Source organism: Bradyrhizobium sp. YCK136 (assembly GCF_044570075.1).
Taxonomy (GTDB): Bacteria; Pseudomonadota; Alphaproteobacteria; order Rhizobiales; family Xanthobacteraceae; genus Bradyrhizobium; species Bradyrhizobium diazoefficiens.
This window is the reverse complement of record NZ_CP172424.1, coordinates 1037501-1957531: the sequence shown is the minus strand read 5'-3', so window position 1 is coordinate 1957531 and position 920031 is coordinate 1037501. Positions and strand designations below refer to the sequence as shown.

General features: G+C 62.0%; 758 protein-coding genes, 7 tRNA genes, 88 pseudogenes and 2 riboswitches (2 of these 855 only partly in view). Of the genes and pseudogenes, 413 read left to right on the top strand and 440 right to left on the bottom strand.

Going from position 1 to position 920031, the window contains the following annotated elements; genetic code table 11:
• Positions 1-233, top strand: partial view of a hypothetical protein gene (locus ACFLEY_RS09225; protein WP_060908788.1) — the final stretch only. The gene continues 271 nt to the left of window position 1, outside the view; 233 of the gene's 504 nt are visible here — the last part of the coding sequence; the start codon falls outside the window, past its left edge; it ends in the stop codon at positions 231-233.
• Between the two features lie 78 nt (positions 234-311).
• Here ACFLEY_RS09225 and ACFLEY_RS09220 read toward each other — a convergent pair.
• The 3 genes from ACFLEY_RS09220 to ACFLEY_RS09210 form a co-directional block, all read right to left on the bottom strand.
• A protein-coding gene (locus tag ACFLEY_RS09220) for an IS3-like element ISRj2 family transposase (RefSeq protein WP_129557324.1) occupies positions 312-1441 on the bottom strand; the annotation gives its coding sequence in 2 pieces (ribosomal slippage) (positions 312-1189 and positions 1189-1441; 1131 coding nt in all).
• A 268-nt stretch (positions 1442-1709) separates the two neighbouring features.
• The gene (locus ACFLEY_RS09215; RefSeq protein ID WP_060908789.1) at positions 1710-2723 is read right to left on the bottom strand and encodes a methyltransferase; all 1014 of its coding nucleotides are present in this window, start codon (positions 2721-2723) and stop codon (positions 1710-1712) included.
• A 198-nt stretch (positions 2724-2921) separates the two neighbouring features.
• Positions 2922-3182 carry a hypothetical protein gene (locus ACFLEY_RS09210; RefSeq protein ID WP_129557367.1) on the bottom strand — a complete coding sequence of 87 codons (261 nt, stop codon included), beginning with the start codon at positions 3180-3182 and terminating at the stop codon, positions 2922-2924.
• A 400-nt stretch (positions 3183-3582) separates the two neighbouring features.
• Between ACFLEY_RS09210 and ACFLEY_RS09205 the strand changes: the two genes are divergently transcribed.
• Positions 3583-6510 carry a hypothetical protein gene (locus ACFLEY_RS09205; protein WP_129557368.1) on the top strand — a complete coding sequence of 976 codons (2928 nt, stop codon included), beginning with the start codon at positions 3583-3585 and terminating at the stop codon, positions 6508-6510.
• Between the two features lie 16 nt (positions 6511-6526).
• Here the strand turns inward: ACFLEY_RS09205 and ACFLEY_RS09200 are convergent, their stop codons facing one another.
• Positions 6527-7873, bottom strand: a complete 1347-nt coding sequence (locus tag ACFLEY_RS09200; RefSeq protein WP_202633143.1) for a hypothetical protein — start codon at positions 7871-7873, stop codon at positions 6527-6529.
• A gap of 250 nt (positions 7874-8123) precedes the next feature.
• Complete coding sequence (locus tag ACFLEY_RS09195; protein WP_060908795.1) at positions 8124-9899, bottom strand: adenylate/guanylate cyclase domain-containing protein; 1776 nt, start codon at positions 9897-9899, stop codon at positions 8124-8126.
• 129 nt (positions 9900-10028) lie between these two features.
• On the opposite strand from ACFLEY_RS09195, the gene ACFLEY_RS09190 reads away from it, so the two are divergent.
• Positions 10029-11093: an IS630-like element ISRj1 family transposase gene (locus tag ACFLEY_RS09190; protein ID WP_026192128.1), complete on the top strand. Its 1065-nt coding sequence runs from the start codon at positions 10029-10031 to the stop codon at positions 11091-11093.
• A gap of 921 nt (positions 11094-12014) precedes the next feature.
• On the opposite strand, the pseudogene ACFLEY_RS09185 reads toward ACFLEY_RS09190, so the two are convergent.
• The 4 genes and pseudogenes from ACFLEY_RS09185 to ACFLEY_RS09170 form a co-directional block, all read right to left on the bottom strand.
• Positions 12015-13268 (bottom strand): annotated as a pseudogene (locus ACFLEY_RS09185) (IS1182 family transposase); the annotation flags it as partial.
• Between the two features lie 29 nt (positions 13269-13297).
• The gene (locus tag ACFLEY_RS09180) at positions 13298-14566 is read right to left on the bottom strand and encodes an IS256 family transposase (RefSeq protein WP_038952271.1); all 1269 of its coding nucleotides are present in this window, start codon (positions 14564-14566) and stop codon (positions 13298-13300) included.
• Positions 14567-14661: 95 nt separating this feature from the next.
• Positions 14662-14862: pseudogene (locus ACFLEY_RS09175) on the bottom strand (IS5/IS1182 family transposase); the annotation flags it as partial.
• A 120-nt stretch (positions 14863-14982) separates the two neighbouring features.
• Positions 14983-16047 (bottom strand): IS630-like element ISRj1 family transposase, encoded by a 1065-nt coding sequence (locus ACFLEY_RS09170; protein ID WP_082756082.1) that lies wholly within the window; start codon positions 16045-16047, stop codon positions 14983-14985.
• A 93-nt stretch (positions 16048-16140) separates the two neighbouring features.
• On the opposite strand from ACFLEY_RS09170, the gene ACFLEY_RS09165 reads away from it, so the two are divergent.
• Both ACFLEY_RS09165 and ACFLEY_RS09160 read left to right on the top strand, forming a co-directional pair.
• A complete protein-coding gene (locus ACFLEY_RS09165; RefSeq protein WP_060908796.1) occupies positions 16141-17421 on the top strand; it encodes an IS110 family transposase in 1281 nt (426 codons plus the stop codon).
• A gap of 236 nt (positions 17422-17657) precedes the next feature.
• The gene (locus ACFLEY_RS09160) at positions 17658-17822 is read left to right on the top strand and encodes a DUF3309 family protein (RefSeq protein ID WP_082755440.1); all 165 of its coding nucleotides are present in this window, start codon (positions 17658-17660) and stop codon (positions 17820-17822) included.
• A 610-nt stretch (positions 17823-18432) separates the two neighbouring features.
• On the opposite strand, the pseudogene ACFLEY_RS09155 reads toward ACFLEY_RS09160, so the two are convergent.
• Positions 18433-19122: pseudogene (locus ACFLEY_RS09155) on the bottom strand (TCP-1/cpn60 chaperonin family protein); the annotation flags it as partial.
• Positions 19123-19376: 254 nt separating this feature from the next.
• A pseudogene (gene ltrA / locus ACFLEY_RS09150) lies at positions 19377-20851 on the bottom strand (group II intron reverse transcriptase/maturase).
• A gap of 234 nt (positions 20852-21085) precedes the next feature.
• Between ltrA (ACFLEY_RS09150) and ACFLEY_RS09145 the strand changes: the two are divergent.
• The 4 genes from ACFLEY_RS09145 (at position 21086) to ACFLEY_RS09130 (ending at position 24449) form a co-directional block, all read left to right on the top strand.
• Positions 21086-21223 (top strand): hypothetical protein, encoded by a 138-nt coding sequence (locus ACFLEY_RS09145; RefSeq protein WP_171901125.1) that lies wholly within the window; start codon positions 21086-21088, stop codon positions 21221-21223.
• A 477-nt stretch (positions 21224-21700) separates the two neighbouring features.
• Entirely contained in the window at positions 21701-21949 is a 249-nt protein-coding gene (locus tag ACFLEY_RS09140) for a hypothetical protein (RefSeq protein WP_060908798.1), read from the top strand.
• 307 nt (positions 21950-22256) lie between these two features.
• The gene (locus ACFLEY_RS09135) at positions 22257-23621 is read left to right on the top strand and encodes a trehalose-6-phosphate synthase (RefSeq protein WP_060908799.1); all 1365 of its coding nucleotides are present in this window, start codon (positions 22257-22259) and stop codon (positions 23619-23621) included.
• Between the two features lie 297 nt (positions 23622-23918).
• Positions 23919-24449, top strand: a complete 531-nt coding sequence (locus tag ACFLEY_RS09130; RefSeq protein ID WP_060908801.1) for a DUF1003 domain-containing protein — start codon at positions 23919-23921, stop codon at positions 24447-24449.
• Between the two features lie 977 nt (positions 24450-25426).
• Here ACFLEY_RS09130 and ACFLEY_RS09125 read toward each other — a convergent pair.
• The 8 genes and pseudogenes from ACFLEY_RS09125 to ACFLEY_RS09090 form a co-directional block, all read right to left on the bottom strand.
• Positions 25427-25798, bottom strand: coding sequence for a hypothetical protein (locus ACFLEY_RS09125; RefSeq protein WP_060908802.1), 372 nt, complete (start codon positions 25796-25798; stop codon positions 25427-25429).
• A gap of 123 nt (positions 25799-25921) precedes the next feature.
• On the bottom strand, positions 25922-26329 hold the full coding sequence (locus ACFLEY_RS09120) for a hypothetical protein (protein WP_246740527.1): 408 nt from the start codon (positions 26327-26329) through the stop codon (positions 25922-25924).
• Positions 26330-28219: 1890 nt separating this feature from the next.
• A pseudogene (locus ACFLEY_RS09115) lies at positions 28220-30159 on the bottom strand (glycosyltransferase).
• The gene (locus ACFLEY_RS09110; protein ID WP_211434293.1) at positions 30156-31538 is read right to left on the bottom strand and encodes an HlyD family efflux transporter periplasmic adaptor subunit; all 1383 of its coding nucleotides are present in this window, start codon (positions 31536-31538) and stop codon (positions 30156-30158) included. The pseudogene ACFLEY_RS09115 and the gene ACFLEY_RS09110 overlap by 4 nt, the downstream one beginning before the upstream one ends.
• Positions 31539-31702: 164 nt before the next feature.
• A complete protein-coding gene (locus ACFLEY_RS09105; protein ID WP_246740526.1) occupies positions 31703-32092 on the bottom strand; it encodes an EAL domain-containing protein in 390 nt (129 codons plus the stop codon).
• A 908-nt stretch (positions 32093-33000) separates the two neighbouring features.
• Positions 33001-33297: a transglutaminase family protein gene (locus tag ACFLEY_RS09100; protein WP_246740525.1), complete on the bottom strand. Its 297-nt coding sequence runs from the start codon at positions 33295-33297 to the stop codon at positions 33001-33003.
• Positions 33248-33826, bottom strand: coding sequence for a transglutaminase N-terminal domain-containing protein (locus tag ACFLEY_RS09095; protein WP_246740524.1), 579 nt, complete (start codon positions 33824-33826; stop codon positions 33248-33250). Before ACFLEY_RS09095 ends, ACFLEY_RS09100 begins: the two co-directional genes overlap by 50 nt.
• Before the next feature lie 207 nt (positions 33827-34033).
• Positions 34034-35187 (bottom strand): annotated as a pseudogene (locus ACFLEY_RS09090) (AI-2E family transporter).
• A 235-nt stretch (positions 35188-35422) separates the two neighbouring features.
• On the opposite strand from ACFLEY_RS09090, the gene ACFLEY_RS09085 reads away from it, so the two are divergent.
• The gene (locus tag ACFLEY_RS09085; protein WP_129557372.1) at positions 35423-35665 is read left to right on the top strand and encodes a hypothetical protein; all 243 of its coding nucleotides are present in this window, start codon (positions 35423-35425) and stop codon (positions 35663-35665) included.
• 665 nt (positions 35666-36330) lie between these two features.
• On the opposite strand, the gene ACFLEY_RS09080 is transcribed toward ACFLEY_RS09085, so the two are convergent.
• From ACFLEY_RS09080 to ACFLEY_RS09055, 6 genes and pseudogenes are all read right to left on the bottom strand, one after another.
• Entirely contained in the window at positions 36331-37074 is a 744-nt protein-coding gene (locus ACFLEY_RS09080) for a DUF1236 domain-containing protein (protein ID WP_202633196.1), read from the bottom strand.
• A 568-nt stretch (positions 37075-37642) separates the two neighbouring features.
• Positions 37643-37822 (bottom strand): hypothetical protein, encoded by a 180-nt coding sequence (locus ACFLEY_RS09075; protein ID WP_060912692.1) that lies wholly within the window; start codon positions 37820-37822, stop codon positions 37643-37645.
• A 286-nt stretch (positions 37823-38108) separates the two neighbouring features.
• Positions 38109-38336 (bottom strand): exopolysaccharide biosynthesis protein, encoded by a 228-nt coding sequence (locus ACFLEY_RS09070; protein WP_161533471.1) that lies wholly within the window; start codon positions 38334-38336, stop codon positions 38109-38111.
• A 91-nt stretch (positions 38337-38427) separates the two neighbouring features.
• Positions 38428-38514, bottom strand: a pseudogene (locus ACFLEY_RS09065) (hypothetical protein); the annotation flags it as partial.
• A gap of 280 nt (positions 38515-38794) precedes the next feature.
• The gene (locus tag ACFLEY_RS09060) at positions 38795-39040 is read right to left on the bottom strand and encodes a hypothetical protein (RefSeq protein ID WP_041955327.1); all 246 of its coding nucleotides are present in this window, start codon (positions 39038-39040) and stop codon (positions 38795-38797) included.
• A gap of 125 nt (positions 39041-39165) precedes the next feature.
• Positions 39166-39516 carry a phasin family protein gene (locus ACFLEY_RS09055; protein WP_060908807.1) on the bottom strand — a complete coding sequence of 117 codons (351 nt, stop codon included), beginning with the start codon at positions 39514-39516 and terminating at the stop codon, positions 39166-39168.
• 429 nt (positions 39517-39945) lie between these two features.
• Here ACFLEY_RS09055 and ACFLEY_RS09050 point away from each other — a divergent pair, with 429 nt between their 5' ends.
• The 3 genes and pseudogenes from ACFLEY_RS09050 to ACFLEY_RS09040 form a co-directional block, all read left to right on the top strand.
• Entirely contained in the window at positions 39946-40152 is a 207-nt protein-coding gene (locus ACFLEY_RS09050; RefSeq protein WP_396604616.1) for a hypothetical protein, read from the top strand.
• Positions 40153-40206: 54 nt separating this feature from the next.
• A protein-coding gene (locus tag ACFLEY_RS09045) for an IS3-like element ISRj2 family transposase (protein WP_129557324.1) occupies positions 40207-41336 on the top strand; the annotation gives its coding sequence in 2 pieces (ribosomal slippage) (positions 40207-40459 and positions 40459-41336; 1131 coding nt in all).
• A gap of 294 nt (positions 41337-41630) precedes the next feature.
• Positions 41631-41987: pseudogene (locus tag ACFLEY_RS09040) on the top strand (transposase); the annotation flags it as partial.
• 823 nt (positions 41988-42810) lie between these two features.
• Here ACFLEY_RS09040 and ACFLEY_RS09035 read toward each other — a convergent pair.
• From ACFLEY_RS09035 to ACFLEY_RS09010, 6 genes and pseudogenes are all read right to left on the bottom strand, one after another.
• Positions 42811-43224 (bottom strand): hypothetical protein, encoded by a 414-nt coding sequence (locus ACFLEY_RS09035; RefSeq protein ID WP_161533448.1) that lies wholly within the window; start codon positions 43222-43224, stop codon positions 42811-42813.
• Positions 43225-43255: 31 nt separating this feature from the next.
• Positions 43256-44758: pseudogene (gene actP, locus ACFLEY_RS09030) on the bottom strand (cation/acetate symporter ActP); the annotation flags it as partial.
• A 9-nt stretch (positions 44759-44767) separates the two neighbouring features.
• The gene (locus ACFLEY_RS09025; RefSeq protein ID WP_026192128.1) at positions 44768-45832 is read right to left on the bottom strand and encodes an IS630-like element ISRj1 family transposase; all 1065 of its coding nucleotides are present in this window, start codon (positions 45830-45832) and stop codon (positions 44768-44770) included.
• A gap of 19 nt (positions 45833-45851) precedes the next feature.
• Positions 45852-46034, bottom strand: coding sequence for a hypothetical protein (locus tag ACFLEY_RS09020; RefSeq protein ID WP_211434345.1), 183 nt, complete (start codon positions 46032-46034; stop codon positions 45852-45854).
• The gene (locus ACFLEY_RS09015) at positions 46031-46372 is read right to left on the bottom strand and encodes a DUF485 domain-containing protein (RefSeq protein ID WP_246740521.1); all 342 of its coding nucleotides are present in this window, start codon (positions 46370-46372) and stop codon (positions 46031-46033) included. Before ACFLEY_RS09015 ends, ACFLEY_RS09020 begins: the two co-directional genes overlap by 4 nt.
• Positions 46369-47619 carry an FAD binding domain-containing protein gene (locus ACFLEY_RS09010; RefSeq protein WP_211434346.1) on the bottom strand — a complete coding sequence of 417 codons (1251 nt, stop codon included), beginning with the start codon at positions 47617-47619 and terminating at the stop codon, positions 46369-46371. The genes ACFLEY_RS09015 and ACFLEY_RS09010 overlap by 4 nt, the downstream gene beginning before the upstream one ends.
• Positions 47620-47777: 158 nt before the next feature.
• Here ACFLEY_RS09010 and ACFLEY_RS09005 point away from each other — a divergent pair, with 158 nt between their 5' ends.
• On the top strand, positions 47778-48482 hold the full coding sequence (locus tag ACFLEY_RS09005; RefSeq protein ID WP_249163486.1) for a TetR/AcrR family transcriptional regulator: 705 nt from the start codon (positions 47778-47780) through the stop codon (positions 48480-48482).
• A gap of 181 nt (positions 48483-48663) precedes the next feature.
• Here ACFLEY_RS09005 and ACFLEY_RS09000 read toward each other — a convergent pair whose 3' ends face one another.
• From ACFLEY_RS09000 to ACFLEY_RS08990, 3 genes are read right to left on the bottom strand one after another with little or no spacing between them, the layout of a single operon-like run.
• Complete coding sequence (locus tag ACFLEY_RS09000; protein ID WP_161533446.1) at positions 48664-50886, bottom strand: molybdopterin cofactor-binding domain-containing protein; 2223 nt, start codon at positions 50884-50886, stop codon at positions 48664-48666.
• A complete protein-coding gene (locus ACFLEY_RS08995; RefSeq protein ID WP_202633138.1) occupies positions 50883-51374 on the bottom strand; it encodes a (2Fe-2S)-binding protein in 492 nt (163 codons plus the stop codon). The genes ACFLEY_RS09000 and ACFLEY_RS08995 overlap by 4 nt, the downstream gene beginning before the upstream one ends.
• A 40-nt stretch (positions 51375-51414) precedes the next feature.
• Positions 51415-52719, bottom strand: a complete 1305-nt coding sequence (locus ACFLEY_RS08990) for a cytochrome c (RefSeq protein WP_161533444.1) — start codon at positions 52717-52719, stop codon at positions 51415-51417.
• 372 nt (positions 52720-53091) lie between these two features.
• Between ACFLEY_RS08990 and ACFLEY_RS08985 the strand changes: the two genes are divergently transcribed.
• Positions 53092-54291, top strand: a complete 1200-nt coding sequence (locus tag ACFLEY_RS08985; protein ID WP_211434347.1) for an MFS transporter — start codon at positions 53092-53094, stop codon at positions 54289-54291.
• Positions 54292-54586: 295 nt separating this feature from the next.
• Here ACFLEY_RS08985 and ACFLEY_RS08980 read toward each other — a convergent pair.
• Positions 54587-55620 (bottom strand): annotated as a pseudogene (locus ACFLEY_RS08980) (IS110 family transposase).
• Between the two features lie 175 nt (positions 55621-55795).
• On the opposite strand from ACFLEY_RS08980, the gene ACFLEY_RS08975 reads away from it, so the two are divergent.
• Together ACFLEY_RS08975 and ACFLEY_RS08970 are read left to right on the top strand one after the other, a co-directional pair.
• Positions 55796-57352 (top strand): ISL3 family transposase, encoded by a 1557-nt coding sequence (locus ACFLEY_RS08975; RefSeq protein ID WP_211434348.1) that lies wholly within the window; start codon positions 55796-55798, stop codon positions 57350-57352.
• Positions 57353-57500: 148 nt separating this feature from the next.
• Positions 57501-59186, top strand: coding sequence for a transposase (locus ACFLEY_RS08970; RefSeq protein ID WP_396604615.1), 1686 nt, complete (start codon positions 57501-57503; stop codon positions 59184-59186).
• 1039 nt (positions 59187-60225) lie between these two features.
• Here ACFLEY_RS08970 and ACFLEY_RS08965 read toward each other — a convergent pair.
• Both ACFLEY_RS08965 and ACFLEY_RS08960 read right to left on the bottom strand, forming a co-directional pair.
• The gene (locus ACFLEY_RS08965; protein WP_082755444.1) at positions 60226-60831 is read right to left on the bottom strand and encodes an RNA ligase family protein; all 606 of its coding nucleotides are present in this window, start codon (positions 60829-60831) and stop codon (positions 60226-60228) included.
• A 42-nt stretch (positions 60832-60873) separates the two neighbouring features.
• Entirely contained in the window at positions 60874-61113 is a 240-nt protein-coding gene (locus ACFLEY_RS08960; RefSeq protein ID WP_038967817.1) for a hypothetical protein, read from the bottom strand.
• 379 nt (positions 61114-61492) lie between these two features.
• Between ACFLEY_RS08960 and ACFLEY_RS08955 the strand changes: the two genes are divergently transcribed.
• From ACFLEY_RS08955 to ACFLEY_RS08945, 3 genes are all read left to right on the top strand, one after another.
• Complete coding sequence (locus ACFLEY_RS08955; protein WP_028176062.1) at positions 61493-61756, top strand: hypothetical protein; 264 nt, start codon at positions 61493-61495, stop codon at positions 61754-61756.
• Positions 61757-63122: 1366 nt separating this feature from the next.
• Positions 63123-63218, top strand: a complete 96-nt coding sequence (locus ACFLEY_RS08950; protein WP_396604614.1) for a DUF6894 family protein — start codon at positions 63123-63125, stop codon at positions 63216-63218.
• Positions 63219-63324: 106 nt separating this feature from the next.
• Complete coding sequence (locus ACFLEY_RS08945) at positions 63325-63525, top strand: hypothetical protein (RefSeq protein WP_074076794.1); 201 nt, start codon at positions 63325-63327, stop codon at positions 63523-63525.
• A 480-nt stretch (positions 63526-64005) separates the two neighbouring features.
• On the opposite strand, the gene ACFLEY_RS08940 is transcribed toward ACFLEY_RS08945, so the two are convergent.
• Positions 64006-65016 carry a PAS domain S-box protein gene (locus ACFLEY_RS08940; protein WP_236845253.1) on the bottom strand — a complete coding sequence of 337 codons (1011 nt, stop codon included), beginning with the start codon at positions 65014-65016 and terminating at the stop codon, positions 64006-64008.
• A gap of 261 nt (positions 65017-65277) precedes the next feature.
• On the opposite strand from ACFLEY_RS08940, the gene ACFLEY_RS08935 reads away from it, so the two are divergent.
• Positions 65278-66387, top strand: coding sequence for an IS630 family transposase (locus tag ACFLEY_RS08935; RefSeq protein WP_060908300.1), 1110 nt, complete (start codon positions 65278-65280; stop codon positions 66385-66387).
• A gap of 23 nt (positions 66388-66410) precedes the next feature.
• Here the strand turns inward: ACFLEY_RS08935 and ACFLEY_RS08930 are convergent.
• From ACFLEY_RS08930 to ACFLEY_RS08920, 3 genes and pseudogenes are all read right to left on the bottom strand, one after another.
• A pseudogene (locus tag ACFLEY_RS08930) lies at positions 66411-66854 on the bottom strand (IS630 family transposase); the annotation flags it as partial.
• A 31-nt stretch (positions 66855-66885) separates the two neighbouring features.
• Positions 66886-68154 carry an IS256 family transposase gene (locus tag ACFLEY_RS08925; RefSeq protein WP_038952271.1) on the bottom strand — a complete coding sequence of 423 codons (1269 nt, stop codon included), beginning with the start codon at positions 68152-68154 and terminating at the stop codon, positions 66886-66888.
• A gap of 93 nt (positions 68155-68247) precedes the next feature.
• Positions 68248-68883 (bottom strand): annotated as a pseudogene (locus tag ACFLEY_RS08920) (IS630-like element ISRj1 family transposase); the annotation flags it as partial.
• Positions 68884-68992: 109 nt separating this feature from the next.
• Here ACFLEY_RS08920 and ACFLEY_RS08915 point away from each other — a divergent pair.
• The 4 genes from ACFLEY_RS08915 to ACFLEY_RS08900 all read left to right on the top strand — a co-directional run bounded on the left by ACFLEY_RS08915 (position 68993) and on the right by ACFLEY_RS08900 (position 71300).
• Positions 68993-70102, top strand: a complete 1110-nt coding sequence (locus ACFLEY_RS08915) for an IS630 family transposase (RefSeq protein WP_060908300.1) — start codon at positions 68993-68995, stop codon at positions 70100-70102.
• A 376-nt stretch (positions 70103-70478) separates the two neighbouring features.
• Positions 70479-70697 carry a hypothetical protein gene (locus tag ACFLEY_RS08910; RefSeq protein WP_060908809.1) on the top strand — a complete coding sequence of 73 codons (219 nt, stop codon included), beginning with the start codon at positions 70479-70481 and terminating at the stop codon, positions 70695-70697.
• On the top strand, positions 70694-70942 hold the full coding sequence (locus ACFLEY_RS08905) for a hypothetical protein (RefSeq protein ID WP_038967815.1): 249 nt from the start codon (positions 70694-70696) through the stop codon (positions 70940-70942). Before ACFLEY_RS08910 ends, ACFLEY_RS08905 begins: the two co-directional genes overlap by 4 nt.
• 163 nt (positions 70943-71105) lie before the next feature.
• Positions 71106-71300 (top strand): hypothetical protein, encoded by a 195-nt coding sequence (locus ACFLEY_RS08900; RefSeq protein WP_074076792.1) that lies wholly within the window; start codon positions 71106-71108, stop codon positions 71298-71300.
• Here the strand turns inward: ACFLEY_RS08900 and ACFLEY_RS08895 are convergent.
• Positions 71222-71767 (bottom strand): cysteine hydrolase, encoded by a 546-nt coding sequence (locus ACFLEY_RS08895; RefSeq protein ID WP_060908810.1) that lies wholly within the window; start codon positions 71765-71767, stop codon positions 71222-71224. The two genes, ACFLEY_RS08900 and ACFLEY_RS08895, sit on opposite strands and share 79 nt — an antisense overlap.
• Before the next feature lie 2 nt (positions 71768-71769).
• On the bottom strand, positions 71770-72312 hold the full coding sequence (locus ACFLEY_RS08890; RefSeq protein ID WP_396604613.1) for a phosphatase PAP2 family protein: 543 nt from the start codon (positions 72310-72312) through the stop codon (positions 71770-71772).
• 370 nt (positions 72313-72682) lie between these two features.
• On the opposite strand from ACFLEY_RS08890, the pseudogene ACFLEY_RS08885 reads away from it, so the two are divergent.
• The 3 genes and pseudogenes from ACFLEY_RS08885 to ACFLEY_RS08875 form a co-directional block, all read left to right on the top strand.
• Positions 72683-73045, top strand: a pseudogene (locus ACFLEY_RS08885) (divalent metal cation transporter); the annotation flags it as partial.
• A gap of 20 nt (positions 73046-73065) precedes the next feature.
• Positions 73066-73407, top strand: coding sequence for a DUF3147 family protein (locus tag ACFLEY_RS08880; RefSeq protein WP_038967813.1), 342 nt, complete (start codon positions 73066-73068; stop codon positions 73405-73407).
• Positions 73408-73412: 5 nt separating this feature from the next.
• Positions 73413-73847 (top strand): DUF3147 family protein, encoded by a 435-nt coding sequence (locus tag ACFLEY_RS08875; protein WP_011090440.1) that lies wholly within the window; start codon positions 73413-73415, stop codon positions 73845-73847.
• Here the strand turns inward: ACFLEY_RS08875 and ACFLEY_RS08870 are convergent.
• Positions 73844-74026, bottom strand: coding sequence for a carbohydrate porin (locus ACFLEY_RS08870; protein ID WP_082901065.1), 183 nt, complete (start codon positions 74024-74026; stop codon positions 73844-73846). The genes ACFLEY_RS08875 and ACFLEY_RS08870 overlap by 4 nt on opposite strands.
• Before the next feature lie 19 nt (positions 74027-74045).
• On the opposite strand from ACFLEY_RS08870, the pseudogene ACFLEY_RS08865 reads away from it, so the two are divergent.
• The 4 genes and pseudogenes from ACFLEY_RS08865 to ACFLEY_RS08850 all read left to right on the top strand — a co-directional run.
• A pseudogene (locus ACFLEY_RS08865) lies at positions 74046-74228 on the top strand (PAS domain S-box protein); the annotation flags it as partial.
• Between the two features lie 74 nt (positions 74229-74302).
• On the top strand, positions 74303-74656 hold the full coding sequence (locus ACFLEY_RS08860; protein WP_396604612.1) for a hypothetical protein: 354 nt from the start codon (positions 74303-74305) through the stop codon (positions 74654-74656).
• A gap of 72 nt (positions 74657-74728) precedes the next feature.
• The gene (locus ACFLEY_RS08855) at positions 74729-75793 is read left to right on the top strand and encodes an IS110-like element ISBj4 family transposase (protein WP_060908811.1); all 1065 of its coding nucleotides are present in this window, start codon (positions 74729-74731) and stop codon (positions 75791-75793) included.
• A gap of 661 nt (positions 75794-76454) precedes the next feature.
• The gene (locus tag ACFLEY_RS08850; protein ID WP_060908812.1) at positions 76455-76817 is read left to right on the top strand and encodes a hypothetical protein; all 363 of its coding nucleotides are present in this window, start codon (positions 76455-76457) and stop codon (positions 76815-76817) included.
• A 156-nt stretch (positions 76818-76973) separates the two neighbouring features.
• Here ACFLEY_RS08850 and ACFLEY_RS08845 read toward each other — a convergent pair whose 3' ends face one another.
• Both ACFLEY_RS08845 and ACFLEY_RS08840 read right to left on the bottom strand, forming a co-directional pair.
• The gene (locus tag ACFLEY_RS08845; protein ID WP_249163518.1) at positions 76974-80132 is read right to left on the bottom strand and encodes a response regulator transcription factor; all 3159 of its coding nucleotides are present in this window, start codon (positions 80130-80132) and stop codon (positions 76974-76976) included.
• A 182-nt stretch (positions 80133-80314) separates the two neighbouring features.
• The gene (locus ACFLEY_RS08840; RefSeq protein WP_171901126.1) at positions 80315-80470 is read right to left on the bottom strand and encodes a hypothetical protein; all 156 of its coding nucleotides are present in this window, start codon (positions 80468-80470) and stop codon (positions 80315-80317) included.
• Positions 80471-80798: 328 nt separating this feature from the next.
• Here ACFLEY_RS08840 and ACFLEY_RS08835 point away from each other — a divergent pair.
• Positions 80799-81005: pseudogene (locus ACFLEY_RS08835) on the top strand (DNA ligase); the annotation flags it as partial.
• A 593-nt stretch (positions 81006-81598) separates the two neighbouring features.
• Here ACFLEY_RS08835 and ACFLEY_RS08830 read toward each other — a convergent pair.
• A pseudogene (locus ACFLEY_RS08830) lies at positions 81599-82225 on the bottom strand (TerC family protein).
• 238 nt (positions 82226-82463) lie between these two features.
• On the opposite strand from ACFLEY_RS08830, the gene ACFLEY_RS08825 reads away from it, so the two are divergent.
• On the top strand, positions 82464-83807 hold the full coding sequence (locus tag ACFLEY_RS08825) for an IS1380-like element ISBdi2 family transposase (RefSeq protein ID WP_060907971.1): 1344 nt from the start codon (positions 82464-82466) through the stop codon (positions 83805-83807).
• A 150-nt stretch (positions 83808-83957) separates the two neighbouring features.
• Here the strand turns inward: ACFLEY_RS08825 and ACFLEY_RS08820 are convergent, their stop codons facing one another.
• Complete coding sequence (locus ACFLEY_RS08820) at positions 83958-84233, bottom strand: hypothetical protein (RefSeq protein WP_396604611.1); 276 nt, start codon at positions 84231-84233, stop codon at positions 83958-83960.
• A gap of 332 nt (positions 84234-84565) precedes the next feature.
• On the opposite strand from ACFLEY_RS08820, the gene ACFLEY_RS08815 reads away from it, so the two are divergent.
• Positions 84566-84724, top strand: a complete 159-nt coding sequence (locus ACFLEY_RS08815) for a hypothetical protein (protein WP_171901127.1) — start codon at positions 84566-84568, stop codon at positions 84722-84724.
• 561 nt (positions 84725-85285) lie between these two features.
• Here ACFLEY_RS08815 and ACFLEY_RS08810 read toward each other — a convergent pair.
• From ACFLEY_RS08810 to ACFLEY_RS08800, 3 genes and pseudogenes are all read right to left on the bottom strand, one after another.
• On the bottom strand, positions 85286-85447 hold the full coding sequence (locus ACFLEY_RS08810) for a DUF2934 domain-containing protein (RefSeq protein WP_074077757.1): 162 nt from the start codon (positions 85445-85447) through the stop codon (positions 85286-85288).
• 220 nt (positions 85448-85667) lie between these two features.
• Entirely contained in the window at positions 85668-85883 is a 216-nt protein-coding gene (locus tag ACFLEY_RS08805; protein WP_074077371.1) for a hypothetical protein, read from the bottom strand.
• 536 nt (positions 85884-86419) lie between these two features.
• A pseudogene (locus tag ACFLEY_RS08800) lies at positions 86420-86637 on the bottom strand (hypothetical protein).
• 277 nt (positions 86638-86914) lie between these two features.
• On the opposite strand from ACFLEY_RS08800, the gene ACFLEY_RS08795 reads away from it, so the two are divergent.
• The 4 genes from ACFLEY_RS08795 to ACFLEY_RS08780 all read left to right on the top strand — a co-directional run bounded on the left by ACFLEY_RS08795 (position 86915) and on the right by ACFLEY_RS08780 (position 91145).
• Positions 86915-87805: a transglutaminase family protein gene (locus ACFLEY_RS08795; protein ID WP_028173125.1), complete on the top strand. Its 891-nt coding sequence runs from the start codon at positions 86915-86917 to the stop codon at positions 87803-87805.
• A 426-nt stretch (positions 87806-88231) separates the two neighbouring features.
• Positions 88232-88648, top strand: coding sequence for a hypothetical protein (locus tag ACFLEY_RS08790; protein WP_049832455.1), 417 nt, complete (start codon positions 88232-88234; stop codon positions 88646-88648).
• Positions 88649-88690: 42 nt separating this feature from the next.
• Positions 88691-89755, top strand: a complete 1065-nt coding sequence (locus tag ACFLEY_RS08785; RefSeq protein ID WP_026192128.1) for an IS630-like element ISRj1 family transposase — start codon at positions 88691-88693, stop codon at positions 89753-89755.
• A gap of 25 nt (positions 89756-89780) precedes the next feature.
• On the top strand, positions 89781-91145 hold the full coding sequence (locus tag ACFLEY_RS08780; protein ID WP_369527199.1) for an AAA family ATPase: 1365 nt from the start codon (positions 89781-89783) through the stop codon (positions 91143-91145).
• Between the two features lie 136 nt (positions 91146-91281).
• On the opposite strand, the gene ACFLEY_RS08775 is transcribed toward ACFLEY_RS08780, so the two are convergent.
• Complete coding sequence (locus ACFLEY_RS08775) at positions 91282-92343, bottom strand: IS630-like element ISRj1 family transposase (protein WP_396604610.1); 1062 nt, start codon at positions 92341-92343, stop codon at positions 91282-91284.
• 35 nt (positions 92344-92378) lie between these two features.
• Here ACFLEY_RS08775 and ACFLEY_RS08770 point away from each other — a divergent pair, with 35 nt between their 5' ends.
• Positions 92379-92564, top strand: a complete 186-nt coding sequence (locus ACFLEY_RS08770) for a helix-turn-helix domain-containing protein (protein ID WP_396604609.1) — start codon at positions 92379-92381, stop codon at positions 92562-92564.
• Positions 92565-93017: 453 nt separating this feature from the next.
• Here ACFLEY_RS08770 and ACFLEY_RS08765 read toward each other — a convergent pair.
• The 4 genes from ACFLEY_RS08765 to mnmA form a co-directional block, all read right to left on the bottom strand.
• A tRNA-Met gene (locus tag ACFLEY_RS08765) sits at positions 93018-93094 on the bottom strand.
• Positions 93095-93346: 252 nt separating this feature from the next.
• Entirely contained in the window at positions 93347-93709 is a 363-nt protein-coding gene (locus ACFLEY_RS08760) for a hypothetical protein (RefSeq protein ID WP_211434115.1), read from the bottom strand.
• Positions 93710-93753: 44 nt separating this feature from the next.
• Positions 93754-94392, bottom strand: a complete 639-nt coding sequence (locus ACFLEY_RS08755; protein WP_011089732.1) for a class I SAM-dependent methyltransferase — start codon at positions 94390-94392, stop codon at positions 93754-93756.
• Between the two features lie 21 nt (positions 94393-94413).
• Positions 94414-95595: a tRNA 2-thiouridine(34) synthase MnmA gene (gene mnmA, locus ACFLEY_RS08750; RefSeq protein WP_060908816.1), complete on the bottom strand. Its 1182-nt coding sequence runs from the start codon at positions 95593-95595 to the stop codon at positions 94414-94416.
• Positions 95596-95938: 343 nt separating this feature from the next.
• Here mnmA and ACFLEY_RS08745 point away from each other — a divergent pair, with 343 nt between their 5' ends.
• From ACFLEY_RS08745 to ACFLEY_RS08695, 11 genes are all read left to right on the top strand, one after another.
• Positions 95939-97588: a flagellar hook-length control protein FliK gene (locus ACFLEY_RS08745; protein WP_060908817.1), complete on the top strand. Its 1650-nt coding sequence runs from the start codon at positions 95939-95941 to the stop codon at positions 97586-97588.
• 13 nt (positions 97589-97601) lie between these two features.
• Positions 97602-98309 carry a flagellar hook assembly protein FlgD gene (locus tag ACFLEY_RS08740; RefSeq protein WP_011089735.1) on the top strand — a complete coding sequence of 236 codons (708 nt, stop codon included), beginning with the start codon at positions 97602-97604 and terminating at the stop codon, positions 98307-98309.
• 384 nt (positions 98310-98693) lie between these two features.
• Positions 98694-98969, top strand: coding sequence for a DUF1153 domain-containing protein (locus ACFLEY_RS08735; protein WP_002714638.1), 276 nt, complete (start codon positions 98694-98696; stop codon positions 98967-98969).
• A gap of 180 nt (positions 98970-99149) precedes the next feature.
• Positions 99150-100763: a flagellar basal-body MS-ring/collar protein FliF gene (gene fliF / locus ACFLEY_RS08730; protein ID WP_396604608.1), complete on the top strand. Its 1614-nt coding sequence runs from the start codon at positions 99150-99152 to the stop codon at positions 100761-100763.
• A 17-nt stretch (positions 100764-100780) separates the two neighbouring features.
• Positions 100781-101872, top strand: a complete 1092-nt coding sequence (gene fliG, locus ACFLEY_RS08725) for a flagellar motor switch protein FliG (RefSeq protein ID WP_011089737.1) — start codon at positions 100781-100783, stop codon at positions 101870-101872.
• Complete coding sequence (locus tag ACFLEY_RS08720) at positions 101872-102492, top strand: FliH/SctL family protein (protein WP_011089738.1); 621 nt, start codon at positions 101872-101874, stop codon at positions 102490-102492. The genes fliG and ACFLEY_RS08720 overlap by 1 nt, the downstream gene beginning before the upstream one ends.
• A 3-nt stretch (positions 102493-102495) precedes the next feature.
• A complete protein-coding gene (gene fliN / locus ACFLEY_RS08715) occupies positions 102496-102846 on the top strand; it encodes a flagellar motor switch protein FliN (protein WP_028173120.1) in 351 nt (116 codons plus the stop codon).
• A 59-nt stretch (positions 102847-102905) separates the two neighbouring features.
• Positions 102906-104291, top strand: a complete 1386-nt coding sequence (locus ACFLEY_RS08710; protein ID WP_060908819.1) for a sigma-54-dependent Fis family transcriptional regulator — start codon at positions 102906-102908, stop codon at positions 104289-104291.
• Between the two features lie 150 nt (positions 104292-104441).
• Positions 104442-105506 carry an IS630-like element ISRj1 family transposase gene (locus tag ACFLEY_RS08705; RefSeq protein ID WP_026192128.1) on the top strand — a complete coding sequence of 355 codons (1065 nt, stop codon included), beginning with the start codon at positions 104442-104444 and terminating at the stop codon, positions 105504-105506.
• Between the two features lie 183 nt (positions 105507-105689).
• Positions 105690-106850, top strand: coding sequence for a vanadium-dependent haloperoxidase (locus ACFLEY_RS08700; RefSeq protein ID WP_396604965.1), 1161 nt, complete (start codon positions 105690-105692; stop codon positions 106848-106850).
• Between the two features lie 269 nt (positions 106851-107119).
• Positions 107120-108268 carry a M20 family metallopeptidase gene (locus ACFLEY_RS08695; RefSeq protein WP_011089743.1) on the top strand — a complete coding sequence of 383 codons (1149 nt, stop codon included), beginning with the start codon at positions 107120-107122 and terminating at the stop codon, positions 108266-108268.
• A 113-nt stretch (positions 108269-108381) separates the two neighbouring features.
• On the opposite strand, the gene ACFLEY_RS08690 is transcribed toward ACFLEY_RS08695, so the two are convergent.
• From ACFLEY_RS08690 to ACFLEY_RS08660, 7 genes are all read right to left on the bottom strand, one after another.
• Positions 108382-108537, bottom strand: coding sequence for a hypothetical protein (locus ACFLEY_RS08690; RefSeq protein WP_171901128.1), 156 nt, complete (start codon positions 108535-108537; stop codon positions 108382-108384).
• Between the two features lie 96 nt (positions 108538-108633).
• The gene (locus ACFLEY_RS08685) at positions 108634-109215 is read right to left on the bottom strand and encodes a flavin reductase family protein (protein ID WP_060908821.1); all 582 of its coding nucleotides are present in this window, start codon (positions 109213-109215) and stop codon (positions 108634-108636) included.
• Between the two features lie 30 nt (positions 109216-109245).
• Positions 109246-110082 carry an ATP-binding cassette domain-containing protein gene (locus ACFLEY_RS08680; RefSeq protein ID WP_060908822.1) on the bottom strand — a complete coding sequence of 279 codons (837 nt, stop codon included), beginning with the start codon at positions 110080-110082 and terminating at the stop codon, positions 109246-109248.
• A gap of 20 nt (positions 110083-110102) precedes the next feature.
• Positions 110103-110909: an aliphatic sulfonate ABC transporter permease SsuC gene (ssuC, locus tag ACFLEY_RS08675; RefSeq protein ID WP_060908823.1), complete on the bottom strand. Its 807-nt coding sequence runs from the start codon at positions 110907-110909 to the stop codon at positions 110103-110105.
• A complete protein-coding gene (gene ssuD / locus ACFLEY_RS08670) occupies positions 110906-112069 on the bottom strand; it encodes an FMNH2-dependent alkanesulfonate monooxygenase (RefSeq protein ID WP_060908824.1) in 1164 nt (387 codons plus the stop codon). Before ssuD ends, ssuC begins: the two co-directional genes overlap by 4 nt.
• A gap of 16 nt (positions 112070-112085) precedes the next feature.
• The gene (locus ACFLEY_RS08665; RefSeq protein ID WP_257787562.1) at positions 112086-112208 is read right to left on the bottom strand and encodes a hypothetical protein; all 123 of its coding nucleotides are present in this window, start codon (positions 112206-112208) and stop codon (positions 112086-112088) included.
• A gap of 2 nt (positions 112209-112210) precedes the next feature.
• Positions 112211-113161, bottom strand: a complete 951-nt coding sequence (locus ACFLEY_RS08660) for a sulfonate ABC transporter substrate-binding protein (RefSeq protein WP_060908825.1) — start codon at positions 113159-113161, stop codon at positions 112211-112213.
• A 429-nt stretch (positions 113162-113590) separates the two neighbouring features.
• Between ACFLEY_RS08660 and ACFLEY_RS08655 the strand changes: the two genes are divergently transcribed.
• Positions 113591-114655: an IS630-like element ISRj1 family transposase gene (locus tag ACFLEY_RS08655; protein WP_026192128.1), complete on the top strand. Its 1065-nt coding sequence runs from the start codon at positions 113591-113593 to the stop codon at positions 114653-114655.
• 9 nt (positions 114656-114664) lie between these two features.
• Here the strand turns inward: ACFLEY_RS08655 and ACFLEY_RS08650 are convergent, their stop codons facing one another.
• Complete coding sequence (locus ACFLEY_RS08650) at positions 114665-115831, bottom strand: cytochrome P450 (protein WP_211434634.1); 1167 nt, start codon at positions 115829-115831, stop codon at positions 114665-114667.
• 74 nt (positions 115832-115905) lie between these two features.
• Here ACFLEY_RS08650 and ACFLEY_RS08645 point away from each other — a divergent pair, with 74 nt between their 5' ends.
• Both ACFLEY_RS08645 and ACFLEY_RS08640 read left to right on the top strand, forming a co-directional pair.
• Positions 115906-116970, top strand: coding sequence for an IS630-like element ISRj1 family transposase (locus ACFLEY_RS08645; RefSeq protein WP_026192128.1), 1065 nt, complete (start codon positions 115906-115908; stop codon positions 116968-116970).
• A 55-nt stretch (positions 116971-117025) separates the two neighbouring features.
• On the top strand, positions 117026-118090 hold the full coding sequence (locus tag ACFLEY_RS08640) for an IS630-like element ISRj1 family transposase (RefSeq protein ID WP_026192128.1): 1065 nt from the start codon (positions 117026-117028) through the stop codon (positions 118088-118090).
• Positions 118091-118274: 184 nt separating this feature from the next.
• Here the strand turns inward: ACFLEY_RS08640 and ACFLEY_RS08635 are convergent, their stop codons facing one another.
• Positions 118275-118526 carry a methyltransferase family protein gene (locus tag ACFLEY_RS08635; RefSeq protein WP_396604607.1) on the bottom strand — a complete coding sequence of 84 codons (252 nt, stop codon included), beginning with the start codon at positions 118524-118526 and terminating at the stop codon, positions 118275-118277.
• Between the two features lie 396 nt (positions 118527-118922).
• Here ACFLEY_RS08635 and ACFLEY_RS08630 point away from each other — a divergent pair, with 396 nt between their 5' ends.
• The 6 genes from ACFLEY_RS08630 to ACFLEY_RS08605 all read left to right on the top strand — a co-directional run bounded on the left by ACFLEY_RS08630 (position 118923) and on the right by ACFLEY_RS08605 (position 122619).
• The gene (locus ACFLEY_RS08630) at positions 118923-119870 is read left to right on the top strand and encodes a hypothetical protein (RefSeq protein WP_211434438.1); all 948 of its coding nucleotides are present in this window, start codon (positions 118923-118925) and stop codon (positions 119868-119870) included.
• 11 nt (positions 119871-119881) lie between these two features.
• Positions 119882-120361 (top strand): hypothetical protein, encoded by a 480-nt coding sequence (locus ACFLEY_RS08625; RefSeq protein WP_060908827.1) that lies wholly within the window; start codon positions 119882-119884, stop codon positions 120359-120361.
• Complete coding sequence (locus ACFLEY_RS08620; protein WP_249163494.1) at positions 120358-121329, top strand: hypothetical protein; 972 nt, start codon at positions 120358-120360, stop codon at positions 121327-121329. Before ACFLEY_RS08625 ends, ACFLEY_RS08620 begins: the two co-directional genes overlap by 4 nt.
• Complete coding sequence (locus ACFLEY_RS08615; protein ID WP_309142168.1) at positions 121283-121933, top strand: AAA family ATPase; 651 nt, start codon at positions 121283-121285, stop codon at positions 121931-121933. The genes ACFLEY_RS08620 and ACFLEY_RS08615 overlap by 47 nt, the downstream gene beginning before the upstream one ends.
• A gap of 140 nt (positions 121934-122073) precedes the next feature.
• Complete coding sequence (locus ACFLEY_RS08610; RefSeq protein ID WP_051000294.1) at positions 122074-122376, top strand: hypothetical protein; 303 nt, start codon at positions 122074-122076, stop codon at positions 122374-122376.
• A 3-nt stretch (positions 122377-122379) separates the two neighbouring features.
• Entirely contained in the window at positions 122380-122619 is a 240-nt protein-coding gene (locus ACFLEY_RS08605; protein ID WP_249163493.1) for a hypothetical protein, read from the top strand.
• On the opposite strand, the gene ACFLEY_RS08600 is transcribed toward ACFLEY_RS08605, so the two are convergent.
• A complete protein-coding gene (locus tag ACFLEY_RS08600) occupies positions 122576-123349 on the bottom strand; it encodes a hypothetical protein (RefSeq protein WP_171901129.1) in 774 nt (257 codons plus the stop codon). The two genes, ACFLEY_RS08605 and ACFLEY_RS08600, sit on opposite strands and share 44 nt — an antisense overlap.
• A 371-nt stretch (positions 123350-123720) precedes the next feature.
• Here ACFLEY_RS08600 and ACFLEY_RS08595 point away from each other — a divergent pair, with 371 nt between their 5' ends.
• The 4 genes from ACFLEY_RS08595 to ACFLEY_RS08580 all read left to right on the top strand — a co-directional run bounded on the left by ACFLEY_RS08595 (position 123721) and on the right by ACFLEY_RS08580 (position 126843).
• Complete coding sequence (locus ACFLEY_RS08595; protein WP_396604606.1) at positions 123721-123963, top strand: hypothetical protein; 243 nt, start codon at positions 123721-123723, stop codon at positions 123961-123963.
• Positions 123964-124356: 393 nt separating this feature from the next.
• Positions 124357-124848 carry a DUF5681 domain-containing protein gene (locus ACFLEY_RS08590; RefSeq protein ID WP_211434440.1) on the top strand — a complete coding sequence of 164 codons (492 nt, stop codon included), beginning with the start codon at positions 124357-124359 and terminating at the stop codon, positions 124846-124848.
• Positions 124845-125261 carry a DUF5681 domain-containing protein gene (locus tag ACFLEY_RS08585; RefSeq protein WP_211434441.1) on the top strand — a complete coding sequence of 139 codons (417 nt, stop codon included), beginning with the start codon at positions 124845-124847 and terminating at the stop codon, positions 125259-125261. Before ACFLEY_RS08590 ends, ACFLEY_RS08585 begins: the two co-directional genes overlap by 4 nt.
• Positions 125262-125511: 250 nt before the next feature.
• Positions 125512-126843, top strand: a complete 1332-nt coding sequence (locus ACFLEY_RS08580) for a site-specific DNA-methyltransferase (RefSeq protein WP_396604605.1) — start codon at positions 125512-125514, stop codon at positions 126841-126843.
• 1057 nt (positions 126844-127900) lie between these two features.
• Here the strand turns inward: ACFLEY_RS08580 and ACFLEY_RS08575 are convergent.
• The 4 genes from ACFLEY_RS08575 to ACFLEY_RS08560 form a co-directional block, all read right to left on the bottom strand.
• Positions 127901-128599: a YiiX/YebB-like N1pC/P60 family cysteine hydrolase gene (locus tag ACFLEY_RS08575; protein WP_211434411.1), complete on the bottom strand. Its 699-nt coding sequence runs from the start codon at positions 128597-128599 to the stop codon at positions 127901-127903.
• A 123-nt stretch (positions 128600-128722) separates the two neighbouring features.
• Positions 128723-129010 (bottom strand): hypothetical protein, encoded by a 288-nt coding sequence (locus ACFLEY_RS08570; RefSeq protein WP_210161824.1) that lies wholly within the window; start codon positions 129008-129010, stop codon positions 128723-128725.
• A gap of 34 nt (positions 129011-129044) precedes the next feature.
• Positions 129045-129749 carry a hypothetical protein gene (locus ACFLEY_RS08565; protein WP_211434409.1) on the bottom strand — a complete coding sequence of 235 codons (705 nt, stop codon included), beginning with the start codon at positions 129747-129749 and terminating at the stop codon, positions 129045-129047.
• A gap of 577 nt (positions 129750-130326) precedes the next feature.
• Positions 130327-131655, bottom strand: coding sequence for a trypsin-like serine protease (locus ACFLEY_RS08560; protein WP_211434408.1), 1329 nt, complete (start codon positions 131653-131655; stop codon positions 130327-130329).
• A 497-nt stretch (positions 131656-132152) separates the two neighbouring features.
• On the opposite strand from ACFLEY_RS08560, the gene ACFLEY_RS08555 reads away from it, so the two are divergent.
• Entirely contained in the window at positions 132153-132710 is a 558-nt protein-coding gene (locus ACFLEY_RS08555) for a phasin family protein (protein ID WP_249163480.1), read from the top strand.
• Positions 132711-133121: 411 nt separating this feature from the next.
• Here the strand turns inward: ACFLEY_RS08555 and ACFLEY_RS08550 are convergent, their stop codons facing one another.
• Positions 133122-133520 (bottom strand): hypothetical protein, encoded by a 399-nt coding sequence (locus tag ACFLEY_RS08550; RefSeq protein ID WP_211434406.1) that lies wholly within the window; start codon positions 133518-133520, stop codon positions 133122-133124.
• An 86-nt stretch (positions 133521-133606) separates the two neighbouring features.
• On the opposite strand from ACFLEY_RS08550, the gene ACFLEY_RS08545 reads away from it, so the two are divergent.
• The 6 genes from ACFLEY_RS08545 (at position 133607) to ACFLEY_RS08520 (ending at position 139225) form a co-directional block, all read left to right on the top strand.
• Positions 133607-134710 (top strand): recombinase family protein, encoded by a 1104-nt coding sequence (locus tag ACFLEY_RS08545; RefSeq protein WP_396604604.1) that lies wholly within the window; start codon positions 133607-133609, stop codon positions 134708-134710.
• Positions 134707-135174 carry a hypothetical protein gene (locus tag ACFLEY_RS08540; RefSeq protein ID WP_306421966.1) on the top strand — a complete coding sequence of 156 codons (468 nt, stop codon included), beginning with the start codon at positions 134707-134709 and terminating at the stop codon, positions 135172-135174. The genes ACFLEY_RS08545 and ACFLEY_RS08540 overlap by 4 nt, the downstream gene beginning before the upstream one ends.
• 187 nt (positions 135175-135361) lie before the next feature.
• Positions 135362-136705, top strand: coding sequence for an IS1380-like element ISBdi2 family transposase (locus tag ACFLEY_RS08535; RefSeq protein ID WP_060910091.1), 1344 nt, complete (start codon positions 135362-135364; stop codon positions 136703-136705).
• A 198-nt stretch (positions 136706-136903) separates the two neighbouring features.
• Entirely contained in the window at positions 136904-137707 is an 804-nt protein-coding gene (locus ACFLEY_RS08530; RefSeq protein ID WP_396604603.1) for a plasmid partitioning protein RepB C-terminal domain-containing protein, read from the top strand.
• Positions 137704-138624 (top strand): plasmid partitioning protein RepB C-terminal domain-containing protein, encoded by a 921-nt coding sequence (locus ACFLEY_RS08525; protein WP_211434539.1) that lies wholly within the window; start codon positions 137704-137706, stop codon positions 138622-138624. Before ACFLEY_RS08530 ends, ACFLEY_RS08525 begins: the two co-directional genes overlap by 4 nt.
• A 331-nt stretch (positions 138625-138955) precedes the next feature.
• Positions 138956-139225, top strand: coding sequence for a hypothetical protein (locus ACFLEY_RS08520; protein ID WP_211434542.1), 270 nt, complete (start codon positions 138956-138958; stop codon positions 139223-139225).
• A 179-nt stretch (positions 139226-139404) separates the two neighbouring features.
• Here ACFLEY_RS08520 and ACFLEY_RS08515 read toward each other — a convergent pair whose 3' ends face one another.
• Together ACFLEY_RS08515 and ACFLEY_RS08510 are read right to left on the bottom strand one after the other, a co-directional pair.
• Positions 139405-140469, bottom strand: a complete 1065-nt coding sequence (locus ACFLEY_RS08515; protein WP_211434540.1) for an ABC transporter permease — start codon at positions 140467-140469, stop codon at positions 139405-139407.
• Positions 140470-140685: 216 nt separating this feature from the next.
• Positions 140686-141815, bottom strand: a protein-coding gene (locus ACFLEY_RS08510) for an IS3-like element ISRj2 family transposase (protein WP_085967151.1) whose coding sequence is annotated in 2 segments (ribosomal slippage) — positions 140686-141563 and positions 141563-141815 — 1131 coding nt in all. Because the reading frame shifts where the segments join, the coding sequence is not laid out codon by codon here.
• A 268-nt stretch (positions 141816-142083) separates the two neighbouring features.
• Here ACFLEY_RS08510 and ACFLEY_RS08505 point away from each other — a divergent pair.
• The 4 genes and pseudogenes from ACFLEY_RS08505 (at position 142084) to ACFLEY_RS08490 (ending at position 149612) form a co-directional block, all read left to right on the top strand.
• Positions 142084-143426, top strand: a pseudogene (locus ACFLEY_RS08505) (IS1380 family transposase).
• Between the two features lie 853 nt (positions 143427-144279).
• Positions 144280-145623 (top strand): IS1380-like element ISBdi2 family transposase, encoded by a 1344-nt coding sequence (locus ACFLEY_RS08500; RefSeq protein WP_396604602.1) that lies wholly within the window; start codon positions 144280-144282, stop codon positions 145621-145623.
• A 272-nt stretch (positions 145624-145895) separates the two neighbouring features.
• Entirely contained in the window at positions 145896-146273 is a 378-nt protein-coding gene (locus ACFLEY_RS08495; protein ID WP_211434593.1) for a hypothetical protein, read from the top strand.
• Between the two features lie 1995 nt (positions 146274-148268).
• A complete protein-coding gene (locus tag ACFLEY_RS08490; RefSeq protein WP_396604601.1) occupies positions 148269-149612 on the top strand; it encodes an IS1380-like element ISBdi2 family transposase in 1344 nt (447 codons plus the stop codon).
• 151 nt (positions 149613-149763) lie between these two features.
• On the opposite strand, the gene ACFLEY_RS08485 is transcribed toward ACFLEY_RS08490, so the two are convergent.
• From ACFLEY_RS08485 to ACFLEY_RS08475, 3 genes are all read right to left on the bottom strand, one after another.
• Positions 149764-150168 (bottom strand): hypothetical protein, encoded by a 405-nt coding sequence (locus ACFLEY_RS08485; protein ID WP_211434646.1) that lies wholly within the window; start codon positions 150166-150168, stop codon positions 149764-149766.
• A 665-nt stretch (positions 150169-150833) separates the two neighbouring features.
• Positions 150834-152378 carry an IS66 family transposase gene (gene tnpC / locus ACFLEY_RS08480; RefSeq protein ID WP_224517700.1) on the bottom strand — a complete coding sequence of 515 codons (1545 nt, stop codon included), beginning with the start codon at positions 152376-152378 and terminating at the stop codon, positions 150834-150836.
• 391 nt (positions 152379-152769) lie between these two features.
• The gene (locus ACFLEY_RS08475; protein ID WP_396604600.1) at positions 152770-153807 is read right to left on the bottom strand and encodes an IS110 family transposase; all 1038 of its coding nucleotides are present in this window, start codon (positions 153805-153807) and stop codon (positions 152770-152772) included.
• Between the two features lie 573 nt (positions 153808-154380).
• Here ACFLEY_RS08475 and ACFLEY_RS08470 point away from each other — a divergent pair.
• The gene (locus ACFLEY_RS08470) at positions 154381-156468 is read left to right on the top strand and encodes a recombinase family protein (protein WP_049810452.1); all 2088 of its coding nucleotides are present in this window, start codon (positions 154381-154383) and stop codon (positions 156466-156468) included.
• On the opposite strand, the gene tnpB (ACFLEY_RS08465) is transcribed toward ACFLEY_RS08470, so the two are convergent.
• The 4 genes from tnpB (ACFLEY_RS08465) to ACFLEY_RS08450 form a co-directional block, all read right to left on the bottom strand.
• A complete protein-coding gene (gene tnpB, locus ACFLEY_RS08465) occupies positions 156456-156764 on the bottom strand; it encodes an IS66 family insertion sequence element accessory protein TnpB (protein WP_060907863.1) in 309 nt (102 codons plus the stop codon). The genes ACFLEY_RS08470 and tnpB (ACFLEY_RS08465) overlap by 13 nt on opposite strands.
• Entirely contained in the window at positions 156761-157159 is a 399-nt protein-coding gene (locus ACFLEY_RS08460; protein WP_026193420.1) for a transposase, read from the bottom strand. Before ACFLEY_RS08460 ends, tnpB (ACFLEY_RS08465) begins: the two co-directional genes overlap by 4 nt.
• Positions 157160-157462: 303 nt before the next feature.
• On the bottom strand, positions 157463-159103 hold the full coding sequence (locus tag ACFLEY_RS08455; protein WP_211434454.1) for a caspase family protein: 1641 nt from the start codon (positions 159101-159103) through the stop codon (positions 157463-157465).
• Between the two features lie 991 nt (positions 159104-160094).
• Complete coding sequence (locus tag ACFLEY_RS08450) at positions 160095-162080, bottom strand: DUF2075 domain-containing protein (RefSeq protein WP_249163505.1); 1986 nt, start codon at positions 162078-162080, stop codon at positions 160095-160097.
• Between the two features lie 38 nt (positions 162081-162118).
• Between ACFLEY_RS08450 and ACFLEY_RS08445 the strand changes: the two genes are divergently transcribed.
• Positions 162119-163015 carry a 3'-5' exonuclease gene (locus tag ACFLEY_RS08445; protein ID WP_211434455.1) on the top strand — a complete coding sequence of 299 codons (897 nt, stop codon included), beginning with the start codon at positions 162119-162121 and terminating at the stop codon, positions 163013-163015.
• 48 nt (positions 163016-163063) lie between these two features.
• Here ACFLEY_RS08445 and ACFLEY_RS08440 read toward each other — a convergent pair whose 3' ends face one another.
• On the bottom strand, positions 163064-163288 hold the full coding sequence (locus tag ACFLEY_RS08440; protein ID WP_396604599.1) for a hypothetical protein: 225 nt from the start codon (positions 163286-163288) through the stop codon (positions 163064-163066).
• Between the two features lie 284 nt (positions 163289-163572).
• Between ACFLEY_RS08440 and ACFLEY_RS08435 the strand changes: the two genes are divergently transcribed.
• Together ACFLEY_RS08435 and ACFLEY_RS08430 are read left to right on the top strand one after the other, a co-directional pair.
• On the top strand, positions 163573-164844 hold the full coding sequence (locus ACFLEY_RS08435) for a recombinase family protein (RefSeq protein ID WP_396604598.1): 1272 nt from the start codon (positions 163573-163575) through the stop codon (positions 164842-164844).
• On the top strand, positions 164841-165278 hold the full coding sequence (locus ACFLEY_RS08430; protein WP_211434403.1) for a hypothetical protein: 438 nt from the start codon (positions 164841-164843) through the stop codon (positions 165276-165278). Before ACFLEY_RS08435 ends, ACFLEY_RS08430 begins: the two co-directional genes overlap by 4 nt.
• A gap of 159 nt (positions 165279-165437) precedes the next feature.
• Here ACFLEY_RS08430 and ACFLEY_RS08425 read toward each other — a convergent pair whose 3' ends face one another.
• The 5 genes from ACFLEY_RS08425 to ACFLEY_RS08405 all read right to left on the bottom strand — a co-directional run bounded on the left by ACFLEY_RS08425 (position 165438) and on the right by ACFLEY_RS08405 (position 177433).
• Positions 165438-170441 carry an AAA domain-containing protein gene (locus tag ACFLEY_RS08425; protein ID WP_211434404.1) on the bottom strand — a complete coding sequence of 1668 codons (5004 nt, stop codon included), beginning with the start codon at positions 170439-170441 and terminating at the stop codon, positions 165438-165440.
• Between the two features lie 191 nt (positions 170442-170632).
• A complete protein-coding gene (locus tag ACFLEY_RS08420; RefSeq protein ID WP_249163477.1) occupies positions 170633-173308 on the bottom strand; it encodes an AAA family ATPase in 2676 nt (891 codons plus the stop codon).
• Entirely contained in the window at positions 173305-174471 is a 1167-nt protein-coding gene (locus ACFLEY_RS08415; protein WP_396604597.1) for an exonuclease SbcCD subunit D, read from the bottom strand. The genes ACFLEY_RS08420 and ACFLEY_RS08415 overlap by 4 nt, the downstream gene beginning before the upstream one ends.
• Before the next feature lie 153 nt (positions 174472-174624).
• A complete protein-coding gene (locus ACFLEY_RS08410) occupies positions 174625-174810 on the bottom strand; it encodes a hypothetical protein (RefSeq protein WP_396604596.1) in 186 nt (61 codons plus the stop codon).
• Positions 174811-174961: 151 nt separating this feature from the next.
• A complete protein-coding gene (locus ACFLEY_RS08405) occupies positions 174962-177433 on the bottom strand; it encodes a UvrD-helicase domain-containing protein (protein WP_396604595.1) in 2472 nt (823 codons plus the stop codon).
• Between the two features lie 348 nt (positions 177434-177781).
• On the opposite strand from ACFLEY_RS08405, the gene ACFLEY_RS08400 reads away from it, so the two are divergent.
• The 4 genes from ACFLEY_RS08400 (at position 177782) to ACFLEY_RS08385 (ending at position 180604) form a co-directional block, all read left to right on the top strand.
• Positions 177782-178006, top strand: a complete 225-nt coding sequence (locus ACFLEY_RS08400; protein ID WP_211434361.1) for a hypothetical protein — start codon at positions 177782-177784, stop codon at positions 178004-178006.
• A 107-nt stretch (positions 178007-178113) separates the two neighbouring features.
• Positions 178114-178473 (top strand): DUF3489 domain-containing protein, encoded by a 360-nt coding sequence (locus tag ACFLEY_RS08395; protein WP_211434362.1) that lies wholly within the window; start codon positions 178114-178116, stop codon positions 178471-178473.
• A 5-nt stretch (positions 178474-178478) separates the two neighbouring features.
• Positions 178479-178982, top strand: coding sequence for a DUF2924 domain-containing protein (locus ACFLEY_RS08390; protein WP_211434363.1), 504 nt, complete (start codon positions 178479-178481; stop codon positions 178980-178982).
• Positions 178979-180604 carry a recombinase family protein gene (locus ACFLEY_RS08385; protein ID WP_309142162.1) on the top strand — a complete coding sequence of 542 codons (1626 nt, stop codon included), beginning with the start codon at positions 178979-178981 and terminating at the stop codon, positions 180602-180604. Before ACFLEY_RS08390 ends, ACFLEY_RS08385 begins: the two co-directional genes overlap by 4 nt.
• Before the next feature lie 458 nt (positions 180605-181062).
• On the opposite strand, the gene ACFLEY_RS08380 is transcribed toward ACFLEY_RS08385, so the two are convergent.
• Both ACFLEY_RS08380 and cpdR read right to left on the bottom strand, forming a co-directional pair.
• Positions 181063-181137: transfer RNA gene (locus ACFLEY_RS08380), tRNA-Val, on the bottom strand.
• A 72-nt stretch (positions 181138-181209) separates the two neighbouring features.
• Complete coding sequence (cpdR, locus tag ACFLEY_RS08375) at positions 181210-181569, bottom strand: cell cycle two-component system response regulator CpdR (RefSeq protein WP_007597092.1); 360 nt, start codon at positions 181567-181569, stop codon at positions 181210-181212.
• A gap of 377 nt (positions 181570-181946) precedes the next feature.
• On the opposite strand from cpdR, the gene ACFLEY_RS08370 reads away from it, so the two are divergent.
• The 3 genes and pseudogenes from ACFLEY_RS08370 (at position 181947) to ACFLEY_RS08360 (ending at position 185153) form a co-directional block, all read left to right on the top strand.
• Positions 181947-182837: an N-formylglutamate amidohydrolase gene (locus ACFLEY_RS08370; RefSeq protein WP_011090455.1), complete on the top strand. Its 891-nt coding sequence runs from the start codon at positions 181947-181949 to the stop codon at positions 182835-182837.
• A 550-nt stretch (positions 182838-183387) separates the two neighbouring features.
• A complete protein-coding gene (hisN, locus tag ACFLEY_RS08365) occupies positions 183388-184170 on the top strand; it encodes a histidinol-phosphatase (protein WP_011090456.1) in 783 nt (260 codons plus the stop codon).
• An 18-nt stretch (positions 184171-184188) separates the two neighbouring features.
• Positions 184189-185153: pseudogene (locus ACFLEY_RS08360) on the top strand (Bug family tripartite tricarboxylate transporter substrate binding protein).
• A 370-nt stretch (positions 185154-185523) separates the two neighbouring features.
• Here ACFLEY_RS08360 and ACFLEY_RS08355 read toward each other — a convergent pair.
• The gene (locus ACFLEY_RS08355) at positions 185524-186414 is read right to left on the bottom strand and encodes a LysR substrate-binding domain-containing protein (protein WP_060908830.1); all 891 of its coding nucleotides are present in this window, start codon (positions 186412-186414) and stop codon (positions 185524-185526) included.
• A gap of 94 nt (positions 186415-186508) precedes the next feature.
• On the opposite strand from ACFLEY_RS08355, the gene ACFLEY_RS08350 reads away from it, so the two are divergent.
• Entirely contained in the window at positions 186509-187261 is a 753-nt protein-coding gene (locus ACFLEY_RS08350; RefSeq protein WP_060908831.1) for a sulfite exporter TauE/SafE family protein, read from the top strand.
• Positions 187262-187269: 8 nt separating this feature from the next.
• On the opposite strand, the gene ACFLEY_RS08345 is transcribed toward ACFLEY_RS08350, so the two are convergent.
• Together ACFLEY_RS08345 and ACFLEY_RS08340 are read right to left on the bottom strand one after the other, a co-directional pair.
• Entirely contained in the window at positions 187270-187680 is a 411-nt protein-coding gene (locus tag ACFLEY_RS08345) for a GFA family protein (protein WP_028173868.1), read from the bottom strand.
• A 67-nt stretch (positions 187681-187747) separates the two neighbouring features.
• Entirely contained in the window at positions 187748-188380 is a 633-nt protein-coding gene (locus tag ACFLEY_RS08340; protein ID WP_060908832.1) for a LysE family translocator, read from the bottom strand.
• Between the two features lie 224 nt (positions 188381-188604).
• Here ACFLEY_RS08340 and ACFLEY_RS08335 point away from each other — a divergent pair, with 224 nt between their 5' ends.
• A complete protein-coding gene (locus ACFLEY_RS08335) occupies positions 188605-190401 on the top strand; it encodes an adenylate/guanylate cyclase domain-containing protein (protein ID WP_028173866.1) in 1797 nt (598 codons plus the stop codon).
• Positions 190402-190587: 186 nt separating this feature from the next.
• Positions 190588-193386 (top strand): di-heme-cytochrome C peroxidase, encoded by a 2799-nt coding sequence (locus ACFLEY_RS08330; RefSeq protein ID WP_396604594.1) that lies wholly within the window; start codon positions 190588-190590, stop codon positions 193384-193386.
• Positions 193387-193473: 87 nt separating this feature from the next.
• Here the strand turns inward: ACFLEY_RS08330 and ACFLEY_RS08325 are convergent, their stop codons facing one another.
• Positions 193474-194421, bottom strand: a complete 948-nt coding sequence (locus tag ACFLEY_RS08325) for an alpha/beta fold hydrolase (RefSeq protein ID WP_011090464.1) — start codon at positions 194419-194421, stop codon at positions 193474-193476.
• 207 nt (positions 194422-194628) lie between these two features.
• Between ACFLEY_RS08325 and ACFLEY_RS08320 the strand changes: the two genes are divergently transcribed.
• Together ACFLEY_RS08320 and ACFLEY_RS08315 are read left to right on the top strand one after the other, a co-directional pair.
• A complete protein-coding gene (locus ACFLEY_RS08320; RefSeq protein WP_028173863.1) occupies positions 194629-195099 on the top strand; it encodes an Hsp20 family protein in 471 nt (156 codons plus the stop codon).
• Positions 195100-195252: 153 nt separating this feature from the next.
• On the top strand, positions 195253-196023 hold the full coding sequence (locus ACFLEY_RS08315) for an alpha/beta fold hydrolase (protein WP_060908834.1): 771 nt from the start codon (positions 195253-195255) through the stop codon (positions 196021-196023).
• A gap of 97 nt (positions 196024-196120) precedes the next feature.
• Here the strand turns inward: ACFLEY_RS08315 and ACFLEY_RS08310 are convergent, their stop codons facing one another.
• Entirely contained in the window at positions 196121-196903 is a 783-nt protein-coding gene (locus tag ACFLEY_RS08310; RefSeq protein ID WP_060908835.1) for a hypothetical protein, read from the bottom strand.
• 491 nt (positions 196904-197394) lie between these two features.
• Here ACFLEY_RS08310 and gltB point away from each other — a divergent pair, with 491 nt between their 5' ends.
• Positions 197395-202128, top strand: coding sequence for a glutamate synthase large subunit (gene gltB / locus ACFLEY_RS08305; RefSeq protein ID WP_060908836.1), 4734 nt, complete (start codon positions 197395-197397; stop codon positions 202126-202128).
• Positions 202129-202269: 141 nt separating this feature from the next.
• Positions 202270-203721 (top strand): glutamate synthase subunit beta, encoded by a 1452-nt coding sequence (locus tag ACFLEY_RS08300; RefSeq protein WP_060908837.1) that lies wholly within the window; start codon positions 202270-202272, stop codon positions 203719-203721.
• A gap of 177 nt (positions 203722-203898) precedes the next feature.
• Here the strand turns inward: ACFLEY_RS08300 and ACFLEY_RS08295 are convergent, their stop codons facing one another.
• Positions 203899-205641 (bottom strand): outer membrane beta-barrel protein, encoded by a 1743-nt coding sequence (locus ACFLEY_RS08295; protein ID WP_060908838.1) that lies wholly within the window; start codon positions 205639-205641, stop codon positions 203899-203901.
• 191 nt (positions 205642-205832) lie between these two features.
• Between ACFLEY_RS08295 and ACFLEY_RS08290 the strand changes: the two genes are divergently transcribed.
• Positions 205833-206840 carry an SIS domain-containing protein gene (locus ACFLEY_RS08290; RefSeq protein WP_060908839.1) on the top strand — a complete coding sequence of 336 codons (1008 nt, stop codon included), beginning with the start codon at positions 205833-205835 and terminating at the stop codon, positions 206838-206840.
• Positions 206841-206937: 97 nt separating this feature from the next.
• Here the strand turns inward: ACFLEY_RS08290 and ACFLEY_RS08285 are convergent, their stop codons facing one another.
• Positions 206938-207489, bottom strand: coding sequence for a carboxymuconolactone decarboxylase family protein (locus tag ACFLEY_RS08285; RefSeq protein ID WP_060908840.1), 552 nt, complete (start codon positions 207487-207489; stop codon positions 206938-206940).
• 72 nt (positions 207490-207561) lie between these two features.
• Between ACFLEY_RS08285 and ACFLEY_RS08280 the strand changes: the two genes are divergently transcribed.
• Entirely contained in the window at positions 207562-207936 is a 375-nt protein-coding gene (locus tag ACFLEY_RS08280; protein WP_060908841.1) for a helix-turn-helix domain-containing protein, read from the top strand.
• A 130-nt stretch (positions 207937-208066) separates the two neighbouring features.
• Here ACFLEY_RS08280 and ACFLEY_RS08275 read toward each other — a convergent pair whose 3' ends face one another.
• The 4 genes from ACFLEY_RS08275 to hemH form a co-directional block, all read right to left on the bottom strand.
• The gene (locus ACFLEY_RS08275) at positions 208067-208510 is read right to left on the bottom strand and encodes an NfeD family protein (RefSeq protein ID WP_011090474.1); all 444 of its coding nucleotides are present in this window, start codon (positions 208508-208510) and stop codon (positions 208067-208069) included.
• 60 nt (positions 208511-208570) lie between these two features.
• Entirely contained in the window at positions 208571-209575 is a 1005-nt protein-coding gene (locus ACFLEY_RS08270) for an SPFH domain-containing protein (RefSeq protein WP_011090475.1), read from the bottom strand.
• Positions 209576-209805: 230 nt separating this feature from the next.
• Positions 209806-210783, bottom strand: a complete 978-nt coding sequence (locus ACFLEY_RS08265; RefSeq protein WP_060912694.1) for an ABC transporter substrate-binding protein — start codon at positions 210781-210783, stop codon at positions 209806-209808.
• A 26-nt stretch (positions 210784-210809) separates the two neighbouring features.
• On the bottom strand, positions 210810-211847 hold the full coding sequence (gene hemH, locus ACFLEY_RS08260) for a ferrochelatase (RefSeq protein ID WP_060908842.1): 1038 nt from the start codon (positions 211845-211847) through the stop codon (positions 210810-210812).
• 82 nt (positions 211848-211929) lie between these two features.
• Between hemH and ACFLEY_RS08255 the strand changes: the two genes are divergently transcribed.
• A complete protein-coding gene (locus ACFLEY_RS08255; RefSeq protein ID WP_011090478.1) occupies positions 211930-212328 on the top strand; it encodes an MAPEG family protein in 399 nt (132 codons plus the stop codon).
• Between the two features lie 124 nt (positions 212329-212452).
• Here ACFLEY_RS08255 and ACFLEY_RS08250 read toward each other — a convergent pair whose 3' ends face one another.
• The 3 genes from ACFLEY_RS08250 to ACFLEY_RS08240 are packed head-to-tail and all read right to left on the bottom strand — an operon-like array spanning position 212453 to position 216281.
• Positions 212453-213571, bottom strand: coding sequence for a nickel/cobalt transporter (locus tag ACFLEY_RS08250; protein ID WP_060908843.1), 1119 nt, complete (start codon positions 213569-213571; stop codon positions 212453-212455).
• Positions 213562-214200 carry a DUF1007 family protein gene (locus ACFLEY_RS08245; protein ID WP_011090480.1) on the bottom strand — a complete coding sequence of 213 codons (639 nt, stop codon included), beginning with the start codon at positions 214198-214200 and terminating at the stop codon, positions 213562-213564. The genes ACFLEY_RS08250 and ACFLEY_RS08245 overlap by 10 nt, the downstream gene beginning before the upstream one ends.
• Positions 214200-216281 carry a M3 family metallopeptidase gene (locus ACFLEY_RS08240; protein WP_211433885.1) on the bottom strand — a complete coding sequence of 694 codons (2082 nt, stop codon included), beginning with the start codon at positions 216279-216281 and terminating at the stop codon, positions 214200-214202. Before ACFLEY_RS08240 ends, ACFLEY_RS08245 begins: the two co-directional genes overlap by 1 nt.
• A gap of 138 nt (positions 216282-216419) precedes the next feature.
• Here ACFLEY_RS08240 and ACFLEY_RS08235 point away from each other — a divergent pair, with 138 nt between their 5' ends.
• The 5 genes from ACFLEY_RS08235 (at position 216420) to ACFLEY_RS08215 (ending at position 221190) form a co-directional block, all read left to right on the top strand.
• Entirely contained in the window at positions 216420-216671 is a 252-nt protein-coding gene (locus ACFLEY_RS08235; protein ID WP_011090482.1) for a hypothetical protein, read from the top strand.
• Positions 216672-217346: 675 nt separating this feature from the next.
• Entirely contained in the window at positions 217347-218489 is a 1143-nt protein-coding gene (locus tag ACFLEY_RS08230) for a type III PLP-dependent enzyme (RefSeq protein WP_011090484.1), read from the top strand.
• A gap of 133 nt (positions 218490-218622) precedes the next feature.
• Positions 218623-219210, top strand: coding sequence for a GNAT family N-acetyltransferase (locus ACFLEY_RS08225; protein ID WP_211433884.1), 588 nt, complete (start codon positions 218623-218625; stop codon positions 219208-219210).
• Between the two features lie 99 nt (positions 219211-219309).
• Positions 219310-219699: a RidA family protein gene (locus ACFLEY_RS08220; protein ID WP_011090486.1), complete on the top strand. Its 390-nt coding sequence runs from the start codon at positions 219310-219312 to the stop codon at positions 219697-219699.
• Positions 219700-219747: 48 nt separating this feature from the next.
• A complete protein-coding gene (locus ACFLEY_RS08215) occupies positions 219748-221190 on the top strand; it encodes a homospermidine synthase (RefSeq protein WP_211433883.1) in 1443 nt (480 codons plus the stop codon).
• Between the two features lie 133 nt (positions 221191-221323).
• On the opposite strand, the gene ACFLEY_RS08210 is transcribed toward ACFLEY_RS08215, so the two are convergent.
• From ACFLEY_RS08210 to ACFLEY_RS08155, 12 genes are all read right to left on the bottom strand, one after another.
• Positions 221324-222064, bottom strand: a complete 741-nt coding sequence (locus ACFLEY_RS08210; RefSeq protein ID WP_028173848.1) for an acetoacetate decarboxylase — start codon at positions 222062-222064, stop codon at positions 221324-221326.
• Between the two features lie 115 nt (positions 222065-222179).
• Positions 222180-222512, bottom strand: coding sequence for a hypothetical protein (locus ACFLEY_RS08205; RefSeq protein ID WP_060912695.1), 333 nt, complete (start codon positions 222510-222512; stop codon positions 222180-222182).
• 101 nt (positions 222513-222613) lie between these two features.
• On the bottom strand, positions 222614-223330 hold the full coding sequence (locus tag ACFLEY_RS08200) for an MgtC/SapB family protein (protein WP_011090491.1): 717 nt from the start codon (positions 223328-223330) through the stop codon (positions 222614-222616).
• Between the two features lie 30 nt (positions 223331-223360).
• Positions 223361-224380: a WD40 repeat domain-containing protein gene (locus tag ACFLEY_RS08195; protein ID WP_211433882.1), complete on the bottom strand. Its 1020-nt coding sequence runs from the start codon at positions 224378-224380 to the stop codon at positions 223361-223363.
• Entirely contained in the window at positions 224380-225420 is a 1041-nt protein-coding gene (locus ACFLEY_RS08190; RefSeq protein ID WP_060908846.1) for a GTP-binding protein, read from the bottom strand. The genes ACFLEY_RS08195 and ACFLEY_RS08190 overlap by 1 nt, the downstream gene beginning before the upstream one ends.
• A gap of 54 nt (positions 225421-225474) precedes the next feature.
• Positions 225475-226338 carry a metal ABC transporter substrate-binding protein gene (locus ACFLEY_RS08185; protein WP_060908847.1) on the bottom strand — a complete coding sequence of 288 codons (864 nt, stop codon included), beginning with the start codon at positions 226336-226338 and terminating at the stop codon, positions 225475-225477.
• 5 nt (positions 226339-226343) lie between these two features.
• A complete protein-coding gene (locus ACFLEY_RS08180) occupies positions 226344-227213 on the bottom strand; it encodes a metal ABC transporter permease (RefSeq protein WP_060908848.1) in 870 nt (289 codons plus the stop codon).
• 6 nt (positions 227214-227219) lie between these two features.
• Positions 227220-227975 (bottom strand): metal ABC transporter ATP-binding protein, encoded by a 756-nt coding sequence (locus tag ACFLEY_RS08175; RefSeq protein WP_060908849.1) that lies wholly within the window; start codon positions 227973-227975, stop codon positions 227220-227222.
• Positions 227976-227977: 2 nt separating this feature from the next.
• Positions 227978-228214, bottom strand: a complete 237-nt coding sequence (locus ACFLEY_RS08170; protein WP_028173842.1) for a hypothetical protein — start codon at positions 228212-228214, stop codon at positions 227978-227980.
• 43 nt (positions 228215-228257) lie between these two features.
• Positions 228258-228758, bottom strand: a complete 501-nt coding sequence (locus ACFLEY_RS08165) for a hypothetical protein (protein ID WP_008138982.1) — start codon at positions 228756-228758, stop codon at positions 228258-228260.
• Positions 228755-229366 carry a permease gene (locus ACFLEY_RS08160; protein ID WP_060908850.1) on the bottom strand — a complete coding sequence of 204 codons (612 nt, stop codon included), beginning with the start codon at positions 229364-229366 and terminating at the stop codon, positions 228755-228757. Before ACFLEY_RS08160 ends, ACFLEY_RS08165 begins: the two co-directional genes overlap by 4 nt.
• Positions 229367-229611: 245 nt before the next feature.
• Entirely contained in the window at positions 229612-230208 is a 597-nt protein-coding gene (locus ACFLEY_RS08155; RefSeq protein ID WP_014491764.1) for a superoxide dismutase, read from the bottom strand.
• Between the two features lie 245 nt (positions 230209-230453).
• On the opposite strand from ACFLEY_RS08155, the gene ACFLEY_RS08150 reads away from it, so the two are divergent.
• The 3 genes from ACFLEY_RS08150 to ACFLEY_RS08140 all read left to right on the top strand — a co-directional run bounded on the left by ACFLEY_RS08150 (position 230454) and on the right by ACFLEY_RS08140 (position 232976).
• Positions 230454-230981 carry a GNAT family N-acetyltransferase gene (locus ACFLEY_RS08150; protein ID WP_060908851.1) on the top strand — a complete coding sequence of 176 codons (528 nt, stop codon included), beginning with the start codon at positions 230454-230456 and terminating at the stop codon, positions 230979-230981.
• A gap of 82 nt (positions 230982-231063) precedes the next feature.
• Positions 231064-232449, top strand: coding sequence for an MATE family efflux transporter (locus ACFLEY_RS08145; protein ID WP_060908852.1), 1386 nt, complete (start codon positions 231064-231066; stop codon positions 232447-232449).
• A 92-nt stretch (positions 232450-232541) separates the two neighbouring features.
• Positions 232542-232976, top strand: coding sequence for a DUF2147 domain-containing protein (locus tag ACFLEY_RS08140; protein ID WP_060908853.1), 435 nt, complete (start codon positions 232542-232544; stop codon positions 232974-232976).
• Positions 232977-232980: 4 nt separating this feature from the next.
• Here ACFLEY_RS08140 and ACFLEY_RS08135 read toward each other — a convergent pair whose 3' ends face one another.
• Complete coding sequence (locus tag ACFLEY_RS08135) at positions 232981-234126, bottom strand: DUF3095 domain-containing protein (protein WP_060908854.1); 1146 nt, start codon at positions 234124-234126, stop codon at positions 232981-232983.
• A gap of 216 nt (positions 234127-234342) precedes the next feature.
• Between ACFLEY_RS08135 and ACFLEY_RS08130 the strand changes: the two genes are divergently transcribed.
• Positions 234343-234729, top strand: a complete 387-nt coding sequence (locus ACFLEY_RS08130) for a hypothetical protein (protein ID WP_211433881.1) — start codon at positions 234343-234345, stop codon at positions 234727-234729.
• Positions 234730-234733: 4 nt separating this feature from the next.
• Here the strand turns inward: ACFLEY_RS08130 and ACFLEY_RS08125 are convergent, their stop codons facing one another.
• From ACFLEY_RS08125 to ACFLEY_RS08105, 5 genes are all read right to left on the bottom strand, one after another.
• The gene (locus ACFLEY_RS08125; protein ID WP_028173835.1) at positions 234734-234943 is read right to left on the bottom strand and encodes a hypothetical protein; all 210 of its coding nucleotides are present in this window, start codon (positions 234941-234943) and stop codon (positions 234734-234736) included.
• Positions 234944-235071: 128 nt separating this feature from the next.
• Positions 235072-235794, bottom strand: a complete 723-nt coding sequence (locus ACFLEY_RS08120) for an SDR family NAD(P)-dependent oxidoreductase (RefSeq protein WP_396604593.1) — start codon at positions 235792-235794, stop codon at positions 235072-235074.
• On the bottom strand, positions 235787-237169 hold the full coding sequence (locus ACFLEY_RS08115; protein WP_060908855.1) for a class I adenylate-forming enzyme family protein: 1383 nt from the start codon (positions 237167-237169) through the stop codon (positions 235787-235789). The genes ACFLEY_RS08120 and ACFLEY_RS08115 overlap by 8 nt, the downstream gene beginning before the upstream one ends.
• Positions 237156-237401 (bottom strand): acyl carrier protein, encoded by a 246-nt coding sequence (locus tag ACFLEY_RS08110; protein WP_007597226.1) that lies wholly within the window; start codon positions 237399-237401, stop codon positions 237156-237158. Before ACFLEY_RS08110 ends, ACFLEY_RS08115 begins: the two co-directional genes overlap by 14 nt.
• A gap of 152 nt (positions 237402-237553) precedes the next feature.
• The gene (locus tag ACFLEY_RS08105; protein WP_060908856.1) at positions 237554-239368 is read right to left on the bottom strand and encodes a long-chain-acyl-CoA synthetase; all 1815 of its coding nucleotides are present in this window, start codon (positions 239366-239368) and stop codon (positions 237554-237556) included.
• 230 nt (positions 239369-239598) lie between these two features.
• Here ACFLEY_RS08105 and ACFLEY_RS08100 point away from each other — a divergent pair, with 230 nt between their 5' ends.
• The gene (locus ACFLEY_RS08100; RefSeq protein WP_060908857.1) at positions 239599-240579 is read left to right on the top strand and encodes a tripartite tricarboxylate transporter substrate binding protein; all 981 of its coding nucleotides are present in this window, start codon (positions 239599-239601) and stop codon (positions 240577-240579) included.
• Positions 240580-240616: 37 nt separating this feature from the next.
• Here the strand turns inward: ACFLEY_RS08100 and ACFLEY_RS08095 are convergent, their stop codons facing one another.
• The 5 genes from ACFLEY_RS08095 to ACFLEY_RS08075 form a co-directional block, all read right to left on the bottom strand.
• Positions 240617-241108 (bottom strand): hypothetical protein, encoded by a 492-nt coding sequence (locus ACFLEY_RS08095; RefSeq protein WP_060908858.1) that lies wholly within the window; start codon positions 241106-241108, stop codon positions 240617-240619.
• A gap of 176 nt (positions 241109-241284) precedes the next feature.
• Positions 241285-241554, bottom strand: coding sequence for a DUF3551 domain-containing protein (locus ACFLEY_RS08090; protein WP_038966154.1), 270 nt, complete (start codon positions 241552-241554; stop codon positions 241285-241287).
• A gap of 33 nt (positions 241555-241587) precedes the next feature.
• Positions 241588-241869 (bottom strand): DUF3551 domain-containing protein, encoded by a 282-nt coding sequence (locus ACFLEY_RS08085; protein ID WP_028173828.1) that lies wholly within the window; start codon positions 241867-241869, stop codon positions 241588-241590.
• A gap of 126 nt (positions 241870-241995) precedes the next feature.
• On the bottom strand, positions 241996-243873 hold the full coding sequence (gene htpG, locus ACFLEY_RS08080; protein ID WP_211434418.1) for a molecular chaperone HtpG: 1878 nt from the start codon (positions 243871-243873) through the stop codon (positions 241996-241998).
• Between the two features lie 135 nt (positions 243874-244008).
• Entirely contained in the window at positions 244009-244419 is a 411-nt protein-coding gene (locus ACFLEY_RS08075) for a hypothetical protein (protein ID WP_028173826.1), read from the bottom strand.
• Between the two features lie 677 nt (positions 244420-245096).
• Between ACFLEY_RS08075 and ACFLEY_RS08070 the strand changes: the two are divergent.
• Positions 245097-246272: pseudogene (locus ACFLEY_RS08070) on the top strand (adenylate/guanylate cyclase domain-containing protein); the annotation flags it as partial.
• 8 nt (positions 246273-246280) lie between these two features.
• Here ACFLEY_RS08070 and ACFLEY_RS08065 read toward each other — a convergent pair.
• The 6 genes and pseudogenes from ACFLEY_RS08065 to ACFLEY_RS08040 all read right to left on the bottom strand — a co-directional run.
• Positions 246281-247345, bottom strand: a complete 1065-nt coding sequence (locus ACFLEY_RS08065) for an IS630-like element ISRj1 family transposase (protein ID WP_026192128.1) — start codon at positions 247343-247345, stop codon at positions 246281-246283.
• Between the two features lie 716 nt (positions 247346-248061).
• A protein-coding gene (locus ACFLEY_RS08060; RefSeq protein WP_129557324.1) for an IS3-like element ISRj2 family transposase occupies positions 248062-249191 on the bottom strand; the annotation gives its coding sequence in 2 pieces (ribosomal slippage) (positions 248062-248939 and positions 248939-249191; 1131 coding nt in all).
• 286 nt (positions 249192-249477) lie between these two features.
• The gene (locus tag ACFLEY_RS08055) at positions 249478-253107 is read right to left on the bottom strand and encodes a hypothetical protein (RefSeq protein WP_060908860.1); all 3630 of its coding nucleotides are present in this window, start codon (positions 253105-253107) and stop codon (positions 249478-249480) included.
• A gap of 525 nt (positions 253108-253632) precedes the next feature.
• Positions 253633-254129 (bottom strand): annotated as a pseudogene (locus tag ACFLEY_RS08050) (nuclear transport factor 2 family protein); the annotation flags it as partial.
• 286 nt (positions 254130-254415) lie between these two features.
• Positions 254416-255576, bottom strand: coding sequence for an IS110 family transposase (locus ACFLEY_RS08045; RefSeq protein WP_018273816.1), 1161 nt, complete (start codon positions 255574-255576; stop codon positions 254416-254418).
• Positions 255577-255645: 69 nt separating this feature from the next.
• A pseudogene (locus ACFLEY_RS08040) lies at positions 255646-255753 on the bottom strand (nuclear transport factor 2 family protein); the annotation flags it as partial.
• A 183-nt stretch (positions 255754-255936) separates the two neighbouring features.
• Here ACFLEY_RS08040 and ACFLEY_RS08035 point away from each other — a divergent pair.
• Positions 255937-256728: an energy transducer TonB gene (locus tag ACFLEY_RS08035; RefSeq protein WP_028173822.1), complete on the top strand. Its 792-nt coding sequence runs from the start codon at positions 255937-255939 to the stop codon at positions 256726-256728.
• Between the two features lie 69 nt (positions 256729-256797).
• On the opposite strand, the gene ACFLEY_RS08030 is transcribed toward ACFLEY_RS08035, so the two are convergent.
• Complete coding sequence (locus ACFLEY_RS08030; protein ID WP_060908861.1) at positions 256798-257604, bottom strand: response regulator; 807 nt, start codon at positions 257602-257604, stop codon at positions 256798-256800.
• Positions 257605-257832: 228 nt separating this feature from the next.
• On the opposite strand from ACFLEY_RS08030, the gene ACFLEY_RS08025 reads away from it, so the two are divergent.
• Together ACFLEY_RS08025 and ACFLEY_RS08020 are read left to right on the top strand one after the other, a co-directional pair.
• Positions 257833-258066, top strand: coding sequence for a NepR family anti-sigma factor (locus ACFLEY_RS08025; RefSeq protein WP_028173820.1), 234 nt, complete (start codon positions 257833-257835; stop codon positions 258064-258066).
• Positions 258066-258614: a sigma-70 family RNA polymerase sigma factor gene (locus ACFLEY_RS08020; RefSeq protein WP_011090521.1), complete on the top strand. Its 549-nt coding sequence runs from the start codon at positions 258066-258068 to the stop codon at positions 258612-258614. Before ACFLEY_RS08025 ends, ACFLEY_RS08020 begins: the two co-directional genes overlap by 1 nt.
• 95 nt (positions 258615-258709) lie before the next feature.
• Here the strand turns inward: ACFLEY_RS08020 and ACFLEY_RS08015 are convergent, their stop codons facing one another.
• The 8 genes from ACFLEY_RS08015 to ACFLEY_RS07980 all read right to left on the bottom strand — a co-directional run bounded on the left by ACFLEY_RS08015 (position 258710) and on the right by ACFLEY_RS07980 (position 267901).
• Entirely contained in the window at positions 258710-259408 is a 699-nt protein-coding gene (locus ACFLEY_RS08015; RefSeq protein ID WP_060908862.1) for a nitroreductase, read from the bottom strand.
• A gap of 124 nt (positions 259409-259532) precedes the next feature.
• Complete coding sequence (locus ACFLEY_RS08010; RefSeq protein ID WP_060908863.1) at positions 259533-260777, bottom strand: acyl-CoA dehydrogenase; 1245 nt, start codon at positions 260775-260777, stop codon at positions 259533-259535.
• Positions 260778-260915: 138 nt separating this feature from the next.
• Positions 260916-262163 (bottom strand): acyl-CoA dehydrogenase, encoded by a 1248-nt coding sequence (locus ACFLEY_RS08005; protein WP_060908864.1) that lies wholly within the window; start codon positions 262161-262163, stop codon positions 260916-260918.
• A 121-nt stretch (positions 262164-262284) separates the two neighbouring features.
• The gene (locus ACFLEY_RS08000) at positions 262285-263412 is read right to left on the bottom strand and encodes an acyl-CoA dehydrogenase family protein (protein WP_011090525.1); all 1128 of its coding nucleotides are present in this window, start codon (positions 263410-263412) and stop codon (positions 262285-262287) included.
• A gap of 155 nt (positions 263413-263567) precedes the next feature.
• Positions 263568-265439: an AMP-binding protein gene (locus tag ACFLEY_RS07995; protein WP_060908865.1), complete on the bottom strand. Its 1872-nt coding sequence runs from the start codon at positions 265437-265439 to the stop codon at positions 263568-263570.
• A gap of 43 nt (positions 265440-265482) precedes the next feature.
• Positions 265483-266289, bottom strand: coding sequence for an enoyl-CoA hydratase/isomerase family protein (locus tag ACFLEY_RS07990; protein WP_060908866.1), 807 nt, complete (start codon positions 266287-266289; stop codon positions 265483-265485).
• 196 nt (positions 266290-266485) lie between these two features.
• Positions 266486-267244 carry an SDR family NAD(P)-dependent oxidoreductase gene (locus ACFLEY_RS07985; protein WP_011090528.1) on the bottom strand — a complete coding sequence of 253 codons (759 nt, stop codon included), beginning with the start codon at positions 267242-267244 and terminating at the stop codon, positions 266486-266488.
• A 54-nt stretch (positions 267245-267298) separates the two neighbouring features.
• Entirely contained in the window at positions 267299-267901 is a 603-nt protein-coding gene (locus ACFLEY_RS07980; RefSeq protein ID WP_060908867.1) for a TetR family transcriptional regulator, read from the bottom strand.
• A gap of 214 nt (positions 267902-268115) precedes the next feature.
• Between ACFLEY_RS07980 and ACFLEY_RS07975 the strand changes: the two are divergent.
• A pseudogene (locus ACFLEY_RS07975) lies at positions 268116-269287 on the top strand (acetyl-CoA C-acetyltransferase).
• Positions 269288-269477: 190 nt separating this feature from the next.
• A pseudogene (locus tag ACFLEY_RS07970) lies at positions 269478-271018 on the top strand (acyl-CoA synthetase).
• Between the two features lie 43 nt (positions 271019-271061).
• Here ACFLEY_RS07970 and ACFLEY_RS07965 read toward each other — a convergent pair.
• Positions 271062-271603: pseudogene (locus ACFLEY_RS07965) on the bottom strand (methylated-DNA--[protein]-cysteine S-methyltransferase).
• Between the two features lie 103 nt (positions 271604-271706).
• Between ACFLEY_RS07965 and ACFLEY_RS07960 the strand changes: the two are divergent.
• The 3 genes from ACFLEY_RS07960 to ACFLEY_RS07950 all read left to right on the top strand — a co-directional run bounded on the left by ACFLEY_RS07960 (position 271707) and on the right by ACFLEY_RS07950 (position 274490).
• Positions 271707-272771 carry an IS630-like element ISRj1 family transposase gene (locus ACFLEY_RS07960; protein ID WP_026192128.1) on the top strand — a complete coding sequence of 355 codons (1065 nt, stop codon included), beginning with the start codon at positions 271707-271709 and terminating at the stop codon, positions 272769-272771.
• An 85-nt stretch (positions 272772-272856) separates the two neighbouring features.
• The gene (locus ACFLEY_RS07955; protein ID WP_060908869.1) at positions 272857-273675 is read left to right on the top strand and encodes an alpha/beta fold hydrolase; all 819 of its coding nucleotides are present in this window, start codon (positions 272857-272859) and stop codon (positions 273673-273675) included.
• A 2-nt stretch (positions 273676-273677) separates the two neighbouring features.
• Positions 273678-274490, top strand: a complete 813-nt coding sequence (locus tag ACFLEY_RS07950) for an alpha/beta fold hydrolase (RefSeq protein WP_060908870.1) — start codon at positions 273678-273680, stop codon at positions 274488-274490.
• 178 nt (positions 274491-274668) lie between these two features.
• Here the strand turns inward: ACFLEY_RS07950 and ACFLEY_RS07945 are convergent, their stop codons facing one another.
• Positions 274669-275079 (bottom strand): carboxymuconolactone decarboxylase family protein, encoded by a 411-nt coding sequence (locus ACFLEY_RS07945; protein WP_082757117.1) that lies wholly within the window; start codon positions 275077-275079, stop codon positions 274669-274671.
• Positions 275080-275222: 143 nt separating this feature from the next.
• On the opposite strand from ACFLEY_RS07945, the pseudogene ACFLEY_RS07940 reads away from it, so the two are divergent.
• The 5 genes and pseudogenes from ACFLEY_RS07940 (at position 275223) to ACFLEY_RS07920 (ending at position 280831) form a co-directional block, all read left to right on the top strand.
• A pseudogene (locus tag ACFLEY_RS07940) lies at positions 275223-276091 on the top strand (sigma-70 family RNA polymerase sigma factor).
• Positions 276092-276325: 234 nt separating this feature from the next.
• On the top strand, positions 276326-277003 hold the full coding sequence (locus ACFLEY_RS07935) for a GntR family transcriptional regulator (RefSeq protein ID WP_060908872.1): 678 nt from the start codon (positions 276326-276328) through the stop codon (positions 277001-277003).
• Positions 277004-277142: 139 nt separating this feature from the next.
• Positions 277143-277941 (top strand): annotated as a pseudogene (locus ACFLEY_RS07930) (phytanoyl-CoA dioxygenase family protein).
• Between the two features lie 188 nt (positions 277942-278129).
• Positions 278130-279443, top strand: a complete 1314-nt coding sequence (locus ACFLEY_RS07925) for an NAD(P)H-dependent oxidoreductase (protein WP_396604964.1) — start codon at positions 278130-278132, stop codon at positions 279441-279443.
• A 296-nt stretch (positions 279444-279739) separates the two neighbouring features.
• Positions 279740-280831, top strand: coding sequence for a TRAP transporter substrate-binding protein (locus tag ACFLEY_RS07920; RefSeq protein ID WP_060908874.1), 1092 nt, complete (start codon positions 279740-279742; stop codon positions 280829-280831).
• A gap of 318 nt (positions 280832-281149) precedes the next feature.
• Here the strand turns inward: ACFLEY_RS07920 and pimD are convergent, their stop codons facing one another.
• The 5 genes from pimD to ACFLEY_RS07895 all read right to left on the bottom strand — a co-directional run bounded on the left by pimD (position 281150) and on the right by ACFLEY_RS07895 (position 288865).
• Complete coding sequence (gene pimD, locus ACFLEY_RS07915) at positions 281150-282292, bottom strand: pimeloyl-CoA dehydrogenase small subunit (RefSeq protein ID WP_060908875.1); 1143 nt, start codon at positions 282290-282292, stop codon at positions 281150-281152.
• A 131-nt stretch (positions 282293-282423) separates the two neighbouring features.
• Positions 282424-283614, bottom strand: coding sequence for a pimeloyl-CoA dehydrogenase large subunit (pimC, locus tag ACFLEY_RS07910; protein WP_060908876.1), 1191 nt, complete (start codon positions 283612-283614; stop codon positions 282424-282426).
• A 142-nt stretch (positions 283615-283756) separates the two neighbouring features.
• Positions 283757-284944, bottom strand: coding sequence for an acetyl-CoA C-acyltransferase (locus tag ACFLEY_RS07905; RefSeq protein WP_060908877.1), 1188 nt, complete (start codon positions 284942-284944; stop codon positions 283757-283759).
• Positions 284941-286623 carry a dicarboxylate--CoA ligase PimA gene (gene pimA / locus ACFLEY_RS07900; RefSeq protein WP_396604592.1) on the bottom strand — a complete coding sequence of 561 codons (1683 nt, stop codon included), beginning with the start codon at positions 286621-286623 and terminating at the stop codon, positions 284941-284943. Before pimA ends, ACFLEY_RS07905 begins: the two co-directional genes overlap by 4 nt.
• 145 nt (positions 286624-286768) lie before the next feature.
• Positions 286769-288865 (bottom strand): 3-hydroxyacyl-CoA dehydrogenase NAD-binding domain-containing protein, encoded by a 2097-nt coding sequence (locus ACFLEY_RS07895; RefSeq protein WP_211434045.1) that lies wholly within the window; start codon positions 288863-288865, stop codon positions 286769-286771.
• A gap of 130 nt (positions 288866-288995) precedes the next feature.
• On the opposite strand from ACFLEY_RS07895, the gene ACFLEY_RS07890 reads away from it, so the two are divergent.
• The 9 genes and pseudogenes from ACFLEY_RS07890 to ACFLEY_RS07850 all read left to right on the top strand — a co-directional run bounded on the left by ACFLEY_RS07890 (position 288996) and on the right by ACFLEY_RS07850 (position 298902).
• Positions 288996-289862, top strand: a complete 867-nt coding sequence (locus ACFLEY_RS07890) for an IclR family transcriptional regulator (protein WP_028173799.1) — start codon at positions 288996-288998, stop codon at positions 289860-289862.
• Between the two features lie 66 nt (positions 289863-289928).
• Positions 289929-290726, top strand: a complete 798-nt coding sequence (locus tag ACFLEY_RS07885; protein WP_011090547.1) for an ABC transporter ATP-binding protein — start codon at positions 289929-289931, stop codon at positions 290724-290726.
• Positions 290723-291436: an ABC transporter ATP-binding protein gene (locus ACFLEY_RS07880; protein WP_011090548.1), complete on the top strand. Its 714-nt coding sequence runs from the start codon at positions 290723-290725 to the stop codon at positions 291434-291436. Before ACFLEY_RS07885 ends, ACFLEY_RS07880 begins: the two co-directional genes overlap by 4 nt.
• A 12-nt stretch (positions 291437-291448) precedes the next feature.
• Complete coding sequence (locus ACFLEY_RS07875; RefSeq protein ID WP_011090549.1) at positions 291449-292327, top strand: branched-chain amino acid ABC transporter permease; 879 nt, start codon at positions 291449-291451, stop codon at positions 292325-292327.
• A gap of 2 nt (positions 292328-292329) precedes the next feature.
• Positions 292330-293349 (top strand): branched-chain amino acid ABC transporter permease, encoded by a 1020-nt coding sequence (locus ACFLEY_RS07870; RefSeq protein ID WP_011090550.1) that lies wholly within the window; start codon positions 292330-292332, stop codon positions 293347-293349.
• A gap of 25 nt (positions 293350-293374) precedes the next feature.
• Positions 293375-294603 (top strand): annotated as a pseudogene (locus ACFLEY_RS07865) (ABC transporter substrate-binding protein).
• 121 nt (positions 294604-294724) lie between these two features.
• A complete protein-coding gene (locus tag ACFLEY_RS07860; RefSeq protein ID WP_060908879.1) occupies positions 294725-295951 on the top strand; it encodes an ABC transporter substrate-binding protein in 1227 nt (408 codons plus the stop codon).
• 240 nt (positions 295952-296191) lie between these two features.
• Positions 296192-297421 (top strand): ABC transporter substrate-binding protein, encoded by a 1230-nt coding sequence (locus ACFLEY_RS07855; RefSeq protein ID WP_011090553.1) that lies wholly within the window; start codon positions 296192-296194, stop codon positions 297419-297421.
• 197 nt (positions 297422-297618) lie between these two features.
• Positions 297619-298902 carry a glycerate kinase gene (locus ACFLEY_RS07850; RefSeq protein ID WP_396604591.1) on the top strand — a complete coding sequence of 428 codons (1284 nt, stop codon included), beginning with the start codon at positions 297619-297621 and terminating at the stop codon, positions 298900-298902.
• 354 nt (positions 298903-299256) lie between these two features.
• Here the strand turns inward: ACFLEY_RS07850 and ACFLEY_RS07845 are convergent, their stop codons facing one another.
• A complete protein-coding gene (locus ACFLEY_RS07845) occupies positions 299257-299790 on the bottom strand; it encodes a MarR family winged helix-turn-helix transcriptional regulator (protein WP_011090555.1) in 534 nt (177 codons plus the stop codon).
• Positions 299791-299967: 177 nt separating this feature from the next.
• On the opposite strand from ACFLEY_RS07845, the gene ACFLEY_RS07840 reads away from it, so the two are divergent.
• Genes ACFLEY_RS07840 through ACFLEY_RS07830 form a run of 3 tightly spaced genes read left to right on the top strand, consistent with a single transcriptional unit; the run spans position 299968 to position 303513 of the window.
• Positions 299968-301008 carry a branched-chain amino acid ABC transporter permease gene (locus ACFLEY_RS07840; protein ID WP_060908881.1) on the top strand — a complete coding sequence of 347 codons (1041 nt, stop codon included), beginning with the start codon at positions 299968-299970 and terminating at the stop codon, positions 301006-301008.
• Positions 301009-301015: 7 nt separating this feature from the next.
• Entirely contained in the window at positions 301016-302785 is a 1770-nt protein-coding gene (locus ACFLEY_RS07835) for an ATP-binding cassette domain-containing protein (RefSeq protein WP_060908882.1), read from the top strand.
• Positions 302782-303513 (top strand): ABC transporter ATP-binding protein, encoded by a 732-nt coding sequence (locus ACFLEY_RS07830; RefSeq protein ID WP_011090558.1) that lies wholly within the window; start codon positions 302782-302784, stop codon positions 303511-303513. Before ACFLEY_RS07835 ends, ACFLEY_RS07830 begins: the two co-directional genes overlap by 4 nt.
• Positions 303514-303666: 153 nt before the next feature.
• On the opposite strand, the gene ACFLEY_RS07825 is transcribed toward ACFLEY_RS07830, so the two are convergent.
• The gene (locus tag ACFLEY_RS07825) at positions 303667-304290 is read right to left on the bottom strand and encodes a pyridoxamine 5'-phosphate oxidase family protein (RefSeq protein ID WP_011090559.1); all 624 of its coding nucleotides are present in this window, start codon (positions 304288-304290) and stop codon (positions 303667-303669) included.
• 116 nt (positions 304291-304406) lie between these two features.
• Between ACFLEY_RS07825 and ACFLEY_RS07820 the strand changes: the two genes are divergently transcribed.
• Positions 304407-305294 (top strand): LysR family transcriptional regulator, encoded by an 888-nt coding sequence (locus tag ACFLEY_RS07820; RefSeq protein ID WP_082755464.1) that lies wholly within the window; start codon positions 304407-304409, stop codon positions 305292-305294.
• 106 nt (positions 305295-305400) lie between these two features.
• On the opposite strand, the pseudogene ACFLEY_RS07815 reads toward ACFLEY_RS07820, so the two are convergent.
• Both ACFLEY_RS07815 and pobA read right to left on the bottom strand, forming a co-directional pair.
• Positions 305401-305822 (bottom strand): annotated as a pseudogene (locus ACFLEY_RS07815) (PaaI family thioesterase).
• Between the two features lie 227 nt (positions 305823-306049).
• Positions 306050-307219: a 4-hydroxybenzoate 3-monooxygenase gene (gene pobA / locus ACFLEY_RS07810; protein ID WP_060908885.1), complete on the bottom strand. Its 1170-nt coding sequence runs from the start codon at positions 307217-307219 to the stop codon at positions 306050-306052.
• 157 nt (positions 307220-307376) lie between these two features.
• On the opposite strand from pobA, the gene ACFLEY_RS07805 reads away from it, so the two are divergent.
• From ACFLEY_RS07805 to ACFLEY_RS07755, 11 genes and pseudogenes are all read left to right on the top strand, one after another.
• A complete protein-coding gene (locus ACFLEY_RS07805; RefSeq protein WP_026192128.1) occupies positions 307377-308441 on the top strand; it encodes an IS630-like element ISRj1 family transposase in 1065 nt (354 codons plus the stop codon).
• Positions 308442-308604: 163 nt separating this feature from the next.
• Complete coding sequence (locus ACFLEY_RS07800; RefSeq protein ID WP_011090563.1) at positions 308605-309621, top strand: TRAP transporter substrate-binding protein; 1017 nt, start codon at positions 308605-308607, stop codon at positions 309619-309621.
• Positions 309622-309906: 285 nt separating this feature from the next.
• The gene (locus tag ACFLEY_RS07795; RefSeq protein ID WP_011090564.1) at positions 309907-310416 is read left to right on the top strand and encodes a TRAP transporter small permease; all 510 of its coding nucleotides are present in this window, start codon (positions 309907-309909) and stop codon (positions 310414-310416) included.
• 2 nt (positions 310417-310418) lie between these two features.
• Entirely contained in the window at positions 310419-311738 is a 1320-nt protein-coding gene (locus tag ACFLEY_RS07790; RefSeq protein WP_028173789.1) for a TRAP transporter large permease, read from the top strand.
• 229 nt (positions 311739-311967) lie between these two features.
• On the top strand, positions 311968-312426 hold the full coding sequence (locus ACFLEY_RS07785) for a DUF3237 domain-containing protein (RefSeq protein WP_028173788.1): 459 nt from the start codon (positions 311968-311970) through the stop codon (positions 312424-312426).
• Between the two features lie 79 nt (positions 312427-312505).
• Positions 312506-313092, top strand: a pseudogene (locus ACFLEY_RS07780) (DUF2270 domain-containing protein).
• 130 nt (positions 313093-313222) lie between these two features.
• Positions 313223-314032 carry a crotonase/enoyl-CoA hydratase family protein gene (locus ACFLEY_RS07775; RefSeq protein ID WP_011090568.1) on the top strand — a complete coding sequence of 270 codons (810 nt, stop codon included), beginning with the start codon at positions 313223-313225 and terminating at the stop codon, positions 314030-314032.
• Positions 314029-315912 (top strand): feruloyl-CoA synthase, encoded by a 1884-nt coding sequence (locus ACFLEY_RS07770; protein WP_060908886.1) that lies wholly within the window; start codon positions 314029-314031, stop codon positions 315910-315912. The genes ACFLEY_RS07775 and ACFLEY_RS07770 overlap by 4 nt, the downstream gene beginning before the upstream one ends.
• 25 nt (positions 315913-315937) lie before the next feature.
• Positions 315938-316699 carry a 3-hydroxyacyl-CoA dehydrogenase gene (locus ACFLEY_RS07765; protein WP_060908887.1) on the top strand — a complete coding sequence of 254 codons (762 nt, stop codon included), beginning with the start codon at positions 315938-315940 and terminating at the stop codon, positions 316697-316699.
• Positions 316700-316852: 153 nt separating this feature from the next.
• Positions 316853-317272, top strand: coding sequence for a thioesterase family protein (locus ACFLEY_RS07760; RefSeq protein ID WP_011090571.1), 420 nt, complete (start codon positions 316853-316855; stop codon positions 317270-317272).
• Positions 317273-317366: 94 nt separating this feature from the next.
• Positions 317367-318518, top strand: a complete 1152-nt coding sequence (locus tag ACFLEY_RS07755; protein ID WP_060908888.1) for an ABC transporter substrate-binding protein — start codon at positions 317367-317369, stop codon at positions 318516-318518.
• 313 nt (positions 318519-318831) lie between these two features.
• Here ACFLEY_RS07755 and ACFLEY_RS07750 read toward each other — a convergent pair whose 3' ends face one another.
• Positions 318832-319560 (bottom strand): glutathione S-transferase family protein, encoded by a 729-nt coding sequence (locus ACFLEY_RS07750; protein ID WP_011090573.1) that lies wholly within the window; start codon positions 319558-319560, stop codon positions 318832-318834.
• Between the two features lie 36 nt (positions 319561-319596).
• The gene (locus tag ACFLEY_RS07745) at positions 319597-319860 is read right to left on the bottom strand and encodes a hypothetical protein (protein ID WP_060908889.1); all 264 of its coding nucleotides are present in this window, start codon (positions 319858-319860) and stop codon (positions 319597-319599) included.
• A 124-nt stretch (positions 319861-319984) separates the two neighbouring features.
• Between ACFLEY_RS07745 and ACFLEY_RS07740 the strand changes: the two genes are divergently transcribed.
• Together ACFLEY_RS07740 and ACFLEY_RS07735 are read left to right on the top strand one after the other, a co-directional pair.
• The gene (locus tag ACFLEY_RS07740; RefSeq protein ID WP_060908890.1) at positions 319985-320683 is read left to right on the top strand and encodes a YafY family protein; all 699 of its coding nucleotides are present in this window, start codon (positions 319985-319987) and stop codon (positions 320681-320683) included.
• A 5-nt stretch (positions 320684-320688) separates the two neighbouring features.
• Positions 320689-321012: a YkgJ family cysteine cluster protein gene (locus ACFLEY_RS07735; RefSeq protein WP_060912696.1), complete on the top strand. Its 324-nt coding sequence runs from the start codon at positions 320689-320691 to the stop codon at positions 321010-321012.
• Here ACFLEY_RS07735 and ACFLEY_RS07730 read toward each other — a convergent pair.
• On the bottom strand, positions 321009-321407 hold the full coding sequence (locus tag ACFLEY_RS07730; protein WP_028173785.1) for a hypothetical protein: 399 nt from the start codon (positions 321405-321407) through the stop codon (positions 321009-321011). The two genes, ACFLEY_RS07735 and ACFLEY_RS07730, sit on opposite strands and share 4 nt — an antisense overlap.
• Positions 321408-321628: 221 nt before the next feature.
• Positions 321629-321976 carry a DUF3307 domain-containing protein gene (locus ACFLEY_RS07725; protein WP_060912697.1) on the bottom strand — a complete coding sequence of 116 codons (348 nt, stop codon included), beginning with the start codon at positions 321974-321976 and terminating at the stop codon, positions 321629-321631.
• 405 nt (positions 321977-322381) lie between these two features.
• Here ACFLEY_RS07725 and ACFLEY_RS07720 point away from each other — a divergent pair.
• The 4 genes and pseudogenes from ACFLEY_RS07720 (at position 322382) to ACFLEY_RS07705 (ending at position 326251) form a co-directional block, all read left to right on the top strand.
• Positions 322382-323826: pseudogene (locus ACFLEY_RS07720) on the top strand (TAXI family TRAP transporter solute-binding subunit).
• Positions 323827-323949: 123 nt separating this feature from the next.
• Positions 323950-324168 (top strand): hypothetical protein, encoded by a 219-nt coding sequence (locus tag ACFLEY_RS07715; protein WP_211433549.1) that lies wholly within the window; start codon positions 323950-323952, stop codon positions 324166-324168.
• 175 nt (positions 324169-324343) lie between these two features.
• Positions 324344-325453, top strand: coding sequence for a cyclic nucleotide-gated ion channel (locus tag ACFLEY_RS07710; RefSeq protein ID WP_396604590.1), 1110 nt, complete (start codon positions 324344-324346; stop codon positions 325451-325453).
• 12 nt (positions 325454-325465) lie between these two features.
• Positions 325466-326251: an enoyl-CoA hydratase/isomerase family protein gene (locus ACFLEY_RS07705; RefSeq protein ID WP_060908891.1), complete on the top strand. Its 786-nt coding sequence runs from the start codon at positions 325466-325468 to the stop codon at positions 326249-326251.
• Here the strand turns inward: ACFLEY_RS07705 and ACFLEY_RS07700 are convergent, their stop codons facing one another.
• Complete coding sequence (locus ACFLEY_RS07700; RefSeq protein WP_011090582.1) at positions 326252-326680, bottom strand: DUF6157 family protein; 429 nt, start codon at positions 326678-326680, stop codon at positions 326252-326254.
• Positions 326681-326697: 17 nt separating this feature from the next.
• Positions 326698-327342, bottom strand: a complete 645-nt coding sequence (locus ACFLEY_RS07695) for a glutathione S-transferase family protein (RefSeq protein WP_060908892.1) — start codon at positions 327340-327342, stop codon at positions 326698-326700.
• An 86-nt stretch (positions 327343-327428) separates the two neighbouring features.
• Here ACFLEY_RS07695 and ACFLEY_RS07690 point away from each other — a divergent pair, with 86 nt between their 5' ends.
• Together ACFLEY_RS07690 and ACFLEY_RS07685 are read left to right on the top strand one after the other, a co-directional pair.
• Entirely contained in the window at positions 327429-328409 is a 981-nt protein-coding gene (locus ACFLEY_RS07690; protein WP_028173778.1) for a YafY family protein, read from the top strand.
• Positions 328410-328545: 136 nt separating this feature from the next.
• Positions 328546-328779 (top strand): hypothetical protein, encoded by a 234-nt coding sequence (locus tag ACFLEY_RS07685; RefSeq protein ID WP_027543365.1) that lies wholly within the window; start codon positions 328546-328548, stop codon positions 328777-328779.
• 56 nt (positions 328780-328835) lie between these two features.
• Here the strand turns inward: ACFLEY_RS07685 and ACFLEY_RS07680 are convergent, their stop codons facing one another.
• From ACFLEY_RS07680 to ACFLEY_RS07665, 4 genes are all read right to left on the bottom strand, one after another.
• Positions 328836-329783, bottom strand: a complete 948-nt coding sequence (locus tag ACFLEY_RS07680; RefSeq protein WP_060908893.1) for a fatty acid desaturase — start codon at positions 329781-329783, stop codon at positions 328836-328838.
• 15 nt (positions 329784-329798) lie between these two features.
• Positions 329799-330815: an alpha/beta fold hydrolase gene (locus tag ACFLEY_RS07675; protein ID WP_060912698.1), complete on the bottom strand. Its 1017-nt coding sequence runs from the start codon at positions 330813-330815 to the stop codon at positions 329799-329801.
• 157 nt (positions 330816-330972) lie between these two features.
• Positions 330973-331776: a hypothetical protein gene (locus tag ACFLEY_RS07670; RefSeq protein ID WP_060908894.1), complete on the bottom strand. Its 804-nt coding sequence runs from the start codon at positions 331774-331776 to the stop codon at positions 330973-330975.
• Between the two features lie 87 nt (positions 331777-331863).
• Positions 331864-333477, bottom strand: a complete 1614-nt coding sequence (locus ACFLEY_RS07665; protein ID WP_060912699.1) for an acyl-CoA synthetase — start codon at positions 333475-333477, stop codon at positions 331864-331866.
• A 153-nt stretch (positions 333478-333630) separates the two neighbouring features.
• On the opposite strand from ACFLEY_RS07665, the gene ACFLEY_RS07660 reads away from it, so the two are divergent.
• The 11 genes and pseudogenes from ACFLEY_RS07660 (at position 333631) to ACFLEY_RS07610 (ending at position 347799) form a co-directional block, all read left to right on the top strand.
• A complete protein-coding gene (locus ACFLEY_RS07660) occupies positions 333631-334836 on the top strand; it encodes an ABC transporter substrate-binding protein (RefSeq protein ID WP_011090589.1) in 1206 nt (401 codons plus the stop codon).
• A gap of 216 nt (positions 334837-335052) precedes the next feature.
• Positions 335053-335805: a TetR/AcrR family transcriptional regulator gene (locus tag ACFLEY_RS07655; protein WP_011090590.1), complete on the top strand. Its 753-nt coding sequence runs from the start codon at positions 335053-335055 to the stop codon at positions 335803-335805.
• Between the two features lie 20 nt (positions 335806-335825).
• Positions 335826-336797 (top strand): ABC transporter permease, encoded by a 972-nt coding sequence (locus tag ACFLEY_RS07650; protein ID WP_011090591.1) that lies wholly within the window; start codon positions 335826-335828, stop codon positions 336795-336797.
• A gap of 43 nt (positions 336798-336840) precedes the next feature.
• Positions 336841-337857, top strand: coding sequence for a sugar ABC transporter substrate-binding protein (locus tag ACFLEY_RS07645; RefSeq protein ID WP_011090592.1), 1017 nt, complete (start codon positions 336841-336843; stop codon positions 337855-337857).
• A gap of 80 nt (positions 337858-337937) precedes the next feature.
• A complete protein-coding gene (locus ACFLEY_RS07640; RefSeq protein ID WP_011090593.1) occupies positions 337938-340061 on the top strand; it encodes an SMP-30/gluconolactonase/LRE family protein in 2124 nt (707 codons plus the stop codon).
• Positions 340058-341155: a hypothetical protein gene (locus ACFLEY_RS07635; protein ID WP_060908895.1), complete on the top strand. Its 1098-nt coding sequence runs from the start codon at positions 340058-340060 to the stop codon at positions 341153-341155. The genes ACFLEY_RS07640 and ACFLEY_RS07635 overlap by 4 nt, the downstream gene beginning before the upstream one ends.
• Positions 341152-341581, top strand: a pseudogene (locus ACFLEY_RS07630) (ATP-binding cassette domain-containing protein); the annotation flags it as partial. The gene ACFLEY_RS07635 and the pseudogene ACFLEY_RS07630, both read left to right, overlap by 4 nt.
• Positions 341576-342637, top strand: a complete 1062-nt coding sequence (locus tag ACFLEY_RS07625; protein ID WP_396604963.1) for a sugar ABC transporter ATP-binding protein — start codon at positions 341576-341578, stop codon at positions 342635-342637. The pseudogene ACFLEY_RS07630 and the gene ACFLEY_RS07625, both read left to right, overlap by 6 nt.
• Positions 342638-342845: 208 nt before the next feature.
• Positions 342846-343913: an HlyD family secretion protein gene (locus ACFLEY_RS07620; RefSeq protein ID WP_060908896.1), complete on the top strand. Its 1068-nt coding sequence runs from the start codon at positions 342846-342848 to the stop codon at positions 343911-343913.
• Positions 343910-346684, top strand: a complete 2775-nt coding sequence (rbbA, locus tag ACFLEY_RS07615) for a ribosome-associated ATPase/putative transporter RbbA (protein WP_060908897.1) — start codon at positions 343910-343912, stop codon at positions 346682-346684. The genes ACFLEY_RS07620 and rbbA overlap by 4 nt, the downstream gene beginning before the upstream one ends.
• A gap of 2 nt (positions 346685-346686) precedes the next feature.
• Entirely contained in the window at positions 346687-347799 is a 1113-nt protein-coding gene (locus ACFLEY_RS07610) for an ABC transporter permease (protein WP_060908898.1), read from the top strand.
• A 33-nt stretch (positions 347800-347832) separates the two neighbouring features.
• Here ACFLEY_RS07610 and ACFLEY_RS07605 read toward each other — a convergent pair whose 3' ends face one another.
• The 3 genes from ACFLEY_RS07605 to ACFLEY_RS07595 all read right to left on the bottom strand — a co-directional run bounded on the left by ACFLEY_RS07605 (position 347833) and on the right by ACFLEY_RS07595 (position 352964).
• Positions 347833-348321: a DUF2059 domain-containing protein gene (locus ACFLEY_RS07605; RefSeq protein WP_396604589.1), complete on the bottom strand. Its 489-nt coding sequence runs from the start codon at positions 348319-348321 to the stop codon at positions 347833-347835.
• Between the two features lie 40 nt (positions 348322-348361).
• The gene (locus ACFLEY_RS07600; protein WP_060908899.1) at positions 348362-349567 is read right to left on the bottom strand and encodes an OpgC domain-containing protein; all 1206 of its coding nucleotides are present in this window, start codon (positions 349565-349567) and stop codon (positions 348362-348364) included.
• A gap of 340 nt (positions 349568-349907) precedes the next feature.
• On the bottom strand, positions 349908-352964 hold the full coding sequence (locus ACFLEY_RS07595; RefSeq protein WP_060908900.1) for an AAA family ATPase: 3057 nt from the start codon (positions 352962-352964) through the stop codon (positions 349908-349910).
• 285 nt (positions 352965-353249) lie between these two features.
• Between ACFLEY_RS07595 and ACFLEY_RS07590 the strand changes: the two genes are divergently transcribed.
• Both ACFLEY_RS07590 and ACFLEY_RS07585 read left to right on the top strand, forming a co-directional pair.
• Positions 353250-353744 (top strand): hypothetical protein, encoded by a 495-nt coding sequence (locus ACFLEY_RS07590; RefSeq protein WP_028173761.1) that lies wholly within the window; start codon positions 353250-353252, stop codon positions 353742-353744.
• 235 nt (positions 353745-353979) lie between these two features.
• The gene (locus ACFLEY_RS07585) at positions 353980-355017 is read left to right on the top strand and encodes a thermonuclease family protein (RefSeq protein WP_060908901.1); all 1038 of its coding nucleotides are present in this window, start codon (positions 353980-353982) and stop codon (positions 355015-355017) included.
• Positions 355018-355076: 59 nt separating this feature from the next.
• Here the strand turns inward: ACFLEY_RS07585 and ACFLEY_RS07580 are convergent, their stop codons facing one another.
• From ACFLEY_RS07580 to ACFLEY_RS07570, 3 genes are all read right to left on the bottom strand, one after another.
• Positions 355077-356222: an aldo/keto reductase gene (locus tag ACFLEY_RS07580; protein ID WP_211433550.1), complete on the bottom strand. Its 1146-nt coding sequence runs from the start codon at positions 356220-356222 to the stop codon at positions 355077-355079.
• A 91-nt stretch (positions 356223-356313) separates the two neighbouring features.
• Positions 356314-357270 (bottom strand): aldo/keto reductase, encoded by a 957-nt coding sequence (locus tag ACFLEY_RS07575; protein WP_249162852.1) that lies wholly within the window; start codon positions 357268-357270, stop codon positions 356314-356316.
• A gap of 105 nt (positions 357271-357375) precedes the next feature.
• The gene (locus ACFLEY_RS07570; RefSeq protein WP_060908902.1) at positions 357376-357792 is read right to left on the bottom strand and encodes a cupin domain-containing protein; all 417 of its coding nucleotides are present in this window, start codon (positions 357790-357792) and stop codon (positions 357376-357378) included.
• Between the two features lie 93 nt (positions 357793-357885).
• Here ACFLEY_RS07570 and ACFLEY_RS07565 point away from each other — a divergent pair, with 93 nt between their 5' ends.
• Entirely contained in the window at positions 357886-358068 is a 183-nt protein-coding gene (locus tag ACFLEY_RS07565; RefSeq protein ID WP_129557378.1) for a hypothetical protein, read from the top strand.
• On the opposite strand, the gene ACFLEY_RS07560 is transcribed toward ACFLEY_RS07565, so the two are convergent.
• A complete protein-coding gene (locus ACFLEY_RS07560) occupies positions 358049-358801 on the bottom strand; it encodes a glucose 1-dehydrogenase (RefSeq protein ID WP_060912702.1) in 753 nt (250 codons plus the stop codon). The two genes, ACFLEY_RS07565 and ACFLEY_RS07560, sit on opposite strands and share 20 nt — an antisense overlap.
• A 94-nt stretch (positions 358802-358895) precedes the next feature.
• On the opposite strand from ACFLEY_RS07560, the gene ACFLEY_RS07555 reads away from it, so the two are divergent.
• Positions 358896-359207, top strand: a complete 312-nt coding sequence (locus ACFLEY_RS07555; protein WP_028173758.1) for a helix-turn-helix transcriptional regulator — start codon at positions 358896-358898, stop codon at positions 359205-359207.
• Positions 359208-359216: 9 nt separating this feature from the next.
• Here ACFLEY_RS07555 and ACFLEY_RS07550 read toward each other — a convergent pair whose 3' ends face one another.
• Complete coding sequence (locus ACFLEY_RS07550) at positions 359217-361889, bottom strand: autotransporter domain-containing protein (protein ID WP_396604588.1); 2673 nt, start codon at positions 361887-361889, stop codon at positions 359217-359219.
• A gap of 404 nt (positions 361890-362293) precedes the next feature.
• Between ACFLEY_RS07550 and ACFLEY_RS07545 the strand changes: the two genes are divergently transcribed.
• Positions 362294-362686 carry a hypothetical protein gene (locus tag ACFLEY_RS07545; protein ID WP_171901133.1) on the top strand — a complete coding sequence of 131 codons (393 nt, stop codon included), beginning with the start codon at positions 362294-362296 and terminating at the stop codon, positions 362684-362686.
• Positions 362687-362814: 128 nt separating this feature from the next.
• Here ACFLEY_RS07545 and ACFLEY_RS07540 read toward each other — a convergent pair.
• Positions 362815-362891 (bottom strand) — tRNA-Met (locus ACFLEY_RS07540).
• Positions 362892-363202: 311 nt separating this feature from the next.
• Between ACFLEY_RS07540 and ACFLEY_RS07535 the strand changes: the two genes are divergently transcribed.
• Together ACFLEY_RS07535 and ACFLEY_RS07530 are read left to right on the top strand one after the other, a co-directional pair.
• Entirely contained in the window at positions 363203-364672 is a 1470-nt protein-coding gene (locus tag ACFLEY_RS07535) for a coniferyl aldehyde dehydrogenase (RefSeq protein WP_060908905.1), read from the top strand.
• A gap of 96 nt (positions 364673-364768) precedes the next feature.
• Positions 364769-366367, top strand: a complete 1599-nt coding sequence (locus ACFLEY_RS07530) for a GMC family oxidoreductase (RefSeq protein ID WP_060908906.1) — start codon at positions 364769-364771, stop codon at positions 366365-366367.
• A 78-nt stretch (positions 366368-366445) separates the two neighbouring features.
• Here ACFLEY_RS07530 and ACFLEY_RS07525 read toward each other — a convergent pair whose 3' ends face one another.
• The gene (locus tag ACFLEY_RS07525; protein WP_060908907.1) at positions 366446-367207 is read right to left on the bottom strand and encodes an SDR family oxidoreductase; all 762 of its coding nucleotides are present in this window, start codon (positions 367205-367207) and stop codon (positions 366446-366448) included.
• 121 nt (positions 367208-367328) lie between these two features.
• On the opposite strand from ACFLEY_RS07525, the gene ACFLEY_RS07520 reads away from it, so the two are divergent.
• Positions 367329-367841: a CvpA family protein gene (locus tag ACFLEY_RS07520; RefSeq protein ID WP_060908908.1), complete on the top strand. Its 513-nt coding sequence runs from the start codon at positions 367329-367331 to the stop codon at positions 367839-367841.
• Between the two features lie 128 nt (positions 367842-367969).
• Entirely contained in the window at positions 367970-368752 is a 783-nt protein-coding gene (locus tag ACFLEY_RS07515; protein ID WP_060908909.1) for an SDR family oxidoreductase, read from the top strand.
• A 119-nt stretch (positions 368753-368871) separates the two neighbouring features.
• Here ACFLEY_RS07515 and ACFLEY_RS07510 read toward each other — a convergent pair whose 3' ends face one another.
• A complete protein-coding gene (locus tag ACFLEY_RS07510; protein WP_060908910.1) occupies positions 368872-369348 on the bottom strand; it encodes a DUF3775 domain-containing protein in 477 nt (158 codons plus the stop codon).
• Positions 369349-369603: 255 nt separating this feature from the next.
• Here ACFLEY_RS07510 and ACFLEY_RS07505 point away from each other — a divergent pair, with 255 nt between their 5' ends.
• The 8 genes and pseudogenes from ACFLEY_RS07505 (at position 369604) to ACFLEY_RS07470 (ending at position 377444) form a co-directional block, all read left to right on the top strand.
• Positions 369604-370452, top strand: a complete 849-nt coding sequence (locus ACFLEY_RS07505) for an MBL fold metallo-hydrolase (protein ID WP_060912703.1) — start codon at positions 369604-369606, stop codon at positions 370450-370452.
• A 201-nt stretch (positions 370453-370653) separates the two neighbouring features.
• The gene (locus tag ACFLEY_RS07500; protein ID WP_060908911.1) at positions 370654-371496 is read left to right on the top strand and encodes a fumarylacetoacetate hydrolase family protein; all 843 of its coding nucleotides are present in this window, start codon (positions 370654-370656) and stop codon (positions 371494-371496) included.
• 113 nt (positions 371497-371609) lie between these two features.
• The gene (locus tag ACFLEY_RS07495) at positions 371610-372221 is read left to right on the top strand and encodes a glutathione S-transferase family protein (RefSeq protein WP_060908912.1); all 612 of its coding nucleotides are present in this window, start codon (positions 371610-371612) and stop codon (positions 372219-372221) included.
• Between the two features lie 16 nt (positions 372222-372237).
• Complete coding sequence (locus ACFLEY_RS07490; protein ID WP_060908913.1) at positions 372238-373107, top strand: MBL fold metallo-hydrolase; 870 nt, start codon at positions 372238-372240, stop codon at positions 373105-373107.
• A gap of 114 nt (positions 373108-373221) precedes the next feature.
• Complete coding sequence (locus tag ACFLEY_RS07485) at positions 373222-374364, top strand: alpha/beta fold hydrolase (protein ID WP_396604587.1); 1143 nt, start codon at positions 373222-373224, stop codon at positions 374362-374364.
• Positions 374365-374451: 87 nt separating this feature from the next.
• Positions 374452-375423, top strand: a complete 972-nt coding sequence (gene mbfA / locus ACFLEY_RS07480; protein WP_011090619.1) for an iron exporter MbfA — start codon at positions 374452-374454, stop codon at positions 375421-375423.
• Positions 375424-375584: 161 nt separating this feature from the next.
• Positions 375585-377056 (top strand): annotated as a pseudogene (locus ACFLEY_RS07475) (amidase).
• Positions 377057-377090: 34 nt separating this feature from the next.
• The gene (locus ACFLEY_RS07470; RefSeq protein ID WP_060912704.1) at positions 377091-377444 is read left to right on the top strand and encodes a nuclear transport factor 2 family protein; all 354 of its coding nucleotides are present in this window, start codon (positions 377091-377093) and stop codon (positions 377442-377444) included.
• 249 nt (positions 377445-377693) lie between these two features.
• Here ACFLEY_RS07470 and ACFLEY_RS07465 read toward each other — a convergent pair whose 3' ends face one another.
• A complete protein-coding gene (locus ACFLEY_RS07465) occupies positions 377694-378782 on the bottom strand; it encodes a Zn-dependent alcohol dehydrogenase (RefSeq protein ID WP_011090622.1) in 1089 nt (362 codons plus the stop codon).
• Between the two features lie 44 nt (positions 378783-378826).
• Positions 378827-380611, bottom strand: a complete 1785-nt coding sequence (locus ACFLEY_RS07460; RefSeq protein ID WP_060908915.1) for an acyl-CoA dehydrogenase family protein — start codon at positions 380609-380611, stop codon at positions 378827-378829.
• Positions 380612-380845: 234 nt separating this feature from the next.
• Here ACFLEY_RS07460 and ACFLEY_RS07455 point away from each other — a divergent pair, with 234 nt between their 5' ends.
• A complete protein-coding gene (locus ACFLEY_RS07455; protein WP_060908916.1) occupies positions 380846-381547 on the top strand; it encodes an SDR family oxidoreductase in 702 nt (233 codons plus the stop codon).
• A 130-nt stretch (positions 381548-381677) separates the two neighbouring features.
• Entirely contained in the window at positions 381678-382508 is an 831-nt protein-coding gene (locus ACFLEY_RS07450; protein ID WP_060908917.1) for an enoyl-CoA hydratase, read from the top strand.
• A 234-nt stretch (positions 382509-382742) separates the two neighbouring features.
• On the opposite strand, the gene ACFLEY_RS07445 is transcribed toward ACFLEY_RS07450, so the two are convergent.
• Together ACFLEY_RS07445 and ACFLEY_RS07440 are read right to left on the bottom strand one after the other, a co-directional pair.
• Positions 382743-383366 (bottom strand): GNAT family N-acetyltransferase, encoded by a 624-nt coding sequence (locus ACFLEY_RS07445; RefSeq protein WP_060908918.1) that lies wholly within the window; start codon positions 383364-383366, stop codon positions 382743-382745.
• Between the two features lie 68 nt (positions 383367-383434).
• On the bottom strand, positions 383435-383638 hold the full coding sequence (locus ACFLEY_RS07440) for a DUF1127 domain-containing protein (protein ID WP_027543408.1): 204 nt from the start codon (positions 383636-383638) through the stop codon (positions 383435-383437).
• 110 nt (positions 383639-383748) lie between these two features.
• On the opposite strand from ACFLEY_RS07440, the gene ACFLEY_RS07435 reads away from it, so the two are divergent.
• Positions 383749-384648, top strand: coding sequence for a transcriptional regulator GcvA (locus ACFLEY_RS07435; RefSeq protein ID WP_396604586.1), 900 nt, complete (start codon positions 383749-383751; stop codon positions 384646-384648).
• 143 nt (positions 384649-384791) lie between these two features.
• The gene (locus ACFLEY_RS07430) at positions 384792-386120 is read left to right on the top strand and encodes an MFS transporter (RefSeq protein WP_060908919.1); all 1329 of its coding nucleotides are present in this window, start codon (positions 384792-384794) and stop codon (positions 386118-386120) included.
• Positions 386121-386235: 115 nt separating this feature from the next.
• On the opposite strand, the gene ACFLEY_RS07425 is transcribed toward ACFLEY_RS07430, so the two are convergent.
• From ACFLEY_RS07425 to ACFLEY_RS07415, 3 genes are read right to left on the bottom strand one after another with little or no spacing between them, the layout of a single operon-like run.
• Entirely contained in the window at positions 386236-386649 is a 414-nt protein-coding gene (locus ACFLEY_RS07425; RefSeq protein WP_011090630.1) for a Rieske (2Fe-2S) protein, read from the bottom strand.
• Complete coding sequence (locus ACFLEY_RS07420; protein ID WP_028173738.1) at positions 386649-387758, bottom strand: amidohydrolase family protein; 1110 nt, start codon at positions 387756-387758, stop codon at positions 386649-386651. Before ACFLEY_RS07420 ends, ACFLEY_RS07425 begins: the two co-directional genes overlap by 1 nt.
• 23 nt (positions 387759-387781) lie before the next feature.
• Positions 387782-388840: an amidohydrolase family protein gene (locus tag ACFLEY_RS07415; protein ID WP_060908920.1), complete on the bottom strand. Its 1059-nt coding sequence runs from the start codon at positions 388838-388840 to the stop codon at positions 387782-387784.
• A gap of 167 nt (positions 388841-389007) precedes the next feature.
• Here ACFLEY_RS07415 and ACFLEY_RS07410 point away from each other — a divergent pair, with 167 nt between their 5' ends.
• Positions 389008-389490 (top strand): CinA family protein, encoded by a 483-nt coding sequence (locus tag ACFLEY_RS07410; protein ID WP_028173736.1) that lies wholly within the window; start codon positions 389008-389010, stop codon positions 389488-389490.
• 186 nt (positions 389491-389676) lie between these two features.
• Here the strand turns inward: ACFLEY_RS07410 and ACFLEY_RS07405 are convergent, their stop codons facing one another.
• From ACFLEY_RS07405 to ACFLEY_RS07375, 7 genes and pseudogenes are all read right to left on the bottom strand, one after another.
• Entirely contained in the window at positions 389677-389952 is a 276-nt protein-coding gene (locus ACFLEY_RS07405) for a DUF1488 family protein (protein ID WP_028173735.1), read from the bottom strand.
• A gap of 135 nt (positions 389953-390087) precedes the next feature.
• Positions 390088-390705, bottom strand: a complete 618-nt coding sequence (locus ACFLEY_RS07400) for a M48 family metallopeptidase (RefSeq protein WP_060908921.1) — start codon at positions 390703-390705, stop codon at positions 390088-390090.
• 120 nt (positions 390706-390825) lie between these two features.
• On the bottom strand, positions 390826-392295 hold the full coding sequence (locus ACFLEY_RS07395; RefSeq protein WP_060908922.1) for an AMP nucleosidase: 1470 nt from the start codon (positions 392293-392295) through the stop codon (positions 390826-390828).
• A 105-nt stretch (positions 392296-392400) separates the two neighbouring features.
• Complete coding sequence (locus ACFLEY_RS07390; RefSeq protein WP_060908923.1) at positions 392401-393735, bottom strand: HlyD family type I secretion periplasmic adaptor subunit; 1335 nt, start codon at positions 393733-393735, stop codon at positions 392401-392403.
• Positions 393736-393745: 10 nt separating this feature from the next.
• On the bottom strand, positions 393746-395494 hold the full coding sequence (locus tag ACFLEY_RS07385; protein ID WP_060908924.1) for a type I secretion system permease/ATPase: 1749 nt from the start codon (positions 395492-395494) through the stop codon (positions 393746-393748).
• A gap of 253 nt (positions 395495-395747) precedes the next feature.
• Positions 395748-396018 (bottom strand): annotated as a pseudogene (locus tag ACFLEY_RS07380) (GlsB/YeaQ/YmgE family stress response membrane protein).
• Positions 396019-396498: 480 nt separating this feature from the next.
• Positions 396499-396780, bottom strand: a pseudogene (locus ACFLEY_RS07375) (oligopeptide/dipeptide ABC transporter ATP-binding protein); the annotation flags it as partial.
• Positions 396781-396905: 125 nt separating this feature from the next.
• On the opposite strand from ACFLEY_RS07375, the gene ACFLEY_RS07370 reads away from it, so the two are divergent.
• The gene (locus ACFLEY_RS07370) at positions 396906-398249 is read left to right on the top strand and encodes an IS1380-like element ISBdi2 family transposase (protein WP_039183842.1); all 1344 of its coding nucleotides are present in this window, start codon (positions 396906-396908) and stop codon (positions 398247-398249) included.
• Positions 398250-398409: 160 nt separating this feature from the next.
• On the opposite strand, the pseudogene ACFLEY_RS07365 reads toward ACFLEY_RS07370, so the two are convergent.
• The 6 genes and pseudogenes from ACFLEY_RS07365 to ACFLEY_RS07340 all read right to left on the bottom strand — a co-directional run.
• A pseudogene (locus ACFLEY_RS07365) lies at positions 398410-399099 on the bottom strand (ABC transporter ATP-binding protein); the annotation flags it as partial.
• Entirely contained in the window at positions 399096-400511 is a 1416-nt protein-coding gene (locus ACFLEY_RS07360) for an Asp-tRNA(Asn)/Glu-tRNA(Gln) amidotransferase GatCAB subunit A (RefSeq protein WP_060908925.1), read from the bottom strand. The gene ACFLEY_RS07360 and the pseudogene ACFLEY_RS07365, both read right to left, overlap by 4 nt.
• Positions 400508-400705 (bottom strand): hypothetical protein, encoded by a 198-nt coding sequence (locus ACFLEY_RS07355; RefSeq protein ID WP_028173728.1) that lies wholly within the window; start codon positions 400703-400705, stop codon positions 400508-400510. Before ACFLEY_RS07355 ends, ACFLEY_RS07360 begins: the two co-directional genes overlap by 4 nt.
• Positions 400702-401763: an ABC transporter ATP-binding protein gene (locus tag ACFLEY_RS07350; protein WP_211433554.1), complete on the bottom strand. Its 1062-nt coding sequence runs from the start codon at positions 401761-401763 to the stop codon at positions 400702-400704. The genes ACFLEY_RS07355 and ACFLEY_RS07350 overlap by 4 nt, the downstream gene beginning before the upstream one ends.
• Positions 401764-401766: 3 nt before the next feature.
• Entirely contained in the window at positions 401767-402669 is a 903-nt protein-coding gene (locus ACFLEY_RS07345) for an ABC transporter permease (RefSeq protein ID WP_060908927.1), read from the bottom strand.
• Positions 402670-402672: 3 nt separating this feature from the next.
• Complete coding sequence (locus ACFLEY_RS07340) at positions 402673-403626, bottom strand: ABC transporter permease (RefSeq protein ID WP_060908928.1); 954 nt, start codon at positions 403624-403626, stop codon at positions 402673-402675.
• A 215-nt stretch (positions 403627-403841) separates the two neighbouring features.
• Here ACFLEY_RS07340 and ACFLEY_RS07335 point away from each other — a divergent pair, with 215 nt between their 5' ends.
• The 8 genes and pseudogenes from ACFLEY_RS07335 (at position 403842) to ACFLEY_RS07300 (ending at position 410131) form a co-directional block, all read left to right on the top strand.
• Entirely contained in the window at positions 403842-404699 is an 858-nt protein-coding gene (locus ACFLEY_RS07335; protein ID WP_060910477.1) for a DUF3800 domain-containing protein, read from the top strand.
• Positions 404700-404862: 163 nt separating this feature from the next.
• Positions 404863-405828, top strand: coding sequence for a DUF262 domain-containing protein (locus ACFLEY_RS07330; protein WP_211433555.1), 966 nt, complete (start codon positions 404863-404865; stop codon positions 405826-405828).
• 307 nt (positions 405829-406135) lie between these two features.
• Complete coding sequence (locus ACFLEY_RS07325) at positions 406136-406744, top strand: hypothetical protein (RefSeq protein WP_060910480.1); 609 nt, start codon at positions 406136-406138, stop codon at positions 406742-406744.
• 461 nt (positions 406745-407205) lie between these two features.
• Positions 407206-407631 (top strand): annotated as a pseudogene (locus tag ACFLEY_RS07320) (IS630-like element ISRj1 family transposase); the annotation flags it as partial.
• 11 nt (positions 407632-407642) lie between these two features.
• Positions 407643-407837, top strand: a pseudogene (locus ACFLEY_RS07315) (SOS response-associated peptidase); the annotation flags it as partial.
• Between the two features lie 19 nt (positions 407838-407856).
• The gene (locus ACFLEY_RS07310; RefSeq protein WP_060910482.1) at positions 407857-408588 is read left to right on the top strand and encodes a hypothetical protein; all 732 of its coding nucleotides are present in this window, start codon (positions 407857-407859) and stop codon (positions 408586-408588) included.
• Between the two features lie 48 nt (positions 408589-408636).
• Positions 408637-408846 carry a hypothetical protein gene (locus ACFLEY_RS07305; RefSeq protein ID WP_211434616.1) on the top strand — a complete coding sequence of 70 codons (210 nt, stop codon included), beginning with the start codon at positions 408637-408639 and terminating at the stop codon, positions 408844-408846.
• Positions 408847-408917: 71 nt separating this feature from the next.
• Positions 408918-410131 (top strand): IS3 family transposase gene (locus ACFLEY_RS07300; RefSeq protein WP_244433177.1). Its coding sequence is split into 2 segments (ribosomal slippage): positions 408918-409194 and positions 409194-410131, totalling 1215 coding nucleotides; the frame shifts between segments, so codons are not numbered across the junction.
• Positions 410132-410282: 151 nt separating this feature from the next.
• Here ACFLEY_RS07300 and ACFLEY_RS07295 read toward each other — a convergent pair.
• Positions 410283-411412, bottom strand: a protein-coding gene (locus tag ACFLEY_RS07295) for an IS3-like element ISRj2 family transposase (RefSeq protein WP_129557324.1) whose coding sequence is annotated in 2 segments (ribosomal slippage) — positions 410283-411160 and positions 411160-411412 — 1131 coding nt in all. Because the reading frame shifts where the segments join, the coding sequence is not laid out codon by codon here.
• A 750-nt stretch (positions 411413-412162) separates the two neighbouring features.
• Between ACFLEY_RS07295 and ACFLEY_RS07290 the strand changes: the two genes are divergently transcribed.
• The gene (locus ACFLEY_RS07290) at positions 412163-412657 is read left to right on the top strand and encodes a toll/interleukin-1 receptor domain-containing protein (protein ID WP_396604585.1); all 495 of its coding nucleotides are present in this window, start codon (positions 412163-412165) and stop codon (positions 412655-412657) included.
• Positions 412658-412979: 322 nt separating this feature from the next.
• Here the strand turns inward: ACFLEY_RS07290 and ACFLEY_RS07285 are convergent, their stop codons facing one another.
• Together ACFLEY_RS07285 and ACFLEY_RS07280 are read right to left on the bottom strand one after the other, a co-directional pair.
• The gene (locus ACFLEY_RS07285; protein ID WP_396604584.1) at positions 412980-413840 is read right to left on the bottom strand and encodes a TIR domain-containing protein; all 861 of its coding nucleotides are present in this window, start codon (positions 413838-413840) and stop codon (positions 412980-412982) included.
• A 183-nt stretch (positions 413841-414023) separates the two neighbouring features.
• Positions 414024-414479, bottom strand: a complete 456-nt coding sequence (locus ACFLEY_RS07280; RefSeq protein ID WP_396604583.1) for a hypothetical protein — start codon at positions 414477-414479, stop codon at positions 414024-414026.
• A gap of 182 nt (positions 414480-414661) precedes the next feature.
• On the opposite strand from ACFLEY_RS07280, the gene ACFLEY_RS07275 reads away from it, so the two are divergent.
• Positions 414662-415819, top strand: a complete 1158-nt coding sequence (locus ACFLEY_RS07275; protein ID WP_396604582.1) for a pentapeptide repeat-containing protein — start codon at positions 414662-414664, stop codon at positions 415817-415819.
• A 64-nt stretch (positions 415820-415883) separates the two neighbouring features.
• On the opposite strand, the gene ACFLEY_RS07270 is transcribed toward ACFLEY_RS07275, so the two are convergent.
• Positions 415884-415951 (bottom strand) — tRNA-Phe (locus ACFLEY_RS07270).
• 431 nt (positions 415952-416382) lie between these two features.
• Between ACFLEY_RS07270 and ACFLEY_RS07265 the strand changes: the two genes are divergently transcribed.
• Positions 416383-416697 (top strand): hypothetical protein, encoded by a 315-nt coding sequence (locus ACFLEY_RS07265; protein WP_396604581.1) that lies wholly within the window; start codon positions 416383-416385, stop codon positions 416695-416697.
• A gap of 390 nt (positions 416698-417087) precedes the next feature.
• Here the strand turns inward: ACFLEY_RS07265 and ACFLEY_RS07260 are convergent, their stop codons facing one another.
• The 7 genes and pseudogenes from ACFLEY_RS07260 to ACFLEY_RS07230 all read right to left on the bottom strand — a co-directional run bounded on the left by ACFLEY_RS07260 (position 417088) and on the right by ACFLEY_RS07230 (position 428915).
• The gene (locus tag ACFLEY_RS07260; RefSeq protein ID WP_396604580.1) at positions 417088-417405 is read right to left on the bottom strand and encodes a hypothetical protein; all 318 of its coding nucleotides are present in this window, start codon (positions 417403-417405) and stop codon (positions 417088-417090) included.
• A gap of 329 nt (positions 417406-417734) precedes the next feature.
• Positions 417735-422648 carry a PDZ domain-containing protein gene (locus tag ACFLEY_RS07255; RefSeq protein WP_396604579.1) on the bottom strand — a complete coding sequence of 1638 codons (4914 nt, stop codon included), beginning with the start codon at positions 422646-422648 and terminating at the stop codon, positions 417735-417737.
• 139 nt (positions 422649-422787) lie between these two features.
• Positions 422788-423153, bottom strand: a complete 366-nt coding sequence (locus ACFLEY_RS07250; protein ID WP_396604578.1) for a hypothetical protein — start codon at positions 423151-423153, stop codon at positions 422788-422790.
• A gap of 418 nt (positions 423154-423571) precedes the next feature.
• Positions 423572-424076, bottom strand: a pseudogene (locus ACFLEY_RS07245) (helix-turn-helix domain-containing protein); the annotation flags it as partial.
• Between the two features lie 138 nt (positions 424077-424214).
• Positions 424215-427370: a tetratricopeptide repeat-containing protein gene (locus ACFLEY_RS07240; RefSeq protein ID WP_396604577.1), complete on the bottom strand. Its 3156-nt coding sequence runs from the start codon at positions 427368-427370 to the stop codon at positions 424215-424217.
• Between the two features lie 975 nt (positions 427371-428345).
• A complete protein-coding gene (locus ACFLEY_RS07235; protein WP_396604576.1) occupies positions 428346-428594 on the bottom strand; it encodes a hypothetical protein in 249 nt (82 codons plus the stop codon).
• A gap of 111 nt (positions 428595-428705) precedes the next feature.
• Positions 428706-428915 carry a hypothetical protein gene (locus ACFLEY_RS07230; RefSeq protein WP_396604575.1) on the bottom strand — a complete coding sequence of 70 codons (210 nt, stop codon included), beginning with the start codon at positions 428913-428915 and terminating at the stop codon, positions 428706-428708.
• Between the two features lie 516 nt (positions 428916-429431).
• On the opposite strand from ACFLEY_RS07230, the gene ACFLEY_RS07225 reads away from it, so the two are divergent.
• From ACFLEY_RS07225 to ACFLEY_RS07210, 4 genes are all read left to right on the top strand, one after another.
• Entirely contained in the window at positions 429432-434453 is a 5022-nt protein-coding gene (locus ACFLEY_RS07225) for a TIR domain-containing protein (RefSeq protein WP_396604574.1), read from the top strand.
• Between the two features lie 314 nt (positions 434454-434767).
• Positions 434768-435109, top strand: a complete 342-nt coding sequence (locus ACFLEY_RS07220; RefSeq protein WP_396604573.1) for a hypothetical protein — start codon at positions 434768-434770, stop codon at positions 435107-435109.
• 834 nt (positions 435110-435943) lie between these two features.
• Positions 435944-436912 (top strand): site-specific integrase, encoded by a 969-nt coding sequence (locus tag ACFLEY_RS07215; RefSeq protein WP_396604572.1) that lies wholly within the window; start codon positions 435944-435946, stop codon positions 436910-436912.
• A gap of 524 nt (positions 436913-437436) precedes the next feature.
• Positions 437437-437748 (top strand): hypothetical protein, encoded by a 312-nt coding sequence (locus tag ACFLEY_RS07210; RefSeq protein ID WP_396604571.1) that lies wholly within the window; start codon positions 437437-437439, stop codon positions 437746-437748.
• 198 nt (positions 437749-437946) lie between these two features.
• Here the strand turns inward: ACFLEY_RS07210 and ACFLEY_RS07205 are convergent, their stop codons facing one another.
• From ACFLEY_RS07205 to ACFLEY_RS07185, 5 genes are all read right to left on the bottom strand, one after another.
• Positions 437947-438450, bottom strand: coding sequence for a hypothetical protein (locus tag ACFLEY_RS07205; protein ID WP_396604570.1), 504 nt, complete (start codon positions 438448-438450; stop codon positions 437947-437949).
• 311 nt (positions 438451-438761) lie between these two features.
• On the bottom strand, positions 438762-440252 hold the full coding sequence (locus ACFLEY_RS07200) for an ATP-binding protein (protein ID WP_396604569.1): 1491 nt from the start codon (positions 440250-440252) through the stop codon (positions 438762-438764).
• A complete protein-coding gene (locus ACFLEY_RS07195; protein WP_396604568.1) occupies positions 440245-440928 on the bottom strand; it encodes a hypothetical protein in 684 nt (227 codons plus the stop codon). Before ACFLEY_RS07195 ends, ACFLEY_RS07200 begins: the two co-directional genes overlap by 8 nt.
• Before the next feature lie 727 nt (positions 440929-441655).
• A complete protein-coding gene (locus tag ACFLEY_RS07190; protein ID WP_060910107.1) occupies positions 441656-442999 on the bottom strand; it encodes an IS1380-like element ISBdi2 family transposase in 1344 nt (447 codons plus the stop codon).
• 105 nt (positions 443000-443104) lie between these two features.
• The gene (locus ACFLEY_RS07185) at positions 443105-443827 is read right to left on the bottom strand and encodes a metallophosphoesterase (protein ID WP_396604567.1); all 723 of its coding nucleotides are present in this window, start codon (positions 443825-443827) and stop codon (positions 443105-443107) included.
• An 868-nt stretch (positions 443828-444695) separates the two neighbouring features.
• Here ACFLEY_RS07185 and ACFLEY_RS07180 point away from each other — a divergent pair.
• The 5 genes from ACFLEY_RS07180 (at position 444696) to ACFLEY_RS07160 (ending at position 452532) form a co-directional block, all read left to right on the top strand.
• A protein-coding gene (locus ACFLEY_RS07180; RefSeq protein ID WP_085967151.1) for an IS3-like element ISRj2 family transposase occupies positions 444696-445825 on the top strand; the annotation gives its coding sequence in 2 pieces (ribosomal slippage) (positions 444696-444948 and positions 444948-445825; 1131 coding nt in all).
• Between the two features lie 210 nt (positions 445826-446035).
• Positions 446036-447250 (top strand): DNA methyltransferase, encoded by a 1215-nt coding sequence (locus ACFLEY_RS07175; RefSeq protein WP_396604566.1) that lies wholly within the window; start codon positions 446036-446038, stop codon positions 447248-447250.
• A gap of 427 nt (positions 447251-447677) precedes the next feature.
• Entirely contained in the window at positions 447678-449021 is a 1344-nt protein-coding gene (locus tag ACFLEY_RS07170) for an IS1380-like element ISBdi2 family transposase (RefSeq protein WP_060907906.1), read from the top strand.
• Between the two features lie 195 nt (positions 449022-449216).
• The gene (locus tag ACFLEY_RS07165) at positions 449217-449915 is read left to right on the top strand and encodes a DNA methyltransferase (protein ID WP_396604565.1); all 699 of its coding nucleotides are present in this window, start codon (positions 449217-449219) and stop codon (positions 449913-449915) included.
• A gap of 4 nt (positions 449916-449919) precedes the next feature.
• Complete coding sequence (locus ACFLEY_RS07160) at positions 449920-452532, top strand: DEAD/DEAH box helicase (RefSeq protein ID WP_396604564.1); 2613 nt, start codon at positions 449920-449922, stop codon at positions 452530-452532.
• A gap of 988 nt (positions 452533-453520) precedes the next feature.
• On the opposite strand, the gene ACFLEY_RS07155 is transcribed toward ACFLEY_RS07160, so the two are convergent.
• Positions 453521-453597, bottom strand: a tRNA-His gene (locus ACFLEY_RS07155).
• A 264-nt stretch (positions 453598-453861) separates the two neighbouring features.
• Positions 453862-454296 (bottom strand): phasin, encoded by a 435-nt coding sequence (locus tag ACFLEY_RS07150; protein ID WP_060910511.1) that lies wholly within the window; start codon positions 454294-454296, stop codon positions 453862-453864.
• Positions 454297-454996: 700 nt separating this feature from the next.
• Between ACFLEY_RS07150 and ACFLEY_RS07145 the strand changes: the two genes are divergently transcribed.
• Positions 454997-458488 carry a PAS domain S-box protein gene (locus ACFLEY_RS07145; protein ID WP_060910512.1) on the top strand — a complete coding sequence of 1164 codons (3492 nt, stop codon included), beginning with the start codon at positions 454997-454999 and terminating at the stop codon, positions 458486-458488.
• A 136-nt stretch (positions 458489-458624) separates the two neighbouring features.
• On the opposite strand, the pseudogene ACFLEY_RS07140 reads toward ACFLEY_RS07145, so the two are convergent.
• Positions 458625-460007: pseudogene (locus ACFLEY_RS07140) on the bottom strand (FAD-dependent monooxygenase); the annotation flags it as partial.
• 78 nt (positions 460008-460085) lie between these two features.
• On the opposite strand from ACFLEY_RS07140, the gene ACFLEY_RS07135 reads away from it, so the two are divergent.
• Positions 460086-460484 carry a transposase gene (locus ACFLEY_RS07135; protein WP_082757112.1) on the top strand — a complete coding sequence of 133 codons (399 nt, stop codon included), beginning with the start codon at positions 460086-460088 and terminating at the stop codon, positions 460482-460484.
• Positions 460481-460795, top strand: a complete 315-nt coding sequence (tnpB, locus tag ACFLEY_RS07130; RefSeq protein ID WP_060909080.1) for an IS66 family insertion sequence element accessory protein TnpB — start codon at positions 460481-460483, stop codon at positions 460793-460795. The genes ACFLEY_RS07135 and tnpB (ACFLEY_RS07130) overlap by 4 nt, the downstream gene beginning before the upstream one ends.
• Here tnpB (ACFLEY_RS07130) and ACFLEY_RS07125 read toward each other — a convergent pair.
• Positions 460767-462854, bottom strand: coding sequence for a recombinase family protein (locus ACFLEY_RS07125; RefSeq protein ID WP_049810452.1), 2088 nt, complete (start codon positions 462852-462854; stop codon positions 460767-460769). The two genes, tnpB (ACFLEY_RS07130) and ACFLEY_RS07125, sit on opposite strands and share 29 nt — an antisense overlap.
• A gap of 568 nt (positions 462855-463422) precedes the next feature.
• Between ACFLEY_RS07125 and tnpC (ACFLEY_RS07120) the strand changes: the two genes are divergently transcribed.
• Positions 463423-464967 (top strand): IS66 family transposase, encoded by a 1545-nt coding sequence (gene tnpC / locus ACFLEY_RS07120; RefSeq protein ID WP_224517700.1) that lies wholly within the window; start codon positions 463423-463425, stop codon positions 464965-464967.
• Positions 464968-465074: 107 nt separating this feature from the next.
• Here the strand turns inward: tnpC (ACFLEY_RS07120) and ACFLEY_RS07115 are convergent.
• The 13 genes and pseudogenes from ACFLEY_RS07115 to ACFLEY_RS07055 form a co-directional block, all read right to left on the bottom strand.
• Positions 465075-465278 (bottom strand): annotated as a pseudogene (locus tag ACFLEY_RS07115) (FAD-dependent oxidoreductase); the annotation flags it as partial.
• 274 nt (positions 465279-465552) lie between these two features.
• Entirely contained in the window at positions 465553-466725 is a 1173-nt protein-coding gene (locus tag ACFLEY_RS07110) for a thiolase family protein (protein WP_011090135.1), read from the bottom strand.
• A 248-nt stretch (positions 466726-466973) separates the two neighbouring features.
• Positions 466974-468569 carry a phosphoglycerate dehydrogenase gene (gene serA / locus ACFLEY_RS07105; protein WP_396604563.1) on the bottom strand — a complete coding sequence of 532 codons (1596 nt, stop codon included), beginning with the start codon at positions 468567-468569 and terminating at the stop codon, positions 466974-466976.
• A 204-nt stretch (positions 468570-468773) separates the two neighbouring features.
• Positions 468774-469946 (bottom strand): phosphoserine transaminase, encoded by a 1173-nt coding sequence (locus ACFLEY_RS07100; protein ID WP_011090137.1) that lies wholly within the window; start codon positions 469944-469946, stop codon positions 468774-468776.
• Between the two features lie 79 nt (positions 469947-470025).
• Entirely contained in the window at positions 470026-470217 is a 192-nt protein-coding gene (locus tag ACFLEY_RS07095) for a hypothetical protein (protein ID WP_236842134.1), read from the bottom strand.
• Between the two features lie 271 nt (positions 470218-470488).
• Positions 470489-470953, bottom strand: a complete 465-nt coding sequence (locus ACFLEY_RS07090) for a GNAT family N-acetyltransferase (RefSeq protein ID WP_028174705.1) — start codon at positions 470951-470953, stop codon at positions 470489-470491.
• 16 nt (positions 470954-470969) lie between these two features.
• Positions 470970-471560, bottom strand: a complete 591-nt coding sequence (locus tag ACFLEY_RS07085; protein WP_060910515.1) for a glutathione S-transferase family protein — start codon at positions 471558-471560, stop codon at positions 470970-470972.
• A gap of 75 nt (positions 471561-471635) precedes the next feature.
• Positions 471636-472469: an outer membrane protein gene (locus ACFLEY_RS07080; protein ID WP_396604562.1), complete on the bottom strand. Its 834-nt coding sequence runs from the start codon at positions 472467-472469 to the stop codon at positions 471636-471638.
• Between the two features lie 232 nt (positions 472470-472701).
• Positions 472702-473544 carry an outer membrane protein gene (locus ACFLEY_RS07075; protein WP_028174704.1) on the bottom strand — a complete coding sequence of 281 codons (843 nt, stop codon included), beginning with the start codon at positions 473542-473544 and terminating at the stop codon, positions 472702-472704.
• 228 nt (positions 473545-473772) lie between these two features.
• Entirely contained in the window at positions 473773-475023 is a 1251-nt protein-coding gene (locus tag ACFLEY_RS07070; RefSeq protein ID WP_060912912.1) for an MFS transporter, read from the bottom strand.
• 194 nt (positions 475024-475217) lie between these two features.
• Positions 475218-476282, bottom strand: coding sequence for an IS630-like element ISRj1 family transposase (locus tag ACFLEY_RS07065; RefSeq protein WP_026192128.1), 1065 nt, complete (start codon positions 476280-476282; stop codon positions 475218-475220).
• A gap of 120 nt (positions 476283-476402) precedes the next feature.
• Positions 476403-477746 carry a phosphoglucosamine mutase gene (glmM, locus tag ACFLEY_RS07060; RefSeq protein ID WP_028174702.1) on the bottom strand — a complete coding sequence of 448 codons (1344 nt, stop codon included), beginning with the start codon at positions 477744-477746 and terminating at the stop codon, positions 476403-476405.
• A gap of 221 nt (positions 477747-477967) precedes the next feature.
• Positions 477968-478135, bottom strand: a complete 168-nt coding sequence (locus ACFLEY_RS07055; protein ID WP_171901212.1) for a hypothetical protein — start codon at positions 478133-478135, stop codon at positions 477968-477970.
• Between the two features lie 57 nt (positions 478136-478192).
• Between ACFLEY_RS07055 and ACFLEY_RS07050 the strand changes: the two genes are divergently transcribed.
• Both ACFLEY_RS07050 and ACFLEY_RS07045 read left to right on the top strand, forming a co-directional pair.
• Positions 478193-479257, top strand: a complete 1065-nt coding sequence (locus tag ACFLEY_RS07050; protein ID WP_026192128.1) for an IS630-like element ISRj1 family transposase — start codon at positions 478193-478195, stop codon at positions 479255-479257.
• A gap of 74 nt (positions 479258-479331) precedes the next feature.
• The gene (locus ACFLEY_RS07045) at positions 479332-480468 is read left to right on the top strand and encodes an alpha-hydroxy acid oxidase (RefSeq protein ID WP_011090144.1); all 1137 of its coding nucleotides are present in this window, start codon (positions 479332-479334) and stop codon (positions 480466-480468) included.
• A 329-nt stretch (positions 480469-480797) separates the two neighbouring features.
• On the opposite strand, the gene ACFLEY_RS07040 is transcribed toward ACFLEY_RS07045, so the two are convergent.
• From ACFLEY_RS07040 to ACFLEY_RS07010, 7 genes and pseudogenes are all read right to left on the bottom strand, one after another.
• Entirely contained in the window at positions 480798-481403 is a 606-nt protein-coding gene (locus ACFLEY_RS07040; RefSeq protein WP_373565293.1) for a hypothetical protein, read from the bottom strand.
• A 97-nt stretch (positions 481404-481500) separates the two neighbouring features.
• Positions 481501-482127 (bottom strand): hypothetical protein, encoded by a 627-nt coding sequence (locus ACFLEY_RS07035; protein ID WP_060910475.1) that lies wholly within the window; start codon positions 482125-482127, stop codon positions 481501-481503.
• A gap of 56 nt (positions 482128-482183) precedes the next feature.
• A complete protein-coding gene (locus ACFLEY_RS07030; protein ID WP_060910474.1) occupies positions 482184-483023 on the bottom strand; it encodes a shikimate dehydrogenase in 840 nt (279 codons plus the stop codon).
• A 130-nt stretch (positions 483024-483153) separates the two neighbouring features.
• Positions 483154-483525 (bottom strand): annotated as a pseudogene (locus ACFLEY_RS07025) (sodium-independent anion transporter); the annotation flags it as partial.
• A gap of 153 nt (positions 483526-483678) precedes the next feature.
• Positions 483679-485727 carry an elongation factor G gene (locus ACFLEY_RS07020; RefSeq protein ID WP_011090149.1) on the bottom strand — a complete coding sequence of 683 codons (2049 nt, stop codon included), beginning with the start codon at positions 485725-485727 and terminating at the stop codon, positions 483679-483681.
• Between the two features lie 150 nt (positions 485728-485877).
• A complete protein-coding gene (locus ACFLEY_RS07015; protein ID WP_060910472.1) occupies positions 485878-486357 on the bottom strand; it encodes a DUF992 domain-containing protein in 480 nt (159 codons plus the stop codon).
• Positions 486358-486529: 172 nt separating this feature from the next.
• A complete protein-coding gene (locus ACFLEY_RS07010) occupies positions 486530-487732 on the bottom strand; it encodes a pyridoxal phosphate-dependent aminotransferase (protein WP_060912907.1) in 1203 nt (400 codons plus the stop codon).
• 619 nt (positions 487733-488351) lie between these two features.
• Here ACFLEY_RS07010 and ACFLEY_RS07005 point away from each other — a divergent pair.
• The 6 genes from ACFLEY_RS07005 to ACFLEY_RS06980 all read left to right on the top strand — a co-directional run bounded on the left by ACFLEY_RS07005 (position 488352) and on the right by ACFLEY_RS06980 (position 492218).
• The gene (locus ACFLEY_RS07005) at positions 488352-489002 is read left to right on the top strand and encodes a glutathione S-transferase family protein (protein WP_011090153.1); all 651 of its coding nucleotides are present in this window, start codon (positions 488352-488354) and stop codon (positions 489000-489002) included.
• A gap of 153 nt (positions 489003-489155) precedes the next feature.
• Complete coding sequence (locus tag ACFLEY_RS07000) at positions 489156-489332, top strand: hypothetical protein (protein ID WP_007596747.1); 177 nt, start codon at positions 489156-489158, stop codon at positions 489330-489332.
• A gap of 37 nt (positions 489333-489369) precedes the next feature.
• Positions 489370-489564 (top strand): hypothetical protein, encoded by a 195-nt coding sequence (locus ACFLEY_RS06995; protein WP_060910471.1) that lies wholly within the window; start codon positions 489370-489372, stop codon positions 489562-489564.
• 129 nt (positions 489565-489693) lie between these two features.
• A complete protein-coding gene (locus tag ACFLEY_RS06990; RefSeq protein ID WP_060910470.1) occupies positions 489694-490497 on the top strand; it encodes a PAS-domain containing protein in 804 nt (267 codons plus the stop codon).
• 72 nt (positions 490498-490569) lie between these two features.
• The gene (locus ACFLEY_RS06985; protein WP_027548413.1) at positions 490570-491025 is read left to right on the top strand and encodes a GNAT family N-acetyltransferase; all 456 of its coding nucleotides are present in this window, start codon (positions 490570-490572) and stop codon (positions 491023-491025) included.
• Positions 491026-491276: 251 nt separating this feature from the next.
• Positions 491277-492218 (top strand): aldo/keto reductase, encoded by a 942-nt coding sequence (locus ACFLEY_RS06980; protein WP_028174691.1) that lies wholly within the window; start codon positions 491277-491279, stop codon positions 492216-492218.
• A 17-nt stretch (positions 492219-492235) separates the two neighbouring features.
• Here the strand turns inward: ACFLEY_RS06980 and ACFLEY_RS06975 are convergent, their stop codons facing one another.
• From ACFLEY_RS06975 to ACFLEY_RS06965, 3 genes are all read right to left on the bottom strand, one after another.
• Positions 492236-492559, bottom strand: a complete 324-nt coding sequence (locus ACFLEY_RS06975) for an antibiotic biosynthesis monooxygenase (protein WP_008544592.1) — start codon at positions 492557-492559, stop codon at positions 492236-492238.
• A 146-nt stretch (positions 492560-492705) separates the two neighbouring features.
• Complete coding sequence (locus ACFLEY_RS06970) at positions 492706-493923, bottom strand: DUF1501 domain-containing protein (protein WP_060912905.1); 1218 nt, start codon at positions 493921-493923, stop codon at positions 492706-492708.
• 2 nt (positions 493924-493925) lie between these two features.
• Entirely contained in the window at positions 493926-495479 is a 1554-nt protein-coding gene (locus ACFLEY_RS06965; protein WP_060912906.1) for a DUF1800 domain-containing protein, read from the bottom strand.
• A gap of 114 nt (positions 495480-495593) precedes the next feature.
• On the opposite strand from ACFLEY_RS06965, the gene ACFLEY_RS06960 reads away from it, so the two are divergent.
• On the top strand, positions 495594-495803 hold the full coding sequence (locus ACFLEY_RS06960; RefSeq protein ID WP_082755958.1) for a cysteine-rich CWC family protein: 210 nt from the start codon (positions 495594-495596) through the stop codon (positions 495801-495803).
• A gap of 123 nt (positions 495804-495926) precedes the next feature.
• On the opposite strand, the gene ACFLEY_RS06955 is transcribed toward ACFLEY_RS06960, so the two are convergent.
• From ACFLEY_RS06955 to ACFLEY_RS06945, 3 genes are all read right to left on the bottom strand, one after another.
• The gene (locus ACFLEY_RS06955; RefSeq protein ID WP_028174688.1) at positions 495927-496625 is read right to left on the bottom strand and encodes a glutathione S-transferase family protein; all 699 of its coding nucleotides are present in this window, start codon (positions 496623-496625) and stop codon (positions 495927-495929) included.
• A 103-nt stretch (positions 496626-496728) separates the two neighbouring features.
• Positions 496729-496959 carry a hypothetical protein gene (locus ACFLEY_RS06950; protein WP_060910469.1) on the bottom strand — a complete coding sequence of 77 codons (231 nt, stop codon included), beginning with the start codon at positions 496957-496959 and terminating at the stop codon, positions 496729-496731.
• The gene (locus tag ACFLEY_RS06945) at positions 496956-497735 is read right to left on the bottom strand and encodes a sulfite exporter TauE/SafE family protein (protein WP_060910468.1); all 780 of its coding nucleotides are present in this window, start codon (positions 497733-497735) and stop codon (positions 496956-496958) included. Before ACFLEY_RS06945 ends, ACFLEY_RS06950 begins: the two co-directional genes overlap by 4 nt.
• A 280-nt stretch (positions 497736-498015) precedes the next feature.
• Here ACFLEY_RS06945 and ACFLEY_RS06940 point away from each other — a divergent pair, with 280 nt between their 5' ends.
• The 4 genes from ACFLEY_RS06940 to uvrB all read left to right on the top strand — a co-directional run bounded on the left by ACFLEY_RS06940 (position 498016) and on the right by uvrB (position 502598).
• Positions 498016-498933 (top strand): LysR substrate-binding domain-containing protein, encoded by a 918-nt coding sequence (locus tag ACFLEY_RS06940; protein WP_028174686.1) that lies wholly within the window; start codon positions 498016-498018, stop codon positions 498931-498933.
• Positions 498934-499070: 137 nt separating this feature from the next.
• On the top strand, positions 499071-499295 hold the full coding sequence (locus ACFLEY_RS06935) for a hypothetical protein (RefSeq protein ID WP_028174685.1): 225 nt from the start codon (positions 499071-499073) through the stop codon (positions 499293-499295).
• 30 nt (positions 499296-499325) lie between these two features.
• Positions 499326-499556, top strand: a complete 231-nt coding sequence (locus ACFLEY_RS06930; RefSeq protein WP_060910467.1) for a hypothetical protein — start codon at positions 499326-499328, stop codon at positions 499554-499556.
• 93 nt (positions 499557-499649) lie between these two features.
• Positions 499650-502598 carry an excinuclease ABC subunit UvrB gene (gene uvrB, locus ACFLEY_RS06925; protein WP_082755956.1) on the top strand — a complete coding sequence of 983 codons (2949 nt, stop codon included), beginning with the start codon at positions 499650-499652 and terminating at the stop codon, positions 502596-502598.
• Between the two features lie 11 nt (positions 502599-502609).
• On the opposite strand, the gene ACFLEY_RS06920 is transcribed toward uvrB, so the two are convergent.
• A complete protein-coding gene (locus ACFLEY_RS06920; RefSeq protein ID WP_249162963.1) occupies positions 502610-503104 on the bottom strand; it encodes a hypothetical protein in 495 nt (164 codons plus the stop codon).
• 77 nt (positions 503105-503181) lie between these two features.
• Positions 503182-503418, bottom strand: coding sequence for a hypothetical protein (locus ACFLEY_RS06915; RefSeq protein ID WP_060910466.1), 237 nt, complete (start codon positions 503416-503418; stop codon positions 503182-503184).
• 296 nt (positions 503419-503714) lie between these two features.
• Here ACFLEY_RS06915 and ACFLEY_RS06910 point away from each other — a divergent pair, with 296 nt between their 5' ends.
• The 5 genes from ACFLEY_RS06910 (at position 503715) to ACFLEY_RS06890 (ending at position 507422) form a co-directional block, all read left to right on the top strand.
• Positions 503715-504167 (top strand): nuclear transport factor 2 family protein, encoded by a 453-nt coding sequence (locus tag ACFLEY_RS06910; RefSeq protein ID WP_060910465.1) that lies wholly within the window; start codon positions 503715-503717, stop codon positions 504165-504167.
• 411 nt (positions 504168-504578) lie between these two features.
• Complete coding sequence (locus ACFLEY_RS06905; protein ID WP_011090168.1) at positions 504579-505019, top strand: nuclear transport factor 2 family protein; 441 nt, start codon at positions 504579-504581, stop codon at positions 505017-505019.
• Between the two features lie 329 nt (positions 505020-505348).
• On the top strand, positions 505349-506257 hold the full coding sequence (locus ACFLEY_RS06900; protein WP_060910464.1) for a hypothetical protein: 909 nt from the start codon (positions 505349-505351) through the stop codon (positions 506255-506257).
• A gap of 249 nt (positions 506258-506506) precedes the next feature.
• Positions 506507-506929 carry a hypothetical protein gene (locus ACFLEY_RS06895; protein WP_060910463.1) on the top strand — a complete coding sequence of 141 codons (423 nt, stop codon included), beginning with the start codon at positions 506507-506509 and terminating at the stop codon, positions 506927-506929.
• Positions 506930-507284: 355 nt separating this feature from the next.
• Positions 507285-507422, top strand: a complete 138-nt coding sequence (locus ACFLEY_RS06890; protein WP_165448177.1) for a hypothetical protein — start codon at positions 507285-507287, stop codon at positions 507420-507422.
• Between the two features lie 39 nt (positions 507423-507461).
• Here ACFLEY_RS06890 and ACFLEY_RS06885 read toward each other — a convergent pair whose 3' ends face one another.
• The 3 genes from ACFLEY_RS06885 to ACFLEY_RS06875 all read right to left on the bottom strand — a co-directional run bounded on the left by ACFLEY_RS06885 (position 507462) and on the right by ACFLEY_RS06875 (position 508735).
• Positions 507462-507608 (bottom strand): hypothetical protein, encoded by a 147-nt coding sequence (locus ACFLEY_RS06885; protein ID WP_027545961.1) that lies wholly within the window; start codon positions 507606-507608, stop codon positions 507462-507464.
• Positions 507609-507803: 195 nt separating this feature from the next.
• Entirely contained in the window at positions 507804-508283 is a 480-nt protein-coding gene (locus tag ACFLEY_RS06880) for a MaoC family dehydratase (RefSeq protein ID WP_060910462.1), read from the bottom strand.
• Complete coding sequence (locus ACFLEY_RS06875; protein ID WP_060910461.1) at positions 508283-508735, bottom strand: MaoC family dehydratase; 453 nt, start codon at positions 508733-508735, stop codon at positions 508283-508285. The genes ACFLEY_RS06880 and ACFLEY_RS06875 overlap by 1 nt, the downstream gene beginning before the upstream one ends.
• Before the next feature lie 169 nt (positions 508736-508904).
• On the opposite strand from ACFLEY_RS06875, the gene ACFLEY_RS06870 reads away from it, so the two are divergent.
• The gene (locus ACFLEY_RS06870) at positions 508905-509201 is read left to right on the top strand and encodes a DUF4282 domain-containing protein (protein WP_060910460.1); all 297 of its coding nucleotides are present in this window, start codon (positions 508905-508907) and stop codon (positions 509199-509201) included.
• Positions 509202-509317: 116 nt separating this feature from the next.
• Here the strand turns inward: ACFLEY_RS06870 and ychF are convergent, their stop codons facing one another.
• The 4 genes from ychF to ACFLEY_RS06850 all read right to left on the bottom strand — a co-directional run bounded on the left by ychF (position 509318) and on the right by ACFLEY_RS06850 (position 512313).
• A complete protein-coding gene (gene ychF, locus ACFLEY_RS06865) occupies positions 509318-510415 on the bottom strand; it encodes a redox-regulated ATPase YchF (RefSeq protein WP_011090173.1) in 1098 nt (365 codons plus the stop codon).
• A gap of 5 nt (positions 510416-510420) precedes the next feature.
• Positions 510421-511026 (bottom strand): aminoacyl-tRNA hydrolase, encoded by a 606-nt coding sequence (gene pth / locus ACFLEY_RS06860; RefSeq protein WP_060910459.1) that lies wholly within the window; start codon positions 511024-511026, stop codon positions 510421-510423.
• 63 nt (positions 511027-511089) lie between these two features.
• Positions 511090-511806 (bottom strand): 50S ribosomal protein L25/general stress protein Ctc, encoded by a 717-nt coding sequence (locus ACFLEY_RS06855; RefSeq protein ID WP_060910458.1) that lies wholly within the window; start codon positions 511804-511806, stop codon positions 511090-511092.
• Positions 511807-512061: 255 nt separating this feature from the next.
• A complete protein-coding gene (locus tag ACFLEY_RS06850) occupies positions 512062-512313 on the bottom strand; it encodes an accessory factor UbiK family protein (RefSeq protein ID WP_011090176.1) in 252 nt (83 codons plus the stop codon).
• A gap of 167 nt (positions 512314-512480) precedes the next feature.
• On the opposite strand from ACFLEY_RS06850, the gene ACFLEY_RS06845 reads away from it, so the two are divergent.
• The 8 genes and pseudogenes from ACFLEY_RS06845 to ACFLEY_RS06810 all read left to right on the top strand — a co-directional run bounded on the left by ACFLEY_RS06845 (position 512481) and on the right by ACFLEY_RS06810 (position 520494).
• Positions 512481-513212: a dienelactone hydrolase family protein gene (locus tag ACFLEY_RS06845; protein WP_161536703.1), complete on the top strand. Its 732-nt coding sequence runs from the start codon at positions 512481-512483 to the stop codon at positions 513210-513212.
• Between the two features lie 211 nt (positions 513213-513423).
• Positions 513424-514269 carry a prolipoprotein diacylglyceryl transferase gene (gene lgt, locus ACFLEY_RS06840; protein WP_038967285.1) on the top strand — a complete coding sequence of 282 codons (846 nt, stop codon included), beginning with the start codon at positions 513424-513426 and terminating at the stop codon, positions 514267-514269.
• Between the two features lie 20 nt (positions 514270-514289).
• A complete protein-coding gene (locus ACFLEY_RS06835) occupies positions 514290-515405 on the top strand; it encodes a class I SAM-dependent methyltransferase (protein ID WP_011090179.1) in 1116 nt (371 codons plus the stop codon).
• Positions 515405-516172, top strand: coding sequence for a peptidoglycan editing factor PgeF (pgeF, locus tag ACFLEY_RS06830; RefSeq protein ID WP_060910456.1), 768 nt, complete (start codon positions 515405-515407; stop codon positions 516170-516172). Before ACFLEY_RS06835 ends, pgeF begins: the two co-directional genes overlap by 1 nt.
• Positions 516173-516357: 185 nt before the next feature.
• Positions 516358-516979 (top strand): annotated as a pseudogene (locus ACFLEY_RS06825) (hypothetical protein).
• Positions 516980-517173: 194 nt separating this feature from the next.
• Positions 517174-518127: a ribose-phosphate pyrophosphokinase gene (locus ACFLEY_RS06820; protein ID WP_028174674.1), complete on the top strand. Its 954-nt coding sequence runs from the start codon at positions 517174-517176 to the stop codon at positions 518125-518127.
• 307 nt (positions 518128-518434) lie between these two features.
• Positions 518435-519463: a putative zinc-binding metallopeptidase gene (locus ACFLEY_RS06815; protein WP_028174673.1), complete on the top strand. Its 1029-nt coding sequence runs from the start codon at positions 518435-518437 to the stop codon at positions 519461-519463.
• A complete protein-coding gene (locus ACFLEY_RS06810) occupies positions 519460-520494 on the top strand; it encodes an ATP-grasp domain-containing protein (protein WP_028174672.1) in 1035 nt (344 codons plus the stop codon). Before ACFLEY_RS06815 ends, ACFLEY_RS06810 begins: the two co-directional genes overlap by 4 nt.
• Positions 520495-520585: 91 nt before the next feature.
• Here the strand turns inward: ACFLEY_RS06810 and ACFLEY_RS06805 are convergent, their stop codons facing one another.
• Positions 520586-521176 (bottom strand): 6,7-dimethyl-8-ribityllumazine synthase, encoded by a 591-nt coding sequence (locus ACFLEY_RS06805; RefSeq protein ID WP_060910455.1) that lies wholly within the window; start codon positions 521174-521176, stop codon positions 520586-520588.
• 76 nt (positions 521177-521252) lie between these two features.
• Positions 521253-521427, bottom strand: a riboswitch (FMN riboswitch).
• A gap of 465 nt (positions 521428-521892) precedes the next feature.
• On the opposite strand from ACFLEY_RS06805, the gene ACFLEY_RS06800 reads away from it, so the two are divergent.
• Together ACFLEY_RS06800 and proC are read left to right on the top strand one after the other, a co-directional pair.
• A complete protein-coding gene (locus tag ACFLEY_RS06800) occupies positions 521893-522393 on the top strand; it encodes a YbjN domain-containing protein (protein WP_028174670.1) in 501 nt (166 codons plus the stop codon).
• A 151-nt stretch (positions 522394-522544) separates the two neighbouring features.
• Positions 522545-523417: a pyrroline-5-carboxylate reductase gene (gene proC, locus ACFLEY_RS06795; RefSeq protein WP_171901325.1), complete on the top strand. Its 873-nt coding sequence runs from the start codon at positions 522545-522547 to the stop codon at positions 523415-523417.
• 95 nt (positions 523418-523512) lie between these two features.
• Here the strand turns inward: proC and ACFLEY_RS06790 are convergent, their stop codons facing one another.
• From ACFLEY_RS06790 to ACFLEY_RS06770, 5 genes and pseudogenes are all read right to left on the bottom strand, one after another.
• On the bottom strand, positions 523513-523917 hold the full coding sequence (locus tag ACFLEY_RS06790; protein ID WP_011090189.1) for a thioesterase family protein: 405 nt from the start codon (positions 523915-523917) through the stop codon (positions 523513-523515).
• Between the two features lie 113 nt (positions 523918-524030).
• Positions 524031-524234 (bottom strand): tautomerase family protein, encoded by a 204-nt coding sequence (locus ACFLEY_RS06785; protein WP_008144861.1) that lies wholly within the window; start codon positions 524232-524234, stop codon positions 524031-524033.
• 118 nt (positions 524235-524352) lie between these two features.
• Positions 524353-525873: a histidine--tRNA ligase gene (hisS, locus tag ACFLEY_RS06780; protein WP_060910454.1), complete on the bottom strand. Its 1521-nt coding sequence runs from the start codon at positions 525871-525873 to the stop codon at positions 524353-524355.
• Between the two features lie 189 nt (positions 525874-526062).
• A pseudogene (locus tag ACFLEY_RS06775) lies at positions 526063-526585 on the bottom strand (YegJ family protein).
• Positions 526586-526815: 230 nt separating this feature from the next.
• Positions 526816-527898, bottom strand: a complete 1083-nt coding sequence (locus tag ACFLEY_RS06770; protein ID WP_060910452.1) for a branched-chain amino acid aminotransferase — start codon at positions 527896-527898, stop codon at positions 526816-526818.
• A 335-nt stretch (positions 527899-528233) separates the two neighbouring features.
• Between ACFLEY_RS06770 and ACFLEY_RS06765 the strand changes: the two genes are divergently transcribed.
• From ACFLEY_RS06765 to ACFLEY_RS06755, 3 genes are read left to right on the top strand one after another with little or no spacing between them, the layout of a single operon-like run.
• A complete protein-coding gene (locus ACFLEY_RS06765; RefSeq protein ID WP_051000365.1) occupies positions 528234-528776 on the top strand; it encodes a MarR family winged helix-turn-helix transcriptional regulator in 543 nt (180 codons plus the stop codon).
• Complete coding sequence (locus ACFLEY_RS06760; RefSeq protein ID WP_028174665.1) at positions 528773-529504, top strand: response regulator; 732 nt, start codon at positions 528773-528775, stop codon at positions 529502-529504. The genes ACFLEY_RS06765 and ACFLEY_RS06760 overlap by 4 nt, the downstream gene beginning before the upstream one ends.
• A gap of 20 nt (positions 529505-529524) precedes the next feature.
• The gene (locus ACFLEY_RS06755; RefSeq protein ID WP_011090196.1) at positions 529525-530913 is read left to right on the top strand and encodes an ATP-binding protein; all 1389 of its coding nucleotides are present in this window, start codon (positions 529525-529527) and stop codon (positions 530911-530913) included.
• Positions 530914-530961: 48 nt separating this feature from the next.
• Here the strand turns inward: ACFLEY_RS06755 and ACFLEY_RS06750 are convergent, their stop codons facing one another.
• Both ACFLEY_RS06750 and ACFLEY_RS06745 read right to left on the bottom strand, forming a co-directional pair.
• Positions 530962-531492, bottom strand: a complete 531-nt coding sequence (locus ACFLEY_RS06750; RefSeq protein WP_060910451.1) for a DUF3617 family protein — start codon at positions 531490-531492, stop codon at positions 530962-530964.
• A gap of 43 nt (positions 531493-531535) precedes the next feature.
• Positions 531536-531829: a hypothetical protein gene (locus ACFLEY_RS06745; RefSeq protein WP_060910450.1), complete on the bottom strand. Its 294-nt coding sequence runs from the start codon at positions 531827-531829 to the stop codon at positions 531536-531538.
• Between the two features lie 181 nt (positions 531830-532010).
• On the opposite strand from ACFLEY_RS06745, the gene ACFLEY_RS06740 reads away from it, so the two are divergent.
• From ACFLEY_RS06740 to ACFLEY_RS06725, 4 genes are all read left to right on the top strand, one after another.
• Entirely contained in the window at positions 532011-532475 is a 465-nt protein-coding gene (locus ACFLEY_RS06740) for a hypothetical protein (RefSeq protein ID WP_060910449.1), read from the top strand.
• Positions 532476-532594: 119 nt separating this feature from the next.
• Positions 532595-533299 carry a ribonuclease T2 gene (locus ACFLEY_RS06735; protein WP_028174663.1) on the top strand — a complete coding sequence of 235 codons (705 nt, stop codon included), beginning with the start codon at positions 532595-532597 and terminating at the stop codon, positions 533297-533299.
• A 124-nt stretch (positions 533300-533423) separates the two neighbouring features.
• The gene (locus ACFLEY_RS06730) at positions 533424-534284 is read left to right on the top strand and encodes a 23S rRNA (adenine(2030)-N(6))-methyltransferase RlmJ (RefSeq protein WP_027546000.1); all 861 of its coding nucleotides are present in this window, start codon (positions 533424-533426) and stop codon (positions 534282-534284) included.
• Positions 534285-534534: 250 nt separating this feature from the next.
• Positions 534535-534750, top strand: a complete 216-nt coding sequence (locus ACFLEY_RS06725) for a cold-shock protein (protein ID WP_008544396.1) — start codon at positions 534535-534537, stop codon at positions 534748-534750.
• Between the two features lie 88 nt (positions 534751-534838).
• Here the strand turns inward: ACFLEY_RS06725 and ACFLEY_RS06720 are convergent, their stop codons facing one another.
• Positions 534839-535462 carry an outer membrane protein gene (locus tag ACFLEY_RS06720; protein ID WP_028174662.1) on the bottom strand — a complete coding sequence of 208 codons (624 nt, stop codon included), beginning with the start codon at positions 535460-535462 and terminating at the stop codon, positions 534839-534841.
• Between the two features lie 245 nt (positions 535463-535707).
• On the opposite strand from ACFLEY_RS06720, the gene uvrC reads away from it, so the two are divergent.
• The 9 genes from uvrC to ACFLEY_RS06675 all read left to right on the top strand — a co-directional run bounded on the left by uvrC (position 535708) and on the right by ACFLEY_RS06675 (position 544492).
• The gene (gene uvrC / locus ACFLEY_RS06715) at positions 535708-537768 is read left to right on the top strand and encodes an excinuclease ABC subunit UvrC (RefSeq protein WP_060910447.1); all 2061 of its coding nucleotides are present in this window, start codon (positions 535708-535710) and stop codon (positions 537766-537768) included.
• Between the two features lie 95 nt (positions 537769-537863).
• Positions 537864-538481, top strand: coding sequence for a CDP-diacylglycerol--glycerol-3-phosphate 3-phosphatidyltransferase (pgsA, locus tag ACFLEY_RS06710; RefSeq protein WP_011090204.1), 618 nt, complete (start codon positions 537864-537866; stop codon positions 538479-538481).
• Positions 538478-538729 (top strand): molybdopterin converting factor subunit 1, encoded by a 252-nt coding sequence (moaD, locus tag ACFLEY_RS06705; RefSeq protein WP_011090205.1) that lies wholly within the window; start codon positions 538478-538480, stop codon positions 538727-538729. The genes pgsA and moaD overlap by 4 nt, the downstream gene beginning before the upstream one ends.
• A gap of 4 nt (positions 538730-538733) precedes the next feature.
• The gene (locus ACFLEY_RS06700) at positions 538734-539216 is read left to right on the top strand and encodes a molybdenum cofactor biosynthesis protein MoaE (RefSeq protein WP_060910446.1); all 483 of its coding nucleotides are present in this window, start codon (positions 538734-538736) and stop codon (positions 539214-539216) included.
• Positions 539216-540175 carry a 50S ribosomal protein L3 N(5)-glutamine methyltransferase gene (gene prmB / locus ACFLEY_RS06695; RefSeq protein WP_060910445.1) on the top strand — a complete coding sequence of 320 codons (960 nt, stop codon included), beginning with the start codon at positions 539216-539218 and terminating at the stop codon, positions 540173-540175. Before ACFLEY_RS06700 ends, prmB begins: the two co-directional genes overlap by 1 nt.
• Positions 540176-540264: 89 nt before the next feature.
• Positions 540265-540852, top strand: coding sequence for a phage holin family protein (locus ACFLEY_RS06690; RefSeq protein WP_060910444.1), 588 nt, complete (start codon positions 540265-540267; stop codon positions 540850-540852).
• 1 nt (position 540853) lies between these two features.
• Positions 540854-541984 carry a YihY/virulence factor BrkB family protein gene (locus ACFLEY_RS06685; RefSeq protein ID WP_060910443.1) on the top strand — a complete coding sequence of 377 codons (1131 nt, stop codon included), beginning with the start codon at positions 540854-540856 and terminating at the stop codon, positions 541982-541984.
• Positions 541985-542131: 147 nt separating this feature from the next.
• A complete protein-coding gene (locus ACFLEY_RS06680; protein ID WP_060910442.1) occupies positions 542132-543622 on the top strand; it encodes an EAL domain-containing protein in 1491 nt (496 codons plus the stop codon).
• Between the two features lie 15 nt (positions 543623-543637).
• Positions 543638-544492 carry a TIGR01459 family HAD-type hydrolase gene (locus ACFLEY_RS06675; RefSeq protein ID WP_028174657.1) on the top strand — a complete coding sequence of 285 codons (855 nt, stop codon included), beginning with the start codon at positions 543638-543640 and terminating at the stop codon, positions 544490-544492.
• Between the two features lie 168 nt (positions 544493-544660).
• Here ACFLEY_RS06675 and ACFLEY_RS06670 read toward each other — a convergent pair whose 3' ends face one another.
• Positions 544661-545056, bottom strand: coding sequence for a response regulator (locus ACFLEY_RS06670; RefSeq protein WP_008567674.1), 396 nt, complete (start codon positions 545054-545056; stop codon positions 544661-544663).
• Positions 545057-545288: 232 nt separating this feature from the next.
• Between ACFLEY_RS06670 and ACFLEY_RS06665 the strand changes: the two genes are divergently transcribed.
• The 7 genes from ACFLEY_RS06665 to arfB all read left to right on the top strand — a co-directional run bounded on the left by ACFLEY_RS06665 (position 545289) and on the right by arfB (position 554452).
• Positions 545289-546260 carry a bifunctional riboflavin kinase/FAD synthetase gene (locus tag ACFLEY_RS06665; RefSeq protein ID WP_060910441.1) on the top strand — a complete coding sequence of 324 codons (972 nt, stop codon included), beginning with the start codon at positions 545289-545291 and terminating at the stop codon, positions 546258-546260.
• A gap of 205 nt (positions 546261-546465) precedes the next feature.
• Positions 546466-549474, top strand: a complete 3009-nt coding sequence (gene ileS / locus ACFLEY_RS06660) for an isoleucine--tRNA ligase (protein ID WP_060910440.1) — start codon at positions 546466-546468, stop codon at positions 549472-549474.
• A 161-nt stretch (positions 549475-549635) separates the two neighbouring features.
• Positions 549636-550130, top strand: a complete 495-nt coding sequence (lspA, locus tag ACFLEY_RS06655) for a signal peptidase II (protein ID WP_060910439.1) — start codon at positions 549636-549638, stop codon at positions 550128-550130.
• Positions 550131-550226: 96 nt separating this feature from the next.
• Positions 550227-550955 carry a hypothetical protein gene (locus ACFLEY_RS06650; RefSeq protein ID WP_028174653.1) on the top strand — a complete coding sequence of 243 codons (729 nt, stop codon included), beginning with the start codon at positions 550227-550229 and terminating at the stop codon, positions 550953-550955.
• A gap of 204 nt (positions 550956-551159) precedes the next feature.
• On the top strand, positions 551160-552551 hold the full coding sequence (locus tag ACFLEY_RS06645) for a pitrilysin family protein (RefSeq protein WP_060912902.1): 1392 nt from the start codon (positions 551160-551162) through the stop codon (positions 552549-552551).
• The gene (locus tag ACFLEY_RS06640) at positions 552548-553918 is read left to right on the top strand and encodes a pitrilysin family protein (protein ID WP_028174651.1); all 1371 of its coding nucleotides are present in this window, start codon (positions 552548-552550) and stop codon (positions 553916-553918) included. Before ACFLEY_RS06645 ends, ACFLEY_RS06640 begins: the two co-directional genes overlap by 4 nt.
• 117 nt (positions 553919-554035) lie before the next feature.
• Positions 554036-554452, top strand: coding sequence for an alternative ribosome rescue aminoacyl-tRNA hydrolase ArfB (arfB, locus tag ACFLEY_RS06635; protein ID WP_011090218.1), 417 nt, complete (start codon positions 554036-554038; stop codon positions 554450-554452).
• A 58-nt stretch (positions 554453-554510) separates the two neighbouring features.
• Here arfB and ACFLEY_RS06630 read toward each other — a convergent pair whose 3' ends face one another.
• The gene (locus tag ACFLEY_RS06630; protein WP_028174649.1) at positions 554511-554819 is read right to left on the bottom strand and encodes a hypothetical protein; all 309 of its coding nucleotides are present in this window, start codon (positions 554817-554819) and stop codon (positions 554511-554513) included.
• A gap of 300 nt (positions 554820-555119) precedes the next feature.
• Here ACFLEY_RS06630 and ACFLEY_RS06625 point away from each other — a divergent pair.
• The 5 genes and pseudogenes from ACFLEY_RS06625 (at position 555120) to ACFLEY_RS06605 (ending at position 559188) form a co-directional block, all read left to right on the top strand.
• Positions 555120-556156: pseudogene (locus ACFLEY_RS06625) on the top strand (IS630 family transposase).
• A 58-nt stretch (positions 556157-556214) separates the two neighbouring features.
• Positions 556215-556601, top strand: coding sequence for a cytochrome c family protein (locus ACFLEY_RS06620; RefSeq protein WP_171901324.1), 387 nt, complete (start codon positions 556215-556217; stop codon positions 556599-556601).
• Positions 556602-556997: a VOC family protein gene (locus ACFLEY_RS06615; RefSeq protein ID WP_028174647.1), complete on the top strand. Its 396-nt coding sequence runs from the start codon at positions 556602-556604 to the stop codon at positions 556995-556997.
• A 43-nt stretch (positions 556998-557040) separates the two neighbouring features.
• Positions 557041-557589, top strand: a complete 549-nt coding sequence (locus ACFLEY_RS06610; RefSeq protein WP_060910436.1) for a Twin-arginine translocation pathway signal — start codon at positions 557041-557043, stop codon at positions 557587-557589.
• A 30-nt stretch (positions 557590-557619) separates the two neighbouring features.
• On the top strand, positions 557620-559188 hold the full coding sequence (locus ACFLEY_RS06605) for a GMC family oxidoreductase (RefSeq protein ID WP_060910435.1): 1569 nt from the start codon (positions 557620-557622) through the stop codon (positions 559186-559188).
• Positions 559189-559437: 249 nt separating this feature from the next.
• On the opposite strand, the pseudogene ACFLEY_RS06600 reads toward ACFLEY_RS06605, so the two are convergent.
• Positions 559438-559754: pseudogene (locus ACFLEY_RS06600) on the bottom strand (ribbon-helix-helix domain-containing protein).
• Between the two features lie 239 nt (positions 559755-559993).
• Between ACFLEY_RS06600 and mutL the strand changes: the two are divergent.
• Entirely contained in the window at positions 559994-561805 is a 1812-nt protein-coding gene (gene mutL / locus ACFLEY_RS06595; RefSeq protein WP_060910433.1) for a DNA mismatch repair endonuclease MutL, read from the top strand.
• A 1-nt stretch (position 561806) separates the two neighbouring features.
• Here the strand turns inward: mutL and rsmD are convergent, their stop codons facing one another.
• Together rsmD and ACFLEY_RS06585 are read right to left on the bottom strand one after the other, a co-directional pair.
• On the bottom strand, positions 561807-562364 hold the full coding sequence (gene rsmD / locus ACFLEY_RS06590; protein ID WP_060910432.1) for a 16S rRNA (guanine(966)-N(2))-methyltransferase RsmD: 558 nt from the start codon (positions 562362-562364) through the stop codon (positions 561807-561809).
• Positions 562365-564443, bottom strand: coding sequence for a pseudouridine synthase (locus tag ACFLEY_RS06585; protein ID WP_060910431.1), 2079 nt, complete (start codon positions 564441-564443; stop codon positions 562365-562367).
• A gap of 119 nt (positions 564444-564562) precedes the next feature.
• Here ACFLEY_RS06585 and ACFLEY_RS06580 point away from each other — a divergent pair, with 119 nt between their 5' ends.
• The gene (locus tag ACFLEY_RS06580) at positions 564563-565021 is read left to right on the top strand and encodes a nucleoside deaminase (protein WP_011090228.1); all 459 of its coding nucleotides are present in this window, start codon (positions 564563-564565) and stop codon (positions 565019-565021) included.
• On the opposite strand, the gene ACFLEY_RS06575 is transcribed toward ACFLEY_RS06580, so the two are convergent.
• The 5 genes from ACFLEY_RS06575 to ACFLEY_RS06555 form a co-directional block, all read right to left on the bottom strand.
• A complete protein-coding gene (locus ACFLEY_RS06575) occupies positions 565018-565923 on the bottom strand; it encodes an alpha/beta fold hydrolase (protein ID WP_211434294.1) in 906 nt (301 codons plus the stop codon). The two genes, ACFLEY_RS06580 and ACFLEY_RS06575, sit on opposite strands and share 4 nt — an antisense overlap.
• Positions 565924-566112: 189 nt before the next feature.
• Positions 566113-567396 carry a phosphoribosylamine--glycine ligase gene (gene purD / locus ACFLEY_RS06570; RefSeq protein WP_060910429.1) on the bottom strand — a complete coding sequence of 428 codons (1284 nt, stop codon included), beginning with the start codon at positions 567394-567396 and terminating at the stop codon, positions 566113-566115.
• A gap of 218 nt (positions 567397-567614) precedes the next feature.
• Complete coding sequence (locus tag ACFLEY_RS06565) at positions 567615-567914, bottom strand: transcriptional regulator (protein ID WP_060910428.1); 300 nt, start codon at positions 567912-567914, stop codon at positions 567615-567617.
• On the bottom strand, positions 567914-568468 hold the full coding sequence (locus tag ACFLEY_RS06560) for a hypothetical protein (RefSeq protein WP_060910427.1): 555 nt from the start codon (positions 568466-568468) through the stop codon (positions 567914-567916). The genes ACFLEY_RS06565 and ACFLEY_RS06560 overlap by 1 nt, the downstream gene beginning before the upstream one ends.
• 244 nt (positions 568469-568712) lie before the next feature.
• Entirely contained in the window at positions 568713-569723 is a 1011-nt protein-coding gene (locus ACFLEY_RS06555; protein WP_060910426.1) for an alpha/beta hydrolase, read from the bottom strand.
• A 137-nt stretch (positions 569724-569860) separates the two neighbouring features.
• On the opposite strand from ACFLEY_RS06555, the gene xseA reads away from it, so the two are divergent.
• Positions 569861-571480: an exodeoxyribonuclease VII large subunit gene (gene xseA / locus ACFLEY_RS06550; protein ID WP_028174630.1), complete on the top strand. Its 1620-nt coding sequence runs from the start codon at positions 569861-569863 to the stop codon at positions 571478-571480.
• A gap of 314 nt (positions 571481-571794) precedes the next feature.
• Positions 571795-572022 (top strand): DUF2093 domain-containing protein, encoded by a 228-nt coding sequence (locus ACFLEY_RS06545; protein WP_011090242.1) that lies wholly within the window; start codon positions 571795-571797, stop codon positions 572020-572022.
• Positions 572023-572038: 16 nt separating this feature from the next.
• Here the strand turns inward: ACFLEY_RS06545 and ACFLEY_RS06540 are convergent, their stop codons facing one another.
• On the bottom strand, positions 572039-572344 hold the full coding sequence (locus tag ACFLEY_RS06540; protein WP_060910425.1) for a hypothetical protein: 306 nt from the start codon (positions 572342-572344) through the stop codon (positions 572039-572041).
• Positions 572345-572617: 273 nt separating this feature from the next.
• Between ACFLEY_RS06540 and ACFLEY_RS06535 the strand changes: the two genes are divergently transcribed.
• Positions 572618-573682 carry an IS630-like element ISRj1 family transposase gene (locus ACFLEY_RS06535; RefSeq protein ID WP_026192128.1) on the top strand — a complete coding sequence of 355 codons (1065 nt, stop codon included), beginning with the start codon at positions 572618-572620 and terminating at the stop codon, positions 573680-573682.
• A gap of 557 nt (positions 573683-574239) precedes the next feature.
• Positions 574240-574425, top strand: coding sequence for a hypothetical protein (locus ACFLEY_RS06530; RefSeq protein ID WP_028174626.1), 186 nt, complete (start codon positions 574240-574242; stop codon positions 574423-574425).
• A gap of 385 nt (positions 574426-574810) precedes the next feature.
• Here the strand turns inward: ACFLEY_RS06530 and ACFLEY_RS06525 are convergent, their stop codons facing one another.
• From ACFLEY_RS06525 to ACFLEY_RS06495, 7 genes are all read right to left on the bottom strand, one after another.
• Positions 574811-575146, bottom strand: a complete 336-nt coding sequence (locus ACFLEY_RS06525) for a GYD domain-containing protein (RefSeq protein WP_060910422.1) — start codon at positions 575144-575146, stop codon at positions 574811-574813.
• Between the two features lie 236 nt (positions 575147-575382).
• Positions 575383-576399, bottom strand: a complete 1017-nt coding sequence (lpxK, locus tag ACFLEY_RS06520) for a tetraacyldisaccharide 4'-kinase (RefSeq protein WP_060910421.1) — start codon at positions 576397-576399, stop codon at positions 575383-575385.
• On the bottom strand, positions 576392-577738 hold the full coding sequence (locus ACFLEY_RS06515) for a 3-deoxy-D-manno-octulosonic acid transferase (protein WP_082755944.1): 1347 nt from the start codon (positions 577736-577738) through the stop codon (positions 576392-576394). The genes lpxK and ACFLEY_RS06515 overlap by 8 nt, the downstream gene beginning before the upstream one ends.
• Positions 577701-578414, bottom strand: a complete 714-nt coding sequence (locus ACFLEY_RS06510; RefSeq protein ID WP_028174623.1) for a lysophospholipid acyltransferase family protein — start codon at positions 578412-578414, stop codon at positions 577701-577703. The genes ACFLEY_RS06515 and ACFLEY_RS06510 overlap by 38 nt, the downstream gene beginning before the upstream one ends.
• A complete protein-coding gene (locus ACFLEY_RS06505) occupies positions 578411-578656 on the bottom strand; it encodes a DUF4170 domain-containing protein (protein WP_011090249.1) in 246 nt (81 codons plus the stop codon). Before ACFLEY_RS06505 ends, ACFLEY_RS06510 begins: the two co-directional genes overlap by 4 nt.
• Before the next feature lie 60 nt (positions 578657-578716).
• Positions 578717-579535 carry a 3'(2'),5'-bisphosphate nucleotidase CysQ gene (locus tag ACFLEY_RS06500; RefSeq protein WP_028174622.1) on the bottom strand — a complete coding sequence of 273 codons (819 nt, stop codon included), beginning with the start codon at positions 579533-579535 and terminating at the stop codon, positions 578717-578719.
• Positions 579522-580913, bottom strand: coding sequence for a TldD/PmbA family protein (locus tag ACFLEY_RS06495; RefSeq protein ID WP_060910420.1), 1392 nt, complete (start codon positions 580911-580913; stop codon positions 579522-579524). Before ACFLEY_RS06495 ends, ACFLEY_RS06500 begins: the two co-directional genes overlap by 14 nt.
• Before the next feature lie 264 nt (positions 580914-581177).
• On the opposite strand from ACFLEY_RS06495, the gene ACFLEY_RS06490 reads away from it, so the two are divergent.
• A complete protein-coding gene (locus tag ACFLEY_RS06490; protein WP_060910419.1) occupies positions 581178-581696 on the top strand; it encodes a DUF6101 family protein in 519 nt (172 codons plus the stop codon).
• Positions 581697-581806: 110 nt separating this feature from the next.
• Here the strand turns inward: ACFLEY_RS06490 and ubiA are convergent, their stop codons facing one another.
• Complete coding sequence (gene ubiA, locus ACFLEY_RS06485; RefSeq protein WP_028174620.1) at positions 581807-582739, bottom strand: 4-hydroxybenzoate octaprenyltransferase; 933 nt, start codon at positions 582737-582739, stop codon at positions 581807-581809.
• Positions 582736-583395 (bottom strand): hypothetical protein, encoded by a 660-nt coding sequence (locus tag ACFLEY_RS06480; RefSeq protein WP_011090254.1) that lies wholly within the window; start codon positions 583393-583395, stop codon positions 582736-582738. Before ACFLEY_RS06480 ends, ubiA begins: the two co-directional genes overlap by 4 nt.
• A gap of 208 nt (positions 583396-583603) precedes the next feature.
• On the opposite strand from ACFLEY_RS06480, the gene ACFLEY_RS06475 reads away from it, so the two are divergent.
• The 6 genes from ACFLEY_RS06475 to ACFLEY_RS06450 all read left to right on the top strand — a co-directional run bounded on the left by ACFLEY_RS06475 (position 583604) and on the right by ACFLEY_RS06450 (position 589576).
• The gene (locus tag ACFLEY_RS06475) at positions 583604-584359 is read left to right on the top strand and encodes a 16S rRNA (uracil(1498)-N(3))-methyltransferase (protein WP_060912899.1); all 756 of its coding nucleotides are present in this window, start codon (positions 583604-583606) and stop codon (positions 584357-584359) included.
• A 145-nt stretch (positions 584360-584504) separates the two neighbouring features.
• Positions 584505-585656 carry an ATP phosphoribosyltransferase regulatory subunit gene (locus ACFLEY_RS06470; protein WP_060910418.1) on the top strand — a complete coding sequence of 384 codons (1152 nt, stop codon included), beginning with the start codon at positions 584505-584507 and terminating at the stop codon, positions 585654-585656.
• Between the two features lie 3 nt (positions 585657-585659).
• A complete protein-coding gene (gene hisG, locus ACFLEY_RS06465; protein ID WP_060910417.1) occupies positions 585660-586637 on the top strand; it encodes an ATP phosphoribosyltransferase in 978 nt (325 codons plus the stop codon).
• Between the two features lie 87 nt (positions 586638-586724).
• Positions 586725-587771 (top strand): glycosyltransferase family 2 protein, encoded by a 1047-nt coding sequence (locus tag ACFLEY_RS06460; protein WP_011090258.1) that lies wholly within the window; start codon positions 586725-586727, stop codon positions 587769-587771.
• A complete protein-coding gene (locus tag ACFLEY_RS06455) occupies positions 587768-588613 on the top strand; it encodes a ChbG/HpnK family deacetylase (protein WP_161536747.1) in 846 nt (281 codons plus the stop codon). Before ACFLEY_RS06460 ends, ACFLEY_RS06455 begins: the two co-directional genes overlap by 4 nt.
• Positions 588614-588739: 126 nt before the next feature.
• Positions 588740-589576: a DUF2076 domain-containing protein gene (locus ACFLEY_RS06450; protein WP_060910416.1), complete on the top strand. Its 837-nt coding sequence runs from the start codon at positions 588740-588742 to the stop codon at positions 589574-589576.
• 70 nt (positions 589577-589646) lie between these two features.
• Here ACFLEY_RS06450 and ACFLEY_RS06445 read toward each other — a convergent pair whose 3' ends face one another.
• Complete coding sequence (locus tag ACFLEY_RS06445) at positions 589647-590456, bottom strand: L,D-transpeptidase (RefSeq protein WP_060910415.1); 810 nt, start codon at positions 590454-590456, stop codon at positions 589647-589649.
• A gap of 314 nt (positions 590457-590770) precedes the next feature.
• Between ACFLEY_RS06445 and ACFLEY_RS06440 the strand changes: the two genes are divergently transcribed.
• Complete coding sequence (locus ACFLEY_RS06440) at positions 590771-591553, top strand: protein phosphatase CheZ (protein ID WP_028174613.1); 783 nt, start codon at positions 590771-590773, stop codon at positions 591551-591553.
• 189 nt (positions 591554-591742) lie between these two features.
• Here ACFLEY_RS06440 and ACFLEY_RS06435 read toward each other — a convergent pair whose 3' ends face one another.
• Positions 591743-592264 carry a hypothetical protein gene (locus tag ACFLEY_RS06435; protein ID WP_060910414.1) on the bottom strand — a complete coding sequence of 174 codons (522 nt, stop codon included), beginning with the start codon at positions 592262-592264 and terminating at the stop codon, positions 591743-591745.
• Positions 592265-592579: 315 nt separating this feature from the next.
• Here ACFLEY_RS06435 and groES point away from each other — a divergent pair, with 315 nt between their 5' ends.
• The 3 genes from groES (at position 592580) to ACFLEY_RS06420 (ending at position 596127) form a co-directional block, all read left to right on the top strand.
• Entirely contained in the window at positions 592580-592876 is a 297-nt protein-coding gene (gene groES, locus ACFLEY_RS06430; protein ID WP_060910413.1) for a co-chaperone GroES, read from the top strand.
• A 165-nt stretch (positions 592877-593041) separates the two neighbouring features.
• Positions 593042-594673 carry a chaperonin GroEL gene (groL, locus tag ACFLEY_RS06425; RefSeq protein ID WP_011090265.1) on the top strand — a complete coding sequence of 544 codons (1632 nt, stop codon included), beginning with the start codon at positions 593042-593044 and terminating at the stop codon, positions 594671-594673.
• Positions 594674-594915: 242 nt separating this feature from the next.
• Positions 594916-596127, top strand: a complete 1212-nt coding sequence (locus ACFLEY_RS06420) for a hypothetical protein (RefSeq protein ID WP_060912898.1) — start codon at positions 594916-594918, stop codon at positions 596125-596127.
• Between the two features lie 67 nt (positions 596128-596194).
• On the opposite strand, the gene ACFLEY_RS06415 is transcribed toward ACFLEY_RS06420, so the two are convergent.
• Together ACFLEY_RS06415 and ACFLEY_RS06410 are read right to left on the bottom strand one after the other, a co-directional pair.
• Entirely contained in the window at positions 596195-596593 is a 399-nt protein-coding gene (locus ACFLEY_RS06415; protein ID WP_060910412.1) for an META domain-containing protein, read from the bottom strand.
• Positions 596594-596725: 132 nt separating this feature from the next.
• Entirely contained in the window at positions 596726-598390 is a 1665-nt protein-coding gene (locus ACFLEY_RS06410) for an L-lactate permease (protein WP_011090268.1), read from the bottom strand.
• A gap of 314 nt (positions 598391-598704) precedes the next feature.
• Between ACFLEY_RS06410 and ACFLEY_RS06405 the strand changes: the two genes are divergently transcribed.
• Positions 598705-600468: an ABC transporter ATP-binding protein/permease gene (locus ACFLEY_RS06405; protein ID WP_060910411.1), complete on the top strand. Its 1764-nt coding sequence runs from the start codon at positions 598705-598707 to the stop codon at positions 600466-600468.
• Between the two features lie 292 nt (positions 600469-600760).
• Here ACFLEY_RS06405 and ACFLEY_RS06400 read toward each other — a convergent pair whose 3' ends face one another.
• The 4 genes from ACFLEY_RS06400 to ACFLEY_RS06385 all read right to left on the bottom strand — a co-directional run bounded on the left by ACFLEY_RS06400 (position 600761) and on the right by ACFLEY_RS06385 (position 605198).
• A complete protein-coding gene (locus ACFLEY_RS06400; protein WP_028174608.1) occupies positions 600761-601768 on the bottom strand; it encodes a TorF family putative porin in 1008 nt (335 codons plus the stop codon).
• Between the two features lie 439 nt (positions 601769-602207).
• A complete protein-coding gene (locus ACFLEY_RS06395) occupies positions 602208-602570 on the bottom strand; it encodes a hypothetical protein (protein ID WP_049832533.1) in 363 nt (120 codons plus the stop codon).
• A 70-nt stretch (positions 602571-602640) separates the two neighbouring features.
• Complete coding sequence (gene glcF / locus ACFLEY_RS06390; protein ID WP_060910410.1) at positions 602641-603963, bottom strand: glycolate oxidase subunit GlcF; 1323 nt, start codon at positions 603961-603963, stop codon at positions 602641-602643.
• Complete coding sequence (locus tag ACFLEY_RS06385) at positions 603960-605198, bottom strand: FAD-binding protein (RefSeq protein WP_060910409.1); 1239 nt, start codon at positions 605196-605198, stop codon at positions 603960-603962. The genes glcF and ACFLEY_RS06385 overlap by 4 nt, the downstream gene beginning before the upstream one ends.
• A gap of 252 nt (positions 605199-605450) precedes the next feature.
• On the opposite strand from ACFLEY_RS06385, the gene ACFLEY_RS06380 reads away from it, so the two are divergent.
• Positions 605451-605936, top strand: coding sequence for a putative quinol monooxygenase (locus ACFLEY_RS06380; protein ID WP_082755937.1), 486 nt, complete (start codon positions 605451-605453; stop codon positions 605934-605936).
• 67 nt (positions 605937-606003) lie between these two features.
• On the opposite strand, the gene ACFLEY_RS06375 is transcribed toward ACFLEY_RS06380, so the two are convergent.
• Together ACFLEY_RS06375 and ACFLEY_RS06370 are read right to left on the bottom strand one after the other, a co-directional pair.
• Positions 606004-607068 (bottom strand): IS630-like element ISRj1 family transposase, encoded by a 1065-nt coding sequence (locus ACFLEY_RS06375; RefSeq protein ID WP_026192128.1) that lies wholly within the window; start codon positions 607066-607068, stop codon positions 606004-606006.
• Between the two features lie 42 nt (positions 607069-607110).
• The gene (locus ACFLEY_RS06370) at positions 607111-608604 is read right to left on the bottom strand and encodes an FAD-linked oxidase C-terminal domain-containing protein (protein WP_396604561.1); all 1494 of its coding nucleotides are present in this window, start codon (positions 608602-608604) and stop codon (positions 607111-607113) included.
• A gap of 229 nt (positions 608605-608833) precedes the next feature.
• Between ACFLEY_RS06370 and cycA the strand changes: the two genes are divergently transcribed.
• The gene (gene cycA, locus ACFLEY_RS06365) at positions 608834-609244 is read left to right on the top strand and encodes a cytochrome c-550 CycA (RefSeq protein ID WP_060910407.1); all 411 of its coding nucleotides are present in this window, start codon (positions 608834-608836) and stop codon (positions 609242-609244) included.
• A 118-nt stretch (positions 609245-609362) separates the two neighbouring features.
• Here cycA and ACFLEY_RS06360 read toward each other — a convergent pair whose 3' ends face one another.
• Complete coding sequence (locus ACFLEY_RS06360; protein ID WP_211434239.1) at positions 609363-610319, bottom strand: alpha/beta fold hydrolase; 957 nt, start codon at positions 610317-610319, stop codon at positions 609363-609365.
• A gap of 328 nt (positions 610320-610647) precedes the next feature.
• Here ACFLEY_RS06360 and ACFLEY_RS06355 point away from each other — a divergent pair, with 328 nt between their 5' ends.
• Entirely contained in the window at positions 610648-610830 is a 183-nt protein-coding gene (locus ACFLEY_RS06355; RefSeq protein ID WP_038967318.1) for a hypothetical protein, read from the top strand.
• Positions 610831-610844: 14 nt separating this feature from the next.
• Here ACFLEY_RS06355 and ACFLEY_RS06350 read toward each other — a convergent pair whose 3' ends face one another.
• The 4 genes from ACFLEY_RS06350 to ykgO form a co-directional block, all read right to left on the bottom strand.
• Positions 610845-611105 (bottom strand): hypothetical protein, encoded by a 261-nt coding sequence (locus ACFLEY_RS06350; protein ID WP_060912896.1) that lies wholly within the window; start codon positions 611103-611105, stop codon positions 610845-610847.
• Between the two features lie 174 nt (positions 611106-611279).
• Positions 611280-612344 (bottom strand): IS630-like element ISRj1 family transposase, encoded by a 1065-nt coding sequence (locus tag ACFLEY_RS06345; protein ID WP_026192128.1) that lies wholly within the window; start codon positions 612342-612344, stop codon positions 611280-611282.
• 42 nt (positions 612345-612386) lie between these two features.
• Positions 612387-613043 carry a tetratricopeptide repeat protein gene (locus tag ACFLEY_RS06340; protein WP_082755935.1) on the bottom strand — a complete coding sequence of 219 codons (657 nt, stop codon included), beginning with the start codon at positions 613041-613043 and terminating at the stop codon, positions 612387-612389.
• Between the two features lie 105 nt (positions 613044-613148).
• Complete coding sequence (gene ykgO / locus ACFLEY_RS06335; protein ID WP_006611362.1) at positions 613149-613274, bottom strand: type B 50S ribosomal protein L36; 126 nt, start codon at positions 613272-613274, stop codon at positions 613149-613151.
• 341 nt (positions 613275-613615) lie between these two features.
• Here ykgO and ACFLEY_RS06330 point away from each other — a divergent pair, with 341 nt between their 5' ends.
• Positions 613616-614500 (top strand): 4-hydroxyphenyl-beta-ketoacyl-CoA hydrolase, encoded by an 885-nt coding sequence (locus ACFLEY_RS06330; protein WP_011090280.1) that lies wholly within the window; start codon positions 613616-613618, stop codon positions 614498-614500.
• A 101-nt stretch (positions 614501-614601) separates the two neighbouring features.
• Here the strand turns inward: ACFLEY_RS06330 and ACFLEY_RS06325 are convergent, their stop codons facing one another.
• Both ACFLEY_RS06325 and ACFLEY_RS06320 read right to left on the bottom strand, forming a co-directional pair.
• The gene (locus ACFLEY_RS06325) at positions 614602-615201 is read right to left on the bottom strand and encodes a hypothetical protein (protein WP_060910405.1); all 600 of its coding nucleotides are present in this window, start codon (positions 615199-615201) and stop codon (positions 614602-614604) included.
• 79 nt (positions 615202-615280) lie between these two features.
• Positions 615281-615457 carry a hypothetical protein gene (locus ACFLEY_RS06320; RefSeq protein ID WP_171901091.1) on the bottom strand — a complete coding sequence of 59 codons (177 nt, stop codon included), beginning with the start codon at positions 615455-615457 and terminating at the stop codon, positions 615281-615283.
• A 344-nt stretch (positions 615458-615801) separates the two neighbouring features.
• On the opposite strand from ACFLEY_RS06320, the gene ACFLEY_RS06315 reads away from it, so the two are divergent.
• Entirely contained in the window at positions 615802-616395 is a 594-nt protein-coding gene (locus ACFLEY_RS06315) for a hypothetical protein (protein WP_028174598.1), read from the top strand.
• Positions 616396-616749: 354 nt separating this feature from the next.
• On the opposite strand, the gene ACFLEY_RS06310 is transcribed toward ACFLEY_RS06315, so the two are convergent.
• Positions 616750-617193 (bottom strand): cytochrome c, encoded by a 444-nt coding sequence (locus tag ACFLEY_RS06310; protein ID WP_011090283.1) that lies wholly within the window; start codon positions 617191-617193, stop codon positions 616750-616752.
• A gap of 345 nt (positions 617194-617538) precedes the next feature.
• Between ACFLEY_RS06310 and ACFLEY_RS06305 the strand changes: the two genes are divergently transcribed.
• Entirely contained in the window at positions 617539-618984 is a 1446-nt protein-coding gene (locus ACFLEY_RS06305) for an IS1182 family transposase (protein WP_082755932.1), read from the top strand.
• Positions 618985-619633: 649 nt separating this feature from the next.
• Complete coding sequence (gene ltrA, locus ACFLEY_RS06300; protein WP_060909086.1) at positions 619634-621109, top strand: group II intron reverse transcriptase/maturase; 1476 nt, start codon at positions 619634-619636, stop codon at positions 621107-621109.
• 151 nt (positions 621110-621260) lie between these two features.
• Here the strand turns inward: ltrA (ACFLEY_RS06300) and ACFLEY_RS06295 are convergent.
• The 7 genes and pseudogenes from ACFLEY_RS06295 to ltrA (ACFLEY_RS06265) all read right to left on the bottom strand — a co-directional run bounded on the left by ACFLEY_RS06295 (position 621261) and on the right by ltrA (ACFLEY_RS06265) (position 628101).
• Positions 621261-622390, bottom strand: a protein-coding gene (locus tag ACFLEY_RS06295; protein ID WP_085967151.1) for an IS3-like element ISRj2 family transposase whose coding sequence is annotated in 2 segments (ribosomal slippage) — positions 621261-622138 and positions 622138-622390 — 1131 coding nt in all. Because the reading frame shifts where the segments join, the coding sequence is not laid out codon by codon here.
• A 125-nt stretch (positions 622391-622515) separates the two neighbouring features.
• Positions 622516-622863: pseudogene (locus tag ACFLEY_RS06290) on the bottom strand (transposase); the annotation flags it as partial.
• A 111-nt stretch (positions 622864-622974) separates the two neighbouring features.
• Positions 622975-624519, bottom strand: coding sequence for an IS66 family transposase (gene tnpC / locus ACFLEY_RS06285; protein WP_224517700.1), 1545 nt, complete (start codon positions 624517-624519; stop codon positions 622975-622977).
• 134 nt (positions 624520-624653) lie between these two features.
• A complete protein-coding gene (tnpB, locus tag ACFLEY_RS06280; RefSeq protein ID WP_396604560.1) occupies positions 624654-624998 on the bottom strand; it encodes an IS66 family insertion sequence element accessory protein TnpB in 345 nt (114 codons plus the stop codon).
• Positions 624995-625393 carry a transposase gene (locus ACFLEY_RS06275; protein WP_060912919.1) on the bottom strand — a complete coding sequence of 133 codons (399 nt, stop codon included), beginning with the start codon at positions 625391-625393 and terminating at the stop codon, positions 624995-624997. Before ACFLEY_RS06275 ends, tnpB (ACFLEY_RS06280) begins: the two co-directional genes overlap by 4 nt.
• 98 nt (positions 625394-625491) lie before the next feature.
• A pseudogene (locus tag ACFLEY_RS06270) lies at positions 625492-626502 on the bottom strand (IS701 family transposase); the annotation flags it as partial.
• Positions 626503-626625: 123 nt separating this feature from the next.
• A complete protein-coding gene (ltrA, locus tag ACFLEY_RS06265) occupies positions 626626-628101 on the bottom strand; it encodes a group II intron reverse transcriptase/maturase (RefSeq protein ID WP_060909086.1) in 1476 nt (491 codons plus the stop codon).
• A gap of 199 nt (positions 628102-628300) precedes the next feature.
• Here ltrA (ACFLEY_RS06265) and ACFLEY_RS06260 point away from each other — a divergent pair, with 199 nt between their 5' ends.
• From ACFLEY_RS06260 to ACFLEY_RS06245, 4 genes and pseudogenes are all read left to right on the top strand, one after another.
• Positions 628301-629569, top strand: a complete 1269-nt coding sequence (locus tag ACFLEY_RS06260; protein ID WP_038952271.1) for an IS256 family transposase — start codon at positions 628301-628303, stop codon at positions 629567-629569.
• A gap of 174 nt (positions 629570-629743) precedes the next feature.
• Complete coding sequence (locus ACFLEY_RS06255) at positions 629744-629881, top strand: hypothetical protein (RefSeq protein WP_171901125.1); 138 nt, start codon at positions 629744-629746, stop codon at positions 629879-629881.
• A gap of 69 nt (positions 629882-629950) precedes the next feature.
• Positions 629951-630061, top strand: a pseudogene (locus ACFLEY_RS06250) (IS630 family transposase); the annotation flags it as partial.
• A gap of 5 nt (positions 630062-630066) precedes the next feature.
• Positions 630067-630140, top strand: a tRNA-Ile gene (locus tag ACFLEY_RS06245).
• Positions 630141-630345: 205 nt separating this feature from the next.
• Here the strand turns inward: ACFLEY_RS06245 and ACFLEY_RS06240 are convergent.
• Positions 630346-630549 (bottom strand): cold-shock protein, encoded by a 204-nt coding sequence (locus tag ACFLEY_RS06240; protein WP_060910403.1) that lies wholly within the window; start codon positions 630547-630549, stop codon positions 630346-630348.
• 751 nt (positions 630550-631300) lie between these two features.
• Between ACFLEY_RS06240 and ACFLEY_RS06235 the strand changes: the two genes are divergently transcribed.
• Complete coding sequence (locus ACFLEY_RS06235) at positions 631301-631660, top strand: DUF2188 domain-containing protein (protein WP_396604559.1); 360 nt, start codon at positions 631301-631303, stop codon at positions 631658-631660.
• A 255-nt stretch (positions 631661-631915) separates the two neighbouring features.
• On the opposite strand, the gene ACFLEY_RS06230 is transcribed toward ACFLEY_RS06235, so the two are convergent.
• Both ACFLEY_RS06230 and ACFLEY_RS06225 read right to left on the bottom strand, forming a co-directional pair.
• Complete coding sequence (locus ACFLEY_RS06230) at positions 631916-632980, bottom strand: IS630-like element ISRj1 family transposase (protein ID WP_026192128.1); 1065 nt, start codon at positions 632978-632980, stop codon at positions 631916-631918.
• A gap of 151 nt (positions 632981-633131) precedes the next feature.
• Positions 633132-633344: a hypothetical protein gene (locus ACFLEY_RS06225; protein ID WP_060910402.1), complete on the bottom strand. Its 213-nt coding sequence runs from the start codon at positions 633342-633344 to the stop codon at positions 633132-633134.
• Positions 633345-633363: 19 nt separating this feature from the next.
• Here ACFLEY_RS06225 and ACFLEY_RS06220 point away from each other — a divergent pair, with 19 nt between their 5' ends.
• Positions 633364-633639 carry a hypothetical protein gene (locus ACFLEY_RS06220; protein ID WP_249166237.1) on the top strand — a complete coding sequence of 92 codons (276 nt, stop codon included), beginning with the start codon at positions 633364-633366 and terminating at the stop codon, positions 633637-633639.
• Positions 633640-633736: 97 nt separating this feature from the next.
• Positions 633737-634201, top strand: coding sequence for a hypothetical protein (locus tag ACFLEY_RS06215; protein ID WP_129557494.1), 465 nt, complete (start codon positions 633737-633739; stop codon positions 634199-634201).
• 492 nt (positions 634202-634693) lie between these two features.
• Here the strand turns inward: ACFLEY_RS06215 and ACFLEY_RS06210 are convergent, their stop codons facing one another.
• From ACFLEY_RS06210 to ACFLEY_RS06195, 4 genes and pseudogenes are all read right to left on the bottom strand, one after another.
• Positions 634694-635335, bottom strand: coding sequence for a hypothetical protein (locus tag ACFLEY_RS06210; protein WP_060910401.1), 642 nt, complete (start codon positions 635333-635335; stop codon positions 634694-634696).
• The gene (locus tag ACFLEY_RS06205) at positions 635335-635712 is read right to left on the bottom strand and encodes a hypothetical protein (protein WP_060910400.1); all 378 of its coding nucleotides are present in this window, start codon (positions 635710-635712) and stop codon (positions 635335-635337) included. The genes ACFLEY_RS06210 and ACFLEY_RS06205 overlap by 1 nt, the downstream gene beginning before the upstream one ends.
• 213 nt (positions 635713-635925) lie before the next feature.
• A pseudogene (locus ACFLEY_RS06200) lies at positions 635926-636185 on the bottom strand (transposase); the annotation flags it as partial.
• 786 nt (positions 636186-636971) lie between these two features.
• A complete protein-coding gene (locus tag ACFLEY_RS06195; protein WP_304567195.1) occupies positions 636972-637541 on the bottom strand; it encodes a YopT-type cysteine protease domain-containing protein in 570 nt (189 codons plus the stop codon).
• A gap of 965 nt (positions 637542-638506) precedes the next feature.
• Here ACFLEY_RS06195 and ACFLEY_RS06190 point away from each other — a divergent pair.
• Positions 638507-639366: pseudogene (locus tag ACFLEY_RS06190) on the top strand (IS256 family transposase); the annotation flags it as partial.
• Between the two features lie 71 nt (positions 639367-639437).
• Here ACFLEY_RS06190 and istB (ACFLEY_RS06185) read toward each other — a convergent pair.
• Together istB (ACFLEY_RS06185) and istA (ACFLEY_RS06180) are read right to left on the bottom strand one after the other, a co-directional pair.
• Complete coding sequence (gene istB / locus ACFLEY_RS06185; protein ID WP_060912419.1) at positions 639438-640205, bottom strand: IS21-like element IS1631 family helper ATPase IstB; 768 nt, start codon at positions 640203-640205, stop codon at positions 639438-639440.
• A 4-nt stretch (positions 640206-640209) separates the two neighbouring features.
• Positions 640210-641967 carry an IS21-like element IS1631 family transposase gene (gene istA, locus ACFLEY_RS06180; RefSeq protein WP_100214066.1) on the bottom strand — a complete coding sequence of 586 codons (1758 nt, stop codon included), beginning with the start codon at positions 641965-641967 and terminating at the stop codon, positions 640210-640212.
• A 123-nt stretch (positions 641968-642090) separates the two neighbouring features.
• On the opposite strand from istA (ACFLEY_RS06180), the pseudogene ACFLEY_RS06175 reads away from it, so the two are divergent.
• Positions 642091-642420 (top strand): annotated as a pseudogene (locus tag ACFLEY_RS06175) (transposase); the annotation flags it as partial.
• Positions 642421-642978: 558 nt separating this feature from the next.
• On the opposite strand, the gene ACFLEY_RS06170 reads toward ACFLEY_RS06175, so the two are convergent.
• Positions 642979-643212: a DUF6894 family protein gene (locus ACFLEY_RS06170; RefSeq protein ID WP_060910399.1), complete on the bottom strand. Its 234-nt coding sequence runs from the start codon at positions 643210-643212 to the stop codon at positions 642979-642981.
• Between the two features lie 1587 nt (positions 643213-644799).
• The gene (locus tag ACFLEY_RS06165; protein WP_050995255.1) at positions 644800-645183 is read right to left on the bottom strand and encodes a hypothetical protein; all 384 of its coding nucleotides are present in this window, start codon (positions 645181-645183) and stop codon (positions 644800-644802) included.
• A 179-nt stretch (positions 645184-645362) separates the two neighbouring features.
• Here ACFLEY_RS06165 and ACFLEY_RS06160 point away from each other — a divergent pair, with 179 nt between their 5' ends.
• Positions 645363-645647: a DUF3892 domain-containing protein gene (locus ACFLEY_RS06160; RefSeq protein WP_060912893.1), complete on the top strand. Its 285-nt coding sequence runs from the start codon at positions 645363-645365 to the stop codon at positions 645645-645647.
• Between the two features lie 747 nt (positions 645648-646394).
• Here ACFLEY_RS06160 and ACFLEY_RS06155 read toward each other — a convergent pair.
• On the bottom strand, positions 646395-646598 hold the full coding sequence (locus ACFLEY_RS06155) for a cold-shock protein (RefSeq protein ID WP_028182460.1): 204 nt from the start codon (positions 646596-646598) through the stop codon (positions 646395-646397).
• A 15-nt stretch (positions 646599-646613) separates the two neighbouring features.
• Positions 646614-647189: a tyrosine-type recombinase/integrase gene (locus tag ACFLEY_RS06150; protein ID WP_060910398.1), complete on the bottom strand. Its 576-nt coding sequence runs from the start codon at positions 647187-647189 to the stop codon at positions 646614-646616.
• Positions 647190-647324: 135 nt separating this feature from the next.
• On the opposite strand from ACFLEY_RS06150, the pseudogene ACFLEY_RS06145 reads away from it, so the two are divergent.
• Both ACFLEY_RS06145 and ACFLEY_RS06140 read left to right on the top strand, forming a co-directional pair.
• A pseudogene (locus ACFLEY_RS06145) lies at positions 647325-648667 on the top strand (IS1380 family transposase).
• Between the two features lie 208 nt (positions 648668-648875).
• A pseudogene (locus tag ACFLEY_RS06140) lies at positions 648876-650187 on the top strand (IS256 family transposase).
• A 1216-nt stretch (positions 650188-651403) separates the two neighbouring features.
• Here ACFLEY_RS06140 and ACFLEY_RS06135 read toward each other — a convergent pair.
• The 3 genes from ACFLEY_RS06135 to ACFLEY_RS06125 form a co-directional block, all read right to left on the bottom strand.
• A protein-coding gene (locus tag ACFLEY_RS06135; protein WP_085967151.1) for an IS3-like element ISRj2 family transposase occupies positions 651404-652533 on the bottom strand; the annotation gives its coding sequence in 2 pieces (ribosomal slippage) (positions 651404-652281 and positions 652281-652533; 1131 coding nt in all).
• 1202 nt (positions 652534-653735) lie between these two features.
• Positions 653736-653906 (bottom strand): hypothetical protein, encoded by a 171-nt coding sequence (locus tag ACFLEY_RS06130; RefSeq protein ID WP_249163462.1) that lies wholly within the window; start codon positions 653904-653906, stop codon positions 653736-653738.
• A 683-nt stretch (positions 653907-654589) separates the two neighbouring features.
• Positions 654590-654712, bottom strand: coding sequence for a hypothetical protein (locus ACFLEY_RS06125; RefSeq protein ID WP_256379475.1), 123 nt, complete (start codon positions 654710-654712; stop codon positions 654590-654592).
• Positions 654713-657209: 2497 nt separating this feature from the next.
• Between ACFLEY_RS06125 and ACFLEY_RS06120 the strand changes: the two genes are divergently transcribed.
• On the top strand, positions 657210-658553 hold the full coding sequence (locus tag ACFLEY_RS06120) for an IS1380-like element ISBdi2 family transposase (protein WP_039183842.1): 1344 nt from the start codon (positions 657210-657212) through the stop codon (positions 658551-658553).
• A 190-nt stretch (positions 658554-658743) separates the two neighbouring features.
• On the opposite strand, the gene metE is transcribed toward ACFLEY_RS06120, so the two are convergent.
• On the bottom strand, positions 658744-661089 hold the full coding sequence (gene metE / locus ACFLEY_RS06115; RefSeq protein WP_060910397.1) for a 5-methyltetrahydropteroyltriglutamate--homocysteine S-methyltransferase: 2346 nt from the start codon (positions 661087-661089) through the stop codon (positions 658744-658746).
• A gap of 100 nt (positions 661090-661189) precedes the next feature.
• Positions 661190-661392, bottom strand: a riboswitch (cobalamin riboswitch).
• A 1009-nt stretch (positions 661393-662401) separates the two neighbouring features.
• Here metE and ACFLEY_RS06110 point away from each other — a divergent pair.
• The gene (locus ACFLEY_RS06110; protein WP_249163461.1) at positions 662402-663127 is read left to right on the top strand and encodes a nodulate formation efficiency C protein; all 726 of its coding nucleotides are present in this window, start codon (positions 662402-662404) and stop codon (positions 663125-663127) included.
• Positions 663128-663378: 251 nt separating this feature from the next.
• On the opposite strand, the pseudogene ACFLEY_RS06105 reads toward ACFLEY_RS06110, so the two are convergent.
• Positions 663379-664721: pseudogene (locus ACFLEY_RS06105) on the bottom strand (IS1380-like element ISBdi2 family transposase).
• Positions 664722-665894: 1173 nt separating this feature from the next.
• Here ACFLEY_RS06105 and ACFLEY_RS06100 point away from each other — a divergent pair.
• Together ACFLEY_RS06100 and ACFLEY_RS06095 are read left to right on the top strand one after the other, a co-directional pair.
• Positions 665895-666455 carry a thermonuclease family protein gene (locus ACFLEY_RS06100; protein WP_304567152.1) on the top strand — a complete coding sequence of 187 codons (561 nt, stop codon included), beginning with the start codon at positions 665895-665897 and terminating at the stop codon, positions 666453-666455.
• Between the two features lie 163 nt (positions 666456-666618).
• Positions 666619-667362 (top strand): carbonic anhydrase, encoded by a 744-nt coding sequence (locus tag ACFLEY_RS06095; RefSeq protein ID WP_060909077.1) that lies wholly within the window; start codon positions 666619-666621, stop codon positions 667360-667362.
• Positions 667363-667667: 305 nt separating this feature from the next.
• On the opposite strand, the gene ACFLEY_RS06090 is transcribed toward ACFLEY_RS06095, so the two are convergent.
• Complete coding sequence (locus ACFLEY_RS06090; protein ID WP_038952271.1) at positions 667668-668936, bottom strand: IS256 family transposase; 1269 nt, start codon at positions 668934-668936, stop codon at positions 667668-667670.
• 1770 nt (positions 668937-670706) lie between these two features.
• Here ACFLEY_RS06090 and ACFLEY_RS06085 point away from each other — a divergent pair.
• Positions 670707-671873: a flavin-dependent monooxygenase gene (locus tag ACFLEY_RS06085; RefSeq protein ID WP_211434479.1), complete on the top strand. Its 1167-nt coding sequence runs from the start codon at positions 670707-670709 to the stop codon at positions 671871-671873.
• An 810-nt stretch (positions 671874-672683) separates the two neighbouring features.
• Here ACFLEY_RS06085 and tnpC (ACFLEY_RS06080) read toward each other — a convergent pair.
• The 3 genes from tnpC (ACFLEY_RS06080) to ACFLEY_RS06070 form a co-directional block, all read right to left on the bottom strand.
• Positions 672684-674228 carry an IS66 family transposase gene (gene tnpC / locus ACFLEY_RS06080; protein WP_224517700.1) on the bottom strand — a complete coding sequence of 515 codons (1545 nt, stop codon included), beginning with the start codon at positions 674226-674228 and terminating at the stop codon, positions 672684-672686.
• Positions 674229-674289: 61 nt separating this feature from the next.
• On the bottom strand, positions 674290-674706 hold the full coding sequence (tnpB, locus tag ACFLEY_RS06075) for an IS66 family insertion sequence element accessory protein TnpB (protein WP_396604558.1): 417 nt from the start codon (positions 674704-674706) through the stop codon (positions 674290-674292).
• Positions 674703-675101, bottom strand: a complete 399-nt coding sequence (locus ACFLEY_RS06070; RefSeq protein WP_026192391.1) for a transposase — start codon at positions 675099-675101, stop codon at positions 674703-674705. Before ACFLEY_RS06070 ends, tnpB (ACFLEY_RS06075) begins: the two co-directional genes overlap by 4 nt.
• A 124-nt stretch (positions 675102-675225) precedes the next feature.
• Here ACFLEY_RS06070 and ACFLEY_RS06065 point away from each other — a divergent pair, with 124 nt between their 5' ends.
• Both ACFLEY_RS06065 and ACFLEY_RS06060 read left to right on the top strand, forming a co-directional pair.
• Positions 675226-675486, top strand: a complete 261-nt coding sequence (locus ACFLEY_RS06065) for a hypothetical protein (protein ID WP_249163599.1) — start codon at positions 675226-675228, stop codon at positions 675484-675486.
• A gap of 593 nt (positions 675487-676079) precedes the next feature.
• Positions 676080-676274, top strand: a pseudogene (locus ACFLEY_RS06060) (IS5/IS1182 family transposase); the annotation flags it as partial.
• 392 nt (positions 676275-676666) lie between these two features.
• On the opposite strand, the gene ACFLEY_RS06055 reads toward ACFLEY_RS06060, so the two are convergent.
• Together ACFLEY_RS06055 and ACFLEY_RS06050 are read right to left on the bottom strand one after the other, a co-directional pair.
• Positions 676667-676873 carry a cold-shock protein gene (locus ACFLEY_RS06055; RefSeq protein WP_018645234.1) on the bottom strand — a complete coding sequence of 69 codons (207 nt, stop codon included), beginning with the start codon at positions 676871-676873 and terminating at the stop codon, positions 676667-676669.
• Between the two features lie 741 nt (positions 676874-677614).
• Entirely contained in the window at positions 677615-679345 is a 1731-nt protein-coding gene (locus tag ACFLEY_RS06050; RefSeq protein WP_396604557.1) for a prolyl oligopeptidase family protein, read from the bottom strand.
• Between the two features lie 137 nt (positions 679346-679482).
• On the opposite strand from ACFLEY_RS06050, the gene ACFLEY_RS06045 reads away from it, so the two are divergent.
• Positions 679483-680612, top strand: a protein-coding gene (locus ACFLEY_RS06045; RefSeq protein WP_129557324.1) for an IS3-like element ISRj2 family transposase whose coding sequence is annotated in 2 segments (ribosomal slippage) — positions 679483-679735 and positions 679735-680612 — 1131 coding nt in all. Because the reading frame shifts where the segments join, the coding sequence is not laid out codon by codon here.
• A 254-nt stretch (positions 680613-680866) separates the two neighbouring features.
• Here the strand turns inward: ACFLEY_RS06045 and ACFLEY_RS06040 are convergent.
• A pseudogene (locus tag ACFLEY_RS06040) lies at positions 680867-681579 on the bottom strand (IS5 family transposase).
• Positions 681580-681757: 178 nt separating this feature from the next.
• On the bottom strand, positions 681758-683233 hold the full coding sequence (gene ltrA / locus ACFLEY_RS06035; protein WP_060909086.1) for a group II intron reverse transcriptase/maturase: 1476 nt from the start codon (positions 683231-683233) through the stop codon (positions 681758-681760).
• A 234-nt stretch (positions 683234-683467) separates the two neighbouring features.
• Between ltrA (ACFLEY_RS06035) and ACFLEY_RS06030 the strand changes: the two genes are divergently transcribed.
• The 6 genes from ACFLEY_RS06030 to ACFLEY_RS06005 all read left to right on the top strand — a co-directional run bounded on the left by ACFLEY_RS06030 (position 683468) and on the right by ACFLEY_RS06005 (position 689025).
• Entirely contained in the window at positions 683468-683605 is a 138-nt protein-coding gene (locus ACFLEY_RS06030; RefSeq protein ID WP_171901125.1) for a hypothetical protein, read from the top strand.
• A gap of 885 nt (positions 683606-684490) precedes the next feature.
• Positions 684491-685519, top strand: coding sequence for an IS110 family transposase (locus ACFLEY_RS06025; protein ID WP_060908347.1), 1029 nt, complete (start codon positions 684491-684493; stop codon positions 685517-685519).
• 63 nt (positions 685520-685582) lie between these two features.
• Positions 685583-685807 (top strand): hypothetical protein, encoded by a 225-nt coding sequence (locus ACFLEY_RS06020; protein WP_396604556.1) that lies wholly within the window; start codon positions 685583-685585, stop codon positions 685805-685807.
• Positions 685808-686354: 547 nt separating this feature from the next.
• Positions 686355-687698: an IS1380-like element ISBdi2 family transposase gene (locus tag ACFLEY_RS06015; RefSeq protein WP_396604555.1), complete on the top strand. Its 1344-nt coding sequence runs from the start codon at positions 686355-686357 to the stop codon at positions 687696-687698.
• Positions 687699-687917: 219 nt separating this feature from the next.
• Positions 687918-688637, top strand: coding sequence for a hypothetical protein (locus tag ACFLEY_RS06010; protein ID WP_129557388.1), 720 nt, complete (start codon positions 687918-687920; stop codon positions 688635-688637).
• A 34-nt stretch (positions 688638-688671) separates the two neighbouring features.
• A complete protein-coding gene (locus ACFLEY_RS06005) occupies positions 688672-689025 on the top strand; it encodes a hypothetical protein (RefSeq protein WP_129557389.1) in 354 nt (117 codons plus the stop codon).
• A 639-nt stretch (positions 689026-689664) separates the two neighbouring features.
• On the opposite strand, the gene istB (ACFLEY_RS06000) is transcribed toward ACFLEY_RS06005, so the two are convergent.
• The 5 genes and pseudogenes from istB (ACFLEY_RS06000) to ACFLEY_RS05980 form a co-directional block, all read right to left on the bottom strand.
• Positions 689665-690432, bottom strand: coding sequence for an IS21-like element IS1631 family helper ATPase IstB (gene istB / locus ACFLEY_RS06000; protein ID WP_038952109.1), 768 nt, complete (start codon positions 690430-690432; stop codon positions 689665-689667).
• Positions 690433-690436: 4 nt separating this feature from the next.
• On the bottom strand, positions 690437-692194 hold the full coding sequence (istA, locus tag ACFLEY_RS05995; protein ID WP_100214066.1) for an IS21-like element IS1631 family transposase: 1758 nt from the start codon (positions 692192-692194) through the stop codon (positions 690437-690439).
• 376 nt (positions 692195-692570) lie between these two features.
• Positions 692571-693331 (bottom strand): IS5 family transposase gene (locus ACFLEY_RS05990; protein WP_110115998.1). Its coding sequence is split into 2 segments (ribosomal slippage): positions 692571-692992 and positions 692992-693331, totalling 762 coding nucleotides; the frame shifts between segments, so codons are not numbered across the junction.
• 89 nt (positions 693332-693420) lie between these two features.
• Positions 693421-693777 carry a hypothetical protein gene (locus ACFLEY_RS05985; protein WP_129557390.1) on the bottom strand — a complete coding sequence of 119 codons (357 nt, stop codon included), beginning with the start codon at positions 693775-693777 and terminating at the stop codon, positions 693421-693423.
• Positions 693778-693998: 221 nt separating this feature from the next.
• Positions 693999-695340: pseudogene (locus ACFLEY_RS05980) on the bottom strand (IS1380-like element ISBdi2 family transposase).
• 602 nt (positions 695341-695942) lie between these two features.
• Here ACFLEY_RS05980 and ACFLEY_RS05975 point away from each other — a divergent pair.
• The gene (locus ACFLEY_RS05975) at positions 695943-696488 is read left to right on the top strand and encodes a hypothetical protein (protein WP_011084665.1); all 546 of its coding nucleotides are present in this window, start codon (positions 695943-695945) and stop codon (positions 696486-696488) included.
• A gap of 151 nt (positions 696489-696639) precedes the next feature.
• Here ACFLEY_RS05975 and ACFLEY_RS05970 read toward each other — a convergent pair.
• The 4 genes and pseudogenes from ACFLEY_RS05970 to ACFLEY_RS05955 form a co-directional block, all read right to left on the bottom strand.
• Positions 696640-697436 (bottom strand): annotated as a pseudogene (locus ACFLEY_RS05970) (IS1380 family transposase); the annotation flags it as partial.
• Positions 697437-697627: 191 nt separating this feature from the next.
• Positions 697628-698167, bottom strand: a complete 540-nt coding sequence (locus ACFLEY_RS05965) for a GNAT family N-acetyltransferase (protein ID WP_014498653.1) — start codon at positions 698165-698167, stop codon at positions 697628-697630.
• A gap of 1152 nt (positions 698168-699319) precedes the next feature.
• Positions 699320-700666 carry a citrate-proton symporter gene (locus ACFLEY_RS05960; RefSeq protein ID WP_396604962.1) on the bottom strand — a complete coding sequence of 449 codons (1347 nt, stop codon included), beginning with the start codon at positions 700664-700666 and terminating at the stop codon, positions 699320-699322.
• Positions 700667-701773: 1107 nt separating this feature from the next.
• Positions 701774-703042 (bottom strand): IS256 family transposase, encoded by a 1269-nt coding sequence (locus tag ACFLEY_RS05955; protein WP_038952271.1) that lies wholly within the window; start codon positions 703040-703042, stop codon positions 701774-701776.
• Between the two features lie 651 nt (positions 703043-703693).
• Here ACFLEY_RS05955 and ACFLEY_RS05950 point away from each other — a divergent pair.
• A complete protein-coding gene (locus ACFLEY_RS05950) occupies positions 703694-704371 on the top strand; it encodes a hypothetical protein (RefSeq protein WP_396604554.1) in 678 nt (225 codons plus the stop codon).
• Between the two features lie 2343 nt (positions 704372-706714).
• On the opposite strand, the gene ACFLEY_RS05945 is transcribed toward ACFLEY_RS05950, so the two are convergent.
• The 4 genes from ACFLEY_RS05945 to ACFLEY_RS05930 form a co-directional block, all read right to left on the bottom strand.
• Entirely contained in the window at positions 706715-707017 is a 303-nt protein-coding gene (locus ACFLEY_RS05945; protein WP_396604961.1) for a hypothetical protein, read from the bottom strand.
• A gap of 1368 nt (positions 707018-708385) precedes the next feature.
• Positions 708386-709599, bottom strand: a protein-coding gene (locus ACFLEY_RS05940; protein ID WP_244433177.1) for an IS3 family transposase whose coding sequence is annotated in 2 segments (ribosomal slippage) — positions 708386-709323 and positions 709323-709599 — 1215 coding nt in all. Because the reading frame shifts where the segments join, the coding sequence is not laid out codon by codon here.
• A 15-nt stretch (positions 709600-709614) separates the two neighbouring features.
• Positions 709615-710079 carry an SET domain-containing protein gene (locus ACFLEY_RS05935; protein ID WP_211434462.1) on the bottom strand — a complete coding sequence of 155 codons (465 nt, stop codon included), beginning with the start codon at positions 710077-710079 and terminating at the stop codon, positions 709615-709617.
• 684 nt (positions 710080-710763) lie between these two features.
• On the bottom strand, positions 710764-712101 hold the full coding sequence (locus tag ACFLEY_RS05930) for a hypothetical protein (RefSeq protein WP_060909094.1): 1338 nt from the start codon (positions 712099-712101) through the stop codon (positions 710764-710766).
• Between the two features lie 1407 nt (positions 712102-713508).
• Here ACFLEY_RS05930 and ACFLEY_RS05925 point away from each other — a divergent pair.
• The 5 genes from ACFLEY_RS05925 to ACFLEY_RS05905 all read left to right on the top strand — a co-directional run bounded on the left by ACFLEY_RS05925 (position 713509) and on the right by ACFLEY_RS05905 (position 721782).
• Positions 713509-714123 carry a J domain-containing protein gene (locus tag ACFLEY_RS05925; protein ID WP_211434461.1) on the top strand — a complete coding sequence of 205 codons (615 nt, stop codon included), beginning with the start codon at positions 713509-713511 and terminating at the stop codon, positions 714121-714123.
• Between the two features lie 1102 nt (positions 714124-715225).
• A complete protein-coding gene (locus ACFLEY_RS05920; protein WP_018645272.1) occupies positions 715226-716011 on the top strand; it encodes a LuxR family transcriptional regulator in 786 nt (261 codons plus the stop codon).
• Positions 716012-718317: 2306 nt separating this feature from the next.
• Positions 718318-719772, top strand: coding sequence for an RNA polymerase factor sigma-54 (rpoN, locus tag ACFLEY_RS05915; RefSeq protein WP_060909097.1), 1455 nt, complete (start codon positions 718318-718320; stop codon positions 719770-719772).
• Positions 719773-720970: 1198 nt separating this feature from the next.
• Positions 720971-721234: an alkaline phosphatase family protein gene (locus ACFLEY_RS05910; protein ID WP_082755545.1), complete on the top strand. Its 264-nt coding sequence runs from the start codon at positions 720971-720973 to the stop codon at positions 721232-721234.
• A 26-nt stretch (positions 721235-721260) separates the two neighbouring features.
• Entirely contained in the window at positions 721261-721782 is a 522-nt protein-coding gene (locus tag ACFLEY_RS05905) for a UTRA domain-containing protein (RefSeq protein WP_060909098.1), read from the top strand.
• A gap of 251 nt (positions 721783-722033) precedes the next feature.
• On the opposite strand, the gene ACFLEY_RS05900 is transcribed toward ACFLEY_RS05905, so the two are convergent.
• Positions 722034-722825: a phosphocholine cytidylyltransferase family protein gene (locus ACFLEY_RS05900; RefSeq protein WP_060912728.1), complete on the bottom strand. Its 792-nt coding sequence runs from the start codon at positions 722823-722825 to the stop codon at positions 722034-722036.
• 363 nt (positions 722826-723188) lie between these two features.
• On the opposite strand from ACFLEY_RS05900, the gene ACFLEY_RS05895 reads away from it, so the two are divergent.
• The 3 genes from ACFLEY_RS05895 to ACFLEY_RS05885 are packed head-to-tail and all read left to right on the top strand — an operon-like array spanning position 723189 to position 725288.
• On the top strand, positions 723189-724400 hold the full coding sequence (locus tag ACFLEY_RS05895; RefSeq protein ID WP_129557391.1) for a hypothetical protein: 1212 nt from the start codon (positions 723189-723191) through the stop codon (positions 724398-724400).
• Positions 724401-724404: 4 nt separating this feature from the next.
• Positions 724405-724944: an NEL domain-containing protein gene (locus tag ACFLEY_RS05890; protein WP_249163416.1), complete on the top strand. Its 540-nt coding sequence runs from the start codon at positions 724405-724407 to the stop codon at positions 724942-724944.
• On the top strand, positions 724932-725288 hold the full coding sequence (locus ACFLEY_RS05885) for an NEL-type E3 ubiquitin ligase domain-containing protein (RefSeq protein ID WP_373565435.1): 357 nt from the start codon (positions 724932-724934) through the stop codon (positions 725286-725288). Before ACFLEY_RS05890 ends, ACFLEY_RS05885 begins: the two co-directional genes overlap by 13 nt.
• 496 nt (positions 725289-725784) lie before the next feature.
• Here the strand turns inward: ACFLEY_RS05885 and ACFLEY_RS05880 are convergent, their stop codons facing one another.
• From ACFLEY_RS05880 to ACFLEY_RS05865, 4 genes and pseudogenes are all read right to left on the bottom strand, one after another.
• Entirely contained in the window at positions 725785-728028 is a 2244-nt protein-coding gene (locus ACFLEY_RS05880; RefSeq protein WP_060909103.1) for a hypothetical protein, read from the bottom strand.
• 426 nt (positions 728029-728454) lie between these two features.
• The gene (locus ACFLEY_RS05875; RefSeq protein WP_011084659.1) at positions 728455-729696 is read right to left on the bottom strand and encodes a cytochrome P450; all 1242 of its coding nucleotides are present in this window, start codon (positions 729694-729696) and stop codon (positions 728455-728457) included.
• 536 nt (positions 729697-730232) lie between these two features.
• Entirely contained in the window at positions 730233-730910 is a 678-nt protein-coding gene (locus ACFLEY_RS05870) for a pantoate--beta-alanine ligase (RefSeq protein ID WP_249163415.1), read from the bottom strand.
• Between the two features lie 33 nt (positions 730911-730943).
• Positions 730944-731840, bottom strand: a pseudogene (locus ACFLEY_RS05865) (IS5 family transposase); the annotation flags it as partial.
• 47 nt (positions 731841-731887) lie between these two features.
• Between ACFLEY_RS05865 and ACFLEY_RS05860 the strand changes: the two are divergent.
• Positions 731888-733115 (top strand): annotated as a pseudogene (locus ACFLEY_RS05860) (IS256 family transposase).
• 63 nt (positions 733116-733178) lie between these two features.
• Here the strand turns inward: ACFLEY_RS05860 and ACFLEY_RS05855 are convergent.
• The 3 genes and pseudogenes from ACFLEY_RS05855 to ACFLEY_RS05845 all read right to left on the bottom strand — a co-directional run.
• Positions 733179-733651: pseudogene (locus tag ACFLEY_RS05855) on the bottom strand (transposase); the annotation flags it as partial.
• A gap of 249 nt (positions 733652-733900) precedes the next feature.
• Positions 733901-734521 (bottom strand): pentapeptide repeat-containing protein, encoded by a 621-nt coding sequence (locus ACFLEY_RS05850; RefSeq protein ID WP_249163588.1) that lies wholly within the window; start codon positions 734519-734521, stop codon positions 733901-733903.
• A 104-nt stretch (positions 734522-734625) separates the two neighbouring features.
• Entirely contained in the window at positions 734626-735387 is a 762-nt protein-coding gene (locus tag ACFLEY_RS05845) for a pentapeptide repeat-containing protein (RefSeq protein ID WP_249163589.1), read from the bottom strand.
• A gap of 526 nt (positions 735388-735913) precedes the next feature.
• Here ACFLEY_RS05845 and ACFLEY_RS05840 point away from each other — a divergent pair.
• Both ACFLEY_RS05840 and ACFLEY_RS05835 read left to right on the top strand, forming a co-directional pair.
• Positions 735914-737257 carry an IS1380-like element ISBdi2 family transposase gene (locus ACFLEY_RS05840; protein WP_060907971.1) on the top strand — a complete coding sequence of 448 codons (1344 nt, stop codon included), beginning with the start codon at positions 735914-735916 and terminating at the stop codon, positions 737255-737257.
• 1182 nt (positions 737258-738439) lie between these two features.
• Positions 738440-739348 carry a hypothetical protein gene (locus ACFLEY_RS05835; RefSeq protein WP_060909104.1) on the top strand — a complete coding sequence of 303 codons (909 nt, stop codon included), beginning with the start codon at positions 738440-738442 and terminating at the stop codon, positions 739346-739348.
• Between the two features lie 462 nt (positions 739349-739810).
• Here the strand turns inward: ACFLEY_RS05835 and ACFLEY_RS05830 are convergent, their stop codons facing one another.
• Positions 739811-740245: a VirK family protein gene (locus tag ACFLEY_RS05830; RefSeq protein ID WP_060912729.1), complete on the bottom strand. Its 435-nt coding sequence runs from the start codon at positions 740243-740245 to the stop codon at positions 739811-739813.
• Positions 740246-740930: 685 nt separating this feature from the next.
• On the opposite strand from ACFLEY_RS05830, the gene ACFLEY_RS05825 reads away from it, so the two are divergent.
• The 5 genes from ACFLEY_RS05825 to ACFLEY_RS05805 all read left to right on the top strand — a co-directional run bounded on the left by ACFLEY_RS05825 (position 740931) and on the right by ACFLEY_RS05805 (position 749805).
• The gene (locus ACFLEY_RS05825; protein ID WP_249163422.1) at positions 740931-741911 is read left to right on the top strand and encodes a hypothetical protein; all 981 of its coding nucleotides are present in this window, start codon (positions 740931-740933) and stop codon (positions 741909-741911) included.
• Positions 741912-743924: 2013 nt separating this feature from the next.
• Positions 743925-744614 (top strand): response regulator transcription factor, encoded by a 690-nt coding sequence (locus tag ACFLEY_RS05820; RefSeq protein ID WP_011084649.1) that lies wholly within the window; start codon positions 743925-743927, stop codon positions 744612-744614.
• A gap of 26 nt (positions 744615-744640) precedes the next feature.
• Positions 744641-746095 (top strand): type II and III secretion system protein family protein, encoded by a 1455-nt coding sequence (locus ACFLEY_RS05815; protein ID WP_060909106.1) that lies wholly within the window; start codon positions 744641-744643, stop codon positions 746093-746095.
• Positions 746096-746105: 10 nt separating this feature from the next.
• On the top strand, positions 746106-746768 hold the full coding sequence (locus ACFLEY_RS05810) for a CpaD family pilus assembly lipoprotein (RefSeq protein ID WP_082755549.1): 663 nt from the start codon (positions 746106-746108) through the stop codon (positions 746766-746768).
• Positions 746769-747489: 721 nt separating this feature from the next.
• Positions 747490-749805: a hypothetical protein gene (locus ACFLEY_RS05805; protein WP_011084646.1), complete on the top strand. Its 2316-nt coding sequence runs from the start codon at positions 747490-747492 to the stop codon at positions 749803-749805.
• A gap of 901 nt (positions 749806-750706) precedes the next feature.
• Here the strand turns inward: ACFLEY_RS05805 and istB (ACFLEY_RS05800) are convergent.
• Positions 750707-751243: pseudogene (gene istB / locus ACFLEY_RS05800) on the bottom strand (IS21-like element IS1631 family helper ATPase IstB); the annotation flags it as partial.
• Between the two features lie 85 nt (positions 751244-751328).
• Between istB (ACFLEY_RS05800) and tnpA (ACFLEY_RS05795) the strand changes: the two are divergent.
• The 3 genes from tnpA (ACFLEY_RS05795) to tnpC (ACFLEY_RS05785) all read left to right on the top strand — a co-directional run bounded on the left by tnpA (ACFLEY_RS05795) (position 751329) and on the right by tnpC (ACFLEY_RS05785) (position 753802).
• On the top strand, positions 751329-751769 hold the full coding sequence (gene tnpA / locus ACFLEY_RS05795) for an IS66-like element accessory protein TnpA (RefSeq protein ID WP_035693717.1): 441 nt from the start codon (positions 751329-751331) through the stop codon (positions 751767-751769).
• Positions 751750-752103 (top strand): IS66 family insertion sequence element accessory protein TnpB, encoded by a 354-nt coding sequence (tnpB, locus tag ACFLEY_RS05790; RefSeq protein WP_018270214.1) that lies wholly within the window; start codon positions 751750-751752, stop codon positions 752101-752103. Before tnpA (ACFLEY_RS05795) ends, tnpB (ACFLEY_RS05790) begins: the two co-directional genes overlap by 20 nt.
• Positions 752104-752203: 100 nt before the next feature.
• The gene (tnpC, locus tag ACFLEY_RS05785; protein ID WP_018270215.1) at positions 752204-753802 is read left to right on the top strand and encodes an IS66 family transposase; all 1599 of its coding nucleotides are present in this window, start codon (positions 752204-752206) and stop codon (positions 753800-753802) included.
• 112 nt (positions 753803-753914) lie between these two features.
• Here the strand turns inward: tnpC (ACFLEY_RS05785) and istB (ACFLEY_RS05780) are convergent.
• From istB (ACFLEY_RS05780) to ACFLEY_RS05765, 4 genes and pseudogenes are all read right to left on the bottom strand, one after another.
• Positions 753915-754151, bottom strand: a pseudogene (istB, locus tag ACFLEY_RS05780) (IS21-like element IS1631 family helper ATPase IstB); the annotation flags it as partial.
• 4 nt (positions 754152-754155) lie between these two features.
• Positions 754156-755913, bottom strand: coding sequence for an IS21-like element IS1631 family transposase (gene istA / locus ACFLEY_RS05775; protein ID WP_396604553.1), 1758 nt, complete (start codon positions 755911-755913; stop codon positions 754156-754158).
• Between the two features lie 19 nt (positions 755914-755932).
• Entirely contained in the window at positions 755933-756394 is a 462-nt protein-coding gene (locus tag ACFLEY_RS05770) for a reverse transcriptase domain-containing protein (protein WP_396604552.1), read from the bottom strand.
• A complete protein-coding gene (locus ACFLEY_RS05765) occupies positions 756361-756798 on the bottom strand; it encodes a hypothetical protein (protein WP_249163608.1) in 438 nt (145 codons plus the stop codon). The genes ACFLEY_RS05770 and ACFLEY_RS05765 overlap by 34 nt, the downstream gene beginning before the upstream one ends.
• 352 nt (positions 756799-757150) lie before the next feature.
• On the opposite strand from ACFLEY_RS05765, the pseudogene ACFLEY_RS05760 reads away from it, so the two are divergent.
• The 5 genes and pseudogenes from ACFLEY_RS05760 to ACFLEY_RS05740 all read left to right on the top strand — a co-directional run.
• A pseudogene (locus ACFLEY_RS05760) lies at positions 757151-758213 on the top strand (IS630-like element ISRj1 family transposase).
• Positions 758214-758268: 55 nt separating this feature from the next.
• Positions 758269-759333, top strand: coding sequence for an IS630-like element ISRj1 family transposase (locus tag ACFLEY_RS05755; protein WP_082755507.1), 1065 nt, complete (start codon positions 758269-758271; stop codon positions 759331-759333).
• 167 nt (positions 759334-759500) lie between these two features.
• Positions 759501-760565, top strand: a complete 1065-nt coding sequence (locus ACFLEY_RS05750) for an IS630-like element ISRj1 family transposase (protein ID WP_026192128.1) — start codon at positions 759501-759503, stop codon at positions 760563-760565.
• A gap of 13 nt (positions 760566-760578) precedes the next feature.
• Positions 760579-760968: pseudogene (locus ACFLEY_RS05745) on the top strand (transposase); the annotation flags it as partial.
• 1167 nt (positions 760969-762135) lie between these two features.
• Positions 762136-762957: pseudogene (locus ACFLEY_RS05740) on the top strand (IS5 family transposase); the annotation flags it as partial.
• A 255-nt stretch (positions 762958-763212) separates the two neighbouring features.
• Here the strand turns inward: ACFLEY_RS05740 and ACFLEY_RS05735 are convergent.
• Positions 763213-764232: pseudogene (locus ACFLEY_RS05735) on the bottom strand (IS110 family transposase).
• A 101-nt stretch (positions 764233-764333) separates the two neighbouring features.
• On the opposite strand from ACFLEY_RS05735, the pseudogene ACFLEY_RS05730 reads away from it, so the two are divergent.
• Positions 764334-764882, top strand: a pseudogene (locus ACFLEY_RS05730) (IS5-like element ISBj2_B family transposase); the annotation flags it as partial.
• Between the two features lie 75 nt (positions 764883-764957).
• On the opposite strand, the gene ACFLEY_RS05725 reads toward ACFLEY_RS05730, so the two are convergent.
• The 3 genes from ACFLEY_RS05725 to ACFLEY_RS05715 form a co-directional block, all read right to left on the bottom strand.
• Positions 764958-766022, bottom strand: coding sequence for an IS630-like element ISRj1 family transposase (locus ACFLEY_RS05725; protein WP_026192128.1), 1065 nt, complete (start codon positions 766020-766022; stop codon positions 764958-764960).
• Between the two features lie 55 nt (positions 766023-766077).
• Positions 766078-767121 carry an IS630 family transposase gene (locus ACFLEY_RS05720; protein ID WP_396604960.1) on the bottom strand — a complete coding sequence of 348 codons (1044 nt, stop codon included), beginning with the start codon at positions 767119-767121 and terminating at the stop codon, positions 766078-766080.
• A gap of 1070 nt (positions 767122-768191) precedes the next feature.
• Entirely contained in the window at positions 768192-768593 is a 402-nt protein-coding gene (locus tag ACFLEY_RS05715) for a hypothetical protein (protein ID WP_011084637.1), read from the bottom strand.
• Between the two features lie 791 nt (positions 768594-769384).
• On the opposite strand from ACFLEY_RS05715, the gene ACFLEY_RS05710 reads away from it, so the two are divergent.
• A protein-coding gene (locus ACFLEY_RS05710) for an IS5 family transposase (protein WP_110115998.1) occupies positions 769385-770145 on the top strand; the annotation gives its coding sequence in 2 pieces (ribosomal slippage) (positions 769385-769724 and positions 769724-770145; 762 coding nt in all).
• A gap of 704 nt (positions 770146-770849) precedes the next feature.
• Here the strand turns inward: ACFLEY_RS05710 and ACFLEY_RS05705 are convergent.
• The 3 genes and pseudogenes from ACFLEY_RS05705 to ACFLEY_RS05695 all read right to left on the bottom strand — a co-directional run bounded on the left by ACFLEY_RS05705 (position 770850) and on the right by ACFLEY_RS05695 (position 773746).
• Positions 770850-772193, bottom strand: coding sequence for an IS1380-like element ISBdi2 family transposase (locus ACFLEY_RS05705; RefSeq protein WP_039183842.1), 1344 nt, complete (start codon positions 772191-772193; stop codon positions 770850-770852).
• A 135-nt stretch (positions 772194-772328) separates the two neighbouring features.
• Positions 772329-772490 (bottom strand): annotated as a pseudogene (locus ACFLEY_RS05700) (IS630 family transposase); the annotation flags it as partial.
• Positions 772491-772721: 231 nt separating this feature from the next.
• Positions 772722-773746 (bottom strand): annotated as a pseudogene (locus ACFLEY_RS05695) (IS110 family transposase).
• A 349-nt stretch (positions 773747-774095) separates the two neighbouring features.
• On the opposite strand from ACFLEY_RS05695, the pseudogene ACFLEY_RS05690 reads away from it, so the two are divergent.
• Positions 774096-774401, top strand: a pseudogene (locus tag ACFLEY_RS05690) (transposase); the annotation flags it as partial.
• 254 nt (positions 774402-774655) lie between these two features.
• Here the strand turns inward: ACFLEY_RS05690 and ACFLEY_RS05685 are convergent.
• The 12 genes and pseudogenes from ACFLEY_RS05685 to ACFLEY_RS05630 all read right to left on the bottom strand — a co-directional run.
• A pseudogene (locus ACFLEY_RS05685) lies at positions 774656-775450 on the bottom strand (IS630 family transposase); the annotation flags it as partial.
• 63 nt (positions 775451-775513) lie between these two features.
• Positions 775514-776551 carry an EscU/YscU/HrcU family type III secretion system export apparatus switch protein gene (locus ACFLEY_RS05680; protein WP_011084630.1) on the bottom strand — a complete coding sequence of 346 codons (1038 nt, stop codon included), beginning with the start codon at positions 776549-776551 and terminating at the stop codon, positions 775514-775516.
• Positions 776548-777369, bottom strand: a complete 822-nt coding sequence (gene sctT, locus ACFLEY_RS05675) for a type III secretion system export apparatus subunit SctT (RefSeq protein ID WP_060909111.1) — start codon at positions 777367-777369, stop codon at positions 776548-776550. The genes ACFLEY_RS05680 and sctT overlap by 4 nt, the downstream gene beginning before the upstream one ends.
• A gap of 10 nt (positions 777370-777379) precedes the next feature.
• A complete protein-coding gene (locus ACFLEY_RS05670; protein ID WP_011084628.1) occupies positions 777380-777655 on the bottom strand; it encodes an EscS/YscS/HrcS family type III secretion system export apparatus protein in 276 nt (91 codons plus the stop codon).
• A gap of 2 nt (positions 777656-777657) precedes the next feature.
• A complete protein-coding gene (gene sctR / locus ACFLEY_RS05665; protein ID WP_011084627.1) occupies positions 777658-778323 on the bottom strand; it encodes a type III secretion system export apparatus subunit SctR in 666 nt (221 codons plus the stop codon).
• On the bottom strand, positions 778316-779437 hold the full coding sequence (sctQ, locus tag ACFLEY_RS05660; RefSeq protein ID WP_082755552.1) for a type III secretion system cytoplasmic ring protein SctQ: 1122 nt from the start codon (positions 779435-779437) through the stop codon (positions 778316-778318). Before sctQ ends, sctR begins: the two co-directional genes overlap by 8 nt.
• Positions 779434-779970 (bottom strand): hypothetical protein, encoded by a 537-nt coding sequence (locus tag ACFLEY_RS05655; RefSeq protein ID WP_011084625.1) that lies wholly within the window; start codon positions 779968-779970, stop codon positions 779434-779436. The genes sctQ and ACFLEY_RS05655 overlap by 4 nt, the downstream gene beginning before the upstream one ends.
• Positions 779946-781301 (bottom strand): type III secretion system ATPase SctN, encoded by a 1356-nt coding sequence (gene sctN / locus ACFLEY_RS05650; protein ID WP_011084624.1) that lies wholly within the window; start codon positions 781299-781301, stop codon positions 779946-779948. The genes ACFLEY_RS05655 and sctN overlap by 25 nt, the downstream gene beginning before the upstream one ends.
• The gene (gene sctL, locus ACFLEY_RS05645; RefSeq protein WP_028181536.1) at positions 781298-781918 is read right to left on the bottom strand and encodes a type III secretion system stator protein SctL; all 621 of its coding nucleotides are present in this window, start codon (positions 781916-781918) and stop codon (positions 781298-781300) included. Before sctL ends, sctN begins: the two co-directional genes overlap by 4 nt.
• On the bottom strand, positions 781915-782553 hold the full coding sequence (locus tag ACFLEY_RS05640; RefSeq protein WP_011084622.1) for a nodulation protein: 639 nt from the start codon (positions 782551-782553) through the stop codon (positions 781915-781917). The genes sctL and ACFLEY_RS05640 overlap by 4 nt, the downstream gene beginning before the upstream one ends.
• A gap of 11 nt (positions 782554-782564) precedes the next feature.
• Positions 782565-783428: a type III secretion system inner membrane ring lipoprotein SctJ gene (sctJ, locus tag ACFLEY_RS05635; protein WP_060909113.1), complete on the bottom strand. Its 864-nt coding sequence runs from the start codon at positions 783426-783428 to the stop codon at positions 782565-782567.
• Positions 783429-783436: 8 nt separating this feature from the next.
• Entirely contained in the window at positions 783437-783937 is a 501-nt protein-coding gene (locus tag ACFLEY_RS05630) for a nodulation protein NolB (protein ID WP_171901143.1), read from the bottom strand.
• Between the two features lie 182 nt (positions 783938-784119).
• Between ACFLEY_RS05630 and ACFLEY_RS05625 the strand changes: the two genes are divergently transcribed.
• Positions 784120-784812: a secretin N-terminal domain-containing protein gene (locus tag ACFLEY_RS05625; protein ID WP_020608155.1), complete on the top strand. Its 693-nt coding sequence runs from the start codon at positions 784120-784122 to the stop codon at positions 784810-784812.
• A 555-nt stretch (positions 784813-785367) separates the two neighbouring features.
• On the opposite strand, the gene ACFLEY_RS05620 is transcribed toward ACFLEY_RS05625, so the two are convergent.
• Positions 785368-785544, bottom strand: a complete 177-nt coding sequence (locus ACFLEY_RS05620) for a hypothetical protein (RefSeq protein ID WP_211434332.1) — start codon at positions 785542-785544, stop codon at positions 785368-785370.
• Between the two features lie 994 nt (positions 785545-786538).
• On the opposite strand from ACFLEY_RS05620, the gene ACFLEY_RS05615 reads away from it, so the two are divergent.
• Positions 786539-786742 (top strand): hypothetical protein, encoded by a 204-nt coding sequence (locus ACFLEY_RS05615; RefSeq protein WP_011084616.1) that lies wholly within the window; start codon positions 786539-786541, stop codon positions 786740-786742.
• A 570-nt stretch (positions 786743-787312) separates the two neighbouring features.
• Here the strand turns inward: ACFLEY_RS05615 and ACFLEY_RS05610 are convergent.
• The 3 genes and pseudogenes from ACFLEY_RS05610 to ACFLEY_RS05600 form a co-directional block, all read right to left on the bottom strand.
• Positions 787313-788377 (bottom strand): IS630-like element ISRj1 family transposase, encoded by a 1065-nt coding sequence (locus ACFLEY_RS05610; RefSeq protein ID WP_082755507.1) that lies wholly within the window; start codon positions 788375-788377, stop codon positions 787313-787315.
• Between the two features lie 146 nt (positions 788378-788523).
• Positions 788524-789093: a DUF1521 domain-containing protein gene (locus tag ACFLEY_RS05605; RefSeq protein WP_249163597.1), complete on the bottom strand. Its 570-nt coding sequence runs from the start codon at positions 789091-789093 to the stop codon at positions 788524-788526.
• A 146-nt stretch (positions 789094-789239) separates the two neighbouring features.
• Positions 789240-789716: pseudogene (locus ACFLEY_RS05600) on the bottom strand (DUF1521 domain-containing protein); the annotation flags it as partial.
• A 1173-nt stretch (positions 789717-790889) separates the two neighbouring features.
• Here ACFLEY_RS05600 and ACFLEY_RS05595 point away from each other — a divergent pair.
• From ACFLEY_RS05595 to ACFLEY_RS05560, 8 genes are all read left to right on the top strand, one after another.
• A complete protein-coding gene (locus ACFLEY_RS05595; RefSeq protein WP_060909114.1) occupies positions 790890-791198 on the top strand; it encodes a hypothetical protein in 309 nt (102 codons plus the stop codon).
• 42 nt (positions 791199-791240) lie between these two features.
• Entirely contained in the window at positions 791241-791432 is a 192-nt protein-coding gene (locus ACFLEY_RS05590; RefSeq protein WP_014497948.1) for a hypothetical protein, read from the top strand.
• Between the two features lie 116 nt (positions 791433-791548).
• Complete coding sequence (locus tag ACFLEY_RS05585) at positions 791549-792442, top strand: hypothetical protein (protein WP_060909115.1); 894 nt, start codon at positions 791549-791551, stop codon at positions 792440-792442.
• 33 nt (positions 792443-792475) lie between these two features.
• Entirely contained in the window at positions 792476-793012 is a 537-nt protein-coding gene (locus ACFLEY_RS05580) for a hypothetical protein (RefSeq protein WP_060909116.1), read from the top strand.
• Between the two features lie 2 nt (positions 793013-793014).
• A complete protein-coding gene (locus tag ACFLEY_RS05575) occupies positions 793015-793443 on the top strand; it encodes a M48 family metallopeptidase (protein ID WP_060909117.1) in 429 nt (142 codons plus the stop codon).
• A gap of 9 nt (positions 793444-793452) precedes the next feature.
• Positions 793453-795552: a type III secretion system export apparatus subunit SctV gene (gene sctV, locus ACFLEY_RS05570; RefSeq protein WP_060909118.1), complete on the top strand. Its 2100-nt coding sequence runs from the start codon at positions 793453-793455 to the stop codon at positions 795550-795552.
• A gap of 30 nt (positions 795553-795582) precedes the next feature.
• On the top strand, positions 795583-796173 hold the full coding sequence (locus ACFLEY_RS05565) for a tetratricopeptide repeat protein (RefSeq protein WP_082755554.1): 591 nt from the start codon (positions 795583-795585) through the stop codon (positions 796171-796173).
• Between the two features lie 185 nt (positions 796174-796358).
• Complete coding sequence (locus ACFLEY_RS05560) at positions 796359-797702, top strand: IS1380-like element ISBdi2 family transposase (RefSeq protein WP_039183842.1); 1344 nt, start codon at positions 796359-796361, stop codon at positions 797700-797702.
• A gap of 170 nt (positions 797703-797872) precedes the next feature.
• Here ACFLEY_RS05560 and ACFLEY_RS05555 read toward each other — a convergent pair.
• A pseudogene (locus ACFLEY_RS05555) lies at positions 797873-798654 on the bottom strand (IS5-like element ISBj2 family transposase).
• 545 nt (positions 798655-799199) lie between these two features.
• On the opposite strand from ACFLEY_RS05555, the gene ACFLEY_RS05550 reads away from it, so the two are divergent.
• The 5 genes and pseudogenes from ACFLEY_RS05550 to ACFLEY_RS05530 all read left to right on the top strand — a co-directional run bounded on the left by ACFLEY_RS05550 (position 799200) and on the right by ACFLEY_RS05530 (position 805161).
• On the top strand, positions 799200-799622 hold the full coding sequence (locus ACFLEY_RS05550) for a hypothetical protein (protein WP_011084606.1): 423 nt from the start codon (positions 799200-799202) through the stop codon (positions 799620-799622).
• Positions 799623-800736: 1114 nt separating this feature from the next.
• Positions 800737-801348: pseudogene (locus ACFLEY_RS05545) on the top strand (M16 family metallopeptidase); the annotation flags it as partial.
• Positions 801349-801468: 120 nt separating this feature from the next.
• Positions 801469-802812 carry an IS1380-like element ISBdi2 family transposase gene (locus ACFLEY_RS05540; protein WP_039183842.1) on the top strand — a complete coding sequence of 448 codons (1344 nt, stop codon included), beginning with the start codon at positions 801469-801471 and terminating at the stop codon, positions 802810-802812.
• A gap of 159 nt (positions 802813-802971) precedes the next feature.
• A pseudogene (locus tag ACFLEY_RS05535) lies at positions 802972-803709 on the top strand (M16 family metallopeptidase); the annotation flags it as partial.
• A gap of 53 nt (positions 803710-803762) precedes the next feature.
• Positions 803763-805161: pseudogene (locus ACFLEY_RS05530) on the top strand (M16 family metallopeptidase).
• 221 nt (positions 805162-805382) lie between these two features.
• On the opposite strand, the gene tnpC (ACFLEY_RS05525) reads toward ACFLEY_RS05530, so the two are convergent.
• From tnpC (ACFLEY_RS05525) to ACFLEY_RS05505, 5 genes and pseudogenes are all read right to left on the bottom strand, one after another.
• Entirely contained in the window at positions 805383-806981 is a 1599-nt protein-coding gene (gene tnpC, locus ACFLEY_RS05525) for an IS66 family transposase (RefSeq protein WP_018270215.1), read from the bottom strand.
• 100 nt (positions 806982-807081) lie between these two features.
• Positions 807082-807435 carry an IS66 family insertion sequence element accessory protein TnpB gene (tnpB, locus tag ACFLEY_RS05520; RefSeq protein WP_018270214.1) on the bottom strand — a complete coding sequence of 118 codons (354 nt, stop codon included), beginning with the start codon at positions 807433-807435 and terminating at the stop codon, positions 807082-807084.
• Complete coding sequence (tnpA, locus tag ACFLEY_RS05515) at positions 807416-807856, bottom strand: IS66-like element accessory protein TnpA (protein WP_035693717.1); 441 nt, start codon at positions 807854-807856, stop codon at positions 807416-807418. Before tnpA (ACFLEY_RS05515) ends, tnpB (ACFLEY_RS05520) begins: the two co-directional genes overlap by 20 nt.
• Before the next feature lie 139 nt (positions 807857-807995).
• A complete protein-coding gene (locus tag ACFLEY_RS05510) occupies positions 807996-809339 on the bottom strand; it encodes an IS1380-like element ISBdi2 family transposase (protein WP_060909120.1) in 1344 nt (447 codons plus the stop codon).
• A 331-nt stretch (positions 809340-809670) separates the two neighbouring features.
• Positions 809671-811013: pseudogene (locus tag ACFLEY_RS05505) on the bottom strand (IS1380-like element ISBdi2 family transposase).
• A gap of 954 nt (positions 811014-811967) precedes the next feature.
• On the opposite strand from ACFLEY_RS05505, the gene ACFLEY_RS05500 reads away from it, so the two are divergent.
• On the top strand, positions 811968-812717 hold the full coding sequence (locus tag ACFLEY_RS05500; protein ID WP_060909121.1) for a hypothetical protein: 750 nt from the start codon (positions 811968-811970) through the stop codon (positions 812715-812717).
• 54 nt (positions 812718-812771) lie between these two features.
• Positions 812772-813491 carry a hypothetical protein gene (locus ACFLEY_RS05495; protein WP_011084599.1) on the top strand — a complete coding sequence of 240 codons (720 nt, stop codon included), beginning with the start codon at positions 812772-812774 and terminating at the stop codon, positions 813489-813491.
• Between the two features lie 158 nt (positions 813492-813649).
• Here the strand turns inward: ACFLEY_RS05495 and ACFLEY_RS05490 are convergent, their stop codons facing one another.
• The 3 genes from ACFLEY_RS05490 to ACFLEY_RS05480 form a co-directional block, all read right to left on the bottom strand.
• The gene (locus ACFLEY_RS05490) at positions 813650-814477 is read right to left on the bottom strand and encodes an NEL domain-containing protein (protein WP_249163535.1); all 828 of its coding nucleotides are present in this window, start codon (positions 814475-814477) and stop codon (positions 813650-813652) included.
• 41 nt (positions 814478-814518) lie between these two features.
• Positions 814519-815037, bottom strand: a complete 519-nt coding sequence (locus ACFLEY_RS05485) for a hypothetical protein (RefSeq protein ID WP_060909122.1) — start codon at positions 815035-815037, stop codon at positions 814519-814521.
• A gap of 119 nt (positions 815038-815156) precedes the next feature.
• On the bottom strand, positions 815157-815546 hold the full coding sequence (locus ACFLEY_RS05480; RefSeq protein WP_060909123.1) for a hypothetical protein: 390 nt from the start codon (positions 815544-815546) through the stop codon (positions 815157-815159).
• 1498 nt (positions 815547-817044) lie between these two features.
• On the opposite strand from ACFLEY_RS05480, the pseudogene ACFLEY_RS05475 reads away from it, so the two are divergent.
• From ACFLEY_RS05475 to ACFLEY_RS05465, 3 genes and pseudogenes are all read left to right on the top strand, one after another.
• A pseudogene (locus ACFLEY_RS05475) lies at positions 817045-817916 on the top strand (IS630-like element ISRj1 family transposase); the annotation flags it as partial.
• A gap of 139 nt (positions 817917-818055) precedes the next feature.
• Positions 818056-819324 (top strand): IS256 family transposase, encoded by a 1269-nt coding sequence (locus ACFLEY_RS05470; RefSeq protein ID WP_038952271.1) that lies wholly within the window; start codon positions 818056-818058, stop codon positions 819322-819324.
• Between the two features lie 479 nt (positions 819325-819803).
• Positions 819804-820004 carry a hypothetical protein gene (locus tag ACFLEY_RS05465; RefSeq protein ID WP_060910180.1) on the top strand — a complete coding sequence of 67 codons (201 nt, stop codon included), beginning with the start codon at positions 819804-819806 and terminating at the stop codon, positions 820002-820004.
• 18 nt (positions 820005-820022) lie between these two features.
• On the opposite strand, the gene ACFLEY_RS05460 is transcribed toward ACFLEY_RS05465, so the two are convergent.
• Positions 820023-820166: a hypothetical protein gene (locus ACFLEY_RS05460; RefSeq protein ID WP_171901198.1), complete on the bottom strand. Its 144-nt coding sequence runs from the start codon at positions 820164-820166 to the stop codon at positions 820023-820025.
• A 163-nt stretch (positions 820167-820329) separates the two neighbouring features.
• Here ACFLEY_RS05460 and ACFLEY_RS05455 point away from each other — a divergent pair, with 163 nt between their 5' ends.
• Positions 820330-820488, top strand: coding sequence for a hypothetical protein (locus tag ACFLEY_RS05455; RefSeq protein WP_171901197.1), 159 nt, complete (start codon positions 820330-820332; stop codon positions 820486-820488).
• Positions 820489-820628: 140 nt separating this feature from the next.
• Entirely contained in the window at positions 820629-821039 is a 411-nt protein-coding gene (locus ACFLEY_RS05450; protein WP_060910179.1) for a hypothetical protein, read from the top strand.
• 91 nt (positions 821040-821130) lie between these two features.
• Here ACFLEY_RS05450 and ACFLEY_RS05445 read toward each other — a convergent pair whose 3' ends face one another.
• The 5 genes and pseudogenes from ACFLEY_RS05445 to ACFLEY_RS05425 all read right to left on the bottom strand — a co-directional run bounded on the left by ACFLEY_RS05445 (position 821131) and on the right by ACFLEY_RS05425 (position 824914).
• Positions 821131-821766, bottom strand: coding sequence for an isochorismatase family protein (locus ACFLEY_RS05445; protein ID WP_060912869.1), 636 nt, complete (start codon positions 821764-821766; stop codon positions 821131-821133).
• 294 nt (positions 821767-822060) lie between these two features.
• A pseudogene (locus tag ACFLEY_RS05440) lies at positions 822061-822330 on the bottom strand (patatin-like phospholipase family protein); the annotation flags it as partial.
• Positions 822331-822362: 32 nt separating this feature from the next.
• Positions 822363-823217, bottom strand: a complete 855-nt coding sequence (locus ACFLEY_RS05435) for an SDR family oxidoreductase (protein WP_060910177.1) — start codon at positions 823215-823217, stop codon at positions 822363-822365.
• 48 nt (positions 823218-823265) lie between these two features.
• Positions 823266-823940 carry a CoA pyrophosphatase gene (locus ACFLEY_RS05430; RefSeq protein ID WP_060910176.1) on the bottom strand — a complete coding sequence of 225 codons (675 nt, stop codon included), beginning with the start codon at positions 823938-823940 and terminating at the stop codon, positions 823266-823268.
• A complete protein-coding gene (locus ACFLEY_RS05425; protein WP_060910175.1) occupies positions 823940-824914 on the bottom strand; it encodes a glutathione S-transferase family protein in 975 nt (324 codons plus the stop codon). Before ACFLEY_RS05425 ends, ACFLEY_RS05430 begins: the two co-directional genes overlap by 1 nt.
• A gap of 154 nt (positions 824915-825068) precedes the next feature.
• Here ACFLEY_RS05425 and ACFLEY_RS05420 point away from each other — a divergent pair, with 154 nt between their 5' ends.
• Both ACFLEY_RS05420 and ACFLEY_RS05415 read left to right on the top strand, forming a co-directional pair.
• Positions 825069-825395, top strand: coding sequence for a DoxX family protein (locus ACFLEY_RS05420; RefSeq protein WP_060910174.1), 327 nt, complete (start codon positions 825069-825071; stop codon positions 825393-825395).
• Between the two features lie 47 nt (positions 825396-825442).
• Positions 825443-827035, top strand: coding sequence for a Na+/H+ antiporter (locus ACFLEY_RS05415; protein WP_396604551.1), 1593 nt, complete (start codon positions 825443-825445; stop codon positions 827033-827035).
• Positions 827036-827372: 337 nt separating this feature from the next.
• Here ACFLEY_RS05415 and ACFLEY_RS05410 read toward each other — a convergent pair whose 3' ends face one another.
• From ACFLEY_RS05410 to ACFLEY_RS05370, 9 genes are all read right to left on the bottom strand, one after another.
• Positions 827373-827726 carry a hypothetical protein gene (locus ACFLEY_RS05410; protein ID WP_129557474.1) on the bottom strand — a complete coding sequence of 118 codons (354 nt, stop codon included), beginning with the start codon at positions 827724-827726 and terminating at the stop codon, positions 827373-827375.
• 1465 nt (positions 827727-829191) lie between these two features.
• Positions 829192-829977: a bifunctional 2-polyprenyl-6-hydroxyphenol methylase/3-demethylubiquinol 3-O-methyltransferase UbiG gene (locus tag ACFLEY_RS05405; RefSeq protein WP_211434091.1), complete on the bottom strand. Its 786-nt coding sequence runs from the start codon at positions 829975-829977 to the stop codon at positions 829192-829194.
• Positions 829974-831425, bottom strand: a complete 1452-nt coding sequence (locus tag ACFLEY_RS05400) for an ABC transporter ATP-binding protein (protein WP_211434092.1) — start codon at positions 831423-831425, stop codon at positions 829974-829976. Before ACFLEY_RS05400 ends, ACFLEY_RS05405 begins: the two co-directional genes overlap by 4 nt.
• The gene (locus tag ACFLEY_RS05395) at positions 831415-832239 is read right to left on the bottom strand and encodes an ABC transporter permease (RefSeq protein WP_161534423.1); all 825 of its coding nucleotides are present in this window, start codon (positions 832237-832239) and stop codon (positions 831415-831417) included. Before ACFLEY_RS05395 ends, ACFLEY_RS05400 begins: the two co-directional genes overlap by 11 nt.
• 82 nt (positions 832240-832321) lie before the next feature.
• Complete coding sequence (locus tag ACFLEY_RS05390) at positions 832322-833503, bottom strand: TylF/MycF/NovP-related O-methyltransferase (protein WP_249163266.1); 1182 nt, start codon at positions 833501-833503, stop codon at positions 832322-832324.
• Positions 833504-833734: 231 nt separating this feature from the next.
• Positions 833735-835822 (bottom strand): glycosyltransferase, encoded by a 2088-nt coding sequence (locus tag ACFLEY_RS05385; RefSeq protein WP_211434093.1) that lies wholly within the window; start codon positions 835820-835822, stop codon positions 833735-833737.
• A 10-nt stretch (positions 835823-835832) separates the two neighbouring features.
• On the bottom strand, positions 835833-836444 hold the full coding sequence (locus ACFLEY_RS05380; protein ID WP_211434094.1) for a class I SAM-dependent methyltransferase: 612 nt from the start codon (positions 836442-836444) through the stop codon (positions 835833-835835).
• Positions 836445-836537: 93 nt separating this feature from the next.
• Positions 836538-837833, bottom strand: coding sequence for a glycosyltransferase (locus ACFLEY_RS05375; protein ID WP_211434095.1), 1296 nt, complete (start codon positions 837831-837833; stop codon positions 836538-836540).
• On the bottom strand, positions 837830-839044 hold the full coding sequence (locus tag ACFLEY_RS05370) for a hypothetical protein (protein ID WP_211434096.1): 1215 nt from the start codon (positions 839042-839044) through the stop codon (positions 837830-837832). The genes ACFLEY_RS05375 and ACFLEY_RS05370 overlap by 4 nt, the downstream gene beginning before the upstream one ends.
• 437 nt (positions 839045-839481) lie before the next feature.
• On the opposite strand from ACFLEY_RS05370, the gene ACFLEY_RS05365 reads away from it, so the two are divergent.
• The 9 genes from ACFLEY_RS05365 to ACFLEY_RS05325 all read left to right on the top strand — a co-directional run bounded on the left by ACFLEY_RS05365 (position 839482) and on the right by ACFLEY_RS05325 (position 850816).
• Positions 839482-840222, top strand: coding sequence for a class I SAM-dependent methyltransferase (locus ACFLEY_RS05365; RefSeq protein ID WP_211434097.1), 741 nt, complete (start codon positions 839482-839484; stop codon positions 840220-840222).
• A 47-nt stretch (positions 840223-840269) separates the two neighbouring features.
• On the top strand, positions 840270-841277 hold the full coding sequence (locus tag ACFLEY_RS05360; RefSeq protein WP_211434098.1) for a glycosyltransferase: 1008 nt from the start codon (positions 840270-840272) through the stop codon (positions 841275-841277).
• On the top strand, positions 841274-842530 hold the full coding sequence (locus ACFLEY_RS05355) for a glycosyltransferase family 4 protein (RefSeq protein WP_211434099.1): 1257 nt from the start codon (positions 841274-841276) through the stop codon (positions 842528-842530). Before ACFLEY_RS05360 ends, ACFLEY_RS05355 begins: the two co-directional genes overlap by 4 nt.
• Entirely contained in the window at positions 842527-843399 is an 873-nt protein-coding gene (locus ACFLEY_RS05350; protein ID WP_211434100.1) for an SDR family oxidoreductase, read from the top strand. Before ACFLEY_RS05355 ends, ACFLEY_RS05350 begins: the two co-directional genes overlap by 4 nt.
• A gap of 25 nt (positions 843400-843424) precedes the next feature.
• Entirely contained in the window at positions 843425-844435 is a 1011-nt protein-coding gene (locus ACFLEY_RS05345; protein ID WP_211434101.1) for a polysaccharide biosynthesis protein, read from the top strand.
• Positions 844428-845555 carry a non-hydrolyzing UDP-N-acetylglucosamine 2-epimerase gene (gene wecB / locus ACFLEY_RS05340; RefSeq protein WP_211434102.1) on the top strand — a complete coding sequence of 376 codons (1128 nt, stop codon included), beginning with the start codon at positions 844428-844430 and terminating at the stop codon, positions 845553-845555. The genes ACFLEY_RS05345 and wecB overlap by 8 nt, the downstream gene beginning before the upstream one ends.
• 44 nt (positions 845556-845599) lie before the next feature.
• The gene (locus tag ACFLEY_RS05335; protein WP_211434103.1) at positions 845600-846871 is read left to right on the top strand and encodes an O-antigen ligase; all 1272 of its coding nucleotides are present in this window, start codon (positions 845600-845602) and stop codon (positions 846869-846871) included.
• 1037 nt (positions 846872-847908) lie between these two features.
• On the top strand, positions 847909-849066 hold the full coding sequence (locus tag ACFLEY_RS05330; RefSeq protein ID WP_211434104.1) for a class I SAM-dependent methyltransferase: 1158 nt from the start codon (positions 847909-847911) through the stop codon (positions 849064-849066).
• A 16-nt stretch (positions 849067-849082) separates the two neighbouring features.
• On the top strand, positions 849083-850816 hold the full coding sequence (locus ACFLEY_RS05325; protein WP_396604550.1) for a hypothetical protein: 1734 nt from the start codon (positions 849083-849085) through the stop codon (positions 850814-850816).
• Positions 850817-851610: 794 nt separating this feature from the next.
• Here the strand turns inward: ACFLEY_RS05325 and ACFLEY_RS05320 are convergent.
• Complete coding sequence (locus tag ACFLEY_RS05320; protein ID WP_211434527.1) at positions 851611-852084, bottom strand: Phasin protein; 474 nt, start codon at positions 852082-852084, stop codon at positions 851611-851613.
• Positions 852085-852855: 771 nt separating this feature from the next.
• On the opposite strand from ACFLEY_RS05320, the gene ACFLEY_RS05315 reads away from it, so the two are divergent.
• Positions 852856-853386, top strand: coding sequence for a PRC-barrel domain-containing protein (locus tag ACFLEY_RS05315; RefSeq protein WP_211434528.1), 531 nt, complete (start codon positions 852856-852858; stop codon positions 853384-853386).
• Between the two features lie 988 nt (positions 853387-854374).
• Here the strand turns inward: ACFLEY_RS05315 and ACFLEY_RS05310 are convergent.
• The gene (locus ACFLEY_RS05310) at positions 854375-855403 is read right to left on the bottom strand and encodes an IS110 family transposase (RefSeq protein ID WP_060908347.1); all 1029 of its coding nucleotides are present in this window, start codon (positions 855401-855403) and stop codon (positions 854375-854377) included.
• 520 nt (positions 855404-855923) lie between these two features.
• On the opposite strand from ACFLEY_RS05310, the gene ACFLEY_RS05305 reads away from it, so the two are divergent.
• The 4 genes from ACFLEY_RS05305 to ACFLEY_RS05290 all read left to right on the top strand — a co-directional run bounded on the left by ACFLEY_RS05305 (position 855924) and on the right by ACFLEY_RS05290 (position 858958).
• Positions 855924-856154, top strand: a complete 231-nt coding sequence (locus tag ACFLEY_RS05305) for a hypothetical protein (RefSeq protein WP_249163615.1) — start codon at positions 855924-855926, stop codon at positions 856152-856154.
• A 182-nt stretch (positions 856155-856336) separates the two neighbouring features.
• Entirely contained in the window at positions 856337-856525 is a 189-nt protein-coding gene (locus tag ACFLEY_RS05300) for a hypothetical protein (RefSeq protein ID WP_396604549.1), read from the top strand.
• A gap of 1038 nt (positions 856526-857563) precedes the next feature.
• Positions 857564-858088: a hypothetical protein gene (locus ACFLEY_RS05295; RefSeq protein ID WP_211434582.1), complete on the top strand. Its 525-nt coding sequence runs from the start codon at positions 857564-857566 to the stop codon at positions 858086-858088.
• 228 nt (positions 858089-858316) lie between these two features.
• Entirely contained in the window at positions 858317-858958 is a 642-nt protein-coding gene (locus tag ACFLEY_RS05290; protein ID WP_396604548.1) for a hypothetical protein, read from the top strand.
• Between the two features lie 108 nt (positions 858959-859066).
• Here ACFLEY_RS05290 and tnpC (ACFLEY_RS05285) read toward each other — a convergent pair whose 3' ends face one another.
• The 3 genes from tnpC (ACFLEY_RS05285) to tnpA (ACFLEY_RS05275) all read right to left on the bottom strand — a co-directional run bounded on the left by tnpC (ACFLEY_RS05285) (position 859067) and on the right by tnpA (ACFLEY_RS05275) (position 861540).
• Positions 859067-860665 (bottom strand): IS66 family transposase, encoded by a 1599-nt coding sequence (gene tnpC / locus ACFLEY_RS05285; RefSeq protein WP_018270215.1) that lies wholly within the window; start codon positions 860663-860665, stop codon positions 859067-859069.
• Positions 860666-860765: 100 nt separating this feature from the next.
• Positions 860766-861119 (bottom strand): IS66 family insertion sequence element accessory protein TnpB, encoded by a 354-nt coding sequence (gene tnpB / locus ACFLEY_RS05280; protein ID WP_018270214.1) that lies wholly within the window; start codon positions 861117-861119, stop codon positions 860766-860768.
• Positions 861100-861540 (bottom strand): IS66-like element accessory protein TnpA, encoded by a 441-nt coding sequence (gene tnpA, locus ACFLEY_RS05275; protein WP_035693717.1) that lies wholly within the window; start codon positions 861538-861540, stop codon positions 861100-861102. Before tnpA (ACFLEY_RS05275) ends, tnpB (ACFLEY_RS05280) begins: the two co-directional genes overlap by 20 nt.
• 2 nt (positions 861541-861542) lie before the next feature.
• Here tnpA (ACFLEY_RS05275) and ACFLEY_RS05270 point away from each other — a divergent pair, with 2 nt between their 5' ends.
• Both ACFLEY_RS05270 and ACFLEY_RS05265 read left to right on the top strand, forming a co-directional pair.
• The gene (locus ACFLEY_RS05270) at positions 861543-862844 is read left to right on the top strand and encodes a hypothetical protein (protein WP_396604547.1); all 1302 of its coding nucleotides are present in this window, start codon (positions 861543-861545) and stop codon (positions 862842-862844) included.
• A 9-nt stretch (positions 862845-862853) separates the two neighbouring features.
• Positions 862854-863069, top strand: a complete 216-nt coding sequence (locus ACFLEY_RS05265; RefSeq protein WP_211433867.1) for a hypothetical protein — start codon at positions 862854-862856, stop codon at positions 863067-863069.
• A 233-nt stretch (positions 863070-863302) separates the two neighbouring features.
• Here the strand turns inward: ACFLEY_RS05265 and ACFLEY_RS05260 are convergent, their stop codons facing one another.
• The 6 genes from ACFLEY_RS05260 to ACFLEY_RS05235 all read right to left on the bottom strand — a co-directional run bounded on the left by ACFLEY_RS05260 (position 863303) and on the right by ACFLEY_RS05235 (position 870248).
• Complete coding sequence (locus tag ACFLEY_RS05260) at positions 863303-863644, bottom strand: hypothetical protein (RefSeq protein ID WP_211433866.1); 342 nt, start codon at positions 863642-863644, stop codon at positions 863303-863305.
• Between the two features lie 860 nt (positions 863645-864504).
• Positions 864505-865749, bottom strand: a complete 1245-nt coding sequence (locus tag ACFLEY_RS05255) for an AAA family ATPase (RefSeq protein WP_211433865.1) — start codon at positions 865747-865749, stop codon at positions 864505-864507.
• Entirely contained in the window at positions 865746-867029 is a 1284-nt protein-coding gene (locus tag ACFLEY_RS05250) for a bifunctional DNA primase/polymerase (RefSeq protein ID WP_211433864.1), read from the bottom strand. Before ACFLEY_RS05250 ends, ACFLEY_RS05255 begins: the two co-directional genes overlap by 4 nt.
• Before the next feature lie 336 nt (positions 867030-867365).
• Positions 867366-867689 (bottom strand): AlpA family transcriptional regulator, encoded by a 324-nt coding sequence (locus tag ACFLEY_RS05245; RefSeq protein WP_211433863.1) that lies wholly within the window; start codon positions 867687-867689, stop codon positions 867366-867368.
• 371 nt (positions 867690-868060) lie between these two features.
• Entirely contained in the window at positions 868061-869296 is a 1236-nt protein-coding gene (locus tag ACFLEY_RS05240) for a site-specific integrase (protein ID WP_211433862.1), read from the bottom strand.
• Positions 869297-869540: 244 nt separating this feature from the next.
• Positions 869541-870248 (bottom strand): TM0106 family RecB-like putative nuclease, encoded by a 708-nt coding sequence (locus ACFLEY_RS05235; protein ID WP_211433861.1) that lies wholly within the window; start codon positions 870246-870248, stop codon positions 869541-869543.
• Between the two features lie 43 nt (positions 870249-870291).
• Here ACFLEY_RS05235 and ACFLEY_RS05230 point away from each other — a divergent pair, with 43 nt between their 5' ends.
• From ACFLEY_RS05230 to ACFLEY_RS05210, 5 genes are all read left to right on the top strand, one after another.
• Positions 870292-870708: a hypothetical protein gene (locus ACFLEY_RS05230; RefSeq protein ID WP_211433860.1), complete on the top strand. Its 417-nt coding sequence runs from the start codon at positions 870292-870294 to the stop codon at positions 870706-870708.
• A gap of 120 nt (positions 870709-870828) precedes the next feature.
• Positions 870829-873165 carry a Mu transposase C-terminal domain-containing protein gene (locus tag ACFLEY_RS05225; protein ID WP_060910166.1) on the top strand — a complete coding sequence of 779 codons (2337 nt, stop codon included), beginning with the start codon at positions 870829-870831 and terminating at the stop codon, positions 873163-873165.
• 14 nt (positions 873166-873179) lie between these two features.
• Positions 873180-874400: an ATP-binding protein gene (locus ACFLEY_RS05220; RefSeq protein WP_060910165.1), complete on the top strand. Its 1221-nt coding sequence runs from the start codon at positions 873180-873182 to the stop codon at positions 874398-874400.
• Positions 874397-876997, top strand: a complete 2601-nt coding sequence (locus ACFLEY_RS05215) for a TniQ family protein (protein ID WP_211433859.1) — start codon at positions 874397-874399, stop codon at positions 876995-876997. Before ACFLEY_RS05220 ends, ACFLEY_RS05215 begins: the two co-directional genes overlap by 4 nt.
• A gap of 530 nt (positions 876998-877527) precedes the next feature.
• Positions 877528-878055: a hypothetical protein gene (locus ACFLEY_RS05210; RefSeq protein WP_211433858.1), complete on the top strand. Its 528-nt coding sequence runs from the start codon at positions 877528-877530 to the stop codon at positions 878053-878055.
• Positions 878056-878095: 40 nt separating this feature from the next.
• Here the strand turns inward: ACFLEY_RS05210 and ACFLEY_RS05205 are convergent, their stop codons facing one another.
• Positions 878096-878686, bottom strand: coding sequence for a hypothetical protein (locus ACFLEY_RS05205; protein WP_060910162.1), 591 nt, complete (start codon positions 878684-878686; stop codon positions 878096-878098).
• 267 nt (positions 878687-878953) lie between these two features.
• On the opposite strand from ACFLEY_RS05205, the gene ACFLEY_RS05200 reads away from it, so the two are divergent.
• The 4 genes from ACFLEY_RS05200 (at position 878954) to ACFLEY_RS05185 (ending at position 880560) form a co-directional block, all read left to right on the top strand.
• A complete protein-coding gene (locus tag ACFLEY_RS05200) occupies positions 878954-879172 on the top strand; it encodes a hypothetical protein (RefSeq protein WP_060910160.1) in 219 nt (72 codons plus the stop codon).
• A complete protein-coding gene (locus tag ACFLEY_RS05195; protein ID WP_060910159.1) occupies positions 879169-879396 on the top strand; it encodes a hypothetical protein in 228 nt (75 codons plus the stop codon). The genes ACFLEY_RS05200 and ACFLEY_RS05195 overlap by 4 nt, the downstream gene beginning before the upstream one ends.
• Positions 879389-879637: a hypothetical protein gene (locus tag ACFLEY_RS05190; protein ID WP_060910158.1), complete on the top strand. Its 249-nt coding sequence runs from the start codon at positions 879389-879391 to the stop codon at positions 879635-879637. Before ACFLEY_RS05195 ends, ACFLEY_RS05190 begins: the two co-directional genes overlap by 8 nt.
• A gap of 248 nt (positions 879638-879885) precedes the next feature.
• Positions 879886-880560 carry a hypothetical protein gene (locus ACFLEY_RS05185; protein WP_129557473.1) on the top strand — a complete coding sequence of 225 codons (675 nt, stop codon included), beginning with the start codon at positions 879886-879888 and terminating at the stop codon, positions 880558-880560.
• Between the two features lie 163 nt (positions 880561-880723).
• On the opposite strand, the gene ACFLEY_RS05180 is transcribed toward ACFLEY_RS05185, so the two are convergent.
• The 7 genes from ACFLEY_RS05180 to ACFLEY_RS05150 form a co-directional block, all read right to left on the bottom strand.
• The gene (locus ACFLEY_RS05180) at positions 880724-880999 is read right to left on the bottom strand and encodes a hypothetical protein (protein ID WP_129557472.1); all 276 of its coding nucleotides are present in this window, start codon (positions 880997-880999) and stop codon (positions 880724-880726) included.
• Between the two features lie 241 nt (positions 881000-881240).
• Positions 881241-882056 carry a hypothetical protein gene (locus ACFLEY_RS05175; protein WP_396604546.1) on the bottom strand — a complete coding sequence of 272 codons (816 nt, stop codon included), beginning with the start codon at positions 882054-882056 and terminating at the stop codon, positions 881241-881243.
• A 20-nt stretch (positions 882057-882076) separates the two neighbouring features.
• A complete protein-coding gene (locus ACFLEY_RS05170; protein WP_396604545.1) occupies positions 882077-882478 on the bottom strand; it encodes a hypothetical protein in 402 nt (133 codons plus the stop codon).
• A gap of 42 nt (positions 882479-882520) precedes the next feature.
• Positions 882521-883021, bottom strand: a complete 501-nt coding sequence (locus tag ACFLEY_RS05165; protein WP_211433856.1) for a hypothetical protein — start codon at positions 883019-883021, stop codon at positions 882521-882523.
• A 59-nt stretch (positions 883022-883080) separates the two neighbouring features.
• Entirely contained in the window at positions 883081-883377 is a 297-nt protein-coding gene (locus ACFLEY_RS05160) for a hypothetical protein (protein ID WP_060910153.1), read from the bottom strand.
• Between the two features lie 419 nt (positions 883378-883796).
• Positions 883797-885257 (bottom strand): GH1 family beta-glucosidase, encoded by a 1461-nt coding sequence (locus ACFLEY_RS05155; protein WP_060910152.1) that lies wholly within the window; start codon positions 885255-885257, stop codon positions 883797-883799.
• Positions 885258-885259: 2 nt separating this feature from the next.
• Positions 885260-886261: a family 16 glycosylhydrolase gene (locus ACFLEY_RS05150; RefSeq protein ID WP_028173556.1), complete on the bottom strand. Its 1002-nt coding sequence runs from the start codon at positions 886259-886261 to the stop codon at positions 885260-885262.
• Between the two features lie 453 nt (positions 886262-886714).
• On the opposite strand from ACFLEY_RS05150, the gene ACFLEY_RS05145 reads away from it, so the two are divergent.
• A complete protein-coding gene (locus ACFLEY_RS05145) occupies positions 886715-886936 on the top strand; it encodes a dodecin (protein WP_011084181.1) in 222 nt (73 codons plus the stop codon).
• Between the two features lie 179 nt (positions 886937-887115).
• Positions 887116-889020, top strand: a complete 1905-nt coding sequence (locus ACFLEY_RS05140) for a sensor domain-containing diguanylate cyclase (protein ID WP_060910151.1) — start codon at positions 887116-887118, stop codon at positions 889018-889020.
• 13 nt (positions 889021-889033) lie between these two features.
• Here ACFLEY_RS05140 and ACFLEY_RS05135 read toward each other — a convergent pair.
• Positions 889034-889228: pseudogene (locus ACFLEY_RS05135) on the bottom strand (autotransporter outer membrane beta-barrel domain-containing protein); the annotation flags it as partial.
• Between the two features lie 256 nt (positions 889229-889484).
• Positions 889485-889589, bottom strand: a pseudogene (locus tag ACFLEY_RS05130) (hypothetical protein); the annotation flags it as partial.
• A gap of 1842 nt (positions 889590-891431) precedes the next feature.
• Here ACFLEY_RS05130 and ACFLEY_RS05125 point away from each other — a divergent pair.
• Together ACFLEY_RS05125 and ACFLEY_RS05120 are read left to right on the top strand one after the other, a co-directional pair.
• On the top strand, positions 891432-892463 hold the full coding sequence (locus ACFLEY_RS05125; RefSeq protein WP_028173559.1) for a helix-turn-helix domain-containing protein: 1032 nt from the start codon (positions 891432-891434) through the stop codon (positions 892461-892463).
• A gap of 143 nt (positions 892464-892606) precedes the next feature.
• A complete protein-coding gene (locus tag ACFLEY_RS05120; RefSeq protein WP_049832497.1) occupies positions 892607-893197 on the top strand; it encodes an HAD family phosphatase in 591 nt (196 codons plus the stop codon).
• A 24-nt stretch (positions 893198-893221) separates the two neighbouring features.
• Here the strand turns inward: ACFLEY_RS05120 and ACFLEY_RS05115 are convergent, their stop codons facing one another.
• The 6 genes and pseudogenes from ACFLEY_RS05115 to ACFLEY_RS05090 form a co-directional block, all read right to left on the bottom strand.
• Positions 893222-894190, bottom strand: a complete 969-nt coding sequence (locus ACFLEY_RS05115) for an ABC transporter ATP-binding protein (protein WP_011084175.1) — start codon at positions 894188-894190, stop codon at positions 893222-893224.
• Positions 894187-895181: pseudogene (locus ACFLEY_RS05110) on the bottom strand (ABC transporter ATP-binding protein). Before ACFLEY_RS05110 ends, ACFLEY_RS05115 begins: the two are co-directional and overlap by 4 nt.
• Positions 895181-896098 (bottom strand): ABC transporter permease, encoded by a 918-nt coding sequence (locus ACFLEY_RS05105; protein WP_060910147.1) that lies wholly within the window; start codon positions 896096-896098, stop codon positions 895181-895183. Before ACFLEY_RS05105 ends, ACFLEY_RS05110 begins: the two are co-directional and overlap by 1 nt.
• Complete coding sequence (locus ACFLEY_RS05100; protein WP_060910146.1) at positions 896064-897023, bottom strand: ABC transporter permease; 960 nt, start codon at positions 897021-897023, stop codon at positions 896064-896066. Before ACFLEY_RS05100 ends, ACFLEY_RS05105 begins: the two co-directional genes overlap by 35 nt.
• Positions 897024-897052: 29 nt before the next feature.
• On the bottom strand, positions 897053-898843 hold the full coding sequence (locus ACFLEY_RS05095; RefSeq protein ID WP_060910145.1) for a peptide ABC transporter substrate-binding protein: 1791 nt from the start codon (positions 898841-898843) through the stop codon (positions 897053-897055).
• A gap of 261 nt (positions 898844-899104) precedes the next feature.
• Positions 899105-900515, bottom strand: a pseudogene (locus ACFLEY_RS05090) (M20 family metallopeptidase).
• A 293-nt stretch (positions 900516-900808) separates the two neighbouring features.
• On the opposite strand from ACFLEY_RS05090, the gene ACFLEY_RS05085 reads away from it, so the two are divergent.
• From ACFLEY_RS05085 to ACFLEY_RS05075, 3 genes are all read left to right on the top strand, one after another.
• A complete protein-coding gene (locus ACFLEY_RS05085; RefSeq protein ID WP_011084169.1) occupies positions 900809-901780 on the top strand; it encodes a S1C family serine protease in 972 nt (323 codons plus the stop codon).
• Positions 901781-901808: 28 nt separating this feature from the next.
• Positions 901809-902876 carry a phospholipase gene (locus ACFLEY_RS05080; protein ID WP_060910143.1) on the top strand — a complete coding sequence of 356 codons (1068 nt, stop codon included), beginning with the start codon at positions 901809-901811 and terminating at the stop codon, positions 902874-902876.
• Positions 902877-902961: 85 nt separating this feature from the next.
• A complete protein-coding gene (locus tag ACFLEY_RS05075; protein ID WP_027544339.1) occupies positions 902962-903168 on the top strand; it encodes a hypothetical protein in 207 nt (68 codons plus the stop codon).
• 81 nt (positions 903169-903249) lie between these two features.
• Here ACFLEY_RS05075 and ACFLEY_RS05070 read toward each other — a convergent pair whose 3' ends face one another.
• The 5 genes from ACFLEY_RS05070 to ACFLEY_RS05050 form a co-directional block, all read right to left on the bottom strand.
• Positions 903250-903909 carry a DsbA family protein gene (locus ACFLEY_RS05070; RefSeq protein WP_060910142.1) on the bottom strand — a complete coding sequence of 220 codons (660 nt, stop codon included), beginning with the start codon at positions 903907-903909 and terminating at the stop codon, positions 903250-903252.
• An 87-nt stretch (positions 903910-903996) separates the two neighbouring features.
• Complete coding sequence (locus ACFLEY_RS05065) at positions 903997-904719, bottom strand: LrgB family protein (RefSeq protein WP_011084166.1); 723 nt, start codon at positions 904717-904719, stop codon at positions 903997-903999.
• Entirely contained in the window at positions 904716-905099 is a 384-nt protein-coding gene (locus tag ACFLEY_RS05060; protein ID WP_060910141.1) for a CidA/LrgA family protein, read from the bottom strand. Before ACFLEY_RS05060 ends, ACFLEY_RS05065 begins: the two co-directional genes overlap by 4 nt.
• A gap of 44 nt (positions 905100-905143) precedes the next feature.
• A complete protein-coding gene (locus tag ACFLEY_RS05055; RefSeq protein WP_060910140.1) occupies positions 905144-905620 on the bottom strand; it encodes a PaaI family thioesterase in 477 nt (158 codons plus the stop codon).
• A gap of 3 nt (positions 905621-905623) precedes the next feature.
• Entirely contained in the window at positions 905624-906052 is a 429-nt protein-coding gene (locus ACFLEY_RS05050) for a thioesterase family protein (RefSeq protein ID WP_028173570.1), read from the bottom strand.
• A 111-nt stretch (positions 906053-906163) separates the two neighbouring features.
• Here ACFLEY_RS05050 and ACFLEY_RS05045 point away from each other — a divergent pair, with 111 nt between their 5' ends.
• Entirely contained in the window at positions 906164-906712 is a 549-nt protein-coding gene (locus tag ACFLEY_RS05045) for a TetR/AcrR family transcriptional regulator (RefSeq protein WP_060910139.1), read from the top strand.
• Positions 906713-906859: 147 nt separating this feature from the next.
• Here ACFLEY_RS05045 and ACFLEY_RS05040 read toward each other — a convergent pair whose 3' ends face one another.
• Positions 906860-907357 (bottom strand): hypothetical protein, encoded by a 498-nt coding sequence (locus ACFLEY_RS05040; protein WP_028173572.1) that lies wholly within the window; start codon positions 907355-907357, stop codon positions 906860-906862.
• Positions 907358-907558: 201 nt separating this feature from the next.
• On the opposite strand from ACFLEY_RS05040, the gene ACFLEY_RS05035 reads away from it, so the two are divergent.
• Positions 907559-907846 (top strand): PsiF family protein, encoded by a 288-nt coding sequence (locus ACFLEY_RS05035; RefSeq protein WP_028173573.1) that lies wholly within the window; start codon positions 907559-907561, stop codon positions 907844-907846.
• Between the two features lie 93 nt (positions 907847-907939).
• Complete coding sequence (locus ACFLEY_RS05030; protein ID WP_060910138.1) at positions 907940-909025, top strand: AbrB family transcriptional regulator; 1086 nt, start codon at positions 907940-907942, stop codon at positions 909023-909025.
• Between the two features lie 118 nt (positions 909026-909143).
• On the opposite strand, the gene ACFLEY_RS05025 is transcribed toward ACFLEY_RS05030, so the two are convergent.
• Complete coding sequence (locus tag ACFLEY_RS05025) at positions 909144-909686, bottom strand: disulfide bond formation protein B (protein WP_011084158.1); 543 nt, start codon at positions 909684-909686, stop codon at positions 909144-909146.
• A 156-nt stretch (positions 909687-909842) separates the two neighbouring features.
• On the opposite strand from ACFLEY_RS05025, the gene ACFLEY_RS05020 reads away from it, so the two are divergent.
• From ACFLEY_RS05020 to ACFLEY_RS04995, 6 genes are all read left to right on the top strand, one after another.
• Positions 909843-909927 (top strand) — tRNA-Leu (locus ACFLEY_RS05020).
• A 115-nt stretch (positions 909928-910042) separates the two neighbouring features.
• The gene (locus tag ACFLEY_RS05015; protein ID WP_396604544.1) at positions 910043-911329 is read left to right on the top strand and encodes a tyrosine-type recombinase/integrase; all 1287 of its coding nucleotides are present in this window, start codon (positions 910043-910045) and stop codon (positions 911327-911329) included.
• A 71-nt stretch (positions 911330-911400) separates the two neighbouring features.
• Positions 911401-912075, top strand: coding sequence for a hypothetical protein (locus ACFLEY_RS05010; protein WP_129557471.1), 675 nt, complete (start codon positions 911401-911403; stop codon positions 912073-912075).
• A gap of 150 nt (positions 912076-912225) precedes the next feature.
• Complete coding sequence (locus ACFLEY_RS05005) at positions 912226-912423, top strand: hypothetical protein (RefSeq protein ID WP_060910135.1); 198 nt, start codon at positions 912226-912228, stop codon at positions 912421-912423.
• Between the two features lie 499 nt (positions 912424-912922).
• Positions 912923-913339, top strand: coding sequence for a single-stranded DNA-binding protein (locus ACFLEY_RS05000; protein ID WP_060910134.1), 417 nt, complete (start codon positions 912923-912925; stop codon positions 913337-913339).
• Positions 913333-913923, top strand: a complete 591-nt coding sequence (locus tag ACFLEY_RS04995) for an AAA family ATPase (RefSeq protein ID WP_082755871.1) — start codon at positions 913333-913335, stop codon at positions 913921-913923. The genes ACFLEY_RS05000 and ACFLEY_RS04995 overlap by 7 nt, the downstream gene beginning before the upstream one ends.
• Here the strand turns inward: ACFLEY_RS04995 and tnpC (ACFLEY_RS04990) are convergent.
• From tnpC (ACFLEY_RS04990) to ACFLEY_RS04970, 5 genes and pseudogenes are all read right to left on the bottom strand, one after another.
• Positions 913866-915278, bottom strand: a pseudogene (gene tnpC / locus ACFLEY_RS04990) (IS66 family transposase); the annotation flags it as partial. The gene ACFLEY_RS04995 and the pseudogene tnpC (ACFLEY_RS04990) overlap by 58 nt on opposite strands.
• A 76-nt stretch (positions 915279-915354) precedes the next feature.
• On the bottom strand, positions 915355-916122 hold the full coding sequence (istB, locus tag ACFLEY_RS04985) for an IS21-like element IS1631 family helper ATPase IstB (RefSeq protein WP_038952109.1): 768 nt from the start codon (positions 916120-916122) through the stop codon (positions 915355-915357).
• Between the two features lie 4 nt (positions 916123-916126).
• Complete coding sequence (istA, locus tag ACFLEY_RS04980) at positions 916127-917884, bottom strand: IS21-like element IS1631 family transposase (RefSeq protein WP_100214066.1); 1758 nt, start codon at positions 917882-917884, stop codon at positions 916127-916129.
• 108 nt (positions 917885-917992) lie between these two features.
• Positions 917993-918445 (bottom strand): annotated as a pseudogene (locus ACFLEY_RS04975) (SDR family NAD(P)-dependent oxidoreductase); the annotation flags it as partial.
• Between the two features lie 126 nt (positions 918446-918571).
• A complete protein-coding gene (locus ACFLEY_RS04970) occupies positions 918572-919162 on the bottom strand; it encodes a hypothetical protein (RefSeq protein WP_011084225.1) in 591 nt (196 codons plus the stop codon).
• A 347-nt stretch (positions 919163-919509) separates the two neighbouring features.
• On the opposite strand from ACFLEY_RS04970, the pseudogene ACFLEY_RS04965 reads away from it, so the two are divergent.
• Positions 919510-920031: pseudogene (locus tag ACFLEY_RS04965) on the top strand (IS256 family transposase); its annotated part runs 245 nt beyond the window's last position; the annotation flags it as partial.

Genomic DNA, 920031 nt, shown 5'->3' with positions numbered 1-920031 from the left:
TCGGCCATGCACACTCCCATCTCGGGCAGTATGAGGGGGCGATTGATTGGTGCGGCCGCTCCATCGCGGTGCAGCCTCTTTGGATTGCCTACGCAGATCTCGCCGCCGCCCACGCACTAACGGGACATGAGCGTGAAGCTTACGCTGCAGTTGCCGAGCTTCGTCAGAGCTGGCCCCGGTTGTTTGGACAGCGCCCCGCTGGATTTACGTGGATTCCTGCCGGGTTATGCTGAACGCGGGGCTTTACGGTTTTGTCGTTGCGTCGGGAGGGCGTAGCCCGACCAGAGCGACGACAAAACCGTCGGCGACGGTCATGCGGCCATCACCATAGCTTGCGTGCCGAAGTAAGCCTCGTCGGGCGTGCGCCCGTCAAGGCTCGAGTGAGGGCGTCCCTGATTGTAGAAGGCCAGATACTTGGCAATTGACGCTCGCGCCTCGGACACGCTGTCGTAGGCGCGGAGATAAACTTCTTCGTATTTGACCGTGCGCCAGAGCCGCTCGACAAACACGTTGTCGCGCCAGGCGCCCTTGCCGTCCATGCTGATGGCGATCTTCGCGTCCAGCAGCACATCGGTGAACTCGAGGCTGGTGAACTGGCTGCCCTGATCCGTGTTGAAAATCTCGGGCCTGCCGTGCTTCGCCAACGCCTCCTGGACCGCTTCGACGCAGAAGGCCGCCTCCATTGTGATCGAGACGCGATGGGCCAGGACCCGTCGGCTGAACACATCGACGACCGCCGCGAGATAGACGAAGCCACGCCGCATCGGAATGTAGGTGATGTCCATTGCCCACGCATGGTCGGGCCGCTCGATCTTCAATCCGCGCAACAGGTACGGGTAGATCTTGTGACCCGGAGCCGGCTTGCTCGTGTTCGGGCGACGATAGACCGCCTCGATCCGCATGCGCTTCATCAGCGTCGCGATGTGGCGGCGACCGGCGTATACGCCCTCCCGCCGCAGCAACGATCGCAGCATACGCGCTCCCGCGAAGGGATAATCGAGATGCAGCTCATCGAGCCGACGCATCAAGGCAAGGTCCTCGGCCGAAACTGGCCGAGGTTCATAGTAGACCGTGCTGCGAGCCAGCTTCAGGACCTTCGCCTGGCGCACGATAGAAAGATCATGACCGCGGTCGATCATCGCTTTGCGCTCAGCAGGCCCGCCTTGGTGAGCGCGCCGGACAAAAAATCGTTTTCCAATGCCAGCTCGCCGATCTTGGCATGTAACGCCTTCAAATCGACCGGCGTCTCGGCCGATGTCTTGTCATGCCCAAACACGCCGGCGGCGCCTTCCAGGAGCTGGTTTTTCCAGATCGTGATCTGGTTCGGATGAACATCAAACAGTTGCGCCAGCTCCGCCAGTGTCTTGTCGCCTTTGACCGCAGCCAAAGCAACCTTCGCCTTGAATGCCGGAGAATGCGTCCGGCGGCTCTTCTTCGTCATCTTCGCTCCTGATTCGCAGCAAGAATCCTCGCCGCTGTCAGGCAGAAAATCCACTCAAGCTACTGTCCGAATTTGCGGGGCCAGCTCGGCCCGGAGCAAATGCTCCAATCAAAGGCCGGATACATTGATGCAAGACCACTCACCACCTGATCGACGAATCTCTTGCTACGCACGGCCGGACCATACATTGGGGTCATAACCAGACCTCAGGTTGTGAAAGCGCATCTGATGCAGACCCTGCGGCCGTGAAGAAAGGACCCGCACTGGTTCAGTCTGAGTGGGGAACTGCCTCGATGACCTGGTAGTGCGAGCCTGCGCGAGCTGTGCCGCGCATCTCAAATCCGGCCGTTCGACATAGCGCGGAATACTCCTCGTAGCTCCGTTCAAGCGCCCCGAGCATGACGAGCATATTTAGGTCACTGAATTTCGAGATCGGCCCCTCGTTCGGGGGCTCCACCACACGTTCTATGAGGAGTAATCTGGCATCAGCCGTCATAGCGCGGCGGCAGGTCTTCAGGATAGAAATCGCTTCCTTATCGTCCCAATCGTGGATAATCGCCCGCATCACATAGGCGTCAGCCCCCTCCGGGATGGTTTCAAAGAAACTGCCTCTGACGATTTCGCATCTGTCGGCGACACGATGTTGGTTCAGAACTTCGGCCGCCTTGGCAACCACGTGCGGCTGATCGAACAGCGTTCCGCGCAGGCCCTTGTTTGCGGCGAGAATTCCCGCCAGCAGCTGGCCTTCACCACCCCCGATATCCGCGACGTGACGAAAGCTGCTGAAATCGTAGGCGGCGATAATAGCTTCGATCGCTCCGCGAGAATTGGCCGTCATGGCTCGGTTGAAGATCGCGTTCTCATCTGGACGGGTGCTGCGATACTCCCATACGCTCTGACCATTGAGATGCCGAAAGGCACTCTCGCCGGTGCGAACGCTGTGTTCAAGATGGCCCCAGGCCTGCCAGGCATAGGGGCGGCCGACATAGGCGGCCCAGCCGTCGAGTGGAGTGGGCGAGTCGGAACGAAGACACTCGCCCATTGGGGTGAGCGAGAACGTTCTGTTCTCCGCCTCATGGAAAACACCGGCTGAAGCCAGTGCCCGCAACAGCCGATAGAGCGTCCTCGGATGCGATCCGCTGAGCCGAGCAAGTTCGTCGCTGCTGAGCGGCCCGCGACTGAGGTGGTCGGCGATGCCAAGCCGGGCCGCGACGTGAATGGCTTGCGAAATCTGATAACCGTTGATCAGCCGCGTAAGGTCCGAGAAGGCATTGGTCGCCATGGTCTCACCTCCTGCTGCTGCCCCGCACACAGTAAAGATGCATCGAGTACGAGACTTCCCGCAAACGGATGATATCTCAGAAATTGCGGTGCGCACGCTGTAAAGCTGGCACGAGGAGTCAAGGCCACCACGTTGAACGTGTAGCCCACTACTAAAACCGCGTGGACGGCCCGCCCGACCGATCGCGAAGACCGATTGCTATTGTCCCTCCGGGGCCGCGGCGTGCGATCCGGGACCAGCAATCTTTACGTGAAGCTCAACGAGTGGCGCATTTGGCAGACCAACCTTTGCTTCCACATCAATCAGGTCTATGCCCTTCGGGAAAAGTTCTATTTTCAGATAAGTCTGCTTTTTGAACATGATTTCGAGCATGCCTCCTATGGAGGTCTCAATCGCGGATCGTATCAATTCCACCTGCTCTTTAGTTGGCGCCGCCTGCCTGCTCGTAGCTGGACTCATTTGAAACTCCTCCATTGCTAAATGCCCTCAAGCCACAGCTGAAAGTAATCCACGCTGAGCATCGCCGCAATCTCCGGTAGAACGTAGAAATAAGTTTGCCCTCGTGTGAGGCAGTTCACAGACGTCCCTCTGCGCGATGGATGACGCCGCGCTCGGCCGGTCGCCGAACAGGAATGGGAAGGTTCTTCGCCCGGCCGTGCACGATGATGACGCTCGCGCAGCCGAGATATTGCCGCCACATTTTCGCTGCGTACCGCGGGAGCCGTGAAATCCGCGGTTTGATGCTTGCCTGGTCCCGGTACAGATGATTAATTCAAGCGGAGCGAAGGGGACGGTTAGAACGCCCCCGGGGTTGTTTGGATTGTGATATGGTAGCGGACGCCACCTGGAGGAGACTTCAATGGCAAAACGCAGCGCCGGCTCCAAAATCCGAAAGAAGAGAGCTGCCAAAAAAAAGGCGGCAAGGCCACGAGCCAAGCGCGTTGCAGGCAGCGCGGACGATCAATCAGGTTGGCCATACAGCAGATACTCGGTATGGAGCCAACGCTGGGGCAACCTGAACAACGACGATCAAACCTATCCAACCACCGTCTTGTTGCGTCATCCCACAAGACCTTTCGTGGGAACTGGAGATATCAGCCAGTTCGAAAGTGACATGAAAAAGGTCGCTCACGACTACCTCTTGGCGGCCAACCGCAATCCGCTGATTGACCCTCCGCTCGAAATTCCCGACGAGTGGATTAACGCGCTGGCGCCGGGCCAGTCGAGCCCTTTGTTCGGATGGTTGGCCTTTTCAGCGCCGAGCACGCAGCCAAGTCCGCTGGCCTCGTTTGTAGCTCTCCGAACAAATGCATCGGACAATTCTTCCGATCCAATCGTAGTGATGATGGCCTCCCAGCTACTGGCATCCCAACCTATCGGGACGGGGTTTGGCATCCGTGTGGTTGCGCACGTGCGAACGTCTGAATCGCAGTTCGAGGTTCGCATCTCGGGAATGTCGGCTTCGCTCCCGTTCGGGCAGTTTCGACCGACGGAGCGCCCACAACGATCGAGCCGCGCGGCCACGGCCCGCGCCCAGGCAACTGCACTCCCGACGGCAACCGCATTGGCTGAATTTCTGTTCTCGGCGCGATTCAGGAGCTTGATCGCATCAACACTCGGTTTGAATATGAGTACCGTTGCAATTCAGGGCATACGGTTGCCGGCGAAGGAATTCCCGGAATTCCCACTCCACGTTGAATTCTACGCGACCGGCCAAGCCAAAAAGAGCAATTCCGCCGTGGCCGGGCATGTCGACCTGGAGCCATACTATTCTTTCGTCTTCGCCACCGTCCTTACGCTGAGCGAAGAAGAATTTGAGGATGGTCCGTTCCTTGAGAACAGTCCGCTCGGGCTCGTCAGCAAGGTTGCACTCGTTGCCGATGCGCACCAAGGGAGGATTTTTCCCATCGACCCACCATCGCAGGCGGGCGCGGCAGCTGTTCGCGATCGACGGCCGACGCGACCCGAGGCCGTTCTCGACTACTACTATCGCAGGACGGTGCACAACATACCGCACCCGTTGGTCTATGCTCCCGATGGCTACGACGATGAGGTGGTGGTCGTTTGTCCGGGGTTTGTCCTCGAGGATCATGCTCACCTGCCGGGGACTCCGAAAGACGTTCCCTTGCCGGGTAGTGGGCCGCCGGTTAGATCAAATGATGCCTCCGCCGTCATGGCGTACTGGAACGTCAAGCAATTCTTCAACCGGCTTCGCGCCTACGGAATGAGTCCAAGCGCCTATTTCCGGATCGCGGGCCTGCCGCTCGAAGTCCATTATCGCTCCGGTGTAGGCCCCGGACAGGGCAAAGACGGCCAGACCGTCAATGCGCGCGTTCGCGTAAAGGGCTTCCCCGATAACTTCATAGGCACGATTCCGGGCGGCAATCCGCCGCCTCTCATCGAGATGCATCTGGCGTTGGCCAATCTGTCAACGCGCGCGCGTAAGCCTTGGAATGGCAAGGACCGTTCGCCCGCTGAACCGCTTGGCATCGCCGCCGATGCGCGCTGGATCTGGCACGAGATTGGGCACGTGCTTCTGACGGCCTCGGTCGGCGAACTAGAGTTCAGATTCGCTCACAGCCCCGGCGATGCCCTTGCTGCTATCGTCTCGGACCCGGAATCGAGCCTTGCGACAGACCCGAATCGGCGCGGCTCGACCTTCCCCTGGGTCTTTCTGCCGCGCCGCCACGATCGATGCGTGACGGATGGGTGGAGCTGGAGCGGAGGGTTACACTACGGTTTATCCCAGGTGCAGGATTTTGCTGGGCCTCGCCGCAAAAGCTATTGGAGCGAGCAAATTCTATCCTCGTCATTGTTCCGGTTATACCGCTGTATCGGAGGTGATACCACGGTCGTGCAGACGGGACCGCCGCCGCACCCTGTTGACACCTATGTCCGCCGCTCGGCATCACACTACTGCGTCTACCTCATCATGCGAGGGATTCAAATTCTCGGCAGTTCGTTGGTATCGCCCACGAATGAGCCCGATCAATTCGTCTCCGCGATGATTGACGCGGACATCAACACTGCGTCGAACACGCCTTCATGGCACGTCGTTTTTCGCGCGATGGGGATTGAATCTCCTGAGACGTACGAAAGGATCGGCGGCTGCGTGCACAAGGTCATCCGCTGGGCCTTCGAGGCGCAGGGACTCTACAGAAGTTTTACCAACACACCGGGCTATCCGCCGCCTGTGGACATTTTCATCGAGAGCCAGCGACCAACGACGGACCCTGTGAGCGGTACGCTGGACTTTGGCAAAGGCAGTTACGTCCCTGTTTCTCTCGAGTGGGACTTGCATCAAACAGAGAGCGACCCTCCGCCTGCCTGGCAAGCCTGGCGAGACCCAAGCAGCACCGGGCACGACGCAATCGAAGTATCTCCAACCGGCGAAATCTACGTGTGGGTCCAAAATCGCGGTACCTACGACGCTGCGGGGGTGACGGTAAGAGTGTGGTGGCACGATTGGCCAAACCCAGCCTCTCCACCCCCACCGTCGCCACCACCACTTTGGAATGACGGTTACTGGGAGGAGCTGGGCAGCACTGGTCAAGTTCAAACCGTGCCGCCGGGCGGCAAAGTCCGTTTCGGTCCGTACACCTATACAAACGCGCCCGCGGGCCGCCACATCGTGCTGGCCGAAGCGAATTGCGCCGACGACCTGGGCAACACGGATACCGCGTCGACCATATCTCTGCCCCCACTCCCCTGCAGCTATCGTCCTACGCCGCTGGTAGATCTCGTCGCCAACGACAATAACCTTGGACTACGTGTCCGGGGACCGTAACGCAACCCAAGCCAACTTATGCCGGCCATTCGGCCTCGGCTCGCTTTTTCACCGTCTCGAGCATAGGGCAGACGATTCGTTTCTGGGGATCCGCCTCATGAAAAAGCGAATAACAGATTGCGGCTGCAAGATGCCGGCTCCCGGTCGTGTCCGATGAATAGTGGACGCCGAGGCGCTCGCGGTTTTTGGCGATCCGCTGACTGAGCCACATCAGCGGGGAATTGAACGCGCCGCTGGCGGGCAGAGGATTTTGAGGAATGACATAGGTTTGCGTGGCGTCTGCGCTCGTGTCGACGGGCGGTCCGGCGATCCTCGTTGAAAATCGAAAGGATGTATTGGGCACAAGACCCGACGCCAACACGTAGTAGATCTGGCCTGGGTTAATCGCCGAGCTCAGTTGTTGCGGCAAATCAAAACAAACGGGGTCGTCGGCTCGTAGCGTGTTTCCAGGCCAACTCACGACAGCCGGGTTAGCCCGCGAAATAGCTACTGCGATAGGGCCGGCCACAAAAGGAACTGCCCCTCCGGGTGCGCCGGTATTTGGAGTTGGGAAAAAGCCATAGCGTGACTGTATTCCGGGAATCTCGAGAAGCAGCAATCCCATGAGATGGGCCAGAAACGAGTGACCGCTCGTGAAAGAGGGATGACCGGGCGGACCGAATGGAGGAGCCAGCCCTGGACACAGAAAAGAGGGACGAACGCGCTTGAACGCCGCCTTGTAAAACGAATATGCGATATTGCCGATCGAAAGCCCGCAGTTGATGAGCTCGATGGTCCAGGGATACCGTCCGGTGTGCGCACCAAGGAAGGCGACGATGTAGTCCGGTCCGTTGTCCGCTTGCAGGTCGATTTCTGCAAGGTATCGATCGCGATCGTCCTGCATCAGTTGTTGCAGTTCCGCGATCTCGGCTTGAATCGTGCTCCAGCCGCTGTTCTTCGCGGCAGTCCAGTCGTTACCGCCGGCCGCTCTCAATTCCGGATCGGGCTGCCACGCGAGATCTCGCGGCTCCAACCAGCCCTTGGCAAGCAGTTCTCTACGCCCGAACTGCCAAAGCTCGGGCTGACCGCCAAATTCCCGGCCCGCCATGATGTATGTGCGAGTCTCATCGACTGATTTAAGCCACTCGTTCAGCTGCGGATCGTACGGCAGCGTCCAGAAACGTAAAGCCGGGTCCCAGTCGTCGGCTGTCCACTCGAGGAAGTCATCGGTGTTATATGGATTTACGATTTCGGAAAACGGATATGGTGGGTTGCCGGCATCGTCCGGTGTAAAGTCGAGCGCCCAAGGCCTGAAGCGTAGGTCCCATGGTGTGGCGAAGTAGCTGCGGCCCGTGCCCGGGCCTGCTTCAGCACCGGTAGACACGCGTCCTCCCGCCCCTGCCCCGGCGCCCGCCCCTGCTCCGGCACCAGCGCCCGCTCCCGCGCCCGCTCCTGCGCCCGCACCGGCACCAGCGCCCGCACCGGCACCAGCACCGGCTCCTGCACCAGCACCGGCTCCCGCACCGGCACCGGCGCCTGCACCAGCGCCCGCACCGGCGCCAGCTCCCGTTGCACCACCTGCTCCAAACGAGGCCATGTTCAGTCCTCCCTAAACTTCACCGCTCATCGGTCGTTTAGTCCGGCAGGCCGGCCAATCGCAGTCCAGCCTCAAGGCGAGCCAGATCGCTTTTCCGTTGTAACGGATACCATAAGATAAAGGTTGACACGCGAAACGATGGTTCGATCGTCAGCAATTCTCTCGCGACTTCCTGCGCGTCATGCTCCCGTCCTGACAGAGCGAGCGACGCAGCCAGCATTCGCAAACAGGCAATAAACCGCGGATTTGCGCGCCTGCACTTTCGCAGCCATGCAATTGATTCTTCGTATCGTCCGGCAACGAACTCGGCGATCCCGGCGATGATCCAAAAATAGAAGCTCAAGGGATCGAACGGATTCAAGCGCCAGACGTTCTGAAGGTGCCCCACCGCTTCGTCGGGCCGACCGAGATATGCCAGCGTTAAGGCACTCAAACCCCAAGCGAACGCCGAGTTTTCGTTGAGCGCCAGGGCCTGATCGAAGAGATCAATCGCCTCAAGGGGTTTTTTCCCGAGAAAGGAAAGAATATGGCCGCCAACGGCGAGTGCAAACGGGTCCTCGCTGTCGAGCTCGATCGCGCGCTGCGAAACGGCGAGCGCGCGCGCTATATCGGCATCAGGGTTTGGGGACCACCCTTCGCCGATGCGGAAATTGAGCCACCACGCGAGATAGGCGTATGCCTGTGGATATGAAGGATCGAGCGCAATCGCGCGCTCAAGCAGTTCACCCGCCGACTGGTAGCTCTCCTCGGTGAATAGATAGAGCAGAGCCATCGCCTTCAGCACACAGTGGTATGCATCGAGACTCTCCGTGGGATGGTCACGGACGCGAGCCGCTTCAACTGCTCGCACGCGCGGCTCCAGCTTGCCGAGGATGCTTGCGGTGATACGGTCCTGAAACTCGAACAATTCGTCGGTCGATCCCTCGAACCGCTCTGCCCAGATCGGACGGTTGCTGCCTACGTCAATCAGCTCACTACTGATCCGCAGACGCTTCTTCTGCCTCTGAACGCTGCCATCCAGGATATAGCGAACATCGAGTTCGCTGGCGATTTGACGCAAGTCCTTGCCCCTGTCGCGATACCGAAGCGTTGAACTACGCGCAATGATGTACAATCCCCGGCTGCGCGACAAACCCGTGATGATTTCGTTGGTGATGCCGTCTGCGAAGTAATCCTCGTGTTCAGCTCCTCCGACGGTTCGGAACGGAAGCACTGCAATCGTCGGCCGTGACGACCATTGCAGATAGGGCTGCGCTAACAGGTCGCTTTTTCCGCCTTCGACCCACTCGACCGCAAACACGCGAACGGCTCGATTGATATTCTTCATCGGAGGCGTCCCCAAATCATGGAACACCACCGGCAGCCTATTCATCACATAATCGCGTACTGCTGCGGTCACAACGATCTGGCCAGGATCCGCTGCCTGATGAATGCGGGACGCGATGTTGACGCCGTCACCTTGCAGTATTCCGTCTTCGTCGATGACGTCTTCGACATTGATTCCAATGCGCAGATGCAGCGGATTCTTGCCTTGCGCACTGTGCTGAGTGCGCTGGACATCGGTCGCCCACCGCACAGCGTTCACGACACTCGCGAACTCCACCAACACCGCGTCTCCGGCGATCTCGGCAACCCGTCCGCCGTGCCGAAGCATGTGCGGCTGCAGAACGTCCGTCCGTACAGCTCTCCAGCGGCGTACCGTTTCGACATCATCAACAGCCATCAGACGGGAAAACCCCGCGACATCAGCAAAAGCGACTGCAGCGAGCCGTCTATTGATCGTGGACGGGGTGACCGCCGGTACCTGATTCATCGGACCCACTCAATCGCGGGAATGAAAGGGGCAACATATCAAAATTTCAGGTTGTGGCACAGAGAATGAGCCCTCGCGGCAAACTAGTACCCACTTTTCTTGGAACGTGAGTCGTGATTCAAGGTCGGGATGATACCCGAAGCAAGAGAAGTCCACCTTTCGAGGAAAGATCGCAAGGTGCTTGAGGCGTGCTGTCGCTCACCGGTGACGTTGCAGCGCGATTTGAAGCGGGCGCGGATAGTTCTGTTGGCGGCGGATGGGCGCAGCACCCGGTCGATCGCCAAGGAAGTTGGGGTCCAGCCGCGGATTGTCAGCCTTTGGCGGCATCGCTATGCCGACCATGGCCTTGAAGGGCTGCAAGACAAGCCGCGGCCTGGCAAGCAGCCGATCTATACGAAGACGACCGACAAGCGGATTCTGAAGCTGCTGGATAAGCCGCCACCGCAAGGGTTTGCGCGCTGGACCGGCCCCCTGCTGGCCGAGGCGCTGGGCGATGTCGATGTCCAATATGTCTGGCGGTTCCTGCGCAGCCACAAGATTGACCTGGTGGCTCGCAAGTCCTGGTGCGAGAGCAACGACCCGAACTTTACGGCCAAAGCCGCCGATGTTGTCGGCCTCTATGTCGCGCCGCCGGCGAAGGCCATTGTGCTGTGCGTGGACGAGAAGCCCTCGATCCAGGCTTTGGAGCGAGCGCAGGGTTATCTGAAGTTGCCCAATGGCCGCGCCTTGACCGGCCAAAGCCACGATTACAAGCGGCATGGCACCACAACATTGTTTGCGGCGCTCGAAGTCGCCACCGGAAAGATCATCGCGACCCATTCAAAACGCCGGCGCCGCGTCGAGTTTCTCGATTTCATGAACAGCGTCACCGCGGCTTTTCCGAACCGCAAGCTTCACGTCATCCTCGACAACCTCAACACCCATAAAAAGAACGAGGACTGGCTCAAGGCCCACCCCAACGTGCAATTTCATTTCACGCCGACAAGTGCGTCATGGCTCAATCAGGTCGAAGTATGGTTTTCCATCTTGCAGGGGCAGTCGCTCAGCGGCACCTCCTTCACGAGCCTCAAGCAGCTTCAGGAACACATCGATGCCTACGTCAACGCATACAACGACAGAGCCGAGCCCTTCGTCTGGACCAAGAAAAAGGTCCGTCAACGCCGTTTCAAAGGCCGCCGTATCACTCAGCTCTGATTCCGGGTACTAGCGCACAGATCCCTCAAGGACAAACCGCATGCCAAACTTGCGCCCGACTTGAGCGGCTTTCCGAGCGAGACCCGGTAGTCGGCGACGGACCACGAGCGGCCCCTGGCCTTCCAGGACTTGCGATAATGATCACCATGCTGACGCAGTTTGGGCACCGGACTTGTTAACCGGCTCACACTCTGCTCCAGCTGGCCGCACTTTCTTGCCTCAAACGACTGATCGGCGAGGTGACGCATGGATGCGCCCGATTTGTATGCAGCACCGGCAGGTATCGCCTGCGTGGCCGCCCTCATCCTGAGCGCCTGGATTCCGATTGGTGGCCGGTGAAATCGGCGCCACGCTCGGGCCTGCGGAGCACGAAGTCTACGAGATGGCGATGGCGTCAACTCGGATCGGCGGTCAAGCGCCCGTGACTCCGCCGGATGGCTGGACTGAAGGCTGCCAGTGCCCTTGCGTCTCGAGCACGTCATTGTCCTCGAGCGCGACAGCTTTCCCGCGCAACTCACCCACTGGGCGGGCACGCCGCAGGCGCGACACGTCCATGGACTGCTGCTCAGCGGCCGGCGGGCGCTGAGCGACGCGCTCCGGAGCCGTCCCGCTCAGGCAGGCCTCGATGTTCGCAGGGAACGCCCGGGTTACGATCCGTTCTCGCCACGCGACCTCTGCTGGTCGGGCTACGCGGCGTTACGCCCCGCGATCGAGCGCGCCCTGCGACGGCGGGTCGAGGGCCGAGCCAATATCACCGTGCGCCAGCGCTGCCGGGGCAGCGAAGTATTGGCATCGCCAGATGGTGCGATGGCCACCTGCGTGCGATGGGAGGACGACCGGAGTGACGTCTGCTTTGGGTCTTGGTCGTGTAAAGACGGTGCCTAAGGGTATCTGGCCCGGAAGGCAGGAGACACGCAGTTCTCAGGACGCGATCGCAGCGATCAGCGGCTTGATCCCGACGATGTTCATGACCCTTGTTAGATTGTACGCCAGAACCGAAAGAGCCATCTCGGCGGCTACTTTCGGATGCGTTTTGGTCAGGAAGTGTGTCGCGCCCATGCGGGCCTTCATTGTGCCGAACGGATGCTCGACGGTCTTGCGACGTTGACGCATAGCCATCGGGTTCGCATCAAGGCGCTGCTGCACAGCATCGAGCAGATGCTCATGCTCCCATCGGGGAATCCGCCGCTCCGGCCCTGTCGTGCACTGAGATTTGAGCGAACAATTTTGACAGGCTGTGGTCCAGTAGCGCCTTACCCGCTTGCCATCTTCCTCGCCAGTAAAGCGATATGGCAGTTGCTCCCCAGCCGGACAGCGATAGGCGTCTCTCTCCGGTAAATAGACAAAGTCCTGCTTGCCGAAGCGCCCTTCCGACTTGGCGCTAGAAGTCATCGGCTTGGGCAGCGTCACCGTGATGTCGGCCTCGTGGCAAGCGAGGATTTCGGAGCTGCTGAAGTAGCCGCGATCGGCAACGGCCTCGAGCGTCTCGGTCTTTCGAACAGCCTTCGCCTGCCTGGCCATATTGGCAAGCTGAGCCCGATCCGAGCCGCTGTTCGTTACCTCATGCGTGACAATCAGATGGTGCTCGGTATCCACGGCGACTTGCACGTTGTATCCGACAACGCCGGACCCGCGGCCGCTGGTTGCCATCGAGCGGCTATCGGGATCAGTCAGAGAGATTTGCTGGTCGGGCGAAGCCAGCATCTGCTTCTCGTAAGTAGCAAGCTTGGCCATTTCGTCCTTCAGTTTTGTGAGCTTCTCATTAAGCCTCGTCACCTTCGCGGCCAGCGCTTCGGTCGGCTCGTGTCGGTCAGCCGTGTCAAGCTGGCTCAGATACCGCGCGACGCTCTCCTCCAGCTGAGCACGACGCCGTTCGACTTTGGCCCGTGTGAAGTTCTTGTCCCGGTTGTTCACGGCTTTGAACTTGCTGCCATCGATCGCAACGCTCGCCGTCGCCAGTAAACCCATCTCTCGGCAGAGTTCAACGAAGCGCGCACATACCTTGCGGAGTGCCAGGCCGCTGTCCTTGCGGAAGTCGGCAATCGTCTTGTGATCGGGAGCGAGCCGACCCAGCAGCCACATCACCTCAACATTGCGACCGGCTTCTCGTTCGAGCCGTCGGCTCGATTGCACCCGGTTCAGATAGCCATAAATGTAGAGCTTCAGGGGAAGAGCTATGGCTGATTTTGGGTGACGCGGCCTGATCAGGCGGCGTGGCTTTCAGTGTTCGGAATGACTTCGATTCCGTCGATGAACTTTACACCGGCGATGACTTTCGGCAACTGGTTCGTGCTCTTCAATCGCCGCCAGGTCTTCGATGCGGCGTCGATGAGCTTGAACACCATCAGCTTCGCAGTTTGTTGCGACAGCGATCCCTTGGTCCGCACCGTTCGGTGGCGCACCGTGGCGAAGACGCTCTCGATCGGGTTCGAGCTGCGTAGGTGGATCCAGTGCTCAGCAGGGAAGTCGAAGAAGGCGAGCAGCGCATGGCGATCCTTGATCAGGCACTCCACCGCACGTCCGTATTTGACGTGGTATTTCTCGACGAAGACGTCGATCGCGGTTTCAGCTTCGGCCCGGTGTGGGGCCAGATAGATGTTCCGCAGGTCGTTCTTCATGGGGCCCTGCACGGATTTGGCGACCTTGTCGAGTACGTTGCTCACTTTATGGCACCAGCATCGTTGGTGCCGCGTGCCGGGAAAGGCCTCGTCCAGTGCCTTCCAGAAGCCGAGGGCGCCGTCGCCGATGGCGAGTTGCGGGGCAATCCGTAACCCGCGTTGCCGCAGGTCGATCAGGAGTTCGCGCCAGCTCTGCGCGCTCTCGCGCACGCCGACCTGGAAGCCGATCAGCTCCTTCTTGCCTTCCGGCGTGGTGCCAATCAGCACCAGCATGCATTCGCTGTGATCTTCCATGCGGGCCTGCAGGTACACGCCATCGGCCCAGATGTAGACATAGCGACGCGCCGACAGATCGCGTCTCTGCCAGCGTTCGTACTCGACCTGCCAATCGGCCTTCAGGCCGGCGATCACCGAAGGCGACAGGTTCGGCGCATCCTTGCCGAGCAGCGCCGAGAGCGCCTCCTGGAAGTCGCCGGTCGAGATGCCGCGCAAATAGAGGACCGGGATCAAGGCATCCAGGCTCTTCGTCCGCCGCGCCCATAGCGGCAGGATTGCCGAACTGAAGCGGAGGCGGTCGCCTGGCCCGCTCGCTCCGCGGTCGCGGACCTTGGGACGAGCGACCTCCACCGGACCGATGCCGGTCGCAATCTCGCGCACCGGACCGTGCCCATGTCGGACCAGGCGCGCTCGACCGTCGGGCAGCGTCAGATTGGCCGTGCTGGCCAGAAACGCGCCAACCTCGATCTCGATCGCCCTGGCAAGCAGGTCCCGCGCGCCGGCTCGAACGATATCGGTCAGTGGATCATCAACCGCGGACGGCTGACGGAAAGCAAGAACATTGGTAGTCTCGGTCATGGCGTATCGCTCTCCTCGAGAGGTTCTGGCAGGCTCGTCACCCGCCTCGATACGCCGCCTTCCTCACACCGTCATCACCCAGATTCCGCCATAGCTCTCAGGGGAACCGAGGGGTGATACGACGGCCGTCCCGTTGCGGCCGGCTCCGCTCCCTCAAAGCCCATCTCAGCCAAATCAAGCGCATCGACAAACACGTCGATCACTCGAACAGGGCTGCTCTCGTCAATGAAATCATCGAGGCATTCGGGCAATAATGTCCATTGCCCACGATCGGCCTGCTCAACGAAGCGCCTCATCAGCTTCCCCCGCAGAATCACCAGAGAATCATAGCAAAGCAGCAGCGTTTTCACACATGGGGTAATTCCGGGCTCGGAGCCATACTCAGGCTCTGGGAATCAGCTCTCTAGTACCCGGAATCAGAGCTGAGTGATACGGCGGCCTTTGAAACGGCGTTGACGGACCTTTTTCTTGGTCCAGACGAAGGGCTCGGCTCTGTCGTTGTATGCGTTGACGTAGGCATCGATGTGTTCCTGAAGCTGCTTGAGGCTCGTGAAGGAGGTGCCGCTGAGCGACTGCCCCTGCAAGATGGAAAACCATACTTCGACCTGATTGAGCCATGACGCACTTGTCGGCGTGAAATGAAATTGCACGTTGGGGTGGGCCTTGAGCCAGTCCTCGTTCTTTTTATGGGTGTTGAGGTTGTCGAGGATGACGTGAAGCTTGCGGTTCGGAAAAGCCGCGGTGACGCTGTTTATGAAATCGAGAAACTCGACGCGGCGCCGGCGTTTTGAATGGGTCGCGATGATCTTTCCGGTGGCGACTTCGAGCGCCGCAAACAATGTTGTGGTGCCATGCCGCTTGTAATCGTGGCTTTGGCCGGTCAAGGCGCGGCCATTGGGCAACTTCAGATAACCCTGCGCTCGCTCCAAAGCCTGGATCGAGGGCTTCTCGTCCACGCACAGCACAATGGCCTTCGCCGGCGGCGCGACATAGAGGCCGACAACATCGGCGGCTTTGGCCGTAAAGTTCGGGTCGTTGCTCTCGCACCAGGACTTGCGAGCCACCAGGTCAATCTTGTGGCTGCGCAGGAACCGCCAGACATATTGGACATCGACATCGCCCAGCGCCTCGGCCAGCAGGGGGCCGGTCCAGCGCGCAAACCCTTGCGGTGGCGGCTTATCCAGCAGCTTCAGAATCCGCTTGTCGGTCGTCTTCGTATAGATCGGCTGCTTGCCAGGCCGCGGCTTGTCTTGCAGCCCTTCAAGGCCATGGTCGGCATAGCGATGCCGCCAAAGGCTGACAATCCGCGGCTGGACCCCAACTTCCTTGGCGATCGACCGGGTGCTGCGCCCATCCGCCGCCAACAGAACTATCCGCGCCCGCTTCAAATCGCGCTGCAACGTCACCGGTGAGCGACAGCACGCCTCAAGCACCTTGCGATCTTTCCTCGAAAGGTGGACTTCTCTTGCTTCGGGTATCATCCCGACCTTGAATCACGACTCACGTTCCAAGAAAAGTGGGTACTAGGACTCGACGAGGCCTACCTCAGGGCCTTGCAATAAAGGAGAGACGCAATGGAGCGCTATGTGGGATTAGACGTGTCACTGAAACTGACTTCGATCTGCATCGTCGATCGGACAGGGAAGGTCGAGCGCGAAGGGGTGGTTACATCTGACCCGGAGGCGATTGCGACGTTTATCAAATTGCACGCGCCACAGGTCGTTCGGATCGGACGCGAGACCGGAGCAACGTCGACATGGTTGTGGACCGAGCTGAATAAGCTCGGGTTACCCGTTATCTGCATTGACGCCAGGCATGCGAAGGCGGTTCTGAAGATGCAGATCAACAAGAGCGACCGAAATGACGCTGCTGGTATAGCACGTATCATGCAATGTGGCTGGTATAAGGAGGTTTGTGTCAAGGATCTCGATAGTCATGCGACCAAAGCCCTTCTTGTCAGTCGAGCCCTGCTCGTCAAGATCAAGCGGGATATCGAAAATCAAATCCGGGGGCTCCTCAAGAACCTCGGGCGTGTCATCGGACGAGCAAAGATGAATATGTTTGCCGTGCGCGCCGCGCAGTTAGCCGAGGATCGGTCAGAGCTTTTTGCCGCGGTAGATCCATTGCTGAAGGCACGCGAGGCCGTCGAGCAACAGATTGTGGACCTTGACCGCAAGGTGCTGCGGCTGGCTCGCAACAATGCCCAGGTGCGACGGTTCATGACGGCTCCTGGCATCGGCCCGGTCACGGCCCTTTGCTTCCTCGCGACGATCGATGACCCCGCTCGCTTCAAGAGATCGCGAAGCGTCGGAGCCTATACAGGGCTAACGACCCGCCGATACGCATCCGGCGAGATTGACTGGACAGGCCGAATCTCGAAATGCGGCGATAAGATGCTGCGAAGTTACCTCTACGAGGCGGCCAATGTGCTGCTCACACGCGTAGCAACATGGTCAGCACTTAAAGCGTGGGGCACGCAACTCGACTTGCCGCTTGAGATGCTCCAAATTCGAGAGGATACGACCATGAACCAGCAGACAATGAAATACGCGATTGCGGTCGCACTCTTCGGTGCGGCGACGCTCGCCTCGGTGCTGCCTTCGGGGGCAGCTCCGATCTCGCCGAGCACGACTCTTCCGACACAAGCGGCTTCATCGTCCGCAGTGACAGAAGTCTACTACCGACGCCACTACCGCGGTCGCGGCTACTACGGCGCTCCGGGGGCCGCAATTGGTCTTGGCATCCTGGGTGCCGCGGCTGGAGCCGCCGCCTACGGAGCCTACGGGCCAGGCTACGCGCCAGATTACTACGGCGGCCCGTATCCCTATCGCCGCCAATACTACGCCCCGTATTGAGGGCACGAGCGACGCTGTTTGGGCGTGGCAACCTCTGTCACAGACCATTCCCACTCAACACGCGCTCGAGCGCGCACTGGATCGCGATGGCGCGGCTGCGCCCTTGTGATCCGGTCAACTGCATCGGCCCCTCCCATCCGGGGTCGCCTGCGGGCTCTTGCAGGAGGTCGACGAATCGCAAGACAGACAAAACTTGAGACCCAATATCCACAAGGTCCCACCAAAGGAGTCGGACAATGTCGATCGGACTTATCCTCATCATCCTCCTCATCATCTTCCTGCTTGGTGGCTTCAGCGGCCGCTTCGGCGGCTACGGCTACGGCTATGGCCACGGTGGGATGGGGGTCATCGGTACCATCCTGGTCGTCCTCGTCGTATTGCTACTTCTGGGTCGGCTCTGACCCTCGCAGGGTCGGCTGTGTCGACCGGGCGCCTCCCAAAATATCCTGTCCCCGGCGTACCGGGTCCCAACGAGCCCCGACCAGCTGAAGCCGACAATGCCCGCCGATGAAGGGGTGTTTGTGCCTGCCTCGGTCCTGCTGCAGCGGCTGCACGACGAGGCACCGGCAAGATCACTTTGCCCCTGGGCTGGCTGATGGGTCGCCTACACAAGCGCTCCTCCGGCCTTATCATGCTGCTGCTCGCTGTGGTCGCTATTGCACCGGGTGTCTCGATCGTAGCCGGCCTGCTACTCATGATCCCCGCGTCCCAGGTGATCGCGGTCTTCGGTCTCTGGTCATCACAGGGGCGACCAACCAGGGCGGAGCTATGCACTTCCCAAAATCCAGTAACGGTGAGGTGCGTCCTGACTGGTTTGGCAACAGTTCTCACCCGCCACCCGGCTGCAAAGTAGAGTGCTGATTTTGAGATATTGCACAAGGCGTCCTCACGGAAATCCGTGAAACGGCGAGAATTCATCACGCTTCTCGGCGACGGCTTTTTGCTGGTTCCTGCAAAAAGGGCCCATCTCTGCCGGGCCTTGGCTATTGTTGAGCTCTGAACGAGTAGGACTTAAAAATCCATACCATCCATGCCGCCACCTTGAGGCATGCCGCCACCGCCGGCATTCTTCTTTGGCAATTCGGCCACCATGGCTTCGGTAGTGATCAGGAGCGCCGCAACAGAAGCCGCGTTCTGAATCGCCACACGAACGACCTTGGTCGGGTCGATGATGCCCTTGGTGACCAGGTTGCCGTACTCGCCGGACTGGGAGTCAAAGCCGTAGCCATACTGATCCTTCTCCAGGATATTGCCGACGATCACCGAGCCGTCTTCACCGGCGTTGATCGCGATCTGGCGCGCCGGATAGGACAGCGCCTTGCGCACGATCTCGACGCCGGTCTTCTGGTCATCGTTCTTGGTGCGCAGCCCCTTGAGATGCTCGGAGGCACGCAGCAAGGCGACGCCGCCGCCCGGCAGGATGCCTTTCTCGACGGCAGCGCGGGTCGCATGCATCGCGTCATCAACGCGATCCTTGCGCTCCTTGACCTCGACCTCGGTCGCGCCGCCGACGCGGATCACCGCGACGCCGCCCGCGAGCTTGGCGAGACGCTCCTGCAGCTTTTCACGGTCATAGTCCGAGGAGGTCTCCTCGATCTGCGCCTTGATCTGCGTCACCCGCGCCTCTATGTCGGCCTTCTTGCCGGCGCCGCTGACGATGGTGGTGCTCTCCTTGTCGATCATCACCTTCTTGGCGCGACCGGGGGCGTACAAGACCGTCCCGAAACGACATTCTGCTCGAAGCATCACGAAATAACTGCCAAGGCCGCGGCGGCTAAGGATCCGGTCAAGGCCCTGTGGAGCGAAAGTCGTTGGACGCGGCGGCGGTTGGCTGCAACCGTCAAGGCGCGTCAGCGAAAAGCAACGGCGTGAACAAATCTAGTTCGCGGTAGGAACACCCATCACTGGGCGCCCCCCGCGCAGATCCCGGCGAGCCCAATTAAGGCACCGGGCTCCTACCTCGGGTGTTTGACGGCGAAGCGCAGCTTCGGCCATGGATGAAGGATGCGAGCCTTGGGGAGCCAGTCATCGGTGATCTGCGTTATGCGATCCCAGGTCAGACAGGTCCGCTGACTGCGCCGCCGAAGCGTCCGCCTCCAGAGATCGGTCAGATAGAACCGAAACGCATTGAGCGCTCGGCCATTCGTCGGGACAGCAAAGTACGCAAAGTGGCCGGTCAAGACCTGCCTCAGCCATTTCCCTTGTGCAGGGATCGGCCAGTGCATTCGGCGCCTTAGCTCCTCCTTGATTTCGCGGAGTTTGGTTCGCAAGCGGTCGCTACGGGTCTTCCGTTGAAGCTGGAAGCGCCCTTGGCGTGATTTGCCGCAGATAAACGTGAACCCCATGAACGCAAAGGTTTCCGGCTTTCGTCCGCGCTGCTTGCGTTGAGCCGCCGCATGGCGACCAAACTCAATCAGGCGGGTCTTGGCCGGGTGGAGCGTCAGCTCGAACTCCTCCAGTCTCGCGCGCATCGCGTCAAGGAAACGACGTGCGTCATCCTCGCGCTCAAAGCCGACTACTACATCGTCCGCGTAACGCACGATGATCATGCCGCCGGAGACCTCGCGCTGTCGCCAGCGTTTGGCCCACAGGTCGAGAGCGTAGTGCAGGTAGATGTTGCCCAGAAGCGGTGAAATCACCGAACCTTGACCCGTTCCCCTGTCATCAGCGGCTACGACGCCGTCTTCGAGAACACCCGCCTTCAGCCATTTCTGAATGAGGCGGATGATGCGCTTGTCGCCGATCCTATGTTCCAAGAAGCGAACCAGCCAAGGTTGACTGACTGCGCCAAAGAAGTTTTGGATGTCGGCGTCAATGATCCAGTTCACGTTCCGCGTCTCGATCGCTGTGCAGAGCGCGTCCAACGCATCATGTGGTCCTCTGCCGGGCCGAAACCCGTAGGAAAAGCCACAGAAGTCTCCTTCGTAGATGGCGTTGAGCACGATGACGGTGGCGCCCTGGACGATTTTGTCTTCGAGAGCCGCGATCGCTAACGGGCGCTGCTTGCCGTCTGCCTTTGGTATGTACGTCCGGCGAGACGGTTGCGGGCGATACGCTCCTCGTTGGACCCGTTTGTGCAGATCGGCGAGCCGGGGCTCGAGATCTTCCTCGTAGTCCTCCCACGTCATGCCATCCACTCCGGGAGCAGCCTTACGCCTGAGCGCAAAGAACGCCGCCCGCAGTGTATCGACATTGATGTGGTGAAAGAGCGCGGTGAACCGGTCCTTCTTCCTCAGCCTTGCGGCTGTCCGTACGCGGTCCAGCGACTGGGTCATGCGAGCCCGGCCCTGTGTCCGGTGCATGCGCTGCTGTTCCGCGTTTCCCTTGGTCCCCGGCCTTGGCTCCGCCCACTCCGCCGCCAGTAATCCGGCTTTGTTCGTTGGCTTCTCTCAGCTACTATGCCAGAGTCAGACTTCTCCGTGTCGTGCATCAGCGGCTACAGCTCCTCGCCTTCCCGCTGCGGACCATCTCCTCCGAGAAGGAAGATGGCCGACCCGGAGATATCCCGGTTCCCGTACAAGGAGCTTCCATACATGCCAGGGTCTACGACCACGCCGGGTTGGACGGGTGCTCGCGTTTGCGCACTCGCCCATATTGCCTTCCGCTCTTTGGACAGCGTCGGCTCCCGAGATAACACTGTTTCGCGGCTCAATGGCTGGCCTGCATGCTCCCCTACCGACGCTTCGCCGACACCCTCGCGGACGCCTGCGCACGGCTCGGGGCCGATGTGGTTCGCTACACCTTCATCGCAATGGACTTCCACCATCTATTCCTTGCCGGTCTCCCGGCGCACCCAAAGTAGTGTTAGCGCACACACGAAGCGTCCTTATGATCGTGCAGGAAACGGGCGATCCGCGTCTTCAACAGGGTGGCGTCGTGCGATTTGCCCGAGGCCGCCTGCTCGAAGAGCCTGCGCTGGACGTCAGTAGGTAAATCATTCCATTCGCTGACAAGGGCGCACCCAGACATTCCAGGACTCTGCGCTCCACGTCCCGCAAATCGCTGGCCTCATAGGGTAAAGGCCACGCCAGCTCCTGCGCTCCGCCTTCCTCGTCCCAACGGTCGAGAGCGGTTGCCATTGCTTCTCCCGACGTTGGCCTTCGACCTTTCTTTTTGACCATTCTATATGGTCGCACATATCGGCATTAAGCGCCATTAGCTCGATCGCGGGTCGATCCGACGCGGCAATCCTTCCAGTACCGAGAATGCCGCGTCCGCGGAACTCGGTAGTTCGCCCGTCGGTTATTACAACGCGCGGCGTACAGGCCCAAGGTTTACCATGGATGTGATCGTTACTCCGGCAGAGGGAGGCACGGTTTGGCGGCTGGCGGACCTGCTCGGCCGCTCGATGGGGCGCATCACGGCAAGCGCTCCCCGTCAGTTCATGATCCATCCGGAGGGCCGCGCATCGGAAACTGTGGCCGGCATACAGCAAGGGCCGCACGCCTCGCTCGACGCCGCACTGGCTGAGATCGAGAGGCACACCCGGGGCGTCTGCCGTCGAAATCCCGGCGAAGATCAGTTTTAGACGGCGCCCAACAACCCAGCTGGTCGGCAGAGTTCCTGTATTTACTGCGAGAAGATCTATATGTTTTACAGGTAACGCCTTGATCTTGCCGCTTAATATCCATGCGTCGCGCCCGACCTCAAGCGCCCAGATTGCGTGATGACGGGACCATCGGTTCCGGTAGATGGACTTGTGGATTTTCGCGGGAGGACCGAGGCGAATGTGGGCTCCGGCGGATGTCACCGCTCGATCATTTGCGTTGCCGTGTTCGCCGAGATCTTTTGGCAGCTCGGCTTGACGCAACCCTGACAGCGCGGAGGGGACCCGCTTGAGCCGCCTGGTCATCGTCTCAAACCGTGTCGCCTTGCCGGGAGAAGCTGCGCAGCGCAGCGGCGGGCTTGTGACCGGCCTCGTCGACGCTCTGCATCAGGCTGGAGGCCTATGGTTTGGGTGGAGTGGCAAGCTAGGAGAAACAACACCAGAGCCGAACGTTTTCGAAACCGAGGGAGTGACGTACGCCACCGTCGATCTTACCCGCGCGGACCACGACGGCTACTACAGCGGCTTCTCCAACGCGGCACTGTGGCCCTTATTTCACTATCGTCTCGATCTCATGAACTTCACCCGCCGCCACTTGGCCGCGTATCGACGGGTGAACGCCCTACTCGCCGACGCCCTCGCGCCCCTGCTCAGGCCGGGCGATCTCGTCTGGGTGCATGACTACCACCTGATCCCCATGGCCGAGGAACTTCGCCGCGCCGGGGCCACACAACGGATCGGGTTCTTCTTGCATACGCCGTTTCCGTCTTTGGGGGTGCTGGCGACCCTTCCTCACTACGGCGACCTGCTGAAATCACTGTGCGCTTACGATCTCGTCGGCTTCCAGACGGTGGAGGATTTGACCGCCTTCCAAGACGCCATCCTTCGCCGCGCAGGCGGCAAGATTTCGTCCGATGGCCACGTTCACGCTTTCGATCGGGTTCTGCGCGCCGGCACCTTCCCGATTGGCATCGATACTGAAGCGATCGCCGAAATGGCCAGTCGCGCTGTAAAATCCCGAACGGCACGCCGGCTGCAGGAGAGTCTCCGGGGGCGCCAGCTCATCATTGGGGTGGACCGGCTGGATTACAGTAAGGGTCTCGAGCACCGGTTCAAAGCGTTCGCCGGCTTTCTCGAGGGCTATCCCGCATACCGCAACCATGTCCGCTTGCTGCAGATCGCCACCGCGACGCGCAGCGACGTTCCTGAATACCGTGCGCTGCGGCAGAGGCTCGGTGCGCTGGCGGGCGACGTGGCCGGTCGCTTCGCGGAACTCGATTGGGCGCCGATCCAGTATTTGAACAGGAGCTTTTCCCAGCGATCGCTCGCTGGCTTCTTTCGGCTCAGTCGCGTCGCTCTTGTCACTCCGTTGCGCGACGGAATGAACCTGGTTGCCAAGGAGTATGTCGCTGCACAGAACCCCGATGACCCCGGCGTGCTCATTCTCTCGCCCTTTGCGGGCGCGGCCTATGAACTCGACGCTGCCGTGGTCGCCAACCCGTATGACCCCGACGCCGTCGCCGAAGCATTGCGGACAGCGCTGGGGATGCCACTTGAGGAGCGATGCGAGCGTTGGGGGGCCATGATCGCGGTGCTGCGCCGCAATAGCATTACGGCGTGGCGCGAGAATTTCCTCGGGGCACTCAGCCGCTAGCTTCGGATCATTCGGGACGTGGCATCGGTGCAGCAGGTCGCGATAATCTCGTTCGTCAACGAGGCCGCCCCAGTCCGCCGATAAGGTGTTACTTCGAAATCATCTCCCGGGCGGAAATGATCCACGAGTGACGGGACTACTTGCGTCCGCTTCATCGTCGCGCTGGACCAGATAGACAAAGGCAAGTCGCCCGCAGCGTTCTCCGTTTTCGCGTCAACGTAGTACACTTCTTCTGCGTCCCATCCCAAAGCGGCCTGTACCGGATCGTCATACCCCCCTTAACTGTGGATGCAACGAATGACCAACGAGCAAAGCCACAAAGTGCACCTAAGTCCCGAAGATCAGGAGCGGTTGCGAGAACTTCGGGCGCAAAAGCCTGCGCGCAACTTACCCAAGCTCGCACTGACGCCGGGCGCGATGCTTGCCGACCGGGTAGCTGAAACAGTTGGTTCTTGGCGCTTCATCGTCATCCAAAGCGTCCTACTCGGCATTTGGATCGTTCTAAACATGATAGCATTCATCAACCATTGGGACCCTTATCCCTTCATCTTGCTGAACTTGGTTCTTTCTTTCCAAGCAGCCTACGCAGCGCCCATCATTATGATGAGCCAGAACCGCCAATCCGAGATTGACCGCAGGCACGCAGAACACGACTACCGAATAAATGTTAAGGCTGAACTCGAGATCGAATTGCTGCACAACAAGATTGACGCCTTGCGTGAGCAAGAAATCTTGCAGCTACTCAACATCATTCAGCGTTTGTCCGCACACCTTGCGCCCGAGCTTGTCGCGGCTATCGAGGCCGAAGCGGTGCCGGGCAAGACCTAGGTGACCTTGCTAGTCGCTGAACCGTCAACTGAACTCTGCTAGTTGCCTACTATCCGGCGAATCGCTGCCTCTAATGCGAATTGTCACAAAGAAAAAGCCGCCAGACTGGCGGCTTCTTCTAGAACAAACGCCACTAGGCAGTCACGTTTCACCAACGGTGATGATGGCCCCACCCATAATGATGGCCTCGACCCCATCCGTAGTGATGACCTCGGCCCCCGTGATGGCCCCAACCGTGTACCTGGACGATTGAAGTGTCGGTGCCGACGAGTGCATTCGGATTTGCGCTCGGCATTGCCGACGCAGACAGAATTGGAACGAGCGCAAACGCGCAAGCTGCAACTCCGATCAATAGAATGCGTTTCATGATGTGTTATTCCTCAAATCGCGTTTGTCGCGATGATTGATAATGCGTCGGCACGCGCATTGTTCCCTCGGAAGGAACCAATATCGTTCAAGGCGACGCTCAAACGGCGGAGGGTTTTCCAGCCGAGGGTTCTTGTACTCCCGAATGAGCTACGTCGCCTTTAGCCGCGATCGCTTTCGGTGGGCGCTTTTGTCTCGGGTCGAGTATTGCGGACTGCCTCGGCCAGCATCTCGCGCAGCTGGATTTTAGTCTTTGCGGTTCACGCGTGAAGGTTTTTGTCCATGTTGTCATAGACAACATGTGGAGATGCCACAGGGAAAATTTAACCTCCGTTGGAGCGCCACCCGCATTCTCGGGCGCCGCGTCTCCGCCGGTGGCCGGAGCCGCCCTCTTCGGCGGCTCGACAATCAGTCCATACCTGCCACCGAGGAGGCGAACGTATTGGGAGTCAAAAACGTAGGTGTAGTGATCGTCCAACATCTTGGCGCCAAGATCGAGCTATGTGCGCCCGCGTCAATGTCATGCGGATTTTTTTGCGGGTCTACTTGACGCCGAGTGTAGGGCTACTGAACGCTGACGCTCCAGTCACGGCACTCCCGTGGTCCATATCTCAGGCCAGCCTATGAAATGCTGGCGGCAACGCCTCTCGCACGAGTTCACTTAGATCTAAAGCCTCTCCGCTTTCCGTAATGTCCGAGAATAGAACCTCGACAAAGGGATGTTGGCGGTTGAGCGCGGCGCCTCGCTGGTATTTCGTGCTCACGATCCGCTGAAGTGCGGCAAGGTTCAGCTTGCCGAGCGCGTTGTATTGATCGCGGAACAGACTTTGTCGTCCTCCACAGTGCTCGACAGACTCCGCCCAAACGTCCATCACCTTCCGGCCCATGAACGCCTCGACCCGTTCATTTTCATCCTGAGCAAAAAGCCGCAGCCCGTCAATGGTGTGTGGTCCGTCATCGACCCGAAACTGTGTAAGTGACATGGGAGTCCTCCTGTTATCGGCGTTTATTTACATCGGCAGACCGTCGCGGACTGCACCTCCCTCGTTATCCCATCGTGACAGAGCCAGAGTGACCGATCTCGCATCGCTAGGCGTGTCTTCTGTTCAGGGCAGTTTGCCGCGGCCGGCATCATCCTTGTGCTTGTGCAGAAATCGGGCGATTTGTCCGCGGAGCGCCGCCGTCTCCAATAACTTGCCGACCGACCCGGCGGTGTCGAAGATCTCCCGCCGCAGCGTCGTCGGCAGGGCGTTCCATTGCATGATGATGGCCGCGCCTAGACACCGCAAGACGAGCTCTTCTTCGGCCGCAAGGGCTGCGCCGCTCGATCCGTCCTGCTCCGCAACATGCACTGCATTGTCATAGTCGTCCGCCAGTCCCTGCTCATTCTCCGCGAGCGAGGCAAGTCGGTCCTGCGGTTCTTGAAATTTACGGATCTCAACCGGACCGATCGAACGCTTAATCAGTTCGCCGTACTCGGCTGCTTTTGCAGGATATTGCTGAGATTTAAACATGCCGGGCCCCTTTCGTTGAAAGTCTCGGCCCATTCCGACCACCTCGATGGCATGATCAGACATAAAGAGATATGGGGATCAAAGGTTTCGAATAACGAGCCCAGGGTACAAATAAACTGGCACGAAAGGACCGCGCTATTTGGCATTGTTTGGCTGCTAACAGTCGCGTCTCTCAAAGAGGCTTGCCCCTACAGCTGATTGCAATGATCCCGTCAATTTCTCGATAGTGAGCAATATTGACCAGTGGGCCGCGCTGCCGAGACGGCATGCTGCTGCGATTACCGCCCGGCCGTTGGCACCCATCGGTGAGAGAGAGTTCGATAGTGCCCCCACCCTATCCCACAGGGGGCAGGTTTGCACGATTCACAAACAAGGACCCTATCACCTCGCGCGGCGGCGCCAGCCTCGTTGTCCCAATTGTCAGTCGCGTACGGAGGTGCGAAACATTGCGGCGCCCCGCGCTGGGTTCGAGCACTTGCCCGTTCCCTACCGACAGCATCTGACTTCATCGGGTCGGCGGTGACCTGCGCCTCATAAATAAGGCCGCCCCCGATGCACCGCAGGAACACAGCCAGCTGCGAAGGCTACAGTGAGGACGATGACATGACAGAACTGCCACGCAACGATCTCGATAATCACGATTGGGCCGCCCGGGCGGCTGAGGCTCTGGCCCAGGCAAAAACGTTGCCGCCCGGATCGATACGATCCGAAGCCGTCAGAAAAGGCCGCACAAATTGGCTATGCCGCTGACATGAGGAAATGGTTGCTACCGAAAAGCCAAAAGGGCGCACCGAAAGTGACCGGCTGACGGCGATCCAAGACAATAGGACGCGTCCTCAACTCGGAATCGCAGATTGCCTTCCCGCGCCGATCTCTCGGTTGGGTAGACGCGCACGGGCAGACGGTTGATGGCAAGGACCCATCCCTCGTCCCATGAATCACTCCTCGCCAGCGAGCAACCACATTGTCCCAAGGATGCGTTTGGAGTGTGTTGCGCTGGGCCAGCCGGCTTCGACGTCCGCACATTTGAGTGCGCCAGGTGCGGTGACTGGGAGTATCGCGCTCCCGCCTGATCGAGGCCAGCCCCATGACCATTCAGCGACCGACGTGTCCCAAATGCCAGACAAGAATGATGCTGGCGCGCATTACGCCCGGCCCCGCCGGCTTTTGCATTCGTACCTTCGAATGTCCCGCTTGCGATCTCATCCACCAGCTCCGCGACGAGGCGGTCGCAACGATGAAATCAGCAAATACTTAGGCTTTGTTTCAGGGCGAACTGCGAGCGCCAACGTAGCACGCGCGCAACCGGAAGCGATCAAGCGCCGAAAGTATCGACATGAGCATTGCGGGCGCGAAGAGCCGAGTGCGACGCCCGGGTTGGCAAACGGCCGTGACCTGCTCAGTTCAGATCGGTTTCTACGAACTCAGCGCCCCCTTCGACATATCGAAAGAATGGTTTCCGAAAGGCGCACGACCAGCTCTTTCAGAGCTGTATTCTCTTTTTCGAGAGAGCGAAGGGCGAGCCTCATTCGCATCTCGTCGTCCAGATTCTGGGGCCAAAAGGTTGGCGGCTTTCGCTCGGCGATCATTCCTTCCTCCCAACAGCCCTACGTGCCCTCTCGCGCTCCTTAGCATGACATCCCCCAGGCTACATGCTCTTACAGGCGCTGATTCGCTGGTCAATGTTGCTCAGTTTCGGCGGCGAGCGCGTTGGATATCAAAAGGCCCTGATCTGCCGCGACGCTCTCCGTTGCGGCTCTCGGGCATCACGCTCCTTGCCGCCGATGAGCGCTGACATCATGCTAGGACAGCCATGTTGTCCAACCCTTTCCATGCTGCCACCCGAGTGGCCGCGAAGCCTTGGGCCAACGACGTCGCCAGCATACGCAGTCACCCGAAAATCCGCATCATGATTGCTTTGCCAAGGGGGGCGGCGCGTATGCCGGTGAATGCGGTGACGTAGTCACCGGAATAGAAAGCTCGAATGAGATCGACGCGCGTGTTGAGGGTCTCATCGAACCGGATCGCAAATCCGTCCGCGGTGCGCCGCACGACAAGAGCGGCGACATTTCTCTCTCGAAGAGTGCAATGAACGGCAATCCCGACAGGTGGGGGATTGTCGCTCACGAAGCGGGCACCCGTGATCGACATGTCTGCCAAACGGTAGACGCCCGGCCGCCCACCGATATTGAAAAGAACCGGCTCATCTCGCTCGAACCGCTCGGCCTTCCGCCGCCGCGGCTGCTCGATGGACACCAAGCAGACGATCGTCAAAATGATCGCATTGTATAAACTCCAGGCCAGCGCCAGGCCACCATAGGCGATAATGTCGCCTTGCGCATGAAGCACGAAGGCATAGGCGATTCCCGCGAGCGTAATCGCCAGTGCCGTGCCGTATACCCTGAGCAGCGGCCATTCGATGAAGCGTTGATCGCGATCCCCGCCCTTTGCGGTGACCTTGAATTTGTGCCCGTGCGGCTTGAGCAGCCCTGTCGCAACGGCTTTAAGAACTGCCGGCAGAGCAATATATTGGGCGACATCCGACATCCCCGCCATGGACCGTCCGCGGGAAATCCAGGCCATGGTGAGTGAATACCAGAGATAAAGCGGCAGGAAATATCCGAGGAGTTCGGAAAGATCCGCCTGGACGGCTTTGATGCCGAACAGAAGATAGAGGCTCGGGACAACGAGACCGAATACCTTGACGACATAGGTCGAGGTCCAACTCATGAATGCTTCGATGAGAGACAGCCTATCGATAACATCCAGCTGCGATCTTCGGGAAAGGGGACCACTGCGCCCCCGCAAGATTTGCATGAAGCCAAGACACCATCGGCCGCGCTGAGTGATGTATTCCTTGAGTCCTTCCGGGGCGAGCCCCAAGGTCAGACGCTCGTTCAGGTACACCGTGCGTGCGCCAATTTCCTTCAGCCGCAGCGTCAATAAGTAATCTTCCGTCACGGAATCGGTCGGAAAGCCGCCAATCTTCACGAGGGATGAAAATCTGATGACCGACGATGTGCCGCAACAAAATGCCACGCCCCAAGCGTCCTTGGACGGCATCAGAATATCGAAGAAGAAGCGCTGCTCGTCCGGCCAGACCTTAGTCGCAGCCAGGTTGGTTTGGATCGGGTCCGCATTGATGAAATGCTGAGGCGTTTGTACCACGCCTACGCCCTGATCGCGGAACAGGCACATCGCGCGGGCGAGGAATTCGGGCAACGGAACGAAATCGGCGTCGAGGATCGAAATGAAATCAGGGGGATCGGCGAGCCCGACCACGTGCCGCAGAGCGTGGTTGATGTTGCCGGCCTTGGCGTCCTTGTTGTCGGGCCGCGCCAGATAGCGGCAACCGAGCGTGCAAGCTTTTCGAGCCAGTGGCGCCGCCCGTCGTCTAGCACCCAGACACGATAGTTCGGATAGTTCATTCCAGTGGCGCCAATGATCGTGCGCTCCAGGATAGAAACTTCCTCGTTGTACGTGCAAATGAACACGTCGATCAGTGGAACGTCCCGTCCGGCAAGCCACCGCCTGTTGGCTTCGACTTGGGGCGTTCGATCGGTCGTACGGCTGAGAAACAGCAGCGACAGTGCACTCGCCGCGAGCGATGCAGCCTCGGCGATGAGGAACAGGGCTCCCACGACGAAATCGGCGGTCCAGCCGACGGGCGGGACCGTGGACCTAATGCGCCATCCAAAATAGCGGATCATGAGCAGCAACACGATTGCGATCATCAGCGAACGCGCCGCAGAGTTCTCATGCCGGAGCCAGGGCAGGATGGCAACGCAGAACCCGAGCGCAATAAGGCCCGGTGTCAGTGCGGGGATCATGGCTTTCTCGCATTATCTGCCGAGAAGATGACGCGTCCGGTTCGCCCGACCGGACAATCGTTGGAGCCATCGTTGAGGCCGGGGACCGAAATCGTGGCACGATACGGTTCCTTACTCAGCGCATCGGGGTTGATAGCGAGGTTCGCTGCGGCTCCTGCAGAGCCGGTGAGATTGACGACGGTGCCGGCCAATTCGGGCCCGTCGTCGCTCGGTCGGAAATGCGCGACCGAGCCCAGTTGCAGGCTGTTATACACTCTCTCCGTGACGTTCGCTGTCACCACGGCGCCGGAACAATCGAGTAAACGAATGAGCGGTTGGCCGGCCCGGACATCCTCTCCTGGCGCCGTCAGGATCTCCCAGATTCGGCCGGCAACGGGGAACTTGATCTCCGCCTCCGAGCGGCTGATGTAACGGGATCGCTCGGATTCAATCTCGCCGTTGAGCCACGAGATTTGCGCATCAGCGTGTGCTACGTCCGCGGTGAGCCCTTCGGCCCGCTGCCGCATTTCCTCCTCACGTTGCACCGAGCTCGGGCGATCGTTGTAGCTGTCGCCGAGGAACGTGCCGTCGCGCGCGGCGGTGAGCTCAACCTGGGTCGCGTCCAGGCGGCGTCGCGCGCCGATCTCGGTCTGCAGCGCGATGGTTTGATCCCGTGTCAAGCGCCCGAGCTCGACGGAGGAAACGCTGCCTGATTTGATAAGCGACGAAGCTCTTTCCACGGCGGCCGCCGCTTCTTCGCGACGCGCCGCGGCCGCTTCGATTGAGGTTTGGATTTCGGCGATGCGTGCTTCGAGCTGACGAATCCGCCCCTCCGTGAACAGGGCCGCCTGACGCGCCAGATCCTTCTGCGCCGCGCGGGCGGAAGCTATCTTCGAAACGAGGCTTGGCCTTTCGTTTTCCAGGCGAGATATTTGACTGCGCAGATCGTCGAGCCGCACGCGGTCGCCGCGCGGGTTGACGACACGAAGGATGAACGTGCCCCCGGCGACGATGCCTGGATCGCCCGACAGACCGGATCCGGATGAAATCTTGCCGTCGATCGGCGACCTCAATGTCACCAGTCTCGAGTTGACGACGGCTTCGACGCTAGACGTCTGGAAAAGCGCTCTCAGGGGCAGCCACCCGAATACTGCGACGATGGCGATGCCCGCGGCGGCCTTCACAAATCGCAGAGGTGTCCGGCTCGACTTGGATTGCGCCACATTCGCGGCCGGAGCGTCAGTTCCGGAGGCATCGGTCTTGCCGGGACTAAGATGCGCATCCAACTCGCGCTGCGGACCGTGCGCGCCGTTTGCTCCGTCAATCGATTCCGTGAGAGGTTTGGCGGACTCTGGGCCGCCGCCTTCGGGTGTCGAGTTGAAACGCGGTTGATTTTGCATGATAGGCCTGATCACCAATGCGCAACCTCGGCGAGAGATGCAGCCCCGCGGAAAAAAATGCGATGTTGGTGTGACACACGCTAACTGAAACATGAGAATTGTCCGCAATAGCGGACCGCCAAGAGCCGCATCGGCCCCATAGAGGCGCAGGTCCGTGTCACCGTTCAGCTGTTGCGTTGACGAGGTGCAGCTTGGTCACGGGCGAAGCCGGCGGCATTGTCTCCGCGAAGCCCGCCAAAATGCTGGCACCGAGCTCCGAGGCGGGGACCGGCCGGCCGAAGAAGACCCCCTGGACCTGGGCACCGTCGGCCGTGTCGAAAGAGCCAGCCTTCGACCCTCACTCGCATGTGCAACTCGCGTCCGAGCGCGATGATCGCTTTGACCATCAGCCCGACCCGGCGATGGGAACCGTCGAGGCCCTGCATGAAGGTTCGATCGATCTTGATCTTATCGAACGGAAAGCGCCACAGATAGCTGAAGCTCGAATAGCCGGCCCCGAAATCGTCCATCACGATGGCCACGCCCATCGCCTTGAGCGTCAGGAGCTGCACCATGATCGTTTCGGCAGACTGGTGCGGAGCTACTCTCGATGATCCTCGGCGGCGACTGTTCCCGGGTTCCATCCGACTTTCGACTATGGCGGACCTTCGGCGCGCGGACGTCGACAGGGTCGATTGGAGGCGTCGACGCCGTCTACGATTCTGAGGGGCGGAGGTTCGAATCGTTTCGGCCGCGCCACCGCCCAATATCTGCCCAACCCGCTCAGGGAAACGAGTCCGTTGCAGATCATTCTTTCCGGGCAAATCGCATCGATGCAGCCGAAATCGAAATCCCACCGCACGCCCCAAGACATAACTGCAGAATGTTGATTCGAGGGCCGGACAAAGATGTTCGTCTCGCTATTCCAGATACGGCGTCAGCACATCTTCGATCCATTTCATGAATGCGCGGACTCGGCGCGACAGATTGCTCCGGTGCGCTACGACGAGGGACACGGCGAGCGCTCGGCGACGAAAATCGGGTATGATCTCCACACCGCCCAACAATCGAAGTGGACTCCGGCGTGATGGAACGCGTGTGGTGTCGCACGGGCACCGCGGCAGCGAAGCCATTCCTTTATGAGGAACTAAAGTGGCTGAGCCGACCAGAACTCAAATCGACTTTGCAAAGGTGATGACCAAGAAAAAGCGCAGCGTCCTGAACTCACTTGTGATGTTTGATTGTTACATGAGCGCTAGCGAAATCGAAGACGAAGAACTGAGAGATATCGTTCGTCACCAACTTGCCCGTTACACTGTGAAACCCCGGTATCGATGGCCGCCTGTCTTGGGGTGCAACTGATGCCGGGCGGACCATCTCCCACATGATTCAAGCAGGAACAATCTAAGACGGGAGCGGGTCCCTCCGGGGACCCCGCCCCTACGGCACAAACGCGCCCCGAAATTCCGCCAGCCCGTTCGCGCTATTCTTGGGTTGACACGGTTGACAGGTTGACATGCAAACGCATCGCAGAGCCAACTTTTCGAAATAGATGCCGGAGCGGCGACCGCGCACGGGGGTTGTCGCGCGCCATGGAAAACTGCCCCCTCGGCGTCATGAGGAATTGCCCCCTCCTTGGATAGCCGGTGATAAAGCGCGCGGCGAAGCCCAAACTGCGCGCAGCTTCAATCATCAAAACGGCAAAGTCCCGACAGGTGCCTATCCTCAGTTCAAGTGTTGTGGAGAGAGTTTGAGTTCCTGGCGCCGTGCGGGCGGTCATACGCGAATCCATCCGAGATTGCTTCATTGAGAGTCATCAAGACCCGGCCCGTCGGGTGTCTCGGTCCGCGCGTGAGAAACGTGTCCAGCCATCGGCCGACATCGTCTTCCGGGTCGGAGAACCATCTCTGAACATACGGTGCCAGGTCAGGCGCCTCTTCTTCATGATACGCAAATGGATGGTCTTTCGCGTTATCTTCAATTCTGAAGTCCGGGGCGTTCTCCGGAGTGTGATCGACCTTGATGACACACTCGAATCGCAAGTAATCGCTCGCACAATCAAAATCGACGTGCGCAACGCAATTTCCGAAGACATCATGAAGCCATCTCACCTCCGAGGGCTTGGGCGTTACATCGAGCGAAAAATTGATCAGTCGTTGATCGAAACTGTCCCGCGGGCGCGCCATCAATTGATGCCGGCCGAGCCTTATCCTACGCCTGTACTGATATGTTGTAATATGCCGGACGATGAAGATCGCCATGATGTCGTTACAGGTGCTCGTCGACGAAGGGTTAAGGGTCACGATCACGGAACAATCGCATTCCGACGGGAATAGCATCTGAGCAAGCTAAAAAATGGGGGGTGCGAAACCTCGGAGATCGTGGTGCATGCGACGCCAGGACCTCGCGCGCCGCGGCTTTAGTCGCGAGGTCGAGATCAGGTGAGGTGACACCGTCGGCCGATTCGTCACACACGCTGCCGTTGCTACGGGTCATGCAAACCAGCGGTAATGCCGCTATTCCCCTTCGAGGAAGTGCCCCAGGGCCTTGAGCGGGCGCAACCTGTCACAGATGATCTTCAGAATCGCCAGCATCGGGACGGCCAGGATCGCGCCAAGCACGCCCCACATCCAGAACCAGAACACCAGCGACAGGATGATCAATACCGGATTCAGCGTGAAGCGCCGCGCCAGCAGCATCGGCGTCAGTGTTTCGCCCTCAACGAGGTGAATGCCAAGGTAGAGAGCCGGCGGCAGCAATGCCCACCATAAGCTTTCGAAGCTCAGCATTCCGACCAGCACGAAGATGCAGACTCCGAAGAGCGGACCCAAAATCGGGATGTAGTTGAGCAGGAAGGCTGCGGTGCCCCACAACAAAGGGTCTCCCAGGCCGCAAAGATACATCGCGGCCGCCGTCGCGACACCCACCGCGGCATTCATAGCCGTGATTGTTAGCAGATAGGCCGATATGTCCTCCTGGATCTGCTGAGATATGTCGACAGCTTGTCGCTTGTTGCCAAACGTCGGCAGGATTTCAACGATGCGTCGAAGGAATATGTTGCCCGCTACCAAAAGAAAATAGAGCACCAAGACCGTCGTAAACAAGCCATCGAGTACGGAGCGAGTGCCTGCGAAAAGTACGCCCGTTATGCCCAGATCGCGGCGAACCGAAACAATCGAACCCCGGCCAGGGGGGCATCAGCAGCCTGCTCGGCCTGTTGGATTACCTTTTGCAACGCTTGGATCGGCCCGCTTATGACCCGCAGGTGTGCTTCTAGGCGCGGTATGCCCTCGGGCAGCCGCTCAGCCCAGGTCGTGGCCGGTACCGATAACGCCGCCACCATACCTACAAGCGCTCCAATAACCAGGAAGACGGTCAGGAGCGCTCCGACAGCGCGGGGTAGATGCAAACGCCCCAAGACGCGGACAGCGGGTTGAAGCAGGAGATTTAGCACGAGGGCGAGCACGACGGGAAGGATGATCGAGCTTGCCACATAGAGTGCCGCCAAGACACCCAACGCGAACAAACCACCGAGAAAGAACGTCCGCGGATCGGACGGCAGCGGCATCTCCGTCTCGTCGGCGGCCTCCGTCGCCGCTGCATGTGGCTCCGACAGATCAACATCCAGCGGGAAGGAAGGACGCTGTGATGGCGGTATGCCGGCAACCATGGCTTTCCCTCTGAATGTGATCGCTTCCGGTGCCGATCATAGCCTTTCAGCGACCCGACTTCGTCCGGAAGGTGCGTGAGGTAAGCCTACAAAGGAACAAATTCGAGAACTGAGCAATATTGACCAGTAGTCACCGCCGCCGGGGTACAAACTACCTCATCACCGCCCTGTCAGTGGCAGCTTTCGGTGACTGAGAGTCCGGTAGCGCTCTCGCCTATGACGTCAGGGGAGCATCATGTCTTCTGTCCACCGGTTGCCAACCTTCGAGCAGCGTCACAGCATTGAGGAGTTCATCCAGATAAGGCGCGATATGTTGCGCTATGCCCGCTCATTCCCGCCGGGGGCCGAGCGCAATCAGCGGCGACAGATTGCCTTATCCCTTCGAGCCCTGTTCAAGAACAAGGAATGGCTGAACGCCCATACATGGGAAGGAGCAAAGCGGCTCACTGATCGTCCTTCGCCTTCCCCAGTGAAATAGGGACAGCTTCAATTTGAACTCTCCACAAGATCGTGCCGGCTGCATTGGATGCGGTTCGCCCTTGCGATGATCAAGCCGGCGAAACGGGTTGTATTCACTTCGGACCGAACTCCCCGCGGCAACATGCGATCAGTCGCAATCGCTTCCGCGGTTGCGGCATCACAATCCTGAATTCTAGCGATAGATCCTTGCTCCGCTCTGTAGGCGGCGCAATCAAGCGGGACATGAACCCAGTTAAATGGCAACGAGGACGGTTTCGTCGGCGCTGCACCTTGCGCAGTCAAAGGTGCGCAGATCAAAACCAGGTTTGTCCGGCTCGATGCAGACCAACCTCATCGGTGTGCGGCATGTTGAGCAGCGACGAATTCTGAAGTCTGAAACACCAAAACTTGGATTGGATTGACTCGACAGCATGATACTCCCCTTAAGACTCAGGCGGGAGCGCGACACTCTCAGTCACCGATTGTTGCCTATGATGGGGCGGTGATCTAATTAATATAGTGTTTTGGCTCCATCCACGCTGGTCAACATTGCTCGCTTTCGAAAGAAAGGCTCGAAGAGAACAAAATAGGACCTCCAGCGGCGGTTGGCTCAGAAAATAAGGGCGGCTCTTAAGCCGCCCTCTGGTTTCTCGTAACTGCCTGTCGTGCGCTCGGCGAGTTCGCTTAACCTTCGATGATGTAAACGATCTCGTGGGTGCGCGGGCGAAGGATGATGTACTTGCCGTGCACCAGGATGAAATCGTATCCACGCCATTCCGGATAGATTTCCACGATACGTGATGGCATCGGGTAATAGCGCACACCGGCCGGGACAGCCGTTCCGACTGAGAGATTAAAGTTCACATTTGTAGCTTCCTCGACCTTCTCTTGCTTGATGGCCGAGGTTATCTGGGTGCGCTTCTCAGCGGGAGGCGCTGCTGTCGCCGAGGTTGCAGCATTGCCTGTCGTCCTACTGTCGGGGGTCGAAGGCCTGGTCTCGGCAGTCGGAGTTTTCAACACCTTTGATGTGGCGGTCGACTCAGACGATTTCGTCTTGCTGTCGGCTTTCATCTCGCTCGCCGCCTTGCCGTCAGAAGGCGACTTCGTTTCGGCGGTCGGATTCTTCACGTCCTTCGAAGTGGTGGTCGGAGTGATCGACTCTGACGCCTTCGACTTGCCATCAGCTTTCATGTCGCCAGTCGTTTTTGCATCCGGCTTGCCCTGCGCATGTTGAGGCGCCACGTCTTTTGGCCCGGCGCCGGGGCTTGCTGTCTCGGCTCCCTTTGCCGCCGGTGCATTCATCGGCGCCGCAGTATCACCCTTAGGCGAAGCGGCAGCCGGAGATTCCTTCGCTGCTCCTTGATTGGCGCCTTGAGCTGTCGCAAGCCCGGTCGTGGCCAATAAGGCCGCAACGGCCACAGACACCATTAATGACTTTCTCATCTGATTTTTCCAATTCAAATTGAATCCATGCCGACGAAGGTCGGCCATAGAGTGGAACGGCCCCAACAGACTATAGTTCCGCTTCTATCTTGGGTTGGGAGATGTATTGGGAAGTAATGCGAGTGATCGCGTCGATCACTGGGCTGTCGCCAGAACCTTCAACCCCTGTGTGCGCTAAGTCATTTCTTGGGCTCGACCAGTCGCCAAGCAACGAGGAAACCTCTCTGCTCTCGCTCGGACCCACCCGGAAAGGCCGGAAAGGAATGGGCGTACTAGCAAAGAGCGATCTGGCCAAATATAGACCCGCATAAGCAACGCCATATCAGGAACGTTCAGGTTAAAACGAAAGGCTGATCTTGCCGTCGGTGCAAGCCTGCGTGAAGCGACAAGGAGAATCCGATACGGAGCGAACCTGCACGCACCTGGCGGTGGCTGCGTGTCATTTCAACAGAATTCTGTAGGGTACCAAACCCGGCGATCTGCGGGAGGGGGAGACACAACGGTTTTCGAACTGGCGATGAAGCGGCATGCTTCGACGCGACCACAAGCAAAATCAAGGCGACCATCTGTCCTGCTCTTTACGGCAATCGTCTTCGTTGAGACGGTCCGCGATATCCTCTGCGATGTCTGGCGTTTTCGCCTTGGCGATTGGCTTGCCGTCCGCAGTCATTAATTCGTCGCCCTCAACCTCAACCGGAAAGTCGTCGGGCTTGAGGGGCTTATCATTTGGCATTGCACCCTCCCACGTTAAAGGAAAAAGCCGCCCGGGCATTACGCCGAGCGGCTTTTCGAGCAACTGCCAGTCGCCCGGTTCTGTTGCTGGAATGACAACATCGATCCGAAGGAAAGGTTTCTCCCGCCAGCAAGGTTATTCTTTCCCGCTTCGGTTCCGTAGCTCCGCTGGTCGTGTGGTCGAGCGAAGCAGCGCTGATGCCTTTGTTTGCGGCTTCAAACGGTCCTCCGGACAGAAGCGACGCGAGTATTGTTGGCGCGGCCAACAAGCGGCATCGCACGGTTCGTTACCAGCGACAGGTCGCTACCAGAGATCGATGATCCATTTTGCGCCGACGACCGTCTGCCAAACTACCGCCGTCGCGACCGCACAAATGGCGGCGGCCAGCAAGGCGATCGAGAGACAGGACCCCATCCTCCTCGAGATAGGCAAGGGAGATCAAGGCAATCACCAAAGCGGGGACGACGTTGCTCAGGGGTATTGGAATGAAGACCAGAGTAGCGCTCAGTACCACGACGAGCCGACCAGGCGCTTGGTTGCCTCCAACGGGTGCGCCACCGTGGATGAACCACCTTCTCAAGATATCTGAGCACCGGTAAGGATCGCTGCACCACAGCAGCGAGGTGTTTCGTCGGCAAGGAACGAGTGGCGATGCGGCGTGGAGAGACCGGAGCGGGTTTGCCCGCGATCATCTGGAACGCGGGAATCGTGAGTAGCAGGCCAGCTACGATCGAGAGCCCGGTGCGAGCGCGACCAGCGCGAGCAGGATCATGATGATCCCGAAGGATCGCTTGCGAAGGCCGTGCATCAGCCAGCCCAAGGTGAAATGGTCCGCTGCAGCACGACGGAGGTAGTAACAAGCCCTATCGGGTCAGCTGGCGGTCTCGACATCAGAATAGCGTCTCCTGGCCTCTTGATTGGCAGGCCGATGTCTCCGTCTCGAAGCCGAAACCGGTCGCTCCGTTGGTTGTTTTAAGTGCCATGCTGCCGATAGTCCACCGGGGTCAATCCAAGGATAGCACGTTCACATAGTTTGTTGGCGTCCCGCTCGCCGCTGCCTGCAGCCTGCAAAATACCCCTGGCAATAATTTCGCGATCTACCTCCAACTGACCGATATTCTGAAGTGTTCGACATGCCAGGTCGTAGGCCTGATTCACGGCGGTTACCTGCTCTGGATCAAAGGACAACTCTTGGAAAAGCGGATTAGGATTGGACATAATGCTCCTCGTAGCAAACGCGAGCGCAAGCTCTCAGCTGCCAGGATTAGACGGATTAAGTGATGATCGGAAAAAACCTCGCGATGAGCAGGGTATTTGTGCTCTGACACACCGCGGGGAACGATTTATCGATTTGTCGAGGTCATCTTTGCAACAAGATCACCGAATGGCTTGTAGGACTGCTTGGCAAGATCGCTGTACAGTCCGCCAATCTTCTGTGACTCCGTAACGAACGTCTCGTAGGCCGTCTTGGCGAAGACGGTTTGAACTTCAATCGCCTTGTCGAGCGATTTCACGCCAGAGAGCTTCTCAACGAACAGTTTCGTGTCTTCAAACGACTTTTTCGTGTAGTCACCGTAAGCAGTGGCAATCGCCAGGAAGGCGTTAGATGACGCAGTCCCTGTATCGATTTGTTCGTTACTATTCTGCTGGTGCTCGAAATTTTGATTCGAATGAATCTGATTTGCGTTCGACATTTTTTTGAACTTTCCCTTGTTTGTTTAACAGTGGACCAATGCCGCGCGCCACCAATGGTTGCTTCGGAATCTCAGTTCTCGCTTTTAATTAGGCGGTGCTTGTATGTTCGTACGATGATCACCAGGCGCAGTTTGCCGGGTAGCGCCGAGCGATCGTAGTCGACTCCGCCGCAATGCCAACGAGCGAAACGCACCTTAAGGTGCAGAATGTGATTTGGGCAAACCGGCTGATTATCTGCCGCGCGGGTGTCGAGAAGGGCCGCAACTCACGCTACTCTCGCGCCGACGAGATGATCGAATGAGTAGCGCAATGTTTGAGCGCGGGTGTCCACCGCCTCTCTGAGACCTTGCGGGGAGATGATTTACTGTTCCGTCGCTGGAACCAAAGTCACACCGCGTTATTGTTCACCAAAACAATGGAGGAACATCATGATTTCCAAATGTCTTGCAATAGCATTCCTGGCTATCGCGTCGATGACCGGCGCGGCGGCGGCGCAAACAGCCACAAACCAAGCGGCTTCGACAACCAGTGCTACCACGCACAAGGAGGGTGAATGGCGCGCGTCCAAGCTCGCCGGCGTCGATGTGTACAATGAAGCAAAAGAGCTGGCCCCGCAAATTCGGACAGTAGCTTGAGTGGATTTTCTGCCTGACAGCGGCGAGGATTCTTGCTGCGAATCAGGAGCGAAGATGACGAAGAAGAGCCGCCGGACGCATTCTCCGGCATTCAAGGCGAAGGTTGCTTTGGCTGCGGTCAAAGGCGACAAGACACTGGCGGAGCTGGCGCAACTGTTTGATGTTCATCCGAACCAGATCACGATCTGGAAAAACCAGCTCCTGGAAGGCGCCGCCGGCGTGTTTGGGCATGACAAGACATCGGCCGAGACGCCGGTCGATTTGAAGGCGTTACATGCCAAGATCGGCGAGCTGGCGTTGGAAAACGATTTTTTGTCCGGCGCGCTCACCAAGGCGGGCCTGCTGAGCGCAAAGCGATGATCGACCGCGGTCATGATCTTTCTATCGTGCGCCAGGCGAAGGTCCTGAAGCTGGCTCGCAGCACGGTCTACTATGAACCTCGGCCAGTTTCGGCCGAGGACCTTGCCTTGATGCGTCGGCTCGATGAGCTGCATCTCGATTATCCCTTCGCGGGAGCGCGTATGCTGCGATCGTTGCTGCGGCGGGAGGGCGTATACGCCGGTCGCCGCCACATCGCGACGCTGATGAAGCGCATGCGGATCGAGGCGGTCTATCGTCGCCCGAACACGAGCAAGCCGGCTCCGGGTCACAAGATCTACCCGTACCTGTTGCGCGGATTGAAGATCGAGCGGCCCGACCATGCGTGGGCAATGGACATCACCTACATTCCGATGCGGCGTGGCTTCGTCTATCTCGCGGCGGTCGTCGATGTGTTCAGCCGACGGGTCCTGGCCCATCGCGTCTCGATCACAATGGAGGCGGCCTTCTGCGTCGAAGCGGTCCAGGAGGCGTTGGCGAAGCACGGCAGGCCCGAGATTTTCAACACGGATCAGGGCAGCCAGTTCACCAGCCTCGAGTTCACCGATGTGCTGCTGGACGCGAAGATCGCCATCAGCATGGACGGCAAGGGCGCCTGGCGCGACAACGTGTTTGTCGAGCGGCTCTGGCGCACGGTCAAATACGAAGAAGTTTATCTCCGCGCCTACGACAGCGTGTCCGAGGCGCGAGCGTCAATTGCCAAGTATCTGGCCTTCTACAATCAGGGACGCCCTCACTCGAGCCTTGACGGGCGCACGCCCGACGAGGCTTACTTCGGCACGCAAGCTATGGTGATGGCCGCATGACCGTCGCCGACGGTTTTGTCGTCGCTCTGGTCGGGCTACGCCCTCCCGACGCAACGACAAAACCGTAAAGCCCCGCGTTCAGCATAACCCGGCAGGAATCCACTTAAATCCAGCGGGGCGCTGTCCAAACAACCGGGGCCAGCTCTATCGCGAGAACTTGACCGTCTTGAATTGGTGATCGAGCAGATCAAAGTGATCGAGGCGGAGCGCGATAAGCTTCTGGCGTCCGAACGGAAAGAGGCAAATAGCGCCATTTCCATGCTCGAGAACGTGCGTTGTATCGGACCTGAGTTCGCATCTCTGCTCTGGACGGAAGGCTTTTACAGGCACTTTGACAATCGCCGACAAATCGCGGCTTACGCGGGATTAGCACCAACACCGTGGCAGAGCGGATCCGTTGATCGTGATCAAGGAGTGTCGAAAGCTGGCAACCCGCGGTTACGCACCACGATGATACAGCTGGCCTGGCTCTGGCTGCGCCATCAGCCTGATTCTGCGCTAACCCGCTGGTTCCGGCAGCGAGCAGCATCGAGTGGTTCTGCCCAGCGCAAGAAAATCGTTGTCGCACTCGCCCGCAAACTACTCGTTGCTTTGTGGAAATATGTGACGGTTGGCGTCGTGATTGACGGGGCGAAGCTGAAGAATGCGTAGAAACTGCTCCACATCGTCATCTACTGAAGCCTGATCAGCTTCAGCAGATCCAGGCGGGCGAACCGGAAGTCTTCTTTGGCTTAAACAGCCGAGTATGAGGATGGTAGCGCCTTCCTGAGCCCAGCCCATCGAATGCGGGAATGTGGTGCCGCTGCTTGGCGCAGCGACCGGATATAAGGTTGTCCCGGCTGTTTACCGGTCGAGGAAAGACCTGGGTTCACCTGGATACTGGAGGCCAAACTAATGGAGCAAAACAATGGAGAGCCGATGGCTTGACCAATCATCATATAAGGAGATTCAGGAGCTATTCGCACGGGCTCGCACCGTTTGCGGCAAGGGATGGAAGCATCACTCTGTCGTTGACCGACAGCAACAAGGTGGTCGACGACCTCGATCACGACGGTCGCCTTGTTGGCACCTACATAAACACCGTAACGCGTCTCCGGATTCGCTCCCTGGCGCCGTTAGGCTTGCGCGGGCCGAACTGGCGGACGTGTCCGTCGATCCAAAGCGATCCCCCGCCGACTGAGCGCGCAATGCTAAACCGACGGCTTGGTGCTGGACCCACTCCTGTACTCACATAGCGGAATGCGCCGCGGGCATGTGCTTTCGGCGCGTTAGTGAGGCCCGTACGCACTGTCGTCGGCAGAAACGACGCCTCGGACACCGGACGGCTCCAAGGCTGGGAAGAAGATACACCTTAAAGCTCGCCTGTCTTTCTAGACGCGGTTTATGTCGACGCACATGGCCAACGGCGCCGACAGTTTGGCAACCCGTAGCGGGCTTACGGACCGAACGCCTCTCGCTGCCGTCCGCTGTCATTTCACGAATTCTTCGTCCCGATTTCCAGCGGCACGTTCGCGCTGTCAAGAAATTCGACGGTGGTGAACCACAAGTCCGCATCTCCGACGTTCTTGAGGTCGTGGATCTTGTACTCGCCCTTTCCGTAGACGAAGTGACGCGTCTCACCGGCCGAGTAAACTGCTTCGACGATCGTTCCGTCCTCCGCATATGACCGCGCCCGCCCCGGCGTGACTGCAGTCCAGAAATAATCAAGCACATGACGGTGAAAGCCGATGCGTTCGCCCGGCGCAAGTCGTATTTCCCAGACACGCACGCGCTCGGTTTCCGATAGGAGGCGGGTCCCTACCCGCCCGTTGAACTGATTGGTGTCGAATTCCTTCTGAATCGCATCGGACCAAGCGACCCTGCCCGTTTTGGCCAAAGTGGTTTCCATTATCGCACCTCCGTTGTTTAGCGATGAACCGTCATTCGACGGCCAGGCCCGTCTGGGCCCGAACGTGCTGCGCTCCATACGATGCGCGGACCGATGCCGCAGCTGCGCTGCGGTCCAGCATCGACACGACCCAAGACACCACGAAGGCCAGCGGAACAGAAACGAGCGCCGGGTTGTCATAGGGGAACGGTGCGGCACCGAGCTTGAATGTGGCGGTCCACACGCCGGGGCTGAGAGCGACCAGCCCGACCGATGCCAACAGACCGGCGAGCGAACCGGTCACCGCTCCCCGTGTCGTGAGGTTTGGCCAGACGATCGAAAGAAGGATAACCGGGAAGTTGGCGCTCGCGGCGATCGCGAAGACCAGCCCCACCATGAACGCAATGTTCTGGTTCTCGAACAGGACGCCCAGTGCCATCGAAAGAACGCTGATAGCGACCGCGGCGGCCTTTGAGACGAGCACTTCCTCGCGCTCCTTCGCGCGCCCTCTGCGGATGACGCGTGCATAGAGATCATGGCTGACGGCTGAAGCGCCCGCGAGCGTCAATCCCGACACGACCGCTAGGATGGTCGCGAATGCCACTGCGGAGATGAACCCGAGCAGCAGCGACCCGCCGACGGCGTCCGCCAGATGGAGGGCCACCATGTTGACGCCACCCAACAAGCCACCCGACGGATCACGGAACTGCGGATCCGTCGAAACGATCGCGATGGCGCCGAAGCCGAGCACGAAAAGCAGACTGTAGAAGACGGAGATAAATCCGGTCGCAACTAGAACCGAAGTTCGAGCTTGACGGGCGTCGCTCACCGTGAAGAAGCGCATAAGGATATGCGGTAGACCGGCCGTGCCGAAGATCAGGGCCAATCCGAGGGAAATTGCAGACACCGGATCCTTGACGAGACCGCCAGGAGCCATGATCCCGCTGGCCTTTGGGTGCAGTGCTACGGCCTCCCGGAAGAGCGCCTCTAGGCTGAAACCAAAGTGACTGAGAATCAGAATTGACATCAATACCGATCCCGACATCAACAGGACAGCTTTGATGATCTGCACCCAGGTCGTCGCGAGCATTCCTCCGAAGGTCACGTAGACCATCATCAGTACGCCCACGATGCCGACTGCGTAGATGTAAGGGAGCCCGAACAGTAGCTGGATGAGCTTCCCGGCTCCGACCAACTGAGCGATCAGGTAGAAGACCACGATGACAAGGGTGTTGACGCCGGCGACCGCCCTCACCGGCACCTCGGAAAGGCGATACGCCGCGACGTCGGCGAACGTATAGCGGCCGAGGTTACGCAGCGGCTCCGCGATCAGGAACAAGATCATGGGAAAGCCGACGAGAAAGCCTATGGCGTAGATCATGCCGTCATAGCCCGACGTATAAACGAGCGCCGTAACACCCAGGAAGGTCGCCGCAGACGTGTAGTCGCCTGCGATCGCGAGTCCGTTATGGACCCCCTTCAGGCCGGCACCGGCGGCGTAGAAGTCCCTTGCGGTGTTCGTACCTCGTCTGGCGGCCCACCACGTGATGCCTAGTACCCGGAATCAGAGCTGAGTGATACGGCGGCCTTTGAAACGGCGTTGACGGACCTTTTTCTTGGTCCAGACGAAGGGCTCGGCTCTGTCGTTGTATGCGTTGACGTAGGCATCGATGTGTTCCTGAAGCTGCTTGAGGCTCGTGAAGGAGGTGCCGCTGAGCGACTGCCCCTGCAAGATGGAAAACCATACTTCGACCTGATTGAGCCATGACGCACTTGTCGGCGTGAAATGAAATTGCACGTTGGGGTGGGCCTTGAGCCAGTCCTCGTTCTTTTTATGGGTGTTGAGGTTGTCGAGGATGACGTGAAGCTTGCGGTTCGGAAAAGCCGCGGTGACGCTGTTCATGAAATCGAGAAACTCGACGCGGCGCCGGCGTTTTGAATGGGTCGCGATGATCTTTCCGGTGGCGACTTCGAGCGCCGCAAACAATGTTGTGGTGCCATGCCGCTTGTAATCGTGGCTTTGGCCGGTCAAGGCGCGGCCATTGGGCAACTTCAGATAACCCTGCGCTCGCTCCAAAGCCTGGATCGAGGGCTTCTCGTCCACGCACAGCACAATGGCCTTCGCCGGCGGCGCGACATAGAGGCCGACAACATCGGCGGCTTTGGCCGTAAAGTTCGGGTCGTTGCTCTCGCACCAGGACTTGCGAGCCACCAGGTCAATCTTGTGGCTGCGCAGGAACCGCCAGACATATTGGACATCGACATCGCCCAGCGCCTCGGCCAGCAGGGGGCCGGTCCAGCGCGCAAACCCTTGCGGTGGCGGCTTATCCAGCAGCTTCAGAATCCGCTTGTCGGTCGTCTTCGTATAGATCGGCTGCTTGCCAGGCCGCGGCTTGTCTTGCAGCCCTTCAAGGCCATGGTCGGCATAGCGATGCCGCCAAAGGCTGACAATCCGCGGCTGGACCCCAACTTCCTTGGCGATCGACCGGGTGCTGCGCCCATCCGCCGCCAACAGAACTATCCGCGCCCGCTTCAAATCGCGCTGCAACGTCACCGGTGAGCGACAGCACGCCTCAAGCACCTTGCGATCTTTCCTCGAAAGGTGGACTTCTCTTGCTTCGGGTATCATCCCGACCTTGAATCACGACTCACGTTCCAAGAAAAGTGGGTACTAGACTGACGGCGACGAAGCCGAGAAACATGGCGATCGCGGTCGCATTCAGCGATTGACGCGCGCCCGTCGTGGATGCCAGCGCATCGGCCGCGGCGGGACTTGAAATGACCACGGATGCGACAGCGACGAAAGCCGCGTAAACAGGGCGTACAATCATCGGATATTCTCCCGCAGAAGTTGATTGAGGCGATCAAAGCGGGAATTGGCCCGTCGGACGTAGAGGGCCGTGAGCAAGAAGCCCAAGGCGATCAGACCGACTCCGATCAGCACCCCCCAGGTGATGACAGTGCCGTTCCAGAGCGGATGGCCTAACAGGCCCGGCCGGAACGCTATGGTCAGGATGTAGGCGAAGTATGTGGCCGCCATGACGACCGACATACCGACGCCGAGGCGTGCCCGCTCGCTGGCGAGCTGTCGGAACGCCGGATTGTTCTGGATGGCTTGCAGATCCATTGGTTGGTCGTCCTCCCTTTCTGAATTCTTGAACTTTGTCACGCGGCGATTCCTGTGGTGACGGCGGTCTCAGCCATCACCGCCTCGGGACTGCGATGACGTTCCGCCATCCTCCGCTCTTCTGCGGTCGCGATCTGGGCCTGCATGTAGGCGCCGAGATCGCGCGCCCGACGAACGACCGCCGAGCCGAACGGGAGCCGCACCGATTCGAATTTCGCCAGCGCGGCTGAGAGATTTCCTGGATGGTCCCGCAGCGCGTCGACGAGGGCGGCTGCGTCTCCCGCAGCTTTCGTCACCCCCATTCCGACGTGCGGTCGGGCCACGAAGGCGGCATCGCCCAGGATCACCGTTCGGGGTCCGAGCGCCATTCGCGGCGTCTCGAGGTCCAGGATCGCCTGTATGAACGGCTGACGCGTGAGGCGAACGACCTCGGCGAATTGCGGCGCCAGCAATCGCTCGGCGTCTCGCCGCATCGAGGCGATCACCTCCGGACGAATCCGGGTCGGCGGAATGGATAGTTCGTGGCGAACGCCGTCGATGTCTGTCAGGAGATCGGCCAGTCCGAGATCAGCATCGGCCGGGCGGTACCAAACGAAGTTGTAGCGCCGCTCGCCGACGCCCATCTCTTCGTTCACCCCGGCTACGGGATAGCCGAGCATCTGCTCCCCCGGCGGGAGGCTGAAACCGAACCAGTCGCACAATTCCGCGCGGGTCCTCGGGGACAATTCCCGTTCATCGACCAGGCCTCGCCAGGCGATGTAGCCTGCGTATCCGGGGCGGACTTCCGCAGCGAGCTGGGACCTGACGGACGAAAAAATGCCGTCGGCGCCGATCAACAGATCCCCGGAAGCCTCGGAGCCGTCGGAGAAGCGCGCCGTTACCCGATCCCCCACTTCGGTCACTGCCACTAGGTTCCTGCCGTGATGGTAGTTCTCAGTCGGAAAGGCCGCCCTCAAAAGCCCGTAGAGATGACCCCACGACGTAAGTACCTGACGCAGCCCGAGTTCGCCCTCGATGCGTCCGCTGCGGTCGAGCACCCGCCGGCCCGGGACGGCTACTCCAACGGCGGCCGCTTCGGTGTCTATGCCGGTCCGTCCCAACACGTCGAACAATTCGCGGTGCGTAACGATCCCCGCGCCTCGGCCGGCGAGTTCGGCACCGATGCGTTCGTATATGTCGACACTCCAGCCTTCCCGTCGCAGGAGCAACGCCGCGAACAATCCAGCCATGGAGCCACCGATCACAAGCGCTCTCGGCTGCGCTTTGCTTGTGCTGCGATCGTTGGTCATAGGCGGCCTCCCTTCAATGCAATCGGACGGTCGTCAGATCGTTATTTATCGTTTGATCAATTATTGCGGCGGCATTGACGGGAGTCAACGATTATTTATCGTTTGATAAATATAAAGTGATCGGTTTTGGCGGCCCGGGCGAATTGGGAGTACGGTGTATGACTATGGAAAATGGCACTCCAGCCGAAGAAGCAAATGTGAAGAAATCCATCGGTGCTCGTCCCAAAACACCCGTCCGAGAGCAGCAGCGGCTAGACCCGTCCGAGCGCGAGGCGATCATCGCACGCGAGGCGGTCTCCTTCTTCGCCGAGCATGGGTTCGAGGGGCAGACCCGCGAGCTCGCCAAGCGACTGCGGATCACACAGCCCCTGCTCTACCGATACTTCCCCAGCAAGGAAGCCCTCATCGAACGAGTCTACCAGGAGGTCTTTGTCGGGCGCTGGAAGCCGTCATGGGAAAAGGTCATTGCCGACCGTTCCGTTCCCCTCAAGATGAGGCTGACCCGGTTTTACCGCGAGTATGCCGAAGTCATTCTCACGTACGAATGGATCCGCCTGTTCATGTTCGCGGGACTGAAGGATCTCGGATTGAACGCCCGCTACCTGAAGATGCTCCGCGAACGCGCATTCGAAAGGGTGATAGAGGAAATCCGGTTCGAATACGGACGTCCGTCCACCCGAGAGGTGCCGACCACCGTCCTCGAGATCGAGATGGTATGGGGACTTCATGCGGCGATCTTCTATCTTGGAGTGCGTCAGTTCATCTATTCCATGCCGCTGGAAGCCGACGTCAATTCGATCATTGACGCGAAGGTGACGACGTTCCTTGGCGGCATCCGCTCCGTTCTGCCGGCGAAATTGTGAACTCGACACTGCAAACTCGCAGTCGCTGGGCGTTCCAGATCTCCATAGCGCCGCCGTGAGATCGCGACGCGAAAGATGAATAGATCCTAGACATGGCCCGACCTGGCGCGCTTAATTCGGCCCGCGCGGCTGGTGCCAAGCGGGTCACCTCCGGTCGTGTCGAGCTGGCCTCGCGTTCCAATCACGCACCAATCGCTTTTCTTATCCGCGCCGACGTGATCGGAAGTTGAGAGAACCTGACGCCCGAAGCATCCCTGATGGCATTCGTCAGCGCAGCCCCCGTCGGACCTTGCGCGGCCTCGGCGACGCCGTAGAAGCCGTCGCCCGGGCGATCCACCAGATGGACTTCGACGCTCTCTGGGACGCTGTCGAATCGCATGATCGGATAGGACGACCAATCCACGGATGTGATACGGGTGCGATCGAATCTGACCTGCTCGAAGAGCGTCCAGCTTGTCGCCTGCAGGATGCCGCCTTCGATCTGATTGCGGACGCCGTCCGGATTCACGATCTGCCCGGTGTCCACGGCTGCCACGACCCGACGAACGCGAACCGCGCCGCTCGAGCGGATGAGTTCGACCTCGACCGCCACCGCGCACCAGGCTTCGAGATTCTTGTACCTGGCGAAGCCGAACCCGAATCCGGTGCTTCCGGAAAGTTTTTTCCGTCCGCTCCACCCGAAGCGCGAAGCTGCCGTTTCGATGACGGACCGTGCGCGCGGATCTTCCATGTGCCGGAGTCGAAACGCAACGGGATCCTGCCCCGAACGGACTGCCAATTCGTCGAGCACGCTCTCGATCGAGAACACATTCAGATAGCCGCCCAATGAACGCATCGACGAGCCGCGCAAGGGCATGTCGGGAAGAAAGTGGCTGATCACCTTGCAGTTCTCGATCGCGTAGAGCGGAATCGCGTTCCGGTCGCCGCCTCCCTCGGGCTGCGCGAGGGCGACAGGAGGCGCCGGCGGGAAGGCGTTTGCCTTCAGACGCGCAGCGATCAATGTCCCGGGCGGACCTGGCCGCATCATGTGCGACTGGCTCCAAACTTCGTGGTGCCAATCGGCGATCGCGCCGTCGGCTCCGACCGTGGCCTTGAGCTTGACCACCATGCCGGGCCCGAACGGATCCCACGCGTGCTCCTGCTCGCGCATCAGTTGGATCCTGACCGGTCGGCCTGGGACAGTGAGAGCAAGCATAGCGGCGTCGGCCGCGACGTCATCTGCGCCGTTCTGGCCGTAGCACCCCGCGCCTTCGGCGTGCACGCAGCGCACATCTTCGGTCCGCATTTTCAACATGCCGGCGATCGCATCGCGGAGGAAGAACACGCCTTGGGTATGGGTCCAAACCGTGAGCTTTCCCTCCTCGAACGTCGCAAGAGCGCACGCAGGTCCGATCGATCCGTGGGTGAGATAGGGCCTGCTGAAGGTGCCATCGACCGTGATGCCCGGCTTACCTGGATTTCCGCTGTCACGAATCGTCGTGTCGCGCGACGGGAGATTCATCAGCGCGGTCGGCAGATCTTTCTCGTCGGGCAGTTCCTGTTGCTCGATCCACGTCGTGGAGGCCGCCAAGTTTCGCATCGCCTGGACCGCGGTCCATTCGCTCTCCGCGACGACACCAAGGAAGTTTCCGTCTCGCACGACCTTGACGATCCCGCTCATCCGCTCGATACGCGCCACATCGCAGTCCCGGAGCGTTGCGCCATAGCTCGGCGGGCGAACGACGCGACCGTGCAGCATCCCCTCCGGGCGAAGATCCTGGACGTAGGCCGCTCCCCCCGTCACCTTGGCCGGAAGGTCGATTCGCGGAACCGGCCGGTTCATGACGGTGAAGTCTGAGGGAGGGGTCAGATGCGATATCTGACCGGCGTCGACAGCCAGCAGCTGATCGCGCACCAATTCGCCGAAGCCGAGGCGCCTACCGTCCTCGCCCGACACCTCGCCGCCATGCACCCGCAGCGAGGCGGCAGGTACATCGAGCCTTCGGGCCGCCTCTTCGCGGAGCAGTTCGCGCGCCTGGGCTGCCGCATGCCGGATCGCGGTGCCGGAATCCTGCATCGAGTGGCTGGCGGCCGTGTAGCCTTCGTTCGGCGTTCGCCCCGTGTCGGCCGTGATCAGAGAAAGCCTGCTCAACGGGAGCTTGAGTTCTTCGGCAGCGATCTGCAAGAGCGCCGTCTTGAGACCCTGGCCGAGTTCGGCCTTTCCGGTAAGAATCGTGGCCGCGCCTGAAGCGTCGATGCGGATCCAGGCGTCGATTCTCGGAGTATCGTCCAGGCTTCCCGGTAAACCAAGCTTCGAGGGACCTCCCCCCGTACCGGTTTCGGTCTGTGCATGCGACCGGGATATTTGGAAGGCGACGACGAGGGCGCCGGCCAGGACACTGCGACGCGAAACCGTTCTCGTCATCGCCTTGTCCTTACTTCGACAGTAGTTTTCGATCGCAATTCATCCGCGGCTCTTCGCACCGCTCGCAGAATGCGCATGTGCGTCCCGCATCGGCAGAGATGGGGCTGCAGTTCCGCCTTGATCGACTCGTCGGAGGCATGCGGATCGCGATCGAGTAGCGCTTGGGCTCGCATCATCATGCCCGGGATGCAGTAGCCGCATTGTGCGGCCTGTTCCTCGATGAAAACGCGTTGCATCGGACCAGGTGCGTCCTGGCTCCCGATCCCCTCAAGCGTTGTCACCTTACGTCCCTCCAGAACCATCACCGGCGTCACGCAAGAGAATATCGCCTTGCCGTCGACGATGACGGTGCAGGCACCGCACTGGCCTAATCCGCAACCGAACTTTGCGGCGTTAAGACCGAGTTCGTCCCTGAGGACGTAGAGCAGCGGCGTATCGGCGCTTGCTTTGATCGTTCTGCTCTCACCGTTGACTATCAGAGTTGTCATAATGTTGCGCCGAGCCTCCTTAATCCTTGACCGATAGCCCTCATTGTCCGCCTCTTGCTTCCGCGACCGCTTTTTCCAGCCCGTCCCACCGCTGCCTTCCCGCAAGTCGGGTGCGCAGATAATTCGCAAGATCCGAGATCTGTCGGTCGTCGAGAACTTCACCGAAACCGGGCATGATTGGGCGCGCGGAAGCGCCGGCGGCCGCCGGGATTCCCCGTATCACGAGGTTAACCAGGTTGGCTGGCGTCGCATCGGCGAGCGCGGTGGAGAGATCGAGTCTCAAGCCCCCCAACGGCACTGGTCTGTCGCCTTCGTGACACGAAGCGCAGACGGTGATGTAGATCGCGCCGCCAGCCTCGGGCGGGATGGCAGGTGTAGCCGCCTGCATGCCGGCCGCCTGCGGCAGGCGGCCCGGCCCGGAAGCAACCTTCTTGACGTCGTCCCGCCCCTTCCCCTTTCCGAGAGAGGCGAGATAATAGGCCATCGCTCCCACGTCCGACGGATCTACCTGGGACAGATTGTCGACCACGTTCGCCATGGGGCCCTGGGCGGTGCCATGTTGCGGATGGAAACCATGCGCGAGATAATCCACAAGGGCGGCTTCATCCCACGCGGCCGGTGCCGGCGAAGTTCCGCCAAGCGCATAGGCGCGCCAGCCTTCGGCCTCGCCTCCGGAAAAGCCGGAGGATGTCATCTCGGCTCCGAGGAGATTTCGAGGGGAATGGCAGGCTCCGCAATGGCCCAGTCCGTCAACCAGATATTTTCCCCTATTCCATTTCTCGTCCTTCGACGGGTCGGCGACGAGACGCGCTGGATGCAGAAAGAGAAGCTTCCAGCCGGCCAGAGTGAGACGGACGTTGAGAGGAAATGGAAGTTCGTTGGACGGCGCCGGCGACTTAACCGGATCGATCGACATGAAGAAGGCGTACAACGCCTTGGCATCATCGTCGGTCACGCGCGCGAAGTGCTCGTAGGGAAACGCCGGATAGAGATGGCGCCCTTCGCGATCAACGCCAGACCGTAGAGCGCGAATGAAAGCCTGCTCCGACCAGCTACCTATGCCCGTCTCCGGATCCGGCGTGATGTTCGTGGAGTAGATCGTTCCAAAGGGCGTCGGCATCGCGAGCCCTCCGGCGTATGGGAGTCCGCCCGCCGCGGTATGGCATGTGGCGCAGTCTCCGAGAAGAGCGAGACTTGCGCCACGACGAGCCAATGCGCGATCGGGCGTTACATGCGATCGAGGATCGATCGGAGCAATAGGCGATTCCCACGCATATAGAAGCGCCGCCGTTCCGCCCAACGCACTGATCGCAAGTAGCGCGAAGAAGACAAACCTGAACTTCATCACCGTTCCTTCATCGAGACCCAGGACATATCAGGGGACGCCGCGCGACTTCTTTTGAGTTTCATGCGCGGCTTGCACGATTTCCAGATCGCTGCTCGACGAGCCAGTCCAAACCACGCTCACGGAATCCAATACGACCGCTCGTTCACGGAGTAAGAGGCGTGGGTAAGGGCCTCGCTTCAGGACGAATGCGAGGCTGCGGATGACATCGCTCCGTAGGATCTTAGTGCTCACGTGCCCAAAACCATATGCAGATTGGAGTCGCCGCCACGCCTTGTTATTTATCAAGTGATAATTAACTGTCAATCCTGTTCGAGGTCATGAGCCGGCGCGGAAAAAAGAAGTTGCCGGCGCAAAGAGGATTTTGCCGCCATGTCGACTTCAACGGTCACGACGGACCGCCAGGCACCCAGCCTCACCCGCGCTCGCATCTTCGCGATGGCGGTTTGCGCCGGGATCGCAGTCGCAAATATCTACTACAACCAGCCCCTCCTCGGCCTGATCGAAGCGAGCTATCCGGACTCGACCGCAATCGGCCTCATTCCCACCGCCACGCAATTCGGTTACGCCGTCGGCCTTCTCTTTCTGGTGCCATTAGGCGACATTGTGGAGAGAAGGCGCCTAATCGCGGCGCAATTCCTCGTTCTGTCTGCTGCTCTCGCGTTTGCCGCAATCGCTCCGTCTACGCTTGCTCTGATCTCGGCGTCGCTAACACTGGGCGTGGCAGCGACCGTGGCCCAACAGATCGTCCCCTTCGCCGCGACGCTCGCCGACGACCGCAGCGCCGTAGGCACCGTGGTCAGCGGAATTCTGGGAGGCATTCTCCTCAGCCGTACGATCGCCGGCTTCGTCGGATCGCACTTCGGATGGCGCGAGATGTTCTGGCTGGGCGTTCCTTTGGCGCTTGGCGCTGCCGCGTTGGTCCGTTCGATCCTGCCTCAGCACCATGCGACGCAAGACATCGGATATCTCGCCGCGCTGCGCTCCCTCGTCCACTTGCTCGTCGAGGAGCCACAGCTTCGTCTCGCCGCCGCGACGCAAGCTATGCTGTTCGCCTCCTTCATTGCCTTCTGGACCATACTTTCGCTTCATCTCCAGGAACCCGCCTTCGGGCTTGGACCCGAGATCGCAGGTCTGTTCGGCGTCATCGGCGCGTCCGGCATCTTCGCCGCTCCTCTCGCAGGACGCGTCGCCGACAGACGTGGCCCACACGTGGTGGTCGCGATCGCAGCCGCCATCTCGCTTTCCTCATGGGCTGTTTTCGCGGGCTGGAACGCGATCGCGGGATTGGTCGTAGGAGTGGTGCTCCTCGATATCGGCGTGAACGCTGCGCTTGTATCAAACCAACATCTGATCTTCGCGCTTCGTCCGGAGGCCCGGAGCAGGTTGAATACCGTGTTCATGACGGCAATGTTCATCGGCGGCTCGCTCGGTTCCCTCGGGGCGAGCTGGGCGTACACGCACCTGTCCTGGCTCGGCGTCTGTGCCTATGGGGCCGCTCTTGCGGCAGTGGGTCTGCTCCTGCAACTGCCGACGCTTGCGAGCCGCGCCTGCCAGGCGTCGAACCACTAGGGCCACGTTGTCATTCGGCCTGCAATATTGGGTCTTCTCTATTCGGCCGGATTTAGTCAAGGGCTTGATTGGGTGCCTCCTTGGGTTCGGTACCGCTCGCGGGGCCGTGCTTCTCTTCGGGATCAGCCGTATGGCTCTCCCAGCATGGGATCAGTAGAACGAGACGGAACAATCTGACTCGCGTGCTGATCGCAAGGACGCGACCGTACAAGAGCCCAAAGCGAACTCATCTCGTCCATCGTCCCGCGAGGGACCTCCTCCCGCTAAACAACGGGTGCGTGGACCGCGCGTCGCACTATTGTGCCGCGGGCGTGGCCTCCCGTGTCCAGCGGAATTCCGTTCCGTCGCTCCACATGCGGTGCATGATGACGGCGAGCCGCCGCGCCAAAGCGACGATCGCCTTCTGCTGCCCGCGTCGTTTGGCGATCTGCATGGCCCACGCCTTGAGCCAGGACCATTTCTGCACCCGCGTCAGCATGACCTGTGCGGCCTCATAGAGTAGCGCTCGCATGGCTTCATCACCGCACAGCGAAATCCGGCCGATGCGGTGGCTTTCGCCGGACTGGTTGAGAACTGGCGTCAATCCAAGGGACGGCCCGACGGCTTTCGAACTCTTGAAGCGGGCGGGAACGTCGATCGTGCTGATAAAGGCCAGCGACGTGACGGGGCCGACACCAGGGATCGTCATCAACCGACGACAGACCTCGCTTTCCCGGGCAAGTAGAAGCACTTTGCGATGCAGTTGTGTGAACTGTTCGCGTAAAACGCGTCGGGCGACGAGAAGCGGTTCCATGAGTTCGGCCAGCTCCGGCTGACCGCCGACGAGTGGATACGTTGTTCAAAGCCGATCACCCCCACAATTCCGACCTTCAAGCCGAAGTTGCGTAACAGCCCACGAATGTCATTCTCGATGGCAATGGCCTTCTCCTGAAGCAGCTTGCGACCGGCAAGCAGGACCCGTCGCTTTTGGCTGATCAGGGTCTTGACGTGGACAGGCCGGAACAAGCCGACGCGCATCATCTGCGCAATGCCACGCGCATCATTGCGGTCGCTCTTGTTCACCTGCGCCTTGAGGAACGCCTTGGCATGTCGCGTCTCGATGCAGATTACCGGCAGGCCAGCCTCCGCCAGCCCGCTGAACAGCCATTGCGACAGCGGTCCAGCCTCGAGCCCAATCCGATCAAACCGCCAAATCGGATCGTTGAGTGCAGCAAGAAGATCGTCCGGGTGACTCACCAACTTCGCTTCCCGGCAAATGCGGCCCGTTTCGTCGACAATGCACAGGGACGTCTCTTTGACCGACACGTCCAGTCCAGCGTAATGTTTCATGCTGCGCTTCTCCGTCTGATGCTTGTGGCTGTTCGAAAACAGACCACGTTTATCATCAACCTGAAGCGCAGCACCCTGCTAACGCGGGGCTCAGCAACAGGCCGAATACCCCATCTGACTCATTTCTGATGAAGTTTGCCGGGCGACTGTGGTTCTCAAACGGAGAATCAGCGCCATGCGGACGGGCTTTCAAATCTCATCGCTAGTACCGAGTGGTTTGGTGTTTGATAGTGTAAGTGACTCAATGGATTCGCTTATTCTGTCTGTTAGGTCGGAAGCTGCGGAGGCTCGGTGCCCTTTGTGCGCGACAGCGTCGAGCCGCATCCATAGCCGCTACGTCCGGCACGTTGCCGATTTGCCATCAGCGGGCAGAAAGGTGCGCCTCCGATTACTCACGCGGCGCTTCACGTGCGAGGTGCCGCATTGCCGCCGGCGGATCTTCGCGGAGCGGTTCGGAGAAGACATCGTCCCGCTGCGACGGCGCCGGACAGCACGGCTGGAATACATCGTCCATCACTTGGGGTTGGCGCTCGGCGGCCGGCCGGCGGCAAGCTTCGCCAAGCGGCTCATGCTGCCTGTCAGCAACGATACCTTGCTACGGGTGGTACGTCGGCGGACGGCGATGCCGACAGATCCATTGCTTGTTGTGGGCATCGATGACTGGGCGTTCCGGAGAAACCATCGATACGGGACGATCGTGTGCGATTTGGAGCGTCGGCGGATCGTTACCCTGCTGCCCGACAGGGAGACTGCGACCGTTCGGGCGTGGCTATCGAAGCACCCAGCGATCAACATTGTGTCGCGAGATCGCGGTGGTGGATACGGCGAGGCAGCAGCTAAGGCGCTCCCGAACGCCATCCAGGTCGCCGACCGCTGGCATCTGATGGAAAATGCGAGCGCGGCCTTGCTTGATGCGGTGCGCCGCTCCATGAACAGAATCCGAACCGCAATCGGAGCGACAACGATCAACCCGGAATTGCTGACCTATGCGGAAAAGCTGCGCTATCAGGGCTATCTGCGGCGCCAGGACAGCCATGCCGCAATTGCGGATCTCGTCAGCGACGGTGTGCCGTTCAAGGAGATCGTCCGCCGCACAGGACATAGTCGCAATCTGGTTCGCCAAATTAGCCGCGGTGGCGGTACGGATATGTTCCGCACCCGTCAAAGCACCCTGGACGGGCATCTGCCGTTCCTGGACGCGCAATGGTCAGGCGGCTGTCGCAACGGTGCCGAACTCTGGCGCCGTTTGAAGGGACAAGGCTTTATGGGATCGCTGCGCGTGGTGGCGGAATGGGCGACGCGACGGCGGCGTGCCGAGACTATCAGCCATCAACAATTGCAGAAGGTCCCCGCCGCCAGGACGATAGCGCAGCTGATGACGACGAAGCGCGACCACCTGACCAGGGCCGAGACCGTCACGCTTGCCGTCATCGAACAAAACGTTCCTATGCTGGCCGATGCCCAAGCTCTCGTTGGCCGCTTCCACGCGATGATCCGAAAGAAGGCCGAGATGGAGCTCGAACCTTGGATTGAGGAATCCAAGCGGAGCCTCATTGCCTCGTTCGCGAATGGCATTGCCAACGATAAGGGCGCGGTGCACGCGGCTATCACGCAACCATGGTCCAATGGCCAAGTGGAAGCTCAGATCACCAAGCTCAAGCTGGTCAAACGGCAAATGTACGGGCGCGCTAAGCTCGATCTCCTTCAGGCTAGGCTGATTGGCGCGCCATAAAAACAAAGACGATCATCGAATATGCGTCAGAGCCAATTTTGGACGCCGATCCCCCGGCTTAGGGGGCGCATTGCCTCACCCAGAATGTTACTGGACAACTTCTCGCCGATGATTGGGTCGGTGCCATCGAATTGGTTCGGTGGCGTCTATGGCGGGAAAGATCAGCATGGGCGCGCGGCGCGAGGTGGTGTCGGTGGTAACGGAGCGTTACCGATCGGCCAAACGAGCGGAGAAGGGACGGATCCTCGACGAGCTGTGCGCGACGACTGGCTGGCATCGCAAGCATGCGGTGCGCGCGCTCAGGCGACGCGAGGCGGTTGGACCGGGCGAGGTCGAGGCAACAAGAAAGCGAAGACGCAGATATGGCGCGACGATCAAGGACGCGCTGACTGCGCTGTGGGAGGCGTCGGATCGGGTGTGCGGCAAGCGGCTCAAGGTGATGATCCCGACCTTGCTGCCTGCCCTTGAGCGACATGGCCGATTGCAGCTTGGCCAGTCGGACCGTGACCGTGTTCTGGCTATCAGCGCCGCCACCATCGATCGCCTGCTCGTCGATGTGAAGATCGCGGCGAGCGGCGGCAGGCGGCGCCGTGCCGGGTTCCATTCGGCAATCCGGCGCGAGGTCCCGATCCGCACCTTCAATGACTGGAACAGCCCGCCGCCGGGCTTCTGCGAGGTCGACATGGTAGCCCATGGCGGCACGTCGGTGGCTGGCTCGTTCATCCAGACCCTGACGATGGTCGATATCGCCACGGGCTGGACGGAGTGCCTGCCGTTGCTGACGCGGGATGGCTCGCTGGTTGCCGAGGCGATCAACCGCGCACAGAGCCTGTTCCCCTGGCTCTTGCGCGGCGTGGACTTCGACAACGACAGCGCCTTCATGAACGATGTCGTCGTGCCATGGTGCCGCCAACAGAAGCTCGAGGTGACGCGCTCGCGTGCCTATAAGAAGAACGATCAGGCGTTCGTCGAGCAGAAGAATGGTGCCGTCGTCCGCCACCTCATGGGCTATGGCCGCTTCGATGGCGTCGAGACGGCGCGTATGATGGGCCGCCTTTATGCTGCGGCACGGCTCTACGTCAACTTCTTCCAGCCGTCGTTCAAGCTGAAGGAGAAGCGTCGCGAAGGGGCTAAAGTGATCAAGCGTTATCATGCTCCGTTGACGCCCTATCAGCGCGCGCTGGCCCATCCCAAGGTGACCGCGGCTGTAAAGCGGCGGCTACGCGATCAGTATCGCTCGCTCGATCCGGTCGCGCTGTTGGCCGAGATTCGCGCAACCCAGGACGAACTCGGCAATCGCGTCGATCGTCGTGCCGGACAGGCGCGCTGCCTGCAACGCGCTTGCACGAGCACCGCGCCGGCGACCGCGGCGACGTTTGCGAAGACGCTCGGCAAGACGGTGACGGCCGGCGAGCCGCGTGCCACGCACCGGCGAAGCCGTCGGCCCTATAAGACCAGGGTTCGCATGCCGTCCAAGCTCGACCCGCATCTTGCTGCGATCGAAGCCTGGCTCGCAGAGCAGCCGCAGCTGACTGCACTCGCCATCGTCGGCCGGCTGAGCGAGAAACACCCCGAGGAGTTCGGGACGAGACAGCATTCGATCGTGCAGCGTCTGCTGAGGGCGCTTAGACGGAGGGCTGCCGAGCAGTTGGTCGCGGAGGAGTCGCTCGGCGACGCCACCACCGCTGCCCCATTGTCCGGGGTTGTGGACGGCTCGGGCTATGTAGGGCCCGACCCGCCCACAGCCCCTCCCACCGAGCAAGCTTGGAAAGCAACCTGGCGCGGCCAATCAGTCGACATCGCATCGACCGCTGCAACGGCGCCATCAGGGTAACATTCGCAGATGCGGCAATACGGGGGGTCAATATTGCAGGCCGAATGACACCCAAATGGCCCAATCGAGGCCTGTCCGCTAATGAGAACGCACGCGCGCTGATATCCATGATGGCCCGGAGAAAATGCTCCAATCAAAGGCCGGATACATTGATGCAAGACCACACCACCTGATCGACGAACCTCTTGCTACGCACGGCCGGACCATACACTGGGTCATTCGCGTTCATTTGGCCGCATCCCCACCACGTCTGCTCTGGCGTCGGCTGCTGACGAGCCGGGCGCGGTTGCAAGTTCGCCCTCGGGGGCGTTCTCCGTGGTCAGTTTCGTTCTGGCCGGCCACTGCCGCTGTCTCGGATCGCCCTGGGCAATATCACTTGGCCTTTGGTCGAGACGGTGGTGGTCAGTTTCTGTTTGGATCAGCAGGCACGGCGGACGTAACCGGCCTGATGATCGTGAAGGGCGACGACGTGCGACATCGTCGGGGCCTTTCTGCTTTGTGTCAGGGGAAACGGATCGGCCTCGCCACGGCCGCCTATCTATCGACGTTATCTCCGCGGGTTGCAAACCGCTCGTCCACGGGCGTTGGCTGCCGCCGGGGTTCGTAGCGCTGCACTAAATTCAAAAGGCGCTTTTTGATGAATGGGTCGGCTTGCTCTGCGAGTTCACGTAATATTTTCGCACGTTGCCTATTAAATTCGTCGTCCAACATAGTCGGCCCCATCATAAAATATGAGATCGCAATAGTATGAATGTAGCGGCTTAGGCTTCGCGAGAAAGCCCAAAATATTTTCCTGCGTGACTAATACGAACGGCCGCGCGTTACAGAAAGACCATCTACAGACGGTCTTTCTGTAGGCGCCGGATGCGCGTGGCTTCTTCCCCGCCGATCATAATATTACCAGCCAATTTTTAGCGCAGATTATCTACGCAGGTCAGGCTTATCGTGTGAAGCCGAAACCACGGTGCAAATCATGGAACAAGAGAAGAGTTGCTTGCGTGCAACATGCTAGTGCCTGCCAACTTGTTTGTTCGCGACCTCACAGCTCCCGCTCCATCGCGGGGTGACTGCGGTTTTTTACCTTTACCCAATGCTTGCTCCGGCCCGCCTGATCAGGCTGGTCGCGACGCTTCGATACCAATCCTTCAAGACCCATGTTGCACGCGGCGCGGAATAGGTCAGGTCCAAGCTGGCCACGCTCAAAGGGATTAACGAAAACGCCTTCAGGACGCCGCGCCAGCAGGCGCTCCAAGTTCGTCTTCCGCATCGACAACGAGAGCCTGCGGTGATCGTCGCCGCCTTCGGCGAGAATATCGAAGGCGCAGAACTGCACTTCGTGGTCGCGCTTGCGCGAGTGAAGTGCGTTGAAATCGGAGATGCCATCGACGCCGAGCACGACTGCTTCGCCATCGAGGACGAAATGCTTCTGGCGGACCTTGCGCGCGGCCTCGACGATCCAAGGATAGCGACTGGCCCAGTTGTACCCGCCGCGCGTGATCAGGCGTACCCGGTGGCCCTCGCGCTCAAGGCGAAGACGGTAGCCGTCATACTTTACTTCATGAAGCCAATTTACTTCATGAAGCCAATCCGGCCCGCTAGGGACCGCCACACCTCTGCTGGGAAGGCAAAACTCAAATGAACGCATTCAGGAAAAATAGGCATTCGATGCCTGATTACGAGATGGAGCTTAGGGCAACTCGGTCAAGCTGGCGTCCACATTTTTACGGCTTGGGCGGCAGATCAGGAGCGATGTCGCTGCCGTGCTCTCACCGATAGCCTGCTCTACTGCGGATGCGAGCACCGCAAGGTGTTCAGCCAGTTTGGCAAACAGTTCGCGCTTTTTGGGGTCCGTCGCCAAGTCGCGAATAAGGGCGCACTCAGCGGCGTCTCGCTGTAGCTTCTCCAGTTGGGCCTGCATGTCTTTCATCTGCGGCCTCGATGTTCCAGTGCGGGAACATTACAAATACCTGTTCCGGGTCACAAGTGAACAGAGCGATATCGCCGACTGGGACTAGCCTCCAATTGCGTGGCGCCTCCTCACGGCGCCAGCCCGTCGGACCGCTCGGCCCCGCAACTGTCCCCTCCGTACCGCCGCAAGTGGGCCGGGCTGGTCCGAGGGGCTTTGCGCAGCGTCAAAGCGATATCCTGCCATGTCGGACAGACTGGACGCGTAGCCGAACAACCTATTGTCAGGCTTCTGAGGTTATGAGGCCCTGGGCTCCTAGGCGCACCGGGCCTCGCCTTAACTGCCTATCCGCCCCTGACTGTGTGTTGATCTCGCAGGCGATGTGCGACAGGAGGCTAACGTGTCCGCCGAAAATTACGCCGATGATCTCCGCGCGACCGTGCGCTTTGCTCTAGAGACGACCCGTGCAATCGCGGTCTGCCCCTTCCATTCTCAAGTGACCATCCGCATAGGGGATGATGCGGCCGAGAGCCATGCTTTCGAGCGCGCGAAGAGAGTCGTCAAGAGTGACGGCACGAACTGGGACCCGCGGGCTCTTATGGGCGAGATTGGTCGGCAGCTAGGTGAAGCCGCTGACGGTGAATGTCCGCTTTGCGCGTCGTAGAGAGCCATCCGTCTGGCGCTCACCCGCGCATATTGTGCGAGCGCGGTTGCTGGCCGCTCGCAGGTGCTCGGCTGATGTTTGCGATCACCTGTTTCGCCGTTTTCGTATCCGCACAGTCAGCCAAGCCGCGGCCTGAAGACTGCGCACTTCCGCTGCAGGCTGATACCGACCTGCATTCGTCGAATTCGCAATCTTCTTCGCTGCATCTTCGCCACATCGCCTGCCGTTGAGATCGCCGGCGTCGCCAGTCCGTGTAACTACAGCTCCGGATGAATACTGTGAGAAAAGCTGACTTATCGAGCGATCTTTGTGTGGGTGCGCCCCAGCGGCAAAGAACGTGGCCGCGATATCGAGCGTACGAAAAGCCGTCCTCAGCCACATTCGCGTTTCGACAAGTCTTGAGGGAGCTGACCGCACGAGCGGCCTTCAAGCGCCCGAGGAACATCTCCGCGCGCGGTCGGTTGGCCGAGTGATTGCCGATGAAAGGACGGGGCGGCGGGAGGAGGCTGCGGTGGCAAGAACATCGATCTCGAAGACCGACTTGGAGCTTATGGCGCTTCAGCAGATTCGGAGCTTCCCGGGCGGCGAGCATGCGGTTTCTGTCGAGGTCGAATGCGTCGCTGGCGAGGCCCGAGACGTGACCTGGAGGCTTCATGTCACCGCAAAGGACGAAGCCGACTTCGGGCGTATCCATTATGCCGCAGAGACCACGACCGAAAGATTGAAGCGACGGTATTGCCTCAAACGGTGACCAGATGATCCATCACGTCTCGCTCGGCAGTAACGATGTCAACAGCGCAAGAGCTTTCTACGATCCGCTGATGTCCCTTCTCGGACTGCGGCTCCTCAAACACTCGGACCGTTCGCTCCACTACGGCGCCTCGGATATCATTTTCAGTATCGAAACCCCGATAGACGGGCTTCGGGCAACGGCAGGAAATGGCACTCACGTAGCTTTTCAAGCACCGGATCGCGAGACAGTGAGAGCTTCCGCGCGACCGCACTTGCGCTTGGAGGCGTTGACGAAGGGACTCCCGGCATCCGAGACAATTACAACGCGAATTATTTTGGTGCCTTCGTACGCGACCTCGATGGAAACAAGATTGAGGCGGTGACGTACACCGCAAGAGAAAGCTTTTAAGAAGGCCCTTGAAATTCGCCCCGGCTAGGAGGCTGTCGAGGCCGGTGTCCCGAGAAGCGCGTCCTGCAAAGCGAGAGGATTTGAACCTCCGACCCTAGTCTCCCAGGCGCGGGTAACATTTTGATCTTTCGATGTTATTTTCGAACTACCCTATTCAGCCCCCGCTGAATGAGCACGCTTTTCGGCCCGATTGGAACGTGAGCCTGACGTACCGCATTACCGCGCATGCCGAGATATTTCTTTCACATTACGCACGAGCGCACCGAGATCGACCGCGTGGGCGCGGACCTCCCGGACAAGCATGCCGCGTGGAAACGATAGCCCACCACCGTTGTTCCTCCAGATGGAACCAACTTGTCGGGATCCGCATCTTAGGAATCGGAAAACTCAAACCCTGCGGTTAGGACCCGTGAGACGAGGTGTTGTCATGCAGCGCCGCCGCCGTTTCAAACAAATACAGTCCCTTGAAGAACGTTTAGCCGAAATAGCAAAACGCCTCCGTGAAGAGGCCAAATCCCTCCCCCCAGGAATGGAGCGCCAAGAAAAGCTCCGCAAAGCCTGGCAAGCCGAAACCGGCTCGCACGTGAGCGAGTGGCTGAGATCGCCCGGATTGCCACTGCCTGAGTAATCCGCTCAGCGGTTTCAGGAACATTTGCCGGCATAGGCCGGTTGATCGCCATCACCGTTACAACATTTGGCCTTTGCCGGTGACTGCGAGTCGTTGTTCACGCCTCCCACCGTGGATGGCAAGCATGTGCGAACATTGCGTGGAGCTAGATAGACGGATCAACCACCTGAAAGGCTTGCTTGCGAAGGTGACTGATGCACAGACAGTCGCCGCAATCGGCGCGATGGTCGAGAAAATCGAAGCCGAGAAGATCGCCCTCCATCTCACCAAATAAAGGCCGCCTCAGTTGGCGGCTTCTCCTGTTCGAGGATCGAGCGGCTCAACGCGCGAAGGTTTATCGGGTGCTGTCCTAGGCCGTGTACCTATAAACCCGGCGGCGTCATGTGACTGGTGACTACGTCTGCTTTGCTCCTATAGCGACCAAGTTCTTGGGGCAGCGCAATATGTCGTGAGAGCAGCGAAGCCAAGCTCGATTGGGTTTTACGTCGGAACGGCGATTTCGCAAACTAGCCCTTCCGCGCGCCAGTCAAAATGCACCTTGCCGCCAAGTGGGGTGATCGTTCCTTCGATGAGGCGGCTACCAAAGCCCTTGCGTTCGGGCGCATTTACCCTCGGACCGCCCAATTCGGTCCAGCGGAGCATTAGCTGTCCATCCTCGGCTCGCGACCAATCCAATCCAATCCAGCCTTTCGCGTTAGACAGCGCTCCATACTTGGCAGCGTTGGTCGCTAGTTCATGCAAAACCACAGCAATCGCCTGTGCAGCGGTGGGTTCTAATACAATTTGCAGACCCTCCATCACAATCCGCTTGTCTTGGCCTTCTTGGAGATAAGGGGCGAGCTCTTGCTTGGCGATCGCCGAGACCTCGGCTCCTATCCACCGCGTTTCAACAAACAGCGAGTGAACATTTGCCATCGCTTGGATGCGCCCGCTGATCACTTCCTTGAGGCGCTCGGAGGTGTCGGACTGAGAAAGATTGATGATTGCCTGTACGTTCGCGAGGATGTTCTTGCTTCGGTGCTCCGCCTCGCGAGCCAGAATGCGAATCTGCTCCTGAGCTCGCTTGTGCTCGGTAATATCTCTAGCAATCTTAGATGCGCCAATGATGTTGCCGTGGGCATCTTTGACAGGAGAAACGGTCAGCGAAACGACGATTGAGCTACCATCCCTACGTCGGCGAACAGTCTCAAAATGGTCGAGGCGCTCACCTCGTCGGATGCGGGTTAAAATCTCGCGTTCTTCGCTTTGTCGGTCCTCCGGGATCACAAGTGTAATAGGCTGGCCGATCGCCTCGGCGGCCGAATAGCCGAAGATGCGCTCAGCCCCCTTATTCCAACTTGTAATAATGCCGTCCAGATTCTTGCTAACGATCACGTCGTCGCTAGATTCAACTATGGAGGCCAGCAGATTGGCCAACCGCTCGGCACGGTCCAGGGCCGGCTCGCTGACGAGAGCTTCGCGTTGAAGTCCCGGCTCTCCTTCAATCGCCAATAGGACCCCCAAACCCAGATGTTGCACTGCCGTTAGTGCCCAATCATAGCACCGAAAGCAAAGGCAAGAAGGTGTCCATTGGGACGGTTTCAGCGGAAATTGTCGGTCCCCTTCTACTCGGTAAGTGTCCAACCGGGGCCTGCCCGGAAGCGTTGCGTCTGGACAGGGCTGGCTGCGCGTTATGAGTCCGCGCCCTAGTCATCTGGAACGCAAGTTCGTCACATTAGTTGATAGCTCGAATCTCTACAGAGGAGAGAGCTCGTGGCTAATGCAGGTGAGCGAGGCCGGCCGATCGCGCCGTTGGTGCTTAGTCCGCAGGAGCGGGCGTACTTGGAGAGGCAAGTTCGTCGTCATCGCGTTGCCCGATCGCTATCTGAGCGATGCCGCGCGATCCTGCGATGCGCGGATGGATTGCCAAGCAAGTCTGTGGCTGCCGAACTCGGCCTGCACGAACACACCATTGGCAAGTGGCGTCGCCGATTTTTGAAGGACCGCTGTGATGGCCTGCTTGACGAGGCACGCCCTGGCCGCCCTCGAACCATCAACGACGATCAGGTTGCTGAGGTGATCGAGCGGACGTTGCGGACGACGCCAGCCGATGCCACGCATTGGTCGATCCGCTCGATGGCTGCGGAAACCGGCTTTTCCCACACCACGATCCGCCGAATGTGGGCGGCGTTCGGCTTGCAGCCGCACCGTGGCCAGACATTCAAGCTATCGAGCGATCCGCTGTTCGTCGACAAGGTACGCGACATCGTCGGCCTTTACCTGTCCCCACCGAACCGAGCCCTTGTCCTCAGTGTCGATGAGAAAAGCCAGATCCAGGCCCTGGATCGCGAGCAGCCGGTCCTTCCGATGATGCCGGGCGTACCGGAACGGCGCACGCACAGCTATGTGCGGCATGGTACGACCTCGCTGTTTGCCGCGCTCGATGTCGCCTCGGGATTCGTCATCGGCAAATGTTACAAACGCCACCGGGCAATCGAGTTCTTGAAGTTCCTCAAAGAGATCGACGCTCAAGTCCCTGAAGGGATCGATGTCCATATCGTCATGGACAACTACGCCACTCACAAAACACCCAAGATCAAAGCGTGGCTCGCCCGCCGGCCGCACTATCATGTCCATTTCACGCCGACTTCCGCGTCATGGATCAACCAGGTCGAGCGCTGGTTCGCTGAGCTCACCAGAAAGCAGATCCAGCGAGGTGTTCACACCTCCGTCAGGCAACTCGAGGCCGACATCCGTACCTTCATCGATTTGCACAACAGACACCCGAAGCCCTTCAAATGGACCAAGTCCGCAGACCAGATTTTGGCGTCCGTCAAACGCTTCTGCCACAAAGCCCAGCAGACATTATGTGGCGAACTTTAGATTCAGGTGACTAGTACCCGGAATCAGAGCTGAGTGATACGGCGGCCTTTGAAACGGCGTTGACGGACCTTTTTCTTGGTCCAGACGAAGGGCTCGGCTCTGTCGTTGTATGCGTTGACGTAGGCATCGATGTGTTCCTGAAGCTGCTTGAGGCTCGTGAAGGAGGTGCCGCTGAGCGACTGCCCCTGCAAGATGGAAAACCATACTTCGACCTGATTGAGCCATGACGCATTTGTCGGCGTGAAATGAAATTGCACGTTGGGGTGGGCCTTGAGCCAGTCCTCGTTCTTTTTATGGGTGTTGAGGTTGTCGAGGATGACGTGAAGCTTGCGGTTCGGAAAAGCCGCGGTGACGCTGTTCATGAAATCGAGAAACTCGACGCGGCGCCGGCGTTTTGAATGGGTCGCGATGATCTTTCCGGTGGCGACTTCGAGCGCCGCAAACAATGTTGTGGTGCCATGCCGCGAGCTATGGCTGATTTTGGGTGACGCGGCCTGATCAGGCGGCGTGGCTTTCAGTGTTCGGAATGACTTCGATTCCGTCGATGAACTTTACACCGGCGATGACTTTCGGCAACTGGTTCGTGCTCTTCAATCGCCGCCAGGTCTTCGATGCGGCGTCGATGAGCTTGAACACCATCAGCTTCGCAGTTTGTTGCGACAGCGATCCCTTGGTCCGCACCGTTCGGTGGCGCACCGTGGCGAAGACGCTCTCGATCGGGTTCGAGCTGCGTAGGTGGATCCAGTGCTCAGCAGGGAAGTCGAAGAAGGCGAGCAGCGCATGGCGATCCTTGATCAGGCACTCCACCGCACGTCCGTATTTGACGTGGTATTTCTCGACGAAGACGTCGATCGCGGTTTCAGCTTCGGCCCGGTGTGGGGCCAGATAGATGTTCCGCAGGTCGTTCTTCATGGGGCCCTGCACGGATTTGGCGACCTTGTCGAGTACGTTGCTCACTTTATGGCACCAGCATCGTTGGTGCCGCGTGCCGGGAAAGGCCTCGTCCAGTGCCTTCCAGAAGCCGAGGGCGCCGTCGCCGATGGCGAGTTGCGGGGCAATCCGTAACCCGCGTTGCCGCAGGTCGATCAGGAGTTCGCGCCAGCTCTGCGCGCTCTCGCGCACGCCGACCTGGAAGCCGATCAGCTCCTTCTTGCCTTCCGGCGTGGTGCCAATCAGCACCAGCATGCATTCGCTGTGATCTTCCATGCGGGCCTGCAGGTACACGCCATCGGCCCAGATGTAGACATAGCGACGCGCCGACAGATCGCGTCTCTGCCAGCGTTCGTACTCGACCTGCCAATCGGCCTTCAGGCCGGCGATCACCGAAGGCGACAGGTTCGGCGCATCCTTGCCGAGCAGCGCCGAGAGCGCCTCCTGGAAGTCGCCGGTCGAGATGCCGCGCAAATAGAGGACCGGGATCAAGGCATCCAGGCTCTTCGTCCGCCGCGCCCATAGCGGCAGGATTGCCGAACTGAAGCGGAGGCGGTCGCCTGGCCCGCTCGCTCCGCGGTCGCGGACCTTGGGACGAGCGACCTCCACCGGACCGATGCCGGTCGCAATCTCGCGCACCGGACCGTGCCCATGTCGGACCAGGCGCGCTCGACCGTCGGGCAGCGTCAGATTGGCCGTGCTGGCCAGAAACGCGCCAACCTCGATCTCGATCGCCCTGGCAAGCAGGTCCCGCGCGCCGGCTCGAACGATATCGGTCAGTGGATCATCAACCGCGGACGGCTGACGGAAAGCAAGAACATTGGTAGTCTCGGTCATGGCGTATCGCTCTCCTCGAGAGGTTCTGGCAGGCTCGTCACCCGCCTCGATACGCCGCCTTCCTCACACCGTCATCACCCAGATTCCGCCATAGCTCCCATGCCGCTTGTAATCGTGGCTTTGGCCGGTCAAGGCGCGGCCATCGGGCAACTTCAGATAACCCTGCGCTCGCTCCAAAGCCTGGATCGAGGGCTTCTCGTCCACGCACAGCACAATGGCCTTCGCCGGCGGCGCGACATAGAGGCCGACAACATCGGCGGCTTTGGCCGTAAAGTTCGGGTCGTTGCTCTCGCACCAGGACTTGCGAGCCACCAGGTCAATCTTGTGGCTGCGCAGGAACCGCCAGACATATTGGACATCGACATCGCCCAGCGCCTCGGCCAGCAGGGGGCCGGTCCAGCGCGCAAACCCTTGCGGTGGCGGCTTATCCAGCAGCTTCAGAATCCGCTTGTCGGTCGTCTTCGTATAGATCGGCTGCTTGCCAGGCCGCGGCTTGTCTTGCAGCCCTTCAAGGCCATGGTCGGCATAGCGATGCCGCCAAAGGCTGACAATCCGCGGCTGGACCCCAACTTCCTTGGCGATCGACCGGGTGCTGCGCCCATCCGCCGCCAACAGAACTATCCGCGCCCGCTTCAAATCGCGCTGCAACGTCACCGGTGAGCGACAGCACGCCTCAAGCACCTTGCGATCTTTCCTCGAAAGGTGGACTTCTCTTGCTTCGGGTATCATCCCGACCTTGAATCACGACTCACGTTCCAAGAAAAGTGGGTACTAGTCATCTGGAACGCAAGTTCGTCACATTAGTTGATAGCTCGAATCTCTACAGAGGAGAGAGCTCGTGGCTAATGCAGGTGAGCGAGGCCGGCCGATCGCGCCGTTGGTGCTTAGTCCGCAGGAGCGGGCGTACTTGGAGAGGCAAGTTCGTCGTCATCGCGTTGCCCGATCGCTATCTGAGCGATGCCGCGCGATCCTGCGATGCGCGGATGGATTGCCAAGCAAGTCTGTGGCTGCCGAACTCGGCCTGCACGAACACACCATTGGCAAGTGGCGTCGCCGATTTTTGAAGGACCGCTGTGATGGCCTGCTTGACGAGGCACGCCCTGGCCGCCCTCGAACCATCAACGACGATCAGGTTGCTGAGGTGATCGAGCGGACGTTGCGGACGACGCCAGCCGATGCCACGCATTGGTCGATCCGCTCGATGGCTGCGGAAACCGGCTTTTCCCACACCACGATCCGCCGAATGTGGGCGGCGTTCGGCTTGCAGCCGCACCGTGGCCAGACATTCAAGCTATCGAGCGATCCGCTGTTCGTCGACAAGGTACGCGACATCGTCGGCCTTTACCTGTCCCCACCGAACCGAGCCCTTGTCCTCAGTGTCGATGAGAAAAGCCAGATCCAGGCCCTGGATCGCGAGCAGCCGGTCCTTCCGATGATGCCGGGCGTACCGGAACGGCGCACGCACAGCTATGTGCGGCATGGTACGACCTCGCTGTTTGCCGCGCTCGATGTCGCCTCGGGATTCGTCATCGGCAAATGTTACAAACGCCACCGGGCAATCGAGTTCTTGAAGTTCCTCAAAGAGATCGACGCTCAAGTCCCTGAAGGGATCGATGTCCATATCGTCATGGACAACTACGCCACTCACAAAACACCCAAGATCAAAGCGTGGCTCGCCCGCCGGCCGCACTATCATGTCCATTTCACGCCGACTTCCGCGTCATGGATCAACCAGGTCGAGCGCTGGTTCGCTGAGCTCACCAGAAAGCAGATCCAGCGAGGTGTTCACACCTCCGTCAGGCAACTCGAGGCCGACATCCGTACCTTCATCGATTTGCACAACAGACACCCGAAGCCCTTCAAATGGACCAAGTCCGCAGACCAGATTTTGGCGTCCGTCAAACGCTTCTGCCACAAAGCCCAGCAGACATTATGTGGCGAACTTTAGATTCAGGTGACTAGTTAAGACACTCGCAGGGGCAGACAGGAGACACCCGCCTAATCTGCTGCGTCTGTGGCAGCGAAAAAATCAATTAGACGATTCACAAATGTGCTTGCGAGAATCTTGAGGATCGGGAAAAATCGGCAATCCGGGGCTGGCTAGACCATTTGATCTCGGAATTATTGAAACCCGGACGGGGCCGCTGATGGCGAGTCGGCGGCCCTTGTCTATGTGGCAGGGCGGCTGCCAAGTTTTCCTGGTGCCCCGCGACCCCGTTGGCGACGTGCTCTATGGTACCGAACTCCTAGACCTATGCTATTGGCGGTCCACCGCAAAGATTGATACGTGACAGCGCCCGTGCCGAGCTCCTATTAAAGCCCCCATGACCACGCCGATCACGATCAAGAAGCACGAACGCGTCCCCGACACCGGCAGCTATAAGGTCCGCTTCGCGGACGGCCGTCCGAACGTCTATTTCTACTGGGGCGACCTGCCCGGCCGGCGGCTTCGACCGGATCTGCTGACGCGCAACGAGGCCGAGGCCAAGGCCAAGGAACTGGCTCGCATCGAGCGCGACAAGCTCGCCGGCGCCAGCGCATGAAGCACGTCGAGACCCGCCACTTCGCAGATCCGCAAGTTGCCGCACGCAAGCTCCTCGAGCTCGCCGCCGGCGTCGAGCCCGTCAATGGGCGCATTCACATCGAGAAGATCAACGCGCCGTTCCTCTCCAGGAACGGCTGCAAGGCGACGGGCCCGGAGTTCGGCACCGGCATCCAGCATGCGGTCGAGAGAGGCTGGCTCGAGCTGCACGAGAGCGGAACCTTCGTGCGGCTTAATCAAGGCTGAGGTCCATAAAAACGGCCCCAGCATACCCCTATGCTGGGACCGTTGGAGGTGCTTGGCGGTAGTGGGTCGCTAAGCATCCCTAGCTTAGGAAAAACTGGCAATCAGGTCTGTGCGCTTTCGTACACAAGCGGTATGGTTCCGCTCGGGAACGGAACTGATCGCAATGAAAGGCATGCAGGCTCAATTGGAAAAGCTCCGCACAGATGCTGCCGAGTGCGCCCTCATCCGTGACCTGGCGACCGCCCCGAAGAAACGAGAGCTTTTTACGAGGTTGGCTGATCACCTGACGACGCTCCAGCGCGCAAGGATGCTGGCAACCGGCGCCACCTCGATCTGCAAGCTGAACCTCTTGGTGTAGAGATTGATGAGCGCATCGTGACTTTCATCAGACGAGCTGCAGAGCGCGTCCTCAGCGAGGATAACACGGTAGCCGATATCGACCGCAGCCAGCACCGTTGCGAGCACACAGACATCGGTCTCACCGCCAGACACGATCAGCGTGTCCACCTGATGCTCATCCAGAAAGGCTTGCAGGCGCCTATTGGTGAATGCGCAGTAAGTCTGGCGGTCGATGACTGTGGCAGGCGGCACAAAGCGTGTCAGGGCCGGCATCAGCTCAAGCAACCCCGGATCGGCCTTGTTACGGACCGGAATGAAGCGCGTGAAGACGGTACGTGGCGGCGCGTGCGCAATCAGCCTGACCGCCTCGGGTAGCGCACGCTCCAACCAGGGCGTTGCCCACGGGGCATACGGTGCGAACAACCTTTGCATGTCGATGCAGAGATGGACGGCGTGAGGACCGGGGGGTGCGAGCAGTTGCCCCATGACTAGCCCGATCTTCCCTGACGACCAAATCCCGTCAGCCGCCTTATGACGCGCTCCAGCGCGACTCCGATCGCCAGACCCGCAAGTACATCACTTGCCCAGTGAGCCAGCAGGAACACGCGCGTCGACACCAGAACGGCGCCGAGGCCCCACGCGAGATTGCGCTTGGCGGGCGACAGGACCGCGGCGGCGGATGCGAGGGCACCGACATGCACGGCATGCCCCGAGGGGAACGCATCCAGCGCGCGGCCGGAGAGTGGGATGCCATGCAGATGGCCGCGCACGGTGCGCCGGTCCGGCCGCACCTGGTCAAAATGCGTTTTTAGAAGGTGTGGCAACAGGACAGAGGCGAGCGTCGTCAGCAGCACATGATCGCTTGCGTGCCGCTGCGGCAGTGGTTTGGCGCGACACCAGAGCCACCATCCGACGGCTACCGCGGTCAGAATATGCTCATTCGCTCCCCAGGTCAGCGCGCCCGAAATCCGCTCCGGCAGCGGACGGGTGTGTCGCGCAATCGCACGCGCAAGTTCGATATCGGCGGACAAAGGATGTACTCGTATCGTCATCGACTGCCTTCTCTCGCAGATGTCCTTATGCCCTGCAGCAATCTCCGTAAAAGAGCGATTGGAAAGCAGAGCAAGTCGACCTGGTCTTTCAATCAACCGCCTCGAAAACCGTTCCCGGCGAGGAACTGTGCGCCGGACGGACGCGTTGGATGCGAGGGACAGATCACTGGAGGAGAGAGCCATGGGCTTTGGACGAGGCGCATTGTTGTGGTTGCTGGGCATACCGTTGCCGATCATTCTGCTGCTCGCGATCTTCTGGCACCATTAAACCAGCGGCACGGGTCAGGCGAGCCTGTCGGCCAAAGGACTGTCAAAGTGCCCTGAGCAGCCCTGATGTAATATTCATGCGATGCTGGCCGGCTCGACAGCCTATGCCATTGGCGAAGGCCGCAGATGCCCCGTTGGCCTCGCCCGCAAACCGCGGCAGGCCATGGCGTTTTATTCGGTGCTTGCCCTCTCGGTCGGCCTCGGTGTGGCGCTCAATTTCACGCCAATTGATCCGATCAAGACGCTTTACTGGAGTGCGGTCATTAACGGGGTGCTAGCAGCACCGGTAATGACCGTTTTAATGCTGCTTGTCAGACGGCGTGACGTGATGGGCAAGCTCGTGGTCGAAGGCTGGCTGTATTGGCTCGGCTGGGCGTCGACGGCGGCGATGGCTCTTTGCATCGTCGGCATGGCGGTCAGCATGCTGGTACCAAGATCGTCCTAGAAACGGCGATCAAGGAGGAAATGGTGGACTACGCGCTGCGCTTTCTGATTGGCGGCTTGGTCGTTTCCCTGTTTGCGGTCATAGGCGACGTGCTGCGGCCCAAGAGCTTCGCGGGATTGTTTGGCGCCGCGCCCTCCGTAGCTCTAGCAACGCTCGGCCTCGCCTTCTCAAAACATGGCGGCGACTATGTTGCGATCGAAGGCCGCTCGATGATGCTCGGTTCGATCGCGCTCGCGGCTTACAGCGTTGCTGTTTGTCAGTTGCTGATACGGGCCGAATGGTCGGCGCTCAAGGCCACCCTCGCCGCTTTCGCGATCTGGCTTGTGGCCGCGATAGGCCTCAAGCAATTTTTGATAGGCTGACCACTATGGTTGTCCACTTCAAGTTCTCCGCACTCAAGCAGGGACGACTTTACGAATATGTCGTGCGTTTTGCATTGGGCGGGTTGGCAACCGTGGTGGCTGGCCTTGTCGCGGACGGGGCAGGGCCGGAGGCCGGCGGGCTGATGCTGGCCTTTCCGGCGATCTTCTGTGCCAGTGCGACCTTGATCGAGAAGCATGAGCGTGAGCGCAAGGAGAAAAACGGCCTGCGCGGGCAGCGACGCGGAAAGGCTGCCGCCGCACTTGATGCCGCCGGGGCCGGATGGGGAAGTCTGGGCCTTGCCTGCTTCGCGCTCTTCATCTGGCACGGACGCGCTTTACAGCCCGCGCTCTGCCTCGCAGCGGGTTCGCTCGTCTGGTTCGCGGTCGCCGTCCTCATGTGGCGCCTACGGCGCGAACTACGTTTCGGAAGTCCCTCCTAAAATTTAAGAGTCGTCCGCAAGCCGAACACGGAAGCATTCTCGAGTGGCGTTCCGGCTAGAGGTCCTGAAGGGTTCGTTGCTCCTCCACCGGGGTGAATAATGTACTGAAAATTGGGCTGCAGCGTCCAGCCATCCCTGATCTGGTACTGATAGACGGCGGTTAGAAGGCCTTCGCTCACAGGTTATTCGGCGGCCCAACTGCTGGGCCTAACAATTTTCGAGGAGACGCATCCGGAAGATGTGTCGGAGGATCGCCGTCAATTCCAGCGCCAGCTCGCGGGCGAGTTCGAGCGCTGCAGCATCGAAAAGCGCATTGCCCGCAAGGATGGCGGCCATATCTGGGCCCAGGTGACGTCGTCGAGCGTCCGCGATGCTGACGGGCGCTTTCTTTATGCGGTTCGCGTTCAGCACGACATCACCAATCGCAAGCGAGCTGAGAGGCACTATCCCGTCGCATGGAAGAACACGCAGCGCTGTTTGCCTTTTCGGAGCGATTGCAGCATTGCACCTCGACCACCGATTGTTACGAGGCCGCCCTTAATGCAGTTCCGGGTCAAAGGTCAGGCCCTTGCGCTTTCCTGCCAAGGCGGCCCAATAATAAACGCGCATGGAGTGTTGAAACAGCCGGACTGATAGATCCGCAGATCGTCATCTTCTCGAACTCGCAGGCGGTGAGGAGGTACATGGAACATAATCCTTCGCGCCTGGAAGTTTTATCGGCTGGTTCCAAAGAAAGCCTTGCCGAGCAGATCGAAGTTTATCAATTGCGATATTGGCTCCGTAGACGCGATGCGCACGAAGTCCGCTAATGGGATGGACCGGCCGTGCTCCTGCCCCGCCAGCGATAAGCTGGCCAGGGGCGCCAAGACAAGGAGCACGCCATGTCCCAGACACCCAGTACCGCGATCGCCGTGATCGGCATCGATATCGGCAAAAACTCGTTCCACGTCGTGGGCCACGATACGCGCGGCACCGTCGTGCTACGGCAAAAGTGGTCGCGTGGCCAGGTCGAGGCGCGGCTCGCCAATATGCCGCCTTGCCTGATCGGCATGGAAGCCTGCGTCGGCGCACATCATTTGAGCCGCAAACTCGCATCGTTAGGTCACGATGCCAGGTTGATGCCGGCCAAATATGTCCGCCCTTATAGCAAAGGACCGAAGAACGACTTCAATGACGCCGAAGCGATTGCCGAAGCCGTGCAGCGCCCGACGATGAAGTTCGTGGCGACCAAGACCGCGGAGCAACTGGATCTGCAGGCGCTGCATCGGGTGCGCGAGCGGCTGGTGTCGCAACGCACCGGCATCATCAACCAGATTCGCGCCTTCATGCTCGAACGCGGGATCGCGGTGCGCCAGGGTATCGGCTTCCTGCGCACAGAATTGCCCACCATCCTTGCGACGCGCACCGATGCCCTGTCGCCACGCATGTTGTGTGTCATCGAGGAGTTGGCAGGCGACTGGCGTCGGCTGGATCAGCGCATCGATAGGCTCTCCGGCGAGATCGAAGCACTGGCCCGTCAAGATCAGGCATGTTCGCGCCTGATGACGGTGTCTGGCATCGGGCCGATCATTTCGAGCGCCATGGTGGCCGCGATCGGCACTGGAGACGTCTTCTCCAAAGGCCGTGACTTCGGCGCCTGGCTCGGGCTGGTGCCCAAGCAGATCTCGACGGGAGACCGCACGATCCTCGGCAAAATCTCAAGGCGCGGCAATCGCTACCTCCGCGTTCTGTTCGTCCAGGCGGCATGGGTTGTGCTGGTCAGGATCAAGAACTGGGAACGTTACGGACTCAGATCCTGGATCGAAGCCGCCAAGAAGCGATTGCACCACAACGTGCTGGCGATCGCACTCGCCAACAAGCTTGCCCGCATCGCCTGGGCGGTGCTGGCTAAAGGACGCGCCTTCGAGCTGACAAGGACCAACGATGCAGGCGTCCGACCCGCTTGATCGTCGCGCCGTGCTCGGCGCGGTCAAGGCGCGGCCTGGCAACGCCGGAGCCAGCCGCAAGCAAAGCGCAACGGCCGGCCTTGACCGCCCGTGCGCGCGACGCGACGCACGTCCTGCGGGCCGGGACGAAGGAACGGCCCCTGGCTCGAACACAGGAACTGCGAGGTAGGAGGAGCAAGCGATGACGTAACCCCATCAACAGGTTCCAGCCGAGGTCTGCGAGAGGATGAGACGAGATGGAGGTTCGGTCTTCCCGGCGCATGCGAACACTGGTGACCCAAATGGCCCAATCGAGGCCTGTCCGCTAATGAGAACGCACGCGCGCTGATATCCATGATGGCCCGGAGAAAATGCTCCAATCAAAGGCCGGATACATTGATGCAAGACCACACCACCTGATCGACGAACCTCTTGCTACGCACGGCCGGACCATACATTAGGGTCACAAGCCGCCGATCAGGCTCAAGATGGCAGACTTCCGCTTTGCGTTGGCAAGCCGACGTTTGTGAGTACACGCCCTAGCGCAGGAACCACGCGAGCGCGCGGTATTTGAATCGTCGCCGGCTCGCCCCCGAGCTGGCGGAGCGGCCCCGGCCCTCCCCGCCGGAAGCCCCTGAAGCCGGGGTCGTCTCTCCAATACCGTCCGTGTTGGAGTTTGCGTATGCGTGTCTCGCCATCGATCGTGCCAGCCGATCGTCTCGATCGCGACATCTATCTGGTCCTCGAGGACTTCGGCGTCCGCGCCGGCTGCGCCTGGCGCGAGACCGACGAAACCGACACCGACCTCGAGACTATCCTCAGAGATCTCCTGTCCGGCCAATACGCCTATCCGGTCCGGATTGTGTGCTTCAATCCGGGCGAAGGCTGGTCACGGGACGCCACGTCCGACGTCGCTGACGCGCTGGCGCAGCGCGCAACTGATACCGACGCAGAGGTCACGTCCGCGCTGCGGGACTTCATCGCCGCCAACGCAACCAGGCACTTCGACGCGCAGCTCGCGCTGCCGCTGCCAGGTGCCGCGTGATGCCAGCCGGAGAAAAGCCGCACGGCGACGCGGCCGTGAAGTGCGCGACCTGTGACGACGTCGGCTGGGTTTGCGAGAACCATCCGGACCGCCCATGGGATGGCCCACGCGCATGCACCTGCGGCGGTGCCGGCGCGCCTATGACGATGCAACGCTTCAAATCAGCAAGTCATGAGGCGCAAGTACGATGCCGTGATGCGGGCCATTATTGCCGTGGTTGGCCGCGTGTTCATCTGGTGCGTTGGGGACCATTTGGCCTAGCATATCGAGGAACTCTTTCTGACCAAGGGGAACGTGCGGATCGCGCGCATCATCTAGTTCCTTAAGCTCAACCACCGCGACGAGAGTGGAAGGAACTGTCTCGCTATCGAAGCGGAACACCGGTTCTTGATCTGCGCCGCCTGTTTCGGACGCAGCTTTGGCCGGCTGCGCGTCTTCAGAGGCGATTGCAGCAGATTGCGCAGCGTGCTGCGAGTTTCCGCGTTCGGCGTTGCCCCCGGTTGCAACGCCCGGATCGACGATTTCGACTGCTTCCGGTATGTTCATAGCGGTTGAGTGCAACGAGTTGCCGTGTTCCACGGCGGCCGGATTCGCCGTCTTCACTGCCGCTGACGCCCCGGCAGCGATCGAAACCGGCGCGTTATGCTCCGCGCCATTGCCGCCGTTGCCCGGCTTGGAGCCAGCTTCAGTCGATTCCGTAGCCGCCGCCTTTGCAGCCCCTGACTCCGAAGCGTGCTGCGAGTTGCCGCGTTCGGCGTTGCCTCCGGTTGCAACGCCCGGAACGATTTCGACTGCTTCCGGTATGTTCGTAGCGGTTGAGTGCAACGAGTTGCCGTGTTCCACGGCGGCCGGATCCGCTGTCTTCACTGCCGCTGACGCCCCGGCAGCGTTCGAAACCGGCGCGTTATGCCCCGCGCCATTGCCGACGCCGTTGCCCGGCTTGGAGCCAGCTTCAGTCGATTCCGTAGCCGCCGCCTTTGCAGCCCCTGACTCCGAAGCGCGCTGCGAGTTGCCGTGGTCCGCGTTGGCGGCCGTTGCGACGCTCGGTTGGACGATCGCGTTCAGCCCAGTCGACGAATCGCCGGTGTCCGCATTGGTCGGACCACTCGTCAATGTGAGATTTCCAACTGCCGCAGCCGTCGCGCTATGGGCAGGTTCGATCGATGATACGCGAACCGACTCGCCAGACGAACCATCGCCAGTGAAGGTTCTGAACCTGGTCGTTCCCCCCAAGTCAGTCCGGGTCGGCCCGAACTGGAACCTCAAGCCGTCGTCGAGCAGAATGGCCCAAGCTCCCGCCGTCCCGGGCGTGCTCTCGCTCGCCTCGATACTGGCCTGGACAATGTCCTTACTCAGAACAGTCTCATCGAGTGCGCTCGCCGATGTCAGCGCTTCTTCGAGCTTCTCCAAGGTGATGGTGACCGCTGCGCCTTCTCGATGGTCGAACAAATCCGGTTCCGCGACGGATACAATCCCCTGCAGATGGATTTCCAGCAGGCCGCGATCCCCGATATCAAGAACACGATCGGTCGGATTCACATAGACGACCGTTTCATTGCTTGCGACGTCGTAGATCCAGGCGAGGGTATGTGGCGGTATAGACTTGCTTGCTGCTGTCATATGCAGCCACGCAAGCGCTCCGAAAGCGGCAAGATTGATCCTGCTCGACCCAGATCCGAAGTCGAAGGCGGAGTGGCAAGACGTAGAATTGGGATCGGTCGGGGAACGATGAACAACGTTTCCATCAACGTTGCCGCCGCCCATCAGTTGATCGCGGCTATATACGCCAACACTGGCATCGTGACCGGCGTCGACCAAGCCAACAGGTTTTTGGAGTGTGTCACCCTCGGCGTCGTGACTCACTTGCCTCTGTGCGTCTTCTCCAGCGGCGTTCTCGTTTCCAGCGGTCGCATTTGCGGAAGACGGGCGGGAATCGTGCGAAGGGAGGCCCGGGGCCGGCTTGTGTACATGATTGGCGTCGGCATGAGTGATCGCGGTCAGTTTTGTGGCCGCGTTCTCTTCGGCGACGGCCACGAAGCTGTCGATCGACGCTTGACCCAGGTCATGCGACTGCACGGCGAGATGGGGGTCGTACAGTGCGTAGATCAACGCACCGGCGAGAGTGGCGAAGGTGCCATACCCACCCTGAATCGACATCGGATTGGAAGCAAGCCAGGGGAATTGATGTTCCGCGGTCAGGTCACCTTCAATCTGTGTTTGGCCGGTTCCTCGCAGTAGAGGCGCAGGAACATTGGGCGTGCTCGATCCAACAGGACCGTAGTTTTTCCACGGTTTTGAGCCTGCAGATTGCTCAGCCACGCGCAGCACTTCCATTGCCGCCGCCGTGTTCGGGACTTGGCCCAACTTGGCCAAAAAGTCTCTCTGGCTGAGCGGCGGCGTCTCGCCGGATCCCCAGATGATGAGGTGCTGGAGAATGGCTTTTTTCCAGGGCTCATACCCGGCCTGCTCTCCGGCGTGGCCGATGCTGTCATCATTCGGAAATATGTCGTTCGCTTGAGACGCCTTGAGTTCGTCCGCAATGTCGACCACCAGAAAGGCCAGCGCGAGTGTGCCGAAGCCGCAGGGATGTTTTAACAACGCGAGGCTAGCGAGCACAGTCCTGTTGGTGATCTCAAGCTTCTGAAATATATTGTGCAGGTGTACACTGACTGTCCCTGGTGAAACGTTTAGTTGGCGCGCGATCTCCTTGTTCGACATTCCTTCTGACACCAGTCGCGCGATTTGACGTTCCCGGTGCGTCAGTTTTTGCTCCAGACTCTCTTCAATTTTGCCGACGCCGTCAGCTTCCTTGCCGGCTGGCGAGAGACCGAAATGCGCGGGCGACATACTGCGCTTCGTCAAGAGCCGCAGTAGTCGCAGCATGCTGTCGGGGGACTCGTACTTCGAAATTGCGCTGCAGGCGCCGGCAGCAACCGCTGCGGTTAGATCGTGGTTGGATTCGGACTCGGTAAAGAACACCAGGCGCGTGGGAAGATTCTCAGCTTTCGCAATCGCCAGGATCTCGCTTACCGTCAGATCTGGCAGGGTGTCGGCAACAAGCGCGACATCGGGCGTCAAATTCCGAATGGCTTCGAGGCAGCTTGTCCCATCGCGGCATGATGCGACAACGTCGAAGTCCTGCTGTGCTCCGAGTATCGATCTCAGCCCCAGTAGAACGATCGGTTGTCGATCCACAATCACAAGCTGGTCGCGCTTGAAGATCCGCTTCGCAGACACGTCTGGCATGGACTCTGCCTCGGCCCAGCCATCTATGTACTTTGGCATATGGCGGCCGGGCGAGATATTAAAATGCAACTACTAATCGAACAAAGAAAGTGGCTTAGCGGGGCAAAACCGACATTGGAACCGCGAGCTTTGAAGGCATTTGGGTGAGAGAATATGTCATTTGACCTTTCGGCTCTCCGCGCGAGGTCAGCAACGGGCCAGATTCAGACATACGTCGCGACAGGCGGCTCTTGGCGCGCGCCAGCAACCAGTCAATATTTTAACAGCCTGAGCACGCTCTTGGCGAGGCGTCTCACGGGGGGCGGCATGCGCGTGATTAATAGTTTGGCGTGATCGATTGCCATCTTAACCGCGACAATGGTCCGGCCTTTGAGTGTTGTCGCTTCGTAATAGCCGAACAGCTTCATCTCAATGTCGCACCAGTCGAGCCTCGCGCTCAACGCCGGCAGGGAGAATTGCGGCCTGTTCCTTGAGCTTGGCTGCCTGCTCAGCCAACCTCTCTTCAAGAGAGCGAACTTGCTTCACCCTGCGCCGCTCAGCCCACGCTTTCACCATCTTGGAACTGCCAAGGGTAAACAGAGTTCCTGGCGGGACACCTCCTACAGCATCAGGCTCACTCGCGAGCGAGCAGCAGAGCGCAATTCCAAGATACGGCAATGCAATTGTCATCGGTCCCCTCACTGTGAAACGGGAGCGAGATTCGCATATTCGCGACCGCATGCCTATCTCGTTCGCATGTATCGCGCGTTCGAATTCTGCCTGCCCACCGCCGCCAAAGCCGTGCCTTCCGGCCCCGACTGGATCCACGAAATCAAATATGACGGCTACCGCTTGCGCGTCGAGCGCCAGGGCAAGGCCGTGCGGCTGTTGACGCGCAACGGTCACGACTGGACCAGCCGCTTTCCCTGGATCGTCGAGGCCGCGCTCAAGAACCGCGAGCCGCACCTGTGGCGGCGCCCGCGCGCCCTGTCCGGCCTGCAACGCAGCTGGCGAAGGTGAAGTGTCGCGCATGCCGGAAGGATTTCAGGTCGAGGTCGATAAGGACGGCTGGCGACACTGAGGTGCATTACGGATCTGAGCGGCCCCAAGCGCCTTCGGGGCTGGAGAGGAGGAAGACGCCGGGACCGCCACGACGCACCGGCTCAAGGCTGGGCGCCGGTGAATACTCTCCGCCCGCGGATTCTTCGCGCGCTCTAACAAATGTATAGTGTTCTAGATCAAGTTTGTGGGCATCCCCGTCGCCCCTGTGCAACGCCATCAGAGTTTCTTCGCGGAACAGCAGCGACGAAATATTCCTGAAGCAAACGCTTGTTTACATATCACTCAACCGGGCGCAGGTTTGTATCCCTGATTATTTTCATTCCCGGGGCTGGCTTTGCTCGAACCTATTTTTTCGACCGGCGTCGATAGACTTTGGACGGGGCTGCCCCACAAGGCGGCCCTTTCTTTGACGGCTTCACACCCTATCTGCGGCTTATGCGCACCGCGTTCGAAGTCTGCCTGCCGACTTGGGACACCTAGGATGAAACAGCTCCTCATATCGACGCAACCTTGATGACATCCAACGTCCCGCGAAAGACCATCTCGCCCGCCACATAAAGGATGACGGCCAGACCGACGTAAGCAATCCATCGATGAGTTTGCAGAAGGCGTGCAATGAAAGAAGCGGCCATGCCCATCATCGCGATGGAAAGCCCTAGGCCGAAAATCAAGATTATCGGATGCTCGCGTGCTGCCTGCCACGGCCAGAACGTTGTCGAGAGACATGGAAACGTCGGCCACGACAATCTGCCAACTCGCTTGAGCGAGTGTTTTGCGAGGTTTGCTGCCTGCAATTGCTCCATCGGCCCCCATCGCACCTTATGGCCCTGTGGAGGATGTGCGCAACTCTCGCCACATTTTCCAACACACCCACAACAACAGGATCCCGCCAGCAAGCAGGAGGCCGACGATCTGGAGGATTGCGTCGCCAACCCGGCGAGTAAGAGGCGCAGTATCGTCGCGGCAGCAATACCGATCAAAATCGCCTTGCCTCGCTGCGCCTCAGGAAGTCCGGCTGAAGCAAGACCGATGACGATGGCGTTATCGCCAGCAAGCACCAGGTCGATCAGAACGATCTGCAAGAATACGCTAAGGACATCTGTATCGAAATAATCGGGCACGGGTCATGGCCCCGCTGCAGGGGAGTGGGCAGCTGCAAGCGAGATCGCATACGATCGGTTGACCGATACCTGCCACCAAGAAACGGGGGTCCTAACGTCACCGGTGATCAGGGGCTAGCCCGTCTTATTCGTAAGAGTGCGCCTGAGGGCTGGCGAGCGTGGTGTAAAGCGCTGATGCGGCGTAGGATTCGGTTGCGAAGCCACCCCATCACCTTCAACCGCGAACGCCACGCCCGCCATGACCGATGATACGATTCTGCCCTTCTCGTTTCCAGCCATTCACGCCAAGAAAGTCACAGCTGCCTTCGATGGTGGGCGCCTAACCTCGAACGGGGGCGTGATGCTTCTGGCGATGGCCGAGCGGCGTCTCGGCTTGGCCGACAATCTGGCCCGGGTGTTCCCGGATCGGCGCGATCCGACGCGGGTCGTGCACAGCCTTGTCGATATGTTCCGCGCGCGCATGTTCGCGATCTGCTGCGGCTACGAGGACGCCGACGACCTCGATCATCTGCGGTCCGATCCCGCATTCAAGCTGGCCTGCGGACGGCTGCCGGACACGGGCCGCGATCTGTGTTCCCAACCGACGCTGTCGCGGCTGGAGAATGCTCCGCGCCTGCGCGACGTGATCCGACTGACCTACATTTTGGTCGACGCATGGATGGATAGCTACCCGCGCGAGCCGGCATCCGTCACGCTCGACATCGATGATACCTGCGATGTCGTCCACGGCCATCAGCAGCTCTCGCTGTTCAACGCTCATTATGACGAACGCTGCTTCCTGCCGATCCACGTCTACGACACGGAGAAGAGCCGTCCCGTGGCGGTCGTGCTGAGGCCCGGCAAGACGCCGGGCGGCGTCGAGGTGCGTGCCCTTCTGCGCCGCCTGGTACGGCATATCCGGACGCGGTGGCACAACACGCGAATTACGTTCCGTGGCGACGGGCACTATGCCCGGCCGGAGGCCATGGCGTGGTGCGAGACCAACGGCATCGACTACATCTTCGGTCTGTCCGGCACCAAGCCTCTCGCCAGAAAAGTCGACGAGGTCGCCGACGACATCCGCACCCGACGCGCCATCGAGAACCTGCCGGTTCTGCGTGGCTATACCGAGACGCGCCACAAGGCAAAGTCCTGGGATCGCGAACGGCGCACCGTCGCCCGTATTGAGGCGACGATGCTCGGCCTCGACATCCGTTTCGTCGTCACCAGCCTCGATGTCGGCTCGGCCGAGTGGATCTACGACAGCCTGTATTGCGCGCGCGGCCAAGCAGAGAATCTGATCAAGCTGCATAAGACACAGCTCGCCTCCGACCGCACCAGCTGCCGTTCGGCGCTCGCCAACCAGGTCCGTCTCGTGCTCCATACGGCCGCTTATTGGCTGATGCTGACCGTGCGCGAGGCCATTCCCAAAGTCCGGGAATTGGCCGCTGCCGAGTTCGCGACGCTGCGTCTTCGGCTCTTGAAGCTCGCCGCCCGTGTGGTCGAGACCTCGAGCCGCATTCGCCTTGCGTTTGCCGCGGCATGTCCCGAAGCCGACCTGATCTGCGGCTTGCCCGGCGCGCTGCTGCCGCTCGGTCCTTGACCGGCGGGGCGTCCGCCCCCGTTCGCCCAACCCATCCCTCAAGCGCGTTGCAAAGTACCGGTCGTCAGGCGGCGAAAAGCCGAAGGCAATCCTGTGCGCCTCGTCAGACAAGATGTGCGGCCGCATCAATCGGGCCCAAAAGCCGCACTCTCACGAATAGGACGGGCTAGCGCTATCGCCTAGAGCCGCATCCGAATGTTGTCCGACCGGTTGCTCGAAAAGCAGTGCCACTTGATCTGGTTCGCCAAAAATCGCTGCAGCACAACCAAACATGGTCAATGCCCCGGCAACATCCCATAACGTTACATTTTCTAATGTCGCAATTCCCGACTTTGCCCAGGCAAAGAGCGCAGTGATCATCGCGTCTGAGAAAAATAGAATACTGAGCGCTGGTAAGACGAGCTGGGAATCCAGCAGGAGTATCATCAAGAATGCAGGAGCTGTGACCAATATGCTCAACACCGCGCATGTGCAAAATGCTTCCCGCCAAGGAGCATTCCTGTTTGTCCAACTTGCACGAGAAAGGATCATTTTTGATCCTCCTGCATAGGAGCTTTCTAACGCCACTCACCAGCTGAACTACTCTGGTCTAGCTGACCGTTGTCCGACGCCTCCCCATCAATGTTTTGTCCTATGCCGCTGGCTCTCAATGAGCGTCACCGTACCACTTGTTCCATGTGCTGGCCTCTCGCGAGAGCGCACCCACGATCGATAAGATCTGCCTCCAAGAAGAACGAACTGGGCGATCAAAAAAAGCAATGCTACTCATCGTCGCGCGGTTTTTCACCGCGCGGCAAGGTGACTTATGCGGCACCGACACGCAGGTCGCGCGGGTGTTTGGCGCCCGGATATCGGGTGACGCTCCGGATCGAGTGAGCGTGCCGGATGATGTCCATCAGCGTGATGGTTTCTTCTAAAAGAGCGCTCTCAGCTGCTCCCACTTGGCCTCGATCCACCTCAATGCCATGAGAAGAGGCTTCTGTAGAACAGGGATGTCCTGTGCGATAAGAAGAAGGCCTAGAGGCAGCATCCAGAGTCCGAAGATAGGCAGAAAGCTGAAGACGCCTCCTAGGATGAGCAAACAGGCGACAACGACACGGACCAAAAACGAGGATGGTTCTTGTAGCCACAGAATGAAGGTCGACACCTTCGTGGGCACCCGTCGCCGGAACAATTCAAAGTATCTATCCAATTCCGCTTTGACGGAAGCCATCAATTCGACCTTCTCTGATACCAGGACGCGGCAACTCGCTCGAAATCCGCGACTAAATCAAAATATCTGTACGGAAAGCGTTCCAAACCCTTCGGCTTCTCAATGGAGATGACGGACGATCCGTCTGCGGACAGTCAGGGCCGAGACCTTGCCGGCACTGGACCAGTTCTCCATGGTGGCTTCGAAAGACCGCCTGCCAAATTTCCTCAGGGTTGCGCAGGGCAGATGATAGCCGGCAAGCGCGGGTATGACGGGTAGCCCTCGCCTAAAGCGTATCCGGTGTGCGTCGAGGTGAGCTTTGATCCTCGTTGAGCAATTCCTGCTCGGCCAAACGCCAAAAGTCTTCGTCTCGGCCCTCTGGCTTACCTGCCTGCTCCCACAACTCGTAGGCCCGGGCCGCAATGCTCTCGTCAATCCGATGGTTCATTTGTAGCCCCTTCTTGTTCGTGCTCAATTGAGTCGCTTGGGATCGGTGTCAATTTCTACAATGACCGCCTCGATGTCGGGTACGCCATCCACGTCGCTGTTGCAGACACACGGCATACCGGCGCCACACTGGCAGCCTCCCGCACCTTCGGTCCACGCCTTGTCCGGATGATTTTCGCAGACCCAACCGAGACCATGGCAAACTGGGCAATGGGAATTGGTCATGCTGCGATCACCCGTCGATGGCGTTGGTAGGCTTCGATGGCGCGGTTCGCGAGCATCAGCTTTCTATGTTCTCCCTTGAGGACCATCGCATCGACAGTCCTCAGGAGAAAGCGGCTGGCTTCTGAAGCATTCCCAATCTCGCCCGTACGCTCCAGATAATTCCAGGCGATCTTTATGGAAGACTCAATCAGCCAAGGGATAGGTTCGCTCATTAAAGCAGAACCCGCAGCACCGCCCGCCGTTCCTAGTGGACTGTCGACCGGTACTTCGCCTCGACGACCTCCACGTTGGCTCGCAGTCCTGCTTTGTGAAGTCTTAGGAGGCCTTGCGCCAACTGCCGCAGATCGTTTCGAGCGGGGCCGACCGGCGTCTTGCGAGCCCGCCCAAGCAGTAGAGCCGCGTGAACTATCAACGGAGATTTTTTCATTTTGGCGGCTGCAAGCCAGGGGACCTGAGCCAGTCATTCATGTGCGAAGCTGTTTCTGCCTGCTTCGCTTTGCGAAGAAGATGTTCGCGTTCGAGACCCGGCGGCATTGCCTGGACCTCCGCCCTCAACCTCTCGGCTTCCCTTGCAAGACGTTCATCCAAAGTTTCGGTTTGTTTGAAACGACGCCGTTTCTGCATGGCGCGCTCCTTTCGTTCGAGAAAGCTGGGAGCGCAATTGGCGTTCTCATCACCGATATAAGCACGATCCGCGCGGTGATAGAGTCATCGTACACCTCAAGTCGGAAACCAGACCTAACAAACGTCAAGACCTGGAGAATCCTTTTAGGGCACTGGCACGCAGCAGTCCTTCTGACGTGATATCGCGATACTCAATTTCTGCTGTAAAAACAGGCTCAACCCAGGTAGCTTTCGGTTCTTGAGTTGCTTACTCAGTTTACTCTTTGGACTAATCACGGTGTCGAGAGCCCGACGCATCTTGCCGGACGTAGTCGGGTCCCAGCCCGTTCCGACCTTGCCCATATAGACAAGCTTCTTACCTTCCTTTTTTCCTAAATATAGCGCGGCGACGCCGGATGGATCTTTGATGCATCCGACCACGGGAAATTGCCCTTCAGCCGTCTCCCTACCCGTCGCCGTTGACCGTGACAGACAAAGCGCGCCCAGCCCTGATTTGTTCCTCGCTCCACTTCGGCTATGCTGCTGAAATGAAGGACAGTTATGCGGGACGAACAAATCGATTTCCGCTTGCGGACTACGGGCAAGACCGGGTCTTATCTTGCGGTTCCGAGCGCATGCGATGACCATTTACACTGTCCACCACAGCACTGTTTATCGCTATCCCACGCCCGTAAAGCTTGGGCAGCATCAAATGCTCTTTCGTCCGCGAGATAGCTTTGATCAGCGGCTGCTCGACTGCCAACTTGTGGTAAAACCGGATCCCGTCGAAATTCGCTGGATACATGACGTCTTCGGCAATTGCCTCACGCTGGTTGACTTCAATACTTTGGCAGAGGTGCTGGAGTTTGAAACGACAATTCGTCTTGAGCATACTCCAGAGAACGCTCCAGACTTTCGGATCGAGGAATACGCCCGGGAGCATCCGTTCGCTTATGACGGCAACGAGCTGCCGGATTTAGACCCATACATCCGTCGCCATTATCCAAGCGATACAGCCGTCGACGAATGGCTTTCCAAGTTCATGGGGCCTGGCGTTAACCGACCCACCGGGCAGTTACTCATGACGCTCAACGAGGCGATCGCAGAGGGATTTTCCTACCGGCGCCGCACGATGCGAGGTACACAAACACCCGCGGAAACCATAGGCCTTCAACAGGGGACCTGCCGAGATTTCGCATTTCTAATGATGGAAGCCGCGCGCTCGCTCGGCTTCGCCGCCCGCTTCATCACCGGGTACGTCTATGTGCCCGATCGCGATGGACCGGTCCGGCTCGGAGGTGGCTCGACACACGCTTGGTGTTCAATCTACGTCCCGGGCTCGGGCTGGGTAGAGTTCGACCCAACCAATGGAATAGTCGGGAATCGGGACCTTATTAGGGTTGGCGTAGCTCGAACCCCGGCTCAGGCTATCCCACTTTCAGGCAGCTACTGGGGCGATGCCGGCGAGGATGTCAGCATGGAAGTCACCGTAAACGTGAAATCAGAGCCGATTGACGAATATCGCACCTGAAGCAGTGCTCTGATCTCATCGAAGATAATGAGACACGTCCTTAGCCCGCGACGCCAGCTCGCCCTCGACCTTGTCAATCTCGGCTTGGTTGCGCTCGATGAAGGCGGCGAGTTCGTCGCGAGACATCTCAGAGAGCGCCTTCTGTTGTGACGACGTGTCCTTGCGAGTAGGAGCAATGTGCCCTGCCCGGTCCAAAACCTTGATTGAGAGATCCGCCAGACGCGGGCGCTAACGCTTGCGTCCTGGAGAAGTGACTTCGCCACTCGATACGCCAGCGGTGCGCCGACCACCGCGAGATCGAGTTGGATCGACTCAGAAATTGCCGCCGCGACCGCTGGTAGCCGCATAGTCTTATAGACCGACTTCGGGGCACAGGAGCGCGCGCAGGCATCCGGGAACTTCGACCTCGCGAACAACCTGGGCCGATTGCGGAGTGCGATAAATCGCACCCTCGAGGACGCGCCCGGCTATGCGGAGGCCAATGCCAACTATCAGCGCTTCGCACAGCGTTTCCGTCCCAGCACTCTGCGTCACGCCGCCACGGCGCGGATCGACTTTCCAAGACTTGACGCCGCGACCATTGTTCGGGTGATAAGGCTCGTGACCGGCGGAGCCTGTCGGCAGGCGATCGACAGCAGGATTGTAGCGCAAACGACCTTAACAGACCTTGTCATTGCGGTTCGGTTCGATCGTACGCCCGCCCAATGCATTGCCGAACTCCAGCGCTTGAGCGATGCAAAAGACAAGCTCAAGGCGGCGCGTGATCTGACACTGTCGGATCTGCACGGGCTGGGCGAGGCCCGCGCCTGGGCCGAGGCGACAATCTCCGACATCAAATCCTAGTACCCACTTTTCTTGGAACGTGAGTCGTGATTCAAGGTCGGGATGATACCCGAAGCAAGAGAAGTCCACCTTTCGAGGAAAGATCGCAAGGTGCTTGAGGCGTGCTGTCGCTCACCGGTGACGTTGCAGCGCGATTTGAAGCGGGCGCGGATAGTTCTGTTGGCGGCGGATGGGCGCAGCACCCGGTCGATCGCCAAGGAAGTTGGGGTCCAGCCGCGGATTGTCAGCCTTTGGCGGCATCGCTATGCCGACCATGGCCTTGAAGGGCTGCAAGACAAGCCGCGGCCTGGCAAGCAGCCGATCTATACGAAGACGACCGACAAGCGGATTCTGAAGCTGCTGGATAAGCCGCCACCGCAAGGGTTTGCGCGCTGGACCGGCCCCCTGCTGGCCGAGGCGCTGGGCGATGTCGATGTCCAATATGTCTGGCGGTTCCTGCGCAGCCACAAGATTGACCTGGTGGCTCGCAAGTCCTGGTGCGAGAGCAACGACCCGAACTTTACGGCCAAAGCCGCCGATGTTGTCGGCCTCTATGTCGCGCCGCCGGCGAAGGCCATTGTGCTGTGCGTGGACGAGAAGCCCTCGATCCAGGCTTTGGAGCGAGCGCAGGGTTATCTGAAGTTGCCCAATGGCCGCGCCTTGACCGGCCAAAGCCACGATTACAAGCGGCATGGCACCACAACATTGTTTGCGGCGCTCGAAGTCGCCACCGGAAAGATCATCGCGACCCATTCAAAACGCCGGCGCCGCGTCGAGTTTCTCGATTTCATGAACAGCGTCACCGCGGCTTTTCCGAACCGCAAGCTTCACGTCATCCTCGACAACCTCAACACCCATAAAAAGAACGAGGACTGGCTCAAGGCCCACCCCAACGTGCAATTTCATTTCACGCCGACAAGTGCGTCATGGCTCAATCAGGTCGAAGTATGGTTTTCCATCTTGCAGGGGCAGTCGCTCAGCGGCACCTCCTTCACGAGCCTCAAGCAGCTTCAGGAACACATCGATGCCTACGTCAACGCATACAACGACAGAGCCGAGCCCTTCGTCTGGACCAAGAAAAAGGTCCGTCAACGCCGTTTCAAAGGCCGCCGTATCACTCAGCTCTGATTCCGGGTACTAGAAAGATGGACATATCTCGTGGTCTTCTGCAATCTCGTCAGGAATCGCACTCAACGGCCCGGCTGGCTGCGGCAAGACGACGTTCGCTGCCGTATTTTGCCGCGAAGCCGGCCTTCACATGATGAGTGCGTCGCTGGCCAAGTGGCAAGGGTCTGGCGAGGGCAACCTCGGCCATCTGCTGCGTTCCGTGCGGCAAGATTTCGAGGATGCACGCGCCAATGTTCCATCGTGCGTCTTTATCGACGAGATCGATTCGATCGCTGACCGCGCCAGCATTTCCCACGCATGGCGAGATTATGTTGTGGAAGTTGTGAACGCGGTGCTTGCCGAAATCGACGGCATCAAAGGGCGTGAGGGCGTTTTGGTCATCGGCGCGACCAACGCAATCAGTCGCTGCGAACCCGCCTTGCTGCGATCGGGTCGCCTGGAGAAGATCGTCAATATTGGTTTGCCGGACTCTGCCGAACTGGAGCGCATGTTCAGGGTGCGCTTGCGCGGCGACTTACAGCAAGAGGACCTGACCGCGATCGTCGAGTTGGCTATCGGCATGGTCGGTGCGGACGTCGAGCGCGTGGTCAAGGACGCGCGCCGCGCGGCGCGCAATGACGGAGGCCGACCTCTCGCTTTGCGCGACCTGCGCGGCGCACTGGTGACGAACGACGATCGGCCACTCGAGCTGCGATGGCGCAACTGCGTGCACGAAGCCGGCCACCTTGTGGCCGACGTGATCCATTTCGGTCCCGACAACGTGTTTGCGAATACGGCCCGGGTCGGCTCACGCGGCGGCAGGTTGGTGCGCACCACTGCTCCGGCTTGCGCAGGAACGCTTGAGGTCTATCGCCGGCGGCTCCAGGTGATTTTGGCCGGACGGGCTGCCGAGGAACTGCTGCTCGGTGCCGGCTCGCATGGTGCGGGCGGCGCACGGGAGTCGGACCTCGACCATGCGACCTCGCTGGCCGCCGCCATGGTCGGTTCGCTCGGAGTGATTGGCGCGGATTACATCACCTACTTCGGTCCACGTGATGATACGCGAACATTGTTATCATTTGCGGAGGTCCGAGAGGGAGTGGCTCGCGAGCTCGCTGACGCGGTCGCGGCCGCGCGGTCACTCCTCGAGGCAAACCGCGCGGTGGTCGAGGTTGTGGCGCAGCGGTTGATGGATCGTGGGCGCGTGGCGGGCGCGGAGGTTTCGGAGGTGTTGCGGCGGGGCCGCGTTCAGCAATCGAGCCCCAACGCTGCATCGGCGCGAGCCCAACTTGACGGGGTCTGCCGAGGGAGAAGCGGGAGTGCCCGATTTAACCAAGGATTCGAATGGCATTACCTTGGAAGCGAAGAACGGGGCGTCTGGCGAAAAGCGGTTGTGAAGGGGCCTGGGTGACAGGCGAAGTTCAGTTTGTTTCTTTGAAGGCAACGTTCCGAGGGTTTGTCCTCGGGCAGCACGGACGAATTATCCCGAACCACTGGAGGATCAACAATGGATACCGCAGCGACGCCAAGCCCCCTAGTACCCGGAATCAGAGCTGAGTGATACGGCGGCCTTTGAAACGGCGTTGACGGACCTTTTTCTTGGTCCAGACGAAGGGCTCGGCTCTGTCGTTGTATGCGTTGACGTAGGCATCGATGTGTTCCTGAAGCTGCTTGAGGCTCGTGAAGGAGGTGCCGCTCGACTGCCCCTGCAAGATGGAAAACCATACTTCGACCTGATTGAGCCATGACGCACTTGTCGGCGTGAAATGAAATTGCACGTTGGGGTGGGCCTTGAGCCAGTCCTCGTTCTTTTTATGGGTGTTGAGGTTGTCGAGGATGACGTGAAGCTTGCGGTTCGGAAAAGCCGCGGTGACGCTGTTCATGAAATCGAGAAACTCGACGCGGCGCCGGCGTTTTGAATGGGTCGCGATGATCTTTCCGGTGGCGACTTCGAGCGCCGCAAACAATGTTGTGGTGCCATGCCGCTTGTAATCGTGGCTTTGGCCGGTCAAGGCGCGGCCATTGGGCAACTTCAGATAACCCTGCGCTCGCTCCAAAGCCTGGATCGAGGGCTTCTCGTCCACGCACAGCACAATGGCCTTCGCCGGCGGCGCGACATAGAGGCCGACAACATCGGCGGCTTTGGCCGTAAAGTTCGGGTCGTTGCTCTCGCACCAGGACTTGCGAGCCACCAGGTCAATCTTGTGGCTGCGCAGGAACCGCCAGACATATTGGACATCGACATCGCCCAGCGCCTCGGCCAGCAGGGGGCCGGTCCAGCGCGCAAACCCTTGCGGTGGCGGCTTATCCAGCAGCTTCAGAATCCGCTTGTCGGTCGTCTTCGTATAGATCGGCTGCTTGCCAGGCCGCGGCTTGTCTTGCAGCCCTTCAAGGCCATGGTCGGCATAGCGATGCCGCCAAAGGCTGACAATCCGCGGCTGGACCCCAACTTCCTTGGCGATCGACCGGGTGCTGCGCCCATCCGCCGCCAACAGAACTATCCGCGCCCGCTTCAAATCGCGCTGCAACGTCACCGGTGAGCGACAGCACGCCTCAAGCACCTTGCGATCTTTCCTCGAAAGGTGGACTTCTCTTGCTTCGGGTATCATCCCGACCTTGAATCACGACTCACGTTCCAAGAAAAGTGGGAGTGTACACCATCGCTCAAGCCTGCAACCTCGCGTGCAGCGGTCGCTCATCACTTTATCAAGCGATCCGGTCGGGCGAGCTACGTGCCGTCAAGCGTGGACGGCGCACCCTTATTTTAGCGACGGATCTAGGTGACTGGGTCAGGCGCCTACCTGCCGTCACGGCCGCGCAAGCTGAATAGTCGCATCACCAAGGGTGAAACTATCCGGACAAACATTGCCCGGCGGAAGCTTCGCAAGAGGATTTCATCCACGATCCACGAAGCATGCACTGCTAGGGTTCGAGATGTGAGGTTGGCGACTGTGCGACGCTTGCAACAGCGCCCGCGCGGCTCCGCTCCCGCAGGTTTGAGACCGACCAATGACGCACCCTCGGAGTGCAATCCTCTCCGTTCTGGTCTGAGCTTGATGCAGTTTCTTTGGCAGGGCCCGAAAGCATTGCGGTACTCAGGGCCCGGGCCCGGGGAAAAACTGAAAAGATTGCTCAATTGAAGGATTCAGGCCGCCGAAGCCCTTCAAGGATTCGATTACGAATCGCGAGAAACTTGAGACGCTACCGATTTGCTACGGCACAGGTGTCTCAGATGCGGCGCTCGCGCCGAATCCGCATATCATATTGATTTCAAACGGCTTTATGGTAGCGGGGGAGGGACTCGAACCCCCGACCCCAGGATTATGATTCCCGTGCTCTAACCAGCTGAGCTACCCCGCCACAGGGTCGCGAACGGCGAAACCGCCGATCTCGCGAACGCGCGGCATATAAGGAAGGGGGCGGCGGGCTGTCAATCCGGGTTTGCGAAAGCTTTGACGGATATGGCGCTTGAGAGGGGAAAACCGGCCCCTTTTGGCGCTGGAGTCGCGATTTCGGGCACCAGACTCGCGGAGAGCCCCCCTCACCCGGATCGCATCTTCGATGCGCTCCGGCCTCTCCCCGCAGACGGGGAGAGGCGAAGGAAGAGCGAGCCTATTTCGGCCGGACCGTCGGGTCGCCGCCGGGGCTGCCGGGGGGCGGGATGACGGGGGTGTTGCCTCCGCTTTCGGGGGCGGGGGCGTGCATGTCGGGGTCTACGCCCGAGGGCGGGCAGAGCACGCCGTCGGATTTGGCCAGCCTGTCGCCGAGCGGTTCCCGGGACTGGCCGGTGGTGGTGCCGTCGGGCGCGGTAGCGCGGTTCGGGCGGTCCTGGGGCAGGCAATTGGCGGCGTGCTGCGCCGATGGCGGCGCGGTCGCTTGCGGCGGCGTCGCAGGTAGCGGCGGGGCCTGCGCCATCGCGGCGCCTGACGCCGCGATGACGAGGCCCGCAACGATGAGTTTTGATGTCGTGCGCATGGGAGGGAAACGCCGGGGTAAGGCCCGGTGTTCCCCCAACGCGATCACGATTTGCGGTAGCGGATCAGCGAAAAGTGGCCCATCGGCGGCATCGGGCGGCGCTCGGCCAACGTGATGCCGCCGTGCTTTGCGGCCCAGTCGACCAGGCGCTGCCACGGGAATTCCGGGCGCCAGCCGAGGCGGCGGGCGACGGGCGCGAAGGCCAGCTCGAACAGCTTGCGCGGACCGCTCTCGGCACCGATGTGGTTGACGAGGATCAGCTCGCCACCGGGCTTCAGCACGCGCACGAATTCGTCGAGCGTGCCCTCGGGATCTGGCACGGCGGTGATGACATATTGCGCGACCACCGCATCGAAGAAGTTTTCGGGGAAGGCGAGGTTTTTCGCGTCCATCACCGAGAGCACCTCGACATTGCTGAGCCGCAGCGCGCGCACGCGCGCCTGCGCCTTGCGCAGCATCGGCTCGGAGATGTCCACGCCGCAGATCTTCGTGGTGCGCGAATAGTCAGAGAGTGAGAGCCCGGTGCCGACGCCGACATCGAGGATGCGGCCGCCGATGCGGTCGGCCTCCGCGATGGTCGACTGCCTTCCGGCGTCGAACACCTTGCCGAACACGAGATCGTAGACCGGCGCCCAGCGGCCATAGGCCTTCTCGACCCCGGCCCGCGAGATGTCTGCTGCCATGCCCCCTGCCCCGGAAATTTTCTAGCCGCGCACCGCTTCCACCAGCGGCCTCGCAGCGTTGCTCGCAACCTTCGCCGCGGCGCTCTGGATGAAGCCGCCGCCGAGCACGCGCGCCTGCCCCGAGGGCGCATCGTAGAACACGCAGGCCTGGCCCGGCGAGACGCCCTCCTCGCCGGCGACGAGCTCGATCTCGTAATGGCCGCCAGCGCCGCGCAGCCACGCCGGCTGGGGGCTGCGCGTCGAGCGCACGCGCACGAACATCTCGAGGCCATTGCCGATGGCGCTATCGATATCACCGCCGCCGAGCCAGTTGACGTCGCGCAAGCTGATGCGGTGCATCTTCAGCGCCTCGCGCGGGCCGACGACGACCCGGCGATTGGCGGCCTCGAGCCGCACCACGAACAGCGGCGCGTGAGCGGCGATGCCGAGGCCGCGGCGCTGGCCGACGGTGAAATTGGCGATGCCGTTGTGCCTGCCGAGCACGCGGCCGTCGAGATCGACGATGTCGCCGGGGTCCATCGCGTTCGGCCGCAGGCGGGTGATGATGTCGGTGTAGCGCCCCGTCGGCACGAAGCAGATGTCCTGGCTGTCGTGCTTGTCGGCGACCGCAAGACCGAAGCGGCGCGCGAGTCCGCGCGTCTCCGGCTTGGTCATGTCGCCGAGCGGAAAGCGCAGATAGTCGAGCTGTTCCTGCGTGGTCGCGAACAGGAAGTAGCTCTGGTCGCGATCGGCATCGGCGGCGCAGACCAGCGCGCGCGAGCCGTCGTCGAGACGGCGCGAGGCGACGTAATGGCCGGTGGCGAGCGCCTGGGCCCCTAACTCGCGCGCGGTCTTGAGTAGGTCGCGAAACTTGACCGAGCGGTTGCACTCGATGCACGGCACCGGCGTTTCACCAAGAGCATAAGAGTCGGCGAAATTGTCGATGACGGACTCGCGAAAACGGTCCTCGTAGTCGAGCACGTAATGGGGAATGCCGAGCTTGGCGGCGACGTCGCGGGCGTCGTGGATGTCCTGGCCGGCGCAGCAGGCGCCCTTGCGATGGGTCGCCGCGCCATGGTCGTAGAGCTGCAGCGTGATGCCGACGACGTCGTAGCCCTCAGCCTTGAGCAGCGCAGCCGTCGTCGAGGAATCGACGCCGCCCGACATGGCGACGACGATCCTGGTGTCCTGCGGACGGCCTTCGAGATCCAGACTGTTGAGCATGGGTTCTTAAGGTGTGACGGCGGCGTTCGGCGATCCGCGATGTGCCTTTGGCCGGGACATCGGTGGTCCCGGGGAACTTCGGTTCCCGCAGGGCGCGACTGGCCCGGTCGAAAGCGGCTGAGAGCGATCTCTTTAATATAGGGGGCATTCCGGTGAAGCAATCACAGGGGAGGCCGGCTTAGGGCAATTCTTGCCGGGGCGGCAGAAATGGCGGGGTCGCGGAGGGCCCTGCGGCAGCAAGCTCGACGCATCAAGATATTGATTTTACTTCTAAATTTTCCACGCTCAGCGCTGGCCCGCTCCTTGCTACCCCTGTGCCGAAGATGTTTTCAAGAGGTCGCCTGTGGTCGGTCGGACGTCAGATGTAGCTGCCAACGTGCCGGTTCCTAGCGCGCAGCAAAAGACTGCACGCTCGCAAGGGCCGAAGGAAACGTCGACGAACGACGCCTTCGGCTCGCTGGTCGACGACAGTAGTACCCAGGCGATCAGCAACAACGCGGCCTCGCAGGCGCAGGACAGCGCGCCGCGGCGGACCGATTCGGCGTCATCTGCCGCAGACAAGAGCCCGCGCGACACCTCCTCGACCGACCAGTCCTCGCAGAGCAAGGCGAGCGACGACACTGACAATTCCGCGTCCGCCGGGAGCGAGACGACGGACGATCCGGCCAAAGCCACGGACACGGCGTCGGCCAAGAGCAAGGACAAGACCAAGGACAAGCCGGAGGCGTCCGACGCCAAATCGGCGGACAAGTCCGACGCGACCAAGGGCGACAAGTCCGACGGCACCGACGGGCTCGCCGCCGCCGTCGCAATCGATGCCGCCGCGGCCGCGCAAGTGGACGCGACCCAGGCCGCCGTGCCCGATCCGAACGCGATCGTGGTGGCCGCGCCGGTCGTGCCTCTCGATCCGAACGCTGCGGCGAACCAGGCCGGCGATGCCGCCGCCTCGCCGCTGACGATCGCCGCCGCCGGCCTCGCCGCCAGCGCCTCCACCGCGGCGCAGATCGCCGGCGCCAAGACCGATACCGCGACGGCTGGCGACAAGAGCGCCAAGGCCGCGGGCGCCAAGGTCGATGCCGAGACCTCGGCGACGCTCGCGGACGCCGCGACCGGCACCACCGACGGCACCGCGACCGACGCCAAGACCAATGGCGGACTGATCGCCGCCGCCGTTGACCAGGGCACGCCGAAGACCTCGTTCAAGGCCGCCGCCATCGCGCCAGGCGCGAGCGACGTCTCCAATATCGGCCAGGACGCGGGCAAGGCGAACGCCGCGACCGCGCAAACGCCGGCGACCGCGACCGGCGCCGCCGCGCATCCGCAAGCGGCCAAGCCGCAAGACGATGCCGGCGCGACCGACGCGAAGGCTGCTCCCGCCGACCGAGCCGCCGATGCAGCGCCTGGCGCAGCGGCCACGCACGCCCATGCGAATGCGCCGGCCAATGTAGCCGCGACCGACACCAGCGCACAGGCCGCCTCCGCCGTGCAGGCGCCGCTGACCACGACGACGTCGGCCGCGACGGCATCGACCGCAACGCTCACCGCGACCGCGGCAACTTCGACCGCCGTGCCGATCAACGCCGTGCCGATCGAGATCGCGGCCGCCGCGCGCGCCGGCAAGACCCGCTTCGACATCAGCCTCGATCCGGTCGATCTCGGCCGCATCGACGTCCGCATCAATGTCGACCGCAACGGCCAGGTCACCTCGCATCTCACCGTCGAGAAGCCGGAGACGCTGCAGATGCTGCGGCAGGACGCGCCGCAATTGCAGCGCGCGCTCGACGATGCCGGCTTCAAGACCGGCAGCAACGGACTCTCGTTCAGCCTGCGCGACCAGAATTCGTCGGGCCAGAACTCCGGCCAGAACAACGACAATGGCGGCAATGCCCGCCGGCTGATCATCAGCGAGGACGACACCGTTCCCGCAGCGCCCGTGGGACGCGGCTACGGCCGCATGCTCGGATCGAGCAGCGGCGTCGACATCAGAGTGTGAGGAGTATTCGCAAATGACCACCACGAATGCCGCCACCGCCCCTTCCGTCGTCTCCGGCACGACCGACGTCCCGAAATCGTCCTCGTCGAACTCGCTGAGCTCGAGCACGGGATCGACGCTCGCCGGCAACTTCCAGACCTTCCTGACGCTGCTGACGACGCAGCTGCAGAACCAGAACCCGCTCGATCCGCTCGACACCAACCAGTTCACCCAGCAGCTGGTGCAGTTCGCCGGCGTCGAGCAGCAGCTCAAGACCAACGATGCGCTGTCCCAGCTCGTCACCCTGCAGCAGACCACGCAGGCGACGCAGGCGCTGGGCTTCGTCGGCAAGACCGCGCTGGTCGACGGCTCGACCGCGACCATGAAGAACTCGTCGGCGACCTGGCATCTCAACGTGCCCAGCGACTCGACCGTCGACATCACCGTCGCCAATTCCAGCGGCCAGACCGTGTTCACCGGCAAATACACCGCCGCCGCCGGCACCGACATTCCCTTTACCTGGAACGGCCAGGGCAATGACGGCACGCAATGGCCCGACGGCAAGTACACGATCTCGGCCACAGGCAAGGACGTCGCGAACAACAATGTCGGCATCGCCGCGCAGGTGCAGGGCGTGGTGTCGTCGGTCGACCTGACCCAGTCGCCGCCGCTGCTCACCATCGACGGCGCCAGCTACACCCTGAGCCAGGTGAAGAGCATCATCGCGACGAGCAGCAATTAAAGGCCTGCGCGGCCGCCACACACGAGATGTCATCCCCGCGAAGGCGGGGATCCATAACCACAGAACGTCGTTTTCGCGTGAGACCGTAACCCCGAGTCGTCGTCAAACTGCTCCCTGGGGTTATGGGTCCCGGGCTCGCGCTCCGCGCGCCCCGGGACGACGGTTGAGAGCTTTGTAGCGTCGCGCTCGGGCCCGATTTGTTAGTAAAGTATTTACCTTCTGCCCGCCCGGCCGGCCGAGATTACGTCTCCCGCCCTCCGGGCCGGCCGTGTTCCCGCAAGTTTCAACGAGAATTGTATTGAAGCCTTAGGCTTAGCGGATTTTTAAGCCGCCGCGCGTAGGGTTACGGCGTGAGTTCAGTGGTTGAGAGTTTGTGAGTACGCCATGACAGAACCCCATCGCCCGAGGGTAAAATACGTCATCGGGCCGGACGGCAGTCCGCTGACGATCGCAGATCTGCCAGCACCCGGCACCAAACGCTGGGTCATCCGCCGCAAGGCTGAAGTCGTCGCCGCCGTCCGTGGCGGACTTCTCTCCCTTGAGGAGGCCTGCAGCCGTTATACGCTGACGGTCGACGAATTCCTCTCTTGGCAGTTTTCCATCGACCAGCACGGTCTGGCGGGTCTTCGCACCACCCGCATCCAGCAATATCGCCAGTAAGCGATCCGGAAATCTGCGGCTTTTGACGAAAATCGGCCTCGCCCTGCGAGGCCGATTTTTTTCATGACGCGACTTTTGTCCCAGCTCTTAACCTTCGTTAACCATATCGAAACCATCACCTAGGCAATAATTGCCCAGTCGACCGCTCTGGAATGCGGATCGAAGCTTCGGGGCGGTTGCTTGCAAGGTCTTGCGGCCTTTTTAAAAGGTATCGGCGCCGCCCGCTTCGGGGCGATGATCGCGGTCACCGCCGCGCTCGTCGGCTTCTTCGCGTTCGTCATCATGCGGGTCACCACGCCGCAGATGACGACGCTGTTCACCGACCTCTCGGTGGAAGATTCTTCCAGCATTATCAAGGACCTGGAACGCCAGGCCATCCAGTTCGAGCTGCGCAATGAGGGCACCATCATCATGGTGCCCAAGGACAAGGTGACGCGGCTGCGGATGAAGCTCGCCGAGGGCGGCCTGCCCAAGGGCGGCGGCGTCGGCTACGAGGTGTTCGACAAGTCGGACGCGCTCGGCACCACCTCTTTCGTCCAGAACATCAATCATCTGCGCGCGCTGGAAGGTGAGCTCGCCCGCACCATCCGTGCCATCGACCGCATCCAGGCCGCCCGCGTCCATCTGGTGCTGCCCGAGCGCCCGCTGTTCTCGCGCGAGGCGCCGGAGCCGTCCGCCTCGATCGTGGTGCGGGTCCGCGGCGCGCTGGAGGCGCAGCAGATCAGGGCCATCCGCCATCTCGTCGCCTCCGCCGTCAACGGACTGAAGCCGCAGCGGGTCTCGATCGTCGACGAGGCCGGCCAGCTGCTCGCCGACGGCGCCGCGACCGATCCGGAGCAGGCGCTCGGCGACGAGCGCCGCACCACCTTCGAGAAGCGGATGCGCAAGCAGGTCGAGGACATCGTCTCCTCGGTGGTCGGGTCGGGCCGTGCCCGCGTCCAGCTCTCCGCCGATTTCGACTTCAACAAGATCACCCAGACCTCGGACAAGTTCGACCCCGAGGGCCGCGTGCTGCGCTCTACCCAGACCCGCGAAGAAAGCAGCATGACCGCCGACAACAACGGCCAGGTCACCGTCAACAACGAGCTGCCGGGCAACCAGCAGAACAACGGCGTCGCGGCCAAGGACCAGAGCAAGAAGACCGAGGAGACCAACAATTACGAGATCTCCCGCACCACCAAGACCGAGGTGACCGAAGCCGGCCGGGTCAACCGCATCTCCGTCGCGGTGCTGGTCGACGGCATCTACAGCAAGAACGACAAGGGCGAGCTGGCCTATCAGGACCGCACCAAGGAGCAGCTCGACCGCATCGCGACCCTGGTGCGCTCGGCCATCGGCTTCGACCAGAAGCGCGGCGACCAGGTCGAGGTCGTCAATCTGCGCTTTGCCGATGCCCCTTCCACCGCCCCGATCGCCGAGCCGTCGGGCTTCCTCGGCATGCTCCAGTTCACCAAGGACGACGTCATGTACTTCGTCGAGCTCGGCGTGATGATGCTGCTCGGCCTGGTCGTGCTGTTCATGGTGATCCGCCCGCTGGTCAAGCGCATCCTGGCTTCCGACGAGGTCGCCGCCGCCATAAGTGGCGTGCTCTCCGGCCCGGCCGCCTCGGACGAGGCCGCGCCGGCCGCCGGCCAGGCGCTGCTGCCCGGCGGCGCAGCCAGCGCGATCGACGTCGCAACCATCCAGGGCCAGGTCCATGCCCAGTCAGTTCATCGTGTCGGCGAGCTCGCCGAACGCAACCCCAACGAAACCGTCGCCATCATCCGCCAATGGCTGACCGAACCCGCGAAATGATCGAGAAGTGAACTGACATGGCCGCCAACCTGCAAAACGCCAACTCCAACGACATCACCAGCGTGATCTCGACGCTCGGCGCCCGCCAGGGCAGCCGTGCGGGCGCCAAGACCGAGGCGGTGGCGGGACCCAAGCGCGCCGCGATCCTGATGCTGGCGCTGGGCGAGCAGTACGGCGGCAAGATCTGGTCGATGCTCGACGACGACGAGGTGCGCCAGCTTTCGCTGGAAATGTCGACGCTCGGCACCGTCGAGGTCGACACGGTCGAGGACATGCTGCTCGAGTTCGTCTCGCGGATGTCGGCCTCGGGCGCGCTGATGGGCAATTTCGACGCCACCGAACGGCTGCTCCAGCAATACCTGCCGCCGGAGCGCGTCAACGGCATCATGGACGAGATTCGCGGCCCCGCCGGGCGCAACATGTGGGAGAAGCTTTCCAACGTGCAGGAAGAGGTTCTCGCCAACTATCTCAAGAACGAATATCCGCAGACCATCGCGGTGGTGCTCTCGAAGCTGAAGCCGGAGCACGCCGCGCGCGTGCTCGGCATCTTCCCCGAGGACCTCGCGCTCGACGTCGTCAACCGCATGCTGAAGATGGAAGCGGTGCAGAAGGAGGTGATCGAGAGCGTGGAGAAGACGCTGCGCACCGAATTCATGTCCAACCTGTCGCAGACCCGCCGCCGCGACGCCCACGAGGTGATGGCCGAAATCTTCAACAATTTCGACCGCCAGACCGAAACCCGCTTCATCACCTCGCTGGAAGAGGACAACCGGGAATCGGCCGAGCGCATCAAGGCGCTGATGTTCACCTTCGACGACCTCGTGAAGCTGGATTCCGGCTCGGCCCAGACCCTGATGCGCAACGTCGACAAGGACAAGCTCGGCGTCGCGCTCAAGAGCGCCAACGAGGACGTCCGCAACTTCTTCTTCGGCAACATGTCCTCGCGCGCGGCCAAGATGCTCCAGGACGACATGGCGGCGATGGGCCCGGTCCGCCTGCGCGACGTCGACGAGGCGCAGGCGCTGCTGGTCAACCTCGCCAAGGATCTCGCCGCCAAGGGCGAGATCATGCTGACCAAGAACCGCGCCGACGACGAACTGGTGTATTGATGGCCGCTCCGGCAAAATTCCTGTTCGACACCGACTTCGCCGCGCCGGACCGGACGCGCGAGAAGGCCGCGACCGCGGCCGAGATCGCCCAGAAGGTCGCGGAAGCGGAGGCGCGCGCCTATCAGGACGGCTTTGCCGCCGGCCAGCGCGAGGCCAAGGCCGAGAGCGACCGCCGCGTCGCGCTCGCCATGGAAGAGATCAACATCGCGATCCGTGGCGTCGCCTCGGGCATGGGCAACATCGAGATCAAGATGGAGACCGAGGCGGTCGAGGTCGCGGTCGCGGTGGCGCGCAAGCTGTGCGCCGATCTGGTCGCCGCCGAGCCGCTCGGCGAGATCGTGGCGCTGGTCAAGGATTGCTTCTCGCATCTGGTCGCGACGCCGCATCTCGTCGTCCGCATCAACGACGCGCTCTACGACAGCGCCCGCGAGAAGATCGAGCGGCTCGCCAAGCAGAGCGGCTTCGAGGGCCGGCTGGTGATCCTGGCCGAGCCGGAGATTGCAACCGGCGACTGCCGGATCGAATGGGCCGATGGCGGCGTCGTGCTGGAGCGCGGCGCCATCGCGGCCAAGATCGACGAAATGGTCGGACGCTATATCGCGTCCCGCAGGGGGAGCTAAGCCATGAGCGACACCGACGGACAGGTCCCGCTGCCCGATCTCAACGGCCCGATGCCGCCAACCGGCACCGATGTCGGCTACAGCGAGGACGAATATGCGGCGCGCGCCGCCGCCGACCTCGAGGCCGTGTTCGACGTGCCGGTGCAGGTCTCGGCCGTGCTCGGCCGCTCCAAGATGGACGTTGGCGAGCTCCTGAAGCTCGGGCCCGGCACCGTGCTCGAGCTCGACCGGCGCGTCGGCGAGGCCATCGACATCTACGTCAACAACAAGCTGGTCGCCCGCGGCGAGGTCGTCCTGGTCGAGGACAAGCTCGGCGTGACCATGACCGAAATCATCAAGACCGAACGCACGTGATCATTTGCGATTGCAGGGAATGACGCGCGGCAGCGCGACCAGACGGACAGGAGACTGACATGCGGCTTCTCATCGTTGGCACATTGAAGGGCCAGCTCACCACCGCCACCAAGATCGCGATGGAGAACGGCGCCACCGTGACCCACGCCGAGGATCACGAGCAGGCGATGCGCGTGCTGCGCGGCGGCAAGGGCGCCGACCTCCTGCTGGTCGACGTCGCCCTCGACATCCGCGACCTCGTGATGCGGCTGGAGGCCGAGCACATCCACGCCCCGATCGTCGCCTGCGGCATCACCAACGACGCCCGCGCCGCGGTCGCCGCGATCCGCGCCGGCGCCAAGGAATACATCCCGCTGCCGCCGGATCCGGAGCTGATCGCCGCGGTGCTGGCCGCGGTCGCCAACGATTCCCGCGAGCTGGTCTATCGCGACGAGGCGATGGCCAAGGTGATCAAGCTCGCGCAGCAGATCGCAGGCTCGGATGCCTCGGTGATGATCACCGGCGAATCCGGCACCGGCAAGGAAGTGCTGGCCCGCTACGTCCACACCCGCTCGTCGCGCGCCAAGCGCCCGTTCATCTCGATCAACTGCGCCGCGATCCCCGAGCATCTCTTGGAGTCCGAGCTGTTCGGCCACGAGAAGGGCGCCTTCACCGGCGCGATCGCCCGCCGCATCGGCAAGTTCGAGGAAGCGACCGGCGGCACGCTGCTGCTCGACGAAATCTCGGAGATGGACGTCCGCCTGCAATCGAAGCTGCTGCGCGCCATCCAGGAGCGCGTGATCGACCGCGTCGGCGGCACCAAGCCGGTGCCGGTGGACATCCGCATCATCGCGACCTCGAACCGCAATTTGGCCGAGGCCGTGCGCGAAGGCACGTTCCGCGAGGACCTGCTGTTCCGCCTCAATGTGGTCAACCTGAAGATCCCGCCGCTGCGCGAGCGTCCCCTCGACATCCTCGAGCTCGCCCAGCACTTCGTAAAGAAGTACGCCGAAGCCAACGGCGTGCCGGTGCGCCCGGTCTCGGCGGAAGCGCGCCGCGTGCTCTCGACCAACCGCTGGCAGGGCAACGTCCGCGAGCTCGAAAACACCATGCACCGCTCCGTGCTGATGGCGCAGGGCGACGAGATCGGACCCGACGCGATCCTCACCCCGGACGGCGACCGCCTCGACCTCGCCAAGACGGTACCGGCCGTGGCGCATGCCACGATGGCCGCCGAGCAGGTGACGCGCGCGCTCGTCGGCCGCACCGTGGCCGATGTCGAACGCGACCTGATCCTGGAGACGCTGAAGCACTGCCTCGGTAACCGCACCCACGCCGCCAACATCCTGGGGATTTCGATCCGGACGCTGCGCAACAAGCTCAACGAATACGCCGACGGCGGCATCCCGATTACGCCAGCCGGGACGCCGGGTGAGTACCCGCGGATGCCGATGGTGGGGGCGTAAGGCTTCTGCGAATATCGAGAGGATGCGAATGCCCGGGCTCGGCCCGGGCATTTTCTTTTTGAGGAGAACGCAACCAGTCACCACACAATAAGTGTCGTCCCGGCCTAGTACCCACTTTTCTTGGAACGTGAGTCGTGATTCAAGGTCGGGATGATACCCGAAGCAAGAGAAGTCCACCTTTCGAGGAAAGATCGCAAGGTGCTTGAGGCGTGCTGTCGCTCACCGGTGACGTTGCAGCGCGATTTGAAGCGGGCGCGGATAGTTCTGTTGGCGGCGGATGGGCGCAGCACCCGGTCGATCGCCAAGGAAGTTGGGGTCCAGCCGCGGATTGTCAGCCTTTGGCGGCATCGCTATGCCGACCATGGCCTTGAAGGGCTGCAAGACAAGCCGCGGCCTGGCAAGCAGCCGATCTATACGAAGACGACCGACAAGCGGATTCTGAAGCTGCTGGATAAGCCGCCACCGCAAGGGTTTGCGCGCTGGACCGGCCCCCTGCTGGCCGAGGCGCTGGGCGATGTCGATGTCCAATATGTCTGGCGGTTCCTGCGCAGCCACAAGATTGACCTGGTGGCTCGCAAGTCCTGGTGCGAGAGCAACGACCCGAACTTTACGGCCAAAGCCGCCGATGTTGTCGGCCTCTATGTCGCGCCGCCGGCGAAGGCCATTGTGCTGTGCGTGGACGAGAAGCCCTCGATCCAGGCTTTGGAGCGAGCGCAGGGTTATCTGAAGTTGCCCAATGGCCGCGCCTTGACCGGCCAAAGCCACGATTACAAGCGGCATGGCACCACAACATTGTTTGCGGCGCTCGAAGTCGCCACCGGAAAGATCATCGCGACCCATTCAAAACGCCGGCGCCGCGTCGAGTTTCTCGATTTCATGAACAGCGTCACCGCGGCTTTTCCGAACCGCAAGCTTCACGTCATCCTCGACAACCTCAACACCCATAAAAAGAACGAGGACTGGCTCAAGGCCCACCCCAACGTGCAATTTCATTTCACGCCGACAAGTGCGTCATGGCTCAATCAGGTCGAAGTATGGTTTTCCATCTTGCAGGGGCAGTCGCTCAGCGGCACCTCCTTCACGAGCCTCAAGCAGCTTCAGGAACACATCGATGCCTACGTCAACGCATACAACGACAGAGCCGAGCCCTTCGTCTGGACCAAGAAAAAGGTCCGTCAACGCCGTTTCAAAGGCCGCCGTATCACTCAGCTCTGATTCCGGGTACTAGAGTCCGCGGGCAGCGCGACGCGACGTCGGCCAGAGCCGCATCGGCCGCGCGATACGTCCTTCAAATCGAAAGGGCACGCCATGAAATGCTCCTCGTGGACCATCTCCCGCCTTTCGCTGATTGTAACGCTGATCGCAGTCTCGGCATCGCTGGCACGCGCCGACGTGATCATGGACTGGAATGCAAAGGCCGACGCGATCGCTGCCGAGAAGCAAATTCTTCCAGCGCCCCACAGTCGCGTCTTGTCCATGATGCACGTCGCGATGTTCGAGGCGGTCAATGCGATCGACCGCCGGTACGCGCCCTACAAGCTCTCCTTGCCCGCGGATCGTTCGACGTCGCGGGAAGCTGCGGCGGCAGTTGCCGCCCACGACGTGCTGCTTTCGGTCTATCCGGACCTCAAGCCGGACCTGGATGCGACGCTGACGAATTCTCTGGCGCCGATTGCCGACGGCGAGTCCAAGATCGCCGGCATCAGCCTCGGGAAAGAGGCCGCAATGCAGATCATCGAGCTTCGTGCGAACGATGGCAGCGCCGCTCCGGAGACTTACCGCCCCCTGACGACACCGGGCGCGTACGTTCCGACCACCGTTCCGCTGTTCTCAACCACGGGCGCGACGACGCCCTGGGTCATGGTTTCCGGATCGCAGTTTCGCCCCGGCCCGCCGCCGGCGCTTGGTTCAGAGGTGTGGACCCGGGATGTCAACGAAATCCGCGAGGTCGGCAGCCGAAGCAGTACAACCCGGACGCCGGAGCAAACGACGATCGGCCGATTCTGGTTCTTTGTCGGTGCCCGCACCTACAATCCGATCGTGAGGCAAGCTGCAATGGCCAAGGGCATGGATCTCGTCGACTGCGCCCGGCTGTTCGCGCTGACGTCAATTGCCGGCAACGACGCCCTCGTTGCGGTGTTCGATGCAAAATACCATTACAATCTCTGGCGACCGATCACCGCCATACGCAACGCCGACCTGACGTCGAATCCGGCGACGCCACGCGACCCGTCCTGGCTGCCACTCGGCGAAACGCCGATGCATCCGGAATATCCCTGTGCTCACTGCATCACGTCGGCGGCGATTTCGACCGTGCTCCAGAGCGTCGTTGGAGATTTCGGCGAGTTTTCGCTGACCAGCTCCACGGCACCAGGTGTCACGCGCAAATGGTCGCGGCTCCAGGACTACAGCGACGAAGTCTCCAACGCCCGCATCTGGGCCGGCTTTCACTACCGGTTCTCGACCGAGGTCGGCAAGGACATGGGTCGGAAGATCGGCGCACTGACCGTCGCGACCCAGCTTCGCGGTGTGGAAGCGATGGCGGAGCCGAAGCGTTAAGGCTGGTGCCCACATCCGCAGTGTCGTCCTGGCGAAGGCCAGGACCCATTACCCCAGAGAGGAGTTTGACGAAGATTCGTCGTCCGGTACTCCTACCGCCCTCCATCGGTAGATTCCGCGGTATGGGTCCTGGCTTTCGCCAGGACGACGATGAGGAGACAGTGTGCGTCCAAACCCGCAGACGGCGGCATGGCCGCACCGCGTTCTCCGACTAGGTCGCGCCTGCGCAAGGCCGTATAACCCCGCGTGAGAACCACACGAGGGTAAACATGTCTGAAGCTCAAATCACGGACTGGCTGGCGTCGCAGCGGCAGGCGATGATCGATCTGTTGCGCGACGTCGTGAACATCGATTCCGGGTCCTATGACAAGGAGGGCGTCGATGCGGTCGGGGCGCGGTTCGAGCGGCACTTCGCCGAGCACGGCATCCCGTTCCGGCGCGAGAGCAACTCCACCTTCGGCGATGCGATTCATGCCGAGGTGACAAAGCCCGGCAGCAACGAGAAGCCGGTGCTGCTGATGGGCCATCGCGACACCGTGTTCGGCAAGGGCGAGGCCGGACGGCGTCCCTTCACGATCCGCGACAACCGCGCCTATGGCCCCGGCGTCGCCGACATGAAATCCGGCGTCGTGATGAACATCTTCGTGGCGACCGCCTTCCACAAGTTCGGCGGCAGCCCGCACCCGATCAAGGTGCTGATCACCTCCGACGAGGAGATCGGATCGCCCTCGTCGCGACCCGTGATCGAGCGCGAAGGTCGTGCCGCGCGTGCGGTGTTCAACTCCGAGCCGGGCCGCCCCACAGGCAACGTCGTCACCGGCCGCAAGGGTGGCATCTTCATGCATCTGGCCATCACCGGCAAAGCTGCGCATTCCGGCGCCAATTTCGCCGCCGGCGTCAGCGCGATCGGCGAGCTCGCGCACAAGATCGTCCAGGTCCACGCGTTGACCAATCTCGACAAGGGCATCACGCTCAATGTCGGCCTCGTCTCCGGCGGCCAGTCCGTCAATACGACGGCGCCCTATGCCGAGGGCCAGATCGATCTGCGCTATGTCGATCCCGCAGACCGCGCCACGGTGATGGCCGCGATCGAGACAATCGTCGCGACCTCCTATGTGCCGGGCACGAGCGCAACGCTGACGATCAAGGGCGAGTTCGTGCCGGTGGTGCAGAGCGAGGCCTCGAAGACGCTGTTCGAAGGTTATCAAGCTGCGGCAAGGCAGGTCGGCCTCACCACGCTCCAGGGCGAGTTCTCCGGCGGCTGCGCCGATTCCGGTTTCACCGCCGCGGTCGGCACGCCGACCATCTGCGGCCTCGGCCCGGTCGGCGGGCTCGCGCACACGCCGGAGGAATATCTCGAGATCGACAGCATCGTGCCGCGCGCACAGGCGCTGGCGCTGGCGATTCTGAGAGGGTGAATTCGTAACTTCCGTAGGGCGGGCAAAGCGAAGCGTGCCCACCATTTCGTTCGCAGCGAAGATGGTGGGCACGGCGCAAGTGCGCCTTTGCCCACCCTACGAGATCTCGGGCGTCACGAATAACTCGGTGCGTCGGGCTTGCGGAAAATGTGGATGGGGTCGCCGGGAATGATCGGCTGGCCGCTGAACATGGCATAGGCGTAGAGCGCGAGATAGGCGATCGCCAGCGCGCCGATGGTGTAGAAAGCCCAGGTCGCGACGCGCTTCATCGTTCCGCTCCGTTGCCGTCCCGAACGGGAGGCTCAGGGCGCTTCTAGAGCGATGAGGGAAAAAAGGCCAGCCTGCACGATGCCTCTTTGCGGCGATCAAACGCCGCGCCGGGTGCGCGCGGGAACGCTGACCTCGGCGAGCCTTGCCGCGTCTTCGTCCTGGTCGACCGCCACATACTGGCCGTGCCAATAGGCGAGCGCCGCAGTCCGCGTCGAACTCTTGACGTCCCTGACACGGCCGATGACGATGCCGTGCGAGTGCCGCTCGACGATCTCCTCGACCTCGCAATCGAAGGCCGACAATGCGCCGACCAGCAGCGGGACTCCCGAGACCGCCGTCACCCACCGGGCGCCGGCGAAGCGGTCTGCGCCCTTGAGCCCGCCCTTGCCGGCGAAGCGTTCGGCGACGTCGAGCTGGTCGGCGTTGAGGATGTTCACGCCGAAGGCGCCGTGACGCCGGATCAGCGGGAAGGACGAGGCATCGCGGTTGATGCTGACCAGCAGCGTTGGCGGTTCGACCGACAGCGAGGTGACCGAGGTCACCGTCATGCCGGAGATGTCCTTGCCCCGCCCGGCGGTGATGACGCTGACGCCGCCGGTGAGGTGGCGCATGGCGCCGCGGAAATCGGCGGGAGAGACGGGGATTTCAGTCATGAGATCGCGAGGCACTACATTCATGGCGTGTCCCCGAAGCGGGGTTCCCTCTATTTAGGTACGATCGTCCGCCGACAAAAGGTGGCTCAGGATCGAGCCTTCGAGGCCCGCAAGCTCGGCCGAGCCGCGCTCCCGCGGCCGGGCTGGGTTAACCACGACGTCATGGGCGATCCGGCCCTCCTCGATCACCAGCACCCGGTCCGCCAGCGCGACCGCCTCGGAAACGTCGTGGGTCACCAGGATCGCGGTAAAACCCTGGTCGCGCCAGACGTGCTCCAGAAGCCGCTGCATCGAGATGCGGGTCAGCGCATCCAGCGCACCGAGCGGCTCGTCGAAGGCCAGCACGCGCGGACGGGAGACCAGCGCGCGGCCGAGCGCGACGCGCTGCTTCTGGCCGCCCGACAGCACCGAGGGCCACTGGTCGCGCTTGTCGGCGAGGCCAACCTCGGTCAGCGCCTTCTCGGCGCGGGCATGCGCATCGGCGGACGAACGATCGCGGCCGAGACCGACCTCGACATTGGCGAGCACGCGAGCCCAGGGTAATAGCCGCGGCTCCTGGAACATCACGCGGATATCCTCGGGCTGGACGTCGCTGCCAAAGCTGATGCTGCCGGCATCGATCTCGTCCAGGCCGGCGATCAGGCGCAGCAGCGTGCTCTTGCCGCAGCCGCTCTTTCCGACGATGGCGACGAACTGGCCGGCCGGGATGTGCAGGTCGATGCCGCGCAGCACCTCATTGTCGCCGAAGGACTTTCGCAGCCCCCGGATGCTGAGCGGCAGGCCGCTGGCCTGCACCACCCGCTCCTCGCGCACCACGCGGGCGTGAGGCGCGAAATTGGCGCGGCTGGCGAACTCGGTTTCGGGAAGGGAGGTCCGAAGGGCTGTCTGCATGTGATTCCCAGTATTGCTGCTCAACGTTTCTGGAAGGCGGGGTGCCAGGAGAGCGTCGCCCGCTCCAGCACGCGGGAGGCGCTGTCGGCGAGCTTGCCGAGCAGGGCGTAGATCAGGATCGAGAGCACGACGACGTCGATCAGCATGAACTCGCGCGCCTGCATCGCCATGTAGCCGAGCCCTGAGGACGCCGCGATGGTCTCGGCCACGATCAGGGTCAGCCACATGATGCCGAGCGCGAAGCGGATGCCGACGAAGATCGAGGGCAGCGCGCCCGGAAAGATCACGCGGCGGAACAATTCGCCGTCGCTCATGCCGTAGATGCGGCCCATCTCGATCAGCTGGGGATCGACGGTGCGGATGCCGTGCAGTGTGTTGAGGTAGATCGGAAAGAACACCCCGAGCGCCACCAGGAACAGCTTTGCGCTCTCGTCGATGCCGAACCACAGGATGACCAGCGGGATCAGCGCCAGGTGCGGCACGTTGCGGACCATCTGGAGCGTGGTGTCGGTGAGCCTTGCCGAGAGCTGCGACAGGCCGTTGGCAAGCCCGAAGGCGAAGCCGATGCTGCCGCCGATCAGGAAACCGATCGAGGCGCGCCAGAACGAGACCCAGATGTTGCGCGCGAGCTCGCCGGAGAGCAGCAGCTTCCAGCCGGCGAGTGCGACGTCGCTCGGCGCCGGCAGCACGCGCGTCGGCACGAAGCCAGTGACGCAGGCAAGCTGCCAGATCGCGACGATGGCGAGCGGCACGATCCACTGCACCAGGCCGCCCGCACGCGGCAGGCGGACCCGGCGCGGAAGAGAAATACTGTCGATGAGGCTCATGATTGCGATGCCAGCCTGGAGGGACGGTAGTCGTTGCCGACGGTCTCGCCGAACGGACCGCTGTTGTGGTGCAGCCGCGTCACGTTGCTGCCGTGATCGAGCGAGAGCAGCGGGAACACCAGCTCGGCAAAGCGATAGGCTTCCTCCAGATGCGGATAGCCCGACATGATGAAGGTATCGATGCCGATATCCTGATACTCCTTGATGCGCGCCGCGACGGTCTGGGCGTCGCCGACCAGCGCCGTGCCGGCGCCGCCGCGCACCAGGCCGACGCCGGCCCACAGGTTCGGGCTAATCTCGAGCTTGTCGCGCTTGCCGCCATGGAGCTGCGCCATGCGCTGCTGGCCGACGGAGTCCATCCGGGCAAAGTTCTTCTGCGCCCGCGCGATGGTATCGTCGCTGACATGCTTGATCAGCTCGTTGGCCGCACGCCAGGCCTCTTCATTGGTCTCACGGACGATCACGTGCAGGCGAATGCCGAAGGACAGCTTTCGGCCCCGCGCGCTCGCGACCTCCCTCACCCTCGCGATCTTCTCGGCAACCTGGGCCGGCGGCTCACCCCAGGTGAGGTATTTGTCGACGGTATCGACCGCGACATCGATGCCGGCGTCCGACGAACCGCCAAAATAGAGCGGCGGCCGCGGCGACTGCACCGGGGGGAACAGCAGCTTGCCGTCCTCGATGCGGATGTGCTTGCCCTCGACATTGACGGCCCTGCCAGCGAGCAGATCACTATAGACGTTGAGGAACTCGCGCGTGACCTCGTAGCGCTCGTCGTGGCCAAGGAAGATGCCGTCGCCCTTGTTCTCAACGGGATCGCCGCCGGTGACGACGTTGATCAGGAGCCTGCCGTTGGTGACGCGATCGAGCGTCGCGGTCATGCGCGCGGCCACGCTTGGCGATTGCAGGCCGGGCCGGACTGCCACGAGATAGCGCAGCCGCTCGGTGAACGGCGCGACCGAGGAGGCGACGATCCAGGAATCCTCGCAAGACCGCCCCGTCGGCAGCAGCACGCCGAAATAGCCGAGCTGGTCGGCCGCCTGCGCGATCTGGCGCAGATAGTTGAAGTTGACCTCGCGGCCGCCGGTCGCGGTGCCCAAATAGCGGCCGTCACCGTGGGTCGGCAGGAACCAGAGGATGTTGCTTTTGGATGGGCTCATGGACGGGCTCCGATGACTAGCCGTAGGTCGTGCCGACGGCGGCCGCGACGATGCTGATCGACATGACGATGGCTGCGATCACGCGTTGAACGATGCGCCTCATGTCTAGACCTTTTGAAACGGGGAGATTGGTCGGCACGATCAGGCTGCCGGGTTGCGCCAGACGATGTCGCGGATCACGATCGGCTTGGGAATCAGGCCGAGCTTATGGAAGCGGTCGGCGACGCCCTGCTGGGTCGCGACGATGTCGTCGGTGACGGGACCGACCACGAAGGCCGAGCGGTTCGCCGCGATGGTCTGGATCTCCAGGGGAATGCCTGTCACCGCCGCCAGCGATCTGGCGACCTCGTCGCGGTGCTGCTCGGCCCATTTGGCCGTCGCGGTCGTCACGTCGACGATCTGTTGCAGGATGGCGCCGTGGTTCTTCGCGAAGTCGCGGTTGGCGATGTAGAAGGAATTGGTCTTGGTGACCTCGCGCGCGTTGATCAGGATGCGGCCGTTCTGCCTCGTCTCGCCGATCGCAAAGTACGGATCCCAGATCGCCCAGGCCTCGATGCTGCCGTTGGCGAAGGCGGGGCCGGCGTCAGGCGGCGTCAGATAGACCGGGGTGATGTCGGCATAGGTGAGGCCCGCCTTCTCCAGCGTCTGCACCACGATGTTGTGGGCGCTGGAGCCCTTGGTGAAACCGACGCGCTTGCCCTTCAGCTCGGCGATGGCGCGGATCGGCGAATCCTTCGGCACCAGAATGCCCTGGCCGTTGGTGATGGGCTGGCCGGCGGCATAGACGATCGCGGCGCCCGCGGCCTGCGCGAACACCGGCGGGGAATCGCCGACCGCGCCGTAGTCGACGCTGCCGACATTCATCGCCTGCATCATCGGCGGGCCGGAGGAGAACTCAACCCACTTCACCTCGATGCCTAAGGCTGCGAAATGTTTTTCCAGGGCGGCCTGCTGGCGCGTGATGACCAGCACGCCGTTCTTCTGATAGCCGATACGAATTTCCTTCACCGCGCCTTGCGCGCGGACGCGCGAGGCGACCGCAGCCGCGGCTGCCGTTCCAACGGAAAGTCTCAGAAAGTCACGACGCTGCATTCCACACTCCCGGCCGCATGCGGCCGTCATTCATTCACGCCAGGGGATGATGGTGCGGCTTGCCGGAGGTGTCGAGACACGCGGAAAAATAGCGATGCGAGCACTGCGCGCGTGGCAGGGCGCATGATTAATCTTTCAAGCGGCCGCGATGATGCAGGGAGAATTTTTCCGCACGCGAATGTGAGAGCCGCGGGGATTTGGTGCGACGATGCAGGGCCGGAACATAAAACGTCGAAAACAACCCCATGCACAGTAGCCGACCATAGTCGGATCAATAGCTTACGCGGCAGGCCGAGTCGTTTGACCCGTCGGGCAAGACAGGAGCATGATGGCATGATCGGCGAATGGGAGCTGTTGTGGCGCGAAGCTCCCTTCCAGCCGGCCTAGTACCCACTTTTCTTGGAACGTGAGTCGTGATTCAAGGTCGGGATGATACCCGAAGCAAGAGAGGTCCACCTTTCGAGGAAAGATCGCAAGGTGCTTGAGGCGTGCTGTCGCTCACCGGTGACGTTGCAGCGCGATTTGAAGCGGGCGCGGATAGTTCTGTTGGCGGCGGATGGGCGCAGCACCCGGTCGATCGCCAAGGAAGTTGGGGTCCAGCCGCGGATTGTCAGCCTTTGGCGGCATCGCTATGCCGACCATGGCCTTGAAGGGCTGCAAGACAAGCCGCGGCCTGGCAAGCAGCCGATCTATACGAAGACGACCGACAAGCGGATTCTGAAGCTGCTGGATAAGCCGCCACCGCAAGGGTTTGCGCGCTGGACCGGCCCCCTGCTGGCCGAGGCGCTGGGCGATGTCGATGTCCAATATGTCTGGCGGTTCCTGCGCAGCCACAAGATTGACCTGGTGGCTCGCAAGTCCTGGTGCGAGAGCAACGACCCGAACTTTACGGCCAAAGCCGCCGATGTTGTCGGCCTCTATGTCGCGCCGCCGGCGAAGGCCATTGTGCTGTGCGTGGACGAGAAGCCCTCGATCCAGGCTTTGGAGCGAGCGCAGGGTTATCTGAAGTTGCCCAATGGCCGCGCCTTGACCGGCCAAAGCCACGATTACAAGCGGCATGGCACCACAACATTGTTTGCGGCGCTCGAAGTCGCCACCGGAAAGATCATCGCGACCCATTCAAAACGCCGGCGCCGCGTCGAGTTTCTCGATTTCATGAACAGCGTCACCGCGGCTTTTCCGAACCGCAAGCTTCACGTCATCCTCGACAACCTCAACACCCATAAAAAGAACGAGGACTGGCTCAAGGCCCACCCCAACGTGCAATTTCATTTCACGCCGACAAGTGCGTCATGGCTCAATCAGGTCGAAGTATGGTTTTCCATCTTGCAGGGGCAGTCGCTCAGCGGCACCTCCTTCACGAGCCTCAAGCAGCTTCAGGAACACATCGATGCCTACGTCAACGCATACAACGACAGAGCCGAGCCCTTCGTCTGGACCAAGAAAAAGGTCCGTCAACGCCGTTTCAAAGGCCGCCGTATCACTCAGCTCTGATTCCGGGTACTAGTGTAGCCACCTCGCCGGCAAATTCTGCAAGCCGCGGAACGCCCAGCCGCCGATCCGCACCGGCTCGTCATCGGCAATCTCGATCCGGCCGGCACGCGCAAACAATGTCGGCAGCGCGACGTCGGCGATCATGGCGCGCGAGGCCCAGGCACCGGCGCAGAAATGCGGGCCGGCGCCGAAGGCGACGCTTTTGCTGGTGTCGCGCCGCACGTCGAACTGGTCGGCGCGCTCGAAATGCTTTTCGTCGCGGTTGGCGGAACCGAACATCAGGAACACGCGCTCATCGAGCTCGAACGCGACGTCGCGGATCGACCACGGCTTTGCGATGCGCCGCGGCGACATGCCGATCGGCGAGATCCAGCGGGCATATTCCTCGAAGGCCTGGAGCCAGGTGACTTCACCACGCCGGACGAGGTCGAGCTGCTCGGGATGGGTCAGCAGCGCCCACACCGTGCCGGCGATCGCCTTGCGCGGCTCGTTCTGGCCGCCCGATATCGCGAGCTTTACATTTGCGCGCACGCTTTCCATCGGCATGCCCGACGCGAGGAGCACACCGAGGATGCTTTGATCGGGATTTTTGCGCATGACCGGCAGCATGTCGTCGATCGCCGCATCGATGCCCGACGTCGCGGCATGGCAGCGCGCCTCAACGGCGGGATCGCCGACATAGTTGGCGATGCCCTCGATCATGCCTTGCGACCAGGCGTCCATCTCGGCAAAGCCGATATTGGTGAGGCCGGTGATCGACTTCAGGCATTCGCCGGAGAACGGCAGCGCGAAATCGCGCATGAAGTCGATCCGCCCCGGCTCGATCGCATCGATGATGCGGTCGGCATGGGCCTGGAACAGCGCGGTCCAATGCGCCTTGACCGTCTTCGGTGACACCGTCGGAAACATCGCACGGCGCTCGACCTGATGCGCCTCGCCGTCCTTGCGCATCATGTTGTGGCCCATCAGCCGGTTCATCAGGCCGGCGGGCTGGTGCGAGGAGAACACGTCGATCTGCTTCTCGGAGATCGAGATGTCGTCGCGGCTCGTCAGCAGCGTCGAGCCGAGCTGCGGCACGAAGGCGATCGGCGCCTCCTTGCGCATGTTCGCGAGCATCGGATAGGGGTCGGCCCAGAACGCGGCCGGGTCGATGTCGATGCGCGGCGCGGTGCTCAAAGCGGTCTCCCTGCTGTGTCCCGCCAGACTAGTACCCACTTTTCTTGGAACGTGAGTCGTGATTCAAGGTCGGGATGATACCCGAAGCAAGAGAAGTCCACCTTTCGAGGAAAGATCGCAAGGTGCTTGAGGCGTGCTGTCGCTCACCGGTGACGTTGCAGCGCGATTTGAAGCGGGCGCGGATAGTTCTGTTGGCGGCGGATGGGCGCAGCACCCGGTCGATCGCCAAGGAAGTTGGGGTCCAGCCGCGGATTGTCAGCCTTTGGCGGCATCGCTATGCCGACCATGGCCTTGAAGGGCTGCAAGACAAGCCGCGGCCTGGCAAGCAGCCGATCTATACGAAGACGACCGACAAGCGGATTCTGAAGCTGCTGGATAAGCCGCCACCGCAAGGGTTTGCGCGCTGGACCGGCCCCCTGCTGGCCGAGGCGCTGGGCGATGTCGATGTCCAATATGTCTGGCGGTTCCTGCGCAGCCACAAGATTGACCTGGTGGCTCGCAAGTCCTGGTGCGAGAGCAACGACCCGAACTTTACGGCCAAAGCCGCCGATGTTGTCGGCCTCTATGTCGCGCCGCCGGCGAAGGCCATTGTGCTGTGCGTGGACGAGAAGCCCTCGATCCAGGCTTTGGAGCGAGCGCAGGGTTATCTGAAGTTGCCCAATGGCCGCGCCTTGACCGGCCAAAGCCACGATTACAAGCGGCATGGCACCACAACATTGTTTGCGGCGCTCGAAGTCGCCACCGGAAAGATCATCGCGACCCATTCAAAACGCCGGCGCCGCGTCGAGTTTCTCGATTTCATGAACAGCGTCACCGCGGCTTTTCCGAACCGCAAGCTTCACGTCATCCTCGACAACCTCAACACCCATAAAAAGAACGAGGACTGGCTCAAGGCCCACCCCAACGTGCAATTTCATTTCACGCCGACAAGTGCGTCATGGCTCAATCAGGTCGAAGTATGGTTTTCCATCTTGCAGGGGCAGTCGCTCAGCGGCACCTCCTTCACGAGCCTCAAGCAGCTTCAGGAACACATCGATGCCTACGTCAACGCATACAACGACAGAGCCGAGCCCTTCGTCTGGACCAAGAAAAAGGTCCGTCAACGCCGTTTCAAAGGCCGCCGTATCACTCAGCTCTGATTCCGGGTACTAGTACCCACTTTTCTTGGAACGTGAGTCGTGATTCAAGGTCGGGATGATACCCGAAGCAAGAGAAGTCCACCTTTCGAGGAAAGATCGCAAGGTGCTTGAGGCGTGCTGTCGCTCACCGGTGACGTTGCAGCGCGATTTGAAGCGGGCGCGGATAGTTCTGTTGGCGGCGGATGGGCGCAGCACCCGGTCGATCGCCAAGGAAGTTGGGGTCCAGCCGCGGATTGTCAGCCTTTGGCGGCATCGCTATGCCGACCATGGCCTTGAAGGGCTGCAAGACAAGCCGCGGCCTGGCAAGCAGCCGATCTATACGAAGACGACCGACAAGCGGATTCTGAAGCTGCTGGATAAGCCGCCACCGCAAGGGTTTGCGCGCTGGACCGGCCCCCTGCTGGCCGAGGCGCTGGGCGATGTCGATGTCCAATATGTCTGGCGGTTCCTGCGCAGCCACAAGATTGACCTGGTGGCTCGCAAGTCCTGGTGCGAGAGCAACGACCCGAACTTTACGGCCAAAGCCGCCGATGTTGTCGGCCTCTATGTCGCGCCGCCGGCGAAGGCCATTGTGCTGTGCGTGGACGAGAAGCCCTCGATCCAGGCTTTGGAGCGAGCGCAGGGTTATCTGAAGTTGCCCAATGGCCGCGCCTTGACCGGCCAAAGCCACGATTACAAGCGGCATGGCACCACAACATTGTTTGCGGCGCTCGAAGTCGCCACCGGAAAGATCATCGCGACCCATTCAAAACGCCGGCGCCGCGTCGAGTTTCTCGATTTCATGAACAGCGTCACCGCGGCTTTTCCGAACCGCAAGCTTCACGTCATCCTCGACAACCTCAACACCCATAAAAAGAACGAGGACTGGCTCAAGGCCCACCCCAACGTGCAATTTCATTTCACGCCGACAAGTGCGTCATGGCTCAATCAGGTCGAAGTATGGTTTTCCATCTTGCAGGGGCAGTCGCTCAGCGGCACCTCCTTCACGAGCCTCAAGCAGCTTCAGGAACACATCGATGCCTACGTCAACGCATACAACGACAGAGCCGAGCCCTTCGTCTGGACCAAGAAAAAGGTCCGTCAACGCCGTTTCAAAGGCCGCCGTATCACTCAGCTCTGATTCCGGGTACTAGCGCGTTCAGGAGCCGCCGTCTGTCCCCAGCGGTTGGGACAACGTTCGTTAAGGCCATGAAGCGACAGAGGCGACATTCCAACCGAGCGCCAGACAGCGTGCCTGCTCGCGGCGCCGGTGAAACGTCCGAGACCGGTCGCGAGCAGCGGCTCGCACAACCGCGGGCCACCGATCATTTCAACCGCCATGGGGTCATCCGCGGTATCCAGCGCGGGACGGCGGCGCGGAACGCCTCGTACTCACTCCCAAACGTCCGCTCGAGCGTGGGTTCTTCGTACGCCACGACGAAGACGTGGAAGAAGAGCCAGAGCAGCGCGCCGTAGACGATGAGGCGCCAATCGCCCATCAGCACCGCTTGACCCAGGATGATGGCAACGACTGCGACGTATATTGGATTACGCACATAACGGTAGAGACCGGTCACCACGAGATTCCGGGTCGGCGCGATGGGCGCGGGGGTGCCGAGACCCTGCAGCGCGAAACGCGCAAATGCGTCAACGATACCTGCGGCCTGGGCCGCTACCTTCTGCCGTTGACAAGAGTGAACGCTTCCCGGACGGCGGCCTTGTGCCGGTGTTCGCGACGGTCTTCGAGAATTTCAACTCGTCGTTCACGGATTAGCGATCGTCAATTCGACGTCGCGCATCGCAAGGGGTGGCGAAAGGCCACCTCCTCGTTGGGACCGGCTGCTCTGCCTTCCATCCAAACGACCAACCTTTGCGATGCCTGGGTCTCCGTTGCTTCGGCTCACCTGGCGGCAACAACGATACTCAGTTCACGACGTCGGCCGGCGATCTCTCGCAACAGAGGGATTTCAGTCATGTCATTGTCATTCGACCTGCCATCGTCGCGGACCACCTGCACGTCCAAGATCTTCCGTCCCGGGGATGGCATCACCAGCCCTCGGCTGGTGCATCACGGCGCGAGCCGTGTTGGGGTCTGGGTCATCCCCCTCGCTGATCGCAACAGCACCGATCTGGCGCTGGCCGTCGGCCCCGCCGCCTACGTGCTGATGAACCGCGAGACGGCCTACTTCGGCGAGACCAAAAACATCAATATGCGTTTCTCGAAGCATCCTGCCGATCCGGCAAAGGCGTTTGCCCGCGTAGCCTACGTTGTCGTCGGATATCCCGAGCCCTGGTCCAACAAGGACCCAGCATTCTATCTTCAATATCACCTCTGGAGCATTGCTCAAGCAGCGCACCACGTCGTCATCACCAACGAGTGGACCCCGACAATTCCCAGGGTCCGCGCCGATGAACGCGCCGAAATGGAGCGCATCCTCGAGGACGCGCGTCAGCAACTGTTTGACGCGGGTTGTCTGGCACTGGATTCCTACTTCGATCGCGTTCCCGTAGTTAGTTCAACTGAACGAGACGACGATCCGATCGGGCCGAACGACATGGAGCCGATGCTGATCGACATCGTCGCCACACCTCCCGCCGGAGGTGAGCTTGAGCTGAATTATGTAGGCCTCTGGGCACGGGGCTATCCCACATCCGATCGCGGGTTCGTGGTCATGCCCGGCGCCGAATTCCGTTGGCCCATCAACGGTAGCGCCCAGGGGATCGTCGACACCCGCCGCAGCGAATTGGAAGCGAAGCACGCCCTGGCCACGATCCCCGGGGCTGCCGACCGAAAGCGCCTTCTGGTCGCCGTCTGGTTTCCATCCGCCGCTATCGCGGCGAAGGTCATCACGGGCGCCCATATTGGTTCGAGAGTGTGGGTCCCCCGCCGCTACCCGCAACCGATCATCATTGCGAACTGAGGGGGCCGCGAATGTCTGCTTCGAACAATCCCACGAGCGATATCTGGCCGCTCTCCACGGACGACGGCCCTCCGCTGGCGTGGTGGCGGATGCTCTCGGTGCATCAGTTCCGATACACCGAACAGTCAATCATCGGTACCATGTTGCAACGAATCGCCGTCCTTCATGGCGGCGACAAACTCCGGGCCGCCCTGAGTGGCGATCCGGCAGCTGCGATCGCTGCCGCCCTCTCCTTGATGCCGATCCGCGACATTTCGCTGACCGTCGACATCACGATGACCGCCCTGCTTCACTCGGCCCTCAGCGATGACCCCGCGGCCATGCTCGTGCTGTCGCACGTTCTTGGTCGCCTCGAGTTCGATCTTCCTTTTAAGGTCGAACTCGCCACCCTGTGGCTTACCCATCACATCCATTACGCTAAGGCTACCGGTCAGTCTGCCCGGACGGAGGCAATGGTCTCGCTGGCTCTTTGCGAGGAGGATCTCGCTTGAGCGCGAATGATGACGATGACAATTCCGATCATCTGGATCTACCGACAGCGGAGGACGCCGCCTCGACCGGCGCCGCTGCCGATTCGGCCGATTGGGACGAACGCCTCAAGGGCCTGCCCAGGCTTTTGCGCTATGCAATGCTGATTGTCGATGGCGCCGATCACGTTGAGGAGCGGCTCATCGCTGAAGTCGAAGAGCTCTGCCCGCAGTTGTCCCATAATCTCGCATGGGCCAAAGGCAGGTCGTTAGAGGGCGCAATGGCGCTGGCGGCTGAACTCGATCGCCGCGCGGTCGCTCATAGTGAGCCAGCTCTCAGGAGCCTTGCTGATAGTGTCCGGCTCGTGAGCTTGCCGACGCCACGTGATGACGAACACTTCCAGCAGCATCGCAGGGTCGCCAAGGCACTGGTCAAGGCCTTTCAGCTGAATTCGCTGATCGTCGAACAGAAGGTTCGCTGCGACCTTGAACGGTTCACCTATGGCTGGGCCGCGCTACAGGCCTGCACGCATTTTGTGCCAAAGAAGTTCTCTGCGGCAATGAACGCCTCCCTGGTCGGGCACCGCACGGCCGAGCATCGCATCTCCGCAGCCAAAGCGGCGTTGCGACTTCAGTTCAGGGAGGAGAATGACCGCCGAAGGCAACGGGAAGCCGACCGGACCGAAGCCGTCGAGCGACAAGCCGCCCCGATCCTCGAGGTCATTCCCGATCATCATCTCGTCGTTGCGCGTCTGTCCGAAAACGAGATGAAGAGCCCCAAGCTCAAGGAGATCATCGGGCCGCTGAAGGACGTCGTCAACGTCGCCTTACCGCTCGTTCAGGCACCGGCGTTGTACGAAGCGCGCAACACCCTGTCTGTTCGAGTTCCCGTACGCCAGCGAGGTCGTCGACTTCGCCTTGGCAGATCTCGTTGGACGCGAGACAGTGCATTTGCGCCCCCTCCTGATCGTTGGCGAGCCCGGCGGTGGTAAGAGCCGGTTCGCCCGCCGACTGGGCGAGGTCTTGGGTGTCGCCGTATGGCGGAGCGATGCAAGCCGCTCCGATAGTGCTTCCTTCGGGGGCACGGACCGGCGCTGGTACTCAGCCGAGCCGTGTCACGCCTTCCTCGCAATTGCGCAGGCACGCATTGCCAATCCGCTCGTGCTGGTCGACGAGATCGAGAAGGCTGCGACGCGAAGCGACAATGGCCGACTTTGGGACGTGCTGCTCGCATTTCTCGAAGCGGAGACGAGCTCGCGCTATCCCGATCCCGCGCTTCAGACAAATCTTGATCTGTCGCAGGTAAGTTACGTCGCTACCGCAAACCGTCTCGATCCCCTGCCCGGTCCGATCCGGGACCGGTTCCGGGTCGTGAGCTTTCCCAAACCGACCTCCAAGGATCTCGACGCCCTGCTGCCGGCCGTGTTGACCGATCTCGCGAGGGAGCGCGGCCTCGATCAGAGTTGGGTGACGCCGCTCGATGGCATTGAGCACGAGGCGGTCGCGAGAAACTGGGCCGGTGGCTCGGTGCGCCGCCTGCGTCGTGTTGTCGAAGCCGTCCTGCGCGAGCGCGACATCCACGCATCGAGGAACTGATCATGGAGGAGAACGGCTCAGGAAGACCACGGCCGCTATTGCCTCGGCCGCCGCATTTGCGCGGGATAACCCGTCCCCAGGGCTTAAGTGGCGCACGCCCACCCGATACTATCACGGTCAATTCTCAGAGGACCGATGCCGTGACCGATCCCCAGATCGTCTGCCCCAACTGCCACACCGAAATCAAGCTGACGGAATCGCTCGCCGCTCCCCTCATCGCAGAGACGCGCCGCAAGTTCGATCAACAGCTTACTGCAAAGGAGGAAGACTTTGGCCGGCGCGAAGCGCTACTCAAGCAGGCCAGAGAAGAAATCGCGAAAGCTCGCGAGGCCGTTGACGAGCAGGTGGCGGCCAAGCTGAAGGCGGAGCGGGCGAACATCGCCGAAGCTGAAGCCAAGAGAGCGCGTCTGGCGGTCGCCGACGAGCTCAGCACCCGCGACTAGCAATTGGCCGATTTGCAGCAGATGCTCACGAGCAATGGCGAAAAGCTGGCTGCAGCCCAAAAGATCCAGGCGGGCATGCTTCGCAAGGAGCGCGAGCTCGACGATGCCAGGCGGGAAGTCGAGCTCACGGTCGAGACGAAGGTACAGGTGGCGCTTGCTGCCGTACGCGACAAGGCCAAGCTTGATGTCGAGGACTCGTTCAAGGCGGAGGTCGCCGAGAGCAGTTGTCATCTACTAGGATGACACTCTTCCGGAGCACAGGACGCAACTGCTGCACTAACTTCTCAACCTCGTAATGCCAGGCCGCGGCGAATACGAACACAAAATCATAAAGGCTTGCGCCAACAAGGACGTTCCGCAGGAATCCCCGTCGCTGCATAGCAAACGACGTTCCGGATCCTTGCGACATCATCGCGTCCAAGATCAATGCGCGCCGCGCTTCGGGAAGGCGAACAATGAAGCTCCGCTTCATCGGTGTGGTCAAAAGCCATCCAAACTCGTCTTCATCAGCGCGCGCGAGCACGACCTCGCCTCGCTTGCAGATGTTGCGGATCTCGAGTTCCCGGGCGACACGGTCTAATGACGAAGTCGAGTGTGCTCCACCCGGCCGCTTGGCACTCTTCCTGCATTTTTTCAGGAGCTCCCGAAGCTCCATAATCGTCAGCTTGCCCTCGCTGACATCTTCGAGCAATTTTCGACGGCGCTCCGGTTGCCTTGCGGCAATTCGAGCGACCCGCTCGACAGCAGCCACTGGCATCCTGACATCAGGTGCCAGCTCGGTGATGCCTTCTGCCTCCAGGAATTGTGCCGCAGCGATAAAGCGGCGGAGCGTGTTGTCGCTGAGCCTCACTTTCTTCGACAGCTTGGCGATGTAGTCGCCGCGTTCGCCGTGCTCTAAAGCTTCAAAGGGACGCAGATGCGGCCTGATATAGGCAAGCCAATCGTTTGCGATACGTCCGGGGCGCGCAGCCATAAAAAATCGTCGATTCGCGAAGGTCGTTTATTATAAGCTAGAGCTGTGGCTTTCCAAGCGAATGATGATGTTGACGGCAGGACGACTTCAGCTGACACTAAAGCTGGCAGACGAGATAGGCTGTCGTGCAATAGGATGCGATGAACGTGATTGTTGTGGGCGAAAAGCTGGCTGAGAAAGGGGCCTGTCCTGCTCTGCGTTACATTCGGAGTAACGGGGGGGGAAGCCGACCTTTGCTTCGGCAGCGCGCATCAATCGAACGTCATCCGAGCTGACAGAGATCGGTCTCCAGGAATGAAGCTGGACGGCATGAATGTCGGGCAGGGGCGGGCCCCAGGTTGAGTAGCGCGCATCGCGCGGTCGCTAACCGAGTGGAAAGCAGCGGGGCATCCGGCATTGGACCGGACGGCATCAATGTCTGCGGTGAGGTTTCCAGCGCCACGGAGCGCCTTCGTGGAAATCTCGTGGAAATCATCTTTTCGCCGGCCAGCCGCAAGGCGGCTAAACCCTTGAAGAAGATGGTGGTGCAGGCAGTCTGCTGCGAACCGGTCTCGGGGAGAATTTCCCTGAAATCAGGGAATTTACTGGGAAAAATGCCGATTCGGAGCCCGTAAACGGCTGCCCCTGCCCCGATTCCTCCGGTGATTCAGTCATTTATCCAGGAATCGGGATGCTGACTTAGCAGGGAATTTTGGCAGCGTGTGCAGGGAAAGCTTCGCACCCAGTAGCGCGCGATCAGCGATGCAGCAGTTGAATTTCTCGGCCGATCACGCTAGATACCTATTGCCTGAGATGGGAGATCGAGCTGCGGCATGGGCCGTGATGTTCTCTTCCATTGTGACAGAGAGCCGGCATGGGCCGGAGCTGATCTTAGGGTACCTCGACGCTGCATGGGCAGATTGCGTGGTTTCGGTTGAACCGGGACCGCGTTTTTGCGCGCTTCCACCTTTTCACATTCATCGGCTGTGCCCTGCTGCTCACGCGGGAAGGCAGCCTGTGAGGCGGTCATGGATCACAAGCAGAAGGACTACTCGATCGGTTACAAGCGCCCACCTAAGCAAAGCCGGTTTAGGAAGGGTCAATCCGGCAACCCTGGCGGTCGCCGAAAAAAGTCGGGGACTGTTCACGTCGATCTCGAGAGTATTCTCAATGAGACGTTTCAGGTCAGTGTTGCCGGCCGTGTGCAGGCGATGTCGGCCAAGGAGGTTGAAATCCGGCAGATTCTTAAGCGCGCGCTGGAGAAAAAGGACTTCAAAGCGATCGCTCATCTGCTCGGCCTCTTCGAAAAGCATAACTGCTTTGCAACTGAGCGCGTTTGCGGTGTTGTCACCCTCCCGACCAACGGTATGACGTGGCGAATTGCGCGGCTGATCTTCGAGAAGTACGGCCTGCCAGAGAACTGGACTAAGGGCCATATCGCCTGGGGGCGCAAAATATATGAAGCGACGAAAACAGAGCTCGAGCAATTGTGCGAAGAAGCAGGAGTGACACCGCCATGAGTGACGATTCGAAAACCGGGCGCCGCCGCCCGCCGTCGACGCAATTTAGGCGCGGGCAAAAGCGTGCTGGCGGCCGCCCGAAAGGAGCGATAGGCGAGAAGGCGATCGTACAGAAAATCGCGGGCGAACGGCATCGGATTCAGCAGAGTGGCCGAGACGTTGAGCTCAATACCATCGAGCTTTTGCTGCTCTCGATGCGGAATCTGGCCATGAGCGGCCATCTGCAGGCCGCGAAATGGCTCGGCGAGTATCGCGAGCGGCAGCTGCCCCAGGACAAGAACGTCGGATTTTTGTTGGTACCTGAAGCTATGCCTGACGAGCAGTATATCGCGCAGCAGATGTTCTTGAACCGCTTTCGGACCAACCCTGAGCTGAAGGAGGACCCGCTGATTGCCGCCATGAAAGAACATTAAATGGTGGCAATGATCGCACCGATAAGATTGACGACGAAGTGTCCGGCGGTTATCTACAAAGTGCCAGAGATGAGTTGAAGGTTGCGCGGCATGGGTCGGGTCAACCTCCTCATTGCGAGCAGATAGCCGGCATGGGCCGGAACTGTTCTTAGGGTACCTCGACGCTGCATGGGCAGATTGCGTGGTTTCGGTTCAACCGGAGCTGCGCATATTTTTTGCCGGCTCCTTACCCCTCTTTGGAGCTTTCAACATGCAGACCTTATCAATCGAGTACCAGCCGCTCAGCGCACTCAAGCTGCGTCCGTCCTACCCGCGAACGCATTCGGAGAAGCAAATCGAGCAGATCGCAAATGCGATCGGGCGCTTCGGCTTCACAAATCCTATCCTGGTCGGAAAAGATAATGCTGTCGTCGCCGGCGTCGGCCGATACCGGGCGGCCGCCAAGCTCGGCCTGTCGCAGGTCCCGACCGTCCGCCTGGCGGATATGAGCGAAGCCGAGCTTCGTGCCTACGTCATTGCGGATAACAAGCTTGCGGAAAATGCCGGCTGGGACCGCAAGCTGCTCGCCCTTGAGCTGCAATATCTATCGGACCTTGGGCTTGAAGATCTTGACCTGACAATTACAGGCTTCGAACTGCCCGAGATCGACGTAATCATCGGCGAGCTCTCGGCGCCAGGGTCTCAGGACCGCGCCGACACTGTTACAGGGCCGTCGCAGGGACCTGCGATCACCCGGGCAGGAGACGTTTGGCAGCTCGGCGAGCATCGGCTCATATGCGGCGACTCGACATTTGCTGCGACTTATGCCGCGCTCATGGGCGACCAGCGGGCTCAGATGGTTTTCTCCGATCCGCCCTACAACGTTCGTATCGCTGGCCATGTAGGAGGGCTTGGCAAGATTCAGCATCGCGAGTTCGCGATGGCCTCCGGCGAAATGTCGGAAGCAGAATTCGTGGCGTTCCTGCAGTCCGTCTTTGTCCATTTGCCCGAGCATAGCGTGAACGGCGCTATTCACTTCCAGTGCATCGATTGGCGTCATGTCGGAGCAATGCTCGAGGCCGGCAAGGGCATTTATAGCGAATTGAAGAATATCTGCGTCTGGTCCAAGACCAACGCGGGTATGGGCTCGCTCTACCGCTCGCAGCACGAATTCGTGTGCGTGTTCAAGTCGGGCACAGCCCCGCACATTAATAACGTCGAACTTGGCAGGTACGGCCGATATCGGACCAACGTCTGGAACTATGCAGGCGTAAACGGCTTCGGTGGCGACCGCGCCGATCTTGAGCTTCATCCAACCGTGAAGCCGGTGGCGATGGTCGAGGACGCGATCCGCGATTGCTCGCGCCGGAAAGGCGTCATTCTCGATCCCTTTCTTGGATCGGGCACAACCATCATTGCAGCTGAGCGCGCCGGCCGGCGCGGCTTCGGCGTCGAGATCGATCCTGCGTACTGCGACGTTACCTTGCGGCGAGTCCAGGAGCTCTGTGGTCTAAATCCGACCTTGGAGGCAACTGGACAGACCTTCGCGCAGGTGACGCAGGAACGTGCAGGAGGCTCCGTGCCGGAACAGGACGCCGCTTGACGGCCTTCGATGGCCCGGCAATTCAGCTTGCCGGGCCATCAAACGTCCGATCCGAAAGCTAATCCAATAGACCAGGCCGAAGGGCTGCGTCCGCGACGTGCCGGGCGGGCCAAAGATGCACAGAAACTCTATGATCCCGTATCCTTTGTTCAGCTTAGCCTCAGATCCCTGGGGAGGTGGCAGCGAAGGAGCCGGGCGCAGAGCAACGCAACTAGGAGTGCAATCTATCGAGATTGAAAAGGCCGCCGGCATATGTCCAGCGGCCTCCGCGCTCTCCTGCTCGCCCGCAGCTCCATTCCCTGCCAGTTCAAACCTTGCCGTCAGATTAAGTCGAAAACTTCTACAAATCTTCATTCCGTCAGCCTGCACCTGCGCGAACTCCGGGTCCTTTGCCACGCAGGCGCTGACAACGTATCTCTCATGTTGCCCGACGTACGGACGCCTCCGGCACCACGCCCGGGAGCCGCTAAGCCGGTGAGGGTTGCTTCTTTTTCGCCTTCCACCGAAGGAAGCGCATTTCCCGCGCCTCTTTTTCTTCCCTGAGAGCCTTTCTTAGACGGTCCCGCCGGTCCTTCTTGGCTGCGGGACTTAGTTGCTAGCTTTTGTGGCCTTTTTCTTCGCGGCTCGTGGGAGGAAACCTCTCTTAGGCCCATAGTTGCGAGCGCCGAAAGTACGCTTGCTAAACATTCACCCCCATTTTATCAGCGGCCATGCTTGGGGCGCCGTCGATCAGCCATGGACGGGCCGCTCCTCAAGGTCTTGATCGGGAACTATTCTATCCCAACGTGGAACGTCAAAGTTCTGAAATCACCCGACTACGCTTCCAAAATCGCCTGCCCTGCTCTGCACTGCTGAACCTCGCACTTCGCGCGTGGGTATGGGCTGAAGTATGGGCCACGTGAAAAGCCGAACTCAGAAGCACTGGAATATAAAGGAGTTTTTCTTCAGTTTGGCGGAGGGAGAGAATCTATAAAAAAACTTGCTCGACTGCTGCGGCTCAGATCCTCTCGCTAGGGGAAGATATCTCTTGAGACGCCTTCTTCTGACGAGAATATGGCTATCGTGTCCCGTACGGCCCGGGATCGATCAAGCGCGTCACGCGGGCGCCGTAGAGAAATTGCTTGGGTGAAAACCAAAAGGCGCGCTTTGGGTTAAGATCGCCATCGACCGCGATGTTGAGCGACCGAAATGCCGACATCCAGGCAAGCTTGGTACAGTAGAATCCCGTATCGTCGTTGAGATTGAAATTCCAGAAGTCGTAGGGTTTCCCAACGTGCTTCCTGGCTTCTCCCGGAATTTTTGCACGATCCGCAGCGGAAAGTTTGGCAAGACGGCCGAGCCATACGACTTCGTCGGCGCGTTCGGTTGTCCAATCTGTGTAGGGTCGTCGGATGACGCCCCTGCCCCAGAGCGCCTCGATAATCCATGGAGCGCCCGCCTCGTCGATGTCAATGATTGCAACGTGACCAACGTAGATGGGACCACTGACTGAGTAAGTCCCGCCTCCGGGCTTGCGGGTGCCGGTGTATCGTTCGCGGAATTCCTCGTAAGTCAGTTTACGCATGCGCTCGGTTTGAGCCGGCGTGAAGTAAGGCGCCGTGTTCGCGACATTGGCGATGAAGCGGTCGCGCTCTTCGTACCATTTGACTTTGTCGGCATCGACTGGACGCGGCGACCCGGCGTCGTACGGCACAAAGACGCCTGGCTTCTTGGGCCAGAGGAAGTCGCCACTCTGAAATTGCTTCGCATCGGGCATCGGAGGCGGACCGGTGACTGCCCTGACCGGCTCTGATCGCGCCAACAACGACAGCGCAAATGCGCCTCCCATCAAGCGAAGATAGTCCCGTCGATCCTGCACCGGATTGCCCCTCACAGCGGGTTAATAACCTTCCTTAGGGTCGTCGATATTTACGTCGGTTGGGATCTCATAGATGTCACCCTTATTCAGTGGAAGATGGGGATTCTTGACGTCATATGTGCTCGCGCCAGTTTGCTGGTTGACGCACCATCCGCGGATTTTAACAGTCGCGACCTTCTGGAACCTGGCTTGCATCAAAAGGCCGTATTTCTTGCAAGCGTCCATCGACGCGAAATCGAGATGTTCTGTGTTGTGAAGGCTCCAGACCTGCTTTCCCGGCGCCGCCGGTGGCGAGACGAAGAACATCATAAAGAGAATGAATCCAGACATTGTACGGCCTGCCCTAGCGAGGAAGGTTGCGGATGGCGTTGATGATGCTTTGCTGGTTTGTCGTATTATCCAGCTTTTCTTGCGCATTCACGCGGCTGATGACAGTGACCCGATCGGGACCATCCTTGAAGTTGCCGCCAACCGGCAGGGTTTGGACGACGAGAGTGCCGCTGCTGGTAGTATCCGGACTGAGGGTTATGAGCAGCGTCTCGTCCATGTCATAGGAGCCGGACAATGCGCCGAAGGCGGCGCCGAATGGGAACGTATAGGTGAAACTCCCGTTGCCGCTGAATTTGACGAATATTTGCGAGCTGTAGGTTGGCGAGTCCAGCTTGGCGAGCGACCCCATAGCCGTATCCTTCGCTTCTACAAGGCGTACGAGCCATTCGCCGATTCCAAGGTGCTCGGTCAGAACATGCGCGCGCGGACTGTCGACCGGACAGATCAGCTGATTCCTGGGATTCGAAATGAGCTCTTTCGAGCTTGTCTTGAAAGTGATGGAGACGTCACGGGTACCTTTGGCATCGACGGCGCCGCCGGGAGCGCCGACCGATCCCAGCGCCCAGTTGTTAAAATATCTAGCCGCTGACAGTGTCGTGCTCTTGCCCGTCGAACCGACGCCGCCATTGATTTCCGAATCCGTCTTTGGCGATAGCTTGATGGCAACGAGCCATTTGTTGGCCTTGAAGGAGGCGTATTGCGGCTCGCTAAGCTTCACGAATGCGTAGCGAAGTTCGCAAGCTGTGTGTTGAAGGATCTCGCGAACCGGAAGGCTAGTGTCGTCGGGCGTGGGCGGAATAATGCTGCATCCGCCTATCCAGACACCGCTAGCGACAACGACCACGTAACTAACTATCCGCATACGGCACCGCCTTGCACAGAACAAAACAACCGATTTTCTGCAATTCCCAACGTTTAATGGCCGACGGCGGCGACCACTTGCGACTCTTGAGGACTTGCGCCAGTAACGCGAACGCTCCAGGTACCCATTGCGGGCGATTGTACGGTGCAGGTCGCAAAGGCGTCCGCCACCGATGAGGTACACGCTGGGCTGTTTGCGTTTGGTGCCGTTAATTCGAGCGTCAGCGATGCGAAGGTTGGCGTTGTGTTGACGCTGACCGTGAGAGAACCGCTTGAGTTGGTAATTGCGAAGGTCCCGCTCGAGTGTTCCGGGGTATTTATGAAAAGATGGTAGGGAGCACCGTAAGCCCGGCCCCCGGGGTTTTTGAAGAACGCGTTTGGATTGGCAGCGAAAGCCGGGTTGGTATTTGATCCGGCGACCGACGTGATCCAAGTTATGTTCTTGAAGACCTCGACATCATAGGACAGGTCCTTTCCTGCCCGGCAGTCGTCGGGCCCCCTGACGTGACGCCGACGAGCTTTAGGGCGCCGTCGATGGTCGCGAATGCCGGCCCGCCGGAATCTCCATGGCAAGTACTTCCAAGAATCTTGTTTTCATTGCGGAGCTTGAAGCTCCAGCAGAAATCTTCGCTAAAGCTGAGATCCTTGCAGGCCGCAGCTTGAATGGTCGCCCACAGTTTGATGCCTTCGGAGCCGTCGACAGGCGGTCCTGGCTGAGGTGCGCCGTTCGCTTTGAGCGGACTATGCACACCAAAGCCGACGATGGTTGCAAATTCCCCGGACTTTAGTGATCTCACCGTATTGAGCGGCGCGGGCATCACATCGGTGATCTCTTTGGTCAGCTTAAGGATCGCGAGGTCCTTTTTGGGGAATGCATAGTCCGGGTTGATAATGATCTGGTCGACGGCGACGACACCGCGATCATGGAAGAAGACTGAGACAAACCGTTTATCGTCGGGCTTCACATCCTCCTGACCGCGCTTGTAGGTCGCTGAGAGACAGGCTTTCGCCGACTTCGCATCGACCTGCTCGCAAAAACAATGCGCCGCCGTGAGCACGGCCGTCGAGGAGATCAGAGTACCTGTGCATAGGGCTGATGAGCCGTATCCATCCCAGGCGTAAGCGATCTCGACAACGGAGGGATAGTCGACGGTGGCGGCCGAGCCGGGACCGACAACGTACGGAGTGAGCGTCGCCGGCTTCAACCCGCCCAGACCTTGGAGATGGGGCGGCAGTGGAAGTGTGCGACCATCCGTGCCGAGCTGAAGAATTTCTTGCACATCTGTCGGGACGATGATCGCGTCGAACCGCTGTTTGGCTTCGGCTGGCGCAAGTGTCTGCAGGTCGGTTTGCGCCTGATGCAGTTTGTTCGAGAAATCCTGGAGCTGCGTCTGGTGATCTTGCAGGAAATCAAGCTTGCGAATGTTTGGTGCCGAATCCAATTGCTGGAAACGCAGCGTATTCTCGATCGTGCGTATGTTCGCAATCGCTCCCCTGCCAGCTATTTGGCTGAAGGCGTTGATATCCATGGTTTGGCTTTTGCCGCCGGCAATCTTGGTACTGGCGGCCTTATTGACGGTCTTGACGGTTTGGAGGTGATTGTCGACGAATGACGATAGATCCTTCAGCCTGCTCGAAGCAGCCCTGAATGGATCAGGAGCTTTCAGCTCGTCAGCCGAGCCGAAACTGGCGCTCCCAACGATAGTTAAACACGCGGCAAAATACGCCGATGCGCACGCGCGCAAGCTGACAAATGTCCCCATCTCCGGTATTCCCCAATTCCGGCGCTCTATTCAACCTATGATGGCACCAAAGAGAACAGCGAGCAAGACAGCAATCGCAAAAAAGAGAAGAGAGATTTCTTTCGCACGCGCCTTCGATCGACTCGCAGGATGATCAGCATGGCCGATTGGGTGGTCTACGGCGAATGTATCCTGACTTCATCGCTACCACCGTACGCGGCATCGAGGAGATCGGCGGATCGGTTCGACGACCCCGAAGGAATCATCTCGACCGCTTTGGCCTCCCCGATGATCTTGGGCAAGCGCTGGGTGCCCATCACCCGGAAAGTTGGAGCGCGTGGAAACCCGGCGGACGAGGCCCCGGCGGCGATGGGCGCGTCGTCAGGCCCGCCGCCGTTCCATTCAGAGTTCCAGTCACCACATCAACGCCACCTAAGGAACAAGGCAGAACCGCGATTCCATCGCAAAATGGCGCAGTATCTTGCGTCTGGCTTGAGTCGGAACAGCGGAGTTCAACAATGTCGACTACACACAAAGACAAACCGCGCAGTAAGCCCCGCCAGCGCAGCCGGAAGGCGGACCAGCGGGGCCAGAAACCTGATCAACAACAGAGTCCGAAGCTCGTCCAGCGAGATGAAGATCGAATCGGCGCAATGGTCGCGTCAACTGACACCCTGACGAACGGCGCAGCTGCGTCGGTGGAGTCCCCCTCAAGCGGGGCACCCGCCCCGGCGGATGTGCCCTTGATCGGCGAAGTCGCACCGGCGGATGCCCCTTCGATCAGCGCGGTCACGCCGGCGGACAACTGTCCAGTCAATATTCAAACTATCGCGAATGCCTACAGGGACTACAGCAACAAGTCGCTCCGGGAGACCGGGTCCTTTGTCGAGAAGCTCATGGTTGTGCGGTCGTTCGATAAGGCGGTTGAGGTTCAGACCGAATTCGCGAGGCAAGCTTATGCAAACTTTGTCGCTGAGTCGCAGAAGATTTGTGAACTCTACGGCGAACTTGCCAAGCAGATCATCTTCAGGCCTTGGGAAGGCTTCGCGGCGAAGGTGACCCAAACCGGGCGCTAGGATCACCGATCCGAGCAGTTTCTGAACGAACCGCACGGGGCGCGGTCAGAGCCGTCGTGCCAACCTCCTTATGTAAAAGACCACCTGCTCGGACGGGTTGATTGCAGTGTCGGTATGATCCCCAGACGCACGACACATTTTGTAAATGTATCTGATGCGCTGCTTCGACCGCGCGCCACCATCTTGTCCAGTGCCATCGGAGAATACGACGATATTCTTCGCCATAGCATAGCTCCGCTATCGCGTCAGTCCGAGGCGTTCGCAGGTTGCCGTGCGGTGCACTGCTCGCACGCAGAGAGCCACCAAGCGCCCTTGTCGATATCAAGGCGCAACCTTTCGGTGAGATCAACAGGAGCCAACTACCGTTCCGGCTAAGCTACCGCTCGACACGTGCCGGCCGACGGACGAAATTCAAAATGTATGAGATCTTGTCGATGAACGGCTTGGCTCGCCGAGGATAGCCGACAACTCGAATACCTTTCGCCTCAGGTCCTCTACCTTAGGGGCTAAGAGCAGATCCTGCCGATCCGCCATCGACAGAATGGCATTTAGCACCTGGTCTGAATGTTGAGCTAAAACCACGAGGTGCCTGCCGCAGGGCGCATATCGTCCTAAGATCCAATTTTTGACCGTGCGCTCATTCGCTCCCGTCCAGCCCGCCACTAATTTTGCACGCGAGTTTCGATCCCTGAGTTCCGACGTCAATGCCGATGCAATTTTCATCGCGAACGCATGATCGTCAACGCTGAAGTCGACACTGCCGTCTCTGCCCTTTTTTGGAAAGGACTTACCCTTTTTTGGAAACGACATTCCACCCTCCTATCCCGTACGATCAGGCGGCAATTCATGAATGCCTTGGGGGAGGCCGACAGAATCGCATTGGAATCGGGTGCTGATTGACAAGGCGCATCAAAAGCATCGGCAAGGGCGAAAATCGAAGAGAAGGTCCTTCTCTAGCCGCTGCCTATGTCCGGATGTCGACAGATCTACAGAAATACTCCACTGAAAATCAACTCAACACGATACGTCGCTATGCCGAGCAACGGGGCTTCACGATCGTGCGTGTTCTTGAAGATTCCGGCCGTAGCGGTTTAAGAATGGACGATCGTGACGGATTGCAATCTCTCATGCTGGAAGTGCAATCCGGCACCGCCGGCTTTCAAGCAATCTTAGTTTACGACGTCAGCCGCTGGGGACGATTTCAGGATGCGGACGAAGGTGCATACCACGAGCACGTTTGCTCTCGGGCAGGGATACGTGTCCATTATTGCGGCGAACAGTTTGATAATGACGGCAGTATCGGTTCGATCCTCCTCAAGAACGTCAAGCGGGTCATGGCTGGTGAATACAGCCGCGAGCTATCGGTCAAGGTTTTTGCTGGCCAATGCCGGCTCATCGAACACGGCTTTCGCCAGGGCGGTCCGGCTGGATTTGGCTTGCGGCGCCTCTTAATTGATGAGCGGCGAAATCCAAAGGGTGAACTCGGCCGCGGCGATCGAAAGAGCCTCCAAACCGACCGCGTCGTCCTTACTCCTGGTCCGCATGACGAAATCGAACGCGTTCACAGCATCTATTCGATGTTCGTCGAAGGTCAGTCGGAGCGCGAAATCGCATTGGTGCTAAATCAGCGGGGCATCATGAGCGACTTTGGTCGCCCATGGACTCGGGCATCAATCCATCAGATTCTGACGAACGAAAAATATATCGGCAACAACATCTTCAATCGCGTCTCTTACAAGTTGAAGCAGCGACGTGTGGTCAATCAGCGCGACACCTGGGTTCGAGCGGATGGTGTCCTTCCCTCGAAAGTCGACCGCGCTCTATTTGAGCGCGCCAGACTCATTATAGACCAACGTCACAATCATTATTCCGATGAGGAATTGCTCGCTCATCTTCAAGCCGTGCTTGCAGAGGAGGGCTCCCTGTCAGGCCTCATTATCGACGAGCGGGACGGTATGCCCTCATCAAGTCTCTACCGGCACCGTTTCGGCAGCCTTTGAGAGCTTACAGCCTTATAGGTTACACGCCCGACCGTGATTACAAGTTCATCGAAATCAACCGGCACATACGCGAGACCTTCCCTGGACTATTAGCCGAAATCGTAGCGGGCCTCGAAAACGCGGGCGGATCTGTCGCCTGCGACCCCATAACTCATCTCCTTCTGGTCAATCAGGAATTTACCGCATCAATCGTACTCGCGCGGTCCTTCGAGACCCAGACTGGTGCGCTTCGATGGCAAATTCGGTTTGACACGGGTCTTGCGCCGGACGTCACGGTTGCCGTTCGCTTGGATCGCTCGAACGAACAGCCTCTCGACTACTACATTCTTCCAAGTATCGACATGAATACCCGTCGGATTCGGATGGCGGAAGACAACGCGCTTTCGCTAGACGCTTATCGATTCGAATCGCTCGACTTTCTCTATTCGATGGCGGCCAAATCGTCATTTCTGGAGGCAGCATGAGTAAATCCAAGTCGAGAGGACCGAAACATGTAACGACCGTCCCGATTGACCAGATTCGCTTTCTAACCTGTCTTATTCGTAAGAGGCGCCCGAGAGGCTGGCGAGCGTGGTGTAAAGCGCTGATACGGCGTAGGATTCGGTTGTGAAGCCAACCCCATCACCTCCAACCGCGAACGCCACGCCCGCCATGACCGACGATACGATTCCGCCCTTCTCGTTTCCAGCCATTCACGCCAAGAAAGTCACAGCTGCCTTCGATGGTGGGCGCCTAACCTCGAACGGGGGCGTGATGCTTCTGGCGATGGCCGAGCGGCGTCTCGGCTTGGCCGACAATCTGGCCCGGGTGTTCCCGGATCGGCGCGATCCGACGCGGGTCGTGCACAGCCTGGTCGATATGTTCCGCGCGCGCATGTTCGCGATCTGCTGCGGCTACGAGGACGCCGACGACCTCGATCATCTGCGGTCCGATCCCGCATTCAAGCTGGCCTGCGGACGGCTGCCGGACACGGGCCGCGATCTGTGTTCCCAACCGACGCTGTCGCGGCTGGAGAATGCTCCGCGCCTGCGCGACGTGATCCGACTGACCTACATTTTGGTCGACGCATGGATGGATAGCTACCCGCGCGAGCCGGCATCCGTCACGCTCGACATCGATGATACCTGCGACGTCGTCCACGGCCATCAGCAGCTCTCGCTGTTCAACGCTCATTATGACGAACGCTGCTTCCTGCCGATCCACGTCTACGACACGGAGAAGAGCCGGCCCGTGGCGGTCGTGCTGCGGCCCGGCAAGACGCCGGGCGGCGTCGAGGTGCGTGCCCTTCTGCGCCGCCTGGTACGGCATATCCGGACGCGGTGGCACAACACGCGAATTACGTTCCGTGGCGACGGGCACTATGCCCGGCCGGAGGCCATGGCGTGGTGCGAGACCAACGGCATCGACTACATCTTCGGTCTGTCCGGCACCAAGCCTCTCGCCAGAAAAGTCGACGAGGTCGCCGACGACATCCGCACTCGACGCGCCATCGAGAACCTGCCGGTTCTGCGTGGCTATACCGAGACGCGCCACAAGGCAAAGTCCTGGGATCGCGAACGGCGCACCGTCGCCCGTATTGAGGCGACGATGCTCGGCCTCGACATCCGTTTCGTCGTCACCAGCCTCGATGTCGGCTCGGCCGAGTGGATCTACGACAGCCTGTATTGCGCGCGCGGCCAAGCCGAGAATCTGATCAAGCTGCATAAGACGCAGCTCGCCTCCGACCGCACCAGCTGCCGTTCGGCGCTCGCCAACCAGGTCCGTCTCGTGCTCCATACGGCCGCTTATTGGCTGATGCTGACCGTGCGCGAGGCCATTCCCAAAGTCCGGGAATTGGCCGCTGCCGAGTTCGCGACGCTGCGTCTTCGGCTCTTGAAGCTCGCCGCCCGTGTGGTCGAGACCTCGAGCCGCATTCGCCTTGCGTTTGCCGCGGCATGTCCCGAAGCCGACCTGATCCGCTGCTTGCCCGGCGCGCTGCTCCCGCTCGGTCCGTAACCGACCGGGCCTGCGCCCGCTCACCCGCCCCACTCCTCCATCGCCTACAAAACAGCTTGATGTAGAACCCGGTGAGAAAGGCCGGACGGTCACCCACGCCAGCCGCCAGCCCCCGTCAGACGTCAAGAACGACCGTGCTCTCGTGAATAGATCGGGCTAAATCCGAGAGTCCGCAATCGTCGCAATTTTCAGGAGATCGTGCAGAGCATCGCCAATGTCGGGCTTAAGCGTCCGGTCACGGTTAGCCCACGAAAGAGCGATGCAGACTCAGCAAGCTATGATCTTGTTTGTGGCCAGGGCCGGGTCGAAGCGTTCATTCAGCTCGGTCAGACAGAGATTCCGGCCATAGTCATCGAGGCCGAGGAAAGCGATTGCTTAGTTATGAGCCTGGTTGAAAATTGTGCCAGGCGGCAGCATCGAGCGATCGACCTGTTGCAGGATATCAGCACGTTGCGCGGCCGCGGCTATAGCGACCGCGAGATTGCACCAAGGATCGGTGTTAGCGTCGAATACATTCATATGATTGGCACCCTATTGGAAAAGGGTGAGGAACGGCTCGTCACGGCTGTCGAAGCAGGTATTCTTCCCCTGAATATGGCGATCGAGATTGCAAAATCGAGCGATGAGGACGTTCAGCAAGCTCTGACGCAGGCGCACACAGAAAAGAAATTACGCGGAAAGAAGCTGGTCGCAGTGCGCAGGATTATCGAGCAACGACGGCGCAGCGGCAAACACATTCATGATAGCCGGTCTGGACGGCGTAGCGCCGCCAAGCGACCAATTACCGGCGAATCAATCATTCGCGTCTATCGCCAAGAGGCGGACCGCCAAAGGCTGCTCGTCAAGAAGGCCGAGGTCACACAAAGCCGATTATTGTTCATCGTCGAGGCTATGCGAGAGCTCCGCGATGATGAGAACTTTGCAAATCTGCTCAAGGCCGAGCGTCTCGACACCATGCCTGCCTTTCTAGAACAGCGGATCGCCGATGGACTAGCGACATGAGCAAACCAGACGATACGAGTGCCTCAAACACGATCATCCAGGCTTTTTGCTCCGATTTCGTGGTGGTGCAAATCGCCTCGATCTTACCGGTCAAGTCGATCGAGAAGACTGCGAAATCTAGTCACAAATACCGCCAGATTGCAGCCTCTATTCGCGAGATTGGACTGGTCGAACCACCCGTCGTCATTCAAGACACAAGAGATCCCGGTTCCTACCTGTTGCTTGACGGCCATTTGCGGATCGAAGTGCTTCGCGACCTTGGGGAGAGTGAGGTTGAATGCCTGGTCTCGACCGATGACGAAGCATTTACTTACAACAAGCGCATTAGCCGCCTGTCTCCGATCCAGGAGCAGCGAATGATCGCCAAAGCGATCGAGCGCAACGTCCCTAAGGATAAGATAGCTCAGGCCCTGGACATCAATGTCCGCAGCATATCGCGTAAAGCGCAGCTGCTTGACGGGATATGCGAGGAGGTCGTCGGCCTATTAAAGGACAGGATGTGCCCCCTGGCTGTCTTCGATGTTCTTCGCAAGATGTGCCCCCTGCGTCAGATCGAGGCCGCCGAACTCCTTATCAATGCCAATAATTTTTCTGTCAGTTATGCGGCAGCCATATTGGCCGGCACTCCCCAGGCCCTGTTGGTCACGCCACAGACGCCTAAACGGTTGAAGGGCATGACGGCCGAAGCTATTGCCCGCATGGAACGCGAACTCTCACGATTGCAGGAAGCGATATCTTCGATCCAAGATTCGTACGGCCAGGATCACCTCCACCTCACGGTCGTAAAGGGCTATCTCCGCAAGCTGATCACCAACGACCGGGTGGCGCGTTACCTCGAGCGGTATCAGCCCGAGCTATTTATCGAGTTTCAGAAGATCGCCGAAATGACGTCGACGCTCCCAAGCGAGGCGGCATAACGAGCGAGGGGACCCGGACCTATAAAGCGCGGGGACCGCAGGAGAAGTCGCACGCTGGGGCGGATCAATTGCGGCGATGGGGATGGCGGCGAACCCGTCTGGAGCCCATCAGGCCGGTCGAGTTTTCACTGGCCGCATTGATGAGGTGGCGTGTCAACGCGCGGCACTGGCGCGCGGTGGCACGCTGCCGCGAGCAGTCCAGGTTGATATCGTCAACGATATTGCAGAGGCCTGGCACTGGCTCCCTCGCGATAGGCATCGCGAATTCATAAACCATCAACTCTGGTCAGCTTTGGTTTACCAGACCCCTTAAGCTTTCTCGTCCGCGAGCATGCAATGGTGGCTGCAGATCGGGGGCAAATCCCGGCAGGGAAGCGTCAGGGTCGGGCTGCATGGCGGCCTGGCCCGCCATCTCGGGAATGCAATGCCTACAAAAACAACGCCACAAAGGCCAAAACGCAAGAAATCAAAAGCGAACTCGTTGCCATCCTCCGCGGCATCGATGCTATCGGTGGCCACGCAAAACCTGATCAATATGGTCGCAGTATCCGCCGTCTCGGGCACGGTTCTGCTCGGGCTTCTGGCCGCCAAGCATTTTTGACGGGCAGCGTTCGCGTATGCGACGTTATGGAATTGCGGGCATCGTCCAGGCCAGGCAGGCCTTGCCCTGAGCTCGGTCGCTGTGGTGGCGCTGCTACAGCAGCAGCTGACAACCCGCAGTTCCTGGCAAGAAGCAACCCTCCTGGCGGCGGCTTTGCAGTGCACCACGGGAGCGCTGCGTCAAACCTGCTTCCTACGATACAAGACCGACGCAAACGCTAGTGTTGTTGCGAGCAACAAGAGCGCTGCCATAATCTGGATGCTGTTGCTGTTGAACGGCGGAACGACCCCGAAAAACATCCAATCAGACAGATTGTCCATCGCATAGCCCAACGGGACAACACGAGACAACCAATACAAAACGCGCTCACTGGCTTGAATCTTGGCAATCATCCCCGACAGAAGGACTAGCAGGATCAAATAGCCGGAAGCAATCAAGTAGATCCTCGACTCGGTCTTAGCCAGCAACGCGCAAGCAATCCCTAATAAAGCTGAGGTGATGAGACCCAGCGATTGAATCAGGGTTATTGTTATGAGCCCCTCCTTCAGATTGAAGCCTTCGGAGAGCGTTGCGAACAACAATAAAGTCAAAAAAGAGACCAGGCCGAAAAATGAAGCGACAGAGATCTTTGCGGTCATAACCGCCGTCCAATTTGAACGAGACGCCGTCAACAGAGACAATAGCATATTGTTGCCCGTATCTCTGATCATGCTGCGGCAAGCAAACACAAATGCAGCGAGAAAGCTTAAGAGCGCGACGGTCTTCGGCACAAACACGCGGGCGTGACGGCCAGGATCCGCGGTAGTTCCAGAAATCTGAACCTTGGTCGGCCATTTGGATTCCGAATCGTCACCCCCCGGGGATTGAAGAGCTTCGTAGGCAATCAACGGCCAGGGCCTTTGCTGACTCAAGGTGGCCCCGAGCACTTGAGCAGTTCGAACGAACCGGCTGTGCTCCAATCCAGACCGTGATCTGATCAGGAACCTCCAACCCTCATCTGTTCGTGCCACTGCGATATCAATATTATCGACAAGGGCTTGAGCCGCGACATCAGAGCCAATAACCTTCCAGGATCCCTCCATATTAATGCCCGACATCTCATGAAACAGTGTCTCTGCAACTCCCAAGGTCGCGAGCCTTTCATTGTCATCTGCAGCCGTCGCGTAGATACCGACGCGAACCCCTTCATCGTCCACCGCCATATGCCCTACGACGTGGATGAGAAATACGCCGAACGCGAGCATACCATCCACAGCACCGGCCTGGTCACGACATCGAAGAATTCGTGGCTAATGAGTCGTATCATCGGTCGCCAGAGCTGGCCCCGGTTGTTTGGACAGCGCCCCGCTGGATTTAAGTGGATTCCTGCCGGGTTATGCTGAACGCGGGGCTTTACGGTTTTGTCGTTGCGTCGGGAGGGCGTAGCCCGACCAGAGCGACGACAAAACCGTCGGCGACGGTCATGCGGCCATCACCATAGCTTGCGTGCCGAAGTAAGCCTCGTCGGGCGTGCGCCCGTCAAGGCTCGAGTGAGGGCGTCCCTGATTGTAGAAGGCCAGATACTTGGCAATTGACGCTCGCGCCTCGGACACGCTGTCGTAGGCGCGGAGATAAACTTCTTCGTATTTGACCGTGCGCCAGAGCCGCTCGACAAACACGTTGTCGCGCCAGGCGCCCTTGCCGTCCATGCTGATGGCGATCTTCGCGTCCAGCAGCACATCGGTGAACTCGAGGCTGGTGAACTGGCTGCCCTGATCCGTGTTGAAAATCTCGGGCCTGCCGTGCTTCGCCAACGCCTCCTGGACCGCTTCGACGCAGAAGGCCGCCTCCATTGTGATCGAGACGCGATGGGCCAGGACCCGTCGGCTGAACACATCGACGACCGCCGCGAGATAGACGAAGCCACGCCGCATCGGAATGTAGGTGATGTCCATTGCCCACGCATGGTCGGGCCGCTCGATCTTCAATCCGCGCAACAGGTACGGGTAGATCTTGTGACCCGGAGCCGGCTTGCTCGTGTTCGGGCGACGATAGACCGCCTCGATCCGCATGCGCTTCATCAGCGTCGCGATGTGGCGGCGACCGGCGTATACGCCCTCCCGCCGCAGCAACGATCGCAGCATACGCGCTCCCGCGAAGGGATAATCGAGATGCAGCTCATCGAGCCGACGCATCAAGGCAAGGTCCTCGGCCGAAACTGGCCGAGGTTCATAGTAGACCGTGCTGCGAGCCAGCTTCAGGACCTTCGCCTGGCGCACGATAGAAAGATCATGATCGCGGTCGATCATCGCTTTGCGCTCAGCAGGCCCGCCTTGGTGAGCGCGCCGGACAAAAAATCGTTTTCCAACGCCAGCTCGCCGATCTTGGCATGTAACGCCTTCAAATCGACCGGCGTCTCGGCCGATGTCTTGTCATGCCCAAACACGCCGGCGGCGCCTTCCAGGAGCTGGTTTTTCCAGATCGTGATCTGGTTCGGATGAACATCAAACAGTTGCGCCAGCTCCGCCAGTGTCTTGTCGCCTTTGACCGCAGCCAAAGCAACCTTCGCCTTGAATGCCGGAGAATGCGTCCGGCGGCTCTTCTTCGTCATCTTCGCTCCTGATTCGCAGCAAGAATCCTCGCCGCTGTCAGGCAGAAAATCCACTCAAGCTACTGTCCGAATTTGCGGGGCCAGCTCTAATTTCGTGGATCTGATCGCGTCGCATTCATAGGGCTTAAGAGCGGGTCCAGTAGTTAGCCCGTCTTATTCGTAAGAGTGCGCCTGAGGGCTGGCGAGCGTGGATGTAAAGCGCTGATGCGGCGTAGGATTCGGTTGCGAAGCCACCCCATCACCTTCAACCGCGAACGCCACGCCCGCCATGACCGATGATGCGATTCTGCCCTTCTCGTTTCCAGCCGTTCACGCCAAGAAAGTCACAGCTGCCTTCGATGGCGGTCGCCTGACCTCGAACGGGGGCGTGATGCTTCTGGCGATGGCCGAGCGGCGTCTCGGCTTGGCCGACAATCTGGCCCGGGTGTTCCCGGATCGGCGCGATCCGACGCGGGTCGTGCACAGCCTTGTCGATATGTTCCGCGCGCGCATGTTCGCGATCTGCTGCGGCTACGAGGACGCCGACGACCTCGATCATCTGCGGTCCGATCCCGCATTCAAGCTGGCCTGCGGACGGCTGCCGGACACGGGCCGCGATCTGTGTTCCCAACCGACGCTGTCGCGGCTGGAGAATGCTCCGCGCCTGCGCGACGTGATCCGACTGACCTACATTTTGGTCGACGCATGGATGGATAGCTACCCGCGCGAGCCGGCATCCGTCACGCTCGACATCGATGATACCTGCGACGTCGTCCACGGCCATCAGCAGCTCTCGCTGTTCAACGCTCATTATGACGAACGCTGCTTCCTGCCGATCCACATCTACGACACGGAGAAGAGCCGGCCCGTGGCGGTCGTGCTGCGGCCCGGCAAGACGCCGGGCGGCGTCGAGGTGCGTGCCCATCTGCGCCGCCTGGTACGGCATATCCGGACGCGGTGGCACAACACGCGAATTACGTTCCGTGGCGACGGGCACTATGCCCGGCCGGAGGCCATGGCGTGGTGCGAGACCAACGGCATCGACTACATCTTCGGTCTGTCCGGTACCAAGCCGCTCGCCAGAAAAGTCGACGAGGTCGCCGACGACATCCGCACGCGACGCGCCATCGAGAACCTGCCGGTTCTGCGTGGCTATACCGAGACGCGCCACAAGGCAAAGTCCTGGGATCGCGAACGGCGCACTGTCGCCCGTATTGAGGCGACGATGCTCGGCCTCGACATCCGCTTCGTCGTCACCAGCCTCGATGTCGGCTCGGCCGAGTGGATCTACGACAGCCTGTATTCGCGCGCGGCCAAGCCGAGAATCTGATCAAGCTGCATAAGACGCAGCTCGCCTCCGATCGCACCAGCTGCCGTTCGGCGCTCGCCAACCAGGTCCGTCTCGTGCTCCATACGGCCGCTTATTGGCTGATGCTGACCGTGCGCGACGCCATTCCCAAAGCCCGGGAATTGGCCGCTGCCGAGTTCGCGACGCTGCGTCTTCGGCTCTTGAAAATCGCCGCCCGTGTCGTCGAGACCACGAGCCGCATTCGCCTTGCGTTTGCCGCGGCATGTCCCGAAGCCGACCTGATCTGCGGCTTGCCCGGCGCGCTGCTGCCGCTCGGTCCTTGACCGGCGGGGCGTCCGCCCCCCGTTCGCCCAACCCATCCCTCAAGCGCGTTGCAAAGTACCGGTCGTCAGGCGGCGAAAAGCCGAAGGCAATCCTGTGCGCCTCGTCAGACAAGATGTGCGGCCGCATCAATCGGGCCCAAAAGCCGCACTCTCACGAATAGGACGGGTTAGCGACCATGCGCCAGATGAGCGGATGGAGCGCGACTGGCCAGCCGCCCGACTAAGCTTTATGAAGGAAACCAACTATTACCCGACTTGAGATCGCGGCGGACAAGCGGAGAGGCCTGCGCTGCCGGGAAACCTCGGTCGACGCGTTCGCAAATCCAATGTTATGGAAGAAATCGATCTGAGCGAGTGTCCTTAGCTGCTAAGAATAGCGCCTTTTTCGATAGCTACTCTCTGGGGGTAGCTACGACCTGGCAAGAGGCGCCGCCGCCACGGACCTTGCTACAAAACTGCTCGGCCTCCTCTGCGGATTTCAAGCCGCCAAGGCCTCCAACATAGGCGCCGCCGCTCTCCCTACGGATTACCAACGACTGATTCTCGAACAGAGATGGATATTTGGCCTTGATGAGGTCTAATGTCTCCGCAGCCTCAGAAAACGTTGCGACCTTAACCAGCTGGGCCATATACGAGAAGTCTCCAACTCTACTTGGGATAGCTAATCGGTGATCTATCGGCCCTTTGGGAACGCTACGCGGAACATTCTCCCGTTCAGCATTCAAACTGCTAGCCCGTCTTATTCGTAAGAGTGCGCCTGAGGGCTGGCGAGCGTGGTGTAAAGCGCTGATGCGGCGTAGGATTCGGTTGCGAAGCCACCCCATCACCTTCAACCGCGAACGCCACGCCCGCCATGACCGATGATACGATTCTGCCCTTCTCGTTTCCAGCCATTCACGCCAAGAAAGTCACAGCTGCCTTCGATGGTGGGCGCCTAACCTCGAACGGGGGCGTGATGCTTCTGGCGATGGCCGAGCGGCGTCTCGGCTTGGCCGACAATCTGGCCCGGGTGTTCCCGGATCGGCGCGATCCGACGCGGGTCGTGCACAGCCTGGTCGATATGTTCCGCGCGCGCATGTTCGCGATCTGCTGCGGCTACGAGGACGCCGACGACCTCGATCATCTGCGGTCCGATCCCGCATTCAAGCTGGCCTGCGGACGGCTGCCGGACACGGGCCGCGATCTGTGTTCCCAACCGACGCTGTCGCGGCTGGAGAATGCTCCGCGCCTGCGCGACGTGATCCGACTGACCTACATTTTGGTCGACGCATGGATGGATAGCTACCCGCGCGAGCCGGCATCCGTCACGCTCGACATCGATGATACCTGCGATGTCGTCCACGGCCATCAGCAGCTCTCGCTGTTCAACGCTCATTATGACGAACGCTGCTTCCTGCCGATCCACGTCTACGACACGGAGAAGAGCCGTCCCGTGGCGGTCGTGCTGAGGCCCGGCAAGACGCCGGGCGGCGTCGAGGTGCGTGCCCTTCTGCGCCGCCTGGTACGGCATATCCGGACGCGGTGGCACAACACGCGAATTACGTTCCGTGGCGACGGGCACTATGCCCGGCCGGAGGCCATGGCGTGGTGCGAGACCAACGGCATCGACTACATCTTCGGTCTGTCCGGCACCAAGCCTCTCGCCAGAAAAGTCGACGAGGTCGCCGACGACATCCGCACCCGACGCGCCATCGAGAACCTGCCGGTTCTGCGTGGCTATACCGAGACGCGCCACAAGGCAAAGTCCTGGGATCGCGAACGGCGCACCGTCGCCCGTATTGAGGCGACGATGCTCGGCCTCGACATCCGTTTCGTCGTCACCAGCCTCGATGTCGGCTCGGCCGAGTGGATCTACGACAGCCTGTATTGCGCGCGCGGCCAAGCAGAGAATCTGATCAAGCTGCATAAGACACAGCTCGCCTCCGACCGCACCAGCTGCCGTTCGGCGCTCGCCAACCAGGTCCGTCTCGTGCTCCATACGGCCGCTTATTGGCTGATGCTGACCGTGCGCGAGGCCATTCCCAAAGCCCGGGAATTGGCCGCTGCCGAGTTCGCGACGCTGCGTCTTCGGCTCTTGAAGCTCGCCGCCCGTGTGGTCGAGACCTCGAGCCGCATTCGCCTTGCGTTTGCCGCGGCATGTCCCGAAGCCGACCTGATCTGCGGCTTGCCCGGCGCGCTGCTGCCGCTCGGTCCTTGACCGGCGGGGCGTCCGCCCCCGTTCGCCCAACCCATCCCTCAAGCGCGTTGCAAAGTACCGGTCGTCAGGCGGCGAAAAGCCGAAGGCAATCCTGTGCGCCTCGTCAGACAAGATGTGCGGCCGCATCAATCGGGCCCAAAAGCCGCACTCTCACGAATAGGACGGGCTAGGGACTATATGCCCGATTTCTGTTGCGAACTTAGTTTCACGCTTGTCGTTCCAGAGCCAACTTTGGCGGCTCGGGCAATCATCATTCTCAATGGAGACAGCAGATGTGGCTTCTCAAGGGGCTTTTATGGCTCGTGCTTGCAACGGTCGGGATTGTCGTCCTAGCCGCGCTTTTTGACGACGAAAGATCAGGTCAATTGGAAGTCAGCATAAACAACAACCCATCATTGCTCGGCATTCCGGTTCCTACCCTCGTTGTCAAGAATGTTGGCAGAGAGACAATCACAATCCTGGATGCGACAATCAATAACCGCCCTGAATGCAAACCCTCTTTATCGCCCCAATCAGCCCGAAACGCGACCGCACCCTTCCCTCTCAAGGTCGGCGAATCCGCGTCCGATAGCCTGAGGTGCGAGACCGTCCGCGTCAAGATCAAGACCAACAAAGGGACATTTGAGTACACGTTCAGCGAACGAAATTGAACGGGAAGAAACCCGCAACAGAACTTTCAGTCGGGCAATTCCGTACTATTAGAGACGCCAGGCATTTCCACGACCACCTCTTTCCGCGATCGGATTGCGTTCGACGCCATGTCGAAGCCGGACGGCGCACCTTTGAACTAATGCACAACTTTATGCACGCGTCTGAAACTTGAATTTTAGATGCGTTACGTCAGATAATCGCTCGAAACTTCGCCTCAACCGACGCTTTGTTGCAAGCAAACGGCTTTTCTGCTTGTCTCGGTGGCATCTCCTAGCCGTCCGTATGTCTTTAGTTCGATGTCGTGCGGAGGAGCTATTTTGGCATCGATCTTCTTGCCGCGCTTTGCCGCAAGTAATTTCGCTGCCCCCGCCGTCCAGCCGCGCACAGGCGATTATGTCGCCTAAACATCGTCCGAACGGTCGATTTCCCCGGTGCCCACGCCTGCAACGACCTGCTTTCGCCCTTCGCTAATTTAGCTTGCTAGCGAAGGAGGCTGTCATGGCACACACAACAAGATCCGAGAAAGCAATCATTGCCCGGATCTGCAAAGTTCGAAGAACGTACGAAAAGACGACGAAGAGCAAGCGCAAATTCGCCAACTATAAGTACCTCAGGTCGGTTCTCAGAGCGCACAACTATTTCGAGGAGAATGGCTTACTGGAGCACCTCGCAGAAATCGCCCCAAGCGTACTGATGACACAGGTACGCTCAGGGCAACATTCGATCCGTACCATTATTGATGCCTCGTGCGACAACGTCGATCAGCGAAAAAGAAGCCGCTGGACTCGCGCGCTCCAATACGCTGTCAATAAAGACGTCTCACCGGCCGACCTGTTGCGTTTCTTCAGAGCTAATAACGGAATCGCAGGCTGCGCGGATCTTGCAAGCAAGATTCAGATAAGATCCGGATTACGCCCATCGAAGCACGGCAATCAGAGCACGCTTATTTCCAAACGATGCACTAGCCTAACGCGGTCATTGCTTCGATGACGGATCATTTGATAGACTCAGAGGAAGGTCAGAAATTACGACCTAGATCGAAACGCGATGGCGCCTTCCCCTTCCAGACGTGGCCAACCAACTTTTGACGAAGCCTCTTCCACCGCGTGTGCTGTAGCTGGGCTTTGGCACCGTTCATTCCGCCGTCAACGAAACGCAGCGCCAAAGTTCTTTTCGGGCAACTCGCTAATTGCGCGAGGCAGAACAAGCAAATCGTCCCATTCGCCGGATCTATTAATAGCCTTTAACGTGTATTGGACCATCGAACCGTGTTCGACTGGCGTTACATGTATGCGCTCTAGCCAGCTGTCGGATCGCACGTATGGCTCGTTATTCAGGTCGCGCTCGGGGTCGAGCAACCCTCTTCCGAAAGGCGACAGGATCAACAGACCATTATAATGAACCCCATCGTTAGCAATCACGAGTCGCCGATTTCGTTTATCCCGCTTGGGGACGGGCAAATCTGGACATCCGAAGAAGCGGGGCATCACACGCCTCGAATTCGTCGAGCGTGGCCTCCTGACCTCGCGTGTAACTAGCCCGTCTTATTCGCGAGAGGGCGCCTGAGAGGCTGGCGAGCGTGGTGTAAAGCGCTGATGCGGCGTAGGATTCGGTTGCGAAGCCACCCCATCACCTTCAACCGCGAACGCCACGCCCGCCATGACCGATGATACGATTTCAGACCACTATCGAGAAGCAAGAATTCAACACAAATAAAACCTCTGCCTCGCGCTCGATCTCTTCATGCTTGATAGTCTCGTTTCGGAGGCTGATCACCTACCGCGTCTAATAGGCCGCTCGCGCCGGTTTCTTTGGACGCGGCACGACCGCGACTCCACGCTTCGGCACAGAAATGATCGGGAGTCACTCAATCTTTCTTCAACTTAACCCGTCTTATTCGTAAGAGTGCGCCTGAGGGGTAAAGCGCTGATGCGGCGTAGGATTCGGTTGCGAAGCCAACCCCATCACCTCCAACCGCGAACGCCACGCCCGCCATGACCGACGATACGATTCCGCCCTTCTCGTTTCCAGCCGTTCACGCCAAGAAAGTCACAGCTGCCTTCGATGGTGGGCGCCTAACCTCGAACGGGGGCGTGATGCTTCTGGCGATGGCCGAGCGGCGTCTCGGTTTGGCCAACAATCTGGCCCGGGTGTTCCCGGATCGGCGCGATCCGACGCGGGTCGTGCACAGCCTGGTCGATATGTTCCGCGCTCGCATGTTCGCGATCTGCTGCGGCTACGAGGACGCCGACGACCTCGATCATCTGAGGTCCGATCCGGCATTCAAACTGGCCTGCGGTCGCCTACCGGACACGGGCCGGGATTTGTGTTCCCAGCCGACGCTGTCGCGGCTGGAGAATGCTCCGCGCCTGCGCGACGTGATCCGGCTGACCTACACTTTGGTCGACGCATGGATGGATAGCTACCCGCGCGAGCCGGCATCCGTCACGCTCGACATCGATGATACCTGCGACGTCGTCCACGGCCATCAGCAGCTCTCGCTGTTCAACGCTCATTATGACGAACGCTGCTTCCTGCCGATCCACGTCTACGACACGGAGAAGAGCCGGCCCGTGGCCGTCGTGCTGCGGCCCGGCAAGACGCCGGGCGGCGTCGAGGTGCGTGCCCATCTGCGCCGCCTGGTACGGCATATCCGGACGCGATGGCACAACACGCAAATTACGTTCCGTGGCGACGGGCACTATGCCCGGCCGGAGGCAATGGCGTGGTGCGAGACCAACGGCATCGACTACATCTTCGGTCTGTCCGGCACCAAGCCTCTCGCCAGAAAAGTCGACGAGGTCGCCGACGACATCCGCACGCGACGCGCCATCGAGAACCTGCCGGTTCTGCGTGGCTATACCGAGACGCGCCACAAGGCAAAGTCCTGGGATCGCGAACGGCGCACTGTCGCCCGTATTGAGGCGACGATGCTCGGCCTCGACATCCGCTTCGTCGTCACCAGCCTCGATGTCGGCTCGGCCGAGTGGATCTACGACAGCCTGTATTGCGCGCGCGGCCAAGCCGAGAATCTGATCAAGCTGCATAAGACGCAGCTCGCCTCCGATCGCACCAGCTGCCGTTCGGCGCTCGCCAACCAGGTCCGTCTCGTGCTCCATACGGCCGCTTATTGGCTGATGCTGACCGTGCGCGACGCCATTCCCAAAGCCCGGGAATTGGCCACTGCCGAGTTCGCGACGCTGCGTCTTCGTCTCTTGAAACTCGCTGCCCGTGTGGTCGAGACCACGAGCCGCATTCGCCTTGCGTTCGCCGCGGCATGTCCCGAAGCCGACCTGATCTGCGGCTTGCCCGGCGCGCTGCTGCCGCTCAGTCCTTGACCGGCGGGGCGTCCGCCCCCCGTTCGCCCAACCTATCCCTCAAGCGCGTTGCAAAGTACGGGTCGTCAGGCGGTGAAAAGCCGAAGGCAATCCTGTGCGCCTCGTCAGACAAGATGTGCGGCCGCATCAATCGGGCCCAAAAGCCGCACTCTCACGAATAGGACGGGCTAGAGTCCCCGTCCTGTGCTGCTCTCCAGAACGGAACGCTCAACGTCGCTCCAGCAACAACAACGGTTAGCGCAGCAAGAGCTGACCGCATCGGACGCGAAAACAACGAGCGTATCCGATAATGTATCGAATCCCATCGCAATACTGTCCATGTTGCCGATCCCAGACCTTCGGTTGATTCTGCCGGGATGTCTCTGCCATGGTCAGCCTTGTATTGATTCAGAATAGGACGCATGCGCCGGTCGAAATCGCGCGCGACCGAATTCTCGTCCCCGGTGAGCTCTTTCACCCTCTCGAGTACTTTGCCGTCTGAGACCGAAAGGAACGCATTGACTGCGTCATCAATGAGATGATCTAGCTGCACCTTCTGATTTCGTTCGGACATCATTCGCCTCTTCCGTCGCTTCGGCCCGATAGGCGCCAAGACCTTGCCCGTCGTTCAATTTTCTTGAGTGTGCTTTCGTATCGAGTTTTGGTGATACCAAGTGGCCGCCACGCATCTTCTCCTGAGTGGCCCTGTAAACGTCTCATCAGCAGATCTTGTGCGAGCTTGTCGTCATCGAAGAGCCGCAAGAACTGTTCAAATAATTCCAAGCTGTTTTCCGAGCTATTCCCTGAAGATTCTCTTATTTGATGAGCCTCAACCTCGGAATCATTCCATTCTTCTTCGACGTAATCCCTCCTGACAGTCCGCCAACTATCCGCGATGCTTTTCATCACACCACAAAGGAAGTGCAGGAAATTTTGCCCTCGCGGGCAAGGTCGCTTTCCTTCCAGAATTCGAGTGGCGGCCTCACTGAGGAGTTCTTCGTAATCATACCTCGATTGATTTCTTCTCGCGTAAACCCTAGCCGCTGTCAGCAATTTGGTCTTTTCGCCTGCCGTAAGCCGAACAATCGCGTCCCTCGCCTCCGATAAAGAGAGGTGAGCGGCTTCCTTTCGTAAGCGACGTTCGCGTCCCATTCGCAAAGGTTTGGCGTGGGGATTGCAGTCTGTTGATCAACGTGTTTGCAAATCGTTGGCGGGGGGTATGGAGGCGGCAACGACGGAGAATTACGAGGTGCGGCCGAACGACCAGGGCAGGAGCTCGTCGATCCGGGACTGCGGGTGACCGGTTGCGATCGCTTTGAGCGTCGCTTTCATCCAGACGTAGGGCTCCACGCTGTTGATTTTGCAGGTGGCGATGAGCGAAGCTATGCGCGCCCATGAACGACCACCTTCGTCGTGACCAGCAAATAAACTATTTTTACGCGTCAGAGTCAGCGGCCTGATTTGATTTTCGACGGGATTGGTGTCCATCTCAACGCAACCATCGTCGAGAAACAAGGTGAGGCCATCCCAATGGTTCAGGAGATAGGCGATCGCCTTGCCCATCTCGCTGCCCGGCGACAGGCGAGCGGCTTGCTCGCGCAGAAACCTCTCGAGTTCAGCGACGAGCGGCCGTGATCGCTCGTTACGGGTCGTTTGCCGAGCCGGGGCGTCGGCGCCACGGATCTCCTTCTCGATCGCATAGAGTGCGGCGATGCGCGCGAGAACGGCTTCGGCGATGGGTGAGCCGGCTTTCGGAGTCGCTGCGATGATCTTGCGCCTTGAGTGGGACCAACATGCGGCCAGCCGCAGCGGCACGCCGCCTTTGCGCTTGGGCCGTGCGAGCCGATGATAGCCCTGGTATCCGTCGACCTGAAGGATGCCGTCGAAGCCCTCGAGGATGCGCTCAGCATGGTCACCACCGCGTCCTGGCGCGTAGTGGTAGACCACGATTGGTGGATCAGCGCCGCCGTGGCCGCGATCGTCGCGCAGGACAGCCCACAGATAGCCGGTCTTCGTTCGGCCCCGGCCCGGATCGAGCACAGGCGCCCTGGTCTCGTCTATGAACAAGCGGCCCGATTGCTTCATCACGACGCTCATGCGCTCGACCAGCGGCGCGAGGTGGAAGGCGACCGTTCCCATCCAGTCTGCCAGAACGGCGCGATCGATGAAGATGCCATGCCGAGCCAGAACCTGCGACTGACGATAGAGTGGCATGTGCTCGCTGAACTTGGCGACCGCCACCTGCGCCAGCAGCGCCTCGGTGGGGATGCCACCCTCCACGAGATGGGCGGGCGCCGGCGCCTGAGCAACACCGGTGCAGCCCTTTGCGCAGGCGTAGCGCGGTCGCACCGTCTCGATCACACGATACTGGGCGGCCATGACATCGAGACGGCGGGAGCGATCCTCGCCGATCTGGACCATCCGGCCGCAGCCGCAGGGACACTCGAGGTTCTCGGGTTCGATCACCTGCTCGATGCGCGGCAGGTGCGCGGGAAAGGCACGGGCAGCGCGCCTGGTCCGGCGGCTGGACGGCGCCGTGCCGGCGCGGCGCGCACGATCGTCCTGGCGTTCCTGGACTTCGGCGATGGCAATCTCGATGTCCTCGAGAACCAGTTGCATCTGATCGGGATTGAACTTCTCCGAGCGTTTACCGAAACGTGCGCGCTCGTACTCCTTCACGAGCAGTTCGAGGCGTTCGACGCTCTCTTTGGACGCAGCCAGTTCACTCTCGACATGAAGGCGCGCCGAGCATTCATCGTCTGCGCGACGACGCTCGGCTTCAATCATCGCTTCCTGCGCGCGGAAGAGCGCGCGCAAATCGGCGGGCAGCGCTGCAAGACGGGCGGGATCAATGGGGGACGGCGGCACATCCGCAAGCTATCATCCCAAAGCCCCGCGCGAAACAGGTTGTCGGGTCTTCTCTATTCGGCCGGATTTAGTCAAGGGCTTGATTGGGTGCCTCCTTGGGTTCGGTACCGCTCGCGGGGCCGTGCTTCTCTTCGGGATCAGCCGTATGGCTCTCCCAACATGGGATCAGTAGAACGAGACGGAACAATCTGACTCGCGTGCTGATCGCAAGGACGCGACCGTACAAGAGCCCAAAGCGAACTCATCTCGTCCATCGTCCCGCGAGGGACCTCCTCCCGCTAAACAACGGGTGCGTGGACCGCGCGTCGCACTATTGTGCCGCGGGCGTGGCCTCCCGTGTCCAGCGGAATTCCGTTCCGTCGCTCCACATGCGGTGCATGATGACGGCGAGCCGCCGCGCCAAAGCGACGATCGCCTTCTGCTGCCCGCGTCGTTTGGCGATCTGCATGGCCCACGCCTTGAGCCAGGACCATTTCTGCACCCGCGTCAGCATGACCTGTGCGGCCTCATAGAGTAGCGCTCGCATGGCTTCATCACCGCACAGCGAAATCCGGCCGATGCGGTGGCTTTCGCCGGACTGGTTGAGAACTGGCGTCAATCCAAGGGACGGCCCGACGGCTTTCGAACTCTTGAAGCGGGCGGGAACGTCGATCGTGCTGATAAAGGCCAGCGACGTGACGGGGCCGACACCAGGGATCGTCATCAACCGACGACAGACCTCGCTTTCCCGGGCAAGTAGAAGCACTTTGCGATGCAGTTGTGTGAACTGTTCGCGTAAAACGCGTCGGGCGACGAGAAGCGGTTCCATGAGTTCGGCCAGCTCCGGCTGACCGCCGACGAGTTCGTGGATACGTTGTTCAAAGCCGATCACCCCCACAATTCCGACCTTCAAGCCGAAGTTGCGTAACAGCCGACGAATGTCATTCTCGATGGCAATGGCCTTCTCCTGAAGCAGCTTGCGACCGGCAAGCAGGACCCGTCGCTTTTGGCTGATCAGGGTCTTGACGTGGACAGGCCGGAACAAGCCGACGCGCATCATCTGCGCAATGCCACGCGCATCATTGCGGTCGCTCTTGTTCACCTGCGCCTTGAGGAACGCCTTGGCATGTCGCGTCTCGATGCAGATTACCGGCAGGCCAGCCTCCGCCAGCCCGCTGAACAGCCATTGCGACAGCGGTCCAGCCTCGAGCCCAATCCGATCAAACCGCCAAATCGGATCGTTGAGTGCAGCAAGAAGATCGTCCGGGTGACTCACCAACTTCGCTTCCCGGCAAATGCGGCCCGTTTCGTCGACAATGCACAGGGACGTCTCTTTGACCGACACGTCCAGTCCAGCGTAATGTTTCATGCTGCGCTTCTCCGTCTGATGCTTGTGGCTGTTCGAAAACAGACCACGTTTATCATCAACCTGAAGCGCAGCACCCTGCTAACGCGGGGCTCAGCAACAGGCCGAATACCCCATCTGAGTCAGTTCGCCGCAGCTGGCGTCGCGACAATCCGTTCGCCCACTCGCTTCCAGTTCAGCCCTTCAAACGAGGGGATTGAGGAATGTCCCTGATAGTGAGTCTGACGAATCATTTCCGGAGGTGGTCGAGGTTCGGGACCCCCACCATCCTTTGTGGGGGCGCTCATATCGAGTGATTAGGAAGATCGGTCAGCGAGGCCGAGGCATTCCCGCTTCGTATGAAGTTGAGTATCGCGCAGGAAGCAGTCTTCTGATTCAAGCAACCGCAATCGAATATTATGAGCAAGAGGCAAATCAGATTAAGCTGAGTATGGAGGCTCTACTCGAGCTTTTATCGACAGCGGATTGTCCCGACGCACATGAGCATGGATCCAGCCGATCTTTGGTCGACGCTGACGCCCGCGCTCCGACGCCAGATCGTCGAAGACGTCGCCGCAATTTTGGCGGAGATCCCTCATGAAGTCCGAGCTGGTCACACCAAGCCACTTGGCGCGCAAAGCCGTAGTCTACATCCGGCAGTCGACGCCCCATCAGGTCGTAAGCAATCAGGAGAGCCTGCGCCTTCAATACGCGCTTCGCCAGCGCGCCCGCGAACTCGGATGGCGTGAGGCGGCCATCGACGTGATTGATGCCGATCTCGGGTTGAGCGGCGCGTCTATAGCACAGCGTAACGGCTTCAAGGAACTCGTTGGCCGTGTTGGCCTGAGTGAAGTGGGACTCATCCTGTCGATCGACGTGACCCGCTTGGCGCGTAATTGTACCGACTGGTATCCGCTCCTGGATATCTGTGGTCTACGTGGCTGCCTGATCGCCGACCGCGATGGTGTCTATGATCCGGGCACTCCCAACGGACGGTTGCTTCTCGGGCTGAAGGGTTCGATCTCCGAGCTTGAGCTACATACGATCCGCAGCCGGCTGACCGCCGGCCTGCTGGCCAAAGCCGAACGCGGCGAACTTGCGGTTATGCTGCCAATCGGGCTGATGCGGGACCCGAGCGGTGTGGTCGTTAAGGATCCCGACATGGCCGTGCAAGGGCGGCTCGGTCTCGTCTTCCAGTTATTCCTGCAGCTGCGCAGCGTTGCCAAGGTCATGCGAGCGTTGAACGAGCGTGACCTGGAACTGCCGCGTCGTGATCGATATGGCGATTTGTGCTGGACGCGCGCGACGCTGGCTGCCGTCGCGGCGATCTTGAAGAACCCCGCATACGCGGGCGCCTTTGTCTATGGACGAACCCGCTTCCGGCCGCCGAAGCGGGAGGGGGCCCTGCCACAAAAGGCTCCGCGGCCGATGGAGGAGTGGCGGATCGTCGTTAAAGATCGATATCCAGCCTATATCGACTGGCCAATTTATGAAAAAATCCGATCCGTCATCAGAGATAACCGAGCCGAATACATGCGCATCAAAACCCGCGGCGCGCCTCGCAATGGCGAGCTCCTGCTCCACGGCATTGCCTGGTGCGCACGATGTGGCCATAAGATGTACGTCCGCTACAAGGGCGGCGGCGAATATGTATGCAATCACCTGCGTACCCAGGAAGGTCAGCCAACCTGCCAACACATCCGCGCCGCCCATATCGATGCAGCCGTTGGCGACGCATTCCTAACCGCACTAGCGCCGGCCGAACTCGATGCCTTGTCGCGCTCCCGCCGGGTGCAGCAGCAGACGAACAATGCGCTACGCTCCAGTGCAGAACGAGAGCTCGAGCGCAAGCGATACACGGCGGCGCTCGCCGAACGGCAGTTCAACCGAGCTGATCCAGATAATCGGTTGGTCGCCTCGGAACTCGAGCGTCGATGGGAAGCGGCGCTAAACGACGTGCGCGCCGCCGAAGAGGCGCTTGCCCGACAGACGCCGCCCAAAGCCATCACACAAGTGGCCATAAGCAAGGAGCTCAACGACAAGGTCATCAGCCTCACCGGCCGCCTCCCGCAGATATGGGGTGACGAGACTATCTCGGATGCGCATCGCAAGGCGTTGTTGCGATGTCTCATCGAAAAGGTCGTTCTCGACCGCGGTGAGCGCGACTTGGCCCTGGCTAGGATCGTCTGGCGGGGAGGCGCCGTGACGGAGCTCGAAGTGAAGATGAGCGTCAACTCCGTCACCAGATTGACGCGAGGCACAGAGATGCGGGAACGCCTTCTGACGCTCGCTCGCGACGGCGTCCCAGACGACAAGATCGCCACAATCCTTACTCGGGAAGGTCACCGCTCTCCCCGTTGCGCCGATAAGGTGCTGCCTATCACCGTTGGGCGGCTCCGTCGTGCCGCCGCCATCAAGGTAACTGCCCAGCGCAGCCGATGGGAGCATGACGACTCATACCTCAGCCCGCCCGAACTGGCCCGAAGGCTCGAGATTCCAGTAAACTGGCTCTATGTTCAGATCCGAACCAAGCGTTTGCTAATTGATCGCCAGCCCAGCGGCGCCTATCTCTTCCCGAATACACCATCCGTTCTTCACGCCATCGGAGACCTTCGAAACCACGTCATCGCGCAACTTGATCTAAGAATCTGTCAGCCTAACAAGGAGGGGCATCAACATGGGTGATCGAACAGCGCTTCGAACTGCACGCGCGTCAGATGCATGACGCCGTCGCTGATCTGCGGCCACTCGAAACGACCATCGCGGCCAAGGCGCTTGTAGACCAAAACGAGGCCCGTGCCGTCCCATAGCAAAATCTTCAGCCGGTCGGCGCGCTTCGAACGAAAAACCACGATCAGGCCCGAATGCGGATCGAGCCCAAGCGTGTTTTGCACAAGACCGGCCAGCGCGTCGTGCCCGCACCGGAAGTCAACAGGACGCACAGCAAGCACAATCCGCAGTCCCTGCGCCGGAATGATCATGCGCCGCGCTCGATCGCAGTCACGATCTCCGCGATCCGCACCGCCGACACGTCCGCATCCAGGCGGACCGAAACCTTGCCAATCGTAATCTCGACGGGCCCCTCGCTCTTGCCTGACGCCACTGGATCGCTCAGCTCGATCGACACGAAATCCGCCGCGTCGTCCGTGACCAATGCGAGCCGGCCAGCACGCGCCAATCTGCGCCACCTCGTCAACTGCTGGGCCTTCACACCATAACGCCGTGCGACATCACATACCCGGGCGTCGGGCTTCATGCTCTCGAAAACAGCGCGCCCCTTGATCTCCGCAGACCATAACCGGCCTCCAGAACGCGTCCGGCGCGTAAGCTTCCCCACAAAGCCATCAGCTTCGGCTTCCTCCCCCGATTGTTCCATCGCCTTCAGTCTCCTCTCGGCTCTCTGACAAGCCAAGGATCGCAGAGCGAAAGCCGAAGCGAAACCAGTCAATCAAATGGGAGAAAAGCTCCGCTTACTTCCTTTCCCCAAGACGCCAGCACGCTCTTCAGCATCTGTTGCGCTCGCACTTGGTCAAATCGGAGGTATCGCCTCTGATACCTTAAACATCTTCGCCGACAGTGCAGCCAGCTGCCTTATGGTGCGCGGCGCGATCGCTGATGCTCCTGCGTTGGCAACCAAAGCGAGATCTCTTTGCGTCGCGGTCGCCTCGACGCTTCTGAACTATTGTCGGGCAAACCCGCAGCCGTTGAACGCCTTTCCCGACCAACACCCCGTTTGCAAGCATTGCTGGTGTAACTGCACACATGTGGTCGAGGCGCAATCTGGACGACCCCCATTGCTCACACATCGCGTTCGACACCCTGAAAGCACTGCGCTGCAGCTCCCTGCTGGCGCCTGTCGCTTAGGATTCAGCTCGGGCTCGGCCTTAGCTCTTCTGTCGACAGTTGGGCCATGCTGTAGACGTTGCTTTTCCTTGCTGCCAGGTGAACCCGACTTTTCGCTGCCCGATGGTGTTGGAGATGAAGTCGTGCTGTTCGGAGCTGACGTCGTCTCTGAAGTGAATTTCGTCCACTCGGAACGGCAGGGGCGTGGGGTTTCGATGCGGATGCCCGCACCGCGAACGCCCTCGAGTTTCAGTGCAATCTTGTAATGGACTGCTGTTTCCGAAGGACGGTGGAGTGGATCATCGGCAGGCTTACCAGTTAGGCCCTTCACGTCAATTTCCGCGCTACCGTCGTTCTGAATCTTTCCATCAAAAGTCCAACCGTCGGCTTGACCCACCGCGCCATAATGGGTGTGGAACATGCCGTCCCTGATCGTGCCGGCAAACTGGTACGCATCGGCTGGCCAAACACCGCTTTTTTCACACACCTCTTTGACAATCCAGACACCGTCAAATCTATTCGGTGTTGAGCTTGGCTTGGACAGAGCGGCAATTTTGGATCTGGCGAGGTCCGCAAAAGAACAGGTTGAAAACCGCGCGATGTGATCCTCATAGGCCGCGATTCCAAGAAGTTCGGCGCTCTTCCAATGCTCCGCAGCGTGGGCGCATGGATCGGCAGGTGCCAAAGACGGTACAACCGGGGCGACGGTTTCGCCTCTTCCATTCAGATAATACTCACCGAAGAAGGACAGTGATAGTTCGGGAACTTGTGCTCCTCTGGTCTTCTCGTAGACATCTGCCCCAATGCGCTGGAATATAGTTGTAACGTTATCCTGTTCTACAATGCGGCGCAGAAAGGCCGAGGTGTAGGGACTGTTTCGACCCGAACCGTCGTCGGCGGTTCGACCGGATTGGGTCGCATAGGATATGATCGTCCCGTCAGGGCTCTCCAATTTCGAGAGACCGCGCCCAATTTCAAAGCTGCGGCTTCGACCGATCGAGCGCTTGAGTTCTTCTACAAACGGATTATCGCGACAAGCGTCGAGCACCAGTATGCGCAAGTTCTTTGCTTGCTGCAGGTCGGCGAGGATCTGATCCGCGCGTGACATGCGCCTCAAGTCCGCCTCATCCCGTAGAACCGCATCGACCGGCAACAAATAGTTGACGCCGGCAAACTGTAGTGCGTGACCGCTGAAGTAAAACAGCGCGACGTCCGCGCTGCGCGCTTGACGTGCAAATCGTATGGAAGCCTCTTGCATCCCAAGCTGGTCGAGATTTGTTTCGAAAATTACGTCGAAACCCGACTTCGCCAATGCGGCCGCCACATCGGATGCATCGTTCGTCGGGTTTGGCAATCTGGGAGCGTTTTTGTAAGCACCATTTCCAATGACTAACGCGACCCGCTTCTCCGCATAAGCGGCTGAGCACATCAGAAAGACGACGATCAGACCGATTGCAAAGCGAAACAGATGGCGCATGCCAACGCTCCTGATGCAACTAGCAGTATCGCCCGGCTTGTCCGAAATGCAAGCAATCGGCTCAGAGGGCGGGTCGCGACCAAAGGGCACGCCCGGTTCGTAAAGTGTTGCCTTTAGGGAAGTTTTGCTGACCAAAAAGGAACAACGACATAAAATCGTATGCGCGTCAGCCGACGCAAATCGGACGTTCGATCGTCAAAATATTTAGCACAACGCTATGTCCGAATGAATTAGCGCGAGCCGCATTCCCGGATAGGAGCCGGTGGGCTGAACACCGCCCAGCAAATCCGCCACAACCAGTGTCGGAATGCACATTCTCAGCACGGAGAAAATGCAATGCGCAAATCCATCCTAGCTGCTTTCGTAGCTGCTTCTATTCTGACAGTGGCCTCCACCGCGAACGCACAGGGACTTCTGTACGGCTGGCCGACGTATTGCCTGTATGGGTACTACTTCGACATTTTCGGCAGGCTCTGGTGCTACTGAAAAAGCTCGGCGGCTGGCCGGCCTCGAGCGCCAGCCGCCAATTTCATTCAACCGCAGGGCTATAAATTATGCGCAACTCAATCGTTGCCGCCACCATCGGCGCGTATTTCGTGATGGCGACTTCCCTAGCGCACGCTAGATGGAACGGTCAGGATGGGTCACGATCCCCACCAACGATTATCGAAGAGCAGAGCTATTTTCCATTGTGCAGTTTGCCCTTCGAGCGTCTGGTTACGATCAGCCCGAATGGCATCATCCTGATCAAGATTTGCACGTGATGGCGCCAAGCTCGGCTTTAATCCTCCCAGAGCGATGGGCAGAGCAAGCACAACGCCGCCGATCCCTGTTCTTTCCAACCTCAACGCTCTCCGCCGAGAGACGATGATCACGACGTGGGGCGACCCCCAATGATAGGCCGGCCAAGACTTGGGTGGATACTGCGGTCGCTGCGTTCGTATATGAGATGTTATGGAAGAAGTCAGCCGGTGACCGACCTTCGCCAGGCTCAGATTCTTCGGTCAAGCAGCGGCAACCCACACTCCGCTAAGAACGCCGCCGTTCCATCGTAGAAGGCTGGTGGACGGGTGGCGTCGATCGAGTCACCCCTCGGAATGTAAATCACCATCCCCTGTCGCGCGCGCGTCAGCAGCACACGGTAGGCGTTGGTCAGGTAGACCCTGCGGTTGTCATCATTGACGTTCTGCCATCGCGTGCCGGAGAACCGATAGAATTGCCACCTGCCGTCGACCGACCGAAAATCAGCGTCCCAGCAGACCCCTACCCAATCGAGCTCCAGGCCCTGAATATCGAATTCGGTTGCAGGATCTTCCATATAGTAGGACGAGCGAACATCACCTTTCCCATTCAAGAACCAAGTCGTCGCTTCGATCTTTTCGTGAACGTTGATCCCGTCTGGCTTCAAGCGCGATGCGCCCGACGAGGCCACCAGACCAATGCGTTCCGAACCCCGTCCGCGATCACGGAGCCACTGCCGCGCGTGACCTAGCTCTCGCGTCAGAACGATCGGATACGTCTCCTTGATAGCCTGATATAGCTCTTTAGCCTCTTTGGCCTCCCCTGCGACCAGCGCGCCTACAAATTCCGAGAGCTTCTCTGCACGGAACGATCGAACAGAGACCGCCAAATGAAGCGCCGGCAGAGATTGGCTATCGAGCCCTTCGAGAAAGGCCGGCAGGTCTTGTCCCCAATGGTAGTCGCGATGAGCTAGTTGTTCCGACGTATAGACTTTCCAATTTCGGAAGCTTCGCTTGAGCGCGGAAAACCATTCGGTCAGGCCCGCTTCACCCGCGTTGATCTCCTGCCCTCCGCCTATGAGGCAAATGATCGTGCACCAGCCGTCATGCCTGTCCATAACGCTTATCAGAAACTCAGGCTCAGACATCTGGAAGTTTGTCTGCCCCTTCTTCTGACTCATGAAGTTTGCCAGGTGCTTGGCGTCCCATGCGCGCTGCGCCTCGTCGAACACCGCGACCCGTTCGATCGGTGGCTCAGAGGTGACGAGGTTGCTGTCTCGGAAATGCATGATGTTCTGAACGAAGCTTTTGACTTTCCGGAGCGCGTCAGACTTTCTGCTCTTCTCGCCGCGCTCCTTTAATTGCGCGTGTTCGTCCCGTGCTAGTGCCTCGCGCAGCACCTCCACCAAGGGGCCATTGCCGGACAGGAAGACAGCATGCTCTTCCTCGTGGGCCTTAGTCCGAAGCGTCACGAGATTGAGGCCAGCCAACGTCTTTCCGGCACCTGGCACTCCCGTTACAAAGCAGATCGCCTTGCGCCGATGGGCCTTGGCATCCTCGATGATGTCAGCAAGGCAGGCCGCCGTCTGGCTTAGATTCTTGGCTCCGGCATCGGAGCGTGTGATGTCTTCGACCCGATGCCCCTGGTACAGCGCCTGCGCGGCCTCAATGATTGTGGGGGTCGGCTTGTAACCAGTCCGCGACCACTGGGCGCCGTCAAGTTCGGCCTGCTTCTCTGGTATCTCACGCACGATACGCCCGAGAATTTCCCGCAGATTGCCCCCATTCGATTTGACCGGACTTGAGATTCCGTCACTCTGCCATGCCAGATCGAAGGATGGGTTCGCTGCCATCGTCGCAACAACGATCGGCACTATTCGCCGATCATGGCTACCGGCATGAAAGTTCTTGAGGTCAAGGGCATAGTCGACAACTTGATCGAGGGCGGCCGCATCGAACTGATCCGAGCCGACCTTAAATTCGATGACGAAGACGATTCCCGCCGTAGTCACGACCACATCGGCACGCTTGCCCATGCGTGGGATTGCAAACTCAAATGCAATCCAACCATCGAGTCCACGAAATTGAGCCCGCGCGAGCTCGATCTGGCTCAGCCACGCGTTGCGCTGCAGCGCATCCAATGCAAAGGGATTCTGTTTGGCGAGATGCCCCAGAATAGATTCAGGGGTTTGATCGACAAGCTCTTGGATCGAGCCGGAAAAAAAGGCACCATTCATCGTGTTTGCGCGCTTCCGCCTGATTTTTGGTTGATTCTATGACGTCGAACGAGATCAATCTAACAGCAATGGCCGAAATGCTATCGAAGTCTCCGGACTATCGGGTCCTTCGTCGGCTCGTGCCCCGAACAGAATTCGCCTCATCCGATGGACAGGCAACAAAGACTGGCATTTTGCTTGATGTCGAAACCACCGGACTGAATACAGCGCAAGACGAAATCATCGAGCTGGCAATGGTGAAATTCGACTATCTGCCAAATGACAGAATTGCGCGAATCACGGACGTATTTTCATCATTCAATGAACCTCAGAATCCCATACCTGTTGAGATTACCGAGCTCACCGGCATTACGGACGAAATGGTTCTGGGGCACCAGATCGATCCGAACGCGGTTTCGGCCTTTGCCTCCGATGCTGTGATCATCGTTGCCCACAACGCGAACTTCGATCGGAAATTTGCCGAGCGCTATTGGCCACTCTTCGAACGGAAGTCCTGGGCATGTTCTGCGACGGAAATCGAATGGCGCCGTCACGGATTTGACGGATCGCGCCTAGGCTACCTGTTGGCCGGCATTGGTCTCTTTCACCAAGCCCATCGTGCAATCGACGATTGTCGGGCTCTGATTGAAGTCTTGGCTGCGGACGTACCAAGCCAGAATCGATCCGCCTTCAGGATTCTCCTCGAACGTGCTCGGCGCAAGACCGTCCGCGTATGGGCCGAGCAATCGCCCTTTGACCTAAAGGACATGTTGAAGAAAAGAGGCTACCGATGGAGCGACGGTGCAGATGGACGACCGAAATCCTGGTACATCGACGTTGACGAGGTTCATCAACTTGCAGAGATCGAGTTTTTGAGAAAGACCATCTATCTGCAAGACGTCGATCCAAGAATTCAAACAATGAGTGCGATGAACAGGTTTTCGAACCGCGTTTAGCTGATCTCGACATTTCGCAGTCCTGCAGCAGCAGACCACGCGTCAGATCTACGCCACCAAGTCTATTCGGCGGGCTTCTCGTTGCGCTTTAAGCGCGGCGATGAACACTTTGAGACCGGCGGCGGTCAAACCGTCCTGGCCGACGAGCCCAAGCTGCATGAGGTTGGCCATTTCGGCCGGATAATCGCCACGTGTCGAACCACCGCCGACCAGCTTGACTAGAATTCGCTGTTCCCGGCGCGGGAGCATATTCCAGAGCGTCAAGTCAGGCACCCCATGCCTCGCGCGAATCGCCACATTACCCGAAGGGATTAGCTGGTCGCACAAGGGCGGAATCGTGGCAAAGGCCGCAATGCTTGGAGGAGCGCCTGGGTTCTCAGCAGCCCCCCCGCGACGACAGTCATCGGTATTCGTTTGGCGCCCGCTTTTCGCCGGAAGTGTGAGAGGCGATCAACGGCAGCGTTGCCGCGGACGGACGGGGATATGAAACCTTCCGCAATGAGCGAGGCCCTGTCCTGACGTGGACGCAGACCCTATGGAATGCGTTTCTTTTGCCGATGAAGCGTCACTACGGCGAACCCTGGTTCCAGCCCGTTGCTCGGTACGGCACGATCGACAGTGAGGTCGATTTCCTTGAGCCGGATCCAGACCCCGGGGTGAAGGCGATTTCAGAAAACGTCACCCCCAGGGTCCCTGGTGAGCTGTTTTTCTACTTAAATGATGCCGTTGTCCCTGTACCTGATGTCAAAGCTGCGAAGATCGATGTGATCGTGGTCTACAAGATCGATCGTTTCTCTCGGTCCATGCTCGATTTCCTCAATCTCGTCGAGCTGTTTGAGTGCCAGGGCGTGACCTTCGTTTCCGTCACCCAGTCCTTCAACACCAAGGACGCCATGGGGCGGATGGCGCTGAACATTCTCGTGACCTTCGCGCAATTCGAGCGGGAGCTCATTGGCGAGCGTATCCGCGACAAGGTTGCGGCCTCGCGCAAGCGCGGCAAGTGGATGGGCGGCTGGACCCCGCTTGGTTATGAAGTCCGTGACCGCAAGCTGCTTATCGATGACGCTGATGCCGAACGCGTCAGAGCAATCTTTCGGCGGTTTGTTCAGCTCAAATCCGCAACCCTCTTGGCCCGCGAACTGGTCGCGGCCGGCGAGAGGAATCGTTACGGGCACCTATTGGACAAGGGCGTCCTGTATAAGATGCTCAACAACCGAGTCTACATCGGCGACGCTGTCCATAAAGGTACCGCGTATCCCGGCGAACACGAGCCGATCATCGATCGCAGCCTCTGGAATCAGGTCCACGCCATCTTAAAGGTGAGCCCGCGCAAACGCGCCGGCAATGCCCGCGCGCAGACCCCTGCACTCCTGAAAGGCCTTCTTTTCGGTCCCGACGGCGCAGCGATGTCCCCAACCCACACCCGAAAGTCAGGGCGGCTCTATCGCTACTACATCAGCCAGACCGCCATGAAGCATGGTCGATCGGACTGCCCGGTCAAGTTAGCACCGGCGGACGAACTCGAGCGGATCATCGTCGATCAGGTCCGGCGGCTTCTCCAAACGCCGGAAGTCATCGTTCAGACCTGGCGCGCTTTGCGCAGGCAGCGGATTGACATCAGCGAGGCCGAAGTCCGCAGCGCCCTCGTCGGATTTGACGAGCTCTGGAATGAGCTCTTTCCCGCGGAACAGGCCCGCATCGTCGAACTGCTGGTCGAGCGCATCGATCTCAGCGCAGAGCAGCTCGACATCACACTGAAAATCGACGGCCTGACCTCACTCTCAATAGATTTGCAGCCGCAACCCACCTTCCAGCAAGCCGCCGAATGAACCGCCCGACAACGATCACCCTTGGAACCGTTAGCCGGCCCAAACTGAGCCGCGACGGCCGAACCATGGTCATCAGCATTCCGATTTCATTTCGTCGCCAGGGCGGCCGCAAGCGGGTGGTGACCCCGGCGCACGCTCCGTCTTGGTCACCTCCACAAGCCCGGATCGATAATACGCTCATCAAGGCCGTGGTGCGCGCCCATCGCTGGCGCAACATGCTGGAGTCGAACCTGTTTGCCACTGTGCGTGATCTGGCCAAAGCAGAGAAGATCAACGAGTCCTATCTCTGCCGGGTGCTCAGGCTGACGCTGCTCTCACCGGCGCTGACCGAGGCCATCTTGAACGGCTTCCAGCCAGAGGCGCTCGATCTGGCGCAACTGCTGAAATCCATTCCGATCGAATGGGACAAGCAGGAAGCGATCTTTCGCAAGTAGCGTCACGCTTGCGCCAGCGGGGCGCGAATACCTTGAGCGGTAAGAAGAGAAAAGCGAGGCAGAACGGGCGCGACACTTTCCGCAACGAACCTAGCCATCTCGACCGGGAATTCATTGGGCCTCGTTTTAATGCGACAAGACCGACGCGAGAAATGTCCGCTAAGCTGCCTGAGCCGACACGGTTTCCAATGACACAAACAGAACATCGCGCTCCTTTTCGCCTGCCTGAAAAGTTAACTCATCTCCTGGCGAGCCCTGCGACAGCGCCTGTCCAAGTGGCGAGGACAACATCAGATAGCCATTGATCGGATCATCCGCGATGTCGCTTATTGTGAGAAATTCCGGCCGCGACGGTTCCACGTCGAGATACCGGATGACGACGCGGTCGCCAGGAGCTAATCGGTACTCCGGTTCAGCGTCATTCGATGTGGGATCGAGTTCAGCTCGAAAGGCTGCTACCGAGATCGTCCCGTTTACCTGCGTCGCTGCAAAATCGCCTGACGTTTCTGCAGCAGGCGAAATGACACGATGCTCGGAATAACTTCGATTGACCGGTTCGAGTCCGAACGGCTTAATCTGCATACGATCGAGCGTCTGAATTAGATCGTCCATAACGCCTTGCTGATCGATCTGGTAATTGGAACCGAAGCAGCGCCAAAAGCTCCAACCTACGCGCTCCAGGATGCGCTGCCGGCGCATGTCGTCCGCCCAACGCTCCGGGCCGTGATACCTGTCGCCGTCGCATTCGACGGCAAGGCGCCTTCCACCTTCTCCCTCAACCACCATATCGATGGAAAACCCAACAGATCCGACTTGCGGAATGACGCGGTATCCCCGCTCGATAAGTGCCATAAACACAGCCCGCTCGAATTCAGACTGGCAGAGATCAATGAAGTCCAAGCTGGGATTGACGACGTTCGGCATCGGCTCGCGGAAGTGTCCGATAACCTTCGATTTCAGGTCTTTTGGATTTAGCTCTTCCTCTTTCACGGACCGCACAAGCACCATCCGATCCCGTGCCCGCGACAATGCCACATTGAACCGCTGTTGATACTGAATGGATGTCTGCGACTGTTTGCGGGCACGATCGGCAATCATTGAAATGAAGACGATGTCGCGCTCGTCTCCCTGGAGGGATGCACTGTCGCCGCACACAACGCGATGGCGCATCATGGCGGTTTCGCCGATGCGCTCCATCAGAAGTTTCTGAACATGCAGAGCCTGATCGGCACCGACAAGGGATATCACCCCGATTGACCGCGCCGGACCTTCGATCCTCGACGCTTGCTCGACGATCTTGGCAATCTCCTCGACGATGACCTCTGCCTCGCGCGGGTTAACCTTGGACTTTCCTCGACGCTGCCCATCCTCAACGTAGATATCGACCAACGGCGGGTCCAACCGCTCGCTCGGCTTTGGAATACGAAGCGGCACCAAGTCTTGATTATAAAACTGCATCGAAAAACGTATGATGGGCTCCACGCATCGAAAATGCTCCTTAAGCATCACGAACTTCGCCGGAAACATCACGCGCGCAAGATCATAAATCGAAGCCCCTGGTTCAACTTCTGTGCGGAAAGGAAATTCGCCAAGGAAATTATGTCGCAAACGCGCGATGTTCGCGATCGACAAGAAAGCCGAGCTGGGACTGATCTGGCGGTCGTCACCGACAACAAGCACCTTTTTGCCGCGCAACAGCGCAGGCAACTCGCGCGCATCGGACTGCGATGCTTCATCCAAGATCACGAGATCAAAACTGGCAAGCGTGGCGGGCAGCTGCTCGGAGACGCGCCACGTAGGCATAATCCAGCACGGTACCGCCTCGTAGCAATTCTGCATGGCTAGACGTGCGTTCTGGCGATGCAGTATGGCTCTCTGCCCGGTCCCGGCACCCAGACGCCGGATGATGTTGGCAAAACCTTGAAGGGCGGATTTGGCGGAGCCCTTCATTGTGGCGGCAAGATTGAAGAAGGTTCTTTCCTTAACAAGCGCGGCAAACCCGTCGCGAAGACCTTTTTCTATCTCCAACCGCTCCTGGTGAAGCTGGGCGAGATGACTGGTGGCTCCAATCTTTTCGAGGTAGGTCAACCGCGCCGCCCACTCCCACGCCTCCCGCCAGTCGTTCGGCGCTGTTGGATCTGTTGCTTCACTGGCAGGTTCGTTTCTTAGACGCTCGGCCCATGCTGGCACTCCCGCCTTCGAGAGCTCGTCACAGGTGTTGGTGATGCGATCGAAAAAAGGCTCTAATGCACGAACCTGACCTAGTTTAGAAAGGATACCCTGCCACACGCGCGTCAGTCGTTCGATATCGGCGTTCGGCTTTCCGACCAGTTCGGTTAAGATTTGCCGCGCAAATCCCGCCAGATCGGTATTGTTGCCGTCGAATTGTGCCACGGCTTCTGCAACGTTCTTCGCGACGACGGCCAGCCTCACCGACGAAGCGTGACGTGATAGTGCTTGAGAGAAGGCGGCAGTCGTCGTGGGATGCCGCAAAATCGTGCTTGCCTCATCGCGATTACCGAGGGCCACCGACAATTGCTTCGACATTTCGGCTATTTGGCTTGGTACGCCGGTCAGGCAGGCATGGAGCGTGTCGGAGAGGGCATCGAGTAGCAATACCGATTCTACCGCAAACGAAAGATGGCTTGGCGCTGATAGCTCCACCTTGAGCGTCTCCCAACGCGCCGAAAGGCTTGTCACCGCACCGCAGAACTCAATAAATAGTTGGACGTGCTGCCAATCGTTCGGCGTATTAGGTCGCAGGCCTGCAACTTTCACCGCTTCAATAGCGGGTTGATGGCTCTTGGTGCCGAAGGCCATCAGTCCAAACGGGTTCTTTCCGACGCTGAGGGTTGCCAAAATTTGAGACAACTGCTTCGCAGGCGGCAATTCCTTCGGGAGATGGACTGGCCTTGCAATAAATGGCGCGCGCTGCGCCACTAAATCGCGCGCATCGGCTAAAAATGCATGGGCGAGAGGTTCGAGTCGACCGGCCATTGCCGTTTGCCCGAGGATCGCCTCGGTCAACGCCCATGCCCAGGTTTGGTCCTGGAGAAAGGATATGCTCGATGCGAGGCGCTGCAGCCGCTCGCCAAGTTCGGCAGCCTTGTCGATGCCAAGCGTCGCAATTGCGCGCCGGGTTAAAGGTTCGGAAGCAGCATTTTCGGCTGTAAGGTCTTGTGCCGCAATCAAATCGAGATGCCAGGCACGCAAGGTCTCGGGATCTGGTAAGTTGGCGGGGCTAGGAAATTGTTCTCCCAAGTATTTGAGATCGCCTTTGAGCGTTCTGCGCGCCGTGAAAAGCGCGTCGATCTCGGCCAGGGTCACACCCGTTTCCGAAAACGAGCGCACAGGCCGATCCGAGAACCATGTATAACGCGCCTTGTCCTCAATCACCCGTTTGGCGGCCTCAAATGGCAGTTCGGCAGAGCCAGGTATCGGCGAGAGATGTTGGGTCGCAATTTTTGTAAGTCGTACATCGATTTCGGTAAGGTGATTTCTATCCGCAACAATTTTGGCCTCAAGGTCTCGAATAATCTTCACCTGCCGCGAGCGGTTCATGTCGATCGTGTTGACTACCCCCAGCATAAGGCCGATCGCCTTCTCGACCTGCTTCATCCCCTCGCGTTCGGATGTTGTCACACTGATCGCAAGGTCGCGAACACCCTCGGGCAATTGATCTTGGATTACCCGTAGCGCCGTCTCCCCATGCGAAACGACAAGGACACGCCGCCCTGTCGCCAGCATGTGGCTAATGATGTTCGCGATGGTGTGCGTTTTTCCGGTGCCTGGCGGCCCCTGAACCACGAGCCCATCCGACTTCTCCAGGCGGCGAATGATTTCAACTTGCTCGTCGTTGAAAGGCTTGGGAAAGAACAGGTCGCCGTGATCCGGGTCAACCGGCCCCCCGTCCGCATCCAGTGGAACATCGCCAGCCGCACCCAAGCGGTCTCCCAACGGCTTGAACGTGTCGTCAATACCGTCGGTCGGACCCAGGACCAGCGTCCGAGTCGCACCTTCAATCTTAATCGGATTACCGCCCTCCGAAGACACTTCCTTTTTGAGACGTTCGATATCACGCAGAACCGAATTGTTCGACCGGCGACGCGCGTAGAGCACGTATCGGTCGCTCACCGTCAGATATTCTCCCTCGGGCTCCGGAACCGGCTCAGATGCCAGCAGCGGACGGTGATCGGGAAGAAACCGGCCTTCGGGGTCAAGCTGGCCACCGCAAATCTTGAGAATGGGCTCAAACGTTTCCGCGCGAAACGGAGAGATTCCTTCACTATCCGGCCCCTCCAAGGAACGAAGGCACCGCCGCGCCGCATCTTCCGCCAATACAAATCTTGCGCCGGCGAGCTTTTCGAACGGCCGGAGTTCGACACGCGTCACGCCGCTGCGCGGGCGAACGGTGATGTCGGCATTGCCGGTCTCGGCGATTTCAATTTCAACTCCGCATTCAATCATTGGAAGGTCGATGAGCTCGGAAAGGTGCTTCCATCGCGCCAGACCGATTCCCCACACCAACTCGATCGATTCACTGCCGCCAGACTGGAGTAATCTCTGTGCGATCTCGAAGAGCCGCTGATAAACGGCGATGGATCGCCTTCGCGGCTTCTCTACCTCGGACCAAAGCGACCAGGGGCCGGCACAGTATTGTTCAAGAGCGTCGCGAAGCGCGGGCCGATCTTCCAGACGCAACATAACATCGTAGAATTTCTGGTTGGGAGTATCTGATTTCTCCGTTTTTAGTGATGGGACGCAATCTTCCGGACGTGCTTCGCCGGTCGCTATTAGCCGCTGCTGTTCAGCCTCAGGCACGCGGACATGGATTGGATCATGTATAACCGGAACGCGAAGCGGATCGTTAGAGACGTCGATCCACTCCTTGCCGCCTTCGTCGAACGCCGGCGGCGTCGTGCGCTGCAGGCGTTGAACCCGCAACCAGATCGGGCCATCAGCGTCACTCGTATCGCACTGAATCGCGGGAAGCCCTGCGATTTCGTGTTGGTGAAGAGCGAACTGGGACCCATCGGCGAGTTTGTGCTGCGACAGTCGCATCGCAACGCGCTCATCCAACTTGACGAGCGCCTCGACGTAATCAAGCAAGCCCGTCAACCGCCGTGCGGCCAGTTCGTCTTCTACGTTTACTTGGGCGGGCACGGCGAGCGGGACCCCTAAAAGTTATGGACAGCTTTAGAGCGAATGGTTGCGGATTTTAAGCGCCCCTTCAACTGGTATAATCGTAGCACCACAACTCTCGCGAGGTCATTTTGCCCGCTAACCATCCACTTCCCGCATACCTCCCGCAAACAGCCGACGCCATTTAGTTGACACCGGGCACAGCCCAAACCTCACGCCGCCTCCCGAATTTCCAACGGGGCAGCACCGAGCCGGGTGAAAAGCCGCTTTCGGCAGGTCAGAACGATAATCTGCACTTTGTCGCCAGCGCGCATCAGGACATCGAACATGCTTTCAATGCGGTCGTCGTCTGAAAACGCGAGCGCGTCATCGAGGATGACCGTGGCCGGCCGGCCCTGCCCAAGCAGCAGCTCGGCGAACGCCAACCGCGTGAGGACGGCAAGCTGCTCCTTCGTACCGCCGCTCAGTACATCGAAATCCTCGCGTTGTCCCGCACGTTGAATCGCGGCGATACGCAAATCCTCGTCGAGAACAATATTGGCCCCTGGCAGGAGCATTTTCAGGTAGGGCTCTACACGGCTGATAACCGGCGTGAGATAGCGGGTCTTCGCCTCACCTTCGGCTGCTTCTAACGTCTCCGAAAGGAGCTTTAGGACAGCCGCCTCCTTCTCAAATTCGGCTACGGCGCTCGTGAGGCGATCACGTTCAGCCTCAGCGGCAAGAAGCATTTCTTCGACGCCAGCGCCTTCGTTAGCCTCGATCAGCGCGGTAAGGCGTGTCACCTCAATCCCGAGATTTGCGACCGACCGCTGGTGGTTGGCGGCGGCGCCTTCGAGCCGCTTAATTCGGGCGTCGATAGCCTCCACTGTTTCGCCCTGACCGCGCAGCTTCTCTGCCAACTGCTCATCCCTCGCAACGGCATCACGTTCAAGGCTCTCCGCGCTTGCTGTGAGCTGCTCGTCGCTGGCGCCGGCACGTCCAGCTGCTAGGTCCGCCTTCTTGGTCTCGATCGTGCCGTTCAACCCAGCAAGGCGTTCGCGCGCGCTCAGGAGTTTTTTGTCGGCCTGGGCGAGAGCGTCCTGAGGCCCTGCCAATTCAGCCTCAGCTGTCTCGATTTCGGCAGCAAACCGCGCGCCTTCTGTATGATTATTGGCAATGTCGCTTGTCAAATCATCTTCGCCGGGAATTTCCGCAAGTCCGCACTTTTCCATCTCAACTCTGAGCCGCCCGCGCAACTCGCCCAGATGGCCCTTGAGAGCCTCTAGCCCGGCCGCCAGCTTCTTGGTCCGATTTCCGGGAGCAAGATTTGCCAGCTCCTTGCCGACGTCTGCGGAACGCCGCAGATATTCCTTGCGCTGGGCCGCCGCCGTGCGCGCGGCGGCTAAATCCATGACGCCTGCAGTCTCCAAAGCGGCTTTGACTTCCTCATGGGCCGCGTCCCGGCGTGCGACCAAGGCGGCGCGATCTTTGATTTGAGGCTCTACCGTGATCGCCCCCACGTCTTGAATGGTGATTACTGTCTTGCCAAGGATTGGGAGCGATGTTGCGGATGCATCGAGCGCTTTGCCGTCTAAGGCAACACTCGGCAGCGCGCTTTCCTCCAGGGCGAATGAAACGGTGGTCGCAACCGCGTTCGCGGCTGCATCTGCGGCCGATAGCTCCGTAACGGCCTCCTCGATCCTCGTTACGGCGGCATCGGTCGTCGCAATGGCGCCGATCAATTCCGAAAGATTCCCCGCCTCGCACTCAAGCGAAGCAGCCTTATCGAGGGTCAGCTGGTGCTGGATGATTTCCGCATTCAGCGAGACAATGGCACGGATACGCTCTAGATTCCGCGCTCGTTCGGCGTTCCGGCTTGTTTTACTGCGAAGATCGGAGAGCTTGGCTTCGCCGGTATCGACGGAGGCCTGGGCGTCGGCCTTCGCGGCAACAGCGCCGGCGCTTGCCGTATTCAGATCGCTAAGTTGCAATTTGAGCGATTCCAGTTCTGCAACGGCTTTGGCACGATCATCAACCGATCTTCGGACTTGTGTTGCGCGTTCGCGCGCGAGCTTGGACGCGTCCGTTGCACTTCGAAGTTCGGCAGCGTGCGTCGCGGCAACCGTGCGCTTAGTCCGTTCTGCCTCGACCTCCCTGCGGTGCGCCGCGTCGTCCCAGCTATCCGTTTCCTGCTTAAGCTCGCGCTTATTTCGCGCAAGATCTTCCATCAACTGAAACACGGACTGCCGCTTCGCTTCAAGGTCGGCCGTCTCCTGCTTGCTCTCGGCAAGCCGATCCATTGCGTCTTTGAACTTCCCGCGCGGTCCTTTCGAACTCCGTAGTGTTTCAAGGGCGTCTTTGATGGCTTTCGGAATTTTCTGGCCTCGCGTTCCACCTGTCACAAGGCCTACCTGCGCTTCCAGGCAGCCTTGCATGGTGCGCTGGCCATGCTCGTCAAGCGCCGCATCGCCGAAGGATTGTCCCTGCTGAACCCAAAGCGTTCCCCAGATACCAGGCTCGCCGCCGCTGCGACTGCCAGCAAAGCCGAGAAGGCGCTGCAATTCCGCCTCCGCTGCGTCGTCCTCGAACAGCCGGCCATCCGAACAGGTCAAGGTTGACTTACCAGCTTGTCCCGCGAAGCGCTTGTGAATGGTCCAGCTCTTGCCGTCAATGTCGAAGGCGAGCTTCACTTCGGGCACGGTGCCGTTGACGAAGTGGCGAAACGCCTTGACGTGCGCAGCCGTCGACTTGGCCTTTTCGAAGATGGCGCCGTTGATGGCTTTCAGCAGGGTCGATTTGCCCAACTCGTTTCGCCCCACCAAGACATTGACGTTGTCGCCAATGTTGTCGACGCGGAAGGTTCCGACAAATTTGCAGAAGTTGGTAAGCTCAATCGATCGGATCTTCATGACCGTGTCCCCTGACGAAGGTGCTCGATGTAAAGACGCTTGAGAGCAAGGGCGGCAAGCGGCGCCTGGCCTTGATCGGACAAGACCGCCGCAATGGCCTTGAGGCGGTCTGCTGCCACACGTACAAAGCCGGCGTGATCGATCTCATCGAGATCCTGGTCGGTCGGATTGAGAACAAGGCCGGCCTCGTCAAAGCGCAGGCCACGAAGCGCAGCCCCGACGCTCTGGAGGATTTGTTCCTCAAATTTCTTACGGCCGGCGAGAGACACTGCACCCGTAACCCGGAGATCGACGACAATTTTGCTGAGGTCTGAATCGAGCGCACGAAGCTCGCTTTCGAGCAAATCCACTTGTGCATCTTCGGTCAGCACCTTCTCGACCTTGTGCCATTGGTAACGGCCTGTCGGGATCGGCGAGACCACCGGCAATGCATTTGAACCGTTGACCTCGACAAGAAGCGCCGAACCGCCGTTGCAGTGCGAGGATACGGGATTTGGCGGAAGCTTGAACTGGTCGGCCTCGGGCGTGCCGCTATACCAACAACGGTCGTTCACCCGCATCTGCCGATGCCAGTCACCCATTGCAAGGTAAGAGAGGCCCGCGCTGTCTGCGCGGCTTGGCGCCACGTAGTTGCTGGCTTCACCCTCAGATCCAAAGCCTTGAATGGAGCCGTGCGCCATGCCGATACGGATTGCGCCTTCCGGCGTGGCCTCCTTATCCATATAGGCCGTGAGATCGTCCGCGCTCGATGTGAAACGAAGGGGCGCAGGCAACACAAAGACAGGAGCGCCACCCTCGTCCGCGATCTGTACCGCACCCGCCTGCGTATGCACGGTCACATTCGAGGGGAGCTGCATGCGGAGAATCCGATCCCATAGTCCGTTGTCACGGAAGTGATCGTGGTTTCCTGGCATGAGATGCCATTGAACGCTTTTGAACGCGCGCATGTTCTCAATGGCCCGTGCCAGGGTCTGTTGAGACATCTGTTGCTTTTCGTAAATGTCGCCGGAAATGAGGACCGCCGTCGCGCCGGATTTAACCGCTGCCTCCCCAAGGGTCCGAACGACGGCCTGACGCGCATCCTGCAGGGCGCTCGCAACCTCCGGCTCGAAATAGCCAAAAACCTTGCCGATCTGGAGATCGGATGAATGGATGAATTTCATAGTAGACGCCCTTCCCCTTAATTCTCGCTAGAGTAGAGAGCAATGCGCTCCTCGTCTAGCGGGAAGCCCAGTTATGCCCATTTCGTTTTGGTCTTCTGCGAACCGGTTCTTCTCAGTGAAAGGGTGAACGCCCGCCGAAGCGGGCGTCCAGGCTTAGGCGTATTGGCTGAGCAACCAGGTGACGGCTTTGCCGTCGTAGGGTGGCATCCGGTTGCCCTTCGCGATGGGTGCGGTCGTGCTCGGGGAGCCGTCGACCTTCCAAACACCGCTCTCCGGGCATACTTCTCCGGTGCGGGCCTTCGTGCCAATCGGGGCACGTTTTGCTGTAGCAGTACTCATGTCTTACTTTCCTCATAGGTTGGCAGGTCGTCCCGGCTAGGCACGCCTTGACAGGCCCGGCGGCCACTAAATCCGCCGTAAGGCATGGCCCTGCGCCTGCCTTCAAAGGGTCAATCGATGGGAAGAAGGCCGACCGGTAAGTCCGGCGGAGCTACAAGGAAAAGTTTTTTTCGAGTACGCCGTCGGGCACGGGGCCACAGATGAAAAAAGCAGGGCACCGGGGACAGGTGCGCGCGGTTTCCTTCCGTGGAAGCAGCCCTGCGCGGATTTCAGCGATAAACTCCTCGGCGGTCGCACGCCGATTGTTTAAGACCCGGTCCGACATGGTTACCGCGCCAATCGTGCCGTCACCGAGATGGACGAACTCAACGGTACATCCCGGAAAGGCCTCGTACGCTGCGAGCGTAAAGACGCCCGCAGAAATGTTCTCAAAATCCTTGGAGCCGGCATGGCCGGTCCGGATCGCCCGAACATGCTTCCGGCCGTTCGGTGCCGTAAGCACCTCGTCGGGACGAACAATGACCTCACTGGCGCCAACGCGAAAGCGCATCTCGGTGGGTATGGCGCGGGCGTAGCCAGTGCGGGAAGATACAAAGAAATCAATCAATTGCTTGGCAATTCGGCGATAATCTTCTGAATAGCCATGGTCCGTGAGCCGCCGCGAATCCCATGCCTCAGTAAGGCGAGCATCAAGCTCAGCGGCGGACGGCGTGAGGGTTGGATCCGCGGTCAACCATTCGACGAGCGACCGAACGGCATTGTGCATCTGCATGAACGGGGTTTCGGTTCGCCTTCCACCGATCTCAAGAATATGCGTATAGAAGAAGCGGCGAGGACACCGCTGGAACAAGGCGAGCTGGTGATCCGTGAGTACAATCCCAGCTGGGAAACTGAGGTGAACGGGAGCGGCATCTGCATCTGCGGGAACTGCCTGGCGCGGGTGAACGTGCCCGCTGACGATTGTCGACCCGAGCCGAGCCAGAAACTCGGAAGGATCGCGCCGCCGCCCGTTCTTAGCCTTGGTCGGCGAATACAGAAGAAGGCGGTCTCTCGCCCGGGACATCGCAACAAAGAATAAGCACTCTTGTTCTTCGACGTGACCCTTCCTCAGAATATCGACGGCGGAGCCCGACAAACCTTCAATCATGCCATCCGGAGGTATGCACCCGCGCATCTGGTTGGGCGAACGCGGAATTGTATCAGCATTCATACCCGGAAGGTGGACAGCGCGAAACTCCAGGCCCTTGCTCCCGTGAATCGTCATTACACGGAGAGCATCGATGCTCTGTGCGGCCGCCGGCAGCTCCCGGAGATCCCGCTCATCAGCGAGCAAAACAAGTCGGCGTATCCTGTCGAGAAGACGCGAAATCGGAAGCCCGGCTGCCGCCGGCTGTGCCCGGACAAAATTCATGAATTGCCAGATCGCTACACCCCGCGCACGGACCGCGACATCGTCAGAATTCGCAATTGCAGCCGCAAACCGCGTGCGATCGAGGAGAATCGTCGATACCACATGCCAAGGGGGTGACGCATGGCCGAACCCGTTCAGAACATCTCGCAGCCGCGTCAACGCAGGGGTCGCATCTGCGGAGACGCTGCTCAACGGTGCACCTTCCCTCAGCCAAGAGAGCGGCTCACCCTCAAATTCCCTTAAGTGGGCGATAACCGCTGCGGTAGCCGCCAACGAAAGCCGGAATTCCGGTATTGTCCCCACACGCGCAAGGCCCATCGCGCGTCGGTCGATCAGCAGCGAGAGTAGAGAGAGCAGCTGTTGAATTTCGTCTCGCTCAAAGAGACTGCCAAGGAACAGCAACGGGATTCCCATACTCTCCAGCTCGGCCGCCATTCGTCCAAGGCGCTCATTACCTGTACAGAGCAGGGCTTGGTCTCGATAGGAAATCCCTGCAGCCCGCTGAGTTTCGATGGCTTCGGCAATGGCCGCGACTTCGTCCGGAGCCATGTCGACGGCGGAGTACTTCGGTTTCACACCGGACGGACCGCGCTCCGCCTTCAATTTCACGTCTGCGCCCGCCGCCGCCTTCATGCCATGCTCCGCAAACGCGACAAACGCGTTCACGATCTCTTCGGTCGACCGGTAGTTCACTTTGAGGCGGCCGGTTTGACCACCTGGGAAATCCTTAGTGGCAAACCGCGCAATATTGACAGACGACGCGCCCCGGAAGCGATAAATGGACTGCTTGGCATCGCCGACGACCCAGAGGTTTGTCCCGTCCCCGCACAGAGCTTTAAGAAGGCGCACACTGGCCCGATTCACGTCTTGGAATTCATCAACCAGAACATAGCGATGGCGAGCGCGGAGTTGCGCACGCACCTCCTCATCCGTTTCAATCAGTCCTACCGGCAGCGCGACGAGATCGCCGAAATCAAGGCACTGACGCTCAATTTTCAACGCTTCGTATGCTGCATAAACCTTGGCGACCTCCTGACATTTTTCAGCCGCCTCTCTCGTCTCACCCGGTGCTGCAGTTTCCCACATGGCATCGGCAAGCTCGGCGTAACGCTCCGGTGATGTTACCTCATCTTTCGCACGCGAAATCGCAGCGAGGATGTCGCTTAGCGCAAGCGACGGGTCCCATACATCGCGATAGTGTTTCAAATCCAAGCGCGGAAACTGATCGGCCAGCTCGTCGATGGCAAACTGCGGATAGGCTCATGGAAATAGGCCTTTAAATGGGCCTGAATTTCCGCCCGTTTCGCCAGAAAAGGCCTGCTGAGACAAATTCAAAAAAGGTGTGGAAATCGCCTTGCACCGCCCTCTCAATGGCGAGGTCGGCGATGCGAGTTCATGTTTAGGGCAACTGCTCGATTGTCCGATTAGTCTTCGGGGATAGGATCTATGAGCACTTTGTGCTCATAGCGGGCTGAGAAGAGCCACAAGATTGCTCGGTCTTCGCTGGACTTCGAGGCGAACTGGAGCGTCACTGTCTCCGTCATCCACGGAACAGAGGCGATGAACCGCATCACCGCAGAGACGTCGATCAAGGCCATCCTGGCCGAAATTAATCATCGGACGCAGAAGGCCGCGCGGATCGCAACGGCCGCGCAAGCGTGCGCCGACCTCGGCAGCGTCGACGAGGCGGTGACCATGTCGATGGAGATCGAGCAAATTTTATGCGAGGCCGGTCGGCTGCAGGATGCCGCCTCACTGCTCAATCGATTGTCCCGGTCATCTTAATCGTCCTCCGGGCGGTTGGCTTGGGATCTTGCCCCACGGCGGGAATAACCGCTTGTGGGGCTGGGGTGGTGCGGCGGACAGAGCCGCGCAAACCTCACGAGAGCCCGATGACCAAGCCCAAATCGAAGACCAAAATCTTCACCCGCTCGACTCCTCGCGCAACGCGCAAAGCAAAGTCTGGCACGCGTTCTGCTACAAAACCTTCGAAATCAGCAGTGCGGGCCGACACCAAACAGGCTCAGATTATTGCTCTGCTGCGAACACCTGCGGGCGCCACCATTGCATCCCTGGCTGCCGCCACACACTGGCAACAACATTCGGTGCGGGGCTTCCTTGCTGGCGTTATCCGCAAGAAGCTCGGACTGCATCTTGTCTCTGAAACGAGCGCGACGGGCCGCATCTATCGCCTCACGGAGGGCAAGGCCGTGGCGGCGCCGGTCAAGAGAAATGTCAGCGGGGCTGCGTGATGCAAATGAGCAGACGGCGCGACAGCCGCGGCGCGGCTACGGCTTCCATTGCGGAGGAGATCGCGCATTTGCGCGATCTCGACCTCAAGGGACTACGGGCGCGATGGCGGAGCGTCTTTCGCAAAGAAGCGCCCGCCCACCTGCCACGGCATCTCGCGTTTGCGATCCTAGCTTATCAACTCCAAGCCGACCGCCTAGGCGATCTCGATCCCGAGATCCGGAAAGTTCTGGATCGTACCGGGGCGTCGCAACCGGGCGCCTCAATCGCCACGCAGCTGGCAGGCCTGGACCAGAAGCGCACAGTGCTGACGCCTGGCACTGTCCTCGTGCGGGAGTGGGACCGCAGGCCGCAGCGGGTGATGGTGATGGCGGACGGGTTTACTTGGAACGGGCAGACTTATGACAGCCTGTCGAAGGTCGCGTTCGCCATCACCGGCACCAAATGGAACGGGCCGCGCTTCTTTGGCTTGCGGGACAAAACACCTTCGACGGTGGAGGCCCGGCCGTGAACGCGGGCTTACGCAAGGCGGTCCGCTGTGCGATCTATACGCGCGTCTCGACCGAGCATGGGCTCGACCAGGAGTTCAACTCCTTGGATGCCCAGCACGAGGCGGCATCCGCCTATATCAAGAGCCAGGCTCATGCCGGCTGGACGCAGATCCGATCACGCTACGACGACGGCGGCTACTCGGGTGGATCGACCGACCGTCCCAATCTGCAGAAATTGCTTGATGACGTCCGCGCGCACAAGATCGACGTCATCGTCGTTTACAAGGTCGATCGCCTGACGCGGTCGTTGGCCGACTTCGCCAAGCTTGTGGAATTGTTCGATGCCCACGCGGTGTCGTTTGTCTCGGTAACCCAGCAGTTCAACACCACGACCTCGATGGGCCGATTGACGCTCAACGTGCTGTTGTCCTTTGCCCAGTTCGAGCGCGAGGTCACCTCGGAGCGGATTCGAGACAAGATTGCCGCCTCCAAGCGGAAGGGGCTGTGGGTTGGCGGCCCGCTGCCGCTCGGCTACGAGATGAAGGACGGCAAGGTCATCGTCGTTGAGGAGGAAGCCGAACGGGTCAGGTTTATCTTCAAACGCTATCGCGAGCTCAGCGGCGTCAACGCGCTGGTTCGGGATCTCAGGCAGCGGGATATCCGGACCAAGACCAGGCCGCTCGCCACCGGTGCCACCAGGGGCGGCATTCCGCTTGGGCGCGGGACGCTGTTCTACCTCCTGAGGAACCGCTTCTACATCGGGGAAGTCAAATACAAGGGCGAGATCCTGCCGGGGGAGCAGCCGCCGATCATGGACCGCGTCACGTTCGATGCCGTCCAGCAGAAGCTGACCGATCAATGGTCGACCCGCTCGGCGATACGCAACGCTTCCGATCCTTTGCTGGCCGGCCTGTTATTCGACGATGCCGGCTACCGCATGGTGTCAACCCACGCGACCAAGGCTAGCATCCGCTATCGCTACTATGTCTCGTCGCCGCATCTTCATGGCGAATCCAAGTCGGCAACGCTCGGATCGGTCTCCCGCGTTCCAGCGGCCAATATTGAAGAGCTTGTGGTCAAATCGCTAAAGGAACATCGGTCCACAGAAAATGGGGCCTTCGCACCCGATGTTGCGCGCGCCTCTGATCGCCAAACAATTCTCGAATGGGTCGAGCGCATCGATGTCTACCGCGATCGACTGCTAGTGCGGCTCAAATCCGATCATCCAGCAGACCTTGCCGACGCCAGCTCCCGCGATGGGCATCATCTCTCGATCCCATGGCAGAAGCCGCCATCCAAAAGGCCGCGACAGATCCTGCTGCCGCACGGCGTCTCTCGCAATGCAGTGCGGCCGGAACGCGCCGAGCGCCGCGCCCGGCTTGTGGCCGCGATTGCGCGTGGCCGGCGCTGGCTCGCCGAAATTGTCTCCGGTTCAATCACCGGCGTCGACCAGATCGCGTCGCGTGAACGCTGCAGCGTCCGTCAGGTCAACATGACGATCTCGCTCGCCTTCCTCGCCCCGGATCTGGTCAAGGCCGCCGTCGAGGGTCGCATGCCCCGCGGCATCGGTGTGGAACGGCTGCGCGAGGCGCCCGCGGAGTGGCGCCGGCAGTTCGAAGTGCTCGGACTCAATCCGCAATAACCGCCGCGGAATCAGAAATCGGCATCCGAGTCCGACCGGCCGCCTCTATCCCACTCCAAACCCGCCGGGAACGGAATTTCTTGGTGCAGAGACCAGAGGCCGGATATCGCCCTGCGACGGGCGAGCTACGCGACAGAGACCGGAATTCCGGAACCTGTCCCTCGGAAAGCTAACAGAAACGCGCTTTTCGTCCGGTCAAAGACGTCCGCTTCGACGAAGATAGAATGGTTGAGACTATCTGGACCAAACTGCATGCTCCCCACGCAGTCATCGAACCAGTCTTTGAAACTCGGGCCAGGAACGGAATTTTTTGCTGCGGAGACAGGCTGGCGAAATGGGCTCATTCGGCTCGATTGCAGGAGCAGAGACTGTGCTAGCCAGAGATTTCGGCAGACATGTCTTTGAAATTGCGGCGCTACTGCGAGCGTCCCACTCTCTATACAACTACAGAGAGTGGGTGGTGGGCACGACAGGGATCGAACCTGTGACCCCTACCATGTCAAGGTAGTGCTCTCCCGCTGAGCTACGTGCCCTAGAGGTCATTTCATCGGTGGGGTCCCTATAACGGCTCAGGGGACCCGGCGCAAGGACGGAAGGAGGCCGATTTAGGCCGCCAGCATCTTGTTCACTTCGCTGACCAATTCGCGCAGATGCACGGGCTTGGACAGCACCTTGGCGTTCTTGGGGGCGTCCGAATCCGAGTTCAGGGCGACCGCGGCGAAGCCGGTGATGAACATGATCTTGATGTCGGGGTCGAGTTCCGAGGCCCGGCGGGCGAGCTCGATCCCGTCCATCTCCGGCATCACGATGTCGGTCAGCAGCATCTCGAACGGCTCTTCGCGGAGCCGCTGGTAGGCGGCCATGCCGTTGTCATGGGACGAGACCTGAAAACCGGCGTTTTCCAGCGCCTTGACCAGGAAACGGCGCATGTCGTTGTCGTCTTCGGCGAGCAGGATCTTTGGCATGGCAGGAAACGTCGAATCCCCAGAGGATATCAGCAGAGGTCACTAAGCCCGACAGAGGGTAAATTTGGGGTGAAAATCTTTACCCTGGACGGATCGCGCTGCCGGCTCCTTGTGAACCGGAATGCGGATCGAATCAATCGAAGCCGACCGGACGATCCCCGCCTCGCTGCCTGCACGGTTAAGACATGTTCCAGCGCAGATCACATCTTTTCGCTTGGCAGAATGGTTGCGATTCCGGACAATGACGACACATAAGAGCCGCTCGACCGGCCGAATCAATCCGTTCAAGCCTTTGCCGGGCCTTACAGGATCCCGCGGGGCCGGATCTTGTGGCGTGAAGGGACGAAGCCTGGGAATAAGGGACGAAGCCTGAGAAGATGACCCGGTTTGACGGCGAGATGTCGCCAGCATTCGAGATCGTCGAGCCCGCCGAATGGCGCGCGCCGGTTATCTTCAACTCGCCCCATTCCGGCTCGACCTATCCGGACGAATTCCTCAGCGCCTCCAGGATCGACCTGCCGACGCTGCGGCGGTCGGAAGATTCCTTCATGGACGAGCTGATCGGCCATCTCAGCGCCCGCGGCTTTCCGACCGTGCGGGTTAACTTTCCCCGCTCCTATGTCGACGTCAACCGCGAGCCCTACGAGCTCGACCCCCGCATGTTCACCGGCCGGCTGCCGAGCTTTGCCAATACCCGCTCGATGCGGGTCGCCGGCGGCCTCGGCACCATCCCGCGCGTGGTCGGCGATGGCCAGGAGATCTATCGCGACCGTATCCTGGTCGACGATGCGTTGGCGCGGATCGAGACGCTCTACAAGCCCTATCACCGCGCGCTGCGCCGGCTGATCAACAAGGTGCACCAGATGTTCGGCACGGTGGTGCTGGTCGACTGCCACTCGATGCCCTCGGTCGGCGTCAGCAGGGACGAGCCGCGCCGGCCCGACATCGTGATCGGCGACCGTTACGGTACGAGCTGCACGCCGCTCTTGCCCGACCGGGTCGAGGAGACCATGGGCGGGCTCGGCTATTCGATCGGCCGCAACAAGCCCTATGCCGGCGGCTTCATCACCGAGCATTACGGCAACCCGGCGAGCGGGCTTCACGCGGTGCAGCTCGAGCTCAACCGCGCGATCTACATGGACGAGCGTCGGCGCGAGCGCAGTCCGCGCTTTGCGCAAGTGGCAACCGACTTCGGCGTGCTCGCCGACGTGCTGGCGGCCACGATCCCGTTCGGCGATCTCGGACCGTTCCAGGCCGCGGCGGAATAGGCGGCAAGCCTGCGACGCGCGACCACGTCGCGGATCAGGGACCAGACACAGCTGCGAGCGTATCGGACGCCGGATCTTCACTTCGCGTTTTCGCACAGCCGAAGTGAAACAGGCGACCCAAAGAAAAAAGGGCCGCTCGCGAATGACGCAAGCGGCCCAAGTCTAGGGAGGAAACGCCCAAGGAGGGCAGCGGTAACGCAGAGCGCTACCGCACCGCAACAATATGCGGCCGCGCCGCACAAAGTGCAAGGGCTTTTGAGCCATTTCCCATGCAAAACACACATGGCTCTGTTGCTTCCAGAGAAACCCAGATTCAGTTCCTTTGATAAGGAAATTCAATGGGTTGATAGTCATTTGCATACGAACAAGGCATGTTCGGAACTAAGTTTTCAACCCAATGATCGATATTTGGCCAGGAGATGGCTCGGATGAGGCAACCGGCATCGGCATCCAAAATACCAGGGTGCAAATCAAGACAGCGCTGCACGCGAGAGGCGAATTGAGATAGGCAGATGCGAGCTTCACCCGACTTTCGTTTTGAGGATGCGCCGTGACGGTGATCGACTTCTCAGCCTTCATCGGAGGGCTCGCCACCGCCTCCGGCGAAACCATCCTGCCGTTCTTCCGCACCTCGCTGTCGATCGACGACAAGAGCAAGACCAAGGATTTCGATCCGGTGACCGAAGCCGACCGCGCCGCGGAGGCGGTGATGCGGCGGCTGATCAAGGCCAATTTCCCCCAGCACGGCATCGTCGGCGAGGAATTCGGCAATGAGCGCGAGGACGCCGACTATGTCTGGGTGCTCGATCCCATCGACGGCACGAAGTCCTTCATCGGCGGGTTCCCGATCTGGGGCACGCTGATCGCGCTGCTGCACAAGGGCGCGCCGGTGTTCGGCATGATGCACCAGCCCTTCATCGGCGAGCGTTTTTCCGGCGACAACGGCTCGGCCAACTATAAAGGCCCCTCCGGCGAGCGTCGGCTCCAGGTCCGCCGCTGCGCTTCGCTGTCGGAGGCGACGACCTACACCACGAGCCCGCTGCTCATGAACGAGCGCGACCGCGCCATTTTCGGCCGTATCGAGAAGGGCGCGCGGCTGTCGCGCTATGGCGGCGACTGCTACTCCTATTGCATGCTGGCGGCCGGCCACGTCGATCTCGTGGTCGAGACCGAGCTGAAGCCCTACGACATCGCGGCCCTGATCCCGATCGTGACCGGCGCCGGCGGCGTCGTCACCACCTGGGAAGGCAAGCCGGCCCAGGGCGGCGGCCGCATCATCGCGGCGGGCGATGCCAGGGTTCACGAAGAAGCAATGAAACTGCTCAACGGATAGCCGCCCCAAGAGGCTTGTATGAAAAACTGGCGTAAGCTCTTCCTCGCAAGCCTGCTTCTGTTTCCCGCCCTCGCCTCCGCCCAGAATTTTCCGGCCAAGCCGATCAAGCTGATCGTGCCGTTCCCGGCCGGCGGCCCCAACGACATCATCGCGCGCGTGATCGGCCAGCGCATGTCCGAGCTCTCGGGCCAGCCGGTGCTGATCGACAATCGCGGCGGCCAAGGCGGCGTGCTCGGCACCGACGCGGTCTCGAAGGCCGCGCCCGACGGCTACACCATCGCGATCTCCTCAGCCGGCGCGCTCGCGATCAGCCCGAGCATGGAGCGGGTCGCCTACGACGCATTGTCCGACCTCACGCCGGTGACGCTGGTTGCAACCGTGCCGGAAATGCTTGTCGTCGCCACCAACGTGCCCGCCAAGGACATCGGCGAATTGATCGCGCTGGCCAAGGCGCAGCCCGGAAAGCTCAACTTCGCCTCCTCCGGCCCCGGCAGCCTGCCGCACCTCGCCGGCGAATTGTTCAAGCTGACCGCGAAGATCGACATCGTGCACGTGCCCTATCGCGGCGCCGCACCCGCGGTGAAGACCTGCTGGGCCAGCAGGTGCAGATGACGTTCCTCGATCTTCCGGTGCTGCTGCCGCAGGTCAAGGCGGGCGCCTTACGGCCGATCGCGGTCGGTTCAGTCGAGCGTGCACCGACCGCGCCCGAGGTGCCGACGACGGCGGAAGCGGGCTTTCCTGATCTGCGCATCGAGAACTGGTACGGCATGGTCGCGCCCAAGGGCACGCCGAAGGAGATCGTCGCAGCGCTGCATGGCCTGGCGACGAAGGCGATGGCGGATCCGGCCGTGAAAGAAAAGCTCGCCGCGCAAGGCGCGACGCTGATCGGCGACGAGCCGGAGCATTTTCGCCAATTCATCGCGGACGAGACCAGGAAGTGGACGAAGGTGATCAAGGACGCCGGGGTGGAGACGGCGAAGTGAACAACGGTTTGAGTCGTGACGCCGCCACGAGGTAGGTGCGTTCCCTCCCCCCTTGCGGGGGAGGGCAATCGCATATGGATTTCACGAGGATTTTCCGCGGGCTTGCTCCGCCTCTCCCGCTTGCGGGAGAGGCCGACGCGCTCGCAGAGCGCGGCGGGTGAGGGCTCTCGCCACGCAGGGATGTCATCCGCAATCCCCAACAATCCCGACGCGGAGACACCCCCACCCCAACCCTCCCCCGCAAGCGGGAGAGGGAGCCCAGTGCCGATGCCGCCGCATCGTGCACACCATATGCGATAGCCCTGCCCGCAGGGGGGAGGGAGCGCAGTTGAGGTCGCGGCCGCGCCGCAGGCTCACATCACCGCCACCCTCACACCGCCTCGGCCCGCAAATGCTCCACCAGCATCTTGGCCGGGCGCGGCAGCGTCTTGAAGCTTCGCGCGCAGATCACGAGTTTGCGGTTGGCGAAGGCATCGCGCAGGCGGACCATGGCGAGCGGCATCAGCTTGGCGCAGCGGCGGGCAGCGGCTTCGGGCACCAGGGCGACGCCGACATCGGCGGCGACCATCTGGCAGATCGCATCGAAGTCGCGCAGGCGCGCGCGGTAATGCGGCCGCATGCCAAGCCGGGCCGCGTGTTTCGACATATGAACCTGGAGCGCGGTGGCGCTGGTGAGCCCGACGAACTCGCACGCGCCCGCCTCCTGAAAATCGATCTGGCGGCGGCCGGCGAACGGGCCGCGCCGTGACGTCACCAACGTCAGGTGATCCTCGCTGAAGACGAAGCGCTCGATATGGTCGGGCAGCGCGTGCTCCGCGGCGAAGCCGAGGTCGGCGGCACCGGCGGTGATCGCCGCCGCGATGTCGGTGCTCTCGCGCTCCTCGATGTCGATGGCGACGTCGCGATGCTCGCGCAGGAAGCCGGCCAGCGCCTTCGTCAGATGCTCCGACAGGCCGGAGGTGTTGGCGAGAAAATGCACGCTGGCGCGCACGCCGCTGGCAAAGCCGGCGAGATCGCCGCGCATGGCGTCGATCTGGTGAATGACGAGACGGGCATGATCGAGCAGGCTCTCGCCGGCCGCGGTCAACTCAACGCCGCGGCGGCCGCGCTTGAGCAGCGCGACGCCGAGCGCATCCTCCAGCCCCTTGATGCGCGCGCTGGCCGAGGCCAGCGCCAGATGCGACCGCTCCGCGCCGCGGGTGATGCTGCGCTGGTCGGCGACTGCGATGAACAGCTGGAGATCGACGAGATCGAAACGCATTTGGTCTCCTCCAAGCAAGCCTTCGTCCATAGCGAAGGCTGTCTCCGTAACCTCCAGATTGTGCCCGGGCGCGGCTTCGGTCAATGTGCAGGTCATGATCGACCCTTTCCTCATTGTCATCGCCGCCGTCTTCCTGGTCGCCGGATTCGTCAAGGGCGTGGTCGGGCTCGGCCTGCCGACCGTCTCCATGGGCCTGCTCGCGGTGAGCATGGCCCCGAGCCGCGCGATCGCCATCGTCATCGTGCCCGCCATCATCACCAACATTTGGCAGACTTTCGTCGGACCGTACTTGCGCGACATCCTCAGGCGGCTGTGGCCGCTGATGATCGGCACCGTGATCGGCTGCTGGCTCAATGCCGGCGCGCTGACCGGCCCGCATGCGCGCTACGGCACGATCGTGCTCGGCGCCCTGCTCGTGATCTACGCGGTGATAGGCCTGAACAAATTCCAGTTCCGCGTCGCGCCGCAGAACGAGAAATGGGTTGGTGGCGTGGTCGGCGTGGTCACCGGCGTGATCTCCGCCTCGACCGGCGTGCAGGTGATCCCCTCGATGCCGTTCATGCAGGCGATCGGCATGGAGAAGGACGAGCTGGTGCAGGCACTCGGCGTGTTCTTCACGACCGCGACGCTGGCGCTCGCCTTCAACCTCACCGCCGGCGGATTGCTGACGCCGGCCAATGCGGTGCCGGGCGCCGTGGGCCTCCCCATGGCCTTTGCCGGCATGCTCATCGGCCAGTCGGTGCGGGCGCGGATGCCGGCGGAGGCGTTTCGCCGCTGGTTCCTGATCGCGATGATCCTGCTCGGCCTTTATCTGGCTGGCAGCGCGCTTCTGAAGGAATTCGCCTGAGAAGAGGCTCACGCCTTCGGCGCGTAGCCCGGCACCCATTTATCGTATTGAGGCAGATCGTCCTGGATCGTCCACCACGGCGCGCGCGACGAGGTGAAGACGTGGAGGCGGGGCCTGACGTCAGGATCGTCATCGAGCAGGCCGGCGGGAATGCTGACGGTCGGCAAATAACTCGCCTTGCCCGGCGTCAGGCAGCCGCAGGTCTTGCAGCGATGGCGAAAACTGCCCGGCGCGGACTCGTAAGCCACCGTCATGTCCTCGCCCGCGACAAAGCGAAACTTGTCGGCTTCAACATGGGCATAGGTGGCGAATGCCGCGCCGGTCAGCTTGCGGCAATTGACGCAATGACAATGCGTCAGCGTGCGAACCTCGTCGATCTCGAAACGCACGGCGCCGCACAGACAGCTTCCACGAATCATCGAAACCTCCCGCGCGCGGCCTCTATCGGGCCGATTGCATGCCACACCAGTCATTCGTTCGAACGAGTTACCGCGTCTCCAGCATGGCGACGCGGACGCCGAGATAGATGAACAGGCCGCCGAGCGCGCGGTTGACCCAGGCGATCGCGCCCTCGGAGGCCCGCAGGCGGTGCGCGGCCTTTGCCGCGAACGCCGCCAGCACCAGGCACCACAGCGTTCCCGTGCAGATGAAAATCAGGCCGAGGGTCAGGAAGGCGAGCGGCTTGTGCGGTGAATCGGCTGCGACGAATTGCGGCAGGAAGGCCAGGAAGAACAGCGCGACCTTGGGATTGAGCGCGTTGGTGAAGACGCCCTGGAGGAACACCCGCCGCAGCGAGCTCCGCGCCGGCTCGTCGGTCGCCGATGCCAGCGACGGGCGCGACCACAGCATCTGAAGTCCGGTGACGACCAGATAGGCCGCGCCAACCAGCTTCAGGATCGAGAAGGCGGTGGATGAGGCCATCAGCAGGGCAGAAAGGCCGATTGCCGCGCCAGCGACGTGGAAAAAGCAGCCGCAACTGATGCCCAAGGCGGCGGCGGCCCCGCCCCGCCAGCCCATCTGCATGCTGCGGCCGATGACGTAGACGGAGTCCGGTCCCGGCGTGATGTTGAGCAGCACGCCTGACAGGATGAAGAGCCAGATTTCGTGAATGCCCAGCATGTGAGATGCCCCCAGCCGCCCCGTCCGTCTCAAGGGATCGGGCTTAGTCGGTTCGGCCGCCGCCGTCTACCGCCGGGACTGCGTAGGATTTACCTTGAATTTGCAATGCGGATCATACTTTCCCGCGGCCTTATCTGCTCTATAAAGGCAGGGTTCTTGAAATGCGGGATTCGAGGCGACTGCCACGCCGTGGCCAGTCCTCCATCCTTTGGAGCTCCGAGAATATGGAAAGACGTCTGGCTGCCATTGTTTGCGCCGATGTCGCCGGCTATTCGCGCATGATGGGCAGCGACGAGGCTGGCACCCATGCCGCCTTCAAGGCGCATCGCAGCGCGATTCACCCCATCATCCTCAATCACGGCGGCCGCGTCGTGAAGAACACCGGCGACGGCTTCCTGCTGGAGTTCCCCTCGATCGTCGGCGCCACCGAGGCCGCGATCGCGATGCAGACGCTGATGGCGGAGCGCAACCACCATCTGCCGGCGGACCGCGCCATGCAGTTCAGGCTCGGCATCCACATGGGCGACGTCATCGCCGACGAGGACGAGGTGTTCGGTGACGATGTCAACATTGCCGTCCGCCTGGAATCGGTGGCGAGCCCCGGCGGCTTCGCCATCTCGGCCAAGGCCTACAGCGAGGCGAACAAGCATCTCACCGTGCCGCTGGTCGATGGCGGCAACCATCGCTTCAAGAACATCAAGGATGCGGTCGGGGTCTGGACCTGGAAGCCCGAGGGCGCACGGGCGATCGCCCCCGAGCTGAGGGAGGCCTCCGCGCTCTCGCAGCAGTATCGCACCGCGATCGTCGGCGTGCTGCCCTTCGCCAATCTCAGCGACGCCCAGGACGAATACTTCTCCGACGGCCTGACCGAGGATCTGATCCACGCGCTGTCGCTGCAATCCTTCTATCGGGTGCTGAGCCGCAACTCGACCTTCGCCTTCAAGGGCAAGAACACGAGCACCCGGCTGATCGCGCGCGAGATCGACGCCACCTATCTGATCCAGGGCTCGGTGCGGCGCGCCGGAGCCAAGATCCGCGTCACCGCGGAGCTGATCGCGCCGGAGACCGGCGAGCAGCTCTGGACCGGGCGCTACGACCGCGACATCGGCGACTTCTTCGCGATGCAGGACGAGATCACCACCAACCTGTCCGCCGCCATCGCCACCGAGATCGTCCGCGCGGAGGCCTCGGCGCCCGCGCGGCTCTCGACCGACGTGACCGCGTGGGACCGTTTCCTCAAGGGGCTGTCGCATTACTACCGGCAGACCAAGGAGGACCTGGCCGCCGCCGTCGACCTGTTCCGGGAGGCCATCGCGGTCGATCCCAAGCTGTCGATCGCGCACGCCTACCTCGCCACGATCCAGATCCAGAGCATCCAGTTCGGCTGGGTCAAGGGCACGCGGGAGATGTGGGCCGAGGCGATGAACCTCGCCGAAACCAGCGTCCGGCTCGACCCGCGCTCCTCCTTCGCGTTCTCGATCCTGTCCTGGGCCCATGCGATGGAAGGGCATTACGAGGCCGCGATGGACGCCGCCAAGCGCGCGGTCGCACTCAACCCCTACGACAACGGCGCGCGCGGCGTGCTCGGCATCTGCCATTTCGTGATCGGCGAGCACCGCGAGGCGATCGAGCTGTTTTCGATGGCCGCGCAGCGCGACAACAGCGACCCGCGCTACCAATGGGCCGCACTGAACGCGTTCAGCCATTATCTGTTGGGGCAGTATGACGCGACCCTGTCGTGGGCCCGCGAGCAGCTCTACATCAACCCGAACCACATGCAGGCGCTGGCGATCCGAGCCGCAGCGCTGGCGCAATTGGGGCGGACCGGCGAGGCCGTCGAGGCGACCCGCGTGCTCATGGGCAACTACCCGACCCTGAATGTCGACCGCCATTTGCGCAATTTCCACTGGAAGCGGCCCGAGGACCTCGCTCATTACCGCGAGGGGCTTCTGAAGGCGGGCGTGCCGCTCGGCAAGCTGACGCTGGTCCAGAGCGACGTCAAACGCGCCGCCGAGTCCTGACAGGCGGACTGCGGCCGCGCGACGATCTCACGTCCGCTCTTGTTGACAGCACAGTGAATTCAGCCACACTTTGTCACACGCTGAAGTAGTATAGTCGGCGGCGGCCGCGCTGGCTGTTTGTTAGGACTTTCCGCGCTTGATCGGCGCGTCTGATTTTCACGATTCGCCGTTTTCAGGAATTGGGCCATGCATCACCCCGCCTCGAAGCCCCCCTTCGACCCCTCGATCGGGGTCTCGCCGAACAATCCCTGTCCATTCCTGCGCGGCCTCGTCGGCGAAGGCTTCGTCGACGGCGGGACCGTCCCGCTCAACACGCTGTCGCAGACCATCGCGAATGCGAGCGGCGAGACGGGGCTGATGAAGAGCTGGGCCCGGATCCAGGTCCGCGGCGTTGCGCTCATCGCCAACGGATTTAGCCACATCCTGAAAAGCATCCGGTCGGGCCCGCAGCTCGACGAACTGCGCGGTGGCCCTCTGGACAAGCGCGGCGCCGGCTCGCGCGTCCTCGGCGTCGACGGCAAGGTCAACGAGGACGAGATCGCGCGGCTCCAGAGCTTCGGCCGGACCTACACCGATCCGGACACCGGCAGCAGCGAGCCCGGCCTCAACGCTGCGGAAATCAAGACCTTCATGCGCGAGAACCTCAAGCGCGCAGGCAGCGCCGTGCGCTGGTACTACCCCGTGCTGATGCAGTTCGAATGGCCCGTCCTGCTGAAGATCATGGGCAAGGGCACGGGTAAGGAGGATCGCTATCTCAGCGTCGCCGACGTGCGCACGCTGCTGAACGCGCGCCAATTCCCCGACCGCATCAACCAGCGGATTTTATCGCAGTCGCTGCTGTCATCCTGCGCGCTCAGGTTTCGCTGGGCTCTCGGGATCATAGCGTTCCTGTTCGCGACGGCTCTTGTCGCGCTCGTGGCGGTCGCCGAATTCCCCGACCAGGTCCGCGCCATGCTGCCCCAGAAGGGAGTCCTCGCACAGCTGCTGCCGCCGCCCTTGCCAAAACTCCCGGAGACGACGGCGGCCTTCTGGCTCGAGCAGAACTGGTCGCTGGAGGACCGGCACTGGTTCCACCACACCAGCCAGGGCACCGCGACCTTTCCGGTTCCCTACACCTGGTTCATGGCGCTGGAGCAGCCGCGTCTTCGCCTGTTCTCACGCCCCGGCATGGTGAAGGACAGCGCCTATCTCGAGCGCTTCGGCTTCATCCAGAGCCCGCAATCCATCAAGACCGACGCAACCACGCTGCGGAGCTTCGGCTACGCCAATGTCTACGACACGACGCAGCCGAAGAGCCTGTCGACCGATTGGTCGCAGGTCGAGAATGTCGACGGCCTGCCGGTCGGCTTCGCGCGGATGACGGGCGTCGTCGATCCCGCGACCGGCCGCCGCGAGGAAGACAAGATCGGGCTGACCTGCGCCGCCTGCCACACCGGGCACGTGCGCTACAAGGGCGTGGACGTGCGCTTCGACGGCGGCCCGGCCATGACCGACCTGAAGAAGCTCGAGAGCGTGACCGGGCTCTCGATCGCCTACACGCTCTACGTGCCGTTCCGCTTCAAGCGGTTCGCCGACCGCGTACTCGGCCCCGATGCGAGCGACGCCGACCGCAATGCGCTCAAGCAGAGCCTCAAGGCGACCCTCACATTCCTGCTCGACTGGCAAAAGGGTTACGACAAGACGATCGCCGGCAAGAAGACCTGGGACGGCAAGCAGCAAAAGGACACGGAAGAAGGCTTCGGCCGTCTCGATGCGCTCAATCGCATCGGCAACCAGGTGTTCTCCCAGGATTTCGCGCTGAGCGGGGTCAAGGGATTCGAGAAGAACCTGCATGCCCAGGACGCGCCGGTCAGCTTCCCTCCGATCTGGACCGTGCCGTGGCTCAAATTCGCGCAGTACGATGCCTCGATCGAGCAGCCGCTGATCCGCAATGCCGGCGAGGCGCTCGGCGTGACGGCGCTGCTCAACCTGTCCGACGCCTATCCCAAGGACAGGCTCTACCGGTCCTCGGCCGATGTCACCAACCTGCACTGGATCGAGAGTCTGCTGGCGGGCCCCAATCCCTACGCGCAGAAGAAGCTCGGCGGACTGACCTCGCCGAGATGGCCTTCGCAGATTCTCGGCGACGACTGGAAGATCAATCCGGACCGCGTCAAGAGCGGCCGCAAGCTCTACGCAAAGATCTGCGTGGAGTGCCACCTCGGTCCCGTCAACGATCCCGAGTTCGACAAGGAGTTTCCGCAGGAGAGCGTGTGGTCGTCGTCGCGCTGGGAGCGCATCGGCGACGAGATGGTGCTCAACCCGATCCAGAAGAGCGTCACGGGCATGGGGACGGATTCCGCCCAGGCCAGAGTCCTGGAGAAGCGGACGGTCTCGGTGCCGGGCTTCCTCGATCTGAATCCGACACGCATCCTCGGCGACCAATGGAAATGCACCAACCTGCCGGAGACGACCTCGACCGAAATGCCCTATTCGGTTGGGCTGATGGCGATCGTCGACATCGTCAGCCGCAAGGCGATGAATGACGCTCAAATCCCGCCCGACGCGCAGAAGCGCTGGTGGGGCGCCCGCGCCAATTGTCCCAATCCCGGGCCGCAGCCGCCGGATCCCAAGGAGCCCGGTCCCTGGTATCGCGCGCGCCCGCTGAACGGGGTGTGGGCCACCGCGCCCTATCTCCACAACGGCTCAGTGCCCTCGCTGGACTGGATGCTGCGGCCTGCTGCCGAGCGACCCAAGAAATTCTGCATGGGCCAGCGCGCCTACGATCCGAAGCTGGTCGGCTTCGCCGTCGTCGAGGGCGAGCGCTGCAAGACCGGAGAAACGCAGTTCTCGACCACCTGGCCCGACGGTACCGAGATCAACGGCAACAGCAATCTCGGCCATTCGTTCGAGGGCAAGGGGCCGCCGCACAAGGACGGCGTCGTCGGCCGCCTGCTGGAAGAAGAAGAGCGCAAGGACCTGATCGAGTATCTGAAGACGCTGTAGCGCGGTCCTTTCACCTCTCCCCGCATCCGCCTTCGCTGAAGCTTCAGCGGGCAAGAGCGGGGCGAGGGAACGCACCGTCACTGCCGCTCACTTGAACAGCGGCGTGCCCGGCACGAAGGCGTCGAAGGCGGCCCAGAACTGGGAGCGGTAGCGGTCCTGCTCCTGGAGGATCTCGTGCTTCGAGCCGGCGATCACGAGATGGGAGCCGGCGCGCAAATGGTAGGCGAACTCCTCGATCGCGGCGGTCGAAACCACGGTGTCGCTGGAGGCCGCCAGCATCAGGATCGGCTGGCGGATCTCGGAGGGGTAGTTCATGCCCTTGAAGGTGTGCATGGCGCGGAAGGCGCTATCGGCCCAGGCGACCGTCGGTGACGCCAGCCCGAGCGTCGGATCCTCCTCCAGGATCGCGGCGTTGCGCGCATAACGCACGGGATCGCTGGTCAGGGGATTGTTGATGAAGGGATCGAGCCCGGTGATGCGGTCGCTGCCGCCGGGAACATAGCGGCCGCCCATCCCCATCAGGCGCATCGTCTTCAGAAGCGCCCGCGACGGAAACGAGGTGGTGCGGCCTGGCAGGTCGATCATCGGCGCCGACAGCACCATGCGGTCGAACCAGCGCTTGCCCGCATGCGCAACGCGCAGCAACACCGTACCGCCCATGGAGTGGGCGAGCGCGAAGAAGGGCGGCGGGCAATCCGGCAGCACCACCTGCTGCACGAAGGTCTCGACGTCGATTTCGAAATCGGCGAAGTCGCGCACATAGCCCTTGCGCGGATCGCGCAGGCGGCGCGAGGAGTGGCCCTGCCCGCGCCAGTCGATCATCGCCACCGCAAAGCCGCGGTCGCGCAGGTCGCGCACGGTCTCGAAATATTTCTCGATCTGCTCGCTGCGTCCGGTGAAGACGCAGACCGTGCCCTTGCGGTTCGCCGGCGGCGCCCAGCGCGCAAAGCGCAGCTCGGCGCCATCGGGTGTCTTGATGGTGCCGCTGACGACGTCTTCGGGAACGGGATTGGACGGAATCGAGATCAGCGTCATTGGGCGAGAAATGCTGAAAATCAAGGGCGGGAGCGCCGAAAAGGCGCAAGTTGCCGCCCTCTTGAACGCCGTTCCCTTGAACCCATATCACCATGGTGCAGGCCGCTACCAGTGTTTCGGAACCGGAACATCAGGCTGCACACAGACTAAAGCCCGGCCCGATTGGCGGGCGGGTTACCAAACAGTCGCTCAATGGAGGACTTGACCATGCGTACCTACGATCTCACCCCCTTCTATCGTTCCACCGTCGGCTTCGACCGTCTCTTCAACCTGCTCGACCAGGCCGGTTCGGACGGCAGCCCCGGTTATCCCCCCTACAACATCGAGCGCACCGGCGAGAACGCCTACCGCATCACCGTTGCGGTCTCGGGCTTTGCCAAGGATGAGCTCTCCATCGTCGCGAAGGAAAACACGCTGACGATCAAGGGCGAGAAAGTCGCAAACGAGAACTCGAAGTCCGAAGTGATTTACCGCGGCATCGCCGCGCGTGCCTTCGAGCGCGCCTTCCAGCTTGCCGATTTCGTGCAGGTGAAGGACGCCTCGCTCGAGAACGGGCTGCTTCACGTCGATCTCGTCCGCGAGATTCCCGAAGCCAAGAAGCCGCGCCAGATCGCGATCAACGCCGGCGCGCCCAAGGCGCAGGTGATCGAGAACTCGGCCGCGCAAGTCGCCGCGTAAAACACGCACGCCACTTCCAGGTTGCAAAAACGCCCCGGTGCCCCGGGGCGTTTTTTTCGTTTGCACCGCATCACAGACTGGTGAGCCTCGTAACAGCGCGGCCTCTCCCTCCGTCCTTTGGGCATCGAACCCAAAACAAGACGGAGAACGATCATGACACTTTGGCGCAGCCTTTTCGTCGCCGCGAGCCTGCTGGCGGCTCCCCTCAGCCTCGCTCACGCACAGAGCCCGCAAGCCGTGAAGGCCAAGAACGTCGTGCTGGTGCACGGCGCCTGGGCCGACGGATCGAGCTGGTCCGAGGTGATCCCGATCCTCCAGGCCGCCGGCCTTCACGTGACTGCCGTGCAGAATCCGCTGTCGTCGCTTGCGGACTCGGTCGAGGCGACCAAGCGCGCTCTGGCCGAGCAGGACGGGCCGACCGTGCTGGTCGCGCATTCCTGGGGCGGCACCGTGATCAGCCAGGTCGGCACCGACCCGAAGGTCACCGGCCTCGTCTATGTCGCCGCACGCGCGCCCGATGCGAACGAGGATTTCGTCGCGCTGTCGAAGCAATTCCCGACCGGCCCGGTGCGCGCCGGCATCATCGAGCGCGACGGCTACACAAAACTCTCGGAAGACGCCTTCCTGAAATATTTCGCCAATGGCGTGAAGCCGGAACGGGCCAAGGAGCTCTATGCCGTGCAGTGGCCGACCGCGGCCTCGATCTTCGCCGGCCGCACCACAGAAGCTGCATGGCACGCCAAGCCGAGCTGGTACGCGGTGTCGAAGAACGACGACACCATCAATCCGGATTTCGAGCGCTTCCTCGCCAAGCGCATGAACGCAACGACGGTCGAGCTCGATGCCGGCCACCTCTCGCTGGTGTCGCATCCGAAGGACGTGGCGAACCTGATCCTGGAAGCTGCGGGGTATCCGCGGAGCTGAGAGGCGATTGCCTGTGATGCAAAAGGCGCCTGAAATCTCAGGCGCCTTTTGTTTTGCTCCAATGTCGTGAGCGCCGTCGCGCCAAACGAACTGCGCGCTAATCCAGTCCCTGCGCGGCCGGCATGTCCTGTGTCGGCAGAATCGTCGCGGCGGGCTTCGCCTGACCCACTGTCGGCGCAGCGGCCTGCGGCGCGGCCTCGGCGGGCTTGGCCTGCACGGCGGCGGTCTGCTGCACGGGCTGTGCCTGCGGTGCTTGAGCTTGCGGCGCCTGGGCCTGCTGTTCCGCAGGCTCGGCTGGCTTCACGGCCGCGACCGGCGTCTCGCCGCGCTGCGGAGCCGCCTTGGGCAGCGGCACGGTGCGCCTCGCGACATGCGGGATCGAGGCCGGCGGGCGCGGCGGGCCGCTGCGGACCACGGTCGGCGGCGGCAGCGCGCTTTGCGGGCCGTAGGGCGCGACCGTGGGCTGCTCATAGGCCGGTGCCATGCCGTAGGCATCGGCGGCGGGCATGAAGCGGATGATCCGGCCGTCGCGGGCGTCGATCACGAGCCGGCCGTCGTCGCCGCGGCGGTCGATCACCGAGATGGTGTAGACGCTGCCGCGCAGCCGTGGGATGCCGAGCGGCGAGAAGCCGTTGTCGCGCAGCACCGCATAGACCTCGGTGGCCGGCAGCAGCGCCGCGCCGCGTTCCTCGTAGCCATAGCCATAGCCGTATCGCGGCGGCGGAGGCGGCGCGGCGTCCGGCGGCGCATAGGGCGCGTCGAAATCCGACACGGCGATCGTGGCCCCTCCCGCAATACCGTTCGCTGGAACTTGCGCTTGAGCCGTGCTTGCGGCCAGCGCCAGCGCGGCGGCGGCCACACATCCTGTGAAAAACTTCATGGTCGAGACGCTCCTGTCAGACCCCGGACGGGGCGCGCTCTTTCGCTTCTCGCGGCGTGGCGCGCCTTCCGAAGGGGCGATCCGAAGCTTCATTTGCGATTTCGGCGTCCACAGGGCCGGATCAGGGCGCGTTTGCTTTCAAAACCGGGGCTGCGCAACTTTCGGAAAGCGATTGATTGACAGATCGGGAATCGGGACTTTCGCGCGCTTGTGTGATAGACAAAAATTTGGCAAGGTGATGGTTAGGACAGGAAAGCTGTCTCAATTTTGCTTGCGGTTCCGGCATAGGGATTGCAACGAAAGTCGGTGCTTCCGAGCACCAAGAAGGCAACAGGCAAAGCCGTTCACGGGGACGTAGAACGCCTTGGCCTGAATTTAAGAAAATGCGGCTCGCAGCGGACGAGCGGTGACCCAGAGGCGGGTGCCGCGGAACGCCCAAGGTGCGCCGAAGATGGCGGTGAGACAGCTTGCCGCATGGAGAGGACGAAGACATGAACGGGTCGCAATTCGAGCGCGCAAACATCGTGGCAGAAGAACTGTCGGCGACGGTCGCCTCGAAAACGACCGATCCGATTCAGGAACACAATTCGCGCCCGCCCGCCGAAGGCCTCTACGATCCGAGCCTGGAAAAGGATTCCTGCGGCGTCGGCTTCATCGCCAACATCAAGGGCAAGAAGTCGCACAAGATCGTCTCGGACGCGCTGAGCATCCTCTGCAACCTCGAGCATCGCGGCGCTGTCGGCGCCGATCCGCGCGCCGGTGACGGTGCCGGCATCCTGGTGCAGATCCCGCACGCCTTCTTCAGCCGCAAGGCCAAGGAGCTCGGCTTCACGCTGCCGCAGCCCGGCGAATACGCCATCGGCGCGCTGTTCATGCCGCGCGACACCGCCTGGCGCAACGTCATCAAGAGCATCATCGCCGACCAGATCAAGGAAGAGGGCCTGACCCTGCTCGGCTGGCGCGACGTGCCGACCGACAACTCCTCGCTCGGCGTCACCGTGAAGCCGACCGAGCCCGCCTGCATGCAGGTGATCATCGGCCGCAACGGCACCGCCAAGACCGAGGACGATTTCGAGCGCCGGCTCTACATCCTGCGCAAGTCGATCTCGCAGGCGATCTACCAGCGCCGCGACCGCGGCCTTGCGGGCTACTACCCCTGCTCGATGTCCTGCCGCACGGTGATCTACAAGGGCATGTTCCTCGCCGACCAGCTCGGCAAGTACTATCCCGACCTGCACGAGGCGGACTTCGAGAGCGCGCTGGCGCTGGTGCATCAGCGCTTCTCGACCAACACCTTCCCGGCCTGGTCGCTGGCGCATCCCTACCGCATGATCGCGCATAACGGCGAGATCAACACGCTGCGCGGCAACACCAACTGGATGGCGGCGCGCCAGGCTTCGGTGAGCTCGGAGCTTTACGGCAAGGACATCAACCGGCTCTGGCCGATCTCCTACGAAGGCCAGTCCGACACCGCCTGCTTCGACAACGCGCTCGAATTCCTGGTGCAGGGCGGCTACTCGCTGCCGCACGCCGTCATGATGATGATCCCGGAGGCGTGGGCCGGCAATCCGCTGATGGATGAGAAGCGCCGCGCCTTCTACGAATATCACGCCGCGCTGATGGAGCCGTGGGACGGCCCCGCCGCGATCGCCTTCACCGACGGCCGCCAGATCGGCGCCACGCTGGACCGCAACGGGTTGCGGCCGGCGCGCTATCTCGTGACCAAGGACGACCGCATCGTGATGGCGTCCGAGATGGGCGTGCTGACGATCCCCGAGGACCAGATCATCACCAAGTGGCGGCTCCAGCCCGGCAAGATGCTGCTGGTCGACCTCGAGCAGGGCCGCCTGATCCCCGACGACGAGATCAAGGCCGAGCTCGCCAAGAGCCATCCCTACAAGGAGTGGCTGGAGCGGACCCAGATCGTGCTGGAAGAGCTGCCGAAGGTTCCGACCACCGGCGTGCGCTCCAACCTGTCGCTGCTCGATCGCCAGCAGGCGTTCGGCTACAGCCAGGAAGACATCACCATCCTGATGACGCCGATGGCGGCGACGGGCGAGGAAGCCGCGGGCTCGATGGGCAACGACACGCCGATCTCGGCGCTGTCGGACAAGGCCAAGCCGCTGTTCACCTACTTCAAGCAGAACTTCGCGCAGGTCACCAACCCGCCGATCGACCCGATCCGCGAAGAGCTGGTGATGAGCCTCGTCTCGATCATCGGACCGCGGCCGAACCTGTTCGACCTGCAGGGCATGGCCACCACCAAGCGCCTCGAAGTGCGCCAGCCGATCCTGACCGACGCGGATCTCGAGAAGATCCGCTCGATCACCGACGTGGCCGACACCCACTTCAAGTCGCGCACGCTGGACACCACCTTCCACGCCGGGCTCGGCGCAGCCGGCATGGACCAGGTGCTGGACGAGCTCTGCGCGCGCGCCGAAAGCGCGGTGCGCGAGGGCGTCAACATCATCATCCTGTCCGACCGCATGGTCGGCACCGACCGGGTCCCGATCCCGGCACTGCTGGCCTGCGCTGCCGTGCATCATCATCTGATCCGCGTCGGACTGCGCACCTCGGTCGGCCTTGTCGTCGAATCCGGTGAGCCGCGCGAAGTGCATCACTTCGCCTGCCTTGCCGGCTACGGCGCCGAAGCGATCAATCCCTACCTCGCGTTCGAGACCATCATCGCGATGAAGGACCGCCTGCCCGGCTCGCTCGACGACTACGAGATCGTCAAGCGCTACATCAAGTCGATCGGCAAGGGTCTTTTGAAGGTGATGTCCAAGATGGGCATCTCGACCTACCAGTCCTATTGCGGCGCGCAGATCTTCGACGCGGTCGGCCTCAAGGCGGACTTTGTCGGAAAGTTCTTCGCCGGCACGCATACCCGCGTCGAAGGCGTGGGTCTGGCCGAGATCGCGGAAGAAGCCGTGCGCCGCCATGCCGACGCGTTCGGCGAGGCGCTGGTCTACAAGACCTCGCTCGACGTCGGCGGCGAATATGCCTATCGCAGCCGCGGCGAGGACCATGCCTGGACCGCCGAGTCGGTCGGGCTACTTCAGCACGCCGCGCGCGGCAATTCGCTGGAGCGCTATCGCGCCTTCGCCAAGATCCTCAATGAACAGTCCGAGCGCCTGCTGACGCTGCGCGGCCTGTTCCGGATAAAGAGCGCGGAGGAAGAGAAGCGCAAGCCGGTGCCGCTCGACCAGGTCGAGCCGGCCAAGGACATCGTCAAGCGTTTTGCCACGGGTGCGATGAGCTTCGGCTCGATCTCGCGCGAGGCGCACACCACGCTCGCGATCGCCATGAACCGGATCGGCGGCAAGTCGAACACCGGTGAAGGCGGCGAGGAAGCCGACCGCTTCAAGCCGCTGCCGAACGGCGATTCCATGCGCTCGGCGATCAAGCAGGTTGCCTCGGGCCGCTTCGGCGTCACCACGGAGTATCTCGTCAACTCCGACATGATGCAGATCAAGATGGCGCAGGGTGCCAAGCCCGGCGAAGGCGGCCAGCTGCCCGGCCACAAGGTCGACGCGACCATCGCCAAGGTCCGGCACTCGACGCCGGGCGTCGGCCTGATCTCGCCGCCGCCGCATCACGACATCTACTCGATCGAGGATCTGGCGCAGCTCATCTACGACCTCAAGAACGTCAACCCGACGGGCGACGTCTCGGTCAAGCTCGTCTCCGAGATCGGCGTCGGCACGGTCGCCGCGGGCGTCGCCAAGGCGCGCGCCGACCATGTCACCATCGCGGGCTTCGAGGGCGGCACCGGTGCATCGCCCCTGACCTCGATCAAGCACGCCGGCTCACCGTGGGAGATCGGCCTTGCCGAAACCCACCAGACGCTGGTGCGCGAGCGGCTGCGCAGCCGCATCGTGGTCCAGGTCGATGGCGGCTTCCGCACCGGCCGTGACGTCGTGATCGGCGCGCTGCTCGGCGCCGACGAGTTCGGTTTCGCCACCGCGCCGCTGATCGCGGCCGGCTGCATCATGATGCGCAAGTGCCATCTCAACACCTGCCCGGTCGGCGTCGCGACCCAGGACCCCGTCCTGCGCAAGCGCTTCACCGGCCAGCCCGAGCACGTGATCAACTACTTCTTCTTCGTTGCGGAAGAGGTCCGCGAGATCATGGCGTCGCTCGGCTTCCGCACCTTCAACGAGATGATCGGCCAGGTTCAGCTGCTCGACCAGACCAAGCTGGTCGCGCACTGGAAGGCCAAGGGGCTCGACTTCTCCAAGCTGTTCGTCAAGCAGAAGGAAGAGAAGGGCCAGAAGATCTATCACTCCGAGCGCCAGAACCATCATCTGGAAGCTGTGCTCGACCGCACGCTGATCGAGCAGGCGACGCCCGCGCTCGATCGCGGCGCGCCGGTGAAGATCGACGCTACGATCAACAGCACCAATCGTTCCGCCGGCGCCATGCTGTCGGGCGCGGTCGCCAAGATCTACGGCCATGCCGGCCTGCCGCATGACACCATCCATGTCAGCCTCAAGGGCACTGCCGGCCAGGCCTTCGGCGCGTGGCTCGCCCATGGCGTCACCTTCGAGCTCGAGGGTGAAGGCAACGACTATGTCGGCAAGGGCCTCTCGGGCGGCAAGATCATCGTCAAGCCGCCGAAGAACTCCGCGATCGTGCCGGAAGAAAGCATCATCGTCGGCAACACCGTGATGTACGGCGCGATCCAGGGCGAGTGCTACTTCCGCGGCATCGCCGGCGAACGCTTCGCCGTGCGCAACTCGGGCGCGATCGCCGTGGTCGAGGGCGCGGGCGATCATTGCTGCGAATACATGACCGGCGGCATCGTGGTCGTGCTCGGCAAGACCGGGCGCAACTTCGCGGCCGGCATGTCGGGCGGCATCGCCTACGTGCTCGACGAGACCGGCGACTTCGACAAGCTGTGCAACCTCAGCATGGTCGAACTCGAACCGGTCCTGTCGGAGGAGCTGATCAACGCCGGCACCTACAATCACACCGGTGACCTCGAGGCGCATGGCCGGGTCGACGTGTTCAAGGGCCTACTCGACTCCGACGTCGAGCGGCTGCACGTCCTGATCACGCGCCATGCGAAAGCGACCGGCTCCAAGCGCGCCGCCGACATCCTTGCCAATTGGAAGGACTGGCTGCCAAAATTCCGCAAGGTGATGCCGGTCGAGTACCGGCGTGCGCTGCGCGAAATGGCGGCCAACGCGGACGCCGAGCCGAAGATCGCGATCGGGGCGTAATTCTCAACTCGCGTCATTCCGGGGCGCGCAAAGCGCGAACCCGGAATCTCGCAAAGCAACCTCCAGGTTCCGGGTCTGCGCGCGGCGCGCGCATCCCGGAACGACGGCAAACAAACCTAAGCGGCAGGGACTTCGGGTTTAATGGGCAAGATCACGGGTTTTCTGGAAATCGAACGGCACGACCGCAAGTACACCCCGGTCGCCGAGCGCGTGAAGCATTTTCACGAGTTCGTCGTTCCCTTGACCGAGAGGGAAACGCGCGACCAGGCCGCGCGCTGTATGAACTGCGGCATTCCCTATTGCCACGGCACAGGCTCGGTCGCGCCCGGCACGCCGGGCTGCCCGGTCAACAACCAGATCCCCGATTTCAACGACCTCGTCTATCAGGGCAACTGGGAAGAGGCCTCGCGCAACCTGCACTCGACCAACAATTTCCCGGAGTTCACCGGGCGCATCTGCCCCGCGCCGTGCGAAGCGTCCTGCACGCTCAACATCGACGACAACCCGGTCACCATCAAGACGATCGAATGCGCGATCGTCGACCGCGCCTGGGACAATGGCTGGCTGAAGCCGGAAGTCGCCTCCGTCAAGACCGGCAAGAAGGTCGCAGTGATCGGCTCTGGACCCGCCGGCATGGCCTGCGCGCAGCAGCTCGCGCGCGCCGGCCACGACGTGCACCTGTTCGAGAAGTTCGCCAAGGCCGGCGGCTTGCTCCGTTACGGCATCCCCGACTTCAAGATGGAGAAGGGCATCATCGACCGCCGCGTCAAGCAGATGGAAGGCGAAGGCGTCACCTTCCACTACAACAGCCATGTCGGCGCTGACGGCAATGTCGATCCGCGCGAGATGCTCAACGAGTATGACGCCGTGGCGCTGACCGGCGGCGCGGAAGCCCCGCGCGACCTGCCGATCCCCGGCCGCGATCTCCAAGGCATCCACTACGCCATGGACTTCCTGCCGCAGCAGAATCGCCGCGTCTCCGAGGAGCCGCTGAACGGCGTCACCGAGATTTTGGCCAGCGGCAAGCATGTCGTCGTCATCGGCGGCGGCGACACCGGAAGCGACTGCATCGGCACCTCGCTGCGCCAGGGCGCGCTGTCCGTGACCCAGCTCGAGATCATGCCCGCCCCGCCCGAGCGCGAGAACAAGGGCCTGACCTGGCCGAACTGGCCGCTGAAGATGCGCACCTCCTCTAGCCAGGCCGAAGGCGCGATCCGCGAATTCGCCGTGCTGACCCAGAAGTTTTCCGGCGAGAACGGCCAGGTCAAGAAGCTGCACTGCGTCCGCGTCGACGACAAGTTCAAGCCGATTGCCGGCACCGAGTTCGAGCTGGATGCCGAGCTCGTCCTGCTCGCCATGGGCTTCGTCCACCCCGTGCATGAGGGCCTGCTCAAGCTGCTCTCGGTCGAGCTCGACCCGCGCGGCAACGTCAAGGCCAACACGCTCGACTACCAGACCTCGCGCCCGAACGTGTTCACCGCCGGCGACATGCGGCGTGGGCAATCGCTGGTGGTCTGGGCGATCCGTGAGGGCCGGCTGTGTGCAAGGTCGATTGATACGTTCTTGATGGGGAAGACGGATCTGCCGCGGTAGGTTCGCCGCTCGCCGGTCATTCCGGGGCGCGCGAAGCGCGAGCCCGGAATCCATTTATCCACGCCCCCTGACGCCCGATGGATTCCGGGTTCGCGCCAAATGGCGCGCCCCGGAATGACGAGCGGAGAGAGCCGTGCTCTCGCGCCTCATCTCACTCCAGACGCGTGCTGACAGGCGTCAATTCTGCAGCCTCACCCCCAGCATCACCACAGTCGCCTGCGAGCTCGAGGTCGGCTGGTTCGAATCCAGGATGTCGTGGCGCAGCGTGCCCTTGATCCAGATGTTGCGGTTGAGCTTGTAAATCAAATTGCCTTCGAGCGAGTAGGTTTTGTCGTTACGACCCTGGTTCTGGTAGTCGTAGGTGCCGTAGGTGAACTTGCCGACGGCGGTGAGCCAGCGGCGGAAGTCGTGATCGACTTCGACCCCGTAGGTGTGCACCAGCACGCCGGAGGAGCCGGGGACCGTGGTCTCCGCGATCTGCGTGTCGGTGGCGAATTTCACCGTGGTCAGGCCGCTCGCGTTCCAGATCAGCGAGCCCGAGGTGAGGAAGCCCGAGAGCTGGCTGAGGCGCGGGTCGACATAGTTGCGCGCAGAATAGCCGACCGAGACCACGCCGGTGAGGATGCGCGAGAACTCGAAGGACGAGCCGACCTTGGCATAGCCGCCGTTTGAATCGCGGAAATAGCCGTTGCGGTCAGCGGCCTGGTCGTGGACGCGGGTGTCGCCCTGGATCTCGACGAACGGTTTTAGCCCAGGCTTCAGCTCGTAAGAGAAGCGGCCGACCCCGCCGTACTGATTAAAGTCGCGATCGTTGTTGCTGAAGGTCGAGCCGTCGGTGAGTTTTGAATCCGTATAGGCGGTGCGATCGACGGTGGCGCCGGCGGCGACCTGGAAGCGGTTGAAGGTCTGGTCGAAGCCGATGGTCGTGCCATAGGTCGCATAGACCGGATATTTCTGGAGGCCGGCCTGCACGTTCGGGCTGCCGGGATTGTCGGTGGCGAGCCGCAGGCGCAGCTGCGAGGTCAGCTTGAGATCGCGGTCGACGTCGATGCGGCCGTCGACATGACCGGTGAAATCGGGCCGGTCGATCTCGACCGGCGAGGGCGAGGCGAAGCCGTCGATCGTCGCCGGCATGTTGTTGGTGTAGCCCGAGAACGAGCCGCGCAAATCGGCGACCAGCGCGTGGCGCTCCCAGTCGGACGCCACGAGGAGGTCGGGCGCGACGACGTAGACCGGCGAGCCGACCGGCTTGTTCAGACGCGCCGGGTTGGTGTCATAGCCGGCGGAGAGCTCGAGCCCGCCCTTGATCAGGAAGCTGCCGGCATAATCGCCGACCGCGCCGAACGCGTCGTCATCGGCCTTGAGGCGACGGCGCAGCGGCTGGCCGGGCACGTTGCCGGCCATCGCCGGCGGCACCGGCACCTTGTGCGCGGTCTCCGACGGCGGCGGCGCGATGCGCGGCGGGCCGAGCGTCCTGTCCGGCGTTGCCGGCGGCACCGGCGAGCCGGGTCCGACCGGGCGCTTCGGCTTCGGCTGCCCGGGATAGAGCTTGGGCTGCTGCCGCTTGCGGTTGAGCGAGTCGTAACCCGAGCCGCTGGCGCCGTTGGCGGCCGGCAGGCCGTAGGTCGGCACCTGGCCGACGCGCGAGGTCGCCGGCGTCTGCTGGCGCTTGCGCGGGTCGGCATTGGGATCGGGCAGCGCCGGCAGCACGTCCGAGGGCGCCTGCGGCACGCCTGCCGTGCGGCGCGTCGGCAATGTCTCAGGCGCGGCGAAGCCGCCGCGGTTGGGATTGAACAGGTCGGGCGTGAGGCTCTGGGCGGCGACTGGACCGCTTTGCAGGGCCGTCAGCGCAAGACACGGCAAAGCCGCGCGCAGGAAATGCGCGCGTTTGCTCCGGCCCATGCCTGGAGACGACCCCACGATGGAATTACCCCAACGAAATCAAATACTTTCGCGATGGTTCCCGCCGGCTGGCAGAAACCATCGTTAATGGAGTTAAAACAATTATGGTTAATGACCCGTTGAGGGTCGGGGCGGCCGCGTCGCCTCATACGCCGAGGCGTGCTAAGCAGGCACCAACGGGCCATCGCCCCTCCTCCCTGGACCTGAACATGCCGAGTTCGAAACCGCTGATGACCCAATCATCCGGCCCCATTCCCACAAGCGTCGAATCCGCACTCCGCACCCTGGAGACGGAGAGCGGCGGCATCAACGCGCTCGCCGCCGCCCTGCGCGGCCCGCTGGGTGCGACCTTCGCCAAGGCGGTCGACATGATCCGGCAGGCCAAGGGTCGCGTCATCGTCACCGGGCTCGGCAAGTCAGGCCATATGGGGCGCAAGATCGCAGCGACGCTGGCCTCGACCGGCACGCCCGCCTTCTTCGTGCACACCGCTGAAGCCGCCCATGGCGACCTCGGCATGATCACCGCGGACGACGTCATCATGGCGCTGTCCTGGTCCGGCGAGCAGCCGGAGATGAAGACCCTCGTGAACTATTCGGCGCGCTTTGCGATCCCCATGATCGCGGTGACGTCGAAGGCGGCGTCCTCGCTGGGACAGGCCGCCGACCTCGTGATCGAGCTGCCGAAGGCGCGCGAGGCCTGCCCGCACAATCTGGCGCCGACCACCTCGACCCTGATGCAGGCCGCGATCGGCGATGCGCTCGCGATCGCGCTGCTCGAAGGCCGCGGCTTCACCGCGCTCGAGTTCGCGCATTTCCACCCCGGCGGCAAGCTCGGCGCGATGCTGAAATTCGTTCGCGACTACATGCGCACCGGCGCGGAGATCCCGGTCAAGCCTGAAGGCACCAAGATGTCGGAGGCCGTGGTCGAGATGTCGGCCAAGGGGTTGGGCTGCGTCTGCATCGTCAACGACGCGAATGAGGCCGTCGGCATCATCACCGACGGCGATCTGCGCCGCCACATGCGTCCTGATCTCCTGACGGTGTCGGTCGACGACATCATGACCAGGCAGCCCAAGACCGTGCCGCCCTCGATGCTCGCCACCGAGATGATCGAGGTGCTGAACACCCGCAAGATCACGACGCTGCTGGTGACCGAGGCGGGCAAGGTCGTGGGCATCGTGCATTTGCACGATCTGCTGCGCGCGGGCGTGGCGTAGCTTCAAGCACAGTCATTCCGGGGCGATGCGAAGCATCGAACCCGGAATCTCGAGATTCCGGGTTCACGCTTCGCGTGCCCCGGAATGACAGCGAGGGCTACGCCGGAAACTGCGCCGCCTTCTCCTCCAGCGGCAGCCGCAAGCCGTTCGCCAGATACGACACCGTGCGATAGAAGCCGCACAGCAGCATGATCTCCAGAATCTGCGCCTCGTCGTAATGCGCCGCGAGCGCGGCGAATTCCGCGTCGGTGAACGTCGCGCGGTGATGCAGCGCATCGACGGCGGCAATCAGCGCCTGCTCGTCCAGTGACCAGCAGGCTGATGTCGCATCGCCCTCTACGGTCGCGCGGACCTCCTCCTCCGTGAGGCGCGCCGGCCCGGCAAAGACCGCGACATGCACGCCCCATTCGTATTCGCATTTGCTCAGCGCGCAGGTGCGGTCGATCACGATCTCGCGCTGGCGCAGGGACAGCGGCCCGGGATCGAGCAGCCCGCCGGCGCGAAACTTGTCCCAGGCGCGGCCGTGGCCCGCCATCACCCGGAACAGCACCAGCGGCGGCGCGCCGCGCATGATGCGGTCGAACTGCGCCTGGATCTCCGGGGGATAAGGCGGCGCGAGCGGCGCAATGCGCGGTATGGCCCGGGACATCGGCCGTCTCCGTTGCTACAATTGTCGCAGCGATACGCTACACTATCTGTAGCGCGACGCAAGAGGACGACGATGGCGAAACAGGCCGGTTCGACAACACGCAACGTCCGCGGCTCGCGCACCGGACGGCCGATCATGGCGCTGCTCGACCTGCTCGGCCGGCGCTGGACCTTGCGTATCCTGTGGGAGTTGCGCGAGGAACCCCTCACCTCCCGCGCATTGCGCACGGCGTGCGACGAGGCTTCGCCCACGGTGCTGCAAGCGCGGCTGGACGATTTGCGCGAGGCGGGGTTCGTGGAGCTCGGCGAAGGCGGAGGCTATGGGCTGACGCCGCTCGGGCGGGACTTGTGCGAGACGTTCATGCCGCTGCACAGGTTCGCGGAGAGGTGGAAGGGCTCTTCCCCCTCTCCCCGCAAGCGGGGCCGCGACGAGCTTCGCTCGCGCTGAGAGCGTTGGGGTGAGGGGGAGCCTCCGCGCAAACGGTGAGAGACGGACTCGCGGAGAGTCCCCCCTCACCCGGATTGCATCTGCGATGCAATCCGGCCTCTCCCCGCAAGCGGGGAGAGGCGAAGAATCCTCACGCCACCGCCACCGTCAGATTCACGCCGTCCACCTGCACCACCTTCACGCGCGTCCCGGCCGGCGTATCGGGACCTGCGACGCGCCAGACCGTGTCGCCGATGCGCATGGTGCCGTTGCCGTCGACGATCGGCTTCTCCAGCGTGAACTCACGGCCGAGCAGCGCCTCGGTGCGCTTGTTGAGGAAGGGGCTTGCGCTTGCATCGGGCCTCGGCCGGGCGAGCCGGCGCCACACCGGAACGGCGGCGGCGGCGAAGATCGCGAACATCACGAGCTGAGTCTGCCAGGACAGATGAACGGCGAACGAGATCAGGCCCACCAGCAAAGCGGCGAGCCCGAGCCAGAACAGGAATACGCCCGGTGCGATCGTCTCCAGCGCCATCAGGATGAAGGCAAAGATCAGCCAGTTCCAGGTGCCGAGCGATACGAACGTGTCGGTCATGATACGCCTCTGAATATTGACGCATGCCGTTTTCAAAAGAACCGCGTCATACGCCGGTGACTATCCCTGCCGCGGCGGCACCGCCGGCGGCGTACTGCCGGTCGGAGGCACTGAGCCCGGACGGCGCGCGGCGGCGGCCGCGGACGCGGCGCTCTCGCCGAACGTGGCCTTGGCGATCTCGCCGATGCCGGCGAGCGAGCCTAGCATGCTGGTGGCTTCGATCGGCAGCATGATGATCTTCTGGTTCGGCGAGTCCGCGAACTGGCCGAACGCCTTGATATATTTGTCGGCGATAAAATAGTTCAACGCCGCGACGTCGCCCTTGGCGATGGCTTCACTGACCATCTGCGTCGCCTTGGCCTCGGCCTCCGCGGACCGCTCGCGGGCCTCGGCGTCGCGGAACGCGGCTTCCTTGCGGCCCTCGGCCTGGAGGATCTGGCCCTGCTTGGCGCCTTCCGCGCGCAGGATCTCCGACTGCCGCTGGCCTTCGGCGGCCAGAATGTCGGCGCGCTTGACGCGCTCCGCCTTCATCTGGCGGCCCATCGCCTCGACGAGATCGGCGGGCGGCACGATGTCCTTGATCTCGATGCGGTTGACCTTCAGGCCCCAGGGCGAGACCGCCGCATCGACGACGCGCAACAGGCGCTCGTTGATCTCGTCGCGATGCGACAGCACCTGGTCGAGATCCATCGCGCCCATCACCGAGCGGATGTTGGTCATGGTCAGGACCGTGATGGCCTGGGTCAGATTGGAGACCTCGTAGCTCGCCTTGGCGGCGTCGAACACCTGGTAGAAGGCGACGCCGTCCACCGTCACGGTGGCGTTGTCCTTGGTGATCACCTCCTGCTCGGGAATGTCGATCACCTGCTCCATCATGTTGATCTTGCGCCCGACGCGATCGAAATAGGGCACGATCAGGTTGAGCCCGGGGCTCAGCGTCTGGGTGTACTTGCCGAACCGCTCGATGGTCCAGTCATAGCCCTGCGGGACGGTCTTCACGCCGGCAATCAGCGTGACGATGACGAGCAAAACCAGAACAATCGCGAAAATGTCGAAACCGCTCATATTTCCTCCAAGGCGGGAAAAAGCCCTTTCCCGCGCTGTCATTGGTCGGGAACGCGACCTTACTGCTTCAGCGGTTACGATTCACGTCGGCATTCGGACGATTCTGCACAAGACGAACTCGGGCGGAAACGGTCACGATATGTATTTCCGAAAGGCTCTTGAAAGCGTCCGGGCGCAGACCTAGCGGCGAAAGTTAACGAATCCGGACATGTCGTCCGTCACGGACGACTTTATTCGATGACGTCGTTCGCGGTTGCGAGCAAGCCTGGGGGAATGGTGACGCCAAGCGCCTTGGCGGCCTTGAGGTTGACCGCGAGCTCGAACTTGGTGGGGTTCTGCACCGGCAGGTCGGCTGCCTGCGCGCCCTTCAGGATGCGATCGATGTAGCCCGCGGCACGGCGGAGCTGCTCGGCGCTGTCGGTGCTGTAGGACATCAGCCCGCCCTCGTCGACGAAGGTGCGGCTCCAGAACACCGCAGGCACGCGCGCCTCGGCGATCGCCGCGAGCAGATGCGCGCGGTTGGCCATGGTGAAGAAATCAGGCAGGATCAGCAGGCCGCCGTCTTTGCGGAAGGCCAGCGCCGCGATCGAGGCTGCGTCATGGACCGGCGCGGGCTCGACCGTCACGTGAAGCGTCAGTGCGGCGTCCTCGATCGTGCGCAGCATGAGGGCAGCGAACGGCGCGGTGGCGGGATTGTAGACGACGAAGACGCGGGACACTTTCGGCGTCACTTGCGTCAGCATCTCCAGCCATTTGCCGGCCAGCGGGCCGTCGTAATCGGTGAAGCCGGTGATGTTGCCGCCGGGATGGGCGAGGTTCTGGACGAAGCCCTGGCTGACGGGATCGGTCACCACGGCGAACACGATCGGGATCGTCGCGGTGCGCCGGCGCAGCTCTTCGACCGAGGGCGTGCCGACCGCGAGCAGGATGTCGGGCTTGAGCGCGATCAGCTCGTCGGCGAGCCCGGCGATCCGCGCCCGGTCGCCGGCGCCGCTGCGCCAGTCGATCCTGAGATTGCCGTGCTCTTTCCAGCCATGGGCGGCGAGCGCCTCGACCAGGATGGCGCTGCGCGTCTGCCCGATCGCATCGTCGGCGGCCGTGACCGAGAGCACGCCGAGCCGCCGCGTCGCATTCGCCTTCTGCGCCTGTGCCGAAGCCGGCAGCACGACGATCGTCCCAAGAAGCGCCAGACACGCGCGGCGGTTCACCGGGCGAACCATCAGATCCAGGCTCACTATATCCAGCCCTGGAGCTCGCGCAGCACCAGGGTGCGGATCACGTCCATGCCGGGTTCGCTGTCGTTGAGGCAGGGGATCGCGGAAAACTGCTCGCCGCCATTGTGCTTGAAGATCTCGGCATTCTCCTGCGCGATCTCCTCCAGCGTCTCCAGGCAGTCGGCGGCAAAACCCGGCGTCACCACCGCGATGCGGCGCACGCCCTCTTTCGCGAGCCGCTCCATCGTCTTGTCGGTGTAGGGCTGGAGCCACTCGTCATTGCCGAAGCGCGACTGGAAGGTCAGCAGCAATTTTGATGCGTTCACGCCGAGCCGGCGGCGCAGCGCCTCGGTCGTGGCGATGCAATGCTCCTGATAGGGATCGCCCTTGTCGACATAGGATTTCGGCATGCCGTGGAAGGAGGCGACGATCAGCTCCGGCTTGAACGGCAGGGTTGCCAGATGCGTCTCGATCGAGACGGCGAGCGCCTCGATATAGGCCTCGTCCTCGTAGTACGGCGGCGTCACCCGCAGCGTCGGCTGCGCACGCAGGCGGGCGAGCACGCGGAACACCTCGTCGCAGACGGTCGCCGAGGTCGAGGCGGAATATTGCGGATAAAGCGGGACCGCGAGGATGCGGTCGCATCCCGCCGCGATCAGCGCGTCGATGCCCGACTTGATCGAGGGATTGCCGTAGCGCATCGCCCAGTCCACCACGACATGATCGCGATCCGACAGCGCGGCGGCGAGCTTGTCGCTTTGCGACCGCGTGATGGTCTTCAGTGGCGACTCGTTCTTCTCGTTGTTCCAGATCTTCTGGTAGTCGAGCGCCTTGGTGCGGGGACGGCTGCGCAGGATGATCCCGTTCAGCACCACCTTCCAGACCAGGCCCTGGTCCTCGATGACCCGGGCGTCCGAGAGGAATTCCTTGAGATAGACCCGCACCCCCGGCGCATCGGCCGTATCGGGCGTGCCGAGATTGACCAGGAGCACGCCGACCCGCTTCTGGCCGGACTGGACGGTTGGCTGTGTGGTCTCGTTGGGAGCGGCGGTCGACATGATCAGTTGCGTCGCGCGTTGCACCGAACTTGTCAAGATGAGCCCGGTTTCGCTAGGGTCGCACCCAAGCGGGGGAGGGAAGATGACACTCGCGGAATGGTGCGTATTCGGAGCGCTGCTGCTCTACCTTGCGACGATCGCCTCGATCAAATGGATCCGGTTTCGCGGGTTCGACAATTCCCGGCCGCGCGATCCCGCCTTCTATGAGGACGCCATCGCGCAGCGCGCGCTCGGCGCCCACCAGAACGGCATCGAGACCTTTCCGTTCTTCGCCTTCGCGGTGCTGCTCGCCGAATTCAGGGACTCGCCGCAGCGGCTGATCGACGAGCTCGCGGTGCTGTTCCTGATCGTGCGGATCGCCTACGTGCTGACCTATCTCGGCAACCGCCCGACGCTGCGCTCGATCCTCTGGAGCATCGGCTTCGCGATCAATCTCGTGATCTTCTTCATGCCGATGCTGAAGCGGTTCTTGCCGGTGTGAGGGGCGCGCGCCCTTCAACCCGTCATCCTGAGGTGCGAGCCCCGCGGTGCGAAGCACCGTGGGGTGAGCCTCGAAGGACGACGGTGATAGTTGATCGTAGCCCGGATGGAGCGAAGTGCTCCGCTCAAAAACACGTCGTCCGTTCGGCGGCGATGTAGCCGAACAACAGGCCGACGCCGAACAGCAGCACGAGACCTGCGGCGCCGAATTCGATGCCGCGCATGAATAGTGCGCCGCCGCCGTCGCGCCCTGCGCTCAGGCGGGCGGCAATGTCCTTGGCGGAGACGGCGACGACGGCAATCGCCGCGACCGTGATCGCGGTGCCGAGCCCCATCAGGAAGGTCGCGGCGATGCCGGCCCAGAACAGGCCCTGGGCGAGCGCGAACACCAGCACCAGGATCGCGCCCGAGCAGGGGCGGATGCCGACGGTCAGGATCGCGGCAAAACCGCGCCGCCAGCCGCCGGGCCCGGCCAGCTCGCTCGGCGCCGGGCCGTGGGAATGGCCGCAATGCTCGTCGTGGACGTGGTCGTGCCCGTGATCGTGATGGGCGTGACCATGATCATGGTGATCGTGATCATGATGATCATGCGCCTCACGATGGTGGTGATGGCCGTGATCATGGTGCTGCGGCACGCCTGCGATCGCCGGCACCGGCTGGGTCGCCTGAAGCGCGCGGATGAAGGCGCCGCCTTTGACCCAGACCAGCCGCAGGCCGAACAGCGCGATCAGGCCGTAGCTCGCGATCTCGATCACGCCTTCGGCCTTGCACATGGTCTTGGCCGTCGCATTCAGGATCCAGGCCGAGATGCCGACGATCAGGACCGCGACCACCGACTGCATCAGGGCCGAGGCAAACGAGAGCGCGATGCCGCGCCGCGCGGTCTCGCGGTTGGCGACGAGATAGGAGGCGATCACCGCCTTGCCGTGGCCGGGGCCGGCGGCATGGAAGATGCCATAGGCAAACGAGATGAAGAGCAGCGTCCACACCGCCGAACCGTCGGACTTGGCGGCGCGGATGGTCGCCGACATCTGGCGATAGAATTCCGACTGTTTTGCCAATAGCCAGCCGATGAGGCCGCTGGCCTCGGGCTCGGCCGCCTGCGCGGGTTTCGGTGCGCCGAACGGATTTTGCGCGAGGAGATCGTGAAGCGCGGCATCGGCCACGCCGAGCACGACGACAACCGCAGCACAGGCGAGCAGCCCGCGGGCAAGCGGCGAATGCAGGCGACCGGTCAAGGGCAATCCACCGTGATCTTGTTGGCGAACATCATGCCGAAATTGCTGTTCTCGCCGTTCAGGAAGGTCTGCTCGTTGAGCTTCTGGGCGGTGGCCGAGCCGTCGTTCGGCCGGTCCAGCTTCATCTGGCAGCCGGCGGGCGCGCCGACCAGCTTGACCGGATTGTCCTTGGCCATCTGGAAGTCGATGAAGAAGGAACGGTCGAACACTTCGAGCACCAGTTGCTTGGGCTTGACCGGGTTCTTCAGCGGCAGCGTGAAGTGCAGGGTCAGCACCGTATCCTTGTAGTCGAGGAAGTAGTCGACCGGCTCTTGGAATCGCTCCTTCTTGCCGTCCGCTCGCGCGAAGGTGAAGTAGGCATATTCCTTCAGCGACTCGACATTGGTCTGCGCCAGCGGCCCGAGCTCCTCGCGCGTATAGGCGCCCTTGGTCTTGCTCTCGAGCCCCTGCACGGCATAGGCCGAGAACATATCGTCGAAGGTCCAGGCGTGGCGGACGCCGGTGATGCTGCCGTCCGCGGCGTAAAGCAGCTCGCTGGTCGCGGTGATCCAGACATGCGGATGCGCGCGCGCCGCACCCGCCGCGAGCGTGAGGACGGCGGCGAGCAACAGACCGAGCAGGGCGCGCATACCCATCAGGCCGCCTTGGCGTCGTCGAGCAGGCCGCGGCGGCGGAGCAGTGCGTCGGGCTCCGGCGGGCGGCCGCGGAAGGCCTCATAGGCGGCCTCCGGATCGACCGATCCGCCCGAGGAGTAGATGTCGTCATGCAGACGTTTTGCGACGGCTGGATCGAAGATGTCGCCGGCCTCCTCGAACGCGCCGAAGGCGTCGGCGTCCATCACCTCCGACCACATGTAGCTGTAATATCCGGCGGCATAGTGGTCGCCGGTGAAGATGTGACCGAATTGCGTCGGCCGATGACGCAGCGCGATCTCCTCGGGCATGCCGATCTTCTCCAGCTCCTTCTTCTCGAAGGCCCGTACATCGCTGGCCGCCGCGGCCGGCTGGGTGTGGAATTCGAGGTCCACCAGCGCCGAGGAGACGAACTCGACCGTGGCAAAGCCCTGGTTGAATTTTCGCGCAGCGAGGAAGCGCTGGAGCAGGTCGTCCGGCAGCGGCTCGCCGGTCTGGTAGTGGCGGGCGAATTGCTGGAGCACCTCGGGCCGTTCCTGCCAGTGCTCGTAGAGCTGCGACGGCAGCTCGACGAAGTCGGTGAACACGGAGGTGCCCGACAGCGACGGATAGGTCACGTTGGACAGCATGCCGTGCAGGCCGTGGCCGAACTCGTGGAACAGGGTGCGGGCGTCGTCAGGCGACAGCAGCGAGGGCTCGCCGCCGGCCCCCTTGGCAAAATTGCAGATATTGAGAACGAGCGGCGCGACGTCGCCGTCGAGCTTCTGCTGGTCGCGCAGCGAGGTCATCCAGGCGCCGGAGCGCTTCGACGGCCGGGCGAAGTAGTCGCCATAGAACAGCGCCTTGTGCTTGCCGTCCCGCCCCTTCACCTCCCAGACCCGGACGTCCGGGTGCCAGACCGGCACGTCCTTGCGCTCCTCGAAGGTGATGCCGAACAGGCGCGTGGCGCAGTCGAAGGCGGCGGCGATCATGTGGTCGAGCGCGAGATACGGCTTGATCGCAGCGTCGTCGAAATTGGCCCGCTGAAGGCGGAGCTTTTCGGCGTAGAAGCGCCAGTCCCACGGTGCGAGCTTGAAATTGCCGCCCTCTTCCGTGATCAGCGTCTGCATCTCGTCGCGATCGGCGAGCGCCCGGGCGCGCGCCGGCTTCCAGACCCGCTCGAGCAGCCCCCGCACCGCTTCCGGCGTCTTGGCCATGGAGTCCTCGAGCCGGTAGGCGGCGTAGGTCGGATAGCCCAGCAGGTTCGCGCTCTCCTCGCGCAGCTTCAGGATCTCGACGATGGTCGTATTGTTGTCGTTGGCGTTGCCGTTGTCGCCGCGCGCGGTGAAGGCCTTGTAGACCTTCTCGCGCAGGTCGCGTCGGCCTGCGCTCTTCAGGAACGATTCGACCGACGAGCGCGACAGCGTGACGATGGCCTTGCCGGCCATGCCGCGCTCTTCCGCCGCAGCCTTGGCGCTGGCAACGAAGCTCTCCGGCAGGCCCTGGCGGTCGGCCTCCCCTAGCTCCATGAACCATTCCTGCTCGTCGCCGAGCAGATGATGGCTGAAGCCGGTGCCGAGCTGGGCGAGCCTCTCGTTGATCTCGGCCATCCGCGTCTTGGCCTCCTCGGAGAGGCCGGCGCCGGCGCGGTGGAAGCGGGTATAGGTGCGCTCCAGCAGGCGGAGCTGTTCGGGCGAAAGACCCAGATTGGCGCGGTTCTCATGCAGCTGGGCGATGCGACCAAACAGCACGGCGTTCATCATGATCGGATTCCAGTGCCGCGCCATCCGCAAGGAAACCTCCTTGTCGATCTCCAGGATGGCCGGGTTGGAATGCGCCGAGACGAGGTCATAGAACACCGCCGCCACCTTGCTCAGCAGCTTGCCCGAGCGCTCCAGCGCCGTGATGGTGTTGGCGAAGTCGGGCGCGGCCGGGTCGTTGGTGATCGCCGCGATCTCGGCGGAATGGTCGGCGAAGGCCTGCTCGAAGGCCGGCAGGAAGTGCTCCGGCGTGATCTCGTCGAAGGGCGGGGTCGCGAACGGCGTCACCCAGGCCTTCAGCAGCGGGTTGGTCTCTGGGTCCGTAGTTTGGCGGGTTTCTGACATCGCAAGTCCCGGTTTTCGAGCTGGTTTGTTGCGGCCAGCTATAGCACGCGATCGGGCTTTTTTGGGCCATTTGGCCTTGCTCCCGCCCGCCTTTTCGGAGAGATTGCGGCCCTCGAAGACTAGGGATCCCTGAGCCCCATGAACGCGCCTTCCTCCTCCCGCCAGATCGTCTGGCCCAGCGTCATCACCGTCATCAGCGCCGCCATCCTGATCGGCGCGGAGGTGTTCGGCGCGGCCTTTGCCGGCGGCTGGGCGCTCGCGATCCTGTTCGGTTTAGGCGATCAGGGCGCGCACATCCTCCAGGCCGTGCTGTTCGCACTCGGCGTGCTGGTGATGACCGCGTTCGTCCGCGCAGCGCAGCGCGTCGAGCCCTTCACGAAGCGCGGCTGACGCTCGCTCGCGCGAGAGAGACACGCGCGCAAGCTTGAAAACTTAACGCGCGTTCATCTTCCGCGTCGCTCGCGCAACACTGCGCAAGCAGATGTTAGGCAAATCTGTTCTCAGCCTAAAAAAATTGTTGCGAAGCAGAGTCAAAACGCTTATGTGCGCTCTTGCCCAATTTCGCACGTGCCTGTGGTCGTGTGTCAGTCGGTAGGTATCCGGACAAGAGGCCGGACAGCCGCCAAGGGGTGAAGAAGCCGAGGGGCTCTTCGGAAGTGCGGAAGTCAAAAGACCGAAAGGTCGGACGACGAAGCAAACCCGGAGCGTCCAGCATCTCTCTCAAGAGATGCCATGTCGAAGGTGACTTCACTCTTTGCAACCGTGACTGGCAGCCGGAGGCGAACCGGCGCACCCCGCTCTCAACGGGGGACGCGACTTAAAGCAACGACGGATCGGGCTTTTTTGGTCTCTACCGGCAGTCCAACGCCGGCGCGGGCTACTGAAAAGGCTTGTCCTTCATTGCCAGGTGTGCGGGCGGGAAATTCCCAACCAATCCACGGCAGCACAGTCTGGTTTGAGTCTTTTGGCTTCGTTGCGCCTCCATCGCGCAATCCGGCCAGAGCGCTCTTATCCGACGTCATTTTTTGAACGGATCCCCGTCGCTGGGCCGTTTGGGAGAGTGCTATGACCGAACGTATTCAGGAATTCCTGCGCAACCGCCGCAGCGAGGGCCGGGACACCGAGCCGTGCCTCGTCGTCGACCTCGAGGTCGTGCGCGACAATTACCAGACCTTTTCCAAGGCGCTGCCCGACAGCCGCGTGTTCTATGCCGTCAAGGCGAATCCGGCGCCGGAAGTGCTGGCCCTGCTCGCCTCCATGGGCTCCTGCTTCGACACCGCGACCGTCGCCGAGATCGAGATGGCGCTGGCCGCCGGCGCTACGCCCGACCGCATCTCCTTCGGCAACACGATCAAGAAGGAGCGCGACATCGCACGCGCCTTCGCGCTCGGCATTCGGCTGTTCGCGGTCGATTGCGCCGCCGAGGTCGAGAAGATCGCCCGTGCCGCTCCCGGCGCGAAGGTGTTCTGCCGCATCCTCTATGACTGCGCCGGCGCCGAGTGGCCGCTGTCGCGCAAGTTCGGCTGCGACCCGGAGATGGCCGTCGACGTGCTGGACGTCGCCAAGCGCCTGGGCCTGGAGCCGTGCGGCATCTCCTTCCATGTCGGCTCGCAGCAGCGCAAGGTGAAGGCGTGGGACCGTGCGCTGGCGATGGCCTCGCAGGTGTTCCGCGACTGTGCCGAGCGCGGCATCAACCTCTCCATGGTCAACATGGGCGGCGGCTTCCCGACCAAGTACCTGAAGGACGTGCCGCCGGTGGTGACCTACGGCCGCTCGATCTTCCGCGCGCTGCGCAAGCACTTCGGCAACCAGATCCCGGAGACCATCATCGAGCCGGGCCGCGGCATGGTGGGCAACGCCGGCATCATCGAGTCCGAGGTCGTGCTCATCTCGAAGAAGAGCGACGAGGACGAGGTGCGCTGGGTCTATCTCGACATCGGCAAGTTCGGCGGCCTGGCCGAGACCATGGACGAGTCGATCCGCTACGCCATCCGCACCGCCCATGACGGCGCGGACATGACGCCGTGCGTGCTCGCGGGACCCACCTGCGACAGCGCCGACGTGCTGTACGAGAAGAACCCGTATCCGCTCCCGGTGACGCTCGAGATCGGCGACAAGGTGCTGATCGAAGGCACCGGGGCCTATACGTCGACCTACTCGTCGGTGGCGTTCAACGGTATCCCGCCGCTGAAGACCTACCACATCTGATCCGCCTCTCTGTCTGAGGCCTGACGAACCCGGGAGCCGGCTTGCCGGCTCCCCCCCTCACATTTCTGATTTCTGACGACGTCTTGAGCCGGCGTGCTGATCGCATGTCGGTTCAAGCGGGGACTGACGCGCCATGACTGCTTTTCGGAAGCCACAGATCGCCCTCACTTCGAAAGCCGCTCCGTTCGCGATCCGTGCGGAGCGTGCTGCCGACGTCGCCGCCCGTGAAGCGCTGCTCGATGCCAGCTTTGGCGAGAACCGCCATGGCCGCACCTGCCAGCGCCTGCGCGACGGAAGTGCACCTGCCGCAGGCCTTGCCCTGTCGGCTGTGCGCGAGGGGACGCTCGTGGGAACCGTGCGGCTGTGGCACGTCAGCGCCGGAGGCAGGCCCGCTCTGGTCCTCGGACCGCAGGCGGTGGACCCTGCCTGCCGCGAGCTCGGGATCGGCGCCGCGCTGATGCAACAAGCGCTGGCCGCCGCCCGGGCGCGCGGGCATGCCGCCGTGATCCTGCTTGGCGATGCCCCCTACTATGCGCGTTTCGGCTTCTCAGCCGAGAGGACCGGCGCGCTGATGCTGCCCGGCCCGTTCGAGCGAGACCGCCTGCTGGCGATCGAATTCCAGACCGGTGCGCTGGATCGCGCCGAGGGGATGATCGTCCCGACCGGCGCGGCCCTGGCCAAACGGAGGGTAGTTCGCCCCCTCCAGGCGCACGCGGCCTAAGGGATTGCCATGATGGCGACGACCGAAGCTGCAGTGAGCGCAGGCCCCGGAAACACCCTTTAACCCCGCGAAACACCTCTTTCAGTCGAGGCCGAACCCATGTCCCGTCGCCTGATCTCCACCGGCTCCCCGTTCGAGAAGACCGCCGGCTACAGCCGCGCCGTGGTCGACGGCGACTTCGCCTTCGTCGCGGGAACCACCGGCTATGACTACACCACGATGACGATGCCGGCCGATGTCACGAGCCAGTCACGCAACTGCTTCAAGACCATCGAAGCTGCCCTGAAGGAGGGCGGTTTCGAGATGGCCGACATCGTCCGCGTGACCTACTACCTCACCGACATCAAGGATGCAGACGCGCACTTTGCCGTTTGCGGCGAAGTCCTCGGCGACATCCGCCCGGCGGCAACGCTCCTCGTCGTCTCGGCGCTCTACAAGCCCGAGATGAAGGTCGAGATCGAAGCGACCGCCAAGCGCCGCAGCGCCTGATCCACCCCTCACCCTTTGTCCGTCAGCACGTTCCGGAGAAACCATCCCATGAGCCCCGCCTCGCAAATCTACGCGAAGATCACTGGTCCCATCGTCATGGTCGGCTTCGGCTCCATCGGCAAAGGCACGCTGCCGCTGATCGAGCGGCATCTCGACTACGACAAGTCGCGCGTCACCGTGATCGATCCCAAGGACGAGGGCCGCAAGGCACATTGCGAGAAGCACAATGTCCGCTTCATCCAGAAGGGCGTGACCAAGGACAATTATCGCGAGTTGCTGGCCCCGCTGCTCACCGAAGGCGGCGGCCAGGGCTTTTGCGTCAATCTCTCGGTCGATACCGGCTCGACGGACATCATGGAGCTCTGCAACGAACTCGGCGCTCTTTATATCGATACCGTCAACGAGCCCTGGCTCGGCTTCTATTTCGATTCGTCGAAGGGCCCGGAAGCGCGCTCCAACTACGCCCTGCGCGAAGTGACGCTGGCCGCCAAGAAGGCGCGCCCGGCGGGCTCGACCACGGCCGTCTCCTGCTGCGGCGCCAATCCCGGCATGGTGTCCTTCTTCGTCAAGCAGGCGCTGCTCAATGTCGCCGCCGACCTGAAGCTCAATGCCCCCAAGCCGAAGACCAAGGCCGAATGGGCGGACCTGATGCGGCAGGCCGGCATCAAGGGCATCCACATCGCCGAACGCGACACCCAGCGCTCCAAGAAGCCGAAAGAGCCTGACGTCTTCGTCAACACCTGGTCGGTGGAAGGCTTCCTGTCGGAAGGCGTGCAGCCGTCCGAGCTCGGCTGGGGCACCCATGAAAAATGGATGCCCGAGAATGCGCGGACCCACGAAGCCGGCTGCGGCGCCGCCATCTATCTGATGCAGCCCGGCGCCAACACGCGCGTGCGCACCTGGTGCCCGACCCGCGGCGCGCAGTACGGCTTCCTCGTCACCCACAACGAGTCGATCTCGATCGCCGATTACTTCACGGTGCGTGACGCCTCGGGCAAGGCGGTCTATCGGCCGACCTGCCACTACGCCTATCATCCGGCTGACGATGCCGTTCTGTCGCTGCATGAGATGTTCGGCCGCGCCGCGAAGATGCAGGAAAAGCACTACATCCTCGATGAGAACGAAATCGTCGACGGCATCGACGAGCTCGGCGTGCTGCTGTTCGGCCATGACAACAATGCCTACTGGTACGGCTCGCAGCTCTCCATCGAGGAGACCCGCAAACTGGCGCCCTATCAGAACGCCACCGGCCTGCAAGTGACCTCCGCCGTGCTCGGCGGCATGGTGTGGGCGCTGGAAAACCCGAACGAGGGCATCGTCGAAGCCGACGAGATGGATTTCGATCGCCTGCTGGAAATCCAGCTGCCCTATCTCGGTCCGGTGAAGGGTTTCTACACCGACTGGACGCCGCTGACGGACCGTCCAGGACTGTTTCCGGAAGATATCGATACCAGCGATCCCTGGCAGTTCCGGAATATTCTGGTGCGTTGACCCCGAAGGGGTCATCCCGGGATGCGCGCCAGGCGCGCAGACCCGGGATCTCGAAGTTCCTAGCAAGAGATTCTCAGGTGCGCGAGTGCGCACCATAATTCATCGCTGGCGCGATGCCCCGGAATGACGTTCGTTACTTGGCCATGTAATCGAACGCCACGCTGCCGAGCCCGAGCGTCAGGTCCGCTTTGAAATGCAGCGCCGAGATCACCTCGCGCACCGGCAGGCGGGCGACGTCGCAGAGTGCGTGGGGAAACAGGCCGAGTGCGGCAGGGCCAGTCCACGCTTCCTTCAGCACGACGTCATCGAGATGAAAGCGCACCAGCTCGCAGATCCGCGGGCTGCCGTCGACATGCGGGATGATCTTCAGGATGAAGTTCGGCGACGCCATCGACTTCAGCACCGTGTCGTGGTCGACCTTGCGGTGCTTGTAACCCATCGTGGCCGAAGCGCAGAGTACCGAGCCGTAATGCAGCGAGCCGACCAGGACGTCGCTCTCGACCTCGATCTTGGGCCTCGCGAGCTTCTTCGGAAAGCCCCACAACTCGCGGCCGCCGGCGATCGGGGCCTCGTCGTCCAGATACATCGCGTGGGTGTAGCCGCCCTCCTCGCCCTTGAAGCGGACCGGGATCACCTGCCCGGTTTCGGTGTAGTCGCCGAATCCGGTCGAGTCTGGCATGCGAATGAATTCGTATTTCACCAACGGCTCCGCCACCTCAAGCGGCTCGGGCACGATGGTGGCGAGGGCTTCGGGATCGGTCCTGTAGGTGATGATGAAATATTCGCGGTCGAAGAAGCGATATGGCCCCGGCGGAAATGCCGGATTGGTGAGCGGCATCGAATAAGCGGTGCGGCGGACGTCTTCGATCTTCATGGGAGGCCCCATCTGTCGTTGGCGTGACGGATTATGGATCGGGCCGCCTGCCGATGCGAGATCGTATAATTAGCATCGGTCGTCAAATGCGCGTCACAATATGCCGGCCGTCGGGCTACTTCTCCCTGATCGGCGGCGCGATCTTCTCCGCGGGCGCCGCCGGCAGTGCCGGCTTGGTGGCTGCGCCTTGCGTCTGCGGATCGGGGCGCGCGGGCTCGGGCGCCGGTGTGGTCGGCCGGTCTCCGCCGGGCTTTGATTCAGCCGGAGTCTTGCTCTGATCGTCGGACGGCGTGCCCTGGAGCGGCCCTGTCGCCTGCGCCGTCTGCATCCGGCTCTCGGCGCGGATTTGCGCCAGCGACAGGCCTGACACCACGACGCCGGCTGCAAACAGCGAGCAGGCGATCATCAGGTCGAATTTCAGTCTGCGCTTGTCATTTGGGCCGGGCATGTCGATCACCGCCTTTGTCCGTGGGATCAACGAAATGGCCCGACTGCGGTTCCGTGCCGGGCAAGGCTGGAACCGCACGCTTGCGCGCCAAAACGCCGCCCTCAGTCCGTTGTGCTGACTTCCCAGGTGGCGTGGCGCACGCCCGGCAGGTGCTGAAGATCGGTCGCCACCGCGTTCAGCTCGTTCGGATCGACCGCGGTCGCGACCAGCTTTGCGACGATCTCGATCAGATCGTCCCCGGTCTCGACCACGTCGATATCGGCCACCGGATATTTTGCGCCCTCGAGCTTCTCGACCAGCCGGTCGCGCATGTCGGGCAAGGCATCCGCCGCCACCGCGAGCTTGAAATAGTAGGTCGCCTCCGAAGTCTTCTCATTCAGCGGAATGCGGTTGATGGCGTTGACCAGCGGGCGCAGCATGGTGTTGCCGGCGATGACGAACACGGTCAGCGCGGCCGCCTGCGCGACCATGTCGGCGCCGGCGCAGGAGCCGACCGCGGCCGAGGCCCACAGCGTCGCCGCGGTGTTGAGCCCGCGCACGTCCATGCCCTGCTTCATGATAACGCCGGCGCCGAGGAAGCCGATGCCGGAGACGACGTAGGAGATCACGCGCACCGCGCCGTCGGCGCCGGTCAGGTGCATGGCGAGATCGACGAAGGCGGCCGCACCCACCGCGACCAGCACGTTGGTGCGCAGGCCCGCGGTGCGCTGGCGATACTGCCGCTCGGCGCCGATCAGCGTGCCCAGCACGAAGGCCGTGAACAGGCTGACCAGCGTGTCGGCGAAATCAGCAATCTGGAACGTCGTCAGAAACCGCATGAGCCCGTATACGGCCGGAACGATGACAGTTCAAAGCTCCAGCAGGCCGCCGTCCCCATTTTCATCCGCAAACGCCAGCAGCGTGCCCTTGGCGTTCCAGGCGAGCGCCGCCACCGGCGGTGTGCCATTGCGGCGGACCAGGATCTCGGCGCCGTCCTCCAGCCGCACCATCAGCACGGTGCCGTCGCTGTAACCGGCGGCGAGGATGTCGTTCTTGGGATGGCAGGCGACGACCGAGACGCGCGCCTGCAGCGGCGCGAGCATCGCGGGCTCCTTGCCCATCGGGCCGTCCTTGCTGCCGAACGGCCACAGGATGACGGTATCGGCGCCCGAGGTCGCAAGCGCCTTGCCGCCCGCGCTCCAGGACATCGAGCGAACGCGGCCGGGATAGCCGGTCATGCGCATGTGGCGGTTATCGGCCAGCCGCCAGCCGTACAGCGCCGGTTCGTGCATCGCGGTGACCAGGAATTTGTTGTCCGGGCTGAAGGTCACCGCGTGATGCGAGCCGGCCCAGGGCAGGAATTCGGCTGATGCCGCCATGTTCGGAAACCACAGCGTCGCGCCGTTGTAATGCGCAATCGCGAGCCGAAGGCCCTTCGGCGCGAACGCAAGCCCGCCGACGGTCGAGGGCACCTCGAGCGACTTCTCCTCGGTCTTGCCGCTCTTGACGGTCGCCGTCTTGCCGGCGGACCAGGCGAAGGCCCCGTCCGCGTGCAGCGCCACCGCGTCGATCCAGCGGCGCTTGGGGTCGGTGGCGAGCAACGTCACCTCGCCCTTGGCATCGAGCGACACGACCTTGCCGTCGTCGCCGCCCATGACGAGGCGCTTGCCGTCAGACGCGGTCGAGAGAATGCCGCCGCCGTGGACGGCGACGGTGGTGATCTCGCCCTGGCTATCGACGAACGCGACGTTCTCCTCGCCGCCGACGAAGGCGGCGCGGTCACCGAGGAAATGCACCGACGTCACGCCCATGCCGAGCGCGACCGGCTTGACGCGGTCGGTGACGGAGACGATCGAGGCGGAATCGGGGGCGGGCGTAAACTCTTTCATCACGAGACGATGCAGCTCTCAAAACCCTTGCGGATGGCCTCTTCCGGCAATTCGCGGCCGATGAAGACGAGACGGCTCTCGCGCGGCTCGCCGTCCTTCCATTTCCGCTGGTGGTTGCCCTCCAGCATCATGTGGACGCCCTGGAAGACGTAGCGGTCATCGTCGTCGTGGAATGCGAGGATGCCCTTGGAGCGCAGGATCTTGCCGCCCTCGACCTGCACCAGGTTCTGGAGCCAGGGCATGAACATGTTCGGGTCGAGCGGCTTGTCGGTCTTGAGCGACAGCGATTGCATGTCCTCGTCGTGATAGTGCTTCAGGCCGTGGCCGTGATGATGATGGTCGTGGCCGTGGTGGTGATGATCATGGTCGTGGTCATGATCGTCGGCCTCCAAAAAGTCCGGCTCGATGTCGAGGATGCGGTCGAGGTCGAACGCGCCGCGGTCGAGCACGTCGGCCAGCGCCACCGAGCAGCGCTCGGTGCGGTGGAGTTTCGCATAGGGGTTGATGGCGCGGATGCGGGCCTCGACCTCGGCGAGCTCACCCTTGGTGACGAGGTCGGTCTTGTTCAGCACGATGACGTCGGCAAAGGCGATCTGGTTCTTGGCCTCGGGCGCGTCCTTCAGACGGTCGGACAGCCATTTGGCGTCGGCGACCGTCACGACCGCGTCGAGGCGCGCGTTCTTCTGCACGTCCTCGTCGACGAAGAAGGTCTGGGCCACCGGCGCCGGATCGGCAAGGCCGGTGGTCTCGACGATGATGGCGTCGAACTTGCCCTTGCGCTTCATCAGCCCGTCCATGATGCGCACGAGGTCGCCGCGCACGGTGCAGCAGATGCAGCCATTGTTCATCTCGAACACTTCCTCATCGGCGCCGATGATGAGGTCGTTGTCGATGCCTATCTCGCCGAACTCGTTGACGATGACGGCGTATTTCTTGCCGTGGTTTTCCGAAAGGATGCGGTTCAAAAGCGTTGTCTTGCCGGCGCCGAGATAGCCGGTCAGGACGGTCACGGGAATTTTCTGGGAGGTCGCTTCAGACATAACTACTCCGGGGTCGGGCTCTTTCGCGCGACGCGAGGCGGGGTGGCCCCTGCCCTAGTGGTCAAGCGCGCTGGTCAGGGCCTTTATATTGTGCCTGACCATGTCAATGTAAGTGGGTGCGGACCCCTTTTCACCCGTCAAACCGTCCGAAATCAAGGTCCCGCCGACCTTTGCCCCGGTCTCGGCCGCGATCCGCCGGATCAGGCGGTCGTCGCTGATATTCTCCAAGAATACCGCCGGGATCTTCTGGCCTTTGATCTGGCCGATGATGGCGGCGATGTCCCGTGCGCTGGGCTCGGTTTCGGTGGAGACGCCGAGCGGCGCGATGAACTGGATACCGTATTCGGCGGCGAAATAGCCGAAGGCGTCATGGGTGGAGATCACCTTGCGCCGCTCGGGCGGAATTTTCGCAACGGCCTCGCGCACCTCGCGGTCGAGCGCTTCGAGCTTTTCCAGATAGGCCTTGGCCTGGGCGCGGAAGAACTCCGCGTCCTCGGGATCGGCCGCGGCCAGCGCGTTGGCGATATCCGTCACGTAAACCTTGGCGTTGGGGACGGACTGCCAGGCATGCGGATCGGCAGCCGAGCCAAGCTTCAGGGGCGTGATGCCGGCGCTGGCGGTGACGACCGTTGCCTTGCTGCCGGAGGATTGCACGAGGCGCGGCAGCCAGCCCTCGAGGCCGAGCCCATTGACGACAACGAACTTTGCGTCCGCGATCCGCTTCGCATCGCTTGGCGCCGGAGTGTAGACATGGACGTCGCTGTCGGGGCCGACCAGCGTGGTGACGCTGACCCGGTCGCCGCCGACGTTGCGGACGAAATCGCCGAGGATCGAGAAGCTCGTGACGACGTTGAGCCGTTCCGCGGCATGCAGCGGCGAGGCGGTCAGCAGCAAGGCAAGGAGCAGAAGGAAGCGCATTGCGGTCACGCTTCCAGATGCCGGCCGGGAAACAGCTGCCGGACGATACCGCCGACCCGGCCGAACAGCACCGAGACGATGTAGAGCACGGTCGCGACCAGAATGATCGCAGGCCCCGACGGCACGCGGGTCTGGAACGACAGCACGAGGCCGGCATAGCCCGAGACCGCGGCAGCGACGACCGCGATGCAGATCATGACAGTGAGATCGCGCGACCAGAACCGCGCGATGCCGGCCGGCAGGATCATCAGCCCCACCGCGAGCAGCGTGCCGAGCGCCTGAAAGCCGTTGACGAGGTTGATCACGACGAGCGCGAGGAAAGCGAGATGCGCAGGCCCCCCGGCCCGGCTGACAGTGCGCAGGAACAGCGGATCGACACTCTCGATCACCAGCGGGCGGTAGATCACGGCGAGCACCAGCAGCGTCACCGTGGCGTTGAAGGCGACCACCAGCAGCGTCTGGTCGTCCATCGCGAGGATGTTGCCGAACAGCACGTGCAGCAGGTCGATATTGGTGCCCTTGATCGAGACGATGGTCACCCCCAGCGCCAGCGAGGCCAGGTAGAAGGTCGCGAGCGACGCGTCCTCCTTCAGCCCGGTCGAGCGCGCGACCACACCGGCGAGGATCGCGACCGCAAAGCCCGCGAACAGGCCGCCGGCCGTCATTGCAAACAGATTGAGACCGGAGAGCAGGAAGCCGACCGCCGCGCCCGGCAGGATCGCATGCGCCATGGCATCGCCGACGAGGCTCATCCGTCGCAGCATCAGGAATACGCCGATCGGCGCGCCCGCGAGCGACAGCGCGATCACGGCGGCAAGCGCGCGCCGCATGAACTCAAATTCGGTGAACGGACCGATCAGCGCGTCATGGAGCATTTGCGGTCACGCCGCCCGCGAGCGGGCATCGTCGGCCGCGCAGGCCGCGGCGCTGTCGTCGAACGCCTCGCACATCCGCATCGCGACCATGAGGTTCTCCGGCGTCAGCACCTCCGCCGTCGGGCCCCATGCCACAGGGCCGCGCGCCAGCACCAGGGTCTCGGTGAAATGGCTGCGCACCATCTCCATGTCATGCAGCGCGGCGAGCACCGTGCGGCCCTCGCCGTGCCAGCGCTTCACCAGCGCGAGCAGGTCGGTCGTGGTCTTGCTGTCGATGGCGTTGAAGGGCTCGTCGAGCACGATCAGCCGCGCGTCCTGGAGCAACACGCGCGCGAACAGCACACGCTGCATCTGACCGCCGGAGAGCGTGCCGATCGGGCGGTTCTCGAAGCCATTCAGCCCAACGGCGCCGATCGCGCGGAGGATTTTTTCGCGCGCGGCTTTGCCGATTCCGCCGAACAGGCCGGTGCCGCGCCACAGGCCGGTGCCGACGAAGTCGAACACCGAGATGGGGAAGCTGCGGTCGATCTCCGCGCTCTGCGGCAGATAGGCGATATCGCGGGAGTCGAGCCCGCCGAGATGGATGCTGCCGTCGAGCGGCCTGAGGATGCCGACGATGCCGCGCAGCAGGGTCGACTTGCCGGCGCCGTTCGGGCCGATCACGGCGACCAGCGCACCCGGCGCAACCCCGCCGTTGAGATGGTGCACGGCCGGATGCCGGTCGTAGCCCAGCGTGACGTTGTGGAAATGCAGCGCCGCCATCGTCACCTCATTGCCAGAAAGACGATGCCCCAGAGCACGGCGCAGACGGCAACGGCGGCCGAGAGGCGGCCCGCCATGGTCATGCGCAGGATCGACCAGGGCGCCGCCTGGGCCGGATGCGGCGAGGTCGCGTCATGGACGTGGGCATGGGTGTGGTCGTGCCCGTGCGAATGCGCGTCGCCATGAGAATGGCCGTGGGCATGGTCGTGATGGTGGGCGTGGGACGCGGCGGGAACCATGTCTGGACGTTATATTATAACATTACGCCTGTCCACGCCGGGCTCAGGGCTTGCCGATCACCATCGCGATGGCGGCCGCCACGAACGGGAACGGCACCGAAACGGCGCAGCGGAACCAGACGAAACGGGCCGGCATGAACGGGATTTCCCACAAAATCACCCGCTGGAAGGCAAACAGCGCCCAGGCGACGACATAGGCGACCACTTGCGGCACCCCGCCGCCCGACTTCAGCGCCACGGTCCCGATGGAGAAGCCGATCACGGGGCCGCCGGGCGTGGCGGCACCGGCGACCACGGCGGTCGCGACCCCCAGCCAGCCGCTGTCCGGTCCGAGCCAGCCGGTGATCACCTCCTGGGGGATGATGGCGGCGATGTAGCCGGAGCCGATCACCCCCAACGCGATCCGCGGCACGATGTTGATGAAGTCCATCGAGCCTTCGCGCAGCGAAGCCTTGAACACCGGCGGGCCGCGACGGAAAGCGATCAGGCCGACGCCGAAGACCGAGCCCCACAGCAGGATGTCGATGAGGAGCGCCGCGCTCAACTCGCCTCCTCATCGCTGTCACGCTTCGGATAGAGCCGGACATAGACGAAGCGGCCGAGGCCGCCTGCGAGCACCGGCAGCGGCAGCGAGATGACGATCCGCCACAGCGTGAAATCGGTGTCCATGATCGGGATTTCCCAGGCGACCGCCCGGCCGTAGCCGATCAGGGTCCAGCTCACGGCCATGGCGATGGTGGCGCCGAAATCGGCGCCGACCGCCAGCAGCGCGCTCGCCACGGGATAGGCGGTGAAGGGACCGCCCGGCAGGATCGCGCCAAAGGCGGTGCCGATCAGAAGGCCCTTCAGGCCGGATTGCGGCCCGAGCGAGCGCGAGACTTTCTCGTGCGGCAGGATCTCGGAGATGAAGGCGCCGAGCAGGCATCCTGCCAGCACGCGCGGCAGGATGCCGCCGAACAGCGAGAGGTCGTGGGTGAGAATGTCCAGAACGCCGTCGGTGCCGTCACGCCGCCACACCAGCGCCGCGCTGACCGCCACCAGGACCGCGATGATGATCGTCGACCAGCCGATCGGCTTGCGCACACGGCCCGGCCGCGGCTCGGACTCCGCGTCCTCGGCAGGCGCCGGGTCTTTCGGGGAAGGGTCTGACAACGGGTGTGGGGCGGCTCGATGGTGATGCCCGTCCTGATTAAGGGCGCCGTCCATGCGATGCAAACGGTACGATCACAGACCGATGCGCGCATGGCGCAGGACTGGTTCAATCAATTCGGCACAGCAAAAAGGCGGCCGCGCATGCGACCGCCTTGTCTGTCATTCCGGGGCGGCGAAGCCGAACCCGGAATCTCGAGATTCCGGGTTCGATGCTACGCATCGCCCCCGAATGACGGAGGAAAGCCTTACGCCTTGTCGAACAGGGACTCGACGTATTCCCAGTTCACGAGGTTCTCGACGAACGCCTTGAGATAGTCCGGACGGCGGTTGCGATAGTCGATGTAGTAGGAGTGCTCCCAGACGTCGCAGCCGAGGATCGGGGTGGCGCCGTGCACCAGCGGATTCTCGCCGTTCGGGGTCTTGGAGATCTCGAGCTTGCCGTTCTTGACCTGGAGCCAGCACCAGCCGGAGCCGAACTGGCCGACGCCGGCCGCCTGGAAGTCGGTCTTGAACTTCTCGAAGCCGCCGAGGTCCTCGTTGATCTTCTTCTCGAGCTTGCCGGGCAGCTTGGTGCCGCCGCCATTGGGCTTCATCCAGCTCCAGAAGTGGATGTGGTTGTAGTGCTGGCCGGCATTGTTGAACACCGCGGGGTTCTTGCCGAACGAGCCCTTGACGATCTCCTCAAGGGACTTGCCTTCCCATTCGGTGCCCTTGAGCGCGTTGTTGCCGTTGGTGACGTAGGCCTGATGATGCTTGTCGTGGTGGAATTCGAGCGTCTCCTTCGACATGAACTGGCCGAGGGCGTCATAGGCGTAAGGGAGAGGGGGCAGCGTAAAGGTCATGGCTTCTTGTCCGCAACTGGGTGGGGAACGTGTTCTAACGGTCATCCCTTATAGAAGGTTCCGCGGCCGTTAAATACCTCAGAATTTGCGAAAACGCGTGATGGGTGCCGCTTGGCTGGATTGCATAAAATCGTCGCAGCACGCGCTGGTCATCAGCCGTGCGGTTCGCCATAAAATATCGTTGCCTTTGAAGCGCTTATGACAGAACGAATGCGCCACGAAGCGGAGCTGCGAAGGACGAAGCCATGACCATCGAGATCGACATCTTGAACGGCGACGCCTCGTGGCCGATCGCCGAGCCGCTGCATCAGGCGGTCTGGGGACCGCATATGGTCGCGGACAAGCCCTGGGCTCACGTCAAATGGGACAACGCCCATCTTCGCGTGCTGCTCGAGACGCCCGAGGACGGCCTCGTCTGCCACGTCGGCGTCTACTTTCGCACCGTCACCTGGAACGGGCAGAAGATTCACGCCGGCGGCATCGGCGGGGTCTGCACGCGCGAGGACCGGCGCGGTCGCGGCTACGCCACCATGGCTATCGACGCGGCGGTGCACACCATGCGCGCCAACGAGGCGGTCCGCTTCGCGCTGCTGTTCTGCGAGCCGCACAATTTTTCGTTCTACGAATCCCGCAGCTGGCTGCCCTTCAAGGGCGAGGTCTATTGCGAGCAGCCGGAGGGGCGGATCCGCTTCGACTACATGGCGCCCTATGTCTTCAACATCGTCCGCGCGCCGACGCTGGGCACCATCGACCTATGCGGCCTGCCGTGGTGAGCCCTGCGTGACCGGAGGGCTGGTGCCAGAGAGCCTCGCCCTGTAATATGTCGATCATCATCCAATATTTCGCACCGTGGACATGACGATCGACGCCCCCATAGACGCCGCCCCGCCGCGTGCACCGGTCGCCTCCCCCATCGCCAGCCTGCTGACGGCGCCGATCCTGCCGACGCTGCTGCGGCTCGCGATCCCCAACATGATCGCGATGGTCGGCAGCACGCTGGTTGCGATCGCCGAGACCTCCTACATCGGCCGACTCGGCACCATCCCGCTCGCGGAGATCGCGCTGGTGTTCCCGTTCGCGATGCTGACGCAGATGATGAGCGCGGGCGCGATGGGCGGCGGCGTCTCATCCGCGATCAGCCGCGCGCTCGGCGCCGGGGATCGCGACCGCGCCGCGACGCTGGCGCTGCATGCCGCCATCATCGGCCTCTGCGGCGGGCTGTTCTCCACGGTAACGATGCTGGTCTTCGGCCGCTCGTTCTTCACGCTGCTCGGCGGCCGCGAGCGCGTGCTCGAGGAAGCCAGCGGTTATTCGCAGGTGCTGTTCTCCGGCGCGGTCGCGATCTGGCTCGTCAACACGCTGGCCTCGGTGATCCGCGGCACCGGCGACATGCGCCTGCCCTCGATGACACTGATCGGGGCAGGCGTGCTCCAGATCGCGCTCGGCGGCACGCTGGGGCTCGGCCTGTTCGGCGTGAAGCAATTCGGCATGCCGGGCGTCGCCGCCGGCCAGTTGATCGCATTTACCTGCGCCGCGGTCTTCTTCCTCTGGTATCTCTTGTCCGGCCGCAGCCGGCTGCCGCTGGATTTCCGCGCGTTTTATTTTGAGCGCGCGATGTTCCTGGACATCCTCAAGGTGGGCGCGGTCGCCTGCCTCTCGCCGCTGCAGACCGTGCTCACCATTCTGATCTTCACCAGGATCCTGGCGACGTTCGGCACCGAGATGCTGGCCGGTTACGGCATCGGCTCGCGGCTGGAATTTCTGCTGATCCCGATCACCTTCGCCTTCGGCATCGCCTCGGTGCCGATGGTCGGCATGGCGATCGGCGCCGGACAAGTGAAGCGCGCACGGCGCGTGGCCTGGACCGCAGCCGCGGCGTCCGCCCTCACCGTCGGCCTGATCGGACTCGTCATCGCGCTCGATCCCGCGTTGTGGGCCTCGCTCTTCACCGCCGACCCCGGCGTCACCGCCGCCGCGCACAGCTATTTCCACTGGGCCGGCCCGGCCTTCGCGTTCTTCGGCATGGGCGTGTCGCTGTACTTCTCCTCGCAGGGCGCCGCGCGCGTCGGCGGACCGGTGCTGGCCTCCACCGCGCGGCTTCTGATCGTCGCGATCGGCGGCGGCGTCCTCATGATGGCGCAAGCGCCGGCCTGGACCTTGTTCGCGCTGGTCGGCGGCGCGATGGTGGTGTTCGGACTGTCGACCGCGGTCTCCATCGCTTTCGCGCGCTGGGGCAAATGAGCGCAGGCAAGTAAGCGCGGGAATGTGATTCCATCCAGCGTTGCACTATCCTGCTGGGCTGCTATGGAGGCGCTCCACTTCGGGGCCTCTCCATGATTTCCAGATTCGCTACTCTCGTCGTCCTTCTGGCTGCGCTGCTTGGCGCGACTGCCGCCCAGGCGCAGAGCGCCGACGGGACCTGGCTCACACAGGCCGGCGACGCCCGCGTCAAGATCAGCAAGTGCGGCGGCGGCCTCTGCGGCGTTATCATCTGGCTGCGCGAACCCATGGACACCGCGACCGGCCAGCCCGCCACCGACAGCAAGAATCCCAATCCCGCGCTGGCGAGACGGCCGATGATCGGCCTGCCGTTGTTCAGCGGCATGCAGCCGTCCGGCCCGAACAAATGGTCGGGCCAGATCTACAATGCCGACGACGGCAGCACCTATGCGAGCAGCGTCTCGGTCACGGGTGCAGACTCGCTGCGGGTCGAAGGCTGCGTCGGCGCGCTTTGCGGGGGCGAAACCTGGACGCGCGCGGGACGCTAGCGCTTCAAGCCATCATCGCCTTCAGCGCCGTCGCCGCCGAGGCGTAGCCGCCCCGCGCGCCGTCGATGAAGTGCACGTGGTCGCTGCGCAGCGCCGACGGCGTGAAGCAGGTCATCATCGCGGCGTCCTGCGGGTAGAGGCCGTAGCGCACGACGCCCTCGCGCGCGGCAGCCGCGAGACGATCGCTGAGGGCGCGTTCGAGCTCGGGTGTACAGTCGAGGATCATGCGCAGGCCGTCGTCATATTTCCTGAAGTCCGAGTTCTCGACCACCTGACGTTTGTAGAGGTTGGGCACGAAACCGCCGACCTTGATGTCGAAGCGCATGATCAGATAGGCGAACAGCGTGTAGGCCAGCACGCCGGCGCGGCGCGCGAGCAGCGGGCCGCCGCGCTTGGTGCGGGCTTCGTAGTCCAGCCCCTGCGGCGGCCATTTCAGCGGCGGCCCCTGTGGCGGCACCGGGCGGGCGCCGTCCGGGCTGCGTTCGACGAGGTGGATGATGTCCTCGATCACCTTGCGGAACGCCGGCGGGTCCGCGCCGCGTGCCGGCATCACCAGAACCGACAGGATCAGGCCGCGCGAGGCCGGAATCACCTCGAAGCGGCAGGACAGGCCGGACAGATCCGGCTGCGTGCCGGCCGGCGCCTCAGCGACGGCGAACTCGCCGCGCTTCATCGCGGCGTCGGCCCAGGCGAGCCCGCCGCCGGAGAACATCGCATAGGACAGGTTCGCCGACGGACCGAAGCGCGCGACGCGCACGTCGAGACCTTGCGCCCGGATCGCACTCACCGGCACCAGCGCAACACGCATCGTCAGATCGAGATCCTCCCGTACCCAGGTCGCGGTTGCAGCCAGCGCGTCCCGGGCGCGATCGAGATCGCCGGGCGCGACCGCAAAGCTCGCGCCGTCACCGCCGAACACGAAGGGGAATTCCCGTCCCTCAAGCGCATTGGTCACCGCCGCGATCACGGCAGCGCCGGCCATGTTGACCGCCTTGTAGCGCTGCGCCGCGATCGCCTTGGTGGAATCGACGATGTCGGCGACACCGATGCTCCAGTCATCCGGCAGCGACGCATAGAGCGCGGGGTCCATCAGGCTGGTGAAGCCGCGGAAGACGGGGATGCCGCCATAGAAGGATTCGCCTGATGTCATCGGATGATGCCGAATGGTTGGACGCGTCCAGGAGAAGTACGTGGCAGGACCGATCCGGGTTCGCCGGCGCCCCCTCGAAGTCCCGATCATTGGCCGAAATGGCGGCGGACAACAAGATCGCGCCGCCCCGCAATGCCGCAGCTTGTCATTGATCAGCATCAAACAGCCGGCCGAAAATGACGTTTACGGTTGAGCCATCTGAAATGGTTGCGCGGGATGATCGGGGTGTCTGATTTTGGTAGCAAGGACTCCACCTCGCCGGTACGCCGACGCACGGGGCTGGACGCGATCAGTGCGGTGAAAATGCCGGAGCTGCTGACCGCCACCGTCGATGCCTGGGCCGAGGCCCATCAACTGTCGCGCTCGGATGCGATCTGCAAGCTGGTCGAGTTCGGCCTGAGGATCGCGCCTCCCACACCGGCATCGGGGTCCACGGTCGTCTCGGACGCGACCAGGCTCGAGGAGCTCGCGGTGCATGAGATCGAGGGACTGCTCGATCCCGCATTGCCGGAGGACGAACGCGAGCGTCGCATCCGCCGCCTCACCGAAGGGCCGCCGGAATTCTCACACGAACGGACTGACCTGCCGAAGCCTCGGACGTGAGCGACTAGTGCAGCTTCTCATCCTCACGGTTGCGCAAGGCGTCGTGAGACGCGTCATGGCAGCCGACCAAGCGCACGAATTGCTGCGGGTACATCTCGTGACCGTGATCGCCGGAATTCTGATGCGTCATCGGCGGACAACGGACGTCGTCCGGCTTCGCGCGCGATTGCTCCGTCCGGCCCTGATTTGAAGCGGTCATGTTTCGCATGGTCATGCACTGCTCCCTGTCGATTGGGGCAGATCGATTGACGTAACCCAATCGATTGCGAGGGCATCTTACGACCAAATCCGGTCGAATGTCATTGCGACGAATCAATGCATTTGTGGCGGTGAAGTTCCGCTTTACGCCGTGTTCCCGGCGTCGACCGTGAACACGGTGCCCGTGACGTTGCGGCCGCCATCGCCGAGCAGATATTCCACCATCCGTGCGACGTCTTCCGTCTCCGGCAGCCGGCGCAATGCACTTCGGCCCGCGATGCGTTTGCGTCCTTCGTCGGAGAGATTGCGAGTCAGCTCGGTGTCGATGAAACCAGGCGCAATCGCGTTCACGGTGATGCCGAGCTTGCCGACTTCACGCGCGAGCGAGCGGGTAAAGCCGGTGGCGGCCGCCTTGGTCGCGCCATAGACGGACAGGCCGTTATAGCCGGTCGTCGCGATGATCGAGGAGATGTTGATGATGCGGCCGGCACCATCGGCCATCATCTGCCGTGCGACATATTTGGTGAGAATGATCGGCGACAGCACGTTGAGTTGCACCAGCGCCTCGATCTCGGAATTGTGCATGGTCGCGAGCAGGCCTTCGGTGCCGAGGCCGGCATTGTTGACGAGGCCGTAGATCGGGCCGAATTCGTCGCGCACGAGCTTTGCGAAAGCGGGAATCGCGTCGATCACCGCGAGATCGCAGGCTCGGAAATGCAGACGGCCCTCGGACTCGCCAATGGCGGCCCTGAGCTCGTCGCTCTCGCGCCGCGCCGCGGCAATCACGTTGTAGCCGGCGCCAGCCAGACGCTTGCCAATCGCAAGGCCGATACCGCGGCTGCCGCCGGTGACGAGGACATTATGCATCGGTGCGCGCCAGTTTGCCGGCCGGGGTGACGTCGAGCGTCTCGACGAAGCGGATCACCGCCGGCACCTTGTGGGAAGCGAGCTGCGCGCGGCATTGATCCAGGATCTGGTCGCGAATCTCCTTCGCGCGCGCCTGATCGGTGCCGTCGGCGAGGATCACGTCGGCGACCACGATGCCGCCGGTGATCGGACTCTTCCGCGACTTGGCCCGCGACATCCGGACGTCGGAATGGCGATTGATGACAGCCTCGATCTCCTCGGGGTGGACCTTCAGCCCACCGATATTGATGATGCCGCCGCGGCGGCCGACGAAATAATAGCGGTCGCCGCGCAGCTCGACAATATCGCCGCTGTCGACAAATCCGTCATTATCGGTAAGTGCGGCGGCGTCGCGGCCGATATAGGCATGTGCGGTGCGCATCGAGCGGATGCGCAGCGAGCCGTCCACGACCTTCATCTCGACGCCATTGCGGTTGCCGAGATAGTCGGCCGGAAAGCCTTCGAGCCCGTCATTCACGGCGAAGCCGACACCGGCCTCGGTCGAGGCGTAGGCATGGCCGACCGAGGAATTCGGGAATGCCGCCTTCAGGCCGTCGAGCACCGCCTGGTCGGCGATCTCGCCGGAAAGACGGACGTAAGCCGGCGCGAATTGCGCGGCCGAGCCGCTCATCAGAAGCTTGCGCCAGTGCGAGGGCGTGCCGGAGATGTGGGAGACCGCGCGCGCGTTCAGCCGCGCAACGTGATCGGCGAGGGCCTCATGCGGATCCGACAGCACCATGGAGCCGCCGGAGAGGATGGCGCGGAGGAAGATCTGGAGGCCGCCATAGCGGCGAATGTCGTAGAACGTCGCCCACACCGGTGCCGGTCCGCGCGCGGGGCCTTCGGCGACGATCGCGCCGGTCAGCGCTTCCAGCGTATGGCCGGCGATCTTCGGCACGCCTGACGTGCCCGAGGTCAGCATCAGCCATTCGGTGGCGCACTCGGTCTGCGCAGGCGCGGTGGCTTGAAGCGGCAATTGTGCGGTGACGACCAGCGGCACGCCGGTCTCAGCCCAGCGATCGGGCTCGTCGGTGACGACGGCATCGATCCCGGCATCCGCGATCAGCGCGTCCAGATACGCCGGATTGAGATCGGGCGGACACAGCAGCATGCGGCGGGCGATGCCGTCGAGCTCGATCATGGCAAGGCCCGACCGGAGCTGGTCGGACAATTTGAGCAGCACCGCGCGGCCGGACAGCTCGCGCAGGCGGCCGCCCAGGACCGTCTGCGACAGGATGTCGGTCAGCGACACGACATCGTGCGCATCCGACAGCGTACGGCCCTTCAGCTCCGCGCCGAGATGATCGCGAAGCGCAAAGATATCACGCGGGGACATTTTCGTAGGCCCGCACGAAATCGCCGACCGTGGCGGGGAACGCTGCGTCCTCGGAAATGGTGAACGGATCGACACCGGTCTCGTCCTCGAGCCGAGCGACAAGGATCGCGAAGGCGAGCGAGTCGAAACCCGTCTCGTGCAGGGACAGATCGTCCGAGAGCGCGGGAAGCGCGACGTGCTGTTCCTTGGCGATCTGCTGGATCGCCTCAATGACCTTGGACCTTACCGACATGGCTGGCTTGCCTCTTGCTTTGTTAATCGATCGTATGTCTTGCGGCGGCTCTTGATGACCGCCTCCCCATGGCCGTCTGTTTACCCGACAGAAGTAAATGGCTTCTTGGACAATTCAGATAAAATTGGACCTATCTCCTGATTTTGGTTGGGCTACAGCCGGATCGCGCCCTCCGAGATTGCCGCATACGCCTCCCCGTCCAGCGCCACATAGGCACCTGACTTCGGATCGAGCATGAACAGCGGACCGGAGATCGCGCCCGGGTCAAAGCCCTCGCGGGCGAGCTCACCCTTCTTCTGCTTGAAGGTCTCGGTGGCATCGAGCTCGCGCGAGATGCGGATGAAAACCGGGCGGGCGTAAGCTGGCAGGCGCTGCGCAAGGTGGGCAGACAGTGCGGTGACGTCAAAACCCTCGTTCACGACGATTGCGCTCATGCCGGCGCGGCCGTCGGTGCTGGGGATGCTGACGCCGTAAGTGGTGGCGTCGATGACGCCGGTAAAATCGCGCACGGCGTCGTTGACCTCCGAGGTCGCGACGTTCTCGCCCTTCCAGCGATAGGTGTCGCCGATGCGATCGACGAAATGGAAGAAGCCCTTGTCGTCGAGCCGCATCAGATCGCCGGTGCGGAACCAGGCATCGCCCCTGGCGAAGACGTCACGCAGGATCTTCTTCTCGGTCTCCCCGGCGTCCGTGTAGCCCTCGAAGCGGCCGCCGCCCTGGTCCGCCGTGCCGATGCGGCCGATGGCCTCGCCCGCCTCGCCACGGGCGGAGGCGATGCAAAGACCCTCTTCATTGCGCAACGGCGCGCCGCTATCTGGGTCGAGCTTGACGAGGCTCGCAGGGAAACGATGCGCGAGCAGCGGCGGGATGCGGCCGATCGCGCCGGGCTGGCCCTCGACGTTGAACAGCGAGAAATTGCCTTCGGTCGCCGCATAGAATTCGAGGATGCGGGGAATGGCGAAGCGGGTCTGAAAGTCCTCCCAGATGTCGCCGCGCAGGCCGTTGCCGCAGACGAGCCGCAGCCGATGGCGGTTCTCGTATTCCGACGGCGGCGCCTTGAGCAGATAGCGGCAGAGCTCGCCGATATACTGGAACAGCGTGCAGTCGTGCCGCACGATGTCGGGCCAGAAATTCGACGCCGAGAACTTGTCCGCGATCACCACCGAGCCGCCGGCGGCCAGCATGCTGCACGGCGCGACGATGCCGCCGACCGAGTGGAACAGTGGCAGACAATCGTAGAGCCGGTCCTGTGGGCCGGCGCCAGTGAGGCCGGCGAACCAAAAGCCCCAGTTGAGGATGCGGCGATGGCTGATGCTGGCGGCCTTGGGCAGGCCCGTCGTGCCGGACGTGTAGATCAGCAGCGCGCGATCATCGATGGTGACGTCGCCATGCTCTCCGGGACAAAGCGGGCCGTCGTCGAGCGCGGCAAGCGCGACGTCGATGGCCCGCTCGCTGCGGGCATCGCCATGGGTCCAGACCTCGGCCTCGGTCTTCAGATGTGGCTTCGCACTCTCCAGCGTCTCCACCAGGTCGTGCGCGACGATGATGTGCAGGGGCCTCGCGACATCGAGGCAATGCGCGAGCGATTGCCCGACAAGCTTTGTATTGATCAGCGCGACCACACCGCCGATCCGGCTGATGCCGAGCCAGGCGGCAACGTAGTCGAGGCCGTTCGGCATGATCAGACCGACAGTTTCGCCCTTGCTCACACCGACCGAGCGCGCCCAGCGCGCATAGCGGTTGATGCGTTTCGACAAACCTTCGTAGTCGAGCGCTGCGTCATCCGTGATCAGCGCGACGCGATCGGGCTGACGCTGCGCCCAATCGTCGACGACGTCGGCAAACAGCCGGCCCGGCAGCGTCTCGATCCGCGCGGTCAGCTCGATCGCCTTCAGCCAGATCTTTGACGCCGATGGCGCGCGCGCGGCCTTCGGTTGCTCGATGACGCCGGTGGTCATGCCGTTCATGCTTTCGGAACGTGTCTGCTGGTTCCCCAAGCTTAGCCCGCGCGCCCTGCCCAGGTGTTAAGAGACAAGGTAAAAGCCGGTTAGTGCGCGATTAACTCTAGTCATCCTTTACCAAGCCGGTGGGATCGGCGTGCGCCGCAGCGCAATTCTTGCGATACCAAAACCAGTCATTTGGGCGCGCTGCGCGTGTCCTCGCCTCGGCTGGGGGGATAGGGGAATTGGAGACGACCATGATCACCAAGCGACATTTCCTCCACACCGCCGCCTGTGCCGTCGCTGCGCTCGTTGCGCCGCGCGCCTTTGCGATCGGCAACCCCTCCTATCCATCGCGCAGCGTGAAATGGGTGGTGCCTTATGCCCCGGGCGGCGCCACCGACGTGCTGTCGCGGCTGCTCTGCCAGCGCCTGTCCGAACGGCTCGGCCAGACCTTCGTGGTCGAGAACAAGCCGGGCGCCGGCAGCAATATCGGGACGCAGGCGGTCATCACGTCCGCCCCTGACGGCTACACGCTGCTGCTAACCTCGACCGCGAACGCGATCAACGCCTCGTTCGATCCTTCGCTGCCGTATGATTTCGCCAAGAGCATCGCGCCGGTCGCGGGTGTCGCGCGGATTCCGCTGGTGCTGGTCGTCAACAACGACCTGCCGGTGAAAACCGTCGCCGACTTCATCGCCTACGCCAAAGCCAATCCCGGCAAGATGTCGATCGCTTCCTCCGGGATCGGCACCTCGCTGCATCTGTCCGGCGAGCTGTTCAAGTCGCTGGCCGGCGTGCGGTTCACCCACGTCCCCTATCGCGGCTCGGCGCCGGGCCTGACCGACGTGATGAGCGGCCAGATCCAGGGCATGTTCGACAACGTCACCTCGTCCTTCGAGCTGGTGCGCGCCGGAAAGCTGCGCGCGCTCGGCGTCACCACGCGCGAGCGTTCGGAGATCCTGCCGGACGCGCCGCCGATCGCGGAGACGCTGCCCGGCTACGAGACGAGCTCATTCTACGGCGTCGGCGCCCCGCACGACACGCCGCGCGAGATCGTCGATCTTCTCAATCGCGAGATCGACACCGCGCTCTCCGACGCCGAGATCAAGGTCCGCATCGCCGAACTCGGCGCGATCCCGCTGCACGGCAATGCCGGCGAGTTCGGCGGCATGCTGACGGCGGAGACCGAGCGCTGGCGCAAGGTGGTCGAGCTGTCGGGGATCAAGAAGGAATAGCGTTTCCCGAGGTACAAGCCACGCCTCCGCAGCGGCGTCAGTCTGCCGTGAATTCGAGGTTGAACCGGATTGGATTGACGGGAGTGGTGACGAACTTGACGCTTTTGCCGCTCAACCCGGCGAACGGACCCGAACCGAATTTGACGATCCCCTTGCCCGAGGACTCGACGCCAATGGGCTTGCCGTCCTTCATGACCGCCTGAGCGGAGCCTTCGATCAGTTGCGTGACGAGACGTCCACCGGGAATCCGGTGCACGCCACCACCGAATACGATGGTCGCTTTTGGGCCGTCCCATTCCACCGCATTGGAGGCGGAATAAACCGCGCCCTTCAGCAGGCCATCGACACCGACGCAGACGTAGTCCTGAGTCACCAAATTGTGGTCGGGGCGGTCGCCGATCGGCTCCTGGCTATAGAAACCGGCGGTGCTGCATTCGTAACGCGCGATCATGTCCGCGCGGGCCGGCTGGGAAACGGCGATCAAACCAAAGGCCGCGCCGATGAGCGTGATAACGGTGCGCTTGTTCATGCAGATGTCCTCGCCTCAAGCGCCCGATCTAACAGGCCGGCGTGATGCCGGGCTCCTGATGCCGAGCTTCGAGACAAGGGTGACGAGGATTGCAATTCCGCGCGTTGATCTGGGTCAACCGCAGGAGGCGCTGGCGACTGGTGAAAGCACAGGGATTGGTGGCCGCGTAGTCAGCGCTAGCCGCTTCGCCTGTGACGCTGGCGCGGCGACGGCACGCTGACCGGATAATACGGATTGAGATCGCAGGTCGCGGCGCGGCCCGCCGCCGTGGCGCGACACTGCGGCAGCGAGGTGAAGGAGCAGTCATACCACTCCCCGCCGCCGCCGCTCGAGCCGGAATAGACGTGCATGCAGACGGGATAGCGGGGATCGAAGGTTTGCGCATGCGACGGCGCGGCCGCGACCACCGCACCGATGCTTACGACCAGGCCGAACGAGAAACGCATGAGCAGTGCTCCAGCGTGCCGCATCGCGGATCGCTATTGTTGCACCTTCTTGTGACGCCGGCGCGGCGGCGGCGGAGGCTCGTCAAAAGCGTAATAGGGATTGAGGTCGCAGCTCGCTGAGCGGCCCGACGCCGTGGCGCGGCACTGCGGCAGCGAGGTGAAGGAGCAGTCGTAATAGTCGCCGCCGCCGCCCCAACCGCCGGGCGTGTAGACGTGCATGCACACCGGATAGCGCGGGTCATAGGTCTGGGCGCGCGCATCTGCCGCAGCAAACAGCGTGACAATCGCGGTGAGGGTCAGGATCGGCAAACGCATGGAGACATCCTCGAATCGGTAGCGTCGGCGGATCGGATGCCGACGGCCTGATATGGCATAACACCACGCCGGAGGCGACTGTTCCGAAGTACAGATGACGGCAAGGTGAGGCGGTGCGCCGCGGCGCTATCCGCCGAGCCCCTGCAACACGAGCCGGTTCAACCTCGCCGCAAACGCCGCCGGGTCCTCCGGCAACTCGCCGTCCAGGATCTGCGCCTGCTCGAGCAGGAGCAGGCTGAGATCGTCGACGGCCTTGGAGCCGGCCTGAGCCTTGGTGATCGCCCCCACCATCGGATGGCGCAGATTGATCTCGAGGACCGGCTTGGTGCGCATGCCGCGGTTCTGCTGCGACAGGATTCGCTCGAGCTCGCGGCTCGGCCCCTGGCTGTCGGCAATGAGGCAGGAGGCCGAGCTGGTGAGGCGCGTGGACGCCTTGACGTCGCTGACGCGCTCGCCGAGGGCGCCCTTGATCACCGCGATGGTGGCGGCCTCGTCCGCCTCCGGCTCGTCCTTCCTCGCCTCGTCCGTCTCGTCGACGCGCGGGATCAGGTCGAGATTGAGATCGCCCTGGCTCAGCGACTTCAGCGGCTTGCCCTCGAACTCCGTCGGCATCGAGGTCCAGAAGGCATCGACCGGATCGGACAGCAGCAGCACCTCGATGCCGCGCGCGGTCGCCGCCTCGAGCCGCGGGTTGGACTTCAGCCGTTCGATGCTGTCGCCGACGAGATAATAGATCTCGGTCTGGTTCGGCTTGAAATCGGCGACAACCTGCTTCAGCGAACGCTTCTCGCCCGTGGTGGTGGTGAAGCGCGACAGCGCCAGCAGCTTTTCGCGACGTTCGAAATCCTCGTAGATGCCCTCTTTCAGCACCGCGCCGAAAGCATCCCAGATCTTCGCGAAGTTCTCCGCGTCCTTCTCGGCGAGGCCCTCGAGCTCGGACACGACACGGGTCGCCACGGCCTTGCGGATCTGCGCGAGCTGCGGATTGTTCTGGAGCATCTCGCGCGAGATGTTGAGCGGAAGATCCTCGCTGTCGACGACGCCGCGAATGAAGCGCAGATAGCCCGGAAGCAGATCGGCATCATCGGTGATGAAGACGCGGCGGACATAGAGCCTGACGCGCCCCTTGCGCGAGGGCTCGAACAGGTCGAACGGCTTTGTCGACGGCGCAAACAGCAGCACGGCGTAGGAGTAGCGGCCCTCGGCGCGGTAGTGCAGCGTCATCGCAGGGTCGTCGAAGGCGGAGGCGATCTGCTGATAGGCCTTCTTGTAGTCCTCGGCTGAAAGCTCCGATTTCGATCGCTGCCACAGCGCGCTCGCCGAGTTGATCTGGCGCGGCTCGCCCTCTTCCGGCACCAGCTCGATGGGAAACAGGATGTTGTCGGAATAGGCACCGACGATGCGCTCGATCTCGTAGGTCTCGAGATATTTCTTGGCGTCGTCCTTCAGGTGCAGGACGATCTCGGTGCCGCGTGTCACGCGCGCCGCGTCTTCCTCGCTGGCCCGCGCGATCTCGAAGCCGGAGCCGCCGGAGGACGTCCAGCTCCAGACGTCGCTCTCGCCGGCGCGGCGGCTGACGACGACGATCTTGTCGGCGACCATGAAGGCGGAATAGAAGCCGACGCCGAACTGGCCGATCAGGCCGAGGCCGTCCTTGGCCTCCTTCAGCTTCGAGACGAACGCCTTGGTGCCGGAGCGGGCGATGGTACCAAGATGGTCGATCAGCTCCTGCCGCTCCATGCCGATGCCGTTATCGGCGATCGTGAGCGTTCCGGCCGTCTTGTTCGGGATGATGCGGATCTTGAGCGCGTCGCCCTCGCCCAGCAGCGCGGGACTTTCGATCGCCTCGTAGCGGAGCTTGTCACAGGCATCCGAGGCGTTGGAGACGAGCTCGCGCAGGAAGATGTCGGTCTCCGAATAGACGGAGTGCACCATGAGGTGCAGCAGCTCGGAAACCTCGGCCTGGAAGGGCTGCGTATGCACAGCTGTATCTGACGTCGTCATGCGTTTACCCGGTCAATCAAAAGGGGAAAACCGGGATATAACGCGATGGGACGGCGGATCAAGAGGACGTGAGCAGCCGTCCCTGCCCGCGGCAGAGGCAGCCTGTCCCTTGACCTGTCCCTTGGCCTGGGGCGATCAGGTCACGCAGCGGCCCGGCTGGAGCAGCTTGGCGACCTCGGTCAGGGAGCTGACCATCGGCTCGCAGGCGATGGTCGGCTTGTTGCGGCCCTGCTTCTGATTCTGGTTCTGGAGCGTCACCGGCGGCTTTGCATTGCCGGTCTCGATCACCGCGGGGACCCGCAGCAGCACCGAGGTATCGGCAAGGTCGTTCAGCCGCATCGACACGGTGCGGGTGGGAACCGCCGCCGACTTGATCTCGGCGAGCCGGTCGGCCTTGCCGGTCCGATTGACGTCGTGGCCGGGCTTATCGGCGACCGCCTGCCAGCGGTCGGCCAGATCATGGCCGGAGGCCAGTTGCACCTGCGCCGCGCCGAGCATCGCGGCAATCGCGGCGGCGCCCAAAAATACCTTTTGAATCTGTGACATGGCTGTCGACCCCTCGCCCCATGGCGATCGCGGGAACAACGCAGCCGGAGGAGCGGGGGTTCTCGGCAGTCACGATCACTTAACCGTGTGCGAAAAAGGTCGCGCCGCGAAAAATATTTCGGGAGCCCCGGAACGACTTCCGCGCCTGGGAGTCGTATCAGCAGCCGGCTATTCCCCCCTGCCCCATAAGCCGGCGACGTAGGGCGCGACTGTGGTGATGCCAGTCGCGCCTTACTTTTTTTCTTATTTGGGCGAGAGAATTTTGGCACCCTCTCGGCCGCCTCTGGCCCATGGCAGAAGCTCTTTCCAAGCCGAATTTTCCTCGTCCCTGAAGTCCGCGACGCGCGGTAGAGGTTTCCGGCCCGATCATCGCCTTGAGATTACTGCAGTTCGCGGCGGGCAAGGGGGCCTTCAATAGGCTCGACGTATTTGCCGAATTCGGGATCAACCTTCGCCGCGGCCGGCAGCTCGAGCGGATTGCGAGCGCGAAGGCGCGGAGAAAAGAGCAGGTCGGATTTCGGAAACGCCCGCTAGATCAGCCATAGCGGCTGAAAAATTGCGACTTGGACCCACTATCATTTTGACCCCCTGCCTCCGCGTGGGCATGATGGAAACGAGAACAGCGCGTTCGGCACTTCTCTGATCCGCCACCAGCGACAGTGGGTTGGAATATTGCCATGGAGCAGGAGCGGCCGGTTCGTCTTGAACGCAGGCTATCAGCGATAATGGCCGCTGACGTGGCGGGCTATTCGCGGCTAATGCACCATGACGAAGAAGCAACCCACTCCAAATTGACAAGTCTCCTTGCCGAAGGGGTCGCGCCTGCCATCTCCGAACACGGGGGCCGGATCGTGAAGAACACCGGCGATGGGTTCTTGGCAGAGTTTCCAAGCGCGGTCGAAGCGGTTCGCGCCGCAGTGCAGTTTCAGACTCGCATCAGGGAGCTTACCGCCGCCGATGCGGAAGAACGACGAATTGCCTTTCGCGTCGGCATCAATGTAGGCGATGTGATTGTCGAACCGCATGATGTTTTTGGTGACGGCGTCAATATCGCGGCACGGCTAGAGAGTATCGCCGACCCCGGCGGAATCTGCATTTCCTCGTCTGCCTACGATCACATCAGGGGCAAGGTCGGCATTGAGTTTGCAAATTGTGGAGAGCAGACTTTCAAAAATATTGATCTTCCGATCCAAACCTATGCCGCCCTCCTAGATGGCCTCTACCCCCAAAGACCCGTTGGCGCGAAGGTGCCCCGCTCACCGCCCCGCCTCTCCATTGTCGTGCTGCCTTTCGCCAATCTTAGCGGCGACCCCTTGCAGGATTATTTCGTCGATGGCGTGACCGAGAGCCTGACCACCGACCTGTCGCGCATCAGTGGATCGCTCGTGATCGGCCGCCACACTGCATATACCTACAAAGGCAAGCCGATCGACCTGAAGCAGATTGGCCGCGACCTTGACGTTCGCTACGTGCTCGAAGGGTCCGTACAGCGCAGCGGAGACCGCTTTCGAGTGAATGTCCAACTGGTCGACACTGAAACAGGAAGCCACCTCTGGGCGGACCGCTTTGACAAACCCCTAGCCGATCTCTTCGAGATGCAGGACGAAATTGTGTCGAGATTGGCCAACGCGCTTAATGCCCAACTCATCGCTGCGGAGGCACGGCGGGCGGAACGCTCATTGCAACCGAGCGCGTTGGACTTTTATTTCCAAGGAATGGCCCTTTGGAACAAGAGTTGGACTTCTCCTCACCTGAGGCAGGCTCGAAGCTTCTTTGAGCGGGCCTTGGGACTTGAGCCGGACAACGTTGAGGCATTGGTAGGGATCGCGCTGGTCGATGCGGCAATGGCTAGTACCCGGAATCAGAGCTGAGTGATACGGCGGCCTTTGAAACGGCGTTGACGGACCTTTTTCTTGGTCCAGACGAAGGGCTCGGCTCTGTCGTTGTATGCGTTGACGTAGGCATCGATGTGTTCCTGAAGCTGCTTGAGGCTCGTGAAGGAGGTGCCGCTGAGCGACTGCCCCTGCAAGATGGAAAACCATACTTCGACCTGATTGAGCCATGACGCACTTGTCGGCGTGAAATGAAATTGCACGTTGGGGTGGGCCTTGAGCCAGTCCTCGTTCTTTTTATGGGTGTTGAGGTTGTCGAGGATGACGTGAAGCTTGCGGTTCGGAAAAGCCGCGGTGACGCTGTTCATGAAATCGAGAAACTCGACGCGGCGCCGGCGTTTTGAATGGGTCGCGATGATCTTTCCGGTGGCGACTTCGAGCGCCGCAAACAATGTTGTGGTGCCATGCCGCTTGTAATCGTGGCTTTGGCCGGTCAAGGCGCGGCCATTGGGCAACTTCAGATAACCCTGCGCTCGCTCCAAAGCCTGGATCGAGGGCTTCTCGTCCACGCACAGCACAATGGCCTTCGCCGGCGGCGCGACATAGAGGCCGACAACATCGGCGGCTTTGGCCGTAAAGTTCGGGTCGTTGCTCTCGCACCAGGACTTGCGAGCCACCAGGTCAATCTTGTGGCTGCGCAGGAACCGCCAGACATATTGGACATCGACATCGCCCAGCGCCTCGGCCAGCAGGGGGCCGGTCCAGCGCGCAAACCCTTGCGGTGGCGGCTTATCCAGCAGCTTCAGAATCCGCTTGTCGGTCGTCTTCGTATAGATCGGCTGCTTGCCAGGCCGCGGCTTGTCTTGCAGCCCTTCAAGGCCATGGTCGGCATAGCGATGCCGCCAAAGGCTGACAATCCGCGGCTGGACCCCAACTTCCTTGGCGATCGACCGGGTGCTGCGCCCATCCGCCGCCAACAGAACTATCCGCGCCCGCTTCAAATCGCGCTGCAACGTCACCGGTGAGCGACAGCACGCCTCAAGCACCTTGCGATCTTTCCTCGAAAGGTGGACTTCTCTTGCTTCGGGTATCATCCCGACCTTGAATCACGACTCACGTTCCAAGAAAAGTGGGTACTAGCGTTGTTTTCGCTGATGACCCTTGCCGATATTTCGCGGCGTCAGAGGCGGCTTCAATGAAAGCGCTTTCGTTAGACCCGCAACACGCTCTCGCTCACATGGCTTTAGGCGTCGTGCAAGTATGTACGCAGCGCGCGGAGAAAGGAGTTGCCGAATGCGAGCGCGCACTGGCTCTGAACCGAAATTTGGCGGAGGCTCATGCTCTTTGGCGTCGCAAAAATGCTTCTCGGTCACCCAGAAGAAATGGAGGGATACGTACGAGATGCATTGCGCCTGTCCCCACGTGACGACGGCGCACATCGGTGGCTGTGCTGCGTTGGCTTAGCCAAATTGTGCCTCGGAGCCGAGGCCGAGGCGATTGAGTGGTTACGGCGAAGCATAAAGGCCAACCCAAACTACCCCGTTGCCCATTTTGTATCAGCAGCGGTTCTAGCCCTCATCGGAAAGATGGATGATGCGGTGGCAGCCAAGCGAGACGGACTTGCACTGGATCCCGCTTTCACCATTCGTCGCTTGAAGAATGTTAGAGCTGGCCCCGGTTGTTTGGACAGCGCCCCGCTGGATTTAAGTGGATTCCTGCCGGGTTATGCTGAACGCGGGGCTTTACGGTTTTGTCGTTGCGTCGGGAGGGCGTAGCCCGACCAGAGCGACGACAAAACCGTCGGCGACGGTCATGCGGCCATCACCATAGCTTGCGTGCCGAAGTAAGCCTCGTCGGGCGTGCGCCCGTCAAGGCTCGAGTGAGGGCGTCCCTGATTGTAGAAGGCCAGATACTTGGCAATTGACGCTCGCGCCTCGGACACGCTGTCGTAGGCGCGGAGATAAACTTCTTCGTATTTGACCGTGCGCCAGAGCCGCTCGACAAACACGTTGTCGCGCCAGGCGCCCTTGCCGTCCATGCTGATGGCGATCTTCGCGTCCAGCAGCACATCGGTGAACTCGAGGCTGGTGAACTGGCTGCCCTGATCCGTGTTGAAAATCTCGGGCCTGCCGTGCTTCGCCAACGCCTCCTGGACCGCTTCGACGCAGAAGGCCGCCTCCATTGTGATCGAGACGCGATGGGCCAGGACCCGTCGGCTGAACACATCGACGACCGCCGCGAGATAGACGAAGCCACGCCGCATCGGAATGTAGGTGATGTCCATTGCCCACGCATGGTCGGGCCGCTCGATCTTCAATCCGCGCAACAGGTACGGGTAGATCTTGTGACCCGGAGCCGGCTTGCTCGTGTTCGGGCGACGATAGACCGCCTCGATCCGCATGCGCTTCATCAGCGTCGCGATGTGGCGGCGACCGGCGTATACGCCCTCCCGCCGCAGCAACGATCGCAGCATACGCGCTCCCGCGAAGGGATAATCGAGATGCAGCTCATCGAGCCGACGCATCAAGGCAAGGTCCTCGGCCGAAACTGGCCGAGGTTCATAGTAGACCGTGCTGCGAGCCAGCTTCAGGACCTTCGCCTGGCGCACGATAGAAAGATCATGACCGCGGTCGATCATCGCTTTGCGCTCAGCAGGCCCGCCTTGGTGAGCGCGCCGGACAAAAAATCGTTTTCCAACGCCAGCTCGCCGATCTTGGCATGTAACGCCTTCAAATCGACCGGCGTCTCGGCCGATGTCTTGTCATGCCCAAACACGCCGGCGGCGCCTTCCAGGAGCTGGTTTTTCCAGATCGTGATCTGGTTCGGATGAACATCAAACAGCTGCGCCAGCTCCGCCAGTGTCTTGTCGCCTTTGACCGCAGCCAAAGCAACCTTCGCCTTGAATGCCGGAGAATGCGTCCGGCGGCTCTTCTTCGTCATCTTCGCTCCTGATTCGCAGCAAGAATCCTCGCCGCTGTCAGGCAGAAAATCCACTCAAGCTACTGTCCGAATTTGCGGGGCCAGCTCTGTTTGGCTTTCGGACGATCCTACATTCCGCGCCGGAAGCAGGCGCCTCGTAAAGGGCCTGCACATGGCTGGAGTTCCGGAATAGTTGTGATGCCAGTCGCGCCTCTCGAGCAGCCGAGGCCGCCGCGATCAGGGCAGGCCGAAAGGCCACACCAAGCAGATCAAGCTGGCATCAGCGGCGGGTGCGTATCCTGAGCCTCTACACGATCATGAAATTCGATGCGTGCAATTGGCTGATCGCGGTATCAACGAAGTCAATGGACCCTGCGTTAGAACCGCTCCCCAGCGCGAGCAGGGTCCCGCCGTGTCCATCGCTCCTAAGCGCGCTCATGATGTCGGCGACGGAGTGATAATCGCCCACACCGTTCGCAAGAGCGACGATTCCGAGCGTGTCATTGCCAAATCCGGAGATCGTATCGACCTGGCTGCTGGAATTGACGGAGACGGTCAGACCCGTGCCGTGATCGATGATGTCGGCATGGGCCGGGCCATTGATGATCGCCTGATTGCCAAACCCGGCAAAGTTAAACTGGTCTGACCCGCCATTGACCGTAATGACGTCCTGGCCGATTTGGTTTGTCACATTTGCCTGGGACCCGTTGAGCACCACGTGATTGCCAGCGCCACCAAGCATGATTGTATCGCGGCCCCCGCCAGCAACGACGTTGTCCGATCCGCTGCCGGCCATGATCGTGTTCGTTCCCGAGCCGACGGTGATCCGGTTTCCCATCCCGCCGAGATTCACGGTGCTGTTGCCGTCACCGAGAGTGATACTATTGGCGCCATCTCCACCCGCAACGACATCATTGCCATTCCCCAGCATGACCGTGTTGCCATATCCGGAGAGCGTCACCAGGTCGTTGCCGTTGCCGGCGGTCGTTTGGCTTGCACCGTCACCGGGATGGACAATATCGTTGCCGTTACCCAGCGTGATGACGTTCCCGTATCCGCTGGCGTCGATGATGTCATTGCCGTTGCCGAGTGCAATCGTCGTGGCGCCTGTCGATCCCGTCACCGTAACATTGCCGTTGCCGCCGGTGACGTGGTTGACGATCCCCTGCAGATAGACGGCGCTGTCGCCGCTCGGCACATCAACCGTACCGTATAATCCGGCGTAGATCGTGTCGCTGCCGCCATTGCCGTGGATGGTATTGAACATGCCATAGGCGTGGATGATGTCGTTGCCCGTCGTACCCTGAATGATCGCATAACCGGAGGCCGGGCCGTCGATCGTCGTGGTACCGGCTTGATGCGTGTCCGTGACAGAGGTGTTGGTGTCGCTGACGGTCAAGCCGACGCTGCTTGTGTCGCTCAGAGTGAACGTGGTCGTTACGCTGCCATCTCCGTGCGGCGAGGCTACAAACGTGAGGGCGTGCAACTCGGCGGTCAGGTTGGCGGCGCTGGTTGCCGCCAGCTCGTAGGTTCCGTTTCCAAGCGAGATCAGTCCTGACCCGGACAGGATGCCAGCCGCACCTGCGAGCGTGATGATTAGGCTGTCCGTTGCCGCTGCGTTTGGATCCGTGATCGTTACGGTCGCGAATGGATTGATAGCAGCTTGGTTGCTGGTCGCTTGTCCCGATACGGCTCCAGCGATGGCCGGCAAGGCCGCGGCTGTCAGCAGAATGCCGCCGGAGCTGTCTTTCGCGATGCCGAAGCGCGTGACCGAAGTATCCGCCAGTGTAAAGGTCTCGCTGGCCGCACCGTTGCTGACCGTGAGCTTCGAGCCGGATACAGTCACCGTTGCGCCGCTCGTATAGGACAGCCCGGACAGGTCGATCTGGTCACCGAGCGCAATGCCCTTGATCTGGCTTGCAAAGGCCGATGAGCCCGAAACCAGCTTCTGCTCGATCTTGAGCGTGCCTTGGCCGGAGAAGGTGATCGCGTCATCGGAAATCGCGCCGGCCTTGAGATCAAGCATGCCGCCGGCGATCGTGGTCGCGCCGGCAATGCCACCGGCTTCGACGAGTTCTGTGGCTCCACGAAGAACCGTCGAAGCGTTCGCGGTGCCCTGATCGAGCACATCAAGCGTGCCGCCGTTCAGGATAGTGGAGGTGACGATGCCGCCGTCCGAGACGGAGAGGCTTCCTGAGTTGAGGACTGTCCCGCTCGCCGCGCTGGCGTCGACCGCGGGCGCGCTCGGGTCGTTCGTAGGGTCTGCAACGGATCCCGAAACCGTCATCACACCACCATTGATGATGGCTTTCTTGGCGATCCCCGCCCCGAACAGGTGCAATTGGCCGCCGCTGCCGACAACGGCAAAATCGACTTCGCTTCTGAAGACGATGCCGTACGGCCCTCCGGGAGGATAATAGATCGTCTCTCCCGAAGCGCTGATGACACCGCCCGAGTTTACGATGGTGCCGCTGGCAAAGCCCCCATTGGTGAGATTCTGGACACCCCCGCCATTGACGGTGGTTGACGTCACGATGCCGGTATCGACGTCCTGCTCGGCGCCATAGTTGACAGTGGTGTGATCGGCCCGCCCTGGACCCGGCGCATCGTGCAGGTAAATGCCGGCGACACGTTGAATACCGCCCGTGTTGATCGTGGTGTAGCTCGCGGTGGATGCAAGCCCGACATCCTGCTCGCCGCCATTGATGACCGTGTTGCTGGCGGTGGCCCCTAAGTCGTAGTTGCCCAGGATCTGCTTACCGTCCGCTGATATCGTCGTGTTCGTGGCCGTACCGAACACCTTGAACAAGATGCCGTCCGATACGGTGAAGCCGTTTTCCGTGTAGCCATAGTCGGCAACAAACGTTGCGCCACTCTGGAAGGTCGTGTTGGACAGCGTCGCGCCAGCTTCAGCGATGAGCGTTGCGCCCGCGGAAATGACGCTGTTACTGAGCACGCCACCGTCCAGGACGGCCAGCGTCACGCTCTTCGGGACAGTGAATCCGTTTTCAATCGTGCCGTTGCCGATCTGCAATGTGCTGCCGGCGTTGAAGACCGTGCCCGAAAAATCGGCGTTACCAAGCACGACAAGCCCGCCGTACTGATTGACGGTCGTGTTGATCGCCGTCGCGCCCGCGGACAGCACCATCGTTCCGTAATTGATCGTCGTGCCCGTTGCCGTGCCACCTGCATCGACATTCAGCGTGCCGAAGTTCTGGAGTATCGTGCCCGACACCAACGCTCCGTCCCACACCGTTAGTGTTCCAAAACCTTCAACGATGGTGCCGATCGCCATGCTGGCGTCGACGGCCGGCTGGCCGGGGACATTGGCGAACGGATCCGGGATCGATCCCGAGACAGTCATGACGCCGCCGTTGACGATGGCGTTCACTGCGGTCCCGCCGCCAGTGACGTCGAGCTCGCCTTGGTAGTTGATGGTTGCAACGGTCGCCACGCTTCGGATCACCGGCTCCGGGTACACGGGCGCCGTTTCCACAGTTTCACCCGAAACCCTGAGAACACCGCCAGAATTGACGATGGTGCCGCTGGCGCTCCCGCCATTCGTCACGTTCTGAACGCCACCGGAATTGACGGTCGTCGTCGTTGCGATGCCCGTGTCGACGTCCTGCTCGCCGCCGCCATTGATCGTGGTGTGATCGACCTCGCCCGGGGTTGGACCTTCATGGATATATTCGCCCGTGACACGCTGGACGCCGCCAGCGTTGATGGTCGTGTAGCTGGCGACGCCGTCAAAGACGACGTCCTGTTCTCCGCCGTTGATGACAGTGTGGGTTGCCGTGCTCGTTGCGAAGGATCCGCCGACCGTCTGCAAGGCGCCGGCCAGGATCGTCGTGCTATCGACGGAGATGCCGCCACTGACATCCATCGTGTCGCCGTCATGGAGCGTCATTCCACTGGCGGGAGGAATAACCGTCATACGAATGCTCCGCGTTTGGTGCCTGGAAAATCAAACGGGCAAAGCAAAATCATGCGACGACCATTCAACCTAAAACTGCGCTAGCTGAGAATGCCTGTCAAGCAGACCCTATTTTTCAATGAAGAATTTGAACGGCGTCTTGCGCGTTTTCTGCTGACAATGCCGTGACGTGTGCGCGCGCGAGTATTGCCGGATGAATTTATCAGCAGCGTGACGAAAATTACGGCGACCACGCGCATTCAAGATTTACGCGAGGCATCCGCATGAGAAGCCGATCATAGCGCATCGAAAGTTCCGTTATCGTTCCGCGCTACGCTGGCCACTCTCGGAGCCTCTACGCAACGGCAACAGGCTATCATCGCGATGCGTGGCGGCATCTGCCGCAATGTTTCCCTCGCACCGGCTCTGCCGCAACGATGATCGGCGACCCAAGCTTCCTGGAGAGTTCATCGGCAAGGATGCGCAACAAGATATCGACGGGAGCCGCCCGGCACAAAGCCAGTCGCGCTTACTCTGGTCCGGGGCTTACTTCGCCTTCCCCGCCAGCCACTCCCGCCCCTCGCCGTAGAGCTTCTCGACCTCGGCACCGGTAGGCCCGGCATGTCGCGCTTCACCTTGTAGCCGATCAGCTCCTGCATGTAGGCGAGATGGCGGTAGCCTTCGGGCAGCGCGGCGAGCGCTTGCTGGTCGAGGCGGAGCGTCGCGGCGGGATCGACCGGGTCGATCCGGTCCTTCTCGTAGATCGGCTGGCGGCGGACGATGCCCCATTTTCCCTGCCGCTTCTCCAGGAAATCGTAGAAGCGTCCGGTGCAGACGACGTCGCAGAGCACGTCGTGCACGCCCGCGCGCTGCGAGATCGTCATCTTCGTCTGCGCAATGGCGCGCTCGCCGGACAAATCGATGCTGGTGCCGCCGAGGAAATGCAGGATGCGCACGCCCTTGGCGAATCCCTCCTGGCTGACGCGGATGAAATCCCGCGCCGGCCCCTGAAACCAGGTGGCGGACATCCAGCCTTCCTTATATGATGATTGGTCAAGCCATCGGCTCTCCATTGTTTTGCTCCATTAGTTTGGCCTCCAGTATCCAGGTGAACCCAGGTCTTTCCTCGACCGGTAAACAGCCGGGACAACCTTATATCCGGTCGCTGCGCCAAGCAGCGGCACCACATTCCCGCATTCGATGGGCTGGGCTCAGGAAGGCGCTACCATCCTCATACTCGGCTGTTTAAGCCAAAGAAGACTTCCGGTTCGCCCGCCTGGATCTGCTGAAGCTGATCAGGCTTCAGTAGATGACGATGTGGAGCAGTTTCTACGCATTCTTCAGCTTCGCCCCGTCAATCACGACGCCAACCGTCACATATTTCCACAAAGCAACGAGTAGTTTGCGGGCGAGTGCGACAACGATTTTCTTGCGCTGGGCAGAACCACTCGATGCTGCTCGCTGCCGGAACCAGCGGGTTAGCGCAGAATCAGGCTGATGGCGCAGCCAGAGCCAGGCCAGCTGTATCATCGTGGTGCGTAACCGCGGGTTGCCAGCTTTCGACACTCCTTGATCACGATCAACGGATCCGCTCTGCCACGGTGTTGGTGCTAATCCCGCGTAAGCCGCGATTTGTCGGCGATTGTCAAAGTGCCTGTAAAAGCCTTCCGTCCAGAGCAGAGATGCGAACTCAGGTCCGATACAACGCACGTTCTCGAGCATGGAAATGGCGCTATTTGCCTCTTTCCGTTCGGACGCCAGAAGCTTATCGCGCTCCGCCTCGATCACTTTGATCTGCTCGATCACCAATTCAAGACGGTCAAGTTCTCGCGATATCTGGGCTTTCAAGAAAGGTGCGAGCGGCCGACCATCGCCAGTGCGAAGCTCTTCGAGGCGAGATCGTCGATCGCGATTCAGTGGTCGGTAGCCCGAAATACCTTGTGCGAACAGAAGTCCCTCAATCCGGTTGACGTGCGTCAGTCGCTCGACAACCAGGGCTTTCCTTTCCCGGACGAGCCGACGCCGGTCTTCCTCGTCATGGGATGGAATCCGAACCATCGCACATGTTCGTGGCTCACCCCGTTTGAACGACATAAGTGCGCGGACGAGTGTTTCTCCGTCGATACGATCGGTTTTAGCTCGGCGTGCTTTTCTGGGCACCGCTATCGATGTCGCATCCACCACATGGCTCTCAACACCTTCGTCGGCCAAGACGCGATGGACCCAGAACCCATCAAGGCCTGCCTCCTGGATAACGATCACGGGGAGCCAAGAATCGGTCTTACGGTGCGCCCTGGCGCGGAGCTCGTTGAGCAAGCTGAGCAGCCGTCCGATCTGGCCGGCTGGGAGACCCTTCCGCGCCATCTTGGTATCGATGGCCGGCACGAATGAAGTCACCAGCCAAGTTGACTGGCTCAACTCCACCGAGACGTAAATTGCCTTGGCTACATCCATCCGGGTTTCCGCTGCTTGCTGAGACATCACTTTCATCTGTACTCGCTCCCCATGATTACGACTTGCCCAGCCTTTCGCCGGCCGGCGCCGACGTCAATCATGGGACTCGTGCCAGACGGTCGCAAACCGCTCCCAGTCGCCGGCATCCCGCCAGACCGCCCAATCCTCGATGAGGTCGCGGATGGCGAGACGATCGAGGAGTTGCGGGGCCATGGTACGTCTCTCCGGGCGGCTTGAGGCTGCGATGGATGTCATCGGCCCGACGTATCAACGGGGCAATTGGGTTGCCGTCAAGCGCCCGATGCTTCACCGCCGTTCGAATTGCCCACAGCGAGAGAAACGCGATACGAGCAACGAGCCTTGCAATCAACCTGGCCGCGACTAATATCCGCACCGATGCAGATGAAATTCCCTTTGTTGGCCGCGTTTCTCGGATTACTCGCGGTTTCCCCCACACACGCGCAAACAGATTTGCAGACCGAACGCGCGACGGCCTGGAAGGCAAGACTGTCGGCGCACATAGCCGGCTACCGTCAATTTCCGGCTGAAGCACTGGGGCAAACCGGCGAGGCCAGGGTCACATTCGTCATCGACCGGTCCGGCAGGTTGATCTCACAGGCTCTGGCCGTGAGCACCGGCTCTCGGCCACTCGACGTTGCCGCGCTGCAGATCGTCGCTCGTGCCCAACCGTTTCCGGCGCCGCCTTCGGAGCTCAAGGATGAGTCACTCACGTTGACAGTGCCGATTGTCTTCAATGGCCGTCAATTCCAGCTGCAACCTTCCGGGCTAGTGCTGAGCAGGCCCGGTCCTGTGCTCACGGAGGAGGATGCCATGGCCGCCTGGCGGAAGGTGGCCACCGAACATGTCTGGCGTCACAGGGTGTTTCCTTCGGAGGCGATGGGTCAGATAGGCAATGCTGGCGTCACATTCGTGATCGACCGCTCGGGCAAATTGATCTCGCACGCTTTGGTGGAAAGCACAGGCTCCCCGCCCCTGGATGCAGCAGCTCTCAAAATGGTGGAGCGAAGCGAACCATTTCCGAAGCCGCCTCCCGAGGCCAAGGACGACCTCCAGCGGATTACCATCTTCATGACTCTCGACGGCGTGCAACGCTTGGTCGAGCCCGGGCCGTGGGCGGACGAGGCCAAATTGAAGGCCAAGATCAACAGCGTCTGCCGAGGTTGTTGAACAGGGTATCGGCAAACAAAAAACGGCGCGCCTTGCGACGCGCCGTCTTCTTGTTCGATACAGGTCTTCTTACGCCGCCGGCGCCTTGGGCGTGCGGTTGCGCGAGTTGCGCTGGAAGAACAGCGCCTGGCTTGCCACCGCCGACACCATCGCCGGCTGGAACGGCTTCGAGATCAGGAACGCGGGCTCCGGGCGCTCGCCGGTGAGGAAGCGCTCCGGGTAGGCGGTGATGAACACCACCGGCACCTCGAAGGTGCGCAGCAATTCGTTAACCGCGTCGAGCCCCGACGAGCCGTCAGCGAGCTGGATGTCGGCGAGGATCAGGCCGGGCCGCCTGTTCTTGGCCAGCGCCACGGCATCGGCATGCGTGCGCGCGACGCCGACGACGTTGTGGCCGAGATTCTTCACCAGGCTCTCGAGGTCCATGGCGATGAAGGTCTCGTCCTCGATGATCAGCACGTCGGTGGCGATCTCCGCCGCCATCTCGCGCCCCGCTGCGTCCGCAAGCCGCCGCGTCTCGGCGACATCGGTGCCGAGGATGAAGGCGACCTCCTCTTCCGAGAATCCCTCGAGCGAAAGCAGCAGGAAGGCCTGCCGCGGCAGCGGCGTGATGTTCGACAGCCGCCGCTCCGGCGGCATCGGCAGGGTGGTCACCTCGGAGTCGTCGTTGACGGAGACGGAATTCCAGATCTGGGTGAACAGCCGGAACAGGCCCGCGCGCGGGCCATGGCTTTCGTCGAGCACGGCGGGATCACCGAGCATGGCTTCCAACATGGCTGCGACATAGGCGTCGCCGGAAGCCTGGCTGCCCGTCAGGGCGCGTGCATACCGGCGCAACAACGGCAAGTGTTCAGCGACAAGCTGTGAACGGGACATCCCCACTCCATTCATCTTCGGACCGACCTTAGAGAAGACTTTAGAGACATCACGAGGGGAGGCCCGGGTTCCCCTGCTGGGGCTGACTACGTCTCAGGGCAAGAAAAGTTCCGCAGCCGGCGGAACTTTTTCTCGAACCTGGAATTGTGCCTATCCAGGGAACGGCTCCGGTTGAGGAAACTTCTCGAATTTACAGTCACTTACACTCGGGGAAACGTGGAACAGGTCATGAAAGATCTCAAGTCTCAAGCCAGCAAAAGCACGACCCCCGGCAAGGGAGGGCTCACTCCGGAGATCCAATCCCGGATCGGGCATCAGCTCCGCGCCATGTACGACGACGTCGTACGGCAGGGGGTTCCAGATCGGTTCGCAGAACTGATCAAGAAGCTTGATGCGCCGGGAGCGACATCCCAAGTGGGAAATGAGGGCGGATCCAACGACAACAACAATGGGAGGGATTAATGCCTCTCACGGACTCCCTGCGTAACGACATCCTCGCGGCCGTGCCAAGTCTGCGCGCGTTCGCGATCTCGCTCAGCGGCAACGCCGACCGCGCCGACGATCTGGTGCAGGAAACGCTGTTGCGCGCGCTTGCCAACATCGACTCGTTCCAGCCCGGCTCCAACCTGCCGGCCTGGCTGTTCACGATCCTGCGCAATCTGTTCCGCTCCGACTATCGCAAGCGGCGGCGCGAGGTCGAGGACGCCGAGGGCAATTATGCGAAGACGCTGAAGACGCAGCCCTCGCAGAACGCGCATCTCGAGTTCGAGGAGTTTCGCACCGCGCTCGAGAAGCTTCCGCAGGACCAGCGCGAAGCGCTGATCCTGGTCGGCGCCTCCGGCTTCTCCTATGAGGACGCGGCCTCGATCTGCGGCTGCGCGGTCGGCACGATCAAGAGCCGGGTCAACCGGGCACGTTCGAAGCTCGCCGCGCTGCTCTATGTCGACGGCGCCGAGGATTTCGGGCCTGACGAGACGGTGCGCGCCGTGATCGGCGGCAGCGGCGGATAGCGGCCGGCGTCAACCGGACTGAGACGACAAGCATGAAGGCGGCCGTTTCCGCGACCGCCTTCATGCACGCGTTGAGAATCGGGCGCGCCGCCCGATCACTCGTCCACGAATGTCACGGTGTCAGCGACGCTCGCCCGCGAGGTGCGGTAGCTGTTGACCTTGTGGGCGTGGTCGGCATAGCCGAACGAGATGCCGCAGACGACGCGGCGGTCGTCGGGCAGATTGAAGTGACGACGGATCAGGCCGGAATGGCGCGCCAGCGCCGCCTGCGGAATGGTGCCGAGCCCGAGCGCCTGGGCGGCCAGCATGAAGTTGGAGACATAGGCCCCGCAATCGATCGCGCCGTAGATGCCGAGCGGCTCGTTGGTGTGGATCACAGCCACATGCGGCGCGCCGAAGAAATTGTAGTTCTCCAGCGCCTGCCTGGCGTAGCCGCTTCTGTCGCCGCGGCGAATCCCGAGCGTGTTGTAGAGCTGAAAGCCGCTCTCACGGCGGCGATCGAGATAGACGCCGACATATTCGCGCGGCGGGGTGAAATCGTAATCGTCGCCGAGTCCGCTGGAGGCTTCCTTGTAGATCAGCTGGCGAAAGCGCTCCTTGGCCTCGCCGCTGGCGATCATGACCTGCCAGGGCTGGCTGTTGCACCAGGACGCGGTGCGCTGCGCGGTGCTCAGCACGTGCTCGATGGTGGCGCGATCGACCTCTTTGGGAAGGAAAGCGCGGACGGAGTAGCGCTCGTTGAGCAGCTCTTCGAGCACGCCGATGCGGTTATTCTGATTCACTTTTGCGTCCATTGATCAGCTCGCATTGTTCTCTTCGTAGGGTGGGCAAAGGCGCCATAGCGCCGCGCCCACCAACAGACCTACCTCGGCGCACCTGCATATGGTGGGCACGCTTCGCTTTGCCCACCCTACGATACTAGCGTCCCTTGGTCGGGATCTTGTTATACGGCACGTCCTTGTCGACGCGGATGTCGCCCGGCAGGCCCAGCACGCGCTCCGCGATGATGTTGCGCAGGATCTCGTCAGTGCCGCCGGCAATACGCATCGAGGGCGAGGACAGCAGCATTTGCTGGAACTGGCCCTGCACCGTCTCCTCGTCGCTGCCCGTGAGAACGCCGGCCGCACCCTGGAGGTCCATGGCGTAGGTCGCGATGTCCTGGAGCATCATGCCCGAGACCAGCTTGCCGATCGAGTTCTCCGGACCCGGCTGCTCGCCTTTCGACAGCGCCGAGATCGCACGGTAGCTGGTATATTTCAGCCCGCTCGACTTCACCGCCCAGCTGGCAAGCTTCGAGCGCACCGCGGGATCGTCGATGGCAAGCCCGTCCTCCAGCATCAGGTTCGCGCAGAACTCGAACATCTCAGGCACGCCGGTCGCGAGCCGCGAGCCGATCGACATGCGCTCGTTCATCAGCGTGGTCAGCGACACGCTCCATCCCTCGCCGACGGCGCCGAGCCGCTGGCTGTCTGATATCACCACGTCGGTGAAATAGACCTCGTTGAACTCCTGCATGCCGTTGGCCTGCTTGATCGGCCGCACCTCGACGCCCGGGCTCTTCATGTCCAGGAAGAACATGGTGAGGCCCTTGTGCTTGGGTACGCTCGGATCGGTGCGCGCGATCAGAAGGCCGAAGTCGGAATAATGCGCACCCGAGGTCCAGATCTTCTGGCCGTTGACGATCCAATTGTCGCCCTTCTTCTCCGCACGCGTGCGCAGGCCCGCAACGTCAGAGCCGGCCGAGGGTTCAGAGAACAGCTGGCACCAGATCTCCTCGCCCGAGGCGAGCTTCGGCAGATGGCGACGCTTGGCGTCCTCGCTGCCCCAGGCCATCACGGTCGGCCCGCACATGCCTTCGCCGATCTGGAACGGCTGCGTCAGCTTGCCGTAGACGCCCTCCTCCTGCTGCCAGATCACGCGCTCGATCGGCGTGGCGCCGCGGCCGCCATATTCCTTCGGCCAGTGCAGGCAGGCCCAATTGCCCTCGAACTTCTTCTTCTGCCAGGCCTTGCCGACATCGACGATGTCGTGCTTCGCAAGCCGGATGCGACCGAGCGAGGATTTTGACAGCTCGGCATGCAGCTCCTTCGGCGCGTTGGCCTCGACCCATTGGCGCGCAGTCTCGCGGAATGCGGCTTCCTGCGGGGTATCGTCGAAATTCATGGCGGCTTCCTTTTCCTAGTCATTCCGGGGCGCGCAACGCGCGAACCCGGAATCCAGAGGTTACTTACGCATCTCGAGATTCTCAGATGTGCAATTGCACATCGTAGTTCGGCTCTTCGAGCCGCCCCGGAATGACGGCTAATTCCTTCCCTTGGTCGGGATCTTGTTGAACGGCACGTCCTTGTCGACCCGGATGTCGCCCGGCAGGCCCAGCACCCGCTCGGCGATGATGTTGCGCATGATCTCGTCGGTGCCACCTTCGACACGGGTGCCCGGCGCACGCAGCAGCATGGCCTGGAAACGGCCGGCGAGTTCGGCATCCTCGGGGCCGCTGACGACCCCGCTCGCGCCCTGCAAGTCCAGCGCATAGGCCGCGACGTCCTGGATCATCGAGCCCGCCACCAGCTTGCCGATCGAATTTTCCGGCCCTGGCCGCTCGCCCTTCGACAGCGCCGAGATCGCGCGCATGCTGGTGTAGCGCAGGCCGCTCGCCTTCACCGCCCAGTTCGCCAGCTTCGAGCGCACCGCGCGATCCTCGATCGCCGGACCGTTGTCCAGCATCAGGCCGGAGCAATAGTCGAACAACTCAGGGAAACCGGTCGAGACGCCCGCGCCGATCGACATGCGCTCGTTCATCAGCGTGGTCAGCGAGACGTTCCATCCGTCATTGACCTCGCCGAGGCGCTGATGGTCGGGAATCCGCACGTTGGTGAAATAGACCTCGTTGAAATCGGAGGCGCCGCTCGCCTGCTTGATCGGCCGCACCTCGACGCCCGGGCTCTTCATGTCCAGGAAGAACATGGTGAGACCCTTGTGCTTGGGCACGGTCGGATCGGTGCGGGTAAGCAGGATGCCGTAATCGGAATAATGCGCGCCTGATGTCCAGATCTTCTGGCCGTTGATGACCCATTCATCGCCGTCCTTCTCCGCCCGCGTGCGCAGGCCCGCGACGTCGGAGCCGCCGGCGGGCTCGGAGAACAGCTGGCACCAGACCTTTTCGCCGGAGGCGAGCGGCGGCAAATAGCTGCGCTTATGCTCCTCGCGCGCGAACGCCATCATGGTCGGCCCGCACATGCCGTGGCCGATGATGAACATATGGGAGAGTTTTCCGAACGGGCCCTCTTCCTGCTGCCAGATCACGCGCTCGATCGGCGAGGCGCCGCGGCCGCCATACTCCTTCGGCCAGTGCAGGCAGGCCCAGCCGGCATCGGCCTTCTTCTTCTGCCAGGCCTTCGCGACCTCGAGAATGTTGGCGTTCTTGAGCTGGGTGCGGCCGAGCGAGGATTTGCGCAGCTCTTCCTCGTACTGCCTGGGTGCGTTCGCACCGATCCAGGCGCGCGCCAGGCTGCGGAATTCGGCTTCCTGCGGGGTGTCGTCGAAGTTCATGATGTCTCTCTTTTTCCGTCATTCCGGGGCGCGCGCAGCGCGAACCCGGAATCTAGATGTTATTCACTCATCTCCGGATTCCGGGTTCGCCGCTGTGCGGCGCCCCGGAATGACGACAACATCAAGCCGCGTTCTTCTTGCGCATGCGGTCGATCAGCTGGTCTTCCCAATAGGACAGGCTGCCGAGGGCCAGCGCCATCGCGTTCGCCCGGCGGTAGTACATGTGGCAGTCGAACTCCCAGGTGAAACCCATGCCGCCGTGCACCTGGATGTTGTTCTTGGCGCAGTGCTGGAACGCCTGCGTGGCGCTGATGCGGGCGGCGGCGGCGGCTTCCGGCAATTCCGATGCATTGGTCGAAAGCGCCCAGGCGCCGTAATAGCTGTTGGAGCGCGCCAGCGTCGCCGAGACATACATATCGGCCAGCATGTGCTTGACCGCCTGGAACGAGCCGATCTGACGGCCGAAGGCAATGCGGTCGAGCGCGTAGTCGCGGCCCATCTCCAGCGCGCGGTCGGAGCCGCCAACCTGCTCGAAGGCGCACAGCACGGCGGCACGGTCGAGCACCTGGGTGAGGATGCTCCAGCCCTCGCCGGCAGCGCCCAGCGGCTCGGCCTTGCAGTCCTTGAAAGTGATCTCCGCCTGGCCACGAGTCGGATCGAGGTTGGTCAGGCCTTTCACCTCGACGCCGCCGCCCTTGAGATCGACCAGGAATAGCGAGATGTCGCTCTCACGCCCGCTCGAACCCGTGCGAGCTGCAACGACGGCGAAGTCGGCGATCGCGCCATCGGCCACAGGCTTCTTGACGCCGTTAAGCACGCCATTCGCAGCAGCGAGCTTGATGGCCTTCGGCGACGGATTGCCCTTGCCCTCGAACAGCGCCAGCGTCCCGATCGCCTCGCCCGAGGCAATTGCCGGCAGCCATTTTTTCTTCTGCGCGTCGCTGCCGGCGATCAGCAGTGCTTCGGCGGCGAGATAAACGGTCGAGGAGAACGGCACCGGCGCGTTGGCCCGGCCCATCTCTTCCGCGATCACGCAAAGCTCGAGATGGCCGGCGCCGGCACCGCCGAATTCCTCGGGGATTGCGACGCCGAGAAATCCCATCTCGGCAAGCCCCTTCCACAGCTCCTTGTCGTAGGGCGCCTTGCCGTCGAGCACGACGCGCACCGCCTTGGGCGGGCATTTTTCGGTGAGGAATTTGCGCGCCTGATCGCGAAGCTGCTTCTGGTCGTCGGAGAAGTCGAAGTTCATGGCGGGCTACCTTTGTTTATTCGTTGTCATTTATTGCCGTCATTCCGGGGCGCGCGGAGCGCGAGCCCGGAATCCATATCCCCCAGCCGGGGTTATGGATTCCGGGCCTGCGCCTCTCGGCGCATCCCGGAATGACGAATGGAGAGAGGAGTGTTTCATCGCAGCACGACCACATCCTGATCCGGCTTGTCCGCATAGAGCCGCTCCACCAGCGCGGCGCGGCGCTCGAGGCCCGCGCGCTGGTTGATGTAACCCTTGTCGGTGAGCTCATTGCCGTCGATCGAGGGCGGCTCGACCATCAGCATGGCGCGCGCGATGATGCGGCTGCTGGCGCCTTCGCACTCCTTGTTGTGCGTCTCCAGACCGCGCCTGAAGCAGGCGATCACCTCGGGATGCTTCACGGCATCCTCAAAGCTGAGATCGGGATTGCCGACGAGCTGGCGGCAGGCATGCAGGTTCGGCCAGGCGAGCAGGCCGATGAAGGCGCGATCCTGCCCCGCGACCAGCGCGTCATGCACGACAGGCGTCGTGGCTGCGATGGTGTCGGTGCGGAGCGAGCCGACATGGACGAACGTGCCGGTGGTGAGCTTGAAGTCTTCGATGACGCGCCCGGCAAAGATGATGCCCTTCACCGGATCGGCATCGTCGACAAAAATGCCGGCATCGCCGATGCAGTAGAAGCCTTCCTCGTCGAACATCTTCCTGGTCAGCTCGGGCTGGCCGAAATAGCCGGGCGTGACGTTGACACCGCGCAGACGCAGCTCGTATTTCGAGCCGCACGGCACCATCTTCAATTCGACGCCGGGGAAGGGCAGGCCGATCAGGCCAACGCGCTCGGTGTCCCAATAGGTGCCGGTCGAGGTCGGCGCAGTCTCGGTCGAGCCCCAGCCGGTGTAGAACACGATCCGTTCGCCGGTGGTCTTCACTGCGAGATCCTGCATGCGGTCGTAGAGATCATCAGGCAGTCGCGCGCCGCCATAGGCCATGATCGACAGGTTCTTGAAGAAGGAGCGGCAGAGCGCATCGTCCTTCTCCATGGCAGCGGCAAGCGCGGCGTAGCCGGCCGGCACGTTGGCGTAATAGGTCGGCGAGATCTCGCGCAGATTGCGCAGCGTCTCCTCGAACTGGCCCGGCATCGGCCGGCCGTCGTCGATATAGAGCGTGCCGCCGTCGACCAGGATGGGATGGAACGCCGCATTGCCGCCCATCGTGTGGTTCCACGGCATCCAGTCCAGCATGGTCGAGATCGGACCGCTTGGATCGCGCGGCCGCACCTGCATCATCATCGCCGCATTGGCGCACATCATCGCTTGCGTGTTGATGACGGCTTTTGGCATGCCGGTCGAACCTGACGTGAACAGCAGCTTGCCGACGGTGTCGGGCGTGATCCTGGCAATCGACTCCTCGACGGCGCCGGTCACCGGCGTTGCCGCAAGCTCGGCAAAGCTGACGCTCTTGATACCCTCGCAGGGCCGCAAGACGTGAACGACGGTGACGCCGGTGAGGTCGATCGCCCTCAGTGCCTTCTCGAAGGTCGGGCCGTCCTGCACCATCACCACGGCCGGCTTGATCAGGTCGAACAAATATTTCAGCTTGACGTGATCGTGGCTCATCAACGAGTAGGCCGGCGACACGGGAGCCGCCGGGACGCGCGCCTGCATCGCAGCCTGTGTCATCAGCGCATGCTCGATCGAGTTGCCGGACAGGATCGTGACCGGGCGGCCATCGAGACCGAGATCGAGCAGGCCTTGCGTCAGCGCATCCACGGTGCGCTTGGCTTCGCCGTAAGAGACCTTCCGCCATTCGCGATTCGGTCCGCCGCGCTGGGCGAGCCAGATGCGCTCGGGTGCTTGCGTCGCCCATTTCGCCAGCGAGGCCGGGATGTGCTTCTCGTAAGGTTGCAGCGGAATGCGCGACTTCAGCACCACCGTGCCGTCGCCGCGGCGCTCGACGTCGATGTCGCGTGCCAGCCACTCGACCTTGCGAAAGGCGGGCTTCGTCATCACCGCCGCCGCGCTGCCACTCATTTTGCGTCTCCCGGAATTACTGTCCTTTGCGGATCTTCGTCGTTCAGCGCCTGATATAGACAGGCTTTCGCTTCTCAAGGAAGGCCCTGATGCCTTCCGAAAATTCCTCGGAGCGGCTGCACAGGACCTGATTGCGGTCCTCCATCGCGATCGCGGCTTCCAGCGATCCGGCATCGACGCTCATGTTGAGACATTCTTTCGAGAGGCGAAGCCCCACGGGCGAGGCCGTGATCATCGCATCGATGTAAGGCTCGGCAGCGTCATCGAGCTTGTCTTCGTCGACGACCTCGGAGACGAGACCGACCGCGAGCGCCCGCTCGGCGCCGATGAAGCGTCCCGTGAGGATCAGCTCGGAGGCGACGGAGACACCGACGAGGCGCGGCAGGAAATAGCTGGTGCCGATGTCGCAGCCGCCAAGGCCGAGCTTGATGAAGGCGCAGTTCATCCGCGCCGATTTCGTCGCGATCCGGATGTCGGAGGCGAGCGCCAGCGCAAAGCCGCCGCCCGCCGCCGCGCCCTGCAGCAGCGCCAGGATCGGCTGCGGACAGCGCCGCATCAGCATCACGATGTCGGCAATGCGGCGCTGCGAGTCCAGCGACTCGGTGACGCCGGGCGGCTCCTGCTGCCCGGCACGGCGCGCCATCGCGGCCTTGAGATCGAGGCCCGCGCAAAAATTCTTGCCGGCGCCCTTCAGCACCACCACGCGCGTATCGCGATTGCGCTGCAGCCCCTGGAAGTAGGTGTTGAGCGCATCGATCAGCGCGGGATCGAGCGCGTTGAGGCTGTCAGGACGATTGAGCGTCACCCGGTCGACGCCGTCGTTGTGCTCGATCAGCAGCGGTTGGGACATGCGCGATCTTCTTCATCCGCAACGATGGTGCCGATTGCTGCGCCCTCTCCCCTTGTGGGAGAGGGCATGTACGTCGCTCGACGCGCATTCGCTCGGGTGAGGGGTCTGCCTCCACAGATGAGACCGCGGAGCGAACCCCTCATCCGTCGCGCTATGCGCGCCACCTTCTCCGACAAGGGGAGAAGGGAAGAGAGCTCTACCGCGGCGCCATGCGGATCGCGCCGTCGAGGCGGATGGTCTCGCCGTTCAGCATCGGGTTCTCGACGATGTGCACCGCGAGCATGCCGTATTCATTGGCGTCGCCGAGACGCGCGGGATGCGGCACCTGGGCGCCAAGGCTCTTGCGAGCCTCTTCGTTCAGGCCCATCAGCAGCGGCGTCAGGAACAGGCCGGGCGCGATGGTGTTGACGCGGATCTTCTGGCTGGCGAGGTCACGCGCGGCAGGCAGCGTGAGGCCGACGACGCCGCCCTTGGAGGCCGCATAGGCGATCTGGCCGATCTGGCCTTCATAGGCGGCAACAGAAGCGGTGTTGACGATGACGCCGCGCTCTTCGCCGATCGGCTCGGCGGTGACGAGGCGCTCGGCGAACAGCCGCAGGCAGTTGAAGGTGCCGATCAGGTTGACGTTGATGATGCGCGCGAACTTTTCCAAGGGATAAACGCCGTCGCGACCGACGATGCGCTGCGAGCCGCCGATACCGGCGCAGTTCATCAGCACGCGGGCGATGCCATGGGCGGCTTCCGCCTTCGCGATCGCCGCCTTGATCTGCTCCTCGCTGGTGACGTCGGCATGCAGCGCGACGCCCTTCACCTCGGCCGCGACCTTCTCGGCGTTTTCCTTGCTCTGGTCGATCACGCCGATCTTGGCGCCCTTGGCGGCCATGGCGCGGGCGGTCGCGGCACCCAGGCCCGAACCACCGCCGGTGATGAGAACGGCTACGTCTTTCAGCTGCATCGCAAATACCTTTCCTTGGGCGTTTCTTCTCTAGACTTGAAGAGTTCGGCCGGATCATCCGGCCGCGGCGGCGTCCCCGGCTTGCGTGAGGATGCCGCCGCAGATCAGCGATTCCATGTGCTTGATGTATTGCCGGCAGACTTCGTCGGTGACCGGGCCGACGCCGGTCGCGCGGGACATCGCGTGCCGGCCGAAGAACAGGTGATCGCAGGCGCCGATCAGGCTGGTGTAGAACAGCACCGGATCGGTCTGGCGGAATTCGCCGCTGCTGACGCCTTCGGCGAGCAGGCGACGATGAAAATCCAGCAGCGGCGCGACGAAGAATTTCGAGACTTCGTCGGCAGAGCCGGCAACGCTCTCGTGCAGGAGATAGTGGATCAGCCGATTCATGTAGGGGAACCGGTGATAGGCGCGGATGATGCCGCCGATATGCAGCTTCAGCTTCGCGGTCGGCGTGATCGGCTGCGCCAGCAGATATTCGAGATTGGACAGCTCCGTCCCCGCATCGCGCTCGAGCAGCGCCAGCAGCAGGCCGTCCTTGTTGCCGAAGTGATATTTGACCAGCGCGGCGTTGGCGCCCGACTTCTGGGCGATGTCGGAGAGCGAAATCTCGATTGAGGAACGTTCGATCATCAGCTCGCTTGCGGCCACGAGCAATTTCTCTGCCGTGGAATTCTTTCCGCTGGGGAGCTTGGTCGGTACGCTGGTAGCCACGGAGTTCCCTGTTCTCGCCGCTTGAAGCGGGGCGCAGATAAGCCCAAGCAGCGCCTCATCACAAGAGTTAATTGATCGATTGACTAAATGACGTTGCACCCTTTTAATCCGCCCCGACAACCCAACCCGATCCAGAAAAATCCAGGGAGAAACCGAAATGGCCGAGGCTTACATCGTCGCCGCTGCGCGCACCGCCGGCGGGCGCAAGGGGGGCCGCCTCGCCGGCTGGCATCCGGCCGATCTCGCCGCCAAAGTGCTGGACGAGCTGGTCGATCGCGCCAAGGTCGACCCGGCCTTGGTCGAGGACGTGATCATGGGCTGCGTGATGCAGGTCGGCGAACAGTCCAACAATGTCGCGCGCAATGCGATCATGGCCTCGAAGCTGCCGGAGAGCGTGCCGGGCACCTCGATCGACCGCCAGTGCGGCTCCTCGCAGCAGGCGTTGCACTTCGCAGCCCAAGCCGTGATGTCCGGCACGATGGACGTCGTGATCGCGGCCGGCGTGGAATCGATGACGCGCGTGCCGATGGGCCTGTCATCGCAGCTCCCGGCCAAGAACGGCTTTGGCAATTACAAGAGCCCGGGCATCGAGGCGAGGTATCCGAACATCGTGTTCAGCCAGTTCACCGGCGCCGAGATGATGGCCGAGAAGTACGGCTTGTCGAAGAATGAGCTCGACGAATACTCCTTCAACAGCCACCAGCGCGCGATCGCGGCGACGCAAGCCGGTCACTTCAAGAAGGAGATCGTGCCGCTCGAGATCACGCGCGCCGACGGCTCCAAGGATACCCACCACATCGACGAGGGCATCCGCTTCGACGCCACGCTCGAAGGCATCAAGGGCGTCAAGCTGATCGCCGAGAACGGCAAGCTTTCCGCGGCCAGCGCCAGCCAGATCTGCGACGGCGCTTCCGGCGTCATGGTGGTGAACGAGCGCGGCCTGAAGCAGCTCGGCGTCAAGCGCTCGCGCGCATCCATCACATGACCATGACCGGCGGCGATCCCGTGATCATGCTCGACGCGCCGCTACACGCCACCAAGCGCGCGCTGGAGAAGGCCGGCATGACGATCGGCGACATCGACCTGTTCGAGGTCAACGAGGCCTTCGCCTCGGTGCCGACCGCCTGGCTCAAGACCACCGGCGCCGATCCGGAGCGTCTCAACGTCAATGGCGGGGCCATCGCGCTCGGCCATCCGCTCGGCGGCTCCGGCACCAAGCTGATGACCACGCTGATCAACGCGCTGCACCAGCGCGGCAAGCGCTACGGCCTGCAGACCATGTGCGAAGGCGGCGGCATGGCCAATGTGACGATCGTGGAGCGGCTGTAAGCTGCTTCGACACAGACGGTGTCGTCCCGGACAAGCGCGCCTAAAGCGCGCGACGATCCGGGATCCATAGCCACAGAAGGCTGTGGTTATGCCGCGCTGGAGCTCCATCTCGTTTCAACAACCGAGGCCTGTGGTTATGGATCCCGGCCTTCGCCGGGATGACACCTTTCTTGTTGAGAGACCTACGCTCATGACCCACCCCTCCATCCACGCCCGCGCCACGCCGAACAAGATCGCTTACCAGATGGCGGGCACCGGCAAGGCGATCACCTATCGCGAACTCGACGGGCTCTCGAACCAGGGCGCACACCTGTTCCGCTCGCTCGGCCTGAAGGCCGGCGATCACATCGCACTGTTGATGGAGAACCGGCTTGCCTTCATGGAGCTCTGCTGGGCCGCGCAGCGCAGCGGGCTCTATTACACCGCGATCAGCCGCTATCTGAAGCAGGACGAGATCGACTACATCATCGCCGATTGCGGCGCCAAGGTCGTGATCACCACGCCGAAATGCGCCGACCAGATCAAGGCCCTGATCAAGGGCACGCCCGGCGAGCCGGTCTTCTACATGATGGAGGAACCGCTGCCCGGCTTCCGCTCCTACGACAAGGAAGCCGCCGCGCAGCCGACGACGCCGATCTCCGACGAGGTCGCCGGCTACGACATGCTGTATTCGTCCGGCACCACCGGCCGGCCCAAGGGAATCAAGAAGGCGTTCGAGGGCAACAAGATCGACGTGCCGAACGCCTTCCTGCGCGTGCTCTGCGCCGACATGTGCGGCATGAATGCGGCGAGCACGTACCTCTCGCCGGCGCCGCTCTATCACGCGGCGCCCCTGCGCTTCAACATGATGGCGATCGTGCTCGGCGGCACCTCCATCATCATGGAGCATTTCGACGCCGAAGAATTCTTGAAGCTGGTCGAAAAGTATGAGGTCACGCAGTCGCAGCTCGTGCCGACCATGTTCGTGCGGATGCTCAAGCTGCCGGACGAGGTGCGCTACCGGTACAACGTCTCGACGCTCAAGGGCGCAATCCACGCCGCAGCCCCCTGCCCGGTCGACGTCAAAGCCAAAATGATCGAATGGTGGGGACCGATCCTGATCGAGTATTACGCCGGCTCGGAAGGCAACGGCGTCACCGTCTGCAACTCGCAGCAATGGCTGGAGCATCGCGGCAGCGTCGGCCGCGCCGTGGTCGGCAAGATCAAGATTCTCGACGAAAACGACGAGGAGCAACCGACCGGCGAAATCGGCACGGTCTATTTCGCCGACGCGCCTGCTTTCGCCTATCACAACGACCCCGAGAAGACGAAGAAGGCCTACAACGCCAAGGGCTGGTCGACGCTCGGTGACGTCGGCTATCTCGACAAGGACGGCTTCCTGTTTCTCACCGACCGCAAGTCCTACATGATCATTTCCGGCGGGGTGAACATCTACCCGCAGGAGACCGAGGACGTGCTCATCACCCACCCCGATGTCGCCGACGTCGCCGTATTCGGCCGAACGAGGAGATGGGCGAGGAGGTGAAGGCGGTGGTGCAGCCGCACGACATGACGCGTGCGGGCAAGGCGCTGGAAGCCGACCTGATCGCGTTCTGCAAGGGTCGCCTCTCCGCGATCAAGTGCCCGCGTTCGATCGATTTCGAGGCGGAGCTGCCGCGCACGCCGACGGGCAAGCTGGTGAAGCGGCATTTGCGCGACAGGTATTGGCCGAAGACAACAGCGAAGATCTAGCGCTCTCTCTTACCCTCCCCCTCCCGGGAGGGTGGCGGCATCCTCAATCAAACAGGCTCGGCGTGTGGTTCACCAGCGCGCCTTCGATCTCGAGCATCTTCAGTTTGGTGACGACGCCGCCATTGGCCGAGAAGCCGCCGGGCTTGTTGCCGGCCGCCAGCACCCGATGGCAGGGCACGACGATCGGGCACGGGTTGCGGCCGAGCGCCTGGCCGACGTCGCGCGACAGCTGGACGCCACCGAGCTGCTTGGCAATGTCGCCATAGGTGACGGTCTTGCCGGGCGGGATGGTACGGGCGATCTCGTAGACGCCGCGGTTGAAATCGGGCACGCCGTCGAGATCGAGCGGGATGTCGGTGAGGTCATCCGGCTCGCCTGCGAGCGATTTGTGATGCGGTCGATCGCCTGCTGCACCTCGGCGGTCGGCTCGGCTTCGCTGGCATCAGCGTGGCGCTGACTGATGCGGGTGCGGATCTTCTGCTCGCCGCCCATCGGCAGCTGCGTGCCGTTGATGCCGCGCGGGCCCCAGGCGACGGCGCAAAGGCCGATCCTGGTATCGAACAGGGCAAAATGCTGGTCGGTCATGGCTCGGTTCCTGGCTGCGTCCTCATCGCATGCCCCCAATGTGATCTCAGGCCAAATCTAGTACCCACTTTTCTTGGAACGTGAGTCGTGATTCAAGGTCGGGATGATACCCGAAGCAAGAGAAGTCCACCTTTCGAGGAAAGATCGCAAGGTGCTTGAGGCGTGCTGTCGCTCACCGGTGACGTTGCAGCGCGATTTGAAGCGGGCGCGGATAGTTCTGTTGGCGGCGGATGGGCGCAGCACCCGGTCGATCGCCAAGGAAGTTGGGGTCCAGCCGCGGATTGTCAGCCTTTGGCGGCATCGCTATGCCGACCATGGCCTTGAAGGGCTGCAAGACAAGCCGCGGCCTGGCAAGCAGCCGATCTATACGAAGACGACCGACAAGCGGATTCTGAAGCTGCTGGATAAGCCGCCACCGCAAGGGTTTGCGCGCTGGACCGGCCCCCTGCTGGCCGAGGCGCTGGGCGATGTCGATGTCCAATATGTCTGGCGGTTCCTGCGCAGCCACAAGATTGACCTGGTGGCTCGCAAGTCCTGGTGCGAGAGCAACGACCCGAACTTTACGGCCAAAGCCGCCGATGTTGTCGGCCTCTATGTCGCGCCGCCGGCGAAGGCCATTGTGCTGTGCGTGGACGAGAAGCCCTCGATCCAGGCTTTGGAGCGAGCGCAGGGTTATCTGAAGTTGCCCAATGGCCGCGCCTTGACCGGCCAAAGCCACGATTACAAGCGGCATGGCACCACAACATTGTTTGCGGCGCTCGAAGTCGCCACCGGAAAGATCATCGCGACCCATTCAAAACGCCGGCGCCGCGTCGAGTTTCTCGATTTCATGAACAGCGTCACCGCGGCTTTTCCGAACCGCAAGCTTCACGTCATCCTCGACAACCTCAACACCCATAAAAAGAACGAGGACTGGCTCAAGGCCCACCCCAACGTGCAATTTCATTTCACGCCGACAAGTGCGTCATGGCTCAATCAGGTCGAAGTATGGTTTTCCATCTTGCAGGGGCAGTCGCTCAGCGGCACCTCCTTCACGAGCCTCAAGCAGCTTCAGGAACACATCGATGCCTACGTCAACGCATACAACGACAGAGCCGAGCCCTTCGTCTGGACCAAGAAAAAGGTCCGTCAACGCCGTTTCAAAGGCCGCCGTATCACTCAGCTCTGATTCCGGGTACTAGGCTTGGAAATAGTTGCGATCCACCCGGTTTCCGGGAATCTTGCACAGAGTTCCAATTTCTCGCGAGCCCAGAATGCAACGCTTCCACGTCAACGGATACGACATGGCCTATATAGACGTGGGTGAAGACCGAGGCCGACCCCCGTTGGTCTGCGTGCACGGCTCGCTCAATGATTTCCGCGTCTGGGGCTGCGTGCTCGGGCCGCTGACGCAGCGGCATCGGGTGATCGCCGTCAGCCTGCGCCATTTCTTCCCCGACCGCTGGGACGGCGTCGACGATACCTATTCGATCGCCCAGCATGTCCAGGACGTCATCGCCTTCATCGAGAAGCTCGACGTCGGCCCGGTCGATCTGATGGGCCATTCCCGCGGCGGACACATCTGCTTTCGCGTGGCGCAGGCGCGCCCCGATCTGTTGCGGCGGCTGATCCTGGCGGAGCCCGGCGGAGAGCTCGATGCGAGCCTCGATCCCGATTATGCCGGCGGTCCCTCGCCGCTCCTGGCGCGATTCACGGCCTCGGCGGAGAAGATCGCGGCGGGCGATGTCGACGGCGGCCTCGCCGTGTTCGTCGACACGCTGGAGGGCGCCGGCACCTGGCCGCGGCTGCCGGCGATGGTGAAGCAGAATCTGCGCGACAACGCCTATACGTTGATCGGCCAGGTCCGCGACAACCGCCCGCCCTTCTCGGAGGCGGATGCGGCATCGATTCTGATGCCGACGCTGTTCATCCTGGGCGCGCGGACCAAGGGCCTGCTGCCGAAGGTGCTGCATGCGCTCGCCGCGCATGTGCCCTATTCCAAGACGGCGATCATCCCGAACGCGACGCATCCGATGTTCGAGCAGGCGCCGCAGAAATACTCCGAAGTCGTTCTGGATTTCCTGGCGGGCTGACCATGCAGACTTTTCGCGTCAACGGTTACGACATGGCCTATCTCGAAGTCGGGGAAGGTCCGCCGCTGGTCTGCGTGCATGGCACACTCGGGGATTTCCGCACCTGGTATTCGGTGCTCGGCCCGCTGTCGAAGAGCCATCGGGTGATCTCGGTCAGCCTGCGGCATTTCTTTCCCGAGCATTGGGACGCCGGCGGCGACGACTACAGGATGGCGCAGCACGTCGCCGATATGATCGCCTTCATCGAGCAGGTCAAGCCCGCACCCGTCAATCTGATGGGACATTCGCGCGGCGGCCACATCGCGTTCCGCGTCGCACAGGCACGACCTGATCTGTTGCGCAAACTGGTGCTGGCCGAGCCCGGTGGCGATCTCGACGCCAGCCTGCCGGTGCCTGAAGGCACGCCCGCGCACCCGCCGCTCGCGGCACGCACGGCGCGCTCGGTCGAGATGATCCGCGCCGGCGACATCGAGGGCGCGCTGCAGAATTTCTACGAGGGCATCGAAGGCGACGGCTCCTGGCGCCGCGTGCCGGCGGCGGCGAGGCAGCAATTGCGCGACAATACGCTCACCTTCCTCGGCCAGATCAACGAGCAGCGCAGGCCCTATACGCTCGCGGATGCGCAGGCGATCAGGACGCCGACACTCCTGGTCGGCGGCGGCGCGACGACGGGAAGCCTGTCGGTGATGTGGCGCGTGCTGGCGGAGCACATCGCAGGAGCCAGGACGGCGGTGATCGCGAATGCCGGCCACTGGATGTTCGAGCAGGCGCCGCTGGAGTTCGGCGAGGTGGTGAACGCGTTCCTGGCGGAGTAGGTGGGTGTAAGGAACGCACCGTCGTTGATCCCCCTCGCCCCGCTTGCGGGGAGAGGATGGGGTGAGGGGGAGCCTACGCGCAGACGGTGAGAGTGAGACTCGCGGAAGCTCCCCCTCACCCGGAATTTGCTACGCAAATTCCGGCCTCTCCCCCGCACGCGGGGAGAGGCGAAGAGACTCACACCTTCCACACGCCGACCGGCATCTTGATCGTCGCGTTGAGGCGGTTCCAGACGTTGATGGTCGCGATCGAGAGGATCAGCGTTGCAAGCTCGCGCTCGTCGAAATGCTTGGCGGCCTCATTCCAGATCGTGTCGGACACCGGATCCTCGCGGTCGGCGAGACGGGTGACCGCCTCGGTCAGAGCCAGCGCGGCGCGCTCGGCTTCGCTGAAATAAGGCGCGTCGCGCCAGGCCGAGACGGCGAACAGGCGCTCGTCGGTCTCGCCGGCCTTGCGGGCGATCTTCGGGTGCATGTCGACGCAGACGCTGCAACCATTGATCTGGCTGGCGCGCAGGTGCACCAGTTCCAGGAGCTTTTCCGGCAGGCCCTGTTTGGTCAAGTTGCCGAGAGATTGCAGAACATTCATGGCCTCGGGCAGGACCATACGGGGTGATTCATGCGAGCGTGCATAATTGTCGTCTCCATCTGTCGATTTTCGAAGGTTCCGGTCACATTGGCCGAATTGGCTTCGTCATGGGCATGACGGATCGAGATCCAGGAATGTGACCGATGACCCAAAAAAACTCTGAAGAAAATTTTCTCAGCCAGCAGTTCGAGGCCAACAGGGATCATTTGCGCGCGGTCGCCTACCGGATGCTGGGTTCCCGCGGCGAGATCGACGATGCCGTGCAGGAGGCCTGGCTGCGGCTCAGCCGGAGCGATACGTCCGATGTCGCGAATCTGCGGGGCTGGCTGACCACCGTGGTCGCGCGCATTTGCCTCGACATGCTGCGCGCAAGAAAGTCGCGCCGGGAGGACCCGATGGGCCCGCATGTACCGGAGCCGGTCGACGAGACGCGGGAGCGCGAAGCGGAGATGGCCGATTCCGTCGGCGCGGCACTCCTGATCGTGCTGGAAACATTGCAGCCGGCCGAGCGGCTCGCCTTCGTGCTGCATGACATGTTCGCGGTGCCCTTCGAAGAGATCGCGCCGATCGTCGGGCGCTCCGTCGATGCCTCGCGCCACTTGCCAGCCGTGCGCGGCGGCGCGTGCAGGGCGCGCCGGTGCCCGAGACGGACCTGTCACGTCAACGCAAGATCGTCGATGCCTTCCTCGCAGCTTCGCGCGAAGGCAATTTCGAGGGACTGCTTGCCGTGCTCGATCCCGACGTCGTCTTTCGCGCCGACCAGGCCGCGGTGCGGCTCGGTACGCTGCCGGAGATCCGCGGCGCGGATGCGGTCGCGAAGCTCTACAAGGGCCGCGCCCAGGCCGCGCGCACGGCACTGGTCGATGGCGAGATCGGTGTTGCGGTCATCCTCGGCGGGCAATTGCGCATCGCGCTGCGCGTGACCTTCAGCGGCGACCGGATCGCGGCAATCGAGGCGGTCGCCGATGCAGACGCGATTGCGTCGCTTGAGGTGGAGGTGCTCGAACGCTAGGCCGGCCGGATGCTGATCGAGCAGGGCAAGAAGAAGTAGGCGCCCAGCCGGGTAAGGCCGTTATCGCGAAAACAACCCCATGCACAGTAGGTGGCCCTAATGATATCAATCGTTTAGCAGCCCCCACAACGGCGGCTGACGCCGCGTCGGGACGCGCTTGACGCCTTCCGCCCCCCGACGTACCTTCGAACACGGAATTCCGTATTCCATCTAAGTGCTGTTGGAGCCGCCGGCGTGATCCCTCTCGACCCGCTCCCGAACCTGATCGACCAGGTCTATGGCCGGATCCTGGAGGCGATCTCCGATCGCACGTTGCAGCCCGGCCAGCGCATCCGGCAGAACGAGCTCGCCGACAAGCTCGGCGTGTCGCGCCAGCCGGTGTCGCATGCGCTGCACCTGCTGCATCGGCAGGGCCTCGTCGCCGAAAGCGGCCGGCGCGGCTTTGAGGTCACCCAGCTCGATCCCGCGCGCATCCGCCAGCTCTACGAGGTGCGCGGCGCCATCGACGCACTCGCCGCCAGGCTCGCCGCGACGCGCGCCGCAAGCGACGCGGCAGGACGCGCGCGGCTCGAGGTGGCGCTCGCCGCCGGGCGCCGCATCGATCGCAAGACGCCGCTTGCCGAGCTCATCGTGCTCGACGTCGATTTTCATCGCGCGATCTATCAGCTCGCCGGCAATCCCGTGATCGAGGAGACCATCGCGCCGCAATGGCCGCATATGCGCCGCTCGATGGCGACCGTGCTGTCGGAGCTCGATTATCGCGACAGCGCCTGGGCCGAGCATGCCGACATCGCAGCTCACATTCTCGCAGGCGACGCGAAGGCCGCCGAACGCGCCGCGCTGGCGCATGCGCAGACGGCCGGACGGATGACCGAGGAGAGGTTGCGGGCGACGGACGAGGCGGCGGCGTAGCTAAACGCTGTCATTCCGGGGCACGCGAAGCGTGAACCCGGAATCCATTGGGCCACAGAGACTGCGGATCAATGGATTCCGGGTTCGATGCTGCGCATCGCCCCGGAATGACAAGAACAAAACAACGGGAGGACGACCCATGAGACTGTCTCAGGAGCAATTGGAGTTCTTCCACCGCGAGGGCTGGCTGTTCCTGCCCGAATTGTTCAGCCAGGAGGAGGTCGATCTGCTCGCGCGCGAGGCGGTCGGCATTTACGACGCCAACCGGCCGGAGGTCTGGCGCGAGAAGAGCGGCGCGCCGCGCACGGCGTTTGCCGCGCATCTCTACAACGAGGCCTTCCGCATTCTGGGCGCGCATCCGCGCATGATCGACCCGGTCGAGCAATTGTTCGGCGAGCCTGTCTACATGCACCAGTTCAAGATCAACGCGAAATCGGCCTTCACCGGCGACGTCTGGCAATGGCACCAGGATTACGGCACCTGGAAGCGACGACGGCATGCCGGAGCCGCGCGCGATGAACATCGCGATCTTCCTTGACCAGGTGATGCCGATCAACGGCCCCCTGATGCTGGTGCCGCGCAGCCAGAATGCCGGCGATCTCGAAGCCTCGCATGACCTTGCCACCACGTCCTACCCGCTGTGGACGCTGGACGAGGACACCGTGACGCGCCTCGTCAAGCAGGGCGGCATCGTGGCGCCCACGGGCAAGCCCGGCGGCATGCTGATGTTCCACGGCAATCTCGTGCACGGCTCGGCCGGCAACATCACGCCCTACCCGCGCAAGATCGTGTACCTGACGCTGAACGCGGTCTCGAATTATATCCGTACCCCCACGCGGCCCGAATACATCGCCCACCGCGATTTCGCGCCGATCAAGACGGTGGACGACGACGCCCTGCTGCGCCTTGCCCGTGCGCCGCGGCAGGCGGCGGAGTAAGCTGTCATTCCGGGGCGCGACGAAGTCGCGAGCCCGGAATCCATTTATCCGCGTCCTTTGCGGCCCGATGGATTCCGGGCTCGACGCTCCCGGGGCGCGCTTCGCGCGCTCCCGTCGCGTCGCCCCGGAATGACTGAACCTGATCGTTCGCGTCGTCCCGACCGCGATAGCACTCTTGGATGTTTCCCATAAACCTCTTCCGCCTCCTCCAGGCCCGCGCGTCCGCCGGCAAGCCTGTCCGTGTCGCGCTGATCGGCGCGGGCAAATTCGGCTCGATGTTTCTCGCGCAGGTGTCGCACACGCCGGGGCTGGAGGTGCCCATCATCGTCGACATCGACCGCGACCGCGCGCGCGAGGCCTGCCGCACAGTCGGCTGGGATGCGGCGCGGATCGCCGCGACCGTGTTCACCGATGACGGCGCACGCGCCATTGCCGGCGGCGCAATGGACGTGGTGGTGGAAGCGACCGGCAACCCGGCCGTCGGCATCAGGCACGCGCGCGCGGCGATCGCGGCGGGCAAGCATATCGTGATGGTCAATGTCGAGGCCGACGTGCTGGCGGGCCCGCTGCTCGCCGAGGAGGCGCGCAAGGCGGGCGTGGTCTATTCGCTCGCCTATGGCGACCAGCCGGCATTGACGGCGGAGATGGTCGACTGGGCCCGCGCCACCGGCTTTCGCGTCGTCGCCGCCGGCAAGGGTACGAAATATCTGCCGGCCTATCACGACGTGACGCCGGACGGCGTCTGGCAGCATTACGGCCTGACCGCCGGCGAAGCACAGTCGGCCGGCATGAACCCGCAGATGTTCAACTCCTTCCTCGACGGCACCAAGTCGGCGATCGAGATGGCCGCGATCGCCAATGCCTGTGGCCTCGACGTGCCGGCGGAGGGACTGCTGTTTCCGCCCTGCGGCGTCGACGATCTTCCGCACATCATGCGGCCACGTTCGCGTGGCGGCGTGCTGGAGCGCTCCGGCGTGGTGGAAGTCGTCTCCTCGCTCGAACGCGATGGACGGCCGGTGTTTCGCGACCTGCGCTGGGGTGTCTATGTCGTGCTGGAGGCTCCGAACGACTATGCCGCCGACTGCTTCAAGCAGTACGGCCTCAAGACCGATTCCAGCGGACGCTTTGCTGCGATGTACAAGCCCTATCACCTGATCGGGCTCGAGCTGAACATCTCGGTGCTGTCAGCCGCGTTGCGGGGCGAGCCGACCGGCCAGCCCCACGGCTTCCGCGGCGATGTCGCAGCGGTGGCCAAGCGGGCCTTGCGCGCCGGCGAAATGCTCGACGGCGAAGGCGGCTACACCGTGTGGGGCAAGCTGGTGCCGGCGGCCGCGAGCCTCAAGGCCGGCGCGCTGCCGATCGGGCTCGCCCATCGCGTGAAGCTGAAACATGACGTTGCGCATGGCACGGTGGTGCGCTGGGACGACGTCGAGTTCGACGCCGGCAACGAGACGATCAGGACGCGAAAGGCGATGGAAGCGGCGTTCGCGAAAGAGGGTTAAGGCGTGTTGGATTGAAGGACCTGCGCCGCTAGCTCCCTCACCTCTCCCGCTCGCGGGAGAGGCATAGGCCGCCTGCTTCGCCGGCGTTCGCACTTGCGAGGGCGGCACGAGGCTTGATTCTCGCGAGCCTCCCGGTCATCCTCGCTAGCGGAACCGCAACGCACGGGATCCACAAAGAGCCCTCAAGGGCCAGCGGAAACACCCACATCGTCACAACACCCCGTCGGTATCGGCGAAGCAAGGACGACAGAAGATCGTTCCCCTTGTCGAGGAATCGGCGCAATGGAGGGCTACGCATGAAACGTCGTGATTTCTTGAAAGTGACAGGCGCTGGGCTAGCGGCAAGCACGGCCGTTGCCGCACCGGCGATCGCTCAGTCGGCGCCGGAGGTGAAATGGCGGCTCGCCGCGAGCTGGCCCAAGGCGCTCGACACGCTCTATGGCGGCTGTGAATATTTCTGCAAGCGCGTCGCCGAAGTCACCGACAACAAATTCCAGATCCAACCGTTCGCAGCCGGCGAGATCGTCCCGGGCCTGCAGGTGCTCGACGCCGTGTCGAACGGCACCGTCGAGATGGGCAACACGGCGTTGTATTACTATTGGGGCAAGAATCCCGCCTTCACCTTCGGCACGTCGCTGCCGTTCGGGCTGAACACGCGCGCGCATATTTCCTGGCTGCTGTTCGGCGGCGGCACCGAGTTGCTCAACGGCCTCCTGAAGGAATACAACACGGTCGGCATTCCAACCGGCTCGACCGGCGCCCAGATGGGCGGATGGTTCCGGAAGGAGATCAAGTCGATGGAGGATTTCAAGGGATTGAAATTCCGCGTCGGCGGCTTCGCCGGCACGATCATCGCCAAGGTCGGCGGCGTGCCGCAACAGATCGCGGGCGGCGACATCTATCCGGCGCTGGAGAAGGGAACGATCGACGCGGCCGAATGGGTCGGGCCCTATGACGACGAGAAGCTCGGCTTCGTCAAGGTCGCGAAATTCTACTACTATCCGGGCTGGTGGGAAGGCACCGGCCAGTGCCACAACATCATGAATCTCGACAAGTGGAACGCGCTGCCCAAGCACTACCAGGCCGCGATCGAGATCGCCTCGCGCGATACCTTCACGTGGGTCACCGGGAAATACGACTACGTCAACCCGCCGGCGCTGAAGCGCCTGCTGGTGGCCGGCGCGATCCTGAAGCCGTTCCCGCAGGAGGTGCTGGAGGCCTGCTACAGCGCCGCGAACGAGATCTACGCGGATCTCTCCAAGACCAACCCGCACTTCGCCAAGATGTACACGAGCCTGTCCGCATTCCGGAACGAATCGCTCGCCTGGATGCAGGTCGCCGAGCTCAGCTACGACAGCTTCATGATGCGGATGCGCACGCGGACGTGAGGCGCCGAACGGCGAACGACGTCAGGATCGACGAAAGCCCCGGAGATGTCTCCGGGGCTTTCGCTTTGGTTTTTCCGCTTGCGCGGGGAGGCATGATAGCCGTCGTGCGGCTAGAGCGGAATGGCTTTAGGTTAAATCGATCGCTGCGGCTCGCTTACCTCTCCCGCTTGCGGGAGAGGTCGGCGCGAAGCGCCGGGTGAGGGCTTTCTCCTCTTGGGGATTGTCCCATTGCGGAAACACCCTCTCCCCCCCTCTCCCGCAAGCGGGAGAGGGAGTGCACCTCCGTCGTTGCAACAATCAAGCTTATCTCGTCGCGCGCTAGACCAACCCGCCCGCATCCGCGACGCGGCGCTGGTGATAGTCGGTATCGCCGAAGGTGTTCTCGATCATGGTGAGGCGCTTGAAATAGTGGCCAATCTTCGCCTCCATGGTCATGCCGATGCCGCCGTGGAGCTGGATCGACTGCTGGCCGACGAATTTCAGCGACTTGCCGATCTGCACCTTGGCCGCGGCGATCGCGTTGGAGCGCTCCTTGGCGTTCTCGAAGTCGTTCGCCATGGTTGCGAACATCGACATCGAGCGTGCCTGCTCGGCGGCGACGAACATGTCGGAGGCGCGGTGCTGGAGCGACTGGAACGAGCCGATCGCGACGCCGAACTGCTTGCGCGTCTTGATGTACTCGACCGTGGTCTTGAGCGACTCGTCCATCAGGCCGACCGCCTCGGCGCAAAGCGCGACGCGAGCTTCGTCAACGACGCGTTCGATCAGCGCGAGCGAATCCTCGGGATTGCCGATCGCGGCATCCGCGCCCACCTCGACACCAGTGAAGGTGATGTCGGCGGCGTGCAGGCCGTCCTGGGTCGGGTACGATTTCTTCGTCACGCCCTTGGCATTCGCCGGGACCAGGAACACGCCGATCCCGGTCTTGTCGCGGCGGTCACCCCTGGTGCGGGCGGTCACGAGAAGCGTGGCGGCGTTCTCGCCGTTGAGCACGACGAACTTTTCGCCGTCGATGATCCAGCCGTCGGCCTTCTTCTTCGCGGTCGTCGAGACGTCGAACAGATCGTAGCGCGAGTTCTTCTCGAGCTGGGCAAACGCAAGCGTCTTGCTGCCGTCGATGATCCCGGGCACATGCGCAGCCTTCTGCGCATCCGAGCCGGCGTGACGCAGGAAGCCGCCGCCGATCACGACGGTCGCGAGATAGGGCTCGAGCACCAGCGCCTTGCCGAGCGCTTCCATCACGATCATGGTCTCGACGCCGCCGCCGCCGAAGCCGCCATCGGCCTCCGCGAACGGCAGGCCGAGCAGGCCCTGCTCGGCGAGCTTGCCCCAGACGGCCTGACTCCAGCCGCCCTTCTCCTTCATGTACTTCTTGCGGCTCTCGAAATCGTAGGAATCGGTCAGCAGGCCGTCGATGCTTTCCTTGAGAAGCCGCTGCTCCTCGGACAGATCAAAATCCATTTCTTTGGTTCCTCGTACCCGGAATTTTTGCTTCGTCATTCCGGGACACGCGCGATAGCGCGGGGACCCGGAATCCAGAGATTGTGGCGCGAGATTCCGGGTTCGCGCTGGCGCGCGCCCCGGAATGACGTTTAGAGCCCCAGCACCGCCTTGGCGATGATGTTGCGCTGGATCTCGTTGGAGCCGCCGTAGATCGAGACCTTGCGGTTGTTGAAGTAGCTTGGCGCGATCTGGGCGGTCCACTCCATGGCTTCGTTGGAGCCGTCGTCGCCGTGCACGTCGTAGGGCGCGGCGAACGGACCGATCACTTCCATGAGCAGCTCGGTGGTGGTCTGCTGGATCTCGGAGCCCTTGATCTTCAGCACCGAGGAAGCCGGATTGGGCTTGCCCTTGCCGTGCTTGCCCTCGTCGGCGACGACGCGGAGCTGCGTCAGCTCGAGCGCCTTCAGCTCGATCTCGCAGGCCGCCAGCTTCTCGCGGAAGGCGGCGTCCTGGATGATCGGCTTGCCGCCGGATTCGACCTTGGAAGCGAGATCGCGGATGCGGCGCAGCCGCTCCTTGGAGACGCCGACGCGCGCGATGCCGGTGCGCTCATTGCCGAGCAGGAATTTCGCGTAATCCCAGCCCTTGTTCTCCTCGCCGATCAGGTTCTCGTAGGGCACCTCGACGTCGTCGAAGAACACCTCGTTGACCTCGACGCCGCCGTCGATGGTCTGGATCGGGCGCACGGTGACGCCCTTCGACTTCATCGAGAACACGATGAAGGAGATGCCCATCTGCTTCTTGGCGGTCGCGTCGGTGCGGCAGAGACAGAAGATCATGTCGGCGTGCTGGGCCAGCGTCGTCCAGGTCTTCTGGCCGTTGATGATCCACTTGTCGCCCTTGCGCTCGGCCTTCGTCTTCAGCGAGGCGAGATCAGAGCCGGAGCCGGGCTCGGAGAAGCCCTGGCACCACCAATCGTCAACGTTGGCGATGCGCGGCAGGTACTTCTTCTTCTGCTCCTCGTTGCCGAAGGTGTAGATGACGGGGCCGACCATGCTGACGCCGAAGGCGAGCGGCTGCGGCGCCGGATAGGACTGCAGCTCCTCGTTGAAGATGTAGTGCTGCACGGACGTCCAGCCCGTGCCGCCATATTGCTTCGGCCAGTGGCTGACGCCCCAGCCCTTCTTGTTGAGGATGCGCCACCACGTCACCATCTCGTCCTTCGAGAGGTGGCGGCCCTCGACCAGCTTGCGCCGCGTATCCGGCGGCACGTTGCCGCGGAAGAATGACCGCACTTCCTCGCGAAACGCCTGCTCTTCCTTCGTGAATGCGAGATCCATCGGATCCTCCTGTTTCCCCGTCGTCCTGGCGAAAGCCAGGACCCATTACCACCAGCCTTCGTTTTGCGAAGGCAACTGCTGTCTGTCCGCCAAACTCCTGCTGCGGAGTATGGGTCCTGGCTTTCGCCAGGACGACAGAAAATTACTGCAACACCTCGAACAACCCGGCCGCGCCCATGCCGCCGCCGACGCACATGGTGACGACCGCATACTTGGCCTTGCGGCGGCGGCCTTCGATCAGGGCGTGGCCGGTCAGGCGCGCGCCGGACATGCCGTAGGGATGGCCGACCGCGATCGCACCGCCATCGACGTTGATCTTCTCGGGGTCGATGCCGAGCTTGTCGCGGCAATACAGCACCTGCACCGCGAAGGCTTCGTTGAGCTCCCAGAGGCCGATGTCGTCGACGGTGAGGCCGTGGCGCTTCAGCAGGCGCGGTACGGCGAAGACCGGGCCGATGCCCATCTCGTCCGGCTCGCAGCCGGCCGAGACGAAGCCGCGGAAGATGCCGAGCGGCTTGAGGCCGCGCTTTGAGGCTTCCTTGTCGCTCATGATGACGGAGGCGCTGGCGCCATCCGAGAGCTGGCTGGCATTGCCGGCAGTGACGGAAAAGCCTTCGCCGCGCACGGGCTTGAGACCGGCAAGGCCTTCGGCCGTGGTCTCGGGGCGCGGGCCCTCGTCCTGCGACAGCGTCACCTCCTTCATCGACACGGCGCCGGTCGCCTTGTCGGTGACCGCCATCTGCGTGGTGATCGGCGCGAGCTCATCCTTGAACTTGCCGCCCTGCTGCGCGGCCGCGGTGCGGCGCTGGCTCTCCAGCGAATATTCGTCCTGCTTCTCGCGCGAGATGCCGTAGCGCTTGGCGACGATTTCGGCCGTGTCGATCATCGGCATGTAGACCTCGCCCTTGATCTTGAGCAGCGCCGGGTCCTGGGCGTGGAAGCCGTTCATCTTGTCGTTCTGCACCAGCGAGATCGACTCGCCGCCGCCGCCGACTGCGATCTCGACGCCGTCGAAGATCACCGAGCGCGCGGCGAGCGCGATGGCCTGGAGGCCCGAGGCGCACTGCCGGTCGATGGTGGTGCCGGCGACCGTGACGGGCAGGCCGGCGCGGAGCAGCGCCTTGCGTGCGATGTTGCCACCGGTCGCGCCCTGCTGGAGGGCGGCGCCCATCACCACGTCCTCGACCTCCTTCGGATCGACCTTGGCGCGGGCAACGGCTTCGCCGATGGCGTGGCCGAGCAGCGTGGCGCCCTCGGTGGCGTTGAGCATGCCGCGATAGGCCTTGCCGATCGGCGTGCGGGCGGTGGAAACGATGACGGCGTCGGTCAAGAACGACCTCCTGATGCGGTTTTAGTGGATTGTGACGGTTTCTGCTGCTGGCGCAATTCGTGACGCGACAGTTTTCCGACCGGCGTGCGCGGCAAATCGTCGACGAACTCGACCTCTACAGGCATTTCGTGCCTGCCGACCTTGCCGGCGAGCTGCGCCCGCAGTTCGTCGAGCGAGAACGGTTTTGCGTCGGGCTTCAGCTTGATGAAGGCTTTTGCGGCTTCGCCCCGGTACTGGTCGGGAATGCCGAGCACGATCACCTCGTGCACGCCCGGAAGGGTGTAGATCGCCTGCTCGATCATCTGCGGATAGACGTTGAAGCCGCCGGAGATGATCATGTCCTTCTTGCGGTCGACCAGGAAGAAATAGCCGTCGGTATCGACATAGCCGATGTCGCCGGTGAGGAAGCGGCCGTCAATGAAAGCCTCCGCGGATCCCTCGGGCTTGTTCCAATAGCCCCTGGTGACGTTCGGGCCCTTGATGCGGATCTCGCCGACCTCGCCCGGCGGCAGCACTTTTGTCGGATCCTCCAGCGACACGACGTCGAGCTCGATGCCAGGCAGCATCAGCCCGATCGAGCCGGGCTTGTCGGGGCCGGTGGGCGGATGGCCGGTGCCGGGCGAGCAGGTCTCGGTCATGCCCCAGCCGCTGCGCAGCTTCTTGCCGACCTTGCGCTCGAAAAAGTTCGCGATCTCAACCGGCAGCGGCGCGCCGCCGGAGCCGATCGTCGCAAGCGAGGAGAAATCGCGCTTGTCCAGATCAGGCAGCGCCGCGATCGCGATCCACATCGTCGGCACGCCCGGGAAATAGGTGGCGCGCTTGACCTCGATGTCGCGCATGACAGCTTCGACGTCGAAGCGCTGGTGGATCGAGATCAGATTGCCGCGGCGGAGCGAGGACAACAGCACGACGGTGAGCGCGTAGATGTGGAACAGCGGGAGCACGCAGATCACGCGCTCGACGATGTCGCCGCGGCTCGCGCGCGATGGCTTGCCCCAGACGTCGTAGATCGACACCGCCGACGTCAGATTGCCGTGCGTGAGCATCGCGCCCTTGGGCAGGCCGGTGGTGCCGCCGGTATATTGCAGCAGGGCGACGTCGTCGGCGGTGACTTGCGGCCATTCTGCCGGCGCGGTGGCGCCTTCGACGAAGGTCTTGAAGGTGACGATGCGGGGATCAGTGGGGATCGCGGCCTGGGGCGTGCCGATCTTGCCCCAATTGTCGTCTTCGCAGACGACGAGGCGATCGATCAGGCCCTTCTCCAAAAATTTCAGCGCCGTCGGCAGCAGCGCGGCGAGGTTGGAGGTGACGAGCAGGCGCGAGCCGGAGTCGGACACCTTGTGCGTCAGCGCGATCTCGCCGTCGAGCGGTGACAGATGCGCGACGCGGGCGCCGGCCTTCAGCGCGCCGAAGAAATTGACGGGGTGATCGGGCGTGTTGCCGAGGAACAGCGCGACGGAGGCGTTCTTGCCGCAGCCGGCGCGGAGGAACGCCGCCGCGGCACGCTCGGCCATCGCGGCAAGCTCGGTGTAGCTGATCGGACGTTCGCGGAATTCCAGCGCGGTGCGCGGGCCGTAATCGGCGGCGGCTTTCGACAGCAGGTCGGGGAGCGTGCCCTGGACGATGGTGTCGTCCCAACGCACGCCCTCGGGATAAAACTGTTCGCCGGGATGGGTCATTTACTACATCACACTCAGTGGTCATTCCGGGGCGCGACAAAGTCGCGAACCCGGAATCCATCGAGCAGCATACTCGAAGGCGAAATGGATTCCGGGTCTGGCCCTTCGGGCCATCCCGGAATGACGAGAGGATAGCCAGCGGCCATCACGCCGCCTTCGACGCCGCCGCCAGCGACGCGAAGGTCTTGCCCTCCGCCGCGAGCTTCTTCAGCAGCGGCGCGGGCTCGAGGCTGGGGTCGTTGGTCTCCTTGGCGTAGAACGCGAGGCGATCGGCGATGTGCTTGAGGCCGACGGTGTCGGCCCAGAACATCGGGCCGCCGCGGTAGATCGGCCAGCCATAGCCGTAGAGCCAGACCACGTCGATGTCGGAGGGGCGCGCCGCGATGCCTTCTTCGAGGATCTTCGCGCCCTCGTTGATCATCGGATACATCATGCGCTCGAGGATCTCCTCGTCGCTGACGGCGCGCTTCTTGCGGCCGAGACGCAGCAAGGTCTCGTCGATCAGCTTCTCGACCTCCGGATCGGGCAGCGGCGAACGCGAGCCGGCTTCGTACTTGTAATAGCCCTTGCCGGTCTTCTGGCCGAAGCGGCCGGCTTCGCAGAGCGCGTCCGCGATCTCGGACTTGATGCCGCGGTCCTTGCGCGAGCGCCAGCCGATGTCCAGGCCGGCGAGGTCGCCCATCGCGAACGGCCCCATCGGCATGCCGAACTTGGTGACGACCGCGTCGACCTGCTGCGGCAAGGCGCCTTCGAACAGCAGCTTCTCGGACTGCTTGCCGCGCTGCGCCAGCATGCGGTTGCCGACGAAGCCGTCGCAGACGCCGACCACGGCCGGCACCTTCGCGATCTTGCGCGCGATGGTGACGGCGGTCACCAGCGCATCCGGCGCGGTCTTGTCGGCGCGCACGATCTCGCACAGCTTCATGACGTTGGCCGGCGAGAAGAAGTGCATGCCGAGCACGTCCTGCGGACGCTTGGTCGACTTCGCGATCTCGTCGATGTTGAGATACGAGGTGTTGGAGGCGAGCACGGCGCCGGGCTTCGCAAACTGGTCGAGCTTGCCGAACACTTCCTTCTTGACCGCCATGGTCTCGAACACGGCCTCGATGACGAGGTCGGCATCGCCGACATTCTCGATGCCGACGACGCTGGTGATCAGCGCCATGCGCTTGGCGGGCGCGTCCGCCGGGATGCCGCCGCGCGCGGCGGTCGCTTCCCAGTTCTTCTGCATGATGCCGAGGCCGCGCTTGAGCTGCTCCTCGCCGGTCTCGATCAGGGTGACGGGAACCCCGGCATTGGCAAACGACATCGCGATGCCGCCGCCCATGGTGCCGGCGCCGAGAATGGCAACACGGTTGACGGGGCGAGACTTGGTGCCCTCCGGCACGCCGGCGATCTTGGCGGCCTCACGCTCGGCGAAGAAGGCGTAGCGCTGCGCCTTGGACTGGTCGCTGGCGACCAGCTTGAGGAAGCCCTCGCGCTCCTTCTTCAGGCCCTCGTCAAACGGAAAATCGATGGCGTAGCCGACCGCGTCGGCGGCCGCGAACGGCGCCTCCAGCCCGCGCGACTTCTTGGTCATGGCGGCGACCGCATTGGTGAAGATCGAGCGGTCGGCCTTGGCGGCCGCGAGCCTGGAATCGTCGTCGCGCAGGCGGCGCAGCGGACGCTTCTCGGCCAGCAATTTGCGGACGAAGGCTTCGCCGCCGAAGGCTGGACCCTCGACGATCTCCTCGATCAGGCCGTTCTTGAGCGCTTCCGCCGCACCGATCGGATCGCCGCCGACGATCATCTTGACCGCGAGCTGGGGGCCGACCGCGCGCGGCAGGCGCTGGGTGCCGCCGGCGCCCGGCAGCAGGCCGAGCTTCACCTCGGGCAGGCCGAGCTTGGCCTCCTTCACCGCAACGCGGAAATGACAGGCCAGCGCGACCTCGAGGCCGCCGCCGAGCGCGGTGCCGTGAATTGCGGCAACGACCGGCTTCGGCGAGTTCTCGATCTCGGACAGCACGTCGTTGAGGGCGGGCGCCTTCGGCGGCTTGCCGAATTCGGTGATATCGGCACCGGCGATGAAGGTGCGGCCGGCGCAGATCAGCACGATGCCCTTGATCGCGGGATCGGCGACCGCGGCCTTGATGCACTCCAAAATGCCACCGCGGACTGCGGCACTCAGCGCATTGACCGGAGGGCTGTTGACCGTGACGATCCCGACTTCGTCATGACGCTCAAGCTTGACCACTTCGCTCACGGTTTCCCTCCTTGGTGGGGATTTACTTTTGTTCGATTTCGCGGTGCGGAATTTAATTCCGCATCTTGACGGCAGGGTTATTTTGAAGCACGGACGTTGTCAACGACTCCGCGCAAGAAGCAGATCAGGGATGAAGCGTACAGGAAAGAAGACTGCGACCGATCGGAATTTCGTCGTCGCGCTTTCCCGCGGACTTGATGTATTGCGCGCATTCCAACCCAGCGACGGCCTTCTCGGCAATCAGGAGATCGCGGCCCGCACCAATCTGCCCAAGCCGACCGTTTCGCGCCTGACCTACACGTTGACGAAGCTCGGTTATCTGACGCCGGTTCCCCGTTTCGAGAAGTACCAGCTCGCGCCGGCCGCGATGGCGCTCGGCTATGCGGCGTTATCCAATCTCGGCGTTCGGCATTTGTCCGAACCGTTTCGCGAGGAAGTGATGCGCGCGACCGGCGGCGCGGTCGCGATCGGGGGCCGCGACCGTCACAGCATGATCTATTTCGGGCAGAGCCGCGGCAGCGAGACGGTCGGCGTTCAACTTGACGTCGGCTCCCGCGTGCCGATTGCAACCAGCGCCATGGGCCGCGCCTATTTCTGGGCGCTGGCTGACGAAGATCGCGCCGAGCTGTCGCGCGTCCTGCGCGAACATTACGGCAGCCGCTGGCCGAAGATGCGCGATGGCCTCGAACGTTCCGGCGAGACCGTCGCGAAATACGGCTTTGCGATTTCCGTCGGCGACTGGCACGACGACATCGGCGCCGCCGGCGTCGCGCTCAAGCTCAACGATGGAACCGGACCTTACGCATTCAATTGCGGTGCGCCCGCATTCCGCTTCACGGAAGAGCGTTTGATCAACGACATTGGACCGCGTCTCTTAGCGATGGTAAGGAACATCGAAGCGGCACTCGGGGGTCTGATGCCGCATTCCAAAAAAGAAGTCAGCAAAAAGCTGAAATCAGGAGGAAAAGTTGCGCGTGTGGCCGAGGGGTTCAGATAGCCTTTGTCATGATCGGGAGCGGTTCGCATCGCCCCGTCGCCCACTGAAATTTGTGGGCGAGACGAGATGACGCAGGCACAGCTCGCGCAGGGGACATCGCCCCTGCTCGCGGTTCGCGACGTCAGCGTCGTGTTCGGCGGCATCATCGCGCTCAACGGTGTGTCCTTCGACATGCACAAGGGCCAGATCCTCGGATTGATCGGCCCCAACGGCGCCGGCAAGACGACGCTCTTCAACTGCCTCTCGCGGCTCTACCAGCCGTCGTCCGGCGACATCCTGATGGAGGGCGCGAGCATCCTGTCGCGGCCGCCGCACCGGATCGCCGAGATCGGCATCGGCCGCACCTTCCAGAACGTGGCGCTGTTTCCGAACCTCTCGGTGATGGACAACGTCCGCGTCGGCGCCCATTCGAAGACCTCCAGCGACATCATCAGCGACTCCCTGAGACTGGCCTGGGTCCGGCGCAGCGAGAACGACGTGAACAAGAAGGTGTACGAGATCCTCGCCTATCTCGACCTCGAGGAGGTCGCGCACACCGTCGTGTCCGGCCTGCCCTTCGGCACGCAGAAGCGCGTCGAGCTGGCGCGCGCACTGGCGGCCGATCCGAAGATCCTGCTGCTCGACGAGCCGGCCGGCGGCCTCAATCACGAGGAAGTCTACGTGCTTGGCGACCTCATCCGCCGCATCCGCGACGACCGCCACATGACCGTGCTGCTGGTCGAGCACCACATGGGCCTCGTGATGTCGATCGCCGACCACGTCGTCGCGCTCAATTTCGGCAAGAAGCTCGCGGAAGGCACCCCCGCCCAGGTGCAGGCGGACCCCGACGTCATCAAGGCCTATCTCGGGAGCAAGGACCAATGACGACACTGCTCAACGTCAAGGACCTGCGCGCCTATTACGGCCAGGTCCAGGCGCTCCATGGCCTGTCCTTCTCGCTCAACGAGGGCTCGCTGACGACGCTGCTGGGCGCCAACGGCGCCGGCAAGACCACCACGCTGCGCGCGATCTGCAACATGGTGCGCTCGACCGGCGGAATCGAGTTCGACGGCAAGCCGCTCAACAACCGCTCCACCGAGAGCATCGTGCGGTTCGGCATCGCCCATGTGCCGCAGGGCCGCGGCACCTTCACCAACATGACGGTGGAGGAGAACCTCCAGCTGGGAGCGATCACCCGCAAGGACGGCGCCGGCATCGTCTCCGACATCGAGCGCATGTATGCGCATTTCCCGGTGCTCAAGCAGCGCCACACCCAGCAGGCCGGCACCCTCTCGGGCGGCGAGCAGCAGATGCTCGCGGTCGCCCGCGCCCTGATGCTGCGGCCGCGCCTGATGCTGCTGGACGAGCCGTCCTTCGGCCTCGCCCCTCTCGTCGTGCGCGACCTGTTCGGCATCCTCGGCAAGATCAACCGCGAGGACAAGGTGTCGATCCTGGTGGTCGAGCAGAACGCCCAGCTCGCGCTCGAGCTCGCCGACCAGGCCTACGTGATCGAGACCGGCCGCATCGTGATGTCGGGCAACGCCAAGGACATCGCGAACAACGAAGAAATCCGCAAATCCTATCTGGGTTACTGAGGAGCCGGCACGATGGAGCTTTTCACCAATCAAGTGCTGGCCGGCATCGCCACGGGCGCGATCTATGCCTGCATGGCGCTCGCCGTGGTCATGATCTACCAGGCCATCGACCATCTCAACTTCGCGCAGGGCGAGATGGCGATGTTCTCGACCTTCATCTCCTGGCAGCTGATGCAGTGGGGCATCCCCTACTGGGCCGCTTTCGTCATCACGCTGGCGCTCTCCTTCGTCGGCGGCATCGCGATCGAGCGCATCCTGTTCAAGCCGCTGGCGAAGGCGCCCGTGCTGACCAACGTCGCCGGCTTCATCGCGCTGTTCGCGATCATCAACTCCTCGGCCGGCCTGATCTGGGACTTCACCATCAAGCAATATCCGACCCCGTTCGGCTCTTCGCCGTTCCTCGGCAGCCAGCTGATCTCGACCCACCAGGCCGGCATGATCGGCGTCACCGTGCTGCTGCTGCTCGGCCTGTATTTCTTCTTCCAGTACACGCGGATCGGCCTTGCCATGCGCGCGGCCGCCTCGGTGCCTGAATCGGCGCGCCTCGTCGGCATCAACACGAGCTGGATGATCGCGCTCGGCTGGGGCATGGCGTCCGCGATCGGCTCGATCGCCGGCATGCTGATCGCGCCCGTGGTGTTCCTCGAGCCCAACATGATGGGCGGCGTGCTGATCTACGGCTTTGCCGCCGCGGTGCTGGGCGGACTGACCAGCCCGTTCGGCGCCGTGGTCGGCGGCTTCCTGGTCGGCATCTTCGAGAACCTCGCCGGCACCTACATCCCCGGCGTCGGCAACGAGCTGAAACTCCCGATCGCGCTCGCGCTGATCATCTCCGTCCTGGTCGTCAAACCCGCTGGTCTGTTCGGCCGGCACATCGTCAAGCGAGTTTGATCATGAGCGCAGCAGAAGAAGTCGTCGCCGAAGGCCATCAGGCGGTCGAGGCCGTTCCGAAGCGCGCCATGACGCTGGGCACCGGCACCTCGCTGGTGGTGCTGGCTGCGCTGCTGATCGCACCCGTCTTCGTCAAGAACTTCATCATCTTCCAGATGACGATGCTCCTGATCTACGGGCTCGCGGTGCTCGCGCTGAACATCCTGACCGGTGGCTCGGGCCAGTTCTCGCTCGGCCAGAGCGCCTTCTACGCCGTCGGCGCCTATACGACGGCGGTGCTGATGGAGCACTTCAACATCAACTATGCGCTGACGCTGCCGGTCGCCGGCGTGGTCTGCTTCGGCTTCGGCTTCCTGTTCGGACAGCCGGCGCTGCGGCTCTCCGGCGTCTATCTGGCGCTCGCGACCTTCGCGCTCGCCACCGCCATGCCGCAGCTTCTGAAGCTGAACTTCCTCGAGCACTGGACCGGCGGCGTGCAGGGCCTCGTCGTCACCAAGCCCGACGCGCCGTTCGGCCTGCCGATGTCGCAGGACATGTGGCTGTACTACTTCACGCTGGTCGTCGTGATCGCGATCTACATCTTCTCGGTGAACCTGCTGCGCTCCCGTTCGGGCCGCGCCTTCATGGCGATCCGCGACAACGAGATCGCGGCCTCCGCCATGGGCGTGGACGTCGCGCTGTACAAGACCCTGGCCTTCGGCGTCTCCGCGGCCATCACCGGTATCGCCGGCTCGCTCGGCGCCATCGCGGTGCAGTTCGTGGCGCCCGACAGCTACACCATCACGCTCGCGATCTCGCTGTTCCTCGGCATGGTCGTCGGCGGCGTCGGCTGGCTGCCCGGCTCGATCGTCGGCGCCGCTTTCATCATCTTCGTGCCGAACATCGCGGAAGGCATCTCGAAGGGCCTCTCCGGCGCCGTGTTCGGCGTGCTCCTGTTCGCCGTCATCTACCTCGTGCCGCATGGCGCAAGGCAAATCGCAATCCTGGGCCAGCAACTCGCCGGAAGGCTCAGAAAGAACTGAAACCCTCTTAAGGAAGGAGACCAAATTGTTTCTTGGAAGAATATTGCGAACCACCGCGCTCGTAACGGCGGTCGCGACCCTCAGCTCCGGCGCAGCACTTGCTCAGAAGAAATACGACACCGGCGCGTCCGATACCGAGATCAAGATCGGCAACATCATGCCGTACAGCGGTCCGGCGTCGGCCTATGGCATCATCGGCAAGACCGAAGAAGCCTATTTCAAGATGATCAACGACAAGGGCGGCATCAACGGCCGCAAGATCAACTTCGTCACCTATGACGACGGCTATTCGCCGCCGAAGGCCGTGGAGCAGGTCCGCAAGCTGGTCGAGAGCGACGAGGTGCTGGCCGTGTTCAACCCGCTCGGCACGCCCTCGAACAGCGCGATCCAGAAATACCTGAACGCCAAGAAGATCCCGCAGCTGTTCGTCGCCACCGGCGCCACCAAGTGGAACGACCCGAAGAACTTCCCCTGGACCATGGGCTGGCAGCCCTCCTACCAGAGCGAAGCGCAGATCTACGCGAAATGGCTGACGAAGGAAAAGCCCGACGCCAAGGTCGCGATCCTCTACCAGAACGACGATTTCGGCAAAGACTACCTCAAGGGCACCAAGGACGGGCTCGGCGCCAAGGCGGCGTCGACCATCATCATGGAGGAGAGCTACGAGGTATCCGAGCCGTCGATCGACGGTCACATCGTCAAGATCAAGGCCGCCAATCCCGACGTGCTGCTGATCTATGCGACCCCGAAGTTCGCGGCCCAGACCATCAAGAAGACCGCCGAGCTCAACTGGAAGCCGCTCCAGATCCTCACCAACGTGTCGATCTCGGTCGGCAGCGTGATGAAGCCGGCCGGCTTCGAGAACGCGCAGGGCGTGCTGTCGGCGGCCTATGCCAAGGACTCGACGGATCCGCAGTGGGCCAACGACCCCGGCATGAAGAAGTGGAACGAGTTCGTCGACAAGTACATGCCGGGTGCCGACAAGTCCGACACCAGCATGGTCTACGGCTATGGCGCCGCGTCGACCCTGGCCAAGGCGCTGGAAATGTGCGGTGACGATCTCACCCGCGCCAACCTCATGAAGCAGGCGGCGAGCATGAAGGATTTTGTACCGGACACGCTGCTGCCCGGCGTCAAGATCAACACCAGCGCCACCGACTTCGCCCCGATCGCGCAGCTCCAGATGCAGCGCTTCAAGGGCGAGAGGTGGGAACTGTTGGCGAGATCATCAGCGGCGACGTCGCCTCCGAGTGACACGCTGACGCAATAAGCCGACCGTAAAGAAGCCCCCGCGGGCGACCGCGGGGGCTTTTTGTTGACGGCGGGCGTCAATCTTGTTCAATGCGGCGCTGATCCAGCCCGGGGTAGGAGAACAATGACTGCGGTTCGTTTTCAGGTTGCGGCCCTCGCGGCCGCACTCGCGTTGTGCACTGCGATGACTGGCCCGGTGCTGGCGCAAAAGAAATACGACAGCGGCGCTTCCGATACCGAGATCAAGATCGGCAACATCATGCCCTATAGCGGGCCGGCCTCCGCCTATGCCGTGATCGGCAAGACCGAGGAAGCCTATTTCAACAAGATCAATGCCGAGGGCGGCATCAACGGCCGCAAGATCAAGTTCATCTCCTATGACGACGGCTATTCGCCGCCGAAGACGGTGGAGCAGGCGCGCAAGCTGGTCGAGAGCGACGGGGTGCTCCTGATCTTCGGCTCGCTCGGCACCTCGACCAACGGCGCGATCCGCAAATACATGAACGAGAAAAAGGTGCCGCAATTGTTCGTGGCGAGCGGCGCCTCGAAGTGGAACGATCCCAGGCAATATCCCTGGACCATGGGCTGGCAGCCGAGCTACGCGAGCGAGGCGCGCATCTATGCCAAATACGTCATGAAGGAGAAGCCGGACGCGAAGATCGCAGTGCTCTACCAGAACGACGATTTCGGCAAGGACTATCTGAAGGGGCTGAAGGGCGGCCTGGGGGCCAAGGCGTCGATGATCGTGCTGGAGGAGGCTTACGACACCTCGGAGCCGGCCGTCGACGAACACGTCGTGAAGCTGAAGTCCTCGGGTGCCGACGTCTTCATCAGCATCACCACACCGGCATTCGCAGCCCAGGCGATCAAGAAGGCGGCCGAGATCAACTGGCATCCGATGCAGATCATCTCCAACGTCTCGGCCTCGGTCGGCGGCGTGCTGGAGCCGGCGGGAATCGAGATCTCGCAAGGCATTCTCTCGGCCAGCTACACCAAGGACGGTTCGGACCCGCAATGGAACGCCGATGAGGGCATGAAGAAGTTCTATAACTTCCTCGCGCAATTCGATCCCAAGGCGAACAAGCTCGATGCCGGCGTGGTGTTCGGCTATGCCGCCGCCCAGACCATGGTGAAGGTGCTGCACATGTGCGGCGACGACCTCACCCGCGAGAACGTCATGAAGCAGGCCGCTTCCTTGAAGGATTTCGAGCCGGACACGCTGCTGCCCGGCATCAGGATCAACACCGCGCCGGACAATTTCGCCCCGATCGAACAGCTCCAGATGATGCGGTTCAAGGGCAAGAAATGGGAGCTGTTCGGCGACATCATCTCGAGCGATACGGGCCACTGAGCCAGATCAACTCAAAATCGCTTGGTACGCGTTAAGCAACTCAGAGCAGTCGCGCTGTCTCGCACTCGCACACGAAACCGCGCCCGTCCCTGACTACTAAAGAAGCAGCCCCTGCGACGCCGTCGCGGGGGCTTTCTGTTGAAGGCACAGGACAAATCGTATTGAATTGCGGCGGCGTCGCCAAAAACAATCAAGACAAGAAACGGGACGCACACACACCAAGAAAATAGGGAGATAGGAATGCCCGCTGTCACCGGCAAACTTGCGGCTGCGTCACTGGCGCTTGCGCTCGTTGCGGCCTCGGCCTCCACTGCATCGGCCCAGAAGAAATACGATACCGGCGCGACCGACACCGAGATCAAGATCGGCAACATCATGCCCTACAGCGGACCGGCCTCCGCCTACGGCATCATCGGGCGGACCGAAGCCGCCTATTTCAAGAAGATCAACGAAGAGGGCGGGATCAACGGCCGCAAGATCAACTACATCAGCTATGACGACGCCTATTCGCCGCCGAAGACGGTCGAGCAGGCGCGCAAGCTGGTCGAGAGCGACGAGGTGCTGTTCATCTTCAACTCGCTCGGCACGCCGCCCAACTCGGCGATCCAGAAGTACATGAATTCGAAGAAGGTGCCGCAGCTGTTCGTCGCCACCGGCGCCACCAAGTGGAACGATCCGCAGAACTTCCCCTGGACCATGGGCTGGCAGCCCAACTACCAGAGCGAGACGCAGATCTATGCGAAGTGGCTCTTGAAGAACAAGCCGGACGCCAAGATCGCCGTGCTCTACCAGAACGACGATTACGGCAAGGACTACCTCAAGGGCCTGAAGGACGGCCTCGGTGCCAAGGCTGCCTCGATGATCGTGATCGAGGAGAGCTACGAGACCTCCGAGCCGACCATCGACAACCACATCGTCAAGCTGAAATCGACCGGCGCCGACGTGTTCATGAACATCACGACGCCGAAATTCGCGGCGCAGGCGATCAAGAAGAATTCCGAGATCGGCTGGAAGCCGCTGCACTTCCTCAACAACGTCTCCGCCTCCGTCGGCAGCGTGATGAAGCCCGCCGGCTTCGAGAACGGCCAGGACATCATCTCGGCCGACTATCTCAAGGACGTGTCCGATCCGGCATGGAACAATGACGCGGGCATGAAGGAATTTCTCGCCTTCATGACCAAGTACTTCCCGGAAGGCGACAAGCTCGACAAGGGCACCATCGTCGGCTTCGCCGTGGCGCAGACGGTGGTTCAGGTCCTGAAGCAGTGCGGTGACAATCTCACGCGCGAGAACATCATGAAGGAAGCCGCCAACCTGAAGAACTTCCGCACCGAGGCGCTGCTGCCCGGCATCCAGATCAACACCGGGCCGAACGACTTCGCGCCGATCAGCCAGCTCCAGCTCGAAAAGTTCAAGGGCGAACGCTGGGAGCTGTTCGGCGACGTGATCAGCGCTGACGCCGGCGGCTAGCCGTCAAGCAACATTCAGCTGCGCGAAAGGCCCCCCGCGAGACCATCGCGGGGGGTCTCTTTGTCGCGCGGCGATTATGATCACGCGATTGCACAATCGAATGATGGTAAACCCTGCTTACGCTTTCGCGCATGATACGGTAGGCAGGTGAACGGCGAATTCGCCGCCATCGCTTCAGTCTGCTCAAGGCCATCGTCATGACCGACCGACGTCCCCTGCTCCGCGCGCTCTACGACGCCGCCGTTGCCGCCGCGCATCCGAGTACAATTCTGGCGCCGCATCTGCGGCCGGCCCCAAAAGGACGCGTGATCTGCCTCGCCGCCGGCAAGGGCGCCGGCGCGATGGCCGCGGCCGCCGAGCGGCATTATCTCGACACGCTGAAGCTCGCGCCGGAGCGGCTGGTTGGCATCGCCACCACGCGCCACGGCTACGGCGTGCCGACACGCCGCATCCGCGTGGTCGAAGCCGGCCATCCCGTGCCCGATGAAGCCGGCCTCAAGGGCGCGGCCGACACGCTCGCGCTCGCGGGCGAGGCCGGGCCCGACGACCTGCTTCTGGTCCTGCTCACCGGCGGCGGCTCGGCGAACTGGATCGCGCCGGTGGACGGCATCAGTTTCGCGCAGAAGCAGGCGGTCAACAAGGCGCTGCTGCGTTCGGGCGCGCCGATCGGCGAGATGAACGTCGTGCGCAAGCATCTCTCGCGCATCAAGGGCGGGCGGCTGGCGCGCGCCGGCAGGAACGCCGCCGAGATCGTCACGCTCGCGATCTCCGACGTGCCGCATGACGATCCCTCCGCGATTGCCTCCGGCCCCACCGTGCCCGATCCGACCACGCTGGCGGATGCGCGCGCGATCGTAGCCAGGTACAAGCTCGATATCGACGATGCCGTGCGCCGCGCGCTCGACAATCCCGATAACGAAAGCTGCAAGCCGGATGATGCCGCCTTTGCGCGCGCATCATTCGAATTGATCGCGCGGCCCAAGCAGTCGCTCGACGCCGCGGTGAAGCTCGCGAAAGAGGCCGGCTACGAGACGATCGATCTCGGCGCCGATCTCGAAGGCGAGGCGCGCGAGGTCGCGGCCCATCATGCCGGACTCGCGTTGCAGGCGCGTGCGCAGGGCAAGCGCATCGCGATCCTCTCCGGCGGCGAGCTCACGGTCACCGTGCGCAGCCAGGGACGCGGCGGTCCGAACCAGGAATACGCGCTGGCGCTCGCCGGCCTCTTGAAGGACACGGCCGGCATCTCCGCGCTCGCGGGCGACACCGACGGCGCCGACGGCGGCGCCGGCCACCCTACCGACCCCGCAGGCGCGCTGATCGACGCGGCCACGTTTGCGAAGATGAAGGCGCTGGCACTCCAGCCGCAGGCCTATCTCGACAACAACGACGCGACGACGTTCTTCGAGGCGACCGGCGATCTGCTGATGCCCGGCCCGACGCTGACCAACGTGAACGACATCCGGGTGATTTTGGTGGATTGAACGAGCGCTTCTCGCTCCGCTGCGTTCCCTCACCCCTTGCGGCAGGGCTATCGCATGTGGTGTGCATGATGCGGCGGCATCGGCACTCGGCTCCCTCTCCCGCTTGCGGGGGAGGGCTGGGGTGGGGGTGTCTCCGCGTCGGGATTGCCAGGGATTGCGGAGAACGTCCCTGCGTGGCGAGAGCCCTCACCCGCCGCGCTCGGGACGATGCTTCGCATCGCCTGGGGCGCGTCCGCCTCTCCCGCAAGCGGGAGAGGCGGAGCAAACCCCCGGACAATCCTCGTGAAATTCACATGCGATAGCCCTGCCCCGCAAGGGGGGAGGGAGCGGAGAGAGCGTGCGGTTAAGCCCAGCTCAAAACTCGTTGGCGATCTTCGAGAGCATCTCGATCAGGGCTTCGCGGTTGGCCTGGCCGAGCAGGTCGTTCAGCCGCGCTTCGTGCTTGGTGGCGACGAGCTTTTTCGCCCGCGTCAGCACAGCCTTGCCCTTGTCGGTCAGGACCAGGATATGCGAGCGGCGGTCGTTGGTGGAACGGATCCGCGCACAAAGGTCGCGGCTTTCGAGATTGTCGAGCATGGCCACGAAATTCGGGCGCAGGATGCCGAGGGTGGAGGCGATCTCGGTCTGGTTACGCCCCGGGTTCTTCTCGACCAGCAGCAGCACCGAGAACTGCGCGGGGGTGAGCTGGAGCGAGGCCATGCAGCGCAGGAAGTTCTCGAACACCTTGAGCTGCGCCCGCTTCAGCACATAGCCGAGCTGTTCGGAGAGCTCGCCGAGCTGGAGGGCATCGGTAGAGCCCTGGCCCTGGGCCTCGGCCGCGTCCTTGCGGCCCTTGGCCGAGTCAGCCGGTTTTTCTGAAGACTTTTCAGCGGTTTTGGAAACGGTCATCGCCTCGTGCTCGTAATCCCGCTAAATTCGGGGCGGGTCGCCCGCCACCCTTGAAGTTATATTTGATAATTGTTATGCACCATATCAAATATCGTCAGCGTATTTCAATGGCTGTGAGGGACCATCCACCGCGATTGCGGAGACCGGTCCTTAATCTTTGAGGGGGAGCGTCCGGTCTTGAACACCACTATCATGCTGTTCCTGGTGCAGGACGGCATCACCAATGGCGCGATCTATGCGCTGCTCGGCCTCGCGCTGGTGCTGGTGTTCGCCGTTACCCGCGTGATCCTCATTCCCCAGGGCGAGTTCGTCACCTATGGCGCGCTGACCTATGCCTCGCTGGCCGCGGGCCAGATGCCGGGCACGGCAAAGCTCGCGCTCGCCCTCGGCATCGGGGCCTTTGCCTTCGATCTGTTCGTGGCCCGCAAGGCGCTGCATGGCCGGCTGATCCTGCGCAGCGTCCTCACCAATATCGTGCTGCCGGCCATCGTGCTGGCGCTGACGATCTACTTCGCAGCCCAGAAGCCGCCGGTGGCGGTCTGCATCGCGCTGTCGCTGGTGATCGTGGCGATGATCGGCCTGTATCTCTACCGCATCGCGTTCCAGCCGCTGGCGCACACCTCGGTGCTGGTGCTGCTGATCGCCTCCGTGGGCGTCCACCTCGCACTGCAGGGACTGGGCCTGCTGTTCTTCGGCGCCGAGGGCCAGCGCGGACCTGCCGTGCTGTCCGGCTCTTTCACCGCCGGCGCCCTGCGCTTCACCGGCCAGAGCATCACCGTCTACGCCATCACCATCGCCTTCATCGTCGGGCTCTGGCTGTTCTTCGGCCTGACGCTCTACGGCAAGGCGCTGCGCGCGACCGCCGTAAACCGGCTAGGGGCGCGGCTCGCTGGCATCCGCACCACGCTGTCGGGGCAGATCGCCTTCCTGCTGGCGTCCGTCATCGGCGCGCTGTCGGGCATAATGATCGTGCCGATCACGACGCTCTATTACGACAGCGGCTTCCTGATCGGGCTGAAGGGTTTCGTTGCCGCGATCATCGGCGGCCTCGTCAGCTACCCCCTCACCGCCGTCGCCGCGCTGGTCGTCGGCATCGTCGAGGCGTTCTCGTCCTTCTACGCCTCCAACTACAAGGAAGTGATCGTCTTCATGCTGCTGATCCCCGTGCTGCTGCTGCGCTCGCTCGCCGCGCCCGCGGTCGAGGAAGAGAAGGACTGACGCTAAGATGCAGAGCCGGCTCCCCATCCTCGTCTTCGCGCTTGTCATGGCGGCGATCCCGTTTGTCCCGGGCATGCCGCCGTTCTGGATCGTGCTGCTCGACAATATCGGCCTTGCCGCCCTCGTCGCGATGGGCCTCGTGCTGCTGACGGGCGTCGGCGGCCTGACCTCGTTCGGACAAGCCGCCTTCGTCGGCTTTGGCGCCTACACCACCGCGGTGCTGTCGACGAGCTACGGCCTGTCGCCCTGGCTGACGCTGCCGTTGTCGCTCGTGGTCAGCGGATCGCTGGCGGTGCTGCTTGGCCTCGTCACCGTCCGCCTCTCCGGCCACTATCTGCCGCTCGGCACGCTGGCCTGGGGGCTCGGCCTGTTCTATCTCTTCAGCAAGCTGGAGTTTTTGGGCCGCAACGACGGCATCTCGGCGATCCCGCCGCTGTCGATCGGCGCGTTCAAGATGCTCTCGCCCGGCTCGATCTACTACGCGATCTGGGTCGCCGTGATCCTCTCGGCCCTGCTCACGATGAACCTGCTGGACTCCCGCACCGGCCGCGCCATCCGCGCACTCAGGCGCGGCCATGTCGCCGCCGAGGCGTTCGGCGTGCACACGCCGCGGGCAAAGCTGCTGGTGTTCATCCACGCCGCGGTGCTAGCCGGTCTCTCCGGCTGGCTCTATGCCCACCTTCAGCGCGCGGTGAACCCGACGCCGTTCGGCGCACAGGCCGGCATCGAATATCTCTTCATCGCGGTGGTCGGCGGCGCCGGCTATGTCTGGGGCGGCGTGCTGGGCGCGGCGATCGTCGTGGTCCTGAAAGAGGTGCTGCAAAGCTATCTGCCGCTGCTCCTGCCGGGTTCCGGCCAGGTCGAGACCATCGTGTTCGGCATCATGCTGGTGGCGCTGTTGCAACTCGCGCCCGGCGGCGTCTGGCCCTGGCTGATGTCGTTCCTGCCCGAGCCTACCCGCGGCAGGAAGCCGGACACCTCGCTGAAGCTGGAGCAGCGCACCCGCGCGCCCGGCGAGGCCAGCGTCCTGCTCCAGGTCGAGAAGGCACGCAAGCAATTCGGCGGCGTGATCGCGGTCAACAACGTTTCCTTCGAGGTCCAGGCCCGCGAGATCGTCGCGCTGATCGGGCCGAACGGCGCCGGCAAGAGCACGACGTTCAACCTGATCACCGGCGTGCTGTCGGCGACCTCAGGCTCGATCTCGGTGCTCGGCAAGAGGCTCGACAACGCGCCGCCGCAGGAGATCGTCAAGCTCGGCATCTCCCGCACCTTCCAGCACGTGAAGCTGGTCCCCGACATGACCGTGCTGGAGAACGTCGCTATTGGCGCGCATCTGCGCGGTCATTCGGGGCCGATCTCCTCCATGCTGCGGCTCGACCGCGCCGACGAGGCAAAGCTGCTCGCCGAGGCCGCACGCCAGATCGAGCGCGTCGGGCTTGCCGACCAGATGCACCAGCTCGCAGGTTCGCTCTCGCTCGGCCAGCAGCGCATCGTCGAGATCGCGCGCGCGCTGTGCGTCGATCCGATGGTGCTGCTGCTCGACGAGCCGGCCGCCGGCCTGCGCCACATGGAGAAGCAGCAGCTTGCCAGGCTGCTGCGCGAATTGCGCGACGGCGGCATGAGCGTGCTGCTGGTCGAGCACGACATGGGCTTTGTCATGAACCTCGCCGACCGCATCGTCGTGCTCGATTTCGGCACCAAGATCGCGGAGGGCACGCCCGCCACGATCAAGACCAATCCCGAAGTGATCAAGGCCTATCTCGGAGTGGCGGCATGAGCGCGCTGTTGTCCGTCACCGACGCGCATGTCGCCTACGGCAAGGTCGAGGCCGTGCGTTCGGTCTCGCTCGAGGTCGGGGCGAACCAGATCGTCACCATCGTCGGCGCCAACGGCGCCGGCAAGACTACGCTGCTGTCCGCCATCATGGGCATTCTGCCGCTGAAGGGCCGCGTCGCCTTCGCAGGCCAGGACCTCGCCCGGCTCGACATCGAGGACCGCGTCGCGATGGGCCTCGGCCTCGTCCCGGAGCACCGCGAATTGTTCGTGACCATGAATGTCGAGGACAATCTCGAGCTCGGGGCCTTCCGCATCGAGCGGAGCAAGTCGAAGGCCTCGATGGAGCGGGTCTACACGCTGTTCCCGCGGCTGAAGGAGCGGCGCAAGCAGCTCGCCGGCACGCTCTCCGGCGGCGAGCAGCAGATGCTCGCGATGGGCCGCGCGCTGATGGGCGAGCCGAAGCTCCTGATGCTGGACGAGCCGAGCCTCGGTCTCGCCCCGATCATCGTCGCCGACATCTTCCGCATCGTCACCGAGCTGCGCACCGCCGGCGTCTCGGTGCTGCTGGTCGAGCAGAACGCGCAGGCCGCGCTCAAGATCGCGGACCAAGCCTATGTGATGGAGCTCGGCGAGTTCGTGCTCAGCGGCAAGGCCAGCGACATCGCCGCGAACGAACGCGTTGCGGCGAGCTATCTCGGCTTCCAGCACGAAGGCGCGAGCGTTCTGTAGGTCCGAGGCGTCGCCACGAACTCAACTGTCATCGTCCGCGAAGGCGGACGATCCAGTACTCCGAGAAGACTGTGGTCGAATCGATAAGTCGCTGCGTACTGGATGCCCCGCCTTCGCGGGGCAAGACACCGAAGAATGCGACGAGATTCGCGCCTAGATGCTCGCCGCCTTCTCCTTCAACGCCGCCACCTCCGCTTCCAGCTCGGCGATCCGCTGATCCCTCGCCGCCAGCGCGGCCGCGACATCCGTCGCATCGAACTTCTGCGGAATGTGCTGCGGGCAGTTGGTGTCCCAGGCCGCGATCTTGAACAGGATCACCTGCTCCGGCCGCGCGCGATATCCCTTCGGCATCAGCGACGTCGTCAGCGCATCGTCGTCCTCCACCACGCGCGCCTCGCCCCAGATCTTCACCCGGCGGCGGTGGGCGTAGTCCATCACGAAGATGTAGGCCTTGGGATTTTCGGACAGGTTGCCTTGCGTGATGTACTGCCGGTTGCCGGCGTAGTCCGTGAAAGCCAACGTCTGCTTATCCAGCACCTTCAAAAACCCCTTCGGCCCGCCACGGTGCTGGATGTAGGGCTGGCCATCGGCAGAGGCGGTGGCGAAATAAAAGCTGTTGGCATCGGCCAGGAACGCCGCGAGGTTCTCATCGACCTCGGTGCGCCAGCCGCGCTGCTCGGCATGGGCATAGCCTTCGCGCGATCCCTTTCGGGTCTGGATCGATTTCACCGCCGGCGTGAACGCCACGTCGCTGGCGTAGGTGAGGGTTGCCGTCATCGGAACATCTCCTGGAATCCCGGCGCATTTCTGCGTCTTTCGGCGATTAAAGTGGACCTTTCGGCGTCTAAAACAATCCGCCGGCTTGACACTTCATCATTGCAATATATGCAATAATGCCAGACCGCCTGGAAGCCATGCACGTCTTCGTCACCGTCGCCGATCTGCGCGGCTTTGCGCCGGCGGCGCGCAAGCTGCACCTGTCGCCCTCGGCGGTGACGCGGCTGATCGCGGCGCTGGAAGAGCATCTCGGCGCCCGGCTGTTGCAGCGGACCACGCGGCAGGTGACGCTGACCGATGTCGGCACACGCTATCTGGAGCGCGCGCGGCGCATTCTCGCCGATGTCGAGGAGGCCGACGGCTCGGCGCGGGAAGAGCGTAACCGGCCGAGCGGACGTCTGGTGGTGTCGGCGCCAGTCGGCTTCGGCCGGCTGCATGTCGGGCCGGTCATGACCGCCTATCTCAAGCGCTATCCCGAGGTTGCCGGCGAATTGCGGCTGTCCGACCATCTCGTCAATCTCGTGGAAGACGCCGTCGATGTGGCGGTGCGGATCGGTCATCTCGCCGATTCGTCCCTCGTCGCGCGCCAGGTCGGCGAGATGCGGCGGATCGTGGTGGCCGCGCCCGGCTATCTGAAGCGCCATGGCGAGCCGAAGACGCCGGAAGCGCTCGCCTCGCACCAGACCATCCAGTTCGGACCATCCGCCAGCTGGCATTTCATGCAGGACGGCCGCGACATCGAGGTGACGACGAACCCGCGCTTCACCAGCAACAGCGCCGACGCCGCCCTGCAATATGCCGAGGCCGGCGGCGGCGTCACGCGGGTGCTGGCTTATCAGGCCGCCGAGGGTTTGAAGCGCGGGCGGCTGAAGGTCGTGCTGGCGAAATACGAGCAGCCGGCGCTGCCCATCCATGTCGTCTACCCGACCTCGCGCCTGCTCTCGGCCAAAGTGCGCGCGTTCGTCGATCTCGTGGTGGAGACGGCGGAGTGGAGGTTTGGGTGATGACCGTCATTCCGGGGCGGTCCGAAGGACCGAACCATGGTGCGCAATTGCGCACCAGAGAATCTCGAGATTCCGGGTTCTCGCTTCGCGAGCCCCGGAATGACAATTACCCCTTCTTCGGGACCACCCGAAACGTTCCGCTGGCGCGCGCGATCACGGTGGCGTCGGCCTTGACCAGGCACTGCGCGAAACAGATCGTGCTGCCGGTCTTGATCGCCTCGCCCTCGACCGCGAGCCATTGGCCGATTTCGGCGGCGCCGACAAAGTATCGACCGACAGCGAGATCGTGACGAAGGACGTCGTCCAGCCGGTCGCCTCTGCGCAGCTGTAACCCATGGCGGCATCGGCGAGCGCCGCGATCAGTCCGCCATGGATGAGCCCGCGCGCGTTGGTGTGCGGCTTGGCCAGGCGCAGGCCGATGATCACGGCCTTGTCGGCCTTCTTCGAGTAGAGCGGCTCCCAGGGATCGGTGAGCGGGGCTTTGCGGAAATGCGGCTCGAAGCCGGCGGGAATGTCGGTGGCGGTCATGGCTGTCTCGCGTTGCTGATTGCCAGCATTGAACGCGATGGGCGTGGCGGACGCATCACCTACAAAGTTTTAAACGGAATTTGCGCGGGTGTTTGAAACGGGCGGCGGCGTTGCGAGGAATGCAACGCCCGTAGGGTGGGCAAAGGCGCAACGCGCCGTGCCCACCATCTCTCCACAAACACAAAGCTGGTGGGCACGCTTCGCTTTGCCCACCCTACGGCACTTCTCTAAAACGGCAGCCCCACATAATTCTCCGACAGCGACCACATCGCGGCCTGCGACTGCGTGACGTAATCGAGTTCGGCGAGCTGGATGCGGGCGCCGATGGTGCCGGTGTCGGGGAATTTGTGCAGCATCGAGGTCATCCACCAGGAGAAGCGCACCGCCTTCCAGACGCGCGCCAGTGCCTTGGCGGAATAGGCGTCGATGCCGGCGCTGGACTTCTCGTCGTAGAATTCGCGCAGCGCGCTCGACAGATAATGCGCGTCGCTGGCCGCAAGGTTCAGTCCCTTGGCGCCGGTCGGCGGCACGATGTGGGCGGCGTCGCCGCACAGGAACATCCTGCCGAAGCGCATCGGCTCGGCGACGAAGCTGCGCAAGGGGGCGATGCTCTTCTCGATCGACGGTCCCGTGACGAGGCTGTCGGCGGCCTCCTGGTCGAGCCGACGCTTCAATTCGTCCCAGAAGCGGTCGTCGGGCCATTGGTCGACATGGTCGTCCAGCGAGCACTGCACATAGTAGCGGCTGCGCTTCATCGAGCGCATGGTGCAGAGCGCAAAGCCGAGGGCGTGGTTGGAGTAGATCAGCTCGTGGCTGACCGGCGGCGTCTCGGAGAGGATGCCGAGCCAGCCGAACGGATAGACCCGCTCGAACTCCTCGATCGCCGAGGCCGGAACGCTGGCGCGGCTGACGCCATGAAAACCGTCGCAGCCGGCGATGAAATCGCAATCGAGCGTGTGGGTGACGCCGTCCTTGACCCAGGTCACGCGCGGGTGACTGCCGTCGAAATCATGCGGTCGCACGTCCTTGGCCTCGTAGACCGTATCGAGGCCGGCCGCCTTGCGCGCGTTCATCAGGTCGAGCGTGACCTCGGTCTGGCCGTAGATCATGACCGTCTTGCCGGTCGCGGCCTTCATGTCGATGCGATGACGGCGGCCGGAAAAGGCCAGTTCGATGCCCTCATGCACCAGGCCTTCCGCGTGCGCCCGCGCGCCGGCGCCAACCTGGTCGAGCAGCGCGACCGTTCCCTCCTCCAGAAGACCGGCGCGGATGCGGCCGAGCACGTAGTCCGGGCTCTGCCGCTCCAGGATGAAATTGTCGATGCCGTAATCGTGCAGCAGTTGCCCAAGCAACAATCCAGCCGGCCCGGCCCCGATGATTGCGACTTTTGTCCGCAATACTTGTTCCTCCCGATCCTATAGGCTTTCGTCGCGGCTCGCTTGTCGCGATGATCCGCGCAAGTTAATTATATCATATAACGGTTGGGCAAAAGGGAAGTGCTGGTCGCGCTAGTACCCACTTTTCTTGGAACGTGAGTCGTGATTCAAGGTCGGGATGATACCCGAAGCAAGAGAAGTCCACCTTTCGAGGAAAGATCGCAAGGTGCTTGAGGCGTGCTGTCGCTCACCGGTGACGTTGCAGCGCGATTTGAAGCGGGCGCGGATAGTTCTGTTGGCGGCGGATGGGCGCAGCACCCGGTCGATCGCCAAGGAAGTTGGGGTCCAGCCGCGGATTGTCAGCCTTTGGCGGCATCGCTATGCCGACCATGGCCTTGAAGGGCTGCAAGACAAGCCGCGGCCTGGCAAGCAGCCGATCTATACGAAGACGACCGACAAGCGGATTCTGAAGCTGCTGGATAAGCCGCCACCGCAAGGGTTTGCGCGCTGGACCGGCCCCCTGCTGGCCGAGGCGCTGGGCGATGTCGATGTCCAATATGTCTGGCGGTTCCTGCGCAGCCACAAGATTGACCTGGTGGCTCGCAAGTCCTGGTGCGAGAGCAACGACCCGAACTTTACGGCCAAAGCCGCCGATGTTGTCGGCCTCTATGTCGCGCCGCCGGCGAAGGCCATTGTGCTGTGCGTGGACGAGAAGCCCTCGATCCAGGCTTTGGAGCGAGCGCAGGGTTATCTGAAGTTGCCCAATGGCCGCGCCTTGACCGGCCAAAGCCACGATTACAAGCGGCATGGCACCACAACATTGTTTGCGGCGCTCGAAGTCGCCACCGGAAAGATCATCGCGACCCATTCAAAACGCCGGCGCCGCGTCGAGTTTCTCGATTTCATGAACAGCGTCACCGCGGCTTTTCCGAACCGCAAGCTTCACGTCATCCTCGACAACCTCAACACCCATAAAAAGAACGAGGACTGGCTCAAGGCCCACCCCAACGTGCAATTTCATTTCACGCCGACAAGTGCGTCATGGCTCAATCAGGTCGAAGTATGGTTTTCCATCTTGCAGGGGCAGTCGCTCAGCGGCACCTCCTTCACGAGCCTCAAGCAGCTTCAGGAACACATCGATGCCTACGTCAACGCATACAACGACAGAGCCGAGCCCTTCGTCTGGACCAAGAAAAAGGTCCGTCAACGCCGTTTCAAAGGCCGCCGTATCACTCAGCTCTGATTCCGGGTACTAGCAGCGACAAATCCATGCAACATGGCTGACGTACAGGACGCGACAACGTGCGCGCCAATTCCGGCTTGAACGCGCCGGCCAATTAGATAACATGTTAAATAACGAGACCGGGCCATCGAAGCCCGCCGTCGAAAACAGGGAGAGACGTGTGATGAGGAAAGCCTGTCTGGCTTTATTGCTCGCAGCAAGCGTGACGCCGGCGTTGGCGCAGGACAAGACCTTCGACTTGAAGATCTCGCACTGGGTGCCGGCATCGCACCCGCTGCAAAAATCGCTGGAAGACTGGGTGGCCGCGGTGAACAAGGATTCCGGCGGCACCATTACGGGCAAGGTGTTTCCGGCCCAGCAGCTCGGCAAGGCGTTCGATCATTACGACATGGCGCGCGATGGCATCGCCGATGTCACCTATGTCAATCCCGGCTATCAGCCCGGCCGCTTCCCGATCGTCGGTGCCGGCGAATTGCCGTTCCTGATCTCGGATGCCAAGGGCGGCTCGATGGGGCTCGACGCCTGGTATCGCAAATATGCCGAGAAGGAGATGAAGGACGTCAAATACTGCCTCGCCTTCGTCCACTCGCCCTCCTCCTTCCACTCCAAGACCAAGAAGATCGTGATGCCGGAGGATGTGAAGGGCCTGAAGATCCGTCCCGCGCACGCCACCATGGCGAACTTCGTCACCTCGCTCGGCGGCACCAATGTGCAGTCCTCCGCGCCCGAAGTGCGCGACATCATCGAGCGCGGCGTCGCCGACGGCGTCACTTTCCCATGGGGTTCCCTCGTGCTGTTCGGCATCGACAAGGTGACCAAGTACGACATGGAGGCGCCGCTCTACACCACGACCTTCGTGTTCGTGATCAACAAGGACAAGTACAATGCGATGTCCGACAAGCAGAAGGCCGCAATCGACAAGAACTGCTCGGTCGAGATGGCCGGCGTGGTCGGCGAGCACTGGGGCAAGTTCGAGGACGCCGGCGTCGACAAGGTGAAGGCGGAAGAGGGGCACGAGGTCTACAAGCTGACACAAGAGCAGACCGCGGCCTGGAAGAAAGCCGCCGAGCCGCTGGTCAAGACCTGGGGCGACGGCGCCAAGAAAGCGGGCGCCGATCCGGACGCCGCGCTGGCCGATTTGAAGGCCTCGCTGAAGAAGTACAACGCGCTGGCGGAGTAGCGCTTCGTTGAAACAGATGCGGCGGCGAAAGACATCTCGCCGCCGTCATTCTGCAAGTGCGCTGTTAGGAGCGCACGACGCTTCCTCCCCCTCTCCCCGCCTGCGGGGAGAGGGTTGGGGTGAGGGGGAGTCTCCGCGGGGACGGTGAAAGTTGGACTCGCGGAGAGCCCCCCTCACCCGGAATCCGCGCTTGCGCGCGCATTCCGGCCTCTCCCCGCAAGCGGGGAGAGGCGAACGACCGCCTTCTGAGCCGAGAGCGAGAATGACATCACACAGGACACACCCATGAAGCGCGCCTGGATGGATCGCTTTATCGACACGATCGAATGGATCGCGGCCGGCTTCGTCGGCCTCGTGGCGCTCGACATCTTCGTGTCGGTTCTGCTGCGCAACACGCTGAACTATTCGATCCCCGACAGCTTCGACATCGGCCGCATGCTGCTCGGCATCCTGATCTTCTGGGGCATCGCTGCGACCTCCTATCGCGGCACCCACATCACGGTCGACCTGGTCTGGGGCAATGTCGAGCCGCGCTATCAGCGCTGGATCGACGTGTTCGCCACCCTGGTGCTGCTGTTCGTCGTCACGGTGCAGACCTGGACCCTGTTCGACAAGGTGCGCGGCACCTACAACGACAATGTCCAGACCTTCGACATGCACATGCCTACCTGGCCGTTCTTCGCGATCGCCTGGATCGGCGACGTCTCCGCCGTGCTGCTGATCGCGATCCGCACCTACCGGCTGATCTTCCATCCCGAAGAAATGCACGACCCCAAGCTGAAGGCGACGGAGTAATCATGAGCACCGATGCCGTCGCCGTAATCGGCTTCGTTTCCCTGTTTGCGTTGATGCTGCTGCGCGTGCCCGTCGGCATGGCCATGGGCCTCGTCGGCGTCTCCGGCTTCTCCTATCTGGTCGGCGCCACGCCGGCGCTGAAGCTGGTCGGCCAGACCTCGATGCGCACGGTCACCGACTACACGTTCGGCGTCATCCCGATGTTCCTGCTGATGGGCTCCTTCGTCAGCAATTCCGGCATGAGCCGCGAGCTGTTCCGCGCCGCCAACGGGTTCGTCGGACATTTGCGCGGCGGGCTCGGCATCGCCACCGTCGGGGCCTGCGGCGGCTTTGCCGCGATCTGCGGCTCCTCGGTTGCGACCGCCGCGACCTTCTCCGCGGTCGCATATCCCGAGATGCGCCGCTTCGGCTATCCGCAGTCATTCGCGACCGGCGTGATCGCGGCCGGCGGCACGCTCGGCGCGATGCTGCCGCCCTCCACCGTGCTGGCGGTCTACGGCATCATCACCGAGCAGGACATCGGAAAACTCTTCATCGCCGGCATCATTCCGGGCCTGCTGGCGATGACCATGTACATGATCACGATCGCCCTAATCGGATACTTCCGGCCGGACTTCCTGCCCAAGGGCAAGGTGCTGCCGTGGCGCGAGCGCTTTGCCGGCCTGAAGGAGATCTGGGCCCCGGTCCTGCTGTTCGTCTTCGTCATCGGCGGCCTTTACGGCTTGCCCTTCCTGCCGCGCTTCACGCCGACGGAAGCCGGCGGCGTCGGGGCCACCGGCGCCTTCATCATCGGCGTCGTCACCGGCCGGCTCGACCGCGAGAAGATCCTGGCCTCGCTGCTCCAGGCGACGCGCACCGCCGCCGCGGTGTTCACCGTGCTGATCGGCGCGCTGATCTTCGGCTATTTCCTCACGGTGACGCAGACGCCGCAGAAGGTGACGGAATTCCTGACCGGCCTCGGCCTCGGCCCCTACGGCGTGCTGGCACTGATCATGGTGATGTATCTCGTGCTCGGCTGCCTGATGGACGCCATGGCGATGATCATCCTCACCGTGCCGATCATCTTCCCCGTCATCATGCATCTCGGCTTCGACCCGATCTGGTTCGGCGTCATCATCGTGATGACCGTCGAGCTCGGCCTGATCCATCCGCCGGTCGGCATGAACGTCTTCGTCATAAAAAGCGTGGTGAAGGATGTCTCCTTCTCCACCATCTTCAAGGGCGTGATCCCGTTCGTGGCGACGGACCTGGTGCGGCTGGTGATCCTGATCGCCTTCCCGCTGCTGGCGACGTGGCTGCCGACGCGGATGATGGCGCACTGATGATGGATTGAATGCGGGCTCTCGCCGCAACGGCGGTGATCTCCCTCGCCCCGCTTGCGGGGAGAGGGCTGGGGTGAGGGGGAGCCTCCACGGGGACGGTGACAGTCGGACTCGCGGAGACTCCCCCTCACCCGGAATTCAAGCTGCGCTTGAACTCCGGCCTCTCCCCGCAAGCGGGGCGAGGCGAAGACACCGGCGCCTTCTGACCGTGTGACCGTTGGAGTGACCGATGACCCCCACCCTCGACACCAAATACGTCTTCACCATCACCGCCCGCATCGGCGACGTCGTCACCGCCGGCGAGACCGGCATCGGGGTCCGCCGCATCATTCCGATCATCGGCGGCGAGGTGACGGGCGCGGTCACCGGCAAGGTGCTGCCGTTCGGCGCCGACTTCCAGACCATCCGCCCCAACGAGCTGATCGACCTCGAAGCGAAATACGCCTTCGAGACCGCCGACGGCGCCATCGTCTATGTCGAGAACAAGGGCATCCGCTTCGGCCCGGTCGAGCTGCTGCAAAAGCTCAAGCGCGGCGAGCCGGTCGATCCGAAGCTGATCTATTTCCGGACCGTGCCGCGATTCGAGACCGGGCATGAAAAGTATCGCTGGCTGATGGAGCACATTTTTGTAGCTTCAGCCGCACGCCACGCGGACCGCGTCGTGATCGACGTCCATCAGGTGATGTGAGGAATCGGTCTTTGACCCAGGGCGAACCTGGTTCAGAATGTGATCTGCACCAAGTTGTGCAGACCACGGGAGTCCCACCATGTCTCTTATGGCTTCCAGCGAACCAGTCCCCCAACACACCTTCGACTCCGCCGAAATGGGCGCCATCGCTCATCTCTACCGCGGCGAGGTCTATCGATCGACGATCTGGCGAACGCGGCTCGACAACACGACCAATTGGGCGATCGTCACGATGGGCATCGGCGTTATCGCTATTTCAATGTCTGGCGTGCCCGGGCTCGTTGGCTGGAGAGGAATTTCTATGCGCCAATCTTCACCGGTGAAGCGCACGACGATAGCTGGAAGGCCGTTCTCGCGCGCGACTACACTGCGCCCCGCCATCACATTTCATTTGTCCGCGCTACCGGACGGCGGTTGCGTCGCAACTACGTCTGGATATTCGCCATCCAGGCGACAGCCTATTACGGCAAGATTGCAATCCATCCGACGCCTGCAATGACCTTGACGGAACTTATCGATCGCGCCGCCGTCGGACCGATTCCCGGCTGTGTCGTTCTGATCGTAGGCTTTGCCTACAATTTCGGGTGGCTGGCGTTTGCGCTCGGCACGATGTGGCTCGACCGACGCGAGCACGGGACCAAGGGCGACCGGGTGGCGATGGGCTGATGACATCGGCGGCTACCCGTTCCCCGGGGGGAGCCGAGACGAGCGTAGCTGCCCCGACGCCAGGGAGGGCCTCCCTTGTTGACTCCTTGTAAATTCGTTATACAACATAACTATTCTGATAAGGACGCAAATGACACAGGGAAACGCCGAGACCGCTGACGCGGGTGCCTCCGGGCTGTTGAGGATCGAGCGGGCGGACAGGGTTCTGACCGTGGGCCTGAACCGGCCGGCCAAGCGCAATGCGCTCAACGACGGCATCATCCTGGAAATCGGCGAGTGCTTTGCGTCCCTGCCCGAGGATATCGGCGCGGTCGTCATCCACGGCATCGGCGACCATTTCTCGTCCGGCCTCGACCTGTCCGAACTGACGGAGCACGACGCGACCGGCGGGCTGCTCCATTCGCAGATGTGGCACCGGGTGTTCGACCGCATCCAGTATAGCCGCGTGCCCGTGATCGCCGCACTCCGGGGTGCCGTGATCGGTGGCGGGCTGGAGCTCGCCTGCGCCGCCCATATTCGCGTCGCCGAGCCCTCCACCTATTTCGCGCTGCCGGAGGGGCAGCGCGGAATCTTCGTCGGCGGCGGCGGCTCGGTGCGGCTGCCGCGGCTGATCGGCGTTGCCAGGATGATGGACATGATGCTGACCGGCCGCGTCTATAGCGCGACCGAAGGCGCTTCCTACGGCTTTGCGCAATATCTGACCGAAGCCGGCAACGGGCTCGGCAAGGCGCTGGAGCTTGCGACCAAGATCGCCTCCAACGCGCCGCTGACGAATTTCGCCGTGCTCCAGGCGCTGCCAATGATCGCGGAAGCCAATCCGCAGACCGGCCTGTTGATGGAATCGCTGATGGCCACCGTCGCCCAGAGCGACAAGGAAGCAAAGCGCAGGATCCGCGAATTCCTCGAGCACAAGACCGCGAAGGTGAAGCCAAAGTCATGAGTGCACAGCCGTCCTCTTCCGGCACGGAGCGCGGCGCAAGCACTTTCCCGCTGCGGCCGATTTCGTTCGGCGATCCCGTCGTCAATATCGAACGGCGCGAGGACGGGACGATCTACCTGCGACCGAAGCAGCCGCTCGGCGACTATCCCGTCCGCATCACCGACCGCCTGCATCATTGGGCGACGACGACGCCGGACCGCGTCTTCATGGCGGAGCGCGAAGGCGGCCGCAGCTGGCGCAAGATCACCTATGCCGAGCTGCTCACCGCAAGCCGGCACATCGCCTCGGCGCTGATCCAGCGCGGCTTGTCGGCGGACCGGCCGGTGGTCATCCTCTCCGGCAATTCGATCGACCATGCGCTTTTGGCTTTCGGCGCGTTCTATGCCGGCGTTCCATTCTGCCCGGTATCGCCGGCCTATTCGCTGGTGTCGAAGGACTACGGCAAGCTCTCCTATCTGATGAAGCTCTTGACGCCCGGCCTCGTCTTCGCCGAGGACGCCGACAAGTTCTCAGATGCGCTCGCTGCCAATGTTTCGCTCGGCACCGAGATCGCCGCCTCCTACGGCCATGTGGCGGGCCGCGACGTCACGCTGCTCGCCGACCTCATGGCGACGCCGATCCGCGGCGATCTCGACGGCGTCCACGGCAAGATCGGCCCCGATACGATCGCAAAATTCCTGCTGACGTCGGGCTCGACCGGCAATCCCAAGGCCGTCATCAACACCCAGCGCATGATCTGCGCCAACCAGGTGATGCTGCGCGAGACCCTCGCCTTCCTCAAGGACGAGCCGCCCGTCATCATCGACTGGCTGCCCTGGAATCACACCTTTGGCGGCAACCACAATATCGGCCTGACGCTCTACAATGGCGGCTCGATGTATCTGGACGCCGGCAAGCCGATGCCCGGCGGCATCGAGGAGACCGTGCGCAATCTCCAGGAGATTTCGCCGACCGTCTATTTCAACGTGCCGAAGGGCTATGAGTCGCTGCTGCCCTATCTGCGCGACGACCAGGGCCTGCGCGCGAAATTCTTCGACCGGCTGCATGCGATGTTCTTCTCGGGCGCGGCGCTGTCGCCATTCGTCTGGGACAGCCTCGACGAGCTCGCGGTGAAGGAAAAAGGCTATCGCGTGCCGATGCTGACCGGCCTTGGCGCGACCGAGACCGCGCCGTTCTTCATGTCGGTCAATCCGCGCACCAGCCGCTCCGGCCATGTCGGCCTCCCCGTCTCCGGCAACGACGCCAAGCTGGTGCCGAACAACGGCAAGCTCGAGGTCCGCGCCAAGGGGCCGAACGTGATGCCCGGCTACTGGCGCCAGGCGGATATCACCGCAAAATCCTTCGACGAGGAAGGATTCTACAAGTTGGGCGACGCGCTCAAGCCTGCCGATCCCGATGATCTCAACGCCGGCTTCGATTTCGACGGCCGCGTCAGCGAGGACTTCAAGCTCGCGAGCGGTACCTGGGTCAGTGTCGGCCCCTTGCGCGCGCGCTTCGTTGCGGCCTGCGCACCGCTGGTGCGCGACGTCGTCATCGCCGGTATCAACCGCGACGAGGTCTCCGCGCTGGTCGTGCTCGACCTCGACGGCTGTAGGCTGGTCAACCCGACGCTGCCGGCCGACGACCTCGTCGTCGCGACGCGCGACCGGCTGGTGCGCGAGGCCTTTCGCGAGCGCCTGACCCGATTCCTCGGCTCGGCTACCGGTTCCTCGACGCGGATCACGCGCGCGATCCTGATGGATACGCCGCTCTCGATCGACAAGGGCGAGGTCACCGACAAGGGCTCGATCAACCAGCGCGCGGTGCTGGAGCATCGCGGCGCGCTGATCGACGAGCTCTACGCTGCCAATCCATCGGACCGTGTGATATCGGTCGGCTAAGAAACCATCGCTACAGGAGAACGCCATGTTGTTGAAGGATCAGCCAGCCATCGTCACCGGCGGCGCATCGGGGCTGGGCGCGGCGACCGCGCGAAGACTGGCGGCGCAGGGCGCCAAGGTCGCGGTGTGCGACCTCAATGCCAAGCTCGCCGAAACCGTCGCCGCCGAGATCAAGGGCGTGGCGGTGACCTGCGACGTCTCCGACGCCGCTTCCGCTGAAGCTGCGATCGCGCAGGCGACCAAGGCCCACGGCCCCGCGCGCGTGCTGGTCAACTGCGCCGGCATCGGCGTGGCAAAACGCGTTGTCGGCCGCGACGGCCCGATGGCGCTCGCCGATTTCGACAAGGTGATCAAGGTCAACCTGATCGGCACCTTCAACATGCTCCGCCTCGCCGCAACCGAGATGTCCAAGCTCGAGCCGCAGGCGACCGGCGAGCGCGGCGTCATCATCAACACCGCCTCCGTGGCCGCCTATGATGGCCAGATCGGCCAGTCGGCCTATTCGGCCTCGAAGGGCGGCATCGTCGGCATGACGCTGCCGATCGCGCGCGAGCTCGCACAGTTCGGCATCCGCGTGCTGACGATCGCGCCCGGCCTGTTCCTCACCCCGCTGCTCGCGAACCTGCCGCAGGAAGCCCAGGATTCGCTCGCGGCCGCGATCCCCTTCCCGCGCCGGCTCGGCAATGCCGACGAGTTCGCCGCGCTCGCGCTGCACATGGTCGAGAATTCGTACCTCAACGGCGAGGTGGTGCGCCTCGACGGCTCGCTGCGCATGGCGCCGAAGTAAATTCATGAGCGATATTGCAGCAGCGTCCTCCGCGCAGCGCCGGGTGAGGGGCTTTGCACTATCGAGAGACCGAAACCCCTCACCCGAATTGCTGCGCAATTCGACCTCTCCCTACGGGAGAGGTGAGAACCGGCCCCAACGAGTACCAACCACATGTTCGTGAACCGACGCGACGTACAGATCCAATGGGGCGATTGCGACCCCGCCAACATCGTCTATTACCCGCGCTATTTCAGCATGTTCGACGATTCGACCTCGGTCCTGTTCGAGAAGGCCGGCTTCTCGAAGCAGGACCTGGTCCACAAATACGGCCTGGTCGGTATCCCCATGGTCGACACGCGGGCCAAGTTCTACATCCCCTCGACCCATGGCGACTGGATCACCATCGAGACGAAGATCGAGAGCATCAAGCGCTCGAGCTTCGAGGTGAAGCACAATGTCTACAAGACCGCCGATCTCGCCATCGAGGCATTCGAGACCCGCGTCCTGGTCGGCCGCGACCCGGCCAATCCGGAGAAGCTGAAATCGGCGCCGTTTCCGGCGGAAATGGTGACCAAGTTCACGGGAAGTTAGATCGGGGAGCTAAATCGCCGCATCACCAAAAGAGGGGGCTGAATTACCCCCCGATTTCTGCTTTCAAAGAAACACGTCAAGGGAGGAACAATAGATGAAACGCTTTTACCTGACCGCCGCGATCGCCGCGGCGACGCTTGCCCTGCCGGCCCTGCCCGCGCTGGCGCAGACCAGCGAAATCACCATCGGCATCACCACCACCACGACCGGCCCGGGCGCCGCCCTCGGCATTCCCGAGCGCAATGCGCTGGAATTCGTGCCGAAGGAGATCGGCGGCGTGCCGCTGAAGGTGATCGTGCTCGACGACGGCGGCGATCCCACCACCGCGACCACCAACGCCCGCCGCTTCGTCACCGAATCCAAGGCCGACATCATCATGGGCTCGGCGCTGACGCCGCCGACCATCGCGGTCTCCAACGTCGCCAACGAAGCCGGCATTCCGCATTTCGGCCTCGCGCCGTTCCCGATCACGCCCGAGCGCATGAAGTGGTCGGTGGCGATGCCGCAGCCGATCCCGATCGTGGGCAAGGTGCTGTACGACCACATGAAGTCGAAGGGTGTGAAGACCCTCGGCTATATCGGCTACTCCGATTCCTACGGCGACCTCTGGTTCAACGACCTGAAGGCGCAGGCCGTGCCGATGGGCATGACCATCGTGGACGAGGAGCGCTTCGCCCGTCCCGATACGTCGGTGACCGGACAGGTGCTCAAGCTCGTCGCCGCCAATCCCGACGCGATCCTGGTCGGCGCCTCCGGCACCGCGGCCGCGCTGCCGCAGACCGAGCTGCGCGAGCGTGGCTATCAGGGCCTGATCTACCAGACCCATGGCGCCGCCAGCATGGACTTCATCCGCATCGCCGGCAAAGCGGCCGAAGGCGTGCTGATGGCCTCGGGCCCCGTCATGGACCCCGAGGACCAGCCGGACGAAGCCGCCACCAAGAAGCCGGGCCTCGCGCTCAACTCGGCCTATGAAGGCAAGTACGGCTCGAACAGCCGCAGCCAGTTCGCCGGCCATTCCTATGACGCCTTCGAGATCCTGAAGCGAGTCATCCCGACCGCGCTGAAGACGGCCAAGCCCGGCACGCCGGAATTCCGCGAAGCAATCCGCCAGGCGCTGCTGTCGGAGAAGGAATTGGCGGCGAGCCAGGGCGTCTACAACTTCACCGAAAAGGACCGCTACGGCCTCGACGAGCGCTCGCGCATCCTGCTCACGGTGAAGAACGGCAAGTACACGCTGGTGAAGTAAGCGCTGCGACAGTTTCGAGACGACGAGAGCCGGCCCGATGGGCCGGCTCTTTTCTTTTGGCTTTGAGATCAGCGAGTGTGAGGTCGAATCAAGTTCGGCCACCAACAGTGCTCTCTCCGTTCCCTCCCCCCTTGTGGGGGAGGGGCAGGGAGGGGGGTGCCACACGGGGATTCTTTCCGTCGCGCCCCGCCCTCGATGCATCGTCAACAACGGGTACCTTTTCCTGGGCTACCCCCCTCCCTAGCCCTCCCCCACAAGGGGGGAGGGAACGCACGTCCTTCGAGGTGCGAGAGGAGTCTCATCGCATCAGGCCTCAAGCCGCCTGCCGCAGCGGGGTCCAGGCGAACTCCGGATAGTAATTGTCCATCATGCGGTCGACATAGGCGGTGAGGTTCGGGAAGCCCTCGGCCCGCTGCCGCAAACCGGATTCGAAGAACGGCGTCAGGATTCCGGCGAGTGCGCCGAAGGCGGTGGCATCGACACCGCAGGGCTTGTTGCCCATCAGATAGGCCTTGTCGCCGAGCTGCACCGAAAGCGCGAACAGCGAGCGCACCGCGAGATCGACGTCGTCGTCCGGTGCGTGGCGGCCGAGCCCGGAGAGCAGATAGTTCTCGGCGACACGGAATTGCGCATCCTCGCGCAATTTTTCGCGATTGTGTTCCGGCGCGCCGTCGAAGAAATGCGACGGGCCCTTCGCGAAGTTGATCGGATCGACCCAGCGCGCGCCGACCAGCGCCCAATAGACGTGATGCTCGATCATGCGCTCGAACGCCCAGGCCTGTGCGCGCTCCTGCAACGAGAGCCCGGCGTCGAAATCGAAGCCGTAGCGGCGCTCGATATGGGCGCGGATGAAGGTGGAATCGGCCACCGCCTCGCCGCCGTCGTCGATGAACGGCAGCTGCCCCTTGGGGGAGGCGGGCGGCATCGCGCGCTCCTTCCGGTAGGGCAGTCCCGCCATCTTGAGCTGCACCTCCGTCTTGGTGACGAAGGGGCTGATTTCCGGCAGGCCGAAGCCGGTGCCAAAGCCGTAAAGCGTGATCATAAAGCTCTCCTGAACCACCGAAAGAGTTGACGGAACCTAACCGCGGGCTGCTGCCACCATGGTGGCAGCAGCCGTGATATCTTCTGCGAAACGGGCCCCTCGCCGGGCGCGGCCCATGATGTGGCGGACCAGCGCGTCCGCAGCCTGGATCAGCGAGCGTGTCACCATGGTCGCGAGCGCAACGCGGAGGTCGGCGACGGTGAGATCGAAAAACATGAGCCGGCTGAAGGCCAAAGCGTGCAGCACGGCCTGCGCCCGCCACAGCGGACCGGCCGGGCTGAAATGGGTTGGAATGATCATGGACAAATCCTCTTCAGTCGATGTGTTGTCCCGGTATAGACCCCCCCTGCTGCCAACATCCTGTCAGCATCCACGCGCCGGATTTTGAGCGGGCTGCGGTCAGGAATTTGGAAAGAGAATTGTCATGAGACGCGCCGACCGGCTGTTTCAGATCATCCAGGTGCTGAGGCGCACGCGTAAGCCGCTGACGGCGGATGCGATTGCGGCCGAGCTCGAGACCTCCAAGCGCACGATCTATCGCGACATCGCGACACTGATCGGCCAGCGCGTGCCGATCCGCGGCGAAGCCGGCATGGGCTACATCCTGGAAAAGGGTTTTGACCTGCCGCCCCTGATGCTGACGCCCGACGAGATCGAGGCGGCGGTGCTGGGCGCGCAATGGGTCGCGGGCCATGCCGATTCCACACTGGCGCGCGCGGCCGAAGATCTGATGGCGAAGATCGCCGACACCGTGCCTGAGCGCCTGCGCCCCTTCGTGCTGGAGCCCGCGAGCCGCGCGCGGCCAAGCTGGAACAGGGAGCCGGACCGCCTCGACATGGCGCGCACGCGCACCCAGATCCACGAAGGCAAGAAGGTCATGCTGCGCTATCGCGACGAGCAGGGCCGCCCCAGCGAGCGCATGATCTGGCCGATCTCGGTCGGCTATCTCGAAGCCGTGCGCCTGCTCGCGGCCTGGTGCGAGCTGCGCAGCGACTTCCGCAGCTTCCGCACCGACCGCGTCGTGGAGGCGACCTATCTCGACGAGAAATATCCGGAGCGGCGCGACGTGCTGCGCGCAAAATGGCGGCAGAGCCTGGTCTGGGGCCCGCCAAAGGACACGTGACGACGATGGAAGAGCCATCCCCCATCGACCAGTCGAGCTGCTGCCAGAGCTGCGGCGCCTGCTGCGGCTATTCGGAGAACTGGCCCCGCTTCTCGATCGAGAGCGACGAGGAGCTTGCGGCGATCCCGGAGGCGCTCGTCAATGCGCGACAGTCCGGCATGCGCTGCGAAGGCGATCGCTGCTCGGCGTTGCGTGGGGAGATCGGGAAAGAGACCGCCTGCGGCATCTACGCCGTGCGACCGGAAGTCTGTCGCACCTGCATGCCGGGCGACGCCGAATGCGCAATGGCGCGGCGGAAGTTCGGGCTGCCGATGATCGCGAACCCTTAGGCGGGGACAGCTTCGCTGATTTCGTCGTCGAGCTCGTCATCGAGCGGTGCAAGCACCGAGAGCGGCTTGGTCGACAGCGTGATCGGCTTGCGGCCACCCGACAGCGACGGTGAGGATTTGGCGACGCCTTCGCGCGACAGCGCGTAGAGCGTCGAGCCGACACGGCCGCCGTTCTCGATCAGGTCGCGCTCGCTGCAGCTGCCCGCGATCGCGACCGCCAGCGAATGCAAATGGCTGCGGCGATAGCAGAACAGCGCCAGCTTCGCGCGTGCGTCAGGGGAAACACTCTCAACCAACCTCGGCAGGCCACTCTCGCTGGCGCGATACATCTCGCCAAGGAGCTCGTCGCGAACCGGGCAGAAATCGCTTTCAAAGGCGTCGCGGCTTGAAAACATTGCAGTTCTCCCTCGTGTGGGGAAGATGCAGCGCAATTCTCTAACGGAAGGTTAACCACCCCTGACGGTAGTCACCCGGGGTTCCTTGTGCCCTCCCCGCGAATCGAAGGCGGCGGGAATTGCCACTTGCCGTCATTCCGGGGCTCGCGAAGCGAGAACCCGGAATCTCGAGATTCCGGGTTCGGTCCTGAGGACCGCCCCGGAATGACCGGTGCAAGCAATCAGTTCGCCGCCATGAAGATGGAGAGGCCGAAGCTGGTCAGGTGATGGAGCGCCTGGTCGACGCCGATCAGGGTCCAGAACCAGGGGTGCGCAAGGTCGACCCCGAAATTGGCGGAGACGAACCCCTTGGCGCGATCGATCGTGATGTGGATCACGAAATCGATGAAGGCCACGAACCAGAATTTCGGCGCGACGATCAGGATCAGCGGCAGCGCAACCGCAAGGTGAATCAGGCAATGCACCAGGAGCGGCAGGGCCCAGCCGTGCTTCTGGTCCTTGCCATGCGCCATCCAGGCGGTCTGCAGGACGAAATCAGCGATGATGTGCTTGAACGTGAGCAACAACATCCAGCCAATGAGCGCCTCAACCGGAACCGCCGATGACATGGGTGGAAACGACAAAGCTGACGCCCTCATTGAGGTGACAAGAAAAGATTGGAGCGTTCAGCGCAACTTCTTCTTGGACCGGTCAAATCGCCGGGACCTCTGATTTATGACACCTCCGGCACCGGAATGCAGCCGGGGGGAACCGGAAAATCGCCAACTGTGGCTAACTGGTGATAGGATGACCAATCGCCGCGTCGGCGTGGAGTAAGGTTACCTCCGGCTCGAAATTTGCATTCCGGTACCGGCAAGCTATCATTGACGATAGAGAATATCGTTCTTTTTTCAGGCGTTTAAGAATTGCAGGGGCGCACGCAGCGATCGGATCCGCGAGCCGCCCGCGACCCAGAATAAGGCCAGAGTGCTGCCATGAGTACTGAAGGCCCGACCACATCGTCGGTCGAACCGCCGCCCCGGCGCCCCAAGGTAATCAAGACCAATCAGCAGCAGGTCCTGCTGTACGTCGTGCTGACCCTGCTGCTGTCGCTTGCAACCGTCTGGGCCGGCCGCGCGCTGGTGCACAATTCGGAGACGCTGACCTTTGCCGTCGGCGCACCCAACAGCGACGAGGCGCTGTTCGCGGCCAAGCTCGCCGCACTCCTGAAGAACAACGCCTCGCGCTTCCGCATCAAGATCGTCAACAACCCTGACAATGCCAAGGCGCTTGCCCAGTTCGACCGCAAGCAGGCCGACCTCGCCGTGCTGCGCACCGACGCCAAGGTCCCGCTGCGGGCGCGCACGCTCGCGATCCTCGAGCACGATCTCGTGCTCCTGCTTGGACCCGGCAACAAGAAGATCAAGTCGCTTGCCGAGCTGAAGAAGAAGAAGGTCGCAGTCCTCGCCGAGAACGAGTCCTCGCTTGCCTTCGTCCGCGGCATCCTCGACATCCCCGACGGTCCGGACGCCGCCAGGATCCAGATGGCGCCGCAGGGCGCAACACTCGACAAGCTGCTTGCGCCGGGAAACGGCTTCGGTGCGGTGATCGCCATCGTCCACGCCTCGAAAGCGGTGCGGGACAAGGCCTATGAGCAGGTCGCCAGACGCGGCGGCTTCACGCTCAACGCAATCGACGAGACCAAGGCGCTGGCACGCAAATTCCCCGGCATTGCCGACGAGACGCTGACGGCAGGGACGCTGTCGGTCTCGCCTGAAATTCCCGAGGACGATCTCGAAACGATCGGGCTGGAATGGCTGCTGGTCGCGCAATCCAGGATGTCGGCGGCCACGGCGGGCGAACTCGCGCGCACCGTCTACGAGAACAAGTCGGCCCTCGGGCTCGACAGCGGCTTCGCCAGCAGGATCGAGCCGGCCTCGGTCGAGAAGGACGCCTATGTGATGGCGCATCAGGGCGCGGCCGATTACATCAACGACGACATCAAGTCGTTCATGGATAAATACAGCGACCTGATGTATCTCGGCGCCGCGGCGCTCAGCGTCATCGGCTCGATCTTCGCCGCCATCTACGCCAAGATCACCCGGATCGCACCGGAGAAGGCCAGCGAGCTCTCCACCGCCATCCTCGACATCGGCGAGCGCATCGAGCACGCCCACTCCCTGGATCAGCTCGAATGTCTCCAGGACGAGCTGGAAGGCATCCTGCGCGGCGCGGTCATCGGCCTCCGGGACGGCACGATCAGTACCGACGGGCTCGACACCTTGAGCTCGGCTACGAATTCGTCCGCGACGAGATCGGCATGCGTCGCGACTACCTGAAGCGCCATGCCGGCGAGATCGACGAGACCGCCCAGGATGCCGGCCCTCCCCAGCACGACGACAGCAACGTTGTGGTGGTCAAGACCGCGCAGAGCGCTTGACCCGCCCACCTGGCACTCTCGGGGCAGGCCGGGCGGACGTCTTCCGGGAGGATCAACCGCCGGAACTCGGGAACCCTCCCCATCCGCAACCATTGGTTTCCGGATACAACCGGAGAACGCGCCATGCGTACACTCCTCATGATCTTCCTCGTGGGAATGCTGGCAGCGGTTGGCTATTTCGCTTATTCCGCGATGGCGGTCGAAGGCGAGCCGATCCTGACGGAAGGCTATGTGGCTCTCGCGCTGGGGGCGGGATTTTCCGTCGTCGTGGGCATCGGCCTGATGGTCCTGCTGTTCTTCAGCAGCCGCCGCGGCTACGACGAGCCGCCGCATTTCAGGTAGCGGCGGGACCGGCTGCCGCCCCCCGCCTTCGTCTTCCCATTTGCCGCGGCCCGCGCCCGTCGTTGACGGCCTCGGCCCGGGCAGGCACTTTGACACCGAGGTCCCAGCCGGGACCGCAAAAGCCAAGACTGCTGAAGCGAAGACCGCTAAAGCCAAGACCGAGCCACCTTCCCGCATGTTCAAGCCGCTGATCTCCGCTCTGGCCCAGTTCGTGGCCGCCACGGCCGGCCGCAACATGACCAAGGCGGCCTATGTTGCGGTCGGCGTCGGCCTGCTCAGCATGGTGCTGCTGACGGTTGGCCCGGCCTATGAGACGGCGCCCCGCTGGGTCGATGCCCTGCTCTGGGCCTGCCTCGCCTATTTCGTGTTCGAATGGGTCGTCCGGCTGCGCCACATGAGGCGAACCGAGCGCCTTGCGCTCTACATGTCCTCCTCCGCCGGCATCGTCGATGCGATCGGAGCGCTGGCCGTGCCGGTCGCGCTGGTTCTCGGCGTCGAGCTTCGGACGGCCTGGCTGCTCAGCGTGCTCTGGGTGCTGAAGGTGGTGCCGGGCATTCCGGGCCTGCGCCAGCTCCGCCGTGTCCTGGTGCTGGAATCGGGGCCGCTGGTCAGCGTGCTCGTGATCTTCCTGATGGTGGTCGTCCTCGCCTCCGTCGCCGAATATTTCCTGGAGCGGGACGTGCAGCCTCAGACCTTCGGCAGCGTGCCGGCGGCGCTGTGGTGGGCGGTGGTGACCTTGACGACGACCGGCTATGGCGACGTCGTGCCGGTGACGCCTCTGGGGCGCATGGTGGCGGCGCTGGTGATGATCTCCGGCCTCGGCGTGTTCGGCCTCTGGACCGGTATCCTGGCAACCGGCTTTGCCGCGGAGACCCGGCGCGACAATTTCCTCAAGACCTGGGAATCCGTCAGCAAGGTGCCGTTCTTCGCGGCGCTTGGACCGGCGGCCATCGCCGACGTCACCCATATGCTGCGGACCATGGAGCTGCCGGCGCGCACCATGATCATCCGCAAGGGCACGCAGGGCGACTGCATGTATTTCATCGCTGCCGGCGCGGTCGAGGTCGACCTGCCCGGCAAGAAGGTTCAGCTCGGCGAAGGCGCCTTCTTCGGCGAGATGGCGCTGCTCGGCAACAACATGCGCGGCGCCAACGTCTCGACCACGAAGGTGTCGCGGCTCCTGGTGCTCGATCTCGTCGATTTCCGCGTGCTGATGGCGCGGCATCCCGACCTCGCCGAGACCATCGACGCCGAGGCGAAACGGCGCACGCTCGAAAACAGGTAAAGGGAGACAAGAATGTCGGATATAGCCGACGCAGCCTCTGGCCCCGTGCTCGAACGCGACGGCGCGCGGGCCACCATCCGCCTCAATCGTCCCAAGCATCTCAACCGGCTCCAGGCCGAAGATCTAGGCGAACTCGTCGAACTGTTCGACCGGATCGAGGCTGATCCCGCGATCCGCGTGCTGGTGCTGACCGGGACCGGGCGTGCCTTCTCGGCGGGCTATGATCTGAATTCGGTCGCCGAGCGCGCGGTGAGCGCAAGCGAGCAGCAGAGCGCGGGCTCGGCCTTCGAAGCGGTCGTCAACCGGCTGGAGGATCTCGGCGTGCCGACCATCTGCCGGCTCAATGGCGGCGTCTATGGCGGCTCGACCGACCTCGCGCTCGCTTGCGATTTCCGCATCGGCGTCGACACCGCCGAGATGTTCATGCCGGCGGCGCGGCTCGGGCTGCACTATTACCGGAGCGGCATCAAACGCTACGTGACGCGGCTCGGCGTCGACAATGCGAAAAGGCTGTTTTTGACCGCGCAAAAGATCAGCGCGCCGGAGATGCTGCGGATCGGCTATCTCACCGCCATGGTGGCGGTGGAATTCCTCGACGAGGAGGTCGACAAGCTTGCCGGCGTCCTCGCCGGCAACGCGCCACAGGCGATGCGCGGCATGAAGCGCGCCATCAACGAATTCGCCCGCGGCGAATTGGATGAACAAGCCGCCGACCAGCGCCACCGCGACAGCATGCGCGGCGACGAGATCAAGGAAGGCATCAAGGCGTTCGCGGAAAAGCGGCCGCCGAAATTCTGATCACGCCCGCTTCGACCGCATCGCGCGCACCTGCGTGAGCTTGGGATCGCGGACGAGCGCCTGGTAGCGTTTGCTGTCGACGGCGTAAATCGCGATCCGGCCCTCACTGTCGGCATGAACGCCCCAGCCAAAACGCTTGCCCAGGCTCGATGCCCTCATGCACGCCTGCCCCCGGGAGAAGAACGCTTCACGAGCCGCACGCTTCTCCGTCTTCGTCGCCTTCACATCGAGCTCGCGTCCCGGCGCAGACGTCGCGAAGATCACGTCGTCGGACGTGTGTTTGTAGGGTGCCTTGGCGATCATCTCGTATTGCAGGGACGCCACTGTCGGCTTTCCCGCGCGCAGCGGCGGCTCCTCGCCAGTATGCGCCGGACAGTCTTCAGCGACCCGGATGAAGGTGTTGAAGCAGTTGGTCGTGTGAATTGTCATCTGCAACCCTGGATCATTCAACCGCCAGCAGCCGCAGCATGCTGCGCCGCCATCTCGTCATCCGCCGCATTGATCCGCTGGAACGCAGGCCGTGACGTCATCCGCTCGGCATAGCGGACGAAGACGTCCTTTTTCGGCACGATGCCGAACATCATAGTCCAGCTGAACGCGACGCCCCATAGCACGTCTGCTGCTGTCATGCGCTCGCCGAGCAGATACGGCCCCTTCGACAATTGCGCCTCGAGCGCACCCAGCATGGTGTCGTAATCGGCATAGGGCGACTGCGTGATCGGTGCCGGCTCGCGCTGCATGAACTTGTCGATTAAGGCCGGCTCGAACGATGCGCCGTAATAGGCGATCCAGCGCAGATAGGGGCCGCGCAGCGGATCGTCCAGCGCGGGCGTCAATCCCGCCTGCGGAAACAGGTCGCCGAGATAAATGGTGATGGCGACCTGCTCGGTCACCAGCGCATCGCCGTGGCGGATCGCCGGCACCTTGCCGAGCGGGTTGATCGCGAGATAGGCGCCCTGCCGCTGCTCGCCCGCCTTCATGTTGAGGACATGGAGATCGTAGGGGGCGCCAAGCTCCTCCAGCAGCACCCGGGTGCCGGTGGCGCGCGTCTGCGGCGAATAATACAGAGTGATGCGGTTCGGATCGGTCATGGCAGGTCTCCATCTGGCCGTCTGGCGATGCGCGCCTTGTAGCGGACCATACCTGACATCCTGTGTCAGGTATGGTTTAAGGGGTCATGCGCGCGAGCCGGATGCTGTCGATCCTCACCACCCTCCAGGCCAGGGGGCAAGTCACCGCGCCCGAGCTCGCGCAAGCCTGCGAGGTGTCGGTGCGCACGATCTATCGCGACATCGACGCGCTCGCGGCATCGGGCGTCCCTGTTTATGCCGACCGCGGCGCGGAGGGCGGCTACCGCCTGCTCGACGGCTATCGCGTGCGGCTGAACGGCCTGTCGCAGAACGAGGCGGAAGCGCTGTTCCTGACCGGTTTGCCGGGGCCGGCGGCAGCACTCGGGCTGGATGCGGCGATGATCGCCGCGCAGAACAAGCTCATGGCGGCACTGCCCGCCAACCTGCGCGCGGACGCCGGGCGGATGCAGGAGCGTTTTCACCTGGACGCTCCCGGCTGGTTCGGCGAGGCGGAAGAACCAAAGCACCTGCGCACGATTGCCGGTGCGGCCCTGCGCGGGACGCTGATCAAGATCCGCTACCAGAGCTGGCGCGCCGAAAAGCAGCGCCGCGTGGCGCCGCTCGGGCTCGTGCTGAAGGGCGGCGGCTGGTATCTCGCAGGGCAGGTCGACGGCAGCGTGCGCACCTATCGTGTCGCGCGCGTGCTCGATTGCACGGCGCTCGACGAGCGCTTCGATCGTCCCGCCGATTTCGATCTCGCCGCCTATTGGCAGGCCGCCACGCTGCGCCTCGAGGCCGAGATGCATCCGAATGTCGCGATCGTGCGGCTGTCGCCGTTCGGCGTGAAACTGCTCGACGCGCTGAGCCAGCCTTACGTCCGGGCGCGCACTCAGATCGAGGACGCCGCCGACGCGGACGGCTGGCGCGTTGCCAGGGTGCCGACCGGCAAGACGTCATGGCACGCCGCGGCCGAATTGCTGCGGCTCGGTCCCGAGGCCGAGGTGCTGGAGCCCGCCGATCTCCGCGAGAAGATGGCCGAGCTGACGCAGGCCATGGCCGCGCGCTATCGCGCGGCGCGGAAAGCATGACGGCGGCGCAACTCGCCGCAGCCGACGAAACAATCCTGAAACACGATTCTCCCCTCGCCCCGTGAACACATTCGCGTTTCGACCCGACCGAGATGCAGGGACACAACAACGGCCTCGCGCCAACTGGAGAATGAAGATGTTTCGTAAGCTTGCACTCGGTCTGATCGCTGCCGGCTCGCTCGGTGTTGCCGCTCTCGCCCCCACCGCCGCTTCGGCCCACGGCTTCCACCATCACTGGGGTCCCGGCTGGGGCTTTGGCGGAATCTACGTCAACACCGGCGTCAACAACTGCTACCAGGAGCGCGTCGTCCAGACCCGCCACGGCCTGCGCGTCCGCGTCGTGAATGTCTGCGCCTACGGAATCTACTGATATCTCGCGCTGTCGACAAAGCCCCGATCGCTCCGCGATCGGGGTTTTGCATTTGCCTAGCCGGCCTGCCGCTGCCGGCGAAACCAGGCCCAGGTCTCGCGCGTCGTCGCGATATAGCCGCGGCCGCGATGGACGATCTCGCCGTCGACGATCTCGTTCAGCTTCGGCAGCGCGTGGAAGGGTATGGAGGGATAGGCGTGATGCTCGACGTGGTAAGGCATGTTCCACGCGAACCATTTGACGAGCGCGCCGGTGTAGGTGGTACGCGTGTTCTGGAAGGCGCTGCGGGTGCGGTCGCAGCCGGTGTGCTCGGCATAGAGATAGGGCCGCAGGAAGAACTGCCCGATGACAAGCGGCACGATCCAGACCCAGAGCAGCAGCGCCGAGGAGAACCACAGCGAGAGCGCGAGCAGGAGCGCATAGAGCGCAGCATAGGCGCGCGCCTCACGCACGATGGTGGCGCGCTTGTTTTCGGGAATCCAGGGCACCGTGACCTTGCCGGTCACGGCGTGGCCGAGCATCAGCCAGAGGCGGCCGGCGACCTGGAGCAGGCCGCTATAAGCGAGCGCCAGCTGCGTATCGGATTTCGGCTTCACGCCGACGATCAGCTCCGGGTCCTTCTCAGGATCCTGGGTGTAGCGGTGATGGTCCCAGTGAAACAGGCAGTAATATTCGTAAGGTTGTCCGATGATGAAGCCCGAAGGATAGCCGACCGCAAGGTTGAGGCCACGGCTCCTGAACGCGGTCTTGTGCGCGGTCTCGTGCAACGCCATGAACAGGAAGGCGACGAAATAGCCCTGCACCGCCATCAGCGGCAGGGCCCATAACACGCCCCAGGCCGAAGAGACCTTCCAGACCAGCGCGCCGACCAGCACGACCAGGCCGTAATGGCTGAGGCTTTTCGCGGCCCCCCTGAGATTGGAGCGCACCGACAATTCACGCAGCATCGCCGGCGTGAGCGGCTTCAGGCGGTGGCCCGGCTCTGAAACGGTTGCGTCAGTCATGATCGGATGCCTGTCTTACTTGCTGAGGAGCTGTGCGATCTCGGCCTTGATGAAGGCCTGGTCGGGTGGATTGTTGACGGGATTTCCGGCGCGATGGCCGTGCAGCGACGGGATCGGATGCAGCACCGCCGACTTTGCGTTGACCAGCCGACCGAGTTCGTCCTCGTTGTCGCGGACGTCGAAATAGCGGTCGGTGGCGCCCGGCATCAGCAGCATGTGCGCCTTGATCGCGGCGAGCGCCCGATCGAGATCGCCGCCGAATGCGGCGCAGCGGCTGATATCGCCGCTCTGCCAGATACCAATCTGCGCCAGCAGGTCGTTGGCATCGCGCCGCGCGAACGTCGCGTCCCACCCACGGACGAGATAGTCCTCAAGCGAGCTGAAACCGGCCTCGCGCCAGAGCTCGTCGCGATAGAAGCCGTGCGACATCGCCCAGCCGGCATAGACGCGCCCCATCGCGCGGTAGCCGACGGTGGGCTTCTCGACGAAACGGCCGTTACGGAAGGCGGGATCGCCGGTCAGCGCGGCCTTCACGCTTTCGAGGAAAACATGATTATAGGGCGCGCAGCGGGCGCTGCCGCACACCACCGCCGCGCGCTCCACCATGTCGGGATAGCGGGCCGCCCAGTGATAGGCCTGCATGCCGCCCATCGACCAGCCATAGACCAGCGCGAGCTTCGAGATGCCGAAGCGCCCGGTGAGAAAGCGGTGCTGGACCGCGATGGCGTCGTGGTAGGTCGGCTCAGGGAACGGGCCAGCCGTGTTCGAGGGCGAGGACGACAGGCCGTTGCCGAACAGATTCGGGATGACGATGAAGTAGCGTTCGGGATCGAGCACGCCGCCGGCCCCGATCAGCCATTCGGTGTCGTAATGCTGCGCGCTGAACGAGGTCGGGTAGAGGATGACGTTGTCTTTGGCCGGGCTCAGCGCGCCGTACGTCTTGTAGGCGAGCGTCATCGAGGGGAAGATTGCCCCGGACTGGAGCGTGACGTCGCCGGCCTCGAAGGTCTCATAGTCGCGCTGCGCCGTCATGCGTTCAACTCCGCTCACGCGGTCGCAGAACGCGCCGCTGAAATGGCGATGCATCGATCATGCCGGGCCGCTCACGCATCATTGCGTCACGCTTAATAACTGTACGAATAGTACATATATTAGCAGGTGGCAAGATGTATCTGGCCGGTTCGCTGGCTCAAGCGATGGCCGCCAGATAGCGCGCGACCGACGCCGCGAATGCGGCCTTGGCCCCCGCGGCGATGTTGCGCCCCCACCAGGCGCCGTAGATGCGATCGAAGGCGAGCGGCTCGACCGCGGCCGCGATCCGCCGCACCGCAGCGGCATTGAGCGGCATGTAGTTCGGATAGGAATACATGAAGCTGACGAAGCGGCGGTCCATCGTCACCTGCGCGATGTCGCCGGTGAGCAGCGCGCCCCTGCCGTCCGCGCCCTGCCGCCAGTGCAGCATGGTGGCGCCGGCGAAATGGCCGCCGCTGCGCAGCAGCACCACGTCGTCGGAGATGCGATGGCTGTCGCCGGTCCAGTGCACGATCGAGGCATGCGGCCGCGTCACCCATTGGCGGTCATCCGCGTGCAGATAGACCGGGATGCCGCCGAAAGCCTCGCTCCAGTCGGCGAGCGCGCCATAATAATGCGGATGTGAGATCGCGATTGCCTGCAGTCCACCGAGCGAGCGGACCTGCGCGATCGCCTCCGGCATTGCCAGCGGCACGCAGTCCCACATCACGCAGCCGTCTGCGAGCGGCACGAGCAAGGCGCGCTGGCCGATGGCGAAGCTCGGCTCGAGTGCAAGGCCGGTCAGGCCGAGATCGTCGCGACAGATCAGGCGATGGCTTTCCGCCAACGACTCGCGGGTGAGGAAGGTCTGCCCTTTCCAGTTCACGAATTGACGTTCGTCCTCGCAGATCGGACAGGACGCAGGAGGTCTTTCGCTGGCCGGGAATTGCGCGCCGCAGGTTTCGCAGGTCCAGAGGGACATGGCTCGTGATCCAGGATGTCACGCTTCAAATATGGACCGGAGATCGACGACGGCAAGAACCCCGCAAGCGGGAAAGGCGAAGCCCCCTCACGTCCCGAAATTCTTCTGGATCGCCTTGTCGAGGGTCTCGCCGCCGACGAAGCGCTGGCGCAGCTCGCGCTTGAGCAGCTTGCCGCTCGGATTCTTGGGCAGCGCGTCCACGAAGATGACCCGCTTGGGCACCTTGAAATGCGCCATCTGGCCGGCGCAGTGCTTGATGACGGATTCTTCGTCGAGCGTCTCGCCGCTCTTGACCACGACGATCGCGGTGACCGCCTCGATCCAGCGCGGATCGGGCAGCCCGACGATGGCAACCTCCGACACCGCCGGGATACGATACACCATCTCCTCGACCTCGCGGCTCGCGACGTTCTCGCCGCCGGTCTTGATCATGTCCTTGACGCGGTCGACCACGGTGATGTGACCCTCGCCATCGACGGTAGCGAGATCGCCGGAGTGAAACCAGCCGCCGGAGAACGCGGCCGCCGTCTTGGCGGGATCGTTGTAATAGCCGGACAACAGGTGCGGCGAGCGGTGCACGATCTCGCCGACCTCGCCGACCTTGACGTCCTCCATCGCCGTATTGACCACGCGCGTCTCGACGTTCAGCACCGGCTTGCCGGCCGAGCCGGCCTTGCGCAGCTGGTCCTCGGGCCGCAGCACGGTCGCGAGCGGCGCGATCTCGGTCTGGCCGTAGAAGTTCCAGAATTTAACGGCGGGCAGACGGCGCTGAAGCTCGAGCAAGACTTCCACCGGCATGATCGAGGCGCCGTAATAGCCCTTCTGCAAGGTCGACAGGTCGGTCTTGTCGAAATTGGGCGAGCGCAACATCGCGATCCAGATCGTTGGCGGCGCGAAGAACGACGTGATCCTGTGCGCCTGGATCAGCGCCAGGATGTTGTCGGCAGTCGGCTTGCCCGTGATCACGCCGGAGGCGCCGAGATAGACTTGCGGGCCAAGGAACACGTCGAGCTGGGCGCAATGATAGAGCGGCAGCGCGTGCAGGAATTTATCGTCCACACTCATGCCGCCGTCGATGATGCAGCTGACATACTGCCACATCACGGCTTCATGGGTCAGCATCGCCCCCTTGGGCAGCGATTCCGTGCCGCTGGTGTAGACGATCTGCGCGAGGTCGCGGCTGTCGACGGACGCCTCCAGGAACGAGCCGTCGGCATGAAGCAGATCGTCGAAGGTGGTTAGGCCGGCGGGCGCGGTGGCGGGATCCTCGCCCGGGAGCCAGATCATCTTCTCGACCGCAGAGTCCTTCGCACTTGCCGCGCGCGCGGGCTCGACGAAATCAGGCCCGGTCGCAAGCAGCTTTGCGCCGGAGCTCTTCAGGATGAAACTGATCTCATCCGGATTGAGCATGAAGTTGATCGGCACCAGCACCGCGCCGATCCGCGCCACTGCGAAGCGGAGCGCGGCAAAGGCATGGGAGTTGCGCGAGAGCACGGCGAGACGATCGCCCTTTTTGACGCCGAGGCCGAGCAGGCCGCGGCCGAGCCGGTTGCAGATCGCGTCCATCTCGGCGAACGTCCAGCTCACGCCGCCGCAGCTTATCGCGAGCTTACCCGGATCGCGGCCCGCCGAACGGCGCAGGAGATCGCCGATGGAATGCTCGCGCGCTTTCGAGATGGTGGCTGCGGTGTCGCTGGACATTTCCATTCCCCAAGATTTGCAATTTGCGCGAAGCGTAGTCGGCGCTGTCGACTGCGTCAAATTCCCTGCGCGCCGGCGTCATGACGCAAGAATTGCCCCTTCGCCGGGGCAATCTAATCTGGCGCGCCAACTACAAAGATCGGGGGAAATGTCATGTATCGGATCGCACGCGCCGCCCTTGCGGCCGGGCTGTTGTCTGCGCTTTTCATCAATCCGTCGCCCGCCCAGCAGACCCCGCTCAAGATCGGCGTGCTCTCCGACTTCTCCTCGGTCTATTCCGACATCGGCGGTATGGGGAACGTCGAGGCCACCAGGATGGCCATCGAGGATTTTGGCGGGCAGATGTTCGGCAAGCCGATCGATATGGTCTCGGCCGACGTGCTCAACAAGCCCGACGTCGCCTCCACCATCGCCCGCAAATGGTGGGAGACCGAGGGCGTCGACATGATCATCGACCTGCCGACCTCGGCCACGGCGCTCGCCGTGATGGAGCTGTCGAAGCAGTACGAGAAGATCATGATCGTGACGGATGCGGCGAGCTCCGACATCACCGGAAAATCCTGCTCGCCCTACACCGCGCACTGGACCTACGACACCTATGCCAACGCCCACACCGTCGGCAGCGCCATCGTCAAGAACGGCGGCGACACCTGGTTCTTCCTCACCGCCGACTACGTGTTCGGCCATTCGGTCGAGCGCGACACCGGCGACGTCGTGAAGGCCGCCGGCGGCAAGGTGCTCGGCAGCGTCAAGCATCCGCTCAACACCGCCGACTTCTCGTCCTTCCTGCTCCAGGCCCAGGCCTCCAAGGCCAAGATCATCGGGCTTGCCAATGGCGGCGGCGACACCATCAACGCGATCAAGCAGGCCGGCGAGTTCGGCATCGTCGCCGGCGGCCAGAACCTGGCGGCGATCGTGATGTTCATCTCCGACGTGCACAGCCTGGGGCTGAAGCTCGCGCAGGGGCTGATCATCACCGAGGCCTATTACTGGGACCTCAACGACAAGACCCGTGCCTTCGGCAAGCGCTTCCTGGAGCGCGTCAAGCGGATGCCGACGATGAACCAGGCCGCGACCTACAGCGCGACGCTGCATTACCTCAAGGCCGTGCAGGCCGCCGGCACCAGGGACACCAAGACCGTGATGGCCAAGATGCGCGAGCTGCCGGTGAGGGACGCCTTCACCGACAACGGCAGCTTGCGCGAGGACGGCCGCATGGTCCACAGCATGTACCTGTTCCAGGTGAAGAAGCCCGAGGAATCCAGGGGTCCGTGGGACTATTACAAGCTGCTCGCCGAAGTCCCGGCCGACCAGGCCTTCCGGCCGCTGAAGGACGGCGGCTGCCCGCTGCTGAAGTAGCGCTTTGCGCGCATCGGGGACCTGCCTTCCGTCGCGGGGCGGGTCCACGGCATTGCATTGCACGGAAAAAACGAGCGAGCGCTCTCTCAGAAAATTCTGGTCCGCCCCCTTTCCCGACGGCCACTCTCTGCGCTAGGAATGACGACAAGGGTGTAAAGCCCACGCCTGGATCAACAACAACGCCAAAAGACCCGGGAAGAAATTTGGGGAGGCAGCGTGAATCTCGCGCGCCGACGACCTTGGACGAACGCGTTCTCGACGGAAGCGCTGTGCACGCGCATTCTGGAACGTCACCGCGACTCAATCCGCGTCCAGAAGCCACGTCTTGCCGTCGCAAATCTCGCGCGTATCATCGGCGCAACCCTCACCCTCTCCAACAAGCAGGGCTTTCACGCCACGACGCTGCGCCAGCTCGCGGAGGCCTCCGGCCTCAGCATGGGCGGCCTCTATACGTATATCGACAGCAAGCCCAGGCTCCTGTCGATGATCCTCGGCGAGGTCGCGGCAACGGCGACCGAGGTTCTGACGGCGCCTCCCGACGACGTCAGGAATGACGCCCACAGGCACCTCGACTGGATCATCGCGACCCATATCCGCATGAGCGAGGCGATGCAGCCCTGGTTCGTCTTCGCCTTCATGGAGGCGAAGTCCTTTCCGCCGGCGGAACGTCAGCGCGCGATCGACATGGAAGCCATGACCGAGAAGATCATCGCCGACGTCCTCAGGCAGGGCGTCGCCAGCGGCGCCTTCACGATCGACCATGTCAGGCTCACGGCGTCGTTGATCAAGCCGCTGCTGCAGGACTGGTACGTCAAGCGCGCCAAGTACCGCAAACGCGGCACGTCGATCGACGGATACATCGATGGCGTCGGCAACTTCGTGAGCGCCGCCTTGTCGAGTGGCACCCGCGCCAACGGACGCTCGTCCGCCAGGGCACGCTCGCGGCCAAAGCAGATGGCGCACCCATAGTCCGCAGGAAGGGCCAGGCGATGAAGCGTTTCCGGTTCAATCAGCAAGAGATCGTCTTCGCCGTCTTCGCGCTGCTGTTCCTGGTATTCTCGATCTTCCTGCGCGGCTTTCTCACCCCGGAGAACATGCTGACGCTGCTCCAGAACGTCTCCGTGCTCGGCATCCTCGGCCTTGCCATGGCGATCGTCGTGATCGGACGCGGCATCGACATCTCGCTGATCGCCGCGCTCGCCGTGCCGCCGGGGCTGGTCTTGCAGATGGTGCAGAACGGCCACTCGCTGCCGGCCTCGCTCCTGACCGCCGTGCTGCTGACGATCGCCTTCGGACTCGTCAATGGCTGGCTGATCGCCTACGCCGAGGTTCCCTCGTTGTTCGCGACGCTCGCGACCGGCTTGCTCCTCGCCGGTCTCGGGCAGGCCGCATTGTTCCAGCTCGACGTCGTGCAGTGGAGCCCCGGCATGGACGGCTTCGAGCGGCTCGGACAGGGCACGATCCTCGGCATCCCGACGTCGATCATCATGTTCGCGATCGCCTGCATCGTGGTGGCTTTCCTGCTGCGCCAGACGCGCTGGGGCGCCTATATCTATGCGATCGGCGACAACCCTTTCGCCGCGCGCGTCACCGGCATTCCCTCCCGCCCGATCATCGTCCTGCAATATGTGATCGCCGCCCTGATCGGCTGCTTCGCCGGCCTCGTGTTGGCTGCATCCGTCAACTCGATGCCGACCCGCATCTTCAACTCCACGCTCATCTACGACGTCATTCTGGTCGTCGTGCTCGGCGGCATCGGGCTATCGGGCGGCCGCGGCGGCGTCCTGAACGTCGTGATCGGCACGCTCCTGATCGGCACGATGCTCAACGGCATGACCATCATGGACATCTCCTACGCCGGGCAGAATCTCATCAAGGGCGTGGTTCTGCTGCTCGCCGTCATCACCGATTCCTTCCTCAATCCGCGCAACGAGGAGACGGCGCAGCAGGGCGACATCTGACCGACCCAACGAGATAACGACAACCACAACCAAGGAGGAAGCAATGAAGCATCTCGGCAGCCCGACAAAGGCCATCGTTGCAGCACTGGGCCTTGCGGCCATGACCGCACCGGCTTTGGCCCAGCAGGGCCTGGACGAGCCGTTCCAGAAGCCGTTCAAGGAAGCGCTGGCCGGCAAGACCGTGGCCTATGTTCCGGTCGCGATGAACTTCGACCTCACCGAGGGCTGGTATGCCGGCCTGAAGAAGGAGCTCGAGCCGCTCGGCGTCAAGTTCGTGATCCGCGACGCCAACTGGAACACCAATGCCGGCGCGCAGGCCGTCACCTCGCTGATCTCGGAGAAGCCGGCGGTGATGGTGGTGCATAATCCGGACGTGCAGACCTATGCCAAATTGCTCCAGCGCGCCGAGAACGAAGGCATCTACGTCATCCAGATCAACATGGGCTCTGCCTATCGGAGCTCCGCCTTCGTCGGTGCCAACTGGGTCGAGATCGGCGAACGCCAGACCGAAGGCGTGGTCAAGGCCTGCGAAGGCAAATCGAACAAGATCGCGATCATCCAGGGCGCGCTGTCGGCGGCCGCCAGCGCCTATACGCTCAAAGGCGTCGAGAACGTGCTCGCCAAGCATCCCGAGATCAAGGTGGTGTCGAGCCAGGCCGCCGATTGGGACGCCGCCAAGGCCAAGGCGATCACGCAAACGGTGCTGAAGCAGAACCCCGATCTCTGCGGCATCGTCGGCTTCTGGGACGGCATGGATATCGGCACCGCGGCGGCCGTGAAGGAAGCCGGGCTCACCGGCAAGGTATTCCTGGCCACCTCGGGCGGCGGCGAACGCAAGGGCGCGTGCGAACTGGTGAAGTCGGGCGCGTTCGATCTCAACATGAGCTACGACGTGCCGACCCAGGCGGCACAGATGGCAGGCACGATCAAATGGCTGCTGTCGTCGGGCGTCAAGCCCGGCTCCGTCAAGGGCTCGGAATACACCACGCTGATTCCGATCACCAAGGAGAACGCCGACAGCCAGACCGCCTGCTGGAATCTCAGCGACCTCAAGAAATAGTTCGACGCTGACGCTCGAGGTCCCCTGGGCCGTTGCGGTCTCGGGGACCTCGCTCCCAACATCTTCCATGCCCCGCCGGAATGCCGATGCGCGACACCCTGACAAGCCTGCGTTACCGCTACTGGCCCGATCATCTGCTTGGCGAAATCCTGTCCAAGCGATGGACCGAGACGGCCATCCCGGTCATCCTGCTGCTGATCGTCGGCCTCGCGCTCAGCCGGTCCATCGACAACTTCCTGTCGCCGGCGAGCCTCGCCGACACCGCGCGCCAGGCCGGAGAGATCGGCTTCATCGCGCTCGGGCTGGCGCTGGTCGTGATCGTCGGCGGCATCGATCTGTCCGTCGGTTCGATCTTCGCGCTGACGGATTTCTGCGCGCTCTATCTGCTCGACGTGCTGGGCTGGCCGGTCCCGGCGGTGGTGGCCGCCACGCTGCTCTGCGGTGCGCTGCTCGGCGCCGTCAACGGCGTCCTGATCGGTTATCTGCGGCTGCGCGCCTTCATCACCACGCTGATCACCCTGATCATCTACCGCTCGGCCTACGACCTCCTGATCCAGCGCTACTCCAACGCCATCGCGTCGGCCTTCCCCGACATCCCGTCCTGGGACTTCATCGGCGGCGGCAGCATCTTCGGCATCCCGACCGTGGCGCTGGTCTATATCGTCATCGCCATCTTCGGCCATATCTTCATGACGCGGCTGCGGCCCGGCTGGCACATCACCGCGATCGGCGGCTCGCGCCGCTCGGCGTACAATTCCGGCATTCCCGTCCGTCGCACGATCGCGCTCTGCTACGTCGCAAGCGGCGTGCTGACCAGCATCGGCGCGCTGTTCTTCGCCTCCCGGCTCGGCACCGTCGGCGGCGACATCGGCGTCGGCCTCGAGGTGATCGTGCTGACCGCGACGGTGCTGGGCGGCATCACGCTCGGCGGCGGCAAGGGCTCGGTCGCCAAATCCGCGGTCGGGGTCCTGATCGTGCTCCTGATCACCAATGGTCTCACGACCATGAACGCGCGCGGCGGCGTCAACCGGATGGCGCTCGCCGGCATCCTGCTCGTCGCCGCGATGGTCGACATCCGCTGGCAGAAGAATCGGACGCGCATCATCAGCAAGGTCTACGTCGCCCCGACCTACCACGCGCTGCCGCCGCCTCCCCCGACCGAGATCGGGCAGGGCGGCCCGTTCGAGCAGAACGACAAGCTGCGCGATGTCGAATTGATCGGCCTTGGCCGCATCGAGGCGCCGGAGGACGTCATCCTCGATCGCCACGACAACCTCTATGCGGGCTCGCGCCACGGCGACATCATCCGCTTCCTCGCGCCCGACTATCAGAAGATGGAAGTATTCGCCCATATCGGCGGCCAGCCGCTCGGCATGGCCTTCGATCGCGAGGACAATCTCTACATCTGCATCGGCGGCATGGGGCTCTATCGCATCAAGCCCGATGGCACCGTGGAAAAGGCGACCGACGAGACCAACCGCAGCATGCGTTCGGTCAACGACGACAGCCGCCTTCGGCTCGCCGACGACCTCGACATTACCGACGACGGCCTCATCTTCTTCTCCGAGGCGACCGTGCGCTACGAGATGGACGAGTGGCCAATCGATGGCCTCGAGGCGCGGGGCAACGGCCGCATCATCTGTTACGACACCAGGACCGGCGCGACACGGACGGAATTGCGCGGCCTCAAATTTCCCAACGGCATCTGCGTGGCCAGCGACGGCCAGTCGATCCTGTTCGCCGAGACCTTTGGCTGCTCGATCAAGCGCTATTGGTTCGCAGGACCGAAGAAGGGCGCGGTCGAGGTGGTGATGGACAACCTCCCCGGCTACCCCGACAACATCAACCTCGCCTCCGACGGCAATTACTGGCTGGCGCTGGTCGGCATGCGCAGCCCTTCGCTCGACCTCGCCTGGAAGATGCCCGGCTTCCGGCGCCGCATGGCCAAGCGCGTGCCGGTCGACGAGTGGCTGTTCCCCAACATCAACACGGGCTGCGTGGTCAAGTTCAACGAGCAGGGCAAGATCCTCGAATCGTTCTGGGACCTGCGCGGCGAAAACCATCCGATGATCACCTCGATGCGCGAGCATCGCGGCTACCTCTATCTCGGCGGCATCGCCAACAACCGGATCGGCCGCTACAAGCTCGACAACGCCGATCCCGACTTCGTCCAGTATGACAAGCGGTGGGGGAAGCTGTCGTGATCGCAGCCGTCAGAGAATTCGCCAACCGCTTTCTCGGGCGCGGCGAAGCCACCATCACGGTGCCGTCCTTCGACGGTGCCTTGAAGCCCAACCAGAAGCTGGAAGCCGCCGGCACCTTGCTGACGTGCGAGGCGCCGGAGGACCTCGCCACCGATGGCCGCAACCTCTTCATTGCGGACGGTCCGCGACTGATGTGCCTGAATGGCGGCTCGCCCTCGGAGATCCGCACCTTCGATCGGCCGATCTCGGCGTTGTGTGTCCTTCCCGAAGGCGGCCTTGCCGTGGCGCTCGGGGGACGCGAGGTGCGTCTCTATGCAAGCCCTTCGGCCGAACAGCCAAGCGTGACGTTTACCGACGCCGCCTTCAATGCCGTCAACGCGCTCGCGCCAGCGGGCGACAACACGCTGATTGCGACGGACGGCTCGGCGACATGCGGCGTCGACGACTGGGCGCGCGACCTGATGGAGCTCAACCGGAGCGGCCGCGTGTTCAGGCTGGATCCCGGCAGCAAATCCGTGACGGCGCTGGCCCAGGGGCTCGGCCATGCCTTCGGCGCCTGCGCGCATGGCAACGGCGTGCTGGTCAGCGAGAGCTGGCGCCACCGCCTCGTTCTGGTGACGCCGGGCGCATCGCCCCGGATCGTGCTCGCCCACCTGCCCGTCTATCCGTCGCGACTGACAAGAGCCGCGGGCGGCGGCTACTGGCTCACCGCCTTCACCGCGCGCACCCAGCTCATCGAGTTCGTGCTGCGTGAGCCGGCCTATCGCCGCCGCATGATGACGGAGATCGATCCGGCGTATTGGGTTGCCCCGCGCCTGCGCTCCGGCCTCTCGTTCAAGGAGCCGATGCAGGGCGCGCACATCAAGACCATGGGCGTCATCAAGCCGTGGGCGCCGCCGCGATCCTACGGACTCGTCATCCGTCTCAACGCCGATGGCCAGCCGCTCTATTCGCTGCACAGCCGGGTTGACGGCGTCAATCACGGAATCGTTGCGGCCATCGAGATGGGCGACGACCTCGTCCTGATCGCCAAGGGACCTGGCCGTGTCCTGCGACTGCCACTGGCCGGCCTTGCCGAGGAGTTTTGCCAATGAGCGACATCATGCTCTCGCTGCGCAAGGCGACAAAACTCTACGCCGGCGTTCCCGCCATCGACGGGGTCGACTTCGACCTGCGCCGCGGCGAGATCCACGCGCTAGTCGGCGAGAACGGTGCCGGCAAGTCGACGCTCACCAAGGTCATGGCCGCTGACCTCGGGCGCCATGACGGTCGACGGCGCGGACGTCGCACCGAGGACGCCGCTGGAGGCACGCAATCTCGGCATCGCCATGGTGTTCCAGGAGAACAGCCTGGTGCCGACCATGACGGTGGCGCAGAATTTATTCCTCGGGCAGGAGAAGTTTTATAACCGCTTGCGCGGAATCTACATCGCCGCGCAGCAGTTTTTGCAGTCGCTCAATTTCGACGTCACGCCGACCGCCACGGTCAGCGGTCTCGGCGCCGCCAAGAAGCAGATGGTGGAAATCGCGCGCGCGGTCCTGCACCGCGCCAAGGTCATCATCTTCGACGAGCCGACCGCGTCGCTGACGCCGGAGGAGAAGAAGTACTTCTTCGACCTCGTCCGCGACCTCAGGAAGCGCGGCGTCTCGATCGTCTTCATCTCGCATGCCCTGGAAGAGGCCCTGCTGCTCGCCGACCGCATCACGGTCCTGCGCGACGGCAAGCATGTCGTGACCGACGACGCCGCCAGGTTCGACCGCGCCGCGATCGTACAGGCCATGGTCGGCCGCGACCTGTCGAACACGCTCTACGGCGCACGCAAGCGTAGCGTGCGGCCGGCCGGCGCGCGCGTGCTGACGGTGCAGAATTTGAAGATGGCGCCGATGGTGAAGAACAATTCGCTGTCGGTGTTCGCAGGGCAGATCACCGGCGTATTCGGCCTCGTCGGGGCCGGCCGCACCGAGACGTTCAAGATCGTCTCCGGCGTGCTGAAGCGCGACTTCTTCCACGGCGGCGAGATCCTGCTGCACGACAAGCCGGTGCGCTACCGGGTGCCGGCGCCGGCGGTCAAGGCCGGCATCGCCTATGTCACCGAGGATCGCAAGGTCGAGGGCTTCTTCGAGACGTCCTCGATCGCGCGCAACATCTATCTCGGGCTTCTGTCGAAGTTTCCCAAGGGCCGCATGATGCTGTCGCGGCGGGAAACCGCGACCATCGGCAAGACCTGGATCGAGAAGCTCAGGGTTCGCGCCATCGGCGACCACGGCAAGGTGGTCGAGCTGTCCGGCGGCAATCAGCAGAAGGTCGTGATCGCCAAATCGCTGGTGCAGGAGCCCGACCTGATCATCTTCGACGAGCCGACCCGCGGCGTCGACGTCGGCGCCATCGTCGAGATCCACGAGCTGATCAACCAGCTCGCCGACGAGGGCAAGGCCGTCGTGGTCATCTCGTCCTATTTGCCCGAGATCATGGCGCTCTCCGACCGCATCCTGGTCTCACGCCAGGGCAAGGTCGTGGAGGAATTCTCCGCGCTGGACGCGACGGAGGAAAGGATCATGTACGCGGCGATCCACTAGGCGTCGCCAGAGCGCTCAAGGCCAGCCGACTGCCTGAACCTTGGGCAGAGGCAACGGTCGCGCAATCTGATCTGCATCAAGTTGCGCTGCAAAAATCGCGGCAATGTTGGACCGGCTTCGGCTGCGCGGCTTCCACCTCGGAGATATCCGTAGCGACCGGACCTTTGTGTCTCAACATGTGGGCGCCGCGGCGCGGCGTTATGAACAGATGAACCTCACTCCGGGCCGCGTCATCGCCGCGATCGCCATCCTGCTTGCAGGCGGCGGCTATTACTACTGGCAGCACCGCGATTCCAACACGCTGCCGTCAGGTTTCGCCCGCGGCAACGGCCGCATCGAAGCGGTCGAGATCGACATTGCCACCAAGACGCCGGGCCGGATTCGCGAAATCCTGGTCAACGAAGGTGATTTCGTGAACGCCGGCCAGGTTCTGGCGCGGATGGACACCGAGCAATTGCAGGCGCAGCGCCGTCAGGCTGAAGCGCAGCTCCAGCGCGCATCCATCAATGTCGAGACCGCGAAGAGCCTGGTGAACCAGCGCGAGGCCGAACGCAGGGCTGCGGAGGCTGTGGTCGACCAGCGCATCGCCCAGCTCGACACCGCCAGCCGCAAGCTCGATCGCTCCGAGCAATTGATCAGGACGAATGCGGTGTCGCAGCAGGTGCTGGACGACGACCGCTCGGCCAACGCCACGGCGAAGGCAGCGCTTGCCGCCGCCCAGGCCCAGGTCGCGGCCTCCGAGGCCGCGATCAGCTCCGCCCGCGCCATGGTGATCGATGCCGGCGCCTCGGTCGACGCCGCCAAGGCCGCGATCGAAAGCATCAACGCCGACCTCAACGACAGTGTGCTGAAGGCGCCGCGCGAAGGCCGCGTCCAGTATCGCGTGTCGCAGCCGGGCGAGGTGCTCGCGGCCGGCGGCCGCGTCCTCAACATGGTCGATCTCGGCGACGTCTACATGACATTCTTCCTGCCGACCGCGGATGCCGGCCGCGTCGCGATCGGCTCCGAGGTCCGCCTCGTGCTCGACGCCATCCCGCAATACGTGATCCCGGCCAAGGCCACCTTCGTCGCCGACGTCGCGCAATTCACGCCCAAGACCGTCGAGACCGAGGAGGAACGCCAGAAGCTGATGTTCCGCATCAAGGCGCATATCGCGCCCGAGCTGCTGCGCCAGCACATCGAACATGTGAAGACCGGCCTGCCCGGCATGGCCTATGTGCAGCTCGATCCGGCCGCGCAATGGCCCGACAATCTCAAGATCAAAGTGACCCGATGAGCGCGACTGCCGCAGCCGACGCACCGGCCGGGCCCGGCAGCGTGGTGCATCTCGAAGGCGTAGGCCTGAGCTACGGCAAGACCCGCGCGCTGGATGGCATTACCCTCGACCTGCCGTCCGGCTGCATGATCGGATTGATCGGACCCGACGGCGTCGGCAAATCCAGCCTGCTCGCGCTGATCGCCGGCGCTCGCGAGATCCAAGAGGGACGCATCCATGTGCTTGGCGGCGACATGGCGAGCTCGCGCCATCGCCGTACGGTCTGCCCTGATATCGCCTATATGCCGCAGGGGCTGGGCAAGAATCTATATCCAACGTTGTCGGTGTTCGAGAACATCGACTTCTTCGGCCGCTTGTTCGGACACGACAAGGCGGAACGAAGCAGACGGATCGCTGGCCTTTTGCGCGACACCGGGCTCACCCCCTTCGCCGACCGCCCGGCCGCAAAGCTCTCCGGCGGCATGAAGCAGAAGGTGGGCCTGTGCTGCGCCCTGATCCACGATCCCGAGTTGCTGATCCTGGACGAGCCGACCACCGGCGTCGATCCCTTGTCGCGGCGCCAGTTCTGGGAGCTGATCGCCTCGATCCGGAGCAGCCGGCCCGGCATGAGCGTGATCGTCTCAACCGCCTATATGGAGGAGGCCGCGCAGTTCGACTTCCTGATCGCGATGAACGCCGGCCGCGTGCTGGCGACGGGAACGCCTGCCGCGCTCAAGCGTCAGACCGGCGCCGACACGCTCGACGACGCCTTCATCCGTCTCTTGCCGGAGGCCGATCGCGGCAATCACACCGGCGTCGTCATCCCGCCGCGCAGCGCGGACCATGACGAGATCGCGATCGAGGCGGACCACCTGACCCGGCGCTTCAATGACTTCGTCGCTGTCGACGATGTCAGCTTCCGCATCAGGAAGGGCGAGATCTTCGGCTTCCTCGGTTCGAACGGATGCGGGAAGACGACGACCATGAAGATGCTCACCGGCCTGTTGCCCGTGAGCGAGGGCAATGCGCGACTGTTCGGCAATGCGATCGATGCCGGCGATATGTCCGTGCGCCGCCGCATCGGCTACATGTCGCAGGGCTTCTCGCTCTATTCGGAGCTGACGGTCGCCCAGAATCTCGATCTGCATGCGCGGCTGTTCGGGCTGTCGGCGGAGACTATCGCCGCGCGCATCAGCGAGATGATCACCCGGTTCGATCTTGCGGAGGTGGCCGACGCCCTGCCCGACGCGCTGCCGCTCGGCCTGCGGCAGCGGCTGTCGCTGGCGGTCGCCATGATCCATGCGCCGGACATCCTCATTCTCGACGAGCCGACCTCCGGCGTCGATCCCGTCGCCCGCGACCGCTTCTGGCAGATTCTCGCCGAGCTCTCGCGCAAGGACAACGTCACCATCTTCGTCTCGACCCATTTCATGAACGAGGCCGAGCGCTGCGACCGGATCTCGCTGATGCACGCGGGCAAGGTGCTGACGTCGGACACGCCTGCCGCGATCGTGGCCGCGCGCGGCACCGCCACGCTGGAGCAGGCCTTCATCGCCTGCCTCGAAGAGGCGATCGCTGACACGACAGATGCAGCCGGCCCGCCTGCGGCCGCATCGCCCGCGCCGGCTGCGACCGCTACGCCGCCGCGCAAGCGCAGCAGCGCGACGTTCAATCCGATCCGCATGCTGGCCTATTCCCGGCGCGAGGCGCTCGAGCTGCGCCGCGACCCGATCCGCGCGACGCTCGCGATCCTCGGCAGTGTGCTGCTGCTGTTCGTGCTCGGCTACGGCATCAGCATGGACGTCGAGAACCTGACCTTCGCCGTGCTCGACCGCGACGACAGCGCCATCAGCCGCGACTACAGCCTGCAGATCGCGGGGTCGCGCTACTTCACCGAAAAGCCTCCGATCACGGATTACGCCGATCTCGACCGCCGCATGCGCGCGGGCGAGATTGGCCTCGCCATCGAGCTGCCGCCCGGCTTCGGCCGCGACGTCAGCCGCGGTCGCCATGTCGAGATCGGCGCCTGGGTCGACGGTGCCAACCCCACCCGCGCCGAAACGCTGCGCTCTTACGCCCACGCGATCCACGCCACCTGGCTCGCGCAGAAGGGCCGCGAGCTCTATGGCGAGGCGGCGATCGCCGGTTCCTACAAGCTCGAGCTCCGCTACCGCTACAATCCCGACGTCAGAAGCGTCGTCGCCATGGCGCCCGGAATCATTCCGCTGCTCCTGATCATGATTCCGGCGGTGCTCGCCGCGCTCGCGGTGGTGCGAGAGAAAGAGCTCGGCTCGATCGTCAATTTCTACGTGACGCCGGTGACGCGGCTGGAATTCCTGCTCGGCACGCAACTGCCCTATGTCGTGCTCGCATTCGGCAACTTCCTGCTCCTCGTCGGCTTCGCGCTCGCCGTCTTCGGCGTGCCCTTCACCGGCAGCTTTCCGACCTATGCGCTCGCCGCCCTGCTCTATGTCACCGCCACGACCGGCATGGGGCTGGTGATCTCGGCCTTCATGAACAGCCAGATCGCGGCGCTGTTCGGCACGGTGCTGATCACGCTGATCCCGGCCATCCAGTATTCCGGGCTGATCGATCCGGTTTCATCGCTCCAGGGCCTGGGCGCACTGGTCGGGCGGCTCTATCCCACCACCTATTTCGTCACGATCTCGCGCGGCACCTTCTCCAAGGGCCTCGGTTTCGAGACTCTCCACAACGATCTCCTGGCGCTCGCCGTCATGATCCCGGTGCTGGTGGCAGCCGGCACAATGCTGCTGAAGAAACAGGCCCGCTGACCATGCGCATCGACAACGTGCTTCAGCTCGGCATCAAGGAATTGCGCGGCCTCGTGCGCGACCCGATGCTGCTCGTGCTCATCGTCTACTCCTTCACGCTAGCGGTCTATGCAGGCGCCAGGGCACTGCCGGAAACGTTGAACCGCGCCGCGATCGCCATCGTCGACGAAGACCATTCGCCGATATCGACCCGCATCGAGATGGCGTTCACGCCACCCTACTTTTCCGAGCCGCGCCTGATCTCGCAATACGAGATGGACCGGCGGATGGACGCGGGTCTCGACACCTTCGCACTCGACATACCGCCGGACTTCCAGCGCGACCTGCTGGCGCGGAGATCGCCCGCGATCCAGCTCAACGTCGATGCGACGCGGATCTCGCAGGCCTTCAACGGCGGCGGCTATGTCGAACAGATCGTCAGCGCGGAGATCGCGGAATTTCTGGCGCACGCGCGCAATGCACAGGCCGCACCGATCGAGCTGGCGCTGCGGGCGCGGTTCAACCCGGAACTGAAGAAGTCCTGGTTCGGCGCCATCGACCACGTGATCACCTCGATCACCATGCTCTCGATCATCCTGACCGGCGCAGCGCTGATCCGCGAGCGCGAGCACGGCACGATCGAGCACCTGCTGGTGATGCCGGTCACGCCATTGGAAATCATGGTGAGCAAGATCTGGTCGATGGGAGCGGTGGTGCTGATCGCCTCCGCCTTGTCGATCGTCTTCGTGGTCAAGGGGTGGCTGGCGGTTACCATCGATGGCTCGGTGGCGCTGTTCCTCGTCGGCGCGGCGCTTCAGCTCTTCGCCACCACCAGCATGGGCATCTTCCTCGCCACCGTCGCCGGGTCGATGCCGCAGTTCGGGCTGCTGCTGATCATGATCCTGCTGCCGCTGCAAACCCTGTCGGGCAGCATGACGCCGCGGGAGAGCATGCCGCAATTCGTCCAGGACATCATGCTGGCGGCGCCCAACACGCATTTCGTGATGCTCGCGCAGGCGATCCTGTTCCGCGGCGCGGGCCTGGAGGCCGTCTGGCCGCAGCTCGTCGCGCTCACGCTGATCGGCGTCGTCTTCTTCCTGATCGCGCAGCGCCGGTTTCGCGCGTTTCTGGCCTAGGCACGACGCGCGGCCCGAGCGTATTGCCCGGCCTCAAAGCTTGTGCCCCTTCTGCCGCAGCGCCTCGATCAGGCGCTGGTTCAGCTCGTCGGCCGCCTTCTGACCGACGTCCTGGCCGATCTGCATGCTCGCCTGCGCCAGCGCATCCGACTTCTCCAGGAATTTTCGTCCCACGGGCTGGGCGTAGAACGCCTCGATCTGGCGCAGCTCATCGACGGTGAAGCTGGCGGCGTAGAGAGCCGCGATCTGATCGATCATCGAGGCGACGAACGGAGCATAGATCTCGGCGCCGGGCGCCGTCAGCGCATCATAGTCGCGCTCGATCTCCGGCCTGTCCTGGGCGACCACGGGCCTGAGCTTGAGCAGGAGCTGCGGCAGCAGCGCACGATACTGGTCCGCAATCTTCAGCGTGACGACGAGCTTGCGCGCCGCATTCATCGCCTCCGGCGGCGGCGCCTGCGCCGACGCGCCGCAGACCAGGAACAGGAGCGTGCCGGCGATCGTCAACAAACGTCTGGACATGAACCTCTCCGTGAGAAGGCGGGCTGGCGCCACGATGCTTTCAGCGGCTCGCGGGCGCCCCGGCCGCGGCCGGAGCGCTTTCGGGCTCGGGATCCTCGACCTCCGTCACCTTCACGAACAGGCTGGGCACGCGTTCGGCACGATCGAGCAGCCAGGCGGCGCCGATCATGATGACGATGCCGACGACGGAGACGGCGAGCTGCTCCCAGACGCCCTTGGTGTATTGCGTCAGGATCCAGTGCGCGGAGAACGACAGGAACACCCCGAGGCAGAAGATCGGCAGCGAATGCTGGCCGCAGAGGATGACCGGGCGCAGCCAGGGCGTGTGCAGCGACCGCCATTTGCGCGAGATGAAATGGGTGACCCAGATCGCCAGCGCCAGGAAATGCGTGAAGCGCAGCATGTCGAGATCGGTCTTGTCGATCGGGTAGATCGCCTTGATCATCCATTTCGGGATCAGGACCTCGAGCGCGGGAACGTGCCAGGTCATCACGATCAGGAGCGCGAAGGCGAGCCAGGCCGCCGCGAGCGTCATCGCCGCCTTCGACCACACCCATTTCGCGATCTTCCCGATCTGGCCGATGCCGCACCAGGCCGCGAACACGAACATCAGCTGCCAGCAGAACGGGTTGAAGTACCATTTCGTGCCGGGCGGATAGGAGGCGACGTTCCAGTCGAACCAGCGCGACAGCACATAGAGCACCACGGAGGCGGCGAGGGTCAGGTTCGGCCGCCGCACCAGGCACCAGACGATGAAGGGCGAGGCGAACACCAGCGCGATGTAGAGCGGCAGCACGTCGAGATTGACCGGCTTGTATTTCAGGACGATCGCCTGCCCGATCAGCTCGTCCGGATGCGACAGGAAGTTGAACACGTTGAACTCGTGCTCGTACATCGGATTGTCGAAGCGGCGCGCGGTGCGCGCGATCTGCGCCGTGAACAGCAGGAACAACATGATGTGGGCGACGTACATCTCGGCCGCGCGACGCCACAGCCGCTTGAGCGCGGCGAGAAACCAGCCGCCCGCGATGATCGGCCCGTAGATCCAGCCGACCAGATAGCCGGAGATGAAGACGAAGAACTCGGCGGCGTCGCTGAAGCCGTAATTGCGCAGCGTCAGCCAGGCCACGACGTCGTGCGGGATGTGGTCGAGGAAGATCATCCACAGGCCGATGCCGCGGAAGAGATCGAGCCGCAGGTCGCGCTCGACCGGCGCCAACAGTGCTGACTGGTCCCGTGTGATCATGGCCCCGCCTCTTCCGGTGGGCGTCGCGCCGTGGCGGCGCCGACAAAATGCAATGCTAAAAAATGCGAATCAAAAGATCACCTGGCCCTGCGGCTAGCTTCCCGCCAACGGTAGCCGACCCAGTTGCCCGCGCAAGGGACTTCGTCATCACGGGCGGCGGGGACCACCGCCGGGCCGCGCCGAACCGGCGGCCATCCCACTAAAACATCGAAAACAACCCCATGCACAGTAGGAGTGGCACGATAAGCCATTGTGATTACTACGAAATAAAAACGATATGTCGGGCAAGAAGGTCACCCCGGCGGTACGATCGCACGGCAGGCGGATTGAGAGGCAGGGGTCAGGCGAGCTCGTCGCCCCGGGCGAGCATCTCGGTCAGCATCGCCTCGGCCTTCTGCTTCAGCGGCAGCGCGCCGCTGTCGGAGGCGATCGCGATCGCCGCGCGCAGGGCGGCAAGGATCGCGGCCTTGTTCTCCTCGCTGGAGGGCGGCGTCACCACGGCTTCGCCGAACAGGGCTTCGGCCTCGAGGCCGGCAAACCCCTGCTGCCGCGCGGTGTTGCGCGCCTCGCGCAGCATGTTCTGCGCGGCCTGGACGTCGCCGAGCCGGCAGGTTGCCAGCGCCAGGTAGATCGAGCTGCGCAGCACCGCCGAGGTATAGCCGACCGCCTTCGCCTCCTCCCGCGCCTCGCCGAGCATGCCGCGCGCCCGGTCGAACAGACCCTGCTCGAGATAGGCGATGCCGAGGTGGCAGGCGAGCACCGGCACGAACAGCCGAATGCCATGCTTCTGCGCGAGGACGAAACCCTCTTCGAGGATGGCGGCGGCCGCCGCCGGATCGTTGCGGCCGAGCTTCAGCCACCCGCCGCTATAGGCCGCCGCGACGCGGTCATAGGGACGGCCGGTCTCCTCCGCAATCGCCGCGGCCTGCTGCTGGAGCTGTTCGGCGGCATCGAGCTCGCCCATCACGGTGTGGGTGAAGCTCTTCATCATGCAGCAGAGGAGGAGCGTGTATTTTGGGGGCGTACCGAAGGGCGCGCTTGCCTCCGGTCCCATGAGATTAGCGCGGCCTCGCGCCAACGTCTGCTCCGCTTCGCGATATCGACCGGCGAGAAAATAGGCCTGTCCCAGATTGTATTGTGCAAGGTTGCGCCAACCCGGGTTGCCTGACTTCTCGGCGAGGCCAACGACCTCCCGGCCGAGCGCAACCGCTTCAGTTGGCGTTCCGTAGAAATTCTGTCCACCCGCCATGACGGTCATGGCGGCGACCTTTCTTCCGATGTCGTCAATTCCACTGGCCCGGCGTTCGGCCTCTTTTCCGAGATCGATCCACTCGGCAACCTGACCGGACCAGATGAATGCCATTCGCGCCTCCATCCGGAGGTCAATTGCATCTGCCTCCCGCGAAGGAGTCATCGGTGTTTTGTCGAGCGAACTCATCGCGATCCCGAAATAGTCGACCGCATCGGCATATGCCGAGCGCACAAGACATTTCCGCGCGGCCCCCCTCCCGTACCCGAACGCTTTCAGCCAATCCTTCGCGCGCATTGCGTGGTAGCAAAGCGTGTCAGGACCGTCGCTCCATGTCTCGTCGCTTTCGAAGGCCGCAAGAATTCGCGCATGTATATTTTCGCGCACCTTTTCGACCATCGACTCGTAGGTCACTTGGCGGACCATCTCGTGCTGGAACTCGATCGAGTCCTCAAGTTCACTATCGATCCTGACGAGGAGCTCGGCTCGGTCGAGCGCTCCAAGGCAATCCTGGAAAACGTCTTCGGGCAGCGCCGCGACGTTCCGCAGCATCATCACGCTTGAGCGCGGCCCCAGCGCCGCCGCTATTTGGAGAACCGAGCGCTCCTGCCTTGAAATGCGATCGAGCCGCGCCGCAATCACGCCCTGAATGCTGGTGGGGATGCCGAGCTCATCAATGGGTCGAACGAGCGCAAGGTCACCCCACTGACCGCGAAGCGTGCCACTATCTTTCAGTCCGCGGCAGACTTCCTCGAGAAACAGGGGAACGTTGGCCGTATGAGAGATGATACGGTTCTTCAAATCGGTGTTCGTCGCCGACGGTCCGAGCATATCGGCCAACATGGCCAATCCCGAATCGTCATCCAGGGGGCGCATTGCAATCACTTCCGCGTGGCAGCGCGCGATCCACTCAGGCATGCCGTTCGGCCTGCTCGTGAGAAAAACCATCAGGTTGGGGCTCTGCAACGACGCGATTGCAGCAACAACCGCATCGCTGGCTCGGTCGATCCAGTGCAGGTCCTCGATGAGAAGAACGGTGCGCTGCTGGAAGGCCAAGCCTTGAACGATGGCGCAACTTGCATCGGAAATGGCACGCGCGCGCGCGTAAGGCTCCAACTCGCTCCAGCGAGGATCCTCGACCGGAATATCCAATATGGAATCGATCGCGAGTTGATGGATTGCCTGCAACTCCTGTCGGATGTCGACCAGACTATCCGAATCTCTGGCGGTAACTTCGGAGATCGAAAGTATAATGCGCTTGAGCGCGCTGAACGGCACGCCCTGAAGGTTCGGGCTGCACTCGGCGTCGATCAACCGCCAGCCATCGGCCTTGAGCTCCTGGGCGAACTCATGTGCGAGCCGCGATTTTCCGATGCCTGCATCGCCGATCAGAAGGACCGTCTGCCGGCTTGCACTGGACCTCTCGGCGGCGCGTCCCAACAGGGCCCGCTCGGTCGTTCGATCGACAAACCGCGAAACGCTCCGCGCACGTCGCACCCGCCAGCTTGAAAGGTCGCTCGCTCCGACGACACGGTAGACCGGCAGCGGCTCGTTGAAGCCGCGCAGCACCTTGAGGCCCAGGGATTCGAATCGGACATGTCCATCCGCGAGTATCTGGCAGGCTTCCGACACGTAGATCTGATTGGCCTCGGCCGCTGCCTCCAGCCGCGCGGCAAGATGCTGAGCGGCGCCTCCGATCTCGTAGACCTTGGAAAACTCGCTGGCGACCATATAGGCGACGACGTGCCCCGAATGGAGGCCGACCCGAACCTGAAGTCCGGGATCCCCAAGACGGCCAACGCGCCGGACAAGCTCGATGGCAGCATGGCAGGCCAGCGGCGCATGGTTGTCGTCGGCGATCGGGGCACCAAAGACCGCGGCCAAGCCGTCCCCCAACTCCTTGCTGACGATGCCGCCGAACTGGCGTACCGCGCCCCTCATGGCCGCCAGCGCAGGCTCCAGGCGTGAGACGGCCTCCTCCGGCTCCAGTTCGGCAACAAGCCCTGTGGAGTCGATGACGTCGGCTCGGAGAATTGTCACAAACCGCCGCTCGCTGTCGGGATCAGCACGCCGACGTACCGCCGCCCCACACTTGGAGCACCAGCTATCGTCGGGATCAATCGCCGACTGACACGCGAAGCAATGCATTCCTGCGCCTTCAAGGATCGCGGCGTCGCTGTCGTCCAGCGCCCGCGAGCAACTCGTGGTAAGAATACCTATCAAGAACCGCTTAGCAAATCGGACTTGCCCATCGCCGTTTAGCGGGGCGCGGTGCGGTTGGCGATCTGGACGAAACACAGTCCTGAGTGGTAGCGTACGCAAATCCCAGCAAAGATGGGGCATATATCGGCGAGGCCAGGTTGGCAAAACCAACCGGCGTCGTGGAGCTGTATGTATTTTCGCAAAGCCAAGGACATATTGAGGGAAAAGACGATGGGGTCGAGAACTTACACCGGGGCTTCATTCAAAGATTTGATGAACGACAATTATTTCCCTCTGGAAAACATGCAGAGGAGCGTGGACATCCTCAAGGCGTCGCCGGACATCCATCTGCCGACCCTGGAGTACGGCCAGTACCACCTGATCCTGACGCCGGCGGACAAATGGCCGGACGGGAGTGCGGCGTACTGGCACAAGGAGAAGGGCCGGGCTCGCGTCGACCTCACCACGCAGCTGAATACGGTCCCGCTGTCCAAGGACGAGCCCGGCGTGATCCCGCTGACGCGATGCGCGCTGCTCGATGCCTGCGTGCGGAAATGCTTCAATTCCGAGCCGCCGATCCCGATGAAGACGAATATCATCACCCACGCGGCGAGCGACGCCTATGCCGACCGGCACGAAATCCGGCTGGAGTGGGAGTACGACAATGGTGAGGACCAGGCGCCGACGTTGCTCCACCTGACGATGGTCTGTCCGTACCGACCCTGATTCCGAGCGGGAGCAGCGCGGAGGCTTCCGCACCAATCGAAGGTGGTCCGTCGTCGCCACAGCATACGTTGCACGACGGACCAATCATGCCCCGCCCGCTCGGCCCGAAGGCCGCGGCGCACTGTCTCGCTGCCGCCCCGTCATGGGCCTGTCGCACGAAAATGATCCGCTCCAGCTGTGCGCGTGTGAGTCGCCTGCTTGAGGCAACCGTCGCGTCCGTTGACAGGAGCGGCCGATGCCGGTGGGACTGCTGGAGGTCGAAGGCACGATCGAGGTCAGCCAGTTCTGGCCGGAGGGGAGGTCTGACGCCGACACCACCAAGGTCGTGGTGAACGTCGCGCCCGATGCGATCCGCTTCCGCAAGAACGACACCTCGCCGTTCCAGCCGACCCATGTCTTCGACAACGCCAAGGTCAAGGGCCGGACCAACACGGCACCGATCAAGAACGGCAAGCTGACCGTGCGCCTTCAGGGCATCGACGCGCCGGAGCTGCATTACCAGCCGTCGCCGCTGTCGCCCGCCGAGAAGAAGGGCCTGACGGATGCCAAGCGGCAGGCCTATCACGAGGTCACGCACCCCTACCGGCAATTCCTCGGCGCGACGTCGAGCAAGGCGCTGCATGACTTCCTCAGCCGTGCCGGCGGGGCGACGCTGGCCTGCCGGGTGTTCACCCGTGTCGATGCGCCGAACGAGGTGTTCGACACCTATGGACGGCTCGTCGGCGACATCGAGGTGACGGTCGCGAAGCAGACGGTCGACATCAACCACTGGCTGGTCGAGCAGGGCTTTGCCTATCCGACGTTCTACTCCTCGATGAACGACGACGAGATCAAGGCCTTCCTCGTGCTCGCCAAGGCCGCGCGGACGAAGAAGCTGCCGGTCTGGAAGCATCTCGCCAAAACCGTTCCGGCCTTCGACTTCGACCTGCGCGAGCCCAAGAAGAACGAGACCGACGTGCTCGCGACCGACAAGGGCCCGGTGATCCTGCCAAAACTCTACCGCCGCCAGACCAACTGGTCGGCGCGCAAGAAGGCGAAGGTGACCAGCCAGACCTTCCAGAAATTCCTGGGTGAAGGATCAGGCGGCAAGCCGGACACCTGCTACGAGATCGACGACTTCCTGACCAACGGCGTTCACTCGGCGACGCCGCGGAATTTTGCGGAGTTCGTCGAGGGCGGGAAGACCATCAAGTTTCAGCCGGAGGGGCTGGTGTTCGGCGAGGCGCCGTCGATGCTGGTGGGGGCGGACGGGAAGCCCATCGTCCATTTCTGACGTTTGTCGGTTAGCGAAACAAGAATGGCGCGCTCAATGCGGGCCATATGCGATGAAGTTCAGGTTTTTGGAGGAGCCTCAACTTCAGACAAGGCCTGAACGGCCGGCGGCAAACGCGCCCCGCTTATCTCGATTGACGAGATAGATTTGCGCAATTCGGCGATATCGCTCGACGTCAGCTGAACGGCAGTCGCCCCAATATTCTCGAGCATATGCGGCATCTGCGTTGTGCCTGGAATGGGAACGATCCACGGCTTCTGGGCCAGCAGCCAAGCCAAGGCGATCTGAGAAGGCCTTGCCTGCTTGCGTTCGGCCCAACTTTCGATCAGCGTGACGAGTTTCAGATTGTTGGGAAGATTCTCGGGCGAAAACCTTGTCTCAATCTTGCGAATGTCGCCGTCGGCAAACCGTGTCCTGGCATCGATGGCCCCGGTCAAGAAACCGACACCCAGCGGGCTCCATGGGACAAAACCGATGCCCAACTCCTCGCACAGAGGAAGTACGGCTTTCTCCGGCCCGCGCCAGAGCATTGAGTATTCGCTCTGCACGGCAGTGACAGGCAGCATCGCATGCGCGCGCCTCAGCGTTTTCAAACCCATCTCAGACAGGCCCCAATGCCGCACTTTACCCGCCGCAATCAGGCCTTTGACCGCACCAGCTACATCCTCGATCGGCACCTGCGGATCAACGCGGTGCTGATACAGCAAGTCTATCCGGTCCGTGCGCAGCCGCTTCAGCATACCTTCCACGGCGAGCTTGATGTGTTCAGGCCGGCTATTTAGACCCGGTCGCCGCTCACCCGTTTCGAGATCAATATCCCAGCCGAACTTCGAGGCAATGACGACTTTGTCACGAAACGGAGCCACTCCCTGGCCAAGGATTCGCTCTACCTCATGCGGCCCATAGGCTTCGGCCGCATCAAAAAACGTCACGCCGCGATCAAATGCGGCATGGATGATGTTGAGCATCTCTGCACGCGAGGGAATGGTCGTCTGATAAGTCCGGCTCATGTTCTGGACGCCGAGGCCGACGCTGGAAACCTCAAGTGACCCGAGCTTCCGACGTCCGATGGCCCTGACCTCTGAGGCGCCTGTCTGCGCTGATGCCCGCTGGCCAAATCCGCCAAGCAGCGGAATGGCAGCAAGGCCGCCCGCAGCTCCCAGGAAGGCCCGCCGCGCGATCCCCGATATGCGATCTGTAGCCATATCTCGTTGCCCCTTGATCAGTTGATGGCCGCTCTTGCAGGAGCATCGATCGGCTAGCGGCCTGCAATGGCTTGAGAGACGGATACAGGGATCACAGGCCCAGCTTGCGATTACCAAGCCATTTGACCATTTCAGGATCTCGATGGTCGAAGAAGCTGCTGGTTTTCTGGTCCAGCGTGGCAATCTGCGCCATCTCCCCTTCCCCCAGCTCGAAATCAAAGATCGCGATGTTTTCGGCCATTCGCTCTTTGCGGACCGACTTGGGAATGGCAATCACGCCGCGTTGAGTGAGCCAGCGCAAGATGACTTGGGCGATGCTCTTGCCATGCTTCCTGGCAATGCCCGCAAGGATTTCATTCTTGAAGATATCGTTCTTGCCCTCGGCAAACGGTCCCCAGGACTCGATTTGCACGTTCAGTTCCTGAAGGATCTTCTGGGCGTCAGCCTGCTGATGGAAAGGATGGGTTTCAATCTGGTTCACGGCTGGGGTGGTCTTGTTGTGAATGACGAAATCCGTAATCCGGTCGGGATAGAAATTGCTGACACCGATCGCGCGGATCTTGCCAGCAGCATACAGCTCTTCCATCGCACGCCAGGCGCCGTAGACATCACCGTAAGGCTGATGGATGAGATAGAGGTCGAGATAAGCAAGCTGGAGCTTGTTGAGCGACCGCTCGAAGGCTTTCTTGGCACCGTCATAGCTGGCGTCTTCCAGCCACAACTTGGTGGTGACGAACAACTCCTTGCGGTCGATACCATGCTCGACGATTGCCTTGCCGACGGCCTGTTCGTTTCCGTAAGAGGCAGCAGTATCAAGCAGACGATACCCTGAGTCGATCGCGTCCCGCACACTGCGCTCGCATTCAGCGAGGTCTGTAACCTGGAATACCCCAAAGCCCAGAATGGGCATTTCAACGCCATTGTTCAGAACAATGTTTTTCACGTCTTGATCCTTCCCATTGAGTGAGGTCATCTCGGGGTCACGCACCAATTTGCTGTCTGACCTTAGGGCGACAGCGATGAGGATGATGACCTCTTGATCGGCCAAGCTTCGCTCAGCCAGTCTTGACGCTCATCAGTAAGCGCATCGAAGAACCATAGATGGGCAGCGTGATGGCCCAACAATAGGCCATCTTGTTTTCCATCAGACATCTCAGTTCCTGGAAGCTGGCGCATGGGCCGAATACTGCTCATCGGTCACCTTTTCCATCCAGTCGACCGGGCTTCCATTTAGCTTCTCTGCGATGGCGATATGCGTCATCGCCGTACCGGATCTGGCGCCGTGCCAGTGCTTTTCGCCCGGCGCGAACCAGACGATGTCTCCCGGCCTGATTTCTTCGATCGGACCGCCCTCGCGCTGCGCCCAGCCTAGCCCTGACGTCACGATCAGCGTTTGACCGAGCGGGTGGGTGTGCCAGGCCGTACGTGCGCCCGGTTCAAACGTGACGATTGCACCACCGACGCGCGCGGGATCTTCGCCGGCAAACGGCGCTTCGATCCGCACGATCCCGGTAAAATATTCAGCAGGGCCCTTTGCCGAAGCCTGCGACCCGCTCCGTGCGATGCGCATGATCGACCTCCGTTGTTGCCCTGTAAAATAGGACGCGGACGATCATGCGATTAGATGCTGAAATCGGCATGCACCTATGAGATGAGCTAATAAATGGCCCGTATCGACGGACGAGATTTGCGCAGTCGCTGGCTCGCACGGACCGAGGGACTCGCCGTGGCGCCTGAGACGGCCGGCGGCCATATCCCCAAAACAAAAATGGCCCGCTTCAAGCGGGCCATTTTCAGCGGCGTCGCGCCGCCAGAGCGCCTGCTCGTTAGCGAAGGCCGCCGGTGACGTGAAGTGTCTCGCCGGTGACGTAGGACGCGTCGTCCGATGCGAAGAAGGCCACCGCGGCAGCGATCTCCTCGACCTTGCCGATGCGGCCAAGCGGGGTGGTGGATTCGATCCAGGTGCGCATGTCGCCCTCGTGCAGGCCGGCCGACACGACGCCTTCGGTGGCGATCATGCCTGGATTGACGGCGTTGACGCGAATCTTGCGCGACGCGAGCTCCTTCGACAGCACGGAGGAGATCGCATCCACCGAGGCTTTGGTCGCAGTGTAGACGGCGGTGTTCGCCGGCGCGATGGTCGATACCCCGGAGCTGATGTTGATGATGCTTCCGCCATTGGCGTTGAAGTGCTTCGCCGCTTCACCCGAGACCAGCAGCAGGCCAAGCACGTTGAGGTCGAAATGCTTGTGGAAATGCTCGGGCGTGATGGCCTCGAGCGAGGCGAACTCGTAGACGCCCGCGTTGTTGACGAGGATGTCGATCGCACCGAATGCCTTCACGGTCTCCGCGACGACGCTCTTCACGTCCTTGGCGTCGGCCAAATTGCCATGGACCGCAACGGCTTTGCCCCCCTTGGCGATGATGGCGGCGACCACGCGGTCGGCGGCCTGCTTGCTGGAGCTGTAATTGACGGCAACCGCCGCACCCTCAGCCGCAAGCCGGGCGGAGATTTCGGCACCAATGCCTTTGGATGCGCCGGTCACGAGCGCAACTTTGCCTTCGAGTCTCTTGGTCATCGCATGTCTTCCGTTGTTCGGCGGGATGCCGATATTCAATAGTTCAATACTAGTGAACTATTGAATGAGTTCAAGGGCATGCTATATTTTGGGCATGGTGCAGTTCGTTCACCCATCGCGGGACGAGATTACGCTGGCCGGAGTGCTCGGAGCCCTCGCGGATCCCATGCGGCTGCGGATCGTCAAAAGCCTGGTCGCGCAGAACGCTTGCATGTCGTGTACCGAGGCGGCGCCTTGCCCTGACATGGCGAAATCGACCCTGTCGAACCATTTTCGCATTCTGCGGGAGGCCGGCCTGATCCGGACGTCAAAGCAAGGTGTCCAGCACCGCAATGTCGTGCGCGAGGAGGACATCAATGCGCGATTTCCAAAACTGTTGAAAATGATCCTGAGCTTTCCGGACTGAGTGTCGCCACTACCAGGCATAGCGGATGATACCCTTGCCGGCGTAGCTGCTTGTGACGTTCGAAAACTCGCCCTCGAAGGTAGCGCCGAACGAGACGCCGCCGCGCCATTTCACCTCGGCCGAGGCCGCGACGAGCGCGGAGTCGCGCGCCTGCGCCGCGCCGTTGACCACGAATGATGCGCCCGGGAGCGCCTGGAAGGTGGCCGCGATAGCGCGATCGGGATCGAAGTCGTGCGCCCAGGCGGCGCGGCCGCGCAAGACCAGGACGGCATCGCTCAGCGCAAACGACCTGTCCGCGCGCAGACCGAGCTCGCTGCGCGTGTCGGTGACGCTCCGCGAACCGTAACTCAGGGCGAAGGCATTGCTGCCCGCGAGCACCTGTTCGGCATAGGCCGGCAGATCGAAGATGGTCGACTGGCCAGCGGCGTAAGGCGTGAGCCCGATCCACGGCGTCACGAAGCGATAGCCGGCCTCGACGCGGCCGGAATAGGCGTTGGCGTTGAAGCGGGCTCGCAACTGATCGCTGCCGGCGATGGTGACGGTGCGGGTGGTGGTAATGTCCTGCCAGCCATACGCCAGCGCGGCGGAGACGTAGGCCGCGCCGACGCCGTGGCGAAGGAAGGCGCCGGCCTGAAACAAATCCGACCGGCCGCTGCCGCCGTTGGCGACGCCAAAGCTCGTGCCGCCGCCGGCCAGCGCGAAGCCGGCGACGGTGTCGGGTGAAAAGCGATAATCGGCGCCGACCGCCGTGCCGGCGATGCGACTGGTCGCCGTGTTCGATCCCGTCGTGGCATTGCCGTCGGTGGTCTGCGAACCGCCATAGCCCGCGGCCCATACGCCCCAGCGTTGCATTACGATGTCGAACGCCGCCGGGGCCTTGCGGGAGAGCGCGGCATAGGCGTCGCGCTCCGCGGCGGAACGTCCGCGACCGGTGGAGGCGTAGGCACGGGAGCCATCCTCGTCGGCGAATTGCGACGCACCGGCCGGCGACGATCCGCCATCGCCCCGGCCGGCCATGAACGGATCGGTGAGGACGCCGATGAACTGCGTCATCGCGTCGAACGTGGTCTGCTGCGACCCGGTGGCGGTTTCGCCGGAGGCCTGCGTCAGGCCCGCTTGCGACAGCGTGCCGTACACGGCGGGAATGCCGCCGGTGAGGTTGAAGAAAGTCGACAACGCATTTCCAACATTCTGCTGATTGACGTTGAGCCCGCCGGGAATGGAAAAGTTCAGCGCCAGATCGAGATAGGCATTGTTGGCATCATAGCTCAGGCTGGTGTGAAAGGTGGCCGGCAGGTTGGTATCGACCAGCGCGCCGAACGTGCCGGTCACCCCGCCGCCGGCATTGACGATCGTGTATTGCTTCGCCACGTAGCTGCCCGCCGCGAACACGGCACTGACGGTGGCCCCGCCCAGGGTCGCGGTGCCGGTCACGTTGACGCGATCGGCATTGGCGGGCGAAACCTCGACCACGTAAGTCGACGGCGCCGTGAAGACGAGATTGCCGTTCACGGTCAAAAGGCCGATCGAATTGCCCGGCGCCAGCACGCCGCCATTGATCGTAGTGTTGCCGACCGTGCCGTTGCCGCCGAGCGTGCCGCCGCTGTTGACGGTGGTCAGCGACGCCGAGGCGAGCGAGCCGTTGACGGAGAGAATGCCGGCATCGACGCTGACCGCGCCTGTGAATGAACTCGATCCCGTCAGCGTCCAGTTGCTGCTGCCGGTCTTCACGAAGCTGCCGAAGCCGCGGTACTGGGCGGAGTCGCCGAGCGTCGACAGGTCGAACGAGCTGTTGGCGGCTCCGCCCAGCCGGAGCGTGTCAGCGGAGCTGAAGGCCATGACGTTGCCGGTGACGGTCGACCCGGCCTGAAGCTCCAGACTGTTGACGCCGCCGGAGAATGTGATGGCGTTGGCACGGGCCCCCGTGCCGGCATTTCCGAGCCCGCCGCTGATAATCCCCGCATTCTGCACGACGAGGCCGGCGCCGCTGATTCCCGCGCCGCCGGCGACGGGCGGAAAAAAGGTCGGATACCTGGGATCACCTTGGGGGCCACCGGTGCCTCCCGAAATCATGCCGGTATTGATGACGATGCCCTCGGCCGCGAGAACAAGACCATCGCCGCCGCCGCCGCCGCTTCCAGAACCGATTGCGCTTCCGCCGCCAGAACCGCCGCTTCCTCCCGTGATCGAACCGGCATTGGTCACGGTTGCAGTGGTGCCGACGACGACACCCTTTCCACCTCCACCGGCGCCGCCATTGCCATCGGCGGAAGTTGTGCCTGCATCGCCGCCCGAACCACCCCTGATGAAGACGCCGGCATTGACCTGCAGATCGCCGCCGGACAGGTACAAGCCATCGCCGCCGCCACCGCCCCCGCCGGCCGACCCGTTGTAGGGGCCAAGACCGCCTGCTCCGCCATTTCCGCCGGTCAGGTTGACCACCGCGGTGTAGTTGCCGCTGACGGTCGCGGCCCGGCCACCACCCCCGCCGCCGCCCCCGGCGTTGACGCCCCCCCCGGTGTCCACCCCCGCCTCCGCTGCCGCTGCCGCCGCCACCGCCGCCTGAATAACCCGCGCCCCCGGTTCCTCCGCCTGGCGCAACGCTGTTTCCGGCTGCGCCCCCGTACGGACCGCTTCCCGCAGTGTTCGGGCCACCGCCGCTTGCGCCATTCCCCGCTGCATTCCCGTCGCCCGCCAGACCACCGGCGCCGCCGGCTCCGGGGACACTGTCGGAGTAGGCGCCGCCAGTGCCGCCGTTGCCGCCGACCAGTTGCGCATGCGCCGGCATCATTTGCGCCGCAAGGCCGACAAGAACACCGACGCTCGCAAGCAGAGCCCTGCGCAACAGCCATCCAAGGCCGGCGCATCGCGAAGGCGCCGTCGTGCGCGGACCGGAGCGATGCCGGTCGCGCGACGGGTCGATCTCATCGGGAGAAAGCGGCAAGGACCTGTTGTTCATCATCATCTGCGACATCAAGGAGGAGGCCGCCCGCGATCAGTGCAGGCCGGCGGCGCGAAGATCCGTAACAGGTCGCCCGCCGCCGTGATGTGCCGTGTGTCTCACGCGCGGATTCCGACGGACGGTGATGCAGAGACGGCACAGTCGCGCGAACCGTCGATGCTCGCTTCAACGGGAAGCGGAAAGAATTGCCGACAGTCGGCAGAATGGTCCGGCGGTTGATCGGGCCTGCGGCCTCGCGAGCGACGAAGCGTCGGACTTGTCTCGATCCATCAATCAACAATCGCAGCGCGCAGGATTGGTACGGATCGTGCAATTCCTCGTCGTGCAGACGAACGAGGATCGGACAATGAATATCTCGGGCGCGAATGCCTACGCGTATTTGCAAGACGCTCCATCGGCAAAGCGAGCGAATGCCGGCACGACGTCATCCGCCGGCAGTGCGCCGGTCTCATCGAGCGGCTCCGGTCAGGCCAGCGACGGAAGCGTCCAGACCACCGAACGACTGGCGTCGATCTGACGGTCTGATCGTCCGCCGATCCGGATCAGCCGTCGTGGCCTTTCGGACGATTGAAGCGCCCATGGCAAAACAAAAATGGCCCGCGCGATGCGGGCCATTTTCGTATCGGAACCGGTGAAGTCCGAATTTGGTTGCGGGGATAGGATTTGAACCTATGACCTTCAGGTTATGAGCCTGACGAGCTACCGGGCTGCTCCACCCCGCGTTAAACCGTTGCGCGCCTTCGTTAAAATGCCGGGGACGGGGGATGAGGGCCGGCGCTGTTCGCGTGGCTTGCTTCTTCCGTCCCAAAGGCTTCCTTGGAAGGCAACCCCGGGGCAAAGCCCGTCGGGTGCGGGGGGTATGTACCAACCCGGGCTGCCTTTGGAAAGGGCTGCGAGGACGTTTTTTTCGACTTTATGACAGGTGGATGGACCGGATTCCGGCCCGCCAGCCGCGCTCTTGCCAGAAGTTCCGCAAAGGGCCAGCTTGCCGCAACAAAACCAGGGGCGAAACGCCAGTTTAGGGAGCAACGCCATGGACCATATCCGGGACCAGATCTTGGACAGATCTTTGGACCGATCCCTGACGAGCGCCCCGCTGCGGGCCCTCGACGACGCCTTCCACGCCATGGTCGCGCGGTCGCGGGCGGAGCCGGCCGCTGACCTGGCCGAGCGGCTCGACCGGCTGGCGCGGCTGCGCGCCGTCGTCGCCGACAATGAAGAGCGCTTCCGCCAGGCGATCTCGACCGATTTCGGCCACCGCTCGGCGGTCGAGACCACCATCGCCGAGACCATGATGGTCTACAGCGAGATACGCCATGCGACAAAACACCTGAAGAGCTGGATGGCGCCGCAGCGAATCGCCACCGCGCTGCAATTCCTGCCGGCGCGCAACCGGCTGATGCCACAGCCGCTCGGCGTCGTCGGCATCATCGCGCCCTGGAATTATCCGCTCCAGCTGACGCTGGCGCCCGCGATCGGCGCGATTGCCGCCGGCAACCTGGTCATCATCAAGCCGAGCGAGCTCGTCCCGCATTTCGCAGGCCTGCTGAAGGAGACGGTTGCCGCAAGGTTCGACGCGACCGAGCTGCTCGTCACCGGCGTCGAGGACGAGATCGCCAAGGCCTTCGCACACCTGCCGTTCGATCATCTGGTGTTCACCGGCTCGACCCGGGTCGGACGGCTGGTCGCGGAGGCCGCGGGGCGCAATCTGACGCCTGTGACGCTCGAACTCGGCGGCAAGTCGCCTGCTATCATCGACGCCTCCGCCGATCTCGATGAGGCGGCCGAGCGCATCGCCTACGGCAAGCTACTCAATGCCGGGCAGACCTGCATCGCGCCGGATTACGTGCTGGTGCCGGAGCGCTCGCTGCAGGCCTTCGCCGAGAAGCTGCGCACGCAGATGCGGCGCATGTTCGGCACCGATCCCGCGAACAAGGACTACACCTCCGTCATCTCCGACCGGCACTACGCGCGGCTCGAAGGTCTCGTCGCGGATGCCGTAGAGCGCGGCGCAAAAATCCTGCAACCGGCAAGGGCCGACGATCCCAACTGGAAGGCGCACCGCAAATTCCCGCCGACGCTAATCCTTGGCGCCACCGAAGACATGGCGGTGATGCAGGAGGAGATATTTGGGCCGGTGCTGCCGGTGCTGGGCTATCGCGAGCCGGCCGATGCCATCGCCTTCGTCAACCGCCGCGACCGGCCGCTTGCGCTCTACTGGTTCGGCAAGGACCGCGACGCGCGCGACGCGGTGCTGTCGCGCACCGTCTCCGGCGGCGTCACCGTCAACGACTGCCTGTTCCACTTCGCGCAGGTGAACCAGCCGATGGGCGGCGTCGGCGCATCCGGCACCGGCGCCTATCACGGCGAATGGGGTTTTCGCACGTTCAGCAAGCTGAAGCCGGTGTTCTACCGCTCGAAATTCAACCGCCTCGCCGATCTCTACCCGCCCTATGGCGGCAAGATCGCGCGGCTGGAGAAGATGATGCGGTTCATGTCGTAGGGGCAGTCGTTCCGGGGCGCGAAGCGAACCCGGAACCTCGAGATTCCGGGTTCGCGCTACGCGCGCCCCGGAATGACGATAAGGGGAGAAACAACATTGACTGACACATTCGATTTTGTCGTCGTGGGCGCGGGCTCCGGCGGCTGCGCGGTTGCGGGGCGGCTGTCGGAGGATGCGGCGACATCAGTGGCGCTGCTCGATGCGGGCGGGCGGAACGACAGTTGGCGGATCACCACGCCATTCGGGCTCGCTTTGCCATACCGCGCGGCCAACTGGGCGTTCGACACTGTGCCGCAGAAGGGATTGAACGGCCGCATCGGCTATCAACCGCGCGGCAAGGGCCTCGGCGGTTCCTCGGCGATCAACGCGATGGTCTATATCCGCGGCAACAAATGGGACTACGACCACTGGGCCGCGCTCGGCAACGCCGGCTGGTCGTATGCGGATGTGCTGCCCTACTTCAAGCGCTCGGAGAACAACGCCGATTTCGACGGCGAATATCATGGCAAGGGCGGCCCGCTGCATGTCAACAAGCTGCGCTCGGACAATCCGATCCATGACGTCTTCCATCAGGCTGCGCGCGAGGCGCAGTTCCGCATTCGCGAGGACTTCAATGAAGAGGACCATGAAGGGCTCGGCAGCTACCAGGTGACGCAGCACGGTGGCGAGCGCTGGAGCGCGGCGCGCGCCTATGTGGATCCCCACATGGGCAAGCGGGCGAATCTGCGCGTCGAGACGCAAGCGCATGCCACGCGCATCCTGTTCGAAGGTAGGCGCGCAGTGGGCGTCGAGTACCGGCAGGGCAAGGAGCTGAAGCAGCTCCGCGCCCGCCGCGAGGTGATCCTCGCCTCCGGCGCCTTCCAGTCGCCGCAGTTGCTGATGCTGTCGGGCGTCGGCGACGGCGATGCGCTTGCCGCGCACGGCATCGGCGTCGTGCATCATTTGCCGGGCGTCGGGCGCAATCTGCAGGACCATCCGGATTTCGTGTTCGTCTACGCCTCCGACTATCCGCACTTCGTTCACGCGTCACTCGGCCGGCTGCCATCCCTGCTGCGCGCGATCCAGCGGTACCGCCGCGAGCGACGCGGCCTGATGACCACCAATTTCGCCGAGTGTGGCGGCTTCCTGAAGACGCAGGCTCACCTCGACGTGCCGGACATTCAACTGCACTTCATCATCGCGATGCTCGACGACCACGGCCGCAAGAAGCACAAGGAAGCGGGCTTCTCGTGCCATGTCTGCCTGCTCAGACCGAAGAGCCGCGGCAGCGTCTGGCTGAAGAGCGCCGATCCGCTCGCAGCCCCCATGATCGATCCGAATTTTTTGGGCGAGGCGGAGGATCTCGAGACGATGGTCGCGGGCTTCAAGACCACGCGACGGCTGATGGAGACGCCTGCGATGCGCGCGTTGCAGAAGAAGGACATGTTCACGTCCGATGTGAAGACGGACGACGATATCCGCGCCATCCTGCGCAATCGCGTCGACACCGTCTATCACCCCGTCGGCACCTGCAAGATGGGCACGGACGCGATGGCCGTGGTCGATCCGCAATTGAAGGTGCACGGCGTCGAGGCCTTGCGCGTCGTCGATGCCTCGATCATGCCGACGCTGATCGGCGGCAACACCAACGCGCCGACGATCATGATCGGGGAGAAGGCGGCGGATATGATCCGGGGGGAGATGCGGGCGAATTAGCGACGCTGTCGCGTCACTCTCCACTGTCGTCCCGGCCTAGTGCGCAATTGCGCACGGGGGCCGGGACGACGGAAGCAATCAATTCAACAAGAACCCGCCGTCCACCGTCACCACGCTCCCCGTCATGTAGCGCGACGCCTTCGAGGCCAGCAGCAGGATCGCACCGTCGAGATCGGACTCGGCGCCGACGCGGCGCTGGGGGATGCGTTTTGCCAGGCGCTCGCCTGCCGGCGTCGACCAGAAGGCGTGGTTCATCTCGGTGTCGATATAGCCGGGCGCCAGCGCGTTGATGCGGATGTTCTGCCCCGCAAGCTCCAGCGCCATCGCCTTCGTCGCCTGGATGATGCCGGCCTTGGAGATCGCGTAGGGCGACACCGCTTTCAAGACGCCGGTGCCGAGCACCGAGGCGATGTTGACGATGTTGCCTTCCTGCTTGCGCGCGATCATGCGCCGCGCGACTTCCGTCGCGAGGAAATAGGCGCCCTTGAGATTGGCGCCGATCACCGCGTCCCAATCGGCCTCGGTCTGCTCGGTCGCCAGCTTCTCGATGGCGATGCCGGCATTGTTGATCAGCACCGTGACGGGACCGAGCGCGGCTTCCGTGGCATCGACGGCCTTCGCGATCGAGGCGATGTCGGTGACGTCGAGCGCGACGGCGGCGGCGCGGCCGCCGTTGCCGCGGATCTCCTGTTCCAGATTCTTCAACTTGTCCGTTTGCCGTGCCGCGAGCGCGACGGCCGCGCCATGCGCCGCCAGCAGCCGGGCAAACTGCCGCCCCAGCCCCTGGCTCGCGCCGGTGACGAGGATGGTTTCTTTACTGACGTCGAATAGGCCTGACATGACGATTTCCTTGGGCGTAACCCTTGAGCTTCCGGAGCCAAAAATACAGACGATTTTAGCGGTCTGAAACCAGAATGATCGGTTCGGCGTTCATTCGTTCCACCGAGGCAGGGCTCTGCTCATGAACAGTTTCGATCTCGCGGTCTATGCGGCGCTCGCCATCGCCATCGGCTTCGGATTCAGGACCGGCCTGCTGCGCAGCGCCATGACCATCCTCGCCTATCTGCTCGCCGCGCCCATCGCGGTCGCGCTGATGCCGCTGATCGTGCCGCAGATCGCAAGCAATCCGAACGCGCCGCTGCTCCAGAACTGGATCTGGTTCTTCGGCATTTTTCTCGTCGTCGGCATGTTGTTCGGACATATCGGCCGCCTCGCGGTGAACGACACGGTCCGTGAGGCCGGGATCGGCGACCGCCTTGGCGGCGCCACGCTCGGCGCCATCAGGGTCGGCCTCGTCGCCACCACGCTGGTGCTGGTGTTCGACCAGATCGTGCCGGCCAACCGCCAGCCGCCCTTCCTGGCCGGCTCGCATCTGCGGCCGCTGTTCTCGGCGGCCGGGCAGATGGGCTTCAAGTCGCTGCCGCCGGAAGCCGCTGCCGCGATCGACCGCCTCAAGCAGGAGCGGCACATCTGATCAGGCGCATTTGCATCGCCGCGCGGATGCGCATGCATTTTGGTGCGAGCCCGTCCCTTATCAGCGGCACCACGATTGGCTAGAGTGCCGCCCGTCCAAAACCTGCCTGACATTACGGGAGTGAAACAGTGGATCTTGGGATCAAAGGTCGCCGCGCCATCGTCTGCGCATCCAGCAAGGGCCTCGGCCGCGCCTGCGCCATCTCGCTGGCCGAAGCCGGCGTTCACGTCATGCTGACCGCGCGCGGCGCCGAGGCCCTGAAGAAAACCGCCGACGACATCCGCAAACTCTATCCGGCCGTCACGGTCACCGAGATCGTCGGCGACATCACGACGCCGGCGGGCCGCGAGGCCGTGCTGAAGGCCTGCCCCGAGCCGGACATCCTGATCAACAATGCCGGCGGCCCGCCGCCCGGCGATTTCCGCAACTGGACCCGCGATGACTGGATCAAGGCGATCGACGCCAACATGCTGACCCCGATCGAGCTGATCAAGGCGACCGTGGACGGCATGATGGCGCGCAAGTTCGGCCGCATCGTGAACATCACCTCGGCCGCGGTGAAGGCGCCGATCGACATCCTCGGCCTCTCCAACGGCGCGCGCGCCGGCCTCACCGGCTTCATCGCCGGCCTGTCGCGCAAGACCGTGATCAACAACGTCACCATCAACGGCCTCCTGCCGGGCCCGTTCGAGACCGACCGCCTGACCGGCACCGCCAAGGCCGAGGCCGACAAGCGCGGCACAACGCCGGAGCAGGTCCTGGCCGAGCGCGCCAAGCTCAACCCGGCGGGCCGCTTCGGCCAGCCGGACGAGTTCGGCTATGCCTGCGCTTTTCTCTGTGGCGCCAAGGCCGGCTTCATCACCGGGCAGAACATCCTGCTCGACGGTGGTGCGTTCCCGGGCACGCTGTGAGCCATCGCGCCTGAGACGGCGCAATCCACGAAAGACCATCATGCCCGGGCTTGCCCCGGGCATGATGATGTGGAGGCGTCAGAGCCCAATCATTTCCGGCTCACTGCGAGCTCGGCTACTCATCGCCGTTTCGTCGGCTCATCCTCGTCCCGTTCGCTGGGACCGGAGGAATCGGCAGTGAGGCGCTCATCGGTCCAGTCGATGCCGAGTTCGTCGAGACCGTCGGCCAACAGATCGCCCAGCATCGGCTCGCCCAGCAGATATTGCACAGCTTCGCGCCGGGGCGCCTTGTACTCGGCGCGGGCCTCGGCGGCGCGGGCGCGCAGGTCGTCCCACTCGTCGACGGAGCCGTCGCCGCGGCCAATCCACATCAGCGTCACGAGGTCGAGCTGCTCGTCCTCGTTCAGCGCCCCGATGAAGCCGATCAACTCGCTTGCGACCGGATCGGACGCCGTGTCCTCCAGAACGTCGATCCCGTCATCGTCGGAGGGGTTCGAGCCCGAGTCCGGATCGGATGCTGCTTCCTTGACGTCGAATTCGCGGGCCTTCTCGATGATGAAAGCGACCTTCTCGGCGGAAATTGCAAGCTCTGGCATCGTCTTCCCCTCTCGCTCTTCTCTGGTTTTTCCTGGGTTCCAGCGATAACGCGGCGCGCCACCAGATGATCCATTGCGCTTCATGGCGGAAACCCGCATGTTTCGGCGCCAAAGCGTTCTCTCTCGTCATTCCGGGGCGCGACGTCGTCGCGAACCCGGAATCTCACGCAACGATCTCGAGATTCCGGGTTCGATGCTTGCGCATCGCCCCGGAATGACAGCGAGGCGCAAAGCAAGAACATGGGGATGCGCCGGATGTCGTGGAAGGTGGGCAAGGTCAAGATCACGAAACTCGTCGAGATGGAGACAGTCGGCTCGACCCGCTTCATCCTGCCGGCCGCGACCAACGATGAAATCCAGAAGCTGCCCTGGCTGATCCCGCATTTCGCCACCGAAGAGGGCCGACTGAAAATGTCGATCCACTCGCTGGTGGTCGAGACGCCGACGCGCCGCATCGTGGTCGACACCGGTCTCGGCAACGACAAGCAGGGCCGCGGCGTCCCCGTCTGGAACAACCGCAGCACGCCGTTTCTGGAGACCATGGCGGCGGCGGGCTTTCCCCCTAACAGCATCGACACCGTGCTGTGCACACATCTTCATGTCGACCATGTCGGCTGGAATACGAAACTGGTCGACGGCAAATGGGTGCCGACCTTCCCGAAGGCGCGCTACCTGTTCGGCGAGACCGAATACGAGTATTGGCGCGATTATACGGCCGAGCCGGACAAGGTCGCGGTGTTCAACGATTCCGTGAAGCCGGTCGTCGATGCCGGCCGGGTCGAGCTGATCCCAGGCGATCACCGGCTCTGCGAGGAGATCAGCGTGATCCCGACCCCCGGCCACAGCCCCGGTCACATGAGCGTCCTGATCGAGTCCGGCGGTGAGCAGGGGCTGCTCACCGGCGACGTTGCCCATCATCCCTGCCAGATGTCGCATCTCGACTGGTGCTCGGTCATCGATACCGATCCCGCCCAATCGGCGGCAACGCGGCACAAGGTGTTCTCGCGCTTTGCCGACACCCCGACGCTGGTGATCGGCGGGCATTACTCGGCCGGACACATCAGGCGGGATGGGGACGCGTTCAGGTTCGTGGCGCTGGGATGAGACGCAATCGTAGGGTGGGCACAGCGCGGCGTGTCCACCCTCCCGGGCAAGGAAAAGATTTGGTGGGCACGGCGCTCCGCACCCTTGCCCACCCTACAAAGGAGGGGCTGCAATGCGCCCCGTTTTGAGCGGTTGAATTTCCCGCCGCCCTGTTCCATGAAGCTATTTAACCGATCGGTCCATCTCCAGGGAGAAACGAGAATGAAGCTTGTTCGTTACGGCGAAAAGAGTGCGGAAAAGCCCGGCCTGATCGACAAATCCGGCCAGTTGCGCGACCTGTCGGCGCATGTGAAGGACCTGACCGGCGAGGCCTATTCGCCGGAAAGCCTGAAGAAGCTCGCCGCGCTCGACCCCGCCTCGCTGCCCGCCGTTTCCGGCAAGCCGCGGTTCGGCGCGCCCGTCACCGGCATCTCGAAATTCGTCGCCATCGGCCTCAACTACAGCGACCACGCCAAGGAAACGGGAGCCGCGATCCCGACCGAGCCGATCATCTTCATGAAGGCGAACACCTCGCTGTCCGGCCCGAACGACGCGGTCGAGAAGCCGCGCGGCTCGACCAAGCTCGACTGGGAGGTCGAGATCGCCGCCATCATCGGCACCCGCGCCAAGTACGTCTCCGAAGCCGACGCGCTGAACTACGTCGCCGGCTATTGCGTCTGCAACGACGTCTCCGAGCGCAACTTCCAGACCGAGCGCCTCGGCCAGTGGACAAAGGGCAAGTCGCACGACACCTTCGGTCCGGTCGGCCCGTGGCTGGCCACCAAGGACGAGATCAAGGACGTGCAGAACCTGTCGATGTGGCTCGACGTCAACGGCCAGCGCCGCCAGACCGGCTCGACCAAGACCATGATATTCTCCATGGCCAAGTGCATCTCCTATGTCTCGCAGTTCATGACGCTGCTGCCGGGCGACATCATCACCACGGGCACCCCGCCCGGCGTCGGCCTCGGCATGAAGCCGCCGACCTTCCTCAATGTCGGCGACGTCGTGACGCTGGGCATCGAGGGTCTCGGCGAGCAGCGGCAGGAGATCGTGGCAGCGTAAGCGGCAATCACCTCCTTCGTCATTCCGGGATGGCGCGAGAGCGCCAGACCCGGAATCTCGAGATTCCGGGTTCGATGCTTCGCATCGCCCCGGAATGACAACAAGGATCCAAAATGAAGCTCACCTTCTCCGCCGCCTCGCCCTTCGCCCGCAAGGTGCGCATCGCCGCGATCGAGCTTGGGCTGATCGACAAGATCGAGTTCACGCCGGCAACCGTCGCCCCGGGGCAAGCCAATGAGGACTATTCGCGCATCACGCCGCTGAAGAAGCTGCCGGTGCTGATCACCAATGACGGCGACGTCATCCTCGATTCCTACGTCATCGTCGAATATCTCAACGAGATGGCCGGCGGCAGCCTGATCCCGGATTACGGTCCGCTGCGATGGAAGGCCAAGACCAATCACTCCCTGATCAACGGCATGCTCGATTCCATGCTGCTGTGCCGCTACGAGAGAATGGTGCGGCCGCAGGGCCTGCAATGGCAGGCGTGGTCGGACGACCACTGGAACAGGGCCTGGACCGGCATGGCGCGCTTCGAGAACATGCCCGAGGTGCTGAACGGACCGTTCGACATCTCGCAGATCGGCCTCGTCTGCGTGCTCGGCTATGCCGATTTCCGCTTCGCCGATTGCGGCTGGCGCAAGGCCTATCCGAAGCTCGACGCGTTCCATCAGAAGATGCTGGAGCGGCCCTCGGTCAAGATCTCGGTGCCGCCGGCGGCGTAACCCGCTAGGAGTGTCCATGAGCCTGAAATACTCGGTCGGCGATCTCACCATCCATCGCGTCATCGAGCAGGAAACCTCGTTCGTCCCGGCGCTGGAGATGCTGCCGGGACTGACACCCGAGGTGCTGGCCGAGAACCGGGCGTGGATGCGGCAGGCCAAGGCACTCGACGACAACGACGTGCTGCTCTTGTGCTTCCAGTCCTATGTGGTGAAGACGCCGCACCACACCATTTTGATCGACAGCTGCATCGGCAATGACAAGCCGCGCCCCAATCGGCCGAAATGGAACATGAAGACCGACGACACGTACTTGGGTGCACTTAGCGCCGCCGGATTCTCGCCTGGCGACATCGACTTCGTGATGTGCACGCATCTGCACGTCGACCACGTCGGCTGGAACACACGGCTCGAAAACGGCCGCTGGGTGCCGACCTTCCCCAAGGCGCGCTACGTCTTCGCCAGGCAGGAGTTCGACCATTGGTCGGCTCAGAACGCGAAGACGGAGATCCCGCCTTTCGTGGACAGCGTGCTGCCGGTGGTCGAGGCCAAGCGCCACGAGCTCGTCGGCAACGACCACCAGATCGGCGATCACGTCCGGATCCTGCCGACACCCGGCCACACGCCGGGCCATATCGCAATCACGGTGGGCCGCGGCAAGGACGACGCGGTGTTCTCCGGCGATCTCATGCATTCGCCGCTGCAGACGCTCTATCCGGAGCTGTCAATCAAGTTCGACGTCGACCCGGCGAAGGCGGCTACGACGCGCCGCAGCTTCCTGGAGCGCTATTGCGACACCGAGACGCTGTGCTGCACGGCGCACTTCCCTTCGCCGTCGGTGGGCAAGATCCGGCGCAAGGGCAACGCGTTCGTGTGTGCCGCGGTTTAGCGAGATGCCGTAGGGTGGGCAAAGGCGAGCGCTTCGCGCGCCGTGCCCACCACTCCTTATGGTGGGCACGCTCCGCTTTTCCCACCCTACGATTCCACCCGTGTGGAGAAAGCAATGACAGCACTCCCCGACATCCCCCTGCCCGCCGGAATCCGCTCGCGTTATGTCGACGGCATCAACGGCTTGCGCATGCATGTGCTGGAGGCCGGCTTCGAGTCAAAGGGCCGCTCCTGCATCCTGTTGCTGCACGGCTTTCCCGAGCTGGCCTTCTCCTGGCGCAAGGTGATGCCGGCGCTCGCCGCCGCCGGTTATCACGTGATCGCCCCCGACCAGCGCGGCTACGGGCGCACCACGGGATGGACTGCCGACTACGATGGCTATCTCGCGCCGTTCTCGCTCCTCAACCTGGTGCGCGATGCGCTCTCCCTGGTGTCGGCCTTCGGCTACAAGCAGGTCGATCTCGCCGGGCATGATTTCGGGAGCCCAGTCGCGGCATGGTGTGCGCTGATCCGGCCCGACGTGTTTCGTTCGGTGACGCTGATGAGCGCGCCATTCGGCGGAGCGCCGCCGCTGCCATTCAACACAGTTGACCGTCCCGCAAAGCCTGCGGTCGAAGACCCCGTTCATCGCGAGCTTGCCGCGCTGCCGCGTCCGCGCAAGCACTATCAATGGTACTACGCGACACGCGAAGCCAACGCGGACATGCAGCACGCGCCGCAGGGCGTGCACGATTTCCTGCGCGCCTATTATCATCACAAGAGCGCAGACTGGACCGACAACAAACCGTATCCGCTCAAGGCGTGGTCGGCAGACGTACTGGCGAAGCTGCCAACCTACTACGTGATGGACGCCGGCGAGACCATGGCCGAGACGGTCGCGAAGGAGATGCCCTCGCGCGCCGCGATCGCCGCGAACCAATGGCTGCCGGACAGCGACCTCGCCTATTACAGCGCCGAATACGGCCGCACCGGATTTCAGGGCGGGCTGCAATGGTATCGCTACGGTACGTCGGGCATGCTCAACGACGAGATGCAGCTGTTCTCCGGCCGCAGCATCGACGTGCCCTCCTGCTTCATCTCCGGCAGGCAGGATTGGGGCACCTATCAGCGCCCAGGCGTGTTCGAGGCGATGCAGAAAAGCGCGTGCACCATGATGCTCGGCTGCCATCTCGTCGACGGCGCCGGCCATTGGGTGCAGCAGGAGCAGCCGGCCGAGGTGAGCCGGTTGCTGCTCGACTTCCTGGCCAAGACTTCCTGACTAAGTCCCGCGCCGGCTGATTTGACCCAGGAACCACGGCGGCCTATATAATTTAGAATCGTTCTAAACTAGTGGGACAGGGCCGTCGTGAAGAATTTTGCCGATCTGACCGAGCGCGAGGTGCTTGCGGTCGCGATCTCCTCCGAGGAGGAGGACAGCCGCATCTACATGACCTTCGCCGAAGATCTGAGAGAGCGTTACCCGGACTCAGCCAAGATCTTCGAACAGATGGCCGAGGAAGAGCGCGGACATCGCCACATGCTGCTGGAGACGTACGAGCAGCGGTTCGGTCCGCACCTGCCTCCCATCCGCCGCGAGGACGTCAAGGGCTTCCTGCGTCGCCGCCCGGTCTGGCTCACCAAGAACCTGTCGCTCGACACCATCCGCAGGGAAGTCGAGACCATGGAACTGCAGGCCGAACGCTTTTACGTGAAGGCCGCCGAACAGGCGCAGGATGTCGGCGTGCGCCGTTTGCTCGGCGATCTCGCCGAAGCCGAGAAAGGCCACGAAGAGATGGCCGCAAAGCTCTCGGACCAGATCCTGAGCCCGGATGTGCGCGCGGAGGAAGATCGCACCAACCGCCGCATGTTCGTGCTGCAATATGTGCAGCCGGGACTTGCCGGCCTGATGGACGGATCGGTCTCGACGCTGGCACCGCTGTTTGCCGCCGCGTTCGCCACCCACCAGAACTGGCAGACGTTTCTTGTCGGCCTCGCCGCCTCGATCGGCGCCGGCATCAGCATGGGATTTGCGGAAGCGCTGTCCGACGACGGATCGCTCACGGGGCGCGGCTCGCCATGGCTGCGCGGTCTCACCTGCGGCTTGATGACGACGCTCGGCGGGCTCGGCCACACCGCGCCCTATCTGGTGCCCGACAGCTGGGCCAACGCGTTCTGGATCGCGACGGCGATCGCCGGAGTCGTCGTGTTCTTCGAGCTATGGGCAATCGCCTTCATCCGCTCGCGCTACATGGACACGCCGTTCCTCCAGGCCGTTTTCCAGATCGTGCTCGGCGGCGCCATCGTGCTGGCGGTGGGGATATTGATCGGGGCGGCGTAGTAGCCACAATCTCGGTGTCATCGCCCGCGAAAGCGGGCGATGACACCGACTTTTTGGCACTGCCCGACGAGCCTCATCCACATATCAATCGCGATCAAACAGCGGTTGCAGCGTTCGGCTAAACTGCTCAATCCGCAGACAACCAGAGCGGGAGAAGCGCCGTGGCCAAATCGGAATGGAGTTTCAAGAGCGCAGTCGAGCTGTCGGCCGCATTGAGCGCGAAGAAGGTCTCGGCGGTCGAGCTCACGCAGGACGCGATTGGCCGTATCGAGCGTCACGACGGCAAGATCAACGCGATCTGCGTGCGGGATTTCGATCGTGCGCTCGGCGCCGCGCGCGAGGCGGACGCTGCATTGGTCCGCGGCGAGCGCAAGCCGCTGCTCGGCCTGCCCCTGACGATCAAGGAATCCTTCAACATCGCCGGCCTGCCGACGACCTGGGGCTTCGTCCCGCAGAAGGATTTCAAGCCTGTCGAAGACGCGCTACCCGTGGTACGCATCAAGCAGGCCGGCGGTGTGATCCTCGGCAAGACCAACGTGCCCGTGGGTCTCAGCGACTGGCAGAGCTACAACGACATCTACGGCACCACAAACAACCCCTATATCTCGGCCGCACGCCGGGTGGATCATCCGGGGGATCTTCGGCAGCCCTCGCCGCAGGCTATTGCGCGCTCGCCACGGGCTCCGACATCGGCGGCTCCCTGCGTGTGCCGGCATTTCATTGCGGCATCTTCGCTCACAAGCCGACCATCAATCTCTGCGCAGCGCGCGGCGAGACTCCGCCGCCGTTTCCGGCCATTCCGCGCGAAGGCGACCTCGCCGTCATCGGTCCGATGGCGCGCACCGCTGCGGATCTCTCCTTGCTGCTCGACGTCATGGCCGGACCGGATCCGCTCGATGCCGGCGTCGCCTACAAACTCGATCTGCCTGTTGCGCGGCATCAGTCGCTGCGCGATTTTCGTGTCCTGGTGATCGAGAGCCATCCGCTGCTGCCGACTGACCGGGACGTGCGCGGCGCGATCGACAAGCTCGCCACCGACCTTGCGAAGGCCGGCGTGACGGTCGCGCGCGAGAGCCCGCTGCTTCCGGACTTCGCGGAGACGTCGCGGCTTTACATGCGCATGCTGCTGGGCTTCCTCGGCGCGTTCTTCCTGCCCGACGAGCTGGCGGATTCGCAGGCTCGGGCGAGCCAGTTGTCGCCGGAGGACCGAAGCCTCGAAGCGGAGCGGCTGCGCGGCACGATTGCAAGCCACCGCGCCTGGGTGCTCGACGCAGGTAGCCGCGCCGGCTTGCGGGCGCAATGGCGCGCGCTGTTCAAGAGCTTCGACGCGGTGATCTGCCCGATCATGCCGACGCCGGCCTTTCCGCACGATCATTCGCCCGAGCAGAGCCTGCGACGCATCAGCATCGACGGCAAGGATTATCCTTATTCCGACCAGCTCGCCTGGCCGGGCATCGCAACGCTTCCGGGCCTGCCTGCGACGGCCGTTCCGCTCGGCCTGTCGAAAGACGGCCTGCCCGTCGGCGTCCAGATCGTCGGCCCCTTCCTGGAGGACCGCACCCCCTTGAGGCTCGCCGAACTGATCGAGCGCGAGTTCGGCGGCTTCACACCGCCGCCATTGTTCGATGATTAGTCCTGTCGTCAACGACCACAAGGGAGAGAACGTCATGAGCCAGGACATGGAAGAGCTCACCGCGCTCAACCGCGACTACGTCGCCTCCGTGCAGAACTGCGACGTCAAGCGGTTCGACCAGATCCTGGCGCCGGAGTTTTACTGCTCCAATCCCGACAAGACGCTGGTCGACCGCGCCGCCTTCCTGGAGCAGACGGCACGGCCGATCGCGATCCGGAACCTCAGGGAGCACGACGTCATCATCCGCATCATGGGCGACTTCGCCATCATCCACGCGGCGACAAGCTACACCACGGGAGACGGTCAGCAGGCGACGGGCCGCTACACCGATTGCTGGGCGAAGAAGAACGGCAGATGGCTCGCGGTGTCGGCGCACGTGTCGCGGTGAGGACTTTACCTCTCCCCGCAATGCGGGGAGAGGTCGACGCCGAAGCGCAGCGCAGGCGGCGGGTGAGGGGCATGGCACACTGCCAGCCACGACTTTGATACTTGCCGACCATCAATCGAAGAGTCGGAGGGGCTGATCGTATAGAGCCGTCCTGCACGGCCCCTCACCCGGATCGCGCCGGACGATGCTGCGCATCGCCGGGGGGCGATCCGACCTCTCCCCGCAAAGAGCGGGGAGAGGTGAAGGCCATCAACTATCAAATACGATCACGCTCCGCAGCGTCTTGCCGGCCTTCATGTTGGCAAAGCCCTCGTTGATCTCCGACAGCTTCAACTTGGCCGAGATCCAGTCCTCCAGGTGCAGCCGCCCTCGCAGATAGAAGTCGACCAGGCGCGGCATGTCGACGCGGAAATGGTTGGAGCCCATGGAGGAGCCCTGGATCTTGCGTTCGCGCAGGAAGTCGAAGCCGTGCAGCTCGATCTTCTGGCCGAACGGGATCATGCCGACGATGGTGGCGGTGCCGCCGGAGGCGAGCATGGCAAAGGCCTGCTCGGCGGTCTCCTTGCGGCCGAGCACCTCGAAGGAGTGATGCACGCCGCCATTGGTGAGATCGCGGACCTGCTTCACCACGTCGCCGTCGGCGGGGTTGATGATGTCGGTGGCGCCCAGCTTGGTCGCGAGCTGGAGTTTTGCGGGATTGGTGTCGATGGCAATGATGCGGCCGGCGCCGGCGATCTGCGCGCCGTTGATCGCGGCCATGCCGACGCCGCCGCAGCCGATCACCGCGACGGTTTCGCCCGCCGTCACCTTCGCCGTGTTCACCACCGCGCCGTAGCCGGTGATGACGCCGCAGCCGATCAGCGCGGCGAGATCGAGCGGCATCTCCTTCCGGATTTTGACGATCGCGTTCTCGTGCACCAGCATCTGCTCGGCAAAGGACGAGAGGTTGAGGAACTGGTGCAGCTTTTCGGAGCGAGACCATTGCATGCGGTCGGAGACGCCCGGCAGCAGCTTCACCGTGGTGTCGGTGCAGAGCACGGTGCGGCCCGTGGTGCAGTTGTCGCAGGTGCCGCAGAACACGGACAGGCAGGTGACGACGTGATCGCCCGGCTTCACATAGGTGACGTCGGAGCCGACCTGCTCGACCACGCCGGCGGATTCATGCCCGAGCACCGCGGGCAGCGGATGCGGATACAGCCCTTCCATGAAGTGCAGGTCGGAGTGGCAGAGGCCGGCGACCGATGTGCGGATCAGGACCTCGCGCGGGCCCGGCTTCGGCAGGCTGACATCCTCGATGACCAGCGGCTTGTTGACTTCATAGAGGACGGCGGCCTTCATCGAGCACTCCCTGTCGTTTTTTTTGCTTTGAACGCGGGCGCAGCCTACGCTGCCAGAACCAGTTCGCCAACCTCGCTCATGCCGGCATCGCGCTCGCCGAGCAGCAGCGCGGCGATCTTCGCTTGCGTGGCATTTTCCGTCAGCCGGAACGGATCGCTTGGCGCCACGCGGTGATCGATCACGAGGCGCGACAGCAGCAGCCGGCGCGCCTCGCCGCGCATGGCGTGGATGCGGTGCGCTTCCCAGGCGAGCGCGACGGCGCTGGCGACATGATAGAGCAGGCTCGTCGCGCGGCGCGCGTCGGCCTCGTTCTCGGCCTTGCCCGCGACCTCGCGCGCGAAGCCGACCGCGCGATCGGTGAGCGTGTGCAAACGGTCGCGCCAGGCCTGCGGCACCGAGGCGCTGTCATCGAGCCGGGCGTGCAGATCCGCGGCCAGCGCGGATTCCGCGCCATGGCGACCGACCGCGCGCCTCAGCGCATCGATCGCGACGATATTGCCGGTGCCTTCCCAGACCGAGCCGAGATGGGCGTCGCGCAGCAGCCGTGCGGTGGCGAATTCCTCGATATAGCCGATGCCGCCGCGCATCTCGAGCGCATCGCCGCAGACTTTTCGTGCATCGCGCGTGGCGCGGAATTTCAATGTCGGGGTGAGGATGCGCAGCAGCGCCGCCGCGTCCTGGCTGCCGGCCTCGGCGCGATCGAGCGCATCGGCCGTGAGGAAGCTCATCGACAGCGCCTGCTCGACCGGCAGCATGATCTTCAGCATCTGCCGCCGGCCGAGCGGCAGGTCGATGATGCGGCTGCCGAACACCACGCGGTTCTTCGCGACCATCATGGCGTCATGGTAGGCGCGGCGCATCAGCGCGGTGGATTTCACGCCGTTGGAGAGCCGCGACGAGTTCACCATCTCGGCCATCTGCACGAAGCCGCGGTCGAGCTTGCCGACCGCGTAGGCGATCGCGCCTTCGAGCTTGATCTCGCCCGAGGCCATCGAGCGCGTGCCGAGCTTGTCCTTCAGACGCACGATCCGGTAGTGGTTCTGCGAGCCGTCGTCGAGGAAGCGCGGCATCAGGAACAGGCCGACGCCGCGGGTGCCGGGGCCGGCGCCTTCGGGGCGCGCCAGCAGCATCACGACTTTCGCATCGGCGTTCGAGCAGAACCATTTTTCGCCGTAAAGGCGCCAATGATCGCCCTCCTGCACGGCGCGCGTCGTGAGCGTGCCGACGTCGGAGCCGCCCTCCTTCTCGGTCATGAACTGGCCGCCCTGGGTCAGCTTGGTCATGTCGGTCTGGGTGAGACCATCGAGATATTTTGCCTTCAGCGCCTCGCTGCCGAAATTCGCCAGGAGTTTGGCGCAGCCGTCCGTGACGTTGATCGGGCAGCCCATGCCGAATTCGGTCTGGTTGAACAGGAAGGTGAAGGCGTGCTTGGCCACCACAGGATATTTGTCCGGCCAGCCCATGATGCCCTTGCGGATCGACAGCGCGTGGATGCCGAACTCGCCGAACGCCGCCTTCTCCAGCTCGCGATAGGCCGGGTGGTATTCGATCCACTGCACGTCGCGGCCGAACTTGTCGCGCTGGTGCAGCACCGGCGTGTGGCGGTCGGCCAGCCGCGCACATTCGTCGAGGGTGCCGCCGGCGAGCTCGCCGAGGCGATCGAGATGCGGCTCGATGTGACGGAACAGCGTCTCCGGCAGATGGATGCGCAAGAGATCCGTCAGCGCCTGATCGGCGCGGTAGAAATTCATGCCTGACGTATCGGGCGCCAGCAGGCCGGATGGTGCGGCCGCGGCATTTTTCGGCTGCGCTGTGACCGGCTTGTGCATGATCGTCCTCTTCGTTTCCGCCCGACGGCAATTCTTAGCGCTTGCCGCTTTGGATGATGTCGATCATGCTCCAGCCGCGGATGCGGATAAAGCCGCAAATTGTCAGGGAGGCATGATCGCCGTGAAGGAGCAATTCGCTCTGCGGAATTATGACCGACCGGGCCTGCACCCCGGCTGGTTGTCCGGGTGGCGGATGCATAGATCAGCGGCTTCCCGTCTCTGAGAGATCACGCCATGGAACATCCGAAATACAAGATCGCGCTCATCGTCGGCGCCGGCGAAGGCTTGAGCGCCTCGCTGGCGCGGCTGCTGTCCACACAAGGCATTCGCGTGGCGCTTGCCGCGCGGAAGATCGAGAAGCTGGGCGCGCTCTGCACCGAGACCGGCGCCAAAGCCTATGCCTGCAACGCCACCGAGCCGGATGAGGTCGAGCGCCTGTTCGGCCTCGTCGAGCGCGAGATCGGCACGCCCGACCTCGTCGTCTACAATGCCAGCGGCCGCACGCGCGGGCCGTTCGTCGATCTCGTTCCGGCCGATGTCGCGCAGGCGATCGCGATCAGCGCCTATGGCGGCTTCCTGGTGGCGCAGCAGGCGGCCAAGCGCATGCTGCCGAACAAGCACGGCGCGATCCTGTTCACCGGCGCCTCGGCCAGCGTCAAGGGCTATGCGCAGTCGGCCTCGTTCGCGATGGGCAAGTTCGCGCTGCGCGGGCTCGCCCAGAGCCTGGCACGGGAGCTCTCGCCGCAAGGCATCCATGTCGCGCATTTCGTGATCGATGGCGGCATCAGGAGCGCGGCGCGGACGGAGCCGGAAGACAAGCCGGACTCCATGCTCGATCCTGATGCGATCGCACAGAGCTACTGGAACGTGCTGCAGCAGCGGCGCAGCGCCTGGAGCTGGGAGCTGGAGCTGCGGCCGTGGGTGGAGAAGTTTTGAGTTGAGTTTGTCTTTCCGGGGCGGCTCGAAGAGCCGAACTATGGTGCGCATTTGCGCACCTGAGAATCTCGAGATTCCGGGTTCGATGCTTCGCATCGCCCCGGAATGACAACAATGAACGGGAAGCGACATGACCACGGACACCACCGTCGATACCGGCACTAGCGAACTCCTCTGCGTCATCCGCGACCGCGTCGCGGTGATCACGCTGAACCGGCCGGAGGCGCGCAATTCGCTGTCGGACAGCCTGACGCCGGCGCTGCGGACGATGATCCGCACCTGCGGCGAGAGCCCCGATGTCGGCGCGCTGCTGATCACCGGCGCGGGCGAAGCGTTCTGCGCCGGCGGCAACGTCAAGGGCATGGGCGCGCATCGCGATCCGAAGAAGCTGGAGATGTCGCTGGAAGATCGGGTCGCCGATCTCCAGGAGCGGCAGCGGCTGCTCACCGGCGCGCTGGTGTCGGTGCGCAAGCCGACGATCGCCGCGCTCCCCGGTCCCGCGGTCGGCGCGGGGCTTGCGATCGCCATGGCCTGCGACATCCGCATCGCCGCGCAATCCGCCTTCGTCGCCACCGGCTATGCCCGCATCGCGCTGAGCGGCGATTACGGCATCGCCTGGCTGCTCACCCGCCTCGTCGGCACCGCCCGGGCGCGCGAGCTGATGTTCACCGGCGACAGGGTCGATGCCGCGCGTTGTGAGGCCATCGGCCTCGTCAACTGCGTCGTGCCTGACGACAAGCTACAAGCCGAAGCCTTCGCGCAGGCAAAGTCGCTCGCCGAAGGCCCGCGCCTCGCGCTGCGCTACATGAAGGACAATCTCGACGAAGCCATTCAGTTCGATTTCGAGACCGCCCGCGACCACGAGGCCGAACGACTGATCCGCCTCACCGCGACCGCCGATCACAAGGAAGCGGTGCAGGCCTTCATCGAGAAGCGCAAGGCGGTGTTCACGGGGAAGTAACAGGCCCTTCACAGTCAGGAATCGAACCTGGATGGTGCAACGAGCCCTCATTCCGGGGCGATGCGCAGCATCGAGCCCGGAATCCATTGGGCCGCAAAACACGCAGTGGAATGGATTCCGGGTTCGCGCTACGCGCGCCCCGGAATGACGGCTTGGGAAGATCTACGCGACGACGACTGCTTAAGGCAAAAAAATGCCCGGCTCAGGTTGACCTGGGCCAGGCTTGCAGTGGTGTCAGGCCGAGGCTGAGGGGCTGTCGGCCTGACGGGAAAGGGCGGTGAGACGCCAGCTCGCGCAGGGAATGTCCTTCGGCGCGAGCGCGATCTCCTTGTCGAAGCGCACCAGCTTCCAGTCATCGGGGTGATTGACGAAGGCAAATCCGGATTTGCGGGCGAGCGAGATCATGGTCTCGTTGGAGCGCAGCGTATCGCCGAACATGTGCTCGGCGCCGAGCGCGGCGGCGCGGCACTCAAGATTTTTCATGAGCGCAGTGGCGATGCCGTGGCCCTGCCAGCGATCGTCGACCGACAGGCCGAACTCGAGCGTCGCGGTTTCCGCATGCAGCGCGTAGCGCGCCTCGGCGACGATGGTCTCGAAGCCGTCGACCATCTTGGTCGCGACGACGGTGAAGCGCTCGCGCTCGCCCACCTGGAGGAAGTCGTGTAGCAGGCCCTTCGGCAATTCGCTGATCGCGCCGAAGAAACGGTTGTAGCGGGAGCGGGTCGAGAGCGAACGGAAATAGTGCTGAAGCTCCTCGGTGTCGCGCGGCTCGACGAAGCGAACGTTGATCGCCTCGCCCTGCCGGGTGCGCAGGGCGTCCGAATATTGCTTCAGATCTTCCAGGCGAAGAGTGCTCATGACACATGCCCTGAGAAAGAGGGACCGCCGGCGCCCCTGTAATCAGGCGGCGCCGGCCTGGCGGCCAGTCAGGCCCGCCAGAAGGGTTTGTCGGCCTCATAGGCGATGTCGGACCAGGACAGGCCGACGTCGTGGAGGTCGCGGGCGGTCCAGTTGGTCAGCTCGCGGCGGGTCCGGTAGCGCTCGTGCCAGACATGAAGCGTCTCGCCGATCTGCTGGATCAGGCCGGGCGCATGATGATTTGTCATCGAATTCTGGGTCAAGGTAGACATTTTCAGCTCCTGGAGCTAAGTTGGGCGCTAATATCTGCGCTCGATCGCACTGCGACAAACGACAATTTGTACCTCTTCGCATGAAATAACGTCATGTATCCTGCTGCCAGATGACTGCCAGATTGCCCTCCCTGAACGGATTGCGGGCGTTCGAGGCGGCCGCGCGCCATCTCAGCTTCACGCTGGCGGCGAGCGAGCTGAACGTGACGCAGACCGCGATCAGCCATCAGATCCGGCGATTGGAGGAGGAGCTCGGCATCCGCCTGTTCATCCGGCAGAACCGCGCGCTGGCGCTGACGCCGGAAGCGCGCGACTATCTGCCGGGCGTCCGCGCCGCCTTCAACGACCTCCGCCTCGCCACCGACCGCCTGCTGCGCAGGGACGACGACAAGGTGCTGACGCTCTCGACGCTGGCCTCGCTTGCCGCAAAATGGCTGCTGCCGCGGCTGACGGATTTCCAGGAGCAGCATCCCGGCATCGACGTGCGGATCACCACGTCGACCAGCCTCGTCGACTTCCAGCGCGACGATGTCGATGCCGCAATCCGCTACGGCCGCGGCCAGTGGCCGGGCCTGCGTGCCGACTGGCTGATGGCGGACGAGCTGTTTCCGGTGTGCAGTCCGTCACTGCTGCGCGGCGACAAGCCGCTGCAGCGTCCGGAGGATCTGCGAAATCATCCGCCGCTGCACACCTCCAACGCCAACAGCGACGACTGGCGGCTGTGGCTGACGGCGGCAGGCCTGCCGGCCGATATCGCCAAGCAGCCCGGCATCACCTTCGACATGATCTTCATGACCATCCAGGCCGCGATCGACGGCATCGGCGTGGCGATGGGGCGGACGTCCTACGTACAGGACGACATCGCCAAGGGCCGGCTCGTCGTCCCCTTCAAGATCGCGCTGCCGGCCGATGCGGGCTTCTACCTGGTCGCGCCGGAGGGTCGCCGCGAGGCGCCAAAGCTCGCCGCGTTCCGTCAATGGATCGTCGCTGCAACGCAAAATAAAGCCTGAAAAATCATCAGCTTCCTCTGGAAAACCGATTGACTCGCCGCGCCCTGCGCGGGAAGGGGTAGGACAGATTGTCGCAGCAGCACAACCTGTCGCCTGCCGAGAAGTGAGTTCCGGTCCGGCCACACTTGAAGGGGAGTAACGTCATGGCTGGACCAGCCGCCTCAACCAATCCGCCCGAGATCAAGTCGCGCATCGGCGCGATCCTGCGCGCCACATCCGGCAATTTCCTCGAGCAGTTCGACTTCTTCCTGTTCGGCTTCTATGCCGCCGCCATCGGCAAGGCGTTCTTCCCCTCCACCAACGAGACGGCCTCGCTGCTCAACACTTTCGGCGTGTTCTGGCTCGGCGCCCTGATGCGGCCCGTCGGTGCGATCGTGCTCGGGGCCTACATCGACCGCATCGGCCGCCGCCAGGGCCTGATCGTCACGCTCGGCATCATGGCCATCGGCACCGTCGTGATCGCGTTCTGCCCGAGCTACGCGACCATCGGCATCGCAGCGCCCGTCATCGTGCTGATCGGCCGCCTGCTGCAGGGCTTCTCCGCCGGCGTCGAGCTCGGCGGCGTGTCGGTCTATCTCGCCGAGATCTCGACACCCGGCAACCGCGGCTTCTACACCTCGTTCCAGTCGTCGAGCCAGCAGGTCGCGATCTTCGTGGCCTCGATCCTCGGCTATCTTCTCTCCGAGGTGATGCCGGCCGACACGGTGGCCGCCTGGGGTTGGCGCATTCCCTTCTTCGTCGGCTGCCTGATCATTCCCCTGATCTTCTTCCTGCGGCGCACGCTCGAGGAAACGCCGGCCTTCCTCGCCATGAAGAAGCATCCGACGGCGAGCGAGGTGTTCGCCTCCGCGCTCGCCAACTGGCGCATTGTCATCCTCGGCATGATGATCGCGATCCTGACCACGACGACGTTCTACTTCGTCACCGTGTACACGCCGACGTTCGGCAAGACCGTGCTGAAGCTGTCGACGCAGGACGCGCTGCTCGTGACGCTGCTGGTCGCCGTAACCAACTTCTTCTGGAATCCGGTCGGTGGCGCGCTGTCCGACCGCATCGGCCGCAAGCCGGTGCTGATCACCATCGCCTGCCTGTCGCTCGTCACCGCCTACCCCGCGCTGCACTGGCTGGTGACGGCGCCGACCTTCGGCAAGCTGCTCGCGGTCGAGATGATGTTCTCGTTCTATTTCGGCGTCTACAGCGGCACCATGCTCGGCGCCCTCGTCGAGATCGTGCCGGCGCATGTCCGCACCACCTGCTTCTCGCTCGCCTTCGCGCTCGCAGCCGCGCTGTTCGGCACCTTCACGCCGTTCGCCTCGACCTGGCTGATCGAGCGGACCGGCGACAAGGCCTCGCCCGGCTTCTGGCTGATGTTCGCCGCCCTGCTCGGCATCATCGCGGCCTCGACCGTGTATCGCGGCGGCAAGGCGGTGCCGACATATGATGCGGTGGCGGGGCCGGTTGCGGGGCGTTGACGGTCATTCCGGGGCGCCTCGAAGAGGCGAGCCCGGAATCCATTTCTCCCAGCATTCCAGACGCACGATGGATTTCGGGTTCAGCCCTGCGGGCTGCCCCGGAATGACAGTGGGGCTACAGCTCCACCACCACGTAGTCGCTCTCGACCTTCACCGGGATCGTCTCGGCGACATACGGCCCCTTCACGACGCTCGCGCCAGGCGCGACATGGGCCGGATAGGCTTTCACGCGGAAGCGGCGGGGGTCGCAATAGGACTGGCCGGTGCGGATGTCGAACTCCCAGCCGTGCCAGGGACAGCGGATGATCTCGCCAAGCCTGGTGTATTCGATCTCGCCGGGGTCGCTCGATTGCGCGAGCCCGATCAGCGGCCCCTCGCACAGCGCCGCGCCCTGATGCGGGCAGCGGTTCATCAGGCCGAAATATTCGCCCTTGATGTTGAAGACCGCGATCGGCCGTCCCTCGATCTCCAGGAATTTTCGCGTGCCGGGTGGCAACTCATCGACCGGCGCAATCACGTGACGCGCCATCAATTGATTCCGTACAGCTTGCGCGCATTGCCGAGATAAAACGCCTCGCGGTTGGTATCGCTGACGCCCGCCGGCAAGACGCGCGACGGTTCGTCGTAGTCCCAGTGCGGATAATCGGTCGCGAACAGCAGGCGGTCCCAGCCGATCCACTTGATGACGTCGAACAGATCCTCGCGCCGCTCCGGATCCTCCATCGGCTGCGTCGTCCACCACACCTGCTCGCGGATATATTCCGACGGCGGACGCTTCACATGCGGCACTTCGCTCCTGAGCCGCTGCCAGGCCTTGTCCAATCGCCACGCAAGCGACGGCGCCCAGCCGAAGCCGGCCTCGATCATCACCATCTTGAGCTTCGGGAAGCGTTCGAACACGCCTTCAAGCACGAGGCTGGCCAGCGCCGATTGCTGGCACTGCGAATGTCCCACCATCTCCTCGATGTAATAGGAAGGCCAGCCCGACGGCGTGATCGGGTTGCCGCCGAAGCCGAAGGCGTGGACGCCGACGGGAAGGCCAGCCTCTTCCGCGGCCTGATAGATCGGCCAGTAGCGGCGCTGGCCGAGCGGCTCGACGTTGCGGCTGAGCAGCAGCACCTGAACGAAATTCTTGTCGCCGGCGCGCTCGCGGATTTCGGCGGCCGCCGACAGCCCGTCCTCATTGCCGACGACGATGGACGCTTTCAGCCGTTTGTCCTTGCTGGTCCATTTGTCGATCTGCCAGTCGTTGATCGCCGAGCACAAAGCGGCCGAGAGCTCGTGATTGCGGATGCCCTGCCCGGCATTGAGCGGATTGAGCACGCCCAGCTGCACATTGTTGGGGTCGAGCAGCTGCTTCTGCATGAAGGAGAGCGAGGAGCCCTGCGGCCCGCCTTCCGGCGGATAGGCGTCGCGGCGCGAGGCGTTGGGCTGGGCCTTCGGATAGGGCGGGCCTTCCATCATGCCCTGATAGGCGTGCACGCCGTAGACTTCGAGATGATGCTGCCAGCGTTTGGCGAGATAGGGATAGAGCTCGGTGCGGGTCGCGCGGGCCGGATGGATGTCACAATCCGCGATCGCGGTCTTGGTCGTCAGGGGGGAAGCGGCTTCGGTGCTCTCGCGGAATTGAATATTCATCGCCTTGCCTCCTTTTGCAGCGGCTAAGTCAGGCGGGGATAGGTCGCATGCGGATTGTCGATCATGATCTTGCGCACGAGATCGGGGGTGAGGCCCTGGGGGAGCGCGTCCTGGCCGTCGAACTGCCAGTGTGGATAGTCCGTGGAGAATAGGACCAATTCATCCGACTGCATATGATCAAACAGGCGAATTAATGTCTCGGGTTCCGGCGGCGCATCAAATGGCTGTAACGAGAAGCGGATGTTGCTGCGCACAAGTTCCAGCGGCGCGCGATCGACCCAGGGCGTCTCCATCCGCACCCCGCGCCAGAATTTGTGAAGCCGCCAGAGAAAGGGGGAGATCCAGGACACGCCGGACTCCAGCATCACCATTTTCAGCCGCGGATATTTGGCGAACACGCCCTCGACGATCACGCTGGTGAGCTGGGTCTGGAACGCCTGGGCCTGACCGACATAATCCTCGATGTGATAGGAACCCCAGCCCACCGCGGTCGGCGGATTGTGATAGGCGGAACCGGCATGAATGCCGACCGCGAGGTCCAGCCGCTCCGCGGCCTCGTAGATCGGCCACAGCGCGCGCTTGCCGAGCGGCACGTCGCCCATCACCAGCATCAACACCTGTACGAAACGGCGGTCGTGCGCGCAGCGTTCGATCTCGGCGACGGCCTTCTCGACGCTTTGCGTGGGGATCACGATCGAGCCGCGCAGCCGCTTGTCACGATCGAGCCATTCCTTCACCAGCCAGTCGTTCAGCGCACGGCAGAAGGCGGCCTGCATGTCCTCGGAAAACACCATCTGCACGGCGTAGAGCGGATTGCAGATGGCATGGCTGACCTGAAAAGGATCGAGCACATGGCGCTGCATGTCTTCCAGGCTCGCGCCCGGCTTGCCGCTCTCGGGACGCCAATCGGGGCGCGCCACGATCGGCGAGTTCTGCGGGTAGGATTGCGAAACGAGGTCCATCATGCCGCGCGTCGTCCCCTGATCGCGCCAATAGTCGTTCAGGTACGGCAGCAGGCTGGTCAGATGCGGCACGGCCGGATGCACGTCGCAATCCACCCCGCCGGCGATCAGGGACGCCATCACGTCTCCTTCACGTTTCCTCGTCACGTCTTCTCGCGGTCGGCTTGGCCGCTCCGCCTTGTGTGCGCCATTCAAGCAGGCCTGACCGTCGCCCGCAACTCGGCCAAGGCAGCCAGCTTATGCTAGGAAGGCTGAGCTCGGTTGCGAGGGAATGAGAGGTCAAAGGGATGAAAGAGCTCGTCGGCATTGCTGAACAGGTTGCGGCGAAACTGATCGCGCGCAAACAGACCATTGCGGTCGCGGAATCCTCGACCGGCGGCCTGATTTCGGCCGGCCTGCTCGCGGTGCCCGGTGCATCCGCCTATTTCCTCGGTGGCGCGGTGGTCTACACCCGCGATGCCAGGCGCGTGCTGATGGATATTTCGGACGAAGGAATGAAGGGCTTCCGCTCCTCGTCGGAGCCTTATGCAAAGCTGTTGGCCGAGCAGATGCGCAGCCGCTTCAATTGCGACTGGGGCCTGTCCGAGACCGGCGCCGCCGGCCCCACCGGCAACCGCTACGGCGATGCCGCCGGCCATAGCTGCATGGCGGTCGCAGGGCCGGCGGCGGAAGTGATCACGCTGGAGACGGGCGGCAATGACCGGCTTGCGAATATGCAAGTGTTTGCGGCGACAGCGCTGAAGCTGCTGCTGAGGAAGCTATCGGAATAGCCGCATCGTTGTTTGCGGACGAGACAGCGGCGCCGCCTTACATCTCGTGTCGTCCTGGCGAAAGCCAGGACCCATAACCCCGAAAGGCAATGTTGCGGTCGGCGGGGCCACAGCTTCTTCCAACAACATTCGATGGTGGTAATGGGTCCTGGCTTTCGCCAGGACGAAGTTGGGGAGGCACCGTGCCTACCGTCCCAAATGCCGCATGAAGATCCGCACCACATACCCCTTGAACCGCGGCGCTTCGTCGTAAAGGTCCGATGCGATGCGTTCGATGGTCTCGCGCAGGGACAGGAATTGCGCCTGCCGCGCGCTGCTCTCGGTGCCCTGCATGCCTGCAAGTTCGTCCATCGCGGCGTCGGAGATCTGGCAGTGCACGACCTCGCCATCGTTCAGCATGGTGAAGCGAAAGGCCAGACGTTCGAGGTCGTGGCCGATAATCCTGTCGCGCGTCAGCGGCATTCAACTGTCCCGTTCGCGCCCCCGAACCGGACAATGCTGAAAATCTGACGCGTTGTCACCACCCGCGCCGGGGTGCATGGCCGTCATACGACGCTCTTCAACAGCGCGCTCCCGTCAGTCGGCCACGCTCCGGCGTCAGTAGACGAGCGCCGTACCGGACGGCTTGTCCAGTGCCGCGGCCAGCGATCTGTACTCATCGCAATCCGTCCCGCAGATGGATGCGATCCGGCCGAGGTGATAGAGCGCCTGCTCGCGGTTGCCCCGCTCGAGCTGCCACAGTCCGTAATATTGCCACGTCAACACGTGGTTCGGATCTGCCCGCAAGGCGCGCTCGTACCAGACCTGCGACTGCTCGTAGTCGCCGAGCTTGCGGTAGGAGTAGCCGATGAGGTTGGCGACGTTCGGATGGTCGTCATGGCCGAGCGACTTCAACTGCGCGATCGCGGTCGCATAGTCGTTACGCTCGTAGATGGTGTCATAGGCCACGCGGTAACCGGCAGCGAAAGCGGGATCGCCTATGCTGGACTGGTTGCCTTGCTTCTTGCCCTTCTGGGTCGCCTTGGTGCCCGGCCGCTTCGGATAGGTTGGCTGCGGCTTCTGATCCGAATAGGCGCCGGCGTAGGGATCGGTAGAACTGATGCTGCCGCCGCCTCCACCACCGCCGCCGCCCCCGCCCGCGGCGAGCGCCGGCGAACTCAACAGGGCTGCAGCAAATGTGCCGAGTGTGACGAGCCTGATCATCCCAGTGAACATCTCCGTCTCCTGTCCTGCTTCAAGCGGCCCCGGACGAATTGATAACCCTGCCTAGGCAACGATATTCCGGGGGCTGTGTTCACGGAGACGTCAGCGTTCGTACGACAGTTCTGTTGTCCTTTACTGGAATGCCACTTCGGCAAAGCTTCTCAGCTTTCGCGAATGCAGGCGCTCCGACTCCTGCTGCTTGAGCCGCTCCAGCGCCTTCAGGCCGATCTCGAGATGCTGGCCGACGCGGCGGCGGTAGAATTCGCTGGCCATGCCCGCGAGCTTGATCTCGCCGTGCAGCGGCTTGTCGGACACGCAGAGCAGCGTGCCGTAGGGGACGCGGAAGCGATAGCCGTTGGCGGCGATCGCGGCCGATTCCATGTCGAGTGCGACCGCGCGCGATTGCGACAGGCGGCGGATCATCTCAGGGCCTGAGATCTCCCAGTTGCGGTTGTCGACGCTCGCGACCGTGCCGGTGCGCATCAGGCGCTTGAGCTCGAAGCCTTCGAGGCCCGTGACGTCCTCGACCGCCTCCTCGAGCGCGACCTGCATCTCGGCGAGCGCCGGGATCGGCACCCAGAGCGGCAGCTCGCGGTCGAGCACATGGTCCTCGCGCACGTAACCATGGGCGAGGACATAGTCGCCGAGCCGCTGCGTGTTGCGCAGGCCCGCGCAATGGCCGAGCATCAGCCAGGCGTGCGGGCGCAGCACCGCGACGTGGTCGGTGACGTTGCGCGCATTGGACGGGCCGGTGCCGATGTTGATCAGGCTGATGCCGCGATAGCCGGGCTCGACCAGATGGAAGGCCGGCATCTGCGGCATGCGTGTCGGCGCGTCCCCGCTCGTCGCGCCCCCGCTCCGCGTGATCACGTTGCCGGGCGCGACGAAGGCGTCGAGGCCGGCCTCGCCGGACTGAAGCCGCTGCTGGCAGAGCTGCGCGAAGGCATCGACATAGAACTGGTAGTTGGTGAAGATCACGAAATTCTGGAAGTGCTCGGGATCGGTGCCGGTGTAGTGATAGAGCCGGCGCAGCGAGTAGTCGACGCGGGCGGCCCGAAACAGGGACAGCGGCTCGGGCGCGCCGGGCTGGAGCTCGAAGGTGCCGTCCGCAATCGAATCGTCCATGGTGGCGAGATCGGGCACGTCGAACGCGTCGCGCAGCGATCGCGTCACAAGGGAATTCTCGCCGGTGGTGATGGCGGCTTCGATGTTGATGTCGCGACGATAGGCGAAGTGGATCGGGATCGGCTCGGCCGACTCGCCGATCTCGACCGGTACGCCGTGGTTCTGGATCAACAGGCCGATCTGCTCGGTGAGATAGCTGCGGAACAGATCCGGCCGCGTTACGCTGGTCTCGTGCACACCGGGGCCGGCGACGAAGCCATAGGAGAGACGCGAATCCAGCCGCGCATATGTCGCGGTGGAGAGGCGGACGAAGGGGTAGTAGGCCCGCGCCCGCGTCGTGATCGCTTCGCCGCCGACATAGGCCTCGAACCGGTCGCGCAGGAATTTCGTATTGCGTTCGTATATCTCTTCGAGCCGTGCGACGGCCGCGGACGCGTCGGAGAAGGATTCGGTGGCGATGGAGGGCGGGGATTGCATGGTTCGAACGCCGGGTTCGTGGGGCTTGAGTCGAACTATAGCAAGACGCAGCCAAGCCGTCATTGCGAGCGCAATGACGAGTTGGGGGTGACGCGCCGTCGCGCGTCACTTCTCCCGGAAGGCCCGCATCAACTGGTCGTGCAGCGGCTTCATCAGATAGGACAGCATGGTGCGGTCGCCGGTCTGGACGAAGGCTTCCACGGGCATGCCGGGGATCAGCTTGGAATCGCCGAGCCGGGCGACCTCTTCGACCGGCAGCGAGACGCGGATGGTGTAGTAGCTCTGGCCGGTACGCTGGTCGGTGGTGACGTCGGGCGAGACGCGGCTGACGACGCCGTTGAGCTCGGGCGTGGTGCGCTGGTTGAATGCGGACAGGCGCAGCAGCGTCTTCTGGCCGATCTGGAGCTTGTCGATATCGACCGGATTGACCTTGGCCTCGACCTGGAGATCGTCGGCCTGCGGCACGATCAGCATCAGCGCATCACCGGCGGTGACGACGCCGCCGACGGTATGCACGGTCGATTGCAGGACCATGCCGTCCTGCGGCGCGCGGATGTCGACGCGGCGAAGCTGGTCCTCGGCGGCGACCTTGCGCTCGATCAGCTCGCCGATCTTGTCGTTGGTCTCGCGCAAATCCTTGGAGACCTCGCTCACCATGTCCTTGTCGACCTGGATGATCTGAAGCTCGGTCTCGGTGATCTTGCCCTTGGCCTGCGCCCGCGAGGCGATGTACTGCGCCCGCTCGCCGTTGAGGCGAGCGCTGTCGCGCTCGAGCGTGGTCAGGCGCGAGATCTGCACGAGATGCTTCTCGTAGAGATCGCGCACGCCGGTGAGCTCCTGCTGCACCAGCGAGATTTCCTTGTCCTTGGCCCGCTCCTGCGCGGAGAGACCCTCGATCTCCTCGTTGAGCTGCTGGATGCGCTCGCGGAGCTGCGCCTTCTGGCCGGCACGGCCGTTGACGCGGACGTCGAACAGCTTGGTTTCGGCGGAGAGCAGCGTCTTGACGTCGTAATCGTTGCCGCGATCGAGCAGCGATTGCGGGAAGTCGATCCTGTCGATACCGCGCTGCTCGGCCTGGAGCCGTGCTGCACGCGCCAGCGCGGCGTCGAGATTCTTGGTGACGATGGCAAGGTTCGCCTTGGTGACGGTGTCGTCGAGCCGCACCACCACGTCGCCGGCCTTGACCACGTCGCCGTCGCGGGCGCGCAGCTCGCCAACCACGCCGCCGGTCGGGTGCTGCACCTTCTTGACGTTGGATTCGACCACGACCTGGCCCGGTGCGATCAGCGCCCCCGAGATCTGCACCGTGGCCGCCCAGCCGCCGAGGCCGACGACCAAGACCAGCACGATCCCGAGCCCGAGCATCAAGTGAAACTTGATGGAATCCCGCACGGTCTTCTTGGCGGCGGGCTTGCCGCCACCGATCGCCATCGTGCTCATGACTTTGTGCTCATGACTTGGCCACTCCGCCCTCACTGACGACCTTGATCGGTGCCGGCGGCGTCACGCGCGGCTGGAGCACCTGGGCGAGCACCTGCTCCTTCGGGCCGAAGGCCTGCATGCGGCCGTCGCGCAGCACCAGGATCTGGTCGACCGCCTCGACGCCGATCGGCCGATGCGCCACCACGACGACGATGGCGCCGCGCTCGCGGGCGGCGCGGATGGCGCGGGTCAACGCCTCGTCGCCTTCGGTGTCGAGATTGGAATTGGGCTCATCGAGCACGATCAGGAACGGATTGCCGTAGAGCGCGCGCGCCAGCGCGACGCGCTGCGCCTGGCCCGCGGACAGCGCGCCACCCTGCTCGCCGACCTGCGTGTTGTAGCCCTCGCGCATCTTGATGATCATCTCGTGCACGCCGGCCTCCTTGGCCGCGGCGATGATGCCGTCGGAGGTGGCCTCGGGGTCGAAGCGGCTGATGTTCTGCGCGATGGTGCCGCCGAACAGTTCCACGTCCTGCGGCAGATAGCCGATGTGCCGGCCGAGCATGTCGGATGACCATTGGTCGAGCGCCGCGCCGTCGAGCCGCACCTTGCCGCGCACCGGCTGCCAGACGCCGACCAGCGCGCGGATCAGCGAGGATTTGCCGGAGCCGCTCGGACCGATCACGCCGAGACCGTTGCCGGCGGCGAGCGCGAAGGTGACGTCCTGCACGATGAGGCGCTGATCGCCCGGCGGAACCATGGCGACGCCCTCGACCGAGAGCCGGCTGGTGGGCGCCTGCAACTGGGTCGGCATCGTCTGCGCCGGCATCTGCTCCAGCAGGCGGGTCAAGCGCTGCCAGCTCTGGCGGGCCGCGACGAAGGATTTCCAGTGCGCGATGGCAAGATCGACCGGCGCCAGCGCGCGGGCCGACAGGATCGAGCCCGCGATGATGATGCCGGCGGTCGCCTCCTGGTGGATGACGAGATAGGCGCCGACCGCGAGCACGGCGGATTGCAGCATCATGCGCAGCACCTTGGCGACCGCGCCGAGGCCGCCGGCGACGTCGCTCGCTCGCTGATTGCCGACGAGATATTTTTCGTTGGCCTCGCTCCAGCGCTGGTTCATCCGGCTGGTCATGCCCATCGACACCATCACTTCGGCATTGCGACGGCTGGAGGCGGCGAGATCGTTGCGCTGGGCCGCAAGCCCCATCGCATCCTTCGCCGGCTGGCGGGACATGAACTCGGTGACCACCGTCAGCCCGACCAGGATGATGGCGCCGACCAGCGCGGTCACGCCGATCATGACGTGGAAGGCGAAGCAGATGGCGAGATAGAGCGGCAGCCAGGGCAGATCGAAGAACGCGCTCGGTCCCATGCCGCCGAGGAAGGAGCGGACATTGTCGAGGTCGCGCAGCGGCTGGAGGCCCTCGTTGCGGCTGCCGATCAGCAGCGGCAGGCGCACGACGGTGTCGAACACGCGCTTGTTCAGGGCCTCGTCGAGCGCGGTGCCGATCCGCCCCAGGATCCGGTTGCGGATCATGTCGAGCACGCCCTGCGCCGCGTAGAGGAAGCTGGCGATGATGATCAGGCCGACCAGCGTCGGAATGCTGCGGCTCGGCAGCACCCGGTCGTAGACTTCCAGCATGAAGATCGACCCGGTCAGATAGAGCAGGTTGATCATGCAGCTCATCAGGCCAACGCCGACGAATGCCGTGCGACAAGCGCGCAGCGCGTCAGCAAGCTCTGAACGGCGAACGCCAGGGACGGCTGCCATCAGTCTGGTCTCTTTCGGGTAAGGGGCAAAGCCCCTGATTTCAAAGGCAATTTCAGGAGTAATTGACCCGGATTAACATCGCGTTTTCGCCCCTTGTCCAACGCGGCTGAATCAACCCGATCCCCTGTGGGGGCACATCACCCCCTGATGGCCTGGCGCGCAAGTCCGGAATCTCACAGTCTTGCGGCTTTTTCTTGCAGACATCTCACCTCTCCCCGGGCGGGGAGAGGTCGAAAGTTAGGTCAAGGCGCCGCTAGAACCGGCCGCCGCCGCGTACCAGCCGCACCACGAGCAGCAGGATGACCGCGCCGATGGCGGAATAGACGATTTCCGACACGAGCCCGGTGCCGATACGAATGCCGAGCTTCGGGAACAGGAAGCTGGCCACAAACGCGCCGGCGATGCCGATCACGATGTCGCCGATGATGCCGAAACCGGCGCCCCGCACCACCTTTGCCGGCCAGCCAGCCGGCGACCAGGCCGACGAACAGGATGACGAGCAGGCCTTCATTGGAAATGTACATAAGTGAGGTCCCTCTCCGTGAACGGGGCCATGGAACCGGAACCGGGATGAATGGGGTCTGAATGCTGGTCGGCTCGCCCTCGGTGGGGCGGCTAAACAAAAAACTCGAAAACAACCCCATGCACAGTAGAACGGACCTTGGCCGAGCGCGCTCGGTGAATTGTGACAAGCCGGTGTTGCCGTAGAGGAATTCTGAAGTAACGCGCGCTTTGGAGCGAGGCGCGCGCTGCGCTCTCATTTTGCGAAAGTGAGATGCGAGCGGCTCTCTCATTCCCTCCCCCTTGCGGGCGAGGAGCAGGGAGAGGGGTAGCCGCGGGCGCGGGCGGCTTTTCACCTCTGCCCGCTTGCGGGGAGAGGTCGGATCGCATCGCAAGATGCGATCCGGGTGAGGGGGTACGGGTCTCTCGACATGGTCATGCGCGGAGAGAGGCCCCTCACCCCAACCCTCTCCCCGCAAGCGCGGGGCGAGGGAGCGCACCGGCTATGTCGCGACCACCGGCTCCGCCAGCACGCACCTTGCCGCCCGGCCTGGTCCCACCTCCACATTCGCAGGCAGTTGCTCCAGGCAGCGCGGCTGGGCGGCGGCGCAGCGGGGGGCGAAGGAGCAATTGTGGGGCCTTTCGGCCAGCGACGGCGGGGTGCCGGGGATGGTTTCGAGGCGCTGCCCCCGCTTGGCGCCGTGGATGGTGGAGGCGAGCAGGCCCTTGGCATAGGGGTGCACCGGCGTGCGGACGATGTCGCGCAAGGTCCCCTGCTCCACGATCTAGCCTGTCTTATTCGTAAGAGGCGCCCGAGAGGCTGGCGAGCGTGGTGTAAAGCGCTGATACGGCGTAGGATTCGGTTGTGAAGCCAACCCCATCACCTCCAACCGCGAACGCCACGCCCGCCATGACCGACGATACGATTCCGCCCTTCTCGTTTCCAGCCATTCACGCCAAGAAAGTCACAGCTGCCTTCGATGGTGGGCGCCTAACCTCGAACGGGGGCGTGATGCTTCTGGCGATGGCCGAGCGGCGTCTCGGCTTGGCCGACAATCTGGCCCGGGTGTTCCCGGATCGGCGCGATCCGACGCGGGTCGTGCACAGCCTGGTCGATATGTTCCGCGCGCGCATGTTCGCGATCTGCTGCGGCTACGAGGACGCCGACGACCTCGATCATCTGCGGTCCGATCCGGCATTCAAGCTGGCCTGCGGTCGCCTACCGGACACGGGCCGGGATCTGTGTTCCCAGCCGACGCTGTCGCGGCTGGAGAATGCTCCGCGCCTGCGCGACGTGATCCGACTGACCTACATTTTGGTCGACGCATGGATGGATAGCTACCCCCACGAGCCGGCATCCGTCACGCTCGACATCGATGATACCTGCGACGTCGTCCACGGCCATCAGCAGCTCTCGCTGTTCAACGCTCATTATGACGAACGCTGCTTTCTGCCGATCCACGTCTACGACACGGAGAAGAGCCGGCCCGTGGCCGTCGTGCTGCGGCCCGGCAAGACGCCGGGCGGCGTCGAGGTGCGTGCCCATCTGCGCCGCCTGGTACGGCATATCCGCACGCGATGGCACAACACGCGAATTACGTTCCGTGGCGACGGGCACTATGCCCGGCCGGAGGCCATGGCGTGGTGCGAGACCAACGGCATCGACTACATCTTCGGTCTGTCCGGCACCAAGCCTCTCGCCAGAAAAGTCGACGAGGTCGCCGACGACATCCGCACCCGACGCGCCATCGAGAACCTGCCGGTTCTGCGTGGCTATACCGAGACCCGCCACAAGGCAAAGTCCTGGGATCGCGAACGGCGCACCGTCGCCCGTATTGAGGCGACGATGCTCGGCCTCGACATCCGTTTCGTCGTCACCAGCCTCGATGTCGGCTCGGCCGAGTGGATCTACGACAGCCTGTATTGCGCGCGCGGCCAAGCAGAGAATCTGATCAAGCTGCATAAGACACAGCTCGCCTCCGACCGCACCAGCTGCCGTTCGGCGCTCGCCAACCAGGTCCGTCTCGTGCTCCATACGGCCGCTTATTGGCTGATGCTGACCGTGCGCGACGCCATTCCCAAAGCCCGGGAATTGGCCACTGCCGAGTTCGCGACGCTGCGTCTTCGTCTCTTGAAACTCGCTGCCCGTGTGGTCGAGACCACGAGCCGCATTCGCCTTGCGTTTGCCGCGGCATGTCCCGAAGCCGACCTGATCCGCGGCTTGCCCGGCGCGCTGCTCCCGCTCGGTCCGTAACCGACCGGGCCTGCGCCCGCTCACCCGCCCCACTCCTCCATCGCCTACAAAACAGCTTGATGCAGAACCCGGTGAGAAAAGGCCGGACGGTCACCCACGCCAGCCGCCAGCCCCCGTCAGACGTCAAGAACGACCGTGCTCTCGTGAATAGATCGGGCTAGCCGGCATACATCACCGCGACGCGGTCGCAGATCTCGATGGCGACGCCGATGTCGTGGGTGACGAAGATGACGGACATGCCGAACTCGCGCTGCAGCTCGCGCAGCAGCAGCAGGATCTGGATCTGCACGGTGGCATCGAGCGCGGTGGTCGGCTCGTCCGCGAGCAGGATTTTTGGCCGGCAGGCGAGCGCCAGCGCGATCATCGCGCGCTGACGCATGCCGCCGGACATTTCGTGCGGATAGGCATCGAGCCGCCGTTTTGCGGAAGGGATGCGCACGACCTCGAGCATTTCGAGCGCGCGTGCCCTGCCCTCCGCATAAGACTTGCCTTCGTGGCGCACCACGCTTTCGGCGATCTGCGCGCCGATGGTGTAGACCGGATCGAGCGCGAGCGCCGGCTCCTGAAAGATCATCGAGACGGTCTGGCCGCGGAACGACGAGAGCTCCTCGTCATTCATCGCGAGCACGTCGCGACCCATGACGTTGACCTTACCGGAGATCAGCGTGCGCTTCTTCGGCAACAGCCGCATCAGCGCGCGCAGGGTCACGCTCTTGCCCGAGCCGGATTCGCCGAGCAGGCCCAGCACCTCGCCGTCTCCCAGCGAGAGGCTGAGATCGTTCACGGCATAGACCGTGCGCTCCCCGGTGAAGCGGATGTTGAGGCCTGAGATCTCGACGAGCTTTGTCATGACGGCAGTTTGGGTACCCGGTCGTGATAGTCGGTGACGCGCTGGAACGCCGCGCCGATGGTGAGCAGGGTCGCTTCATCGAAGGAGCGGCCGATCAACTGCATGCCAACAGGCAGCCCGCTTTTGGTGAAGCCGGACGGTACGGTCAGCGACGGCAGGCCGAGGAAATTCACCGGGCGGGTGAACAGCGTCAGCCGCTGCACCATGGCCGGCGCATTCGGGCCGCCGCCGACATCGCTCTCCTCGATGGTCGGCGCCGGCACCGGCGAGGCCGGCGCGATGATCGCGTCGACACCAGCGGTCGCGGCGTTGTGGGCGGCAAGCGCGGGACCGCGCCAGCGCATCGCTTCGAGATAGGTGATGGCGGGAACGGCGAGACCGTTCTGCAGCCGCATCAAGACCTGCGGTCCATAATCCTGCGGACGCTCGATCATCCAGCGCTTGTGAAAGGCGGCGGCTTCCGCCGCGAGCACGAGCTGGCTCGCCGAAGACAATTGCCGCTGGTCCGGCAGCTCGACCTTGACGATGTCGGCGCCCTCGCGCTTGAGCACCGCGATGGTCTCGTCCAGCACGCGCGCGACCTCGCCGTCGAGATCGTCGACGTAGAAGGACGCGGGCACGCCGATCTTGAGGCCTTTCAGCGAACCCTTGGTCGCGCCGACATAGTCGGACAGCGGCTCATGGCTCGCGGTCGAATCTTCGGGATCGGGACCGGCCATTAGCGCCAGCAGCAGCGCGCAGTCCTCGGCGGTGCGGGCGAGCGGCCCGACCGTGTCGAGCGATTGCGACAGCGGCATCGCGCCGGCGCGGCTGACGCGGCTCCAGGTGGTCTTGAGGCCGGTGACGCCGCAGAAATGTGCGGGCATGCGGATTGAACCGCCGGTATCGGAGCCCAGCGCCGCAAAGGTCAGCCGCGCGGCGACCGCCGAGCCGGAGCCCGACGACGAGCCGCCGGTGATATGCGCGACGTTCCAGGGATTGCGCACCGGACAGTAATGGGCGTTATGGCCGGTCGGGCCATAGGCGAATTCGGCGAGATGCAGCGTGCCGAGCCGGACCTGGCCCGCATCCTTCAGCCGCTGCAAGGCGGTGGAAGTCGTCGTCGCGACGAAATCGCGGCGGATCAGCGAGCCGCAGGTCGAGACCTTGCCGGCATCGTAATACATGTCCTTGTGCGCGAGCGGCACGCCATGCAGCGGACCGCGCACTTCGCCCTTGGCCAGCTCGGCATCGGCGGCCTCGGCTGCTTTCAGCGCCGCCTCCGCCTCGATCGACATGAAGGCGTTGAGATGCGGCTGCCACTGCGCGATGCGGTGCAGCAGCGCGCGCGTCACCTCATGCGAGGACACCTGCTTCATCGCGATCGCACGCGCGACCTCGGTGAGCGTCATCAATGCCGGTTCGGTGCTCATTTCGACACCTTCGCCGTCTGCGCGAGCACGTAAGAAGCCGGCTCGAGGTCGAATGGCAGCGTGCCGGCGATGGCGGCAAAGCCTTCGAAGGCCGGCCCGATGGAGTTGGAGATGCGTGTTGCGATCTCGTCATCCACGGCAACGCCGGCAACTAGCGCGATCGGCTTGATCTCTTTTGGTGTCGGTCTCGTCATGCGATTTCCCCTGCGGGCGCGCGGCTATGGCCTGACCCCGGAATGGCCATGTAGCACGCGGCCTCGTGGCCCATTGTATCGACCGCGGTGAGCTTTGGCGCTGCATTTGCGCAGAGCGGCTCCGCAAATGCGCAGCGCGTGTGGAAGCGGCAGCCCGACGGCGGATCGATCGGATTGGGCGGATCGCCGGTGATCGGCGGCTTTTCGGTACGCCTGTCAGGATCGGAGGACGGCATCGCCGCCAGCAGCGCGCGCGTATAGGGATGCGCCGGCTGGTCCCAGACCTGGTCGACCGGGCCGAGCTCGACGACCTCGCCGAGATACATCACCAGCACACGATCGCTGATGTAGCGCACGACGTTGAGATCGTGGCTGATGAAAAGATAGGTCAGGCCGAATTCGCGCTTGAGATCGGCCAAGAGATTGAGCACCTGCGCCTCGACGGATTTGTCGAGCGCGGAGACGGCTTCGTCCAAAATCACCAACCGCGGCGACAGCGCCAGCGCCCGCGCGATATTGACGCGCTGGCGCTGGCCGCCGGAAATCTCGTGCGGATAGCGGTTGGCGAAGTTTTCCGGGCGCAGGCCGACCTTGCCGAGCAACTCGCGCGCCAGCGCCCGCGCCGTGCCATCGGCCATGCCGTGGACTTTCGGGCCAAAGGCGATGGATTCCTCGATGGTGAGGCGCGGATTGAGCGAGGCATAAGAGTCCTGGAACACCATCTGCATGCCGCGGCGCAGCTCGCGCAGCGACAGCGCCTGACCGACGGTCATGCCGTCATAGATGATGTCGCCGGTATCGCGCGGCATCAGATGCATCAGGAGGCGCGCGGTGGTGGACTTGCCGCAGCCGGATTCACCGACGATGCCGACGGTCTCGCCCTTGGCGACAGAGAAGGAGACGTTGTCCACGGCGCGCACGGTGCGTCTCGCGGCGAACAACCCGCCGCGGACGGGGAAATGCTTGGTCAGGCCGTTGACCTGGAGCAGCGGCTGCGCGACGCCGCCAAGATCTTCGATCGGCTCTAGCATGGCGACGGAATCGTTGGTTTCGCTCATGGCCTAATTCCTGATGTCCATGGCGCTGCGCAGGCCGTCCGAGAGAAGGTTGAAGCAGATCGAGACCGCGAAGATCATCGCGCCGGGAAGCGCGGCGACCCAGGGATTGACGTAGATCGCGGTGCGCAGCGTATTCAGCATCAGCCCCCATTCCGGCTCCGGCGGCTTGGTGCCGAGGCCAAGGAAGGAGAGGCCGGCGGCCAGGATCATCGAGACCGAGATCAGGCTGGTGGCATAGACGAAGATCGCGCCCAGCACGTTGCCCAGGATATGCACGCGCATGATGGTGATGGCACCGGCACCGGAGGCGCGCGCGGCCTCGACGAAATCCATGTTGCGCACGCCGGTGGTGACACTCTCGGCAACGCGGGTGATCTGCGGCACGAACACGATGGTCAGCGCCACGATGGAGTTGAGGATGCCGGCGCCGAGCGCGCCGGAGATCGCGATCGCGAGCAGCACCGACGGGAAAGCGTAGAACACGTCCACGGTGCGCATGATCGCGGTGTTGAGCTTGCCGCCGACATAGCCGGCAATGATGCCAAGCGAGGTGCCGATGCAGAAGGCAAGGATCACGGGCAGGATGCCGATGACCAGCGACAGCCGCCCGCCATAGATCAGCCGTGCCAGCATGTCGCGGCCGAGCTCGTCGGTGCCGAGCGGGTAGCCGACCGTGCCGATATGCCGAAGGCGGCGGATCATCGAGCCCTTGTAGGGGTCTTCCAGGCCGAGCCATGGCGCCAGGATCGCGGACAGGAAGATCAGCAGCAGCACCAGCGCGCAGGCCATGCTGACCTTGTCGCGCACGATGCGGCGGCCGACGGTGGCCCAATAGCCGCGCGCCTTGGTGGCGGGCGCGGCCTGCAGCGCGGCGTCGGCAGTGGCGGACAACGGAAGCTCGCTCATCGGCTAGCCCCGCTTGATGCGCGGATCGATCGCGGCTTGCGCGATATCGACCAGCAGATTGAGGAAGACGAAGAACAGCGCGAGGATCAGGATCGTGCCCTGCAGCAGCGGCAGGTCGCGCTGGAAGATCGCCGAGTTGAGCAGGAAGCCCGAGCCCGGCCAGGAGAACACGGTCTCGATCAGGATCGAGCCGCCGAGCATGTAGCCGAGCTGAAGCCCCATCACCGCGAGCGCGGTGGGCGCGGCGTTCTTGATGACGTGACGGAACACGCCGGTTTCGTGCAGGCCTTTTGCGCGCAGGGCCTCGACGAAGTCCTGGCTGAGGATGTCGCCGGTCAGCGCGCGCACGGTGCGGGTGACGATGCCCATCGGAATCACCGACGTGGTGATCGCCGGCAGCACGAGATATTTCAGGTGCGCCCAGTCCCACGCCCAGGAGTTGGAGCCGTTCGGTCCGGCGCCGACCGCGGGCAGCCAGTTCAGCTGCACCGAGAAGATGATGACCAGCACCATGCCGAGCCAGTAATGCGGCACCGAGACGCCGGCGATGGCAAAGGAGGTCGCGACCTTGTCGATCCAGGTCTCGCGGAAATAGCCCGCGATCAGGCCGAGCAGGATGCCCATGGTGAAGCCGATGATGGCGGCGGCAATCGCGAGCGTGACGGTGTTGCCGACCGCGCGCATGACCTCGGCGAGCACGGGGCGCCCCGTCGCGATGGAATTGCCGAGATCGCCATGAAGGGCACGGAGCAGCCAAAGCCCGAACTGCACCGGCAGCGGCCGGTCGAAGCCGTAGGCGGCGCGCAGCTGCGCCGCGAGCTCCTGCGAAGCGTCGGCCGGCAGCACGGCGACGAGCGGATCGCCCGGCGTGATGTGCACGAGCAGAAAGCACACCAGCGCGACGCTGATGACGTTCGGGACGACATAGACGATGCGTCTGGCGGTATAGGCGAGCACGTCGGATTCTTTCTTCCCTTCTCCCCTTGTGGGAGAAGGGAGTGACTACTAATGAGACATTTTACACATCTAAATCAAACACTTACTAAAGAACGTTGATCCGGGCGTCCCTTTAGTGTCCCAAGCGCGCTTCGCGGCTTATCTGTTCATAGCTCCTGGAGCCCGGACCTACCCGGATTGATCCACCAGCTCCTGACACGTCATAGTTGCGCGCTATGGCGACTCAAATCCCAGAGCCCTACTATGTCGCATTCATTGACGAGGCGGGCGATCCAGGACTGAAAAATGTGCGCCCAATTGATCCTGTGGGCGCCACGGAGTGGCTATGTCTGGGCGCGGTGCTCATTACCGCAAAGCGTGAACCCGAAGTAGCTAATTGGGTTCGGACGATCTTGTCTAAATCTGGATCTAGCCGCACCGACCTCCATTACAGACACTTGTCGGCCGCTCAGAAGCGAATCGCCTTGGAAGAGATGGCCGAGCTTCCGTTGCGCGGCTTTGTTCTTGCATCGAACAAGAAGAACATGCGCCGCCATCGGAACGAACGAGCGGAGCGCGCCGGAGCCCAGCAGTGGTTCTACAATTACTGTCTACGTCTGCTTTTGGAACGAGTGACTGACTTCTGTTATCAGCATGCGATCAAGGATCGCGCAAAAGATCGCTTCCTCAAGATCCTCTATAGCGAGCGGAGCGTCCACTCCTACCCGCAAACGGCTGCCTATCACGAGCTACTTAAGATGCAGGCAAAAGCTGGGGCTCTAGTCCTTCCGAAGCGCCGGATCATGTGGGAAGTACTCGACTGGCGGCTTGCACAGCCAGTCTCGCATATCGACAGCCCCGGTGCGCAGCTTGCCGACCTTGTAACCAGCGCCTTCTACCAGGCGGTGGACACGCTTCCACCAACGAAGTGGAGCAACGAATTCGCAAAACTGCTGGAGCCGATCATGGCTAAGGAGAACGGGTCGTGTATGGACTATGGCTTGGCTCTTCAGCCGACGCCGACGTGGAAGGCGAAGCTGAATGACAAGCAGAGAGAAATCTTCGAGTTCTATGGTTACAAGTTCTGGCCCTGAGGGGTGACACGCAAAACTATCAACGGGCCCGACTGTGTTGTAAGTGGTCGCCATCGAAGGTAGCATCAAGTGCATCTTCCCTTTTCGCGAGCGTTCAGCTCTTCGAGAGCTGGCTGTTGTACTCGGGGCTGACGCAAGAGACAAATAATCGGGGGCTGAAAACGTGACTATCCAATTGGGGCTCATCGAAGCCCATGAGCAAACTATCGGCAAGATCTTTAGCGACTCGTACGCATTTGAAATTCCGCCTTATCAACGGCCGTATGCGTGGGAAAAGGAGCAGGCTGTCGAACTGCTGACCGACCTGCTAGAGGCGATGGATAATACCGAGGTCAGTGGCGGCGTTTACTTTCTCGGCAGCGTAGTTCTGATCAAGTCTCCAGCAGATCCAAAGTCGCTGGTCGTCGACGGACAGCAAAGACTAACTACTCTAACAATCCTGATTAGTGTCCTTCGAGACCTGACCTCCAACGAGGAGGTTCGCATCGGGCGACGGAGTTTCGTCTTTCAGAAAGCAAACCCGGATAGCGGAACGGTTGACAGATATCGGCTGCTACTTCGTCCCCAAGATCGCGCGTTCTTCTCAAAGTTCGTTCAGGTTCCGGGAGCCACAAGCGAGCTGCCTGATCCCGCCAACCTGCAGGGCAGCCAACAACGCATTGCAGAAAACGCAGCCTATTTCAGGCAACAACTTGCGGCAATGAACGAAGAACGTCGAAACAAGTTAGTAGCGTTCATAATACAGCGCTGCTACGTCGTCGCCGTCGCGGTCCCGACCCCCGAGTCTGCTCGGCGCATCTTTCGGGTATTGAACGCTAGGGGCCTTGATCTTACTCCCACTGACATACTGAAGGCGGATTTACTTGACCGGGCAGGTCAAGCGCGAGAGCTAGATCTCGCCAGCCGCTGGGAGGCAATTGAGCAGCGCCTTGGTCGCGACAAGATGGTCGAGCTGTTCGGCCATATCAGAATGATCTTCGAAAGAGATAAGAGGAGCTTGCCAGCTAACTATCAAGCCATAGTAAGAAAAATTCTGGAGGAGAATAGCGCCGACTCGGACGCGCACCGGAAACGCCATAGCTTGTTTCGCAATGCGGACAAGGGCAAGGGTTTATGGTCCCTGGCTTGATGCACCCGCGCGAGCTGCTACTGGGTATTTGTACGGCCTTACTACTGGGCAAGCCGCCATCATCACGATCTTCGGCGGGGCAGCTGAGTGTGCCTCCTCCGACTCCGTCAGTATCAACCCGACTAGATCGGCTGCTGCTCCAATGCCAAGGTGAGCCTCCCAGTGATGGGAGGGGCGCCAGCAGGCCGCGTTGTCGATAGCGTCTTTCCCTCCATCCGATGGGACGATGTGGTGAGCCTCCGCGTAATTTTACTCGGACAGATGTCTCGAAGGTCGATGCGCGCAAACTCATGGAGAACATCTTGAGATGAACGACAAACGCCCTGATCTACCCTACGAGAAGGCTGCGGAGGAGACCGCCAAGACCATCGGCAAAGGGCTCGACCTTGTAAATCGCGCCGCACCGGCCATCGGCGACGCATATGGCTTTCTGATTGGTGACCGCATCCAAGAACAGCGAGCACGCAACGCCGACAAAATGGCACGAGAGACAAAACGAATTCTCGACGATAGAAATCTGAAGGAGACCTGCGCTCTGCCTGAAGACCTAGCTGATCCGTTGTTGGAAGCCGTCCAGCGCGAACCGCGTGAAGAAATACTGAGGCTTTATGCCGCTCTAGCAGCTAATGCGATGGACCCGAACCACGATGACGTTAGGCCTGAGTTCGTGGAAACGGTGCGGAAGTGGCAACCGATTGATGTCCGAGTGATGAACTTTGCTGTGGATCGTCGCAGCACCAGCATTCCCTATTTTTCGCCGGGCGACATGCACCAACCCGGCGTAAGAGAAAGCGCTATCCAGCTATCAATAGATCACTTGGTGGAACTGAAGTGCATGCGGCACAATCCGACCAACGGATACGTAATCTCGGCCTACGGAAGTGAAATCATGCTGGCAGTGAGCGAACAAACATAGCTCATGTGCAACCGCTACAGCATCACCACCACCAAGCCGCCATCCGCGTGGTCAGCCGCTACGTCGGCGGCGATGCGCTGGGGCATCAGTCATCACCACGCGGTAGCTTGGCGACAGCGCGACGAAACATGATTTCGATACACCGGACGCATATCAATTCGCCGTCCCCGTCCGGTGGCCGAAGGACGGTTAGCTCTTCTGGCGCGAACTCATCTTGGCAGTGATCGCAGTGGGGAAATTCGAGCATCCGGACATTTGCCCACGTACTTGTGGCGGAATTCGGTAGGCGCGACCAAGGAATTCGAAGCATGCCACTACCAAGTCGAGAACAAACGTTCGCGTTTCAAGATTGTCGGGAAATGCTCGACAAACTGCATCGAGAACTGGATCGATACCGGGAAGTCGCTGGGCACGATGAGACTGAACTAGTCTTGGAACGTGAGTCGTGATTCAAGGTCGGGATGATACCCGAAGCAAGAGAAGTCCACCTTTCGAGGAAAGATCGCAAGGTGCTTGAGGCGTGCTGTCGCTCACCGGTGACGTTGCAGCGCGATTTGAAGCGGGCGCGGATAGTTCTGTTGGCGGCGGATGGGCGCAGCACCCGGTCGATCGCCAAGGAAGTTGGGGTCCAGCCGCGGATTGTCAGCCTTTGGCGGCATCGCTATGCCGACCATGGCCTTGAAGGGCTGCAAGACAAGCCGCGGCCTGGCAAGCAGCCGATCTATACGAAGACGACCGACAAGCGGATTCTGAAGCTGCTGGATAAGCCGCCACCGCAAGGGTTTGCGCGCTGGACCGGCCCCCTGCTGGCCGAGGCGCTGGGCGATGTCGATGTCCAATATGTCTGGCGGTTCCTGCGCAGCCACAAGATTGACCTGGTGGCGCGCCCCGCCCCCCGACGACTACGCCGAATGCAATCGCTGAGCCGATCCATCCGAAGGCGATGCCGGTGATCCTGACGGCCGACGAAGAGCGCGACTTGTAGACGCGCGCGTTGTGGGATGAGGCGAAGGCGTTGCAGCGGCCGTTGCCGGACGACGTGCTACGGATCGTCATGCGCGGGGTCGACAAAGAGGACAAGGCGGCAGCATGAACGACGACACAAGCCTGAAATGACCCGCGATATCATCCAGCAAAACCTCGCCAGTCTTCACGGCGCCGAGGAGCAGTTGCGCCAGAAAGCGCACGGCATGATCGCCGCCGATGATCGGCTGCAATTGCATCTCGCGGTGACCGAAGCCGCGATGGACTTGGCCGACACGCTGCGGCAATTCAATTCGAGCGACGAAGACTTGAAGGTTGCGGTGGTGCTCGGGATGCGCACGTTCAATGCGTTCGCCGCCAGCATCAAGCTGACGCTTTCCGGATACCATCAAAACAGCGTACTAATCCTCCGCGACGTGATGGAAACTGTCTTCCTACTGGACTTGTTCGCTGGCGACCAATCGCTCATCGAGCGCTGGCGGTTCGCCGACAAAAAGGTGCGTAGGAACGAGTTCTCTCCGGTGAAGGTGCGCGAGGCGCTTGACACCCGCGATGGCTTCACATCGAAAAGACGCTTCGAGATGTACGAGTTGTTCTCCGAACTCGCCGGTCACCCCAACATGAAGTCCTCTTGGATGATGCGACCGCAAAAGGACGGCGATGCTGTGATCGGCCCGTTCATGGAAGCAACGTCGCTGGAGGCCGTCATCTCGGAAATGGGACGGCTCGCCGTGCAGGTCGGTGAACAGCTCGATCGATTTTTCCCCTCAGATTGGGGCAACCCGTCGCGTGTCGCCTTCGCCCAGCTAAAACGAGATTGGTTGAACCGCTTCTATCCGAACGCAGCGAGCGAACCGTAGGTCATGGTCTCGCAGCGGCGGCGTGATGCAAGCCCGGAGAGATGGTCGATGACGCCACCTGAAAGCCCGTTCCTGATCGACATCGGCGCGTCACTGTCCCTGACCCTGCACGAGGCCGCGAGCCGTCAAGTTGATGCGGCTATCGATGCCTTGCAGGCCGGGGACTACGACGTGGCACTCACGCTGGCGGGAGCGGCGGAGGGAATGATCGAGCGCACGGGCCATCACATGTTCGGCTGGCTGAAGCAACACCCCTGAAATGGACCCCGGTTTTGGGACCAGAGGCTAAGTTGGAAAAGGGCCGCTCCGTTTGATAGACGGAGGGCATGATGACGAAGAAGACACGACGGAAGATCGACGCGGCGTTGAAGGCAAAGATCGCGCTGGAAGCGGTGCGGGAGCAGGCGACGGTGGCCGATCTGGCCCAGCGCTATGAGGTTCACCCGAACCAGATCTATGCCTGGAAGAAGCAGCTGCTGGACCAGGCGGCCCGGGCTTTTGACGCGGGTGTCGGGCGCGAGAGCGAGGAAACGCGCGAACGCGAGATCGAGAAGCTGCACGCCAAGATTGGACAACTGACAGTCGAGCGCGATTTTTTAGCGCGGAGGTCCGGAAGATGAGCACGCCGGACCGTCGAGGAATGCTCGATCGCGCCGACCAGGCGCTGTCGATCCGCCGGCAATGCATGTTGCTTGGCATCGCCCGTTCTGGGGTCTACCGGCCGCCACAGCCGGCCAACGACAACGACCTTGCCCTGATGCAGCGGATCGACGAGCTGTTCACCGCCTGGCCATTCCTGGGCTCGCGGCGAATGACCGCGATGCTGAAGGCTGAGGGGCTTCAGGTCAATCGCAAGCGCGTGCAGCGGTTGATGCGCAAGATGGGCATCGCGGCGCTGGGACCGAAGCCGAACACGACAAAGCCGGCGCCGGGCCACAAGATCTATCCCTATCTGCTGCGCAACATGACGATCGACCGGCCGAACCAGGTGTGGGCGGCCGACATCACGTATCTGCCCATCGGCCGCGGCTTTCTCTATCTCGTCGCCATCATCGACTGGGCGAGCCGTGCGGTTCTGGCGTGGCGGTTGTCGAATACGATGGACGTCTCGTTCTGCGTGGCGGCTCTGGAAGAGGCGCTGGCGACGTACGGCACGCCGGAGATTTTCAACACCGACCAGGGCAGCCAGTTCACCAGCGTGGCCTTCACCGGCGCGTTGGTGGGCGCAGGGATCAAGATCTCCATGGATGGCCGCGGTCGTTGGATGGACAATGTCTTCATCGAGCGGCTGTGGCGGTCGCTCAAGCATGAGGACATCTATCTCAAGGGCTATGCCGACGGCCGCGAGGCCAAGGCAGGGATCGCGAGCTGGATCGCCTTCTACAACGATCGTCGCCTTCATCAGTCCCTCGGCTATCGCACGCCGATGGCGGTCTGGCGCGAACGGATGCAGGCCGCGCAGGCTGTGGACATGGTGGACAACGCTGACGCGTTGACCACATGCCCACAGCAATTCCAGCAGACAGAGTCTCTGGCTGCGTGATAGAAAGAGCTGGCCCCGGTTGTTTGGACAGCGCCCCGCTGGATTTAAGTGGATTCCTGCCGGGTTATGCTGAACGCGGGGCTTTACGGTTTTGTCGTTGCGTCGGGAGGGCGTAGCCCGACCAGAGCGACGACAAAACCGTCGGCGACGGTCATGCGGCCATCACCATAGCTTGCGTGCCGAAGTAAGCCTCGTCGGGCGTGCGCCCGTCAAGGCTCGAGTGAGGGCGTCCCTGATTGTAGAAGGCCAGATACTTGGCAATTGACGCTCGCGCCTCGGACACGCTGTCGTAGGCGCGGAGATAAACTTCTTCGTATTTGACCGTGCGCCAGAGCCGCTCGACAAACACGTTGTCGCGCCAGGCGCCCTTGCCGTCCATGCTGATGGCGATCTTCGCGTCCAGCAGCACATCGGTGAACTCGAGGCTGGTGAACTGGCTGCCCTGATCCGTGTTGAAAATCTCGGGCCTGCCGTGCTTCGCCAACGCCTCCTGGACCGCTTCGACGCAGAAGGCCGCCTCCATTGTGATCGAGACGCGATGGGCCAGGACCCGTCGGCTGAACACATCGACGACCGCCGCGAGATAGACGAAGCCACGCCGCATCGGAATGTAGGTGATGTCCATTGCCCACGCATGGTCGGGCCGCTCGATCTTCAATCCGCGCAACAGGTACGGGTAGATCTTGTGACCCGGAGCCGGCTTGCTCGTGTTCGGGCGACGATAGACCGCCTCGATCCGCATGCGCTTCATCAGCGTCGCGATGTGGCGGCGACCGGCGTATACGCCCTCCCGCCGCAGCAACGATCGCAGCATACGCGCTCCCGCGAAGGGATAATCGAGATGCAGCTCATCGAGCCGACGCATCAAGGCAAGGTCCTCGGCCGAAACTGGCCGAGGTTCATAGTAGACCGTGCTGCGAGCCAGCTTCAGGACCTTCGCCTGGCGCACGATAGAAAGATCATGACCGCGGTCGATCATCGCTTTGCGCTCAGCAGGCCCGCCTTGGTGAGCGCGCCGGACAAAAAATCGTTTTCCAACGCCAGCTCGCCGATCTTGGCATGTAACGCCTTCAAATCGACCGGCGTCTCGGCCGATGTCTTGTCATGCCCAAACACGCCGGCGGCGCCTTCCAGGAGCTGGTTTTTCCAGATCGTGATCTGGTTCGGATGAACATCAAACAGTTGCGCCAGCTCCGCCAGTGTCTTGTCGCCTTTGACCGCAGCCAAAGCAACCTTCGCCTTGAATGCCGGAGAATGCGTCCGGCGGCTCTTCTTCGTCATCTTCGCTCCTGATTCGCAGCAAGAATCCTCGCCGCTGTCAGGCAGAAAATCCACTCAAGCTACTGTCCGAATTTGCGGGGCCAGCTCTGAGACAGCGACGAGGTGGGTCGTCAGCGACAACTAGGCTGCCAGAGCATGCCTCCATTTTCTGATTTATTGGCAAAGAATAGGAAGCTTTCAGCTTGGGCTGCGGCCTCGGCCCTGGTTCCGTTTCTTGGAGCGCTGAGCTCGTTAGCTCCACCCTCGCATCCGATGACGCTTGCTGGGGTTACGTCTGTGGTGCAACTAGTCGTTCTTATTCTGACGTACCAAATTCTAAGTCCCCCAAGGAAGCGGATCGTCAATTCGGTTATGGTGTCTAGCTGCGGACTTTTGGCATTCGCATTACTGGCTTATGGAACTCTATTTCAGCTGCTAACGGTGACACTCCTTAATAGCTCGGAGCGGGTTGTCAGAGGCTTCATTTGCACGGAAATTGCGTTACACCAATTTCGCGGCAAATGCCCGCTGCTGAGTGGGTTCGAGCTGAATGAAATTCGTAACAGGCCAGAAGAACTTTGGACAGGAACTTCACTGGGCATTTCCCATGTTGTGCTCTTTACTCTGTGGCTAGCTATCTTTGTTGCATTGGCCATCTTCATCGGAAGTTTCGTGGCTTATGCGGCTGTCCGCAATAGGCCCAAATCAGCACCGCTATCGGCAGGCAAGTCCGCATCCGAATGGGCCTCCTCGGTCTTGGAGGACGTTGCCGTGAATGACAAAGCCGCTCGCGCGGTGGCAGGATCACAAGTGGAGGCATCGGTACTCGCAGCACCGATTTTCATCAGCCATTCGTCGAAGGACCGAGCGCACGTGTTGAGAGTTTGCAAGGCTTTGGAAGCACGCGGCCTTGTTTGCTGGATGTCCTTCCGCGACGTCAGCCCCGGCGACAATTTCCAGCAGGCCATCGTCCGCGCGATACGGGCAGCAAAGGTGATGGTGCTGGTTTTCACGGACAATGCGAACAGTTCGCGCGAGATTCAGAAGGAGCTGGCCCTCGCGAGCCAACTTGGGGTCACTGTGATTCCGGCCCGGGTCGAGAATGTCGACCCTTCGGAGGCGGCTCTAGTCTATGAGCTGTCAACACGCCAATGGATTGATTTGTTCGAAAACTGGGATGAGGGAATCGAGCGGCTCGTATTGGCCACAAATATCGGCGTCGCGGTTTCCGTCTCACCTGTGCGGTCGTCCCCAGCCTCGAACTAATTACGTTAAGGCCAAATTACGTCGAGGGGGTCCGTTTCTGGCCCATCGCGACACTACGGTGCGGGGCCGAATTTGGTCGCGACCGGGGCATACCGGACGTCGATAACCGCACCCTCCTGCTGTAACCTCGGCGGCGGCGTTCACCTTTAAGTCGAGCAGTTTGAAATTGGGTTGGTCGGGGCATACGCGCAGGGGCCCGGTTGGCGACATGGGACCCGCAGATTTCTCGGTTTCCCATTGACGAAATCATCTGCTGAAAAGTCGCCCCATGTCCGCCTGAGCGCGCTCGGCAAACCTGCGGAGACGCGAGCTTACTTGACTTTCAACACCCCTTCTCGCTCAAGAAAACGCGACGAATTTCCTCGAACTTTGCAGTTAGGTTACTCTTGGGAAATCGGATTTGTCCGAGGCCGTGAATGTTGGAAAACTCTTCGCAACCTTCCTCCAGGAGAATGATGGCCTTTCGAAAGCCAAGTCTTCCCTGAAAGAGCCCGACTTCGTGCACGACGTTTTCGCGTGCGCGCAACCTACCATCCGGCTGCTCATCTTCGGCGGTCATCACCAAGAAGGCGAAGCCCGTGCGGTCCAACATTTCCTCCAAACGATCAACGGTAGGCAGACCAGCTGTCGAAACTGCGTTGAACTCCTCCACCTCAAGAGCAAGGCGATCCTTGACGAACTCTTTGAGTTCGCGCCAAACGGGCGACCTCCCGTGCCCTATCATTATGTTGGCCCCCACGGGTCTGTTTAGAGGGAGTGCTTCCGAGACACTCGGAGGGGCTGCGTCGTCGGACCGCAACTCAAGCTCGTTCCTAAGGAGCAATAGGGCCTCCTGCAGCAACTCAACCGACCGTTCCTTACTGCGCTGCAGGCCTTGTCGTATGGTGTGCTCTGTGTAATCCTGCCAATCGAAGCGAGCGGCGTCTTTGTACCGATTGAACTCTACGGTGTCGGGGCCGAATGTTTGTGTCAATGCTATCTTGATTGTCTCAGACAGCCTTTCGGCTTTGCTCGTAACGTTATGAACTCCTCCACTTGCCGCAACGCCTGCTCTAGGCGCTTGATGCCTTGACGCATCCGGTCGGGCGCGAAGTCCATGTGTGAAGGCTGTTTGCGATTTCGAGATGCCATCTTGTTTCCTGTTCGGCTCTCTGAAGATTGGCAAGCTAACCCATTTTGCCATTGAGTAAAACATCTCCACCCACGGGATCAGACACCGTTGAGTTTCGATGCCGCCTCATTAGCCATCAATCCCTGAGAGGGCTTTTCCGCCGCGCGATGGCAGAGGAGTTGCAACGGGAGATATCGAGCTTTCGGTTTAGACGGCATCTACGACGAGTGCGGTACGCCGATAGGGTACGGCGGGCTAGGATGCTGGCTTCTTTTTGCTTCGCGAATTTTCGAGCCACTCGATCATGAATTGAGACACCACTGCTTCAAAGGTCTGGGTGTCGTTAGTGAAGGTGCGGTTGATACCGCCCCACACAATGTCGTAGGCGCCCTTGATGTCGCCAGGGTGGGCGGTTGTGTACTGGCCTATCCGAAAGTAGTCGTGGTAGTACTGCGCCATCGCGGGACCGACAGGCTTTCCATCTACCGTGATTGCATCACCGGTCCCACCCACCCGTGACAGCACGCGCACCATGCGGGAGTAGGCGTCTTTGACCGCCGCACTATCTGCCGGGGTCGGGGTAGGGAGCGGCACCCAAACGAGATAAAGCAAGATGCAGGTGACAAGGACCACTATGAGGGTCGTTCCGATTTTAGGGATAAGCGGTAGATCCGACATCCACGGAACGAGTTTTTGAATATTTTCAAACATGTACAGGCCCCTTGCGTGCGTTGCCGAGAGCGTCTGCCGAGCAATACTACCACGAGCGGGCAGCGGGCGGTCGAAAGGAGCCCGGTTGTCATTGACGAAATCACATGTTGTTTTTTTGAGTGGGGGCAGCGCGCATTTAATGCGATGGAAGGCCCAGCGCGACCTTATTGGGAGGAGCTCTCATGGCGGACTCCGATCACATCGCTCTGCTGAAGAAGGGGGTGGATGCCTGGAACGCGTGGTGGCGTGAGGAGGAGAACGACTACCTCACGGCGGATCTCCACGGGGCGATCCTCAGTGGGGCGATCCTCAGCGGGGCAATCCTCCGCCGGGCGGACCTCGGCCGGACGAACCTCTTCGAGGCGGACCTCAGCGGGGCGGACCTCAACCAGGCGTACCTCAGCGGGGCGGACTTCGGCCGGGCGGACCTCCACGGGGCAGACCTCACCGGGGCGGACCTCACCGGTGCGATCCTCACCGGGGCGGACCTCACCGGCGCGATCCTCAGCGGGGCCCACCTCCGTGGGGCGATCCTCACCGGGGCGAAACTCCGCGAGGCGGACCTCAGCGGGGCGATCCTCACCGGGGCGAAACTCCGCAAGGCGGACCTCAGAGGGGCGGACCTCACCTTGGCGGACCTCCGCGGGGCGGACCTCAATGAGGCAACTCTTGTCGGAGCTGACCTCGAGGCTGCGCAGCTGGTAGACACCGACTTTACGGGCGCAGATCTCACCAGCTGCCGTATATTCGGCATATCGGCGTGGCGTCTAAAACTGGACGGGGCTAAGCAGCAGAACTTGGTCATCAAACCTGAGGACGAGCCTCAGATTACGGTCGATAACATCGAGGTCGCGCAGTTCATCTACCTCATGCTTCATAACCAGAAGCTTCGTGACGTGATCGACACCATTACTTCCAAGGCGGTGCTGATCCTCGGTCGCTTTACAGATGAGCGGAAGGCAGTCCTCAACGCGCTACGTGAGGAACTGCGCAAGCGAAACTACCTGCCGATCCTATTTGACTTTGAGAAGCCTCGGAGCCTCGGTACAGACGAGACGATCACGCTGCTTGCTCGGATGGCGAGGTTCATTATTGCCGATATCTCTGATGCCAAAAGCGTGCTGCAGGAGCTGCGTGCAATTGTGCCGGACCTTCCCTCGGTGCCCGTGCAACCAATTATCCGCGTGAACCAGGAGGAACCAGGCATGTTCGACTTCTACCGGAACAGGCCGTCGTTTTTGACGGTCCACCGCTACGCCGATCAGGAGCAATTGCTTGCTGACCTCGGTGACAAGGTGATTCGCCCCGCAGAACTAAAGGTTCTGGAGCTTCGAGGTTGAGCCGCATACGAGCGGTACTGTCGTTAGAACGTCTACTGCTATTGACCCGCTGCCGCTCGGCGAGTGCCGAGAGATGGGGCCACCGACGCGCGCGCTTTCAACGCGCCGCTCTACCGGCTGAGCTATCTCGGCGAATTGTCCTTGGACCCCGTGCGGGACGAGGATCTCCAGAGCATCCTGGCGCGGGTGCTCAACGAGCAATTCCGCCTGATAGCCTCCCGGAAGTTGGTCAGGATTGAACAAGGTCACATGTGCACAGGTTCAGCCTCACCCGCCTGCCGCTGGTAGGCGGCGGGAAGCTGCTCGACGGGACGGAAGTGGTTTGGATCATAAAGGAGGACTGAGCATGACAAAATTAATTTATGATGTGGAGGGCAGTTCCTACACGCCGGGAGTGAGACATGGATAAGGAACCTCCGGTAAATTTTCGTGGGATAGAGCTCCCGCCAACCGAGCCTACAAATCGCGCAGGCCATCGGCACCAGCGTAGGCGACACCACGGCCGAGATCAGGATGGTGACCCACCCGATAGACTAGGTCGTATTCTCGACCGCTGGGGGCAGTTGAAGGTGCTCGGGCTTAACCTTGCGCGGCTGACCCCGGACTTGCGCAGCAAGTACGGCATCGTGGACGCCGTCAACGGCGTCCTGATCACCGGCGTCAATGCCACCGCAGGCGTCCTGATCACCAAGCAGGATGGCACCGCAGCGACACTTTCGGCTGGCGACGTGATCACCGATGTCTGGTCGTACAGCTCTGGGCGGGTCCCGGTCTCCATCCCCGCCCACGTCCAGAGGCTCAAGGGCAAGGAACAGCTAATATTCAGGGTCTCCAACGCCGACGGCGAATGGCGAATTGTTGTGCTGATCGAGCAGTAAAGTACGCAACCCGACGCCGACCTGCCCACGCTGCTTTGGCCGTCAGAAGCCAACAGAAGCGCTGAGAAGGCTAATTCCGCTATTTGGTCAGGCTTGATGCGGTTTCTCGCATCTCTTCGCGAGATACTGCGCCGAATATCGCCCGTGCTTGAAAGCATTCTGGTTGCCCTTTGGTGCACCGCTTCAAATCGCAAGATAACATACGAGTGAACAGTTTCATCCGTACGCATCCGGCGTAGGCCGCAGCCTCATACCGATTGGTCGCCGAAGCGCGGAAAGATAAACCTATGAAACAGACGTCTTGCCGGCTCGTCTCCGCCGGGCTTTAAGCTTGCCAACATGGCGAGATATTCGTCGGCAAATTGTCCGACCCGGTGATTTGCGCCCCTTTCAACAGTTAGCGGTTTTGGCTCTGGAAGGGTTGTCACTCTCAAAATGTCCAACGGGTATTCGCATGCCACCAAGCAGCGGACGGATGTGGCATTCGATTCGACTGTTATCGCTGTCGAGTGTGGAAGATTTTTTATGATCCACCCCCTCGCGCAGATACTCGTCGCACAATTCGGCGATGGTCATCTCCGCGCGTTCCCTCGCCCGGTCTAAGGCGACATCGTGGCCAAGCTCTGCCTTCGCCAGGATTTTCGCTGCTTCTTGGCGCGCTTGTTCAACGGCCATCTCAAGGACGACCACCGAATGCGCCGCAACCATCTAAGGGCCGCAACGGCGACCGCATCAACGCCGTTCTCGCCGCCGCCCGGCTAGAACTTCAGCCTGCTCCGCCACTGGTTCGCGAAACTTTTACGCGTCCTGCTATGGATCCTCTGTCGCCGCCTATCGCAACCACAACGGTGCTCAGAAACGTTCTTCACGAACGACGAACTACTTCGAGATATTGAGGAGTTGGGTAGCAAAAATGGCAGCAGGTCAGTAACGGGTCCGTTCTCGCGCCGATCTCGTTGCCTGGATTGCTTCTCTTTAATTGAAGTTTCCTGGACGAGCTACGGAAGGGCTCTAACTCTCTAACAAAGTGTATGTATTCAATTCGGTGGCCCTGTTGGCGACTGCTGCTGGTTGTGCAATTCCCCGCGGGTGACCGTTACCTCCATGGGGTTATCGTGGCCGTTCCGGAGGATTGTAAGAACAACTTTGGAGCCGACAGGACCACTAAGCCTTCCGATTACTTCGTCTTGCTTCAGCCCACGAATTCCTACTTTGTCAACCCGGGCAATTTTATCATTAGTTTCGAGACCAGCCTTCTCGGCTGGCGAGCGAGCTAAGACCTGCACTATTCTAATTAACTCGTCATCAGCAGCAAAGGTAATTCCAATGCCGCTCGGCTCCTCAAGAAAAAACTGTTTTCGCTGCTCTGCCGTCAACTTGCGTGGCGTTATGGAGCGGGCATAGTCAACTAGCGGTTGTCCCAATGCAAAGACAGGCCATACGCGGATTTCACTTCCGCTCCCAGCCGCCAGCAAGGTCCCATCCGGTGAAAACGCTACATTTGATCCTCCAAAATGGTGCCCCTCTAGAGAGAATTCAGTCAGCTTCATCCAAAGTGTACTCCAAAGCGTCACTTTTCCTTTGGCGCTGGTCGCCGCAATTTTCGCTCCGTCCGGAGAGAAAGCGACGCCCCAGGCCTGGGTATCAGCCTGAAGCCCTGCAACCTTCCTGCCAGTCGCAACATCCCACACGCTGATATCGCCCCAAATATTGGAAAAAGCCCCAGCCAATAGCATGCCATCGGGTGAAAAATGGACGGAAGTTAAACTCGGCGATTCTTGCTCGAATATCAGCCTCCAGGCCTCTCGCTCATCATTCACATGCCAAACTCTAATCGCCTTCCTCTCTGCAGTTGCGACAAGGTTGCCATTCTTTGAGAACTCGGCGTCACGGATTGCTTCGTCGCCACGAAACAAGAGCAGTTGCTTTCCAGTTGGGCTGTCCCACAATCTCGCTGTGCCGTCGTCTGATATGGTCAGAACAACTCTGCCGTCCGGCGAGAAGAGCCCTTTATTGATTCCGCCCTCGTGCCCCTTCAACTCAAAACGTTGAACCCCGTTGGACGCGTCCAGCATCCTAGCCAGGTTTCCACAAGTAGCTAATATCGTCTTTCCATCCGGAGAGAACACAGCTGATAGAACTTCCTCATCTGGAAGTGGAAAAACGAATAGCTCAAATGCCGTATCAACGTTCCACAAACGGATCGCGGAATCTTCAGAGGTCAGAATGCGCGCGCCGTCCGGAGAAAAGACGGCAGAATTGAAATCATCCTTAGGAGCGTTGATCGAACGAACTGTTCCGCTGCGGCGGTCCCATACCGCAACATTCTTACCGGAGAACGTCAAAAGCTTAGTTCCATCCTTTGAAAATTCCGAATGCCCCCCACGCATTAGAACGCGGGATTCTGAAGGGTGAGCGAGGTCCCAAAGTCGAACGGTTTTGTCTAGAGAAGCAGTCGCGATTTGCGGGCTATTCGGGGAAGCATCGACTCGCGTGATCGAGGAGGAATGGCCAGCAAGCGTTGCAATCGCTTTTCCCGTTAACCCATTCCAAATATGTGCCCAACGATCGTGCGTGGTAATCAGGAGCCCGCTCGGCAAAAACGCCATCGGCCCGATCGCCATCGACCCGATCGCCTCTTCTTTGACCTTGACCTCAGCAAGCTTTTTCCACCCTTGTACATTCCAAATTATCGCTAAACCTCCTGAGTCTGCAGTGGCGAGACGACTTCCGTCCGAAGAAAAGGCAACTGACGAAATCGAACTCCACCTCTTGTGTCCCTTCAATTCTGCTACTTTAGACCCGGTGCGCCCGTCGAGAACTCGAAGTCCGTCGTCACTGGAAATCAAGAGAAAACGCCCGTCAGGCGAAAACGACCCGCCTGCGAATCGCGCGGATATTTTGGCAAGCTCTACACCGCTCTTGCGGTCATAGAGCCAAGCAGTATCTCCATAGGTTGTCACCGCGCGTGACCCATCCGGCGAAATCGCAACCGCTCCGCCACAGGATGAGTTTTTGCCCGGTAGCTGCGGCAACTCGCGATAGTTCTGCATGTCCCACACGCGAAACGTCTGATCGCAAGAAGAAGTAATTAAGACATTCCCGTCTGCTGAAAATGCCGCTCCTCTGATATTGTCAGTGTGGCCCCTCAGCGTTGCAAGACTGGCGCCGGTATTTAAGTCCCATACCACTATGTCAGGTGTGGCTGAAATTCCGAAGCGGCCGTCTGGAGAGACAGCACGGTAAATTGAGTCGCCAGCCGACCGCTCACCACGATCGACGGCAAAAGCCTTAACCAACTCCCCAGTTGCTACGTCGTACCATCGTGCCGACCCATCTGTTAGGACGATGAGAACGCGCTTGCCATCCCTTGAAAACGAGACAAGTGCGACATTGTGGGAGTATGGTCCAAATTCGCGCCTCTCCCGTAGGCTTCCGACGGCCGTGTACAGAGCCTGTTCGGCCTCTGGGACAAACGGCCTCTGCAAGTCGCTGTTTTTATCAGGCAGCGCTTCGAGTGCTAATGCTATTGCACTGCCATGATCGTTCGCCGCTTGCTGTTGTCGAGACAGATCAGCCAGAAACAGCGATCGCGTGCGTAGGGCTTTGTCTCGCTGTGCTTCCGCCTCTGCCTTTTGCGCTTCGGCTTCGGTCTTCGCCAGCTCAGCGTTTTTAGCCGAAGCGAGGGCAGCACGCTGGGCGACCTGGGCGGCAGATTGTGCATTTCTTGCCGCGTTCCACTGCGTCGCGGCGATTCCCGCAGCACCGAGCGCGAGGATGGCAACAATTGCCGCCGCGATCCCGAACCGACGAGTAAGCCGCTCGAATCGACGCTCCCGGGCAATGCGAGTAGCTTCGGCAGCTTTGCGCTGGGTATCGGCCTCAACTGAGGCGGCGATGTATTCGTAAAGGGGCTTGTCGAGATCGTCGCCGAAGGCAGATTGCAAGGCCATGGCTTCATCGAGTGGAAATCCACTTGGTATGAGTAGATCGGGTCGCTTACTATGTTCGCGCCAGTTGTGCTCGTCCTGCTCCAACGGCTTCAGCCGAGTGTAGTTGGCCCGATCTTCCTCAATTAGGCGAGTCGCCCGGCGCCAATCGGTGAAAAGGGCTTCGTGAGCTACACGTAGGCGTGCAACGCTGCCAATCGCAGTCGGCTTACTGCCAAGCGCTGCCGGAACTGCAGGACGCACTTCCTCCGCAACAAAGAGCCGCACCGCAACAAAAGTGTCTATCAACCTCCGTTCTGGTGTCCCGAAAGCAAACTGGTTGAGGAGCGCCGGTCGCGCGGAGATCTGTCCCTCGCCGCCCTCCCGCACTAGTCGGCGGAGAATTCGCCGCAGATGCTGTTCATCAAGCGCGCCGGTCCTCCCGAGCTCTCTGAAGGTTCGCTCGGCTTGGCGACCGATCGCTCCCTTGAGACCGCCAAGATCATCATAGACGGCAAGCCGCATCAGACCCTGTTCCTGGTCGCGAAGCTGAAATAGCCGATCGAGTGTAAACGAGAGAAGAGGCAGGGCTCCGGGCTGGTTCGCATCGCTCGCAAGTTCCTCAACGAGGTCGCGGCCGTTGCTGTCGCGCTCATATGCTAACCTCGCCAGCCGCGCTGGCTCCTCGATAATTTCGCTGATTTCGGTCTCCGACGGGGGCGCAAGGTCGTATGACGCACCGCTTTCCTTCAGTGCCCTCAGCGCCGGAATTGCTTGGGCTGCGGCATAGTAATCGCTGCGCATCGTCGCAAGAATGACTAGCCCCTCTGCTCGAGCCATTGCACTGAGAAGCGCGAATAATCGGTCGCGCTCCTCAGGTACCAAAATCGTAAAAGCCTCCTCGAGCTGATCGACGAAAAGAATAAACGCGGTACGTGGTGGTGTCGGCAGCCCTTGCTCATTGCCCAGCTTTTGAGCCCACCGCAGTTGCGCCTGCAAGAGCACTCGCGTGGCGACATCTGGTTGTCCGGCGAGGACGTTGGCGAGCACGTGTCCTTCACCAAAATCACCCTCCCGAAGTTCAGCGAGGGTCTCTTGGTGGCCATCAAGCAATAAACGCGCAAGACCATCGAACAGGCCGCCGGCAGATGAGCCCACAAAGGCACCAGGTCTGAGTGTGACCGCTCGGACAGCGTCTATGCCAACTAGTTCACCCGGACACAAAAGTCGGGGCAGAAGGCCAGCGCGCACCATCGAGGATTTGCCCGATCCGCTCGGCCCGAGTACGAGGAGGAATGCAGAGGCTCCCTTCGATAGCATTACCGATAGTCGGGCGTGGGCCTGCCGGATGGCCCGCTTGCGGCCGAAAAAAATATCCTGGTGACGTGCCTCGTAGGCGTCGAGGCCGCGGAAAGGCGAGCCCTTGGTCTCGACGTTCCATACCGCCGGCTCAAGGCGTTGGCGAAGCCAGCTGTTGATGTCCCGGCGAAAATCTCGGGCAAAAGCTGCGACCCCGTCGTAGCTCCGGTAAGCGGCGAGATAACGGCCCTCCTCGCTGTGGAACCAACGGTTGAAGAAGCCTTGGAGGCCACGGTACTGGCTTTTTTGGAAATCAAGCTCTGACGGATCAACGGCGGGCAGCTTACCTTGCCTACGATAGACAAGAATGTCTGGAACGTCTTCGTTCCGAGCTCGATCGAGCGCGATCTCGAACTCGTATTCGCTGCCTGTGCGCGGGCTGCCGTCGTCTCGGTTGAACGATTGCGGAAGCTCTAGGCCAAGCCGCGACCAAAAGATTGAGACAACAAGATCGGAATTCGCCGGGCTGTCGATTTGATCCTGAAAGGTCTTGGAAGCACTGTAATAGCGGTCCTCCCAACGGGTGACCGCAAATCGCACGCGGCCGTCATGCGCCGCTTCGATTTCTTCGAGAATGCGTTTCGCAGCAGCCCTCTCAGCGGCCACGTCCGACGGTGAGGAAACAAAAACTCGGATGGGCCTGTTGATATAGTTATCGCTCAATTTCTCCAACTGCTTAGGCCCTCCATTTTCCAGCTATGATAGCCCACGAACGAAAACAACGACCTGTAGATCTATCAACTGATGTAGCGCGTCTAAGGCTTGCCGTTGCTGGGGACTGCACTAGAACTAGAGGTTTTTGCTATAGTGCCCAGACTCGAACATTCTTCCCATCACCTGCAATCGCCCAAGTACCTGACCGGGAAATACCGACAGACAATTCGCGTGTGGCAGGCTGTCCAAAGAGCAAAGAAGAAATGGACTTTATCCCGGTGGGTGTGGCGCTTCGAGTTACAATGCGGCCCGACTCGTCGGCAATGAACGCAAAATGAGGCGAAACCGCTGTTTGACTTTTTTCGATGCCTAACCTCGATAAAATCGTGCCTGATGTGATGTCAAGCAACGCAATTCCGCCGTCGTACGCCAAGACTACAACATTTCCTCCAACATCTTGGATAATCGCCTCAGCGTTGTTTCTTCTCGAATGACTGATAAATAGCGTTCCCATGGATCTAATCAGTTTAGTTAAGCACATGACCTAGGTGCTTTGAGGAACCCTAAGACCTTTTCGATATCTGGAACTCCTTGCTCACCACCATATATACGCTCGTCGGCCTCCAAAAATTGCGAATTCTTTTGAGAAAATCTGAAGGTGCCTTCCACCCCATTTGAACCACCGCTAACCCCCGGTACCCCCTCCCTCATAGCGCCGGATGTCCGCTATCGATCTCGCCTGCGGCTCTAAAGGATGGCACGTCAAAGTCTCGGCAGTTTCTTCCGGCGTCCCTCCGAGACATGCCAGAGAAAGCCTTCTGGTGCCCAGAACAGGTCTGTAGTGGGGTGTCAGTTTCGCACGATGGGGGAAACTGGCCGTAGAACCGCCTGCCAGCGACTCGCTAAGGCCGCCAGAGAGCGCTGCAAAAAGCCAGCGCCTCCGGTCCACCGTCGCGATATCGATCATACAAGCGGTAAAACGTGGCACGGGGTATGCCAAGCTTGTCCAGCGTGCGTTTGGCCGGCAAATGCGATTGCTCGACCAGCCGGATGATCTCGGCCTTCTCGGATGCAGGGTATCTCATGCCTCGTCTTCCCCATCCCCGCTCATGCTTTTTTTAAGCAGGTTCTCCAGGGTGAGATCGGCCACGACCTCCTTCAAGGCGGAGGCCCTTCACCTCGCCGGACGTTGTGGCCCGCGCCGTGTCCCCCGCCAACCGACGCTTGCCGGCCTCCAGGAACTCCTTGGGCCAGCCCTAATACGTCGAGGCGGCGATGCCTTCCCGGCGGCAAAGCTCCGAGATGTTCTCCTCGCCACGCAGTCCTTCCAGCACAATGCGGATCTTCTCTTCCGCCGAGTTGCCGGCGGGTCTGACGCCGAATGTCCTTCACCACTCGTTCGGGCGGCGCTTTATCCGGCCCGGATTTCTGCTTCATCTTCGCTCCTTGCGGCTACGATGAACCAGAAATCCTCCCTCCATGAAGTCCCTCAGCTTGTCTCATAGGTGCTGACGGGGAACAATTTCCGTGTTCGAAGAGCGGCTTCAGCGCATTTCGATCGAACCTAACATGAGCTTACCGCAATCGATCCAATCGCCCCATCCAGAGGAACGCACGATCTACCAACAAGAGGTGGAACTGGGCCGGTACCCAGAGAACGAGGCCCAGGAGGCCAATCGAGATCCGGCTTACATGCTCACGAACCCAAGGGGAGGCTAGCGGGACGGCCAAAGCAATAGCAGCCAGAAGGGCCCAGCCATTCACGGTAACCATAAACTGTGACGGGTCACCGATGTTGAAGAGCCAAGCGCCGATCAGCGCGCCTCCGACGATGGTCAGCAGCAACGTCCCGAGGAGGACAACACGGGACTGCGACCAAATCCGGAACATCCGGCTGCCGGCACTCCGCAGTAACCGCACGAGACGCTTATAGCTGGCGTCCGTCGTATTGGCGTCTCGGAGCACGCGCTCGATAGCCAGGAAATTCCAATCGCCAGCTCTGTGCGCATCTGTCGGCAGAGCCTCGACCTTAGGCAGATAGTGCTCGGTCATACGGTAGCCGCTCGTCATCAGAGCGAACGCTTCAACGTCGGAGAAGCTGTCCAGGTCGGTACGGATGCCGGCGAGCAGTTCCTGCACCTCTTTGCGGATGCCGTACTCAGTGAGTGGCTCGTGTTCCTGCATTGAGGTGTCGGGCGGCTCCTCGCAACCGATCCAGTCGACCGGCACGACGTCAAGGTCCTGCTTGAGGTGGATGAACATCGCACCCTTGAGCAAGCCGCCCTGCTGCATCGCATTAAGGTGGGCATACTGTTCCTGCCGTACGCGTTGCATGAGGACGGAGTTGCTGCGCATCAAGGGCGCCACTGTGCCTCCGCCGGGATCCACAGCAAGTGCCGTCTGTCCTGAAGCATCGCTCACGAGAACAACACTGCAATCCTGTTCGATGAGGCCCGCGAGCCCTTGGTTGTCGTGCACGCCCCCGTCGACATGGCGCACAACGAGCGGCTCCGCCTTCTTGCCTTTCTCCTCGAGCTCGTAGAGGCCATCGAGCCTGACCGGCTCAAAAAGGCCGGGCACACAGGCGGAAGCGACCACCGCCTGCCCGAGCTGGATCGCACGGTGCGCTGGTGGTGCTTCGTCGTGGTACACCCTGCGGAGCCGGTTGGTGCCATCGGCATTGGGATCGATCGCCCAGGGCGACTCGCCCATGAAGCTCGCTGTGTATTGCCAGGCATGTCCCGTGTTGAGGGTCGTGGCGTTCAAGATCAACACCGGGACCTTAGCCTTCCGACGCCAGTTGTGGATTTTTGGATCGAAGTTCTCGCCGGCGTCCTTCGGTCGGATTCGCAAGTCCTTCAGGAGCAGCCGACTATCCGGCCTCCGCTCCTTTGTCGCATCCGCCCATACCTTCGTGAAGAGCTGGCTTTCGAGGAGCTCGCCAAGCCGGACTGTGCGCGTGTAGGTGCGGCTAACGGTCGAGCGCAGAAGCGGAAGCGGATCGGCGAACACGCGCATCCGTATGTTCGTCTGCACCCCCGCGAGAAAATCCCTGGCTACGCGCTGCACGACACCGATGAAGATCAGGCGTATCTCGTCCTCGCTCAGGCTCTCGACCTTCGTTGTCTCAAGTGTCTCGCGCAGCTGCAGGTAATAGTGGGCGCCGATGATCGAGCCGCCGGAGACACACGAGAGCACCTCGACCCGGCGCAGAACATCGAGCTCGGCCAACTTTGCAAGAACGCCTATATGGAAGAGCGAAGCGCGAAAGCCTCCACCCGAAAGAGCCAAGCCCACTTTGCCGATGAACGCGCTTTCCCGTGCGGCGGGCGAGTCGAGGAATGCATCGAGCACTTTGGCCGCTTTCGCCACCGCCGGGTCGTCAGGTGACGGCTTGCCACGGTGCTGGAGCTGATTGAGCGTTGCGAGCTGCGTGGCAGTGCTCCTCAATTCCCAGTCGGGGACATCAGGGACGGCTTTCGCGTCCAACAGCCAGCGCTCGGCCTCATCTTCCCGGCCAAGCCCGAACAGTGCTTCGGCGACCGTGACAAGGTACCACCAGTCTGTTTTGAGCTTCGGGTTCGTGTCCCGTAACAGCGTGAGCTGCTTGACGATCGCCTTGCGGATTTCCGTCGCCTCGGCCCGGCGCCTCTCGATCAAAGGCGCCCCGTCGGCCATTTCGATGTCGGCGAGTTGGTCTAGGACGAATGCAGCATTGATCGCCGTGTAGCCAGAATCCTTCTCCGGACCGACATCGTAGCCACGGCGGTAGTAATGGTATGAGCGTTCGAGCTGGTCCTTCTGGCCGGTAGCCTTCCAGCGGCGCTTGTGTATGGCACCAGCGATGCCGAGAGTCTCCTGATCAGTGGTGTTCGCGAGGTCCAAAGATGCATCGAGAATAGCGAGCGCCCGGTCGAGCGCCTGCAGGACGGGTAGATCCGGGTCCTTGTAGGTGCACACCGCGTGCTGCTGCGCGAACCAGGTGCGAAGTGCAGCAGTCGGGACGTCTGCCTTCCGGACTTTTGCCAAGACCCGCCGCGCCCAACCGAACCTGTCCTCGCTCTTAAGGCGCTTGACGAGGTCTTTGGCCGGTTCGGGCGTGAGCGCAGCACCCTTGAGGTAGTCCTTGGCTTCGCGAACGACAGAGCGGGTCAGGATGAACCGCCCCTCAAAGCCAGCATTCACAGCTAGTTCCCGGAATTGGGCGGTCGCATCGCTCCCCGGTCTCGCTGATCCCTCCCAGACGACCGCCGCGACAAGCCGATGCGGGGCGCCTGTCTGGGCGAGCGTCTGTGCCTCGTGGATGATGGCTTCATTCGCAGCGGCATACGCGGCCTCCTCGCTGCCGGCCTTTCCTGAAAGCACAACGAGGTCGCCGGCCTCCGCTGCAGCCGCAATGAGGCGGTCAAACAGCGGACCCCAGTCGCCTGGGCGGTCAGTGACCGAGCTATCCCGGAATCGATCTGGCGGGAATGGCAGAACAATCCGTCGCCGCAGACCGAGGCGCTCCGCCTCCTCGAGCGCGACGAGGTCAGCGCCGCAAGCGGCCGAACAGACGACCGCCACCGCGTGTTCCTTGTCGAGCAGGTCGGCGAGCCGTCGGCGCACAGTTGGCAAAGCCTGCAACGGGAAGCGTGACGGGTTGGCATCGGCCGCATCGACCCGTCGTCCGGCGAGGGCTACTACCGCACTGTCTCTGAGGCGACTGTGGTCCGGCATCGTCGACACCATGGTGTCACACGGTGGCAGCTTACTACAGCCCCGTCCCGTAAGTGGACCGCTTTTAGGGTGTTTCCTTTGGAACAGCGAGTCGAAGAATGAGACAGCGAAACACTTTGAACAAGTTCGCATTTACGAACAGCGACTTATCCGTTTCCGTTCCGGACCAAGTGTTTCTTTGCTTGGTCCCAGCATACTGCGGCATAACATCGTGACCAAGAGCCAGACCGTGCATGAGCCGCTTCAGGAACCATAATCGGGAAAATCCGGCACCCGGTAGTTGGATAGCGTGCGATGCGACGTGTCGATCGAGCTTAAAGAAGGAAGCCGATCTGCCGGAATGGCAAAGCCGCAATCGAGACGCTGAAGCGTGCTGAAGTCCTTGGCGAGGCGCTCGCGGCGGCTTAGGGCTCACATGGGTACAGCGAAGGTCGATCTCAAGTCCGAATAAATTGTCCCTGAGTGCCCCATCTATAGCCGCTGACTGCGATAGGCCTTCCTCCGCCATACGGAAGTCTGATGCTGCTCGTCGAGTACCAATACAGGGGGGCGATGTGGCATCAGCGCAATGGACGCGACTGGACACTCGAGGCCTTCCTTACTTCTGAGGGCCGGGGCACGCACCGGCAAGTCAACTGATCAGAGGCCCAAAGCAACTCTGCAAGTCAGGCGTGGTGCCAGCGCCGTCTGGGTCGCGTCTGACCGTCGGCGAGGATCATGCTGCTTTCCAGTCCCCTCAGTTTTGGCGCAGCTCGACGCAGGCCTCCATCGCCGGTGGCACGTAGTTCGGGTGCCAGGTTGTGGGATGTTGAAGTCGAAGGCCGGCCGCTCCTCGCGCTGCTGATTGCCATTTCCCGCGATCCACTTCTTGCGGCGACCGCGTCATCGATCAATCGTTTGAGTCGCCAACGTACTGTTGCACTTCGTCAAGTACGAGCAGCGTGCGGAGCCTGTTTGATGTCAACAATTTAGGTCGGTTCGCATTCCTCATACACTGACGCCGGGCTCTTCTTTATGCAAGTTTCGCTCTCTTTTCCGGGCGAGGAAGTCCTCAACGCTGGAGCTCGTCTCCGGAACAAGCAGCACACCGCCGGCCCCCTTGTGCTCGACCTCCTGGCGCTCCTTGTACTCGGCGTTCGTGCGGCGCAATTCCATCGCCAACAAATTGGTAGCATAGACAACTTCATGTGCAACAATCCGGTCCCTATGTTGCCCCCCAATGATGGGCTTCTTCACGCCATTCATAAGCCTGAAGGCGACCGCATGGATAACGTCCTGATACTGCCCTAGGGCAGACTGAAAGGCATCTTCGAATTCCGGATTGTTATCGCGATGTGTAAGAACGGTTTACAACGAGACTCCGGCTGCGAGCGCCGCTTCGGTTCTTCGACCGGCGAGCACATCCAGGTAGACCCCTTTCTGCTCATCATCGAATTTAATTTTGGATGCCTGCAGCTTCGTTCGCCAAGTCGCCATGTCCGCGCGTTTGCGACCACCAATCTCGTTAGCAGTCAGCTTATAGCTCTTGTAACCTGTGTCTTCCGCATTCTTACCCACGTGGGTATCGTTCCTGGTCGAACCATGCTTCACGAAGGGGCCACGCCTAACCGAAATTCAAAAGCCAATTTCAAAGGGTCCGCCCTAATGTGCAGCTTACCTGCTTACGTCGATTCTTGTGTCAGTTTCGAACGGAGACAGCGAGAAATGATGAAGGGGACCCCTCGCGCGCGTTAGGGCGCCAAATGATCCAGATGAAACGAGATCCCAAAAGTCGATGTAACTTTGGGGTAACCTTCAACATGCGAGCGAAGCGGCACCTGTTCGCGCTGCAGACCATCTCATTGCTCGGAATCTGAATTACGCTTGCTGTTGGTCTGAATGCATAAAGATTACCCACGTATCGCTTTCGGGGCGGAACGGACGAGGATAGGACTTCGCGTGCCGATCCGAAGCCGACCCACCGTTCGGGATACAGTCCCGTGCGAAGCGGGCGCAAGGAATCCGAGCATATCAGACCAATATCCCGGTCTAGCGGGCTATTTTAATCGGCACCGCGAAGGATAGACTGTCGAAATGAGCCGCGACGACAAGTTTGATGTCTTCCTGAGCTATGCTCGCAGCGACGGAGCCGCCGCGGCCGAGTTGAATAGTTGGCTTCGCGCCCGCGGCTTTCGCACGTTCTTTGACCGTATCGATTTAAGGCCGGGCCTTCCCTGGGTCCGAGCACTCGAAGATGCGATCGGCCGCTCTAACGCTGTTGCGATTCTTATTGGACGCGACGGGATGGGGAATACCCAGCAATATGAGCGCGAGCTTGCCCTGGTAAGGCAGACGCGAAATAAGAAATTTCCGGTCATTCCGGTTCTGCTGCCGGGTTGTGAGAGCCCCCCAACCGGTTTTCTGCAGATTCTGACATGGATCGATCTGCGCCGAGATGGCAGTGACCTTGGGCCGACGGACGGCCTGGAAGCCCTTTGCCGGGCGATTAGACGGCGGCCGGTCCCTCCTTCGGCCGTCCGCGCACAGATCTGCCCATATCGTGGTCTGGAGCCTTTCCGGGAGGAAGATCATGTCCTCTATTGTGGCCGGGACGACGCGATCCGCGACCTCGTCTCTAAGGTCCGGACCTACTCTTTTGTGGCTGTCGTCGGTTCATCAGGCAGCGGCAAGTCGTCGCTAGTCTTCGCGGGTTTGCTTCCTGCATTGCGTCAGCAGCGCCGGAGCAAGGTCTGGGACGTCGTATGGTTTCGTCCGGGAGCCTCACCGCTGCGCGCATTAGCAGATGCCTTCGGAACTGCGCCACAAGATGCAGGGCCAGCTTCGAAAGATAGCTACCTTGAGAAAGAGGCTGCCGCTTATCGCGAGGGCGATCCGGGTAAATTGCGTCGCGTCATCAACGACCGCCTCGATGCGGCGCCCGAGAAGCCCGACCGCGTGCTGATCTACGTGGATCAGTGGGAGGAGCTTTATGCCATGGCGCCGACCATCGATGACGCCGAGCGACGGCGTCAGCACTTCAGTGATGTCGAAAAAATGATCGCGCTGTTGGTTGCAGCATCATCCGGCGAAAAGTCCCGAACGTCCGTCGTGGTCACGGTACGGGCGGACTTCTATAACTTTCTGATCAGGAATACCTTCTTGTGTGAGATCTTGCCCCGGCAGCAGGTGAATATTCCTTTGATGGGGCGGAACGATCTGCGATCCGCGATCGAAACTCCGGCCCAGAAAACGGGACTTTCCTTCGTTCCACCGGCGCTTGTCGACCAGATTCTGGACGATGTCGGCACGGAGGACGGCCGGCTACCCTTGCTTCAGTTTGCGCTGAAGGAGACTTGGGAGAGACGAGACGGCGATCGGCTCTCCGCCGCAGCGTATACGGAGGTGGGCGGCGTTACCGGCGCAATCCAAAAGACGGCAGAAGGCGCCTACGCGGCCTTGACGCCGGCGCAGCAGAGCGCCGCTCGGCGTCTGTTTCTCCGCCTCGTAACGCCAGGGGAAGGGCGCGAGGATGTCCGTGCACGCAGCACCATTCCGGAAGATCCGCAGCAGCGCGACATCGTCGATCTCTTCTCGAATCCCAGGACACGGCTATTGGTGACCGGATATGACACGCCACAAGGTCCGGCGCCGCAGGAGGGACGCGACCCGCGCGCCACGGTAGAGGTCGCGCACGAGGCGTTAATTCGCCGCTGGCCGACTCTCCGGGCGTGGGTTGACGAGAGCCGTGAAATACTCCGGGCGCGAGCAGCCATCCTCCGAGCCAAGGCGGAGTGGGAGGAGAAGGGCAGCATCGACAAGTTCCTGCTGGATCCCGGTATTCAACTCGAGCGTGGCCGCTCCCTGCTCAATAGCCCCGGCGACGTCCCAGTGGACGACATTCGCGAATTCGTGGACCTTTCTATCCGGAAAGATAAACGGCGACTCGACGCCGAGCGCGAAACCGCCTTGGCGGCTCAAAAGCGAATCACCGCGGCGGAACGTCGGGCGAAGGAAGCCGCCGAGGACGCGGCCCGACAGTCGGAGGCCGCGCATGCGGCGGAACGTCAGGCGAAGGAAGCCGCCGAGGACGCGGCGCGACAGTCGGAGGCCGCGCGCGCGGCGGAACATCAGGCAAAGGAAGCCGCCGAGCATGCGGCTCATCTGTCAGATACCGCGCGCGCGGCAGCGGATGTCGCGCGCCGCAAGCTGCGCAACCGCTGGCGACTGGCGGTTTCTGCAGCGGTTATTGCGCTGCTCGCATTTGGCGGGGCGTTGCACCAATGGCGCGCGGCACAACATCAGCTAAATCGCGCCAATCAGGCACTGGCAGCTGGGATATTGGCCGATCTGGACCTGCGGTCTGGTTTTCTCGCGCGTCAGCGCAACGCGCTGTGGAAACTAGCCAGGGCGGATGAGGCAGTGCGCACTAACTTCATTTCCGCCCTGACGGCGAGTCCCGAAGACATGGCTCGAAGCGCCCCCGGATTCCATATGATTTCCCGATCCATGGGGCTGCAGTGGCCGTCGCCGGCCGACGCCACAAAATTGCTCACGACCGCAGCCATTGCAATTGCTGTAAACTCCAGTGCAACGACGACCGATCCCGCTGGGCTCCGCGCGCTGGTCGAGGCGTTCGAGACACTAGCGGAGAAGCTGACCGAGGCCGAGGCGCAGCAGGCGCTCGAGCCGCTGCTGAAGCTGATTGGCGAGACGACCGATCCTGATCGGCTCCAAGCGCTGGCCAAGGCGCTCCGCGCAATGCCGGCGAAGCTGACCGACGCCCAGGCGCAGCTGGCTATCGAGCCGCTGCTGAAACGGATCGGCGAGACGATCGATCACAATCGACTCCAAGCGCTGGTCAAGGCGTTCCGGGCATTGGCGGCGAAGCTCACCGATGTCCAGGGGCAGCGGGAGATCGAGCCGCTGCTGAAGCGGATCGGCCAAACGACCGATCCCGATCGGCTCCAGGCGTTGGCCGAGGCGCTCAAAGCACTGCCCGCGAAGCCGACCGAGGCCCAGGCTCAGCAGGCGCTCGAGCCGTTGCTGAAGCGGATTGGCGAGACGAATGATCTCCGCGCGCTCCTGGCGCTGGCCGAGGCGTTCCAGGCACTACCGGCGAAGCTGACCGACGCCCAGGCGAAGCAGGCGCTCGACCCGCTGCTGAAGCGGATTGGAGAGACGACCGATCCCCTCGCGCTCCAGGTGCTCCAAACACTGGCCGTGAAGCTGACTGACGTCCAGGCGCAGCAGGCGCTCGAGCCGTTGCTGAAGTGGATCGGCGAGACGACCGATCCCGATCGGCTCCAAGCGCTGGTCGGGGCGCTCCAGGCACTGCCGGCGAAGCTAACCGAGGCCCAGGCGCAGCAGGCGCTCGAGCCGCTGTTGAAACGGATCGGCGAGACGACCGATCCCGATCGGCTCCAAGCGCTGGTCGGGGCGCTCCAGGCACTGCCAGCGAAGCTCACCGATACCCAGGCGCAGCGCGCGCTCGAGCCGCTGCTGAAAGGGATCGACGACGAGATGACTGATCGTGGCGCGCTCCAGGCGTGGGCCGATGCGCTCCAGGCACTGGCGACGAAGCTGACCGACGCCCAGGCGCAGCAGGCGATCGAGCCGCTTCTGAAGCGGATCGGCAAGAAGACCGATCGCCGCGCGCTCCAGGTGCTCCAGGCACTGGCGACGAAGCTGACCGACGCCCAGGCGCAGCAGGCGATCGAGCCGCTTCTGAAGCGGATCGGCAAGACAACCAATCGGTTCGCGCTCCAGGCGTTGGTTGAGGCGTTCGTCGAGGCGCTCAACGCACTGCCGGCGAAGCTGACCGATGCCCAGGCGCAGCAGGCGCTCGAGCCGCTTCTGAAGCGGATCGGAGAGGGGACTGATTTAAATAGGGAAGAGGCGCTCAAGGCACTCGAGACACTCAAGGCACTGGCGGCGAAGTTGACCGATGCCCAGGCGCGGCAGGCGATCGAGCCGCTGCTGAAACGGATCGCTGAGACGCTTGATCCCGACGAGCTCCGGGCTCTGGTCGAAGCGTTTCAAGCGCTGCCGGCGAAGTTGACCGATGCCCAGGCGCGGCAGGCAATCGAGCCGCTGCTGAAACAGATCGGTGAGACGACTGATCCCGACCAGCTTCAGCCTCTCATCGAAGCGTTTCGGGCGCTGCGGGCGAAGCTGACCGACGCCCAGGCGCAGCAGGCGCTTGAGCCGCTGCTGAAGCGGATAAGCGAGACGACCGATCAGTTCGAGCTCCAGGTGTTGGTCGAGGCCCTCCAGGCACTGGCTGCGCAGCTGACCGACGCGCAGGCGCAACAGGCGCTCGACCCGCTTCTGAAGCGGATCGGCGAGACGACCGATTCCGATCGGCTCCAGCCGTTGGTCAAGGCACTCAAGGCACTGCCGGCGAAGCCGACCGAGACCCAAGCGCAGCAGGCGCTCGAGCCAATGCTGAAGCGGATCGGCGCGACGACCAATCAATTCGCGCTCCAGGCGTTGGTCGAAGCGCTCAAGACGTTGCCGGCGAAGCTGACCGACGCCCAGGCGCAGCAGGCGCTTCAGCCGCTGCTGAAGCGGATAAGCGAGACGACCGATCGGTTCGAGCTCGAGGTGTTGGTCGAGGCGCTCAAGGCATTGCCGGCGAAGCTGACCGACGCCCAGGCGCAGCAGGCGCTTGAGCCGCTGCTGAAGCGGATAAGCGAGACGATCGATTCCGATCGGCTCCAGGCGTTGGCCGAGGCGCTCCAGGCACTGGCGGCGAAGCTGACCGAGGCCCAGGCGCAGCAGGCGCTCGCTGTCGCCAATTCGTCACTGGCTTGGGCGGGCTCGGAATCCGAAGCGGTCGAGTGGGTGCGCGCGCTCGTGGCGCTATTGCCACGTGCCACAGATCAAGAACAAACTCGAATCCTTGTCGAAGCAATCGCCTACCCCTCTGCCGCGGGTCCAGCAACCGAGGTTCTGCTCGACGCGCTTCGCGCAAGGACGGACGCGCCTCCAAAGGAGGATGGAATCACGGCGAGCTTGGCATGGATAACAGCAAAATATCCTCGCCTGGCCCACCGTCCGGCGTGCCCGACGCCGCCCCAGCCAACTTCTTCGTTGTCAGGCTTGAAATGTCCTTAGAGCGAAGCTCCATCATCCGTCCCAGGCGCGGCAAAGGAAAATAAAGGGTTACAAAGAGGACGCCGGAGCCGTCAGTGTTCGCGAGTTGACAGGATGCATAACCGAGCCGACGCCTTACGCCCTTGGCCCGACTCGGATTTCCCGCAGTTCCAGCTTGTGCGTCGCTACTCCGGGTACTGCGGAGAGTACCTGATCCCTACCCGCGATTAACATGCCTAGACGACGACTATTGGTTCAACTGTCGTGACGGCTGTATGTGCAGTTTGCGTTGACCCCGGGCTTGGGAGCGGCGTCGCGAGTTTGGTGGCAACATTGTGCGTGCCTACACCGGCGTAGGCCGGGTAGACTGCGCTCTGGCGCGCAAGGCCGAGCGTGTGTTCGAGATCGTGCTCGGAGGCGAAGTGAATGAGCCTAAAGTTGCAGCGGCCTTGATCCGCCTCGCGCGACTGGAGGGTACTGCTGGGCCAGCCCGGCGCGTGGCTCGCAGGCGGGAGTTCACGGACCGGCGCTGGGCTTTTTTGCAGACGCTGGCGGATGTGAGGGGTAACCGGCTCGTTCTCATCCAGACCCGCCCAGGCACCAATCTGGTAGGCTCGGACGCTGGCGAGGAGACGGCTGAGATCGCACGAAGCACTGCTGACGCGCTGACGCGCTGACGCGCTGGCCTCGGCTGCATGCTTGGCTCAACGAGGCGACGGAAGACAAGCGCACGCTTGACCGATTAGCTGATCGTGCAGCTGAGTGGGCTGATGCCGCGACAAAAAAGGCCAAGGATCTCCTTCTCGCGCGTACCGACGCCGAGCGTGAGGCATTTGATACCTGATCCGCACGCGGCCACTCTGGATTTCCGATGAGGAGCAAGCTTTTGTTGAGGTCAGCTTTGCTGACCAAAGGGCTCTCGCACGCCGAGCTCGGTGGCTTCGGGACTTCGCATTGGCTGCGGCGACCATCTTCCTGGTCGCCGCGAGCTTGGCCACCTGGTTCTGGTTCGATGCGACGCGCCAAGCCAACCGACCGCGCGGTCATTAGGCATCCAAATCCCTCCATCGCTGCTCGCCCGTACCGACGAGGTGATCGAATAAGGCGCGACTTCCGTTGTTGGCACAAAACGCCCCAACGGCGCCGGCCTCGCGATGTCCGTTGACTGGGGTAGACCGGAAGATCTCATTCTCGGAAAGGCCCTGAGAGGCCGCTTGGGTCACCAGATCACGGTACGACGGCGAGACCGTTTCTCCATTTCCTTAATCCAACTCGCAGACCTCGGCGGGTATCTTCTCTTGTCAGACGCGTGCATCGTAGCTGCGAGCTTGCGCCAAAACGGTCCAGGTGATCCGCGCCAACTTATCAGCAAGGGCAGTAGCCAATACGTTGTGATGCAGGCGGTTTACCTGCTTGTGAGTGCATTCCGGAATCCGGTTATTTTCCTGGCACAACAATCATAGATTGTATATTTTCAATTCCGATAATTGTCCTTATCGGAAGTATTTTGCATGGCCCCTCTTCCCGCTATTCGAGACCCGTTCCCTACGATCCCTGGGTCGCTTGGCCAGGACCTAGAGGCGGCCATCAGCTATGCCAAGGCTGAGAAGGCTCCCGGTACCCGAAGGGCCTATGAAACTGACCACCGACTGTTTGTGGCCTGGTGTGAGGCTAAGGGAGTATCAGCCGCCCTGCCCGCGTCTGCCGAGACCCTGGCAGCCTTCCTGGCTGCCGAAGCCGAGGCCGGGAAAAGACCTTCAACACTAGGCAGGCGTCTGGCTGCGATCCGCTACTTTCATAAGCTGGCGGGCTTCCCCACTCCCACGGATACAGAGGCCGTCAAGGCGACTCTGCGGGGTATTCGCCGCTCGGTCGGGACGGCCAAAGTCCGAAAAGCTCCAGCGCTGGCGGAACACGTCAAGGCGATGATCGCAGTATCTCCAGATACCCTACGCGGAAAACGGGACAGAGCCTTAGTCCTTCTGGGCTTTGCTGGGGCTTTCCGCCGCTCTGAGCTGGTGGCTCTGGATGTTGCGGATATCGAGGAAGTTGAGTTGGGCCTACGCGTGATCGTTCGGCGATCGAAAACTGATCAGGAGGGCATGGGCTCGACGATTGCCGTTATGCGGGGCTCCGTAGCTTGCCCGGTGAGAGCGCTGCGCGAATGGTTGAGTGCCGCTGGAATTGAGAATGGCGCGCTATTTCGCCCAATCAGCAAGGCGAATAGGATCGGTCAAGATCGGCTAACCTCGCGGTCGGTCGCCGACATCATTAAGGCGATGGCGAGGAGAATTGGCTTGGACGCTAACACGTTCTCAGGCCATTCCTTACGATCGGGATTTCTGACATCCGCGGCATCGAATGGTGCTTCCATTTTCAAGATGATGGATGTGAGCCGTCATAGATCGATCGAAACGCTTCGTGGGTACGTGCGCGATAGCGAAATCTTCAAAGACCATGCCGGAGCGGGATTGCTTTAATAAGCCGCCAATGGGCAATTTGAAGAATGTCACGCTGCCCATGTTCAATCGGGCCCTTAGTTTTCCCGTCCCATAGGAGGCGGGTTATGAACTTACCCAGTCATGGCCGCGAGTAATGAACCCAAGCTCCGATAGACCCGCGCGCCACATAAAGGTTAGCTCCTGATTGTTAGAAAATGGAGCTAACACCTTGACTAAATTACCCCCCTCGCTGGGCGCGAAACGCAGAGCTTGCCCCTCATGAACGTATCCGCGATGTGCTCCTGGTGCGGGCAGCACGGCCGGTCACTACAGGAGGAAAGCTGATGCACCGGGATGAATGTTTGCAGGAGACACGGGCGATCGCGGGGCGCAGGGAAGTTCTCTACCACGGGACAAGATTCCTCCGCTCCGTGCTTCGGATGAACATACTCTTCTACTCATACCCGGGGAGCACTCAGGTAGCGTTCACCCGGTCTCCTGAGGTGGCCGCCTATGTCGCGTCAATCGAGAGGGATAACGACGAGGGCGAGGGAGCCATACTCGTGTTCAACCGCCGCGCGCTGCAAAATCGCTATCGATTGGATCCATGGCACGACTGCGACGAGACGGACGAGATGGAGGAGCGCGTTTGGAATAGAAACATTCATGAAGTCCAGCGCTATTTACTCGGCGTCGTTATGGTCGGGCGCAAGAAGAGAAACTCTCGGGAGAGGGAGCGAAACAACAGATTGTTCCAGATGACTCTCGCGCTGCGCGCCGAAGGGGTCGCGCCAGAACTGGCCTTCGAAATGTTACACGGGCCTGCTTCAAGCCTTGACGAATTGGAGGCAATGTTAGGCATGAAAGCTGTCTAACTAGATTATCGAAGGCTGGATGACACGACGGGCCCATGACCCATGACCTGACATCTCAGGCATAGTTCTGCGGTCGCAATCCAACGATCGCTATTCGCCAACTCGGACGATGAAGCCTGCGCGCGGCGCTCGAAGATGACCGCACCTTGGCGCTTGGCGATAACGGCAGCCCTTGCGAAGGCTGGAGGCGCATCTGCTTCACACCACAGACTGTAGCGCGTCGCTGAATTGCTGGTGAAACTTGGGCTGGTTTCCGTGACTAGGAAAGTAAATTTCTCGTCCTTGATTGGCGACCTTGAACCCCTCAGTCAAAAGCTTCGGTCCGAGCAGCCGACAAACATTTACTTTAATTAGTATTAGCGGGACGGTCTTGTCGGGCGACAGGCGAACAAGATCGTCGCAAAGCAAGGGAAAATCGCGAAGTATCGTCTCATCTCGTCCCTCCCTCTTATCGACCTGTTCGTAGGTTGCATCGACCAATAGCCAACCGCGCTGGCGCAACTGGACGAGTCCTTCCTCTTTGTTTGAGGGGGCGAACGCAATTTGTTGCATGAATGCTGCGAAGAGTGGCTCGCTGACCTTTCCGACCGGATCGTAGAAATATAAACCTGAAGCAGGCGGTGATTCCGCCACTATAACTAGCTTTAGCTGCTCTGGCTCGTACCTTCTGCGAAGAGAAAGGTAATAGTCGCGATCCTTCATTTTGCCGTCCATTGTTCGAAGAAAAGCCGAGATAAGTGCTCGTTACCTGAGCACGACATTTTGAATATCAGCCAGCATGGCTCTGTCCGCGTCGGGCTACAACAGCGAGCAAAGCACTTTCGCTGAAGGAGAACGCTTCACGCGAGGTGGCACACAAACGAAAAGCATTATAATTGGCGGTCTCTTCGGGTCCCTACTGGATGCCCGAAGTTAGCAGCTACATCCAGTAGCCGCTTGAGTCTCGCAGTCGCTGAAAGCGGGCTCACTTCATTGCATCGCGTCTTAACGACGACTATGATCGGCCGACGCAGCTACATCCAAATCGCCTGATGGACTACATCTCTGATGCGCTTGAGACTTGCTTTGCCAACCATGTTGATCGCCAAAATTGCGTTGTCATCCGCCTCAGCTACCGCCTTAATAGTCGCCAGGCCCGCGTTTTCTAGCCGCTCAAGCTTGTCATCTGTCAAACCGTACGGATAGGCTGGCGACTTTTTTAGGATAGAGATTGGCTTATTAAGAATTGCAAGGTCACGCTCCGCACCTGGAGCAGGGATATCAATTTTAGCCAACGCGCTGTTAGTATATCGGAGCTCATAGGGCTCTTCAGTCGCCCTTATCCATTGTGAAGCGAGATCACTCGTTAAACGACGGCCAGATGTCATCTCAAGTAGGTTGCAGAGGTTTACCGAATAGACCACACCACGACCTCCGGATTTCATAGCACGCGACGCCTCACGTTTCGAAAAAAAACCTGCATACTCGAGTATCTCAAAAATTTTGGACTGCTTTTGCATGATGTCTCTATGAACAAGGGCATACGTAGCGCCCTTGCGCGCGCAGGCAGTGAAAATAAGGTGCGCCACCTCCTGGGACGGCGGAACTAAAACCTCATAGCTTCCAAGTTTTGGTGCAACCTCATCTAGCAAAGGCCAAAAATAGTTTCCCGAAAGCTCAAGCAAGCATTTTGTCAGTTCCGGATAACCGATAGCAGCGTTTTCTTGCATCAAATTGCAGGCGAACACGAAGCTACGAAGATTTCCAGTAACCGCACGCCCCATAATTTTCCCGAATGATACCTCATCGAGACTGCGCGAGGCAGCGACCTTTTTTGCGATCTGCGGGAATCTCTTCTTTGTTACCTCGACGAAGATCTCATGGAAATCGTCTTTCCGTTCATCGCGCGAAATATCAATCACAGTCGCATCGTTGAAGACGTCGAATCTAACACCGAACTTTGTCACTCCAGGATAGATCGAAGCCTTACACGAGATGCGGCTCGTCGAAATAGTACGAAAAATATCGAAAAAATCCTCGAGCGGCCTCTCTCGTCCGATGTGAGCCGCGTCGTCGAAAAGAAGAACAATACGACGAGCAAGCAACCGGGCGTTTTCCTCCAATGCTTGCAGCAGAGCACCAACGTCCTTCGTGATCGGAAACGTACCAAGCTGATTGCGGCTCAGCTCCTTGTTTATCTCTGCCGACAGGATACGGCAAAAATGCGCCTCATACTCCGCGCCTTCCGACCTTAACAACGGCAGGTGACGAAGGCTTATGTACACCGGCAACACGGTGGACGCATGTTCCCGTTTCATCTGCAGAAAGGATTCGATCAGCAGCGCGCTCTTGCCACTTCCACGGCCACCGCGGAGAAGAACAGGACCATGTGCGATGATGCGTTGTATAATCGCTCGCTCATACTTTGCGAAGCTATGATACTTCTGAAAATCATCTCGTGGACACTCTTCTGCAGCAAGCAAGAGTCCGCTGTCATCCGCGGCATCCAAATGATCGTCAGCCATGAATGCCCTCTTTGGCCTGTAGGTAGTAATCGCATGCTCTTGCCGGCTCAAAATTGCCTACCGTCACACATGCGAACTGGCTCACGAACGCTAGCTCAAGAACGAGATCAACGGTGCGCTTCATCCGATCTGAGCATGTCACCTCATCTAGGGTATGCGCTCCAATTGCGAAGAATTCGCCATGGATGCCCTTCGACCAAAAGCTATAAAGTTGCCTTGCCTCACCACGAATACCCTGAATAACCATGTCTGGTTCCTTGGTCATCGCGGTAGGATGCGGCGTGGCTAAAGCATTTTGGTCGAGAAAATCGCGCGCTGCGAGGAACGCTGGCTGCCATATCACTTCGTCCGTGTACGGGGATAGTAGAGCACGCGACACTTGTTCCGGTTTCTGCTTTGGCTTCCAGATGTCTTGGCGGTCACTCGCATCCGCAACCAAATCTGCATTCCAATCAATCGAAATTTGATTCGGCCTATTGTGGTCGAATTCTGCATGCGTTTGAAACCGCATAAGGGTCAGCCCGCGAAAGGGGTCGAGTCTAAAAAGTAACGCTGTCAGACTCGATTCGAGTAGCCCCCTCCCAATGTAAGGGGAAATTGTTGCGGTGCTCGTTCCAGCTCTGCGCTTAATGATCTCGAGAGCCTGCTCTGCAAAGTAGCCGATGTGCGGCTTCATATTTGCGAGCGGCCCTTGAACCTCGCAAGAGGACCCGCAAAACGTCACCAAATCAGAGAACTGGCCATGCATTTGCACGAACCGCATTTCACAAAGTCCGAGAGCTATAACCACCCATCGCAGATCGCAGCCGCAGGATACGAAAGCTGCACCCCCAGCGTGTCAAAGGAGGGCCTTGTTCGAAGTAGTTGATTTTTCTAGAGGTGGCAAGGGTTTCGCGCTTGTTCGGCGTTCTGATGGTCAGCCGCGAGCGCGCCCCGGACGACTATCGCCGAGCTGATGAACTGACGCTTTTTTCAATTTGCCCCCCAGGGCCTTGCCTTCGAATACTGGTGTCTAGCGAACTTGATCAAGTGGCTGGCACATACACGATGTTATTCTGCAAAAGAACTTTCTCACCCGACCAGCGATAGGCGGTAAGAAAGCCGCCTTTTGCCACGCTGAAATCCAAGCACGCAGCATACTCGCTATCGAGTGTTGGCGTGCCTTGGAGCCAATAATGGCCGAAGAAGACTGGCTTCTTTTTTCTGTAGTGATACGCGGTTGGTATCGGCAGTTCAGGCAAACTAGCCCGATCTATTCACGAGAGCACGGTCGTTCTTGACGTCTGACGGGGGCTGGCGGCTGGCGTGGGTGACCGTCCGGCCTTTTCTCACCGGGTTCTACATCAAGCTGTTTTGTAGGCGATGGAGGAGTGGGGCGGGTGAGCGGGCGCAGGCCCGGTCGGTTACGGACCGAGCGGGAGCAGCGCGCCGGGCAAGCAGCGGATCAGGTCGGCTTCGGGACATGCCGCGGCAAACGCAAGGCGAATGCGGCTCGAGGTCTCGACCACACGGGCGGCGAGCTTCAAGAGCCGAAGACGCAGCGTCGCGAACTCGGCAGCGGCCAATTCCCGGACTTTGGGAATGGCGTCGCGCACGGTCAGCATCAGCCAATAAGCGGCCGTATGGAGCACGAGACGGACCTGGTTGGCGAGCGCCGAACGGCAGCTGGTGCGGTCGGAGGCGAGCTGCGTCTTATGCAGCTTGATCAGATTCTCGGCTTGGCCGCGCGCGCAATACAGGCTGTCGTAGATCCACTCGGCCGAGCCGACATCGAGGCTGGTGACGACGAAACGGATGTCGAGGCCGAGCATCGTCGCCTCAATACGGGCGACGGTGCGCCGTTCGCGATCCCAGGACTTTGCCTTGTGGCGCGTCTCGGTATAGCCACGCAGAACCGGCAGGTTCTCGATGGCGCGTCGGGTGCGGATGTCGTCGGCGACCTCGTCGACTTTTCTGGCGAGAGGCTTGGTGCCGGACAGACCGAAGATGTAGTCGATGCCGTTGGTCTCGCACCACGCCATGGCCTCCGGCCGGGCATAGTGCCCGTCGCCACGGAACGTAATTCGCGTGTTGTGCCACCGCGTCCGGATATGCCGTACCAGGCGGCGCAGAAGGGCACGCACCTCGACGCCGCCCGGCGTCTTGCCGGGCCTCAGCACGACCGCCACGGGACGGCTCTTCTCCGTGTCGTAGACGTGGATCGGCAGGAAGCAGCGTTCGTCATAATGAGCGTTGAACAGCGAGAGCTGCTGATGGCCGTGGACGACGTCGCAGGTATCATCGATGTCGAGCGTGACGGATGCCGGCTCGCGCGGGTAGCTATCCATCCATGCGTCGACCAAAATGTAGGTCAGCCGGATCACGTCGCGCAGGCGCGGAGCATTCTCCAGCCGCGACAGCGTCGGCTGGGAACACAAATCCCGGCCCGTGTCCGGTAGGCGACCGCAGGCCAGCTTGAATGCCGGATCGGACCGCAGATGATCGAGGTCGTCGGCGTCCTCGTAGCCGCAGCAGATCGCGAACATGCGCGCGCGGAACATATCGACCAGGCTGTGCACGACCCGCGTCGGATCGCGCCGATCCGGGAACACCCGGGCCAGATTGTCGGCCAAGCCGAGACGCCGCTCGGCCATCGCCAGAAGCATCACGCCCCCGTTCGAGGTTAGGCGCCCACCATCGAAGGCAGCTGTGACTTTCTTGGCGTGAATGGCTGGAAACGAGAAGGGCGGAATCGTATCGTCGGTCATGGCGGGCGTGGCGTTCGCGGTTGGAGGTGATGGGGTTGGCTTCACAACCGAATCCTACGCCGTATCAGCGCTTTACACCACGCTCGCCAGCCTCTCGGGCGCCTCTTACGAATAAGACAGGCTAGCCTCTTCACCGTCCATCCCAAGTGCTGCGTCCCGAAACGTTAGGGCCTTACGATCCCACCAGCGAATGCGAACTTCACGGCGCTCGTGGCCATCCTTGTCGAAGAACGAACGTCCATCCGGAAGAGGCAACTCTGGCCCCTTCAATAGAACCTCCGCAGCATTGTAGGCTGTCGAGCCGCGTCGGCTAGCTTCATGCAGCCCCTCCAGGGTAAACCGGTTGGCGGCGTCCAGACAACCAGACAGCTTTTCCTGGGCGGATTCGCTCCAACAGGCATGGACGACCCGTAATCCCGGGAGGTCGATCCATACCGGCAGGGTTCTGAACCACTCGAGCGCTTGCGCGTAAGCATCCGAGCCCTCTTCGATCTGTCTCAGGAATTCCTTGTGCTGGTGAGCGTTCTTTTCGGTGTGAGGCCGAAGAAAACTCCCATTCCCGTCTGGCGCGGCCCACCCCAGCGCATTGAATTCGTGGTTGCCCATGACCGCTAACGCCAAGCCAGCGTCGCACATGCGTTTTGCGATTTGGAGAGCCGCAATCTGCTCGGGCCCACGGTCGACAAAATCGCCGACGAAGATGACCCGACGCTCAGGATGGCGAAACAGGCCATCCCTCTCGTCATAGCCCATAGCGCACAAAAGCCGCCGCAGAGCGTCCGCATGGCCGTGGATATCGCCAATAATGTCGTACCCGTCCGTCGCCAAAGCCTCTCCCATGCGTCACCTAGCTGAATGCCCGCAGGTTAACCTCGTACAGGCTCGGTAGATTCGCAAATCGAATGTTATGGAATTTTGCCGGCTGATAAGCCTTAGGACCAAACCTTATCAACCTGCCAACCGACTCCATTCTGGTTTAGCTTGATCGGCAGAAGCTAGAGGCGCCGACAAGCATGTTCGCTTGGACCGACAGCAGACATCAGCACCCACGTTTTACTGCTCCTACCCACATGGGAACCGGTAGTTTCCTGCCGCGCCTGAACTGTCAGCCACATGGAGCGGAATGTCGGCGCGTTGCACCCGCGATCTGGCGGTGAGGCACAGTATCGACGCGTTCTGAATCAGGTCAGGCGAGAAATGGCGGCAGCCTGTCTCGCCAAGGCGGACGAGTGGAACGAACCACCGCTTGACGAATCGTGAGCGATGAGGACGAAACAAAGCGATCCGAGTGTGTCAAGTGTTGGTATTTGCCGGTCCTGCCGCATCGCGCCATGTCTGGTGAGGCGCCAAGCTGACTGTCGTTGGCAAAGACATTCTGAAACGCTATGTGGTAGGACCCGGATTAAGTGCCTTCCGACACGGCGGCTCGTCTTAATTGAAAGGCCTGAAGTTGTCTCGATTGACTGACCTCATAGCTCAGACCAAAGCAAAAGATTTAACGCTTGGGACGGAGTTGGAACGAGAGTTCAAAGTGCTTTCGTCTCGTCGGTCCTTCGGACTGAACTTCGAGCGGCATCGGCCTGAGAACGTAGAATTGCCCGGGCGGCCAGAGCTGGCCCCGCAAATTCGGACAGTAGCTTGAGTGGATTTTCTGCCTGACAGCGGCGAGGATTCTTGCTGCGAATCAGGAGCGAAGATGACGAAGAAGAGCCGCCGGACGCATTCTCCGGCATTCAAGGCGAAGGTTGCTTTGGCTGCGGTCAAAGGCGACAAGACACTGGCGGAGCTGGCGCAGCTGTTTGATGTTCATCCGAACCAGATCACGATCTGGAAAAACCAGCTCCTGGAAGGCGCCGCCGGCGTGTTTGGGCATGACAAGACATCGGCCGAGACGCCGGTCGATTTGAAGGCGTTACATGCCAAGATCGGCGAGCTGGCGTTGGAAAACGATTTTTTGTCCGGCGCGCTCACCAAGGCGGGCCTGCTGAGCGCAAAGCGATGATCGACCGCGATCATGATCTTTCTATCGTGCGCCAGGCGAAGGTCCTGAAGCTGGCTCGCAGCACGGTCTACTATGAACCTCGGCCAGTTTCGGCCGAGGACCTTGCCTTGATGCGTCGGCTCGATGAGCTGCATCTCGATTATCCCTTCGCGGGAGCGCGTATGCTGCGATCGTTGCTGCGGCGGGAGGGCGTATACGCCGGTCGCCGCCACATCGCGACGCTGATGAAGCGCATGCGGATCGAGGCGGTCTATCGTCGCCCGAACACGAGCAAGCCGGCTCCGGGTCACAAGATCTACCCGTACCTGTTGCGCGGATTGAAGATCGAGCGGCCCGACCATGCGTGGGCAATGGACATCACCTACATTCCGATGCGGCGTGGCTTCGTCTATCTCGCGGCGGTCGTCGATGTGTTCAGCCGACGGGTCCTGGCCCATCGCGTCTCGATCACAATGGAGGCGGCCTTCTGCGTCGAAGCGGTCCAGGAGGCGTTGGCGAAGCACGGCAGGCCCGAGATTTTCAACACGGATCAGGGCAGCCAGTTCACCAGCCTCGAGTTCACCGATGTGCTGCTGGACGCGAAGATCGCCATCAGCATGGACGGCAAGGGCGCCTGGCGCGACAACGTGTTTGTCGAGCGGCTCTGGCGCACGGTCAAATACGAAGAAGTTTATCTCCGCGCCTACGACAGCGTGTCCGAGGCGCGAGCGTCAATTGCCAAGTATCTGGCCTTCTACAATCAGGGACGCCCTCACTCGAGCCTTGACGGGCGCACGCCCGACGAGGCTTACTTCGGCACGCAAGCTATGGTGATGGCCGCATGACCGTCGCCGACGGTTTTGTCGTCGCTCTGGTCGGGCTACGCCCTCCCGACGCAACGACAAAACCGTAAAGCCCCGCGTTCAGCATAACCCGGCAGGAATCCACTTAAATCCAGCGGGGCGCTGTCCAAACAACCGGGGCCAGCTCTGCCCGTGCGCAAAGGTGACAGAGTGCACGTCCTACCCGCGCGCGGATCGACGACAAAGGGCGACTTGCGGCTTTGGAAGGTACTAGGATTCGAGAAGGCGGATGGCAAGAGGCTTGCCCAAATCGAGCTTCTGAACGCGGCCAAGCCGGAGAGGCAGACGGTTGCTATCGAAAATCTCGTCGCGGTTGCGGAATTCCACGATTACATCTACCCCGGCATGGTCAGCACGGGAAAGGTCGAGTGCGACGACAACAAGCCTTTTCATACAGTTATAAACGGCGAAAACTACCATGCCTTACAGGCACTGACCTTCACACACCGCGGCAAGATCGACGTGATTTATATCGATCCGCCATACAACACTGGGGCGAAGGATTGGAAATACAATAACGACTATGTTGGGGAAGAAGACCTGTATCGGCACAGCAAGTGGCTCGCTTTTATGGAGCGCCGACTACTTATTGCAAAGGACCTTCTAAACCCCAAAGATTCCGTCCTTATTGTCACTATCGACGAGAAAGAATACCTGCGGCTTGGTTTGCTATTGGAGCAATTGTTTCCTGAGGCCCGGATGCAAATGGTGTCCAGCGTTATCAACCCCAAGGGAGCAACAAGGTCTTCTGCCTTCGGCCGAACTGATGAGTATCTGTTTTTTGTCATGATGGGAGCTGCAGCGCCCATTCCAGTTTCGCTAAATAGCGAGTGGAAAGTTGCCCAAGATCGTAGAGCCGGAAGTCTAAGATGGGCGGAGCTATTGCGCGCTGGCTCGCATACTCGTCGTGTCGACAGCCCCAACCAATTTTATCCGGTATTCATTCGCAATGGAACGGACGGCCCTCGATTTGAATCTGTCGGCGATGCATACCTGGGCGAGAATTGGAGAGCCGTTAAGGCACCTCCCGGCTGTGTCGCAGTCTGGCCGATTCGGTCTGACGGATCTGAGGGCAATTGGCAGAATAGTGCGTCTAGTCTGCGTGAGTTGATAATTAAGGGTTACGCAAAATTGGGAAGATGGCGCGGGAAAGATACGGCAATTGCTTATTTGAAGAGAGGTGAGCAGGGAAAGGTTGAGGCAGGAATCTTTCCGATTGTCGGCCGAAAGCAGGACAACTCAATAGTTGTCGATGATTCTGAGTATCAGCCAGTGTTCCTCCCGGGTACTCAGTGGCGAATAGCGTCACATAATGCCGAGCAGGGAGGAACAAACTTGCAAAAGCTTCTGATTCCTGACCGCAAGTTTCCATTTCCTAACCCGTCTTATTCGCGAGAGGGCGCCTGAGAGGCTGGCGAGCGTGGTGTAAAGCGCTGATGCGGCGTAGGATTCGGTTGCGAAGCCACCCCATCACCTTCAACCGCGAACGCCACGCCCGCCATGACCGATGATACGATTTCAGACCACTATCGAGAAGCAAGAATTCAACACAAATAAAACCTCTGCCTCGCGCTCGATCTCTTCATGCTTGATAGTCTCGTTTCGGAGGCTGATCACCTACCGCGTCTAATAGGCCGCTCGCGCCGGTTTCTTTGGACGCGGCACGACCGCGACTCCACGTTTCGGCACAGAAATGATCGGGAGTCACTCAATCTTTCTTCAACTTAACCCGTCTTATTCGTAAGAGTGCGCCTGAGGGGTAAAGCGCTGATGCGGCGTAGGATTCGGTTGCGAAGCCACCCCATCACCTTCAACCGCGAACGCCACGCCCGCCATGACCGATGATACGATTCCGCCCTTCTCGTTTCCAGCCGTTCACGCCAAGAAAGTCACAGCTGCCTTCGATGGCGGTCGCCTGACCTCGAACGGGGGCGTGATGCTTCTGGCGATGGCCGAGCGGCGTCTCGGCTTGGCCGACAATCTGGCCCGGGTGTTCCCGGATCGGCGCGATCCGACGCGGGTCGTGCACAGCCTTGTCGATATGTTCCGCGCGCGCATGTTCGCGATCTGCTGCGGCTACGAGGACGCCGACGACCTCGATCATCTGAGGTCCGATCCGGCATTCAAACTGGCCTGCGGTCGCCTACCGGACACGGGCCGGGATTTGTGTTCCCAACCGACGCTGTCACGCCTGGAGAATGCGCCGCGCCTGCGCGACGTGATCCGGCTGACCTACACTTTGGTCGACGCATGGATGGATAGCTACCCGCGCGAGCCGGCATCCGTCACGCTCGACATCGATGATACCTGCGACGTCGTCCACGGCCATCAGCAGCTCTCGCTGTTCAACGCTCATTATGACGAACGCTGCTTCCTGCCGATCCACGTCTACGACACGGAGAAGAGCCGGCCCGTGGCCGTCGTGCTGCGGCCCGGCAAGACGCCGGGCGGCGTCGAGGTGCGTGCCCATCTGCGCCGCCTGGTACGGCATATCCGGACGCGATGGCACAACACGCAAATTACGTTCCGTGGCGACGGGCACTATGCCCGGCCGGAGGCCATGGCGTGGTGCGAGACCAACGGCATCGACTACATCTTCGGTCTGTCCGGCACCAAGCCTCTCGCCAGAAAAGTCGACGAGGTCGCCGACGACATCCGCACCCGACGCGCCATCGAGAACCTGCCGGTTCTGCGTGGCTATACCGAGACGCGCCACAAGGCAAAGTCCTGGGATCGCGAACGGCGCACTGTCGCCCGTATTGAGGCGACGATGCTCGGCCTCGACATCCGCTTCGTCGTCACCAGCCTCGATGTCGGCTCGGCCGAGTGGATCTACGACAGCCTGTATTGCGCGCGCGGCCAAGCCGAGAATCTGATCAAGCTGCATAAGACGCAGCTCGCCTCCGATCGCACCAGCTGCCGTTCGGCGCTCGCCAACCAGGTCCGTCTCGTGCTCCATACGGCCGCTTATTGGCTGATGCTGACCGTGCGCGACGCCATTCCCAAAGCCCGGGAATTGGCCGCTGCCGAGTTCGCGACGCTGCGTCTTCGGCTCTTGAAAATCGCCGCCCGTGTCGTCGAGACCACGAGCCGCATTCGCCTTGCGTTCGCCGCGGCATGTCCCGAAGCCGACCTGATCTGCGGCTTGCCCGGCGCGCTGCTGCCGCTCGGTCCTTGACCGGCGGGGCGTCCGCCCCCGTTCGCCCAACCCATCCCTCAAGCGCGTTGCAAAGTACCGGTCGTCAGGCGGCGAAAAGCCGAAGGCAATCCTGTGCGCCTCGTCAGACAAGATGTGCGGCCGCATCAATCGGGCCCAAAAGCCGCACTCTCACGAATAGGACGGGCTAAATCCTTATATGCAGTTGAGGATGCGTTGCGCTTCTTTGTTGTGAGAAAGCCGGAAGCAACAATCCTCGATTTCTTTTCCGGCTCTGGCACTACAGCTCATGCAGTCATGCGCCTGAACCGACAGGACGGCGGACGTCGCCAGTGTATCTCGGTAACAAACAACGAGGTCGCCGCGGACGAACAAGCCGCACTTCGGAAAGCTGGCTTCAGGCCGGGCGATGCGGATTGGGAGAAATGGGGCATTTGCGACTACATCACTAAGCCGCGCATTGCAGCGGCGATTACCGGTAAGACGCTCGAAGGAAAGAACATCGAGGGTGACTACAAGTTCACCGATGAATTTCCGATATCCGAAGGCTTCAAGGAAAACGCCGAGTTCTTCACGCTCACTTATGAAACGCCTGTTGCCGTCAGCCACAATCGTGCCTTCGCTCGCATCGCGCCCCTTCTTTGGATGCGGGCCGGGAGTCAAGGACGACGGATAAGCGAGCCTCCACCGCGGGGCTGGGACGTTGTCGATACCTACGGACTGCTCACCGATCTGGACAAAGCTGTAGCCTTCGCTAAGGCCGTCGAGGCGAAGGGATCAATCCGTATTGCATACATCGTGACGGACGACGATCGCCGCTTCCAATCCGTTGCCCGTCGTCTGCACCACTCGGTCGAACCGGTGCGGCTCTACGAGTCGTACCTGATGAATTTCCGTTTCTCGATGGGGCGGTAAGGGCATGAAATTTACGTTAAAAGACTATCAAGACGACGCCGTCGAAGAGGTTCTCGACCGGCTCAAGAAAGCCCGCAAGCGCTGGCACGAGGATCGTGACAAGCATGCCTTCTCGCTGACCGCCACCACCGGCGCGGGCAAGACTGTTATGGCCGCCGCTGTCTTTGAAGCGCTGTTTCACGGCAACGATGACTATGAATTTGAACCGGACCCTGGCGCAGTGATGATCTGGTTCAGTGACGACCCCTCATTGAACGAGCAATCCCGCTGGCGGTTGCAAGAGGCTTCGGACAAATTGACCGTCTCCGATCTCGTCACGGTCGACAACAGCTTCGGCCGCGAAAAATTCGAGGCGGGGAAGATATACTTTCTGAATACTCAGAAGCTGTCGAAGAACAGCCTTCTTGTGCGGGGACATGATCCAAACGATACCGCCATTGAAGATGATGACGGGCAGATGCGGATTATGCCTGATCTGCGGTCGCACACGATTTGGGATACGATTCAGAACACCATCGAAGATCCCGATTTGACGCTCTACCTGGTGCTGGACGAAGCCCATCGCGGGATGAAGGAAGGCGGCAAGTCGAACGGTGATGGCAAACCGACTATCGTCAAGCAGCTCATAAACGGATCAGGCTCCGTCCCTGGCATTCCGATCGTCTGGGGAATATCGGCCACCGTTCAGCGCTTCAACGATGCCATTGCGGGCATGCAGGGGCACGGGACACTACCCAATGTCATCGTAGACCCGAAGAAGGTGCAGGATTCGGGGCTTCTGAAGGACACAATCAATTTAGACATTCCGGACGAGGAAGGTGACTTCTCAACGGTCCTTTTGCGCCGAGGCACCGACAAACTGCGCGACATCTCTAAGGCTTGGACTGAGTACGCCAAGCAACAGGACGACGCCGATTCGGTCCTGCCGCTGATGGTGTTTCAGGTTCCCAATTCGCCAGATCACAAGGAGATCGGGAAATGGCTCGATACCATATTTGACCGCTGGCCGGAATTACCGCCTGACTGCATCGCCAACGTGTTCGGTGAACACAAGACCGAAACGTTTGGCAGCCGCACCGCTCAATATGTCGCTCCCGAACGAGTGCAGGAATCGGATTGGGTGCGCATCCTCGTTGCAAAGGACGCGATCAGCACCGGCTGGGACTGCCCCCGCGCCGAGGTCATGGTGTCCTTCCGCGCCGCATCGGACAAAACTCACATCACCCAACTTCTAGGCCGGATGGTTCGTACGCCACTAGCTCGGCGAATTCCCGGCAACGATCGGCTGAATGCCGTGGACTGCCTTCTTCCTCGCTTCAATAAGAAGTCGGTTGAGGATGTGGTAAAGGCGCTTATGACTGGTGCCGATAGCGGCGAGGAGCTGCCGGGTCGCCGCGTCCTCATCAATCCGCGCGAGATGAAGCCGAACCCGGCAATTCCCGAAGAGGTCTGGCAGAAATTACTCTCTCTGCCCTCCCAGACGCTGCCCAAACGGCAAGCTCGTCCTGTCAAGCGACTGACCGCCTTGGCGCATGAGCTTGCGGCCGACGCCCTGCTTTCCGACGCTGGCAAGAAGGCTCATGCCGAGATGCACAAAGTGCTCGACGGTGCACAGGTTCGGTACGCAGAGGAAATCAAGAAAGCCCGCGATGGGGTCTTGACCGTCGAAGGCAAAACGGAGAAGGCGGATGTTGAAACCAAGGCCATGTCGTTTAACGACTTCGTGGAGGCGGCCGACTACTCCGTCATCGAGGATGCTTACAAGAGAGCTGCGCGCGTGATTAGCCCCGATCTGGCAACCACCTATAGCGAGCATCTGGCACACGGGGGTTCCGAAGACAATGATACGGCAGACGCGCTGATCGAAGCTCACACAACCGTGGCGGCGATTGGTCTTGTACCGGACATCAAGGGTGACCTGGAGGCAGCAGCGGAGAAGCTTTCAAACCAGTGGCTCAGCCAATACCGGATTTCGATCAAAAGTCTGAGCGACGAGCGCCAAGAGGTCTATCGGCAGATCAGGGAAATGAGCGCGGACCCGCTCGACGTCGACTTGGCTCGCCCACATTCTTGGCTGCAGCCAACGAAGTCGAGGGAAGCGGACGGAACTGAAATCGAGCTTCCTCGCTTCGAACGGCACATGCTCTGCGATGACGACGGCCTGTATCCAGGAAACTTCGGGTCATCGTGGGAAAGCAAGGTCCTGTTGACCGAGTTAAAACGGGATGGGAGCGTCGGCTGGTATCGGAATCCGGGACGCCCCAGTCAGGATTCTCTTGGCGTGACTTATGAAGACGCAGACGAGATGAAGATTGTACGGCCCGATTTCATCTTCTTCGTCCGACTGGCGGATGGCAGTATTGCGGCTGACATCATTGATCCGCACGGCATCCATTTGGGCGATGCACTACCCAGACTGAGGGGGTTGGCTAGATATAGTGAGACCCATCAGACAGTATTTCGCCGCATCGAAATTATAGCGGAAATTGCCGGGACTTACCGTGTGTTGGACCTAAGCGAACCTTCAGCTCGCGAGGCAGTTCAAAAAGCTGAGTCTGCCAAAGCCCTATTTCAAAGTGGTGCAGCTACAAACTATCATCTAGGCGCAACATCATAGAAATGGCTTCACGACGACGGTCGGTAAACGTGAGCAGCCTGATTGAAACCGAGGATCCGAAAATCTTGGCATCCCGAGAATGCTAGTCCATGGCCAGTACGTGGACCGAATTCTCGCGGCTGAACAAGGGAGACGAGAACAGCGCCGCGGCTCGAAGTTTGCCAGTTTGAAGTACTTGGCCAAATGGAGGGCGTCGAGGAATACAATCCAATACTCCCCCCGAAATCGATCCTAAGGACGTAGTGGGAATTGCAGTGCGTTAATAATCAGTCGTTAACGTCATCCCGAAGCGATCTCGTGGATGAAAGATAACATGCTGGCGGAGGTTAAAGCGGTCGGAGCCTCGACTAGCGAGAACCGGTGGGAGCGCGAGCTTTGCGCAGCGCAACGACGACAGCCACGCACGGCGACAAGGTCGACGAACTCCGATAAGCGCGGCGCCCCCGTCGGAATGCAAGGACTGATCGACCCCGCAAATTCCGAAATCCATTGGCATAGAATGGGGAGTCCTAGCGAGAGAGATTCAAACCGCGACCCAAATAAGCCCTTGGTTTTCCGGGAAATCCCGTACCGGAGCGATTTTGCGTGTTCTAAGATTCGGAGAAAATTCGGTTCTCCAGACCTATCCGGCACTAGGTTGGGTGGGTGAACGGACTTCTCCGTCGGCAAAAGAGCAGGAAAACGGCCGCATTTCTGGCCTCTCTCCAGATCGAAGTACGAGATCATGTTGGTGGGATGGCGGAGCGAGAGAGATTCGAACCCGCGGTACAAACGAGGCGGGCTCAAGCTGTTCGGCGGCCGGCTCCCCGTAAACTACGCGCCTCTCGGTTGCGGCGCCGCCTACGTTGGAAATGGGTGCCGTCCAATCTAACCCTGGAACGCTCACTGTTGATGGTCTGGCCAGTTGCTCCAGCCCGTTTTGTTACCTCACCCGTTACTTTTAAGGTGGGATTCTCAAGCCTGGATTGAACTAAGTTATTGATATTGTTGGTACAGTTGGGTGGGCTCGAACCACCGACCTCCTGTTCCACAGACAGGCGCTCTAACCAACTGAGCTACAACTGCATCCTTGCGAGCCGCGCCTTGGGGCGCCCTGAGAGGGCCGGTACCGAGGGGGCTGGACGGGGCGGAAACTAGGTGCAACGGCCGTTTTTGGCAAGGCCGCAAACGGGCGGAATCCACCCTCAAACGACGTTATTTCCAAAGGAAAACCCGGGCGTGGGCCCGGGTTTCTTATTATTTGGGCATGATCCTATCGGAAGACCGCTGTGCACTTCGCGCGCGACCCTTCGGGTCCGGATCAGGCCCTGATCAAACCGGCCCCGTCGCTCAGGCGGCGGGCGGGTAGAGCTTCGAGGCGCTGGCCTTGATCGGCTCGGCGGCGGCGGTGGCGGCGCGCTGGGCGATCTCGGCGAGCTCCTTGGCCTGGGCCTGGAAGGTCTCGAGCTGCTTTTTGCCATGGCTGCTCCACAGCGCGAACGCATCCGACGGCGACTTCACGCCGAGCAGCTCCTGGGTGAAGTCCAGATGGGCGGTGGTGTTGGCCTTCATGAACTCCATCAGCTTGGCGGTGTACTCGTTCGCGCCCTTGCTGGCGGAGGAGAACACGGCCTCGATGGTGCCGTTATGGCTTTCGGCCGCGTCCTTGAACTTGGCGTAGCTCTCGCGGGCCTGCGAAACGCCCTTTTCGGCGAACGCACGCATCTGCTCGGGCACCTCGAACGGAATGATCGAGGCAGAAAACGGATCAGTCGCACCTGTCATTGTTGGTCCCTCACGGTCTTGGAAAATGGAGTGAGCCTTCTGGCGCGCCCGCCGGCCAACCGGGGCCCTCTGTGGCGGATACGAAGACTGGATACGCGTAACGAATGGCTCGTCCAACGCCCAGCAGTGTCACTGGGTAACATGTCAACATTGTGCAGCGCAACGCGATCCAGGGGGCGCAGAGAAAATTTAATCGCGGGGAGGATGAGGTTCCGGGGTATGGGAACCCGTGGTTGCGGTACCACGATGTTGAATTCCAAGACCGCGCGGTCGGGCTGCTTACCCTCCCCTGGAGGGTCCGAGACGAGCGTAGCTCGCTCGTGGGTCGATCGCGCGCAGCGCGGGCGGGGTGGGGTGATCTCTCCACTCGGGCAGTGCGAAATGCGGAGAGACTGTCACCCCACCTGGGTTCGCATGCCGCTTCGCGCCAAGCGAACCCATCCTCCCCCTCCAGGGGAGGATGGGCAGCTGTGATGCCGCGCTAGTCTACCGGGCCCGCGGCGCGCGAATCCTGCGGATGCAGCGGCCGCGCGGCTTGCGGGGGCGGCCGGATTAAGGTTATCGCGGCTTTAGGGCTTCCCCCATAGGCTGGGGCCGTGGACCTGCCCGCGCCCGCGCGCGATACTAACCCTTTCTTAAGGCTGTCATTCCCGGCAGCCCTAGGGCCAGAGGCGTGACAGCGAGACTTAAAGCCGGTTGGATGAGTCATTCGGATTTCCAGTTGCGAGGCGTGGGCGATCCCCGGCTGGCCGTGCATGCGACATCCCCGCTGCCCGCGTGGCTCTGGTCGGTCGACGGCACGCGCGTGCTGTGGGCCAATCCGGTCGGCGCAAAATTCTTCGGCGCGGCGCATGCCGCAGTGCTGGCGGAAAAGACGTTCGGCCCGGCCGACAGCCATCGCCGCCAGGTCGCCCGGCTCGCCCGGCAGCTGCCGGCGAGCGGCACGGTGCGGCTCGAACGGCTGCGCGGCTTCGGCGCCCGGCTCGGAACGCTGATGACCTGCGCCTGCACGCGGCTGACCTTCGCCGATGGCGGCCAGGCCGTGCTCGTCACCGCGATGGACCCTTCGGTGCGCACCATGCCGCTGGTCGAGCGCCTGCATCGCCTCGTCGCGGGCGCCAAAATGCCGATGGCGGCGTTCGCGCCCGACGGAATGTTCGTCGGCGCCAGCGAAGCCGCCCGCGCCCTGCTCGGCTTCCGCGATCTCGGCGAAGCCGGGCTCGAGCAGGCCCGCAGCGATGCGCTTCGCAGCGGCCGCGCCGAGACGCCGATCGGCATCGGCCAGATGGTGCTGCAACGGGTCGGCCTCGGTGCCGATATCGGCCTGGTCGCGCTGATCGAGCCGGCCGCCGCGCAGGCGGCAGCGGCGAGCGATGCCGCGCCGGCCGCGTCCGCGCCCGCGAGCACGCCTGACGTCACGCCCGCGGCGCCGGCTCAATCCACGCCGCAAGCCGCCGAGGCGCCGAACGAGGCGCCGCCGTCGAACGAGGCGCCGGCCGCTATCGCGCTGTTCGACGCCTTCGCCGAGCCGGCCGAAACGCCCGCGCCTACCGGGACGATCGCGTCCGAGCCGCCGGTGAGCGAGGCGGCGCCGGAGATCGCAACGGTCCAGGAGACTGTCGAAGAAGCCGTCGCCGAGACGGTTGAAGAGACGGCCCAGGAATCGGCTGAAGAGCCGGCTGACGCGCCGAAAACTCCGGTTGAAAACCATTCCTCAGCCATTGTGTCGCCGCAGGCCGCCCCGATCACTACCGGCATGGTCGAGCCGCCGTCGGGTCCCACGGAGACGCCCGCGCCGCATCAGCATCCGCTGCGCTTCCTCTGGCAGATGGATGCAGAGGGCCGCTTTGTGCTGGCGTCCTGCGAGTTTATCCGCCTGATGGGCGCGCACACGGCCGCCGGCTTCGGCCGCCCCTGGCGCGAGATCGCCGAGGAATTCTCGCTCGACCCGGAGGGGCGCGTGGCGCAGGCGCTGGCGAGCCACGACACCTGGGCCGGGATCACTGTGAACTGGCCGGCCGACGGCGGCGAGCATCTGCCGGTCGAGCTCGCAGGCCTGCCGGTCTACGACCACGCGCGCAATTTCGCCGGCTTCAAGGGCTTTGGCGTCTGCCGCGATCTCGACGGCCTCAATCGGCTCGATGCGCTCCGGCGCTTCGAGCTGCTCGCCGAACCGCCGGCGCAGCACGGCCTATCCGCCGACATCGCCGAGCCCGATCCGGAGCCCGAGCCCGTGGCAAAGGCGGCGCCTCCGCCGGCCGAGCCGCCCGCACCTGAGCCCGAGCCTACACCCGAACCTGAACTGCCCGACCCCGCCCTCGACGCGAATTCACATCCAACCGATCCGGAAACGCCAGTGGAAACGCCTCCCAACGTCGTGCCGTTCCGCCCGCCCGGCGATACCAGATCAACTGGTGATCAGAGATCGCCGACGCTGACGCCGATCGAGAACAGCGCGTTCAACGAGCTCGCTCGGCAATTGTCCGAACGCCTCGAGCGCGAGCGTGAGACGATCGCCGCCGGCGCGTCCGAACCGCCGGCGGAGAGCACGCCCGAACCGCCGATCGAGACGCCGCACGCGGCCGAATGGCTGACCGAGCCCGCGCCGCCGGCGCGCGGCCACAGCATGCGCGACCGCGCGCTGCTCGACCTCTTGCCGACGGGCATCCTGATCTATCGGCTCGACCGCCTGCTCTACGCCAACCCGGCGTTCCTCGCGCGCATGGGCCATGCCAGCGTGAGCGCGCTGGAGAATGCCGGCGGCCTCGATGCGCTCTATGTCGAGCCGGGCGTATCGCCCGCCAGCAGCACCTCGCAAGGCGGCACGCCGGTTACGATCAGCGCGACGCTTCCCAACGGCGAAGAGCCGCTTCCGACCACCGAGGCGCATCTGCACACGATCGACTGGGACGGCGAGAGCGCGCATGCGCTGGTCTGCGCGCTGCCGACTGCTGCGCCTATCGTTGCTGCGCCCGCCGTTGCCGAGCCTGTCGTTGCGCCGTCCGTTGTCGCCGAGCCAGTCGTCACCGAGCCACTTGTCGCGGAGTCCTTCCCCTACGCGTCCGAGCTCGAGTCCCAGGCCGGCGATGCCGACGCCGAGGATCTCGCCGCGATCCTCGACACCACGGCCGAGGGCATCGTGATGTTCGATGCCGAAGGCAACATCCTCGTCTGCAACCGCAGCGCCGAAGCGCTGTTCGGCTACGACGGCGAAGCGCTGCTCGAGCAGAACCTGGTGTCGCTGTTCGCGCCGGAGAGCCAGCAGATCGTCGCCGACTATCTCGAAAGCCTGAAGAGCCAGGACATTTCGAGCCTGCTCGACCACGGCCGCGAGGTGCTGGGGCGCGAGAAGAAGGGCGGCGTCATCCCGCTCGCCATGATCATGGGCCGCACAAGGCCCGACGGCCCGAACTTCTTCGCCGTGTTCCGCGACCTCTCCCAGAGCAAGAAGGGCGAGAGCGAGCTGACGCAGGCCCGCCGTCTCGTCGACGGCGCGGCCAATGCCAAGGCCGACATGCTGGCGCGGATCAGCCACGAGATCCGCACGCCGCTCAACGCCATCATCGGCTTTGCCGAGGTGATGATCTCCGAACGCTTCGGCACGCTCGGCAACGAGCGCTACGGCGAATACATGAAGGACATCCGCGCCTCCGGCGAGCGCGTCATCGCGATCATCGACGATTTGCTGGAGCTGTCGCGGATCGAGACCGGCAAGCTCGACCTCAACTTCGCCAACCTCAACCTCAACGACCTCGTCGAGGCCTGCGTCGTGGTGATGCAGCCGCAGGCCAACCGCGAGCGCATCATCATCCGCACCTCGCTCGGCCATGCGCTGCCGCAGGTGAGCGTGGACGCGCGCGCGATGCGGCAGATCACCATGAACCTGATCTCGAACTCGATCCGGCTCGCCAGCGCCGGCGGCCAGGTCATCGTCTCGACCGCGCTCAACGATCGCGGCGAGGTCGCGCTTCGCATCCGCGACACCGGCCACGGCCTTAGCGAGCGCGAGGTCGCGGCCGCGATGGAGCCGTTCCGCACCCCGCCGCCGGGAGATGCCGAGGACAACTCCGCGCTGAGCCTGTCGCTGACCAAGGCGCTGGTCGAAGCCAACCGCGCCCGGTTCAACATCAAGAGCGCAGGCCACGGCACGCTGATCGAAGTGGTGTTCGCGCCCGCGCTGGCAAGGGCGTGAGGCTCGGCGAAATCAAACCTGGTCGACTGGGCGAGAACCACCTCTCCCCAGCGGGGAGGTGGCGCGAGCCCGCGGTTCGACCGATCGAACCAAGCGCGAAGGCTCACGCCGCGCGCACGGTGGCGCTGCGCGGCACTCAGGGAAATCCTCGCGCCTCCATGGATTGGCCGAACCATCGCGACGCGGCCTGAGCAACCTCCTCATCGTCGGGCGTACCGTCGCAGGCCCACGCGACGAAGCCGTCGGGGCGCACCAACGCTGCACTCAGGCCCAGCCGGTCCTTCGCGTCATCGGCGACATATGTGATCCGGTCGCCCCAGCGGCTTGCAAGCATCCGAAGCGACGCACGGGAGCCGAAGTCCAGCAATATCCCTTTCGCCGTCCTGAGACGTTCTCCGACCGTCGTCCCGTCAGCTAATTCGAAATCGGGAGCACTCCGGCCGACAAGCGGATGGCTGCCACCGAGATCGTAGCGGAGCGAGATGCCGCGCACGCGCTCGGCGAAATAGGTCGTACCGTCCCGCGTCCCGATGAGATCGCGAATGATGGCTTGAAGCGCGCGGGTGCTCGGCGTCGGCCGCATGATCGCGACCTGCGCGCGCGACCAGTCGAGGATTTGCGCGCCCACAGGATGCCGCTCGCGCGAATAGCTGTCGAGGAGATCGGCCGGTGCTTGCCTGCGGATCGTGGCCGCCAGTTTCCAGCCCAGGTTCATCGCATCGCCGAGACCGAGATTGAGGCCCTGGCCGCCCAGCGGCGAATGGATGTGGGCAGCGTCGCCCGCCAGGAGCACCCGCCCTCTGCGATACGTGGTTGCCTGATGGGCTCGATCCGTCCAGGTGGCGGCGAGCCGAAGCGCCGTGACGGTGACGTCGGTGCAGGAGACGCGACGCAGGACGCCCTGCACATGCTCGCGCGTGATCGGCTCGGTCCGGTGGAAAGCTCCGCCGTCGAAATCGACCATCGCGATCGTCCCGGGCTGCGCATAGGTATACATACCGGCGGGCGTGTAGTTGCGGCCCTGGCGAAGCTTGTCCGGATCGGCCAGCTCGACGTCGATGGAATAGCCCGTGAACTCGGGGTCGGTGCCGACGAAGTCGAAGCCACCGATCTTGCGTACCGTGCTGCGGCCGCCGTCGCATCCGACAAGCCATCGTGCCCGGAAGGTCTCGCCGGCCGCCTGCACTGTCACGTCTTCGCTCGAGGCGACAATGGCATTCACGGCAAAACCGCGCCGGATCTCGACGCCCAGGCTGCGTGCCCGCGCAGCCTGAACGGATTCGAGCGTTTCCATATCGACGGCGAGGTTGGCGTCGGCCGACGTTGGCAGACGCCAGGACCACTTCGCGGCATCGATGTTGTCCTGATAGAACTGGATGCCGGCGAAATGACCCGCGGGCCGTCGCGTCTGCTGCATCCAGTGGGCTGCACGCTTGATCGCGCCTGAGGCAAGCTGCTGTGCGGCCACGATCACATCCAGCAGGCCACGCCGGTGAAAGGTAAGCGGAGCTTTTCTCCCATTTGATTGACTGGTTTCGCTTCGGCTTTCGCTCTGCGATCCTTGGCTTGTCAGAGAGCCGAGAGGAGACTGAAGGCGATGGAACAATCGGGGGAGGAAGCCGAAGCTGCTGGCTTTGTGGGGAAGCTTACGCGCCGGACGCGTTCTGGAGGCCGGTTATGGTCTGCGGAGATCAAGGGGCGCGCTGTTTTCGAGAGCATGAAGCCCGACGCCCGGGTATGTGATGTCGCACGGCGTTATGGTGTGAAGGCCCAGCAGTTGACGACGTGGCGCAGATTGGCGCGTGCTGGCCGGCTCGCATTGGTCACGGACGACGCGGCGGATTTCGTGTCGATCGAGCTGAGCGATCCAGTGGCGTCAGGCAAGAGCGAGGGGCCCGTCGAGATTACGATTGGCAAGGTTTCGGTCCGCCTGGATGCGGACGTGTCGGCGGTGCGGATCGCGGAGATCGTGACTGCGATCGAGCGCGGCGCATGATCATTCCGGCGCAGGGACTGCGGATTGTGCTTGCTGTGCGTCCTGTTGACTTCCGGTGCGGGCACGACGCGCTGGCCGGTCTTGTGCAAAACACGCTTGGGCTCGATCCGCATTCGGGCCTGATCGTGGTTTTTCGTTCGAAGCGCGCCGACCGGCTGAAGATTTTGCTATGGGACGGCACGGGCCTCGTTTTGGTCTACAAGCGCCTTGGCCGCGATGGTCGTTTCGAGTGGCCGCAGATCAGCGACGGCGTCATGCATCTGACGCGCGTGCAGTTCGAAGCTACCCATGTTGATGCCCCTCCTTGTTAGGCTGACAGATTCTTAGATCAAGTTGCGCGATGACGTGGTTTCGAAGGTCTCCGATGGCGTGAAGAACGGATGGTGTATTCGGGAAGAGATAGGCGCCGCTGGGCTGGCGATCAATTAGCAAACGCTTGGTTCGGATCTGAACATAGAGCCAGTTTACTGGAATCTCGAGCCTTCGGGCCAGTTCGGGCGGGCTGAGGTATGAGTCGTCATGCTCCCATCGGCTGCGCTGGGCAGTTACCTTGATGGCGGCGGCACGACGGAGCCGCCCAACGGTGATAGGCAGCACCTTATCGGCGCAACGGGGAGAGCGGTGACCTTCCCGAGTAAGGATTGTGGCGATCTTGTCGTCTGGGACGCCGTCGCGAGCGAGCGTCAGAAGGCGTTCCCGCATCTCTGTGCCTCGCGTCAATCTGGTGACGGAGTTGACGCTCATCTTCACTTCGAGCTCCGTCACGGCGCCTCCCCGCCAGACGATCCTAGCCAGGGCCAAGTCGCGCTCACCGCGGTCGAGAACGACCTTTTCGATGAGACATCGCAACAACGCCTTGCGATGCGCATCCGAGATAGTCTCGTCACCCCATATCTGCGGGAGGCGGCCGGTGAGGCTGATGACCTTGTCGTTGAGCTCCTTGCTTATGGCCACTTGTGTGATGGCTTTGGGCGGCGTCTGTCGGGCAAGCGCCTCTTCGGCGGCGCGCACGTCGTTTAGCGCCGCTTCCCATCGACGCTCGAGTTCCGAGGCGACCAACCGATTATCTGGATCAGCTCGGTTGAACTGCCGTTCGGCGAGCGCCGCCGTGTATCGCTTGCGCTCGAGCTCTCGTTCTGCACTGGAGCGTAGCGCATTGTTCGTCTGCTGCTGCACCCGGCGGGAGCGCGACAAGGCATCGAGTTCGGCCGGCGCTAGTGCGGTTAGGAATGCGTCGCCAACGGCTGCATCGATATGGGCGGCGCGGATGTGTTGGCAGGTTGGCTGACCTTCCTGGGTACGCAGGTGATTGCATACATATTCGCCGCCGCCCTTGTAGCGGACGTACATCTTATGGCCACATCGTGCGCACCAGGCAATGCCGTGGAGCAGGAGCTCGCCATTGCGAGGCGCGCCGCGGGTTTTGATGCGCATGTATTCGGCTCGGTTATCTCTGATGACGGATCGGATTTTTTCATAAATTGGCCAGTCGATATAGGCTGGATATCGATCTTTAACGACGATCCGCCACTCCTCCATCGGCCGCGGAGCCTTTTGTGGCAGGGCCCCCTCCCGCTTCGGCGGCCGGAAGCGGGTTCGTCCATAGACAAAGGCGCCCGCGTATGCGGGGTTCTTCAAGATCGCCGCGACGGCAGCCAGCGTCGCGCGCGTCCAGCACAAATCGCCATATCGATCACGACGCGGCAGTTCCAGGTCACGCTCGTTCAACGCTCGCATGACCTTGGCAACGCTGCGCAGCTGCAGGAATAACTGGAAGACGAGACCGAGCCGCCCTTGCACGGCCATGTCGGGATCCTTAACGACCACACCGCTCGGGTCCCGCATCAGCCCGATTGGCAGCATAACCGCAAGTTCGCCGCGTTCGGCTTTGGCCAGCAGGCCGGCGGTCAGCCGGCTGCGGATCGTATGTAGCTCAAGCTCGGAGATCGAACCCTTCAGCCCGAGAAGCAACCGTCCGTTGGGAGTGCCCGGATCATAGACACCATCGCGGTCGGCGATCAGGCAGCCACGTAGACCACAGATATCCAGGAGCGGATACCAGTCGGTACAATTACGCGCCAAGCGGGTCACGTCGATCGACAGGATGAGTCCCACTTCACTCAGGCCAACACGGCCAACGAGTTCCTTGAAGCCGTTACGCTGTGCTATAGACGCGCCGCTCAACCCGAGATCGGCATCAATCACGTCGATGGCCGCCTCACGCCATCCGAGTTCGCGGGCGCGCTGGCGAAGCGCGTATTGAAGGCGCAGGCTCTCCTGATTGCTTACGACCTGATGGGGCGTCGACTGCCGGATGTAGACTACGGCTTTGCGCGCCAAGTGGCTTGGTGTGACCAGCTCGGACTTCATGAGGGATCTCCGCCAAAATTGCGGCGACGTCTTCGACGATCTGGCGTCGGAGCGCGGGCGTCAGCGTCGACCAAAGATCGGCTGGATCCATGCTCATGTGCGTCGGGACAATCCGCTGTCGATAAAAGCTCGAGTAGAGCCTCCATACTCAGCTTAATCTGATTTGCCTCTTGCTCATAATATTCGATTGCGGTTGCTTGAATCAGAAGACTGCTTCCTGCGCGATACTCAACTTCATACGAAGCGGGAATGCCTCGGCCTCGCTGACCGATCTTCCTAATCACTCGATATGAGCGCCCCCACAAAGGATGGTGGGGGTCCCGAACCTCGACCACCTCCGGAAATGATTCGTCAGACTCACTATCAGGGACATTCCTCTGAACTGGAAGCGAGTGGGCGAACGGATTGTCGCGACGCCAGCTGCGGCGAACTGACTCAGACCCGACAACCTGTTTCGCGCGGGGCTTTGGGATGATAGCTTGCGGATGTGCCGCCGTCCCCCATTGATCCCGCCCGTCTTGCAGCGCTGCCCGCCGATTTGCGCGCGCTCTTCCGCGCGCAGGAAGCGATGATTGAAGCCGAGCGTCGTCGCGCAGACGATGAATGCTCGGCGCGCCTTCATGTCGAGAGTGAACTGGCTGCGTCCAAAGAGAGCGTCGAACGCCTCGAACTGCTCGTGAAGGAGTACGAGCGCGCACGTTTCGGTAAACGCTCGGAAAAGTTCAATCCCGATCAGATGCAACTGGTTCTCGAGGACATCGAGATTGCCATCGCCGAAGTCCAGGAACGCCAGGACGATCGTGCGCGCCGCGCCGGCACGGCGCCGTCCAGCCGCCGGACCAGGCGCGCTGCCCGTGCCTTTCCCGCGCACCTGCCGCGCATCGAGCAGGTGATCGAACCCGAGAACCTCGAGTGTCCCTGCGGCTGCGGCCGGATGGTCCAGATCGGCGAGGATCGCTCCCGCCGTCTCGATGTCATGGCCGCCCAGTATCGTGTGATCGAGACGGTGCGACCGCGCTACGCCTGCGCAAAGGGCTGCACCGGTGTTGCTCAGGCGCCGGCGCCCGCCCATCTCGTGGAGGGTGGCATCCCCACCGAGGCGCTGCTGGCGCAGGTGGCGGTCGCCAAGTTCAGCGAGCACATGCCACTCTATCGTCAGTCGCAGGTTCTGGCTCGGCATGGCATCTTCATCGATCGCGCCGTTCTGGCAGACTGGATGGGAACGGTCGCCTTCCACCTCGCGCCGCTGGTCGAGCGCATGAGCGTCGTGATGAAGCAATCGGGCCGCTTGTTCATAGACGAGACCAGGGCGCCTGTGCTCGATCCGGGCCGGGGCCGAACGAAGACCGGCTATCTGTGGGCTGTCCTGCGCGACGATCGCGGCCACGGCGGCGCTGATCCACCAATCGTGGTCTACCACTACGCGCCAGGACGCGGTGGTGACCATGCTGAGCGCATCCTCGAGGGCTTCGACGGCATCCTTCAGGTCGACGGATACCAGGGCTATCATCGGCTCGCACGGCCCAAGCGCAAAGGCGGCGTGCCGCTGCGGCTGGCCGCATGTTGGTCCCACTCAAGGCGCAAGATCATCGCAGCGACTCCGAAAGCCGGCTCACCCATCGCCGAAGCCGTTCTCGCGCGCATCGCCGCACTCTATGCGATCGAGAAGGAGATCCGTGGCGCCGACGCCCCGGCTCGGCAAACGACCCGTAACGAGCGATCACGGCCGCTCGTCGCTGAACTCGAGAGGTTTCTGCGCGAGCAAGCCGCTCGCCTGTCGCCGGGCAGCGAGATGGGCAAGGCGATCGCCTATCTCCTGAACCATTGGGATGGCCTCACCTTGTTTCTCGACGATGGTTGCGTTGAGATGGACACCAATCCCGTCGAAAATCAAATCAGGCCGCTGACTCTGACGCGTAAAAATAGTTTATTTGCTGGTCACGACGAAGGTGGTCGTTCATGGGCGCGCATAGCTTCGCTCATCGCCACCTGCAAAATCAACAGCGTGGAGCCCTACGTCTGGATGAAAGCGACGCTCAAAGCGATCGCAACCGGTCACCCGCAGTCCCGGATCGACGAGCTCCTGCCCTGGTCGTTCGGCCGCACCTCGTAATTCTCCGTCGTTGCCGCCTCCATACCCCCCGCCAACGATTTGCAAACACGTTGATCAACAGACTGCAATCCCCACGCCAAACCTTTGCGAATGGGACGCGAACGTCGCTTACGGTGAAAGGCCTCGAGTGTGGAGATCGAAAGACCGCGCAGGCCAAACGGGAGTTGCTTCAGGGCCGAATGCGAATCTTGCGATTGCTCCAGCACCAGAACCTGGAGACCGGCGAGCCGCAACTCGCACGCGAGAAACAGGCCGACGGGACCGGCACCGGCAATGACGACATCGTATGGAATCGAGGATTGATCGGGCATGAGACGCTCCTGTGGTCGATGTTCGACCGGAGCGTTCCCTGGGCTTGAGAATCACACGGACGAACGATTGGGCGCCTTGGTGGCGTCCGATGTTCGTCGCGGGGATCTCGTGCACAAGGCCAAAGACCAGAGCTTTCGTTACCGAAAGGACTTGGGCTTACCAGACCAAGTCTGCCTTTTCCGACAGAAGACGTATAGTTTCGTGACGATCGATCTGCAACGAAAAAGGCACGGCGCTTGCGGCGCCGTGCCTTTCACATTCGTGTGGCTTATCTCAGCTGTAGATCTCGAACAGGCCGGCGCCGCCCTGGCCGCCGCCGATGCACATCGTCACCACGCCCCACTTCGCCTTGCGGCGCGCGCCTTCCTGGAGCAGGTGGCCGGTGAGACGTGCGCCGGTCATGCCGAAGGGATGGCCGATCGCGATCGAGCCGCCATTGACGTTGTACTTGGCGGGATCGATGCCGAGCTGATCGCGGCAATACAGGCACTGACTGGCGAAGGCCTCGTTGAGCTCCCACAGATCGATGTCGTCGATCTTGAGGCCGGTGCGCTTGAGCAGCTTCGGGATCGCGAACACCGGACCGATGCCCATCTCGTCGGGCTCGCAGCCAGCGGTCGCCCAGGCGACGAAGCGGCCGAGCGGCTTGAGGCCGCGCTTCTCGGCGTCCTTGGCTTCCATCAGCACGACGGCGGCGGCGCCGTCCGAGAGCTGGCTGGCATTGCCGGCGGTGACGAACTTGCCGGGGCCCTTCACCGGCTCGAGCTTGGCAAGGCCCTCCAGCGTGGTCTCGGGCCGGTTGCACTCGTCACGGTCGACGACGTAGTCGACGATGCTCTCGGCCTTGGTCTGCTTGTCGACGACCTTCATCTTCGTCTTCATCGGGACGATCTCGTCCTTGAACTTGTTCGCCTGCTGGGCCGCGGCCATGCGGCGCTGCGATTCCAGCGAGAACTCGTCCTGGTATTCGCGGCTGAGCTTGTAGCGCTCGGCGACGATGTCGGCGGTGTCGATCATCGCCATGAAGATGTCGGGCGCGACCTTGAGCAGTTCCGGATCGATCGATTCCTTCGGCGTGCCACCGCCGGGCACCGAGATGCTCTCGACGCCGCCGGCGACGATGCAGTCGGCGCCGTCGGAGCGGATCGAGTTGGCGGCCATCGCGATGGTCTGGAGCCCTGAGGAGCAGAAGCGGTTCACCGAGACGCCGGCGGTGGTCTTCGGCAGGCCGGCGAGCAGAGCGGCCTGGCGGCCGATGTTCGGCGCGCCGTGGGCGCAATTGCCGAGGTAGCAGTCCTCGACATAGTCCTTGTCGACGCCGGCGCGATCGACCGCGTGGCGGATGGCGTGGGCCGCGAGCGACATCGGCGGCGTGATGTTGAACCCGCCGCGGCCGGATTTCGCAAGACCCGTGCGCGCATAGGAAACGATGACGGCTTCACGCATTGTTTTCTCCCTTGTCGAACGATTTTGAACGGAGCGTCCTGGTCGCCATTGGTACACAAAGTTGGAAGGCTGCGGGAGAAATAAAAACGCCGCCCCCGGTGAGGGAGGCGGCGTTGTTCCGCGGGTCGGAATATATGATACGCGTCATTCCGGGGCGGCTCGAAGAGCCGAACCCGGAATCTCGAGATTCTCAGGTGCGCAATTGCGCACCGGAGTTTACTCTTCGCGTGCCCCGGAATGACGGAGTGTCAGAACGTCAGCGCCTTGGCCTGCTTGACCTGCGGCAGCGCCTGCACCTTGGCGAGCACCTCGGCCGGCACCGCGCCGTCAACCTCGACCAGCGCGATGGCGTCGCCGCCCAGCTTGACGCGGCCGAGATGGAAGGTCGCGATGTTGAGCTTGGCGGCGCCAAGCAGGCTCGCGAACGCGCCGATGAAGCCGGGCTTGTCCTCGTTGGTCACGTAGATCATCGACTTGCCGAACTCGGCGTCGACGCGGATGCCCTTGACGTCGACGAGGCGCGGCTTGCCGTCATGATACACGGTGCCGGAGACCGAGCGCTCCTGGCGCTCCGTCGCCACCGTGACGGTGATCAGGCTCTCATAGTCGCTCTGGGCGGCGCGCACGATCTCGTCCACCACCATGCCACGCTCCTTGGCGACCACGGGCGCGGACACCACGTTGACCTCGCCCAGCATCGGCCGCAGCAGGCCCGACAGCACGGCGGAGGTGATCGCCTTGATCTTCATCTCGGCGACGTGGCCCTCATAGGTGATCTCGACCTTGAGGATGCCGCTCTCGGTGAGCTGGCCGGCGAATGAGCCGAGCTTCTCGGCGAGCGCGATGAACGGCTTCAGCTTCGGCGCTTCTTCCGCCGTGATCGAGGGAAAGTTGACCGCGTTCGAGATGGCGCCGGTGAGCAGATAGTCCGACATCTGCTCGGCGACCTGGAGCGCGACGTTCTCCTGCGCTTCGGTGGTGGAGGCGCCGAGATGCGGCGTGCAGATCACGTTGGGATGGCCGAACAGCACGTTGGTATTCGCGGGCTCTTCGACGAAGACGTCGAAGGCGGCGCCCGCGATGTGCTTGGAATTCAGCGCATCGACCACCGCCTGCTCGTCGACGAGACCGCCGCGGGCGCAGTTGATCAGGCGCACGCCCTTCTTCATCTTGGCGATCGCGGCAGCATCGATGATGTTCTTGGTCTTCTCGGTCAGCGGGGTGTGCAGCGTGATGAAGTCGGCGCGCTTGAGGAGGTCGTCGAGATCGACCTTCTCGACGCCGATGTCCTTGGCGCGCTCCGGCGACAGGAACGGATCGAACGCGACCACCTTCATGCGCAGGCCGAGCGCGCGGTCCGCGACGATCGAGCCGATATTGCCGCAGCCGACCACCCCTAACACCTTGCCGGTGATCTCGACGCCCATGAAGCGGTTCTTCTCCCACTTGCCGGCCTGGGTCGAGGCGTCGGCCTGCGGGATCTCGCGGGCGAGCGCGAGCATCAGGGTGATGGCGTGCTCGGCGGTCGTGATCGAATTGCCGAACGGCGTGTTCATCACGATGATGCCCTTGGCCGTGGCGGCGGGGATCTCGACGTTGTCGACGCCGATGCCGGCGCGGCCGATCACCTTGAGGTTGGTTGCCTTCTCGAGGATCTTGGCGGTCGCCTTGGTCGCGGAGCGGATCGCGAGGCCGTCGTAATTGCCGATGATCTCGGCGAGCTTGTCCTTGTCCTTGTCCTTGCCGAGATTGGGCTGGAAGTCGACCTCGATGCCGCGATCCTTGAAGATCTGCACGGCGGCGGGCGAGAGCGCGTCGGAAATGAGAACTTTGGGTTTGGTCATGGGAATGATCCTCTACCTTCCTCGCAAAGAGGGGCGGCCTTCGGGAGCAGGGTGATGCTGTTTCTTCTTCCTCTCCCCGTTCTTACGGGGAGAGGGTTGGGGTGAGGGGCAGCCCACAGGCGAAGGCGCTCGCGGAGAGAGCCCCTCACCCGGATTGCTGCGCAATCCGGCCTCTCCCCGTAAGGACGGGGAGAGGCTAAGAGCTCACGCCGCCTTGGCGAGCTGCGCCTTGGTCTCAGCGAAGGCCCAGTCGATCCACTGGGTCAGGAGCTCGACGTCCCTGGCCTCGACAGTGGCGCCGCACCAGATGCGCAAGCCGGCCGGTGCATCGCGATAGTAGGCGAAGTCGTAGCCGGCGCCTTCCTTCTCGACCAGCGCGACCAGCTTCTTGGAGAACTCGGCCTGCGCGTCGTCCGAGAGCGCGGTGAGCGCGGGATCGATGAACTTCAGGCACACCGAGGTGTTGGAGCGGATCGAAGCGTCCTTGGCCAGGAAGTCGATCCAGGGCGTCTTCGCCTTCCAGTCGGCCAGCACCTTGGTGTTGGCGTCGGCGCGCGCGATCAGCGCCTTGAGGCCGCCGATCGACTTGGCCCAGTTCAGCGCGTCGAGATAGTCCTCGACACAGAGCATCGACGGCGTGTTGATTGTCTCGCCGACGAAGATGCCTTCGTTGATCTTGCCGCCCTTGGTCATGCGGAAGATCTTCGGCAGCGGCCAGGCCGGCTTGTAGGTCTCGAGCCGCTCCACCGCGCGGGGCGACAGGATCAGCATGCCGTGCGCGGCCTCGCCGCCGAGCGCCTTCTGCCAGGAGAAGGTGACGACGTCGAGCTTGGCCCAGTCGAGGGCCTGCGCGAACGCCGCCGAGGTGGCGTCGCAAATGGTCAGGCCTTCGCGGGTCGCGCTGATCCAGTCGGCGTTCGGGACGCGCACGCCTGACGTGGTGCCGTTCCAGGTGAAGACGACGTCCGACTTCGGATCGACCTTGGAGAGATCGGGGATTTCACCATAGGCCGCATTGAGCTTGGTGACGTCCTTGAGCTTCAATTCCTTGACGATGTCGCTGACCCAGCCTTCGCCGAAGGATTCCCAGGCGAGCGTCGTGACGGGCCGCGCACCGAGCAGCGACCACAGCGCCATCTCGACCGCGCCGGTATCGGAGGCCGGCACGATGCCGATGCGATAATCGGCCGGCACTTCAAGCACTTCGCGCGTCAGATCGATCGCGAGCTTGAGCTTGGTCTTGCCGACCTTCGCGCGATGCGAACGGCCGAGCGCTGCGTCCTTGAGATTTTGGGCATTCCAGCCGGGGCGCTTGGCGCAGGGGCCGGAGGAGAAATGCGGCACGTTGGGCCGCGAAGCGGGCTTCGCTACAGTCATATTCTACCCTTCCAGATAGTAAGCCTCCCGTTGGGGGGAGGTGTCCCGCCGCGGCTGATACGGGAAACGGGAAGAGTCGTCAAGGAAGTTCCGGCACCTCACGCGCGAGTGATGGCGCTTCCGGCGCGATATCGGGGGATTCAACCCTGGCGAGCGCGTTCAGCAAGTCCGTGGCCTCGCTGATCAATTGCGCGGCTTTGCGTCGGCTGCCGACCTTCAAAATGCATTTGTCATTGGCCTGCACAACGTAGTCGTTGCCGACCTTGATCATCGAATAGCTTGTCATCGAAATCCCCGAACCGACCGAGCTCGGTGTCTGACGCTGCCGTAGCACCGTTCGTTCCCGGCTCAACGTGAACGACGGCTGGGTAGTTTACCGGCTCTTAACATGAACGAATGCGCGATCCGAATTCGCTGATTACGCAAGGCGCGCGACCGGAGCCCCATTCCGATACAATCGGAATGGGGCTCTTGATTTTTGTGTTGACGCGTTTTCTTTACGCGAACCGGTATCCACTTCGCTCGAAAACGCTCTTACTGCCTCAAAAGCGGACAGTCATGCCGACATGACTCGCCGTGAATCCGAGCCGCTTGTAGAAGCGCTGCGCGTCCACTCGCGTCTGATGCGTCAACAGCTCGACCAGGTTACAGCCACGCGCTTTCGCTTCCGCGATGGCCCATTGCACCAATTGCTCGCCGATGCCGCGGCTGCGACAATCGGCGGCAACGCGCACGTCTTCGAGCAGACCGCGGATGCCGCCTTGCGAGCTGATACCTGCCAGCACAGCAAGTTGCAGGCAGCCGACCACCCTGCCCTCGCTCTCGGCAACCACCAGCGCGAGATTTGGATCGCGCTCGACCCGCGCGAACGCCTCGTAATAGGCGGCAGGCAGCGGCTCCTCCACGCGCTCGCGGCCGCGCCCGAGATGATCGTCGGCGAGCATCGCCACGATCGCAGCGACGTCCTCGCGGCGCGCGCGACGAATGGAGACGGATTCGGCGTTCATACGGAAACTCCAGGACTCAGCGCGCCGGCGGCAGGCCGAGAAAGGTCTCGACTTCGCCGATCCAGCGGCGGACCGCCGCGTAACGACCAAGATCGAAGCCGCCCTCATGCGCGACGCGCGTATAGGCGAGCAGCGAGATATCGGCGAGCGAAACCGCTTCGCCGGCGAAGAAGCGGCTGCCGGAGAGATGCTGCTCCATGCGGTCGAGCGCCGCATAGCCGCGCTTGACCTTTTCGGGATCGAGCTCGGAGGCGTCCTTGCCGAGATAGACGAGCTGAAAGCGGCACACCGCGATATAGGGCTCGTGGCTGTACTGCTCCCAGAACAGCCATTCATCCATCTTGGCAGCAGTAAAGGCGTCGCGCGGGATCAGCGCGCTGTCGCGGGCGAGATAGCGGATGATGGCATTGGATTGCGCCAGCGTGCGGCCGTCGTCGAACGCAACGGTCGGCACCTGGCCGGCACCGTTCATCGCCAGAAATTGCGGCGTACGCGTCTCGCCCTTGCGGGTGTCGATGTCGATCCACTGGTAGGGCAATGCGAGCTTGTCGCACACCCACTTCACCTTGAGACAATTGCCGGAGTTGGTATCGCCGTAGATCTTCATCGCTGCCGCCCCGCTTCGGAGCGACAGAGCATCAGGACGGAGGGAATCTGTCAACCGCGTTGCGGCGATGCAGCGTCAGAACTTGTAGCCGAGTCCGACGCGCGCATTGTTCAGCGTCACCGAGGTGTTCATGACCGGCGAGAATTTCACGTATTCGTATTCCACGCGCGCGAACAAACCGTCCCAGATGCAGTATTCGACGCCGAGGCCGGCGGTCCAGCCCACCGCGAATGCGTTGGTTCGACGCTGAGTCTGCGACTGAGACTGAGCCGGAACGGCCTGCGGCGCTCCGAAGGTGGTCGTGGTCAACGTGGCGCCGCCGACGACAATCGTATTCGTCACATCCTGACGCAAATCCACAATGCTCGTCACCGAGCGGGACACGTCCATTCGGCCAACCGCAGCGCCCATGAAGGCATACGGCATGAAATCGCCGCCGTCCCAACCCACCCGGCCCCGGAGCGTGATCATGTCCTTGACTTTCGCCGCGGCAGTGCCGGTCAGCGTCACGTCATAATTGTCGGTGACGTTCGCAGCGTGTGCGTCGCCGGGCGGGTTGACGATCGTGAGCGAGTTGGTGCCCGACGTGAGCGTCGAGAGGTTGTTGAAGTAGCTGTAGGTGCCCTCAAGACCGAGAATGGCATCGTACCATTGCCAGTTGCGGCCGACGAAGGCGCCGAAATTTGTGCTCTGCGTGTTGGTCTTGTTCATCAGCGACCAATTCGCGGTCGGCTGCTGCAGCACGCTGTCGCGGAAAATGAAATTGGTCAGGCCGACGACGCTCTGGCTGAAGTCGGTCGCGTCGGCCGTGTAGCCGCCATTGACGCCGACATAGGCGCCATCCCAACGATGGGACGTCTTGGACAGACCGTCGGTGAAGCCGCCGCGCAGGACGGGCAGATCCGGCATGTCGGCCGCGTGTGCGGCGGATACAGATCCGAACACCGCCGCCACCAACCAAAGCCTACGCATTGCAACGCTCCAAATCGAACTCGAACTTTCGCCATGATCATGGCTCGTTAACCTTAACCAGTGGTTGCGCCGGAGCCCTTCGTCGCCGCGAGCAATGAAAAATACGCAAAGCAAAACGGCGCGGGATGATCCCGCGCCGTTAAGAAGTCCTAACCGATGAGGCTGACGATCAGCCCTTGGTGACGAGCGGCGGCGGCACGTAGGCCGGCGGGCTGTTGAGATCCCAGCGCACGCCGAGCTTGAGGTCGTGCGAGGTGAGCTCCTTGAGCTTGATCGAGGTCGGGCCCGAAGCGCTGTTGTCGAACAAGCGGAAGTTGCCGGGCGCCGCGTCGCCGAGGTTCATGTAGCTGTAGGCCAGTTCGACGGTGAACCCGGGATTGACCTTGTAGGCGAGACCGGCGTGGGCGGCCCAGGCGAAGTTCCACTTTCCGCTGTCGGCGAAGTAGGCAACGCTGGCGCTCGGGGTCGGGGTCAGTGCGGCGAGATAGGCAATGCCGTCGTCGCGGAAGCCGCTGATCTTGTTGTAGGAGCCGCCGACACCGGCGCCGATGAACGGGGTGATGCACCACCAGGTGCCGAGATCGACATAGGCGTTTGCCATGACGACCCACTCGGATTTGCTGCCGCTGTAGTTGTCGGAACCGACGAAGCCGGGCCCAATGACGTTGTCCGCACCATGCAGGTTGGCCTTGCCCCGGTACTGGCCGATCACGTCCGCACGAAACCAGTTGTTGAAGCGATAGCCGACGCCGAGGTCGAACAGCGGGGACGAGTCGAAGCCGAGTCCCTCCGTCGTCTTCGTAAACCCAGGCGCTACGGTGGCCTCGATGCTCTTGGCGCGCTGGTTGGTCATGCCGATGTCACCGCGCAGATACCAGCCGCCGAAGTCGGCGGGCGGAGCCGGCGGCGCGTACATGGGAGGGGGCGCCGCGATCGGCATATCGGCGGCGAATGCCATCGACGAGATCAGGGATGCCGCACCCGCGGCAAGGAGAGACTTAACGCTACGCATTGGCTTCGTCCTTATGGCCGGTGAGGCAAAATGCAGACGCCTCACGTTCTGGAAACTCACGGCCCGGACGATGGCAGCAAATGTTTAAGCGCCACTTAACCCTAATTTTTAAGGTTGATTTTTTCTGACTGTACACGCGGATGCGGCGGAAGCGTTGCAAAAATGCAGCGCCCTTCGCCCTCAATTGCTAACGAAGTATGAAGCCGCGTTGCGGCAAAAGAGGATCTGTTAACGCGCGTGCCGCGGCAGTCTCGGCAGGAACACGGCGAGCAGCCCGATCGCCGGGAGGTAAGCGCAGACCTGATAGACGAACTCGATCGAGGTGTGGTCGGCGAGCTTGCCGAGCACGGCCGCGCCGAGGCCCCCGATGCCGAAGGCGACGCCGAAGAACACGCCGGAGATCATGCCGAAGCGGTGCGGCACCAGTTCCTGCGCGAACACGATGATCGACGACGTCGTCGACGAGATGATCAGGCCGATGATGACGCTGAGCACCGCGCTGGCGTGGAGCCCGGCATAAGGCAGCGCCAGCGTGAACGGCAGCGCGCCCAGAATCGAGATCCAGATCACGATCTTGCGCCCGAAGCGATCCCCGAGCGGACCACCGAGAAACGCGCCGACCGCGTTCGCGGCAAGGAAGACGAAGAGATAGATCTGGGCGGCCTGCGTCGACACGCCGAAGCGGTCGATCAGATAGAAGATGTAGTAGCTCGACAGGCTCGAGACGTAGAGCTGCTTCGAGAACAGCAGCGCCACCAGCACGAGCAGCGCGACCGCGACGCGGCGCGAGCTCGGCGCGTCAGGATGGGCTTGAACCGCCGCCGTCTTCTTCGCCTTGATCTGCGGCGCGTACCAGCGGCCGATGCGCCAGAGAACGACGATGGCAAGGAACGCGATCGAGGAGAACCAGGCGATGCTGCCCTGCCCGAACGGCACCACGATCAGCGCCGCCAGCACCGGGCCCATCGACGTGCCGAAGCTGCCGCCGAGCTGGAACACCGATTGCGCGAAGCCGTAGCGGCCACCGGAGGCGAGCCGCGCGATGCGCGCGGATTCCGGATGAAACACCGCCGAGCCGAGACCGACCAGCGCAGCGGCGACAAGGATGACGAGATATTGGTGCGCGGCGCTGAGCAGCAAGAGACCGAAGAAGGTCGAAGCCATGCCGATCGCCAGCGAATAAGGCTGCGCCTTCTTGTCGGTGTAGTGCCCGACCACCGGCTGAAGCAGCGAGGCCGTGAACTGGAAGGCCAGCGTGATCATGCCGATCTGCGCGAAGTCGAGCGCGTAGGTGTCCTTCAGGATCGGGTACACCGAGGCGATCAGCGACTGCATGGTGTCGTTGAGGAAGTGCGAGAAGCTGATGCCGGCGAGCACGACATAGGCCGGCCCCGCAGCCCTGGCGGCAGCGGGCGCCACGTCGCTGACGACGACGGGCTCGGTCAGCGTTTCCGCAGGTACGACGACAGGCTTGTTCAACGGACCAATCCCGGCAGGCGCGGCGAACCGCCGCATCCGCTAGTTACGATGCAAGCGGCGGTGGAACCACCGCCAAACGTCGATGGCTGGGATGCGCTCGTCTGCCCCTCTCCCCTTGTGGGAGAGGGTGGATCGCCGCGCAGCGGCGAGACGGGTGAGGGGTCTGCCTCCGCGAGTCGATCTAGTACCCGGAATCAGAGCTGAGTGATACGGCGGCCTTTGAAACGGCGTTGACGGACCTTTTTCTTGGTCCAGACGAAGGGCTCGGCTCTGTCGTTGTATGCGTTGACGTAGGCATCGATGTGTTCCTGAAGCTGCTTGAGGCTCGTGAAGGAGGTGCCGCTGAGCGACTGCCCCTGCAAGATGGAAAACCATACTTCGACCTGATTGAGCCATGACGCACTTGTCGGCGTGAAATGAAATTGCACGTTGGGGTGGGCCTTGAGCCAGTCCTCGTTCTTTTTATGGGTGTTGAGGTTGTCGAGGATGACGTGAAGCTTGCGGTTCGGAAAAGCCGCGGTGACGCTGTTCATGAAATCGAGAAACTCGACGCGGCGCCGGCGTTTTGAATGGGTCGCGATGATCTTTCCGGTGGCGACTTCGAGCGCCGCAAACAATGTTGTGGTGCCATGCCGCTTGTAATCGTGGCTTTGGCCGGTCAAGGCGCGGCCATTGGGCAACTTCAGATAACCCTGCGCTCGCTCCAAAGCCTGGATCGAGGGCTTCTCGTCCACGCACAGCACAATGGCCTTCGCCGGCGGCGCGACATAGAGGCCGACAACATCGGCGGCTTTGGCCGTAAAGTTCGGGTCGTTGCTCTCGCACCAGGACTTGCGAGCCACCAGGTCAATCTTGTGGCTGCGCAGGAACCGCCAGACATATTGGACATCGACATCGCCCAGCGCCTCGGCCAGCAGGGGGCCGGTCCAGCGCGCAAACCCTTGCGGTGGCGGCTTATCCAGCAGCTTCAGAATCCGCTTGTCGGTCGTCTTCGTATAGATCGGCTGCTTGCCAGGCCGCGGCTTGTCTTGCAGCCCTTCAAGGCCATGGTCGGCATAGCGATGCCGCCAAAGGCTGACAATCCGCGGCTGGACCCCAACTTCCTTGGCGATCGACCGGGTGCTGCGCCCATCCGCCGCCAACAGAACTATCCGCGCCCGCTTCAAATCGCGCTGCAACGTCACCGGTGAGCGACAGCACGCCTCAAGCACCTTGCGATCTTTCCTCGAAAGGTGGACCTCTCTTGCTTCGGGTATCATCCCGACCTTGAATCACGACTCACGTTCCAAGAAAAGTGGGTACTAGCAGCTGTGGTCGGGGATAGAACCCCTCATCCGGCGCTTCGCGCCACCTTCTCCCACAAGGGGAGAAGGAAGAGCTCAGGCCGCCGCCTGTCCGAGCGCCGAGACGATGGTGTCGACGACGTCCTCGACCAGGATGCGGTCCTCGCCTTCGCCCATGACGCGGATCACGGGTTCGGTGCCGGAGGAGCGGATCAGCAGGCGGCCATGGCCGTTGAGGCGCTTCTCGCCGTCGGAGATCGCCGATTTGACGTCGGAATCGTCGAGCGGCTTGCCGCCCTTGTGCCGGACGTTCTTGAGGATCTGCGGCAGCGGATCGAAGCGGTGGCAGACTTCCGACACCGGCCGGCGCGACTTCTGCACCACGGCCAGCACCTGCAAGGCGGCAACGAAGCCGTCGCCGGTGGTGGCGTAGTCGGACAGGATGATGTGGCCGGACTGCTCGCCACCGAGATTGTAGCCGCCGCTCAGCATCTGCTCGAGCACGTAGCGGTCGCCGACCGGCGTGCGCACGAGATCGAGCCCCTGCCCTTTCAGGAAGCGCTCGAGCCCGAGATTGGACATCACGGTGGCGACGATACCCGGCCGCGACAGCCGGCCGTCTTCCTTCCAGCTCTGCGCGATCACCGCGAGCAGCTGGTCGCCGTCGACGACATGGCCGCGCTCGTCGACCAGGATGACGCGATCGGCGTCACCGTCCAGCGCAATGCCGATGTCGGCGCGCATCTCGCGCACCTTCTTCGACAGCGCTTCCGGCGAAGTCGAGCCGCAATCCTTGTTGATGTTGAAGCCATCGGGCTCGACGCCGATCGGCACCACGTCGGCGCCCAGCTCCCACAGCGCTTCCGGCACCACCTTGTAGGCGGCGCCGTTGGCGCAATCGACGACGACGCGCAGCCCGTCGAGCGACAGATCGCGCGGCAGCGTGCGCTTGGCGAATTCGATGTAGCGGTCATGCACGCCGTCGATACGGCGGGCGCGGCCGAGGCTCGCGCTCTGCGCCAGCCGCTTGTCGATGGGCTCGTCGAGCAGCTGCTCGATCTGCTTCTCGACGTCGTCGGAGAGCTTGAAGCCCTGCGGACCGAACAGCTTGATGCCGTTGTCCTCGAACAAATTGTGCGAGGCCGAGATCATCACGCCGAGATCGGCGCGCATCGACTTGGTCAGCATCGCAACCGCCGGCGTCGGCATCGGGCCGACCAGCAGCACGTCCATGCCGACCGAGGTGAAGCCGGCGACCATCGCATATTCGATCATGTAGCCGGACAGGCGGGTGTCCTTGCCGATCACGACCCGATGGCGGTGGTCACCGCGCTGAAACGCAAGGCCCGCGGCCTGGCCGACCTTGAGCGCGAGCTCCGGCGTGATCAGTCCGTTGGCGCGGCCCCTAATCCCGTCCGTCCCGAAATATTTGCGGCTCATATCGTCCCCCACGCAACAACCAGGGAATCCCCTCTACAACCACGGAGTGCCCGAACGGGCCCCGCATCCCTGATTTGCTGAGGTCTTATAAGGCCATCACGGCTAACTTGGCTTCAAAAAATGTGATTAATCATTACGGAATAGGGGCCGCCTTCGCCCCGCTAACTAATTGTTAACACTATATTTCCCGTTAGGGAACCGAAATGGGGCGGAACCCGCCCCTATTTGGAGCGCTTCACATGGCCGTCGCCGCGGCTCGGCGCCGGCTGGGTGACGTTGACGGGATCCGAGCCCGGGAAGGTCTCTTCGAGGCCCTCTTCCAGGGCGTCCTCGAGATCCTTTTTCTCCTTGATCTCTTCCGGTGTCGGTGGGGCGTGCGGTCTCGTCATGGCACCCTCCTCTCAAACGATTTGGCTGTGCATCCAACCATGCTAGACAAGGTCGGGATGATACCCGAAGCAAGAGAAGTCCACCTTTCGAGGAAAGATCGCAAGGTGCTTGAGGCGTGCTGTCGCTCACCGGTGACGTTGCAGCGCGATTTGAAGCGGGCGCGGATAGTTCTGTTGGCGGCGGATGGGCGCAGCACCCGGTCGATCGCCAAGGAAGTTGGGGTCCAGCCGCGGATTGTCAGCCTTTGGCGGCATCGCTATGCCGACCATGGCCTTGAAGGGCTGCAAGACAAGCCGCGGCCTGGCAAGCAGCCGATCTATACGAAGACGACCGACAAGCGGATTCTGAAGCTGCTGGATAAGCCGCCACCGCAAGGGTTTGCGCGCTGGACCGGCCCCCTGCTGGCCGAGGCGCTGGGCGATGTCGATGTCCAATATGTCTGGCGGTTCCTGCGCAGCCACAAGATTGACCTGGTGGCTCGCAAGTCCTGGTGCGAGAGCAACGACCCGAACTTTACGGCCAAAGCCGCCGATGTTGTCGGCCTCTATGTCGCGCCGCCGGCGAAGGCCATTGTGCTGTGCGTGGACGAGAAGCCCTCGATCCAGGCTTTGGAGCGAGCGCAGGGTTATCTGAAGTTGCCCAATGGCCGCGCCTTGACCGGCCAAAGCCACGATTACAAGCGGCATGGCACCACAACATTGTTTGCGGCGCTCGAAGTCGCCACCGGAAAGATCATCGCGACCCATTCAAAACGCCGGCGCCGCGTCGAGTTTCTCGATTTCATGAACAGCGTCACCGCGGCTTTTCCGAACCGCAAGCTTCACGTCATCCTCGACAACCTCAACACCCATAAAAAGAACGAGGACTGGCTCAAGGCCCACCCCAACGTGCAATTTCATTTCACGCCGACAAGTGCGTCATGGCTCAATCAGGTCGAAGTATGGTTTTCCATCTTGCAGGGGCAGTCGCTCAGCGGCACCTCCTTCACGAGCCTCAAGCAGCTTCAGGAACACATCGATGCCTACGTCAACGCATACAACGACAGAGCCGAGCCCTTCGTCTGGACCAAGAAAAAGGTCCGTCAACGCCGTTTCAAAGGCCGCCGTATCACTCAGCTCTGATTCCGGGTACTAGATGACCCCTCGATCTTCCGATGCAAGACTTTCGGATACGAGACGGGCCCGGGGACACGTTCATGAAGCACATCACCTGTATCGACGATCTTCGCGCGCTGCATAAGCGCCGCGTGCCGAAGGCGTTCTTCGATTATTGCGACCGCGGCTCCTATGCCGAGGAAACGCTGCGCGCCAACCGCGAGGACATGCAGGCGATCAAGTTCCGCCAGCGCATCCTGGTCGACGTCTCCAAGCGCGACACCTCGACCACGATCCTCGGCGAGACCTCGACCATGCCGCTGGTGCTCGCGCCCGTGGGCCTGCTGGGCATGCAGCATGGCGACGGCGAGATCCACGCCTGCCGCGCCGCACAGGCCGCCGGCATCCCGTTCACGCAGTCGACGATGTCGATCTGCTCGATCGAGGACATCGCCGCCAGTGTCGAGAAGCCGTTCTGGTTCCAGCTCTACGTGATGAAGGACCGCGGCTTCATCAAGGCGCTGATCGAACGCGCGATCGCGGCGAAATGCTCGGCGCTGGTGCTGACCGTCGATCTCCAGGTGATCGGCCAGCGCCACCAGGACATCAAGAACGGCATGACCGTGCCGCCGGAATGGTCGCTCTCGAAGCTGATCGATTTCGCCACCAAGCCGGCCTGGGTGTCGGGTGTGTTGCAGGGCAAGCGCCGCACCTTCGGCAATCTCGCCGGCCACCTGAAGGTCAGCGACGACATCACGTCGCTGTCGACCTGGATCAACTCGCAGTTCGACACCTCGCTGAACTGGAACGACATCGATTGGATCCGCAGCATCTGGCCGGGCAAGCTGGTCCTGAAGGGCATTCTCGATGTCGAGGACGCCGAACTCGCCGCGAAGACCGGCGCGCAGGCGATCGTGGTCTCCAACCATGGCGGCCGGCAGCTCGACGGCGCACCGTCCTCGATCGAGGTGCTGCCCGAGATCGTCGATGCCGTCGGTGACAGGATGGAGATCATGTTCGACGGCGGCATCCGCTCCGGCCAGGACGTGATGCGCGCGCTCGCGCTCGGCGCAAAGTCCTGCATGATCGGCCGCGCCTATGCCTATGGCTTAGGGGCCGGCGGCCAGGCCGGCGTCGCCAAGGCGATCGACATCATCCAGAAGGAACTGCTGACGACCATGGGCCTGTGCGGCGTCAACAGGATCGAGGAGATCGACGATCACATCATCGCGGTGTGACCGCAGCGTCCAGTGCCGTAGGGTGGGCAAAGCGAAAGCGTGCCCACCATCCTGCAGGTCTGCGGATCGATGGTGGGCACTGCGCAAGCACGCCTTTGCCCACCCTACGATTCCGAGGCGCTCGAAAGCCTCCACAATCTCGGCTGTCGTCCCGGCGCAGGCCGGGATCCATAACCACAGGCAGGCGCGGTTACGGGGACTCGGAGTGACCTGCTTCGCGCAACAACTTCATCTTGTGGTTATGGATCCCGGATCTGCGCGCGCCTAAGGGCGCGCTTGTCCGGGACGACGGAATTTGTGGCAGTAGTCGCGCCTCATATCTCGCACCCTCACATCGGCGGCGTGATCCCGTCCCTGCCGACGTTGACGCGGTTCGCTTCCAGCGAGCCGTCCTCCTTCTTCGCCGCGCCGAAGATGATCAGCTTGGCGCCCGGCTTGATCTCGGACCTGTCGCTGGCGACGAAGCTGACGATCGGGGTATCCGGCGGCACCACGACTTTCTTCTCGCCGTCCTTGTATTTCACCGTGATGTTCTGACCGTCGGTGCCCTTCACGGTCTGCGTCACGGTGGCATTGGTCATGGTCGAGTTGGCGCGCGCGTCCCAGGGCCGAAAACCTTCGGCCGCGCCGCGCTGGTTCTCCGGGAAGATATGCACCGCGATCGCCCTCTGGGTGCCGTCGGGCTCCGGCATGGCGGTGACGCCGATATAGGAGCCTTCCTTGATCTCCGACAGCTCCGTCTTCACCACGGCGAAGACCGCGACGTTGTCGGTCATGCGCACATTCACGTCGCTGCCTTCACGCGTCTTGATGTCGAGCATGTTGCCGTCGACGTTCGCGATGGTGCCGCGGATGCGCACCGTCGGCGCCGGCTGCGCCGAGACAGAGGAAACAGCGATAAAGGTCGCGAAGGCTGCCGCGACGGCGCGCGGCATCCAGGTGTTCAGCTTCGGCATGATTATCCCCTCCAGGGAGTTGCGACGGTCAAACACGGCAACCCCGTGTGACCGCCGCTATTCCCGGCCGTGACGATCACATCGGCGGCGTGAGGCCGTCGCGCCCGACGTTGACGCGGTTGGTCTCGAACGAGCCGTCCGGCAACTGCTTCATGAAGGCGATCACCTTGGCGCCGGCCTTCAGGTCGGTCTTGTCGCCGGGCACGAAGGTCACCACCGGCGTGTTGTCGGGGACGAACACCTTCTTCTCGCCGTCCTTGTACTTGACCAGCAGCGTATGGCCGTCACTGCCGACCACGCTCTCCGACACCGTGGCGTTGGTCATGCTCGAGTTGGGCTTGAGGTCATAGGGGCGCGAGCCTTCGCCGGTGCCGCGCATGCTCTCCGGAAACACATGCACCTCGACGGCGTTGTCGCCGCCGTCAGGTCCCGGCACGGTGGTGGCGCCGACGAAGGAGCCGGGCTTGATGTCGGCGAGTGAAATTTTGGTAATGCCGGACACGCGCACATCGGAGGCGATGTGGAGCTTGACGTCCTCGCCGCTGCGCGACTTGACCTGCAGGATGTCGCCGTTGACGCTCTCGATCGTGCCGCGCACCCGCGTCGGCACCGGCGACCTCTGCGCGAAGGCATAGAGGGTGGAAGCGGCCACCATCGCGACGGCGATGAGCGGACGTGTGAAAGTTGCACGTTGAACAGGCATGATGGTCTCCGGTTGTCCCCACGGATAGAGAACTCCGGAGACCGCGCGCTATTCTTTCAAGACTTTGTGAGATCGGCCTCGACCAATGCGCGCAGCTCGTCCGTGACCCGCGGCCGCCGGCCGAACCACAGCTCGAAGCCGCGCACGGCCTGGTGCAGCAGCATGCCGAGACCGTCGGCGGTCTTGAGGCCGCGTGCCTTTGCTGCGGCGAGCAGCGGCGTCACCAGGGGGACATAGACGAGATCGGCGACGACGGCCGCCTGCGGCAGGCGTGCAACATCAACATCGAGTGAAGGCTGACCGCGCATGCCGAGCGAGGTCGTGTTCACGAGAAGTTTTGCACGCGGCAGCACGTCGTCGATCCCGTCCCACGTAACGGGCTGCACGTTCGGCCCGAACTGCTTCGCCAGCGTCTCGGCCCGCGCGATGGTGCGATTGGCGAGATGGATGCGTTTGATGCCGCGCTCGCGCAGGCCGAACACGACCGCGCGCGCGGAGCCGCCGGCCCCGAGCACCAGCGCCTCCTCGGCCGTGTCCCAGCCGGGCGCGCTGGCATCGAGATTGTTGATGAAGCCCTCGACGTCGGTGTTGGTCGAGCGCAGCTCGCCGTCCTCGAACCACAGCGTGTTGGCGGCGCCGACGGCCTTGGCGCGCGCATCTGGCGTCGACAGCGCCAGCACGCCCTCCTTGTGCGGGATGGTGACGTTGGCGCCGACGAAACCGCGCAGCGACAGCCGCAGCACGAAATCGCGGAGATCCTCGGGCGGGACGGCCTCGATGACATAGCCGCCGGCGATACCGAGCGTGCGCAGCCAGTAATGATGGATCAGCGGCGAGCGCGAATGCGCGGCGGGCCATCCGATCAGACAGGCTGCGGGAGCCTTGGTCACGGTCATCTTCTCCCCGGATCGTATCGGAGGCGATCCATTTCGCGTCCCGCGGGCTCTGTCAAGCGCGCGGGCACGATTCCCGCACTGCGCTTCCGCAAGGCCGTGATGCGGCGCCGGCTTGAGAAGGTGCGCGCCGTCAGGTCGCGGCCATATCATCGGCCGCGGACAGAGCCGCGCCGCCCTTGATGTCGGCGACCGCGCGCGCGATGGCCACGCGATAGCGCGCACGGGGCGGGACGCCATGGGTGAGCAGCGCGCGGCGGACGGCGGGCGAGGCGCCGGTGATGAACAGCCGGATGCCCTGGCGGTGGGCCTTGGCGGCGACGCGGCCGAGCACGTTGGCCGCCGTCGAATCCAGGAACGGCACCGCGGCGAAATCGACCACCAAGCCCTTGCGCTTGTCGGCGATGCCGTCGAGCACGCTTCCGATCGCGGAGGCGGCGCCGAAGAGAAACGCGCCGGTGATGCGATAGACCAGCACGTCGCGATCGACCAGACAGTCTGGATTGCTTCGCTGCGCTCGCAATGACGGAGAGGAGGAGGCTGCGTGAGTCCAACTTTCGCCGTGCGCTCGGACGCAGCCCCTCACCCCACCCTCTCCCCGTAAGAACGGGGAGAGGGTGGGAGAGAGAGTGCTTCCCTCACTGCGCGAGAGACAGACTCACGCCGCGTGCTGATGCGCGGCGATGATCTGGTCGGCGGCGCGGCCCGTGACTTCGGCCATGTGGTCGAACGTACGGGTGAAGCTGCCGGCGCCGGCGGTGGCCGAGCGCAGCTCGACGATCAGCTCGCCGATCTCGGCTTCCGGCATCATGGCGCGGACGCAGTCCCAGCCGCTCCAGCCGTCGCGGGTGTCGAAGCCGAGGATCTGGCCGCGCCGCGCCGACAGGATCGCGTTGATCTTGGCGGTGGCATCCGTCGGGCAGACGATCTCGACCACGTGGATCGGCTCCAGCAATACCGGCTGGCATTGCGGCAGGCCTTCATTAAGTCCGACCCGCGCGGCGGTGCGGAAGGCGAGATCGGAGGAATCGACGCTGTGATAGGAGCCATCGGTCAGCGTCACCTGCACGTCGGTGACGGGGAAACCGAGCGGACCGCGCGTGAGCCCGTCGACGACACCTTCTTCCACCGCCGGGATGTAGTTGCGCGGCACCGCGCCGCCCACCACTTTCTCGGCGAATTTGAAGCCGTCGCCACGCGGCAGCGGCTTGATGTCGAGCACGACATCGCCGAACTGGCCGTGGCCGCCGGACTGCTTCTTGTGACGGCCGCGCTGGGTGATCGGCTTGCGGATTGTCTCCTGATAGCCGATCGCGGGCGGCTGCGAGGTGACCTTGACGCCGAAGCGATCGCGCAGGCGTTCGCTGGCGACGCGCAGATGCATCTCGCCCTGGCCCCACAGCACGGTGTCGTGGGTCTTTGCGTTCTGCACGACCATGAGCGAGGGATCCTCCTCATGCAGCCGCGTCAGCGCCTGGCCGAGCTTGACGTCGTCCTTGCGGTCGGTGGCCGCAACCGAGATCGCGAGCACAGCCGATGTCGGTTCTGCCGTGACCAGCGCCGCCGGCTGGGTCTTGCCGCTCGAGACCATGTCGCCGGTCTTGACCGGATCGAGCTTGGCGAGCGCGACCGTGTCGCCGGCTTCCGCCGCGGCGCGCTTGGTGTCGTAGGCACCGTTGACGGCGAGGATGCCGGAGATGCGCCCCGCGCCGCCGGAGGAGGATTGCAGCGTGGCACCGTCGTCGAGATGGCCGGCGAGCAGCCGCGTCAGCGACAGCTTTCCGCCATGCTGCGAATGCAGCGTCTTGAAGACGTAGCCAAGCGCGTCCTTGCTCTCCGGTGCGCCGAGACGCTTTGCAGTCTCCGCAACACCCGGCGCCTCGTGGCGCAGCGCCTTCATCAGGCGCAGCACGCCGTTTTCGCGCGCCGCGGCGCCGAGCAGCACCGGGCAGATCAGCCCTTCGCGCAATTCGCGGGCGAGATCGTCGAACACGGCATCGCGCGGCGGCTGGATGTCTTCGAGGAGTTGTTCCATCAGCGCATCGTCGTGGTCGGCGAGCTTCTCCAGCATCGAGAAGCGGGCCTCCTTCTCGCGGTCGCGATCGCCGCCTGCGAGCGCGATGACCTCGGAGGCCTTGTGCTCGCGATAGATGAAAGCGCGCTCCAGCGCGAGATCGACGAAGCCCTCGATCAACTCGTCCTTCCAGATCGGGATCTGGCGCAGCACCAGCGGCACGCGCGAGGCGGGCTGGAGGGTTGCGAGCGTCTCGCGGATGCGCTTGTTGGCGCGGTCGATCTTGTTGAGGAACAGGAAACGCGGAATCTTCAGCTCCTCCAGCTCGCGCAGGATGATCTGAAGCTGGGGCAGCTTCTTCTCGTCGGCTTCGCAGACCACGACCGCGGCATCGACCGCGGGCAACGCGGCGCGCATGTCGTGGGCGAATTCGACGGAACCGGGACAGTCGAGGAAGGTGTAGCTGTCGCCCATGAAACTCGTGGTGGCGGCAGTGAGGCCGACGGTCATCTTGTGATGACGGGCCTCGGGCGTGGCGTCGCCGACGGAAGTTCCGGCATCGACGCTGCCGGCACGCGGGATTGCGCCCGTTCGTGCCAATATCGCTTCAAGAAGTGTGGTTTTACCGCTTTGGAATGGGCCCACCAGCGCAATGCACCGTGGACCTCGGGGACTTCTGACGTCTTGTCCCATTCGCCGCCTCCTTGGTGTGGAGCTCGGCCCATGATTGGGTCGGCAAACGCGGATGCTCTGCCCGTCCCCGAGATTTGGCAAGCGTCAAACGTCGCTGCGGTGCGTCCTTGTGATCGCGCTGGTGGAACGGCGCGATCACACGCATAATTGTTAGCGGCCGGGGCGGAGTTCCAGGCTTTCGAGGCCGGCGGCGACGTTGAGTCCGACCTGGCCCTGCACGCTGAGCGGCTGGAGCGCGATCGAATTGTTGGAGCCGCCGACCAGCGCATTGCCACCGATACCGACGCCGACCGAAGCGCTACCCTGCGCGCCGGCATAATTGCCCGAGAGATCGCCGGGGCCGAGCCGGTCGACCGGCGCGAACACGCAGGCCAGCGTCGTCTCCTGGGTGATGCCGATGTCGAGACCGACTTTGCGGATGGTCGCGACATAGCGATCCTCCGGCAAACCGTCGGCACGCAGGACGCAGCCGAGATTGGTCACCGATCCCACGATGAAGCCAACGCTGGCACCGCCGCGGCATTCGAGCACGCCAACCCGGACCATCCGCTGCTGCTGAGCGTCGCTGTTTGCGACGGAGACAACGAGGCTGGCGGCAGTGAGCCCGGCGAAGATGAACGAACGGCGCATGAATGTCTCCGGCGATGAATGTGATGCGAGCAGAGAGTCGCGCCTGCAAGCGAGGCGCGACGTTCTATGCCACAAGAGTCGTAGTGGTGCCAGATCACGCGTGACGATAAGCGTGCAAACAATAAAAAGGCCCGCCAGAGGCGGGCCTTTTCGATAGGTATTTGCGACAGGCTCAGCGGAGATTGCCGCAGAAGCGCTGGATGCGCTTGCAGGCGTCTTCGAGGTCCGAGGTCTTGGTCGCGTAGGAGATGCGGAACGCCGGGCCGAGGCCGAAGGCCGAACCCTGCACTACGGCGACGCCTTCGGTCTCCAGCAGCTCGGTGACGAACTGCTCGTCGTTGGAGATCACGTTGCCCGACGGCGCTTTCTTGCCGATCGTGCCGGCGCAGGACGGATAGACGTAGAACGCACCCTCGGGGCGCGGGCACTCGATCCCGTTCGCCTGGTTGAGCATGGAGACGACGAGGTCGCGGCGCTCCTTGAACACCTTGTTGTTGGCGGGGATGAAGTCCTGCGGACCGTTCAGCGCCTCCACCGAAGCCCACTGCGCGATCGAGCACGGGTTCGAGGTCGACTGCGACTGGATGGTCGCCATCGCCTTGATGAGCTGGGCAGGGCCGCCGGCATAGCCGATGCGCCAGCCGGTCATGCAATAGGCCTTCGACACGCCGTTCACGGTGAGCGTGCGGTCGTAGAGGCTGGGCTCGACCTGCGCGACCGTGGTGAACTGGAAGTCGTCATAGACGAGGTGCTCGTACATGTCGTCGGTCATCACCCACACATGCGGGTGCTTGACCAGCACGTCGGTGAGCGCCTTCAGCTCGGCCCTGGTGTAGGCAGCGCCGGTCGGGTTCGACGGCGAGCACAGGATCACCCATTTGGTCTTCGGCGTGATCGCGCGCTCGAGCGCTTCGGCCCCGAGCTTGAAGCCGGTCGCCGCGGTGCAGACCACCGGCACCGGCTCGCCGCCGGCGAGCGCCACCATCTCGGGATAGCTGACCCAGTACGGCGCCGGGATGATCACCTCGTCGCCCGGATTGATGGTCGCCATCAGCGCGTTGTAGAGCACCTGCTTGCCGCCGGTGCCGACGATGACCTGGTTCGGCTTGTAGACGACGCCGTTCTCGCGCTGAAACTTCGCGATGATGGCTTCCTTCAGCTCGGGGATGCCGTCGACCGCGGTGTACTTGGTCTTGCCGGCTTCGATGGCGTGGATCGCCGCCAGCTTGATGTTGGCGGGCGTGTCGAAGTCGGGCTCGCCGGCACCTAAGCCGATGACGTTGCGGCCCGCCGCTTTCAGCGTGCGTGCTTTATCCGTGACCGCGATGGTCGCGGACGGCTTCACACGGTCGAGCGCAGCGGCAAGGAAGGACATCGTCATCTCCTGACAAGCGTCGTGACCCATGGGTCGTCACGACTCTGATTGTGGGAATGAAGCCACCCTAAAACGTGTGCCGCTGCGCCGCAAGAAACTACGGCCCGATCTCGAAAAAGTTTACGGATTCCGGCGTTTCGAGGCGGGATTTCCCGCAATATTCCGTAACTTTGCCGTCCGAATCCCTCATATCCGGCAAGGCCTGTCCTCGGAGCAATTTTGCGTGTTTGCGGTCGCCAAACCAGACCGTCGTCATGCCCAGGCTTAGCCGTCCGAAGGACGGCGTCGCTTTCGCTCGCCTATGTCCCGGGCATCCACGTTCTTTCTGCCGTGCGGCGAGGCGTGGATGGCCGGGACAAGCCCGGCCATCACGATGTGGAAGCATGGTGCCCTGATCCGATCGCCCTCTCGCGGAGCAACGCATCCGCACGTTGACGCAAGCGTGATCTGATTTGCATCGTCGCGTGGAAATGATCTTCCGTGGCGTTGCAGTGCGGTAGGGTTTTCGAGTTTTTCTATTGGCTGGCTCTTGCGGCGGATTCGCATCGGCATCATTGTTTAGCCGCGTTGCGGGGCAACAAGCGCCGCGCCTTCCCGTCCTCGGTTTAGAACTCCCAGAATGTACAAGCTCTATTCGATGCAACGCTCCGGCAACAGCTACAAGGTCCGCCTTGCGCTGGCTCTGTTGAACTTGCCTTACGAAGCGGTCGAGGTGGACATTCTGCGCGGCGAGAGCCGGACGCCGGACTTTCTGTCCAAGAACCCGTCAGGCCAGGTGCCGCTTCTCGAGGTCGACGGCAACCGTTATCTCGCCGAGTCCAACGCCATCCTGTGGTACGTCGCCGTCGGCACGCCGCTCGCGCCGGAGAACCGCATCGATCGCGCCGAGGCGCTGCAATGGATGTTCTTCGAGCAGCACGCGCTCGAGCCGAACATCGGCGCCGCCTATTTCTGGCTGTCGCTGGTCAAGGGCGGCCGCGACCTCCAGACCCATTCGCTGGAGGACTGGATGGAACGCGGCTATGGCGCGCTCCAGGTGATGGAGAACCATCTCAAGACCAACGCCTATTTTGCCGCGCGCCAGCTCACGGTCGCCGACATCGCGCTGTACGGCTACACCCATCTCGCCGACCGCTGCGATTTCGACCTTTCGACCTTCCCGGCGATCCGGGACTGGCTGAAGCGCGTCGAGGCCGCGCCTGGCTTCGTCGCGATGGACTGGCGGCCGGCCGACATCGACGACCCCGCCAGCATCGCCGCCAGCGCCTGATGGCGCGGGCCCGGGCGAATAGCGGGCATAAGGGTCGTCTTTGCCGCAATCCCGCCATTTTCGTTGCGGCAGCCGCCGCAATATTGCCGGTTGAAACTGGGAAATTCTGGAACGTCGCGGGTGATTCGCTCGCACGTTGAAGGATTTAGACCCATGATTCGGGCGTCCGGCACGGCAGGCTTTCAGGGCCAACCCGCTACCGTTTCGTCTTCCCGGCTGACCAACGCGGTCGCGGCCTCGCTCGCCGTCGCCGCGCTCTCGCTGTGCCTGATCGTCACCCTGACGGTGCTGTCGACCAAGGCGACCATGGCGATGGGCCTGCCGGTCTGATTCCCGTTTCATCCTGGACCAGCCTTCAGGGCGCCGCGTGACCCGCGCCGACCGGCATCGCGACAGGACGTCGATGAAGTCACCTGTGGTAGTCGTTGCAATCACCCTGACTGCGGCCATCCTGGTCGCGGCGTCGCTGTTGATTTTCACCGGCATGCGCAAGAGCTCGGGCACCTCGACGCTGAATGCGCCCGCGTCGCAGCAACGCGTCAGGCACGTGCACTTGGTCTAAAATCATCCGAAAGCTTTGCGCGCCGCCGCAAGCCGCCCTTAAGCACTTCGCACGAATTCGCACCGCACCGGTGCAACCATCAGTCACTGTTGCCGCCTTACCTCGTTCAGGGAGGAACGAGACAGGCCCATGCGATACGGATGGCGTGCGATCTGTGGTCCGGTGCTGACAGCGGCGACCCTGCTGCTGGCGATCCTTTTCGATCGCGCCATCCCCTCGCCCGCACCGCTGCTCGTCTGCATCGTGGCGCTTGCGGGCGCGCTGTCGGGTTTCGCCTCCGCCATCACCAGCGCAGCCTTCGCCGTGACCGGCACGGTGCTGCTCCTGTTCTTCCACCGAGCAATGCCCTTGGCGACCGCGGATCTGGTGCAGCTCGGCCTCCTCGCGGTGACGACCGCCGGCACTGCCGCGATCAGCGGCCTGATGCGCGAGCGGCTGCTCGGCACCTTTGCCGCCGAGCGCCAGAGCCACGCCACCGCCGCGCGGCTGTCGGCCGCGCTCGACCAGGTCGATATCGGCATCGTGCTGCTGGATGCCGAGACGCGCGCCGAATTCATCAACCGCGCGTTCCGCGATTATTTTGCGGTGCCGGACGACATCGCCGACGGCAAACCGCCCTTCGTCGCGCTGATGTATCACGGCCGCGACACCGGCGCGTTCGAGCTGCCGGAGGACGAGCTCGCCACCTTCATCGCGCAGCGCATGGAGATGGTGCGCATCGGCGATGCCACGCCGATCAACATCGCCTTGCGCAGTGGCGAGGTGCTGCGCTTCGTCTGCGCCGCGCTGCCCGACGGCGGGCGCATGCTGAGCTACACCCCGGTAACCGACCTCGTGCGCCACACCGATGCGCCCTCGCGCGCCGACTATTACCGCTCGCTGCGCGACCCGACCGGCCGCAGGCTGATCCGGTACCTGCGCGCCGCTGAATAGCGTCACAGCACGATTGATCGACGCGCCCTTCATCACGTATGAAGGTTGCTTCATCGATCGCGGAATTTCCAGATGTCGCTCACCGTTCGCTCCGTCACCAAGCAGGACTACGATCAATGGCTGCCGCTGTGGGACGGCTACAACGCCTTCTACGGCCGCTCGGGCCCGACCGCGCTCGCGCCCGAGATCACGCGGATGACGTGGCAGCGCTTCTTCGACGCCTATGAACCCGTGCATGCGCTGGTCGCCGAAAGCGACGGCCGGCTGCTCGGGCTGACGCACTACCTATTCCATCGCAGCACCACCGCGATCGAGCCGTCCTGCTATTTGCAGGATCTGTTCACGCTGGAGGCCGCGCGCGGCAAGGGCGTCGCCTCGGCGCTGATCCATGGCGTGTACGAGCGGGCGAAACTGGCGGGATCGCCGCGGGTCTACTGGCAGACGCACGAGACCAACGTCACGGCGCAGCGCCTGTACGACAAGGTCGCGGAGCGGTCCGGCTTCATCGTCTATCGCAAGCTGTTCTAATCCCGCGCGCAGCCTGTGGAAAACTCCCGCTGTCACCTACGCGTTACATAGCGGGACTAGGCTCCACCTGCGTCTGATCAGGCCCCCCGTCACCGATCAAGCGCCCCAAAGCGGTCCCCGTCAGTCGCCGCGTCTGACAGGGGCCGCATTTTTTTGTCCGCTCTGCCGGCATGGCAGCAGCGCGGCGAGCAGCTTGCTGGCGCGGTGCACCGCGGTCACAATGTGCTGCTGCTCGTCTCACAGGATCTCCCATGGAAATTCGCAATCTCGGCGCCTCCGGCCTTCGCGTGTCTGCGGTCGGGCTCGGCTGCAACAATTTCGGCCAGCGCACCGACCTGGAGACCTCGCGCAAGGTGATCCATCGCGCGCTCGATCTCGGCATCACGCTGTTCGACACCGCCGACATCTATTCGAACATGGGCGGATCGGAAAACGTGCTCGGCACTGTCCTGGGCGATCGCCGCAAGGACATCGTGCTGGCGACGAAATATTCCAAGCCGATGGCGGAGGACGGAACCAAGCAGGGCGCCTCGCGCCGCTACATCATGGCCGCCGTGGAAGCGAGCCTGAAGCGGCTGAAGACCGATTACATCGATCTCTACCAGCAGCACGACTATGACCCGCTGACGCCGATCGAGGAGAGCTTGCGCGCGCTCGACGATCTCGTCCGGCAGGGCAAGGTCCGCTACATCGGCAATTCGAACTTTCCGGCCTGGCGGATCGCCGAGGCCGAGTACGTCGCACGCGCGATGAATGTCAGCCGCTTCGTCTCCTGCCAGGACGAATATTCCCTGGTGGTGCGCGACATCGAGAAGGACTTGCTGCCGGCAGCAACGGAATACAAGCTCGGCCTGTTGCCGTTCTTCCCGCTCGCCAGCGGACTTCTGACCGGCAAGTACCGGAAGGGCGAGAGCGCGCCTGATGACACCCGCTTCGGCAAGGTGCCGCGGCTGCGCGACCGCTACGTCACGCCGCGCAACGAGGACATCGTCGAGAAGCTCCAGGCTTTCGCCAAGGCGCGCGGCCACAGCATGCTCGAGCTTGCCTTCTCCTGGCTCGCCGCGCGCCCGCAGGTGTCGAGCGTGATCGCCGGCGCCACCCGCGTCGAGCAGATCGAGGAAAACGTCAAGGCGATCGCGTGGAAGCTCAGCACTGATGATCTTGCCGGGATCGACAAGATCACATTGGGCTGATGTTTTGAAACGCGGCGCTATTTCGCGCCGCGCCCCACCGTCTGCATCACTTCGAAGCCTTCGAATTGCGGATGGCCGAGATAAAGCGGCTTGTTGTCGCCGGCCTTGTGATGCGCGGCCCGAAAAGCCTCCGACTTGGTCCACGCCTCGAACGCCGCGTGGTTCGCCCACACGGTGTGCGAGGCATACAGCGTGTGGTCCTCGAGCTCGGGCCCCCGCAGCAGATGGAATTCGACGAAGCCCGGCACCTTGTCCAGATGCGTGTCGCGCGAGAGCCAGACCTGCTCGAAGGCGGCCTCGGAGCCCTTGGCGACGCGGAAGCGGTTCATGGCGATGTACATGGGTGGTCTCTCCTGATGCTCAGGCGATTATCTCGTCATTCCGGGATGCGCCGCAAGGCGCAGGCCCGGAATCCATAACCCCGATCGGGAGTATGGATTCCGGGCTCGCGCCAAGAGGCGCGCCCCGGAATGACGGCGTTTGTGGATTAGGCCACCAAGCCCTTCATCGGCCTTGCGCTTGCGCTGTCCGGGAACACCGTCTCGGCCAGCACGCGATCGGACAGGCCAAACTGGCCTTGCAGCACGCCCTTGATCACGGAGCGCAAGTCCGTGGTGGGCTTGAGGTCGCGGGCCTCATAGAGGTTGGCGGGCTTGAGGCCCGGCCAGTCGGAGATGACGCGGCCGCCCTTCACCGCGCCGCCGGCGAGCAGCGCGATGGTGGCGGTGCCGTGATCGGTGCCGTCGGTGCCGTTGATGCGCGCGGTGCGGCCGAATTCGGTGGCGACGACGACGACGGTATCGCGCCAGCGCTCGCCGAGGCCGTTCTCGAATTCGGCGAGCGCGCCGTCGAGCCCGCCGAGCAGGAAGGCGAGACGCCCGACCGGGCCGCCTTCATTGGCGTGCGTATCCCAGCCGTCGAAGGCGAGCGCGGCGATGCGCGGGCCGTCGTCGGCCGCCATCAGCTTGGCGGCGCCGCGCGCGACCTGGCGCATCTGCGCGACCTGATTGCCGCCCTTCGGCTTCATGTCGTCGCCGCTTGCGGCCTTCTCCAACTGGAGGCCCTGCGAGAGGGCCATCGCCAACGCGGGATCGCGGTGACGGTAGAGATCGACGAGCCGCATCGCGGTGTCGTCGTCGGCCTGCGGCAGCGCCACCGGCGCCCAGCCGACGGTCGGCGCATTGCCGCGCAGCACCAGCGGCGTGGTCGGGCCGACGGCAAGGCCGCTCGAGACGCGCTCGCCGCGCGGCAGCGCTTCCAGCGCGCGGTTGAGCCAGCCGGACTGCACCCGGCCGGGGCCGGCATAGCCGCTTTCGAGCACGTCCTGGCCGTCGAAATGCGAACGGTCGCGGTAGGGCGTCGCCACCGCGTGGATCACCGCGGCATGCATGTCGCGATACATGCGCGCGAACTCCGGCATAGCCGGATGCAGCGCGAAGAAGGAATCGAGCATGATCGCGGGATGCGCGCCGTCCGACGCGAGCGCGATCGACCCGTGCAGGCCGGCATAATCGGGGTCGCCGACCGGCGCGACGGTCGAGAGCCCGTCGAGCGCACCGCGCAGGATCACCACGATCAGCCGGGGGTCGCGTCCGTCGGCCGCGCGCGCGAATTTCGGCAAATAGGCCCAGGCCGCGAAGGAGGCCCCGCCGAGCAGGAGGCCGCGGCGCGAGGTGAGGAGCCGGTTCTCGACGCAGTCGATCATCATCATCTCCTCTGCATTTCCGGCGACATCAGCAGCAGCGCCAGCGCCTGCTGGCGCGATTCCGCGCGCTCGATGGTCCGCCGCGTTTCGATCGACGCCGCGTCTGCCGCTGCGAATTCCAGCAGGTCGAGCGGGTCGATGTTGTTGCCGAGCCGCGCGCCCATCTGCGCGGCGATGTCGAGCCGCAGCTTCATGCCTTCGGGCGCGGCCCAGGCCGCAACGGTGTCCGGGAAACCGTTGGGACCGGACGGCGACCACAGCGGCTGGCCGAGCAGATTGAGACCGTTCAGATAGGCGCCGGGATCCTCCGGCACGCGCGCGAGCAGCCGGCCGCTCGCGACCAGGAAATCGTAAGGGCTGCGCATCTTGGTCAGCGGCGCCTTCCAGGCCTCGTCAGAATCGACCAACGCGGTCGCCATGGCCTTGAGATCACCGTCGGTCTTGACGAAGACGTCGCGCAGGCGCGCGACCAATGCCTGAGGCGGATCGTCGGCGACAAAATGACGGACGAGCTTGGTCGCGATGAAATTCGCGGTCGAAGGATGCCGGGCGATGTCGGCGAGCGCCGCCTCGCCCTGCGCCAGCCCCGTCGGCTCGTAGGTCTTGCCGAGCAGCACTTGCGGCCCGGGCTGGTGTGCATTGACGTTGAAGGCGAAGGAGCCGGGTGTGCCGAGCCCGCCTTGCCTTCCGGCAAAGGTCCAGCCCGTGATGATGCGCGCGAGCGAGGTGACGTCCTCCTGCGTGTAGCCGCCGCCGACGCCGAGCGTATGCAGCTCCATGATCTCGCGCGCGAGATTTTCGTTGAGCCCGCGCTTGCGGTTCTGCCCCGCCCGCGAGTCCGGCCCGAGCGATTGCTGGTTGTCGAGGAAGAACAGCATCGCCGGATGCTGCTCGACCGCCTTGAGCATGTCGGCGAAGCGTCCAAGCACGTGCGGCCGGATCGCCTCGCGCTCGAACGCGCCGGCCCAGATTCGCGCCAGCTCGCCCTTGCTCGCGGAGATGCAGAAATGATTGGACCAGAACACGACCAGCCGCTCGGTGAAGCCGCACTCGACCAGCGTCGCACGCTGCAAGCGCGCCAGCGCTTCGGCACGAAAGGTTTTCTGGATCACGTTGAGCGGCTGCGGTGCAGGTTTTGCGGCGGGCGGCGCGGCCATGTTCGGCTGCATGGTCTCGGGCTTCGCCGCAGCCTCCGCCGGCTTGGCTTCGGCCATCTGGCCGGCGATCTCGGTCGCAGCCGTATTCAGCGAGAGATTGCGGCGGGGCCCGGGCTTCTGATCAGCCGGCGCCTGCGCTTCGGGCGGCGCTCCGGCCTTGGCGGCGGCCTCGCGCGCCTGCTTGACCTCGTCCTGATAGGCGAACACGGCCTGGCCGAGTTGCGGCGTCGATAGCAGGCCGGGCGCCTCCAGCAGCACACCGTTGGGACGCGCCAGTTCCGCCTTCACGAAACCGCGCGGATCGGACGCCGCGTTGATCAGATCGCCGGATGCCCCGCCGCGGGCGCCGAAGCCGAAGCGGTTGAGCGCGACGAGGGCGGCTTGCGAATCGCGGGCCATCGATTTGTCCTTCGCGGATTGCCAACCGCTTTCCTGGTCTGTGCGCGGCGGATAATATACCGCAGCGGGAGATGAACCCGACATGAAAATGACGGCACAGTTTTTGCGCAAATCATGACAATTCCGAAAGAATCCTCAATGCAGGAACCGCGCCGGCTCACCTGCTCCCGCTGCGGCACCGTGTTCGGCTGCGACCTCTCGGGCACCTGCTGGTGCGCGGAGGAAACTGCGCGACTGCCGATGCCCGTCAAGGGCGAGGACTGTTTGTGCCGGGAGTGTCTGCGCAAGGCGGCGGCGCGTAGCCCGGATGGAGCGCAAGCGTAATCCGGGCTACGGCAGTATCGTAGGGTGGGCAAAGCGAAGCGTGCCCACCATTTTCATTGCGCGTGTGGGGAGATGGTGGGCACGGCGCTTTGCGCCTTTGCCCACCCTACGAAGCGACAAAACTTACACCGCATGCCCCGGCGAGGTCCGCGCCATGCCGTCGAACGCATCGAGCAGCTTCTCGCGCCAGGCGTAGACCGGATCATCCGCCTCCAGCAGCTTGAACGGGCTCGTCACGCGCGCCCACTGAAAACCGCCGAACACGATGTAGTCGGCATAGTTCGGCGCGCCGCCGCCGATGAAGGGCTGCTTCTTCAACGTTTGCCGCATCATCTCCAACGATTTGCGGAAGGCGACCACGCCGGCATCGCGGCTGGCCATGATCTCTTCCAGAGTCTTGCCGCCAAAGCGCGCTTCGCGCGATTGGCGGAAATAGGCGGCATCGACGTCGGCGAGATTCTTCGGGATGTCGGCGACGATCAGCGGAAAGATGCCGCCGACGATGGCGATGTCGCCGAAGGCGTTGATCATGCGCGCCATTGCGCGGCCGCCCTCGCCGCCGAACAGCGACGGGCGATCCGGAAACCTGTCTTCGAGATAGTTCGCGATCGTCCAGGAATCGACGACGGGCTTGTCATCATGCAGGAGCACCGGGACCTTCTCCGAGCCGTGCGGCGCGATCGCGCTCTTCTCGGTGAAGCGCCAGGGCAGTGATTCCGCCGCCAGCCCCTTGTGCGCCAGCGCCATCCGCGTGCGCCAGCAATACGGGCTGAAGGGACGCGAGGCGTCGGTGCCGACGAGTTCGAACAGTTTGAGCGACATGGCCGGTGCTCCGTGATTGCGAACGCAGCGAAGCAATCCAGACTGCCGCCGCGGAGACATTCTGGATTGCTTCGCTGGCGCTCGCAATGATGATGTGGAGACCTCACCGCCCGTGCGTGCGCAAGAACCTCTCGCCTTCCTCCGTGACCGCGATCACCAGCCCGAGGCCTGCAACCGTCTCGCGCGCGACGTAGCCGCGGTCGGCGGCGTCTTCCCAGATGGTGAGGCGCGGGCACGAGGTCTTCCAGGTCGAAATCACCTCGGCATAGGCGCGCGGCTCGCGCGCGACCCATTCGACGAAGTCCAGCACCAGCGGATCGGCAGTCTCGCTCATTGCAAACCTCCCTTGTCGAAGGCCGCCAGCACCGGGGTGCGAACCAGGAGCCAGCTGCCATAGGCGACGTAGTAGCAGGCGATGGTGGTGATCAGCTTGTTCGACCAGACGATGAATTGCTGGTCGGTCATGGCTTCGAGAATGCGGCGCGCGAGCGTGGTGCCGAGCATGGATGCTGCGATCGCGACGCCGGCGAGCACGGGATCGAGGCTCGCGGCCTGGTCGATGATGCCGCCGAAATAGATCAGCTTGGTGAAGTGGCTGACGAGCTGGCACATCGCCTTCGTCGCCACCTTCTCGCGCCGGCCGAAATCGCCGCCGAGGAAGAAGGTGTCGAGCAGCGGCCCCGACACGCCGGTCATCAGCATCAAGTCCATGCAGATCGTGCCATAGACGGTGCCCTGCCAGAGCCTATCAGGGTCCGGCTTGATGTTCGTCGGCAGCAGCCGCGCCATGAACGGGGTGATGCCGAGCAGCAGCAGCGCCATCGGCTTGTCAGGCACGTAGCGGGTGAGCGACCAGGCCGCGAGCGCGATGGTCGCGCCGACCATATAGTTCGCGACCGGACGCCAGCGGATATGCGCCCGCCACAGGAACGCACGCCAGCCGTTCGAGGCCATCTGCGTGATCGCATGCAGCACCATCGCGGTCGGCAGCGGCATCAGGGCCAGCAGCACGCCGATCAGGATCAGCCCGCCCGCCATGCCGAACAGCCCCGACAGGAACGCGGTGGCGACCATCAGCAATCCAAGGGCAGCGATCATCATGGGCGTCACGCGGGGTCTCCGTGGCAAGTGAGGGACGCAGACTCTGCGCTCTCCCTCGCCCCGCTTGCGGGGAGAGGGTGGGGTGAGGGGTGGACTCGCGGAGACTCCCCCTCACCCGGAATTTGCTGTCGCAAATTCCGGCCTCTCCCCGCAGGCGGGGAGAGGCGAAGAAGCAGCCTCCCGCTCAACAAAATCAGCATGGATTACGCTGATATTTCTGCCTCGCTTGCTCCCCTCGCGCAAACTGAGTTATCTTGCCCTGGCATCAGCTTTCCTGAGGGTCGGTCATTTGCGGCGGCTGCTCTTTCTCAACGGCATCAAGGCATTCGAGGCGGCGGCGCGGACCGGCAGCTTTGCTGCGGCGGGCGTCGAGCTCAACGTGTCGGCGGCCGCGGTCAGCCGCATGGTGCATCTGCTGGAGGAGCGGCTCGGCGTCGCGCTGTTCGAGCGCAAGGCCAACAGGCTGGTACTGACGCAGGCGGGACGCGCCTATCAGAGCGGGCTGACGCCGATCTTCGATGCGCTCGCCAGCCTGACCGCGCAGGTGACGGCGCCGTCCAGCGTCCGCGTGCTCACCATCGGCGTCGGCCACACCTTTGCGATGCGCTGGCTGATCCCGCGCCTGTCGGAGTTTCGCAACGAGGAGCCCGACATCGAGGTGCGCTTCACCACCGGCGGCGCGTCGGTGCCGTTCGGCGAGGACTGGAGCTGCGGCATCAAGCTCGGCACCGGCGACTGGCCCGGTCTCGTCGCCGAGCCGCTGTTCGCCGGCGACCTCACGCCGGTCTGCGTGCCCCGTCTCGCCGCGAGCCTGAAGCGCCCGGCCGATCTCAGGGGACCCAGCCTGATCCGCGTCGCACATTCAGCCGAGGACTGGCCGATCTGGCTGAAGGCCGCCAACCTCGCGCGCATCAATGCGCGCGGGCCGGAATTCCAGTTCTACGGCCAGGCGCTCCAGGCCGCCGCCGACGGGCTCGGCATCGCTATGGGCATCCGGCCCTACATCGACGACGATCTCGCCGCCGGGCGCCTGGTAGCGCCGTTCGACCTCTCGGTGCCCAAAGGCATGCGCTGGTATCTGGTCTATCGCAGCTTCCAGACCGAGCAGCGCGACTTTGCCGCGTTCCGCCGCTGGATCATGCGGGCGGCGTCGGAACCCGCCGCCCGTCCGGCGAGGCGCACCGGCCGCACCACCGCGCGGAACTGAAATTCAGCGGTTCCGCGGGCAAAAAACCCCGTCGCATGTGAACCGCTTCACATCCTGAAATCCGCAAACGTGGTCCCCTGACCCTCCAACAAGGCGCTCGAGCAACAGACTCGACCAAGACACTCCGGGGACTACCAATGACGACCATCTATGACGGCTTTGACATCGAATCCTTCGAAGCTGGCAAGGGGCTGTGGCACGCCCGCATCCGGCGCGCCGATTTCAGCCTGGTTGCCATCGACGGCGTGCTGTTTCCGGCCATGGAGGTCGGCTTCGCCTGGCCCGATCGCGACGCCGCGATTGCCGATGCCAAGCACCACATCGATCGCTTCCGCCGGCGGGCCGACAGCGACGACGAATAATCGGTCAGGGACGGCGAAGGGGAACCGGTCATGTCAATCACCGAATTCGACGACGGAGCGCGGCCTCGGATCTACAACCGCGCCGTCCTGTCGAATTGTCCCGAATGCGACGGCGATCTCACGGTGCTCCGCGTGATCGGCGGCCGCGCCGGGTGCGAGTACTGGACCATGCGCTGCACCGATTGCGGCGGGATCCACCTCGACATCCTCAAGCCGCATGGGACGGCCGAGGACAACGAGGGCCCGCTGCCGGCGGCGTGACGTTTCGGCCTGCTGCCAACCTGCTGTCAGCAGCCTGCGCACGGACGGGCATTCGCCCTTTCCTGAGGGGCGGACTCGTCCCATATTCGCCTCATGGCGAAGAAACCTGCATCCTCCGAAAAATCCGGCAAATCCCCCAAGTCCAAGGCCCCGAACTCGAAGGCGCACCGCCCTGACGTGCAGCCGATCGGGCCGGCGCTGGCCGAACTGCTCAATCCCGCGATCAACCGCGGCGATGCCGGGCTTGGATCGGGCACCGGCCTCCAGCCGCCGCCGGACAATTCGCGCGACCGCCGCGCCGGGGGCGAGGCCGCCGCGCATCGCGCGCGCGCCTCGACGCCGAAGGACTTTCCTCCCCCTCCCAACCCTCCCCCGCGTGCGGGGGAGGGAAAGGGTGGGGGCGGACTCGACGAGGCGCCGCAGGCCAATTACGGCACCGCGGCCACGATCCCGACGCTCGATCCGGAACTGGCGCGGCAGCTCGGCCTGCCCACCGAGGAGGACGATGCCGAGGCGCTGGCGCGTCCGCCGCGCAGCAAAATGGAGGCGCTCGGCGTCAAGGCGACCGCGGATGCGCTGGAGTCGCTGATCCGCGAGGGCCGGCCGGAGTTCCGCAAGGACGACGGCTCCACGAAGGTATGGACCCCGCATCGGCCGCCGCGCCCGGAAAAGTCCGAAGGTGGCGTGCGCTTCGAGATCAAGTCGCACTACGAACCGCGCGGCGACCAGCCGACCGCGATCGCCGAGCTCGTCGAGGGCATCGAGCGCAACGACCGCAGCCAAGTGCTGCTCGGCGTCACCGGAAGCGGCAAGACCTACACCATGGCCAAGGTAATCGAGGCGACGCAGCGCCCCGCCATCATCCTGGCGCCGAACAAGACGCTGGCCGCCCAGCTCTATGGCGAGTTCAAGAACTTCTTCCCCGACAACGCGGTCGAATATTTCGTCTCGTATTACGACTACTACCAGCCGGAAGCGTACGTCCCGCGCACCGACACCTATATCGAGAAGGACTCCTCGATCAACGAGCAGATCGACCGCATGCGCCACTCGGCGACGCGCGCGCTGCTCGAACGCGACGACGTCATCATCGTCGCCTCGGTGTCCTGCATCTACGGTATCGGCTCGGTCGAGACCTACACCGCGATGACCTTCGCGCTGAAGAAGGGCGAGCGCATCGACCAGCGCCAGCTGATCGCCGACCTCGTCGCGCTCCAGTACAAGCGCACCCAGGCCGATTTCACCCGCGGCACCTTCCGGGTCAGAGGCGACGTCATCGACATCTTCCCGGCGCACTATGAGGACCGCGCCTGGCGCGTGAACCTGTTCGGCGACACGATCGAGACCATCGAGGAGTTCGATCCGCTCACCGGCCACAAGCAGGACGAGCTCGAATTCATCAAGATGTACGCCAACTCGCACTATGTGACGCCGCGCCCGACGCTGGTGCAGGCGATCAAGTCGATCAAATCGGAATTGAAGCAGCGGCTCGATCAGCTGCACGACCAGGGCCGCCTTTTGGAAGCGCAGCGGCTGGAGCAGCGCACCACCTTCGACCTCGAGATGATGGAGGCGACCGGAAGCTGCGCCGGCATCGAGAACTATTCGCGCTATCTCACCGGACGCCTGCCCGGCGAGCCGCCGCCGACGCTGTTCGAATACGTGCCTGACAACGCGCTGGTGTTCGCCGACGAAAGCCACGTCACCGTCCCCCAGATCGGCGCCATGTTCAAAGGCGACTTCCGCCGCAAGGCGACGCTCGCCGAATACGGTTTCCGCCTGCCCTCCTGCATGGACAACCGCCCGCTCCGCTTCGAGGAATGGGACATGATGCGGCCGCAGACCATCGCGGTGTCGGCGACGCCGAGCGGCTGGGAGCTGAACGAGAGCGGCGGCGTGTTCGTCGAGCAGGTCATTCGCCCGACCGGGCTTATTGATCCTCCGGTCAACATTCGCCCCGCCCGCACCCAGGTCGACGATCTCGTCGGCGAAGTCCGCGCCACCGCGCAGGCCGGCTATCGCTCGCTGATCACGGTGCTGACCAAGCGCATGGCGGAGGATCTCACCGAATATCTGCACGAGCAGGGTATTCGCGTCCGCTACATGCACTCGGATATCGACACCATCGAGCGCATCGAGATCATCCGGGATCTCCGGCTCGGCGCGTTCGACGCGCTGGTCGGCATCAACCTCCTGCGCGAGGGCCTCGACATTCCCGAATGCGCGCTGGTCGCGATTCTCGACGCCGACAAGGAAGGCTTTTTGCGCAGCGAAACGTCCTTGATCCAGACCATCGGCCGCGCCGCGCGCAACGTCGACGGCAAGGTGATCCTCTATGCCGACCAGATGACCGGCTCGATGGAGCGCGCCATCGCCGAGACCAATCGGCGCCGGGAGAAGCAGGTCGAGTACAACACCGCCAACGGCATCACGCCGGAGAGCGTGAAGAAGCAGATCGGCGACATCCTCAATTCCGTCTACGAGCGCGACCACGTGCTGGTCGAGGTCGGCGGCCACGACATGACCGACGACGTCATCTCGATCGGACACAATTTCGAAGCCGTGCTCGCCGATCTCGAAACCCGCATGCGCGAGGCCGCGGCCGATTTGAACTTCGAGGAAGCCGCGCGCCTGCGCGACGAAGTCAAGCGCCTGCGCGCCACCGAGCTCGCGGTGGTCGACGACCCCACCGCCAAGCAGCGCACCGTCCAGGGCAAGGCCGGCGCCTATGCCGGCACCAAGAAGTACGGCGACGCGGCGAACCTGCCCGTCAGCGCGATGAAGAGGAAAACCGTGAGCTCCGCGCTGAAGGCCAGCGGCGGCGGCAGCGGCTCGAAGGTGCACAAGCCGCATCTCGACGAGATGCACGGCCCGGAATCGCTGCCCTACCGCGAGAAGCCGAGCCTGCCCGCAAAGCCGTTCGGCAGCACGAGCCGGATCATCCAGCCGACGGACTCGCGACAGTCAGGACCGGAGTTCGGCCCCACCCCGCGCTCCAGCGGCGGCGCGCCGGGGCATCGCGGCGGGTGGAAGAAGAGGTAGGGGGCGCGGGGTCATCCGCGTTGTTCGTGGTTATGGATTCCGGGCTCGCGACTTCGTCGCGCCCCGGAATGACGAGGGAGAGATATGCTCCCTCGCCCCACGCTCGCCGTCACCACGGCCATCCCCGACAGCAGCAGCACGATGGTAACGAGCTGAAGCGAGGCGACCGGCTGGGTGCGCCAGGCGGTGATCTTGTCGGATCGCGACAGATGGGCCTCGAAGAATTTCGGTTCGTAGACGGTCTTGAATAAGGCGGGGAAGCTCGGACCCACGGCCACCGCGAGCAGCGCGTGGGCGAGCGAGGCGATTGCGACGAAGATGGCGACGCCGGGGTCGCCGACGCGGTCGTGGTTGCCGAGCAGCTTGAGCAGCATCGCGGCGGTGGCGAAGGTCGGGAAGCTCTGGAGGGTCGCGGTCAGCGCGAGGCCTTCGAGCGCGTTGTGCAGGCGGGACTTTGGGGATGACGTTAGTCGCGATGCCGCACGGGTGATTGTGAGTTGGGTCACGCGCCTTTTTGGCGCCGGAACAAGGGGCGAGATGGATTCCGGGCTCGCGCCAAGTGGCGCGCCCCGGAAGGACTGGACTACAGCTTCCCCTGCCCGTTCACCTGGCCCTGCTGTTGCCGCTGCCTTTCCTGTTCCTTGGCGTGGTGCCGGCCGTAGAGGCAGCCGGCGGCGGCCCCGAGGACGCCATGGTGGCCGGCATAGTGGCCGGCGACGCCGCCGACGACGGCGCCCTTGATGCAGCCCTTGGCGTTGGCGGTGGAGGTTGCGCCGAGCACGAGAAGCGCGGCAGTGACGGCGAGAAGCGGGGATTTCATGGATCGGTGTCTCCGGATGTGTCGGCGTCTCAACGGGCGCGGGCGCATCGCGGTTCCACGCGCCTGCGCGGCCCCGGCATTGCGCATTGGTCCACGCGCCTCGCGCGCCGTGCAGCCCAATGCAGGGCAATTTCGTGCAGGCGTACGGGCTCTCAACCCATAATTGCAGCCATGAACCTGGCATTGCGCTTGCGCGTCATATCGACTGCAACACTCCTGTGGTTTCGCGGATTGCCGGTGCAAGAAACCGCGCGTTAGCGTTGCGCAACGCCATGCGGTCGATGAGGACGGGCGGAATGACAGTCGAGAAGCTCAATCGCCAGCGCGTCGTGCATCTGCTCGACGCCTTCGCGCGCGGCGACATCGAGGCCGCGCTGTCGTGCTGCACCGACGACGTCGACTTCCTCACCCACGCGCCGATCGACATCCTGCCGCACATGGTGCCGCGCCACGGCAAGGCCGAATTGCGCGCGCTCTGGCAGACGGTCTGGGTGCGCTATTCGGAGATCCGCTACAAGGCGCCGCATATCGTCGCCGAGGGCGACGAGGTCGCCACCTACATGCAGACCTATTTCAGGAAGCGCAGCAACGACCGCGTCGTGCAGTTCGACATGGCGGTGTTCTACACCTTCCGCAACGGACAGGTGGCGCAGATCCGCGAGATCATCGATTCCTACGATCTGGTGCAGCAGGTGCTGGAGCGCGAGATCGGACCGCTGATCGTGGGGGCGCGGGTGGACGGGGACTGAGGCAACCGCGACCTCACCTGCTTGCCGGCTTCTCGGTGTCGTCCTGGCGAGAGCCAGGACCCATACCCACCGACTTCTGCAATGGGCAGGCTGATGGTGGCAATGTGCCGTTACACTGGCAGTCGGGGTAATGGGTCCTGGCTTTCGCCAGGACGACGTTGAAGGCGCCTACGCTGCGGTTCGATCGCAATCGAACGGGAACCCGCGCCCGCCCGCACCCGGAAGATTACGGGGTTCTGTTGTAAATCTCACAAAACGCGATCAATTGTGCATTGCGAAAACGTGAATTGCGTTTTGGCCGAAATTCCGTATTTTATTCGCATACAAACGAGTTGAGCCGCCCCGAGGCACGTTTCCTGTGCATCGGGCTGCTTTCCGTTTTTTTGCAAGCCAGCTTCAGGACTGCCCAAAATGACAGAGCACAGCCTCTGGCGTTTCTCGCGCGCATTGCACCGCGCGATCAACGACCGGCATTTCGAGGATATCGAGGCCCTGATCGACGAGGACGTCGAGTGGGCGCTCTATGGCCCGATCGACATGTTTCCGTTCCTCGGCGCACGCCAGGGCAAGGACGCCGTGCTCGACGTCATCCGCCAGCTCGCCGACAATTTCCAGGTCCGCCGCTTCGATCGCGAGAGCATCATGCTCGGCGTCGATTCCGCCGCCTCGATGCTGCGCTATTCGCTGACGGCGCTGGATTCCAACAAGCCGATTTCCTTGCGGGTCGCGCAGTTCGCCCAGTTCAGGGCGGGCAAGCTCGTCAGCTTGCGCGTGCTGATCGACACCTTCGACCTGGTCGAGCAGGCACTCGGCCGTGCCATTCATCTGCCGAAGATGAGCAGCGTCGGCTGAGGGGGGACGCCAACGGGCCCCGCTCTTCGGGACCGATGACGATGCGTGGTGCGACGTCCTGGCCTCCAGCCCCGCCGGATGCCGTCGTGCCGGAAGCCCGTCGTCGGGCGCGCGCCTCTCGCGCGGCCCGTTGGTTCGCCATTCCAGTTGTTTGAGCATGTTTTTTTGGAAAACCGCTGCACACTTTGCCGGATCATGTTCTGGGCGAGGCGAGTCGCCATAATTTCGCAACGATAGATCGGCATCCTTTGCGCGGAATGGCGCATGCTCACTGCAGAAGGCCGATATATATTATCGGACAGCATGCGCCGGGGTTCGCGGGCAGGACGATGGAATTCTCGACAGGTTTTGGCTGGACCAGGCTGCCGGTGCTGGCGGCCGCGTTCATTTTGGGCTCGGTGCTGACGGTCTCGGCGCAGATCATCCAGCCCTTCTCCGCGGCCACGCCCGACGAGGACGCCGAGGCGGCCGAAGCCCCCGACGCCAACGACCCCGACGTGCTCAAAGGCATCGACGTCGACAAGCTCGACTGGGGCCAGCTCGCGATCGACGCCGGCACGCTAAACGACCTCATCGCCGCCAAGAAGCGCGCGCAGGCCGCCGCCAATGACGGGATGAACTGGTCGTCGAACGCCAATGCCAACGGCTCCTCGGCGGTGACGGTGAAGCAGTCGGTATCCTCGTTCTGGGACGCCCGCATCGGCGCCGACATGACGGTGACGAGCGAGCCGCGGACGATGTCCGAGCTCTTGGCGCAGAAGGCCGCCAATGGCGGCAACCTGCCGCAATCCTCCGGCAGCGCCTGGGCGGCGGCGACCGCGCCCGGCGCGGGCCCGATCTGGGACAAGACCGCGGTGGAAGCCCGTGTCGACCCCGGCGCCGAGCAGAGCAAGCTCGGCGCGTCGCTGACCAAATTGGTGCCGCTGTCGGGCGACACGTCGCTGACGCTGCAGAACGGCTACAGCGTCAACCAGCAGGGCACGACCGCGGTCCCCGGCATCGGCGGGCACATCACGCGCAATTACGAGACCGACCAGTCCGCCAAGGTCACCCTCACCGACACCGGCACCAGCATCACCGCCGGCCAGACGCTCTCGACCACCGACGACAAATGGCTGCGCAAGTTCGGCGCCGAGCAAAAGCTGTTCGACAACGTCACCGTCTCCGGCTCGGTCGGCGAGACCTCGCAGGGCGCGATCAACAAGAGCCTGACGGCGGGGTTCAAGAAGAGCTGGTGAGTGTGTTTTCGCCTCTCCCCGCTTGCGGGGAGAGGGAGTCAGACACCGGCCGTGCCGCGAAGGCGCTCCGCCACAGCCGCCGTTCAGACATTCCTAACCATACGCCACGGCAAAACCCCCGAATGGTCCGCCCTTGCCGCATCTCGGCCCAGTTACGGTCAAAATCCGACGCCCTGATGCGGATCGCCTTACAGACGTCGTCGTGCGGGGGACACTCGCGCTGCGCTCAACGCGAACAGGGGAACAACGATGAACGCCATTCGTCCGGAAAAGATCGAAGCCGCCGAGACCGAGACCGTCGACAGCAATCTGGCCGCGGTGACCGAGGTCGAAGCCGGCATCCGCGACTTCGTCCGCAACGACATCGCCTATCTGCGCCGGCCGGCGGCGACGAGCGCCGACGCACCGCCGCTCGATCCGAGCGCGGAGGCCACCGTCACCAACGTCAACTCGCTGATCCAGCGCGTCGCCGGCACCTCGCTCGCCGAGATCGAGAATCTGATCTCCGAGCTCGAGAGCCTGCGCGACCTGCTCCATGCCGAAGGCCAGCGCGTCCAGCGCGAGATCTCCGGCTACGCCCAGCTCAGCCAGGCCGCGATGAAGTCGACCCGCATGATCGCCGACAACGTCGCGCAGTGGAAGCGCGCCGCCGACGGCCTGCGCAACAGCTGATCGGTCAGCACCCGGCATCACCGGCCGCCGCGTTCCGAAAGGGGCGCGGCGGTTTTGATTCCGGGGCGGTGTGAATGCGCGTGTCCGCACGCTGTCTCCCCAATGCAGGCGTCATCGCCCGCCTTGTGCGCACTTGCGCACTGGAGCGGGCGATCCAGTATTCCAGAGACGGCGGTGATTGAGCGGAGACGCCGCGGCGTACTGGATGCCCCGGACAAGCCGGGGCATGACAGCGGAGGGCTTGGCAGGCGGCCACGCAAGTACGTCGGCCAGAGCCCCCCTTTGAACCCTCCACCCCTCCCCGGCGACCAATGCCAGGCGCCCGTCGGTTTACGCGGGCTCAGGGGGACATTTCATGGAAAGCATTCGGCCCGACACCACGGAGCCCATACCGCTGCGACCCGCGCCGAACCAGTTCGGCACGATCATGCTGCGCTTCGTTGGATTATTGGCGGTTGCGATCGCGGTGCTGGCGTTCGTCTATAGCCGCTGAGTGGAAGCCGGACACCGGCCCCGAAACGTTAACGAGCTCTTACCGGGCGGCTTCCACGGTCGAGGCTTCCAGGGTGTAGGCGCCATCGGCATAGCCCTTCACCACCATGCCGGCGACCAGCATCACGGCCAACGTCGCGGTCGCAAAGATAAATCCAACAAACTTGAGTGCGCCGCGGTCAGCCATGGTCCTCGTCCCCTGTCCTCTGCCTATTCGTTCAAATAGACAGCGACAGGTTCATAATTGGTTAGCAACTCGATGGTTCCCCCAACTGCTTCGCGGGCAACCATGTTGCGCAGGCTTATGGCAGCCGCCCGGAATCGCGTCCATAGCGCGCGGGCAACACTCGCGCTCTTTTCAGCCCTTCATCTTGGAACTGATCTAACCGCCCTTCCGCATCGGCACGAAGGCTGAGGCGGTGATGGCGTAGACCTCCTCGCCGCGCTGGTTGGTGCCGGTGGTGCGGGCCGTCAGGATGCCCCAACCGGGGCGCGAGGCGGAGCTGCGCTTGTCGATGACGACATTGGCGTAAGAGACGGTGTCGCCGGCGAGCACCGGCCTGATCCAGCGCAGGTCGCGAAAGCCCGGTGACGGGCCCCACACCGCGACCTCCTCGCCGCGCGCTGCGGCCTCTCGCGCCAGACGCTGGCCGTCCGCGACAAGCAGGCTCATGCAGGCCGAGCCGACATGCCAGCCCGAGGCCGCGAGCCCGCCGAACAGCGAGTTCTTGCCTTCCTCCTCGTCGAGGTGAAAGCGCTGCGGATCGAATTTTTGGGCGAATGTCTTGATCGACTCCGCGGTGAACGTATAGGCGCCGATCTCACGGCGATGGCCGATCTCGATCTCCTCGAAAAACGGCATCAGACCGCCCCCTCGCGCCGCTCGATCAGGATCGGCGAGGTCATCTCGCACAGCACTTGTCCCTTGGCGTTGCGCACGGTGCATTTGAACTTGACGATGCCGAGGTCGGGGCGGCTCTTCGAGGCGCGCGCCTCCATGACATCGACGTCCAGCATGAGGTCGTCGCCGGGCCTGAGCGGCGACAGCCAGCGCACCTCGTCAACGCCGGGGGAGCCGAGCGAGGCGGCGCGGGTGATGAAGCCGTCGGCCATCATCCGCATCATCAGCGAGCACAGGTGCCAGCCCGAGCCGGACAGGCCGCGCAGCATGCTCTTGCTGGCGGCGTCCTCGTCCAGGTGCATCGGTTGCGGATCGAACTCGCCGGCGAAGGCCAAGATCTCGTCGCGGGTGACATGGCGCGGGCCGAACGTTCCGAACCGGCCGGGCGGGAAGTCTTCAAAGGTCAGGGTCATCTTGGGATTGCTGGCGGAAATGACAGATTGTGGCCGCACTTTGCGGCAATCTCAACCCGCCGGCCCGCATGGCTCGTGCTACATTCGACGCGGCGATTCTGGCCGTGAGTCGGGTCAACCGAGGGCCGAAGCCCGATTTGACAAGGCCCGATTTGTCCGGGGGAGAGCGATGTTTTCATTCAGCGACCTGTTTCAGTGGGACCGCTTTATCACGCCGACGATCATCAAGACCTTCTACTGGCTGGTGACCGCGCTGATCTGCCTGTTCGGCCTCTCCGGCATCTTCTCCGGCCTAGCTGCGATGGCGATCAGCCCGTTCGGCGGCTTCCTGGTGCTGCTGTCGTCGATCGCGAGCGTCGTCGTCGGCATCGTGTTCTCGCGCATCGTCGCGGAACTGATCCTGATCGTCTTCCGCATCAACGAGCATCTCGGCGCGATCCGGGATCAGGGCGGCGGGATGCGGTAGCCCGTCATTCCGGGGCGCGCGCAGCGCGAACCCGGAATCCATCGGGCCTCAGAACAAGTGGATGAATGGATTCCGGGCTCGCGCCAAGAGGCGCGCCCCGGAATGACAACTCCGGCTTACGTATTGAACCGGAAATGCATCACGTCGCCGTCGGCGACGACGTATTCCTTGCCTTCGAGGCGGAGCTTGCCGGCATCGCGGGCGCCGGCTTCGCCGCCGAGCGCGACGTAGTCGTCAAACGCGATCGTCTCGGCGCGGATGAAGCCTTTCTCGAAATCGGTGTGGATCACGCCGGCCGCTCCCGGCGCCTTGGTGCCGCGATGGATGGTCCAGGCACGCGCTTCCTTCGGGCCCACCGTGAAATAGGTGATGAGGTCGAGCAGCGTGTAGCCGGCGCGGATCAGGCGGTCGAGGCCGGCCTCTTCGAGACCCAGCGTCTCCAGGAAGTCGGCGCGTTCTTCGCGCGAAATGGTGGCGATCTCGGATTCGATCTTGGCCGAGATGACGACGGCGACGGCGCCTTCCTTGGCGGCCTGCTCCTGCACCGCCTTGGAGAACGAATTTCCGGTCGCGGCCGAACCTTCCTCGACGTTGCAGACATAGAGCACGGGCTTGGACGACAGCAGGCCGAGCATCCCGAAGGCGCGCTCCTCCTCCGCCTTGCGCTCGACGAGGCGCGCGGGCTTGCCCTCGCGCAGCAGCACCAGGGTGCGGTTGACGAGGTCGAGCTGCTCCTTGGCGTCCTTGTCGTTGCCCTTGGCCTTCTTGGTGAGGTTGTCGACGCGCTTCTCGAGGCTGTCGAGGTCGGCGAGCATCAGCTCGGTCTCGATGGTCTCGATGTCGGCGAGCGGGGCGATCTTGCCCTCGACATGGGTGATGTCGGAGTCTTCAAAGCAGCGCACGACATGCGCGATGGCGTCGACCTCGCGGATGTTGGCGAGGAACTGGTTGCCGAGGCCTTCGCCCTTGGAGGCGCCGCGCACGAGGCCCGCGATGTCGACGAAGGTCAGCCGGGTCGGAATGATCTGGCCGGACTTGGCGATCGCCGCAAGCTTGTCGAGCCGCGGATCGGGCACGGCCACCTCGCCGACATTCGGCTCGATGGTGCAGAACGGATAGTTCGCAGCCTGCGCCGCGGCCGTCTCGGTCAGCGCATTGAACAAGGTCGACTTGCCGACATTGGGCAATCCGACGATCCCGCATTTGAATCCCACGAGCGTTATTCCTTGCCGTTGTCGTCCTTGGTCAAAAACCCCTTCGCCTGCATGGCAAGATGCACCCTGTTGGCGAAGGTCGCGTCCGTGCCCTTGGCGATCAGCGCGGCGTGCTCGGCGACCGCGTCGCAGAGTGTCGCCACCCAGTCGTTGTCGGCCTTGGCGAAGTCCGACAGCACGTGGCCGTGCACCAGTTCCTTGACGCCGGGATGACCGATGCCGAGCCTGACACGGCGGTAGTCGTTGCCGATATGCGCCGAGATCGAGCGCAGACCGTTGTGGCCGGCGATGCCGCCGCCGACCTTCACCCGCACCTTGCCCGGCGGCAGTTCGAGCTCGTCATGGAACACGGTGACGTCGCCAGGGGCGATCTTGAAGAAGCCTGCCGCCTCCTGAACGCTCCGGCCGGAATCGTTCATGTAGGTCGTCGGCTTGAGCAGGATCACGCGGTCAGTGCCGAGCGCGCCTTCCGAGGTCTCGCCCTGAAACCTGCGGCGCCATGGCGAGAAACCATGACGCCGCGCGATCTCGTCGACGGCCATGAAGCCGATATTGTGCCGGTTACGTGCGTATTTCGCGCCGGGATTGCCGAGCCCAACAAAGAGTCGCATGACGCGGCGCGCCCCTCGCTCGGCGCGCGGGTCACAGGACCGCGCGCCAGCTCTTTGAGAGAATTACTTCTTCTTGTCGCCGCCGGCGGGAGCCTTGGCAGCCGCTGCCGGAGCAGCAGCGGCCGGAGCAGCCGCACCAGCCGCAGGAGCTGCCGCAGCCGGAGCCGCGCCACCAGCAGCTGCCGCAGCAGCAGCCTTCTGCTCTTCGGCGTAGCCGGACGGCGGCACGATGGTGACGAGGGTCGCGTCCTCACGAGTCAGCGCCTTCACGCCGGGCGGCAGCTTGACGTCCGACAGATGCAGCGAGTGACCGATTTCGAGCGAGCCGACGTCGGCCTCGATGTACTGCGGGATGCTCTCGACGCCGCATTCGAGCTCGATCGCGTGGGCAACGATGTTGACGGTGCCGCCGCGCTTCACGCCCGGGGAGGCTTCCGACTTCACCACGTGCAAGGGAACGCTGATGCGGATGGTGGCGCCTTCGCCGAGCCGCATGAAGTCGACATGGATCGGGAAGTCCTTGACCGGATCGAGGTGATAGTCGCGCGGAATCACGCGGTGCTTCTTGCCCTCGAGGTCGATGTCGACCAGCGTGGTCAGGAACCGGCCGGCGAGGATGCGCTGGCGCAGTTCGCGATCTTCAATCGAGATCGTGACGGGGGGCTGGTTGTTGCCATAGATCACTCCGGGCACTCTGCCGGCGCGACGCTCAGCCCGGGCGGCCCCCTTGCCGCTCTTCGGACGTGCGGTCGCCTTCAATTCCTTGACGGTCGTCGCCATGTCGTTAAGTCCTTGTTTTTGCAAAAGTTAATGGGCCGCAGCGCGGCCCATGGCATCGTCCACAGCAAGCCTCCAGGGGTGCGGGGGCCGCGGACGTGGCGGGCTTTTACCCGGAAGATGCGGAAATGACAAGAAGAATGGGCTGGCGGGCCGCGCCGGACTAGCCGTCATTCCGGGGCGGTCGCGACAGCGACCGAATCCGGAATCTCGAGGTTCCGGGTTCGATGCTGCGCATCGCCCCGGAACGACAAATACCTATCCCCCCAGCTTCGCCTCCAGCGCCGTGATGCGCGCCTTCAGGGCCTCGTTCTCCTCACGCGCCAGGCGGGCCATGTCCTTGACCGCCTCGAACTCCTCGCGCTTGACGAGGTCCATGTCGCGCAGGAATTTTTCGGCCTGGGTCCGCATCACCGTGTCGAACTCGCGCTTGACGCCCTGAGCCGCACCGGCGGCGTCGTTCATCAGGCGGCCGATCTCGTCGAAAAACCGGTTGTTGGTCTGGGTCATGTCGGTCTCCTGGCGGCCTGCGATAAACTTTGCGCGAACTCTTGGGAAGACAATGGCAATCCGATCGGGCCGGATCAAGGGCCGATCGGCCGTATCCTTGTCATGCCCCGGTTTCCTTGCAATCGTATTCAACGTCCCGGCATAAGAAGAATCACAAGGCGCACGAGATGATCGACCAGCAGATCGCGATTCCTACCAAGGACGGCCACACCGCAACCTTCATCAGCCATCCCGAGCGTGGCGGGCCGTTTCCGGTCATCCTGTTCTACATGGATGCGCCGGCGATCCGCGAAGAGCTGCGCGACATGGCGCGCCGGCTCGCGACATCAGGGTATTACGTGATGCTGCCGAACCTCTATTACCGCTCCGGCGTGATGGAGCTGGGCGCGCTGCCGACCGACCCGAACGCACCGGAGCGCAAGCGCATGTTCGCGCTGATGAGCTCGCTCACCATTCCCATGATCATGGACGACACACGCGCGCTGCTCACTTACGCCGAGGGCCAGGCCGCCGCGAACACGAAGATTGTCGGCACCGTCGGCTACTGCATGAGCGGCCGCTACGCGGTCAACGCCGCCACGCATTTCCCCGATCGCGTCAAGGCCGCCGCCTCGATCTATGGGGTGCAGCTCGCAACCGACCAGGACGACAGCCCGCATCTCGCCCCAGCCAAGACCGGGGCCGAGCTCTACTTCGCCTGCGCCGAGACCGATGTCTACGCGCCGCCGGAGATTATCGAAAAGGTCAAAGAGGGCATGAAAGGTGCCAAGGCCGAGGTCGAGATCTATCCCGGCACGCATCACGGCTTCGCCTTCCCCAAGCGCCCGGTCTATGACCGCGACGCCGCCGAGCGGCACTGGGAGCGTCTGCTGGCGCTCTATCGCCGCAATCTCGTGTGAGCAGCAGTATGATCGGCCTATCCGCGAACTCGATGCACCTCTCCCGCTTGCGGGGGAGGTCGGCGCGAAGCGCCGGGTGGGGGTTCTCTCCACACGGAGATTATCTCGATTGCGGAGACACCCCCTCCCCAACCCTCCCCCGCAAGCGGGAGAGGGGGCGCAGCTCCGTCGGGGCCGCAGCTTGCCCATCAAACTCTAGAAACAAGGCGTGATGCCCTTTCTTCTCATCGACTTTCCCGCCTTCAAGCCGATCGCGATCGAGATCGGTCCGTTTGCGATCCGCTGGTACGCGCTGGCCTATATCTGCGGCATCGTGTTCGGCTGGCTCTATGCGCGCTCGCTCCTGAAGAACGAGCGCTTGTGGGGCGGGCCGGCGCCGATCTCGCTGGTGCAGGTCGACGACTTCATCCTGTGGGTCACGCTCGGCATCATCCTCGGCGGCCGTACCGGCTACGTGCTGTTCTACAATCTGCCCTTCTTCATCGAGCACCCCGCGGCGATCTTCCGACTGTGGGAGGGCGGCATGTCGTTCCACGGCGGGTTCCTCGGCTGCGTCGTCGCGGTGATGTGGTTCGCCTACCGCAACGGGATCCCGATCCTGTCGCTCGGCGACATCACCACCGCGGTCGCGCCGGTCGGGCTGCTGCTCGGGCGCATCGCCAATTTCATCAACGGCGAATTGTGGGGCCGTGCCACCGATGCGAGCCTGCCCTGGGCGATGGTCTTCCCCAACGATCCCACCCAGCTGCCGCGCCATCCGAGCCAGCTCTATGAGGCCGGCATGGAGGGCATCCTGCTGTTCACGGTGCTTGCGATCATGATCCGCCTCGGCGCCCTGAAGCGGCCCGGAATGATCCTCGGCGCCTTCATCCTGATCTATGGTCTGACCCGGATCGCCGGCGAGCATTTCCGCGAGCCGGACGTCCAGCTCGGCTTCCTCTGGGGCGGATTAACCATGGGCATGCTGTTGTCGATCCCGATGCTTATTGTAGGTCTCATACTTATTGTATTGGCTATCAGGCGCGGTGCGCCGAGGCCGATCGAGGCCATTCGTTAATTCCTTTCGAGAAGAAGGCCGTGACCGAACAGCCGCTACTCAACGAGATCAAGGCGCTGATCAAATCCTCAGGCCCCATGCCGGTCTGGCGGTACATGGAACTGTGCCTGATGCATCCGCGCTATGGCTATTATGTCTCGCGCGATCCGCTCGGGCGTGAGGGCGACTTCACCACCGCGCCCGAGGTCAGCCAGATGTTCGGCGAGCTGCTGGGCCTGTGGACCGCCTCGGTGTGGAAGCAGATGGGCTCGCCGCAATCTTTGCGGCTGATCGAGCTCGGCCCCGGCCGCGGCACCATGATGGCGGATGCGCTGCGTGCGCTCCGCGTGCTGCCGCCGCTCTACCAGGCCCTTCAGATCCACCTGGTCGAGGTCAATCCCGTCCTGCGCGAACGGCAGAGTGCGACGCTGTCGGGCGCACGCAACGTCGCCTGGCACGACAGCATCGACGACGTGCCCGAAGGCCCTAGCATCATCCTCGCCAACGAATATTTCGACGTGCTGCCGATCCACCAGATGGTGAAGCGCGAGAACGGCTGGCACGAGCGCGTGATCGAGATCGATCCCAACGGCAAGCTTCAGTTCGGCGCGGCCTCCGAGCCGACGCCGCGCTTCGACGTGCTGCTGCCGCCCCTGGTGCGCGCCGCGCCGGTCGGCGCCGTGTTCGAATGGCGTCCCGACGGCGAGGTCATGAAGCTCGCCACGCGCGTGCGCGATCAGGACGGCGCGGCGCTGATCATTGATTACGGCCATTTGCGCAGCGATGCCGGCGACACCTTCCAGGCGATCGCGCGCCACACCTTTACCGATCCCTTGAAGGCGCCGGGTCAGGCCGACGTCACCGCCCATGTCGATTTCCAGGCGCTGGCGCGTGCGGCCGAGGATGTCGGCGCCCGCGTGCACGGGCCGGTGACGCAGGGCGATTTCCTCAAGCGCGTCGGCATCGACACCCGCGCGGCCGCCTTGATGCAGAAGGCGACGCCCGAGGTCGCCACCGACATTTCGGTGGCGCTGAAGCGCCTGACCGACACCGGGCGCAGCGGCATGGGCTCGATGTTCAAGGTGCTCGGCATCTCCGAGCCGCGGCTAACTGGCCTTGCCGGCCTCAGCGATCTCGAACACGCCGGAGGGAACTGATGACCCTCGCTTCGTCACTGCTGTCGGCGGTGCCAGGCCTGCGCCATTCCTTCTTCACCCGTGAAGGCGGCGTCTCCGGCGGCATCTATTCGGCGCTGAACGGCGGGCTCGGCTCCAACGACGATCAGGCCCTCGTCGCCGAGAACCGCCGCCGCATGGCCGAGCATGTCGGCGTGGCGCCGGAACGTTTCCTCAGCCTGCACCAGATCCATTCGCCCGACGTGCTCATTGCCGAGACGCCGTGGCCGAGCGGGCCGCGGCCGAAGGGCGACGCGCTGGTTACCAAGACGCCCGGCATCGCGCTCGGCGTCTCCACTGCCGATTGCGGGCCGGTGCTGTTCGTCGATCCCAGTGCGCGCGTGATCGGCGGTGCCCATGCCGGCTGGAAGGGCGCGCTCACAGGCGTGCTGGAGTCCACGATTCTAGCGATGGAAAAGCTCGGCGCCACGCGCGGCGGCATCATCGCCGCGATCGGCCCGCTGATCCGGCAGGAGAGCTACGAGGTCGGCAACGAGTTCGTGGCACGCTTCATCGAGGCGGACGCGGACAACGCGATGTTCTTCATCCCGTCGGTGCGCGAGGGCCACGCGATGTTCGACCTCGCCGGCTTCATCCGGACGCGGCTGGAGGCCGCCGGCATCCTGATGATCGACGACCTCGGCCTCGACACCTATGCCGACGAGCGCTTCTTCAGCTATCGCCGCTCGGTGCATCGCAAGGAGCCGGATTACGGCCGCCACGTCCACGCGATCGCGCTCGAGGGGTGAACACACAGGCAACACGCCGTCATTCCGGGGCTCGCGAAGCGAGAACCCGGAATCATCGTGCAGCAATTTATGCGGAGAAATGGATTCCGGGTTCGCGCCAAGTGGGCGCGCCCCGGAATGACAGTGGAATGTGTCGCCCCTGCCCTAGACGTTAATGCGTTTTAACGATATCGCTGCCCTCCATAATGAGGGACGCGTCATTCATCCTGGGCCGCGCGGGTTCGCGCGTGCTGGCGGTCATGCTGCTGGCAGCGGCGACCGCGCTTGGCGGTTGCGCCGGCGGCGGCGGTGCCGCCAACTCCTATGCGATGGCGCCGAGCGCCGGCAGTGGAGCGACGGTGGCGTTCGAATCCATCGACGGGCCGCCGCCACAGGTGTTCGACCGCATGGTCGGCGTGCTCGACAGCGAATCCAAGCTGCGCAGCCTGTCCGTGGTCTCCCGCGAGGGGACGGCTGCCTATCGCGTGCGCAGCTACCTCTCCGCCCAGATCGTGCGCGGCAGGACCGTGATCGCCTGGGTCTACGTCTACGACGCCAACCAGCAGCGGGCGCTGCGCCTCTCCGGCGAGGAACCCACCTCGGCCAAGGGTGGCCGCGATGCGACGCGCGATCCTTGGAGCGCCGCCGACGACCTGGTGCTGCGGAAGATCGCCCAGGCCGGATTCAGCGGACTTTCCAACATGCAACGGCACGCCGGAGGCGCCGAGCGCTGCTCCGGGCCTGCGGGGACCTGCGGTGGCAAGCGTCACCCCGGAGACTCCGGCACCGGAGATGCCGGCCTCGGCGCTCGGCTACGCCGAGCGATAACCCCCGCTAAACCACGGCCTCAAGTTGCGGCCAAACCGTTGGCCCGACTCAGGATTTTCAAAGGGAAAACGTAGCATCCCGGGTTGCCATTGCAGCCCCCGGCCTGATATTTCCTCGCCCGTCGTAACCGTGCTTCGAGTGGGTATTCCCAGATGTTGAACGTCCTATCCAGCAAAGCGCGGGAGGAAGCGTCCATGTCGGCCAAGAACGGCTCCATCAAGCTTGTCGCCGGCAACTCCAATCCGGCTCTCGCCCAGGCCATCGCGCAAGGCCTCCACCTGCCGCTGACCAAGGCGGTGGTCCGGCGCTTCGCCGACATGGAGATCTTCGTCGAGATCCAGGAGAACGTCCGCGGCTCGGATGCCTTCATCATCCAGTCGACCTCGTTCCCGGCGAACGACCACCTGATGGAGCTCCTGATCATCACCGACGCGCTGCGCCGCTCCTCGGCGCGCCGCATCACCGCGGTGCTGCCCTATTTCGGCTACGCCCGGCAGGACCGCAAATCGGGCTCGCGCACGCCGATCTCGGCCAAGCTCGTCGCCAACCTGATCACGCAGGCCGGCGTCGACCGCGTCATGACGCTCGACCTGCATGCCGGCCAGATCCAGGGCTTCTTCGACATCCCGACCGACAATCTCTACGCGGCACCGCTGATGGTGCGCGACATCAAGGACAAGTTCGACCTGTCCAAGACAATGGTGATCTCGCCCGACGTCGGCGGCGTGGCCCGCGCGCGCGGCCTCGCCAAGCGCATCAACACCCCGCTCGCCATCGTCGACAAGCGCCGCGAGCGGCCGGGTGAATCCGAGGTCATGAACGTAATCGGCGACGTCGCCGGCTACACCTGTATCCTGGTCGACGACATCGTGGACTCCGGCGGCACGCTGGTGAACGCGGCCGACGCGCTGATCGCCAAGGGCGCCAAGGACGTCTACGCCTACATCACCCACGGCGTGCTCTCCGGCGGCGCGGCCGCCCGTATCACGAACTCCAAGCTGAAGGAGCTCGTGATCACCGACTCGATCCTGCCGACGGACGCGGTGAGCAAGGCGCCGAACATCCGCACGCTCCCGATCGCCAGCCTGATCTCGGACGCGATCGCGCGCACCGCCGCGGAAGAGTCGGTGTCGAGCCTGTTCGATTGATTTTTCTTCGCCTCTCCCCGCTTGCGGGGAGAGGCCGGAATTCGAAGCGCCGATTCCGGGTGAGGGGGACTCTCCGCAAGTCTTCACTCTCACCGTCCCTGTGGAGACTCCCCCTCACCCCACCCTCTCAGCGCGAGCGAAGCTCGTCGCGGCCCCGCATCCGCCTCGCCAAGGCTTCGGCGGGCAAGAGCGGGGCGAGGGAGCGCGCGACGCTTGCGTCCCTTACGACCTAGCCCCACGGGTTGTTGCCAACCGCGGCCCATGACATCATCCGGACGCCGAGTCATCTCTGCCCTCTGGATGCCTGATGCCACGCCGGAAATTTGCCTGGGAGAAGCTGTCGGACGACGAATTGCTCGAGCAACGTCTCAGCAGCCTGAGGGTTACGGTCGAAGGCACCTGGCTCGAGGATTGCGTCGCCACGCTCCACGAGGAGCTCGAAGAGCGGGGCATCCGGCTGCGGCCGCACACATGGATCTCGAGCGAATGGTTCAGTCCGGGCGATGTACCCGGCATCGCAATCCCCTTCTATCTCGCCCATCCCCGCCTGATGAAGCTCGAGAAGAAGATGATGTTCGACGTCGAGGGCGGAACCTGGCGCGAGTGTATGGCCATCCTCCGTCACGAGGCGGGCCATGCCATCCAGCACGGCTATCAGCTGCAGCGCCGCCGGCGCTGGCAGCAACTGTTCGGTCCGTCGTCGAAGCACTATCCGCGCTACTACCGGCCCAATCCGGCGAGCCGGCGCTATGTCCAGCATCTCCGGCTCTGGTACGCGCAGAGCCATCCGGATGAAGATTTCGCCGAAACTTTTGCGGTGTGGCTGCGGCCGCGTTCGAACTGGCGGACACGATATGCCGGCTGGCCGGCACTGAAGAAGCTCGAATATGTCGACGAGCTGATGGGCGAGATTGCGGGAAAGCGGCCGCTGATCACGACACGGGAGCGTGTCGACCCGTTGAGCAAGCTCGGCCAGACGCTCGAAGACCACTACAAGAAGAAGCAGGCGTTCTACGCCTTCACGCCGCCGAAGACCTACGACCGCGACCTCTCGAGGCTGTTTTCCGCCGATCCACGGCATCACCGCTCAAAACCGGCTTCGAGCCTGATCAGGCGGCACCGCGCCCAGATCAGGCAATTGGTCGCGCGGTGGACGGGCGAGAACCAGCTCACGCTCGATGCCGTGCTTGACGACATGATCTCCCGCTGCCGCGAGCTCGATCTGCGCGCGGTCGGCCCCGAACAGAAGCTCGTTCTCGATTTCACCGTCCTCGTGACCGCCAAGACGATGCACGCGCTGTTTGGCCCGTCTCGGCGCAAATGGATCGCGCTATGAGACGCTTGCGTATTCTGGTCCTGATGCATCCGGATTTCATGCCTCCGGATTCAAGCGACGGATACACCGCGCAGGAAATCAACGCATGGAAAACGGAATACGACGTGGTGAGCACCTTGCGCGCGGCCGGCCACGAGGTTCGCGCCCTCGGCGCGCAGGACGAAATCAAGCCGGTGCGCGAGGCGATCGAAGAGTTCAAGCCGCACGTGGTTTTCACGTTACTGGAGGAATTCCACAACAACGTCGCCTACGACCAGCACATCGCCAGCTATCTCGAGCTGATGAAAGTCCCTTATACCGGGTGCAATCCGCGCGGCCTGATCCTGGCGCGCGGCAAGGATTTGTCCAAGACGCTGGTGCATCACCGTCGGATCGCGGCGCCGGCCTTCGCCGTCTTCCCGATGCGCCGCAAGGTGAAACGCCCGACGCGCCTTGCGCTGCCGCTGATCGTCAAGAGCCTGAACATGGACGGGTCCTTCGGCATCTCGCAGGCATCGATCGTCGATACCGACGAGAAGCTCGCGGAACGGGTCGCCTTCATCCACGAGCGGGTCGAATCCGCCGCGATCGCCGAGCAGTTCATCGAGGGGCGCGAGCTTTACGTCGGCGTGCTCGGCAACAACCGGCTGCGCGTCCTGCCGATCTGGGAACTGAAATTCGGCAGCATGGGCGGGCGCAGGTCACGGCACATCGCCACGGAGAAAGCCAAGCACGACACCGACTATCAGGAGAAGGTCGGCATCGTCGACGGGCCGGCGAAGGACCTCGCGCCCGAAGTCACCGCGCGCATCCAGCGCGCCGCGAAACGCATCTACCGAGCGCTTGGCCTCGACGGCTACGCCCGTATCGATTTTCGTCTCGCCGCCGACGGCACGCCGTATTTCATCGAGGCCAATCCCAACCCCGAGATCGCCAAGAGCCAGGAGTTCGCCACGGCGGCTCAACATGCCGGGCTCAAATATCCGGATCTCCTGCAGCGCATCCTGGCTCTCGGAATAAGCCGGGCCAAGGCGGGGGTGTCGCTGGGGTGATGCAAGATGGCAGCGATCATAGAGTAACCCCTCATCCTTCGAGACGCGCTACGCGCTCCCTGGGATGAGGGGTGATGGTCGTTGCGTTGGGTTAGGCAATTCCCGCCGCGACCTGGCCGCGCAAACGCTCCAGGCCTAGCAGCGTGTTGGCGCAGGCTTCCGCGACCTCGACGCCCTTGATCGCAAAATGCCTGCGGAAGAAATCGTAGTGCACTTCGGTCTCGTGGAATTGCTGCGGCGTCAGCACCGCCGAGAACACCGGCACCTCAGTGCGCAGCTGCACGTCCATCAACGCCTTGATCACGGTGTCGGCGACGAACTCGTGGCGATAGATGCCACCGTCGACGACGAGGCCGGCCGCGACGATCGCGGTGTAGCGCCGCGTCTTGGCGAGGATCTGCACGTGCAGCGGGATCTCGAACGAGCCCGGCACCTCGAATACGTCGACATGGGTGAGGTGACGCGCCTCGGCCTCCTTCATGAAGGCGATGCGGGCCTCCTCGACCACGTCGCGGTGCCAGCAGGCCTGCACGAAGGCCACCCGCTGCGGCTTTGCAAAACGCGGATGCTCGATTGCCGGCGGGTCCACGGGAACCGGCGGCTGGGTCGTCTCGGCAGTTTCGGCTTTGGAAGTTTGGACTTGGGAAGTTTGGACTTGGGGATCTTGCAACATCTGATTCATGGCTTTCCTCAGTTAAGGACCAGAATCAGGGCACACGGAACGACAAACAGCCGCACCTTGCGATGCGTCTGCCACCGACCGTTCTCTTTCATCCGGACTTTAACCGTCGGCTTCGGAGTTGCACCGAATCTGCTGACCCTTCCCTCCGAGGGGTCCCCGAGGGCATCCCTATCAAGGAGAAGGCGCTCGCGGGCTTAGGCCTTTCGGCCCTTACCGCCGGTGGGGACTTTCACCCCGCCCTGAGAACTTATCCACCCGATATGGGTGGACTATTTCGAATTATGACGAACAGGGAGGCGGCCAGCAAGAACCTTCCTTATGGGTACTACGCATGTGCCTATGACGTCAGGGCTAAACTCTGCGAAAATCCTGCGGGGCAGAAGGTCGAACAGGGCGGGACCGATCCGGACCCGCAAGGAGGGCACCGGCACATGGAACGCAGCAGGCGCCGGCCGATCCGATTCCGGTTTGTTCTCCTCCGTTAAGAATTGTGGCGGAGATGAGCTGTGGACGAACGAGTCCTGACTTGTGGACGGACTCGGCAGCCAGTTGCGCAGATTCCGCAAATCACATCAGTTGATCCGCGACAAGCCCGCGCTGATCCCGGGATCGCGAGAGCGACGCCAAGGGGATCGCCTTAGCAATATTAAGGGAGCGCGCGCCGGACCAACCGCGTGCGTATCAAAGACAACAAGAAGGCAAGAGGTCGAGACGGCATGTCCCTGCTCGAAGGCGCTATCGATTCCAGAAATCACCCGCTCGCGGTGGTCGAGGATATCGCTGCCAGCAACAACTGGCCGTTCGAACGCTCCGGCGAAGACGAACTCACGATTGTCTCGAAGGGACAATGGACCGACTACCAGCTCTCCTTCACCTGGATGGGCGGGATCGAGGCGCTGCATCTGGCCTGCGCGTTCGACATGAAGATTCCGGTCGCACGGCGGAGCGAAGTGCAGCGGCTCGTCGCCGCCGTCAACGAGCAGTTGTGGGTCGGCCATTTCGACCTGTGGACCAACACCGGCATGGTCATGCACCGCCAGGCCCTGGTGCTGCCGGGCGGACTCACCGCCTCGACCGCGCAATGCGAAGCCATGCTCGCCGGCGCCATCCACGCCTGCGAGCGCTACTTCCCGGCGTTCCAGTTCGTGGTGTGGGCGGGCAAGACCACGACGGAAGCGATGGACGCGGCGATGTTCGACACGGTGGGAGAGGCGTAGGGCCTCTCGTGACGTAACGCCGCTCCCTCCCCACGTCATCCCGGACAAGCGCGCCCAAAGCGCGCGCAGATCCGGGATCCATACCGCGTGATTTCGTTTGTGGCACGCGGCTTGTTGCCAACAGCTGCATCCACTAGAAACATTCGTGGTTATGGGTCCCGGCCTTCGCCGGGACGACACCGAATTTGTGGTGACCACAGTGGCGAACAGCACTCTTCAAAACATCACCGGCACCATCCTTCTCGCCGGCGCCGGCAAGATGGGCGGCGCGATGCTGACCGGATGGCTGGCGGGCGGACTCGATCCGCGCCGTGTCGCGGTGGTCGACCCGCACATCGCGCCTGAGATCAGCGCGCTTGCCGCCAAGGGCGTGGCGCTCAATCCCGATGCGAAGGCGGCAGGTCAGGTCGAGACGATGGTCGTCGCGGTGAAGCCGCAGATGTTCCGCGAGGCCGGCGCGAAGCTGAAGCCCTTCGTCTCGGAGAAGACCTCCGTGGTCTCGATCATGGCGGGAACCACGATCGCCTCGCTTCAGGAGGTCTGCGGCGGCGCTGTCGTGCGCGCGATGCCGAACACGCCGGCCGCGATCGGCCGCGGCATCACGGTGGCGGTTGCGGCGAAGAATGTCAGCGACGGTCAGCGCGCGGTGGCCGATGCGCTGCTGCGCGCCACCGGCTCGGTCGAATGGGTCGAGGACGAGAGCCTGATGGATGCGGTGACCGCGGTGTCCGGCTCGGGACCGGCCTATGTGTTCCTGCTCGCCGAGGAACTTGCGCGCGCCGGTGTCGAGGCGGGATTGCCCGAGGCGCTGGCGACGAAACTCGCGCGCGAAACGGTGGCCGGCTCGGGCGAGCTGCTGCATCAATCCGAGCTTCCCTCCGGCACGCTGCGCCAGAACGTGACCTCGCCCGGCGGCACCACCGCCGCAGCGCTCGGCGTGCTGATGGGCGAGCCCGGCCTGCGCGACCTGATGATCCGCGCGATCGCAGCGGCGACGCAGCGGTCGAAGGAATTGGCGAAGTAGCAAGATGCCGTAGGGTGGGCAAAGCGAAGCGTGCCCACCACATCTGTCTCGCACGCTGAGCAATGGTGGGCACGGCGCTTCGCGCCTTTGACACCCTACGATTTCGAGCCTGCCCCGAGCCGCTTGTTGAACATCTCGACATTGACGAGCCCGCGCGCGTGGCGGCCCTCGCCGAGCTTGCGCGTGCCCTCGAACGCCTCGACCTCGAAACGGATGACGCGGCGCTCGACCGCGACCACCTTCGCGGTGGTCCGCACCGTCGCGCCGACCAGGGCGGCTGCGAGATGGCGGATGTCGACCTCGGTGCCGACCGTGACCCAGCCCGGCTGAAGCGCAGGGCGGATCGCATCGCCCGACGTCATCTCCATCTCGAGGATCATCATCGGCGTCGCATAGACAAAAGGCATGCCCGGCACGAAGTGCCCGACCGTGCGCTCCACTGGGACCACCAGCGTGCGCTCCGCGCTCATGCCTGTCGTGATGAAGTCGCGTGCGTCCATGGTGCTTGCTCGTCATTCCGGGGCGCGCGAAGCGCGAACCCGGAATCCAGAAGTTTACAGCTCGAGATTCCGGGTTCAGCCCTGACGGGCTGCCCCGGAATGACGCTAACGCGTCACTTCTTCGCAGCCGCCGCGCGCTCCACGAACGTCTTGCCGCCCTTCATCTTGTGGCGGAGCGGGGCCTCGTTGATCTGGATGACGACGGCATCGGCGTCGACGCCGAGATTCTTCACCAGTGCCTGCGTGATGTCACGCATCATGCCGGCCTTCTGTTCATCGGTGCGGCCTTCGGCCATGCTGACGGTGATCTCAGGCATCGTTTTCTCCCTGCTGCTGTCGTCATGATCGGGCTTGTCCCGATCATTCAAAGTCGTGTGCATCAAACAGGACGTGGATGCCCGGGACAAGCCCGGGCATCAGGCGATGCGCGAATAGCTAGCCCCAGCTCACGTCATGGCGCGCCAGCACCTCGCGCACCTTTGCGACGAGATCGGCTTCGCCGCACGAGAACTGCGCCGGGCGGCTCTCGCGCCATTCCTGGTTGGAAGCAATCGCAGCGGCCGCTTTCGCGCCTTCGATCAGGTCCTTGATCTGCAGCTCGCCGCGCGCCTTTTCGTCCGAGCCCTGGATGATGACGCAAGGGCTGTTGCGGCGGTCGGCATATTTGAGCTGGTTGCCCATGTTCTTGGGATTGCCGAGATAGAGCTCGGCGCGGATGCCGGCGGTGCGCAGGCTTGCCACCATCTTCTGGTAGTCGGCGACGCGGTCGCGGTCGAACACGGTGACGACGACGGGACCGAACTCGGGCCGCGTGTCGAGCTTGCCGAGCAGCGTCAGCGCAGCCTGGAGCCGCGAGACGCCGATCGAGAATCCGGTCGCCGGCACCGGCTCGCCGCGGAAGCGCGAGACGAGGCCGTCGTAGCGGCCACCGCCACCGACGGAGCCGAAGCGTACCGGGCGGCCCTTCTCGTCCTTGGTGTCGAGCAGGAGTTCGACCTCGTAGACGGGGCCGGTGTAGTATTCGAGGCCGCGCACAACGGAGGGGTCGATCTTGATGCGGTCCGCACCGTACCCCGACGCCATGACCAGCTTGGCGATCTCTTCCAGCTCGCTCACGCCGGCCTGACCAACTTCGCTCTTGGCGAGGTAAGCTTCCGCCGCGGCAATGGCTTCTTTCCAATCGTCGCGCGGTTTGGTGATGGCCAGAACAACGTCGGCCTCCGCCGCGCTCAAATTGGCGCCTTTCGTGAAGTCGCCCTTGCCCTCTTCGCCACCATCCCACCTGCCGGGACCGAGCAATTTGCGCACCTCGTCGGCGGGAAACTTGTCGAGCTTGTCGATTGCGCGCAGCACTGTCAGCCGACGTGCGGCATTCTCGTCGCCGGCAAGTCCAATGGCTTCCAGAACACCGTCGAGCACTTTTCGGTTGTTCACCTTCACCACGTACTGGCCGCGCTGAACGCCAAGCGCCTCCATCGTGTCCGCAGCCATCATGCAGATCTCGGCATCCGCCGCCGGCGTTGCCGAGCCGACCGTGTCGGCATCGAACTGCATGAACTGGCGGAAGCGGCCGGGGCCGGGCTTCTCGTTGCGGAAGACGTAGCCGACGCGGTAGCTGCGGTAGGGCAAGACCAGACCGTCCGTCCCGTAGCGCTCGCCGACATAGCGGGCGAGCGGCGCGGTCAGATCGTAACGCAAGCTGATCCACTGCTCGTCGTCGTCCTGGAACGAGAACACGCCCTCGTTCGGGCGGTCCTGGTCGGGCAGGAACTTGCCGAGCGCGTCGGTGTATTCCATCGCCGGCGTCTCCACCGGCTCGAAGCCGTAGAGCTCGTAGACGGCGCGGATCTTCTCGACCATCTCGCGCGTCGCCCGGATCGCGGCGCGATCGCGATCCTCGAGCCCGCGCGGCAGGCGCGCCTTCAGTTTCTGGGGTTTTTTGGGTTTTTCGGCCATGCGCGGCGTTTACCAGCCGACGCGCGAGGCGGCAACCGGGGCGGCAAGCCGGGGGGCCCAAGTCCGCCCGCCTCGGCGTCATTCCGGGGCGATGCGCAGCATCGAGCCCGGAATCTCGAGATTCCCCGGTGCGCAACTGCGCACCTGAGGTCTGGTCCTTCGGACCATCCCGAAATGACGACTGCTTCCCTATGGCTGCTCCATGCGCGCCCGGAGGGCTCGCATCCGCCTTCGGCAGCGACTTCAGCGTCGGCTTGATGGTTTCGCCGCCGACGATCTTGCCGTTGCGCATGAACATCCAGTCCGAGATGTCGGCTTCGCTGAATGTGACCTTGTCGCCTACCCGCTTGCCGAGCAGATCACGCGGTTCGTTGGCGAACACGCCCGAATAGGCCCCGTTCGGCAGTTTCTTCACCTCGGCGATCCAGATGTGCTCGCCGCCTTTGCGGGTGAAAAAGCGCACTTTCAGGGCGTGCCCGGTTTCCGACGGCTTGGGCGCCTCATAGGACGCCCAGAAGGTCGGGAGGGTGCCGCGGGCGCGTGCGATCGCGGTGTTCATCTCGGGGTCGGTGGTGCGCACATCGACAACGGGCGAGCGGTCTTCGGCTGCGACCTCCGGCTTGGGGCCGATGGTCAGGATGCCGAAGACGGTGATGCCGGTGATTGCGGCGAGGACGACCCATTTCAGGGGTTGGGAAAGCGTGGATGCCATGATCGCGATGTCCGAATGCCTCGATGTCTCGGGCTTTGTCGCGCGATCATGGCGGGGCGTTCATGATGTCCGCTCTTCGCCTCTCCCCGCTTGCGGGGAGAGGCCGGAATGCGCGCAGAACGCGCGGATTCCGGGTGAGGGGGACTCTCCGCGAGTCCAACTGCCAGCGTCCCCGTGGAGACTCCCCCTCACCCCGCCCCTCTCCCCGCAAGCGGGGAGAGGGAGAAAAATCAAAACACCTTGCGGATCCAGTTGTGGGGATCGTTGGTGCGGCCGTACTGGATGTCGACGAGCTGCTTGCGCAGGCCCATGGCGACCGGGCCGGCGACGCCGCCGCTGATCTCGAAATCGCCGCTCACCGAGCGCACCTTGCCGATCGGCGAGATCACCGCCGCGGTGCCGCAGGCGAACGCTTCCTTCAGCTTGCCGCTGGCCGCATCCTTGCGCCACTGGTCGAGCGAGTACGGCTCCTCGCGCACCGTCTTGCTGGCATCCTTCGCCAGCGCGATGATGGAGTCGCGGGTGATGCCGGGCAGGATCGTGCCGAGCGGTGGCGTCGACAACGAGCCGTCCTCGAACACGAAGAAGATGTTCATGCCGCCGAGCTCCTCGACGTAGCGGCGCTCGATCGCATCGAGGAAGACCACCTGATCGCAGCCGTGCTGAATGGCTTCCGCCTGCGCACGCAGACTCGCGGCGTAATTGCCACCGCACTTGACGGCGCCGGTGCCGCCGACCGCGGCGCGCGTGTAGTTCTCCGAGACCCAGATCGACACCGGCGCAGGTCCGCCCTTGAAATAGGAGCCGACCGGTGAGGCGATCACCGCGAAGATGTATTCGGACGACGGCTTGACGCCGAGGAAGGTCTCGCTCGCGATCATGAAGGGGCGCAGGTAAAGGCTGCCCTCGCCGCCCGGCATCCAGGCGCGATCGATGCGCACGACCTGCTCGACCGCCTCGATGAAGACGTCTTCGGGCAGCTGCGCCATCGCCATGCGATCGGCCGAGTCCCTGAAACGCCGCGCATTGGCGTCGGGGCGGAACAGGTTCACGCCGCCGTCGTCGCGCTTGTAGGCCTTGAGGCCCTCGAAAATTTCCTGGGCGTAGTGCAGGACGGCGCCGGCCGGATCGAGCTGGAAGTTGGCGCGCGCCTCGATGCGCGCCTCGTACCAGCCGCCCTTGGCCTGGTTGTAACGGACGATCGCCATGTGGTCCGTGAAGACCCGCCCGAAGCCGGGGTCCACCAGCTTGGCGACGCGGTCCTTTTCTGGAGTAGGATTGGATGCGGGCTGGATGTCGAATTTCATGCTCATGTCCTTGGCTCCCGCTGCCGGTAGCGGCGCTGTTCTGGCGCCCGCCTGCCCTGTTTCGGGTCCGGCTGGCTTGATTAGAGTTGTGGCCGGGGCCAGCCTTGTTACGGCCGGTTTCCGTGGCCAGCATGTCGCCGAGGACATGCTTTTGCGGAAGGCGGAAGTCCAGTATGGTTTGTCGAAATGCCGCTCGACAATCGCACGGTAGATCTGATCCGGCCGTCGCTGCCTGTCCGACTCTCTCCGGCCGCCTCAGCTTCGATGCCACCCGACGCGAAACGATCTAAAATTTCGTGCGGGCTGATCGTTTTGTAACATTGAACCCAAGATACGTCAATATGCCTGACATAAATTTCGCGACTCCCCCTCAAGACGCTGCCGAGCCCCGGCCGGCGGCAGGCGATGGAGGCAATTTGCGCTGGGATATCATCGAGCTGCTGTTCTTCGCCTATCGCGACTTCGTCGGCGATCCCGACCAGGAGCTGGAGGCGTTCGGCTTCGGCCGGGCCCATCACCGCGTCATGCACTTCGTCTACCGCTATCCCGGGCTCAAGGTCGCCGATCTCCTCGACGTCCTGCGCATTACAAAACAGTCGCTCGGCCGGGTGCTCAAGCAGCTCCTGGACGAGGGCTATATCGTGCAGAAGACCGGCGACAATGACCGCCGCCAGCGCCTGCTCTACGCAACGCCGAAGGGCGAGGCGCTGGTGCAGAAGCTCGCCGGGCTCCAGACCACGCGGATCACCAAGGCGCTCGCCGAGATGGCGCCGCAGGATGCGGAGACCGTCAAGCGCTTCCTGCGCGCGATGATCGACCGCGACGATCCGGACAAGGTGCTGGAGACGATCTTCGCCTCCGTCAATCAAGACGCAAAGGAGTGACCGTGCCACTCGCTGCCACGCTCGCCCGTCCGCCGGTGCAACCGGCCGACGACGCCCCGCATCTCCTGCTGGTCGACGACGACCGCCGCATCCGCGATCTGCTGTCGCGCTTCCTCGCCGGCGAAGGCTATCGCGTCTCGACCGCGGCGAGCGCCAGCGATGCGCGTTCGAAGCTCATGGGCCTGCATTTCGACCTCCTGATCCTCGACGTCATGATGCCTGGCGAGACCGGCTTCGACCTCGCCCGCTTCATCCGGACGTCCTCCTCGGTGCCGATCGTGATGCTGACGGCGCGCCACGAAGCGGAAGCCCGCATCGAAGGCCTTCAGATCGGCGCCGACGACTACGTGGCAAAGCCGTTCGAGCCACGCGAGCTCGCGCTGCGCATCAACAACATCCTCAAGCGCGCCGCCCCGCCGCCGCAGGCAGCGGTGGTGGAGAAGATCGCGTTCGGCCCCTACGTCTACCATCTCGATCGCGGCGAATTGCGCCAGGGCGAAGAGGTCATTCACCTCACCGACCGCGAGCGCGAGATGCTGCGGATTCTCTCTGAGACGCCGGGCGAGACCGTGCCGCGCAGCGCACTGACCGGCAATGGCAGCGTCAACGAGCGCGCCGTCGACGTGCAGATCAACCGCCTCAGGCGCAAGATCGAGACCGATCCCGCCAATCCGCTGTTCCTCCAGGCGGTGCGCGGCATCGGCTATCGCCTGGTGGCCTCGCCTTAAACCGCAGTGAAACGCGACCGATGAGCACGATCGATACCGGCCTGACGCTGCTGAAGAGCGCCGCCGGCCGCGTCTCCGCCGCCAATGGCTGGATGGGCAATGCGTTCAAGGGCTGGATGCCGACCGGCCTCTATGCCCGCGCGCTCCTCATCATGATCGTGCCGATGGTGATCCTGCAATCGGTCGTCGCCTTCGTGTTCATGGAGCGGCACTGGAACACGGTGACGCGCCGCCTGTCGGCCGCAGTGGTGCAGGACATCGCCGCGCTGATCGACATCTACAAGGGCTATCCGCAGGACAAGGATCGCGACCAGATCCGCCGCATCGCGCAGCAACGCCTCGGACTCGTGGTCGACTTCCTGCCCGCCGGCGACATGCCGCCGCCAGGACCAAAGCCGTTCTTCTCGCTGCTCGACCAGACGCTGTCGGTGCAGCTCGGCCGCCAGATCGGGCGCTCGTTCTGGATCGACACGGTCGGCCGCTCCAACCTCGTCGAGATCCGCATCCAGCTCGACGACGCCGTGATGCGCGTGTTCGCGCAGCGCAGTGCCGCTTACGCTTCGAACTCGGAGATCTTCCTGTTCTGGATGGTCGGCACGTCCTCGATCCTCTTGATCGTCGCAGTGCTGTTCCTGCGCAACCAGATCAAGCCGATCCTGCGCCTTGCCGATGCCGCCGAAAGCTTCGGCAAGGGCCGCGAGGCGCCGAACTTCAGGCCGCGCGGCGCGCGCGAAGTGCGGCGCGCGGCGGTCGCCTTCCTCGAGATGAAATCGCGCATCGAGCGCACGATGGAGCAGCGCACCGCGATGCTGGCCGGCGTCAGCCACGACCTGCGCACCATCCTGACCCGCTTCAAGCTCGAGCTGGCGCTGATCGGCGACAGCCCGGAGCTCGAAGGCATGCGCAAGGACGTCGACGAGATGTCGATGATGCTGGAGGACTACCTTGCGTTTGCCCGTGGCGATTCCGGCGAGCAGTCGCAGCCGACCGACATGGCGCAGGCGCTCGAGGAGCTGCGCAGCGATGCCGAACGCCACGGCCACGCTGCAACCGTCGCATTCAACGGATTGCCGGTGGTGACGGTGAAGCCGGCCTCGTTCAAGCGCTGCCTCGCCAACCTCGTCACCAATGCGGCGCGCTACGGCAAGAGCATCGCCATCACCGGCCAGCGCGATCACCGTTACCTGACCGTCACGGTCGACGACGATGGCCCCGGCATTCCCGCGCATCTGCGCGAAGAGGTGTTCAAGCCGTTCCTGCGGCTGGACAACGCCCGCAACCAGGACGAAGGCGGCACGGGCCTTGGCCTCGCCATCGCCCGCGACATCGCCCGCTCGCATGGCGGCGACATCACGCTGGGCGATAGCCCGATGGGCGGATTAAGGGCGAGCGTGCGGATACCGGTGTAACTGCCGTAGCCCGGATTTCGCTACGCTCCATCCGGGCCACAATCTCGCCTACTTCGGCAGCAGCGCCTTCAGCTTGTCCATGTCGCGCACGTTCATCTTGAAGCCGCCGGGCATCACGATGTCGCCGGGCTTCTGGTCCGGCTTGCAGGCGCCGAGCCATTTCGCTTCGAGCGTCATGGTGGTGTCGCGCCCCGCGGCACCGGCGGCGCCGCCTTGCGCGTGTGACGACGTCTTCACCGTGTAGGCCGAGTTGAAATCGCCGGTGATCTCGGCGTGCGAGGTGGTGCTGATGCCGGCGACGCTGCACTCGGAATCGCTGACATAACCGGTCGCGGTCTTCTTGATGTCCTGCTTGGCGCAGATCTGCTTGGCCATCGGGGAGACGTTGTTGTTCATCTCCTTGTCGACGGTCTCGTCGGTGCAGTGCTGCATGGTCATTTCCGGCATCTGCGAGCCGGTCCTGACCATCTTCAATTCCCACAGGCCGGCCTTGCGCACCGGCAGATCGTCGGCACTGGCGCCGCCTGCCGACACCACAAGGCAAAGGGCCGAGCCGAGCAAAGCAAGTTTGCGCGTCATGTGGAAGCTCCCGGCTGAGAGATCGCTGCGTTACGAAAACGCCTCAGTACAGCGTGCGGATCGGCTGGTTGGCGGCGCCATAGGGCACCCAGCGGCAGGAGAACGAGATGTAGCCGCCCTCATAGGCCTGCACGCCGAGGAATTTGACGACCTTGCCGTACTGCGCGCAATGATCGACCGCGACCTGCCGCGCATCGACCTGATTGGCCATCGAATAGGCGATGATGCCGCCGGTGTCGTTGCCCTTGAACGGGGGCACAGGAAGGATATCGGCGCGCGCCGACTGGCCCGCCATCATACCCAGGGCAAGAAGGCCCGCGGCCGCAATGATTCGCATTCCCGTTACTCCAATTGGTTGGCGCCAGTTTACGGTGCCGGGACGGAAGTGAAAAGAACTGAAGCCCTGTCGGATGCGACGTTCTGGTCAACTCCTGGCCAAGTGTTGCCGCGCTGCACTTGACCTCACCCGCCCTTCGCGGCACCGTCCGACCTCCGCAGATCATCTGTCTGGATTGCCCATGCGCGCCTCGACCTCCCTGAAATCGCTCCGCTTTGCCGCCGTGCTCGGCCTCATGTTCGGGGCGCTGTCGCTCGGTGAGGCCAGGGCCGCCAATCCGCTGGAGCTGAATTTCTGGCTGAGCGGACCGCGCTATGACGGCAATGTGGCCGATTGCGACAAGGCGCTGCCGACGATCGCCACCCAGTTCTGGGAGAAGGAAAGCGCCTTCTGGAATTCCTCGTTGAAGATCACCGGCTTCTCCGCCGTGCACGAGACCGCGTTCCGACCCTGGCAGTCCGACAATATTCCGCGCCGTTATTGCACCGGCGAGGCCATGCTGAACGACGGCAAGGTGCGCAAGGTGCATTTCTCGATCATCGAGGATGGCGGCTTCGCTGGTTACGGCAATGGTGTCGAATGGTGCGTGGGCGGACTCGACCGCAACTGGGCCTACAATCCGGCCTGTCGCGCCGCCAAGCAGTAATTCGACGGCCCTGATTCGGACCGGGCCAGCGGCCTGACGAGGGCCGCCCGAATTTTGTTCTTGAAATGTTCTTATCGCCTGCTAGGCTCGATTGCACAGTCTAGTTGAGGGGCGTCGCCATGTTTCATTCCAGATTGCATTCGTTCTCCCGCCTGATGATCTCGCTGACCCTGGCCTTGACCTTTGCCGCCGGGCTGGTCTTGCCGGCGGGCGTCGCGACAGCGCAGGACAGGCGGCAGAACGCGCCCGGCGAATTCGATTTCTATGTGCTGTCGCTCTCGTGGTCGCCCTCCTTCTGCGAGGAGGCGGCGGAGCGCGGCGGCCGCTCCCAGATCCAGTGCAGCGGCCGGCCCTATTCCTTCGTGGTGCACGGGCTGTGGCCGCAATATGAGAACGGCTTCCCGGAATATTGCCAGCGGCCGGCGCCGCGGCTGAACCGCAGCATCGTCTCCTCGATGCTCGACCTGATGCCGGCGCCGGGCCTGATCTTCAACGAGTGGGACAAGCACGGCACCTGCTCGGGGCTCGCCGACCGCAGCTATTTCGAGACGATCAGGAAAGCGCGCGCCGCGATCAAGATTCCGGCCGAATATCTCGAATTGTCGCAGGCCAAGACCGTGGCGCCTGCCGACGTCGAGGAGGCCTTCATCAAGGCCAATCCGGGCCTCGGCAGCGCCGCCGTCTCGGTCACCTGCAACCGGACGCGGCTGTCCGAGGTCCGCATCTGCCTCAGCAAGGACCTGCAATTCCGCGCCTGCGAGGAGATGGACCGCCGCGCCTGCCGCCGCGACCAGGTGACGATGCCGCCGATCAGGGGTGGGTAGCTGCTAAATCAGCTCCGTCATTCCGGGGCACGCGAAGCGTGAACTATGGTGCGCAGTTCGGTGCTACGTACCGCCCCGGAATGACGGGAGTTACTTTCATCGCGCGATGTCGTAACTCTCCGCCATGAACTACCGTCACGCCTTTCATGCCGGCAACTTTGCCGATGTCATCAAGCACATCGTGCTGGCGCGCATTCTCACTTATTTGCAGGACAAGCCGGGGGCGTTCCGCGTCATCGACACCCATGCCGGCGCCGGCCTCTACGATCTCGAAAGCGACGAGGCGCGGCGCGGTGGCGAATGGCTAACCGGCATCGCGCGACTGATGCAGGCGCGCCTGTCGAACGAGACCGCGGCGCTGACAAAGCCCTATCTCGACATCGTCCGCGCCTTCAATCCGAAGGGCGAGCTCAAGGCCTATCCGGGTTCGCCGCTGATCGCGCGCGGCCTGCTCAGGCCGCAGGACCGCCTCGTCGCCTGCGAACTCGAGCCGAAGGCACGCAAGGCGCTGATCGACGTGCTGCGCCGCGACGAGCAGGCACGCGTGGTCGATCTCGACGGCTGGGTGGCACTGCCGGCCTTCGTGCCGCCGAAGGAGCGGCGCGGGCTCGTGCTGATCGACCCGCCGTTCGAGGCAAAGAACGAGTTCGAACGGCTGGGCGAAGCCTTCTCGGAGGCTTTCGCAAAATGGCCGACCGGTATCTATGTAATCTGGTATCCCGCCAAGAGCCGTCGCGCCACCGATACGCTGGCACAGCTCGTGGCGCGGCTCGCAGCCGCAGCAAAGCCACCGGGCAAATGCCTGCGCCTCGAGTTCAGTGCCGCGCCGCAGCTTGACGGCGCAGCCCTCACCTCCACCGGACTGCTGATCGTCAATCCCCCTTACACGCTGCACGGCGAGCTCAAGACGATCCTGCCCGAGCTCGAAATGCCGCTCGGCCAGGGCGGCGCTGCCAGATTCCGATTAGAGGTGCCGAGGCCGTAACACTCCGGCATTCTTGGGAAAAATATGCAGGAGCGGTAGTCAATCTGCAAAGAACCGTATTATGCTATTTCCGTGACTGGCTTTACGTTCCGCTTCCGCGAATGGTTGCGGCGGAGTGAAGGCCTAAGAAAGATCCGGCCGGACCGAAAGGTCCGCCCAAGGATGGCCAGCTCCCGGGCTCCGTACGGCCCGGTCATGTCGTGACGTGAGTCTGCGTCACGACGGAGGAGCAATGAGGGGGAGTTTCCCGATGGCCATGACGGGAACGGTCAAGTTCTTCAACGGCGAGCGCGGCTACGGCTTCATCAAGCCGGATGACGGCGGTCGCGATGTCTTCGTTCACATCACTGCTGTGGAGCGAGCGGGACTGAAGGACCTTGCCGAAGGACAGCGTATTACTTTCGAAGTCGAACCGGACAAGAAGGGGAAGGGACCGAAGGCGGTCAATTTGGTCATCCTCTCCTAGCGGGCCTGACGCAAAAAAACCTGGCGCAAAAAAAGTCCCGGCCGCGAGCGGCCGGGAGGTTATTGTCCGGTATTTTCTTATTTGGCTATCAGAAGTGATAGTTGACGCCTGCGCGCACAACGCTGGCGGTATAGCCGTTTGACACGCCTGTAATTGCGAACTGACTCGTCGACAGATCGATGTAGAGATATTCGAGCTTGGCGCTCCAGTTCGGCGCGAGGCCGACTTCCGCACCGGCACCGATGGTCCAGCCGGCGCTGGTGTGCGACTCCGTCCAGCCGAAGGTCTGCGCGCGCAGTTCGCCGAAGGCGAGGCCGGCGGTGCCGTAGAACAGCACGTTGCTGAAGGCATAGCCGGCGCGGCCGCGCAGGGTGCCGAACCACGGATTGGAGAACTTCCAGGGCGCGAAGGTGTCGTCGGCGCCAGCGGCCTGGATGTCGCCCTCGACGCCAAACACCCACGGCCCGTTCTGGAAATTGTAGCCGGCCTGAATGCCGCCGACGAAGCCGGACGGCTTTGAGGGATTGTTGTCGACCGAGCCCCACTCATAGCCGATGTTGCCGCCGAGATACGGACCGGCCCAGCTATACGCGTTCAGCGGCTGGTTGACGGTATAGGGGGCACGCTGCCCGTAACTGAGATCGGCGGCCTCTGCCGAAGCTGTCCAGCCGGCGGCAACCAACGCGGCTGCGCCCACAACGAGCCTCTTCATCACACACTCCAACGCAACTGCCGCAACCGGTGCGATGCCGGCGCCGCCGCGCCATGTCGCATGGTTACGGAACCAAGACCTTTTCGCGTAAGATTTATCGAGAGTTTTAAGTTAAAGGGCTGTTAAGACCCGTTACCGCGCGCTTAACAGACTTAAGGAAGCGTTACCGGGAACTGCGCCGCCATCCTGTGCGTGCGGCATGGCCGGAACTTCAAATCGGTCCCCCCAGCGCCTAAATTCGTCCCATGGTTCACGATTCCACCGACGATCCGGACGACGCCCGCGCGCGCAAATCAAGGCGCGGCACGGCACCGGATGCCCCGCCCCAGGAGACGGCACCGCCGGACCTCGATCCCGCCACCACGGGCGGCGACGACGAGGACGACGCGCTTCTGCCTGACATCCTGGAAGAGAGCGGCGTAGTCGGCGAGGAGCCGCTGGCGAGCGGCCATGAGGCGATCGAGCGCGCGGTCCGGCTCGCGCCGACCTCGCCCGGCGTCTATCGCATGCTCAACGCGAATGCCGACGTGCTCTATGTCGGCAAGGCCAAGAACGTCAAAAAGCGCCTGTCCAACTACGCGCGCCAGAGTGCGCCGCAACCGGCGCGCATCCTGCGCATGATCGCCGCCACGGTGACCGTGGAGATCGTCTCGACCAACACCGAGACCGAAGCGCTGCTGCTGGAAGCCAACCTCATCAAGCAGCTCCGGCCGCGCTTCAACGTGCAGCTGCGCGACGACAAGTCGTTTCCCTATATCCTGATCACCGGCGACCACTGGGCGCCGCAAATCCTGAAGCACCGCGGAGCGCAGACCCGGCCCGGACGCTATTTCGGCCCGTTCGCCTCCGCAGGCGCCGTCAACCGCACCATCACGGCGCTGCAGCGCGCGTTCCTGATCCGCTCCTGCACCGATTCCTTCTTCGAGAGCCGCAGCAGGCCCTGCCTGCTCTACCAGATCCGCCGCTGCGCCGGTCCCTGCACCCGCGAGATTGATTTCCCCGGCTATACGACCCTGGTGCGCGAGGCGACCGACTTCCTCTCCGGCAAGAGCCATGCGGTGAAGCAGGAGCTCGCCGGCGAGATGGAGAAGGCGGCCAATGAGCTCGAATTCGAGACCGCCGCGCTCTATCGCGACCGCCTTGCCGCGCTGTCGGCGATCCAGTCGCAGCAGGGCATCAATCCGCGCACGGTGGAGGAGGCCGACGTGTTCGCCATCCACCAGGAGGGCGGCTTCTCCTGCGTCGAGGTGTTCTTCTTCCGCACCGGCCAGAACTGGGGCAACCGCGCCTATTTCCCGCGCGCGGAGAAGACCTTTACGCCCGAAGAAGTGCTCGGCTCCTTCCTCGCCCAGTTCTACGACGACAAGCCGCCGCCGAAGAACATCCTGCTTTCGCATGAGATCGAGGAGAGCGAGCTGCTTGCCAACGCGCTGTCGATCAAGGCCGGCCACAAGATCGAGGTCACCGCGCCGAAGCGCGGCGAGAAGAAGGAGCTCGTCGCCCATGCGCTGACCAATGCGCGCGAGGCGCTGGGCCGGAAGCTCGCGGACACCGCGACGCAGGGCCGCCTGCTCGACGCCATTTCGACGACGCTGAGCCTGCCGCATGCTCCCAAGCGCATCGAGGTCTACGACAACAGCCACATCCAGGGCACCAATGCGGTCGGCGCCATGATCGTCGCCGGCCCGGACGGCTTCGTGAAGAACCAGTACCGCAAGTTCAACATCAAGTCGGAAGGGGTCACGCCCGGCGACGACTACGGCATGATGCGCGAGGTGCTGGAGCGCCGCTTCAAGCGCCTCATCAATCCGCCCGAGGAGGGCGCCAAGGTCAAGGACGACGATTTTCCGCAATGGCCCGACCTTGTCATCATCGACGGCGGCCGCGGCCAGCTCAACGCCGTCCGGGAGATCTTTGCAAATCTCGGCCTGACCCAGGTGTCGCTGATGTCAGTCGCCAAGGGGCCGGACCGGGATGCCGGCCGCGAGACCCTGTTCATGCCGGAGCGCGAGGCGATCAAGCTCGAGCCGCGCGACCCCGTGCTCTATTTCATTCAGCGCCTGCGCGACGAGGCCCACCGCTTCGTCATCGGCTCGCACCGCAAGCTGCGCAAGAAGGACATCCGCGAGGCCGGTTTGCAGGAGATTCCGGGCATCGGCCCGTCACGCAAACGTGCCTTGCTGCATCATTTCGGAACCCTGAAGGAGATCGAACGGGCCTCGATCGCCGATCTCGGCAAGGTTCCGGGGGTGAGCGCCGAAAGCGCCCGCAGGATTTTCGAGTATTTCCATCCCCAGCCGGGGTGAACTAAGGGGTCCGCAGTCATATGGTCGTCGCATCCCGCACCCCATTTGGGAGCGGGACGGTTGACCTTCAGGCTTGAGCGGTATTGGTAGGACGGATGAACATCGCCACGACACGAGGGACGACCAGCCGCGCGATGTCCCTCCCGAACATCCTGACCTATGGCCGGATCGCCGCGATCCCGGTCGTGGTCGGGTGCATCTACGCGCAGTCGATTCTGGATCAGCCGTTGTGGCTGCGCTGGGTCGCGGTCGCCATTTTCATCGCGGCGGCAGTCACCGATTACCTCGACGGCTATTACGCGCGGATCTGGAATCAACAATCGGCGTTCGGCCGGATGCTCGATCCGATCGCCGACAAGCTGCTGGTCGCCTCCTGCCTACTGATGCTGGCCGCCGACGGTATCATCCATGGCTGGTCGCTGTGGGCCGCCATCGTGATCCTGTGCCGCGAGATCCTGGTCTCGGGCCTGCGCGAATATCTCGCCGCGCTGCGCGTCAGCGTGCCCGTCACCAAGCTTGCCAAGTGGAAGACCACGGTCCAGCTCGTCGCCATCGGCTTCCTGCTCGCGGGCGAGGCCGGCGACCAGGTCGTGCCCGTCGTAACCCAGATCGGCCTCTTGCTGCTGTGGGCCTCGGCGATCCTCACCATGTACACCGGCTACGATTATTTCCGCTCCGGCATCCATCACCTCATCAAGGAGGATGAGGTATGAAGGTGAAATATTTTGCCTGGGTGCGCGAACGCGTCGGCAAGGCCGAGGAAACCATCGAGCCGCCCGCGACCGTGCGCACCGTCGAGGAGCTGATCGCCTGGCTGTCCGGCCGGAGCGAGGCCTATGCCTATGCGTTCGAGAAGCCGAAGGTCATCCGCGCCGCGATCGACCATGCCCATGTCAAGTCGGACGCCGCAATCGCGGGCGCTCGCGAGATCGCGTTCTTCCCGCCGATGACCGGCGGCTAGGCCCATGACTTCCCCTGCGACCACCGGCCCCGTCACCATCCGTATTCAAGAGGACGATTTCGACATTGCGCGCGAGATCGCGCTCCTCACCAGGAGCCGGACCGACATCGGCGCGGTCGTGAGCTTCTCCGGCATCTGCCGCGACGACGAGGATAGCGCGAAGATCGCCGCGCTGACGCTCGAACATTATCCCGGTATGGCCGAGGAAGAGATCAAGCGTCATGTCGACGAGGCAACCACGCGCTGGCCGCTCAACGGCGTCACGGTCATCCATCGCGTCGGGCGGTTCATGCCCGGCCAGAACATCGTGCTGGTGCTGACCGCCTCGCAGCATCGTCAGGCCGCATTCCAGGCGGCCGAGTTCCTGATGGACTATCTCAAGACCAGCGCGCCGTTCTGGAAGAAGGAAGAGAGCGCCACCGGCACCGGCTGGGTCGAGGCCCACGCCCGTGATGACGAGGCCGCCGCACGCTGGACGAAATCCTGATGGCAAGAGCTTCGAAAAAGACCGCGCGCGGCCGCGCCGCGCCAAAACTTGCGAAGGTCGGCCGCGGCGAGCTTGTCACGCTCATCGACTACGTCCGCTATGCCGTGAGCCGCTTCAATGAAGCCAAGCTCGCCTTCGCGCACGGCACCACCGATCCGGTGGCGGAAGCGGCCTTCCTGGTCTGCGAGGCCCTGCATCTGCATCCCGACCAGTTCGAGGCCTTTGCCCACGCCCGCGTCACCGCCGCGGAAGGCAAGACCCTCCTCGACCTGATTCATCGGCGCGTGACCACGCGCAAACCGGCCGCCTATCTCGTCAACAAGATCTACATGCGCGGCCTGCCCTTCTATGTCGACGAGCGCGTCATCGTCCCGCGCTCCTACATCGGCGAACTGCTGGATTCGCATTTCGGCGGCGACGGCGAGGCCGGCTCGCTGATCGACGACCCCGCGGCCGTCGAGCGCGTGCTCGACCTCTGCACGGGTTCGGGATGCCTTGCCATCCTCGCCGCGTATCACTTCCCGAATGCAACGGTCGATGCCGTCGACATCTCCAAGAGCGCGCTCGAAGTCGCCGCGCGCAATGTCGGGGAGCACGGGCTCGATGAGCGGGTCACGCTCCATCGCGGCGACTTGTTCGCCCCGCTCGGCGATAACAGATACGACCTCATCATCACCAACCCGCCTTACGTTGATGCGGAAGGCATGGCGGCCTTGCCGCCGGAATGCCGAGCCGAGCCGAAGCTTGCCTTCGACGGCGGCGTCGACGGTCTCGACGTGGTGCGCCGGATCCTGCGCGACGCCCCTGAGCACCTGACGCCGGACGGCGGGTTGATCTGCGAGATTGGCCGCGGCCGCGAATTGGTCGACGAGGCCTTCCCGGAACTGCCGCTGCTCTGGCTGGACACCGAAGACTCCGAAGGCGAGGTGTTCTGGATCGCGGCCGCCGATCTCGGCTGATCGGCCGCCGCGGCGGTGCTCCGCGCGGAACAAGTCAAATCCCGTCACGTTCATCCCCGACGAATGTCTCGCTCTCGGAGGATGTCCGCATGCTCGCGCCATCGGGCGAATTGCTGCGCGTCGGCGTGGCGCTGAAACTCAACCATCTCAAGCGTGCCGCCCGGTCCTACTTGCGTGACCGCACCAGCCAGGCCACGGGACGGGCGACGTCCTATGCGGTCGCGGCCGGCCTGTTCGCAGTGGCCGGGCTGTTCCTGATCGCGGCCTTCTTTGTCGGGCTGGTCGCCCTGTACCGCTGGATCGCGATCACCTACGGACAGTTCTGGGGCTTCGGTGCCGTCGGCGCCGTGCTGTTGGTCCTGGCTGCGTGCTGTGCCGGTGCGGCTCTGGCTCAGATGAAGCGTCGGGACAAGCCGATCGTGCCGCTGGCCAGCCGCCTGCGCGTTGCGATCGCCACCCCGCGGATTCCGCGCGGAACGGTCAAGCAGGCGGTGAAGGAGGTCGCGACGACGATTCCCCTGGCGCCGCTCGCGCCCGGCGAACGCAGCCACGGCGGCAACACCCGGCCCCTGCGCGCCAACCGTCCCGTGCAGCTAGGTCTGATGCTCGCAGCCGTCGGGCTACTGGGCTTCACGGCCGCGCGTCGGAGACGGCACGGGCACGGACTGGACGCTTGAGATGCCCGCGCGGCGCTCAGGGCAGCTCGACTCCTGGCTGCTGGTCGCCGCCACCGCCGTCTTCGTGCTGACCGCAGAGCGCTACTTCCAGGACCCCGGCGTGGTCCGGCCGGGGCCTCCGCAAGACCGCCGCAACGGCGAGGCGAATTCACCGGAAACGAGCCCGGCGCGTGCGGCCGTGCAGCCCGGCCATGGCCGCCGTGCGAAGAGTCCCCTCGCTATCCCCTGGGCCGGCTGGAAGGATATCTTCTGGCGTACCTATCAGCGCATCGACCACGATCGCCTGCTCGCCACGGCGGGCGGTGTCGTGTTCTTCGGGCTGCTCGCGATCTTCCCCGCAGTCACCGCGCTGGTCTCATCGTACGGCCTGTTCGCCGATCCCTCGACGATCAGCGCCAATCTGCAAACGCTTGCGGCGATGCTGCCCGAGGGCTCGTTCCAGATCGTCGAGGACCAGGTCGCGCGTGTGGTGTCGAAGGGCAATACAACGCTTGGTGTCACCTTCCTGCTCGGCCTCCTGCTTGCGATCTGGAGCGCCAATGCCGGCGTCAAATCGATCTTCGACGCCCTCAATGTCGCCTATGAGGAGCGCGAGAAGCGCAGCTTCATCCGGCTGAACTTGGTGTCGCTGGCCTTCACGGCCGGCGGCATCGTGGCACTGCTGCTGATGGTGGGCGCCGTCGTCGCCTTCCCGCTCGCGCTCGATCATCTCGGCATGGCGCCCGAAAGCAAGCTGATCGTGGCGCTGGCACGATGGCCGCTCCTGTTCCTCATCCTGCTCGTGGCGCTTGCCATCCTCTACCGCTTCGCACCCAGCCGCGATGCGCCGCGCTGGCAATGGCTGAGCCTCGGCGCGGTGGCGGCCGCCCTGCTCTGGATTGCCGGCTCTGCCTTGCTGTCCTGGTATCTGTCCGAGTTCACCAATTACAACGCCACCTACGGCTCGCTCGGCGCGGCGATCGGCCTGATGATGTGGATGTGGATGTCCGCGATCGTCATCATGTTCGGCGCCGAGCTGAACTCGGAGATCGAACGGCAGACCCTGCGCGACACGACCACCGGGCAACCGAGGCCGCTCGGAAGCCGCGAGGCGGTCTCTGCGGATACGGTCGGCGCCGCCGCTCCGGCCTGAACCTCGCCGCGAACGGACCGCTATCCCCTCGAATCAACAATGATGTTAGGGTCACACGGCTTGGGGGAGCATGAGGCGTGACGGGTTCGCACAGTAACCCGTGTTTTCCCGGGTGAGGCAGTCAGCTCTTGAGGCGTAACGCGCGGCATGATTCGCATTTCGACGATCTTCATCGCCATCTGCATGGTTCTGGTCGCGGCCTCGCTCGGGCTGGCGCTCTACGCGGTCGCCGGCATCAGCGGAACCGAATCCGCGATCGTGGCGCTGACCGCGCTGACCTTCCTGATCCTCTACAACGCGGTGTCGATGCGGCTACGCGACCGCAGCGACGTCGGCGGCCAGATCGTCGACCTCTCGCGCGGCACCGCCGACCTCGCCCGCCAGGTGGCGGAATTCGGCCGCCGGTTGGCTGCGATCGAAGGGCGTATCGCCTCGTCCAATTCGACCAATTCCGACCGCATCCAGTCGGTGGTCGGCGAGATCAACGAGCTCGGCGGGCTGGTCAAGCAGCTCGCGTCCACCGTGTCGACCCATGAGGACCTGCTGGCCGGCGCGACGCCGCCCTCTCCCGCGCCGGTCGCAAGGGCGGAACCGGAAGCACCGATCGACCTGATCGCGCCGCTCGGGGAGCGGCCGGTGGCGCCGCCACCGCTTCCCGCGGCTCCCCCGCCTCCCGCAGCGCAGCCGCGGCCGGCACCGTCAGTTCAGGCCCAAGCCGCCCATCCGGTTCAGACTGCCAACGGACGCAACCAGACCCAATTGCTGGCGACGCTGCGCAGCGCGATCGACGAGAACCGCGTCGACATCTTCCTCCAGCCGATGGTGACGCTGCCGCAGCGCAAGGTGCGGTTCTACGAGGCGGTGACACGGGTCCGCGACGAGCGCGACCAGTTGATCGCCGCCGAGGAGTTCATCAGCATCGCGGAGGCCTCGGGCCTGATCGGGCGTGTCGACAACATGGTGATGCTGCGCTGTGTGCAGGTGCTGCGCCGCCTGATGGTCCGCAACAAGGACGTCGGCGTGTTCTGCAACGTCGCGGCCTCCACGCTCGGCAATTCCACCACCTTCGCGCAATGCCTCGACTTCCTCGAAGCCAACCGGGCGCTGGCGCCGTCGCTGGTGCTGGAGTTCAAGCAGTCGACCTTCCGCAATCTCGGCCCGGCCGAGTCCGAGAACCTCGCCGCGCTCGCCCAGCGCGGCTTCCGCTTCTCGATCGACCATGTCACGGATCTGCGCATCGAGCCGCGCGAGCTCGCCGACCGCGGCGTGCGCTTCATCAAGGTGCCGGCCACGCTGTTGCTCGATCCGAGGCAGGCCTCGACCTCCGACATCCACCCGTCCGACCTCTCCGACCTGCTCGGCCGCTTCGGTATCGACCTGATCGCCGAGCGGATCGAAGGCGAGCGCGCCGTGGTCGACCTGCTCGACTATGACGTGCGGTTCGGCCAGGGGTTCCTGTTCGCGCCGCCCCGGCCATTGCGGCCGGAGGGGGCATCTGCTACCGGCGGGGCCTCGCCGAACCAGGCGCAGGACATTCAGGGATCCAATGTCTCCGGCACACCCAGCCCAGGCGCGACGTCAGCCGCTCCTCCAGCACAACGCATCACCGGCAACGCGGCGCTCGCGCGCCGCATCTGATCGGCCGTGCGCATCATGACCACGCTGCATTTCGCCGAAAGCCTGCGCGAGCTCGTGGGCGATGTGGACGTCGTGCTCAGCGACATCTGGGGTGTGGTTCACAATGGCCTGGAATCTTTCCCCGAAGCCTGCGAAGCGCTGCACACCTATCGCAGCCGCGGCGGTACGGTGATCCTGATCACCAATGCACCGCGCCCCGCCGACTCCGTGCAGCGGCAATTGCGCAAGCTCGGCGTCGCCGACGAGACCTATGACGCGATCGTCTCGTCGGGCGATCTGACCCGGCTCTACGTCGCCGAGCATCCCGGCCGCAAGATGTTCTGGCTGGGCCCCGAGCGCGACAACTCGATCTATCGCGGCCTCGATGCAGTGACCGCACCGCTGGAAGAGGCCGACTACATCGTCTGCACCGGCCTCTATGACGACGAGACCGAGACGGCGGAAGACTATCGCGGCATGATGCTGAAGGCGCGCGAGCGCAAGCTGACGCTGGTCTGCGCCAACCCGGACATCGTGGTGGAACGCGGCGACCGGCTGATCTATTGCGCCGGCGCGATCGCCGAGCTCTATCGCGAGCTCGGCGGCGAGGTGATCTTCTACGGCAAGCCGCACCGGCCGATCTACGAGCGCGCGATGGCGCTCGCCGGCGAACGCCAGGGCCACCAGATCGACCGCAGGCGCGTGCTGGCGATCGGCGATTCCGTCCGCACCGACCTCACCGGCGCGCGCGAATTCGGCATCGACTGCCTGTTCGTCACCCGCGGCATCCATGCCGAGGAGTTCGAAGGTCTCGACCAGCTCGACCCGGCATCCGTGATGGAATTGTTCGGCCACCCGCCGAAGGCGCTGATGCGCGAATTGAAGTGGTGACGGCATAGCCGTCATCCCGGGATGGTCCGAAGGACCAGACCCGGGATCTCGAGATTCTCAGGGGCGCAATCGCGCACCATAGTTCGGTGCTGCGCACCGCCCCGGAATGACACTCGCAACGCAGAAGGCCCGGGACGAGCCCGGGCCTTGCGAATTGCCCAGGCGCGCTTACGCGCTCGCCATGTCCGGGAAGACCGCCTCGATCTTGGTCTTCAGCGTCGCCGCGTTGAACGGCTTGACGATGTAGTTGTTCACGCCGGCCTTCTTGGCCGCGATCACGTTCTCGGTCTTCGATTCCGCCGTGATCATGATGAAAGGCGTGGTGGCGAGGTTCGGATCCGCGCGCACTTCGCGCAGCAGGTCGTAACCCGTCATCGGCTCCATGTTCCAGTCGGAGATCACGAGGCCGTACTTCTTGCCGCGCATCTTGTTCAGCGCCGCCGAACCGTCGCTGGCATCGTCGATGTTCTCGAAGCCAAGCTGCTTCAGCAGATTCCTGATGATACGGATCATGGTGCTGTAGTCATCCACCACCAGAACCGGCATCGACAAATCAACCGCCATCTCGACTCCCCCAACGCAAACCCAGGAATATTACGATTGGAGCCGCCAGGCCGGAGGCCCGTGCAGTTCCACGTTTCAAGGACTAGCACCAAGGCGTTAAACAGCGCGTTAACTGCCGCCGCCCCCGAAGAATTGAAATCGCGTTCAATGCCGCCGCCTCCCCCCGCTTGACTTCGCCGGGCGGGTCACGCCACGGTCCCGGCCGGTCCCGCCGGCTCGAGAATTTCCCCTGATGGCCCCGCATTTTACCGTTATCCGCGACACCACGCCGGATTCCGCGATCCCCCGGGGCGCCGTGGTCGCCATGGGCAATTTCGACGGGGTTCATCTCGGTCATCGCGCCGTGATCGCAGCGGCCCTGGAGATGGGCCGGGCGCATGGCCGCCCTGCGCTGGCGTTGACCTTCGAGCCGCATCCACGGCGGTTTTTCAGCCCCAACACCCCGCAATTCCGCCTGACGGACGAGCGGGCCAAGCTGCGGCTTCTGGCCGGGACCGGGCTCTCCGGCGCCGTGGTCATGACCTTCGACAAGGCGAGAGCCGGCACCAGCGCGCAAGATTTCATTCACCATGACCTGATCGGACGTCTCGGCGTCAGCGCAATCGCGGTCGGCTACGACTTCCATTTCGGCAAGGGACGGGTCGGCTCGCCGAGCCTGCTGGTCAACGAGGCGCCCCGGCTCGGCATCGAGGTCGACGTGCAGCCGCATGTCGATTTCGACGAACGGCCGGTTTCCTCCAGCGCCATCCGGATTGCGCTCGCCGAGGGCCAGCTTGACGAAGCCACCACCATGCTCGGCGCCCCCTGGTTCATCACCGGCGAGGTGATCCATGGCGAAAAGCGCGGCCGCGACCTCGGCTACCCCACCGCCAATATCCGCCTCGACGCCAATTGCGGCCTCAAGCACGGCATCTATGCGGTGCGGGTCGGCCGCGGCGCCGAGCGCCTGGACGGCGTGGCGAGCTTCGGCCGCCGCCCGACCTTTGACAATGGCGCCCCGCTGCTGGAAATCTTCCTGTTCGACTTCAAGGGCGACCTCTATGGGCAGGCGCTCGACTGCGCCTTCGTCGGCTTCATACGCGAGGAGCTGAAATTCGACAGCCTGGAGGCCCTGATCCGCCAGATGGACGACGATTCTACCCGCGCCCGCGCCGTGCTGGCGGCCGCGCCGGACGCATTTCCGCGACTGGGCGTCATCGATTGAGGCCGAAACCGGCCTGCCGGACCTTTGCTCTTCCTCCGCCCGGCTGCTATGGAGAGCCCCATGTTTGCGCGGCGCATCATAGGGATTAGCGGCCCGGCTTCCGCCTGAGCCTGAAGGCTCGGCGCAAGACCGGGATTTCGTCGTTTCACCCCGCGATTCCGCATCGCCATCCGTTTTCCCGCGCCCTTCCGAGCCAGTCAGCCTCATGTCCGAAAAGCCGCAAAAGTCCCAAAAGTCCGAAGTCAAAGACTATTCGAAAACCCTGTTCCTGCCGCAGACCGAATTCCCGATGCGCGCCGGCCTGCCGCAGCGCGAGCCGGAGATCCTGAAATACTGGAACGACATCGGCCTCTACGACAGGCTGCGCCAGGAAGCCGAGGGCCGCACCAAATTCGTGCTGCATGACGGCCCGCCCTACGCCAACGGCAACATCCATATCGGCCACGCGCTGAACAAGATTCTCAAGGACGTCGTGACCAAGAGCCAGCAGATGCTCGGCTTCGACTCCAACTACGTGCCCGGCTGGGACTGCCACGGCCTGCCGATCGAATGGAAGATCGAGGAGGAGAACTACCGCAAGAAGGGCAAGCAGAAGCCCGACTTCCGCGACTCCGCCGCGATGGTCGCGTTTCGAAAAGAGTGCCGCGCCTACGCGACGCACTGGATCAACGTGCAGCGCGAGGAATTCAAGCGCCTCGGCATCATCGGCGACTGGGATCATCCCTATCAGACGATGAGCTATCCAGCCGAAGCGCAGATCGCGCGCGAGCTGATGAAGTTCGCCGCGAACGGCACGCTCTATCGCGGCTCCAAGCCGGTGATGTGGAGCGTGGTCGAGAAGACCGCGCTTGCGGAAGCCGAGGTCGAGTACGAGGACTACACCTCCGACATGGTCTGGGTGAAATTCCCGGTCACCTCGCCAGCGCACGGCGCGCTCGCCTCCGCCAGCGTGGTGATCTGGACCACCACGCCGTGGACGCTGCCCGGCAACCGCGCAATCTCGTTCTCACCGAAGATCGCCTACGGCCTCTACAAGGTGACGGATGCGCCTGCGGACAATTGGGCGAAGACCGGTGATCTCCTGATCCTGGCCGATGCGCTGGCCGCAGAAGTGTTCAAGCAGGCCCGTGTCACGACCTATGAGAAGGTGCGCGAGTTGCCGGCGGACACGCTTGACGCGGTGGAATGCGCACATCCGCTGAAGGGCTTTAGCGGCGGCTACGAATTCACGGTGCCGCTGCTGCCGGGCGATCACGTCACCGACGATACCGGCACCGGCTTCGTGCACACCGCGCCCGGCCACGGCCGCGAGGACTTTGACGTCTGGATGGCGAATGCGCGCGAACTGGAAGCGCGCGGCATCAACACCACGATCCCCTACACCGTCGATGAGAACGGCGCTTTCACCGACCACGCGCCGGGTTTTGTCGGCAAACGCGTCATCAACGACAAGGGCGAGAAGGGCGATGCCAACGAGGCCGTGATCAAGGCGCTGATCGACGCCGGCAAGCTGCTGGCCCGCGGCCGCCTCAAGCACCAATATCCGCATTCCTGGCGCTCGAAGAAGCCGGTGATCTTCCGCAACACGCCGCAATGGTTCATCGCGATGGACAAGGACATCAGCGCGAACGGCCATGCGAAGAAGGGCGACACGCTGCGCGCCCGCGCGCTGCACGCGATCTCGGTCACACAATGGGTGCCGCCGTCGGGCGAGAACCGCATCAACGGCATGATCGCCAACCGTCCGGACTGGGTGATCTCGCGCCAGCGCGCCTGGGGCGTGCCGATCGCCGTGTTCGTGCGCGAGAAGAGCGACGGCTCGGCCGAGATCCTGCAGGACGAGATCGTCAACCAGCGCATCGCCGAGGCCTTCATGGAGGAAGGCGCCGACGCCTGGTACATGGACGGCGCCCGCGAGCGCTTCCTCGGCTCCCGCGCGAGCGAGGACTGGAAGAAGGTCGACGACATCTGCGACGTCTGGTTCGATTCCGGCTCCACGCACGCCTTCGTGCTCGAGGATCGCCAGAACTTCCCGCAGCTCGGCAACATCGTCCGCAAGGTCGACGGCGGCAGCGACACCGTGATGTATCTCGAAGGCAGCGACCAGCATCGCGGCTGGTTTCATTCCTCGCTGCTGGAAAGCGCCGGCACGCGCGGTCGCGCGCCCTACGACATCGTGCTCACCCACGGCTTCACGCTCGACGAGAACGGCCGCAAGATGTCGAAGTCGCTCGGCAACACGGTCGAGCCGCAGAAGGTGATCAAGGATTCGGGCGCGGACATTCTGCGCCTGTGGGTCTGCGCGACCGACTATGCCGACGACCAGCGCATCGGCCCCGAGATCCTGAAGAACACCATCGAGACCTATCGCAAGCTGCGCAACTCGATCCGCTGGATGCTTGGAACGCTGCATCACTTCAAGCCGAGCGAGAAGGTCGCCTATGCCGAGATGCCCGAGCTCGAGCGGCTGATGCTGCACGAACTGGCCGGCCATGCCGAGACCGTTCGCAACGCCTATGCCGCCTTCGACTACAAGACCGTGGTCGGAAGCCTCGCGGCCTTCATGAACTCGGAGCTGTCGGCGTTCTATTTCGATATCCGCAAGGACACGCTCTATTGCGATCCGCCGTCCTCGCCGGCGCGCAAGGCCGCGCTTACCACGATCGACCTGTTGTGCGACGCCATCCTGAAATGGCTCGCGCCGATTCTGAGCTTCACGACCGACGAAGCCTGGCGGATGTTCCGCCCCAACGCGGAGCCCTCGGTCCATTTGACTCTGTTCCCCGCCGATATCGAAAAGCTCCGCGACGACAAGCTCGCCGCGAAGTGGGAGACGATCCGCAACGTCCGCCGCGTCGTCACCGGCGCGCTCGAACTCGAACGCGCCGCCAAGAACATCGGCTCGTCGCTGGAGGCCTCGCCCGTGATCTATGTCGCCGACCGCGACATGCTGGCGACGCTGTTCGACACCGACCTCGCCGAGGTCTGCATCACCTCGAACTACGAGGTGCGCGAGGGCGAGGCGCCGGCTTCGGCGTTCCGTCTCGATGCGGTGCCAGGCGTTGCCGTCGTGGTCGAGAAGGCGGTCGGCACCAAATGCGCCCGCTCCTGGAAGATCTCGCAGACGGTCGGCGAAGACCCTGAGTATCCCGACGTCACCCCGCGCGACGCCCAGGCGCTGCGCGAATGGAAGGCGCTGGGGGTGGGGGTCTGATAGTCGTCCCGGCGAAAGCCAGGGCCCATCACCACCGCCGTCAAAGGTGAACAGAGATCGATGACCCCGAGTCTTTCAAACGATTACCGCCTGGGGTTATGGGTCCTGGCATTCGCCAGGACGATGGCGGAGTATGCCGCGGCGGCGTTGGGTCACGCACGATGACCCCCCTCCGCGCCGGCATCCTCTCGGCCATCGCCACGGTCATCCTCGACCAGGCCTCGAAACTCTGGCTGCTGAACGGGTTCGACCTCGCCCATCGCGGCGCGGTGCGGGTGACGCCGTTCTTCGACCTGGTGCTGGCCTGGAACATCGGCATCAGCTTCGGCTGGCTCCAGAACGACAGCCAGGCGGCGCAGCTCGCGCTGATGGCGGTCAAGGCCATCGCGGTGGTCGCGCTGGCGATCTGGATGGCCCGCTCCCACACCCTGCTTGCGACCGTCGCGCTCGGGCTGATCATCGGGGGTGCCATCGGCAACGGCATCGACCGCCTGGCCTATGGCGCGGTGGTCGATTTTGCCCTGTTTCATCTCGATATCGGCGGAAATACCTATAATTGGTACGTGTTTAACCTCGCGGACGTAGCCATCGTTGCTGGGGTGGCGGGGCTATTGTATGATTCCTTCCTGGGGGTACCCGCCGCAAAAGCGCCCTGATCCCGGCCGATACGGACCGGCAGGTGGAACCCGGCCTTTTGCGAGGGTTGGCCGCGCGCGAGCGGCAATCTGCCACAATATGGAACAGGTACAGTGATGCGCAGCTCGAAGACCAGCGGTTCGATGGTTCGAGACCCCAAATGGGGGTTCATGCGGGCATTGAAATTGTCCGCTGTCGCGCTCGGCATCGGTCTCGTCATGTCGGCAGGCCCGGTCCGCGCCGGTGACGACGGCGACGATGATGACGACATGACCTTCGAAGAGAAGCTCATCGACAATCTGATGTCCGGTATCGGCGCCAAGAGCATGGAGAAGAAAGGCATCGAGTACCGCGAGCGGTCGCCGCTGGTGGTGCCGCCCAAGCTCGACCTGCCGCCGCCCGCCGGCACCGAAGCCAAGAACGCGCCGAACTGGCCGAAGGACCCCGACGAGAAGCGCCGCAAGGAGGCCATCGCTCAGAGGAAAAAGGCCGTCAAGGCGACGGAGAACTGGCAGGCGGCCCAGCCGCTGACGCCCGCCGAGATGAGAGCCGGCACGGCAGCTGCCCCGGAGCGCACCAGCAACGATCCGATTCAGCCGGGCACCAACGGCAACCCGTCGCTCAGCCCCGCCCAGCTCGGTTTCTCCGGTGGCCTGTGGAACATGATGAAGGGCGGCAACAGCTCCGAGGAAAAGCAATTCACGAGCGAACCCCCGCGCCAGTCGCTGGTCGAGCCCCCGCCGGGCTATCAGACGCCGTCGCCGAACTACGCCTATGGCGCCGGTCCGGACAAGTCGCGGCGGACCTATTTCGACATCATGTCGGGCAAGGACAAGGAGCAATAGCCCCCTCGCCCGCCGCGACGTCCTGACGGTAGCGAACCTGGCGCCGGCGGCTCATGCGCGCCGGACGCGGTCAATAAATTGCCTATCAGTAACTTGCCTACGCGTTGAGTTCTCTGCTTCGTGACGCGAAGCCTCAGCCGCACGGTGTAGCATGCCGTGCCTCCGAGCCGGACATCCGGGCTCGGCCTTTCACCAGGGATCATGATGTCCGCAAACCGATCGGTTGCCTGCCTTTTTACCGCGCTGCTTTCGACGAGTGTCCTGACAGCCAACGCCGCCCTCGCCCAGACCACGGTGACATCGGCCCCGCCCGCCAGCTTCACGCTCAGCAACGGCCTCCAGGTCGTGGTGATCCCGGACCACCGCACGCCCGTGGTCACGGAGATGATCTGGTACAAGGTCGGCTCGGCCGACGAGACGCCGGGCAAGTCCGGGCTCGCGCACTTCCTCGAGCACCTGATGTTCAAGGGCACCGAGAAGCATCCGGTCGGCGAATTCTCGCAGACCGTGCTCCGTGTCGGCGGCAACGAGAACGCCTCGACCTCGGTCGACTACACCAACTACTACCAGCGCGTGCCGAAAGAGCAGCTGCCGACCATGATGGAGTTCGAGGCCGATCGCATGACCGGCCTGATCCTCAAGGACGAGAACGTGCTGCCCGAACGCGACGTCGTGCTCGAAGAGTACAACATGCGCGTCGCCAACAATCCGGACGCGCGGCTCAACGAGCAGATCATGGCCGCGCTCTATCTCAACCATCCCTACGGCCGGCCGGTGATCGGCTGGCATCAGGAGATCGAGAAGCTCGATCGCGAGGATGCGCTGGCCTTCTACCGCCGCTTCTACGCGCCGAACAACGCGATCCTGGTGATCGCCGGCGACGTCGAGGCCGCCGACATCCGCCCGCTGGTCGAGCGCAATTTCGCCTCCATCCCGGCCCAGCCCGCGATCCCGGCACGCCGCGTCCGTCCGCAGGAGCCGGACCCGGCGGCGCCGCGCACCGTCACGCTGTCCGACCCGCGCGTCGAGCAACCGAGCCTGCGTCGCTATTATCTCGTGCCCTCCGCCACGACGGCCGCGGCCGGCGAGAGTGCGGCCCTCGACGTGATGGCCCAGCTGATGGGCAGCGGCAGCAATTCCTATCTCTACCGCGCGCTCGTCGTCGACAAGCCGCTCGCGGTCTCCGCCAGCGCCAGCTATTCGAGCGTCTCGCTCGACCCGACCCAATTCGCGATCTCGGCCGCGCCGAAACCGGGCGTCGGCTTCGCCGAGGTCGAGCAGGTGATCGACGGCGTCATCGCCGACATCGCGCAGAACCCGATCCGCGCCGAAGACCTCGAGCGCGTGAAGACCCAGCTCATCGCGGAAGCGATCTACGCCCAGGACAATCAGGCCGTGCTGGCGCGCTGGTATGGCGGCGCGCTGACCACAGGCCTGTCGATCGAGGACATCAGGAGCTGGCCCGACCGCATTCGCGCGGTCACCGCCGAACAGGTTCGCGCTGTTGCGCAGAAATGGCTCGAGAAGAAGCGTTCGGTGACGGGCTATCTGATCAAGGACACCACCGCCACCAAGCGCGAGGAGAAGCGTTCGTGACCTATCCCTTCCTTCGCACGCGTCGTTTCGCGCTTGCCTTCGTCACCGGCGCTGCGCTTGCGCTCGCCGCGGTCCAGCCGTCGCAGGCCGCTGCAAAGATCCAGCGCCTGGTCTCGCCCGGCGGCATCGAGGCCTGGTTCGTGCAGGACGCCACCGTGCCGCTGATCGCCATGGAATATTCCTTTGCCGGCGGCTCGGCCCAGGACCCCAAGGACAAGTCGGGCGTTGCCAATCTCGTCGGTGATCTCCTCGACGAAGGCTCCGGCGATCTCGACTCCAAGACCTTCCACGAGCGGCTCGACCGCCGCGCCATCGAGCTTTCCTTTAGCGCCACCCGCGACACCTTCCGCGGCAGCCTGCGCATGCTGCGCGACAACAAGGACGAAGCCTTCGACCTGCTCAGGATGGCATTGACCTCGCCGCATTTCGACACCGCCGACGTCGAGCGCATCCGCTCGCAGGTGATCTCGGGCCTGCGCCGCGAGACCACCAACCCGACGTCGCTCGCGAGCCGCAAATTCCTGGAGGTCGCCTTCGGCGATCATCCCTACGGCCGGCAGACCAACGGCACGCTGGACAGCGTGCCGACCGTCACGGTTGCCGACATGAAGGACTATGTCGGCCGCGTGCTCGCCAAGGACGGGCTGAAAGTCGCAGTGGTCGGCGACGTCGATCCGGCGACCCTCGGCAAGCTGCTCGACCACACCTTCGGCAGCCTGCCCGCCAAGGCCAATCTCGTGCCGGTGCCCGACGTCGAGGCAGCCAAGCCGCCGCAGCGCGCCTTCGTGCCGCTCGACGTGCCGCAGACTGTCATCACCTTCGGCGGCCCCGGCGTGAAGCGCAGCGACCCGACCTTCATGGCGGCCTATGTCGTCAACCACATCCTCGGCGGCGGCGGACTGTCCTCGCGGCTCTATCGCGAGGTTCGCGAGAAGCGCGGGCTCGCCTATTCGGTGTTCGAATCCTTGCTCTGGATGGAGCACTCGGCGGTCTTCATCGGCAATACCGGCACCCGCGCCGACCGTGCCGGCGACACCATCGACGCCATCGAGAAGGAGGTGCGCCGCATCGCCGAGGAGGGCCCGACGCAGAAGGAGCTGGACGAGGCCAAGTCCTACCTCAAGGGCTCGCAGATGCTGGCGCTGGATACGTCCTCCAAGCTCGCGCAGGCGCTGCTGCAATACCAGCAGGACAAGCTGCCGATCGACTATATCGAGAAGCGCAACGCGATCGTCGACGCGGTGACGCTGGATGACGCCAAGGCGGCCGCCAAGCGCCTCTGGGGCCAGGGCCTCCTGACCGTCGTCGTCGGCCGCGCCCCGCAGGCCGCCGCGCAGCCGGCGGCAGCAGCGCCCAAGTCGAACTGAGGTCTTCCGTACGTTTTCTGAAATGGCCGGGCTCGCCCGGCCATTTGCGTTTCCACGATGCGCCATTGCCGAACGTGAACGTCCGGGATATGTCCGGACATCACGAATGGTGCCATCATGCTGCGGATATCCCGCGATCTCGTCATCGACGAGGACGACATCGAGATCGGCTTCGTCCGCGCCTCCGGCCCCGGCGGGCAGAACGTCAACAAGGTCGCGACCTCGGCCCAGCTGCGCTTCGACACGCGCAAGCTGACCCTGCCGGAGGATGCGACGATCCGGCTCGCCCGCATCGCCGGCCAGCGCATGACCAAGGACGGCGTGATCGTGATCCACGCCCAGCGCTTCCGCACCCAGGAACGCAACCGCCAGGACGCGATCGACCGGCTCGTCGAGATCCTGAGCGAGGCGATGATACGGCCGAAGCCACGGCGCGCGACACGGCCGACCTTTGGCTCCAAGCAGCGCCGGCTCGAAGGCAAGAAGCGTCGCAGCGACGTCAAGGCCGGACGCGGCCGGAGTTTCGACGATTGAATGGGCAAAGACCTCCGGCCGCCGAGCGGCCGGAGGTTTGCAGGTTCACGTTCCGGCGTCAGTAACGCTTGCCGGTGGCGGGGCTGCCCGAAGCGGAATCGTCGACCGTCCCCTTGTGCGCTGCGCTTCCCGTTGTGCCGACCGTGCCCTTCGTCCCCTTGGTCGACTTCATGCCCGTCTTCTCACCCGCAGCTCCCGGCTGCGTAGCGAGATCCTCATCTTCGCCGACTGACGCGCCCCCCTGCATGGGTTTGCTTTGCACGGTGCCGCCAGGCTTGATGCCAGATGACGTGCCTTGCGCGAAAACGGGCGTCGCAATGAGGGCCGCAAGAGCGCATGCGATTGCAGAAGTCTTCACCAACTTCATCCATTTCTCCTGGATTTTTCGCGATGAACGGGTCGGCTGCGTCCTGCGCCGCCCGCCTGCACCGGACCGGTTCATCGCATAGAGAGTTCGAGCGGCGCGATCGCGATGCAATCCGCCTCGTGTGGTCATCGTTTAGGGATTTCGAGGCGGTTTCGCGGAATTGTGCTCCGCATATGCGGCAGCGCGGAACACGCTCCCCGCGAGCATCTCCGCTTGCAGCGAAACAGCCCGCTACTACCACCGCATGTTTGGCGGCGCCACCCACTTTTCTTGGAACGTGAGTCGTGATTCAAGGTCGGGATGATACCCGAAGCAAGAGAAGTCCACCTTTCGAGGAAAGATCGCAAGGTGCTTGAGGCGTGCTGTCGCTCACCGGTGACGTTGCAGCGCGATTTGAAGCGGGCGCGGATAGTTCTGTTGGCGGCGGATGGGCGCAGCACCCGGTCGATCGCCAAGGAAGTTGGGGTCCAGCCGCGGATTGTCATGGCCTTGAAGGGCTGCAAGACAAGCCGCGGCCTGGCAAGCAGCCGATCTATACGAAGACGACCGACAAGCGGATTCTGAAGCTGCTGGATAAGCCGCCACCGCAAGGGTTTGCGCGCTGGACCGGCCCCCTGCTGGCCGAGGCGCTGGGCGATGTCGATGTCCAATATGTCTGGCGGTTCCTGCGCAGCCACAAGATTGACCTGGTGGCTCGCAAGTCCTGGTGCGAGAGCAACGACCCGAACTTTACGGCCAAAGCCGCCGATGTTGTCGGCCTCTATGTCGCGCCGCCGGCGAAGGCCATTGTGCTGTGCGTGGACGAGAAGCCCTCGATCCAGGCTTTGGAGCGAGCGCAGGGTTATCTGAAGTTGCCCAATGGCCGCGCCTTGACCGGCCAAAGCCACGATTACAAGCGGCATGGCACCACAACATTGTTTGCGGCGCTCGAAGTCGCCACCGGAAAGATCATCGCGACCCATTCAAAACGCCGGCGCCGCGTCGAGTTTCTCGATTTCATGAACAGCGTCACCGCGGCTTTTCCGAACCGCAAGCTTCACGTCATCCTCGACAACCTCAACACCCATAAAAAGAACGAGGACTGGCTCAAGGCCCACCCCAACGTGCAATTTCATTTCACGCCGACAAGTGCGTCATGGCTCAATCAGGTCGAAGTATGGTTTTCCATCTTGCAGGGGCAGTCGCTCAGCGGCACCTCCTTCACGAGCCTCAAGCAGCTTCAGGAACACATCGATGCCTACGTCAACGCATACAACGACAGAGCCGAGCCCTTCGTCTGGACCAAGAAAAAGGTCCGTCAACGCCGTTTCAAAGGCCGCCGTATCACTCAGCTCTGATTCCGGGTACTAGAGTTTGCGCACGCTGAACTTTACGTGGATGGGCGAGCTCTTGGCAATGCGCGCAGTCGTGCTGGGATTGTGCACCGCAGTGGTGCTGGTGGTGCGGGTTGCCGACGCGCAGATGCCCTTGCCGGCCGCAAAGCCGCCGGACGGCGCGACACTGTTCAAGCAGCAATGCGCGGTGTGTCACACTTTGAGCCTGTCGGAACCGATGCGGCAAGGTCCGCCGCTGGTCAAGATCGTGGGCCGGACCGCCGGCAAGGTGGAAGGCTTCCGCTATTCGGACGGCCTCGCCAAAGCCGACTTCGCCTGGGACGAGACCCGGCTCGATGCGTGGCTGACCAATCCGCAAGCCGTCATTCCCGGCGTGGTCATGGCCTACCGGCAGGGTAAGCCGGAGACGCGCACCGCCATCATCACCTACCTCAAGGAGCTGAACTGAATGGCCAAGCCCGTCCATTCCATGATCCGCGTGCTGAATGAGGCGCGCTCGCTCGATTTCTACCAGCGCGCCTTCGGCCTCGAAGTCACCGACCACCTGAAGTTCTCGGACTTCGCCCTGATCTATCTGCGTCACCCCTCCTCACCCTTCGAGGTGGAGCTGACGGTGAATTTCGATCGCAAGGAGCCGTACGCGCTCGGCGACGGCTACGGCCATCTCGCCGTGGTAGTCGACGATCTCGATGCCGAGCATGCCCGCTTCGAGCGCGAGAAGCTCGCACCGGGCCCCTTGCGCGACTTCAAGCACGACGGCAGGACGCTGGCGCGCTTCTTCTTCGTCAGTGATCCCGATGGCTACAAGATCGAGGTGATCCAGCGGGGCGGACGTTTCAACTGATCAACTCACAAAGATCCAAATCACAAAAATACGGAGGAATGCCATGAGAGAAGTCGATCGTCGAAGCAAGCACAGCCGCCGCGTCTTTCTCAAGGGCGCGGCGACCGCCGTGCCGGTCGTCGCTGTCGCGACCAGCGTCGCCGTCAGCATCGAGGACGCATGGGCCGATGATTCCAGCGCGTTGTCCCCGGCGACGATGAAGACGCTGCTGAAGGTCGCGCGCGACATCTATCCGCACGATATTCTCGGCGACAGCTACTACATCACCGCGATCAAGCCATGGGACGGCAAGGCGGCCAAGGACCCTGCCGTCAAGTCGCTGATCAGCGACGGCATCGCGCGGCTCGATCAGAACGCGCGGGATCGCCACAAGGTGGCTTACGCCGAAGTCCCCTGGGAAGCCGACCGCGTGGTGCTGCTGAAGGAGATCGAGCAGAGCGACTTCTTCCAGAAGGTGCGCGGCGACCTCATCGTCTCGCTCTACAACCAGAAAGAGGTCTGGCCGCGGTTCGGCTACGAGGGCTCCTCCGCCGAGCACGGCGGCTACATCAACCGCGGCTTCGCCGACATCGACTGGCTGCCGAAGGCTTAAATCGCCACCCAACGGTTCAGGAGAACGCATATGGCAAAATTCGATCTGAACGACTCCAGCGTTGTGGTGATCGTCGGCTCCGGTGCCGGCGGCGGCACGCTGGGCAACGAGCTCGCGCAGAAGGGCGTCAAGGTGGTCATTCTCGAAGCAGGGCCCCGCATCGAGAACCAGGACTTCATCAACGACGAGTGGAAGAGCTTTTCCCAGCTCGCCTGGACTGACGCCCGCACCACATCGGGGACGTGGCGCGTCGCCAAGGACTTTTCGGGCCTCCCCGCCTGGATCGTCAAGGCGGTCGGCGGCTCGACCGTGCATTGGGCCGGCGCCTCGCTGCGCTTTGACGAGCACGAGTTCAGGGTGAAGACCGCCTACGGCAATATTCCCGGCGCCAATTTGCTCGACTGGCCGGTGACGCTGGCGGAGATGGAGCCGTGGTACGCCAAGGCCGAGAACAAGATGGGCGTAACCCGCACCAACGGCATTCCCGGACTTCCCGGCAACAATAACTTCAAGGTGCTGGAGGCCGGCGCGAAGAAGCTCGGCTACAAGACCGTGCACACCGGCAACATGGCGATCAACAGCCAGCCGCGCGATGGCCGCGGCTCCTGCCAGCAGATCGGCTTCTGCTTCCAGGGCTGCAAGTCCGGCGCGAAATGGTCGACGCTCTACACCGAGATCCCCAAGGGTGAGGCCACCGGCAATCTCGAGGTGCGGCCGAGCAGCATGGCGGTCAAGATCGAGCATGACGCCGGCGGCAAGGTCACCGGTGTCGTCTACGCCGACGAGGCAGGCGCAATGCAACGCCAGAAGGCGCGCATCGTCGCGGTCGCCGGCAATTCGATCGAGAGCCCGCGGCTGCTGCTCAACAGCGCCTCGACCATGTTCCCGGATGGCCTCGCCAATTCGTCGGGACAGGTCGGCCGCAACTACATGCGGCACATGACCGGCAGCGTCTACGCCGTGTTCGAGAAGTCGGTGCACATGTATCGCGGCACCACCATGGCCGGCATCATTCGCGACGAGGCCGCCAACAATCCGAAGCGCGGCTTCGTCGGCGGCTATGAGATGGAGACGCTGTCGATCGGCCTGCCGTTCATGGCGGCCTTCCTTAATCCCGGTGCCTGGGGCCGTCCGTTCACGTCAGCGCTCGACGGTTATCCCAGGATGGCCGGCATGTGGCTGGTCGGCGAGGACATGCCGCAGGAGACCAACCGCATCACGCTCGACCCGGTCGTGAAGGACAAGTTCGGCCAGCCGGTCGCGAGCGTGCATTTCGACGACCATCCCAACGACGTCGCGATGCGCGCACACGCCTACAAGCAGGGCGCCGCGGTCTACGACGCCGTCGGCGCCACCGTGACCTATCCCACGCCGCCCTATCCGAGCACGCACAATCTCGGGACCAACCGGATGAGCGAGAAGCCGCGGGACGGCGTGGTCAACAAGTTCGGGCAGAGCCACGACGTCAAGAACCTGTTCGTCTCCGACGGCAGCCAATTCACCAGCGGCGCGGCCTGCAACCCGACCCTGACAATCGTCGCGCTCGCGATCCGGCAGGCGGATTACATCGCCGGCGCGATGCAGAAGAAGGAGATCTGAGGTCAGATAGGCAACCGCTCTCTCCCCCGTCATTGCGAGCGGAGCGAAGCAGTCCAGACTGCCGACGCCGAAAGATTCTGGATTGCTTCGTCGCAAGCGCTCCTCGCAATGATGATGTGGAGGCAGTTGCGAAGCCCGGATGGAATCTCGTAGCCCGGATGGAGCGAAGCGTAATCCGGGGCGCGGACGGATGACCAGAACCCGGATTGCGCTGCGCTCCATCCGGGCTACGCACTTTTGTTGGGACAGCTATTCGGCCGCATCGAGGATCGGCGCCACCGTGGCCTTGAACTCCTGCACCGTCGCCATGTTCCTCGACCGGTAGATCAACATGAGCAGCGCAGCAGCGAGGCGAAATTGTTGACCTCGCCGTGATGGTCGAGCACCTCGTTGTAGAGCGTGGTCAGGAACTTCCCGAGGCTCATGTTCTCCCTGGCCGCGATCTCCTCCAACGTGTCCCAGAACGCCATTTCCAGCCGGATCGAGGTGCAGTGGCCATCGATCCGCAAGGAGCGGGTCTGGGATTCGTAGTCGCGTTGGGGCTGGTGCGCGAAGAGATGGCACATGGCGTCCTCCCGTCCTGTTGCCGTTTTTTCACGATGCTACACCGCGGCCCGGCACCCCACAATCAGGACTGCAGCCGGAGATCGGTCCGTCCCGCCTGCGCGATTTTCTCGAACGTCCAATGTCTTCAATGTGATAGACATCCCTCTTCCCCAGCCCGCCACGTTCCTGTTGCTCAACACATGCTTTTGACGCAACACGGCTTAAGATAACGCCGTTCGCGAATCCAAGACCCGAGCCCATGCCCGTCCGCCAATTGCCAGAGCAAGTCGTCAACCGCATCGCCGCCGGCGAGGTGGTCGAACGGCCCGCGAGCGTGGTCAAGGAACTGGTCGAGAACGCGATCGATGCCGGCGCGAGCCGGATCGACGTCTTCACCGACGGCGGCGGCCGGCGGCGGATCGGCATCACCGACGACGGCAGCGGGATGACGGCGAAGGACCTCGCGCTCGCGGTGGAGCGCCACGCCACCTCCAAGCTCGACGACGAGGACCTGCTCCAGATCCGCACGCTCGGGTTCCGCGGCGAGGCCCTGCCCTCGATTGGCTCGGTGGCGCGTCTGTCGATCACCACGCGCCATGCCGGCGAGCCGCACGCCTGGGCACTCACCGTCGAGGGCGGCGAGAAATCGGAAATCATGCCGGCGGCGCTGGCCCACGGCACGCGCGTCGAGGTCAACGACCTCTTCTACGCAACGCCGGCGCGGCTGAAGTTCTTGAAGACCGACCGCACCGAGGCCGAGGCGATCCGCGAGGTGGTGCGGCGGCTCGCAATGGCGCGACCGGACGTCGCCTTCACGCTTGCGGGCGAAGAGCGCGCGCCCGTGACCTGGGCCGCGGCGCTACCCGGCGCCGCCGGACGGCTGACGCGGCTCGGCGACATCCTCGGCGCGGAGTTTCGCAGCCACGCCATCGAGGTCCATGCCGAACGCGAGGGCATCGTCGTTTCCGGCTATGCCGCAGCCCCCGCGCTGACGAAAGCCAATGCGCTCGGGCAGTATCTCTTCGTCAACGGCCGCCCGGTGCGCGACAAGCTGATCCTCGGCGCCGTGCGCGCGGCCTATTCCGACTATCTGCCGCGTGACCGCCACCCCGTGCTGGCGCTGTTCGTCACGCTGGATCCGCGCGAGGTCGACGCCAACGTGCATCCGGCCAAGACCGAGGTCCGCTTCCGCAACGCAGGCCTCGTGCGCGCGCTGATCGTCCATGGATTGAAGGAGGCGCTCGCGCGCGAGGGCCGCCGCACCGCCGCCAACAGCGGCGAGAGCGCATTGTCCTCGTTCCGGCCCGCCTTCACGCAGCGCCCGGCGAGCTGGGACTGGCGGGCCTCGCCATCCGCGCCGGTCGCACCGATGCCGTCATTCGATGGCGCGGCCGCGCCCGCCTTCGCGGAGCGCGCGCAGGCGGCGTTCGACGTCGGCGCGCCCAGTGCAGACGTGCGGTTCGAGACGCAGCCCGTCAGCGACCTCGTCGACCGCCCGCTCGGCGCGGCGCGCACGCAGATCCACGAGACCTACATCGTCTCGCAGACCCGCGACGGCGTGATCATCGTCGATCAGCATGCCGCGCATGAGCGCATCGTCTATGAGCGGCTGAAGGCCTCGCTCGCCGCCAACGGCGTGCAGCGGCAGATCCTCCTGATCCCCGAGATCGTCGAGATGGACGAGGCTACGGTGGAGCGCCTGCTCGAGCGCAGCGACGAGCTGGCCTCGTTCGGGCTTGCGATCGACTCCTTTGGCCCGGGCGCGGTCGCCGTGCGCGAGACGCCGTCGCTGCTCGGCAAGACCAATGCGGGCGGGCTCTTGCGCGACCTCTCAGAGCATATGGCCGAATGGGACGAAGCGCTGCCGCTCGAGCGCCGCCTGATGCACGTCGCCGCCACCATGGCCTGCCACAGCTCGGTGCGCGCCGGCCGCAGGCTGCGGCCCGAGGAGATGAACGCCCTGCTGCGCGAGATGGAGGAGACGCCGAACTCCGGCCAGTGCAATCACGGCCGGCCGACCTATGTCGAGCTGAAGCTGAGCGACGTGGAGAAGCTGTTCGGGCGGAGGTAATTTAAGCGTTGCGCTTCAAAAACACGAACTCCGTGTCGTCATAGGCGCGCCGCTCCAGCTCCTCGAAACCTTCAGGCGCCGTAAACTGCGCGGCCTTGGCCTCTTCCACCACCAGCAGCGCGCCCGGTGTCAGCCAGCCGCCGTCGCGCAAGCTCACAAGCGCCTTCTCCGCAAGTCCCCTGCCATAGGGCGGATCGAGGAACACCAGCGAGAACGGCTCGACGGGATGCGCCGGGCCGAGATCGGTCGCATCGCGGCGATAGACTTTTGTCACCCCGCCGAGGCCGAGCGATTCTACATTGTTGCGCAACAACGCCCGCGCCTCCGCACCGTTGTCGACGAACAGCACGAACTTCGCGCCGCGCGAAGACGCCTCGATGCCGAGCGCGCCGGTGCCGGCGAAGAGATCGAGCACGCGCGCGTCCTCGATCGGATCCTCATAGGCGTGCACGAGGATGTTGAACACGGACTCGCGCAGGCGGTCCGCCGTTGGGCGGATGTCGCGCGAGGACGGTGAGGCGAGATTACGCCCCTTCAAGCGACCGCCGACGACGCGCAACTAGTCCTCCCGCGGCGTCAGATCGCGCTTGCCGTGATAGCCGCGCTTGGGACGGCGCGGCGGGCCGTAGCCGCTCGCCTCCGCCTCGTTGCGCTCGCGCGCCTCCTCGCTGCCGGTGCGCTGCACCAGTACGCGGCGGCCCTTGCGGTCGTTGATCACCGCGCGCTTGCTGGCGGGCTTCTTCTCGCGCGGCGCGCCGTCGTCGGTCGAAGCGGCCTTCTGCGGCACGTCGAACTGCGCACCCGACTTCTCGATCACCTTGTCGCCGAGCTGCTCGCGCAGCACGCGCGACTTGATCTCCTCGACCTGGCCTTCGGGAACCTCGCCGAGCTGGAACGGGCCGTAGGACACGCGGATCAGCCGGTTCACCTCGAGCCCGAGATGGGCGCAGACGTTGCGCACCTCGCGGTTCTTGCCTTCACGGATCGCGAACACCAGCCAGACATTGGCGCCCTGGTCGCGCTCGAGTGTCGCATCGATCGGGCCGTATTTGACGCCCTCGACCTCGATGCCAGCCTTGAGCTCGTCGAGCTGGGCCTGGGTGACGTCGCCATGGGCGCGGACGCGGTAGCGGCGCAGCCAGCCGGTGTCCGGCAGCTCGAGCGTGCGCGCGAGGCCGCCGTCATTGGTGAGCAACAACAGGCCTTCGGTGTTGAAGTCGAGCCGGCCGACGCTGATCAGGCGCGGCAGACCTTCGGGCAGATTGTCGAACACGGTCGGACGACCCTCGGGATCGTCATGCGTGGTCATGAGGCCGCGCGGCTTGTGATAGAGGAACAGCCGCGTGCGCTCGCGCGGCGGCAACGGCTTGCCGTCGACAGTGACGACGTCGTTCGGTGTGATGTCGAGCGCCGGCGAATTGATGACGCGGCCGTTGACGGCGACGCGGCCCTGCGTGACCATCTCCTCGGCGTCGCGGCGCGAGGCAAGCCCCGCGCGCGCCAGCGCCTTGGCGATGCGCTCGCCGGCCTTCTTCGGCTTCGGCGCTTCTTCGCGGCGCGGCCGCCCCTCGAAATCCCGATCGCGCTCGCGATAGGCGCCGCGGCCGCCGAAGGCCGGGCGCTTCTCGAAGATCCGGCTCTCGTCCTCGTTTTCGCGGCGCGGACGATCACCGAACCGGCCTTCGCTGCGCGGATGCTCGTGCCAGTCGGAGCGGCCTTCCGAGCGCTCGCGCGGGCGATTGAATTTCGGGCGGTCGCCGCCGCGCTCGCCATCGCCGTCACGACGGGGACGATCGAATTTTGGACGATCATCGCGCGGGCGATCGAACTTGGGACGATCAAACTTGGGACGGTCGAATTTGGGCCGCTCGCGGAACGGACGATCGCTCGACGGACGATCGTCGCGCGAACGCGAGAACCGGGGACGGTCGTCGCCGCCTTCGCGCTTCTGCCAGGGCTTGTCTTCGCTGCGATCGCGGCCGCCAAAATCCTTGCGCGGACCCTTGCTGAAATCCTTACGCGGCGGCCGGTCGCCGCGCGGACCCGCATCGCGCTTCTGCCACGGCTTTGAATCGCTGCGCTCGCCACGATCGCGCGGGCGGTCGCTGCGGTCGGGTGTGCCGCGCGAGAATTTCCGCTCGCCGTCGAACTTGCGCTCCGGACGGTCGCCACGCGGCGCGTAGGGTTTCTTGTCGCCGAACTTCCTGTCACCGGTCCGGCCGGCGGGGCGGGAGTCGTCGCGATCCCGGCTGCGCGGCGGACGGTCGTCACGGCCATAGGACGGGCGATCGCCGCGCGGCTTGAACGGCCGCTTCTCGCCGTCGCGCGCGCCGCGATCCGAAAACGGGCGGTCGCCACGCGGCTTGAAGCTGCGCTCACCGCGCTCCTCACCACCGCGGTCGTCGCGCTTGAAGCGCGGGCGGTCGCCGAAATCGCGGCGCGGGGCATCGCCCTCCTCGCGGCGGCGGAACGGACGGCCCTCCCGGTCGCCGCGGGGCGGGCGGCTGTCGCCCTTGCCCTCAAAGCCGCGCTTGGCGAACTTCTTCTCGGGGCCGCGCGCCTTGCCGGAACGGCCCTTGGCCGGGCCTCGATCACGCCGGCCGCGGGAATCGTTGTCTTTGTCGCTGTCGCGAGGCATGAATAATCTCACTCAGGGGGTGGCCAGAGGGCAGTGTGCGCGCTCGTTCCGAGCCGCATGCTCAGGCAAAACCGGTATTCACTCTTGCTGAAGGCGGAGCTACTAGCAGGTTTCTGGCGATGATACGAGGCTTGAAAGCCCCCTCTTTCATGGATTTGGCGCTCAAAACGGCCGAAAATGCCGGAAAGGCGGGCGAAGTTCCGATCGGGTGCGTGGTGGTCCGCAATTACGAGGTCATCGCCACGGCCGCCAACCGGACGCTGACCGATTACGACCCCACGGCCCATGCCGAGATCGTTGCGCTGCGCGAGGCCGCGAAAAAGATCGGCAGCGAGCGCCTGGTCGACTGCGACCTCTACGTGACGCTGGAGCCCTGCACCATGTGTGCGGGCGCGATCTCTTTTGCAAGGGTCAGGCGACTCTATTACGGCGCCGCCGACCCCAAGGGCGGCGCGGTGGAATCCGGCGTGCGCTTCTTTGCCTCGCCGACCTGCCATCACGCGCCGGACGTCTATTCCGGGGTCGGCGAGAGCGAAGCGGCGCGGCTGCTCAAGGAGTTCTTCCGGGAGCGGCGCTAGCTGCCTGCGAAGAACTCGCGCAGCGCCTTTGCGGTGACGTCGGGGTTCTCCTCGGTGAGGAAGTGCCCCGAGTCCACCGGCATGCCGTCGACGTTCGTGGCCCATTGCTTCCACGTATCCAGCGGTGTCGCTGCGGCCTGCGCCACGCCGGCGTTGCCCCACAGCGCCAGCATGGGAATGGTGATCTTCTTGCCGGCCTCGAAATCGGCCTTGTCGAGGTCGTAGTCGAAATAGGCGCCGGCGCGGTAGTCCTCGCACATCGCGTGCACGCGGGCGGGATCGCGGAACGGGGCGATGTAGTGTTCGAGCGCGCGCTCGTCGATGGCCTCTAACGTCTTCGACTTGGTCTGGCTCGCCATCTTGAAGCGCAGGAAGAACTCGCCATTGCCCGAGATCAGCGTCTCCGGCAGCGGGGCGGGCTGTGCCAGGAAGGTCCAGTGATAGATCTTCAGCGCGTAGGCGCGGTTCATCCGCTCCCAGTAATTATAGGTCGGCAGGATATCGAGCACGGCAAGCTTCGACAGCCGGCCGGGATGGTCGAGCGCGAGGCGGTAGGAGACGCGGCCGCCGCGGTCGTGGCCGCCGAGCGCGAAGTGCACGTGGCCGAGGCGCTCCATCGCCTCCACCATGGCCTTCGCCATCGCGCGCTTGCTGTAGGGCATGTGCAGCGCGTCGCTCTCGGGCATGTCGGACCAGCCATAGCCCGGCAGGTCGGCGATAATCAGTGTGAACTTGTCGGCGAGCTCAGGCGCCACGCGGTGCCACATCACATGCGTCTCGGAGAAGCCGTGCAGCAGCAGGAGCGGCGGGCCCTTGCCGCCGACGCGGGCAAAGATGCGGCAGAGGGAGGTGTTGATCCACTCGGAGGCGAAGCCGGGATAGAGGTCGGCGAGATCGGACATCTTTCTGCATCCTTGTCTGGTCAGTCCTGGAGCTGCGCCCAACAAAAATGTCGAAAACAACCCCATGCACAGTAGCACGCGTCCTCGGCGAAGGGCGCTAAGCCCAACAGCCGACTACGCATTTTTGAAATGTCGATATGGCGGCGCGATGGCGCAAGGTTTTTTGCGCGCGCAGCGGAAAAACCGCTGTCAGCCCCTGGCCTTCTCCGCTTCCACCGCCTGCCAGCCGATGTCGCGGCGGCAGAAGCCTTCCGGCCAGTTGATGCGGTCGACGGCCTGATAGGCGCGGCCTTGCGCCTCCGTCACGGTCGCACCGAGCGCGCAGACATTGAGCACACGGCCGCCATTGGCGAGGATCGCGCCGTCCTTTGCGACCGTGCCGGCGTGGAAGATCTCGACGGTGTCGACCTTGGCGGCCTCCTCCAGCCCCTGGATGCGCGTGCCCTTCTGATAGTCGCCGGGATAGCCCTTCGCCGCCATCACCACGGTGAGCGCGGATTCCGGATACCAGCGCAGATCGAAATGCTTCAACTCCCCGTCGCAGGCGGCAATGAACGCCGGCACGATGTCCGACATCATGCGCAGCATCAGCACCTGGCACTCGGGATCGCCGAAGCGGACGTTGAACTCGAACAGCTTTGGCCCCTGCGTCGTCAGCATGATCCCGGCATAGAGCACGCCGCGGAACGGCGTGCCGCGCTGCTTCATGCCGGCGACCGTCGGCAGGATGATCTTCGCCATGATCGCGTCATGGATCGCCGGCGTCACCAGCGGCGTCGGCGAATAGGCGCCCATGCCGCCGGTGTTCGGGCCGACGTCATGATCGAACACGCGCTTGTGGTCCTGCGCGGAGGCCAGCGGAATGGCGGTCTCGCCGTCGCACAGCGCGAAGAAGCTGATCTCGCGCCCCGGCAGGAATTCCTCGATCACCACTTCGGCGCCGGCTTCGCCAAAGGCGCCCTCGAACATCATGGCGATGGCGTCCTCGGCCTCGCGCACGGTCTTGGCGACGACGACGCCCTTGCCGGCGGCAAGACCGTCGGCCTTCACCACGATCGGCGCGCCCTGGCTGAGGACATAGTCGCGCGCGTCCTTGGCGTTGGTGAAGCGCTTGTAGGCGCCGGTCGGAATGCCGAATTCGGTGCACAGCGCTTTCGTAAAACCCTTGGAGCTTTCGAGCTGGGCGGCCGCCCCGCTCGGCCCGAACGCCTTGATGCCGGCGGCGGTGAGGTCATCGACGATGCCGGCCGCCAGCGGCGTCTCCGGCCCGACCACCACCAGCTCGACCGCGTTCGTCTTGCAGAAGTCGATCACGGCGGCATGGTCGGCGACATCGAGCGCCACGCACTCCGCCTCCCGCGCGATTCCGGCATTGCCGGGCGCGCACCAGAATTTGGTCACCAGGGGGGAGGCTGCGATTTTCCATGCGAGGGCATGTTCGCGGCCGCCGGAACCAAGCAGGAGAATGTGCATCGAGGGCTCAGAATAAGGGGTTTGCTGGGGGCGGAGGTCGCACGAATCGCGGCGGGTCTCAAGGGGAAACGCCTCGCACTCCCCGTCATTCCGGGGCGCGGCGAAGCCGCGAGCCCGGAATCCATAACCACCATCGTGAGTATGGATTCCGGGCTCGCGCCAAGAGGCGCGCCCCGGAATGACGGTGGAGAGAGGAACGCCTCGAAATGACGGTGGGGCTAAACCTGCTTCCCCGCAATGATCTCCTGCAACGTCGCCACATGCCGCGCGAAGGCGCCGCGGCCGGTAGCGGTGGCGGTGACCGTGGTCTGCGGCTTCTTGCCGACGAAGGCCTTCTCCACGGACACATATCCGGCCTTCGCCAGCGTCTCGATATGCGCGCCGAGATTGCCGTCGGTGGCGCCGGTGAGCTTTTTCAGCCGCGCGAATTCGAGGCCAGCGGACACAGGCAGCGCATTCAGCGCCGCCATGATCTTGAGCCGCAACGGCTGGTGGATGATGTCGTCGAGCTCGGCCATCAGATCCGCCGCATCCAGAGGCCGCCGAGGATCAGCCCGCCGCCGTTGACGAAAGCCATCCAGAGCGGGAATGCCTCGCCGATGAAGAAGAAGCCGATCAATGTCAGCGCGGAGATGCCGAGACCGATCGCCATGAAGGCATAGCCGAACCAGAGTCCGGCCAGCGTATAGAACAGCATGAAATAGAGCGGCCAGAACGCACCCAGCTGGCGCGGGCCGAAATGGCCGATGACGTTGGTGCAGAGATAGCCGAAGGCGAAGAACAGCACGAACACCAGCAGCAGCCTGATGTCGAAGTCGGCGCCATGAGGGTGATGCGGTGGATTGAGCAGGCGCAGCGCAACCAGACCGCCGACACCGAGAACATCGACCGCGACCCAGGCATAGACCGCGTAGATCGGCCAGAGCCAGGTCACGAGATTGCCTGCGAACACCAATATGCCCCACCAGACGGCTGCATAGCTCGCCAGCTCGTAGAGCTGCGATTGCTTCACGCGCTGGACGATGTCGTCGATGTCGGCCAGCGCTGCGGACGCCTCCTTGCTGTCGATCATGTCGTCCCTTTCAGTCCCAGGGCTATCTCGTATGACGCTCGGTGACACCTGAGCGCACGCCTCGTCCTTCGAGACGACCGCTTCGCGGTCTCCTCAGGATGAGGCTCGGCTGCACCAGTCCCCGTTGAAGCGACCGCCGCAAACTCCGCCCTCATCCTGAGGGTCCGCCGCAGGCGGGCGTCTCGAAGGATGGCCGCGGGGAAGCCGCTCCCATATGCGCTTGCCTTGCCATCAGCGGATCGCATCATGACTGCCCCGCCCCGCGCGTTGCCACGTCCTCGGCGATTGCCGAGATCGCCTTCGGGCTGGTGACGATGCCCATGTGGTTGATGCCGTCGATGATCTTGACGTCGACCGACGGTTTGATCGCCTGCACCGCCTCCGCATATTTATCCGAGATCATCATCTCGTCCTCAGCACCGCCGAAGATCGTGACGGGGCGTGTCGTCGCCGCGAGATCGAGACGATAGCCGCGCGTCGCGAAATTGCGCATCAGGCGGTCGGAATAGGTGGAAACGAGATACTTCGCCGAATTCGCAGGCACGGCCAGAGCAAGCACCGGAAGCTGCGAGCAGCAGTCGATGCCGAGCTTGCGGAGGGCCGTGAGGCCGAGGAGACGGGGAACGTCGGCATTGGCCCACCCGCCGGAATGCGGCTTGTTGGTCGGCGCGTCATAGCCGAGATAGGGCGCGAGCAGCACGGTGCGCACGAACATGTCCTGCATGATCGGCGTCGCGGCAACGCGCAGCGAGAAGCCGGCGCCGGCGGAATGGCCGATCAGGGTCAGCGGCAAATCGGGCGCAGCCTTGCGGACATGCGCGACGAAATCGACCAGATCGTCCTCGAGCTGACCGACATAGCCGATATCGCCGCGCGTGCCCGAGGCGCCGTGGCCGCGCATGTCGAGCGCCCAGGTCTCGACGCCGCGCGAGGCGATCGCATGGGTCAGCGCGTGGTTGACGGTGCCGCTGGAGCCGGAAGAGCCGTGGATGAAGATCGCGCCACGGCCGCTCGCGGGTCCGTTCGGGACATAGTGGCGAAAGCCGAGCCAGGTGCCGTCACGGGCCTGAAAACGCTCGAGCGGCGGCATGGTCGAGAAGTCGACAAGCTTCACCGACTCCGAGACCGACCGCATCTCGGGCGGCCGCTCCGGGGGCGTTGCGATCATCGCGACCAGGATCAGCGCCACGGCACCGACTGCGCACAGGGCCCATTTCAGTCCGTTCAACACGCCGCGCAGCAGCCGGATCGCCATGGCTCAACTCCATTGAACTCAAAATCAATAGAGAACTCTATAATACAGAGTACTCTCCAGATCAGTCCCCGGATTGGCGCCGCGCGGCGAAAATCCTTAACGTCGGGTCTGACCCCAAAATGCCGAATCGTTTGCCGATGCCGCCCGCGGAACCCCTGCTCAACGCCCCCGAATTCACCGTCTCCGAGCTTTCACAGTCCCTGAAGCGGACGGTGGAGGATGCCTTTGGCCATGTCCGGGTCCGCGGCGAGATCTCGGGCTTTCGCGGCGCCCATTCCTCCGGCCACTGCTATTTCGCGCTGAAGGACGAGAGCGCCAAGATCGAGGCGGTGATCTGGAAGGGCGTGCACGGCCGGATGCGCTTCAAGCCCCAGGAGGGGCTCGAGGTCATCGCCACCGGCAAGCTCACGACCTATCCGGGCTCCTCGAAATACCAGATCGTGATCGAGGCGCTGGAGCCGGCCGGTATCGGCGCGCTGATGGCGCTGATGGAGGAGCGCAAGAAGAAGCTCGCCGCCGAGGGCCTGTTCGACGAGGCGCGCAAGCAGCTGCTGCCCTGGCTGCCGGAGGTGATCGGCGTCGTGACCTCGCCGACCGGCGCCGTCATCCGCGACATCCTGCACCGGCTGGAGGACCGCTTCCCCCGCCATGTGCTGGTGTGGCCGGTCAAGGTGCAGGGCGAAGGCTCGGCCGAGCAGGTTGCGGCCGCGATCCGCGGCTTCAACGCGCTGCCGGAGGGCGGCAAGATTCCGCGCCCTGATGTGCTGATCGTCGCGCGCGGCGGCGGCTCGCTGGAGGATCTCTGGTCGTTCAACGAGGAGATCGTGGTGCGGGCCGCAGCCGAGAGCATGATCCCGCTGATCTCCGCCGTGGGCCACGAGACCGACATCACGCTGATCGATTTCGTCGCCGACAAGCGCGCGCCGACGCCGACGGCGGCGGCCGAGATGGCCGTCCCCGTGCGCAGCGATCTGTTCGTCGAAGTCGCCGATCTCGCACGGCGCACCCGCGCTTATTGGCAACGCGCCCACGAAAGCCGCCGCAGCGAATTGCGTGCGGCTGCGCGTGCGCTGCCGGCGGCCGGAGATCTGCTGGCGATCCCGCGGCAGCGGCTGGATTCGGCGGGCGCCGCCCTGCCCCGCGGTTTGAAAGCCAACACGCATGCGCATTTCCGCAGGTTTACTGCTGCGGGCGCAAAGCTGACGCTGCGCGTGCTGCACGGGCAGATCTCGCAGGCCGACCACCGGCTCACCGTGTGCGGCGAGCGGCTCGGCCTGTCCGCGCGCTCGCTGCTGCGGCAGCGGCGCGACCGCTTTGCCGGTCTCGAGGTGCGGCTGCGTGCCTCAAAACTCTCCAACGCGCAGGCGCAGCGCAATGCGATTGCCCGCCAGCGCGAGCGCACGCATCGCCTGGCCGAGCGTGCCAACCGTGCGCTGGTGACGCTGCTGCAACGGCTCGATGCGCGCGTCGAGGCCAGCGGCAAGCTGCTCTCGGCGCTGTCCTATCGCGGCGTGCTCGCGCGCGGCTTTGCGCTGGTGCGGGACGAGGCCGGCCATCCCCTGCATTCGGCCGACAGCGTCGGTCCCGGCGCACGCGTCGAGATCGAGTTCGCGGACGGACGTGTCGGCGCGACAACGGATGCGGATCGTCCGGCGCCTCCTGCCAAGCGCGCACAGCAACCGAAGCCGGCCGCGCAGGAGACCAAACCCGCGCCGAAGCGCGTCGGCAAGCCGGTGGATCAGGGCAGTTTGTTCTGAGTTGGCGGCTCACTCTCCGTGTCGTCCCGGCGAAAGCCAGGACCCAGCAGGCGCAGCGCGCGCGGCCGACATCAGCAGCATCAGGAACAGGGCGGTCAATCGAAGGCGCATCGGGTTCTGCCGTATCAGGTGCCGGCCGCTTGCGCCGGGACGATCCTTCGCCCGAAGCACTATCATGCGAAAACGGCGGCAAAACATCACAAACCGGTGGGTTTACCGGGCGGACAGGCCGCCCTATCTATGCTACATCCCGTCCAACACATCGTGCCCTCCAGGGTTTTTTACGGAGAGGCCTTCCACGGAGACTTTCGACCGTGCTGAACAAGTTCGGCTCTTCCGGCAATGGCGAAGCGCAGGTGCAATATCTCGATGGCGATTTCCGCGTGATCTCGCCGGGGACCTATGTGCGCTGCGCGATCACCGACACGCGGATCCCGCTCGACGAATTGAAGTACTGGAGCGTGGACCTTCAAGAAGCCTACGCCACGCCGGCCGCGGTGCTGCAGCGGCATTTCCCCGGCGCGCCGAAGCCGCAGCCGTGAGGCCGCGCCTGCGCTGCTATTGCTGCTCAGTGGCATCCCCGCCCACGCAGGTCTTGATGAAGGTCTTCCTGGGCTCGCCGACGACCTTCTGATCGATCGCCTGCTTGAGGCAATCGACCCGCGCCTGCGCCATGCAGAGTTGCATCTGGTCGCGCTTGTCCTGTCCCTTCAGGTTTTGCGTCGTGCCGAGACACGTCACGCGCTTGGTCGCGGGAACCGGCACCGTGCCGATCGAAGCGGCGGGCGGCGTCGTTTGTGCAAACACGGGCGCAATGATCAGACACACAAGGCTGGCGGCGACAGTCGCGGACGGCAATTTCATCGAATTCTCCCGATCGGTCCCGGACCGATAGGCGTTTTGCGATGAATGTCGCGTGAATGGCGGGCTGCCGTAGGGTGGGCAAAGCGAAAGCGTGCCCACCATCACTTCGTCGCGGGCGTGTGCTCAGGCTTGGTGAGATTGTGTTACGTTGGGGGCAGGACAGTTTGGGAGCTCGAATGGGACGCCCGAATGCATTCGACGGGATGATGCACGAATTCTGTGCGAACCTAGTACCCACTTTTCTTGGAACGTGAGTCGTGATTCAAGGTCGGGATGATACCCGAAGCAAGAGAAGTCCACCTTTCGAGGAAAGATCGCAAGGTGCTTGAGGCGTGCTGTCGCTCACCGGTGACGTTGCAGCGCGATTTGAAGCGGGCGCGGATAGTTCTGTTGGCGGCGGATGGGCGCAGCACCCGGTCGATCGCCAAGGAAGTTGGGGTCCAGCCGCGGATTGTCAGCCTTTGGCGGCATCGCTATGCCGACCATGGCCTTGAAGGGCTGCAAGACAAGCCGCGGCCTGGCAAGCAGCCGATCTATACGAAGACGACCGACAAGCGGATTCTGAAGCTGCTGGATAAGCCGCCACCGCAAGGGTTTGCGCGCTGGACCGGCCCCCTGCTGGCCGAGGCGCTGGGCGATGTCGATGTCCAATATGTCTGGCGGTTCCTGCGCAGCCACAAGATTGACCTGGTGGCTCGCAAGTCCTGGTGCGAGAGCAACGACCCGAACTTTACGGCCAAAGCCGCCGATGTTGTCGGCCTCTATGTCGCGCCGCCGGCGAAGGCCATTGTGCTGTGCGTGGACGAGAAGCCCTCGATCCAGGCTTTGGAGCGAGCGCAGGGTTATCTGAAGTTGCCCAATGGCCGCGCCTTGACCGGCCAAAGCCACGATTACAAGCGGCATGGCACCACAACATTGTTTGCGGCGCTCGAAGTCGCCACCGGAAAGATCATCGCGACCCATTCAAAACGCCGGCGCCGCGTCGAGTTTCTCGATTTCATGAACAGCGTCACCGCGGCTTTTCCGAACCGCAAGCTTCACGTCATCCTCGACAACCTCAACACCCATAAAAAGAACGAGGACTGGCTCAAGGCCCACCCCAACGTGCAATTTCATTTCACGCCGACAAGTGCGTCATGGCTCAATCAGGTCGAAGTATGGTTTTCCATCTTGCAGGGGCAGTCGCTCAGCGGCACCTCCTTCACGAGCCTCAAGCAGCTTCAGGAACACATCGATGCCTACGTCAACGCATACAACGACAGAGCCGAGCCCTTCGTCTGGACCAAGAAAAAGGTCCGTCAACGCCGTTTCAAAGGCCGCCGTATCACTCAGCTCTGATTCCGGGTACTAGGTTGGTGTGGCGGCGTCGAGGATCGCACGCCGCTGCACGTGCTTCCGAGCGCAGCCAACTGAAGACTGTCTCCGTGAAGCACATCGGAACGGACGTCGTCGATGCGAGCAAGCTTCGCTCCGGGCATCACGGCGTGTAAATTGCGCCGCGCTATTCCAGCCACCGCGGCAGGGGCAGCGCACCTCAACTGCGGGTCTCACAGCCAAAATGATCTCCGTCGTGCCGATCTGCGTTGCATCGAACAGTGCTTGCACTCCTTGGTGAGTCATTTCGCGCTGTGGTTGGATTCTTTGGTGCGACTTGGCGCCCTTAAGTTGTTTGACGAAGTCTTGGTGAAACAGAGGGCTGCTATAGTGCGTGTTAGGTAACTGGCCCTGCTCTTTTTATCGCGCAGACAATCAAGTCAACCAAACGGCCATCGAGCTTTGGAATTGGCGCAGTCTGTGAACGGGCTCATATCGAAGAGCCATCTGGCGGGTTACGATCACCTCGAAAATTTGCGGTGAAATATTTGTAAATCGAAAGTCAAACGATGGGGGGGATCATGCCCACCATACTGGACCTGCTCTATCGTGAATATTGCCGCGCCCGCCTCGCTGAAATGCGGAAACAGCTGCTGATCGCAGCTGAACGCTCTGAAGCTCTCGAAGCGCATTATCATCCTGCGGACCAGGGTGACGATGAGAGGACGGACGTACAACGCAAGACCGGTCGCGGCGTGCCGACTTGAAGCGGCACCAAGACCGGCGATCTCTCCCGCGTAGTAGTGACCAAGCAATTGGCAGCAGTTTGGGAGCAAGCAATGAATACACCCGAATGCTATACTGTCATGGTGGCCTGCGCCTCGTGCCTGACCATCATCGGAATGATAGCCGTTGGAGCCTGGTGAGGGGGCCTGACCGCTGAGCCGGGATTGCACGCCGTTAGCGGGCCCGCTGCCAAGCACGTTCAGTCGGACCTAGGACGCCGGACGCAGCACGCGCCGTCCCGCATCGTCCGTCAATGGACGCCGCAAGGCCTTCGCCGCGCCTCAGCGTGCAGACCTGCTTCTTGCTGTGAGGAAAGCGTTGCCGCCGCTTGATGCGATTGCGGCGGCATCGCTCGAGATCCGGATATCAGCCTCCGGGCGGAGTATACGAAGAACGCAGCTTCGCCGCGTTCTGGCGGACCTGCTTGATCTCGTCCTGCGTGAACAGCCGGGTCAGCTTCACGTTCTGCAGGGTGCCCGCCGTGACGGTCAGGCCGGAAATCGCCGGAGCCGCACTCGGATCAGGCACATCGAAAATCACCAGAACGCCTGGACCGTCGGCCGCAACGCTGTACATCGAAATCAGCTTGCCGCCGGCCGCTTCGATGAGCTTCCTCGCCGCCTCATGGCGATTGGTCGTGGGGTTTTCCAAAATGGCGTTGAGAGCGCGTGGTGTGTATTGTCCAGTGAGGCAAAAATGCATGGCATGTTCTCCTCTGAGCTTTTGGCAATAACTCTCCCGGCCGTTCCGAACTTATCGGTACGGTCTCGCATCTGAAATGATGAAGGTACGTTGCCCGCCGTGGGCATAAACGCCGCCGATAATTGCCGGGAGTTCGGCACGTCCCGGTGACGGCTCTCATCGAAGGCTACATCAACTCCCGAACCTGCGGAAGAGAATTCATCCGCCGCGACATGTCGCCCCGGTGTCGCACGCGATCAACGCCTGCCGAACCGCCGCTCGCGCGCCTTGTAGAGATGATCGCTGATCAATTGCCGCAACTTTGCCGGGTCATCGAATTCGAGCTGCACCGCGAACGGCACGATGCCGTTGGGCACGCCCTCGCTGCCGCGCAGGCGCGCGAGATCCTTTTCCGTAGTCACAAGCGTCAGCTGCTCGCGCTGTGCTTCCGCCGCGAGCGCGGCGATCTCCTCGGGCGAGAACATGTGGTGATCGTCGAAGCGACGCGTGCGCGCGACATCGATGCCGCTGGCGCGCAGGGTGCGGAAGAAGCGTTCGGGATCGCCAACGCCGGCGAACGCGAAAACCCGTTTGCCGAACAGCTGCGCGACCGAGGCTGCATCCGGCTTCAGGCGCGCGCGCAGCTCCGGCTTGTTGCGCTTGGCAAGCTCGGCGGCGACGTCGTTGGCGGCGCGGCCGTCGCCGATCAGCACCAGCGCGTCGGTACGCGCGAGCTGGGCCTTCAGCGGCGCGCGCAGGGGACCGGCCGGAAACACCTTGCCGTTGCCGATGCCGCGCTCGCCGTCGATCACGATCAGCGAGGCATCCTTGAGCAGACGCGGGTTCTGGAAGCCGTCGTCCATCAGGATCACGGTTGCGCCTTGTGATTTGGCGAGCGCGACGCCGTCGAGGCGGTCGCGCGCGACGACGACCGGGACGTCGCGCGCCATCATCAGCGGCTCGTCGCCGACATCGGCTGCGATGTGACGCGCGCCGTCGACCATCACCGGGCCCTGCAGGCGCCCGCCATAGCCGCGGCTGAGCACGACAGGCGTCTCGCCGAGCTCACGCAGGAGCTTCGTCAGCGCCAGCACGGTCGGCGTCTTGCCGGCGCCGCCGACATGGTAGTTGCCGACGCAGATCACGGGGATGCCGGCGTCGAATCCCTGGAGCGCCATGCGACGCGCCGTGATCGCGCCGTAGAGCGCGCCCAGGGGACGGAGGATTTGGGACTCTGGGGAACGCGGCCGGTACCAGAAGGCCGGCTCACGCATTGGCGGCTCCCATCTCGATCCGCAATTGCAGCAGATACGGCTCGAGCGCGGTCATGGTGCGCTCCAGCGCGCCGCCGAGCTGCTCGACCACGCTGCTGCCTGCGTGCTGTATCTTGTCGCGCACGGCGGGATCGGCCAGGAGCTGGCCGAGCTGCTTGACCAGGATCTCCTGCGTGTCGGCCTGGCGCGCGCCGCCGCTCGCATCGAGCGCTTCGTAGACGTCGGCGAAATTGAAGACGTGCGGACCATGGACGATCGCCGCACCGAGCTTGATCGCTTCGATCGGATTCTGGCCGCCATGGCGGATCAGCGACCCGCCCATGAACACGATCGGCGAGAGCCGGTAGAACAGGCCGAGCTCGCCCATGGTGTCGGCGACATAGACATCGGTCGCGGCCGTCGGCAGCTCCTCGCGCGAGCGCAGCGCCGGCTTCAGGCCCGACGCGGTGATCAGGCCAGCGATCGAGGAGCCGCGATCGGGATGCCGTGGCACGATCACGGTCAGAAGCTGCGGGAAGAAACCGACGAGGCTGCGATGCGCCGCCACCAGCATCTCGTCCTCGCCCGGATGGGTCGAGGCCGCGACGATGATCGGACGCCCGCGCGTCATCGCCATCAGCCGTTCGAGCTTGGCGGGATCGGCCGGCGGCGCCGGCACGTCGAGCTTGAGATTGCCGGTGGTGAGGACGTCGCGGCCGCCGAGCGCGGAGAAGCGTTCGGCGTCAAGCTTGGACTGCGCCAGGCAGATGTCGAACCGCGACAGCAGCGCCGAGATCGTACCGTACATGCGTCGCCAGCGCGGGAAGGAGCGCGGCGACATCCGACCGTTGATCAGCACCATCGGCACCCGCCGCGTTGCGCCCGCCAGGATCAGGTTCGGCCACAGATCGGATTCGATGAACAGCGCCAGCGACGGCTTCCAGTGGTCGAGGAAGCGCGCGACATAGCGCGGGGAATCATACGGCACGTATTGATGGATGACGTCGGGTGGAAAGCGTTTTGCGACGACGGCGGCCGAGGTGACGGTGCCTGATGTAAGCAGGATGCGCAAATTGAGATCGCGCAGCCGCCCGATCAGCGCCGCCGCGGCCAGAACCTCGCCGACGCTGGCGCCGTGGATCCAGACCAGCGGACCATGCGGCCGCACATCCCGGGACAGGCCGCGCCGCTCGCCGACACGCGCGGGGTCTTCCTTGCCCTGCTTCAGCCGCCGCTTGATCAGCGCAGGCGCGAGCGGCACCAGGCCGGAAGCCAGGCGCTGGTACATCCGCAGCGTCATCGGCAGCGCTCTGGGCAGCGAATTAGGCATCTTGCGGCCCCGGGCGGCCGAGCTGCGCATAGGCGCGCCGGGTCGCCTCGTTCAACGTCTCCTCCAGCTCCAGCCGCAACGCTTCCATCATGGCGGCGTCGGCGTCCGGCGGAACGTGGATTTCCTTGATGCCGACCAATGCACCCCGCCCGAACGGCAGGTTGATGGTGGTGCGGTCCCAGTTCTTGAGCCGGATGAAACGGCTGGTCGCCATCGCGAAAGGCATGATCGGCCGCCCCGATTCCCGTGCCAGCATGATGATGCCGAGCCCGGCCACGCGCGCGCGCTTGGGGACATCGGCGGTCAGCGCGACATTACAACCGTCCTGCAGCGTCCGCACCATCTCCTTGAAGGCGCCGACGCCACCTTTACGGTGGAAGGCACTGCCATGATCCCCGGAACCGCGGATGAGGCCGATGCCGAGCCGCTCCACCGCGATGGCGTTGAACTCGCCGTCGCGGTGCCGGGAGATCAGGACCTTGGCCCGGTAGGAGTCCTTGTTCTTGATGAACGGGGTGAGGAAATGCTGGCCGTGCCAGAAGGCGAAGATCGCCGGGATCTGCGGCTCGACGATGTCATAGACGTCGGGCGGATCGAACGTGAATTTGTTGGTCCGCCAGACCAGACGCAGATATTCGGCCGCCAGGACCCCGACGGCACGCTGAAACCAGCTGCTTCGCAGCGTATTGCGAAGCAGCTTTTTCAACGCGCCTTCGTTTCTTGATTCGGGTCGAGCAGCCGGTGGAGATGGACGATGAAGTAGCGCATCTGCGCATTGTCGACCGTGCTCTGCGCCTTGGCGCGCCAGGCGACGTGGGCGGACGCATAGTTCGGGTAGAGGCCGACGATCTCGACGTCGTCGAGGTTCTTGAAGGTGTTGTGCTCGAGATCGAGCAGTTCGCCTCCGATGACGAGATGAAGCAGTTGTTGCGGGGCACTATCTGGCATGGGTTCTCTTCCTAACGGGCTGCCCGGCAAAGCAGTGTTCGACAAGCACAGCGAAAGCGCTCAGGGCAAGGGACGATTTCGAAAATGCGCGACAATGCTCGCATGACGATCGCGACCCGCTGCCACCAGCACCCCGTGCGCCACTTCCCGGCGGTTATAGAGGATGGGATCTCCGGAGAGGTCGCTCATCCTACCATCCGCTTCCTGCACGATCAAATCGGCCGCCGCAAGATCCCAATCATGGCTGTTGCCGCCCGCAAAAGCCGCATCCAGCGCGCCATGGGCGACCCGGCAGAGCCGGAGCGCGAGCGAGCCGATTCGCGGGTGCAGCTTGATGTCGCCGCCGGCGGTATTGAGACGCTCGACCATCGGCTTGGGGCCGGCCATGCGGGAGAAATCGAGCGTGGACCCGGGCGTCGCCCGCACCGGCTTGTCGTTGAGCAGCGTACCCTGGCCGCGGGCCGCGAAGAAGAACTCGCCGCTGGCCGGCGCGAACACCGCGGCCAGCAGCGGCGCGGCGTCCTCTACCAACGCCACGCTGACGCACCATTCGTCGTGGCCGCCGAGATAGTTGCGCGTGCCGTCGATCGGATCGACCACCCAGACCAGCCGCCGCGACAGCCGCGTGGAATCGTCGGCGCTCTCCTCCGACAGCCAGCCATAGTCGGGCGTGGCACTGCGCAGGCGCGCTTCGAGCAGGTCGTTGACGGCGATGTCGGCTTCCGACACCGGCGAGGACGCGCCCTTGGTCCATGTCTTCAGCTCGGTGCGGAACATCGACTGCGCGAGCGCGCCCGCTTCCCGTACCGTGTCTTTCAGCAGCGCCGCGTCGCGCGTCAGGATCGTCGCGTCGAGCGAGTTCGCGTCAGCGTCCGCCAAGCGTCAAACCCTCGATGCGCACCGTCGGCGCATTGATGCCGTAGCGGAATTCGAGATTGTTGGCGGGCTGCATCGACTTGAAGATCTCGAACAGGTGGCCTGCGATCGTCACCTCGCTGACGGGATAGGTGATCTCGCCGTTCTCGATCCAGAAGCCGGAGGCGCCGCGGCTGTAATCGCCGGTGACGCCGTTGACGCCGGAGCCGATCAGGTCGGTGACGTAGAAACCCTGCTTGATGTCGGCGATCAGCTCGGCCGGCGTCGGCGTGCCGGCTTCGAGATGCAGATTGTACGGACCGGGCGAGGGCGAGGACGAGACGCCGCGATGGGCGTGGCCGGTGGTGGCAAGGCCGAGCTCCCGCGCGGTGGCGCAGTCGAGCAGCCAGGTCGTCAACACGCCCTCGTCGATCAGCGCGATCTTCTTCACCGCGACGCCCTCGGCATCGAAGGTCTGCGAGCGCAGGCCGCGCTTGCGCAGGGGATCGTCGATGATGCGGATGTTCTTGGCGAACAGCTGCTGGCCGAGCTTGTCCTTCAGGAAGCTGGTCTTGCGCGCGATCAAGGCGCCGTTGATGGCGCCGACGACATGGCCGACCAGCGAGCCCGCAACGCGCGGATCGAACACGACCGGCACCTTGCAGGTCTCGACCTTGCGCGGATTGTAGCGCGCTACGGTGCGCTCGCCGGCGGAGCGGCCGACGATCTCCGGCGACAGCAGGTCGGAGCCATGCGGCGCCGAGGTGAAGTCGTAGTCGCGCTCCATGCCGGTGCCTTCGCCGGCGATTGCGGTGGCCGAGATGCCCTGGCTCGAGCGCAGGTAAGAACCGTGGAAGCCGGTCGAGGTGACGAGCACCATGCCGCCCATGCCGGCGGAGGCCGAGGCGCCGCCGGACTTGGTCACGCCCTTCACCGCGAGCGCCGCGGCCTCGGCTTCGAGCGCGCGGCGCTCGAGCTCCGAGGTTGCCGGAATATTCGGATCGAGCAGATCGAGATCGGGGAAATCGCGCGCGAGCAGCGCGGGATCGGCGAGGCCGACATATTTGTCGTCGGGTGCGACCTTCGCCATTGCGACAGCGCGTTCGGCGAGCTTGGTCACGGCATCGCCGCTGACGTCGTTGGTCGAGACCACCGCCTGGCGCTGGCCGACCAGCACGCGCAGGCCGACATCGTCGCCCTCGGACCGCTCGGATTCCTCGACACGGCCGTCGCGCACCTCGACGCCTTGCGAGACGCCGCGCACTGCGACCGCATCGGCCGCATCCGCGCCGGCGCGCCTGGCCGCCTCGACCAGCCGCTGCGCGAGATCGGACAGCGCGGACTGATCGAACAGGTCGCGATTGGCTTTGGGCGAAAGCGTCGAGCTTGGTGAAGGGTTCACAAACGAAATCCTGTTGGGGCGGGGTTCGGGACCGGAACCCACAGATGTGCCCTGATAGCGCGGACTTCAAGCATTTTCAGTCCGCTAAAAGCTCAGATTCGCGACTTCGGCGCAACGTCTCGTCAATCATGCGCGCCAAGGTCTTGTCAATCATGAGCCGCGGTGACGCTGGGTTAACCAGCCTTTTTAAGCGGTTTCGGAAGCCGCCGCGCTAAGGTCCTCGCATCGACCGGGAACATAATCCTGGCGGGGAGAACTAAAGCCGTGAGGCGTCAAACAGCAACAAGCGGGATCGCTCCCGCCGGGTCGAGCCGCTCTCTGCGGCTCGACCCTCTTTCCCTTCCGGTCCGCTTCGATGCGCATGATCCGCGCGCCGACGGATACACAAGGCAGATCGAGCTTCATCGCGAACGTGTCGTGCTGCGCCGTGCCGTCCGCGGCATGCGGATGGCGATCAACGTGCGCGTGAGCGACTTCTCCGGCGTCGCGCTGCGCGGCAACGACGCGGCGCAGGCCCTCGTCCTCGTCCATCGCGATCCCTCGCTCTCCGTTCCGCTGCTGGTCGGCGCCGACGGCGACGAGCTCACCGAGGCCTGGGCGGTCTGGAGCGAGATCTTCGCGCTTCCGCAACTCGACGAAGGCGCGCGCAAGCCCGCACCGCGCCGCCGCCGCGCCAACGCGATCCGCGCCCGCCGTCCGAAATTCCTGATGCGCCGGCGCGCCGCCATGGCGCGCGAGCTGTCGGTTCATCACGGCGAGCGCGAGATCATCGCGAGGAACTAAAGGTGCCGTAGGGTGGGCAAAGCGAAAGCGTGCCCACCTATTTCCATCTCAATCTCGGCAAGATGGTGGGCACGGCGCAAGAGCGCCTTTGCCCACCCCACGCATTTGCGTCACGCCGCGCGCATCACCGCGTCCGCGAGCAATCCCGCAAACAACAGCAGGCCCGCATCCCGGTTCGACTTGAACAGGCGCAGGCAAAGCGCGGGATCGTCGATCCTCAAGCGCACGATCTGCGAGGCCAGATGCGCGGCGAAAGCGGCAAGCCCGAGCCAGGCGGGCCAGCGCACATCGCCTGACGCCAGCGCGACGCCGATCAGCACCACCGCAAGCCCATAGAACAGGATCAGCGCCTGGTGCGTGTGCGCGCCGAACAGGCGCGCGGTGGACTTGATGCCGATCAGCGCGTCGTCCTCGGCATCCTGATGCGCATAGATCGTGTCATAGCCGATCACCCAGGCGATCGATCCGCCATACAGCACGAGCGCGGTGACGTCGATGCGGCCGAAGGTGACGGCAAAACCCATCAAGGCGCCCCAGGAGAAGGCGAGGCCGAGCACGATCTGCGGCCACCAGGTGATGCGCTTCATGAAGGGGTAGATCGCGACGATCAGAAGCGAGGCGATGCCGGTCAGGACCGCGAAGCGATTGAATTGCAGGAGCACCACGAGACCGATCAGGGCCTGCGCGACCATGAAGGCCAGCGCCTGCTTCGTGGTCACCTGCCCCGACGGCAGCGGCCGCGAGCGGGTGCGCTCGACCTTGTCGTCGAGATCGCGGTCGGTGATGTCGTTCCAGGTGCAGCCTGCTCCGCGCATGACGAAGGCGCCGATGAAGAACAGGACGATGGTGAGCGGCAGTCGGCCGGAATCGTGCGCGATGCCGGCGGCGAGCGCCGCCGACCACCAGCATGGCATCAGGAGAAGCCAGGAGCCGATCGGACGATCGAAGCGGGACAATCGCAAATAGGGCCGCGCCCATGGCGGCGCGAGCGTATCGACCCAGTTGCCGGTGGAGTCGGCAACGCGGGCGGATGTGTCGCTCATCGCGTGAGGACGTTGCCGTTGAGCGTGTCGAAGGTGCTGCCGCCCTTCTTGCCGGCATTGGCTTCAGGTGCCGAGCCCGAACCCAGCACCTCGCTCAGCGACGGGCCGGCCGGACCGCGCGGCTGGTTCTGCATCTGCTGCGCGACGTTGCAGACCTTCGTGGTCATGGCCTCGGTGTTCTTGTGGCCGTCCTTCATCTGCGCGCCGACCTGCGGCGGGATTCCGCATTTTGCAGCGTTGGTCTCGACGTACTTGATCATCTTCATTTCAGCCTGGCCGAAATTGCGGATCAGCTTGCAGGCCTCGTCCGGCGGCGCGTGGCGGTCGCTCGCGGCCTTAATCGCCTTGCCGCGCTTCTCGGCCTCCTCGCGCAGGGGAATGAAGGCCTTCATGCAGTCCTCACCCGGGGCTTGCGTCGGCGGGGCCGCGCTGAAAGCGCCGGCGCCGCCGACCGGCGCGGCGCCGTTCACCGGAAACGAGGATTGCGGCGCCGTGCCGACGGAGGCTGTCGGCGCCGAGCCGTTCACGGGCGGAAACGCCGAGCTGCTCGCGGCCTGGTTTGGCAGCGGCGCCGGGAAGGCGCTTTGCGCATAGGCGCCCACGGCCCCCATGGTGATCATGGCGGCGGTGATCGGAACCATCAAATGACGGATCATCAAGGCAGTCTCTCCGGCAGGAGCTTACGGGGTTCGGCGTCTTCCCAATTGAAGCGCAACCAGCGTGTTCGCGTTTTTACGATTCCCGCCGGCCCTTAACAACCCGTCGAATAGGGCAAGAGCGCGGCGCGCCGACGCACCGGTTCGGCAATATTTCCCCCGAAATGGCGGCTTTCGGTTAATAACGGCGGCAAATCGGACCTGAATGATGCCTTCCCACGATTTCCGCGCCCCCCGCCTGTTCGTCGATGCCCCCCTGGCCCAGGATGCCAGGGTCCCGCTCGACCGCGACCAAAGCAATTATCTCGGCAATGTGCTGCGGCTTGCCGCGGGGGCCGAGGTCCTGGCCTTCAACGGCCGCGACGGCGAGTGGCAGGCCGCGATCGAAGGCCGCAAACGGCCGGACGGCCTCGTCATCCTCCAGCAGACCCGGCCGCAGGACCGGCTGGCCGACCTCACTTACGTCTTCGCCCCGCTCAAGCACGCCCGGCTCGATTACATGGTCCAGAAGGCCATCGAGATGGGTGCCGCCAGCCTGCAACCGGTCCTGACCCGGTTCACCCAGGCCTCCCGGGTCAACACCGAGCGGATGCGTGCCAACGTGGTCGAGGCCGCCGAGCAATGCGGCATCCTGAGCATCGCGACCGTGGCCGAGCCGGTGCCGCTGGAGCGCTTCCTCAGCCAGCGCGCCGCGGGTCGCCTGCTCATCTTCTGCGACGAGGCCGCGGAGGTCGAAAACCCCGTTCAGAGCCTGCAAGCCGCGCGCGAGGCGGGACAAGGTATCGACGTGCTGATCGGCCCCGAAGGCGGCTTTGCCGAGGAAGAGCGGGCGCTGCTGCTGCGACAGCCGAAGATCCTGCGGCTCGCCCTGGGTCCCCGGATCATGCGGGCCGACACCGCCGCGGTGGCTGCGCTGGCGCTGGTGCAGACGGTGCTGGGCGATTGGGGCGGCAAGACTCCCTGATGCTGCGCATTGGCCGGCCGTTAAGCGATTGATCCTTTGGAGGTCGAAACCGCTTTCCGGCCATGCTAAGGGCTGCGCCAACTGGCTTGCCTCCACTTGCCTCCCCTTGCCCTGCCCGGTTCCACCGGGACGATGGACCCCTGAGATGACCGCGACTGCCACCTCAAATGCTGCCGGCTCCGCCGCCTGGGCGGATACGCTGCTCTTGTCGTTCGCGCAGGCCGGCTATGCAAGGGCCGAGCCGGCGATCCTGCAACCGGCCGAGCCGTTCCTGGACCTTTCCGGCGAGGATATCCGCAAGAGCCTGTATCTGACCACGGACCTCACCGGCGAGGAGCTCTGCCTGCGCCCGGACCTGACCATACCGGTGGCGCGCGACTACCTCGCCTCCAGCCGCGCCGGCCAACCGGCCGGGTTCAGCTATCTCGGTCCGGTGTTCCGCTACCGCAGCGGCCAGGCCAGCGAGTTTCTTCAGGCCGGCATCGAATCGTTCGGCCGCCAGGACCGCGCCGCGGCCGATGCCGAGATGCTGGCGCTGGCGCTGGAGGCGACGGGCGCCTTCGCCGTCCGCGACGTCGAGATCCGCACCGGCGACGTGGCGCTGTTCAACGCGCTGCTCGACGCGCTCAACCTCTATCCGGTCTGGCGGCGCCGCCTGGTCAAGGACTTCAACCGCAAGATCAGCCTGGAGCAGGATCTGGAACGGCTGGCGGCCGCGACGACCGCCACCCGCAGCGAATATGAGGGCGTGCTGGCGGCGCTGGCCGGCTCCGACCGCAAGGCGGCGCTCGCCTTCGTCACCGATTTGATGTCGATCGCCGGGACCACCAATGTCGGCGGCCGCACCACCGCCGAGATCGCCGACCGCTTCCTCGAGCAATCGACGCTGAAGGGCGGCGCGCTGCCCCGCGAGGCGATCACCGTGCTCAAGCGCTTCCTGTCGATCGCAGGCAATCCCGACGACGCCGTCGCCGAGCTGCGTGCGCTCACCACCGACGCGAGGCTCGACCTCACGGCTGCGATCGATCAGTTCGAGAGCCGGGTCGGCTTCATGGCTGCGCGCGGCATCGACGTGAAGCAGACGCGCTTTTCGACCGCGTTCGGACGCGGGCTCGACTATTACACGGGCTTCGAATTCGAGCTGCATCACAGGGGTAATGGCGCCGAGCCGCTGGTCGCCGGCGGACGCTATGACGGGCTGATGACCCAGCTTGGTTCAGCCGAGCCGATCGCCGCTGTCGGTTTCTCGGTCTGGGTGGACGCGCTGACCCGGATCGGCCGCAAGGTGGGAGCCTAAGTCATGAGCGCGCCATTCGTTCTGGCCGTTCCCTCCAAGGGCCGCCTCCAGGAAAACACCGAAGCCTTTTTCGCCCGCGCGGGCCTCAAGCTGTCGAAGGCCGGCGGCGCACGCGACTATCGCGGCACCATCGCAGGGCTAGACAATGTCGAGGTCGCCTATCTGTCGGCGAGTGAGATCGCCGCGCAGCTGTCGCGCGGCTTCGCCCATCTCGGCGTCACCGGCGAGGACCTGGTGCGCGAGAACATCGCGGACGCGGACAAGCGCGTGTCCCTGATCGAAGGCCTCGGCTTCGGCTATGCCGACGTCGTCGTCGCGGTGCCGCAGGCCTGGATCGACGTCCGCACCATGGCCGACCTCGACGACGTCACCACCGGCTTCCGCGAGCAGCATCACATGCGGATGCGGGTCGCGACCAAGTTCGTCAATCTCACCCGCGCGTTCTTCCAGAACCACGGCATCACCGATTACCGCATCGTTGAAAGCGCAGGCGCGACCGAAGGCGCGCCGGCAGCCGGCAGCGCCGAGCTGATCGTCGACATCACGACGACCGGCGCGACCCTCGCCGCCAACGGCTTGCGGGTGCTCGACGACGGCATGATCCTGCGCAGCCAGGCCAATCTGGTCGCCTCCAGGGATGCCGACTGGTCGCCGCAGGCGCGGGAGACCGCGCGCGTCATCCTCGACCACATCGCGGCGCGGGCGCGGGCCAACAAATACCGCGAGGTCCGGACCCGATTCCGGCAGTGCGACGCCGCCCTGCTCGGCGAGGCCCACAGCCGGTTCGGCGTGGAGGCCCCGTTCGGCGGGCCGACCTCGTCGGGCATGCTGACGCTGCACTGCCCGCCGGGGCAGCTCTATGCGCTCGCGAGCTTCCTGCGCGAGCATGGCGCCGAGACCGTCTCGGTGGTTTCGCTCGACTACGTGTTCGACCGGGAGAACCCGCTGTTCGCCAAGCTCGAGGCGTTCCTGCGGCGGTGAGCCTCAGGTCCGTTCAGCGTAGCGACAGCAAACGGCAGCTACCATATGCTGTTGAGATGACCTTGAACGCCTCTGGAACCTTGATCGATGACGCTGGGCTCTGATGTTTCCGGCCTGACGACCACCGCGGCCAACGCCGCCGCGAAGGGACTGTCGATTGTCGTCCCCGTCTACAACGAGGCGGCGGGGCTTGCCGCCCTGCACCAGCGCATCTGCGATCTCGCAAAGACCCTGCGGCAGCGCCATCGCCTCGCTTGCGAGGTGGTCTATGTCGACGACGGCAGCGCGGACGCGACGCTGTCGATCGCGCGCAGCCTGCCGGCCGACGCGATCGACGTCCAGGTGGTCTCGCTGTCGCGCAATTTCGGCAAGGAGGCGGCGCTGATGGCCGGCCTCGACCATGCCCGCCTCGGCGCCGTGATGTTCATGGACGGCGACGGCCAGCATCCGCCGGCTCTCGTCGAGCAGCTCGTGGGACACTGGATCGATGACGGCTACGACGTCGTCTATACCGCCAAGGCGCATCGCGACAACGAAACCTTCCTGCGACGGCTCGCCGTGCATGGCTTCTACGCCCTGATCAACTGGGGCGCCCGCCAGAAGATTCCGGAAGACGCCGGCGATTTCCGCCTGCTTTCGCCGCGCGCGGTCACGGCGCTTCGGCAACTGCCGGAGCGCAACCGCTTCTTCAAGGGCCTGGCAAGCTGGATCGGCTTCCGCCAGATCCGCGTCGACTACGAGCCGTCGCCGCGCGCCCATGGCGTCACCACCTTCAACGCCGCGCGCCTGCTCGGCCTGTCGATCGAAGGCCTGACCTCGTTCTCGGTGGCACCACTGCGTTTCGCCAGCCTGCTCGGCGTCGTGCTCGCCGGCATCGCCTTCCTGTTCGGCCTCTCCATTCTCTGGGAGGTCTTCACCACCGGCAAGCAGGTCCCCGGCTATCCCTCGCTCGTGGTCGGCCTGATGACCATCGGCGGCGTGCAGCTCATCATGATCGGCATCGTCGGCGAATATATCGGCAAGATCCTCTCCGAGCTGAAGGCGCGCCCGATCTACTTCGTCGCCGAGCACAGCGAGAAGCATTTCGAGGCCGACAAGGCCGACGACGCCGCGAAGAGGACGGCGGCCGAATGAGCGCGGCGGCGGCGCCGCGGCGGATCTGGCTCTGCGCCGACGATTACGGCATCAGCCCTGGCGTCAATCGCGCCATCCGAGACCTGATCGAGCGCGGCCGCCTCAACGCCACCTCGGTGATGATGGTCGGCCCCGCGATCGCTCGCGGCGAGATCGAGGCGCTTGAGGCCGCGGCGAAGACGAGCCCGCGCTGCGCGATCGGATTGCACGTGACGCTGTCCGCGCCGTTCCGGCCGCTCACCATGCATTTCCGCCCGCTCGACGGCGACATGTTCATGCCGTTTCCGAAGCTCTTGCGCGCGGGTGTCTTGCGGCGGCTCGACCGCGAATTCTTTCGCAATGAGGTGAAGGCGCAGCTCGTGGCCTTCGCAGAGGCTTTCGGCCGCGCGCCAGACTTCGTCGACGGCCATCAGCATGTGCAGCTCTATCCGCAGGTGCGCGACGGCTTTATCGACGCGGTCAGCGAAACCGCGCCGAACGCCTGGGTGCGCCAGGGCGGCCGCGACCTGCCGCTGAAGCAGCGGCTGGCCTCGCCAAAAGCCATGGTGCTCGACATCCTCAGCGCGCAATTCCGCCGCCGCGCCGGCCGCGCCGGCCTCGGTTTCAATCCCGGCTTTGCCGGCGCCTATGATTTCACGCGCGCGGCCGATTTCGGCGCGCTGATGCGGCAATTCCTGGAAGGCCTCCCCGATGGCGGCCTCGTGATGTGCCATCCCGGCTTCGTCGACGACGTCCTTGCCGCGCTTGATCCGATGACCGACGTGCGCGAACGCGAGCATGCCTATCTTGGGGGCGATGAATTCGTACGGCTGCTGGAGCAGACCAACGCGACACTGGGGTGAATGGCGGCGAAAGCCGGCCGACGAGGCAGCTTGTCGCATACCGAAATTTAATATGGCCGGCACTGTTGGGGCCACAATGGAACCCTACATCTCCTGCGCGCTTGGTTTGCGCGAGGGAGATTGATCATGACGCCGCAGGAACGCCAGCTCGTCGACGAGCTTTTTGACCGGCTTTCAAAACTGGAAAATGCACCGCGCGATCCCGACGCGATCGCCGCGATCTCCGACGGCCTGCGCAAGGCGCCCGGCGCCGTCTACGCGCTGGTGCAGACCACCTTGTTGCAGGACGAAGCGCTCAAGCGCGCCCATAACCGCATCCAGGAACTGGAAGCGGCGCAGGCGCCCGAGCCGGCCCAGTCCGGCGGCTTCCTGGATACCATGCGCGACACGCTGTTCGGTGGAGGACCCTCGCGCGGCTCGGTTCCGAACGTGCCGCCGCGTGACGCACGGCCGGTGTGGAACAGCGGCCAGGCGATGCAACAGGCGCAACCGGGTTACGGCCAGCCGCCTTACGGGCAGGCTTACGGCCAAGGCCCAGGTCAAGGCCCCGGTCAGGGCTATGGCGCCCCGCCGGTCGGCGGTGGCGGCGGCTCGTTCCTCGGTACGGCCGCGGCGGCCGCGGCCGGCGTCGTCGGCGGCTCACTGCTGCTCTCCAGCATCCGCGGCATGATGGGCGGATCGCACCAGCAGGCCTTCGGCGACACCAACGCCCTGGGCGACCGCAGCGCTGGTGGAAGTCCCTGGGGCGGCAGCGATCAGTCCGGCGGCTCGCTCGCGCGCGATGCCGGCCTCGACGACATCGGATCGAACCGCGACCGTGGCGGCGATTCCCGCCAAGGCTTTGTCGACCAGGCTTCGAACGACGACCAGAATTACAACGACCAGAACGACAATGACGACAACGTAGACCTGGCCGACGACAGCGATTTCGGCGGCGACGATGGCGGCAGCGATTATGCGTAAGGCCGCTCGATAGCGCGCAAACAAAAACGGCCGCCGATGGGGCGGCCGTTTTCATTTCGGGGCTCGGACCTCACATCACCACGACCCTGGTGCCGACATTGACGCGGCCGTAGAGGTCGATGACATCCTCGTTGCGCATGCGGATGCAGCCGGACGAGACGTTGGTGCCGATGGTCCAGGGCTCGTTGGAGCCATGGATGCGGTAGAGCGTGGAGCCGAGATACATCGCGCGCGCGCCGAGCGGGTTTTCCGGACCGCCTTCCATGTGCCTGGGCAGGTCGGGGCGGCGCGCGATCATCTCCGCCGGCGGGGTCCAGTCCGGCCATTCGCGCTTGGCCGTGATCGCCTTGACGCCGGACCAGGTGAAGCCGGGACGGCCGACGCCGATGCCGTAGCGCATCGCCCGGCCGTTGCCCTCGACGAGATAGAGGAACTTGTTCGGCGTATCGACCACGATCGTGCCGGCACTTTCCTTGCCGCTATAGTCAACGAGTTGTTTCTCGAACTTCGGATCGAATTGACGCTGGCGCGGATCGACCGCCTCCTGCTGGAGACCTGCGCCTTGCTGATATCCACCCAGCATCTGCGGCTCGCCCATCGGCGGCAGGCGGCGCGGATCGTTGTAGCCCGGCTGCTGCTGATACACCGGCGGCGCGAAGGCCGGACCGCGGCCGGGCCCATCGCCGAACAGGAACTCGATGAAGCCGCCGCCCATGTTCGCGTTGGAGGCGACGCGCACTGGCGCCGGCGGCACTTGCGGCTGATAAAGCACCGCGGGCGGATCGTTCGGAACGGTATTGTCGAAGGCGCGGGCGCTGGTTGCGCCGGCAACGAGGGTGTAAGCGCTGCCGAGCAGCGCGACAGACATTTTCTTGAACATCGACGTACTCTGTACTGTTTCGTCTAGATCACATGCGTCGTGCAGAGCTGATGGCTGATCGGCGTCCGCGACGTGGTCAATAAAGAGCAAAAGGCGTTTCGTTTGGTAAACGGAAACGCCGTTTTGATTCACCACGTCGCGAGCGAGAGCCCAATTTGGCGATCAGCGTTTATTTTCGATGAACGCCTCATGCTCATGGTTAATCGCTTCTTCTCGCGTCGTCGCGCGCGGCCGCGCAACAGTTCCGGTCGTGAACCTCGTGTTAAATTGCTTCTGCCTACAAAGACGCGTGAGTGAGGTGGGGGGAGTTTCTGATGGCTATTCACCGCAAACGTTTTCGTGTCGAAGAGGCTATTGTCGGCGAGATGCCCAGCCCCGAAATGATTGAGGAGGCTGCGCCGATGCATAGCGAGATCATGGCGGAGCTGCGCGCGATCCGCGCACAGATGGCGAAGGGCACCGCTGCCCCGCTGTCCGCCAGCGCGGCGATGGCGGCGATCGACGCTTCCACGGCCCATGAGCTTGCCGAGACGCGCACCATGCTCGACACCTACCGGGCGCAGATCGAGCAGTGCGAGAAGCTGAAGGTCGAGCTCGACCTCATCCACGACGCCATCGACCGCACCAAGCGCGAAATTGCGACGCTGCACGGCAAGAGCTTCGACGGCGGCGAGATGGCCAAGGTCAATGGCGAACTCGGCGCGGTCGTCGGCGGCACCGAGCAGGCGACCCAGCAGATCCTGGAAGCCGCCGAGTCGATCGACCAGGCGGCCAGCGCGATGTCCAAGGTGCAATCGGCCGACCAGCAGAAGCGGCTCGCCGACGACATCCAGGAACGCGTCATCTCGATCTTCGAGGCCTGCAACTTCCAGGACCTGACCGGCCAGCGCATCAGCAAGGTCATGACCACGATGAAGTTCATCGAGCAGCACATCAACGCGATGATGGAGATCTGGGGCGGCGTCGACGCGATCAAGGCCCATGTGCCGGCGCCGGCCGACACCCGCAGCGAGGACGAAAAACTCCTCAACGGTCCGAAGCTCGCCGGCGACGTCGGCCACGCCTCGCAGGACGACATCGACGCGCTGTTCGACTGAACGGACGCGGCATAGAGAAGAAGCAAAACGCCGGCGCGAGCCGGCGTTTTTTGTTTTTTGGGGATTTATCTCACGCTGTCATTCCGGGGCGGTCCGCAGGACCGAACCCGGAATCTCGAGATTCTCAGGTGCGCAATTGCGCACCATAGTTCGATGCTTTCGCATCGCCCCGGAATGACGGGAAGAACATCACGCCCTCGGAGCGCAGCGGACGTAGACCATGTTGCCGTAGCGGGTGGCGGCGTCCTTGTCGATGAAGCGGGTGATCAGGACGCGACCGTCGAAGGACACGATCTCGCGGTCCTGCTCGCCGGGGGTCGGACCGGCCGGCCCGATATAGTTCTTGCCGCTGGGCGAGCCCTTCAGCCGCAATTCCTGCGGTGTCGCCTGGTCGGCCAGATGCATGACCACGCCGCCGGAGGTGCCGGCGCCGATCACGTAAGGATTCTTGCACTGGGACCGCGCGGCGGCCTCGGTGCGGGCGCGGTCGGCCGGGTTCTGGAACGAGGCGAGACCCCAGCGGCCGACGATCTCGTCGGCGCGGATGCTCGCCGGCATTTCCGGGCCGGTACCGGGCTCTGCCTCGGGCGGCGGGGACGAAGACGAGAAGGACGGCAGGCTCATGCCGCCGCCGCAGGCGCCAAGCAGCAACGCCAGGCCAGATGCGGCTGCCAGATTGGCAACCTTGCGCGCGCGAACTGAACTGATCATGGCATTCCCCCGAACAAGACCATGGCCGCACCCCTCCTGCAGCCAAGCGCAAAACCGCCACCGGAGCAATGACGTCGTTTGATACGCCGGCGCCCCGAACACGTTTCCAATGCCACCATCCTATATCCGCCTCACCAATCGCTTAACCACCTTTGCTTGACAGGATCGCGGCCAAGCCATATTTCCGGGCGCACTATTAGCACTCGGAAAGCCCGATTGCTAAGCGCGCCGTTCGATCCTCGGGACGAGGGTGGACGGAAGCGCCGCCCCACCCACTTCCACTACTTCCGAAGCGAGCCTCCAAAGGGAAACGTCATGGCTAAATCCAAATTTCGTCCGCTGCATGACCGTGTCGTGGTCAAACGTATCGACGCCGAGGAAAAGACCAAGGGCGGCATCATCATTCCGGACACCGCCAAGGAAAAGCCCTCCCAGGGCGAGATCGTCGCCGTCGGACCCGGCGGCCGCGACGAGACCGGCAAGCTGATCCCGATCGACCTCAAGGTCGGCGACCGCGTGCTGTTCGGCAAGTGGTCGGGCACCGAGGTCAAGATCGACAACGAAGAGCTCCTGATCATGAAGGAGTCGGACATCATGGGCGTGATGGCCTAGGGCCGTCAGCCTGAACGGCCGCTGAATGTCATGCCCGGATCGCGTGATCCGGGCATCCATCCTTCCGCCGGGTTCGACCTGCGGATCCCGGAATCGATGCGGCCGGCAAAGCGGCAAGACGCAGCACGAAACAAGACACAGCACGAAACACGAGGGATTGCAGAAATGGCTGCCAAAGACGTCAAGTTTTCCGGAGACGCGCGCGAACGCATGCTGCGCGGCGTCGACATTCTCGCCAACGCCGTCAAAGTGACGCTCGGCCCGAAGGGCCGCAACGTCGTCATCGAGAAGAGCTTCGGCGCGCCCCGCATCACCAAGGACGGCGTCACCGTCGCCAAGGAGATCGAGCTCGAGGACAAGTTCGAGAACATGGGCGCCCAGATGGTGCGTGAGGTCGCCTCCAAGACCAACGACCTCGCCGGCGACGGCACCACCACCGCGACCGTGCTGGCCCAGGCCATCGTGCGCGAAGGCGCCAAGGCGGTTGCCGCCGGCATGAACCCGATGGACCTCAAGCGCGGCATCGACATCGCGGTTGCGGCCGTCATCAAGGACATCGAGAAGCGCGCCAAGCCGGTCGCTTCCTCCTCCGAGGTCGCCCAGGTCGGCACCATCTCGGCCAACGGCGATGCCGCCATCGGCAAGATGATCGCGCAGGCGATGCAGAAGGTCGGCAACGAGGGCGTCATCACCGTCGAGGAGAACAAGTCGCTCGACACCGAGGTCGACATCGTCGAGGGCATGAAGTTCGACCGCGGCTATCTCAGCCCCTACTTCGTCACCAACGCCGAGAAGATGACCGCCGAGCTCGAGGACGCCTACATCCTCCTGCACGAGAAGAAGCTCTCGGGCCTCCAGGCCATGCTGCCGGTGCTCGAAGCCGTGGTGCAGTCGGGCAAGCCGCTCGTGATCATCGCCGAGGACGTCGAGGGCGAGGCGCTGGCCACCCTGGTCGTCAACCGCCTGCGCGGCGGCCTCAAGGTCGCCGCCGTCAAGGCGCCGGGCTTCGGTGACCGCCGCAAGGCCATGCTCGAGGATCTCGCGATCCTCACCGGCGGCCAGCTCATCTCCGAAGAGCTCGGCATCAAGCTCGAGAACGTCACGGTGAAGATGCTCGGCCGCGCCAAGAAGGTGGTGATCGACAAGGAGAACACCACGATCGTCAACGGTGCCGGCAAGAAGCCCGACATCGAGGCCCGCGTCGGCCAGATCAAGGCGCAAATCGAGGAGACCACCTCGGACTACGACCGCGAGAAGCTCCAGGAGCGCCTCGCCAAGCTCGCCGGCGGCGTCGCGGTGATCCGCGTCGGCGGCGCGACCGAGATCGAGGTCAAGGAGAAGAAGGACCGCGTCGAGGACGCCCTCAACGCCACCCGTGCCGCGGTGCAGGAAGGCATCGTCCCCGGCGGCGGCGTCGCGCTGCTCCGCGCCAAGAAGGCGGTGGGCCGTCTCACCAACGCCAATGACGACGTCCAGGCCGGCATCAACATCGTGCTGAAGGCGCTGGAAGCCCCGATCCGCCAGATCTCCGAGAACGCGGGCGTGGAAGGCTCGATCGTCGTCGGCAAGATCCTGGAGAACAAGTCCGAGACCTTCGGCTTCGACGCCCAGAACGAGGACTATGTCGACATGGTCGAGAAGGGCATCATCGACCCCGCCAAGGTGGTGCGCACCGCGCTCCAGGACGCCTCCTCCGTGGCCGGCCTGCTGGTGACCACCGAAGCCATGGTCGCCGAGGCGCCGAAGAAGGACGCTCCGCCCGCGATGCCGGCCGGCGGCGGCATGGGCGGCTTCTGAGCCCACCGTTCCCCGACAATGTTGCGAAGGCCGCCTCCGGGCGGCCTTCTTTTTTGCCGACCATGGCTCACGCTTTCCGATTCAACCGACGGCCAAAACCCATTACGGTGGCGCCGATTCTAAAGCGCGATGAGGTCGGAACGAGTCGTCGTCGCGCTTTAGGTTGTTGTTTGAGCATGATCTTTTCGGAAAACCGCATCACGCTTTTCCGGATCATGCCCCCTTGCTCGAGGATTTTATCGATGCGCGCGCTTCTGGTTTGCTCCACGGCCCTTGTGGCGGCTCTGCTTGCTGTTTCGCCGGAGGTCGCATCCGCCCAGATGAAGCTGTCGCCAAAGGCGACGGTGCCGGGCGGACCCGAGACGCGCTATTTCACCTCGATCGACGGGCTGATGGACGGCAATGCCGACGTGATCCTGAAGGAGACGCGCCAGGGCAAGACGGTCACGGCCGCCGTCCTCGACGTCTGTTATCCGGTCGCGAAAAATTCCGACCGCAAGGATCGCTTCGTCGTCAATCTCCAGGTCGCCGGCCAGACGCTGACCGGCACGACGCAGAGCCTCGGCGCGAAGGCGCCCGTCACCGTCAAGCTGCTGCGCAAGCCGACCGGAGACACTTTCGAATTCCGCGGCCAGATTGGAATCGGCCAGGCCGTGACCGAGGTCACCTCGCCCGACAATTCCGATCTCAGCGAGAAGGAGTTTCTGGACAACCAGACCTCCGACGACGGCATCACGCCGCAGCCGAAGGACTTCACCGACGTCTCGCCGGAGGCGATCGCGGTCAAGGTCAAGCTGGATGCGGCGACCGAGTTCCTGAAGAGCCTGAAGGGCCAGGAGGTCGAGGTGACGCTGGCGAGCCTCACCGTCGGCTGCGACGCGTTGCGCGCCGGCGAGCAGACCATCAACATGTCGGTCGACCCGGAGCGCGCCGGCGCGCTGCTGGCAAAATTCAAGGCGATGCCCGGCGTCACCGCCGCGGGCTGGACCGCGGGCATGACCGAGATGGACCGCACCATCCGCTTCGCCGCGGCCGACTGGCGCGACGGCGACAAGATCAACCGCGACAAGCTCGCAGCCGCCGTGGCGGGCGTGCTGGGCCGGACGCTCGCGGCAAAGCCGGTCTCGCAAAGCTTCAACCCGGCCACCGGCAAGCTCAAGCTGGTCTTCAAGCGGCCGAACCAGGATTTCCCGACGCTCGATCTGACCGACACGATCGAGGTCGCAGGGCTCATCTCGCCGGACAAGCCCGGCACGACCGACAAGCTCATGCTCTGGATCGGCAGCCCCGCCACCACGACCGCCGACGAGAGCAGCGGCGCCAAGCTCAATCTCTCGGACGAAGCTTCGGCCGACGAGGAGGGCGACCAGCCCGACGACAACGGCTCGGTCGAGGCGCTCGCAAAGGAATTGAAGGGCCAGCGCTGGGACGCCGACAAGTCGGTGTGGAAGTAGACGGAGACACCACCTCAACCCCGGCGAAGCCTTGGCGTAGCCGGGGTCGCGGGGTATGACAGCGAGGCTAATTGCCGTTCGCGCGGAAGCGCAGCGGCTTGGGGCCGAGAAGCGTCAGCACATCGCCCTGGCGCTTCCAGGTCTCGACGCTGCCGAGCGCTGCGACGAGATCGTCGTCGGCCTGGGCCTTTGCCGGCGGGCAGGACCGGTCCTGGATCTGGCCGGGGACGAAGATCACGGTGTTGCCGGCGACCGAGAACTGGCCCTTGCCGCCCTTGCACCAGAGCTCCAGCACGACCTCGCCATTGTCTCCAATCTCGATGTTCGGAATCCGCTTCGAGCCCGGCTGCGGCGACGCCTCCAGCGTCAGTTCGGTGCCGAAGGGAAAACCATCCTCCGCACGCGCGACAGTGGACATCGCAAGCACTGCAACCATCGCACACACCATACGCCTGAGCGAAACCATGAAACCTCTCGAGCGACCTGATTTGCCGCACCTTCTATAAGACGGCGGCGCCATTGAGAAGGTTCGCCCATGACGGACGCAAAATCCCCGCGGAGGTGAACCCCGCGGGGATTTGCGTCGAAGTGGGGCCTGTTACTTCAGCACCATCGCCGTGAACGGCCAGACATAGGCCTGCAACGTCACGAGCACACCGACGAGACAGGCCAGCACGATCGAGTGCCAGAACACGAAGCGCAGGATCGTGCCTTCATGGCCGTACCAGTTGGTGGCGGTGGAGGCGACGACGATCGATTGCGCGTCGATCATCTTGCCCATCACGCCGCCGGAGGAGTTCGCCGCGCCCATCAGGATCGGCGACAGGCCGAGCTGCTCGGAAGTGATCTTCTGTAAGTTTCCGAACAGCACGTTGGAGGCGGTGTCCGATCCCGTCAGCGCCACGCCGAGCCAGCCGAGCAGCGTGCCGAAGAAGGGATAGAGCACGCCGGTTGCGGCGAAGGCGAGACCGAGCGTCGCATCGACGCCGGACAGGCGCGTCAGCGTGCCGATCGCGAGCATCGCCGAGATCGTGATCAGCGAGATCGCGCACAGCCGGATGGTGCGGGCGTACTCGGTCACGAGCTTGCCGGGACCGACGCCCATCAGGAAGCCGGAGATGATCGCCGCGATCAGCATGCCCGTACCGGTGAAGGACAGGTAGGTGAAGCCGAACACCGCGCTCTCCTTGGTCGGCCCTGGCGCGACCGGCGGCATCTTGTTGATCATCTGGTGCAACTCGGGAACGGGATAGTTCCAGGTGAAGATCGAGTTCGCCCAGGTCTTGAAGCCGCCATTGCCCCAGACCAGCATCACGATGCAGACCATGATCCATGGCAGCAGCGCGCTGAAGAGTTCGCTTTGCGTCAGCGGTGTCTTGTCCAGCGGCTTTGCGGCGGCCATGGTGGAGGCCGATTCGTCGCGGCCGCGCAGCGCCGGCGACAGCCAGAGCTGCCTGGGCTGCCACACCTTCAGGAACAGGATCAGCGCGCCCATCGAGATCAGCGAGGCGCCGATGTCGACGATCCACGGATTGATGAAGTTCGAGATCACGAATTGCGGGACCGCGAACGACACGCCGGTGACGAGGATCGCCGGCCAGACGTCCTTCATGCCCTTCCAGCCCGCGAACGCCCACACCACCCAGAACGGCACGATCAGCGAGAAGAACGGCAACTGCCGTCCGACCATCGCGCCGAGGATGTAGGGATCGAGCCCGGTGACCGAGGCAAGGCCCTGGATCGGCGTGCCCAGCGCGCCATAGGCGACCGGCGCGGTGTTGGCGATCAGCGACAGGCCGGAAGCGGCGAGCGGCGAGAAGCCGAGGCCGATCAGCACCGCGCCGGTGATCGCAACCGGCGTGCCGAAGCCGGAGGCGCCCTCGAAGAAGGCGCCGAACGAGAACGCGATCAGCAGCAATTGCAGCCGCCGGTCCTCGGTGACGCCCCCGACCGCGCGCTTGAGCAATTCGAAGCGTCCGGTGGTCACCGTCACCTGGTAGAGGAAGATGACGTTGAGAACGATCCAGCCGATCGGGAAGAAGCCGGTCACGACGCCGAGGATCGAGGCGCGGATCGACATGTTCACCGGCATGGTGAAGACGAAGATCGTGATCAGGTTGGCCACGATCACGGCGATGATGGCCGCGATATGCGCCTGGACGCGGCCGCTCGCGATCAGGACCAGCAGCGTGACGACGGGTACCGCCGCGGCGATCGTCGACAGCACAGGGTTGTGCAGCGGATCATAGATTTGATTCCACATGGTCTTCCTCCCCCACGCATGTGTGCCGCAGGCGGCCCGCGTGGACAGCCGAACCTGCTTGACGCTGGATGCGATAACCCCCGAGCTGGACGCGAATTCCTCGCGAATGCGGCGGTTCCCGTCCGCTCACAAGCTCGCGAAGTCCCGAAGGCCCCCACCCCGCGCCGTTAAACCCCATGCTAGGGTTGCAAGCGCCGACAAGCCAACGCAAATTGCAGAACTTGCGACTTTAGTCTAAGCGCGGCCATTTCGGCCATTGCCACAAGCCTTTGGCTCCAGGCATTTGTGCACATCCCCTCAGGAGACAGAGCTCTGTGAAGAACATCAGCGCCACGCTCGCGATCGTCTGGCGAATCGCCGTCCCCTATTTCCGATCCGAGGACAAATGGGTCGGCCGCGGCCTGCTCGCCGCCGTGATCGCGATGGAGCTGGCGCTGGTCGCGATCGACGTGCTCGTGAACCAGTGGCAGAACCGGTTCTACAGCGCACTGCAGGCGAGCGACTGGGACGCGTTCGTCACGCAGATCTGGATTTTCGTCGCCCTCGCCTCGATGTTTATCGCGCTGGCGGTCTACAAGCTGTACTTGAACCAATGGCTCCAGATCCGCTGGCGGCAATGGCTGACCCGGCACTATCTGGGCGAATGGCTGCAAGGCGCCACGCATTACCGCATGCAGCTCAAGGGCGATGCGGCTGACAACCCGGACCAGCGCATCACCGAGGACGTCAAGAACTTCGTCGAGCAGACCCTGACGATCGGGCTCGGCCTGCTCTCGTCGATCGTGACGCTGTTCTCCTTCGTGATCATCCTCTGGGGTCTCTCCAACGCCGCGCCGCTGCACCTGTTCGGCACCGACCTCATGATCCCGGGCTATCTTTGCTGGGGCGCGCTGGTCTACGCGATCTTCGGCACCGCGCTGACGCACTGGATCGGCGCTCCGCTGGTCAACCTCAATTTCGAGCAGCAGCGCTATGAGGCCGACTTCCGCTTCCACCTCGTTCGCGTCCGCGAGAATTCCGAGCAGATCGCGCTGCTCAAGGGTGAAGGGGCCGAACGCGGCCGGCTCCTGGGTCGCTTCGGCCTTGTGATCGGCAACTGGTACGCCATCATGAGCCGGACCAAGCGCCTCACCGCGTTCACCGCGAGCTATCAGCAGGCCGCCGTGATCTTTCCCTATGTGCTGGTGGCGCCGGCCTTCTTCGCCAAGAAGATCCAGCTCGGCGACATGATGCAGACCGCATCGGCCTTTTCCAGCGTACAAGGCGCGTTGTCGTTCTTCGTCACGGCTTACCGATCGCTCGCGGAATGGCGCTCGATCGTCGCGCGTCTCGATGGCTTCGAGATGTCGGTCGATTCAGCCGCGAACCTGCCGGCACATGAGCCGGCGATCGCCCTCGAGGCCGCCGGCGGCGACCGCAATATCGGCCTCGAGCAGCTCTGCGTGAACCTGCCCAACGGCACGCCGCTGGTCGCCGCCGGCGCCTTCGCCATCCAGGTGCCGGAGCGCGTGCTGGTGACGGGGCCGTCCGGCTCCGGCAAGTCGACCCTGTTCCGGGCCATCGCCGGCATCTGGCCGTTCGGCACCGGCACCATCGTCGTCCCTGAAAGGGCGAAGCTGATGATGCTGCCGCAGCGCCCCTATTTCCCCGTCGGGGTTCTGCGCGATGCCGTGGTCTATCCCGCAGCGCCTGGTACATTCGACGCCGCGCGCGTCCGGGACGCGCTGATCGCGGTCGGATTGCCCGACCTCGCCGAGCGGCTCGACGAGGACGGGCACTGGAACCGGATGCTGTCGCTCGGCGAGCAGCAGCGTCTGGGTCTCGCCCGCGCGCTGCTGCATGCGCCGGACTATCTGTTCCTGGACGAGGCCACCGCCTCGCTGGACGAGCCGTCCGAGGCCCGGCTGTACCGGCTGCTGACGGAGAGGCTGCCGCAAGCCGCCATCGTCTCGATCGGCCATCGCTCGACCCTCGATGCTTTCCATACTCGCAAGGTGACGATGGTGAAGGACGGCCAGATCCACGTCCTCGGCAAGAGCGGGGAGCCCGTCCAGGCGGAATCGACCGTGGCGCGCTGAGGCGCAAGACGATCGCTATCGTAGTCGAAGGACCTCGATAAGGGCCTTTCCTTGCGGCCCATCCTTCGAGACGCCCGCCTTTGGCGGGCCCTCAGAATGAGGTCGGACTTCGCGGCAAAATCCCAGATCCTCATGGTGAGGAGCGCCGCCCTTGCGGCGCGCCTCCCGGACGATGCTTCGCATCGCCTAGAAAACCATGAAGGCCCGGCACGATCGCAGCGCTCCAGGCCGCAAAAAGCAAAAGGGCGGCAGATTGCTCTGCCGCCCTCAGCAAGTCGTTTCGGGAAGAAACTTACTTCAGGTTGGTCATCGCCGTCAGGTCGAACGACAGCTTGGCGATGCCGGCCGCGCCGCACCAGTTGGAGCCAGCGCCGCTCGGGTTGATCGGGGTGACGTTGGTGGTGCCGGTGGCATTGAAGGCGCTGGTGAAGGCGTTGCAATCACCCTTGTTCAGGTCGGTGTCGGAGTAACGCAGATCCAGCGTGAACACCTTGTAGGTGAAGCCGATGCCGACGTTCCAGGTGTTGTAGTCCTTGTAGGGAATACCGTTGGCGAAAACGGTGCCGGCGCCGGTGCCGTAGAAGGCGTCCGAGGTGCCGAACCACTGGCGGCCGAACTCACCCGACACATACATGCCGACGCCCGAGGGACCGAAGACGGTGCTGGGCGCGGTGTACTTGGCAGTCACCGACGCGTAGTTGCCCCAGGCACCCGAGTTCAGGAAGTTCGGCGAGTAGTACTCGTTCACGCCGACGGCCCAGTTGTCGTTGATGGTGTAGTTCAGCTTGGCATAGCCTTCGAAGAAGCTGACGTTCTTCTTCATGACGTTGCCGTCGGCGAGGAAGATCGTGGTGGTGCTGACGGCGCAGACGTTGCCGCCGGGAACGCCGCCGGTGAGCACGTTGTCGGCGCAGCTTCCGCCCGGATACAGGTAGCCCCAGATACCGAAGTCGAAGGCGAAGGCGCCGAAGGTCGGGCGGATACCGCCGTAGACGTCGACTTCAGCCGCAGCGCGGTTGGCGAAGGAGATGCTCTCCGCGGACACACCGGCGTAAAGCTGGAGGTCCTTGGTGACGTTGTAGCGCGGCTCGAAATAAGCGGCGACCGACGGCTGGTGGTTCGACTGGGTCACGCCGCGGAAGATGTAATCGCTGACGAGCGCACCGCCGAAGGCGATGTCCCAGGGGTCGAAGGCAGCGACCGGCGGGGCCTTCTTGGCCTTCACCGCCATATCCGCCGCGAAAGCCGAACCCGTCGTCACCATTGCCAGCGCCGTTGCCAACAAAGCCACTTTTTTCATTTCGATCCCCATCACCAGTTCTCACCCAGTCGGTTTCCCGGAAGCCCCCCGGGGCGTACGACCCAACATCAAAAATTCATGACTGCGGCAATCTGGATCGGAGGATGTGAACCGTGAAGCAAAAAACGCGGGCATCTGCTGACTTTTTAGGCGTTCTGACGATTTCACGAAAGGTTGTCTGCCTGTGTGGCTTCTCGATCACATTATTTGCCCTCCAAAGGGCACTGGAGGACGGGGGTTAGTACGGAGACCTGCAGTACCGTGCTCCGCGCGCTACGAATCGGGCTGACGCCGGGGAATGGCGGCCTCCGGCAGCCACAGCCGCGATGCAGAAAGGCCGCAGCGTCGCCGCCGCGGCCCTCCTGCTGTCGATCGTGGTCGTTGGGTTGAAGCCAGCCCTGGCCCAGCCCCTGGCCTGACCGCGGGCCTGACCTTAGGCCTAACCCTGCCCCTCGGCCGGCGTCGGTTCCGCAGAAGACGAAGGCATCGCCCAGCTTGTCTCGGCGACAGGCTCGGGAGCCGGAGCTGCCACCGGCGCTGACGGCTTCGGCGCGGGAGCTGCCTTCGCCTTCTTCGGTGCCGCTTTCTTCGCAACCTTCTTGGCGGCCTTCTTCGGTGCAGCCTTCTTTGCAGCCTTCTTGGCCGACTTCTTCGGTGCGGCCTTCTTAGCGGCCTTCTTGGCAGATTTCTTCGCTGACTTCTTGGCTGCCTTCTTCGTCGCCTTCTTCGCGGTCTTCTTCGCCGCTACAGCCTTCTTGGCCTTTTTTGCCTTCTTGCTTTTTTTCTTTTTCGCTTTCGCCATCGTGGTCCTCCTGTTGCCGCCGAACAATGGTCGATCGGACGTCTTTCCGCCGTCACCTCCGGACGAAAGCTCAGCTCGACGCGTTCAATGCCGGCCGCGACCCGCCCGTAGCCCAATCGAGAAGCTCAATCGTGTGTACGACCGGAACTGACGTGCCACTGGCAATCTGCACCATGCAGCCGATATTGCCCGCGGCAATCATGTCCGGCTTGACGCTCGCGATGTTGGCGACCTTGCGATCACGCAACCGGCCCGCAAGCTCGGGTTGGAGAATGTTGTAGGTCCCCGCCGAACCGCAACACAAATGGCTCTCGGGCACATCTTTCACCACGAATCCATTCTTGGAAAGCAATTCTTTCGGAAGGCCCGTGATTTTCTGCCCGTGCTGCAACGAACAGGCGGAGTGATAGGCGACGACGATGTTGTCGCCTATCGCAGTGGTCGCGAGATCGAGGCCGGCAACATATTCGGTGATGTCCTTGGCAAGCGCGGACACCTTCGCCGCATCGGCCGCGAACGCAGCGTCCTCGCGCAGCAGATAGCCGTAGTCCTTGATCACGGTGCCGCAGCCGGACGCCGTCACCAGGATGGCGTCGAGCCCCTCGCCGCCCGCTTCCGCCCGCCATGCCGCGATATTGGCGCGAGCCCGCGCCAGCGCATCGTGGTCGTTGCCAAGGTGATGGGTCAGCGCGCCGCAGCATTGCTCGTCCCTGACCAGGACGACCTCGATGCCGTGGCGGGTGAGAAGACTGATGGCAGACTGGTTGATGCGCGGCGCCAGCACCTGCTGCGCGCAGCCCTGGAGCAGCGCGACCCGGCCGCGCTTCTTGCCGAGCGCCGCAAACACGCTGCCCGGGAGGGGGCCGGGCGACGGCAGCCGGTTCGGGGCCAGCGCCAGCATCGCCTTGAGGCGCTGGACCAGGCCCGGTGTCGCCGAGGGCCGCGGCGTCGGCAGGAATACGGCGAGCGGACGGGCCAGCCGCGCCAGCCACATGCTGACGCGGAAGCGCTGCGGATCCGGCAGGACGAAGGCCAGCATCTGGCGCAGCAGCCGCTCGGTGAGTGGCCGCTGATAGCGTTGCTCGATCCTGACCCGGGCCTGGTCGACGAGGTGCATGTAGTTCACCCCGGAGGGGCAGGTCGTCATGCAGGCCAGGCACGACAGGCAGCGGTCGACATGCTTGACCACCTCGGCCGTCGGCGTCTGGTCCTTCTCCAGCATCTCCTTGATCAGATAGATGCGGCCGCGCGGGCTATCGAGCTCGTCGCCGAGCAGCACATAGGTCGGACAGGTTGCAGTGCAGAAGCCGCAATGGACGCAGGCGCGCAGGATCTTGTCGGCCTCCGCGATATCGGGATCGGCAAGCTGCGCGAGTGAGAATTCGGTCTTCATGCCGCAGCGCCCCGCGTCAGCCGTCCCCGGTTGAGAATGGACTTCGGATCGAAACCGGCCCGTACCCGCTCGCTCAGGGCGGCGATGCCTGGCGCTTGCGGATGGAACACATCGACGTCGCGCCTGACATCCTCTGCCGCCCGGATCAGCATGGCATGCCCGCCGACCGCATTCGCACGCGCGCGCACGGCCGGTTCATGCGCGTCGCCCTTCGGCGGCAGTGCGGCCCAGATCAATCCGCCGCCCCAGTCGTAAATCACGTCGCCGCCGGTCTCGCGCGCCAGCTGGGTCCCGAGCGCCGCACCTGACGCCGGCGGACAGACGATCCGCCACACCGGCCGGGCGCCCAGCGCGCCGCCGGCCGCGAACGGCAGGACGTCGCGGACGGTCGCCCACAGTGCCGCCGACGATGCGTCCTCGACCAGGGCCGCGGTTCCGAACGGCGCCAGCAATTCGCGCAGCGAACCGGCGCGGTGGGCGGCTGAAGCGGTAATGCCTTCGAGCCGCAGCACGGTCAGCGCTTCGCCCTGGCCCGCGATGTCGCCGAGCCCGTCGATCTTCGCCCGGAACGCGGATTTCGGCAGGTGGGCGGCGCCGGACACGTCGAAGGGCGAGCCGAGCGCCGCGGTCATCGCCTTGTTGGCGGCGGCATCGTCGAGCCCGCGCAGCAGCAGCGTCCGCTCGGCCTCCGGCTTCGGCATCACCTTCAGCGTGACCTCGGTCATCACCGACAGCGTGCCCCAGGAACCGGCCAGAAGCTTGCAGAGGTCGTAGCCGGTGACGTTCTTCACCACCTTGCCGCCGGTCTTGAAGCTGTCGCCGAAACCGGAGACGGCGTGCGCCCCGAGCAGGTGGTCGCGCGCCCCGCCCGCCCTGATGCGCCGCGGGCCGGCGAGGCCCGCCGCGATCATGCCGCCGATGGTGCCTGATACGGGCGTGCCGAGCAGCGGCGCGGTGTTCATCGGCTCAAAGGCGAATTGCTGGTTCTTGGCATCGATCAGCGACAGCACGTCGGCCAGTGGCGCACCGGCCTCAAGCGTCACGATCAGCTCGTTGGGCTCGTAGGAGGTGACGGCATTGAGCGCGGAGACGTCGAGCGCGGCGTTGGTCGCCATCGCGTGGCCAATGCTGCGCTTGCTGCCATGACCGATGATCTCGAGCGGCTGCTCGTTGGCAATCGCCGCGCGCACCACCTCTTCGACGTCTTTGGCGTCTCTGACCTTGAGCGTATCCACGGGAAAAGGCGGTAGCGAAATTCGCCGCCAAAATCAAATGCAGCGTGACGCGGCGACCACCCAGCCGTGCAATGCCAGTGCGGCGTGCGACGAAACTCCATCAGGCCGGCTCCGCGACATCCGACGACAACGGTTCGATAAAGATCGAAGCGTTCACGACATCGACACTTCGATCACCGGCGAACCAAAGCCGACAGGCCATCGCTACAAGCTTGCGCCGATCGCGATCGAGCCCAACCGACGGAGACACACATGGAGCGATCGACATATGCGCGGCCGGCGCCGCGCGTCCACGAAACATTCAGCCGCAGGTCGGTGATCACCGCCTTCGGTGCCGTCATGGCGATCTATCTCTCGCCGTGGACGTCGTCATCTCAAGCCCAGCAGCAAGGAGGAACGACCATGAACCACTATGCCACGCAGAAATCCCTCAGCGACGCCGTCGACGGCGGCGGCCTGCTCGTCGTCGCGCAATGGGAGGCCAAGCCCGGCGAGGCCGACAAGGTCGCCGCGATCCTCGACCGCTTCCTGCCCGAGGCGCAGCGCGAGGACGGCGTCAAGCTGTTCCTGATCTCGCGCGCCAGGGAGAATCCGGCCCAGTTCCTGTTCTACGAGCTGTTCCGCGACGAGGCCGCTTTCAAGGCGCACCAGGAGAGCGCGCACTTCAAGACGTACATCGCCGGCGAAGCCCTGCCGCTACTGGCGAAGCGCGAGCGGGCGCAATACGGGCTGCTGTAAGCGTTTCGGAGGGAAGAGGTTTGCATCGCAAGCCCCTTCCCTCCGCGCGAGCGCCTAGTACCCGGAATCAGAGCTGAGTGATACGGCGGCCTTTGAAACGGCGTTGACGGACCTTTTTCTTGGTCCAGACGAAGGGCTCGGCTCTGTCGTTGTATGCGTTGACGTAGGCATCGATGTGTTCCTGAAGCTGCTTGAGGCTCGTGAAGGAGGTGCCGCTGAGCGACTGCCCCTGCAAGATGGAAAACCATACTTCGACCTGATTGAGCCATGACGCACTTGTCGGCGTGAAATGAAATTGCACGTTGGGGTGGGCCTTGAGCCAGTCCTCGTTCTTTTTATGGGTGTTGAGGTTGTCGAGGATGACGTGAAGCTTGCGGTTCGGAAAAGCCGCGGTGACGCTGTTCATGAAATCGAGAAACTCGACGCGGCGCCGGCGTTTTGAATGGGTCGCGATGATCTTTCCGGTGGCGACTTCGAGCGCCGCAAACAATGTTGTGGTGCCATGCCGCTTGTAATCGTGGCTTTGGCCGGTCAAGGCGCGGCCATTGGGCAACTTCAGATAACCCTGCGCTCGCTCCAAAGCCTGGATCGAGGGCTTCTCGTCCACGCACAGCACAATGGCCTTCGCCGGCGGCGCGACATAGAGGCCGACAACATCGGCGGCTTTGGCCGTAAAGTTCGGGTCGTTGCTCTCGCACCAGGACTTGCGAGCCACCAGGTCAATCTTGTGGCTGCGCAGGAACCGCCAGACATATTGGACATCGACATCGCCCAGCGCCTCGGCCAGCAGGGGGCCGGTCCAGCGCGCAAACCCTTGCGGTGGCGGCTTATCCAGCAGCTTCAGAATCCGCTTGTCGGTCGTCTTCGTATAGATCGGCTGCTTGCCAGGCCGCGGCTTGTCTTGCAGCCCTTCAAGGCCATGGTCGGCATAGCGATGCCGCCAAAGGCTGACAATCCGCGGCTGGACCCCAACTTCCTTGGCGATCGACCGGGTGCTGCGCCCATCCGCCGCCAACAGAACTATCCGCGCCCGCTTCAAATCGCGCTGCAACGTCACCGGTGAGCGACAGCACGCCTCAAGCACCTTGCGATCTTTCCTCGAAAGGTGGACTTCTCTTGCTTCGGGTATCATCCCGACCTTGAATCACGACTCACGTTCCAAGAAAAGTGGGTACTAGAACCGCGGAATGTCCGGAAACGCCAGCTTGCCCGCGTGCACGTGCATGCGGCCGAGCTCCGCGCAGCGGTGCAGGGTCGGAAACACTTTTCCGGGGTTGAGCAGGCCCTGCGCGTCGAAAGCGCATTTCAGCCGCTGCTGCTGGTTGAGGTCGATCTCGCTGAACATCTCCGGCATCAGATCGCGCTTCTCGATGCCGACGCCGTGCTCGCCGGTGAGCACCCCGCCGAACTCGACACAGGCGCGCAGGATGTCGGCTCCGAAGGCCTCGGCCCGCTCGATCTCGCCGGGCTTGTTGGCATCGTAGAGGATCAGCGGGTGCAAATTGCCGTCGCCGGCGTGGAACACATTGGCGCAGCCGAGTTGGTATTTTTCCGATAGCTCGCGGATGCGCGCCAGCGCCTTCGGCAGCGCACCGCGGGGAATGGTGCCGTCCATGCAGAGATAGTCGGGCGAGAAGCGGCCGACGGCCGGAAACGCGGCTTTCCGGCCCGCCCAGAACAGGTTGCGCTCGGCCTCCGAGGTCGAGATCTGGCAGGTGGTCGAGCCGCAGGCATTGGCGATGGTCTCGACGCGCGTGATCAGCTCGTCGACCTCGATCTTGGGACCGTCGAGCTCGATGATGAGCAGCGCCTCGACGTCGAGCGGATAGCCGGCATGGACGAAGGCTTCCGCGGCGTGGATCGCGGGCTTGTCCATCATCTCCATGCCGCCGGGAATGATGCCGGCGCCGATGATGCGTGCCACGCATTCGCCGGCCGCTTCGACCTCCGCGAAGCCGACCATCAGCGCGCGCGCCGTCTCCGTCTTTTGCAGGATGCGCACCGTGATCTCGGTGATGACGCCGAGCAGACCTTCGGAGCCGGTGATGACGCCCATCAGGTCGTAGCCGGCGTTCTCGCACCCCTTGCCGCCGATCCGCAGGATCTCGCCGCTCATCAGCACGATCTCGCAACCCAGCACGTTGTTGGTGGTCATGCCGTATTTGAGGCAGTGCACGCCGCCGGAATTCTCCGCGACATTGCCGCCGATCGAGCAGGCGATCTGCGAGGACGGATCGGGCGCGTAATAGAAGCCGGCATGCGCGACCGCCTGGCTGATGGCCAGATTGGTGACACCGGGCTCGGTGACGACGACGCGGTTGTCGAAATCGATCTCGCGGATGCGCTTGAACTTGCCGAGCCCGAGCAGCACGCCGTCTTCGAGCGGCAGCGCGCCGCCGGACAGCGAGGTGCCGGAGCCGCGCGGCACCACCTTGATGCCCTGCCCGGCACAATATTTCAGGACGAGCGAGACCTGCTCGGTCGTATCGGGCAGCACCACGACCATCGGCGGCTGGCGATAGGCGGTCAGCCCGTCGGATTCATAGGCCCGCATCTCGGCGGCGCTGTCGATCACGCCTTCGCCTGATACGATTGCGCGCAAGGCGGCGACGATCTCGCTGCGACGCGCCAGCACTGCCTGGTCGCTTGCGGGCATCATGATGGCCATATTACGAAGCCTTCGTCCGACGGAGGGAATTGTCCCGGCAAATCAATCATGTCTTGCCGTCTTTGGGTAGGTCCTCCGAAGGTCGCATTGCATTGTTGCAGCGCAAGTTCTCTCTGGGGCAAGCCTGCTATCAGGAAACCTGTCAAGGATTCGCGGCTTGTCCACTTGCCCTGGACCTGCCAAAACCACGACCCTCCATCTGACCCGGGAAGAGACGAAGAGCACCCTTATGACAAAACTGACTTTCGGCGCGCTAGTTGCCCTCGCCATGACTGCCGCAGCGTCCACCGCCATATCTTCCAAAGCGATGGCGCAGGACGCCGCCGCGGGCAAGACGTCGTTCAACAAGTGCCTGGCCTGCCACGCGATCGGCGAAGGCGCCAAGAACAAGGTCGGCCCCGAGCTCAACGGCCTCAACGGCCGCAAGTCGGGAACTGCGCCGGACTACAGCTATTCGGATGCGAACAAGAATTCCGGCATCACCTGGGACGAAGCCACGTTCAAGGAGTACATCAAGGACCCCAAGGCCAAGATCCCCGGCACCAAGATGGCGTTCGCCGGCATCAAGAACGAGACCGAGATCAACAATCTCTGGACCTTTGTCTCGCAGTTCGACAAGGACGGGAAGATCAAGCAGTAAGCGCGCGAGAGGCGGTCGCCTGAGCTTCGGTTCTGATTGAAGCAGAGCCGAAGCTCAGGCTTCTTGTTTTGACGCGTTTTCTTCACGCGAACCGGTATCCGCTTCGCTCGAAAACGCTTCAGTCGGTGGCCGCCTGCGCCGGCACGATTTTCCCGATCATCGTCTCGATCTCCGTCTTCACCAGATCCGGCACGGCGTTCTGCACCATGTGGCCGAGATCGGGCAGCACGATCAGCTTTGCATTCGGCACCATCGCCGCGAACGGGCGCGCGTGGATGTTGGTCTTCACCGTCTTGTCGGGTTCGCCGGCGATGATCGTGACCGGGGCCGATATTTCGCCATAGCGCGTGGCTTGCCCGGCCACCGATGCCTTCAACGTCACCAGATCATAGGCATTGGCGATGAACTCGCGCGGCCGCAGCAGCAGCGGCGTCGCGGAGTGCTGCACGAAACCATCGGGCATGGTCTGCGGCAGGAACACATTGCGCGCGCCGGACTCGGCGACGAAATACCCGAGCGGCAGCGTGATGGTGTAGGCGAGCAGCGGGCCGATCACGGGCGTTGCGATGAGCTCGTTGTAGCGGCCGACGCCGCCGCGCCAGGGATGCGTGACGGGCGCCAGCATCACGAGGCCGGCGACGCGGCCGGGATGATCGAGCGCGAGGCGCGCGCCGAGCGCCCCGCTCCAGGAATGCACGACGAACACCGCACGATCGATTCCGAGCTTACGAAGCGCCTCGTCGATCATCCGCGCCTGGATCTGCGGCGTCGAATCCTGCCGCCGCGCGCGCGTGCTCCAGCCATGGCCGGGACGGTCGATCAGGATGACGCGATGGTCTTTTGCCAGGAGATCGCCGAGCGGGCGTCGCATCGCTTCGAGATTGGAGCTCGCGCCGTGCAACATCACGACCGGCGGGCGTGAATCGCGCGGGCCGATGTCGACGACGTGAAGCGTCGCGCCATCGACCTCGATCATCCGGCCCTGCGGCGGAAAGGCGCATTGCACGGCGACGATTCCGGCCTGCGTGACCAGCGCCAGCAGAACCAGCGCCGTCACGACTGTCATCACGATCATTGAGAGAATCCGGACGTAATAAGGCACCTGGCAATTACGGGGCGTGGCACGCGGCAGTTTCGCCCCAGGGGCTTCAGCACTTCCACCGGAAATGAGGGGCTGTGGATATGTGCATAATCGAGGGCCAGAAAAACTCAATAGAATCAATCTAATTCCTGATTGCGCGCGAGCTTCGGACCAGCTTCATGCGGTCGTCATAGCGGTTTCCATATAATCGCCATGGTCGGTTCCGCCATTTAGGCGCGGGTGGGCGCCGATCCTCCTCGCGACCTCAGGGGATGCGGGACAGGCCGGCAGGATTTGTCCTGATTTGAACCGGAGAATTTCGATGAGCTTCAGATCGAACGACACTGCAATCGACGAGATTGTCGCAAGCTGCAACGGTGACCTGCGCGGTGCCGTGCGGGCGCTGCTCCTGATCAACGAGCATCTCGAGGCGGAGCTCGCCAGGGCTTACGCCGCAGCGGCCGATCGCGGCCTCGCCGAGCGCGGCGGCAGCGCCCTGCATTAGGTTGCGGGCCGGACCTAGTCCGTCTTGTCCGCGTCCTTTTCGTCGTCGGGACTGACCGCGGGACAGGCGCGGATGGTCGAGCGGGCGAGCTTGGCGTCGGCCCTGGACTTGTAGGGACCATCGCCGAACCAGATGTCGCCGATGATGACCGGATTGCTGGTCACGATGTTGCATTTGCCGGTGGCGCGGTTGCCGACCACCCAGAACAGTCCGTCGGCGAGACTCACCGTTCCCGACGCGAGCAACAAGCTACCCGCAAAAATCAAACGCTTCATGGCTTTGCTCCTGCCATGCAGGTAGGCCTGCGGCCGCATTGGCGATACCCCAGCTCATGCGACGCGTGTGATCGTGGTTAATCCGCGTGCGCCGCAATCGCTCGGGAAATGATCAAACTATCCCTTTGCGCTGGCGCGGCCCTTCGGGTCCGGATCGTGCTCTAGTACCCGGAATCAGAGCTGAGTGATACGGCGGCCTTTGAAACGGCGTTGACGGACCTTTTTCTTGGTCCAGACGAAGGGCTCGGCTCTGTCGTTGTATGCGTTGACGTAGGCATCGATGTGTTCCTGAAGCTGCTTGAGGCTCGTGAAGGAGGTGCCGCTGAGCGACTGCCCCTGCAAGATGGAAAACCATACTTCGACCTGATTGAGCCATGACGCACTTGTCGGCGTGAAATGAAATTGCACGTTGGGGTGGGCCTTGAGCCAGTCCTCGTTCTTTTTATGGGTGTTGAGGTTGTCGAGGATGACGTGAAGCTTGCGGTTCGGAAAAGCCGCGGTGACGCTGTTCATGAAATCGAGAAACTCGACGCGGCGCCGGCGTTTTGAATGGGTCGCGATGATCTTTCCGGTGGCGACTTCGAGCGCCGCAAACAATGTTGTGGTGCCATGCCGCTTGTAATCGTGGCTTTGGCCGGTCAAGGCGCGGCCATTGGGCAACTTCAGATAACCCTGCGCTCGCTCCAAAGCCTGGATCGAGGGCTTCTCGTCCACGCACAGCACAATGGCCTTCGCCGGCGGCGCGACATAGAGGCCGACAACATCGGCGGCTTTGGCCGTAAAGTTCGGGTCGTTGCTCTCGCACCAGGACTTGCGAGCCACCAGGTCAATCTTGTGGCTGCGCAGGAACCGCCAGACATATTGGACATCGACATCGCCCAGCGCCTCGGCCAGCAGGGGGCCGGTCCAGCGCGCAAACCCTTGCGGTGGCGGCTTATCCAGCAGCTTCAGAATCCGCTTGTCGGTCGTCTTCGTATAGATCGGCTGCTTGCCAGGCCGCGGCTTGTCTTGCAGCCCTTCAAGGCCATGGTCGGCATAGCGATGCCGCCAAAGGCTGACAATCCGCGGCTGGACCCCAACTTCCTTGGCGATCGACCGGGTGCTGCGCCCATCCGCCGCCAACAGAACTATCCGCGCCCGCTTCAAATCGCGCTGCAACGTCACCGGTGAGCGACAGCACGCCTCAAGCACCTTGCGATCTTTCCTCGAAAGGTGGACTTCTCTTGCTTCGGGTATCATCCCGACCTTGAATCACGACTCACGTTCCAAGAAAAGTGGGTACTAGATGTCGCGGCCTTCGACCTTTTCGGTCAGCGCCTTGACCTGATCGGGGATCTTCTCGAGGTGCGGATTGACGGCGAGCGCCTTGCGGTAGGCCTCGAGCGCGCGCTTCTCGTCGCCGACCTCCTGCATGATCATGCCGAGCCCCGCGAGCGCGCCGAAATGGCGGGGTTCGCGGATCAGCACTTGCTGGATGTCGGCGAGCGAGCGGCCGTAGTCGTTCTGCATGTAGTAGAGCGTGGCGCGCCGGTTCCAGGCCTCGATGTAGTCGGGCCTGAGCTTGATGACCGAATCCAACAGCTTGATCGCGACGTCGATCTTCTGCGCGTCGACCGCGGTCTTGGCCCGCGCCATCAGCAGCGAGGCGGTATCGCTCGGGGTCTGGAGCCAGATCGCCCAGATCCGCGCCTCGACATGCTTGGCGCTGACATCGTCGGGCGCCGCCTTCAGCGCGCCGAACAGGAAATCGAGATTTTTGGTGCGATCGACCTTGGGCAGCTTGGCCGGCGCTTCGGGAAGCTTCTTCTGCTTGCCGGGCGGGGACGGCGGCTCAACCTGCTGCGCCGCGGCCGGAGCAAGGCCGGCGGTTCCCAGGGCAAGGGCCAGACACAGGGTGCGTGCGAAAGGGAATCTCACTGCCAGGACTCTCAATGCCATGACCGAAGTCTAGACGCGCAAAGCCGCCCTTGCAAAGCAAAGGCGGCGTCAAACTCGTGTGAGACCGTGGTCTTGCGGGGCGCGCGGGGCGTCCGGCAGGGCTAATCAGCCCTGGCGAGCCTTGAAGCGGCGCTGCACCTTGTTGATCACATAGACCCGGCCCTTGCGGCGAACCAGGCGGTTGGCGCGATGGCGACCGCGCAGCGATTTCAGCGAGTTACGGACCTTCATGGCAGAATCCTGAACGTTCGAAAGGCCGTGTTCGGCACTACCGTTTCGGCACGCGCGAATGTGGCAAAATGAGATTTTTCCCGCTGGCGGACGACCGCCCGGGACGGGGCGGTTCTTAAGGCATGGCGGGAGGTCATGTCAATGTTAACTGCCCGGTTCCGAACCGGCAAATTCGCGAAAACAACCCCATGCACAGTAGAAGCGGCCGGATCGGCCCGATCTGCCGCGTCAGAGGCCAGGCACGGCAATGACTTTTGCGGGCTGCGGTTTTGCTTCCAGCGACGCCTTGCCAAATTCGTTATATCATATAATCAATTTGGCAACCCGTCGGGAGGAAACCAATGCCGAAGCTGAAGCTGCCCAACATCGACGATGTCGTCGCCATCGACATCCACACCCACGCCGAAGAGCCCTGCGGCTGCCACGCTGACGACGGCTATGACGACTTCCAGGCGCAGATGGCGGAGTACTTCAAGTCGCCGAACAAGCATCCGCCGACCGTGCCGGAGACCGCCGCCTACTATCGCTCCAAGAACATCGCCGCGGTGATCTTCCCGGTCGACGCCGAGCGCGAGACCGGTTTCCGCCGCTACAACAATTACGAGATGCTGGAGGTCGCCTCCGATCATCTCGACGTCCTCATCCCGTTCGTCTCGATCGACCCGCACAAGGGCAAGCTCGGGGCGCGCGAGGCGCGCAAGCTGATCGAGGAATACGGCGTGCGCGGCTTCAAATTCCATCCGACCATGCAGGGCTTCTACGCCAACGACCGCATGGCCTATCCGCTCTACGAAGAGATCAACAATGGCGGCGCCATCGCGCTGTTCCACACCGGCCAGACCGGCGTCGGCTCCGGCATGCCCGGCGGCATGGGGATGCGGCTGAAATATTCCAACCCGATGTACATGGACGACGTCGCGGCGGATTTTCCCGACCTCAAGATCATCCTCGCCCACCCCTCCTTCCCCTGGCAGGAAGAGGCGCTGTCGGTCGCGACCCACAAGCCGAACGTCTACATCGACCTGTCGGGCTGGTCGCCAAAGTACTTCCCGCCGATCCTGGTGCGCTACATCAACTCGATTCTCCAGGACAAGATGCTGTTCGGCTCGGACTGGCCGGTGATCACGCCGGACCGCTGGCTGTCGGACTTCGCCAAGATCGACATCCGCGACGAGATCCGGCCGAAGGTGCTGAAGGCGAACGCGCGCAAGCTTTTGGGCATCTAGCGCGGACGCTGAGAAGGCCGCTGGCGTGTCAGGGCAACGCTCGAGCTGCCGACGGCAAGGAGACCGCCTGACGGCGGTCTCCGGAAGTTCACCGCGTCTGATCAGGCAGCTCGCTTGAAAGCCTCCCGCGCCGCCTCGTTGGCACGATCAAAGGCAAGGCGGGTCTCCGCCAGGGCCGCCATGAGTGCGGACCATGAGTGGGTCCCCGCCTCTCTGAGCTTCTCCAGTTTTTTCTCCGCCTCGATTGCATCGGCATTCATGCGCTTCAGGGCTGCGTCGATGTCGCCGCGGCGCTCGGACGCAAAGTTCTTGGCATCGCTGCCGAGCTTGTCGGCGGCTTCGCGCCACGCCTTGAGCTGCGCTTCGGCCTGAAGCTTGAACGTCGCCTGTTGCTGCTCGATCTGCTTGCCGAAGCTTTCGACGTATTTTCCGGCCTCGGTCTCGAACACGCGCCAATCGGCTTCCATTCTTGATTTTGCCTGGCTCCAGGCGGCCTCGCCGACCTCCGACTGCTTCTTCACGGTGTCGCGGAATTCGTCGCGCTGCTTGCAGAGATCCGCCAGAACCTTCGTGGCCTTCTCACGCGCTTCCGACTGCACCTCGGAAGCCCTGGCTTCGAGCGAGGTCACCGTTGCTTCCATTTCGTCGAGACGCTCCTTGGCCCAGTTGGTGAAGAAATTGATGTTGTTTTGCGTGACCATTGCTTCGTGTCCATGGTTCGAATGGTACCGCCCCAGTTTCCCGACTAACACGCTGCGCCACGCGCGTTCTTGACGTGAGTCAAGCAACGTCGCCGAGCTGATGAGGGCTTCGATGCCGAGGACAGAAACCCTCACTTGCCAGATCAAGCGCCAGCCCGGGACTCAAGGATTTGTAGGTCGCGAGCGGCGCCTGCGCCATTGCCGGGTGCGCGAGCATCAACAGGACGGTGGCCGCAAGCAGGGTGCGAGCGAGCATGGTTTCTCCGACGTGAGCTGGTCGACGTCGACTTTAATCTAGGGCGTGTACTCTTAACGCGCAGAAGTCCGGTCTTGAAGGCTTAGCGGAAATGTTCCGCTCGGTCAGCGCATTGCCGCTGATGACCCGATTGAGACATCCTCTTGACAGTCGGGCGATGAAGAACGCGGTCTGTCGGCTGAGCCATCAAAGGCCCATGTACGCCCAAGAGGGAGTACCACCATTTTTCTATCGCGATTGGCGGCCATGAGGTTGTTATCGTCTTGTCGGAAATGGCAAAAACCCTCACCCTTGGTTCGGCCAGTTCATTCCGACATTGCTTTGATGAAAAGCCAGGAGGGAACATGCGCAAATATGTCCGTGGTACCTTCGTCGCCGCGCTAGGTCTTGCTTTTATCGGTGCGGCCCTCAGACCAATTGCAGCAGAAGAGCCTTACAAGGCTCAGCTCGACGCGTTGCGCAAATCGCTGGAGAAATATCAGGACTACAAGGTAGCCGTGCGCGACCTCTACCTGTCGACGGTGGGCTGCGTGCACTATTCTGGCGAGAAAGTTCCGCACCACATGGAGTATGCCAAAGGCGCTATGGGAGTGCACTTTGCCAATGTCACAGTGCAGGGCGCTCCCGATCCGATGAAGCCCAACGTATTGATCTACGAACCTGTGGGCAAGGAATTGAAGCTCGTGGCTGTTGAGTGGTTGGTGCCTCTAACGGCAGATACCAAGCAGCGCCCCTCTCTCTTCGACCAACCCTTCATGGGCCCGATGGAAGGACACTGGCCGCTCATTCCAAAGGAGTTTGTGCATTATGATCTGCATGCCTGGTTGTTCAAGGACAACCCGCTCGGCATGTTTGCGCCCACCAACCCGAATGTTAGCTGCGAGGGCTACGACTTTTCCCTGCTGGAAGAGCCGACCATGATGGTGCCGGGCCCATAAGCCAATCGCGAGGTCGGCTTCTGGCCCATCAGCGAAGTAGTAGCACGCCTCATTGAGGTCCGTTCAATGGGGCATAGCGGACTGAGCTTGCTCACGTTGAGTTTTTCGCGTTTTGACCCCACAGAAGGCACGGCATCGGGCCGGGCAGATGTCGGCCTCGACCCGCTTCGGACATCGCGGTTTGGCAAACAGGGCAGTAAGACTCCCGGGCGCATCACGAGGCAATATGAGGCGGCGGGAGTTCATCGGGCTGGTTGGTGGTGCAGCTGCTTCGTCGGTTGTGGCGCAAGCAAACTTTTTCCGCTTTAGCGGGCGCTAAGCGGGATGGGCAAGTAATCTTATGCTCGTCGGTTGCTACTTTTGCTGAACGCGGCTGAGATAATCGACAACAGCGAGGATGCGTTTTCGCACGACGACTTCGGGGCTTTGCTCCGGCCCGGCCATCTTCCAATAAGACGGATCAACATAGTGAGGCAAGTTGACAATGGGGTTGAATCGTTCCCCCCAAATTGGCATCTCACGAGTGCCGTGAGCAGGAATTGTTTTCGATCCATCTATGGTTTCATAGACAGCGTTCGTGGGAAAGACCCCGTTGTTGTTCTTGGCCAACACCGTCAAATCGGGAGGCGGGATCTTGAGCTGGTCGCTGACCGGTCCTTTGCCCTTTGCATCCGCGCCATGACAACTCGCGCACGAAGACTGAAATTCTGACTTGCCGATGTCGAGGTCTTCAGCCTGAGCCGCGGCAGCGAAAGCAGCGGTAAGGCCGGCAATTATCAACCAACCACACTTTACCATGTCGCGCTCCGACGCTGGCTAGAAAGGCTTTACCACTAGCCGCTTTGCGCTCCGACAGATTGACGCATATCAAGACTGGCTTCCGGCTTAGGCTTGTGAAGGCTCTGGGAGTGGCATGCTTTCGCCGGCTGATCGGACTTAAGAGCCCGCGCCCTAGAGTGCCGTGCTCGCCGATCTCGCGCTGCTCTGCTACCACCCCCATGGTCTGGGCGCGTCCGCCGTTCGGTCGCTATCGGGGATAGATCGGACATGGAGCGGATAACCCATGTCGGTCGCAAATGACCCTGGCTGTGTAAAAAGCCACGAGTCGGCTACGATTCCTCCGTTTCCTGATGGGGGATACGGATGGGACGCTTCGTTGAAGGCGCGGACAGATCCCAGCTGACGCTCTTGCCGGAATGTCTGGAGGATTGGGTAAGCGAGGACAACGCGGTCCATGTGATCGATGTGTTCGTCGAGGCGCTCGACCTGCATGGAATGGGGTTTGTGCGTGCGATCGCCAAGGAGACGGGCCGGCCCTCCTATCATCCGGCAGTCCTTCTGAAGCTTTACATCTACGGTTATCTCAATCGGGTGCAGTCCAGTCGCCGCCTGGAACGTGAGGCGTGCCGCAATATCGAGGTGATGTGGCTGATCGGCCGCCTGGCTCCCGATCATAAGACGATCGCCGATTTCCGGAAGGACAATGGTGCGGCGATCCGGAAGGTTTGTGCGAAGTTCATTGCACTATGCCGGCAAATGGGCCTGTTGCAGACCCGAAGCGTCGCAATCGATGGTAGCAAGTTCAAGGCGGTGAACAACCGCGACCGCAACTTCACGCATGCCAAGATGGCGAGGCGGATGGCGCAGATCGAGGAAAGCGTCGGTCGATATCTGCGTCAACTCGATAGCGCCGATCGGCAGGAGCCATCGGAAGCGATCAGCATCAAGACGACGAGGATCAAGGAAAAGATCGCGCGGCTGAAGCAGGAGATGAGCCGCCTGGAGGTGCTCGATGCGCAGATGCGCAACACGCCGGATCAACAGATATCGCTCACCGATCCGGATGCCCGTTCGATGGCCACCAGCGGACGCGGATCGGGTGTCGTCGGCTACAATGTCCAGGTCGCGGTGGACACCGAACACCATCTGATTGTTACGCACGAGGTTATAAACGTCGGCAACGACCGTGGGCAGCTTGCCCGGATGTCGAAGCAAGCCAAAGAAGTGCTCGAAGTGGACAAGCTCGAGGCGGTCGCCGACCGTGGCTACTTCGACGGAGAGGAGATACTAGCCTGCGAAGAGGCTGGCATTGCCGTCACCTTGCCCAAGCCCATGACGTCGAACGCCAAGGCGGAGGGCCGGTTCGGCAAACAGGACTTCGCCTACCTGTCTGATGAGGACGTCTACCGCTGCCCATCCGGCCAGCTGCTGCCCTATCACTACACCAACATCGAGCATGGAATGACGCTGCGCCGTTACTGGTCGACAGCGGCGTGCCAAGGCTGCGCGATCAAGAGCCAATGTACGCCGTCCAAGGAGCGCCGCATCACGCGCTGGGAGCATGAGCACGTGGTCGAGGGGGTCCAGAGACGGCTCGATTCCAATCCTGACGCCATGCGGACGCGGCGCGAGACGGTCGAGCATCCCTTCGGCACGATCAAGGCCCGCATGGGCGCGACCCATTTCCTGATGAAGCGCCTACGGAACGTGGCCGCCGAGATGGCGTTGCATGTCCTCGCCTATAACCTCACCCGGGTGATGAACATCGTCGGCAGACCGAGCCTGATTGCAGCTATCCGCGCAACCTAAGGGACGGATAAGGGCGTCCAAAAGCGGCAAAGCACGGCGCTATAACGATCTTGGCCGCCTGTTAGACGATCCGACGGCAAAACATCGGCGGCCTGCACCTATTGCCAACTACGGTCGCTTCCGAATTATCCGTTTCCACACAACCAAGACCCGTAGCGGACTCGCTTGTTTTCTACCGGCAAATCGACGAGCCGACTTGTTGCAAGCTCTTTCGTAGGCAGAGAGTTGCCTGATACCATCCGCAACGCGTTGGGCTGTGTGGATGCGATAAGAAAACTCAGGGGTCGCCGCATGAAAGACGTCGAAATCGTTTCGGAAGACCAATGGCACGCTGATTGGCGGCAGGAACGCCGGTTGACGCTGCTGTTTGAACCGTCGATCAAGGAGGATGCCTGGTGTGGACCGCTCGTCGAAGAGTTCTGGTTGCCCCATTGGCAGAATCGGCTCGATTTCGTCACACAGGCCGCTGATTTCTGTGCTGACAAAGACGAGTATAGATTGAGGGACCTGGACAATATCGTAATCCAGCGACGTGGGGGAATGCCGAGTTGGAAGGCAGCGCCTTCGATCTCCGCGAGCTCAACGAGGCCCGAGAGCTTGGACTGCAGCACTATTCGAGCCATAGCCCGGTCTTCGCCGATAGCCGCTGATGCACGACACGGAGAAGTCTGACTCTGGCATAGTAGCTGAGAAGCCAACGAACAAAGCCGGATTACTGGCGGCGGAGTGGGCGGAGCCAAGGCCGGGGACCAAGGGAAACGCGGAACAGCAGCGCATGCACCGGACACAGGGCCGGGCTCGCATGACCCAGTCGCTGGACCGCGTACGGACAGCCGCAAGGCTGAGGAAGAAGGACCGGTTCACCGCGCTCTTTCACCACATCAATGTCGATACACTGCGGGCGGCGTTCTTTGCGCTCAGGCGTAAGGCTGCTCCCGGAGTGGATGGCATGACGTGGGAGGACTACGAGGAAGATCTCGAGCCCCGGCTCGCCGATCTGCACAAACGGGTCCAACGAGGAGCGTATCGCCCGCAACCGTCTCGCCGGACGTACATACCAAAGGCAGACGGCAAGCAGCGCCCGTTAGCGATCGCGGCTCTCGAAGACAAAATCGTCCAGGGCGCCACCGTCATCGTGCTCAACGCCATCTACGAAGGAGACTTCTGTGGCTTTTCCTACGGGTTTCGGCCCGGCAGAGGACCACATGATGCGTTGGACGCGCTCTGCACAGCGATCGAGACGCGGAACGTGAACTGGATCATTGACGCCGACATCCAAAACTTCTTTGGCGCAGTCAGTCAACCTTGGCTGGTTCGCTTCTTGGAACATAGGATCGGCGACAAGCGCATCATCCGCCTCATTCAGAAATGGCTGAAGGCGGGTGTTCTCGAAGACGGCGTCGTAGCCGCTGATGACAGGGGAACGGGTCAAGGTTCGGTGATTTCACCGCTTCTGGGCAACATCTACCTGCACTACGCTCTCGACCTGTGGGCCAAACGCTGGCGACAGCGCGAGGTCTCCGGCGGCATGATCATCGTGCGTTACGCGGACGATGTAGTAGTCGGCTTTGAGCGCGAGGATGACGCACGTCGTTTCCTTGACGCGATGCGCGCGAGACTGGAGGAGTTCGAGCTGACGCTCCACCCGGCCAAGACCCGCCTGATTGAGTTTGGTCGCCATGCGGCGGCTCAACGCAAGCAGCGCGGACTCGGAAAGCCGGAAACCTTTGCGTTCATGGGGTTCACGTTTATCTGCGGCAAATCACGCCAAGGGCGCTTCCAGCTTCAACGGAAGACCCGTAGCGACCGCTTGCGAACCAAACTCCGCGAAATCAAGGAGGAGCTAAGGCGCCGAATGCACTGGCCGATCCCTGCACAAGGGAAATGGCTGAGGCAGGTCTTGACCGGCCACTTTGCGTACTTTGCTGTCCCGACGAATGGCCGAGCGCTCAATGCGTTTCGGTTCTATCTGACCGATCTCTGGAGGCGGACGCTTCGGCGGCGCAGTCAGCGGACCTGTCTGACCTGGGATCGCATAACGCAGATCACCGATGACTGGCTCCCCAAGGCTCGCATCCTTCATCCATGGCCGAAGCTGCGCTTCGCCGTCAAACACCCGAGGTAGGAGCCAGAGCTGGCCCCGGTTGTTTGGACAGCGCCCCGCTGGATTTAAGTGGATTCCTGCCGGGTTATGCTGAACGCGGGGCTTTACGGTTTTGTCGTTGCGTCGGGAGGGCGTAGCCCGACCAGAGCGACGACAAAACCGTCGGCGACGGTCATGCGGCCATCACCATAGCTTGCGTGCCGAAGTAAGCCTCGTCGGGCGTGCGCCCGTCAAGGCTCGAGTGAGGGCGTCCCTGATTGTAGAAGGCCAGATACTTGGCAATTGACGCTCGCGCCTCGGACACGCTGTCGTAGGCGCGGAGATAAACTTCTTCGTATTTGACCGTGCGCCAGAGCCGCTCGACAAACACGTTGTCGCGCCAGGCGCCCTTGCCGTCCATGCTGATGGCGATCTTCGCGTCCAGCAGCACATCGGTGAACTCGAGGCTGGTGAACTGGCTGCCCTGATCCGTGTTGAAAATCTCGGGCCTGCCGTGCTTCGCCAACGCCTCCTGGACCGCTTCGACGCAGAAGGCCGCCTCCATTGTGATCGAGACGCGATGGGCCAGGACCCGTCGGCTGAACACATCGACGACCGCCGCGAGATAGACGAAGCCACGCCGCATCGGAATGTAGGTGATGTCCATTGCCCACGCATGGTCGGGCCGCTCGATCTTCAATCCGCGCAACAGGTACGGGTAGATCTTGTGACCCGGAGCCGGCTTGCTCGTGTTCGGGCGACGATAGACCGCCTCGATCCGCATGCGCTTCATCAGCGTCGCGATGTGGCGGCGACCGGCGTATACGCCCTCCCGCCGCAGCAACGATCGCAGCATACGCGCTCCCGCGAAGGGATAATCGAGATGCAGCTCATCGAGCCGACGCATCAAGGCAAGGTCCTCGGCCGAAACTGGCCGAGGTTCATAGTAGACCGTGCTGCGAGCCAGCTTCAGGACCTTCGCCTGGCGCACGATAGAAAGATCATGATCGCGGTCGATCATCGCTTTGCGCTCAGCAGGCCCGCCTTGGTGAGCGCGCCGGACAAAAAATCGTTTTCCAACGCCAGCTCGCCGATCTTGGCATGTAACGCCTTCAAATCGACCGGCGTCTCGGCCGATGTCTTGTCATGCCCAAACACGCCGGCGGCGCCTTCCAGGAGCTGGTTTTTCCAGATCGTGATCTGGTTCGGATGAACATCAAACAGCTGCGCCAGCTCCGCCAGTGTCTTGTCGCCTTTGACCGCAGCCAAAGCAACCTTCGCCTTGAATGCCGGAGAATGCGTCCGGCGGCTCTTCTTCGTCATCTTCGCTCCTGATTCGCAGCAAGAATCCTCGCCGCTGTCAGGCAGAAAATCCACTCAAGCTACTGTCCGAATTTGCGGGGCCAGCTCTCCCTACCGCGAACAGAATGTGTTTGCGCCACTGTTTTTCAAGGATTTTCTTTTGGCAATATGGGCACTGCTGAGACGGCGGCCGAAGAATGAGATCGACGATGGCGTGACGTACGGCGGGCATGGTTGGTTGAGGCGGAGGCCCATTGATTCTTTTTTTTCCGCCTCGCGTATGCGAGGCGACGATGTTGCAGGAAGGCGTAGGCAATCATTGTCATAAGGGCGTGGCGATGAAGACCTTGCCATGATCGCCCTTCGAAGTGATCAAGTCCAAGCTCCTCCTTCAACTGTTGATGCGCCTGCTCACAAATCCACCGAGCCTTGATGGTGGCGGCCAGCGTGCGCAGATCCGTTACCGCCGGAAGATTGGCGAGATAGTATTTCTGTAAGCGACGTTCGCGCCCCATTCGCAAAGGTTTGGCGTGGGGATTGCAGTCTGTTGATCAACGTGTTTGCAAATCGTTGGCGGGGGGTATGGAGGCGGCAACGACGGAGAATTACGAGGTGCGGCCGAACGACCAGGGCAGGAGCTCGTCGATCCGGGACTGCGGGTGACCGGTTGCGATCGCTTTGAGCGTCGCTTTCATCCAGACGTAGGGCTCCACGCTGTTGATTTTGCAGGTGGCGATGAGCGAAGCTATGCGCGCCCATGAACGACCACCTTCGTCGTGACCAGCAAATAAACTATTTTTACGCGTCAGAGTCAGCGGCCTGATTTGATTTTCGACGGGATTGGTGTCCATCTCAACGCAACCATCGTCGAGAAACAAGGTGAGGCCATCCCAATGGTTCAGGAGATAGGCGATCGCCTTGCCCATCTCGCTGCCCGGCGACAGGCGAGCGGCTTGCTCGCGCAGAAACCTCTCGAGTTCAGCGACGAGCGGCCGTGATCGCTCGTTACGGGTCGTTTGCCGAGCCGGGGCGTCGGCGCCACGGATCTCCTTCTCGATCGCATAGAGTGCGGCGATGCGCGCGAGAACGGCTTCGGCGATGGGTGAGCCGGCTTTCGGAGTCGCTGCGATGATCTTGCGCCTTGAGTGGGACCAACATGCGGCCAGCCGCAGCGGCACGCCGCCTTTGCGCTTGGGCCGTGCGAGCCGATGATAGCCCTGGTATCCGTCGACCTGAAGGATGCCGTCGAAGCCCTCGAGGATGCGCTCAGCATGGTCACCACCGCGTCCTGGCGCGTAGTGGTAGACCACGATTGGTGGATCAGCGCCGCCGTGGCCGCGATCGTCGCGCAGGACAGCCCACAGATAGCCGGTCTTCGTTCGGCCCCGGCCCGGATCGAGCACAGGCGCCCTGGTCTCGTCTATGAACAAGCGGCCCGATTGCTTCATCACGACGCTCATGCGCTCGACCAGCGGCGCGAGGTGGAAGGCGACCGTTCCCATCCAGTCTGCCAGAACGGCGCGATCGATGAAGATGCCATGCCGAGCCAGAACCTGCGACTGACGATAGAGTGGCATGTGCTCGCTGAACTTGGCGACCGCCACCTGCGCCAGCAGCGCCTCGGTGGGGATGCCACCCTCCACGAGATGGGCGGGCGCCGGCGCCTGAGCAACACCGGTGCAGCCCTTTGCGCAGGCGTAGCGCGGTCGCACCGTCTCGATCACACGATACTGGGCGGCCATGACATCGAGACGGCGGGAGCGATCCTCGCCGATCTGGACCATCCGGCCGCAGCCGCAGGGACACTCGAGGTTCTCGGGTTCGATCACCTGCTCGATGCGCGGCAGGTGCGCGGGAAAGGCACGGGCAGCGCGCCTGGTCCGGCGGCTGGACGGCGCCGTGCCGGCGCGGCGCGCACGATCGTCCTGGCGTTCCTGGACTTCGGCGATGGCAATCTCGATGTCCTCGAGAACCAGTTGCATCTGATCGGGATTGAACTTTTCCGAGCGTTTACCGAAACGTGCGCGCTCGTACTCCTTCACGAGCAGTTCGAGGCGTTCGACGCTCTCTTTGGACGCAGCCAGTTCACTCTCGACATGAAGGCGCGCCGAGCATTCATCGTCTGCGCGACGACGCTCGGCTTCAATCATCGCTTCCTGCGCGCGGAAGAGCGCGCGCAAATCGGCGGGCAGCGCTGCAAGACGGGCGGGATCAATGGGGGACGGCGGCACATCCGCAAGCTATCATCCCAAAGCCCCGCGCGAAACAGGTTGTCGGGTCTGAGTCAGTTCGCCGCAGCTGGCGTCGCGACAATCCGTTCGCCCACTCGCTTCCAGTTCAGCCCTTCGAACTGCACGCGCGTCAGATGCATGACGCCGTCGCTGATCTGCGGCCACTCGAAACGACCATCGCGGCCAAGGCGCTTGTAGACCAAAACGAGGCCCGTGCCGTCCCATAGCAAAATCTTCAGCCGGTCGGCGCGCTTCGAACGAAAAACCACGATCAGGCCCGAATGCGGATCGAGCCCAAGCGTGTTTTGCACAAGACCGGCCAGCGCGTCGTGCCCGCACCGGAAGTCAACAGGACGCACAGCAAGCACAATCCGCAGTCCCTGCGCCGGAATGATCATGCGCCGCGCTCGATCGCAGTCACGATCTCCGCGATCCGCACCGCCGACACGTCCGCATCCAGGCGGACCGAAACCTTGCCAATCGTAATCTCGACGGGCCCCTCGCTCTTGCCTGACGCCACTGGATCGCTCAGCTCGATCGACACGAAATCCGCCGCGTCGTCCGTGACCAATGCGAGCCGGCCAGCACGCGCCAATCTGCGCCACGTCGTCAACTGCTGGGCCTTCACACCGTAACGCCGTGCGACATCACATACCCGGGCGTCGGGCTTCATGCTCTCGAAAACAGCGCGCCCCTTGATCTCCGCAGACCATAACCGGCCTCCAGAACGCGTCCGGCGCGTAAGCTTCCCTAAAAAGCCATCAGCTTCGGCTTCCTCCCCCGATTGTTCCATCGCCTTCAGTCTCCTCTCGGCTCTCTGACAAGCCAAGGATCGCAGAGCGAAAGCCGAAGCGAAACCAGTCAATCAAATGGGAGAAAAGCTCCGCTTACGTATTTCTTCTCCCCGGAGGCACGTTGCTCGCCAATGAGCCAGGCCTCGTCGCCTGGGAGATGCTGCTGACCTTTATCCCATATCCGCTGCGGAGGGCCGTCGGCGGTGCGGACACGGAGAGCCGCAAATCGGGCTTTGAGCCGACCTTTCGTCCCGCTACGCCAACTCACAGTTTTCCATTTGGCGCGGGCCAGCATTTGTTCTGCCGCAATCGATAAGATATCGGGCACGTGGTGCTTTCGTGGTTTGCCGCGGACTTTGGTGATCGGCCAAATGAGCTTCACATCGACCGGATACACTTTCTGATGCCGAGGGATACCGACAGCCCAGGCCAGCCCGCGCTCTGTTAGCCCTTGTCGAAACGATGCGCTGAGGCCGTATCCTGCATCCGCCAGCACACACCCAAAGCGCATGTTGGCTGCTATAGCGCGGTCAATCTCGGCCAAAGCAATCTCCGGCTTGGACCGTGGCGTTCGGTGTTCGACTGGTACGCGAGCGTGCTTCAAACGAGACACGTCGCTTGTCCAACTGTCAGGCAGAAAGAGACGTAACGCGACCATCACTGGCACTTCGCCGCGCGCAAGCGTTAAAGACACCAGCGTTTGGCAATTTGCCGTTTTGCCGAGAGCCGATGCGTATTGAGGCGCAACACCAACCGATCGTTCGCCCTTCTTCGGCAGTGAGGTGTCATCAATAACCAGCACCGCATCCCTGCCGCCGACAAGTCGGTCCGCCTGGTTGAGCAGCTCTGTCTCTAGCGGCGTCGCGTTCCAGACGCCGTCCGCAATGAAATGGTGCAACTGGTCGTAGTTGCTCGTAGCAAGGCGTTCCGCCATCGGCTGAACGCTCTTGCGATCGCCAGGACCGATCAATCCCGCAACATATAGAGGACACATCCGCTGTCGGGTCTTATGACCCAGCCGGTCCAAGAACGGCATCAGCCAGCGTTCGAGTTCGTCTTCCCATCCCGGCATGGTCAGCCCTCCAAGAGCCGACCACCCATGAATCATTGAAAAATTGATTCGGGAATCCTATAAAACGCGGCAAAATCAACAATCTGTTCGCGGTAGGGACACCCATCACTGGGCGCCCCCCGCGCAGATCCCGGCGAGCCCAATTAAGGCACCGGGCTCCTACCTCGGGTGTTTGACGGCGAAGCGCAGCTTCGGCCATGGATGAAGGATGCGAGCCTTGGGGAGCCAGTCATCGGTGATCTGCGTTATGCGATCCCAGGTCAGACAGGTCCGCTGACTGCGCCGCCGAAGCGTCCGCCTCCAGAGATCGGTCAGATAGAACCGAAACGCATTGAGCGCTCGGCCATTCGTCGGGACAGCAAAGTACGCAAAGTGGCCGGTCAAGACCTGCCTCAGCCATTTCCCTTGTGCAGGGATCGGCCAGTGCATTCGGCGCCTTAGCTCCTCCTTGATTTCGCGGAGTTTGGTTCGCAAGCGGTCGCTACGGGTCTTCCGTTGAAGCTGGAAGCGCCCTTGGCGTGATTTGCCGCAGATAAACGTGAACCCCATGAACGCAAAGGTTTCCGGCTTTCCGAGTCCGCGCTGCTTGCGTTGAGCCGCCGCATGGCGACCAAACTCAATCAGGCGGGTCTTGGCCGGGTGGAGCGTCAGCTCGAACTCCTCCAGTCTCGCGCGCATCGCGTCAAGGAAACGACGTGCGTCATCCTCGCGCTCAAAGCCGACTACTACATCGTCCGCGTAACGCACGATGATCATGCCGCCGGAGACCTCGCGCTGTCGCCAGCGTTTGGCCCACAGGTCGAGAGCGTAGTGCAGGTAGATGTTGCCCAGAAGCGGTGAAATCACCGAACCTTGACCCGTTCCCCTGTCATCAGCGGCTACGACGCCGTCTTCGAGAACACCCGCCTTCAGCCATTTCTGAATGAGGCGGATGATGCGCTTGTCGCCGATCCTATGTTCCAAGAAGCGAACCAGCCAAGGTTGACTGACTGCGCCAAAGAAGTTTTGGATGTCGGCGTCAATGATCCAGTTCACGTTCCGCGTCTCGATCGCTGTGCAGAGCGCGTCCAACGCATCATGTGGTCCTCTGCCGGGCCGAAACCCGTAGGAAAAGCCACAGAAGTCTCCTTCGTAGATGGCGTTGAGCACGATGACGGTGGCGCCCTGGACGATTTTGTCTTCGAGAGCCGCGATCGCTAACGGGCGCTGCTTGCCGTCTGCCTTTGGTATGTACGTCCGGCGAGACGGTTGCGGGCGATACGCTCCTCGTTGGACCCGTTTGTGCAGATCGGCGAGCCGGGGCTCGAGATCTTCCTCGTAGTCCTCCCACGTCATGCCATCCACTCCGGGAGCAGCCTTACGCCTGAGCGCAAAGAACGCCGCCCGCAGTGTATCGACATTGATGTGGTGAAAGAGCGCGGTGAACCGGTCCTTCTTCCTCAGCCTTGCGGCTGTCCGTACGCGGTCCAGCGACTGGGTCATGCGAGCCCGGCCCTGTGTCCGGTGCATGCGCTGCTGTTCCGCGTTTCCCTTGGTCCCCGGCCTTGGCTCCGCCCACTCCGCCGCCAGTAATCCGGCTTTGTTCGTTGGCTTCTCAGCTACTATGCCAGAGTCAGACTTCTCCGTGTCGTGCATCAGCGGCTACAGCTCCTCGCCTTCCCGCTGCGGACCATCTCCTCCGAGAAGGAAGATGGCCGACCCGGAGATATCCCGGTTCCCGTACAAGGAGCTTCCATAGAGCTATGGCGGAATCTGGGTGATGACGGTGTGAGGAAGGCGGCGTATCGAGGCGGGTGACGAGCCTGCCAGAACCTCTCGAGGAGAGCGATACGCCATGACCGAGACTACCAATGTTCTTGCTTTCCGTCAGCCGTCCGCGGTTGATGATCCACTGACCGATATCGTTCGAGCCGGCGCGCGGGACCTGCTTGCCAGGGCGATCGAGATCGAGGTTGGCGCGTTTCTGGCCAGCACGGCCAATCTGACGCTGCCCGACGGTCGAGCGCGCCTGGTCCGACATGGGCACGGTCCGGTGCGCGAGATTGCGACCGGCATCGGTCCGGTGGAGGTCGCTCGTCCCAAGGTCCGCGACCGCGGAGCGAGCGGGCCAGGCGACCGCCTCCGCTTCAGTTCGGCAATCCTGCCGCTATGGGCGCGGCGGACGAAGAGCCTGGATGCCTTGATCCCGGTCCTCTATTTGCGCGGCATCTCGACCGGCGACTTCCAGGAGGCGCTCTCGGCGCTGCTCGGCAAGGATGCGCCGAACCTGTCGCCTTCGGTGATCGCCGGCCTGAAGGCCGATTGGCAGGTCGAGTACGAACGCTGGCAGAGACGCGATCTGTCGGCGCGTCGCTATGTCTACATCTGGGCCGATGGCGTGTACCTGCAGGCCCGCATGGAAGATCACAGCGAATGCATGCTGGTGCTGATTGGCACCACGCCGGAAGGCAAGAAGGAGCTGATCGGCTTCCAGGTCGGCGTGCGCGAGAGCGCGCAGAGCTGGCGCGAACTCCTGATCGACCTGCGGCAACGCGGGTTACGGATTGCCCCGCAACTCGCCATCGGCGACGGCGCCCTCGGCTTCTGGAAGGCACTGGACGAGGCCTTTCCCGGCACGCGGCACCAACGATGCTGGTGCCATAAAGTGAGCAACGTACTCGACAAGGTCGCCAAATCCGTGCAGGGCCCCATGAAGAACGACCTGCGGAACATCTATCTGGCCCCACACCGGGCCGAAGCTGAAACCGCGATCGACGTCTTCGTCGAGAAATACCACGTCAAATACGGACGTGCGGTGGAGTGCCTGATCAAGGATCGCCATGCGCTGCTCGCCTTCTTCGACTTCCCTGCTGAGCACTGGATCCACCTACGCAGCTCGAACCCGATCGAGAGCGTCTTCGCCACGGTGCGCCACCGAACGGTGCGGACCAAGGGATCGCTGTCGCAACAAACTGCGAAGCTGATGGTGTTCAAGCTCATCGACGCCGCATCGAAGACCTGGCGGCGATTGAAGAGCACGAACCAGTTGCCGAAAGTCATCGCCGGTGTAAAGTTCATCGACGGAATCGAAGTCATTCCGAACACTGAAAGCCACGCCGCCTGATCAGGCCGCGTCACCCAAAATCAGCCATAGCTCGCTTCCATACATGCCAGGGTCTACGACCACGCCGGGTTGGACGGGTGCTCGCGTTTGCGCACTCGCCCATATTGCCTTCCGCTCTTTGGACAGCGTCGGCTCCCGAGATAACACTGTTTCGCGGCTCAATGGCTGGCCTGCATGCTCCCCTACCGACGCTTCGCCGACACCCTCGCGGACGCCTGCGCACGGCTCGGGGCCGATGTGGTTCGCTACACCTTCATCGCAATGGACTTCCACCATCTATTCCTTGCCGGTCTCCCGGCGCACCCAAAGTAGTGCTAGTCATCTGGAACGCAAGTTCGTCACATTAGTTGATAGCTCGAATCTCTACAGGGGAGAGAGCTCGTGGCTAATGCAGGTGAGCGAGGCCGGCCGATCGCGCCGTTGGTGCTTAGTTCGCAGGAGCGGGCGTACTTGGAGAGGCAAGTTTGTCGTAATCGCGTTGCCCGATCGCTACAAATGCACTTTAGCTCAGGGGTAGAGCGCGCGCTTGATAAGCGTGAGGTCCGTGGTTCGAAGCCACGAAGGTGCACCATCATAGGAGCTGTCAGGCTTCGACTTAGACCTTTTGGTCATCAACTTGGAGCCTTCGACATGCCGAACAGTACCAAGAGGATTAGAGCGCACGCCCACGCGAACAATAGCGCCTTATCCATCGGCCAATTCCGATCGATCTCCTCGGCCGCCCGCAGCGGCGCACCACTGCGGCCTTTTCGTTGAGCAACACAATGGGTGATGCTTCACCCGACTCGTAGATTTTTCCCCGACTCTTTGCCGCGATTTGAAACGACGTCGAAGCTAACCTTAGCCCCCTCTGCGAGCGAGGTAAAACCAGCCTTCTCAACTGCCGAGATGTGCACAAAGACGTCTTTGTCGCCGTTGTCAGGTTGAATGAAACCGTACCCCTTCGTCGGGTTGAACCACTTCACTGTCCCCATTGCCATTTAACTTCTCCATTTTTCAAAAACGAAAACTAGTGCGCGAATTCCGACAAAAGAAAGGCTGGCGGTAACCCCTCGCTTAGGAGTCACACTCCAGACGATTAGGCCGTTTCTGTTCCGGTGATAACGACTCCGCGCCCCGACGCGATGACCTTCCTTGGTAGTAAGTTGCCGATGGCGACTCGCGACGGCGCTGCCTGCGATCCGAGACTGATTGCCAAGTCACCGCCCTATCCTGGTAGTTGCTCTAGGGCATTCGTCCGGAGGATACGTGGCCCGGTCAGCTTCTCCCTCCCTTGAGGCTGACCGGGCGAAGTTAGCGACGCGTGGTAGGGACAGCGCTCGGCCTCCGAACTGGGCGCCGAGCCACGTGGCCGCTAACTTCAACCGTGGGGTCCAAATGGACGGTGATCATCAGCGTGACAAACCTTCGCCCGCAGAGCTGAGACGTTCGGAGCGGATACTACGCGCCGACCAGATCGCCCCTCGGGGCCTCACTAAGGCCAACGCAGCCGCCTATTGTGGCTGCTCGAAGGACGCGTTCAACACGTGGGTTAAGAAGGGCTTGGTGCCGGAGGCTATCCCCGGCACTCAGCGGTGGGACCGCAAGGCAATCGACTGGTATCTTGACCGGGCTTCTGGTCTGCCTACCGGGGCGAGCGCATCGAGCGATCCGGATGCAGCACTGGCAGACTGGCGGGCTTCCAGACGTGCGGACCGGTGAGACACCCAGGCAACGAGATTGTCGACTTGAATGTCGTCCATCCCGCGCGTTAGCGACGCTGCGAGGCGGCCACCAACTCCGGTAGTTGAGACGACCGCGTCAGGTTTGCAAAGATCATCCGGACCATCGATCATAGAGGCGATGCCGGAGAGAGGCTTTATGGCTGGCGTTCAATACTTTGTCACGCGCTACAAGGGCCAATGGGCGGTTTCACTCAAGGATGCGTACTCAGGCCCCCATGCCACTGAGCAAGAGGCCATCGGTGTCGCAGTGGAAAGCGCCCACGAGCAGGGGCAGGCAGGAAACGACGCGCAGGTTCTGGTCCAAGGCCACGACAATAGATTCAGAAGCGAGTGGGTGTATGGGTGCGACCCGTACCCACCAGGTTAAACCGCGCGGGCCACCAGATGCACATATTCGAGCGGGACATCACCTCACTGCGGTCGCAAGCGCTTGCGGTGCTTGCAGCCAATCAGGCCCGCGCGGCCGATCAGTCTTTGAGCCAAGCAGATCGCCAAGTCGCGACGTTTAGTGCCGAGGAGGCTCAGGCAGTGCTAGGCATACTCGACAGATTGAAACCCAACCTCGGGCCGGAAGAGGCACGGAAGATCACTGCGCGCATACGAACGCTTCTAGTACCCGGAATCAGAGCTGAGTGATACGGCGGCCTTTGAAACGGCGTTGACGGACCTTTTTCTTGGTCCAGACGAAGGGCTCGGCTCTGTCGTTGTATGCGTTGACGTAGGCATCGATGTGTTCCTGAAGCTGCTTGAGGCTCGTGAAGGAGGTGCCGCTGAGCGACTGCCCCTGCAAGATGGAAAACCATACTTCGACCTGATTGAGCCATGACGCACTTGTCGGCGTGAAATGAAATTGCACGTTGGGGTGGGCCTTGAGCCAGTCCTCGTTCTTTTTATGGGTGTTGAGGTTGTCGAGGATGACGTGAAGCTTGCGGTTCGGAAAAGCCGCGGTGACGCTGTTCATGAAATCGAGAAACTCGACGCGGCGCCGGCGTTTTGAATGGGTCGCGATGATCTTTCCGGTGGCGACTTCGAGCGCCGCAAACAATGTTGTGGTGCCATGCCGCTTGTAATCGTGGCTTTGGCCGGTCAAGGCGCGGCCATTGGGCAACTTCAGATAACCCTGCGCTCGCTCCAAAGCCTGGATCGAGGGCTTCTCGTCCACGCACAGCACAATGGCCTTCGCCGGCGGCGCGACATAGAGGCCGACAACATCGGCGGCTTTGGCCGTAAAGTTCGGGTCGTTGCTCTCGCACCAGGACTTGCGAGCCACCAGGTCAATCTTGTGGCTGCGCAGGAACCGCCAGACATATTGGACATCGACATCGCCCAGCGCCTCGGCCAGCAGGGGGCCGGTCCAGCGCGCAAACCCTTGCGGTGGCGGCTTATCCAGCAGCTTCAGAATCCGCTTGTCGGTCGTCTTCGTATAGATCGGCTGCTTGCCAGGCCGCGGCTTGTCTTGCAGCCCTTCAAGGCCATGGTCGGCATAGCGATGCCGCCAAAGGCTGACAATCCGCGGCTGGACCCCAACTTCCTTGGCGATCGACCGGGTGCTGCGCCCATCCGCCGCCAACAGAACTATCCGCGCCCGCTTCAAATCGCGCTGCAACGTCACCGGTGAGCGACAGCACGCCTCAAGCACCTTGCGATCTTTCCTCGAAAGGTGGACTTCTCTTGCTTCGGGTATCATCCCGACCTTGAATCACGACTCACGTTCCAAGAAAAGTGGGTACTAGAGTGGGACGTGTGAGTGCCAACCGGTTCGGGTGGGATGCCTGTGAGACTTTCGCCAGCGCGGCGCGCCCGCCCTGCTTACGGCGTGCGGGCGCCGGGGTTTTTGGCTAGCCGTCTCGGCATCGAACGCCGAAGTTATCGCAGGTGCTCGCGAAGGCCTCTTTTGCTTTCGCATCTTCAAAGCAAAAGCGCGTGCCGACGTCAGTACGATCGATCCACCAGTCGACGTTATTGCCCTTCGCAATGCGGGAAGCTTCTCCGCGCAGTAGATCGAGCTGCCTTCCGGCTGCATGGACGATCAGGCAATTTCCCTTTGGCATAATCGCGAATCCTCAAACGATGAAAGTGCAATTTGATTCCGCGAAAATGAAAAACTTATGGCAGAGAGGGATTGCTGCCCCGGCCCGGACGTACGGCGAGACGCAGGCGGACCAGGTTGGAGAGCTATTTGGCGCTCCTGAACTGGCGGTCCAATACGGCGCCCGTGTCGCTCAGGATATCGCCAGCGATCCCGACTATGACCCTGGTGCGGGCACGGTTGTGATTGTGGCTGATGGCGCCGGTGCAGAGATCGCGCGGCGGGAGTTGAGGGGCGGGCGAAAGCCGTGGAGGTGAGGGGCCAGACGATTTACCATTCCGCCCAGTTGAGACTAAATCACTATTCCCTCGCGCCCCGACTGTTGTATGTATAAAAACGGGAGGGGCAAAAGCAATGCAAGCACAGGAAGCAGCGCGGATATTTCATGATTGGGCGTCAATCGAGGGAATGTTGCCCGAAGGACCGGTCACCTCCGTCCAAATAACCAACGCCGAGAAGGCACTCATTTCGCCCGTTACGGATCTCGGCAAGCAGGTGCTTCGAACAAAGCAGATTTTGAGCGTAGGCTTCAACGAGGCCGCCTCTGAGATCGTTGTCTTTACAAAGCGTGCAGCTCCGACGACCAAACCAAACGTCACAAAGCTTCCTTACCGCAGAAGATCGAAAATGTTTCGATCGTGTATCGACAAGGAGTGCAGAACCCTGTCGGCCCAGATTCGTTGCCATTTTCAGGACCAACCGCGACACGTCTGTTTAGTTGCAAAAAGAATATTCCCCATCAGATCGGCCGAAATTTTGTTGTCGGTGACGACCTGCCGCCGAAAGCTGACACAAGGTCGAGGGCTCGGCTCGGTGTAAGGAAAAATTGTAGCCTAAAAATTTTTTTCCCCCGCGAATTTTTAGTGGTGGTCCGCGAGGTCCACGCCACACTCCAATAGCTCCCATCGCTTCTGACGACAATACGAGCCAACGGGCTCGATGTGCCATCCACGCATGTAGCGAATGATCGGCGCGACATTGCCATCGACGATCCCATGCACGACTTCCGCGCCAGCGCAGAAATGAGGCGCACTGATCCGAAGCAAGCCGGGGGTACTCGATGAAGGGGCTGACATCGTCGGGTTCGCCGTAGTCAGGGTTATTTGCATTTTCTGCAAGGAAGTCCGCGTCGCTCTGCCGGTCGCTGTGCTGATCGTCGTCGATGGATCGAGTAAGGGATGGGCTTAAGATCGCGGAGATCGCGAGCGCGAGCAGAACCGTGCGTCGCCTACGTGCAAGGGGGGTGGGAGTCATTTCGCTCATGAACCTTCCCCGAGGAAGGTGGTGGGAGTCGATTCGCTCATGGACCCTCTATCGCGTCGCTGCATTGACGACAGCCCTGTAGAAGTGATGCGGGAAGCGCGCCTGGACGACGCCGGACACGGTGCCCAGGAAGTCCCAATGCTCATTGATCGTTGCGCTCCCTTGCAACACGGCGAGCGTTTGCAGCGGGAGACGCTTCTTCGTGCGACGACGCACAATCAGCACCTTGCCGTTGCTCACGATCTGGAACGTCTTGCGCTTCTGCCCGTCCACGCGCTTCAACTGGCGACGCACCACGGTATGGACCTGCGCGCTGCCAATCGATCCGTAGGGTTTGATCAGGATGCCGCCGGTTGCGAGACGGCCGCTGCTGTTGCGCTTCGAGTGGATCGAGAGCGCGTTGTCGGGCTGCTTCTCTTTGCCCGCACCGATGACATGGCGCTCCATGTACTTGTCGATGGAGCCGACCACGGACTTGAGATTTCCGCCGTTCGCCGGGCGGATGCGGATGCCGCTAACGACCCACGGCCGACGCAGCACAGAGATGCCTGGGATTTGGACACGCAACGCTTGCTGCGCATCTTGCGCGGTGAAGGTCAGCGCCTTGGCCGTCGCGGTGTTGATGCTGCGATCACGAAGCTGATCGAGCCGGTCGAGCATTCCCTTCGTGAGCTTGAGCGTGATCTGCACTACAGATAGCTCCGCACGATCCGCTCGACTTCATCGGCGAGCTCTTCGGGGGTGGGAGCCTTCGCCGTGATCACGGTGAAGCCGAGAGCCTGAAGCTTGGGGTGCCGCTCCTTCTGCGCCTTCGAGCGCGACCCCTTGGGCGTCTTCAGTTCGATGCTGAGCAGAGACCCGCCGGTGATATAAACACGAACGTCGGGCTCGCCCGCCGTGAGGCCCGTGACCTTTGCTTCCATGCGCTCGCGTCGCGAACGCTTGGCTCGGTTCATATCACCGGCACAGGTGATCGGAAGCCCGGCGTCTTCGAGCGCGTGAAGGCGAGAGATGACTTCCGCCTGATAGCGCCACTCGGAGATGTTATCGACGATGCGAGTTTCCATGCGCGAATACTCGCGCAGATCACCGCATCGAAAGAGACCGATCCGGTCGCCGTCATTGCATATTCCGGTTCAGCCCGGTAAGCGGAAGTGCTCGGCACGGACTGTAAGGTCCGCAGTGGGCCGGCCCCATGTGTGGACGTATATGGACCCCGCCCGATTGCAACGACCGGCTTGATCAGGATCGACGGCCACAACTGCTGACGTATATCCGTCTTCTTGATGCGGTCTGGCGCGCGGCTTGGTGGCGGACAGACCGAAGATGTAGTCGATGCCGTTGGTCTCGCACCACGCCATTGCCTCCGGCCGGGCATAGTGCCCGTCGCCACGGAACGTAATTCGCGTGTTGTGCCACCGCGTACGGATTGCCGTACCAGGCGGCGCAGAAGGGCACGCACCTCGACGCCGCCCGGCGTCTTGCCGGGCCGCAGCACGACCGCCACGGGCCGGCTCTTATCCGTGTCGTAGACGTGGATCGACCGCCATCGAAGGCAGCTGTGACTTTCTTGGCGTGAACGGCTGGAAACGAGGATGGCAGAATCGTATCATCGGTCATGGCGGGCGTGGTTTAAGGTGATGGGGTGGCTTCGCAACCGAATCCTACGCCGCATCAGCGCTTTACACCACGCTCGCCAGCCCTCAGGCGCACTCTTACGAATAAGACGGGTTAGCGTAGGGCGCATTGGATTAGCGACCAGCGCCGGGGTGCATTCTGCGGCGCCGCCCGCAGCGGCGCAATCGCTGGAGTCGCGCCCCTCAGGTCCTGCAGGGAGCACCCTGGCAATGTGGAAAACTCCGACGCTTTCACCGTTCGAAGATAAGGTGCCTTGTCAATCAAGACTTTGGCTTTTCAGGATGAAGCTGCTTGTAAGAGTCACAGCTGGACCAATATCGATGCGCCGGCTTTGCGTGCTTCAAACGAAAGTTGATGTCGTGGAAAGTCATATTCTGCGCACAGTCGGTCTGGATCAAGCGCGTGGTTCGATAGCGGACGGCATGGATTGTCGCCGCAGCAATTGTTTCTTGGCGACGTCAGTTGAGCAAACCGCAGGCGGCCATTGCGAAACAGAATTACAATTTGTGGCGACCGTCATGGATAGCGGGGTGCCGCCCCCCCGCTTTCGATGCCGGCACAATCGCAAGCCGGCACGCAGCCGCCTATCCGCTGCAGATTTGCCCCCCGCCGCGACCGAACGCAAGCGCCGGCCGACGCATCCGCGCCTTCACAGAAGGCGTCAATCACCGCGGCCTGAAGGCCCAACTCACTGCATCCTTTGCGTCGTGATTGTCGACAAATGCTGCCCGTTGGGATTCCTGTAACGATTGGCGAGGCTTTGTAACAATGAAGCCATCTGGTCAGGATCTGATCGAACAGTAAATTCTCCATAGTTAGGGTCGAAAAGCGTGGTCGTTCCATTCGAGGCCGACGTCGCCACTGTGTGGGCGCCGCCTTCAGCGAAATACAAGCTGAGTAAATGGTTCGATCCGTCTTCGTTGATTTCGTTCACCATGGACTTGACGTTCGAAGACTTGCCGAATGCGAATCTCTTCTCTTCTCCAGCCGGTTCCAAGCCTGCTTCCTCCAAAATGGTATTTTGTGCCTGAAGGTCGGCCTGAGAAGATCCTGCTCCCCTGCTTCGTAACTGATCCTTAAGACCTTGATATTGCTGCTGCCGTTCAGCCGCTGAGGCGTGCGTTTGCGATCCGGGTGTAAGCGCACTCATTCGGGTTGATGGGCTGTTGCTAAGATTGCGGAACCACTCCGCAGTCAGCCCGACGCAGATGCCATCCACATTCGCATCACGCAGGTCGGCCGTTCTGTATTCGAACAAGGAGGTGGCCGGACTCTCTGGAGAGGATGTACTGGGTTCGGAGGCGCTAGAGGTTTGAACGTTTGCATCCAAGGTATGTGGCTTGCTGCAGCAGGCCCCCATCTTGTCAGGCAACTCCCCCCATCGTGAGCTCCACTGGGGCGCGAGATCTGCAAGTGTTTCTGTAAAGCTGCCGCTATCCACCGACTGGCTCGGTTCGTCAGTTTGGCTAGTGCGTGTAGATGAGCCACCGATTCGATCATACATGACGATTCACCTCTCTGTGCTACCCTAGTCTCTTCGCATCAATTCGGGCTGCTTAGGCCCTGCGGCGAGGATACCCGGACAAGCTGATGGCGAGCTGACGGACAGCTGTTGTCCAGCTAAGAAAGCGTTCCTTTGTCGGACTTCTGACAACGTCGGATACGCCTCGGCGTAGTGCTGTGTCAGATCCTCAGATTCCGGAACGCCGCCGACAGGCTATCGCTGCGATGCTCGCGCGGCATCGAGCGCCCACGAACCCGAGATCCAGAGCAATGACAGGATGCTCGCGGATTGCCTCGAGCGGTTGTTGCTGCCGCAGCCTGGCGGATAGACTACTTCTTCCTGGCCCGCGCTTCGGTCCCAGCGATTTCTCGATAGAGCCAAAGCAAGCCATGGGGCACGACACGGCGGCAATAAGCTTCCGCCGGCGTTCCCTCCGCTTCGACGCCTATCAAGGCGGAGAGGGCGTCGCGCATCTTGACGATTGAGATGTCGGGCCGGCCTTGCGCAATAGGCGGCATGCGCGGTATCGGCGAGCAACCCGATCGCCATGGCTCGCGCCGATGGTAACCTGTCAAGCTTTGCCGCCTCGACCTGAGCACGTTCGAACCACTGCTTCGCCGCCGCCCAGTCGCCGAGCGTCGCAGCGTTTATGCCTGCCTCGCGAGCGATGAAGAGCTATGCGGGAAACTGGGTGATGACGGAAATGAGATAGGCGGCGTATCGAGGCGGGTGTCGAGCCTGCCAGAACCTCAAGGAGAGCGATACGCCATGAACGAGCATAGCAACATTGTCCCACTGCGTCAGCCCGATGAGATCGACGATCCACTGACGAATATTTTGCGATCTGGTGCTCGGCAGCTGCTTGCGCAGGCTGTCGAGATGGAAGCCGAGGCGTTTCTCGCCGCGATGAAGGGCTTGAAGCTTCCCGATGGCCGCGACCGCCTCGTGCGGCACGGCCATGGTCCAGTGCGGACGATCCAGACGGGGATCGGCGCCGTCGAAGTCGCCCGGGTAAAGATTCGCGATCGCGCGGTGACCAGCGATGGCGAGCGGATCCGCTTCACCTCGGCGATCCTGCCGTTGTGGGCACGGCGCACGAAGAGCTTGGATGCACTTTTGCCGGTTCTGTACCTGCGAGGCATCTCGACGGGCGACTTCCAGGAGGCGCTGGCGGCGCTCTTGGGCAAGGATGCGCCGAATCTTTCTCCGGCGGTGGTTTCCAGACTGACGACGGAGTGGCAGCTCGAGTACGAGCGTTGGCAGAAGCGCGATCTGTCGGCGCGCCGGTACGTATACGTGTGGGCGGACGGCGTCTTCCTGCAGGCTCGCATGGAAGACCACAGCGAATGCATGCTGGTGCTGATCGGCGCGACGCCGGAAGGCAAGAAGGAACCCATCGGCTTCCAGGTCGGCGTGCGCGAGAGCACGCAGAGCTGGCACGAACTGCTCGTCGAGGCGAAAACCCGTGGGCTGAAGATCGCCCCGGAAATCGCCGTCGGTGACGGCGCGCTCGGCTTCTGGAAGGCGCTCGACGAGGTCTTTCCCGCCACGCGACATCAGCGGTGCTGGGTGCACCCCCGCGGGTCACTTCAAATTCCTCCGGGTGTGGTCAGTCAAATTCCTCCACCCGCGAGGCAGGACAAGGGACTGTTAGTTTGAGTTTGTTTCCCGGGCAAGAGCTTCAGCGGCTTCTTTGAGCCGATAGCTGCGTCCGTCGAACTCAAGCAGATGGCAATGATGCATAAGGCGATCGAGGATCGTCGTGCTCATAGTGTTGTCCCCAAGGTATGCCCCCCAATCCTGCACGACGCGATTGGAGGTGACGATGACGCTGCGGCGCAGTTTGTAACGCTGATGGATCAGGGTCTGCAGCAAAGTGCCGGCGTCGTCGGGGATGGCGCGTGCGAGGAATAGATCGTCCAGCACGAGGAGATCGCAGTCGATGATGGTTCGCAGCCGGACCTCGCGTTGTGCCGGAGAGTTCAGGGCGTAGTGGTGAAAGAAGTCGTCGGTCTCAAGATACTGGACCTTGTGGCTTTGCAGGATCGCCTGATAGGCAATCGCCTTGGCGATGTGCGACTTCCCGGTGCCAGGTTTGCCAACAAGCAGAGCGTTCTCGCCAGCGGCAATGAACGCCAGGGTGTGGAGCTGGAAGCAGGTCTGACGTGGCAGTTTGGGATTGAAGGACCAGTCGAACTCGGCGAGCGTCAGCTTTTCGTCGAGCCCGGATTGCTGGTATCGCCGCTCGATAAGACGGGACTGACGACGGTCCAGTTCATCCTGCAGGATAAGGGAGAAGGTCTCGAGGAAGGGCTGGTTGGCGCCCTGCGCCTGGAGCACGCGCGTCTGCAGCGTGTCGCGGACACCCGACAGGCGCAGCTGTCGTAGGCAACGCTCAATTTCCGGCATGGTCATCATGTGGCTAGGTCTCCAGTTTAAGGTGAGAAGGTGCAGCGGGAGCGCTCGTGGCGCCGGAGTTGGCCGGGGTTGCGCAGGCGACACGAGCGCGGATTGCCGTGGCGTGATCGTCGTGAGCCTCGGCCTGCCGACCATTGTCGTCGGCGTCGCGCCGCACAGCGCGGCTGAAGAGGTCGCCGTATTCCGCGGGGGTACGGATCAGCGGATGATCCTGGGTGAGCGGCGATGCCGGCTGTGGCGTCACTCCAACCTGCTCGATCGCCTGTTCGAACAACCGCTCGACGGTCGCACGCACGTGCTTGTAGCGGTAGATGCGGTTGTCGATGGCGTGCGCGCAGGCCTGCTCGACCAGCCGCGCCGGATACTTCCGGCCCAGCCCGACAATGCCCCACATCGCGCGCTGTCCGGGGCGCCCTTCGGTGTCGAACACCTGCTGGCACAAGGCCCTGGTCTGCGGTCCGATGCGCTCGGCGCTCGCCAGCAGCACGGCGGTTTGCCGCGACGGGTTGAACGGCCGTTCGCTGGTCGGCAGGACGACAGAACCGGGGTGCGCCATCCGGGAATGAACACGCAGCAGCGCACGGGTGTGGCGATCACGGATCTCGATCGTGGTGGTGTAGATGCGCACGACGACCTGGCTGCCGATCGGCGCGGGCCGCGCGGCGTAATAGCTGTTGTCGACGCGTACGGTGGTGTCGTCGCAGACAGTCCGGACGACTTCGGTGAAGATGCGGAAGGGAGCGACAGGCAGCGGCCGCAGGTGCGGCTTCTCTTCCTGGAACATCGCCTCGACCTGACGGCGCGTGCTGCCGTGGATGCGTTTGGAAGCCCAGTTCTCCTCCCAGTGCCTCAAGAACTCGTTTTGCGCCTCCAGCGTCTCGAAGCGCCGTCCGGCCAGCGCAGTGCCCTGGGTATGTTGAATCGCATTCTCGACGCATCCTTTCCGATTTGGATCGGCCACGCGCGCGGGATCGGCGACCACGGCGTAATGAGCCAGCATCGCGCTGTAAATCGGGTTGAGCTGGGGCTCGTACAAATCCGGCTTGAGGACGCCTTCCTTCAGGTTGTCGAGCACGACATAGCTGGGGACCCCGCCAAAATACCGGAACGCCTCTTCGTGGAGCTGCGCCCAGACTTGTTGGCTGGACTTCCAGACTACCCGCCGGAAGCTGCGCCGCGAGTAGCGTAGCGTCATCACGAACAGGCGGGGACGACGGTACCGCCCGCTCTTCGGATCAACCGTCGGCGCGCCCTCGCCATAGTCGACCTGAGCTTCCTCGCCGGGGAGGAACTCAAGACGATCAAACTGCTCAGGATCAGCGTGCCGCAACCGGCGCACAAACCGCTTGACACTCTGGTAGCTGGACGGAAAGCCAAATTGATCAACCAGGTCCTGGTAAATCGCCTGCGCGTTCCGCTTCAGCCGGACCTGTTCTTCGATCCACGTCCGATGCGCTTCGCAAGCCGAACGGGCCAGGCTGCTGGTGACCGTCGCTTCCGATGTCCCAAAAGCCGGTGGTCGGGGTGGAGGAATTTGGCCGTCCGCGCTCACCGAGCCGGTGGTCACTTCCCCGGGGGAATTTGCCTCCGCACCGGCCCGCAGCGCCTGATAACGCCGGATCGTCTTGCGATCGACACCCGTCAGCCGGTGAATCTCGCGCTGGCTGGTGTTGCGATCAAGTAATGTAAGTACGGTGCTTTGCAGATGTCGCTTCAAGACGTTCAACTCCCCGGCCCCTTGCTGGCTAAAGGGGTCGAACATAAACGTCCTGCCTGACCGGCTACTGCTGTTCAGCGGCGCTGACGGCGATCATCAGGTGGGGGAGTTTCAAGTGACCATACCCGGGGGATTTTGACCGACCCACGGGGGGGTGCACAAAACCCGAATATCTTGAACAAAGTCGCAGTGTCGGTACAGGCCAGCATGAAGAAGGATCTGCGCGAGGTCTATTTGGCGTCCAACCGAGCTTCGGCCGAAGTGGCGATCGATGTCTTTGCCGAGAAATACGGAGCGAAGTACGACAAGGCGGTCGAGTGCCTGACGAAAGATCGCGACGCAATGCTTGCGTTCTACGAATTCCCCGCCGAGCATTGGGACCACTTGCGGACGACGAATCCCATCGAAAGCGTGTTCGCGACGGTCCGGCACAGAACGGTGCGCACGAAAGGTTCGTTATCGTCAACGACTGCCAAGTTGATGGTGTTCAAGCTGCTTTTCGGTATCATACCGGGTGCCGACATGCCGCACCTCCCCGATCAAGGCCTCCTCCATATACGACTTTGGAGGCACTATGACGAGGTCGCCACGGTGAATTTTTTCATAGTAGGTGCGGACCAGGCCTTCGAGCTGCGCCGCACTGTTACCTTCACCTTCCGGTGAATAGGTGCTCAGGTCCCGAGAGGGGCGATCATCTGACGGTTGGCCCCGCTTATACCATGCCCGAAACGCTCGCGATCGATTGACGCGTTGACGCAATTGCTGGTCATCAAGCGGGAGATCCGGCTCCAATTTGAGGCCAGGAAGCTCGAGGATTAAGCTGCTGTTCTCCCTGAAGTCACGATATAAACGGTAGCCTTTTCCCGGCCTGGCGACGTAGACGTTGTGTTCTTCACCAAGAACGCGCGCATTCAAATCAATTGTAATCATTCCCCCAGCACCCCGCGTCAGCGAGACACAACTAGGGGTTTCTATCCCGAAATCCGGGTTGATTCCAACGGGGGCCAGAGTGATAAATAGGTCCGTTTCGGACGCATGTCTCAAAAACCAATCCCCTCACCTCCTCCACTTCCACCGGCCCCTCACCTCCCGCCGCTCGATCTCTGCACCCGAGTCGTCGAGCACAATCACAACCGTGCCCGCACCAGGGTCATAGTCGGGATCGCTGGCGATATCCTGAGCGACATGGGCGCCGTATTGGACCGCCAGTTCAGCGGAGCCAAATAGCTCCCCAACCTCGTCCGCCTGTGTCTCGCCGTTGTGAAAGATCGGGAAGTAGAAGCGTTGCATAGCTTTGGCCCTCCGTCAGTGTGGTCATGCGCCAACATCAGGCCGGGGTGCACCTGTCTAAATTGACAGGGATCGCTGTGCACCCGCGCCATCGCCCGCCCCCCTCTGCGGAACGCCATGAGCCCGCATCATTATCTCTTCGGGATTGTCTCGACAGCTTCTCGTCAGCCCGCTCGGTCATACTTCAAATATCAGAAGCTGGCAGCGATATCTCGTTAGTAGGAATGCGAGCTAATTTGAGGCGAGCCCCTTTCTGAATTGCAACGCGCGACGCTCGCATTACAGGTTGCCCACCTGTTGACCCGGTGTCGCGCGTTGCTCTGATTGATTCACGGCCGCCAAGCGATGTCGCCGCGAAAGGGGGCGCTCGGCACCTACGAATTGGTGGGCCCGCATCATTCACTCGGAAAGCCCTTAACTGAACACGTTCTGTACGCCATAGGACATCACGGCTGAGGGGTTGCAGCAAATTGCGCCGTTTCATCATTCAAAAAGGAAGGCCGACTCCGAAGGCGCGGGGGCGAACCTTTCTTAAGCGGAAGAGGCTTACGCACCTTCTTGGAGCTACAATCGTACTCTGTTCGACGCGGCTCGCGCTCGCTGCGGACGCCCCCGGGCTGGAAACAGCGAACATTAGAGAATTCGCCTCGTACTTCAGCCCGAACGACTTCAAGATCGTTGATTTAGATGACCTTTATGCTGCCCCTGCAAAGTTCATCGGGCAGCCTATCGAGCTTCGAAACGTGAGGTGCCTCTACGCCATGGACGGCTACCACTGCATTGCACCTCAGCCCGGAATGGTTACGATTGTTTCTGCAAAGTCTGTCGCACCTGCGGCAGAACGGGAAGCCTTGAAGAACGACTGCGCGGAGATCCAGGCGATGGCTCACCTGCCCGCTTGCCGAAAGGATGTTCGAATTATCCCAGCTGGCTTGACCGAAAGCTCCCTCCCCAACTACGCTGCGAAGCGCGTCGTTATGACGGCCGAGAGAATTGAAATACATCCGGCGTCGCAACCGAAGCATTAACGCCGCCGAATGCCACGCGTTGCTGCTCCGTCATCGCTTTTCTGAGCCTCAAGAGAAGAAGCAGCGCGAGCGCGACTCGGCGTCGGGAATGCGAAACGACGCTGTCCCTACCACGCCCGCGCTGCCCCAGTGTTAGGGCGACATGACTCGGCGCTTCGCGATGGAGCGCCGTCCCTATCACGCTAACTTCGGTGGCCAGCCTTGCCAGGACAACGCCAACCCTCGCTTTCCCGGGAGGGTCGTCAAGCTCCACGGGCGCCAAGTTGTAGCGCCAAGATCGCTCGTGGGGCACCTACCTGGATTGGTTGGGCTGCCTGGGGGCAAGGCCGATGTCGAAGCTGCCCGCGTCGCGAATTCTATTTCTCCGACTGCGGTATGTAGTCCCGGTGAAGGACGGTTGGCCTTGCAGCACCGTCAAAGAGCACAGTGATGCCGGTAGTTCGCGGGCTGATTTCGACTACCGTCCCGGTTTTGTGCAGCAAGTCCGAGCACCGGACATTCCCAAGTCGGCTCATCTTGAAGCGACTGCCGACGGCAAGTCGGTGTGTCTTATGCGCGGTCATTCCTCGATTCGGGAATAGGTTTCCGTGACGTGCGCCACCGTAAGCTGGTAGCCCTGCGTCCTCGCCTCCGGAATATCCGCCAACCGACGATCAGAGGGTAGTGTGAGTCGAGAACTGATGTTGAAGTGAGGATACTTGCCCTTGATCCGGGGATGTAGTTCAGCCGCAACTTCCACGTCTGACGTCGCAATGTATCTGCCACCCCACATCTCGATGATGTTCTTTAAGGGGTAGGTTGGCTTTGCGAGTCTCTTTGTCGTACTTTGCGCATCAAACCACTCAAACGCGATCCTGATACAGTCGTCATGTTCGTGCACATTATTCGGTTGTTGATATCGGACGCGTTTTTTGGCCTCTGAGATTTGTTGAGCGGTGAGCATACTACAGGCTATCCCTGTCGCGTCCGATGAATTGATTGCGATCAAAAGCGGAGGCCGCGCGAGCGCAAATTGTATCGCTGGGAGCTCCCGCAAGGCACCTACCTGAATTGGTCGGCGGCATGGTCCGCCACTGAACGCTAACCTTGTTGCTCCTTTTGCATCCGAAAGAAGAGACTCCCGTGGCCAGACTCGCACGCGTTCGTTGCATCAGGAAGACCGACAGGACGAATCCACACGAGAGAATTAGCAGCATCGGCGGGGTATATTCGAACGGAAGTCACTGGAAGCAATCTGTCGTTCAGACGATCAGAGACATCGAAAGCGGCGCGTGGGAATTCTATGTCCAGGAAGGCGGGCTCACTGCTGGTTTGATCGTGGCCAAACACGAAGGGCACAAGTACATCAAGACGACGGCAGACGGCATTCAGCCAGACAATCTTCTTTCACTCGCTGAGTGTCCGTGATGCTTGTCGATCCCAGATCGCCGGTGGTGCGGGCGCAACTCGGCGCCGTTCGGCTGCGCGGCGCCAGGCGCTGTCCCCGCCACGCCCGCACTACCCTTTGAAGTTAGCGGCAACATGACTCGGCGCTTGAAAAGTTCCTCGCGTTTACCCTGAGGGAGCGCTGTCCCTGCCACGCACCGCTAACTGGGGCCAGCCAGCCTCAGGCAGGAAAGAAGCTGACCTGGATCTTATCGCTCGCAGAACGAGCATAACTACAATAACGGGGGCTTAGCCCGCGATGGAAGCAGCGCGGGCGCGCCTCGGCGTCGGAATGCGTAACCGCCGCTGTCCCTGCCACACCCGCGCCGCCGGTGAAGTTAGCGGCAACGTGACTCGGCGCCTTGACGTGAACCGAGGAGGCGCTGTCCCTATCACGTGCCGCTAACTTCGCGCTGGTCAGCTTCAAGCGGGCAGCAAGAAGCCGATGGGTGTGTATCTTTCAGCCAACGCCACAGCGCAACTACCAGAACCGGTCGTTCACCTGTCTTGGCAATCAGTCTCGGATTGCAGGCGGCGTTGGTGCGAGTCGCAATCGGCAACTCACTACCAAGGCAGGTACAGCGCGACTAACAGTACCAAGGCTGCAAGCCCGAACGCCCACGCGAACAATAGCGCCTTATCCATCGGCCGATTCCGATCGATCTCCTCGGCCGCCCGCAGCGGCGTACCACTGCGGCCTTTTTTCGTTGAACCGCACGTTGCGGTCCTTCACCCGATTCGTAGATTTTCCGCTGAGTCTTTTCCGCGATTGTTCACGACGTCGAAGCTAACCTTAGCTCCCTCTGCGAGTGAGGTGAAACCAGCCTTCTCAACCGCCGAGATGTGAACAAAGACGTCCTTCCCACCAGAATCCGGTTGAATAAACCCGTACCCCTTCGTCGGGTTGAACCACTTCACCGTCCCCATTGCCACTTGACTTCTCCATTTTTAAAAACCAAAGCTATTCCTGACTTTCGACAAAAGAAAGGCTGGCGGTAAGCCGTTGAGACAATTGAATTCAATCAGTCCTGCTGGGATCGCCATTTGGCTTTTGTCGTCAATGATTTCAATGATTTTCTTGCGCGCGGCTTCGCGACAATAGCGCTCGATTTCGCGGATATCGGTGTGGCCAGTGATGCTCATGATTTCGCGGGCGCTGCAGCCGGCCTCAGCAAGACGACGACACGCGGCCTTGCGAACTCCATGTGGCGAAGACTTCGGAGGAAGGCCAGCGTCGCACGCCGCTTCGCTAATCCACGTGGAGAACGCTTTCTCGCTGCGAGCGCGGCCGTACATGGTTGCGATGAAGGCCGGGCCGTCTTTGGGGCATTCGGCGATGTAGCGCGCCAGGCCGACTCCGAAGGCGCGGGGGCGAACCTTTCTTAAGCGGAAGAGGCTTACGCACCTTCTTGGAGCTACAATCGTACTCTGTTCGACGCGGCTCGCGCTCGCTGCGGACGCCCCCGGGCTGGAAACAGCGAACATTAGAGAATTCGCCTCGTACTTCAGCCCGAACGATTTCAAGATCGTTGAATTAGCCTGTCTTATTCGTAAGAGGCGCCCGAGAGGCTGGCGAGCGTGGTGTAAAGCGCTGATACGGCGTAGGATTCGGTTGTGAAGCCAACCCCATCACCTCCAACCGCGAACGCCACGCCCGCCATGACCGACGATACGATTCCGCCCTTCTCGTTTCCAGCCATTCACGCCAAGAAAGTCACAGCTGCCTTCGATGGTGGGCGCCTAACCTCGAACGGGGGCGTGATGCTTCTGGCGATGGCCGAGCGGCGTCTCGGCTTGGCCGACAATCTGGCCCGGGTGTTCCCGGATCGGCGCGATCCGACGCGGGTCGTGCACAGCCTTGTCGATATGTTCCGCGCGCGCATGTTCGCGATCTGCTGCGGCTACGAGGACGCCGACGACCTCGATCATCTGCGGTCCGATCCCGCATTCAAGCTGGCCTGCGGACGGCTGCCGGACACGGGCCGCGATCTGTGTTCCCAACCGACGCTGTCGCGGCTGGAGTTGCTCCGCGCCTGCGCGACGTGATCCGACTGACCTACATTTTGGTCGACGCATGGATGGATAGCTACCCGCGCGAGCCGGCATCCGTCACGCTCGACATCGATGATACCTGCGATGTCGTCCACGGCCATCAGCAGCTCTCGCTGTTCAACGCTCATTATGACGAACGCTGCTTCCTGCCGATCCACGTCTACGACACGGAGAAGAGCCGTCCCGTGGCGGTCGTGCTGAGGCCCGGCAAGACGCCGGGCGGCGTCGAGGTGCGTGCCCTTCTGCGCCGCCTGGTACGGCATATCCGGACGCGGTGGCACAACACGCAAATTACGTTCCGTGGCGACGGGCACTATGCCCGGCCGGAGGCCATGGCGTGGTGCGAGACCAACGGCATCGACTACATCTTGGGTCTGTCCGGCACCAAGCCTCTCGCCAGAAAAGTCGACGAGGTCGCCGACGACATCCGCACCCGACGCGCCATCGAGAACCTGCCGGTTCTGCGTGGCTATACCGAGACCCGCCACAAGGCAAAGTCCTGGGATCGCGAACGGCGCACCGTCGCCCGTATTGAGGCGACGATGCTCGGCCTCGACATCCGTTTCGTCGTCACCAGCCTCGATGTCGGCTCGGCCGAGTGGATCTACGACAGCCTGTATTGCGCGCGCGGCCAAGCCGAGAATCTGATCAAGCTGCATAAGACGCAGCTCGCCTCCGACCGCACCAGCTGCCGTTCGGCGCTCGCCAACCAGGTCCGTCTCCTGCTCCATACGGCCGCTTATTGGCTGATGCTGACCGTGCGCGACGCCATTCCCAAAGTCCGGGAATTGGCCGCTGCCGAGTTCGCGACGCTGCGTCTTCGGCTCTTGAAGCTCGCCGCCCGTGTGGTCGAGACCTCGAGCCGCATTCGCCTTGCGTTTGCCGCGGCATGTCCCGAAGCCGACCTGATCCGCTGCTTGCCCGGCGCGCTGCTCCCGCTCGGTCCGTAACCGACCGGGCCTGCGCCCGCTCACCCGCCCCACTCCTCCATCGCCTACAAAACAGCTTGATGTAGAACCCGGTGAGAAAAGGCCGGACGGTCACCCACGCCAGCCGCCAGCCCCCGTCAGACGTCAAGAACGACCGTGCTCTCGTGAATAGATCGGGTTAGAGAGCTATGCGGAAAACTGGGTGATGACGGAATGAGATAGGCGGCGTATCGAGGCGGGTGTCGAGCCTGCCAGAACCTCAAGGAGAGCGATACGCCATGAACGAGCATAGCAACATTGTCCCACTGCGTCAGCCCGATGAGATCGACGATCCACTGACGAATATTTTGCGATCTGGTGCTCGGCAGCTGCTTGCGCAGGCTGTCGAGATGGAAGCCGAGGCGTTTCTCGCCGCGATGAAGGGCTTGAAGCTTCCCGATGGCCGCGACCGCCTCGTGCGGCACGGCCATGGTCCAGTGCGGACGATCCAGACGGGGATCGGCGCCGTCGAAGTCGCCCGGGTAAAGATTCGCGATCGCGCGGTGACCAGCGATGGCGAGCGGATCCGCTTCACCTCGGCGATCCTGCCGTTGTGGGCACGGCGCACGAAGAGCTTGGATGCACTTTTGCCGGTTCTGTACCTGCGAGGCATCTCGACGGGCGACTTCCAGGAGGCGCTGGCGGCGCTCTTGGGCAAGGATGCGCCGAATCTTTCTCCGGCGGTGGTTTCCAGACTGACGACGGAGTGGCAGCTCGAGTACGAGCGTTGGCAGAAGCGCGATCTGTCGGCGCGCCGGTACGTATACGTGTGGGCGGACGGCGTCTTCCTGCAGGCTCGCATGGAAGACCACAGCGAATGCATGCTGGTGCTGATCGGCGCGACGCCGGAAGGCAAGAAGGAACCCATCGGCTTCCAGGTCGGCGTGCGCGAGAGCACGCAGAGCTGGCACGAACTGCTCGTCGAGGCGAAAACCCGTGGGCTGAAGATCGCCCCGGAAATCGCCGTCGGTGACGGCGCGCTCGGCTTCTGGAAGGCGCTCGACGAGGTCTTTCCCGCCACGCGACATCAGCGGTGCTGGGTCACAAAACCGCGAATATCTTGAACAAAGTCGCAGTGTCGGTACAGGCCAGCATGAAGAAGGATCTGCGCGAGGTCTATTTGGCGTCCAACCGAGCTTCGGCCGAAGTGGCGATCGATGTCTTTGCCGAGAAATACGGAGCGAAGTACGACGGTCGAGTGCCTGACGAAAGATCGCGACGCAATGCTTGCGTTCTACGAATTCCCCGCCGAGCATTGGGACCACTTGCGGACGACGAATCCCATCGAAAGCGTGTTCGCGACGGTCCGGCACAGAACGGTGCGCACGAAAGGTTCGTTATCGTCAACGACTGCCAAGTTGATGGTGTTCAAGCTGCTCTGCGCCGCATCAAAGACCTGGCGGCGGCTGAAAGGCACAAATCAGTTGACGAAGGTCAGCGCAGGTGTCAGATTCGAAAACGGCATCGAGGTCATCCAAGTGCCGGAAAACCACGCCGCCTGATCGCCTCGTCACCCAAAATCCCGCATAGCTCTATCCAAGATGCCACGGGATTACCCGATCAGCAAGCGCGCTTGGCCGCGTCCCTACTCACGAAGATGAGATTGTTCCGCCGTTCATGTGGAAGATCCTTGGTAGGGCTACGAGCAAAACAATGTGTTCAATGCCGATTATGAATCACGACCGGACATAACCTTTGAGACCAACACTTTCTAACAAAGCCCATCAATGAGGATGCTGGAGGCCCACCGCCACATTGAAACGCCATCCAAAAAACCCCCTCAGCGCGGATCGGCAAAGCCAATTTGCTACAGAACCTTCTATGGCACTGAGGGCGGCCTGCGAGCCGCCCTACCGTGCAAGTACCAGCGCGGCCCAAGCTATCGCTGATGTCCGAGTCCGATTCCAAGATTCAAGGCCTTCTGGCGAAGCGCACCGACACTGCGTTTGGTCATCTTTGCTATTTTTATCACGGGGGTCCTGGCCTTCGAGTGGACTTTGAGCTCCTTGATATCTGCCTTCGTCCATTCGCCGCTTAACGCGTTTCTTGGTTGCTTTCTTCACGATGAATGCTCCTTCTTAGAGGAGCGGCTTGTAACATAGTTTTTTCAGCGCGACGACCGTAAAAAAATAGACAAATATTATACGGAATCGCGCCAGGTATAATCTTGGGCATGTCTTCCGAAGCGAGGTGTCTGCACTGTTGAAGCTGCGCAATTGTAAACTTCATACGCACGTCGCGTTCTGATAGCGCTCCAATCGACGCCTTTATATGCGGAGCTAAACAACCAATACGCTCTCGAATAAGCGAGCCAAATCGCAATAGAGATTAACGGATCCCACTAAGGAGGAGCGGACAGAGAACGGAAAGATGTTGTGTTTCAGCCTCCGCGATATTGCTTAGAGAGAGGTGGCTGACGAGAATGATCACAAGGCCCGCTCAGCTTTGATCACGCGCTCTTTGTCAAGTTCGCTTCTTGACGTATTCAACTCGCGCAAAGAGCGCCGCCGCTTGATGGCCTCGACTGAAGTGGTAGGTTATTGGTGAAGTTCACGCGCGCCGACCTCACATCAGAGCTGGCCCCGGTTGTTTGGACAGCGCCCCGCTGGATTTAAGTGGATTCCTGCCGGGTTATGCTGAACGCGGGGCTTTACGGTTTTGTCGTTGCGTCGGGAGGGCGTAGCCCGACCAGAGCGACGACAAAACCGTCGGCGACGGTCATGCGGCCATCACCATAGCTTGCGTGCCGAAGTAAGCCTCGTCGGGCGTGCGCCCGTCAAGGCTCGAGTGAGGGCGTCCCTGATTGTAGAAGGCCAGATACTTGGCAATTGACGCTCGCGCCTCGGACACGCTGTCGTAGGCGCGGAGATAAACTTCTTCGTATTTGACCGTGCGCCAGAGCCGCTCGACAAACACGTTGTCGCGCCAGGCGCCCTTGCCGTCCATGCTGATGGCGATCTTCGCGTCCAGCAGCACATCGGTGAACTCGAGGCTGGTGAACTGGCTGCCCTGATCCGTGTTGAAAATCTCGGGCCTGCCGTGCTTCGCCAACGCCTCCTGGACCGCTTCGACGCAGAAGGCCGCCTCCATTGTGATCGAGACGCGATGGGCCAGGACCCGTCGGCTGAACACATCGACGACCGCCGCGAGATAGACGAAGCCACGCCGCATCGGAATGTAGGTGATGTCCATTGCCCACGCATGGTCGGGCCGCTCGATCTTCAATCCGCGCAACAGGTACGGGTAGATCTTGTGACCCGGAGCCGGCTTGCTCGTGTTCGGGCGACGATAGACCGCCTCGATCCGCATGCGCTTCATCAGCGTCGCGATGTGGCGGCGACCGGCGTATACGCCCTCCCGCCGCAGCAACGATCGCAGCATACGCGCTCCCGCGAAGGGATAATCGAGATGCAGCTCATCGAGCCGACGCATCAAGGCAAGGTCCTCGGCCGAAACTGGCCGAGGTTCATAGTAGACCGTGCTGCGAGCCAGCTTCAGGACCTTCGCCTGGCGCACGATAGAAAGATCATGATCGCGGTCGATCATCGCTTTGCGCTCAGCAGGCCCGCCTTGGTGAGCGCGCCGGACAAAAAATCGTTTTCCAACGCCAGCTCGCCGATCTTGGCATGTAACGCCTTCAAATCGACCGGCGTCTCGGCCGATGTCTTGTCATGCCCAAACACGCCGGCGGCGCCTTCCAGGAGCTGGTTTTTCCAGATCGTGATCTGGTTCGGATGAACATCAAACAGCTGCGCCAGCTCCGCCAGTGTCTTGTCGCCTTTGACCGCAGCCAAAGCAACCTTCGCCTTGAATGCCGGAGAATGCGTCCGGCGGCTCTTCTTCGTCATCTTCGCTCCTGATTCGCAGCAAGAATCCTCGCCGCTGTCAGGCAGAAAATCCACTCAAGCTACTGTCCGAATTTGCGGGGCCAGCTCTCATCCAAAATGCTCATATGTCGAGCTCGTTCTCCGCGTGCAGCCCACTGCCAGTGATGCCCTCAATTCCAGTGCAAGACCATCATGCCAACTTTTCGGGATAAGAAATTTGCTGAAAATCCAGCACGACTGGCGTCCACCGCCGATCAGGACACCACAGGCGGTAGAACGCTTAAAGACGGGCAGAGACCCTCGTCGGCTACCTTCGCCAACCAACACATGGGTTCCTGGCCCTGTTCCCGTATCTGACCCGGATGCCTTCCGGGAAATCAGTTTAGCCGACCGTCTCGACGACACTGATGTGCACGAAGAGGCCAAATCCTTCGTCCCTCAGGTCAATATCTTCGGTCGCGTTTAACGACTCCACAACACTGATTACAACATTACAACGACACTGTTTCTAGATTGAACTTCGCGATCCAGTCGAACTACATCACCACCAGCAAGGGTTTAAGCGGCTGTCCTCCACGTCGAAATCGGTTTACGTGGGCTCAACCGCATGCCGTGGGACGCTTTCTGCCCGCGTTCGCTTCCAGCCGAGAAAACAAAGGGAGCGGCACCTCAGCTTTCGGCTCTTGCGCGAACTCTCGCTCAACCTGCGCCTGCATAGTACCCCGATCTAAGTTTTCGAGCGCCTCAAGCTATTCTCTTCCCTCCTCGGTGATAATCCAGCACCCGGCCTTCCGCTCGATCAGCTTTTGGCCGAAAACATCGAGTTGGGGCGCGCGGCTCGCAGTCCGCTTCATACGACCCGTCCACTCCGGGCCGCTGCTACAATAGATAGCCAAATGCTGCTTAACGACTTCGATACTCGCCAGACCGTGCGGCTGGCCGGCAAGTCTCTTCAGTATCGACAACTGAAAACTCGCGCACGCCATCGACTTAAGGAAGCCCATATTACATATTTTGAGGTAAGCTCCAGAGCTGCGAGCCGCTTTTCAAAAGAGAGCTTCCTCCTAAAGCCGATTGCACGACACCCGCCTGCCGTCGCCGCGGTAAGCAACGCTTTCGACTGCATCCCGCCAAGAATCTTCCGAAGAACGGTTCAGCATTAGATAGCTGCGTTGACTAGGAGCGTGAGGTGGTCTTGACTGCCGACTTCGACCGACTTGAGATCAAACGACGTCGGTAGTAGCCCGCCGTTGTACATCCTGATGAATGACATCGCTCATCGAACGAACCGCCCGCTTCTTTCGTTTCCAATTCCCGCCCAATTCCGCGGGGATCGCAAAGCCTCTCGGCACGACCAAAAGATCGTTTCTTTGGTTCAAATAGATATCGAACATGTGGTGGCTCTTTTTTGCACAAGCGTAGATCGGCTGTCATCGAAGCAACAGTTGCCTTTAAGTCACTGGACGATCAAATGACATTCAAAAGCTCCCGTCCTGATACGGGAAGACGGTCACGTGCACAATGGTGCCGCCAGATGTGAGCGTGTGCACGTCCCGACTTACGGCGCACGGAGAGGGCACCCGACAATGTCCACTTCAAACGAGGCGGAGAGTCTATCTAGGTGGCCACTCCGAGCGGATCTTAAGATTGTCATAAAAGAATAGATCGAAAGAGAGTTCGCGATCGTGAGCCGCATAATTGGTGGCCGTACCCGCTACGACTTCCTTCAATTTCGACCACTCATCGTACGAATTCAAGGTCACGCTTACCTCCTAGCAGCGAGATCGTCTGTTCTCTACCCACTGGGATGATCCCGCTTTGGCCGGCTGGTCAGATGCGCTCTACACCATTGCCGGATAGGTACTCTACACCACGAATTCAACCTATCTGCCCTGAGGTTCGCCACGGCGGATAACGTATTTGCCGTCCCTTCGGGATTCCATATACGGCTGCCGGCGGCGTAGCGCAAATTGTACAATTGGAACGTTTGCCACAGTAAGGCTACCGCACGGAGTGGCAGCGGGCGGAAGTAAGGCTGATCCGGAGCACCGCTGCCAAGGTTCGAAGTGGACGCCGGTCACTGTAAAAGGGCAAAGTCTCGTCCGATCGAAACGCGGACGCCGGACACAATGTCGTAGGCATGCTCGACGAACACGTCGTCGCGCCCGACGCCATAGCCGCCCATGCAGATGAATGCCATGACTGGCGAGGACGCCGGTGAATGTCACGGGCGTGAACTGAGAGCATTGGCCGGTGTTGAAGACCTTAAACTTCCGTGGGGGAAAGTGCGACGCCCTTGCTAACTCAGGAGAGCTCGTCCTCACGGAATGCTCGAAAGGCGATGTGGACGGATTGGCTCATGCAGGCGGTGTTCGAAGCTCCAACACATCGGCGAAGATTGTCCAATCGCGGACTCGCCTTTGCCGGCAGAAATCGGTCTCCGCCTGCTGAGCTGCAGCACTCAGCGAGGCGGCATCGACCTTAAATGCTGCCTGGCACGCACGATGCTCGCCGCCGGCATCGTCGCAAACGATCTTCATAAACCGGACGCTAAATGAAGGCATGCCCCTCTCTTCGTGTGGTTTGCTTATCCACTATTCTGCCATTCGCGCGGGGAGTATTTGATTTGCCTCAAGGAGCATCCCAAGAGGTCTGTCCGATCCTCCGAAGATAGGCCGAAAGTCCGCCGTGAACTTTACGAGCTGTCCGCGATAGTCTTGTGAACGACTGCCGCAAGTGCAGGCTTATCGCGGGCTGATTTCTGCCATGCGCCGGCGGGCTACGCGCGCAAGCGATCGCTGGGCAATGACGCCGAGAACCCCGAACTTGCATCGGCGGTCCACCTGAAGACGCGATTGCAGAAGCCGATCATTACACTTGTCCTAGCCCACGTTTCGATAAGCCCGGTCCAGGACTTCAGCGCCAGAGCAAGGTCAGGATCAGCGCCGGCAAGGCTACCAAATGAAAGGCGAAGCATCAATGACCATCGGCGTGCACGGAGCAATGGCGAAAATGTTGTCTTAGCCATGGGCGTGAGTTGCGCCTCAAATCAAGGCGCTGGTCTGTTGCAGAGAACGCGAGGCGCTCGCTGAAGCGCGAGTTCGGAGCATGTCGACAGGCGTCTGCGGCTGGTAGCGGTCACGAGCCACCGATCCCGGACGCGCACAACTTTTTGACAAGCATCAATGCTGCAGCGGCTGCCTCTGATAGAAGTGGTCTTCTAGTAAGGTCAGACGCACGGCAGACAGAAATGCTTGACGCCCATGATGCTTTCATACCCGGGTACCCGCGGCCGTTCCTAGGACTGCTGCCAGACGCAGCCGCAGCCGCGCGGCGAGCCAATGACCGGCCACATGATAAATTGCGCCGACTTGCGATGGCATCTACTTTATCGGCCTGCGGGACGGCCCTGCTATGCGCTCAGAGCGAAGCTACGCCCATCTAAATGCGCGCGTGAGGAAGGCCACCCACACACAACCAACACGATGACGCCGGAGGACAAGGAGATGTGTCTCACCAACAAAGGACGTGACATGACAGACGGCCGGACCATTTACCCTGCCCGGGCCGGATTACTGGAGCTGCAGTCCAGTAAAACTGGTGCAGCACATCTACAAATATCAATGGCCGAGGCCTTGAGCTGATCCAAATCAATTCGACCAAAGCTCAGATGTCGTTTCCTGGCGCAGATCCAAATATTTCAGTTCGCGAGCGGATCATGTTCCGTCACAACAGCGCAAAGCCGATATCCCTCCGCCGCGGCTGACGCGATCGAGACGCGGGTCGTCCGAACGATATCGGCTTCGGCCTGTCCGCGCAGAACCCAAGCGATGTGCGCAGTGTTAACAAGGTATCTGAATTTGTCACCCCGCAGCTATGAACACCGGCCAGGATCTAATGATCTGACATGGGAGCAGCTTGGAAAGGCGCCGCCCTTCGATCAGGATCTGGAGATTGCCGTGATCGAGGGTAATTCAATTCACCGGGTGGTCTTTCCTTGCCGCCGGATCCTCGGCGGATGGATCAACGCGAATACCGGAGAGCAAATCGCGGTGCGGCCGACGCATTGGCGTATGTGGCCCGGATAGCGCCGTTATCCCAAATGGATTGGTGTGAGTTGGGGTACGGACTGCCTTCGCCGTCCTCTCTTCTGAAACTATCTCGTGGATCGAATGAGGGAGCCTGACGGCATCTCCGAGCGGACCGAATCCGCGCCGAGTGCCTTGCGGTGTCCGTCAAGCATTAGTTTTCTCATTGCTGTCGCGGCCGTTGCCAACGTGCCCATGAGCGACAAATCTCGGCGTAAATTTCCAAATCTCAACCTATACGGCCGCGTACCACGGCATGATTAGCTGCAATACACTTCTGCTTATATGGGTCGCAGATTTTCGGCGAATGTTGTCGCCGTGATCGAGCAGCCGGCAATTCTACCCCGACCAACGAAACTAGCGCAACGCGTCACCGTCTTTTCTCCGAGACCGTACCTTCCCCGGTCCACGAAGTGGACCGGGCATCATGTCGGCGGCAATGGTAGCCTCGATATTGTGGAAAGCGCAAATCACCACAACCGAATTAGCCTGTCTTATTCGTAAGAGGCGCCCGAGAGGCTGGCGAGCGTGGTGTAAAGCGCTGATACGGCGTAGGATTCGGTTGTGAAGCCAACCCCATCACCTCCAACCGCGAACGCCACGCCCGCCATGACCGACGATACGATTCCGCCCTTCTCGTTTCCAGCCATTCACGCCAAGAAAGTCACAGCTGCCTTCGATGGTGGGCGCCTAACCTCGAACGGGGGCGTGATGCTTCTGGCGATGGCCGAGCGGCGTCTCGGCTTGGCCGACAATCTGGCCCGGGTGTTCCCGGATCGGCGCGATCCGACGCGGGTCGTGCACAGCCTGGTCGATATGTTCCGCGCGCGCATGTTCGCGATCTGCTGCGGCTACGAGGACGCCGACGACCTCGATCATCTGCGGTCCGATCCGGCATTCAAGCTGGCCTGCGGTCGCCTACCGGACACGGGCCGGGATCTGTGTTCCCAGCCGACGCTGTCGCGGCTGGAGAATGCTCCGCGCCTGCGCGACGTGATCCGACTGACCTACATTTTGGTCGACGCATGGATGGATAGCTACCCCCACGAGCCGGCATCCGTCACGCTCGACATCGATGATACCTGCGACGTCGTCCACGGCCATCAGCAGCTCTCGCTGTTCAACGCTCATTATGACGAACGCTGCTTTCTGCCGATCCACGTCTACGACACGGAGAAGAGCCGGCCCGTGGCCGTCGTGCTGCGGCCCGGCAAGACGCCGGGCGGCGTCGAGGTGCGTGCCCATCTGCGCCGCCTGGTACGGCATATCCGCACGCGATGGCACAACACGCGAATTACGTTCCGTGGCGACGGGCACTATGCCCGGCCGGAGGCCATGGCGTGGTGCGAGACCAACGGCATCGACTACATCTTCGGTCTGTCCGGCACCAAGCCTCTCGCCAGAAAAGTCGACGAGGTCGCCGACGACATCCGCACCCGACGCGCCATCGAGAACCTGCCGGTTCTGCGTGGCTATACCGAGACCCGCCACAAGGCAAAGTCCTGGGATCGCGAACGGCGCACCGTCGCCCGTATTGAGGCGACGATGCTCGGCCTCGACATCCGTTTCGTCGTCACCAGCCTCGATGTCGGCTCGGCCGAGTGGATCTACGACAGCCTGTATTGCGCGCGCGGCCAAGCAGAGAATCTGATCAAGCTGCATAAGACACAGCTCGCCTCCGACCGCACCAGCTGCCGTTCGGCGCTCGCCAACCAGGTCCGTCTCGTGCTCCATACGGCCGCTTATTGGCTGATGCTGACCGTGCGCGACGCCATTCCCAAAGCCCGGGAATTGGCCACTGCCGAGTTCGCGACGCTGCGTCTTCGTCTCTTGAAACTCGCTGCCCGTGTGGTCGAGACCACGAGCCGCATTCGCCTTGCGTTTGCCGCGGCATGTCCCGAAGCCGACCTGATCCGCGGCTTGCCCGGCGCGCTGCTCCCGCTCGGTCCGTAACCGACCGGGCCTGCGCCCGCTCACCCGCCCCACTCCTCCATCGCCTACAAAACAGCTTGATGTAGAACCCGGTGAGAAAAGGCCGGACGGTCACCCACGCCAGCCGCCAGCCCCCGTCAGACGTCAAGAACGACCGTGCTCTCGTGAATAGATCGGGTTAGCTTTGTTGAGAACAGACCGGAGCTCGGGATCAACCGATTTGCGGATCGGATGCTGCGCGCAGTTCGCGCGCGGCAGCGACCATGTTGGTGAGCGCCGGCCGAACCTCCTCCCATTTGCGCGTTTTTAGGCCGCAGTCCGGATTGACCCAAAGCTGCGAATCCTGCAAACGCGTCCGAGCTAGCACCATCAGCTCCTTCATTTCGCCCGTCTCGGGGACGCGTGGAGAGTGAATGTCGTACACGCCCGGTCCGATTTGATTTGGATATTCGTACTTCCTGAACGCATCCAGTAGCTCCATTTTCGATCGCGACGTCTCGATTGAAATGACATCCGCATCCATTGCAGCGATCGCACCGATGATGTCGTTAAACTCTGAGTAGCACATATGTGTATGGATTTGCGTTTGATCGGTAACGCCCGATGAGCAGAGGCGGAAGCAATCTCCGGCCCAATCGAGATATGCCTTCCAGTCCGACCGGCGCAATGGCAATCCTTCGCGGAGTGCAGCTTCGTCGATCTGTATTATGGCTGCACCGGCATTCTCGAGATCGCGGACTTCATCGCGCATCGCGAGCGCAAGCTGACGGCAGACCTCGCTTCTAGGAATATCATCGCGAACAAACGACCAGTTCAGGATCGTCACCGGTCCGGTCAACATCGCCTTCATCGGCTTACCAGTTAGTGATTGCGCGTAGCGCCACCATTCCACGGTGATCGGCTTCGGCCGCACTACATCGCCAAACAGGATCGGGGGCCTAACGCAGCGCGAACCATAGGACTGAACCCATCCGTTCCTTGTAAATGCGAAGCCGGCGAGTTGCTCGCTGAAGTACTGCACCATGTCATTACGCTCGAATTCGCCATGCACGAGGACGTCAAGACCGATGTCCTCCTGCCAACGTACGGCGCGGGCTATCTCCTCTTTGAGGAACCTGTCGTATTGCTCCTCGCTCATCGCACCTCGCGCATGCGCCGCGCGAGCATTTCGCACCGCTGTGGTCTGCGGAAACGATCCTATCGTCGTGGTAGGAAAAGCCGGCAGTCCAAAGCGTTCCCTTTGGATCTCGGAACGACGGGCAAACGGGGTGGCGCGCTGGCGCATCGTCTGATCGATCGCCCTCATTCGGACAGCGACGTTGGCATTATGGATCTTCGGCGAGGTCCGGCGGGCAGTCGCGGCGCATTCCGACTCGGCAAGAGCTAGCCCAACATTCTGGTCGCCTGCGAGTACCCGCGCCAGGATCGCAAGCTCACGCATCTTCTGAACCGAGAAAGCAAGCCAGCTCTTGACGTCGGACGCGAGCCCGGTCTCGAGTTCAACATCGACCGGCACGTGAAGCAGCGAGCAGGACGGAGCGAGCTGTACACGGTGCCTGCCAAGCTTCGCAATCGAGGGCTTCAGCCGCTGACGGAGCGACGGCAAGTTCGACCGCCACACATTGCGGCCGTCGATGACACCGAGCGACATGACGAGATCACTTCGGCCGTCAGCAATGATCTGATCCAATAGTTCTGGCGCTCGAACCAAATCGACGTGCAGACCGGAAATTGGCAGGCTCAAGGCAGTATCCAGATTGTCGCCTAGGGCGCCGAAATAGCTCGCAAGCATGATCTTGATAGCGGGTCCCTCCTTTGCGAACCGGTTATAGGCGTGCAGCAACGATTGTCGCGCCGCCTCATCCAGATCAAGGACCAGGCAGGGCTCATCAAACTGAACCCAACTTGCCCCTCGTTTGGCTAATTCATGCAGAAGTTCGATATAGACAGGTATCAGATCATCGAGGAGAGAGAGGGGCTGGAACGCGCTATCGGTACTCTTGCCGAGCTTTAAAAATGTGACCGGCCCGATCAGGACAGGGCGGGTCTGAAAGCCAAGAGCCCTGGCTTCCTCATACTCTTCGACGGGTTTGCGAGAGCACAGTCTGAACGCCTGTCCCCGGTAAAACTCGGGAACCATGTAGTGGTAGTTGGTATCGAACCACTTGGTCATTTCCTGCGCGGGCACGCCAGATCCCCGCGTACTCTGGTCGCAACTCGCATCCTGATCGCCGCATTGCGATCCGCGGGCCATGGCGAAGTACGTCTGGAGCGAAACGGATTCTCCGTTCGAGGCGTAGATCTCCGGGATGGCGCCAACCATGACACTTGTATCAAGCACCTGATCATACAGCGAGAAGTCGTTTGACGGAATGATCGTGACGCCGAGCGATTTCTGACGAGCCCAATTCGCTGCGCGTAGGCCGGATGCGTCTTCGTGCAACTGCTGTTCACTAATCTTTCCAGACCAGTAGCTTTCTAGAGCGAGCTTGAGCTCACGCCTTGGGCCGATGCGTGGCGTTCCGAGCGTAGCAACTGGGAGAGAGAGAGGAGACATCGCGTTAACCCCTGTTGGGGACAAAGGCCATGGCGGACGCAGGCAGGAGAAGTCGCGCGTGCGACGGCTGCTTGGCGTACCACCGAGACACCCCGCCCGTGGACCAATATATTGTCGGGGCCGGTCTCCTGGCTTGCTGGTCATCGCTGCTGTCCGGCCTTCCCGAAGCCGTGCAGGCTTCAGTGACATCGTTGGACAGCGGCTCGCCACTTACAGTTGCGGGGGCAGCGCCGGCATTTGCACCGGCTTCCCTCTTAGCTCCGGATCAATGGGAACCGGAGAACCTCGACGACTTGGATTATCGGCACGAGAACTCTTCCGTCAACCTCTCAGATTATGTGCAAGCTAATCTGCGACATCTGCTAGCCGAATGACCGTGCATCTCTGTGACTTACCACCATCCAGAAACATTCTCTAATCAGAGATGTCATAATCAGACATATCCTTCTCAGATACCGGGATAGCATCCGGAGCTGCCTTGAGGCGGAGCCGCACGCCAGATCGATGAAAGGGACAGAAGCAGCCTTCCGGCGGGAGTACCGACGTTTCTATCAGAATGCTTTCGATGCGGCTTTGCGATTTCCAGAGGTTCGCCCAGCACCTCGGCTAGCCAGCTATTCTCTCAACTAAAGGATCTGCAGCGAATAGGCCAAGGCACGTGGCGGAATTTAGCAACATACGAGGCGAGGGGTTGATTTGCGTGCCACCCAGACTTCAAAGCCGGGATCAAGCCGGCTTGGTGCCGCTGGCAATCATGCAGCTCGAACGCCGGCGGCACGATAGCGAACCACACAGCTCAATAGCGGCAAACGCACTTCCGTCCATCAGGCATCCGGCATCGAGGCGTTCAACTCTTCTGCTAAATATCCGGTGCGGGACAAGGATGCACAAGCTGCGGCGGATACACTGAATAGGAACATCGAAAACGTGCAAAGGTCGGAAAGTCGACAAGAGCGACACAAACTCTGTGAAAATTTCCGCCTATTGCCTGGCACGAAGAATGCAGACCCTCGGCATGCCCAGTCTCCTCCTGCTGGGCAGGTCCAGCTCAGCCAATTGACGCAGTCGCTGTCGGGGAAGTTAGCTGCGCATGACATACAGGGAGCGCCTGATCGCGCGGGACAGCCAGCGGGTGCCACGTCGCATCCCCGTAAACTTCTTGCGATGGCTCATAGCAGGTTCGAGGTTGCCTGCTTTACAAGATGTTTGGATGAAACGCGATAGGCCGAGGGTTATGAAGAGAATGTCTGGAAGACCCGCGCTATGGCTTTGCTTGGTCGGATTCTTAATCTGCCTCGCCTGGCCGGCTGCCATGAGCAATAATATTCGGGCCAGCGACAGCCCCCTTGTCGAACGATTGAAGTCAACTTGGCGAGCGCAAGATGGTGAGACGATAGAACAAATTATCTCCAATGTCTCGAAGGTGGCACAGTTCGTGCCTCAAATGTGGGGCGTTGTTGAACTTGGCCAAAACGACTTTATTTTCGTTTCGTGGACCAGACACCGGGACAACAAATCGGACGAACAGTACGTTATCACTTGGAAGATCGCCCTCGACGGCACGTTTGAACTTGCGTCGACTTATGCGAAGCCGATGGAATTGGGCTGGCGCGCCCTGGCGCTCTCCCTGATCGCCAGTGAAGTCGCAGATGGCGAAAGGGACGCAAATCTTCGCTTTCTGCATGATCCGGCCAACTTCAACTTCGTGGCCACCCCGCAAGGCCGGCTCGGCGATCTTCTGCGGCAGGGCCGCTGCACTATCATTGAACCAGTTGGAGTGGACTACTTACCGAAGCGGAATGGCAAACCGGCCGAGACGGGTGACGTGTGGCGCGTTCAGCTCTTGGTGAATTGTAGTATCCAAGGACCACGTTATTTTGCACACAACGGGGTCATCACTTTCGAAAAGAGAGAAGGACAGGATTGGGAGCCACAATCCTCCTTTGCCAAGCGCATCGCGAAATTTGCCCCTGGCTCCTGGTTCCAACGCACCGAGCCAAATGAAGAGGAATACTTAGGAGAGCGAAGGCCCGAGTAAACTGCCGCAGAGCAACATCGCGCCGCAGTTCCTCCATGGCCCAGTGCCTCGGACCGACTGCAAGACATACGCGCTCGGCACTTGCTTTGTTTTAGCCCGATCTGTTCACGAGAGCACGGTCGTTCTTGACGTCTGACGGGGGCTGGCGGCTGGCGTGGGTGACCGTCCGGCCTTTTCTCACCGGGTTCTACATCAAGCTGTTTTGTAGGCGATGGAGGAGTGGGGCGAACGGGGGGCGGACGCCCCGCCGGTCAAGGACTGAGCGGCAGCAGCGCGCCGGGCAAGCCGCGGATCAGGTCGGCTTCGGGACATGCCGCGGCGAACGCAAGGCGAATGCGGCTCGTGGTCTCGACCACACGGGCAGCGATTTTCAGAAGACGAAGACGCAGCGTCGCGAACTCGGCAGTGGCCAATTCCCGGGCTTTGGGAATGGCGTCGCGCACGGTCAGCATCAGCCAATAAGCGGCCGTATGGAGCACGAGACGGACCTGGTTGGCGAGCGCCGAACGGCAGCTGGTGCGGTCGGAGGCGAGCTGTGTCTTATGCAGCTTGATCAGATTCTCGGCTTGGCCGCGCGCGCAATACAGGCTGTCGTAGATCCACTCGGCCGAGCCGACATCGAGGCTGGTGACGACGAAACGGATGTCGAGGCCGAGCATCGTCGCCTCAATACGGGCGACGGTGCGCCGTTCGCGATCCCAGGACTTTGCCTTGTGGCGGGTCTCGGTATAGCCACGCAGAACCGGCAGGTTCTCGATGGCGCGTCGGGTGCGGATGTCGTCGGCGACCTCGTCGACTTTTCTGGCGAGAGGCTTGGTGCCGGACAGACCGAAGATGTAGTCGATGCCGTTGGTCTCGCACCACGCCATGGCCTCCGGCCGGGCATAGTGCCCGTCGCCACGGAACGTAATTTGCGTGTTGTGCCACCGCGTCCGGATATGCCGTACCAGGCGGCGCAGATGGGCACGCACCTCGACGCCGCCCGGCGTCTTGCCGGGCCGCAGCACGACGGCCACGGGCCGGCTCTTCTCCGTGTCGTAGACGTGGATCGGCAGAAAGCAGCGTTCATCATAATGAGCGTTGAACAGCGAGAGCTGCTGATGGCCGTGGACGACGTCGCAGGTATCATCGATGTCGAGCGTGACGGATGCCGGCTCGTGGGGTAGCTATCCATCCATGCGTCGACCAAAATGTAGGTCAGCCGGATCACGTCGCGCAGGCGCGGAGCATTCTCCAGCCGCGACAGCGTCGGCTGGGAACACAGATCGCGGCCCGTGTCCGGCAGCCGTCCGCAGGCCAGCTTGAATGCCGGATCGGACCGCAGATGATCGAGGTCGTCGGCGTCCTCGTAGCCGCAGCAGATCGCGAACATGCGCGCGCGGAACATATCGACAAGGCTGTGCACGACCCGCGTCGGATCGCGCCGATCCGGGAACACCCGGGCCAGATTGTCGGCCAAGCCGAGACGCCGCTCGGCCATCGCCAGAAGCATCACGCCCCCGTTCGAGGTTAGGCGCCCACCATCGAAGGCAGCTGTGACTTTCTTGGCGTGAATGGCTGGAAACGAGAAGGGCGGAATCGTATCGTCGGTCATGGCGGGCGTGGCGTTCGCGGTTGGAGGTGATGGGGTTGGCTTCACAACCGAATCCTACGCCGTATCAGCGCTTTACACCACGCTCGCCAGCCTCTCGGGCGCCTCTTACGAATAAGACAGGTTAGCTTCCGCAACGGTCCGGGTGCCTTTCTCGCAGCAGTCCGGCCCGTCGCAAGAAGGTCGGCCGCGCGATTGCGTTTGTTCCGCCTAGTGTCAGCGGCGCGCACGAGCTTGCGAGATGTGGTTTTCCCGCCTTCACTCCAGCCGGTGTGAGGACACCACTGTGCGTGAGTATAGCAACGTCGAAGGCACCAGGAACTGGGTGTGAGACGAAACCGGCGAGGAAGTTACCGGGAGACGTTCACCGGTAGCGACCCGGCATACCGCTGAGCGCTTGCGCATTTCCGAGCGCGCAGGCCGGGAAGCTCAGGGGCCGTACGCAAGAAAACGTCGAGGACCAGACTGGCTCGACCCTAGCTTAGCTGGCACCCATTCGTCTGCATGTCATCGATCCAGATTTCGAAGCATGGAAAACGCCTGTTTAACTCTGCTCCACCTGCCCAGGTCGACATCAACGATCATCTTGCCGGGCGTAAGAAGGTTAAGTTATGTGCGGGCGTCTACCCTGAACTCCATTGCGTCTTCTTCTAAATTGGTCAGAGAAAGCCAGACCGATCTTTTTTCACATCTTTTCGTGTGAAGTGCGAAATTTCATTGCAGAACCGTCGGCAGCGGCCATTTTGCCGATGGAAACCGTCGCCAACCAGACCAAGGTTGATGCTCCACGCCTGACTCCAGCGCGAGCCAGCGCTTCATCGTCGGCCACTTTTTTTTGCAAAGACAACGTTCCGGGGTTCGGGTTTGTTCAGCATCGCCAGTTCGGCGCCGCCCGCGAGGATCTCCCCTCAGGTGGAGAGAGTAAAGCGCGGTCCTAGTGAGAGAGCCGCTGATGCTCGAAGAATAGCGCCGCACGCCCCAAAGAAATCACTTGATCCTTACGCAGCGTCAGGCCGTAGGTTCGCGTTCCGGCGAAGCCCTCATAAAGCGCGTCGGAAATGCCGGCGGAATAACGGACGTAACGCTGTCAAGCAGTCGAATGTATCGGCACCGTGTCGTGCGTGAAACGTGGATCAGGAGCGAAAGGTTGTTGTCGGGATGAAGAACCGCGGAATTATGTTCGCATTGCTCGCTCTCGTCACATCTCCGGTCTGCGCCGCGACGTTCAGCGGTGCTCCGCGCATCCTCGACGGCAATACGATCGAGATCGACAAAACCAACGTTCGGCTCTCAGGCATCGAAGCTCCTGAGACGGACCAGATTTGTCTCGACGCCAAGGGCCGGAAATGGGCCTGCGGCGTAGCTGCTCGCGACGAGCTTATCAAGCATTCAAATGGGCGAACCTGGGATTGTCATACCCAGAGAGTCGATGAGTACAGACGAGCCCTCGGTAACTGCTTCATCGAAGGCGAGAATGTGAACGTCTGGATGGTACGCTCGGGCTGGGCACTATCGGCTGCTCCATCTCACGCTGTCTATGAGTTGGCGGCAAGCACAGCCCATGCGGGACTGTGGTCGGGAGCGTTCATCGCTCCCTGGGACTGGCCTCGCCGCAATAAGGGCACGATTATCGTCGGCGCGTGGTCGGTTCCGATCGACGCGCAGGAAGTACTGCTCGGATCCGTCCTGCTGTCGGAACCGCCGTCCCCCGAGTGCCTGATACCCCCGAGTGCCTGATAAAAGGCACTATCGAGCGCAGCGGCGAGCGGATCTATCACCAGCCAGGGCAAGCCAGCTACGAACTAATCGACATGACGAAGAAGCGTAGCGAACGCTGGTTTTGTAGCGAAGCGGAAGCCGAAGCCACCGGGTGGCGTAAGGCCGTGCGATGAGGCGACACATGCATGCAGCCAATTCTCCAAATGTGTACCATTTAACCAGGACCGCGCGTTCGCGCCGTTCGCTGTTGTTGTTTGCTGCTTCGACAGTTTTCCTGCGATTCGGCAATAAGATCGCCGATGCGAAGGAAGCAAAAAGCACGCCCAAGCCAGATAACCTGCTGTCGCCAGATGCTGCCCTGAAGCGGCTGCTGATGGGAAACGATCGTTATGTCCAGGGTGCATCACGAGCCGACGATCTTAGGCGCGAGCGTTCGGCTTTGGTCGAAGGCCAAAATCCATATGCGGCGGTTCTGAGCTGCGCCGACTCTCGCGTGGCGCCCGAATTTGTGTTCGACAGCGGGCTAGGTGATCTGTTTGTCTGCCGCGTCGCCGGCAACTTCGCTAATGATGATACACTCGCCAGTATGGAATATGCGGTCGCAGTACTGAACACGCCGCTAATCCTCGTACTAGGCCACGATCATTGCGGCGCGATAGACGCTACGATCAAGTCGCTCCATCAAGATAAGCCGCCGCCAGGGCACATTTCAGCCCTGGTGACCGCACTTGCTCCCGCCGTGAACGCATCTCTAGGGCAGGCCGGCGACACATCCGCCCGCGCAACCCGAAACAATGTGATCGACAATGTCAACAAACTCAGATCGACGGGCCCTATTCTGAAGGCTGCAGTCGAGCAGAACCGGCTGAGAGTCGTCGGGGCCCTGTATCGGATCGACAACGGTAAGGTCGATATTGTCAGCTGACACCAGCACATTCACACCCGAGGCAAATCATCTGCCGTGCGATACGGCCCTTCCGCTCCGCTGTTTGGTCCATCGTCTGCGACAAATGCCCCGGATACCATCCGCTCCACAATAAATGATCAACTCGGGAAGTGCTTCGGTATGCGTGGCGTCTTGATTCTGCTCATGTTCTACGTACTCATGCTAGCAACACGCGGCGAGCATCAAAAAACGCACCTAACGCGTCCGACAGCGTTCATGCCTCCATATTGAGTTGCAAACCCAATAGCGTGGAGCTATGGCTGATTTTGGGTGACGCGGCCTGATCAGGCGGCGTGGCTTTCAGTGTTCGGAATGACTTCGATTCCGTCGATGAACTTTACACCGGCGATGACTTTCGGCAACTGGTTCGTGCTCTTCAATCGCCGCCAGGTCTTCGATGCGGCGTCGATGAGCTTGAACACCATCAGCTTCGCAGTTTGTTGCGACAGCGATCCCTTGGTCCGCACCGTTCGGTGGCGCACCGTGGCGAAGACGCTCTCGATCGGGTTCGAGCTGCGTAGGTGGATCCAGTGCTCAGCAGGGAAGTCGAAGAAGGCGAGCAGCGCATGGCGATCCTTGATCAGGCACTCCACCGCACGTCCGTATTTGACGTGGTATTTCTCGACGAAGACGTCGATCGCGGTTTCAGCTTCGGCCCGGTGTGGGGCCAGATAGATGTTCCGCAGGTCGTTCTTCATGGGGCCCTGCACGGATTTGGCGACCTTGTCGAGTACGTTGCTCACTTTATGGCACCAGCATCGTTGGTGCCGCGTGCCGGGAAAGGCCTCGTCCAGTGCCTTCCAGAAGCCGAGGGCGCCGTCGCCGATGGCGAGTTGCGGGGCAATCCGTAACCCGCGTTGCCGCAGGTCGATCAGGAGTTCGCGCCAGCTCTGCGCGCTCTCGCGCACGCCGACCTGGAAGCCGATCAGCTCCTTCTTGCCTTCCGGCGTGGTGCCAATCAGCACCAGCATGCATTCGCTGTGATCTTCCATGCGGGCCTGCAGGTACACGCCATCGGCCCAGATGTAGACATAGCGACGCGCCGACAGATCGCGTCTCTGCCAGCGTTCGTACTCGACCTGCCAATCGGCCTTCAGGCCGGCGATCACCGAAGGCGACAGGTTCGGCGCATCCTTGCCGAGCAGCGCCGAGAGCGCCTCCTGGAAGTCGCCGGTCGAGATGCCGCGCAAATAGAGGACCGGGATCAAGGCATCCAGGCTCTTCGTCCGCCGCGCCCATAGCGGCAGGATTGCCGAACTGAAGCGGAGGCGGTCGCCTGGCCCGCTCGCTCCGCGGTCGCGGACCTTGGGACGAGCGACCTCCACCGGACCGATGCCGGTCGCAATCTCGCGCACCGGACCGTGCCCATGTCGGACCAGGCGCGCTCGACCGTCGGGCAGCGTCAGATTGGCCGTGCTGGCCAGAAACGCGCCAACCTCGATCTCGATCGCCCTGGCAAGCAGGTCCCGCGCGCCGGCTCGAACGATATCGGTCAGTGGATCATCAACCGCGGACGGCTGACGGAAAGCAAGAACATTGGTAGTCTCGGTCATGGCGTATCGCTCTCCTCGAGAGGTTCTGGCAGGCTCGTCACCCGCCTCGATACGCCGCCTTCCTCACACCGTCATCACCCAGATTCCGCCATAGCTCAATAGCGTGGTTCCGGCAGCAGATCGCGATAAAGCGCATTGCCTGGCTGTGAACTCCAGAGCCGGCGACGATCCTGAGATCTTCTGGCTCCGATCGAGCACGCCATGAATGGTGTTGCTTTATCACCAAGCTCAGCCAGGGCTGCAGATCACATAGAACAACCAGCAGGACTGGCCGCCCGGTCTGTAAACGAACATGCCACCCGCGCCAGTAGGCCAGCCGCATCCATCATTCGTTAGATAGTCTCGTTCGCCGCCAAGGGACCCGGCCCGCAATGATGATGCCGTTGAAAGCATGGTTGTTTTCACCACGATCTCGCATGCACTGCCTGATATTGCGCACAATCGCACGACCCGCCCACTTGCACAATTTACTATCCGTCCTCCATAACGAGGTCGATACGACGAAACTGGCAGCTTGCAGATTGCATAGTGTGTACGCGAAGCCCATCAGGTTGTTAGTTGCTGCGGACACAGTAAGTTGTGCCAGATTTGTCAGCCCAGGCGAATACCAGAACAATGATTCAAGTGTTGCGCACCGTCTGCCAGCCAGAAATCATCTGGCAACCGATCGATTTGGCAAGCAAGCTCTTCAACCACGGCGTCGCTCAGTAGGAAACAGAAGACTAGCTTCAGAACGTGGATCCCTCATCAGTCGCAACGCTCGTAGTGCGGGCATGCTGCGCGAATTTGGCAAGCTCGGCCAAAATCGGAAGCATTGGAAAACCGCCGAAGATGGAGGCGGCTGCAAAAGGGGTCGACAGGTCAGAATTCTGCCCGAATTTCTTGCGTCCTGTAGGACAGAAGGTAGACAGCTCGTGTGCTGCAACGAGCCTCCTAAGCTCCCCGGGGCCTCTTCGAAGCGCCTTGTCTTTGCTTGCATGAGCCGGGTACTCTTGCAGTCACCTCGAACAGATTTGATCGCGTAATTCAGCGTCTTGAGCTCCGTGCGTTTGCTGAACACCAGCTGTCTGGAGGTCCGCTTCTAACCAGGCGCTCGCCCGCAGTCGCACGAACGGCTATTGGGCTGTTGGTGGCATCGGGAGATCGGAGCGGGTCCTAATTTTGGCATTAACGTTGAATCTGGCCGGTCGGCGATCGAGGTCCGCTTCTGTCGTTTTGCTTGCGGTTTGTTGAGTCAATGACATTGGCGGAAAGTATACGCGAAGTTCACGAGCATGTGCTGGCACCGCGCGGCGGAATGATCTCGCGAGATTCGGACAAGGCCGGCAGACATGCTTAATGGCACGCCGATTGCTGGAACGATGAAAACTAAGTCGCAGGCTTGAGCGCTCTCCCGAGCATAACTCAGGAACTCCACACTTGGTTCGACCCGGCTTGTCCGACGTGTGAGCACACGTCCATGGAGAGGACATGACATCGCATGCCCCGATCAACCGCCGGAGACCCAGCCCGGCAACGACGGCCGATATCGCGCCGCCGCCTACCGGCTGTTTTGCCGGCCAGCCTCCATGCAACGGCAACAGCTCCATCTCAGTCTGGCTTCCCGGCCCTTAAATTGGGAAGCTACCGTGCGCAATCACATGCAAGCGATATCAACTGCGACAACTCTGAGAATGTCCTCCCGCCGGTATGGTATCACCCAGTTTCGCCCCGTGCGCAGTCCATGAATGACGCGCGACCATGATCGGCACAAGACGCGGAGGACGATTTATGAACGCTTCACCCGAAAAGCAATGTCCCGAATCCCACACCGCGGCTGCGACCTGGGATAATCTGTCGCCGCTACTTGTCGAGATCCGTGCGCGTCGCAACGAGTTTGGCCCCGCGCAGGAAATTCCAAAAGAGATCATCGACGGCTTCAGGCGCATCGGCATCTATCGGGCTATGGTCGCGAAGCGATTCGGCGGCGAGGAGCGAACACCAGCCGAATTTTGCCGCCAGATCGAGCGCATCTCCGAGGCCGACGGATCCGCCGGTTGGGTCGCCAGCTTCGGGGATGGAGCTCGCTACCTCGCTGCTCTTCCGGACGACACGCTTCGAAAAGTGTACGCCAATGGACCTGACGTCGTATTGGCGGGTGCGCTCTTCCCGCTCCAGCCCGCCAGGCGATGCGCCGACGGATTTGTCGTGAACGGCGTGTGGCCATTCGCTAGCGGCTCGCCCGGGGCGGATTTGATAGGAGTTGGTATAACACTGGAAGACGATCCGGCCGGAGACCTCCCGCGTGTAGCGGTGTTTCCGGCAGAGAAGGTGACAATCCGGCCCAATTGGGACGTCATCGGACTGCGAGGCACCGGAAGCCACGACGTTGTCGTCAGCGACGTCATTGTGCCAGAGCAATGGACCTTGATCCGCGGCGGTCCGGCGACACTTGATGGGCCGATCTATCGTTATCCGTCCGTCGCTTTCGCTGCGCAAGCGCATGCGATCGTCGGCATCGGGATTGCGCGAGCCGCAATAGACGAGGTGATCGCCATGGCCGAAAGCCGCGCCTCGATCACTGGAGCGCCCGTGATGGCTCAGCGCGGCTATGTCCAACTTGAAATCGCCAAAGCCGAATCCATGCTACGTTCCGCTCGTTCCTTCTTTTACGAGGCCACGGAAGAGCTGTGGAAGCAAGCGCTCACGGGCGAGGTAAATCTGAGCACCACGATGCAAGTGCGGCTCGCCGCGACGAACGCCGCGCGGCAGGGCGCTGAGGTCTGCAGGATCTCGAGCGGTCTTGCTGGAACTGAGGCGCTCTATACCAGCAGCAATCTAGCACGCGCCATGTGCGACAGCTTCGTGGTTGCCCAGCACGCAGCTTTAAACGAGGGAACGCTTCAGAGTGCTGGCCTCGCCCTGCTCGGAACTGCAATACAGCCCGGCTTTCCATGAAGTAAAGGGATCAGGCGCGGGCAACAGGCCACGCGAATGGATTACCGGACCGGCGTCATGATGTGGTCTGCTGCTGAGGACGTGGCGACCTTGTTTCAATGTGAACAAAGACACTACTGGGCTCTCCCTCCTTCAAAACGAAACCTCATATCCTGGACCATTCGTTCGTCATCCAAACACGGCGATGTTTTTTGAGCCTCTACGCCCCTGCCCGATCATTGACGTGCCGAGCGGGATCTACCTGAATTTCTGCGCAACGGCTCGCGGTTCAACCGACGAACTTTCCAAATCACCGAGCGACGGGGCTCGACTCTCGCGGGCTGTGCGCCTGGGCGCACGGTGCAGCACTGCACGGCGCAATATCCTGGCACTCAACCTTGCCGCTTATCGATGCGGCACGCCGACACTGGCAGTACGACATTGATGTGAAGCGTACCGTGCACCTCCATCGGAATGATGGATCAATCTGGCTCTTGGCCGCTGCTGGCGGATCGGCATCGACGGCGCGGAAGAGACGCTGCGGCCGCATGAGATCGCGCATCGCCTAACCGGCCATCTTCCGGCTGAAGAGACCCATGTCAGCCCTCCAATACAGCCAGCCCTCTGCCGTTGGGATGGAGTGACATTAGCAAGCTAGACCCGGTTTGGGGCGCGCCGACGAGGCCGCGCGATGGATTGGCGTGATCGGCAGTAGATCCGTAAGCGACGTTCGCGTCCCATTCGCAAAGGTTTGGCGTGGGGATTGCAGTCTGTTGATCAACGTGTTTGCAAATCGTTGGCGGGGGGTATGGAGGCGGCAACGACGGAGAATTACGAGGTGCGGCCGAACGACCAGGGCAGGAGCTCGTCGATCCGGGACTGCGGGTGACCGGTTGCGATCGCTTTGAGCGTCGCTTTCATCCAGACGTAGGGCTCCACGCTGTTGATTTTGCAGGTGGCGATGAGCGAAGCTATGCGCGCCCATGAACGACCACCTTCGTCGTGACCAGCAAATAAACTATTTTTACGCGTCAGAGTCAGCGGCCTGATTTGATTTTCGACGGGATTGGTGTCCATCTCAACGCAACCATCGTCGAGAAACAAGGTGAGGCCATCCCAATGGTTCAGGAGATAGGCGATCGCCTTGCCCATCTCGCTGCCCGGCGACAGGCGAGCGGCTTGCTCGCGCAGAAACCTCTCGAGTTCAGCGACGAGCGGCCGTGATCGCTCGTTACGGGTCGTTTGCCGAGCCGGGGCGTCGGCGCCACGGATCTCCTTCTCGATCGCATAGAGTGCGGCGATGCGCGCGAGAACGGCTTCGGCGATGGGTGAGCCGGCTTTCGGAGTCGCTGCGATGATCTTGCGCCTTGAGTGGGACCAACATGCGGCCAGCCGCAGCGGCACGCCGCCTTTGCGCTTGGGCCGTGCGAGCCGATGATAGCCCTGGTATCCGTCGACCTGAAGGATGCCGTCGAAGCCCTCGAGGATGCGCTCAGCATGGTCACCACCGCGTCCTGGCGCGTAGTGGTAGACCACGATTGGTGGATCAGCGCCGCCGTGGCCGCGATCGTCGCGCAGGACAGCCCACAGATAGCCGGTCTTCGTTCGGCCCCGGCCCGGATCGAGCACAGGCGCCCTGGTCTCGTCTATGAACAAGCGGCCCGATTGCTTCATCACGACGCTCATGCGCTCGACCAGCGGCGCGAGGTGGAAGGCGACCGTTCCCATCCAGTCTGCCAGAACGGCGCGATCGATGAAGATGCCATGCCGAGCCAGAACCTGCGACTGACGATAGAGTGGCATGTGCTCGCTGAACTTGGCGACCGCCACCTGCGCCAGCAGCGCCTCGGTGGGGATGCCACCCTCCACGAGATGGGCGGGCGCCGGCGCCTGAGCAACACCGGTGCAGCCCTTTGCGCAGGCGTAGCGCGGTCGCACCGTCTCGATCACACGATACTGGGCGGCCATGACATCGAGACGGCGGGAGCGATCCTCGCCGATCTGGACCATCCGGCCGCAGCCGCAGGGACACTCGAGGTTCTCGGGTTCGATCACCTGCTCGATGCGCGGCAGGTGCGCGGGAAAGGCACGGGCAGCGCGCCTGGTCCGGCGGCTGGACGGCGCCGTGCCGGCGCGGCGCGCACGATCGTCCTGGCGTTCCTGGACTTCGGCGATGGCAATCTCGATGTCCTCGAGAACCAGTTGCATCTGATCGGGATTGAACTTTTCCGAGCGTTTACCGAAACGTGCGCGCTCGTACTCCTTCACGAGCAGTTCGAGGCGTTCGACGCTCTCTTTGGACGCAGCCAGTTCACTCTCGACATGAAGGCGCGCCGAGCATTCATCGTCTGCGCGACGACGCTCGGCTTCAATCATCGCTTCCTGCGCGCGGAAGAGCGCGCGCAAATCGGCGGGCAGCGCTGCAAGACGGGCGGGATCAAAGGGGGACGGCGGCACATCCGCAAGCTATCATCCCAAAGCCCCGCGCGAAACAGGTTGTCGGGTCTGAGTCAGTTCGCCGCAGCTGGCGTCGTCGCGACAATCCGTTCGCCCACTCGCTTCCAGTTCCTTCGAACTGCACGCGCGTCAGATGCATGACGCCGTCGCTGATCTGCGGCCACTCGAAACGACCATCGCGGCCAAGGCGCTTGTAGACCAAAACGAGGCCCGTGCCGTCCCATAGCAAAATCTTCAGCCGGTCGGCGCGCTTCGAACGAAAAACCACGATCAGGCCCGAATGCGGATCGAGCCCAAGCGTGTTTTGCACAAGACCGGCCAGCGCGTCGTGCCCGCACCGGAAGTCAACAGGACGCACAGCAAGCACAATCCGCAGTCCCTGCGCCGGAATGATCATGCGCCGCGCTCGATCGCAGTCACGATCTCCGCGATCCGCACCGCCGACACGTCCGCATCCAGGCGGACCGAAACCTTGCCAATCGTAATCTCGACGGGCCCCTCGCTCTTGCCTGACGCCACTGGATCGCTCAGCTCGATCGACACGAAATCCGCCGCGTCGTCCGTGACCAATGCGAGCCGGCCAGCACGCGCCAATCTGCGCCACGTCGTCAACTGCTGGGCCTTCACACCATAACGCCGTGCGACATCACATACCCGGGCGTCGGGCTTCATGCTCTCGAAAACAGCGCGCCCCTTGATCTCCGCAGACCATAACCGGCCTCCAGAACGCGTCCGGCGCGTAAGCTTCCCCACAAAGCCATCAGCTTCGGCTTCCTCCCCCGATTGTTCCATCGCCTTCAGTCTCCTCTCGGCTCTCTGACAAGCCAAGGATCGCAGAGCGAAAGCCGAAGCGAAACCAGTCAATCAAATGGGAGAAAAGCTCCGCTTACCCTTCTTTTGGGGTAACGTGAGCTACATGTATCTCGTCCCGATCCAGCACCGTCTTCTCGGTCTGGCCGGAAATAGGTCGAAGCTGGTACTGGCGATGAACAGCTCGACCACCTTCGCGGGGATCGCCATTGGCGCTTTTCTCGGCGGCATCCTTGTCGAGACTAGCGGCGTCCCGTCTCTGGCTGCGGCATCGATCCTGATTGGTCTCATCGGCATCGGGCTGGCTGTTGCCTTCATGCGTGACGCAGCACCTGCAGAAACCGCGACTGCAGCATGTCCGAGATGATATCGCTCAACGATCGAGTTATTGCAGTCCCACAATCAAGAACGAAGCCTCAAACGGCATTTCCGCAGCGTGCTATGCATTTGGATCGAAGCCGCACGCGTTCCGCCTCGTACGAAACAACTAAGGGGCCGCCCTGGCGCCTTCAAGGCGATGCTGGCTCGCTTGAACCAATTGGAGGCGGAGATGGACGCCTTGAAGGGACAACGGGTCTCGACCCGGCACATATGGCGGCGGGCGGCGCGTCCGTGTCGCTCGGCTACGAGGGTGGCGTACGGTGGCGCGCGGGTTCATCCGAGGATGAGGAGCCCCATTTCCAGCCACGAGAGGCCGAGCCGGAGGCGTCCAAGGGCGGGCTCGGCAGGGCCACGCAACAAGCTGGTGGAGCAACTGGCCGCGCAGCGGTGACTTTGGCGCTTACTCCAATCTGTCTATCGAAGTGGATGGTTTGACCAATCCCAATACAATTCACGAGCGTAACGTTCATCCTCGAAAGTCTTTGTGCGAGGTACGCCTCTAGCAGGCAGTTGAAAAACGTGCTCGCCGCCGACCAGCGACCGTGATTCATTGGCTCCGACGAGATTCGGAAATGATGCGTGCGCGGCGGCGACAATCGAACGGGCGAGCTGTTCAGCTACGTCGATCTCGAGGCTCGGGTGCGGCGTGACCATCCGCTGCGAGCGATCCGGACGATCGTGAACGAGGCGCTGTCGACGCTGGAGCGCGAGTTTGCCGCGCTCTATTCGCCGATTGGGCGGCCGTCGATCCCGCCGGAGAAGCTGCTGCGGGCGTGCTGTTGCCTCAGCGCAGCCGGCCAGTATGGTCCATAACGGACGAACCCGGTTGTGCGAGCACCTTCATGAGCTACATGCATCACGCCTGGACAGGGGAGCACCAGCCCGGCTGGCGTGCACTTCCCCGGCGCGTTGGTCACGAGCGTACGGTTCGGGGCGCAGGAATATCTTGCCACGCCCACACTGCGATCCGCTCGCAACTCTAGTAACTCTGACGGCAGTGATCGGTGGACGGCCTCGGGAGATCAACGCTGTCATGCGGTTTGCGAGACAGCTCATGACTGGAAGAGACCGTCGAAAAGCCAAACGCACGGCGCGCCCCGACAAGGCATCGCCGGACAGGTGCGAGAACACGCTTTGCAGAGAGCAGTTTCCGGAGGCGAGTCGGATCAGCCAACCCGAAGATCCTCAGCTGACATCTTGCCCGAACGCCCGGCCTTGAGCTGATAACTTACCCGAGCCCCCTCTTCGAGAGTGGTGTAACCGGCCCTTTCGACGGCACCGATGTGCACGAAGACATCGGGACCTCCGTCCTCAGGCCTGATGAACCCATAACCTTTGGTCGAGTTGAACCACTTCACAATACCCATTGCCACGGCGGCATCTCCATAGTGAACCGTTGTGATCTAGCGAAGAGTCTGCAGGCCATCAAGATGGTCGGCAAGACGCCAGCGTCGCTGCGCTGGTCACATGCTCGTTTTTTTATCGCATGGTCTATCTGCGGCCGCATTGTGCAAACGACAGAAAGCGCCGTGACGTCGACCACACTTCGATTCAAGGCTTCAGGATCCGGATGACGTTTTGACCTTCGCTTCACTCGTCGCGCGCTAGCGGCTTACAGAAGAGTTGCAGAGCCTCGAACACGCCGCGCTCATCCGGAGCCGAGCTAAAGCGAATGGGATTGATCGTCGTTGAACGACAGGGCGGCCGTGAACTCCTTCGCGCAGCCTGGGATCAGGATAATCAATCCGCGCCATGCCTGCATTGAGCTACGTGACATGCTTTCTCAAGCACGAAGACAGTCCCAGAGCTGCGCTTTAGCTGTTCGCGTTTAGATATTAGCCGCACGCCGGCCATGTCGGACGAACAGGGGTCTGCGAGACAATCCTCAAGGAAGCGCATCTGGCAACTTACCGCCCGCTCGTCATGTTGTGGTTGGACGCCAGGAAACCCGCTCGCCAGCGGTGGAGGCTGTTCAAACCGGTAACTTGCGCATCTGACGACCTTCATCGCGTCTGCCGGCAGCTCATCAGCTCTCTCGCCTTGGGTTCGATGAATTCAGCTGAGCACCGTGAATACGTTGAGATAACCAATGGTCTCAGCCCGCTGACCGAATTTTACTCAGAACAAAGCCGCCTCGATGCATAGGTGTATTCAAGGGCCAGTTGACGCGCATATTCCCTGAGGTTGGCGGCGGCGCTGTGCCCCCCGTCGATGTTCTCGTAATAGAAGTAAGGCTGGCCCAGCGCGGCGAGCTTCGCGGCAGCTTTGCGGCCGTGCGCTGGATGCACGCGGTCGTCTTTGGTGGAGGTAAGAATTAGGGGAGCGGGATAAGTCTTGCCCGCCATCAGCTTCTGGTAGGGCGAGTAGCCTTCGATCCACGCACGCTGCTCGGCAATGGCAGGGTCACCGTACTCGCCGATCCAGGAGGCGCCTGCGCCCAGTTTGGTGTATCGAAGCATGTCAAACAGTGGCACCTTGATGATGGCCGCGTTGAAGAGTTCGGGACGTTGGGTGATTGCGGCGCCAACGAGCAGGCCGCCCTGGCTGCCGCCAATGATTCCGAGCCGGCTCGGACTTGTGATCTTCCGGCGGATCAGGTCCTCGGCAACGGCAATGAAATCATCCCATGTCGTCTGCTTCGTTGCCGTCTGGGCCGCTTGATGCCATTGTGGGCCAAACTCGCCGCCCCCACGCAGGTTCGCCACGACATAGGCATTGCCCTGTTCGAGCCAGAGCCGTCCCACCGGTCCCAGATAAGAGGGCAGAAGCGAAGCCTGGAAACCGCCATAGCCATAAAGAAGTGTCGGGATCGTCCCGTCAAATCTTGCGTTCTTCGGCCGCACCAGAAAATAGGGAATTGACGTGCCATCACGCGAAGTGGCTTCGAGCTGCTCCACGATATGATTGGACGCATCGAAGGCAGCCGGTGTCGTCTTCAACTCCTCAAGGCTTTTGCTTTCGACATCAAAATACCAGACTGAGGTTGGTCTGAGATAGCTCGAGACCGCGAACATGGCTCGGTCCGTTTCATCGGAGGTGGCTAACAGGCTGACATTTGCATGTTCCGGCAGCGGGATGGGCGTCGCGGACCAAGCTCCGTGATCGTACTTATAAGCGAACGCTCTGCTCTGAACGTTCTCAAGGATCGTCAGGATCAACAAATTCTTTGTGGCGCCTAACCCGCTCAGGGCCTGGCGGGGCCCAGGTTGGAAGACGAGCGAGGCTTTGGCACGCATCGGATCCTGTTTCCATTCGGCCAGATCATACGAAATCAGCGATCCGGCGGCGAAGCTGATATCGCCTGGCGGCCTCCAATCTTCATCAAGCCTTACAAGCAGGTGACCACCCACTAGACCGATCATCGCGGCCTTCTTCGGCAGATTGAGCTTGACGGGCCCATTGGGGCGGAAGACCACATACTCGGACTCGAAAGAGCTGATTGCGCGGATCGCGCCGGTCTCATGAATGTTGCCCTCGCTGTCACGAAGCACGAAGGGGGACATCGAAACGTCGGTGGGCTCGCCACGAAAGATCTCGCGAGCCTCACTGAGCGGCTGAGCGCGTTTGAGCTCCTTCACCACAAAGGGGTAGCCGGCTTGCGTCAAAGTCCCCTCGCCCCAGTCACGTGCAACAAGGAGTGTGTCACGATCGACCCAGCTGACGAGCTGCTTGCCCTCTGGGAGATAAAAGCCATCCGCAACGAAGGTCTTGGCGTCGCAGTCGAATTCTCGTATGGACGCGGCATCCTTGCCGCCATCGGAAAGACTAATCAGGCAGAGGCGCTCTTCAGGCGGAAGGCAGCTGCTACCTTGAAAGATCCAATTCCTGTTCTCGGCGACCGCCAAGGCGTCCACGTCGAGAATGGTTTCCCACTGTGGGTCTTTGCTACGATAGAGAGCTGGCCCCGCAAATTCGGACAGTAGCTTGAGTGGATTTTCTGCCTGACAGCGGCGAGGATTCTTGCTGCGAATCAGGAGCGAAGATGACGAAGAAGAGCCGCCGGACGCATTCTCCGGCATTCAAGGCGAAGGTTGCTTTGGCTGCGGTCAAAGGCGACAAGACACTGGCGGAGCTGGCGCAACTGTTTGATGTTCATCCGAACCAGATCACGATCTGGAAAAACCAGCTCCTGGAAGGCGCCGCCGGCGTGTTTGGGCATGACAAGACATCGGCCGAGACGCCGGTCGATTTGAAGGCGTTACATGCCAAGATCGGCGAGCTGGCGTTGGAAAACGATTTTTTGTCCGGCGCGCTCACCAAGGCGGGCCTGCTGAGCGCAAAGCGATGATCGACCGCGGTCATGATCTTTCTATCGTGCGCCAGGCGAAGGTCCTGAAGCTGGCTCGCAGCACGGTCTACTATGAACCTCGGCCAGTTTCGGCCGAGGACCTTGCCTTGATGCGTCGGCTCGATGAGCTGCATCTCGATTATCCCTTCGCGGGAGCGCGTATGCTGCGATCGTTGCTGCGGCGGGAGGGCGTATACGCCGGTCGCCGCCACATCGCGACGCTGATGAAGCGCATGCGGATCGAGGCGGTCTATCGTCGCCCGAACACGAGCAAGCCGGCTCCGGGTCACAAGATCTACCCGTACCTGTTGCGCGGATTGAAGATCGAGCGGCCCGACCATGCGTGGGCAATGGACATCACCTACATTCCGATGCGGCGTGGCTTCGTCTATCTCGCGGCGGTCGTCGATGTGTTCAGCCGACGGGTCCTGGCCCATCGCGTCTCGATCACAATGGAGGCGGCCTTCTGCGTCGAAGCGGTCCAGGAGGCGTTGGCGAAGCACGGCAGGCCCGAGATTTTCAACACGGATCAGGGCAGCCAGTTCACCAGCCTCGAGTTCACCGATGTGCTGCTGGACGCGAAGATCGCCATCAGCATGGACGGCAAGGGCGCCTGGCGCGACAACGTGTTTGTCGAGCGGCTCTGGCGCACGGTCAAATACGAAGAAGTTTATCTCCGCGCCTACGACAGCGTGTCCGAGGCGCGAGCGTCAATTGCCAAGTATCTGGCCTTCTACAATCAGGGACGCCCTCACTCGAGCCTTGACGGGCGCACGCCCGACGAGGCTTACTTCGGCACGCAAGCTATGGTGATGGCCGCATGACCGTCGCCGACGGTTTTGTCGTCGCTCTGGTCGGGCTACGCCCTCCCGACGCAACGACAAAACCGTAAAGCCCCGCGTTCAGCATAACCCGGCAGGAATCCACTTAAATCCAGCGGGGCGCTGTCCAAACAACCGGGGCCAGCTCTGTGACGCAAGTGCGTTCGGGCTCATGTGTCGACACCATGTAACCGACTGTGGCCTGCCCTGGACCGTACCCGTCAGATTCAACAACACGCTCTAGGGTCTGTTTGGATTCATCTTGAATTTGTCACGGCGGCGGTGAGATTGATCATTGCTTCGAAGCTGAGGTCAGTTTTGTCGGCTCGCATAGCGATCCGCTTGAATTCCTTGAGCTTGCAGAAGAGGTTTTCGATCAGGTGCCGCCATTCGTACATTTCCTTGTCGATGGCGAGAGGATTTGCGCGCCGCGGGTGCTGGGAGATGACAACCTTGGCGCCGCGTGCGTCGAGGTCGGCGATGATTGCGTTACTGTCGAACGCCTTGTCTGCAATCCGCGCATCGAAGGCCAGCCCTTCGATCAGCGGCGGGACACCGACCGTGTCAAAGCGCTGCCCAAGCAGCAGCACGAAGCGCACGAGATTGCCGAGCGCGTCGGTCAGTGCCAGGATTTTGGTGGTCATTCCACCTTTCGAGCGGCCGATGGCCTGGTTTTGCGTCCCCCTTTTGCGCCCTGTCCGTGGCGGTGGACTTTGACGATGGTGGCATCGACCATGACATATTCCATGTCCGGCTCGTCTGAAACCGCATCAAACATGCGCTTCCAGACGCCCGCCTTCGCCCAGTCGCGAAAGCGCGTGTACGCAGTTATCCAGTTGCCGAAGGCGCGCGGAAGATCGCGCCACGGACTGCCCGTGCGGGCAATCCACAGCACGGCTTCGACAAACAGCCGGTTGTTATTGCCGCTCCGGCCGGGATCGCCCGGCTTGCCAAGACACAGCGGCTCCATCTTCGCCCATTGGGCGTCAGTCAAAACGAATCGGTCCATCCCAAGCTTGAATCACAACCAAGCCAGGATGAGAATCCTAATAAAAAGCCCAATTCTAACAATCTGTTCGCGGTAGGGACACCCATCACTGGGCGCCCCCCGCGCAGATCCCGGCGAGCCCAATTAAGGCACCGGGCTCCTACCTCGGGTGTTTGACGGCGAAGCGCAGCTTCGGCCATGGATGAAGGATGCGAGCCTTGGGGAGCCAGTCATCGGTGATCTGCGTTATGCGATCCCAGGTCAGACAGGTCCGCTGACTGCGCCGCCGAAGCGTCCGCCTCCAGAGATCGGTCAGATAGAACCGAAACGCATTGAGCGCTCGGCCATTCGTCGGGACAGCAAAGTACGCAAAGTGGCCGGTCAAGACCTGCCTCAGCCATTTCCCTTGTGCAGGGATCGGCCAGTGCATTCGGCGCCTTAGCTCCTCCTTGATTTCGCGGAGTTTGGTTCGCAAGCGGTCGCTACGGGTCTTCCGTTGAAGCTGGAAGCGCCCTTGGCGTGATTTGCCGCAGATAAACGTGAACCCCATGAACGCAAAGGTTTCCGGCTTTCCGAGTCCGCGCTGCTTGCGTTGAGCCGCCGCATGGCGACCAAACTCAATCAGGCGGGTCTTGGCCGGGTGGAGCGTCAGCTCGAACTCCTCCAGTCTCGCGCGCATCGCGTCAAGGAAACGACGTGCGTCATCCTCGCGCTCAAAGCCGACTACTACATCGTCCGCGTAACGCACGATGATCATGCCGCCGGAGACCTCGCGCTGTCGCCAGCGTTTGGCCCACAGGTCGAGAGCGTAGTGCAGGTAGATGTTGCCCAGAAGCGGTGAAATCACCGAACCTTGACCCGTTCCCCTGTCATCAGCGGCTACGACGCCGTCTTCGAGAACACCCGCCTTCAGCCATTTCTGAATGAGGCGGATGATGCGCTTGTCGCCGATCCTATGTTCCAAGAAGCGAACCAGCCAAGGTTGACTGACTGCGCCAAAGAAGTTTTGGATGTCGGCGTCAATGATCCAGTTCACGTTCCGCGTCTCGATCGCTGTGCAGAGCGCGTCCAACGCATCATGTGGTCCTCTGCCGGGCCGAAACCCGTAGGAAAAGCCACAGAAGTCTCCTTCGTAGATGGCGTTGAGCACGATGACGGTGGCGCCCTGGACGATTTTGTCTTCGAGAGCCGCGATCGCTAACGGGCGCTGCTTGCCGTCTGCCTTTGGTATGTACGTCCGGCGAGACGGTTGCGGGCGATACGCTCCTCGTTGGACCCGTTTGTGCAGATCGGCGAGCCGGGGCTCGAGATCTTCCTCGTAGTCCTCCCACGTCATGCCATCCACTCCGGGAGCAGCCTTACGCCTGAGCGCAAAGAACGCCGCCCGCAGTGTATCGACATTGATGTGGTGAAAGAGCGCGGTGAACCGGTCCTTCTTCCTCAGCCTTGCGGCTGTCCGTACGCGGTCCAGCGACTGGGTCATGCGAGCCCGGCCCTGTGTCCGGTGCATGCGCTGCTGTTCCGCGTTTCCCTTGGTCCCCGGCCTTGGCTCCGCCCACTCCGCCGCCAGTAATCCGGCTTTGTTCGTTGGCTTCTCAGCTACTATGCCAGAGTCAGACTTCTCCGTGTCGTGCATCAGCGGCTACAGCTCCTCGCCTTCCCGCTGCGGACCATCTCCTCCGAGAAGGAAGATGGCCGACCCGGAGATATCCCGGTTCCCGTACAAGGAGCTTCCATACATGCCAGGGTCTACGACCACGCCGGGTTGGACGGGTGCTCGCGTTTGCGCACTCGCCCATATTGCCTTCCGCTCTTTGGACAGCGTCGGCTCCCGAGATAACACTGTTTCGCGGCTCAATGGCTGGCCTGCATGCTCCCCTACCGACGCTTCGCCGACACCCTCGCGGACGCCTGCGCACGGCTCGGGGCCGATGTGGTTCGCTACACCTTCATCGCAATGGACTTCCACCATCTATTCCTTGCCGGTCTCCCGGCGCACCCAAAGTAGTGTTAGGGCGCGGATTCATTAAGGCGCAGCCATAGCCTGACTGACGCGAGTTGAACGAAGGCAAGGTAGTTGTCCTGACATCTGCTCCATTTTTTGATCTTCGCATCCAATGCCGGCGAGCCCGGGTGGATGGTCTCGTTGCTCGATGAGTTGGCCCGACACTTCTCGAGATTACCGCCTACGAAGAAAACGGCCAACGAAACCCTCCTCACCCAGGCAACCCGGAAAGATCCCGAGCCATTCTGATGGCGAGGACACAATGACGCTGGCGCCTGCCATAGGCAATCCGCTCCTCCCGCCCGGGCGGGAGTCGAAAACTCCGGCTGGAAGCCGGGGTTTTCTTTTGTGCTATTATAGGCACCAGCTCTCGTAAACCGCCGCCAGTACAGTGCACCTCACGGCTTGAGCCGAATTGGCTTGGGCTTCGTTCCGTCCAAGGCTCGATCGTAAGCCGCAGGTGTCGGTTGGTCTGCGCTCTGCTCCACCTCAAATGGATTGGTAGAGATCTCACGTCACATGAAGTCTCCATCCGAGTCGGGCTCTGATGAAGGTTCATCATCGCTCGACGCTTTGGAGAGATACATCGAAGAATTGGTTGCGCGCTGCCATTCACCATCCCTATATCTCCACTGTTTGGACTGGGTGGGATCAAGTACCATATCATCGGGATCCACATGAACGAAGCCCAGTTGTTCTGCACGGGCTCTCGCTTCGTCATTGGCTGGACGCCAGTTCACTAGCGGCCGTTCGCCGTCTCGCCCTAGTTGGTGCTCGAGCAGAATATCGCCGGCGTTACCGACGAGCGGATGTGCTGGTGTGGACGGCCTCTCATCCCCACGGTTCTATGGCGCTGTCAGCGTCACAACTAGATGAGAGGAAAGTCTGATGAATCTTCCTGTTCGCATCGGTATGGACACTTCCAAGTCGGTTTTCCAGCTTCATGGTGTTGATGAGAATGAGGTGGTGGTGGTCCGCCGCCAGTTCCGGCGAGCCGAGATGATCCGCTACTTCGAGCGGCTTCCACCGGTTCTCGTCGCCATCGAGTCCTGCGGCAGCTCGCATCATTGGGCGCGCCTGCTGCAGTCGTTCGGTCACGAGGTGAAGCTGATCCCCCCTCAGTACGTGAAGGCTTACGTGAAGCGCGGCAAGAACGACGCGGCCGATGCCGAAGCGCTGTGCGAGGCGGTCACCCGGCCGAGTATGCGGTTTGTACCGATCAAATCGAGGGAACGGCAGGCGGCCTGCATGTTAATGACTGTGCGGGAACGCCTGGTCAGCGTGAAGTCGCAGCTTTCCAATGCTTTCAGGAGCTATGCGGCTGAATTTGGCATCGTCGGCCCCGCCGGTCGGCAGAATGTCGCGCAACTTATCAAACGGGTACTCGAGGATGACAGCTTGCCGGAAATGGCAAAGGATCTCTTCCGACTCCAAGCAGAGGAATATGCCGCGGTCGAAGCCCGCCTGGCAAAGATCGAAGCCAAGCTGATGAGGTGGCACCGCGACGATGATGTCAGCAGGCGGATCGCGACGATTCCCGGCGTCGGTCCGATTGGGTCGTCCATGCTAAGCATGAAAGCGCCGCCGCCCGAGACCTTCAGATCGGGTCGCGACTTTGCGGCGTGGCTCGGGCTGACACCTAAGGATCATTCAACTGGCGGCCGGCAAAGGCTTGGCGGCATTACAAAGGCTGGAGATTCTATACTGCGATCGACGTTGATCGTCGGTGCGACCGCACTGCTGAGGCATATTCGAAAGGGCCGTCATAAGCCCACACCATGGCTCGCTTCGCTGCTCGAGCGAAAGCCGCCAAAGTTGGTCGCGGTGGCCTTGGCCAACAAGTTTGCCCGCATCGCTTGGCGCTTGATGATATCGGGCGGCGTGTACAAGCAGCCGGTAGCCGTCATGCCGACTTGATCTGAAATCGGCCCGCGAGCAGGTTGCTCGGCGGATTGCCCACGAACTTGCAGGACGCAGTAGATGGAAGGACCGATCGGTCGATACGCGCGAGCTTCCGAAGATTACACTGGCAACAAGAATGTCGCCCATGTGCTTGGAGCGCGCGTAGCGAACACCATCTCGGCCAGCGGGCTTTGTCCGCGCAAACAGGCCGGACATCTGATAGCAAGCGATCTGGCCAAAGTCTGCTACAATCCTGACAAGTGGGGGGCCGTCCACATCTGCAATCTGAAAATCCACGATTGACGTGACATCAGTCCGTCCGGGAAACAGTTCTCGCCACCGCTGGCTGGTGAAACCAGTCGCCATAGGAAATCCGGCTTCCGTTCTTTGGAGGCCGACGCTCGTATTTCCTAGTTGATAGCTGTAATATCGCGCGGCATCGGAATCCCTTCGGATCGCGAAACTTCTGGCGGTATCCGCGGTGCGACTAGCTCTTTCGGATACAAATTCTGAGTATTCCTGCGGATTTTTGGCGATACGATCGATTTCTTCACCATGAAAGCTCCTCACCCGTTCCCGGAATTCGGCCCGCTTGATCTCAATAACGGGAGGTCTTGAGTTGAGGTAATAACTCGGCTGCGAGGATGAGCTGGCACCCGAGTCCTGCAATCCCATTCTACGGAACGCGTCCGCAAAATCGTCGGCATTCCTGTGCTCCGGGGAGCTAACCTGTCTTATTCGTAAGAGGCGCCCGAGAGGCTGGCGAGCGTGGTGTAAAGCGCTGATACGGCGTAGGATTCGGTTGTGAAGCCAACCCCATCACCTCCAACCGCGAACGCCACGCCCCGCCATGACCGACGATACGATTCCGCCCTTCTCGTTTCCAGCCATTCACGCCAAGAAAGTCACAGCTGCCTTCGATGGTGGGCGCCTAACCTCGAACGGGGGCGTGATGCTTCTGGCGATGGCCGAGCGGCGTCTCGGCTTGGCCGACAATCTGGCCCGGGTGTTCCCGGATCGGCGCGATCCGACGCGGGTCGTGCACAGCCTTGTCGATATGTTCCGCGCGCGCATGTTCGCGATCTGCTGCGGCTACGAGGACGCCGACGACCTCGATCATCTGCGGTCCGATCCCGCATTCAAGCTGGCCTGCGGACGGCTGCCGGACACGGGCCGCGATCTGTGTTCCCAACCGACGCTGTCGCGGCTGGAGAATGCTCCGCGCCTGCGCGACGTGATCCGACTGACCTACATTTTGGTCGACGCATGGATGGATAGCTACCCGCGCGAGCCGGCATCCGTCACGCTCGACATCGATGATACCTGCGATGTCGTCCACGGCCATCAGCAGCTCTCGCTGTTCAACGCTCATTATGACGAACGCTGCTTCCTGCCGATCCACGTCTACGACACGGAGAAGAGCCGTCCCGTGGCGGTCGTGCTGAGGCCCGGCAAGACGCCGGGCGGCGTCGAGGTGCGTGCCCTTCTGCGCCGCCTGGTACGGCATATCCGGACGCGGTGGCACAACACGCGAATTACGTTCCGTGGCGACGGGCACTATGCCCGGCCGGAGGCCATGGCGTGGTGCGAGACCAACGGCATCGACTACATCTTCGGTCTGTCCGGCACCAAGCCTCTCGCCAGAAAAGTCGACGAGGTCGCCGACGACATCCGCACCCGACGCGCCATCGAGAACCTGCCGGTTCTGCGTGGCTATACCGAGACGCGCCACAAGGCAAAGTCCTGGGATCGCGAACGGCGCACCGTCGCCCGTATTGAGGCGACGATGCTCGGCCTCGACATCCGTTTCGTCGTCACCAGCCTCGATGTCGGCTCGGCCGAGTGGATCTACGACAGCCTGTATTGCGCGCGCGGCCAAGCCGAGAATCTGATCAAGCTGCATAAGACGCAGCTCGCCTCCGACCGCACCAGCTGCCGTTCGGCGCTCGCCAACCAGGTCCGTCTCCTGCTCCATACGGCCGCTTATTGGCTGATGCTGACCGTGCGCGAGGCCATTCCCAAAGTCCGGGAATTGGCCGCTGCCGAGTTCGCGACGCTGCGTCTTCGGCTCTTGAAGCTCGCCGCCCGTGTGGTCGAGACCTCGAGCCGCATTCGCCTTGCGTTTGCCGCGGCATGTCCCGAAGCCGACCTGATCCGCTGCTTGCCCGGCGCGCTGCTCCCGCTCGGTCCGTAACCGACCGGGCCTGCGCCCGCTCACCCGCCCCACTCCTCCATCGCCTACAAAACAGCTTGATGTAGAACCCGGTGAGAAAAGGCCGGACGGTCACCCACGCCAGCCGCCAGCCCCCGTCAGACGTCAAGAACGACCGTGCTCTCGTGAATAGATCGGGCTAAATCACTATTCCCTCGCGCCCCGACTGTTGTATGTATAAAAACGGGAGGGGCAAAAGCAATGCAAGCACAGGAAGCAGCGCGGATATTTCATGATTGGGCGTCAATCGAGGGAATGTTGCCCGAAGGACCGGTCACCTCCGTCCAAATAACCAACGCCGAGAAGGCACTCATTTCGCCCGTTACGGATCTCGGCAAGCAGGTGCTTCGAACAAAGCAGATTTTGAGCGTAGGCTTCAACGAGGCCGCCTCTGAGATCGTTGTCTTTACAAAGCGTGCAGCTCCGACGACCAAACGTCACAAAGCTTCCTTACCGCAGAAGATCGAAAATGTTTCGATCGTGTATCGACAAGGAGTGCAGAACCCTGTCGGCCCAGATTCGTTGCCATTTTCAGGACCAACGTACGCTGTTCGCAACGTCGGTGGTCAGAAGTTCTATACGTGCGGCAGTTCGATCTCTGTCGGAAACAACCGAGAGGCAGGAACGTTAGGCGCGATTGTTCGCGATTCATCTGCCAAACAGTACGGTCTGACCAACAATCACGTATCTGGAAGTTGTAGTTTTGCGCCGGTTGGATTGCCTATTTTGGCGCCGGGTATCGTCGATGTCGTGCCTGGCAATCTTTCTCCATTTACAATCGGTTTTCACTCTGTTGCGCTGAAGATGGCGCCGGGCTCGGCGGACAATGTGAGAGCTGGCCCCGTCCGAAAACCTCGATGGCGCGATTTTCGAATTATCCAGCCACGCGCGTGTTTCATCCTTTCAGGGATCGGTCTATGATACGCCTGCGCAGGCTGGCGCGCTGACAGCCAATATGAACGTCGAGAAGGTTGGGCGCACAACAGGTCATACGCACGGCAGAGTGCTGGGCCAAATGCATGGCCCGCATCCTATACAGTACAGCGCTGCGATATACGGCTTTAGTGGAATTGTGCGGTTTGACCCCGTGTTTGCTATTGTCGGGAATGGGCAGCTGTTTTCCGATAGTGGGGATTCTGGATCGCTGATAACCGCGATCGACGGCAACGGGGATCGAATCGGCGCGGGAATTGTTGTCGGGGGTATGAATGATGGCTCGGCGCCCGGCGGCAAAATAACGATTGCTTTACCGTTATTGCCCATCCTTCAAGCGTTTGGCGTATCTCTGGTATCGGGGTACAACACATGAAGATCGATGACGCGGCAAGAGAGCTGCAACGCAGCATACAGGCTCCATCCGGAGCCGTGAGCACATTGGCGTGTGACCGCGTCATCCGCCTATATATCGAACCCTCCTATTGGGGACGCATTTCAGTCCCGTCCACCTATGAGGGCTTTCGAGTGGTTGCCACCGAACGGTCGCCAACGCTCGCGTTCGCCAATTAGTCTCGACTATCGACTGATACGAACATCGCCGTATTCCCCCTCGATCGGCCGCTCACCATCAAAATCTGTGTGGGCGAGTAGGGCGCCGACCGTAGCATAGCGAGCCCCGCCACCGCGGGAAGGGTGCCAGGGGGTTGCCCGCGGGCATCCGTCGCCATTTCGCTTCGGGCTTGAGCGTTCAGACTGGGCCGGCCCTTCGCAAAGTGCTCGCAAACGCGCTCGTGTTGCTTGACCATCACGGCGGTCAGCATTTTTATGGCTGCTCGTTCCGCTTCGAAGCCACGTAACTTCGCAAAGGTGGAACGCAGTTGCTGCAACATCGAGGAATGGTCGCGAGCCCAAAGTCCTGTGAAGGCCTCATCCACGCCCCCGCGGGTCACTTCAAATTCCTCCGGGTGTGGTCAGTCAAATTCCTCCACCCGCGAGGCAGGACAAGGGACTGTTAGTTTGAGTTTGTTTCCCGGGCAAGAGCTTCAGCGGCTTCTTTGAGCCGATAGCTGCGTCCGTCGAACTCAAGCAGATGGCAATGATGCATAAGGCGATCGAGGATCGTCGTGCTCATAGTGTTGTCCCCAAGGTATGCCCCCCAATCCTGCACGACGCGATTGGAGGTGACGATGACGCTGCGGCGCAGTTTGTAACGCTGATGGATCAGGGTCTGCAGCAAAGTGCCGGCGTCGTCGGGGATGGCGCGTGCGAGGAATAGATCGTCCAGCACGAGGAGATCGCAGTCGATGATGGTTCGCAGCCGGACCTCGCGTTGTGCCGGAGAGTTCAGGGCGTAGCGGTGAAAGAAGTCGTCGGTCTCAAGATACTGGACCTTGTGGCTTTGCAGGATCGCCTGATAGGCAATCGCCTTGGCGATGTGCGACTTCCCGGTGCCAGGTTTGCCAACAAGCAGAGCGTTCTCGCCAGCGGCAATGAACGCCAGGGTGTGGAGCTGGAAGCAGGTCTGACGTGGCAGTTTGGGATTGAAGGACCAGTCGAACTCGGCGAGCGTCAGCTTTTCGTCGAGCCCGGATTGCTGGTATCGCCGCTCGATAAGACGGGACTGACGACGGTCCAGTTCATCCTGCAGGATAAGGGAGAAGGTCTCGAGGAAGGGCTGGTTGGCGCCCTGCGCCTGGAGCACGCGCGTCTGCAGCGTGTCGCGGACACCCGACAGGCGCAGCTGTCGTAGGCAACGCTCAATTTCCGGCATGGTCATCATGTGGCTAGGTCTCCAGTTTAAGGTGAGAAGGTGCAGCGGGAGCGCTCGTGGCGCCGGAGTTGGCCGGGGTTGCGCAGGCGACACGAGCGCGGATTGCCGTGGCGTGATCGTCGTGAGCCTCGGCCTGCCGACCATTGTCGTCGGCGTCGCGCCGCACAGCGCGGCTGAAGAGGTCGCCGTATTCCGCGGGGGTACGGATCAGCGGATGATCCTGGGTGAGCGGCGATGCCGGCTGTGGCGTCACTCCAACCTGCTCGATCGCCTGTTCGAACAACCGCTCGACGGTCGCACGCACGTGCTTGTAGCGGTAGATGCGGTTGTCGATGGCGTGCGCGCAGGCCTGCTCGACCAGCCGCGCCGGATACTTCCGGCCCAGCCCGACAATGCCCCACATCGCGCGCTGTCCGGGGCGCCCTTCGGTGTCGAACACCTGCTGGCACAAGGCCCTGGTCTGCGGTCCGATGCGCTCGGCGCTCGCCAGCAGCACGGCGGTTTGCCGCGACGGGTTGAACGGCCGTTCGCTGGTCGGCAGGACGACAGAACCGGGGTGCGCCATCCGGGAATGAACACGCAGCAGCGCACGGGTGTGGCGATCACGGATCTCGATCGTGGTGGTGTAGATGCGCACGACGACCTGGCTGCCGATCGGCGCGGGCCGCGCGGCGTAATAGCTGTTGTCGACGCGTACGGTGGTGTCGTCGCAGACAGTCCGGACGACTTCGGTGAAGATGCGGAAGGGAGCGACAGGCAGCGGCCGCAGGTGCGGCTTCTCTTCCTGGAACATCGCCTCGACCTGACGGCGCGTGCTGCCGTGGATGCGTTTGGAAGCCCAGTTCTCCTCCCAGTGCCTCAAGAACTCGTTTTGCGCCTCCAGCGTCTCGAAGCGCCGTCCGGCCAGCGCAGTGCCCTGGGTATGTTGAATCGCATTCTCGACGCATCCTTTCCGATTTGGATCGGCCACGCGCGCGGGATCGGCGACCACGGCGTAATGAGCCAGCATCGCGCTGTAAATCGGGTTGAGCTGGGGCTCGTACAAATCCGGCTTGAGGACGCCTTCCTTCAGGTTGTCGAGCACGACATAGCTGGGGACCCCGCCAAAATACCGGAACGCCTCTTCGTGGAGCTGCGCCCAGACTTGTTGGCTGGACTTCCAGACTACCCGCCGGAAGCTGCGCCGCGAGTAGCGTAGCGTCATCACGAACAGGCGGGGACGACGGTACCGCCCGCTCTTCGGATCAACCGTCGGCGCGCCCTCGCCATAGTCGACCTGAGCTTCCTCGCCGGGGAGGAACTCAAGACGATCAAACTGCTCAGGATCAGCGTGCCGCAACCGGCGCACAAACCGCTTGACACTCTGGTAGCTGGACGGAAAGCCAAATTGATCAACCAGGTCCTGGTAAATCGCCTGCGCGTTCCGCTTCAGCCGGACCTGTTCTTCGATCCACGTCCGATGCGCTTCGCAAGCCGAACGGGCCAGGCTGCTGGTGACCGTCGCTTCCGATGTCCCAAAAGCCGGTGGTCGGGGTGGAGGAATTTGGCCGTCCGCGCTCACCGAGCCGGTGGTCACTTCCCCGGGGGAATTTGCCTCCGCACCGGCCCGCAGCGCCTGATAACGCCGGATCGTCTTGCGATCGACACCCGTCAGCCGGTGAATCTCGCGCTGGCTGGTGTTGCGATCAAGTAATGTAAGTACGGTGCTTTGCAGATGTCGCTTCAAGACGTTCAACTCCCCGGCCCCTTGCTGGCTAAAGGGGTCGAACATAAACGTCCTGCCTGACCGGCTACTGCTGTTCAGCGGCGCTGACGGCGATCATCAGGTGGGGGAGTTTCAAGTGACCATACCCGGGGGATTTTGACCGACCCACGGGGTCCACGCTGAGCATCGGAACAACCACATGTTTCTCGTAGTCGTTCCGGGACATATTGCCGGCAATCTTGAACGCGACTGCACACGCCCTGGTTATTGATGAGAGCCGCTGAAACTGACGAGCAACGGCCACATGATTGTCGGCTGATATAGCACGTTCCATTAGTTTGAGGCTGCGCTCGAGTTCACGGCAGAGTACGAACAAGCCTTGATGACCAGTAATCCAGTTGGTGAGGGCTTCGCCGGCATGGGCCTTCCTTAGGGTCCAGACTCAATTGAGCCAATATGCGACGAGAGCGGCGAGATGAACAGCGGCCAAAAAATTACGGGCGAGCTTGTCATATCGCGTGGCGATGCGCCGGAAGTCCTTGAGCCTGCAAAAGCAGCGTTCGATGACATTTCGTCCTTTGTAGGCGCGTTTGTTGAAGCGATGGATGACGACACGGTTAGATTTATTGGGGATTACGGGCTTGGCGCCACGACGAATGATTTCGCCGCGAAGCTTGTCGCCATCATACCCTTTGTCGGCGAGGAGCACGCTCATGGGTGGCGCGAGCGCCAGGACATCGGGAGCCGCAGCGATATCGGCATCCTGGCCTGGAGTCAGATGCAGGACGACCGGCCGGCAGAGCGGATCGCTCAGCGCATGGATTTTTGTCGTGCGGCCTCCGCGCGAGCGGCCGATTGCTTGATTGTGCTCCCCCCTTTTCCGCCGGAGGCACACCGGTGAGCTTTAATCGAGGTCGAGTCGAGCGACAGTACGACGCCGTCTTCGCCAGGCTTGGCCAGCGCTTCGAAGATTGCGCACCATCGTCCTCGCTTGGCCCAGCGATTGAAGCGATTGTAGATCGTCGTGTAAGGGCCGTATTCACGTGGACAATCACGCCATCGTGCACCCGATTGCAGCATGTGAATGATGCCGCTGACGATGCGTCGGTCGTCGTCCCGATCCGGCCCCGTCAGTCCCCTCGGCAGATGCGGTTCGATACGCGCCCATTGCCTGTCGTTCAGCCAAAACAAACCAGCGCGCATTCTCTCGCCCCCGAATCAACACGTAGGCAAGAGAATCACGTGGCGCTATTTAGGTACAGACCCTAGTTCCTCGTACTTCATAGGGCCATTCATATTCGTTCTCCGTAGTTTTCTACAATCGATTGAACGGCCTCGCCCAGAATCGCTTCCTCTACATCTGTTATGACCTTCTTGGAGTTCACAAGCGCGGCGCATTCACCCATGTTTCGAAGAAGCGCCACTAATCCGGCCAGGTCTGAATCTTTTTGGATACGCTCGACCAAGAAGAACCAGTCGTAGCGATCCATTTTGGAGCCTGAACTCGGCACCTTGTCCTCAAGAGCGACTGCGTTCACATCGGCGCCGAGAATGAGCCTCAAAGATGTCATTTGGCCTATGAGAGATGGCGAGGAGTTTCTAATGGTCTCGACTACCGCCTGCGCGCGATCTGGCGACAGATGCCTCATCAGGTCCGCCGATACCTCGATTGGAAGCATTAGATGTGGCATGCCCATAACTTCGCCTTTCTAGCCCGATCTATTCACGAGAGCACGGTCGTTCTTGACGTCTGACGGGGGCTGGCGGCTGGCGTGGGTGACCGTCCGGCCTTTTCTCACCGGGTTCTACATCAAGCTGTTTTGTAGGCGATGGAGGAGTGGGGCGGGTGAGCGGGCGCAGGCCCGGTCGGTTACGGACCGAGCGGGAGCAGCGCGCCGGGCAAGCCGCGGATCAGGTCGGCTTCGGGACATGCCGCGGCAAACGCAAGGCGAATGCGGCTCGAGGTCTCGACCACACGGGCGGCGAGCTTCAAGAGCCGAAGACGCAGCGTCGCGAACTCGGCAGCGGCCAATTCCCGGACTTTGGGAATGGCCTCGCGCACGGTCAGCATCAGCCAATAAGCGGCCGTGTATGGAGCACGAGACGGACCTGGTTGGCGAGCGCCGAACGGCAGCTGGTGCGGTCGGAGGCGAGCTGCGTCTTATGCAGCTTGATCAGATTCTCGGCTTGGCCGCGCGCGCAATACAGGCTGTCGTAGATCCACTCGGCCGAGCCGACATCGAGGCTGGTGACGACGAAACGGATGTCGAGGCCGAGCATCGTCGCCTCAATACGGGCGACGGTGCGCCGTTCGCGATCCCAGGACTTTGCCTTGTGGCGCGTCTCGGTATAGCCACGCAGAACCGGCAGGTTCTCGATGGCGCGTCGGGTGCGGATGTCGTCGGCGACCTCGTCGACTTTTCTGGCGAGAGGCTTGGTGCCGGACAGACCGAAGATGTAGTCGATGCCGTTGGTCTCGCACCACGCCATGGCCTCCGGCCGGGCATAGTGCCCGTCGCCACGGAACGTAATTCGCGTGTTGTGCCACCGCGTCCGGATATGCCGTACCAGGCGGCGCAGAAGGGCACGCACCTCGACGCCGCCCGGCGTCTTGCCGGGCCTCAGCACGACCGCCACGGGACGGCTCTTCTCCGTGTCGTAGACGTGGATCGGCAGGAAGCAGCGTTCGTCATAATGAGCGTTGAACAGCGAGAGCTGCTGATGGCCGTGGACGACATCGCAGGTATCATCGATGTCGAGCGTGACGGATGCCGGCTCGCGCGGGTAGCTATCCATCCATGCGTCGACCAAAATGTAGGTCGGATCACGTCGCGCAGGCGCGGAGCATTCTCCAGCCGCGACAGCGTCGGCTGGGAACACAGATCGCGGCCCGTGTCCGGCAGCCGTCCGCAGGCCAGCTTGAATGCGGGATCGGACCGCAGATGATCGAGGTCGTCGGCGTCCTCGTAGCCGCAGCAGATCGCGAACATGCGCGCGCGGAACATATCGACAAGGCTGTGCACGACCCGCGTCGGATCGCGCCGATCCGGGAACACCCGGGCCAGATTGTCGGCCAAGCCGAGACGCCGCTCGGCCATCGCCAGAAGCATCACGCCCCCGTTCGAGGTTAGGCGCCCACCATCGAAGGCAGCTGTGACTTTCTTGGCGTGAATGGCTGGAAACGAGAAGGGCGGAATCGTATCGTCGGTCATGGCGGGCGTGGCGTTCGCGGTTGGAGGTGATGGGGTTGGCTTCACAACCGAATCCTACGCCGTATCAGCGCTTTACACCACGCTCGCCAGCCTCTCGGGCGCCTCTTACGAATAAGACAGGCTAGATCCTTCCGCGAGTTTCATCGAGCCCGCACAACTGCACTGGAGGCGATTCAAACAAACCACGGCCGCAGACCAAGAACTTGGTTCCTGTCGCAAGCTCTGATCAAGACCAGCCACAGCTCGGATCGGCAGGGAGACTGCGTGCCTTTGCGCGGTGCGACACCGCCTTACCGGCAGGAGCCTGGCAGATCAGCCGGGACGCTGAAGGTTGTATCAGCGCTTGAACGGAGTGCTTTTAATCTCATATAGCGGCTGCCTCATCCGCCAGATTTGTTCCCCCCCAACTGATAACGTGGTTGCCGTCTGCGCGAATGTCGTCGCTCGCGCGCTAGGCTCTCTGGCAGGCGAGACAGAAGCCGACGCCACGAGGTGGGTCGCTAGCCATCCCGCCGAGAGACTCCTAACGCGACGCCAACCGCACTCCAAACATCCGCCGTTGTTGCACCTTTACTCGCGTCGGATCATCCCCGAAACGACCCGTGATCGCACCTACCAGGCTTGGTGGGACGGCAAGGGTAATGGGCTGCTGCGGGCAGAACTGCTTGTGGTTGTCGCGTCTGCAATTGCCTGAGAAGAGCTTGGAGCCTGACGAGCTTGCAATGCGTTATGCCGAGAAGACCCCGTCCAATGCCAGGAAATGCCTGACGCACGTGCGAGGAAGAAGCAGCAGCACCGGGCGCGCCGAGGAAACCATGCACGAACTTCAGCCGCAGCTAAGAAAAGCGATTGGGCATGGCGGGCGACACCAAATCGGAACGGTGGGCGAGATCGAGCGGAAACCAGCACACCCATGGCATTCCCCATCCTTCATTCAAAGCTCCTGCATTCTTGAAGAAGCCAGCAATCCTGAGAGTGCGACGAATCTGTACGATATCGATCAATCGGAGAGCCTGCAGCGAAGTCCGTCCAAGATTTCACGGACGTCTCCTATGGTCACGTCTCCGCGCCTGGCCGTCGTTCGAGTCGGCGCGCATCATGTGCACATGCACAAACCTCCTAACAATGCTAGCCCGTCCTATTCGTGAGAGTGCGGCTTTGGGGCCCGATTGATGCGGCCGAACATCTTGTCTGACGAGGCGCACAGGATTGCCTTCGGCTTTTCACCGCCTGACGACCCGTACTTTGCAACGCGCTTGAGGTATAGGTTGGGCGAACGGGGGGCGGACGCCCCGCCGGTCAAGGACCGAGCGGCAGCAGCGCACCTGGCAAGCAGCGGATCAGGTCGGCTTCCGGACAGGCCGCGGCGAACGCAAGGCGAATGCGGCTCGTGGTCTCGACCACACGGGCAGCGATTTTCAAGAGCCGAAGACGCAGCGTCGCGAACTCGGCAGCGGCCAATTCCCGGACTTTGGGAATGGCCTCGCGCACGGTCAGCATCAGCCAATAAGCGGCCGTATGGAGCACGAGACGGACCTGGTTGGCGAGCGCCGAACGGCAGCTGGTGCGGTCGGAGGCGAGCTGTGTCTTATGCAGCTTGATCAGATTCTCGGCTTGGCCGCGCGCGCAATACAGGCTGTCGTAGATCCACTCGGCCGAGCCGACATCGAGGCTGGTGACGACGAAACGGATGTCGAGGCCGAGCATCGTCGCCTCAATACGGGCGACAGTGCGCCGTTCGCGATCCCAGGACTTTGCCTTGTGGCGGGTCTCGGTATAGCCACGCAGAACCGGCAGGTTCTCGATGGCGCGTCGGGTGCGGATGTCGTCGGCGACCTCGTCGACTTTTCTGGCGAGAGGCTGGTGCCGGACAGACCGAAGATGTAGTCGATGCCGTTGGTCTCGCACCACGCCATTGCCTCCGGCCGGGCATAGTGCCCGTCGCCACGGAACGTAATTTGCGTGTTGTGCCATCGCGTGCGGATATGCCGTACCAGGCGGCGCAGATGGGCACGCACCTCGACGCCGCCCGGCGTCTTGCCGGGCCTCAGCACGACGGCCACGGGCCGGCTCTTATCCGTGTCGTAGACGTGGATCGACCGCCATCGAAGGCAGCTGTGACTTTCTTGGCGTGAACGGCTGGAAACGAGGATGGCAGAATCGTATCATCGGTCATGGCGGGCGTGGTTTAAGGTGATGGGGTGGCTTCGCAACCGAATCCTACGCCGCATCAGCGCTTTACACCACGCTCGCCAGCCCTCAGGCGCACTCTTACGAATAAGACGGGCTAGCGCTCCATCTCGCCCATAAGAATTTCATCTGAGACGTATCGTGGATTGGAAATGACAGTCCGCATTTCCGCATTCTTGCCCTCGTCCGCAAACCGGAATCCCTTCTTGTAGAAAAATGCTGAAGCTCCTTCATCTTGAGAGAGAAGGGATAGCTTGGAAAGGCCCGCGGACTGCCTAGTATGATCGGCGACTTCAATCATAGCCGTCCCGACCCCTTTGTACCTCGACCGGCCGAGATTTTCTATGCTGAGAATTCGCAAACTGTTGCGCCCCGGCGCCACGGTCATCGCTCCCACCTTATTGCGTTCATTGGCATCAGTAAACAAAGAAACACTTTGGGCGTTGCCAATATTGCTACTTACTCTGTGTAGGCGGACTGACACACCTGTCCTCTTGTCAAAAGCGGAAGACGCTGGTCCAGCAGCTAAAGCGGCCGTAAAAGCAGCACCATCTGCGCCAGAAGTGCCGGCCAGCGCATCGCGCTGCTGGTCCACACTTTGCCCGTCGGAGGGCCAGTTGTTGTAATTGGTTCTCATCACAACGAGCTACTATTTGGACGAGCTGACAGAAAGCTGACAAAGCCGACGCATGAGCCGGTCCTTTACGAATAAGACGGGCTAGCGTAATGATACTCATCGTAGGATGGAACATGCGACATATTGTTAACTCGATCGTCCATGACGACCACACTCCTATGCCGGTTGCATTGTGTTTCAGGTCGTTAGACCTGACTCCGCAGATAAGCAGCTTAGCTGTCCGTAAGCTGACGCCGAGAAATTAACGGAAAACTAGGTGTTTGGCCCCGGCATTTCTGCAGCGGATTGAGTTTGAATCGTTCCGGCTGGGAAGTTCAATCCTGAATCCAAACAGACCCTAGTCGGGTGCTCCGAGAAATGCATCGACGGAGGTGCGACGAGCATCCGATCATAAGTAGGTCTACAGGTTCCGAGCGGGTAGACGGAGCGATGCGGTGATGGCCGAACTTATCCATTCGGTCGATAGATCTGATCAAGAAAATCAATTTTACCGATTGTAGCGTCGTCATATAGACCGTCACCACGGCTGGGGCTAACCTAGGGAAGCGATCTCTCAATGAAGAAGTCAGTTTTGGTGACGGCGAGCGCCCTCGCACTTGCGACCGCGGCGGTACCTCCATTTGCTGCAGAAGTTGCCGCGCAACCGCTCACCTCCAGCGTGCAGGTAGCCGATACATCGTATCCTCAGTGCGCCGATGACCCATTGAATGGTATCTGCGATCTGTTTTTTTGCTTGACCGATCCCGCGTGCGTGCTGCACTGACGACGGAAAACAATCAAGCAGAGAATGAGGATCGAGCCTCGTGCGGCCGCTGCTCCGTCAGCGGCCGCATCCTTATGCCGTTCGTTTACGCTGGCGGATGGTGCGAGCCGCGCCTTCTTGTTCTCTAAAGATGATCAGAGTCATTGCTCACTCCAGCCGGCGGGTGACGGCAGCCCGATCGCTCAACTGCAGCATCGGCGAACGTTGGGTAAACGGAGAAAGCCGTTTCAGACCGCGACGCTGCCGTTACGGCCGGAACTCCTTCACGATGTCAAGCTGCGCCAGTTTTCAGGATAGATTGCTGTTCGGGCTAGCCCCATACCGTGCTCCTGCTCGATGTTCGCATTTCGGACGTCACAGATGTCATCCTTACCTGTTCGGCTAAGCTACTAGGGCGGCGATCGTGCCGTTACAGATGTTCGTCTATGGTTTCGCTCGAAATTGAGTGGCGCCGTCTCCGGCATCATCACCATGGCAAGGAGCCCGGCCGCGCTCGCGAAAAGCATGTACCAGGCGGGCGCGAGTGCGCTCCCGGTCAAGTAGATCAGCCATGTGACGACCAGTTGAGCTGTGCCTCCGAAAATGCCTATGGCAAAAGCGTAAGTCGTCCCGAAGGCGCCACCACGAATGTTCCTGGGCAAACTCTCGGCCATGCTTACGTAGAAGGCGCTATACGGAACCGTTCCGATAAGGGTGAGCGTGCCGAGGCCTCCTAAAAGTGCGAAGGCGCTGCGGCTCTCTGCAATCCACAAGAATACCGGATAGATCATCAGCAACGCGGCTGCCTGCGGCCATATCATGATGCGCCGGCGGCCTGCGCGGTCGGCGAGCAGGCCGCCCAACAGCGCCGCAGCAATGCCTGCCATATTGCTGATGAGCGTGGCGCCGAAGGCGAGAGGCGCGGATACGTGGAGGGTGTTCAAGGCGTAGGTGGTCATATATCCCGTAACGTAAGTAGTGATCGTGCAGCTGGCCAAGATGACGAATCCCAAGCTCATGATGCGGCGAGCGGCGGGCGATCGCCTTACAGGCCGGGTGACCAGAACCGGCGCCTCCGGGCGGAGAAACGTTTCGGGTAGGACGCTCCGCAGCCAAAGTCCGAACGGCAAAGTAACGGCGCCGAGCAACAGCGCGATCCGCCATCCGTATGCATTGAGCGCCTCACTTGTCATGGTGAGCGAGAGTATTTCTCCAACCAACGCTCCAGCCGTCGCAGCGACCTGTTGGCTCGCGGGCTGAAAGGAGACAGCAAGACCGCGGGCTTTGGCTGGTGCCGCTTCCATCAAGTAGGCTGTCGTTGGACCGACTTCGCCTCCGAGAGCAAAGCCCTGCAGCAAGCGTGCGAAGATGGCTAGCAACGGAGCGGCAAATCCTATTGTCTCGTACGATGGCGTAATGGCCAATAATAGGACCGCGACGCTCATCATAGCAAAGCTGGCGGTCATGGCAGGCCGGCGGCCAACCCGATCCGAATAGGAGCCGAGCACGATGGCCCCGATTGGCCTGGTCACAAAACCCGCGCCGAAGGTTCCGAGTGACAGCATGAGGCTGGCGAACTGGTCGGTTGCCGGGAAGAACGCCTGACCGATCTGTATTGCGAAAAAGCTATAGGTGCCGAAGTCGTAGAATTCGAGCATATTGCCGATGGTGGCGCCCAACACCGCCCGGCGCGTTAAGCCTTCGTCTGCCGGACTGGGGACCGGCTCCAGCCTCTCTCGAGTTAATTGCCTCGCCATCCTCAACCTGATCTGGAGCGCGAACCCTGGCCCGAACATTTCCACCAGACACCGGTCGCGCAAAGTTGCAGTCCGCTTGCCCGAACTCGTCCTTCACGGCCATTGCGCCTGTCCACATGTAGCCTGAAGCGCGTCGCTACAAACCTCACGGTAACGTCTGCAATAAGAATGCCTGCCTTTCTGGGCCGATTTGACTTCTGGTCTGATCCCGGGCCTGGCCGGTAAGAGAAATATGAGAACCTGGTGCAGTTGTCGGGCGCCGCAGACATTACGTTGCTGTGGCGGGTTTGCGACAAGACAGGCTGGCGCCGAACATGATCGACGAGGACGCGAGCCACCTCAGCGTCACGCGTTGCGTCCGCTCCTTAAACAGCCAGTCGGGGCTGCGTCATCGCCTAGACGATGCTGCCAATCAACGCGCCCGAGGCGGTCTCTTGCGCGCGAGCAAGATCACCATTCACCAGTGCTCCACTTTCCGTCGCGGCCGGATCGCCAGCGGACGGGCAAACCGCTTTCCCCCGAGCCGCTTGCGTCTGGCGACCATCAGGACCGAGGCCGTCATGCGTTCCGCGCCGCTCGCTTGCATCTTGGCTATCGCCCGAGCGAGCGCGTCGTCCAGGACGTGAGAAGGCCCAGCTGTTCGGCCGCAACACCGACGAATGCCGATCTCAAGTCGTTAGGTGAGCGCGAGCTTCAGAGTCGCCCATCTTGGTCAACCATGTGGAGAGCTGCTAAGGCTAATCGATAGCGCCACACGCAGAAGCTAGCGTTTGTGTGCCCGGGCGGGCAAGCAAGAAACGGCTACGCTTCTTCGCCAGCGGACGCTTAGAGGAAGACGGCCATTTCAGCGGCGGCTTCGCCAACAATTACAACGATTTGTCTTAATCAGGACACGAGTGAATCCTCTTTTCCAACAACAAGGCGCGAGCGCCATCTGCATGACGCGTAGCATCAATAGCAGCCGGATAAAGTTGGCGGATCGTATTGCCTCATCTGACGATGAAAATCTCAGCTTGGCCGATGTAGCTCCGGCTGACGGCCTGTCCGACGTTGCATCATGGCGCGCAGGATCGGGAGCTATGGCTGATTTTGGGTGACGCGGCCTGATCAGGCGGCGTGGCTTTCAGTGTTCGGAATGACTTCGATTCCGTCGATGAACTTTACACCGGCGATGACTTTCGGCAACTGGTTCGTGCTCTTCAATCGCCGCCAGGTCTTCGATGCGGCGTCGATGAGCTTGAACACCATCAGCTTCGCAGTTTGTTGCGACAGCGATCCCTTGGTCCGCACCGTTCGGTGGCGCACCGTGGCGAAGACGCTCTCGATCGGGTTCGAGCTGCGTAGGTGGATCCAGTGCTCAGCAGGGAAGTCGAAGAAGGCGAGCAGCGCATGGCGATCCTTGATCAGGCACTCCACCGCACGTCCGTATTTGACGTGGTATTTCTCGACGAAGACGTCGATCGCGGTTTCAGCTTCGGCCCGGTGTGGGGCCAGATAGATGTTCCGCAGGTCGTTCTTCATGGGGCCCTGCACGGATTTGGCGACCTTGTCGAGTACGTTGCTCACTTTATGGCACCAGCATCGTTGGTGCCGCGTGCCGGGAAAGGCCTCGTCCAGTGCCTTCCAGAAGCCGAGGGCGCCGTCGCCGATGGCGAGTTGCGGGGCAATCCGTAACCCGCGTTGCCGCAGGTCGATCAGGAGTTCGCGCCAGCTCTGCGCGCTCTCGCGCACGCCGACCTGGAAGCCGATCAGCTCCTTCTTGCCTTCCGGCGTGGTGCCAATCAGCACCAGCATGCATTCGCTGTGATCTTCCATGCGGGCCTGCAGGTACACGCCATCGGCCCAGATGTAGACATAGCGACGCGCCGACAGATCGCGTCTCTGCCAGCGTTCGTACTCGACCTGCCAATCGGCCTTCAGGCCGGCGATCACCGAAGGCGACAGGTTCGGCGCATCCTTGCCGAGCAGCGCCGAGAGCGCCTCCTGGAAGTCGCCGGTCGAGATGCCGCGCAAATAGAGGACCGGGATCAAGGCATCCAGGCTCTTCGTCCGCCGCGCCCATAGCGGCAGGATTGCCGAACTGAAGCGGAGGCGGTCGCCTGGCCCGCTCGCTCCGCGGTCGCGGACCTTGGGACGAGCGACCTCCACCGGACCGATGCCGGTCGCAATCTCGCGCACCGGACCGTGCCCATGTCGGACCAGGCGCGCTCGACCGTCGGGCAGCGTCAGATTGGCCGTGCTGGCCAGAAACGCGCCAACCTCGATCTCGATCGCCCTGGCAAGCAGGTCCCGCGCGCCGGCTCGAACGATATCGGTCAGTGGATCATCAACCGCGGACGGCTGACGGAAAGCAAGAACATTGGTAGTCTCGGTCATGGCGTATCGCTCTCCTCGAGAGGTTCTGGCAGGCTCGTCACCCGCCTCGATACGCCGCCTTCCTCACACCGTCATCACCCAGATTCCGCCATAGCTCCAGGATCGGACGCACTGGGGACATCGCGGAGTGCGCATTAAACGCAGCGGCAGCCGCAGTCCCGAGATCATCGGCCAGCGCCGCACCTTTAGCCGTGCGCGGGATGATCGTCTGGGCTGCTTTGCGTCTGAGCGATTTCTTTCTTCATTTAATCAGGTGAACAGATCGCTCCGCTCTTGCCGGACTCTCAGATCGCGCTCTCGTCTGTTCTCGCGTTGGCCCGGCTATCGCGGTCATTCTGCTTATCGGACCAAGCATAGGCTCAAGTGCAGGCCAGAACAACTGGTCGCGGACAGAGATCGAAATGCACATGTTCGGTATGGGACTGGGGCTGGCTGCGGTCAGCGTCGCCTGACCTCCTAACGAGCTTTCCGTCAGATGAAACGATGCAGGACGCAGAGCTGCGCGCCGACCGCGAGTTGAGGTGGAATGAGTTCAGGATCGGAGATGATCGCATCAGACGTGGTAGATGCAGCCGCGAGTTTGTCTTTCTCCTTCGACCTTTGTCAGCTTCTCGAAAGCCAGCCTCTCTAACACTCGAACTTGGCCTCTTGATGACGAAGCTGCCCATGCCGGAATTCGTGACGAACTTCAGCTCATTCCCTCTGGGAGATCTTCTAGAGGCCTTTGGTCTCTTAACAAAAAGGAGGGCTTTATGGCTCCAAGCCCGATCGATAATGCCCGTTCACCAGAAATCACCGACAGCGCACGTCTGGACACAGGAAGATCATGATTTGTTCAGCGAGATCATGAATGAAGCTGGACCATCATCGTCTGCCGCACCTGAGGAAGCGGTAGATGTCTCCTTCGCCGCTCCCCAGAGATTTTCACACGGTTCGCAAATCGCCCCTGACTCGATGGTCGATAGGCTGTTCCACCGGGGTCTCTTGCCGGACTCGGACCAGCCGACAATGACCTATGAAATCCAGGGTCACCGCTACACGGCCGGTTTGGATGAGTGTAATCGCGTTCTTCTTGTTCATAACCCTGCGGAAGACCAAGTGCTTGGGGTCGGCCGGGCGGGGGTACCGGACTTCGGAGCCTTCTTCGCGGAGAACCGACGCTATGGAAGGCCGCTACCACAGCAATGGGCCACACCTGCCCTCATAGACAAGCTGCGCGAAGAAGGTTTCATGCCGACCGCCAATAGCCCCACGACCATCCATCTTAACGGACGGGCCTACAAAGCCGAACTAGCCGAAGGAGGATTCGTTAAGCTTACGCGGGTATGAGACCAACTTGACGGTGAGCCGATCGCGCTGGGTTTGAGTCGTGCGGTCACTTTGGTTGTCCTTACCTGGATAGACGGTTCATCGCTTAGCAGTGGATTGTTCGAGCCGCCAGCGGGTACGCATCATCGGGCCCGCTGGCAGCGCACGAGATGCACGGTCATCCTGGCCATTCGTCTGCGTGGTGCCGACCTGTCATCCGGCCGGCAATATTGTCGCCGTGTTGCCTCACTCGAGGATGTTGCTGGCGCTTGACCGATACAGCTCCGGCTGTGGGCCAGTCCGAGGTTGCACCATTGCGCGCGGGATCGGAAGAACCGGGGTGCGTCGCGGAGTGCCCAAGGCACGCCGCCGCGCCCCGGTCCCGGGATCACCGGCCAGCGCCGCACTGTTAGCCGTGCGCGGGATGATCGTCTTCTCGGCTGCTTTGCGTCTGAGGGATCCCCGTGAGCGCTGCACGACGGTGTGCTGCGGCCGAACTGCTCGGGGCGGTGCTTCGCGAGGTGACCGAGAATTACCAGGGCAAACGGGGCTCGGCCGCAAGCCAGCGCTCGATGTCGGCTGGGTTCGGCAAATTGGGCAGAAACCGGTGCCCGTTGAGCACTTGCTTGGAAACGGCGGAGGCCCTGCAAGGGCGAGGCTGGATTGTCTTGGCGGACGCGAAGGTATTCTCAAGGAGGTGGCAGCAAAGATCGCCTAGCCGCAAGGACCGTCGCAAGTGGCGCAGTCGCTTTGCGTAGCAGTGGGATTGCGTGAGCGTATTTGTCGAGGAAATCGTGTCAATTTAACACTACCAAATCTGGGCGTTCTGCAAGCAGTAGCTCCACCGTAGAGTCACGCAAGATCGCATGCACATAGGCGTGTGCAACCAGCTTCAAAAACCGGAAAAGAACGTCATGGCGAACATCAATCTCAGCTCCCAATCTATTGCAGGTGCACGCGCCGGACAGCGAGCCGCCACCGCCCGGAAAGTCATTGAATGGCGAGCGCCGGCCCCGAGACGCCGAGGCTTCCACATGATCCACGGAATGAAGCCCATGGCGCGGATGCTCGCAGCAATTAGGCGCGGGCTAGCCTTGTCCGATCTTGACCGGTGCTGCGCAATCTGGTGGCTCTATCGTCTCCATTTCGGGTTCACCGGCGACGTGATGTTGGGGCTCGCCGCGGTCAGGATTGCCCAGGAGAGATCCCGCTGCGGAATTTAGGAATCGTGGGGGCGCGCCTTCCATACGGGCTCGGCGCCCTGCCGCCGGTTACGTGTTTGGCTGGCGAGGAAAAGTGGCCGAATGCCGATTGCCTTTAGTCTCCCCCAGCCAATTGGGCCGCATTCACTTCTAGCGCCGAGGATCTGCCCGTGGGGGTGGCACCAAAGTGCAGGCAAATACGATGAGCAGATTGCAAAAACTGAACTTGCGCTCGCCCTTCACACGATCAGTAAGCTGAATTTGATGTCGGATGATGCTGCTCATGAAGGTCCCAGCAGGGTCAGACGACCGGGCCATAGCGGGGAGTGTAGGAATCAGGACGGTCTGGAATCCTTGGTCACGTCTGGTGATCGGGGGCAAGGACGCGCGGCTCGCATTCCATCTGGTGATCTTCTGCTGTTACATGAAAGGAAATGACCCGCCTGAGTTCGCGTGGCGATGCAAGGGCGGGTAGCTCGCCAAGCAATACTGCCCGAGTCGTTGCGCTGGATGGATCCTCGCGCAGAACCTCATCGACGCTGTGTACCCACGGCTTGAATTCCTCTGTGAGCGGCTCGTCCGTTGCAGACCGCCAGCCGTTCAACTCTCCCCTCGGTGAATAAGCCGTTGATCTTTCGCCAGGCACTTTGCGCCCGCCTCCGGCCGCCGCGCGATGAGACAACGGCCGCGGCTTCCCGGTCGGTCGGCGCCTTCGCAATGGTGCGCGGAATCGGCTTTGGAGCGAATTCCGGGTCAACGGATCGAGCTCTTATCACCAGAAACGAGCTCCGGTTCGCGAGCGGAGTTGCGCTCGCCTTGTCCATGCGGGCGGTTTGCAATCGAAGCAAGCCGGTGTACAGGCGTGATCGCGACATAGTCCTCGGCGGCGAATGGGCGCCGAGGACTGGGGCCATCAGCGAACTTCAGAACGGCCCCTAAGCATCTGCAGTTTGGAGCCTCGCAACAGTGAAGCCCTTAGTTGAGCTTGTAAGACGCCTGGAAGAACGTACCCCACCGTTCCATGCTGTAGTTCGCAAATCCTAGCGAGCCGCAGCCGTTTCCGCAGTCCGCGGAGTCCGCTTCCTTTTTCGTCCACATGGCCCAATAGCGGCCTCCAACGCCTAGGCTGATATTGTTGGTGACAAAGTAGGACAGAAGGCCTTCAACCTGGACGCCGCCGCCACCATTGCCGTGTTTGCTCACTAAAGGTGGTCTTTTTGCGCAAGAGATGATTATCGCGGCCCTTGAAGTCGGTCCAGGGCAGGTAAGCGATGTCCGCATTCAGGCGCCAGCGCTCGGTCAGCATAGTTTCGGCGCTCAAGCCGATTCGAGGCGCATTCCATTGAGTATCTTGGCTGCCAACGATCCTATCGTCGCTCGGCTTGATACGACAAAAGTCCTGCGGATTTGTGAGCGGAACGCAACCCCTCGAGTCTGAGCTCTGGCTGTAATAGGCCCAGCCTATAAATCCGCCGATCTTGTAGTTCGTACTGCGCAGGACATCGTAACCGGCGTCGCCATAGCTGTACCCGTTGTGGCGATCGCCATGGTCGCAGCCCCCAAAAAGAGAACTCTTGATCGCATAAAGATTGCCCTGAACTTTCCCGAGTTGTAGTCGCGCTCGCTAAGTATCGCCGCACGGCAAATCGTCGGAGCACCAGGCCCCCAATAACGAGCCGGGGCCGCTCCGAAGATCACCGCACGACGATTGGTGATGACGTCCTCAACGTAGCAAGCCGCGTGCCGGAGCAATTCCTTTGTTCTGCAGGAGCTTACTAAGAGCGTGCCGCGTCAACTTCCCTACATTGGGTGGAAGGCGGACGAACGAGTGTCGAGGTTCGCTGCATTGCGGAGCTAGCGTCCAAGGCACGTGCATGTGCCGGAACTTTGTGGTCTGCCCGGTGAGCACAAGCTGGTTCAGCTTGGATGAGCCGCGAGATTTCAAGCCTAGTGTTCTTTTCACTCCGCGAGCTGCCTGATGGCAACCAGCCGGCCGTTGCAAGTTCAGCTCGTACTAGTTTTTGGGAGCGTGAGTACGCCAGGAAGCTAGGAGTCGTGCTCGGACCGCTTTAGGATCGACGCGCCCATTGTCTTGCGGCTTTCGTCCCTCGCGGCATCCTTGAGCGCGTAATGATAGTTGATCGGCAAGATCGGATGGACCTCGGCCGACGAAATCGATCACACGATAGTCGCTGATCTCTTATCTAAACAGGTCCTGATATGGCAGTATGTAGGATCGTGACCAGATGGGACGGATGCTCTCTGCATTGCGCGAAGCTAAATCGGAGGCGCAAAGATCGAGCCGCGATAAGCCCTCATCAAGTGCGTTTGTAACAGCACATCTGCTACTCTGACATCAAGCGGCACAATCGGCCTATCCTAAAGGTAATATCAGGATCGGTGCCCGGGCCATCTCAGGAAATATCGAGGATCAAGACTCAAAAGTCAGTGCGAGAACGGGCACATCCGCGGAGATCCGGCGTTGGGTAAGCTCTAGAGATGCAATGAAGTCCGCCTCGAGGAGATACCTCATCGAAAGCGCTCCCGCGACGGTGCGCCAAGGAGCTCTGCGCGCCAAGGGATGTCTGTCGAACAAGGCTCCGCTCGCAAAATCTTCTTGCTCGGTAAGGCAGCTAGAAAATTGGCCGAGTCGGTCGATGGCCACAACGAGTTGCCGAAAGTCTTGCCGGCGTAATTCGCCAACGGATCAAGTCGTCAGACCGCGAACTTGAATCCACCGTCGCCTAGCCCGTTGGGGTGAAATGGACCCGCGGAGCGGGACCGGTTGAACCGGTTTGTTAGTTGGAAACGGATCGCTCCTGATCCCTTTCTATCACGCAGCCAGAGACTCTGTCTGCTGGAATTGCTGTGGGCATGTGGTCAACGCGTCAGCGTTGTCCACCATGTCCACAGCCTGCGCGGCCTGCATCCGTTCGCGCCAGACCGCCATCGGCGTGCGATAGCCGAGGGACTGATGAAGGCGACGATCGTTGTAGAAGGCGATCCAGCTCGCGATCCCTGCCTTGGCCTCGCGGCCGTCGGCATAGCCCTTGAGATAGATGTCCTCATGCTTGAGCGACCGCCACAGCCGCTCGATGAAGACATTGTCCATCCAACGACCGCGGCCATCCATGGAGATCTTGATCCCTGCGCCCACCAACGCGCCGGTGAAGGCCACGCTGGTGAACTGGCTGCCCTGGTCGGTGTTGAAAATCTCCGGCGTGCCGTACGTCGCCAGCGCCTCTTCCAGAGCCGCCACGCAGAACGAGACGTCCATCGTATTCGACAACCGCCACGCCAGAACCGCACGGCTCGCCCAGTCGATGATGGCGACGAGATAGAGAAAGCCGCGGCCGATGGGCAGATACGTGATGTCGGCCGCCCACACCTGGTTCGGCCGGTCGATCGTCATGTTGCGCAGCAGATAGGGATAGATCTTGTGGCCCGGCGCCGGCTTTGTCGTGTTCGGCTTCGGTCCCAGCGCCGCGATGCCCATCTTGCGCATCAACCGCTGCACGCGCTTGCGATTGACCTGAAGCCCCTCAGCCTTCAGCATCGCGGTCATTCGCCGCGAGCCCAGGAATGGCCAGGCGGTGAACAGCTCGTCGATCCGCTGCATCAGGGCAAGGTCGTTGTCGTTGGCCGGCTGTGGCGGCCGGTAGACCCCAGAACGGGCGATGCCAAGCAACATGCATTGCCGGCGGATCGACAGCGCCTGGTCGGCGCGATCGAGCATTCCTCGACGGTCCGGCGTGCTCATCTTCCGGACCTCCGCGCTAAAAAATCGCGCTCGACTGTCAGTTGTCCAATCTTGGCGTGCAGCTTCTCGATCTCGCGTTCGCGCGTTTCCTCGCTCTCGCGCCCGACACCCGCGTCAAAAGCCCGGGCCGCCTGGTCCAGCAGCTGCTTCTTCCAGGCATAGATCTGGTTCGGGTGAACCTCATAGCGCTGGGCCAGATCGGCCACCGTCGCCTGCTCCCGCACCGCTTCCAGCGCGATCTTTGCCTTCAACGCCGCGTCGATCTTCCGTCGTGTCTTCTTCGTCATCATGCCCTCCGTCTATCAAACGGAGCGGCCCTTTTCCAACTTAGCCTCTGGTCCCAAAACCGGGGTCCATTTCAGGGCATCAACATTCATGGATGGTTCTTCATTCCACGATACGTCACACCGTGGATCGAAAAATAAGTAATTGCAGGTCAGTTCTTCACCGGGTTGTACGTCACGGGCTGTGAAAACTCGGCGGTCGTCTTGGTATGTGTTTGGGCGGCTGCTGTGGTTCATGAAGCGGGCATTGTCAGCATTGTACTCGATAACACCATCGTAAGCCTTGTAGTCTCTTGGATAGGCATGCTTATCAAGTAGCGCTTGGAATGTTGGAGCTAGGGCTTCGTATTGTTCAGGCGTCACCGTGATGTCAACGATTGGGTTGTGAATCCAGATCAACGAACCTTTGGGCAAACGAGTCGCGGAGAAAAGTCCAATACCGCCAAACCTGTCTGGCTTCAAAATTGTGTCGACGATCAGCATTGAAGAAGTCTCCCGGAGTCACTACCCAGCAAACTAACTGACGTGAGCTGCGAAATCTGCTGCACGAATTGGTAGGCTCGTTTATCCGCGCCTCCATCACAATTTATGTCTTCTCCAGGCGTATTGGGCCGCCTGCTGCGGATCGCCTCCAGCGACAAGGCCGTGAGCTGGGAGGGCTGCAAGTCAGTCGCATTCCGAGCAAAGATCCGTGTCGATTATAGCGGCGAGCTCGTGTCGCACGATCATGACCTGTTACCAGCGCGACGGCGCGCTCGATGCTCTCGCGGCCCGGCAAGCCGCCGACAAGCCCTTCATCGCAGCTTCAAGAGCCGCCCGCGGGTGAATGCGTCAGTGCGTGCCCAGGCAACGGTGGATGTGGAGCAGATATTGCAGGCAAAGTGCGCGGGAGGCCGGCACTCGACTGCCGATTTCGCTGCACAACCGCCTCGAGGCAATCAACGTGATCACGCCGTAGTTAGCAAGAAAACGGAGGTAGAAGTTCGGCCCAACGAGGAGTTGCTAAGCGATGATGCTGGCAAGTCATCGACGCGAGCAGCGGACATCTGTGCTGCCCAGAACCGCGCCAAGCTCGCAGGAGCAGCCGGAGCAAGCTATGGTCCAATAACAAGTCCAATTCCGGAACTATCTGGACGGGCTCCATGCGTTTGAGATGTCCCTCGGCGTCTACATTCGTGGGTGATGGATGAGCCGAAGGTCATCGGAGCCTCCCGGTCCGAAAAGGGCGGTGTAGCGCTCACCATGAATGTCGTATTGTTTTGTCGGATGCGCTTCGTCCGGCAGAAGGCCCCACTGGCCGAGCTTCGCCCGCATCGTGTCCGGCGCGGGTTGGGTGCCGTGCAAAAAAGTCTCGGGAACGGAGAATGATGCAGCGTAAATCTCGCGGGCCGCGGGGTACGTCCTCTGAGCCCTGGAGGACGCCGGAGCGGCTTGCTCAATCGACCGTCCAAAAAGCGATCGGGCGGTTCGATCCGTTGGCTGCAGGCTGGGCGGCAGAACGTTTTCCGGTCGAGATCCGAATTGAATGGTTGAGCCTGGCGGATTGAGTGGGGTGCTTCGCCTCATCGCCGCCGCAGGCACGAACAGCGCCGTGTAACGGTCATTGTGAACGATAAAACTGGTAGGTCGGCTGTCCTGGCTCGGCGGGACGTTGCTGCGCTCGTGCGCAGCGGACGCGTGCTGGTCGCCGTGCTGCGCGTTGAACGGACCAACGGCCGCTTCTGAGTCCAGGGCTTGGTGATGACCCTCGTTTGGTTCGAGAGATGACGATGGGCGAGCGTTATCCACCATGGCCCACAGCAGATCCTGATCGTAGACTTCCTCAGGAAGGACGAACCGGCTGCTGGCCAGAAGCGGTGCGCCGGCGTCTTCAATTAACTCGCGACCGGTTGAATTGCCGGGCTCGGTGCGCTGGCGCGCAGTGGCATTTTCTTCCGCCAGGCTTAGTGTCCTCTGCCTCTTCGTAGGTTGGCCGGTGTAATCCTCACCCACAGCGACTTCGTGACCTGAGCTGGAAGCGACCGAGGCTAGCTCGTTTGCAGCCGGCCGGTAGGCGCCGCTCCAGCTGAAGTAACGAACGGCTTCTTCGGGATCCGGTGCCAGACCACCCGGGGCTGGCCGGTTGAGAGACGATGCTAGGATCGCTTCGCGTATCGGCTCTTGCCACGGATCCTGATCGTGACCTTGCGCAGTCAGTTCCTCCGGCCCACTTAAAGCGTCCTGCGGCGCGCGATGCTGCGCAGCGGCGTCCTCGCGTCTGGTGACTGCGTGTTCGGGATGAGGACGGTCCGTGCTCTGGTGCTCAAGTCCCAATGCCTGGGCCAGTCTAAGGCCTTCTTCAGACAGATGAGGGTAGTAGGGATCATGAAAAACGGGATTCTCTGCGATTGTCGAGGTATCAAGCTGGGGCACTTCATCCAAGTAAGGCTCAAACTCCGCTTGCTGCTGTTGCGGTGCCGCGGCGTGGTCACGGTCGAGTGGGTTGATGCGGTTAAAAGGGTCCATGTCGACTCTCCGGTGGTTTGAGTCGGCTTGCAATGCCGATCCAATCGTGTCACTGTCTCACTCTATTAGGATCAGCTGTCGACAAGCTGACGTGCTTAGAGACTAACCGGAGTGCGATCTCAGCTCAGTCATTTCGCCGCAACCGCGACTGGTGACGAAGCCGAGCAGGCGGCATCGTTTTTGCCTGTTTGGGACGGGCTCAAATACTGTCGGCACTCTGACGCCGCGATGATCTCGGCAACTGATTGTGGCTCTTCGGTCATCCCAACGTCTCACGCCTTGCTCAGCTTGCACAATCTAATACGGTTGGTGGCCGACAACGGTTCCTGGCTCGCATGTTCGTGTGCCGTACCGCGGCGGATGCTCTCGCTCGGATTGTGGTTCTCTGCTGGTGCTCGGCCGGCAAGACACAGAAAGCCAATAGGCTTTATATCGGCGATCCTTGTCCGGTAATCGCGGCCACGCACATATTTGGTGCGCTCGCAGTAAAGATGTCGAGTGCATGCTCCGCGACCGCGCCGGCTGGGCGCCGTTGAGACCCTCCATGGCCTTCTTCTTGCCGCTCAGAACCAGCTCGGGCTCTCTTTGATCGCCGGCGGACTTGTGCTGCGGCGCACGTATTTGCCCCGCGATCGATTGTTCAGGCCCCAAAAATCGCCAATAGCAAAAGATTCGCCGCATCCTTTCCAGCAGGGCCGATCGTGCCTCCTGAAATCGCGAGTCAACATACGGCCCGGCTAAACAGGGAATCAAAGCTCCTGGTCGCCGCGCTCGGCTGGCAAAATCAAGTACGTGAAGCGGATCCAACCGGCGAGAGTCGCGCGCCCGGTCCTCACCTTGGGCCCGGCCGCCTCGATTGCGCCGATAGCTTTTGCGGTGTTGCGCGGCCATCCTTGGCCGCTTCATCTCGCCGGCGTCTCTGGAACGATTCCGTCGCGGCACCGGGCGAGCAGAACACGCGCTCTGTTGCGCAGAATTTGTAGCACGCACGATCAACCGCAGGCGGCTGAGCGAAGGGCAGGATGTTGATAGTCTCATTCTGGCCATATCGCCTCGTCGAGAAGTTCTCGCAAATTCACCATCCGCGTTGCTCCGCTGCTTCCCTAAGCGCGTCATCAGCCAGATTCCTGCATAGCTCCCGCTTTGTTCGTATTCACCCGGTCCCGTTCAAGACCTCGATGTGCAGAGCCCGACAGCACATTGCAATTGAATCGATCTGAGATCGCAAAGAGATGATTGTCTGAACCAAGCGCGCGAGTCCTGGCATGTCGATTGCTGGGAAGTGCTTGCTACACCATGCACTGAACTAGACGCAAAGGCCGAGTCAGATCCAACTTGCCGTCGAAACCAATTCTCTAGCTTAGAAGCGGCGCTGCTAACTGCCGCTCCGCCCAACGGAGCCAAGTCATGCTGAGCGACACATCCAAATTCTTCGCCTCCATTCGCATCAACAAGCAGGAAGCGCAGGAGGAGCGCCGGACCGCGGTGCGATGCGAATGGCCTGATTGCCAGAACAAGGCAACCCATCCCGCGCCAAAGGGCCGCCACAATGCGCGCGAATATTGGCACTTCTGCATCGAGCATGCTCGCGAATACAATCAGTCCTACAATTTCTTCTCCGGGATGGACGCCGAAGCGATCGCGCGCTACCAGAATGACGCGCTGACGGGCCATCGTCCAACTTGGAAAATCGGCGAGCCCATCAGCGCCCGCAAGATGACCGGCAGCCCGGCCCATTCCGAGGACGACTGCGATGCTTTTTGCATGCTCGCTGAGCTGAAGGGACGCGCCCGCGCGGAGGCCAGGCCTGAGACGCGCAAGCTTCTCAATGCCAAGCGGAAAGCGTTGCAGGTGATGGGCCTGAATGTCGATGCGACGCTCGGAGATATCAAGGCGAGGTACAGGGCGATGGTCAAGAGGCACCACCCCGATGCCAATGGCGGCGACCGCTCTACGGAGCAGCGCCTGGTCGAGATCATCAAGGCCTACCATTACCTGAAGACCGTGGTGCGGGAGAGCTAACCCGGACATGACTTGAACGGCTTCACCTCACCCGCCATTCCATAGCCCTTCATCGTGTGAAGGCTGCACCCGAGCTGGCGTGTAACCCGCTTCAGACCCTAGGCCCGAGAGGCGCAACATTTCCGCCACGCCACAAGGAGTTCTATCAACCTGCTCCCGGACCGATCAACAACGAGCCTTTGTTTCTTTCCTCGTTCATTCGCTCTCTCCTCGGGTTTGCAAGGAGGGGGCAAGTCTTCACGACGCCGATGGGCAGTTCGCAAAGGCGAGCCACAGCGAAAGTTCGAAAGTGCCGGTCCTCGACTGCTCGAAAAGCAGAGCCACACTAAACTGCTGCTCCGCTGCCCGCAGGAAGGTTGGTACTGGACTTGCCTCGCGCGTTAAGATGGCACTCAGGGAGTGCCATTTGCGCCCCGTCAATGCAGGTGAGACGGCAGGCCTTTAATCACGCTCTTGATCTATATCAAATTCTGTGTCGCGCATGAGACGTTGTCGCATGTTCGACGTATGTCACATCCGCTCAACCAGAGGAGACCATCTTTCTGCGAGTGCCCCTATTATGGGGGCAAGTTCTCCGATCGGCGAGTGGTGCGAGAATTGCTGTGCGCATCGGTGGTTCTTGGAAAGTCCTGAGGATCGCATGCACGCTGTCGTCCTCGTCAAGCAGCCATTTGTTGATGTCCGCGGGTGGTGGCCCAAAATGCGCAAGCACCTGAGGGCGCTGGACCCGTCCGGGTGTGGTGTGCCGAGCTGCGAACAGTTCCATGCCGACCTCGCTCCTTTGCGGTGGCGCTCGAGATGCCGGCATGTTCTTACGAGAAGTGCTGACCGTGTCCGCCGCAATCGTTGCATGATTTGCCAGCCGTTCTTTCGAGAGACTGGGGCACTGGCACCTCGGAGAGCAGCCCGACCGGTCAGCAGCGAACAAAGTCAGCTTCGCTTTGGCTCGACCTGCCAGCGTGCGTCGAGTCGCTCCGATTATCTTCTCGGAGCGTGCTGGGACCGTGTGAAACAGTTCTGGGCCGGCGCTTTCCTTTCGCGCGCGAGCTTTCAGCTGCAAGAAGCAAAGCCAACATCTGTGTAAGCAAAACGGAAATAGAAAATGGATGACCAGTCGCACGGCAAAATGCCACTCGCTTCAAGCAGACGGGAAAGCCGCGGGCCCGACCTATTCAGCTTCATCGAGTGCGCTATACAGACAAGATCAATCGCAGCGCTGTTCGATCTTCTTGTGAATTTCGCGAGCAATGAAGGCTTTGATAAAGTCGCCTACGGAGCACTCTCCTGCTCCAATGAGCGTCGTTTGCCAGAGTATCTACCGCCCCCGCCAACTATAAACTTCCCGTCTGATTGGTGCCAACGCTATGCTGAACAAGAATATCAAGCGATCGACCCGGTGGTCCGGCGGACAGCAATGCTGCCAAGGCCCTTTCTTTGGGATGAACTAACCAGTCGATATGAACTGCAGCCCCGTGAGCTGCGCGTCTTACGCGAGGCCAAAGAAGCAGGCCTTAAGCATGGCATGAGCGTGCCATTGTTTGGATCGCAAGGCCGATCGGCTTTCGTATCGTTTGCATCTCCTTTCGATGATGCCGATCCACAGGATCGCATGGCTCATCTCACGACATTGGCGTCGGCGTTTCACAACGCTGTCGCGCAGATTACACCGCCGCTTGATGAGAGTTGCGAGACAGACATTCCGCTAACACCGCGAGAAACAGAGTGCCTATACTGGGTCGCAGAGGGGAAGTCAGCCTGGGTAATCGGGCAACTTGTTAACGTCACTGATAATACCGTCAATTTCCACATGAAGAACGTCATCAGAAAGCTAGGGGCGGCAAACCGGACAAATGCTGTAGCCAAAGCAACCCGGCGCGGCATCATTTAGCTCCGTACGCCTTCAAAGGAACGATCAAGGACCCTGCGTCGGCGGGCTCTTCCTTTGCGATTCATCTGCTGCGGTCGGGATAGCCGATCTCTAGTGGATTCAACGATGTACTTCAACGGAATTGGCTCAAACCAGATGACGGGGCAAGCGCATCCGGCGCGCGTGTCCGGTGTTTATCAGTGGCTGGCGTGGACCTAGGGGCGTCGGCGCTTCATGCAAGTCTCGCTGCGTCAGACTCGCCTGAGGCTGGATTTCCTAGTTCGGACAATGCAGGTCCTAGGCGGTAAATCGCATGCTTTGTCATACCGACCACGCGATCCCGGCGCTATTGATAGGAAGTTCCATCCGTTTCAGATCGAGGATGTCGATCTGTTTGCCAGGAATCGCGCTGTTATAGGTTTTTGCAAGTAAGTGTTGCTAACTAAACAGGCTGCTCAACGCAATGAACGGGTTGAAGCAACAATGACAACATCTTCATTCTCGCCACCAACCGTCTCGAGGCTCTCGAGGCTGCGCCAGCCGGCCGTCCCGGCCATATCAATCAGGCAACTGAGGTGCCGCTGCTCGATGCGACCGCCCGCGAAAGCTGGTTCGTCCCTATGGCAGGGGCTTGCCGCTGGACGAAGCCGTGATCGCTGAAGCCAGGCCCTTCACCTGAGCGGCAGCGCGGCCCTTATCGAGAAGTTGAGAAGTTGATGCTTCGCGTTGTGCAATCGAGGCTTGCCAGCTGCGGCAATGTCGGCGCGATTTCCACTAACATGAAGCTACCTGCCCGTGCGCAGCGAGTTCAATCGCGATGCGCATTGCATTGTGGCTATGGTGCGCGCCCCACAACTAGGCGCGTCCCAAGTTACCTATCGAAGGATTTGTGGTGAGGGGTCTCCAGCCGTCGACCTTGCGCATGTTGATCTGGCCGGGGGTGAGCAGGCCAGGACGACATTGCCGCGGCGGCCGCTGATGGCAAACGGTCTTGATCTTGATCCGTCGCTCGAACTCCTCACGCGGCCGCTCAATTGCGTCGGTAGCCGGAATAAGATGTCGCGGCGCCAACTTCCGCTGCGGTGTTCTACAGCGCGGTGTATGGTGCTACCATCGGCGCAGAGGCAGCGGGAGCGCGAATGGCAGGTACGACGACGCGGGCGATGAGCCGGGGTTCGGCTCGGGAGCTTGCCTCTGCGACCCGGTGAGTTGTACCAAGAGCGCGAATTCTTCTTGTCGTTTCGCCGCAGCTCAGATGCCACTGAGACGAGTGATTGGGGTCGGCATCCCACCGAAGCTTCGGAGAGGTGTTGTTTGGGGAGGCGGCAGGCTTCACCGGCAGCACCGATATGGCGAGGAGTGGGCCAACGCGCTGGCAAGACCCCGCTGGCCAGCGATGAAATGTTGCTCGAGGTCGTAGGAACATCATGGCGGTCTCGCGCGTGCGGACGCCTCTCGCGGAGCGAGTATGTCGGCCGGCCGCTGCAAGCAAGGCGACTGGCGCAGGGCTCTCGACCAAACCGACAAGATCGTCCCGCTCAGCGGCCAAGCGGAGGAAACTAACTGTCCCAGATTTGATGCGTCAGAGGCCCCAGATTCGTCATCCCGAATACGTTGGAACTTTCGGCAGGATAAGCCGAAGAGCAGGCCAATATATGCCCGCTATTCGAACTTCTGCCGATTTGCGTCAGCAACCCGGACAAGAGACTCTTTCTCGACGCACATGGGGCAGACGCTAGCGGCCAACAAGCGGCAGGCGTTGGGCAGCTGAATGGTGATCGCCTCGCAATCGCGTTTGACGCAATAGCGATCTTGCGGCCGGTTCAACCCGCTACCTCAACTATTTTCGACTGCCAGCTCTAGTGCCAATTCGTTTGGGCAACTTCCTTCCACGATCGGCTTCGAAGTTCGCGCTAATTCGAGCGTGCAGCAAGGCTCGACAGCGAGGGACTGTCTGAGTGGCGGCAGGCACTGATCCTGAGCCCCGCGCAGCTGTTGCCGGCGCTCCTGCGGGAGGGTGGAGGATCGCGGCTACGCGCAGAACTCACCGAAACTGCCGGGGACCGCAAGTCCTTGATAGGAGTATCGCCACGGGAAGCTGTCCTGTTTGTTGATGCCCTCGCGTCACAGTGCCGCATCCGAATTCCTAGTCCTCTCATCTCGCGCACAATGGGGATTGACGAGGGAGCTCCGACTGAGTGTCGGATTCCGTTGTTCGCTGCCTTCATCTCACCTCGCATCCGCTTTTGCGCGACATCAAAGCGCGTAGATCAGCTCCTGACTAGATGAGCAAAACGCAGACCAACTTCAGTAACGGTTCTTGCTTCATGGCGCTCACGCAAAGATTAGAGTTCCGGCAATCCCAGTCGCTGGTCATGTCGCCGCAGCTGATGCAGGCGATAAAGCTGCTGCAATTATCTAATCTCGACCTCATGACCTTCGTGGAGGAAGAGCTGGAGTGTAATCCGCTGCTCGAGCGTGCCAGTGACGATGCAGCTGGGGCCGAAGCCCCGACTGAGGTCGATCAGGTCAGCGGCGATCAGCTGGCCGAGGCCCAAGTGCGCGACGCCCGGGATGGCGCCATGACCACCCATACCGAATGGGGTGGCGGCGGCTCGGGTGACGAAGACTACAATCTCGAAGCGTTTGTCGCGTCCGAGACAACATTGTCCGACCACCTGGCCGAACAACTGTCGGTCGCATTCACCGCGCCGGCGCAGCGCATGATCGGGCAGTATCTGATCGATCTCGTCGACGAAGCCGGCTATCTGCCGCCGGATCTCGGCCAGGCCGCCGAGCGGCTCGGCGCAACGCAGGAGGATGTCGAGCACGTTCTTGCCGTCCTGCAGGAGTTCGATCCGCCCGGCGTCTGTGCGCGTAACTTGCGCGAGTGCCTGGCGATCCAGCTCCGCGAGCTCGATAGATACGATCCGGCGATGCAGGCCCTCGTCGAGCATCTCGATCTCCTCGCCAAGCGCGACATCGCGAGCTTGCGCAAGCTCTGCGGCGTCGACGACGAGGACATCGCCGACATGATCGACGAGCTCCGCCGGCTCAGTCCCAAGCCGGGCATGAAGTTCGGGTCGGCGCCGCTGCAGACGATGGTACCCGACGTCTATGTCCGTCCGGCTCCTGATGGCGGCTGGCATGTCAAGCTCAACAGCGACACCTTGCCGCGCGTGCTGGTCAACCAGACCTATTATTCCAAGCTGTCGAAGAAGATCGGCAAGGACGTCGATAAGTCCTACTTCAACGACGCGCTGCAGAACGCGACCTGGCTGGTGCGCGCGCTCGACCAGCGCGCCCGCACCATCCTGAAAGTTGCGACCGAGATCGTGCGTCAGCAGGACGGCTTCTTTACCCTTGGTGTTGCGCATTTGCGGCCGCTGAATCTAAAGGCCGTTGCCGAGGCCATCCAGATGCATGAATCCACGGTGTCGCGCGTCACCGCCAACAAATACATGGCAACAAATCGCGGCACATTCGAGTTGAAATATTTCTTCACGGCATCGATCCCTTCGGCGGATGGCGGTGAGGCGCATTCCGCTGAAGCGGTGCGTCACCGCATCAAGCAGCTGATCGAATCCGAAGAGCCGTCAGCGGTTCTGTCCGATGACGCGATCGTTGAGCGCCTGCGAGTCTCGGGCATTGATATTGCCCGCCGCACGGTCGCGAAGTACCGCGAAGCCATGCGCATTCGGTCCTCGGTGCAGCGCCGCCGCGACAATATGTGGTCAACGATGAACAGTAGAGCATCGGGCGGAACTGGCCTCGATAAATAAACCCCCAGCTGTCGATTTAATCCGGAAGCGTAGCTTTGGAGGTCTCTGAAAGCGGGCCTTTGGAGCGAGATTGTTGATGGTGATGGAAGGAAGCTTCTGGCGCGGCATTTGAGGAGAGGTAGTATAGGCCGACTGCCGTCTAAGAGGGGCGAGCGTTTTCAGAGGCTCCGTCGGCGCCAAGCTCTTATTCCTCCCAAGTCCTCGCCTTGGCTTATTGTCGGCCGATATACGGCCCCGATCGGTAGCAGCCGGCTGATCTCGCACGCCAATGATCGCCACCACCTCTTCCGCGATAACTTTCCGGTTCGTTGCTACGCTGCACAACAAGGTTGTAGGGCGAATTATTGGCTTAACCATAATAGCTCGGCGCTAAATGTTGTAAAAACTACACTTGGAGCGCCCAGATTTTGGAAAATGAACAGGTTTTCGAGTGCGCAACTGTAGCCGCGCCCAGCATCGCCAAGTGCGGTTGGGCGGGATCGTCAGGATTGCGCCAAGTCGGGGCTGCTTAGGACCGGCGAGCTCATGGCGGCTTCAAGACAATCGACGACGTCCCGGCAGGAGGGGCACATGACCTGGCTGAGCAGGGACAATCTGCCGAATGGCACGTGTTCTGACGAGGCGCATTCGAACTCGGCGGAAGCTAGCGACGCCGGCACACAAGTCGGCGTCGAACGCCATCGCTCATAGAGTCTTGAGATATTCGACAAGCGCTCGCCGTTCGGCGTCGGTCAACTCTGGTCCGATGATGCCGGGCGGCAGTTTCCTTAAGTCGGTTTCCTTACCCTCGAAAGAATGTCCGCGATTGCTGTTCCCAAGCAGCGACACATCGAAGTTCGTCAGACCGGCCGCACAGCTTTCGGACGACTGTGCTTTCGTCGCGAGCCCGACGTTGACCGGGTCAGCCCGCCGACTAATCTGAGAACCTCGCGTCGATTACAGGTATTCATCTCACGACCTTTAGTTGCATAAACTTTATCGCGTGCCGGGCTTCTGAACCATGCAAGCTTCGCGTGCTCACGTTCGGGCTGGGCGGACTCGCACACGTTTTTCTGAGGAGTGGTTCGAGTACTGCGAGATATAATTCGCACCATGTGACACCTTCATGACAGGCCTAGGTGCCTAGGTAGCTCTGGACAGTGGGTCCGTACCCTCGTAGGTTGAGGCTTCCTGAACCGGAGCTGAGAAAGGTGTTCGAGTGAAATTTGTAATCGTCGTGCTCGATGGCCTTCGACCCGACCAGCTAGATGAAGCCGTCACGCCGAATCTCGCCGAACTGTCCAAAATCGGCCTTCGACTTGCCCGCCATACCTCATCTTTTCCCAGTGAGACGCGCGTTTCATCGGCAGCGCTGTCCACGGGCGGACACAGCAGGAAGGACTGCTCCGCGTCGAGCAGGGCAGAGGCACTTTTGTTGTCGAACATCCAACACCTTATCTGCTCTCCCCTCAAACCCGGCTGACCGACAACCTCATCTCGCAAGGCCGCTTGGCACGTCGTAAGATCCTGTCTGCTGCAACCATACCAGCAGACGAGCGGCTCGCCGGCTACCTCGACTTGCAGGCTCGTGACGATGTGCTGCGCATCGACACACTGAGTTATCAGGACGAGATCCCAATCGTCATTGCGCATAGCTACTTTCCAGCGAAACGCACCCCTGGACTGCTGGATAAGTTCTCGGGCGCCAACTCGATCTCTACGGCGCTAAGGCGCATCGGAATTGACGACTACTCGCAGCAATGGGTGACGATAAGCGCACGTCTGCCCTCCGCCCAGGAGGCGCGCCTGCTTGCGATGTCCACTTCGGCGCCGGTCTTCGTCAAAGAGAGCCTTGACTGCTCCGGCCGTGTTCCAATCAAATTTGGCGAGAATGTACTTTGCGCACCAAGAATCAGCTTCAGATTTGACTTCGAAGAGATTGGTTCCGTGGCGCAGTCGCGTACAGGAAAACCTCAATCCGGCAAAGCGCAACCGAACAAATCCAAGTCCTCGGCCTCCCTCAAGGTCTAAGCACCGTCCCGTTCCTGCGGTCCAAGCGTCAAGGTGGGTAGGGCCAAACAACTGTTCGCTATCGCTTGAGAGAAGGTGTTTCAAGCTGCATGCCCGGGCGAACGTTCGCGTTCTGCTGAGGCAATGGCAGCCGCGTTGATTGCGGCTCCAATCAAGCTTGCGGTCTCAGGCGTTGTTACGCGGCCGGCGCCAAAGGCAGCCGCGAATGCTGAAGAGGCGCCGCGGCAAACCTTCCGTGACCGTCTTGACCTTCACCCGTGGGCGGTTGGATCAAGCGTGCCGGCTTTTGTGAAGATGCGCTCGGCGGTACGCAGATCTTCGACGTCATCGATCTCGTACCACCTGAGGTCATCGCATCTCACCGCAGCAAGCAGCAGGCCTCGTGTTTCCACGAGATAAGAAAGCAGCTCCTCGGTGTAGGCCTGGGTAGCTCCGGCCCGGATCATATCATCCAGGGCCGGTATGACCGCTGAGCGCAGAGTAGACGCGGATAGCCGTAACAGATTCATCGTCTTGTAAAGAGGTGGGCCATCCGCGATGAGATTTCGCGCTGTTTGTTTCAAGCGAAATTCTGAAATGAAGCCAAGATCGGACAATAGGACCGCCGTTCCCTGCATCAACTCATGGAAAGGAGCGACAGCTGCCGCGTTGGGCGCTTCGCTGACGATTAGCTGCCGCAATACATTTTCCTCAAAGAAGACGTCGCCCTCAAGAACAAGGGAGTCTCCGCAAAGGAGAGCGTCACGGGCCAGCCAGAGCGAATAGGCGCTTCCAGTGCGGTCGTAAACCGCCGATTCGACGTATTTGATTGCAACATTGCCAAAACGGCTGCCACAGGCTTCTTGGATCGCCTCTTTGCGATACCCGACAGCAATCGTTACCTGTTCCACGCCGAGGCGCCCAAGGTGATGTAGCGCGTTGTGCAGGATGGGAATGCCATGGATTCGGACGAGGGGTTTCGGACTTAGATCCGTTAGCGGCCGCAGACGAGAACCCACTCCAGCGGCGAGAATGAGAGCATGCTTGGGAGCATTCACAGGCATTTCATTCGCCTTCTTCATCCCGAGTGTCGCTCCGTAAGCATCGTGAACCCCTCTCTTCAGTGTTACGTGCCGCAGACTTGTCCGATCACGCCAGATATTGCTCACGCATAAGCAGCCGGATCCCCCCTCAAGATACCAAGCCTTTCGAGAATCAGATTTGTGCGATCATGTCGCCATCTTTGGTGCGCCAGATCAGCCCGTGTGTTCGGCCCTTTCCTAGTTGGGCCGCGCTCCATGACCGCCCGCTTCTTCTCGATGGATCGCCGTCACGATGAGAGACCGGCTTTGCGGAAGCGGCGCTCCAGCGCATTTGCTTCATTTTGTCATGGGAGGCGGCAACAATGAATACAGATCGAGCGCAGCTTGATGGTGATGACTTTTTCTCAATTTCCGGCTCCGAAGGGTCCCAAACCGAAGCCTCAGAACCCGGGCTCTCCCGTTGCTGCGCATTGGCACGAGGCTTTGACGGATGCGCGTCCGTCCGCCGCCACGGCGGCCGGGGCGCACGTCCACGTTGTGGAGGCGCGTGCGGCTGATGGGGGGCAGGGCGAAGACGAGAGCCGCCACACCGCCTTCATTCAAACGAGAGCTTTGCCGGAGAATGGTAGTGAGCAGCTAGATCTGTCCTCTCTCTCCCTGACCACATTGCGCCCTGCCCTCCCGCCCGAGATTGAGGTCTTTCGCGTGAGAGACAATCAATTGACGAGCTTGCCTGTACTTCCTGACGGGCTCCGGGTGTTCAATGCAGCGGGCAATCAGCTGACCAGCCTGCTGGCCGTGCTGCCATCCCGGCTCCGGTCCCTGATCATCGGCGAAAACTCACTGACAAGTCTGCCTGCCCTTCCGGCAACTCTTCGGGAACTCAGCGCTTACGGCAATAGCCTGACCAGCTTGCCTGCACTTCCCGACGGACTGCGGAGCCTGATCGTCGAGAGTAATCAATTGACCAGTCTGCCCGCTCTTCCAACAACCCTTGAGCAGCTCTACGCTGCAAGCAACCAGCTGACCCGATTGCCTGACCTTCCAGCCGGGCTGCGGAGCCTGGTCGTCGATAATAATCAATTGACCAGTCTGCCCGTTCTACCAACAGCGCTTGAGGAACTCCATGCCGCAAGCAACCAGCTGACCAACTTGCCTGACCTTCCAGGCGAGCTTCAGAACCTGGACGCCGGTGGCAATCAACTGGCCAGTCTGCCTGCGCTTCCTGCAAGGCTCCTGGATCTCGCAGCGCCAAGCAACCAGCTTACCAGCCTGCCTGATCATCGAAAGCTGGTTCTCGATTACAATCAGCTGACCGAACTGCCTGAGCCGCTCCCGCCGCGGATCGAATTGCTAACGGCCAGCGACAATCAGCTGGTCCGGCTGCCGGTACTCCCCGCTCACCTCGAAGTAATTGATGTTAGCAATAATCGGCTGAGGGACGTACCGACGAACCTGCTGCAGCTAGCCGGCGATGCGTCCATCGATTTGACGGACGGACAATCCGCTGCAAGAGCGGATTCAGAGCAATCTATTGAGAGCAACGCGTGCTGCGGAGTATGCCGGCCCGCAAATCCTCTTCTCGTTGAGCGATGACGCAATGGAGCCTACGCCCCGGCCGCTGCACGAGGTTGTCGCGGACTGGTTTCGGCAGGACCCTGCCGCGGTGGCAACATGGCAAAGCTTCGCCGATGAGCCTGGTGTGCAGGACTACGCTCGTTTCCTCGACCGGCTTGCCGGCACCGTGAACTACGGCAACAGCGAATTCCGGCAGGCCGTGGTCGAGGATCCGCGGCAGGCGGCGAGGCCTCGACTGCGCGAGCTGTTTTTCCAGATGGCCGCCGATGCATGCGCGAGCTGTCAGGATCGGATCACTTTGGCGTGGAACGGAATGCAGACCGCACGCCTGAACGCCGACATCGAGGACGGCCTGTACGACGCTCGACTCCACGAGTTGCTCCAGCATGCTCGCGTCATGTTCCGCTTGGAGGCGCTGGACGGGATAGCGCGCGAGACGGTCAATGTCCTTCGTCGCTCCAGACCTGTCGACGAGACCGAAGTCTATCTCGCCTACCAGACCAGACCCAATTACGCGATCCACTGGAGCTGCGACACGTCGCCCCCGACATGCGTTTTTTGACCATATCCGGCGTCACCCGCGACGAGGTTGAGAGGGTGCTGGCAACGGTGCGGCAGCAGGAAACGATAGGTTTTGCGGACTATCTAGCAACACGTTGGCAACCTTGGGAAACGGTGCTGAGGCGCATTGCCCCCGAAGAGCACGCAGCAATGGACGATCGGCTCGTCGATGCGTTGGGCGAGGAGTTTCAAATTCGGCTGGAACAGCGGCTCGCCGAAACGGGACTGGCGGGCGATGGCGACACGGAGCGGACGCTCGGACCTCAAATCGCCAACGGGATCGCCCGCGAGATCAAAAGCGAGGTGATGGACCGGGTGCTCAGGGTGCACGGAATCGAGCTGTAAGAGATCGGGCAGACCCGTCAAAGACATCTGTTGTGGGCTCGCGCATGACTCAAGGAACAGTCCTCGAAGCTAATCGCGCGGCGGAGCCTACTCTTCCGGCGATGCCACCGCTGCACGCTCCTGGCGGCGACGGAAAAAAGCAATGAGATGACCGACCATACGCCCGTGCACTGAAATTATCCCGGCGGCGCTCGGCGCCATTTGTCATTTGAAGTGAAGCAGCTTTGAGGTTTTCCGTCTTGCAACACTCAGCGGCCTACATTCTCATCCGAGCGCCGATGTTCGCCACACCCCGCAATGGCAAGCTTGCTTGCGCGCCGATTGGCGATCCTCCGGACTGCGGGCTGATAACCCTCCCGAAAGGAGTGTTCTCTCCAGGCTCCATGCTTTTGTAAGATAGAGCTTGATGGGGCTCGGCGCTGCTCAGGCAGTCCGCCAAGCCGATCTGGAGGCATGAGCGCTGTCACCGGATGGCTCACCGCCGCAAGACGATACCTCACCGGATCCCCAGTCGAGCCATCTGCGCTGAAGCGTGCTCCGGATCGGGGAGGGGCTGCCACGGCTGGCCAGCGGCGGTGCTTAACAAGGACTTGCAGAACACAGGAGTGAGCCTGCCGCGATGGATCACGACATTGTCGTGCCCCTCGGCGGCTCGAGCGCTCTGCCAGTGCCGATTGTAGCCGCGCTGTTCGTCGGACTTGACGTGGCAAGCGGCGAATTCGCGATCGCCCAGCGTTGCCAATTGCCAGGCATTTACCGGGCGCTTGGTATGGATGTGCACCCACATCGGCCTTGGCATCGCACCGCTGCGCAGCGCCCTGGGCTGCAGCTTGATTTCGAATAGCGTCCCCGGCTCTCCCTTCAAGGCGTGCGGTGGATCCACTGACGCCAGTTCTCCCGCTTCCCGCAACTGTTCTAGGTATTCTTGCGATGGAAACGCATAGGTCTTCGTGCAATCGCTTGTGATTGCTGCCTTTCGCGCGTTCAATGAGCTTGCCTGTCCCTGAACCTCGGACCACATCCTTGTCAGCCGGACTATTTTTTCGTGCACTTCAGGCACTTGCGCAGGCGTGAGCAGGCCCCGCCGGCGAGGCTCCTCCAGCGCGGCTACACAGGCCTCAATCTCGGAGGACTGCGTCTGCATGCGCTTGATGACGACATCCAACACGTGTTCGGCGTCCTCGGGCTTCATGTGGCGAGCTTGCGAGGCGGCGCTTTGCTGAGCCGGCAGATCGAACTGCAGCAGCTGGTCCAATCGCTCAAGTAATCCCGGCAGTGCTTTCCTGGATGGCGGAGCCATCCACATCTGGAGGTTATCGGCCGCAGCGGATGACGCGCGTGCCTGCTCCGGAGTGGCGAGTTTCTTTGTACCGAGATCCGAGAGCACGATGACCTTGCCCGCCGGGGCCGTCGCCGCATCGGGCCTAGCGAGTTGCGGCGTGGCGGGGCTGGCCGTCGAACTCCCCTCTCCTGCGGCTGCTGCGGGCCTTGCTTTGCCCGTTCTGCGCGCCGGACTGCCTCCGCCCGCTGGGCCAATATTATCCGGCAGCGCAGCCCAAGCCGGCGGTTCAATCGTGGCTTCCGTCTTTGGCTGCAATGCCAGCAGCCGCATGACTTCGTTCGCCGTCACCCACGCAGCTTCCACGATCTGGTCCAGCAACGGCAACGGAAGGTCAGTTTCCGTTGCAGTCCCCCTCAGGCTGTCAAGCATGCCGCTCAGCCCCGATGCAAATTCCGAAAGTCGTTCCATGACTCCTTCCAGAACGGCGCGATGCTCCGCTTCGAGCGCCGCTCCATCGCTGTACAGAACGGCTTGGGCCGTCGAGACGAACGCCGGAAAAACATCTCCGATGAAGGCCCCGAGCAGGCGCACCCTCCCGCTCTCATCCATGAGGGCGTCGCGCACGTCTGGTTCCAACGTGCTCGCTTGCGAGTTGACTAAAAGCTCCACGAGAGCGATCCGCGATTGCAGATACATGCACTTCGTAAAGAGCGCCCAGCCCGTATGATGCCTTAGTGCGGCATCTTCGGCCGTGCGCATGGCGGGCGTGCTGCCTGGAAGGTGGGCGGTAGCGGCACAGACTGACTGCATCCGCTCACAGCGCAGCACCTTCTTTCCCCACAACTCCATGCATGCTGCATAGTGGTTCGCAACGCTTGTAAACAGGCGGCTCAGCTGTGCAGGCGAGGCGATGTCTTTGAGGCTGTCGAGCACGCCTTGTGCTTTCTTTCTGCTCTCCTCCAGCTCGTAGATAATCTGGGTCGCCACTTCATTACATTCGTCAGCCTCCCTCACAGTGTCATCGCGGAGCCGGCGAGCCCGATCGTTTGGCAGAATTCGGCGCGCCAAATCGGGTGGCAGACTGGCGTAGTACGCCAGAACTGTTGCGCCTGCTTTGACGACCTGATCCATCAGATCTTGCCTCTCCGGCAAGTTCCGGGCATGCCCGGCCGCTCGGCGGCAAGCTTCAAGTTCCTCAAGCAGGCTGCTCAATTCTCGCTTTGCTGCCTTTATCTCGTCCCTCGTTGGCGCCGCTACGTCCGAAGTTGGCGGCGGGTTCGCAAGCGTCGCCGCTCTCACATCAGGCTCAGACCGTATCCGCCCTACGACGGCATCGAAGGACTGATCGCGTTCCCCAGGGAAGAGACCAGACTCCGGGCTCGAACGGCTCAATTCCCTAATGCTTTCGGCTCCCGCGGCCTCAAGCTCTGATGGACCAGCTCGGCCAATGCCTTTCATGCTTCATCTCCGGATAATTGAGGGTGCGCAGCCTGTCTGGATAGGCCGACTGGCTGACGACTAGCTGACCAAGAGCATTCATCCGGATGCGCAAGGAAGAAGATGCGGCCTTGTGTTCGACTTCTATCGCAGCTTCCGTGCTGCTGAAGTAACCGCGTCAGTTCCGGTGTCATCAGCTGAGACGCGAACAGGCCAGACGCCCCCTTATAGAAAACTGACAGCTATAGAAAAATGACAGTCGCGTGCACCAAGCATTCGCCTCACGTATCGTTCTTCACGGGCGATTCAACGTCTGCCCGGTTATAAATAGCTGCCGACAGAACCTTCGCTTCTATCCATTCATCTGCGCAGTTTGAAGAAGCCAAGATAGTTCACATCAATCCACACCCACCGCACACCGGCGGTCGAGACTGTCCCGATCATGGCCTAAGCTTCAATCCGCACGGGGAGAGCGGAATAGCCGTGCACGAAGTTAGATGCAATTCGCTCGGGTTCCCCGACGACCTTGATCTTCAATCCCCCATCCAAAATCTCTTCCCAGAGGACTCTCAACTGCAGTTCCGCAAGGTGTCGGCCAAGACAGCGATGGATTCCGAATCCGAACGAGAGGTGTTGCCGCACATTCTTGCGGTCGATCACGAAACTGTTGGCGTTCTCAATGACCTCTTCGTCTCTATTGCCGGAGATGTACCACATGACGACCTTGTCGCCTGTCCTGATCGGTTTTCCCCCAACGATGCTGTCTATAGCAGCAGTGCGGCGCATATGTGCGATCGGCGTCTGGTATCGAATGATCTCAGACACGGCGCTCGAGATCAACTTGGGATTGTCAGTTAGTTTCCGCAGTTCGGAGGGGTACTGGCTCATGAACAGGAGGCCGCCGGTAATCGAGTTGCGCGTGGTATCATTGCCGCCTACGATCAGTAGAATGAGGTTCCCAAGAAACTCAGTTGGCTCCATATGGCGTGTGACGGGTGAATGCGCCATCAAGGAAATCAGGTCGAGGCGTGGCTCGGCATTGATGCGCTCGTTCCAAAGCCGTGTGAAATAGTCCAGACACTCCGACAAGATGGTGCTTCGCTTGTCCCAGCTGTCGATGGCATAGCCTGCTTTAGGAGTTGTAACAGCTGCGTCCGACCAATAGGTCAGGAGTCGCCGATCCTCAAATGGGAAGTCGAACAGCGTGGCGAGCGTTTGCGTCGTCAACTCTATGGAGACCTTGGTTACCCAATTGAAGACTTCATTACGCGGCAAGCCATCGAGAATCATCCGGACCCGAGAGCGGATCAAGGTTTCGAGCCTCGTCAGGCTTTCCGGCCCGACGATCGGACTCACCGTGTTGCGCTGCTCGGCGTGCTGGGGAGGCCCCATCTTGATGAAACTTGGGGTCCAGTGCTTATCAGGCACCTCGACAATGGTGACACCTTGCTGTGACGAAAACGCGTGGTGGTTTGTGTCGACCGCTACGATATCCCGGTATTTCGTTATTGACCAATATGGACCATGAGCGCTATTTTGACAGTAGTGAACGGGATCTTCTCTTCGCAACCGCTCGAAGCAGCCCCATATGCTGTCGTCTTGAAAGCGCTTGCCCTCGCTTACATCCAGCTCGCTGAGCGGGATAATATATCCATCATCCGCTCTATGGATTTCCAATCGCCTGTTCATAACATCTCCGCAGATTTTGTTCGCGAGAGCTTACGATTCACCGGTTTGAGCTGTCGTGGCGTTTGGCTGTGACAAGCTACCCGAACAGACTATCTCAAAGTGCGGCTAGCCAGCCCTACCATGTCGGGCAGTAAGGATCGCATTGACTTTCCGGCTCCATCTACTCAATGGATCGCTGAGAGCTGTCACCACCGCTGGCCTCGCCGTTTCCGGGAACGGCATCGGCGTCAACATAGTGGCTGTCGTTGCCCTGACGGCGAAGGAGCTGGTCCGGCTGCCGCGGCTAGGTCCTGTTCTTCCCAGTGACACTGTTCTGCGCCGCCCTAACAGAGGCCGCCGACGAACGTCATCGCGCTGCCCGATCGCTATCTGAGCGCTACCGCGCGAGCCCAGCGCGAAACTTCGCCTTCATTGAGGGCTCCTACAACCGAACTTGGCTTCATTCCGCTCGCATATATCGCCCCAATCGACATGGAGCTAAGAGCCACCTAACCCCGTCTACTTTTTCGGGCGAAGATCTATGAGTAATCGACTCGCTACGACTGCTTAGGCAAATCGATCCAGATATCCTGAGCACCATTTAGGAGCGTATCCTGATCTGGAACATAGATGCTATCGGAAACCGTGAGGCCATGAGCCATTGCAGCCCCAATAATTAAGAATGGGAGCTTGACCTGCTCTAAATCTTTGAAATTATCAGCGTCGACAATCCGAACAAACTCGAGTCTAAACTGTCGAAACTCTATCCGAGATGTCGCCGACGCGACCAGATCCTTCACGCTTGACGCTCCTCGGGCGATCTCTTCTCTTGAACGGTTGAGTGCCGTGAAGAGACAGGACAGCTCATCAAGCTCGGAACGGTTAAATCGCCTCAAGCGCGACGAAATGGGCACTCCGTTCTTGTATCTCACGGTCGGCACAAACCTTATCTCGCAATCGAGAAGCAGGTCTGCGACGGCGCGCTTTACCAGGATCGCCTGACCTATATCTTTCAGGCCGAAGTAACTGCGAGTTGGCCTCGAATAGCAGATCCAGCGGATTGCACTTGCTCCAGTAACGGCTTCCTTCAAATAAGTTTCAGGCCCCCCTAAACGCAAATCACAGTCACCTTGCGATACATACGTTCGATAGCCGACCGGGAACATTTCGGTGTCGCTCGACGAAATCACGGCAGTTGCTCCTGAACGTAGGGCAAGTCCAATATCATCGTCCAAAGTCCTCCGTGAAGAACGCGGACGAGCGCTGATTTAAGCGATCTTTTGAGCCGGGACAGTTTCGGCGAAGGCGCGGATGATGGCACGCAAGAGTTCTGCGAGCCATCGCAGGAGCAGGCCGAAGTTGTAGCCGGCCGCGGCGAGGACGGCGTTGATGCGGTCACCGACGCTGCCTTTGAGATAGTTGCGGTCCATGCGGTGCTCGGCCTTGACGTGACCGATGACGGGTTCGACAGCCGCGCGAGGCTTCATCTCGCTCCGGATGGAAGCCGTGACGCGGCGAACCTGACCCGAGATCCAGACCCTGAACCGGTGCGGGTAGTTGTGGCCACGGTACCCTTTGTCGACGTGGATACGACGAGCCTCCACGCCGGTGAGCTTCTCCATGTCGGCGACCACGGGGCCGAGCGTGTGGCCGTCAAAGGGATTGCCGTGCAGCGCCTTGGTATGGAGCACGAACTGTCCACCCTTCGGGGACGTCACGGGGGTGGCGATACTGACCTTGCAGCCGAACTCGTAAGGCGCGCGGGCTTTGCCCTTGCCGATGCACTCGACCTCCGGCGCATGCAACGCATAGACCTTGGGGCCGCGCTGATGCTGATCCTGGCTGCGCACCCGCTGCGCCAGATCGAACAGCGGGCCGAAGCGCGCTTCCAGCGCCGCATCGCCATCAATCTTGCGGCGGATGTCGCGGATGATCCGGCCAAGCCGCGTCCGCAGGAACTTGAGTTGGCGCCGGGCGCGCTTGAACTGGTGAGCGTGGGTATAGCGGCCGACCATGATGGCGGCGCGCTTGGCCAGGCGCAGATAGCTCTGGCGCAGCGGCACACGGTTGCGCTTGGCAAGCCCGACGAGCTTGGTGATGGCCCGATGCATCAGCCGCGCGTCGGTCGGATGGGCAACGGCCTTGGGCTGGAGGGTGTCAGTAACTCGGTGTAAGATGGTTTCTGTGAGTTTACCTTTGACAGGAGACTCACATGGCTACGGATTTTTCACCTGAGATTTTGGACCAGCTTCTTGCCGGGGGCAGCCTCAAGCCAGAAGACTTAGCCGGCGAAGACGGGCTTTTCAGACGACTGAAGAAGGCGCTTCTGGAGCGCGCACTGGGTGCGGAGCTGACCCACCACCTTGGCTATGAGAAGGGCGACCCGGCGGGCCGCGGGTCGGGCAACAGCCGCAACGGCACAAGCAGCAAAGCGCTGTTGACGGACGACGGCGAGATCGAGATCGAGGTGCCGCGCGACCGCGCCGGCACGTTCGAACCGGTGATCGTCGCGAAGGGCCAGACCCGCTTCGACGGCTTCGACGAGAAGATCATCAGTCTCTACGGGCGGGGCATGACGGTACGGGAGATCCAGGGCCATCTGGCCGAGCTCTACGGCACCGAGTGTGTCCCCCGATCTGATCAGCAAGGTCACCGACGCGATTCTCGACGAGGTCCGCGAATGGCAGAGCCGGCCGCTGGAAGCGATCTATCCGGTGGTCTTCTTCGACGCGCTCAGGGTCAAGATTCGCGATGAGGGGATGGTCAAGAACAAGGCAGTCTACGTCGTGCTGGGCATCACTGCATCGGGCGAGAAAGACGTGCTCGGGCTTTGGATCGAGCAAACCGAAGGCGCCAAATTCTGGCTCAAGGTCATGAACGATCTGAGGAACCGCGGCGTCGCCGACATCCTGATCGCCGTCGTCGACGGTCTGAAGGGCTTTCCCGAGGCGATCAACAGCGTCTTTCCCAAGGCGATGGTCCAGACCTGCATCGTGCATTTGATCCGCAACAGCCTATCCTTCGTGTCCTGGAAGGATCGCAAGGCGATCCTTCCCTCGATCAAGGCGATCTATCATGCCGAGAATGCCGACGCCGCTCTGCTCAGGCTCGAGGACTTCGAAGCCGAGTGGGGCAAGCGCTATCCCGCGATCGGGGCGGCCTGGCGCCGGGCGTGGGAGCACGTCATTCCGTTCTTCGCCTTCGCGCCGGAGATACGCAAAATGATCTATACCACCAACGCGGTCGAGGCGCTGAACCGTTCGCTGCGCAAGATCATCAAAACACGCGGCAGCTTCCCCAACGACGAGGCGGCGATGAAGCTGCTTTACCTCGCCATCAGAAATGCCGGCATCCATTGGCGACGACCGGTTGCATGGACGGCCGCAATGGGCCAGTTTGCCATCCAGTTCGGCGAGCGCTTTGCAGGCTCAGCGGACTGACCCCATGGGGTCAGTCCGCTGACCCCGCAAACCCCTCACAGAGACGCTCTTACACAAAACTTCTGACACTCCCTTGGGCTGCACCGTGGTATCGACCACCACTCGCTCCAGGTCCTTGGGACCGATGGCGCCAGTCTTGTGTGCCACCGACAGACTTTCCTGGATCAACGCGACGAGCTGCTCCTCGCCGAGCCGCTGGCGCCAGCGCGTCATCGACGATCGATCGAACGGCAGCCGGTGGCAGAAGCTTAACTCGCCGCAGAAGTATTGGTAATAAGGGTTCTCGATCCAGCGGCCGCACAGCACCTCATCCGAGAGATTGTGTGCATGTGCTTCAGAATGAACAGGCCGGCGACAAGCCGCGTCGGTAGGCCAGGCTGCCCCGGCCCGGTTTGGCACACCGAACCAAAGCGGTCATCCAGAAACTTCCAGTCGATCAGCGCCGCCAACCGCACCAGCGGGTGGCCCATGTCGATGATTTGATCGAGCGCCGGAAGCAACAGGTCTTTCTGGCGATCATCCCGCGGTTTGCTCATCGCCGTCCCCAATGCCGATGACCCGTCCGTCAGGGAATCACGAATCGCTCGAAAGCAAAATCCCAAAACGCAAGAAACCGCGGCCCAACACCCGGCTTTCCTGCAAAATCGAATACTTTATCGAGACAACTTCTGCCTATCTCTCAGGCCGATCTGCATTCTTCACGGACGACTCCAAATTGAAATCGTAGCTCCCACCTGGTCTAAGCTGGATCTTGTGCGCGCACTGTTCTTGCAGCTCCGAAGCAGTCAGGTTGACCCTTCTCGACCCCGTCTGATCACCGATGAGAATTCAGCCAGATAGCTTGATGGTTCGCGCGGCTGCCGCCCCTCCAGAGCGACCTGCAGTCCCCGACAACGGTCGGCGAAAAATGGTGGCTCGAAAGTGGTTATCTTAGCGCCCGAAAAGTCCACCTTTACGAAACTGGCCTGGAACGGCGATATCCCACTCAGGTTCGCATCGCGCAGGGACGATTGGTTCATGCGAACGTATGCGGCTCGCGTTGCCTCCAGGTTACTTTCGGCCATATCCGCGGCGAGATATGCCTGAACGAGATTTGATCCCTCGAAATTTGCGTGATTCAATGCCATTGATTGCGGCGGATCATCGGTGATCATCGACCTGTAGAGGTAAGCTTGGGATAGGTCCGCATGCTCCAGATCGCAGTCGCGCACAAAGGCGCAGCGGCCGCGAAAACCGGTGAATTTGGCCGCTCGCATTGTGCTCTCTGTTATCGAAATGCTTTCACCTGATGCGCTAGATAGATCCGCCCCATTCAGCTGACAGGAGTGAATAGATGCACCGGTAAGCACGGCACCCACGAGGTTCGCGTCGGACAGGCCTACGGACAGAAGCCGCGCCTCGGTCAAGTCTGCCTGTTCCAGCTCCGCTCCCGCAAGATTTGATAGGTGAAGATCAGCGAATGGAGCGCTCAGGGCTCTCGCCCGAATCCGCCCGCTCACCTTTGAGAGTCTCAGCTCAGATACGGAAGATGAGCGCCCTCTAAGACGAGACCATCGATCGAGATGGGACGCACGATCGATAAACAGTCTCCCTTCGACTGAAAGAACGAGCAATCCGCCAGATGCGCCTTCGTGATCGTGACCTGGCTCAGCTTTGCGAAGCGGAAGGACGCTGAAGGGAGGAAGCATTCATTGATGGTTGAGCCCTGTAATTCCGCGCCGTCGAATACAGCATCACTCGCGTCGCACTGGTAAACGAGGAGCCCGCTGAGCATCGCGTTGTCAAAGCGTGTTCTTTTCATGCTGCAACCGTGAAAAAGGCTGCCGGTTGCATCGATTACATTGCGCAGACTGGCATCATCGAAGTTGCAGACCTGCGCTGCCATCGCATGCATATAGGCAAAATCGAGCTTGGCCCCCATGAAACTTGCCCGCTCTAGCCCCGGACAGATAAGGTTCGCCTCAGAAAGATCTGCTCGATCCAACTTTGTTCCGTAGAGCTGCGCGCGATTGAGGGTACAGCGTCGCAGCGGGAAATCTGATAGGTCATGACCGCTAAGGTTCTCGGAGGATAGCTGCAAGCCAATCCCGGTCCTTCTGATTGCCTCCTCGGTTCGCCTCCTAACAGCAGCAACCGCCAGCAGCCGGTCGGCAGCCTGGCTCCAGTACCGAACGAACTCGCCATCTGATGAAAGCTTGTCTTTCGGATCTGAGTAGTGCTCTGCCCCTTCATTCACGGTGCACTCGCTATCAGCGCCGATCCTTTGCGACATGTCGAGAGTTCCGTACTGCCAGGATTACGAGGGACCTGCTATCGACCTCTTTGTGCTTGGCATGGACGCAGGCTGCGGGCTTTGTGGCGAACTCGCCGGGGATTTGGTGACACGACGTGTCGACGAGACTCTTATCATGTCGCTGTCCGCGGCGGCCGACGCTTGACCACGTCAGCCGAATTCTTGTCATGCGTGTCCACTGCCAATCGGTGCAATTGTCTACCACACCCACCAACCCTGATCCGTTGTTTGGCAGCGCTGATATGTCCGAAAGTGTGTTTCTTTTCGCCAGCTCTTCGACACTCCACATCACTCTCCATTAACCCGAATGCGCAACATTCTAGGTCTTTCTTCTTGTTCGGAATGGACCCGCGGCTTGCGGGCGGAACAGTGATCGTTCACCTAGCCCGTCTTATTCGTAAGAGTGCGCCTGAGGGCTGGCGAGCGTGGTGTAAAGCGCTGATGCGGCGTAGGATTCGGTTGCGAAGCCACCCCATCACCTTCAACCGCGAACGCCACGCCCGCCATGACCGATGATACGATTCTGCCCTTCTCGTTTCCAGCCATTCACGCCAAGAAAGTCACAGCTGCCTTCGATGGTGGGCGCCTAACCTCGAACGGGGGCGTGATGCTTCTGGCGATGGCCGAGCGGCGTCTCGGCTTGGCCGACAATCTGGCCCGGGTGTTCCCGGATCGGCGCGATCCGACGCGGGTCGTGCACAGCCTTGTCGATATGTTCCGCGCGCGCATGTTCGCGATCTGCTGCGGCTACGAGGACGCCGACGACCTCGATCATCTGCGGTCCGATCCCGCATTCAAGCTGGCCTGCGGACGGCTGCCGGACACGGGCCGCGATCTGTGTTCCCAACCGACGCTGTCGCGGCTGGAGAATGCTCCGCGCCTGCGCGACGTGATCCGACTGACCTACATTTTGGTCGACGCATGGATGGATAGCTACCCGCGCGAGCCGGCATCCGTCACGCTCGACATCGATGATACCTGCGATGTCGTCCACGGCCATCAGCAGCTCTCGCTGTTCAACGCTCATTATGACGAACGCTGCTTCCTGCCGATCCACGTCTACGACACGGAGAAGAGCCGTCCCGTGGCGGTCGTGCTGAGGCCCGGCAAGACGCCGGGCGGCGTCGAGGTGCGTGCCCTTCTGCGCCGCCTGGTACGGCATATCCGGACGCGGTGGCACAACACGCGAATTACGTTCCGTGGCGACGGGCACTATGCCCGGCCGGAGGCCATGGCGTGGTGCGAGACCAACGGCATCGACTACATCTTCGGTCTGTCCGGCACCAAGCCTCTCGCCAGAAAAGTCGACGAGGTCGCCGACGACATCCGCACCCGACGCGCCATCGAGAACCTGCCGGTTCTGCGTGGCTATACCGAGACGCGCCACAAGGCAAAGTCCTGGGATCGCGAACGGCGCACCGTCGCCCGTATTGAGGCGACGATGCTCGGCCTCGACATCCGTTTCGTCGTCACCAGCCTCGATGTCGGCTCGGCCGAGTGGATCTACGACAGCCTGTATTGCGCGCGCGGCCAAGCAGAGAATCTGATCAAGCTGCATAAGACACAGCTCGCCTCCGACCGCACCAGCTGCCGTTCGGCGCTCGCCAACCAGGTCCGTCTCGTGCTCCATACGGCCGCTTATTGGCTGATGCTGACCGTGCGCGAGGCCATTCCCAAAGTCCGGGAATTGGCCGCTGCCGAGTTCGCGACGCTGCGTCTTCGGCTCTTGAAGCTCGCCGCCCGTGTGGTCGAGACCTCGAGCCGCATTCGCCTTGCGTTTGCCGCGGCATGTCCCGAAGCCGACCTGATCTGCGGCTTGCCCGGCGCGCTGCTGCCGCTCGGTCCTTGACCGGCGGGGCGTCCGCCCCCGTTCGCCCAACCCATCCCTCAAGCGCGTTGCAAAGTACCGGTCGTCAGGCGGCGAAAAGCCGAAGGCAATCCTGTGCGCCTCGTCAGACAAGATGTGCGGCCGCATCAATCGGGCCCAAAAGCCGCACTCTCACGAATAGGACGGGCTAGCTCTGCACTCAGCCTGGCCTTACCTCATCGGCAGCAACAACCGTGCCAGCCGCATCAGTCGGAATTGTCGAGCTAAATCGGCAGCGTAATTTCCACATGGGCGCAGAATGTTCTGATTCTGACAAACACGGTCCCGCTGACAGAAACCGCATTATGGTCGCTACGCCACCTTGAAAGCAAAAATTCCGACTTCGGTTGCAGGAGGGCAAGAGCCGCAGTCCTTACGGGCACGCAATCGATCAATTGCAATTCGACACTTGCGGATCGCCGGCCTCCTGGTTAGCCAAAGCTCGCGATCGGCTAGGCCTGCTCCGCGAGCCGACGGGTCCATCTATGGGAGAACGAGTTGGGCCGATCGAAGTCGCACCCCCGTGGCTTGTTTTGCGACTAACGCTCGGCGCGCCGACGCGATCCATCGCATCAGTATTCCCAACAATGGATCTTCATGCCACGCGGCCCGGTCAGAGCCCGATGGCCGCGGCATGACCCGGCGTTAGTATCCCCAGCAGCTTCTTGAAGAGCTTTTCAAAGTCCTTCACGGGGAGCCGATGCAAGCTAGTCCAGGCAGGCTGCCCCATGCGGCTCAAGCTTACGGTAAGCGGGCCTTCCCCCGGGCTGCTTCTCCATAACCTTTCATACGGTACTGCCATGAAGCGGAGAGCGACAATGGCCCATCTCGCCAAAACTCTGCTCCGCAATAAACAACAGGCTCGCCGGCACAGACGCAATGGCCACGGGCTTTCTTCAAGCAATTGGGTCTGGTCAGCTGTTCGACAGCTAGGCTTTCTAGCATAACAGCATCTTTATCCGGACTGGAGCCCGACTCGAACACAAATATCTGGACGAGAAGCATGAGCTGGATTGCCGGTCAGGGGCCAGCCGCACGCCTCAACACCGGACGTTCGAGAACCAGGCCGGTGCATCTTATACAAACTGCGCCCGTCTCAGTTCCTGCTCCAGATCTGATCAACTTTTGCATGACGATATTGAAGGCCGACAAAAGGAGACCGGAATGGCCCCATTTGACAACGTCAACCCATCCGAGGCTCGGATGCATAACCTCGATCCACAACAGGAAGAGACGGCGCAAGCAGACTTTGAGCATCGGCTTGGAGAGGCTCAGCCAATCCTCGCATCATTAGCTTCACCCGCGGCTGGATCGAACCCGACGGTAACGGACGGCAACAAGAAAGCGCAAGCTATCCCTGAGAACGAACGGTGCGCGGCTGCATCGTTCGTGAGAACGCGCGGTCAGCTTGCCGCAACGTTGACTTGCGCTAACCTTGCGGAACTCAGAAGAGACATCGAACTCGCTGCGCAAAGATCAGCACAATGGCCAAGAGCGACTGGATCGTCAGCCGATCGCGTCGACAGTGACCGCGTTTACGACGACGTGGTGGCATCGTCATACACGGAGCTGCAGCGCTTTCAAAACCACGCCAGCCACTGCAGGCCACATGTGTTGGACCGTCAAAGCGCGATGGCCCATTTGCGTTCCATGGCGGCTTTGCGTTACGAGCAAGCTCCCTGGAATATCTGGGGAGGCCAACGACTAGATCTGGGCCGCGCAGCGGCAGAGCACATGAGGGGCGATACCAATTCTTCGCCTTTTGTGTCACTGTCCGAGGACGCCTCACTACTGCTCGTTTCGCCGGACGACGACAAGGAGTTTGGCGCCAAAGTCATCGCGGAAAACGCGAATGAGTTGCACACCTACACGGTGCCGAGGGTCACAACTTGGACGGCGGAAGACATCGTCAGTATTCTCGAGGATGGAACCGAAAATGATGAACCCGATCTGGCATGGGTGAGTGCTACCCCAACCGAAGAGCGTGAGGTACTATTTCTGGGTGGGAATCTGGACGACTTTCGGACGGCCAGCGCATCGAATCCGTACAAAAAGTCAGGAGTAAAAGGCTGATGACGCAGGCTCCGGAAAGGGTGATTTGCCTTTTCCGATGCTTGGAAAAGTCGAAAACAGCGTTCATGCTATAATCCTCCGGTCCGTCTGCCCGGCGAGGGGGAGCGTCAACAACGCCGGCCCTGGCTGGATCCGCTTAAATATGATGTTCTCACGAGGGCCGCGGGCAGCGCGCGGACGTAGCGAGATCATCTGGACGTTCAACCGAGAGGTATTGGCTCAGCCCCATACGACGACTGCATGAGCCGCCGATCTTCCACCTCAAAGATCGAATGGAGATCGGCGACATTCATGAGTTAGCTGAGCAACAAGTTCAGGCAACTTGATCCTTCCCTGACGAAAAGACGGCTAGAAAGAGTCTGGCAGTCCTGACGATCGAAAAGATCCGTATCATGCCCGGCGAAGCTGTCCACACGATGGAGGATCAAGTCTACGAAGCGCCCGTCTGCTCTGTGCTCTTCGTTACCAGATGAACTTTGCGCCATCCGGCACTTCGCAGATGAATTCGCCTTGATTCGCGAGTTCGGTGGTCCCGACGACAAGTTTGGAGGCTCGCACCGTCAGCTTGCCTTCGCGGCTAAGGCTATGGCGGATGTACTCGGTCACGGCATGTCCGGAGCTGTCGACCGTTTGATGAGCATTGGCGAAGCTGATGCCGCTCTGGCTGGTCACCCTGAAGGCATTGATGACCAGACCGGCCTGCGTCGCCGACGCAGGTTTGCCACCCTCCGCGTTGGTACAGTGGGTCATATCGAGGATGAGCTTCACATTCTTCCCCGCTTGGAGGGCACTGAGTACTTCAGTGTATTTCGGCGAGGGGTCGTCGGCTCTTGCCGGCGCGCTCGCGGCCGAAAGCAAGGACAACAGGATCGTTAGTCCTCGGCCAGTAACCTTCATATGCTCTTCTCCCTCGATAAGTACCGCCGATTGCGGCTTCCAAGTCGTGATGCTCGCGATGCGTTTGGCTGATTCCAGACAACAAGCGCGCTCGTACAAAGCAGCCTGTCGCAACGACGCGCAAGACGTTGTAATGGCTATTCCGACATCACAACCTCGTATGTTAGGTTTGCGGAAGTGGCTTAGCTTCCCGCGCGTCGACTAGACCGGCTTGATCCAGCGTCGTCCGCTTGGAAACAGCAAACCAAACCGGTTGCGCTGGTCCGCCACAGGCCTCTCGAGCGAGAGAATGTAGTTCTCGCCTCTGCATAAGTAGACGATCTACGAACGCGCCTTTCGCCACCTCAAGCACCGGCTCGTCCATCTTGCTGTGCACGGGCTGTCTGCCTTAGATCACGCGTCCACAATGAAGTGGTGGGCGTGTCCTGGCGTGCCGATCCGAACAATCTCAGGCATCCAATAGCAGCCCAATCGAACACCAGTGCCAGGAGGCAAACGGCAGCACCGATTTTGATCCGACGCTTCGCGCGACTTCCTTCCGGCTGGCTGTTCGCCATGCTGACTGACTCAATTCGACTCCGTCAAGAGCTGAAACTAAATGGCGCCCTCTCTGGTCTGTCAGCTTCTCGAAAGCTGCGCCTGCAACAATCTAGGCTGGCATCCGGCACTTCGAAGGGAGAGAGATATGAACGTTGATCCACGAAATGCTGTGGACACTCCCTTTGAGGTTCACAACGTGGTACAGCAGGCGCGCCGCGTCCATGGACAACAGGATGAGCTTGGCGCCGAGAGCAGCGCAACGGCACACAATTCCGAAGATCAAGCAAGCTTCGAGCAGCAGCTGAATGACTTGGATCTAGACGACCTCGATTCGGTCTACCCGACGCCGCCTTCACTCTGCTTAGCGGCAAATTCCGCGACTGCCACGTCCTCGTCTGCGCCAGGCGAGGCCGCCTCGGAACCCGGTAGCTGCCCAGCCCCATCATTTGTCAGTGCCCGCGCTCAGCTTGCAGCAACACTGACAGGTGCCAATCTTGAAGTGCTTCGCAGTGAGATCGACCTTGCCGTGCAGCAGGCGGCGCGCTGGTCACCGGCGAGCGCACCTAGCATTGACCGAGACGGCGTACTTGACGACGTCGTGAGGTCGTCTTATGTCACACTGCGGCGTTTTCAGAATCAGAATAGTGACTGCAAGCCGCATACGGACGAAAACACAAGCGCCATATTGCATGTTCGCAACACGGCTCGGGATCATTCTTCCATTGGAGATCATCCAGAGCGGTATCCTATTGACCGGGCGCGCCAAGCTGGCTGGCATATGCGCGGCAAGACAACAACATCACCCTTCGTATCGTTGGTCGAAGATCCGGCGAAACTCGCCGTTTCTCGCGATCATTGGGCGAGGGCGATCGCCAACAATGCGAACGCACTGCACACCTACACCGTTCCGAAGCACAGTGTCTGGACGCCAGACGACGTGATGAGCAGCATTGCGCTCAGAATGAATGCTGAAGACTACGACAACATCGATGCGGACGTCGATTTGATGTGCTCACTTGGCAGAACGCCAACGAAAGAGACCGAGCGCCTGTTCTTGGGCGGAAACTTGGAAAGCTACCGCACCGGCAGAGAAGAAAATCCCTATAAGCGCGAGAGCAATGAGTAGATGGTCTCTCGGCCAAACCGTTGGGCTGGTTCGTTGGTTTTCAAGCACCCAAACTCCCAAAAGAAAGACCTTGAAGCGGTGTACCAACTCCGCACACGCAGAACAGCTTAAGCTTATGCGGCGACCGGCGGCCCGATCAACTCGCCGGTCGAGCGGCAGAGCGGTTCGGTCTCCGACAAGACGCACTTCCGGCGACGCGAGGATATCGAACAATCCTCCTCCTGTGCGCGCTCGTTGGAGCATCCCGGCGCCTTGGACATTGTGAGTTCGAACGACATACGAGCTCACGGCTGGCTGGCGGCTTTGGTGGAGTTACGCCGCTGAACGCGCTGCGTCCCTCTCTGTACTCGGTCTGAAATTGGCCGCGCGGTCAAGCAACAGGTGTTTCGGCCGCGATCGCATCGGGCATTCGCTCCCCGCGATAAGCCGCGCTGTTACAAGACAGCCGATCCGTCACCTGGATGCGTTCCATCAAAACAATCGATTTTGCGGAGCGCGCCTAAGAGGCTCATAGTCGATCGCAATATAAGGAGGCCGCATTCAAGATGACGTCTGGCAATCGATTCTCTCCTCAATCCCTTGCCGAACAACTTGGCTCGAGCGATCGACAGTCTTCACCTCGAACGTTGCTTCCTGTTCATCAAGTGGACGTTCACCTCTCGCCACGGTCTCCCCGCTAAATTGACACACATGAGGCGGATCGGATCGCCCCGCTCCTGGTGTCATGGCTTACCCCGCTTGCCAAGAGCGCCTGCCTCTTCTGCACTCAATAGCGCTTCTGCGAGACGTTTAATTGGACGGACGAATGCTCACGGCTTTGTACACAGCGAGACGGACCGCCGCGCGCAGTTCGACGGCATGGTCGAACTGTGTCGCCGTTGCCTCACAACGATTCCAAACTGAAGGCACCCCGACAAAGAGCATTCAATTACACTTGAATCTCACCTTGCGTCAGATTGTAGGATTTCCGACAGTCTCGCGACACAGTCCGCTCGTGTGAACTCTTCCTGACGGGTACCAACAATTGCGAACGTCTCAAAAACTCAATGCTCGGCCGATTCGGTTGATCACACTACCCAACTCCTCCTTTTTAGAGCTTGCATCGTTCATCTGCTCTGTGAGGGCTGGGCGAAGCGCCGTCTTCGCAGGCAGACCTGGATCCAGCGCGCGAGAACAACGCGGGCAGTCGTTGTTTCGCCTATGCCGACGAAAGGCAGAGTTCCTGAGCCGTGCACCCGATCCGACGACATGGAGCCGGCGTCGCCGCCTCAGACAAGGCACGACAGCAATGCCGCACGTAATTTGTCCTTCATTGGCAGCACTAGCTCAGTTGGGACGGAGAACGCCTCGGAAGCGACCGAGCATTGGAACGGTTGACATCTTACTTGGATAACGCCGGCAAACGAGAGGACGTCTGTCCCGAAGGACGCGTTGATCGTTTCGTCGCATCTCGGCCTTTTACGCCCCATTGGCCGGCACATAGCGCGCGAAGTGTCTTTAGCGCGGAACACTTGCAATGCCGCGACTTGACGGCACTACGGCCAACAGCCTCGCAAGACTGACCGCGGATCAAGACGAACTGGGAAGTTTTCAATGTCGGTTTCGCAAGCCTGTTCGACGACAAATACAGCTGATCTCGCCCGTGCCTTGCTTTCGCTGGGGCAGTCTCGCGCGATCACTACCGCTGGCATTCGCGCAGCGCATGCAGGCATTGCTATGTGCCGCCCACAGATGCATCAGTGCGCCGCCAGGGCTCTCAACCCCGTAAGTCATCGCAGAGCTCTTGCCAACATAACGGATATGTTGAGCTGCGCCGCCCGCCCAGGCGACCCGCCGCGAGCCGTCACATATCCGATGTCAATGGATGCGCATGCATCGGTCGCCTGCCAACAAGCTCTTGCGGGTCGTCTACGGCTTTTCGAATTCATGCCAGACCGGCAGCATCCAGTCGCCGGATCTCTTGGTCAACCCTAACACGCTCAAGTCTTGCCGAGGACGGACGAGAGGCGATGGATGCGAATTCTCCTGGTTGATCATCATGCGGACTTTGGCCGCGCTGTGAAGGCAACGCTCGTGAATTGCGGGTTCGCGGTGGACGTGACGCCCACGCTGGATGAGGCGTCAGCCGCGCTGGATTGCGCAAACTACCACCTCGTACTGCTGGAGTCCGTCTTGCCGGATGGGGATAGTTTGGACTGGTTGAAGCAGTTGCGGCGCGAAGGACGATCAATGCCGGCAATGATGATGAGCAGTCTCAATGATCTCAGCCGCCGGATCGCGACCTTCAATGCGGGAGCGGATGATTTCCTGCCCAAGCCTGTGTCGATCGACGAACTCATCGCTCGCATGCGGGCCATTTTGCGAAGGTCAACGCAAATGACGGCGCCGGTCGTGACATTCGGGAATCTGCATTTCGATCCGATCGCCAGACAAGTCTCGGTGGGTGGCCGGATCCTGAGGATTGCTCGGCGTGAGGTGTGCATTCTCGAGCATCTGCTCAATCGCGCCGGCCGCACTGTGCCGCGCGCTTCGCTGGAAGATAGCTTGTACGCGTTCGATGACGAGGTTTCGACCAATGCGCTGGAAGTCGGGATTTATCGCTTACGCGCGCATTTGAACCAGGCGGGTGCGACGCTCAGAATCAAGACCGCGCGCGGCGTCGGTTACACTCTTGAACTCGTTGGCACAGCATCGGCTGCCTAGCAGCGTCACTTAAAGGCAACAATCGCTTGAAGGTCCTTAATAATGCCGCCGGCGCTACCCAGCCGCCTGCGATCACCAACCCACAACGCTCTGCCGCTCTCAATCGTCTCTGCTACCTCCTATGCGGATTTGCTTTGCTGTTTCCGCTTGCGGCCTCAGCCGAGACCAAGCGGGACGGCAAAGGAGAGATGCCACGTGCGGCACCCGGCAGCACCACGGGCACGCTCAATATTACCTCGTCACAGGGAAAGACGGTGCATTTGAGCGCACCGGCGGCGACCATTTTTGTCGCCGACCCTGCAATTGCCGATTATCAAGCTCCGTCGAGCAGTACAATTTTCGTGTTCGGCAAAAAGTCCGGGCGGACGAGCCTGTTCGCCCTCAACGAAAACGGCGAGGCTCTTGCCGAGCTGCGTATTGTCGTAACCCAACCACTCGAGGATCTACGGGCCGCGCTCAAGGCCGAGGTCGGCGACTATCCAATTCAGGTCAGCTATACCCCGCGCGGGGCGATCCTTAGCGGTATAGCGCCCAATGCCGATGTCGTTGAGGCTGCGAGGAAGGTCACTGAGCAATTTGTTGGCGCGGGCGCCCCGGTCGTCAACAAGATCCAGGTCGCCGGCTCACTGCAGGTAAATCTCAGCGTGCGCGTAGCAGAAGTCTCCCGCAGCGCCGTCAAGGATCTCAACATCAACTTCACCGCCTCGGGCCCAAACGGCGCTTTCCTTGCCACCGGCAAACCGGGAGGGTCCGGCAGGGCTGGCGGCGGCGGCACGATTGGGATCGGGTTTAGCACCGGCAATATCAACCTCAGCGCTGTTCTCGACGCTCTCGCCAGTGAGCACCTCGCCTCAATCCTGGCTGAGCCGAACCTGACGGCAATGTCCGGCGAAGCCGCAAGCTTCCTCGCCGGCGGCGAGTTTCCGATCCCAGTCATGCAGGACAACAGGCAGGTTTCGGTCCAATTCCGGCAGTTCGGCGTGAGCTTGGAATTCGTCCCGACAGTGCTCAGCAACAACCAGATCATTGTCCGTGTGAAGCCCGAAGTCAGCGAACTATCGACCGAAGGCGAAGTCAAGATCAATGGTATGGCGGTTCCTGCCCTCTCGACGCGGCGGGCGAGCACCGTGGTCGAGCTCGCCAGCGGCCAGAGCTTTGCAATCGGCGGCCTCATCAGGCGCAACTTCAACACTGATATCGGCGAGTTTCCCTGGCTCGGCGACGTACCGATCCTTGGTGCGCTTTTTCGCTCTTCATCGTTTCAAAAACGCGAAACCGAGCTAGTTATCGTTGTTACACCTTACATCGTACGGCCGGGATCAAATCCAAGCCAGATAAGTATTCCGACCAACCGCATCGCACCGCCATCAGATGCAGGCCGCATCTTGACGAACACGGTGGCACGGCCGCCTCAAGGCCGCGATGCGCCGCGCGCGAGCGCACCGGGACTGACGGGCAACGCCGGCTTTATCATCGAATGAGGATCGACATATGAACATGCGATATTTGTCCCATTCGATTGTCCTTGCCGCAATATTGGGGGGCTGCGCAAATACTGCGTCGATCCATCCCAATCCTGCCGAACAAGGAGTCCAGGTCGAACAGAAAAAGCGTGTCTTGCTTCTGCAGAGCCTCCATGCCCTCGAAAAGCTTCAGCTGCGTAATTTTATCGCCGACGCAAGTGGTGGCCGGCGGGATGCGCTCCATGTGGATGTCAGCGGCTCCCATAAGCTCATTGCGCAGGTGGCGCACGAAGCACGCGCCATGGGGGTTGTTCCCTCTAACATCCGGCTGTCCGCTTCTCCCCTCAATTTATCGGGCCGTTCCGCCGTCAGGATCGAGGCGATTACGTTCGAAGCGCATCTTCCGAACTGTCCGTCGCTTTTGATCGCAGGACCAGCAGTGGACGACAATTCGTTCGAACCGACTCTTGGTTGCTCGACCAAAAACAACCTGGGAGTGATGGTGAACGATCCGCTCGACCTGATTGATAATCGGTCTGTCAGCACGGTAAATGGCGATCGCGCCGCCGCTCCTCTTGCTAGTCACTCTACTCTCGCAGCGCGCAACAAGGGCAACGGAGAAGATGGAGCAAGCACGACAGCGCCGGACGCAGCGGGACCAACAACACAGAATGTGCAGCCGCTCCGATAGGCGCTTTAAGCGCTTGTCGGAACCTACTGTGCAGCACCTGGCGCTCAAGCGCCGCCACCCGGCGCGACTTTGTGTGTCACGCCCAAGCTGTGAGGGTGCCGCAATGGTGAGATAGGTCAGCAACCGAACACAACCGATTGATAAGCTGCTCGAAATCTAATGCGTAACGCTGTCGAAGACCTGGTTGCGCATTATCCGCGCTCACGACTGGCACCATCGCCTGATGATAAATCCTCCAGAGATTGTTCGACGCAAAGCAGAGATTGCGAGCTTCATCGAAAACGCACGCGCGAATGCTGGTCAGGAACGCGCAAAAGTGCCCCCAATTCACGGATCTGGGGCCGGCGAAATAGTATTTCCTTGATTTCAAGGAGCGGGCGACACGTCGTCGCCTCACGGCGGAGTTCCGGCCAATCAAGACCTCCGAATGGGCCAGTCGTCGCGATCATAGCCGGATGATCGCCTCGATCGAGACCCGAAGGTCGAGAGGATCGCGATCGTCGGTGAAGCAGCACACCACCCATTGCAGCTCAACACTTAGTTGAAACGCTCATTTTCATCCGGCTTTCTTTAGGCGCACGAGCGATGCTGCAAGGCGCAGAGAAGGCAATTGCGAGCCATCATTTATCCTTTCATTCTACCTTTCCGCTTGGCGATGTCAGGTTTTGGAAAGCAAACGTGAGTAGCGAAATAGCGAGAGAGCGAGCCCTGCGGACTGAACATGGACCGATTCAACACGATCAACCCAGCCGATAAGGCGTCCGCTGCGTCAGATGCCGCCGTGGAACAGCCGGATCAAAAGCATGTGGCGTTTGAGCAGCACCTGGCAGGCGTGCGAGAGGCGGGCCCTGTATATCCGCACGCGGCGCTTCATGATGTCACTGAGGAAGACGATCACCTCATCCAGGCGGCATCGGCCGCTGCTCTCAATGGAGGGCCGCCGCCGAGTGAGACCACCGTCAAAATTTATGATCGTCGGCTTCGCAAATTCGCCGAGGGGCTGAAGAAGTCCGGCAAATCAATTGCTGGGCTCGATGACGATGCGTTACTCGCTAACGCTAGGAAGCTGCTGCCAAACGACAGGGTCATCGCGCCAGCATTGTTAATGATCAGTCGGTACCGCGAGCCCGACGCCAACGCTCGCCCCCTCTCAACACATTATCGTCCTTCCAGGGAAGATGAGGGTCTTATCAGGGATGCCGCCGAGGCAGGTTTTGGTCGACAGATCGGCAGGAAAACGGCCGAGAGCTATGCGAGCGGACTGCGGAAGTTGGCGGTAGCGCTCCGACCCTTGTCCATTGCCGACCTCAGTGATGATAAACTGCTCGGACACGCGGATAGGTTGTTTCCGAAGGACAAGATGCTCATCTCCGCCTTGAATGGCCTTCGGGACTATCGCGCCATTACCCTGCAGACCAATTTAGGCGGAGAAGGAGGCAGTTCGCGCCAGGTCATCCAGCCGTCCACCCCCTCAGCTATGCCGGCCGATGAGCAGCCGATTGGGGACGATGCAGATGAGCGCAGCTCACGGCCGCCGGGGTTCAATGCTCCGCAGGTCTGGCATGGAGTGGGGTTGGCCGTCCATTCGCCTACGGAAAGTGTCGCCCAGGACGTGCTTTTCGATGCTGCAGAAGCCGAGAGCTTCTTGCCGGCGACCATGCTTGGGCCAACGGTCAGTTCAATGGTTCACTCGCCGGTGCAAAGTGTCGATCAGGAGGCGCTTTTCGATGCCGCGGATCGTGCGAACCTTTTGTCGGCGGCGACCTCCAATGCGCCGGTACCTTGGCCAACGATGAGTCCAACCATTCCCTCGCCGGTGCAACGTGTCCCTCGGGACGCGCTTTTCCATGCCGAGGGTCGCGAGAACCTCTTTCGCGCGCTGACCTTCGATGCACTGGTGCCTGGTCCAATGATGAGTTCAATCATCCACTCGCCGGTGCAAAGTGTCCCTCAGGACGCGCTTTTCGATGCAGCGGACCGCGAGAACCTTTTGCCAACGCCGACCTTCGATGCGCTGATGCCTTGGCCAACGATGAGTCCAACCGTTCCCTCGCCAGCGCAGAGTGTTGCTCAAGAAGCGCCTTTCGATGCCCCTGCTTGGCATCCGAGCTTGCGGCAGCCCGATTTCGCCTCTGAAGACCACTCTGGACAGATGATGAACGAAGGCGCTGCGGCGCAGACCACCCTTGAGCAGACGATCGCAGCAGCCGGCGAAGCCTTTGATGCGTCTTTGAGCGTTCCCGAACATTTCTCCCACGGAACTCAGGCCGCGCCGAATATGATGCACAGGCTTCGCCGCTGGGGCCTCTTGCCGGATGCAGCACAGCGGGTAAAGGCCTACGACATTCGAGGTGAGCGCTATATGGCCGTCTTGGGACCGGGAGGGCTCAACGATGTTCAGCTCGTCCATCTGCTGTCGCCCGCTGTCGGCGATACGTTTGATGTTTCTTTCGCCGTTCCCAAGAATTTTTCCCATCGCACCCAGCCGGCCCCCGACGAGATGCTGTCCAAGTTAGGCGAGTGGGACTTCTTGCCTGTTGTGGAACATCCAATCATGAACTTTGAGATCGGCGGCGAACGCTACACGGCCATCTTGGGACCGGAAGGGCCCAAGGACGTTCAGCTCATTCATCACCCTCGGCCCGCTTTGCCGGGCGAAGCTAGGCCTGCGGCACTGAGGACTTCCTCAGATATCTACGGCGGTCTTGCGCCAGGGCTTGATTCGGCGGCTCCGTTCGAATGGAGTAGGGACGCTCCCTCGGCGCTGGCGCCGAACCTTCCTCTGCCGTCTGCCGCACCTGCATCAGGCCATCAGCCAGTCCCGCAAGTGCCTGAACTGGGAGAGTTCTTGGGCGACGGCTGGACGCACGCCTCCCAAGAGGCTTCGCCCGCCGTGATCGACATATTGCAGAATCTAGGCCTTCTGCCGAGCCGGGACGTCCCAATGACCGCTTTTTTTATCCACGGTCAGCTCTACACGGCAGAGAGCCTACCGGGAAGCCGCGTTCTTCTCTTCCATCAGCCACAATTTGGCTGAATGAGGGGCTCGTCGGCACCTCGGACAGCTGCTCAGGCGGACCTAAAACCACGTCTGCTCCTCCTTCCGGAGATCTTAGAAGCACGCTTCAACGATGCCGGGCGGTGAGCAAATCCGACCTTTCCAGTGCCACCATGATCTCAAGCAGCTATCGATCAAGTAAGCATTCGGCAGCACCGCACTCTGCAGAGCAAGAGAGGCGCGGTCGAGTAGCTCAGCCATTTGGCTTTCGCCCTCACAGATCCGGGCGGGCGGATTTCCCGCACCCGGCTCTTCCCGAGGGTAACCCGCGTCATATCCGCGCCTGCGCCCAAGTGCGAGTGATGCGTGGAACGGGCAGAGGGAAGCGTGCCGTCAGGGTGTCGAACTCCGACCAGCCCATGCGCCGACTTTTCTGGCTGCGTCGTCTCAGACAACGTAGCCAGATCCGACGCACTTCGCGGTAGAAGCCGTTGAGCGCTGGATAATTGTGCGGCCTGCCATAGTAGCCGTAGTGCCCGCGCAGTGCGGCGGCGAACCGCTCGTGCTGCGTGGCCAGTGGCGCGTGCATGAGCCGCCAGGCGTCCTGGCGCAACGCCGTCAGCTTGCGCGTCAGGCATCCCTTCCGTCTTGTGCTTCACGATGAACCGGCCATCTCGGGTCCGCCCGCAGTAGTGGGTGAAGCCGAGGAAGGCGAAGGTCTCTGGTCGCCGCTCGCCGCGCCGCTGACGCGAGACGGCCGCGAACCGGCCAAACTCGATCAGCCGCGTCTTGCCCTCATGAAGCATCAGGCCAAAGCTGGCCAGCCGCACCTTGAGGGCCAAGAGCATTTCCTGCGCATCTGCCTCCCCGCGGGTCACTTCAAATTCCTCCGGGTGTGGTCAGTCAAATTCCTCCACCCGCGAGGCAGGACAAGGGACTGTTAGTTTGAGTTTGTTTCCCGGGCAAGAGCTTCAGCGGCTTCTTTGAGCCGATAGCTGCGTCCGTCGAACTCAAGCAGATGGCAATGATGCATAAGGCGATCGAGGATCGTCGTGCTCATAGTGTTGTCCCCAAGGTATGCCCCCCAATCCTGCACGACGCGATTGGAGGTGACGATGACGCTGCGGCGCAGTTTGTAACGCTGATGGATCAGGGTCTGCAGCAAAGTGCCGGCGTCGTCGGGGATGGCGCGTGCGAGGAATAGATCGTCCAGCACGAGGAGATCGCAGTCGATGATGGTTCGCAGCCGGACCTCGCGTTGTGCCGGAGAGTTCAGGGCGTAGCGGTGAAAGAAGTCGTCGGTCTCAAGATACTGGACCTTGTGGCTTTGCAGGATCGCCTGATAGGCAATCGCCTTGGCGATGTGCGACTTCCCGGTGCCAGGTTTGCCAACAAGCAGAGCGTTCTCGCCAGCGGCAATGAACGCCAGGGTGTGGAGCTGGAAGCAGGTCTGACGTGGCAGTTTGGGATTGAAGGACCGTAAGCGCTCCTTTCTACGCACCTATGCAGTTGAGCGCGGGGATGGGATGAGGTGTCCACCATGAACGAGGTGGACACCATCGATGATCACTCCAGAAGAACTTTTGAGACTTGAGACGGTCGGCGTGTTGCGCAATGGGCGGCGTCGCTATGATCCGGCCAGCAAACAGCGGCTGGTCGAGGCCTGTCTGCAGCCTGGCGTGTCGCTGGCGGGGCTGGCGTTGCAACACGGCGTGAACGCGAACCTGCTGCGCAAATGGGTGGCCAAGCGACAACGTCAGAACGGGGATGGCCAGCCGGAGGCGCCGATTGCGCCAGCCTTTGTTCCGGTTCGCGCGCCGTCGCCGTCGCCAACTCGATCTGCTGGCGCGATCGCGGTTTGCGCGACGGAGCGATCCTGTGCAGGGCGGCTGACGGCATCGATGCCCAACGGCGTGACGCTTTCGCTGGAAGGCGGCGACGCGCAGTTGCTGTCGGCGGTGATTGAAGCGCTGGGGCGTTGCGATGTTCCGGCTGGCGTCTGATCTTCGGGTCTACCTTCACCGCGAACCGATTGACTTCCGGGCGGGCATCAACAGCCTGGCGATCGTGGTCGAGCAGTCGATGGGGCTGGATCCGTTCCAGCGCGCGGTGTTCGCGTTCTGCAATCGTCGCCGCGACCGGATCAAGCTGCTGATTTATGACCGGTCAGGATTTTGGATGCTGCTGAAGCGGCTGGAGGCCGACAGATTCCACTGGCCCCGAAGTCAGGAGGCGGTGCTGACGCTGACGACGGAGGAGCTGCACTGGCTGCTTGACGGCATCAACATCGCGGCGGTGCGTCGTCATCCGGTGCGGCAATATCACAGCGTGGGCTGAGCGTGTTCGATGCGGGCGGCGTCATCAGCGCTATCGGATGACGCCGGCCACCGCATGGAACTCGGTTGACGCGGCGGCATGACTTCGATTCAAGACTACGATGAGTCGCAGGCCCACGACGCACGAGCTGGAAGCCTTGATCGCGGCGCACGCGGCCGAGCTCGCGGCGCTGAAGGCGGAGAACGAGAAACTCGCGCAACGCGTCCTGCATCTTGAGGAGCAGTTGCGCCTGGAGCGCTTGCGCCGCTACGCGCCGAAGAGCGAAAAGCTCAAGGAGCGCATCTTCAACGAAGCCGAGCAGGCCGCCGCTGAAAGCCGGGACGACGACGATGTCGAGGCGGTCGCCGTGCCGGACACGGGATTGCCGGAGGCTCCAAAGCCGGCACCGAAGACACGCGGCCGCAAGCCGCTGCCTGACGATCTGCCGCGCCAACGCGTCGAACATGATCTGGGTGAGGATCAAAAGGACTGTCCGTGCTGCCGCAATCGGATGCATCGGATGGGCGAGACCGTCACCGAGCAGTTGCACGTCGAGGTGAAGGCGTCAGTGCTGCAACATGTGCGGTTCAAATATGCCTGCCGTCACTGCGAGCGCACCGCGCTGAACACCCCGATCGTGACCGCGCCGATGCCGGCGCAGCCGCTGCCGGGTAGCGTCGCCACGCCATCGACGCTGGCGCTGGTGCTCGCCAACAAATACGTCGACGGCACGCCGCTGTACCGTGTGGCGGACGCGCTGGGGCGCGCCGACGTCAGCATCAGCCGCGGGACGCTGGGCAACTGGGTGATCCGGGCGAGCGAGTTGCATCTGCATCGGGTCTATGACGCGCTACAGCAAAAGCTCAGGTCGCAGCCCCTGGTCCACGGCGACGAAACCTGGGTCCAGGTTCTGAAAGAGGACGGCCGGGATGCGCAGGCCAAATCCTTCATGTGGGCCTATCGCAGCGGCCAGGACTGCGCGCAGCCGGTCGTGCTGTTCGATTACCAGCCCGGTCGCGGCCAGGAACATCCTCAGGCCTTCCTGGCCGGCTATCGTGGCTTGTTGATGAGCGACGGCTATGACGCCTGGGGCACGCTGACAGGCGCGACCCATCTTGGCTGTATGGCGCATGCGCGCAGGAAATTTACCGATGCGCTCAAGGCCAGGAAGACGCCCGGCGGTCCGCCATTGCAGGCGCTCAAGTTCTTCGAGGCGTTGTATGAGGTCGAGAGGGTGGCGCGCCAGACGCCGCCCGACGACGAAACGCGCGCCGCATACACCTTGCGGCTGCGCCAGCAGCATAGCCTGCCGGTATTGGCCGCCTTCCGGACCTGGCTCGACGACCAGGCGCCGAAGGTCCTCCCCGAAAGCTTGACCGGCAAGGCGATCGCCTATGCGCGCAACCAATGGGATTATCTGACCCGTTACACCAGTGACGGTCTCGCCCCGATCGATAACAATGTTCTGGAGCGCGACATCAGGCCGTTTTGCACCGGACGAAAAAGTTGGCTGTTCAGCGACACCGTTGCCGGCGCCAAGGCAAGCGCCGTGATCTACAGTTTGGTGCTGACATGCCGGGCATGCGGCGTCGATCCCTATGCATGGCTACGTCACGCGCTCACCGAATTGCCCCAGCGCGCGCCAGACGCCGATATCGAAGATCTGTTGCCGTTCAACTGCACCGCTCAAAAAAACCTGCCAGCTGAGAATAGCGGCTGACGTTCGAACGCTCAGGTCAACCAAGCCGTTCCGATGACACTGCTGGGGCCCGGCGTCACGCGACGCCGCGGCCAGCCGCGCGCGTAGCCTGTGCGGTAAAATACGCGCTTACGAAGGACCAGTCGAACTCGGCGAGCGTCAGCTTTTCGTCGAGCCCGGATTGCTGGTATCGCCGCTCGATAAGACGGGACTGACGACGGTCCAGTTCATCCTGCAGGATAAGGGAGAAGGTCTCGAGGAAGGGCTGGTTGGCGCCCTGCGCCTGGAGCACGCGCGTCTGCAGCGTGTCGCGGACACCCGACAGGCGCAGCTGTCGTAGGCAACGCTCAATTTCCGGCATGGTCATCATGTGGCTAGGTCTCCAGTTTAAGGTGAGAAGGTGCAGCGGGAGCGCTCGTGGCGCCGGAGTTGGCCGGGGTTGCGCAGGCGACACGAGCGCGGATTGCCGTGGCGTGATCGTCGTGAGCCTCGGCCTGCCGACCATTGTCGTCGGCGTCGCGCCGCACAGCGCGGCTGAAGAGGTCGCCGTATTCCGCGGGGGTACGGATCAGCGGATGATCCTGGGTGAGCGGCGATGCCGGCTGTGGCGTCACTCCAACCTGCTCGATCGCCTGTTCGAACAACCGCTCGACGGTCGCACGCACGTGCTTGTAGCGGTAGATGCGGTTGTCGATGGCGTGCGCGCAGGCCTGCTCGACCAGCCGCGCCGGATACTTCCGGCCCAGCCCGACAATGCCCCACATCGCGCGCTGTCCGGGGCGCCCTTCGGTGTCGAACACCTGCTGGCACAAGGCCCTGGTCTGCGGTCCGATGCGCTCGGCGCTCGCCAGCAGCACGGCGGTTTGCCGCGACGGGTTGAACGGCCGTTCGCTGGTCGGCAGGACGACAGAACCGGGGTGCGCCATCCGGGAATGAACACGCAGCAGCGCACGGGTGTGGCGATCACGGATCTCGATCGTGGTGGTGTAGATGCGCACGACGACCTGGCTGCCGATCGGCGCGGGCCGCGCGGCGTAATAGCTGTTGTCGACGCGTACGGTGGTGTCGTCGCAGACAGTCCGGACGACTTCGGTGAAGATGCGGAAGGGAGCGACAGGCAGCGGCCGCAGGTGCGGCTTCTCTTCCTGGAACATCGCCTCGACCTGACGGCGCGTGCTGCCGTGGATGCGTTTGGAAGCCCAGTTCTCCTCCCAGTGCCTCAAGAACTCGTTTTGCGCCTCCAGCGTCTCGAAGCGCCGTCCGGCCAGCGCAGTGCCCTGGGTATGTTGAATCGCATTCTCGACGCATCCTTTCCGATTTGGATCGGCCACGCGCGCGGGATCGGCGACCACGGCGTAATGAGCCAGCATCGCGCTGTAAATCGGGTTGAGCTGGGGCTCGTACAAATCCGGCTTGAGGACGCCTTCCTTCAGGTTGTCGAGCACGACATAGCTGGGGACCCCGCCAAAATACCGGAACGCCTCTTCGTGGAGCTGCGCCCAGACTTGTTGGCTGGACTTCCAGACTACCCGCCGGAAGCTGCGCCGCGAGTAGCGTAGCGTCATCACGAACAGGCGGGGACGACGGTACCGCCCGTTCTTCGGATCAACCGTCGGCGCGCCCTCGCCATAGTCGACCTGAGCTTCCTCGCCGGGGAGAAACTCAAGACGATCAAACTGCTCAGGATCAGCGTGCCGCAACCGGCGCACAAACCGCTTGACACTCTGGTAGCTGGACGGAAAGCCAAATTGATCAACCAGGTCCTGGTAAATCGCCTGCGCGTTCCGCTTCAGCCGGACCTGTTCTTCGATCCACGTCCGATGCGCTTCGCAAGCCGAACGGGCCAGGCTGCTGGTGACCGTCGCTTCCGATGTCCCAAAAGCCGGTGGTCGGGGTGGAGGAATTTGGCCGTCCGCGCTCACCGAGCCGGTGGTCACTTCCCCGGGGGAATTTGCCTCCGCACCGGCCCGCAGCGCCTGATAACGCCGGATCGTCTTGCGATCGACACCCGTCAGCCGGTGAATCTCGCGCTGGCTGGTGTTGCGATCAAGTAATGTAAGTACGGTGCTTTGCAGATGTCGCTTCAAGACGTTCAACTCCCCGGCCCCTTGCTGGCTAAAGGGGTCGAACATAAACGTCCTGCCTGACCGGCTACTGCTGTTCAGCGGCGCTGACGGCGATCATCAGGTGGGGGAGTTTCAAGTGACCATACCCGGGGGATTTTGACCGACCCACGGGGGCCTTGCTCTCGAAGCCCATGACGAAGTCGTCCGCATAGCGCACGGTCACGACGCGACCGCGGGCATGACGACGACGCCATTGGTGGGCCCAGAGATCGAGGATGTAGTGCAGGAAGATGTTGGCAAGGAGCGGGCTGATGCCTGCCCCTTGCGGCGTGCCCCTGTCCGTCTCTCGCTTCTCGCCGCTCTCAAGAACACCGGCCCGCAGCCACAGCTCGAGGAGCCGTAGGATGCGAGGATCGGCGATCCTGTGCGCCACCATCCGCAACCGCCACTCGTGGTCGACCGAGTCGAAGAAGCTGCGTATGTCGGCATCGAGCACCCAGTTCACACGCTGGCTCATGATCGCCGTATGCAAGGCATCAAGCGCCATATGAGGATTCCGCCCGGCCGGAAGCCGTAGGAGAACCCAAGGAAGTCGGCCTCATAGACGGCGCTCAACACCTCGGCCACCGCGCTTTGGACGATCTTGTCCTCGAGCGCCGGCACACCGAGAGGCCGCTTACCGCCATCGGCTTTGGGGATGTAGACTCGCCGCACCGGCTGTGGCCGGTAGCGACCAGTGTGGACCCGTCCGCAGAGGTCGCGGATGTTATCCGTGAGCCCCTCTTCGTACTTCGCCACCGTTACCCCATCGACCCCCGCGCTGGCCTGCCGCTTTTGTCGTCGAAACGCCCGAAGCAGAGCGTCCTCGTCGATGTGGTGCAGCAAGGCCGTGAACCGGGTTTGGGCAGCCCGCTTGGCCGCCGCGTTCACCCGATCGAGGTTCGGCGGCAAGGCAACCCGGCTCTGTGTCCGGACCCTGGCCTTCTCGCGCGGGCTCCCCTCGGGCTGGCCCCTTCCCTCCATACGTCTCGTTTCCTTCGACGACTTCACAGGTACTATGGACCAGTCCGACTCCCGACCTCAGCTCGGACCGCGGCTCTGGCAGTGCCTCGCCGCTGTCCCCCACTGGAGACCAATCCAGTGGACCCGATCGGGCCTCTCATGTTCCGATGATTGCCTTCCATGCGTGATGCGGCCATCGACCCCGACGGAGCGGCATCGTCTCGCATAACGACGATGCTCATGCTGCCTTCGTGACTAGTACCCACTTTTCTTGGAACGTGAGTCGTGATTCAAGGTCGGGATGATACCCGAAGCAAGAGAAGTCCACCTTTCGAGGAAAGATCGCAAGGTGCTTGAGGCGTGCTGTCGCTCACCGGTGACGTTGCAGCGCGATTTGAAGCGGGCGCGGATAGTTCTGTTGGCGGCGGATGGGCGCAGCACCCGGTCGATCGCCAAGGAAGTTGGGGTCCAGCCGCGGATTGTCAGCCTTTGGCGGCATCGCTATGCCGACCATGGCCTTGAAGGGCTGCAAGACAAGCCGCGGCCTGGCAAGCAGCCGATCTATACGAAGACGACCGACAAGCGGATTCTGAAGCTGCTGGATAAGCCGCCACCGCAAGGGTTTGCGCGCTGGACCGGCCCCCTGCTGGCCGAGGCGCTGGGCGATGTCGATGTCCAATATGTCTGGCGGTTCCTGCGCAGCCACAAGATTGACCTGGTGGCTCGCAAGTCCTGGTGCGAGAGCAACGACCCGAACTTTACGGCCAAAGCCGCCGATGTTGTCGGCCTCTATGTCGCGCCGCCGGCGAACCATTGTGCTGTGCGTGGACGAGAAGCCCTCGATCCAGGCTTTGGAGCGAGCGCAGGGTTATCTGAAGTTGCCCAATGGCCGCGCCTTGACCGGCCAAAGCCACGATTACAAGCGGCATGGCACCACAACATTGTTTGCGGCGCTCGAAGTCGCCACCGGAAAGATCATCGCGACCCATTCAAAACGCCGGCGCCGCGTCGAGTTTCTCGATTTCATGAACAGCGTCACCGCGGCTTTTCCGAACCGCAAGCTTCACGTCATCCTCGACAACCTCAACACCCATAAAAAGAACGAGGACTGGCTCAAGGCCCACCCCAACGTGCAATTTCATTTCACGCCGACAAGTGCGTCATGGCTCAATCAGGTCGAAGTATGGTTTTCCATCTTGCAGGGGCAGTCGCTCAGCGGCACCTCCTTCACGAGCCTCAAGCAGCTTCAGGAACACATCGATGCCTACGTCAACGCATACAACGACAGAGCCGAGCCCTTCGTCTGGACCAAGAAAAAGGTCCGTCAACGCCGTTTCAAAGGCCGCCGTATCACTCAGCTCTGATTCCGGGTACTAGTACCCATTTTTCTTGGAACGTGAGTCGTGATTCAAGGTCGGGATGATACCCGAAGCAAGAGAAGTCCACCTTTCGAGGAAAGATCGCAAGGTGCTTGAGGCGTGCTGTCGCTCACCGGTGACGTTGCAGCGCGATTTGAAGCGGGCGCGGATAGTTCTGTTGGCGGCGGATGGGCGCAGCACCCGGTCGATCGCCAAGGAAGTTGGGGTCCAGCCGCGGATTGTCAGCCTTTGGCGGCATCGCTATGCCGACCATGGCCTTGAAGGGCTGCAAGACAAGCCGCGGCCTGGCAAGCAGCCGATCTATACGAAGACGACCGACAAGCGGATTCTGAAGCTGCTGGATAAGCCGCCACCGCAAGGGTTTGCGCGCTGGACCGGCCCCCTGCTGGCCGAGGCGCTGGGCGATGTCGATGTCCAATATGTCTGGCGGTTCCTGCGCAGCCACAAGATTGACCTGGTGGCTCGCAAGTCCTGGTGCGAGAGCAACGACCCGAACTTTACGGCCAAAGCCGCCGATGTTGTCGGCCTCTATGTCGCGCCGCCGGCGAAGGCCATTGTGCTGTGCGTGGACGAGAAGCCCTCGATCCAGGCTTTGGAGCGAGCGCAGGGTTATCTGAAGTTGCCCGATGGCCGCGCCTTGACCGGCCAAAGCCACGATTACAAGCGGCATGGCACCACAACATTGTTTGCGGCGCTCGAAGTCGCCACCGGAAAGATCATCGCGACCCATTCAAAACGCCGGCGCCGCGTCGAGTTTCTCGATTTCATGAACAGCGTCACCGCGGCTTTTCCGAACCGCAAGCTTCACGTCATCCTCGACAACCTCAACACCCATAAAAAGAACGAGGACTGGCTCAAGGCCCACCCCAACGTGCAATTTCATTTCACGCCGACAAGTGCGTCATGGCTCAATCAGGTCGAAGTATGGTTTTCCATCTTGCAGGGGCAGTCGCTCAGCGGCACCTCCTTCACGAGCCTCAAGCAGCTTCAGGAACACATCGATGCCTACGTCAACGCATACAACGACAGAGCCGAGCCCTTCGTCTGGACCAAGAAAAAGGTCCGTCAACGCCGTTTCAAAGGCCGCCGTATCACTCAGCTCTGATTCCGGGTACTAGGGAACACACTCGGCCTCCGGCTGATGGCGCTGGTGGTCGAAGGCATGACCGGCGCGGCATGTGCAGTGAGATCGGCGACAACGTGAAGGCCTTCCTCAACCGCCCGCTCTAGTACCCACTTTTCTTGGAACGTGAGTCGTGATTCAAGGTCGGGATGATACCCGAAGCAAGAGAAGTCCACCTTTCGAGGAAAGATCGCAAGGTGCTTGAGGCGTGCTGTCGCTCACCGGTGACGTTGCAGCGCGATTTGAAGCGGGCGCGGATAGTTCTGTTGGCGGCGGATGGGCGCAGCACCCGGTCGATCGCCAAGGAAGTTGGGGTCCAGCCGCGGATTGTCAGCCTTTGGCGGCATCGCTATGCCGACCATGGCCTTGAAGGGCTGCAAGACAAGCCGCGGCCTGGCAAGCAGCCGATCTATACGAAGACGACCGACAAGCGGATTCTGAAGCTGCTGGATAAGCCGCCACCGCAAGGGTTTGCGCGCTGGACCGGCCCCCTGCTGGCCGAGGCGCTGGGCGATGTCGATGTCCAATATGTCTGGCGGTTCCTGCGCAGCCACAAGATTGACCTGGTGGCTCGCAAGTCCTGGTGCGAGAGCAACGACCCGAACTTTACGGCCAAAGCCGCCGATGTTGTCGGCCTCTATGTCGCGCCGCCGGCGAAGGCCATTGTGCTGTGCGTGGACGAGAAGCCCTCGATCCAGGCTTTGGAGCGAGCGCAGGGTTATCTGAAGTTGCCCAATGGCCGCGCCTTGACCGGCCAAAGCCACGATTACAAGCGGCATGGCACCACAACATTGTTTGCGGCGCTCGAAGTCGCCACCGGAAAGATCATCGCGACCCATTCAAAACGCCGGCGCCGCGTCGAGTTTCTCGATTTCATGAACAGCGTCACCGCGGCTTTTCCGAACCGCAAGCTTCACGTCATCCTCGACAACCTCAACACCCATAAAAAGAACGAGGACTGGCTCAAGGCCCACCCCAACGTGCAATTTCATTTCACGCCGACAAGTGCGTCATGGCTCAATCAGGTCGAAGTATGGTTTTCCATCTTGCAGGGGCAGTCGCTCAGCGGCACCTCCTTCACGAGCCTCAAGCAGCTTCAGGAACACATCGATGCCTACGTCAACGCATACAACGACAGAGCCGAGCCCTTCGTCTGGACCAAGAAAAAGGTCCGTCAACGCCGTTTCAAAGGCCGCCGTATCACTCAGCTCTGATTCCGGGTACTAGGGCGATCGGCCCTATCTGTGGATCGGCCACGTACGTGAAGCTGCGTCAGCAGGGGCGCATCGTCTCGGTCGCGGTGACCATCGCGTCGAGTTAACAGCGACGGCCGGCGTGAGGCGCTCGGCATTGACGTCGGCCCATCCGAAGCCGAGACGTTCTGGGCCGCGCTCCTGCGCAAGCTCGTCCGCCGCGGCCTGCGGGGCTACGGGCTCGTCGTCTCCGATACTCATGAGGGATCACGGCCACGGTCGGCGAAGTTCTCAACGCCACTAGCGCTGCCGCGTCCACTTCATGCGCAATGCGCTGGCACGTGCCGGCAAGAGCGCACGGCGCCTCGTCTCCGCCTTCATCGCCACGGTGTGCGCCCAGGACGATGCCGAGGACGCGCGGGCGTAATGGCGCTGCGTCGCCGACCAGCTCCGCTCCCCTGCCAAAGCGCGGCGCCTTCCTTGCAGCGCCGGATCCGCTACTGACGGGCAATGCACGGCGGCGGGCAGGAACTCATCGTCCGTCAGACCTCCGGCTCTTGCGATTGATTTGATACGCAAGCGACTGACCGCTGGCGTTGTCACGTGACGATCTCCTTCATCCCGCTAATCCCGAATCTTTTTCGATTCGCCTGTGCGATGTAGTGCGCGGGCTTCTTCGCCATGTTTCTGAACTTGGCCACTCTAGAATCAGAAATGCCGTCAGTTGCGAGTTCCTTGCGTGCAATGAAAATTCAGATCGAAGCCCGTAGCACGAGTAAGTACGCGGCAACGGGCGGTGCTCCCGCCGCTCTTCGTAAATATGAATGTGCATCACGTCTTCGACCTCTGGACCCACGAGTGGAGAAGCAGCGGCAGCTATGCCGGCGGCAGTCTTATGGGCTTCGAAATAAAACCGAGGTCCTACGCCTTCTCGACGCCCTGCGTGAGCGAATAGCGGAGTTCGGTCTTTCGCTAAATGAGGAGAAGACCCGGATTCTGAAATTTGGACGGTACGCGGCCGAGCGCCTCTCGCGCCGGGGCAACGCCGCCCGAAGACGTTCGACTTCCTCGGGTTCACGCACATCTGCGCGGTGCACCCAACGAAATCCGCACTTCACAATCCGACGGGTGACAATCGACTCCCGCAATGCCAGGATGGCACGATACGACACGGCGTAACGAACCGCCGCCAGGCGTTCATCGTTGATACCGGCGCGTGGCTCCGCCGCGTGTTGCAGGGATACCTGAACTACGACACCATTCACGGGACTCTGATACGGGCTCGGGCCTTGGCCCGGTGCGATGCTTACGCGCTGGCCCGCCGAGCGACCACAGCGCGTTCTGCAGACCCTCGGCCAGGGCGACGAAGCTCTCGCCCCAGGACTGGTAGTCGCCTCACGTGTCTCGGCGATCAGCTTCGGATGTTGTCCGTGAACAAGCCTCCAAGCACTTGATTGAGAGTCTGTTTTCCGGTTGCGGCGGCATTTGAGATTGCAGGGGATTGGGGCTTCACAGCCCAAAAACCTGCAATTTCGATTTTGGATTTCCCTGCCGCTGCGAACCGTGATTCTGTGCTGCATCGGAGGTACCGATGCGACCAAAGAAGCACAGGACGACAGGCTCGAACGATCTGTTCCGGTCCCGGCTGGACCAGATCATCAACATGCGACACGAGCTGGTTCTGCTCGCCGGCAGGGTCGATTGGGACTGGATCGACGGCGAGATCGCGCCGCTCTACAGCGACAACGGCAGGCCGGGTATCGCGACCCGCTTCATGATCGGATTGCTGCTGCTCAAGCACATCTACGGCCTGTCCGATGAGGGGGTGTGCGAGCGCTGGGTCCACGATCCGTACTTCCAGTTCTTCACCGGCGAAGAGTTTTTCCAGCACGTTTTCCCGCATGAGCGCTCAGACCTGAGCCACTGGCGCAAGCGGCTCGGCGACAAGCTGGAGCGGTTGTTGGCCGAGAGCCTTCGCGTGGCGCACGCGAGCGGTGCGTTGCGCAGCCAGGACCTCAAGCGGGTCACGGTCGACACGACCGTCCAACCGAAGGCCATCAGCTTCCCGACCGACGCCAAGCTGCTGCATGCAGCGATCCGCGGGTTGAACCGCCTGGCGAGGAAGCACGGGGTCAGGCTCCGGCAATCCTATGTTCGCGTGGCCAAAAGCGCGGCGATGATGGCGGGCCGCTACGCTCATGCCAAACAATTCAACCGGCATCAGCGACAGCTGCGCATCCTGCGCAGCCGGCTGGGCCGGATCATCCGCGACATTCGCCGCAAGACCGAGGGCCAGGCCGCATTGGAGGGGGCATTCGCCCTGCCGCTGAGCCGAGCCACCCAGATCGGCTCGCAGCAGCAGCGCCAGCGCGGCTGGAAGTTGTATTCCTTCTGTGGTTGCCGTCCGCGATGCAAGAAGATTTTTTGACCCGCGAGCATGTGATCGAGTGCGCGCTTCTGTGAGGCCTTCATGTGCGGCGCCCTCAGATGCCGCCGGCCGGTATGGTGATCTGCGGATCAAGTCCAAATCTTCCATTCGAGCTCGAAGCTCCAGGAATACAGCTGGTTTCCCGATCCAGATCTTTCGATCATTTGCCCATGCAAGTCGTCGTCTTCCCACACTCCCCAACGTACCGGCGTTAGATTGAGGCCCGCTGCGGACTGATCGTCATGCAGAGGCCGCCAGCGCCGGATCTCGATAGTTCTCCTTCTTCGTCAGCATCGCCCAGATGGCGCGCGCCATCTTGTTCGCGAGTGCGACCGCCACGAGCAAACGGGGCTTCCTGACCAATATGCGGCCCAGCCAGGTTCTCTCGCCTATCGACTTGCGTCCCAACCAGCTCAGGCGGGACATCGCGCCAATGATCAGGAGTTTACGTATGTCCACTTGGCCGGCCTTCGACGCCCGGCCAAGCCGTTGCTTACCGCCCGATGAATGTTGCCGTGGCACAAGCCCCAGCCACGCGGCAAAATCCCGGCCCGATCTGAATGTCTCCATCGGCGGCGCGAAGGCCTCGATCGCCAGCGCGGTGATCGGGCCCACGCCGGGCATCGTCTGCAGGCGCTTTGCCGTCTCGGTCTCCGTGGCTAGCTCCTTGAGTTGCACCAGCATGGCCTGGATCCGAGCGGTCTTTTCGGCGATCTGCTGCAGCATATCGCGGCAGAGGTCGCGCACGAGCTTCGGCAAATCATCGCGCTCCTGGTCGAGTATGTCGTGAATTTGCTTTATGCCTGGGCTTCCTTGTGGAGCGATGTAGCCGTATTCATAGAGATGCGCGCGCAAGGCATTCGTCAATTCGGTGCGCTGATGGACCAACTGCTCCCGGTTTCGAAACAGGACCGCCCGGGTCTGCTGAGCCTCGGTCTTGATCTCGACAAAACGCATTTCCGGGCGCTGCGCCGCGTCAACGATCGCCTCAGCGTCGGCCGCGTCGTTCTTCTGGCGCTTCAAGAATGGCTTGACGTAGCGCGGCGAGATCAGCTTCACGTCATGCCCCAGCTTGATCATCTGCCGGGCCCAAAAGTAGGCCCCACCGCAAGCCTCCATCACCACCACGCTCGGCGCCTGTTCAGCCATGAATCTGTGGAATTGAGCCCGCGACAGCTTCTAGCGAAACTTCACGTGCCCCGTCATCGACGCGCCATGGAGTTGGAAAACATGTTTTGCCAGATCCACGCCGATCATCATATCCTTCGTCACGGTTGCCGTCCTTTCCGCTCAGTGGTTGTGAATCATCACCTTTTTGGCACATTGCGATGCCGTCAGGGATGGACGGCAACCATCCCATCTTCCATGCTCCGGAGGTCGAGTGCATCGGCAAGGGCAAGGCCGCCGCGCCCTATGAGTTCTGCGTGAAGGCCTCCATCGTCACCAACAACCAAAGAGCTCCGGGCGGCTTGTTCGTGCTCCACGCCTGCTCGCTGCCGGACAACCCCTACGACGGTCACACCCTTCGCAACGTCATCGAGCGCACCGAGAGCCTCACCGGCTGCCCGATCGAACGGGCCTATGTCGACAAGGGATATCGCGGCCACGACACACAAAATCCCCGCCGCGTCTTCATCTCGGGCCAGAAGCGCGGCGTCTTCGGCGTCATCAAGCGCGAGCTACGCCGCCGTTCCGCCATCGAGCCCATCATCGGACACATGAAGAACGAAGGTCACCTTGGCCGCTGCTATCTCAAAGGCCGCGCCGGAGATGCCGCTAACGTTCTCCTCTCGGCCGTTGGCCACAACCTCCGCCGTGTCCTGGCTTGGCTCAGAGACCTTTTGTCCCTCTTCCTGCTCTCACTCTGGCCAACGCTCAACTGTCCAGTTCAGCCCAATTCGGCTTATTAACGATCGACTCGGATCGCAGGCAGCGCGGGCGACTCGCCGCCTTGGCTGACTTCAATCGGGAGCTAGTACCCGGAATCAGAGCTGAGTGATACGGCGGCCTTTGAAACGGCGTTGACGGACCTTTTTCTTGGTCCAGACGAAGGGCTCGGCTCTGTCGTTGTATGCGTTGACGTAGGCATCGATGTGTTCCTGAAGCTGCTTGAGGCTCGTGAAGGAGGTGCCGCTGAGCGACTGCCCCTGCAAGATGGAAAACCATACTTCGACCTGATTGAGCCATGACGCACTTGTCGGCGTGAAATGAAATTGCACGTTGGGGTGGGCCTTGAGCCAGTCCTCGTTCTTTTTATGGGTGTTGAGGTTGTCGAGGATGACGTGAAGCTTGCGGTTCGGAAAAGCCGCGGTGACGCTGTTCATGAAATCGAGAAACTCGACGCGGCGCCGGCGTTTTGAATGGGTCGCGATGATCTTTCCGGTGGCGACTTCGAGCGCCGCAAACAATGTTGTGGTGCCATGCCGCTTGTAATCGTGGCTTTGGCCGGTCAAGGCGCGGCCATTGGGCAACTTCAGATAACCCTGCGCTCGCTCCAAAGCCTGGATCGAGGGCTTCTCGTCCACGCACAGCACAATGGCCTTCGCCGGCGGCGCGACATAGAGGCCGACAACATCGGCGGCTTTGGCCGTAAAGTTCGGGTCGTTGCTCTCGCACCAGGACTTGCGAGCCACCAGGTCAATCTTGTGGCTGCGCAGGAACCGCCAGACATATTGGACATCGACATCGCCCAGCGCCTCGGCCAGCAGGGGGCCGGTCCAGCGCGCAAACCCTTGCGGTGGCGGCTTATCCAGCAGCTTCAGAATCCGCTTGTCGGTCGTCTTCGTATAGATCGGCTGCTTGCCAGGCCGCGGCTTGTCTTGCAGCCCTTCAAGGCCATGGTCGGCATAGCGATGCCGCCAAAGGCTGACAATCCGCGGCTGGACCCCAACTTCCTTGGCGATCGACCGGGTGCTGCGCCCATCCGCCGCCAACAGAACTATCCGCGCCCGCTTCAAATCGCGCTGCAACGTCACCGGTGAGCGACAGCACGCCTCAAGCACCTTGCGATCTTTCCTCGAAAGGTGGACTTCTCTTGCTTCGGGTATCATCCCGACCTTGAATCACGACTCACGTTCCAAGAAAAGTGGGTACTAGTACCCGGAATCAGAGCTGAGTGATACGGCGGCCTTTGAAACGGCGTTGACGGACCTTTTTCTTGGTCCAGACGAAGGGCTCGGCTCTGTCGTTGTATGCGTTGACGTAGGCATCGATGTGTTCCTGAAGCTGCTTGAGGCTCGTGAAGGAGGTGCCGCTGAGCGACTGCCCCTGCAAGATGGAAAACCATACTTCGACCTGATTGAGCCATGACGCACTTGTCGGCGTGAAATGAAATTGCACGTTGGGGTGGGCCTTGAGCCAGTCCTCGTTCTTTTTATGGGTGTTGAGGTTGTCGAGGATGACGTGAAGCTTGCGGTTCGGAAAAGCCGCGGTGACGCTGTTCATGAAATCGAGAAACTCGACGCGGCGCCGGCGTTTTGAATGGGTCGCGATGATCTTTCCGGTGGCGACTTCGAGCGCCGCAAACAATGTTGTGGTGCCATGCCGCTTGTAATCGTGGCTTTGGCCGGTCAAGGCGCGGCCATTGGGCAACTTCAGATAACCCTGCGCTCGCTCCAAAGCCTGGATCGAGGGCTTCTCGTCCACGCACAGCACAATGGCCTTCGCCGGCGGCGCGACATAGAGGCCGACAACATCGGCGGCTTTGGCCGTAAAGTTCGGGTCGTTGCTCTCGCACCAGGACTTGCGAGCCACCAGGTCAATCTTGTGGCTGCGCAGGAACCGCCAGACATATTGGACATCGACATCGCCCAGCGCCTCGGCCAGCAGGGGGCCGGTCCAGCGCGCAAACCCTTGCGGTGGCGGCTTATCCAGCAGCTTCAGAATCCGCTTGTCGGTCGTCTTCGTATAGATCGGCTGCTTGCCAGGCCGCGGCTTGTCTTGCAGCCCTTCAAGGCCATGGTCGGCATAGCGATGCCGCCAAAGGCTGACAATCCGCGGCTGGACCCCAACTTCCTTGGCGATCGACCGGGTGCTGCGCCCATCCGCCGCCAACAGAACTATCCGCGCCCGCTTCAAATCGCGCTGCAACGTCACCGGTGAGCGATTTCTGCGGAGAAAAATCTCGTGTTCCGAGCCTGGCGGCCCGATACCGGCTGTTTAGTTCACGTCCCCGAGAGTAAGACTTTTATTTGGCTCAGATCCGGATGGCAGAAGCTTGTGCAAACCCATTCGCAACTTGAGGTCTTCCGGCGCCCACGGATCTCCCTGCTGCCAGCTCGGGGGCACATAAAGAGACAAACTTGGCAGCGGCTGGTTGCGCCGCACTTGCGGCGCATAAGGCGAGGATGTTGAGTTGAAGCCGTCCATGTTCCACCCCCCTGAACGCTTAAAGCCGACTACAGAAGGTCAGCGACAGGAAACAGCGCGGGCGCGGCCTGGCGCCTACCGACCTGGGGGGGCTGGATAAAGGCACTATCCCTGCCGCTCCGCGCTGCCGTTGAGTTTAGCGGAAAGCGTGACTCGGCGCTGACCGTTCTGGATAGATAGCGCTGTCCCTGCCACGTCCCGTTAACCACAACGGCTCTGTATCCGGGCTGGCTTACTGAAAGCTGACGAGACCCGGCAATTCCCAACCCGGCAATTCCCAAAACGAAAGCGGCCCGTGTGGGCAAGTTGCAGTCAAGCGTGAGAACGACGTTCCGGCGGCACGCTTGGTACCACGTCAGCCTGAGCATTCGCCAGCTAGCAGCTCCGGTGTCCAGCGCCCGGCCTGCCGGAGGGCCGCAGGCGGTGGCCACCAGAAGGGCCTCTTCCTTGTCGTTGAGTTCGCGCTCTGCCCGGTAGGCGGCTCTTCGCTCTGGTTCTCCGCCAGGTTGCCTTCGACAAAAACGTCGAAGGGTGGGAGACCGCCAAGTGGCCGACGCCCAGGCTTGTGGCGATCACGTCATCACTCATCCCGGCATCGGCCGCCAACCGGATCTGCGCCCCCTTGAGCGGACAGCGGTTGCCTGCCTCCGCCTAAGAAAAGCTCTATTCGACAAAAAGAGAGGTATCTATGGCAAACGAATCTTAGATAACTCGCGGCATCTTGAGTTCAGAGCAATCGTGGGATTTGGCGGGTGAGCTGAAGCCACTGAAGCGACCCACACCCTCGTCAGTGGGCGACATATGCCCTCGGCTCTGGAGGAAGTAGCTGCGATCGGGCTCTTATCGCAAGCTCAGTGAAGCGCCTGCCTTCCCGCGGGTGATGGCTGTGGCTTGAGATGATCCAATATCTTCGAGCCGGCGCTGAACGACCTCGACCAGAATTTCTCCAGAAAATCCAGGTGACACCGCAACAGCTCCGAGGAAGTTTTGGAGTCCGCGATATCCTTCAGAAAGGTGGCCTGATCGTGCAGGGAGGAAGCCGCCAAACCTAGTCCGTCCTTCAGGGCCGCAGCGAACAGGTTGCTTGTCGCTTCAATCGAGCTCTGCCATTCCCGAAAAGTAAATGGAATAGGCGATGCGGCTGTCGTAGATTTCCCAGCGCCATCGGCGGAAGCGCCAGATATCAGAGCCGGGTCGTGCCCGACATGTGGCCGCCGCTCGCGTTTCTCGTCTTCGCTTGCATTCGGTGCCATTCGAGATCTCCTAGCTTGAAGGGCTTATAACGTACTAAGTTGTTCGCCGCTCATTTCGATCATCCCCTACAAGGTACCACAATTGCCAACACGCGATACCTACCTCATTTGGTAACGTGGCAGCAAAGGAGGCAGTGAACGCGATACGGCCAGAGCCCATAGGCTGTAAAGCGCGCGTCCGTGTGCTGTCGCTTTGCCCACCGGTGCCGGCCCAGAGGCTGAGAACTGGGGCGATCGGATGGAGGATGGTGCCGGCTGCGCGTAGATGGCTGGCGGCGGCAAAGTCGGTGAGCGCACGTACATGGAGCAGCAATCAACATTCAATAATTGTTTAAGATTCTCCAAGCCGCTGGAACGGGCGATCGCTTCTACCCTGCTTCGAAGGCTTCACTGGCAGCCTGCTCGGCCTGTTGACGGCCCTGCCCTCTGAGCCAACGAGCGCTTCTGGACGGGCCACATGAAAGCGACTTTGAATCGCGGTGGATGCCCTCGACGGCTGGAAGCCGATTCGGCCGGCTGGCGTATATGATCCATTAGAACCATCTCGGCGGCTCGCGCAACCAGGCGACCGCCAGGCACTTAACCGCCGCGGCACCGCTATACGGGATCATCCAGAGGTTCTTGCCGACCGAGTGCGAAATCCATGCTTCGATACGACGAGCTAACTGCCGGCGCAAACTTGCGATGTTCGGCGAAGCTTGTCCGGTGTCAGCTAGCGGGTTGGGTTAGGGTCTGTACCTAAATAGCGCCACGTGATTCTCTTGCCTACGTGTTGATTCGGGGGCGAGAGAATGCGCGCTGGTTTGTTTTGGCTGAACGACAGGCAATGGGCGCGTATCGAACCGCATCTGCCGAGGGGACTGACGGGGCCGGATCGGGACGACGACCGACGCATCGTCAGCGGCATCATTCACATGCTGCAATCGGGTGCACGATGGCGTGATTGTCCACGTGAATACGGCCCTTACACGACGATCTACAATCGCTTCAATCGCTGGGCCAAGCGAGGACGATGGTGCGCAATCTTCGAAGCGCTGGCCAAGCCTGGCGAAGACGGCGTCGTACTGTCGCTCGACTCGACCTCGATTAAAGCTCACCGGTGTGCCTCCGGCGGAAAAGGGGGGAGCACAATCAAGCAATCGGCCGCTCGCGCGGAGGCCGCACGACAAAAATCCATGCGCTGAGCGATCCGCTCTGCCGGCCGGTCGTCCTGCATCTGACTCCAGGCCAGGATGCCGATATCGCTGCGGCTCCCGATGTCCTGGCGCTCGCGCCACCCATGAGCGTGCTCCTCGCCGACAAAGGGTATGATGGCGACAAGCTTCGCGGCGAAATCATTCGTCGTGGCGCCAAGCCCGTAATCCCCAATAAATCTAACCGTGTCGTCATCCATCGCTTCAACAAACGCGCCTACAAAGGACGAAATGTCATCGAACGCTGCTTTTGCAGGCTCAAGGACTTCCGGCGCATCGCCACGCGATATGACAAGCTCGCCCGTAATTTTTTGGCCGCTGTTCATCTCGCCGCTCTCGTCGCATATTGGCTCAATTGAGTCTGGACCCTAGGTGAAGCAATAGACGTTGCAAGCACCCCGCGCGGGAAAACGGCGTTGATAGACAATGGCGGCAATACCCGTGCGTCTCGAGTTTAGCTGGAGGCTTGCTTTTTCTCTCGCACGCAGGCTTACGTCCTGTGGCTCTCGAACGTGTGCGGCGCAATGTGGCACTCGGGCCGATCTTGAGACGTATAAACGCTGTGATCGTATGAACTTGTAGCAGCGCGGCTCGAGATAGACGACCAGAGACATGCTCCAGATGGCAGCCGTCCCTAGTTGACGATCAGCACTACCGGCTTGTCAACCGAGTGGCAGGGTCCCCTAGCCAAGGTGGTACAAGTCGACGTCCTCGAGGGTGTAGGCGCTGAAGCTCCCGAAATGGGCGAACAAGTTGTTGCGCTTGGCGCCGCAGCTGATCCGGTGATCCGGTCGGCGAGGCCGCGGCCCAGAGGCTATCGGGCGAGCGCATCGGCGCCTCGCGGAAGATGCGAGCATCGATTGAGCGCCAGCCTGCAGATCGCAGCGTCAGGACAGGACGACCTAGCCCGATCTATTCACGAGAGCACGGTCGTTCTTGACGTCTGACGGGGGCTGGCGGCTGGCGTGGGTGACCGTCCGGCCTTTTCTCACCGGGTTCTGCATCAAGCTGTTTTGTAGGCGATGGAGGAGTGGGGCGGGTGAGCGGGCGCAGGCCCGGTCGGTTACGGACCGAGCGGGAGCAGCGCGCCGGGCAAGCCGCGGATCAGGTCGGCTTCGGGACATGCCGCGGCAAACGCAAGGCGAATGCGGCTCGTGGTCTCGACCACACGGGCAGCGAGTTTCAAGAGACGAAGACGCAGCGTCGCGAACTCGGCAGTGGCCAATTCCCGGGCTTTGGGAATGGCGTCGCGCACGGTCAGCATCAGCCAATAAGCGGCCGTATGGAGCACGAGACGGACCTGGTTGGCGAGCGCCGAACGGCAGCTGGTGCGGTCGGAGGCGAGCTGTGTCTTATGCAGCTTGATCAGATTCTCTGCTTGGCCGCGCGCGCAATACAGGCTGTCGTAGATCCACTCGGCCGAGCCGACATCGAGGCTGGTGACGACGAAACGGATGTCGAGGCCGAGCATCGTCGCCTCAATACGGGCGACGGTGCGCCGTTCGCGATCCCAGGACTTTGCCTTGTGGCGGGTCTCGGTATAGCCACGCAGAACCGGCAGGTTCTCGATGGCGCGTCGGGTGCGGATGTCGTCGGCGACCTCGTCGACTTTTCTGGCGAGAGGCTTGGTGCCGGACAGACCGAAGATGTAGTCGATGCCGTTGGTCTCGCACCACGCCATGGCCTCCGGCCGGGCATAGTGCCCGTCGCCACGGAACGTAATTCGCGTGTTGTGCCATCGCGTGCGGATATGCCGTACCAGGCGGCGCAGATGGGCACGCACCTCGACGCCGCCCGGCGTCTTGCCGGGCCGCAGCACGACGGCCACGGGCCGGCTCTTCTCCGTGTCGTAGACGTGGATCGGCAGAAAGCAGCGTTCGTCATAATGAGCGTTGAACAGCGAGAGCTGCTGATGGCCGTGGACGACGTCGCAGGTATCATCGATGTCGAGCGTGACGGATGCCGGCTCGTGGGGGTAGCTATCCATCCATGCGTCGACCAAAATGTAGGTCAGTCGGATCACGTCGCGCAGGCGCGGAGCATTCTCCAGCCGCGACAGCGTCGGCTGGGAACACAGATCCCGGCCCGTGTCCGGTAGGCGACCGCAGGCCAGCTTGAATGCCGGATCGGACCGCAGATGATCGAGGTCGTCGGCGTCCTCGTAGCCGCAGCAGATCGCGAACATGCGCGCGCGGAACATATCGACCAGGCTGTGCACGACCCGCGTCGGATCGCGCCGATCCGGGAACACCCGGGCCAGATTGTCGGCCAAGCCGAGACGCCGCTCGGCCATCGCCAGAAGCATCACGCCCCCGTTCGAGGTTAGGCGCCCACCATCGAAGGCAGCTGTGACTTTCTTGGCGTGAATGGCTGGAAACGAGAAGGGCGGAATCGTATCGTCGGTCATGGCGGGCGTGGCGTTCGCGGTTGGAGGTGATGGGGTTGGCTTCACAACCGAATCCTACGCCGTATCAGCGCTTTACACCACGCTCGCCAGCCTCTCGGGCGCCTCTTACGAATAAGACAGGCTAGTCACGTGAATCTAATGTTCGCCACATAAAGTCTGCTGGGTTTTGTGGCAGAAGCGTTTGACGGAAGCCAAAATCTGGTCTGCGGACTTGGTCCATTTGAAGGGCTTCGGGTTTTGGTTGTGCAGGTGGATGAAGGTGCAGATGTCGGCCTCGAGTTGCCCGACGGAGGTGTTGTCTAATCGCTGCTGGGACGTCAAGCATTTAGTTTCGTCAAGAGACGCTGCCGGGTGCGTGGTTGTCTTCGCGGTCGACATTGGTCGCCGCATGATGGAGCTTCGCGGACGAGCCTTCAATGTGGACGACGCACTTTGCTGAGTCAGCAGTGCAACCCCATCAGCGGAATGGATCGGCTCACGTCCCGGCAGGGACACCTTAGGCGTTCAGGTTCTGAACGCTATCCGAGCTTATGCGGCAGCTCCGGCATTCGGATTGAACAGCTCGCCGGTCTTAAGCATCGTATGCTTATCACCGCCAGTTTCCGTGCCACAGCCACGGCGGCTCTTTTGAAGCCGATCCTCTCCCGGAGATGCCGTCCCCACGTCCGCAGAGCGCTGTCGGTTGAGCTGCGCGTCAGAATGACCGCTGCCGCTTCATAGAGAAGCCCACGCAAATGGCGGTCGCCACGTCGGGATATATGGCCATCATAATCGACTTCTCCGGATTGGTAGCGGCGCGTTGTCAGGCCGATCCACGCGCCAACAGATCGGGATTTCCTGAAGTTGTCAGGCTCCTCAATAGCTGTGGCAAAAGAGGTTGCGGTGATCGCACCGATGCCCGGAATCGACATGAGGATGCGGCAGGCCTGACTCTCGCGCGCATCCCGAACCAACTGGCGACCGAGTTCGGCGGCGCGGATGCGAATGCCACGCCAGGCTTCCAGCATCGGAAGCACGATGGATGCAAGTCCGTCCTGATCAGCCAGAAGGTTCCGGACGTTCTTCTCGAAGGTGCTTCCCTTTCCGGCGGGAACAAGCAGACCGAAGGTCTTCATGACGCCGCGGATCTGGTTCGAAAGCTCGGTGGTGATCCGGACCAGCCGCGTGCGCGCCGCGACAAGCGTGCGGGTCAGCATGCTGTTGAATCCCTTCACGCGCACCTCACGAAAGAACCCGACTTCCGCGAGCTGCGCCAGACCATCGGCGTCGTTCGCGTCCGTCTTGTTCGCCGCCATATCGAGCGCCGCTTTATCATGGCGCGCATCGACGCAGATCGCCGGCAATCCTTCGGTGCGCAAAGAATGATAGAACCATACCGACAGCGGTCCCGTCTCGAACACCACGCGTTTCACGGCCGGCGCCCGCTTGCGGATGAGCGCGGCGATGACACTGGGATCAGATGCACACTTGCCGCGCCAGATCCGTTCACCTGCTCGACGGATCGAGACCGCCGTCTCTTTCATCGACACATCGAGACCGATATACTCTTCCATGGCTGTTCTCCATTCGATGCTTGGGCCCGGCGTCCAGTCGTGAGCCCGTATTTCCATCCTATCGGGGAACAGCCCCCCTCCAAGACTATTGATTGTCTTTAGGGCAATACGCTCCTGCGATTACCCCATGTGGACGCCCCCTCACGGCATCGCTGTGCCAAAGTGGTGTCGTTGACCATCACTTGAACGGAGGCGTCCATGTCGGAATTTAGCATAATCGCGTTGGATCTGGCGAAGAATGTATTCCAGATGCACGGCGCGGATGCATCAGGAACCGTGCTTTTCCGCAAGAAGCTGCGCCGGGATCAGATCCTTAAATGTCTTGCCGCGCAGCCGACGTGCACGGTCGCAACGCGACTTTGCGGCATGGCTGGGGCTTACCCCGCTGCAGCGCTCCACCGGAGGCAAGCAGAAGCTCGGCAAGACGTCACGTATGGGCGAACGAACCCTGCGACGACTACTGATCATCGGCGCGAGCGCGGCCGTGCGCTGGGCAATGCGCAAAGGCTCGACAGCGGATTCTTGGCTTGCGCGCATGCTTGCCCTCAAGCCGCCCATGCTGGTGATCGTCGCCCTCGCTAACAAGATGGCGCGCATCGTCTGGGCATTGATGGCGAGAGGCGGAACCTATCGGGCTCCGGCTGCGGCGAAGTAGTTCCGCGGCAGGGACCGTGAGTGTGAGAAGGTCAACCGGAGAGTATGGCGCACGGTCACGAGACAGGAATGGGAAAACCAGATCATGGATACGCGCCTCGAGCACGCGAAGTTGAATTGGACCCGTTCCGCGAACTCCCATACGGGCCAGCGGCATGTGACAGCCGCAACAAAAGGCCGAACACATGTCAGCGCCCGACCACGCTCCGCACTCTTCGAAAGATTCTTCTTGCACCAACGGGGGCGTCTACACATGTCCATGACGATATGGACATCGAGGCCTTCAGGAACTTGAGCATCGATCTCTTTTAAAAACTTCAAGAACTCGACTGCCCGGTGGCGCTTGTAGCATTTGCCGATGACGAACCCCGAGGCGACATCGAGCGCGGCAAACAGCGAGGTCGCACCATGCCGCACATAGCTGTGCGTACGACGCTCCGGTATGCCGGGCATCATTGGCAAGACCGGCTGCTCGCGATCGAGTGCCTGAATCTGGCTTTTCTCATCGATGCTGAGGACAAGGGCTCGGTTCGGCGGGGACAGGTAAAGCCGACGATGTCGCGTGCCTTGTCGACGAGCCGCGGATCGCTCGACAACTTGAATGTCTGGCTACGGTGCGGTTGCAAGCCGAACGCCGACCACATTCGGCGGATCGTGGTGCGGGAAAAGCCAGTTTCCGCAGCCATCGAGCGGATCAACCATTGCGTCGCCTCGGCCGGCGTCGTACGCAGCGTGCGCTCGATCACGGTGGCAACCTGATCGTCGTTGATGGTGCGAGGGCGGCCAGGGCGTGCCTCGTCAAGCAAGCCATCACAGCGATCCTTCAAAAATCGGCGGCGCGACTTGCCAACGGTGTGTTCGTGGAGGCCGAGTTCGGCAGCCACAAACTTGCTTGGCAAGCCATCCGCCCACCGCAGGATCGCGCGGCATCGCTCAGGAAAGCAACCGCGCAGCACGATGACGACGAACTTGCCTCTCCAAGTACGCCCGCTCCTGCGGACTCAGCACCAACGGCGCGATCGGCCGGCCTTTCCCACCTGCATTCGCCACAAGCGCTCTCCTCTCTCGAGATTCGAGCTATCAACCAATGCGACGAACTTGCGTTCCGGATGACTAGACTAGCCCCGCCGCATAGAGCGCTTTTGCGACTGACTCGAAATACTGCGAAGGCACCGGGTTGCCGAGCCTTGCCTTGCCGAGCAGCTGACGCGCCAGAACATTGTCCTCCACAATGTTGAGGCGAAGCGCGCGCGCCTCACCAAGCAGCTGTGAAGCAGCTTCACCCTCGCCACGGCAGACCAACACCGGCACACCGGTCTCGCCGCGAACATAGCGCAGACCAATCAACGTTGCCGGTCCCCGCAATATCAACGTGGCCCGGCTGATGCCGAGTGGAGCCTCGTTTGCCGACTCTTGCCGCAGCCGCCGGTGCTCGCGCTTCACCTGCGGATTGCCTTGCTGTTCCTTGTTCTCCCGCTTGGCCTCCGTTTCCGTCATGCGCATGTCCTGCATAAACAACCAACGCTGGATTAGAAGGTCAGCCAATCCGCCGACCAGAAAAGCTCCAGCGGCAATGCCAATCAGCAGTTTAACCTCGGTGAAGACGAAACCAAAACAGCCCATGCCGCAGACTGGCAGGTACACCAGCGCTTTCCAGCTCGCGGTCACGGTTAAAAAGAAGATCGCACCAAGCAAAACCACTTTAGCCAGGGTCTTGCCAAGCTCGATGGCCGAACGTTTCGAGACGATACGCTTCAAGCCTTTGATGGGATCGAGTTTCTCGAGCTTCGGCTTGAGCGGCTCCGAAGCAAACATAAAGCCGCCATTGGCCAGGACATTGGCCAGAAGAGCTGCTGTCACGGCAGCGGCGAGCAACGGAGCGACAGTGGCAATCGAAAGTTCTAGCAAGCCGCTGAGCGCTTGTGGCACCGCGCTTGTGAACGGCTGCTCCTGCAGTTTATCGACCAGCCGGACCGTCTCCTGCCACTTGTCCTCAATGGCACCCGCTCGCCACCACAGACAGCCGAAACCGGCACAGGCGCTGACGCCGCTCACTAGATCGGAGCTGCGCGCGCTCTGCCCCTTCTTGCGCGCATCGCGCAGCTTCTTGGGCGTCGGAGGAAGCTTTTTCTCCTCACTCGTAGAGCTCATTTCAACAGCTTCCTCAGATGATCGAGCATGTCGTTCGAGGTCAGGATTTCAGAACCGGCATATTCGAGCAGATAGACGGTGTAGCTGACCATAATGACCCCGAATGCAACATTCTTGATCATCGGGGAGAGATCGTTCATCTTGAGCTGAGATGCAAAACGGCCGAGCATCATGACCGAGATATCCACCAGCAACAGCAGGGCCAGAACCGGCCCGGCGACCAACAAGGTCGTCATCATGATACGATCGAGAAGGGCAAGACACTCCACTGCCCCTTGCACTGTCAAGGCAGGCAAAAACTGATAGACAGGCCACACTAGGTAGCTGCCATAAAGGCCGCTCACCATGGTCTGCAGCCCGCCGACCAGAACGAAGATCGTAACCGCCGTAACACCGAGAAAGAGCCCGGTTCCAGTCGCTTGGCTGTGCGTCGCGGGATCCTCCCCCGCAACTTGGCTTGAAATTCCTCGTTGGGTATCGATGATGTCGCCGACTGCCTGTATGCTCCATAGTGGAATACTGAGCAGGATGCCGAGCATCAGACCGACGAACACCTCCTTCACGCCAAGCATGGTAACGCTAACCAAGCGCGTGTTCGGGTCCAAGGCCTGCAGACCGAGCTTGATCTGAGCAAGGCAAGGCAGGCCAATCGCAATCGTCAGGCTTCCCCGAATGAGGCCGCTGATACGCGGCCGGGTGAAGACAGGAAGCACCAGCATGATGCCTAGGGCGCGGGCCGCACTCAGGCCGGTTGCGGCGACGAATTCGATCGAGCCCTGAACGAGAACTTGCGCCTCTGCGGGTGACAGGCCAGCCATCCAAGCTCTGCTAGTATCTTGCGGTGAGTGCCGGAAACTCGCTGAAGATGCGCTCGGCCTGGTCGATCAGCGGGGCGCTGAGAACCGGGGAAAAACCGGCGAGCACGGCGACGACAACCAGAAGCTTGACCGTCAGTGGCAGGGTTTGGTCCTGGAGCTGAGTTGCCGCCTGGATAAGGCCAATGATCAGTCCGGAGATCAGAGCTGCGAGCAACGGCGGCAGAACCCAGATCATGAAGAGCACGAGCGATTGACTGAGGTGCGTAAGGATGCTGGCTTCGTTCATGGTCAACCTCCTGGCGTGGTGTAGCTTAGTACTAGCCCGTGCATGAGACGTGACCAGCCGTCGATAGTGACGAACAGAAAGAGCTTGAAGGGGACAGATATCACTGTGGGGGATACCATCGACATACCCATGGCCATCAAAATCGTGGTGACAATCAGATCGATCGTGATGAAGGGAAGATAGAGAAGAAAACCGATTTCGAAGCCCCGCTTGAGTTCGGAAATCAAGAACGACGGCACAAGAATTGAGAAATCATCTGCCGTTACGCTGCCGCGCATCTCCTCCGACCAGACATGTTCGGTGGATGACAGGAAGAAGCGGCGCTGCTCTTCATTGGTGAATTTCTTCAGATGAACACGCAGCGGCTCCTGTCCCTCCTTGGCGGCCATCACCCAGTCATCGAAACTCTGGTAGCGAAGTTGCGGATCGGTAAGGCGGTTATAGGTCTGCTCGAAGACTGGAGCGCTGATGAAGACGGTCAGGATGAGTGCCGCTCCGTAAAGGACGATGTTCGGCGGTATCGATTGAGTTCCTAGCGCATTGCGCACGAGGAAGAGAACAACCGAGACCTTGATAAAGGCTGTAGTTGTGACGACAGCAAAGGCCAGGAGGCCAAGGCCGACCGTTATCGCAAGAAGCGCCAGGATGCTGGGTTGAATTTCAGTCATTAAGCGCCAACCTGCCGCGTAACCTGACGGCGAGCTCCTCGCCGATCCGCACGATGTCGCCTCGGCCGATACGTTGGCCGTTCGCAACGATATCGACCGGCCCGTCAAGATGCCGGCCAAGTTCGAACACGTGGCCTTCGTTGATGGTTCGCAAGGTTCCCAACGGCATCGGCCAGCGGCCACATTCGAATACGAGTGTGATCTCGATGCTGTCGATATCCGCCTCTGACGGGGGCTGCTGTTGCATCTGGTTTTGGGGCATCACATCTTCACTTTTTAGAGGGTGGGATCGCAAGCGGAATGGTCCTCGCAGCACCAGCCTGTCGCCGCCAATCTCTGCAGGGGCCCACAATCGGTCTACAACGAGAACAATTTGGCCTCGCGCGAGTGGAATTGTGTCCGGGAGCAGCGCATCGCCTTGCTCTGCTTGGCGAAGAACGCCGATCGCGACGCGGAGCGAGCCGATATGGCCTGCAACGATGACCGGGAGTTCGGAAAGCAGCCTGGCCGCCTGTCGCGGTAATCGGCCGAGCAGCTCGCCGAGGACGGTGAAAGCCGGAGGCACCGGACCGTCGAACGGAGAGAATAGAAGCAGCCGAGCCTTGCTGGCGAGCTCACCATAGGCGACGTCAAATTCAAGATAAGGCTGCGTACTCCGCGCTTCCTCGGTGCGAACAAGCTGCAGATTCCGCTGCGTCATTCTTTCCAGCGCAGCAAGCAAGGGTTCAAGCGCAAGTTCCAGGACCAGCGAACGCGCCGGCTCAGAAGGTAAGGTAAGCCCATTCTGCACGGTCCGAACCAGCGCTTCCGCAAGCTTACCCGGCAAGGACAGGATCAAGGTTTCACCTTCTACTTCGAAGACGCAGTCGAGCATCGGTGCCGCAGCCGGCTCCGCCTGCCAGACGGTCCGGCTCACGCGCACAGATAGCGGCTTCTCGCCGAGGAGGCCTTGTAGAGGCGCACGCAACGCTGTGATCTCGTTAAGCCACGAGGCCACTGCGTGCGACAGGATCAGTGACGGCATGAAGGCTGCGCGCTCAGCCGGCCGGTCTGAGGCCGGTGCGGCTTCCGCGCCGCAGGCCCCGAGCTCGCGCGTGAGAGGATCTGCAATCATGCTGGCTCACCTCCCGTCTGCCCTGACGGGCCGCGCCGGTAGCGGAGCAAGACTTCATCATCAGCTTCGATTTCGGCGGCGGCTTCGAAATGAGCACTCGTGGTGCGCCGAACGTCTTGATCAATCTCACGCCATTTCTGGCTCGCCGCTGAACGCCTGGCCCAAACGGCCCTCGCCTCAAGAACCGCAGTCTCAGCTTGCGCCTGAGCAGCACGGGCATTTTCAAGAACCTGCTGCGCCGCTGCAATCTCATCTGTGAGCCGGCCGATGATGAGATGATAGCGCCGCTGCAGCTCGCAAACAGACATCGCATCGGCTGCTAGCATCTCCCGATAGAGCTCTGCCTCGAGCTTTGCCCGGCGCTCTTCGGCATGTGTAAGATGCTCGAAAGCTCGTTGGACAGCTTGGATCGCAAGGTGGCGCTTGGCTTCCATGTTAGACAATTCACGAATGGCGCTTCGCTCCCGCATGTCCTTTACGAGCCGCAGCTTCGAGGCGTGAACGGGACTTAGGCGGTCAGACGCGATATCCATGCGATCGTCTCCTCAAAGCTGCACGCCTCACCCTGCCCCTGGCGCAGAAAGGCCCGCAGTTGCTCGATCGAGGCGATCGCCCGATCGGTCAGCGGATCAGAGCCTTGTTTGTATTCACCGACCTTGATCAGGAACTCGGCCTCAGCGTACCGTGACAGCAGATCACGGAAAAAGGATGCCGCCTTGCGATGCGGCACGGACACGATCGCATCCATGACGCGGCTGCGGCTCGACAACACGTCGATCGCCGGAAAATGCTCCCGGGAGGCCAACGCGCGGGAGAGAATAATGTGGCCATCGAGGATGCCGCGTGATTCTTCCGCTATCGGATCACCCGTGCCGTCACCTTCGACAAGCACAGTATAGAAGGCCGTAATGGAGCCATGCTCGCCCATGCCGGCGCGCTCCAACAAGCCCGGCAACAGTGCAAAAACGGATGGCGGAAATCCGCGCCGGGTCGGCGGTTCTCCTGCGGCAAGTCCGATTTCACGCATGGCGCGGCTAAAGCGCGTCAAAGAATCCATCATCAGAACGACGCGAAGGCCCTGATCACGAAAATATTCGGCTAGCGCTGTCGCCATGTGGGCGCATTGGGCCCGCTCCATCGCCGAACGGTCGGAAGTCTCCACCACAACGACGGAACGGTGAAGGGCTTCGCCAAGATGACGTTCGATGAATTCACGCACCTCTCGACCGCGCTCGCCGATCAGCGCAACGATAGTGACGTCGGCCGCTGCGCCTCTTACGATTTGCGACATCAGCGTCGACTTGCCGCAACCGGCATCACCATAAATTCCGATCCGCTGACCTTCTCCGCATGTGAGAAGACCATCCAGGACACGGACGCCGAGCGGGAACGGCTGTTCAATCGCGCGCCGTTTCATCGGATTAGGCGCCCTGCCGCGCAGCGGTCTGGCTTCGCCGGCTTTTATAGGACCCTTGCCGTCGAGCGGCCGGCCAAAACTGTCGATCACGCGGCCGAGCAAATCGGGGCCGGCAGCCACTTCCTGCATTCGCCCGGTCGTCACCACCTCTGCGCGATTGGACAGCCCCACCATGTCCCCGATGGGCGTGAGTAACACCCCATCCGGCAACAGACCGATTACCTCGGCCTCGAGCGACCATCCGCTGCGAGGATCCTGCAATAAGCACAGTTCTCCGACCCTGGCCTCCGGCAAGACGGCGTGCAGCAGCGTGCCCACGGCCCGCGTGATCCGGCCGCGGACAGCGCGTGTATCGATGTGCTTGGCGGAAGATCTTAAGGATGAGAGTGCGGCCTTTACGGTTCCTTCTGCGGCCGCGGCATGATGGGTCGGTCGTTGCACGGTCACGATTCAGCTTCCTCCGTCAAGCCAAAGCCGAGGCGCAGCGCGCGCAGCTGCGCGGCAAGCCCAAGATCGACGTTGCCGAACTCGCTCCATAAAACACATTGGTCCGCGCTCAGCGCCGGATCCGCCTCAATCCTGACCTTCGGCCGGCCCTCAAGTCCGTCATAATCCTTGAACTCACTGGCTAGCAGGTCGGCTTTCAGTGGGGATACGTGAAGGCAGACCTCCGTGTTTTTATATCTTTGCTCGATGGCATGACGAACGCACTGGACCAGCATCTTGCCCGAATCAAATGCGCCAAGCAGATCGCGAACGATCTCAAAGACCAGTTGCGGCAATTCCCGCTCCAGAACCGCCTTGCGTTGGGCCAGTTCACAAGTCGCCTGCGCAATCAGCCGGGCCATTTCCTCTGCGCCAGCCTTTGCACCCTCGGCGCGGCCCTGCGCACGTTCCCGCTCATAAGCCAGGCGTGCCCACCCTCGAACCCGCTGCAGATGCCGCTCGGCAGCGGCCAGCGCCTGTATGGCATCGTGCCAGATCTCAAGCTGCGCAGCTGGGATCAGCGGTCCAAGAGCCCGAATCTTCGGGGCCGCGGGTGGTGCGAGGGCATCGGCCGTCATGCCCCAGCATCCTCAGTGCGCAAATGAGCCATGACGAGGGAAAGCAGCGGGCCTGCTGCGCTACGGTGCTCGGCAGTTGAGCTCTCGGCGGCCGTCCCAGCGGGCAAGCGTAGAAGCACGCGGATACGAGCAAGCGATGAAGTCTCTTCGAGCCAAGCGCCGAGACAAGCATGCCCGTCATATTCGATCTGTCGGGACAATTGCTCTGGATCGGCGATCGGGGCCGTTGCGACGGCGCAGGATAAATGCCGGACTGCGAAAGCATGCGCCTCGGCACCGATCAACTCCACCAACACAGGCAGATCGTGCCTGGAGAACAGCTTGAGGATGGAGCGTGCATGCCAAATGCCGCCCGCGAGCAGCGCAGCCCGCCGCGGATCATGCCCCAGGAGAGCATCTTCGCTCCAGTCGCCGCAGCTCACCTCCCCCTTGCTACCCAAAAGCAGTTCGGCGAGCCTTGGCTGTAGCCTGGCACTCTGCTGTAGCCGAGCCAAAGTGGAAGGCGAAAGCAGCGGGTCAAGAAGCCCGGCGAAACGACCGGGATCGGCCGAGGCAGCAAGCTCGCGCAGCCGATCGGCTGCGAGCGTGAACGAGCGATTGGTTTTTGTGGCTGTGGTTGACATTGATGGCGGCATGAGCGTCCAGACTATGACGCATCAGCAATCATCTTGCCCGCCGCTTGGTCAGCAGACAGGCGCGAGCCCCTACCGAACACGCTCAGCTTACGCGATGATTTTCCAAACTGACGCATGCGCGGGCCCAGCAATACGCAAGCGACGATGCCGAATACCGCTCCGGCGCCTCCTACAGCAAGCGCAAGTAACGGCGATGAGCCGGCTCTTGCTGACTGAGCCACAGGGACTCCCGGACCGGCAGACTGCTCGACTGGAGCGCGCTCGACCGGCACGAAGACAACGGCGACCTTGTCATAGGACAGCCCTTCAATGCTGTTTGCGACGAGCATCTTGATCTGCGGCAATAGTGCCGAAAGCCTCGCGCTGGAGCCATGTCGAATGAAGACCGATGCCGAGGACGGGGTCGCACCTTGCCGCAACAAGTCGTTCTTCGGCAGAACGACGTGAACGCGTGCTGAAAGGACGCCATCTATATCGCTGATCGTGCGCGACAATTCTTCGCTTAGAGCATAAACGTATCGCGCCCGCTCCTCGATCGGCGAGGCAACGAGGCCCGATCCCTTGAACACCTCGCCGAGATTCTTGAAGGATTGGCGCGGCAGCCCCTCAACATTGAGCAGGTCAATCGAATAAGCGAGCTGCTTTTCCTCGACCTGGATTGTGCTGGTTCCGTCCTTGGCGACAACACGGACAGCATCAACGCTCTTGCCAAGGAGAAGCGCGAGCATCTCATTAGCCTCGCGCTCCTGAATTTTGGTGTAGAGATCGGTCTTACAGCCGATCAGCGAGAGGAGAAGGGGCATAGCAAGAAACACGCGAAGCCGTCGCCACGATTGACGGCCGCCGGAGCTCCCCCTCTTCATATCGCCAGTCATCAGCTTACTCAGCCGGCCGATAGCAGCTTGTTTAGCGACGAGCTGACGGCGCTGGTGCCCTTGGAGACGAGGGAAACCTGAACAACGTCTTTGTAGACGTCTCGCAGATTCGTCATCATCGATTCGAAATCAGCTCCAACCGGCTTAACAGCTGCATTGGCTCCGGCGTTATCCGCCGGCAAAAGTGGCTGCGCAGCCGGCCCAGGCTGCACCCCATTTACGACAGCCGGCGCAATCGCCGGAGAAACGGCTCGACCCTGGTAGATGCCGGAAAGGGTTTGGAGGATTCGGTCGCCCGGCGGACTTGCCAGCACATTCGTGCGCTGGACCTCCAATATCGGAGGAGTCGCTGCGGGTGGATTCACGGACGGGAAAGCAGACCCCTGATTGGGAGCTACTTGCGCCAGGGACTGCTCGAAACGCGCCTGCTCGCCAGCAGCTGCCGGAGAGCAGGCACCGGAAAGACAACCGGCTGAACTGGGAGGAATCGGCGTTGCGCCTAACAACATGGAGTGTGTCATTGTACTGGTTTGATGACCTAGGCTTTAGCCGATGAACCGATCAAGTTCATAGGCTGCCGAGCTGACGAAAACCTGACGGAGATCAGGTTGACTTGGTCATCTAATGATCACGTTTGGCTTCCAAGCTGCGGCGAAACTCTAACTTCATGATGAGCGGAAGGCGTCAAGGAATGCTCGCGCGGTCCACGGTGGTACATATCTTAAAAAGAATTTTTTGTGCCGGTGTTCTCATCTGTGTCGGAATTTTGCGCACGTCTGCAGCATCCCTTTCGCTGCCGCCCGCCCCTTATAGCTACACCGTTCTCGATCAGGATCTTGCTGCGGCGCTGCAGGAGTTCGGAAACAATCTCAATATCAGGGTCAATGTCAGCGCCGACGTCAGGGGCCGGATTCGTGGACGAATGCCGGACCTGCCGCCACGAGAATTCCTTGACCGTTTGACTGCTTTGTACAATCTCCAGTGGTACTATGACGGACTTGTCCTTTACATCTCCGCCGCCCAAGAGGCGCAAAGCCGGCTCATTGTATTGAACCCAATCAGCTTCGATGCGCTCAAGGCCGCGCTCGACGCGCTCAACATCTCGGATGAGCGCTATATCGTGAAACCTGCCCCGGGAGAGGGCCTCATCCTTGCTTCTGGCCCACCCAGATTTGTTGCGCTGGTGGACCAGACCCTCAAGGGCCTTGTGGCGGAAGCGCAGGCCCGGCGCAGTCCCGCCGCCGAGAGGTCACAACACGAGTCGGTTTTGATGTTGTTTCGCGGCTCCTCGAGCACGGTCTTCCGGGACGGGCGGCCGGAAGCTTCTCCCGAAACGCCGCTTCATGGGGGCGCTGTGCGCGAAGCCGGTCCAGGCCAGAAGTGATGGTCGAAGATGCAAGACCGCTCCGACTGAAGTCGCATCCGATCGTCAGCTTTTCGAAAGCTAAAGCCCCCAGCATGAGCCTGCGAGGTCTTGACGGCTGCCCTGCTTGAGGCAGCCCGATAGATGGATAAGAGACCGGATGCTCGAGGGAAATTGGGTAGCGCTGCCTTCACGCAGTGCGAGGCATTAAAGATCAATGTGGGCCTCCGCACGCGCGCTTCCGAGCTAGCTGAGGCTTCGCATAGCTCAATGCGCGTCATCAGTTGGAAGGAGAAACAGGGTGGATTTCAATGCAGTCGCCCCGGCGGATACGAGCCCGGAGCCCGACACAGCACGGACGGCTACAGATGCAACCGAGTTCGAGCGGCAGCTCAGCGGTTCAGAGGCTCCCGCTTCGGCGCAGGGAGTCGCCCATCCAGTGCTGCAGGGCGAGGCTTATTCACCCTATCTCGACGCGGGCCATCCCTATCTCCATACTTGGAGACAGGACACCTCTATCCGCCTTACCCAGATTTAGCGCATCCCCTTGGGCCAGACTCGGGTTGGCAGGATAATCTATATGCCGCGCCTGCGGCCGTCGCTGCGCCAGAGCCGGACAACGGCCAGCAGCATCTCTCGCCGCAGGCCATAGCTCAGGCGATCGAGGAACATCCCGGCTTCGATCAAGATGTGATATGGCAGACTCTGGATGTCGGCCCATCGCAAGCCGAGCCACGGCACGGTGAGCCTCAAGCGGGGACATCGCATGCAGGACCATCGCGCACCGCCCCTTTTTCAGGATGAGCCGCCGCACGCCGGCCCCTCGCATGCCCGGCCATTGCAGGCGGGACCGCCCCAACCTGGGTCTTCTGAAGCTCCGCCAGAACTTTCCGGGTTCCGTATGCGGGATGGACATCTCGCCAAGGACTATTGGGTGTTTACGGGTCAAACAGCCACAGGCGCTCAGATCGACATGCTGGAGCGAAGCGGAGTGAAGCCGAGCCAGGACCACCCAGTAACAATCTTTACCCTTCTCGGCGTTGCCTCATACGGCCGAATGGAGAGAGGAGAACTTCATTCGTCTCACGCCCTCGCTAGATCCGGCCCTTTGGCCTGAAGAGGGAGAGCAAGACCAACCTGAGGACGCGGAAGATCCGCCCTTCCGCTAATAGCTGCAGCCGAGCAGCGGCAGGGCCATCTCGCGGGGCCGGCACCGGCCTTCCGGATGGTAGGACACGAGGCCTTCCCAGCGGCTATTCCGCGGCCACGCTTCTGTTATCAGACCACTTCATAAGTGCCAGACCAACTCGTTCGAGGGCAGCGGTCAAGTCAACGACCACGCGAGCCAGATGCATGAAATGGTTTTTCAAATGGTTCGGTGAGAACAGAACGCGGGCGGAGAAAGGCATTGCTGCAAAAGCGTGTCTGGCGCGCCAGCCCCGCGAGTCACCCTGCGATTCTAAAAGGACCGCGAGGCGATCCATGTCGTCGAGATGAAGGTAAGCGCGTTGCGGATCAGGATAGTCTGGGTATGACCGGCCCCCCTAAATACCTTCAACATACCGGTTGTTAGAACCAGCACAGTTCTTCGCACAAACCTCCAAACACCGGACCACCTGAGATCACTCGGGGCACGAATCGCGGCATCAATCCGGCCTCACTCTTCGTCAGCTTCTTGCGAGCTGCCCCTGCTAGCACGAAAGGAATAGGTCATCTCGCGGCACCGCCGCTATCTGAGTTTTATGACATGGACACAGGCGCAGCCGATATCGCAGCAACGGCGCCAGACGCTGGCACAAACACCGATAACGCCGCGAACGGCGGCGACAACTCGCACGCAGCATTGTTGCAGCGGGCCTTCGAAAAAGCTCTGGTTGCCGTCGCTACCCAGGTCATAAGCGATACCCAGTCAGACATGGATGACGCTATGAGCGAGCTAGATGATGGCTGAAGGACGGATTATCAGACGCGCACAGGGAGGACCTGACGGACGGCAAGCCGAACCGAAAACGATCGGGTGAAGCAGGCGGACTTGGCAACAGCAGCCGCTAGACCGTCTTAGGTGATCCTCCAGGCAGGCGGTGCGGCCGTTCTGCAGGACCTCGCAATTTTCGGAAGACGCCGCAGCGACTTGCTCATGCCGCCGTGTCACATATTCTTCGATGAGGGTTCATCAGGAGCGCTCTTTAGCCAGGGCACCAGACGTTCTAAGCGAGCCCGAGCGCTCCCCGCCGATGAACTTCGTCAGCTATTATCCTCGATTGGTTCTGCAGCCGCCCGCGAGATCGTGCGCTAGAGAGATCCTCCGAGATTTTCCGTAACATAGGCAGACTTGGCGCTCGCTGCGCCCATATCTGCAGAACTCCGGGGACCGCTGCCCCTCAGCATCGAGGCATGTTGCTGCTGCCTGATCCTGAGTTATGGCGTATTTGTCGCTACGAATTGGCGCCAAAGCTCAGACTGCCCCTATCACGCTAAGAGCTAAGATCCTCATCGAGGCCGCCGCACCTAGTACCCGGAATCAGAGCTGAGTGATACGGCGGCCTTTGAAACGGCGTTGACGGACCTTTTTCTTGGTCCAGACGAAGGGCTCGGCTCTGTCGTTGTATGCGTTGACGTAGGCATCGATGTGTTCCTGAAGCTGCTTGAGGCTCGTGAAGGAGGTGCCGCTGAGCGACTGCCCCTGCAAGATGGAAAACCATACCTCGACCTGATTGAGCCAGGACGCACTTGTCGGCGTGAAATGAAATTGCACGTTGGGGTGGGCCTTGAGCCAGTCCTCGTTCTTTTTATGGGTGTTGAGGTTGTCGAGGATGACGTGAAGCTTGCGGTTCGGAAAAGCCGCGGTGACGCTGTTCATGAAATCGAGAAACTCGACGCGGCGCCGGCGTTTTGAATGGGTCGCGATGATCTTTCCGGTGGCGACTTCGAGCGCCGCAAACAATGTTGTGGTGCCATGCCGCTTGTAATCGTGGCTTTGGCCGGTCAAGGCGCGGCCATCGGGCAACTTCAGATAACCCTGCGCTCGCTCCAAAGCCTGGATCGAGGGCTTCTCGTCCACGCACAGCACAATGGCCTTCGCCGGCGGCGCGACATAGAGGCCGACAACATCGGCGGCTTTGGCCGTAAAGTTCGGGTCGTTGCTCTCGCACCAGGACTTGCGAGCCACCAGGTCAATCTTGTGGCTGCGCAGGAACCGCCAGACATATTGGACATCGACATCGCCCAGCGCCTCGGCCAGCAGGGGGCCGGTCCAGCGCGCAAACCCTTGCGGTGGCGGCTTATCCAGCAGCTTCAGAATCCGCTTGTCGGTCGTCTTCGTATAGATCGGCTGCTTGCCAGGCCGCGGCTTGTCTTGCAGCCCTTCAAGGCCATGGTCGGCATAGCGATGCCGCCAAAGGCTGACAATCCGCGGCTGGACCCCAACTTCCTTGGCGATCGACCGGGTGCTGCGCCCATCCGCCGCCAACAGAACTATCCGCGCCCGCTTCAAATCGCGCTGCAACGTCACCGGTGAGCGACAGCACGCCTCAAGCACCTTGCGATCTTTCCTCGAAAGGTGGACTTCTCTTGCTTCGGGTATCATCCCGACCTTGAATCACGACTCACGTTCCAAGAAAAGTGGGCTTCATCTCCCTCACTGAACACGAAAAGCGGGCGCTAGCGCCCACTTCAGTGACTTATCCCATAAGCTGGAACCGCTTCGCAGTACCAGCCAGACCTCAGGCCAACTCAAGCATCGGACGTTGTGCCTGGATTCTCATTGCTGTCGATGATTTCCTGGTTCACCTGGCGTCCAGACCGGTCAACCCAGCCCGAGCCTGGTTGTTCATAAATCGTCTGGGCTCCGTCCGAAGTCAATTGATCAAGCGTACGGCCCGCATTCGACTGCGTCACCTTGAGATTGTTCTTACCGTCAAAGCGGTCTCCAAGCCCTTCGACGACCATGGCATTGTCGCCGTTAGTAATGGTCAGCTTCGAGGCCATCGTTTTGCCCTTGCCGATATCAACGGTGTCGACAGTAATCTTCGTGCCGTCGTCGAGCTGGAAAGTCATGTTCTCCTTGAAGTCAAAGTCGACCTTGCCGTCACCGTCGGCATCGACGTGGGGATCGCCTTTAATCGAGGTGATCTTGCCTGTTTGACTGTTACGAATGAGCACTGTTCCGTCATTTTCGTCGACCAAGATCGAATACTTATCACCAAGCTTGATCTCAGCCTTGCCGTCCCTGACCTCATGTGACCACACTGGCGCCGGCTGAGAAGACTGCGTGGGCACCTGGGCAGCCGCAACAGGCACCATCGCAAGAGGCGGCGGCGGAGGAGGAACGAAGAAGACGGGCGCCGTAGAGGTGGGCGCTCCGCTTGCATACTGGTAGTTGCCCGGCCCCGCCCTTGCTCGCCGTCGTCGATACTCGCCTGATTCACGGCGCGTCCGGCGCCATCGACCCATCCCTGTCCACTCTCATGGATCGTTTGGGCACCATCAGACGTCAACTCGTCAAGGGTCATCCCAGCGTTGGACTGCGTCACCCTCAGATTGTTTTTGCCATCCTTGTCGTCGCCGAGCCCCTCGACAACGATCGCGTTGTGGCCGTTGGTAATCGTAAGCTTTGAAGAGATGGCCTGGCCATTGCCGTAGTCGACATTATTCACAGTAATCTTCGTGCCGTCGTCGAGCTGAAACGTCATATCCTTCTTGAAATCGAAGTCATCCTTGCCGTCTCCGTCGGCATCAACGTGCGGGTCGCCATGAATGACCGTGACATGGCCGGTCTGGTTGTTGCGGACTATCCACGTGCCATCCTTCTCATTGGCCGTAATCGTATACTTGTCCCCAAGGTTGATCGTGGCCTTGCCATCCTTGACCTCATGCGTCCACACCGGATCCACAGCAGACTCGGCATTCTGATTCAGCTGGCTCATCAGCATGGTGGGAGGAGGAGGCGCCATCATGTACGCCTGCGTCGTAACGACGGCTGGCGCCACGACAACCGGAACGACACTCCCAACGGCCGTACCGACGAGGGCTGGTGAGGCTACCGGCAAGTACTGGTAGCTCGCCGGGGCATATTGCCCAACATGGCGTTGAAGGTGGGAGTGACAACAGCGCCCTCCGGCGCCACTCCGTTCATCGAGTCGGGCGCACCCACCACTGGCAGGCCAGCCACGGGAAGATACTGCATTTAGTTCACTCCTGTTGCATAGACGACATCTGTAAAACTGTGAGCGTTACGCGCATAGTCACCTAAGATCCGCCGCTTCAGATCTGCATGAGAGCGCCTGATCAGCTCATCCGAACGAACGACTAATTCCCTTGCCAGAACCGGCAGCCTATGGAGATCCTCTCTCGCCCCATCACCGTAACCGCACGAGCACATCACGCGCATTCAACTCACAGATACGGTAGCCCGAACACCTGTCGAAAAGCTGACGATGATCAGCGAGCCAAGCCGCACGCACTTTGGCATCGATCGGATGTCCGAAACGCATCCTTCGCTGAACGTATCGCAAGATTTAATATTCCCTCCTGGCAAGATTCGTCTGGTACCAGCGGTGCTCCCATGTCTTCAGGCAAATGACACGACGTTGCCGGTTACCAGCCAATCATCTCATCCTCACCGCAATCAGCGCTCCCGCCGGAACTGCACATCACCTGCGAGGAGCGATCAACAGCTTGAACTCTCGCTGCATTTTCCCAGGCATCAAGACTTCGCGAAAGGTGAGCTTTCGCAAGCCGCCATCTTAGCCAAACGGGACAAGCGAGGGCTGAGATCCGCACGGCTCGATGACCTTATCCCGCTTCCGTGCTCCACCCTGCAAGCCACGCGCCTGCGAAGGTTCCGCCAAGTCAAATCATTCTTGAACGCGCAGCTAAGCACGGCTCAACTCGCCTTCATCCAAGCCGGCTATAGGGCGCCGCTGGGAGCGCCAGGGCGATCCGATGATTGCGAGCAGATGCAAGCCTGCCGCAAAATATCAGCCTACTCGCCTCAACGTGAGGCTCGTCAGCTTTTCGAAAGCTAGCGCCCCTAGCATGAGGCCGCTGAAGCAAGGCGAACAGTCGTCTGCGCAACAAGACGAACATAGGAGAACGCAATGATCGGAGAAATGATTGGAAGCGCCGCCGGCGGTTACCTAGGCGGCCCGGCCGGAGCGGCAATTGGTTCGGCACTGGGCGGGACCGTGGACAAGGTCTTTGACAAGGTGGTCTACACCTTGGTGCCCGACGAGGGTCACCATGATAAGGCCGAAGACCACAAAGACGCCGGCGAAAAGACCGAGGTGCAATCCAAGCACGAGACTGCCTGCAAGAGCCCGGAGCTGAACCTCGGGCTCAGCACGCTCGGCGGTACGCCCATGTTCCTTTCCATTCCTGCGATCGTCTCGCCGGCCCGCACCTCGTAACAAATCAGAACCAGCGTTATCCCAAAAGAAAGGCAAATAGACATGGCGGTTGACAATGTTGGCGGAAATGGCGGCGCTGCTGGTGCCCAGCAGACCGGCGATAGCGGCTTCCAGAACCAGATGGCTGAATTCGAGCGTGTGAGCCAGAAGGTTCAGGCCCAGGCCGTGGCAATGCGCAGAATTACGACCGAACTCTCGTCCGAGAAGAAGGTCGCCGACGAGCGCGTCCAGTAATTCTGCAAGACGGGTGGCTCACCGCAGTTGCTACCGTCGCCGCGCTGTGAATGACGAAGTCTGGATGAGCCGTACGGCACCGCCGTACGGCTTCTCTCGTTATTCAGGAGATTATCGTGAACGACTCTGTTTCGCTTGAGTTCGAGGTGCTTTCGGGGCTCTATACCGGGCTCAAAGGAAAGACGGCGGGCGGCGAGAGCATTGTGGGCAGCGGCCTCGATGCGGACATGATCTTCGTTGAACAAGGGCTCGAACCGCATCATCTTCGCGTCATCCCGCAGCGCGATTCGATCGAGCTCGAAGCGCTCGCTGCCAGAATCAGCACTGACCGTCACGCTAGCATTGCAACAGGTGAGCGCGTCAGAGTGCCGCTTCCCGCGATCATTCATGCCGGCGCGATGTCCATCCGCTGGTCGGCACAGGATTTCCAACCAATTGCTTCGAGCAAGCGATCTCGCCGCTCGATCGTGGCACTCAGCCTGATCTTGCTCAGCTCTGTCGCGATCGGCACCGTCTCAATCATCTTTGCCCCCGGCGATAGGGCGGTGGCGCCAAGCACCGGATCATCGCACGCGGTCGAAATTGCCGTTAAACCAACCGTCGATCATTTTGACGCGAGAGCTGCTGATGAAATGGCCGCATCACTGCGCCAACAGATCGAACGAGAGGGCCTTCCTGACGTCAAGATCGGGCACGGGCCCGGCTTCGTGACCGCGGAAGGGACGATTGCGCCGGACCTCGTTGCAAAATGGAAAGAAATCCAGCAATGGTTCGATCGTCAAAGCAATGGTACCCCGACCCTTGTGAACGCTGTCGCGGTGAAAGAGGAAAAGATGCCGTCTTCGATTGCTGTCCAAGCCGTCTGGCGCGGAAGCGAACCTTATCTGCTTATTGCCGGGCAGAAGTATTTCGTCGGCGCGCTCTTAAGTAATGGATGGACCGTTGATCGAATCGAGGATGGACGAGTTCTGCTCAGCCGCAACGGCCGATCTGCCGCTTTGCCCTATTAAGGTCTCTACCCTGCAAAAGAGAAGGAGAAGGCCATGGCTAGGCTGCCTCAGCACTCCGTAGGGCCCGGCAACTCATCGCAGGGGTTAGATGCGGGCCAGCACGCACCAGTCATCGGCTCGCCTCCTTCGCGAGGTGATAAGCTCGAAGTCGGAGGCGCCCATGCGGATAGCGGCACGAAGCGGGCGTCGTGGCAGGATGCGGCTTCGTATGATCTGCCAATTGATGGTGCGAGCGAAGCGGCGCTCGGGGTCGATTCCGTCGGCGCCATCTCGCGCGTCACTTTATTCGAAAGCGAAGCAGGAGCGAATGAGGTAGATGCACGCGCGAGATTGGCTTCGCTTTATGGTCCCAATCTGTCCCGCGGACTACTCTCCTTCGTAGTTCCGCGCCTTCGTCATCCCGACGTACTGCGCGCTGACAAGCATGGTGTTCTTCTGGAACGCTTGACGCGAACATTGGAGGCGACGCCGGAAGACAAGACGGCGCGAGAGTGCTTGGCAGTCCTGCAGCAGGAGCTGCAGCGGTTACTAATGCTCCGACAAAACCAAAACAGCTTAATCAAGGGTTAGCCATGGCCGATCCTGATGGATTGCATCGCGTCGCCGTTCCCCTGGCTCCAGGAGACTCAAAATCCGGCGATATTCCGTCGATCTCCGGGCCAGAGCGCGACCTGCTTTGCGCACTCTCATATGTCCATCTCGCGTGCGGGCAGAGCGCACACAGCCTGGCTCTGTTGCGAATTGCAGCTCGCGAGCATTCCAACGACGTCGGTCTACTCCGCATTCTAGCCTACACGCTCATCGCCGAGGGCCTCGGCGAGGAAGCACTCCATGTGCTGGACCGGCTGGACGCACTTGATACGCAACCCTCTTCTCGCATACCGATGACGCTGTTGCGCAGTCACGCGCTACGGCACGCTGGCCGCATGGCCGAGGCTCGCGAGGTCTTCCAGACCTATGTGTCATTGCGCGCGAGTACAGCCCTCATCCGAAAGCAATAGGGATCTATCATGGCCAACACCTTGCGCGGCTTTGTCGTGCGCGCTCCGGCCCACCCGGATTTCATGGTTGCCTTGATGCTGCTTCTAGCGATCGGCATGATGATCATGCCAATCCCAATCATCGTGATCGACATGCTGATCGGCTTCAATCTTGGCTTTGCCATATTGCTGCTGATGGTTGCCCTCTATCTCAGCACACCGCTTGATTTCTCGTCCTTGCCGGGCGTCATCCTGATCTCCACCGTATTTCGGCTGGCGCTGACGATTGCAACAACACGGCTGATCCTCGCCGAAGGCGACGCGGGCAGCATCATTCACACCTTCGGCGACTTCGTCATTTCAGGGAATATTGCGGTCGGAATTGTCATATTCTTGATCGTGACCATGGTCCAATTCATGGTTCTTGCCAAGGGTGCCGAACGCGTCGCAGAGGTGTCTGCGCGCTTCACGCTTGACGCGCTACCAGGCAAGCAGATGGCGATCGATGCGGAGCTACGCAACAGCCACATCGATCAACACGAAGCACGCCGCCGACGTGCCGCCTTGGAACAAGAGAGTCAGCTTCATGGCGCTATGGATGGTGCCATGAAGTTCGTTAAGGGAGACGCGATCGCCGGGCTGATCGTGATCTGCATCAATATGCTTGGCGGAATAAGCATCGGCCTGCTCTCCAAGGGCATGTCGCTCGATGAAGCGCTGCATCAATATACTCTTTTGACGATTGGTGATGCGCTCATTTCGCAGATTCCGGCGCTGCTGCTGTCAATTACCGCCGCGACCATTGTCACGCGCGTCAACGGACCCTCCAAACTCAGACTCGGCGCCGATATCGTTCACCAACTTACCGCAAGTACGGAGGCACTTAGGCTAGCCGCCTGCGTCTTGGTATTCATGGGGCTCGTTCCTGGCTTTCCTTTGCCCCCGTTTGCCGTGCTGGCCGTCCTGTTCGCTGCCGCAAGCTACGTCAAGGTCGGCCCCAAAGACGACAAGCCTGCCGCCAAAATAGGAGCTAGCGCCGCGGCATCGGCGCCGGCTCCTGCAGCGGTCCAAAAGCAGACCGCACATGCGGAAGCGCTTCCGATCGCGTTGTTCCTTGCACCAAACCTGACGGATTCGATCGACAAAGACGAGCTGGAAGAGAGCATTTCGCGTGTTTCAAGGCTCGTGTCGGCGGACCTTGGCATCACCATTCCGCGGATCCCTGCCCAGATTGGCGACAGCTTGTCCTCGTCGCAGTTCAGGGTCGATGTCGATAGTGTGCCAGTTGAGCGTGATGTGATCAATCCCGGGCACTTGGCACTCAACGACGATGTGGCGAACATCGAATTGAGCGGCATCCCCTTTCAACAAGACCCTGAAACGAATCGGGTCTGGATCGAAGAACGGCATGCAGCGGCTCTCAAGGCCGCCGGAATCGGATATCATCGGCTAAGCGAAGTTCTTGCCTTACGTCTCCATTCCACATTGACGCGCTTTGCACAGCGCCTGGTCGGTATTCAGGAAACCCGCCAATTGCTCGCTCGGATGGAGCAGGAATACCCTGATCTGGTGAAGGAGGTGCTGCGTACGGCCACCGTCCCTCGGATCGCCGAGGTCCTGCGCCGCTTGCTCGATGAAGGCATTCCAATCCGCAATACCCGCTTGCTTCTGGAGGCATTGGCAGAATGGAGCGAGCGCGAGCAAAACGCCGTCCTGCTCACCGAGTATGTTCGAGCTACCTTAAAACGCCAAATCTGCTTCCGGTATGCTAATGCCCATCGCGTCGTGGTCGCCTTTATCATCGAGCGTGAGAGCGAGGAAATCATCCGCGGCGCAGTACGGGAAACGGCCGTAGGCCCATATCTCGTCTTGGATGAATGGCAGAGCGAAAAGCTGCTTGCACAATTTCGTCAGATTCATGCGACCATCGCGCAAAGTAAGAGCCAGCCTGTCGTCCTCGGTTCGATGGATATCCGGCGTTTCGTGCGCGGTTTTCTCACGCGCAACGGAATCGACTTGCCTGTTCTGTCCTATCAAGATCTCGCCGCGGACTTCACGGTCCAGCCGATCGGATCCGTCAAGCTTCCAAAGGCGCCTTCCTCAGGAGGGCTCCTAACAGCTGCAAGCTAAGAGTGCGCAGCACTACCTTGTGAGTAGCCGATGAAATCTAATGACACCAGCTTCCGCCGATATCTGTGCTCCGCCAGTCCAAGGCTGCGGCCGGCTCTGCTTGCGATGCTGACTGTTGTGCTGCTCGCTGGTTGCGCTACCGCAGACAAACATGGCCTTTCACCGCAGCAGAGGTCCGCATCAGACCTCGCAGACAGCGAAGAGATCGACCCCGCCGCGCGCGAGCGCATTTCGCACGCGCTTGGCCGAGATGCTGATGAAGGGGCTCTGCGCGACGCATTGAAGCAACAGCCGAACAACATTGATGCGGCTATTCCTCTTGCGCGAGTCCTGCTGGCACGCAACTGTCCGAATGATGCGCTTGAGGTGCTCGACGGCGTGTTATTGGCAACCCCTGGCGACCTGCGCGCATTAAATGCCAAAGCAGTTGTTCTCGATCACGAGGGCCGTCATCAGGAAGCCCAAGAGCTATACCGCCAAGCTCTCGCGGCGGAACCTGCAAACCCGATGCTGCGCAACAATTTCGGACTGTCCCTCGCCCTTCAAGGCAAGATGGACGCCGGCGATGCCAGCGCAGCACCGCAGGCGGGCAGCCGGAAAGCATTGGCTCGTTCAAGATAAGGCGATCAAGAGCGGGCAGGAATAGCGAAGCGTGATGCTTAGCTGTCAGCTTGCCGACAGCTAGCCTGTCTTATTCGTAAGAGGCGCCCGAGAGGCTGGCGAGCGTGGTGTAAAGCGCTGATACGGCGTAGGATTCGGTTGTGAAGCCAACCCCATCACCTCCAACCGCGAACGCCACGCCCGCCATGACCGACGATACGATTCCGCCCTTCTCGTTTCCAGCCATTCACGCCAAGAAAGTCACAGCTGCCTTCGATGGTGGGCGCCTAACCTCGAACGGGGGCGTGATGCTTCTGGCGATGGCCGAGCGGCGTCTCGGCTTGGCCGACAATCTGGCCCGGGTGTTCCCGGATCGGCGCGATCCGACGCGGGTCGTGCACAGCCTGGTCGATATGTTCCGCGCGCGCATGTTCGCGATCTGCTGCGGCTACGAGGACGCCGACGACCTCGATCATCTGCGGTCCGATCCGGCATTCAAGCTGGCCTGCGGTCGCCTACCGGACACGGGCCGGGATCTGTGTTCCCAGCCGACGCTGTCGCGGCTGGAGAATGCTCCGCGCCTGCGCGACGTGATCCGACTGACCTACATTTTGGTCGACGCATGGATGGATAGCTACCCCCACGAGCCGGCATCCGTCACGCTCGACATCGATGATACCTGCGACGTCGTCCACGGCCATCAGCAGCTCTCGCTGTTCAACGCTCATTATGACGAACGCTGCTTTCTGCCGATCCACGTCTACGACACGGAGAAGAGCCGGCCCGTGGCCGTCGTGCTGCGGCCCGGCAAGACGCCGGGCGGCGTCGAGGTGCGTGCCCATCTGCGCCGCCTGGTACGGCATATCCGCACGCGATGGCACAACACGCGAATTACGTTCCGTGGCGACGGGCACTATGCCCGGCCGGAGGCCATGGCGTGGTGCGAGACCAACGGCATCGACTACATCTTCGGTCTGTCCGGCACCAAGCCTCTCGCCAGAAAAGTCGACGAGGTCGCCGACGACATCCGCACCCGACGCGCCATCGAGAACCTGCCGGTTCTGCGTGGCTATACCGAGACCCGCCACAAGGCAAAGTCCTGGGATCGCGAACGGCGCACCGTCGCCCGTATTGAGGCGACGATGCTCGGCCTCGACATCCGTTTCGTCGTCACCAGCCTCGATGTCGGCTCGGCCGAGTGGATCTACGACAGCCTGTATTGCGCGCGCGGCCAAGCAGAGAATCTGATCAAGCTGCATAAGACACAGCTCGCCTCCGACCGCACCAGCTGCCGTTCGGCGCTCGCCAACCAGGTCCGTCTCGTGCTCCATACGGCCGCTTATTGGCTGATGCTGACCGTGCGCGACGCCATTCCCAAAGCCCGGGAATTGGCCACTGCCGAGTTCGCGACGCTGCGTCTTCGTCTCTTGAAACTCGCTGCCCGTGTGGTCGAGACCACGAGCCGCATTCGCCTTGCGTTTGCCGCGGCATGTCCCGAAGCCGACCTGATCCGCGGCTTGCCCGGCGCGCTGCTCCCGCTCGGTCCGTAACCGACCGGGCCTGCGCCCGCTCACCCGCCCCACTCCTCCATCGCCTACAAAACAGCTTGATGTAGAACCCGGTGAGAAAAGGCCGGACGGTCACCCACGCCAGCCGCCAGCCCCCGTCAGACGTCAAGAACGACCGTGCTCTCGTGAATAGATCGGGCTAGGGTCCAGACTCAATTGAGCCAATATGCGACGAGAGCGGCGAGATGAACAGCGGCCAAAAAATTACGGGCGAGCTTGTCATATCGCGTGGCGATGCGCCGGAAGTCCTTGAGCCTGCAAAAGCAGCGTTCGATGACATTTCGTCCTTTGTAGGCGCGTTTGTTGAAGCGATGGATGACGACACGGTTAGATTTATTGGGGATTACGGGCTTGGCGCCACGACGAATGATTTCGCCGCGAAGCTTGTCGCCATCATACCCTTTGTCGGCGAGGAGCACGCTCATGGGTGGCGCGAGCGCCAGGACATCGGGAGCCGCAGCGATATCGGCATCCTGGCCTGGAGTCAGATGCAGGACGACCGGCCGGCAGAGCGGATCGCTCAGCGCATGGATTTTTGTCGTGCGGCCTCCGCGCGAGCGGCCGATTGCTTGATTGTGCTCCCCCCTTTTCCGCCGGAGGCACACCGGTGAGCTTTAATCGAGGTCGAGTCGAGCGACAGTACGACGCCGTCTTCGCCAGGCTTGGCCAGCGCTTCGAAGATTGCGCACCATCGTCCTCGCTTGGCCCAGCGATTGAAGCGATTGTAGATCGTCGTGTAAGGGCCGTATTCACGTGGACAATCACGCCATCGTGCACCCGATTGCAGCAGTGAATGATGCCGCTGACGATGCGTCGGTCGTCGTCCCGATCCGGCCCCGTCAGTCCCCTCGGCAGATGCGGTTCGATACGCGCCCATTGCCTGTCGTTCAGCCAAAACAAACCAGCGCGCATTCTCTCGCCCCCGAATCAACACGTAGGCAAGAGAATCACGTGGCGCTATTTAGGTACAGACCCTAGGCTTACTATGAGCGCGGAACCCCACTCCGGCGCGGCCTCGCCGACATAACAGGACGTGTTATGTTTCAAAACACTAAAGCTCTATCTAACAGCGAACGTGCGTCCGAGCTCGATGAAATGGGAACGAGCTCGGACGATGGCTCCCACACGGATAGCCAAAGATTCTTGGATGTATTCTCTGCTCTGAGTTTGGCGCCATCGAGCTGCTCCGTTGATGCATCTTTGGCAGCAGTCCCGCCATACGCGCTGGTTGACGAGCGGCCAGCGGTTGAGATCTCAAAATCTTCGTTTGAGAATAAGCTGGCAGATTTTTATGGAGGAGACATAGAGGATTGCTGCCAATCCGCAGCGATACTCGCGCTGGGTTTCCGAAAAGGCTCACGCACAGCGGACACTGCATTTCGCTTCGGCACGAAGTCTATTTCGGAGAAATCGTGTTTTCTCAGCTATCAGCTTGGGAACAAGAGCGTCGGGCTTCTGAGAACGGAACCCGGAGGCCGCATGAGTGAGCTGTTCAAGGGCAACAATGATTGGCGCCATCAATTTCCTGGACGAGATGAAATCACCTCAACAATAGCTTTCCGGGTTACTCATCCGCTCGTCGAGAACGCGGGCGATATCTTGCTTGAACATCAGCTCCAGATCGACGGAAATAAACCGCTCGTTCTCTCCCACTCTTCCAATCCGGAAGCGAAAGCCCGCGCGGCAGCGTTGGGCTTTCTTGAGGTTAGTGACTCGATGATGGTGCTAGATCCCACCAAGCACGATGACAAATGGAAGAACGAAGGCGGCAATTGGCAGCGGGCGGGTAAGCCGCCTTTGTATCTTGCCGCGACTGAAGACAACAGCGGCAATGCCAAGTATACCGAGAGTGTAGCGAAGCCCGCGAACGATCCGTATGATGAGGAATATGACTTTATGTAGAGCCTACAGGCATCACACGAAGAGCAATTGGCCGGATCGGCGGGGCAAGATCAGGCCTCCATCTCATTTCCTGCTGCATGTACTCTTGAGCACCGACATCTTTTCCGTATCCGCAGGCGGAGTTGGACTGCGCTGTGGGTCCTTTCGTCTGGCGGAATCAAGCCGGACGAGCCGCAGATCGATTATCTCTCGGACTCCGCAGCCTCGTGTTCCTCCTGATCTGCAGCTTGCGCCAGCAAAGAGCCTCCTTGTATCAGCCGAAATGACGCGGTCTATCGGCACTGCGAAGCTACAGCGCGCGATGGCGGCGCACGATCTCCATGACACCCGGTCCTGCCATGTGAGGATCTCCTCCTCTGCCTTCCCGGGAAAAAACTTGCTCGCAAACCGTTTTCAGCCCTTTAGCCGCCGGCAGCGGACGGCATGATTGGTTGGCAGAATCTTGCCGGCATGAACGTCCTCCGGGAGGATCACATCCTCATCAAACCCGCTCGGCACTGCTACATCCACGCCCTTCTGGCATCTTGTCGTTCAGATAAGAGAGAGGAGAAATAGCGAAGTAGTTAACATGCGCCAACCAGGCTCCGGCTTGCAACCGCAAATCACATGACCGCGATCTGCGGTGCCCTTGGTATCCTTAATCTGAGTGACTTGTTGGCAGGTGATTTAAGGACGGTGAGCGGTGCGCTCGGCTTCCCTTTGCCTTACGTAAACCGCGACGGCCGGCAAGTGACTTCCACTGTCTCATCGAAGCTATCGCTGAGCATTTGTTTACCTCGCGCGTCAACAACCGATGGGCTTTTGCGGCAAATCTTCTCAATCGCGCTCCCCCGCGGCACCTGATGCGCGCGGCCGATAACCTACGCTGTTGTCGCACGTTCATCCTGGACTACTTCGGCGCAGTGTACTCAGAGGAGCTGCTCGCTGGCAGACAAATCGTCAAGCCGCTCATCGTGTAGAGCGAGATGTGTGACGGCAAGCTGCTGAGTGTTGTGCCAGCGTATATCGCGCTTGATCTACCCCCAAATCTCCAGAGACGCCAAGTTCTCCTGAGACGTTGTGCGCAAGGTTGTGTTCATGACATGTCGACGGTTACATATGGCCACCTGAAGCCTTGGACTCGACGACGCGCACCACTCCGGCGGTTAGCGTCTATGCCGGCACGGTCAGGTCAGATCGACCAGCATGCTTCACGCTTCAGAACGACCTGCAGGTGGTTGTGATCCAGGATCATCGCACACCAGTCGTCACTCAGATGATCTGGTATAAGGTCGGTTCCGCGGATGAACCGCCCGGCAAATCGGGGCTTGCGCATTTCCTCGAACACCTGATGTTCAAGGGTACCTCCAAACATCCAGCGGATGAATTCTCCAAGGCCGTGCTGCGCGCCGGCGGCTACCAGAACGCCTTTACCGGGTTCGACTTCACCAGCTACTTCCAGCACGTGCCTCGAGAGCACCTCGGCAAGATGATGGAATTTGAAGCCGACCGCATGACCGGTCTCGTTCTCAAGGACGAGAACGTCCTCTCCGAGCGAGACGTCGTGCTGGAGGAATTCAATATGAGGGTCGCCAACCATCCAGGTAACCGGCTTGCTGAGCAGATGATGGCGGCGCTTTACCTCAACCACCCCTACGGCCACCCTATTATCGGGTGGCGCCAGGAAATCGAAAAGCTTACCCGAGAGGACGCGCTTGCCTTCTACCGGCGCTTCTATGCACCTAACCTGTCTTATTCGTAAGAGGCGCCCGAGAGGCTGGCGAGCGTGGTGTAAAGCGCTGATACGGCGTAGGATTCGGTTGTGAAGCCAACCCCATCACCTCCAACCGCGAACGCCACGCCCGCCATGACCGACGATACGATTCCGCCCTTCTCGTTTCCAGCCATTCACGCCAAGAAAGTCACAGCTGCCTTCGATGGTGGGCGCCTAACCTCGAACGGGGGCGTGATGCTTCTGGCGATGGCCGAGCGGCGTCTCGGCTTGGCCGACAATCTGGCCCGGGTGTTCCCGGATCGGCGCGATCCGACGCGGGTCGTGCACAGCCTGGTCGATATGTTCCGCGCGCGCATGTTCGCGATCTGCTGCGGCTACGAGGACGCCGACGACCTCGATCATCTGCGGTCCGATCCGGCATTCAAGCTGGCCTGCGGTCGCCTACCGGACACGGGCCGGGATCTGTGTTCCCAGCCGACGCTGTCGCGGCTGGAGAATGCTCCGCGCCTGCGCGACGTGATCCGACTGACCTACATTTTGGTCGACGCATGGATGGATAGCTACCCCCACGAGCCGGCATCCGTCACGCTCGACATCGATGATACCTGCGACGTCGTCCACGGCCATCAGCAGCTCTCGCTGTTCAACGCTCATTATGACGAACGCTGCTTTCTGCCGATCCACGTCTACGACACGGAGAAGAGCCGGCCCGTGGCCGTCGTGCTGCGGCCCGGCAAGACGCCGGGCGGCGTCGAGGTGCGTGCCCATCTGCGCCGCCTGGTACGGCATATCCGCACGCGATGGCACAACACGCGAATTACGTTCCGTGGCGACGGGCACTATGCCCGGCCGGAGGCCATGGCGTGGTGCGAGACCAACGGCATCGACTACATCTTCGGTCTGTCCGGCACCAAGCCTCTCGCCAGAAAAGTCGACGAGGTCGCCGACGACATCCGCACCCGACGCGCCATCGAGAACCTGCCGGTTCTGCGTGGCTATACCGAGACCCGCCACAAGGCAAAGTCCTGGGATCGCGAACGGCGCACCGTCGCCCGTATTGAGGCGACGATGCTCGGCCTCGACATCCGTTTCGTCGTCACCAGCCTCGATGTCGGCTCGGCCGAGTGGATCTACGACAGCCTGTATTGCGCGCGCGGCCAAGCAGAGAATCTGATCAAGCTGCATAAGACACAGCTCGCCTCCGACCGCACCAGCTGCCGTTCGGCGCTCGCCAACCAGGTCCGTCTCGTGCTCCATACGGCCGCTTATTGGCTGATGCTGACCGTGCGCGACGCCATTCCCAAAGCCCGGGAATTGGCCACTGCCGAGTTCGCGACGCTGCGTCTTCGTCTCTTGAAACTCGCTGCCCGTGTGGTCGAGACCACGAGCCGCATTCGCCTTGCGTTTGCCGCGGCATGTCCCGAAGCCGACCTGATCCGCGGCTTGCCCGGCGCGCTGCTCCCGCTCGGTCCGTAACCGACCGGGCCTGCGCCCGCTCACCCGCCCCACTCCTCCATCGCCTACAAAACAGCTTGATGCAGAACCCGGTGAGAAAAGGCCGGACGGTCACCCACGCCAGCCGCCAGCCCCCGTCAGACGTCAAGAACGACCGTGCTCTCGTGAATAGATCGGGCTAACAACGCGGTCCTGATTGTCGCTGGCGACGTAGCCACCAAGGAAATGCGCTCCATGGTGAAGGAGACGTTTGGCGGCATCCCCGCGCAACCTTCGATTCCCAAGGAACGCCTGCGGCCGCAGGAACCGCCGCCGGCCGCGCAGCGCAGAGTGACACTGGCCGATGCCCGCGTCGAGCAGCCGGCCCTGCGCCGCTATTATCTCGTACCCTCGACTCGCAGCGCGGCCGCGGGCGAGGGTCCAGCGCTTGAGGTGCTCGAGCAGTTGATGGGCGGCGGCGTTAACTCATATCTCTATCTCTCGCTGGTTGTCGAAAAGCAGCTCGCGGTCACCGCCAGGGCGAGCTACCACTCTGCCGCGCTCGATCCATCGCTATTCGAGATTTCCGTCATACCAAAGCCTGGCGCCAACCTCAGCCTGATCGAGCGCTGCATCGACGAGGTAATCGCCGGTATTGCCCGTAATCCCGCGAATGCCGAAGATCTCCAGCGGGCGAAGACGCGGCTAACCGCGCAAGTCGCCTACGCCCAAGACAGTCAGGAACTGCTCGCTCACTGGTATGGCCGCGCCCTGACGACGGGACTATGCATCGAGGATGTACAACGCTGGCCGGACGACATCCGAGCGGTCGGCGCACCACAGGTGCATGAGGCCGCGCGGAAATGGCTCGACAAGAAACGAGCGGTAACCGGCTATCTCGTCAAAGAGTCTACCCCGCAACACTGGGAGACGCTCTAGTGATCCATCCTTGCACTCGACGCGGGATCCTCCTTGGAGGAGCCTCCCTCTCCATGGCGGTGCTCGCTTCGTCAAATTCGCATGCCGCACCACGATCACTGGACCGGCCCAGGATCAAGCGTTTGATTTCGTCTTGCGGCATAGAAGCCTGGTTCGTGCAGGACTCCACTGTCCCATTGATCTCGATGGAATATGCCTTCACCGGCGGCGCGGCTCAGGATCCCGCTCAAAGACCTGGCGTAGCCCACATGGTTTCTGGGCTGCTCAAGGAAGGTTCCGGCAAATTTGACTTCAAGACCTTTCATCAGCGGCTGGACCGCCATGCCATTGAGCTGCGTTTTCACGTGACCCATGATCACTTCCGCGGTGCCTTGCGCACGATCAATGACAGCGCGGAGGAGGCCTTCGAGCTTTTACGGATCGCGCTAACCTCGCCGCGTTTTGAGGCCGCCGACGTCGAACGGAACCGTGCCGCTGTGCTTGCGCGCCTTCGGCACGACTCAACCGATCCTTCGTCGCTGGCTCGCCGCAAGTTCCTCGAAGTCGCTTTTGGGGATCATCCCTATGCTCGCCCAGTCGATGGCTACTTGGAAAGCGTGCCGAAGATAGAGGATCTCAAGGGTTATGTCCGGCGCGTCATTGCAAAAAGACACGCTCAAAATCGCGGTGGTCGGCGGGGTCGATCCAGGGGCCGTCTGCAAGCTGCTCGATAAGACCTTTGGCAGCCTGCCGAGCAACGCGGAAGCGATGCCGGTCGCCGACGTCATCGCAGCAAAGCCGCCGCAGCGGGTCTTTATTCAGCTCGATGTGCCGCAGACAGTTGTGACTTTTGGCGGTCCAGCCGTCCGTCGCAGCGAGCCGGGTTTCATGCCCGCCTGTATCGTCAACCACATTCTCGGCGGCGGCGGCCTGACGTCACGCCTGTTCCGCGAAGTCCGCGAGAAGCGCGGACTGGCTTATTCAGTCCGTGAGCAGCTTGTCTGGCTGGATCATTCAGCCATGTTTCTCGGTACCAGCGGCACCTGCGCCGATCGGGCCGGCGAAACGGTTGAAGAAATCGAGAAGCAGGTCCGACAGATCGCCGCGGAAGGACCGACTCAGCAGGAGCTCGATGACGCAAAGTCCTACCTGAAGGGCTCGCAACTGGTAGCTCTCAACACATCATCAAAACTGGCGCGAACGCTACTGCAGCATCAGCTTGACAAGTTGCCTATCGACTATCTCGAAAACCAGAATGCCGTCGTCGATGCGGTGACGCTGGAAGACGCCAAGAGAGCAGCGCAGCGGCTGTGGGGCGGGGGTCTGCTCACAATTATCGTCGGCCGCGCCCCAAAGGACGCAGCGCAGGCGGCCATTGTGCCGTCCAGGACTACACCCCCGCCGGGCGCCGATCAGCTAGACACCGGCCCGACGACGCCGCCCAATTTATTTTCTAGCAGCCCATGTGCTTAGCCCGATCTATTCACGAGAGCACGGTCGTTCTTGACGTCTGACGGGGGCTGGCGGCTGGCGTGGGTGACCGTCCGGCCTTTTCTCACCGGGTTCTACATCAAGCTGTTTTGTAAGCGCGTATTTTACCGCACAGGCTACGCGCGCGGCTGGCCGCGGCGTCGCGTGACGCCGGGCCCCAGCAGTGTCATCGGAACGGCTTGGTTGACCTGAGCGTTCGAACGTCAGCCGCTATTCTCAGCTGGCAGGTTTTTTTGAGCGGTGCAGTTGAACGGCAACAGATCTTCGATATCGGCGTCTGGCGCGCGCTGGGGCAATTCGGTGAGCGCGTGACGTAGCCATGCATAGGGATCGACGCCGCATGCCCGGCATGTCAGCACCAAACTGTAGATCACGGCGCTTGCCTTGGCGCCGGCAACGGTGTCGCTGAACAGCCAACTTTTTCGTCCGGTGCAAAACGGCCTGATGTCGCGCTCCAGAACATTGTTATCGATCGGGGCGAGACCGTCACTGGTGTAACGGGTCAGATAATCCCATTGGTTGCGCGCATAGGCGATCGCCTTGCCGGTCAAGCTTTCGGGGAGGACCTTCGGCGCCTGGTCGTCGAGCCAGGTCCGGAAGGCGGCCAATACCGGCAGGCTATGCTGCTGGCGCAGCCGCAAGGTGTATGCGGCGCGCGTTTCGTCGTCGGGCGGCGTCTGGCGCGCCACCCTCTCGACCTCATACAACGCCTCGAAGAACTTGAGCGCCTGCAATGGCGGACCGCCGGGCGTCTTCCTGGCCTTGAGCGCATCGGTAAATTTCCTGCGCGCATGCGCCATACAGCCAAGATGGGTCGCGCCTGTCAGCGTGCCCCAGGCGTCATAGCCGTCGCTCATCAACAAGCCACGATAGCCGGCCAGGAAGGCCTGAGGATGTTCCTGGCCGCGACCGGGCTGGTAATCGAACAGCACGACCGGCTGCGCGCAGTCCTGGCCGCTGCGATAGGCCCACATGAAGGATTTGGCCTGCGCATCCCGGCCGTCCTCTTTCAGAACCTGGACCCAGGTTTCGTCGCCGTGGACCAGGGGCTGCGACCTGAGCTTTTGCTGTAGCGCGTCATAGACCCGATGCAGATGCAACTCGCTCGCCCGGATCACCCAGTTGCCCAGCGTCCCGCGGCTGATGCTGACGTCGGCGCGCCCCAGCGCGTCCGCCACACGGTACAGCGGCGTGCCGTCGACGTATTTGTTGGCGAGCACCAGCGCCAGCGTCGATGGCGTGGCGACGCTACCCGGCAGCGGCTGCGCCGGCATCGGCGCGGTCACGATCGGGGTGTTCAGCGCGGTGCGCTCGCAGTGACGGCAGGCATATTTGAACCGCACATGTTGCAGCACTGACGCCTTCACCTCGACGTGCAACTGCTCGGTGACGGTCTCGCCCATCCGATGCATCCGATTGCGGCAGCACGGACAGTCCTTTTGATCCTCACCCAGATCATGTTCGACGCGTTGGCGCGGCAGATCGTCAGGCAGCGGCTTGCGGCCGCGTGTCTTCGGTGCCGGCTTTGGAGCCTCCGGCAATCCCGTGTCCGGCACGGCGACCGCCTCGACATCGTCGTCGTCCCGGCTTTCAGCGGCGGCCTGCTCGGCTTCGTTGAAGATGCGCTCCTTGAGCTTTTCGCTCTTCGGCGCGTAGCGGCGCAAGCGCTCCAGGCGCAACTGCTCCTCAAGATGCAGGACGCGTTGCGCGAGTTTCTCGTTCTCCGCCTTCAGCGCCGCGAGCTCGGCCGCGTGCGCCGCGATCAAGGCTTCCAGCTCGTGCGTCGTGGGCCTGCGACTCATCGTAGTCTTGAATCGAAGTCATGCCGCCGCGTCAACCGAGTTCCATGCGGTGGCCGGCGTCATCCGATAGCGCTGATGACGCCGCCCGCATCGAACACGCTCAGCCCACGCTGTGATATTGCCGCACCGGATGACGACGCACCGCCGCGATGTTGATGCCGTCAAGCAGCCAGTGCAGCTCCTCCGTCGTCAGCGTCAGCACCGCCTCCTGACTTCGGGGCCAGTGGAATCTGTCGGCCTCCAGCCGCTTCAGCAGCATCCAAAATCCTGACCGGTCATAAATCAGCAGCTTGATCCGGTCGCGGCGACGATTGCAGAACGCGAACACCGCGCGCTGGAACGGATCCAGCCCCATCGACTGCTCGACCACGATCGCCAGGCTGTTGATGCCCGCCCGGAAGTCAATCGGTTCGCGGTGAAGGTAGACCCGAAGATCAGACGCCAGCCGGAACATCGCAACGCCCCAGCGCTTCAATCACCGCCGACAGCAACTGCGCGTCGCCGCCTTCCAGCGAAAGCGTCACGCCGTTGGGCATCGATGCCGTCAGCCGCCCTGCACAGGATCGCTCCGTCGCGCAAACCGCGATCGCGCCAGCAGATCGAGTTGGCGACGGCGACGGCGCGCGAACCGGAACAAAGGCTGGCGCAATCGGCGCCTCCGGCTGGCCATCCCCGTTCTGACGTTGTCGCTTGGCCACCCATTTGCGCAGCAGGTTCGCGTTCACGCCGTGTTGCAACGCCAGCCCCGCCAGCGACACGCCAGGCTGCAGACAGGCCTCGACCAGCCGCTGTTTGCTGGCCGGATCATAGCGACGCCGCCCATTGCGCAACACGCCGACCGTCTCAAGTCTCAAAAGTTCTTCTGGAGTGATCATCGATGGTGTCCACCTCGTTCATGGTGGACACCTCATCCCATCCCCGCGCTCAACTGCATAGGTGCGTAGAAAGGAGCGCTTACGCTGTTTTGTAGGCGATGGAGGAGTGGGGCGGGTGAGCGGGCGCAGGCCCGGTCGGTTACGGACCGAGCGGGAGCAGCGCGCCGGGCAAGCAGCGGATCAGGTCGGCTTCGGGACATGCCGCGGCAAACGCAAGGCGAATGCGGCTCGAGGTCTCGACCACACGGGCGGCGAGCTTCAAGAGCCGAAGACGCAGCGTCGCGAACTCGGCAGCGGCCAATTCCCGGACTTTGGGAATGGCGTCGCGCACGGTCAGCATCAGCCAATAAGCGGCCGTATGGAGCACGAGACGGACCTGGTTGGCGAGCGCCGAACGGCAGCTGGTGCGGTCGGAGGCGAGCTGTGTCTTATGCAGCTTGATCAGATTCTCTGCTTGGCCGCGCGCGCAATACAGGCTGTCGTAGATCCACTCGGCCGAGCCGACATCGAGGCTGGTGACGACGAAACGGATGTCGAGGCCGAGCATCGTCGCCTCAATACGGGCGACGGTGCGCCGTTCGCGATCCCAGGACTTTGCCTTGTGGCGGGTCTCGGTATAGCCACGCAGAACCGGCAGGTTCTCGATGGCGCGTCGGGTGCGGATGTCGTCGGCGACCTCGTCGACTTTTCTGGCGAGAGGCTTGGTGCCGGACAGACCCAAGATGTAGTCGATGCCGTTGGTCTCGCACCACGCCATGGCCTCCGGCCGGGCATAGTGCCCGTCGCCACGGAACGTAATTTGCGTGTTGTGCCATCGCGTCCGGATATGCCGTACCAGGCGGCGCAGATGGGCACGCACCTCGACGCCGCCCGGCGTCTTGCCGGGCCGCAGCACGACCGCCACGGGCCGGCTCTTCTCCGTGTCGTAGACGTGGATCGGCAGAAAGCAGCGTTCATCATAATGAGCGTTGAACAGCGAGAGCTGCTGATGGCCGTGGACGACGTCGCAGGTATCATCGATGTCGAGCGTGACGGATGCCGGCTCGCGCGGGTAGCTATCCATCCATGCGTCGACCAAAATGTAGGTCAGTCGGATCACGTCGCGCAGGCGCGGAGCATTCTCCAGCCGCGACAGCGTCGGTTGGGAACACAGATCGCGGCCCGTGTCCGGCAGCCGTCCGCAGGCCAGCTTGAATGCGGGATCGGACCGCAGATGATCGAGGTCGTCGGCGTCCTCGTAGCCGCAGCAGATCGCGAACATGCGCGCGCGGAACATATCGACCAGGCTGTGCACGACCCGCGTCGGATCGCGCCGATCCGGGAACACCCGGGCCAGATTGTCGGCCAAGCCGAGACGCCGCTCGGCCATCGCCAGAAGCATCACGCCCCCGTTCGAGGTTAGGCGCCCACCATCGAAGGCAGCTGTGACTTTCTTGGCGTGAATGGCTGGAAACGAGAAGGGCGGAATCGTATCGTCGGTCATGGCGGGCGTGGCGTTCGCGGTTGGAGGTGATGGGGTTGGCTTCACAACCGAATCCTACGCCGTATCAGCGCTTTACACCACGCTCGCCAGCCTCTCGGGCGCCTCTTACGAATAAGACAGGTTAGCTCTCGCGCGCAGAGAGGCCTTTAGCCACTCACCTTTAGCCCGTCCTATTCGTGAGAGTGCGGCTTTGGGGCCCGATTGATGCGGCCGAACATCTTGTCTGACGAGGCGCACAGGATTGCCTTCGGCTTTTCACCGCCTGACGACCCGTACTTTGCAACGCGCTTGAGGGATAGGTTGGGCGAACGGGGGGCGGACGCCCCGCCGGTCAAGGACTGAGCGGCAGCAGCGCGCCGGGCAAGCCGCGGATCAGGTCGGCTTCGGGACATGCCGCGGCGAACGCAAGGCGAATGCGGCTCGTGGTCTCGACCACACGGGCAGCGAGTTTCAAGAGCCGAAGACGCAGCGTCGCGAACTCGGCAGCGGCCAATTCCCGGACTTTGGGAATGGCCTCGCGCACGGTCAGCATCAGCCAATAAGCGGCCGTATGGAGCACGAGACGGACCTGGTTGGCGAGCGCCGAACGGCAGCTGGTGCGGTCGGAGGCGAGCTGTGTCTTATGCAGCTTGATCAGATTCTCGGCTTGGCCGCGCGCGCAATACAGGCTGTCGTAGATCCACTCGGCCGAGCCGACATCGAGGCTGGTGACGACGAAACGGATGTCGAGGCCGAGCATCGTCGCCTCAATACGGGCGACAGTGCGCCGTTCGCGATCCCAGGACTTTGCCTTGTGGCGGGTCTCGGTATAGCCACGCAGAACCGGCAGGTTCTCGATGGCGCGTCGGGTGCGGATGTCGTCGGCGACCTCGTCGACTTTTCTGGCGAGAGGCTTGGTGCCGGACAGACCCAAGATGTAGTCGATGCCGTTGGTCTCGCACCACGCCATGGCCTCCGGCCGGGCATAGTGCCCGTCGCCACGGAACGTAATTTGCGTGTTGTGCCATCGCGTGCGGATATGCCGTACCAGGCGGCGCAGATGGGCACGCACCTCGACGCCGCCCGGCGTCTTGCCGGGCCGCAGCACGACGGCCACGGGCCGGCTCTTCTCCGTGTCGTAGACGTGGATCGGCAGAAAGCAGCGTTCATCATAATGAGCGTTGAACAGCGAGAGCTGCTGATGGCCGTGGACGACGTCGCAGGTATCATCGATGTCGAGCGTGACGGATGCCGGCTCGTGGGGTAGCTATCCATCCATGCGTCGACCAAAGTGTAGGTCAGCCGGATCACGTCGCGCAGGCGCGGAGCATTCTCCAGCCGCGACAGCGTCGGCTGGGAACACAAATCCCGGCCCGTGTCCGGTAGGCGACCGCAGGCCAGCTTGAATGCCGGATCGGACCGCAGATGATCGAGGTCGTCGGCGTCCTCGTAGCCGCAGCAGATCGCGAACATGCGCGCGCGGAACATATCGACAAGGCTGTGCACGACCCGCGTCGGATCGCGCCGATCCGGGAACACCCGGGCCAGATTGTCGGCCAAGCCGAGACGCCGCTCGGCCATCGCCAGAAGCATCACGCCCCCGTTCGAGGTTAGGCGCCCACCATCGAAGGCAGCTGTGACTTTCTTGGCGTGAATGGCTGGAAACGAGAAGGGCGGAATCGTATCGTCGGTCATGGCGGGCGTGGCGTTCGCGGTTGGAGGTGATGGGGTTGGCTTCACAACCGAATCCTACGCCGCATCAGCGCTTTACACCACGCTCGCCAGCCCTCAGGCGCACTCTTACGAATAAGACGGGTTAAGTTGAAGAAAGATTGAGTGACTCCCGATCATTTCTGTGCCGAAACGTGGAGTCGCGGTCGTGCCGCGTCCAAAGAAACCGGCGCGAGCGGCCTATTAGACGCGGTAGGTGATCAGCCTCCGAAACGAGACTATCAAGCATGAAGAGATCGAGCGCGAGGCAGAGGTTTTATTTGTGTTGAATTCTTGCTTCTCGATAGTGGTCTGAAATCGTATCATCGGTCATGGCGGGCGTGGCGTTCGCGGTTGAGGTGATGGGGTTGGCTTCACAACCGAATCCTACGCCGCATCAGCGCTTTACACCACGCTCGCCAGCCTCTCAGGCGCCCTCTCGCGAATAAGACGGGTTAGCTCGTGGAGATATTCCTCGGCATGCCGAAAAGACGGCGATCTGATCCAGTAGACCTTTGATGGTCTGCGAAGCCATAGTCGGACCGCCTAGCATCCCCCCGATTTGCGCTTTCATCGAGCTCGCAATCTGACGCTACGTAAGACTCGGTCTCCCATTAAAATTTGATAGCGGCAGCGACAGCATCCATAGCGAACCTACGGCAATCCAACGATCACCATGGGCAGACTTTGATTCTTGCCCCGCATATTCCAGCCGCACACAAACCTCACGTAAATCACCAGTACAAGTGATTACTCCCATTGCCGGAGCTGCATCATCACGCGACGTTACTCGCTAGATGTTGAAAACGCTTATCAGTTGCAGAGCTCTCGCATCGGCGGTTCATTGCCCCTTCTTTCCGCCATGTTCGCACCCAAAGCAGTGACGCGCCGATAGCGCACTTTGCGCGCGGCAATAGCAAGAGCTCAGGAGATGTTTCTATGGTGAAGCCAGTGGTAATTGTAGTCGGTGCGGACAAGGGAGGAGTCGGCAAGACGACCGTATCACGAACGCTACTGGACTACTTTAGCGTCAATAACGTGCAAATACGCGCGTTCGACACGGAGTCGCCCCGGGGAACGCTGAAGCGCTTTTACCCCGGGATCACTGAGATCGTCGACATGACTGCGACGGCGGACCAGATGAAGATCTTCGATACCTTGAACTCAGGGCTGTCCGTCACTGTCATCGATGCTCGCGCAGGCCTACTGTCCTCTGCGCTGGCTTCCTTGCGCGACATCGGCTTTCTGGACTCGGCACGGTCTGGCCAGATCACATTTGCCGTGTTCCACATCCTGGGATCATCTATCGCGTCGCTAGACGAGATCGAGGAAACCGCGACTTTCATGACCGGTGCAAAGTACTACCTGGTCAAGAACTTCATCAACGACACTCAATTCTTCCAGTGGGATCAAGCCACTTATAATTCCTATTTTCATCGCATCAAACATGCGACTGAGTTGACCATCCCGAAGCTTAACGAGATGGCGTATGAGCAGGTGGAAGTCGCGTCCGTCCCGTTCATAGACTTCGTCGCGAACAAGGGACGCAATGATGAACCTGCGAACAACTCCTTCGTGCTGCGCGGCTATGTCCGGCACTGGCTGGCAAATGTCTGGAGCGAATTTGATCGCATCAACTTGACGGAATTGGCCGGGGCCAAGTCCGCCACCCGGGCCGGGGAGAAGTAGCCGTATATCCGGCAAGCTCGAGCCCACGCACGGAACGAAATTGATCTGCTGGCTATGTTAGCGACCCCCATCTACATCATCTGCTCACCTAGCCCGCAGGTCGGTAAAACCCTCATCGCTCGGGCCATGAGCGAGTTCTTGCTGCTGAAAGACGGTACAACGCTGTCGTTTGACGTCAACTTGAAAGAGCCATCATTGCTCGACTACCTGCCCAACATCACGGAGACCGCGGATGTGATCGACACATACGGCAAGATGCAGCTGATGGACCCTCTCATCGTTCACGATCGTGTACCCAAAGTAATCGATCTCGGCTTTCACGCCTTCGACGAATTCTTCAAGATGTGCGAGGAGATTGGCTTCGTCAAGGAGACGGCGCGGTGCTGTGTCACCCCTGTCGTACTCTTCGTCGCGGGCGCAGATCGCATCTCCTTTCGTGGTTACGAGATGCTGCGGCGGCGAATTCCCCCGGCCTCGCTGGTCATCATCCACAATGAATTCGCACTGCGCGGCGGATTACCTGAAGCGATGGACGGCGATCGGGTGATTCGAATTTCCGCACTACCGCTGTTCCTTAAGAGATATATAGATCGGCTTGGCTTTTCCTTCACTGGGTATCTGCGCAACGAGAAGGACTGGTCCACCGAGCTGCATCAATGGATCCGGCGGAATTACGGCATGTTTCGCGATCTGGATTCGAGTGTGACGCTGCGAAGGTGGGATCGGCCGCGGGGGACGGACATCGGTAGCCTACGTTGCACGAGGGCGACTTGAAGAGATCGGTCTGATCCCCCATCTATTTGTCTGGCCTATGAGAGGCCGTTGAGCGCTGAGTTCAACGGCGCTCGCAACGTGAACGCATTGCGTTTTGCTAATCTTCTCTTGGATGTCCATCCTATACCATGATCGTCCGCACGGACGCACGGGCGCAATTAACAGAGCTCATTCGGCAATGGCTCATGCAGACAGTCCGTCATGCAGGCAGTCCGTCCCGGAAGGCGTCGATTAAATTTTGACTTTTGTGACCGGCGAGGCGGATCGACGGACCCTCCTTCGGAGGTGCGCTCATAGCTGAAGGCCGAGCTTCCCGAGGACCTGATGCAGGAGCGCGCTTTTGATCGCGCGGGCAATCTCGTTTCGTATCTGGCGCCGAGGACCGGCTCGGCATCGGCATCGCCCGTCAGACCATGCTCAGCCAGTCGCTCATCCAAGCGGGTTTCAAATTGTACACCCATCACGCCGACGAGCCGCTCCTGCATTTCAGCATAATCTTGGGGTACCATACGCCTCACCACGCTTTCCCATGGTTGCCATCGCGTCGCTAAATAGTCCCGAAATTCCGCCGCTTCCCGCGCCGACGCCTCGGCCCTGGCCACATCGGCCTCGGTCACTTGAGACACATTCATGAAGCGCATGTCGGGAGCGTTGTGCCGCAGCTCCAGGGCGTCCCGCAGCTGGGTTTGGTAGGCAAGATAAACCTCGATCTCGTCGACATCCGCGTCGGGATCGGCACGGCGAAGTGAGTTGACCCTCTCGCGCGCGATCCCGTCAAGCGCTTCCAAGCGAAACAAGACGCGGTCGTTCTGGAGCAGTTCGCCGAGGCGCCCGTCATAGTGTCCGTCCTCGACATCAGCGTTCAGGCGTGCGGTCTGCATGCCGTTCCAGACCAAAGTAACGCGATCTTCGCAGCTCCCGTTCGCTCCCGAAGCCAACTCGAAATACTGCTCGCGTAAACGGGGCCTGACGGCTGCCTGCCGCAGATCTTCCGCGACCGCCAGGCGGAACGCCTAGTGATGGTCGTTCACGGTGCCGCGGAGCCTGTCGAGGAAGCGTGCATAATCCGCAGCCCCCAGCTCGTGGGCGAAGTGCTGCCAAGTGGCCTTGCCGTGGGATCGCCGTCGAGCCAGTCCGCGGCAACCTCTTGCAGGGACCGCGGCGCAACTTCCACCACTCCATCCGTGGCCGAGAAGAAAACCCGAGGGCCGGCATAGCCTCCCGCATGCATCGCTATTGCGAGGCCGGCCTGCACCCAATCGGCGAGCGGATTATTCTCCTGATTAACGCTCGAATCACGGCTTAGGTGCGTCAGCAGGGTCTCGGGTACGCCGGTCAGCTGATTGTTACTGGCGCCGAGCCATAGCAGCTGGTGCGGGACCGTCTCTAGTAGGCTCGTCAGCTGGTTGTGGCTCGCGCTGAACCATTCGAGCGTTGCCGGAAGAGGCTCGGGGAGGCCCGTCAACTGATTGTAGTCTACGTTCAGACGCTGGAGCCCGGCCGGAAGCCACGGCAGGTGGGTCAGGCGGTTACCGCTGGCGTCCAACTCCTCAAGCGTTGCTGGAAGAAGTTCGGCAAGGTTGCAAGCTGATTGTTATCGACATTCAGTCGCTGCAGTACCGGCGGCAGCTCTGCAGGCAGGCGCGTCAGCCCATTGCTGATGGCCTAGAGCCGCTGGAGGCCGGTTGAAAGTGTCACGGGCAGGCTGTCGAGCTGATTGTGATCCACATTCAGGCGGCGCACCTCGGCCAAAATGGGCGCAGGCAAGGCGGTAAGGGACCGAGACGACAGATCTAGCGGCTGATTGAGATCACCCGTCCCCCGCCAAGCCGACGTTCGGCTTACCGCTTGTTGCCGATACCCATGTTGCCCCTGCCCGTCTTCGGCAGCCCAGTTGGCCAGCACCTCCTCCGACGAGGCAACCGCTCCGGCAGCGGACGTGTGCACGCCGGCCAAGGTCTCTCCCCACAGCGGTGCGGCCGGAGAGCCCGGTTCGGAGCTTTCCAAATCGGAAGTTGCGGAAGGAATACGAGTGACGAGCTGTTCTGTGTTCATCGATATCGTTTCTTCGGTAGCAAAATGAAGCGAATGCGCCGGGGCGGCGCATCTTAGAACCGCCAATCCTCCACTATGGCTGACGCGCCACCGGCCCACAAGGAGTGAGGTGCGATCCCACAAGCGTGCCGACAGGCACGAATGGCCCGGATACGCTTCTGCAACTAGCACCCACTGCAGACAGTGTAGCGAATCCAGACGGCGTTTCGCTCGCGGATCAATTGATATTGCAGTCCACCGGTCTCGCCTGCGAGCTCTGCGCCCATTGAGCCAAGCCTGCAAGGGAGTAGCGGCGCTCATGATACGAGCGCCACCTGTCGATAACCTGACGCAGTCCGGAGCGACGAAATGACGGATGGCGTTTGTAATTCCGTAACCTTGGGCTCAGCTCTCCGCAGACGAATCACTTTGTGCTGGACCGGCTGGTGGCGGGTGCCGGTCCGCCGGCAGCAGCGCGTTTACGCCGGCAACTTTGCTGTGACGTGAGGCGAGGCGGCCATACTTCTCCCCGGGGTCAAACGCTTGGGCGATAGCTGAGCTCAAAAGCTTGCAGCCTATCGCGCTAACGCGCTTGGCTACGAGACGCAGCGCGCCCCGATGTGAACACCGCGGGCTCGCTAATTCTCTTCAATTCTCTTCGCGGAGTTCCCAGCCATTTTAACATTGGTCACGTGAACCGGCAAACGGCGATCGGGCGGCTCTTCACGGTATCCTTCCGACTGGATAATCGGACAGGTGCATCTGTCACTGGTACGACAGATTTTCTGTGTCGAGCTCAGTGTAGCCTAGCTGCGCCGCGACCAAATAACTCGAGCAGCTAGTGCGCCTTGTTGATCTCGCGTTAAACACGCTTAACCCTATGAGCGCTGGAATTGTGCAGGACACACGTTCGCGGCGCATTGAAACCGCGAGGATCTGCCGCGATTTCTCGCCAAACGCGCGGCGTAGGATGATATTGACTTATAAGCGTCGCATACATCGGACTTCTCGCCTCCTCCGGACACGAGCGGGCGATACGCCGTTGTCGGCTCAACTATCCGGCAGGAATGCGGAGCCAGGGAACGACCGCTCGACGAGCATCGCCATGTTTTACACTTAAGGATCAACATCCGTGATGACTTCGATTGATGATACGCTAAGTGAGATCAGATGGCTGCGAAACGGAATCTGGCGCTGCCGCCGGCTACTTAACACCGACCTGCCTGGCACCGAACGCAAGGCCCTTGAGAAGCGTCTGCATGAACAGCTCTCTGCCTTTGAACGGCTCTCGTCGACGGCGTTTCCTTTCGCCTTGAGCTCTAAAGTGTATTCGGTCAGGAGCACCACAATCGGGCGAAGCGACTCCCCTGAAGCGCCCATAGAGAACGCCGCAATGGTATCAAGCGGTTGCGTGGGGAAATCGATCAGCGGCTAACAAAAGAGGTTTCCTAGCCCAATCTGTTACAGCTCAGTCTAGTACCCACTTTTCTTGGAACGTGAGTCGTGATTCAAGGTCGGGATGATACCCGAAGCAAGAGAAGTCCACCTTTCGAGGAAAGATCGCAAGGTGCTTGAGGCGTGCTGTCGCTCACCGGTGACGTTGCAGCGCGATTTGAAGCGGGCGCGGATAGTTCTGTTGGCGGCGGATGGGCGCAGCACCCGGTCGATCGCCAAGGAAGTTGGGGTCCAGCCGCGGATTGTCAGCCTTTGGCGGCATCGCTATGCCGACCATGGCCTTGAAGGGCTGCAAGACAAGCCGCGGCCTGGCAAGCAGCCGATCTATACGAAGACGACCGACAAGCGGATTCTGAAGCTGCTGGATAAGCCGCCACCGCAAGGGTTTGCGCGCTGGACCGGCCCCCTGCTGGCCGAGGCGCTGGGCGATGTCGATGTCCAATATGTCTGGCGGTTCCTGCGCAGCCACAAGATTGACCTGGTGGCTCGCAAGTCCTGGTGCGAGAGCAACGACCCGAACTTTACGGCCAAGCCGCCGATGTTGTCGGCCTCTATGTCGCGCCGCCGGCGAAGGCCATTGTGCTGTGCGTGGACGAGAAGCCCTCGATCCAGGCTTTGGAGCGAGCGCAGGGTTATCTGAAGTTGCCCAATGGCCGCGCCTTGACCGGCCAAAGCCACGATTACAAGCGGCATGGCACCACAACATTGTTTGCGGCGCTCGAAGTCGCCACCGGAAAGATCATCGCGACCCATTCAAAACGCCGGCGCCGCGTCGAGTTTCTCGATTTCATGAACAGCGTCACCGCGGCTTTTCCGAACCGCAAGCTTCACGTCATCCTCGACAACCTCAACACCCATAAAAAGAACGAGGACTGGCTCAAGGCCCACCCCAACGTGCAATTTCATTTCACGCCGACAAGTGCGTCATGGCTCAATTAGGTCGAAGTATGGTTTTCCATCTTGCAGGGGCAGTCGCTCGAGCTATGGCGGAATCTGGGTGATGACGGTGTGAGGAAGGCGGCGTATCGAGGCGGGTGACGAGCCTGCCAGAACCTCTCGAGGAGAGCGATACGCCATGACCGAGACTACCAATGTTCTTGCTTTCCGTCAGCCGTCCGCGGTTGATGATCCACTGACCGATATCGTTCGAGCCGGCGCGCGGGACCTGCTTGCCAGGGCGATCGAGATCGAGGTTGGCGCGTTTCTGGCCAGCACGGCCAATCTGACGCTGCCCGACGGTCGAGCGCGCCTGGTCCGACATGGGCACGGTCCGGTGCGCGAGATTGCGACCGGCATCGGTCCGGTGGAGGTCGCTCGTCCCAAGGTCCGCGACCGCGGAGCGAGCGGGCCAGGCGACCGCCTCCGCTTCAGTTCGGCAATCCTGCCGCTATGGGCGCGGCGGACGAAGAGCCTGGATGCCTTGATCCCGGTCCTCTATTTGCGCGGCATCTCGACCGGCGACTTCCAGGAGGCGCTCTCGGCGCTGCTCGGCAAGGATGCGCCGAACCTGTCGCCTTCGGTGATCGCCGGCCTGAAGGCCGATTGGCAGGTCGAGTACGAACGCTGGCAGAGACGCGATCTGTCGGCGCGTCGCTATGTCTACATCTGGGCCGATGGCGTGTACCTGCAGGCCCGCATGGAAGATCACAGCGAATGCATGCTGGTGCTGATTGGCACCACGCCGGAAGGCAAGAAGGAGCTGATCGGCTTCCAGGTCGGCGTGCGCGAGAGCGCGCAGAGCTGGCGCGAACTCCTGATCGACCTGCGGCAACGCGGGTTACGGATTGCCCCGCAACTCGCCATCGGCGACGGCGCCCTCGGCTTCTGGAAGGCACTGGACGAGGCCTTTCCCGGCACGCGGCACCAACGATGCTGGTGCCATAAAGTGAGCAACGTACTCGACAAGGTCGCCAAATCCGTGCAGGGCCCCATGAAGAACGACCTGCGGAACATCTATCTGGCCCCACACCGGGCCGAAGCTGAAACCGCGATCGACGTCTTCGTCGAGAAATACCACGTCAAATACGGACGTGCGGTGGAGTGCCTGATCAAGGATCGCCATGCGCTGCTCGCCTTCTTCGACTTCCCTGCTGAGCACTGGATCCACCTACGCAGCTCGAACCCGATCGAGAGCGTCTTCGCCACGGTGCGCCACCGAACGGTGCGGACCAAGGGATCGCTGTCGCAACAAACTGCGAAGCTGATGGTGTTCAAGCTCATCGACGCCGCATCGAAGACCTGGCGGCGATTGAAGAGCACGAACCAGTTGCCGAAAGTCATCGCCGGTGTAAAGTTCATCGACGGAATCGAAGTCATTCCGAACACTGAAAGCCACGCCGCCTGATCAGGCCGCGTCACCCAAAATCAGCCATAGCTCGTCGGATCGTTGAGACGGGTCAACGCAACCAACAGACGCCCGTCCTAAGTTGCCACCTGCATAGGTAACAAGCGCCCGGTTTGCTTGAACGCGAAACTACCCCATGGCCGCTCATTTCGCGGGGGGCGAAGAGGACTGTCAGCCCATTTGAGGGCCGCCGGGTCATGCAGCGGGTCGTCGTCGCATCTGGTGCAGACGTAGCGCAGTCGCTCCTCCCGAGCTTCGTCGGCCACAGCTTTCATCGGCTTGCCGCACGTCGGACATGGCCTTCGAACCTGAAAGAGCTCCGCCATCGGATTTGTCCCCAGCCTCACGCAGCTTAGTTCCCGATGTGCGGAGAGCGCAAGCAGATCGAAGGAAGCGTTGTCCGACTGCGACAGATCTCTTGACGGGTGGGGCCATCCGTATTGAAATTCGGCTTTGGGTGATGTTGCGGGGGTGGCGTAGTGGAAGAGTTCTACAGGAGCTTCGCGCAGCGGGCGCGCGATCTGGCCGAGAACGCGGACCCGTTCACCAGGCGACGGCTGCTCGACCTGGCCCAGCGATACGATCTCAGGAGCAGGCCTGGATCCGCAGGCGGCCGGTCCGCCCCGCCGCCGCGCGCCACGCCTCCGACGGTGCTGTTCTCTGGCTCTGGCGAGGCCTGATAGATCCTCGAGCGGACCTCACCGATCGCCCTCTTCGCCTTGGGAGGTGATCTCGGCCGCGCGCCTCTCGCATTCGTCGGCAAGACCGGTGAGACGCTCGACCGTGTCCGGATCGGTGATGGAGGCAACAAGCCTCCGGCACCGTTCGGCCTGGGCCAGCAATTTGGCTCTCTCATTCTCCATGGAAGATAACGACCGCTGCTCACTGCAGTTGCTGGCCGTCTTCGCCAAATCCGCGAGAATCGTGCAGCATGTGAGACCCAGTTCACACGGCGCCAGGGCCCGTCCAGCTACGGTGTCCTCTCCCGTTCTTCGGAAAAGACTGATGTTTGCCAGCTTGGCCAAAGCGCTCTCGCAAGCGTCCCGCGCGGAAGTCGATACCGAGGAGCTGAAGATCATCGCGATCTTCTGCGGTGCCGGCCTGCTGCTGTCGCTAATGTCGGCCATGGTCTTCGGCTTCAGCCTGGGAGGCGGGACGTTCTGAGCCCGGGGTCCAGCGCGTTCTAATCTCGCGCCCGACGGAGAGCCGCCTGCAGCTTCTCGCGCTCGCGCTCCCAGCGCGCGTCCTCGGCCTGAGCGCGCTCCTCGAGCGCGGCCCGCTCGGATATCGCTTACCCTCGCCTCGTGCGCCCGCTTCGCCTTCTCGAGATCGGCCTGCGCCTTGGTGACAGCCTTGTCGCGGCGGGCGCGGTCTCTCTCGCGAGCGGCCTCCTCCTTGCGTCGCTCGGCATCCCGTCGGCGCTGCTCCTTCTCGAAATCCGGCGCGGCTTTGCCGGCGGCCTCGTCGTCGACCTTGGCCGGGCGCTTCGCAGGCTTGGCCTGACTCCGCTTGCGTGGGCGCCGAACAAGCCCGCGACCGTCTGGACCGTCAGTTCCCCGTCCGGGCGATCAACCCACGCGCTTGACCGCTTTCTTCGTCGCTCGCGCTTCGCTGGCGCCGACCAACGTCACACCGCGGCGTCGGCCGCGACCAAATCACAGAGGATGTCCATCGCAGCACTTGCTGGCCAGAAAACCTATACGTTTGAGCGCTAGAAGATGGTGCGTCCTCGCGGGTGCTGCGGAGCAGGCCTGCCCGGACCAGGGTCGCAAGATCTCACCCATATCGTCGGCTAGTCGCCCCGGTTCACTTCGCGGCACTGCCAGTCGTTTGTTTGGCGGCTTCCTGAGCCGTTTGATAACTTTCGATAACCGCCGCATAGTTCGGTGCCACCAGTGCATACAGCTTGGCGAGCTCAGCCGCCTCCGGGCGATTCCAGGTGCGATGAAGCTCCGAGAGCACCGCGTTCGTGGAAGTCGGTATTACGCCTGCTTGGACAAACCGGGCGACGGTGGTGCGGGAGGCCATCTCGCTTGGATCACCCGACGCATCGATCACGGCGTAGACCTTGAATCCCGCCGCATGGGCATCCAGCGCCGGGAACATCACGCAGACGCTGGTCCAGACACCGGCCATGATCAGTGTCTTCTTCCCGGTGGCGCGGACCGTTTTGACAAAGTCCTCGTTATCCCATGCATTGACTTCGCCCTTGCGCGGCACGTAGACCGCGTGTGGGGCAAACTGATGAATTTCCGGCATCAGGGGGCCGTTCGGCCCTTTGGGTTCTGACGCGGTGGTGATCACGGGTATCTTGAGCAGCGCCGCCAGTCTGGCCAGCATGATTGTATTCCTGCGCAGATCTGCCACGTCGATATCCTTCACGGTCTGGAACAGCCCTGACTGGTGATCAAGCAGCAGGATGACCGCGTCGGATGCGTCCATTAGCGCGGCACCACCACCGGTGGGCAACACGCTGGGAGCCCCGGCGCCCGGGATCGTCTGCGCGTAAGATTGCGAGCCGGGTGCCGTCCCAAGCATGACCAGAATTGTCGCAACAACGACATGCAGGAGATAATGCCTGATATTGAACATAGGAGATCTCCCCGATGGCTTTGAACCGTATTCGCTTGTGGTCCGATAACGGAACCTAACGTTGATCCAAGTCAAAGATCAGCCGGCGAATGCTCGCGCGGCGCTGACGCACCGCTTTCGTTCGTCAGTGATTTCGACCAACTTCAGATAGGGGACGCCTAGCGGCGGTGTGCTGGCCGCCTCCCAGAACTCTCGCAGCCGCTCGACGCGCTTTTCCGGAACATTTCCTGCGATCAGAGCGGCATTCACCGCGCCGATCGAGATGCCGGCCACCCAATCCGGAGCGATACCGGCTTGGGCCAACGCTTCATAGACGCCGGCCTGGTAGGCCCCGAGCGCTCCGCCGCCCTGCAACAAGAGCGCTATCCGCTCGAATGGCGGACGCTGTTTCCCTCCGCTAAGTGTCCGCTTCATTTCCGACGTTTTCGTCACGGTTGTCACCTTTGCTAACCGCGGAAGACCGAAGCGTTCTCTTGAACGTACTCGGCGAGGGTTCGCGGTGGCCGGCCTGTGAGTTCGGCGATGGTGTTGGTGATGGTTACGGTTTTCCCACCCGCGCGTTGATAGGCGCCGATGGCGAGAATGCTTTCGATCACTGCAGGCGGAACGCCTTCCCGAACACGGCGCGCCCGAGCTTGCTCTGGAGTCTCATCAACAAACCGGAGCTTTTTGCCGATTGCTGCGCCAATGATCTCCGAGGCTTGCCGATAAGAAATCGCTTCACTTCCCGTAACGACATATGTTTTGCCGAGGTGTCCCGGCTGGGTTAGCGGGACAAAGGCGACTGCGGCCACGTCGCGTGGGTCGACGTAGGGAATTTTGCCGTCACCCGAGGGCGAGTAGATGGCGCCCTCCTTGACGACATACTCAGCTTGAGCAACGAGGTTCGTCATGAAATGGTGAGGCTGGATCATTGTCCACGCCATCCCCGATTTCTTGATCTCCTCTTCGATCTGATAGTGCCATTGCCCGATAGGCGCCTTCGAGTGGTCGGTCGCGGCGAAGGCTGAAATTTTGACGATATGTTTAACCCCGGCAGTGCGGGCTGCAACAATGGCGTTGTGCTGCAACTCCACCATGTCTTCGTAATAGTGTGTGAGGAGAAATAGCTTCTCGATACCCTCGAAAGCCGCGTCCAAGGTTTCTGGTCGAGCCAAATCTCCGACGACCCATGTAATGCCAGGCAGTTCCTTGGCTTTGTCCGGGTTACGGACTAGCGCGCGTGCGGGGACTCCCGCCTGGGACAACAATCGCAGAAGTTCACTGCCGATGAGGCCCGTCCCGCCGGTCACGAGAATCATGGATGTCTCCTTTTGCTGCTTGCGTGAAGTGAAGCCTCGGCTCGAGGATCAGCCGCGGCACACGCGCTCATATAGATTCCGAAGAATGATGGCCGTCGCGCCCCAGATTTTGCGATCACCGAATTGCAAGGTGTAGGACTTAAGCGGGAAGCCGTTCCAATCGAGCGTCTCGTCCCTGTGATTTTGCGGGTCCATCAAGACGGAGAGCGACGCTTCGAAGGAGTCCTCGACCTCGTCGCGGTTCAATCGAAGCGCAAAGCCCGGCAACACGCGTGCGAGTACAGGCAAGATCCGATGACCAAACGGCGTCACGTGAACGTCGAGGTACCCGATCGGTTCGACGAATTCCCTTGAAAGGCCGATTTCCTCCTCGGCTTCGCGCAGCGCGGCTGCCACGGGGCTCTGGTCGCCTGCGTCGATCTTGCCGCCGGGAAACGAAATCTCCCCGCCGTGGTCGTTGAGACGGGAGGTGCGCTCGGTCAACAGGACGCCAAGCTCGTCGTGTTGGACCACGGGCACCAGCACCGCCGCAGGCCTGATCGGTCGTACTGCCGCGATGGCGGCGAGCACGGCAGGATCGGCGCTGTGCACGTCGGCGAGCGCAATGGCATCCGGATCGGTCAGTGCCGCCGGTATATCGAACGTCAACCTCTGCTGGGCGCGGGAATAGAATGCAGATCCAATGCCGGTGAGGCGATCATCGCTATCGGCGCGCTCGGTCATCAACGTTCGCCGCTTGCCGGCGGCGCGAAGTCGATGGCGGGTCCGAGCGGCACCACGCCCGTCGGATTGATGGTCGTGTGGCTCTCATAATAGTGCCGCTTGATGTGGTCGAGGTTGACCGTCGCCGCGATGTTGGGCAGATTGTAGACGTCACGGGTAAAGCGCCAGAGCGCCGGATGGTCGGCGATGCGCCTCAGGTTGCACTTGAAATGCCCGTGGTACACTGCATCGAACCGTACCAGCGTGGTGAACAGCCGGATGTCGGCTTCGGTCAGCCGGTCGCCGGTCAGGAAACGTGATCCCGACAGCAACGCCTCCAGCCAGTCGAGAGCGTCGAACAGCGTCACGACGGCTTCTTCGTAGGCGGCCTGCGAGGTGGCAAAGCCGGCTCGGTATACGCCGTTGTTGACTTCCCTGTAGATGCGCTCGTTGAGCGCGTCTATTTGCTCCCGCAAGGGTGCAGGGTAGTAGTCGCCCGGCACGGCTCCAATGCCGTCGAAGGCACCGTTGAACATGCGGATGATCTCAGCCGATTCGTTGTTGACGATGGTGCGATGCTCCTTGTCCCAAAGGACCGGCACCGTCACACGCCCGGTGTAGTGCGGATCCGCCGCGACATAGATCTGGCTCAGTGTCTCCGCGCCATTGACCGGATCACCCGTCACGCATGGGCCCGGAGTGAAGGTCCAGCCTCGCTCGCGCATGCGCCAGTGAACAACCGAAAATGAGACGGCGTCCTCCAGCCCTTTCAGCCGGCGCATGATCAGCGTCCGGTGCGCCCATGGACAGGCCAGGCTGACATAAAGGTGATAGCGGCCCCGTTCAGCAGGGAAGCCGCCCGTGCCGGTCGGACCAGGCGAGCCATCGGGCGTCACCCAGTTGCGGAAGGCGCTCGCCTTTCGTTCAAAGCGGCCGCCGGTACTCGTCGTATCGTACCAGATGTCTTGCCATACCCCGTCGACGAGCATGCCCATTTCGCGTCTCTTCTGGCTTGGTCGGGACTTTCTGCCGCGCTGGATTTCGAGCCGTATCCGGGTGCACCCATTGGTGCAACTTGCCTTGATCTAGATCAAGAAGGTTGCGGAGCTACGGTCCCACTTTTGCCGAACGCGATAGGAGGGACGCGCCATGATCAACCTTGAAAAGCATGGTGATTATGCGGCGCTCGTCGGCCGCGTACTGTACGCATCGATGTTTCTGCTGTTCGGCTGGGGCAAGCTAACCGCCTTTGCCGGTACGACGAGCTACATGAGCTCGCTTGGCCTTCCCGCACCCGCGCTGTTTACTTTGCTGGCCATCATCATAGAGATTGCCGGTGGTTTGCTGATGTTGGTTGGTTATCAGACCCGGTTCGTCGCTCTCGGGCTGGCGATCTACGTCCTGGTTTCCGCATTTATCGGGCACTTACAGACCCCATTCGATTTTCGTGGGCATGGGCGACTGCATCGTGCCTAACCCCTGCCGTCCCCCAGGCCGCGGTTCTGAAGACGGACACGCTCGCGATGAACCCAGCCGAGACCTTCCAGACCGTCCTGCTCCTACTGATGATCGCCGTCGTGCTCGATACGGTGGCCCGTCGCCTGCACCTGCCGTCTGCGTCGGTACTGGTGCTGGCTGGAATCGTTCTGGCTCTCGTTCCCGGTCTTCCCGAAGTGGAGTTCGATCCGGACTTCGTCATGGTCCTCTTTCTGCCGCCGCTTCTGCTCTCGGCGGCCTATTTCACGGTGTGGCCGGATTTTCGGGCCAATCTCAGAATAATCCTGCAGTTGGCCATTGGCGCCGTCGTTGTGACGACGCTGGCGGTCGGCATCGTTACGCACGTCTTCTTCCCGGCATTGCCGTGGGCCGCGTGTTTCGCACTTGGCGCGATCGTTTCGCCGCCGGACGCCGTCGCCGCCCGTGCCGTGATGGAGCATCTCAACGTCCCGCCGCGCATCGCGGTGCTTCTGGAAGGCGAAAGCCTCATCAACGATGCCTCCGGCCTCGTCCTGTTTCGCTTCGCGGTCGCTGCGGCGTTGACTGGCGCCTTCAGCGCATGGGGAGCCGCGGGCAGCTTTGTTTACGTCTCGGCCATGGGCATCGGGATCGGTCTTGCGCTTGGCTGGATATGCGCCTTCGTCGCGGGAAGATTGACCGATGCCCGGCTCGCCGTGGTCTGGACCTTCCTCTCCGCCTGGGCCGCCTACCTGGTCGCAGAGCGACTTCACGTGTCGGGCGTACTTTCGACGGTTGCGTGCGGATTGGTCCTCGGACGTCTGCAACATCAGGCCTTGAGCGCGGCCTCGCGCGTCCAGGCGCTCGCGGTCTGGTCCGTCGCCACCTCCGTGATGGAGGCGCTGGTCTTCGTGCTCGTAGGATTGGAGCTTCGTGGCGTCCTGCACCGGTTCGGCTCGGATTGGGGCACCGTGCGTGCGCTCATGCCCGCGGCCGCAGCGATCTTTGCGGTGCTCGTGCTCGCGCGGTTCGCCTGGATTTTTCCGACCGCCTACATTCCGCGGGCGTTGATCCCGTCGCTCCGGGCACGGGATCCGTATCCGCCGTTCGCCGTTCCGTTGGTGATGAGCTGGGCCGGAATGCGTGGGGTCGTCAGTCTCGCGGCCGCATTGTCGTTGCCGGAGCATTTTCCCGGCCGCTATATCATCCTGTTTGTGACCTTTTGCGTCGTCGCCGCGACCATCGTCGCGCTCGGGCTGACGCTTGGTCCGGTGGCGAAGACGCTGGCAGGGAAGGAGTTCCTGCTCCGCGGAGAGGAGACGCTGTCCGAAGAGGTTGCCAGGGCCGAAATTGCGCGAGCCCAGTTCGATGCCATCCGTTCGCATTCTCTCGACGCCGAGGGGAGGCACGCGCACCCGCGCCTTGTCGAACAGTACGGGCATCGCCTCGCAGTAACCGAGGACCACGCTCTCACCAAGGGGGCTCACAAGGAGCAGCGACTAGAGCACTACCGAGCCGTCCTGATCGCCGTGGAAGCCGGCCGCAAGAAGCTCCTCGAACTCTTCAATTCCGGGCGCATCCACGATAGCGTCATGCACAAACTGGAAGCCGAGCTCGACCAGGAGGAGCTTTTTGCTATTCGGGTGGTCGAGGCCATTTAGCGAATCCCCGGAGACATACGGACGTCTGGGAGCATTCGGTAAGAGGGGCACGAACTCCGGCCGCGCCCGGCACCCACCCCCACCGGCCAACATCATGACGCCGGCCGCACTGACGCTGCGTCATGCACCGATCGCCGATTGTGCCCGCTACGACAACCTCCGGAGGACCATCTGATGGAACGAACCCAAATCTTCGACCTCACGGGCGAACTCAAGCTCTAGGGCATGAAAGATCACGCCCGCCCTGCCGCATCCGAACCGAGCCAGGCGCCAGTGGAGACTACAGTTGGCCTTACCACTGATCGCCGCTGCGCTGCTCGTCACCGCAAAGCCGGCGTCATTCCGGCGGCTTAACGCGATTCTTCAGAAACTGGTCGACCGCCTGCAGCAGCAGAACATGCATCTTGGTCCTCTCCCGATGCGCGATACGAGTCGCGTCGTAAGTCGCAGGCTCCAGATAGAGCGACATCTGGCGCGCTCGTTCCTTCAGCGTGCCCACACGCTGTGACGAGGCCGGCGCCATGGCGCTGCCAAGATCGGTAGGCACCTGCCGGAGTGATTGCCGCCCGGCCTGGGCGGCGCCGGCCGCCGGCACCTTACCATCGAAGCCACCACGTTCGGATGTGGGACCCGGCGCAAGTGCCGGCGCGTCAGCAATGAGATCTGTAAGAAGGTTCTTCCGTGTCGCCACCTCGCCTCTCCTTGTCCAAGGCCCTGGATCCTGTGACCCCGTGATCCCGTGACCACCCCGTGATCTGGTGATCCCGTGATCGATTGATCCTGCGGTCACAGGAAATATGGACCGCGAAGCTTAACGCTGTTGTGCGGGTGGGATCGGCGCCGCCAGCCCGTTCGACACGTCTCTGACTGCCCCGAAATAGGCCGAGATTACGCCCCGAATCGCCGAACGGGGTGGTACACGGCGGTGGTCACAAATCACGGCCGGGCTATTTGGGAATCCTTGTTTTACGGCAGTTCTAGCGAAATCGCGGCCCATGGGGTGGGAGTCCCACTCTCTCCGCCATATGACATTGAATTTATTAAAGTTTTTTAACTTTCATAGAGCCTGACCCCCGGATCAACCCCCAGTCCGGCGGCCTATCTGAGCCCGCAGCCAAGGCTTGGGTCAACGGAAAACTCGCGCAGAGCGGCCTCCCGCGGGCGAACAAACCATGGCACATCTTGAGGGTGGGCCTAGGCTAGCTGCTGGCACCGCCTCGGCTGGCGTCGGCCAAGTTTCAGATATTTCGGATGTTCCTACGCGCGGCAGTCGGAGACTCCCTCCCTTTGAGGCAATGACGCCAGGCGGCCCATCAACAAGGTAGTTGTACATCTTCGCAAGGAGAGGTCTCCAAATGTCGCGGAGCTGAAACGGAACATCTCCGAAATCCTCTGCAAGCTTCTGGATTTGAGGGATCAATTCGTAGCGGGTCGCCCTATAGACGTAAGAGCGGCTTGCCTCGAACGGCATCGTCATGGCGCGAAATCTCGATTGATGCGACAACCAGCATACACACTCGCCCCAGTTAAGCGAACGCATTTGAGGCAGCACCTGAGCGGCTGCAGCCTTGGAAACCGCTGCCGTAAGTCGGGCGGCGGGCCGCGCCCTTTATGCCGAGCAGTTTGAAGCCGGGGTGGGGAGGGGTCTGCAAAAAAGGGGCCCGGGATACAGTCTGTGATTGAATTTCAGCTTAACCCACGAGTGGTGCTAGCCAACGACCTTGCTGAAATTGATCACCTCGCACCCGTCGCGCCGGGTATAAGCGTAGCCCATAACTAAAAGTAAAAGCGTTGAGGGGCGCCGGGTAAGAAGCGGTGGTTTTCGTCTAAGCCACCCGCAGCGAAGTGCCGATCTTTCCATTTGTAGAACGTGAAGTTAAATCCTTGGGGGTCGAGATCGAAGGAATAAAACCCCTGCTCGGACCGGTATTCCGAAGCGCTAGGACAGCAGAAGAATAGCGTCTGATGATTGTTGTTCCCTGTTAGAGCGCATGGGCCAAACCGTGGCACCCAAAACTCTTTATGATCGTGCCCAAATAGAACAAGATGCATCCCTGCTCGCACGCAGGGGCGGACGAACTCTTCATTGTTTGTTCAACGAGCCGACGCTGGCGATAGGTTCACCAGGGCTCAAGGCTCGGTTGGCTTTCTGGCAATCAGCCCCGATCTCGTGGCTCGAGGTAAGCGGCGACCATGATGCGTTTGCCTGTGGCGAGTTGCTGGTAGGCCCCGGGTGGCGGAACGAGAATCCGAACATCCTGGAAGCCCAGCCGGCTGAGCGTCCAGCACAGTCCTTTCGGGGACGGATAGAACACGATATCGCTCGCGCTTCCGTCTATGTTGTCGGGGTTTCCTGCAAAGATACCCCAGTACCCGTGCATGTAGTTGGTTGCCGTCCAATCACCTGAGTCGATGCGGCCTTCAAGGTCCAGAATGGTGCACTGGGTCTCGATCAGAAGCACCTTGCGCGTCATCTCGCGGCAGCGGCGCAACACGCCTATCGGGTTCTCAAGATTATACATAAGGCCAAAGTTGATGACGATGTCAGCCGGCTCGAACTTTCCTGCCGGCATTGTCTCTACGTTGTCCTGGACGAACTTGACGTGATCAGCGCCAAGGCACTCCGCCATCAGCTTAGCGCTTTCGACATGCCTGGCCTGGTACTCGATGCCAAGGACGGATTTGCAGTGCTTCGCCAGTTCAAGAGAAAACCATCCCTGGTGAGACGCAACGTCGATTGCCGAAAGAGAGTTCAGATATTTCTCGAACAGCGGCTCCAGCTCGGCGAGCATCATATCGCGACGGGTGCGGTGGATGTGCTCGACCACTTCGGGAATGTAGAGCTTCGTCCGGCGACCGGATGGCAGCGCAAAATCGTAGAACCACTCCTGAGAGAGAATGCGCTCTTCCAGGGACGAATCTTGCATAGGACCTGAACTCATATCAATTCGCCTCCTGCAGCCGGGACCATCTGGGTCAAAGACATTTCGGCCATTTCCATCGCGATCATCACGCCATTTCGGAAGGGGGAGTGGACGTCGAAGAAAATGGCATCATGCAGCCAGTGATGCTGCACATGCTCTTCGGGAGTGCCCGACGCGAGCGCCAACGTGATCGAGTATCGGCCTGTGCCAAGGTTGGGTAGTCGGAACCCAAAACGAGCCTCCAGCCGGTCGCCTGGTCGGCACAACAGCGGTGCTGATGCATAGCGGAGAAAGGTATTGTCCCCGAGCAGGGGCTGGCCGAGCCGATCCTTGATGATGAAGCCGGCGATGGGAGCATAGGTCTCGGCTTTGATGTTGATGCGGGCGGTAATCAGCAGATGCTCACCACCCTCGATCCAGCTTGGCCGCTGCCCGTCGGGATGGGTAAGAGAGACCTCGTAGATTTCGGCCTGGCCGCTGCCAAAGCTGGCGCTTTCCGTCAGTGCGTTGAAAACGGCCGCGCTGTGATTTTCCGGCGGCAAGGGCAGAGCCACTTTCGGCCGTCGGACGGATGGGGCGTCAGCCTCGATAGGACTGGGGTCCGGTGCGGTCGGCTGTCCGTCATTTTCCGCTGCCAATGGCTTGACTGGGGGCATGGCAGGATCGGCGCTTCCTGTCGCCTGGCTCATGATCGAGGCGGAATAAGCCTCGCACACGTCCTTCGCGGTCCCTTCAAGGACCAGGTTTCCCTTATCGATCCAGATGGCACGATCGCAGAGGCTCATGACTGCACCCGTGTCGTGCCCGCAGAAAAGGATCGTGCCTCGTTCGCGGAACCGACGAAGCCAGCGCAGACATTTCTGGGAGAAATAGGCATCTCCAACCGCGAGGGCTTCGTCGATGATCAGGATCTCGGCGTCGACATGCGCGATTACGGCGAACGCGAGACGCATGACCATGCCCGTCGAGTAGGTCTTGACGGGCTGATCAACAAATTCGCCTATCTCCGCAAACGCCAAAATGTCATCTAGACGCGCCTCGGCTTCCTCCCGCTTTAGGCCCAGGATGTTCGCGTTGAGAAACACATTTTCGCGTCCCGTGAACTCGGGATTGAAGCCGGAGCCAAGTTCAAGAATGGCCGCTACCTTTCCGTGGACGGAGCTGGTGCCTCCTGTTGGAGTGAGCGTGCCGCACACGAGCTTGAGGAGAGTCGATTTCCCCGAGCCGTTGCGCCCGATGATGGCAATGCTCTCGCCGCGCTTCACTCGAAAGGATACGTCCCGGAGCGCCCAGAACTTCGTGAAGTAGGACCGCTCTCGCAGCGAGATGCCGAGCAGGCTGGCGAGAGGCTGCACAACGCTCTGCGCTCTGGGCACGAGCGCCTGCCACAGGCGGTACACTGGATCGGCGTAGATCAGATACGCCTTTGACAGCCCTTCGACGACAATTGCTTCATCAGAGGACATCGGAAAAGCCCGGCCGTAGTCGTTGGAAGACCCAAAACGCGAATGCAAGCGCCGCGGATGCCCACGCCAGAAATAGTCCTAATCGAAGGAAGTCAGGCGAGTGTCCATAAAGAACGACCGCACGGGCTTGTTCCACTGCCAGGGTCAGCGGGTTTACGGTGACCAGCCACCGGATTTTCTCTGGCACGGATTCGAGCGGGTAGAAGATAGGCGTCAGGAAAAGGCTGGCGGTCACCAATAAGCCAAGCATCTGGGAGATGTCGCGAACGTAGGTGCCGAGCGCAGCAAAGAGGAAGACGAGAGCGATCACGAAAATCAGGAACGGGAGCAACACAAGGGGTAGTAGCATGACCGTCGGATGGAAGCTGCCGTTTAGCAGGGTGTTTCCGACGAGCACGATAGCAAGTCCGATCGCGGCATTGATGAGCGCCGTGCCCACGGCCACCACGGGCAAAATCTCGAGCGGAAAGACCACGCGCGTGACGTAGTTGGCATTGCCGACAATGAGAGAAGGCGCCCGGGAGACCGCTTCAGCGAAAATCGTATGAACGATCATTCCTGTTAGAAAGATGATGGCATAACCGCTCGTGCCGAGGTCTTCGGCACCTCCCGCCCACCGAGAGCGAAATACGACCGAGAAGACAAAGGTAAACACCATTGCCGTCAGCAGCGGTGTTGCAATTGCCCAGACCGTTCCGAGAATGTGGCCTCGAAAGCGCGCCTCGAACTCCCGCGACACCAGTCGTCCGATGAGGGTGCGGTGCTCCAGGGTGGATCGCCAAAGGTACAAGAGCGAGGTCGGATGCTGTGTCATAGGGTGGCGCCCGGGAAAGGCATGACCGAAGAATGAAGCGGACAGAGGTGGCTCACCTCAACCGCCTGTGATGAGCGCACAATCATGGGAGGGCCCCCCGAGATGCGGGGACCTGCCACCATACGGCCGCCCCATCAACGGCGTTCAATGGAGCGTCGATCCTGTGGGTGGACCGAAAGTTATCGACAGCCTGGGCGCAGTTCTTCAGGATGTAGTCGTCGATGATAACAAAGCCGCCTGGCGAGACCTTATGGTAGAGTGCATTCAGAGCCTGAATGGTGCTTTCGTACATGTCACCGTCCAGCCGCAGGACTGCGATCTTTTCGATCGGGGCGGTCGGCAGTGAATCCTTGAACCACCCTTCGACAAACACCACGTTTTCGTCGAGCAGCCCGTAACGTCGGAAATTCCGCTCTACCTCCTCGCGGCTGATGCTGAGTGCGGCAAACGTGGAGTGCGGATCGTTAGCATCGGCGGGATAGTTCTCTGGATCTGGCGGAGGCAGTCCGCGAAAGCTATCCGCCACGAAAACCCGTCGGGTCGACTGATGATGTGCCATCAGGATGGCGCGCGCGTAAATGCATGTGCCACCACGCCATACCCCTGTTTCGATGAAATCTCCGGGGATCTTTTCGGCGATTGCGCGTTCAAGCAGCATGCGAACATTACGCAAGCGAGCCACGCCAATCATAGTTTCGGCTGTGGCGGGCCAGTCATATCCAACTGCTCGGCGAATCTCTTCCTGCTGCGCTGTTCCTGTGCCAGAAATGGCCGCATCACCGTGGAGGGTGCCGGTAAGGACCTTTTCGAGCAGGGTGAGGTAAAGGTCGATCGCAAGGGCGCCGGTTTCGGGTCGCGCGATCAGCCGTTTCAGCGATGCAACCGCCTCATCCTGGCGACTGCCGACGGCAAGCAGATTTGCTCCGAGCAACTGAAGCGACTCGGAGATTGCCGCCCGCGTGTCCGTGATCTGGCTGGAAATCACCGTAGCTCGAGAGGCGTCCGCCGATGCATGCTCTTCAGCGCGATGAAGAAGCGAAGATTGAACGGCGTCGAGGACGCGAGGAATGTCCGCGGCCGCGCTCTCAATATGCTCCGAAATCCTCGTGGCCCGTTCATCCATTTGCGCAAGCCTGGCATTCCACGCATCGAAATTGCGTTGAAGAGACGCGTCCGCTTCGGAAAGCCTGGATAGAATTGCGTCATGCTGAACTTGCAGCGTCCCATTCCACGCATCAAAGTTGCGTTCAAGAGACGCGTCCATTCCGGTAAGCCTGGATAGAATTGCGTCATGCTGAACTTGTAGCGTCCCATTCCACGCATCCACGTGTCGTTGGAGAGTCTGGCCCACAGCAGAAAGTCCCGCTGAAATTTCGCGATTCTGGATGTGAAGGGTCGCAAGGCGACCTCTCGTTTCTCCGCCAAATGCGCTCGCCAGCCAGTTCCGAATTCGGTTATGTAACGCCATTCATATGGCCTTCTTTATTTTGGTCACCTACGCAACGGTGCGGTAGCGCACCGAGAGCCTGTGCCAGAGTCGCCTTGCGAGTGCTTTCATGCTTTCGGGCAGTCTACGACCTGCGCGTCGCACAAGGCGCTTGATCTTGATAACTGCAGTCACGGGACGTTCGATCGGCAGCGCGACTGGCACCGGGCTTTCGAAAGCCGTCGGCGCAACCTCCGTCTCGACAGGTGGGGCGACGACGGCTGGTTGCTTAATCTCGTCCGCTAAGGCACGAGATCTCGCTTCATAAGCTGCGCGCTCTGCCATCACAGCCGCCGCCAAGGTCTCCGCGCGCTCCGCAACCAGCGCCGTAACCAACTGTGAGACTCCTTTAAGCTCTTCAATCGCCGCAGCACTGCGTGGATCGGGCTCCTTTGCCTGAAGTTCGGCCAGCTCTTGTATCGAATTGCGAATCGCGTCCTTCGCGAGCCGCGTCGTATGCCGCGAGGCTCCGATGAAGCCTCGCTGTCCGAGGTTTACCGCCAGCTCGAGGAGCGCTACTGCAGCAGGCTTGGATGATGATCGGCGCAGTTCTTCCGGGGTCAGATTGCCTGCGAAACGACCGAGCAGCTCATTGCACTCCGTGAGCACAATGTCCTTCATGCGATTTGTACCCTGACCTTCGTGGCCACGGGCAAACACTCCGGCGGCCGGCAAATGGACGAATCGGTGCCGGGACGCAAGGCGGAACCATAGATCATAGTCCTGGGTGGTCCGCAGCGTCTCATCGAACAGGCCGGACCTATCGAACGCGGCTTTGGGCACCAGCAATGTGCAGCCGTGGAGGATGTTCTGCTCCGTAATGAAATAGCGGAAGTCTTCCGGCGCGACGTGAGGCATCCGCATCAAAGCGGCGTTCTCGACGGAACTAGTGAACACCGAGTAATCGCCGTAAACGATGCAGTTGAAAGGATCGGGCTGCTCTGCAAGAAATTCAACCTGGCTGGCGACCTTATCGGCGGAATAGAGATCATCGTGGCTGAGCCAGGCGAACAGTTCGCCCGACATTTCACGGATGCCACGGTTTAGCGCAGAGGCCACGCCGCCATTCGGCTTGCGCACGTAATGGATGCGTTTGCCGTAGCTCAGCGCGATGGCTTCAGTCGCTCCGTCATCATTTGAGCCGTCATTGACGACGACAATTTCGATATTGGGATACGTCTGCCTTATGGCGCTATCGATCGCTTCCCGGAGGAAGTCGGCGCCGTTGTAGACCGGAATGACGATGGAGACTTTTGGCTGGAAGTAGAGCGCGGCTTTGTCGGAGAGGGCCTTGCCGGCTGGAGCAAAGCGGGGGTCGGTTGCCATCGCAAATCCATAGTGCTTGTAAAGTCGCCTTGCGCCGGCCTCCAGAATGCCAGGAGGAATGTCACTGTCCTCTGTCATGACCTTGGACACGTACTGGTTAACAGCGGCGGCCAATGTTTCGGGATCCTGGCTACCGAGAATGTTGCCTGAGTGAGTGCGCACCAGACAGGTCACTTCGTCGATAGCTCCGAACAGGTGATGCTTGGCGATTCGCCGCCACAAATCCGTGTCCTCAAAGCGATGCATTGCTTCATCGAAGACCCCGGTCTCGTCTAACACCACACGGCGCACCATCACGGTGGGGAGTGTGATGGTCACGGGCTGGAAGAATGCGATGTCGGGGTAGATGTTTCCGGAAACCGAGGCGCGATAGACGAAGTTCAGGCTGTCTCCGTTGTCACCGATGCACGAGGCAGAGGTGTAGACGGCAGCATAATCCGGGTGCTCGTCAAGGAACTGCACCTGCTTCGCCAGTTTTGTCGGAAGATAAAGGTCATCGGAGTCCTGGAACGCAATGTAATCTCCGCGCGCATGATGCAAAGCGAAGTTGCGCGCGCTGGAGCGACCTTTGTTCGGCTGTGAGAAGCACCTCAAGCGCGGGTCATCAAAGCTGCCAAGAACCGCTGGCGTATCATCGGTCGAACCATCGTCGACGACGATCAATTCGAAATCCCGGTATGTCTGATCTAGCACGCTCGCAATTGCGTATCTGACCAGGTCGGCGCGATTGTAGGTGGGCAGTATGACTGAAACACGGGGGGATTGTGACATTCAGAGCGCCTCAAATTGGCAGAACTTCCGGCAGGTCGGCGATCCGCCAGAGCCCGAGGCTCTTGTCGGACCAGTGGCCATCCCACTCGGTGCAATTTTCATTGATGATGCGTATTGGCTTCGGGAAATTGAATGGGGGCAGCGACAGGTTCAGAGGTCTCCATTCTCCGGTTTCGATCTGAGCGTTTTCGGGTCGCAGCGGAAACGTCGTCGTGAGGATGTAGCCCGACCCACTGGCGCGAAGATTGCCGTAAGCCGATCGAATGTGCTCAAACGAAAAATGGACAAGTAAATCGCGACAAAGGATCAGATCGACTTTCGGAATTTGCTCCTGGGCCACGTCATGCACGATGAATCGACGGTGATCATTGCCATACCTCGTCTGGTTGGCGGCAATCAGTTCGGGAACGATGTCCGCGCCAATGTAGTCGATTCCAAGATCGACGAAGCGCATCCAATTGAAGTCGCCGCAAGGCAAGTCCAGCATTGAGCGCGCGCCCACCATGGCGATGATTTCGGGTATCACGGCCCGGATGGTGGTCGTCTGGGATAGCTCCCCGCCTTCCCCGGAGCGAGAGTCAGCGCTGCCCCATTTGTTTTCGTGGAAGATACGATCAAACACGTCCCTCAATGCAGTTCCCCCCGCCTTGCCTAGGATTTCAGCCGATTACCCAAAATCGACAGCTAACGCAACGGTTTGGTGTACAATGGGACACTACCTGGAAGACTTTTGCCTCTCGATCAGGTTTCGGTAGTCCCGCACGACCTCGCGTTTCAGCACAGAAGCGTCGAGCCGGTTTGAGACTAAGGTCCAGTTCATCTCGGCAGCCGCGTCCACGAGCTCGTCATTAGAAAGCGCCTCGCGGATCCGATCGGCAATGACCCCTACGTCATCATGTGGAATCGAAAAACCGGTCTTCCCATCTTGGATCCATTCCTCGCAACACGAGGTGTTGGTCTGAATTGGGAAAGCGCCCAAGGCGATCGCCTCGAGCATCGACGTGCTTATTGCATCCGAGACGCTGACGCCAAGGTAGCACCGTGCCGCAGCAAACAGCCGCAGCATCCTTCCGTGGTCTGCATATTGCAGGATTTCGATGTCCAGATCGTAGTATTTCCGCAGTTCGTCAACGCGCAGATAGATCGGCTCCGAAGGAGAGAAAACCAGGATCTTGTATCCGGTCAACGCATCAGAGGCCTTCGCGAGAGCATCGAGCGCAACAAGTGCCCGGCCCGCGAAATGCTGGTAGCCCTTGACCATGATGAGACGACGCCTGGATGGCGGGCGCAGCGAACGCAACTGCTTGACGGCGGGCAGGTCAAAGCCGCCAGAATTTGGCTTGACCGGCAGCACCTCGGCTCCCATCCCCAGACTTTGAGCGATCTCAACGTCTCTGTGACACTCGCAGCTATAGTAATCGATCGAAGAAAGCAGCTCACGTATCTGCTTCTCATGGGACGGGAAGTGCCTGTAGTAGAAGATGTCGCTGCCCCAATTGGTCGCCAGCCATTTCGGGAATTTATCTTCACCAATGATCTTCCTGGCCTCCAGCACGTTGTATCCGCAGTGCTGAAACTCCATTGAGTGGATCAAATCGGGCTTCAACTTTCTTATGAGTCGCGCGAGCACATGTGGACCATAGGCGAGCGGCGCCTGGGCGCCGGACGTTCCGAGAGGTGTCTTGAAGCCGTTGGCAACACGCGCGAACCTCGTGAGCATCGGGATCGGATAGATCGAGCGTTCCACGACTGAGCCGCTTAATGGTTCTGGGTCGCTTTTGATGTTGAACACATGTCGCCGCGCAAATCGCTCCACGGCTGCCAGTGTGGCCCGCGGACGGACGGTGAGCCAGGGCTGATGGACGGTTATGTTGCGGAACTCCGGAAGCAACGGCATCGAGTTGACGGGGAAAAGGTGCAGATCCCAACCCTGATCCGCAATCATGTCGACCCATCGCGCCGCATGCGGACTGGCTTGCATCGCAACAAAAAGAATCCGCGGTTTCTTCACGCGATAACCCGTTCAAAGATCGACTTGTACTGGCGTGCAATGGTATCGGCCAACAGCGTCTGCGCGACCGCTTCATTGCGCCAGGTCGCACTTCCTTTGCTCTGGATGTGTTCGAATGCCTGCTCAAAGGCCTCCGAAATGTCATCAACATTACCCGGCTCGGCATGCCAGCATCCGAGGGCTCGGGTGAAATCTCTTGCCGGCCCTGGCGGGACGAGAGCAAGGATTGGCGTGCCTGACCCGACATAGTCAGCAAGCTTGCTCGGGAGGAACAAGTTCGCCTTTACGTCGGCTTCGATGAGCACAAGCAGATCCGCACCGGCCATGTAACTGAGCGACTCAAGATATCCGACGTGCGGAGCACTGTTAACCATACCGTGGGGTAAGCAGGACGCAGCATCCGAAGCAAGCATGGCCGGCTCAACCGGGCCGACAAGCTCGAGCGAAAGAACGCTTGCCAGCTCCGGGCGTCTTGCCAGCAGACTTTGCACTGCTGCGAAGAACGGCTCAGGCGTCCGCCGGCCGAACAGAGTTCCGACGTAACGAATCACAAAGCGATCACGCGATCGCGGCTCTCGTATTCCGTAGAGTGAGCGATCGTAGCAATGCCCGATGACCGAAAATCTGTTCTTGTCAGCGGTGCTTACCGCGTTAGCCATCATTCTCATCGAATAATGGGAGCTATGGATAATAGCGTCAGCGAGCGGCACGACCCGCTGCTCGAAGTGGGAATTCCAGCGATTTGTGCTCCAGTGGCGTTCCAAAGGGTTCCCGGCCCATGGGTCGCTGAACTGTGCGACCCATTTTACGCTAGGACGCTCGCTCTTTAATTCCATCATCACTTGGTTGATGGAATGAAATGGAGACCACGTCAGGATCGCATCGTAGCGGCTGAGGTCGAGGTTCAGCAGTGCATGGAGAGTTCTCCGGCTATAGGTCGCCATGAGGTCCGGCAGCCGCAAAAATTCACCGCACTTCAATATCCATGAGCCGGTCTTTTTATTGTCGTCGACAAAAATCTTCTTCTCAAAGATGGCGTCTGCGTAAGAGACAAGATCGTCGCTCAGCGGAAGGATGGAAGGAAAATTACGGACCGTCACGACGTCGGCCGACACGCCAAGTTTGGTCATCGCCGCCATCGGCTTGAGGGCCACCGGGGTCATCTGCACATGAAGCGGAGGAAACGCGTAGGTCAGAATAAGAATTCGCACGCTGCCGGTAACCAGTGATGCTATCTGAAGAATGACTTGATGGTCAGCACAGTCTCATCAGGTTGGTCTCCTTGCGTCAACCTCGACATCTGACCTTGGGGATCGTCCTACTGGGCAGTAGCCGGACAGCGCTAAGCCGCACACTTTTGCTTGTTGATGACATCTCACGCTCAACGGGTCAGGAAAACTGGCAATGGCCAGGTCTAATAGTCGAGCTTTTTGGGGCTTGATTTGTTGATCGCGTGTGCTGTATTGCTATCGCAATCAGTAGGGGAGGCGCTCTCGAGTGCTTCGTCGCGGGGTGGCGACAAGCATTGAATCTCAAGCGAAGCATTCGCGGCCAACCTACCGAACGGCTCTGATGAAGGAGTTGCGTGTCGATGTCTCATGGCCAGACATCGACACAAGCTACTTCTATTGGAGTAAGGGACTGCAAATTGTCTATTCTTTTTTTTATAAGTCGACTTCACAATTTCACACGCCGGTTTTTCACGACTGTCCTTGCGGGTTCGGCGGGGCCTTCTGACGTCGCCCACCTGGACATCAGGTCAAAGTTCACAAAGGTTTACGAGCACAACGTCTTTGGTGGTTCCGAGTCCAGATCCGGTGAAGGATCCAACCTCAAGCAGACGTCAGTAATTCGCGTGGAGGTGCCGAAGCTCATTGCAGAGCTCGGCGTCGGTACTCTGTTGGATGCGCCATGTGGCGACTGGCATTGGATGCGTGAGACAAAGCTGGGTGTGCCGAACTATATCGGCGTCGATATCGTCGCCCCTATGATTCAACGGAACACCGAGATGTACGGATCTGAGGGGGTCCGATTCCTCTGTGTGGATATTGCGAAGGATGAGCTGCCGAAGGCTGATCTGATCCTGACGCGCGATTGCCTGGTGCACCTGTCATTCGAAGACGCCTTCAGGGTTCTTGCCAATTTTCGACGCACCGGTGCGATGTATCTGCTCGCGACGACGTTCGTGGAGCGGGCGTACAATGATGACCTCGACGCTCGGTTTTGGCGGCCTCTCAACATGCAGGCGCCACCGTTCAACTTTCCAGCGCCTTTGAGGGTGATCAACGAGCAATGCTCGGAAGGGGGTGGCGCGTTCGTCGATAAAAGCCTTGGTTTGTGGAAGCTAAGGGACGTTCCCGCGTTCGAGCGGCCGAGTGAACAGTCTTGAGCGCGCCTCTCCTGATCTACGCTCCGAATGTTCGGGCTGGAGGCGGATTGGTTCTTCTGCAGTCAATCGTGGCGGCGTGGACCGGTGAGCCGAGAGTGATCGCCGTTTTTGACGAGCGCGCCAAGGCAAACCTTTCCGTTCCTGAGGAGATACGCGTAGAGTGGGTTCCGCCGGGGCTGCTGAACCGCCTCCGCGCAGAATGGCGTCTCGGGGCTGCCTTGCGGAGCGGAGCGCGCGTCCTTTGCTTTCATGGAGTGCCACCACTTTTTTTGAACGAGGCGTCGGGCTCGAAGCTTACGGTGTTTCTGCAGAACCGTCTCCTCGTCGAGAGTGGCTCGCTCCGCGATTACCCAATCCTGACCCGCTTGCGGCTTGAGATCGAACGGTGGCTTCTCCGTCGCCGGGTACATTCGGTCGGGGAAATCATCGTTCAAGGACCGAGCATGAAGCGGGCACTTGCAGTCCTGGCTGGCGCTGTCGCTCATCGCCCAAGGATCCAGGTCCGGCCGCTGGTGCCGAACGACATATCCTTGTCGGCAGTGACCTTCGGTCGCGCATTTGACTTCGTCTACCCGGCCGACGGCGAGCCTCACAAGAATCACGCCCGGCTGGTCGAGGCCTGGGAGCTCCTCAAAGAGGGCGGATGCCGGCCAAGCCTTGCGCTCACGCTGGGATCAAAGGATCAGGAGCTCTGGGCGCGCCTCAAAGTGCGCATCGAGAACGCCGGCCTTGGTATCGTCAACCTTGGAGCGCTCTCACGTCAACAGCTGGCGGACGTCTATGGTGAGTCCGGAGCGCTCATATACCCGTCCACGACGGAATCGTTCGGATTGCCTCTCGCGGAGGCAAGAGCCATAGGGTTGCCGGTCATCGCCGGCGAGCTCGACTATGTCAGGGATGTTTGCGACCCTGTACAAACGTTCGATCCGACTTCGTCACTGTCAATCGCGCGGGCGATAAACCGCTACTTGAGGCGGGGAGACTGCCTACGCGAGTTTGAGACGCCAGAAGGATTCTGGAAAGCGTTGTCGGTAGACGTTGAGGGTGTGTCATGAAGACCCTGATCGTCACCCAGTATTTCTGGCCCGAGACCTTCCGCATCAATACGGTAGCAGAAGCGCTGCATCGTGCCGGCTGCGAAGTGACGGTGCTTACAGGACAGCCGAACTATCCTGACGGGACAATCTTCAAGGGCTATCGGGCCTGGCGCAGCGACCGGGGATTGCACCCAGCCGGCTACGAGATCTTCCGCGTGCCCCTGATCCCGCGCGGAAAGAAAACTGCGCTAACGCTGACGCTGAATTACCTTTCCTTCCTCGCGAGTTGCATCCTCGTCGGCCAGTGGCGGCTGCGCAAGAAGGAGTTCGATGTCGTATTTGTCTACGGAACGTCTCCGGTCCTGCAAGCATTGGCGGGAGCCTTCTTCAGCGCGAGAAAGCGGGCGGCTCTCATCGTATGGGTCCAGGATCTCTGGCCGGAAAGCCTTTCGGCAACGGGCTATGTCAAGAACCCGTACATACTGCGCGGAGTCGCGGGCCTTGTGCGCTGGATCTACCATCGTTGCGATCTGCTTTTGGTGCAGTCTCGCAGCTTCGTAGAGAGCACCTGTGCGATGGCCGGTGAAGTTCCGGTCGTCTATTACCCAAATCCGGGTGACATTGAGCGAACTCCCCCAGAGCGCCCCCGAAACCCAGTTAGCCTCCCGAGCGGCTTCAACGTCACGTTCAGTGGTAATCTCGGGACCGTTCAGGCGGTGGAGACGATAGTGGAGGCCGCGGAGCACCTTCGCGACGAGTCGCACATCAACTTCGTCATAATGGGAAGCGGGAGCCGGCTTGGCTGGATCCGGCAGGAAATAAAGCGCCGAGCACTGGCCAATGTGTATCTCCTTGGCCGTGTCGAGCCGGAGGTTGCGAACGATGCGATGGCGCGCAGCGACGCGCTCCTCATTACGCTGAAGAATGTCGAGTCCCTCAAAAAAACCGTGCCAAGCAAGCTTTCGACTTACTTCGGGGTAGGACGACCAGTCCTTGCATGTATGGACGGAGAAGGCGCGGAGGTCGTCAGAGCTTCGGGCGCCGGCATCACCTGCGAGTCTGAGAATGCAGAGAGATTGGCCGCGCTGATTCTGGAGTTGAGGTCGATGCCGCAAGAAGCGAGAGATGAAATGGGAATGGCAGGTCGGCGATGGTACGAAAAGCACTTCGAGCTGATGCAGCTCACGGACGTGCTTGTTGATCACTTCAAGCAGGCCATGAATGGCCGCGATTTGAAATGTACGAAAGAAACGATGGGAGATGGTCAATGACAGACGCCGACAAGCCGGCGATCCTGGTGCTCGGCGCTACCGGAATGCTTGGTAACACCGCGCTGCGCAGCTTCGCGCTCAGCGCGGACTACAGGGTCTATGGTACCGCCAGAACGGACCGTCTGCTGCATTACTTGCCGGAAAAGTTGCGCGACAACATCCTTGTCGGGGTCGACGTCGAAGATGTCGACAACTTGCTCAAAGTCTTTGGCCGAGTACGGCCGGCGATCGTGATCAATTGCGTCGGCATCATCAAGCAGCTCTCGACTGCAAATGAGGCTCTTTCCTGCATTCCAATCAACTCGCTGCTTCCGCACCGCCTTGCGGCGCTGTGTGCTGCTGCGTCCGCAAGGCTCATACACATCAGCACGGATTGCGTGTTCAGCGGAGCGAAGGGCGGGTATGTAGAGAGCGATCCGGCTGACGCGCAGGATCTGTACGGACGCACTAAACACATGGGGGAGGTCGACTACGATAACGCGATAACGCTTCGCACCTCAATCATTGGACACGAACTTGGCTCTTCGGTCGGCTTGTTGGGCTGGTTCCTCTCCAGCAAAGGACAGGTGAACGGCTATCGGCGGGCTATTTTCTCTGGTGTGCCAACAATCGAACTGACCGAGATCATCCGCACCCATGTCATCCCGCGGCCGCAGCTGCGTGGCGTCTATCATGTCGCTGCGCAGCCGATCAACAAGTACGATCTCCTGCAGATGGTCGCCAAGACCTATGAGAAGGAAATCGAGATCATTCCGGACGAAAGACTCGTAATCGACCGGTCACTCAACGCAGATCGGTTTCATGCGGCAACCGGCTATCAACCTCCAACATGGTCGTCTCTGATCGAGAAGATGCACGCGTTCGGATGAACTAATCCAAACTGGGTTATGGGATATGTTTACAGGTAAATCCTTGCTTATTACTGGCGGCACCGGATCATTCGGTAACGCTATCCTGAAAAGCCTTCTCGATGCGGATTTCAGGGAAATCCGGATTTTCAGCCGGGATGAGAACAAGCAGCACGAGATGCGGTCACGACTGAAGAACCCTCGCGTCAAGTTCTTCATCGGGGATGTCCGGAACTATGACCCCGTGTCGGACGTCGTGCGCGGGGTCGACTACATCTTTCATGCCGCGGCCCTGAAACAGGTGCCTAGCTGCGAATTTTTCCCGATCGAAGCCGTGAGGACCAACGTCCTAGGTGCTGAGAATGTGATGCGTGCTGCTATAGAGCACGAGGTGAAGCGTTGCGTGGTGCTAAGCACCGATAAGGCTGTTTACCCGATCAACGCGATGGGACTGTCCAAGGCCATGATGGAGAAGGTCATGATCGCAAAGTCCAGGGAATGCGATCCAGAGAAAACGGTGCTCTGCGCAACCAGATATGGCAACGTGATGGCCTCTCGGGGGTCGGTCATCCCGCTTTTCATTGACCAGTTGCTCGGCGAGAAATCATTGACCCTGACAGATCCTAACATGACCCGCTTTTTGATGTCCCTGGAAGAGTCGGTGAAACTGGTGCTGTACGCGTTTCAAAACGCGCGTCCGGGCGATATTTTCGTGCAGAAGGCGCCGGCCTCCACCATAAAGGATCTTGCGGTGGCCTTGCGGGAATTGCTGAAGGTTGGGAACGATATCGAAGTGATTGGGACGAGACATGGCGAGAAGCTCTACGAAACGCTCGTGTCGCGCGAAGAAATGGCTGTTGCGCAGGATGTTGGAGACTACTTCTGCATTCCGGCCGACATGAGAGATCTCAACTACAACAGCTACTTCAGCGAAGGAGACACCGAAATCTCCCGGCAGGAGGATTACACCTCGCACAATACGCGAAGGCTTGACGTCGACCAGGTCAAGGACGTCCTTAGATCGCTCGATATCATGCGGGACCACCTCAATGCTTAAGGTGATGACAATCGTAGGAACGCGGCCGGAGATCATTCGCCTTTCGCGGGTGATCGCAAAGCTCGACCAGCACACCCAGCATACGTTGGTTCACACAGGCCAGAATTACGATTACGAGCTGAACGAGGTGTTCTTCACTCAACTTCAGATTCGGCGACCAGATCGTTTCCTGGAAGCAGCTGGCGGCAATGCGGCCGAGACGATCGGGAACGTTATAACCCGGATCGACAAGGCGCTCGAGGAGTATGCTCCGGAGGCTGTCCTCATTCTCGGCGACACTAACAGCAGCCTGGCGGCTATCGCAGCGAAGCGCAGAAAAATCCCGATATTCCACATGGAGGCAGGAAATCGCTGCTTTGACTTCCGCGTTCCAGAAGAAGTCAATCGACGAATCGTGGATCACATCGCAGATATCAATCTGCCCTATAGTGCGATCGCGCGAGATTATCTGTTGCGCGAAGGGCTGCCGCCGGACCAGATCATCACCACTGGAAGCCCCATGCGGGAGGTCATTGACTTCTATCGAAGTGGCATCGACGCATCGGACGTCCTTTCTCGTCTCGGGATGGCAGCGCGCAAGTATTTTCTTGCGAGCTTCCATCGAGAGGAGAATGTCGATGACCAAAAGAGGCTCGGCAGCATCCTTGACATCCTGAACACGCTTGCCGAACAGTACGGCGATCGCATCGTCGTTTCGGCCCATCCGCGAACCCGGGAGCGAATGAAGCACCTGGATAAGGCATCCCATTCCCTAGTTGAGTTCCACAAGCCGTTTGGCTTCTTCGACTATATCAAATTGCAGACCGACGCCCGGATTGTTCTTTCCGACAGTGGCACAATCACGGAAGAATCATCGATCCTGAATTTTCCGGCGCTCAATATGCGCGAGGTGCAGGAGAGGCCAGAGGGGTTCGAAGAAGCGTCGGTGATGTTTGTCGGATTGAGCGTCGATCGGGTGTTGCAGGCGATTCCGATCCTTGAATCGCAGCCTCGCGGAGCGGAGCGCGCGCTTCATCTCGTGCGGGATTATACGCCGGACAATGTCTCCGACAAGGTTCTCCGCATCATCCTGAGTTACACGGACTTTGTGCGCAGGCGCGTCTGGAGAGTGCAGCACTAGCAGCTGCAATCCGGGTTCGGGCTTTTCATTCGGCAGGTGAGGCAATGCTCAGGTCAATTGAGGCCCGGCGAATTCTGGTTTGGCCTGCTACTTACCACGAATTCAATGTTCATACGGCTGATGCCATCGCTGTGGCGATTGCGTTCTTTCTGCCGCTGTCGACCTCGGCCGTTGCGGTTCTGGTTGTTCTCTGGCTCCTGGCTTTGCTGCCGACGCTCAGTATCCGTGAGGTTCGGCAGCAGCTGGCCACCTGGCCAGGCGCACTTCCGGTGGCGTTGGTTCTCCTTGCGGTAGCGGGTATGCTTTGGGCCGACGTCGGCTGGAGCGAGCGATTGGCAGGCATTAGGCCACTGCTTAAGCTTCTCGTGATCCCCCTTCTGTTCATCCAGTTTCAGCGCTCAGACCGTGGTTTGTGGGTCGTCTACGGCTTCATGGCCGGCTGTACGCTGCTACTGACGATGTCGTTTGTCGGCTTCCTCTTCTCGGTGAGCCTCATCCATGGAAAGCCGCCTGGCATCGTCGTGAAGGACTACATAAGCCAGAGTGGATTTTTCGTTGTATGTGTCTTCTTGCTGCTTGAGATGGCGGAGGAGGATTTCCGCGCGAGGCGGGCCGTACGCGTCGTCGTCGAGGTGCTGCTGGTGACAGCGTTCTTGATCAACATTGGCTATGTCGCGGTTTCTCGGACAGCCCTGATCGTCGTCCCGGTGTTGTTCTTGCTGTTCGGTCTTCGCCGCAACTGGAAGATGGCAGTCATTGCTTGTGCGGCTTGGGCGCTTCTTTTCGCGATCGCATGGACATCATCGCCATATCTTAAACATCGGCTGCATTCCGCGGCAAGCATCACTGCCGGTGACCCGGCTCTTCCGGCAGTGTCGAACCGGCAGAGGCTCGCCTATTGGGACGCGTCGGTAGATCTGATCAGGCAAGCCCCCCTGCTGGGTCACGGTACCGGAACGATCCGCAGCATGTTCCGGCATTACACGGCGGACGGGCCTGAATCCGACGTGAACAGGGCAGCCAACCCGCATAATCAGACCTTCGCCATTGCCCTTCAGACGGGGCTGATTGGGGTTATCGTGCTCTACGCCATGTGGATTTCGCACGCCCTGATGTTCCGCGGCCCTGGCATGGCAGCCTGGTCCGGCCTGGTCGTTCTGGCTCAGAACGTTACAGGCTCGCTATTCAATTCACATATCTCCGATTTCACGCAAGGGTGGACATACGTGATCTGCATCGGGGTCGCCGGCGGAATGGTCCGACGCCACGCTCAGAAGCGCGGACCAGTGTCGACTGTCTCCCCCAGTGCTTGGTAGCGGTCTCATCGGAATCGGTGGCATGGAAGACTTTCATCCGCCCGCCATCACCATCAGTCGCGCCGTTGAGATAGCCCGCGCGCGGCACCCAGAAGATACCACTGAGGTCGCGACGGTTGTTGCCCGGCTTGCGGCCTAGACCATCCTTCGGAAGAAGAGGTTCGATTACACTACACTCGAAATCCCTCAGGTCGTAGCGCATGATCCTAGCCTCGATGCTTGGTAGCTTGAATCATGGTTTGACCTGATCTGCTAGACGAATTTGAGCACAAGACCTAGTCTGAGAACCGGCGAATCAGCAGAGAATGGAACAAACACAGGCGCAAGATCCGAGTGCCGATCATTGGATTGCCAAGATGGAGGCCTTGCAGGCTCAGCGAACCGCAGCTGCCGCGTTGCGGTGGACGAGAGTTTCGACCCTGATCTCCGGCACAACACTGATTCTCGTCCTACTGCTTATGCTTCGTTGATAGGACTCAAGCTTGAGCCGCTTCTCTAGCCAAGATAACAACGTTTCCAGCAATGGGGCGATGCGAGCATCATTACTGGAAGAGCTAATGCGAATAATCATCGGGTCATTCTTGTTACTCTTGGCAACTGCTGTTCCCGCGCATGCCTATTTGAATCCAGGCACGGGCAGCTTACTTCTTCAGAGTATGATTGGAATCGCGGCTACTGCGTGGTTGACCGTCAATCTCAATTTTTCTCGTCTTAAGAAGAGATTTCGAGCCCTCTTCCGATATCGAGATAATGCCGATCGGCGAGCGGAAGGTGATTCAGAATCTCGCGAGCGCGATATTTAAGTGTACCAGCATAACGGCTCATTCCGTGATCCAGCCGGCAACGTTATCGTCTTGGACGATCGCGTATTCCGAACTGTTACCCAGTTTGGGGCTACTTCTTATGAGGCGGTCCGAAACAAAGCAGCGGTCCTAAGAGCTCAGGAAAATGGTGCTCTAATTTCAGCTAGGGAGCTGCCTAGAGGAGAGTGGCCTTCTCCCGTCGGGCCTTGCGAATACCTCCTGGAACATCCGAGATTGGACTTCATATCTCACCCTTACGAATGGTCCTTTGAGCAACTGAAGGCGGCATCCCTGCATCACTTGGATTTGCAGCTGAGCCTCATCGAGGACGATGTCGTTCTTTCGGACTCAAGTGCTTTCAATATTCAATTCGTGGGATGCAAGCCAATCTTCATAGATTTCCTTTCCATGCGGCCATACGAACCAGGCTGTTACTGGCATGGCCACAAGCAGTTTTGCGATGAGTTTCTTAACCCGCTCCTGATGCAGTCGGCGCTGGGCATACCCTTTAACGAATGGTACCGCGGAACTATGAGAGGCATCGAAACTAGCCATCTCGCCCGAATTCTGCCTTGGCGAATGGCTGGATCGCTGACAGTTCTAAGCAATGTATTCCTGCAGGCATGGCTCGAACGGAGAGCCATAACTCACGCGAGTGAGAGCCTGCGCAAAACGGGCGGCTTGCGCCCTTTTCCTAAAAGCGGATACATCGGCCTATTGCGGCAGCTCCGCGGATTTTTAGGTAAATTGAAGCCCTTGCGCGAGAAGACGCGCTGGGACTCCTACGCTCGTTGCAACACCTATTCCGAAAGTGAGTCGTCGCGTAAGTTGGAGATTGTGAAGAGCTTCGTTGGGCAACTCAAACCGCGCACTTTGATCGACCTCGGATGTAATTCCGGCGCCTTTTCTTTCGCGGCGCTAGATGCGGGTGCTCAACGCGTGATTGGATTCGACAGCGACGTTGCGGCGCTCAACAGCGCTTATGAGACAGCATCCGTCTCCGATCGTAACTTTCTAGCCGTCTATCAAGATGTCTTCAATCCAAGCCCTAACCAAGGATGGCTAGAGAGGGAACGAGAGAGCTTTTCTCAGCGTGTTCAGGGGTGCGCGGTCATCGCGTTAGCGTTCCTTCATCACCTGGTCATTGCGAAAAACGCGCCCTTATTTGAGGCGGTAAGATTCGTCGTCGATCTCGCCCCGACCGGGATCATTGAGTTTGTGCCTAAAACTGATTCTACTGTTCAAATTATGCTCGCAAACAGGGAGGACGTGTACCCACTCTACACAGAGGAATACTTCTCTGAAGCCTTGAGGGCGATTGCCAATATTGTGAGAGTTGACGAATTGTCCCCTGGCGGTCGCAAAATCTTTCAGTTTGCTCGAGTTGATTAGTTGTGTGGGGTGGTCAATGGCGGCAAGCCTCTTGAAGAAAACTCGCGCTCAAGGTTCGTCGACCACGGGATTATTGGACGTTCTTCCTTTCGCCGCCACATTTTGCTTGCTGGTCTTCATTTTTGGCCCGCTTCATCTTCTATACATCAATGACAATCTCTGGTCCGAAGGAACATCGTTCATCTTCACGCGCGGATGGCTTCCTGCATTAATCGTTGTTCTTGCCCTAACCGGATTTGGCGCGTTTCCCTACGTCCGATCCTCGCTAATTTCTCTGCTTTCGGGCTTATCGATATTCTACTTTTTTATGGTGGTGTTCTTTCCACATCAAGCCGGACTGCTGGATGGAAACGACACGCGCCATGAATCGCTTGGCGTTTTCGCCTCCGCTGCGGTCCTATTTGTGATTGCGATCTGCGCGGCGTTTAGCTGGCGGGCGGTAGCCAAAAAATCGGTCAGCTTTGTCGGCTTTTGCGTAGCAGCCTTCTCGATCTACGCGTTCTTTATCGTCGCACCTGTAGACAATTTAGTTCCGAAGTCGGCGTCATCCAAGACGTTGAGATCCTTCGATGAAGCTGGAACAGATGAGAACGTGTTCGTATTTATGGTCGATATGCTGCAGGGGTCGATCCTGCAGAGCGCAATGAGCGCCGACGCCGGTCTTGAGCGTGAATTTGACGGTTTCCTGTTTTTTGCACGAGCAATGTCATCGTTTCCGGCGACAGGGTTCTCTTTGCCGAACATAATGTCCGGAAAGTTCTACAACGAATCCTATAAGACCTTTGCGGAGGTGAATGCCGCGGCGCGGCGGGATTCATTTGTTGAAGATGCTCGCGCTCGTGGTTGCGAGATAAGCACGCTTGCGTATTCGAGGACGATGCCTCTTTCGTCTCACAGCGACGAGAACTTATCTCCGGAATTGTATTTAGGCATCGATGACGACAGGCGCGCGACGTTAGTCTACGGACATTTTCTTATTGCGTCACTAGTTCGAAACAGCAAAGTGCCGGTCGCGTATGTTCAGGAAGCCGTGAGTTTCTTCTTGGGCGGCGTCCCGCTTGTTGAACTCGGAACGCTTACGCAGCAAAAAATAAGATCACGGGATACGCTCCAGCGTTGGTCGTCGAGGCTTTCTCTCGGGCCCGCTAAGAAGTTGTTTTTCCAGCACCACATTATGGCGCACGCTCCGGTCCTTTTTGGCAAAGATGGGAGTATCCACGAGAACACGACTACGTCGTTGGAAAGTGTATCGGGCGAATACGTTTATACGATGCAAGGGGTGGCCGCGTCGCTCGAACGTATGCGAGCTCTTGGAGTCTACGATAAAAGTCTCGTCATAATTACTGGTGATCACGGGCACTACCTAAGTGCCAGCGCAACCGCTCGCGACGACTTTCCATTCGATGCGGCCTATAAAGGAGAGAACTGGCAGGCTGCAGGAATGTACAATGCGGCCGTACTAGTTAAGCCGCCCAATTCGCGGGGGCGAGTATCTTACGTCGAGTCGTCCTTCTCTCTGAGCGATGTGAGATCTGTGGTCTCTTGTTATCTGAAAGAGCTCCAGGCGTGTGATCGCGCGTCGGTCATGGCCATCGCGAATGGGCGTCGAAGCAACACCGTTTATCTATCCAGTAGCGCGAGCGTGCGAAACTACTGGTTCAGCGATCAACACGAACCAATCCAGGTTGAGGGGAATATCGCCGCGTTACCGATGGCCCTCAAACAGTGGAATCCTGCTCGAAATCGATAAATGCAAGCAACGCGCATCATCTTCGGGCCCAGTGGCAGGCTAGCTGTTCGATCCTCTGATCTGACTTCTCGGTGGCCAAGCCTATATAGGGCCATGTGTGGACGGCTCCGGGTTGGCAAGGGGAATCTTCACTTTGCAGCATTGGTCGGAGCAGCCATGTGTTCGGCCTGTTCGCCCGGTACCCATGACCGCTGGCCATAATGCCCTCCGCGGATCAGGTCCCCGGTCAAAAGCACGCATTCGATGATGCTGTGGCCATGTGGGTTGTCCTGATCGCCGGATCGACCGGCACTGCATTACGTGCTGTTCGCCCTCCCCAACCGTTACGTCACACCGGGCTGTCCGGTGTGATTTCGTTTACGCCGCAAGAGCGGCGGTTTCCTTGTAGCCTTCATTCCTCGCCATCATCGCCCATTGGACCAAACAAGCTTGAGTCTCTCGATGTGCTTGATCAAAGCCTTCTGCGTCATCTTGCTTATCCTTGCGCAATCCCGCCATTTCCGTTCGCACGCGCGTTCGGGTGCTGAACAGAGGACCCATCGAGCGACTATGTATAGGCACCGTGAGCGCTTTCTGGTGAAGGTGCATGCAAGAATTTGCCAAGTGCTTGGTTCCGCGACCCGGCTGTTGGCGCGCCGACCAACCAAGGTCGCCGCAATTGCGCGCGCCAACAAACTCGCGAGCGTCTTCTCTTTATAGGTGCGTGTGCTTGATCACTAAGTCCTTGAAGTGCTGATACAAAGGCAGGCGACTGCCAGTTTTTGGGCATCAAAAGAGACATCATAACTTCGGTCTTAGGAAGTCCACCGTTTGGCACTTAGCTCAGCCATCTCCGTTGAATGCTTCTGGAACATGGCGAACCGCTTGCTTGTGTATTCTGCGACTACACCCGGAACTTCAAAGGGCGCCTCAATCATCGCAAGCCGTTGAGCGAATTCAAAAGCAAACTGCATATTCGCTTGTGCAATTTCCAGCAGCTTCGCTTGATAAGCTCGCACGCTTGCGTTGGCTGAAGAGAGTAGATCAATCCCAATCTTCGAATTGTTCTCCGTCATTTGTTTGGAGTCATCTTGTAAAGCTGTCTCCGGATTCTTAACAGGAAGCGGATTCTCAACGGAGAGGGCGTCTCGCTGCGAGTCTGCGCTCACGGAGCGCGGAACGCCTGCTTTCGGACTTCTGACAATAGCTTGAGCGGCCCGTTGGGCTTTCGCGACTGTTCTCGGATTGCGGGCATGCTTTAACGCTAGTGCCGGTTTACGCTTGCTCATCTGACACTCCAAGGATGAATTGACCGGCCAAGGTCGTTGGGCAGACGACAACCTGCTGTGCAGTGCAACGTTCCAAACGCCCACTCCCTAGAGCAGACATCTCATGTTCGTTGACCTAGTATCGCGCCTCCGGCAACTCTGAACATCCCTGAGCTTCTCTCACCAAGCTTGCCGTCAAGTTACTTCCGCCTGGACTGGGTTCGACTGAGCGCACGCTTTCGACTCCGGCCCAAATTAAGCCGGCCCAGTCGCTTCGCATTCGCGGCGACACGCCGTCGATATTGACGGATTATTTCATCACCCGAAGCGCCAGCCATTAGACTTGCCGAAGCTTCGGAGGCCGCGCGTATCTTTTCGCTGATCATCAATTCAGCTTCCCGACGCGCAATTCGGCCACCGCGCATAAGCTTCATCATCCGCAGCGCAATTACTCCATTCGCTTCGAATGCCAACAACATCAAAGAATTGATCATTTCCCACCTTCTACAGAGCCCAGCGATGAACGGAAATGTTCCGCAGGCTCGATCAGTTGCAATCGTGCTGAGGATCGCCAGCGAGCTTTCTTCCGAAGAGAGCTGTCTAAACAGGCCGCTTATGGCCGCGCGCTAAGCCGAACGTCAAACGCCTACCACGATTATGCCAACAATAAGTCTCCGCCTCGCACGCGTTCGATCCACAGCGCGAATCTCTGGCGACCACGCGCTCGTACCGCTCGGCCGCCGGAACTAAAGTCTTACCGCATTATTGTTCCCCAAACAGCGGAGGAACATCATGATTTTTAAAGTTCTTTCAATAGCCTTCCTGACTACCGCCTCGATGATCGGCGCGGCGTCGGCGCAAACAGCCACAAATCAAGAGGCTTCGACTGCCAGTGCTACCCCGCGCAAGGAGGGTGAATGGCGCGCGTCCAAGCTGGTCCACGTCGATGTGTACAATGAAGCAAACGAGAAAATCGGCGACATCAACGACGTGATTTTGGATAGGTCAGGCAAGGTGGCCAAGGTCATTCTAGGTGTGGGCGGCGTTCTTGGCTTGGGCGAGCGCTACGTGGTAGTCGGCTTCGATAAGCTGAAGTGGGTAGACCAGCCGGTAACATCGACAACTGCCTCAACAACGTCCGCACCGGCGAGTGCTCCGGCAACCACCTCCGCTCCAGATGGCGCCACGCGAACGACCACCGGTGCCGCAACCACCACCACGACAACCACCACAACTAGCGCCAGTACGCGTTGGTATCCCGAACGCGCTGTGTTTAACGCCACCAAGGAGGAATTGAGGTCCATGCCGGAGTTTAAGTACTAACTCTCGACCTACGATCCAGTGATCATTAGGAGTGCGGCCCGCCTACTGTCGATCACGCTCCTGAGAATGTGTCGGCGAATTAGCCGTTGCTACCGTTGGACCTGCGACATCTCCTGCGATGAACAGCCCAACGAAGACTACGGCAGCGCATAGACTGGCAGCGATCAAGGTAAAGAACGCAAGGTTTGGGCGGCCGTTGGGCATCTCAAGCTCCTGACTGACAACTTTGCGCAAGGGCAAAGGTTGCTCTCGGGCTGGTCGTGTCTCGAACAGACGCGAAAGGTTCTCCGAGAGACGCAAGGTGCCCGTGTCTGCCTCGACGGAGACGCTTGGCGCTGTCAGGATGGGCTGCAGGTCATGCGGCGAGTTTGCAATACCGCGCAAGGTGGTAGATGGTCGTCTGTTGCTGGATCAGTTCGGTCCCCCGCTCTTGCAGCTCACAGCGGTCGTATCTCCGTGGATACTCTTGTTCATGCGGAGCTGTTCATCGACCTAGACGGTGACGGCAGTGCACGTCCTGCTGGTGCCGGAGGTGCATTCGCAGGGGCGTGATGCCGCAGCGCATCAGTGTCATCTCGCTTCTGGCTTCCGTGTTGCGGATCACTCGAGCCGGATAGTTCGGGGCAGACGCGGGGCATGGGCTGTAGGTCGCCGACGTAGCGGTTGACCACCGAAAGAGTGCGAGGATGGCGGCTTGATTGGTGGCGATTGAGTAGAGATTGCAGATGTGGACGGCCCCCCACTTGTCAGGATTGTAGCAGACTTTGGCCAGATCGCTTGCTATCAGATGTCCGGCCTGTTTGCGCGGACAAAGCCCGCTGGCCGAGATGGTGTTCGCTACGCGCGCTCCAAGCACATGGGCGACATTCTTGTTGCCAGTGTAATCTTCGGAAGCTCGCGCGTATCGACCGATCGGTCCTTCCATCTACTGCGTCCTGCAAGTTCGTGGGCAATCCGCCGAGCAACCTGCTCGCGGGCCGATTTCAGATCAAGTCGGCATGACGGCTACCGGCTGCTTGTACACGCCGCCCGATATCATCAAGCGCCAAGCGATGCGGGCAAACTTGTTGGCCAAGGCCACCGCGACCAACTTTGGCGGCTTTCGCTCGAGCAGCGAAGCGAGCCATGGTGTGGGCTTATGACGGCCCTTTCGAATATGCCTCAGCAGTGCGGTCGCACCGACGATCAACGTCGATCGCAGTATAGAATCTCCAGCCTTTGTAATGCCGCCAAGCCTTTGCCGGCCGCCAGTTGAATGATCCTTAGGTGTCAGCCCGAGCCACGCCGCAAAGTCGCGACCCGATCTGAAGGTCTCGGGCGGCGGCGCTTTCATGCTTAGCATGGACGACCCAATCGGACCGACGCCGGGAATCGTCGCGATCCGCCTGCTGACATCATCGTCGCGGTGCCACCTCATCAGCTTGGCTTCGATCTTTGCCAGGCGGGCTTCGACCGCGGCATATTCCTCTGCTTGGAGTCGGAAGAGATCCTTTGCCATTTCCGGCAAGCTGTCATCCTCGAGTACCCGTTTGATGAGTTGCGCGACATTCTGCCGACCGGCGGGGCCGACGATGCCAAATTCAGCCGCATAGCTCCTGAAAGCATTGGAAAGCTGCGACTTCACGCTGACCAGGCGTTCCCGCACAGTCATTAACATGCAGGCCGCCTGCCGTTCCCTCGATTTGATCGGTACAAACCGCATACTCGGCCGGGTGACCGCCTCGCACAGCGCTTCGGCATCGGCCGCGTCGTTCTTGCCGCGCTTCACGTAAGCCTTCACGTACTGAGGGGGGATCAGCTTCACCTCGTGACCGAACGACTGCAGCAGGCGCGCCCAATGATGCGAGCTGCCGCAGGACTCGATGGCGACGAGAACCGGTGGAAGCCGCTCGAAGTAGCGGATCATCTCGGCTCGCCGGAACTGGCGGCGGACCACCACCACCTCATTCTCATCAACACCATGAAGCTGGAAAACCGACTTGGAAGTGTCCATACCGATGCGAACAGGAAGATTCATCAGACTTTCCTCTCATCTAGTTGTGACGCTGACAGCGCCATAGAACCGTGGGGATGAGAGGCCGTCCACACCAGCACATAACGGTTAGTGCCGCCAACGGTAATTAGTTCGTCGAAAGTATTGTTGTGAACGCCGACGGCCATGAGTTCCAGAATATTTAGGTAAGCTCGGACGTGATCGTAATGCTCGGTCTCGGCAGAACTCTTTTATCTCAGGAAACGAAGATATCTTTGCTTTGGGATGAACCTCCGAGCATCGCGGCGAAACAGAATCAACCTCACCCCGCAGAATCATCGTAAGCAGAATAAGCTTGACCAGTTCCAGAATTAACCCGCAGCGCGGGCATCAATCTTAATTTGAGGCTTTGATTGCGGCGGCGCATTGGAGCGTTAGCTTTGCGCACCGGACATTGCCCCGTCCGGCTCACCCAGGCGAAGCCCTCGCGCCATTATACTCGGCGCGTCGGCTCGTTTGCCGGCCACGCGCGAGTGTCATTTTGAAGAGGCGGTCGAAACACGAAATGCTTGATCTCGCCGAGATGCGCCGGCAGATCACGGCCCTGCGATCACGGCACTCGGAAAATCTTGGCATCACGTATCTATTAAACAGGCTGCTGATCAGGATTGCATATCTCAGTGAACCGGAGAGCGCAGCTCACGCGGAGCAGCTGCGCGAAGCGTTCGCCAGAACGATGGCGGATATCGAGAAACGCGTTACGAACTGCAAGCCGTCCGGTAGGACTAACAAGTAGATCACATTGCGCAAGGCGATCGCCGGGTTGAGGCTTACCTGTAGCCGCGGAGGCGCCCATGTATCGCGTAGACGCCGCCTTCGCGGCTAGGGGCTGCCGCCGTCGCAAGCGGCGGCCCCGCCAGAGGCCTAGTAAGCACGCCGCACTACTCGTGGCAGGGATGGCAGTCTCGGAGAAAACCGGTGGGCAAGCGCGAGCACTGCGGCTTCGTCGGTTTCGAGCGCGACCTTCTGCGCGAGCATCACATCGCCAGCTACCAGGGCCCGTTCGGGAACGAAACACCACCCGATCTTAGGCTGCATTTTTTCATCAAGCTCAAAAACATTGCTCATGATGCCCTGATGAATTGGCCGGGCGCCTCTTGTGCTTGAGCCTGGTCTAACGGAGCCAAAGCGACGAACGCGACGGATAAGGCGCGCAGTTTGACTCCTCTTGGTTTCGGTCGCGCTTCCTGTGCAGTCGGCGCGGAGGTACGCCTCAGTCGTCCCACAAGCGTTTGCCGCATGCGCATTCGAAGGCTGTCTCTCCCGACTGCCGATTGTCGACGGGAGCCTAGGTCAGGGACAACACATCCGGTACCGTCGATTGTTGTTTGATTTTCCTCTGAGCCTCCTGCTTTTAACGCCTTAGAACCACATGTTCGTCAGTCCATGGGGCTCTACCTGCGCGGCGACTCCCCTATCGATTTCGCATTTCGAGGTGCTCGAGAGACGGAGCCTCGTACCGCATAGCTGAAAGACATTCCTAGAAGCATCGTTCCTAGAGCCTCCGCTAGCTCTCGATCTTGTTTCGGGGACGGCTGGTGGCCAACGTTCAAATTTCGTCAATGTGGCTGTGATGCCGCGTTAATGCTTCGACGTTTCACAAAATCAAACAGACTGAACAAACGTCGCAGGGCGAACAATGATCGCAAAAGCCACAGACCTCGCGTGGACCAGCAAAGCGCCAGACCCTTAAAATCGCAGCACGTTAAATGCTGCGAGAAGATGGGTGCGCATCAAATTGGCTCGACGTATGGGCCTGTCCTCGGCGCAGACGGCGAAGCTTCTGACATCCGCTGTCAGGCATAACAGCTAGCGAGGCAGCCAAAATTGCTAACGCGACTTCGGAAGATCACTCTGGGCGAGGCCGAGAAACGTTCTAGGCTCTGGGTTTTCAGAACGCGAACGTTGATGGTTGAATTAGCTACCAATCCTCGCATTTACCAAAGGGACAGCGCGCGCCTTCGGAATTGCTTGGGAAATGACGCGCTGATCGGGCGGGATGCAGGTCGCAACGGTTGAACCTCTGACCATACGTTGACTCTTAAGTCTTTTGCGCTGATATTGTCGTCAGGCGGTGCCGCGGACGAAATCCAACGCACCTATTTGGCGGAAGCCAATTATACTCCCGGAAGGAGCAGTGCTCAAATGCGCACGTATTCCCCCTTTTTCCAAACTCTCTATGACGAAACCACCCCAGTCGGCTCGCTGGGCCGTGGTACGCACTACTCCGTGTTCAGGGCTACTGTGTTTCACGATGAGAGCCGAATGCCGTTGCAGGGGGGAGCAAGGTTTCACGATTTTGCGGTTATCTGGGATGAAGATCACGACGAGCGCGTGTTCCAGCCTATTGAGCGATTGTATCGTTCCGGTGACCTGCCATCTTTCATCATCTTCGGTGAACGGAAGGGCATGTTCTTCGGTCTAGTTGCGCCAAGGTTTGTGGCAGGTCGTCGTGCTGGCGCTGAAGCGGCCCTTCGACGCTCTTGTCAGGATGTCGGTGGAGACGCCTGGAGTACTCAACTTGGCTCTGAACATGATCCCGGTGGTGTTGGCATCATCAATGCTGAGGAGAAGAAAGTGGTGCTTTATCTGAGCACAATCAATATGCTTTGGGCGTTGGGTCCAAAGGACATTGTGGAGCAAGAGACGCCGGACGCGCCAGAATTATAGTCGGTGGCCTCCGGAATCCCTTTAGTGCCCTGGGATCAATGCGTCCCGTAGCGCGCGGCGTGCGGATCATAGGAGGCCCGTCGCGGGTCAATTGGCGGTAACGCTCTCGCTCCAGCGCCTCGCACTTTTGTTGGATTTTGAGCCTCCGGCTTAGCCCCGTCAACGAACGTTGGGGTTGCCTCCCTCTAGTTGTGGCGTCTAATAATAACACCAGGGAAGGCGGGGGCGATGACTGGATTGAATGCCTTGCAGGCTGGCGGCGTGATCGCCGAGCCAGCGAGTGCTCGAACTGTGCTGGAGCATTCGTTTCCCGTCATAGGGCGGGTCAAAATTCCGCTTCATGCCGAGAGCGCCGAGATATTCAAACTGCTGAGCTGGTTTCCGATGTCGGGGCCCGAGCACTGGCAGAGGCTTGATCATTTGGGTGAGCTAAGGCGAGTGCTTCGGTGCGGTCAGCATTCTCGATACGAGTATCTTATTCTACAACTTTACCTCGTGCATTTCTTCAAGGACCGAGCCAAAGGTTTCGGCCTCTCCTCTAAGATTTGGCTCACGCCAACGCTAAGCGTGTCGAGTGGCGAAGAACTACTCAAATGCTGGGCGTTTCTGGAAGAGTTCGGCCACCTGAAGGGGACTTACGAAGCCGAACGCTTTCTCTTGGAAGCTCTTGTTTCTCGTCCGCCGTTGCGCCAGTTGTTCATCGACAGCTTTTCTGAGCAGCGGGCGAAAGAGTTTGCAGAAACTGTCATTCGTGATGAAAATGTTCCCTCTTTGCACAGGGCCATTAGCTGGCTTTCGCTGGACCTGTATGGGTCTCTCAGCAAGTACCAACGCGAGACAAAGAACATTGGTTTTGCGGTAGAACTGTAAGCGCGTATTTTACCGCACAGGCTACGCGCGCGGCTGGCCGCGGCGTCGCGTGACGCCGGGCCCCAGCAGTGTCATCGGAACGGCTTGGTTGACCTGAGCGTTCGAACGTCAGCCGCTATTCTCAGCTGGCAGGTTTTTTTGAGCGGTGCAGTTGAACGGCAACAGATCTTCGATATCGGCGTCTGGCGCGCGCTGGGGCAATTCGGTGAGCGCGTGACGTAGCCATGCATAGGGATCGACGCCGCATGCCCGGCATGTCAGCACCAAACTGTAGATCACGGCGCTTGCCTTGGCGCCGGCAACGGTGTCGCTGAACAGCCAACTTTTTCGTCCGGTGCAAAACGGCCTGATGTCGCGCTCCAGAACATTGTTATCGATCGGGGCGAGACCGTCACTGGTGTAACGGGTCAGATAATCCCATTGGTTGCGCGCATAGGCGATCGCCTTGCCGGTCAAGCTTTCGGGGAGGACCTTCGGCGCCTGGTCGTCGAGCCAGGTCCGGAAGGCGGCCAATACCGGCAGGCTATGCTGCTGGCGCAGCCGCAAGGTGTATGCGGCGCGCGTTTCGTCGTCGGGCGGCGTCTGGCGCGCCACCCTCTCGACCTCATACAACGCCTCGAAGAACTTGAGCGCCTGCAATGGCGGACCGCCGGGCGTCTTCCTGGCCTTGAGCGCATCGGTAAATTTCCTGCGCGCATGCGCCATACAGCCAAGATGGGTCGCGCCTGTCAGCGTGCCCCAGGCGTCATAGCCGTCGCTCATCAACAAGCCACGATAGCCGGCCAGGAAGGCCTGAGGATGTTCCTGGCCGCGACCGGGCTGGTAATCGAACAGCACGACCGGCTGCGCGCAGTCCTGGCCGCTGCGATAGGCCCACATGAAGGATTTGGCCTGCGCATCCCGGCCGTCCTCTTTCAGAACCTGGACCCAGGTTTCGTCGCCGTGGACCAGGGGCTGCGACCTGAGCTTTTGCTGTAGCGCGTCATAGACCCGATGCAGATGCAACTCGCTCGCCCGGATCACCCAGTTGCCCAGCGTCCCGCGGCTGATGCTGACGTCGGCGCGCCCCAGCGCGTCCGCCACACGGTACAGCGGCGTGCCGTCGACGTATTTGTTGGCGAGCACCAGCGCCAGCGTCGATGGCGTGGCGACGCTACCCGGCAGCGGCTGCGCCGGCATCGGCGCGGTCACGATCGGGGTGTTCAGCGCGGTGCGCTCGCAGTGACGGCAGGCATATTTGAACCGCACATGTTGCAGCACTGACGCCTTCACCTCGACGTGCAACTGCTCGGTGACGGTCTCGCCCATCCGATGCATCCGATTGCGGCAGCACGGACAGTCCTTTTGATCCTCACCCAGATCATGTTCGACGCGTTGGCGCGGCAGATCGTCAGGCAGCGGCTTGCGGCCGCGTGTCTTCGGTGCCGGCTTTGGAGCCTCCGGCAATCCCGTGTCCGGCACGGCGACCGCCTCGACATCGTCGTCGTCCCGGCTTTCAGCGGCGGCCTGCTCGGCTTCGTTGAAGATGCGCTCCTTGAGCTTTTCGCTCTTCGGCGCGTAGCGGCGCAAGCGCTCCAGGCGCAACTGCTCCTCAAGATGCAGGACGCGTTGCGCGAGTTTCTCGTTCTCCGCCTTCAGCGCCGCGAGCTCGGCCGCGTGCGCCGCGATCAAGGCTTCCAGCTCGTGCGTCGTGGGCCTGCGACTCATCGTAGTCTTGAATCGAAGTCATGCCGCCGCGTCAACCGAGTTCCATGCGGTGGCCGGCGTCATCCGATAGCGCTGATGACGCCGCCCGCATCGAACACGCTCAGCCCACGCTGTGATATTGCCGCACCGGATGACGACGCACCGCCGCGATGTTGATGCCGTCAAGCAGCCAGTGCAGCTCCTCCGTCGTCAGCGTCAGCACCGCCTCCTGACTTCGGGGCCAGTGGAATCTGTCGGCCTCCAGCCGCTTCAGCAGCATCCAAAATCCTGACCGGTCATAAATCAGCAGCTTGATCCGGTCGCGGCGACGATTGCAGAACGCGAACACCGCGCGCTGGAACGGATCCAGCCCCATCGACTGCTCGACCACGATCGCCAGGCTGTTGATGCCCGCCCGGAAGTCAATCGGTTCGCGGTGAAGGTAGACCCGAAGATCAGACGCCAGCCGGAACATCGCAACGCCCCAGCGCTTCAATCACCGCCGACAGCAACTGCGCGTCGCCGCCTTCCAGCGAAAGCGTCACGCCGTTGGGCATCGATGCCGTCAGCCGCCCTGCACAGGATCGCTCCGTCGCGCAAACCGCGATCGCGCCAGCAGATCGAGTTGGCGACGGCGACGGCGCGCGAACCGGAACAAAGGCTGGCGCAATCGGCGCCTCCGGCTGGCCATCCCCGTTCTGACGTTGTCGCTTGGCCACCCATTTGCGCAGCAGGTTCGCGTTCACGCCGTGTTGCAACGCCAGCCCCGCCAGCGACACGCCAGGCTGCAGACAGGCCTCGACCAGCCGCTGTTTGCTGGCCGGATCATAGCGACGCCGCCCATTGCGCAACACGCCGACCGTCTCAAGTCTCAAAAGTTCTTCTGGAGTGATCATCGATGGTGTCCACCTCGTTCATGGTGGACACCTCATCCCATCCCCGCGCTCAACTGCATAGGTGCGTAGAAAGGAGCGCTTACGTAGAACTCGTGAATGCACTGGTATCGCCTTCAGAGAATGAGCCGCTGCTAAGAGCCAGGACATACTTCGCGAAGATTCGACGTCTGGCGCACATATACCTAGATCTAACCAACCTACCCACCTACGTTCAATTTCACCCAGCAGTGCTGTTACAGCGGATCATTGAACGTCCATCTGATTTCATAGAGAGTGATTCCAATTCCGCGACGCGCTTGATCTCTAGCCTGCTCGATTATCTCCAAGAAGAAACCTACTCGTCCGAATCCGCCAATAGGTACAAGCTTGACCGCATAGGTGGGCTGATTGAGAGTCTCGACAAGAGTTTGGCGAACTCAAGCAGGACTCCTGCCAGTTCGAAGTCACGCTTTGTAAACTGGATACTTGGAGCGAAAGCTGCCGAATTCTGGGGCTACAGACCCGGCAAACTGAATTGGCACCATCGACTTCGTCTCCGCTTTATGTCCGATGGATACTTCGGACCCGATAAGATAAAGCCGCTCACGGAAGCAACAAGATTTGCGGACGAAGTGAATGGCTCCCATTGGAAGATCTTCGTCACTAGCTACGCTGGGCCGCAGGGCTCAAACTGTTTCGTCGATTTATATGAGTGCGGCGATAACATCAAAAGAGCAGATGAGGGGCGCGTTGGTAAGGCGCTGCTGAGTTTCATCAGGCGCTGCTACGCTACTCACTTCCGGCTACCATTGGTTTTCGCCTGGATTTCCGATGAGTCAACGTCAGATCTCTTTAGATATTTGCTCTCCCGAGGGTTGCCAAAAGCCTTGCGTTTGCGGCTCGATGGGCGGGGTGGATTCTCCGACTATTCGATCAATGTAGTCGACCAGAAGGCCAAACGGAGCAACTGGTCGAGGGAGGCTGCCTGGGAGACAAGACGGCGCAAGATACACGAAGATAGAGCGTGGGAAATCGAGTGCTTGAGGCGCGAGGTTCGAGGCGCTTTGGTCGGAACGGTGATGGTCGCTACGCGTGCCGTCATCGTAGAGGATGCCAACCACAAAATGATCGCTGAACTTGACGGCGTCTTTATCCGCTTCAACCGAGGCTTGCTTGAGATTGTCGTTGTGGAAGCGAAGAACACCCGGAAGGGTGCAAGTAATCAGGCCTTGAAAGAGCTGACCCAAAAAATGGAAAAGCTAGGCGTCGAATCATCGAGAATTGAGAAAAAGGAACACTACGCAGTTGCGTCGATAACTCTTTGAACAAGTGCATTGGAAGCAGGCGTCAGCGTACTGCGTGTAGCCGAGAGTCTTAAAAGCGATGTGTCGCCCGACAAATCTATCCTGCCCGCTTCCTTGGCGTATCCTGAAGCTTGGCAGGCTTATGTAAAGTTCAAGGCTAAATCGGCGCCAACACCGCCAGCCTGGTTCGTTACCGAGTTTTTAGAGCGCTTGGGGTTTGACAAGCGCATCGCAAATCTTGAGTAACTGTCGCGCAGTTGGCAATCGCAGGCTGGCAACCATTTGAAGGGCATGGAGTGTCGTGGTGACACAGCGCTGATCAAAAGGGGCTTCAATGAGAGGGCGGGGCGATACAATTGATCGCGGCTATCCGCGGATGCCCGCGGCCAGTGTAGCAATCACGCCAGCCACGCTGTTGGCCAAATCGTCACGCGCACTAGCCATGGGCACCCGGCCCGGCTGCAGCAGCACGAGCACAATCAATCTGCGGCCTTCGAGTACAGCGGCTCGCCGGTATCGTTGTCGATGATGACGAGGGGCTTGTTGCTAGCGGGCAATGCGCGGAGCTTGCGATAGTAGTCCGCCAATTCCTGCGGCGTCATCTGCGTCTCGGGCTTGGCCTTGATGGTGTGGTCGATGTTGAAGTCACCGGTCACCTTGGCCTGCAGCGGGATCAGGCGGCCGAGGAGAGCCGTGAATGTCTCCGGCCTATTGTCGGCGAGGAACGTGAGATAGCCGACGAGTCCCTTGCCCTTGGAGCGCTTGCTCTTCTCCGCAGCAAGGACGATCGCCTCCTTGATCTCGCGGGTCACCTTATTCACTGTGCCCTTCTGACGGCCGCCGAAGCGCTCGCCTTTCCTGGGTATCTTTAAGTTAGGTCTATGACCACGGGGCATCGTATACCGCCTGTCTATCCTCTAGTTTAGCTACCACACCGGTCGGCTTCGGAATCAGCAGCTTCCGTGCCAATGATCTCGTAGCCCTCATAGCCGTCGCATTGCATTGCATTGCCTAACGTGGGGTTGCTGGAAACGGCACCACCACCACAATTTTCGAAACGGCCTGCCAACCAGCTGCCAGGCTAAGCCGCCGTACCGCTCGCCCCAAACCTCGGCCCGTTGCGGCAGGATGCCATCGTAGCGCCTTGACCCGAGGCCGTTTGGTACGCGCTGGCCGGGGCCGTAGGCCCGGTTGCGGGCGCCGCTGGTGCTGCGAAATCCCCAGGTTGCCCTTTGGTCCCATAGCCATGCAGAAGCGCCCACACGCACCGGTCGGTGGCCCATATCTGGGGCCGTGCGCCCCGTTGTGGGGGCCGCCGGTAGGCCGAACCCCCAAAGCTGCCCATTGGCCCCACAGCCCATGCGAAGCGCGCCCATACGCCCCGGTCTGTGCCACCGGCGAGGGCGCGTTGGGTGGCATGCGCCTGAACCAGGTTGTTTGTAGGGGCCCAAAATTCGGACCGGCATATGTGGCTCCATGTGGCCCAGCCACCGTAGGCACACCTCTGGCTGCGTCCGTCTGTAGGCCCGGCCTTGGCGGCCTACAGACCGCGCTGCTGGGGTGCCCGCCCGTATGCTGCGCAGTCCCGCAGTCTGTATATAGGGTTTCAGACTGCGCGCAGCCCTTGCGCAGTGTGCGCAGACAGTTTGCGCGCATATTGCGGGGACTGCGCAATTTGGGCTTATAGGAGTTCATCATCGGCCTGCGCTGGCTCGCCCTTGAGGACCTCGTAGACCTTAACCATCTTCTTGCCCTTGGTGCTGTGCTTCTCGACGACGCGGAGAATTCCGGCACTGACCAGTTGGTCCAATGACTCCTTGCTCTGATCTCTGGAGAGGTTGAAATGAGCCTGCAACAACGCGTCGGCGCGACTAGATTTCGGGCCGTCGGTCGCTGCAGTGAAGGCTTCGCCATCGCCCCGACCCTGCTTCAGCCGTTCTATAAACCGCGGAAGCCATTCCGCCGACAGTATGTCGTTGCTTGTCTTCCACGGCTCCAGAACGAAGCGATAATCGTCGGTGCCGTCTTCCAGCGTGACCGGGAGTTTGATGGTCTTCTTGCGAAACCATTGCGAGCCCGAGTTGACCGTGTAGGACTGCTTCGGATCACCGAGGCGGCAATAACGCATGTAGGTCGCCTGCTCAGCCTTGGGCAATATGTCCTTGGCTTGCGTCTCCGTCATGTTTGACATGATGATTACGACGCGCGCGGCGTCGGTCATGGCGCTGGTGCCACGCGCCGCGTTTTGGTCGTCCACGGTTCCCTTAGACATCTTGTTGGTATGGGAAACCAAGACCACGCCACATTTGCCACGCGTTGCGATGTCGTCGGCGGCGTTGTGAAGTTCCTGCATCTCTGCAGAATTCTCATCGAGACCAGCGTGCAGACGGATGAGCGGATCCAGAATAACCAGATCAATGCCCAGGTCGATGATGTCCTCGCACAGTTCCTCGTGAAACGACGTTCGCTGAGCAACATCATTCTTTGTGGTGCCCTTCGTGACCAAGGCGACGTTCTTTCCTTGGCAAATGAACAGCCTGCCCTTCAGGCGCTCCTTGAATTTCTCGATGTCGGCGGACTTGTAACCGACCCTGTCGACCTCAATCGCCGCGATGCGTCGCCATATCTCATCGAGCGGCTCCTCGCCGGATACGAATGCTATCTTGAGGTTTTTGCGCATTGGACGAAAGCCCGCGAACTCTTCGCCTAACGCGAACGCGATCGCCGCCTGAAGCGTGAACTGCGTCTTGCCGGTGCCGCCGGTCGCCGAGATGATGGTCACGGCTCCGCGCAGTGCGAAGCCAACCGCAACCCATGGCGTACCGGTCAGTTGCGAGTGCTTGAATTCTAATGGCACCAATGCGGGGGGGCGCTTGGCCTTAACCTCAGCCACGGCCTTCTCTTCGAGCACGGATATGGTGTTCACGATTGCACCCCCGCATCCAGCATCCTGCGGTACAAATGCCGCCACGTGGGATCGTGCTTGTCGGCGAGGCAATATAAATTGTCCCCGCAGTGTCCCGGCCTATCGATGCACTGCTCCCAACCGCTGCCTCCCCAGTCTGCGAACAGATCAGAGCCAGCATCACCCAACCCGGCTCGGACTGCTGTGCCAACGGCGAACTGATACTTCTCATTGAACGGAAGGCGAGCGAGCGCGGCCCAGATCTTGAGACGCGGATCGCATCGCTCCCACTCGGGGTCAGCCAGCTTGGCGAGAACCACTAGCTTGGCCATGCCGTTGAACCTGGTCGGTGGCCACTTGGTGATGATGGCCCAGCGGTCGCCGGTCTCGGCCGCGTCGTATTTGGCGCTCTTGCGTGACCAAGCATGAAGGATCGTGAGACCCTCCGCGCTGCCGTTGGTCGCATGCCATATGGCCATGGCGACGGTGTTCCAGTCGTCCCATCCGAGATCCCGGTTCGGTACGGCCCTGCAAGCCAGCTTGATCCTCTCGATATTGGGAAAGTCGTTGTCCTCCGGCAGGAGCGACACGCCCTTGCCGCTGTCTGCCCGCACCATCGCAGTGAGGACCGGATCCAAGATGCGTGCGACCTTGGGCTTGGCAGACACATGCAGACGCGCGACCCCAGACTTCTGCCGTTGCCGTACGGCGTCTGACTTGGGCACGATTTCGATTAGCCACGGTGGCGCATCGGCCACGTCATGGTCGTTGAGCCATCGATATTGGCCACCGCGCGGATGTCTCGACGGCGGCGCAATCACCATGCCACCTTCGCCCCGAACGTCGATGCCGAGCGCGCGGGTGTCACCCTCGATTACGATCTCGGACGCGCTATTCTTGATCTTCATGCCTGGCGGCAATCGGAAGTAATAGTGAACGGATCCCGTGGGTGATTGCGCCGTCAAGGTTGGTGGCAGCCGTCCGTATTTCCCCTCCAACGCGCGAAGGGCTGCGAAACCGTCGTGCCTGTGGCCATCGACGGTGATAGTGTCGATGTCGAGGACGAAGATACGATTTACCGATCCCGTCGGGATGCCGAGCGGATCGTCGGGATGGCTGACCCAGAGCTTTTGTATCTCAATCGGGTCCTTGGTCATGGCCCAGTTGAGGCCGTTCGTTTTCTTGCCGGACCAGCGGCCTTGCTTGTTCCACTTGCCGGTCTTCAGCCTCTTGTAGCGTGCCTGAAATACGAATAAGTCGCGCGCGGCGTAGGCCAGCGCGGCGTCGCGATGCGCCATCATGCTGCACCTACTTTCGCAATCGCGGCTTCGACAATGGCGGACCACGCGGCCTGAGGGATCGGGTCGAAGTTGACACCGCACCTGTGCCGGAGGACGTTGCAGAACCTTTTGGATCTTCGCAGACGCTGATCGCTCACAGGCACGTCGGTGCAGACCACGCCTTCGATCGACACCAGCCACTCGGCCTTGCCCCCCGGCCCGCGCCGGATGCTGGTGAATGCGGGGCCGTTGGCCTTGCCCCCGGTTTGGGCTATAGTCGCGGTGTTCTTAGATACAGCAATACCCTGTGCCCCTGCCGCTGTTGCCACAGCGGCGGGGTTTTTCTTTTGGGGCATGTCACTTGCCCCCTTTGAACTTGGCTGCGGAGGCGATAGGGGCTGCTTGGATGCGCTCCGCCTGCTGGCGACGATACTCGTTGATCTGACACCCCGTCCAACCAGACGCCCTGCCGCTTTCGGACAGCTTGATGGGAGCCGGAATTTCGCCGAGTTTGATTTTCTTTGCGATCTGCGTTGGACCCAAACCGAAAACCTTTTTCCCGTTTTTCGTTCGCACGATTTCGTTGGGGTCCATCTCGACAAATAGCGTGCCGATTGGCTCACGGCTGGCCACTTTACCAACTGCGCGCCCTGTTACTTCCGGTCGATGGGGTGATGACATTGAACGGTCCCTACTCTGTCGCAGCGTTGGCTGCGAAAGACCGCTAGCGGCGGTCAGAGTAAGAGACTCCCCCTTAGCGACAATGCGACGCCGAGATTCAGTCGGACTATCCGCACGAGTTTCGCCTTGGTTCTACCTTCGACCCGACAAAGGCTTGCGGCAGTTGCGGGCGATGGTCCCGGCCGCCGTGCGGAGCTGAGTTGCACCAATTGCTACAGGTGCCGGTCTGTTAGAGGCTTTCCGCCTTGCTCTAGCAGCCGCTTATGTATTGCAAGCATGCCATAACACCCGGCAAACGCGCAACTCTACTTTTGACCCCGCTAAACCCCGTTTAGCCCCACAGGCGTCCTAAAGGCTCGATGGCTGCTTGGTCATCGTCCTACCCTCCGTATCGGCATGACGTTAGTTCCCGCCGCGTCCACCGGCCTCGTCATGCAGTACTTCGTCCAATCGGCCATGAGGCGCGCACGCTTGGCGAACAAATCGCCACGGCGATAGGCAGCCTCGACCTTGTTGCCAACCACATGGGCGAGTGCCATTTCGATCACGTGATTCGGATAGTTGGTCCGCTCGGCTGCCCAATCGCGAAATGTAGACCGGAAGCCATGGACGGTAATGTCGAGCCGACCCATGCGTTTCAGTACCTCGGCCATAGCCATATTGGAGATCGGAACGCCCTTGCGGCTGCCGGGGAATACAAAATCCCCTTCACGCGGTAGTGCCTCCAAAATTTCAAGAGAACGACCGGTCAGTGGCACTCGATGTTCTTTTTTGGCCTTCATGCGCTCGGCTGGAATCGTCCACAGCTTTGCATCGAGATCAATCTCCGACCAACGACTGCCGATGACCTCACCTGTGCGACTGGCATTCAGGATAGTGAACTCCAAGGCCCTAGCGGCGATGCCCTCGCGAACTGCGAGCTGAGCCACAAAGTCGGGTACTTCAGCAAAGGGCAGCGCCGCGTGATGCTCGACCCTGGCAATTGTATTGCGGGCAGGCAGGGCATGGACCAAGTTGCCGTCCCAGGCCGCCGGATTTTCTCCTGTCCGATAACCGCGTGTCTTCGCGAAATCGAGAATGGCCTCGATACGGCCGCGGACCCGGCTTGCCGTCTCGGTTTTGGTGTACCAGATCGGCTCGATTGCCCTGAGGACCAATGCCTTGTCTATCGCCGCAACGGGCAGCTTTCCTAGCGCCGGGTACGCATACATCTTCATCGTCGACAGAAATTGCGCGCTGTGTTTTGCGTTTTTCCATTTGCGTGAATGAAACTTGTAATATTGCTCCGCGCATTCTTTGAAGGTGACGTTCGCGGCCGCAGCCAGAGCTTTCTCCAAGGCCTGCTTGGCGCGTTCATTCTTGCGGGCTTCGATTGGATCGGTCCCGTCCTTCAGCAGCTGCCGCGCCTTGCGGGCGCGCCCGCGAGCTTCGTCCAACGTGAAGTCCTCGACCGGCCCTAGACCCATCGCCCGCTCGCGTCCGCCTCGCTCATAGCGCAGCAGCCATGAGCGGGCACCAGTCCGGGTAACCTGCAGGTAGAGACCGTCACCGTCGCCATAGCGGCCTCGCTCAGTGAGCTTGGCGACCTGCTTCGTGGTCAGTGCCATCGCAACTTCCCCTTTCCTCCAGATGCAAACCCCCGGCTAGACTCCCGGCACGGCCATGCCGGTGCATACCGACCAATATCGGGTCAAAACGGGCAAGAACAAGTGAGGAAACCACTGCAGCGCAAGGCTTTTTGCGGTCTCGCCACCGGTCCTGTTCGGGCCTTTTCGGGGCTTACCGGACGCTAAAGAGGCGGCCACTCTCTCCGCCATCGAGGGCTCGTCCCCTTGGAGGGGCTGCCGTCATTCAGCCTTCTGAGTACGAGGTAGCTACCGTTAGTGCTCTGATTCCGTCCAACAACACTCGGGTCGCCCGGCAATCATCCTCGTTGTAGTCCAGTATGCGCTGTCGGATCAGGGGGTCCCGTCCTCGGCACCAGCGGTCATACCATTCGATGGAGGCAGCGCCGGAGGGGTGGGTATCCCGCCAGGCGAAACCCAAAAACTTGGCCAGCGACTTGATCGAGTGATCTCTGGTGGGCCACTCGGTCGCCTTCAGAACTACATCTCCATAAAGATCCACCGCCCGCTTCGGATCGAAAATCTTCTCCACGTATTCAGGTGAGCAGATCTCCGGATACTTCTGCTGGAGCTTGCGATAAATGGTGCGTTCATACTTGGAGTAATGATAAATCCCCGCGCCTGCTCGAGAGTTCAGGTAATCAAGAGCAGCAGCGAAAGCATCGCGCTCGGCCTCCCGGGTGGCTTCGTCTGCGAAAAATCCTTCGAACCGCTCGCTATTGTTGTCTCCGTTCCTTCGCTCCACAAAACCATGGAGATAGCAAATCCCTCGGAGTGGATCGACCTCGACGTCGAAAAACAGCTCGAGGAAAAAAACGTCCAGTCTTATCGGCAGGCGGAGATAGGGCCTAGCCCAGCCTCGCGTCCATGAGACGAAGCGTGGGCTGCCGTACCGGTTCGAAGGCAAGCCTCGCCTCTGGATTCCGGATTTCATCCGGATCCGGCACGGGCGCGACGGCCTTCAGGATCCTCCGCCGGTGCTGGTGGAGGTGAAGCCGTGGATCCGGATCTATCCGGAGCACCTTAACCGCCATCGGCAGGCGGAGCTGCGGGCTCGGGAAAAGGCGCGGTGGAGGACGATCCGCCAGACAGCGTACGCCCGGGGCTTCGGCTTCGAGCTCGCCACGGAGAAGGAGATCCGGATCGAGCCGAGTCTCCTCAACGCGGTGACGATGCGCCGCTGCGCGGACGGCTTCTTCCCGGAGGCCTCGGAGCGGATCGGCCGGTTGGCGCTGTTGCGTCTGCCGCCCGAAAGCGGCATCCCGCATCTCGCGCGGGTGCTGCCGCCGGACGTGGACGCCTTCGCGGTGGCGCTGCGACTGGCCTGGCGGGGCGAGATCGTTCTCGACCCGTCCGAAGTGTGGACGCGGACGACGAGCTTCGTCCGCGCATGACGAAGGCGACGGTCCAGAAAGGACTCGTTGTCGATGAATCGATCGTAAACGCGCGCAGAACGCGCGCGTTTACGATTTGATTTCGTCTCGCGTGTGATTGCTTCAGGAGGGGCGAAACAGATGGCAGTACAGGTACCCGTCCGGATCCAGAGCGGCGCGCCGGTCCGTATCGACGGCAAGGCATATTCGGCTGGACCCGTGATCAGCGGGGGCCGGATCTTCTACGACAAGGAAGCCGGCTCGCAGATCGTGATCAGCGAGGTTCAGCAGTTGCGCCTGGCGCTGCATCTGCGGCTGCTTGACGACAAGAAATTCGAGAAACTGGATCCCTCCCGCAGGCAGTCGCTGAGGATCGACTTCGGCACCTTCTCACCCGACGAGCGCCGCATAGCGCTGGCGCGGGCGCGCTTCGTGCTCAAGCTGGATAAGGTGCAACCTCCGCTGCATCGTTCGAAAAAGAAGGTCATCGAGCGGATCATCAAGGAGGTCTGGAAGACCGGCAAGATCCGCCTGAAAGACAAGCCGAACGCTCGCCAGGTCCGCACCTGGTATCGTTTCTACGTCGCCGGCGGGCGGGACGTCCGCGCTTTGGTGCCGTGCCACTGGGCCAAGGGACGCCGCGGAGAACGCTACTCGCAATGGCATCGCGACACCATCAACCGGCTGATCAGCGAGAAGCTGGTCTCGCCGACGCCTGCGAGCTTCCGGCAGGTGCGAATGGCGGCCGATCGCGAGCTGCGAGAGGAGGCCGGGCGTCGCGGCGAGAAGCTCGAGCGCAACGACGGCACCCTGTTCGAGCGCATCGGCGGCAAGCTGGTCGCCCGCATGCTTCGCAAACGCGACAAATTCGGCGTCATGGTCGATACGACCAACTGGCGCGAAGCGCAGCGCCGGGCGCGCTCGATCCAGCTTGGTCCCCAGGGCGAGTGCGTGAACAACGAATGGGAGGTCGATCACACCCTCCTCGACATCCTCGTCATCGACGAGGAGACGATGCAGATCGCCGGGAGGCCGTGGCTGACCGCGATCATTGATCGGTACTCGCGCTGCATCGTCGGCTTCTCGATCAGCTTCGCTCCGCCCTCCTGGGCCAGCGTCATGGACGCGCTGCGCGTCGCGGTGATGCCGAAGGACTGGGTGTACGAGGGGTTCAAGATCCTTGGCAACGGCCAGAGCGGCATCGAGAACCCGTGGAACTGCCACGGCAAGCCGGATCGGCTGATCATGGATCACGGGCGGGACTTCAAGTCGCTCTCGATGGAGGAGACGCTCACCGCGCTCGGCATCGAGCCGGATCACGCCAAGCCGAAGAAGCCGTGGCTGAAAGGCAAGATCGAGCGCTGGTTCGGCACGCTCGAGGAGCAGATCGTCCACATGATGCCGGGCACCGTGTTCTCGAAGTGGGAAAGCCGCAAATTCTACAATTCAGAGAAGATGGCCGTCCTCACGATCGACGAGGTGAATTGGATTGTCGCCAAGTGGGTCATCGACATCTACCACCAGGATCAGCACGCCAAGATCGGTCGGTCGCCGGCGCAGGCCTGGGAGGAAGGCCTCAAGGAGACCGTGCCACACCGCGAGATTCCTAAGGACCTCCTCGTCCCGCTTACTGGGCTCGTCGTGCCGCGGACGCTTAGGGAAGGAGGCATCCGCTACAAGGGTCTGCGCTGGGATTCGGACGAATTGAGCAGAGTGCGGGCATATCTACCCGACTCGGCCGACGTTCAGGTGAGGATCGACCCGCTCGATATTTCGGTCTGCTACGTCTACGACAAGAAGCGCGAGGAGTGGGTCGAGGGGCAATTGATCGAGCCCATGCAGGCGCTCGGCAAGACTCTCAACCAGTGGGTCGTCATTTCGCGGCTCGCCAGGCGCCTGCGCGACGAGAAGAAGCTGGAGCGCGAGGACGCGCTCGCGCGAGCCTTCGAGCAAATCGATACCTATGTCAGGCAGCGCGTCGCGGATCGCAAGAAAGGGTTGGCGCCGAAGCGCTTCGCCGCGTTCGTGAGCAGCCAGTCGGCTTGGGCGAAGGTCCGGCCGGCGAGCTTCGACGAGGATCACGAACCGCCCGGCGGGCATCTCTTCGACGACGATGATGATCATGCGCCCGCTAAACCCAAGCGGGGGCCCTTCCGCGAGCCGAAGCGACCGTGGACGGGATCCGAAAACCCCGAGGACTCGCCCGAGGACAAGGCGCGCGCGGCTGAATTCGAGCAGCGCGCCGACGAGGAGGCGGCCGACGATATCGTGGTGTCGCCGGACGTGCGCGTCGAGGATGCGCCGCCGACCGCGCCGAATGCGGACGCCGATCGCGCCGATCCGGATGAGACGACCGCCGCGCCGGATGTGGAGCAGCCGACCGATGGCTCACGGGCAGACGACCGCGACGATGGCGAAGCCAACCACGATGACGATGATGACGACGATGTGACGCCTGTCGGATTCGGACGGGACTGAGGAGGCTGAAGCGAATGTACGATCTGAGCAAGATGCCCGAGAAGTTCGCCGACTGGCCGCCGGAAGCTCGCGTGGAGCATCTGGCCTACCGCTTCATGAAGACGCCCTTCACCAATGCAATCGACGAGATGCTCGAGCATCTGTACTGGCCGGCCGGGCTGGAGCCGGAAGGCGAGGGCTGCTTCATCGTCGGGGACACGGGCGTCGGCAAGACGACGGCGGTGCGGATGTTCACCGATCGCAAATACGCAGAGATGCGCGCGAAGGACCCCAGCGGGAAATGGTATCGGCCGAAGTTGTTCGCGACGGATCTCTCGCCGATCTGCCACATGACGCCGGAGGGGCTGCGTCGTCCGATCGCGGCCGTCTGGGTGGACCCTCGCCCGCGCTTCAACTCGTTCATGGCGGATACCGCGTTGGGTCTGGGCATCGATCTCGGATCGAGATTCAGCTTCGGTAAGGCCTGCATCGAGATCGCAAACGCGATCGAGAAGCAGGAGGTCAAGATGATCATCTTCGACGACGTGCAGCACATCATCGAGAACGGCATGGATATCTATGGCGTCGCCGACGTGTTCAAGGTGTTCGCCAAGGCGCGCGTGCAGGTAGTTTGCGTCGGCATGCCGGACGCGCTGAAACTCGGTGATGAAAACGAGCAGCTCGAACGTCTCGTCGCCAATTCTTACACGGTTCAACCGCTGCGCTGCTCGGTCGGCGACTTCCCCAGGCTCGACGACAACGGACGTCTGTTGGTCCGTACCGAGCGCCAGGAGCTGACGCCCTACCGCAAGCTCCTGCGGGCGCTGGATCGGCGGAACGGCAAGAACTCGGTGCTGCCGTTCGACGAGCCGTCGGACCTGTCGGACCCCAACATGGCACTGCGGCTGCACCAGTCGTATCGCGGTTATACGGGGAAGATGATGAAACTGGTGGTGCGCGCAGCGAAGCTTGCCATCGCGCGCGGCAACAGCAGGATTACCATGAAGCACTTCGAGGAGGCCTACCGCTCCGCCAGCAAGTGCTCGGACGAAAGGAATTGGTTCAGGATGCCGTTCCCGCAGGTGCGCGACGTTTTCGGGACCGTCGTCCCGCTGGCGCCCGTCCGGGACGAGGAGGACGAGGATCCCGCGCCGAAATCGCGTTCGATGACCGGCAAGGGAGGCGGCAAGCGCAAGAGCGCGATGTCCGACGGCGACCGCCGGATGGTTGAGGACGCGTTCGCGGGTCGGAAATGAAGTCCAAGGCTCCCGTCGGACTCTGGGGCTGGCGCCAGATCGAGCCCGAGGAGACGGCCATGGGCCTGCTCTTGCGGGTCGCCGAAATCCAGGGGCACTCGTCCACCGAAAGGACGGTGAAGGCCGCCGGCGTCAACCGCTCGCGGCTGGCGCACGGCGTCGCGGCCGAAATCGCGGCGTTCGCTGCGCAAGTCGATCAGGACCCTTCCCGGATCGCGGCGGACAGTCCGACCGAGGACCGCAAGGGCCGTCTCCATCTTCGCGGCCATCCGATGGGCGACATGCTCGATTTCGGTCCGCGGCGGCTGTGCCCGGCCTGCCTGGACGAGGCATGGCATCACCGCTTCTGGTGGGACATCCGAGCCGTCGCCACCTGCCCTCGACACGGGATCGACCTGGTCGGCAACTGCGCATGTGGCAAACGATTCACCTGGCGGGGCGGCGGTCTGCTCAAATGCTCGGCCTGTCCGAACAACGACACGATGACGTTGCCGCGCGCCGCGGCCGACCCCAAAGTGTTGCGCAAGGATGCCTATCTGCTTTCGCGCTTCGGTGCCGGCGAGGTCGAGGTCGTGCCGATCCTGGATGCCTTGCCGCTGCGCGAGGTCTTCACCACGCTCGAGCGCATCGGCGCGGCGTGCGAGGGCTACAGCTACGAATGGAAGTCGGCCGAGGCGCTCGGGCTTCCGCTCTCCACGGTCCAGGCGCGGGGATTCGAGGTGCTGGCCGATGGCAAGCTCGACGAGGTGCTCACCAAGATCTACGACGGCTTCATAGCCCAGGGCGGCCGGCCGGAGGAAGGCTTCACCTCGTGCTATGGCTGGCTCTATTACTGGTTCAACCACAAGCGTGGCGCGAAATTCTCGTCGCTTCTTGCCGAGGCCTTCCACGTCCACGGCGCTGCACGCTTTCCGATCGTGCCGAAGGCCAGGCTCGGAAAGCTACCGGCGACGGCGGTCAAGAAACTGTCCCTGAAGGCGGCCGCAGCGAAAGCCGGTGTCAGCGTCTACGCGATGAAGAGTATCGGCCTGTCGCTCGGGCTAATCCGCACCGAGAAGCGGTCCGGCAGCCAACTGTCCTTTCCCGTCGACGAGGTCGAGCGCATAGGGCGCGATCTGAAGGGCGCCCTGTCTCTCGAAGAGGCGTGCGAGCGTCTCGCCATCGGTCGCAAGGCTATGATCTCGCTGATGGAGGGCGACTTGCTGCAGCCGGCGCTGCGCGGCGGCGGGCGGCGGCACGACTACGTCTTCCGGTCGCAGGACGTTGATGGCCTGCTCGCAAAGCTCGGGAGCGGCACCAGCTGCGCGGTAAGCCCGAATCACGGGCTGATCGCCATCGCGGACCTTGGCCGCGGCGCGGCGGCGACGATCGCCGAATGCGTCCGCAAGATCCTCGAAGGCCGGCTCCGGGCTCGCGTCCGGGTCGGGGGGCGGCCAGGTCTGAAAGGCCTGTTCATCGACCACGACGAGCTCATGGAGGCGGTCACCGGCGAGGTGCTGTCGTTCGCGGCCGCAGCGATCCGGATGAGGCTGAACGCTCGCGGCCTGCGCAAGGCCATCGATGGCGGGCTGATCGTGGGCGTGCAACCTGGCTCCAAGACGGTCCCGGCGAAGACGGCGGACGCGTTCGCGGCGCGCTTCATGATGCTCGGCGAGATTCGGGACCGGCTGGGCGGCTCGTTCCCCACGCTTCGCGACCAGTTGCAGGCGGCCGGCTTCGATCCGGATCCGGATCTCGAGAAATGCCTGTGCGCCGGATATCTCCGCGGCAAAATCGAAAGGTTTGTCCAGCAGGTTGAGGCAGGCAAGGCGTCGCTCGGCAAGCCGGAGGGAAGCTGGAAGGCGCTGGTCCGCGAGGCGGAGAGAATCCTCAGCGGCGTTAGCGCGCCCCTTCCGTCCAAGGACCTGCTCGCGAAACTCCGTCGCAAGATGACCATCGGCCCGTCCGACCAGGCGGACTTCTTCTACAGCGCGATGTGGGAGTCGCGCGAGACGTTCGTCTATGTCGAGGGTGCCGGCTGGTGGCTGCGGTCACGCCCCTATCTGGGCCGCACGTTGCCGCTCGACGGTCCAGCGCCGACACAGACCGAGATCGTCGACGGGATAGTCGTCGAGATGCTGCGGCGAGCCGACCGACCGCTTTCGCAGGACGACATCCTGACTGAACTGAAGACGCGCTCGATCCTGACGCCGGTCGTCGACGGCGAGGTGTTCCTGCGGCGCTTCTTCGTCAGGCACACCGACAAGCTGATCAAGCTCACCGGGTTGGGCTACTGGGACCGTGCTACCCCCTACTCGCCGGCGCTCTACGATCCGGCGACATGGAAGGAGAGGACGCAGACCGCCGTGCAGCGGGCTGGCCTCTGGATCATCAAGCTACTGACGGACGAGCGTCGGCCCCTCACCCGTGCCGAGCTTGAGGCCATGCTGCGGGATCGCGGCATCATCCCGGGCAAATGCACCCGGGCCTACATCGGGAATGCCGTCGGCGAATTTTCCGACGAAATCGTCTACCTGGACCGGGTCGGTTACTGGCTGGCACGCAAGCCCTGGCCCGCTGCGGGCTATCGTCCGGCCGGAAGGAAGCAGGCGGCCTGATCGTCGGCGGAAATCGCAATCGGGAAGGTCGCGGACTACGAAATCGTTAAACCCTAGGAAAGTGCGCTCGCACCTTTGGCAACCGCGTTTCCGCGGACGACAGCACATCTGGTCGTCCCGCAAACCTTAAGGTTCGTCGCAAGCTAAATAGTAGAGTGGAGCGCGTTTCCCGGATGACCGGGGACCCCACAGACCATGACAACAAGGGAGTCCCCTAAAATGCCCGACTACCTTTCCCAACGACAGAATGTCCTCACTCAGGATCCGACGGAGAAGGCGGAGCTCAATACCTATCTGGAAGCGGTGGCCGACCAGTTTGGCCTGCGCTGGCTCGAGCAGGGCGGCGGAAATCCAGTGCGGGAGCTATGGCAGGACGGACATGCACTCGCGACCAACGAGATGCTGACATTGGGCCACGCCGTTTCGAATCTGGCCAAGGCGCACCCGGCTTGGACACGGCACCAGATCAATCAAATGAAAATCGGCAGCGCTGGCGAACGCGCTGAAACATCCGCAAGGGTGTGGCGAACATGGAGAAGCATTGCGCCAACGTCGGCCAGGACGTGTGTCGGACGCTGTTCCTCCGCATGTCGGCCACCGCCTCCATGCAGGAGTGCGTCAAATGGGCCAACGATTACTTTGGTCAATACCCGGACACGAAGGTCGAACTCATCCTTCTCTACCAGGCCGTCCCCGCCGTCGACCTGAAAACCAACAAAGTTGCCGTCTCGCACTGCTTCCTGCCGGTGCCGGGGCCGAATTTCGGACAGCGGACGGCGGGGCGGGGCTCCGAGAAGTTCGGAATCTTCCCGCTGATAGGCACCGTGCACACGAATCCCACTCGGCTGTTGCTCTCCGATGGAGTCAACGCCAGATCGTTCGACGGTCACTACGTGTTTCAGCGCGGGGACATCTTCCACCAACACGACGCGTCGCCGGGTCCCTCGACGTTCGAGCTCCGAAACCCCGCACCCGGCATCTTTCATCACGCCGTGGTGGGAGACACGGTGTTTTCGATGAAGGGCTCGCAGGACGGGCGTCTGCTCCTTCTGCCCTGAGGCCAGTCGACGGCTACATGCGAAAACTCGGCGGGCGTGATCATCCCCGAACGAATGGCTGGCAGAGCCGGGCGGCCATTTCGCTTGGGACGTTAGGGCAAGTTTCCTGGATCAGTTGGGGAGTGAACTTCGTGAAGCTGGTTTCTCTTTCCCGGGCCCGTTTGATTCCATCGGGATACATCGCGAGCAGCGCCTCGGTAAGATTGGCGGCTGTGACGTAGCTCTGGACGTCGTAGCTGAAGCCCAGTCCGTATCGGGCTGAGATCTGATTGGAAAACATGGTCGCGAGTCCCTCTTCGATCACCGGCGCCTCCGCTCCGCCGGTCGGGGACAGCAGATGAATCGTCTCATGTGACAATTGGAAGAGCGCTCGCTTGACGTCTTGGCGAGCGAGCTCGGTGAGGACGACCGAAACATGCCTTCGGTTACCCGGGTACCAGATATGCGGAACATCGCCATCGAATTCGATGCCCAGCGGAGTCCACGTCGGATCGCGAGGTCCGAAGCGGGCTTCGGCCTCCGCGAGCAGCTCGCTGAGCTGGGTTGTCAACGTCCAACTGAACCAGCCGGTGGGAAGCCGGGTGCGGCGGAAGCCCTCGGCAGGGTCTCTGGAAATTTGCTGATATACCATTCGATCCTCGCAGTCCTGTTCACGTCCACATATAAGTCGGCGCCGACTCTTGCGAATGTTCTTGATATGTTCTAATCTGCCTACATGAACGACCGTCGTTACCACTCTGCCGCGCGCGTTGTCGAAGGCCGCAGGCCCAGCGTCCTCGAAGACCGCCGCGTGGTCCTCGATTTCATCCGCGTCTGCGAAATCGTCGGCATCATCGATTCCGAAACCGGCCGAATCCGGTCCCCGCAGGGGGACGTTGACGCATCCGCGAGGTGATCGGTGGGACGGCGGCATCCGAGCCGCGTTTTCGGCGGCAGGATCATCGCCGCCGAGATGAAGGCGGATTCCGCGAAGAAGGAAGCGGCCGACAAGCTGCGCGAGGCCGCCGCCGAGACCCTGCCAGGCTTGGAATTACCGGATGATCGGTTTCGGCGGGCCGGTGCAACCATCGCCGAAGCGATCGCCGGCGGTGAACAGACAGGGGACAATGGCGCATGACCGCACGCCCGGAAGCCGCAGCGCCCCTGCCCGACCTCGACGCGGCCGCCGACCAAGCCATTGCGGCCTGCGGTGGCGACGCCCGCGAGGCAGTGAAGGCGCTGATTGTCGCGAGCGACTTCCTCGAGGCCCAGCTCGACGAGCTCCGGACGAAAGTGTCGACCGGCTACGCGCGTGGCCGGCTCCCCGCAGCGCGCGAACGCAAGGATGACGCAGATGTCTGACGTGACCTACTACGTCGCTTTGCCGTTCGTCCCTTCCGACGACGGCATCGCGCCTGGCGAGGCGACCGAATGCCTCAGCGCCAACGCCGCCGTGATGCGGGCCGAGGTGCTGTCGCGCAAGCCAGGCGTGGTCGATGCCCTCGCATTGTCGCGGACGGGCGATCCGTCCAGCGGCGATTTCGGCGACGCCAAGGGTATCGGGAAGTTCGGAGAGGTGCCGGATGACCTGAGCGCGCTGTGATGCCATCGCGCGGAGTGGATTCGGTTGCCGCCGGAGGCGTCGGAGCAAGATTCCAAGGATTCGTTCATCACGACGAGAGAAGGCGCGCCGGACCGGACCGGGCGGCGCCGCTCGTTAATCTGCTGGAAGCCGGGCCGGCGCCAGAACCGCGGAAAAGAAGCGCGGGGACGTTCATGGCGGAATGGGCGGACGGGGAATTGGCGGCGTTGGTCAGGCGGGTGCTCCCGCCCCGGCGTCCGGAATGGCGTGTGCAGGTCGTCGACAATCCCGACGAGGCCTGCGCGATGTTCGCCCAAGACCTTCTTCGGGTACAGCGCCACTGGCGGGAGGTCGTCTACGACGCCGGCCTGCATTCCGTGATGATGCATCATCCGCTGAGCCTGGTTAGGATGCGCGGGGGCGCACGCATCGGCATCGAGATCTGGCGGACCAGAGCGATCCGCAGAGAGAAGCAGAGCCTTACGGAAGTCCCCGGCTACCTTGCGCGAGCCGTCGAGGGGCAACGATTCGCGTTCGACAAGAACCGGAAGAAGGCGGAGCTCCTGGCGCTGGCGGCGCAGGGGCCGAAGTTGGGTCCGGTCCTAGCGCCGCCCGCGCGGATGCGGCGGCGCCAGGACGCGCTGGACGACCTCGTCGGTCGGATGAGGTACGCCGGCGGCTTCCACGTAGCGGCCGCCGATTACGAAAGGTGGTTTCCGGAAGCTGGCGTGGCCGTGTTCAGACTGTTCGATGGCGACGACGTTCCGCTTGCCACGCTCGTCAACGAGGCCAGGGACGGTCTACCAGCGCTGCATGATCATGAGTTCGAGGATTTCTTGGTTCGGCTGCGGTGGGACATGGAGCGGGCCGGATTAACCGAGCTGAACACAAGCCCCGGTCTTGCTCCGGACGACGACGATGCTCTGTCGAGGCTGGGCGCGTAGGTTAGCTGTCCGTCGGCTTCAGCGGCGGCCATGGAAACGAAAACAGCGACTTAGAATGACTGCACACGTTGCAAGGGCAGTCCTTGCCATTCCATGAACGTCATGCTGCTTCCGCGAAAATAGCATAACCGAGCGGCCGAGGCGCACGCGCGTCGTCAGATGCTTACTTCGCGCTGCCGGGCGCGCCTCCCTGCACGAAATGGACTTTAATCTTGTCGCGGCCCGATAGGCGCGCGCGTATTTTCTGATCCGCTTTGACTCTGTCGACGAACGAAGACGGAAGTGGAGCGACTTTGGGCTCTCTGTCCGCGAGCGACAAGCGGCCTTGTTCACGTCGCAGCTGCTTCAGCTCCGCGACGATTTCCTTCCGACGCCCGTCGCTTTTGCACATCTGCACCTCCTCGCGAAGGTCATCGATGCGAGATACCAGCTTGATCACGATGGCCCGCCGTCTCTGCTGCTGCTTCTTGCTAATGATGGGAGGGCGTCGAGGACCACGGCTCAACTCTGAAACTCCTGCTGATTCGCCAAGACTGAAGCTTGCCAAAAGAGAGCCCAATACCGAGCCACTGACAACGCGGTTCGCATTGGAAGAAGGTCGAAGTTCCCGATACTTGCCGCACGGGCAGGCGACGCTTCCGCCGACGAGATGACGCCCGGTTGGCAGAGCGGCCGGGCGATCAATCCAGTTTTTCGGCCCATTCGCCGATTTTCCGATCGATCTGCTGGAATAGGCTTCCGGAGACGATGTCGTCGAGCACGATCGCGGCGCTCACGAAACCTTTCTCACCCTTCTTCGCCGCAGGCAGGCGCCACGCCTCATAGCGGGTCACCCCGGCCCGGGTCCCCTTGGGCGGCATCCGATCCAGCCACAGACGGTTCGCGGTCGCGGGCTTCTCGTCGCGCATGTTCTCGAAGAGCCAGCGGAAGTCGCTGACCGTATCGAACGTGGGTACGAAATGCGGTATCAGATAGTCGCGCACGATATTGTCCAGGTCGTGCAGCACGCCCCTCGGCATGCCGGGGCTCGGCCTGACCACGAGCTGAAGCGCGACCGGCACGGCCAGCGGCGACATCAGCCAGTCCCACTCCTGCTTGAACGCGGCGACTTCCGCCTGCACGCGCTGCTTGAACTGCGTCGACTCGCCCGGCTTCGTCGGAAGCTCGCCCAGCTCGATCCGCAGCGGCGCGCTCCGGAACATGGTGTCCCATTGCTTGGGGAAAGGATTGAAGACCCCTCGCCGCGGCACGTCGAACAGCCATGCGAGCGAGCCGGTGGTAACGCTCGCATAGGCGAGTGCAGAGTTCTGGGCGTTCCACCGGTAGAACTGCAGCATGGCTTCGTACTTCGCGCTGCCCAGCGCAGCCCTGTTGGACGCTTCCTCCGCGATGAACTCGCGAAGGGTCCGCATGTCTTCGAATCGGTCGCGGCCATCCATGTAGTCGTCGCGGTCCGCCATTCCGGCGATTGCGAGATCGTCGCGGAAGGCGCTCATCGAACGCACGTCGACCGCGATTATCGGCTCGTCTTGCCCGTGCCTGCACGAAACCGACAAGGCGTGGATCTGGCTATCGTCATGGTAGAGGACTTTACGATCAGGGCCGCCGAGGGTGGAATCGGCCGTCCCGAACAGGTCGAGCAATTTTTGGCGATCGTGTGCGCCTGGGGCGCATCGTGGCGGGTCGTCGCCAATCGCAGATCAAGTGCGATGTCGCCCTTAAACGCTTGCCGACCTCGGCGGTCCATGTCCTTCAGCAGGCCGTCCTGGAACTTGATGCGGTCGCCTTCGCGCATCTTCTTGGACTGCGGCTCGACGTCCGAAACGAAGAGATGGAACCGCCTGGCCTTGCGCCCGCGGTAAAGCTCCAGCTTCTTGCCGTCGGAACGGGTAGCCTTGGCAGGGATGCGCAATTTCATGGCGACCCCTCTACCATGCGGCCCATCGCGTGCGCCACCGAGCTAGTCCGGCAGCTCGACGCCCTCCGGCAGATCGTCCGGATCGAGCTTCATCTCCATCCGGAAGCCGTGGAGCGTAGCCCGCCGGTGGCTCAACTTCGTGCCGTGCAATACGACGAACTTGAAGCGTTCGCCGATCATCATCTGCAGGATCGGCGGCAGCGCATCCATAGGCAGCGGAAGGAGCCCGGTGATCGGATCGCCGTAGCCGTCGAGCGATCCGACGCCTAGCGGCCGCAGCGCCTTCCGCTCCTCCGGATCCAGGTCTTTCGACGGCAGGAATGTCAGCGCGATCCGGTCCGTCCTCAGACCCTTGGGATGCAGCAGCCGGCCCTGGACCTGGAGATGGCGGAATTCATGGTAAGGATCGATCGGCTGACGGTCCGTGTTGAGGCTGAGCGAATAGCCCCAACCCCAGTCCTTGATCGCGACGACGTAGTAGACGTCCGGCTCACGCAGCGTGCGCCGGCGCTTCTTCCTGGTCGGCTTCGGTTGGGCAGCCATCGGGATCCCGCCTCTCGGCCCAGCGGCGCCAAGCTATCCGAGTCGAGCGCGGCCGAAAATCAGTCGAGTCCTTGGGCCGCGGCAACCGCGCGCAGCGCCGCGAACGTGCCGCCCGGTTTCAGGAGCGCCTCCACTTCCGCCTCGAAGTCGCTACGCGGCATATGGGCCAGGTCGCGCCATCGCCGGGTGGCGCGCGGTTCATAGAGCTCGTTGTCGAAGACCAGCATGAACTGGGCCTGCACCAGCTCGTTCTCGCGAAGGCGGTCCCGCAGCAGCGGCACAGCCCCGGCGGCCTCGCTAACAGCGCCGACCCTCGAGATCTCGTCCCGCAGCGCCTCGCGGAGCTTTTCTTCCATGAAGTCCAGGAGATCGTGGACGAAGTCGGCGAATCCGGTACGGTACGGGTGTCATGGCAATCGCTCCGTTCGATGAAGGTGCGGGGACGGAGTAGCCGCCGAAGGTTTCACATGGGTCTCATTGGTGCTGCTGTCGGCCTGATCCTGCGAAGGGGCGGGGCTGCCACTGCCGCCCAAGCGCCGGTCGGCCGTTTCCGACCGAAATCAAGCCGCCGGCGGATCGCGGTGGCCAAATTCAGCGGCTGAATTGCAACCGAGGATAGGGTGCGGCGGATTCCGTTACACTCTTATGAGTCCCAAACCCGGATCCGATACACTCTTATGAGTCCCACGTGACAATCTTATGGGTCCCACAGCCACCGGAATCATAGGGTTCTTTGGTTAATATGACACTCTTATGAGTCCCGGGACAAACAACCTCACACCCCGATCGCATTCCTTGCCACCACGTCGCGATAGAACGCCGCGCTCAGTTTCGCGACCCTCGCCTGCGTCTCGAAGTCGACCCGGTAGAGGCCGAAGCGTTTGCCGTAACCAAAAATCCACTCGAAATTGTCCATCAGGCTCCAGAGGAAATAACCGCGGATCGGCACGCCCTCGGCGACGGCGCGCTGCATCTGGGTCAGATAGTTGCGCAGGAACATGATGCGGTCGAGGTCGTAGACCTGACCGTCGGCGGCGATCCTATCCTCGGACGAGGTGCCGTTCTCGCTGATGTAGAGGGTCTCGATGTTCCAGATCTTCGCGGCAAGGCGCGGCGCCCAGTAGATCACTTCGGGGCCGACCCGCAGCCATTCCGAATTCATGTGCGGGAACGAGGTGGGGAACGGCAGCACATGGAAGCCGGGCGCGCGGTCGGAGGCGGTGACATAGAACTGCGGCGCGTAGATGTTGAGGCCGACGAAGTCGGTCGGCGCACCGATGATCTTCAACTCCTCGGCGGTGAATTTCGGCGCGTCCGCGCCGGCGTAGGCGAGGAAGCCGTCGGTATATCTGCCCTCCAGCACCACGCCGAGGAAGCCGGCATTAAGCTCGCGCGTCGCGATCTCGGCGGCACGGATGTTTTCCGCCGTTGCGATCGCCGGCACGCAGGCCGCGATGTTCTCGGCTGCGCCAACCCTTGTGCCGGCGCGCCCCGAGGCGCGAATCGCCTGCACCGCAAGCCCGTGCGCCAGCGCGACGTGATGGCGGGCCTGGTTCAGCTGCACCGCCGGCAGCTTGAGGCCGGGCGCGTCGATGCCCCAGCCATAGCCGAAATTCACGAAGCGCCCGACCTCGTTCACGGTGAAGACGTTCTTGACGCGATCGGTCAGGCGTGCGGCGACGTACGCAGCGTAGTCGGCAAAGGCGTTCGAGGTGTCGCTCGACTGCCAGCCGCCGACGCGGTCCTGGAGCGCCTGCGGCAGGTCCCAGTGATAGAGCGTCGCATAAGGCTCGATGCCGCTCGCAAGCAGCTCGTCGACGAGGCGGTTGTAGAAATCGAGCCCCTTGGGATTGGGTTGACCCGTCCCATCAGGAAACACCCGCGGCCATGCGATCGAGAAGCGGTAGGCCTTGACGCCGAGCGCCTTGATCAGCGCGACGTCCTCCTTGTAGCGGTGATAGTGCTCGTTGGCGCGGTCGCCGGTGGAGCCGTCCTCGATCTTGCCGGGCGTGTGGCTGAAAATGTCCCAGATCGATTTGCCGCGGCCATCCTCGTTGACGGCGCCTTCGATCTGGTAGGCCGAGGTCGCCGTGCCCCACAGGAAATCCTTCGGGAAGGGTGCACCGCGCCCGGCCGATGGCGTTTCGCTCTCCGCAGCGCGAACGCCCGTCGCGGCTCCCAGCGCGGCAAGGCCCGCCAGTTTGGCAAAACGACGCCGCGAGAAATCCGCTGACATTTCTATCTCCGCGCCTGCTCCATGTCGATCTGATAGGCGGAAATCCGGTCGATCTCGAATGCGACGCTCGGCGGCGATTGCGCATCGACGGGACCGACGCCGACGAAGAACTTCGAGCCGATCGCGAGATTGACGATCAGGTACATGGGATCGTCAAAGCCGATCGGCACCTTGATGTCGGAGACCGGCTTGCGGTCGATGAAGTAGACCAGGCGATCCTCCTCCCACAGCACACCGTAATTGTGGAATGTGCTCGAAGCGTCGCCGACCGCGAAGTCGAAGCCGCAGGACTGGATCTTCTGGGTCGACGGAATCCGCCAATGCGTCGTCATCACGAGATCGCCAGGCCGCTCGCCGCGGCCTTCCAGCACATCGACCTCCGGCGGCCAGCCGCCGTCGTCCGCCAGCATCCAGAACGCAGGCCACACCGCATGGCCGACCGGGACCTTGGCGCGGATTTCGAAATAGCCGTGCTTCTGCGCGAACCTGCCCTGCGTGGTCAGGATCCCGGAGATGTACTCGTTGTTGAACAGAACGGACTTCAATTCCTGCGGCGTGCGGCTCGCGACGATCGAGAGCACGCCGTCCTTCACCTTGAACGGATCAAGCCCGAGCGGCGCCGATGCGCGCCCCGTGTAGCGCGGATCGACATAGATCTGCTGCTCGCCATTGGCGCTGGTCTTGCGCTTGAAGTCGGAGCCGTCGCCGCCCCAGTAGCGCGCCTCCGGCCACGCCGCGCCGCCGGCATAGTGCGGCACCCAGCGTCCGCCCGACAGCGGGTGCTCGTCGAAATCCTCGTTGAACGTCCGCCGCAACGGCAGGAACATCAGCGAGGCAGGATTGACCGTTTCGAGCTTGCGGCATTCGATCATGGACGGATCGGTCGTCACTTGCAGCGACATGGTGCCGGGCGCGCCGTCGAGATCGTCCTGCACTGCGCCGATCGCAGGCACGGCGGACAGACTGATTGCGACCAGAGCGCTCTTCGTCCAACGGCCGATCATCGCTGCACATCGAAGGTATAGGGAAACGGACCGAGGCTAACGCGCCCGCCTTGGCGCGAGCAAGAGCGGCCATGCGGCGGCGCACGAATTTGAGGGCACCGCCCGCAGGCGCGAGCCAAATATTCGTGCCCTTGCACAAACTGGGAACCGCCGATGGGCGGCCCGGCGCTCCGTCAGGTTCGAGGCGGCATCTGGCTTCATGCCCTGGGCCTATCCACTGCAACACGACTGCTGATGGCGCCGGTCGCATTTCTGTCGGTCGGCATCGGCTATCTCTTCTTCACCGCGGCAACACTCGCGGGCGCGGCCTGCTCCACCTTGGCTGGCGCATGCGGGCCATCACGGAGCACGGAACCCGAAGCGCGGGCGTCCGTTCAATCTGGAGGCCCAACGCTCTCGAATACACCGCGGGAGCGGTATCCGGGCCCGTCAAAGCACAGGGGAAGACGCGCCATGCCCACAGCCGAGAAAGATCACGTCTACAAGATCCTGGAACTGGTCGGATCGTCCGAGACCTCGATCGAGGATGCGATCAAGAACGCGGTCAGCCGCGCCGCCAAGACCATCCGCGAGATGAAATGGTTCGAGGTGGTGCAGACGCGCGGCCACATCGAGAACAACGCCGTACGCCACTACCAGGTGACGCTGCGCGTCGGGTTTACGCTGGAGGAGTGAGGCAGGAACGCCGGGCGGATCCGGCGTGAGGTCAGCGTGGTTAACATCAGCCGACGATAACCCATCGAAACATCGAGGACCGGTTCCGGCCGAATACGGGATTCGCACAATCAGCGCGGATGACGCAACAGGCCGTTAAGGCGAAAGTGAGAGGTTTGCACCGAAATGGAGCAAGCCTGATGAATACGGGCCGCGACCTCGGGAAAACGCGTCTTCCGCTCTGGGCGGCGGGTTTTGTCATGCTGACTTGCTTCGCCATCCTGGGCCTGAGCGGCTGGCGCGAATGGGAAACGCGCAATGCCGAGCTCAGGACCGCCGAAATCGACGTGACCAACCTCGCGCAATCGCTGATCCAGCATGCGGACGACACGTTCGAACTCGTCGATACCATCCTCGTCGGGCTGGTCCATCGGCTCGAGCTCGATGGAACGGGTCCGGACACTATCGCAAAGCTCCAGACCTATCTGCCGACCCGCAAATCATCGGACCGCATCCGCGGCATCTTCGTCTATGACGAGACCGGCCGCTGGCTTGCCACGACCGAGCAGGTCGACTTCTCCAAATTCAACAACAGCGACCGCGAATATTTCCAGCGTCATCGCGACTCGCCGGATCCGGGCACACTGATCGGACGCCCCGTCAAGAGCCGGGCCGGGGGCCAGTGGATCATCACTGCGTCGCGCCGGGTCAACCATCCCGACGGCAGCTTCGCCGGCGTTGCCCTGCTCACGATCGACGTCAGCTATTTCGTCAAGTTCTACGAGCGCTTCGACCTCGGTCCGCACAGCTCGGCGTCGCTGCTGAACAACGACGGCATCATGCTGGCGCGCAGCCACGACGAGAGCGGCGCCTTCGTCGGACGCGACCTGTCCAACGCGCCGTTGTTCAAGCAATGGAAAAGCCGTCCGGCTGCGGCAGTCTACTATTTCAAGTCGCCGCTGGATAACGTGCAGCGGCTCAGCTACTACCAGCGCAGCAGCCGCTATCCCCTGATGGTGCTGGCGAGCAAGTCGCAGGACGACGTGCTGGCCCCTTGGCGCCGCGCGGCGGGTGCACGCATGACCGTTGTCGTCGGCCTCGTCCTGCTGATCGCGGCGATCGGCTTTTACCTGGTCCGTCAGCTCTTGCAGCGGCAGCGCATGGCACAGGCTCTGATCGCCAAGGAAGCCCATTTCCGCCTGCTGGCCGAGCAATCCAGCGACATGGTGACCCGGATCGGACTGGACAACCGGCTGATCTACGTTTCTCCGTCATGCGCGCGCATCATCGGCTGGTCTTCCGACGAACTCCTGGGGACGTCGGCCGTGGCCGGGGTTCACGCGGAGGACATGGAACGGGTCGAGCAGGCCATTGCCGCGCTGAAGAATGGCGAGGCCGAGGAGGCGAGGTTCGTCTACCGTCAGCGCCATCGCGACAAGGGCGAGATCTGGGCCGAGTCGGCCCTGCACGTGACCCGGGCGTCCGACAGCGGCGAGATCGACGGCGTCGTCGCGGTGGTGCGCGACATGACCGAGCAGAAGGACTTGCAGAACAAGCTCGCCTCGCTCGCGGCGACCGACGGCCTCACCGGGCTCGCCAACCGGCGCGCATTCGATGAGCGCCTCGCGGACGAATGGGCCCGCGCCCGCCGCGATGGCACCCAACTCTCGCTCCTGCTGATCGACGTCGATCATTTCAAGGCGTTCAACGACCATTACGGGCATTTGGCCGGCGACGGCTGCCTGCGTGCGCTGGGGCGGATCCTGTCCGCTCATCCCCGGCGGCCGGCCGACTTCGCGGCGCGCTACGGCGGCGAGGAGTTCGCCGTGCTGTTGCCGAACACCGACGCCGACGGCTGCGCCAGGGTCGGCGAGGAGATTCGCGGTGCGTTGCGCGACCTCGCCATGCTGCATGCACAGAATCCGCCCTCGCGGCTCGTCACCGCGAGTGTGGGCGGCGCGACGGCGTTTCCATCCGAGACCACGACCGACTCCAGCGCGCTGGTGGCGGCCGCCGACCGCGCGCTCTATGCCGCCAAGGACAGCGGCCGCGACCGGCTGGTGATGTCGGGACAGGTCGTGCCCTGGCCCGCGAGGAGCGCGTGACGCAGTCGCCGGCCTACCAGGCGTAGCGAACGCTGCCCTTGCCGGCGTAGCTGCGGGTGACGTTCGAGAACTCGCCTTCGAAGCTCGCCGCCGCGGACCAGCCACTCAGCCAGCTCATCTCCACGGAAGCCGTGGTGAGCGCGGAGTCGCGAGCCTGCGCAGCGCCGTTGACGACGAAGCTCGCGCCCGGCAGCGCCTGGAAGGTCGCCGGTCTTGGTCAGCGCGAGCGATCCCGCCCCGTCGCGGATCGTCCCCGAAAAGATCTTGGACGTGTTGTCGCCGCCGGTGATCAGCGTGGCGGCGCCGCCGCTGTTGCTGACCGTGCCGGCACCTGCGAGCGAGCCGATCGCATTCGAGAAGCCGGCGAGATCGAGCACGGCGCCGCCGGCGACCGTGACCGCGGAATTGATGCCGAAAGCGCTGGTCGATCCGGCCTGCAGCGTGCCCGCGTCCACAATGGTCGGCCCGCTATAGGTGTTGGCCCCGGACAGGATCAGCGTTCCGGCGTAACCGTTCGCTTCGTTGACGACGACGTCGCCGGAGCCGGACAGAACACCCGTGAGATTCACCGTTGCCGGTAAGAACGTTGTAGGTGGGATCACCTGTCGCGACGATGTTGTTGCCGACGCTGAAGCTGCCGTTGAAGTTCACGGTCACGCCCGTCGTGCCGCCATTGAGCGTCAAGGCGCCGCTGCCAAGCGCGGTGCCATTGCCGACGACAAGCGTCGTGCCCTCGTTGATGGTGGTGCCGCCGCTATAGGTATTGGCGCCCGAGAGCGTCAGCGTGCCGCCATTGCTCTTGGTGATCGCAACACTGCCGCCCTGGTCGGCGGCGTTGGTCCCGCCACCGGGATTGCTGCCGCCGGAGCCGATATAGTCGGTGATGCCGTTGGCAATGGACTGGTTGCCAGAGCCAAAGCCGAGCACGGTGCTCGTGCCGCTGGTGCCCTGGAAGAAGATGCCGGAGCCGAAGGCCGAGCCGTTGCCGCCACCGTCGAGGCCCGTGCCGCCCGAAACGCTGCTCGTCGTTTGCGAAAGATCGCCCTGAACGGCCACTGTCCCGCCGCTCTGCACGAAGATGGCACCGCCGGCACCGAGGCCACCACCACCGGAGTTAGATCCGGTCCCACCACTGCCGCCATTGCCGGCGCCAAAGCCGCCGCTCCCGGCAGCCGTAATCCCGCCGCCGCCGCCTCCCCCGACGCCGCCGGCACCGCCGGTCGAGGTGGACAATCCGGCTGCCGAGCCACCTCCGCCGCCGTAGCCGCCCGAACCGCCCGTTGTTGCTCCGCCCGCATTGGCACCGCCACCGCCAAAACCGCCCGCGCCTCCGGCCACGGGCCCCCCGCCGGACGAACCACCGCCGCCACCGCTGGCGAAACCACCGGCGCCTCCGGTCTGGGGACCACTACCGCCGTTATGCACCCCACCGCTCGGACCGCCGGCAGTGCCCGAGCTGTTGGCGTCCGAGCCGACGAATAGTCCACCGCCTCCAGCCGGAGTCAGAGGATAGGACTTGCCGCCCATGCCGCCCCCGCCGCCCACCTCTCCGAAGTTGTCCACGACGCCGCCGCCCTTGGCCTGCGTGTTCGAGACGGCGACGTTCGACAAGGTCAATGCGCCGTTGCTGGAAACGAAGACCGCGCCGCCGAGTCCGGCGCCGGCACCGGAGCCCAAACCGGCTCCGCCCTGCGCCACCGCGTTGGCGATGGTCAGGCTCTTCAGCGTCACCGAATAGGTCGAGCCGGTGGTCCCGGCATCGCCGATGAAGAACGGCCGGTAGGTGCCGGCGCCGCTGATGGTCGGGTTGTTACCATTGCCGTCAATGGTGATGTTCTTGGTGATGATCGGCAGCTCGCTCAGGAGCGTGATGGTACCGCTGACCTGAAACAGGATGGTGTCGCCGCTCGTGGCGCTGGCGATCTCCCCCCGCAGGCTGCCGGCGCCGCTGTCGGCCGTAGAGGTCACCACCAGCGTCGCTGCGCGCGCCGCACCGGACAGGCCGAAGAACGATGCCATGACCGCAACACTTGCGAGCGCTGCACACCGGCGTGCACCAAGCCGAAGGCTCGTCTGCCCGATCGACAGGCACGAGGGCGGACGCAATCTGGTCGTCACGAAGAGCCTCGGACGCAAGCTGCGTGGCAACGCTGGTGATCTCGACGCGTCGTTAGCAGACTGGACACCTGCACAATGTGCCCGGTGTCTCAGGCGTGGATTTCGGTGAACAGTGATGCATGTGCGGCACATCGAGGCCGCGCGCCCGCAGCCTCGTCGAACGCCCTCATCGTCCGACGTCGCTTGCGTCCTCGTTGCCGAACCGCTACATGCGGGGGCGATGCTGGTCTGCTGCCGGGCTCAAAACATTAAGGCGCGCGACCTCGTCGAGGCGTGATGCGGACGAGACGGCGGTGAACAAGACGATGCTGGCGGACGACCCCGAACACGGGCCGAGCGCGCTGAGACAGTTGCGCGCGATGACCGTGGACATCTGCGATGTCATTGCGCTCACCGACGAGAACGATTTCCACATCACCACCACAACAGTGATGGCCGGCAACGCATTGCTGGTCGATTCTCGCGCCACCGACCTCGAATACGACCGGACGCCTGCGCACATCGCACGCGGCGGCCTCGACCACTATCAGATGACCCTCTGCATCGAAGGCGAGATGCGGTTCAGCTCCGGTCGCCGCGAGGTGACGTTGCGGCCCGGCGACATTTGCCTGCTCGACATGGCGCAGCCGAACCGGACGGTGTTTCGCGGCGGTAGCGGACGCACCCACCTGATGGCAATTATCGTGCAACGGTCGATGCTGGCGCCACGGCTCGCACATCCGGATTCGGCGACGGCCACCCTGTTGCCGTCAGACCACCCTCACGCGCGCCTGCTCGCAAGCCATTACGCAGCGCTTGCGCTGCCGCCTGAGCCAGAGGCGGGCAGCGTCGAGGCCACGATCGAGGCCATCGCCGACATCGTTGCCGCGGCTGCGGGCGGTACGGCCGACATCGCCGAAGGCGTCGAGCGGGCCGAGCGACATCTTTATCTGGCAATGATCAAGCGCCGCATCGCGGACAATCTCGAGACCGACGCGCTCGGCGTAAGCGAGCTCTGCCGCCATTTCCAGATTTCGCGCGCGACGCTTTACCGGCTGTTCGAGGCAGATGGCGGGCTGGCGCATTACGTGAGAGAGCAGCGGCTCAATCTCGCCTTTCAGCGGCTGTTGTCGCCGGCGGCGCAGGACAAACGGCTAATCGACCTCGCTGTCGGCTTGCGGTTCAGCAGCGACTCCACCTTCATCCGGGCGTTTCGCCGCAAGTTCGGCCTGACGCCGGGCGAGCTCAGGGAGCTGACCGACACGTGGCTCCGCGAGACCGGAGCGATCCCGGCTTTCGATACAGTGTTGCACCAGCTGGCCCGCCGCCGCGCATCACGATCGTAGAGGTGTCGCGCTCATCTCGGAGCTCGGCCCGGCCTGGATTTGTCGTCCACGTTCCAGCGGGATATGACTACGAATCGACCGGACATTTAAGCCAATCCGAGAGTGCTACCGTGACTGACGCGATCAAGCTCGTCCTCTTCGACATGGACAATGTCCTGTGCAACTACGACAGGGGACAGCGTGTGGCATGCCTGGCGGAGCTCGCGGGGTCGACCAGCGAGCTCGTCCACAAGGCAATCTGGGACAGCGGATTCGAGCTGCTCGGCGATTCCGGCGCTCTCGACGCCCCTGACTATCTGCGGGGCTTTGGCGAACGCATGGGCTATCCGCTGTCGCTCGACGAGTGGGTGGAGGCGCGGCGCCGCTCGATGCAGCCCGATCACGCGATGCTGGAGATTGCCCGACGTCTGCGCAAGACCGTCGATATTGCCGTCCTGACCAACAATACCACGCTGGTCGCCGACCACATCGACACGCTGCTGCCGGACTTGCGGCCGCTGTTCGGCTCCCGGATCTACACTTCGGCCCAGTTCAAGACGGCAAAGCCGGACCCGCGCTGCTATCGCCGCTGCCTGGCCGAGCTCGACGTGATGCCGCAGACCGTGCTGTTCGTCGACGATCTCCCGGCCAATGTTGCCGGCGCGCGCGAGGCGGGCCTGTTCGCGCATCACCACACGTCGGTGGAGGCTTTCAGGCAGGCCCTCTCGGCGCACGGCGTGCTTCAGGGCGAATGAATACGCCTTCCGCTTTGCCCGGCCTCAGGCGAGATGGCACGCCACGAAGTGACCGCCAGCGCCCTCCTTCAGCTCGGGCGCGCTCTCCGCGCAGCGCGGCTGGGCGATCGGACAGCGGGTGTGGAAGTGGCAGCCTGACGGCGGCTTCATCGGGCTCGGCACGTCGCCCTTGAGGCGGATGCGCTCACGCTTGAGCTTGGGATCGGGCACCGGCACCGCTGACAACAGCGCCCTGGTGTAGGGGTGCTGCGGGTTGCGGTAGAGGTCGCTGGCTTTCGCCAGCTCGACGATGCGGCCGAGATACATCACCGCGACGCGGTCGGAGATGTGCTCGACCACCGAGAGGTCATGCGCGACGAAGAGATAGGTGAGGTTCAGCTCGGCCTGGAGGTCTTCCAGCAGATTGATGACCTGCGCCTGGATCGACACGTCGAGCGCGGACACCGGCTCGTCGCAGACGATCAGCTTCGGCTCGACCGCGAGCGCCCGCGCGATCACGATGCGCTGGCGCTGGCCGCCGGAGAACTCGTGCGGGTAGCGGCGCATGTGCTCGGCCTTGAGGCCGACCTTGACCAGCAGGCTCGCGACGCGCTCCTCCCGCTCCTTGGCCGATGAGCCGAGCTTGTGGATGACGAGCGCCTCGCCGAGAATCGTACCCACCGTCATGCGCGGATTGAGCGAGGCAAACGGATCCTGGAACACGAGCTGCATGTTCCGCCGCATCGCGCGCAGATCGTTGCCGCCGAGCTGGCGCACGTCCTGGCCGTCGAAGGTGACCTCGCCGTCGGTCGGCTCGATCAGGCGCAGCACGCAGCGCCCCGTCGTCGACTTGCCGCAGCCGGATTCACCGACGAGACCGAGCGTCTCGCCGCGATTGACCGAGAACGACACGCCGTCGACCGCATAGACGCTGCCGACCTGGCGCGACAGCAAGCCGCCGAGAACGGGGAAATGTTTCTTCAGACCGCTGACGCGGAGCAAGGGTTCGCTCATGACGCGGCTCCCAACTGCGTATCCCCCAGGTGACAGGCCATGCGGTGGCCGGGCGAGACCTCGCGGAGCAGCGGCTCCTTCTCGGTGCAGACGTTCATCGCGAACTTGCAGCGCGGCGCGAAGCGGCAGCCGACCGGCGGATTGATCAGGATCGGCACCGAGCCGCCGATCGCCTCCAGCCGCGTCTTGTGCTCGCTGTCGAGGTCGATGCGCGGGATCGAGCGGATCAGGCCTTGCGTATAGGGATGGCGGGGATCGGCGAAGAGATCGTCGACGCTCGCCTCCTCCACCACCTTGCGGCATACATCACGACGACGCGCTGCGCGGTCTCGGCGACGACGCCCATGGCATGGGTGATCAGCATCACCGCCATGCCGAAGCGCTCCTTCATGTCCTGCAAGAGGTCGAGGATCTGGGCCTGGATGGTGACGTCGAGCGCGGTGGTGGGCTCGTCGGCGATGATCAGCTTCGGCTTGCAGGCGAGCGCCATCGCGATCATCACGCGCTGGCGCATGCCGCCGGAGAACTGGTGCGGGTAGTTGTGCACGCGGCCTTCGGCGTTGGGGATCTGCACCAGCTTGAGCATCTCGATGGTGCGCTCGAGCGCCTGCTTCTTCGTCACCGCTTCATGCCGGCGCAGGCTCTCGGCGATCTGCTCGCCGACGGTGAGCACCGGGTTGAGCGAGGTCATCGGCTCCTGGAAGATGAAGCCGATCTCCTTGGCGCGGATCTCGTCGAGCTGGTTGCTCGTCAGCGGCACGAGATCGCGGCCCTCGAAGATGATCTGGCCGGCGGCGATGCGGCCGGGCGGCATCGCGATCAGTTTCAGGATCGACATCGCCGTCACGGTCTTGCCGCAGCCGGACTCGCCGACGACACAGAGCGTCTCGCCGCGGTTGATGGAGATGTCGACGCCGTCGACGGCCTGCAGGATGCCGTCGTCGGTGGAGAAATGGGTTTTCAGGCCCTTGATCTCGAGCAGCGGCGCCATCAGATCACCCGTCGCGCATCGAGCGCGTCACGCAGGCCGTCGCCGATGAAGTTGATGGCAACCACCGCGATGAAGATCGCGCCGCCCGGAAACAGCGCCCAGTGCGGACCGATATCGAGGAAGTCCTTGGCGTCGTACAGCAGCCGCCCCCAGGTCGGGGTGTCCGGCGGAAAGCCGAGGCCGAGGAAGGACAATGTCGATTCCGCGATGATGGCGGCGGCGACGTCGATGGTGCCGGCGATGATCACCGGACCGAGCGCATTGGGCAGGATGTGGCGCACCACCTGCCGCACCGGGCTGGCGCCGAGCGCGCGCGCGGCCTCGACGAACTCCTTCTCGCGGATCGACAGGAACTGCGCGCGCACGAGGCGGGCGACCGGCATCCAGCGCAGGCCCCCGATCACGAGCACGATCAGGATGAAGATGCCGCCTTCGGCGCCGAACGCGGCCTTGAGCCCGTCGCGGAACAGATAGATCAGCAGCAGCAGCAGCGGCAGCTGCGGCAGCGACAAGAAGAGATCGGTGAGCCACATCAGCCCGTGACCGACCGCACCGCGCGACATGCCGGCAAGCGCGCCGATCAGCGTGCCCACGAACACCGAGACCAGCATCGCGGCAAGGCCGACCGCGAGCGAGATGCGCCCGCCATAGATCATGCGGGCGAGGATGTCCTGCCCGAGATCGTCGGTGCCGAAGGGATGGGCGAGCGAGGGCCCCTGCATGCCCGCCACGATGTCGATGTCGTCGATCTTGACCCGCCAGACGAAGGGGCCGGCGACCACCGCCAGCACCAGAATGAGGAGCAGGAACGCACTGACCACGGCAAGCTTGTGGCGGCTATAGCGCCGCCACGTCTCGCGCCAGGGCGAGTAGACGCGCCGCTCAGCGGAGGGAGATGCGAGGGTCAAGCCAGCCATACAGGACGTCCGCGATGAGATTGAACAGGACCACAAGACACGCGAAGACGAAGGTGACGGCCATCACCACCGGCGTGTCGTTGGAAAGGATGGAGGAGATCAGCAGCGAGCCGATGCCGGGGATGCGGAAGATCTGCTCGGTGACGATGGCGCCGCCGAACACCGCCGGCATCTGGAGCGCGATCAGCGTGACGACCGGGATCATCGCATTGCGCATCACATGCTTGACGATGACCTTGGCCTGCCCAAGTCCCTTTGCACGCGCCGTGGTGACGTAGTCGAGCCGGATCACGTCCAGCATCGCCGAGCGCACGAAGCGCGTCATCGACGCCGCCTGGAACAGGCCGAGCACCGCCACCGGCATGATCGCCTGCCGGATCATCTCGAGCGCCCAGCGGATGCCGGTGGCCTTGATGTCGCTGGAATAGACGAAGGGCAGCCAGTCCAGCGTGACCGAGAAGATCAGGATGAACAGGATGCCGGTGAAGAAGGTGGGCAGCGAGAAGCCGACGAAGGCCAGCACGTTGGCGATCTGGTCAAACAGTGAATACGGCTTGGTCGCCGCGTAGACGCCGACCGGAATCGCGATCAGGAGCGCCAGGATCTGCGCCGAGCCGATCACATAGAGCGTCGCCGGCAGGCGCTGGAGGATGAGCGCATCGACGTTCATCCGGCTGACGAAGGAAAACCCCCAATCGCCATGCGCCATGGCGGAGAGCCAGTGCAGGTAGCGCAGATAGATCGGATCGTCGAGGCCGAACTTCGCCCGAAGCGCGGCAGCGACTTCGGGCGGCACGTTCGGATTGGTCGCCAGTTCCGAAAACGGATCGCCGGGGGCGAGCGCCAGCACGACGAACAGCACGAGCGAAATGCCGAGCAGGCTCGGAATGGCGATCAGCAGGCGACGCAGGACATATTGACTCATAGGGAAAGACCCCGCCTAGGCCTGCGCGATCATACCTCCCGGTACCAGTCGAAGAGGTTGTCGGTCTCGTTCGCCCAACCGCTGACCACGCAAACCAGGTTGTTGGCGGCGGCCTCCACCTTGAGGCGATGCTGCACCGGGATGAACACGGTGTCCCCGATCAGGATATCGTTGGCCTTGATGTAGAACGCCGCGCGCTTGACCGGATCCATCTCGCCTTCCGCGGCCAGGATCGCGTCGTCGTACTCCTTGTTGACGTAGCGCGGGAAATTCTGTCCCTGCCACTTGTTCTCCTTGGTCGCCACATTCGCCGACATATAGCGCCGCATGTGCTGGGACGGATCCGGCTGGCTCATCGGGATCTGGAACATCTCCATGTCGGCATAGAACATCGGGTAGATGTCGGGATTGCCGGCGTCGGAGGAGAAGAACACCGAGGCGACGACCGACTTCAGCTCGACGTCGATGCCAGCCTTCTGGCAGGCCTGCTTGACGATGGCCTGGGTCTTCTGGCGCGGGCCGTTGATCGACGTCTGGTACAGAAGCTTCAGCTTCTTGCCGTCCTTCTCGCGGATGCCGTCCGCACCCGGTTTCCAGCCGGCGTCATCCAGCATCTTCGACGCCTTCTCGACGCTGAATTCCCAGCTCGTGTTCTTGGAGACGAACTTTTCGGGGCCGTTGAGGAAGTTCGCCGTGGTGCGGCCTGCGCGGCCGTAGATCACCTTCTTCACCGCTTCACGATCGACCAGCATCGCCAGCGCCTTGCGTACGGCGGGATCGGAGAACAGCGGGTGCTTCGTCTTCATCGAAGAGCGCTCGCCATCGACCTCGGTGTTCGGGTCGGTGAAATTCAGCGCGATGAACTCGGTGTCTCCACCCACGGCGTAGATGGCCTTGCCCTTGCCGCCCTTCTCCAGGCGCAACAGCACGTCGTCTTCGACCTGGATGTTATAGCCGAAATCGTATTCGCCGGTCTGGATCACCGCGCGCGCCGCCGAGACAGCATCGCCGCCGCCCTTCATTTCGAGCGTGTCGAAATACGGACGGTTCGGCATGTGATAGTCGGGATTGAGCTCACCGCGGACGAGATCGCCCGGCTTGAACTCGAGGAATTTGTACGGGCCGGTGCCGACCGGCGAGAGGTTGTTCGGCGCCTCGCGGGACTTCGCGCCTTTGTAATCCGCGAACAGATGCTTGGGGATGATGGTGTTCGGAGCCCCGACGAAAGCATCGGCCCAGAACGGCGTCGGCTTGTTGAAAAGGATGCGGACCGTGAGGTCATCCACCTTCTCGACGACGATGTCGCGATAGGTCGCAATGGTGACCGCGGAGGTCGCGGGATCCTTGGCGTATTCCCAGTTGAACACGACGTCGTCGGCGGTGAACGGCTTGCCGTCGGGCCATTTGACGCCGGGCTTGAGCTTCCAGGTGACCGACTTGCCGTCGGCGGCGAGGCCGCCGTTCTGGATCGACGGGATTTCGGCGGCCAGAACCAGCTTCATGTTGCCGTCCGGATCCCAACAGGCAAGCGGCTCGTAGAACAGGCGCGAACCGTCCTGGTCCTTGGTGCCGGTGGCGAAATGCGGATTGAGCAGGGTCGGCCCCTGCCACCACAGCAGCTTCAGTGCGCCGCCGCCGCCGCGCTTGGTCGGCTTGTAGGTCGAAACGCCTTCCGCCATGGCGACGCCGCCCAGCGCGAGGATCTGGTTGGCCAGCGGTGCGGTCAGACCGACAGCGGCAAGACGCTGGATGAAGGCACGGCGATCCATCCGTCCGTCCTTCACTTGGCCGATCATCGAACGCAGTTCTTTATCCAGCATGGTTTGTCCCCCGTCTGGTTCCCGAATGGATGCAGGCGGCCGCGATGCGACCGCCGGGTTTTGTCTGGCCGTAGATGGCACACCGAATAGGCCGCCCGTCAACTGCGACTGTGTGTATGCAAACGGTGTTCTGGCTGTCCGTTGGGCAAAACTGCGTTCCGCAGCCCAAGCGTTCGGCAATCCGGCGTAAAACAAGCCGGAATCCACGTTGCACTGCGGAAAATTTGTTCGCCGGATCAGACGAAGTATCAAGACGAAATTCTACACCACGGACATATCCAGTGGCGGCGCGACATGGTCCGGCAGCGGACAGACGTAAGGTGTCTTGGCTGTTCGCCTCGCAAGGTCGGCTTTCGCGGCCTTGATCAGCTCCGGTTCCGTGAGCGCCTTGATGCCGATACCGGCCATCGCCTTGGCGGCATGCACCATGGCCTTGTGGGCATGCGGGCTCTTGCCCTGCGCCACCACCTGCCAGGTGTGGAACGGCGTGCCGATTGCAACCGTCGGTGCGTGAACCTGCACGGTCGGCACCACCCAGCTCACGTCACCAACGTCGGTCGAACCGACCAGCGGGTTGCGCTCGGCATCGAGCGGCACCAGGAAGTCGGCCAGCGGCCGATCGGTCGGCTCCATCCCGATCGCGTAGTAGACCGAGGCAATGTCCTTGTCGGTCAGCGTCGATCGGATCTGGGTGGCAAACCCCTTGTCCGCGTCGTCGAAATGCGGCGGTCCGAGTTCTTCCATGACCCGATGCAGCGCCTGCTCCAGCGGCGTATTCGGCAGAATGTTGGAGACCGCGGAGATGATCTTCATCTCGACTTTGGTCTCGGTCATCAGCGCCGCGCCGTCCGCGATCTTGCTCACGCGGCCGACCAGCTCGTTCATGCCGGGCAGATCGCGGGCGCGGATCGAGTAGCGCATGCGCCTGCACCACGTTGGGCGCAATGCCGCCGGTGTCGAGCAGCGCGTAATGCACTCGCGCGTCGCTCGGCATGTGCTCGCGCATGTAGTTCACGCCGACATTCATCAGCTCCACCGCATCGAGCGCGGAACGGCCGAGATGCGGCGAGGCGGCCGCATGCGAGGTGCGGCCTGTGAAAATGAAGTCGGCGCGCGTGTTCGCGAGCGACGGCGTCACCGCCACTTCCCAGAAGCTGTGCGGATGCCAGGTGATGGCGATGTCGGCATCCTCGAACGCGCCGGAGCGCACCATGAACGCCTTTGCCGCGCCGCCTTCTTCAGCCGGGCAGCCGTAGTAGCGCACGCGGCCCGGCACCTTGTTCTCGGCGAGCCAGTCCTTCGCCGCGGTCGCGGCGAGCAGTGCCGCAGAACCGAGCAGATTGTGACCGCAGCCATGGCCATGGCCGCCGGTCTCGACCGGACGATGTTCCGCCACGCCCGCCTCCTGGCTGAGACCCGGCAGCGCGTCATATTCCCCCATGAAGGCGATGACCGGTCCGCCCTCGCCCCATTCGCCCATCAGCGCGGTCGGGATGCCGGCGACGTTCTAGGTGATACGGAAGCCCTGATGGCGCAGTTCGGCGAGATGCTCGGCGGCGGACCGCGCCTCGGTGTAACAAACCTCCGGCATGCCCCAGACCTTGTCGCTGAGGTCGATGAAACGCGCCTTGATCGTGTCGACGCCACGCCAGATGTCGCTGCGGTTGTCCATGTTTCGGTCCGTGATCTCTTGGTCAAACGAAGCGGCAATGGTTAGCAGCTTCATTACACGGCGCCTAGCACCTCGCCGGACAGCAGCCATGCGGCGGATGCCGGATCGAAGGACCGCCGGGCCGCCGACCGCGCGCGAAACGGTCCCGCGCCTTTCGAAGATTTCACACGGCGTTCTGCGGAATAGTTGGGAAACGAGGCTTTCAAGACGGCCTTCTCCGGCCTAAATTATCCATGCTTCGCGCGTCGTTCCGCTAGCCACGGCGGAGCGATGCACTCAGCCAGGAGAACTCCATGCCCGCCCTGACCGAATGGAGAGTGCCGCCGGCCAATCAGCCGCGTGCGAGCGAATACGGTTTCGATCTCGACCGCGCGCTCGCGTCCGTCGTCGGCCTGCACGCCATCATCCCGCCGGACGCGTTCAGCGCCGAGACGCTGGGCACCGAGCGCGCCGGCAACGGCGTCGTCATCGACGACGGGCTGGTGCTGACCATCGGCTATCTCATCACCGAGGCGGAATCGGTGTGGCTGCACCTCGCCGACGGGCGCGTCGTCGAGGGACATGCCCTCGGTTTCGATTCGGTCACCGGCTTCGGCCTCGTGCAGGCGCTGGGTGAGCTCGACGTCGAACCCTTGCCGCTCGGCAGCTCGGCAGAGACCCGGGTCGGCGACCGCGTCGTGGTCGGCGGCGCCGGCGGCCGCACGCGATCGGTTGCGAGCCAGATCGTGGCCAAGCAGGAATTCGCCGGTTACTGGGAATATCTGCTGGATGAGGCCGTCTTCACACATCCCGCGCACCCGAACTGGGGCGGCACCGGCTTGCTCAACGAGCGCGGCGAGTTGATCGGCATCGGCTCGCTCCAGCTCGAGCGCGAACGCGACGGCAAGGCCGAGCACGTCAACATGATCGTGCCGATCGACCTGTTGAAGCCGATCCTGGAGGATCTGCGCAAGTTCGGCCGCGTCAACAAGCCGTCGCGGCCCTGGCTCGGGCTCTATTCAACCGAGATCGACAACCGCGTGGTGGTGATCGGGATCTCCGCCAACGGGCCGGCCGCCCGCGCCGAGCTCAAGACCGGCGACGTCATCCTCGCCGTCGACGGCGAGAAGATCATCAGCCAGACCGCCTTCTACAAGAAGATGTGGGCGCTCGGCGCCGCCGGCGTCGACGTCCCGCTCACCGTGCATCATGAAGGCGTCACCTTCGACGTCACGGTGACTTCGACCGACCGCTTCAAGCTGTTGAAGGCGCCGAAGCTGCACTGACCGGCCGAACTGAAGCAAGGAAGCGGCGATGACCGAGGCCGTCGTTGACGACATCGTGGCCGTGCTGCCGCCGCTGCTGAACGCGCTGGAGGCGCTCGGCTTCTTCACCCGTCACCTGCATCCGCCAGCCTTCACGTCCGTGATGAACGCGATCGGCGCGCCGGACGACGCACTGCAAGCCGCACATTCGGCGATCGGCACCTGGCCTGAACAATTCGCCGGCTTGCGCGACCGGCTCGATGGTGCCTGCAACGAGACGCTCGCCGCCTTTGCCGGCATTCGCGAGGTCGAGCGCGGCAACGGCGATCTCGTCGCCGTCTTCCGCGCACTGCGCCACGTACCGCGCGCGCTGGAGGCGCTTTATCCGCTTGCCGTGCAATTTCCGCCGGTCAGCAGCTTCTTCCTCAACGCCGCGAGGCGCGAGGACGAAATTCTGCTGGCACGGCTCGAGGCTGGCGCGGGCGAGCACAGTGGCATCTTCCACGATCACAACGAGCCCGGCAGCCGCGGCGGCTTCTCGGTCTATGTCCCCGAATATTATTCGCCGGAGCGCGCGATGCCGCTGGTGATGGCGCTGCATGGCGGCAGCGGCAATGGCCGTGGATTCCTGTGGAGCTGGCTCCGCGATGCCCGCAGCTTGGGTGCGATCCTGGTGGCGCCGACTGCGACCGGTCAAACCTGGGCGCTGATGGGCGACGACACTGATACGCCCAACCTCATGCGCATCCTTGAGACTGTGCGCAGCCGCTGGTCCATCGACGGCTCGCGCATGCTGCTGACCGGCATGAGCGACGGAGGCACCTTCTGCTACGTCAGCGGGCTCGATGGCGCATCGCCCTTTACGCATCTCGCGCCGGTGTCGGCGACCTTCCACCCGCTGATGGCGGAGATGGCGGATGCTGCGCGCCTGCAGCGCCTGCCGATCTTCATCACCCACGGCAAGCTCGACTGGATGTTTCCTGTGCAGACCGCGCGACAGACGCAAGCGGCGCTCTCCGCCGCCGGCGCCGACGTCGTTTATCGCGAGATCGACGATCTCAGCCACACCTATCCGCGCGAGATCAATGCGGAGCTGCTGGCGTGGCTGAACGGATAATGAACAACCTCTCCTTAGATGCGCCGCATGGCCGCGGAACCATCGCGCCGTGCCGACGTTATCGGCGCGACACCGGAGGTTCGCTATGAAGACTTTTTTCGGAATGATTTTGGGCGCGCTGCTTCTCGCGGGCGGCGTCTATGTCTATGACTCCATGCAGACCTCATCCGTCGCCAATGGCGAGGTCGCGACCACCAATCGCACCATTGTGAACTGGGATGTCGCAAAGGCCGACTGGGATGCTCTGCGCGATCGCGCGCACAAGGACTGGGTCCGCATCTCGTCGAAGTAACGTCGCTGACATCATGAACAAGGCGCCGTCGCGGTCCGCGGCGGCGCCTTCGTATTGGGCGTGTCAGTTGCGGCGAGCGCCTTAGTTCATCTTGGCCTTGCGCGCGTCGGCGATGACCTGCTCGAATTCGGTTATGCTGAGCACGCCGGGCACGCGGTACTTGCCGACAATGAAGGCCGGGGTGCCGCGGAAGCCGAAGGCTTCGGCCTGCTCGTTGTTGCGCTTGAGGATGGCGTCGATGTCCTTGGCGTGGTCGGTGAGATCGCGCTTCAGCCGGTCCATGTCGACGCCGGCAGCCGCCAGAAGCTCATTGATGCGCGGCTCGGTCAGGCGCGAGCTGACGCCCATCATGGCGTCATGGGCCTGATGGTACTTGTCTTGGAATTTCGCCGCGAGCGCGATCCGCGCCGCCGTGACCGACACCGGCCCGAGGATCGGCCAGTCCTTCATCACCAGCCTCACCTTGCCGTCGTCCTGGACGACCTGGCGCAGTTCGGGCTCGAGCTTGCGGCAATAGGGGCAATTGTAGTCGGACCATTCGACGATGGTGATATTGCCCTCGGGATTGCCGGCGACGGGCGTGTCCGGATCGCGCAGCACCTTGGTTTCGGTCAGCACCTCGTCATCGGCGGCGGCTGCCAGCGCCGAGGTGATGCCGCCCGCCGCGAGGGCGCCCGCCCCGATCAGCGTCAGCGCGGCGCGCCGCGTCGGCACAAGGCCCTTATTCCTGAATCCAGCCATATCTCGTCCCGTTTCGGTCCCATCCCCGTCGATACGGATCGAGACCGGGAATTGTTACAGGTCATATAGAGTGTTGCGGCGGCGATGTCATCGCACCAGCAGCGTGACCGCCAGCGGGACCAGGAACGAGGTCACCAAAGCGTTCAGGCTCATGGCGATGCCGGAAAAGACGCCGGCGATCTCGTCGACCTGGAACGCGCGCGCGGTGCCGATGCCGTGCGCGGCAAGGCCGGCGGCAAATCCGCGCGCCCGGAAATCGGTGACGCCGGTGCGGTTCATCAGCGGCGTCACGATGATCGCACCCATGATGCCGGTGAGGATGACCGCAACCGCCGCCAGCGAGGGATCGGCGTGCAGGGATTCGGCGATGCCCATGGCAACGCCGGCCGTGACCGATTTCGGCGCCAGCGACAGCACGACGTCGCGCGGCAGCCCGGCGAGCTCGGCCAGCAGCACCACCGACACCACCGCCGTGACCGAGCCGGCAACGAGCGCTACCAGCATCGGCACGATAGATGAGACCACGCGCTTGCGGTTCTCGTAGAGCGGCACGGCGAGCGCGACGGTGGCGGGCCCCAGCAGGAAATGCACGAACTGCGCACCGGCGAAATAGGTAGTGTAGGAGGTGCCCGTTACGAGCAGGAACACACCGATGATCCACATCGCGTGCAGCACGGGATTGGCGAGCGGATGGCGCCGGCTCGCCAGCGACACCGCATCCGTGCTCGCATAGACCAGCAGGGTCACGGTCAGCCACAGCAGCGGGGACTGCGAGAGATAGACCCAGAGCGAGAACGGGTTGTCCTTCATCGGGCGTCCTGTTGCCTCAGGAGGCGGCTGACGAGGCGGAAGGTGAGCACCGTCGCAAGCAGCGTGACAACCACAGAGAGCGCGAGCACGAGGATGATGGCGACGCCGTGCGATGCGAGCAGATCGAGCTCCTGGACGACGCCGACGCCGGCCGGCACGAACAGCAGCGACAGATGAGCCAGCAATCCCTTGCCAGCAGTCTCCACGCCGCCGTTGCGCAACGGCCCGCGCGCCAACAGCGCAAGGCGGTCGCGCGTGAGCAGCAGGATCAGCAGCAGCAGCAGGCCGAGCACGGGTCCCGGCAGCGGCAGGCCGAGGCCGCGCACGACGGCTTCGCCGATCAACTGGCAAAGCAGGATGAGGCCGAGGCTTGCGAGCATGACGAACGCATCAAGGGATGCGCCGGCAGGCTTGTCAATCGCCGCTATGCGCGGGACGCACGCACCTCGGGCGAAGCCGCAACGCGGGGCAGCATCGCCATCAGGGTGCCGGTCATGGTGGCAATCAGCGTGGTCTTGCCCTCGTGCTCGGCAAAGGCCCTGGCCTCGCAGAAGGTCAGCGTGCGGCCGGGCTTGACCACCTCGGCCCTGAAGACGAAGCGCGTGCCGCGGGCGGGTGCGAGCAGCGTGGTCTTGAACTCGACGGTGAGGATATCGGCCTTGTGCGGCATCAGGGTGAAGGCGGCAACGCCGCAGGCATTGTCGAGCCCGGCCGTGATGATGCCGGCATGGATAAATCCGTTCTGCTGCGTGAATTCAGGCGAATGCAGCATCGCCAGCTCGACCTCGCCCGGCCCAAGGAGGACGATCGTGATGCCGAGCGTGCGCATCGCCGGCTGGCCGTCGAACATGGCGATGGCCGCGGCGCGATAGCCCGGGTTTTTCGGCTCGAACGCGGTCATGGCTCAAGCCTCGGCCGGTTCGGCAAGATGCCTCAAAGCGGCGTCGCGGATGGCATCGGTGAACGGCGCGGACCTTCGCAGCTCACGGTCCATATGCACGCCCGTGATCTCGCAGAACGCAGCGATCTCGCCGGTCTCGGCGTTCGTCATGTCGTGCCGGAAGCGGATCGACTTGTCGCGAACCTCGAGCAGGTGGCTGCGGATCTCGACGATGTCGCCGGCCAGCAGCTCACGCTTGTAGGTGATGTTCTGCTGCACGGCGGCCATGCCGCGACCCGAGCTGCGCAAGTAGCTCGGCGTCAGCCCAAGGCGGGCGAACAGATTCCAGTTGGCCTCGTCGAATTTGCCGACATACCACATGATGTTCATGTGGCCGACATGATCGCATTGCCACGGATAGACCGTGCCGCGATAGGTTGCCTCCTGCTCCATCGCAATTTCTCCCTGCGCTTTTCTGCCCCTTGATTGTTGATACGGTAGCGTATCAGGGCCTCGCCGCGTTAGCAATACGGTACCGTATCAAGAACCGGATGGGCTTTCTTCATGAGCGACGGAAAGGGCGATGTCTGGGTCGAGGCGGGATTTACCGAGCTCGCCCGCTCGGGGGTCGCGGGGGTGCGGGTCGAGGTGCTCGCCAAGAACCTCGGCGTCACCAAGGGCGGCTTCTACCGCCGCTTCGCCGACCGCGCCGCGTTGCTCGCGGCCATGCTGGAGCGCTGGCGCGAGGGGCGCACGGCGGCGATCGCGCAGCAGACGAGCCTCGACGGGCAGGCGCCCCGCGAACGGCTGAAGGCGGTGATCCAGCTCTACTCCGAGCGGCTCAACCCGGAAGGCATGGCGATCGAGCTGGCGATCCGGCAATGGGCCCGTTCGGACGAGAACGCCGCGGCGGCGGTGGCGAGCGTGGATGCGGCGCGGCTCAAGCACGTCGCCGAGCTCTATCGCGCGACCGGCCTCGAGGCCGAGGAGGCCGAGGCGCAGGCCTTCCTGTTCTACTGCTTCATCTTCGGCCAGAGCCTGCTGTTCGTCGAGCGCGGCCCGCGCAAGCGATCGCAGCTCGTGGCGAAATCGGCCGAGAAGCTGCTGATCTAAAGCGCGATGCGATCAGGACGAATCGCCATCGCGCTTTAGACCATTGTTTGAGCATGATCTTTCCGGAAAACCGCTGTGTAGTTTTCCGGATCATGCCTCAGCCGAAATGGCCGGAGCCTCGCTCCGGCCATCGCGTCAAGTCGAAGCTCAGGCGGCGCCCTTCAGCTTCTTGTTGCATTCGCTGTAATAGCCGCCGCCCTTCTCGATCCACTTCATGCCGCCATTGCCGTTGGTGGTCTTGTTGGCATTGTACTGGTCGACGCAGGTGTGCAGGCGGGCCTTGCCGGCAGTTTCCTTGGCGTATTTCGGATCGATCGCGTTCGGATAGATCGCGGGACCGGCAGGCAGGCTCGGCGCCGGAGCCGCAGCGGGGGCAGCCTCCTTCTTCGCCTGTTTCGGCTCTGCAGGAGCGGCGGGCGCAGCCGGAGCAGCCGCGGTCGGCGCAGCGGCAGGCGTCGCGTCCGCGCCGCACTGGGCCTTGCGGAAGTCATTCCACTTCATGGTGCCGAGCGAGCCGTCCTTCTTGGCCGCCTGATATTTCGCGCTGCACTCCTGCGAGGTCAGCGCCTGTGCCGGCGCGGCGGCCACCAATGCCGCGACACCCGACGCCACGATCGCACACAACAATTTTGTCTGAATGGTCATCCCTAGGTCTCCTCCTTGGTCTTCCCCGACGGAAGTTAAACGAGGATTGCTATCCTAGCGTGCCGGTCGCTTGCGACAAGGATGCGATGGCTTTCGCCGCCAAAATATAGTGATCCCGTCACTCGGCTCATTCATGTCGCGTTCAGCAACGCGAGCCGACGTTCCAGCCCTTCGCCATTTTCCCAAGAAGAGTGCAACACCATGACCCTCGCCTCTCGCCTCGCCGCCGTCGCCCTCGCCTCCCTGCTCGCCACCGGCACCGCCTTTGCGCAGACCGCCGCGCCGGCCGCCAAGACCGACACCAAGACCACAACCGCCGCGCCCACGGACAAGAAGGCACCAAAGGAGCACTCGGCCGAGTCGCTCGAATGCTCCAAGCAGGCGGATGCCAAGGGGCTGCATGGCAAGGAGCGCAAGAAATTCCGCTCCGAATGCATCAAGACCGCCAAGGCCGGCTCGGCCGCGCCGGCTGCCGCGGACAAAAAGTAAATCAGTCACCCCCCGGCTTCGGCGAGACGCGTGCGCATTGCGGCATGACCTAGCCGCAATTGTGCGCTTCTCGCCGATTTGCGATAAGGTGGCGTGAAGCAAATCACCGCCTCCCTGCCGTTCGAATGGCCGAGCCGTGCCAAGATATTGAGCACGGTGGAGACACTCGTCATCGGCACGGCCGGCGGCCTCGTGTTTCTCGTCGCCAATCTCCCCGGCGGGCTGATCTCGGGCTCGATGATCGCGGTCGGTATCGCCGCGATCGCCGGCCGCCAGCTGACCCTGCCGCCGATCCTGACCCAGACCGTGCTGGTGCTGCTCGGCATCTCGCTGGGTTCGGTCGTCTCGCGCCACCTGATCCAGCAGGTCAGCGCCTATCCCCTCACCATCGGCCTGCTTGCACTTGCAACCTTCTGCTCCACCTTCGGCTCGAGCTATTACCTCCAGCGCGTCCATGGCTGGGATCGCACCTCGGCCTTCCTCGCCGGCAGCCCCGGCGCGCTGTCGCAGATCACGATTTTGGCGGTCGAGCGCGGCGCCGACCTGCCGGGCATCGCGGTGGTGCAGACCATGCGCGTCATCATCCTCACTGCGGCGCTGCCGATGGTGCTGGCGTTCGCGGGCGTGGCGCCTTCCGCTGCGCCGTCCCTGACGACGGCCATTGCCTCGCCGCTCGATCTCGTGGAGCTGGTCGCGGCCTCGCTGGCTGCGGCGCTCATCCTGCGGCTGGTCAGGTTTCCGGCGAGCTGGATGTTCGGCGCGATGATCGCCTCCAGCGTGCTGCATGGCGCCGGCTGGGTCGAGGGCGGCCTGCCGAACTGGGTGCGCGGCGTGGCGCTGATCGGCATCGGCGCCCTGATCGGCAGCCGTTTCGCGCGGATGCGAATCAAGACCCTCGCCGGCCACATCAACGCGGCTATGGGATCATTTGCCGTGGCAATCGCCGTCTCGGCGATCTTCGTCGGCATCGTCGCCCTCACCACGCAGGTGAAGTTCTCGGACGTCGTCGTCGCCTTCGCGCCGGGCGCGATGGACGCCATGCTGGCCTTGGCCCTGACGCTGCACATCGACCCGATCTTCGTCGGCGCCCATCACCTGTCGCGCTTCGTGTTCGTGACGATCGCGACGCCCGGCATCGTGCACCTGTTCGGGCGCACGCAGGACGACGTGGACGATTGAGCGGACGCAGCTCGCGTAGGGTGGGCAAAGCGCTGCGTGCCCACCAACAACTGGCGTGAATGTTGATGAATGGTGGGCACGGCGCGTAAGGAGCGCGCCTTTGCCCACCCTACGGCAGCTACGTACGCTTCGCCGTCGCTGCAAATCCCCAGGCGGCGATGGCGGCCATCAGCAGCGAGATCAGCACGTTGTAGCCGGCGAGCGAAAGGCCGAGGAAGCGCCACTGCACCTCGTCGCAGCGCACCACCTTCACGGTGTCGAGCCGCGAGAGCAGATCATTGGCACTGCCGAGATTGACGACCGGGCCGGAGCAGTCGGTCGGCCCCTTCCAAAACCCCCATTCGACGCCGGAATGGTAAGTGCCGAGCCCGGCATTGGCGAGCGTCGCCAGCGCGAGGATCGCAAGCCCCGCGAGCAGCAGCGGTCGCGGCGCGCCGCTCCTCGCCGCAAGCGCGGTCAGCGCGCCGAGCGGGATCGCGAGATAATAGGCGTAGCGCTGCTCCAGGCAGAGCGGACAAGGCACAATCCCCAGCACGAGCTGGAAGAACCAGGCGCCCGCGATCGTGGCTGCCGCAATCAGCGTGACGAGCAGCGAGGCGATCAGGGCGGGGCTCGTGGCCGCCGGCTTGAATGCAGGTATTGCGGCACTCTGGGTCGTCACGGCAGCCTCTTCCGGTCGGTCGCTTTCCTTAGCCTCTAACCCCGGCCCAAGCGGCTGTCGAGAACAGCCGGGATCACTTTGGCGCGGGTTGACCCCGCTTTGTCCATGGCTATAGTCCGCCGGCTTCGCGACGCCCGCTTTGGGGGCCGACCGAGGGCCCCTGTGGCGGAACTGGTAGACGCGCTCGACTCAAAATCGAGTTCCGCAAGGAGTGCTGGTTCGATTCCGGCCAGGGGCACCAGAGCCTTCCTCCGCCACCCTCCGCCATCACCCGTTTTGAGCCAATTTTTCCATGAAAATTGGCATTTTGCGCTTCGCCTTCATTCGCCCACCCCCGCTGACATCCGGAACTTTTGTTGGTATCATTGTTGGTAGATCGAGACCGTGTTGGTATCGCGCCTTTGGGGGGAATTGCACCCATGCCGGGCAAGTCTGAGACCTTTTTCCGCAATCTGAGGGCCGCCGAGAAGGACTTCAAAAGTTCGGATTCGGGCGGGCTCCACATGCTCGTCACCAAGGGCGCCTCGAAGCTCTGGCGCCTAAGCTATCGCTTCGATGGCAAACAGAAGCTGCTCGCGATCGGCCAATATCCGGTGATCACCCTCGCCGACGCGCGCACGAAGCGCGACGCGGCGAAGAAGCTCCTCGCCGAGGGCATCGATCCATCGGAGGCTCGAAAGGCGGAGCGCCGCGCGGCTTCGATCGCACGCAGCAACACCTTCAAGGCCGTTGCTGACGAACTGATGGAAAAGTTCCGAGCTGAAGGTAACGCCGAGGCCACGCTGAAGAAAAAGCAATGGCTTTTGGACTTCGCAATCGCCGAGTTGGGCAAGCGGCCGATCGCCGAGATCGGCGCGCCCGAGGTTCTGGACGTGCTTCGCAAAATCGAGCGCCGTGGCAAACACGAAACCGCGACCAGGGCGCGCGGCACAATCGGCGCTGTCTTCCGTTTCGGTATCGCGACCAGCCGATGCGAGCGCGATCCCTCGCTCGATCTCCGCGGCGCGCTCGTCACCCCGACGGTCACGCACCGCGCCACCATTGTCGAGCCAGCCGCCGTCGGCGCGCTGTTGCGCGCGATTGACGGCTTCGAGGGCCAACCTGTTACGCGGCTCGCACTGCAGCTTGCGCCACTCGTGTTTGTCAGACCCGGTGAGCTGCGCAAGGCGGAATGGACCGAATTCAACACCGGTGCTGCCGAGTGGCGGATACCTGCCGCAAAGATGAAGATGCGCAGGCCCCATCGCGTCCCGCTTGCCCCTCAGGCCTTGGCAATCCTCGAGGAGCTGCGCGATATCAGCGGCGGGTCGCGATACCTCTTTCCGTCGGTCCGATCTTGGCACCGTCCGATCTCCGAAAACACGTTGAACGCAGCATTGCGCCGGCTCGGATACGACAAGACCGAGATCACAGTGCACGGTCTTCGATCGACCGCGTCTTCGCTTCTCAACGAAAGCGGTAAGTGGAGCGCCGATGCGATCGAGCGGCAACTTGCTCACCAGGATCAGGATGAAGTGCGCGCAGCTTACGTGCATGCCGCGGAATTCTGGCCCGAGCGCGTTCGAATGATGAAGTGGTGGGCCAATTATCTCGACGAACTGCGCGAGCGCGGGCGGGTCGTTGCGATCAAGGCAGCGAGTTAGATTTTTAGTGCTTCGCCCCGGCGCTGGCACGCCGAGGCGAAGCCAACCACGCCGCACGTTGGAGGTGCGAGGTGACTGTTTTCGATCCGGACAAGATACAATCACAGGAGCAGGTTAGCCAAGTCACAGCACGTCTCGTCGACGAAGCGATCCCTTTGCCGCTTGACGATTTCATCAGGGATCTGGCTAACAACTCGAAGCGGCGACTGTCGTTGCGTGAATTTGCAGGCCGCGAACTGACGTTTGCCCGCACTGCTGTGCGACGCTCATTTTTCGGCGCATGCTTGATGGTCGGAGCTCGCCGGTTTAGCGAGGCAACCACTGATCAGCTCAGCGCTCTAGCTGTGCTCTTGAGAGGTGTAGCGCCGAAGCTTGAGAAGGCCATCAGTCTCATTGGCCGCATGGGCGAAAACCAAAATGAATACCAGGATCTCGACTTCCGACCTTTTGGCGACCTCCAAGATTCGATTCTCCGAGTGCAAATGGCAATCCGAAAGGTTGAACCTCTTTCGCGCCAGCTCAGCGTCAACCGCAGCCAAAACGCTGGCAACGTGTGGCGTATCAGTTTTGTTGGTGGCCTCTTCCAGCCTTGGCGAGAGCTGACTGGCGGTAGTCCCCAACCTAATGGGCCATTCGTTGAATTCGTTGAGTCGGCTTGGCGCAGCCTGTCATCCGAGCAGCCTGACGTGCCATTCGAGCGCGCAATCAAAACGGCAAAAAAGGCATGGCAAGATAGTGGGCCCTAGGAAAGCGACCCGCCCCGCCGGAGGCAACATTGACGAACCCCCTCGCATTTTTGTGCCGGGTCCGTCCTTTTAGCCGCGCAGATTCTTCGTCAACGTTCGTGGTGCAACTGCGGATGCAATCGAACGAAACAGGAGGCTTCAGTGGATAGCATGCGATCGCAGATCGAGGAGAAGCTGCGGAAGGAGTTTGAAGATCGGTTGGACAGCCTAGTCGAGGAACGGCTGGACGCAACGCGCGATGAGCACGAAGAGGAACTGGCCGAGAAGTTCGCGCAGCAGCTCCGTGACGAGTTTGAGATGGGTCTCAGCGAGGCGGTCGAGCTGGCGCTCGATGATATGGAGCTGTGAGGCCAATACGATGAAAAAGCTGACTTTTGCCGAATTTTGCGCGGCCTTCGATTTGGGCCCGTTCGTGCCGTTGCGCCAAGCGTGCAAGGTGGAAGGCGTAGGAATGACGAAGCTTTACGAAAAAACTGGTCCAAAACGGCAGGCTGCACATCTACAAAAACGGCAAGCGGTCAAGCCTCTCGGCGCAGGCGCTTTACGATCGCTATGTACAGCGCCTGGAAACTCCAGAAGGCTCGCAGGCCGCATGAACGGCCGGAACGGCCCAGGGCGCGCACCCAGGGCCACTCTGGCGCTAAACGGCTTCTGCGGGCCGTCGGAGCAATTTAGAGGCGCGCAGCGCTCGGCTCAAGCTCACCTGACTCACTTCGGCGTTCAACCTGAGGTGCCGAGCCGTATCCGCGCCGCGCTCCCTGGCGAGCTTCCGCGCATCATGCGTCGACAAGTCGTCACGTGCGAACCTGTGGGGCCGCGGCGTTCTATTCGCAAGAGGAGGCGCCGTATGACCGTGCACGTCCTGGTCACCGGCACGCTTTTCCGCGCGGCAGAAGCCCGGAAGGCGACGTCCGGACGGAGATACGTCAAGGCGACGCTTCGAGCCCCAGCGACTGACAACAGCAGCGCCGATTTTTGGGACCTTATCACATTCAGCGAAACGGCCGGCGCCGAGCTGTCGCGGCTTGGCGACGGCGAACGCATCGCGGTCCAAGGCGGCTTGAAGCTCGAGCTGTACGAGCGCGAAGGAAAGTCGGCTCGGATCCAGCGCACGGTTTTCGTCGACAATGTCCTGGCGCTCCGCGCGCCGGCCAAGCCGAAGAAGCCGAAAGCTGCACCGCCAGGTCAGGCGACGGCGCCTGACCGGATCAACATTATGCCCCCGCAAAGCAGCCCGGCATTCGACGATGACATTCCATTCTGACATCGATAGCGACGAACAATGGGCGCAGGCACCTGCGGCCGCGAACGGCCCGAGAGCATCGAAAGACGCCTCTGCCTGCACCGGTCGGACCTTGGTGGCGTGATGCTGCCGGCATTCCGCCGCGGCAGACGCTCTTTGGCGGGCATTACATCCGGCGGTCGATGGGTGCGACGATCGGAGGCGGCGGTCGGGCAAAGACAACCCTGGCCATCTTCGAGGCGGTCAGCATGGCCGCGGGCAAAGACCTTTCGACCGGCGAGGCGCTCGCCTCTGGACGCCTTAGGGTCTGGGTTCTTAACGGCGAGGAAGACCAGGACGAACTCGACAGGCGCATAGCTGCGGTTTGCCAACATTATGGCGTGACGGCGCACGATCTGGCCGGCGGTCTGTTCGTTCAGTCGGTCCGCGACAATCGTAAGCGACGTTCGCGTCCCATTCGCAAAGGTTTGGCGTGGGGATTGCAGTCTGTTGATCAACGTGTTTGCAAATCGTTGGCGGGGGGTATGGAGGCGGCAACGACGGAGAATTACGAGGTGCGGCCGAACGACCAGGGCAGGAGCTCGTCGATCCGGGACTGCGGGTGACCGGTTGCGATCGCTTTGAGCGTCGCTTTCATCCAGACGTAGGGCTCCACGCTGTTGATTTTGCAGGTGGCGATGAGCGAAGCTATGCGCGCCCATGAACGACCACCTTCGTCGTGACCAGCAAATAAACTATTTTTACGCGTCAGAGTCAGCGGCCTGATTTGATTTTCGACGGGATTGGTGTCCATCTCAACGCAACCATCGTCGAGAAACAAGGTGAGGCCATCCCAATGGTTCAGGAGATAGGCGATCGCCTTGCCCATCTCGCTGCCCGGCGACAGGCGAGCGGCTTGCTCGCGCAGAAACCTCTCGAGTTCAGCGACGAGCGGCCGTGATCGCTCGTTACGGGTCGTTTGCCGAGCCGGGGCGTCGGCGCCACGGATCTCCTTCTCGATCGCATAGAGTGCGGCGATGCGCGCGAGAACGGCTTCGGCGATGGGTGAGCCGGCTTTCGGAGTCGCTGCGATGATCTTGCGCCTTGAGTGGGACCAACATGCGGCCAGCCGCAGCGGCACGCCGCCTTTGCGCTTGGGCCGTGCGAGCCGATGATAGCCCTGGTATCCGTCGACCTGAAGGATGCCGTCGAAGCCCTCGAGGATGCGCTCAGCATGGTCACCACCGCGTCCTGGCGCGTAGTGGTAGACCACGATTGGTGGATCAGCGCCGCCGTGGCCGCGATCGTCGCGCAGGACAGCCCACAGATAGCCGGTCTTCGTTCGGCCCCGGCCCGGATCGAGCACAGGCGCCCTGGTCTCGTCTATGAACAAGCGGCCCGATTGCTTCATCACGACGCTCATGCGCTCGACCAGCGGCGCGAGGTGGAAGGCGACCGTTCCCATCCAGTCTGCCAGAACGGCGCGATCGATGAAGATGCCATGCCGAGCCAGAACCTGCGACTGACGATAGAGTGGCATGTGCTCGCTGAACTTGGCGACCGCCACCTGCGCCAGCAGCGCCTCGGTGGGGATGCCACCCTCCACGAGATGGGCGGGCGCCGGCGCCTGAGCAACACCGGTGCAGCCCTTTGCGCAGGCGTAGCGCGGTCGCACCGTCTCGATCACACGATACTGGGCGGCCATGACATCGAGACGGCGGGAGCGATCCTCGCCGATCTGGACCATCCGGCCGCAGCCGCAGGGACACTCGAGGTTCTCGGGTTCGATCACCTGCTCGATGCGCGGCAGGTGCGCGGGAAAGGCACGGGCAGCGCGCCTGGTCCGGCGGCTGGACGGCGCCGTGCCGGCGCGGCGCGCACGATCGTCCTGGCGTTCCTGGACTTCGGCGATGGCAATCTCGATGTCCTCGAGAACCAGTTGCATCTGATCGGGATTGAACTTTTCCGAGCGTTTACCGAAACCCCGCGGGTCACTTCAAATTCCTCCGGGTGTGGTCAGTCAAATTCCTCCACCCGCGAGGCAGGACAAGGGACTGTTAGTTTGAGTTTGTTTCCCGGGCAAGAGCTTCAGCGGCTTCTTTGAGCCGATAGCTGCGTCCGTCGAACTCAAGCAGATGGCAATGATGCATAAGGCGATCGAGGATCGTCGTGCTCATAGTGTTGTCCCCAAGGTATGCCCCCCAATCCTGCACGACGCGATTGGAGGTGACGATGACGCTGCGGCGCAGTTTGTAACGCTGATGGATCAGGGTCTGCAGCAAAGTGCCGGCGTCGTCGGGGATGGCGCGTGCGAGGAATAGATCGTCCAGCACGAGGAGATCGCAGTCGATGATGGTTCGCAGCCGGACCTCGCGTTGTGCCGGAGAGTTCAGGGCGTAGCGGTGAAAGAAGTCGTCGGTCTCAAGATACTGGACCTTGTGGCTTTGCAGGATCGCCTGATAGGCAATCGCCTTGGCGATGTGCGACTTCCCGGTGCCAGGTTTGCCAACAAGCAGAGCGTTCTCGCCAGCGGCAATGAACGCCAGGGTGTGGAGCTGGAAGCAGGTCTGACGTGGCAGTTTGGGATTGAAGGACCAGTCGAACTCGGCGAGCGTCAGCTTTTCGTCGAGCCCGGATTGCTGGTATCGCCGCTCGATAAGACGGGACTGACGACGGTCCAGTTCATCCTGCAGGATAAGGGAGAAGGTCTCGAGGAAGGGCTGGTTGGCGCCCTGCGCCTGGAGCACGCGCGTCTGCAGCGTGTCGCGGACACCCGACAGGCGCAGCTGTCGTAGGCAACGCTCAATTTCCGGCATGGTCATCATGTGGCTAGGTCTCCAGTTTAAGGTGAGAAGGTGCAGCGGGAGCGCTCGTGGCGCCGGAGTTGGCCGGGGTTGCGCAGGCGACACGAGCGCGGATTGCCGTGGCGTGATCGTCGTGAGCCTCGGCCTGCCGACCATTGTCGTCGGCGTCGCGCCGCACAGCGCGGCTGAAGAGGTCGCCGTATTCCGCGGGGGTACGGATCAGCGGATGATCCTGGGTGAGCGGCGATGCCGGCTGTGGCGTCACTCCAACCTGCTCGATCGCCTGTTCGAACAACCGCTCGACGGTCGCACGCACGTGCTTGTAGCGGTAGATGCGGTTGTCGATGGCGTGCGCGCAGGCCTGCTCGACCAGCCGCGCCGGATACTTCCGGCCCAGCCCGACAATGCCCCACATCGCGCGCTGTCCGGGGCGCCCTTCGGTGTCGAACACCTGCTGGCACAAGGCCCTGGTCTGCGGTCCGATGCGCTCGGCGCTCGCCAGCAGCACGGCGGTTTGCCGCGACGGGTTGAACGGCCGTTCGCTGGTCGGCAGGACGACAGAACCGGGGTGCGCCATCCGGGAATGAACACGCAGCAGCGCACGGGTGTGGCGATCACGGATCTCGATCGTGGTGGTGTAGATGCGCACGACGACCTGGCTGCCGATCGGCGCGGGCCGCGCGGCGTAATAGCTGTTGTCGACGCGTACGGTGGTGTCGTCGCAGACAGTCCGGACGACTTCGGTGAAGATGCGGAAGGGAGCGACAGGCAGCGGCCGCAGGTGCGGCTTCTCTTCCTGGAACATCGCCTCGACCTGACGGCGCGTGCTGCCGTGGATGCGTTTGGAAGCCCAGTTCTCCTCCCAGTGCCTCAAGAACTCGTTTTGCGCCTCCAGCGTCTCGAAGCGCCGTCCGGCCAGCGCAGTGCCCTGGGTATGTTGAATCGCATTCTCGACGCATCCTTTCCGATTTGGATCGGCCACGCGCGCGGGATCGGCGACCACGGCGTAATGAGCCAGCATCGCGCTGTAAATCGGGTTGAGCTGGGGCTCGTACAAATCCGGCTTGAGGACGCCTTCCTTCAGGTTGTCGAGCACGACATAGCTGGGGACCCCGCCAAAATACCGGAACGCCTCTTCGTGGAGCTGCGCCCAGACTTGTTGGCTGGACTTCCAGACTACCCGCCGGAAGCTGCGCCGCGAGTAGCGTAGCGTCATCACGAACAGGCGGGGACGACGGTACCGCCCGCTCTTCGGATCAACCGTCGGCGCGCCCTCGCCATAGTCGACCTGAGCTTCCTCGCCGGGGAGGAACTCAAGACGATCAAACTGCTCAGGATCAGCGTGCCGCAACCGGCGCACAAACCGCTTGACACTCTGGTAGCTGGACGGAAAGCCAAATTGATCAACCAGGTCCTGGTAAATCGCCTGCGCGTTCCGCTTCAGCCGGACCTGTTCTTCGATCCACGTCCGATGCGCTTCGCAAGCCGAACGGGCCAAGCTGCTGGTGACCGTCGCTTCCGATGTCCCAAAAGCCGGTGGTCGGGGTGGAGGAATTTGGCCGTCCGCGCTCACCGAGCCGGTGGTCACTTCCCCGGGGGAATTTGCCTCCGCACCGGCCCGCAGCGCCTGATAACGCCGGATCGTCTTGCGATCGACACCCGTCAGCCGGTGAATCTCGCGCTGGCTGGTGTTGCGATCAAGTAATGTAAGTACGGTGCTTTGCAGATGTCGCTTCAAGACGTTCAACTCCCCGGCCCCTTGCTGGCTAAAGGGGTCGAACATAAACGTCCTGCCTGACCGGCTACTGCTGTTCAGCGGCGCTGACGGCGATCATCAGGTGGGGGAGTTTCAAGTGACCATACCCGGGGGATTTTGACCGACCCACGGGGGCAGGCCGCCGATCGAGGAGATGATGATCACCGAGCCGTTGCCCCGCTCGGCCATCTGCGGGATCGCAAGCGCGGAGAGCCAGATGTTGCTCCTCACGTTCGAGCCCATGATCTTGTCGAAGGCCTCGTCGGTGATGTCGAGCAACGGGCCGTAATACGGGTTCACCGCGGCGTTGCAGACGAGGATGTCGATCTTGCCGTAATGCGTGGTTGCGCCCGCGATCAGCGCCTCGACCTCGGCCTTGCGCGCGATGTTGCAGGGGATGACGATGGCGTCACCGCCGGCCGCGTTGATGCCGTCGGCGACCTCCTTGCAGGCATCAGCCTTGCGCGAGGAGACCACGACCTTGGCCCCTAACCTGGCCAGCAGCTCTGCCGAGGAACGGCCGATGCCGCGGCTCGAGCCGGTGACGATTGCGACCTTTCCGGTGAGATCGAACGGGGTGTTTTTCATTGTGCCTCCCAGCCTCCGCCTGTTCATTCACATCGCCCGGCCGGGGCCGGGCGATGTGACAGCGGTGAGTGTGGCCGGCCTCGCGCGATCCGTCGAGGGGCGGATGTGCCGCTGACGTCTGGCGACTCAGTTCTGGTCGTCGCCGAGCGCTGCGACCAGCTTGTCGTAATATTTGCCGACCAGATCGATGTTGCCCTTGTTCTCGATCGCCGGCGCCGGCGTCTTCAGCGCCTCGTTGAGCTCGTCGAGGGCTTCCTTCTTGTCCTTGGCCGGCATCTTCTTGTCGGCCTGGATCTGCGCGATCTGCGCCTTGATCACGGCTTCGGTGCCGACATATTTCTTGGTCGCGGGATCGAAGCCTCCGAGCACCAGGCTGATATTGTCGACGACGTTGTTGTAATCGTCGTAGCCGGCGAAGCCGTTCTTCTTGGCGACGCCGTCGAGCTGCGCGATCACCTTCTGATCGGGCGCGGTGTTTTCGGGAAGCTTTTCCGTGATCGCATCCATGTCCTTCTGCGCGGCGAGCACGCCGTCGAGTTGCTTGTCGGTCAGCGCGACCTGCTTGAGGCTCGGTGCCTGCGCTGGCGCGGCCTGCGGGGCCGGCGCGGTCTGCTGCTTGGCTTGCGCGAACGCGGTGCCGGAGGAGGCAAGCGATGCTGCGGACAGAAGGCACGCGACGCCGAGCGCGGTGAGGGCGGGACGAAGCAATGCTGGCATAAGAGTCTCCTCCTGAAGGGGGCTGGCGGGTTTTGGCGCTGGAAAGCTAGGGAACCTGAAATGAACTACGCATGAACTCCGCGTGGTTCTGCTAGCGGGAGATCATGGCTGAATGATCACAACCCGGTAGAGGCGGCGGCGATCACCAAACATTGTCCTGCGTGCAATTCGTCTGTTGTCCGGCGGATAGCGTCTCGCCGATGCTCGAACGCATCGACAAGCACAGAGACGAAGATGCCGGCCTATCGGGGATCCTGCCATTGCGGCGCGGTGACGTTCAGCCTCGTGTCAGAAATCACGGAGCCCTGCGACTGCTCGCTGTGCCGGCGGAAGCACGCGCTGATGGCGAAGGTGCACGAGAGTGCGCTCACACGCGGGCGGGCAGCTACGAGCGAACGCTGCAGACCAAGGCGGGCGACGTCAATCTGAAGGTTCCGAAGCTACGGCGGCAAACCTTCGAGACGGCGATTATCGAGCGCTACCGGAGGCGGGAGAGCTCGGTCGAGGAGGCGCTGATCGAGATGTATCTGGCCGGGATTTCGGTTCGGCGGGTCGAAGACATTACGGAGGCGCTGTGGGGCACCCGGGGTCAGCCCGAGCACAGTGTCGAACCTGAACAAGAAGATCTATACCAAGATCGAGGCGTGGCGGAATCGCAGGATCGAAGGCGAGCATCCGTATCTCTACCTCGACGGCATCGTGATGAAGCGCAGCTGGGCTGGTGAGGTTCGCAACGTCTCGCTGCTGGTGGCCTCGGCGGTCAATGCCGAGGGGTTCCGGGAGATCCTCGGCATCTGTGAGGGCGCCAAGGAGGACAAATCCGGCTGGTCCTCGTTTCTGCGGCATCTCGTCGATCGCGGTCTCAGGGG

Coding starts and splice junctions, on each gene's coding strand:
- ACFLEY_RS09215 (WP_060908789.1), bottom strand. CDS start 2,723: ATGGCGACCAATGCCTTCTCGGACCTTACGCGGCTGATCAACGGTTAT.
- ACFLEY_RS09210 (WP_129557367.1), bottom strand. CDS start 3,182: ATGAGTCCAGCTACGAGCAGGCAGGCGGCGCCAACTAAAGAGCAGGTG.
- ACFLEY_RS09205 (WP_129557368.1), top strand. CDS start 3,583: ATGGCAAAACGCAGCGCCGGCTCCAAAATCCGAAAGAAGAGAGCTGCC.
- ACFLEY_RS09195 (WP_060908795.1), bottom strand. CDS start 9,899: ATGAATCAGGTACCGGCGGTCACCCCGTCCACGATCAATAGACGGCTC.
- ACFLEY_RS09190 (WP_026192128.1), top strand. CDS start 10,029: ATGATACCCGAAGCAAGAGAAGTCCACCTTTCGAGGAAAGATCGCAAG.
- ACFLEY_RS09180 (WP_038952271.1), bottom strand. CDS start 14,566: ATGACCGAGACTACCAATGTTCTTGCTTTCCGTCAGCCGTCCGCGGTT.
- ACFLEY_RS09170 (WP_082756082.1), bottom strand. CDS start 16,047: ATGATACCCGAAGCAAGAGAAGTCCACCTTTCGAGGAAAGATCGCAAG.
- ACFLEY_RS09165 (WP_060908796.1), top strand. CDS start 16,141: ATGGAGCGCTATGTGGGATTAGACGTGTCACTGAAACTGACTTCGATC.
- ACFLEY_RS09160 (WP_082755440.1), top strand. CDS start 17,658: ATGTCGATCGGACTTATCCTCATCATCCTCCTCATCATCTTCCTGCTT.
- ACFLEY_RS09145 (WP_171901125.1), top strand. CDS start 21,086: ATGCTCCCCTACCGACGCTTCGCCGACACCCTCGCGGACGCCTGCGCA.
- ACFLEY_RS09140 (WP_060908798.1), top strand. CDS start 21,701: ATGGATGTGATCGTTACTCCGGCAGAGGGAGGCACGGTTTGGCGGCTG.
- ACFLEY_RS09130 (WP_060908801.1), top strand. CDS start 23,919: ATGACCAACGAGCAAAGCCACAAAGTGCACCTAAGTCCCGAAGATCAG.
- ACFLEY_RS09125 (WP_060908802.1), bottom strand. CDS start 25,798: ATGTCACTTACACAGTTTCGGGTCGATGACGGACCACACACCATTGAC.
- ACFLEY_RS09120 (WP_246740527.1), bottom strand. CDS start 26,329: ATGTTTAAATCTCAGCAATATCCTGCAAAAGCAGCCGAGTACGGCGAA.
- ACFLEY_RS09110 (WP_211434293.1), bottom strand. CDS start 31,538: ATGCAAAATCAACCGCGTTTCAACTCGACACCCGAAGGCGGCGGCCCA.
- ACFLEY_RS09105 (WP_246740526.1), bottom strand. CDS start 32,092: ATGGTGCAGCTCCTGACGCTCAAGGCGATGGGCGTGGCCATCGTGATG.
- ACFLEY_RS09100 (WP_246740525.1), bottom strand. CDS start 33,297: ATGACCGCCCGCACGGCGCCAGGAACTCAAACTCTCTCCACAACACTT.
- ACFLEY_RS09085 (WP_129557372.1), top strand. CDS start 35,423: ATGTCTTCTGTCCACCGGTTGCCAACCTTCGAGCAGCGTCACAGCATT.
- ACFLEY_RS09080 (WP_202633196.1), bottom strand. CDS start 37,074: ATGGTGTCTGTGGCCGTTGCGGCCTTATTGGCCACGACCGGGCTTGCG.
- ACFLEY_RS09075 (WP_060912692.1), bottom strand. CDS start 37,822: ATGCCAAATGATAAGCCCCTCAAGCCCGACGACTTTCCGGTTGAGGTT.
- ACFLEY_RS09060 (WP_041955327.1), bottom strand. CDS start 39,040: ATGTCCAATCCTAATCCGCTTTTCCAAGAGTTGTCCTTTGATCCAGAG.
- ACFLEY_RS09055 (WP_060908807.1), bottom strand. CDS start 39,516: ATGTCGAACGCAAATCAGATTCATTCGAATCAAAATTTCGAGCACCAG.
- ACFLEY_RS09050 (WP_396604616.1), top strand. CDS start 39,946: ATGATTTCCAAATGTCTTGCAATAGCATTCCTGGCTATCGCGTCGATG.
- ACFLEY_RS09035 (WP_161533448.1), bottom strand. CDS start 43,224: ATGGAAACCACTTTGGCCAAAACGGGCAGGGTCGCTTGGTCCGATGCG.
- ACFLEY_RS09025 (WP_026192128.1), bottom strand. CDS start 45,832: ATGATACCCGAAGCAAGAGAAGTCCACCTTTCGAGGAAAGATCGCAAG.
- ACFLEY_RS09020 (WP_211434345.1), bottom strand. CDS start 46,034: ATGATTGTACGCCCTGTTTACGCGGCTTTCGTCGCTGTCGCATCCGTG.
- ACFLEY_RS09010 (WP_211434346.1), bottom strand. CDS start 47,619: ATGACCAACGATCGCAGCACAAGCAAAGCGCAGCCGAGAGCGCTTGTG.
- ACFLEY_RS09005 (WP_249163486.1), top strand. CDS start 47,778: ATGACTATGGAAAATGGCACTCCAGCCGAAGAAGCAAATGTGAAGAAA.
- ACFLEY_RS09000 (WP_161533446.1), bottom strand. CDS start 50,886: ATGACGAGAACGGTTTCGCGTCGCAGTGTCCTGGCCGGCGCCCTCGTC.
- ACFLEY_RS08995 (WP_202633138.1), bottom strand. CDS start 51,374: ATGACAACTCTGATAGTCAACGGTGAGAGCAGAACGATCAAAGCAAGC.
- ACFLEY_RS08990 (WP_161533444.1), bottom strand. CDS start 52,719: ATGAAGTTCAGGTTTGTCTTCTTCGCGCTACTTGCGATCAGTGCGTTG.
- ACFLEY_RS08985 (WP_211434347.1), top strand. CDS start 53,092: ATGTCGACTTCAACGGTCACGACGGACCGCCAGGCACCCAGCCTCACC.
- ACFLEY_RS08975 (WP_211434348.1), top strand. CDS start 55,796: ATGCGGACGGGCTTTCAAATCTCATCGCTAGTACCGAGTGGTTTGGTG.
- ACFLEY_RS08970 (WP_396604615.1), top strand. CDS start 57,501: ATGGCGGGAAAGATCAGCATGGGCGCGCGGCGCGAGGTGGTGTCGGTG.
- ACFLEY_RS08965 (WP_082755444.1), bottom strand. CDS start 60,831: ATGCGTTCATTTGAGTTTTGCCTTCCCAGCAGAGGTGTGGCGGTCCCT.
- ACFLEY_RS08960 (WP_038967817.1), bottom strand. CDS start 61,113: ATGAAAGACATGCAGGCCCAACTGGAGAAGCTACAGCGAGACGCCGCT.
- ACFLEY_RS08950 (WP_396604614.1), top strand. CDS start 63,123: ATGCCGAGATATTTCTTTCACATTACGCACGAGCGCACCGAGATCGAC.
- ACFLEY_RS08945 (WP_074076794.1), top strand. CDS start 63,325: ATGCAGCGCCGCCGCCGTTTCAAACAAATACAGTCCCTTGAAGAACGT.
- ACFLEY_RS08925 (WP_038952271.1), bottom strand. CDS start 68,154: ATGACCGAGACTACCAATGTTCTTGCTTTCCGTCAGCCGTCCGCGGTT.
- ACFLEY_RS08910 (WP_060908809.1), top strand. CDS start 70,479: ATGACCACGCCGATCACGATCAAGAAGCACGAACGCGTCCCCGACACC.
- ACFLEY_RS08905 (WP_038967815.1), top strand. CDS start 70,694: ATGAAGCACGTCGAGACCCGCCACTTCGCAGATCCGCAAGTTGCCGCA.
- ACFLEY_RS08900 (WP_074076792.1), top strand. CDS start 71,106: ATGAAAGGCATGCAGGCTCAATTGGAAAAGCTCCGCACAGATGCTGCC.
- ACFLEY_RS08895 (WP_060908810.1), bottom strand. CDS start 71,767: ATGGGGCAACTGCTCGCACCCCCCGGTCCTCACGCCGTCCATCTCTGC.
- ACFLEY_RS08880 (WP_038967813.1), top strand. CDS start 73,066: ATGGTGGACTACGCGCTGCGCTTTCTGATTGGCGGCTTGGTCGTTTCC.
- ACFLEY_RS08875 (WP_011090440.1), top strand. CDS start 73,413: ATGGTTGTCCACTTCAAGTTCTCCGCACTCAAGCAGGGACGACTTTAC.
- ACFLEY_RS08860 (WP_396604612.1), top strand. CDS start 74,303: ATGGAAGAACACGCAGCGCTGTTTGCCTTTTCGGAGCGATTGCAGCAT.
- ACFLEY_RS08855 (WP_060908811.1), top strand. CDS start 74,729: ATGTCCCAGACACCCAGTACCGCGATCGCCGTGATCGGCATCGATATC.
- ACFLEY_RS08850 (WP_060908812.1), top strand. CDS start 76,455: ATGCGTGTCTCGCCATCGATCGTGCCAGCCGATCGTCTCGATCGCGAC.
- ACFLEY_RS08840 (WP_171901126.1), bottom strand. CDS start 80,470: ATGAAGCTGTTCGGCTATTACGAAGCGACAACACTCAAAGGCCGGACC.
- ACFLEY_RS08825 (WP_060907971.1), top strand. CDS start 82,464: ATGACCGATGATACGATTCTGCCCTTCTCGTTTCCAGCCATTCACGCC.
- ACFLEY_RS08820 (WP_396604611.1), bottom strand. CDS start 84,233: ATGATACTCCTGCTGGATTCCCAGCTCGTCTTACCAGCGCTCAGTATT.
- ACFLEY_RS08815 (WP_171901127.1), top strand. CDS start 84,566: ATGCTACTCATCGTCGCGCGGTTTTTCACCGCGCGGCAAGGTGACTTA.
- ACFLEY_RS08810 (WP_074077757.1), bottom strand. CDS start 85,447: ATGAACCATCGGATTGACGAGAGCATTGCGGCCCGGGCCTACGAGTTG.
- ACFLEY_RS08805 (WP_074077371.1), bottom strand. CDS start 85,883: ATGAGCGAACCTATCCCTTGGCTGATTGAGTCTTCCATAAAGATCGCC.
- ACFLEY_RS08795 (WP_028173125.1), top strand. CDS start 86,915: ATGACCATTTACACTGTCCACCACAGCACTGTTTATCGCTATCCCACG.
- ACFLEY_RS08785 (WP_026192128.1), top strand. CDS start 88,691: ATGATACCCGAAGCAAGAGAAGTCCACCTTTCGAGGAAAGATCGCAAG.
- ACFLEY_RS08775 (WP_396604610.1), bottom strand. CDS start 92,343: ATGATACCCGAAGCAAGAGAAGTCCACCTTTCGAGGAAAGATCGCAAG.
- ACFLEY_RS08760 (WP_211434115.1), bottom strand. CDS start 93,709: ATGCGCACGACATCAAAACTCATCGTTGCGGGCCTCGTCATCGCGGCG.
- ACFLEY_RS08755 (WP_011089732.1), bottom strand. CDS start 94,392: ATGGCAGCAGACATCTCGCGGGCCGGGGTCGAGAAGGCCTATGGCCGC.
- mnmA (WP_060908816.1), bottom strand. CDS start 95,595: ATGCTCAACAGTCTGGATCTCGAAGGCCGTCCGCAGGACACCAGGATC.
- ACFLEY_RS08740 (WP_011089735.1), top strand. CDS start 97,602: ATGACCACCACGAATGCCGCCACCGCCCCTTCCGTCGTCTCCGGCACG.
- ACFLEY_RS08735 (WP_002714638.1), top strand. CDS start 98,694: ATGACAGAACCCCATCGCCCGAGGGTAAAATACGTCATCGGGCCGGAC.
- fliG (WP_011089737.1), top strand. CDS start 100,781: ATGGCCGCCAACCTGCAAAACGCCAACTCCAACGACATCACCAGCGTG.
- ACFLEY_RS08720 (WP_011089738.1), top strand. CDS start 101,872: ATGGCCGCTCCGGCAAAATTCCTGTTCGACACCGACTTCGCCGCGCCG.
- fliN (WP_028173120.1), top strand. CDS start 102,496: ATGAGCGACACCGACGGACAGGTCCCGCTGCCCGATCTCAACGGCCCG.
- ACFLEY_RS08710 (WP_060908819.1), top strand. CDS start 102,906: ATGCGGCTTCTCATCGTTGGCACATTGAAGGGCCAGCTCACCACCGCC.
- ACFLEY_RS08705 (WP_026192128.1), top strand. CDS start 104,442: ATGATACCCGAAGCAAGAGAAGTCCACCTTTCGAGGAAAGATCGCAAG.
- ACFLEY_RS08700 (WP_396604965.1), top strand. CDS start 105,690: ATGGACTGGAATGCAAAGGCCGACGCGATCGCTGCCGAGAAGCAAATT.
- ACFLEY_RS08695 (WP_011089743.1), top strand. CDS start 107,120: ATGTCTGAAGCTCAAATCACGGACTGGCTGGCGTCGCAGCGGCAGGCG.
- ACFLEY_RS08690 (WP_171901128.1), bottom strand. CDS start 108,537: ATGAAGCGCGTCGCGACCTGGGCTTTCTACACCATCGGCGCGCTGGCG.
- ACFLEY_RS08685 (WP_060908821.1), bottom strand. CDS start 109,215: ATGAATGTAGTGCCTCGCGATCTCATGACTGAAATCCCCGTCTCTCCC.
- ACFLEY_RS08680 (WP_060908822.1), bottom strand. CDS start 110,082: ATGCAGACAGCCCTTCGGACCTCCCTTCCCGAAACCGAGTTCGCCAGC.
- ssuC (WP_060908823.1), bottom strand. CDS start 110,909: ATGAGCCTCATCGACAGTATTTCTCTTCCGCGCCGGGTCCGCCTGCCG.
- ssuD (WP_060908824.1), bottom strand. CDS start 112,069: ATGAGCCCATCCAAAAGCAACATCCTCTGGTTCCTGCCGACCCACGGT.
- ACFLEY_RS08660 (WP_060908825.1), bottom strand. CDS start 113,161: ATGCAGCGTCGTGACTTTCTGAGACTTTCCGTTGGAACGGCAGCCGCG.
- ACFLEY_RS08655 (WP_026192128.1), top strand. CDS start 113,591: ATGATACCCGAAGCAAGAGAGGTCCACCTTTCGAGGAAAGATCGCAAG.
- ACFLEY_RS08645 (WP_026192128.1), top strand. CDS start 115,906: ATGATACCCGAAGCAAGAGAAGTCCACCTTTCGAGGAAAGATCGCAAG.
- ACFLEY_RS08640 (WP_026192128.1), top strand. CDS start 117,026: ATGATACCCGAAGCAAGAGAAGTCCACCTTTCGAGGAAAGATCGCAAG.
- ACFLEY_RS08630 (WP_211434438.1), top strand. CDS start 118,923: ATGTCATTGTCATTCGACCTGCCATCGTCGCGGACCACCTGCACGTCC.
- ACFLEY_RS08625 (WP_060908827.1), top strand. CDS start 119,882: ATGTCTGCTTCGAACAATCCCACGAGCGATATCTGGCCGCTCTCCACG.
- ACFLEY_RS08600 (WP_171901129.1), bottom strand. CDS start 123,349: ATGGCTGCGCGCCCCGGACGTATCGCAAACGATTGGCTTGCCTATATC.
- ACFLEY_RS08590 (WP_211434440.1), top strand. CDS start 124,357: ATGGATCACAAGCAGAAGGACTACTCGATCGGTTACAAGCGCCCACCT.
- ACFLEY_RS08585 (WP_211434441.1), top strand. CDS start 124,845: ATGAGTGACGATTCGAAAACCGGGCGCCGCCGCCCGCCGTCGACGCAA.
- ACFLEY_RS08580 (WP_396604605.1), top strand. CDS start 125,512: ATGCAGACCTTATCAATCGAGTACCAGCCGCTCAGCGCACTCAAGCTG.
- ACFLEY_RS08575 (WP_211434411.1), bottom strand. CDS start 128,599: ATGCCCGATGCGAAGCAATTTCAGAGTGGCGACTTCCTCTGGCCCAAG.
- ACFLEY_RS08570 (WP_210161824.1), bottom strand. CDS start 129,010: ATGATGTTCTTCGTCTCGCCACCGGCGGCGCCGGGAAAGCAGGTCTGG.
- ACFLEY_RS08560 (WP_211434408.1), bottom strand. CDS start 131,655: ATGGGGACATTTGTCAGCTTGCGCGCGTGCGCATCGGCGTATTTTGCC.
- ACFLEY_RS08555 (WP_249163480.1), top strand. CDS start 132,153: ATGTCGACTACACACAAAGACAAACCGCGCAGTAAGCCCCGCCAGCGC.
- ACFLEY_RS08550 (WP_211434406.1), bottom strand. CDS start 133,520: ATGTCGTTTCCAAAAAAGGGTAAGTCCTTTCCAAAAAAGGGCAGAGAC.
- ACFLEY_RS08535 (WP_060910091.1), top strand. CDS start 135,362: ATGACCGACGATACGATTCCGCCCTTCTCGTTTCCAGCCATTCACGCC.
- ACFLEY_RS08525 (WP_211434539.1), top strand. CDS start 137,704: ATGAGCAAACCAGACGATACGAGTGCCTCAAACACGATCATCCAGGCT.
- ACFLEY_RS08520 (WP_211434542.1), top strand. CDS start 138,956: ATGCAATGGTGGCTGCAGATCGGGGGCAAATCCCGGCAGGGAAGCGTC.
- ACFLEY_RS08515 (WP_211434540.1), bottom strand. CDS start 140,469: ATGCTCGCGTTCGGCGTATTTCTCATCCACGTCGTAGGGCATATGGCG.
- ACFLEY_RS08500 (WP_396604602.1), top strand. CDS start 144,280: ATGACCGATGATACGATTCTGCCCTTCTCGTTTCCAGCCATTCACGCC.
- ACFLEY_RS08495 (WP_211434593.1), top strand. CDS start 145,896: ATGTGGCTTCTCAAGGGGCTTTTATGGCTCGTGCTTGCAACGGTCGGG.
- ACFLEY_RS08490 (WP_396604601.1), top strand. CDS start 148,269: ATGACCGACGATACGATTCCGCCCTTCTCGTTTCCAGCCGTTCACGCC.
- ACFLEY_RS08485 (WP_211434646.1), bottom strand. CDS start 150,168: ATGATGTCCGAACGAAATCAGAAGGTGCAGCTAGATCATCTCATTGAT.
- tnpC (WP_224517700.1), bottom strand. CDS start 152,378: ATGATTGAAGCCGAGCGTCGTCGCGCAGACGATGAATGCTCGGCGCGC.
- ACFLEY_RS08475 (WP_396604600.1), bottom strand. CDS start 153,807: ATGAAACATTACGCTGGACTGGACGTGTCGGTCAAAGAGACGTCCCTG.
- ACFLEY_RS08470 (WP_049810452.1), top strand. CDS start 154,381: ATGAAGTCCGAGCTGGTCACACCAAGCCACTTGGCGCGCAAAGCCGTA.
- tnpB (WP_060907863.1), bottom strand. CDS start 156,764: ATGATCATTCCGGCGCAGGGACTGCGGATTGTGCTTGCTGTGCGTCCT.
- ACFLEY_RS08460 (WP_026193420.1), bottom strand. CDS start 157,159: ATGGAACAATCGGGGGAGGAAGCCGAAGCTGATGGCTTTGTGGGGAAG.
- ACFLEY_RS08455 (WP_211434454.1), bottom strand. CDS start 159,103: ATGCGCCATCTGTTTCGCTTTGCAATCGGTCTGATCGTCGTCTTTCTG.
- ACFLEY_RS08450 (WP_249163505.1), bottom strand. CDS start 162,080: ATGAATGGTGCCTTTTTTTCCGGCTCGATCCAAGAGCTTGTCGATCAA.
- ACFLEY_RS08445 (WP_211434455.1), top strand. CDS start 162,119: ATGACGTCGAACGAGATCAATCTAACAGCAATGGCCGAAATGCTATCG.
- ACFLEY_RS08435 (WP_396604598.1), top strand. CDS start 163,573: ATGAAGCGTCACTACGGCGAACCCTGGTTCCAGCCCGTTGCTCGGTAC.
- ACFLEY_RS08430 (WP_211434403.1), top strand. CDS start 164,841: ATGAACCGCCCGACAACGATCACCCTTGGAACCGTTAGCCGGCCCAAA.
- ACFLEY_RS08420 (WP_249163477.1), bottom strand. CDS start 173,308: ATGAAGATCCGATCGATTGAGCTTACCAACTTCTGCAAATTTGTCGGA.
- ACFLEY_RS08415 (WP_396604597.1), bottom strand. CDS start 174,471: ATGAAATTCATCCATTCATCCGATCTCCAGATCGGCAAGGTTTTTGGC.
- ACFLEY_RS08410 (WP_396604596.1), bottom strand. CDS start 174,810: ATGAGTACTGCTACAGCAAAACGTGCCCCGATTGGCACGAAGGCCCGC.
- ACFLEY_RS08400 (WP_211434361.1), top strand. CDS start 177,782: ATGAACCGCATCACCGCAGAGACGTCGATCAAGGCCATCCTGGCCGAA.
- ACFLEY_RS08395 (WP_211434362.1), top strand. CDS start 178,114: ATGACCAAGCCCAAATCGAAGACCAAAATCTTCACCCGCTCGACTCCT.
- ACFLEY_RS08390 (WP_211434363.1), top strand. CDS start 178,479: ATGAGCAGACGGCGCGACAGCCGCGGCGCGGCTACGGCTTCCATTGCG.
- cpdR (WP_007597092.1), bottom strand. CDS start 181,569: ATGCCAAAGATCCTGCTCGCCGAAGACGACAACGACATGCGCCGTTTC.
- ACFLEY_RS08370 (WP_011090455.1), top strand. CDS start 181,947: ATGACCCGGTTTGACGGCGAGATGTCGCCAGCATTCGAGATCGTCGAG.
- ACFLEY_RS08355 (WP_060908830.1), bottom strand. CDS start 186,414: ATGCGTTTCGATCTCGTCGATCTCCAGCTGTTCATCGCAGTCGCCGAC.
- ACFLEY_RS08350 (WP_060908831.1), top strand. CDS start 186,509: ATGATCGACCCTTTCCTCATTGTCATCGCCGCCGTCTTCCTGGTCGCC.
- ACFLEY_RS08345 (WP_028173868.1), bottom strand. CDS start 187,680: ATGATTCGTGGAAGCTGTCTGTGCGGCGCCGTGCGTTTCGAGATCGAC.
- ACFLEY_RS08340 (WP_060908832.1), bottom strand. CDS start 188,380: ATGCTGGGCATTCACGAAATCTGGCTCTTCATCCTGTCAGGCGTGCTG.
- ACFLEY_RS08335 (WP_028173866.1), top strand. CDS start 188,605: ATGGAAAGACGTCTGGCTGCCATTGTTTGCGCCGATGTCGCCGGCTAT.
- ACFLEY_RS08330 (WP_396604594.1), top strand. CDS start 190,588: ATGCATCACCCCGCCTCGAAGCCCCCCTTCGACCCCTCGATCGGGGTC.
- ACFLEY_RS08325 (WP_011090464.1), bottom strand. CDS start 194,421: ATGACGCTGATCTCGATTCCGTCCAATCCCGTTCCCGAAGACGTCGTC.
- ACFLEY_RS08320 (WP_028173863.1), top strand. CDS start 194,629: ATGCGTACCTACGATCTCACCCCCTTCTATCGTTCCACCGTCGGCTTC.
- ACFLEY_RS08315 (WP_060908834.1), top strand. CDS start 195,253: ATGACACTTTGGCGCAGCCTTTTCGTCGCCGCGAGCCTGCTGGCGGCT.
- ACFLEY_RS08310 (WP_060908835.1), bottom strand. CDS start 196,903: ATGAAGTTTTTCACAGGATGTGTGGCCGCCGCCGCGCTGGCGCTGGCC.
- gltB (WP_060908836.1), top strand. CDS start 197,395: ATGAACGGGTCGCAATTCGAGCGCGCAAACATCGTGGCAGAAGAACTG.
- ACFLEY_RS08300 (WP_060908837.1), top strand. CDS start 202,270: ATGGGCAAGATCACGGGTTTTCTGGAAATCGAACGGCACGACCGCAAG.
- ACFLEY_RS08290 (WP_060908839.1), top strand. CDS start 205,833: ATGCCGAGTTCGAAACCGCTGATGACCCAATCATCCGGCCCCATTCCC.
- ACFLEY_RS08285 (WP_060908840.1), bottom strand. CDS start 207,489: ATGTCCCGGGCCATACCGCGCATTGCGCCGCTCGCGCCGCCTTATCCC.
- ACFLEY_RS08280 (WP_060908841.1), top strand. CDS start 207,562: ATGGCGAAACAGGCCGGTTCGACAACACGCAACGTCCGCGGCTCGCGC.
- ACFLEY_RS08275 (WP_011090474.1), bottom strand. CDS start 208,510: ATGACCGACACGTTCGTATCGCTCGGCACCTGGAACTGGCTGATCTTT.
- ACFLEY_RS08270 (WP_011090475.1), bottom strand. CDS start 209,575: ATGAGCGGTTTCGACATTTTCGCGATTGTTCTGGTTTTGCTCGTCATC.
- hemH (WP_060908842.1), bottom strand. CDS start 211,847: ATGTCGACCGCCGCTCCCAACGAGACCACACAGCCAACCGTCCAGTCC.
- ACFLEY_RS08255 (WP_011090478.1), top strand. CDS start 211,930: ATGACACTCGCGGAATGGTGCGTATTCGGAGCGCTGCTGCTCTACCTT.
- ACFLEY_RS08245 (WP_011090480.1), bottom strand. CDS start 214,200: ATGGGTATGCGCGCCCTGCTCGGTCTGTTGCTCGCCGCCGTCCTCACG.
- ACFLEY_RS08240 (WP_211433885.1), bottom strand. CDS start 216,281: ATGTCAGAAACCCGCCAAACTACGGACCCAGAGACCAACCCGCTGCTG.
- ACFLEY_RS08235 (WP_011090482.1), top strand. CDS start 216,420: ATGAACGCGCCTTCCTCCTCCCGCCAGATCGTCTGGCCCAGCGTCATC.
- ACFLEY_RS08230 (WP_011090484.1), top strand. CDS start 217,347: ATGACCGAACGTATTCAGGAATTCCTGCGCAACCGCCGCAGCGAGGGC.
- ACFLEY_RS08225 (WP_211433884.1), top strand. CDS start 218,623: ATGACTGCTTTTCGGAAGCCACAGATCGCCCTCACTTCGAAAGCCGCT.
- ACFLEY_RS08220 (WP_011090486.1), top strand. CDS start 219,310: ATGTCCCGTCGCCTGATCTCCACCGGCTCCCCGTTCGAGAAGACCGCC.
- ACFLEY_RS08215 (WP_211433883.1), top strand. CDS start 219,748: ATGAGCCCCGCCTCGCAAATCTACGCGAAGATCACTGGTCCCATCGTC.
- ACFLEY_RS08210 (WP_028173848.1), bottom strand. CDS start 222,064: ATGAAGATCGAAGACGTCCGCCGCACCGCTTATTCGATGCCGCTCACC.
- ACFLEY_RS08205 (WP_060912695.1), bottom strand. CDS start 222,512: ATGCCCGGCCCAAATGACAAGCGCAGACTGAAATTCGACCTGATGATC.
- ACFLEY_RS08200 (WP_011090491.1), bottom strand. CDS start 223,330: ATGCGGTTTCTGACGACGTTCCAGATTGCTGATTTCGCCGACACGCTG.
- ACFLEY_RS08195 (WP_211433882.1), bottom strand. CDS start 224,380: ATGAAAGAGTTTACGCCCGCCCCCGATTCCGCCTCGATCGTCTCCGTC.
- ACFLEY_RS08190 (WP_060908846.1), bottom strand. CDS start 225,420: ATGTCTGAAGCGACCTCCCAGAAAATTCCCGTGACCGTCCTGACCGGC.
- ACFLEY_RS08185 (WP_060908847.1), bottom strand. CDS start 226,338: ATGCGCTTCCTTCTGCTCCTTGCCTTGCTGCTGACCGCCTCGCCGCTG.
- ACFLEY_RS08180 (WP_060908848.1), bottom strand. CDS start 227,213: ATGCTCCATGACGCGCTGATCGGTCCGTTCACCGAATTTGAGTTCATG.
- ACFLEY_RS08175 (WP_060908849.1), bottom strand. CDS start 227,975: ATGGCGGCGCTGCATTTCCACAACGTCACGCTGGGCTACGACCGGCAT.
- ACFLEY_RS08170 (WP_028173842.1), bottom strand. CDS start 228,214: ATGGTTCCCGCCGCGTCCCACGCCCACCATCACGACCATGCCCACGGC.
- ACFLEY_RS08155 (WP_014491764.1), bottom strand. CDS start 230,208: ATGACCTTTACGCTGCCCCCTCTCCCTTACGCCTATGACGCCCTCGGC.
- ACFLEY_RS08150 (WP_060908851.1), top strand. CDS start 230,454: ATGACCATCGAGATCGACATCTTGAACGGCGACGCCTCGTGGCCGATC.
- ACFLEY_RS08145 (WP_060908852.1), top strand. CDS start 231,064: ATGACGATCGACGCCCCCATAGACGCCGCCCCGCCGCGTGCACCGGTC.
- ACFLEY_RS08140 (WP_060908853.1), top strand. CDS start 232,542: ATGATTTCCAGATTCGCTACTCTCGTCGTCCTTCTGGCTGCGCTGCTT.
- ACFLEY_RS08135 (WP_060908854.1), bottom strand. CDS start 234,126: ATGACATCAGGCGAATCCTTCTATGGCGGCATCCCCGTCTTCCGCGGC.
- ACFLEY_RS08130 (WP_211433881.1), top strand. CDS start 234,343: ATGATCGGGGTGTCTGATTTTGGTAGCAAGGACTCCACCTCGCCGGTA.
- ACFLEY_RS08125 (WP_028173835.1), bottom strand. CDS start 234,943: ATGACCATGCGAAACATGACCGCTTCAAATCAGGGCCGGACGGAGCAA.
- ACFLEY_RS08120 (WP_396604593.1), bottom strand. CDS start 235,794: ATGCATAATGTCCTCGTCACCGGCGGCAGCCGCGGTATCGGCCTTGCG.
- ACFLEY_RS08115 (WP_060908855.1), bottom strand. CDS start 237,169: ATGTCCCCGCGTGATATCTTTGCGCTTCGCGATCATCTCGGCGCGGAG.
- ACFLEY_RS08110 (WP_007597226.1), bottom strand. CDS start 237,401: ATGTCGGTAAGGTCCAAGGTCATTGAGGCGATCCAGCAGATCGCCAAG.
- ACFLEY_RS08105 (WP_060908856.1), bottom strand. CDS start 239,368: ATGAACGGCATGACCACCGGCGTCATCGAGCAACCGAAGGCCGCGCGC.
- ACFLEY_RS08100 (WP_060908857.1), top strand. CDS start 239,599: ATGATCACCAAGCGACATTTCCTCCACACCGCCGCCTGTGCCGTCGCT.
- ACFLEY_RS08095 (WP_060908858.1), bottom strand. CDS start 241,108: ATGAACAAGCGCACCGTTATCACGCTCATCGGCGCGGCCTTTGGTTTG.
- ACFLEY_RS08090 (WP_038966154.1), bottom strand. CDS start 241,554: ATGCGTTTCTCGTTCGGCCTGGTCGTAAGCATCGGTGCGGTGGTCGCG.
- ACFLEY_RS08085 (WP_028173828.1), bottom strand. CDS start 241,869: ATGCGTTTGCCGATCCTGACCCTCACCGCGATTGTCACGCTGTTTGCT.
- htpG (WP_211434418.1), bottom strand. CDS start 243,873: ATGACGACGTCAGATACAGCTGTGCATACGCAGCCCTTCCAGGCCGAG.
- ACFLEY_RS08075 (WP_028173826.1), bottom strand. CDS start 244,419: ATGTCACAGATTCAAAAGGTATTTTTGGGCGCCGCCGCGATTGCCGCG.
- ACFLEY_RS08065 (WP_026192128.1), bottom strand. CDS start 247,345: ATGATACCCGAAGCAAGAGAAGTCCACCTTTCGAGGAAAGATCGCAAG.
- ACFLEY_RS08055 (WP_060908860.1), bottom strand. CDS start 253,107: ATGACGGTTATTCCTCCCGCCAGTGGAATGACGCTCCATGACGGCGAC.
- ACFLEY_RS08045 (WP_018273816.1), bottom strand. CDS start 255,576: ATGAAAGTGATGTCTCAGCAAGCAGCGGAAACCCGGATGGATGTAGCC.
- ACFLEY_RS08035 (WP_028173822.1), top strand. CDS start 255,937: ATGCAGATGAAATTCCCTTTGTTGGCCGCGTTTCTCGGATTACTCGCG.
- ACFLEY_RS08030 (WP_060908861.1), bottom strand. CDS start 257,604: ATGTCCCGTTCACAGCTTGTCGCTGAACACTTGCCGTTGTTGCGCCGG.
- ACFLEY_RS08025 (WP_028173820.1), top strand. CDS start 257,833: ATGAAAGATCTCAAGTCTCAAGCCAGCAAAAGCACGACCCCCGGCAAG.
- ACFLEY_RS08020 (WP_011090521.1), top strand. CDS start 258,066: ATGCCTCTCACGGACTCCCTGCGTAACGACATCCTCGCGGCCGTGCCA.
- ACFLEY_RS08015 (WP_060908862.1), bottom strand. CDS start 259,408: ATGGACGCAAAAGTGAATCAGAATAACCGCATCGGCGTGCTCGAAGAG.
- ACFLEY_RS08010 (WP_060908863.1), bottom strand. CDS start 260,777: ATGAATTTCGACGATACCCCGCAGGAAGCCGCATTCCGCGAGACTGCG.
- ACFLEY_RS08005 (WP_060908864.1), bottom strand. CDS start 262,163: ATGAACTTCGACGACACCCCGCAGGAAGCCGAATTCCGCAGCCTGGCG.
- ACFLEY_RS08000 (WP_011090525.1), bottom strand. CDS start 263,412: ATGAACTTCGACTTCTCCGACGACCAGAAGCAGCTTCGCGATCAGGCG.
- ACFLEY_RS07995 (WP_060908865.1), bottom strand. CDS start 265,439: ATGAGTGGCAGCGCGGCGGCGGTGATGACGAAGCCCGCCTTTCGCAAG.
- ACFLEY_RS07990 (WP_060908866.1), bottom strand. CDS start 266,289: ATGTCCCAACCGCTGCTGATCGAGCACAACGACGGCGTCGACCGGGTG.
- ACFLEY_RS07985 (WP_011090528.1), bottom strand. CDS start 267,244: ATGCAGCTGAAAGACGTAGCCGTTCTCATCACCGGCGGTGGTTCGGGC.
- ACFLEY_RS07960 (WP_026192128.1), top strand. CDS start 271,707: ATGATACCCGAAGCAAGAGAAGTCCACCTTTCGAGGAAAGATCGCAAG.
- ACFLEY_RS07955 (WP_060908869.1), top strand. CDS start 272,857: ATGCAACGCTTCCACGTCAACGGATACGACATGGCCTATATAGACGTG.
- ACFLEY_RS07950 (WP_060908870.1), top strand. CDS start 273,678: ATGCAGACTTTTCGCGTCAACGGTTACGACATGGCCTATCTCGAAGTC.
- ACFLEY_RS07945 (WP_082757117.1), bottom strand. CDS start 275,079: ATGAATGTTCTGCAATCTCTCGGCAACTTGACCAAACAGGGCCTGCCG.
- ACFLEY_RS07920 (WP_060908874.1), top strand. CDS start 279,740: ATGAAACGTCGTGATTTCTTGAAAGTGACAGGCGCTGGGCTAGCGGCA.
- pimD (WP_060908875.1), bottom strand. CDS start 282,292: ATGGATTTTGATCTGTCCGAGGAGCAGCGGCTTCTCAAGGAAAGCATC.
- pimC (WP_060908876.1), bottom strand. CDS start 283,614: ATGGATCTCGCATTCACGAAGGAAGAGCAGGCGTTTCGCGAGGAAGTG.
- pimA (WP_396604592.1), bottom strand. CDS start 286,623: ATGACCCATCCCGGCGAACAGTTTTATCCCGAGGGCGTGCGTTGGGAC.
- ACFLEY_RS07890 (WP_028173799.1), top strand. CDS start 288,996: ATGAAGCGTACAGGAAAGAAGACTGCGACCGATCGGAATTTCGTCGTC.
- ACFLEY_RS07885 (WP_011090547.1), top strand. CDS start 289,929: ATGACGCAGGCACAGCTCGCGCAGGGGACATCGCCCCTGCTCGCGGTT.
- ACFLEY_RS07880 (WP_011090548.1), top strand. CDS start 290,723: ATGACGACACTGCTCAACGTCAAGGACCTGCGCGCCTATTACGGCCAG.
- ACFLEY_RS07875 (WP_011090549.1), top strand. CDS start 291,449: ATGGAGCTTTTCACCAATCAAGTGCTGGCCGGCATCGCCACGGGCGCG.
- ACFLEY_RS07870 (WP_011090550.1), top strand. CDS start 292,330: ATGAGCGCAGCAGAAGAAGTCGTCGCCGAAGGCCATCAGGCGGTCGAG.
- ACFLEY_RS07860 (WP_060908879.1), top strand. CDS start 294,725: ATGACTGCGGTTCGTTTTCAGGTTGCGGCCCTCGCGGCCGCACTCGCG.
- ACFLEY_RS07855 (WP_011090553.1), top strand. CDS start 296,192: ATGCCCGCTGTCACCGGCAAACTTGCGGCTGCGTCACTGGCGCTTGCG.
- ACFLEY_RS07850 (WP_396604591.1), top strand. CDS start 297,619: ATGACCGACCGACGTCCCCTGCTCCGCGCGCTCTACGACGCCGCCGTT.
- ACFLEY_RS07845 (WP_011090555.1), bottom strand. CDS start 299,790: ATGACCGTTTCCAAAACCGCTGAAAAGTCTTCAGAAAAACCGGCTGAC.
- ACFLEY_RS07835 (WP_060908882.1), top strand. CDS start 301,016: ATGCAGAGCCGGCTCCCCATCCTCGTCTTCGCGCTTGTCATGGCGGCG.
- ACFLEY_RS07830 (WP_011090558.1), top strand. CDS start 302,782: ATGAGCGCGCTGTTGTCCGTCACCGACGCGCATGTCGCCTACGGCAAG.
- ACFLEY_RS07825 (WP_011090559.1), bottom strand. CDS start 304,290: ATGACGGCAACCCTCACCTACGCCAGCGACGTGGCGTTCACGCCGGCG.
- ACFLEY_RS07820 (WP_082755464.1), top strand. CDS start 304,407: ATGCCAGACCGCCTGGAAGCCATGCACGTCTTCGTCACCGTCGCCGAT.
- ACFLEY_RS07805 (WP_026192128.1), top strand. CDS start 307,377: ATGATACCCGAAGCAAGAGAAGTCCACCTTTCGAGGAAAGATCGCAAG.
- ACFLEY_RS07800 (WP_011090563.1), top strand. CDS start 308,605: ATGAGGAAAGCCTGTCTGGCTTTATTGCTCGCAGCAAGCGTGACGCCG.
- ACFLEY_RS07795 (WP_011090564.1), top strand. CDS start 309,907: ATGAAGCGCGCCTGGATGGATCGCTTTATCGACACGATCGAATGGATC.
- ACFLEY_RS07790 (WP_028173789.1), top strand. CDS start 310,419: ATGAGCACCGATGCCGTCGCCGTAATCGGCTTCGTTTCCCTGTTTGCG.
- ACFLEY_RS07785 (WP_028173788.1), top strand. CDS start 311,968: ATGACCCCCACCCTCGACACCAAATACGTCTTCACCATCACCGCCCGC.
- ACFLEY_RS07775 (WP_011090568.1), top strand. CDS start 313,223: ATGACACAGGGAAACGCCGAGACCGCTGACGCGGGTGCCTCCGGGCTG.
- ACFLEY_RS07770 (WP_060908886.1), top strand. CDS start 314,029: ATGAGTGCACAGCCGTCCTCTTCCGGCACGGAGCGCGGCGCAAGCACT.
- ACFLEY_RS07765 (WP_060908887.1), top strand. CDS start 315,938: ATGTTGTTGAAGGATCAGCCAGCCATCGTCACCGGCGGCGCATCGGGG.
- ACFLEY_RS07760 (WP_011090571.1), top strand. CDS start 316,853: ATGTTCGTGAACCGACGCGACGTACAGATCCAATGGGGCGATTGCGAC.
- ACFLEY_RS07755 (WP_060908888.1), top strand. CDS start 317,367: ATGAAACGCTTTTACCTGACCGCCGCGATCGCCGCGGCGACGCTTGCC.
- ACFLEY_RS07750 (WP_011090573.1), bottom strand. CDS start 319,560: ATGATCACGCTTTACGGCTTTGGCACCGGCTTCGGCCTGCCGGAAATC.
- ACFLEY_RS07745 (WP_060908889.1), bottom strand. CDS start 319,860: ATGATCATTCCAACCCATTTCAGCCCGGCCGGTCCGCTGTGGCGGGCG.
- ACFLEY_RS07740 (WP_060908890.1), top strand. CDS start 319,985: ATGAGACGCGCCGACCGGCTGTTTCAGATCATCCAGGTGCTGAGGCGC.
- ACFLEY_RS07735 (WP_060912696.1), top strand. CDS start 320,689: ATGGAAGAGCCATCCCCCATCGACCAGTCGAGCTGCTGCCAGAGCTGC.
- ACFLEY_RS07730 (WP_028173785.1), bottom strand. CDS start 321,407: ATGTTTTCAAGCCGCGACGCCTTTGAAAGCGATTTCTGCCCGGTTCGC.
- ACFLEY_RS07725 (WP_060912697.1), bottom strand. CDS start 321,976: ATGTTGTTGCTCACGTTCAAGCACATCATCGCTGATTTCGTCCTGCAG.
- ACFLEY_RS07715 (WP_211433549.1), top strand. CDS start 323,950: ATGCGTACACTCCTCATGATCTTCCTCGTGGGAATGCTGGCAGCGGTT.
- ACFLEY_RS07710 (WP_396604590.1), top strand. CDS start 324,344: ATGTTCAAGCCGCTGATCTCCGCTCTGGCCCAGTTCGTGGCCGCCACG.
- ACFLEY_RS07705 (WP_060908891.1), top strand. CDS start 325,466: ATGTCGGATATAGCCGACGCAGCCTCTGGCCCCGTGCTCGAACGCGAC.
- ACFLEY_RS07700 (WP_011090582.1), bottom strand. CDS start 326,680: ATGACAATTCACACGACCAACTGCTTCAACACCTTCATCCGGGTCGCT.
- ACFLEY_RS07695 (WP_060908892.1), bottom strand. CDS start 327,342: ATGACCGATCCGAACCGCATCACTCTGTATTATTCGCCGCAGACGCGC.
- ACFLEY_RS07690 (WP_028173778.1), top strand. CDS start 327,429: ATGCGCGCGAGCCGGATGCTGTCGATCCTCACCACCCTCCAGGCCAGG.
- ACFLEY_RS07685 (WP_027543365.1), top strand. CDS start 328,546: ATGTTTCGTAAGCTTGCACTCGGTCTGATCGCTGCCGGCTCGCTCGGT.
- ACFLEY_RS07680 (WP_060908893.1), bottom strand. CDS start 329,783: ATGACTGACGCAACCGTTTCAGAGCCGGGCCACCGCCTGAAGCCGCTC.
- ACFLEY_RS07675 (WP_060912698.1), bottom strand. CDS start 330,815: ATGACGGCGCAGCGCGACTATGAGACCTTCGAGGCCGGCGACGTCACG.
- ACFLEY_RS07670 (WP_060908894.1), bottom strand. CDS start 331,776: ATGTCCCTCTGGACCTGCGAAACCTGCGGCGCGCAATTCCCGGCCAGC.
- ACFLEY_RS07665 (WP_060912699.1), bottom strand. CDS start 333,477: ATGTCCAGCGACACCGCAGCCACCATCTCGAAAGCGCGCGAGCATTCC.
- ACFLEY_RS07660 (WP_011090589.1), top strand. CDS start 333,631: ATGTATCGGATCGCACGCGCCGCCCTTGCGGCCGGGCTGTTGTCTGCG.
- ACFLEY_RS07650 (WP_011090591.1), top strand. CDS start 335,826: ATGAAGCGTTTCCGGTTCAATCAGCAAGAGATCGTCTTCGCCGTCTTC.
- ACFLEY_RS07645 (WP_011090592.1), top strand. CDS start 336,841: ATGAAGCATCTCGGCAGCCCGACAAAGGCCATCGTTGCAGCACTGGGC.
- ACFLEY_RS07640 (WP_011090593.1), top strand. CDS start 337,938: ATGCCGATGCGCGACACCCTGACAAGCCTGCGTTACCGCTACTGGCCC.
- ACFLEY_RS07625 (WP_396604963.1), top strand. CDS start 341,576: ATGGTGGAAATCGCGCGCGCGGTCCTGCACCGCGCCAAGGTCATCATC.
- ACFLEY_RS07620 (WP_060908896.1), top strand. CDS start 342,846: ATGAACCTCACTCCGGGCCGCGTCATCGCCGCGATCGCCATCCTGCTT.
- rbbA (WP_060908897.1), top strand. CDS start 343,910: ATGAGCGCGACTGCCGCAGCCGACGCACCGGCCGGGCCCGGCAGCGTG.
- ACFLEY_RS07610 (WP_060908898.1), top strand. CDS start 346,687: ATGCGCATCGACAACGTGCTTCAGCTCGGCATCAAGGAATTGCGCGGC.
- ACFLEY_RS07605 (WP_396604589.1), bottom strand. CDS start 348,321: ATGTCCAGACGTTTGTTGACGATCGCCGGCACGCTCCTGTTCCTGGTC.
- ACFLEY_RS07600 (WP_060908899.1), bottom strand. CDS start 349,567: ATGATCACACGGGACCAGTCAGCACTGTTGGCGCCGGTCGAGCGCGAC.
- ACFLEY_RS07595 (WP_060908900.1), bottom strand. CDS start 352,964: ATGCATTGCTTCGCGTGTCAGTCGGCGATTGATCCCGACGATAGCTGG.
- ACFLEY_RS07590 (WP_028173761.1), top strand. CDS start 353,250: ATGGGGTCGAGAACTTACACCGGGGCTTCATTCAAAGATTTGATGAAC.
- ACFLEY_RS07585 (WP_060908901.1), top strand. CDS start 353,980: ATGCCGGTGGGACTGCTGGAGGTCGAAGGCACGATCGAGGTCAGCCAG.
- ACFLEY_RS07580 (WP_211433550.1), bottom strand. CDS start 356,222: ATGGCTACAGATCGCATATCGGGGATCGCGCGGCGGGCCTTCCTGGGA.
- ACFLEY_RS07570 (WP_060908902.1), bottom strand. CDS start 357,792: ATGCGCATCGCACGGAGCGGGTCGCAGGCTTCGGCAAAGGGCCCTGCT.
- ACFLEY_RS07565 (WP_129557378.1), top strand. CDS start 357,886: ATGGCCCGTATCGACGGACGAGATTTGCGCAGTCGCTGGCTCGCACGG.
- ACFLEY_RS07560 (WP_060912702.1), bottom strand. CDS start 358,801: ATGACCAAGAGACTCGAAGGCAAAGTTGCGCTCGTGACCGGCGCATCC.
- ACFLEY_RS07555 (WP_028173758.1), top strand. CDS start 358,896: ATGGTGCAGTTCGTTCACCCATCGCGGGACGAGATTACGCTGGCCGGA.
- ACFLEY_RS07550 (WP_396604588.1), bottom strand. CDS start 361,889: ATGCAGCGGGGAATGGCGCAAGCGGCGGTGGCCCGAACACTGCGGGAA.
- ACFLEY_RS07545 (WP_171901133.1), top strand. CDS start 362,294: ATGCAGAGACGGCACAGTCGCGCGAACCGTCGATGCTCGCTTCAACGG.
- ACFLEY_RS07535 (WP_060908905.1), top strand. CDS start 363,203: ATGGACCATATCCGGGACCAGATCTTGGACAGATCTTTGGACCGATCC.
- ACFLEY_RS07525 (WP_060908907.1), bottom strand. CDS start 367,207: ATGTCAGGCCTATTCGACGTCAGTAAAGAAACCATCCTCGTCACCGGC.
- ACFLEY_RS07520 (WP_060908908.1), top strand. CDS start 367,329: ATGAACAGTTTCGATCTCGCGGTCTATGCGGCGCTCGCCATCGCCATC.
- ACFLEY_RS07510 (WP_060908910.1), bottom strand. CDS start 369,348: ATGCCAGAGCTTGCAATTTCCGCCGAGAAGGTCGCTTTCATCATCGAG.
- ACFLEY_RS07505 (WP_060912703.1), top strand. CDS start 369,604: ATGTCGTGGAAGGTGGGCAAGGTCAAGATCACGAAACTCGTCGAGATG.
- ACFLEY_RS07500 (WP_060908911.1), top strand. CDS start 370,654: ATGAAGCTTGTTCGTTACGGCGAAAAGAGTGCGGAAAAGCCCGGCCTG.
- ACFLEY_RS07495 (WP_060908912.1), top strand. CDS start 371,610: ATGAAGCTCACCTTCTCCGCCGCCTCGCCCTTCGCCCGCAAGGTGCGC.
- ACFLEY_RS07490 (WP_060908913.1), top strand. CDS start 372,238: ATGAGCCTGAAATACTCGGTCGGCGATCTCACCATCCATCGCGTCATC.
- ACFLEY_RS07485 (WP_396604587.1), top strand. CDS start 373,222: ATGACAGCACTCCCCGACATCCCCCTGCCCGCCGGAATCCGCTCGCGT.
- ACFLEY_RS07470 (WP_060912704.1), top strand. CDS start 377,091: ATGAGCCAGGACATGGAAGAGCTCACCGCGCTCAACCGCGACTACGTC.
- ACFLEY_RS07465 (WP_011090622.1), bottom strand. CDS start 378,782: ATGAAGGCCGCCGTCCTCTATGAAGTCAACAAGCCGCTGGTCATCGAG.
- ACFLEY_RS07460 (WP_060908915.1), bottom strand. CDS start 380,611: ATGCACAAGCCGGTCACAGCGCAGCCGAAAAATGCCGCGGCCGCACCA.
- ACFLEY_RS07455 (WP_060908916.1), top strand. CDS start 380,846: ATGGAACATCCGAAATACAAGATCGCGCTCATCGTCGGCGCCGGCGAA.
- ACFLEY_RS07450 (WP_060908917.1), top strand. CDS start 381,678: ATGACCACGGACACCACCGTCGATACCGGCACTAGCGAACTCCTCTGC.
- ACFLEY_RS07445 (WP_060908918.1), bottom strand. CDS start 383,366: ATGAGCACTCTTCGCCTGGAAGATCTGAAGCAATATTCGGACGCCCTG.
- ACFLEY_RS07440 (WP_027543408.1), bottom strand. CDS start 383,638: ATGTCTACCTTGACCCAGAATTCGATGACAAATCATCATGCGCCCGGC.
- ACFLEY_RS07435 (WP_396604586.1), top strand. CDS start 383,749: ATGACTGCCAGATTGCCCTCCCTGAACGGATTGCGGGCGTTCGAGGCG.
- ACFLEY_RS07430 (WP_060908919.1), top strand. CDS start 384,792: ATGGCTGGACCAGCCGCCTCAACCAATCCGCCCGAGATCAAGTCGCGC.
- ACFLEY_RS07425 (WP_011090630.1), bottom strand. CDS start 386,649: ATGGCGCGTCACGTGATTGCGCCGGTCGATGAGTTGCCACCCGGCACG.
- ACFLEY_RS07420 (WP_028173738.1), bottom strand. CDS start 387,758: ATGAATATTCAATTCCGCGAGAGCACCGAAGCCGCTTCCCCCCTGACG.
- ACFLEY_RS07415 (WP_060908920.1), bottom strand. CDS start 388,840: ATGGCGTCCCTGATCGCCGGCGGGGTGGATTGCGACGTGCATCCGGCC.
- ACFLEY_RS07410 (WP_028173736.1), top strand. CDS start 389,008: ATGAAAGAGCTCGTCGGCATTGCTGAACAGGTTGCGGCGAAACTGATC.
- ACFLEY_RS07405 (WP_028173735.1), bottom strand. CDS start 389,952: ATGCCGCTGACGCGCGACAGGATTATCGGCCACGACCTCGAACGTCTG.
- ACFLEY_RS07400 (WP_060908921.1), bottom strand. CDS start 390,705: ATGTTCACTGGGATGATCAGGCTCGTCACACTCGGCACATTTGCTGCA.
- ACFLEY_RS07395 (WP_060908922.1), bottom strand. CDS start 392,295: ATGCAATCCCCGCCCTCCATCGCCACCGAATCCTTCTCCGACGCGTCC.
- ACFLEY_RS07390 (WP_060908923.1), bottom strand. CDS start 393,735: ATGAGCACGATGGCGATCGGTGGCGGCAAGCCCGCCGCCAAGAAGACC.
- ACFLEY_RS07385 (WP_060908924.1), bottom strand. CDS start 395,494: ATGGCAGCCGTCCCTGGCGTTCGCCGTTCAGAGCTTGCTGACGCGCTG.
- ACFLEY_RS07370 (WP_039183842.1), top strand. CDS start 396,906: ATGACCGACGATACGATTCCGCCCTTCTCGTTTCCAGCCATTCACGCC.
- ACFLEY_RS07360 (WP_060908925.1), bottom strand. CDS start 400,511: ATGAGCACCGAACCGGCATTGATGACGCTCACCGAGGTCGCGCGTGCG.
- ACFLEY_RS07355 (WP_028173728.1), bottom strand. CDS start 400,705: ATGACGAGACCGACACCAAAAGAGATCAAGCCGATCGCGCTAGTTGCC.
- ACFLEY_RS07350 (WP_211433554.1), bottom strand. CDS start 401,763: ATGAGCGAAACCAACGATTCCGTCGCCATGCTAGAGCCGATCGAAGAT.
- ACFLEY_RS07345 (WP_060908927.1), bottom strand. CDS start 402,669: ATGAGCGAGCTTCCGTTGTCCGCCACTGCCGACGCCGCGCTGCAGGCC.
- ACFLEY_RS07335 (WP_060910477.1), top strand. CDS start 403,842: ATGGCGACTCAAATCCCAGAGCCCTACTATGTCGCATTCATTGACGAG.
- ACFLEY_RS07325 (WP_060910480.1), top strand. CDS start 406,136: ATGAACGACAAACGCCCTGATCTACCCTACGAGAAGGCTGCGGAGGAG.
- ACFLEY_RS07310 (WP_060910482.1), top strand. CDS start 407,857: ATGACCCGCGATATCATCCAGCAAAACCTCGCCAGTCTTCACGGCGCC.
- ACFLEY_RS07305 (WP_211434616.1), top strand. CDS start 408,637: ATGACGCCACCTGAAAGCCCGTTCCTGATCGACATCGGCGCGTCACTG.
- ACFLEY_RS07285 (WP_396604584.1), bottom strand. CDS start 413,840: ATGGCAAAATGGGTTAGCTTGCCAATCTTCAGAGAGCCGAACAGGAAA.
- ACFLEY_RS07280 (WP_396604583.1), bottom strand. CDS start 414,479: ATGTTTGAAAATATTCAAAAACTCGTTCCGTGGATGTCGGATCTACCG.
- ACFLEY_RS07275 (WP_396604582.1), top strand. CDS start 414,662: ATGGCGGACTCCGATCACATCGCTCTGCTGAAGAAGGGGGTGGATGCC.
- ACFLEY_RS07260 (WP_396604580.1), bottom strand. CDS start 417,405: ATGGTTGCGGCGCATTCGGTGGTCGTCCTTGAGATGGCCGTTGAACAA.
- ACFLEY_RS07250 (WP_396604578.1), bottom strand. CDS start 423,153: ATGGGAACGCTATTTATCAGTCATTCGAGAAGAAACAACGCTGAGGCG.
- ACFLEY_RS07240 (WP_396604577.1), bottom strand. CDS start 427,370: ATGGTGTCGACGATGCCGGACCACAGTCGCCTCAGAGACAGTGCGGTA.
- ACFLEY_RS07225 (WP_396604574.1), top strand. CDS start 429,432: ATGAGCCGCGACGACAAGTTTGATGTCTTCCTGAGCTATGCTCGCAGC.
- ACFLEY_RS07215 (WP_396604572.1), top strand. CDS start 435,944: ATGGCCCCTCTTCCCGCTATTCGAGACCCGTTCCCTACGATCCCTGGG.
- ACFLEY_RS07205 (WP_396604570.1), bottom strand. CDS start 438,450: ATGAAGGATCGCGACTATTACCTTTCTCTTCGCAGAAGGTACGAGCCA.
- ACFLEY_RS07200 (WP_396604569.1), bottom strand. CDS start 440,252: ATGGCTGACGATCATTTGGATGCCGCGGATGACAGCGGACTCTTGCTT.
- ACFLEY_RS07195 (WP_396604568.1), bottom strand. CDS start 440,928: ATGAAGCCGCACATCGGCTACTTTGCAGAGCAGGCTCTCGAGATCATT.
- ACFLEY_RS07190 (WP_060910107.1), bottom strand. CDS start 442,999: ATGACCGACGATACGATTCCGCCCTTCTCGTTTCCAGCCATTCACGCC.
- ACFLEY_RS07170 (WP_060907906.1), top strand. CDS start 447,678: ATGACCGATGATACGATTCCGCCCTTCTCGTTTCCAGCCGTTCACGCC.
- ACFLEY_RS07160 (WP_396604564.1), top strand. CDS start 449,920: ATGAAATTTACGTTAAAAGACTATCAAGACGACGCCGTCGAAGAGGTT.
- ACFLEY_RS07150 (WP_060910511.1), bottom strand. CDS start 454,296: ATGACAGGTGCGACTGATCCGTTTTCTGCCTCGATCATTCCGTTCGAG.
- ACFLEY_RS07145 (WP_060910512.1), top strand. CDS start 454,997: ATGAGTCATTCGGATTTCCAGTTGCGAGGCGTGGGCGATCCCCGGCTG.
- ACFLEY_RS07135 (WP_082757112.1), top strand. CDS start 460,086: ATGGAACAATCGGGGGAGGAAGCCGAAGCTGCTGGCTTTGTGGGGAAG.
- tnpB (WP_060909080.1), top strand. CDS start 460,481: ATGATCATTCCGGCGCAGGGACTGCGGATTGTGCTTGCTGTGCGTCCT.
- ACFLEY_RS07125 (WP_049810452.1), bottom strand. CDS start 462,854: ATGAAGTCCGAGCTGGTCACACCAAGCCACTTGGCGCGCAAAGCCGTA.
- tnpC (WP_224517700.1), top strand. CDS start 463,423: ATGATTGAAGCCGAGCGTCGTCGCGCAGACGATGAATGCTCGGCGCGC.
- ACFLEY_RS07110 (WP_011090135.1), bottom strand. CDS start 466,725: ATGCGTGAAGCCGTCATCGTTTCCTATGCGCGCACGGGTCTTGCGAAA.
- serA (WP_396604563.1), bottom strand. CDS start 468,569: ATGACCAAACCCAAAGTTCTCATTTCCGACGCGCTCTCGCCCGCCGCC.
- ACFLEY_RS07100 (WP_011090137.1), bottom strand. CDS start 469,946: ATGACTGTAGCGAAGCCCGCTTCGCGGCCCAACGTGCCGCATTTCTCC.
- ACFLEY_RS07095 (WP_236842134.1), bottom strand. CDS start 470,217: ATGATCAAGGTCGGCAACGACTACGTTGTGCAGGCCAATGACAAATGC.
- ACFLEY_RS07090 (WP_028174705.1), bottom strand. CDS start 470,953: ATGAACGCCGAATCCGTCTCCATTCGTCGCGCGCGCCGCGAGGACGTC.
- ACFLEY_RS07085 (WP_060910515.1), bottom strand. CDS start 471,560: ATGAAGATCTACGGCGATACCAACTCCGGCAATTGTCTCAAGGTGAAG.
- ACFLEY_RS07080 (WP_396604562.1), bottom strand. CDS start 472,469: ATGCCGGATCTGCCCGTCCTGCGCGGCGGCTTCACCGACGGTCTGTCC.
- ACFLEY_RS07075 (WP_028174704.1), bottom strand. CDS start 473,544: ATGCGTAGCGTTAAGTCTCTCCTTGCCGCGGGTGCGGCATCCCTGATC.
- ACFLEY_RS07065 (WP_026192128.1), bottom strand. CDS start 476,282: ATGATACCCGAAGCAAGAGAGGTCCACCTTTCGAGGAAAGATCGCAAG.
- glmM (WP_028174702.1), bottom strand. CDS start 477,746: ATGAGCCGCAAATATTTCGGGACGGACGGGATTAGGGGCCGCGCCAAC.
- ACFLEY_RS07055 (WP_171901212.1), bottom strand. CDS start 478,135: ATGACGAGACCGCACGCCCCACCGACACCGGAAGAGATCAAGGAGAAA.
- ACFLEY_RS07050 (WP_026192128.1), top strand. CDS start 478,193: ATGATACCCGAAGCAAGAGAAGTCCACCTTTCGAGGAAAGATCGCAAG.
- ACFLEY_RS07045 (WP_011090144.1), top strand. CDS start 479,332: ATGAAGCACATCACCTGTATCGACGATCTTCGCGCGCTGCATAAGCGC.
- ACFLEY_RS07040 (WP_373565293.1), bottom strand. CDS start 481,403: ATGCCGCGCGCCGTCGCGGCAGCCTTCGCGACCTTTATCGCTGTTTCC.
- ACFLEY_RS07035 (WP_060910475.1), bottom strand. CDS start 482,127: ATGCCTGTTCAACGTGCAACTTTCACACGTCCGCTCATCGCCGTCGCG.
- ACFLEY_RS07030 (WP_060910474.1), bottom strand. CDS start 483,023: ATGACCGTGACCAAGGCTCCCGCAGCCTGTCTGATCGGATGGCCCGCC.
- ACFLEY_RS07020 (WP_011090149.1), bottom strand. CDS start 485,727: ATGGGACAAGACGTCAGAAGTCCCCGAGGTCCACGGTGCATTGCGCTG.
- ACFLEY_RS07015 (WP_060910472.1), bottom strand. CDS start 486,357: ATGCGCCGTTCGTTCATCTTCGCCGGGCTCACTGCCGCCAGCCTCGTT.
- ACFLEY_RS07010 (WP_060912907.1), bottom strand. CDS start 487,732: ATGTCCTTCCTTGCCGCTGCGCTCGACCGTGTGAAGCCGTCCGCGACC.
- ACFLEY_RS07005 (WP_011090153.1), top strand. CDS start 488,352: ATGTACAAGCTCTATTCGATGCAACGCTCCGGCAACAGCTACAAGGTC.
- ACFLEY_RS07000 (WP_007596747.1), top strand. CDS start 489,156: ATGATTCGGGCGTCCGGCACGGCAGGCTTTCAGGGCCAACCCGCTACC.
- ACFLEY_RS06990 (WP_060910470.1), top strand. CDS start 489,694: ATGCGATACGGATGGCGTGCGATCTGTGGTCCGGTGCTGACAGCGGCG.
- ACFLEY_RS06985 (WP_027548413.1), top strand. CDS start 490,570: ATGTCGCTCACCGTTCGCTCCGTCACCAAGCAGGACTACGATCAATGG.
- ACFLEY_RS06980 (WP_028174691.1), top strand. CDS start 491,277: ATGGAAATTCGCAATCTCGGCGCCTCCGGCCTTCGCGTGTCTGCGGTC.
- ACFLEY_RS06975 (WP_008544592.1), bottom strand. CDS start 492,559: ATGTACATCGCCATGAACCGCTTCCGCGTCGCCAAGGGCTCCGAGGCC.
- ACFLEY_RS06970 (WP_060912905.1), bottom strand. CDS start 493,923: ATGATCGACTGCGTCGAGAACCGGCTCCTCACCTCGCGCCGCGGCCTC.
- ACFLEY_RS06965 (WP_060912906.1), bottom strand. CDS start 495,479: ATGGCCCGCGATTCGCAAGCCGCCCTCGTCGCGCTCAACCGCTTCGGC.
- ACFLEY_RS06960 (WP_082755958.1), top strand. CDS start 495,594: ATGACAATTCCGAAAGAATCCTCAATGCAGGAACCGCGCCGGCTCACC.
- ACFLEY_RS06955 (WP_028174688.1), bottom strand. CDS start 496,625: ATGTCGCTCAAACTGTTCGAACTCGTCGGCACCGACGCCTCGCGTCCC.
- ACFLEY_RS06950 (WP_060910469.1), bottom strand. CDS start 496,959: ATGAGCGAGACTGCCGATCCGCTGGTGCTGGACTTCGTCGAATGGGTC.
- ACFLEY_RS06935 (WP_028174685.1), top strand. CDS start 499,071: ATGACGACCATCTATGACGGCTTTGACATCGAATCCTTCGAAGCTGGC.
- ACFLEY_RS06930 (WP_060910467.1), top strand. CDS start 499,326: ATGTCAATCACCGAATTCGACGACGGAGCGCGGCCTCGGATCTACAAC.
- uvrB (WP_082755956.1), top strand. CDS start 499,650: ATGGCGAAGAAACCTGCATCCTCCGAAAAATCCGGCAAATCCCCCAAG.
- ACFLEY_RS06915 (WP_060910466.1), bottom strand. CDS start 503,418: ATGAAATCCCCGCTTCTCGCCGTCACTGCCGCGCTTCTCGTGCTCGGC.
- ACFLEY_RS06910 (WP_060910465.1), top strand. CDS start 503,715: ATGACAGTCGAGAAGCTCAATCGCCAGCGCGTCGTGCATCTGCTCGAC.
- ACFLEY_RS06905 (WP_011090168.1), top strand. CDS start 504,579: ATGACAGAGCACAGCCTCTGGCGTTTCTCGCGCGCATTGCACCGCGCG.
- ACFLEY_RS06900 (WP_060910464.1), top strand. CDS start 505,349: ATGGAATTCTCGACAGGTTTTGGCTGGACCAGGCTGCCGGTGCTGGCG.
- ACFLEY_RS06895 (WP_060910463.1), top strand. CDS start 506,507: ATGAACGCCATTCGTCCGGAAAAGATCGAAGCCGCCGAGACCGAGACC.
- ACFLEY_RS06890 (WP_165448177.1), top strand. CDS start 507,285: ATGGAAAGCATTCGGCCCGACACCACGGAGCCCATACCGCTGCGACCC.
- ACFLEY_RS06885 (WP_027545961.1), bottom strand. CDS start 507,608: ATGGCTGACCGCGGCGCACTCAAGTTTGTTGGATTTATCTTTGCGACC.
- ACFLEY_RS06880 (WP_060910462.1), bottom strand. CDS start 508,283: ATGCCGTTTTTCGAGGAGATCGAGATCGGCCATCGCCGTGAGATCGGC.
- ACFLEY_RS06875 (WP_060910461.1), bottom strand. CDS start 508,735: ATGACCCTGACCTTTGAAGACTTCCCGCCCGGCCGGTTCGGAACGTTC.
- ACFLEY_RS06870 (WP_060910460.1), top strand. CDS start 508,905: ATGTTTTCATTCAGCGACCTGTTTCAGTGGGACCGCTTTATCACGCCG.
- pth (WP_060910459.1), bottom strand. CDS start 511,026: ATGCGACTCTTTGTTGGGCTCGGCAATCCCGGCGCGAAATACGCACGT.
- ACFLEY_RS06855 (WP_060910458.1), bottom strand. CDS start 511,806: ATGGCGACGACCGTCAAGGAATTGAAGGCGACCGCACGTCCGAAGAGC.
- ACFLEY_RS06850 (WP_011090176.1), bottom strand. CDS start 512,313: ATGACCCAGACCAACAACCGGTTTTTCGACGAGATCGGCCGCCTGATG.
- ACFLEY_RS06845 (WP_161536703.1), top strand. CDS start 512,481: ATGATCGACCAGCAGATCGCGATTCCTACCAAGGACGGCCACACCGCA.
- lgt (WP_038967285.1), top strand. CDS start 513,424: ATGCCCTTTCTTCTCATCGACTTTCCCGCCTTCAAGCCGATCGCGATC.
- pgeF (WP_060910456.1), top strand. CDS start 515,405: ATGACCCTCGCTTCGTCACTGCTGTCGGCGGTGCCAGGCCTGCGCCAT.
- ACFLEY_RS06820 (WP_028174674.1), top strand. CDS start 517,174: ATGTCGGCCAAGAACGGCTCCATCAAGCTTGTCGCCGGCAACTCCAAT.
- ACFLEY_RS06815 (WP_028174673.1), top strand. CDS start 518,435: ATGCCACGCCGGAAATTTGCCTGGGAGAAGCTGTCGGACGACGAATTG.
- ACFLEY_RS06810 (WP_028174672.1), top strand. CDS start 519,460: ATGAGACGCTTGCGTATTCTGGTCCTGATGCATCCGGATTTCATGCCT.
- ACFLEY_RS06805 (WP_060910455.1), bottom strand. CDS start 521,176: ATGAATCAGATGTTGCAAGATCCCCAAGTCCAAACTTCCCAAGTCCAA.
- ACFLEY_RS06800 (WP_028174670.1), top strand. CDS start 521,893: ATGTCCCTGCTCGAAGGCGCTATCGATTCCAGAAATCACCCGCTCGCG.
- proC (WP_171901325.1), top strand. CDS start 522,545: ATGGGTCCCGGCCTTCGCCGGGACGACACCGAATTTGTGGTGACCACA.
- ACFLEY_RS06790 (WP_011090189.1), bottom strand. CDS start 523,917: ATGGACGCACGCGACTTCATCACGACAGGCATGAGCGCGGAGCGCACG.
- ACFLEY_RS06785 (WP_008144861.1), bottom strand. CDS start 524,234: ATGCCTGAGATCACCGTCAGCATGGCCGAAGGCCGCACCGATGAACAG.
- hisS (WP_060910454.1), bottom strand. CDS start 525,873: ATGGCCGAAAAACCCAAAAAACCCCAGAAACTGAAGGCGCGCCTGCCG.
- ACFLEY_RS06770 (WP_060910452.1), bottom strand. CDS start 527,898: ATGAGCATGAAATTCGACATCCAGCCCGCATCCAATCCTACTCCAGAA.
- ACFLEY_RS06765 (WP_051000365.1), top strand. CDS start 528,234: ATGCCTGACATAAATTTCGCGACTCCCCCTCAAGACGCTGCCGAGCCC.
- ACFLEY_RS06755 (WP_011090196.1), top strand. CDS start 529,525: ATGAGCACGATCGATACCGGCCTGACGCTGCTGAAGAGCGCCGCCGGC.
- ACFLEY_RS06750 (WP_060910451.1), bottom strand. CDS start 531,492: ATGACGCGCAAACTTGCTTTGCTCGGCTCGGCCCTTTGCCTTGTGGTG.
- ACFLEY_RS06745 (WP_060910450.1), bottom strand. CDS start 531,829: ATGCGAATCATTGCGGCCGCGGGCCTTCTTGCCCTGGGTATGATGGCG.
- ACFLEY_RS06740 (WP_060910449.1), top strand. CDS start 532,011: ATGCGCGCCTCGACCTCCCTGAAATCGCTCCGCTTTGCCGCCGTGCTC.
- ACFLEY_RS06735 (WP_028174663.1), top strand. CDS start 532,595: ATGTTTCATTCCAGATTGCATTCGTTCTCCCGCCTGATGATCTCGCTG.
- ACFLEY_RS06730 (WP_027546000.1), top strand. CDS start 533,424: ATGAACTACCGTCACGCCTTTCATGCCGGCAACTTTGCCGATGTCATC.
- ACFLEY_RS06725 (WP_008544396.1), top strand. CDS start 534,535: ATGGCCATGACGGGAACGGTCAAGTTCTTCAACGGCGAGCGCGGCTAC.
- ACFLEY_RS06720 (WP_028174662.1), bottom strand. CDS start 535,462: ATGAAGAGGCTCGTTGTGGGCGCAGCCGCGTTGGTTGCCGCCGGCTGG.
- uvrC (WP_060910447.1), top strand. CDS start 535,708: ATGGTTCACGATTCCACCGACGATCCGGACGACGCCCGCGCGCGCAAA.
- pgsA (WP_011090204.1), top strand. CDS start 537,864: ATGAACATCGCCACGACACGAGGGACGACCAGCCGCGCGATGTCCCTC.
- moaD (WP_011090205.1), top strand. CDS start 538,478: ATGAAGGTGAAATATTTTGCCTGGGTGCGCGAACGCGTCGGCAAGGCC.
- ACFLEY_RS06700 (WP_060910446.1), top strand. CDS start 538,734: ATGACTTCCCCTGCGACCACCGGCCCCGTCACCATCCGTATTCAAGAG.
- prmB (WP_060910445.1), top strand. CDS start 539,216: ATGGCAAGAGCTTCGAAAAAGACCGCGCGCGGCCGCGCCGCGCCAAAA.
- ACFLEY_RS06690 (WP_060910444.1), top strand. CDS start 540,265: ATGCTCGCGCCATCGGGCGAATTGCTGCGCGTCGGCGTGGCGCTGAAA.
- ACFLEY_RS06685 (WP_060910443.1), top strand. CDS start 540,854: ATGCCCGCGCGGCGCTCAGGGCAGCTCGACTCCTGGCTGCTGGTCGCC.
- ACFLEY_RS06680 (WP_060910442.1), top strand. CDS start 542,132: ATGATTCGCATTTCGACGATCTTCATCGCCATCTGCATGGTTCTGGTC.
- ACFLEY_RS06675 (WP_028174657.1), top strand. CDS start 543,638: ATGACCACGCTGCATTTCGCCGAAAGCCTGCGCGAGCTCGTGGGCGAT.
- ACFLEY_RS06670 (WP_008567674.1), bottom strand. CDS start 545,056: ATGGCGGTTGATTTGTCGATGCCGGTTCTGGTGGTGGATGACTACAGC.
- ACFLEY_RS06665 (WP_060910441.1), top strand. CDS start 545,289: ATGGCCCCGCATTTTACCGTTATCCGCGACACCACGCCGGATTCCGCG.
- ileS (WP_060910440.1), top strand. CDS start 546,466: ATGTCCGAAAAGCCGCAAAAGTCCCAAAAGTCCGAAGTCAAAGACTAT.
- lspA (WP_060910439.1), top strand. CDS start 549,636: ATGACCCCCCTCCGCGCCGGCATCCTCTCGGCCATCGCCACGGTCATC.
- ACFLEY_RS06650 (WP_028174653.1), top strand. CDS start 550,227: ATGCGCAGCTCGAAGACCAGCGGTTCGATGGTTCGAGACCCCAAATGG.
- ACFLEY_RS06645 (WP_060912902.1), top strand. CDS start 551,160: ATGTCCGCAAACCGATCGGTTGCCTGCCTTTTTACCGCGCTGCTTTCG.
- arfB (WP_011090218.1), top strand. CDS start 554,036: ATGCTGCGGATATCCCGCGATCTCGTCATCGACGAGGACGACATCGAG.
- ACFLEY_RS06630 (WP_028174649.1), bottom strand. CDS start 554,819: ATGAAGTTGGTGAAGACTTCTGCAATCGCATGCGCTCTTGCGGCCCTC.
- ACFLEY_RS06620 (WP_171901324.1), top strand. CDS start 556,215: ATGCGCGCAGTCGTGCTGGGATTGTGCACCGCAGTGGTGCTGGTGGTG.
- ACFLEY_RS06615 (WP_028174647.1), top strand. CDS start 556,602: ATGGCCAAGCCCGTCCATTCCATGATCCGCGTGCTGAATGAGGCGCGC.
- ACFLEY_RS06610 (WP_060910436.1), top strand. CDS start 557,041: ATGAGAGAAGTCGATCGTCGAAGCAAGCACAGCCGCCGCGTCTTTCTC.
- ACFLEY_RS06605 (WP_060910435.1), top strand. CDS start 557,620: ATGGCAAAATTCGATCTGAACGACTCCAGCGTTGTGGTGATCGTCGGC.
- mutL (WP_060910433.1), top strand. CDS start 559,994: ATGCCCGTCCGCCAATTGCCAGAGCAAGTCGTCAACCGCATCGCCGCC.
- ACFLEY_RS06585 (WP_060910431.1), bottom strand. CDS start 564,443: ATGCCTCGCGACAGCGACAAAGACAACGATTCCCGCGGCCGGCGTGAT.
- ACFLEY_RS06580 (WP_011090228.1), top strand. CDS start 564,563: ATGATACGAGGCTTGAAAGCCCCCTCTTTCATGGATTTGGCGCTCAAA.
- ACFLEY_RS06575 (WP_211434294.1), bottom strand. CDS start 565,923: ATGTCCGATCTCGCCGACCTCTATCCCGGCTTCGCCTCCGAGTGGATC.
- purD (WP_060910429.1), bottom strand. CDS start 567,396: ATGCACATTCTCCTGCTTGGTTCCGGCGGCCGCGAACATGCCCTCGCA.
- ACFLEY_RS06565 (WP_060910428.1), bottom strand. CDS start 567,914: ATGGCCGAGCTCGACGACATCATCCACCAGCCGTTGCGGCTCAAGATC.
- ACFLEY_RS06560 (WP_060910427.1), bottom strand. CDS start 568,468: ATGATCGACAGCAAGGAGGCGTCCGCAGCGCTGGCCGACATCGACGAC.
- ACFLEY_RS06555 (WP_060910426.1), bottom strand. CDS start 569,723: ATGGCGATCCGGCTGCTGCGCGGCGTGTTGAACGGACTGAAATGGGCC.
- xseA (WP_028174630.1), top strand. CDS start 569,861: ATGCCGCCCGCGGAACCCCTGCTCAACGCCCCCGAATTCACCGTCTCC.
- ACFLEY_RS06540 (WP_060910425.1), bottom strand. CDS start 572,344: ATGAAATTGCCGTCCGCGACTGTCGCCGCCAGCCTTGTGTGTCTGATC.
- ACFLEY_RS06535 (WP_026192128.1), top strand. CDS start 572,618: ATGATACCCGAAGCAAGAGAAGTCCACCTTTCGAGGAAAGATCGCAAG.
- ACFLEY_RS06530 (WP_028174626.1), top strand. CDS start 574,240: ATGCCCACCATACTGGACCTGCTCTATCGTGAATATTGCCGCGCCCGC.
- ACFLEY_RS06525 (WP_060910422.1), bottom strand. CDS start 575,146: ATGCATTTTTGCCTCACTGGACAATACACACCACGCGCTCTCAACGCC.
- lpxK (WP_060910421.1), bottom strand. CDS start 576,399: ATGCGTGAGCCGGCCTTCTGGTACCGGCCGCGTTCCCCAGAGTCCCAA.
- ACFLEY_RS06515 (WP_082755944.1), bottom strand. CDS start 577,738: ATGCGCAGCTCGGCCGCCCGGGGCCGCAAGATGCCTAATTCGCTGCCC.
- ACFLEY_RS06505 (WP_011090249.1), bottom strand. CDS start 578,656: ATGCCAGATAGTGCCCCGCAACAACTGCTTCATCTCGTCATCGGAGGC.
- ubiA (WP_028174620.1), bottom strand. CDS start 582,739: ATGAGCGACACATCCGCCCGCGTTGCCGACTCCACCGGCAACTGGGTC.
- ACFLEY_RS06480 (WP_011090254.1), bottom strand. CDS start 583,395: ATGATCCGTCATTTGATGGTTCCGATCACCGCCGCCATGATCACCATG.
- ACFLEY_RS06475 (WP_060912899.1), top strand. CDS start 583,604: ATGCCTTCCCACGATTTCCGCGCCCCCCGCCTGTTCGTCGATGCCCCC.
- ACFLEY_RS06470 (WP_060910418.1), top strand. CDS start 584,505: ATGACCGCGACTGCCACCTCAAATGCTGCCGGCTCCGCCGCCTGGGCG.
- hisG (WP_060910417.1), top strand. CDS start 585,660: ATGAGCGCGCCATTCGTTCTGGCCGTTCCCTCCAAGGGCCGCCTCCAG.
- ACFLEY_RS06460 (WP_011090258.1), top strand. CDS start 586,725: ATGACGCTGGGCTCTGATGTTTCCGGCCTGACGACCACCGCGGCCAAC.
- ACFLEY_RS06455 (WP_161536747.1), top strand. CDS start 587,768: ATGAGCGCGGCGGCGGCGCCGCGGCGGATCTGGCTCTGCGCCGACGAT.
- ACFLEY_RS06450 (WP_060910416.1), top strand. CDS start 588,740: ATGACGCCGCAGGAACGCCAGCTCGTCGACGAGCTTTTTGACCGGCTT.
- ACFLEY_RS06445 (WP_060910415.1), bottom strand. CDS start 590,456: ATGTTCAAGAAAATGTCTGTCGCGCTGCTCGGCAGCGCTTACACCCTC.
- ACFLEY_RS06440 (WP_028174613.1), top strand. CDS start 590,771: ATGGCTATTCACCGCAAACGTTTTCGTGTCGAAGAGGCTATTGTCGGC.
- ACFLEY_RS06435 (WP_060910414.1), bottom strand. CDS start 592,264: ATGATCAGTTCAGTTCGCGCGCGCAAGGTTGCCAATCTGGCAGCCGCA.
- groES (WP_060910413.1), top strand. CDS start 592,580: ATGGCTAAATCCAAATTTCGTCCGCTGCATGACCGTGTCGTGGTCAAA.
- groL (WP_011090265.1), top strand. CDS start 593,042: ATGGCTGCCAAAGACGTCAAGTTTTCCGGAGACGCGCGCGAACGCATG.
- ACFLEY_RS06420 (WP_060912898.1), top strand. CDS start 594,916: ATGCGCGCGCTTCTGGTTTGCTCCACGGCCCTTGTGGCGGCTCTGCTT.
- ACFLEY_RS06415 (WP_060910412.1), bottom strand. CDS start 596,593: ATGGTTTCGCTCAGGCGTATGGTGTGTGCGATGGTTGCAGTGCTTGCG.
- ACFLEY_RS06410 (WP_011090268.1), bottom strand. CDS start 598,390: ATGTGGAATCAAATCTATGATCCGCTGCACAACCCTGTGCTGTCGACG.
- ACFLEY_RS06400 (WP_028174608.1), bottom strand. CDS start 601,768: ATGAAAAAAGTGGCTTTGTTGGCAACGGCGCTGGCAATGGTGACGACG.
- ACFLEY_RS06395 (WP_049832533.1), bottom strand. CDS start 602,570: ATGGCGAAAGCGAAAAAGAAAAAAAGCAAGAAGGCAAAAAAGGCCAAG.
- glcF (WP_060910410.1), bottom strand. CDS start 603,963: ATGAAGACCGAATTCTCACTCGCGCAGCTTGCCGATCCCGATATCGCG.
- ACFLEY_RS06380 (WP_082755937.1), top strand. CDS start 605,451: ATGGAGCGATCGACATATGCGCGGCCGGCGCCGCGCGTCCACGAAACA.
- ACFLEY_RS06375 (WP_026192128.1), bottom strand. CDS start 607,068: ATGATACCCGAAGCAAGAGAAGTCCACCTTTCGAGGAAAGATCGCAAG.
- ACFLEY_RS06370 (WP_396604561.1), bottom strand. CDS start 608,604: ATGGCCATCATGATGCCCGCAAGCGACCAGGCAGTGCTGGCGCGTCGC.
- cycA (WP_060910407.1), top strand. CDS start 608,834: ATGACAAAACTGACTTTCGGCGCGCTAGTTGCCCTCGCCATGACTGCC.
- ACFLEY_RS06360 (WP_211434239.1), bottom strand. CDS start 610,319: ATGATCGTGATGACAGTCGTGACGGCGCTGGTTCTGCTGGCGCTGGTC.
- ACFLEY_RS06355 (WP_038967318.1), top strand. CDS start 610,648: ATGAGCTTCAGATCGAACGACACTGCAATCGACGAGATTGTCGCAAGC.
- ACFLEY_RS06350 (WP_060912896.1), bottom strand. CDS start 611,105: ATGAAGCGTTTGATTTTTGCGGGTAGCTTGTTGCTCGCGTCGGGAACG.
- ACFLEY_RS06345 (WP_026192128.1), bottom strand. CDS start 612,344: ATGATACCCGAAGCAAGAGAAGTCCACCTTTCGAGGAAAGATCGCAAG.
- ACFLEY_RS06340 (WP_082755935.1), bottom strand. CDS start 613,043: ATGGCATTGAGAGTCCTGGCAGTGAGATTCCCTTTCGCACGCACCCTG.
- ykgO (WP_006611362.1), bottom strand. CDS start 613,274: ATGAAGGTCCGTAACTCGCTGAAATCGCTGCGCGGTCGCCATCGCGCC.
- ACFLEY_RS06330 (WP_011090280.1), top strand. CDS start 613,616: ATGCCGAAGCTGAAGCTGCCCAACATCGACGATGTCGTCGCCATCGAC.
- ACFLEY_RS06325 (WP_060910405.1), bottom strand. CDS start 615,201: ATGGTCACGCAAAACAACATCAATTTCTTCACCAACTGGGCCAAGGAG.
- ACFLEY_RS06320 (WP_171901091.1), bottom strand. CDS start 615,457: ATGCTCGCTCGCACCCTGCTTGCGGCCACCGTCCTGTTGATGCTCGCG.
- ACFLEY_RS06315 (WP_028174598.1), top strand. CDS start 615,802: ATGCGCAAATATGTCCGTGGTACCTTCGTCGCCGCGCTAGGTCTTGCT.
- ACFLEY_RS06310 (WP_011090283.1), bottom strand. CDS start 617,193: ATGGTAAAGTGTGGTTGGTTGATAATTGCCGGCCTTACCGCTGCTTTC.
- ACFLEY_RS06305 (WP_082755932.1), top strand. CDS start 617,539: ATGGGACGCTTCGTTGAAGGCGCGGACAGATCCCAGCTGACGCTCTTG.
- ltrA (WP_060909086.1), top strand. CDS start 619,634: ATGCACGACACGGAGAAGTCTGACTCTGGCATAGTAGCTGAGAAGCCA.
- tnpC (WP_224517700.1), bottom strand. CDS start 624,519: ATGATTGAAGCCGAGCGTCGTCGCGCAGACGATGAATGCTCGGCGCGC.
- tnpB (WP_396604560.1), bottom strand. CDS start 624,998: ATGATCATTCCGGCGCAGGGACTGCGGATTGTGCTTGCTGTGCGTCCT.
- ACFLEY_RS06275 (WP_060912919.1), bottom strand. CDS start 625,393: ATGGAACAATCGGGGGAGGAAGCCGAAGCTGATGGCTTTTTAGGGAAG.
- ltrA (WP_060909086.1), bottom strand. CDS start 628,101: ATGCACGACACGGAGAAGTCTGACTCTGGCATAGTAGCTGAGAAGCCA.
- ACFLEY_RS06260 (WP_038952271.1), top strand. CDS start 628,301: ATGACCGAGACTACCAATGTTCTTGCTTTCCGTCAGCCGTCCGCGGTT.
- ACFLEY_RS06255 (WP_171901125.1), top strand. CDS start 629,744: ATGCTCCCCTACCGACGCTTCGCCGACACCCTCGCGGACGCCTGCGCA.
- ACFLEY_RS06240 (WP_060910403.1), bottom strand. CDS start 630,549: ATGGCAATGGGGACAGTGAAGTGGTTCAACCCGACGAAGGGGTACGGT.
- ACFLEY_RS06235 (WP_396604559.1), top strand. CDS start 631,301: ATGTCGTCCATCCCGCGCGTTAGCGACGCTGCGAGGCGGCCACCAACT.
- ACFLEY_RS06230 (WP_026192128.1), bottom strand. CDS start 632,980: ATGATACCCGAAGCAAGAGAAGTCCACCTTTCGAGGAAAGATCGCAAG.
- ACFLEY_RS06225 (WP_060910402.1), bottom strand. CDS start 633,344: ATGCCAAAGGGAAATTGCCTGATCGTCCATGCAGCCGGAAGGCAGCTC.
- ACFLEY_RS06220 (WP_249166237.1), top strand. CDS start 633,364: ATGAAAGTGCAATTTGATTCCGCGAAAATGAAAAACTTATGGCAGAGA.
- ACFLEY_RS06215 (WP_129557494.1), top strand. CDS start 633,737: ATGCAAGCACAGGAAGCAGCGCGGATATTTCATGATTGGGCGTCAATC.
- ACFLEY_RS06205 (WP_060910400.1), bottom strand. CDS start 635,712: ATGGAAACTCGCATCGTCGATAACATCTCCGAGTGGCGCTATCAGGCG.
- istB (WP_060912419.1), bottom strand. CDS start 640,205: ATGATGACCATGCCGGAAATTGAGCGTTGCCTACGACAGCTGCGCCTG.
- istA (WP_100214066.1), bottom strand. CDS start 641,967: ATGTTCGACCCCTTTAGCCAGCAAGGGGCCGGGGAGTTGAACGTCTTG.
- ACFLEY_RS06170 (WP_060910399.1), bottom strand. CDS start 643,212: ATGCAACGCTTCTACTTCCCGATCTTTCACAACGGCGAGACACAGGCG.
- ACFLEY_RS06165 (WP_050995255.1), bottom strand. CDS start 645,183: ATGCTCACCGCTCAACAAATCTCAGAGGCCAAAAAACGCGTCCGATAT.
- ACFLEY_RS06130 (WP_249163462.1), bottom strand. CDS start 653,906: ATGTTCGATATCTATTTGAACCAAAGAAACGATCTTTTGGTCGTGCCG.
- ACFLEY_RS06125 (WP_256379475.1), bottom strand. CDS start 654,712: ATGGCATTCATCTGCATGGGCGGCTATGGCGTCGGGCGCGACGACGTG.
- ACFLEY_RS06120 (WP_039183842.1), top strand. CDS start 657,210: ATGACCGACGATACGATTCCGCCCTTCTCGTTTCCAGCCATTCACGCC.
- metE (WP_060910397.1), bottom strand. CDS start 661,089: ATGTCTCCTCTCTCTCTCCCAGTTGCTACGCTCGGAACGCCACGCATC.
- ACFLEY_RS06110 (WP_249163461.1), top strand. CDS start 662,402: ATGAGCAATAATATTCGGGCCAGCGACAGCCCCCTTGTCGAACGATTG.
- ACFLEY_RS06100 (WP_304567152.1), top strand. CDS start 665,895: ATGTTCGCATTGCTCGCTCTCGTCACATCTCCGGTCTGCGCCGCGACG.
- ACFLEY_RS06095 (WP_060909077.1), top strand. CDS start 666,619: ATGCATGCAGCCAATTCTCCAAATGTGTACCATTTAACCAGGACCGCG.
- ACFLEY_RS06090 (WP_038952271.1), bottom strand. CDS start 668,936: ATGACCGAGACTACCAATGTTCTTGCTTTCCGTCAGCCGTCCGCGGTT.
- ACFLEY_RS06085 (WP_211434479.1), top strand. CDS start 670,707: ATGAACGCTTCACCCGAAAAGCAATGTCCCGAATCCCACACCGCGGCT.
- tnpC (WP_224517700.1), bottom strand. CDS start 674,228: ATGATTGAAGCCGAGCGTCGTCGCGCAGACGATGAATGCTCGGCGCGC.
- tnpB (WP_396604558.1), bottom strand. CDS start 674,706: ATGATCATTCCGGCGCAGGGACTGCGGATTGTGCTTGCTGTGCGTCCT.
- ACFLEY_RS06070 (WP_026192391.1), bottom strand. CDS start 675,101: ATGGAACAATCGGGGGAGGAAGCCGAAGCTGATGGCTTTGTGGGGAAG.
- ACFLEY_RS06065 (WP_249163599.1), top strand. CDS start 675,226: ATGTATCTCGTCCCGATCCAGCACCGTCTTCTCGGTCTGGCCGGAAAT.
- ltrA (WP_060909086.1), bottom strand. CDS start 683,233: ATGCACGACACGGAGAAGTCTGACTCTGGCATAGTAGCTGAGAAGCCA.
- ACFLEY_RS06030 (WP_171901125.1), top strand. CDS start 683,468: ATGCTCCCCTACCGACGCTTCGCCGACACCCTCGCGGACGCCTGCGCA.
- ACFLEY_RS06025 (WP_060908347.1), top strand. CDS start 684,491: ATGAATCTTCCTGTTCGCATCGGTATGGACACTTCCAAGTCGGTTTTC.
- ACFLEY_RS06020 (WP_396604556.1), top strand. CDS start 685,583: ATGGAAGGACCGATCGGTCGATACGCGCGAGCTTCCGAAGATTACACT.
- ACFLEY_RS06015 (WP_396604555.1), top strand. CDS start 686,355: ATGACCGACGATACGATTCCGCCCTTCTCGTTTCCAGCCATTCACGCC.
- ACFLEY_RS06010 (WP_129557388.1), top strand. CDS start 687,918: ATGCAAGCACAGGAAGCAGCGCGGATATTTCATGATTGGGCGTCAATC.
- ACFLEY_RS06005 (WP_129557389.1), top strand. CDS start 688,672: ATGAACGTCGAGAAGGTTGGGCGCACAACAGGTCATACGCACGGCAGA.
- istB (WP_038952109.1), bottom strand. CDS start 690,432: ATGATGACCATGCCGGAAATTGAGCGTTGCCTACGACAGCTGCGCCTG.
- istA (WP_100214066.1), bottom strand. CDS start 692,194: ATGTTCGACCCCTTTAGCCAGCAAGGGGCCGGGGAGTTGAACGTCTTG.
- ACFLEY_RS05985 (WP_129557390.1), bottom strand. CDS start 693,777: ATGAGGCATCTGTCGCCAGATCGCGCGCAGGCGGTAGTCGAGACCATT.
- ACFLEY_RS05965 (WP_014498653.1), bottom strand. CDS start 698,167: ATGAGAACCAATTACAACAACTGGCCCTCCGACGGGCAAAGTGTGGAC.
- ACFLEY_RS05960 (WP_396604962.1), bottom strand. CDS start 700,666: ATGGCGAGGCAATTAACTCGAGAGAGGCTGGAGCCGGTCCCCAGTCCG.
- ACFLEY_RS05955 (WP_038952271.1), bottom strand. CDS start 703,042: ATGACCGAGACTACCAATGTTCTTGCTTTCCGTCAGCCGTCCGCGGTT.
- ACFLEY_RS05950 (WP_396604554.1), top strand. CDS start 703,694: ATGACGAAGCTGCCCATGCCGGAATTCGTGACGAACTTCAGCTCATTC.
- ACFLEY_RS05935 (WP_211434462.1), bottom strand. CDS start 710,079: ATGCTGATCGTCGACACAATTTTGAAGCCAGACAGGTTTGGCGGTATT.
- ACFLEY_RS05930 (WP_060909094.1), bottom strand. CDS start 712,101: ATGGACCCTTTTAACCGCATCAACCCACTCGACCGTGACCACGCCGCG.
- ACFLEY_RS05925 (WP_211434461.1), top strand. CDS start 713,509: ATGCTGAGCGACACATCCAAATTCTTCGCCTCCATTCGCATCAACAAG.
- ACFLEY_RS05920 (WP_018645272.1), top strand. CDS start 715,226: ATGGATGACCAGTCGCACGGCAAAATGCCACTCGCTTCAAGCAGACGG.
- rpoN (WP_060909097.1), top strand. CDS start 718,318: ATGGCGCTCACGCAAAGATTAGAGTTCCGGCAATCCCAGTCGCTGGTC.
- ACFLEY_RS05900 (WP_060912728.1), bottom strand. CDS start 722,825: ATGCCTGTGAATGCTCCCAAGCATGCTCTCATTCTCGCCGCTGGAGTG.
- ACFLEY_RS05890 (WP_249163416.1), top strand. CDS start 724,405: ATGGAGCCTACGCCCCGGCCGCTGCACGAGGTTGTCGCGGACTGGTTT.
- ACFLEY_RS05885 (WP_373565435.1), top strand. CDS start 724,932: ATGCGTTTTTTGACCATATCCGGCGTCACCCGCGACGAGGTTGAGAGG.
- ACFLEY_RS05880 (WP_060909103.1), bottom strand. CDS start 728,028: ATGAAAGGCATTGGCCGAGCTGGTCCATCAGAGCTTGAGGCCGCGGGA.
- ACFLEY_RS05875 (WP_011084659.1), bottom strand. CDS start 729,696: ATGAACAGGCGATTGGAAATCCATAGAGCGGATGATGGATATATTATC.
- ACFLEY_RS05845 (WP_249163589.1), bottom strand. CDS start 735,387: ATGTCGCAAAGGATCGGCGCTGATAGCGAGTGCACCGTGAATGAAGGG.
- ACFLEY_RS05840 (WP_060907971.1), top strand. CDS start 735,914: ATGACCGATGATACGATTCTGCCCTTCTCGTTTCCAGCCATTCACGCC.
- ACFLEY_RS05835 (WP_060909104.1), top strand. CDS start 738,440: ATGGCCCCATTTGACAACGTCAACCCATCCGAGGCTCGGATGCATAAC.
- ACFLEY_RS05830 (WP_060912729.1), bottom strand. CDS start 740,245: ATGAAGGTTACTGGCCGAGGACTAACGATCCTGTTGTCCTTGCTTTCG.
- ACFLEY_RS05825 (WP_249163422.1), top strand. CDS start 740,931: ATGAACGTTGATCCACGAAATGCTGTGGACACTCCCTTTGAGGTTCAC.
- ACFLEY_RS05820 (WP_011084649.1), top strand. CDS start 743,925: ATGCGAATTCTCCTGGTTGATCATCATGCGGACTTTGGCCGCGCTGTG.
- ACFLEY_RS05810 (WP_082755549.1), top strand. CDS start 746,106: ATGAACATGCGATATTTGTCCCATTCGATTGTCCTTGCCGCAATATTG.
- ACFLEY_RS05805 (WP_011084646.1), top strand. CDS start 747,490: ATGGACCGATTCAACACGATCAACCCAGCCGATAAGGCGTCCGCTGCG.
- tnpA (WP_035693717.1), top strand. CDS start 751,329: ATGATCACTCCAGAAGAACTTTTGAGACTTGAGACGGTCGGCGTGTTG.
- tnpB (WP_018270214.1), top strand. CDS start 751,750: ATGTTCCGGCTGGCGTCTGATCTTCGGGTCTACCTTCACCGCGAACCG.
- tnpC (WP_018270215.1), top strand. CDS start 752,204: ATGAGTCGCAGGCCCACGACGCACGAGCTGGAAGCCTTGATCGCGGCG.
- istA (WP_396604553.1), bottom strand. CDS start 755,913: ATGTTCGACCCCTTTAGCCAGCAAGGGGCCGGGGAGTTGAACGTCTTG.
- ACFLEY_RS05770 (WP_396604552.1), bottom strand. CDS start 756,394: ATGGCGCTTGATGCCTTGCATACGGCGATCATGAGCCAGCGTGTGAAC.
- ACFLEY_RS05755 (WP_082755507.1), top strand. CDS start 758,269: ATGATACCCGAAGCAAGAGAAGTCCACCTTTCGAGGAAAGATCGCAAG.
- ACFLEY_RS05750 (WP_026192128.1), top strand. CDS start 759,501: ATGATACCCGAAGCAAGAGAAGTCCACCTTTCGAGGAAAGATCGCAAG.
- ACFLEY_RS05725 (WP_026192128.1), bottom strand. CDS start 766,022: ATGATACCCGAAGCAAGAGAAGTCCACCTTTCGAGGAAAGATCGCAAG.
- ACFLEY_RS05715 (WP_011084637.1), bottom strand. CDS start 768,593: ATGGCACCGAATGCAAGCGAAGACGAGAAACGCGAGCGGCGGCCACAT.
- ACFLEY_RS05705 (WP_039183842.1), bottom strand. CDS start 772,193: ATGACCGACGATACGATTCCGCCCTTCTCGTTTCCAGCCATTCACGCC.
- ACFLEY_RS05680 (WP_011084630.1), bottom strand. CDS start 776,551: ATGAGCTCTACGAGTGAGGAGAAAAAGCTTCCTCCGACGCCCAAGAAG.
- sctT (WP_060909111.1), bottom strand. CDS start 777,369: ATGGCTGGCCTGTCACCCGCAGAGGCGCAAGTTCTCGTTCAGGGCTCG.
- ACFLEY_RS05670 (WP_011084628.1), bottom strand. CDS start 777,655: ATGAACGAAGCCAGCATCCTTACGCACCTCAGTCAATCGCTCGTGCTC.
- sctR (WP_011084627.1), bottom strand. CDS start 778,323: ATGACTGAAATTCAACCCAGCATCCTGGCGCTTCTTGCGATAACGGTC.
- sctQ (WP_082755552.1), bottom strand. CDS start 779,437: ATGATTGCAGATCCTCTCACGCGCGAGCTCGGGGCCTGCGGCGCGGAA.
- ACFLEY_RS05655 (WP_011084625.1), bottom strand. CDS start 779,970: ATGGATATCGCGTCTGACCGCCTAAGTCCCGTTCACGCCTCGAAGCTG.
- sctL (WP_028181536.1), bottom strand. CDS start 781,918: ATGACGGCCGATGCCCTCGCACCACCCGCGGCCCCGAAGATTCGGGCT.
- ACFLEY_RS05640 (WP_011084622.1), bottom strand. CDS start 782,553: ATGCCGCCATCAATGTCAACCACAGCCACAAAAACCAATCGCTCGTTC.
- sctJ (WP_060909113.1), bottom strand. CDS start 783,428: ATGACTGGCGATATGAAGAGGGGGAGCTCCGGCGGCCGTCAATCGTGG.
- ACFLEY_RS05630 (WP_171901143.1), bottom strand. CDS start 783,937: ATGTTGTTAGGCGCAACGCCGATTCCTCCCAGTTCAGCCGGTTGTCTT.
- ACFLEY_RS05625 (WP_020608155.1), top strand. CDS start 784,120: ATGCTCGCGCGGTCCACGGTGGTACATATCTTAAAAAGAATTTTTTGT.
- ACFLEY_RS05615 (WP_011084616.1), top strand. CDS start 786,539: ATGGACACAGGCGCAGCCGATATCGCAGCAACGGCGCCAGACGCTGGC.
- ACFLEY_RS05610 (WP_082755507.1), bottom strand. CDS start 788,377: ATGATACCCGAAGCAAGAGAAGTCCACCTTTCGAGGAAAGATCGCAAG.
- ACFLEY_RS05605 (WP_249163597.1), bottom strand. CDS start 789,093: ATGGTGCCTGTTGCGGCTGCCCAGGTGCCCACGCAGTCTTCTCAGCCG.
- ACFLEY_RS05595 (WP_060909114.1), top strand. CDS start 790,890: ATGATCGGAGAAATGATTGGAAGCGCCGCCGGCGGTTACCTAGGCGGC.
- ACFLEY_RS05590 (WP_014497948.1), top strand. CDS start 791,241: ATGGCGGTTGACAATGTTGGCGGAAATGGCGGCGCTGCTGGTGCCCAG.
- ACFLEY_RS05580 (WP_060909116.1), top strand. CDS start 792,476: ATGGCTAGGCTGCCTCAGCACTCCGTAGGGCCCGGCAACTCATCGCAG.
- ACFLEY_RS05575 (WP_060909117.1), top strand. CDS start 793,015: ATGGCCGATCCTGATGGATTGCATCGCGTCGCCGTTCCCCTGGCTCCA.
- sctV (WP_060909118.1), top strand. CDS start 793,453: ATGGCCAACACCTTGCGCGGCTTTGTCGTGCGCGCTCCGGCCCACCCG.
- ACFLEY_RS05565 (WP_082755554.1), top strand. CDS start 795,583: ATGAAATCTAATGACACCAGCTTCCGCCGATATCTGTGCTCCGCCAGT.
- ACFLEY_RS05560 (WP_039183842.1), top strand. CDS start 796,359: ATGACCGACGATACGATTCCGCCCTTCTCGTTTCCAGCCATTCACGCC.
- ACFLEY_RS05550 (WP_011084606.1), top strand. CDS start 799,200: ATGAGTGAGCTGTTCAAGGGCAACAATGATTGGCGCCATCAATTTCCT.
- ACFLEY_RS05540 (WP_039183842.1), top strand. CDS start 801,469: ATGACCGACGATACGATTCCGCCCTTCTCGTTTCCAGCCATTCACGCC.
- tnpC (WP_018270215.1), bottom strand. CDS start 806,981: ATGAGTCGCAGGCCCACGACGCACGAGCTGGAAGCCTTGATCGCGGCG.
- tnpB (WP_018270214.1), bottom strand. CDS start 807,435: ATGTTCCGGCTGGCGTCTGATCTTCGGGTCTACCTTCACCGCGAACCG.
- tnpA (WP_035693717.1), bottom strand. CDS start 807,856: ATGATCACTCCAGAAGAACTTTTGAGACTTGAGACGGTCGGCGTGTTG.
- ACFLEY_RS05510 (WP_060909120.1), bottom strand. CDS start 809,339: ATGACCGACGATACGATTCCGCCCTTCTCGTTTCCAGCCATTCACGCC.
- ACFLEY_RS05500 (WP_060909121.1), top strand. CDS start 811,968: ATGGTGAAGCCAGTGGTAATTGTAGTCGGTGCGGACAAGGGAGGAGTC.
- ACFLEY_RS05495 (WP_011084599.1), top strand. CDS start 812,772: ATGTTAGCGACCCCCATCTACATCATCTGCTCACCTAGCCCGCAGGTC.
- ACFLEY_RS05480 (WP_060909123.1), bottom strand. CDS start 815,546: ATGAACACAGAACAGCTCGTCACTCGTATTCCTTCCGCAACTTCCGAT.
- ACFLEY_RS05470 (WP_038952271.1), top strand. CDS start 818,056: ATGACCGAGACTACCAATGTTCTTGCTTTCCGTCAGCCGTCCGCGGTT.
- ACFLEY_RS05455 (WP_171901197.1), top strand. CDS start 820,330: ATGTTTGCCAGCTTGGCCAAAGCGCTCTCGCAAGCGTCCCGCGCGGAA.
- ACFLEY_RS05445 (WP_060912869.1), bottom strand. CDS start 821,766: ATGGACGCATCCGACGCGGTCATCCTGCTGCTTGATCACCAGTCAGGG.
- ACFLEY_RS05435 (WP_060910177.1), bottom strand. CDS start 823,217: ATGATTCTCGTGACCGGCGGGACGGGCCTCATCGGCAGTGAACTTCTG.
- ACFLEY_RS05430 (WP_060910176.1), bottom strand. CDS start 823,940: ATGACCGAGCGCGCCGATAGCGATGATCGCCTCACCGGCATTGGATCT.
- ACFLEY_RS05425 (WP_060910175.1), bottom strand. CDS start 824,914: ATGGGCATGCTCGTCGACGGGGTATGGCAAGACATCTGGTACGATACG.
- ACFLEY_RS05420 (WP_060910174.1), top strand. CDS start 825,069: ATGATCAACCTTGAAAAGCATGGTGATTATGCGGCGCTCGTCGGCCGC.
- ACFLEY_RS05415 (WP_396604551.1), top strand. CDS start 825,443: ATGAACCCAGCCGAGACCTTCCAGACCGTCCTGCTCCTACTGATGATC.
- ACFLEY_RS05405 (WP_211434091.1), bottom strand. CDS start 829,977: ATGAGTTCAGGTCCTATGCAAGATTCGTCCCTGGAAGAGCGCATTCTC.
- ACFLEY_RS05400 (WP_211434092.1), bottom strand. CDS start 831,425: ATGTCCTCTGATGAAGCAATTGTCGTCGAAGGGCTGTCAAAGGCGTAT.
- ACFLEY_RS05395 (WP_161534423.1), bottom strand. CDS start 832,239: ATGACACAGCATCCGACCTCGCTCTTGTACCTTTGGCGATCCACCCTG.
- ACFLEY_RS05390 (WP_249163266.1), bottom strand. CDS start 833,503: ATGGACGCGTCTCTTGAACGCAACTTTGATGCGTGGAATGGGACGCTG.
- ACFLEY_RS05385 (WP_211434093.1), bottom strand. CDS start 835,822: ATGTCACAATCCCCCCGTGTTTCAGTCATACTGCCCACCTACAATCGC.
- ACFLEY_RS05355 (WP_211434099.1), top strand. CDS start 841,274: ATGAAGACCCTGATCGTCACCCAGTATTTCTGGCCCGAGACCTTCCGC.
- ACFLEY_RS05350 (WP_211434100.1), top strand. CDS start 842,527: ATGACAGACGCCGACAAGCCGGCGATCCTGGTGCTCGGCGCTACCGGA.
- ACFLEY_RS05345 (WP_211434101.1), top strand. CDS start 843,425: ATGTTTACAGGTAAATCCTTGCTTATTACTGGCGGCACCGGATCATTC.
- wecB (WP_211434102.1), top strand. CDS start 844,428: ATGCTTAAGGTGATGACAATCGTAGGAACGCGGCCGGAGATCATTCGC.
- ACFLEY_RS05335 (WP_211434103.1), top strand. CDS start 845,600: ATGCTCAGGTCAATTGAGGCCCGGCGAATTCTGGTTTGGCCTGCTACT.
- ACFLEY_RS05325 (WP_396604550.1), top strand. CDS start 849,083: ATGGCGGCAAGCCTCTTGAAGAAAACTCGCGCTCAAGGTTCGTCGACC.
- ACFLEY_RS05320 (WP_211434527.1), bottom strand. CDS start 852,084: ATGAGCAAGCGTAAACCGGCACTAGCGTTAAAGCATGCCCGCAATCCG.
- ACFLEY_RS05315 (WP_211434528.1), top strand. CDS start 852,856: ATGATTTTTAAAGTTCTTTCAATAGCCTTCCTGACTACCGCCTCGATG.
- ACFLEY_RS05310 (WP_060908347.1), bottom strand. CDS start 855,403: ATGAATCTTCCTGTTCGCATCGGTATGGACACTTCCAAGTCGGTTTTC.
- ACFLEY_RS05305 (WP_249163615.1), top strand. CDS start 855,924: ATGCTTGATCTCGCCGAGATGCGCCGGCAGATCACGGCCCTGCGATCA.
- ACFLEY_RS05295 (WP_211434582.1), top strand. CDS start 857,564: ATGCGCACGTATTCCCCCTTTTTCCAAACTCTCTATGACGAAACCACC.
- ACFLEY_RS05290 (WP_396604548.1), top strand. CDS start 858,317: ATGACTGGATTGAATGCCTTGCAGGCTGGCGGCGTGATCGCCGAGCCA.
- tnpC (WP_018270215.1), bottom strand. CDS start 860,665: ATGAGTCGCAGGCCCACGACGCACGAGCTGGAAGCCTTGATCGCGGCG.
- tnpB (WP_018270214.1), bottom strand. CDS start 861,119: ATGTTCCGGCTGGCGTCTGATCTTCGGGTCTACCTTCACCGCGAACCG.
- tnpA (WP_035693717.1), bottom strand. CDS start 861,540: ATGATCACTCCAGAAGAACTTTTGAGACTTGAGACGGTCGGCGTGTTG.
- ACFLEY_RS05270 (WP_396604547.1), top strand. CDS start 861,543: ATGGTGTCCACCTCGTTCATGGTGGACACCTCATCCCATCCCCGCGCT.
- ACFLEY_RS05250 (WP_211433864.1), bottom strand. CDS start 867,029: ATGATGGCGCATCGCGACGCCGCGCTGGCCTACGCCGCGCGCGACTTA.
- ACFLEY_RS05245 (WP_211433863.1), bottom strand. CDS start 867,689: ATGTCATCACCCCATCGACCGGAAGTAACAGGGCGCGCAGTTGGTAAA.
- ACFLEY_RS05240 (WP_211433862.1), bottom strand. CDS start 869,296: ATGGCACTGACCACGAAGCAGGTCGCCAAGCTCACTGAGCGAGGCCGC.
- ACFLEY_RS05235 (WP_211433861.1), bottom strand. CDS start 870,248: ATGAAATCCGGAATCCAGAGGCGAGGCTTGCCTTCGAACCGGTACGGC.
- ACFLEY_RS05225 (WP_060910166.1), top strand. CDS start 870,829: ATGGCAGTACAGGTACCCGTCCGGATCCAGAGCGGCGCGCCGGTCCGT.
- ACFLEY_RS05220 (WP_060910165.1), top strand. CDS start 873,180: ATGTACGATCTGAGCAAGATGCCCGAGAAGTTCGCCGACTGGCCGCCG.
- ACFLEY_RS05215 (WP_211433859.1), top strand. CDS start 874,397: ATGAAGTCCAAGGCTCCCGTCGGACTCTGGGGCTGGCGCCAGATCGAG.
- ACFLEY_RS05210 (WP_211433858.1), top strand. CDS start 877,528: ATGGAGAAGCATTGCGCCAACGTCGGCCAGGACGTGTGTCGGACGCTG.
- ACFLEY_RS05205 (WP_060910162.1), bottom strand. CDS start 878,686: ATGGTATATCAGCAAATTTCCAGAGACCCTGCCGAGGGCTTCCGCCGC.
- ACFLEY_RS05195 (WP_060910159.1), top strand. CDS start 879,169: ATGACCGCACGCCCGGAAGCCGCAGCGCCCCTGCCCGACCTCGACGCG.
- ACFLEY_RS05190 (WP_060910158.1), top strand. CDS start 879,389: ATGTCTGACGTGACCTACTACGTCGCTTTGCCGTTCGTCCCTTCCGAC.
- ACFLEY_RS05175 (WP_396604546.1), bottom strand. CDS start 882,056: ATGAGCGCCTTCCGCGACGATCTCGCAATCGCCGGAATGGCGGACCGC.
- ACFLEY_RS05170 (WP_396604545.1), bottom strand. CDS start 882,478: ATGAAATTGCGCATCCCTGCCAAGGCTACCCGTTCCGACGGCAAGAAG.
- ACFLEY_RS05165 (WP_211433856.1), bottom strand. CDS start 883,021: ATGGCTGCCCAACCGAAGCCGACCAGGAAGAAGCGCCGGCGCACGCTG.
- ACFLEY_RS05160 (WP_060910153.1), bottom strand. CDS start 883,377: ATGGAAGAAAAGCTCCGCGAGGCGCTGCGGGACGAGATCTCGAGGGTC.
- ACFLEY_RS05155 (WP_060910152.1), bottom strand. CDS start 885,257: ATGTCAGCGGATTTCTCGCGGCGTCGTTTTGCCAAACTGGCGGGCCTT.
- ACFLEY_RS05150 (WP_028173556.1), bottom strand. CDS start 886,261: ATGATCGGCCGTTGGACGAAGAGCGCTCTGGTCGCAATCAGTCTGTCC.
- ACFLEY_RS05145 (WP_011084181.1), top strand. CDS start 886,715: ATGCCCACAGCCGAGAAAGATCACGTCTACAAGATCCTGGAACTGGTC.
- ACFLEY_RS05140 (WP_060910151.1), top strand. CDS start 887,116: ATGAATACGGGCCGCGACCTCGGGAAAACGCGTCTTCCGCTCTGGGCG.
- ACFLEY_RS05120 (WP_049832497.1), top strand. CDS start 892,607: ATGGACAATGTCCTGTGCAACTACGACAGGGGACAGCGTGTGGCATGC.
- ACFLEY_RS05115 (WP_011084175.1), bottom strand. CDS start 894,190: ATGAGCGAACCCTTGCTCCGCGTCAGCGGTCTGAAGAAACATTTCCCC.
- ACFLEY_RS05105 (WP_060910147.1), bottom strand. CDS start 896,098: ATGGCTGGCTTGACCCTCGCATCTCCCTCCGCTGAGCGGCGCGTCTAC.
- ACFLEY_RS05100 (WP_060910146.1), bottom strand. CDS start 897,023: ATGAGTCAATATGTCCTGCGTCGCCTGCTGATCGCCATTCCGAGCCTG.
- ACFLEY_RS05095 (WP_060910145.1), bottom strand. CDS start 898,843: ATGCTGGATAAAGAACTGCGTTCGATGATCGGCCAAGTGAAGGACGGA.
- ACFLEY_RS05085 (WP_011084169.1), top strand. CDS start 900,809: ATGCCCGCCCTGACCGAATGGAGAGTGCCGCCGGCCAATCAGCCGCGT.
- ACFLEY_RS05080 (WP_060910143.1), top strand. CDS start 901,809: ATGACCGAGGCCGTCGTTGACGACATCGTGGCCGTGCTGCCGCCGCTG.
- ACFLEY_RS05075 (WP_027544339.1), top strand. CDS start 902,962: ATGAAGACTTTTTTCGGAATGATTTTGGGCGCGCTGCTTCTCGCGGGC.
- ACFLEY_RS05070 (WP_060910142.1), bottom strand. CDS start 903,909: ATGGCTGGATTCAGGAATAAGGGCCTTGTGCCGACGCGGCGCGCCGCG.
- ACFLEY_RS05065 (WP_011084166.1), bottom strand. CDS start 904,719: ATGAAGGACAACCCGTTCTCGCTCTGGGTCTATCTCTCGCAGTCCCCG.
- ACFLEY_RS05060 (WP_060910141.1), bottom strand. CDS start 905,099: ATGCTCGCAAGCCTCGGCCTCATCCTGCTTTGCCAGTTGATCGGCGAA.
- ACFLEY_RS05055 (WP_060910140.1), bottom strand. CDS start 905,620: ATGACCGCGTTCGAGCCGAAAAACCCGGGCTATCGCGCCGCGGCCATC.
- ACFLEY_RS05050 (WP_028173570.1), bottom strand. CDS start 906,052: ATGGAGCAGGAGGCAACCTATCGCGGCACGGTCTATCCGTGGCAATGC.
- ACFLEY_RS05045 (WP_060910139.1), top strand. CDS start 906,164: ATGAGCGACGGAAAGGGCGATGTCTGGGTCGAGGCGGGATTTACCGAG.
- ACFLEY_RS05040 (WP_028173572.1), bottom strand. CDS start 907,357: ATGACCATTCAGACAAAATTGTTGTGTGCGATCGTGGCGTCGGGTGTC.
- ACFLEY_RS05035 (WP_028173573.1), top strand. CDS start 907,559: ATGACCCTCGCCTCTCGCCTCGCCGCCGTCGCCCTCGCCTCCCTGCTC.
- ACFLEY_RS05005 (WP_060910135.1), top strand. CDS start 912,226: ATGCGATCGCAGATCGAGGAGAAGCTGCGGAAGGAGTTTGAAGATCGG.
- ACFLEY_RS05000 (WP_060910134.1), top strand. CDS start 912,923: ATGACCGTGCACGTCCTGGTCACCGGCACGCTTTTCCGCGCGGCAGAA.
- istB (WP_038952109.1), bottom strand. CDS start 916,122: ATGATGACCATGCCGGAAATTGAGCGTTGCCTACGACAGCTGCGCCTG.
- istA (WP_100214066.1), bottom strand. CDS start 917,884: ATGTTCGACCCCTTTAGCCAGCAAGGGGCCGGGGAGTTGAACGTCTTG.
- ACFLEY_RS04970 (WP_011084225.1), bottom strand. CDS start 919,162: ATGCCAGCATTGCTTCGTCCCGCCCTCACCGCGCTCGGCGTCGCGTGC.